The following is a 922746-nucleotide window of genomic DNA, read 5'->3' on the forward strand; positions in this document are numbered from 1 at the left end:
CGCAGGCGTGCGATCGGGGAGAGACAACGACAAAGAATCGGCCGGTGCGGTTGTCTCCACCGGTGAATCCGGGATTTGCCCGTTCGCGGAAGCTGGTTGGGTTTGGTTGATGCTCGGTGCCGGATAGGGCAGGGAGAAGGAACCGGTGGTGTCTGATTCCTTTCGATCGGCGTCGCCATGGTCCGTGTTCGTCACGTCAGGGGAGTCCGAGGTCGCAATTGCGTCATTGTCCTGTTCCTGCATGGCGGCCACGGTGCTGGCGATTCGGGCAGAACGCACGGAATTACCCGGCAAAGCCGGATTCGTCCTGAACGTCGAAGCGGCTACCGCCTGGTCTTCAGGGTTTTGTGCCGAGGTCTGATCGTCTGGTGCGGCTATTCCATTCGCGTGTTCCTGCAATTGGCCGGAGCCTTGGCTTGGCACATGCGCATCGGGCATCCTGCCGTCGGTCTGGTCGGATTGCCGTGTGGAGTCCGTTTCGCCGAGCAGTATCTGTGCTGCCGCATTCTGGCATTCGACTGTGTTGTCGTGCATGTTCCATGCCCATTCGGCACGTATGCGATTGCGCTGGGTGCTGAATGTCGCCGTAATGAGCCAAGGTTCCCTTCCTCGGCGTGTCGCGCCCCACTTGACGGATTCCATTCCGATACGAGCGGCCGCGAGCGTGCGTGCGATGAGGTCTTCGATTGAGTGGACCCTGCTCCCTTTCGGTGCCGAGACCGCGAGGAACTGTTCGATGGCGTATTGCTTTTCCGTTTCGACCGCAGCCGAAAAACGTCGTACCAAAGCCTGGCTCAGACCGTATTTCTCAGCTACTTTTTCGGGTTGCGCGCCAGCGCGGATGAGTGCCTGAATGCTTGATATCGGTAGGGTTTGAGCCAGTCCTGGGCTGTTGACCTCGTCGGCTTCGCTCATAATCTGACGTGCCTCGAGAATGGCGCGTTCCAGTGTATCGTTCACCGGTATCCGGAACTTCAATCCCTTCGATACGAACACCAGCTCGCCGTCCTCGTCGACATGGTCGAACCGAGCATCCGCAACTGAACTGATTGACATGCGAGCACCACTTTCCTACAACAATAAAACTACAAGAATTTTACTTTATTCCATTATGTCCCTCGTGTCGTACTTTACGAATTTGCTAAATCGTGTATCCTTTTGCCCGTAAAAGACATTTTGATATGAACGCCATCGGTATTGCTACCGAGAACCCAAAGAAAGGAACGCGAGATGGCTCAGGATTATGATTCCCCCCGCAACAAGGACGAGGACGAGGAATCCCTTCAGGCGTTGAGCAAAAGCAGCAGGGAGAGCGCAGAGGACATCGACGACGACGAGAACGCCATCGCCGAGGACTACGAGCTGCCCGGTGCGGACTTAAGCAACGAGGACTCCTCGGTGACCGTCATCCCCATGCAGGGTGACGAGTTCATCTGCTCGGAGTGCTTCCTCGTCAAGCATCGCAGTCAGCTTGACCATATGGGCGCCAACGGCCCGGTCTGCAAGGAGTGTGCCGCCTGATGGCCTATGCCGAAAGCTACAACGAACCGGAAAACGTCGAAGTCCTCTTGAAGACCGATGCCGACGGGAACGTGCCTGCCTTGCGGTATGCCCATGCGGGCGACGCCGGTGCCGATCTGACCTGTACGCGCGACGTCGAGCTCAAGCCGTTCGAACGCGCCTTGGTGCCTACGGGCGTCTCGATCGCGCTTCCCAACGGCTACGTCGGTCTCGTCCATCCGCGCTCCGGGTTGGCGATCAAGTCGGGCGTGACGGTTTTGAACGCTCCCGGCACCATCGATGCGGGGTACCGCGGCGAGATCAAGGTGCCGCTGATCAACCTCGACCCGGAACACACCGTGATTCTGCATGCGGGCGACCGCATCGCGCAGCTGGTCATCCAACGTTACGTTGAAGCCCGATTCGTACCTGCGACGACACTGCCCGGCAGCGATCGGGCCGAGCGCGGGTTCGGCTCCACCGGGATGGCGAGCAGATAGCGGCGCTCCGTCCTGCAATCAGATAGAATGAAGCCAGAGAAAAGGTGATGGGAGCGGGCATGGCAGATACGGTTTCGGACAACAATTCGGCGAGGATGCTGGGCTGCGAGATCAGCACGGATCCGCTTGACCCGTTGCAGCCCATTGTGCGTGCCTGCCGTGCCCACCATCCTGACGCCGACCTTTCCGTTCTCGAGCGCGCTTACCGCAGGGCCGTGTGGCAGCACCGTGCCCAGCGTCGTCGTTCCGGCGAGCCTTATATCATCCATCCCTTGGCCGTCGCCCAGATTCTGGCCGATCTCGGCATGGGGTCGTTGGTGGTGGCTGCAGGGCTGTTGCATGACACCGTCGAAGACACCGATTACACGCTTGAGCAATGCCGTGAGGAATTCGGCGATACCGTCACCGGTCTGGTCGACGGGGTCACGAAGCTGACCCGCATGGAGGTCGGCGATTCGGCCCAGGCCGAGACCATCCGCAAGATGGTGGTGGCCATGAGCCGCGACGTGCGTGTGCTCGTCGTGAAATTGGCCGACCGCCTGCACAACGCGCGTACCTGGCGTTACGTCAAGCCTTCCAACGCCCAACGCAAGGCCCGGGAGACCCTTGACGTCTACGCGCCCCTTGCCAACAGGCTCGGCATGAACGCCATCAAGACGGAACTCGAGGAACTGAGCTTCAAAGTTCTTTATCCCAAGATCTACAACGAAATCGTCGTGCTCGTCAACCGCCGTGCCGGGCAGCGCGACGTCTATTTGAAGCAGATCATCAGCGAGATCAACGAAGACCTTGCCGACCAGCATATCAAGGCCACCGTCACCGGCCGGCCGAAGGACTACTTCTCGATCTATCAGAAGATGATCGTGCGAGGCCACGATTTCTCCAACATCTACGATCTTGTAGGCGTACGCATCATCGTCGACACCATACAGGACTGCTATGCGGTCCTTGGCGCTGTCCACGCCCGCTGGAGCCCGATTCCCGGCAGGTTCAAGGACTACATCGCCATGCCGAAGATGAACATGTACCAGAGCCTGCACACCACGGTGGTCGGTCCCGGCGGCAAACCCGTCGAAATCCAGATTCGCACCTGGGACATGCACCGGCGCAGCGAATTCGGCATCGCCGCCCACTGGAAATACAAGGAGAACGGTCAGGCCGGCCGCAAGCTGAGCGAACCGGACAAGGGCGACCGCAAGCGCGAAAACGAAGAGAACCAGGACCTGAGCGAGGCCGACAACCTCAAATGGATCCAACAACTGGCCGACTGGACCAGCGAGACGCCGGACTCCGACGAGTTTCTCGGTTCCCTGAAAGAGGATCTGGGCAGTGCCGAGGTCTACGTATTCACGCCGAAAGGCAAGATCATCTCGCTGCCGGCCCACGCCACGCCTATCGATTTCGCCTACGCCGTGCACACCGAGGTCGGCCATCGCACCATGGGCGCGCGCGTCAACGGCCGTCTCGTCCCGCTCGACACCGTGCTCGAGAGCGGAGACACCGTCGAGATCCTGACTTCTAAGTCCGAGACCGCCGGACCTTCGCGCGACTGGCTGAGCTTCGTAAAAAGCCCGAAGGCCCGCAACAAGATCCGCCAGTGGTTCAGCAAGGAACGGCGCAGCGAGGCCATCGACGAAGGCCGCGACGAGCTCACCCGAGCCATGCGCAAGCGCAACCTGCCGGTCTCGAACCTTCTGACGCCCCAGGCATTGGTCGGAGTGGCCGACGAACTGAACTTCGACAACGCCGACGCCGTATTCGCCGCCATCGGCGACGGACAGGTCTCCACGCAGAACGTCATCTCTCGACTGGTCAAGGACGCAGGCCGTGACGAGGTCGAAGAGGATGTCGAACAGGAGGCGCTGCCGCTCAAGCATACCGGGCGCCGTCGTGACACCAACAAGCTCGGAATCTCGGTCAAGGGCGTGGAAGGGGTGTGGGTCAAGTTGGCCCGATGCTGCACCCCGGTCCCGGGCGACAAGATCGTCGGCTTCATCACCAAGAACGAGGGCGTTTCGGTGCATCGTGCCGATTGCCAGAACATGCTGAACCTCGAAAGTCAGCAGCCCGATCGGGTGGTCGAGGTTGCCTGGACCAGCGCCAAGGGCCTGTTCATGGTCAAGATCCAGGTGGAGGCGCTCGACCGCCCGCACCTGTTGACCGACGTCACCCAAGTGCTTTCCGACCACGGCGTCAACATCATCAGCGCCACCGTCGCCACCGGCTCCGACCGTGTGGCCACCAGCCAGTTCTCCTTCGAAATGGCCGATCCGCAGCACATGAACACGCTCTTAAGCGCCGTGCGCAAGATCGACGGCGTCTTCGATGTCTACCGCCTTACCGGTGCCAAGGATTCCGCCGTTCCGCACATGCGCAAGATGTAAGGGGCTGTTTGCCTTTTATGTTTGCCTTTTGCTGTCTTGCTTTCAGATCCCCGCAAGTGTGATTATCTCCGTGTACATGGCTAATATGCAGAGATAATCACAAAAAATGCCGCAAAATCGTGATTATCTTTGCATAGAAACCGCAGATGCAGAGATAATCACGAAAATTGGTCTAAAAGTGTGTTTTTCTCTGTACGCGCGCTCCGCATTACGTGATCGATAGTGAACTCGGATGAAAAAGGGCGGTGCACAGGAAGGTATGAATGCGAAATGCCACGCTGCTTTTGCTGGCGTGGCATTTTATGGGTTCAACGGATGACGGCGACTCTACTTCACGATTTCGACCGAAACAATGCCGGCCGGCTCCAGAGGCATGTCGTTGCCGTCAGTGGGCAGGTTCTGCAGGCGGTCGACCACGGACTTGCCGGCCTCATCCGCCACCTCGCCGAAAATCGTGTGATGCTTGTCGAGCCACGGGCAGGGCACGGTGGTGATGAAGAACTGCGAGCCGTTGGTGCCATGCTGTCGGCCGTCGCGTCCGCGGCGCAGTCCGGCGTTGGCCATGGCCAACTTGTAAGGCTGGCTGAAGTCGAGGTCGTCGGCGAACTCGTCGTCGAACTCGTAGCCCGGGCCGCCGGTGCCGTTGCCCAGCGGGCAGCCGCCTTGGATCATGAAGTCCTTGATGATGCGGTGGAAGGTGAGTCCGTCGTAGAAGGGCTTGTTCGACTTCTCGCCGGTGGCGGGATCGGTCCATTCCTTTTCGCCGGTGGCCAGCCCGATGAAGTTCTTGACGGTTTTCGGCGCTTTGTCGTCGAAGAGGTTCAGGGCGATGTCGCCCTCTGTGGTATGCATGATTACATTTGTCATAAGTTTTATTTTCCCACCGATTGAGGACTTGAAGGACGAAGAGGCCGGCAGGCTAAGGGTCCTGTGGGTCGTGCGCCGTGTGATATAAGTCTCTGTCGTTGAGAAGAATGGGACGCTGAAAATATTGTCATTGCGCAGTTATTGTTCGCGTCATTACCAGAATCTATAAGGCTTTTGCCTGTCAAGCTCGTGTCTGAAGACGATGTTCGGGTATGGTTGCAACAGAGATTCACTACAAGGGGAGCATATGACGTCATCCGATATTCATCAGCACGACGATTCCTCGGACATCGCCGCGTTGCTTGCCGATTTCCAACGTACGGATGAGGTGGTCAGAGTCAACCACACCCCGCGCAACATCATCATAGCCGTGGTGGTCGCGGTCTTGGTCGTCGGCATCGCGTTCTTCGGCCATCAAGGTTTCGTAATGGGCCAGGCCGGTCAGGCCAAGGGGTCGCCGTCGAACCCGGTCAAGATCGGCGTGGTCGGTGTCACCAACCCGGAATGGCCGATCTTCAAGTCCGAAGCGCAGAAGCAGGGCATCTATGTCGACCTGGTCGATTTCCAGGACTACACTTCCGAGAACCCGGCCCTTGATGCCGGCAATCTCGATCTGAACGAGTTCCAGCACATCCTCTACCTTGCCAACTACGACATGAAGAACCACAAGGACCTGCAACCCATCGGCGGGGTCGCGGTCTACCCGTTGGGCATCTATTCGAGCAAATACAAGGACATCAAGGACATCCCGGCGGGAACCACCGTCCCGGTGCCGAACGACGAGACCAACCAGGCCCGCGCCCTGGGCGTCCTCAAGTCCGCCGGCCTCATCAAGCTCAAGCACCGCTGGACGGCGTTCACTACGCCTGCCGATATCGACTCTGTCGCCTCGAAGGTGAAGGTGACGCCGCTCAAGGCCGAGCAGGTCGCCAATTCGTTGAAGGATCCGCAGGTCTCCGCCGGTGTGGTCAACAACGACTATGTCAAGGACGCGGGGCTCAAGGCCACCGACGCGATTTATCAGGATGACGCCGAAAGCAAGGAGGCCCGCCCCTATATCAACATCTTCGCCTCCCGCGCCGCCGACGTGAGCAACCCCACCTACCTCAAGCTGATCAAGATCTTCCATTCCAAGAAGGTCTCGGCTGGGGTCATGAAGAAGTCCGACGGCAGCGCGTCGTTGGCCGGCAAGTACAGCACCGCCGACCTGCAGGGCTTCCTGAAGGATATCGAAAAGGATGCCGCGGATGCCAAGTGACGTATATCGGCGACGTTGTTCGGCCGGATGGGGAGGCTTGATGGCATCGGCGGTTGCGGCGGCCGAGAAACGTCTGGAGTTGCCGGACAACCGCAATCAGCCGTGACGGCATCGGTATGCCTGTTAGTATTGGCGGGCATGCCGGCAGACGGTGAATAGGATTTGAGCGGGCTTGGACAGAGCGCGCGAACAACGAAATACTGAGGTGAGAACAGGAACATGGCGGAACCAATCATTGAACTTGACCATGTGGTCAAGGAGTTCAGGGCGAAAGGCGCCCGAACGTCGACCCGTGCCGTCGACGACGTGTCGCTGAGCGTCGACAAAGGCGACATCTTCGGTATCATCGGCTATTCGGGAGCCGGCAAGTCGACCTTGGTGCGCATGATCAACGCCTTGGAACGTCCGACAACCGGCACGGTGCGCGTGCTCGGGCAGGACATCACCTCACTGGGCGAGTCGTCGCTGCGGCCGCTGCGCCAGAAGATCGGCATGATCTTCCAGCAATTCAACCTTTTCTCCACCAAGACGGTGGCGCAGAACGTCGCCTACCCCTTGGTGCTCGACCATTGGCGCAAGGACTATCAGGAGCGTCGTGTCAACCTGCTGCTGCGCTTCGTCGGCCTTGAGCAACAGGCGGACAAGTATCCCTCGCAGCTTTCCGGCGGTCAGAAGCAGCGCGTCGGCATCGCGCGCGCCCTGGCCACGAATCCCGAGATCATCCTGGCCGACGAGGCGACCAGCGCCCTCGACCCCGAGACTACCGGCGAGGTACTCGATCTGCTCAAGCAAGTCAACCAAGTGCTTGGCGTCACCATCGTGCTGATCACCCATCAGATGAACGTCGTACAGCAGATCGCGAACCGTGTCGCGGTGATGAGCAAGGGCAAAGTGGTCGAGCGGGGAGACGCATACAGCCTCTTCGCCGCGCCTGAGCAGGAGGTGACCAAGCGGTTCATCGCCACAGCCATCTCAGGGCTTCCCGACGCCGAGCGCGTCGCCGACATCCATCGCCAATGGGCCGGCCGCATCGTCACGGTGCTCATCCGCCAGAAGGAATCACGCAACGAGTTGAACGGCTCGTGGGTTTCCGCTTCCGGCCAGAACATCTCTGAGCTGATCTCCAAATACGCGATACCCACCAATCTGGTGTACGGCGGCATCGATACCGTGGCCGGTTCGGCCATCGGCGCGATGACCTACGAGCTGGCAGGGGACGCCGCCCTTGTCGAAGACTTCCTCGCCGAGCTCGCCCTGAACAGCGACGTCTTCGATTTCGGTACCCGGCAGGCGCCGGTGGAGTACAGTCAGGCTGTACTGCACCCCCTGCCGCGCAAGGCAGGCACGGTTTCGGCCGCAGCGGATGGCTCCGGGCAATCGCAAGAGCGGACGGACGAAGAACATGATGGGGGAGAGACACGATGAACGCTATCAGCGCTATCAATAACACGGCGTCCGGCGTCGTGACCTTGGCGTCGACGCAGGATTGGTCGGTGCTCAAACCGATGCTCTTTCAATCCATAGCCCAGACCTTGGAGATGGTGTTCGTCACGCTGGTCCTCGGCGGCATCCTGGGCCTCGTGCTCGGCGTGGTGCTTTACGGTACGCGCCCGGGCAACCTGTTCGCCAACGCCACGGTCTACCGGGTGCTCGACATCATCGTCAACATCGTCCGGCCCATCCCGTTCATCATCTTCCTGGCGGCGATGCAGCCGTTGACCATCAAGGTCATCGGCACCTCCATCGGCACCATGGCGGCGATCTTCCCGATGGTCATCATGGCCACGTTCGCCACTTCGAGGCTGGTCGAGCAAAACCTCGTGCCTGTCGATCCCGGCGTGATCGAGGCGGCCCGGGCCATGGGCGCCTCCAAGTTCACCATCGTGCGCACCGTGCTCATACCCGAGGCGCTCGGCCCGCTCATCCTGGCCTACGCCTTCCTGTTCATCTCGATTCTCGACATGTCCGCGATGGCGGGCTACATCGGCGGCGGCGGCCTTGGTAATTTCGCCATCGCCTACGGCTACCAGAAGTTCGACCCGTCTGTGACCTGGACCGCTGTCATCATCATGATCGTGCTGGTCCAGGTGGTGCAGGCCATCGCCAACATGTTCGCCAAGCGCATTCTCAAGCGCCAGCAGTGAGATGATGGGACGAACCGGTTCGGTCGAAGCCCCGGGTGGGCGCGGCCGGACCGGTTCGTCGTAAGGCGAGGCAGGAAGAAAAGAGGATTTCATGACAGAGCAGAGCGTACATATCGACGTCACCAACGAGCTTCTCGCCATACGCCGTCATCTCCACGAATACCCGGAACTGGGCTTCAAGGAGGTGAAGACCACCGAGTACCTGGCCGGGCTGCTGCAGGCGCACGGCATCACCGTGCTCGATACGGCATTGGATACCGGATTGGTGGCAGAAATCAAGGGCGACAACCCGGGCCCTCGTATCGCCCTTCGTGCCGACATCGACGGATTGCCGGTTTGTGAACGTTCCGGTGTCGACCGCCCGTCTAAAAACGCAGGCGTCATGCATGCCTGCGGCCACGACATCCATATGACCGGACTGCTCGCCGCCGCTTTCTGGCTGGCCGAACACACCGATCGCATTCGCGGGTCCGTCGTCATCCTTTTCCAACCTGCGGAGGAGACCAGCGAAGGCGCGCAGCATGTCATCAAGGTCGGTGCGCTGGGCCAGATCGACGGCATCGTCGGCACCCACAACAACCCTGATTACGCGCCCGGGCAGGTGGCCGTCGGCGTAGAGCCCATGATGGCCGGCTGCGTGCGTTTCCATGTCACCTTCAACGCGGATGGCACTCACGGCGCCTATCCCGAGGCCGGAACCGGCCCCATGGAGGCGATGGCATCGACCATTCTCGCCTTGCAGGGCATCGTGAGCCGTAATGTCTCGCCGTTCCGTCCGGTCGTGCTCTCGGTCACCGAAGTCCATGGCGGCGATGTCTGGAACGTCATTCCGGCACATGCCGGTTTCATGGGCACTGTTCGTTATTTCTATCAGGACGACGGCGATTTGGTGGCGCGCAGGTTCCGTGAGGTGGTCGAGTCCACCGCGGCCGCATACGGCATCACCGCCGATATCGTCTACGACACCGTTGCCGGTCCTTTGGTCAGCGACGCGCATCTGGCGCAGGACGTCGCGCGTGACGTTCCCGATTACGCCGAGCTCGCGCCCATTAAGCCGTCCATGGCCGGCGAGGACTTCTATAACTACGGCGAACTGGCCCCCATGGTCTTCGCTTTCATCGGATCCAACGGGCAGCCGGGCCACCATGGCCTGCACAACCCCGAGTTCGTCGCGCTTGACGGAGCCATCAAGCCCACCGCGCAATTCTATGCCAACGCCGCGTTGCGTCTGGGCGAGCAATTGGGCCGTAGCTGATTGTTGTTTTGCCGACATTTGGCGTCACCGGTAGCCTCTCAGCCACACCAGCGGATATGATGAAGACATGACTCAACTACGTTTCGCTTTGGCCCAGATCGACACCTGCGTCGGGGAGCTCAACGGCAATGCCGCCACCGTCCTGCAATTTGCGCGTATGGCCGCGCTCAAGAAAGCCCAGGTCGTCGTTTTCCCGGAAATGACGTTGACCGGTTATCCGATCGAAGACCTCGCCTTCCGTGCCACCTTCCGCAAGGCCGCTGCCGACAAGGCCGACGAGCTGGCGCAAACCTTGCAAAAGGAAGGGTTGGGCCAGCTCTACGTGGTGGTCGGAACTGTGGGAACCTCTTCGGCAAGCGATGCCGAAGGCAAACCCACCAACCGTCTGGTGGTGCTGCACGGCGGTTCGGTCTTCTCGACCTACGACAAGCATTTCCTGCCGAATTACGGGGTGTTCGACGAATTCCGTATCTTCGAGGCAGGCCAGCATTCCGTTGTTCTCGATATCGAGGGCGTGAAGGTCGGCGTCGCCATCTGCGAGGACATCTGGCAGGACGGTGGGCCGGTAGCCGAGCTGGCTGAACAGGGCATCGACGTATTGCTGACGATCAACGGTTCGCCGTATGAGGAAGGCAAAACCCATACCCGGTTCGATCTGGCGGTCCGGCGTGCGCACGAGGTCGACGCCCCGCTGATTTACTTGAACCAGGTCGGCGGGCAGGACGACCTGATCTTCGACGGCGGCAGTTTTGTGGTCGATGCCGACGGCACGCTTCTCGAGCGTTCTCCGATGTTCGTCGAAGACCTGAGTTATTTCGATTTTGATTCCGCAGCCGGCCACCAGCAGGTCGGCACGCTCGCCGCATTGCGAGATCCGGACGAAGAGGTCTATACGGCCTGCGTTTTGGGGCTTAAGGATTATATGGCCAAGAACCATTTCACCGGTGTCGTGCTCGGACTTTCCGGTGGCATCGACTCTGCGTTGGTGGCTGCGATGGCAGCAGACGCTGTGGGCGGCGAGCATGTGCAGGGCGTCTCCATGCCCAGCATGTATTCCTCCGACGGTTCCAAGGACGATGCGGCCGACCTGGCCCGTAACATCGGTGCCCACTACGACGTCCAGCTCATCGAACCGTTGTTCAAGGCCTTCCAGTCTCAGCTTGACCTCGAGGGCGTCGCCGCCGAAAACCTGCAGGCGCGCATTCGTGGCGTCATCGTGATGGCCTATTCGAACTCCAGGAACCTGCTGGCGCTCGCCACGGGCAACAAGTCCGAGCTGGCCTGTGGCTATTCCACCATCTACGGCGATGCGGTCGGTGGCTACGCCCCGATTAAGGATTTACTCAAGACCCGGGTTTGGGAACTCTCGCGTTGGCGCAATCGTGCGGCCGCGGCCGGTGTTGGCGTCGGCGGCCTGAAGATTGTGGGAAACGAGAACGGGGGAGCGGGTGTGCCGCTCAACGACGGCGTGATGATTCCGGTTTCGAGCATCGAGAAGGCCCCGAGCGCCGAGCTGCGTCCCGGACAGAAGGACTCCGATTCGTTGCCTGAGTACGCGTTGCTTGACAAAGTCCTTGCAGCCTATATCGAAAAGGCGCACGGGCGTGCCAACCTGCTGCGTGACGGTTTTGACGCGGGTACCGTGGATACAGTGATGCGTCTGGTCGACCGAGCTGAATGGAAGCGTCGCCAATACCCGCTTGGTCCCAAAGTCACGTCGTTGGCGTTCGGCCGTGACCGTCGCCTGCCGGTGACCAGCGCTTTCCGCGAATAAGGTACGGTATCGCCAAGAGCACAGCGGTTCGCAGGTCTGCGTGTCCATGTTGGCATGCCAAGAATCGCTGTGCGTCTTCAGTCGGTATGAGGGCATGACCCGTTGGCATTGCAAATGAATTGGTTGCTGTTGTGTTGTGCCGAAGATTCTGTTGTAGACGCTACGCTGTTCATCTGCATCGAATAGCCGATGGCGGTCGATGCGATTTGCACAGATGGCGACCAGCGCGGTTGAGAGTCTGCGCCATACGCTTTAGGGTGAGCCGACCGTGATGCGGAACCGATCCGGGCTAAGCTTGAGAAAACTCACGTTGACAATAAAGAGGAATGGCGATGACGGACAATATGCAGAATGCGAATGATGACCGGCAATGGTATTTCAATACGGTGACGGGCAAGCCGGAGCTGGGCAAGCTTTCGCCCGTAGGGCAGCGCAGTGGTCCATACAAGTCCCGCGAGGACGCGCAGGACGCGTGGAAGATCGCCAAGGAACGCAACCTGATCTGGGATGAGCAGAACCGTAAATGGAACGCATGGGACCATGATTCCGACAGCGATGGCGGGCAGGGCGACCGAGAATCGTAACCGGGAGGTTGAGCGGAAACACACGATCTGGTTTATAGACAAATACTGTTCTATTGACCAGATTTTTTTATCTTGTCACGTAAAAGTGACGTATGTCACATTTTTGGAGGAGATGCATACAACCGGTCCGCAATGAGCCGTTGCCCTTAAAACCGTTGTCTTTATTGAGTTTATGTAAATTCCTAACATTTTCGGAAAATGTTGTAAGACAAGAAAACGCAGAAAAGTGACGTATGTCACATTTATTTGGCTGTGTTTGTGACGAAGACCACTCTACAATGGAAATCGAACGCAACGTGAAGATGCGTTGCTCCACTAATAAGGAGTGCTAAATGACCGCAGTAGATCAGACTGCTTTGTCTGCCGAGGAGCTTCAGGCGAAGGCTTGGAATGGCTTCGTCGGAGGAGACTGGCAGAAGGAAATCGATGTTCGCGATTTCATTCAGAAGAATTATACGCCGTATGATGGCGATGAGTCCTTCCTCGCCACGGCGACCCCGAAGACGAAGGAAATGTGGGAGTATCTCGACAACAACCAGCTTGCTGTTGAGCGTAAGCAGCGTATTTATGACGTTGATACCCACACTCCGGCCGGCATCGACAACTTCGGCCCCGGCTACATCATGGACAAAGAGCATGATAACGTCATCGTCGGCATCCAGACCGATGAGCCTTGCAAGCGCGCCATGATGCCGAACGGCGGCTGGCGTATGGTCGAGCAGGCCATTATTGAGGCCGGCAAAGAGCCTGACCCCAACATCAAGACGATCTTCACCAAGTATCGCAAGACCCATAACGACGGCGTGTTCGGCGTCTACACCAAGCAGATCAAGCTTGCTCGCCACAACAAGATCCTCACCGGTCTGCCTGATGCCTACGGCCGCGGCCGTATCATCGGCGACTATCGTCGTGTCGCTCTCTATGGCGTCAACTATCTGATTGCCAAGAAGAAGGAAGACAAGGATTCGATTCCTTATCGCAACGACTTCACCGAGGCCGAGATCGAGCACTGGATCCGCTTCCGCGAAGAGCATTCGGACCAGATCACCGCTTTGAAGCAGCTCATCAAGCTGGGCAACGAGTATGGCCTCGATCTTTCTCGTCCGGCTCAGACCGCTCAGGAAGCCGTGCAGTGGACCTACATGGGCTACCTCGCCTCCGTCAAGAGCCAGGATGGCGCCGCCATGAGCTTCGGCCGTGTCTCCGCCTTCTTCGATACCTATTTCGAGCGCGACCTCAAGGCCGGCAAGATCACCGAATCCGATGCTCAGGAGATCATCGATCAGCTCGTCATGAAGCTGCGTATCGTCCGCTTCCTGCGCACCAAGGACTATGACAACATCTTCTCCGGCGATCCGTACTGGGCCACTTGGTCCGACGCGGGCTTCGCCGATGACGGACGCCACATGGTCACCAAGACCTCGTTCCGTCTGCTCGCCACCCTGGCCCTGGATCACCTTGGACCTGGCCCTGAGCCGAACATCACCATCTTCTGGGATTCCAAGCTGCCTGAAGGCTACAAGCGTTATTGCGCTCGTACCTCCATCGCCACCTCGGCCATCCAGTATGAGTCCGACCGCGACATCCGCGACCACTGGGGCGACGACGCCGCCATCGCTTGCTGCGTCTCCCCGATGCGTATCGGCAAGCAGATGCAGTTCTTCGGTGCTCGCGTGAACTCTGCGAAGGCTCTGCTCTACGCGATCAACGGTGGCCGTGACGAGATGACCGGTATGCAGGTCATCGACAAGGGCATCATCGATCCGATCAAGCCCGAAGCCGACGGCACCCTTGACTATCAGAAGGTCAAGGATAACTACGAGAAGGCCCTTGAGTGGCTCTCGGAGACCTACATCGAAGCGCTGAACATCATTCATTACATGCACGATAAGTATGCATATGAATCCATCGAGATGGCTCTGCACGACAAGGAAGTCTACCGCACCTTGGGTTGCGGCATGTCCGGTCTGTCGATCGCCGCCGATTCGCTCTCCGCACTGAAGTATGCGAAGGTCTATCCTATCTACAACAAGGATGCGAAGAACCTCGAAGGCCATGAGAACGAGTATGTCGAAGGTGCCGATGACGACCTGGTGGTCGGCTATCGCACGGTCGGCGACTTCCCGATCTACGGCAACGACGATGATCGTGCCGATGATCTCGCCAAGTGGACCGTCTCCACGGTTATGGATCAGATCAAGGCTCTGCCGGTCTACCGCAACGCGGTTCCGACCCAGTCCATCCTGACCATCACCTCCAACGTGGTCTACGGCAAGGCGACCGGTTCCTTCCCGAGCGGACACAAGAAGGGCGAGCCTTACGCCCCTGGTGCCAACCCGGAGAACGGCATGGATTCGCACGGCATGCTGCCGTCCATGTTCTCGGTCGGCAAGATCAACTACAACGATGCGCTGGATGGCATTTCGCTGACCAACACGATCACCCCTGACGGCCTCGGCCGTGACGAGGAAGAGCGCGTTACCAACCTGGTCGGTATTCTCGACTCGGGCAATGGCCACGGCCTCTATCACGCCAACATCAACGTGCTGCGCAAGGAGCAGCTTGAGGACGCCGTCGCGCATCCTGAGAAGTATCCGCACCTCACCGTGCGTGTCTCGGGCTATGCGGTCAACTTCGTCAAGCTCACCCGCGAGCAGCAGCTCGATGTCATTTCCCGTACGTTCCATCAGGGTGCCGTCACCGAGTGACGCACACGCTTGAAGTAACGTGGTGAAATAGTTGATTTGAGGGGGCGGAGCATCAGCTCCGTCCCCTCAAATCATGTTCCACGGGCTTGGAAACCGGACCTAGGGGGATAGAGGACGCCAGGTTTTCACCTATGGAATGTTCCACGATCATCGTCGTACTTCAGGCACACCGAGCGACTGGGATTTAGGTTTGATATCAGTTAGTATGGAATGAAGAATTTACAAGGAGGGGCAATGATGTCCGATACCACTCAATTTAGGACCACAACGCAGCATATGCTCAAGGTTTCGAAAGTGTATGCCAAACATACGTTGATGGGCGGCCTTTCGGGCTTTCAGTCTCCTATAGGCCTGGACCGCCACGATCGCATCAATGCACTGCGTACCGGCGACATGGGATTTGTGCATTCGTGGGACATCAACACGTCGGTGGACGGGCCGGGGACCCGAATGACCGTGTTCATGAGCGGTTGCCCGCTGCGTTGCCAGTTCTGCCAGAACCCCGACACTTGGAAGATGCGTGACGGCCAGCCGGTCTATCTCGACGATATGATCGAACGCGTCACCCGTTACAAGGACGTTTTCCAGAGCACCGGCGGGGGAGTCACTTTCTCCGGCGGCGAGTCGATGATGCAGGGCAAGTTCGTCTCGCGCGTCTTCCACGCGGTGCACAAAGAAGGCATCCATACCTGCCTCGACACTTCCGGCTTCCTCAACAAGGACTGGACCGACGAGATGCTTGAGGATGTTGACCTGTGCCTGCTCGATGTCAAGTCCGGCGATGAAGAGACCTATCACAAGGTGACCGGCAGCCAGCTTGCGCCGACCATTCAGTTCGGTCAGAGGCTCAACAAGGCCGGCAAGAAGATCTGGGTGCGTTTCGTTCTTGTTCCCGGACTTACCGATAGCGTCGAAAACGTCGAGAACGTGGCCAAGATCTGCGAGTCCTTCGGCGATGCATTGGAACATATCGATGTCCTCCCGTTCCACCAGCTCGGCCGTCCGAAGTGGCATGAGCTGCACTACGACTATCCGCTCGAGACCAAGGAGGGCCCTTCCAAAGAGCTGAAAAAGCGTGTCCGCGACCAGTTCAAGGCCCACGGCTTCGAGGTCTTCTAAAGAGGCTGAAAGTCGTATATATTTATTGTTCATGCACCGGACAGAGCGATTTCACAATCCTCGTCCGGTGTTATAGTATGCACCATAAGCGCTGATCCGTTATCGGCGGGGAGCTTTCGGAAGAACGGTTGCGTCACATGTGTGTGGCCGGCTTATTAGAACCGACGGGGTGGCCCGAAACAGCCTGTTTCAAGCGGTCGTATAACGTTGCGATCTCGGGAATCAAGGTGTCGATTACATCGATGGCCTAATTGCCCGGGTGGCGATTGAATATGACAAGCGGGGTGGTACCGCGGTGTGCGGGTGTCGCGTCAATGACGCGGTGAAGCTGCATCGTCCTCGCAGGACATGGCAATGAAACCTGCAAGCGAGGAGAGTGCGGTGAGCGAAACCACCAATTCACATGTGTACCCCAAAGCGTCCGTAGGCGAGCAGAGCGCGCACGTCGCGCCGAACCCGAGCTTCCCGAAGATGGAAGAATCGGTGCTCGACTATTGGGACAAGGATGATACCTTCAACAAATCCGTCGAGCGTAACCCCAGCGGCGACCACAGTGACAACGAATTCGTCTTCTTCGACGGTCCGCCGTTCGCCAACGGCCTGCCGCACTACGGCCACCTGTTGACCGGCTACGCCAAGGACGTCATTCCGCGCTATCAGACCATGAAGGGCCGCAAGGTCAACCGCGTTTTCGGCTGGGATACCCACGGTCTGCCGGCCGAACTCGAAGCGCAGAAGGAGCTCGGCATCGAATCGGTCGACCAGATTGAGGAGATGGGCATCGAGAAGTTCAACGCCGCCTGCCGCACCTCCGTCCTCAAATACACCAACGAGTGGAAGGACTACGTCCACCGCCAGGCCCGCTGGGTCGATTTCGAGCACGGCTACAAGACCCTGAATACCACCTACATGGAGTCGGTGATGTGGGCCTTCAAGACGCTCTACGACAAGGGTCTGGCCTACAAGGGCTATCGCGTGTTGCCGTACTGCCCGAAGGACCGCACCCCGCTTTCCGCACACGAGCTGCGCATGGACGCCGACGTCTATCAGGACCGTCAGGACACCACCGTCTCCGTCGCCGTCAAGATGCGCGATGAGGATGACGCTTACGCCGTTTTCTGGACCACGACGCCCTGGACCACGCCCACCAACTTCCTGATCGTTGTGGGCAACGACATCGATTACGTCGAGGTGAAGCCCACCGAGGGCAAATTCGCCGGCAAGAAGTTCTACCTGGGCAAGCCGTTGCTGGGTTCGTACGCCAAGGAACTCGGCGAGAACTACGAGGTCGTTCGTGAGCTGAAAGGCAAAGAACTGGTCGGCCGCCGCTACTGGCCGGTCTTCCCGTACTTCGCAGGTGACGAGGCCGAGTCCGAGGGCCATGTCCCCGGCCCGAACGCCTACCAGATCCTCGCCGCCGACTACGTCGACACCGTCGAGGGCACCGGCCTGGTCCATCAGGCACCTTATGGCGAAGACGATATGAACACGCTGAACGCCGCCGGTGTCAACTCCATCGACGTGCTCGATGCCAGCTGCACCTTTACCTCAGCCTGCCCTGATTATGAGGGCATGTACGTCTTCGACGCCAACCTGCCGATCCTGCGCAACCTGCGCGCCGGCGACGGCCCGTTGGCACGCGTTCCCGAGGAACACCGCGCCCTGCTCTTCCAGGAGAAGAGCTACGTGCACTCCTACCCGCACTGCTGGCGCTGCGGCACCCCGCTGATCTACAAGCCGGTCTCCTCCTGGTTCGTCTCCGTGACCAAGGTCAAGGACCGTCTGCTGGAAAACAACCAGAAGATCAACTGGATTCCCGAGAACGTCAAGGACGGCCAGTTCGGCAAGTGGCTGCAGAACGCCCGAGACTGGTCGATTTCCCGCAACCGCTTCTGGGGTTCGCCGATCCCGGTGTGGGTCTCCGACGATCCGAAATACCCGCGCGTCGACGTCTATGGCTCGCTTGAGCAACTCAAGGCCGATTTCGGCGACTACCCGCGTGACGGCGAGGGCAACGTCAACATGCACCGGCCCTACATCGACAACCTCACGCGCGTCAACCCCGACGATCCGACCGGCAAGTCGCATATGCACCGCATCTCCGACGTGCTCGACTGCTGGTTCGAGTCCGGCTCGATGCCCTTCGCGCAGTTCCATTACCCCTTCGAGAACAAGGAGTACTTCGAGCAGCATTTTCCGGCCGACTATGTGGTCGAATACATTGGCCAGACCCGTGGCTGGTTCTACGTCTTGCACGTCATGGCCACGGCCTTGTTTGATAAGCCCGCCTTCAAGAACGTCATCTGCCACGGCATCGTGCTCGGCGACGACGGCCAGAAGATGAGCAAGCACCTGCGCAATTACCCGGACGTCAACGGCGTGTTCAACGACTACGGCTCCGACGCGATGCGCTGGTTCCTCATGTCCTCGCCGATCCTGCGAGGCGGCAACCTCATCGTCACCGCCGACGGCATCCGCGACACGGTGCGTCAGGTGCTGCTGCCGGTGTGGAGCTCGTACTACTTCTTCACGCTCTACGCCAACGCTGCCAACGGCGGCAAAGGCTACAACGCTCGTGCGCTGCGTGCCGACGAGGTGGCCGCTCTGCCGAACATGGATCGTTATCTGCTGGCCCGCACTCGTCGTCTGGTGGTCTCGGTGGAGCACGCGCTCGACACCTTCGCCATCTCCGAGGCGTGCGCCACGGTGCAGGACTTCATCGACATGCTCACCAACTGGTACATCCGCAACAACCGCGAACGTTTCTGGAACGAGGACGAGAGCGCCTTCAACACGCTCTACACCGTGCTCGAAGTGCTGATGCGCGTCATGGCGCCGCTCGCCCCGATGGAGTCCGAGTCGATCTGGCGTGGCCTGACCGGTGGGGAATCGGTGCATCTGACGCAATGGCCGTTCGTCACGCTCGCCGACGAGCAGTCCCACGATGTCGGTGCGAACGCCGAATCGACAAGCGAACTCAACCAAGGCAAGGAAACCGAGCTGGGACGTGTCCTGGTCGATGAGCCGGCGTTGGTTTCGGCCATGGAACAGGTGCGCGAGGTCGTTTCCGGCACGCTTTCGTTGCGTAAGTCCTGCCAGATTCGCGTGCGCCAGCCGCTTGCCAAGCTCACCGTTCTGGTGGACGATCCCGATGCCGTCGCCGCCTACGACGATATCCTCAAGACCGAGCTCAACGTCAAGGACGTGGAATTCTCCACCATCGCAGACGCCGGCAAACACGGCTTGAAGATCGTGCACGACCTGAAGGTCAACGCCCGCAAGGCCGGCCCGAGACTGGGCAAGCAGGTGCAGTTCGCCATCAAGGCATCCAAGTCCGGGGCCTGGCATGTCGACGAAACGGGTGCGCCTGTGGTCGAAACGCCGAATGGTGATCTGAAACTCGAGGAAGGCGAATACACACTGATCAACCAGGTCGATGAAATCGGTGCGGCTGACCGGGCCAACGACGTTTCCGCGGTGCTTGACGGCGGCGGTTTCGTCATTCTCGACACCGCGTTGAGCGATGACCTCATCGCCGAAGGCTACGCGCGTGACGTCATCCGTGCCGTGCAGGACGCCCGTAAGGAAGCCGATCTCGACATTGCCGATCGCATCAGTCTGAAGCTTGATGTGCCGGCGGCCGATGCGCCGAAGGCCGAGCAGTTCCGTGAGCTGATTGCTCACGAAACGTTGGCCACGACCCTCGACATCAACGCCGACGCGTCCGCCGACGAGCTGAAGGTCACCGTAGCTAAGGAGTAATGCTCACGGCCGCCGTCGCCGCCAATCCGTAAAGGGCAGCGAACCATAAAACATGAGACGGGTCACGGACCGACCGGCAATCGTATCGGTCGGTCCGTGACCCATCTTTGATAGCGCCGGTTTTCCGGCCTTTCCGCTTGCCTGAATTGTTCATCCGGCAAGGACGGTTTCATTGCGAGTCTTGCTCTGCAGTGTCAGCGCCGCTTGACGGCAACACGCTTGCAATTCCGGCATCCAATGGGTTCAGTCCCAGATTGGCCATGAACCGCTGGATGATTTTACCGTCGTTGTCGGAGGTATTGAGCTTCGATATGGTGCCGTTGATGCGAATTGTCGGCGGGAAGAACCCCTTCGAGCCGTGCATGTTGGTGAACAGCTCTTTCCGCTTTGAGTCATAGACCGTCACCTTGTTGATGAACGACGAGTACGGCGCCTTGACCGCGGCTTCGGCCACAGTACGGCTCACCCCGGCTTTTTCTGCCTGTGCGGCGATCTGTGCGTCGCTGACTTCCTTATAGTGAATGGCATCGGGCTGGAAGCCTTTTTCGAACAACGCGCCCACGAATGCCGTTACATGTTCCGGATCGTGTTCGGACACATATGCCACCGCGTTGGCTGCCCTGGTGGCGTATCGGTTTGTGGAAGGAGTGTCGTACAAGTTGACGATATGGAATTCAAGATTCACCTGCTGGGCGTCCTGCAGTTTTTTGAGGGTCGGGGTAAGCGCGCGGGTCAGGTCGCCGCAGTAGGGGCAGAGGAAGTCCTCATAGATCTCCACGGTCGGTGCGTCAGGATTGCGATCGGTTTGTCGGTATGCAGGCAAACCACCCTCCTCGGTGGAGTTGGCCGGCTTGTTTTTGACCCTTTGCAGTTCGTCGTATGCCTGGGCCTGCGTTTCGGGAAGTTCTTGATTCGACTTCCTGCCCTGATTGATGCCGATGGAAAAACCGATGACCAGAATCAGCGCCATGACGATGATCATCGTAATGGCACCGACAATCAACTGGTTGCGACTGAGGCCACCGCCCCCGCGTTTCATCTGGGGGACGTCTGCATCAGGGCTTTCCGGGGGAGTGGATGTCAGAAGAGGCGGATTCTTCCGTCTTCTCGGAGTGTGTGATCGGGAATGTTTGCCGATTCTATCCATTTCCTGATCACCCTTTCCCTCTGCGCGTCTTTCCGGAAGTTATCGAATTGTCAATTACGTCACTATTTTTTAGATTTTATCCCTTTGTTGAGATAATCGGGCGTTCGCTTTGAATAAAACCGTTGACGATTCACGTATGTATGGCGTTCGACGAGCGTATAGCAGAATCGACAATAATGGGGGATTGCCGTTGGCAAGGTCGCATTCATATGTGCTTTTCATCTCCCAAAAGGCACAAGCATCCGTGACACCGGTGCAAGTGGGAGACCAGCGCTTCGGCGCCGTGAATGTGTCAGACTCTTTTCGGTTCTTTGGCTGCACCGATTGCCGGCAGGATCGCGGGGTTGCCGACGTCGCGGGATTTGATGCCGATGCTGTGTTCGAACTGAGCGACGAGGTCGTCGTAATTAGTGCCTTTCAACGACCATATGCAACGGTTGACGCGAATCAGCGGGGTGCCGAAGGTACCGCCTCGGCTTCGCGCCTCTGCCGGGCCGCAGCTACATGTGTTGTGTGCTTGGATGCAGCATGTCCATTACCGTGTTTTCGTGGCATCTTGCCTTGCCTCCTGTGTCGCTTCGTTGCGGTTTTATTCACTGCAGAGTGTAGTGGACGAAACCTTGTCCCGGACAAAATTATACAAGCAGAGGCAAAATTCTCACCGTCAGGATTGCTTTCCTGATCAGGCATGTTCTATGAGGATGAAGCCGGTAAACGAATATGGAATGACGCTCGTGCAATATGTTGTCGCCGCGGATTGCCTAAGACAAATACTTCTGCTGTATCGGCAACGCCTGCCCATCCGGTCCTATCGAAGGCATGATCTTGGCGTTGCCTACCTGTTGGCGATGAAGGCCCAATGAGTGAATAAGGGTGGGCTCGATATCCTGCAGGACGTGGAGTCGCCGATAGTGCCACATCGTTCCGTTGATGCAGATGGTGGGGGTGGAGAAACGGAACTCTTCCTGCATGTGGACATAGAGCTCCTTGCGTCTGATGGTGTATTTGGTCGCCGTGTCGACGTAGTCCGAATAGGTGCCTTTGACCGCTTGCCGGGCGACCGTTTTGCTGACCCCCGCCTTGAGCGCCTGCCTAACGATCTCTTTGTTGCTGACCTTGCGATTGTTGCCTTTGTTCGGTTGATAGTCTTTGTCGAAAAGTCTGGTGGAGAAATCAAGCGCCTTGTCGGGTTCATGCGAGGATACATATGCAAAGGCGCTGGCGGCGCGGGTCGAATATTTGTTTCGGCTGTATGAATCAAGGAAATTGACGGGGTGGATGTAAAGATTGACCTGCTTGGCCTTCTGCATGAGCTTGAGCGGCTTGGAGATTCTGTGCTCTATGTTCGCGCAGCCGGGGCAGAAGAAATCGACATAAAGGTCGAGGTCCGGGGCCTTCGGGTTGTAGTCGCTGGCCTTGAACGTGGGCAGACCACCTTGCTCGGTCATGCCTATGGGCTTTTGCGCAAGGCTTTGCAATTGTTGGTAATCGCGTTTTTCCCCATGCTTGTGGTCCCAATAGCCGTATGTTCCGGCCACGATGATGATGACGGCCAGCACTGCGGCGATGATGGTCCCTACAAGGAATATCCCGCGTCCTTGATGGCTTTGACGGGCGTCAACTGTTGCCGCCTCGGTGAGAGACCGGGTTTCGGCGTTGCCGTCGAAAGGATACGCAACGTTTTGTGCGATGTCTGTTTCGCTTGGGGATTGGTCGCTGGTATCGGATGTGTTCTTTGCTGTTTGCGGAGAGTCATCGCTTTTTGACGTTTTTGCCGTTTGAGATTTGTCGGGCGTTTGGGGCGGTATCGATTGACTGCTGTCGTCATTCTGATCGTTTCCCACTGCCATGGCGTTTCTTTCTCTGTTGTGTCATCTCATCGTGATGAGAATCTTATTCGTCCCTTTTGCTATTCTACTAGTTTTCTCGCTTAAACGCCAATGGCACTACAGAATAAGCCAATATTTGAAAGTTGAAGTTTCGACATACCTCGACATGCAGTGAGCGTCGAATGTCGACGTGTATTGCGGTGAAAACTACATATCATTTAACGTTCTGCTCTAGGGCATAGGAATGTATTTTGCATAGGTCTGATGTCAAGCAGGACAGATAGCTGTTTTCTCATTTAAACATTTCATGGTCAAAAAAATCTTGATTGTTTAACGATTCAAACAAGAATATTTTGTTTTTCTTTATGCGGTTGGTACTCTTCGAAATACATAGAGAATTGAGATTACAGTGAGGTGATTTGTTTGGGCATATGGAATGTCAAATATTTAGAAGAAGTGAAAAAGACATCAAAAACCTGGGGGAGCCTCGAACCAGTCACGTTCATAAAGCGATTCATCGCATCTCGGTCAACCTTTGGCCTTTTACCGAAGACGGATATGGCAAACTTCTTGGCAACAAAGGTGGTAATAACTTGACCGGATTGCTGAAAGCTACATTAAAACACAACGATATAAGAATCGTCTACTCTCTTGAAAGAACCCAGGAATCGATGACGATAATCATTGTAGGAATTCGAGATGACCAGACCATTTATCAAGAAGCAGCAAGGAGATTGGAAAAAGTACTTAATATTAGTATACTTATATGATATATAATATGGATTATAATTTGTAAGGTTGTTATGGGAAGTTCAGAGCTTTTAGATAATCTGGTCTCGGTGAGCGAATTCAACCACGGCAAGGCAAGTCAGACGTTCAAACGCGTACGTGATGATAATCCGGTTGTGGTCCTGAAAAACAACAAGCCCACTGCCGTTATCGTCAGTCCCAATGATTATCGACGGCTGACGGAAGCCGAAGAGAATTTTGTGCTGTATCAGGAAGCCATGGAACGGTTGAAGGATGATAGCGTCAGACGCCTGACTGAGGAGGAAGTGTTCGGCAAAGAGCCAAAACTCGACGACGGCCACGAGCCCGAGTTCGAATGAGATAATCGGTTTACTATAAGTCCGGTAAGAAAGTGGGAAATACGATGATGTATTATGCAAGAACAAGTGATCACGGTTATGAGACATGCGTAGAACATTTGGTGATGGCAGGGACATTGGCCGGAGCGTTCGCTAGCCAATTCAATAATCTTAATCAGGGAATGATTGCTGGCCTTTTCCATGATATCGGTAAATATTCTGCTGAATTTCAACAGATGATTAGAAATCCTGAAAAGCCGGCTCATGTGGATCATTCCAGTGCAGGAATGAAACTTGCCCAAGATAATAACAACCTTTCGATAGCGTTTGCCATAGGTGGACATCACGCTGGATTGCCTGACGGAGGCAGTCCAGTAGATGAAATCGATTTTGGCACCTTGTATGCAAGATTAAAACGACACATTCCCGATTTCAGTGGTTACGGGCAACAATTCGGAGAGATTGAATGGCCGAAACAAGAGTTTTACAAAGACCCATATTCTTTAATGATGTCAATTAGGATGCTTTTCTCAACGTTGATTGACGCGGACCGGTTAGATGCTGAATTCTTCACCAAGAATAGTGATCGGGCGGAGCGTAGCTTGCTGGTTTCAATCAAACATTCTTATGGAGACTGCTTGGCAGCCGAAGAAATGCCTGATATCTCGTCAATATTCAAGCAGTGTGAAAACGCGGCTGCTGTTATAAAAGAGCAGAACGATAAAATTCTGGTGACTCTTAATAAAATCAGTGAAAATAAAGCCCAGAAATTTTTTCAGAATAAAGATAAGTCCTTTTTGGATGAAAAGCGTTGTAAACTGCTACATGATTGCATTGATGCCGGGAAAGATGAGCATAAAGGCGATGGCATATACACCCTTACGGCGCCGACTGGTAGCGGTAAAACGAATGCTTCTATAAGCTTCGCTTTAGAGCATGCAGTTACGTATCATAAAAGCCGAATTATTTATGTAATCCCGTATACATCGATTATTGATCAGACGGTTGATACGTTTGAAAAAGAATTTGGTGAGGAGAACGTTCTGCCGCATTATGCTGAAGCCTCATACCAATTGAAAGATGAAGATGAGAGGTCGGAAAGTGATGTTCAGCGAAATCTTGCTTCAGAAAATTGGAACTCTCCGATTGTAGTGACTACCGCCGTTCAATTTTTTGAAAGTCTTTATTCGAACAAAACGTCAAAATGTCGGAAGCTGCATAACATTGCTAATTCGGTCATCGTTTTTGACGAGGCGCAGACTCTTCCTGTTTCGTATCTGAAGCCTTGTATTCAGGCGATTTCGGAACTGACGCAACGTTATCATGTCAGTGCGGTGCTGTGCACTGCGACCCAGCCCGCGTTGGAATCATTGTTCTGTGAGGCATTTGGCAAAGATGATTATAAGATACCTGAAATATCGCCGATGAATGAGAATGAATATCTAGCTTTTACGAGAAATCATATAGAGCTGAACGTCGATTCTACGATTACGCTTGATGATCTTGCAGAAGAGTTGAATTCATATGAAGAGGTGCTTTGTGTGGTGAACACTCGCAAAGAGGCGCAATATCTATATTCGAAAATGGCTAAGACGGCGGGTGGCTATGAAAATGGGTATTTCTGCTTAACGACATTGCTCTGTGCGGTTGATCGCGTGAAACTCTTGGATGAGATACGAACACGTTTGCGCAATGACCTGCGATGCGTTGTGGTGTCTACTTCGCTGATAGAAGCCGGGGTTGATGTCGACTTTCCTGTTGCTTACCGAGAAGAAGCCGGGTTGGATTCAATATTGCAAACCGCTGGACGGTGCAATCGTGAGGGTAAGAGGCCTGTTGACGAAAGTGTCGTAAAGGTTTTTTCTACTAAAGAAGGCCGCACATCTCTGTTGTCTCAAAATGTTCAGGTTCTGCATTCTGTTATCGGCAAATTTGAGAATTTGGCTACACCAAATGCAATATATGAGTATTTTCGACAGCTGTTCAATGATAAAGGTCAAGATGCTCTTGACACCAAGAAAATACTCAAGGCACATCGAGAAGGTGTCAAAGGGAGAAGATGTCCTTTTGAAATAATCGCCAAGCGTTTCAAACTCATTGATACGCCGACCATTCCTGTCTATATTCCTCTGCCGGGAGAGGGCGAAAATCTGTGTCGGCAGCTTATTAATGGAGAATACAGTAGAACGCTTTTTAGAAAACTAGGGAAGTATTCTGTCAATATTTGGCCGAAGCGTTTGCAAGAGCTACAAGAAGGTGGTGTCGTGATTGAGTATGGGGATGAGCTGCATCCAGAGGATTCCTATTTTGTGTTAAGGAATTTAAATAATTACGACAGGTGCAGAGGACTATATTTTGAAAACTCAGCCATAACGGATGGAATTTTCATTTAAACGGTGGCTGTAAGATACAAGTTGTTTCTTCTGAACGGATAAAAGGGTTCTCCGCTTTTGCAGAGAACCCGACTTAGTTCTATATAAATGTACCTATTTCAATCCTCGTCCATCATATTTTGAATAATGAACGACTCTTCAACAATAGAAGAGACATGCTACAGAAGCAAGAATTGTAAATATACCTGAAACTGTGATATACTTTTAGAAAATTCAATGACGATTTGAGAGGAATGGCGATGGCGATACAACTTGAAGTTTGGGGAAGCGGCGCATTGTTCACGCGTCCGGAAATGTCAGTGGAGCGAGTCTCTTACGATGTGATGACCCCTTCGGCTGCACGCGGTATTTTGGAAGCCATATATTGGCACCCTGGGATGAGATGGGTAGTTGACAAGATCACTGTGATGAATCCGATTAAGTTCGATAATATCAGGCGCAATGAAGTTTCCAGCGTGCTGAGTGCCAGAACTGCTCACTCGATGATGGAGGGAAAGGGAGGTGAAGTCATTTATACCTCGGATACTATTCAGCAACGGGCTTCGACTTTTCTGAGAGATGTTCACTACGTCATCGAAGCGCATTTTGATATGACCGATCGAGCGTCTAAAGAGGATTCTCCGGCAAAGTTCATCAGCATTTTCAACCGTCGTGTTGCAAAAGGTCAGTGTTTCCATCATCCTTATTTCGGGTGCAGAGAATTTCCTGTCGATTTCAAGTCTTGGGAAGACAAACAAAGTCCCAAGGGGTTCGAACAAGGCAAGCGGGATTTAGGATACATGCTATATGACATGGATTATCGTGATCCTGAAAATATCAAGCCGTTGTTTTTCCGTGCCGAATTGAACGATGGGGTTATGAATCTCGAGAACGCGAGGGTAGTGTCATGATTGAAAATTTGATTCACCTCTACGATGATCTTGATGCGAAACACAAAATACCTCAATATGGTTTAATTCCGCAGAATGTTTTGTATGGGCTCGATATTGACGATTCGGGCAAAATCCTGAATATTCGAAAGCTTGGGGATTGGTCGCAAAAGCGTCCGGTCCACATGGTTTCCGTGCCTGCACGAGTGACTAGGTCTTCGGGAGTCAAAGCTAATTTCCTGTGTGATACGCCGCAATATTTGTTGGCGGATGACACTAACGCAAGGAACGGCCGAGAGAAGAAAGCCTTTAAAGCCGCTGCGGAATTGCATTTGCGATTGCTTTCAGGAATCGATGATTCAACGGCAAAGGCGATATGTGCATTTTTCGCACGGTCCCCACAGGTGTCAGAAGCCAAGAATCTTCTGACTGCTGATGAGTGGAAACATGCGTCCACTGCCAATTTTGTCTTTTACCACAATGACCGTTGCGTGATGGAAGACGAACGAATTGTGCATGCGTGGCTTGAAGATTTCTCCGAATCGGGAACCGATGGTGAGGTCTTGGAAAGTATCGTGGACGGTTCTGAAGTTCAACCGGCTGCGATTCATCCTAAAATCAAAGGGGTGTGGGGCGCGCAATCGAGTGGTGGTGCTTTGATTTCCTTTAATAAGGAATCTTTCAATTCATACGGGAAATCTCAGAACGCCAATGCTCCGATGAGCGAGGAACAAGCCTATAAATACACCGCTGCATTGAACTATCTTTTGGCTGATAATGACCATGTTGCTCATGTTGGTGATACGACTATCGTGTATTGGGCGGAATCCGGGAGTGTCGAATATCAGGACTTCTTTAGCATGGCTTCTGACTTTGGAGGCGGTTCATCGTCTGATGGTGATTTAGAAGCCAACTTGGGAACTGCCATCAACGCGCTCGCTGCAGGTAGAGTTTTTGACGTAGGCAATTTTCAGCTGAATCCCGATGAACATTTCTATGTGCTGGGTTTGTCTCCAAATTCGGCGCGTATTTCGGTACGGTTCTTTCTCAAAGACACCTTCGGTGCATTCTTGCAGAATATCGTCAAGCATTACTCGGATTTGAGTATTCAAAGACCTATTTTTGATAAGAATCCCCGTATGCCTTTGTGGCGTTTGCTGAATCAAACCACCAATCAGGCAATAAAGGCCGACGTGCCGAGTGTGCTGGTAGGCGGCGTGCTGCGTTCGGTTCTTTTAGGTGTTCCATATCCGGCGTCGTTGCTTTCAAACGTCGAATTACGCATCAGATCCGAGAAAGACATCAATGCGGATAAAGCCGCCATTATTAAAGCCTATTACTTAAGACAACCTAATTCTGAATGCCCCAAGGAGGTATTGCAAATGAGTATCAATGAGGAGAGTGAGAATGTTCCTTATGTGCTGGGAAGAATGTTCTCGTTGTATGAGCAGATTCAGCAAGCGGCGAATCCTGGCATCAATACTACGATTAAAGACAAGTATTTCAACAGCGCCTCTACGACACCTTCGCTGATATTCCCGATTCTGGGAAATCTGGCGGAAAAACATCTTCGGAAGCTGGGCAGGTCGGAGCCTGGGCGAAAGGTCAATCTCAGCAAGGCTTTACAACGTCTCTCTTTGAGACTCGGAGACCAATATCCCGCCAGGCTTTCTTTGCCTCAGCAGGGCGCTTTCCAACTTGGCTATTACTTCGAGACTCAGAAGCATTACGAGAATAAAACGGTAAAGCAGGAGAATTCCAACAAACAAGGAGAGAACAATGAGTGAAATTACCAATGACGCGATCAAGAACCGCTATGATTTCTCGATTCTGTTCGACGTCGAAAACGGTAATCCGAACGGTGATCCCGATTCGGGGAACATGCCAAGGATTGATACGGAAACTGGTTTGGGACTGGTGACGGATGTGTGCCTGAAGCGCAAGATTCGTAACTACGTTCAATTGGTTGACGGAGATAAGGCTCCTAACCGTATCTATATTCAGCAGCGTGTTCCACTGAACAGGCTTGATGATGAGGCTTTGGACTCTGTCGGAGTTGATACGGACGCAGCCAATGCGGAAAAGGATATCAAGAGGGTCAAGAAGGACGACCCGGATTTGGACAGGAAGATTCGTGACTATATGTGCTCGAACTTCTTTGATATCCGAACGTTCGGTGCCGTGATGACTACTTTTGTTAAAGGTAGCCTGTCTTCCGGCCAAGTACGTGGGCCGGTTCAGCTTGGTTTTTCACGTTCTATTGATCCCGTCATCCCTCAGGAAATCACTATTACGCGAGTGGCGATTACCACTGAAGCGGATGCGGAAAAGAAAAACAATGAGATAGGAAGGAAATACATTATTCCTTACGGTTTGTACCGTGCGAATGGGTATATTTCTGCGAAGTTGGCTGAGCAGACTACAGGTTTTTCGGATGCAGATTTGGAACTGCTTTGGAACGCAATCCTAAATATGTTCGAATTCGATCGGTCGGCTGCGAGAGGCAATATGGCGGTTCGGAAGCTGTACGTGTTTAAGCACAGCAATGATTTAGGCGATGCTCCTTCATATAAGTTGTTCGACAGTGTCAAGGTGAATCGTAAACCAGAAGTATCGGCGCCACGGACTTTTAACGATTACGACGTGAAATACGATGCGACAAGCGTTCCAGATTCCGTACAGGTTACCGAAAAAGTAGATGGTATCACGCTGTGAATTCCACATCTTCTACCTATCGTGAGCTGCTGAATGGGTCTACCGATTATCCTGAGGATGATTGGTTGGCCCTTTCGGGCATTCAGCATTATGCCTTTTGCAAGCGGCAATGGGCGTTGATTCATATCGAACAGCTTTGGCAGGAAAATGCACGTACGACTGCAGGTCAGCTGGAGCATGCACGTGTAGACGATTACGGCCAGTCCGAGACTCGGGGCGATCTGCTGATCTTGCGCAGTCTGAGAGTGTTCTCACGAAAACTGGGCATCACGGGGATCTGCGATGTGGTGGAGTTCCACCGTGACCATGACGGCGTTGAGCTCAATGGTCGTGAAGGGAAGTGGTCGGCGTATCCGATCGAGTACAAGCACGGTCATGCCAAAGCAAAAGACGAAGACCGGCTTCAGCTTTGTGCCGAAGTGATGTGCCTGGAAGAAATGCTTGCATGTGATATTCCGCAGGCGGCATTGTTTTATCGGGAAACAAAGCGTCGGGAAATCGTCGAGCTTGATGACGCCTTACGGGACACCGTGGTCGGTGTTACCCGGCAAATGCATGATCTTTATAGTCGCGGGTATACGCCGAAAGTCAAGCGCACGAAATCATGTAACGCTTGTTCTCTAAAAGATTTGTGTCTTCCGGAACTGAGCAAGACTCCATCCGCGAGGAAATATATCAACGAACATCTAGCTGTGGTTGAGTGAATAATGAATAGTGATAATGGAGGAGGAACAGTGAGGCGATTACTCAATACGTTGTTTGTACTTAGCGAGGACGCTTATTTGTCCCTTAAGGACGACAACGTCGTCGTTCAGATCAAAGATGCACGTTTGGCTTCAATCCCTCTGCGATCCATAGAGGGAATTCTGTGCTTTAGCTACAAGGGTGCGTCGCCGGCGTTGATGGGCAGATGTGCGGAGTTCGGGGTGTCGGTTTCGTTCTTTTCTCCGCGTGGACGTTATTATTGTTCGATTCTTGGTGAGAAAAATCGTAATGTGCTGTTACGAAGAGAGCAATTCAGGGTCGCCGATGACGAAAGCCGGAGCTTGCCAATTGCCAAGTCTTTTATTTTTGGGAAAGTGTTTAATTGCCGCTGGGTATTGGAAAGAGTCAGACGCGACCACTCCATGCGCGTAAATGCGGAGCGGCTTTCTTCTCAAAGTGCTTTATTGAAAACTGCTCTTAATGAAATAAATGCTTGTTCAACGCTGGATGAGCTGCGCGGAGTGGAGGGGAACGCGGCCAAAGACTATTTTGGTGCCTATGACGATTTGATTCTTCATTCGAAAGACGATTTCTATTTTGAAGGCCGAAGCCGCAGACCCCCGATGGACCGGCTCAATGCGCTGATGTCTTTCATATACACACTTTTGACAGGAGATTGCACGGCGGCATTGCAAGGTGTAGGGCTTGATCCATATGTCGGATTTATGCACGTCGATAGGCCTGGCCGGGTCTCGCTGGCTTTGGATCTGATGGAAGAATTTCGACCGATAATTGGCGATCGGTTCGTTTTGAGTCTTGTCAATACCGGTGCGATTAAGCCGAAAGATTTTGAAGAACGGGAAAACGGCGGCATTTTTCTCAATGATCAGGGACGAAAAATCGTCTTAGCCGCGTGGCAGAAACGTAAGCAGGAACAAATGACACATCCGTTCCTCAATGAGAAGATATCGTGGGGTCTTGTCCCTTACGTGCAGGCATTGCTCTTAGTGCGAGCATTGCGTGGGGATTTAGACGCATATCCACCATTACTATGGAAATGAGATGGATGATGATGGTAGTTGTTGCATACGATGTTAATACGCAGACGCCTCAGGGACGTCGTAGATTACGCCGGGTTGCAAAAGCTTGTACGAAATACGGGCAGCGTGTTCAAAACAGTGTTTTCGAGTGTGAGGTGACTCCCTCGGACTTGTTGGTTTTGAAACATGATTTGGCTGGAATCATTGACTTGAATTGCGACAGTCTTCGATTTTATAATTTAGGTGCTAAGTATTCGAATCGTATTGAGCATATCGGTGTGCAACATCATCTTCCTACTGATGGTCTCTTGATGGTTTAGTGCGAGAGCTAAGCGCTCATTGTTTGTTTGGAGGTTCGCACCAATTATTTTTCAAGATTTTTCAAGATGTTGGATTTTTAATCATCTTTGATTGATGTTTGATAACTTAAAAGCGATTTTGCGTTCCAAAATTGTTTTGAATCCATTTTCAGCTGGTTTCGGCTGTATTTTTGCTATTATTGAGTCCACATAGTGGATTTTTGTGTCCATTTATGCTGTCGCTCCCTTCGCGGGAGCGTGGATTGAAATCTGCTCCATCAGGTCGAGATAGCCTGTCAGTCGGGTCGCTCCCTTCGCGGGAGCGTGGATTGAAATAAGTTCGTGCCCAACGTGGCCGGTTCCCTCGGTTGTCGCTCCCTTCGCGGGAGCGTGGATTGAAATCTTCATCGACCCGGAATCGGTGACCATGTGGGAGGGTCGCTCCCTTCGCGGGAGCGTGGATTGAAATTTGTGGGTCTTGAGCGTGGCGGTGTCGATACTGGTCGCTCCCTTCGCGGGAGCGTGGATTGAAATTCGGGACACCACCCGGCGCTACAGCCGAAAGGCCCGTCGCTCCCTTCGCGGGAGCGTGGATTGAAATCAGTTCGCCGCTTTTACGTCTTCGATTAGTTCGGGTCGCTCCCTTCGCGGGAGCGTGGATTGAAATATATCTCAAGCAGCTCGACAAACTGAGCGCGGCAAGTCGCTCCCTTCGCGGGAGCGTGGATTGAAATTGGATGTGGATTGAGTCGCCGTTGTTGGTGTCGATGTCGCTCCCTTCGCGGGAGCGTGGATTGAAATTTGCAAATCGTGCAATCCGTCGTCAATGTCATACGTCGCTCCCTTCGCGGGAGCGTGGATTGAAATTAAACGTATTACGCGAATGCGATAAGATGGACAGTCGCTCCCTTCGCGGGAGCGTGGATTGAAATCGGTTCCATCGGCGATGCTATCGGTGTCGACAAGCGTCGCTCCCTTCGCGGGAGCGTGGATTGAAATTGTAAGGGCGGCAAGGTGTATTTCACTATGTCGGGTCGCTCCCTTCGCGGGAGCGTGGATTGAAATATGATGTCCCTGAGCATCTGCATTGAATCAGCCGGTCGCTCCCTTCGCGGGAGCGTGGATTGAAATTTCGTCCCGAACGTGCTTCGCGCCCATTCCAGCAGTCGCTCCCTTCGCGGGAGCGTGGATTGAAATGTTCCGTAGGGCAGGTTCTTCTGAAGGTGGATGGTCGCTCCCTTCGCGGGAGCGTGGATTGAAATTTATCCAGCCGCGTGATGTCAGTTTTTGGGACATGTCGCTCCCTTCGCGGGAGCGTGGATTGAAATAAGGGTATATAAGGGGACAATAACGTCCATAGAGGGTCGCTCCCTTCGCGGGAGCGTGGATTGAAATTTCCATTGGTTTTTATTCGCAACCCCCGCATGGCGTCGCTCCCTTCGCGGGAGCGTGGATTGAAATTTGGGACATGTTGCCTGTGTATGTCGCTGAACCTGGTCGCTCCCTTCGCGGGAGCGTGGATTGAAATTTGACCACGCTTGGCATGTGCGCCGCGTTGTACGTCGCTCCCTTCGCGGGAGCGTGGATTGAAATCTCTACACCAGACTCCAATCGCGACGCAAAACCGTCGCTCCCTTCGCGGGAGCGTGGATTGAAATCCTTCAATATCCGGACTGCAATCCGGAAGTGGTCAGTCGCTCCCTTCGCGGGAGCGTGGATTGAAATACATTGAGGCTCCATTGGTGGTCGACGATCTCCGGGTCGCTCCCTTCGCGGGAGCGTGGATTGAAATCATGTCGCGGCCGAGCTCGGAGCCTGTCTTGCGTGTCGCTCCCTTCGCGGGAGCGTGGATTGAAATAAGGATTCATCGGCTCAGATGCTTCAATGGTCCAGTCGCTCCCTTCGCGGGAGCGTGGATTGAAATTTTGCCCAGGACATGAAGGGGTCAGTGGTCGTGCGTCGCTCCCTTCGCGGGAGCGTGGATTGAAATTGGACCACGGGGGTGACGATTGGCAGCAGTTGCTGGTCGCTCCCTTCGCGGGAGCGTGGATTGAAATATTTCCTGCCACCGAGCCAACCGACCAACACCGTCAGTCGCTCCCTTCGCGGGAGCGTGGATTGAAATGTCTCGAATGCAAAACGATACGCCATGATGATACGTCGCTCCCTTCGCGGGAGCGTGGATTGAAATAATGCCGTTGATGAGGCCCTGGATGATGTTCTGTGTCGCTCCCTTCGCGGGAGCGTGGATTGAAATATCCCCAAACGCAAAGATCAGCGCTACTGCTCGCGTCGCTCCCTTCGCGGGAGCGTGGATTGAAATGACTCGATTTGCTTTCGTGTCTCCTCGGGCATGGTCGCTCCCTTCGCGGGAGCGTGGATTGAAATTGCATGATGCTGGCAAGTCGTGGCTTCGCCTATTCGTCGCTCCCTTCGCGGGAGCGTGGATTGAAATCGGTGATGTCCTCACAGCCGATGGTCACCACGTGGTCGCTCCCTTCGCGGGAGCGTGGATTGAAATTATTTCGATACCGGCATCTTCAACGGAGGCAGCGTGTCGCTCCCTTCGCGGGAGCGTGGATTGAAATCTATAGGCCAGGAAATGGAGTTCGTCTATGACAGGTCGCTCCCTTCGCGGGAGCGTGGATTGAAATAGGTTATCGGTCTCATGCCATTTGTTGACGTTCGGTCGCTCCCTTCGCGGGAGCGTGGATTGAAATAGGTTATCGGTCTCATGCCATTTGTTGACGTTCGGTCGCTCCCTTCGCGGGAGCGTGGATTGAAATTCCATGCATCCCGGCTGTTTCCCGTTCCTGCAGGAGTCGCTCCCTTCGCGGGAGCGTGGATTGAAATTCGTTGGCGAACGAGGTGACGGTGAACGTGAGCTTGTCGCTCCCTTCGCGGGAGCGTGGATTGAAATACGCACTACGCGCTTCCAGCAGACGGGCTCGTTGGTCGCTCCCTTCGCGGGAGCGTGGATTGAAATCCATGCACCCGAGTCCGTTAGGAACAATGAGAGGGTCGCTCCCTTCGCGGGAGCGTGGATTGAAATTTTTTTGTATGCTTAAGCAGGTCCATGGGGTTTAGTCGCTCCCTTCGCGGGAGCGTGGATTGAAATTGGACCACGGGGGTGACGATTGGCAGCAGTTGCTGGTCGCTCCCTTCGCGGGAGCGTGGATTGAAATCGAACTTTATCGTTGAGGGTGCGTTGGCGAATGTGTCGCTCCCTTCGCGGGAGCGTGGATTGAAATCCATGCACTCGAGTCCGTTAGGAACAATGAGAGGTCGCTCCCTTCGCGGGAGCGTGGATTGAAATACCCCGTGGCGACGCTGGATTGCACCCCGTCCGGTCGCTCCCTTCGCGGGAGCGTGGATTGAAATCACTACTCGCGTCAGCCCTCACCGAAGGTGTACGTCGCTCCCTTCGCGGGAGCGTGGATTGAAATTTGAGCTGGGAGCCGATGAGGGTGGCCATTTCGTTGTCGCTCCCTTCGCGGGAGCGTGGATTGAAATCCGGACGGCATCATCGCGGTCAAGGGCAACGCAGGGTCGCTCCCTTCGCGGGAGCGTGGATTGAAATTCTTTCGCCGCGACCAACGTCGATAAAGGACCGGTCGCTCCCTTCGCGGGAGCGTGGATTGAAATGGAACGGTCAAAATCATCAATCAGTTAGGGCAGGTCGCTCCCTTCGCGGGAGCGTGGATTGAAATCATACGGCCTTGGAGGGCTATACCCGCCTTGGTGGTCGCTCCCTTCGCGGGAGCGTGGATTGAAATCTGCTCACAAACCAGTCCCCCTCAGTGGGATCGCGTCGCTCCCTTCGCGGGAGCGTGGATTGAAATGAGCTCAGCAAGTCAATCTCCATCAGCGAGACCGGTCGCTCCCTTCGCGGGAGCGTGGATTGAAATTTCTACCATGTCACCGGCATCAACAAACTGGCTGGTCGCTCCCTTCGCGGGAGCGTGGATTGAAATACGTCGATGCCGTCGCTGGCCGCCACGCCGTTGCCGTCGCTCCCTTCGCGGGAGCGTGGATTGAAATCCATCGGCAACATTCGCCAACGCACCCTCAACGAGTCGCTCCCTTCGCGGGAGCGTGGATTGAAATACGGACGGAATCAGGGACTCAACACTCGCCCATGTCGCTCCCTTCGCGGGAGCGTGGATTGAAATACACCGGCACGCTTGCAGGCGCTGTCGAACCATGTCGCTCCCTTCGCGGGAGCGTGGATTGAAATTTCAACGGCGACGTTGACACAGACCCGAAATCCTTGTCGCTCCCTTCGCGGGAGCGTGGATTGAAATTTTGCCGGCAACACTGCGGGCTATCTGCATAAGGTCGCTCCCTTCGCGGGAGCGTGGATTGAAATAGCAAAAGTGGGACTCATACGCCAACGTGAACAAGTCGCTCCCTTCGCGGGAGCGTGGATTGAAATTTGACTGGTACGATAAACTGGTTGCACTCTACCCGTCGCTCCCTTCGCGGGAGCGTGGATTGAAATTCTGAGGATGAAGGCAAAACCATCCTCGCAGGCGTGTCGCTCCCTTCGCGGGAGCGTGGATTGAAATCTAGCGGACTCGGGTGCATGGGAAAAGGTGGCTGTCGCTCCCTTCGCGGGAGCGTGGATTGAAATATCGACGAGTCCGCGAGCGCCGTCACCGTGGGTGGTCGCTCCCTTCGCGGGAGCGTGGATTGAAATGTCATCGACCGTACAAAAGTACCGGTAGGCCATGTCGCTCCCTTCGCGGGAGCGTGGATTGAAATATGGCCCGAATGTCAGCCTACAAGGATAGGCTTGTCGCTCCCTTCGCGGGAGCGTGGATTGAAATACGGTCTGATGAAGCATCCCAGCCCGTTGCCGGGTCGCTCCCTTCGCGGGAGCGTGGATTGAAATACTGCCGACGTTCTTCACTGCCTCGCGGCTCTTGTCGCTCCCTTCGCGGGAGCGTGGATTGAAATGCATTGTATGGCAGTCAGGTGAACACCGATGACGGGTCGCTCCCTTCGCGGGAGCGTGGATTGAAATGCTGTCGTGTCAACAAATCAGGTCATGGCTGACGGTCGCTCCCTTCGCGGGAGCGTGGATTGAAATTGGAAGGCTTCGCCGAAAACAGCAGGATCCTTGCGGTCGCTCCCTTCGCGGGAGCGTGGATTGAAATTGGGGCTTCCATCTGGAGGGCTTCGTGCTAGGCGTCGCTCCCTTCGCGGGAGCGTGGATTGAAATCTGACTGTGGAAGGATACTGCAACATCAAGGCCGAGTCGCTCCCTTCGCGGGAGCGTGGATTGAAATCATTCGTATTGGGGTGCGTTGCAGGCCGGCGCGGAGTCGCTCCCTTCGCGGGAGCGTGGATTGAAATCGGATCACGGAACCGTGCAGGCAGGGTGGCGCGGGCGTCGCTCCCTTCGCGGGAGCGTGGATTGAAATACCGCCGACGTGACGACCTGCATGGACATGGCCGTCGCTCCCTTCGCGGGAGCGTGGATTGAAATACCGTAGCCGAGGACAACGAGCTCGTACGCCGCATGTCGCTCCCTTCGCGGGAGCGTGGATTGAAATCTCTTATTGGCGTTACCAGGCAGGGGAAATCCTGGTCGCTCCCTTCGCGGGAGCGTGGATTGAAATTTCGCCAGGTCGTTCCATGCCGAACAGCGCATGAGTCGCTCCCTTCGCGGGAGCGTGGATTGAAATTTTTTAACCGACAATTAAATAATAACACAGTCGAGTCGCTCCCTTCGCGGGAGCGTGGATTGAAATTGACACCATGCCATGGCAGTATTACAACGGCGTGGTCGCTCCCTTCGCGGGAGCGTGGATTGAAATCTCGATCCCCAAGGATTGCAAAGCTAGCACCCTAGTCGCTCCCTTCGCGGGAGCGTGGATTGAAATTAAACCTCTTGAGGCGTATGCAAAGAAGAACGGGTCGCTCCCTTCGCGGGAGCGTGGATTGAAATATCGTGCTCTTCTTCAACTCGATGCCGACCGGGGTCGCTCCCTTCGCGGGAGCGTGGATTGAAATCATATTACAATGAGCTGTATGCTAAAAATAACCAGTCGCTCCCTTCGCGGGAGCGTGGATTGAAATCAATCAGCAAGACTTTACATGGGCGAGACAAGCAAGTCGCTCCCTTCGCGGGAGCGTGGATTGAAATCCCTCCAGATAGCGCTGAATACGGTTTGAGCCATGTCGCTCCCTTCGCGGGAGCGTGGATTGAAATATGTTCTTGGACACCGGCAACGGGTGGAGGTCGGGTCGCTCCCTTCGCGGGAGCGTGGATTGAAATAAGACAGCACTCCACGACTTCATCGAAGCCATCGGTCGCTCCCTTCGCGGGAGCGTGGATTGAAATTGACATGGAAACGCGAACAATCCCAAGGGCCTACGGTCGCTCCCTTCGCGGGAGCGTGGATTGAAATTGTGCACGCTGCGTCAGAGCTTCGAGCGGCTTGCGTCGCTCCCTTCGCGGGAGCGTGGATTGAAATTGGAACGCGTGAAGCATACGATCAGCGTGCTGGGGTCGCTCCCTTCGCGGGAGCGTGGATTGAAATCGATTCGCAAATAACGGACAGTCTGGAAGATTCGGTCGCTCCCTTCGCGGGAGCGTGGATTGAAATTTCAATCGAATATTATAGAATCTTATTTTTGCATGTCGCTCCCTTCGCGGGAGCGTGGATTGAAATAATATGATACATATTTTGAGGGCGTGAAAGTCCGGGTCGCTCCCTTCGCGGGAGCGTGGATTGAAATAAATATGCGGGTATTACCTCTGTATCGCGTCCAGGTCGCTCCCTTCGCGGGAGCGTGGATTGAAATAAAATATAATATGATGAGAAAGGGCTTTCGCTTTAGGTCGCTCCCTTCGCGGGAGCGTGGATTGAAATTGGAAGGCGCCGTTATCGTCGCCGACGTTGATAGTCGCTCCCTTCGCGGGAGCGTGGATTGAAATATGCTTCCCGCTCCCTGTCTTGCTGACACCACCTGTCGCTCCCTTCGCGGGAGCGTGGATTGAAATATGCTTCCCGCTCCCTGTCTTGCTGACACCACCTGTCGCTCCCTTCGCGGGAGCGTGGATTGAAATATGCTTCCCGCTCCCTGTCTTGCTGACACCACCTGTCGCTCCCTTCGCGGGAGCGTGGATTGAAATTTCCCCGACAAGACGGCGTAGGCCGTGCCAAGCAAGTCGCTCCCTTCGCGGGAGCGTGGATTGAAATAACATGACGTGGTAGTGGGGCTTCTTGTGTTCGCGTCGCTCCCTTCGCGGGAGCGTGGATTGAAATTCGCTGGAAGCGGTGAGCTTCTCCGGTCGCAGGCGTCGCTCCCTTCGCGGGAGCGTGGATTGAAATCTGGACGCGAGCACCTATTACCGGAGATTGTGGCTGTCGCTCCCTTCGTGGGGCGTGGATTGTGATGGCTGGCTATTGGCGATTATTTTATAATGTATACATTTTTTACCGTAGGAGCAGAACTGCAATCGTGCAGTTGCCTTTGATGGCAGAAATTATGTATTAGAACCATATGATTCACGGGTTATCAACTGTGAGGAAAAGTCGATTGCCGAGGCAAATTTTAGTGAGTAAACCTTATTAGGTACCTTAATTATTTATAAACAGGAACTGTAGCTATGTGGGTAAGGGACTTAGCGATTCGCGTTTACAGATTTTGTCGACTGTGATGAATTGGCATGGTAACTTTAAGTATTTTTGATGTTGGGCAGAGGCTGTAATCAGGCACTTATGTTTTAAGTGTGTTTTGTTTGGAAGTTTTAGACTGTAATATCAATAAAGTTTATTGAAGGTGATGAAAACTAGTTTAATGAAAAGGTGAGTTGCGGGAAACGAAGATATAGTGTTGTCGCACTAAAATAGCCTCAAGGTGTTTTTCAACTGAAAGGAACCAAAATGGCAGAAGAAAACAAACCGCAGCCGGAGAGCTTCCAGCTCGACCATACCAAGGTGAAGGCGCCGTATGTGCGCTTTATCGACACCGAGACCGGCGAGAAGGGCGACGTCATCTCCAATTATGACCTGCGTCTGGTGCAGCCTAACGAGAACGCCATCCCGACCGGCGGCCTGCACACCATCGAGCACACCATCGCGGTGCTGCTGCGCGAGCGCATCCCGGGCTACATCGACTGCTCGCCGTTCGGCTGCCGCACCGGCTTCCACCTGCTGACCTGGGGCGAGCACAGCACTGAGGACGTGGCGAAGGCCCTGAAGGAATCGCTCGAGTTCATCGCCTACAAGGCGACCTGGGACGACGTGCCGGCCACGGACATCAAGAGCTGCGGCAACTACCGCGACCACAGCCTGTTCACCGCCAAGGAATGGTGCAAGAAGATCCTCGACGAAGGCATCAGCTCCGATCCCTACGTGCGCAAGGTGGTCTGATTGCGGCGTCGGCTTTGCGAAAGCGGGCTGAAACGTGACTGAAGGCGGCATCTGACGATTGGCGTCGATGCCGCTTTTTCATGCCATCATGTTTGCCTGCCATCGTTTTGTTGAGACTATAGACAAAACTTCAATCGCATACAACGCTTTTGACTGGTAATCCCGTTGTTGTATTTTGCGTCCTTGCTCTCGGTTGCGGATCTTTCATCGTGATAATCGCCTGTGGTGGTGTTAGTTTGGTACGGGAATAAAAGCGGTTGACAGGTATGCGGCTGCGTGGTTTCAAAGCGGGAGATGGAAGTATGGCTGACGGGAAGACGATGGAAGATAAGAACGAAACCGGTAAAGCTACGGGAATGGCGAAAACAGCGGGAACGGCAGGGGTACTGACCGGTTCCATGCGCGTGCGCCGGGCGAGCGAAGCCGATTTCGAAGCGATCATGCGTATCTTCGAGCGGGCCCGCGAGCTGATGCGCAATACCGGCAATCCGAACCAGTGGGGCAAGAGCTGGCCGCCGGCCGAACTCATCCATGAGGATATCCGTCTGGGCAGAGGCATGTTGCTGGTCGATACCGAAGGCGAGGGCGGCGCCGAGCGGCTGCTGGCCTATTTCGCGATGTGCCTCGGGGCTGAACCGACTTATGCGCACCTGACCGAAGGCGCCTGGCTTGACGACGACGAATACGTCACCATGCATCGTCTGGCCTCTTCCGGGCTCAAAGGCCATAGCGGGGGAGCATGCATGCAATGGGCGGCACAGACATATAAGAACGTGCGCTGCGACACCCATCCGGACAACCTGGCGATGCAGCATGTCTTCGAAAAGTCCGGATATCGGCGTTGCGGAATCATTACGGTCAGCGATATGGGCGATCGCGGCAACACGCGTATCGTTTATCAGCGTCACGACAGGTGAGGCGGGCCGGGCCGGCTTGTGGCAGTCGGCAGGCAACCCGCGTCTTCATGTGATTGTTCCGTATCGCCTGTTTGCCATCATCACGTTCACGCGCGAGAATATGAACTATGACTTTGAACGCATTGCCTGATTGGCCATTCTCTTCAGCGCTTGGGAAATCGAACTATGCCGCCGCTCTGCGGCGCTACCCAGGGCAGGCCATTGTCGACCTCAAGGCGATGCGCGACAACATGCGGCATCTGGTCGAGGTCGTCGGCGGGCCGAAATCCGGCACGGCCGTGATGGGTGTGGTGAAGGCCGACGGATACGGGCATGGGCTGATTCCCTCCGCGTTGGCGGCGCTCGCGGGTGGTGCGACGTGGCTGGGAACCGCGCAGCCGCGTGAGGCGTTGCTGCTGCGCATGGCCGGCATCGATTCCAGCCGTTGCCATATTCTCACATGGATGTACAACGGGCGCAACGCCCCGCTGATCGAGCTCATCGCCAGCGACATCGACATTTCGGTGGGTTCGCTTGACGGCATCGACGCCGTGGCCACCGCCGCGCGCAAGCTCGGCATGCCGGCACGGGTGCATGTCAAGGTCGACACCGGCTTCGGCCGCAACGGTTTCACCGCCGAGGGTTTTCAGGCCGCGCTCGACAAACTGGTGCCGTTGGCCCGCGAAGGCGTGCTTGACATCGTGGGGCAGTGGAGCCATTTTTCCGTGGCCGACGCTCCTGACGTCCCCGAATTCGTGGAGGCGACCGACCAGCAGCTTGAGAGCTTCAAGCAGTTCACCGCACGGATGGAAAAAGCCGGCATCGCGCCGCGCATCCGCCACATCGCCAACACCGCGGCCACGCTTTCGCGTCCGGAGGCCCGTTTCGAGCTGACACGGCCAGGCATCGGGCTTTACGGTTATGAAGCCGACCCGGCGATGGGCACACCGTCACGATACGGTCTGAAACCGGCGATGACCCTGCAGGCGCAACTGGCCACCGTCAAGGGCGTCGAGGCGGGACATGGAATTTCGTACGGACGCACCTACATCACCGACGAGGAGACCAGCACGGCCATCGTGCCGTTGGGATACGCCGATGGCATTCACCGTTCGGCTTCAGGATTCGACGAGGCCGGTGCAAAACGCACGCGCAAGCCGGGCGGGCCGGTACGTGTGATGACCGCCGAGGGACCCAAGCTGATGCGGGTTTCGGGGCGTGTGTGCATGGACCAGTTCATCATGGATCTGCACGGCGATTTCGAAAAGCTTGGCGTGCATGAAGGCGACACCGTCGAACTCTTCGGACCGGGTCGTGGCGAGCAATACGCGGAGCCGACCGCCGATGATTGGGCCCGTGCCGCCGACACCATCAGCTATGAGATCTTCACCTGCCTGCGCACCCGCATCCCGCGGCTTTACCTGCATGCTCAGGATGTGCTCGATGCGCAGGATATGAGCAAGCTCAGCGCGAAGACATTGCTGTGAGGATATAGGGGAGTCTTCCGAACGCGTTTGGTCGGGCGGTTGCCGCGGTTTGCGGTGACCGCCCGATTCTTGTCATGGTGGTGGTGCGCGAGGTGGTGGCGTGCGAGGTGGTGGCGTGCGAGGCGGTGGTGCACGGTGCCGTGGTGCGCGGAGCGGTAGTGCGCGAGGCGGTGGAGGCCGTGCGCAAGGATTCGTCATTGCCGCTGTATCGTTGGGTTTCGGGCTCGGCGGTGAAGGCGGGGCGGCCCGAGCTTTCGCTGGACCAGCCCGAAAACGATGGAATGCGCCATCCGTATTCGGGGTTGCATTTGGATATCGGTAGTTATAGTTTTAATGACTATAAGTTGAAAACGAATATTTCTCGGTGTCTGGATAGCCGAAGAAAGAGGAGGGAAGGCTATGGGTCCCATCGCGGCTGTGTACGGCCGTTTTTCGCCCCGTCGTCTTTCCCGTCCGGCATTCGTTTCACAGGAATGCTTCTGTGCAATCGCAAGCGTTCATCGTCCGGCGGTTGCCGGGCGAAAAGAGACAGGAAGGTGAATGATGAGTGATGAAGCGAAGGGGTCGTCGCTGAGTGTCGAGGCGCAAGGCATCGATGTCATCGACGAATCGGAACGTAAGGGCAAGCCCTCGAGCCTGTTCTGGCCCTGGTTCGCGGCCAACATCTCGGTGCTGGCCATGTCGTACGGGGCGTGGGCGCTCGGTTTCGGGATTTCGTTCTGGCAGGCGGGGCTGACCACCATCATCGGCGTCGTGGTCTCGTTCCTGCTGGTGGGCATCGTCTCCATCGCGGGCAAGCGCGGCAACGCGCCGACCATGGTGATCACGCGCGCCATCTTCGGCGTCAAAGGCGCGAAGGTCCCTGCGGCCATGTCGTGGATAGCGACGTTGGGCTGGGAGATTTCGTTGACGGTCACGGCCGTGCTCGCTATGTCCTCCACGCTGCAAAAACTCGGTATGGGTTCCGGCGCGAGCGCCAAGATCATCTCGACGGTCGTGGTCGTCGGGCTGGTGGTGGTGGCCGGCATCTTCGGCTATGACCTCATCATGAAATGCCAGCAGGTCATCACCATCGTCACCGGAATCGTGACCATCGGCTTCTTCATCCTGGGCTGGGGCAACATCGATTTTTCGCGAGTCGGTTCCGCCCATGCCGGCGGCCTGCCGGCGATGCTGGGATGCTGCCTGTTCGTCATGACCGGCTTCGGGCTGGGATGGGTCAACGTCGCCGCCGACTATTCGCGCTACCTGCCGCGCAAATCATCCAACGCCGGCATCGTGGCCTGGACCACGTTCGGCGCTTCGATCGCCAACGTGCTGCTGATCGTCTACGGTCTGCTGCTGGCGGTCTCCAACGCCGATCTCGACAAGCAGGTCGGCCTGGACCCGGTCGGTGCCATGGCCTCGATTCTGCCTACGTGGTATCTGGTGCCGTTCACGCTGGTGGCGGTGCTCGGGCTGATGAGCGGCGCGATCATGGACAACTATTCCAACGGTCTCGATCTGCTGTCCTTCGGTATCAAACTGCCGCGCACGTTGGCGGCCGCGCTGACCGCCGTGCTCACGGTCATCGGCGTCATCTACGTCACCTTCTTCTCCGACACCTTCATCGGTCCGTTCCAAGGCTTCCTTATCACGCTTGGCGTGCCCATGGCGGTGTGGACCGGCATGTTCGTGGCGGATGTGCTGCTGCGCAAGCGTGATTACGACAGCGCGGACCTCTATGATCCTGCGGGACGCTACGGCGCGTGGAACGTCAAGGCGCTGGTGATCCTCGTGGTAGGCACCGTGCTCGGCTGGGGGCTCGTGGTCAATTCGGCGGCGAGCTGGCTGAACTGGCAGGGCTATCTGCTTGGCCTGTTCGGCGGCAAGGACGGGATGTGGGCGCAAGCCAATCTCGGCGTGTTCGTGGCGCTGGTGGTCGGACTGCTCGGCACTTTGATTTTCCAACGCAGTGACATCAAACGACAGGAAGGAGCCAACTGATGGTTGACAAGGATGAATGGCTGGTGGTCGTGGACCGCCAGAAGGTGTTCGCACAAAGCGATTGGTCGACCTGGGCCTGTGCGGACGGCTCGTATTATGCCACGGACGAGCCTTTCAAGCACCTGGCGAACGCCTACGGCGATCGGGTGGCCTACACCCGCTACATCGCGCCGGACAAGCCGCGGGACGCGTGGGTCGACTACTTCAAGGACTGGCCGCAGTTCCTCGTTCCACCGGATGACCCGATGTACGACTTCACCGACGAGACGGCCGAGCTTGCCAAAGGCCATCCTGTAGTGAGCAGGACGACGTTCGGCAAGTGGGGCGATGAGCTGAAAAAGGCCGTGCAAGGTGCCAGGAAGATCGCGGTGTGCGGGGTGGCCACCGATTGCTGTGTGCTCCAAACTGCATTGGCGGCGGCCGATGACGGCGTCGCCGTTCGGCTGATTGAGGATGCGTGCGCGGGCAGTACGCCTGAAAACCAGAAGCTGGCCATCGAGACGATGAAGCTGTTCACGCCGTTGATCACCGTGACCAATACCAAGGAATTGCTGGGCTGATTATCTGCTTGTTCATCGTGCTGGGAACAGCAGGATTCAGGATTCTTTTCTTGGTTGTAAAAGGCTCAAGGAAACCGTCCCGAATTCTCGTTTGATGTGATTGGTGTGATGCAACAAGTCGCTTGTCGTCTATGCGATGGCAGGCGGCTTGCTGCGTTTCGCAGTGGGCCGGTCCGATTCTGTCATCGCTATTGGCTGGCCAGGCGATGTGGGCTATCATCGGTTACACAGTGTCAGGTCCGATCGGCAATGTCCGCGATTGGCATGACGGTTTGAATTGACGGCCTGGTGACGGATTGAGGTGTGCGATGGAAACTGCAGATGGTGAGCAAGTGCTTCAGGACGAGGGCTATGATGCGTTCGACGAGGAGCGTTGGGCGCCCGAACCGCCGAAATCCCAATCCCGCACCGCCTTCCAGCGCGACCGCGCCCGTCTCATCCATTCCTCGGCCCTACGCAGGCTCGGAGCCAAGAGCCAGATTCTGGTGGCCGGAACCGACGATTTCGCCCGCACGCGCCTGACGCATACCTTGGAAGTCGCGCAGATCGGCCGGCAGATCGGCTCGATGCTGGGCTGCGACCCGGATGTCGTCGACTGCGCCTGCCTCGCCCACGACCTGGGACACCCGCCCTTCGGACACAACGGGGAGCGCGTGCTGGCCGATATCGCCTCCGGCATCGGAGGTTTTGAAGGCAATGCGCAGACCTTGCGCTTGCTGACGAGGCTCGAGCCGAAGGTCTTTCATGCCGACGGACGTTCTGCGGGGGTCAATCTCACGCGCGCCTCGCTCGATGCCGCGGTGAAATACCCTTGGACCCTGGACGAGGCTGCAGCGCACCCGAAAGGGGAACGAAGCCTGAAATTCTGCGTCTACCCGGATGATGTCGACGTCTTCAACTGGCTCAAGGCCGGAGCGCCGAAAGATGCCAAGCCGATGGAATGCCAGGTCATGGACCTTTCCGACGACATCGCCTACAGCGTCCACGACGTGGAGGACGCCATCGCCACCGGCACCTTCAACCCGCTGGCCCTGGCCGACCCACGCGTGCTCGACGGCGTGGTGGAGATGACCCGCGAATGGTACGGGCGGCAATGGGACCCCGACCAACTGCTCGAGGCCTTGCACCGCCTGATGAAGAGGCATATGTTCCCCTCGCATTTCAACGGTTCACGCCAGGCGCTGGCGCAGTTGAAGAACATCACCAGCTCGCTGATCGGCCGGTTCGCCGGTTCCGTCGAGCAGGCGACGCGCGAGAAGTACGGGCAGGGGAGACTGACCCGTTACAGCGCCAACGTCGTCATTCCCGACGAGACCAATTACGAAATCGTGGCGCTCAAGGGCATCGCCGTCTACTTCGTCATGGCACCGCGTGAACGCGAGCCCCTGCACGATCAGGAGCAGCAGATCGTCGCCGACTTGGTCGACGTGCTGATGGCGGATTCCCCGCGTCCCTCCGACGCGCTGGAAACCGTGTTTCTCGAGGACTGGAACGAATCCACCAACGATGACGAGCGGCTGCGCGTGGCCATCGACCAGGTGGCGAGCCTCACCGACGGCTCGGCGATGACCCTGCATTCCCTGATCTGCTGAGTCCGCGCATCGTCGTCTTGCGCGATGAACGCCGGAAGACGCGGGCCCGCACATCTGGTCGTTCGAGAATCGGCGTCGTTGCGTTGCCCTGGAATCAAGAAATCTTGATTTCCGGTCTGGGCGTATACGTTTTGATTGCCCTCATGCACGGCATACGGTAAGGTGGGCAATTATGGCTGGAATGATTCTCAAAACGGACGTGGAGAAGGTGCGTGCCACGGCGGACCTCTACGATATCGTCTCCTCGACGGTGACGCTCAAGGCCGCGGGCACCGGTACTTTTATGGGATTGTGCCCCTTCCATGACGAGAAGACGCCGAGTTTCAGCGTACGGCCCTCACTGGGTGTCTGGCATTGCTTCGGCTGCGGGCTCGGCGGGGACGTCTTCGCCTACGTCGAACACCGTGAGAACATCGATTTCCGCGAGGCCGTCGAGCTTCTGGCCGACAAATACCATATAGAACTGCATTACGAGAAAAGCGACGGAAACCGTGAGGAGCACCATGGCTCCAAACGCGCCCGCCTGCTCGAGGCCAACGAGGAGGCGCAGCGCTTCTTCGTCTCCCAGATCATGAGCCCCGAGGCGTTGGCGGCGAGGAAGTTGCTTGGCGGCCGCAACTTCAGCCAGGCGGATTGCCAGCGTTTCGGCTGCGGCTATGCCCCGCAGGGGTGGGACAATCTCGTCCGGCACCTGGCCGGCAAAGGCTTCACCCAGCAGGAGATGCTGGATGCCGGGCTGGCGCGACAAGGTCAGCGCGGCATCTACGACTATTTCCGCGGCCGTGCCACCTGGCCCATCCGGGACTCCACGGGGCGCACGCTCGGTTTCGGCGCCCGAAAACTCTATGACGACGACACCATCAACGCCAAATACATCAACACTCCCGACACCCAGCTCTACCGCAAGACCCAGGTGCTTTACGGCATCGACCTGGCCAAATCCAGCATCGTCAAGAAGCGTCAGGCCGTCATCGTCGAGGGCTACACGGACGTGATGGCGTGCCATCTGGCCGGTATCGACACCGCCGTGGCCACTTGCGGCACCGCGTTCGGCGAAGAACACGCCAAAATCATCCGCAGGCTGATCTCCGACGATTCCCTGGGCGCCGTCCAGCTCGTCGGACCGCTGAAGGTCGAAGGCCAATCCCTGAGTTCGCGTATCGTCTTCACCTTCGACGGAGACGCGGCGGGTCAGAAGGCCGCCATCCACGCCTTCGGTCTGGATTCGGCGTTCCTTTCCCAGACGTTCGTGGCCGTCGCCGACAACAATCTCGACCCATGCGACCTGCGCATCCAACAGGGAGATGAGGCGGTTCGTTCACTGATCAACGACCATGCAAGGCCGTTGTATGATTTCGTCATCGACACCGCCATCAACCGGTTCGACACGTCGTATACCACCGGCCAGATGGGCGCGGTGAAGGCCGTCGCGCCTTTGATCGCGCAGATTCGTGACCGTTCTCTGCTCGACATCTACACCCGTAAGGCGACCCGCCGCATCGGCGTGGATCTTGACATCGTCAGGCGCGAGGTCAACGCCGCCAGACGAAGGCTGCATGTGCGCGACGACGACGCCTATGCGCCCAAACGCCGGGGCGGCAACGGCTTCGGCCTTCATAGGGACGATAACGATGGGAACAGCTATGCGAACCCTGCAGCGCGCAAGGCCCTGCAACATCGAGATGCCGCCGACCAGACGTATTTCCGCGTGGACGATGCGGTGTTCATCTGCGAACAACAGTTCATGGCTGTGCTCATCCAGGTGCCGCGCGCCATCAACGTCAATGCGTTTGCGCGTCTGACGCTTGCCGATTTCATGACCCCGGTGTTCCGCACATTGTTCCAGGCGATCGCAGCGGCAGGCGGTTTGCCGGATAACGGCACGCCGCAAGGTCTGTGGATGCACAACCTCACCAAAGCAGGCGGTCCGATGCTCGAGCAGGTCATCAACGAGCTGGCCGTTATGCCGCTTCCGTTGCCCGGAGGCGATGGCCAGAACGGCAATGCCCGTGATGCGAACGTCGCAGGTGCGGGCATCAATGGCGACGAAACGTCGAATTCCGCCGCCGCGCAGCTTCGTGCGCCCACCGCGGAAGAGCAGCGTTACGCCGCGGAACTGACCGCAAGACTGCTGGACGTCGGCTATATGCGTCGCATCGGTGCCGCAAAACGTAAAATGGCACAGATACCGGACGGTGAGGAGAAAATCAGGATTTTGGGGGAAGTCACCAACATGGAGGCCGCCAGGAAGGATCTGCAGGCGCAGGTTTACGGCAATGCCGTCGCCTGAGTGCGCTGTTGTCGAAAACACGGCAGGCCGCAATCGATTTCCAAAAAAATTTTATGAATTTTGGTCGCTTTGGTACACCCCAAAAAAGTCAATAAAATCTTGGATTTTTCCCGTGTTTTCCTGTCATTCAAATGAAAATGGTCGCTAAATGCTCGTTTTTTCGTACTTTTCCGCTCTCGAATACCCATACAATAAGAAGTAAGAGAACGAATACACGCATTGCTGTGGAGTCTAGATACGTACTGGAATGTGTTTTCGTCGGCCGTTGCATCGGCTTTGTGATGGATGGGGAAACTGGATGATTGTGACGTTTGGGTGTGCCGTGCGGGCATGGCTCTTTCCGATTGGACTGCAGCGATGAGAGGCGGTCATGATGTCGGATATTTCCGTTTGATGGTTTGGCTGGTGTTTTGATGCGCAAGTGGATCGTCAAAGAACTGAAAAACGACACCATTCTGGTGGTGGCGACGATACTCGCCATCATTTCCTGTTTTATCGTTCCCCCGGATCGTCAGTACCTCGGCTACATCCACATGAACACCATTTCGCAGCTTGTCTGTCTTATGCTGGTGGTCTGCGGTTTCCAGCGCATCGGGGTTTTCCACATCATCGGCACCAAGCTGCTCGAGCATGTGCATACCGAAGGCGCGTTGGTGATCGCACTCGTCTCCCTGACGTTTTTCTCCGCGATTTTCATCACCAATGACGTTTCCCTGGTCACGTTCATTCCTTTTGCGATTTCCGTATTGGTTATGGCGAACATGGAAGACAAGGCCGTTCTGGTGGCGACATTGATGACCATCGGCGCCAACACCGGAAGCATGCTCACACCGGTCGGCAACGCCCACAATCTTTACCTCAAATCCGTCTCCAAGATGCCGACCTCCGAATTTCTGGAGGTCATGGGGCCGTTCTCCGTTGCTTCCGCGATTATGCTGCTTGCCGTCATCCTGATCGTATTCCGCCGTCGCAACAGTCAGGCGGACTTCGCGGGGCTGGGACGCAAGGGCATTGAGCAGTCGCTTTTCGCGCCGCAAAGCGAGGGGCAGCCCGACGAGGTCCGTGTCCTCGGTTATGGCGCAGGCTATGGCGGCTGGCGTGCGATTGTCTACATCGTGTTGTTCCTCATCTGCATCTTCGCTGTGGGCGGTTGGATTCCGCTGTGGCTGATGTGCGTTTTGGTGTTCGGCATGTTCCTGATCTGCGATCGTCGCGCGTTCCTCAAGGTCGACTGGAGCCTGCCGCTCACCTTCGTCATGTTCTTCATTTTCATCGGCAATATGCGTCGCGTGCCGGAATTCTCGAATTTCGTGGCCTCGATAGTCAACCAGCATCCGATGGAGGTCGCCGTCGCGTCGAGCCAGATCATCAGCAACGTGCCCACTTCCATTCTGCTTTCCGGTTTCTGCAACCAATGGCGCGAGCTGATCATCGGCACCAATCTCGGTGGGCTCGGCACGCTGATCGCCTCGATGGCCTCGCTGATCTCCTATCAGCAGATCGCGCGCAAATACCCGGACAAGAAGGGCCGCTATCTGCTGGTCTATACGTTTGTCAATGTCCTGTTCTTGGCGGTGCTGCTTGCTCTGGCTTTGATCATCAACTGACTGATGGTATGCCACGGCGACGCTGAATCATGGGTGCTTGGCTTTCGACCCGTCTGTTTCCAGCATTGCGCTGCCGGCTCTATGGCTTGGTTGTGCCAGTCGCCTTGGCTTGGGCCAGCGCAGGCAGCTGTGACAGCCAGTCCTTGAAGTCCCTCTTAGTAAGGCAACGAGTATTTTGTGGTTCCTGCCGAGGTGATGCTTTGCAGCTTGCCTGTATTCGTAAGACCTTCGAGCGCATTGGTGATTGCCCCGGAATCGGTGCCCAATTGGGTCTGGATCTCCTTGAGGCTCATCGCCGTCTTCCGCTTTGAGAGCAGATGCATGGTGATTTCCTCAAGAGCGCTGATTTGCCATTGATTCGTAGTTTGGCCGTCCGCCCATGCTCGCCATTCGGTTTTGACGCTGTCCGGCAACGAGTCCAATGCTTTGGGGCCATAGTCGCCATTGAGAAGCTTCCAGGCTTTCTCGCCGGCAAAGACAACGGACGGGAGAGGTGTCACATCCAGCACGCGGCTTCCGGTGAGCGCTTCGGCCGGACGGGTGGTGAACAGATGTGTGCCGCCCAACGGGAACGTGTAGCGTTTCGCCCTGCCCGTCCCTGTTGCGCAATCGTGATCGTTGTCATCGCGCGTCCCGTTTTCGGCGTTTCCGGTATTTTCGCCGTCCGTCTGTGGCGCCGGCCATGCGCAGTCGAGTACCGGTTTGGGCAGGATCATCGCCACCGATCCCGGTCCGACACGAAGTTGCGGGCTGGCGAGACTTTGCGAGTAGGCATCGAGGATACGCTGCACGCCGGTGCCGTAGTTTTCGCTCAGGTGCAGGGCTTCGAACACGTCGGCAAGCCATGCGTTGCGTGATTCGCTGACCCCGTTCAACAGGTCGTTGACCTCGAAGCCGTCCACCAGGCCGCCGGGGGAGACGATTTCGATGCTCGAGTCGAAAACGCTGATCAGAATCGGCCCGCTCTTGTCGTAATCACGGTGCAGGACGGCGTTGATCAGGGACTCGCGCAGAGCGGTTTCGGGCCATGTGTTTTCGGGATTGTGGCGGTTGAAGAACATCATCGTGGCGTCGATCTGCTTCATGAGCGAACCGGAAACGTTCTGCCGTTGCACGAGTTTTGCCTTGGTCTCACCTTCGAATACCGCGCATTTGACGAGGTAAGGGCATTGCTCGGAGAGCAGAAGGGCTACATTGGTGGTTTGCTGTTCGGCGTCGAAAAGATGCAGCCGTTCGAGGCTGGCATCGCACCATTCGATTCCTGCCGAAGCGAATGCCGACTTTGCGTATGCAAAGGTCAGGTTCTGATTCGCGCTCGAACGATGGTCGAAGGGGAGTGCCGCGGAAAACGAACCGGCGACCTGCCGGTTTCCATCGTGTTCAGCGCCATGGGGCATTCCCTCGTCCGTATCCATGACTCGAGTTTATCGTCACTTTGCGACACGAATAGCACGTTTCCATTGCAATTCCGCCATGTTCCGGCACTCGCGCGGTTCCGGGTCCTCTGGCAGGGTCGTCTCCATGTTTCCGATTGATATGTCGGCCATCGGCGGTTTTCAACCCGATCATGGCGCCATGATTAGGGGAAAACAGTGACTTTCGGCACCGGGCACGGCATCGTCGGACGTGTGACGACGGGAGCATGAACACACAACGCACAGCAATGTACCCGGCATCCACTTCGACGCCTACAGATCAAACAGATGAAACAGATGAAACAGATGAAACAGATGAAACAGATGAAACAGATGAAACAGATGAAACAGATGAAACAGATCAAACCGGCTCATTGGCTCCCGCGGTACAAGCCGATGGAATCGTGCATTTCGCTGGCCATGCTGGCGCGCTCGCGGGACAGCGTCAACGATTCGATGGTGTCGACGTCGTGTTCCAACCGGTCGTTGGCTTTCTGCAATTTCGTTGCTTGGGCGGTATAGACCATGAAAAGAATGCCGGCGAAGAGCATATACAGTGACATCACCAAAAAATAAATGTTGTGATAGCCGGAGCGGTCGTTCAGGACCGGTGCCAGTGCCCACATCAACGGCGCCGACACCATGATGGCGGCATAACCGAAAACCGGGCCGAAAAGCAGCGACGACGCTTCGGCCTCGACGATATAGGCCAGCAGCTGCCCGCCGTGACGCATAAACGGTGATGCTCAGATGCACATGGAGATCAAAGCCAACGCCGCCACGCGTTGCCAAGCCAGGCGAGGAACTTTGAGCATGGCGATATACAACAACACGATGAGAGTCGGCTGCAGCCACATCAGCAGTTGGTGTCCGACATACGCTGAATCAGGAATCTGAAAGACAAATCCGAGACTAAAAATCAATGCCGAATACTTGGGAAACCCACGTTTGGAGACGTCTCGGTCAATGATGGGAGTCAATTGTCCACCTGTCGATTGGTCTTTGCCGTTTCCGGTCATCCGACTCCTTCGACACATTGATGGAGTGTAATAGGTGACCCCGGCGAGATTCGAACTCGCGACCTACAGATTAGAAGTCAGTTGCTCTATCCAACTGAGCTACGGGGCCAAACAACAATGCTTTATTGTATCAGCACGTCTGACTCAGAAACGGGAGGGGACGTCGCCGTTGGTATTGTTTGGCGACGTCCCCTCCCAATCGAAAAGAAAAACCGTTTCGATTTAGTAGATGGCGGACACCTCGGTGGCTGCTCGTAGCGCAATCGCCACGTCTTCGGGTGTCACTTCGAAGGGCATGTTGGACATGGTGTCGTCATCGCTGCAGGCGAGTTCACCGACTTTCAGCAGGTCTTCGTCCGTAGCGTCCCCGATGCCGATTTCCGTGAGTGTGGTAGGCAGTCCGACCTTGCGGAAGAAGCCGTAAGCTTCACGCAGATCCTCTTCGGGGCGGTTCTCGAGCACGAACTGTGTGAGTGTGCCGTACGCCACTTTTTCGCCATGCAGATACTGATGTGTGCCGGGCAACACGGTGAGCGCGTCGTGGATGGCGTGCGCCGCGGCGAGGCCGCTGGATTCGAAGCCGAGGCCGCTGAGGAGCGTGTTGGCCTCGATCACGTTTTCGACCGCCGGGCTGCACAGGCCTTTACGCACTGCGGCGACGGCCTTCGGACCGTCGGAGATCAGCAGGTCATGGCACAGCTTGGCCAATGCGATGGCCGCGTTGGTGGAATGGCCGCCAGTCATGGTGATGGCGTTGGATTGTTTGCAGGCCAGTGCTTCGAAATAGGTTGCATAAGCGTCGCCAAGGCCGGAAATCAGGAAGCGCACCGGTGCGTTCGAGATGATGGTGGTGTCCATGATGACCATATCCGGATTTTTGGGCAGCGGCAGGTAATGATCGAATTCTCCGTTGTCGGTGTAGACCACGGAAAGGCGCGAGCAGGGGGCGTCGGAGGACGCTGCGGTCGGAGAGATGATCACCGGACGCTTGCCAAAATGGGCCACGGCTTTCGAGGTGTCCAGAGTCTTTCCTCCGCCGATGCCGATGACGGCGTCATTGGAACCAAGGGCAGCGACATGTTTGTTGATTTCGTTGTCGGAGCATTCGCCGTCGAATACGACGAGTTGGTAAGGAGTATTGCTGCTTTCGAAGCTTGAGACGATCTGGTCGTGATAGGTTTTCTCGATGAATGGGTCGACGATAATGTAAGCGCCTTTGCTGCCGAGGGTGCGGTATTGGTCGGCAAGCTCGTTGATGGCGTTTGGTTCTTGGATGTAACTGCCGGGGGAGCATAGAATTTTCTTCATGGTGTCTTTCTTTGATGTCGATGAATGTAAAAGTGATGTACATCACGTTTAATATTCATTGTATGGGTTATTCGGTTACACATGCCGTAGTAATGTGAGCGTTAACAATCTCATGTTTTCGTCATAAGAATATCGGACAAGCCTTTAGGCTAGGGTGTATTCGGTACACGTAGGATATTGCCGCTTTGTCTGAAAGCGCAGGAAACGGTTTGAGGCGATTGGCAATTACAAAGGAACGGAATCGCAGATGGCAACGAAACTGAACAAGCGGCAGATCAAGCAGCTCAAGGCGCTGGCAAGCAAGCTTTCGCCGTTGCTGTGGATCGGCAAGAACGGGGTCACCGATGCCGCGGTCAAGCAGGCCTCGGAGACGCTCGAGTCCCATGAGTTGCTGAAAGTCGTGGTACAGGATGGTTGCCCGGTTGACGAGCGTGAGGTCGGCGAGACCCTGGCCGGACAGATTGGTGCTCAGCTGGTGCAGGTCATCGGCCATCGCTTCGTGCTCTACCGTCCCTCGAAGAAGCCGGGCATCAAGAAGATTGAACTCGTTCGCTGATGACTGACCTACGCCGGTGCTGGTAAACGGCATCGCAACGGTGTCAAGAGTCCGTTTCCCAGCACTTAGGTGCGTGGTGATGCGTGTGCTGCTGGTGAACGGCATCGCAACGGTGCTAAGAGTCCGTTTCCCAGCAGTAAATAGGTGAGCTGCCTGTAGGGGCTTCGCGTGTCGTGGGATTTCCGGGAATCGGGATATCGGACAATGGGGGATGCCATGTTTTCGTAGCCGCTGCGTAGAGTGGGAACCGGGTTTGTCCCCAAAGGTACCGGAGGTATCATGGCAACTGAAACGCCACAAGTAGCAGTGATAATGGGTTCGGCAAGCGATTGGGAGACGATGCGTCACGCCTGCCTTACCCTCGACCAGTTCAATGTCTCCTATTCCAAACAAGTCATTTCGGCCCACCGAACGCCCGAGCTGATGGCGGATTTCGCGCACAATGCCCGCAAGAACGGCATCAGGGTCATCATCGCGGGAGCCGGGGGAGCCGCGCACCTTCCTGGTATGGTCGCCGCGCAGACCACGTTGCCGGTCATCGGCGTGCCTGTCAAGTCGCACGCGCTTTCCGGCGTGGATTCCCTGCTTTCCATCGTCCAGATGCCCGGCGGCGTACCGGTGGCGACCATGGCCATCGGCAATTCCGGGGCCACGAACGCCGGCCTGTTGGCCGTGAGCATCCTGAGTGTCAATGACGAGAAGTTGGCACAGGCACTTGATGATTATCGTGAGCAGTCGAAGGGAAAGGTGGAGGCGTCCAATGCCGAGCTTGTCTGAGGAAACCCGAGGGAAAATCAAGCAATTGATGCCGGGGGCGACCATCGGCATCATCGGCGGCGGACAGCTAGGACGCATGATGGCGCTTTCCGCGCGATATCACGGCTTCCGCATCGGCGTGCTCGATCCGACGCCGGACTGCCCGGTCGCCCAGGTCGCCGATTTCCAGGTCACGGCCGACTACGACGACAAGGCCGCCATCCGCGAACTGGCGGAACGCAGCGACGTGCTCACCTACGAATTCGAGAACGTGGATGCCGACGCCATCGACGAGGTTCGTGGCAGTGTGGCCGTGCCGCAAGGCACCGATCTGTTGCGCGTCACGCAGGACCGTGTCTTCGAGAAGCAGTTCATCAACGATCACGGCACGGCCACCGCACCTTGGAAGCAGGTCGATGACCTCGCCGGGCTCGACGAGGCCATCGCGGAAATCGGCTATCCTGCGGTACTGAAAACTCGTCGCGGCGGCTATGACGGCCACGGCCAGGTGGTGCTGCACGGCCCCGACGATCTGGCGAAGGTCCACGAACGCGACGAGAAGCAAGGCACGTTCCCGCCATCCGTCTTGGAAGGATTCGTTGATTTCGCCTTCGAGGCTTCGATCTTGATTTCGGGCAACGGCCAGGATTTCGTCACGTTCCCCATCGTGCGCAACGAACACCGCCACAATATTCTGCACCTGACCATCGCGCCCGCGCAGGTCAGCGACGAGATCGCCGAGGAAGCCAAGGCACTCGCGCTGCGGCTGGCGAAGGGCTTCGAGCTGGCGGGCACGCTGGCCATCGAGCTGTTCATCACCAAGGACGGCCGTGTGGTGGTCAACGAGCTGGCCCCGCGCCCCCATAATTCCGGCCATTACACCATCGAGGCCTGCTCCATCGACCAGTTCGATGCCCACATCCGCGGCATCGCCGGATGGCCGTTGCCGCAGCCGAAGCTCCTGAGCCCGGCCGTGATGGCCAACGTTCTAGGCCAGCACGTCGCACCGACTCGCGCGCTTATCGCCAAGCATCCGGAGTGGTGTGTCCACGACTACGGCAAGGCGGAAGTGCGTCAAGACCGCAAAATGGGCCATATCACGGTGCTCACCGATGATACCCGACGTACGGTCGACGAGCTTGAAGCCACCGGCTGCTGGGACGATTTGCGGCAATAGATGGCACCGACCTTCCCTATGGCTGAGGCCATAAAAGGGATGACCGCCGTATTACGCCACTGGAATCGGTTCATGACGGATTTCCGTGGCGTAATCGCCCTTTTCAATTCGGGTGAATACGAGTAAGATGCATGGTGCCTTCGATGAGGCATCCGGTTGTTGTCAACGCGGATTACCGCGAGCGTTATGCGGCGATTATGAAAGAGGTTTTGAACAGTGGCAGCCAACGAGCAACATGACGGGGAACGTTCCGTGCGCCGAATGCTCTCCCACAACGGCAGGCGTGGCAGCCAGCACACTTGGCAGAAGGATGCCGTGCTGAAGGCGCTCAGCGCTTGCGACGATTTCGTTTCCGCCCAGGACCTTTATCGGATTCTCAGCGAGGATGGCCAGGGAATCGGCCTTTCCACCGTTTATCGGCAGCTCAACGCGCTGGCGGATGACGGCAGGGCCGACACCATCCATTTGAACGATCAGCAGATGTTCCGCATCTGCAAGGACGGCGAGCACCACCATCATCTGGTCTGCGAGAATTGCGGGAAGACTGTGGAAATCGAACCTCCCGAGCAGTGGGTCCGCAAGATCGCCGAAGAGCACGGTTTCACCGTCAATTCGCACACGCTTGAGGTGTTCGGGCTGTGCCCGGATTGCCAGCGCCTGGAAAGCGCGGAAGGCAACGAACAACGAGCTTGAACCCGAAATCTTTCAACATTGCCGAATGCGAATCGTTGAATGCAAAAGGGACGTCGGCCGGTCGATGATAACCGGTTAGCGTCCCTTTTGCGTTGTCCAGGATTTCGGCGGCACTTATTTCCTGTCGCTCTTATCCGGCGAAGTCATGGATCTCACGATTTCCACGACCTGCTTGGGCTTGAGTTCAGGCACATAGGCGCTGACCACGGTGATGCCGATCTGGGCCAGCTTGGCCGAATCCGGATAGCAGATATAGACCGGAGCCGGGCTGGGCTGGAACTTCTTCTTGAAGAAGAACAGTGACTTGAAACCGTAGGCCGGCTCAAGCACATCGGCCGCGATCTGCAGTGCGTGTTCGATGATTGCCGTGCCGCTGGGCGAAGTCTGTTTCGGCTTGCCGTCTTTGACGGAGCCGGTTTCTGCCTTTCCGTCCTTGCCCGGTGTCGCAGATCCGTCCGTCTTGGTCGTCGACTTGGCGGTATTGGCCGTTGCCCTCTTCGCTTTGTCATCGGCGCTTTGAACCGGAGCAACCCCGGTCTCGTCGTTGGCGGTTTTGGCCTCGGCCTTGCCGTTATCAGGATTCCCTGATTTTCCGGTTCCGGACGGATTCTTTGCCTTGCCGGCCGCATCACCCTCGACCGCCTTGTCGGCGGCAACGGCGGCTTTCTCACCCATCCCGGCCAGGGGAGCCGCGGAAAGGCTCATGAACTCAATGGCCTCGGCCGGGTCGTTCAGGCCTTGGTCGCGCAGGCGTTCGGCCATGCGGGCGATCAAAAACTCCATGATGCCGTTCGGGCTGTCGGTGCGATGACGCATGAAATCAAGGGTCCATCCGATCACCCGTCCGTTGCGATAGGTGGGCAGCCAGCTGGTGACGCCGAGAACCGTACCTTGCGCGTCGATGGCATAGAGCAGCGCCACGCGGTCATCCCTGAGCTCTTCGATGCCGCCGAGCGTGAACTTCATTTCCGGAAGCGCCTTGAGCTGGGCCCATTGCTCCGAGATGTCCACGATCTGCTGGTCGATGGCGAAACCGGCCTGGTTATAGGTGGTGAGCACGTCGGTGATGCCGTCGCGTTTGGCCTTGTTGATGGCGGTGCGGATGTCCTGCCATTTCTTGCCGCGCGTCTGCCAAAGGTTGGGATTAAGGACCATTTCGGTACCTACCTGGATGGATGACCAGCCCATGGATTCAAGCTCCTCACGCTGATCGTCATGGACGGCGTAGAAGGAAGGCGACCAGCCTTTTGCGTCGCAGAACTTGGTGAATTCGCGCAGATCCTGCGTGTATTCGCTCGGGTCGCCGAAAGGACCGGTGACGCTGAGGGCGATGCCGTGCAGAACGCGGTAGGCGATGGCGGAGCGGCCGGTGGAGGAGAACCAATAGTGGTTGCCTTCCCAAGTGGTCATGAAACTCATGGATTCGCCGCCAAGGGTGACCAGTGCTTCGGCCTTCTTGCGGTCGCGCTCGTCCGGGGTGACATTGTCGCGGAACCAGAGGATGAAGACGATGAGTACCGTCAGCCAGAACACGACGGTGAGGCCCTCACTCACCAATGTCGCCAACTCTGTTTGCGGCGCGATCAGCGTGGTGCGCTTGCGGCCGCCGAATCCGGTGGGCAGAAGCCGGCGAAGCATGTCTATCATCAGCAGCTTGACGGTCGGGCGGGGCTTGAAGTCCTCGGGAGCCGACACGGCAAAGCCGATATAGACGCAGCTGGTGATCAGCAGCATGCCGATTATGGCGACAATGCCGCCACGAACCCGGGACGAGCCGGTCGAAACGCTGAAATGCGGCAGTTCACGAATCATCAGGACGATCACCACCAGAGGCGGCAGGGCAGTGGTGATGAAAGCCGGCATGAAGTTGTAGCGGCTGGCCATGCTCGGGGTCATCGGCGTGATGGTCAAGGGAAAGACAACATAGTAGACCACGGCAAATACGACGGCGGCACCATTGAGCACGATGCTCACCCACGCCGCCAACCGGCGCCCGTGGTAAAGCCCCCATGCCACCAAGGCGAGGGCCGCTATAGGCAACAGCATGTGCAGCCACAGGCCGGCTATCGCCAGATGCTGTCGTGTTGCCACCAAGCGCAGGCAGCTCGTCACCGACCGATTGACGCTGCAGGAGGTGAGCAGCGAGGAATCGCCCCAGATGGAGGAAGTGAAGAGGCCGAACGTGGTCAAGGGTCCCAGATGCGAGGTGGAGGTCAGCGCCAGCAGAGGGCCGATTGCCAGCACCAGCTGGGCGAACGCAAAAAGACGGCGGGTCTCATAATCGGTGCTGTTGGTCCATTGAATATGGTCCTTGACTGGGCCGTGCATCACTAGGCCCACGAGCTGGCCTACAAGCGCGGCGCCGAGCGTGCAATAGTCGCCGGGGTTGCCGCTGAAGAGCAGCAGCGTGCCGATGACCGTATAGCCAAGCAGCAGAATGCGCCGCCGCCAGAGCACGGATTCATAGGCGCTTTCCGCCATCAGCGCCCCGATGACGATGGTCAAGGGGGAGAGCAGAACGGGCAGACGCTCCATGCTTTGCCAGTCGTGCATGGCCATGTCGACCAACACGCAGACCAAGATTCCAAGTGTCGACCCGGCGACTGCGCTGAACAGTGCGGCAAACGTCGTCTTCAGCGCGCCAAGCCGTGATTGTGCCACGGAAAGGATGACGACAATAAGCAAGGTATAGACGATGAGCATCAGAGAGCTGCGCACGAACACCGCGGAACGCAGGATGTTCGTCAGCCAAGGAATGATGTCCTGGCTGTGCAGCGGCTGTTGGAAGGGATCGTGCGGCCTTCCTCCTCCCGGTCTGCGTCCGAAGAGGATTTCGGTGAGACTCAGAGTCCGTCCGTAGGCAGGGGCGTGCAGATGCCGTATGGCCGAAGAGACCATGCCAAAGATATTGACCACGAGGAACACTGCGGCGACGATGATGGCGAAAAGATGGCCGTACATCCAGCTCAGGATGTCATGGCCCAGCACGCTCCAGCTTGAAGGTCTGCGTTTCTTGGCTTTGGGCGGAATACCAGGGTTCTTGCCGCGTTGAGGAGTCTTGCGGGTTTGGCCGGTCGAATTGGCCTGGCCTTTATCGGATGTGCCGCTGCCTTTAGCTGGTGTGCCGCTGCCTTGCCCGGGGTCCGGTCTGGTCCCGTCTTCAGGCTTTGCTGAAGTGTTCGCAACCGTGGCCGGCGCCGCCGAATTCGGTGCGGCAGGTGCTGATGGACGTTGCGTCGGTTTGCTGTTGATATCTTCGTCTGTTTTCATCTTCATGGCTCTCGTTCTTGAATGGTAAGGCCTGCTACCTCTTGCTGAATGCTGTTGTGTGTCAGTGATCGTGCGATTGCATCGGGGCGTCGGCCGCTAGTCGCTTTCGCGGTTGGTGTTCGCACTCACCACTTGAAGATTCGGATAAGACGAAATTTGCCTGCCGGTTTTCCCCAGTCCCGTTTCGGTTCCGAACAGGTCGATCTGAGCGGTCATTCCTGCATTGACGGTATGCCAGTCATGGGCAGTGCCTTTGACGATCACCGTGGTCACCGACATCCCGGCTTTCATTGCTTGCGCGGAAATGGCTTTCTGGTTCCTCTGCGATTTGGAATCGAGCTCGCCGGCGGCTGAGAACCATGTCTGCTTTGAGGGGGCATGATTTCTGATGAGCGTAATCGGGACGTGCTTGTCGAATTCCTTTTCGCTGCCGTTGAAGAAACGCTTCACCGTGGACCGGTGCGAGCCGGCGGTGGGTTCGATTTCGCCGCCGGCACTGTAGATGTGCCCGTACAGATCGGGGTGGGCGGCGCCAAGTTGCGTGGCGCATGTGCCACCCTGCGAATAGCCGCCGATCAGCCATTTGTCCGCTGAGGTCTCAACGGGCAGCGTCTTTTTTATCCAGTTGTTCACATCGCGGGTCAGATACGTCTCCGCGTTGCCGAAGACCGGGGTGTCGGCACACAGCGAATTGTGGGTGATGCTTCCGTTCTGGTCGGGGGAGACGGCGATGGGGGCCAGACCGTAATGTTTGGCGGCATAGCTGTCCAGTTTATCGCCAAGCACGCCTGCGCTGAAGAAACGGTCCGGAGTGCCCGGCTGCCCCGCCATCACGATCATGACCGGAAGTCTCGGAGGGTTTTTGCTCAAAGCCGCAGGGGGAAGATAGACGTTCGCCGTACGCGCCTTGAAATGGGAAAGGGTCGCGGGAATATTGACCGAGCGGACGATGCCTTTCTTGGGCATTGCCGGCAGCTTGTTTTCCTCTCCGAGCTTTCTCCATTCCTTTACGGTGTCGGTTTGCGTCGCCGAGGCCTTGTGCACGTTTTCCGCTTCCAGCGCCGAGAACTGGTTATGGCCGAAGAGCGAGCCTACTGTCGAAAATTCGCCATAGATGATATCGACGCGAAGCGCGAAGGTGAGGAGGGTGAGTACGGCAGTGATGATGGCGAGGGTCTTGCGCAGAGTCCCCGAATCGAAGCACATGGACACCAATACCGCAATGAAGCCGATGCCGAACGCGATGTTGAATTCGATGACCCGCCCGAGGCTGACCCCGAAGACCATGAAAACGTCGGAAAGCAACCAGACCACCATATAGCCGATGACGGTGCCGATGAAACCCCAACCGAACTGTTTGAGCAGGGGGGAGAACCAGCCGTCTTTCGATTTCAGCACGATGACGGCGATGAAACCGAGCAGCGTCAGTATTTTTAAAGTGGTGGGCAGCCATCCCTCGAGCAGGTTGATTTTGTAAAACCAGTCCATGTTTCCCCTCGCCGTATCAAGCGCAATATTACTCAGTGATTCTAGACGTATGCATTCAGCCGCGTCCATCAGTCGGAAGAATGATTCCGTTCCGACGCAATTGTGTGCGGTGGGTATAATAGTATCCCGTTATGATTGTTATCGTAGAAATTGGGGAATTGGAAACGAACCTACAGTTTTCATACAGACTAACGTGATAGGGGTTTAACCATCAACATTCGTTGGGTTGACACAAGATGACAATACAGGATATGCGAAATTCTAAGGCAAAGGAACGCAACGGTATGAACGAGGTCGAGCAGCAGGACTTGGGTGAAGCCGAATCGGTGGATGGGGCCACGCAAGCCGCTTCCGGCAACGAGGGCAAACTTCAGCAGAACGCACGAAAGACGGGTCCGGCCCCCCGACATCGCATGCATGTTCGCGGATGGGTCTATGCCCTGCTGTTTGTGCTGTTCGACATCATCATGACCGTCATTTTGCAGAAGGGTGTTACGCAAAACGACACCCGTGTGAAACTGTCCAGTCCTCTTACCGGCGTATGGGGCATGGTCTCCAAGATGTGGCGGGAATGCAATTTCGTCTTCGTGCTGAACCTGCTTTTGGTGGGGTTCATCTATCTTGCCGTGCTCATGTTGTTCAACCGTTTCTGGATCGCCACGCCCGTCATGCTTGTATTGGTGATTCTGATTGCGCTTGTCGAGCATTTCAAGGTCAGTGTTCGCTATGAGACGATTCTTCCCTCCGATGTGAGCTTCGTCTCCAACGGTGACGCAGGATCGCTGTTCAGCTTCATCCCTTCCGGTTCGGGCGGCTTGATCGCGGCCGTTGTGGTGGCGATGGTTCTGGTCGTCGTGCTGTTCGTAGCGCTGAATCATTTTGATATGCGGCATGGCAAGATGATTGATTTTGTGGGTCATCGCGCCGGTGATGCCGTTGGCGTTGTGCGTCACGAAACCGACGGTCAGGCGAATGAGAGCGAGAGCAAGGGCGGCAATAGGGCAGACGGCGGCAGGAGAGCCGGCAAAAGCCTCGGTGCCGCACTGCGTATCGTGTGTATCGCGGTGCCTCTGCTTCTGGTGCTCGGATTCAGCTATCAGGTCGGCCAGATCAATACGTTTACCAATGCTTTCGCCAAGGCCATGGGCTATATCCCCTCGATGTGGGATTCCGTCTATGACGCCCAACGCAACGGCCCGCTGGTCTCCTTCCTGGGCCAGGCTCATCCCAAGGTGATGGACCAGCCGAGCGACTACAGCGAGGCGACGATGAAGCAGGTCGCCAAGCGCTATTCCGCCGAAGCCGCCAAGATCAACAAGACCCGCACCGCCAAGATGAGCGACAGCAGCGTGGTCTTCATCCTTTCCGAATCGTATTCCGATCCGTCGCGCGTGCCGGGGATCAAACTCAATCATGACCCGATTCCCAATACCCGCGAAATCAGGAAGCACACGACCGGAGGCTACATGCTTTCCTCGGGCTATGGCGGCGGTACCGCGAACCTCGAATACATGAGCCTGACGGGCATGTCGATGGCCAATTTCGATCCGTCGCTGACCAGCCCGTACCAGCAGCTCATCCCCGGCGAGAAGTGGACGCCGACCATCAACCAGCTGTGGGGAAGCAAGGAACATTCCGTGGCCTTCCACCCCTACGAGCCCTCGATGTATCTGCGTGCGAACAACTACAAGAAGTTCGGTTTCTCGCATTTCTATTCGCTGGAGCCCCCGGAGGTGATCGCGCATCGTGCCAAGATTGATTCCTCTCCCTATGTTTCCGATGCCTCGTCCTATCAGAGCGTGTACGAATCGATGAAGAAGAACCCACAGAACGAATTCGTCCAGCTGGCCACGATGCAGAACCACATGCCGTATCAAAACTGGTACAAGGGCAATGATTTCAAGGCCCGTTCGACCGATCCCTCGCAGCCGCTCGGTGCCGATGAGAACGAGTCGATCAACACCTACGCCAAGGGCGCGAACATCACGGATGCGGCCACTGCCAAATTCCTGCGTCAGATGGACTCGTTGAAGAAGCCCGTCACCGTCGTTTTCTACGGCGACCACCTGCCGGGCATCTACAAGACCGCCTCCGCCGACCAGAAGAATTCGCTGGCGCTGCACACCACCGATTACTTCATCTGGTCGAACAAGGCAAGCGGGCGGCAGGGGTACAAGAGTCCGGACGGGCAGTATTCCTCGCCGAACTTCTTCATGGCGCAGGCCGCCGAACAGACCAATTCGAAGGTCACGCCGTTCCTGGCCTTCCTCACGCGTCTGCATGGCAAGGTCTCCGCGATGGAACCGCCGGTGGTCAACCAGATCCAGGGATGGTCTCGCATCCCCGAGGGCCAGCCGATCTACCTCGACGCCAAGGGCCAGCCGATGGCCGCGAGCGACTTCGATGCGCAGACCAAGCAGCTGATGCACGACTACAAGCTCATCCAGTATGACGTCACCGCCGGCAAGGGGTATCTCAAGGACGCAGGTTTCATGGACTGAATGTTGATTGATCTGATAACGCAGGTAGCAAGAGTTAAATCTGTATGTATTAGATTTTGGATAAGTAATTTTTAAAATTACTGTATTCGGTTGGTCGTTGGAGGCTGGGATAAACTCTCACGGGACACTCGAGTCCGTTCGGGCAAGGTTACGCCCGAGAAAGTTGATTCCAACCTCCAACTCATGAAACGTCTTTACAACATGACATCGTCACATTTTCATCGATCATTCCTGATTCTTGATGGCGTCGAGGGCGGGGATGCGCACGGCCTTGTTGGCCGGGCCGAAGCCGAAGATCAGGCCGATGACGGCGCAGAAGACCAGTGCCGAGCAATACAGCCACCAGGGGATGATGGAGATGTTCGTGGCCTCCTGACCCATCGTCGCGGCCGAATTGGTGACGCTGTTGGCGACGGCGTTGATGCCGAACGATGCCAGAGCGCTCAGCACGCATCCGATCAGTCCGCCGAGCAGACCGAGCGCCGCTGCCTCCGTGAGGAACATGAGGCGGATGTCGCGCACCCTGCAGCCCAATGCCTTCATGATGCCGATCTCGCGGGTGCGCTCGGTGACCGACATGACCATCGTGTTGGCGATGCCGATGGCGGCGACGAGGAACGCCACCGCGCCGATACCGCCCAATGCCAATTGCACGAGGTTGGAGTCCTTCTGCATCTCCTTGCGCATATCCTCGCTGGAGCTGGCTTGATAGCCCAGTGATTGGATATGTTTCTGGACTTCGGCGACCTTCGAAAGGTCGTCGACTTTGACCAGCACCGTCGAATAGTCGCTGGGCGTCTGCGCCGTCGGATCGATGGCCTTGCGCATTTTTTGAAGGTCGTCAAGGCTCATCAAAAAGCCGTTGTGGGTGGACTCTCCGGCGTTTTGATTGGCTTTCAACGTGCCGACCGCGTTGAACTTGAACGTTCCGCCAGCGTTGCTGGCGTTGCCGGTCTGCGAGGCTTGTGGCCCACCCTGTGTGATCTGGGCTCCCGTGTTTGCGTCGACGCCACCGCCGTGTTCGCCGTCGTCCTCGGCGGCTTTCGAAGCCGTGTAGGTCATGTTCAGCTGGTCGAAGAAGGGTGGTTTGTCGCTGGTCTCGCAGGTATTGGTGTCTGGGTTCCATTGGCATGATCCCGAGTCCGGGGCGTATCGCATGGAATCCTCGTCGGAGCGGAAGCTGTCGCCGAAGGAATAGGCGGTGTTCTTGCCCGCGAGCACTTCGCCTTGACGCAACGGAACACGTCCCTTGACGACCTCGAATCCCATCGCTTTCAACTGGGTCATATCGATGCCCTGGATCACCAGATTGCTGTATTGGTCAGCGTTGTATCGGCCTCCGGCACCTGCCGCCACATCGACGGTGGTGTTCAAGGTTTCCATCGGGGTGACGGCTTTGACGTTTTCGAGATTGCGGAAGGTGGTCAATGAATTTTTGTCAAGCTTTTTATTGGAATTGCCGCCGTTTCCGGTTTCTGTTCCCGAAGCGGCCATCATCGGGCCGCCACCGTTGCCGCCGTTGACGGTGATTAGGGTCAGGTCGCCCATCTGCCTCAACATCGCCTCGTTGGCCGCGCTCATGCCTTGCCCCAGCGAGATCATGATGAGGATCGAGCAGGAGCCGACGATGACGCCCAGCACGGTGAGCACGGTGCGCGACTTGCGCCGTCGTAGGTTCTGGAACGCGAGCCGTATGATATCGCCGAATCTCATGAGCGGCCCTCATTGGAGGTCTGGCCGGTGCCGATGATGTCTCCTTCAGGGGAGTTCGTCTTGAAACGATCGTCGTCTTGACTTGACGAATCATCGGTTCCGGTTCGGCTGGGGAATGCCGAAGAATTCTGGTATGGGGAGTCTATTTTCGGCAATACCGCGGTGGCTGCCATATTGCTGTTTGCTGCGGCAATGTTCTGTGAGATGCCGTTCTGTCCGTAAGACGGTGCAGGACTCCCGCCATCAAGGGCACTGACATGGTCATCGTTGATATCGTCGATATCGTCGTCCCAATCGTCGTCGTCATCCTCCTGTGCGTCCTGCTTCGCCTTTTTCTTCTTGCGGTGGCGACGCACCAGCACCACGATCAGCGCGATGACAAGGATCAGCACCAGAATGCCGATGATGAGGTAAGGCAGGGGATTGGGAGCGGAGGTCTCCTCCGAAACGGTCATTTCCGCGGGTTCGGCTTTCCGGCCCACATCGATACTGATCGGGTATTCCTTGGTTTGCGCCTTGCCGTCCGAATCCTCGTACGAGACCTTGAACTTGGCATCGAGCTTGCCGGCTTTCTGCGGGGTGAACAGGTAGCCGATGCTACCGCTGGCGCCGCTGGCCACATTGCCGAGGTACTGGGTGGGCACACTCGCCTTGAACCCGTCGCCTTCCAAGGTGGCTTCGAGATTGGCGATGTCACCCTTGCCTTTGTTGACATAGGCGAGCGTGATGGTGGCCTCCTCGCCGGCCCGGGCTTTCTCAGGGGTCACCGGATCGTTCAACTGCAGGCGTGTGGGCTGGCTCAAGGGCACCGAAACCTTGATGTCGGCCGAGGCAGAGGAACGCTGGTTGTTCTGCACGTATTCGTAGGCGAAGTGAATGGTGACGCCTTGCGCCCCGCCTTTCGCGTCCGCCAGCGCCTGCATCGGTACGCTCTGGCTCAGTGCGCGCCCTGCGCCAAGCGAGGCGACATAGAAGGTGTTGGTCCCTCCCGAGATGGCGAGCATATCGCCGCCGTCCACGGTGATCACCATGTTTTGTATGGCTACTTGTCCCTTGTTCTGATAGGTGAAGACGAGGTTGAAATCGCTGCCGATCGCCACCGCCCCGTTGCCGTAGTTGAAGTTGGTGATGATGACGTTGGGTACGGGGCCGGTGATCGGTTCGTTGGCAGGTGCGCCACCACTGCCGCCGGAGGAGCTGGTTGTGCTGGACTGCGCGGTGGGGGCCGTTGCCGCGGCGTCTTCTGCATAGGCGGGATGCGGGGTCAGTGCCGTCGGCATCCAGAGCAAGGCGCATGCGGTGGCGGCCGCCAGCGCTGTGGTCAACGCACGACGGCGAAGTCCAGTTCGCGGATTCGCTGAATCTGCCTGCACTGCGTTTTCGGCTAGAGCATTGACGGCGGATTCATGTCTCGGCTTGCCTGATGTCGTTTCAAATATGTGGTTCATGCGTGCTCCTTCACTCAACGTTGTGGTGGATGGTTGAAGTATTGATGGCTTGCGCGGCTATGTTTTCCGTTATCACATCGCCGACGATATGCCCGTCGAGGAGGGTGACGATGCGGTCGGCGTATTGCGCCATGTGCTCGTCGTGCGTGACCAGCACCAGCGTCTGTCGATAATGCCGGGCGAAGGCGCACATCATCGTCATCACCTCGTTCTTGGTCTTCGAATCGAGGTTGCCGGTCGGTTCGTCGGCGAAGACGACCTCCGGCCTGGCGATGAAGGCGCGCGCGATGCCCACCCTCTGCTGCTGCCCGCCGGACATCTGCGAGGGGAAATGTTTGAGCCGTTTGCCCAGCCCCACCCGTTTGAGCATCCGGCAGGCCTTGGTCTCGCGCTCCGTTTTGTCAACTCCGCAGAACATCAGCGGCATCGCCACGTTTTCGACTGCTGTGAGGTGGGGGAGCAGATTGTAGGACTGGAAGACGAAACCGATATGACGCTGGCGGAAAAGAGCCAGTTCGCGTTCGTCCATCTGTGAGATGTTGTTGTGGCCGATGTGCACTGACCCTTTCGTCGGTTTCTCCATACCGGCCAACTGGTTGAGCAACGTCGATTTGCCGGATCCCGATTCGCCGAAGATGCAGCAGATCTGCCCGCGAGGGATTTCAAGATTGATATGTGCCAGGGCGACTACTTTGTCGTCGTCGACCGCATAGACTTTGCGCAGATTATGGATGCTCACGAACTCGCGGTGTCGGTGCGGTGGCGGCGCATGGTTGGAGACGGCGTGCCCGTCGTCGCGGTCTGAACTCTTGATATCTCTCTGCATTGCCACGCCCATCTTCAATGATTGCCGTTTTCCAACATCGGATATTTCAATAATATATTGGAATTCCACTAATTGTGCAATCATTCCTAAGGATGACTGAGCAGCCTTTTCTCTGCCTTCATGCTTTGATTTGGTTATCACGGTACCGCGCTGGTATTCTTAGATTTCCAACGATAATGGCGTGGCCGCCTGTAGTCCTATTGGCGGGACGGTAGAGAGATGTAGGGTCGATTGCCGCGCCTGATGTTGTTTTGTCTACGGACCAGGAGAGCGGCTGATATGAAGGATACGACCGACTCTTCCGATGACAAGCTCGGTGTTTCCGGCGTCATCGGGCTGGGATTCTTCTTCGTCGTGTTCGTGGTGGCAACTGCTGTTCCGTTTGTCGCAGGCGGCTATCTGATCAGGCGTTTCTTTGTTTTCGGGCAGGTCCGGGATTGGGCACAGGGCTGGAGATTTTTGCTTGGCATGGTGGTTGCGTTCCTGCTCTGGTTTTTCCTGACCTATCTGACGGATAAGTTGGTCTACACATTCTGCCCCAGAGCCAGACATAAGGTGCTCAATGAAGTCTTCAGCACGATAGCTGATTTTGGAGTTGGCTGGGTTTTGATGGCCGTCATGTTCATTGATGCCAGAGGCTCGTTCATGGCCACGCTGTTATCGGTCGGTTTGTCGTGGGTGATTGGCCTGATACTCGATCGCGTGCTACCGGATGGATTCGAAGAGGAAAAGAAGCCGGAAACAATGCAAGAAAAGCAACCCGGCTGATACAGCAGCTCAGAACAATGAACATTCCAGATAGGCAATGGTGCCCTTGATAGATGATGGCAAGTCCCGATGGCTGTGGCATGGCCAAGCCGCATTGCCAAGTGACTGAGCCATACCACCATGACGGATATTATTGATTGTCTCTGTTGTCCGGAACTACGGCTTCAAGAGCCTTGGCGCCGATGTCGTGGCGGTAGAAGAAACCGGTGGTGTCCAAGGCGTCCAAGGTGTCGTAGATTTTGGTTTGGGCGGCCTTGAGGTTTGGGGCGAGCGTTTCGTAGACCAGAACACGGCCGGAGGAGGAGACCAAGCTGGTTGTTGGCGAGGTCGAATCGGCGGATTCGACGGTTTCGTGATGTTTGGACGCTTTCACGCCGGCGTAATAGATGTGGGAATCTGCGTCGGTGTCGATAGCCGGAACCGGGGTGCCTTTCTTGGGATTGCCGGGGTAGCCGTCGGAGGCCAAGACCACGCCAAGCGCCGTGGCGTCCGTACGCCAGGTGAATGTCGGTTGTTCATCGTTCAGGATCGCGTTGATGCCCTCACCGAGATCGCTGGTCAAAAGTGGCAAGACGGCTTCCGTCTCGGGGTCGCCGAAGCGGGCGTTGAACTCGATGACTTTCGGCCCTTCCTCGGTGGCAATGAGTCCGGCGTAGAGAATGCCGGTGAATGGTGTGCCCTCTTCGGCCAGCGCTTTGACGGTAGGACGAACAATGGTGTCGATGGCGGTCTTCACGGTTTCGTCGCTGATTTGCGGGACGGGACTGTAGGCCCCCATGCCGCCGGTGTTCGGACCTTTGTCGCCGTCGTAGGCGCGTTTATGATCCTGTGAAATCGGCATGGGCCAGAACTCGGTGCCGTTGACGAAACTCATCAGCGAAAACTCCTGGCCTTCCAGGAAGTCCTCGAGCACGACCTTGAGATCGGCGTTGCCGAAACGGTGTTCGACGAAGATGTCTTCCAACGCCTTGAGCGCCGTCTGGGTGTCGAGCGCCACAGTCACGCCTTTGCCTGCGGCCAGTCCGTCGGCCTTGACGACGATGGGTGCCCCGTGTTCCATAACGTATGCGGCCGCGGCCTCGTAGTCGGTGAAAGCGCGGTAGGCTGCGGTCGGAATGTCATGGCGGGCCATGAGCTGCTTGGCGAAATCCTTGGAACCTTCGACCTGGGCCGCAGCACGGGTGGGGCCGAACGCTTTGAGACCGACTTCACGGAAATCGTCGACGATGCCGTGCATCAGCGGGACTTCGGGGCCGACCAGCGCCCAGTCATAGTTGCTGGACTGCATGAACTCGATCAGGGCCGCATGGTTGGATGGGTCAATGCGGGTGGTGCGGATACCGTCGAGCTCCATGCCGGGATTGCCGGGAGCGACGGTGACCTCATCGACGCTTGCGCCTTTGAGCAGCGTGGCGGCGATGACGTGCTCGCGCGCTCCCGATCCGATGACCAAAACCTTCATACCCATTTCATGTCCTTTCCTATGCCGCTGAGAGATATAACGCATGATCTGCTCTTGTGTCTGATACCGTTTTGAGCCCGCAATTTCATACTAAACCTCAAATCCATGTTGTGGGACTCTCTTGTCATGGGTTTGTAGCTTTTAATCTTCATGAAGCCACAAACCCATGATGAGGAGCTTCTTTATCATGGGTTTGTAGCCGCAAAGACGTGATAAGCCACAAACCCATGATTTGGCTGGCTGGTGGTCTTGTTTCGCTGGTTTGCCGGTGACGGTCGGAACGGTTCAGATGAAAACCACCCGTTTTCTCTCGTCGGACGTGACGATAGAGCCGATGATATGGCCGGTTTCGCCTGTCGATTCAAGCGTTGCGAGCGTCTGTTCCGCTTTCGCCGGGTCGACGGCCAAGACCATGCCGATGCCCATGTTGAATACGTTGAACATCTCGGTGTGATCGATGCTGCCGGCGCGTTCGATGACCTCGAAAATCGGCGGAATGTTCCACGTGCCGACTTTGATCGAGGCGGCGAGGCCGTCAGGAATCATACGTGGGATGTTTTCGATGAATCCGCCGCCGGTGATGTGCGCGACACCTTTGACAAGACCGGCCGCGAACAGCGGCTTCAACGCATGGACGTAGATTTTCGTCGGGGTGAGCAGGACGTCACCAAGCGTTGTCGCATGGTCATCATCGGCGTGTCCGTTCTCGGAGTCCTTGAATTCCGGAAGGGCGGCAAGAGAGGTGTCGACGCCATAGCCAGCTTCGTTGAAGAGGGCCTCGCGCACCAGCGAGAATCCGTTGGAATGGACTCCCGAGGATTCCAGACCGATCAGCGTGTCACCTTCACGGATGCCCGAGCCGTCGACGATAGCGGATTTCTCGGCGACACCCACCGCGAATCCGGCCAGGTCGTATTCGTCGGGTGCATACATTCCCGGCATTTCCGCTGTTTCGCCGCCGATCAGCGCCGAATCCGCCTGAACGCAGCCATCGGCCACGCCGGAGACGACCTGCTCCAGAAGCGCAGGATCGTTCTTGCCGCAGGCGATATAGTCGAGGAAGAAGAGCGGCTGCGCGCCCTGGGCGGCGATGTCGTTGACACACATCGCCACGCAGTCGATGCCGATGGTGTCGTGCTTGCCGGCCATTTTGGCGACCATGAGCTTGGTGCCTACGCCGTCGGTACCGCTGACCAGCATCGGTTCCTTGTATCCGAGGCTTGCCAGATCGAAAAGCCCGCCGAACCCGCCGATGCCACCGACCACACCAGGCCGGTTGGTCCGTGCGACGTGCGATTTGATGCGACGGACGACCTCGTAACCGGCCTCGACGCTGACTCCCGCTTGTTCGTATGCTTTCGGCATGCTATGCCCTCCTTGTGGTGCTGGCTGTGGTGGCGCTGGTAGACCGATCGTGTCGTGATGATTCTGCGTGGCGGTATTCGTTGTTCCTGTATCGGCTTTCGTATTTGGCGAAATGCGGCAGGCGCTCGCGTTCCTCAGGTTTGAGCGAGGCCAGGAATTCGTCTTCGTAATCGTCCAGAGCGGTGGGGTAGTCGCCGTTGAAGTAGGCGACGCACAGGCCTCCGTATGGCGCGTCGGCGTTGAGCCCTATGGATTTGATAAGGCCATCAAGGCTGAGGAATTGCAGGGAATCCGCGCCGATATACTTGCGGATTCCCTCGACGCTCATGCGTGCGGCGATGAGCTCGCGGGTCGTGGAGATGTCGATACCGTAGAAGCACGGGTATTTCAGTGGCGGCGAGCTGATGCGCATGTGCACTTCCGCCGCTCCCGCCTCGCGCAACAGCTGGACGATGCGCTTGGAGGTGGTGCCGCGCACAATGGAATCGTCGATGACGATGATTCGCTTGCCTTTCACCACGCCACGGACGGCCGAAAGCTTCATGCGCACACCCTGTTCGCGTAGTTCCTGCGTCGGTTGGATGAACGTGCGGGCGATATATTGGTTCTTGATCAGTCCCATTTCGTTGGGCAGGCCGCTGGCTTCAGCATAACCTGATGCTGCGGAAAGCGAGGAGTTCGGCACGCCGATGACCATGTCCGCGTCCACAGCCGTTTCGCGGGCAAGACGAGCGCCCATACGTTTGCGGGCGGAATGGACGTTGACGCCGTAGATGTTGGAATCCGGACGGGCGAAATAGATGAACTCCATCGAGCAGATCGCCAGCTGGGTCGTGTCGGTGTAAGTGTCGATGCGGTAGCCGTTGTCGTCCACCACGACGATTTCGCCGGGCTTGATGTCACGGACCAGTTCGGCACCCACCGTGTCCAGCGCACAGGTCTCGCTGGCCAACACGTAGGCCCCGTTGCTCATGCGTCCCAATGAAAGCGGACGGAAGCCGTTCGGGTCGAGCGCCCCGATCATCGCGTTCTTGGTCATCAGCAGATAGGCGAAACCGCCATGAACGATGTTCAGCGCTTCTTTGAGTTTTTCGACGAACGTCGGCTTGCTCGAACGGCGGATCAGGTGCATCAGCACTTCGGTGTCCGAATTGGAGTGGAAAATGGCGCCTTCGTTCTCAAGCTGGGTGCGCAGCGCGATGCAGTTGGTGAGGTTGCCGTTGTGGGCCAACGCGATGTCGCCGTCATGGAATGAGAAGATGAACGGTTGGATGTTGTCGATGCCGCCGGTGCCGCTGGTGGCGTAACGGACGTGGCCGATGGCGCGATCGCCGGTGAGTCGTTCGATCTCGTGCTCGTCATGGAACACTTCGGTCAGCAATCCCAACCCTCGGTGGCCGATGAGCCTGCCGTGATCGTTCGAGACCATGCCGGCGCCTTCTTGCCCACGGTGCTGCAGCGCGTGCAAGCCGAAGTAGGTAAGGCGCGCCGCATCGGGGTGGCCCCAGACGCCGAATAGACCGCATTCCTCGTGAACGTCTTCCAGTTCGAATGACATTTCAGGCCTTCCTTTCGTCTGTCGTATCGGCGCTCTTGCCGGTGAAATACCGCACACCCGCTTCGAAAATCGGCTGGAACTCGTGGCCGGGGACATTGAGATACAAACCATTCCCGCGGCGTTCGGAATGCCCCATCTTGCCGAGCACACGGCCGTCCGGGCTGGTCAGTGCCTCGAGTGCGGCTATAGAACCATTGGGATTGTCGGCCAGATCCATACTCGCGTTGCCGTTTTCGTCTACGTATTGTGTGGCGATCTGTCCGGTATCGGCAAGCTGTCTGATTTGTTCAGGCGTGGCGACGAACCGTCCTTCGCCGTGGGAGATCGGAATGGTGTAGACATCGCCGACCTTGCTGCCGGACATCCACGGTGACAAATCGCTGGAGATGCGGGTGCGTACCAGACGGCTTTGATGACGGCCGATGGTGTTGAACGTCAGCGTCGGCTGGTTTTCGTTGGGATCGACGATGTCGCCGTAAGGCACGAGACCAAGCTTGATCAGCGCCTGGAATCCGTTGCAGATGCCAAGCATCAGGCCGTCGCGGTTGTTCAGCAGATCACGCACGGCATCGGCGACGGCGGGGGCGCGGAAAAACGCGGTTATGAATTTCGCCGATCCGTCCGGTTCGTCGCCGCCGGAGAATCCGCCGGGAATCATGATGATTTGGCTGGCTTTGATTTCCTCGGCCAGCTTTCGTGAGGATTGCGCCACGGCCTCGGGGGAGAGGTTGTTGACGATCAGCGTATGAGGGTCGGCACCTGCCGCCGCGAACGCCGCCGCAGCGTCATACTCGCAATTGTTGCCGGGGAAGACCGGAATGAGCACGCGCGGTTTGGCCTTCAACGGATTGCCGGCATAAAAAGCCTGCCGTCCCTTGCGGTAACTGATGGTTTCCGTTTCGCTCTGTGTTCCGGTTTCGCTTGCATGTCGACTTGCCTTGCTGCGATAGGGGAAGATTTCCTCCATCGCGGATTCCCAGACGTCCTGCAAACCGTCGAGATCGACGGTCTCGCCTGCGGCTGCGAATTCGTAGGCATCGGTTGTCGTGCCGATAACGCTGACATTCACATGGGCGTTGCCTTCCGGCACTTCGGCGTCTTCGGACAGTTCCACGATAAAGGAGCCATATGCGGGCTCGAACAAGGCATCCAGACTGAAGGCATCATCGAGCTTGACGCCGATTCGGTTGCCCAGCGTCATCTTGAACAATGCTTCCGCGCTTGCGCCATAACCGGGCGTCGAAACTGCGAGGGTCTGGTCGGCGGTGGTCAGACCCTCGACCAATGCGATCGTTTCCAGCAGATCGCCGGGGTCGGCAATGAGACGGTAAGCGTTCTCGGCATCGTTGGTGTTGTCGCCAGCTTTTCCATATCCGTATCGTTTCGGCGCGATGCGGACGATGCGATGCCCTGCAGCCTTGAATTCCGGCGATATGGTGCCGTTCATGTTCCCGGTCGACACGGCAAAGGAAACCAACGTGGGTGGTACATCCATCTCCTGGCCATCCTGCTCGAAGCTGCCACTCATCGAATCCTTGCCGCCGATGGCCCCGACCTTCAAGTCGAGCTGTGCGCTCAATGCGCCGAGCAGCGCCGCTGTCGGTTTGCCCCAGCGTTTCGGGTCATCGTGCAGCTTGCCGAAATACTCCTGGAAGCTGAGGTAGGCGTTCTCTCGGGTGAAGCCGGTCGCCACAAGTTTGCATACCGATTCGACCACGGCCAGATAGGCTCCGGCGAACTGGTTGCGCTCGGTGATATACGGGTTGAATCCCCACGCCATGGCGCTGGCGGTGGTGGTCTTGCCTCCCGGCACGGGAAGTTTGGCGACCATGGCCTGACTCGGCGTCAGCTGTTCGCGCCCACCGAACGGCATCAGCACGGTGCCGGCGCCGATGGTGGAGTCGAAACGTTCGGCAAGGCCCTTGTTGCCGGCGACGTTGATGTCGCTGACCAACGAGGTCAGGCGTTGCTTGAGGTCTCCGGATTTCCAGTCTTCGGGAACCGTATAATTCCCAGCCGGCAGCACACGCACATTCTGATGCTTCGCGGCACCGTTCGAGGCAAGGAACTTGCGGGAGAGGTCGACGATGCGCTTGCCGCGCCAATCCATGGTCATCCTTGGCTCGGCGGTGACGGTGGCGATGACCGTGGCTTCAAGGTTCTCTTCGCGTGCATACCGCAAGAACTCGTCCACATCCGTGTCCGCCACGTCGACGGCCATGCGCTCCTGCGACTCGGAAATCGCCAGTTCGGTGCCGTCCAAGCCTTCGTATTTCTTGGGGACCTTGTCGAGATTGATCTTGAGGCCATCCGCGATTTCGCCGGTCGCAACGGATACGCCGCCCGCTCCGAAATCGTTGCAGCGTTTGATGAGCACGCTGGCATCGTGACGGCGGAAAAGCCGTTGCAGCTTGCGCTCGACGGTGGCGTTGCCTTTTTGCACCTCGGCTCCCGATTCGGTGAGGCTTTCGGTGTCTTGCGCCTTGGAAGCTCCTGTGGCGCCGCCGATGCCGTCGCGCCCGGTACGTCCGCCCAAAAGGATGATCTTGTCGCCGGGTGCCGGCGTTTCACGGCGCACGTTGATGGCAGGTGCTGCGCCCACCACGGCCCCGACCTCCATGCGCTTGGCGATATAGCCGGGATGATAGATTTCATTGACCTGCCCGGTAGCCAGCCCGATCTGGTTGCCGTATGAGGAATATCCTTGAGCGGCGGTGGTGACGAGCTTGCGCTGCGGCAGTTTGCCTTCCAATGTTTGCGAAACCGGGACTCGCGGATCGCCGGCACCGGTGACGCGCATGGCCTGATAGACGTAGGCGCGGCCGCTCAAGGGATCGCGGATGCAGCCGCCGATGCAGGTGGCGGCCCCGCCGAACGGCTCGATTTCCGTGGGATGGTTATGCGTCTCGTTTTTGAAGAGGAAGAGCCAGTCTTCCGGTTTGCCGTCAACATCGACCTTGATCTTGACGGTGCAGGCGTTGATTTCCTCGGATTTGTCGAGTCCGGTCAGTTCGCCGTTGGCTTCCAGCGATTTGGCGCCGATGGTGCCCATATCCATCAAAGTCACCGGTCTGGCGCTGCGTCCCAGATCCTGCCGGACCTTGAGATAACGCTCGAACGCGGCTTTGACCACGGTGTCGTCGATGTCGACCTGCGTCAGCTCGGTGCCGAAGGTGGTGTGGCGGCAATGATCGGACCAATAGGTGTCGATGACCTTGATTTCGGTGATCGTCGGTTCGCGGTGCTCGCCGAGGAAATAGGTCTGGCAGCACTTCGCGTCGCCAAGATCCATCGCCAGTCCGCGCTCGGCGATGAAACGTTGCAATCCGGCGTCGTCGAGTTCGTTGAATCCGTCGATCACTTCGACATCCGCCGGAACCTTGACCTCGGTTTGCAGCGTTTCACGCGTCTCCAGTCCTGTTTCATGTGCGTCGACCGGGTTAATCACGTAGCGTTTGATAGCTGAAACGTCATCAGGGGAAAGCTTGCCGTACAGCGCGTAGATTTTCGCGGTCCGTACTTCCGGCCGTGTCCCTTGGCTCAACAGCTGGATGCACTGGCTGGCCGATTCCGCACGTTGGTCGAACTGACCGGGCAGGTATTCCACGGCGAAGACCTGGGCCCCGCTTACATCGGGCAACTCCCGTGTGGCCGTGTCGACCGGCGGTTCGCTGAAAACGGTCGGGACGGCGGCATCGAAAAGCTTGGAATTCAAGCCTTGGGCGTCGTAGCGGTTGATGATGCGGACGCGAACGAGCTCGGTGAGTCCCAGCACGTCACGCAACTCGTTGGTGAGATTGGCGGCTTCTACATCAAAGCCGGGTTTCTTTTCTACATATACGCGAAAAACTGTTGAAAGCACTGATGGTCCTTAGCACTGCTGGCAAGAAGGGGAAAGTAAAAATGTATTGAAAACAGGAATGTGGAACAACCAAAAATCGCTCGTACACCATCCGTTGGTGTACGAGCGATATGTCATTCGACCTTGACGCCACGAGCGTCGGCCAGGTTAAGCAAACGCTTGTAGATTTCCTCATATGCGGGGATGATGTCGCCGAGATCTCTGCGGAAGAGGTCCTTGTCGAGATGTTCGACTTTGCCGGACCCGTCCTTCAGGTCCCAGAGCCTGCAGGTGTCGGGGGTGATCTCGTCGGCCAGGACGATTTCGCCGTCTTTGTTCTTGCCTTCCTCGATCTTGAAATCGACCAGTTTCACGTCGATGTCCTGGAAGATCTTGGTGAGCTTCTCGTTGATGTCACGAGTCTGCCGTGAGACTTCGGCCATGTCCTCGTCGCTGGCCAGGCCAAGGGCCACGATGCCGTCGACGTTGATGAACGGATCGTGCAGTTCGTCGGATTTGAAGCAGAATTCGAGAATCGGGCGTTTCAGTTCCGTTCCTTCCTTGACGCCATAGCGCTTGGCAAAGGAACCCGCAGCGGTGTTGCGCATGATGATTTCAAGCGGGAACATCGTGATTTTCTCATTGAGCTGTTCGGTGTCGGAAATACGGCGGACGAAATCCGTCTTGACGCCTTCGGCTTCCAAAAGCCTGAAAAGAACCGTGGTGATGCGGTTGTTGAGGCTTCCCTTGCCTTGAATCTGGGCTTTTTTCGCGCCGTCGCCGGCAGTGGCCTGATTCATATATTCGACCCACAGCACATCCGGGTCATTAGTTGAATAGAGTTTTTTGGCTTTGCCCTTGTAGAGCATGTCCAGTTTCTCCATTAAATCGCCCTTCCCGTAGAGTAACGAGATTGATTGAATAGGTGAACTTACAACCAAAAATATAGCAATCGGTGCTAACAAATTCGAAGCCTGTTAGCAAGAAAATACGGCAATCGACGGTTCATGTTTCCGGTCGATTTTTGGAATTCTGGCGTTTTTCCAAGCAAAAACGGCTTTGTAAATTTTCTGTTTCATGTTCGTTCATATTGCCGGGCAACATGAAACGTCTCGAATATTGAACAGCTGAATACCGGCAATATCGAGTGAGAACCGGATCGTTCCCTGATCTCCATTATTGCGTGATGGTGATGTCTAACATCGATTCCACCTGTGTCGCCTGTTGCCGTGCCTCGGTTTCGTTTTGGCCGACAGCCAAGGCGACGGCCATGCGACGGTGACTGTTGACGGTTGGCTTGCCGAAGATGCGCAGGCCGGTATCAGGTTGCGACAGAGCCTGCGGAATATTGGAGAAAGTCACTGATCCGTTTCCGGTGACCACTACGGCATGGCTGGCTGCGATTTCGTCGTCTTTGAGGGCGAGCGCAACGCTTGATGATGTGACAGGTATTCCCAGAACCGCTCTGGCATGCAGCGCGAATTCGCTCAAACGCTGCGAGATCATCGTCACCATGCCGGTGTCGTGCGGGCGGGGAGAGACCTCGTTGAAAAGGACTTCGCCATTCTTCAGGACGAATAGTTCCACTCCGAACACGCCCCATCCGTGTTCACCGTCTTTGTGGGCGATATCGACCAGACCTTCGACCGCTTTGCCGGCGATTTTCTGCGCCTTTTCCAGAACACCGGGATCGACCTGTGCCGGTTGCCATGATTCTCGATAGTCGCCGTCCTGCTGGCGCTGTCCGATGGGGGAGCAGACCACGATGCCGGCGCTGGAGGAGACGGTGAGCATGGTCAGCTCGTAATCAAGCGGGGCGAACGCTTCGACGATGACATGCGCGATGCCGCCGTCTTTCGCGTCCCTTCTTCCGCTTTGCGCTTCCTGCCAGGCCGCTTCGATGTCGCCGTCATCGTGAAGCACGGATTGGCCGTGGCCAGAGGAGCTCATCACCGGTTTGACCACGCACGGGTAGCCGACGGCTTCGACGCCGGCTTTCAGCTCGTCAAGCGAAGCCGCGAAACGATATGGAGTGGTCGGCAGGCCGAGTCTTTCATGCGCCAGCGTCCGTAAGGCCTCGCGGTCCATGCAGATTGCGGCGATGCGTGAGCTGGGTACGACCTGGATACCATCGGTCGCGGCCTGTGCCAATTGCGCGGTCGCAATGGCCTCGATTTCAGGGATGATGATTGAAGGGCCGGTAGCGGCGATCAATTCATCCAACGCCGCCGCGTCGGTCATATCCAGGACATGGCTTTCCTGCGCAATCTGCATCGCCGGGGCATGTTCGTAGCTGTCGGCGGCGATGACGAACGCCCCGAGCCTCGTCAATTCGATGGCGATTTCTCGTCCCAGTTCGCCAGACCCCAATAGCAGCACCCGCGTCTGTCGGTTTGCGGCGAGGTTGCCGAGCGGATAGTTGACTACGGTGGATTCAGTTTCAGCGCTCATGGTTTCATTGTCGCACGGGATGGCCCCGAACGAGGTCGCCTATCGATGATAATGGCGATAATTGATGAATTGCGAGATCGGATTGGTGTATTCGGTTAAACCCGGAATGCCAATACGATACGCCGAATCCCGAAAGCGCCATACGCTTTCCGTGGGTCCGTCTGATGCGTTGTATCGGCCGTGGTTTCCACACAGCGATAGGATGGAATCATGCCAGAATCCCGAAACGTCGCAGGTAATGCCATCGAGCCGTTGACCATCGCACTGGTGGTGGACTCGGTCGGCAATCGCGGCAACGGCACTTCGAATTCTGCCTTGCAATATGCAAAGGAACTTGAGCGGGAAGGACACCATGTCCGGTTGGTCGGCGTAGGCGCTCCCGATTATCCCGTTGGGATTCACCATCTGCCGTTCATTTCGTGGCTTGCGGCCAAGCAGCAGATGCAATTCGCCGAGCCTGATGATGCGGTGTTCCGACGTGCGTTTGCTGGCGCCGACGTGGTGCATATCTATATGCCGTTCAAATTCGGCAGGCACGCCCTGACCGTTGCGCGTTCGATGGGTATTCCCGTGACCGCCGGCTTTCACCTCCAGCCGGAAAACGTCACCTATTCCGCTGGTCCGTTGCGCTATATCCCTGGTATTCCTTCGCTGATTTATTATCTGTTTGATTTCTGGCTCTACCGTCATATCGGTCATATCCATGCTCCGAGCCAGATGATTGCCCGCCAGCTGCGTGCGCACGGTTATAGGGCCCGGCTCCATGTCATCTCCAACGGCTATTCAAGTCGTTTTCACGCGGCGAGTACACAGACGGCAGAGACGCATGACAAAAATGCGGAAGGTGCATTCCGGATCATCGCTTCCGGCCGGCTCACCCATGAAAAGGACCACGAAACGCTGATTCGTGCCGTGGCCTTAAGCCGTCACGCTGCCCAAATCGATTTGACCATCTGCGGAACCGGGCCATTGCAGCGGCATCTTCGTCGTCTTGCCAAACGGCTGTTGCCGCGGCCGGCGCACATCGGGTTCCAGCCCAACGACGAGATGCCGAACCTGTTGCGCACAGCCGATCTGCTCGTCCATCCCTCCATCGTCGACATCGAATCGCTGAGCGTGCTCGAGGGCATTGCCTCGGGTCTAGTACCGGTCATCGCAGACTCTCCGCTTTCGGCCGCCAGCCAGTTCGCGCTGACGGATTCTTCGGTGTTTCCGGCCCGCAACGCCAAAGCGCTCGCCCGCCGCATCGACTGGTGGATCGAACACCCGCAGGAACTGGCCGAATGGGGGCCGAAATACGCGCAGGAAGCACGCGAAAAATATGCGTTGCCGCAGAGCGTCCACCGGTTTGTCGCCATGGAGCGCGAGGCGATTGCTGGTGCGCAGAAGACGTGGCAGCCTGCGGCGCCGGGACGACGGTGATTGTCGTTGTTGCAATCGTAATGCTGCCGCGGAATGTGATTATCTCTGCACATGAGGCCGGGCTACAGAGATAATCACGAAAATAGAGGCATAAGTGTGATTATCTCTGCAACTCGGGCAAAGACGCAATGGAAATCACGAACCATAGGAACGGCGACGCTACAGCAGTGCAATGAGCTGGTCGGTGTGCTCCTGGGTGGTGGCCCAGCTCGTGCAGATGCGCATCACCGAATGGGTGTCATCGTACTTTTCGAGGAAGTCCATGTTGACGTTCTGCTTGAGCCGGTCGATGGTGGCCCGGTCCATGACGATGAAGATCTGGTTGGTCGGGTTCTCGTAGGCTAGCTGGTAGCCCTTGGCCTTGAGTGCCGTTCGGATTTGTGCGGCCTTGTCATTGGCGTTGCGCGCGATTTTCGTATAGAGGTCATCGGTGAACAGCGTATCGAACTGCAGACCGAGCAGCCAGCCCTTGGCCAGAAGCGCACCGTGCTGCTTGATCTGCGTGAGGAAGTGCTTGGGCGTGTTGCGCTTGGTAAAGACCACGGCCTCGCCGAACAGCGCTCCGACCTTGGTGCCGCCGATGTAGAACACGTCGGTGATGCGTGCGATATCCTCGAGTGTCAGGTCGGTGCCCTCGGCGGTCAGACCGTAGCCCAGACGTGCGCCGTCGAGGAAGAGCGGCATGTCGTAGCGGTGCGCGACCTCGGCGATGGCCTCAAGCTCGGCTTTGGTGTACATCGTGCCGTATTCGCTGGGGTGCGAGACGTAGACGCAGCCGGGGAAGACCATGTGGGTGTAGTTGCCGTCGGCGTAGAAATCCTTGCAGTACTGCTCGAGGTCGGCCGCCTCGATCTTGCCTTCGTGGCTCGGTAGCGTGAGCACTTTGTGACCGGTCGACTCCACGGCTCCGGCTTCGTGAACATTGACGTGCCCATTGGTTGCTGCGACGACACCGGCGTAGGCCGGGGTGATGGTGTCGATGACGGTCTGGTTGGTCTGCGTGCCGCCGACGAGGAACCACACATCGGCGTCCGGGCAGCCGCAGGCCTCGCGGATTTTTGCCTTGGCCGATTCACAGTATTTGTCGGAACCGTAGCCCGGCAGCTGTTCCATATTCGTTTCTTCCATCCGCTTCAGAATTGCAGGATGGGCGCCTTCGCAGTAATCGTTGATGAAATTCAGCATGTTGTTCTACTTTCATGATCCGCTGGTATGGTGTCGATTCTAATCCGATGTGGCATCGAATCATGAAGTCGTGTCGAAAACAATGGTGTTCCGGAGATAATCTGGCTTTAGGCAAGCGGCGCGTCGACACGATCAAGCCTGTTGCCGGGAGGCGCAGGTCGTTGTGTTTGATCACCTTTTGCGAATGGACGTGCAGGCCGAATGTATCGGAAGATGATGTTGCCGTAAGTTCGCGTTGTGTAGGGGGTTTGAACGTCAACCAACCTGAGAATACGGAAGCCGGTCTGGCGCAACAACCTGTGGGGCGCCGCCTGGGTCCTGCAACGAATAATCCCCTCCGATGCAGTTCGGAGGGGATTGGTGAATGCGGATGGCCTTGGCCTCTCAAGATGCGTCATCTGAGCGGTTTTGCAAGGACGAGCCGATTATCCGTTCGCTTTTATTTCTTGGCGTTTGCGGTGATGCCGCGTTCGTCGTTCATCGTCGCGAAGTTCAGGCCGATGAGGATGCCGCCGCCCACGATGTTGCCGAGAATGGCCACGATGATGACCAGGATTGCCTTCCATGCGTTGATCACGCCGTGCATGCCGAGAATGAGGAACATCGCAGAGTCGGCCACGGAGTGCTCGAAGCCGCAGAAGGTGAAGACGAAGACCGCGACCACCATGATCGTGCACTTGGTGAAGTCGTTGGTGAGTTTGCCGTTGTAGACCATGAGCATGGCGATGTTGATGCAGAAGTTGCAGAAAATCGCGCGTACGAAGAGGTCGGCCACGCCGAATCCGGAGTTCAGGTAGTTGAGCTTGGTGGTCGCCGCGGCGAGCATCGCGTCGAAGGACGGGCCGGAGATGATGGTGGAGAATCGCAGGATAATGGCCACGACCAGCGCGCCCAGCAGGTTGCCCAGCAGGCACAGGCCCAGCAGCTTCAGCGATTCGCCCCAGCCGATGCGCTTGTGGTAGGCGCCGATGCTGACGACCATCATATTCGAGGTCAACAGCTCAGAGTTGGTGTAATAGATGAGTACCAGCGCCCAGCCGAAGGTGATGCCGGCCATCACCTTGCCTGCCACGGCCAGACCCGGGCCGCCCTTGGCGGTCGCTCCCATGATGACCCAGAAGGCCGCGAAGAACACACCGACGAGGATACCGGCCATGGCGGCACGCTGGATGTAGCGTCCGATCATCTTGCCGGTCATGGTCTCCTTGCTGTCGAGCGCGTCGAGCACCGTCGAGATGAACGCGCGTCCGGGGAAGAGCGGCTTGGTCTCGTCCTTGGTACCTTCGACTTCGGAAATGGTCGTTTTCAATTTAGATAATTTTTCCATATTTTCCCTTCATTTGTTGCCTGAGATTGTTGGATTTCAAAATAAAGCTTGTTATTACATTATGAGTCCTGTCTGTTGCATATTTAGAGAGAAACCGGCGTTTTGTAATAAAGAACACAGTATTACTGTGACAAAGCTCACATAAGTTGTTGAATGCGGGGCGATCGGATATCCGCGTGGAGATAACACGGTAAGAAACAACAGACGGGGTTCGGCAATCTTTCATCTGCTTCCATCCATGGTTTCGCACAAACAATTGACGCTATCCCGGCCGTTTCCGTCGCGTCGAGCCCGACGAGTTCGATATCCGCGATTCGGCGGTGAAAACGGTGCTGCGGTCCTATCTGTCGTTTGGATTCGTCAGATTCCGTCACGAGGACAAGGATCATTCGCTGGACGTACTCGATTCCAACCGCACCTACAACTATCCCTGTGCGTTATCCGTCTATTGCAACCGTCCGATTCCGACGAAGTGCAGCACGCTCCAGTTCGCAGTAACGACGGGGAAAGACCCAAGATGCGGAGGCCGATCTATGACCGAATCGACGAAATTTGCGGTTTCAAGGAGATGCCGCGACGCGCCGGTTGCCCAAGGTCTTGAGAGTCGTGTATAGTTCTTATCTGTTGTGCGGATGTTGATTTGATTCCTTGAATCTGTCGGTTTCACACTTCGATGGTGGCCATAGCTCAGCAGGTAGAGCATCTGATTGTGGTTCAGAAGGTCGCGCGTTCGAACCGCGTTGGCCACCCCATCAATCCCCGGAATTGCAAGGTTCCGGGGATTTTCAGTTTTATGCTTCAAATGCTTCGGTAACGATTAGTAACGATTGCATGCACACCCGTACGGTGCCGATGACGTGCATCTCAGGGATTATGGTTATCGGCTATAAGGTCAAGTCGATGTACATCGCCTGCTCATAGCCGCATTAGCTTATGAATCGCCACTCCGTACGGAGGATAGGCAACACGCAGCGTATCTGGGAATGTCGGTTTGCTTGTCACGGTTTTGATGTGGCTGAATTCCAGGAAACCGGCTTTGCCGTGGTAGGTTCCCAAGCCGGAAGCACCGATGCCGCCGAAGGGCAATCGGCTGGAAAGCAGATGGCCGAGCGGCAGGTTGAAGCCGAGCGCGCCCGAGCTGGTATGGCGTTCGAAAAGCAGTCGGGTCGCCTTGCTTCGTGTGAAGACATACAAAGCCAGCGGTTTCGGACGCCCGTTGATGAAGGCCACCGCGTCCTTCGCGTTGTTCACCGCAAGAATCGGCAGAATCGGTCCGAAGATTTCCTCCTGCATCACCGGGTCATCGGGTCGGACGTCGGTGAGGATGGTTGGCGCGATATAAAGATGTTCGCGATTGGTTTCGCCGCCGCTGAACGTCTTCTTATCGCTCGGTAGCAGCTTGACCAGTCTGTCGAATTGCCTGGTATTGACGATACGTCCGTAACTTGCGAATTGTGCGGGATTGCTACCAAAGAACTTCCGGATGAAACCTGCGATTTTCTGCGCCAACGGTTCCACCAACTCCGGTGTGGTCAATACGTAATCAGGCGCCACGCAGGTCTGCCCGGCGTTGGTGAATCGTCCCCACACGATGCGGCCGGCCGCGACGTCGAGATTGGCGCTCGCATCCACGAACACGGGGGATTTTCCGCCTAACTCCAGCGTTACCGGCGTAAGCTGTTTCGCCGCAGCCTCCATCACGATCGCTCCGACCTTGCCGTTGCCGGTATAGAAGATATGGTCGAACGATTGTTTGAGCAATTCGGTGGTTTCAGGCACCGCACCTTGAACGACCGTAAACGCCCGCGGGTCGAGGTATGCGCCGATGAGCCGTTGAAGCAATGCGCTGGTATTGGGGGAGAGCTCCGAAGGTTTGAGGCACACGCAGTTGCCGGCCGCGATGGCGTCGACCATCGGTTCGAGGCTCAACATCAGCGGATAGTTCCACGGCGAAATCACCAGCACCACGCCTTTGGGCTCTGCTATCGTCCAGCTTCTCGCCGGTTGCATCAGTAGTGGCATGGCTACATGGCTTCGCCTGCTCCAGCGTTCGATACGCGGTTCGACAAACCGTATTTCGTCCAGCACGAGCTTGATTTCCATCAGCGCGGTTTCCGCAGCCGGTTTGCCCAGATCGAGGTACACCGCGCGTTCGATGTCCTTTCGATGCGCCGTAACCATGCGTTTCATCCGTTCGAGCTGTTCCCGCCGCCAAGATATGGGCAGGGTCACCCCGGTTGCGAAAACCTGATGAAGTCCGGCCACGGTATCGTTCATATTATCCATCATGCGCTGCCTCGTCTTGCGTGCGATATATGCCCTGATTCTTGTATGTACTCTATACGCCTACGTCGAACGACAAGTGCCACAAAACCCATGCAAATGTCAGGTTTCTGGCTCGGGAGAGTGGTAGATTCATGGTGTCAGTGCTGTTCAACGTAGTGGAAAGGCATGTTCAATGACCACCGAAGTTACACGCGAATTTATCCAGGGGCTGCCCAAAGCCGAGCTTCACCTTCATATCGAAGGAACGCTGGAACCCGAACTGAAGCTTGAATTGGCCAAGCGTAACCATATCGACATCGGCCAGACGACCATCGAGGAGGTTCGCAAGACCTACCAATACGACGACCTCGCCTCGTTCCTCGCGGTCTACTATCCGGCCATGGACGTGCTGCAGCAGGAACAGGATTTCTATGACCTCGCTTTCGCCTACCTCAAGCGTGCCGCGGCCAACCATGTGCGCCATGTCGAGATCTTCTTCGATCCGCAGGCCCACACTTCGCGTGGCATCGCTTTCGAGACGGTGATCCACGGCCTGCACCGCGCCATCGTCGACGCCCGGGCGCTTGATGTCGACGCCGATCTGATCATGTGCTTCCTGCGCGATTTCACCAAGGAATCCGCCCGCAAGACCCTGCTTGAGGCCCTGCCGTACAAGGATTGGATCTTGGGCGTCGGTCTGGATTCCGACGAGCACAACAATCCGCCGCTCAAGTTCGCGCGTCAATACGAGGACGCCGCGGCCGCCGGGCTGCATCTGACGGCCCATTGCGACATCGATCAGGTCGGCTCCATCGACCATATTCGTCAGGCGCTCGAGATCATGGGTGTAGAGCGCATCGACCACGGCACCAACATCGTCGAGGACCCCGATCTGGTCGATTTCGCCGTCAGCCATCACATCGGCATGACCTCCTGCCCGCTTTCCAACTCCTTCGTGCGTCCGGAGATGAAGGGCGAGGAAATAGTCGAGCTTTTGGGCAAGGGTGTCAGAATCTGCATCAATTCCGACGATCCCGCCTACTTCGGCGGCTATATCAGCGACAACTACTATGCCTTGGCCGACAAGTTCGGGCTCAGCCGGGATCAAGTCGTGCAACTCGCCCGCAACTCCTTCGAGGCTTCGTGGATCAGCGATGAGAAAAAGGCCTTGTACTTGGCCCAGCTTGATGACTATGTCGCGCAGCACTGAGTGTTGAATCATCGTAGAGTTGAGCTGACCGATTGACTCGTCTTGGCGATTTGTGCCGACAAGCGAGGACATCGAGACCGAAACCCTATTTGGAAATATTGTCACGGGAAAGCATTGAGTCTAGCTTTCCCGTGACATTTTTTGTTTCAAGGCTATCGAACCTCTGCCGGATGATGGATCAAGCGAATCACTGTAGCCGTCCGTGACCTGCTTGTCCGCAGGAGTATGGTATCCTAACTACTTGTGTGTGCCAATGGCATGCCTTATGTAACAGGCGTGGGCATTGGGATATCCCGGAGCTTGTTGGAATGCGCGCAGCAATGCGGCGGCAGGAGAGCGAAGGGCCATCGGGCCGGTGGACTGTGGCTGTCTCACTCGATTCGTCGATTGGGGCTGCAGCGAGGCGGCTCCGCAAAGAATAATGATTAACGAATCGGAGAACTGAAGTTGCCTACTATAGAACAACTTGTCCGTAAAGGACGTAAGGCAAAGTCAAAGAAATCCAAGACTTTGGCCTTGAAGGGCAGCCCGCTGCGTCGCGGCGTGTGCACCCGTGTGTATACCACTACACCGAAGAAGCCGAATTCCGCGTTGCGTAAGGTCGCCCGTGTGCGCCTGAGCTCCGGCATCGAAGTTACCGCCTACATTCCGGGCGAAGGCCACAACCTGCAGGAGCACTCCATCGTGCTCGTCCGCGGTGGCCGTGTGAAGGATCTTCCTGGTGTGCGTTACCACATCGTGCGCGGCGCGCTCGATACCCAGGGTGTCAAGGACCGCAAGCAGGGACGCTCCCTGTACGGCGCAAAGAAGGCGAAGTAAGAGATATGTCACGTAAAGGACCATCCAAGAAGCACCAGCTGCTCCCTGATCCGATCTACGGTTCGACCGTGGTCGCTCAGCTCATCAACAAGATCCTGCTCGACGGCAAGAAGTCGATCGCCGAGGACATCGTCTACTCCGCACTTGACATGGTCAAGGCGAAGACCGACCAGGAACCCGTCGCCGTGCTGAAGCGCGCGCTCGACAACATCCGTCCGTCCCTCGAGGTCCGTTCCCGCCGTGTCGGCGGCGCGACCTACCAGGTCCCGGTCGAGGTCAAGCCCAACCGCGCCAACGCCCTGAGCCTTCGCTGGCTCACGGACTTCTCCCGCAAGCGCCGCGAGAAGACCATGGCCGAGCGTCTCGCCAACGAGATCCTCGACGCCTCCAACGGTCTCGGTGCTTCGGTGAAGCGCCGCGAGGATACGCACAAGATGGCCGAGGCCAACAAGGCCTTCGCCCACTATCGCTGGTAATCGAAGAGACGAGTTAGGTAAGGAAAATCTATGGCACTTGATGTGCTCAGCGACCTCAATGAGGTCCGCAACATCGGCATCATGGCTCACATCGATGCCGGTAAGACAACATGTACAGAACGTATTCTGTACTACACCGGTAAGAACTACAAGATCGGCGAGACGCACGAAGGCGCCTCGACCATGGACTTCATGGCCCAGGAAAAGGAACGCGGCATCACCATTCAGTCCGCTGCGACCACCTGCTTCTGGAACCGTCAGACCCATGACGCCGACAAGAAGTTCCAGATCAACATCATCGACACCCCCGGCCACGTGGACTTCACAGCCGAGGTGGAGCGTTCGCTTCGCGTGCTCGATGGCGCCGTCGCCGTCTTCGATGGCAAGGAAGGCGTAGAGCCCCAGAGCGAGACCGTGTGGCGTCAGGCCGACAAGTACGGCGTGCCGCGCATCTGCTTCATCAACAAGATGGATAAGCTCGGAGCCGACTTCTACTATTCCGTCGACACCATCAAGAAGAAGCTGGGAGCCACCCCGCTGGTCGTCCAGCTGCCGATCGGTGCCGAGAACGACTTCGTCGGCATGGTCGATCTGATCCGTATGAAGGCGTACGTCTGGAAGGACGTCACCACGGATCTCGGTGCCCACTACGACACCGTCGACATCCCCGATGACCTCAAGGACAAGGCCGAGCAGTATCGTTCGGAACTTCTCGACCAGGTGGCCGAGTCCGATGACGACCTGATGGAGAAGTACCTTGAGTCCGGCGAGATGAGCGATGAGGAGATCCGTGCAGGTATCCGCAAGCTCACCATCGAGCGCAAGGCCTACCCGGTCCTCTGCGGTTCCGCCTTCAAGGACAAGGGCATTCAGCCGCTGCTCGACGCAGTGGTCGACTATCTGCCCAGCCCCGAGGACGTCCCCGCCATCGTCGGCTTCAAGCCCGGTGACGAGTCCCAGGAGATCGACCGCAAGCCCACGATGGACGATCCGTTCGCCGCGCTGGTCTTCAAGATCTCGACCCACCCCTTCTATGGCAAGCTCGTGTTCGTGCGCGTCTATTCCGGCTCCATCAAGCCCGGCGACACCGTGCTCGATTCCACGAAGGACAAGAAGGAACGCGTCGGCAAGATCTTCCAGATGCACGCCGACAAGGAGAACCCCGTCGACGCCGCAGAAGCCGGCAACATCTACACGCTCGTAGGTCTGAAGAACGTCTCCACCGGCGACACGCTGTGCGCCGACAACGCTCCGATTTCTCTCGAGTCCATGACCTTCCCGGACCCGGTGATCGAGGTCGCCGTGGAGCCGAAGACCAAGGCCGATCAGGAGAAGATGTCGATCGCTCTGGCAAAGCTCGCCGATGAGGACCCGACCTTCCAGGTCAAGACCGATGAGGAAAGCGGCCAGACGCTGATTTCCGGCATGGGCGAACTCCAGCTCGACATCATCGTCGACCGTATGCGTCGCGAGTTCAAGGTGGAGTGCAACGTGGGCAACCCGCAGGTCGCCTACCGCGAGACCATCCGCAAGGCCGTCATGAACCAGGAATACACCCACAAGAAGCAGACGGGTGGTTCCGGCCAGTTCGCAAAGGTTTTGATGAACTTCGAGCCGATCGACCCCGCCGAGGGCAAGGATTACGAGTTCGTCAACGAGGTCACCGGCGGCCACATCACCAAGGAATTCATTCCTTCGATCGATGCTGGTGTGCAGGAAGCCATGGAGTCCGGCGTGCTCGCCGGGTTCCCGGTGGTCGGCGTCAAGGCGACCGTCACCGACGGCCAGATCCACGATGTCGATTCCTCCGAGCTCGCGTTCAAGATCGCCGGTTCCATGGCGTTCAAGACCGCGGCCCCGAAGGCCAAGCCCGTCATCCTCGAGCCGATCATGGCCGTCGAGGTGCGTACGCCTGAGGAGTACATGGGCGACGTGATGGGTGACATCAACTCCCGTCGTGGCAACATCCAGGAGATGAAGGACGCCACCGGCGTCAAGGTCATCGAGGCGAAGGTCCCCTTAAGCGAGATGTTCGGCTACATCGGCGATTTGCGTTCCAAGACGCAGGGCCGCGCGATGTTCACCATGCAGATGGATTCGTATGCAGAGGTGCCGAAGGCGGTCTCCGAGGAGATCATCAAGGCCCAGCGCGGCGAATAAAAAATACTTTGCCCAAGGCGTGTCTGTCTCCAGTCGGCGCTAAAATTTTCTAGCGCTGACTGGGTTCGGGCACTTTGTGGCAGGTAACCCAGAAACCCAGTAAACTGTAGCGAGTATCTCGATGCCGAAAAGCTCGGGATTAACTACGAAACGTCCAGGAGGACAAGTAATGGCAGAAAAGGAAAAGTACGAGCGGACCAAGCCGCACGTTAACATTGGCACCATTGGCCACGTTGATCACGGTAAGACGACCCTGACCGCGGCCATCTCGAAGGTGCTGCACGAAGAGTACCCCGATCTCAACCCGGAGTATGACTTCGATCAGATCGACGCGGCTCCTGAAGAGAAGCAGCGTGGTATCACCATCAACATCGCCCACATCGAGTATCAGACGGCCAAGCGCCACTATGCTCACGTGGATTGCCCCGGCCACGCCGATTTCGTGAAGAACATGATCACCGGCGCCGCTCAGATGGATGGCGCGATCCTCGTCGTCGCCGCCACTGATGGCCCGATGGCTCAGACCCGCGAGCACGTTCTGCTCGCTCGCCAGGTAGGCGTGCCGAAGATTCTCGTCGCGCTCAACAAGTGCGATATGGTCGATGACGAAGAGCTCATCGAGCTCGTCGAAGAAGAGGTCCGCGACCTCCTCGAAGAAAACGGCTTCGATCGTGACTGCCCGGTCATCCGCACCTCCGCCTACGGCGCTCTGCACGATGACGCTCCGGATCACGACAAGTGGGTTCAGACCGTCAAGGACCTCATGGATGCCGTCGACGATTACATCCCGACCCCTGTCCACGATCTGGACAAGCCGTTCCTGATGCCTATCGAAGATGTCTTCACCATCTCCGGCCGTGGCACCGTGGTGACCGGCCGTGTCGAGCGTGGCCGCATCCCGGTCAACGCCCCGGCAGAGATCGTCGGCATTCGTCCGACCCAGACCACCACCGTCACCTCCATCGAGACCTTCCACAAGCAGATGGACGAGGCCGAGGCTGGCGACAACACTGGTCTGCTGCTCCGCGGCATCAACCGTGACGACGTCGAGCGCGGCCAGGTCGTGGCCAAGCCCGGCACCGTGACCCCGCACCACAAGTTCGAGGGCGAAGTTTACGTCTTGACGAAGGATGAGGGCGGCCGTCATTCGCCGTTCTTCTCCAACTACCGTCCGCAGTTCTACTTCCGCACCACCGACGTCACCGGCGTCATCACGCTGCCGGAAGGCGTCGAGATGGTTCAGCCTGGCGATCACGCCACCTTCTCCGTCGAGCTGATTCAGCCCGTCGCGATGGAAGAGGGCCTGACCTTCGCAGTCCGTGAAGGTGGCCACACCGTCGGCTCAGGCCGTGTCACCAAGGTGATCGAGTAGTTCTAGAACGTAAGTTGTAGATTTACTTACTGGTTGTGCCCCACATCTTTTGGTGTGGGGCACAACTGTATTTAAAAGTATGAGTAGGTAAAGCAAAAGCCGAGAGAAACAGACGACTGGCGAACTGTACATACGCCGTGGCATAATTGCTGAGGCATTTTATGAATGCATATCGTTTGAAAAGTAAATGACTAAGGTGACGAGACGTGGCACAAACTAGCAATGACATCAAAAACGGGTCGGTATTGAACCTGGACGGACAGCTCTGGACCGTCACGAAATTCCAGCACGTCAAGCCTGGCAAGGGGCCGGCTTTCGTGCGTACCACCATCAAGAACGTGCTTTCGGGCAAGATCGTCGACAGGACCTTCAACGCTGGCATGAAGATGGAGTTCGAAACCGTCGACAACCGTACGCTGCAGTATTCCTACGAAGAGGGTGACAGCTTCGTCTTCATGGATATGACCACCTATGATCAGGTCAACATCCCCAAGGAGCTCGTCGGCGATCAGGCGAAGTACCTGCTCGAGGGCACCGACTGCATCATCAGCTTCCACGACGGCACCCCGCTGAGTGTCGAGCTGCCAGCATCCGTCGTGCTCAAGGTCACCGAGACCGAGCCGGGCGTGCAGGGCAACCGTTCGAACGCCGGCACCAAGCCTGCCACCGTTGAGACCGGTGCAGAGATTCAGGTGCCGCTCTTCGTAGGCGAAGGCGAAATGGTCAAGGTCGATACCCGCGACGGTTCCTACCTTGGTCGTGAGAACAACTGATTTTCTTTCTTTCCGACTTGGTGCGCTACGGCTTGCCAGGTCGGAAAGCCGTATTCGCAAACCTTTATTCGCATAATTTTTCACTGAGAGGCTACTGACTATATGGCACGTTCTACAGCTCGTAAACGGGCGCTGAATACGCTCTACGAAGCGGATGAAAAAGGACAGGACATTCCGTCACTGCTCGCCGAACGCATTGCCGAGCCGGGAGCCCAGACACCATTGCCGGATTATGCCATCGAAATCGTTCGGGGCGTCGCCGATGAGCAGACGGGCATCGACCGTGCACTCGAATCCCATTCGACCAAATGGCCGCTCAAGCGCATGGCTGTGATCGATAGAAATGTTCTGCGGATCGCCGCTTGGGAAATTCTCTTCAACGATGACGTGCCTGATCGCGTGGCCATCGATGAAGCGTTGGGGCTGGCGAAGACCCTTTGCGATGATGATTCTCCCGCGTTTATCCATGGCCTCTTGAGCGCTGTATGCGACAACAAGGATACGGTTCTTGCCGACATTCAGGCAGCGCATGAAGCTGAAGCCCAGCAGAAGGCGGAACGTGAGGCGGCTGAACGCCGGCTCAATTCGCCCACCGCTCCCGGGTTCCTTCAGTCCCGTGGGGTTTCCGGTAAAGGTGATGGCATTCCATTCGAGACCGAATCCGGGCCAGAAGCGGCGAATGCTGAATCCGTCGATGCCGAATCTGTGGATTCCGACACTGCGGGAATTTCCGCTGATGCCGCCGATACTGACAGTGAGGTTGGAAGTCTGGATGAAGTCGGGGCGGCTACTGTTGCCGTTGGCGATACTGCTTCATCCGGTCAGACCGATGAAGCTGCGGCTGCCACGGTTCCTCAAGTTTCAGGTGATGGGTCAACAGATTCCTCACCATCCAGTGATTCAGTGACTCCGCCATCTTCGGATGGTGACGGACAATCGCTGTCACCCGATGGTGATGATAATTCAATAATTGTCTGATTAGTTCTGACCGCGGTACGGTGGCCGGGCCGCGAATGTGTTTTCCGGTCCAGTTATTTCCGAGTCCGCGCACGGGCCCGGCAAAGGGGGACTCGTGGTGAGTCAGCAAACAGCGACAACAGCACAGTATTCGAAAGACGATGCTGTGCTGTTGTTGGAAGACGGCCAGCTTTACGTTGGTGAGCCTTACGGAGCATCAGGATCGACATTCGGCGAAATCGTGTTCGCCACGGCCATGACCGGCTATCAGGAGACGATCACCGACCCGAGCTACGACCAGCAAATAGTCGTGCAGACCTTCCCACATATCGGCGATACCGGTGTCAATGATGAGGATCCGGAATCCAAGCGGGTCTGGGTGGCCGGCTACGTCGTGCGTCAACCCAGTCCGAATGTTAGCAACTGGCGTGCCAACGACAGCCTTGACGACGAGCTCGAAGGTGATTCCATCGTCGGCATCAGCAACATCGATACCCGCAAACTGGTACGTCATCTGCGCGAGGGCGGTGTGATGCGAGCCGGTATCTTCTCGGGAGATGCTTTGACGGACAAGTCAACGGGGTCGTTGCGTTCCGTGGATGCCTTGTTGCAGGACGTCTTGGCGTCGCCAAAGATGCAAGGTGCCAGGCTTTACGATCGCGTAAGCACAGATGAGACCTACACTGTCGAGCCCAGCGGCGAGTTCGAAGGCAAGGCACCGCTGTTCACTGTCGCCGCCGTCGATCTGGGCATCAAAGGCATGACGCCTCATCGCTTGTCCGAACGCGGTTGCAGGGTGCACGTCGTGCCCTCCACGGTCACATTTGATGAAATCAAGGCCTTGAATCCCGATGGCGTCTTCTTCTCCAACGGCCCGGGCGATCCGGAGGAGGCCGCTCCAGAAGTCGATCTGCTACGCGAGGTGCTCGATGCCGGATACCCCTTCTTCGGTATCTGCTTCGGCAACCAGCTCTTCGGACGCGCGCTCGGTTTCGATACCTACAAGCTCAAGTTCGGTCACCACGGCGTCAACCAGCCCGTCAAGGACATGACCACCGGCAAGGTCGAAATCACCGCCCACAACCACGGGTTCGCGGTCGACGCGCCAATCGGCAGAATCGTTGAATCGCCGTATGAAAACGGCAAATACGGCCATGTGTTCGTCTCCCATATCGACTTGAACGACGATGTGGTCGAAGGCCTGCAATGCGTCGATATCCCGGCCTTCTCGGTGCAATACCATCCCGAGGCCGCCGCAGGTCCGCACGACGCCGCCTATCTTTTCGACCGATTCGTCTCGCTGATGCGTGCCCACAAGGCGGGGGAGCCGGTTTCGTCCGTGCTTACGACACCGACCTTTTCATCATCATCATCGAGCACAACCGTCAATGGCCAATCCGCCGACAGCGCTGACAAGGAGAACAAGTAATGCCGAAACGTCAGGACATCAAATCCGTCATGGTCATCGGATCCGGCCCCATCGTCATCGGTCAGGCCGCGGAATTCGACTATTCGGGCACCCAGGCGTGCCGAGTGCTGCGCGAAGAAGGTATTCGCGTCATCCTCGTTAACTCCAACCCGGCCACCATCATGACCGACCCGGAAATGGCCGATGCCACGTACATCGAGCCGATCGACGTGCCGATTCTCGAGCGCATCATCGCGCGTGAACACCCCGACGCCCTTCTGCCGACGCTTGGTGGGCAGACCGCGCTGAACGCCGCCGAGGCGCTGGGCAAGGCTGGTGTGCTCGACAAATACCACGTCGAACTCATCGGTGCCTCGCTCGAGGCCATCGACCGCGGCGAGGATCGAGAGCAGTTCAAGAAGGTCGTCGATTCCGTCGGAGGAGAGTCCGCGAAAAGCGATGTCGCCCATACGCTCGATGAAGTCGACGCCATCGTGGCCAAGCTCGGTTTCCCGGTGGTCGTGCGCCCAAGTTTCACCATGGGTGGCCTGGGTTCCGGCATCGCCCACAACGAGGAGGAACTGCACCGTATCGCCGGCGCAGGGCTCCACGACTCGCCGACCAACGAGGTTCTGGTCGAAGAGGGCATCGAAGGCTGGAAGGAATACGAGCTCGAGCTGATGCGCGACCGCAACGACAATGTGGTGGTCGTCTGCCCGATCGAGAACGTGGATCCTGTCGGCGTGCACACCGGCGATTCCATCACCGTCGCCCCGACCTTCACGCTCACCGACCGCGAATACCAGCGTATGCGCGACCTCGGCATCGCCATCATCCGAGGCGTCGGTGTCGACACCGGCGGCTGCAACATCCAGTTCGCGGTCAATCCCAAGAACGGCCGCATCATCATCATCGAAATGAATCCGCGCGTCTCCCGTTCCTCGGCGCTGGCTTCGAAAGCCACCGGCTTCCCAATCGCCAAGATCGCCACAAAACTTGCGCTGGGCTATACGCTTGACGAGATCCAAAACGACATCACGCAATCCACACCGGCCTGCTTCGAGCCGACCATCGACTACGTGGTCACCAAGGTGCCGCGTTTCACCTTCGAGAAGTTCCCGGGTGCCGACCCGACGCTCACCACCTCGATGAAATCGGTGGGCGAGGCCATGGCCTTGGGCGGCAACTTCCAGGAGTCGCTGGGCAAGGCCATGCGTTCCATCGACAAGCGCCACATGGGCTTCAGCTGGGACGGAACCAAGCCGGATCAGGCCGAGGTCGACCAGCTGTTGCAGGATATGCGTACGCCTACCGAGAACCGCTACCTGCAGGTGCAACGCGCGCTCTGGGGCGGGGCCACGCTTGAACAGCTCTACGACGCCACCAAGATCGACCCGTGGTTCCTGCGTCAATTCGAGCTGATCAATCAGACCGCGATGGAAGTGCGATTCACTGAAATCCTGTCGGCCAGGCTCCTGAAGAAGGCCAAGCTGGCCGGGCTTTCCGACCTGCAGATCGCGCATCTGCGCCACTTGGGCGACGAGGGCGAGAACACCATTCGCGAGCTGCGCCATAGCTACGGCCTGCGCCCGGTCTACAAGACCGTCGACACCTGCGCCGCCGAATTCGACGCGGTAACTCCGTATTACTATTCCTGCTACGCGGACGAATCCGAACTCAAACCGCGCGACCGCGAGGCCGTCATCATCTTGGGATCCGGCCCCAACCGCATCGGCCAAGGCATCGAGTTCGACTACACCTGCGTGCATGCGGTGCAGGAACTCGGCCGCGACTATGACACCATCATGGTCAATTGCAACCCCGAAACCGTCTCCACCGACTACGACATGTCCGACCGGCTCTACTTCGAGCCGCTCACCTTCGAAGACGTCATGGAGATCTACGACGCCGAGAAGAAGCTTGGCCCGATCAAGGGCGTCATCGTCCAGCTCGGCGGCCAGACCCCGCTTTCGCTGGCCGCACGTCTCAAAGCCGCTGGTGTCCCCATTCTCGGAACGTCGCCGGAATCCATCGACTTGGCCGAAAACCGTGAGCTCTTCGGCGAGGTGCTGCGTCGTGAACACCTGAACGCTCCGCGTTACGGCACAGCGCTCAACATGGACGAGGCCCGCGAGGCCGCGCATTCCATCGGCTATCCGGTGCTGGTGCGCCCCAGCTACGTGCTCGGTGGACGTGGCATGGAAATCGTCTACGACGACGAGCAGCTGGAGAAGTACGTCAACCGGGCGCTCGATGAAGCCAAGGCCGATACCGTGGTTTCCGGACGTCTGCCCTCCCCGCTGCTGATCGACAAGTTCCTTCAGGACGCCATCGAAATCGATGTCGATGCGCTTTATGACGGCAAGGAGCTCTACATCGGCGGCATCATGGAGCACGTCGAGGAGGCCGGCGTCCATTCCGGCGATGCGGCCTGCACCCTGCCGCCTTCAACGCTGTCCGACGATCAGATTCAGCGTTTGCGCAAGGCGACATTGGCCATTGCCGAAGGCTGTGGCGTACGAGGCGTGATGAACGTCCAGTTCGCCTACATGGCCAACACGCTCTACGTCATCGAGGCCAACCCGCGTGCCTCCCGCACCATCCCGTTCGCTTCCAAGGCCACCGGTGTGGCGCTGGCCAAGGCCGCCGCCCGCATCATGGTGGGGGAGAGCGTGGCCGATCAACGCAAGCGAGGGCTGCTTTTGCCTAAGGGCGACGGCGGCACCATCCGCCCCGGTCAGCAGGTCGCCGTCAAGGAATCCGTCTTGCCGTTCAAGCGTTTCCGCACGGTCGCCGGCAAATCCGTCGATACCCTGCTCGGCCCCGAGATGCACTCGACCGGCGAGGTCATGGGCTTCGACCGCGACTTCCCTCACGCCTTCGCCAAGTCCCAGCTCGCCGCCTATGCCGGCGGACTTCCGACACAAGGCAATGTGTTCCTCTCGGTTTCCGACACCGACAAGCGCCAGCTGCCGCTAATCGCCACGCGACTTCAGGAGCTCGGCTTCACCGTCTGCGCCACCGAAGGCACCGCTTCCGTGCTGCGTCGCTACGGCATCGAGTGCAAGGTTGTCGGCAAGATTTCCGAGACCTCTGAACGTAGGCAGGAGCTGAAAGCTGAATACGGCGACGATTACATCGACAAGAATCCTGTCGAGATGATCGAGTCCCGGGAGATCAACATGGTTCTGAACACCCCGAGCACCCGCAGCTCCCGTTCCGACGGCTATGCCATTCGCGCCGCCGCCGTGATCGCCGATATCCCGCAGTTCACCACCATCACCGAATTCTCCGCGGTTCTGCTCGCCATCGAGGCGGTCAAGGCCGACGACTATCAGGTGATGAGTATCCAGGAGCACGCGAAGCAGCTCTTCGCCTCCGAGACGGAGTAGCGGCCTGTTGAACTGATGTAGTTTCTGTGGCACGAACACTACGCTGATAACGTTCCGTGAGAGTTTTAAAGACTTTTACGGAACGTTTCGTATTGGCTATAAGGTCTCGTGTTCAATAGCTCATTCCCTAGGCTTGGGTAGACTGGAATCCATCGAGAGGAGCACTATTTTGAGTGAGTATGATGGCAATGAAAAGATTGAACAGTCGCATAAAGGCCGGCTTATCGTACTGACCGGGCCTACGGCCGTGGGCAAGGGAACCGTCGAGGCGAATCTACTCAGCAAACATCCTGAAGTTTGGGTTTCCGTCTCCGCCACCACACGCGATCCGAGGCCGGGGGAGGTCAACGGGAAGAACTACTGGTTCATGGATGAGGCAGAATTCGTGGACAAGGAAAAACAGAACTGGTTCCTCGAAACCGCGGTTGTGCACGGCATGGCTCATTACGGCACACCTCTGCAGCCGGTGCTCGATCACTTGGCCAAAAATATTCCTACGATTCTTGAGATCGACCTGCAAGGTGCCCGCCGCGTCAAGCAGCGTGCCGCCGAACTCAATCTTGAGATCGTCTCGGTATTCATTGCCCCGCCGAGTTACGACGAGCTGGTAAAGCGTCTGATCGGACGCGGTACCGAAAACGAGGAACAACGTAAAAAGCGTCTGGAGACCGCGAAGGTCGAGCTGGCCGCCGAGCCGGAATTCGACGTCAAGATCGTCAACGACACCGTCGAGCGCGCCGCCGACGAGCTCTGGGACGTCATCGCCAATGAATACGGGATCAAGAACTAAACAAAAGGCCTATTAAACCTGTCGTTTCTTGTTGTTTGCTCGTTGTCCGTGTCATTGGTCTCGTCTGGTGTAGCGAGGCGTGGCATTGTCATCAGGTTTCTGATATCCTTGCAATCAAAGAGTGCTAGACCGGAAACGAGGATGTTCGGAGGGCAACGATGCGCAAGATTGACTGGAAATACTATGTGATTATATTTGTTATACAGATGGTGGTCTTTTCTGTGTTGGGCCTTTTCTGGTACGACCACGGCAATTTCCGTGCGGGGCTGACCGATTGGCGGATGTGGAGCTACGTCATCTCGCTGAACGTCATCATGACGTTGATCCATCTGTTTTCCGACATCCGTGAGATTCGTAAGTCAAACAGGGCCAGTACGGAACGGGCCGCCGAGCTCAAAGCCCAGATCGCGGCGAAACAAGCCGATATTAAGTAAAGTTTAAACGAAAAGGTTGGTCGATAGAAGAACTGGAATTCGTGGGGAGACAATGCGCAAGATGAAGCCGAACAATTCTTTTCTGGACTCGGTGACCCAGATGCTCTATGACTCGGGATTGATAACGGCGCGTATATGTTCGCAGACGTTGCAGCTGAATGAGCAATGTGTTGAGCGGTTCTTTTCCGGCGAGCAGAGTGCGCTTTCGCATGAAGATGCGGAGCGGGTGTCTTTCTTGGCAGGATCGCTGAATGCTTTCGTGAGAGATGTCTCGATTGAGGAGAGCATCCAGGATCATACGAATGTGCTGCATCAGAGCGGGTTCACCGACTCGCAAATCGCCGCGTGGCTTGGGCTGAGTATCGATTCGTTCAGACAGATGTTCACCGATCCGGCCAATCAGCCGGGCAGTGAAGTGCTCGAATGTTCCGACAAACTCTCTCGGCTCACCACCACCGTGCTGGCCAATCGTAATGGACAAGCGTATCCCGAATCATAAGGAAGTGCTGACCTTCTCGTTGTAAATTCGAATGCAAAAGGGGAGTCCCGTGGAGGACTCCCCATAAGCGAGGTAGCGGCTGTTAGGCCGTGAAGGCTACTTGAGGCCGCTGAGTTTGTTGATAAGTTCGGGGTCTCTCGTCGCGCCCTTGTCGGCGGAGCGTGCGAAGGCGGCGTAGGCCTTGAGCGCCAGCGAAACCTTGCGGTCACGGTGGGCGACGTAGCCGTCTGAAGCCTCGAGCTCCTTGCGACGTTCATCGAACTGCTCGTCGGTGAGTTCCACGTTGATGGTGCGGTTGGGGATGTCGATGTCGATCATGTCGCCATCCTTGATCAGGGCGATCGGGCCCTTGTTGGCCGCCTCGGGGGCGACGTGGCCGATCGCCAGACCTGACGAACCGCCGGAATAGCGGCCGTCGGTGATCAGTGCGACGTCCTTGCCGATGCCCTTGCCCTTGACGAACGAGGTGGGGTAGAGCATTTCCTGCATGCCCGGGCCTCCCTTGGGGCCTTCGTAGCGGATGACCAGTGCCTCTCCCTTTTTGAGCTTGTCGCCCAGGATGACCTCGACGGCCTGCTCCTGCGATTCGACGATGTGGGCTGGTCCGCGGAACTTCCAGATGTTCTCCGGCACGCCTGCGGTTTTGACCACGCAGCCGTCAGGGGCGAGGTTGCCGCGCAGAATGGCGAGGCCGCCTTCCTTCACGGCCGGATGATTGATGTCGTGGATGGCGCCGTTGACGCGGTCGGTATCCAAGGAGTCGGAGAGCGTCTCGTGGGTGAACGGTTCAGGGGACTTGATGTGGCCCGGGGCTGCGCGGTAGAGCTCTTTGGCCTCATCCGTGCACGTGTCGCGCATGATGTCCCAATCGTTGAGCTTGGCCTGAAGCGTCGGATAATCGACCGAATGCACGTCCTGGTTGAGCTTGCCAGCACGGTCGAGCTCGCCGAGGATGCCGCAGATGCCGCCGGCACGATGCACGTCGGAGATCTCCCAGTCGCCGGAGGGGCTGGCCTTGCAGATGCAGGGCACGGTGTGGCTGATGCGTTCGATGTCGTCGAGCGTGAAATCGACGTCGGCGCTCTGCGCGGCGGCGAGGATGTGCAGCACGGTGTTGGTCGAACCGCCCATGGCCACGTCCATGGTCATGGCGTTCTCAAAAGCGTGCTTGGTGGCGATGGCACGTGGCAGCACGCTTTCATCGTCCTCGTTGTAGTAGCGGTTCGCCAGCTCGACGATCATCTTGCCCGCGCGCTCGAAGAGTTGCTTGCGGTAGCCGTGCGAGGCGAGCGTGGTGCCGTTGCCGGGCAGGGCCAGGCCAAGCGCCTCGGTCAGGCAGTTCATCGAATTGGCGGTGAACATGCCGGCGCAGGATCCGCAGGTGGGGCAGACGGTCTTCTCGTAGGCCAACAGGTCTTCGTCGGAAACGTTGTCGTCGGCGGAGGCGTACATCACGTCGATCAGATCGGTGGTCTCGCTCTTGCCGTTGGACAGTGTGGTTTCGCCGGCTTCCATCGGACCGCCAGAAACGAAGATGGTAGGGATGTTGAGCCTCAGCGCGGCCATAAGCATGCCGGGGGTGATCTTGTCGCAGTTGGAGATGCAGATCAGGGCGTCGGCGCAGTGCGCGTTGACGGAATACTCGATGGCGTCGGCGATGATATCGCGGCTCGGCAACGAGTAGAGCATGCCGGTGTGGCCCATGGCGATGCCGTCGTCGACGGCGATGGTGTTGAACTCGCGGGGGATGCCGCCGGCTTCGCGTACGGCCTTGGAGACGAGGCGTCCGACCTTGTTGAGATGGACGTGGCCGGGAACGAACTCGGAGAACGAGTTGGCGATGGCGACGATGGGTTTCTTGCCCAAGTCGTCTCCGGCCACACCTGCGGCGCGATAGAGTGCTCGGGCACCGGCGAACATGCGGCCGGTCATGATATTATGTGAGCGCATTTGCATGGTCTTATTTATACGTGGGCTGTTGTTCTGTTTGTCGTGTTTTGGTCGCATAATGAACGTTTTTGAGAAAAGTGCGCGTTATATGAAATGAGCAGCCGGCGAAATCGCCGTGTTGGCGTATACTATATTATTTGAGTAGCTTTATTCTTCTTTAGGGAGCAAATAATATGGCATTTGGCACCGAGCCTACACCGAGCGGTCTTGCCGATCCGACGATCGACCAGTTGATGGAGAAGAGCGAACACAACAAGTATTCGCTATCGATTTTCGCGGCGAAGCGCGCCCGTCAGATCAACTCCTACTTCACCCAGCTCAACGAGGGCCTTCTGCAGAACGTCGGTCCGCTGGTGGAGTACCAGAATAACGAGAAGCCGCTTTCCATCGCCTTCCGTGAAATCAACGAAGGCCTGCTGGAAGAGACCCTCGGTGAGGATGACCTGAGCGAAGGCAGCATCGACTAGTTTCGTTCTTTCGCTGTCTGGAGCCCGATTCCGTATATGGAGTCGGGCTTTTTGCATGTGTGAGCGCATTTTGGATTCATTGCAGGATGAAGTTCATGCGCCGTTCCTAACGGACTTGTTTTGCGAATAGTCGTGGGAATGTGACGCCAGGAATCCCCAAACGGACTTGTTTTGCGAATAGTCTTAGGAATGTGACGCCAGGAATCCCCAAATAGACTTGTTTTGCGAATAGTCGTGGGAATGTGACGTTAAGGGTGGCTAGGTGGACATGTTTTGCGAATAGTCGCGGAATCATGACATCAAGTTTTCGCAAGCGGGCTACCACGCGGCGTTGTGTCGGCTTTTGGCTTGGAAATAGAGACATGCGCGTACAGTGATTTTTCGTATGTATACACGTCAGCCGTTTTGCGGCTCTGGCATGGAAGAAAGAAGTTCACTGTGTCTACAGAAGTGGCAAAAGAGCGTCGCCTGATTTCAGCGGAATCGGTTACCGAAGGGCATCCCGATAAGGTCTGCGATCAGATTTCGGACGCGATCCTCGACGATATGCTCCGTCAGGACCCCCATTCCCACGTGGCCGTCGAAACTTCGGCCGCCATCGGGCAGTTCCTTATCTTCGGCGAGGTGACCAGCTCCGGCTATTCCGACATCCAGCGCATCGTGCGCAAGGTTGTCAAGAATATCGGCTACACCTCCTCCGAGGTCGGTCTTGACGCCGATTCGTGCGGCGTACTGGTTTCGCTGACCGAGCAGAGCGCCGAAATCAACCAAGGTGTTGCTCGCCTCAACCCCGAGCAGGAGACCGAGGTTTCGCGCGAAGAGCGCTATGAAGCGCAAGGCGCCGGCGACCAGGGCATCATGTTCGGCTACGCAACCGATGAAACCGACGTGCTCATGCCGTTGCCGATTTACCTTTCCCATCGTCTTGCCTATCGTCTGGCCCAGGTCCGCAAGGAAGGCATCGTCCCTCATCTTCGCCCCGATGGCAAGACCCAGGTCACCATCGAGTACGACGATAACGACCGTCCTGTCCGCGTTGATACCGTGCTCGTTTCCACGCAGCACGATCCGGAAGTGGACCACGATTGGCTGCTGCCGCAATTGCGCGAACATGTCATCGAACCGGTGCTTGCCGAGGTATGCGGCGACAAGATCAAGCATGACGACTATCGCATTCTCGTCAACCCAACCGGTTCCTTCGTTCTCGGCGGACCGGCGGCCGATGCTGGACTTACCGGCCGCAAGATCATCGTCGACACCTACGGCGGCGCGGCCCACCACGGTGGCGGCGCGTTCTCGGGCAAGGATCCGAGCAAGGTCGACCGTTCTGCGGCCTACGCCACGCGTTGGGTGGCCAAGAACATCGTCGCCGCGGGACTCGCGCACAAGGTCGAGGTGCAGGTGGCCTACGCCATCGGCGTGGCCGATCCGGTGAGCGTCAACGTCAACACCTTCGGCACCGAAATCGGCGGCGTGACCCGCGAACAGATTCAGGCCGCGGTGCGCAAGGTCTTCGACTTGCGTCCTGCCGCGATCATCGATGAGCTCAATCTGCTCCGCCCGATTTATCTGAAGACGGCGGCTTACGGCCACTTCGGCCGCACCGATCCCGACTTCACCTGGGAAGCCACTGACAAGGTCGATGAACTCAAGGCGGCCATTGCCGAGGGCTGAGTATCGAACCGATGTCGCAAGAAGCCGTATCCGAAGAACGTTCCGGGGATACGGCTTTTTGCATTTGGCGGCACAGCGGCAAATCGTTAAGAATTTCACAATTAGCAAAATTACGACGGTGTCGTAACTGAGCAATAGGGTAAATTTGGTTTTATATGTTGAAAATGCATTGAAATGCACATATTTTGGAGGTTGCGCATGGCCGCTATGACCGTAGCCGAAATGGTCTCAATGTTCCTTGAGGACAATGGGAAAATTAACATCACCGCATTTGACGGTTCATCATTCGGACCGCAGGATGCACCGTTGCATATCACGGTGAACAATTCGCGCGCTGTGTATTATATCGTCGACCATCCCAACGATCTCGGCCTTGCACGTGCCTATCTGCAGGGCGACATCTCGTCTCCGGAACTCATTCCGGGCAATCCTTACGAAGTGTTCAAGGAGCTTATGGCGCTGAAATCGGACATGAAGAAGCCGAGCCCCGCCGACCTGGCTCGTATCGTCGCCGCCGTATACTCGCATGGCATCCGTCATCCCGAAGCCCCGTCGATAGAAGGGCCAAGCCGCTGGAAGCGCCGCACCGAAGGCCTGCTGCCGCACTCCAAGGCCGGCGATTCCGCAACCGTGAGCTATCACTACGACCAGTCCAACGAGTTCTACCGTCTCTTCCTCGGCTCATCGATGACCTACACCTGCGGCGTGTTCAACACCCCGGAGGATTCGCTTGAGGACGCCGAATGGCGCAAGCTCGATCTCGTGCTCGACAAGCTCAACCTCAAGCCAGGCGATCGTCTGCTCGACATCGGCTGTGGTTGGGGGTCCTTGGAAGTCCGCGCCGCACAACGCGGCATCAAGGTTCTGGGCGTCACTTTGGCCGGAGAACAGGTCAAGTGGGCGCAGGAATGGATCAAGCGCGAAGGTCTTGAAGACCTCGCCGAGGTGCGTCAGATGGATTACCGCGACGTGCCCGAAGGCGATTTCGACGGCATCTGCTCGATCGGCATGATGGAACACGTCGGTTTCAAGCACTATCCCTCCTATTTCAAGGAGATTTTCGACAAGCTCAAGCCCAACGGCCGCCTGTTGAACCACCAGATCACCCGCGTCAACTCCATGACCGGCAAGTCGGCCGGCGAGTTCATCGACCGGTATATCTTCCCCGACGGTCAGCTGGCTTCTCCCGGCGAGATCGAGACTGTCATCCAGGACACCGGCTTTGAGGTTGTCAACCAGGAGAACCTGCGTCAGCACTATGCGCTGACCCTGCGCCATTGGAACCAGAACCTGGTGGCCGGTTGGGACCGCGCCGTCGAACTGATGGGCGAGCCCAAGGCACGCCTGTGGGGCCTGTACATGGCTGGCTGCGTGCTGAACTTCGAACTCAACAACATCCAGATCCATCAGTTCCTTTGCGTGCGTCCGGACGATAAGACGATGACCGATACCTACCCGCTGCGTCCGTGGTGGGTCGAGAATTCAGATGTTCTGCCGACACCTTCCAAGGCCTGAGACAGATGAAAACGCCATGGTTTGCCCCGTGGCGTTTTTTATTTTGGATGTGGCTCACATTTTTCAGGACCAGCTAAAAATGTGAGCCACAAACGAACATTCTGCCAAGCGCAAGCCCATTTATCGTTGCTATCCAGCGGTTCAGCTGAGAGCTGATGCACATTTGGCTCACACAATTTTCGAGAGCCAAAAAAGTGTGAGTCCACGTTATCATGGAAGTATGAGTGAACCGCAGGCACAGCAACCGGCGCTCGCAGGGCTGGCCCCGCGCAAGCGTCGTAAGACGGTCACCCATACCCCGGCCAAGGACAATCCGATTGCGCAGGTCGTCTTGGACGTGCAGGCGACTCATTTGGGGCAGACCTTCGACTATCTGATAGACGAGAAGTTCTCTCAATCGGCACAGCCGGGCATGATGATTCGGGTGCGCTTCGGCGGCAGGCGCGTCAACGGCATCATCTGGAATCGCGTTGGGGAAAGCCATACGACGGCTTCCGCGCTGCGCTACATCGAACGGGTTGTGACACCGGAAATCCTGGTCTCGGCTTCGATGCGCCGCGACATCACCGTCATCGCCGAGGCATACGGCGGTACGCCTGCCAATATCCTGCGTCTGGCTGTGCCTCCCCGTGTGGCCAAAGTCGACAAGGAACAGCATCTGGCGGTGTCGGGGACGTGGGCCGGAAGCCGAGGTCGCGTGCGACTTGACGAAGGCCGGCTTGAGCAGGGTTCGCAACGTCTGCGTGCAAGCTACGACAAGGCGGTCGACTTGCAAAAGGCGCTCGTCGGCGGCGGATTTCGCTCCTTCGTGTTTGATGCCCTGCCGGGGCCCGGTCGGTGGGCCGAAGACATGGCCTATGCGGCGTGTCATTCGCTCGAGTCCGGACGAACGGCTGTATTGGTGTTGCCGACCATGCGTGAAGTCGATGATGTCGCGGCGGCGTTGCACCGATTCGGACTCAAACCGTTCAGGCAGACCAACGCGGCCAATGGCGGTTCCGACGGTGATTTCGCATTGTTGGCGGCTGCGATGGCTCCGTCCGAACGTTACCGTTCGTATCTTGCGGCAGCGAGCGGGCAGGTACGTTGCGTCATCGGCACCAGGGCGGCGATGTATGCGCCGGTCGAGGGCCCGGGCTTGTTCGCCGTCTTCGAAGACTGCGCGTACCAATATGCTGACGGCATGATGCCCTATGCGGCGGCCCGCGGGGTGTTGCGCCTACGCGCGAAACTTCATGGCGGCGTGTTCGTGGCGATGGCCAATGCGCGCAGCGCCGTCAGTGAGTGGGAAGTGAGCGGGAATTCGGGCAGCATGGCCGAGTGCTACAGCGGCAATTCGGTATCGGATTCACATGCGAAAAGTAAGATCAACTATTCGACGTCATCGGCTTCCGACGGCATCCATGCAGTTGACGGAATCATCGATAACGCTACTCAATCGTTTGCAGCAGAGGTGGCCGCTGTGTCTTCGACAGAGCAACACACATTCGCGGATGCCGATCATGCCGCAAAAGGCGAAAGAGCGACTGCGGCTACCTCTGATGTGAATGCAGCATCTTCCGTAGCGCACGCAGCAAGAACAGCGATTGCCGATACGTTCGAAACGGCGGGGGACAACACTGGATCTGCGACCGGAATCGATGCCGTGCACGACGTCAGCCGAGACGAGATTGAGGCTGCGCAACAAGCGTCCGCTGCATCGCCTTCACGGTCAGGCATGAAGGTTGGCGAAAGCGAACCGATACTGGAAACCGGCGAGACCTATTCGTTGGATCAGGACCACAAGCCGCAACGACGTGGAAACGCCGATATCCGGAAACAGGCGGAAACGAACGATCGGATATTCTCTACGGAACCGACCGCCCGCGTCGAAGTCTGCGAGACCCCGGTCAGCGGCTTCAGCACGGCGGTGCACCCGTTGCCGGCTGTTGCTGAGGACGCGTCGCCGTGGATTCATTGGCTCAACCGTGACGAACTCGCACGGCTGGCCGACCCGTCCATCGGAGCCCGCGTGCCGCATACCGCAGTCCGGGTTCTTTCGCAGGCCTTGGAAAACGGGCCCGTTCTCTTTTCCATTCCGCATGACGGCATCGCCGAGGTGCTCAGCTGCGCACGTTGCCATCGCCAGGCACGATGCCCACGTTGCACCGGTCCCTTGCAGAGGGTTCGCGGTGCGGCGCCGCGGTGCCGCTGGTGCGGGGCTCCCGCCGGTGATTGGACATGTCCGCATTGCCATGGCTCGCGCATGAGCGTCGTGCGTGTCGGTGCCGCCGGCACCGCCGAGCAGTTGCAGCACCTGTTCCGCGATATTCCGATGGTTCTTTCCAGTCCGAGCCAGCCCAACGGGATTGTCGGCTGGGTGCCGGAGCGACCGCTGATCGTCATCGCGACTCCGGGAGCGGAGCCGAGAGTAAAGACCGAGGACGGCGGTATCGGTCATTACCAGGCGGTGGCCATTCTCGACGCGTGGACAAGCCTCTATGCTCCGGGAGTAGATGCCAGAATCGATGCGCTGACCGCTTGGATGCGGGCCGCTTCGATGTGCGCCTGCGGCAAAAAGGGAGGGCAGGTCCTGCTGATCGGTGAGACCGATCCGGTGATCGCTTATTCGCTGACGCAGTGGGATTCCCGTATTCTCGCCGCCAGAGAGCTCGACGAACGTGCCGAAACCGGGCTTTCGCCGATCTTCGCCGTGGCCTGCGTATGGGGACGTAGGGATGCGGTGACAAGGACGTTGAACAATATAGGAGCATTGACCGGTGATATCAGCCAGGTCACTACCGAGGTCGGAGCTCTTTCGGCGGTCCTCGGACCCGTGCCTATCGCCCAGCCCAGAACGGTGGATGCCCGGGAGTTGGAGGCGACCCGGGACCGTGTCAAAGCCGTGGTCCGTGTCCCGCAGTGTCAGCGTGCACAACTGGCCAAACGCCTGCACGCCGAGGTCGCGCGTCATGTTGCCACACGCACGCCGGGGGAGTTGCGATTCCAGCTTGATCCCAAGGATCTCATTTAGCCTGCAGCAAGTTGCGTCATATGTTCGTCGCCGTTGCATGGAAACATGGGAGCAGTTGAAGATATCGGGCATTTTCAAGGAGGAGCCATGAAAGGCTGGCCGGGTGAACCGGAAATGGACTACAACGTGATCAAGTCGGAGGATGCGGCGCAAGGTGCCGCCGGCAAGCCGATCGAGAACGTGATCTTCGATTTCGGCAACGTGCTCGTCGAATGGGATCCGCAGGCCGTCATGCTGCCCCGGTATTCGCAAGAGCTGACCGACAAATTCCTCGACAACGACGTTTCCGGCTTCTACGATGCCAGCGACGCCATGGATGTCGGGGGAACCGCTGTGGAGGCCGTGGCTTCGGTACGTAAGCAATACGGCGAGCCTTGGGCGGGGATGCTTGATTATTATTTCAAGAACTTCGAGGACTCGCTGGTCGGTCCGGTCGAGGGCATGCGGGTTCTGGTCAATGACTTGAAGGCTGCCGGCATCGGCGTGTGGGGTCTGTCGAATTGGGCGACCGAGCTGTTCCCGCCGGCCGAAAAGATCTATCCGATCCTAAGCGACCTGGACGATGCCGTGGTATCCGGCTATGTCAAGCTGCGCAAGCCACACCGTGATATCTTCGAATTCGCGCTGGAACGCTTCGGCATTTGCGCCGATAGCGCTGTGTTCATCGACGACAAGGCTATGAACATCGTAGGCGCCAACGCTGCCGGGATTCGAGGCATACGATTCAACGATTCCGGTGCATTGAGGCAATTGCTCAGAGAGCAGGGTCTCGCCATCCCCGGAATTCAGGACTGAACCGGTACGCTGATCAGCCCATTCGAAACCATGGTCGACATCTTGCATCGATATCTGTGTTCTCCTGCGTTCGGGCTATGGTCATTCGGTTTTTGCTAGAGTGTCTGGATGAATCGGCCTATGGAACGAAAGGAACCTCCATGTTGAAAGTATTGTTTGCCGGAACGCCGGAAGTCGCGGTTCCCGCGTTGCGTCGATTGGCGGGAGACCACGAGCATTTCGAGGTGGTCGCCGTGCTCACCAGGCCGGATGCGCCTCAAGGCCGTGGGCGGAAGCTCACACCGAGCCCGGTCAAGGAAGCGGCGCTGGATTTCGATATCCCCGTTTTGGAATGTGACCCGAAGGAGCCGACCTTCGTCGCCGAGCTCAAAGCCACCGGTGCCGAAGCCGGGGCGGTGGTCGCTTACGGCAAAATCCTCAAGGAAGACGTGCTGGGCGCACTGCCGATGGGTTGGTACAACCTGCATTTCTCATTGTTGCCGCAGTGGCGTGGAGCCGCGCCGGTGCAGCGATCGGTATGGAGCGGCGACACCATCACCGGAGCCACCGTTTTCAAACTCACCCGCGGCATGGACACCGGCCCGATTCTGGCGCAGTCGACGTGCGAGATCGGCGCGCACGACACTTCCGGAGATGTCCTTTCCCGCCTGGCCGAAGACGGTTCTTACCTGCTCGCCTCGGCATTGACCGCCATGGCCGAAGGGCGTATCGTCCTTCAGGAGCAGCCTCAGGGTGCTTATGAGGTCGCAAAGAAAATCACGCATGAGGATGCACGTATCCGCTTCGATGTGCCGGTGTTTGCCGTCGACCGGCAGATCCGTGCCTGCACTCCCGAGCCGGGGGCATGGTGCATGCTGCATCCGCACGGTGCGGGTGATGGTTTGCAACGCTCTGTGCGAGCTGACGCAGCTGAGGCCTCTTCGAATGCTGAACGTGACATGGGCGATGCCGAGCCGTTCCATGTCCTGAAGGCCCATCCGGCCGACACCAATGATCCCCAAATTCCGACCGATCTGAAACCGGGTATGCTGGCAAGCTCCAAAAAGCATGTTTGGATAGGCACAGCCAGCGCCCCTCTCGAGCTCGAGGAAGTCAAGGCGCAGGGCAAGAAAGCCATGCGTGCGGCCGATTGGGCCCGAGGTGCGCGCTTGTCTGCCGGCGCCTGTGTGGATTGAGCCAAAACCGCTTGACGCGTTCGTGGTTTGCCGACGAGACATGACTTGCGAGCGAACCTGAATTCGTGCCTTTCACTTGTTTTCCCTTGTCGCTATTTGACGGTTCCATGCATCGTGATTGTATGGTGCGAGAGAAGGTTCATGTAAATAAGTGTCGGTACACTGGAAACACAGGAACGTAACAGAAAAAACCTTTTCAACAGGTACGCACAAGGAAGGCAAAAGGATGAGGCAAATCAATATCGCAGGGCAATCGGTGCCGGCGGTCGGCATCGGTACATGGCATATGGGCAACGAGCCGGAACGCCATGACGAGGAGATCGCCGCCATACGTGCAGGTATCGAGGCTGGAGCAAGGGCAGTCGACACCGCAGAAGTGTACGGAACCGGTAAATCCGAAACGCTGGTGGGTGAGGCGTTGCAGCCGTTCAATCGCGACGATATTTTCCTTATCTCGAAAGTGAAGCCGGACAATGCCTCCAAGGCGGCGATGGAACAACATCTTGACGCCAGCCTGAAACGCCTGCGCACCGACCATTTGGACCTGTATCTCTATCATTGGCGTGGCGGCTCGATTCCGCTCAGAGAGACGGTTGCCGAACTTGATCGGCTACGTGAGACCGGCAAGATTCGCGCCTGGGGCGTCTCGAATTTCGACATCCCGGATATGCAGGAACTGATGGCGCTGCCGGCCGGCGGCAACGTCGCGGCCAACGAGGACCTGTACAATATCGAATCACGCGGAATCGAATACGACCTGCTGCCGTGGCAACGTGAACGTCATATCCCGTTGATCGCCTACAGCCCAGTCGGAGGTCTTTCCAACAACCTGCATACCAGCATGCTCACCGATCCCGCGGTTTGTAAGGTGGCCGCAAGGCATGGTGTCTCTACATACGAACTGCTGATTGCATGGACCGTCCGTGACGGCAATACTCTGGCCATTCCGCAGACCTCGAACCCTGAGCATATGCGGGCCAATATCGCCGCAGCCGACATTGAGCTGACCCAAGAGGACCTGGCGGAGCTTGACGAGCGTTATCCGGCGCCGACCCATCGTATCCCGCTTGATGTGGATTGAGCCGGAACGGGTACCAAAGAAAAGTGGATTTGTGATGAGTGACGGCGAACAAGGCGACAGCGCACAAGTGTCCGGTAAAAACGGAGCAGAAGATTCCTCAAATGCAAGTAACACGGCTAGTGCAGAAGTGAGAGAACGTTCCGATTCGCATACCGGTCACGGCGAAACCTTCGACGACCTCGCCCACGAAAACGACAATCTGAGGGCCAAGAACCACGCACTCGCTGTTGCTCTGACCAGAGCCGGCAAGGAGCTGCAGAAGGCGAAATCCCAGATCGGGATGATGGCCATGCCTCCACTGAACTTCGCCACGATGGTGCGGGTGGATTCGTGCAGCACCGACGAGCAAGGCGTTCAACACGCCAAGGCCGAAGTATTATCGGGCAACCGCAGGCTTATCGTGCCGGTGGCCTCCAACGTGTCCGCCTCGCGATTGGTGGGCGGCCGAACCGTGCTCTTGAACGAAAACATGGTCCTAGTCGAACAGCGTGGACTTGAGATTTCCGGGTCTGTGCGCACGGTTCGTCAGGTGTTGGATGACGGACGGCTGATGGTCACCGACGAATCAGGCAATGCAACGCTGATCGAGCGGGCGAGTGCGCTCGCGGATGTGTCCATCGAACCATCGACCCGTCTGCTGGTCGATGGCATGGCGCGGATGGCGCTGGAGGTCCTGCCCGCACAGAACACCAACGATCTGGTGCTCGAAGCGATCCCCGACGCTACCTTCGACGACATCGGCGGGCTTGATTCGCAGATCGAGCGTATCAAAGATGCCGTCGAACTGCCGTTCCTGCACCGCAAGCTTTTTGAACGCTATGATCTGCGGGCGCCCAAGGGCGTGCTGCTTTACGGCCCTCCCGGCAATGGCAAGACGTTGATTGCCAAGGCCGTGGCCAATGCCCTGTCCGGTGGAGACGCCAGCCGTGGCGTGTTCCTTTCAGTCAAGGGGCCGGAACTGCTGAACAAGTACGTGGGGGAGTCGGAGCGCCTCATTCGTCTGATCTTCAAGAGGGCGCGCACGCGTGCGGCCGAAGGCAAACCGGTCATCGTCTTCATCGATGAGATGGATTCGCTGCTGCGCACTCGTGGCTCGGGTGTTTCCAGCGATGTGGAGACCACCATCGTCCCGCAGTTCCTGGCAGAGCTTGACGGTGTGGAAAGCCTCGACAACGTCATGGTCATCGGCGCCTCGAACCGCGTCGATATGATCGATCCCGCCGTGCTGCGGCCCGGGCGTCTTGACGTCAAGATTCGCATCGAGCGCCCGGACAAGTCGGCGGCGACACAGATCGTATCGCATTATCTTACCGATAACCTGCCATACGAGGCCGGTCAGAGTGCGGAAACATTGAACAAGGTCTTGGTGGACAGTGCCTATGATGACGGTCCGCGACGCCATATCTGCGACGTGTGCGACGATCAGGGACGCTGGACACGGGTGACTTTGGCCGATGTGATGAGCGGGGCGAGCCTCAAAAACATCGTCGACCGCGTCAAGACACATGCTGTCAAGGATTCGATCACGCTGGGCCGTCCGATGGAAATCGGCGCTGATGCAGTGCTTCGTGCGGTCGATGACGAATTCGATGAGACCGGTGATTCGGTGATGGACTCTGATCCGGTGCAATGGTCCAAGATCAACGGCATCGCCGGTGGCCATGCGGTGCGTATTCGGCCTGCGCAGTGATTCTTGAAACCAGGGGATGACAAACCAATGAGCGTACGCAGAATGATGGGAACCGAGACGGAATATGCCGTTTCGGATATGGGAAGCGACCACGCCAATCCAGTCCGGCTTTCGTTCGACGTGGTCAGCGGTGCCGCGAATCCGCAGACACAGCATATCCGCTGGGATTACCGGCAGGAAGACCCGTTGAACGACGCCCGTGGCACCCGTCTGCCCCGTGCCGCCGCACGCCCCGACATGCTCACCGACGAGCCACAACGGCAGATTGTCAATGTCATCGCGCCCAACGGCGGCCGTGTCTATGTCGATCACGCCCATCCGGAATATTCGGCTCCGGAAACCATGGATCCCTTCGAAGCGGTGTGCTACGATCACGCCGGTGACCTGATCATGTTCCAGGCGACGCAGAAAGTCAATGAGCGCAACGGTTCCCATATCGTTCTGCATCGCAACAACGTTGACGGTAAAGGTGCCAGCTGGGGTACGCACGAGAACTATATGATGCTGCGTCGCGTCCCGTTTGGCAAGGTCGCGGCCTTGATGGTCCTCCATTTCATCTCACGGCAGATCTACACCGGCTCCGGTCGTGTCGGCATCGGCGAGAAAAGCGAGGAAGCCGGCTATCAGTTGAGCCAGCGTGCCGATTACGTTCATTCCATTATCGGCTTGCAGACCACCTTCGACCGTCCGATCGTCAACGCCCGCGACGAGTCCCATGTCACCGGCGATTACCGTCGCCTGCACGTCATCGTCGGCGACGCCAACCGCATGGACATGCCACAAGTGCTGAAGCTCGGCACGACGAGCATGCTGCTGTGGCTGCTTGAACAGGCCGATGGCGAACATTCGGCTCTCGACCTTGATGATCTACTGGCCGAACTTCAATTGGTCGATCCGGTGGAAGCGATGCACGCCGTCTCACATGATTTGACGCTTTCTGTCCCACTGCCGCTTGAACAGGGCGGCAGTGCCACTGCCTGGCAGATTCAGATACGTCTTTTTTCAGCTGTTTGTGCCCAGGGCGCGGCAACGTACGGTAGCGACACCAGGGGAGAACCGCTATGGCCGGACGAACCGACGAAACGGATTATGACGATGTGGCGGCAGGCATTGATGGATGTGGCCGCTGTGCGCCATGCCAGCGATGACGAACGTCTGAAGATGAGCGATGAAGGCTCGCGTCTGGAATGGCTGCTCAAATGGCAATTGTTGGAGCGTTTGCGGCGCAAGGCAGGTATCGGCTGGTCCAATACGAAGCTGGCGGCCCTCGACCTGAGTTGGGCGGCCCTCGATCCGGCTCGTTCGGTTTTCGCTCGTCTCGAATCCCAGACGCAACGAATGACGCTGAATCAAAACGATGACCAGAATCAGGCCGATGTACAGGTCCAGCGTGCTGCCTCGAATCCGCCTGAAGACACCCGTGCATGGTTACGAGCCGAAATTATCCGGCGTTTTCCGCAGGATGTCATCGCCGTTTCGTGGTCACATCTCACCGTCTCGAACAACGATAAAGGTGCTTCTGTTTCACCGGCTCAATACACCACCGACGGCGAAGGCAACCGGATGGCCCAGACGTCCCCTCATCTCTTCTCTCTCGATATTTCCGATTCGACACGTTGGTCCAAGACCAGCTGCGAGCAGTCGTTGGCCTATTCCGAGTCTCATCATGAGTCCGCAGCCCAGACCCTGCAACGTTTGGCTGACAAATGTGAACAGCACAAGTGAAATGGAAACTCAAGCCCAAGTGAGTGGAGGGTCGGGGATACGCGATGATCGAGCGTAGGCTTGGCCTACTAGCAAAATCGGAGATTTTGCCTTCGCGCTCGATACATCGCGCTCACTTCGCCTACAGACAGTCCACAGGACTGTCTGCTTAACGGCTCAGCCAGTAAGGGTGCCGAAACATTGTATATCCCGCCCCCCTCACGGTGACGCTGGAACTGAAATTTGAAAAATGCACAACCAGCAAATAAACAAAACTATAAACTGTCGATCAACTGCCGGTAATCTGCATCGGGCGCGAAGGCGAACGGGTCGATCAACTCGGCAGTGTGCCGAGCCGGTGCGGTTGTCTTCAGATGCGTCCAATCGCAGGTGAACGTCGCCCTCGTATCCAGTGCCTGACGAACGAATGCTCCCCGCAAGGCGGCCCGTGTATCTTCCGGTGGATTTTCGACGGCGTGTTCGACGACATCATCTGCCACAAGTGTTTCCACCAATCCATGTGCCACCAATGATGGGTAGATGGATCCGTTGACGATATCGTGGTAATTCATATCGATCTGTCGTGCCTGTGTCATCGAGAGTGCGGGATTGCGCTTCTTCATTTTGTTGAGCAACAAGTATTTCGCGACCCAGTCGACACGGTCGGATACTGCGCTGAAATCCTTGGCTGCCAAAGCGTCAAGTGCTGCTCGCCATTCGTTCAAAACATCCAAGCAGTCAGTGTCCGGCAAGGATTGCTCGATCTGGGCATGATGGGATTCGATAAATCGTGAAACGATAGTGAGATACAGGTACTGGATTTCCAAGGCCGTTACAGCTTGAGGATGGTTTTCGTGACCGGAAACAGCGGGCCGCAGCCCCAGTGTCTGCTGCATGGAACGGAATGCGTCGATATCTTCAACCTCCATCACCGGTTCACTACAGCTCAGGTCGGCGCTCATTGCCTTGTTGGATTGGCTTGGATCGACGAGAGCGCAACATTCGAAGCCGGAGGCGACGCCTTGTTTTGCGGCATCCTCCATCACGCAAAGCACCAGATGAGTGGTGGCCAGTTTCATGCTCGTCGCCCATTGCGAGCGGTTGGAATCTCCGATGATGACGTGAAGCCTGCGGAATTCGTCCGGGTCGGCGTGCGGTTCGTCGCGCGTGTTGACCATCGGCCGGAAGCGGGTGGTCGAAGACGAAACCCCTTCGTCCAGGAAGGCCGCTCGCTGTGTGATTTCGAACCCGGTTTCCGTGACGCGTCCGGCGCCGGTGAACAGCTGCCGGGTCACCAAAAACGGCAACAACTGCGCCTTGATGATGGGCAAAGAGACGTAACGCCGTACCAGATAGTTCTCATGGCATCCGAACGCATGGCCGGCCGAGTCGACATTGTCTTTGAACAGATGAATGGTGGCATGCTCGCCGTGCGTTTTGCGTAGCCGAAGCTGTGCGCCAAGAGCGAGCCGGCGCATGATCGCCTCGCCGGCCAGATCCTGCTTCAGTGCTACTGATGGGTCGCGTGCTTCGGCGGTGGCATACTCCGGATGCGAGCCGACGTCAAGATAGAGCCGTGAGCCGTTTTCCAGATAGGTGTTGGTCGAGCGGGTGCGCGAAAGAATCGGCCTAAACATCATCATCGCAACTTGGCCAGGGTCGCAAGGCTTGTCGGCACCCGTCACCGAGACGCCGTATTCGGTCTCAATGCCGAAAATGCGGTGGAACGAATCATAGTCAGGGGAGCGCGGTGTGATGTTGCCGGGCCCCTGATTGCTGCTGTCACGCAGCTGCGGCATCATTCGCCGCCTTTCTGCACGAAACTCGAAACGTATGTTTCGGCATCGGTTTCCAAGGTTGAGGAGATGTCGTCAAGCACTGCGTCCAGGGCATCTTCCTGTTCTTGGGGCTGTGCGGTTTTCTGTGTGCTTTCCCGGATCTGTGATTGGGGTTCCACACGTTGATGCTGTTGTCTGGCGAACTGCTGTGCCATGTCACTCCTTACCTCAGGCAACGAAGGCAAACCTGTCGCTCAACATCGCCATCAATATATATTTCTCTGTTTACTCTAGCTCGAGCGATATCAGTCATCTCATCTTGTTCGTTGGCTGATATCAACCCGGGTCTGCTGATATCAATGAGCTGCAGCCGCCGTGTCTTGCATTCCCGGATACGAGGACATCAAGGCGTTGCAGGACATTTCAATAGGTGGGAACCGTAAACCATCACCGAAACGGTTGCTTATTGGAACGGATACGCCAGATTGACAAGATAGGGCTTGAGGTCGTCGGCAATCGGGCCGTTGGTGGCCACGATGTCGTTTTCGCTACGCCAGTGAATCGGGTTGCCGTTCCAACAGCTCACCTTGCCTTGAGCCTGACGGACCACGACGGTTCCCGCCGAGACCGCGGGAATGTCCCAGCGGTGCAGATGAGGTTCGAAATAGGCGTCATAGGTGCCGTCCGCGACCTTGCACAAATCGAGCGACACCGGCCCGATACGCTTGACATCGGCAGGTTTGCCGGCTATGTCGCTCAGAACGTGGAAGGCGCGTTCGGATTCCGCAGGAACGTGGGACATGCCGAAACTCACCACGGAACCGGTGAGGCTGCTGATGGTCGAGGGAATCACCTTGCCTCTTTTCTCTCCGATAGGTGTACGACGAATACGAATGGCGCCCTGTCCGGTTGCGGCCAGGTAGGTAAGGCCAAGCGCCGGAGCGTGCACGACACCCAGTATCGGCTGTGCCGAGTGTTCCTCGTTGAATTCAAACAGGGAAACGGTGATGGTCCATTCGCTCATATTTCGCCGGAAATTGATGGCACCGTCGATCGGCCCGACGCACCAGAAACGGTCTCCGGGGTTTGCGTTTTCCGGCCTGTCGCGCCACATGCCGTCGAACGGCTCAATGTAGTTGAGACGATTCTCGATAAAGGCGATGAGCTTTTTGTCGATGGTGCTTCCCAGCCTTCTGCTGGTTGAAGGGATTTCGAGTTCGGCAAAATCCCGTGGACTGATTTGATCCTGAAGCGCGTGTTTGCCTGCGTCCTGAGCCACCTGAGCCACTTTCAGCGCCAACGCTCTTGGATTAGTCGTCATATCTACCTGCCTGTTTCCTTCTTGCTGCCTCTATACTATCCTGTAGGCTTTATAACCGTTGAACACCCATGAAAAAACCTCCGGTCGAATATCAATCGGAGGTTCGCAGATCAGATAAACTTAATCTTTAGTTCACTTCTTGTCGGAGACGGCCTTCTTGAGGAGGCTGCCGGCGGAGATACGAACGCCGTAGGATGCAGGAATCTTGATTGTTTCGCCGGTGCGGGGGTTGCGGCCAGTGCGGGCAGCACGACGAACGCGTTCGGCAGAGAAAAGACCGGTGAGCTTCAGGCCTTCGCCGGACTGCATTGCCTCGACGAACACATCCTGGAAGGCGTTGACGGCCGCTTCGGCCTGTGCCTTGGTCAGGTTGGACTTCTGTGCAATCTTCGAAACGAGATCAGACTTGTTGTATGCCATGAAGAATCCTTCTTGATTAGGGGCTTTCTAGATTGTTGAAAGCCACGTTTCAGTAATATATTCTAGCCCAAACTCTCGCCAAATACCGCCGATTGCGGTACTTTTTTCTTTCATTTGTAAAGATTTCGACCTGACAACGGTGTTTTTCATCGCATTGGAAGAAAAATAGCTGATTGGAAGGGCTGAGGCCGGATTCCAAGCGGAATTCCGGCCAAGGGCACTCCATTGACGGCATCAATGCGATTATTACGATCGGTTTAGAGAAGATTGTGGTGATCAAGCCGTTTCATGGCCATCGCACCGATCGGGATGCGCAGCCAGTAGAAACCGACTCGATAGAGCAACGTGGCGCTCAACGCGACGGCCGGAGGCACGCCGATGGAGGTGAACGCGAAGGTCAGTGCGGCCTCGACCGCCCCCAAGCCGCCGGGTGTGGGGGCCGCGCTGCCGAGCGTGTTGGCCAGAAGGAAGACGAAGATGGTCTCCAACGCGTTCGAGGAGTTGCCGAAAGCCATCAGTGCCGCCCAGAAGCCAAGGCCGGTGGCGATATTCAGGATCAGTGCGCCGCAGATGCCAATGGCAAGTTTGCGCGGCTGTGTCAGGACTTCTACCAATTGATGGGCATAGGAACGCAGCAGCGGCAGATATTTGTCGACGATCATGCGCCTGATCGGAGTGATGGCCATGCATAGGCACAACAGCAGCACGATGGCACCGATGACTACCACCAATGTGTTCGTCGGCACCATGCCGGAGAACATGTTTCGTCCGGTGAACAGCCCCATGATCAACAGCAATACGATGGTCGTCAGGCCTTGCACCGCCCAGGTCACCGACATGATGGCGGTGGCGGCGGTGTTCTTGTATCCGTTCTTGCGCAGGAACTGGAGGTTGACGAACGCAGGGCCTACGCCGGCCGGCATGGAGACCGCGGTGAAGCCGGAAGCGGCCTGTGAACAGAAGAGGTCGAACCAGTGTCGTTTCCCGCGCTCCATGAACGATCCGAGGGTGATGGCCGACCCGGCCCAGGCAAGCATGGAGAGCAGCAGACAGGCCAATGCCCAGCCGAGATTGGCGTGGCGCACGGCATCGATGACTTCGTTGGGCCTCAACTGCGTGAAGATGACGGCGACGGCGATGATGAGCAGCGTGATCGAAACGAACGATTTGACGTTGAAACGGGCCAGGGTCACCGGTTCCGCCGAATCGGGCTCATCGTGGGGATCGAGCGTATTCAGCCCGTTGCGCACTTCGCCGAGCAGCTGTTTGTTCCAGCCGGGGAGATTGCGCGTGGCCGAGGGGATGGCGATCTTCTGCACGAAGGGGGCCAGGGACACCAGCGTCTGACGGTTCCAGACCTGCAGCGCTGCCTCAATGGCAATCGTCGGATTGCTGAGCGTGGCGAGCAAGACCAGCAGCTGCACCTTGTCCATGGCGATGTTGGTGCTGCCGCTTGCATAGTCGCCGTTCTGCCAGCCTACGATGACATGTTCGCCGTGAATCTGGGCGAGGGTATCGGGGATGATGCGCCTGTGGGTGTAGCCCCGGCTGTTCGCCCGGTCAAGATAAGCCATGTAATCGACCATGGCTTCCTTGGTGAGGCTGCCGATGTCGGTGGGGCTTGGGGTGTCGGCGACGTCCAGCACCAGTACCGAAGATTCCTCGCTGTCCATCACTCCGTAAGGGCTGGGTGCGGTCAGGCCGGCGGATCGAAGGCCCAGAAGCATCGAAAAATGGTGGTGGACGGCGTCACTGGCCGAACGGTCCCGCCGTATGGCGACACCGGTGAACCGAAATCCCTGCCACAGTTGGTTCAGGTAACCCGCCGCGTGCGGCAAAGAGTCCAGCACGGAGATGATATAGCGCTTGCCGTGTACGTCTTTGGCGTCGTAGATACGGGAGTTTTCGATAAGATCGTCGTCAAGTCTTGTTTTGCGGGTCCCGATTTCGTCGGCTTCCTCGCGCCGATGCAGTTCGGTAAGGTTGAGACCGATGTTGCCTGCCGCCTGAACGATGCCGGAGCCCCATAGTCCTTGGGTCCGGGTTCCCATCGCAAAGCGCAGCACCAGACCGATGACGCGACCCACCGCGAAGGATACGATGGTTCCGGCGACCGAATGCCATGAGACGATGACGAAAATCGCAGCCGCGACAAACAGCGTGTTCCAGCCCCATTTGACCGAGGAGCGGGAACGTTTCGGCCCGGCGACGCTCAAAAACGCGCCGATACCCGCATAGAAGTCGGGAAGCATCGCCGGCCCCGCGCCTTCACTGGATCGCACGGCATCCATCAACGTGGGCACGCCTATATGGGCCAGCAGGAAGGAAAGACCGAGAATAAGGGCATACCCGCAAAACAGTGCCACGACCGAAACCGCGGCCTGGAACCATTCCCTGTTGATGAGCAGGTGGACCAGCACGCTGATGATGATGACGAAACTGAGGAACTGCTGAAGCACGGAAACCGGCAGATCCATCAGCCAGGTAAAAGCCTGTCCGGCGGTTCTGGCGTCGTGCTCGACACCGGTGGTGATGCCGTGCAGGTAAGTGGCGACGACGATGACGACGACCGCCAAGATCAGAGCCGCCACGGCATGGATCAGATCATTGGCGTTGTGGGCACGACGAGGAGCGACGTCATCGATGTCGACCTCGTCGTGCGGCGCTGACTGCTCTGGCGGAGCTGCATCGGACGGCTGTATGGGATTGCGCGCCTTGCCTGACGCGCAATCCGACTCCGTTGGGAAAGACCTCTCCGAAACCGATGAAGAGGGTGTTTTGTCGCTCATTGCCCGTCAAAACCTACCAGTTGCGCCGCCAAACCGGTATAGGTCTGCGGGGTGAGGGCTTTGAGACGTGCGGCGGTCGCCTCGTCGAAATCCATCGAATCGATGAACGATTCGATGTCGGCCTTGGATATGCTTTTGCCGCGCATGAGCTCTTTGACCTTTTCGTACGGGCGTTCCATGCCTTTGCGCCCGGAGAATTCCTGGGCGCGCATGGCTGTCTGGATCGGCTCGCCGAGCACCTCCCAGTTGTCATCGAGTTCGCGGGCGATGACCTCGAAATTGGGATGGATGGATTTGAGCCCGCCGAGCAGGTTGTCGAGTGCCAGCAGGGAATAGCCGAGTGCCGCGCCGATGTTGCGCTGCGTGGTGGAATCGGTCAGATCGCGCTGCCAGCGGCTTTCGACCAGAGTGCTGGAAAGGGTGTCAAGGAACGAGCAGGAGAGCTCGAGGTTCGCTTCGGCGTTCTCGAAACGAATCGGGTTGACCTTGTGGGGCATGGTCGACGATCCGGTCGCGCCTTTGACGGGCACCTGGGCGAAGACGCCGCGGGAGATGTACATCCAGATGTCCACCGCGAGATTGTGGAGGATTCGGTTGGCGTGGCTGATGGTGCCATAGAGTTCTGCCTGCCAGTCGTGGCTTTCAATCTGGGTGGTCAGCGGATTCCATGTCAGCGACATGCGATTGGTGACGAATTCACGCGAGATGGCCAACCAATCGGCCTGCGGGCAGGCGATGGTATGCGCGCCGAACGTACCGGTGGCGCCGTTGAGTTTGCCCAGGTATTCCTGTTGACCGACATGTGTCAATTGACGGTTCAGGCGATGGACGAAGACCGCGAGCTCCTTGCCCAGGGTCGTTGGGGTCGCCGGCTGGCCGTGGGTCAGGGCGAGCAACGGCAGGTCCTTGAATTCCTCGGCCTTTCCGGCGAGGAAATTCGTCAGTTCCCGGGCTTTCGGAAGCCACACCAACGTGACGGCCTTCTTGATGCAGCGGGCGTTGGCCAGGTTGTTGATGTCTTCGGAAGTGCATGCGAAATGCACCAGCGTCTTGAGGTTCGGCAGTTGCGTCTCGGCTCCGAGAACGCTTGACGCGCGCTCAAGCTCGTCATCGATGTAGTATTCGACGGCCTTGACGTCGTGATGCGTCTTGGCCTCATAAGCCGCGTGGCGTGCGATGCCTTCGGCGCCGAAATTCTCGGGGATGTCGCGCAGATAGGCGATCTCGGCCGGTGTCAGGGGCTTGAGCCCGTCAAGAACCGGCGTATTGCCGTTGCCGTCGAAACCGTTGGCCAGAAGAATCATCCATTCAATCTCGACGGTGATTCGTTCGCGGTTCAATGCGGGTTCACTCAGATATTCGACGAGTGGGGCGGTCTGCTTGTGGTAACGTCCGTCCAGTGAGGTTAACGCGATTGCCGGTGAAATTTGAGTCAGCTGCATAAGCCCTTACCTTAGCGCAACCCGTTGTCTGAACGACTATCCTCACCAGGGTTTGACGTCGGCGCCTTCGTCGCTTGTTGTCGGTGCTTTCCTGTTTGTGTTGACCGGGCCATTGGGCTGATTGGCCTTCAGCGTTTCCTCGACCTGCCTTCGCTGCTCGTCGCTCAGCCCCTGGTTGTCGCCTTTGCCGGAATCGGAAGAGCGTGAGCCTTTGCCCTTGGCCGCGTGCCCATCGCCTTTTCCAGCGCCTTCGGTACTGGCTATCTTGTGCTTGACGGTGGTGCTGAGTTTGCCGGAGATGTCGCTGTTGGCGTTGATGAGACCCTTTGTTTTGGGGGTGAGCAGGATGCCCAGATGGCGGGCGTTGTCGAATTGGGCGTTGGCCTGGTCGAGTTGCGCTTTGAGCCGTTGCGGATCGGCATTCGGCTTCTTGGCGTATTCCAGGCTGGCGTTCAGCGATGCCGTGGCCTGATTGTAGGTGTCTATGGCTGTCATGTTCGCCAAAAGCACCCCTGCGACGACGAGGGAAATCGCCGCGGCTATCCCCATGGTGATTCGGGCAGGCAATGATGCCATTGCCGGCTGTTTTCCCTCATTGTCCTTCGACGCTCGCGAGGAATCGTTCGTGCCGTGGTGTTTGCGGGCCTGAGTCGTTTTGGCAGACGCTGCGGCAGGTCGTGGAAAAGAGGGCGGATTGTTGTTCTTCTTCACAGCAGCCTCCTAGAGTTCGCCAGCCAACTGCCCATTTCCATTGCCAGAAGAAGGGTCAAGACCATGGATAACGGCCAGACCGCAGGCATTACGCGTTCGCGTCGTTTGGGTGTGTTCACGGTTCTGAAATGCTTGGAGACCGAAGCCACGGAAGCCCGGTCAAGTCGGTGGGTGGGCCCGAGCACGATGCATTTCCCGCTCATTTCGTCGGCGATCTCACCCAGGTTCTTGTCATTCATTTTAGAGATGCCCGGTTGTCCGGTAGCGGGGTCCTTCACCCAAGCCTGCCCGCCGGTATCGGATTGGTCGGTCGGTGAGTGGGAGGGGCCTGCCTTCACTTCCGGGATTTGCCCGCCCTGGGCACTGCCGACGGCGAGGGTAAAGGCATCGTCGAGATATGCTCGAAGCGAAGAGAAGGTTCGGCGTGAACCGGCGCTCGTCTGCTCGCCGTCAGATATGTAATATAGTACGATCTTATCCTGCGGATGAGCGGAGCGCATCGCCTTGAGTGTTACCAGCAACGGGTCGATGGGGGCGTCCAGATTCGACCCGGCAGACACCGCGGTCGGTTCCGTGCGAAGCCCGGAAGCCCAATTGCGAATGGCACCGACATCCGGGGTGAGCGGTACGTCCAAGGTGGCGTTGGCCCCGAAGTGCAAGGCCGCAAAGCTCGAATTGTCGTAGATGCCGGTCAAATCGTCGATGGCTTTCTTGGCGACTTCCAGCCGTGTCAGCGTTGTGGCCGAACCGTATTGGGCATCCTTGACGGCCATCGAACCGGTCACATCGGTTGCGATGACCACGTCGGTGGTGTTCACCGCCCTGCTTGTCGTGCTGGCGACGGTCGAGGGGGTCAATGCCAGGAGCGCGATGATGATGCAGATGGCACAGCGGCGCACGCATGACCACAGCGTTTCGTCGCTTTGGCCTTTTCGACGTCGATGAACGATGACTACGGCAATGGCAAAACCGAGCATGACAAGGGCGATGGCGATGCCGGCAGGCCATCCGAGTGAGGGATTGAAACGCAAGTTCATCAGGTGTTCGAGGTTCATCGTTTGAGTCTCCAAGCCAGGCTTATCCAGACCGCCGCCAGCAGCGCCAATGCCAGTGTCCACCAACCCGGGGCATCGACGAGGGCCGCCTTGCGGATTCTTCGTTCGTCTCGGTTCTTTCGTTTTTCGATAGTCTGGACGAGGTTTTCTATCGACTTGCCGGAATGCACGGAGAAATACGAACCGCCGTGCGAGGTGATGTCGCGTTGCATTTCCGTGGTCGTCCTGTCGTTTTCGCTGCTCGCCGGCCCGGCATACAGGCCGTCGACAACGATTCCTGCCTTGTGCGTCAGATCCAGGGCCGAACCCAACGTATAGTTCGATTTGCCGGAAAAATTATCGGTGGCGAGCACGATTGAGGCCTTGCCCGTCTCGTCTTTGGACCGATTGTCCGATCCGAAAGTGAAACCGGGCAGCATGGCCGCGCAACTGACAAGACCGTCGCCTATCAGGCTGGTCTTGTCCTTGCGGTTCTGGGTGCCTTCGATAAGGTCGGAGAACTTCTGCAGGGTACGGGGATCGGTTTTGTCGATTTTGTCCTGGGAGGAGATGCTTGCCAGGATGTCGCTCGCGTTTTTAAGTTGCCCTGAAACCAGCTGATAGTCGTCGGTCAACGGAAAAAGGGTTCGGGAAGTCGAATTGAAGAGGCTCAGGCCGATGCGTTCGCCCTTGAAATTCGATACCAGTCGTTGATAGGATGCGAGGACTTCATGATCGTATGACAACATGGAAGGGGAGACGTCCAGGCACAAAACGATATCGCGGTTGCTCGCTCTTTCGTCGGCCTCATCGACCGTGGAAGGCCTGGAAATCGTGGCCGAGGAGACCAGAAGGGCCATCGCCAAAACGACCACCGCCACACGGCTCAGCACCCGCCACTGCCGGAACAGTTCATCCACATGTTCGGTATTGAGGTCATCGTCAAGGTCGAAAACCGGGATTTGGGGTGACTTGCTCGGCCGGCGCATGCACACCAGCTGCCATGCGGCGATGAGGACGATTGCGGCTACGAGCCCGATTGCGCCGGCCCACGGCCAATGCCATTCGAGGTTCATTTCCGCCACCTCTCAATTAGATTGGAAACCCATTCGGCAGCCTGTTCCACGCTGATGTCACGCGCCTGCTCATGATGCTCGATATCTGCGAATTCCGGAGGATAAAGCGCGCTGATGGTTTGGCGCAGCAGTTTCATCCCCGGATCGCACGAAGCGGAGACCGTGATGTGGTTGAGATCCGCCAGCGTGCAGGAACTGATGTTGGTATTGGTCTTCTCGCCTGCAAAATCACGGGCCACCTGTGCCAGTGCCTGCAAGGCTTCGTCCCTTGACTTCTCGCCCTGCGCCTGCTGCTCTACGATATCGTTGATCCGTTGGCGCCATGCCATTTTGTCGTTTTGGATGCTATGGGCGCCATGGACTTTGACCGGAGCCTCTTTCCTGGGCTTCGAAAGCACCAATATCGCTATGACAAGGATGACCGCCGCCGCAAGAAAACATATGAAGGCGACGATGAGCCCGGTCGGCATCGTAATCAGACCTTCGGGCTTGTAATCGGCAATGCTGGCAGTGTTCGCGTGCAGATCGCCAAACGTGCCGAGACGGATCGTTCCTTGTTTTTGCGGGGCGGGAATAGAACCGGAAAACGGTAGATGCCGCAGAGTAATAGTCATGCCATCCCTCCTGCAGCGACGGGGGAGGTCTGCCGTGAGGTGAATGAGGTGCGTTTCAATGTCACGCTCACCAGATGAATGAATTGGGAAAACATGTCCTCGCTCGATGTGGCGCGTATCAGTGTGGCATTGCTGGCTTTGAGCTGCTCGCGCAACTGGGCGGTCAGATACCGTCGATGTGTGTCCACGGAATCCGCCGGTTGCCCGCCTATCATGAATGCGGGAATGCGTCGTCCTGACAGGCCGTCCGTGACTTGGCCGAACGGGACTTTTCTGAAGGGATTGAGCGTCGTCACGTCAATGAGCATGAGCGGATGCATCGCGGCGATGAGTCGTAGGGAATGCAAGTGATCGCCGCTGAGCGCGTGGTCATCGGTGGCGATGACCACCAGCGAACCTTTGTCGTTCAAGGTACGGGCGTAGGAAAGCAGGGCTTCGAAATTGCGCGGAGGACGATTTTCTGCGCCCACTGCGTCGTCGATGGCCTTCTCGAATTGGGCCAGTCCTCCCTTAAATGGTTTGCGTATGATGTTCAAGCTGTCCGCGAACACCAGTGAGATCCGGTCGTGGCGCCGGGCGCTCAGGGCGGCGAACATGCACATGGCGTTGCCCGCCACTTCCGTCGCGGTCTCTCCCGAGGCCGTGCGACCCTGCATCTCCAGACCGTTGTCAAGAAGCAGATGCACGCGCGAGGTCACCAGGCGCTCGCGGTCGATGACCATGGGATGGCCTTGTTTGGCGCTGGCCTTCCAATCGATGAGCCTCGCCTCGTCTTCGAGGGTGTAGTCCCTGGTCGACATCGGATCATTGTTCCCGCCAAGCCGTGATGAGGAGTGTTCGCCTTCGAGCATTCCCAAGGCAAGACGTACCGTAGGCAGGGTAAGCGTCGAGGACAGCGTTTCGATCTGCCGGCGTACCTTTCTTGACGCAGGTGAGATGTGACGTAGGTCGTGGCTCATGGAACGGGCACCGTTTCGACGATGGAATCGATGATCTGGTCGGGGCTTGTGCCTTCGGCCTGGGCCTCAAAAGTCAGAAGGATTCGGTGCCGCATGATTTCGTGGACGAATTTCTTGACGTCTTCGGGAATCACGTAGTCACGCCCGTTCAGCAGGGCCTGTGCCTGTCCGACGCGAACCAGCGAGATGGAGGCTCGAGGGCTTGCTCCCAGGCGTACTTTGGTTGCAAGGTTCTTTATCGGATGGCTGCCGGCACCGCGAGAAGTGGCCACCAGATCGACTGCATAATTCATGATCGCCTCTGAAACGTGGACACGACGGGCGGCGGAACGGAGAAAATCGACGTCGGCGATGCTCAGGGCGTTCTGTGCCGGGGCTGTGGGATCCACCACATCCGTTCCGCGGCTGGTAAGCATCGAGAGCATGCGTGTTTCGTCCGCGGCGCTTGGATAGGTCATGACGGCTTTCATCATGAATCGGTCCATTTGCGCCTCAGGAAGGGTGAAGGTGCCTTCTTCCTCGATCGGGTTCTCCGTGGCGATCACCATGAACGGCTTGGGCAGCGCGATGCGCTTGCCGCCGATGGTTGTGGCGCCTTCGGCCATTGCTTCGAGCATGGCCGACTGTGTTTTGGCGTTGGAACGGTTGATCTCGTCAAGCAATACGAAATTGGCGTGTATCGGGCCGATTTGCGTGGAGAACCGCTGCCTGGAGAAGTCGAAGATCTGTGTGCCCACGAGATCCGATGGCATCAGGTCGGGGGTGCACTGCACACGACGGAAAGAACCGGAAACCGATGTCGCCAAGGTCTGGGCAGCGGTGGTTTTGGCCAAGCCGGGAACGGATTCGATGAGGATATGGCCGCCGGCGATCATTGTCGTGATCAGGGCTTCACGAAGATTGACCTGCCCGATCAGCGTTTGCGCGAAACGCATACGAATGCGATCGGCCAGCTGTTTGGCGCGGGTGCCTTCGCTTGCTGTCGTGCCGGAAGCGGCTGGTGCCGGAATCGATGTGGCCGGCAGCTGTTGTTCGGCAGATTGCGATGAATGCGGATGTGGGGAAAAAATTGCCATAACGCTTCAATTCTCAATTCGGATGTTTATTGCTCTGTGTGAGGCATTGTAGCCGAGGGTAAAGCCGAGTGGGAGGTAAGGTCCCAGTCGATTGGTGTGGCCCCCATCTGTCGCAACGCCTCGTTGGTACGTGAAAACGGACGTGAACCGAAGAAGCCCCGTGAAGCCGAGAGCGGGCTTGGATGCGGGGATTTGATGATGAAGGCATTGGTCAGCAGCGGCTCAAGGCTTTGCGCGTTGCGGCCCCAGAGAACGGCGACCAGTGGTTTCGGATTGCCTTGCCCGTCCTTGCGGGCGTTCAATGCGGTGATGGCGGCGTCCGTGATGGTCTCCCATCCCTTTCCCTTGTGGCTGTTCGGGCGGCCTACGCCTACGGTCAGGCATCGGTTCAGCAGCATCACCCCTTGGCTGCACCACGGCGTGAGATCCCCGTTCTGCGCAATAGGCAGGCCGAGGTCATCGTGCATCTCCTTGTAGATGTTTTGCAGGCTTTTGGGCACGGGGCGTACATCGGGAGCCACGCAGAAGCTCAATCCGACCGGATGGCCTGGGGTGGGGTAGGGGTCTTGCCCGACGATCAGGACCTTGATGGAGTCGAACGGTATGGTGAAGGCACGTAGGATGTTGCGGCTCGCAGGCAGGTAACGGCGTCCGGCCCTGTGCTCGGCACGCAGAAAATCTCCCATACGATGAATATCGGGTTCCACGTCCGCCAAGGCTTGAGCCCAGCCGGCCTCGACGAGCTGTGAAAGTGGTTTGATATGGGTTTCGCTCATGACACTTACTCTAGGTGCGGGGCAGTATGTTTATTTTTCTTGAGGTTTCATCACAAAAAAAAGATTTGACGGTGGAGGACGCTATAGTTGAAAACGATTATGCGTAGTGGAACACATTGGAGGAGAACTTATGGCGCGTGGTGACCGCAGTAACTATGAGTCTTATCAGAAGGACGCGTTCGACAACCCCCCGAAGGGGCCCATAGGTGTTCATCGCGGCAATACTTCATTGCTTTCTCGCGCGATCCCTTATTTCATCGTGGTTGTGGTGGCTGTTCTGGCCGGACTGTTGGTCTGGGGCTTCTATTCCGGTGAGCTGCAAAAGGCCTTTACCGGTCATAGCCAGAGCCAATCGCAGACTGTGACCACCCCTAAAGCTACGAAGAAGACCGAAAAGAAGAAGGCCGCCAAGGACGACACGGACACGAAGTCCGATACCAAGTCCGACGCTGACGCTTCCACTAACCAGCAGCAAGCGGCCCCTCAGCCCACTCAGCAGGTGAACAAGCAGACCGCGGTCCAGGTCATCAACGCCACCCATACCAACGGCTATGCGGCGAAGAAGAAGGCGGTGCTCGTTCAGGCCGGCTACTCAAGCGTGACTGCGGGCAACGCCACCGGCAATCTTCCCTCGTCCACGGTTGTCTGGTATCAGAACGACAACGACAAGGCGACGGCACAGGACGTTGCGAATACGTTGGGCATTCAGGCTGTCGAACAGCAAAGCGGCATTGCACAGGCCATTGTCGTGATGCTCCTTAATTGATTTTGCTCTTGCAGCCTTTCACTTAAGGAGAGGCTGCATTTCAGCTTGTTATCTGACTTTTCTGTGTTGATTGCCTCTTTTTACGGCGTGTTCCGTACTTTTGACTGGGGTTCTGTCTATAGTAAGGACTGTTACGTGATGTAGTATCCGGAATCAGCCGGGTACCTCATATTGTTTTCGCGTGACACTCGGATGAGAGAATGGTTATTATGGCACAAGGTACCGTGAAGTTCTTCAATGCTGGCAAGGGTTACGGATTCATCAGCCCCGATGATGGGAGCGAGGATGTATTCGTTCACTATTCCGCTATTCAAAGCGAGGGCTTCAAGAAGCTCGATGACGGCGATAAAGTGGAATATGAATTTGAGCAGGGCCCGAAGGGTCTGCAGGCGACGACTGTCACCAAGATTTGATCGCTAACCAGCAGATATTTTTTACGTAGGATTCGGTTCGAAAGAATCGGATCCTACTTTTTTCATGCCAACAGCGCAATTCCATCAATTTTGGCACTCGACGGGTGGGAGTGCTAATCTTGAAATTAGCACTCGGGGCTCGAGAGTGATAATCGGCAGCTGACGGTTGGTTATCTGGCTTTAGGGATTTCGGGTGAGTCAATATAAGATGTGTAGCCACTTGTGGAGGAAACAATGGCAAAGATGATTGCATACGACGAGGAAGCTCGTCAAGGAATGCTTGCGGGTCTCGATGAACTCGCGAATACCGTCAAGGTCACCCTGGGACCGAAGGGCCGTAACGTGGTGCTTGACAAGAGCTATGGCGCTCCGACCATCACCAACGATGGCGTTTCGATCGCCAAGGAAATCGACCTTGAGGATCCTTACGCACGTATCGGTGCCGAGCTGGTCAAGGAAGTCGCCAAGAAGACCGATGACGTCGCAGGCGACGGCACCACTACCGCGACCGTGCTTGCGCAGTCTCTCGTGCACGAGGGTCTGAAGAACGTGGTCGCCGGATCGAACCCGGTGGCTCTGCGCCGTGGTATCGAAAAGGCTTCGGACGCCGTGGTGAAGGAACTCGTTTCCGTGGCCAAGGACGTGGAGACTAAGGATCAGATTGCCGCTACCGCTACGATTTCTGCCGGAGACCCCGAAATCGGCGAGAAGATCGCCGAGGCGCTCGACAAGGTCGGCCAGGATGGTGTTGTCACCGTCGAAGACAACAACCGCTTCGGCCTTGATCTCGACTTCACCGAGGGCATGCGTTTCGATAAGGGCTATATCTCCCCGTACTTCGTCACCAATAATGACGAGCAGACCGCTGTGCTCGACGATCCGTACATCCTCTTGACCAGCGGCAAGCTCTCCAGCCAGGAGGACGTCGTCCATATCGCCGAGCTCGTGATGAAGAGCGGCAAGCCGCTGCTGATCATCGCCGAGGATGTCGACGGAGAGGCGCTGCCGACCCTGATCCTCAACAAGATCCGCGGCACCTTCAATTCCTGCGCTGTCAAGGCTCCTGGCTTTGGCGACCGTCGCAAGGCCATGCTGCAGGATATCGCCATTCTGACCGGCGCCCAGGTTGTCTCCGACGATTTGGGTCTCAAGCTCAACTCCATTGACATGTCTGTGTTGGGCCAGGCCAAGAAGGTCATCGTTTCCAAGGACGAGACCACCATCGTTTCCGGTGCCGGTTCCAAGGACGACGTCGAGGCTCGCGTCTCTCAGATTCGTGCCGAGATCGACAACACCGATTCCGATTACGATCGTGAGAAGCTGCAGGAGCGTCTGGCGAAGCTCGCCGGTGGCGTGGCCGTCATCAAGGTCGGCGCTGCCACCGAGGTCGAGGCCAAGGAACGCAAGCACCGCATCGAGGATGCCGTTCGCAACGCCAAGGCCGCCATTGAAGAGGGTCTGCTGCCCGGCGGTGGCGTCGCGCTCGTCCAGGCTGCCAAGAAGGCCGAGGACTCCGCTGATGTCAAGGCTTTGACCGACGAAGAGGCCACCGGTGCCGCCATCGTCTTCCGCGCCATCGAAGCCCCGATCAAGCAGATCGCCGAGAACTCCGGTGTCTCCGGTGATGTCGTCTTGAACAAGGTGCGTGAACTGCCCGAAGGCCAGGGCTTCAACGCCGCGACCAACACGTATGAGGATCTTCTGGAGGCCGGCGTGGCCGATCCGCTGAAGGTCACCCGTTCCGCTCTTCAGAACGCCGCTTCCATCGCCGGCCTGTTCCTGACCACTGAAGCCGTGGTGGCCAACAAGCCGGAACCGAAGTCGGCTCCTGCCGCAGGTCAGGGCGCCGACATGGGCTACTGATCCGAGGCTGATTCTCGAAGCATAAAGTTTATAGAGAATCGCTGGGGTTTCGAAAGCGCCGGTATCTTTTCACAAGGTACCGGCGCTTTCGCATTGCTCGGCCGATCGCTGTCGTCGCTCCTGATTCAAGCCGAAGGCAGAACGCTTGGCACTCTTGTTCTGATGGCGTTGCGTTGAGCGGTGCTGCCTGCGCGCCTTTGAATCCGTGGCGGGCTCGGGCCGGTTGGTGAACCTATTCGCTACAGTGGTTGATATGCCAGCCAGTATTTCGCTTCTTTCCGATGCCGCCGAGCGCTCGATGAGCTGCTCTTTAGACGCTAACAAGCCCGAATCTCCATTGCGCGGCGACGTCTGGCGCCTTTGGAAATCGATTGTTGTTGTCATCGTCTCCCTACTGGGCGTCTCACTGCTTCTTGGGTTCGCGCAACCGGCCCAGGCGGTAAGCCCCTCAATGGGGGAGATCAGCGCTGATGTGACCGATCCGCAAAACCTTCTGGGCGGCAATGTCTCCAAAGTCAACGATGAAATCGCGTCCACCAAACAGGAAACCGGCGTGAACGTGAGGCTTTTGTATCTGGCCAATTTCACCGGAACCAAAGACCCTGATAAATGGGCGGGGGCAAGCCTGCAATCGACCAACCCCCCGGCCAATACTGTTCTTCTCGCCGTTGCATCCAACGACGGCAGACTGGTGGTCGCCGTCTCGCACAATTCCGATGACTGGCTCAAAGACAAGGGCCATGTCTCCCGGCTTTCCCAGGCCGCGCTGGAACCCATACAAAAAGGTGACGTTCCCGATTGGTCCGGCTCCGCATGCGCCATGATGGACGAAATCAAGGTGCTGCACCAGCAGGAAACCTCGAGAAAACCGAAGATCATCATCGCGGTCTCCATCGGCGTGGTTCTTGTAGTCGTCGTCATCGGCGTTGTGGTCGTGTTTCGTAAGCGTAAGGGGCACAAGAAAAGAGCCGGCAAATCGGGTGAAGATAAGAGCCGAGTCAATGACGGAAGTCCGGAAAACGGGCAAACGGATAGCTCGGATGCAGCGCAATCAGTGAAACACAAAGCCCATGGGCCGCGGCATCGCAAGAAAAAGTAAAGCATCGCCGGCCATGTGGCAAGATTGTCTGTCCGATGTTCCCGGGAAATGTGTTCATGGGCATTTTGCTGAGTGATGAATAAGGCGCTTTGTGCAGGAAGCATTCAGGAAATATGCAGACAAGAGAGTAATCCTTATGGTTATGAGCAAACAAATAGAAGCGTCTATCGTGGTGGTGGATGACGAACCATCAATTCGGGATTTGCTGGTTGCATCCCTGCATTTTTCCGGATTCGAGGTGACGACGGCCGCGTCAGGGACCGAAGCCATCGAAGTGATCGAGAAGGTACAGCCCGATCTGATCGTCCTCGACGTGATGCTGCCTGACATCGACGGCTTCACGGTGACACGCCGCATCCGGCAAGAGGGCATCGACGCGCCGGTTCTTTTCCTTACGGCGCGCGACGATACCCAAGACAAGGTCATGGGCCTTACGGTCGGCGGAGACGACTACGTCACCAAGCCGTTCAGTCTGGAGGAAGTGGTCGCGCGTATCCGTGCCATTCTGCGCCGCACCCACGAACAGACGGAGGACGATCCCATCCTGCGTGTCGGCGATCTGGAAATCAACGAGGACTCCCATGACGTAACGCGGGCCGGACAGGCCATCGATCTGAGTCCCACCGAATACAAGCTGCTTCGCTATCTGATGGACAACGCCGGCCGGGTGCTTTCCAAGGCGCAGATTCTCGATCATGTATGGCAATATGATTGGGGCGGGGACGCGGCGATCGTCGAATCCTATATTTCCTATCTGCGCAAGAAAGTCGACGGCGTTGCCGTCACCGATCCGGACGGCACCAAGCACAAAGTGGTTCCGCTCATCGAGACCAAGCGTGGCATCGGCTATATGATCCGTGAACCGAAGGACCAGCAAGGCTGATGATGAATGCACAGGCATCGGCCGGGTCGCAGGGGAGCCGCAATACGGTCACGGATAATCCGGCTGCGACTGATGGCACACAGCAGCCAGACGTGTTGCAGGGTCCAGGCAGCAGGCCTCCAACAGGCAGCAAACCAAGCAGGTTCCCGGCTTTTACCCGTATGCGCAAACGTTGGCTTGGACGTCTGGATGCCGTGCCCCTTTCGACCAAGCTCGTGGCCTGCACGCTCGTCTTGCTGATGGTCGGCACTTTCGGCATTTCACTGACCATACGGCAGCTGGTCAGCAGCTATCTGGTGGAGAAGACCGATACCCAGTTGCGCGACCAGGCCCAATTGGTATACAGCAACGTCGATTTGCTGAGCCGTAAAGACGAGAACGAGAACGTCGGGCCTAACGAGTATTTCATGCAATGGCGTGACAGCAAGAGCAATATCATCATCAGAACGCCGCTGGTCCCCGTATTGCGCAATAGCGTCGTTTCAGAACCGGAGTTGCCTGCCAACGGTTCCATGGGCGATGTCGAATATGACAAGCCGTTTACCGCCGCCGCCAAGGTCCGTGAATTGGATTCGTCGGTCAAAACAGACAAACGCACCATGCAGGTGGCTCAGGCCCCATGGCGCGTGCTCGCCCTGGAAGGCCGGGAACGTGGTCCGGACGGCACCAGCACGGTGAAGATGACGGTGTATATCGGTATATCGATGGCTGACCAGATCGACATCATCAGCACGTTGACCCAGTATTCGATTTTTGTCAGTATCATCATCGTTCTGCTTGGCGCCGTAGTGGCCACATTGATTATTCAGCGTACGCTGCTTCCGCTGAAACGCATCGAGAAGACCGCTGCCAAAATCGCCGCGGGCGACCTGACGCAACGTGTTCCGCCAGCGCCGGAAAACACTGAGGTCGGTTCCCTCGCAGCGTCGCTCAACGCCATGCTGGCACGCATCGAATCAAGCTTCCGCGAACAACAGGAAACCACGGACAAGATGAAGCAGTTCGTCTCCGACGCAAGCCATGAGCTGCGCACCCCCCTGGCAACCATCCATGGCTATTCCGAGCTCTACCACATGCAGCGTGATCTGCCAGGCGCCCTCGAACGTGCAGACGAGTCCATAGACCATATCGAGGCTTCAAGCCAGCGGATGACCGTGCTCGTCGAGGATCTTCTTTCGCTGGCCCGTCTCGACGAGGGTCGTGGCATCGACATGACCCAGCAGGTCGACCTGAGCCAGCAGTTGAAGGACGCAGTCGACGATCTGCATGCGCTGGACAACAATCGGCTGATCAGAAGAGGAAGCCTTGAACTCAATGCCAAGGACGGCAACAAACCTTCGCATCTGGTGTTCCGTGAAGGCGAATTCCCTGTAGTAAGGCTGACCGGAGACGCCTCGAGGTTGCGCCAGGTCATCACCAACATCGTCGGCAACATCCACCGATACACGCCATCGGATTCGCCGGTCGAGGTCGGGCTGGCCATCCTTCCCGCGTCCATCAGCCCGGAATCGTTGCAACGCATGCCTCCAAACCCGCAGTCGTTGCGATACTTCCTTGAGGCCGTGGAAGTCGGGCAATCCATGCAGATGGGCATGAACTATGCGGTGTTCAGCTTCATGGACCATGGTCCAGGCGTTCCCGCGGACCGCCAATCCCAGATTTTCGAACGGTTCTATACCGCCGACCCCTCGCGCGCACGTCAAAAGGGTGGTACAGGGCTTGGCATGTCCATCGCCCAATCGGTGGTGCGGGCCCATCACGGGTTCATCGATGCGACCACCACGGCCAATGGCGGTGGTCTGACCTTGACCGTCATTCTTCCCATTGGGCCTCTCGAGCCTCAGGCTCCTGCCGCTCCGGCGAAATCGAAGAACAGGAAAAACGACAGATTCGGCAAGCAGACAAAGCCGGATAAACAGGCCGGACAGAACTCGACGGGAATCCTGCAAGGCAAATGGCCTCGCCGTGAGAAGAACCAGGAAACCGATTTTTCGCGGTTTGCGTAGCCGTTACGCTAGACTGGTGGTAGACCCAAGAAACGGAACGTGGAAACGCTCTTCCGTCAAGAATTTAGAGGATGAACGAGGTGTGTTATGCCCAGCGGGAAAGTACGTTGGTTTGATGCTAAGAGAGGTTACGGCTTTATCACCGCCGAGAACGGCAACGATGTGTTCTTGCCGGCGGCGGCACTGCCTGCGGGCGCTTCGACGCTGCGCAAGGGGGCCAAGGTCGAGTTTTCGCTGGTCGACGGTCGTAAAGGTCCTCAAGCCATGGATCTTCACGTTTTGGGGCCTACGCCCTCCGTGGTGCGTGCCACCAGGCCGAAGCCTGATGATATGGCCGCCATCGTCGAGGACCTGATCAAACTGCTCGACCAGGCCGGCAATTCACTGCGGCGCCATCGTTACCCGAATCCCGGTGAAAGCCGTAAATTGGCTACGTTGCTGCGCGCCGTCGCCGATGATTTCGATGTCGAGGATTGAGAAGAAAACGGAAAGCGAAATGACGGAAGACAGTATGGCGGAAACGACGGCGGATACGGGCGAGCGAGTTGATGAAGAGGCCAAGCTCGACCCGCGTTCTTTGGCTAAATCGGTGGTGCTTGCAGTTGCCGATGAACCCGACGAGGTAGGGGAGTTTGCCCAGAGCATCGATTTGGGCGACCATGTCACTGATTTTCGTTTTGTGTGTCTGCGCAAGGGCTATGAGGGCTGGCAATGGGCGGTGACGCTCTATCATGATGTCGAACTCGATTCTTGGAGCGTCAACGAATCAACATTGGTTCCCACTGGTGATTCTCTGCTCGCGCCGGCCTGGGTTCCTTGGAAGGACAGGCTCGAGGCCGCCGACCTTTCGGTCACGGATTCATTGGGCACCGACCCGGACGACCCGCGTATGGAAGACGGGTTCCGCAGGACGGGGAGTGTTGAAAAGAACTCTGTTGAAAACGGAGAAACGGCGAATGCCGGTTTCAGGGCTTCCGGCCTGAATAGTGGGGACGCGCACGCCAATCCTGATGATGCGGAGGCGGCGGATGCTTCGTCCGTTCATGGCGAAAGGGTCGGAAAGGCCGATGAAAAAGCCGAACCGAACGCATCGGACAACACGCAACATGATGGAGAAACGACAGCTGACGACGGGAAAGGTCCACAAGACGCAACGAATGCTGACGTCGATATCGATCCGGAAACGGGTCTCAGCCGTGAGCTCGAGGACACTGTCGAAGCATTCGGGCTTTCCCGTAGACATGTGATGAGCGAGCTGGGTCGTTCGCAGACCGCCAAGCGCTGGTATGAGGGCCAGCACGGGCCCAAATCGCTTTCCACCAAGACAGCCGAGGGCAATCTGTGCTCGACGTGCGCCTTCTTCATCGGTCTCAAAGGTGATTTGAATACGATGTTCGGGGTGTGTGCCAATCGTTGGAGTCCCGATGACGGACGGGTGGTATCCCTCGACCACGGTTGCGGCGAGCATTCCGAAATCGCCCAGCCGGAACCATCGCATCTGTGGGTGCAGTCCAAGCCTGCCTTTGACGACCTGCATATCGATATCATCGCCCAGGCACCACGTGAGGAACGCGGTCAGGTCGAACTCATCGAATCGATTGACGGCGATGAGGACACCGCCGATACCGAATCGGAAGAATCCGATGAGACGGATGACGAAACCACCCTCGACGACGCCTCGGAAACCGATATCGTCGAGCACACCGTTCCTGGTTCTCTTGATGATGACGAGGATGATGACAACGCTGGGAACGAAACGATAGGGAAGGGCACCGTAGGCAGTGCGATCACCGCCGATGTGGCTGTGGAATCCACCATCGATTTGAGCGATGACGATGAGAGCGGCGATTCTCTGGACGCTGACTGCGAGGATGAATCAGTTGACGGGAATCGGGATGAAGACGCCGGCGATACGGGCTCTGACGATTCGGATGCATCGGATAACGGTTCTGTCGGTTCTGTCGGTTCTATCGGTTCTATCGATTCCGGCGATTCCGGAAAAACGGGATCGGATGGGGAAGAGGCCGATGAATCGCAAGATGCTCAATCGCCGGAAGACCAATCAAACGAATCGGATGTTCGCAAGGTCAATGATTCCGAAGAAGAGGATGACGGGGCGTCTGCGGGGAACGGCGAATCCGCTACTGACGATACAGCCGGCGATATCGCGCTGGAAACGGACGATACGTCGAATGGCGAGAAGATGGATGATAACGCTTGATTGCAGAAATAACCCGGAATTGCTATCAATGAGTGAATTTTAGCCGTTTCCGTTGCATTTGTTGCGTTCTCAGCGCAATCGTCGCGCGGCACGAAATAAACGTCATCGTAAATCGGTAGAGTTAAATGGACTATCAAGAAGTGGAAGGACAAGTATGTTCGAACGGTTTACTGACCGTGCCAGACGTGTGATCGTACTGGCGCAGGAAGAAGCCAAGGCCCTCCAGCACAACTATATCGGTACCGAACATCTGCTGCTCGGCCTGATTCGTGAAGGCGAAGGAATCGCGGCCAAGGCGCTTGCTGCCAAGGGCGTCACCTTGGAAGATACCCGCAAGCAAGTGGAGGAAATGATTGGCAAGGGCAACGCCGCGCCGAATGGTCATATTCCGTTCACCCCGCACGCCAAGCAGGTTTTGGAACTGAGCCTGCGCGAAGCACTGCAGCTGGGGCATAGCTATATCGGCACCGAGCATATCCTGCTGGGTCTCATCCGCGAGGGTGAAGGCGTCGGCACGCAGGTGCTGATCAAGATGGATGTCGATCTGGGCGAGCTGCGCAGCTCCACCATCGACCTGATTCGCGGCAACTCGGGTGGTGCCGAAGGCGCAGGCAAGGGCGATCTTGCCAACGCAGGCGGCGTGGAGAACAAGGGCCGTCAGACCGGTTCCGCCATTCTCGACCAGTTCGGCCGCAACCTCACCGCGGAAGCCGCTGATGGCAAGCTGGACCCGGTCATCGGACGGGCCAAGGAAATCGAACGCGTCATGGTCGTGCTCTCGCGGCGCACCAAGAACAACCCGGTGTTGATCGGCGAACCCGGTGTCGGCAAGACCGCAGTTGTTGAAGGCCTGGCACAGAAGATTCATGCAGGCGATGTGCCGGAGACCCTGAAGGGCAAGCAAGTCTATTCGCTTGATCTGGCCTCCATGGTGGCAGGTTCGCGTTACCGCGGCGATTTCGAGGAACGCTTGAAGAAGGTCCTGAAGGAAATCAAGACCCGCGGCGACATCGTGCTCTTTATCGATGAGATTCATACCATCGTCGGCGCAGGGTCGGCGGACGGCGCTTTGGGCGCCTCCGACATCCTTAAGCCGATGCTGGCCCGTGGCGAGCTCCAGACCATCGGCGCCACCACCACCGACGAGTACCGCAAGTACATCGAGAAGGACGCGGCTCTTGAACGTCGCTTCCAGCCCATTCAGGTTGACGAACCGTCTATCGCGGACACCATCGAGATTCTGAAGGGCTTGCGCAGCCGCTACGAGAACCACCACAAGGTGACCATCACCGACGGTGCGCTTCAGGCCGCGGCCGAGCTTTCGTCTCGCTACATCCAGGATCGCAACCTGCCCGACAAGGCCATCGACCTGATCGACGAGGCGGGTGCGCGCTTGCGCATCAAGCGTCTCACCGCGCCGCCGGAGCTCAAGGAACTTGACGGCAAGATCGCCAAAATCTCCGACGAGAAGGACAAGGCCATCAAGGACCAGGACTTCGAGAAGGCTGCTCAACTGCGCGACCAGGAAGACAAGCTGCAGACCGAGCGCAAGGAGAAGGAAAAGACCTGGCGTGAGGGTGGCAGCGACGTCAAGATGGTCGTGGACGAAGAGGTAATCGCCGAGGTCGTCTCTTCGACCACCGGTATTCCTGTCTTCAAGCTCACGCAGGCTGAATCCAAGAAGCTTCTCAATATGGAGTCCGAGCTGCACAAGCGCATCATCGGCCAGGACGAGGCGGTTTCCGCACTATCCCGCTCGATTCGCCGTACTCGTGTCGGCTTGAAGGACCCGAAGCGTCCTACGGGCTCGTTTATCTTTGCCGGACCGACTGGCGTCGGCAAGACCGAGCTGGCCAAGGCGTTGGCGCAGTTCCTCTTTGACGACGAGGACGCGCTGATTCGCGTCGATATGTCCGAGTTCTCCGAAAAGTATGCCGCCTCGCGTCTCTTCGGCGCGCCTCCGGGGTACGTCGGCTACGAAGAGGGGGGCGAACTCACCGAGAAGGTGCGTCGCAAGCCGTTCTCCGTCGTGCTCTTCGACGAGATCGAGAAGGCTCACCCCGACATCTTCAACACGCTCTTGCAGGTGCTGGATGACGGTCACCTTACCGATGGACAGGGCCGTAAGGTGGACTTCAAGAACACCATCATCATCCTCACCACCAACCTCGGCACCAAGGACATCGCCAAGGCCGCCAACACCGGCTTCAGCTCCGGCAACGACACCGAGTCCAGCTATGAGCGCATGAAGGGTCAGGTCACCAGCGAGCTCAAGCAGCAGTTCCGTCCTGAGTTCCTCAATCGCCTGGACGATATCATCGTCTTCCGCCAGCTGACCGAGCCGCAGGTGCGCCAGATCGTCGATCTGGACCTGACCCAGCTCAACGACCGTCTCTTCGAGCGTCATATGTCGCTTGAGCTCACGGACGCGGCCAAGGATCTGCTCGCGCAGAAGGGCTTCGATCCGCTGCTCGGCGCCCGTCCGCTGCGTCGTGTCATCACTCGCGACATCGAGGACGCCGTCTCCGAAAAGATCCTGATGGGCGATCTCAAGAACGGAGAAAAGGTGGAGGTCGACGCTGAAGGCGAAGGCATCCTGGGCGAGTTCACCTTCAAGGGTGTGCCCTTCGAGGATTCGAACGCCAAGACGGCCGAGGCTGATGCCGAAGGCAAGCAGCCCGAGCTGGTAGGTGTTGGAGCTTCGACTGATACGGCTATTGCTGCATCCGCCGATTCCGGCGATGCTCCGGCTACGGCTGCGTCACCAACGCCAGTATCTAGCCCGTCCTCGGATAACGTGTCAGATACTTCGGATGATTCTCCGGCAAGCGATGGTTCCGATGCTCCAAGCGAGGGCAACGCCACACCGAGTGAGTGACGCCAAACCCGCTAGCCATTGATTCATGGCAACTACCCGAAGGCCCGGCTTCCACAAAGGAGCTGGGCCTTCGCCATATCTGACTCTTTCATACTGGTCGAGTTTGTTGCTGCGACGCGACGCAAGGCATGAAAAATGACTTGAAAACGGGCTTTTGGTCGTAGCCGTGGGAAAGAGCGAGTAGGGGGGGCTGATAATCTGGATACGAGAGAAAATCAGCAATACCGGTTTGTGTATCCAAGGAAGGATAGAGGCGATAGGCGATGCGAAAGAACGTGCGAGGTGTTATTGTCACGGCTGCGGTTCTGCTGTGTGCCGGAAGTTTGACTGGGTGTGGAGCCAAGAGTTCGGAACCGAGTGTCAGCGACGTCACGGACAGATTCTCGTCCATGGACCAATACAGTGTCGATCCTGATGGCGATGCAACCACTGTCACCACGTCCAAAAGCGGCAACATCTATGTTCTGGCCTATCGCGCGATGATTTGAAAAACATGAAAGCCGGAAGCTGCACGGTCGACGATAATCCCATGAAGGCAAGCACCGAAGATCTCAACTATCCAGATTCTCAGGGCAAGAATCTTTTCGCATTCGCACAGGCAAAGGTTGGGCGGGCCGGTGACCATAAGCTCAGCTGCAACCAGCCACGGGTAGATACCTTACGAGCATTGTTCGAAGCTGCAAAATAGAGTTCGGTTGAATCTTCAATACACTTAAGGACAAAGAAGATGAACAATAAAACACACATTTTTCGTTTAATCGTAAGTGTGGTTGTTTGTCTCCTTTTGCCGTTATCGGTCGGGGCGTGCGGGAACGACGGTTCGCTGCCACATGGTAGTGCGAGTGTTGATTCCTTAGAATCCTCCAAAGTCAAGGAAACAGCTAAGAGTTTCTTCAAGGAATTATATGAAGGCGATTCAACATCGATTTTGAGTTATGCTAGTCAACGCTGTTCAAATGATTCATCGCTGGCTAAAAAATATGATTTCAACGGCGTTTACAGACTTGATAAGGACTGGCAAAAGAATCTTCAACATATCACTCAAGGCATTGAGAAAGGGAAGGTCTTGAAGGGAGATTCGGATTCTTCTGCCGTTCTGACAAGCGATGAGGTGATCGATTTAGGTTTTACCGAGGAAAATGGCCAGTGGAAAATCGACTATCAGACCTGCAAATCAGTCAGCCAAGGCGGATTCATCAAGGATGATTAATCATGCTTTCGTGGACGGAACGGGCGTGTATCCACGGGATGAATATGCGTTGAAAAGCAGAATTCTGACACCATTTTTCTGCTTTTCAACGCATACATCATTGAGAGTGCGTAGAAAAGCAGAAAAACCAACCTGAAAACCTGCTTTTCAACGCATAACAAAGGGGGTCTGCACCAAATTTGATGGTGCAGACCCCCTTATAAGACTCACTGAGTTTACTTCACGGCGTTGAGCCACTGTTCCTTGGTCGCCTTTTCGGACTCGAGCTTGGCCTTCTTGGCCGGGTCGGACTCGGCGGCGATCTGAGAATCGAGCTCATCGAGCTGGGCCTTCAGCTGGGTCTCGAAGCTGGAGACGCGGGCGTCGGCTTCAGGGTCGCTCTTCTGCCAAGCGGCCTGCTCGACGGCCTTGATCTTGTTGTCGACGGCATCCAGCCTGCTTTCGATGCGGTGCATGTCCTCACGAGGCACGTAGCCGATCTGGTCCCACTCGTCCTGGATGTCGGCCAGCGCCTGACGAGCCTTCTTGGCGGCCTTTTCGTCGGCGACAGGTACCAGGGCCTCGGCCTTCTTCAAGAGCTCTTCCTTCTTGGCAAGGTTGTCCTTCTCGTTGGAGCTCATCTGGTCGCGGTCGGCCTGACGCGCGTTGAAGAAGACGTCGCATGCCTCGCGGAAGCGTGCCCACAACTCGTCGTCTTCCTTGCGTCCGGCGCGTCCGGCGGCCTTCCAGCGGTCCATGAGCTCGTTGAACTGGTGCGAAGTGGCGCCCCAGTCGGTGGAGTCCTTGATTTCATTGGCTTCCTTGATGATCTCTTCCTTCAAGCGCTTGGTCTCCTCGCGGGAGGCGTCGCGGGCCTGAGCCCACTTGCGACGGTGCTGGTTGAAGGTAGTGCGGGCGGCGGAGAAGCGCTTCCAAAGTGCGTCCGCGGTCGGCTTGTCGATGCGGATGGTGGTGCGCTGATGCTGCTGCCACTGGTCGAAGAGCGAACGGAATTTATCGGCGGTGGAACGCCAGTTCGTGTTCTCTGACAGCGAATTTGCGAGGTTTTCAGCCTTCTCGACGATGGCGGTGCGCTCCTTGATCGCCTTCTCGAGCGCTGCCTTGCGGGCCTCGGCCAATTCGGCCTTCTTGGCGTCGCCGGCCTTCTTCAGTTCCTCATATTGAGACTTAAGCGTTGGGATATCGCCGACAACGGCCGGATTGTCGGTCTCCTCACCGAGCGACTTAACTGATTCATCAATCTCATGAGGCTTGATGTTCGCGGCTTTAAGACGTGTGGCGAACAGATCCAGCTTGGCCTTGAGGTCGAGATAACGCCGTGCGTAAAGCGTCAGCGCCTCGTCGTTGGTGGCGCCCGGGAATTCTCCCACTTCTCGCTCGGTTTCGCCTTCCTTCACATAAACCGTGCCCTTTTCGTCGACGCGGCCGAAGGCTTCGGCGGCCTTGACATCGGCCTCGGAGTAAGTGTGAGCGGGTGCTGCAACCGGGTGCTTCGCCGGTTTTTTGGCGAAAGCCAAGGGGGAGGGAACATGCGGTTTCGGTGCGGACTTGGCAGGCGTGGCCGGAGCCGGTGTTGCTGCGGCAGGCGCTGGGTTGCTCGGCGTGTCGCCGGCCTGAGAGGTCTGTGGATTCGCAGGGGCCATCGCCTCTTCGGCCGCGGGCGTTTGAGGCTCGGCCGACGCCTGTGAGGCCGCCGGCTCGACCGGTTGGGACGTGGCGCTGGCCTGTGCGTCCGCGCCAGGCTGCGCTGCCTGTGCGTTGGTTTCATTGGTGTTTGGGGATTCAGTGACTTGTTCGTCGGCCATGGCCAGCTCCTTGAGAGTCTTTGTGTAACAGGTTGTTGTGAAAGTCGAGACGGGTGCCTCAATTTTCCACAACACCATTTATTATAGGGAGTTATGGCAAAAGGCGCATCAATATCAGGATTTCCGGAGTGGCTACCCGAAGAACGGATGGTCGAACAGCGTGTTATCGACACGGTCCGCAGGGTTTTCGAACTCAACGGGTTCATCGGCATCGAGACCAGAGCGGTTGAGGAAGGCTCGAGTCTGCTGAAAAAAGGCGAAACCAGCAAAGAGATTTACCTGCTGAGTCGTTTGCAGGAGGTCGGACATGAATCCGACACCCCGATTGAGCATCGTCTCGGGCTGCATTTCGATTTGACCGTTCCGCTGAGCCGCTATGTGGTCGAGCATTCCGGCCAACTCGCCTTCCCGTTCAAGCGCTGGCAGATTCAGAAGGTCTGGCGTGGTGAACGTCCGCAGGAAGGCCGTTTCCGTGAGTTCGTACAGGCCGATATCGATGTGATCGGCAACGGCGAGCTGGAAGATCACTATGAGGTCGAATTGCCGTTGGTCATGGTGCAGGCGCTTGAGCAGCTGCGTCAGTTCGGGCTTCCCAAGGCCACCGTCCATGCCAACAACCGCAAGCTCTCCGAAGGCTTCTATCGCGGTCTTGGCCTGAGCGATATCGAAGGCGTGCTGCGCGAGATCGACAAGCTCGACAAGATCGGTGCCGATGAGGTGGTCAAGCTTCTGGTCAGCGGGTGCGGGGCCGACGAGGCACAGGCGCGCGCCTGCCTCGAACTGGCGGAACTTACCGCAAAAGACGGCAAGGAACTGCTGGAGAAGTTCGATGAATTATGCGCTGGTCATAATATTGCACAGGACAGCGATGCCTACAAGCTTGCGCGTCAAGGCCTCGACACGTTGGCGATGATTGTCGACGAAGCGGCCATCACCCGTCCCGGTTCGGTCATCGCGGATCTCAAGATCGCGCGTGGCCTTGACTACTACACCGGTTCGGTGTATGAGACGTTCCTTGATGGTGCGGACCAGCTTGGTTCCATCTGCTCAGGCGGGCGTTACGACAACCTCGCCTCGCAGGGCAACAGGAAATATCCGGGTGTGGGCCTGTCCATCGGTCTGTCACGCCTGGTTTCCTACATGCTGCACACCGCCGGCGCACACGCCTCTCGCGTGTCTCCCGCAGCCGTCATGGTGGCCGTATGGAACGAGGACGATCGTCTGGACTGCAACCATATCGCCGCTGCCTTGCGTGAACGCGGCATCGCCGCCGATGTGGCGCCGAAGGCCGCGAAACTTGGCAAGCAGATCAAGTACGCCGACAAACTGGGCATCCCGTATGTTTGGTTCCCGGCGGATGCGTCGAACGACGGCGAAGGCAGCGACCATGACGAAGTGAAGAACATCATCACCGGCGAGCAGGTCCCCGCCGATGCCAAGTCATGGCAACCCGATACGCTGTATGCTCAGCAAACCGTCTCTTTGAGCAAATAAAAGAGCGCGGATCTTCGCGGTTTTCGAGCGGTTAGTAGATAAGGAATAGAGGGAGCATGAGCCAGACGGCTTATAGAACACACCATGCCACTGAAGTGACCGAGGAATTGATCGGTCAAAAAGTAACCCTTGCGGGTTGGGTCGACCGCAGACGTGATCACGGCGGCGTCGCCTTCATCGATTTGCGTGACAGTACCGGCCTGGTGCAGATTGTCATCTATGACGAGGAAATCGCCCGCCCGCTGCGCAGTGAATTCGTCATTCAGGTTGTCGGCGAGGTGCGTGAACGTCCGGACGGCAATGAGAACGAGCATCTCTCCACCGGCAAGGTCGAGGTTGTCGTCGAAAGCCTCAAGGTGCTGGCCAAGTCCGATGCGCTGCCGTTCCAGGTTTCCACTGCCCTCGAGAACGAGGCCGAGAACAAGCTTCCCGGCGAGGACATCCGTCTGAAGTATCGCTACCTCGATTTGCGTCGCCCGTCCATGCAGCGCAACCTCAAGCTGCGCAGCGATATGACCCGTGCCGCACGCCATGCGCTGGAGGATATGGACTTCACTGAAGTGGAAACCCCGACATTCATCAAGTCCACGCCTGAAGGCGCACGCGACTTCGTGGTGCCGGCACGCCTGGTGCCCGGTTCCTGGTACGCGCTGCCACAGTCCCCGCAGCTCTTAAAGCAGCTGTTGATGGTGGGCGGCGTCGAGCGTTACTTCCAGCTGGCCCGCTGCTACCGTGACGAGGATTTCCGCGCCGACCGCCAGCCTGAGTTCACGCAGCTCGACATGGAGATGAGCTACGTCGACCAGGAGGACGTGATGGCCATGGCCGAGAAGGTCATCGCCGCCATCTGGAAGACCCAGGGCTACGACATCAAGCTGCCGATCGACCGCATCACCTGGCAGGATGCCATGGACAAGTACGGTTCCGACAAGCCTGACCTGCGCTTCGGCAACCCGATTGTGGAGCTGACCGATTACTTCAAGAACACCCCGTTCCGCGTCTTCCAGGCACCCTACGTCGGCGCCGTGGTCTTCCCGGATGGTGCGGATACCCCACGTCGTCAGTTCGACGCATGGCAGGAATGGGCGCGCCAACGCGGGGCCAAGGGCCTCGCCTACGTGCAGTTCACCGGCGACGGCACCCTCAAGGGCCCCGTGGCCAAGAACCTTTCCGACGAGGAACGCAATGGCCTGAAGGAGGCCGTAGGCGCCAAGGACGGCGACGCGGTGTTCTTCGCCGCAGGTCCGCGTGAGTCCTCGCAGCTGCTGCTCGGCGCCGCCCGCGTCGAGATCGCGCGCCGTGCCGGCTTGCTTGACCCGAAGAAGTTCGCCTTCACCTGGGTGGTCGACTTCCCGCTGTTCAAGCGCGCCGACGATCCTGATGACGACGATGTGGCGGTGGGCAACTCCAAGTGGACCAGCATGCACCACCCGTTCACCATGCCGAGCGCCGACTGGATCGACAAGTTCGATAAGGATCCGGAACACGCCATGAGCGACTCCTACGACATTGTCTGCAACGGCGAGGAAATGGGCGGCGGCTCGGTGCGTATCCACCGCAACGACATCCAGGAACGCGTACTCGACGTGCTGGGCATCGACGAGGAAGAAGCCCAGGAGAAGTTCGGCTTCCTGCTCGAAGCGTTCAAGTACGGCGCACCGCCTCACGCAGGCATCGCTCTCGGCTGGGATCGTACGGTCTCGATTCTCGCCGGCTGCGACACCATCCGCGACGTCATCGCCTTCCCGAAGGCCGGCGGCGGCCGAGATCCGTTGACCGGTGCACCTGCTCCGATTTCGGACGCCCAACGTGCCGAGACCGGTGTCGATTACGATCCGGAAGAGGATGAAGACTGATTTGATTTTGTAATATTTATTACAAATGAATCATCGTATGCATGTGTCCAGCTCATTGTTGAGTTGGACACATTTGTTTTCAGAAGCCACTGAATTCAACGAGATGTAGCACGATAATAACGAATTTTGAGCACATAACAATAATTACTGATATGTCTCAATAATTTCGCTGGTAACTATGTGGTAACACTGTGCAGGTATACTGCTTTCATGTCTGAAACAAAAGAAACTACTACTAAAACGCGCGAAAATGACGCGTCAAAACCATTGATGGACGAGAACCATCCGCTGGTTGAACTCTCCCATGTAGAGAAGCATTTCGGTAAACTCCATGTCTTGAAGGACATCAATCTCAAGGTCGACAAGGGCGAGGTACTCGTCGTGGTCGGACCTTCCGGCTCCGGCAAATCCACGATGTGCCGCACCATCAACAGGCTCGAGACCATCGATTCCGGCACCATCCGCATCGACGGCCAGCCATTGCCGCAGGAAGGCAAGGACTTGGCCAATCTTCGTGCCGAGGTCGGCATGGTCTTTCAGCAGTTCAACCTTTTCGCCAACAAGACGATTCTGCAGAACGTGACGCTCGCACCGGTCAAAGTGCGTCATATGGACAAGAAAGAAGCCGATGACCTCGGCATGGATCTCCTGGCGCGCGTGGGTGTCGAGAGCCAGGCCAACAAGATGCCATCCCAGCTTTCCGGCGGACAGCAACAGCGTGTGGCCATCGCCCGTGCGCTTGCCATGCGACCCAAGATCATGCTGTTCGACGAGCCTACCAGCGCCCTCGACCCGGAAATGGTCAATGAGGTGCTTGACGTGATGATCAAGCTGGCAAGCGAAGGCATGACCATGATCTGCGTGACCCATGAGATGGGCTTCGCGCGCAAGGCGGCCGACCATATCGTCTTCATGGCCGACGGCAAGATCCTCGAAAAGGGAACGCCTGACGAGTTCTTCGACCATCCGAAGACAGATCGTGCCAAGGACTTCCTCTCGAAGATCCTTACACACTGATTCCTACACGTGCATCTGGCGGTATACCGGTTATATGGAGACGAGACCGATGGATACTCGCGGCGCACCAATCGAGGGCAATACAACAGCAACATCATTAATCCGCTAGAAAGCGAATGGGGAAGTATTCGGGAAAGCAACAATCTATGAAACCATCATTCAACCATTGTTCGCGCATCTGGCGCAGGGTCCTCGCGGCCTTCTGCGCGTTGGCTTGCGTGGTTACCGTAGCCGCGTGCGGCTCGGACAACGAGGCGGGCAAGATCCGCATCGGCATCAAGTTCGATCAGCCCGGCGTCGGCTTCAAGAAATCCGGCACCTACGTCGGCTTCGATGTGGATGTCGCACGCTACATCGCACGCGACCTCGGCTATAACGAGGACGAAATCGTCTGGAAGGAAGCGCCGAGCAAGCAGCGTGAAGCCATGCTGCAGAACGGCGACGTCGATATGATCATCGCCAGCTATTCCATCACCGACGAGCGCAAGAAGGCCGTTACGTTCGCCGGTCCGTATTTCGTGGCCGGCCAGGACCTGATGGTGCGTAAGGACGACCATGAGATCACCGGGCCCGACAGTCTCAACGGCAAGCGCCTCTGCTCGGTGACCGGTTCCACCTCGGCCGAAGTGGTCAAGCAGAAGTTCTCGTCGAAAGTACAGCTGATGGAGCAGCCCGGTTATGCGGAATGCGCGACGGCGCTGTTCAGCGGCATCGTCGACGCGGTGACCACCGATGACATCATTCTGGCAGGCCTCGCCTCCAACGCCCACGGCAAACTGCGCCTGATCGGCAAGCCGTTCACGCAGGAATACTACGGTGTCGGCGTGAAGAAGGGCAATGTAAAATTCGCCAGGAAAATCGACAAAGCCATCGCCCAGATGGAAAAAGACGGTTCTTGGAAACGCGCCATCAACGACAACACTCGCGGGGTCAAATACAAGCCGAATATGAAATACAATCCGCCAAAGCCGGATCTAGGGCAGACGGGAGTCGAGAAATGAACGAATTCATTGAATTGTTCAGCCAATACAATGTGCCGGGCGCGTTTCTTGTCAACATCGAACTGACGCTCTGGTCCGCGCTGTTCTCGCTGGTTCTCGGCATCGTCCTGCTGATGATGCGCATCTCGCCGATCTCTTCTTTGCGAACCGTGGCGAGCGCCTACGTCGAGTTCTTCAAGAACATGCCGTTGACCATCATCATGGTGTTCATGGTGCTTGGCGCCTTCGCCCAGCTCAAGCTGACGTTCTCCGATACCTTCGCCGTCAACTTCTTCTGGCTTGCGGTCACCGGGCTGTCGCTCTACACGGCGGCCTTCGTCTGCGAATCTCTGCGTTCCGGCATCAACACCGTCCCGCTGGGACAGGCCGAGGCGGCACGTGCGCTGGGGCTGAACTTCATGCAGTCCGCCACACAGATCATTCTGCCGCAGGCCTTCCGCGGTTCCGTAGCGCCACTTGGCAACACGTTGATCGCGTTGCTGAAGAACTCGACGGTCGCCGCGGCCGCGTCAGTGGCCACCGAAACGTCAAGCCTGATGAGCGAGATGATCGAGTTCCATGCCAACTCCATCGTCGCCATCTTCCTGATCTTCGCGTTCGGCTACGTCATCCTGATCATTCCCATCGGGGCGCTGACCACAGTGCTTTCGAACAAGCTCGCGGTACGGAGGTGAACGCATGAGCAAGAACAACAACGAATCGGCCGTCCTCTTCGACGAGCCGGGGCCGAAAGGCAAACGTCGTATCCGCATCGCCAACTGGATCGGTGGCATCATCGTCGCCATCCTCGTGGTACTCATCCTCATGCGCCTGCACAACCCGCCGGACGGTGAGAACCAGCTGGACTGGGAGCTTTGGAAGCCGGCGCTTGACGGCGAGGCCTGGACGGACTTCTACTTGCCCGGGCTTTGGATGACCATCAAGGCAGCCGTGCTCGCCGTTATCGGTTCGGTCGTCTTCGGCCTGATTTTCGGTATCGGCCGTTTGCTGCCAAGCAAGATCGTGAGGGCCGTTTCCGGCGTCATCGTCGAGTTCTGTCGCGCGGTGCCGGTGCTGATGTTCATGATTTTCTTCTGGAGGCTTTTCTCCTTCATGGGCATCCAAAGCGCTTCCTACTGGGCCGTCGTGCTCGGCCTGATTCTCTACAACGGCTCCGTGGTCGCCGAACTGGTGCGAAGCGGCGTGGGCAACCTGCCCGGCGGGCAGCGCGAGGCCTCGCTGGCCCTGGGGCTCACCACCACGCAGTCACTGATGCAGATCGAGGTGCCGCAGGCCATCTACGCCATGCTGCCGGCAGCGGTGACCCAGCTGGTGGTGGTGTTGAAGGATACCGCGCTCGGCTCGATCATCATGTATACGGACCTCTTGCAGGAATCCCGCCGTCTGGGCTCGATGTACTTCAACATCCTGCAGACGTTGGTGGTCGCCGGCGTGGTCTACTTCATCGTCTGCGCGCTGCTTTCCAAGCTCGCTGAATGGCTTCCGACCCGGATGCAGGAACGCACCGCCGCGCCGACCGAGCCTGAGCCGGTCGCCCCGATCGCCATCATGGACGCCTCGAACGTCAACCAGATCGCGGTGGCCAAGGAAGTCGACAAGGAACATTACGGCGGTGTGCCCCGTCAGTACCATGTCCATCACCGCGGCACCAACGCCTCGGTCCATGAGTGGCGCAAGACCCGCTATATGCAGGGCTACGATGCCACGCACCCGGAAAGCGAAAAAGATCCCGAACATCTCGAGTTCCCGGAAATTCCGCTTCCTGAGATTCCGATTCCTCATCGTAAGTCCCATCCGCACAAGGACGGGCACAATACGCGTAAAGATGACTAGTTCGTCGATAAGCTATCCGCAATGGCGGCCATCGGTTTTCCGGTGGCCGCCATTTTCCGTAGCGAGCCGACGATAGACTTGGGGCTATGACACAGAGTTTAGGGGAGCTGGCACCGAGTTGGGATGGCAGCGGGGACGAGCAGCGCAATATCGATGCCGATGAGATTTATGATAGGTTCTTCTCCTGGGTGCGTGAGAGCAAGGGCATCGACCCGTGGCCGCATCAGGAAGAAGCCGTCATGGACCTCCTTGCGGGAGACCATGTCATCCTGAGCACACCGACAGGTTCCGGCAAGTCGCTGGTGGCCCTTGGCATGCATTTCGCGGCGTTGTGCACCGGAAGACGCTCCTATTACACGGCACCGATCAAGGCGCTTGTCAGCGAGAAGTTCTTCGATCTGGTCGAGGCGTTCGGCCGCGACAACGTCGGCATGATTACCGGCGACACCAGCATCAATTCCGAGGCGCCGATCATCTGCTGCACCGCCGAGATTCTGGCCAATCAGGCGTTGCGGGAGGGCGTGAATGCCGACATCGGTTGCGTGGCGATGGACGAGTTTCACTATTACGGCGACGCCGAGCGTGGATGGGCCTGGCAGGTGCCGTTGTTGACGCTTCCCAAGACGCAGTTCCTGCTGATGAGCGCGACGCTTGGCAACGTCAACGCTATCGCCGACAAGCTTGAGGATATGACACGCAGCGACGTGGACGTCATCGATGACGCGCCCCGCCCGGTGCCGCTGAGCTATGAATACACCGACAAACAGCTTGCCGGCACGGTCGAACTGCTGTTCAATCGTGGCGATACCCCCATTTATGTGGTCCATTTTTCGCAGGACGCTGCATTGGAAACCGCTCAGGCGCTAGCCAGCACGGGAGTCTCCAGCAAGGAACAACGCAAGGAGATCAGCGAGGCCATCAAAGGCACGCGCTTCACCACGGCATTCGGCAAGATTCTGCAGCGGCTCCTTCGCACCGGAGTCGGCATTCATCACGCCGGTATGCTGCCGCGCTATCGACGTCTGGTCGAACAGCTCGCCCAGCAAGGGCTGTTGCCGGTCATCTGCGGCACCGATACGCTGGGTGTCGGCATCAACGTGCCGATTCACTCGGTCGTGCTGACGCAGCTGACCAAATTCGACGGGTTCAAGATGCGCAAACTGCGTGCCCGCGAATTCCACCAGATCGCCGGGCGTGCCGGACGCATGGGATTCGACACCGAAGGGCTGGTGGTGGCGGAGGCTCCGGAGTTCGAGATCGAGAACGCGCGGGCCATCGCCAAGGCTAACGGCGACCCGAAGAAACTCAAGAAGATCAAGCGCAAGAAGCCGCAGGAAGGTTTCGTGACCTGGAACGAGGGCACATTCGATCGTCTCATCGAGGCCGCGCCCGAAACGCTGGTGCCACACATGAAAATCAGCCACTCCATGGTCTTGAACGAGGTGGCGCAGGGCGGCGACGCACGCGAGCGTATCGACAGGCTCATCGACGATTCCTCACAGACCCCCGAACAGAAGGAACATCTGCACCAGCGTGCCGACGAGATCTTCCAGACCATGTTCGACTCCTCCTTCATCGAGGCCGAAGACAACGGCCGTGGTGGTAAGGATTACTTTCTGGCCGTTGATGTGCCCGACAATTTCGCGCTCGACCAGCCGCTTTCACCCTTCCTTCTGGCAGCGCTGGAACTGCTCGACCCCGAATCCGACACCTACGCGCTGGACGTCGTCTCGATGGTCGAGGCGACGCTCGAGGATCCCAAACAGGTCTTGAAAGCCCAGCAACGGCAGGCGCGTGACAAGGCGATGGCCGAGATGAAGGCCGACGGGCTCGACTACGACGAGCGCATCGACAAGCTGCAGGAGGTCACCTGGCCAAAGCCGCTCGAGGAAATGCTTGACGCCGCCTTCGACGAATACCGCCATGATGTGCCGTGGGCCAACGACTACGAGCTGAGCCCCAAAACCGTGGTGCGCGACATGGTGGAGACGGCCAGCGATTTCACCGGCTACATCGCCCGCTACAACATCGCGCGAAGCGAGGGCACGCTGCTGCGCTACCTTTCCGACGCCTATCGTTCGCTCGCGCGTACCGTCCCGAAAGAGAAACGCAACGACGAGCTGGAGGACATCATCTCGTGGCTACGTGTGGTCGTACGCTCCGTCGATTCCAGCCTTGTCGACGAATGGGAGAACGCAGGCAGCGATTCGGCCGCCGACGCCGAGGCCGCCGCGCTTAGCGCCGTGGCTCCTGGTGGCAAGGCCGCAGTGGTGGAGGACAGGCGAGGGCTCATCGTGCTCATCCGCAACGCCATGTTCCGCCGCATCCAGCTGATGGACCAGGACCGGCCGGAGGAGCTCGGCGCGCTCGACAAGGACTGGGGCTACGGTGTGCACGAATGGGACGATGCCCTCGGACGCTATTACGACGAGCATGAATATGTCGGCATCGACCAGAAGGCCCGCAGCGGCGATCTGTTCATCCTGGACGATCGTAACGAGGCCAAAGAGCATACTTGGAAGGTTCGTCAGATCATCGATGATTCCGACGGCGACCACGATTGGGCCATTACCGGCACTGTCGACCTTGACGCCACCCAGGAAAGCGGCGAGGTGGTCTTCGTCGATTACCGCGTGGGCAACGAACTGGTGATGTGAGGATGGATTTGGCCGGTCTTCCGTCACGGTACCGCCGTTGCCGCTGGGTCATCGGTTTTTGAAGTATCGGAAGAGCTGGGATTCCTTGATGGTCAGCGTGGCGAGCATCGCCCCAAGCAATGCGCCGGCACATAAGGCCAGGGGAGAACGAATTGACGTGAGACAGACCGCCAGCTGGTCAGATGGTGCCAAGCGCACGCAGTAGGCGACCAGAAGACTTGCAGCGCCGATGGTTCCCACCAGCGACCAGACGAGCGTCTCCGTGGCGACTGTCAGCAACTGTGCGTCTTTGCTTTCGCCGCTGTGAAGTGCTCCTGCATATTCGAGCCGGCGTTGCCGTACAGACAATATGCCGAGCAGCAATCCCAAGACCAGAGCAAGCCAAGGCATCATCCTTGTCATACGGCTGGCGTACGAGGCCTGTCCGTCGTAATGGGAATCGAATCCCTTGTTGAGCGCTGTTATCCCTGCCGGCTTGCCATCCTCATCCTGCGCGATGACAGTCGAATAGAGCAGACTGTCGCTTTTGCCGCTCGTCGGCCATTGCTTGACCCAGCACTCGTCGAATGCGTTGCCTGAAGCCGATGCGGGGATCAGCAGCGCATAGGCGAAGCGGGTGTCGCGGCCGTCGTTGGGCCAGGAGAAGACGCCGGCGATGGTGGCCGTGCCGGTTGTGGTCTCCAGTTTCGAGCCTTGCGCGAGACCGAAATCGTGCGCCACATCCTTGGAGACCCAGATCCCGGAGGCGTCCGCCCTGGTGGTATTGGTTTTGCCGGCAGCACTGCCGGTATCAGAACCATTGGCGGTGATGAGTCGCAGCATGCCGGGCGTGACCTCATAGCTCGCGATGTCCTTGCCGGGGGTGGAATTCGGAGTGATTTGTCCGCCTTCCCTCACGGCACCGGAACGGACAGGATTCGTGGTACTTGTCGAAGCCAACCGGTCGCATGCCGAACCGTCGATATCGTCGCCGGACCCGATCAATGTCTTCGTATCGGCGAAGGCGTTGATACGGCCTACGGCCTCGTTTTCCAGACCGACCACCGACATGGCCTCATAGCCGCCCATCAGTGTGCCGATCAATAGGACGATGATGGCCATGGCCAATGCGTGGGTGGTGCCGGAACCGATATTGCGCAAGGCCTCGGAGAGTATCGAACGCAGTCTCATGATTGTGCCTCACGTTCCGGTCCTGCCACAAGCGTCACCGTATCGGAGCCGAAACCGGCGGCATCATTGACGATTTCCTCGATATTGCCTGTAACCGGTGAAGCCTCAGGTTCCTCATCGCCTTTCGGCGCGTAGTCGGCCAGATCGATGACCCTGCCGCAGGCATCGCGGGTGTCGGGGTCGTGCGTGGCGACGAAGACGATCATGCCCTGCCCGGCAAGATTGCCCAGAACCCGGCTCACCGAGTGCGCGGTACGGGTGTCGAGCTGGGCCGTCGGCTCGTCCACCAGCAGCATGTCCGGCCTGGAGCAGACGGCGCGGGCGAGCATCAGCCGTTGTGCCTCGCCTCCGGAGAGCTCGGAGAAACGGCGGTCGGCCGCGTACCCGAGATCGAACAGTTCCATCGCTTCTAGTGCTTTCGGCTCGGCCTCTTGCCGGCTCATCCCTTTGGTAAGCAATGGGAAGGCGACATGGTCCAGCGCGCTGCGGTTGGCGACGCCGTAAGGGTTCTGAAACACCCATCCCACCCGGTCGATGCCCGTGCGCGTCACCGTGCCGCAGTATGGCTTCTCCCAGCCGGCCAGTATCGAAAGCAACGTCGACTTTCCGCATCCGCTTGGGCCACATACCGCCACCGTCTGGCCGGGAGACACGGTGAAATCGAGGTGTTCGAAGAGCATGTCCGTGCCCTCGAAACGATGCGCCAGATCGCTGACGCTCACCGACATGATGGCGCTCGCGGATACGGCAGGCTGCGATGGCGACACGCCTGTTCCGTCCGTTTCGTCGTGTCTTGCGTTGGCTTTCGTCTCCATCATCGGCAGCTTTCGCCGGCGATGCGACTGCCGATGGCGACATTTCTGATCGATCCGGCATCCGTTCCCTTGGTTTGGACCAGACTTGCCCCGAGCTGTGCACCTTCGATGTTCACTTTGACAACATCGAACGCACCGGAATCGGGATTCGCCTTGTCTTTGGGCACGGCGATGCAGCCTTTCGAGCCTTGGGTTCCGAACACGGCCGCCGCGGGCACGCGCAGCACATTGATGGGCGTGGCCAGCGCCAATGAGGCGTCGATGCCGTTGGCCAAGGAGGCTTCGTCGTAATCGCGGTAGTCGTCGGTGGCGGCCACCTTGCCGCAGAATCCGGCGTCCGTGATTTCGGTCTTTCCTGCCGGAAGCACGCCTTTCTGGCCAAAGACGGTGAGGGTTCTGTCCTTGTCGGCAGGCTGTCCGTTCTTCAGCGTCAGTTTGGTGAGTCCGCCCGGCACCTGCCCCACCGGCGTTCCGGGCTGAAGGATTGCACCGAGTGTCGCGCTCCAGGCTGTGGTTCGGACCGAAGGGTTGGGGATCCAAAGGATATCGGCCATGGCCAGCGTCCCGTCCGAAGTGTTTCCGCAGGCTTTCATCAGAGTGCGGACCGCCGCAGAGGTTGCCGATGAGAAATTGTTCGAACCGGGCACCGCCCCATAGCCCAAGCGGTTGAGTTCGTTGTTCAGGGCCAGCACGTCTTCGCCGGCGTCGCCTTGCTTCAGATCGCGGTAGAGGGGAGTGGCGGTGGCCAGAGCGGTCACCGAACGGTTGTCGGCCTTATAGGCGGCCTTGCCGCTGGTCAGCCCGGAGGCCGCCCAATTGCCGGTGACCGTTCCGCCCGCGTTGCCGATCAGGTCGGTTTTGGCCGCAAGCGTCGGTATCATTTTCACCTTTTGGGTGCCTGTGTAGCGTTGCGTGTTGACCGGTGCGCTTTGCCGTTCCTCGGCATTTCCCAGCAAGGCCGGTGGCCGGTCCGGCAGCAGGAGTGCGCACGCGCCGACGCTCAGTGCTATTGCTAGGATGACGGTGAGCAACAGCCAGGTGAAGCTCACACGCCTGGGCTTGAGGCGGTGTATGCGGGTGGCGAAGGATTCTTTCATTGGCTTTTCTTTCCATAAATCAAGGGCGAACGTACCTCAATGGCCAGTCTGATCACCACAGATGTTCAACGGGTTCGGTCCTGGCGTCAGAAATGATATAACCGTTGGAGGCTGTGCATTCCTGAGCTTTGGGATTTCCTGTTGCGTCGAAGGACCATCCTTTCCCGTCCTCTGAATTTTGCGCCTTGACTTCTTCTTCGTTGAAGTCCTTTGCGGTGTAGGTTTTGGGTACCAATCCTTCGCGGTGCAAACAGTCGACGACAGCTTCGGCCTGATTGGAATACAGGTTGGGGTTTGCGGTTTGCAGCATGTACACCTCGTTGACGGAGGTGACGGTACTCTTTTCGCATTCCTGGCGGTCGTCGTTGTACTGAGAATCCTGAGCGGCTGTGCCTTGTTCGTAAGGGGCTTCCATATAGCCGCCGTGGGGGAAGCGTATCAGCTTGATTTCCTTGTAGCCGCGGTCGAGCATGCAGGACTTGTAATCGGACCATGCGGATTCGTAGTCGGAAACGGAGACTTTGCCGTTATGCTGCTTCGCGCGTTCCAGTATCATCCGTTGCGAATCGGAAGGATTCTCTTCCTTGAGTGTTTGATCAATGATGTTCAGAAGCGAAGAGCCGAGTTTTGCGGAGTCTTGCGGGCTGTAGGAGGACGGTTCGTACGTCGGTGATGCTTTCGACGAGGCTTTTGGCTTGCCGGTCGATGCGCATCCGGAAATGCCGATAAGAAGGAGGATTGTGCAGAGTATGCAGCCAAGTCTTCTGATTGATGTGCTGGTTGATGGCATATCGACCCCTTCGATCTCGTGCGCCGTTGGTGCGAGTTTTCCCGCTGCGTCGGCAGCTCCGCCTTTTCCGACGGCCTGATAGCGAATCGGCAAAGCATTTGGGTGTGCCTCGCATCTGTTATCGACTATTAATAAATAATTGGCTATTGTATAGCGGGCAAATGAAGACCGTCACCTCAAAGTTCGTTCTGTGACATGCTGAAAACCGGTACCGAACAAACGTTCGAATATGGGGTGTAGGATGGAACCATGACCGAGGATTTGTTCAGCGCCGCCGATGCGCCTGAAGACGTGACCCGTCCGCTTGCCGTGCGGATGCGGCCGACGACGCTTAACGACGTGGTGGGCCAGCAGCAGGTTCTGGGCCAGGGCTCGCCGTTGCGCCGGCTTGCCAGCCCCGCATCGAAAGGATCATTGACCGCTCCGAGCTCGATTATCCTGTTCGGGCCTCCGGGAGTCGGCAAGACCACGCTGGCCTATATCGTCGCCCAACAATCCGGACGAGATTTCGAGGAGCTTTCCGCCGTCACCTCCGGCGTCAAGGATGTGCGTGCCGTGCTGGAACGTGCCCACGAACGATTGGTGACGCAAGGACGCGAGACGGTGCTGTTCATTGACGAGGTGCACCGCTTTTCCAAGTCCCAGCAGGATGCGTTGCTTCCCAGCGTCGAGAACAGGGACGTCACCTTCATCGGGGCGACCACGGAGAACCCGAGTTTCTCGATCAACAAGCCGCTGCTCAGCCGGTCGGTGGTCGTGAAGCTCGAATCATTGGAACCCGGTGACCTGAAAACGCTGATCACTCGCGCGCTGGGAAGCGAACACGGGCTTAAAGGCGAAGTCAAAGCTAGCGACGAGGCAATCGATGAGATTATCCGCATGGCCGGGGGAGACGGGCGCAAGACGCTGACAATCCTCGAGGCTGCGGCAGGTGCGGTCACCGGCGACAAGGAACGCAAGAAGGGCGCTCGCAAACCGACCATCACCCCCGACGTCGTCTCGAAGGTCATGGATTCGGCCACCGTGCGCTACGACAAGGACGGTGACGACCATTACGACGTGGCCTCGGCGTTCATCAAATCGATGAGGGGAAGCGACCCTGATGCCGCGCTGCATTATCTGGCCCGCATGCTGCGGGCGGGGGAGGACCCCCGTTTCATCGCCCGCCGCATCATGATCGCCTCGGCCGAGGAGGTCGGTATGGCCGCCCCGCAGATCCTGCAGGTCACCGTCGCCGCCGCGCAGGCGGTCGCCATGGTCGGCATGCCCGAAGCGCGGATCATCCTATCGGAAGCGGTCATCGCCGTGGCCACCGCGCCCAAGTCCAATGCCAGCTACAACGCCATCAATCAGGCGCTCGCCGATGTGGACGCAGGCATGATCGGGCAGGTGCCGCGCTGGCTGCGCAATGCGCCGACCAAGCTCATGAAGGAGTGGGGCAACAAGGAAGGCTACATCTACGCGCACGACGTTCCCGGCGCCGTCGCTACGCAGCAATACATGCCCGATGAGCTGGTGGGGCGCGAATACTATCACCCCAACGATCGCGGTTATGAGCGTGAAATCGGGCCAAGACTGGAGCGGATACGCGCGATCTTGCAGGGAGGCGGGCGCTCGAACGACTCATCGGACGGATCCATGGAACGGAAAAAGGGCAAGGGCGACATGCAATAAGATATTTAGTCGTTTGTGTGTCTAATTATCAGGAACTATAATAAAAGTGGCTTGTTCACCGGTGCGGTGAGACGATCGGCTATGGTCGAAACCGGACAAGGAGGTCAGGGGTTCATGCGTGTTGGTTCGGTGCGGACACCGACGATTATGGTCGTTGATGACGATGAGGCTCTTGCCGAGATGCTTTCCATCGTTTTGGAAGACAAGGGTTTTCGAACGGTGCTGTGTCTGGATGGGTCGCGGGCCGTCGATATGTTTCCCACCGTCAAGCCTGATCTGATTCTTCTGGACGTGATGCTGCCCGGGATGGGTGGCATCGACGTGGCCAAACACATCAGAACGCTTTCCGGCGTACCCATCATCATGCTGACTGCCAAAACGGATACCGTGGATGTGGTATCTGGGCTTGAAGCGGGGGCCGACGATTACGTCACCAAACCGTTCAACACGGCCGAGTTGCTGGCAAGGATCGCGGTGAGGCTGCGTGGTTTGACGGATGCCCCGGATGCCACCGATATCAAACGGACGCCGTCCCATTTGCGGATCGGCTCCATAGCCATCGATCGTGATGGACATACGGCGACCAAGGACGGCGTCGATTTGAAGTTGACACCGGTGGAATTCGACCTGTGTTTTGTCTTGGCCGCCAATGCGGGAAAGGCGATCAGCCGAGACGAATTGCTGAAAAAGGTCTGGGGCTACGAGGATTCAGGAGATACGCGCCTTGTCAATGTCCATATCCAACGTTTGCGCGCCAAAGTGGAATCCGATATGGAAAATCCTCAAGTCATCCAGACCGTTCGTGGAATAGGATACCGTTTCGCTCTTGATGATCACAGTGGTTCCGTCGTGTCTGACGCGGACCATGGGCACGGCCCCTCGAATTGACGATATCCATGAGAGCCAAGAACGGTTTCCGGCGTTTCGTCGCATTGACCAGATTCAGGATCCTGCATTCCTTGAAGGCCCATGCCGTCATCATCGTGGTGTCAGTCTCCATGGTGGTGGCGATAGTCTTTTCCATGGTCTCTCTGATTTCTGTTCGCTCCTCGTTGTTCGAGCAGGTGAAAGCGGATTCTCGCAACGATTTCTCCAATCAGGTCATCCGAGTCCGTTCCACGTTGAACGCCGCCGATGTCACCACTGACGTGCAGTATCAACAGCTGGTCAACGAGGCGGCCTCGTCGATTCAGAGCGATGGCGCCAGCAATCTTATGGGGGTCTATGTTTTCAGCCATACGATCTCGGGAGAGGAGCTCACACCGGTGTCGACGGAGCCGGCGTATGCCTCGTTGGTCGGCGGTGGCATCCGCGGCAGTGTGCTCGCCGACGACAACGAGAACATCTACTATGAGCCGGTGCGAATCCATGGCGTTGAAGGTGAGGCTCAGCCGGGCGCGGTGTTGGGCACCAGATTGCAGTTCGGCTCGACCGGCGATTTTGAATTGTTCTCGTTGTATTCCTACGGCTCCGAGGAACGCTCGTTGACGCAGATACAGATGAGCCTGCTATGGATTTGCCTGATACTGAGCATCTTGGTCGGCGTGTCGGTATGGCTGGTCCTTCGTCGTATCGTCGGGCCTGTCAAAACGGTGGCTGATGCCGCCGAGACGATGGCCAACGGCGACCTTGATGTCCGTGTCGACGTGAATCGCAAGGACGAAATAGGGGTGTTGCAGCGTTCGTTCAACGAGCTGGCGTCATCGTTGGGGCAGAAAATAGGCGAGCTTGAGCAGGCGGGAAGCGTTCAGAAGCGGTTCGTCTCGGATGTGAGCCATGAATTGCGCACCCCGATCACCACTATGCGTATGGCATCCGATTTGCTGGTTGACAAGAAACAGGACTTTCCGGAATCCACCCGGCGTAGCATCGAGCTGCTTTCAGGCCAGATCGATCGGTTCCAGAAAATGCTCGATGATTTGTTGCTTATTTCGCGTTACGATGCCGGAAATCTCACCATGGACTTTGAAGAGACCGATATTTGCGAATCGATACGGATGGTGGTCGGACAGGTCAAGCCCATCGCCGATGCCAACAAGACCCAGATCAAGTTGGAATTGCCGCATACACAATGCCTGGTGAAGATTGATCCCCGGCGTATTGTGCGTATCCTGAGAAACATCCTGGTGGATTCCATCGATTTCTCCCTGTCTAAGCCTATAGAGGTGAGGTTGTCGGCGAATCGCAAGGCGGTCGTGATCAGTATCAGGGATCACGGCACCGGGATGGACAAGGAGCAGCTGACCCACATCTTCGAGCGTTTTTGGCGTGGGGATCCTTCACGTTCCCGCGCAACCGGCGGTTCCGGGTTGGGATTGTCCATCGCCTTGGCGGACGCGAAGATCCATAACGGAGACATTCATGTGCATTCGAGGGTCGGTGAGGGGACTTGGTTCTTGGTGCTCTTGCCGCTTGACCCCGGGCAGCCGGCACTGGACGCCGAGGACCTGCCGCTTGATTTTTCCGGTGATTCCGACAGCTTCGATATGGTTGGTGGATTCGGGGTCATGACCAGTCAGTTGACCGGTATCTAGAAGGTGGTGACATGCTGTTCAAAAAGACGAAAAAGACTGTGCTCGTGCTAGTCGCGATGGTGCTTTCGGCAGTGTTGTCCGCGTGCTCGAATCCGTTGGGTCTTCCTGAAAAGGGCGAGGTGGAGCGGTTTCCAGCCATCGAGCAGCGATCCAATAGGGTGTTCACCAATCCTCGTGGCCCCAAGAACGATGAATCGCCGGAGGACATAGTCAAAGGATTCTTTGACGCGATGCCCGCAGGGGTACAAAGTGATGGATTCCGTGTCGCGCGTGATTTTCTCACGAGCCAGGCGGCTCATGCCTGGGATGGGAATTCGCTGTATCTGGTAGCGTTTGGTGAGGTCACATTCGTCAAGAGAATCAGGCCTTTGAAAGGGCAGAGCGGCGATAACGAGGACTATGGCGTGGATGCGGATGTCCGCGTCAAAGGCCAGGTTGACACACGGGGGCAATACAGTGCCGCCGAGTCCGGGGCGACGAGGTCGTTGAATTATTCCTTGTCGAAGGTCGAGGGGCAGTGGAGGATCGACAGGGCCCCGAATGTCGTGGTGATCCTGGATTCTGATTTTGAGCAGGTGTTTCGGCAGGTTACCTTGTATCGGGCTGATTCGTGGTCTCGCTATCTGCTTCCTGATGTCAGATGGTTCGCTTGGCGCGATTGGCGCACCATGGCGGTCAAGGAACTGCTGAATGGCGATGTCGCATGGCTTGGTGGTGCAATCAGAAACCCCAACACCCATTCGGCGAAGCTGAAGGTCAATGCCGTCCCCATGGATAACGACAGGGCCAGGATCACGCTTAATTCGGCATTCGACCAGCTCTCCGAGGCGGACAGGGCCTTGCTCGTGCGCCAAATGAGAATGACACTTGGCGACGGGGATACCGACTATGCGATGGTTGTCAGAACCTCTTCCGGCCAGAACTATTCCGACGCCGACAGTGGTTTGTCGATTCAGGAAGCCTCCGCCACCACGCCGGTCTATTCGCTCAGCGCGGGCAATATCGTGTCTTTGGACTCCTCGGCTCCACTGCGTTTGGGAGAGGTGAAAGGCTCCGAGATGGCGAAGGGGTTCGTCTTTGGGCCTGATGGCGGGGCCATCCTCTTGAATGATTCCAGCGTCACCTGTCTTAAATCGAATGGAGATTCGTGCGGGCCGTTGTTCAAAGGGGCACGTCTGCGTCAAATCACCGGTGGCATCAAGGATGAGATCTGGGGGCTGTCGCAGGACGGGAGCAGGTTGCTGGTGCAGGACGCTTCGGGGGCTATGCAGGTGTTCCCGCTGTCGTGGTTGGGAACGGTGACGTCCCTCGCCGTCTCGCCCGACGGCGCGCGACTGGCTCTGGCGGTGCAGTCCGGAGCTTCCAGTGGCGTGGTGATGGTCGGTGTCATTCGTAACCAGTCCGGAGCCGCGACGCGGATCAACAACGTCGTGACGCGTGTCTCTTCGAGATACGGCGTTTCCATGCTCACCTTCTACAATGACATCACGCTGGTCTATGGCATACCCGGCAACGAGGGTAGCGCCACCCAAGGTTTCAGACAGGTGGGACCCGGGCCGGAACAGTCTCAGCGTCTTCCCTCCGGCGAGGTTAAGTGCATGACCTCTGGTCGTATTTCGGATATCTCGCGTCTGGCCGCGTTGGACTCCCGCGGAGTGGTGCGTTCGGACTCCGGCGCCCTTGACGAATCGTGGACTATAGTCGATACCCAATCGACGGTCATCTCCCAACGTTGAGTAGGGAGCTGAAAAGGCTCCGATGTGGGCTGTGGCACAAAAGTTATCGAATTGTTATCTTTTTCTCCCTCATTGTTAACGTAAACAGCTCATAATGAAAGAGTAAACAAAAACGGTGGAACGCTGAATTGTTCCGCGCACTCGAAGAGGAGTTGATATGAAGAGTATCTGGAAAAAGGGTCTGGCCTTGGTGACTGCCGCAACGGCACTCGTCGGCATGGCTGCTTGCGGTTCCGCGAATGGTGGCGCGAGCGGATCCAAGAACGGCAAGAAGACCGTCGGATTCGTGGCTGTCGGCCCCGAAGGCGGCTTCCGTAGCGCTAATGAAAAGGATGTTCAGAGCGCGTTCAAGGCCGCTGGTTTCAATATGATCTATTCGCCGACGCAGAACAACGATCAGCAGAAGCAGATTCAGGCGTTCAGCAAGTTTGTCAACGACGGCGTGGATGCCATTGTGCTTTCCGCTACCGAGGATTCCGGCTGGGACGATTCGCTGAAGAAGGCCGCAGAGGCCGAAATCCCGGTCTTCACCGTTGATCGTGATATCGATGTCAAGGATGCCAAGGCCAAGGCCGCCGTTGCCGCCCATATCGGTCCGTCCAACGAGTGGGCCGGCCAGCAGGCCGCCGAGTTCATGAACAAGGCATTCCCCGACGGGGCCAGCGGCTTCATCCTGCAAGGGCCCGCAGGCCTCTCCGTGGTCAAGGACCGTGAGACCGGCTGGAGCGCCAAGGCCAACAAGAACATCAACGTCCTCGAGAAGCAGTCGGCGAATTGGTCCACCGATGAGGGCAAGACCGTGACCGCCGGCCTGCTCGACAAGTACAAGGCCAAGAACCCCCAGTTCATCTTCGCCGAGAACGACGAGATGGGCCTCGGCGCCGCTCAGGCCGTTGACGCAGCCGGACTCAAGGGCAAGGTCAAGATCGTGACCATCGATGGCACGAAGCCCGGTCTGCAGGCTGTGGTCGCCGGCGACCTCTCCGAAGACATTGAGTACAACCCGATCTTCGGCAAGGAAACCGCCAACGCCGTCAAGGACAAGCTGGCAGGCAAGAAGGTTCAGAAGAACATCGTCATCGAATCGAAGGTCTTCGATCCTGCCGCCGCCAAGCAGGCGCTTGATGCCGGGACCCGTACGTACTGATCGGTTCAAGCAACCGAAGTGAAACAGGTGCGGGCGATGTGCCGATGGACGTTTCGTCGCCACATCACCCGCACCCGTTTTATATGTGATTGAAGTTTTAACTTTTGTAAGGCAAAAACATGACAGACAAAAAACCCATAGTCGTGATGAAAGGAATCACGATCGAATTTCCGGGTGTTAAGGCGCTGGACAATGTTGACCTTAGTCTCTATCCCGGTGAAGTCCACGCCCTGATGGGCGAGAACGGCGCCGGCAAATCGACCATGATCAAGGCGCTTACCGGCGTCTACAAGATCAATGCCGGTTCCATTACGGTAGAGGGCAAGCCTCAATTGTTCAAGGGGACGCTTGACGCGCAGAACGCCGGAATCGCCACCGTCTATCAGGAGGTGAACCTCTGCACCAACCTGAGCATCGGCGAAAACGTGATGCTGGGCCATGAGGTGCGCGACAAGCTGGGCATGATCAACTGGAAGAAAACGCATGCCAAGGCCGCCGGATTCCTGGCTGAAATGGGATTGGGCAATCTCGATACCCATTCGCCGCTGAGCTCGCTTTCCATCGCCATGCAGCAGCTGGTCGCCATCGCCCGTTCGATGGTCATCGATGCCAAGGTGCTGATTCTCGACGAACCGACTTCATCCCTCGATGCCAACGAGGTGCAGGATCTGTTTGCCATCATCCGTAAGGTCCGTGATTCGGGGGTCGCGATTCTCTTCGTTTCCCACTTCCTCGATCAGGTCTATGAGATCAGCGACAAGATGACCGTGCTGCGCAACGGCAAGTTCATCAAGGAAGTCATGACCAAAGACACGCCCAGTGACGAGCTCATCGGCATGATGATCGGCAAAAGCGCCGAAGAACTCAGCCAGATCGGCACCAAGAAGACGCGTCGCCAGCCGGTGGCCGGCGAACAGCCCATCGTCTCCGTGCGCGACTTCGGCAAAAAAGGATCCGTCAATCCTGTGGATATGGATATCTTCAAGGGGCAGATCGTCGGTTTCGCAGGCCTGCTGGGCTCCGGCCGCACCGAACTGGCGCGTCTGCTCTTCGGCGCCGACAAGGCGGATTCGGGCGAGTTCAAGCTCAACGGCAAGAAACTCGTCGTCACCGATCCGTCGACGGCCCTGCGCAACAAGATCGCCTACTCCACTGAGAACCGTCGTGATGAAGGCATCATCGGCGACCTGACGGTCAGGGAAAACATCCTGATAGCGCTTCAGGCCACCCGTGGTATGTTCAAGCCGATCCCGAAGAAGGAAGCGGCCGGGGTCGTCGACAAATACATCAAGGAACTCAACGTCCGTCCTGCCGATCCGAACAGGATGATCAAGAACCTTTCCGGCGGCAACCAGCAGAAGGTGCTGATCGCCCGCTGGCTGGCGACCAATCCCACGCTGCTCATTCTCGATGAGCCCACGCGAGGCATCGATATCGGCGCCAAGGCCGAGATCCAGCAAGTGGTCATCGACCTGGCCGCGCAAGGCATCGGCGTCGTCTTCATCTCATCCGAACTCGATGAGGTGGTGCGTCTCTCTGATGACATCGAAGTGCTCAAGGACCGCCACAAGATCGCCGAGATCGAGAACGACGACGACGTCTCCCAGGAGACCATCGTCCAAACCATAGCGAATACCAATATCAAAACAGGAGGGGAGGAGTGATGGCCAAGGAAAAAAGAGCCAATGAAGAACAGTCTTCCGTTGTGCGCAAGCTCATGTCTTCGAACCTTACCTGGTCAGTGGTCGCGTTCATCGTGCTCATTATCATCTGCACGATCTTTGATCATGGGTTCCTGTCACTGAAATGGAACACCAACACCGGAGGCCTTGCAGGCCCGTTGATCACCATGATTCAGGAATCCGCGCGATACCTGATGATCGCCGCGGGCATGACACTGGTCATCTCCACCGCAGGCATCGACCTTTCGGTCGGTTCGACCATGGCTGTGGCAGGTGCCGTCGCCATGCAGATGCTGATTGGAGGCGCGAACGTCTGGGTCGCCATTCTGTGCGCCCTGCTTGTCGGCCTGCTCATCGGATGCGTCAACGGCGCATTGATTTCGATTCTCGGCCTGCAGCCGTTCATCACCACCTTGATCATGATGCTTGCAGGACGAGGGCTGGCGAAGGTCATCACCTCCGGCCAGAACGCCGATGCAAGCTCGATAGCCGGTATCGGCCCGCTACGTTGGATGGCCAACGGCTTCATCGCCGGCATCCCGGCCAATTTCATCATCGCTATCGTCATCGTATTGGTCCTCGGTCTGCTCGCCCGCAAGACGGCCATGGGCATGATGATCGAATCCGTGGGCATCAATCCCGAAGCCAGCCGTATGACCGGCATCAAGCCCCGCAGAATCCTCTTCATGGTCTATGCCATCTCCGGTCTGCTCGCGGCGGTCGCCGGCCTGTTCGCCACGGCATCCGTGATGCGCGTCGATGTGGTCAAGACCGGTCAGGATCTTGAGATGTATGCGATTCTGGCAGTCGTGATCGGCGGCACCTCGCTGCTCGGCGGCAAGTTCTCGCTGCTTGGTTCTGCGTTCGGCGCGATCATTATCGCGATGATTCGCAAGACCATCATCACTTTGGGCATCGATGCGGCCGCTACGCCTGCGTTCTTTGCAGTCGTGGTGATTATCGTCTGCGTGATGCAGGCTCCAAAGGTCCATAACCTCAGTGCCGAGATAAAACGTAAGAGGGCATTGAAGGCACAGTCGAAGGAGGTGGCGGCATGAGCAACGCAACGTTAAATGCTGTAGCTGGCAAGAAGGCCGTGAAGAAGTCACGTCATCTTGATCCGCAGATGATTCCGACGATTGCGGCGGTAGTGATTTTCATCCTGATGCTGATCATGGGGCAGGTGCTGTTCGGCACTTACATCAGGCTCGGATTCATCTCCTCCCTGTTCATCGATCACGCCTACCTCATCATCCTGGCGGTGGCCATGACCCTGCCGGTGTTGACGGGCGGCATCGATCTGAGCGTCGGCGCCATCGTCTCCATCACTTCGGTCGTCGGCGTGAAGATGACCATGGGCGGCGTTCCTGCACCGTTGGCTTTGGTGGTCATGATTCTCATCGGCATGGTTTTCGGCCTTCTGGCCGGAACGCTGATCGAAGAGTTCAATATGCAGCCCTTCATAGCGACCTTGTCGACGATGTTTCTGGCTCGCGGCATCTCCTCGATCATTTCCACCGATTCGTTGACTCCGCCTACGAACAACAACTTCGATTGGATCGCGAACCCGATCAAGATCATCGACAACCCCAAGATCGCCAATGACCTGACCTTCAACATGGGTGTGGTCATCGCCATCGTCGTCGTGGTGTTCGGATACATCCTGCTGCACAAGACTCGTACAGGCCGTACGATCTACGCCATCGGCGGTTCGCGTCCGTCGGCCGAGCTCATGGGCCTGCCTGTCAAGCGCACGCAGTTCATCATCTACTTCACCTCGGCTACGCTCGCGTCCATCGCCTCCATCGTCTATACGGCCAACATCGGCTCTGCCAAGAACACCACTGGCGTGGGCTGGGAACTCGACGCTGTGGCCTCCGTCGTCATCGGCGGTACCATCGTCACCGGTGGTTTCGGTTACGTGCTCGGTTCCGTCGTCGGCGCTCTGGTGCGTTCCACCATCGACCCGCTCACCAGCGACTTCGGTGTTCCTGCCGAGTGGACCACCATTGTGGTCGGCCTGATGATTCTTGTCTTCGTGGTGCTTCAGCACGTGGTCACCGCGTTCAACAAGAAAGAATGACCGGATTCAGATGATGCGATTCGCTTCGGTTCTGCTGTGAGGGACGAATCGTAAGCCAGAGTAAGGGGATGCGCCCGCCGGGGTGTATCCCCTTGACATCTGGCTTGTTTTATACGACGAATTATCGAATTGTGATTAATATTGATATAATATATGTTCATGGCAGTGTGTTGACGTGAGTGGTGGTTGACAATTGCCAGTCGCAAAAACCGGGCAGCGGCGCCTTCTTGTTTTACGGCAAAGTATTGCCTGGTCTGACATGAAAGAGAATCAGATGAAAATTTGGAAAAAAGTGGCGTCGGTTCTATTGGCAGTGCCGATGCTCGTGGCCACAGCCGCATCGGCGAACGCCGCGCAGCCGCAACAAGCAATTCCGAGCCCTCTTGACGAAACGGGAATGTCCACGGATGGGCTCACCCTGACCAGCAGCTATGACTTCACCGGCGTCACCGGCACCGCGGTGCCAGACAAGACCGGATCCTACGATATGACGTTGCACAACGGCGCTTCCGTAGGCAAATTCGGCGACCGAGACAACAACGAGGCTCTGAACCTCGACAACAAGAACGACGGCGACAGCAAATACGCGTCGTTGCCATCCGGCTTGTTCCAGAGCATCGGCGACAAGGCGACCATCGATTTTGCCGCGAAATCACGTCATAATGACGATGGCAACTATTTCACCTTTGCCGTGGGTAAAGATTCCAACAAATACCTGTTCTTCTATCTGAGCACCAAAAGCGCCAAATTGGTCATTTCAGACAACAAATGGAGCAACGAGCAAGGATTCAAGGACGATCTCGACAACAACAACGGCATCTGGCACAATTTCCGCATTGTCATCGATGGCACGACACTTGCCCTGTTCCGTGATGGATCATTGGTCGACCTCAAGGAAAATACGGGTATCAAGCTCTCCGATCTCGGTGGCTACAACACCAATATCGGCAAGTCCTTCTATGACGGCGACAAGTACTGGAACGGCGCCATGGACGACCTCAAGATCTACAAGGGCGCGAATTTGACTTTTCCGACATCGGTTGAAGTGACCGGTGACGGGGTGAGCAGTGGTGCTTTGACCCTTACCGAGGGTCAGAACGCCGCTTTGAACGCCACGGTGGCACCGAACGATGCCATCAGCAAGGATGTGGTGTGGACCTCATCCAATTCGTCGGTGGCTTCTGTGGGCGCGACCGGCAAGGTCACCGCACTCAAGAACGGTACGGCCACCATCACGGCGACTTCGAAGATGAAGAGCTCTGTCAAAGGCACGGTCGCGGTTACGGTAAAGGCGCTTAACCCCGCTCAGGCGGCCAAAGAGGATGTCGATGCGGCTGTGGCGGCCCTCAAGGCCACAACGACCGAAAACCTGCCGTTGAGCGTCAAGGGTTCCAAGCATGATTCTGACATCACCTGGAGCTCGGCTGCACCCAAGGTCATCACCGGCACGAAAAGCGATTACCGGGCTCCGTCAGTCGGTGCCGCCGATCCCTACCACGGTGGTGGCGTCGTGACCAGGCCGGCTTATGGCGCTGGCGATTCCAAGCCCGTCAAGCTCACGGCCACAGCCGCCAAGAGCGGCCACACGGCCACCGCCAGCGTGGATGTGAGGGTCAAGGAGAAGACCCGCGTGGCGCCGAACACCGGGTATGCCGCGGTGACCTTCCTTTCCGATGCAGACACCACAGGCGGTAAGATCGGCGAGGCTCTGTATGAGTCGGCCACTTCGACCACGGAAAACAACTTCTTCTCCTTTACCCAGATCAACGACGGCAATCCGGTCATCGCCTCGAAGACGGATACCACGGGTTTGCGAGACCCGTTTGTGCTGCGCAGCCATGATGGCGACAAATACTATATGATCGCGACCGACCTCAAGGTCTCCCAGCAGGGCTGGGGCCAGAATCAGCAATATGGCTCCCTCAAGGTGGAGGTCTGGGAGTCTACCGACATGGTCAACTGGACCCGCACCAACGCGGAGGACGGCAGCGATTCCGGCATCGTGGTCAATTCGCCGAACCAGGGCATGACCTGGGCGCCGGAGGCGTTCTGGGATGATTCCATGGGCGCCTATGTGGTGTTCTTCTCCTCCCGTGCCTACACCGATGATTCGCGCTCTACCGCGAAGACCGGAAAGAAGGGCGGCGCCTACAACATCGTGCGTTACGCCATCACCCGTGACTTCAAGACGTTCACCCCGGCCCGCGATTGGCAGGATACGGGATATTCGCGCATTGACTCCACGGTCTTCAAGATCGGCGATTACTACTATCGCATGACCAAGAACGAAGAGAACGGCGCGGCCGGCGACTATGTGAAAACCGGCAAGACCACCTTCCTCGAGCGCTCCAAGTGCCTGACCGCCAAGACCACCTCGTCGGATCCCAACGCCGATGAGAACACGACCTGGAAGCTTCTCGACGAGAACTTCCTGCCGTTCGAGGGACCGGAGTCCATCAGACTCAACAAGGGCGACATCAACCAGAACAGCAAGGGTGACGCGATGGTGGTCATGGCCGACTCCAGCGGCTACCAGCCGTTCATGACCAGCGCCAGCGCCATCAGCGCCAGCAATTGGAACAACAGGCTCTCGAAAACCGACGGTTGGAACACCAAGAAGCCGGCTGGTCCGAACGTGACCGGAAGGGTCAACAACGACGGCATGCCCGTGCCCACCAGACACGGCGCGTTCGTGGCTGTGCCCCAGCAGGTGCTGAAGGCCATGCACGCCTACACGACGGCCAATCCGACGCATGTCGAGTCGGTCGACTCTTCGGTGACGGCGACCTATGACGCCGACACCAGAGCGGCCAAAGCCACGGTGAAGGCCGCCGACGAAGGCACGGTGGCCGGGTCGGTCACCTTCACTTCGGACGCGCAGACGCCGACCAGAGCGGGTACATGGAGCAAGCAGGTGAAGCTTGACGCTTCGGGCGACGCGTCCGTGACCATTCCCAATGATGTTTCCGGCACCGTCACCGTCAGCTATGACGGCTATACGGACGGGCTGGTCAAATCGTCAACGGCGCAGATCGCCGGCGTGCAGGCGGTCAAGGACAAGGACAAGGACAACCCCAACGACCAGCAGCCGGCGGGGAACGGTACGCAACCGCAGAAGCCGAACCATGACAAGGCGGGAGCGACCTCGCCCGATGCCTCCAAGGCGTCTTCGCATGGGGTGCTGGTCAACACCGGTTCGTCTCTGCTGGCTGTGATGGCCGCGGCAGTCTTGTTCACTGTGGCTGGCTTGGCCGTGAAAGGTGTGAGGCGACACGGGGAATGATGGCTCTTTGGATGCCGCTTTTTAGTGTCCGGCATCTCAGGGAATAAAAGGCGTTGGACGTAGTGCCTTGGAAAACCTTACGTCCAACGCCATTCATGATTACATCGGTATACGGAAAGGAATACCAATGCAAGACAAAAAGTATAGCTTTATGGCTAGAGCTGTCGGGCTGGCGTCGTGTGTTGCGACGGCCCTGATGGGCCTCGTCGTCGCTCCTGGTGTTGCCGGGGCGGCCGAGATGCCGTCGACGCCGGATGCGTTCATAGCGGATTCGCAGCCTGTGGCACATTTCGATTTCAACGATGTCTGCGCAGGACAGACCGGCGATATGACTGACGGTCTTGGCAACAAGGCCACCATTCACGGAGCGGCGAAGCTCTCGACCACCAAGAACGACGTGGACAAGTCGCAGGGGTTGTTCACGTCAAAGGACTTCTGGCTGAGTGTCAAGAACAAGAACGGTGATTCCCCGTTGAAGGGATTGCACGCCGTCACCATATCCTATGATTCCCGCTCGAATACCGATGCGAGCAACCAGGGATGGACGGTGTTCGCCGCGCGAGACAACTCGACCCAGCAGTACCAGCAGGAGCATTATCTCGGCGTTCTCGACACCAAGACGTATGTGACCATGCAGCGTTACAACAACAGCGGCTCGCGCAACGAGTCGGGAACCGCGCAGGCAGGCGGCCAGCAGAAGGCGTGGAAGCATGTCGACCTGGTGGTCACCGATGAGACCAGCGAGATGTACATCAATGGCAAGCTCGCCGCCACCGGCTCTCCCGACAGCGCCAGCGGGCTGGCAAGCATCCTGGGGGCATCCGGCGGAATCCTGCAGATAGGCAAGGCCAACTGGGGCGACGGGGAATACTATCCCGGCTTCATCGACAACCTCAAGATCTACGACAGCACCAAGCCCGCCGCCAAGCAGGCCCTCGGCACCATGGCGGTGCCCAAGAGCACGACCAAGGACTTCAACGTGCCCACATCCACCAATGGGGTGTCGGTACGTTGGAGCTCATCGGATACTTCGGCGGTGTCCGTTGACCAAGGCACCGGCAAGGTCACGGTCACCCAGCCGACCAACGGCAAGGATGCCACGGTGACGTTGACCGCGAAGCTGGACGGCCACGGCCTCAGCGATTCCAAGACCTATACGGTCACCGTGCCGCATGTGCTCAGCGACACCGAAAAGGTGGACGCCGACCTCAAGGCGGCCTCCATCGACAACGCGAACGACATGCGCACCAACTTCTCGGTGACCACCAAGGGCGTGAATGGCTCGACGATCAGCTGGGCGATCAAGAACGCGGGCAAGGCCAACCCCCGTATCGGCGACGGCATCAACGACACCTCGAAATCCGTCACCGTCTCGCGTCCCGCCTCAGGCTCGCCGGCCACGACGATGACGCTGAGTGCGACGGCCACACTGAACGGCGTGAGCCACAGCAAGGACTTCGACGTCAAGGTGCAGCCGATGCCTTCCAAGCAGGGCAAGGACCAGGCGTACGTATGGGCCTTCTTCACCGGCGAGGGCGTCGGCGGCGAGAAGGTCAGCCTCGCGGCCTCCAAGGGTGACAACGCCCTGGATTGGAACACACTCAACAACGGCACCCCGCTCTTCACCTCCGCAATGGGGGAGAAGGGGCTGCGCGACCCGTTCATCATGAAGTCCAAGGATGGCGACAAGTTCTATATGATCGCCACCGACCTCAAGATCTCCGGACGGGCCAACGCCCCCGGTGGCGCCGGCGGATTCATGGGCGCGCAGGTCAACGGCTCCAAGTCCATCGAGATCTGGGAGTCCGATGATCTGGTCAATTGGTCGAATCAGCGTCAGGTGAAAGTCAGCTCCGATCTCGCGGGCAACACCTGGGCTCCCGAGGCCTACTATGATTCGGCCATCGGCAAGTATGTGGTCTACTGGGCCTCGAATCTCTACGACAGCGCCAGCCAGCAGGATCGCACCAAGCCGACATATAACCGCATGGTCTACGTGACCACCGACGATTTCGTCAACTTCTCGACCCCGACGACCTGGATCGACGTCGACCGCCGTGGCCAGGACGGTTCCGGCTCCATCGACGCCACCGTGCAGAAGGACGGCGACACCTACTACCGCGTCTACAAGGACGAGAAGACGATGACACTGCGCCAGGAGAAGTCCACCGATCTGCTGGCCACCGTCGCGGGCACGTATCCCGCCGACGCCTCAGGCCCCGCCACCAACCAGTGGTCCACCGTGGCCACGCAGATCGGCAAGGGTTCTGTGGGCTACAACGGCCACTTCAACGGCCAGGGCGAGGGACCGTCCCTGTTCAAGGCCAATGACGGCGACGTCAACGGCTACCAGTACTACCTCTTCGCCGACCAGCCCAATTACCACCACAACCAGGAGGGCAACTCCGGGCCGAACCACTATGTGCCGTTCGCCACGAAGGACATATCCGCAGGGCAGTGGGAAGGGCTTGCCCAGAAGATGCCAGACGGCAGCGAAGAGGGCGGAGCCAACAACTTCCCGACCAACTCCGATGGCGGCAAACCAAGGCACGGCACCGTGTTGCCGGTCACGCGCGCGCAGTACCAGAAGGTGCTTGAGGCCTATGCGCCCGCTGTGGCCGTCACCTCGGTCGATGCCATCGACGTGACCACGAAGGTCGGCGAGAACCCGACCTCGAAGCTGCCGGCCAGCGTGAACCTGACCCACAAGGACGGCTCCAAGTCCAGCGCCTCGGTGAAGTGGGAGGCCATCAAGCCTGCCAGCTATGACCATGCGGGCACGTTCACGGTCAATGGACTCGCCGACGATGATTCGCGCATGCCGGTTCAGGCGACCGTCACGGTCAAGGCCGACGAGTCCACGCCGGTGACGCCTCCGGCTCCGACGGCGCCGAAGTTATCCATCAGCGGCCCCGGCGTCTCCAACGGCACGTTGACGATGCGTCCTGGCCAAGAGACTACCGTTTCCGCGACGTATACGGCGGAAGGCAGTGTCGATGGCAAGACCGTCACATGGACCTCGTCTGATCCCAGCGTGGTTGGCCTCAAGAAGGGCCTGACACGCGATTCGGGCACGGACAGCGTAACGCTGGTCGCCCTGAAGGCGGGCAAGGCGACTGTCAGCGCCGAAGTGGAGGGAGTGACCACCTCGATCGCGGTCAACGTGTCAGCGAAAACGACCGTAGGCGGCAGCGGCGAGCCGGCCAAGACCGGTCGGGATCCACAGCAAAGCGGCAAGAAACAAGGTGAATTGTCGAGGACCGGGGCATCGGTCACGACGCTCATCGTCTTCGTCGTCGCCGTGTCGTCCGTAGGCGTCGGGCTTATTCTGCTCAGGCGCCAACGCTGGTAAGCCAGCGTCTTCGAGGCCAATACCTCTCTTATTCGGGTATTGGCCTCGAATCCCATATCAGGCTGTTGATAGCCGAAAACGCAGATGTTTTCAAAGACGAAAGCAAAGGAAGAATACCGTGAAAATATGGAAGAAAGCGGTGGCGTTGGCCATGGCCGCGCCGATGCTGCTGACGATGACCTCCACAGCGGACGCCGCGCAGATAGGTGACCCACAGGATACCCACGCCGCGCCGGTCGGCAATGAGACCGGGGCCAATGGATATCTGTGGCTTCATTTCAAGGCCACCGATTATGAGAAAGTCAATTTTGGCTATAGCGCCGACGGGTACCACTGGAAGGCGTTGAACGACGGCAATGCCGTGATGGACAATCCGTCAGGAACCAAGGGGTTGCGCGACCCCCATCTTCTGAGACTCCACCAGCCCGATTCCCAAGGCAACAAGTATGTCATGATAGGCACCGACCTGCATGCTGAGGGCACGGCGCACGGAGGAAGCTGGGACCAGATTTCGGCCAGCAAGAATCTGGTAGTGGCCAAATCCAAGGATCTGGTCAAATGGACCACGCCGAAACTGGTTTCCACCGGACTGGAAGGGAAGGTCGGCAACGCATGGGCGCCTGAGGCCATTTGGGATGATGAGACCAATGACTACCTCGTGTACTGGGCGAGTCGTGATTTGTCCACAGGAGGAGCGCACCCCACCACCAGTAACACCAGCCTGAAAATCTACAAGGCCCATACCGCTGATTTCAATTCTTTCCGGAATCCAACCAAGTGGATCGACCAAAGCTCGATTGACAACGACAACATCATCGACACGACGATCGTGCGGGGCGATGACGGGGATTATTACCGTTTCTCCACCTCTGACTGGTGGACTGTGGTGGATGTCTCGCCGACGCTTGAAGCAGCGAAATGGACTCGCTTGGTCGAGCGCGACAATGCGATCAACGCTTCTGGCGTTTCCAAGGTCACCGGCGACCGGGTCGTCTCAACCACCCAGTCGGGATTGACCAATCACATTGAGGGGCTGACGGTCTATCGGTTGCCCGATGGCACGTGGATGGCCATGGGCGATAGCGGCGGCTATCGAGGTTTCACCATACCCAAGCTCTCGTCGTTGAAGAAAGGCGTCGGTTTCGCCAACGCCAGCGGCGTCACTTTCGACCAACGTTTCCGCCACGGCACGGTCATGCCTTTGCGCGCTGACGAGGCGCAGGCGGTTCTCGCGGCGTTCGGTGGTGCCGATCAGGCTCCTGTGGCCGTTGATCCACCAGGGGCGAAACCCATCGCGAGTTATGATTTCGAGGACGCGTCGGCACCCGGCAAGGACACGTCCGGACACGGCAATGACCTGAGTCTGCATGGTGCCGCATACCGCCATCATGACGGCGAGCACGGCAATGTACTGCATTTGGAAAGCGTTGACGCGGAGGAGGGAGCCTATGCGCAGTTCCCGAAAGGTCTGTTCGATGGGCGCAACAAGCTCAGCGTCGCCATGGATGTCTATTCCCAAATCGACGCCAACCAGTTCACCTTCACTTTCGGCAAGGACTCGACCGCATACTATTTCCTCAAGTACAACAGTTCCGGTGAGCTCGCCAGCCGTATCACCACCGACTCATGGGGCCATGAGGCCCACGCCGATTCGGTGGTCGGGGCGAACCGATGGCATCGGGTGACGGTCACCATCGACGGGACGGTCATGACGTTGTATTGCGATGGGGAACAAGTGGCCCAAAACAGGAACACCGGTGTGTCTGTCACCGATCTTGGCCGTGGCCTTCAAGCGTATCTGGGCAAGTCTTTCTATCAAGACGCCTATTTCAAAGGCTCGTTTGACAATGTCAAGGTGTGGAACCGCGTTTTGGCCCCCTCCGAGGTCGCGCATGACGTTTCTTCCGATCCCACCGATCTGAGAGTGGAGAAGACGGCTCCGAACAACCAGGTGCTCGCGCAGAGGACCACCGCCGGAAACAACGGAGAACGGAACCTCAACCTGACGCTTGACTATTGGACTCCTGATGGCGGGACCAACGGCACCAAGACCGACATATCCAAGTTGTCATTGCGCTTCACCGCTCCCCAGGGGTCATCGCTCAGCATGGCCGATGGTTCGCCAGTGCCCTCGACCCAGGATCTGGACAAGCCGTTCCGCGTGATGGTGCGCCGCGGTGATAGCAGGCAGATATACAATGTCACCGCACAGGTGCTGGTCACGCCGATTAGGGTGTCTGGGCAGCGTGCGCCGACCGGTGAGATTGGCCGTAAGTTCTTCGCCGATCCGCAGGTGGTGGCCTATGGCGGGAAATATTATATTTTCCCCACCACAGATGGCTCCGCAGGCTGGTCCGGCCATGAGATACACGCCTTTGAGTCTTCGGATATGGTCGATTGGACCGACAAAGGAGTGGTGGTCGATCTGGCCAAAGACCATGGTCTGATGCCTGATGGCCGTGCCGAGAAGGCTTGGGCTCCCGCATTCGCTGTGCGCCATGGCAGGTTCTATCTCTATTTCTCCGGCAATGGCATGGTCAATGTGGCCATTTCCGATCCGGCCGAGGGAGGCACCATCACCAGTGGGTATAAGATCCAGACGGTGAAGGTCGCCTCGAGCATCGATCCGGCGGTGTTCCAGGATCCGGGCCAACCGGACAAATGGTATCTCACATGGGGGCAATCCCCTGGCATGTACGCTGAATTGAACGATGACATGAAAGGCGTCAAGCCGGGCACCACCGTCACGACGACGGCCACCAAGAACATTCGTGAGGGGTCGTATCTGACTGCGAGGAAGGATCCGTGCAAGCCCGGAAACTTCCTGTATTACTACAGCTATTCGATCGATGACACCAATGAACCGACCTATCGGGTCGCGTATGCGTATGTCTCGGCGCCCAACCTGTCTTCGGTCAAGGGTTCCGATTGGAAGTACGGCAAGGAGATTCTGTCCAAAGACGATTCCAAGGGAATTGTGGGGACGGCCCATCACTCCATGGTCAGAGTGCCGGGCACCGACGATTGGTATATCGTGTATCACGCTTTTCTCACCGACGAGATGCGTCCTCGCGGTTATGACGCCGAGCACGGGGGCCAGCAGATTCGCACGGGGAACAAACGTGAGATCCGCATAGCCCGCATGACCTACGACGCCGACGGGCAGATCGACGTCGTGCCGGTCACGTACGGGTCCGTGCCTCCGGAAACCACCCCCAAGGTGACGCTCTCCGACCCTGGACACGGTGTCGCTTCGCAGGGCAGCACGCTGAAGGTCGGCTTCAACCGTGGTTGGAAGACATCGAAGGTGCAGTGGTATCGCCGTGACACGACCCGTTCGGCGGCGACAAGGATCGATGGTGCCACGTCCAGCGCCTATACGACCACCAAGGCCGATGTCGGGAAAACCGTCTTCGCCAAGGCCGTTGGTGAAAATACCTCCGGGGTGTTGTCGAACGCGCAGGCAGGTACGCCGGGAGCCAAGGCCTCCAAGACCGATGAATTATCCAGCGATTCCGTCGTGGTGTCGGAGCATGAGGCGCAAGCGCCTCCGGCTGAGGGAGGTCATGGACATGCTGGTGCTGTATCCCACGGGTCTGGCGTAAGCGATGTGCCGGCCAAGGATCCGGATAGCAGCCGTGGGGTTCTCGGCGCCACGGGCGCCACGGTCGCGCTCGTGCCGTTGGTGGTGCTGGCACTGTTGCTGTTGGGGACGTCGCTGAAGTGCGCGGCTGCGGTCAGGAGGAACTCGACAAGCTCGTCGAATCGGCAAGGAGATGGCAGAAGATAGCGGGATGGTGCTGATGCCCATGGCCGTTGGGCGTGGCGACGCGGTTGGTGGTCGCGCCCACGCCGTGGGACTTGATTCGTGAGGTTGCGTTGCGGCATGCGCGGGTTGCACGATGCCTAATGGACGTGCCTCATCGGGGAGGAAGAGACATCATGGGTATAAAGAAGCGAATAGTGGCGTTGGCCGCGGCGGTACCGTTGGCCATCATGTTGTTGCCAGGCGGGTCCGCCATGGCGGAGCCGAATGCATCTCATATCGAAGAGGTGACGAACGCCGCCAATGAGGTGCTGGACCTTGGATTCGATGGCGCGCTGCATGACGCGAGCCCGGCGGGAAACACCGTCAGGACGCACAACGGCAACATCGGCTATGCCAAAGGGGTCAGCGGTCAGGCTCTTCGGCTCGCTTCGGGATCGTTGGACCTTGGCGTGAGCCGGAAGCTGCAGCCAAAGAGCTTCAGCCTTTCGCTCTGGTGGAACCCGAGCGAGGTGATGACCGGTGAACAGATACTCATGTGGTGCAAGGGCGTCTACAACGGCGAGGGCTGGTACCTCAGCTCGAATTCCGACGACAAGCCGTTGGTGCTGTCGATAGGCACAGGCGCGCCACAACCCCTGGAATTCAATATGACGGGGGACAGGGCGAAGATCTTCCCGGCGCATCAGTGGACGCATGTGATGGTCACCTTCAACGCGGCGAGCAAAACCGCGAGGTTTTATATCAACGGCGAGGGAAGGCAATATTCACAGGGCAACACCGAACAGCCCGGAACGGTCAATCCTGACGATAGCGTCAAATACATCGGCTGGAACGGGGCCCATCATTCAGGTGGACAACTTGATGGTTCGCTCGACGAGTTCAAGATGTGGAATGTGGCCGCCACAAGCGCCGACGTCGAGCGTGAGGTGAAGGTCGGCGACCCACGATTCGATCCAAGGGCTTTGGCCCAGAAAGCGCTTGACGATGTGGATATCCCCTCAAAGGCATTGGTGAACATTCCGTTTGTCGCGGATTCGACAAACGGTTCGTCGCTGACCTACTCATCGGACAATCGCTCCGTGATCTCCGATACCGGGGTCGTGACTCGTCCGCCCATCGGTGCCGGTGACGCCAAAGCGAAGCTCACCGTGACTTCGAGCTATGGCTCGGCGTCGGTGAGCAAGCAGGTCGATGTCACGGTGCCAGCCATGAGCGAGGACCAAGACGGTTCCGGATTGCTCGATGAGTCGGGTATGACGGATGTGCAGGTTGACGATGCCTACTTGAAGAACGCCAGTGAAAAAGAGATCCGATACCTGCTGAGTTTCGACACGGATAGGTTGCTTGTCGAATTCCGCGCCCATGCTGGACTCGATACCAAGGGCGTGAAGAACTATGGCGGTTGGGAAAGCGGTTATAGCAGCGCCGACAATCCGGACGGAGCCACCAACCCCACCCGGTTCACCGGTCATTTTGTCGGTCATTATCTGACCGCGGTCTCACAGGCCGAGCGTTCCACCTTTGCCACTTCGACGCAGAAAGCCCAGCTGTCCGCCAAGCTCAAGGCCGTGGTCGACGGTATCAACGAGGCCCAGCGCGCATATGCGGCGAAGGATTCCGGGAACGCCGGATTCTTCCCCGCTTTCAACGTCGACGCCGTTCCCAACGGGCGTGATGGGCTTCTGGTTCCCTTCTATGACTTGCACAAGGTCGAGCAGGGCATGGTTTCCGCCTACGACTATTCAAACGACGAAGCCGTACGGCAGACCGCCAAGAGCAGCGCGGTGGCCTTCGCCAAATGGGTCCTCAAATGGCATCAGTCCCATCCGTCAACCAGCATGCTTGCCACGGAGTACGGCGGCATGAACGATGCCCTTTACCAGACCGCGGCGATAGCGGACACATCGGACAAGCAGATGGTGCTCCAGGCCGCGCATCTTTTCGACGAGACCAGCCTGTTCGCCAATCTCGCCCAAGGCAGGGATGTGCTCAATGGATTACACGCCAACACCACCATCCCCAAACTCGTCGGCGCGATGCAACGTTACGTCACCTATACCTCGGATTCGGAGCTTTATCATTCCCTCTCGGCGCAGGACCAGGTCGAGCTCAAGAGCCTGTACCTCGCCGCGGCCCGAAATTTCTGGACCATCGTCACGCGCGACCACAGTTACGCCAATGGAGGCAATTCATGGTCCGAACATTTCCATGAGGCGGGGCAGCTATGGAAGGACGCCACGCAAAATGGCGATGACAAAGGCGGGTACCGCGATTCCTCGACGGTGGAGACATGCAACGAATACAACATGCTCAAGCTCTCCCGCCTGCTCTTCCAAGTGGATCATGACGCAAAATACTGCGAGTACTACGAGCACACGTTCATCAACGCGATTCTGGCCTCACAAAATCCCGAAAACGGAATGACCACTTATTTTCAGCCCATGAAAGCCGGGTACCCCAAGGTGTTCGGCATCGACGGCACAGGGCTTTATGGCAGTGAGATCGGTGAGTTCTGGTGTTGCCAGGGATCGGGCATCGAGAATTTCTCGAAGCTTAACGATTCGATATATTTCACTGGCGACAGGGACGTCTACGTGAATATGTTCCGTTCCTCGGTATTCAACGACAAACGGCATCATCTCAAAATCACCCAGATAGCGGATGTGCCGAAGCGCTCGGACGTGAATTTCGAAGTTGCCGGTTCGGGGACGGCGAAACTCAAGCTCCGAGTACCCGTTTGGAGCAACGGGGCGTCGTTGAGCGTCGATGGCTCCGCCAAGTCCGTCGACGACAAGGATGAGGCCGGGTGGCTCACGGTGCCGATAAAGAACGGTACGAAGATCACCTATACGCTTCCCGCCAAGCTTGCCAGCGTCGCGGCTCCGGACAATCCCGATTGGGTCGCGTTCCAATACGGTCCGGTCCTCTTGGCCGGTTCACTCGCCAAGACGGACCCGAAGACAAACTACTCATACGGTGGAGTGAAGGTTCGTGTGTCCAATTTCGATGCCGACGCCAACGCCAAGGCGGCGATCGTGCCCAGTGGGGGACAGTCCGTCACCACATGGCTCAAGGGCGTCGAAGCCGATGCGACCAGCGGCAATCTGATTCGTGAGGACAGGCCCGGCGACGGCCAGGCCCTCACCTTCCGGTTCGCCAACGTCGACGGGGCGACGGCGGACGTAAGACTGCATCCGTATTATTCCACTTACCAGAGTTCCTACGCGCTGTACTGGGATTTGGCAGAGGTGGATTCAGAGGCATACCAGCGCAACATCGTCAAACAGAAAAGCGATGAGGCGCTCGCCGGGCTCAAGATCGATTCGGTGGATGCCTTCGACAACGAGTTTCAGCAGGAACTGGCGCACCATGCGGCCAAGTCAGCGGACTCGAACGCGGGCACATACGCCGGCCGGCAATACCGCGACGCCCAGGCCGGTGGCTGGTTCAGCTACGATCTGAAAGTGAGGGATGGCGGGCCGAACTATTTGGCGACGCTCTACAACATCGCCGACAAGGGACGCTCATTCGATCTCAGCGTCGATCCAACCCCATCGGCGGACCCGACGCAGGGTACGATATCCGCCAATGCCAGGGTAACCGCGGTCACCATAGGAGCCGGAGAGACGGCCTCGCACGCCGATGATTCGGGTTTCTACTGGAATGTTGCGAAAATTCCTGACGACATCCTCTCCAAAGCCACCGGCGGCAAAGTGAGGGTGATCTTCAAATCGAGCGGAGGGCTTGTCGGCGGGATCTACGGGGTCCGCACACAGCGTGCGGCGGCATACGCCTCGAACGCAAGCCTACGCGGTCTCTCGTTCGGGTCCGGTGTGCTGGCTCCGGCGTTCTCGGCGCAAAGATCTTCCTATACTCTCACCGTTGCGAAGAGCTGCGACAGGGTTTCCGCGACTATCGGCGTCGGGGATCCGGGAGCCTATGCAAGCGTCAACGGTGTGGTCATCGACGATAGGAAGCCCCGCGACATCACGCTGGACGGCGACGTGACCATGTTGGAGATAGCTTCATACGCACAGGATCATCAGACGGTGCGTTATTACTCCATCACCATAGCCAAGCAAGGCTCCACGCCATCTGTTTCGAACTCCGGACCTAAGTTGCTCTACGACTTCGATGGCATGTCGGATTTCTCCGATGGACAAAGAATCGCGAACCGTGGCAGTGGACATTCGGCGTTTGACGGCGTCATCGCCGGCGATGGTGTTTCGTCGACGGGTCACCAAGGCAATGGCGAGGCGATGACACTGCCTGGAGGAGCCAGCGCTTCCCCTGCTCCGTATGTCAAAATTCCTGCCGGTCTGGTCGGGCCAGGCCAGAAGGATATGACGGTCAGCGCCGAATACGCATGGAACGGACAAAGCAATTGCGTCTATCCATGGGCCCTGGGCAAGAATTCGCGGGACTATTTGGTCAACATCGTCAATTGCGGCGCGAACACCAGGGTCGAGGCGTCGAAAGCCGGTGCCCAGACTCAACTGACGGATCAGACCCCTGCGGCTGACCGGTGGGTGCAGGTCTCCGTGGTCGTCAAAGGCGGCCAATACATCGCCTACTACCGTGACGGACGATTGGTTCGGCGAACTTCCACCGCGCTTGGCGCCGCGGACTTCATGGGAACGGAAGCGTTCTCGGGATATCTCGGAAAATCGTTCTACAATGATCCCTATTTCGGAGGAAAGATCGACAATTTCAAAGTTTGGGACCGGGCGTTGACCAGCACTGAGTTGTTCAATCCGGATGTTGACGGTTCTGCCATCTCCAAGCCTTCCTCCGATGCCACCTTGAAGTCGCTGTCGGTGGCGGGCAGAGAAGTCGATCTGCAGGAGGCCGCCGGCCCACAGGGTTCCGTTCTGCAGGTCGATGATCCCGATTCCGTGCGGGTCGAGGATGTCAGCGCATCCGTTCATGACGACAAGGCCAGAGCCGAAGTCTCCATCGCCTCGGGTGTCGTGCAGGTGAAAGTGGTGGCCGAGGACGGCACGACGACGAAAATCTATAAGGTCAGGCTTGTCAGAGCTGCCGTCGACCATCCGTTGCCGATTCCTTCCCCGGTACTTGGAGCGCCTGCCGAGGCGGAGCTTACGGAAGCCAATCATCAATCCGGATTGATTGATGAAGACATGGTCTCGCCAGGTTCGCTGTTGCGGATTTTCTGCGGGAAATCGAATGCCGGTCGCCGCGTCAGGGTCTATTTATTCTCGTCGCCGCAGTTGCTTGGTTCGCTTACGCTTGATGCCCAGGGAGAGGCGTTGGTGCGATTGCCTGCCGACGTGCCCGAAGGCACCCATCGCGTGGCCGTGGTGTTCTCTGACGGGATTGCCTCTAAAACCATTCTGGCGTGGGATTGGCTGGACGTCGCTGGGGCGAGTGGGGCCACTCACGCCGACTCCCATGACGAATCGCGCAATCCCGCCGCCGGACGGCGATCGCCTGTCGCTTTGTCGACCACCGGGACCGATGCGGTGTCGGCCGTTGTCCTGACCGTTCTGCTGGCCCTTTGCGCGACGGCAATATGGTTCCTACAAGGAAGGGAGCGCCGAAGATTTCTACACTGATAATTGAATAAATCGACATGAATGAATATCCACAAAGAAAGGTGGATCATGAATAAGATGAGGAAAATAATGGCGGCGCTCGCGGCGTTGCCGATGAGCCTGGTGGGGCTGGCGTTGCCCGCAAGCGCGCCGGCCGCGCCTGCGAGTGTGCCGGAAGACGGATTGTTGGCGCAATATTCGTTCGCCAGCAAGCCAAGCGACGGCAAAACCGTTGAGAACACCGCCGCAGGCAGTTCCTTCGGGCCCGCGGTCGCGCAGAATCCGACAGACGGCTACTGGACCGACAAGGCGTTCACGCTTTCCGGCGGGCCCCATGACGGCAACGGCAGCTGGGTGAAGTTGCCCGCCGATCTGCTCAAGGGCAAGAAGAGCGCCACGGTGCAGATGGAGGTCAAGGCCGATCCGTCGATGCTCAGTACCTTCCACTTCATGTGGAACATCGGCAACAGCTCCAACAACGAGTATGTCTTCTCGGCCTTGGCATGCCTCAACGGGCGCACCCCGTTGGCGGGCATCAAGGCGTTCGGCACGGAAACGCTGGTGCAATCGCCGTCCTGCACGGCACGTGGCAATGAGTGGATGTCGGTGACCGCCACCTTCGACTCTTCCGGCGACACCAACACCGCCAAGCTCTATATCGACGGCAAACAGGTGGCCTCGGGCAAGGTCCCGGCCACGCCCGCCGATGTGGCCGACCAGAGCCTGGACACCATCGCGTACTCGCCGTGGGGCGACATGGACTTCAAGGGCGCCGTCTCGACGTTCAGGGTCTACGACACCGCGCTCAAGCCTGAGCAGGTGGACGCCATCAACCAGGTGGATGCCCAAGTGCACGGAGACGAGATCGCCGGATCGGTGATTGACGGCCTTGGCTTCAGCGACCAGAGCGTGGACACGAATTATCTGGCGTTGCCGACCGCAGGAGGCCGGGTGACCTGGCATTCCTCGGATACCGATGTCATCACCGACAAGGGCGTGGTCACCCAACCCGCCAAGGGCTCGGCCAGCAAAACGGTGACGATGACCGCCTCGACGACGATCCGTGGCATCACCAGAAGCAAAAGCTACACCATCACCGTCGAACCGACGAGCAAAACCGCCGATGACGTGCTCGCCGAAAAGGCGAAGGGCTATGTCATCCCACCGGTGCTCGCCGATGGCCAGACGCTTCCCGCCGCCATCAAGGGCACCAGCCTGCAACTGAGTGGAGACAAGAACGTGAGCGTCTCCGCCGACAGGAGTGTTCACGCCGCTGACGGCAAGCTGCGTAGCGGAACCATCACCGCCAAGATCTCAGCCGACGGCGCCGCCGCACCGGTGAGCAAGAGCTTCTCCGTGCGCGTGCTGCCCAAATCCGACTCGCAGACACTGCTCGCCTATGACCGCAACGCGACCAGCGAGAACGAGGCCAACAACGGCGACATCGCCCACAGCATGCACCTGGCGCTCAAGGCGGACAAGGACGCCAAATACACGCCGCTCAACGAGAATTACGGCATTTTCTTCCCGCTGAGCGCCGATGCCCAGCCGCTGAACATGAACACTGTAGACCATGCGCGCAGCCTGAAGGACCCGTCCGTGCTCTACATGAAGGACGGCAGCTATGGCGTCCTTAGCGTGCGCACGAACCGCGGCACCGACACGTCGGATCCCTCAGCGCGCGGCAAGGTGCTGTTCGTACCTTCCAAGGATCTGCTGAGCTACCAGGAGCAGGAGAACTCGGCCAGCCTCATCGACCTGGGGGAGAGAAACGGAGTCAATCAGCCCTACGGTGTCTACGACTCGGCAAGCGACAAGTATCTCGTCGGGTGGAAGGACGATGCCGGAGTGGCGAAGTACACCGTCTTCGACAACCTGACCGACAAGACCTCGCATCACGGAGACGTGATGGTCGGTGATTTCTCCAGCGTCGGACGAGTGACCGCTTCGACGGCCGCACGCGGATCGTCCGATGGCGCCAATGGCGTCGACGACTTCCGCGGCGGCTTCACCATCCCCGTCGACAACGCCACCGTGAAGGCCCTGAACGTGCGCTTCGGCCGAATCAAGAACACCGGCGTCAGCAACCTCAAGACCGTCAGCGTCGACAAGGGAAGCGACAAGTCGGCGATCAAGCTGCCGAAGAACGTCGATCTGACCTATTCGGACGGCTCAACCGGCTCATTGCCTGTTGCCTCATGGGACACCTCGGCTCTGGACACCAGTAAAGCCGGCGAATACACGGTGACAGGCAAGGTCAAACAGACCGAATACCAGGTGCCCTTCGCCGAGGAACGCGCCGACCCGTCCATCGACAAGTGGCAGTGGAAGCACATGGTCGACGGCAAGGAAACCACGCAGATCAAGTACCTCATGATCGCCACCAACGACATCTACGGTGACTGCTCATGGCAGCATGGCACGCCACATATGCCGTTGCGCATGGCCGACAGCATCGAGGCGCTCGCCGATACCCCCAACGAGGCAAGCGGCATGATCGATTCCAACGGCTACAACGCCAAGGAGCATGTCATCCTGCAGAAAGGCGACAAGGACGCCGACGGTGTGCCGATCGAGCACAGCTTCTGGGCCCCCGAGATCCACGAGATCAACGGACGGCTCACGATTCTATTCATGGCCGGCTATGGCACCAATTGGACCAACGGCAAGGCGGTCTACATGCAGCTCAAGCAGGACGCCTCCGGATATGACATGGATCCGACCCAGGCGAGCAGCTGGGACGCGCCACGGGCCATCACCCGCGCCAACGGCGACCCGCTCGCGCTCGACGCGAACCACAACGTCGGCATGTCGCTGGACATGACGTACTTCAAGGACGGCGACGGCCAATCCTACTACGCCTGGCAGCAGCTTGGCGCCACCTACATCGCCAAGATGAACCCCACCGACCCCGCACACGTCACCACCGACCCCGTGCGTATCGTGGCTCCGGAATACGCGTGGAACGTCACCATCGCCGAGGGGCCGAACGTCACCATGCGCAACGGCAAGCTCTACCTGATGTATTCGGGTTCGTCGGTCGGCAAGACCTACACCACCGGTCTGGCCGTGGCGGACGCGAAGGGCAGCGATCTGACCGACCCCAAGAGCTGGTCGAATCTCAACTACCCGATTCAGAAGTCCGGCATCTTCAACGGCAAATGGCAGCTCGGCACGGGCCACGGCATGTGGAGCGAGGACGAGGACGGCAACCAGATCTACGTCTTCCATGCCTATGCCAACACCACGACCGGCCTGCGCAACTACAGCGGACGCGACACCTTCGTGCGGCGCGTGCATTGGGCAGCCGACGGCATGCCTGTCTTCGACATGGACGCGGCCGAGGAACTGTCCAAGCCGACGGTGAGCTTCAAGGTGAAGGTCGTCGACCAGTCCATTGACGGCGGTCATGGAGCCGGTGCCGGACAAAATCCCGGCAGTGACCACAACGGCAACGGCGGCCAAGCTGCCAACGTGCCGTCGACGTCCGGCTCCTCGGTTCCATCTTCCACAGCCGTTGCAAAGTCTCTTTCCCGCACGGGTGCAGCGGTTTTGACCGTGGTCGCAGCGGCCTTGGTCTGCGCGGCGATTGCCGTCGGATTGCTGGCAGTCGGAAAGGTGCGTCAAGGAAAGGAGCATGAAGCCTGATTTCCGGATAGTCGGGTCGGGTATCCCGGTGCCGGGATTGCCGGGATACCTTGCCGCGATCGATGCATATCGGGACCGTTCTCAAAAGTGATATCGTAGAATCGGAACGTCACTGCGAAGACGGTCCCGCTTTCAGAATCGGTTTCAGAAGCAAGGGTGCCAGATGAAAGGTAATAAGATGAATGAACATCAGCATAACCAAGGCAAATTGATCGTCAATTGCATACCCGTTGATGAAAAGGACAGGCAGCGCTTCATCGAGGCTGCGGGCGACGTGCCCATCGAATTCTACGGCGATCCGGAGCACTATGGCGACATGAAGGTGAAGGCGCAGATTCCTGAGGAGCTGCGCGGAAGGGCCACGGCGGTGTTGGGCAATTTCGACCCGGCAATCGCCGACCAATTTACCAGCCTTGAATGGTTGCAGACCTGGAGCGCCGGCGTCGACGCCTATATCAAGCCGGGTTTGTTGCCGGAAAGCGTGAAGATCACCAGCGCCACGGGTGCCTATGGCCAATCCGTGGGCGAACACATGATCGCGATGATGTGGGCGTTGATGAAGAACTTCACCCGGTATATGCGCGATCAGACGGAACATCAATGGAAGGACGAAGGCACTGTACTCACGCCGAACGGTGCGACCGCGTTGGTTATCGGTACCGGCGACATCGGCTCGCACTTCGCCGGTCTCGCCAAAGGTGCCGGCATGCATACCCTCGGTGTGCGACGCAGCGCCGACAAGCCCGTCGACGGCGTCGATGAGATGCACGGTTTCGACGAACTCGATTCGCTGTTGCCGCAGGCCGATGTGGTCGCGTTGTCGTTGCCGCGGGCGGCCGACACCCATCATCTGCTCGACGCTCGTAGGATTGGCCTGCTGAAAAAAGACGCCATCGTCATCAACGGTGGCCGTGGCGACGCAATCGATGACGATGCCTTGGCCGATGCCTTGAGCCGCAACGCCATCCGCGGTGCCGGGCTGGACGTCTTCGAGACGGAACCGTTGCCGCCCACTCATCCGTTGTGGGACCAACCGCAGTGCCTGATCACGCCGCATATCGCCGGCGGCAGCCATCTGGCCAGCAACGATGCCCATATCGTCGACATCGCCGTAGCCAATGTGCGTCGCTACGTCAACGGAGAGCCATTGCAGGACAATGCCCATCGCTAAAGACTAGGAATACCGAAGTGGTCGCACTGTGGCGGTCATCGGTTTGAACGTCGACATTGGTGGTCCGGCTTTATTGCAACCGGGCCACCAATGTTATGACGCTCAAAGGCGATTCTGTTGGTTGGAGTCCGGTTTTCTTACCGTCTTGAAGACATGATGCGATGGGGCAGTCAAATAAAAAAATCCGCCATACCTGACGATGCAGGATGGCGGATTTAGGTTCTATGCAATCGGAAAAGAAGTCAGCGAGAACCTTTTTTCAAAGGATGAGTCGGTTTACTTATACGCCTCATCCAGCTGGGCTTCCATATCGTCGAAACGATCGACGTGCGGGTGGAAGACCGGATGGCCGCCCGCGACCACGAGCAGCGGTTGCTCGAGCGTGCGCAGGTTGTCGACGGGATTCTCGTTCAAGACCAGCAGATCGGCGGATTTGCCGATCTCCAGCGATCCGGTCACGTCGCCCAGGCCCAGGATCTCGGCGGTGACCTGCGTGCCTGCATGGAACGCCTCGGCCGGGGTGAACCCGGCAAAACGAACGAGCAGCGCCATCTCGCGCCAAGTGCCGTACTGCGGGACGAACGGCATGGCGGTATCCGTGCCGACGCCCACCTTGATGCCGGCTTCGTGCGCCTGCCTCGCGCCATTGACCATGCCTTCGACCACCGGCACGGAGTTGCGCATCTGGATGTCGGTCATGTTCAGTGCTTCCTGCGAAAGGTATTTCATCGGCAGCCCGGCCGAAAGCGTGGGTTCCAAAGCGCTGAAGCCACGAAGCGAATTCGGGTTGTGAAGGAAGAGCTCGGTCAGCTCGTCATCCAGGGTGCATCCATGCTCGATGGTGTCGACGCCGGCTTTCAACGCGCGGCGAACGCCTTCCTCGCTTTGCGCATGGGCGGCGACGATGATGTCGTTGGCATGTGCGGTCTCGCAGATGGCGCGCATCTGTTCTTCGCTCATCTGCGGAGCGCCTGCCTCGCCAAGCACCTGGGAATCGGTGACACCGCCGGTTGCGGCGATTTTCAGGGCGTTGACTCCATGGTCGATACTGTATTCTGCCTCGCTGCGCGCCTCTTCGGGAGTGGTGCTTTCCATGGCCACAAGCGGTGCACCGTGCCCGTCGGGAATCGCGAGCATCGGGCCGGCGGCCAGGATGCGCGGGCCGACCATTTTCCCGGCGTTGATGCGGTCGCGGATAGCGACGACCTCGTAGCCGACATCACCCACGGTGCGTATCGTGGTGACACCGGAATTCAGCAATGTCATGATGTTGGACTTGCTGGTCTCATACATGAATAATTTGCCTGGAGCGGAATGCACCAGCTTCGCGGTTTTGCGCTGGCCTTCGGGCGTGCTGCCCTTGGGATCGAGCGGACGGCCTTTCGAGAAGGTGTGGGTGTGTCCGTTGATCATGCCGGGGGAGACGACCTTGCCGGTGCCGTCGAGACGATGATAACCCGGAGGAACCACGACGGCCGTCGAAGGTCCGATTTTCCGGATCTTGCCCAATCCGTCCACAACGATGGTGATATCGCTCAGGGTACGGCCGTCGTCGTCGCCGGTGGCCACGGTGGCGTGTTCGATGGCGAATGGTTCTATTACAGTGTTATGTGATGCGTGCATATCGTCTCCTTGATAGGCGAAACAGTTTGATGAAAGCTATGCTCCACTCTATCAGGATTTGCCGGATAGAGTCGGGAAAGAGGCGAATTCGCCGTCTTGTTTTTGTTTGCCGAAAAGCGCTTTGCGGCGTCACCTATAGTCTTACCACCGAGAAGATTCCTGCTTTCAGGCTCAGCAGCAGCGCAAGATACAGTGCGCACAGCACGATGAAGCACACATCCTTGCCGGTAACATGCATGGCATGCCAATGGGTCCGGCGGATGCCCTCCTCGTAGCTGCGTGCGTCGAGGGCCAGCGAGAGGTTGTCCGAATGGCGAAGCGCGCCGGCGAAAATGGGCACGATAATGGCCACGATCGCCTGGATTCGTTTAGCCGGTGTTCCGGTTTCGATACTGCCGCCGCGAGCGGCCTGGGCGTCCATGATGTTGCGCGCCTCGTCGGCCAATGTCGGCAGGAAACGCAGCGCCAGGCTCATCACCAGCGCCAGTTCCTGGGTATGCAGACCGAGACGACGCAACGGGGAAAGCAACGAGCCGAATCCGTCGGTCAGCGCCGTGGGCGTCGTGCTTTGCAGCAAAATGATTCCCAGCAGGATGACGAGCCCGAAACGGCAGGTATAGAGTATCGCCGCCATCACACCCTCGTCGGTGATCGGGAAGTCGAAGAAGGTCACCAAAGGCCTGCCGGTACGTACGAAGAGCATATTGACGATTCCCATCACCAGAAGCAGTATCAGGAAACCGCGCATCGAACGCAACAAACGTTTGGGACCCAGCTTCGCCGTCGCCGCGAGAAAGATGACCATGAGCGCGGTGAGTCCCAGCTGCGGCAAGGAGCTGACCATGAACGAGGTGAACATCAGCACGAGGAACACGACCAGCTTCACTCTGGGGTCGAGCCGCGCGACGAGATTCGTCTGCTGGCCGATCGCAGTGCCCGTTGCTGATTCAGCGATGCCGGATTCGCCGGTATCGCCGCCGTTGCCGTTCTCGGCGCCATCGCTGCCGTGCGTCTCTCCCAGAGTGATGACACGGTCGGCGAGCTGACGCGCCTGACGCGGGGAATGGGTGATCATGATGACGGTGACGCCGTGCGCGTTGAGCGTCCGTACCAGCGCGTAGATGCGTTCGCTGGCCGTAGTGTCGAGGCCGGCTGTCGGTTCGTCAAGGATCAGGATGCTCGGGGCGCAGGCGATGATGCCGGCGATGGCGGCGAGACGTTGCTGTCCGCCGGAAAGCGAGAACGGGGAGCGTTCGGCCAGATCGCTGATGCCGAGCAACGCCAATGCCTGATTGACACGTTGATCGACGATTTGCTGCGTCAGACCGAGGTTGCTCGGACCGTATGCCACATCCTGCCGTACGGTTTCGGCGAACAGCTGATGCTCTGGTTGCTGCATCACCAGTCCGATGCTGGAACGAAGCGCTTTTTTGTCATGACGCGACATCGAAGCCAAATCGATGCCTGCGACCTTGATCGTCCCGTCATCGGGTTTCGACAGTGCGGTCATCAGCCTCGTCAGCGTGCTCTTGCCGGTGCCGTTGCGGCCCATGATGGCGACGACCTCGCCCTGCTCGATACGCATCGAAAAATCATGCAGCGTATCGTTGTCGGCCTTGGGGTATCTAAACGAGACGTGCTCGAAACTCACCGCGGGTTCATCGCCAGAAAGTTCGTGGTCCTGTGTTTGCGGGGTTTCGTTGTTCCGGTTTTGGCTTGCCTTTGTGCGGGCCGGGCGATGACCTGGTTTCCGCGGCTGATGTGCGACGGCGCCTGCCGAAACGGTGTCGTTGCTCCCGGCACTGGCGTTTCGGGTGTGGTCTTGGCGTTCACCATCCGCATCGATGATGAGGCCGTCGGGTTTCAGCATCGACGCGTCGTCCGCGTTGGTCACCGAAAGCTTCAGCGTGGCCTCGATCTGCGAGAGCCTGACCAACTTCCCGTTCTCAAGGCTGAGGATTCGGTCGGCTGCCTTCAGCTCCTCGGGCCGGTGCGTGACATGGACGATGGTGGTGCCGGCCTGCTGAAGAGCGTCGAGCACACGCAGCACGTCATGCTGAGCTTCCAGGTCAAGCATCGCCGTCGGCTCGTCAAGCACGATCATCTGCGGATGCATGGCCAGTATCCCCGCGATGGCGATGCGCTGCTGCTGTCCGCCGCTCATCCTTGATGGGTCGTCGTCGATAGAATCGTGCATATCGACAGCAGTGAGGGATTCGTCGACCCGTTTCGTGATCTCATCCGGATGCAGCGCAAGGTTTTCCGGTCCGAACGCCACATCGTCGCCCACCACAGTGGTGATGATCTGGTCGGCAGGATTCTGGAAGACCGCGCCGATGTTTTTGCGTGCCTTGCGGTACTGGTCGCTGTGCGGGGTTCCGGAAGAAAACACATCATGGCCAAGCAGGGTCACCGATCCGTCATCGGGTGCGGCAAGACCGGCAATCAACCTTGCCAGAGTGGATTTGCCCGATCCGTTCGGGCCGACCAGGCATAGGCGTTCGCCGGCACGGATATCAAGGTCGATGTCGTTTAACGCCCATGACTTGCCGCCGTCGTAGCTGAAACGAATGCCGTCCAGTTGCGCCGCGAACCCGTTGGCGCGGTCCGTTGCGCGGACCGTCGCCGAGCCAGCCTGACTGTTGGAATCCGCATGGCGCGGACTTTCGAGGGATTTGCCGGAATCTTGCCCGGCGAGGTATGCCGAGGCCGAGCCCTGGTCTTCAAAAGGCGCACGAGGCTCGGCACCGGCTGATTTGCGGGGGACCGTAGTCATGTTCTGCGGTGTCCTAGCGGTTGAGGAGGTTGGAGATCGGCTTGTAGATGACGAAGGTGACCACGCCGTGGATGGCGAATTTGATCAGATTGAACGGCAGGAGAATCGGCACCACCATGGCGAGCACCTGAGCGGTGGTCATGTGCGCGTAAATCGGGGTAATGAGTATGTTGCCGCCGATGGCCGCGAGAAGGCCGAAGACCACGCCGACCAGAATGCCGACCAACGCGCCGACGCGGGTGCGCATGCGCTTGTAGACCATGGCTGCCGGAACGCTCAGGAACACGGAGACGGCAATGGACATGATCGCACCCCACGGATTCATGAACAGGTGGGGAATCCAGCTCAGGACGCTGACGATGAACGCCGCCATCGGGCCGAACGCGAAGCCCGCGACCAGGCAGATGATGCCGGAAAGGTCGTATTTGAGCCACGGCACGCCAGGCATGATGGGGAACTCGATGAAGGAGGCGGCCATCGCCAAGGCCACGAACAGCGCGTAGATGGCGATGCGTTGGGTCGACCAGCGGCCTTTGTCCGCTACACCGGTTGAATGTGAGGATTGCGTCTTGTCCCGCTTATGGGAATCGGACTGATTTTGGGTATCAGAAATATCGCTCATGATGAGCCCCGTTTCTTTCATCCGGACTATTACCGTTGGCCTCGGATTCTCACCGGATCAACCGCTTTCACGGCTCGCGGGCTTCGGCAATGCTGTCATTTTGAAACCGACAGTGCCGTTACCGCCAATAAGGGATTTCACCTTCCCTGAAACTTACGGTTCTATCTATACCCGTATGTATGCCCAAAAGTCAAACGGTTTGGCACATATTGATGAATTTTCGAATGCGCCGTCCGACGTGCGACGATACCCGGCGTTCTTTCCGGGCTGTTTGCCGCCATCGTGTGCGAGTGCAAGAATAAGGGTATGACTGAAAACAACAACACTGTGAATACCGATGGCGCCGAAGGCAAGAAAGACGTCTCTGCAACGGCATCGCCGATCGAGAAACTGGCCATCGTCGTGGTGACCTACAAAAGGCAGCAGCTTCTGGCAAGGCTGTTCGATTCCATCAAGGCGCTTCGCGCCCCTGCGTGGCGTGTGATTGTGGTCGACAACGAACACAGTGACGACACCAAAGCGATGGTGCAACAGTTTTCCGACGCGATCGATGCGCAGTGGGGCAAGACCGGGCCTGATGAAAGCGGCAACACCCAACGTGTGGTCTATGCGCCGCAGAAAGGCAATATCGGGGGGTCCGGCGGCTTTTCCAACGGTGTGAAAAAGGCTTACGAGCTGGGAGCCGAATGGTTCTGGGTGATGGACGACGACGTGGCGGTGCTCCCCAACGCCATCGGCCAGCTTGCCAAATGGACGCCGCGGCACGACGTGATTCAGGGTTCGCGTCTGGATTACGACGGCGGCGATTTCTATTGGCAGTACGATTTCATCGTCCCGCTCGGCATCCCCAATCCCATCGCGCCCGCGGCATTCGGTCCTTCCGGCTATCGCACGATGGACACGATGTGCTTCGAAGGCGGGCTCTTCCGCCGCAATATCGTCGAACAGATCGGTCTGCCTGACCCACGCTTCTTCATCTACTGGGACGATACGATCTACGGCTATCTGGCCAGCAAGGTGACCGATCCGATCGTCATCGACGACAAGATCATCCAGCGTACGCGCGATATCGGCAACTGGGACATCGCCGGTTTGCGGCAGCTCAACTCGACCTCCGACATGAACCGGTATCACATCATGCGCAACCGTGGATACATGGCACGCTATTTCATGGCCCACGGCGACTACCGTCCGGCGCTCTTCGGATTGGGCACGTTGCTGACTGCTATCAAGGAGGTCATTCGCCTCGTGGCCGTCGACCGAGAGCACATCAAGACCGGTCTCAAGGCCATTGTCAAGGGCTGGGTCGATTCGCGCAGCCTTTTGCACGACCCGAACTGGCAGCCGATGCCGCCGCTCAAATAACGGTGTGAGGGAGGCTGCGCGCCTCGATCCCAGATGCAGGAGCCGGGGCGCTGATATTGGCCATCGAGTGCGGTACAATGTCAACGATTATTTTTCCGCAAATACCAAGAGGGGTTAGCGATGATTGAGACAGCACAGGCCTTTGGCATTGATATCGGGGGTTCGGGCATCAAGGCGGCACCTGTGGATCTGGAAAAGGGCGAGTTCGCTCTGCCGCGTCTGAAGATCCTTACTCCCGAGGTTTCCACGCCGGATGCTGTCGCCGCCGTCGTGCGTCAGCAACTGGAGCATTTCGAAGTGCCTGCAGGCGCTCCGGTCGGTATCGCGTTCCCTGCGCCGATCAAGCCCGGCAAGCCGCTTGACTTCATTGCCAATCTCGACAAGTCATGGATCGGTCTCGACGTCACCGAAGTGTTCTCCAGGGCCTGCGGGCGCCCGGTCACCGTGGTCAACGACGCCGACGCGGCAGGGCTCGCCGAGCAGCAGTACGGTGCGGCCAAGGGCCAAGAGGGATTGGTCATCGCCACCACTCTCGGAACCGGCATAGGAACCGCGCTCATCTATAACGGCGTGCTGCTGCCGAACACTGAGCTCGGCCATATCCAGCTTGAAAAAGGCAAGGGGGACGCCGAAAAGTACGCGGCATCCTCGGTGCGCGACAAGAAGAGCCTGGGCTACAAGAAGTGGGCCAAGCGCCTGACCAAGTATTACGGCTTGCTTGAGAAATACTTCAGTCCCGACCTCTTCGTGGTCGGCGGCGGCGTGAGCCGTAGGGCAGAAAAGTTCCTGCCGTATATCGATATCAAGACCCCGATCGTGCAGGCCAAGCTGCGCAATGAGGCAGGCATCGTGGGCGCTGCATATTACGCGACGACCAAGCTGGTCTGATTGTTGATTTTTTCGGTTCCGTTCGGTTGTCTGCCGGACGGAACTTTTGTTTTGCCGGACAAGTTACAATAGAATCGTCGTTGATGGCCACGATTTGACCTTTCGATTAGTGGCAGGCGAAACAGTCGATCGACGATGGTTGTGAATATTGCGGTATTGAATATTTCTGGATGTGAATGGAAGATCATGCGTTTTTCGTCAAGGGTCGGCTCGACTAAGCTCAATCCCATCGCCCAGGCCGAAGCCGAGGCAAGAAACCGAGGGATCGCGCTCGGCAGCGTCAACGATTCCAACCCGACGAAACACGGTCTCGCACCGAGTCAGGTGCCCGGAATATACACGGCCGAGCCGCGCGGGCCGCTGACGGCGCGTCGGCAGTTGGCCGAATTCCTGACACAGCGAAACCGCGAAGAGACGAATAGACTTCAGGTCCCGACCATTGTCGGCGAAGACAGTGGACACTCGACTGTGTCTTCAGCTGCGCAACGAGACACCTTTGAAACCGTCGATCCCGATCGGCTCTACCTGTTGAGCTCCACATCCGAAGCCTATACATGGCTGTTCAAGCTGATGTGCGATCCGGGGGATATCGTCTTGGGCCCCAAGCCCGGCTATCCGTTGATCGAATCCATCGGCGGTCTGGAGAACGTGGATACGCTCGAATACCAGCTGCAGTTCGACGGGTCGTGGTTTATCGACGTGGTATGGCTGCGCGAACTACTGGAAAGCCCGAAAGGGCGGAAAGTTCAAGCCATCGTTCTGATCAACCCCAACAATCCGACCGGGTCCTATGTCAAGGGGGCCGAACGCGAGGCGCTGGTCCGGCTTTGCCGTGAGCATGATGTCGCCATCATCGCCGACGAGGTGTTCTACGACTATGCTTTGCAGCCGTTTGCAGGCAACCGCAGGTTGGCGGGAGAGCCGGGAGCGTTGACGTTCGCCCTTGACGGATTTTCCAAGCTCTTGGCCGCACCGCACGCCAAGGTCGGCTGGATTCAGGTCAGCGGGCCCGAGGACCTGGTGGCGGAGGCGCAACGCAGGCTCGACATCATCGCCGACGATTATCTGCCGTTCAGCGACATCATCGCCGCGCGTATGCCGGAACTGCTCGCTGCGGTGCCTGGGCAGCTCGCGCGTGTGCAGCAACGAACTCGGGCCAACCTTGTACGTCTGCATGCCGTCCTGGAGGCCGATGAGGCAGGTTTGGTCTCGGTGCTGCGCGCCGAAGGCGGTTGGAACGTGCTGCTGCGTTTCCCCTCGGTCATCGACGAAAATACGCTCGTGCTGCGCCTGATCCGTGATTTCAACCTGACCGGCCAGCCCGGCTATTACTTCGATATGACCGAAAACGGCTATCTGGCGGTCTCGCTGCTGCCCGAACCGGATGTTTTCGAGCGCAATATCAGGGCGGTCCTTGAATCCGTATCGCGGGAAATAGGGCAATAAGGAAGCACGATCGCAAGATGTTTTTCGATGATGAAGACCGTGATGCCGCCGATGCGTCGGCCCAAATACCGTATGACGCCACAGTCGACCAATCGGTCAGCGATGCTTGTGAAGGGCAGGTTCCCGCCGACGAAGCGATGGCACCCAATCCCGATCATGACGCTGATACTCACGATGAAAGCAGAGGTCATCATTGGATTTTCAAGCGTCACAGCCCACAGTGGCATCGCCAGTGGGAATCGGGCTGGGGTGTGGCTTATCTCATCTTTGTGATGCTCTTAGACTTGTTTCTAGCAGTTTTTGGCTTTTGGTTCTTTGTTTCTTCCATCAAGCAGGACATGGGTTATATCGAACCTATGTGGTTGCTGTGGCCTATCAAGATTCTTGAATTAGTCGTGGTGGTTCAATACTTTGCCTCAATAATAGGAATCCTTGTTTTTCTTGTCGTCAGGACCGCGCGCAGTAAACGGCTGTTGAAAAGAACATTGTGGCTGTGGACCTTGGCTGTGGTGGTCCTATGCGTCATCGCCATGGTCGTCTCCTATTATGTCAATCCAAAAAACGATGTTGATTTCCTGCTCATCGCTTTGTTCAGCCTGATGGTTCCCTTGTCTGATTTCAATGGTAAATACGGGCATCAGCCGATCAACGATGTGATCCTTAAAAAGTAAAGCACACGTCATCGTTGATACCGTTTGGTCCGTCCGGATGGCCTCTACATGACGAACCAGGAAGCCACGGCTTGGAACTGCGCCGGATTCGCCTGACTCAGGTCGCCCTCGCGACCGGGGACGAAGATGATCAGAAACGCCAGAACGACACTCAGCAGCAGAAGCAGCAGCATGGACAGGCGCAAGGCCACACATCCCCAATCGATTGAGGGCCGTGGAATCTCGGCCGTTCCCCGACGAGGAAGACCGAGCTTCGCAAACCGATTGTGCGGGTTTGCCGCTGATGCAGGCTTCTCCTTATCCGGTAGTGCAGCTTGCGGTCCAGATGAGGTTTTCGATTTGCTTCTGCATGGCCGGGCGTCACCCAGAACCGCCCCGGACACCACAATGGCCGAAAGCGCCACCAACCAGCCGAAATCGACCATATAACGCCAGCCGATGCCACCTTTGAGGATGTCGACAAGCAGCAGCAGCAAGGCCAGGGGCAAAGCCGAATAGACTAGGCGAAGCAGGCCGGTACGGCGGATACGTCTTCTGACGGCCGGCAACAGCAGCAAGACGATGAGCAGGAGGGCCGGGCACAGCATGAAAAGCCCGCCTACCAACGGTTCCTTATAGCACCATGCCGCCAACGGTGTGGGGCTGATGGACAGGAAGGGGAAATCACCGGAGAGGCGCAACGGCAACAACAGGTAATAGCCGAGCATGGGCAGCAGGTTGGCCGGCGAATTGCGGTAATGGGTCATATCGGCGACGGTGAGCTGGTAGCGATCGCCGAAATTCAGCGGCGAGCCGAATCGGATGGCGTTATAGAAGCACAGCGGCACCACCACGATCAGTGCAGGCAGCAATATCGAAGCCAGCGCGCCGGCTATCGCCCTACGCTTCCCGGACTGTTGCGTGGCAGGAGACTTGACGAATATCGCGCGGATCTGTGGCCAGAATATGGGGAAGGCCAACAGTGAGACCAAGGCGAATGTCGGGCGACAACCGAAGTTCGCCGCTATGCACAGCGAGCCTGCGGCAAGATGGGGCCACGACAGCGCCGGGGCGGACCCGATGGCCAAGGTATGGCGGTGAGGCAACGACGAACCCGACCAGAACCATAATCCCATCAAACTCAAGGCGAGGGAAGCGGCGAAGGGAACGGAATAGAAGTTCATGCGAAATGCCAGATAGCCGACTTGCGAGCCCAGCAGAAGAAAGGCGATGGCCATCGAAACCGTGGCCAGCGAGGTCTTGGGGTTCAGCCTTTTCAGCAGCCGGATGACCAGCAGGGAGCAAAAAAGCGTGAAGAGGAACAGCAGAAACGCCACGGCCGCATCCGTGGGAAGTATCAGCCCGCCGGGTACGAACAGCGAGGTCAGCAGACGATAGGGAGCGAAAAGCAACAGTGCCGGCAACATGCCGAAATAGGAATACCAATGGCCCCGATAGAACGCGTAGTCCCAGTAGATCGGCGTGACCCCGTTGCGCAGCATCGTTTCACGGGTTTGTGGGTCATAGGGGTTGGCTGCGTCTTTCAGGCCCTGTGGCACAGGCAGATCCAATGTGGTCTGGCCGTGGAGCAGGGAATCCGCCAGATGGCCGTACTGATGGAAATCATAGGTGTAGGCGCCCGGCTGGCGGAAGGCGGCCGAGGGAGTCGACGCCGCGATGGATTGCACGATCGAGACCAAGGCATACGCGCCGACCACCAAGATGAACGCCGCGAAGGTAAGCCGCTGCCACACGCTTGAGGTGTCCAAACGCCGCTGCCACAGGACCGAGGTCGGCATCCACAACGCGATCAGCACGACAAGGACGAACATGGCCGCCACGCGTCCCCAACTGGCGTGGAACGGTACTCGGACGTTGGCATGGACGGCCGCGATATCGACCTGGGTTCCTGCGGGTTCATCGACCCAGACCTTGATATCGGTGGACCGGGGTGATGGAGCGAGGCGAGGAATGCGCAGATAGCAAGAACGGGAAACGGCCGTTGCGACCAAATGGACGGCAGAGGCCTGCCCTTCGGCGTCCACCCGGATATGGAAGGCCGTCAACGCAGGCTTTGATTGTTTGTCCACCTTGCTTTGCGTGCCCTGCGTGTTTTGTCCGCTCTGAGCCAATCCCCAAACCTGCGAAGGCGAGGTGAAGCGGAAGGTCGATTCGGCCGAATCGAGACGGACATAGGGTGAGCTTCCATCGGCCTTCGTACTCAGAAACGCTGTGGTCGGGTCGGTGACCAGAAGCGTGCCGTCTTTCTGGCGGGCCAGACCCGGGCCGAGCGTGTTGAGCGCGGAAACCGAATCGCGGCTGGCGCCCAGCGTGCTCCAGAACTGCAGGTTGAATGCGAAGCATTCGAGCAGAAGTATGATCGCTGCCGCCAGAAGCGCGAATATGGCGGTCTTGTGGCGGTGTGCGTTGCTGACAGATGAAGTACTCACATGTTTATTCTATAAGCTTTATGTCTGGCTGAATTGAAACAATTACCTATATGTCCAATTTCGCACAGCATTTGCATGATTTCGCCTCTTCTTCGGGTTTCAGCAGGTTCGTAGAACGAGCCGGGGGCATTGCACATCGTGTGAATACCATGGTCGGCAGTGGTGTTTCGCGCCACGCTGCCGGCAAGGCAGCCCCCGCTTCCTCGCTGCATGCGAAAGACGGCAGGGGAGCCAACCTGATGATGCAAGGTCTTTTCAACCGTGCCGTCCAATTGGGACCGATGGTCAAGCGGCATGTTTTCGAAGACTTTCCTGATGTGCCGGATGGGGTTTCACTTGGTTGGGCGCAATTGCCGCAGCTTGACGGACGTTTTTTCGCTCTGGGAGTTTTTCTTGCCCCGAATGAATTCTGCCAGATCGCGTTGGTCGACGGCAACGGCCGGGTGTTTTTAGGCGGAAACCCGCAAATGGACACCCACGATGCCGATCCCGCGCTCATTTTCGGCAAGGAAGGCGACTTTTCACTCTCCAATGACAGCAGGATGCGAGGCGGCAAGACCGGCAGGTCCCGCGCGCCGCACGGCACCGTCCAACATATCGGTTCTGAAGCGAAACCGGAGAAAGAGTTCGGTCGGTTTGACGAAAACCATGGCATAGACGTGGTGCAGGGCGGTATCGTCGGCCGCGATATGTTCGGTCAGATGGCCTGGCTCGCCTCCTGGCTCAAGCGCGGCAACCGCTATACGTTGGAACAGATGCGCTACCGTCTTCCGCAAAGCCTGCGCCTCGATCTGGAATATCGGGATGCGATGGCCATCGCCTTTTTCGCCACATACATGCTTCCGCAGCTTGATGGCCAGCTTATTGGTTTCGGAGCCGGTAACATCTTCCGCAGGCTCAACCGGGAAGCGCCGCTCGGTGCGATTCGGCGCAGCGTGCGCGACAGCCTGGAGGCGAGGACCCATGGGTTGCGTGTCTCAGGACTCGAAGACTATTTCGCCGATCTGATGCGCGAAGCGGGGGCTTTGAAACCTTCCGCCGGACTGGAGGCCGTGCACGGTGCCGAACCGTTACACCTGTATACTTCCAGCTATTCTGGCGCTTACTTCTTTACCTGGGATGATTCGCTGAACCTGGCACCGGCGCTGGAGGCGCTGAACATCGAAGGCAATCTCAACCGTTTTTCGGCCGTGAGCGTTTGGCTCGAGCACAATGCGCATACCGGCGCGCTGCCCATCGAAGATACGGTCACGCGGGCGCAGGCGGCCCGGATCGACCATGCGTTGCTGGACAATCCCGCTTTGATGGCGTTGAAGCCTTTGCCCAAAGAAGGCATCGAACTGCGAGAGCCCAGCTCGGTCTCGTTGCAGCGAATGATCGGGATAGCACGACGAAGCGCCGACCGTATCGCAGCAAATGCCCCAAGCGCTGACGATACCAGTCACAGTGCCTCCGCCCGGACCTCCGGTTCGGCCGGCCGCGGCGAATGGGTCTATCGCCAGGCCCTTTCCACCTTGCTGCGCGAGATACGGGTTCCGTATCGTTTCGATACCGAATTCCGTTCCAATCTGGAACTCGGCAATGTGGCCGTCTCCTTCACCACCGCCGGACGCACCATGATGCCGGCCAGCAGATATGACACGCAACGGCATACCTGGGTGGCGTTGAGCGACGACGAACGCATGGTGATGAGTCAACGTTACAACCTGCGTGTCGGCCTGATGATCGCCGCGCTCTGCTTCGGTGTCGATGACAGCGTCCAGAACGTCTCCATCCGTATCGATTCCATGGGCTTGGAAGAGGCGGTCGAACAGCAGGATTCGGCGATTTCCAAGCTGATGGCCCAGGCTCTCGGTGCATTCGAACGTATGCCAAGCGGGGAGGCGAGGCCGGGCGGCTCCAAGGCCGACCCCAAGGACGGCGACATCCACGGCGACCCTTCCCAGGCCAGTGCCGTGGCGGCAGGTCACGATCCCATGCCCTTTGCCTCGCCCTCCGTTCAAGGTTCCGACGAAGAGGGAACGGATCCTGCTGCCAGATCGGCAAACGACAATGTTCGTCACGGGCAGAGCGATTCGAACACCGATGGAGCGAGGGCGGATCAGAGCCATACGACAGGCAGGTATTCGGACGGCAATGGCGTATCGGACGGTGCGGACGGCAACCATATGAGTGATGCCGACGGGCAGAAGGCTGCCGCGTCCGAGAACCCGGACACTTCGGACGGGCAAGGGCATGATGACGACGTCACCGGCGATGGTTCCGAAAACGATGAAGAGCGAATCGACGCCCAATTCGCCGATCTGATGAAAGACGTGGACCTTGACAGCATCACCATGGTGGTGCCTCAGGGGGAACAGCAGACGGATATCGGCGACGGCAGTGAGCAGGGGGACGGGGACGGCAGCGACCCTCTCGCAGTGTTGCGCAGCGGCCCCACAGCCCACAATATGGCAACTGTGACCTTCACTCGTGAAGCATTCATGCGACGTGTCGCTTCCTGCGGATTGGCGCACCCCATCGAGACCTATCGTGCGTTCGGAGCGTCGCTGAACATCGTCGGCGCATCGCCCCGCAATGCCAATCCCCAATTCACTTTGCGCGACAAGCGTTTCTCCCCCTTGGGAAGCCAGGAGGAGCCGGAACTCGCCGATGTGGAAATCAACGGGAACGCCAGCCGTGTGCTTGGCACGGACAACATCACCGGGCTTTCCATCCAACGCGCCGATCTGCTGCAGCGCGCCGTGAGTGATTTCCACAGGATCGCCGAAGAGAGCTCCTTGCCCAGCGTCGGCAAGGCGCAGCGAGCCATGTCGATCGTGGAAGCCAACGGGGATCCGGAACTGGCGAAGCTTGCGCCAAGCGTGAGCAGCGCCTTGATCGACGGGGTCGACACACCGGATCTTGATTTCAGTGTGGCCAGGGAGCTTGATGCAGAACGTGTGAAGGCACGCGACCTGCTGTTTTCCGGGCAGGTCGACCAGGCGATCTCAAAGCTTGAAGAGGCCGTCGACAAGGTGGATGCGCTCTATGCGTCGACCGGGGCCCCACGATACTTCAACTCCTATGCCGAACGCGTGGTCTATAACCGTCTTTTCGCCACCAGCGACGAGAACACCGTGCTGATTCCCGACAACCTTTTCTACGCGCACATGGAGTTGGCCGACATTCTGGCCCAATTGCAAGGCGCGAAAGCCGCATTGCCGCACTTGAACGCGATGGTCTCCTACGCTCCTGCCTATCCGCTTTCGCATATGAGGCTTGCGGTCCAGTTGGCGCGTGAAGAGGATTGGAACTCTGCCCGGGCGGCCTGCCTCAACGCCTTGCGCGTCTCGCTTGACCGCGATGACGCGGCGTACGCCTATTACCGTCTGGCCTACGCACAATGGATGCTCGGCGATTTCGACGTGGCGGCAGCCAGCTACATCATGGCGGAGCACATCTCGCCGGGAAAGATCGCCTCGCTCGACGGCGAACTTCAGGAACTGCTGGCACGCGCGCAGTCACAATGCATTCTGGTGCCTGTCTCGTTCGAGTCCGCGCAACAGGTGCTCGCCTCCCACGATCTTCCGGTGTGGCCGCATACCGAAGTCGGCGACATCGTACGCGACGCGGCCCGCGTCTGCGTCGACAAGGCGCTTTTCGTGCCGGCACGCACCCTTTCGGTGGCAGCGGCGAGAATGGATGACAGCGCCGATGACGGGATGGACATGGCACAGGCGCAGTTCCTGCGTTCGCTCAATGCATAGTCTCGCTCGAGCTTCCGGTTTTTCCGTCTGTCTTTCCCGACTTTCCCGTACAATCGGGAAGTGAATGCTCGCGGCCGATATCGTAATGTCTCACAGTGCCGCCTGCGGATTGGATAGGTGACATGGTCAGGTCGACGAAATCCCGAACAGGACAAGGCAAGGCAAAGGCGACGTCGCAGGGTGACCAGCTCGCCTGGGATTTCGGAAGTGACAATGCTCCAGTCGGCGAGAACAAAGGCGTAGCGCAATATGCCCCTGGCTCTCTGCCGTGGATAGCGGCACTGCAGCATAGCGATGCCGACGCCACCAGACTTGAGAGACTCGACGTCTCCAAACTCACCAGCGAGGCAGCGGCACGGCTCTGGGCGCGGGTGGCCGCCTGGGTGGAAAGCGACCAGATCGCCTATTACATCGATTCCGATCCCGTTTCCTCCGATGCCGCCTACGACATTTTCCTGCGTTGCCTGCAGGCGCTTGAGGCCGATTTCCCTGCCTTGGACAACCCTCAATCGCCGACCCACCGCGTTGGCGGCACGTTCTCAAACGAATTCCCCGACGTCACCCTTCCCTCGAAGATGCTCAGCCTGGACGATGTGTTTTCCATCGCAGAACTCAGGCAATGGTATGACGGCGTGCTCAAAGCGCTTGAATGGCCGGAAGGCAAGCCGCTGCCGATGACCTGCGAGGTCAAGATCGACGGGCTGGCTCTTGACCTGCTCTATCACGACGGCGTTCTGGAACAAGGGCTGACACGTGGCGACGGCACGACGGGCGAAGACATCACCACCAACGTGCGCACCATCGCCTCGATTCCCCAGAACCTCAAAGGCGCTCATGAGGATATTCCTCAATTCGTCGAGATCCGCGGCGAGGTGTTCATGCGCTGGGACGATTTCCATGAACTCAACAAGGTCAACGACAACGAAGGCAAGGCGCCGTTTGCGAACCCGCGTAACGCAGCCGCAGGCTCTTTGCGTCAGAAAGACCCGCGGATCACCGCAAGCCGTCACCTGAGCTTCTATGCGCATGGTCTGGGGCTTTTGCAATGGGCGCCCGGCAGTGCCAATGAAGGCCATGATGCGGTCGACGATCAGTCGGAGGCCTATGACCTTTACCGGAAATGGGGGATTCCTGTTTCGCCGCACAACCGTGAGGTCACGAGTTTCGACCAGATTCTCGACATGATCGACTATTACGGCGAGCATCGCGGCGACATCGAACATGCGCTCGACGGCATCGTGGTGAAAGTCGACGATCTAGCGTTGCAGCGCAGGCTCGGCGCCACCTCGCGCGCCCCGCGCTGGGCCATCGCCTACAAATACCCGCCCGAGGAAGTCAACACGAAACTGCTCGACATCGTCGTGCAGGTGGGACGGACCGGACGGGTCACGCCGGTGGCCGTGCTGCAGCCGGTCTACGTGGCCGGGTCCACAGTTGCCGCAGCGACGTTGCACAACCCAACGGAGGTCAAGCACAAGAACGTGATGATCGGCGACACCGTCGTCGTGCGCAAGGCCGGTGACGTCATTCCCGAAATCGTCGGGCCTGTGCTGGAACGTCGCAAAGGCCACGAAAACGAGCTGCACGAGTTCGTCATGCCGCAATACTGTCCGTCCTGCGGCGCGAAGCTGGCGCCCGCCAAAGAGGGCGACAAGGACATCCGTTGCCCCAATGTCGAATCCTGCCCGGCACAGTTCACCCAACGGGTCATGAACCTGGCCAGCCGCAAGGCGCTGGACATCGAACACCTGGGGGAGCAGAGCGCCATCGCCCTGACGAATCCGGAGGAGAACCGTCCCGATTCCGTTGCGACCTACGCGCCTGATCTGCGCGATATCGAAGTCAGCCCCGGTGAGGAGCCCGAGCCTTATGAGCCCGTTGCCGGGTTGCAATTGCCTGACAGGCAGAAACCGGTGCTGACCAGCGAAGCCGACGTGTTCAGCCTCGACGCCAACGACCTGAAGGACGTCGAGGTCTGGCGCGAATCGGCCATCATCGAGGTCAGCGAGCAGATCGACGAACAAGGGCGCAAGCACAAACGGCGCAAGAACCGCGGCGGTTCGGGCCTGTGGCATCGCGTCCCTGCATTCTGGACGGCTCCGATAGAGGCGAAAAAGGTGAAAACCTCCGGTAGCCCAGCGGATGGCGGAAATCAACCGGCGGTTGAAGGCGGCGAAGTCGCTCCCGAGCAAACGCCATCACAGCCGGATCAGGCAAGCTACCCGGGCTACAATGTTCCTGTCGACGCTGTGGTGGTGAGTACTCATCGCCGTAAGACGCGCGACGGCATCAGTGTTGTACCGGTCTACATACGTCCTGGTGAAAATACCAAGAAGATGCTTGAAGAGATCGACAAAGCCAAACAAGCCGACCTTTGGCGGGTGCTGGTGGCGCTTTCCATCCGTCGCCTCGGGCCGCCGACGGCACGTCTCATCGCCAACCGTTTCGGTTCGCTGGACGCCATTGCCGGCGCGAGTGTCGAAGACTTGGTCGCCATCAACGGTATTGGTCAGGAAATCGCAGAATCGGTGGTTTCCTGGTTCTCCAACGCCAGCAAACCGGGCGATTGGCGCGGCAAGATTCTCACGGCATGGAAAGCGGCCGGTGTCGGTCAAAGCGTTGAAGAGAATACGCTGGCGCAGACGCTTGCCGGCAAGACCGTCGTAGTCACCGGTTCGTTGGAGGGCTTCAGCCGCGAATCGGCCAAGGAAGCCATCGTCGAGCGCGGCGGCAAAGCGGCCGGCTCAGTGAGCAAGAAGACTGACTATGTCGTTGTCGGCGCGAATGCGGGTTCCAAGGCCTCTAAGGCCGAAGAGTTGGGCGTACCGATGCTTGACGAAGCTCAGTTCAAGACCTTGCTCGAAACCGGGGATTTCGGGAGCAGGAGCTGAGTCTTACGAAAGGCTGCGTGATTGACGTAGGCATCTGCTTGCGCGGCAGTGCGGCGTAAGCCTGAATCTGATGGCATTGTGCTGACAGCAGTGCTGTTTCACTGTTGATATGTGAATGCATAATGTTCTGAGGAGCGCTGTCTTCTGGAGGAAATGTTTTCAAATATCTTGCCAAGATACGTCGAAAGTACTGGCGAGCCTTCTGCGGACACGATACAGTGAAAGGCGAGTGAAAAGGAAGGCGCAATGACGGATAACGACGGCACCATTGAACGGCAGATCGAACAACGGGTCTACGAGCGTCTGAGTCAAGTCATCGATCCGGAGCTGGGCCGTTCCGTCACTGATTTGGGAATGATTCCCGCGCTCGAGGCCCGCAAAGCCAGCGATGACGCCAACCATTATGAACTCACCGTGCACGTCGAGCTTACCGTTCCCGGTTGCCCCCTTTCCAAAACCATCAGCGAACGTATCACGCAGGCGGTGCTTACGTATCCTGATGCGAAGCTGACGCCGAATATTGAAATTGGTGCGATGAGCCGTGACAAGCTCGAAAAACTGGTGGGCGAGCTCAAGGCCGAGCGCCGGCAGAACCCCTTCAACAAGCCTGGCACGAAAACTCGTATCTTTGCCATTGCTTCGGGAAAAGGAGGGGTCGGCAAGTCTTCGGTCACGGCGAACCTTGCGGCCACGTTCTCAGCGCTTGGCTACGATACTGCAGCCATCGACGCCGACATTTACGGATTCTCCTTGCCCTCACTGTTCGGCGTGCATTCACGCCCGACCGATCTCAACGGCATGTTGATGCCAGTGGTCGCGTGGGGCGTCAAGATGATCTCCATCGGCATGTTCGCCGGAGCCGACCGTGCGATTCTTTGGCGCGGGCCCCGGCTACAACGTTCTCTCGAGCAATTCCTCGCCGATGTGTGGTGGGGAAGTCCTGACGTGTTGCTGCTTGACCTCGCCCCAGGCACCGGAGACATGGCAATTTCCGTGGCGCAGGCATTGCCGAACGCCGAGCTGGTCGTTGTCACCACCCCGCAACCCAGTGCCTCCGATGTGGCGGTGCGTTCGGGCCTGGTCGCTCTTCAGGTGCCGATGAAAGTGCGCGGCGTGGTGGAGAACATGAGCTATTTCGATCACAAAGGCGAACGTCTACGCATCTTCGGCGAAGGAGGAGGCCAGCGCGTATCCGACCAGCTGACCGAGGCGCTTGGCTACGATGTACCGCTGCTGACCAAACTTCCCCTGCAACCGGAAATCCGAGAAATCGATGATTCAGGTCGTCCAGCTGTTCTCAATCCTGATGGATCTCTCGCCAATACTCCCGTTGCCGACGCCTTTAAGACGCTGGCGGAGAGCTTAATGCGGTGATGACTTACACTTTTCTAAATTCAAAAAAGTGTAAGTCAAATGAACATTTCGATAATGTGCACAAAGTCTGAGAACGCTCGAATTTCAATGATTCTGATGGATATGCTCTGATTAAATGTTCATTTGGGGCTCACACTTTTCCGCCGGGCTGGAAGCCATGTCTAGCTCAATAAGCCTTTTACGAATTTCCATTCTGCGACGCTCGGTGGTGAACAAAATAAGAAGATTCACATCTTGATGGAAGGGAATGCCCTCTGTTCATTCATTTTCGGTGATTTCTTGGAAAGAACAGCAACGTGTCTGCCACCTTGTTGAAGTGGCAGACACGTTAATGATGAGCGGATAAACAGGCTCAGCAGTTGAAGTAGAGCTCGTATTCGAGAGGGGTCGGGGCCAGACGCTGCTGGTCGATCTCATCACGCTTGAGCTTGATCCAGGTCTCGAGAAGGTCGGTGGTGAAGACATCGCCGGCGGTCAGGAAGTCGTTGTCTTCCTCGAGGGCGTCCATGGCCTCGCCAAGGGAGGCGGGGACGTGCTTCATGTTGTCCAGCTCCTCTGGCGGCAGCTCATAGATGTCCTTGTCGACCGGAGCCGGAGGCTCGATGTGGTTCAGGACACCGTCCATGCCGGCCATCAGCTGGGCCGAGAAGGCGAGGAACGGGTTGCAGGAAGGATCGGGAACGCGGAACTCGATGCGCTTGGCCGCGGGTGCGGTGCCGGCGAACGGAATACGAATGGCGGCCGAACGGTTGCGTGCCGAATAGACGAGGTTCGTCGGGGCCTCGTAACCGGGCACCAGACGCTTGTACGAGTTGAGCGACGGGTTGGTGAAAGCCAGCACCGAGGAGGCGTGCTTGATGAGGCCTCCGATGTACCAGCGTGCGATGTCGGAAAGGCCGCCGTAACCGTTCTCGTCGTAGAAGAGCGGCTTGCCGTTCTTCCACAGCGACTGGTGGCAGTGCATGCCGGTGCCGTTGTCGCCGGCGATGGGCTTGGGCATGAAGGTCACGGCCTTGCCGGCTTCGAACGCGGTTTCGTGCACGACATACTTGTACTTCTGCAGGTCATCGCCCGCGTGCTGCAGGGTGTTGAAGCGGTAGTTGATCTCCTGCTGGCCGGCACCGCCGACTTCGTGGTGGCTGCGCTCGAGGATGAGACCGACCTTCTGCAGGTTGGCGACCATGTCATCGCGCAGGTCCTGGTTGTGGTCCTGCGGGGCGGGCGGGAAGTAGCCGCCCTTGACGCGGTTCTTGAAGCCGATGTTCGCCGAGCCGTCGGCCTCGAGCTCAGCGCCGGTGTTCCACGGCGCCTCCACGGAATCGACTTCGTAGAAGGAACGCTGCATCGTGTTCTCGTAACGGACGGAATCGAACAGGAAGAATTCGGCTTCGGGAGCGAAGCAGGCGGTGTCGGCCACGCCGGTCGACTTGATGTAGGCCTCGGCCTTGGCAGCCACCTGACGCGGATCGCGCGAATAGGGTTCCATGGTGATCGGGTCGACCACGGAATGCGCCACGACAAGCGTCTTGTGCTTGCGGAAGGGGTCGATGAAGGCGGTGGAGACATCCGGAACCAGTTTCATGTCCGAGTTTTCAATGGCCTGGAAACCGCGGATGGACGATCCGTCGAACGGCTCGCCGTCCGTGAACGCGTCTTTCAGAAATTCGCTGGCAGGTACGGTGAAATGCTGTTGGCCGCCCAACAGGTCGGTAAAGCGCACTGAGATGTATTCCACACCTTCCGTGTTGATGAGGGCTTCGAGGTCTTCCTTCGTTTCGAGTGCAGTCAATGGACCGTTCCTTTCGTTGTACTAACAATGTATAAGTGTAGGGTAATGAGTTTCGTCACGTCGCGTCTTGAGTTACGAATATGTTTCGGACGGCGATTTTCAATTCAGATTCGTTTGAATTTCAAGGAAATGCGGGATAAAAAAATCCTCTCGCGATTTGGTCACGAGAGGATGGGATCACCGGCCGCGCATGGCTCGGCGGCTGATGTGCTGCGGACGTGTGGGATCGATGCCCTTGGGAATGCCGAGACCGCGCTTCTCCTGGAGGGTGCGCAGACGGCTGTTGAGCGTATCGAGCTCATCCTTGGTCAGCACGAAGCGACGGCGTGGATGGATCTTGTTCATCAAGGCGAACTTGTGCTCGACAGGCTCGTAGCTTTTGCATTTGAGCACGGTCTTGCGCAGATCCTTGAGACGTACCTGTCCTTCTCCGGTGCCGACGGAAATGACGAAGACCGGAATGTTGCTTCCGGCGGTCACGCCTTTGATGGACTGCTTCTGACGCTCCAGCGGTCGTTTCGTGCGGCTTTCGCTTCCTTCGGCCAACAGATAGATACCGTTGTATCCGGTCCCTCGCCAAATCGCCTCTTTGGTCTTCGGATCGATCCAGACCGGGGTCTGGGGGAAGTTGTAACCGGCCTTGTTGATATTGCCGAGCACGCTGACCGCAGCACCAGGCTGGCCTTCAAGCTTGGCATAGCCGACTTTGTCTGCACGATTGGTCAGCGTCATGGTGAACAGCAGCACGCCTACCATCACCAGCAGGATGACCATGAAAATCCAGGTGAGCCAGCTCCAGCGCATCAACAGGCCGACGATGACGCCGACAACCAACGGCAGCAGGAACGCAACGGCAAGCAGCCAGGGGAGCGCCTTGTCTTCCGCGTGCGTGTATTTATAGATCTGGCGAATCTGATTGATGACTTTCAGGCCCTGTTTCTTGTCTTTTTTCGCCTTTTTCTTTTTGGCCATCGACTTCCTCACTTGCGTTATCGGGCACGGACAAACTAAACCCTGATTTTAGGGAGTGGTTGCGACGCAACACATGCGGTTGCGTCGCCTGTGCGGAAATCCGTTGCGAACTTGCAGGATTTATCTGGTGTGCAACGGCCGTCCGTCCGCTTTGAGCAGAGCCTCTCCGAATGCCTCGCTGAAGGTGGGATGCGGGTGGATGAGGCGCGCGGCATCGCTGAGTGCCACGCGATTGCCGACAAGCTGTTCGGCTTCGGCTATCAGGTCTCCCGCATCCGGGGCGAGCATGTGGACTCCGAGAACGACCGGCGTATCGGGTTTGTCACCATAAGCCCCTGAGACGATGGACATCGAACCCGCCTCGCCGCTCATCAGCATCCTGGCATTGCCCATCATCGGGTAGGCGGTCTCTTGGGGCTCGAGGATGTCGGTGGCCGCTTTGGCCTGTTCGATCGTCAATCCCACGCTGGCGAATTCCGGGGTCGAGAACACGACTTCGGGAACCGTGGTGTCGTCGACCGGTTTGGGGTCGCGGCCTGCGATGGATTCGGCGATGACGATGCCTTGTTCGAAGGCGTGGTAGGCGAGGGCCGGTCCTGGTGTAATGTCTCCCAGCGCCCAGAGGCCGGGTTGGCCGGTACGTCCGAAATCGTCGGTTTTCACCAGACCATGTTCATCCAGTTCGATGCCGGAGCTCGTAAACCAATCAGCGTCGGTATTGGGATCGCGTCCGATGGCCGCCAATACAACGTCGGCCTGGATCTGATGCTCGGTTGCGTCTTTGTCCTTGTCGCTGGAGTAGCGCACCGTTGCACCTGCCGAGTTCGCAGAGTCATCGATATCGGTCAGATGGCTGTGAGTGATGATATGCACCCCGTTTTTGGCCAGTGCACGAGTCAGTGCCATCGACGTGCGGCGGTGCATGTGGGAGAGCACGCGTTCGTGACGAATGAGCAGGGTCACGTCGACGCCTGCCGCGTTCCACATCGATGCGAATTCCACAGCCACGGCACCGGCGCCGACAATGACCGCGGATTTCGGCAACGTTGGCAGATCGAGCGCCTGGGTGGAATCGATGACCACTCCCTCGAAGGGATGATCCGGCAACGGTCGGGGACGTGAACCGGTAGCCACCACGATGTTGTCGGCGGTGATTTCAACGGGAGTCCCTTGCGCGGTATCGGAATGGGGGATGGGTGAACGGTCGGTTTCTGCGATGTGCTCCGGACCGGCGCAATCGCGGTTTTCGGTATCTGTCTGGGCTGCCGTTGCTTCGACGTGATGCTTCCCGACGATCGAGGCGACGCCGTTGATGACCGTCACTTTTCTTGCGGCAAGCAACGAGGCCAGGCCATCGGTCATCGCCTTCACCGCATGGTTTTTGAAGTCTGCCAGTTTCGCAACATCGATGTTTTGAATGCTCGCGTCGATGCCCATGCGCTTGGCGTCCCTGACGTTGTGTATCGCCCGTGTTGCAGTGATGAGGGCTTTGGAAGGGATGCATCCGCGGTTGAGGCAGGTGCCGCCGAGCCGGTCTTCCCGATTGATCAGGGCGACGGAAAGTCCGAGCTCGCCGGCTCGCAATGCCGTGGCATACCCGCCAGGACCGCCGCCGATGATGGCAACGTCAACATGTGTATTCTGCATTTTGCCCCCAATGTCTATGCCCTATAGGTAAGAAAATACCTTTGCCTCCATATCTTATGAATGGGTGCAAAGGTATCTTGTATCAAAGCCGGCGAATCGAAGGTTTTACTTCGGCCAGTTGCCGCGTTTCTTCGACGTCGGTTTGGGAATACGCCAACGACGCAGCTGAAGCGCACGTCCCCACGCATAGGAAGCCATGCGCGTGCCCTTGGCCACCGATTTCTCGCCGAATTTCTCGATGAGCTTCTTTTTGAGCTTGTGCCACATAATAACGACGTCGATGACCGAAGCGATCAGATACACATACATCAACACCATCATGATGCCGTAAAGCGCCTGTGAGATGAAGCCGACCACCATGGTGAGAATCATGATGACGAAAAACGCAGGGATGAAGTATTCCGCGAGATTGAAACGGGCATCGACGTAATCGCGCACGTAGATATGCGCCGGGTCACGTTCGAGACGCGGCATATGCGCCACATCGCCGGTGCGCATCGCATCGTACTGTTCGTCTTCTTTTTTCCGGATACGCTCTTTAGCAGCCTTGCGGTCGGCTTTGCGGTTCTTGGGAACAAGCGGATGGAGGTTGCGTTGTTCGGCGACTTTGCGCTTGGGCGTGGGATGCCCCTTGCTTTCCTGCGCTTCAGATTCCTGTAATGTGGAATCGACGGATTTTTGCGCCGTTTCCTTGTCTTTGTCCTTGCTGAAGGGATTCCATGTCATTCTCTTGAGATTACGGGCAAGTCTCGACTCGCGAATCGAGGCAAAGAGCAGGGAACAGAGGAATATTCAACGGTTTTCTCGCGTTTTCCCGGGGCTGTGTGATGATCGAGATAACGGACAAATCTGACAAGGAGCATCACATGGCTGTACTGGACAAGGAAGAACTGCGCTCTCGGGTTGATGACGATTTCGAGCGTGTCGTCGATCTGCTGAGCAGGAAGGTCGCGCTGAAATCCGTTTCGGCGCAGGGCATCACCGGCGAGCACATGCGTCGTTCGGCGCAATTCGTGGCCGACGAGCTCAGGGAACGTGGGGTGGACGCCGAAGTGGTGCAGTCAAAGAACCCTGACGGCACTCCGGGAGCGTTCGAGGTGGTCGGTTCCAAGATCGTCGATCCCGAAGCGCCTACAGTGCTGCTCTACGCGCATCACGACGTCCAGCCGGTCCCGGACGCCTCGGCCTGGGATACCGACCCGTTCAAGGCGACCGAAATCGACGGACGTCTTTATGGACGTGGCGCGACCGACGACGGCGGCGGCATCGCCATCCATTCCGGTGCGTTGCACGCATTGGGCGACGATCTGAAGGTCAATGTCAAGGTCTTCATCGAAGGGGAGGAGGAGATGGGCTCGGCGAGTTTCATCCCCTTCATCGAGTCCCACCGCGACGCGTTCGATTCGGATGTCATCATCGTGGCCGACTCCGGCAATTGGAGCGCCGAAATCCCGAGTCTCACCACGAGCCTTCGAGGCAACACCGATCTGGATGTCACCGTGCGTGCCCTGGAGCATCCGGTGCATTCCGGACAGTTCGGCGGCCCGGTCCTTGATACGAATACCTTGTCGGCCATGCTCATTGCCTCGATGTATGCCGAGGACGGATCGCTGAACATTCCCGGACTCACTGGCGGCGACCCCGTTGGAGGACTCCAGCGCGACCTCGACGAGGCCGGCTTCCGAGCCGATTCCTCGGTGGTCTCCTCCTATCGCCTCGCCGGCTCCGGTTCGTTGGCCTCGAGACTGTGGACCAAGCCCAGCATCTCGGTCATCGGATTCGATGCGCACCCGGTCGAGGGCTCGTTCAACGTCATCGCCAACGAGACCCGTTTCCGCCTTTCCATCCGCACCGCACCGAACCAGCGTCCCGAGGATGCAGCCAAGGCCGTCACCGACTTCCTGACCGGACATGCCCCGTTCGGTGCCGAGGTTACGGTTTCCACGCTTGATACCGGTATGGGCTGGAGCATGGATCCCGACGCCGAGGCCACCCAGGATGCGCTGGAATCGATGCGCGAGGCGTTCGGCGTCGAGCCGATCAACAAGGGCGAAGGCGGCTCGATTCCGTTCATCCCCGAACTGCAGCGCATCTTCCCCGACGCCCAGGTCCTGGTCACCGGCCCCGAAGACCCCAAAGGCAACGCCCACAGCCCCAACGAATCCATCGACCTGACGAGCCTTAAAAACAACGTCCTCACCGAGGCCCTGATTCTGGACAAACTAGGCAAATAAGCTGATTGCACTGACGTCAGTCGTGTGGGGGTTGGGGCATACAATGCTCGACACGCTCCGGGCTGAGCCGTTAAGCGGGAAGTCCTGTGGACTTCCTGTAGGCGAAGTGAGCGCGATGTATCGAGCGCGAAGGCAAAATCTTCGATTTTGCACTGGCCAAGCTTTACTCCTCAGCATGGCATATCTGCCGCCGCCACTAATGCATGAAATATCTGACTGATTTGCCGAGTTTGTCCAGAATCAGGGTCGGTGCTACTCCAAGCGAATAGCTGCCGCATGCGCAAGGTTCCTCGATGTATACGGGCGCAATTGCGCGGTCGATGTCATAAGGCTCCTCACTCAGGCGGCAGCTATTCGCTGGTGAGCCACCTCCCGCAACCCCTGTCAGTCAGATTCCTTGTACAGAGTGTGGGGCGGGGATATGCGATGTTCGGGCGTAAGACACGGCCTATGCAAAATCGGAGATTTTGCCTTCGCGCTCGATACATCGCGCTCACTTCGCCTACGTGAAGCCCACTGGGCTTCACGCTTAACGGCTCAGCCAGTAAGCGTTCCGAAGCATTGTATGCCCCAATCCCCACACGACCACCCGTTGACAGTTGACAGGGGATTGCTCTAGGATGGCGAATTGACACGGGGGCTGGCCATTAGAGGCCGGCTGAGATGAGGATTTCCTCGACCGAATGAACGTGAGTCCGGACAATGCCGGCGCACGGACGTCTCTCTTTCCCGTGCCTTGGTATGCGCGCCGATAAACGGTGTGCACCACAGAAAGGCACAAATCATGACATCATCAAATCAGACGACCATTATCTCCAAACCGAATCTCAAATGGCGTGTCGTCGATATCGCCGTGGCTTCGGTCATCGGCGTGGTCAGCACTTTCGTCTACTGGGCCGCGGCTCTGCTGTATGGTCCCATCGGTTCTCCGCTGGACGCGCTTGTCCCTGGCCTTGGCGGCCTGATGAACGGGCTTTGGCTCTTTGCGGGTCCTCTTGCGGCCGTCATCGTACGCAAGCCGGGGGCCGCGACCTATGCGGAAGTCGTGGCGGGCGTGCTCGAGGCCCTGCTCGGCAATTCTTGGGGCGGAACCGAAACCTTCCTGATCGCGCTGGTGCAGGGGCTTTGCGCCGAGGTGGTGTTCCTCTGCGTGGCCTACAAGGTCTGGAACCTGCTCACGCTCACGTTGTCCGGCATGGTATCGGCCATCGGCTGCTGGGCTTATACGTTCTTCACCCATCTGCAAGGCTTCAACATGACGGGTGCATACGGCATCTGGTACCTGGTCGCCACGGTGATCTCCGGGGCGTTGGTGGCCGGCGTGCTGATGTGGTATCTCTATATCGCCATCGCCAAGACCGGTGCCATCGACAAGTTCGCTTCGGGCCGTCAGGTCCGTGCCGCTTCCAAGTGAGTGGTATCAGGTAGAATTCAGGCATCGATGGGGGAACGTATGCAAGGCAGACAATCTCAGGGCGGCGGTAGGCGTGAAGGCGACCGACACAAACCATACGTTCGGGATATCCCGGCCTCTGAGAGCCAGGCTCCTTCACAGGCCGGGCAGCCTGCCGGCGAGAAGGTTGCCCGCAAAGCGCCGCCTGCGGCTATCGCTTTCCGCAACTGGGGCTACCGCCATGCCTCGCGCCGGCATTTCGCCGTGCGTGGCCTGAACCTTGACATTCACCCCGGCGAACATGTACTCCTGCTGGGAGCCTCCGGTATCGGCAAATCGACGATACTCGAAGCCGCTTCTGGCCTGCTCGGCGGGGAGGTTGCCCAAAGCACGGACGAGGACAGGCCGGGCGAAGGCGCCCCGGTGGTCGCCATCGAGGATTCGGAAGGCGGCATCACCGAAGGCGGCGTCTTCATCGACGGCATCCCGGCCGTCGCCGCCCATGGCCGTGTCGGCCTTGTCCTGCAGGACCCGGATGCGCAGACGATCTTCGAACGCCTCGGCGACAACGTGGCCTTCGGTCCGGAGAACATGGGCGTGCCGCGTGACGAGATCTGGCAGCGGGTGCGGCAAAGTCTTGCCGACGTAGGCCTTGAAGGATTGCAGCTGCACCGTTCCACCATGCACTTGAGCGGCGGGCAGATGCAACGCCTCGCCTTGGCCGGGGCATTGGCCATGCAGCCCGGCGCGTTACTTCTGGACGAGCCCACGGCGAACCTTGACCCTGAAGGCGTCGAGCAGGTCATCGGCGCGGTCTCCAACGTGTTACGCGACACCGAAGCCACCATGCTGCTGGTCGAGCACCGCGCCGGACCTTGGATCGACCTTATCGACCGGGTCGTCGTTCTGGGTCTTGAATCCGACGATCAGGTCAAGGCACGCGTCACGCAGGTCGGCGACGCTGCCGAAATCGACCACAGCGGATTCCGTCGTACCATCGTGGTCGCCGACGGCACGCCGGACGATGTGTTTGCCAACCGTGACCTCGACTTTGCGGCGCTCGGTATCTGGATGCCCAGCAGATATCGCCGTCCGGAAGACGAAATCCATCGAATCCATACCGATGACGAGCCCGCCAGCGATCCCGCGATCGGCGACGGCAAGGCGCTGCTCTCCACTAATGACCTATCGATCGGCCGCGACGGCAAGCCCATAGCCGACCATATCAACATTTCGTTCGCGGCCGGGCAGATCACCGCTCTAGTAGGGCGCAACGGTGTCGGCAAGTCCACGCTTTCACTGACTCTCGCAGGCCTCCTGCGGCCTGTGGCGGGCAGCGTCGAAGCCTCTGTGCAGCTCGCCAAGGGGGCCAGCGGCAACTCTCCGATGGATTGGAAATCCACTGAACTCGCGGCGCGTGTCTCTTACGTCTTCCAGAATCCCGAGCATCAGTTCGCGCGTGGCAGCGTACTGGAAGAAGTCATGCTCGGGCTTGTGCGAACCGGAACACCGGAGGATGATGCCAAGAAGAAAGCCATGGCGCTCTTGCGCCGGTTCAGGCTTTCGCAATATGCCTCGGTCAACCCTTACACCCTTTCCGGAGGGGAGAAACGTCGCCTGACCGTCGCTGCCTCGCTGGCCGCCGCACCGCGCGTGATCATCCTCGATGAGCCGACCTTCGGCCAGGACCGACGCACGTGGATGCAGATCGTCTCGCTGATCCACTCCTTGCGCGGCGACGGCGTCAGCGTCATCGTCGTGACCCACGACCGCGATCTGGTCACCGCACTCGGCGCCCGTGTCATCGAATTGCAGGCGCAAGACGATGCCGAAGGCGTCCGCTCGATGCATGAGGAGCGTCGCAAGGCGGAACCATCAAGCAGGGACGCTGGGACCTCTGACGACGAAATCGCCGTCAGCCCGGTCAACGAGCGCGACGAACAGGAACGGCAGTCCAGTCGTTCGCCTTTCCTTGCCTCGCTCAATCCGACGTTCAGGATGCTGGGCGGTTTCCTCGCCGCGCTGCCGTTGATCTTCAGTCTTGACTGGGTCTCGGCGAGTGTCGCGTTGCTGATCGAATTCGTTCTGCTCGCCTGCATCGGTCTGTCGCCTTGGCGCGTGGTCAGATCGACCTGGCCAGTGTTCATCGGTGCCCCCGGCTCGGCGCTGGCCGTGCTGCTCTACGGCAAAGAAGGCGGACGAATCTGGTGGCATTGGGCGATGATCACCGTCACCGACCGTTCGGCGGTGCTGGCGCTTGCCACCGGCATCCGTATCCTTGCCGTCGGCGTCCCGGCCATCATCGCAGTACTCGGCGTCGAGACCACTGATCTGGCCGATTCCTTCAGTCAGATCCTTCACCTGCCCGACCGCTTCGTCTATGGCGGCCTGGCCGGCATGCGCCTCTTTTCTGTGTTGCGCGACGACTGGGCCGCGCTCACCGCTTCCCGTCGTTCGCGCGGCCTCGGCGACGAAAACAAGGTCAAGGCGTTCTTCCCGCAGACCTTCGCCCTATTGGTCCTTTCCATCCGCCGTTCCACCACGCTCGCCACTGCCATGGAGGCCCGCGGCTTCGGCGGCGACACTCCGCGCACCCATGCCCGCATCAGCCGAGTGAATCCGCGGGACTGGGCCTTCGTCATCGTCTGCGCCGTCGTACCCGTTCTCTCCCTCGTCATCGCCGTCATCGCCGGTACCTTCACCTTCTTCGGTGGGTGAGCCGAGCCGACCGTTTTCGATTACGCCGATTCCGGATTGTCGCAAACGGGCCAAAGCGTTGTCTTTGCAAGAACCGGCGGTCTGCTATGAGTAAACGGTGTTCCGGCACTGTTGGCAAGAACCTCGCGTAGAGTATGGGCTATGCCTTTTAACCAGCACATTATCGACAATCCCAGGTCCGAGCGCGTGCGGCGCGTGACAGAACTGGAGAAGACCAAGGGTCGCAGGAAATCGGGAAAGTTCCTTATCGAAGGACCGCAATCGGTACGCGAGGTCGTGCGTTGGATGCCCGACGTTGTGGAGGATTGTTACGTACAGACCGACGAGCGGCAATCGCGGTTGCTTTCGACGGTGGTCGACGACATCGCGCGAGAGGCCGACGAGGCGGGCCTGTATATCCATCAGGTGACAAGCGATGTGATGCATCGGATGAGCACGGACGCGCAGGGCATCGTCGCCGTCGGCAATCTCGGGGCCGTGCAACGTCGTATGGCACAGGGTTTTGAAGGCCGGGAAGCCACTGGCTCGGAGCATGCCGAGGTGGTCCATAACGTTGCGACCCGGGGTACCGAGATACGAAGCGCAATCGCGAATGATTTCGAAGCCGATAACGTGACGTCGAAGGAGATTGCACACTCAACATGGAACAGCGGGAATCCTGATTCGTCCGGAGGCACGGTGGCCGCCTTCTGGCAGATTCGTGATCCGGGCAACGCGGGGACCGTCATTCGCTCGGCCGACGCCGCCGGATGCCACGCGGTCATTTTCGTGTCGGATTGCGTCGACCGCTTCAATCCGAAGGTCATCCGTTCCACGGCCGGCTCGTTGTTCCACCTGCCGGTGGTCACCATGAGCACCGATGAATTCTTTGAATGGGCCGCGCAGCAGCATCGCGAGGTGATTGCCGCCGACGTCTACGGCACGCCAACGCTCAAGCCGGAATCGCTGATTGATGTGGTCGAAGAATGCAGCAGTGCGACAGATGGTGACGGCAACGACGAACCCGCAACAGCGATTCTGTTCGGCAACGAGGCCCGTGGTCTGCCGGCAGACATCCTTCAGCGCGTAGAGCGTATCGTGTCCATCCCGCTCTACGGCAAGGCCGAATCGCTTAATCTCGCCACGAGCACCGCGGTGATGCTCTTCAGTCTGGCGATGGCTCGTGATGCCGCACAACGCAGATAAAACCGGTTCGGGGACCGGCCGGTCGAGATCGCTGATCAGGTACAAACGCACGCGGTGCTATGTCGAGTCATATTGAAACAATGAAAAGGCTGTAAATGCTTGGGATTCATGACTTTTGTGCGTGTAATCTTGGACGTTTTCAAGGTTTGGAAATTGCAAGGAAAGGGTACTCGTGGCACAGAGTGCGTCATTCGATGCGGAAGCGGTGACCGACGCGGTCACTGAGGGCATCGCGAAAATCAAGGGTGCCTCCACCATGGAGGAGCTCAAAGCCATCAGAACGGAATATGCCGGGCCAGAATCGGCGATGATGCTGGCGAACCGGTCGATCGGCTCCCTGCCGAAAGAAGAGAAGAAGGGTGCCGGCCAGTTGATGGGCAAGCTGCGCAGCGAGTTCGAGCGCACGTTCGGCATCAAGACCGCGCAGGTCAAGGCCGAAGAGGAGACCCGCCAGCTCGCCGCCGAAACCGTCGACATGACCTTGCCGGTCAATCGCAAACCGCTTGGCGCCCGTCATCCGTTGCCCAAGCTGATGGAGGACGTCGAGGACCTCTTCATCTCCATGGGCTGGCAGATTTCCGCGGGCCCCGAGGTGGAGACCGAATGGTACGACTTCGATGCTCTGAACTTCGGCCCCGACCATCCTGCCCGCCAGATGCAGGACACCTTCTACGTCAAGGGCAACCAGGCCAAGGACGCCGCCGGTTTCGTGGGATCCAACATGGTGCTGCGCACCCAGACCTCTTCCGATCAGGTTCGTGCCTTGCTGACCCGCGGCGTTCCGCTCTATATCGCCTCGCCAGGCCGTGTCTTCCGCACCGATGAGCTCGATGCCACGCATACGCCCGTCTTCCACCAGTGTGAGGCGCTGGCCGTCGACAAGGGCCTGACGATGGGCGATTTGAAGGGTGTGCTCGACAAGCTCGCCGTCGCGATGTTCGGCCCGGAGGCCAAGAGCCGTCTGCGTCCGAGCTACTTCCCGTTCACCGAGCCCAGCGCCGAGCTCGACCTGTGGTTCCCCGACAAGAAGGGTGGCCCGGGCTGGATCGAATGGGGCGGCTGCGGCATGGTCAACCCGAACGTCCTGAAGTCCGCGGGTCTTGATCCGGACGTCTACACCGGCTTCGCGTTCGGCGTGGGTATGGAGCGCACGCTTTTGCTGCGCCACGATATCAACGATATGCACGACCTCGTCGAGGGCGACGTGCGTTTCAGCAAACAGTTTGTGATGGGGGAGTGAACCAACAATGCCAATGGTAGATATTGACTGGCTCAAGGAGCATGTCGAGGTTCCGGCCGGTCTGACGTACGAACAGCTCGCCAAGGATCTGGTTCATGTCGGCCTCGAGGAAGAGGAGATCCATTCCTCGAACGTCACCGGCCCGATCGTGGTCGGCTACGTGGTCGATGCCACGCCGGAACCGCAAAAGAACGGCAAGACCATCAACTGGTGCCATGTCGATGTCGGCGACAAGTACAACGACACCGACGAGAACGGCAACAAGGTGCCGCGCGGCATCGTCTGCGGCGCGCCGAACATGGCCGCCGGCGAGAAGGTCGTCGTCACGTTGCCGGGAGCGGTGCTGCCCGGCGATTTCAAGATCGAACCGCGCAAGACCTATGGCCACATCTCTAACGGTATGTGCGCCTCGGAACGTGAGTTAGGCTTGGGCAGCGACCACAGCGGCATCATTCTGCTCAACGATTACGGCTTCAGCGCAGAGGAGGCCGCGGCGTTGAAGCCCGGTGACGATCTGATGCATGTGCTGCATCTCGATCAACCGGTGCTCGAGATCAACATCACCCCCGACCGCGGATACACGCTGTCCTATCGTGGTGTGGCCCGAGAATACCATCATTCAACCGGTGCTGCTTACACGGATCCGGCCATCGAGCTCAGCGACAAGGCGCCTAAGGGCGTCGAGGCCGACAAAGCCGACATCGCCGTCGAGATCGAAGACAACAACCCGATTCACGGCGTACCCGGCTGCGATCGCTACTATGCGCGCACGGTGCGTAATTTCGACCCGGCGAGCCCGACGCCCAACTGGATGCGTCGTCGCTTGATTCGCGCCGGCATGCGTTCGATTTCACTGGCGGTGGACGTCACCAACTACGTGATGATGGACCTGGGCCAGCCGATGCACGCCTACGACCTTGACAAGATCTGCGGGCCCATTGTCGTTCGACGCGCCAACAAGGGCGAGACCCTGACCACGCTCGACGGCAAGAAGCACGACCTGAGCGTTGAAGACCTCCTGATCACGGATTCGCCCGATGGCAAGCGCAGCTCGAGGATTCTTGGACTCGCCGGCGTGATGGGCGGCCTTTACGGAGAGGTCACAGCCGAGACCAAGAACATTCTTCTGGAATCCGCGCATTTCGACCAGGTCACCATCGCCCGCTCCGCACGCCGTCACAAGACCCCGTCAGAGGCATCCAAGCGCTACGAGCGCGGTGTGGACTATGCTCTGCAACCTGCTGCCGCGCAGATGGCCGCCGAACTGATGGCCAAGTATGGCAAGGGCACGCCGAGCGGCACTCCGATCGACGTCGACCACACGCAACCGCGTGAGGCCATCGATTTCAAGTTCACCGAGACCAAGCGCCTCACCGGGCTCGACACCTCGGACCAGCGCATCCGCGAGATTCTCGAAGACATCGGCTGCAAGGTCAGCGACAGCAAGGAGCAAGGCCACATTTCCGTGATTCCTCCGACCTGGCGTCCGGACCTCACCATGCCATGCGATTTGGTCGAGGAGATCGCGCGTCTCGTCGGCTACGACGAGATTCCGATCACCATGCCTCCCGCTCCGGTCGAGGGCGAGGTCGGACTGACGCCGGACCAGCAGCGCCAGCGTGACGTGGCCAACGAGCTGGCCGAATATGGTTTGGTGGAGACGCTAAGCTACCCGTTCGTCGGCGACGCCGACTTCAAGGCGTTCGGTTACGATGCCGAGGAAATCAAGCCGGTAAGTGTCGAGGTCGCCAACCCTCTCGCCGGCGACCGCCCGTACCTGCGTCGCACCGTTCTGCCGACACTGGCACAGACCGTGCAGCGCAACCTGCGTCGTGGCCTTGAAAACATCTCGCTTTACGAGATTGGTCACGTCTATCTTTGGGATCCGAATGCTCCGGCCATCCCGGCTCTGCCTGGTGGACAGCGCCCGAGCGAAGAACAGCTCAAGGCGCTTGATGCCGGTCTGCCGGAGCAGCCGTTGCACGTCGCCGCGATCCTGACCGGCAAGGCCGTGGAAACCGGTTGGCTCGGTGAAAGGCGCGATGTCGACTACAGCGATGCCGTCGAGGCGATGAACCGCGTGGCTGACCGTCTGGGGGCCAAGGTCTCCCTCGTGCAGCCGCAACCGCAGGATGTGCCGATGCAATGGCATCCGGGTCGTGCCGCCAAGGTCATGGTCGGTGACACATTTGTCGGTATGGTGGGTGAGCTGCATCCGCATGTCAACGCAGCGCTCGGCTTCCCGGAGCATTCCGCGGCCTTCGAGCTCAACCTGACCGCGCTCTTCGCCACGTTGAGCGGCAAGCCGGTACAGGCCAAGCCCATTTCGACGTTCCCTCCGGTCAAGCAGGATCTCGCCTTCACGGTACCTGATACAGTCACCGCCGCACAATTGCAGCAGGTGATCGTTGAGGCCGCAGGCGACGATCTTGAGTCCATCGAGCTGTTCGATGTCTTCGCCGGCGACCAGCTGGGTGAGCATCAGAAGTCGCTTGCCTATGCGGTTACTTTCCGCTCTCCGGATAAGACGCTGACCAGCAGCGACACCGAGGCCATCCGCAAGGCTATTGTCGATAAAGCGGAAACGATCGGTGCGCAACTGCGTGCCTGAACAGTCAGTTCCAAGATATCTTGGGAATTGAACGATGCGGAGTCCGTGGACCGGTGGTTCGCGGGCTCCGCGATTATTGTATTGATTTTGGAGTGGCATGATGAATGAATCTCAGAACCCGTTTGATGTCAACGGCAACGGCAGCGGGGGTCCATCGACCAATGCCGCTCCTTCCGGCGGCCAGGTCCCGCAGCGTTCAGCCGAGGAATCCAACGCGCCTCAAGGCGCCGATGTTTCGAGCGAGGGTTCCGCTACGAATGGCGCGAGTGCTTCTCAGCGGCCATACGGTCAGACGAAGGTCCCGGAATACGGGGCCATGGCCAGTCAGTTCCCTGCGCAATACAACCCGTACGTCTACGGCAGGCCTGACGAAAAGCCGAAACCCCAAAACGGACAGACGAATAGCCGCGATGGCCAGTTCAACCGTCAACCGGAAGGCGGATACGGCAACGGCATGGGTCCTTATCAAGGCAATCAGGGCAATGCGCCGTACGGCGGACCTTACCAGATGCCTGGAGGTTACCTGAATAATCCGAATAATTCCTACGGTCAGCCCTACAACAACGCTCCGATGCAGGCTGGTGGCCCCGGAACACCGGGATACCGACCGGACATGCACAATGGCGTCGATATGAACGATCCGGTCCAGAACCCCTACCTGGGGCACTGGGATCCGATGGCGATCGCTTCCGTTATCCTGTTGTTCCTGCCGATTACCTTCCTGCCCGCCATCACGGGCGCACTTTCCATGTGGCGAACCAGAAAGTACCATATGAAAGGCTTCTGGGTAGCGACCGTATGCATGGTGCTTGGGGTCATCGCCACGATTTTCTCATTGTGGCTGTTCTCGAAAGGCATCACCCTCAACGACCTGTCACAGCAGCTGCTCAATCAGAGCGGTTCCGGTCCGGCTCCCGGCGGTTCCGGCGGCGGCTCGGTAAGCGCCTAGTCCGGGCAATATTGTCACAAAGTCCGGCTTTTTCGAATTCACTGTCTAAAGAAGAACCCTTATCCATGAAAATGGACAAGGGTTCTTCAGTATCGCTGAGATTGATGTGCTGTGGTTCGGATTTGCGGGTTGCGAGATTACAAACAGTCATCGGCGAATCCGACTTGTCGAAAACGATGAAACATCATAAAAAACGTCCATTATTTGGATGCATAACTATACATAGTACTGAATATATGTAATCTTGGCATCATCTTGAGGAAAGGTGATGTTCATGAGCACATACACGGTGGCGGTGGTTGGTGCCAGCGGATATGCCGGAGGGGAGATGCTGCGTATTCTTGCAGCGCATCCCGCGTTCGAAGTGACCACGGTGACCGGCGAGTCTTCTGCTGGCGACAAACTCGGTCGACATATGCCGCATATCCCGAAGTACAGGGACATGGTCATCGAGCCCACGACGCCTGAGGTGCTCAACGGCCATGACGTCATCGTACTTGCTCTGCCGCACGGGGTATCGGGCGCATTGGCGGAAAAGCTGCATGCCAATGACGCGGTGGTCGATCTGGGGGCCGACCACAGACTTGAATCTGCTGACGCATGGAAGCACTATTATGGCGGCGATTTCCACCAGCCATGGGCCTACGGGATGCCGGAACTGATTATCGGCAAGGGCACTGACGGCGGATATCGGTACCAACGCGAAAACCTGCCCGGTGCGTCGTTGATTGCAGGTCCTGGATGCAACGTGACCGCCGTCACTTTCGCCTTCCAACCCGCTTTGGCCGCTGGCCTCATCGAATCTGACGACATTGTCGCCGACCTTGCTGTCGGATATTCGGGAGCTGGCAAGAATCTCAAGCGACGGAATCTGTTGGCGGCTGAAGCATTCGGTTCCGCAACGCCATATTCCGTTGGCGGCGTTCATCGCCATATCCCGGAGATCGTCCAGAATCTTTCTCATGCAGTGGCGGCTGCTTATGCCGATGGTGCCCATTCAGACTTCTCTTCATCCAGCGCATCACCTACGACCATCAATGTCGGTTTTACCCCGATGCTGGTTCCGATGGCTCGTGGAATCCTCGCGGTCGTTTCGGCCAAGCTGAGCGACAAGGGTGAGGCTATGAGTGACGAAAACATACGCGAGGTGTTCTCTGAGGTCTATCAGGGGCAGCGATTCATCGAGCTTTTGGACCCTGGCGACATGCCGGCCACGGCAGACGTGCTGGGATCCAACGAGGCACAGGTCCAAATCGCCGTCGACAGAAAGGCAAAACGTCTGTACGGTTTTGCGGCCATCGATAATCTCAATCGCGGCACGGCCGGTCAGGCGGTGCAATCTTTGAACATTGCGCTCGGACTTCCAGAAGACCAAGGACTGACAACGATAGGGGTGGCGCCATGAGCGTGACATTTGCAAAAGGTTTTTCGGCTTCCGGGGTCAACGCCGATATTTCATCGAACAACGAGAAACTTGATTTGGCGCTGGTGGTCAACAACGGACCGCTTGATGCCGCGGCCGGGGTCTTTACCTCGAATCGTTTTAGTGCGGCCCCGGTGCAATGGTCGCGCAAGGCCATTGCCAACGGACATATCAAGGCCGTAGTGCTCAATTCCGGCGGAGCCAACGCCTGCACCGGCGAGGCAGGGCTCAAACAGAGTGCAGACACGGCGGCCAAGGCCGCCGAGGTCCTTAGCGGCGAAAACGTGGTCGCGCTTGACGACATCGCGGTTTGCTCGACAGGTCTCATCGGCGAACTATTGCCGTTGGATAACGTGCTGGCAGGTGTCAGCAAAGTCGCTTCGGCATTGAGCGAAAGCGTTGAATCCGGTATTGACGCGGCGAAGGCCATCATGACCACCGATACGAAACCGAAAACAGTGAAACTGCAAGGCTCCGGTTACCGTGTGGGCGGCATGGTCAAGGGATCAGGCATGATAGCACCCCAGTTGGCGACGATGCTCTGCGTCATCACCACCGATGCCGTGGTCGATGCGGCCCAGTTGCAGGCCGTTCTGGCCAGCGCCACCGACAAGTCGTTCAACCGTATCGACGTGGATGGTTGCATGTCCACCAACGACACGGTCTTGCTGCTTGCCTCCGGCGCTTCAGGAATCACCCCTGAACCGCAGGAATTCGCTGATTTGGTCCACTCGGCTTGCTCCAGTCTTGCCCGGCAGATTATCGGCGACGGAGAAGGCTCCAGCCACGACATCAAAATAACGGTAAGCGGAGCGGAAACCGAAGACGCTGCGTTGGCCTGTGCCCGTGCGGTTGCCGGCTCAAACCTTCTGAAGTGCGCCATCTATGGCAACGATCCGAACTGGGGACGTATCGTCAGCACGCTCGGCACTGTTCCGGCGGATGTCGCAGCCTACGAGCCAGAGGATGTTACGGTGGATATCAACGGCGTGCGCGTCTGCGAGCACGCCGGTGCCGGCATCGACCGTTTACAAGTCAAGATGGAAGCCAGAGAGGTCGATATCGATATCGACCTCAATCACGGTTCGCAAAGCGCGAGCGTATGGACCGACGACCTGACCCACGAATACGTGCATATCAATGCGGACTACGAATCATGAGATTCTGTCAAACACCAAGGAAACCGTTCGACCAATTTCAAATAAGCATGCAACCATCGAGCCCAAGAAAGGCTGCGATGGAAGACGGATGGAAGACAGCGAATGAAGGATAAAATGGCTACAAACGAAGCCGAAGGAACCCAGCAATCGACAAATTCGGTTGATGAGGGTGCAAAAACCGATGAAGGTGCATTCGATGTTCGTAACGATCTTAAAGACGAGCAGAAAGCCGAGGTGCTGATCGAGGCCCTGCCATGGCTGGAAGAATTCGCCGGTCAACGCATCGTCGTCAAATACGGCGGCAACGCCATGGTCGACGAGCATCTCAAGCGTTGCTTCGCCCAGGACATGGTCTTTCTGCACCAGGTCGGCATGCACCCCATCGTCGTCCATGGTGGTGGCCCGCAGATTTCGAGCATGCTTGAAGAACTTGGCATCGAATCTCATTTCAAGGCCGGGTTGCGCGTCACCACACCCGAAATCATGCGGGTCGTACGGATGATCCTCACCGGTTCCGTCTCGCGCGAGCTGATCGGGCTGATCAACGCCCACGGCCCGTACGCGGTAGGCCTTTCGGGAGAAGACGGATCGTTGTTCGGGGCGAAACGGTATCGCCCGGTCATCGACGGGGTGCAAACCGACATCGGCTTGGTCGGGGAAGTCACCGAGGTCGATCCTTCCGCGGTTGAGAATCTTATCGCGCAGAACCGGATTCCCGTGGTCTCATCGATTGCTCCCAACGCCGACGACCCCACGCAGGTGTTCAATGTCAATGCGGATTCTGCGGCGGCTGCACTTGCGGTGGCGGTGCACGCAAGAAAGCTGGTCATCCTGACAGACGTTGACGGACTCTATGCCGATTGGCCCGACAAGAACTCGCTGATCAGCTCAATCGGCGTCGACAGGCTGCGTAAGGTGTTGCCGACATTGCAAAGCGGCATGGTGCCTAAAATGCGTGCCTGCATTCGGGCGCTGGATGGGGGCGTGCCGAGGGCGCATATCATCGACGGCCGTCAGCCGCATTCGATTCTCAACGAGGTGTTCACCAGCGCCGGCATCGGCACCATGGTCGTGCCGGGGAACGCCATGAAACTGCGACGAAGCTGAGTAGCGGCTGCATCAACCGCGGAAAGCCGATTCCGCATGTTTCGGCCCGTACGGATGCCTCGAAATCAGTAGGAGTCCTGCATGGTGCTGTTTCTGTTTGATGCAGATACTCACCGTTACTCACGCAGTGCTGCTGTAAGGCATACAAGACAAGCAAATAAGACGAACAAATTCAGAAAGCAACCAAGATGGACAACAGCAATCAAAGTACAGCGCTATCCGGCAATTCCAACATCGGTTTCGAGGCCGCTACAACGCCAATCGGCTCACAAAGCGAACAATGGATCACGCGATACGAGAACGCGCATACCCACGCCTTCGGTACGCCGCTGCGTGTTATGGACCACGGCGAGGGCATGCATGTCTGGGACGTGGACGGTAACGAATACCTTGATTTTCTTGCAGGCATTGCGGTCAATTCCTTGGGCTATGCCCATCCCAAATGGGTTCGTGCGTTACGTTCCCAGGCCGGCAAAGTCGCGCATATCAGCAATTACTTCGCTTCGGTTCCGCAGGTCAGACTGGCCGAAAAACTGCTCGAAATCTCTGGTGCCCCAGAAGGCTCGCGTGTCTACTTCGGCAATTCCGGTGCCGAAGGCAACGAAGCCGCGATGAAGATGGCCAAACTATATGGCAAGACGCTACCAGGCGGTGACCCGGAACATGGCGGTGCGCCTGCACGAATCCTTGCCTTGACCAAGGGGTTCCACGGCCGCACGATGGGAGCCTTGAGCGCCACTTGGAAACTTTCCATCCGCGAACCATACAATCCTCTGCTTCCTGCGGTGCAGTTTGTCGAAGCGGGAAACCTTGACGCGATGCAGGCCGCATTCGACCAGACGGTCCAGGACGGTGTCGGTCCGGTGGCAGGGGTGATGCTCGAGCTCATTCAGGGCGAAGCTGGTGTACGACCGCTTGATCCGATGTACGTTAAGGGGGTACGCGAGCTTTGCAACAAGAACCAGGCGCTGATGATCATCGACGAGGTGCAGACCGGTATCGGGCGTACCGGCAAGTGGTTCGCCTTCCAGCGTGACGATCTTTCAGGCAGCATCACCCCCGATATCATCACCTTTGCCAAAGGTGTGGCGGGAGGTTTCCCGATGGGCGGCATGATTGCGTTCGGCAAACCCTTGGCGTCCCTGTTTTCACCGGGACTGCATGGTTCGACGTTCGCCGGTGGACCGTTGGCAAGCACAGCCGGATTGACGACTTTGCAGATAATTGAAGAAGAAGGTCTGGTTTCCAATGCGGAAACCTGCGGTCGGCAGCTGCGTGAAGCCCTGATGGCTTGCGGAAACCCTCTGTTTGTTTCAGCTCGCGGTCGTGGGCTGCTCAATGCCGTTCAGCTCGCGCATCCGTGCTCGCATGCGGCCATGAACTGGTCGCTCGATCACGGTCTCATCGTCAATGCGGTTGCTCCGGATGCCTTGCGCCTTGCCCCTCCGCTTATTGTCAGCAATGACGAAGTCAACGAAGCCGTATCGATTCTTGCCGAGATTCCGTCCGATTTGTCTGACGACTGATTGTTGAGGAGCTGGTCGATATACGGATTTCACATCATTCGTTCTCAAATCGGCTCCAAAATTTCGCTAGATGGGAATGGGAAATATCCTGATGGCGTGAAAATCGCCTTGAGGAGTGGATTATTTCTCAGTATATATGCCAATATGCGGATAGAAATGTTATATTCTTGGTTTATGCGGTATATTTTAATAGTCAACTCAGCACAAGGAGATGGTTATGACGGGTCAACTTCGGCATATGCTTCGTGATGATGATGTCAATCACGACGAACAGAAGCAAATACTTCAACTGGGTATGAAGTTTTTCAAAGACCGTTATTATCATCGTCCGTTTGCCGGCCCGCAGGGTGTCGCCGTCATTTTCGACAAGCCCAGCACCCGTACACGTTCCAGTTTCTCCGTCGGTGTCGCCGAGCTTGGCGGCTATCCGTTGGTCATCGACAAGTCCGGCTCCCAGCTTGGCCGGGGTGAACCGGTGGCCGATACCGCGCGTGTGCTCACCCGCATGACCAGCGCCATCGTCTGGCGTACTTTCGGCCAGGACCGGGTGGGGACGATGGCGAAGTATTCCACCGTTCCTGTCATCAATGCCCTGACCGACCAGTTCCATCCCTGCCAGATTCTCGCGGATTTCCTCACCATGGCGCAGCATCGTGGGGGAGTCGACGCTCTTGCCGGCCAGACCATAGCCTACTTGGGCGACGCGGCGAACAACATGTCCAACTCCTATCTGCTTGGAGGAGCGACCGCCGGCATGAACGTGCGTGTGGCCGGCCCCCAGGGATTCCTGCCCGACCCGCAGATCGTGGAGGATGCCGAACGTATAGCAGCCTCGAACGGCGGCTCGATTCTGGTGACCACCGATCCGCGCGAAGCCGTGGCCGATGCGGATTGCGTATTCACCGACACCTGGGTGTCGATGGGCGAGGAAAGTGAATATGCTGTGCGTTCCAAACCGTTCTGGGATTATCAGGTCAACGACGAATTGATGAAACTCGCCAAGCCTGACGCGCTGTTTCAGCACTGCCTGCCGGCATACCGTGGCAAAGAGGTTACGAGCTCGGTGATCGACGGACCCCAATCGGTAGTGTGGGACGAGGCGGAAAACCGGCTGCACGCCCAAAAAGCCCTGCTGACTTGGCTGATCGGAATACTTCGAGATGACAAGGAACTACTCAAATGAACGATACTGAAGATAGCGATATTATCAGTGACATCGGCGACGGCTCGGCCGGTTCGTCCTACACCCGAGACGACAAGACGCAAAACGCGGAAAACAGGCTACGGCACCCGACGAACAGGACCGCCCGTCTGAGCGTCATCCAGGAAATCCTTTCCAATTCGGTGGTTTCTTCGCAAGGCCAGCTGCTGGGCTTGCTTGCCGATCGCGGCATCGACGTCACCCAAGCCACGTTGAGCCGTGATCTTGATGAGATGAAGGCGGTGAAAACACGGCTGAAAACCGGAGAAATGGCGTATACGCTGGGCGTCGAGCCCGAGTTCGATGACGCTACCGCCGAAAAAATCGATCAGCAGCTTTCCCGTGGCCTTTCGGGGTTGATCACCTCGGCCGCAGCCGCCCGCAATCTGGTGATTGTGCACACCCCCTCCGGAGCCGCGCAGTACATGGCCAGTGTCATCGACAAGCAACCCATCGACGGAATTCTCGGCACGGTAGCCGGTGACGATACGGTGCTGTTGGTTTGCAATGACGACAACGCCGCGGTGTCGCGCATGCAGTGGCTGCTTGGCATCGTCTCGCGCAGTCAGAATACGCGCCTGTGATGGTGCTTGCGGCCAGACCAGGCTATGACCTCGCCCTTGCGGCGTGAAAGTGTGATTATCTGCGCTTGCCTCTGCACAATGCAGAGTTAATCACGAAAACAGGTCGAAAAGTGTGATTGCCTCTGCATGGCACAGTCGGGTGCAGAGCTGATCACAAATAACTGATGAGCAAGCATATCAATAGATGATATCTGTTCACTGGATTCCAAATTGTGGACAATTAACATCTGCGAATTGCATATATATACAATAGAGTGTATATATAGATATACAAAGCTTTGAAGAAAGGGCTGTCATGAGCGATAAGAACCGCATCGTACTCGCATATTCCGGAGGTCTCGATACTTCCGTCGCCATTCCGTATCTGAAGGAGCGCACCGGCAAGGATGTCGTCGCCGTTTCCCTCGATGTCGGGCAGGGCGGAGAAAGTCTGGAGACCATCCGCCAGCGTGCCTTGGCTTGCGGGGCGGTAGAGGCCTACGTGGTCGATGCTCGCGAGGAGTTCGCCAGCGAATACTGCATGCTGGCGCTGAAGGCCAACGCCAAGTACGAAGGCGTCTATCCGCTGGTCTCCGCCATTTCGCGCCCGCTGATCTCCAAGCATCTCGTACGTGCCGCCCACCAGTTCGGCGCCGACACCATCTCGCACGGCTGCACCGGCAAAGGCAACGACCAGGTGCGCTTCGAGGTCTCCATCGCCTCGATCGACCCGAACCTCAAGGCGATCAGCCCGATTCGTGATCTGTCGCTGACGCGTGACGTGGAAATCCAATTCGCCAAGGACCACAAGCTGCCGATCACCCAGACCGAGAAGAGCCCGTATTCCATCGATCAGAACGTCTGGGGCCGCGCCATCGAGACCGGATTCCTCGAGGATCCGTGGAACGGCCCGACCAAGGACTGCTATACCTACACCGACGACCCGGCATTCCCGCCGGTCGAGGACGAGGTCGTCATCGAATTCAAGCAGGGCGTGCCCGTGAAGATCGACGGCAAGGACGTCACGCCGCTGCAGGCCATCGAGCAGATGAACAGCCGCGCCGGGGCTCAGGGCATCGGTCGTATCGACATCATCGAGGATCGTCTGGTCGGTATCAAGTCCCGTGAGCTCTACGAAGCACCGGGTGCCGTCGCGCTGATTGCCGCGCACGAAGAACTCGAGAACTGCTGCCTGGAACGCGAGCAGCATCGCATCAAGCGTGACATCGACAAGCGCTGGGCCGAGCTGGTCTACGACGCGCAATGGTTCTCACCGGCGGTCCGCTCCTTGAACGCTTTCATCGAAGATACGCAGCGCTACGTTTCCGGCGAGATTCGCATGATTATGCATGGCGGACGTGCCGTGGTCACGGGCCGTCGCAGCGACTCCTCGCTCTACGACTACAAGTTGGCGACATACGATTCCGGCGACACCTACGATCAGAACGCCTCCAACGGATTCATTTCGATCTACGGCCTGCCCGACAAGGTGGCCGCCGCTCGCGACGTGAAATTCGGCAACGGCATCGAAGTCCCGGATAACTCCGTCGAATAAATTCTCTCACAGTCCTCACCTTTAAGGTTTCTGACTGTGGGGAGGTCTGGGGATATACAATGTTCGGGACGCTCCTTGGCCGCTCGGCCATGTCTTACGCCCGAACATCGCATATCCCCAGACCTCTGTTGACTTATGCATTAGTGATTTGAAAGAAAAAAAATGACGGAACAGGATAAAAAAGGGAACGAGCATCTGGCGCTGTGGGGCGGACGGTTCAAGTCCGGGCCTTCGCCGGAGCTGGCGCGGCTTTCCAAGTCGACACAGTTTGATTGGCGATTGGCCGATGACGACATCGCCGGATCGCGGGCGCATGCCAGGGCTCTTGGCAAGGCTGGGTTGCTGAGTGCCGATGAGCTCAAGCGGATGGAAGACGCCCTGAACAAATTGCAACAGCTGGTGGATTCGGGGGAGTTCGCTCCTGTCGAGGATGACGAGGACGAGGCCACCGCGTTGGAACGCGGGCTGCTCGAGATCGCGGGGGACGAGCTCGGCGGCAAGCTGCGTGCCGGACGTTCGCGCAACGACCAGATCGCCTGCCTTATTCGTATGTGGTTGCGTCGCCACGCACGTACGGTCTCTGGTCTGGTGCTCGGCGTGGTCGAGGCGTTGATCGGTCAGGCCGAGCAGGCCGGAGAAGCCGTGATGCCGGGGCGCACGCACATGCAGCACGCCCAGCCGGTTCTGCTGGCGCATCAGTTGATGGCGCATGTCTGGCCGCTGCTGCGAGATGTCGACAGACTTGCCGATTGGGACAAACGCATGGACGAAAGCCCGTACGGTTCAGGCGCACTGGCCGGCAACACGCTCGGGCTTGATCCGGAAGCGGTTGCTCACGAACTTGGCTTCTCGCGCGTGACCGCCAATTCCATCGACGGCACCGCCAGCCGTGACTTGGTGGCCGAATTCTCGTTCATCGCCGCCATGATCGGCGTGGATTTGAGCAGGCTCAGCGAGGAAATCATCATCTGGAACACGCAGGAATTCGCCTTCGTCCGTCTTGATGACGCGTATTCCACCGGCTCCTCGATCATGCCTCAAAAGAAGAACCCTGACATAGCCGAGCTCACCCGGGGCAAATCCGGCCGTCTTATCGGCGACCTGACCGGTTTGATGACCACGCTCAAGGGACTGCCGACAGCCTACGCCCGTGACCTGCAGGAAGACAAGGAAGCCGTGTTCGACCAAGTCGACACCCTTGAAACCCTGCTCCCTGCGTTCGCCGGCATGGTGCGCACGATGGTCTTCGACCTTGACCGGCTCAAAGCCCAGGCGCCCACCGGTTTCGCGTTGGCCACCGACATCGCCGAATGGCTGGTCAAGCGCGGTGTCCCGTTCCGTCACGCGCATGAGCTCTCCGGCGCGTGCGTCCAATTGGCGGAAGGCCGTGGCGTCGAGCTGTGGGATCTGAGCGATGCTGATTTCGTCGACGTCTTCAAGGATTTCCTTTCCTCCGACGTTGCCCCTCAAGTGCGCACAGTCCTTTCGGTGGAAGGTTCCGTCGACCAGCGCAACGGCAAGGGCGGCACCGCCCCCGTCCGCGTACGCGAGCAGATGGCCGAAGCCAGACGGGTCGCCGCCAAGGCACGCACATTCGCGAATTCAACCAGCGACGGTCCGGCATATGTGAAACCGGAAACCATGAGATGATGGCGCATTGTTGACATCGCTTTGAGTAGAATGGCATGCTGAAAGCCTATACGCAGAAAGGTGTGAATAGCATGACATTGGGTATCGGAACCCCGATAGCGGTACTCGAGGCGATGTGGGCGAAACATACGATTCATCTGGCCGAAGCGCCCGGCGGTGAGACGTTCGGAGTGCAGAAATACCATCAGCCGATTCCTGATAACGCCAAGCCGCTGACCCTGTGCGCGATCGGCGATTCCATGGTGGCTGCTTGCGGCACGCAAGACCAAAAGGAAGGTCTTACAGCCGACCTTGCCCAAGGGCTTGCCCAGGAGTTCAAACGCGATATCAGGTGGGAGGCCCACGGCAAACTTGGTGCCACGATGCGCCGTGTTCGTTACCGTCTGCTTCCGGAAGTTCTCAAAACTGGAAAAACATTCGATATTCTGGTGATTTGCGCAGGTTCCAACGACATCATGGCCAACCGGACACTTAATGAATGGCGCGCCGACCTGGGTGCGGTGTTGGACGAGGCCAATCCGCTGAGCGGCCATATCGTCGTGCTCAGCCCCGGACAGATGCAGCATGAGCCGGCATTGGGCAAGGCCCTGCGTCGCGCTCTCGAGCGTGAGATGGATGAGCAGGCAGCCGTGAGCAAGGATGTCTGCGCGGAACATGGCGCAACTTACGTCGACATGATTCACGAAAACGTGCATGCCGACGCTCCTGATTTCTTCTCTGCCGACCATTTCCATCCCAGCGCCAAAGGTTATGGCTATATGGCTCAAGGCGTGGTCGCCAAGTTGATGACGCTGCGGCCATAGACGGCAACTGCCATTACTTCGGCTACATTGCTCAGGTGGTGATGGCTGCCATCTTCTCGCGTCAGGTTTTCGGCGATGTCTCTAAGGAAGGACACGCGACGGTATCGGCTGTTCTCATTCGTGCAATACCGTTGGAATGTTGGCATCGGTCGATGGGAATCACCGTTGCCGTCTCTTGTTTCGTCAGCATTCCGCGGCTGACGGTGCCTGAGGTGTCCATCCGGCTCCGTGTATTCGCTCGAGCATGTCGGCTCAGTGCACGGGTATTCCCCTTCTCGACATGTCAATAGCCCGACTGGCTGCGGCTGTCGTAGTCATCTGCGAAAATATAAAGGTTATGGAGGCTGGATTTGGTCTCGGATGCTCTCACAAAAGAATAGGGGAATACGGTTATGGCTCACGTCACCGATTTCAAGGAAGCGGGATTCGACTCTCTCTTCGATGAATTGAACTGGCGAGGGCTGATTTCACAGTCCACGGACCGCGATCAGCTCGCCAAAGCGTTGAACGGCGGGCCGATCACCTACTATTGCGGTTTTGACCCTACTGCGGCATCGCTGCATATCGGCAATCTGGTGCAGCTGATCAATATGCGGCATCTTCAGGAAGCAGGCCATCATCCCATCGCCCTGGTAGGCGGTGCCACCGGACTGATCGGCGATCCGCGCCAGAGCGGCGAACGCACGCTCAACCCCAAGGATGTCGTCGAAGGCTGGGCCCGCAGGCTGAAGAAGCAGATCGGCACGATCCTCGTCACCGACGGCGACAATCCGGTACGCTTCGTCTCCAACTATGACTGGACCGCCAAGATGTCGGTCATCGATTTCCTGCGTGACGTCGGCAAGAACTTCCGCATGGGCACCATGCTCGCCAAGGACACGGTGGCACGCAGACTGAAAAGCGACGAGGGCATCTCCTTCACCGAATTCAGCTACCAGGTGCTGCAGGGCAACGATTTCCTCCATCTTTTCGACGAATACGAGTGCACGCTTCAACTGGGCGGCTCCGATCAGTGGGGCAACCTCACCAGCGGCCTCGACCTGATTCGCAAGGTGCATGGCGCGAGCGTCAACGTGTTCACCAGCCCCATCATCACCGACAGCCAAGGCAAGAAGTTCGGCAAATCCGAAGGCAACGCCGTTTGGCTCGATGCGACGATGCTGAGCCCCTACAAGTTCTATCAGTTCTGGTACAACCAGCCAGACGGAGAGATGGAGAAGCTGCTGAAGGCGTTCACCTTCCTTCCCAAGGCCGAAATCGAGCGTCTGGCGCACGAGGCCCAAGTCAACCCCGGCGCCCGTGAGGCGCAGAAGGCGTTGGCATGGGAGGTCACCAGCTTCGTCCACGGCGAAAAGACCACGCAGGAGGCGATCGATGCGGCGTCGGCCTTGTTCGGTCGTGGCGGCGATCTGAAGTCCATCGGCTCCGATATGCTTGAATCTTCTATTGACGGACTCAAGATCGAAAACGAGGAAGGCGAAAAAGTCTTCGCCAAGGCGGTGATCGGCGAGCGTATCTCGCAGGCCGCAGTCTCGGCGGGTCTTTTCAAGTCGATTTCCGAGGCGCGCAAGACCATCAAGTCCGGCGGCGTCTATATCAACAACACGCGTGTTGAGGATCAGGATCAGGAATTGACCGGCGATGATTTTCTTACCGGTCACTTTGCGTTGATTCGTCGTGGCAAGAAGGCCGTAGCGGTCGTCGAACTCGGCTGACAGCAAGCGTTGAACAAGCCGATTAGAATTTATTACAGAAAATAATTTAGGATTCCCGTTCAATTCTGAAGGCGGGAAAAGCTAAACCCAAACAAAAGGTATAAGCATATGGCAGAAGAACAGCGCGGCAATCGCGGCGGCAATTCATACGGTCACGGTTCGTCCCGTTCAGATGGCGGCTATCGAGGCCACGGTGGATTCCGAGGCAATAATCACGGCGGCGGCTACCACAAGGGCGGTCACGGCGGTTATCGTGGCCACGATGACGATCGGCGCGGCGGCTACCGCGGCAATGGTGGCGGACACCGCGACTTCCACCGCGATGATCGACGTGACGGCGAACGCAGCGGCGGACACCGCGGATACGGTGATGGAGATCGCCGAGACTTCCACCGCGACGGTGAACGCGGCGGCTACCGCGGAGGAGACCACCGTGGCGGTTATCGCGGTCACGATGACGATCGGCGCGGCGGCTACCGCGGCAATGGCGGTGGACACCGCGACTTCCACCGCGACAATGAACGAGGAGGCTACCGCGGAGGTAACAATCGTCATGACTTCCAGCGTGATGACAGGCGAGATTTCCATAAAGACGGAGACCGCAGGGACTTCCACAAAGGAGGCTATCGCCACGATGACGACCGTCGTGGAGGCTACCGCGGCGGAGACGACCGCAGGGACTTCCACCGCAATGACGATCGTCGAGGCGGCTACCGTGGCAATGACCGTCGCGATGGCGACAGGCGTGATTTCCGTCGTAACGATGATCGCAGGAACGGTTACGACTCTCGAGGCAACGGCCGTCGGGACTTCCACCGAGATGATCGGCGTGACGGTGAACGCGGCGGATACAAGAGCTATAACAACCATCGTGACGATCGCCGTGATAATCGTCGTGGCGGTTACCACAACGACGGGCGTGAGGAATACATGCACAGGGGCCCGCGTCGCAATTCCGATGGGACCGTCTCGTTCCCGTCGCAGAACCCGTACACCGATCGTCGACCCGGTGAGCCCCGCATGCCCAAAGGCATGGAATGGTCGATGCTCTCCAAGGACGAGAAGGAACGGCTGAGGGGACTCTCCAAGGAGCACGCCGAGAACACCGGTCTGCACATTCTTGCCGCCTACGCGCTTGAGGAAAGCGATCCCAAGGCCGCCCGCGAACACGCCGAATGGGTCGCTCACCAGGCCTCCCGCATCGACTTCTCCCGTGAGACCCTGGCATTCATCGCTTATCGTCAGGGCGATTACAAGACCGCCTTGAAGGAGTTCCGCACCGCGCATCGCATGAACGGCTACAACGACTATCTGCCGTTCATCGCCGATTGCGAACGCGGACTCGGCAATCCCAAGCGCGCCATTGAAATGGCGATGTCCGATGACGCCAAGGAGCTCACCGGCGAGTCAAAGGCCGAGATGTTCCTCGTCTACGCCGGAGCGTTGGGTGATTTAGGGCTTTGGGACAAGGCCGTTGATGTGGTCAGCAAGCTGGCCGGCACCAAAGGTCTACCCGGCGCCTACCGCATGCGCGCCCTGCAGGCCGAACAGTATTTCCTCGAGGAATCCGGGCGCGGAGATGAAGCCGCCGATCTCGACACCACCATCGAGCAGCTTGAAAACAAGTATGCCGACATGGACGATGACGATATCGATGCCGAAGAAGTGGTCATCGACTACGATCTCGAGCGTCTGCCCGACGATATGATGGAACAGCTCGGCATCACCGAGGACGATGCGCAGTATGCACCCGTTGATCCGTATGAGGAAGACGACGAGCGCGAGCACGAAGACCATGATTCCGATTCCGAACAAGACGAAACGGATGAGGATTCCGAAGAACAGGCAGGGGCCGAGCTCGATACCGACGCCGATCTTGACGACCAATCCCAGTCGGCTCTCGATCCGGAAACACCGGAAGCCCAACAAAGCGCTGATGCTACGGCGCAGCAAAACGCCGATGGTATGGAAGTCGTCGACGAATCAGGCGATGAGAGCGCAGACCAGGAAGCCGCCCTGAACGCGGAAGGCAACACCGAAGAAGACGACGAGGCGCAGACCCAGGACGACGGCGACGATGATGAAAACGAGTTGCCTGCCGAGGAGGCGACCGCAGGTGCGCAAGACCCCACAGATCCGGCCGTCGAGCAGGAGGCCGCCGACGAAAAAGACGGATCCGGCGAAGAGGAGTAATGGCGACAGTGCTCAAGGCAACCGAACAGCCTCTCGAACAGGCGTACAAGCTGGCGTTGCTCGATCTTGACGGCGTGGTCTACAGGGGCAAAAACCCTGTGGATTACGCCAGCGAGTCGATCGCGAAAGCCCAGCATGCCGGTATGACGGTGGAATACACCACCAACAATTCCTCCCGTTATCAGCAAACCGTGGCGCAACAGCTTCGCGGTTTTGGCCTTGAGGTCGAGCCTTGGCAGGTCATCACATCCTCGGTTGTGGCCGCACGAATGGTGGCACGTGCCGTGCCAAGCGGGGCCAAGGTGCTCATGGTCGGTGCCGGCCATTTGCGTGAGGAGTTGGAAAAACAGGGGCTGACGGTAGTCGATCGGGTAGAGGACGATCCGGTGGCCGTGGTGCAGGGATGGTATCCCGAGGTCACGTGGAACGAACTCGCCAACGCGGCCTACGCCGTTGAACGCGGTGCGAAATATTTCGTCACCAATCTTGATCTGACGATTCCACGCGAATTGGGCATCGCCCCCGGTTCCGGGTCGATGGTCCAGGCCGTGATGAACGCCACGGGCGTTGAACCGGTCGCATCGGCGGGAAAACCGGAAGCCGCGATGTATGATGAGGCGCGGCTCCTGGCCTCGCACGACGGCGCCACCTTGGTGCCGAAGGCCGAATGCCTGGCCATCGGCGACCGGCTTGACACGGATATCGAAGCCGGCAACCGGGGCGGCTATGATTCCTTGGCCGTCCTTACCGGCGTGGCCGATTCCAAGCAGCTGATGCTGGCCGCGCCCCATCTGCGTCCCACCTTCATCGCCCGCGACCTGCGCGAGTTGCACGAGACTATGCCGGCACCCGTCCAGGTCTCGAAGAGCGAATGGGAATGCGGATCTGCTTCGGCAAGCGTCGAAGGCAACGCAGTACTGGTCAGCGATAGCGCTGATATCAACGCATTGCGTGCCGCGTGCAGCCTGCTCTGGGACCTGGCTGACAGCGAAAAGGCCGATGCCGCCGCATTGCAACTGCCTGAGTTCAGGCTTTAGGAGATTCCATGGTTTCCCGCTATGAGGAAGAACACGCAACGGCCGACAATGCCGAGGGAGACGAACGCCATGACGTCACCGCATTCGATGACTTGTGCGTGCGTTATCCCAGGCTCGAAGGACTTGGCGATCTCGACGCCGAACAAACGATCGAGGTGTTTCGCGACGTTTTGGACACCATGAACGGTGATTTGAACAGTCAGCAACGAGCATGATCGGCTGACGTGAAGTTCGGCATCAAAGGTGACGGAAACGGTGAAACGGTGAGGTCGGGAATCCTCCCATCAAGACGTGTCGTGGCGATTTTGGTCGCGCCTGCGTGCGAATGCCCGGGTTGTCATCACGGCGGAACGTCGTTTTCAGCCGTTGCGGAATCGGTCTGTCAGTTGCCGTTTACCAGACGTTTATCAGGGGAAGGGTGATCAGACATGCGTTTGGACGCATACATGGCTGCTGCACAATTGGCGCATAGCCGTACCCAGGCCCAGCGCCTCATCCGTTCCGGAAAAGTCCGTGTCGCGGGACGGCTCGCGAGCAAACCTTCCATGCAGGTCGACAACAGTGCAGTGATTGCGGTCGACACCGGTGACGACTATGTGTCGCGAGGGGCCTACAAGCTGCTCGGTGCCTTTGATCGATTCGGCGATTCGGGTCTGCCGTCGCCGGCAGGCCGTCATTGCCTGGATATCGGTGCTTCCACCGGCGGTTTCTGTGACGTCCTGCTTCGGCATGGGGCTTCGCAGGTCATTGCCCTTGATGTCGGGCACGGCCAGCTGGATGCGCGCATAGCCGCCGATTCGCGCATCATCGAGATGAGCGGCGTCAATGTTCGCGATGTCGAACCGGAAGACCTGCCGTATCGTCCGGATTTCATCGTTTCCGACGTGTCCTTCATTTCGCTGACCTATGTGATTCCGGTGATCGCCAAGATCGCCGCGAACCATGCCGATATCGTGCTTCTGGTCAAACCGCAGTTTGAGGTGGGCAAAGGCCATCTTGGCAAGAACGGCGTGGTGGAAGACGAGAAACTCCGTCAGAAAGCGTTGAACAACGTGTGCCGTTGCGCCACAGCCAACGGGCTCGATGTGGTCGGCACCTGTCCCTCGCCGATACAGGGGACCCACGGTAACCGGGAATACCTGCTTTATGCCGCCCTGCGCTGAAGGGCTTCATACTCGCCTTCATTCCAACGGCGTTCGATGAGCTTGACGCTGGAGGTCCTGTCGAACCTCAAATCGTCGTCGAATATGACTTTCTCGACATGGGTATGATCGTGCAACGATACATAGCCGGCCTCAATCTTTTGGCTGATGGTGCTGCACAGCACCACATTGTCGGCCGTGATCCGTGGGATACTGCTGGGCTTGAGATACCCTTTCATGCCGAATCTTTCGAACATGGTCGTGCGTATCGGCCGTATTTCAAGTCTGTCCGCTTCGGCATACTCCCCGATGGTGGCGTGGCCTGTTATCCTGGCGTCCGTCGCCGTCAGGGATTTGGCTTCGACCAGACCGTTGACGCGGGCGGTTGTTTTGACGTAGAGGCCGTGATCGGTTTTGATTTCGCCTGTCAGATCGATTCTGCGTGAGCAGATGCATTGTTTGGCGCTGATGCGTCCATGCCCGGCAAGAGAATCGGAGACGAGTCGGCTTGAACAGTTCAGCATTCCGCCTTCCATGACGATTCTGCGCCCTCGGCAAAACGCCGCCTGCAGGATTCCTTGCACCACCAGCGTATCGAACGTCACGTTTTCATACATTCTGGCGTTGCCGTGAACGATGAGGACACCATAGTCGCCGCCTTTGATGGTTCCGCCGAAGGTGTTGAGGTTCATCTCGTCTCCTTTTGGCCGTCAGACATTTTTCATACCGTTTCATACCGTTTTCATACTGCCGCTATCTGTATTACATGAAGTCGAGGCAAAAAAGAAATCAGAACATAGGCATCATTCAAAAAATCAAGATTTCTTGATATCATAAAATAGCGAATATTATCTTAAAAGAATGTTCTGCTTCGCATCGCCACGGCGAATCCCCGTTGGCGCCATCCTGCCTCCGACGCAGCCTTTCCTCCTGGCGGATTGCCTTGGAGTAAGCTTCTTGTAGACACCGTCCGGTTAGGATATAAGCGCAGACGGTCACAGCGGTTTGACGCAGGAAAAGAGGCAGGACGATGGTCGGTAAACGCCATGCGGTCATGGTCACTCATGCTCATCTTCGTGAGACCAGCCTTGTCGTGCGCGAGGCGGTCGAGCAGCTTGAGCGCGCCGGGTTCTGCGTTCGAATCGTCGACAGCCTCGATCCGCCTAGATTCGGTGAGTCTTCCCCCATCGTCGACAGCGACACGGAGATTGTGGTCGTGCTCGGCGGGGACGGCACGATTCTGGGTGCGGCGGAACTGGTCCACAATACCGAAGTTCCCATTCTCGGTATCAATCTGGGACATGTCGGATTTCTTGCGGAATTCGAGAGTTTTCAATTAAGCGAAGCCATCGCCCGTGTCGCCGGTCGGGACTATTCGATTGATGAACGCAATCTGGCGAATGTGTCCGTGACTTCTCCGGACGGCAGCACGACGCTCAGCGATTGGGCGTTGAACGACATCACCATCCAGCAGGCCGATCGCGACCACATGATCGAGCTTTCCGTCGGCGTCGATGGGGTGGAGGCCAGCTCGTTCAGCTGCGATGGCGTGATCATCTCGACGCCGACCGGCTCGACGGCCTATGCGTTCTCCGCCGGGGGTCCGATTATCTGGCCGGACGTCAAGGCCTTGCAGCTGATACCGCTGGCCGCCCATGCCCTGTTCACGCGCCCGATGGTGATCGGGGAGCATTCGCGCTTCACCGTCGATCTGATTGACGATTCCCTGACCGAGGGCTGGATCTGCTGCGATGGCAGAAGGAAGATGAGACTCGGGTACGGAACCAGGACCACCGTCCATCTTTCCTCGCGCACTGTCAGGCTCGCCAGCCTTTCCGGCGTGCCGTTCACCAATCGTCTGGTCACCAAGTTCAACCTTCCCAGCGTCAGTCTTCGTCAACGTTCGCGTCTCGAGGAACGCAAACGGGAAGGCATCATCGCCAACGAAAACAAAGCCCGGGTGTGCTATCCTTTGGCGGTCGGACAACAGGGGGAGTGGAACGGGGTCACTGCGGAGCCAGCACATGATGGTGTCGGGCCGTTCTCTGCCGGTTTCCCGCAGTCCGGAAGCGACGTCAAAGGAATTGACGAAACGGACGCAGGAAATAAAAAGGACACTGCTGCGCATCGCGACAGGCAAGGCCTGGACGGAAAACAGGATGCGTCTGAAAGGTGAAACACGATGCTTGAAGAACTGGAAGTGCGCAATCTCGGGCCCATTCGTTCTGCACTATTGAGTCCGAACAAGGCAATGACCGCCATTACCGGTGAAACCGGTGCAGGCAAATCGATGCTGTTGAGCGCGATTCGTCTTATCTCGGGAGCGACGGCCAGCGTGGCGCGGGTATCCGCCGGCGCGGATTCGGCGTGGGCCCAGGGAATTTTCGATGTCGACGAAAACGGTGAGGCGACCCGTCTCGCGCAGGATGCCGGAGCATTGGATATCGATGGCGAAAAGAGCGACCCGGATCCCGACGAAATCGGTCGGCAAGAACTATTCCTCTCGCGTATGGTTCCTGCTTCCGGACGTTCCAGAGCGGTATTGTGCGGGCACAGCGTTCCCAGGAATGTGCTTGGCAACGTCGCCGCACAGCTGGTCACCATTCATGGGCAGGCCGATCAGATGCGTCTGGCAGCGCCGGCGCGGCAGCGGGAATTTCTCGATATGGCCGCCGACGACACAGCCGAACGTGACGCCTATCGTCAAGCCTGGCAACAGCTGCAGATCATTGACCAACGGTTGAGCAATGTCACCAATCAGGAGGCATCGACCCGCGCACGAACGGATTACCTGCGGGAATCCATCGAACAGATCAACAAGGTGGATCCCAAACCTGGTGAAGACGAGGAACTCAAGGAGAAACGCTCACGCGTCGAAAACGCAGCGGAAATCGCCCAGGGTGTGGGGTCGGCGCTTTCTGCATTGGATGCCTCGCAAGTGGATTCCGACAGCGACGCACAAGGAGCCTCCGATGCCATCACCCATGCCATCCAGGCATTGCGCACAATCCATGTAGGCGGCTCGTTTGGCCAGGCCGCCGACCGCTTGGAGTCGTTGAACGCCGATCTTTCCGATATCGTGTTCTCGCTTTCCAACGAAGTGGATACCGACGGTGATGCCGAGGGATTGGATGCCATCAACTCCCGCATTCACGAACTCGACGAGCTGACTCGACGTTGGGGGCCGACTCTCGAAGACGTCATCGCCTGGCGGGACAAGGCGGTGTTCGAAGTCGAAGATCTGGACGCCTCGCCAGAAAAGATCGATGAACTCAAGGCACAGCATCAACAGGCTTTCGACAAGGCGCTCAAGACGGCGACCGTCTTGAGCAAGAAGAGGAAGCTCGCGGCGAAGGCGCTGGCCAACATGGTCACCAAGGAGCTTTCCGCCTTGGCTATGGCGGGAGCAGGCCTTGAGATACGCGTGGTAAGGCGCGGTGTGTCTTCGGAAAACACAAGCACGACGGCCGCAAACGGCGAAAACGATACGTCTTCCGGAATTTCCACCTGGCCGTTGGATGCCAATGGCATGGATGACATTGAATTCCTGTTCACCCCGTTCCCGGGTTCCCCGCAATTGCCGATGGGCAAAAGCGCGTCCGGCGGTGAGTTGAGCCGACTGATGTTGGCCCTGGAACTTTCTGTGGCCGAGAAGCGTACAACCGGTTCAAGCGATATGACCTTCATCTTTGATGAGATTGACGCCGGCGTAGGCGGCAAGGCGGCGCTTGAGCTTGGCAAACGCTTGGCCAAGCTGTCGCAGACCTCGCAGGTCATCGTCGTCACCCATCTCGCACAGGTCGCCTCGTGGGCCGATGCTCAATTCGTGGTCAGCAAAGGCAAAACGGATGCCGATGCCAAAAGCGCGGGTTCGAAGCCAACCGTTGAAACGACCGTCAATGAGGTCACCGGAGATGCCCGTATCCACGAAATCGCCAGAATGCTCTCCGGCAGCGAATCCGCCACGTCCCTAGATCACGCCAAAGAACTCCTTGCTCAAAGCAAATTATGAATATCATGTTTAACGGTTAGTCGCTGTTGGCTGGGATATACAATGTTCGACACGCTCCGGGCCGCTCAGACCAAGTCTTTACGGTCGAACATCGCATATCCCAGCCAACAGCTAATCAACAACAAAAAGTGATTGCATTAGATTTTTGTGGGAAAACTATATTTTAGCTGTTTTTATTCGCTTCAGGCCGTATCTTTGTGCAAGTGAGCGGGTTGTGAGTCAGTTAACCTTTAACATGAGCTGGGGTGGCGGGATATGCGATGCACAGGCGTAAAGCTTGGCCTACCGGCCTGGAGGGTGCCTGAGCATTGTATATCCCGCCGCCCCAGCGTCACGCCCTTGAAGAGGAGATAAATAGATGATGAGAACGAACGAAGGCAAAGCGGCCATCTTCGATCTGGACGGGACCCTGCTCGATTCCATGGACGTGTGGCATCAGGTCGATGTTGACTTCTTCGCAGAGCGTGGGCTGACGCTGACCGATGATTACATGAGCGACGTCTGTGCGATGAAACCTGACGAGGTGGCGCGTTACACCATCGAGCGGTACGGGCTTGATGATACTCCTGGTGAGCTGTCACGGCATTGGGACGAGATGGTGCTGGAGGCGTACGGCACGACGGTGCAGGCCAAACCGCATGCCATCGAATATCTGGATTATCTCAGAGGCAGCGGAGCCAAGCTGGCGGTGGCCACGTCGCTGTCTCCCAAGGTTCGAGAGGTGGCGATGCGTCACGTCGGCATCGATACGTATTTTGAGACGGTCGTCAGCGTTGAGGACACCCAGGCTGCCAGCAAGAACAGTCCCGAGGTCTATCTGCTTGCCGCCTCGCACCTTGGAATACCTGCGCGGCATTGCACTGTCTTCGAGGATTTGCTAACTGCGGTATGCACGGCGAAGGATGCCGGCATGAATGTCTGGGCCATGGAGGATTCGTATTCAGCGAATGACAGGGCAGACATCACCAAAATTGCCGATGGCGTCATCAACGACTTCGATGACGCTCCGAGACAACTGTTATAGTACTGACTTGCACAGTTGGTTTTACTGTTATATAGTGTAGCTGAACAGTATAACAGTCTTATCCAGAGATATGTACACTGTTCGACAACCAGAAACAGAAAGGGGCATAGATGAAACTGATCATCTCATCCGTGTCCGGGGAACCGATCTACGAGCAAATCAAGCGTCAGATTCGCCAGGCCGTACTTAGCGGCGAGCTCAAGGGCGGGGAGGCGCTGCCAAGCCTGCGCAAGCTGGCCCGCGAGCTGCGTATCTCCGTGCTCACCGTCACCCGTGCCTACAACGAGCTGGCGGATGAGGGCATCGTCGTCAATGTGCAGGGCAAGGGAACGTTCGTCGCCGAAAAGGGTGATGAACGAATGAAAAAGAAGCTCACCGCCCAGGTGCGCAACGCCTTGCGACAGGTGGGAGTCGCGGCCAAAGCGGCCGATATCCCGCTTATCGACCTGATGGACATGCTCGAGAACGCATACAGGAAAGCCAAGTGAGATTCACTGGTAAGCACTGCGTTGCTCAGGCACTTACGTAACTGCGCAACGCCAGCCAACCATCGTTCGTTGACTGGTCAATGAAGGTTTCCGCGCAGAACGTATCGGTTCACCGTTGAACAGGAAGGAATACGATGATGACGCAGTCATCACCTACAACAATCACATCGGACACACAGAACGTTTCTGCTGCCGGCAGTGGCATGCCGATGGCGTTGAGTGTCACCGATGTCAGGAAAAGCTATGGTTCCGGCTTCAGCCTCGGTCCGGTGACCTTCGACCTGCCGATGGGCTACATCATGGGGCTCATCGGACCGAACGGCGCCGGCAAATCGACGCTCATCAAGCTGATTCTCAATATGATCCATCGCGATGCCGGTTCGATCGGCGTGTTGAGTCTCGACAACATCGCCGACGAGGTCAAGGTAAAAGAACAGCTTGGAATCGTCTTCGACACCAGCTATTTCTCGACCTATTGGACGGTCAAGATGGCCGGCCAAGCAATGATGACAATGTATGACAGTTGGAATCAGACAAGATTTGAGCATTACCTTGACCGATTCGGACTTGGAATGAAGAAGGTCGTTAAAGATCTTTCACGCGGCATGCAGATGAAACTAATGATCGCGGCCGCCCTGAGCCATGATGCGAAACTGCTGATTTTGGACGAGCCGACCAGCGGCCTTGACGTGCTGGCCCGAGACGAACTGATGGACATCCTGCAAGGCTACGTGGAAGACGGGGCGCACAGCGTGTTGTTCAGCACCCACATCACCTCTGACCTCGAGCGGGCGGCTGATTTTATTACTTACATCACGCAAGGGCGGCTCTATTACACCGGTCCCAAGGATGAGTTCGAGGATTCTTTCCGCATGGTCAAAGGCGGACTCGACCAGGCGGCGGATATCGAACCGCAAGCCGTCGGAATCCGACACTTCAGCACCGGTTTCGAGGCGCTGGTTCATCGGGAAGTCGTGGACAGAATTGTCGGTCAAGTCCCCGGATTGGTAAGCGAACCCGTGCCCATAGATGACATCATCCGCCTGACCAATGCGGCCAAGGCGTCTACCGACATGAACAAGGAATGAGGAATACCATGGACTTCAAACAAATCGGCAAAGCGCTTCGTATCGATGTGTTCAAGATTCTCGCATATAGCAATGGGAGCGTTTGGCTTCTCGTCCTTCTGCCACTGGTCTTCGCGGTCGTGCCCGGGATGATGGGCAAAGAGTCGGTGCTGTATCCTATGAGCGGTGCGGTCACCGGAATGCTCACGTTCGTCTCGGCAATGGCCGGGATGTCGGTTTTCAGCTATGAAGACCAGACAGGAAGCGCGAAACTCAACGGGTTGTTGCCCGTATCACGGAGAAATCAGGTCGTCGGGCGGTATGCCTTTGCTTTGCTTGTCGTTGTGGTCGCTGTCGTCTTGCAGATGATTTGCGGGATGATGATGTTTAGACTGCGGCGCATGGGCGCTGTGGCTGGCTTGATGACAACGGTGCTGGTTGCCAGTCCGATCCTCGCCGGTATCTATCTGCCCATTGGCTATCGTTTTCCTGCGACGAAGGCTGTGGGATATGCAATCATCCTGTTGTTCGTCATCGGTGGAGCGCTGGTGCTCGTCGCATTCACCGTGCCGGACGCCGTACTGAATAACGTGATGGACTTCGTCACGAGTGCGAAACTGGGGCCGATCCCATGGGTTGCCATCATAGGCATCCTCGTAGCTGCGGTGATATTCGTCCTATCGTGCCGGTTGTCAATGCACATTTACGAGCGTAAGGAACTCTGATGGATACCGATGATGATTCTGGCGACAACAAGAAGCAAGACGAACAAAATCAGGCCGAGAAGAAGGACAGCGATCGAAGGCTGACCATTTTTCTCCCTTTGCTGGTCGTCATGATCTGTTTGCTGATGCTATTGAACAGCGTCATCGCGGATTCCGGTTCCATAGGAATTCGAATTTTCATCTGTGTGTTGATGCTCGCGGATGTCGGTTTCATGGCAGCACTTGCGGCACGTAATCATCAATAACGCGGATCGGGCGGTTGCGCAATGTAGTCAGTGGATTGCCGACAGTGTTTCCTTATCGGCTGATTACGGTCATAACCGTTCGGACGCGGCTCTGACGTAATCGGCCATCTCACCGATATCGATGACATCGGTAAAGCGTTCGGTGGCGTGTTCCAGCCCGCGCAGGTTCTTGGGGGCGGTGGTGCCGGTGGCCTGCGCAAGACGATCCATGCACTCGAAGCCGGAGCCGGTGGTGTCAAGGCCGAGCGCACGGCCGACCACGCGCGGGAACTTGTATGGGCTGGCAGTGCTCAACAGCACGCGCGGCATAGTCGATTCCCGTGGTTCTTGTGACATCACATGGTAACCGCAGGCGGTGTGCGGGTCAATGACGTAGTGGTTGTTCTTCCAGCATTCGGTGATGGCCTGACTCACCTCGTCCTCGTCGGCCCAACCGCAGGAGAACAGTCCACGGATTCGTTCAAGCAAGGGCTCCGGAATCGTGAACGAACCCTTGTTCTGCAAATCGTCCATGAGGTTGCGAATCAATTCGGTGTCGCCGTCCGACATGTAATAGAGCATACGTTCAAGGTTCGAGGAAACGAGGATATCCATCGACGGCGAGGTGGTCTCAAAGAACGGACGCTCACGGTTGTAGGTGCCGGTGGTCAGGAAGTCGAAGAGCACGTTGTTGCGATCGCTGGCCACGATGAGCCGTCCGACCGGCAGGCCGAGTTTCTTGGCGTAGTATCCGGCGAGGATGTCGCCGAAGTTGCCGGTGGGCACCACGAACTCGACTTCATCACCGACCTTGATGGCCCCGCGCTCGACGAGTTGCGCATAGGCGGAGAAGTAATAGACAACCTGCGGCACAAGCCTGCCGACGTTGATGGAGTTGGCGGAGGAAAGCGAGACGTTGTGGCCTTCCATAAGTTTCGCGGCCAGAGCTTTGTCGCCGAAAATGCGTTTGACGGCGGTTTGCGCATCGTCGAAATTGCCACGTACGGCGCAGACATTGACGTTCGAGCCGGCCTGCGTGGTCATCTGCAGACGCTGAATCTCGCTGACCTTGCCCTCTGGGTAGAAGACGGTGATACCGGTGCCGGGGGTGTCTGCGAACCCTGCGAGCGCCGCTTTGCCGGTGTCGCCGGACGTGGCGGTCAGCACCATCACCTTGTCGCCGATCTCCGACGAGGCGGAAGTCGTGCGGGCCATAAACTGCGGAAGGATCTGCAGCGCGACGTCCTTGAACGCGCTGGTCGGCCCGTTGAACAGTTCGAGGACGTAATCGTCACCCAATGGTTTCAGCGGAGTGATGGCGCTGTCGAGCCACTGGGAGCCATACGCCGCGCGAACGCAGTCGTCCAGTTCGGCGGCCGTAAAGTCGGGCAGCAGCACGCCGAGTACCGTACGGGCCATTTCTCGGTAAGGCTTACCAATCAACGTGGAGACGTCAACCTGTTGTCTGCCGAGCTCGTCGCTGACGAACAGGCCACCATCACTGGCAAGCCCTTGACGGATGGCCTGACGGCTGGTCAGCTGTTCGGAAGAACTTCTGGTGCTGTGGAAAGTGGTATTCATCACCAATGCCTCGTTTGTTCTGTGCGTTCGGTAATTGCTCGGTGTCAACAGTCTAATGGAAAGCAGACCCGAATACCGAAGGTGTCCGAATCGGCTGTTGCAGATCCGGTTTGGACGCGGCAAGGCTTACAATCGTTGGCAACAGTGCAGGCGTGCAACGGTCTTTTTGAATTGAGGCCGATGCACGACCGTAGTGGAATGTGTTTTGAATATCAGGGAGAACAACATGCTCGCAGATGGTCGTCAGGATTCGTCGGTTCTGGATCCGGAGGTGTTCCGGCAGGTCTGCGCCATGGGCGACGCCGCAACGCGGGCGCAACGGGTGCTCGCCGAAGCCAACAGCGAGGCGAAGAACGCTTTGCTGGGCGCGATGGCGGACGCACTCGAGGCGGCGGGCAAGACCATCGCCGAAGCCAATGATGTCGATATGCGTGCCGCCAGGCAGGAAGGCATGAGTGAGGGAAAGCTCGACCGTCTGCGCTTCGACGAAGCCCGCGTGCAGGCGGCGGCCGACGGCGTCCGCCATGTAGCCACCCTTCCCGATCCGGTCGGCGAGGTCGTGCGCGGCTCAACGCTGTTCAACGGCTTGCGCTTGAACGAGGTGCGAGTTCCGATCGGCGTATTCGGCATGATCTATGAGGCCCGGCCCAACGTCACGGTCGACGTTGCCTCGTTGTGCCTCAAATCCGGCAATGCCGTCCTGTTGCGTGGCGGGCACGAGGCGCAGCATACCAACGAGGCCACGCTTGCCGTCATCCAGAAGGTGCTGCGCGAGCAAGGCTTCGACCCGGCGCTGGTCGTCTCTGTCGACAGGTTCGGGCGTATGGGCGCCACGGCGATGATGGAGGCGCGCGGCCATATCGACGTGCTGGTGCCACGCGGGGGAGCCGGGCTCATCCAGGCCGTCGTGCGCAATTCCAAGGTTCCGGTCATCGAAACCGGGGCCGGTAACGTTCACATCTATGTCGACAAAGCCGCGGATTTCGCTAAGGCCATCCCCATCATCCTCAACGCCAAAACGCAGCGGGTCGGTGTCTGCAACGCCGCCGAAAAGCTCATCGTCCATCACGACGTGGCCAAAGACTTTCTGCCCTTGGCGGCGCAGGCGCTTGCCGATGCCGGAGTGGAACTTCACGCCGACGATGAGGCGTATGCAATCATTGAGGGCAGCGACATCGAAAATGTGAACCTGCTTCATGCCACGCCCGAGGACTGGGATACGGAATACCTCGCCCTGAAAATGGGGGTGAAGGTCGCCGGCTCGTTGGACGAGGCCATCGACCATATCAACGCCCATTCCACCGGTCATACCGAATGCATCATATCAGAGGATTACAGTGCCATCGAACGCTTCACCAGGCGTATCGACTCGGCGGTGGTCATGGCCAATGCCTCCTCAAGGTTCACGGATGGCGGTATGTTCGGTTTTGGAGCCGAATTGGGCATCTCGACGCAGAAGCTGCATGCCCGCGGACCGATGGGACTTACGGAAATGACCACCACCAAATGGATCGGCTACGGCACCGGCCAGGTGCGGGCCTGAAGACAAGCGAAGGACATGGTATGAACGACGCTGAACACAGCAACGACGACGCTGGCATCAAGGGCGCTGACAACAATCTGGAAGGCAATATTTCCGCAAGCCAGAATCCCGACAACCAGCCGGCGACCGCTACCGCCACAACGGACGGGCAGAAAATGCCGGAAAGCGAGCAAGGCGCACAGGAAACGGGGCAGGCCGATTACCTGCTGGCCAAAGACCGCGGCATCGACATGAGCAATCCCCGCATCGGCCTGAAGATCGCCTCGGAGCGTCTCGCCATCGTGCGTTACGTCTTCCTGGTCCAGGTCGAGGACGGCATCGCCACCGCCGACCAGCGGGCCTCCTTGGAGTACGCTGATGCAGCTCTTGTCGGATGGCCGGAAATGGACGCGGACGACGTCGTAGACCTCGACGAGGACGGCAAAAAGACCGTGGCCGAGCGTCTCTCCGCCATGGAGCACTATATCGCCGAATTCAGCAGGCAGGAAGCGCAAGGCGGCATCGACGCCATGACCGACCTGCTGATCCGTGCCAGCGAGTGCGTCGCCTCCGTGCGTCGCCTTTACCAACCCGATTTCCCAATTCCGACGTTTGCCGAGATCCGCCGTGTGGTGCAGGACGAATACGACGAGGACATGGGCAAAATCGACACCAGCCAGCACGCCACCGCCGAAAAGATCGAGGAACAGACGGAACAGGCCGACGAAAAACGCGAAGAGACTGTGTCGGACCAATCCCAGAACGAGAAAAACGCCAAACACAAGGGAAACGGCAAGGCATGAGCGACGCCGAAACCTCCATAGGCCAGTATGCAGCGGCCGGCAGCGGCGAATCTTTCAAGCCCGCTCACGCGGGTGCCGTGCCGTCAGCGTCCAACGCCAAGACTTCGAAACATCGCGAACCGGCACGCAAGATGTCCGGTCTTTCCCCACAACCCGATCCCGACTCCATCGATGCCGCAAAAACCGGACAACAGGGGCATCGCCACGGCAGCGGGCATCGACGCATCGGCATCATGGGCGGCACCTTCGACCCCATCCACAACGGCCATTTGGTGGCGGCAAGCGAGGTGGCATGGGTCTACGACCTGGATGAGGTGATTTTCGTGCCGACAGGCCGACCCGCGTTCAAGCTCGACAAGGACGTGACCAACGCCGAGGACCGCTATCTGATGACCGTCATCGCCACGGCCTCCAACCCTAAATTCACCGTCTCCCGCGTCGATATCGACCGCCCTGGCGTCACCTATACGATTGATACGCTGCGCGACATCCGCGCATTGAACCCCGATGCCGAGCTCTTCTTCATCACCGGAGCTGATGCCGTGGCCGAAATCCTCAAGTGGAAGGAAGCACGAAACATGTTCGGGCTGGCGCGCTTCGTCGCGGTCACCCGTCCCGGCTACCAGAGCCCTGAACACATGCGCACCCAGATCGAGGTCGACACCTTGGAGATTCCGGCCTTGGCGATTTCATCGACCGATGTCCGCCATCGGGCCTCGCTGGGAGAGCCGGTGTGGTATCTCGTCCCCGACGGCGTGGTGCAATACATCGCCAAACACGGGCTGTATACCCGGGAGGAAGACGATGGTCGTAAATAAAATCGGCCGTGTCGTTTCCGTCGCGTTGAGAGGCTAATATAGCTGTGGTTCATACAGACGATAACGTTTGGAGACATGGTGAGCGCAATCCTAGAAGGAAAGCCCAGTAAGAATCTCATTCTCGTCACCGGCAGGGTTCATCCCCAGCTGGCGACGGACGTCGCAAGCCAGCTTGGCATCGACGTTTTGAAGACCACCGCATACGATTTCGCAAATGGGGAAATGTATGTGCGATACACCGAATCGGTGCGTGGCGCCGACGTCTTCGTGCTGCAAAGCCACGCCGGCGACGTCAACAAGGCCATCATGGAACAGCTCATCATGATCGATGCGCTGAAGCGTGCCTCGGCCCGTTCCATCACCGCCGTCTGCCCGCTTTTGGGTTATTCCCGCCAGGACAAGAAGCATCTTGGCCGCGAACCCATTTCCTGCCGCCTGGTTTTCGATCTGTTGCGTACGGCGGGTGCCGACCGTGTGATGAGCGTCGACCTGCATGCCGCACAGTCCCAGGGCTTCTTCGACGGGCCGGTCGATCATCTGATCGCCATGCCGGTGCTTGTCGATTACATCCGTGACCGTTTCCAGGGCAATCTCGACAACGTCGCCGTGGTCTCGCCCGACGCCGGCCGCATCCGCGTGGCCGAGCAGTGGGCGCAACGCCTGGGCGGCGGTCCGCTTGCTTTCGTCCACAAGACCCGCGACATCAACCGTCCCAACCATGCCACATCCAACCGTGTAGTCGGTGACGTGGTCGGCAAGGACTGCGTCCTGGTCGACGATCTCATCGATACCGGCGGCACCATCGTCGGTGCCTGCGACGTTCTGAAGCAGGCCGGCGCCAAGTCGGTGACAGTGGTGGCCACGCACGGCGTGCTCTCCGACCCTGCGGTCGAGCGTCTCAAGAACTGCGGCGCACGCGAGGTCGTCTTGACCGACACCGTGCCGATCGATGAGTCCAAGCGTTGGGACGGCCTTACGGTCCTTTCCATCGCACCGTTGCTCGCCAGCGCCATTCAGGCGGTTTTCGAGGACGGCTCGGTCGCCAGGCTTTTCGACAACTACCCCGAACATCACGGGCAAGGCTTCCTCTTCGCGTGATTTGACGGCGTCCAAGCTTGCACGGTTTGCTGGTCGTTTGTTATTCGACTTGAGACGATTCGTCTGTCGCGCGTGTCGAGTTGTCAGAGGCAACCAGCATAATAGAAAATCGGTTCGGTCTTATGGCCGTTCCATTCCTCCATGGTGTAAAGGCAGCACACGGGTCTTTGGAACCCTTAGTCTTGGTTCGAATCCAGGTGGAGGAACTTGTTCAACCGGCTGGCTTCCGTGTATCGGATACCAGCCGGTTCTCATATTTTAACGGCGTGTTTCGCTTTCGAAACAGGAATTGGAGTGGATATGGCATTGAGTGCAGCGATCATACTGGCAGCCGGCGAAGGCACGCGCATGCGTTCGTCAAAGCCGAAAGTGCTCCATGAGCTGGCCGGCAAGACCTTTCTCGAGCGTGTGATGAGTTCCGTTTCCGCCCTCGAGCCCGAAACCCTTGCCGTAGTCGTTCATTATCAGGCCGAGCGCGTTGCGAAAGCCGCGAAAAGCTACAACGAACATGTCGAGATCGTCAACCAAGACGACATTGCCGGCACCGGACGCGCCGTGCAATGCGCCATGAACCAGCTTGATGCCGACGGGAGGCTTACCGGTTCGGTGCTCATCGCCGCCAGCGACATGCCGCTGCTCGATACCGCCACCCTTGACGCGCTTCTCGCCTTCCACAAGGCCAGCGGCAATGACGCCACCGTGCTCACCGCCAATCTTGAGGACCCGACCGGCTACGGCCGCATCATCCGCGACAGCGACGGCAGCGTGCTGCGCATCGTCGAGCAGAAGGATGCCAACAGCAGCGAGCTGGCGGTTCACGAGATCAACACCTCCGTCTATGTCTTCGACGCGGCGGTGCTCGCCCGTGCGGTGCAAGGCCTGGATTCGAAGAACGCACAAGGCGAATTCTATCTCACCGACGCTCTCGAGACCGCGCGAAAGAACGGCAAGGTCGGCGCACTCGCGGCGTCCGACTCCTTAAGCGTCGAAGGCGTCAACGACCGCGTGCAGCTGGCCCACCTTTCCCGCACGCACAACCTGCGTACCTGCGAGCGTTGGATGCGCGCAGGCGTGACAATCCCCGATCCGCAAACCACGTGGATCGAAGACGACGTCGAGTTGGCGCAGGACGTCACGGTCCTGCCGGGAACCTTCCTGAAAGGGCATACCACAATCGCCGAAAACGCGGTTATCGGACCTTACACCACGCTGATCGACGCCCGGATCGAGGCCGGAGCCACTGTCGAACGCAGCCGTGTGCAAGAGACCCATATCGGCCCTGATGCCAATATCGGCCCATGGACCTACCTGCGTCCGGGCAATGTGCTCGAAGCAGGCACGAAGGCCGGCGCGTTCGTGGAGATGAAGAAGGCGCATATCGGAGCCGGCACCAAAGTGCCGCACCTGAGCTATATGGGCGACGCCGAACTGGGGGAGAACTCCAACGTGGGCGGCGGTTCCATAACCGCCAACTACGACGGCGTGCACAAGAACCGCACCCATATCGGCTCGAACGTCCATGTAGGTGCCGGCAACCTCTTCGTAGCGCCCGTCGAGGTCGGCGACAATGTCACCACCGGAGCCGGATCCGTCATCCGCCACGCGGTGCCGGACGATTCGATGGTATATTCGGAGAACACACAACACGTAGTAGAGGGCTGGAAGCCCGAATGGGAGCGTTGATTCATGACAGCATTGCAAAGTACGATTGAGGCCCTGCGTCTGGCTGCGATGGCGGCCGACCGGGTCAAGGCCACCGACCTCGTCGCCTTCGACGTCACCGGCCCCATCGCCATCACCGATGCCATGCTCATCGCCACGGCATCCAGCGAACGTCAGGTTCTGGCCGTGGCCGAAGAGGTCGAGAAGGAGCTTTACACCAAGGGCGGAAAACTTGAGCCTATCAGTCGCGAAGGCCTCGATGAAGCTCGTTGGGTGCTGCTTGATTACGGTGATTTCGTCATTCACGTCATGCATGAGGAAGAGCGCGGATACTACGATCTTGAGCGATTGTGGCAGGATTGCCCCGCTATCGACCTTGAGCTTCCGAAGGAGCCCGATCACCGGCCCGCCGACGGGCACACCGCCGACGAACGCGTCTGAAAAGCCACGGGCACGGCGCCGGTCTTTGCGGCCACGTTGAAAATTTAGACCACTCCGTCAGTATCTTAGGAGTCACACGATGGATTTCAGTACCTTATTCGATCCCAATGTCCACGTCCGTTCATTGACCTTGGTGCGTCACGGACGTACCTCGTACAATGCCTCCGGCCGTGTTCAGGGAGTCACCGACATCCCACTCGATGAGATAGGCGACTGGCAGGTCCGCCAGACCGGCAAAGCGTTGAAAGAGCTGTATGTCGACGGCGAGAAGGACCAGGCACGACACCGCCTGATCGTCGCGTCGGATCTGGGCCGTGCCATGGCCACAGCCCATGCTTTCGCCGATCTGATCGGCGAGGAGGTCCACCCGGATCCGCGTGTGCGCGAACGGCATTACGGCGATTGGGAAGGCCATGCCACTCGTGAGATCATGGAAAGGTACCCGGATGATTTCATTTCGTGGCTCCATGGCGAGGGCGGCGAGCTCAAGCACCACGTCGAACCGGATAAGCACGTGGGGCAGCGGGCCACGCAGGCCATAGCGGAATGGGCAGGCAAGGCCGAACCCGATACCGACCTGTTTGTCTTCTCGCATGGCGCCTGCATCGCCGACACGGTACGGACCCTGCTGAACGCAGACAATGACGCGGACGCCAATTCAGCGGTCTTTTCGATGCGCAACGCGCACTGGGCAAGGCTCATCCCAATCGCCATCGCAGGCAAACCGCTGCGCTGGTCGCTTTCCGAGTACAACCACGGCCCATCCATCGCCGATACCCCCGAATGGGAGAATCCCAAGCTCTAAACCGATGAATTGCGTATGATAGAAACAAGGTTTCTATCGCGGTATTGATTCGAGGTATACGGATGGACGATTGCAGCAAACGAGTCTGGTGGCAGGTTTATCCTTTGGGTTTCTGCGGAGCTCCCGTCCGCCCGCAATCCGATGCCCAACGTCAAAGAAAGCCCAGGCTCGAGCGCCTGATCAATTGGCTGGATTATATGAAGGGGATGGGCTGCAACGGCCTTTTGCTCGGTCCCGTTTTCGATTCGGACACCCACGGCTATGACACCATCGATTTCTACAGGATCGACCCGAGACTCGGCGATGACGAGACGTTCGGGCGTCTGGTCGAAGCCTGCCACGAACGCGACATCGCATTGATGCTCGACGGTGTCTTCAACCATGTCGGCAGGAATTTCCCGGAGTTCCAGCGTGAGCTCAACGAAGCGCAAGACAAGATGAAGGCCGGCAAACCCGTCGGGCACGACAGCGATGACATGTTCAGCTTCTCAGTGATGCAAGACGGGACACTTGATTATGCAAAATTCGAGGGTCATGCCATCTTGCCGGCGTTCAACCACGATGCGCCCCGCGTCGCCGATCTGGTGACCGACGTGATGACCCATTGGATGCGGCGTGGCGTGGATGCCTGGCGTTTGGACGCGGCCACAACGGTGCCGACATCATTCTGGGCAACAGTCCTGCCGCGCGTGCGCCGTGAGATTCCCGATGCCTGGTTCATGGGCGAGGCGATACAGAGCGACTATCCACAGTTCGTACACGACTCCACCGTCGACACCGTCACCCAGTACGAACTGTGGAAAGCGATATGGAGCAGCCTTAAAGACGGCAATTTCTTCGAGCTCGACTGGTGTCTCAAACGCCATGACGCTTTCCTGGAAACCTTCATACCCCAGACCTTCATCGGCAACCACGACGTCACCAGAATCGCCAGCCAAGTCAATGACGAAGGGAAACTCGCCTTGGCAGCCGTGATTCTGTTTACTGTGGGCGGCACTCCCTCTGTCTATTACGGCGACGAACGAGCGATGACAGGCGAGAAAACCGAGGGTGTCGGCGGCGACGACATCGTCCGTCCCGAATATCCCGAGACTCCGGAAAACCTGTCCGACGACGGCAAGTGGATGTACCGCTTGATCGGCCAATTGGCCTCGATGCGCCGCTCCCGACCATGGCTGACCGACGCCACCACAGAGCCGACGTTGCTTGAAAACAGGCATTACGCCTACGATGTCACGGCCAGGGATGGCAGCGCCAAACTTCACGTCGATTTGAATCTCGACGCCACCCCACATGCGGATATCTACGAGGGCGGTGGCGCGCCATTGCTGCACGTCGAACACCACATATGATGCATGATCGATAGACTCGGATGGCGATGTGGCTTGTATCCTGTGATTATCTCTGTAGGCTTGCGGAGATAATCACGAAATCCGTTCTGTTTCTGTGATTTTTAATGCATTTGTTTTGATCTGCAGAGACAATCACATAATTGGGCTTCTTTCTGTGATTATCTCTGTATCTCATCAGAAAGTACGGAAATAATCCCGCAATCCGTAATCGATGTGTGGATAGCGATGTGCGTAACTGAAAAGTTATGCACGAAACACCCGAGATTTTCCAAATTGGCTATCATTCGACCACAGTACCTATTTTTGCCACGCAAATCGGAGCAAATTCATTAGAGTTTGTGATATGAAGATCAACAAACGTATCGAAGACAAACTGCATGAGGCAGCGAGCCATGCTGACCAGGAAATTCTTTACAGGCTTACCCGATCGGGACAGGTGATCAGGGCAAGGCGCGGTTTGTACGTATTGCAAGACGTTTGGCGGGACCTTAGCATGCAACAGCAGTATGCATGGATAATACGAGGACTGCATGCCTGGCGTCCGGAATTGATTTTTGCAGGTCTGAGCGTGATTGCGCTCTACGGCATCGAGTATCCTTTCTGGCTTAACGAGCAACAAACGATATTTCTGGCGTCTACAAAAGCAATTGGTGTTGCCAAAACAAGCAAAACACGATACGTTCACGTCACACCGAGCGAGACGCTTTTTAACAAAGACCGGTCCATGACCTCGGTTACTCAGGCTTTGCTTGATTGTGCGGCAAGATTCGAATTCCACGAGGTGTTGCCGATGATCGATTCGGCATTGAGAAAACGGCTGACAACGAGGTCAGCGTTGACGCAGATCTCGAAGGCTGTGCCAGCTGTTGAAACCAGAATCGGTGTGCTGCTGCGCTATGCAGACCCGAGAAGCGAAAATGGGGGAGAATCGCTGTGCCGCGCAATCATCATCGAAGAAGGTTTCCCGGCCCCTGAACTGCAACAGGAATTCCGGATGCAGGATGGTCGAAGATATAGGGTTGATGGATTGTACCGGCTCGCAAACGGGAAAGCTGTCGTTGTTGAATATGACGGTATGAACAAATACACTGACGATACTATGACGGGCGGGCAGAGCATTCGTCAGGTGGTTCATGCCGAGAAGCAACGCGAGCAGGATTTGCTGAATTCCGGCGTTTCGCAAATAGTACGTTTCGATTACAACGATGTATTGCAACGTGATACGGTGACGAAAAAGCTGATTGAGGCTGGTGTTCCCCGCATCGCTGACAGAACGACGTTTTGGAACAGATAATCAACGCCATACCTGGTCAAATTGGTTATCCGATTTGTTGGGCCACTTTTTAGCGTGACAAAGCAACATCAGTGACAAAGCAACATAAATTCAGGAAAATCGTGGAATAAACTTCGAATCGAAAGTGTGATTAGCATCTTCGACGTACAAAGATAATCATGATAATGGGGTAAAAGTGTGATTAGCGTCTTCGACGTACAACGCTAATCACAGAAAATGCGCTAAAAATGTGATGTTCTCTGCATATTGAGCGATTCTACAGAGTTAATCACGAAAATGAGGCCAAAACTGTGATTAATTCTGCAACCAGTCCGTTTGTTTGCGTTATGGCATTCCTGTTTGAGGCTCAGAAAAGACTCAGGCACACGCGCTCTGCCTTCGGGCGGATGCACCGAGGTCCGTCTTCTTCTGGTGCCGGTTCGGCGACCTCATAACAATCAAGGTTTTCGGACATAGATAGGCTCGCCGCATGAATATCGTCAATGATTCCAGATCCATCGACGTGGCGATCAAGCCATTGTCCGGTCATATCACGCGAAACGAGCAACGGCATGCGGTTGTGGATTTTCGCCGCCTCTTCGATGGCATCACAGGTCAGGATCGTAGCGGTGAGCGTCCATGGGGAATCCGCGTTGTCGCGCCACCACGAAAACAGGCCGGCCATGGCGAGCATGGCGTCGCCTTGAGCATGAAAATAAAACGGACGCCTGCCTTTGAATTCGAAATACCCGGAAGCTGGGATGATGGCACGACGGCTTCGCATCGCGTCTTTGAATGTCGGCTTTTGCGCGGCTGTTTCCATACGTGCGTTATAGGTCGGATAGGTGAGCTCCCGCTTGTCGCTGTAAGAAGGTACCAGCGACCAATAGCCGCCCGAAAGATGCCGTCGGCCATCCTCTCCTGCCGCGAGGACCACGATGGTCTGCTTCGGTTCGACCCGAAACGTTCGAGCCGGCAGTGCGTAAGTGTCGACGTCTTCATCGTCGACACCGAAATCCGAAGCGACGGTGTTCCAATCAAGGTCAAGCGAAAATCTGCGGCACATTCCCACTCCTTCGTCTACTCAGCCCTGTCTGCTTTAGCCCTTTGATGCATATCAGGCAAGGCAGGCATACAAAAAGAGGACCTCCATACGAATCACGGAGGCCCTCACACCGTTGACGGCCGGGAATCAAGAGCCCAAGCCGTTCTCAACAAGTTCAGTCCTTGCTGATGGTGGTGCCGGCCTTGGCGCCGGCGGAGAGATCGTCGATCTCGGTGATCTCGAGCACCGGGATGGTGGCGGGCTTCTTGGTGCCCTTCTCTTCGGCGACCTTGACCTGCTCGTCGTAGATGGCGTCGTCGGAGTGCAGAGTCACGTTGCCGCGGAAGCGGTAGCCCTTCTTGCTTTCGAGGTTGGCGAAGCAGATCACCAGCGGGCTGCCGTCCTCAAGGTTCTTGTAATGCTGGCCGGCAGTGCGCTCGTGATAGGCGAGGTGATTGTCATCGAGCACGAACATCGACATCTTGGGGCCGAGGTCGAGCTGCCCGTCCTTGCTGACGGTGGTGATCCACGCGAGGTTGTTGTTGATGAATTCCTTCATTTCCGGGGTAAGTGTAGCCATAATGCTGTCCTTTCGTTCGAACTGCTTTCTATACGTTTCCATGGTACGTCTTCAAACTGTTGTTCACTAACAGATGCGTGTGACATTGCTCACCGCCAATCCGTTTTCTGCGAACGATTTTAGCTTCGTGCTCAACATGAATTGCGCATCTGATTTGGGCGTGTTGGGTAGGGGTACGGCTTATTGTCGCGTTGGAAATGTAATCAACGCGTGAATTGTTTTCATAACCGTGATTTCGGGGTATTTCTAGGCGTGTCGCGAAAAGAATATGTCTATTTTGAATAGCGACAAATAAGGTTGGAATGCCCGTCGGAACGGCTTGACCGACGTTGCCCGCCTGGGCCGGATACGAAGAGAGACAGAGCAGGCAGGTACGTCCTGAGGGTTCCGGGCGAAGACCGGAAGAGAAGACCCGATCTGGCCGCAAAAGGCGTGAGCGAACATATCGGAAACGGACAAGAGGAGAAGGCCATGGCCCATATGTTTGCCCCCTACCTTTCGTCGAAGGGCACCGCTCGCCGTGGTTTCCAAGGCCTGCGCAGTCGCCTTTCCCGCAATTTCCCACCCAATCTCGCCAGACTTATGTTGCTGTGCTGCGCCGCGCTATGGGGCGGCAGCTATCTGGTTTCCAAAATCGCCATGACGGCGATCACTCCGCAGTGGCTGATGGCGATGCGTACCGGCGGGGCGTGCCTGATCATGTTGCTGATGTTCCACAACAGCATTGTTCCCGCGCTCAACAAGTCGATTCTTGTCCCTGCCGTCGTTGTCGGAGTCACCTACTGGGGGACGATGGTTCTGCAAACCAAGGGGCTGCTGACGATCGACCCTGGCAGGAGCGCCTTTCTGACGGCTTCCTACTGTGTCCTCACGCCCTTCGCCGCCTGGCTGGCCACCAAAAACAGGCCGCATAACATCAACATCATCGCAGGGGTGATTTGCCTGATCGGCGTCGGTTTCGTCTCGCTGAAACCGGGCGGCTTTTCGCTTTCCCTCACGTCAGGCGACTGGATGACCATCGCCTGTGCCGCCGTCTTCTCGTTCAACCTGACGTATCTCGGCATCTATTCCAAAAAATACAACGCGATTGCGATTACCTTCGTCCAGTTCGCCGTCGCCTGCGTCCTGTTCCTGATCGGTGCGATTCTCACCGAACCGGCTCCCAACGCCTCGTGGCTGGAACCGAAAATCGTGGTGAGCTTCCTCTATCTGTTCATCGGGGCGACGACTTTGGCTCAGATCATGCAGAATATCGGCCTGGCGCATGTCTCCGCGTCTTCCGCATCGATCGTGATGTGCACCGAAAGCCTGTTTTCCGAATTGTTCTCGATCCTCTTCTGGAGGACAACGCTGAGGATGACGACCCTGGCCGGTTTCGCCTTGATTTTCGTGGCTGTTCTGATGTCCATCGTTCATCGTTCCGTCATTGTCGATCTTTTCCGTCATGCGGAAGACATGCTGCATGACTGGCGCAAAAAATAGCGGTCTCGTAGCGCGTGTCTTGGTTCCTGTAAGCGTTCGGCGAGGTTTTGCACGTTTTAAGCTTTTTCCGATTTCCTCCCGTTATCCTTATGGTTTATGAAGAATTTTTTCAAGGGGATTTCGGTCTCGCAGATCATAGCGGGTGCGCTTGCTGCGGTCACTTCGTTCCTGTTGTCGGCGAAGATCGGCATTGCCGGATCCGTGATCGGCGTGGCTGTCGGCTCCATTGTCTCGGCTGTCGCCTCGCAGATCTACCAGAATGTGCTCAAGGAATCCGGTAGGAAGCTGCAGGAAAGCGTACCTCAAGACGATGGCACCGCGCAACAGAATGCTCTAAGCGCCGATCCAGGCGATCAGACACGGGTCATAGGATCCGATGCGCAGCATCACGGTCGATTGCCTGGCCCGGTTTCGGCCCAAGCGGCCCAGAGTGTTCCGATGCCGCGCATGGACGGAACATCGCCGAGCCTGGCCGCTTTGGTTCGCAACGAGAAAATGGCCACCGGCTCAGATCAGAAGGACGCGACCAGAACCTTGGCCGCTGAGCGTCAAGAAAGCAGGAACAAAACAGGAGATCTGGGGGATGCAGACGGTAAGTACCATGCAGATGACGGCAAGAACGATTCCACTGAGGTCTTGACGTCTTCAGCGTCAGGCAAGACCACCGTGATGGCGCCCATCGGCAAAACCCGGGCAACAAAAGCAATTTCCGGAACCCGTCAAACGCTCAATGGCGGTCCGGGGCAGCATGACGGCCATGTTCGCGTCTTCGATTCCTCACGGCAGAAGCGTTATAAACGGCTGGCCATTGTCGTCGCTGTCGTCAGCGCCTTGGTTGCGGTCGGCATCACCGCAGGTATCATCTCGCTGGCCACCAAAGGTCAGGGCACCGATGACGTGGTACGCAACATCGTCACCAACTCGACCACCAAGAATCAGCCGCAGCGCAACGATTCAGACAACACTCCCAGCGACAGCAACCAAAAGACCGACGGCAACACGCAGAAAAACAACGGAACGAACAATCAAGGAAATTCCGGAACCACCTCAGATTCCGGGACTTCAAATGGTTCCACTTCCAACGGTTCAGGCACTGCCAACGGTTCAGGAAATACAAACGGCGATAATTCCGGCAACGGCAATTCAGGAAATACCGGCGGCGGCACGGGTTCGAATTCCAACGGTTCCAGCAACTCTTCCAATGATTCGTCGAACAGCGGAGCAGGCAATGGGGGCGGAGCAGACTCCGGCTCCACGAACGGTTCGCCATCGAACAGCAACGGCACCGGCAGCTCTGATCCGGGATCTCATACCGGAGACGGCACACCCGGAGCGAATACTAGTAATCCGCAGTGAGCATGACCGGGCTGAAGGACAGTACAAGACCTTCAGCCCAGTTTCCTTCGCCATCAGGGGTTTCGCAGATTTGTTGATACGCCTCAGCCATTTGGGGTTCCGCAGGTTTGTTGATAAGCCTCAGCCATTTGGGGTTCCGCAGGTTCAGCAATCGAATAAAACCCTTGTGTTCTCTTGTTTTTATGGCTCTGGCAAGCTTCGGCGACACGCCGATTTGGTCATTCGCAGAGTTTGTTGTAAAGTATCTAAGGCTTCGCAAGGAGCGATAACTTAAACAAGACCGGGGCTATGGCGCAGCTGGTAGCGCATCTCCATGGCATGGAGGGGGTCGGGAGTTCGAATCTCCCTAGCTCCACGGGTAAGGCTTCTGAGAAATTCTCAGAAGCCTTTTTCTTTTCTCGTTTGCTGATTCCGGTATCATTGTGGATTTCATCGGCGCTCATCGACGGGCCAATGAGACGGCTCTGCGTTAGGCTGGAACGAGATGAACGTCAGTCCAAGGAGTAACGAAATGAGCGAAGAAGCGGTAACGGCCACAACCGGGCACAACGCGTCAACCGAACAAACACCGAAGCCGGAAATCCGGCCGACCGGCGAACGCAGGACGCACCACACGATGGAACTCAACGGAGAAACGCTGCATTATCGGGCGACCGTCGGCTCCATCACCATCGACACCAAGGAAGTCAAGCCTGCGGCCAGCGACTTCTACGCGGCTTTCGAACTGACCGACGAGCACGGCAAAACCGACACCACCCGTCCGGTCACATTTATCTTCAACGGCGGCCCGGGCTCGTCCTCGACGTTTTTGATGATGGGATCGTTGGGTCCCAAGCGCATCGATATCCCGGACGCGGCCCCGGTCCCTGCCGCTCCATACGGCTTCAAAGACAATCCTTACACGATGCTGCCGTATTCGGACATCGTCTTCATCGACGCCCCGGGTACAGGATTCTCGCAGATCGCCGAAAAGGCTAAGAAGGAGCTGTATTCGGTAGACGGCGACGTCAAGGGTTTCAGCGCGTTCATCCGTGCCTATCTGACCCGCTTTGACCGTTGGAATTCGCCGAAATACGTACTGGGCGAATCCTATGGCACCACGCGCGGCGCGGCCCTGTCGTATCGTCTGCAACAAGACGGTGTGGCGCTCAACGGGCTGGTTCTGATTTCCAACATCCTCGACTATGCCTATACCTTCGACACCTCCGACCAGTTCTACATCGGCTATTTCCCAACCTATGCCACCGTGGCACACTACCACGGCAAGGCCGGCCAAAACGTGGATATAGAAACGCATCTCAATGCCGCCCGCGAATTCGCCAACGGTCCGCTTCGTGCGGCTTTGGCCCAAGGCGACGGCATCGATGAGACCACGAAACGCAATGTCGCCAAACGTTATGCCGAACTGACCGGGCTGAGCGAGCAATACGTCTACGATTCCGACCTGCGCGTGCTCGACATGCGTTTCCGCAAGGAGCTGCTGCGCCACGATAGCGGCAACGACACCGGCATGATTGTCGGCCGTTACGACGGAAGGAGCAAAGGCTACGACCTCGACCGTACCGCCCAGGAAGAGACGTTCGTGGTCGACGACAGCTTCCTCGACCCGGCCTATTCCAGCGTCGCCAATGCCTATCTGCGCGACGAACTCGGCTGGGACGGCATTGAGGAACGCCGTGGATACGCCGATTTCGACTGGAACTCCACCGAACCCGGCAAAGGCTGGACGTGGTGGCACACCCTGCCGGAAGGTGCGAAGACGTCGTGGGGCGCACACATCCCGTTCCCGACGGTCACCGCCGACCTCGCCGCCGCCATCGCGCATGAACCGACGCTCAAGGTCATGATCGGCAACGGCATCTACGACCTGTGCACGCCGTTCAACCAGACCGAATACGACATCGACCACATGGCCCTGCCCAAGCCATTGCGCGGCAACGTGGCGTTCACCTACTACCCGGCCGGGCACATGCTCTACACCGCGCCCGAAAGCATCAGGAAATTCGCCGGCGACCTGTCGCGCTTCTACGCAAGCGACGTCAGCGGCCTCGCCGACATCAACGAACGTCGCAACCGGTGACAGCCCGATTCGAATACGTCTTGTACGGTTTCGAAAGTGCGTGATGTGTTTGCTCAGACGAATGTGAAACAGTCACATGACGTGATCGACGAATAGCCAAACAATCAAGTCACCGAAAACGAGTGGAGAAAAGGAGGTCATCATGACCGACTCATGGCAAACGATCCTGCTGTATGGGCCCAGCGTCGTATTCGCCGTGTTGTTGCTCATTTCGGTGATAGGGGAGCCTCGCCGGTTCCGCAACGCGATCTGGTTGGCGTTGTTCGTGCTTTCCCTTTCCAGCGCCCTGCTGCTTGATTTCTGGCGCGATTGGGTGATTGTGCCGTTGGCGCTGATTCTCATCCTCACCCCGCTGACGGTGGTCGTGTTCCTCTTGGCCAACGCGGCGGTGGTGATCCGTCGAGAGGGATTTTCGATGTCGACCGCCTTGCCGGCTCTGCTCGCCTTGGCCTTGGTGGGTTTCATGGTGGTCTACCTGTTGAGTGTGAGGCTCGGCGCTCCCGGATGGCTGCAATGGCTTGCGCTGTTGGCCGTCCTTGAAGGATTGTGGTTCTTCTTCACTTTCGCTGCGCTGATGCTGTATTCATGGGTCTACCGCATCATGCCCAAACGGCGAACATACGATTACATCATCATCCATGGTGCGGGACTGCAGGGCAGCGAGCCGACACCGCTGCTGCGCGGACGTATTGACAAGGCCGTGGCATTGTGGCATCGGCAGCACGATCACGGCGTTTTCATCGTCTCGGGAGGCCAAGGCGCCGACGAGGAGGTCAGCGAGGCGGAAGCGATGAAACGTTATCTGATCGGCAAGCGCGGCGTGCCCGCCGAACGCATCCTGATGGAGGACACTTCGAGAACGACGATGGAAAACCTCGTCAATTCCAAGGAGATTATGGATGAACGTTCCTCCTTAGCCCGATCGTTGGGAGTCAGGGACAGCGGCGTCGGCTCCAACGATGGAGTATCTACCTCCGTCAAGCTGCAGCGTGCCGATAACGATAAAGCTTCGTGGACCTCTGCATCGATTTCCCGAGCGTCCTCCAGACCGAAGCCCAGCCGACGGCGCAAAGCCAGTCGTGCAAAGTCGCTGTATCGAGCGGCATTGGTGACCAGCGACTACCATGTGTTCCGCGCCAGCGAATACGCGCACGAAATCGGGCTCAACGCCGACGGCATCGGCTGCCATACCAAGGGATACTACTGGCCGACGGCCTTCATCCGCGAATTCGTCGCCATCACCCGTGCCCATCTGTGGCCCTACGCCGTGATCGCGGCGCTTTGGCTGGTATGGGTAGCGATAATGGCATTTCTTCGGTAATCGGGGCACAATTGCGACCGAAGGTCAGGACACCCATCAATCCGAAAGGCAAAGCGTAGGCATGCCACCAGCTAACAGTCCCGATCGGCCTCAAGGACCCTTCCTTTTCGCCGGGTAACGGCACAATGGGAACAAATGCATCATATGCATGTCATATACCTGTTATCGATAGGGGAGAGAAAGGAAAACAATGATTGACGAGATCATTTTGCTCCGTCACGGAAGGACGTCCTACAACGTCGTTCACCGTCTGCAGGGCCAGATTGACGTCCCGCTTGACATCATCGGCCAATGGCAGGTCGACCAGACAGGCCTGGACCTTGCCAAGCGCTATTACTGGGCGAAGGTCGCCAATGTGGCCGCCAACCCCGACCTTCTGCCGCAGCCGGGGCCACAGGCCGCCGAACAGAGCGACATCAGCGAATACCGGCAGGCTCCTGCGGGCAGACGCAAGATGAAAGTGATTTCCAGCGACCTGTTCCGCGCCTCGCAAACGGCCCACGCTTTTGCCGATATCCTCGGCCTGCCCGTCACGCTCGACAAACGTCTGCGCGAACGCAGTTTCGGTCAGTGGGAAGGCAAGACTCGCCCCGAAATCAAGGCGATGGACGCCGAAGCCTACCGTTCATGGCGCGCTCACGAAGGGGGAGAGACCAAGTACGGCGTCGAGACCCGCACCCAGGTCGGAGCCAGAGGCGCCAAGGCGGTCCTCGAACTGCTTAACGAACACACGGAAGACAAAAACCCGACCACGCTGATGCTGGTCAGTCATGGGTCGTTCATCGCGGCGACCGTCGAGACCCTGCTCGGCATGGATCCGGAAGTGGACGAACTCGGCAACATTCCCAACGCCTACTGGTCGACGCTCAAGCCGCGGGCCCAGTCGGACGGAAGCTATCAGTGGACGCTTGCGGAATTCAATTGCGGACCTGCGATATCGACGGTCGCCGACTGGTCCAACGGGCCTGAGGAACTGCGCCATCCGGGTATGAAACTGATGGAGCCGCTGCCCGTCACCGATACCGTCTGAGGCGAGCGGGCTCGAGCACCTGTTCCTTTTGTGAGTCGGCCGATTCCTTTTTGTGGCAAGGAATGCGGCTGCTCGGCACCGGTGCGTGCCGCTCAGCGGATCAGCTCGCGGCACGCATCCGGGGCAATAGGGTGAAACAGGTGCAGCCTGCTCGATGGGTAACGCTATGCGCAAAGAACGCCCAAAAGTTCCACCTCAAGGGTTACTCTTGAATTTTGGGTTAACAGCAGGAATCCGGAATAACCGTTTGTCTCTTTCGTATCAAGACAGGCATTCCGGTGGCCAGGACGCATGGCGAACGAGCCGGCGTCTCCTGCAAGATCCGTACAGCGAATAACGCGAAAGGCGGGTGGCAGACATGTTGAGGATGTTCAATACGATCAACGGGCAGGTCGAACAGATAAACAAGCTGGAAAACGGCTCCTGGGTCTGTTTGTCGAACCCGACCGACGTCGAACTTGCCACCGTCTCCTCCCAGACCGGCGTTGATCTGGCCGATTTGCGCGCTCCCTTGGATGACGAGGAACGTTCGCGCGTCGATTCCGAAGACAATTACACCATGATCATCGTCGACATCCCTACCGTCGAGCAACGCGACGGACGAGACCATTATGAGACCATCCCGTTGGCCATCATCGTCGCGGCCCATACCATCATCACCGTATGCATGCAGGACACGCCGGTGCTCCACCCATTCATGGAAGGCACCATCCGCGGCTTCAACACCTACATGAAGACGCGGTTCGTATTGCAGATTCTTTATCGCAATGCCACCATGTACCTGCGCTACCTGCGCATCATCGACCGCAGCTCCGACAATCTCGAACTGAAACTCCAGCACTCGATGCAGAACCGCGAGATCCTGCAGCTGCTGGAACTGTCGAAGACCTTGGTCTATTTCACCACGAGCCTCAAATCCAACGAAATCGTGATGGAAAAGCTGAGGGTGACCGAAAAACTCAACTCGCTGACCCACATCAAGCAGTACCCCGAGGACGAAGACCTCCTGGACGACGTCATCACCGAAAACAAGCAGGCCATCGAGATGGCGAACATCTACAGCGGCGTCCTTGCGAACATGACCGACGCCTCCGCCTCGATCGTCTCCAACAACCTCAACAATGTGATGAGGATCTTCACCATCATCTCCATCGTCCTGTCGATCCCGACGCTGATCTTCTCGATGTACGGCATGAACTTCCAGCAGGGTATGTTCGGCATGCCTTTCACCAACTCGCGCTGGGGCTTTTTCATCGTCGTGGCCATCTCGATGGTCATCACCGGGCTCGTGGCGTGGTGGCTGACGCGCTCCAGACTCTTCAAGTAGGTTTTCGATGCGACGGTTACGATTGAGGTTCAGGGCTTCTTCAGCTAAAAAAGACGTTCGCCGGTATCTCAGGGCATCGCTTGCGCTGGTTTGCGGCGTCGGTCTGCTATGCTCGGCTTCCGCTTGCGGGGTGGCCCAGACACCGCCTTCCGCCGATATCCCCGAGGGGCCGACCATCGTCATCGCCGTTCCTGGCGACGAGCTGGGACTCGGCTACGAGCATGAAGGCCAATACTCCGGTTTCGACATCGAGGTCGCCCGCTACGTGGCCCAAAAACTCGGTTATGCACACAAACAGATCGTTTTCAAACCGGTGGACCCCTCTTCCGCAGCCAAGACGTTGAAACAATCCAAAGCCGACATGTTCATCTCCGCACTGCCTTCCGTCACGACCCACGACGCGGGGAAACGGTTCGGGACATCAAAGCCGTATCTCACCGATCCATTGGGGCTTCTGGTGCCGTCACGGCTGCAGCAGGACTTCACCGATATGTCGTCGTTGAGCAACCGGAGCATCTGCACGGTAAAGGGAACGGCGGATGGGCATAGGCTTTCCTCGGCACTTCCCGGCGTAAGGATTCAGGAGCGCGAGACCTATCCGCAGTGCCTCACCGCTTTGCTTGTGGGCGAAGCGAATGCCGTCGCCGCTGACGCGGCCATTCTGCACGGGCTTGCTTCAAGCGTCATCGAGCACGATGTCACGGTTTTGGGTCAAGGGGCTTCGTCATCGTCGGCGCCTTTGGCCCAAGCGATTGCACGGGTCGCAACGGTTCGCCATGCCGTGATGATCCGTCCCTCGAACGGCGAGCTCACCAGGAAAATCAACACCATTCTGCACGATATGGTCAAGGACGGGTCATGGCGAAAAGCCGCCGATGCCATGAGTCACGACATCGACTACACACCCAATCCGACTCTCAACCCTGCAATGGCACATCGTTGAGCTTCTCAACATCGCAATGGAACACGGCTGATCCGGGTCGCCGTCTCGTTGACCGGAATTCGGCCGGTATAGCCGGCTCCCGCTGCTTTGTGATTATCTCTGTATCGTGGGGCAACGTACAGAGATAATCACGTAATCGGGCCGTTTTCTGTGATCATCTCCGCATCTGCGGTCTCAATACGACGGTAATCACATTATCGGGTCGTTTTCTGTGATTATCTCTGCAGGTTCTTCAGCATGATACGTGAAATCACTATCCCAACTGCCGGATTCATCGCGGTTCGCCATCGTCGGTGACCATCTTTCGGAAATGTGTGGGTGTGTGTCCAGTTGAGCCACGATAATTCCTTATTATGAGCGACAATGAGCAAGGCGCGGCTTCGAGCGCCAATACAGCAAGTGTTCCGTCATACCGATACAACGCGCAGATGGCGCAGGATATCGAAGAAAAATGGCAGAAAACGTGGGATGAGAAGGGCACCTTCTGGGCCGCGAACGTCAAAGGCGATCTGAGGGACGGCAACGGGCAACTTGCGGATGGGCGTACCCCCTACTTCGCGATGGACATGTTCCCGTATCCTTCCGGCAAGGGCCTGCATGTAGGCCATCCGTTGGGCTACCTCGCCACCGATGTCGTCAGCCGCTATCACCGCATGAAAGGCGAGAACGTGCTGCATGCCATGGGTTATGACGCGTTCGGCCTTCCGGCCGAGCAGTACGCCGTGCAGACCGGCCAGCACCCGCGGGTGACTACCGAGGCCAACATCGCCAACATGCGCCGTCAGCTGCACCGCATGGGCCTGAGCTTCGACAACCGCCGCACCTTTGCCACCATCGACCCCGGCTACATGCGCTGGACGCAATGGATTTTCTCTCGCATCTACGACGCGTGGTACGACCCCGATTTTGTGCGTCCTGACGGCGGCAAAGGCTCCGCCCGCCACATCGACACGCTGATCGACCAGTTCAAGAGCGGCGAACGCGCCATCCCCGGCTTCGAGGATTCCGGCAAGGGCTGGGACGAGCTGACCGAAGCCGAGCAGGCCGATGTCTTGAACGACTTCCGTCTGGCCTATATCTCCAAGTCGCCGGTCAACTGGTGCCCGGGGCTCGGCACGGTGCTGGCCAACGAAGAGGTCACCGCCGAGGGCAAGTCCGAACGCGGCAATTTCCCGGTCTTCCAGCGTGAGCTGCGTCAGTGGTCGATGCGCATCACCGCCTACGGCCACCGTCTGATCGAAGACCTTGATATCATCGACTGGCCCCAGAAGGTCAAACTCATGCAGCGCAACTGGATCGGGGAATCCCACGGTGCCTCCGTCCACTTCAAAGTCGCCACCCCCAACGGCGAGCGGGACATGGAGATCTACACGACCCGTCCCGATACACTCTTCGGCACCACCTTCGCCGTGGTCTCGCCCGAGCATGATCTGTTGGCCGACGCTCCTGCGGCATGGCCGGAAGACACTCCGGAAAGCTGGAAGGGTGGCTATGCCACACCTGCGGAAGGTATCAAGGCCTATCGCCTCGCGGCCGAATCCAAGACCGCGCAGGACCGCGTCGACGAGGGCGGCGAGAAGACCGGCCTGTTCACCGGCCTCTATGCCGTCAACCCCATCACCGGCGACAAACTGCCACTCTTCACCGCAGACTATGTGCTGATGGACTACGGCACCGGCGCCATCATGGCGGTGCCCGGCGGCGACCAGCGCGATTATGATTTCGCCACTAAATTCGGGCTGCCGGTTATCTATACCGTCGAACCGCTGCCGGATTCGGGTGAGAACCTGAGCGATTACGAAGGCAAGGCGCCGTTCGTCTCGCACGATGGCATCGTCATCAACTCCTCGACCGAGCACACCGCAGCCAAGGGCGATGCGCTGAGCCTTGACGGGCTGCGCGTCAACGACGCCATCGACAAGGTCAACAAGTGGCTCGAATCCGCGGGCGTCGGCAAAGGCACCGTCAGTTACCGCCTGCGCGACTGGCTCTTCTCCCGCCAGCGCTACTGGGGCGAGCCGTTCCCGATCGTCTATGATGAGGACGGTGTGCCGTATCTGCTGCCGGACTCCATGCTGCCGATCAACCTGCCCGATGTGCCGGACTACAGCCCCAAGACCTTCGATCCGATGGATGCCGAAAGCAATCCCGAGGCGCCGTTGAGCCGCAACGAGGACTGGGTCAAGGTTACGCTCGACCTGGGCGACGGTCCCAAGACCTACTACCGCGACACCAACACGATGCCCAACTGGGCCGGTTCCTGCTGGTATTACATGCGCTACCTCGATCCGAACGACACCGAGCATATGGTCGATTCGGACGAATACGAATACTGGATGGGCCCGAACCACAACCAGGAATCAGGCAAGACCGGCGGCGTCGACCTCTACGTCGGCGGCGTCGAGCACGCGGTGCTGCATCTGCTCTACTCGCGTTTCTGGCACAAGATCCTCTTCGATCTGGGCTATGTCGATTCCCCGGAACCGTTCCACAAGCTCTTCAACCAGGGCATGATCCAGGCCTACGCCTACACCGACGACCGCGGCCAGTACGTGCCCGCCGCCGAGGTGGAGGAGGGACCGGCCGACGCGTCCGGCGAGCCCACCTTCACTTGGAACGGCCAGCATGCCAATCGCGAGTTCGGCAAGATGGGCAAGAGCCTCAAGAACATCATCACCCCCGACGACATGTACGCGCGCTACGGCGCCGACACGTTCCGCCTCTACGAGATGAGCATGGGCCCGCTCGACGAGTCCCGCCCTTGGAACGACCGCAACGTCGTGGGCGGCATGCGCTTCCTGCAGCGGCTGTGGCGCAATGTCCTTGACGAAAACACCGGCGAGGTCACCGTGACCGACGAGACTCCCGACGCCAAGACACTGAAGCTGTTGAACAACACCATCGCCGACGTGACCGTCGAGATGGAGAACATGCGGCCCAACACCGCCATCGCCAAGCTCATCGTCCTGAACAACAAGCTCACCGGCCTCAACGCTGTGCCGCGCGCCGCCGTCGAGCCGCTGATTCTCATGCTTTCGCCGATCGCCCCGCACATCTGCGAGGAACTCTGGCAGAAGCTCGGCCACAACGAGTCTCTGGCCCATGAGCCGTGGCCGAAGGCCGACGAGCGTTACGTTGGCGAGGACACCGTCACCGCCGTGGTGCAAGTCAAGGGCAAGGTCCGTGCCAAGCTCGAGGTCAGCCCCTCGATCGACCCCGACGAGCTCAAGGACATGGCGTTGAAGGCCGTGGCCGACCGTTTGGGTGGCAAGGAGCCGCGCAAGGTCATCGTCAAGGCGCCGAAGATCGTCTCCATCGTTCCGGCGGAGTAATCGCCAAACGGTAGTTTCGCCGGCTGTTGCCTGAAATGGCATCGAACGGCATGCGAAGAATCGTATGAAAAGGACACCAGATTAATTCCGGTGTCCTTTTTGCCTATTGAATCACTACCATGAATCCATCATCGCTGAGATGTGCAAACGCGAGAATTGACGATGGACAAGATTTGGATTGCTCGTCGAATGGGTTGCGTCTCGGCTTTTTGCTCTGACCGTCACTCGTCCGTGCTTGTGCATGAATGTGGACGGTTCTGCGGTTGAGGACACGACACGCCTCAAATGTGGATAACCCCTATCATTCGACCACAGTGGCCGTTTCGGCTCGACTTTTGATGCCGGTTCGGTCATGCTTGAAGTATGGGCATTCATTTCGATGGCAGGGCAATAAGTCAAGACCGGTCTGCGGCCAGGCGGCTGCATTCGTCCGCCGTGTCTTCGGATGGGTCGCAGGCAGTACGAATTGGCGAACCCGACGCGGCACTATTGCGCGCGGGTCTCCCTCCTTTACCACCTATCGAAAGCTGGCTCATCGAGCCAGGCGAGGGCCGAGAAAAACCCGAGGACAACAGCCGTTCCATAGCTTTCAATGACCAGGATTCAACGCTCGATACGGCAACTGATAATCCCGATTCGACGCTCAAGGAAACCGATTCGGACGCACTGGCCGATTCGGATGGGCAGCTGACCGTTCAATCGGCTGCTCAGCGGCAATCCATACCCCGGCTGGTGTTCAAACCCGCGCAGGCGGTGGCTGTGATGCTGATACTGATGGCCGCCTTATGCGCAAGCCTGACGATGCTGGTGACCCAGGCGATCAACTACAACAAACAACAAGCTGAAGCCTCATCTTCCGCAAGCCTCAACGCAGGAACGGCTGCACATGGCCAAGCCGCGAAACGGCAACACGGGAAAGCCTCAAAATCAGACGACGCTTCGCCTTCATCGCAAAGTCCGGGTAGCGCTGGTAGCGCAGGACAGGGCGGTGGCGCGGCAACGCCGGCGAATCCGTCGGCTGGCACAGGCAAGGCAACAGGGCAGGCCGGGGCTTCGGCCGGTTCATCCGATCTCGTCAATATCAACACTGCCGATAGCACGCGGCTTCAGCAGATCAAAGGCGTCGGTCCGGTGATGGCGCAGAAAATCATCGACTACCGTTCGTCGATAGGACGTTTCACAAGCGTCGACCAGCTGCTCAAGGTTTCGGGCATCGGGCAGAAAACGCTTGAAAAGATACGCGGGCAGGTGACGGTCTGATGAACGATGTGCATACTCCCGTCGGGGGAGAACAGGGCAGCAGGGACTGGCGGATGCTGCCGGTGGCGTTATGCGTATGGGGCATCGAATTGGCTTCGCACACGGTCTTTGTTCTGTACACCGAGCGACAGAACGATCCGTATTCGCTAGGCCAGGGAGCCGCCGGCTCCAGTGATTGCACGTCGTCGAATCCTGTATTTGCCGCAGTGACGGGCCGCTTGATGCGGCCATCGGTCGGTGGAATCGTTCTTTCGGCAGCCTTATTGCTGCTGTTGGCTGTGTTGGTCGTTTTGCTCGCGCTGTCCCTGCACTGGTTCGGTCGCAACGCCGGGCATTCGCACGACTCGCTGCGCTGTTGCCCGCTTTCCGAATCCGCTGTCTGCCGACCTCCCGGGATTCATTGGCAGCGGCAATCCGGACAAGGGAAGCATACTCGCATTCCGACCACATCGGCCAGAACCGATCATTGCGCAGCGAATGGGAACAAGGCGGCAACGGCATCATATCCTTCCCAGTCCGCAATCCGACTGATAGTGCGTCAATCGCGTGGCAACAGGACGGTATGGGCGGCGGTGTTCATATGCTCGGCTCTGACAGCCATGATCGTCTCGCTGAATGCCGAGGCCATCGCATATCGAGATCCGGCGACGGCCGTTGTCCGAAACGGCGAAAGCAGGATTGACGCGACGCTGCGCCTCGATTCTCCGGTTACTGCGGCAGGTTCGTGGCAGGCGGATTGCCAGGCCGATGCGCATCTCATCGGTTTCGTACACGACGGCATCGCGCAGGCCAGCAGGTCGCGTATCGTCCTGTACGCCGACAAACCGGTGTGCGGCAAGCTTGCAGACGGGCAGACCATAACGACTTCGGGCATATTGCAAAACGCCCGGTATGGTCGGCGTCCGATCTGGCTGACTGCGGATGTCGACGCCGATACGCGTGTGGTCGAACAGGCTCCGCCCGTCAGCCGGTTTGTGGATTCCATGCAACGTTCCTTCTTCTCGGTGACCCAGGGACTTTCCGACCAAGGACGTGTGCTCGTCCCGGGGCTGACCATCGGTCTTTTAGGACAGGATTTCATGGGGACGACCGCGAGCGGCCAAGAACCCGTCAACGCGACGTTCGCCAAACTGCTGGAAATGCATTTCAAGGACTCCGGCATCATGCATCTGATGGCCGTTTCGGGCGGGCATTTCGCGTTGATCGGCAGTCTGATACGTTCCGGCTGCGCCCGGTTCCTGCTGCCGCGTCAGATGGTGGCGGTGCTGACGGTGATGGCATATGCTGCGCTCGCGAGCGCCATGTTCCCATCCGACTCGGTGATGCGGGCGCTTCTCATGGGTGTCTTCTCCTCCTTGGCGTTGTTCGTCGGGCGCAGGGCTCAGGCGATCAGCGCACTGTGTTGGACCGTCATTCTCACCTTGCTGCTCAATCCCGCGATGGCGAGAAGTTACGGCTTCGCCCTGTCTTGCGCCTCGGTGCTGGGCATTGTGCTGTGCTCCGGCCCTATGGCCAAGCGTCTTTCAGCGGTGTTGCCGGCATTCCTCGCCAACGGCACGTCGGTGACCCTTGCCGCCCAGCTGTTCACCCTGCCGATACAGGTGCTGATGACCCCGACATTGCCGTTGCTTTCGGTTCCCGCCAACCTCGTAGTCGCCCCGTTCGTGGATTTCTCCACGCTTACCGGATTGGCGGGCCTGGCGCTTTCGCCGTTGGCTCCGCATCTGGCGTTCGTGTTCGTGTGGCTCTCCAGTTGCGGGACGTCGGTGATGCAATGGTGCGCGGATACCATAGGCGGCTCGCCGACCGCCACCATGCCTTGGGCCGGTGGGGCCGCAGGGGCATTGACGGTGGTCGCCTGCGAAGTCGGCATGGTGCTGCTGGTCAAAACCGCGTCCGCGTTGGCAGGTAAGAGCGATAAGGAAGATTCCGTGAACGGTCACGAGAGTCGTTTCAAGGGTTTGCGGAACAAGGGGGCGGTATGGTTCAAGGAAACCGAACAGATGTTCGAACGGCTTGGTGATTCGAGCTGAGCGGAGAGACACGGCGTATGTCCAGCTGTGCCACCACATTGAATATCATAGAAAGTCGTAGAGGTCTCGCCGTGATGCGGCCGGACCGGGTAATCGGAAAGAATCGAGGAATGATGGCCGGAAAACGAGCCCGACGGCGAACCCGGTTCGTGTTGGTCGTCGGAGGAGACGAGTTCCTCAACGAGCAAGAGGTACGCGATTGCCGTGACGAGGCCGCAAAGAACGATCCGGAAGCAGAGATCGTCGAACTCGATGCGGGCGAGGCGAGCCGATACGACTTCGACGAGGCCGTGAGCCCGTCGCTGCTGAGCTCGAGCTCGATTGTCATCATCCGCCACATCCAGAATTCCGAGGACGCGTTGACCGACACCATGGTCGATTACTGCACGTCCATGGCCAAGGACCCTTCCACTGCGGCGGGAACGGTCATCGCACAGCATGACGGCGGGCAGAAAGGCAAGAGAATCATCGACAGGCTCACCAAGGCGGGAGCCGAAAAAAAGGCGGTTCCCGATCTCAAGCGTGCCGACGCCAAGCTGAACTTCGTCATCCAATGCTTCGAGCGCCGCAAACGCCGCGTCGACCCGGCCGCAGCCCAACAGCTGGTCGCCGTGCTGGGGGAGAAGACCGGTGAGCTCGCCGCCATGTGCGAGCAGCTGTGCTTCGATTTCGACGACGACCCCATCGGTCTCGAGCTGGTCGACCAATACCTGACCGGCAACGCCGAGGTCACCGGATTCGCAGTGGCCGATGCGGCGCTGAACGGCAATGACGCCAAGGCCATCATCAACATGCGCGCCGCCGTCGCGCAAGGCACCGATCCCATTGCTCTGGTCGGCGCTCTGGCGATGAAACTGCGGACGTTGGCCAAGGCTTCCGCGCTACGTTCCGGCAGCATATCCCAAGCCGAGGCAAAGACCAATCCATGGGTCCTGCGCAACGCCACCCGGCAACTCGGCGGATGGACATCCGCGGGGCTTTCCAGATGCATCCAGACGCTGGCATGGGCCGACGAACAGAACAAGACCAACGGGGGAGACCCGATGTATGCGCTGGAGCGTTCCATCGAACTGATCAGCCACAAAGGACATATGACAAATGAACGATGAATCTCGCTATACCGTCGAAGTGCCGACCGGCACCGATATGCAGGCTCTTGGAGCGAAGGTGTCCGCGTGCGTGCGAGGCGGCGATGTTTTGCTGCTTTCAGGACCGTTGGGGGCAGGCAAGACCACCTTCGCGCAAGGTTTCGGAGCCGGCCTGCATATTCAGGAACCCATCGTTTCCCCGACCTTCACCATCGCCCGGGAACTTGACGGGCGTTTTGCCGACGGCACCCCCGCGCATCTGGTACACGTCGACGCGTACCGGCTTGGAGGCAACGCCTACGCACCCGGCCAGGACACGGTCGACCGGCTCCTTGATGAACTCGAATCGTTGGGGCTTGACGAGGAGCTTGAAGATCCGGGCGAGCATACGCTGGTCCTCATGGAATGGGGGGAGCAGATGGCCTCCGCGTTTGCCCAGGAACGTCTTGAGGTGCATATCGAACGTCCGCTTGACCGGCAGGCACTCGCCGAAGAAGCCCAAGACTGGCAAACGGAGCTGACAGGCGACGGCATGCGTACGGTGGCCTTCGTTCCGGTCGGTGAACGCTGGAAGGATTTCGGCCGCCAACTCGACGCGTTGCGATAGTCAAGACCGTGCCGGAACTCAGCGGTTATGTCGACGATGTACAGTTGCAACGGCATGAATCCTGATGTCCGGCGATCGAACAGTCATCGGCCGGATGACAATCAATGGTAGGAGCGGCAAATATGGCGAACACACTGGTCATAGACACCTCGTTCGGTTCGACGGTAGGCGTCTTGGGACACGAGCCGATCGTGGAAACCGATTCACGTACCCATGTCGAAAAGCTGCAGGTCAATATCGGCACGGCCGTGGGCTCGGCGGGGCTCGCGCCCGGCGAGCTTGACCGGATTGTCGTCGGTGTCGGACCGGCGCCATTTACCGGGCTCCGCGCCGGAATCGTCGCGGCGAAGGCCATCGCATACGCCACCGGCGCGCAATTGCTCGGCGCCGACGTCCTCGAGCCGCAGGCATGGATGATGAAACTGAAACGCCAAGGTGATGACCGGCTTGCCGATTGCGGTTTTCTCGCCACGACGGGAAAGACTGCAGGCGAGCAACATACACGTCATCTGACTCTGGCCGTCAACGACGCCCGTCGACGTCAGCTGTATTTCGCCCTTTATGCCGATGAAGAGAACAAAGCCGAGGGGGAACACAAGAAGCCCGAATCCGCTGTCGCAGGCGAGCGGCCGTTTGTCTTCACGGCAGTCACTATGGACATCGATTATCCGCAACATATCGTCGAACGGGTCCTGAAGGCCATTGAGGGGTTGGATGGCGTTGGTGCCGCCGGTGAATACCGTATCGACATCGTCGGCCATGGTGCCTCGAAATACGATGAGGCCTGGCAGGGATTCGGCGAATCATTGGGGCAGGTCATCGACCATTCCGTGTTGGATGCCGGGGCAGCAGGCCTACAGATTTTCACTGATTGCACCCTGGCAAGCAACGGTTTCGACATTGCAGCATCGAACGATGCCGAGGCGATATCGGATAACGGCAATAAGAACGGTATACGGCCGGTAGAACCGCTCTATCTGCGCCGTCCGGACGTCTCCGTGCCCAATCCCTTGAAGCATGTGCTGAACCATGCCGGCGCCACGAAAGCCTGACGGTACATGATCGTCGATTTCGGTGAGCTTGATCAGCAATGGGCCCTGCGGTCCGCGCTTGGGCTCGAGACCGAGCTTTTCGGTGCCCAGGCTTGGGACATTCAGACGCTTCGCACCGAGATAACGGACACGTCACGAACCTATCTGGCCGATATCGTCGAGGGATCCGGTGCCGCCACGACGCCAGATGCCGATGGCCGTGGAACCGATGGCGGGAGTGCATTCGCCCCACCGTCCACGACCGCCTTGGCGATGCGCGGTTACGCCGGCATATGGCACGCCGACGCCCGGGCCGAGATCATGACTATCGGCGTCGGGAAACGGTTCCAACGCAAGGGCGTCGCCAGGAACCTTCTCGACGCATTGATCAGCCGTGCACGGCATTGCGATGTTCGTCGCATCACCCTGGAGGTCCGTGTCGACAACGAGCCGGCGAAACGGCTCTATCGCTCACGTGGCTTTGAGGGTATCGGCCTGCTGCGGCATTACTATCAACCCGAAAACATCGATGCCGTCGAAATGGCCTTGGACCTCGAAACGCATATCATGGGATTCGGCAGCGTCAAAGAGAATATGGAGCAAAAGCAATGAGCGAACCGACAGTACTGGGTATCGAATCGACCTGCGACGAGACCGCGGCGGCCATCGTGCGCGGACGCACCCTTGTTTCCAACGTGGTCGCCTCCTCCATGGAGGAACACGCGCGTTACGGCGGGGTCATCCCCGAAATCGCCTCACGCGCCCACGCCGAAGCGTTCGTGCCCGTGGTCAGCAAAGCGCTGGCCGACGCCGACATGGACCTTTCCGACATCGACGCCATTGCGGTGTCGGCCGGTCCGGGCCTTGCCGGCTGCCTGGCCGTCGGGGTGTCCGGAGCGAAGGCGCTTGCATGGTCGGCGAACAAGCCGATCTACGGCATCAATCACGTCATCGGTCATATCGCCGTCACCCAACTGCAATTCGGGCCATTCCCGAAAGACACCCTGGCGCTTATCGTTTCGGGCGGCCATACGTCGCTGTTGCACGTCGGAGACGTCGCCCGCCACGTGGACGTCGTCGGCACGACGCTTGATGACGCCGCAGGGGAGTGCTTCGACAAGGTCGCCCGCCTGCTGGGCTTCCCCTACCCGGGAGGCCCCCATATCGACAGGCATGGCCAGCTTGGCGATCCCCACGCCATCAAGGTGCCGCAGGGCCTCACCAAGGGCAAGGCAGGCAAAGAGCATCCCTACGATTTCAGCTTCTCGGGCGTGAAGACCGCCGTGGCCCGTTGGGTTGAGGCACAACAGGCCGCAGGCAACCCGATTCCGGTCGATGACGTCTGCGCCTCGCTGGCCGACTCGGTCGCCACGGTGCTGGCCAATAAGGCCATGCACGGATGCGAGGAATACGGTTCCAAGACGTTGATCGTCGGCGGCGGTTTCTCCGCCAATTCCCAACTGAGGGCCAAACTGCTTGAAGTCGGCGAGCAGCAAGGTGTCGAGGTGCGCATCCCGCAGATCAAGCTGTGCACCGACAACGGCGCGATGGTCGCCATGCTCGGAGTCAACCTGGTCGAGGCCGGCATACGTCCTTCTGCTCCCGATTTCCCGATTGATTCGGCCATGCCGATGAACGTCATCAGCGTCTGAGCCGCTTCCTTGAACCGCGACACCCCGCAAAAATCAGGCGACACGCCATTGGAGTTGCGAGCTGACGATTCTTGTATATTATATATTTCTTGTGCGGTGCTTGAGGCTTCGCACGGGACATTCCCGCATAGCTCAGTTGGCAGAGCGTCTGACTGTTAATCAGAATGTCGCTGGTTCAAGCCCAGCTGCGGGAGCGGAAAGATAATCCCGGGAGTTTAACTCCCGGGATTTTTCGTAAGTGCTAGGATTCAAGCTTTCGGATATATGACTCTGAGGCAGGGGAATTTCGGTAAAGGTATATCAGCGTCGGCGATGAACCGTCTCCACTCAGGTAATGCGAACAGCGGCGTGTCAGCCCCCGTAAAGCATCTACGCCTTTTGTTACTGTACTGCTTTGTGACCCGAGCGATAAGGCCACGTATTGGCAGTGAATGAAGAAGAGGTTGATGTTGGGACGCACCGGAAACAGCCCAAAACCGACTGAAAAGAATACGCCCGGTGGTTCCCTCACTTCGAATTCCCTGCTGGTTTCTCAGCCTTCCCGCAACAACGCAATCGATGGTCTGAGAGCCTTGGCCATCATCGGGGTGGTGGCCTATCATGTGCGTCCGTCTCTGCTGCGTGGCGGCTTTCTCGGCGTCACGGTGTTCTTCGTCATCTCCGGTTTCCTGATAACCGGCAGCGTGGAACGACGGATGTCCGGACCGCAGGGGTTTCATTATGCAGGCTACCTGTACAGGAAAATCAAGCGTCTGACCTTCCCGCTGCTTTCCCTGATCGCACTGGTCGTGCCGATCGCCTATCTGCTTTCGCCGGGCATGCTTCCGAAACTGCATCTCGATGCGCTGCCCAGCGCGTTGTATGCCAGCAATTGGGTCTATATCTTCCGTAAGGTTTCCTATTTCAGTGCCGCGGGACTCCCGTCACCGCTTACCCATCTGTGGTTCCTCGCACTGACCATGCAGTTCTATCTGGTCTGGGTCTCGCTGCTGTGGCTGATGCACCGTTTTGGCTTACGGTTGCGCATCAGATTCCTGGCAACTCTGCTGCTTGCCGTCGCGTCCACGGTTCTGATGACGGTGCTCTATGTTCCCGGAACCGATGTGTCTCGCGTCTATTACGGCCTTGACACACGTTTTTCGGAATTGATGGTCGGCGCATTGCTGGCGTTGATGGTCGAGCGGGCCAAATCAAAACAAGAACTCGATTCGGAGACGTCAGGCACCGGACGTCGGCCTGCTCTGTTCAATCTCGCCTTGGCGGGAGCCGGGTTCTGCCTTCTCGCCGCCCTGATCGTCCTGTATTATGCTGCAGACGGCAATGACGCATGGCTGTACCGCGGCGGCTTCCAGGCGGTCGCCCTGATCGTCGCCCTGCTGCTCGCCGTCGTTCTGGTGCCGGGCAATCTCTGCCGTTCGCTTTTGGGGATGCGGGTGCTACGTTACATCGGCTCACGCTCCTTCTCGATCTATCTGGCCCATTATCCGCTGCTTGAATTCATGAACCCCGCCATCCGCACACAGCCGTTGCGTTGGTGGGAATGGATCGTGCAATTCATGGTGCTGTGGGCGTCCTGCGAGGCCTTCTATCAGATGGCCGAGGCGACGCGCAAATCCAGGCCTGCAGGCAAGGGGCCATTGCGCGAAATGCGCCTGATCACTAAGATCCTGGCGTTGTGCGGTGTGGTGGCCGTTGTGCTGTGTACGCTACTGCCTGTGAATTTCAATAGGGTGGCCGGCGAACGTTCGTCTGTCTTACGACGGGAATATCTTGCGGTCGAGCGAAACATGGGAATGGCGACTGCGATCAGAAGCGACCTGATGACGCTGCGCAGGTCGGCCGTGCCCAAGCCGTCGCTGAATCTGCCTGTGCGTTTGGTGCCGAAGGCCGCCAAGGTACCCAAAAACCTCGATACCAAAGGTTGGACCTACGATGCCGCCACAGGTTCATGTAGTGCGAATCCTCTGATTATCAGCGATTCCGTGGAGATGGGTGCGCACGATTATGTCCAGCAGCATATCCCGGCAAGCATTCAGGACAATATGGTCGGCCGCCACTTTTCCACAGGTGCCGACCTCTTCCGCAAGCATCAGGGGCAAGGCCAGGCCGGAAGCGTTGTCATCATGGCACTGGGGACCAACGACCGCATTGTCGACGAACAACAGGTCGAGGACCTGATAGCGGCGGTGGGCGACGAACCCATATACCTCACTACGGTCCGTATGCCCGATACCTGGCAGGATTCGAACAACCAGATTCTGCGTTCCGTGCTCGCCAGGCATCCGAATGTAGGGCTTCTTGATTGGTATTCGGTGAGCAACATGCATCCTGAATACTTCTACGACGACGGGACGCATCTGACTCCCGGGGAGAACGGCGGCCGTGAGGCCTACGGCATCATGCTGAGGCAGGGACTGTGCGGGCAATGATGTCCGTTCAACCGTTGCGGCAGTGAAACGAATTGAGGCACCAGCCCGCCAGCCGGGAATAAGGAGCCGAACCTGTCAAGTGGCGCACGGCGAAACGCGGCTGCCGGCCGTGTCAAGGAACCCGTCATATTGATCGTGGCATTGAGCTGAGACGCAAATCTTCGGGAGACGAACGTCTATTGGCTCAACCCTGACCTAACGTCATCAATCCTGCCTCTGCGGGCACCGGAAACAGCCCTGAAGATGGTCGTTGACCATTCCCGTCGACTGCATATAGGCATACATGGTGGTAGGCCCGACGAACTTGAATCCGGCCTTTTTCATGGCTTTGCTCATTCGCGTAGAGGCTTCCGTGACCGCCGGCACCTCCTCAAAGCTCTGAGGCCTGCGGATATACGGGCCCGACGGGGCGAAACTCCAGATGTAATCGGCGAACGGCATACCCAAGCCCAATACGACCTGTGCATTATGGACGATAGCCTCGATTTTTCGCCGGTTGCGGATGATGGCCTTGTTGGCCATCAGGCTGGAGACCTCGGGACCCATCTGCGCGACACGTTCGATATCGAAATCATGAAAAGCCTTGTCAATGGCCCTGCGTTTATTGATAATCGTGTTCCAGGAAAGCCCGGCCTGCATGGCTTCAAGCGCTAGACGTTCGAACAGGGCCTGCGAATCATGGCAGGGCGTGCCCCATTCCGTATCATGATAGACCAACATGTCGTGGCTCAGGTTGAGATACGACTCGGGCCAGCAGCGATAAAGGCCATCAGGCTGCGACCGAGTGATCTGGCCGTTCGGATCGTTTTCCTCCGTCTCTTGGTCAGCGTTCATGTTCTCGACCGCTCCTTTCTGATTCCGTTATCTCTTTTATACTCCCTTTCGGAGAACTGGCAGCATGTGGATAACTTTTGCGACACGCCCGGGCGTTGTGGATAACCGGGGACATCCGACCACACTACTTGTTTTTGACCCGCTGATCGCAAGATTCGGGGCATAGTGGAACAAGAGGTCCGGGCGAATACAGGCCAGTGTGCAATGAAAGGAGAAGCCATGGCAATGATGAGCAACAGGGAAAGGCAACGTCGTAAGCGCGAACTCGTGCGCTTCGTCAGGCAGCAACGCAGGCAACGGCTGATCGGCTTGATCTGGGGGTCGGTCACCGTGGTAACGGTATCCGCAGTGCTGCTCATAGGATTCGGCACCTCGGGTCGGCAAGCCTTGGCCGCTACGGGCAGCATGGCCGATCAATCCGTGGACTCGCCTGCGATCGATGGTGAAACCGATGAGCCCCCATGGTCGTTCAGCCATCATCCACTGGGTGTCGTTGAGCCGATCGAATCCTCAGACCTTGCTGTCCAGAACACAAAAGGCTGTCAGGCAGACATGAGATGGCCGGTCGTGCCACATGTGGTGATACGAAAATTCAAGGCCCCCAAGCAGGCCTGGGGACCGGGCCATCGCGGTGTCGATATCGCGGCGATAGAGGATACCCCTCTGTTCGCTCCTGCAAACGGTTTCATCAGTTTCGTCGGTATCGTGGCGGGCAAATCCGTGGTAAGTATCCGCCATAAGAGCCTCACCCTGACGCTTGAACCCGCGCAGACGCTTTTGCCGATAGGGACGCCTGTGATCAAAGGCATGCCGATCGGCACCGTCAAAGGGGTTTCGGACCACTGCACGGGACTGTGCGTGCACTGGGGAGTGAGAAAAAGCAGAAAGGAATACAGGGATCCGCAACAATTGGCGACAAAGCGAAAGATAGTCCTCAAACCTGTTGCAGCCTAAGTCGGCCTGTAGCCCGCGCCTGGCGGAAGAGGCAAAAGCCAATGGCGACAAGCCAACACTCAGCGTGAAATAGATACGCCTTACTTTCCTCGTCCGCCAGAGACGGCCTAAAGGCAGCCGCCACCGTACCGGCCCGAATGGTCGGAAAGGCTGCGAGCGCAATGACGCTGTTTACAGTCCTGCGTCCGCCAGAGAAATGTACCCGGGTTCAATCAGCAGGTGTTTGAGGTTGCTCGCGCTGACGGTCAATGACTTTTCATGGATGGTGCCCATCTCCACGCCGTCGACGGTTGTCGCCTTGACGTAGGGGAGTTCGCTCACCTTTTTCCCATTCTCGATTGCCACCGTCGCACCGGCGATGTCCTGCGAGAGCTTTTGGATGTTCTCCATGCCGGTCATCCACTGCTTGCCGTTGACCACATCGGGCAACATGTCGACATAGGCGCCGTAGCCGGTGATGATCGGCCAGGCCATATCCCCGTCATCGTTCGTTCGCACCCGACTCTTGATGCCGGGAACGTCCTCTTCGCTGTCCTTCGGCTTGGGCGGGGCTACCTTGTTGAGATTGTGTTTGCCGGTCAGTGTTCCGACTATGCCGGAGACTTCAATCTCGGGATTGATGTCGGCGGCGGTACCGGTGTATTTGAGGGTGGTCAGCTCATCCACAACCGCGGACGATACGAAATCGTTCATGGCCAGAATGCCATCGACATGAAGCGGCTGGCCTTCTTTGGACGAATCGGTGAGCCTGTCGTTGAGTTCCGTCTTTATCTCGGCTGTTTTGGAAGCCTTGAACGACACCGATTCCCAATCCTTGTCGGTAGTGGATGCGCTGAGCTTTTTCGACGGGCTGATGGCGCGGCCGTCTTTGAAGTAGGGCTGCAGCACGTGCCATATACCCGCAAAAGCCTCTTTGGCGAACGTCTGGCTCGTATTGAGAGTCGAATCGGTGTCCTCTCCCACGGGAATCATGACCTCAAGGGATTTCGGATGCATCTTGGTCGTCTTTTCCAAAGCGAGTTTCGAGACAAGCTGCCGGGCTTGCAGAACACCGATCTGGCGTGGGGTCGATAGGCTCACGAAGACATCGGGAGTAAACCCGGCCAGCGGATTGGCGAGAATGACGGTATGCGCTCCGACTTTCCTGGCAAGTTTCAGGGTCTTCGCCAGACGCTTCCCGGCCGCGATTTCGTTCTGTTTGTCGGTTCTGTCCTTGTCATCGTTCTGCGCCTGATCCGATGCGTCGCTCGAAGCGGATGATGGTTTGGCCTTCGTGTCATCGTTGGTTTGTCGATCGGTCTTGCCAGCCGGCTTCTCCGTGTCGTATGCGGGCGCATCGGCGGGATTGGTGACATAATCGCCGTATTGCTCGTTGCCTTTGTTGGCCGAGGTCGCAGGTGCGACGATCAGCGTCGTATGGCGGTTGGAGTCATCCGATGCGGTGGCAAGCTGGTTGACCACATAGTCCTGCACGTCATCACTCTGCTTGCGGAGGTTGCCGTCCGTCTTCACTTTGATGTTCTTTGACGAAAAGCCCGCATCGGTCAGCGATTTCGTGATGGCGGGGGCGAGCTTGGCCCACTTGTTCAGCGGGGTGTGCGAGGAGATGGAAATCCCATCGGACGGGGTGAACACCATTACATTGCTCTTGGCCACCGCCGAACTCACCGATATCTTGTCGGTGTCGATCGATGTGCTTCCTGCGTCCTTATGCCCCTCACCGCAAGCCGCCGACGTCATCGTCAGGACCACAGCAGTAGCGAAAGCCAGGAATCGTGCCAGGGAATGCTTGCCGCGCGTCGTCATGAATCACCCTTCTTTATACGCTAAATTCAATCAAGACCGATAATAGTCTTGGGCCGATATGAAGCGCCGCCGCAATTGGATACCTCTACAATATGTGCGACAGCGCCATCACAGATCCGCCCTTAACGTGATTGGCCCAATTCCTTTTGCAGTCCTTCGTCCAAGGCATCCATGAAACCAGCCGTATCGAGCCAAGGCTGGTCGGGACCTACGAGCATGGCCAGGTCCTTGGTCATCTTCCCGCCTTCCACGGTGTTGATGATGACCTGTTCCAAGGTTTCGGCGAAATGGCCGACTTCGGGCGTCTCGTCAAGCTTGGCCCGCTGCTTGAGCCCTCCGGTCCATGCGTAGATCGAAGCGATGGGGTTGGTCGAGGTCTTCTCGCCTTTGAGCCAGCGACGGTAATGGCGGGTGACGGTGCCGTGCGCAGCCTCGGCTTCCACGGTCTTGCCGTCAGGGGTCATCAGCACGGAGGTCATCAATCCCAGCGAGCCGAATCCTTGTGCCACCGAATCGGACTGCACGTCGCCGTCATAGTTCTTGCAGGCCCAGATATAGCCGCCGTGCCATTTCATCGTGCTGGCCACCATATCGTCGATCAGACGGTGTTCGTAAGAAAGGCCCTCAGCCTCGAAACGGTCCTTGTATTCGGTTTCATAGACTGCGGCGAAAATGTCCTTGAATTCGCCGTCGTAGGCTTTGAGAATCGTGTTCTTCGTCGACAGATACACCGGATAGTGACGCATGAGCCCGTAATTGAAGCAGGCCCGCGCGAAGCCGCGGATGGAGTCGTCAAGATTGTATTGCACTTGGGCGACGCCCGCACCCGGATAGTCGTAGACCACGTGTTCGATGGGCTCGCTTCCGTCGGCGGGTGTGAAGGTGACCGTCAGGCGTCCCGGTTTGTCGACCTTGAAATCCGTGGCCTTGTACTGGTCGCCGAAAGCGTGGCGGGCCACGACGATGGGCTTCTTCCAGCCGGGGACCAATCGCGGGATGTTGGCGATGACGATGGGCTCGCGGAAGATCGTGCCGCCGAGAATGTTGCGGATGGTCCCGTTCGGCGACTTCCACATCTTTTTCAGGTTGAATTCCTTGACACGTGCCTCGTCGGGGGTGATGGTGGCGCATTTGACGCCGACATGGTGCTTTTTGATGGCGTTGGCCGCATCGATGGTCACCTGGTCATCGGTCGCGTCGCGGTTTTCGATGCCGAGATCGTAATAGTCAAGATTGACGTCGAGATAGGGCAGGATAAGGCGGTTCTTGATATCCTTCCAGATCACCCTCGTCATCTCGTCGCCGTCAAGCTCGGCGACCGTCCCTTCGACCTTGATCTTTTTCATATCTGCCCTTTCTCTGCTATCAGGAAATACGAAGCCATTATCACGCCTGAAGATGTCATCGGCGTTGCTTTGACTGACTGGCGAGACGCTCTTTGTACGTCATTGCCGATCGTCTACGCTCGTCACGTAGGGGAAGTAATCTGGAAGCCATGACTCAGGAAATTGAAATCGGTTTGGGCAAAAAAGGCCGTTTGGCTTATTCCTTGGACGATATCGCCATCGTCCCCTCACGCAGGACCCGCGATCCGCAGGACGTTTCGACGGCTTGGCAGATCGATGCCTACCAGTTCGACGTGCCGGTGCTTTCGGCTCCGATGGATTCGGTGACCAGCCCTGCCACGGCGATCGCCATGGGCAAGCTCGGCGCTCTCGGAGTGCTCGACCTCGAAGGGTTGTGGACACGATACGACGACCCGCAGCCGCTGCTTGATGAGATCAGCCGGCTTGACGAGAGCAGCGCCACGGCCCGTCTGCAGGAGATCTACGCGGAGCCGATCAAGCCGGAACTGATCACCCGGCGTCTTCATGAGATACGTGACGCAGGCGTCACCGTCGCCGGCGCGCTTTCGCCCCAGCGCACGCAGGAGTTCTATTCGACCGTCGTCGACGCCGGCGTCGACCTCTTCGTCATCCGCGGCACGGCGGTTTCGGCCGAGCATGTTTCGCAGAAACACGAGCCTTTGAATCTGAAGAAGTTCATCTACGACCTTGATGTGCCGGTCATCGTCGGGGGAGCGGCCAGCTATACCGCGGCCCTTCATCTCATGCGTACCGGTGCCGCCGGCGTGCTTGTCGGTTTCGGCGGCGGGGCCGTTTCCGCGACACGGGCAACCATCGGCGTCCATGCGCCTATGGCCACCGCGATCGCCGATGTGGCCGAGGCCCGTCGTGATTATATGGACGAATCCGGCGGCCGCTACGTGCAGATCATCGCCGACGGCGGCATGGGCACCTCCGGCTCGTTCGTCAAGGCGCTGGCCATGGGCGCCGACGCGGTCATGCTCGGAGCGCCTTTGGCACGTGCGCAGGAAGCACCCGGCAAAGGCACGCATTGGGGTGCCGAGGCTCGCCATCCCTCCCTTCCCCGCGGGAAGCGGACAACAGTCGGTACGGTTGCGCCGTTGCAGCAGATTCTTTTCGGGCCCAGCCATAACGCCGACGGAACGGTGAACTTCATCGGCGCCCTTCGCCGGGCCATGGCTTCCACCGGCTACGTCGACCTGAAGAACTTCCAGCATTGCGACGTAACAGTCACGCTTTCGCATCTGGGCTGATACGCTGAAGCAAGCATTATTCCGTTCGGGCTATCTGGGTAACCAGATAGCCTTTTTCCGTTCGTTGATTAGTATTGTACGTTTATAATCATCGTATTCGATTCAAGGTTTTCCGAAACTCGATCGATAATCTTGATTTTTTGCCGAATCGGCCCTTTTCCCTTGACAATCCCTTGAATTTCTGTTGCTCTGGATGATAGCAAGAACAGCGAAAAGGAGGCTCAATGATGACCACGGAGACACGACCGCAACAGATGGTGGTCACCTATCGTTCCGGATTGCCGGCCTACGACGGGTCAATTCGAATCGAGTTGTCGAACAGACCGGTTCCCTTCCATATCTCACGCTGCTACCCCGGAACCTTGAGCGAGGCCGAATGCCGACGATTCAGCCTGGCGTCCTGCAGGCTGGCATGCATGAGTCTGGACGTGGTGCGAGGACGCACGCCTCCGCAAAGGCTGCAACAGGTCCTGAGCGGCCCCTGCGTCCAACGTCTCGAAACCATGTCGTATCTGTTGGAGAACCATCTGCGCACCCATCCGGCACTCAAGGCCAAGTTGTGTTATCTTCCCGCCATACCCATGTTGGTCTACACCACATTGGTCAGCCCCGAGATCACGGAGACCGTGGTAAGCCTGTCGGTCGGTCAGTCAACGTACTGGGTCACCCTGGTCTTCAGACGCAACGGATCACGATGGATCTGCACCACCGCCGACCTGGGATGAGGCGGTATGAACAGCCCCCATGCAGGGTCAAAGTTACGCTAACGTAGTTTTGGGGCAACGAGCGCGTATAGTTGTGCTTATGTTGCGAGAATTCTATTTGGATCCTGTCACCAAGACCACAGATAAGGACACCATTTATTCACTGTTGTCCAAAAGAGCCGGAAAAGACCCCGACGGCGAGATAGCTGAATGGCTGGACGGAAACACCCAGCAATGGCAAAGCGTGACAGCCGGTGAAATGCTCGATCGCGTGCGCTCGGTAGCCAAGGGACTCATGGGCCTGGGGGCCAAGGCAGGGAGCATGGTCGTCATTTATGCCGCGACCAGTTACGAATGGGGAGTGGTCGACTTCGCATGTGCCGCCATCGGGGCGGTAAGCGTGCCGATTTACGAAACGGATTCGCCCAAGCAGGCCAAAGGCATCGTCGAGGATGTGGACCCGATTGTCGCTTTCGGCGGGGATGCCGAGCATACCCAGACACTCGAGGAACTACGCCGCGACCGCGAAGGCCTCAAGTATGTATTCAACCTGCAGGAGGGCGGCCTGGACGCCATCTCGGATTTCGGGACTTCGGTCAGCGATGAAAAGCTCGACGAAGCCATCTCCCGCGTACGCGCCGATGACATGCTGACCATCGTCTACACCTCCGGTTCCACAGGCAAGCCCAAAGGCGTCATGCTTTCGCACCGTAATTTCGTTTCCACGACGTTCATCGGCTGGGCGGTGCTCGACGACATGCTGTATCAGCCGAGCAGGCTGCTGCTCTTCCTGCCCCTGGCACATTGCTTCGCCCGCTACATCCAGTATGTGGCCATCGGCGCGCACGGCGTGGTGGGCTACACCTCGAGCGCCAAGCATCTGCTCACCGATCTGAGGACCTTCCAGCCGACGTATCTGCTTGGGGTGCCGCGTGTATTCGAGAAGGTCTACAACGCAGCCTCCCAGAAGGCGGGCGCAGGGCTTCAGGGCCGCGTGTTCGGCATGGCGTTCGATCACTTCGTGCGTTGGTCGAAGGACGGGCAGGAAGGCAGGGGCCACACCATTGCCGAACGTATCAAGCACAGGTTCTACATGAAGACGGTCGGCGCTTCCGTACGCAGCGCCTTGGGTCCGAAACTGAAATATCTGGCTTGCGGCGGCGCCCCGATGAACGCCGACCTCGCGCACTTCTTCAACGGCATGGACGGCATCACCTTCATCCAGGGATACGGCATGACCGAAACGGCGGCCCCCTGCATCGTCGCCTTCCAGGACTTCAACAAGGTCGGAGCCGTCGGACGTCCCGGCACCGGCATCGCCATCAAACTTGCCGACGACGACGAGCTGCTGATCAACGGCGAGGACGTCTTCCTCGGCTACTACAAGCAGCCGAAACTGACGGCCGAGGCCAAGGAACCGGGCGGCTGGGTGCATTCCGGCGACATCGCCCAGATCGACGACGACGGTTTCGTCTACATCACCGGAAGGAAAAAGGACATCATCATCACCGCCGGCGGCAAGAACGTCAGCCCCGCCCCGATGGAAGACACCATCGGCACCTGCCCGGTCGTCTCCCATGCTGTCGTGATCGGCGACGGCCGTCCCTTCATCGCCGCGCTCATCGAGCTCGATCCCGAGATGGTGCGCTCCTGGCTTGCCAACAACGGCATGGATGAGAATATGCCCATGCCGGATATCTGCAAGAACGATGCCGTTCGGGCCTTCGTCCAGCAATATATCGATCAGGCCAACAGTTCGGTCTCGCGCGCCGAATCCATACGTAAGTTCGTCATCATCCCGGATCAGTTCACTCAGGAGAACGGCATGCTGACGCCAAGCATGAAGGTCGTGCGCGGTGAGGTCCTGAAACACTACGCCGATCTCATCAACACGCAGGTCTATACTCCTAAGACGCGAGTCAAGCCGGCCCCGTCGGCTACTGCAGGCTTCATCGACAAGACCGCGGAATCCGTACGTCAAGCCACTGATGCCATGACGCCTAAAGTCCGCGAAGCCTATGAGCAGGCCAGGCAGAATGTAGGCGTCCATCTTGCCGAACGCGAAACGGAGCATGACGGCGACGATTCTCGCGAGGATACACCGAAGGCGCAAGAGCAGGGAAACGACTCGCCAGCAGAAAAATAAACGGCCGCTAAAGCATACAGAGGAGCAGAGCATTGTCGTTACGAGAAATAAGGGTCGTGCCGGATCCGGTGTTGAGGACCCCATGCGAACCGATTCGTGAGATAACCCCAGCCGTACGCAACATGGTGCAGGATTTGCTGGATACCGTCGACGACCCCGGCCGCGCGGGGCTCTCCGCCAACCAGATCGGCATCAGCCTGCGCGCGTTCTCCTACAACATCGACGGCAAGCTCGGCTACGTGCTGAACCCCGTCCTCGAAGAGACCCGGGGAGAGCAGTACGGCGACGAAGGTTGCCTTTCGGTGCCCAAGCTCTGGTACAAGACCAGACGCGCCGATTACGCCCGCGTGCGCGGCATCGATCTTGACGGCAAGACCATCGTCGTCGAGGGCACCGGCATCATGGGCCGTATGCTTCAGCACGAGACGGACCATCTCGACGGCCACATCTATCTCGACCGTCTTGAGAAGGAGGAACGCCGCGAGGCCATGCGGCGCATGCGTTCCGTACAATAAGCCGAGTCTTGTCAGGCTGCATTGGAGTAATGCAACCTGACGATCGATGTCGCCGCTTGACCTCCGCAAACAGTCATGGAGATCAAGCGGCGAGGTGTATCTGCCACGATTCGGCAGCAACACGCCTTGGCAGTGACACCGGCGATATTCAGGCATGGACCGCGCTAGAGTTGTCTTGCCATGGTTCGCCATCGCCGTCGTCGCCGTCACAAGCCATCAGCGTTTTCTGATCAACGACTGGCGGCGATGGCGAACCATGGCAGAGAGAACAACAAATCGAAGATGATGCGAGGGTTCATCAATGTACGTCGATCCTGAACGCAACCGAACGTCAGGCAATCTCAAATGGATTCTGCAGTACTGCAAGCCCGACCTGCCGCGCGTGGCGGTGTCGGTGCTCCTATTGCTCATCAATGACGCCATGGCCGTCACCATGCCGTTGTTGGCCGGCCTGATCGTCGACCAGGTCATCGGAGCCAGACATCTCGATATACTTACCCGTATCTGCGCGGCCATGATCGTGGTGACGCTCGTGCGCGTGATTTCGCGCTATATCTATCAGATCCTGATGGAACGTTTCGGCCAGAATTCGATCTACCGGCTGGTCAGCGACGAATACGAAAAACTGCACGAACTCGACTTCACCTATTTCAACCACACCCGCAACGGCGACATCATGAGCCGCATGACAAGCGACACCGAGGCGATCCGTCACTTCCTGTGCTGGGTGAGCTATCAGGCCACCGATTGCGTGGTCATGTTCCTCGGTGCCCTGTGCGTGATGTATACCATCGACTGGCGGCTGGCTCTGGCACTCACCTGCGTCACCCCGTTCATCTTCATCCTCACCCGTGCGCTTTCCAAGCGCGCCGCACCGCTGTTCTACGCCATCCGCAACTCGCTGGCCGATCTCAATTCCATGGTCGAGGAGAACATCGAAGGCAACCGTGTGGTCAAGGCCTTCGTGCGCGAGGATTACGAGACCGAAAAATTCGACAGGCACAACGACGACTACATGCAAAAGAACATGGATTCGGCCTACAACAACCGCAAGTTCATGCCGTGGCTCGACGGTCTGGGCTTCTCGTTGCAGCTCATCACGCTGGGGGTCGGCGGATTCCTCGTCATCAAAGGCCATATGACGATCGGCAACCTCGTGAGCTTCAACAGCCTGTTGTGGATGATCGACGGACCGGTACGGCAGTCCGGTTGGCTGATCAACGACTGGCAGCGATTCGGCGCCAGCTGCATCAAGATCCGTCGCCTGCTTACGGCGGAATCCCGTATCACCGAAAAGCCGCATGCCGAGGAATCGGTCAGACACGCGGTCGACATCCAAGAGCGGGTGGGCGTACGCAAACCCGAGAGTGTCAGCCCCGATCGTATGAGCGGCGAGATACGTTTCGACCACGTCAGCTTCGCCTTCCCGGACGATCCGGAGACGCCGGTCTTGAAAGACCTTAATTTCTATGTCCCCGCAGGAACGAAGCTCGGTATTCTGGGCGAGACGGGGGCCGGCAAATCCACGCTCGTCAACCTCATCGCCCGATTCTACGATCCCACTGTCGGCACTGTCTTGCTCGATGGCATCGACGCCCGCGACTGGCCGCTGAAAACCCTGCGCAATCAGGTAAGCATCGTGGCGCAAGACACCTTCCTCTTCTCCGACACCATCGGCGACAACATCGGCTTCGGTGCAGGTTCCTCACGTTCCTCCGACCCGGCCTATATCCGTCGCATGGCCGGTATCGCCGGGGCGGACGAGTTCATCTCCTCGATGCCCGAAGGCTACGACACCATCGTCGGCGAGCGGGGAGTCGGACTTTCAGGCGGGCAGAAACAGCGTCTTTCGCTCGCACGAGCCCTGGCCGACGACCCCTCCGTTCTGATCATGGACGACACCACATCGGCGGTCGACATGGAAACCGAGGCACAGATTCAAGAGCATCTTCGCCACATGGAGACACGCAAGACGGTCGTCACCATCGCCCATCGCATCTCCTCGGTCAAGGACGCCGACCTGATCCTGGTACTGGAACACGGCCGCATCGTCGAACGCGGCGACCACGAGCATCTGGTGGCGGCCCATGGCCGTTATTGGGAGATATACCGTAAACAGCTGGGCGTCGAATCCGGCGGTTCCCAAGGATTCGAAGAGTAGGAAGGAGGCAATCATGGCAAAACGCAATACCTATAACGAGGACGAAGAGCTCGAAGAGAAAATCAACCTCCACGACATCGTCCGCATAGCCGCCTATCTCAAAGCGTATCTCGGCCAAGTGGCCCGCATCGTCGTCGTGGTGCTGCTGATGAGTTGCATCACCGTCGCGGCCCCCTATCTGACAAAAATCATGATCGACTCCGCCATCCCGCACAAGGATTTCGGCCAGTTGGGGCTGCTTGCCGGCGTATTCGCCGTGCTCATCGTGCTCTATGAGATCGGCGTGCGCTACAGGACCGTGGCGATCACCCGGGTAGGGCAGATGATGCTCAAGGACATGCGGCGCGACCTCTTCACCCATATCCAGACCCTGCCGTTCAGCTATTTCGACTCACGTCCCCATGGCAAGATCCTGGTGCGCGTCGTCAACTACGTCAACACGCTTTCCGACACGCTTTCCAGCGGCCTGATCAACGTGATCGCCGACATCTTCACCTTCGTGGTCACCTTGGTGGTCATGTTCGTCGTCGATTGGAGGCTGGCGCTCTTCAGCCTCATCCTCTTCCCGCTGCTGACCCTCTGGGTGCTGGTGCTGCAGCGTGTGCAGAAGCACGCCTACCAGCTGCTCTCCAACAAGCAGAGCAACCTCAACGCCTATGTGCACGAATCGATCGCCGGGGTCAAGACCACCCAGACCTTCGCACGCGAGCGCAAGCAGTTCGAGACTTTCCAGGAGCAGCAGGGCACGGTGCGTCACTTCTATATGAGGGCGATTTACGTGCAGGACCTCATGTGGCCCGGCGTGCAGACCATCAGCGCCATGACCATGGCCTTCATCTACTATGTCGGCATCATGGGCCTGGGCGGGGTCAACGTCACCACGGGTGTGCTCATCGCCTTCGTCGGCTATGCCAACAACTTCTGGAACCCGGTCATCGACCTGGGCAACTTCTACAACCAGCTGATCACCTGCTCGGCCTATCTTGAGCGCATCTTCGAGACGCTTGACATCAAGCCGGAGATCACCAACAAGCCGGGAGCCGCGTCGCTGCCGCACATCCGCGGCAAGGTCGACTTCAACGACGTCGTCTTCCGCTACGAGCCCGACGGCCGCAATATCCTGAACCTCGTTGATTTCCATATCGAGCCGGGCAAGACCATTGCTCTGGTTGGGCCCACCGGCGCAGGCAAGACCACCATCGTCAGCCTCCTGTCGCGCTTCTACGACGTGAGCGAGGGGTCGATCGCCATCGACGGCTACGACATCCGCGATGTCACGCTGCAATCGCTGCGCCGGCAGATGGGCGTGATGCTGCAGGATACGTTCGTCTTCTCCGGCAACGTGCGCGAGAACATCCGATACGGCAGGCTCGACGCCACCGACGAGGACATCGTCGAGGCGGCCAAGGCCGTACACGCCGACGAGTTCATCCGTGAGATGCCCGACGGCTACGACACGGTGGTCGAGGAACGCGGCTCAACGATGTCGGCCGGGCAGCGCCAGCTGATCTCCTTTGCCCGAGTGCTTCTTGCCGACCCGCGCATCCTCATCCTGGACGAAGCGACCAGCAACATCGACACCCGTACCGAGCAGGCGTTGCAGGCCGGTCTCCAGCACCTGCTGAAGGGACGCACCAGCTTCGTGATCGCGCACCGTCTTTCCACCATCGAGAATTCCGACGAGATCTACTACATCGACCACGGCCAGATCGTCGAGCATGGCACGCATGCGCAATTGCTCAAGAAGAAGGGCGCGTACTACCGCCTCTACGAATCCCAGTACGCCATGCTCAAGGTGCAGGAGGACAACCGGGATGGCGCATCCGCCTAGCCGGAATCGAGCCAACCGATGGAACGGGGTTTCGCCGACCAAACGCTGTCGCCGAAACCCCGTTCCCTTATTCAAGGGCTGTGGTATTTTATTGTTTGTGTGTTCAAGGTGCGCGAGGCTGTCACGTCGCTGAGCAATCCACTCAATATTGTCTAACAAACACACAAATTCGCGTCATGCACGTGACGGACTGTGTCGGTCGACCGACTCGCCTGCAAAAAGGCGGGGACGTTGCACGCAGACCCGCATGGCCAGGCAATAACCGACTGAAAGGTAGCATTATCATGGCTCAAATCACTATGAGCGACATGCTGAAGGCAGGACTGCACTTCGGCCACCAGACCCGTCGTTGGAACCCCAAGATGAAGCAGTACATCCTGATGGAGCGCAACGGCATCCACATCATCAATCTCTTCAAGTCGCTCGACCTGATCGACAAGGCCTACGATTTCATCAAGCAGACCGTGGCCCACAACGGCACCGTGCTCTTCGTCGGCACGAAGAAGCAGGCTCAGGAAGCCATCGCCGCACAGGCCACCCGCGTCAACATGCCGTATGTCTCCGAGCGTTGGCTCGGTGGCATGCTCACCAACTTCCAGACCGTCTCCAAGCGCGTCGCGCGCCTGAAGGAACTGGAAGAGATGGACTTCACCGACGTCCACGGCAGCGGCCTGACCAAGAAGGAACTGCTGCTGCTTGAGCGCGAGAAGAACAAGCTGGAGAAGCAGCTCGGTGGCATCCGCAACATGAACCGCACTCCTTCGGCCATGTTCGTCGTCGACATCAACAAGGAGGCGTTGGCCGTCGAAGAAGCTCACAAGCTGAGCATTCCGGTCGTCGCCATCGTCGACACGAACACCGATCCCGATCTCGTCGACTATCCGATTCCGGCCAATGACGATGCCATTCGTGGCGTCGAGCTGCTGACCAGCCTCATGGCTGACGCCGTGGCGGATGGCCTGCTGGAGCGGAGCGGCAAGGCGGAGAAGACCGAGGACAAGGCCGAGCAGCCGATGGCCGCTTGGGAAAAGGACCTCTTGAAGGACAAGGAAGAGAAGCCTGCAGAGAGCGCATCGGCGACCGCCGAGACCAGCCCGGCCGCAGCCAAGTCCGAAGAGACGAAGGTCGAAGAGGCCAAGGCCTGACCGACATTGCATACAAAGGCGGTGTCGGAACCTTCCGGGCTTTCGCACCGCCTTTGGCGCATTCAATACATATTCAGTATTTTTAAAGGAGATATCAATGGCAGCAGTAACAGCAGCTTTGATCAAGCAAGTGCGCGACGACACCGGCGCCGGCATGATGGACGTCAAGAAGGCGCTCACCGAAGCCGAGGGCGACGTGGCACGCGCCAAGGAAATCATTCGCGCCAAGGGCATTCAGGCCGCAGGCAAGCGTGAGGGCCGCACCGCCCAGGAAGGCACCATCGCCTCCCGCGTGGTCGACACCGACAACGGTCAGGCCGGTTACGCCGTCGAGCTCAACTCCGAGACCGACTTCGTGGCCAAGACCCCGAAGTTCGTCGCCTTCACTGACAAGGTGCTCGATAACGCCATCGCCGCAGGCGCAAGCACTGCCGACGAGGTTCTCGCCGCCAAGAGCGAGGATGGCACCGTCAAGGAGAGCGTCGAGGAAGCGGCAGCCCTCTTCGGCGAGCATGTCAAGGTCGGCCAGGTGGCCAAGGTCGAAGGCCCGAAGGTCGAGATCTACGCGCACAAGAAGTCCGCAGAGATGCCGCCGAGCATCGTCGCCATCGTCGCCACCGATGAAAAGGGAGCGTCAGTAGCGCATGAGGCCGCTCTGCAGATTTCCGCCATGGGTGCGAAGTGGCTCACCCGCGAGGATGTGCCGGAAGACGTGGTCGCTTCCGAGCGTCGCGTGGCCACCGAGAAGTCCCAAGCCGAAGGCAAGCCCGAGAAGATCATCCCCAAGATCGTCGAAGGTCGTATGAACGCCTTCTACAAGGAGAATGTGCTGCTCGAGCAGGAGTATGTCAAGGACACCTCCAAGCGTGTGGGCGATCTGTTCAAGGAAGTCGGCGGCCAGCTGCTCGGCTTCGCTCGTATCGAGGTCGGCAAGGGCGAAGAGAAGTGATTCGTCGCTCTCCGCGGTTCTGATCTGATCTGAATAATTGGCCGGTATCTTCGGGTACCGGCCAATTGTTGTCTATCACGATATCCGAGGATTCTTTGTAGCAACAATGTCCGGCGATCGGCTGCTCCTATGAAGCACTGATTCATCGCCGGCAGTAGCGGCTGCGGTCGAAAAGATCGGCCGATCAGGGCAGTGGAGCTGGCCGGGGGACTGCTGTCGCCGTGAACAGATAACCTGTTAGTCAGTAATATGCCGCCAAACCCCAAGAACAGAGAGGCCGCTGATGACTAACGATGGCAAGGACGATACCAAGCGCCGAGTGCTGCTGAAGCTTTCAGGTGAAGCATTCGGCGGTGGTCATATCGGTATCGATACGGCGGTTATTCGCCGTGTCGCACAGGAGATCCATACAGCGGTAGGGCGAGGTGTCGAGGTCGCGATTGTCGTCGGCGGCGGCAATTTCTTCCGCGGCGCGGAACTCCAGCAGGCCGGTATCGAACGCAGCCGTGGCGACTACATGGGCATGCTCGGAACCGTCATGAACTGTCTCGCTCTTCAGGATTTCCTCGAACAGGAAGGCCAGGCCACTCGCGTCCAGACCGCCATCACCATGGGCCAGGTCGCAGAACCCTATATCCCGTTGAAAGCCATTCGCCACCTTGAAAAGGGACGGGTGGTTATTTTCGGTGCAGGTGCGGGCATGCCGTATTTCTCCACCGACACCGTCTCCATCCAACGTTCGCTTGAGATTCACTGCGACGCGGTGCTTATGGGCAAAAACGGCGTGGATGGCATCTATACCGCGGATCCTCGCAAGGATTCGAGCGCCAGACGTTTCAAGACCCTGAGCTACAAGCGGGCTCTGGTCGACAACCTCGCCGTCATGGATGCCGCAGCGCTTTCCATGGCCCGCGACAACGACCAGCACATCCGTGTATTCGGCTTGGAAGAAGCCGGAAACGTCACCAAGGCCCTGGTCGGGGAGCCCATCGGGACCTTGGTGTCCAACATGGAATCGGAAATCGCCCAATAATACGGCGACATCCCTTTTCTATGTTTTCCAGAAGTCATTAATCCACCCAACACAAAACGCAAACCAGTGGCTCGCATCGCGGGCCGTGAAGGAGAAACCATGGCAAATCCTGTAGAACAAGCCAAGCTGCAAATGCAGAAGTCCGTCGAGGCGACCAAGGAGAACTTCTCCGGAATCCGTACCGGTCGTGCCAACCCGGCGCTTCTGAACGGCATCGTCGTGGACTATTACGGCGCCCCGACGCCGATCAAGGCCGTCGCGTCAATCGGCGTGCCCGAACCGCGCACCCTTTCGATCACCCCGTTCGACGGCTCGCAGGCCAACGCCGTCGAAAAGGCAATCCGCGATTCCGACCTTGGCGGCAGCACCAGGCGAGACGGCAACGTCATCCATCTGACCATGCCGGAACTCACCGAAGACCGCCGCAAGGAATACGTCAAACTCGCCAAAGGCAAAGCCGAAGACGGCAAGGTCGCGGTACGCAACATCCGCCGCAAGGCCAAGGAATCGATCGACAAGTCGGTTAAGGACGGCGATATGGGCGAGGACCAGGGCGATCGTCTGCAAAAGGATCTCGACAAAGTCACCAAAGAAACGACCGAGACCATCGATGAACTTCTCGATGCAAAGGAAAAGGAAATCATGGAGGTCTGATCGATATTTTGCACTTCTCTCCGGATTACGATCGCGCAGAGAAGTGCAAAATCCATTCGGCAGACATGAAAGAGAAGGGTAATGACCAGCAAACAAGGGCATGAGGCAGGCGACGAAGTGAGTTCGGCGCTCAATGACATCAATAAGAAGACGGGGCGCAACATGCCTCAGGCCGTTGCCACAGCCGTATTCCTCGTCGTGCTCATCGTCGCATGCCTGCTGATCAGGATCGATCTGTATGTCGTGATGATCGCGGTTTTCCTTGTTCTGGCGCTGCGTGAGCTTCATGTCTCATTTGCGACAGTGCATCTTTATATTCCGCTGATTGTACTATGGCTGTGCTGCGTCGGCACCCTGCTCTCCATTTACTACGTGCCTGACCATGTGCTGGCGGCAGGCGTCGGCATCACCGTTTCCACGATCGCGGTCGCCATCGCGGCCAATCTCCGTCATAATGTGGGTAAACGCCTTGCCGGGGCCATCGAAGGAAAACTTAAAGCCGCCCAGGGCATCGAAAAAACGGCGGCCCCGTCGGCTGCCAATAAGAAAAACGGCGAAAGCAGCATTGACAATGTCGCGGTTTCGGTGTTCCTGGTACTCTATATTCTCGTACTGGCCTCATGCATCATCCTTCCGGAGACCTTCAACGGCCACCCCGTGGCCCATGCCATCATGCTCATCTTCCTGCCGGCGCTTTCCGACACCGGAGGACTTTTCTTTGGCGCGTTCTTCGGACGTCACAAGCTTTCGCCGCGTATCTCACCCAAGAAATCCGTTGAGGGACTATGCGGTTCGATTCTTTTCGCCATGGTCGGCGCATTGGTGATTTTCGCCATCACCTACCCGGGTCTATGGGCAACACGCTGGTGGATGCCGATTCTCACCGGAGTGATGGTCGGCGTCATCGGCACGTTCGGCGATCTATGCGCCTCGATGCTCAAGCGCGACATGGGATTGAAGGACATGGGCCATCTGCTCAAAGGCCACGGCGGGGTCATCGATCGCGTCGACTCGATTCTTCTATGCGCACCCTTCTTTACCGTATTGCTGTGGGCGACCGGCATGTAACTACTGAGAAATCCCGATTCCAGAGGAATTTCTCTGCGACAATGCTTTTATTCTGCACGGATACCAGCAGACACCCGTAAAGGTTCCTGGTTTATTGAATGATGATAATGATGAATGATGCTGTACAAGACAATTCGAAGAACGGCGGACCCGCAAGCGTTCTTTCACCCACAAACGAACCGGTCGAATCGGGAGTGACCGCCGGAGGCAACTCCGGTGCTTTCCGCGATGTGCTGGCCAAGAACCACGCACGCCGAGGAAAGCCGCCGCTGCACTTCGCCGATATGAACGAGGAGCAGCGCATAGAGACGGCCAAGCAGCTGGGCATGCCGAAATTCAGGATCAAACAGCTCGGCAACCATTATTTCGAACACTTCGACAACGACGTCTCCGCGTTCACCGATTTTCCTGCCGCCAAACGCGAAGCGGCACAGCAGGCGTTCTTCCCGACCCTGATCCGCGAAGTGACTCGCCAGGTCGCCGACAACGGCACCACCGTCAAAACGCTGTGGGAGCTCTTTGACGGCTCGCACATCGAATCGGTGCTCATGCGTTATCCGAACCGTGCGACGCTGTGCATCTCCAGCCAGGTGGGTTGCGGCATGGGCTGCCCGTTCTGCGCCACCGGAGGGCTCGGGCTGACCCGCAACCTTTCCACCGCGGAAATCCTCGAGCAGGTTCGTGTCGCCGCCAAGGCCATGGCATCCGGGGCAGTCGCCGGCGGCCCGGGACGTCTGAGCAATGTCGTCTTCATGGGCGAGGGCGAGCCCATGGGCAACTACAAATCCGTGCTTGCCGCCGTTCGTCAGATCAGTGCCATGCCGCCGGTCGGTTTTGGTATTTCGGCGCGTAACATCACCATCTCCACCGTCGGCGTCGTTCCCGGCATCAAAAAGCTGACGAACGAGGGAATTCCCGTACGTCTCGCCGTTTCCCTGCACGCCCCCAACGACACCCTTCGCGATGAGCTGGTGCCGATGAACCGACGTTTCGATTCCGAACAGGTACTTGATGCCGCCCATGATTACTATCTGGCCAGCCATCGCCGGGTGAGCATCGAATACGCACTGATGCGAGGCATCAACGACCAGGCGGAGCACGCCCGCCAACTGGCGCATCGTCTGAACCATTACGGCGACAACTGGGTGCACGTCAATCCGATTCCGCTGAACCCTATCGAGGGCTCGAAATGGACCGCCTCCAAACCCGAGGACGAAGAACGCTTCCTCGATATCCTGCATAGCGCCGGCATCACCGCGACATTGCGCGATACCCGTGGTTCGGATATCGACGGCGCCTGCGGACAGCTGGCGGCCAAGAACATCCGGGCATAAATCTCTGCCTCTTCAACGGGTTCTTTCCCATTTACACGTTTCCTTTTGTGCCAGTTGCTGTTGGGTTAGAGGCAAAAACGCCATCTTCTGCCTCTAACCCAACAGCAACTGTGTTTTCATAAAGGGTTGGAGGCAGGTTTCCCATTTCCTGCCTCCAACCCAATAGAAACAGTGGCGATGAAGTGGGAAAGGGGCAGGATTTTCGTAAACTGCCCTTGACCCATCCGAAAGTCGCGGATTGCTGTGCCGGGCAGTGAAGGATGTGTACCTACTGGCAATGGCTTACCTTGTTTCGTGAGATATCTGATATTCGAACAGCGTTTATGGTCTAGGCTTAAACCAATGATTTGTTGACAAATAGGAGTTGCACTATGTCATTGGCGGTACGAGTGATTCCATGTCTGGATGTGGATGAGGGACGGGTGGTCAAAGGCGTCCATTTCGAGAACCTGCGCGATGCCGGCGATCCTGTCGAGCTTGCGGGACGCTATTACGATGAGGGTGCCGACGAACTCACCTTTCTCGATGTCACGGCCTCGAGCAGCCATCGGCAGACCATGATGGACGTGGTCGCGCGCACCGCAGGCCAGATTTTCATCCCGTTGACCGTTGGAGGAGGCGTCCGCACCGTGGGCGACGTCGATGCACTGCTGCGCAGCGGAGCGGATAAGGTCAGCGTCAACACCGCCGCCATCAACAATCCCGGGCTCATCAGTCAGGTCGCCGAGCGTTTCGGCAACCAGGTCCTGGTGCTTTCCGTCGATGCACGGCGTGAACAGGGGGAGCAGCACACCGAGTCCGGTTTCGAGGTCACCACGATGGGCGGACGGCATTCCACCGGTATCGATGCACTGTGGTGGGCGAAACGCGCGCAGGAGCTTGGCGTCGGCGAGATACTGCTTAATTCGATGGATGCCGACGGCACCGGAAACGGGTTCGATATCGAGATGCTCAAAGCCATGCGCAAGGTGGTCGATATCCCCTTGATCGCCAGCGGCGGCGCCGGAAAACTCGAGGATTTCCCGCCTGCTGTCGAAGCCGGGGCGGACGCGGTGCTCGCGGCTTCCGTGTTCCATTACGGCAAGATGACCATCGCCCAGGTCAAGGCAACCATGAAAGAGCATGGCATCACCGTCCGTGAGCCTGTACACGCCTGATCCGCCGAATGACCGTCTGGGTATCCTTAACCGGATATGGAGACATGACGTCGAATTCGCAGCTGGCAGGTGATTGCATGCAGAAAATAAGGAAAGTTGAAAAGCCAAAAAGATGAAGAGCAACGATATTGTCTACGATAATGCCGAAACGCTGGATCCAAGGCTTGCGGCAAGGCTCAAACGCGATGACAAGGGGCTTGTAGCCGCCGTCATCCAGCAGTACGATTCCCAGCAAGTGCTGATGGTCGGCTACATGAACGACGAGGCGCTGCGCCGCACCCTCACCACCGGCAGGGTCACGTTCTGGTCGCGATCCCGTCAGGAATACTGGCGTAAAGGAGACACCTCCGGCCATGTCCAGTATGTCAAAAGCCTTTCGCTGGACTGCGATGGCGACGCGCTGCTTGTCGAAGTCGACCAGGTGGGGGCGGCCTGCCATACCGGTGCGCGTTCCTGTTTCGAACAAGGAGGGGAAGTCCCCGTCGTCGTGGGCGAACGCAAGCCGGCGGACGCCGCCAACGACGTCTGCCGCTGAGGTGAGCGGGTTATGGCCACGCGTATGATGGCCGGCAGAGACAATAATCAGTTAACGATGCTTTGAGGGGCTATGACACAAGGATCACCATTGAATTTGTTTGCAGGTCGGAATCTGGCGTATATTCCGTCGCCGACCATCTCGAAAATCGTCATCCCGCAGATAACACTCGGCAATTGGTCGATCGGCCCTGTCTCGATTCGTTTCTATGCGCTGTGCATTCTTCTCGGAATCGTGCTGGCAGTATGGATCTGCGAAAAGCGATGGAAGAAACTCGGCGGCAATTTTGATCAGATTCTCGACATCGCCCTGTGCGCGGTGCCGGCAGGCATCATCGGTGCACGCCTCTACCATGTGGTCACCACGCCTGAACGGTTCTTCGGACCTAGCGGCGACCCGATGGAAATACTGCGCATCTGGAACGGCGGCCTCGGCATCTGGGGTGGGGTGCTGTTCGGCGCGCTGGCCGCTTGGGCATGGTGTCGGCACAAGCATTATCCGATGGCGTTGCTCGGGGATGCCGTCGCCCCGGGGCTTCTGGTGGCACAGGCAGTAGGAAGATTGGGCAACTGGTTCAATCAGGAGCTTTATGGCGCTCCGACCACCTTGCCTTGGGGTCTGAAACTCAACATGACCGGCGCGATAGGTCACACCGAACAATGCTATGACGGTCAGACCTGTCCTACAGGGACGCTTTTCCAGCCTACATTCCTTTACGAGATGATTTGGAACCTCATCGGTGCGGCGCTGATCGTCTGGATCGGCCGCAAGGCGGTGAACAAGCTCAAAGCCGGAAGCCTGTTCACCGTTTACGTGATGTGGTACACCGCCGGACGCACCTGGATCGAGGCGTTGCGCATCGATTTTGCGCACGAAATCCTTGGGGTACGAGTCAATGTATGGGTTTCGATGGTCGTCTTTGTGCTGGGCGTAGTGGCGTTTATCGTCGTGCAGAAGATCGGCAGTTCCACCATAAGCCTGTCCGAACGTCTCCGCACCTTGACGGAAGTCGAAGAACTCGCACAAGCCGACGCCGAACAAGCCAAAGACAAGTCCGAAAAGAAGTAGCCCGGACCAAGGGACACATCAACCTCAACCGACATTGCGAGAGAAAAATCCAATGTCTCCAAAAGCGAATAGGATTCTCAAAGGCTTTGCTACGAGCCGTTTTCAAGTCGTTCGCCCAGCATAGGATATACAGTTATGACCATTCAAATCGCACCAAGCATTCTTTCAGCGGATTTCTGCAATCTTGAACGTGACCTCAAAGCCATCGACCATGCCGACTTGGTCCACGTCGATGTGATGGACCATCATTTCGTCCCTAATCTCACCCTTGGCGAACCTGTGGTCAAGCGTATCTGCGAGGTCACCGACCTGCCGGTAGACGTGCATCTGATGATTGAGGATCCCGATCGCTGGGCTCCCGAGTACGCCAAACTCGGAGCCGCTTCGGTGAGCTTCCATATGGGAGCCGTCCACGCCCCGGTGCGCCTTGCCCGTCAGCTGCACGAGATGGGTTGCAAAGCCTGCTTCGCGGTTCGTCCGGCAGAGCCTGTGGAGCCGATTTTCGACATCCTCGAAGAATTCGACATGATTCTGATTATGACGGTCGAACCCGGATTCGGCGGTCAGAAGTTCCTCGACAACCAGATGGCAAAAGTCCGCCGTCTGCGTGACGAAATAACCCGTCGTGGCTTGAAGACCCATATCCAGGTCGATGGCGGGGTAAGCCCCAAGACGGCCGACATCGTAGCCAAGGCTGGAGCCGATGTGCTCGTCGCCGGTTCCGCGGTCTACGGGGCCGATGACCGAGCCAAGGCGATAGATGACATCCGCGCCAAGGCACAGGCCGCATACCAGGACTGACCCAGCTACGCCAACGCACCATGATGTGCGAAAACAACGGAGAGATAACCATGAAGACATTCGAATCACTGTTCAAGGAACTGAGCGAAAAAGCCGAGAGCCGACCGGTCGGCTCCAAAACGGTCGACGAGCTCGACAAGGGCACGCATTTCATCGGCAAGAAAATCACTGAAGAGGCGGGGGAGACCTGGATCGCCGCGGAATATGAAGGCGCCGAGCGGACCGCAGAGGAAATGAGCCAGCTCATCTACCATATCCAGGTGATGATGATCAAGCACGGCATCAGTCTGGAAGACCTGTATAAGAACCTTTAGGAACCGATGCCATTGCACACCGGACAGCAGCGATAAGCGAAGAAGCGAAGGAGGAGGATAATGCTGAGAATTGCCGTTCCCAACAAGGGCATGCTCTCTGAGCCTGCATGGAGTCTCTTGAAGGAAGCCGGATACCAATTGCGTACCCAACCACGTCAACTGGTGGTCGAAGACCAGGACAACCAGGTTGAGCTCTTCTATCTCCGTCCTTTGGATATCGCCATATACGTGGGGCAAGGCGCCATCGATGTCGGCATTACCGGCCGGGATATGTTGCGCAATACCGATACGGACGCCACCGAGGACCTTCCGCTCGGTTTTGGGGCCTCGACATTCCGTTTTGCGGCTCCGAAGGATTCGCCGATCACCAAACTCGAGGATGTCGACGGCAAGCGGATCGCCAGCTCGTTCGACAAGCTGGTCGGCGATTACCTTTCGGCGCACGGCCTTCACGCCGATATCACCCATCTTGACGGTGCAGTGGAATCATCGGTCCAACTCGGTGTCGCCGATCTCATCGCCGATGTGGTGTCCACCGGTACCACGTTGCGCAATGCAGGGTTACGCATATTCGCGGACCCGATTCTGCAATCCGAGGCCGTCCTCATCCGTTCGCCGCATATCTCCGAAAACGACAGGCAGCTGGTGATCTTCAAGCGCCGTCTTGAAGGCGTGCTCACCGCTCGACGCTATGTCATGATGGATTACGACGTTCCGCTCAGCAAGGTCGGTGCCGCGGTAGCACTTACCCCGGGTCTGGAGAGTCCGACCATCTCGCCGCTGCACGATCAGCAGTGGTGCGCCGTGCGGGCGATGGTGGAACGCGAAAAGGTCAACCAGACGATGGACCAGCTTTATGACGTGGGCGCGAGAGCCATCATCGTCACCGCATTGCAGGCTTCAAGAATCTGAATCCGCCTCATGAAACTACCAATCAATTTCGACAACCGTTACAGTCCTGACGCGCGTAATATCTATATCACCGTCCCGAACCTCATCAGTGTTCTGCGCATCGTCTCGATACCATTCATCTCGTGGCTGACGGCGCAACACAAAATGATTGCGGCGCTTGTCGTGCTCGCGATTTCGGCGGCAAGCGACGGGCTGGACGGAATCATCGCCAGGAAATGGAACCAGGTCAGTAAAATAGGCCAGATCCTTGACCCTGTGGCCGACCGATTGCTGATATTCTGCAGTATTCTCGCACTGGGCTGGGCCGGGATAATACCATGGTGGATGCTGTTCGTAGTAGGCCTGCGTGACCTCATGTTGCTGGTGTTGATCGTTGTCCTGGCCCAGCACGACTACGGGCCTCTGCCTGTTCATTTCGTAGGCAAAGCCGGAACCGCGTTATTGATGATTTCCATCACCGCGCTGATTTTCGCCGACCTGTGGAGCAATATGTTTACGCAGATCCTCCATCTGGGCGCTTTGGCCGCGGGAATCTGGGGCATCATCCTCTATTGGATGGCCGGTTACATCTATATTCGTCAAGGCATCACCCTGCTTCGGCATGATTCGGACCAATAATGGCAAAGCCGGAACGAACACCCGCATCCTTTCGTGTGGAAATCGACGGACAACTGATCAAACGACGCGCGGTGTTCTCGAAGGCCGTCCGAGATCTCGGCCCCTGGCACGCCGTCAGCGAAGACGCCGCTGCCGCCCTCTCTGCACGACACCGGCGCAAGGTCGTCGATGACAGCCTGCGGCTCATCGACGACCTGACCAATCGCCCGCTCGACCCCCTTTTTTCCGATGCCCGGCTTACCCAGCAAAAGCAACGCTCGAAATTCTCCACCTGGTTTACCCGCATCATCGTCTTCATCATCTGCATCGCGGTGGGTTTCGTCGGCATCGTTTTCGTCAGACAGCTCAATACCGACCCGCGCAGACAGGTGCGTGCAAGCCTTATTTCAGAACTGCAAGCCCAGAATGCCAGTCTCAAAAAGACGACCACCGAAGTCACCGACTTGCATACCAAGGTCAGCAGGCTTTCCGATTCCATGCCTAATGCCGGCCCGGATTCCACCCTTACCCAGGATGAGATGACGAACGGCGCACTGGCCGTAAAGGGATCCGGGATCGTCGTCACACTGGCCGACCCCGTGGCCTCCGGAACCGCAAACGGCAATGGTCCAAGGGAGAACAACGCCAACCATATCCGCGTGGTCACCGATTCGGACCTGCAGAATATCGTCAACCTGCTCTGGAAAGCCGGGGCCGAGGCAATTTCCGTCAACGGTTATCGTCTCGGAGTCTCAACTTCGGTGAGAACAGCGGGGCAGACAATTCTCATAGGGGTGAATCAGGTGGCCAGTCCCTATAAGATAGAAGCGATAGGGAACCAGAAAAACCTGTCGCAGGCAATGGACAACGACTCGCAGCCTGGGTTGTATCGCACGCTTAACGCCGCTGGTATCAACCCGCAGGTGTCAAGATCCTACTCATTGAGGTTGCCTGCGGCGCAAGCCACAGGTGTGACGCACGCGAAAAGGAGCAAATGATGGCAGCAGTGCTCGGTCTCATCATCGGAGTCATCATCGGCATCTTCGTGAAGCCGGACATCCCCATCGTCCTGCAGCCTTACCTGCCGATCATGGTGGTGGCGGCCCTCGACGCCCTGCTTGGGGCGGCAAGGGCGTATTTCGAACGTTCGTTCTCCGACAAGGTGTTCGTCATATCCTTCATCTCCAATGTCCTGACAGCCACATTGCTGGTGTTGCTCGGCAACCAGCTCGGGGTCGGGTCCCAGTTGCAGACCGCCGTCATCGTCGTGCTCGGCATACGAATCTTCTCCAACGTCTCCGCCATTCGCCGATTCATCTTCAAGGGCTGAGCGACCATGGGAGACAAAAAGAATCGCAACATTCTCAGCAGCATGCATATCCAGCATGCCCAGGACCGTGAAAACGACCGGACAGACACCGGTTCCTTCCCCATAGTGCGTCAAAGGCCGAAAAAAATGGGCGGCGGGCTTGTCAGCAGGTTGATGACCAGCCTGTTGATCGTCCTTTTGTGCGCGTTGCTTGGTTTCGGCTATGCCATTCAGCTCAACAACAAGACCTCCACCTACGAGACGATGAGCGAAGAGGAACTCACCAGACTCATCAGCGAAACCAGCACGCAGGTCCAAAATCTCCAGCAGCGCAAAACCGAACTGACCGGCCAGCTCAATTCCTTGAAGGCCGCTGCCAACAAACAGCAGGAAGCGCAGCGTATCGCCAAGGAAAACGAGGATACCAGCGGTATTCTTTCCGGTCGTTTGCCTGCCGTCGGCAAAGGCGTCATCATCACCATTTCTCAAGGAAGCAAGGAGCGCATCGATGCCGCCACCATGTTTCAGCTGCTCGAGGAGCTGCGCAATGCCGGCGTCGAGGTGATGGCATTGAACCATGTGCGTGTGGTGACCTCGACGTATATCACCGAGACCAGGAAAAGCCTTGAATGCGATGGACAGATATTGAAGCCCCCATACAGGGTCAAAGCCATCGGTGACCCGCAGAATCTGCAGAATGCCGTCAATATCGCCGGGGGCGTGGGTTCGAGGTTCAAGGTGAAATTCGGAGCCAAGGTCACCGTGACTCCGAGCGAAAGTGTAGATATCAGCGAGACACGCGATGCCGAGCAATATCAGTACGCAAAAACGGTAGAATGAGCATATGACTAATCCGATTCCAAGCGCAGGCGAGACAACCATCATAGGTCTTCCTGCTGTAAATATTCCGGTCACCTCCGCAGGAGACCGTCCGTTGACCCAAGACGATCTTGATACCATGACCAAATTGTCGCCGGGCTCGGCATTGCTGATTTCGACCAGGGGAGCGGTGTCGGGTTCCCGTTACCTCCTCGATGAGGATGAGGTGAGCGTCGGTCGTGACCCGCACGCGGATATTCTTTTGGATGATTCCACCGTCTCCCGCGCTCATGCGGTGTTCCGCCGCACCGGTGACACGTTTGAAGTGGTGGATGCGGGCAGTCTCAACGGCACCTACGTCAATCGTCAACGCGTCGATCGTGCGACGCTGCACAACGGCGATGAGATCATGATAGGCAAGTTCCGTCTGGTGTTTTTCTCGTCATCAGCGGTGGTTGCCAAGTAAACAGTAAGGCCGTGCACTGAAACGGTGTTTGCGAGGAGGAGAGGAGGCCAGCATGGACCGAGATGGCGCGGCATCCATATCCCGTTCCTCCTTTTCGGGAAGGGCACGCAAGGCACGGCATGACACTCCGACAGACTTGGTGCAGGGGGAGTTGTTCTCCGAACCCAACGAAGAGACGGCCACTCGAGGTTATCGCGGAACAGTGGCTTCCAAGGTCGCCGGCATCACTTACCGTCAACTTGATTATTGGGCCCGCAAGCAGATTGTGGTGCCTTCCATCACCCAGTCGCATGGCTCCGGTTCAAGAAGACTGTACTCATTCAAGGATGTCCTTATCCTGGCGGTTTCCAAGAAACTGCTGGATACCGGCGTCAATCTGCAGAATGTCACGGCGGCGATTAGATTTCTTGCACGGCATCGCACCAAACAGCTTGAGCACATGACCATCATCTGCGACGGTCAGGATGTCAGGGAATGTGAGAACGGCGACGAAGTGCTGAAACTGATCGATCAAGGTACAGCTGTTTTCGCGGTGTCGGTGGGGAAGTTGTGGCATCAGGTCGAGGAGCAGCTCAAGCAGGAAAAATACGTCGACATCACGCCGGCGGATTCGACCGCTTCATCGTTGCCCGTCTCGCCTGTCGATGACATCGCCGCCGCACGTATGCGTCAAAAGCTCGAGAACCAGCATCGTGAACGGGCGATGCGACACTGATGCCGATGATGATGTCTTGTCGAATCGCGCTGATTGCCTGTCAAGGTGATATGTCTACGCATTTCCAGACGACACATATACAATAGTCATGAGCACACGTCGACACAAAGGTTGAAGAACACATGGCCGCTATACTTCCGGGATTTCTTTGGATTTTCGCTTTGCTCTGGGCGCTGGGAATCTGCGCGATTTGCCTGGTCAACGGTGCACTGCGGAAAAAAGACGAGCATCGCAAGGTCGAGACGGTGCAATGGTCGGTCATCATCATGCAGGTGGTCTCGATGTTCCTGTGCTGCGCACCGTACGGAGTCTATAAACTCTTGCACGACCAGATCCCCGACAGCATTCGTCATTTCTACGCCATTCTCGGCATCCCTTCAGCCGTCCTCCTAGGCATCTTCTTCGTCGCCGAACTGGTGCTGATGTATCTGCAGGCCAAACAGGCCCAACGAAGCATCATCGACGAGATCCTTTCAAAGCGTCATCATCCCAAGTTGAGCTGAAAATCCAAACAAACATTGCAGCAGGCCAAATATAGCTTGAGTATATGACGAGGTGACCGTGAGCGGTTAGCAGGCAAGCTTGCTTGGTAAATCACCACGAAACCGTTATGTCCAATCCAAAAACCGGAAAAAGAAAAAGACCAGCACTACGTAACATAGAGACATTATATTCATGAAACCGAAAGAAAGAAGAGGGAAGAAGGAGCGCGCTTCGTTATGTAAGCAAGCTTGCTTGGTACATAACGAAGCGACGTTATGTCGAGATTTCTCCGAAATCTGACATAACGTACATTATCGGATAATCATTAACAGTTGGAATTTCCGTTACCATTTGACCCCAGTCAAATTAATCCGCATAACCAACCGCCGACCAATTAACCCAGTATCGATTGATTCGATCAACATGCTCCGCAATCCAGTGTCTTTGAAAACTCATCACCGAATCAATCAAACAGACAAACGACGAGACCACGACGAACTTTTTCTCAGCGTCATTCTAAGAGACATCATTGAAAAATCGCAAACAAAAACGGCGGCCGACCCGTCAATCAAAGTCAGTCGCCGTTATGTCATCGTCTATTGTGGCATTTCATCTATGTCAAGCAAACGCTTACTCGTAATCCGGGAACCAACCCTCACGATGCATTTTGAGTCTCTTGTCGAGCAAATCCTTCAATTCGCTTTCGGTACGACGTTCCATGAGCATGTCCCAATGCGTTCTGGTCGGCTTCTTGATCTCGTCGACCTCATCCGAATCGGCGTCTTCGCGTTTGGCGACCTCACCGCAACGGCATTCCCATTCGGCAGGAACGTCCGCGCCCTCGGCGAATGGCAAAATCGTGCGATGACCTTTCGGGCATACGTACGCTACATCAGATCTCGCTGCAAAATCGACGTTTTCATCGGATTCGAGTGACTTCGCCCCGATACTCATACCACGCAGGCTGCGTTCCGCCATACATTCTCCTTGTAGTTAGTCTAGTTCTAAAGTACAGAACAGTTCGGACGAGTTTATTATTCCCTGTCCACAATGTTTTGCCGCTCAGTCGACCCCCGAGTATGCGACGATACCACGGTTGACCAGTTTGTTGGCCTTTCTTGCATTTTCGGCCAGATGCGGATTGTCCGCCTCGTAGTAGGTCTGTGCGGTCGAAATCTGTTGAAGGACGTCTGAGAGACGTTTTGCGTTACGAACGAAATCGCCGCCGGTCAGCTCGCTGCCGTGCAGAATCTGGGCGAGATCCTCTCCCCGCGCCCAGTCGTAGATGACATCGACAAGCCCGAAATCAAGCGGTTCCAATTCATCCAAATCGGCATCCTCGCGCATCATTTCGACATCCGAGAAGACGTCACGCAGCCGTCTGCAGCTTGAAGCCACAGCACCGCCCGGACCGCCGGGATAGCGTCGCGGTTCATTATCTCCTCCTCTGCGTGCCTGATACACGAGTGCCGACAAGGTCGCGGCCAGTTCTTCAGGCTCGAGCCCGTCAAGGAAGCCATCACCAATCGCTTCGGCGAGCACCAGATCATATTCGCTGTACAGGTGGCGAAGCAACTGGCCTCGCATGGTGAGCCGATAATCGCGAAGTCCTTTTACAGGGTGGGATTCGGTCGTCTTCGCCGAGGTGTCGCAACCGCTATTCAAGATCGTCGACGACGAATCATGTCCGTCGGTGCGGGAAGGGTTCCGACCGGCATGCCCACGCGTTTCGTCCAAATAACCGAGCGAGGAAAGCACGGCGCAGATCTGGTCGAACTGACGTGCAACAGACCCGGTGCGTGACTCGTAGCGTCCTCGTGCATGCCGCAGCTCTTTGGATTCACGCAGCCAGCGATGCCCCCACTTCAGATGGTTCTGGAAGTCCGGGCATGACTTGCAGGGATGCTCGCTTTCTTCGGTTTTCAGTTGCTCGATACGTTTGTCGAGATTGCGGAACTCTGCGCTGCGTTCCTTGTCACTGGCAAAGCTTCTGCGCTTGAGATGCCTGCGTTCGTCCTTCTGCAGATAGGAAAGCTTCTGGCGGATGGTCATGAATTCCTTGAAATCACCGTGCGAGCAGGCGAACGCCTTTTCATAGCCTGCAACGGCCTTTTCGAGCGTCTGTATACGACTTTCCAAGTCTTCGGCGGACTCGTTGGCCTCCCATTGCGCGAACGAGTGGTCGAGCGTGTCTCGCGCGGTTTCGTAACTGCTGGAATTGAGCAGGTTCACCGCCATATTGAACGTGGGTTTGAAGCTGGAATGCAGCGGATAGACACGTTTGCTGGAAAGCGAGGCGGCCGTGGCCGGCACGAAGCCCTGATGGTCGACGATGATCGCATGCCCGATGGTGTCGATGCCTCGTCTGCCGGCGCGACCGGTGAGCTGGGTGTATTCGCCCGGTGTCAATGTCACGTGGTCCACGCCGTTGAATTTCTCAAGCTTTTCGATGACCACGCAACGAGCCGGCATGTTGATGCCCAAGGCAAGCGTTTCGGTGGCGAAGATCATCTTGATCAGCCCTTCTTCGAAAAGCCGTTCGACAATCTGCCGGAAAAGCGCCACCATACCGGCATGATGGGGTGCGAAGCCCTCTTCCAACGCATAGCGGAAACGCGCGAAACCAAGCGCTTTGAGGTCGGCGTGGTCGAGTTCGCCTTCGACCATTTCATCGACGATGGCTCGTATGCGCATCACCTCGTCTTTGGTGGTCAGCTCCAATCCGGCACGAAGGCATTGCTCGACGGCCTCGTCGCATCCGTTGCGCGAGAAGATGAAGTAGATGCCCGGCAGAAGACCCATGAAGTTCAGTTCGTCGACCACGGCCCATCGGCGTGGGATATAGCGGCGAAGCTGACCGGGCCTACGACGCTTCTCCACTCCCCTGCGATGCCTGTTTTTGCCGCCTCGCCGTTCTTCATGGGCGCGCACGACGGCTTTCCTGTCGAGCTGGTCGATACGGTCGACGAGTTTCGCGTTGAGCTTGTCGGTCTGCACGCCGTTGTTGTTGTGACGGTACAGGTCGATGAGTTCCGGCTCATGCTGGTCGTCGCTTTGCATCATGACGTGCTGTTCAAGCGGCACGGGACGTTTTTCGGAAACGACGAGTTTCGTGGCCCCGCGAACGGATTCTATCCATGCGCAGAAATCCTCGACGTTGGATACTGTGGCGGAAAGTCCGACGATTTTGACGGACTTGGGAAGGTGAATAATAACCTCTTCCCACACCGGCCCGCGGAATTTGTCGGCGAGATAGTGGACTTCGTCGAGGATGACATATCGCAATGCGCGCAACGTCTCCGAATTCTCATAGAGCATGTTGCGCAGCACCTCGGTGGTCATCACCACGATGTTGGCTTCCGAGTTGATGGATGTGTCACCGGTCAGCAGTCCTACGTTCTCGGCACCGTATACGTCGACGAGATCATGGTATTTCTGGTTGCTCAGAGCCTTGATGGGCGTGGTATAGAACGCCTTGACGTTCCTTTCCTGCGCCAAGTGCATGGCGAAATCCGCGACGATCGTCTTGCCGGCACCTGTCGGGGCTGCGAGAAGAACATTCTTGCCGGCTTCAAGCGCTTCATCCGCTTCTATCTGAAAGGGATCGAGCTCGAACGGGAGCCTCCGGGCGAATCGTGCCGCTTCCGAGCGTTCGTAAGCGCTGTGCTTTTTGAACGCGGCATAACGCTGCGAGGGAGACATCGGCTGTTCTTCGGACCAGTCGGTATCAACCGGTGAGTTGGCATCTTCGAAATCCGAATTGGAATGTTTTTTATGACGATAATGATGTGAATGACTCATAGAAGTGAAACTGTCGATTCATGAAAGACGGATATGCTGATAACTGTGATGATGACGCGTGCGAAAAACGGCAAAACCGTCATCGAATCGGCCTCGAAGCGTTCCGATCGGCATGCATCCACACTTGCCCGGCTTCCGAAGAAGGTTCGGTCTTCTCGACCATGCCGTCGAAAGCCTGATTCGATGATGGGGAAACCGCCTGGTTATTTCCCGGCACCGGATTGCCGGTGAACGGAACACGGTTGTGTCTCCAGACGCTCCAACGCTGTGCGTGACGATCGTGTCTGGCGATCCTCCTGCGTTCGACCTCGGTCTGCGCAAGGCTGTAACGACGTGCAGCCTTGGAAAGGGGCTGTGTGAACAGGGGTTGTTCCGGGACTTCGCCACCCGGGGCCGACTGTTGCATCGCATTCAGGTAGTGCTGGATCTCTTTGCCCGTGCCTGCAATGCTGCGAGCCGCGCGAAGCGCATGGATACCGGCATAAACCAAACCGACCACAAGAGCGGCAAGCACGACTACGGCGACGATGATCCAACCCCACCAAGGCATGTGACTCCCCTTTCCCGGTTTTTGTTCGGTTATGGCCTATCTTAGCAAATCACGATTTCGGGTATATTCTCAAGCCTACTTATCCTGCTGAATATTGTTCTCAAGAGTCAGCTCTCGATGGGCTCTGGCGACAATCATCGTCAACAGCGGTTCCGGTGCGACGGCGATGATATGGCGAGCATGCGCGATGGCGAAAGCGACGAACCACGAATCCGAGGAAACCGTGAGATGAACTTTCTCCCCCTCGCCGCAAGGTTCGACGGTGGCTCCGGGAAGTGTTTTGGTGAACGCCAGATCAGGTTTGTCGGTGATGAACACGGTGGAGGTCCCGTTGTCGAAGCTCCACTTGCGCAACTCGGCGACAGGGACATCCGGGATATCAAGCTGGCTTGTCGGCTCGACAAGGTCCGCCTTTTCGATGCGGGAAAGACGCAGGACCTGCCAGATGCGCGGATGGCCGGTGGCCTTGTTGATGGTCGTGTCTTTGGCAACGAACTTCTTCTCATCCTTGGGCGCGGCCTTGGCGACATCGGTCCAAACGGCGACATAGTAGACGCCTTCATCCACGAAGATCTTGGAGGGCGCGACGAGCTTACGCCGAGTGCGGCCCGTGCCGTCGGTGTATTCCATATCCAACAGCGAATCAGTGGAGATCGCCCGCTTGACCACGCTGAAACTGCGAGGCTCGACTTCGTAACCGGTCAGGGAAAGCCAAGGGGTCTCCCCCGGCTTGACATGCTGGCGCAGACGGACATACAGGGATTCCGCCTGTTCGCGCTGAGCTGCGGGAAGCAAGGAAGAATGCGCAAGATAGCTCACCGATGCCGTCAGCATGCTCAGATATTGCTGCGAAATACCGGCAAGACGTTCGAGACCAAGCGAATTGGTGGCCGAGACGATGCCATCGGCATCCAGCAGCGACCAATCGATGTCGAAGAACTGGCTGCCCGCCATCTCGCCATCATCGGAAACGGTGGTGAGCGTGTTGATGTCCTTGCGGATGACGGCAACACCCTTCTTCTTCTCGTCCTCGGTCTTCGGCTCGCCGATGAAGCGTTCCGCAAGCTCATCCAGGGAATACTCCTCGCCCAGATGCGCAGAGAGGAACAGCATCAGACGCAGCCTGCGGTCCACTTCGCTGCCGGTCTGGAAGGAGGAGCTGCGCTTCGAGTGCGACTTGCCGTTTTCGGGGTCGACATCGCTGTTCGCCGTGGTTTTGTTGATGGACGGGGTGACGATGGTCTCCCCCATCTCGCCCTGGCTTTCGTCGGCCAACGTGAAATTGACCGCGGCGTTGAGCCTGCGGTTCCAGGCATCCACCGCTTCCTGAGGAGAAACGACCGAAGAGCCCGGGTGTTCGAGCATGAACATGGCAAGATCGTCGGAATCCGTGTAGGCGACGTTCATATGTCCGCCGTCCACGTCGATGGTCGCGGCGAAACGCCGCTGATCGACGACCTTCATCAGATTGTCAGGAATCGGCTGCGTGCCAAGCCCCGGGGCGATCGAGTCAAGCCCGAGTCCCGGCGTCGGGGTCTGCGGCACACGCGGCGCGGTGCGGGAGGCGTGCTGTTCTTCGTGCTTCGACGAGGACGAGGAAATCGACATCGAACGCGCCAGATAGTTCGCGGCGGCGAGCACCGGCAGGTCTTCCTGCTTGAAGCGAAGGCGCACCCTCGGCTCATCGCCCAACTGCAGACGGTAGGATGCGAAATCCTGCCCTTCGGACTTCGAAGAGTATTCGGGTTGGCGGGATTCGATGGCGATGCCCATGGCCGCCAACTTGGCGCGGTCACGCTGGAATTGCTTGGCGAACGCGGCCTTGGCCGCCTGATCGGCAAGTTCTCCGTAAGAATCAGCATAAGCCTTGACGCGTTGCGCGATCTGCCGTGAAGTCAACCATTGGGGGAACGCAGATGATAGAACGGCGAGGACATCTAGTTCGTGCTTGCCCCACTTGTCGGAAAAACGTCGCCTTCCGTTGCTTCCTTCTGCCATTAGTCCTCACGTATCGTTATTGTTCAGGTAAAAGCGTGCGACTTGTGACGCACGCCCTTATCTATATTAGATGCTTTTTTTAGTAAATTGCGGAATTTCGCAAATTTAATTCTTTTTATCACGTTTTTTACGCGTGTCCCCGCGCTTTTCGAGACTATGGGATTGGTTCATCATGCTCATAATTGCGTTTGCCGATCATTCGCGTCGAACATCAATAACCCACAAGCTAAGAACCGCAAGGCCATGGTTGCGACATTGCGGTTCTTGACGTTTGTGGCCAATCACCAAAGCCATTCGTCCGGTTCGATGCCCTGCGGACCCACGAATTCGCCATTGGGAACGTAGCTGGGTTTGCCCTGATCCTCCAAGACCGCATCACCGTAGAAGACGACATCGTGGCCAAAGGTCCAGTCTCCGTGGATGGTCACGGAATTGGCGGCCGCCAGCGAAGGGATGGCGTACGGGAAGCGGTCATTGAAATCCTTGATATTGCGATAATATTGCGAATCCAGCGTGACGTCGGGGAAAATGTAGTTGCCGTCCTCCATTTCGTAGGAATCGGTCAGATGGAACCGGTCCGAACGCATGATGAACAGGTCATCGGTGGTTTTCACCGGCAGGAAGCGCATGCGGTCGACCTGCACGCAAATCGCACCGTCGAAAAGGCCGACTGCCGCGCCCATGGCGGTTTCCAGCTGTACCACTTTTGTGCTGGCAGGATCGGTGGGATCCACGGTTTTGTAATTGCGGATGATCGGCAAGGGCAGAACGCCGTTATGCTGTTCCAACGTGGCCTTCAGCACATCGATGCGCACCCAGATGCTGTTCGTATTGAAATAGGGGTGGCGATCGATATCCTCCGCAGCCTCCCTGTCATCGGGGTGGACCTGCGTCATTTCGCGCAAGACGAGACGGCCGGACTTTTTGTCGCGTACGAGATGGCCGCCCTTGCGATCCGCATAGGTGCGGTTGGCCACCTCTACCATGAACGGCGCACCGGTGTTCTCGAAATACTGGGCAAGGGTACGCGAGGGACGCGCGCCCAGATTGTCGGAATTGGATATGAACAGGTATTCAAAGCCCTTGTCGGCCAGAATGTCCAAGAGACCGGATTCCCAGATGGTGGAGAACAAGTCGCCGTGGCCAGGCGGGCACCATTCCAATTCCGGATTTTCCGAGAATTCCACGGGTTTGCCGGTCGCTACGTCGATTTTTGGCTCCCGATGCTGCACGATCTGCGTAGGAATGTCTTCCTGTTGGAAATCCTTGTTCTGTTCAAGGGCCTCTATGGTGTCAGCGGAGGTACGGAACGAGTTCATCATAGTCAATGGCAGCGGGACGTTGAGGCGCCTTCGGGCCGTGACCACCTGACCCATGATAATGTCGATGAAACGCATCGGCCGCGCCTTGTGACGACGGACCGGAAGCAACGACTTCGCCTTGTCAAGCCCCATCGAGGTGCCGAGCCCGCCATTGAGCTTGAGGAACGCGGTTTTGGCGAAAGCATGGACAGCCTTGTCATGGTCGATGGTCTTATAGACATCGTGGAAACTTGGGACATCGCGCAAAGGTTCTACGTCATCCTCGCGAATCCAGCTGCTGGCATCGTTGTGCCGCCACTCGTCATAGAGCCTTTTGAATTGTGCAACAGCCACATCGCTCATGTGCGCCTCACGCATCTTTTGCGCCGAAGCTTCGAAGGCGTCTTCCAAACCGCACCTCTTTCGTAGTTGTGTTTCTTCTTGCTCCATCGGTCGAGCCCGAAGCTGCAACCGATACACATAGCTTTCAACTGTACTAGCTTTTTTGAAAGCTCGCTGGGCACCAAGGCTCTGAAACGTAAATGAACAGTAAAAATGTTCGGTTTATACTTCCGATACGCCCGCCCAAAGTTCATTTCATGTTTTATTGTGTCAAGTGCATCTTGCTTCGATTCCGCTCCAAAAACCCATTCGAGGTACACGACATTCGAGGAAGCCATCGCGTGTTCCTCCAACACCGTCCACGCCGAGAACTTTGCCGCCCGATTCGGCTTTGAGCCTTCGGTGGAACGCCCATGGCAGACCGTCTTGCCCGGCAATGCTACGATAACGAATTATCGGAAACGACGGATGCGTCAGCCAATCTAAGAGAGCCATCATGAACGAGTCGGAAGAGTCTGCCAAAGAAATGAACACATCGGAGTCCGGGCGGCAGGTTCGCGGCAAGCTGCTGATGGTGTGCATGCCGTATCAGGGGCATATCAACCCTACGCTGGGCACGGTTCGCGCGCTGGTAGCCGACGGGTGGGATGTCACTTATGTCTGCGACCCGCGATGGAAGCGGCAGGTTCGGCGCTCAGGGCGACGTTCGTGCCATATGACGGTTATTCGGCCGATCCCGGCAGATTCGAACGTACGATCCAGGCGCCTGAAAAAGCCGACAACACGGTGTTGCGGCTGGGACGTAAGTCGCGTTTCGACGCGTTCCTGTATGAGGGCCTGCTGGTTTCGGGTAAGGCGCTGGCGGATACACTGGAGCTTCCTTCGATTCGCCTGTATTCGACGTTCTGCTACAATCGCGACATTCTCGACCGGCTGGCCGGCGCCAGCAGAGGGCTTCATCTGACGTCGGTGCTGCGCAGCAAGAGATTCCTGCGCCTGATGTCATCGAGCACACGGCGCAGAGGGTTGATGGAAACCGAGGATTTCATCAGCGAGATGGTCGACAACCCGCCGACGCTCACCTACACCTACACGTCGCGTTCCTTCCAGATCGACGGCGATTCCTTCCCGCAGGAGCACTACCGGTTCATCGGCCCTTCCCTGGATGGCAGAGAAGACCAGAAGCCGAGCGACGACTTGGCCAAGGTTTTGGCGCACAATTCCGGCAAGCCGATCGTCTATGCCTCGCTCGGCACCATTTTCAATACGTTCCTGCCGTTCTACCGTGCCGTGGTCGGCGCGTTCGCCGGCAAAGACGTCACTGTCATCCTCTCCGTCGGCCATCATTTCGAGCGTGGCAAGCTGGGCGAGGTCCCCGGCAATATCCATATCTACGAATCGGTGGAACAGCTTTCCGTGCTGCGCCGAGCCTCAGTGTTTCTGACCCATGGCGGCATGAACAGCGTCAACGAAGCGCTGTATTACGGAGTGCCGCTGGTAGTGGTGCCGATGGCGGATGACCAGCCGACGGTCGCGGCGCGGGTCGCGGAGCTGGGCTTGGGGGTCAGCCTTGACAAGCAGTCGATTTCTGCGCAATCCCTGCGTGAGGCCACGATGAAAGTCATGACCGACAAAGCAATCGCCGCCAGTGTCAAGACGATGAGCCGCGACATGCATGAAGCCGGCGGCAACGCACGAATCGTCAAGGACCTTGACCAACTATTGGCGCGATGACTTGAGCCCTGTCGAACCGTTAGGGGAAGGAGCTGTCATGAGCATGGCCGTCATTGAAGCGTGACCGGTCCGGTCAGACGCGCCGTACGTCCTGCAGGGCGACGGGAAGACCTACCGACTGAACAAGAACGTGCTCGGTGCGGCGATGGAAGCTGACCGGGAGGTCTCCGACGCGAGCCGTACCATCGGCACAGGCGAGGCGGCGCGGATCCTCGGGGTATCGCGCAAGACCGTGCAGCGCATGCTTGACGCCGACGCCATCCCCTACCGGCGCAACGGCGAAGGAGGCAACCGCATGATGCGCCAGGCCGACGTCATCAGCTACGCCGAGACCATGCAATCCGAGCGGAGGACCGCGCTGGACGACCTGCGCGACCAGGCCGAAGACATGGGCCTCTACGACAACAACCCGGAAACCGTCACCGACACGATACACCGCATGGTACAACGCAAGAAACACCCGCCCCGCACAATACGCGAACAATATCAAGGACTACGGAACGCTAGGCTTTCAACATCCACTAAACGACTTAAAAATCACCGATAAAAGGAATTGGATAATTACAGATTAACTTTCAGGAAGCCTAAACTATTCATCTGCTGTTGTAAATAACCTGGCGCTAATTCACCATATCTTTAAGAGACGAATCAGATAATTATACTGGATGGTGTCAGGCAATTCTATCATCTGCTGTACTCCTTCCTAAACAGTTACAGGCGATAAAAGACTTTTACAAAGGATGGATTTTCTCAGTCTCGACGGTTCGAAACACATTGATTTTCAGAATATGTCGGATATTAGGTATACAGATTCACTACTCTACTCCAAAACGTAGTCCGTACAAGCCATTCTTTATAATTTGCATCAATATCTATGGGAGGTTTCGGGAAGGGAAACTATGACAGAGCAGTCATCAGATAAAATCTGTATGAAGTCCATACAGGATTTAAACTACGGCAATGAGGGACACGCCTATCATTTTGTGGTGCCTAGTTACCAGAGAGGATATCGTTGGGCCAAATCGGAAATATTTGCGCTCATGGATGATCTGAGTCAATATTTCAAAGGCAGTGATCAACGATATTGCTTGCAACCCATAGCTGTTCGCCGAATCGACGATGAGACCTACGAGGTCATTGACGGACAGCAACGGCTCACCACGCTGTACATCCTGGGGCAATACTGTGATCCCACAAATCGCGGCGCAAAATACACGCTTCAATATGTCACAAGAAGTCAAAGTCAGGAATTTTTACAATCACTGAACACTGACGGCGCGACACGAAAGCAACTGAAACAGGACAATCCGGATTTCTATTTTATGTCAAATGCCTTCGATTGTATTAGCACTTGGGTCCAGAACCACAATAAGAACAAGATGGATCTTTGCAACTTTTGGCATGCTGTGGTCAAAAACGTCACTGTTATTTGGTACGAAGTGCCGTCCAAAACGGATCCGATTGACCTTTTTCGAAAAATCAATGAGGGAAAAATTCCGCTGACCAATGCAGAACTTATCAAAGCATTGTTACTCAGCAACCAAGAAATCAACAATCGCCGTGAAGCCACTGCTGTTGCCCTGGAGTGGGATAATATCGAGCAGCGACTGCAGAATGATGAATTCTGGTACTTTCTGATAAACGATGACCGTAACTCTTATCCAACACGTATAGATCTGATTTTTGATATTTGGGCTAAGGCCGCCCCCATAACATACTCCGACAGACCCTACACCGTATTCGACTATGTATACAACGAGTCAAACCGCTCTGACTCAAAAGAGTCGTTTGTACGAACGATGTGGCATAGCTGCAAAACTATTTTCGCAAATCTTGAATATTGGTATCGTACCGATGATCTTTACCATCTCATCGGCTATCTTGTTGCCTGCCGAGGAACGGAAAACCGCAGAATCATCGAATTGTATGAACAACTGGCTGAACTCGACAAACCTGAGATGGTTGACTATCTTAAGGAAAAGATTCGAGGAACGCTTCATTTTTCTCAAACACCTGAAATCGAAGGTGATGATTGGCTCTCTCCCATCGAGGAACTTGAATACGGAGATTCCAAAAATTCAAATTCTGATATTATCCGTAATGTGCTGTTGCTGTTCAACCTATTGACTATAAATAACACGATAAGTTCTAGAACACGTTTCCCCTTCGATTTATACAAGAAAGAACATTGGGATATAGAGCATATTCACGCGTTGGCTGGCGGCCCACCGACGGATGAAGAAATCAGCAAAAATTCAGGAAAAGACAATGTTGACTTTGCGAAATCCCGACAACATTTTTTTGAAGATTTAGAGAAACTTATCGCTACAACTTCAACCAATTCTGCGACCCATAACCAAACAGGCGGCTCCCGGAACCAAACAGGCGGCTCCCGGAACCAAACAGGCGGCTCCCGGAACCAAACAGCGATAAAAATAATTAAAGAATTCGTAAAAAAGAGCGATTTTAGCGAAGAAAAATGTCATGACTTTTGGGAAGAAAACGGATCACAACTACAGTCTATCTTAATAGATGGGAATGAGAACAACATTAGCAACACGGCTTTGCTATCCGCTACAATCAACCGCGGATATCAGAATGCAAGTTTCGTTATGAAACGCCGCTGGATTATAGCCGCTGACCGCAAGACTGAATTTGTTCCTCCATGCACTAAGAATGTTTTTCTGAAGTATTATTCTGATCCGCCAGATAATTTCTCCATTTGGAGCGCGCAAGACCGTGAGCAATATCTTCATGGCCCATACGGCATTATCTCGACTTTCAAAGCATTTTTCGGAACTAAGAATAATAAGGAGGACTACAAGGAATGAACGAAGATGTCTTCCGCAATGGACGATCTATTAGCTTTTGGCAACTAATCCAGTATCATGCCATCCGCATCCCAGCAATTCAACGCGACTATGTATACGGACAGCCCAGCGCGTCTAGCGTACGATCTGGAATACTTGATGAAGTAGCGACACACCTCGAGGACAACACACGTCTAAGCCTCAATTTTATATACGGAGAAATTGAGGACAACCCTGAGGACAGGGATGTTCCTATATGTAAACCTTTGGACGGGCAACAACGACTTACCACGCTCTACTTTATATATTGGAACTCATTAGTACATGTCCATGCCGCCCATCCAGAAGTGAATATCACTGAGGCTACTGATACGCTTAGCCGCTTTTCATACGACACCAGACAAACGGCGAAAGATTTTTTCGAACTCATCACTCAGCAGAGAACGATAGACGACATCGCGGAATGGATGCAAAATCCCGACGGCAATGAATGCTCTCATCTTTCTCAACTAATCCGTGAAAAACACTGGTTCCGTCCGGACTTTTCCTATGATCCGACCATTATTTCGGCGCTCGTTGTGCTCGATGAAATACAGGAAAGGCCTATACTGTCGGAATACAGAAGCTGGAGACTGCTTACCGAGTCTGATTGTCCTATTCGCTTCGAGTGGTTGGATATCAAAGACATAGGCAACGGTGACGATCTCTATATCAAGATGAACGCACGAGGAAAGCAGTTGAGCGTCTTCGACAACTTCAAAGCTGAATTCGAAGACGCCTCAAAGAAGTTGGTATCAGAGGAAGACTATTTCAAGCTCTGCCAAAAAATCGATGGGCCTTGGATGGATTTCTTCTGGAATACAGCCAAGGAGACAGCCGAACCTTCAGCCTTATATGATACGTACTACATGCGGTTCCTAAACTGGAGTTTATGGAACCGCTGGGCAGAAAAAGTCGAAGCCTCGCAAGTGGATGCATCTTCTAAGAAAATCCCGGATCAAGGGGACATTGAGAATCGGCACTTGGCTGATTACGAATGTATTCTGCCTGAAGGGCAGAACACTATGTGTGCCAAAACGTTGGAAACCCTCTCACACTATCTAAACTATATTTCACAAGATGACGCGATTGACGGAATCGTGAATGCCGCACGTCAAGTAAGCATAAGTAAACCGAGACAAACGGAGTATGCTGACCGTATGCGGTTGGAGTCAGCGATGGCATACATCAATGGCATGTATAACCTTGGCGAGAAGCCAAATCAGACATCATGGAAGCAATGGAACCGCATCATCTCCCACCTTTCCAACGCAGCTCAAATCTGGCAAGGCTACAACTCGCCAGCACAATATACCAGAGCCGTAAAGGCCGTGGAACTGTTCCAATCCTATGCAGATAATCTTACCGCTTATTTTGCCGGATTCCCTGATGTCCAAGGTTTTAATCCGCATGACCAGATAGAAGAAGAGGAATTGAAATCGTGGCTTATCGTCAACAATAATGACTGGGCTAAAGCCATTGAAAGTGCCGAAGAAATCAAATATTTTAAGGGTAAGATCGGCTTCCTCTTCGATTTTGTTGACATCAATAAAGATACAAGGCACACCGCGCTTGATGACCCCGAGAAACTTGACAAATTTAATCAATATGTTTCAGTTGCAGCTGCACTGTTCCCAGATAAAGAACCAGATGAACTATCCATCTCGTTGCACCGAGCATTGCTTACCAAGGGAGATTATTCATTACATGAAGGCACTGTATCGTCCTACCTTACTCGGGCAAGCAGTTTCACCAGATCAATCAGTTGGAAAGCCTTGTTACGGAGCAAAGACAACTATAGGAAACATGAAGTCAGAAACAAAGAATATCTCATGCGCGACCTATTCGACGATATTATCGCTCGACTCCTCAACTGTGATCATCCATCCACCAGTCAAGCGATTAAAGTACTGAACGATATCATCGCGGCATATCGATGGACAGATGGCGAAAGGGATGATTGGTGGGCTCAATGGCTCATCAAATATCCAGAACTTTGGTCTGGCAATTACTTTGGTACATTAAAACAGTTTAGAGTTGAAGATGGTATTTGTTATTTGCCCAGAATAACGAATACACAGCTCAAAAGCCTTAATAAAGAACTCGTTTCATGCGCCATCGGTGCGATAATCGCCTCTGAAGTTCCTGGAGTGGTCTGCTACCCACAGGAAATGAGAGGACGCCTATATCCTGACTGGGATTATGACTCAATACCACCTTATGTCATTCTTGAAAACGAAAATCTGAAAGTCGGCATTGGCCGGATATACAAAGACAAATACCCTTCTCAGGGGCATAAGTTTCCTGAAATTTGGGTAATTTGCCAAAATACATCCGAGCAAAACGAAACTGACCAACATGAAAAATGCTTCACAAATGCAAAGGAAGTAATCCATTTCGTGAAACAGATTTTCATTCAAAACCAAAGTTGAACGGCATGCGCAGCAATTGTGCTCTCGGCTGGATCGGAATCAAGATATCTATCATCGCTTTTGATTCGTATAAAGTCATTTAGAGATGTAAAATTTCGAAGTCCTTTACTGCTTTCATACCTTTCCAGTTAGAAAGCAACATAATCTATGTAAGCAGCAAAGTCGATGATAATTATACACCATCTTCTAATTGGCTCTGGAATTGTGTAGCACTCGTCTTAAATACAGACTCAGAAATGCAACCTTTACTATCGCCATAATATTTGTCAGAATAGAAATGTTTTTCTGAGGCACACCTACGCCGGCCTGTGGCCGGAACGGCTCAACGAACTCGCCGACGCCGTTGACGACGCCAGGACGAAGACGCTCGAACTGGCAGGATAGAAGAAAACTACTCAAAGCCGCCTGACGTCTGCCTGTCGCTTTGGGTAAAACCTCGACAACGAAAAATCGCGTCTGAAATCGTGTATTGGAATGATTCAGACACGATTTTTCGAGTTATCGGCTAAAAAGTGTTGTTTATGATCCGGGTTCGGCCTTGCGGGAGTATGCGTTTCATGCCGTTCTTTTTTCGTTTCCGAAAAGCCAAGGCGCCATCGGGCCGATTCTTGGGTCATGAGGACGAGATCGAGGCAGGCGAAACGGTGCCCGCGCTGCGGCGGCAAGATGATACGGCACGGAAAGACAAAAGCGGGCGTGCAGCGGTGGCGCTGCCCGGAATGCCGGGTCAACGGCGTCTTCCATGACGCCAGGGGGGGCGGCGCGTAATGCTGCGGCAGCTGGACTCGTTCGTCGCGCGCCTGCTGGGCGGCCATACGCTTGAGGAGGAAGGGCGTTCCTTCCGCCGCGACCGCCGGTGGTGCTGGAAGGTCCCCCGTCATCGCGATGCCCGGGGGCGAAGAGTCATGTCCTGGAGATGGGCGGCACGTACGTCAACGGCCGGTGCCTGCTGGTGCTCATGGACGGGACCAGCAGCCTGGTCGTGCGGATCCGCCGGCGCGTGCACGAGTCGATAGTCGAGTACCGGGCTTTGTTTCCGCGGGGTGCCCGCCCCCGACGTGCTCGTCAGCGACGGGATGCAGGGCATGGAGCGGGCGGCCGCGGCCGAGTGGCCGTGCACCCGGCTGCATCGCTGCCTGGTGTCCGTGCACCGCGACACCAACCGCGACCTCACCCACAAGCCCAGGACCCAGGCCACACGAAGGAATTGAGAAAGCTGTCTTCCCGGCTGTTCAAAGTGCATGACGAGGAGGACGCGACGAGATGGGACGAGGGCCTCAACGCCTGGTACCAGCGCTGGAAGGACACGGTCAATGAGAAAACGACGGCGAAACAGGATCCCTCACACGCGGCTTGCAGGAAGTGGTGATGGACACACGAGCGGCTCCGCCGCTGCTACAAGAGGCTCAAACGCCTCTCCCGGGACGGCAGACTGTTCGCCCTACACCGATCCAAAACTGCTCGCCGGCAGCGAGGTGCCCCGCGACACCGACCGGCTCGAGGGCGGGATCAACTCGCCGGTCAAACGCGTGCTCGACGACCACCGCGACATGCCCAGGCAACACATGATGCGCGCCTGCGAATGGAAATGCTACATGAGAAGCGGACACCCCGACACCGGGACGGTCCTCGACGCGTATCTCGAGCACTCCAGGCAGAGGGCCGAACGGACGGAAAGGCGGACATACGAAACGAGACGGCGACCGGCGACGAGCCGCAAGCCGGCACAGGCATCGAATGGGACGAATTCCATACCACCACCAGATACCCCGACGCCACCGACCAGAAAAACCGAGTCTAAAACAACACTTTTGGCCTATAACCCCTCAATGACTGCTTTTCAATCAATGCGTTTTGTCCTGCGCGGCGAGAATGGCGTCAAGAAGGCCGGGAAACGCCTTGTCGAGCGCCGCACGACGTAGGGTGTTCAATGACCTGATACCGTCGCGGCGAGTCTCGATGACACCGGCTTCGCGAAGAATCTTGAAATGGTGGCTGAGTGTGCTTTTGGTGACCGGAACATCAAAAGACCCGCAGGCGACGTCATCAGGAGCGGATGCGATCTGACTGACCACAGCAAGACGCACTGGATCCGCCAAAGCATGAAGAACGACGGCTAGGTCGAGTGTTGCCGGCGGTGCGGGATTCTGTCTCATGGTTTATATGATACCAGACATTCGATAGTTTGACGAACATCGAATATATCTGCTACACTCCAGTTTCATGGTTATCAAACAATCAAAATCACCGGGCACACTACCCGTTCTCATCCTGTCCATCGTCGCGCCTCTTCTGGTGTTTGTGCAAAGCACCGATATGAACGTGCTCTCCGGGCCGCTTACGGCGGCCTTCGGAGCCACCCGCACCCAGGTCGAATGGACGGTGAACGCCTACACACTGACTTTGGCGGCCGGACTACTCGGAGCTGGAGGCCTTGTGGACTCATGGGGACCTTCACGCTCGTTCCGTCTCGGCGCTGGACTGTTCGCGCTCTCCTCCTTCGCGGCCGCGGCCGCGCCCAACGTCGAAGTCCTTGTGGCCACCCTTCTGGTCATGGGTCTGGGAGCGGCTCTGCTGATGCCAAGCTCGCTGGTGCTCATCACCACGGGAGTCGCCGGCAAGGCACATACCGTCAGGGTGGGATGGTGGGCCGCGGCGGGATCGGTCGGCATGTCCGCCGGACCTCTGCTGAGTGGCCTGTTCACTCAACTTGCCAACTGGCGTGGCGTCTTCTGGTTCAACACCGTTCTTTGCGCGGTTGCTCTGATATGGGGATGGGTGGCCATCCCCCGCACCGTTCGCAAACGCGGACATGTCGACATGCCAGGCCTGTTGACCGCGGCCATCGCCATCGCGGGTCTCGTCTATACGCTGATCGAAGCCGGAAAGGACAACGGGCCGGACGTCTATGTGGCGGCGGTCATCGCCATACTCGCCATCGTGGCCTTCATCATGGTCGAACGTCGCAGCGAGACGCCGGTGCTGCCCCTGGCCGTGTTCTCCGACCGCGTCTACCGCACCACGCTGCTGCAAGGTGCGCTGTTCAACTTCTCGTTCTTCGGGCTCATGTTCGCCATGGGACTCATGCTCCAGCAGGGCCGCGGCATGACGGCGTTCCAGTCCAGCCTGCTCTTCCTCCCCTTGACGGCGGCCGTCCTCGTCTCCAACCTGTTGACCGCTTGGCTCTCCGACCGCTTCGGGACCATCCGCATCCTGGCCATTGCGCAGGTCGTCTTCATCGTGGCGTTGCTCGCCCTGGGATGGACCGGAGTCGCCGGATCATTGCCAGGCATGGTCATCTCGCTGATTCCCTCGGGTCTTGCCGCCGGCATACTCGTGCCCATCATGACCGGGCAATCCCTGACCACCATGCCCCGCGAGCTGCAAGGCGCGGCCAGCAGCGGCTTCAACACCGCGCGGCAGCTCGGCTCGGCCATCGGCGTGGCTGTCTTCGGACTCCTGCTGGGCACCGATCTCATCACCGGCTTTGGCAAATGTCTCGCCGCCGCGGCCGTAGCCGGGGTCATCTCCTTGGCGATGACCCCCATACTGCGCAAGTCACGAGTCTAAACATGGACTCATATTCCAATCGCACAGCCGAGCACACAAAAGGTAACGCAATAGCTCAAGGACCTCACTCACAGTAGCATTCACACGATGACCGCAGCTCGATATTCTCGAGGTCTGCGGTCATCGTGTCTGAAACCGAAAAAGCCTGAAATTTCCATGTCTTGAAAACGTTGGAATTTCAGGCTTTTCTCGTCGGGTCGGCAGGATTTGAACCCGCGACCCCTTGCTGGATTGACGGTTGAAACGGCTGGTAACGGACAGTGCCGGAAACTGCCGGTAACACAGGAATCGCAACGGGAATCGGGACGATTTTAAAAACGATACCGACGGTTGGTGACGGCTAATGACGGAGGTCACCGTGTCTGAATCGTGTCTGAATTGAAAACGTAATAGTGTGACGCAAAACTTTTTCGTGCAAAACGGGTTCAAATATTGCCTATTCAAAAGAGGTTTCTTTGGACAGTACGATGAACAGTCTGTGACTTGTAGAAATGCCCAGCTTCTTCTTCAGCAATTATTTTGTTTGTGAATGAACAAAAATAGACTCGGTTTTGTCGTTTTGCAATGGAGTTCTGGTACGATTAGCAATAAAGAGGTGAGGCCAAAGGCGGTTTTCTGAAAAGAGGAAATAATGAAGAAGAAAAGTATCCATAATACTTTAATATCAGGTTTAAGTATGTTTTGCGTGGCGACAATATTATTACAACCCACACTGGCATTCGCCTGGGGCCCGAATCGTGAAACTTTCACCATGAAGCATCCAGCCACGTATCCCACACTGGATTCCATTACAGATAATCCTGATGTAGGTGACGAACTAAATTTTTTCAGAGTTAGCGAAGCTGGACAAAAGGGTTGGAGTGACACTGCAATAATGCAGCAAGATAAAGAGTATTTTGCTCGGGTTTATGTACGTAACGCTTCCGCCGACAATCTGAATCTTGCTGCTAACGAAGTTAGGGCAATGATTAACATGCCGACCCGTGCTACAACTTGGGGTAGAGCATTTGATATCAATGCTTATCTATGTGGCTCGAATACCAAACCATCGGAAATATGGGACAATATTGTTTTGCGCAGTAACCGTAAGTTCCATGTAAAAATTCTTTCCGCGAACTATTACAACAATTATCGCACTGAAGACACTTCAGGCTTCCCTCTGGGCGACAGCCTGTTCTCGACCGGCAGTTTACTCGGGTACGACAAAATGGACGGCACCATAGGAACCAGCTATAAGGATAGCGGATATGTTTTGGTCAAGTTTGTTCCTGTTATGAAGGATCCTATCACCGCTTGGATGGAAGACAACATGCTTGACAAGCTCTCAGGGGCCATGACCCATGACAACGGTACCATCAAGCTCGATAAGGCGCCGGACTGGACGACGGCAGATTGCCCGACCAGCCAAAATTAGGAGAGAAAATGAAGAAAACTCAAATACACATCAAAGAAGTATTTACAAGAAAAAACGCTGACAAGAATATAAAAGCAAAGAAGAAATCGGCTCAACATGAAATAAATGTGACGGTCATGCTTTATGTCTGCCAGATACTGGTTTCCTTAATCTTATTTGTGTTTATCGGCTTCGACTATGTTCGTTATAAGACGGCATACGGCACCTTAGGAATGGAACTCCTTATTTTTGTACTCGCTGGTTTTGTCGTGAGGTGGCAAACGATGAACGCCAAGCAGTATGTTTTTGATGTGGAGGTCTTTAAGAAAATTCAGCAATTGCGCATATACCCGATCATGCTGTTTACATTCATGCTGCTGTCGATAGTGTTTCCGGCTGATTCGTTCAAGAACTTCATGGATATGTTCCGTTCAACTATCATGGGCTTGCTTGTATTCACCCAAATCAAAGACGTCTACGAGACGCATATATTAATCAGGGAAAAACAAGTTCTTGAAGAAGAGAATAGAGTGGACGGCGTAGATTCCTGACAACGCATGCTGTTTTCAAGGGGAATTCCTGTACAGGTCAGGTACACAAACAAGGAGGAGGAAAGCATGTGGAAGAAGAGACAATTCTACGAGTTCTTCATTGACTGTTCAAGTTTGCTATGTGCCGTAGCAATAACGCTGGGATTCCCGCCATCTGCCTTTGCATGGGGGCCCATGCGGGAAACCTTTACTATGGAACACCCTGCTCCCTATCCGACCTTGGACTCGATAACAGACAATCCGGGATGGGGCGACGAACGTAATTTTTTGAGGGTACGAGAAGACCGCAAGTCAGCATCCTGGAGTGATGTAGCGGAGATAAGGAAAGGCAAAACCTATGCGATACGTGCATACGTGCGGAACGCATCTGCCGATAACCTTAACCTCGACGCCGAGAACGTGAAACTGGCAATCAATTTGCTAAGCCATAAGGACTCTTATAGAAACTATATGGAAGTCAATGCGGCTCTTTCAGGAAGCAATACACAACCCGAAAAGATCTGGGACAACATCGTGATACGAGGCAACCATCGATTCCGTATCAAGGTTCTCTCAGCAAAATACTACACAAATAAACATACCTACAGTACTGGTGGTCTCCCTCTCAGCGATGAGGCCTTTACATACAGTGGTGCATACCTTGGATATGACAAAATGGATGGAAGGGTCGGGACCAAAGGAAAGGATTCCGGATATGCCCTAATTCGGTTTACTACTGTCACCAAGGATTCTTTTACCGAGTGGTTTGAAGATCATATCCTTAACAAACTTTCCGGTCCCATGACAGGGAAGACCAGTAGCGACGAAACATGGGAGAACCCGGACAACACAAAGCATTCGTCTACATTTCAAAACAAATGATGCATTCTTGTCAGCCAAAGTATATCGAGTTATCTCTCGAATTATGTTTTGTACAAATTCAATTATTTAATGCTCCGATACAGGAACAGAAACGAACAGATTATTCTAAAACTACTGATCCGATCATTGAAAATCCACGGTCATCATATCAGGATGATTTCGAAACCAACATTTGCTTCATTATTCTCCTAAGATTTTCCGTTTTTCAATGTACGACAATCTAGACGGATGCAATCCCGGTCCGTTTTTAACATCTCTGCAGATTAAACATGAACCGATCTAAGCCTATCTGACGCGACTATTTTATTATTGGTCATATTAGACATTTACAGATGGAAGCAGTTGCCATGAGCATGGCTGTCATCAAGGCTCGGCCGGTACGGTCAGACACGCCATACATCCTCCAAGGCGACGGGAAACCTACCAGCTGGCCTGGAACGCGTTCCAGGCGGCGCTGGAGGCGGCCAAGGAGGCCTCCGACACCAGCCGTACCATCGGCACGGGTGAGGGCGGCGCGGATCCTCGGGATCTCGCGCAAGACCGTGCAGCGCATGCTCGACGCCGACGCCATCCCTACCGGTACAACGGCGAGGGCAGCAGTAGACGATCTACGCGGCCAATCCGAAGACATGGGACTCTACGACATGCCCGATGCCCGCCAGAAGGGCCGAGGTCAGTGGGACTTGCCGTCATCGACACCGTCATCCTCTCTCCTATACAGATGCTAACTTTAATATCATTTAACGAAACTTTTCCAAACAAACGCCTCAGTTCAATTGTGAATTCTTTTCAGAATACATTTATTGCTCAAAATACCGCTCTAAAGATTAGTATGCATTCTTCAGGCAGAAACCTAAATCTCCGATTTGTTTGCAGCTGTTGAGTCGCTGGCTGTATACCACTCAATTATTTTTTGCAAATATGTAATTGATAACAATACAATAAAAGTAGATAGACCACTGCTGATACCCGCATCAGTAATCCTCACTTTAAAGGTGCCAAATGCTAACAAAATAAAGACGAAAAAAATGACTCCACAAATAGGGTATGTAATAGTCCGATAGACCAGATTCGGAGTAATTTCCTCTCTTCGGTGGAATTGGTAATAATAAGCAATTATTAAAGCACTCGTCTCTACAAGCGTCATTGCAAATAATCCGAGTACAAGAAACACTAATGCTGATGCAGCATCTGATCTATCATAAGCCGTGCAAGATGGAGCAAACCTATGTGTTAAAGGATGAAAATCACGACAAACCCATTCTTGCTCTGACGCACCACGCAATGATTCTTCATTCGCTGCAATCATGATAAATGCAGTGAATCCCATTAGCCAATAAAAGAAGTGCAGCATCCACGACATGCTGGAAATTCCACTCCCATCATCCTTTGCCATGGGAATAACACAAAAAAACAGAGCAGCCAAAATCATGAATACTGGCGATGCAACAAGACCAAAATTCCCGAAAAAACTGTCTATCGCAGAAGGCAGATTTTTACCTGCAATTACTAATAGAATGCAAATGAACAATCCGATCATAAAAGCAAAAAGAAGAACAAAACACCAAAAGAAAGTACGGACACAAACATCAGTAATTTCAACGATTTTCTTTCTTGTTCCAACGTTTCTAAAACTGCAAACAACTACAGGAATCATTAATATAAAAACAACAACAACCGATGTCAACCCAAGATTATGCCAAATCAACTTCAATATACAATCAATTGTCGCCATATTGCTAAAAAGCGACAACGCTATCAGTATTATTGCCAAATAATATAGTAGTAATGTAATTATTAATTCATACAATAACAGAGCATGGGCCGTCGTAAAACGACGCAAACTTAAGTTGCTCAGCAAATCAGATTCACTTTTAGTCATAACTTGATATTACTTTACTCAGTAATCGAAACTCAAAAGCGCTAGGGCTCCGATAAACAAAGATGTATCTTATCTTCCAGTTTGCTGTTGCACGGTACTATGACCAGAAAAATATTTAAAGATAAGGCTGTGATCAGCAACCAACGCCACGGCGAAGCCAAACGTTCCATAGAATCATAATCTAGGCAAAATAAGACGTAAGCATTTATTTACTCAACTATTATAGGTACCCGCTATAGGTGTCGAAAACGACGAAGGTCTGCGGTCATCGTGTCTAATCGTGTCTGAAAAAAGAAAAAGCCTGAAATCCCGATGTCTTGAAAACATTGGAATTTCAGGCTTTTCTCGTCGGGTCGGCGGGATTTGAACCCGCGACCCCTTGACCCCCAGTCAAGTGCGCTACCAAACTGCGCTACGACCCGAACAGTGCAAAGCACCAAGAAGAAAGTCTAGCACAAATGCGACATTGGCACTACTATCGGCGTGGCGCAAAATCAATGTGGGCCGAAAGATGAAAACAAATCCTCGACCCACATTCCTAACGTTCGCTAACGTATATATCCGTTATTTCTTCTTCGACTTGCGCTCGCGGATGTGCACCGAGATCTGGATCGGGGTGCCTTCGAAGCCGAATTCCTCACGCAGCTGGCGTTCGATGTAACGGCGGTAGCCGTGCTCAAGGAAGCCTGTGGCGAAGATGACGAAGCGCGGCGGGCGCGTCGACGCCTGCGTGGCGAACAAAATCCGCGGCTGCTTGCCACCGCGCAACGGGTGCGGATGGGCGGATTGGATGCGACCGAGGAACGAGTTGAGCTTGCCGGTCGGTATGCGCTTGTCCCAAGAGTCCAAAGCCGTGTTCATCGCCGCCAGCAGACGGTTGGTGTGCCACCCGGTCTTGGCGGAAAGGTTGACTCGCTGCGCCCACGTGACCTGATCGAACTCGGTCTGCCATAGGCGTTCGAGACGCTGCCGGTCGAATTCGTCCATCAGATCCCACTTGTTGAACACCAGCACGACGGCTCGTCCGGCGTCGACGGCCTGGCTCATCACCTTGAGGTCCTGGTCGGAAATCGGCTGCGAGGCGTCGAACAGGACCAGCGCAAGCTCGGCGCGTTCGATGGCGGCCTGCGTACGCAGCGACGAATAGTATTCGGCTCCGGAAAGCTTGTGCAGACGGCGCTTGATGCCGGCTGTGTCGATGAACAGCCAGTCCTCGTCGCCGATTCGAATGATTTCGTCGACCGGATCTCGTGTGGTTCCTGCCAAGTCGTTGACCACACTGCGTTCCTCGTGCGCCAGCTCGTTCAAAAGCGAGGATTTGCCGACGTTCGGCTTGCCGATCAGCGCCACACGACGCAGGTCGGTCGGCGTGAGGAAACCCGAGGTCTTCTTGGCTTTGGCCAGCGTATCCACCGCCACGTCGAGCAGGTCTCCCACTCCCCTGCCGTGCATGGCGGAAACCCCGTAGGGTTCGCCCAGCCCGAGCTTCCAGAAATCGGCGGTCAGATATTCGTTGGCACCGTCATCGATCTTGTTGACGGCCAATACCACCGGCTTGCCGCTTTCGCGAAGCATCTTGACGATGCGCTCATCGGTGGCGGTGATGCCGACCTGGCCGTCGACCACCAGAACAACGGCATCGGAAAGCCCGACCGCCACCTGAGCCTGTGAGGCGATGGCTGATTCGATGCCTTCGACGTCGGCCTCCCAGCCGCCGGTATCGACCAGTTTGAAATCGGTTCCTGCCCATTCGGCGTCGTAGCTGACACGATCGCGGGTCACGCCGGGAGTGTCCTCGACTACCGCGGCACGACGGCCGAGAATACGGTTGACCAGCGTCGATTTGCCGACGTTCGGTCGACCGACCACAGCGAGAACGCCGACGGCCTTCTGCTTGGCTGACAGATCCTCACCGCCGGTTTCGCCGGCGAGCAGAGCTTCGTCTTCCTCGTCAAGGTCGTAACCCTCAAGATTCGCGGCATACTGTTTGTAGGCCTGCTCTTCGGCCGCTGCGTCAACCAGAGAAATCAGTCGGTCAAGCGTTTCTTCGAACGTCAGGTCGGAATTGTCGACGGTCGTCACACCGTCGGCGGCCTCGAGGAAGCTGGTGACCTTGGAGTCGGCCTTGTCACGCGCAATGACGTTATCGGCGCCGACACCCGCCTGCGACGCGGACTGCCCGGTGCGCCGGGCCTGACGGACTTCAGGGCGTGCGGTCAACAGCACCCGCACTTCCGCGTTCGGCGCGACAACGGTCGTGATATCGCGTCCTTCGGCGACGATTCCGGCACCCTTCGAGAAGGAGTCGAGGGAGGCTTCGCGGTTGATATAAGCACGTTCCGCGGCGATCAGCAAGTGCCGGACCGGAATGATATTCGAGACTTTGGAGACATGCGACGAAACATTCGAATCGCGAATCGCCTCGCTGATATCCTCTCCGTCAACCAAGACCTTCGAATCGTCGGGATCGACGCCGATATCGAAATGGTCACCGGTGAACAGGTCCCCCACCATTTCGGTGATGGCCTGCTCGTCGACACTCTGCGCTTCCAAATCAGCACCCTGCTTCAGGCACCACCAAGCCGCAGCGCGGAACATGGAGCCGGTGTCGAGGTACGCATAGCCGAAATATTTGGCCAATGCCTTGGAAGTCGAGGATTTGCCCACTCCCGCAGGCCCGTCGATGGCTACTCGGATCACAGCCCTACCTCCTTGGAAAGCGAGCGGACTTCCGTCTGCGAAAGCACGCGGTAGGAGCCCGGCTTGAGATCGCCCAGCTTGATAGGCCCGATTTGCGTACGCACCAGCCTGCGCACTGGGAAACCGACGGCGCCGAAGATACGGCGGACAATACGGTTCTTGCCCGAATGCAACACGACCTTGACGATGGTGGAGTCACGTGAGGAATCGATGATGGCGCAGTGGTCCAGCCTGATGAGCCCGTCATCCAGATTGACGCCTTGGGTCACCAGACGGCGGCAGATGTTGCCGCTGATGCGTCCGTCCAGCGTGGCGACGTACGTTTTCTTGACCTCATAACGCGGATGCATGACGTGTTGGCTGAGCTCGCCGTCATTGGTCATCAGGATGAGGCCTTCGGTTTCATAATCGAGACGCCCCATATGGAAAATGCGCTCGTACTTGTCGCCGACGATGTCACGAAGCGTAAAGCGTCCCTTCGGATCGTCCATGGTCGAAAGCACCTTCTTCGGCTTGTTCAACGCCAAGGTGATGTGCCGATTGTTCAGCCTGATTCTCGAGCCGTCAACGCGAATCTGCTGGCTCGAAGGATCGACACGGGTGCCGAGTTCGGTCACCAGTTCACCATCGACCTCGACCCGGCCTTCGGTAATGATTTCCTCGCACTTGCGCCTTGAGCCGAAACCTGCCTGCGCCAAGAGTTTTTGAAGGCGAATCCCTTCATCGTAATTATCGTGATGCGCCTTTTCGGCGTGTGAATATGCGTGTGGCATCGTTCTCCCAACGTGGCCTTGCGAAACGGCAGACCGCCGGTTCGTCGCGTACTGTATCGATTGCATGTCCGCGTGATGCATCACCACCGGAACACTACGGGATACCAGTATACAGTATGCATCGTCCTCTTGCTGACATATCATATTGTTTGGAGTCAACGTCAATTTATAAATAAAAAAGGATATGTAGATGACGGAACAAACAGCACAGCAAACGGAACATACGTCCGCAAGTGCCATTTCAATTTCAGGGATTTGCGGCGAGCTCGTCGGCAGCTTCCTCATTTTTGTGGCTATCTATCTCGTTTCCGCACTCAGCCCATCACTTTATGGCCCCAGTGCGATTCTTATAGCTGCCACCACCGGTCTCGCCTACGCTGCCATGACCTTCATCTTCGGTAAGTTCTCAGGCGGCCAGTTCAACCCTGCGGTAACCTTGACGGCGATGCTGATCAGCAAAACAGGCATCGTAAACGGTATCTGCTATATCATCGCCCAGGTCATCGGCGCCATTGCGGCCGGTGGCGTCATCAAGCTGGTCATTCCGACCTCCAAGGCCGCTCCGGCCAAGATGTGGTTCGCCAATGTCGTCAACGGCTATGATCAGGGATCCATTTCATCCGCACAGCTGCAGCAGGCCGGCGTAAGCTTCGGCATCCTCTTTGCGGTCATCGCCGAGGTCATCGCCACGATCATCGTCGTAGCCGCTTCGTTGCAAGCCATTGACGATCAGGGTCATGCCTCGAAGAATGCTCCGGCGATGATGGGCATCGCCTACGCGCTCGGCGTCACCTTCACCTACCCGCTTACCGGTTCCTCGCTGAATCCTGCCCGTGCCACCGGCATCGCGATTTTTGCTAACAACGCCGGTCTCACGACCAGCCCGCTGAAGCAGCTCTGGATCTTCTGGATCTGCCCGATCCTCGCCGCGGCCATCGTCTCCATCGTCGTCATCGTGGCGCAAATGATTTCCGACAAGAATACGGAAAATGCCGAAACCCTTGACGTCACCACCAACTGGGAAGAGGCAGACGAGGATTCCGAGGATGGCAACGAGGACGCTGAAGAAGGCGAATCCTCCGAAAATCCCGATGATTTCCAGATGCCGTCTCTCAGCACTGCAGACGAGGCTCCGGTTGCCGCTGATACAGACAACACTGACGATGGCGCAACCGTCGAAAGCTTCAACGTCGCCCAGACCGAGACGAATAAAGACTGATGAACGGATCGTCTACATCAGCAGTTGAATACTGAAGTAAACGACCAACAATCCGATTCCCAAAACGATACCGATAAAGGCATCGAATCCGACTGAACGGATTTTCCAGGGACTCCGGTCTTTAAGGATCAATCTGATCAGTCCGGTAATGATGGCCGTCGCAGCGAACACCGCTGTGGCGGCCATCGTGTATCCGAAACCTGCCAGCAGAGCGGCGATAATGACCAGGGCAAGCACTCCCCATTCGAACAGTGGTTTGCCTTCGTTTTTCTCGGAGACATAGGGGTGCTTGTGGGACATGGTCATTCCTTTGGAAACAAAAATACCGGTACGCGGCCTATTTTAGCCTTGTACCGGTATTTTGGTGCATCAGACTATCGCAAGTCCGACACCGCAGCGAGCGAACTCAGTGGAAGAAATGCCTCGTGCCCGTCAGATACATGGTGATTCCGCGCTTCTGCGCCGCCTCGATGACTTCCTTATCGCGGATGGACCCGCCCGGCTGCACGATGGCCTTTACACCGGCGTCAATCAGCGCCTCGGCACCGTCGGCAAAGGGGAAGAACGCGTCGGAAGCGGCCACGGAACCTTGCGCACGGTTCGCGCCGTCAGCCAAGGTATTGGCACGCTCGACCGCCAGATGGCAAGAATCGACACGGTTGACCTGCCCCATGCCGATGCCTACCGTAGCCTGGTCGTGTGCAAGAAGGATGGCATTGGATTTCACGCATCGTATCGCCCTCCACGCAAATTCCAGATCCTTGAGAGTATCTGCATCAGCGGCTTGGCCCGAAACCAATTTCCATTGATCGGGATTATCGCCCGAAGCGTCGATTCTGTCGATGGACTGCACCAGAATGCCGCCGTCGATCTGACGGAACTGCATATCGGTGTGCGGCCGCTGTGCCACTTTGAGGATGCGTAGGTTCTTCTTGTGCGCCTTCAGCAGTTGAAGCGCCTCCGGCTCATAATCGGGAGCCACGATGACTTCGGTGAAAATCGGTCGGACGTTCTGCGCCATCTCAAGGGTGACCGTCGAATTGGCTGCGATCACACCGCCATAGGCGCTCATGGGATCGCAGGCGTGCGCCTTGAGGTGCGCCTGCGCAACGCTCTTGCCGACCGCAAGCCCGCAAGGATTGTTGTGCTTGCACACGGCAACGGCAATCTGCGGTGCAAAATCCCAAACCGCGCGCCAGGCAGCATCCGCATCGACGTAATTGTTGTAGCTCATCGGCTTGCCGCCAAGTTGCTGCGCATGGGCGAAGCCGGTCTGGTCCAACACGTCGACGTACAGACTTGCCTGCTGATGCGGGTTTTCGCCGTAACGCAGCCCGTGCTCATAGTTCCATGTACGGGTGAGATGAGCGGGAAACAGCTCGGTTTCATGGTTTTCTTCGGGTTGCTTACTCTCCTGAGATCCGGCGGCGTCCTGCCCGTGCGAAGCAGCGACGTCGACAACGCCCGCCGGTTGAGGCCAATGGCTTCCTGTCCACTCGGCTATGGTGGCGTCGTAAGCTGCTGTAGTCGCAAAGGCCTTGGCGGCCAGCCAGCGACGTTCTTCCAACGAGAACCCGGTGCCATCGGCCACGCGCCGTGCAGCGAGAGCGTAGTCCTGAGGATCGGTGATGACCGCCACACTGGCGCTGTTCTTTGCTGCTCCGCGAATCATGGAGGGCCCGCCGATATCGATTTTCTCGATGATATCGGCTTCGCCGGCCCCCGACCGGACAGTGTCCGCAAAGGGGTAGAGGTTGACGATGACCATGTCGAAAGGCTTGATATTCAATGATTCAAGTTCTTCAGCCTGCGCGGGATTGGTCATATCGGCCAAGATGCCCGCATGAATGTGGGGGTCGAGCGTTTTGACGCGTCCTCCAAGACTTTCGGGGAAACCGGTGACCGCCTGTACTTCGGTCACGTTCACACCGAGTTCAAGAAGTCGTTTCGCGGTGGATCCGGTGGAAACGACTTCGGTTCCTGCCTTGACGAACGCCCTGGCAAGCCCTTCGATGCCGGTTTTGTCATAAACCGATACCAGGGCCCGTTTGACCATGCGATTGGTTGCTGTCATCTGTCTCTCCCTTTGTTGTGGCGGTACTATGGGATTTCTGTCTCATCTTCCGGTGCAAGACCGGTTGCTGATGACGAGACCGAAGAATTGGAAACATCGGGGACGAAAGCGTCGTTATCGGTATCACCGTGGCTGCCGTGCGTTTCGTTGGCACCCATCTTGCCCTGTGCTCTCAGATATCCGAAGAACAGCCTCATCGCAAAGACCAAAGCGACGACCACAACGGAAAGGAGCCAGGCGGCGGAGAAGCCGAGGGCGCTGGGCAGGCATACCACCCGGGAAGACGCTGCCGAATCGACACCTACGTGGGCCAGGCGGTGCTGTCCAAGAGCACCGGAAGAAAGTCCGAAAAGAACGTTGACGCACAAGGACATCAAGGCGCTGGTCAGGAAGAAGGAAAGCATCGGATACAGGAACTGAACGATGATTTTGCCGACGTTCACGGGCTCGTCCGGCTTGCCTGCACCGATGGCGAAGCAACGTGGCAGGAACAGTTCGATGACACCGATGAGAAATCCACAGACAAGGGGTATCGATATGAAACCGATACGGAGCATATCGTTGGAAACGGCCTGTGGGAATATCGCAAAAACCGGCACAGCCGGAAGACCTGCGGCATGGTCGTTCCACAAGGTAAACGACGCCAGATCGCCTATGGCAAATCCGGAACCGAACAGCCATGAAAGCGCCCACAGGCAGAGATTGGGCAACCAAGCCAAGGTGCAGATCGTGGTCAGAATCCGTGACCCTGTCTGCATGTTGGCCATGTGAAAGACGCGAAGCATCGCACTTTGATTGGTGACGACCCAAACAATAAGCGTGACAAGGCCGATGGCGAAATAGCCCAAGAGCAATACGGCCGTATTGGCGAAACCGAGTTTCAGACTTAGCGCCAGACGGTCGGAAACACTATCGCGGACGAACTTGACGCATCGTTTCATCGTTTGTGATTGCGGCAAGGCACCGCAAAGAAAACCCACGCTGAACACCATGGCGGTCTTGAGCATCACCAGCCAGACAGGATCCTGGAGGATGACCGCGACGTTCTGCGCGAACACCCACATAATCGCCGTCCAAAGCAAAATACCGGAGACATAGGCTTGTAGGCTGCGGGAAAGCACTTTGGTCAACCAAGCAATCAGCCAGATGAGCAGAACCGTCAAAAGCAGAGGAACAACGCTCAAAGTGATGGCCCCTGCCCGGAAACCCGCGCCTTGGCTTAAGAGCACAATCGCCAAGGTCAGGGGAACAGAATCATTGGAAAGGGTTCCGCCGCCTTCTTCCATGGAGACGACCAACAATGTCAGCGCCATGAAAAAGCCGAGGCACACCGTGAAGATCACGGATGCGCCAAGAGCTATCAGTATTCCCTTGAACCATGGCCGCTGGTGTGTGCTCATGCCTTGGAAGTACCGCCGTTCATGAGCTGGCGAACGAGCTGAGCCGCCTGCCCGGGGGTCTTGCCTACCGAAATACCAGCGGCTTCGAGCGCTTCCTTCTTGTCTTTGGCTGTGCCTTTTCCGCCGGAGACTATAGCACCGGCATGCCCCATCTGTTTGCCTTCAGGAGCGGTGAAACCAGCGATGTAGGCAACCACGGGTTTGGTCATATGGTCTTTGGCCCAGGCAGCGGCATCCTGCTCGGCGTTGCCGCCGATCTCACCGATCATGACAACGGCTTTGGTCGCTTCATCGGCCTCGAATTGTTGCAGCGCTTCGACCAACGTCGTACCCACTATCGGGTCGCCGCCGACACCGATGCAGGCCGTAAAACCAATGTCGGAGAGCTCCCCCATCAGCTGGTAGGTCAGGGTTCCGGATTTGGAAACCAAACCGAGCGGACCGGAAGAAACGATTCCGTCGGGAATGATGCCGAGGTTGATGCCATGATCGGCAGGATCATCGGCCTGGGGAAGTTTTAAGAGACCCGGGCAATTGGGCCCGATGATCCTGATGCCCTTCTGCAACGCCAACTCGACGCAATAGGCCGTGTCGGCCACAGGGATGCCTTCGGTGATGACGACGATGAGACCGATACCGGCGTCAATGGCTTCCAGCATCGCGCTCTTTGCGAAACGAGGGGGAACGAAAATCACGCTTGCCTGAGCCCCGGTAGCTTCTTTGGCTTCGCCGCAAGTCGCGTACACAGGAATGGAAACGTCGCTGTCGGACGCTTCCACATGGAATGCCACACTCTGGCCGGCCTTGCGAGGATTGACGCCCCCTACGATATTCGTGCCTGCGTTGAGCATACGTGCCGTATGCGTCATGCCTTGGTGCCCGGTCATGCCCTGAACGATGACCGGAGCGTTGTCTTCAACGAACAATGTCATTTGGTGGCCTCCTTAATGGGCTTTGCCAGCCTTGCGGCCTCTTGTGCGGCCTCTTCCATGGTGCCACTGACATGGATATTGGGATTGTGCGCGTCCTCGAGTATCTTCAAGCCGAGCCGCGCGGCGTTGCCGTCGAAGCGGACGACAATCGGTTTGGAGACATTCAGCGCAGCAAGGGCTTCGAGGATTCCATGCGCCACCTCATCGCAAGCCGTGATACCGCCATAGACATTGACGAACACCGCTTCCACCTGCGGGTCCGAAAGCACGATCGACAGGCTTTCACTCATGATCTCCGACGATGCGCCTCCCCCGATATCAAGGAAATTGGCGGGCTTGGCACCGTTGCCCTGTTCTTGTCCAGCACCGGAAACGGCGTCCAGCGAGCTCATCACAAGCCCTGCACCATTGCCGATGACCCCGACCTCACCTTTCAGATGAACGTAATGCAGTCCGTGCTCTTTGGCACGTTCCTCGAACATATCCGTGTGCGTAGTGTCGGCGAATTGTTTCCAGCCGTCGTGCCGGAATGCGGCATTGTCATCCAACGATATTTTGGCGTCAAGAGCGCAGAGCTTCTTGGAGGATTCGTCATCGGGATCGCCGATTTTTGCCAATGGGTTGATTTCCACCAGTGTCGCGTCGTTGTCCTTGAAACATTTCCACATTTTGAGCAGCACATCGGCAGCCTGATCGACATCCGCGTGATAAAAACCAATGGATTCCGCCATTTTACGGGCAGCATCGATGTCGAAATCCTCCAAAGCGCTGATATGCAGGCGTTTGACCGATTCCGGATGTTCCCGTGCTATTTCCTCGACCTCGGTACCGCCGTTGGCCGTGGCCAATACATCGAAATCGCGGGAGGAGCGATCGAGTGAGATGGAAACATAGTACTCATGGAGCACGTTCTTGGCTTCGGCGACCAAAACGCCGTTCACCTTGTGCCCGCTGATGGTCATCGGCAGAATCTGTTCCGAGGAGAGAATCGCCTCATCCTGCGTCTTCGCGAGTTTTACCCCGCCGGCCTGCCCACGATGCCCGGTACGAACCTGCGCTTTGACGACACAAGGATAGCCGATTTCATCAGCGGCAACGGCCACTTCATGGGAATTCTGGGCGAATATGCCTGTAGGCGTATCGATACCTTGTTCCGCAAGCAAATGCCTTGCCTGATATTCATAAAGATCCATTTGACCCCTCTTACCGATAGATGCTCATTCAACCTGCGCTTCGACGTCCAACGCCCTGACTCAGGCAGGCATCGTCACCAAGGAGCTGATTGGCACATCACCCAGATCGCTGCGTCCCGTAAGACCGATGAGTTCCATCACGAAGCTGAAACCGACAACCTGGCCCCCGGCCTTGGAGATGAGATCGGCCGCGGCCTTGGCCGTACCGCCCGTAGCAATCAGATCATCGACAATCAGCACTTTGTCGCCTGGTTGGATCGCGTCTTTTTCGATTTCAACCTTGGCTTCGCCATATTCCAGCGAGTAGCTTTCGCCAATGGTCTCCGGAGGTAGTTTTCCGGCCTTGCGTACAGCGAGGAAACGCTTGCCGAGCCGCGCCGCGAGAGGCGGTCCAATCAGAAAGCCGCGGGCCTCCAGACCAGCGATGTAGTCGAAGGAATCAACGGAAACCGGCAGTGCCGTTTCCAGTGCCTTCATCAGGATGGAGAATCCACGAGAATCTGCAAGAACCGGGATGAAATCACGGAACATCACACCTTTTTTCGGAAAGCCCGGAATGGTGCGGATGAGCGAGGCCATGTATTGTGCATCCTCTGCACCGACCTTGCCAAGTTCTGTGATGGTGATATCAGATTGTGTCATGAGCAAGCCTTACTGCCTATTGGCCATTGATTATTGATCTTGGGTCCATGTTCGAAACATCAACCCACAACTGTGAACGAGGAATCACTTGTCTTTTGGACTATCCTCTTGCGTAGCGGCATCATCCTTGGGAGTGCCACCGGCGTTTTCCACGCCGTCATCCGAGTGTTGTTCCGTTTCTTCGGTTTCGTCGAGACTGTCAAAGGGTTTCTGCGCCTGATCATCGGATGCCGATGTCCGATCTGTCGTATTGTTGACATCCTCGGCATCATTTGCAGGTTCCTCATCAGCATCGACGATAGGGTTGCCGTCCTCGTCCACCTCGTCATCATCGATGAAAGCCGGACGTTCGTATTTCTTGCTGATGGCGCGGAAGGTGAAGCGAAGCTTCGAGCCTTCCGAGTCGATGACGATCTCTTCGTACTTGGTGTCTACGGAAACGACCTCACCGATAATGCCGCCAATGGTCTGCACCAACTCGCCGGGCTTCAACGAACTGCGGAAATCCTGAACCTTCTGCTGCTGTTGTTTCGATTTGCGCGACTGCCACCACATCAATGCAATCATCGCAACAAAAAGAACGAAAATAAAAATCGTATTGCCACCAGTCACAGGTAACTCCAATCGGACGAGACGTTCACTACGGACTTGCTGAAGATGCCAAACTCTCTGATATCTACATACCTACCGTACCGGATTTTAGAATAACTTATTGACATCATCTCTGGGAACAAGGCCCAGATGACGCCAGGCTTTTTCGGTCGCGACCCTCCCTTTCGGGGTACGAACCAGGAATCCTTCACGCACCAGATAAGGTTCGCAGACAGTTTCCACCGTTTCGGATTCCTCACCCACCATCGCCGAAAGATTGTTGAGACCGACCGGTCCGCCGTCGAAATTCCTGACAATGGCGTTGAGCACGGCCAGATCGAGCCTGTCAAGGCCTTCCGAATCGATCTGATAGAGCTCGAGTGCCGCCTGAACATCATCAGGTCCGATTTCATCGAGGTCATGGACAATCGCCCAATCGCGAACACGCCGGAGCAGACGGTTGGCGATACGGGGCGTACCACGGCTGCGCAGGGAAAGCTGTTTTGCACTCCCCGACGCCAAACTGATGCCAAGCACACCCGCGCTGCGTTCGATAAGCCGCTCAAGCTCCTCGTGAGGATAGAAGTCCAGATGGGCGGTGAACCCGAAACGGGCGCGCAACGGTGAGGGCAGCATGCCTTCACGCGTCGTGGCACCGATGACGGTGAATCGAGGCAAGGTCAGTGGAATAGAAGAAGCGCCTGGACCCTTGCCCACCATCACATCGACTCTGAAATCCTCCATGGCGATATACAGCAATTCTTCCGCCGGTCGAGGCAGACGGTGAATCTCGTCGATGAACAGGACCTCACCCTCATCCAGGGAGCTCAGGATGGAAGCCAAATCGCCTGCATGCTGGATGGCCGGACCGGAAGTCACACGTATCGGCACCTGCAACTCATTGGCCACGATCATCGCCAGCGTGGTCTTGCCTAATCCAGGAGGGCCCGCAAGGAGGATATGGTCAGGTGGCACGTCACGTTTTCTTGCAGCGTCCAAGAAGAGCTGTAATTGGGCTTTCAGCAAGGGTTGACCGATAAAACCTTCAAGTGCCCTCGGGCGAAGCTCCTCATCACTGACGGGTTCATTGCCTATCGGCTCGGAGGAAATCATGCGCAACGATTGCTCATCGGCCCCTATGTTGGACTGTGATCCGTTGGTCTCTGCCATAATGATTTAGCGCCCCCGATCCAAAGATGTCAATGCCAGTTTCAAAACTTTGGGAATATCCGCATTCTCCAGCGGCGTCCTGATGTCGTTGTCCTTGCAAACCTTCGTCACCGCGCGAGCAGCGTCGCTTTCCCGCCAACCCAAGGAGACCAAGCCTTCGATGACCTCGGTGGTGCCGGTGTCGTATTCGGGTTCGTCGGAGGCGCGACCGCTTTCGATCTCGTCGAGATTAATGGATCCACGCAGTTCGAGGATAATCTTCTGCGCACCTTTTTTGCCCAACCCCGGCGCCTTGGCCAAGGCCGCCGCGTCTCCGTCCATGACGGTTCTCGCGAGCTTGTCGGGAGGAAGCGTCGAGAGCAGCGACAACGCCACACGCGGACCGATGCCGCTGACCTTCTGCAACTGCAGAAACATACGCTTCGAGGACGGCGAAAGAAACCCGTAGAGTGCAATGGCATCCTGCGATACGTTGAGCGAGGTGAACACCTTGGCATCCTGGCCGGTATGCAGAGCCGAAAGCTCCGCGGCAGGCATACGCACTTCGAAGCCGATGCCGTTGACATCGATCAGGGCCGCGGCGTCTCCTACGCTTTCCACCTTGCCCTTGAGCATTCCAATCATCTGTCACTCCCGCTGCCAAGAAGCCGTGAACCGACTCAACACCATTTGCAATTGCGATGAACCGAAATCAAGATTGGCCGAATTGCCGATGAAGAACCGATAAGACGACATCTCAAGTATTCGAACATCTGTTCGATAGCTTACATGCCCCTATCGACGCTGTGGCGTTTCTTGGCGTGCTGCTGCGCCTGCGCCCATTGGCGCTGGGCCAAGGTGAGATGCTGCTCGCGTTCTCCGCCCTGGAGCGCACCGGAGGGACGCAGCGCATGGCATATCGCCTGTGCCAAGGCATCGGCCGCGTCGGCGGGTTCCGGAATCTTGTTGAGGTTCAGGATACGCGCGACCATGCGTTCCACCTGGATCTTTTCGGCGCGTCCGTTGCCGGTCACGGCCATCTTGGCTTCGGTCGGCGTGTGGAGGGCCACGGGAATCCCGCGTTGAGCCGCGGCAAGCATCGCCAGTCCGGCTGCTTGTGCCGTGCCCAATACCGTATTGCGGTTTTCCTGCGCGAAGACACGCTCGATGGAAACGGTGTCCGGCACGAACCGGTCGATCTTCGCCGCCAGTCCGTTGTAGATGGCCAGAAGACGAAGATCCTGCGAGATATGCGGATCACTGCGCACGACATCGACATGAACAAAAGAAAGCCGGCGCGACGCGTCGGCTTCAATTACACCGACCCCGCAGCGGGTAAGCCCGGGGTCGACGCCAAGAATAATCACAGCGAATTACTCCGCATCCAGCTGTTCCATGACCTCGTCGGAGGCGGTCCAGTTGCTGTAGATGTTCTGCACATCGTCAAGGTCGTCGAGGTTGTCGATCAACTTGGAGACCTTCTGAGCATCCTCAAGACCAAGATCGATCTCGGTCTTCGGAATCATGACCAGATCGGCCGAATCATAGTCGACATTGGCCTTCTGCAGAGCCTCACGAACCGCGACCATGTCCTCGGGTGCGGTGACGACGACGTAGACTTCGCCCTCGTCCTTGACATCCTCGGCGCCAGCCTCGGCGGCGACCTCGAAGATGTTGTCGTAATCGAGCCCCTCGGAAGGCACCACGATCTGGCCCTTACGCTCGAAATTGAAGCTCACGGAGCCGCTGGTGGCCAGCGAGCCGTTGCCCTTGGTCAGCGTGGAGCGCACTTCGGCGGCCGCGCGGTTGCGGTTGTCGGTGAGGCACTCGATAATCAGCCCAACGCCGGCAGGCGCATAGCCTTCATAGTTGATGGACTCGTAGTTGGCAGCGCCGGCCTCGGCACCGGAACCGCGCTTGACGGCGCGCTTGATGTTGTCCGCCGGCATGGAGGCCTTCTTGGCCTTGACGATGGCGTCATAAAGGGTCGGATTGCCGTCCGGATCACCGCCGCCCAAACGGGCCGCGATCTCGATGTTCTTGATGAGTTTCGCGAACAGCTTGCCGCGCTTCGCGTCGATGGCGGCCTTCTTGTTTTTAGTGGTCGCCCACTTGGAATGCCCTGACATATTGCTCCTAGCAGGTATACGAATACGTTAAACGTAACAATTTTAAAGCAGTTTCACGACAATACACGGGCGTAGACCTCCAAAACGCGGTCGGCCACTTCAGCCCAGTCGTACTGTTTCGAATGTTCAAAGCCCGCCTGACGCAGACGTTGCCGACGTTGTGGGTTGTCCAGCAGCGAAATTATCCGACGCGCGCAATCATGCCCGTCGCCATTGGCAAACAACGCCGCATCCTCACCGTTTTGAGCGACGGCCGCAAACGCATCAAGGTCGCTGGAGACCACGGCGCATGAGGCGGCCATGGCTTCGACCAGGACGATGCCGAAACTCTCCCCTCCTGTCTGAGGGGCAACATAGACGTCAAGCGATCGGTAGAATCGCGCCTTGTCCTGGTCGCTGATCCTCCCCAGGAATTCGAAATGATCGGCGAGCGTTCCGCTCGGGTCGATGTTGGCCAGTATTTTCATCGCGTCATGCTGACCGGTTCCCGCACAGAGGAAACGGGCCGAGGGATACTGTTTGACAATGTCATACGCGGCACAGGCAAACACGGAGAACCCTTTGCGGCTCTCCCCCATGCGCCCCAGGAAGCCGATGGTCGGTTCTTTCTTCGTCCCCTGCCAAGATTGCTTGGGTTGCGCATCGGCGAAAAACCCGCGGTTGATGCCGTTGGGAATAACGTCGTATCGAATCTTGCGAGGCCCATAATGCTTCACCACGTCCTTGGCCGCATCCGAGACGCAGATGCCTGCGGAAAGCGGGGAGAGATAGCGCCTCAGATAGCCCTGGAAGAAACGCAATGCCAACGGATAGGGGTCGAACGCGGCGTGGAAGGTGCCGACGAACGGCGGATGGTGGATCATCGTCAGCGGCTTGTGGCTCAACGACGGGGTCTCCGGTTCGTGCAGATGGACGATATCGAAATGGCCCTGTTTGACCCAACGCCGGGTGCGCGGACCGACGAAACCGAAATAACTGAGGCGTGCCACCGATCCGTTGTAGGGTATGGAAAACGAGGAATCGTTGGTGGTCACCCATAGCGGCATGTCCCTGGTGCGTCTTCCGGGCGCAAGCACCTCCACGGTATGCCCGCGTTTCATCAGTTCCTCCGCGAAATCACGGATGTGGAACTGAACGCCGCCAGGCGTCTCAAACGAATACGGGGAGATGATGCCGACATTCAGTTTTCTGCCATGAAGCGGATCCGGGCGCTCGATGGTCTCTTCGTTTTCTACATAGGACATGATTCTTCATTCTGCCATAGCTTCGGTATTTCGCGGTTTGATTCCTGACCAATCACCATAGAGACAATAATCACTTTCCGATGGGCTTGGTGTTATCGTCTGCATTGATCTGTCTGAGTTCGGCCAGCACGTCATCGGGCACATCCTTGAGTCGGGACATATCCAAATCCTCGATGAAAATCGGCTGCAGCATGTGCCAATCCTCGGGATGCGCGGCAATATCACGGCTCCACACGTCCACCCATGCCTGACTGATGGCGTGAATGGCCTCTTCACGAGGCAGACCGCGGAACTGAGCGACATCGATGGGAGCGCTGAGATCGACGACGTAACCATAGCCGATGCCCGCTTTGCGTCGTGCCTCGCCATGAAGCCTTTCACGGAACATATTGACCACGAACAGCGGCTTGCCGGTATCGAGAGCCAGCGTCGCCGGCCCCCGCGCCACCCTGATGGTGGAGCCGAAGGCATGCACGAATTCGCCGTACCGGCTCAAATCACGGTCGGCGAGCAGAGGCACCAGTACGTGAGGCTTGGCCAGTGCCCCCTCCAGTTTCTCGATCAAGTGGGGCTGGCCGGTCAGCAGTACCGTGATGTCCATACGCTTGCGGATTTCGATGAAGACGTCAAGCAGTTTCTGGTTTTTGAGCCGTTCCGCGGTCACAGTTACCGGCGCGATAACATCCGCCGCGAGAAACCCTTCGTAATCCCAGTTACCTTGATGGCTGATGGCCATGGGCGCACTGCCGGGATTGTCGTGCACCAGTTCTTTGCAGATGGGCAGTCCCGGTCCAATCGGCCTGGCCCGGGCCAGCAGCCGTTCATCGCTCTGCCCGCCCACCGTCATCGCCTCTGCGAAATACGTGAAATAGGAGCGCATGCCCTTGTGGCTTGTCTTGCGCAGCATTGTTTGCGATACGCTTCCGTCACGTGATTCAAGGACATGACGCAGGTTGCGCTCAAGCTGCTGCACTCCCCCGATATGCAACAGCCAGCAGATATCGGCAGCACAGAGGAAAAGGCCACGAAGCAGTGGCTCGGGGATGATCCTTGGGTGTTTGGCAAGAAATACGAGAAAATTATCGAACATTGCGGTTATTGTCCTTCAGGCTTGATGGAGATGCGGCCATATTGCCCTGCCGCCGTCTCTGCAAACGAATCACATACCATGTTGTGTTCGTAACGTAACGCCGCGTCAAGACGGTACGCAAAAGCCTGTCCGGCAACCAAACGAGGTATCGCAAGACAGGCTTTGCACGTGGTTTCAGATTGCGCCGTCGGCTTTCATCTGCCGGCGTACTTCAAAGATGCGCTGGAAAACCGTGATGGTTCCCAGAACCGCGAGGATGAGGATAAACGCCAAAAGCCACAAAGGGCTACCGAAGATGCCGGTCAGCAGCATGCCGATCAGAATGATCACCAAACGGTCGCTTCTGGTGGCAATGCCGTTCTTGGCCTCATAACCGACCGACTCGGCGCGAGCACGGGCATACGAGGTCACGAACGAGGTCATGATCGCATACAATGCCGCACCGACTCCGAGGTAACTGACGATATCGGGTGCACTCGTTGTCGCCGGATTGTACCACCAGTCACGATGCAGGCAGAAGAAGATGATGACCGCGACCAAAACCGCCCAATCGGCAATGCGGTCGAGCGTCGAATCCAGGAAAGCTCCGAATTTGGTGCCTCCCGTGGTCAACGCCGCCACCGATCCGTCCAATGAATCGAACGCCGCAAGAATGGCCAGCAGTATGGAACCTGGGATGAGCCAGCCGGTGATTCCCGTGGCAATGGCCACGAGAATCGTACCGACTGCCCCGATAACGGTCACTGCGTTTGCCGTCAGACCCACCGCCACCAACAGCTTTGCTATCGGGGCGATGAGGCGTTTGAACGGTGGTCGTAGTTTCTCAAGCATGCTTCAGCTTTTCCTTGGGGCAGGTTTTCTTACTTCGTCGCTTCTGCGAAATCATCGGCGTTGTTGACCTGGGCACGGGACTTGATGACCTTCAGGATATCGGCCTTGGCCGTCTCGACAGGAACACCGTTGAGCTGGCTGCCGTCGCGGAAGCGGAAGCTCACCGCGTTCTTGTTGACGTCATCCTCGCCGACGATCAGAGTGAAGGGAACCTTCGACTTCGAGGCATTGCGGATCTTCTTGCCGAAGCGGTCGTCGGAAGTGTCCATCTCGCAGCGCACGGTCTCCTGCGTCAGGGAATCGATGAACTTGCGCAGATGAGGCGCGAACTCGTCGGCCACAGGAATGCCCGTGACCTGGACCGGGGCCAGCCAGACCGGGAAGGCGCCGGCATAATGCTCGAGCAGGATGGCGAAGAAACGCTCGATGGAACCGAACAGGGCGCGGTGAATCATCACCGGGCGCTGGTGGGTGCCGTCCTTCGCGATGTACTCGAGCTTGAAGCGCTCGGGCAGGTTGAAGTCGAGCTGGATGGTCGAGACCTGCCAGGTGCGGCCAATGGCGTCACGGGCCTGCACGGAGATCTTCGGGCCGTAGAAAGCGGCCCCGCCCGGATCGGCGACGAGCTCGAGCTTGGATTCCTCGGCGACCTCACGCAACGTCTCGGTAGCCTCGGTCCAGATCTCGTCGCTTCCGACGAACTTCTTCTCGTCCTTGGTGGAAAGCTCAAGGTAGAAGTCGTTCAGGCCGAAGTCCTTCAGGACCTTCAAGACGAAGTTGAGGATGGACTTCAACTCGTCCTTCATCTGCTCACGGGTGCAGTAGATATGGGAATCGTCCTGCGTCAAGCCGCGCACGCGGGTCAGCCCGTGGACCTCGCCGCTCTTCTCGTAGCGGTAGACGGTGCCGAACTCGAAGAGGCGCAGCGGCAGCTCCTTGTAAGAGCGCTGGCGGGACTTGAAGATGAGGTTGTGCATCGGGCAGTTCATGGGCTTTAGGTAGTAGTCGAAGCCCTGCTTGGTGATGTTGCCGTTCTCGTCGCTCTCCTCGTCGAGGTGCATCGGCGGGAACATGCCGTCCTTGTACCACTGCAGGTGGCCGCTGGTCTCGTAGAGGCCGCCCTTGGTGATGTGCGGGGTCTGCACGAAGCTGTAGCCGGCCTTGCGGTGCATCTCACGGGAGTAATCCTCCATGGCGTTGATGATCGCGCCGCCCTTCGGGTGGAAGACGGCCAGGCCGGGTCCGATCTCCTCCGGGAAGGAGAAGAGGTCCATTTCGGCTCCGAGCTTGCGGTGGTCGCGCTTGGCGGCCTCCTCCATGCGGGTCTGATAGGCCTTGAGATCTTCCTTGGAAGCCCAGGCCGTGCCATAGATACGCTGCATCGACGGATTGTGCTCGTCGCCGAGCCAGTAGGCGGCGGCGGTACGTTCCAGCTTGAATGCCTTGATATAGCGGGTATTGGGCAGGTGCGGCCCTTGGCAGAGGTCTTTCCAGACGATATTGCCGTCACGGTCAAGATTGTCATACATCGTGATTTCGCCCTGATTCGGCACCTCGGTGCCGACGGTTTCGTCGATGTCTTCCTTCTTCTTGCCGATGAGCTCGAGCTTGTATGGCTGGGCGGCTTCCTCGGCCTTTGCCTCGTCCTCGCTGACCACACGGCGGCGGAACGACTGCGAGGACTTGATGATGCGCTTCATGCGCTTGTCGATTTCCTTCAAGTCATCAGGGGTGAAGGGCTTGTCGACGTCGAAATCATAGTAGAAGCCGTTTTCGATGGCCGGGCCGATGCCGAGCTTGGCATCCGGTCGAATCTCCTGAACGGCCTGCGCCATGACATGGGTGGCGGAGTGGCGCATGATCGCCAGGCCGTCCTCGCTGTCCAAAGCGATGGGTTCGACGGTGTCGCCGTCATGAAGCGGGGTGTAAAGGTCACGAGGCTTGCCGTTGAGACGTACAGCGATGATGTTCTTGTCATCGGCAAAGAGATCGGTGCCGGTCTGTGTGGCTTCCACCTCCTTTGCGCTTCCGTTGAGTGTGATGGAGATGGTTTGTTCAGCCATGATAGGTGTCCTTTGCTTTCAGGGTCCGCGTTACTAGGGGCAGACCTGGACGGTAATTCAACAGTGACAACAATATGAGAGCAGGCCGACATGGCTGCGAAAGCGATGTATCCCACAAGGCCACTTACTGTGCGGGGTTTGGGGATATGCCTTGTTCGGGACGCTTTTGGCTGAGCCGTTAAGAACGAAGCCCTGTGGGCGCCGTTTAGGCGAAGTGAGCGCGATGCATCGAGCGCGAAGGCAAAATCTTTGATTTTGCTCGGCCGTGTCTTACGCCCGAGCAAGGCATATCCGCCAACCCCAATCAAGAATGGTAAAGAATTAATTACTTCAAGAAATAAGCGTAGGATTCATTGACACTGAGAAAGAAGGGAATGAGAGCGGACAACGGGACTCGGACCCGCGGTCTCGACCTTGGCAAGGTCGCGCTTTACCAACTAAGCTATGTCCGCAAAAGACAACATAGTGAGAATACCGATAAGTAGCGATCTGTGCAAGTCCTCGGCGCGTTGAACGTTTCGTATTCTCGGCATAAGCGCGAACGATACGCGCGAAATCGTTGGAATACGGGCATTTCAAGCTCCCTCAATGCTGCCGTCGGCTATTAACAGCGAACGAAGGAAATACCTTCCCGTTTGACGTGAGGCCACCAACATGGTGTCGTTGCCCATTTCGAGCCAACCGTCATCGGTATCCTGGCGGAATCCGGAACTGGCTACGATGACGCCCATGTCATGTCCTTTCTCATTCCTGATGTCACCAGGACGGAAAGCAGGCGAACACCCTGTTGTCTTCGACGAAGGAACACAAGCATTCAGCAAAGTCACCATGCCTGTTTATTCCTCAACAGTTTTATTCTTCTGGCCTTCTATACAGATCAGGTTCCACGTAGATTTCGAAACGATAGAAAGGCAATGCTTGACGCACTGCGGATTCGATCTTGTTGACGGTTTCGACATCGTAGTCACGGTCGAGTTTGGACGTCTGCACCTTAAGACATAGCAGGATATCGTCTTCGGCCATATGCATGGCCTGCAAGTTGATCAGCCGGTCTACCCCGCTCGTCTGCTCCACGGCGTCTCGAATGCGTGAGACCATCACAGGCTCCACCGCTTCTCCGATGAGCAACGAACCCGATTTGAACCCGAGCGCCACGGCTCCGACGATAAGGATGATGCCGACGCACATGCCGCCTACAGCATCCCAGATCTCGTCACCGGTAACCAACGCGAGGGCGATGCCCAAGCCGGCGAATACCAATCCCACGAGAGCCAGCGTGTCTTCCATCATCACCGAAGCGAGCTCGGCGCTTTTGGTCTTTCGCCAGAACGCGAACAGATTGATGTCGCCGATCTTCAGCGTCTCCATGCGCTCTCGGGCTTCACGAATCGAGGTATGCAGGCCATAGCCTTCCAAGCACGCCGAAATGACGATAACCGCCAAAGAGGCCAGCAACTCGATTGATTCGACGTCTCTCGGCATCGAACCGTTGGCAAGCCCGACAAGCTTTCCGAAGCTCTGTGACGACGAGAACCATCCGCCCACGAAGAACAGCAGGGTCGCCACGAGAAACGAGGCAAGGTATTTGGCCCGGTAAAGACCGAAAGGATGGTCCCGGTTCGACTTCGCAGCAGCCCTGCCGCCCACCATAAGCACCAGTTCATTGGCGCAATCGGCCACGGAATGCACCGCCTCGCTCAGCATGGCCGACGAGCCGGTGAACGCGGCCGCAAGCCCTTTGGCGACCGCCACTCCGACATTCGCCAACAACGCGGTCTTTACGGAATCACTTGCCATTCGATCTCCCAAAATATTTTCGCAATATATCTAATGCTCGGAAATCCAATGATAGCGGCAGGCAATGAACGATATCTGCATATCAGAGGACCTGCGATATGCCATTCCTGGCGATGCAAATAAAAAATGATGTCAGACCACGACATCAAACAGCGACAGAATAATTGAAAGAACGAGCATAAAATGCTGACTCGTAAGAAAACTGTGGGTGATGCTGGAATCGAACCAGCGACCCCTTCCGTGTGAGGGAAGTGCGCTAACCGCTGCGCTAATCACCCGATTACTTTGAATTATGAAACAAAAACCGGAGTTTCCTCCGGTCCTTGTGGGCGATACAAGATTCGAACTTGTGACCCCTTCCGTGTCAGGGAAGTGCGCTAGCCTCTGCGCCAACCGCCCAGGTTGCTTGGATTCGGAAACCAAAGGTTTCCTCTTCCGAGGTGGGTACGAGAGTCGAACTCGTCTATACGGCTTTGCAGGCCGCTGCCTAACCGATTGGCTAACCCACCGTAAGGTCGTGTACAACTCCTCGGACCTAGAGCGGACAACGGGACTCGGACCCGCGCTCTCGACCTTGGCAAGGTCGCGCTTTACCAACTAAGCTATGTCCGCAAAGTCTCAGTGGATTTCTCCACCGAAGCACGAGAGATAACTATATATGCTCTTGCCCGATTTTACAAATGGCTGCGTGTCGCCGCGGAATATCAATGTTCTGCAGGATAATTGGTCACCTCAATACGGTCTGTGGCAATGTCTGTTTCTACTCCCGTAGATGAAAGTCATTCACCGATGGCTTAAGCCCTCAAATTCCAAGGTTTCCACCAACTACATTAGGATTCATGACAATTGATGCGAAAACAACGAAGCCTATGATGGTCTGCGCTTTCGAGGGGTGGAACGACGCCAGCCAGGCAGCCACCAACGTGATCCGGCATCTCGTGGCCACATATGAATCACGCGAAATCAGGCATATCCGCACCGACAGCTATTACGACCTGCAGTCCGCGCGTCCGATGATCTGCCACATCACCGGTCAGGCCCGTATCGTCTGGCCGCAAACGACCTTCTACGAAATCACGGTTGCACCCGAAACCCGTATCTATGCCCAGATAGCCCCCGAACCCAATTACCGCTGGATCGATTATTGCCGTCACTCCCTGCGTATCGCCGATGAACTCGATATCAGCGAAATCGTGACTCTGGGATCGATGTTCGCCGACTGCCCGCACACCCGCCCACTGCCCATCGAAGAATCAGCGTTGCGACGCGGCGAATCAAGCATTCGCGGAGGTGCCGTCAAAGACTCGGAGAAGCACAGCAAAGGCGGTAACCCCTATGACGGGCCGGTCGGCATCCCCACGGTGCTCGACATGTTCGCCGAACAGGAAGGGTTCAGCACCAATTCGATGTGGGTCTCCGTACCCCAATACCTGGCTGGGGACGAATGCCCGCAAGGCTCGTTGCAGTTGTTGCAGAGGCTTTCGCAGATACTCGGCGTCGAGCTCGATGCCGGAACTCTGCCGCAGCAATGCGTGACATGGAAGGCGCAGGCCGACGTCCTTGCCAATTGCAACGACGATCTGAAGTTCTATATCCACCATCTTGAATCCAAATACGACCTTGACCAGCAGCTCGACAAGTTGGGCGACGGCACGGTTTCACGCGGCGACGCGATAGCCCAGGAGGCCGAAGAATTCCTTTCGCACATCCAAGACTGAACACCTGCGACGCCGGAAGGCGGATAGCATATAACCGATATCGCAAACAACACAGTCCAACCAAGAAGGTGCCTGCCGATCACATGTTCGGCAGGCACCTTCTTTCGCATAATGTCGCTCGATCAAAGAACGACGAATACCATCAAATCATGGCGACAATCGGTGAAATCGCCGACACCGCGGCCTCGGCGGCAGGAGAGGCCTGAAGCACGCCGGCAATCAAAAGAATCGCGACCACGACGGCGATGATGATGCGGTAGACGGCGAATGCCTTGTACGAGAACGTCGAAACGAATTTCAGGAACGCGATGATCACGAAATAGCCGACCAGGAAGCTGACCACCATGGCGGCCAATGTCGCACCCCATCCCGGGAAGTTCGGCTCGCTTTTGTAATCCTCGACCGCTTTGAGAGCTTCAAGGACGCCGGAGCCGAATACAGCGGGAATGGCCATGATAAAGCTCACACGCACGGCATCCTCGCGCGTATAGCCCATCGCACGGCCGAAGGTGATGGTGCCGCCGGAACGGGAGACGCCGGGAATCAGCGCCAGCATCTGGCCGACGCCGAAAAGCAGGGCGTCTTTCCAATTCATCTCGCGAACGGTCTTGCGTTCGGGGAATCGCGCGTCAACGACCCACAGAAGGATGCCGAAAAGCAGAAGCACCGTGACGGTGATCCACAGATTGCGCAGCGTGGTCTCGATGGCCTTCTGGAAGAGGAGGCCGGCGATGAGGATGGGAATGGTGCCGATGATGATGTACCAGCCAAATGTGGCATCACGGTCGCCTTTGCCAAGCCGTGATTTCCAGTCTTTGCCGCGATGGCCGAACAGGCAGGAAAACCAGTGGGCCAGAATATTGGCGATATCACGGCGGAAATAAAGGATGACCGCAAGCTCGGTGCCGAGCTGGATGATGGCGGTGAACGCGGCACCCGGGTCGGAATGAAGCATCAGCTCGCCGACAATGCGGATATGCGCGCTTGAAGACACCGGAAGGTATTCGGTGAGCGCCTGGACCAGTCCCAGAACGATGGCTTGGAAGAAATTCATAATCCCTCTTTGTGCGTATCCCCGCCGGGAAACGGCCCACATTCACGTATCGATATGGTGAGTGTCTTGCGGGGGTTCGTGTCTAACGTGTTCAGATTACCCAATATCTCGGAACTTCGGGCGCCGAGGCATGGGATTGTCTCACATCGCTCACACAATCGAAACCACAGGACCGCGTGAGCGCGCGGGACGGACGTCGTGCGACGAATCACGAACCGGTGAAATCCATAAATCCATCGTGCGCAAGCTGGTAGGATTCCTGTATAGCCGCTAAAGGCGGAACAAGGGGTGGCATCATGGCAACATATCGTAAGAGCAGGGCGTTTGCGCCAAAGGGATTCTTCGAGTGCGAAGGCAAAGGCCTCAAATGGCTGGGCGAGGCCCAATCCCAGGGCGGCCCGCGTGTGGTCGACGTGTACGGTTGGGGTGACGGCTGGCTCGATATCGAACGGGTGAACTCCTGCTCCCCTACACCCAAGGCCGCGCATGACTTCGGTGCGGCGCTGGCGCATATGCACGACGCAGGCGCCGACTATTTCGGTTCGGCCCCGGCCGATTATGACGGGACATGCTATTTCGGGCCGTTGCAGGACCCTGTGGCGATGGACACCGGCCAATGGACGAATCCCGTGGATTATCTGGGCGAAGGACGTCTGCTGCCCATGGTCAGGCTCGGCATCGAACGCGGTGAACTGAACGACAACGACCTGAAGATGACGCAGGAAGTCATCGACGCCTTGCCGGATCTGCTCGGCCCTGCCGCCGAAGACAAGCCGGCCCGGGTGCACGGCGATCTGTGGAGCGGCAACGTGATGTGGACCGACGATTCAGGTCAGGCCGAGGCGGTCCTGATCGATCCGGCCGCGCACGGCGGTCACCGCGAAGAGGATCTCGCGATGCTCAATCTTTTCGGTATGCCGTATCTTGACGAGATTCTCGACGGCTACGAATCGGCACATCCGCTCAAAAAAGGCTTCCCGGATCGAATCACCATCTGGCAGCTCTATCCGATTGCCGGGCACTGCGTCTTCTTCGGCGGCGGCTATGTCAGCGAATACCGTGCGATGTGCCGCTCCCTGCTGTCCTGAACGGCACAGGGAAACCGCACACAACCGTTAGTGAAGGGCGTCTTTGATCTTGTCGAAGAAGCCTTTCCTGTTGGTGGCAGGCCTTGCGCTTTGGCTCACCTTGCCGGCATGCGCGTCGTGGCTGTGTGCGAATTGCTCGATCAGATCACGTTCGCCGTCACTGAGCTTGGTGGGAATGTGCACGCTGACATGTGCAATGAGATCGCCGCGCTCTTCGGGCTTGCGGATCTTCGCCACACCGATTCCCTTGATGGAAACGGTCTCTTCAGGCTGGCAACCCTCGGGGATGCTGATGGTCTGTTTGCCGTCGAACGTATCGATATCGAGGTCATGGCCAAGTACGGCCCAACTCATCGGGATCTGGATCCAGCAGTGCAGATCGTCGCCTTCGCGGGTGAACTGCTTGTCCGGCTTGATGCGGATATCGATGTAAAGGTCCCCTGCGCCGCCGCCGCCTTCACCGACCTCACCCTGATTGGCAAGGCGAAGGCGGGTATTGTCTTCGATGCCGGCGGGAACGGTGACGCCGACCTCGCGAGAGGTGCGGATTCGGCCATGTCCGAGGCATGTCGGGCACGGATGCTCGATGATGGTGCCATGCCCTTCGCAACGCTCGCATTGCACCGTCGTCATCATCTGTCCAAGCATCGTTCGTCTGACCTGCTGACGCACGCCCTGACCGCGGCAATCCGGGCAGGTGATCGGCTTTTCGCCATTGGCCGTTCCTTGCCCGCCGCATTTCGGGCACAGCCCGAACGTATTGATCTTCACATGCGCGGTGCCGCCGAATACCGCTGTCTTGAGGTCGATGGAGATGCTTGAAAGCGCATCGCGTCCGGGCTGGGTGCGGGGAATCGGGCCCTGCCCGCCACCGCCGAAGGCATTGCCGAAGAACTGCCCGAAAATGTCGCCCATGTCGCCGAAACCTGCGGAGGAGAAGCCGGCGCCCGCATTCGGGTCGTTGGGATCGATGCCGGAATCATACATGCGCCGCTTGTCGGGGTCCCTGAGCACTTCGTAGGCGTTGTTGACTTCCTTGAATTTTTCCTCGAACTGAGGGCCTGCGATGTCGGGATGGTATTTGCGGCTCATCTTGCGGTAGGCCTTCTTGATCTCCTCGTCGCTTGCGCCACGGGAAACGCCCAACACTTCGTAATAATCTGTTTCTGCCACTGAAATTCCTCGAATGTATTGCTATAACCGATTGATATTTATGCTACGTTCTGCCAGTCATTGTTTCATAAGCCTTGGAAGACTAAGCCGTCTCATCGCTTGCTATCAGGTCCGTCAGATATCTGGCGACGGCCCGCACCGCCGTGATGGTCGTCTCGTAATCCATGTGGGTGGGGCCGATGGAGCCGACAAAGGCGACAGGACGTGAGATCGATTCCATCGCCTCATCCTTACCGGAGCCGTTGCCGGCATCCGACACCTCGTCCGTCTTGCTGCGTCCATAGCCGGAAGAGACCACGGAAGCATGGATGAGCCCGGGCGTTCTGGTCTCGGAACCGATGGCCACACCGACTTCCCCGTCTCCCTGGCTGAGGTCACTCATCAAATGCATGATGACGACCTGTTCCTCCAGCGCGTCGAACAACGGAGCAAGGTCGACGCGGGATTGCTGGTGGGCCAGCTGCGAGGTCCCGGCCATGTACATTTGCCCGGTGCCTTCATCGTGGGCCATGGATTCGACGGTTTTGGCCAGGCTCTCCCCCAGCGGACGCACCGAGTTGTATTCAGGCGCCTTGACGATGGATCGGATGTGCTGCGAGGCCTGCACCAACGGCATATCCATGCATTGCTCATTGACGAGTCCGGAGAACCTGTTCAACGCGACGGTGTCAGGCAACTGCCTCAAAGTAAAGGTATGCTGAGCCACCGAACCGGAATCGGTGATGATCACGGCAAGCATGGTGACAGCGTTCAGCGGGACAATCTCGATATGACGAAGTTTTGATTTGGAGAGGGCCGGCGACGAAACCACTGCGACCTGGCCGGTGATATTGGCCAAGAGACGGGCGGCTCTCTGCAAGGTGTCGGAAAGGCTTACCGAACCCGAAAGAAACGTGGTGATCCCTCGGCGCTGCGCCTCGGAAAGCGGAACGAGAGAAGCGAGCCGGTCGACGAAATAACGGTAACCACGTTCCGTCGGGATGCGTCCGGCCGAGGTATGCGGCTGGATCAGGTATCCCTCTTCCTCCAAGGCCGACATGTCGTTTCGTATGGTCGCGGAGCTTACTCCCAAATCGTGCGCCCGCGTCAAGGCGGTCGACCCGACCGGCTCCTGCGAACGGATATAATCCTCGACCACGGCCCTCAGTACCAGCATGCGTCGTGACTGTGCCATCGGTCCTCCTTCCATGGTCATTTCGATACTCAAAGCGATACCAAATTCTTTGATAAGTATAGCAAAGTATTAGCACTCTTGACCAGAGAGTGCTAATTGTTCCACTCTCAGGGTATTCCGGCATTTCGGAGATTTTTGTTTACGTGAACGTTAACATAACAAAACATACCAAAGACGTTCAAAATCTTACTTTTCGTCGGCTCTTAAAGTTAGCATGAAAGAGCAATGTGAGGGTGCTTTGCGGCGCGGAATAAGCCGCGTTTGCGGCACCCGAAATATTGGAAGGAAAGTATACACCTATGACCGATTTCACATGGTCGGATTTGGACGAGCGCGCCGTCAAGATGGCGAAGGTGCTCTCCGCGGACGCGGTTGAGCGGGCTGGCAGCGGCCACCCGGGCTCTCCCATCTCCCTGGCTCCGATTGCCTACACACTTTATCAGCATTACATCAAGCACGATCCCAACGATCCTCACTGGGATGGCCGCGATCGCTTCATTCTCTCCGGCGGACATGCCTCGTTGACGCAGTACGTCCAGCTTTACTTCTCCGGCTATGGCTTGACCATCGACGATCTCAAGTATTTCCGTGGCGGCGCCGACACGCGTACCCCGGGCCATCCTGAGGTCGGTCTGACCCCGGGCCTTGAGATGACCACCGGCCCGCTCGGCCAGGGTCTCGCCTCCGCTGTCGGCTTCGCCTACGGCCAGCGCTTCGAACGCGGCCTGCTCGACCCGAACGCGCCGGCCGGCACCTCGCCCTTCGACCACAAGGTCTGGGTCATCTGCGGCGAAGGCGACGTCGAGGAAGGCGTCTCCTCCGAGGCTTCCTCGCTCGCCGGCAACCAAGGTCTCGGCAACCTGACCGTGATCTTCGACGCCAACCATATCCAGATCGAAGGCGATACCAAGCTCACCTTCTCCGAAGACATCCTCAAGCGTTATGAGGCCTATGGCTGGTACACCGACGAAGTCAGCTTCATCCAGCCCGACGGCTCCTACAAGGAAGACACCGAGGCTCTGGCCGCGGCGCTCGACAAGGCCGAGAAGGTCACCGATCGTCCGAAGTTCATCAAGGTCGACACCCTGATGGCCTGGCCGACCCCGGGCAAGACCAACGACGAATCCGCCCACGGCTCCAAGCTCGGCACCGAAGCGGTTGCCGGCTTGAAGAAGGTCCTCGGTTTCGACCCGTCCGTCGACTTCCCGATCGACGAAGAGGCTTTGGCCCACGCTCGCAAGGTCGCCGATCGCGGCCTCGAAGCACACAAGGAATGGGACGAGAAGCTCGCCGCCTGGCGCAAGGCCAACCCAGAGCAGTCCAAGCTCTATGACCGCATCAAGGCCCACAAGCTCCCTGTTGGTTTCGACGAGGCCATCGACGAACTCGAGAAGAGCTTCGCAGCCAGCGATCAGGCCGCAACGCGCAAGTCCTCTGGCCAGGTGTTGAACGCCATTGCCAAGGTCATGCCGGAACTGTGGGGCGGCTCCGCCGATCTCGCAGGCTCCAACAAGACCGATATCGACGGCGCAGCCACCTTCGGCCCGAAGGCTGACGAGACCCGCACCTGGCCCGAGGCCAACGAGTACGGCCGTCAGCTGCACTTCGGCGTTCGTGAGTTCGCCATGGGCGCCATCACCAACGGCATCCTGCTTGGCAGCGACACCCGTCCGTACGGCGGCACGTTCTTCCAGTTCTCGGATTATGAGCGTCCGGCCGTGCGCCTCGCCGCGCTGATGAAGCTGCCGAACCTCTACGTCTGGACCCACGATTCCGTGGCCCTCGGCGAAGATGGCCCGACCCACCAGCCGATCGAGCACCTGGCCGCCTTCCGCGCCATGCCCGATATGGAAGTCGTTCGTCCTGCCGACGAGTTCGAGACCGCCGAAGCCTACCGTTACTTCTTCGAGAAGAAGAACACGCTGCCGACCGCGATGATCCTGACCCGTCAGGGTGTGCCGACGCTCGCCGAAACCGCCGAGAAGGCGCACGACGGCGTTCGTAAGGGCGCTTACGTCCTCGTCGATACCGACGGCGAGCCCGATGTCATCATCATGGCCACCGGTTCCGAGGTCCAGTGGGCCGTCGAGGCCGCCAAGACGCTGGCCGGCAAGAACATCAAGGCCCGCGTGGTCTCCATGCCGTCCATGGAATGGTTCGAGGAACAGGACGAGGACTACAAGGAAGCCGTGCTTCCTGCGTCCGTTCGTGCCCGTGTTTCCGTCGAGGCCGGCATCGCCATGCCGTGGTACAAGTACCTCGGCAGCTGCGGCAAGCCCGTCTCCATCGAGCGCTTCGGCCTGCAGGGCGACGGCGCGCAGAACATGATCGACCTCGGCATCACCGCCGAGCATGTGGTCGAGGCTGCGGAAGCCTCCATCGAGGAAGCTCGCGCCTGAGGTTTCCACCTCTTGATGCATAAGCGATGTGGTTGTTCATGAATCTCGTAAGAATCGTAAGCAGCCACATCGCTTGCAACAAATAAAATCTTTCCAATACCGATATTGGAATAAGGAGATAAGAATATGACAGAAGCAACGCAGCGCACCAGTGATTCCGGTGTTTCGATCTGGCTTGATGACCTCGATCGCACCCGTATCACCTCCGGCAATCTGCAGGAACTCATCAAGGACAAGAACGTTGTCGGCGTGACCACCAATCCGTCCATCTTCCAGAAGGCTCTGGCTCAGGTCGGACCTTATGACGAACAGCTCAAGGAACTCGGTCGCATCAACGTCGAAGACGCCGTTCGCGAACTGACCACCACCGATGTGCGCAACGCCACCGATATCTTCCGCGAAGTCGCCGAGAAGACCGATTACGTCGACGGCCGCGTGTCCATCGAGGTCGATCCCCGTCTGGCCCACGACACCGAGAACACCGAGAAGCAGGCTGAGCTGCTTTGGAAGATGGTCGATCGTCCGAACACTTTGATCAAGATCCCGGCAACTCTGGAAGGCCTGCCGGCCATCACCGCCACGCTTGCCAAGGGCATCTCCGTCAACGTGACGCTGATCTTCTCGCTCGAGCGCTATGAGCAGGTCATCGACGCCTACATCTCCGGTCTCGAGCAGGCCGCGAAGAACGGCCACGATCTGAAGCACATGGCTTCGGTCGCCTCCTTCTTCGTCTCCCGCGTCGACACCGCCGTGGACAAGCTGCTCGAAGCCAACGGCTCCGACGAAGCGAAGGCTCTGGAAGGCAAGGCCGCTGTGGCCAACGCCCGCCTCGCCTACAAGCTCTATGAGGAGAAGTTCGCTTCCGATCCTCGCTGGCCCGCACTCGAGGCCAAGGGAGCCAAGAAGCAGCGTCCGCTGTGGGCTTCCACCGGCACCAAGAACGCCGCCTACTCCGACTGCAAGTACGTCGACGAGCTCGTGGCCCCTGACGTCGTCAACACGATGCCCGAAAAGACGCTGAACGCCCTCGCCGACCATGGCGACGGCAAGCCCAGCATCGCCGGCACCTATGAGGAGAGCCAGGCCATCATGGACAAGCTCGCCGCCCTCGGCATCAACATCAAGGACGTCACCGATCAGCTCGAAGCCGACGGCGTCTCCAAGTTCATCGCCTCCTGGGATTCGGTACTTTCCGACACCCAGGCCGGTATCGACCGCGTCAACGGCTGATTCCTTTTAAACCGGGAGTCGTGAGGCTCCGGGATATGTGTTGTTCAGACACCCTCCAGGCCGGTAGGCCAAGCTTTACGTCTGAGCAACACATATCCCGGAGCCTCACTCATATCCAAGCAAAGGCGACTCTTTCTGCCAGCGGACGTATGTCAATTTGTCATGAATGACTTCGCATGGATTGCTTAAGAAAACTGACGAGTGGAAACCAATCCTCAAAGCAATCCATGTGAAGCTGCTCTTACTTGAAGAACTTAGCGATTGCTTCAGCTATTTCTTTTGGCGATGATTTGCTGGAAATTGTCTTGAGAATCTGGGCAATCTTCGCGGCGATATCCTTATTCATCAAATACCGTTCTCCGAACTTGCGTATCCAATCAATATCGTCAAGCTTTTTGTTACCTAGATATACTTGTTCATACCCATAAACAGATATTTCTCCTACCGCCGCCACAATTGTGCCAGCTACCACTGCATTAATCGCAGCCGCGGCAATATTCAATCCGGGAATTGCCTTGATGGCAACAAGAATTTGCTTTGCAATCGTTCCCGCTGTTCCCATTTCTACGATGGTTTTTTTAAAATCTTTTGCTATATCATCGTTGCTGATTCCATATATCTTGGCTATCGCTGATATTTCAGCAGTTTCGACTCCTGCCAAAATGCCGGCATCGGGAATCGGAATAGGAACAGCACCGATGGTTGTTCCACCTGCGGTGGCAGCGGTTACAACGCCATGTGCAAAAACTCTTTTTCGTTGAAGAATAAATTTCTGGATATCGCGTTCTGCACTTTTTATCGCTTCCGGCATTAACCTGTTGGTGGTATCAATTAAATCGGTGATACCATCTGGCGCGGCATAAGCTTGCTCATTCAAACGGAAAATTGAAGCTACAACTGGAATAATGGAGTTGATTCTTTTACTCATTTTCAGTTTATCAAAAGCTTCGGTGACCATTTCAATATTTTCTTTGCGATCAGGCTCAGAGAAAGATTTGGTGATCACGACGATGACCGGAACAGACGGCCACCGTTTTATCGCACTCGATAAATTCTTGATTGTTACAGGGAACAACTTTCCGGCTGTACCATCAATGCAAAACCAGACTTCATTGATTTCTTTCTTTTTATCGGTTTCACTTTCAGATGACCACTTTTTTACAGCGTGTATTGCCTGCTGCTGTTTGACGAATGATGGTTCAAAGCCGACACTGTCGATGAGTCGAAAAGGAAGATCGTCGGATTCGTAAATCTTCAGTTCCTGTGTTGTTCCTTTCATGCCGCGACTTGTCTCACCTCGGTGTTCACCAAGAACAGCGTTGATCAATGTAGTCTTGCCTACACCAGAATTTCCAAGGACCAGTACATTACCCTTGTCCATAGCTTCGCTCCAATCTCCAAATTTCTTCTCTGAATCTATTACAGCAACCACACCGCGACTCTACCTCTCACAGCCACACTACGGCTCACACACTGTCAACACCGACGCCAACCGCCAACCGACTCTCATACCCGACCAGCAGTTCATCCAAGACCTCATAGAATCACCGGAACTCCACAGACAATGAGTCCCTCCCACTCGGTGGCATCGAATCAGTCAAAGCCAAAAAGACCGCCGCCAGATAAAAAATACAAGACTGACATCGACGACCACGGCACACGTTTCAAAGCTATCGCCCTTCCTGAACACGACACCAGCCAAAACCTCCGGTACGTCGCCATCAATGATACACCAGTTCTAACTAAAATCACTAAAGTATGGCATCCAGTCAAATATTGTGATAAAAGAACTTCAGGTCATGACGTTGTGACCTGGCCATCAGGTATTTCATTTGGTTTTTGTTATTTGAAATGTCTTTGACCGTCAATGTTGACATATAAAGAAAGAGGCAAAAGATGAAAAAATCACCCTTGAAACGAATATTAGCTGTTGGCACCGTAGGATTGATGATGCTTGCAGGCACTACCACCTCAGCTTCTGCAGCAGAAGTAGGTACTGTCGGCCCTCAATATAATGTTCCTTGTAGTGTTCAACAGTGGAGCAATCAAGTTCGAATCCATTGCAGTCATTCATCACGCTATGCACGTGGAAAAATTGCCTGCAGATCCTTCCCAGACCAATATACCAATTGGATCAAAGACGGATATTCATATTCACCTGGATGCCCCGTTGGCGTGAATGATCTTCCCGGTGGACCCGTCACAATAGAAGTTGGTGGTAACTAGTTTCCATACTTTCGCAATGGCTCTCGGCATAGACAGAGTAATCTCTATGCCGAGAGCCATTGCATGTGTCACCCATATTATTTGACGATTTGTTGCACAATTCCTGATCCACCGGTAAAAGACCATACGAACAGTGAAAATATGACTGTAACAGTAACGCCAACAAAGACAACTAGATATATGACACTATAACTTTGAAACAGATAAAGCCGTAAGACGAAGCCTGTACGGGTTTGGAATGGTTGAGTCAGGACATTTGCCAATGCGAGCATAATTCCAAAACCGAGTCCGTAGAATTGTCCGAATAACGACATGCCCAAAAGAATCAGGGCCATGTCGACGAACACATTGGCAAGAATAACCAAGATTGGTGTCTCTGCTGAACGGAATACCGCCACGAACGTACCGATACCCAGTGGAATGACCAGTGACATGGATGAGGCCAGAAGCGAGTGCAGGAACGAGCGTCTCGGTGCGAACCGTTCCCAAAAAGGCATACGGGATGTGAACAGCACAAGGCTGGCCGCAATGCATAGCACACAGAGCAGTTCAAGCAACGGGATGGTCATGACCGCCTGTCTGGTACCCTGAGGACACCCTACATAGCCGGCACCGGTGTAGGCGGGTTGCGACGAAGACGGATCCGGAAAACAGACATTGTCCACGTAGACGGGTGCGTACGAAACCGACGCCGGCAGGACAGCTGGGAACAAGGTCGTGCAGAACGTCGCGCAGAGAAGCATGATGACTGCCGCGATACCATACCTGCCTTCAAACCATGCCAAATGAAACGATGACGACTTTCCTGCCATCAAGCCCCTCCCCTACTTTCCACTCCGGCCTATTGAATCCGCCTGTACTTGTTTGGGAGTCAGAGCGCAGGTTTCGATGGCCGCTGCATTACGCTTGATAAACCCTTGCAACTGGCTATCGGTTGCGGAACCCAACTCCTTAATCGTCCTGTCGCTGGCCCCTTCAATGTCGTACATAGATGACAATCCAGTGTCTGTATTGCCATATGCGTTGTCTCTCATGGCAATCGGCAGCTGCCCCAATATGAACGCGCTCACATCGGCACCGTTTCGCAGCGTCTTCTGTTCGAAGACGGTTCTGCTAGCAACCTGCGCACAGTGTGCAGGCAGATATTGGCTGACGATGACCTGCATGACCATCGACAGGTCACTATAGTCACGGTTTTTCTGGGTGGCGGTATCGGTCATGATTTCAATCGCTTCGGTATTCGGGCCGTTCTCCGGAATCATGCGTTTGCCTTCATCATCGACGTTCCATTGTTCCTGATTCGTTTCAGGCGTAAAGGCGTTGCCAAGCAGCAGGTACAGCTTTTTCGCCGGAACCTGCCCACCACTTATCTGATCAGTAGGCATCCATCGCAACGCGGAACGCACGTAACCCGCATATCGGCTGCGATGAGCCTGATCATCCGGATGGGAGCAAACCGTCACACCGGATTGTTCGATATTCTCGCAGACCGGCGTAAACGGCCCGGTTCGCAGCCAGATGCCGATACCGGATAATGCAATCGAGAATCCCAACGCCACCGGTATCACGACAATCGCACATATCGCTTTTATTGCGGCAGCCCTGTGCCGAGTAATCGTGGATTGTGCCATATACAGACAGGCAAGAAGGCAGACTACCGCTACAGCCAAAAAGAACGCAGCACGGACGATGAAACCTGGAACAGACATCCGCAATCCCGGTTCGGCACCGATACCGGAGTCGGAAACCGGCAATACCGCCGACAAACCGTTTCCCCATACCCGCGGCGAAGTGCTACCTTCCGGAACTCTTGGATGAACCGCAAAGAACCCGCCCAAGCACAACAGTGCCAGTGCAATACCAACGCCGACCACAGACCATTTGCTGCCGGTCATCACGCCTATGGCATAGCCAAAGCAGCAACACACGGACAATACCATCATGCCGCCAATAAGCGGGAGCAGTGGGAACGGGCCAGGGGACGCACTCATCGTCCTGACGATGGCGGGCAGACACGCTAACAGATACGAAAACGCACACAACAGACCGGCCTTGGCCATCGGCACCACGTACCGGCTCGCGCGTATGCCTTTCCACAAGGGAGCAATCATGCTTTGTGAGCGGTATATCGCGCATGAAAGCCAGGCGCCATACACGCCAGCAAGCACATCCGAGAACACGTGCATCCAAGACAAATCGAGTTGCAGATGAGAGTTACTAACTCCCACCGTGCCTGGAGCGTTAAGAATGCCATAGTTACGAATCCCCAGTATCAATGGATAGGCCATCATCAACACAAAGAACAACAGCGTGCTGAAAAACGGCAATGGCCACAGCAGGACACCCGGATGGAACCGTTTGTGTCCAAGTGAACGCGTCTCATTCATCGCGAACCTTCTTCAGCTCGTCGGATTGCACCAGTGTGGAACAGACCTCGGCACCTTGCCTGTGCTTCGCATCCATCAATGCCTCATAGCCCAATTCCCATACCGAGGCCAGTGCATCCGATCGTCCTTTGCCACAAGCTGCAAGGTCATCCATATTCCCCCGCATGATGACTTGACCCTGATCCATCACAATGACCCGATCAGCAACAGCCGCTAGATCTTCAACCATATGTGTACTCAGCAACACAATCTTCGTTTGAGCATAAACGTCCAAGAATCTACGAATATCGATTCGCTGCATGGGATCCAGACCAACTGTCGGTTCATCCAACAACAGCACAGAAGGCTCGGTAACCACAGCGCACGCGATGCCTGCTCTCTGTCTCATACCACCAGAAAGACTACGTACTGGACGCAGTTCCACATCGGCTAGCCCCACCAACGCAATCGCCTTATGAGCAGCCTCTTCTGCCATATTATAAGACAGGCCATGAGCCCACGCCGCATACCGAACATTGCGCAACAGACTCGAAGATTCCATCAACTCGAAACGTTGGGGCAAATAACCGATTCGTGGACGAGCTTTTTTCCTCCCATCGCTGGTAGTGACGCTCTGACCGTCTAAAAGGATTGCTCCCCTTTGGGGCGTCTCCAACGTCGAGAGCAGATTCATCAATGTTGTTTTACCGGCACCATTAGGCCCCAACAAACCAACAACCCCAGGATGCAACGAGAATGAAACATCATTCAACGCCTTGTGCCGGCCATATGAAAAGCAGACATCCTGAACCTGAATCTCGGAAATCGAAACAGCAACCATAAAATCCAACCTCTCCCAGACATCTTCGAACTGAAGCTCCACACCGCGCTCATAAAAACTTATATAACCATAATAGGTAAAACTACAGAATAAACCAAGAGTTAAGCAAACTAAGGCGTGTCTTATTCTGTTCGGATGGTGGTCATGTTGATTGTCTGGTCTATCCTTTTCTGATGCCGAATCCCAATTCATATGTGTTCGGGCAGTGTCATCATGATCTGGTTACTGCACTGAACGCCGCTCAAGGCCGGGCAGCTGGATGCCGTCGCTGGCCTCCCGCAGTTCCGGTTTTCCTTCCGGAGCACGCCAAAAAGGTCTGCGAACAGTTTCTCTGCATGAAGACTCCGAAAACAAAACACACTCTTGTTCACTAACTCGAATTTCTTTGCTAACGGTAAGGAGGAAGGAATCCCCCCATTATGAGCATTGTTTTTTACGCGAGGTCGGATTACCTGATCACATTGCTTCTGAAGCATCAAACCAGCTGAGAAGCCCAATTGGCGAGGAGTGATTTTACGGCGTCGGGCTGGTCGATGTGGATGTTGTGGCCGGATGGGTCAATGATTTTGTAGACGGCATTGGGATAGTGCGGAAGCAGGGCCTTTTGGTCCTCGTTGCCGACAATCTGATCCTGTTGGCCGGTGACGATGAGCGTCGGACCGGTATACGTGCCCATGCGCTGTTCCGGATCTCCGTCGAGCCAGTAACGTTTGCTAAGTCGAGCGTTGGCCTCACGATCGCAGAGCTTGGTTCCGGGAAGAATATAGCGCTGGTAGCGACGCCAGGCGTCGAAGGACTGGTTGACACCCATGGTGATGAAATCGATGACCTTGTCCTGCGGCAGGCTCTGGGTCAGCTGCGGGTTCGCGTCCGCAATGACATGCTCGGCCAAACGACGATGCGACATCACCGGATCGACCACAGGAGCAATCAGCGCCAGACCGGCGACACGCTTGGGCTCGCGTGAAAGCGTGTCACGTACCAACGCACCTCCCATGGAATTGCCGAGAAGAGCAAAACGTTGATGGTCGCCGACCAATTCGTTGACGGTATGCATGAACCATTCGGCAAGCTCCGGCAGACCACCGATACCAGACAAGGCCGGTGTCCGCCCATAGCCCGGTAGATCCATATAGATACGTTGCGTCCCTGCAGGAAACGCGTCATCGAGCATCATCAGCGAGCGATGGTCGACACCCATGCCGTGGGCTATGACGATGGGCAGCCCCTCCCCTTTGACAACCGTATACGCTTCAGGCTGCGTGACCATATGATTACTCCCCTTCGTTTTCCTAACGTGTTCGGCGACAGGACAATACATCTCCAAAAGCTTGCTGAAGTTCCAGAATGCTGATTCGAGATCTTGTGTTTCCTCTATTCGCCGAACCCACATATTCTATTACCGGTCGGGCATGTTGACGTGATTCCCAACAGCATTGACCAACACAAGCCCGAAAACGCTTACAGGTGTGCTTCAATCCATTGGGCCACGCCGTCGTCGTTATTGGACGGGCAGATTTCGTCCGCTACCGCTTTGACTTGCGGCCTGGCATTGGCGACGGCCACGCCGCAACCGGCATGCTCCAACATATCGATATCGATCGCATCGTCGCCAAAAGCGACGGTATCTTCCATGGCAATGCCGAAATGACGACACACTTCACGCATAGCGTTGAGCTTGGTGGCTTTGGGATTCATAAGCAGCCAGAGCACATCCTCGGAAACCAACAGCGACAGGTCGTTCGGTAGCAAGGACTTCAACTGCTCTTTCTGTGCTTGAGTAGGAAATATCATGATCTTGTCGGCCATGCCCTCGCGCAGATCGCTGAAATCGGTGGGCGTGTACTGCTGATTCGGCCAAACCTCGTGCAAATCGAAGTTCATATAACGGGTATCATCGTATTCAATGCCCATCCGCAGATCGGGGATGCTTGCAAGCAACCTCCGGCAGATTTCAACGCAGCGCTTGACCGGAACACCGAAGCGAAGGATGTTCGGATTGCCGACATTGCCGTTGTCGGCCAGCTCTTCCACAGCCGAGTGCGCGCAATCGAGATCGACAACGCCGCCGTTGTGATAAGCGCATGCCAAGGCGCCGAGTCGATGCACCAGCTCAAACGCGCTCATCGGCGGTCTCGCCGTGGCCACCATCACGATGTTGCCGGCCTTGTTGGCCGCCTCGAACGCCCGCTCGCTGCGTTCGGAAAGCCAACGTCTGTCGTAATCGTCACCGCACAGCGCAGTCAGATCCAAATCGACCACCAGCAGCTTACCGCCATGCGATAGGTCAATATTCATAGTATTCGTTGCTTTCTCATAGCTCCGCCCAACAGTTTGAGATACGGAGCATCACCAAAGCAAAAATGCGTTCCACGGTGATTCCATGAAACGCATTTGCCTAAAAAACTAGAAATCGTCACTTGATCAGGTTGAACTTGGTCATCAGACCCAGCGCGATGATGATCGCGACCCAGAGCAGGGCGATGATGATGGTCCAACGATTCAGGTTCTTTTCCGCGACGCCGGAAGTACCTGCGTTCTGGGTCAGACCACCGCCGAACATATCGGAGAGGCCGCCCCCCTTGCCCTTGTGCATGAGAATCAGCAGCGTCAACAGAACGCTGAAGACAACAAGAATGATTTGCAGAACCAGCTTGACGATTGCCATTGTCGACACAGTTGAACCTCCAGTTCGAAACACTAATTATCTAGTATACCCCGAAGTACGGAAAACGTTCTATTACGCTTACGTAGATCAGCGGGAAGAAGCCACGGTTTTCAGCGTGAGGCGGCAGATCTTCGCAAGCTCATCCGCATCGAGCGAGGCACCGCCGATGAGGAAGCCGTCGACATCAGGCTGGCTGATGAGCTCGACTGCGTTCTTCGAATTGACCGAGCCGCCGTACAGGATGCGTACCGCTTCCGAGACCTTGGAACCGAACGTTTCATAAAGGTTGCTGCGGATGGCCTTGGCCGCGTCCTGGGCGCTGGCCGGAGTCGCCACCAGCCCGGTGCCGATGGCCCAGACGGGTTCGTAGGCGATGATCAGTTTGGCCGCTTCTTCGTCGGAAAGGTCGCGGGTGACGTCATGGACCTGGCCGACCGCGAAATCGAGCTCGATGCCCTTACGGCGCTCCTCCATGCTCTCCCCCACGCACAGGATCGGCTGCATGCCAGCGGTCAGCACGGCACGCACCTGATCGACGATGTTGGCATCGTCCTCCGGATGGTACTTACGACGTTCGGAATGACCGACGATGACGTATTTGCAGCCGAGCTGGGCCAGCATGTCAGCGTTGACGTCACCGGTGAACGCGCCCTGGTTGGTCACCGAAACGGTCTGCGCGCCATAGTTGATCTTGAGCTTGTCGGCCTCGACCAAGACCTGTACACTGCGAATCGAGGTGAAGGTGGGCATCAGCGCCACTTCGACGCGTTTGTAGTCAAAGTGGGCGTCGCGCAGGAGCCACGCGAGTTTTTGCACGAAATACGTGGCTTCCAAATGATCGAAATTCATCTTCCAATTGCCTGCCACCAACGGAATACGTGCAGAGGACATTGCTTTCCTTTCCCACTTACCTAAGGCTTGCGTCCGTCAAGGACGAACCGGCGCGACCGCGGTACATGCGATCACGACAATCCATCGCCAAAAAGAATGCGGACATACCAATCGGCATGTCCGCAAACATTCCTGTTAGTAGTGTAGCGCAACTTGACACTCAGCTGCAAAGCGCTACAGCACCAACGGTTTCGATTCGATTACTCAAGCACCTTGAGACCGGGCAGGGTCTTGCCTTCGAGGAATTCGAGGGAAGCGCCGCCACCGGTGGAGATGTGCGAGAAGCCATCCTCGGGGAAGCCGAGGTTACGCACTGCGGAGGCAGAGTCGCCGCCGCCGACGATGGTGAAGGCACCCTTGGCCGTGGCGTCGACCATACCCTGGGCGACGGCCTTAGTACCGGCCTGGAACTGCTCGACTTCGAACACGCCTGCGGGGCCGTTCCACACGACCGTCTTGGAATCGACGATCTTGTCGTGGAAGAGCTTCTGGGTCTTCGGGCCGATGTCGAGGCCCATCTTGTCAGCGGGGATCTTGTCGGCGTCGACGACTTCGGGGGCAACCTCGGTCTTGCCGTCGGGGAAGCCCTTGTTGACCACGACATCGACGGGAAGAATGAGCTCGACACCGTTCTTCTTGGCCTCGTCCATATATCCCTTGACCGTCTCGATCTGATCGCTTTCCAGCAGGGAGGTACCGACCTCATAACCCTTGGCCGCTAGGAACGTATAGGCCATGCCGCCGCCGATCAGCAGACGGTCGGCCTTCTTCAGCAGGTTCTCGATGACGCCGAGCTTGTCGGAGACCTTCGAGCCGCCGAGCACGACGGTGAACGGGCGCTCCGGGTTCTCGGTGGCGCGGGACAACGCCTTGACTTCCTTCTCGATGAGCTTGCCGGCTGCACTCGGCAGATCGGCGGCCACATCGTAGTCAGAGCCTTGTGCACGGTGCACGACACCAAAACCGTCGGAGACGAAGACCTCGCCCAAGGCGGCGATCTTCTTGGCGTAAGCGGCGCGCTCGGCGTCGTCCTTGCTGGTCTCTTCGGGGTTATAACGCACGTTCTGCAGCAGCACAACGTCGCCGTCATTCATCGCGGCGACCTTGGCTCGGGCATCCTCGCCGTAGGTGTCGCTCGCCAACGTCACGTCAACGCCGAGCAGCTCGCCCAGACGCTTGGCGACCGGTGCCAGCGAAAGCTCAGGAACGACCTTGCCCTTCGGGCGACCGAGATGGGCCATCAGGATGACCTTCGCGCCATCGGCACGCAGTTCCTTGATCGTCGGCAGAGCGGCGCGGATACGGCCGTCGTCGGTGATGGTGGTGCCCTTCAGCGGCACATTGAAATCAGCACGGACAAGAACCTTCTTGCCTTTCAGATCTCCTAAATCCTTGAGTGTCCTCATTGGTATCCTTTCCTTGAAAAACCATTTCCAGCCGGAAGAACCGTTTTCTTCGGCCGGATAAGAGTACAAATTGTGACCCATGTCACTTGTAATGGTACATTCCTCGCTCAACAAGAAAACCGTTTTGGGCATACTTTTACCTCAAAACAAGCTTTAATTTGTGAACGCTCACAGTACCAGTTTTGCCGATAAAACCTCATATTTCAACGGCAAATACCCGTGCTGAGCCTCGCCCGGACAACACGGCATGCAACGATTGTTAGTCGGCCTGCTGCTGTTCGCGCGCCCTTTTCGTCTTGTTGGCCAACTGCAGCAAACGGCGTATACGTCCGGCGATGGCGTCTTTCGTGATCGGAGGATTTGAAAGACGGCCCAGCTCTTCGAGACTGGCATCCGTGTGCTGGAGCCGCAGATCACCGGCCGCCTTGAGGTTTTCGGGAATATCGTCACCCAATATCTCGAACGCCTGCTTGACTTTCTGGGTGGCCTCGGCAGCGGCCTTGGCACTGCGGCGCATGTTCGCATCGTCGAAGTTCGCCAGGCGATTGGCCTTGCCGCGAGCTTCCCCATCCGTGCGCTTGCCGGTCCATTCGCGGGCCGAACGCGGCGCTCCCATCAGCATCAGCATGCGTTCGATGGAATCGGAATCACGAAGTGTGATACGTTCGGAGCTGCGGACCTTGCGAGCCTGGGCGGAGATGCCGAGCCTGCGGGCCGCACCCTGCAATGCCGTCACCGTCTCATGCGAAGGGCAGATGATTTCGAGATAGCTGGACTTGCCAGGATCTGAAATCATGCCACGCGCGAGGAACGCACCGCGCCAGGCAGCCTTTACCTGGGCGATATTGCCACTGATGACCTCTGCAGGCAACCCCTCGACCAGATGCATACGCCGGTCGAGCAGACCCGTCTGCAGAGCAAGCGCGGTCGCTCCGCGCTCGACGAGCAGATCATAGCGTTGCACGATTCCGTTGGGAGTCTGCCTGCTTATTTTGGTGACTTTAGCTTCGCGCTGAAAATAATGCGCGATAGTCTTGCGCAACCATTCGGTCGCCTCAAGCGAATCGAACTGCGCGCGGATGACAGCCTTGTTGCCGACGGGACGCAGACCTCCCCCGAACCGCATCATCGTCGCAGCTTGCGCCATCTTTGCGGTCGGCAAATCCGTCTCCACGCTTGCCAACTCGCTTTTGACCTCGTTCAGAAGAGCCAAAGCCCAACCTCCTACTTCCCGTTCTTCATATAAGTGTAATTGGAACATTAAACGGAGTCATCTCACGCCTATGCCACGGCTATCTGTGATAGCGAATGACTTGGACAAGAATCCATCGTTCTGCTTCCCTTTGTCCGTTTTATGTCGATACCGAATATCCTGGTCCATCACCAGATTCAAAAACGATCGACAATTTCACACCTGGCTATTGTCGCTCATGACGATGCAACTCCCTCGCCGATACCGTCACACTAAGCCCGTGAGCCTTGAACCTTCTCGCCAGCTCATTGCTGATAGCCACCGAACGATGCTGGCCACCGGTGCAGCCGATGGCAATTGTGACATAATGCTTATCTTCCTGAGCGTAACCTTTGATGGCCACCATGATGGCCTTCTCGTAGGAGTCGATGAAATCCCTGGCGCTTTCGCTGGAAAGGACGTAATCGCTGACGGCCTGATCGTTCCCGTTGAGTTCACGCAGACTCGGCACCCAATAGGGGTTGGGCAGGAATCTGACGTCTGCGACGAAATCCGCATCAAGCGGAATCCCGTATTTGAAACCGAAACTGAAGATGTGGACGGAAACGGTTTTCGCGCCGCTGCCAAGCAAAGCCTCATACAGTTTCGTCGAAAGCTGATGGATGCTCAGCGTTGAGGTATCGATGACGGTATCGGCCCGTTCCTTGAGATTTTCAAGCAGCTCACGCTCCTCTCGAATCCCGTCGATAAGGCGGTTGCCGCGCTGAAGTGGATGCGGACGCCGCACGGACTCGTACCGCTGCACCAGAACCTTGTCGCTGGCGTCGAGGAAAAGAATATGGGTACGCACACCCAGATCATCCAGATGACTCAAAACAGCGGACAGATCGTCGAAATAACTGCGTGAACGCACATCGATGACCGCCGCGAGCCTATGGACTTTGGAACCGGAAGAGGTCATCATATCGACCAGCGGTATCAACAGCTTCGGAGGAAGGTTGTCAACCACATACCAGCCCATATCCTCTACGCAATCGGCGGCATGGGAACGACCGGCTCCGCTCATGCCGGTGATAAGCATGACCTCGAATTGACTGGCGGGTTTGGGCTTATTGCTACCGCTTTTCGTGGAAACGGCACCTTCCTTGTCGTTCAAGCCAAGCACAGAAGCCGTCTTTTCGGCCTTGTTCCCGGTGCCGTCCGGTCCTTGCGTTTCCGAAATCACAGTGCCTCCTGTAAGGCGCTTCTCATCGCCTGCTCGAAATCTGCCGTTCCTATGATATGCGCCCCTACCGTCATCAACCGGACTTGGGCAATCGCCTGATACAGCAGCATTTCCTCGCCGCCAATTGCGGTTGCGCCGTTGGCGCGCCAGACCTGCATGAGCTTGGTGGGACGGGGATCATAGACAACGTCGAGAAGGGTGCCCCGGAGACGCACGCCCCTAGATCCGAGGAGGGATTCGGCTAGTTCCCAGGCCGTTTCGTCGGCTCCGCGGGCCGGTATGGTGTTGATGACGATATCGGCCTGCATCAGGTATTGCGGAGCATGGCAAAGCGGTACCTGCCGATAGTCAAGACCAGGCTGCGAATCTGCCAAATGTCTCATCGGATCGTGGTCGTGTTGGTGACGGGCGCATACCGTTACCTCCGTGATGGCACCCGCCCCGGGCACTCTGATTTCGGTGCAGGCGGCCAAAGCCGAAAGCGCCGTGTTGCCGTTCCCGAGGATGACGGCTTTGGCTCCCGGTCGGCTTATCGTGCACCTGCTACCCCGGTCAGGCATACCTGCGCCAGCCTCCGCTGCGGACATTGTGGCTCCCGAACTCTGCCAGCAATGTGAGAACGCTTTGACGATACCTTCGACATCGGTGTTATACAGTTTCACATCCGGTTTGTCAGTGCCTTCATTCCATGAAAAAACGGCGGTGTTCGCCACGCACAGTCTGCGTGACCAAGTATCTGCCGGAGTGCCGTAAGGTTGAATGGTCCGTTTCAGCGGCATGGTGAGGCTCAATCCGGCCCAGGAAGGATCCAGCCCTTTAAGAAAGGCCTCAAGATCCGCCTCTCCGACCTCGGCGCGTGAATACTGCCAATCGTCAAGCCCAAGGGCTTGATAGGCCGCGTTGTGCAGCACCGGCGAAAGCGAATGTGAAATGGGCTTGCCCAGTACCGCACAGCGGTGGTGTATGTTGTCGGTCATTTGTCGATGCCCCTTTCGCCAATCGCATTGATCCACACCGGTATGCCTACCCTGATTTGTTTATACGATGTTTCCGGTTTTTGATTGCTCATTGTGTCCGCGATATGGTCGCCGTTGAGGGTTTGGCTTCATCGGAATTGCTGTGAAGCGCTGTGTAGACCGCCTGGGCCTTGGCTTTGCCGATGCCCTTGACATTCTCAAGGTCTTCAAGGCTGGCCGCGCGGATACCCTTTACCGAGCCGAAGGCACGCAGCAGTTTCTTCTGGTAGCTTTCGCCGATGCCCGGGATGTTGTCGAGCGCGGAGCGAAGGGCACCTTTACGCCGGGACTTGCGGTGATAGGTGATGGCGAAACGATGGGATTCATCACGAACCCGCTGCAGAAGATACATGCCTTCGGACTGCCGTTTGAGGATAAGCGGATAGTCTTCCCCGGGCATCCAGACCTCTTCGAGCCTCTTGGCGAGACCGCAGACCGCCACATCGTCGACACCGCAGTCCTTGAGGGCCTTGGCCGCGATTTCCACCTGGGGCTTGCCGCCGTCGACCACGATGAGGTTCGGCTTGTAGGCGAAATGACGCGGATGGGTGTCTTGTTGGACGACGGCATCCGCACTGGTCAGGCCGGCGGCTTCCGTGCTTATAGTGGATTTTGTCGGAGCAGGTTCAACGCCATCATGGTTTTCGACAGACTCTTTTCCTTGATTGCCAATCGCAGACGATGACGAATCTTCGTTCCTTCCGTCGCTTCCGTCGTTTTCGGACGATGGCGACGACTCGTTGCCACTTACCGAGGGTGTCGATATCCCTGCGTCACCGGTTGCACCAGCAGCGCCGGCATCGGCGTTGGCGCCCACCTCATTCGTTGAGTCTGCAAATTGACTATGCGAAGCAGCTTTGGCCTCTTCGATCCGCTTCTCGTTGTCGATGCTCTCGCCCGTGTCTCCGGCGATGTTGCCATGGCGGAACCTGCGGGTGAGCGTCTCGTACATCGCGCTCAGATCGTCAAGCGCGCCTTTGCCGTCTTTGCCGCGAATGGCGAAACGACGGTATTCGGACTTCTTGGCTATCGCATCCTCGAACACCACCATGGAGGCGACCTGATAGATGCCGCCGATAGTGTTGGAGATATCGTAGCCTTCGATACGCAACGGGGATTCGCTGAGACCCAACGCCTTGGCCACGTCGTTCATCGCCTGCGTGCGGGCACCGATGTCGCTGATGCGGCTCATCTTGCTGCGCTGCAACGCCTGCTTGGCATTGCTGTCGGCCCGATCCATCAGAGCCTTCTTCTCGCCGCGGCTCGGTACACGGATTCTCACCGCAGCCCCTCGCAGGCCGCTGAGCCATTCTTCAAGTTCGTCTCGTCGGGCAGGCTCAATCGGAACCAATACTTCTCTGGGAACCGGCGAGATCGGGGCCAGCAGATCGCTTCTGCCGGTCTGCATCCTACGCTCCCTGCGGATGCGTGTCGCTTGCGCGCGCGAGAGGCTGTCGGTGGCGGTGATGCTTTGTGTCGCGCCCAATGCGTCACGCCGTTCGACGATGTCGATGGCGCTATCGTTAGAGGCAGAGGCAGAGGCCGGAACGGAGACGGAGCCATCGTCATCAAGACCCTCCGAATCCTTGGCGACTTCGCTGTCCTGTTCCAGCAGTTCCTCGCCGTTGCTGGGAAGATTCAACGGTACGTTGGCCTGGCTCTCCGTCTCCTCCATCATGTCGGAATAGACCTGTGTGATGAGGTCGGCGATGAGGTCGGCATCATCGATGTCCTCGACGCGTTTGACGCTCCAATTGCGTTCGCCACGGATGGAACCTGAACGGACGAAGAACGCATGGATGGAGGCTTCCAGCTCATCCGATTCCATGCCGAAGACATCGGCGTCCACATCCGAATCGAAAACGACCGCGTTCTGCTCGGACATGGTTTTCAGCATGGAGATCTGGTCGCGCAGCCGTGCCGCCTTCTCGAATTCCATGTCGTCGCTGGCCTGTTTCATCTCGCGGGTCAGTCCCGCGATAAAGGATGTGCCGTAACGCCCGGTGAGCACGCCGACCAGCCGCTCGCACATGCGTCGGTGATCTTTTTCGCTGATTCTTTCGACACATGGGGCCGAACATTTTCCGATGGATGCCAGCAGGCAGGGTCGGTTGGTCAGATGTGCGCGGTTGAAGACGGTCTTCGTGCAGGTCCGCACCGGAAACGCCTTGAGCAGCTTGTCAAGGCTATGGCGCAAATCCCATGCCTTGACATATGGCCCGAAATACCGTGTGTCACGGCGTTTGCGGTTGCGTGTCACCCACACCCGCGGATACTGTTCGCCCAACGAAACCGCCAGATACGGGTAGGTCTTGTCGTCTCGGAACACGACGTTGAATCGCGGATCGAATTCCTTGATCCAGGTGTATTCGAGCGTGAGCGCCTCAAGCTCGGTGGCGACCACGGTCCATTCGAGGCTGCGAGCGGTGAGCACCATGTTCTGCGTGCGTGGATGCAGCTCACTCAACGGCTGGAAATAGAAGGTGAGGCGGTTGCGCAGGTTCTTGGCCTTGCCGACGTAAATGACCCTGCCGTCGCCGTCACGCCATTTGTAGACGCCCGGATCGGTGGGAATCTCGCTGGTTTCGGGGCGGAACAGGTCACGGGTGTCCCCCAACAGCCGCTTCGGCTTACCGGCATCCGCCTGAGCGGTCTTACGCCAGCCTGTGGTCGTTGCACCACCTTGTTCGTCCGCTGTTACCGCCATTGCCTGCCTTCCTGCATATCGCTTGGTTCCGCCTCAGTGGCCATTCAGCCGAGCATGGGGCCGAGGTATTTGCCCGTCCAGCTCTTTTCGCATTTGGCCACATGCTCCGGCGTGCCTTGGGTGACGATGGTGCCGCCGCCGTCGCCGCCTTCCGGGCCAAGGTCGACGATCCAGTCCGCGCACTTGACCACGTCAAGGTTGTGTTCGATGACGATGACCGTGTTGCCTTTGTCGACCAGGCCTTGAAGGACCTGCAGCAGTTTGCGCACATCCTCGAAATGCAGACCGGTGGTCGGCTCGTCGAGGATGTAGACCGTGCGCCCGGTGGAACGACGCTGCAGCTCGGTAGCGAGTTTGACACGTTGGGATTCGCCGCCGGAAAGCGTGGTCGCGGGTTGGCCGAGACGGATGTAGCCCAGTCCGACATCGACCAAGGTGTCGAGATAGCGGGAGATGCCGGTATAGGCCTTGAAGAAGTCGGCGGCCTCGGAGATGGGCATGTTGAGCACGTCGGCCACGGATTTGCCGTTGTACTTCACCTCGAGCGTTTCGCGGTTGTAGCGTTTGCCGTGGCATTCCTCGCATTGTACGTAGACATCGGGCAGGAAATTCATCTCGATTTTGATGGTGCCGTCGCCGTGACAGGCTTCGCAACGTCCGCCTTTGACATTGAACGAGAAGCGGCCAGGGCCATAACCGCGGACCTGGGCTTCGGGAGTCTTGGCAAACAGCTGACGGATTTTGTCCCACACGCCGGTATAGGTGGCAGGGTTGCTGCGTGGGGTACGGCCGATCGGGTTCTGGTCGACGTGGATGACCTTGTCGCACTGCTCGATGCCTTCGATGCGTGTGTGCTTGCCCGGCACGATGCGTGCCCCGTTGAGCTTGTCGGCCAGAGACGGGTAGAGAATCGAATTGATCAACGTCGACTTTCCGGATCCGGAGACGCCGGTGATGCAGGTCATCACGCCGAGAGGGATGGAGACGTTGATGTTCTTAAGATTGTTCTCACGAGCTCCGATGACCTTGAGCTGACGACTCCTGTCGGTCTTCCGACGTTTCTTCGGCACCTCGATCGTACGGCGGCCGGCGATGTAGTCGCCGGTGATGGAGCGCGGGGCGTCGATGACATGCGCCGCAGGCCCTGAATAGACGACTTCCCCGCCCTTTTCACCGGCTCCCGGGCCGATGTCGACCAGCCAGTCGGCCTTCTCGATGGTCTCCTGATCGTGCTCGACCACGATCAGCGTATTGCCGAGATCGCGCAGGTGATGCAGCGTCTTGATCAGTCGTTCGTTGTCGCGCTGATGCAGACCGATGGACGGCTCGTCGAGCACGTACATGACGCCGACCAGTCCGCTGCCGATCTGGGTAGCCAGACGAATACGCTGCGCCTCGCCGCCGGAAAGCGTCTTGGCGGCACGGGACAGGGTCAGGTAGTTCAACCCGACGTCGTTCATGAAGCCGAGACGCGCTCGAATCTCTTTGAGGACCTCTCCGGCAATCACCGCGGCCGAGCCTTCGAGCCGAAGCGACCGAACCCATTTGAGGCTGCGTTCGACCGGCATATCGCAGACGTCGGCGATGGATTTGCCGTCTACGGTGACCGCCAGCACTTCAGGACGCAGACGCTTGCCTTGGCAGGTCTGGCAAGGAACCTCACGCATATAGGATTCGTAATAAAGCTTCATCTGGTCGGAATCGGTCTCGTCATGACGGCGCATCAGGGTACGCACCACGCCTTCGAAACCGGTGCTGTATTCGCGAAGCCTGCCCCAACGGTTGCGATAGGAGACCTTGACCTTGAAATCATGGCCGTACATGATGGCATGCTGAATCTTCTTGGGCAGGTCTTTCCAAGGGGTGTCGAGGCTGAATCCCATCTCCTCGGCAAGGCCTTCAAGGACGTGACGATAGTATTCGCCGGTGCCCTTGGTCATGCCCCACGGTTCGATGGCGTTCTCGTTAAGCGATTTGCTCGGATCGGGAATGACCAGTTCGGGATCGATTTCCAATTTGTAGCCGATGCCGTCGCATTCCGGGCAGGCGCCATACGGGGCGTTGAAGGAGAACGTTCGCGGTTCGATCTCGTCGAGTTCAAGTTGATGGCCATTCGGGCAGGAACGCTTCTCGCTGAATGGTTCACGACGGTTCGGATCCTTTTCGTCCAGATCGACGTAATCGATGACCACGATGCCTTTGGCCAGCCTCAGCGCGGTTTCGATGGAATCGGTAAGGCGTTGGCGGATGCCGTCCTTGATGACCAGACGGTCGACCACGACCTCGATGGTGTGTTTCTTCTGCTTGGTCAGTTTGATGTCGTCGGAAAGCTGGCACATCTTGCCATCGATCAATGCACGCGAGTAACCGTCGCCACGCAGCAGCTCGAGCAGATCCTCGAACTCGCCTTTGCGACCGCGAACCACAGGAGCCAGAATCTGGAAGCGGGTCCGCTCCGGCTTCTTCATCAAGATATCGACCATCTGCTGCGGCGTCTGAGCGCTCACGACTTCGCCGCAGACCGGGCAATGCGGGATGCCGGTACGCGAGAACAGCAGGCGCAGGTAATCGTAGATCTCCGTGATGGTGCCGACGGTGGAACGCGGATTGCGGTTCGTCGTCTTCTGATCGATGGAAACGGCCGGGCTCAGGCCTTCGATGAAATCGACGTCGGGTTTGTCCATCTGCCCCAGGAACTGGCGGGCATAGGCGCTCAGGGATTCGACGTAACGACGCTGCCCTTCGGCGAACAGTGTGTCGAACGCCAGCGAGGACTTGCCGGATCCGGAAAGTCCGGTGAATACGACCATGCGGCTGCGCGGGATGGCGAGGTCGACGTTCTTCAGGTTATGTTCGCGAGCGCCTTGAATCGTGATCTTCAGGTCGCTGGGGATGTGCGAGATGTCCGCGACCAGCGAATTGCCGGTCTTCTTGAGCGGCGCCTTCGCTATCTCCTGGGACAGGAACGAATCGCTGTCCATCAACTTCTGCGCCACTACGCTTGCCGACGAATCATCGGTCTTTCCTGATGTATGCGCCGTCGATGATGTTGCCAATGCTTACCTCCGCTTGATGCCGAATGCTCCACTGTAGGATAACCCATCATAGCGGACGGTTCGAACAATTGTTCGACAGCCTGTGGTGCAGGCCCGCTTCCCGCATATGATTCGAGATCTGCCGATGCCGCAACACCTTGTCTGCGTGACTTGAAATCAGCGCAACCAGAATGCCCGCCCTGTTATCTCGATTACCCCGCGTCTCCTATCGCTTCATGAAAAGCATACGTGTCGCTATGATGGCATGTTGGTATATTTCACCGTAATTTCAGTAAAAGAAAACAGGACAGGTAATAAGGTATGGCAATCGAGGCGCAAGGGCTGGAAATTCAGATCGGAGCACGTACGCTGCTCAACCCCACTGATTTTCACGTGAGCAAGGGCGACAAGATAGGTCTGGTCGGCCGCAACGGCGCTGGCAAGACCACGCTGACCCGCACCATTACCGGAGACCTGCTTCCCACGGCCGGCAAGGTCCGTGTCTCCGGCAAACTCGGCTACCTTCCTCAGGACACCCACGCCGACGACCCCGAGCAGAGCGCGCTGGACCGCATGATGAGCGCCCGTGACATCGCCAGCATCATCAAGCGTATGCGCAAGGCTGAAAAGGAAATGACCAACGAGAATCCGAAGGTCATGGAAAAGGCGATGGACAAGTACGACAAGGCGATGCAGGCGTTCGACAAGGCCGGCGGGTATGCGGCGCAGTCCGAGGCGATTTCCATGGCGGCCAGCCTGGGGCTTCCCAACGAAACCATGCAACAGCCGATCGGCACGCTGTCCGGCGGGCAGAAACGTCGTATCGAACTGGCGCGTATTCTGTTCTCCGACGCCGACACGCTGATTCTCGACGAGCCGACCAACCATTTGGACGCCGATTCGATCGAATGGCTGCGCGGCTATCTCAAGCGTTTCGAAGGCGGGTTCCTGGTCATCTCCCACTCCACGGAACTGCTCGATGAAGTGGTCAACAAGGTCTGGCACCTGGACGCGCAGACCGCACAGATCGACATGTATTCGCTGGGGTGGAAGGCGTACTTGAAGCAGCGTGTGGTGGACGAGGAGCGCCGCCGCCGCGAGCGCGAGGTGGCCGAGAAGAAGGCCGCCCGTCTGATGAAGCAGGGGATCCGCCTGCACGCCAAGGCCACGAAGGCCGTCGCGGCACAGAACATGATGCGGCGGGCGCAACGTCTTTTAAGCGAGACCAGTGAAGCGGAGGCCAAGGAAAAGGTGGCGGACATCCGCTTCCCCGAACCCGCACCGTGCGGCAAGACGCCGATTATGGCCAAAGAAATCTCCAAGGCGTTCGGCTCCAACATCGTCTTTGCGGGCATCAACCTGGCCATCGACAAGGGCTCGCGTGTGGTCATCCTGGGCTACAACGGCGCCGGCAAGACCACGACGCTGCGCATCCTGGCCGGCGAGGACAAGCCCGATACCGGCGAGGTCGACTATGGGCACGGCTGCAAGATCGGCTACTTCGCCCAGGAGCACGACACGCTGGAAATGGACGCGACCGTGCTCGAGAACCTGCAGCATGTCGCCCCCGACCTCGACGACACCCACGCCCGTTCGATTTTGGGCAGCTTCCTCTTCTCCGGAGACGACGCATTCAAACCGGCTCGCGTGCTTTCCGGCGGCGAACAGACGCGCTTGGCTTTGGCGACTTTGGTGACTTCACGCGCGAACGTATTGCTCTTGGACGAGCCGACCAACAACCTCGACCCCGTTTCGCGTGACGAGATTTTGAAGGCCATCGCCAAGTATGAGGGTGCCATCGTTCTGGTCACCCACGACGAGGGCGCTGTCAAGGCGCTCAACCCCGAACGGGTGCTGCTGATGCCGGACGGCGACGAGGACCTGTGGAGCGACGATTATCTGGATCTGGTCGCCGAGGAGTAGCCTCACGACGTTTTTCCGTTTCCGCCATAAACGAACCGCCGACGAACACCAAACGGCCTGTTTATGGCGGATTTTTTATATCGCGCCATCAATGGACCGCTGACGGGCGCTGAGCGGCCTGTTTATGGCAGGTTCCGCTTATCGGCAACCCCATGTGGCCGCGCTGGGGTAACATCGAGCTAGATATCGGCGGACATAGGAGGTCGGCAATGGACGAGGTAACGATGACGGAGCTGATGCGTAAATCGATGCTGCGGCGGCAGGCCTACAGCGTCGAGACGGTTCGCGGCATGGAACGTCCGCTGCTCGATCGGGGCGTTCCGCTGATGCGCATGGCCGCCTCGGCCGCGGCCAGGGTTACCGCCGAACTGCTTGACGAGCGTGACATCGATATCGACGGGGCGAAAGTCGTGCTGCTGGCCGGCGCAGGCGATAACGGCGGCGACGGGCTGTTCGCTTCCGCACAGCTGGCTCGGGCAGGTGCCCAGGTCACGGCAATCGCGGTCGGCAAATCGCTGCATCTGCAAGGCCTGCTGGCCTTCACCCGCAGCGGCGGAAGGCTGTTGATCATCAATCCAGAAGCGGACATTCCAGGCGTTTCCAACGGTTTCGGCGCAGGCGAGGCCGGTGAACGGTTGCAAGCGGCGATTGAATTGACGCAGCAAGCCGATGTCGTGCTTGACGCCATGACCGGTATCGGCGTGCACGGCGCCCTTCGCGGGCCTGCCGCAACGATGGCGAATATCCTCCACCCCACCAACGAGGATGGGACAGAGCCGGAAAAGCCGCCGTTTGTAACCAACACCGAGCAGGAACAGAAGCCGCTTGTGGTAGCCATCGATACACCCTCCGGAATCGGCGTCGATGACGGAACCCTGCCCGGCAGCTATATTCCCGCCGACATCACCGTCATGTTCGGGGCCATGAAGCCTTGCGCGATGCTGCCTCCTGCTGCTTTCGCCTGCGGGCGCATCGTTCTGGTCGATTTCGGCTTCGACATCACGCGCGCCTATCCCGTGGTCTCTTCAATCGACGGCACGGCCGGCAACATGATACGGCTGCCAAAACCAACCGATTCCAAATATTCGCGCGGCGTGGTCGGTCTGATTACCGGATCGGCGAAATACCCTGGTGCAGCCGTCCTGAGTTCCGGCGCGGCCGTCCGTTCCAATATCGGCATGGTGCGTTATCTGGGGCCGGTCAACGCGTCCGATATGGTGCTGCGCAATGCGCCGGAAATCGTTATCGGCAAAGGACGCGTCGAGGCTTGGGCCGTCGGTTCCGGAGTTCCTACCGCGCAAGCCGTGAACGACGCCGGCAACGAGAATGCCGGCAGACACAGCGTACATGGACCCGATAGCCAGCGAGAGGCGATTGGCGCGTTGCTCAAACATTATGCATGGCCGGATGCGCAAGCCTGCAAAACCACGGATGAGACGGAGATTCCGGTCCGTGATCTGGATCAAGAAAAAATATCGTACAAGTCCACACGTACCGGAATCGTATGGGGCAGCACCGATCCAGGCATCGATTACGAGCGTGAGCCTTGGACCATGCCGCCGATCTGCGTCGACGCGGGCGCGCTCGACCTGTTGCCGGAACGCGTGCCCCCGCATGTCGTGATCACCCCGCATGCCGCCGAACTGGCCGCATTGCTGCGTCTGCGCGGCGAGGACGTGGACACCGCATCCGTTACCGCACAACCCTGGCATTGGGCCAAACGGGCTCACAAGCTGACCGGCGCTACCGTGCTGCTCAAAGGTGCGGTGACCATCGTGGTCGGCGACGCCAATGTGGAAGGGTTGCCGGCCGGCACCGAAGCAGGATCCGAAAACGCCGATGGCACGCGCAAAATGACCACGACCTACATCTCCGGCAGCGGGCCGGCATGGCTGGCAACCGCCGGGGCCGGTGACGTCTTGGCCGGCATCATGGCGGGCATGCTCGCCCAGCAAGGCGAGGAAGAGCTGCAACACGATCCAAGCCTCGACGTCATGACCGCCGCCAGCGCAAGCTACATCCACGGTTATGCCGCAAGCCTCGCCTCCGAATCCGACCAGCACGGCTGGGAGCCGCCTGAAATCTTCGACGAAGACAGCACCATCTCGCCGGACGGCAAGCCCGGGCACCCGATTGTGGCGACCGATGTCATCGCGGCACTGCCCCAGACGTTCGAGGAGTTGATGCAGAACTAAGTATCGACGTCGCCGATCGGCCGATTTCGATAGTCGTGGCACGATAGTCGAAATGAGTGATAGGCATATCAAAAAAGAAAGAGGAACGATGTCCAAGCCGCAAAACAATAATGTCGACAAACGCGATACCGAAATCCGCGATGTCATGTTCGATTTCTGCGGAGTATTGCTCGAACTGAACTATCGCCCGTGCTTCGAGGGGCATTTCCCTTCAGCCATCATCGACCAGGTTTGCTCGGACAGGGACGTCTACGGGTTCTTCGCCGCCGAAGCGCGTATGGATGCCGGCGAAGACTTCGCGGTGGTCATCAAGGACGTCGAAAAGGAATACGGCGACAAGGCGGCTACGATGTTCCGCTATTACATCGAGCATTACGACGATGCCCTGCCTAAGACGATCGACGGCATGGAAACGCTGCTGACGGATCTGCGCAAGGCCGGCTATGGCGTATGGGGTCTGACGAACTGGTCGGCCGAGACATTCCATTTCGCGTTCGAAAAATTCCCGCAGCTCGAACGGCTGCTGCAGGGCACGGTGGTTTCGGGCGTCGAAAAGATGCACAAGCCGAACGCCGACATCTTCGATCTTGCCTTGAGCCGCTTCGGACTTGATGCGGGCCGAACGGTGTTCTTCGACGATACGCAGGCCAATGTGGATGGCGCGAAAACCGTTGGCATCAAGGGAATCCATTTCAGCGATGCGGTCCAAGCCCGAACAGCGCTGCAAAGTCTGGGTGTGCGTATCTGAACCCTGTTATGATATACGCATATGCGGGCATCCGCGCCAGACATTTACAACGAACGAACACGAAATCAAATCTTCACGTACGCGGATGCCTGGTCAGTTTCGCCGTCTTTTCAACGATTCAAGAATATTCAGACGGAGTTATTATCGCTTTACACCAGTTCCAATATCAACTATCGTTATAAGTTAATCTCGTCGATACACGCGTTGTTATAAACTTCTGCTATGACACTGCTGCAGCTGAAATATATCGTCAAGATCGTGGAATGCGGCTCGATGAACGAGGCCTCCCACGAGCTGTATGTCTCCCAGCCCGCGCTGAGCTCGTCGGTCAAGGAACTCGAGCACGAGATGGGCATCGAAATCTTCACCCGCTCCTCGCAGGGTATCGCGCTGACCGTCGACGGTGCGGAATTCCTCACCTACGCGCGTCAGGTGCTCGATCAGGCCGAGCTGATGGAGGAACGCTACAAGCACGCCAAGCCCCGCAAGCAGCTCTGCTCGGTCTCCACGCAACACTACATGTTCGCCGTCGAGGCGTTCGTCGAGATGATCAATTCCATCGAATCCGACGAATACGAGTTCACGCTTCGCGAGACCCGCACACGCGACATCATCGATTCCGTCGCCAACATGCTTTCCGAAATCGGCATCCTCTACCTCTCCGACTTCAACAAGGACGTCATCGGCAAGCTCCTGCGCGGCAAGCACCTCGAGTTTCACCCGCTCTTCCGTGCCGGGCTGCACGTCTTCATCTCACGCGACAACCCGCTCGCGTCCAAGAAAATCGTAACGATGGACGATCTCAAGCCGTACCCGTTCATCCAGTACGAGCAAGGCGAGGAAGGCAGTTTCTACTTCGCCGAGGAGGCGGTCTGGCCCAAGGACTCCCCCAAGCTCATCACCGTCACCGACCGCGCCACGATCCTGAACTTCATCATCGGTCTCAACGGCTACACCATCTGCACCGGCATCGACAACGGCGACCTTAACAACGAGAAAATCGTCACCGTCCCGCTCGACACCGACGAGACCATGCTGGTCGGCTGGATCACCAACGAGCGCGCCAACCTCTCCAAGGCCGCCGAAAGCTACCTGGGCAAGCTCAAGTCCGTCATCGCCAGCCACGGCTACACGCTGATCGAATCGAACTGAGCGTTGATGGCCGGCCGTCGATTATTGATTATTGGTCGTTGGTCAATACTAAAAGGCCGATAATCAATCCTCCGCTTTTATTCAGGAAACTCAATTGAAGCGGAAATCATCGTTGATGACGATACCGAATTCGTTCTTGAGGAAATTGCGCCCCGACTCCCGATCTATGTCGTGCCCCGACCGGAAAGACTTCACGGTCACCAACAGCTGGGAGGTTTTGCCAAGCTCGCAGAACGGCGCATGGGCATCCCACCCATCGGCAGCAACCGCCATCGTAGGTTCGTAGACGTAGCCGTATCCTGCGGCGTTCGCATAACCGTTAAAGCACAGCCCCCATGCATGGTGCCTGTCAAGCAATCGGCAATACTCATCCGCAGCCTGGCGCGAGGCATCGTCAGCTTTCACCTTACGGGCAATCGCGTCGATCTCGTCCATGGTCTTGGCGTCCTGAGCGATAGTAAGGTTGTCGTACGCCAAACTTTCCTTACGCGTCTTCGCAATGCCCACGGTGCAATCCCCCCAAACGTTTCTAGGATTTAAAAGCCTTACATAGCAGTACTTTAGGTCAAGGGTCTGCCAACACACTCAACGGACATCGTCAGACGATATTATTGAATCGGGCCGCCGACGTTTCCGTATTTCTTGCCGGCATAGACGCCGTAGATGGAAATCACGACGACAATGACCAACGTTACAACGAGGATGGCGTAGAGGTTCACCACGTCGTAGATGTGCAGAGCCAAGCCGAAAACCATCAGGATCACGCCTCCGAGAATGAACGCGAACCCGCCGAAACGCTGGCAACGACGCCACGATTCACGGCTTTTGAAGGCTCCCGGCACGCGGATGCCGCTCCAGCGGTTCATCCGGGTGTTCGGCATGACGTTGCCGACGACGATGAACACCAGACCGGTCACGACGTTCAGGATCACTTCCAGCGGTATCGTGGCTCCGCCTTGTCCTTTGCCGAACGCGTCGGCGATGAACCACACATTGAGGACGTTGAGCACCACGAACATGCAGCATCCGCCGATGATCCATACGCGCACCGTCGTCTTAGTGCTCATACCGGCATTCGACTGCTTGCGAGCGGAACGCTCAACGGGGATTTCGCAGACCAGCCAGACCAAGCAGACAAGCAACGTGAACAACGGAAAGAAGAGCCACTCACCCTTGCTGCCCCAACTGTCGAGCTCGCCGTACGCATTGTAGTGCATAGGAACACGATCGGGCATATACGGCAATGCCAGCAAGTAGACAATCAGCGGCAACAGACCGAGGATCACCATTGCGATGTTCCAGTTTTTCGCACCGGCGATCACGGCTTTCCAGTCTCGTCCTTCTCCACCATCGGATCCGCCATTCGCGCGTCCTTGGACTTCTGGAACATCAGCCTTCATCGGTTTCGTTGCCGGCTTCTTTTCTTCTTCTTCAATATCGTCGTTCATCATCATTTCCCTTGCTTTTCTCCATTGCCGTCTTCCGCAGTCTCGGCCACCGTCTGACGATTTCCGGATATGGGCGTATTCGTTCCTGCCTGTTTCGCGCTATAACGCGAAGCTTTGGAAACCGCTTCGTTGCGTTGCAATTGCTTCAACCAGACGATGGTGTCGTCGAGCACGGTCAGGTTCGGCTCATACCAGATGGTCGTGCCCTCACGGCTATCCGTCACCAAACCTGCCTCGCGCAGCTTTTTGAGGTGGTACGAAAGCCTCGATGCCGACAATCCCGTCGCTTCCGCAAGCTCGCCGGCGTTCATGACCCTCTGCCGCAGCAACTGCAGAATCTCGCGCCGCGCCGGGTCCGCGAGCGCCGACAACGTGGTTTGCACACCCATGGTGCCTCCTTCTGACACATTCAACATTGTTATATTTCAAATAATATTGAAATATAAAAACAGAATACTCCATTTCCCCATTTATTTCAAATTATCTTGAAATAAACCTTTGCGAGTTTCAAAACAGACCTAAGAACCTCAAACTCCCCAATGTTGACAACGAACGATCATGGATGTACAGTTTCTTTTACATAGTAAAGTTTGCTTTACTTAATGAAATTATCGAGATTAGGTTATTTCACCGATATTGCAATGGAGGAACATGATGGACAACCAAACCGGCAACACTAACCAGCTACACGCTGAAGCGGCCGAATCAAATACAGCAGCCAAAAAGAAGACAACCAGCGCCTTCGGTGCCAAAACCATTTTCGGCGGCGGCAAAGTCGCGCTTTGGTGCACATCAATCGTTGTTGGAGTCGTCATTGGTGTCATATTCGGAATCATCGCTTTTCTTATCCGCAGACCCGCACAGCTTAGCGATTGGATTTTTGTCGTATTGATGACGGTCTTGATCGGCGAATGCAGCGTCGGCTTCTGCTGGGTGGCGATAGTCGACAGGTCGACCATCACTGGCGTGATTCCCCATCCCGAAGAGAACGTAGAAGACACCTGGCGCACACGCGCGAAGTCCGCAGCCCTTATCGCAATGGTGCTTGCCGACACGATACTGCTCCTGCTGGTGTCGTTCTACGACAAACCAATCCCCAGCCCCATCGCAGCTTTCGCACTACTCAGCATCATGCTCATCGGATTGATTACCATGGCATGCGCGTATTTCGTCTATCGCAAGAAGGCCATAGCATGAACAACCGTCTACCGCAACTTCGTCAGCAACACCAACTCTCGCAAGCCGCCCTCGCCGAACTTGCCGGCGTGAGCCGTCAGACCATCATCTCCATCGAAAAGGGCCGCTTTGACCCGTCGCTGCCTTTGGCGTTCCGCCTGGCCGCTATTTTCGGTTGCACTATCGAAGACATCTTTGACCCGGAATCGTAAATAACAGGCTCGTATAAGAAGTGAGCGCAGGCTTTGGCCAAGATGGCATTGATGATGTCTTCAACTTATAGTCACTTCTTGGCCAAATCCTTGCTGGTCATTCCTTGGAATCCTTATGTTTCGGCAAGAAGTTATGTAGCTTTAGCTTGGAATCAGTCTTCTTGGGCTTATGGTTATCTGCTTCTTCAGAACGTTGCGCAGCAAGTTTTTCGGTAAATTTATCACGACCCTCTTTGATATTTCCACCGAGCTGCCCTGCGTAATCACCAACGAACCCGGCACCTTCACCGATTTTCTGACCGGCACCTTTGCCCAGTTTGAGAGCGCCACTGCCAATCTGCTTGGCACCCTGGCTGATCTCAGTGGTGGTATCCGCAATGAGTTTCCCGGCAGCATCCCTCCAATGCGGTGCCATCTCGATTTCGATGGAATCCGCGTCAATGCCAATTGCCACAGCAAATCCGGACAAACGGTGGTTGACCTCTTGCAATTTGTTCAATGCTTCTTTTACAGCATTGGGATGCCAAACCTTTTGAGAACGGATAGCATCTGCAGACGCCTGGATGCTTTTGCTGAATTGTCCAAATTCATCGGCGATATCATGCAAACGCTTTTGACGAGCAGCGTTAATGCCTTCCTTGTACTGTTCAATTTCTTGCGGACGGTCATCAAGCACCCGGTCCAATTCAATGACGTACAACTCATCTTGCGCCTGGATCGATTTCCCGATAACCGACATCCAATCGGTAGTGTCGTCAAGCAATTGTTGTGAAAACGTTGCAGCTTTGCCGGCATCTTTTTCCTTAGAAAGTTTATCCACAAGATTCTTAATCTTTACCATGGCATAACTCTGGGCACTCGCCAAATCCATTGGACAATCATCGATTTTCGACCAAGTCGTATCCGTTATTACTCCGACTTTGTCGTAAATCGTCTTGGTCTCATCGATCATTCGAGCCGCGCCCATCAGATTTGCAATCGTCTGATCCTTTTGATCTTGCATCAAATCATCGATTTTACTGTTTATTTCATTGAGATAGTCCGTAATCTCTTTCATGGACTGTTCAAGCGCCATCTGCGTCATAACGGCACCGGCACCTGCCAGCATTTCAGGATTGGCCAAAGAAGAGACTTTGGTCAAGTCCTCAAATTTGAGATGACTGATAATCTTGCCATGCTCGCCACGTACCACACCCGTGCCGGTTGAACCGTACTTTTTGACTTGCGCTACTGACTCTTTTGTCAGTTTCACCCACCGACCGCTTTGCTGAGATGTATTGGCAAGCGTTTGGAGACCGTTGCCGCAGACCTGTATCGCACGCTGACCAATAGCTTTTGCGTCCTGATCAAGTCCGGCGCCCTTCAGCCATGCATCAACCGCCGAATCATCGCCCAATACCATGATGCCTTGTTCGTCCTGAATAATCTGGACGGATTCCCTGCCATCCGAATCTGGAACGATATCCTCTGAAGTCATTGGTTTCTCCTTGCATAAGCACACATCCGAGTTGAACAGAATAATCAAACAGCCATGCTATTTGCCGATGACAGCAATGAACACGCTGTTGTATAGCTTGCTGGCACGTTTTTCAAGCGCTTTGATCTTTTTCGTGTCGTTGGCTTTGGCTTCCTTGACCAGTTCAGTACCGGTACGTATCTTATCCAATTCGACGCGCCACGCGGAAATCGGCGCATCATCAGCAAGCATCGAGGAACGGGTTCGAATCAATTCTTCAACGGCATCACATTGGTTCTCGACTTTTGCGAACAGATCATGTTTGTCCTGAAAGTGAATCTTCTTGGTCAGCTCGATGAACTTGTCGGAGAATTGCTGGTCCTTCAACCAACCCACAATCTCTTTTACCTGATCGGGAGAGACGATTTCCCCGATCAACTGAATAATGTCAGCAGCCGTCCTCAGCTTTCCAAGAACCTTTCCCTTGGGCTTTGCCACCGGTTTCTTTGCAACAGTCATTACAGCTCCATGATCGATGTTATTTTCACCTATCGTTTATTATCGCATCATGAAACAGGCAAAAGCAAATAAATTCAGATAATCCACTTGCTTCTTCGACACAAAAATGACGTTATCGATAAGAGCCTTATGAAGACATCTTCAAGCCGGACGAAGAGCACTGACTTTGCAAGCGGCAGAACATGTACACCGTTGAAACGCTCGGGCGGCGGAGGCTCGCGTAGTGCGATTAACCGAAGTAGATTGGGATGTATACCATCCACTGCAATACCACTTTCAGAAGGAATCATGACGACGACGCACCCCCATATCACCGTTGATTTGCACCAGACCACCTCCCCCATGCGGCACATCGCCGCCGGCAACCTGCATCTGTTCGACGCCCGCACTCCGGCCGGATGGCTCAGCGACGGCATCACCGTCAACGCGGTGCGCGGGCAGGCCCATTCACGCAAGGACGGGTATGCCGACTATGAGTACCTGCCGGGCTTCTTCGACGAAGCCACTTATCGAAGGCTTCACGAGGCCTATCCGCACGCCATGCTGATGATCGGTGTCTACTACGGGTTCAAGAATCGGCTCGGCAATGCATGGAAGGATGTCGCCGACGACAAGCAGCTGGCCGCACGCTTCACCGAACACATTCATGCGCTGATGCAGGAAGCCAAAGACAGGGGCATCGCCGTCACCTCGTGGATTCCAATGAACGAGCCAGACGCACAGTGGAACGCCGAGGATTGGTCCCTCGAGCGCCCCGAACGGTTCTACGAAATCGCGTTCCGCGCGGTCAAATCCTTTGACAGTAACGCACTGGTGCAAGGCCCGGAGTTCTCCACGCTGCGCACTCTGCCCGACAATCCGGCGATGGACAAGATGAAGGATTTCCTGCGCTATTGCCAGCGCCACGACTGCATGCCGGACATCCTCTCCTGGCACGATCTGAGCAACAAGCCACCGAAACTCGAACAGGATATCACGGCCGTCAATGCCTACATCAGTGACGAGTTTGGCGCGAAGACGCCGCCGATTGCCATCACCGAATACCAAGGAATCGGCTACAAGACCGACGCAGACGGGCGCAAGGCCGAGGGCGATTACAACACCGGGTTGGCAACGCACTATATCGCCGCCATGGAACGAGCGTACGATCAAGGCCTCATCGCGGGGTTGCGCTCGGAATGGGGATTGACGGGCGACCAGCCCAAGTCCAGCGGCGACATGGGCGAGATGGTGGACTTCGAGACGAAATCCATGCCGACGGGATTATGGTATGTCTATCGGTTCTACGGACAGATGTCGGGCGGCTTGGCCAGCGTCACGAAAGTCGACACGCCTGAAGTTCTGGATGCCGTGGCCAGTGTCAGCGACGACAATCATCACCGCGAAGCGCGGATGCTCATCGGCAACAGCGGAGATTCCGACATGCGCGTCGATCTGAATATTTCCAATCTACCTGTCTCATGGGCAACCGACGGAAAGGTGCGGGCCTACGTCGATGCCATTCCCGAGACGCTGGCGACCCCGCTGCGGCACACCGTGCAGGTACTTGATCGGATGTGCACTATAGACGTGAATTCTGAAGAGGGACGGCGGCTGACACTGCCGCTTACCGTGCCGGCCCGAACGAGCCTCGCCGTCACTCTCACTCCACCGACATCTGGCACCACGACGATTCATGCAGTCTCGCTCAAGCCTTCAGTCGCCGAGCATGTCACCTGTCAGATCAAACGCATGGGTGAGACCGCCTATGTGGAACTGCTCGGTGCACGTCCCGCCAGCCATGTCGACAAATCAGGACAACGCACCTACCGGGAAACCGGAGACGCCATCGCCTATACGTTGGATATCAGCCACAGCGACCTGTATGAACTGTCTAGCACTTTGATCACCAGCCCGGACGGCGGACTTTTCGCCGTGTATCTCGACGGCATTCAAATGGGCTTTCCCGTCGACCTCAACGACAATGAGACGAAGGTCGTCGTGTTCCAGCATGGCCAAGCCTATCTGTCTCAAGGTGAACACGACCTGTCCTTCAGGCCGGTGAGCCAATACGGGAACGCTACTCACGACGACAATATGCGCGATAACGGCAATCGCAGCGGTACCGCCTTAAGAACGGTTGATTTCAGAATCGTTTCCCTAGGTTGATGCCATAAAAGGCGCTACCCCACCCAAGAACCACTCCAAAACGAAAGCCGAATCCGGATACCGACATACTGCGGGACGACCTCGCCTTACCAAAAGGTTCAGCCCAGAAGACCTGAATGACCTCAGGTATCACCCGCATTCGGTGTACGATACCGGCAGTGTCGCGTACGATACCCTCAGCTTCGACCAACCACCTACTTCTTCGGCGCGTAGATGACGTTGTCGATGAGGTCTTGGTAATGCTCGGTGATGACCTGGCGTTTGGCCTTGAGACTCGGGGTGAGCATGCCGTTGGCCTCGGTGAATTCGTCGGGGACGATTTCGAACTTGCGGATGGATTCGGCGCGCGAGACCAGCTCGTTGGCCTTGTTGACGGCACGTTCGACCTCGGCGCGGACGATCGGGTTCTCGCTGGCCTCTTTCAAGTCTTTGACGGGTTCCGCTCCTTCGGACTTCAGCCAGGTATTCGTCTCCTGCAAATCCAGCGAAATGATCGCGGCGATGAACGGCTTGCGATCGCCGACCATAACGCACTGGCTGACCACCGGCGAAACCATCACGGAGGCCTCCACCTCGGCCGGCGAGACGTTCTTGCCTCCGGCGGTGATGATGATGTCCTTCTTGCGACCGGTCAACGTCACGAATCCATCGGCACCGATGGAGCCAAGGTCACCGGTGTGCAACCAGCCGTCGACGATCTGGGCCTTGGTGATTTCGGGATGGTTGTGATAGCCGGCGCATACCGCGCGGCTCTTGATGCACAGTTCTCCGGTCCCATCCACGCCGACGGTGACGCCTTGCAGAGGAATGCCCACGGTGCCGATTCTGTACCCCTTGGGAGGGTTGACTATAGCCGGAGCGCAGGTCTCGGTCATACCGTATCCCTCAAGCAACGGCAAACCGACGCCATTGAAGAAATGCGCGATGGTCGCGTTGAGCGGAGCTCCGCCTGATACCGCGTACTCGACCTTGCCGCCGAAGATCTGCATGATGGCGGAATAGACCAGCTTGTTGTAGATGGCGTGACGTATGCGCAACACCCACGGAATCGGCTGGCCTGACTGCTGCACCTTCGACCATGCAATGGCGGTCTCCGCGGCATGCGAGAAGATATGGCCGGCAACACCGGATCCGGCCTTCTGCGAGGCGGCATTGTAGATTTTCTCGAAAATACGCGGGACGGCGAGAATGAAGGTCGGTTTGAACGTGCGGAAATCGGTCAGGATGGTCTTGAGATCACTCGACAATCCAAGTGTCATGCTTCCGGCAAAGCAGACCAGCTCCATGAATCGAGCGAAAACATGCGCCAGCGGCAGGAACAGCAGCATTCTGCGTCCGGGCTTGTTCAAGGCGTCGTGCATGAACTGAACGCCGGAGATGGTGATGAACACGAAATTGGAATGGGTCAGCTCGATGCCTTTCGGCGTTCCGGTGGAACCCGACGTGTAGACGATGGTGGCCAGATCACTGCCCTTGACCGCTTTTTCGCGCTGCCAGAATTCCTCGTCCGTGACGCCCTGGCCGAATTTTTCGATGGCCTCGATGGCACCCAAAGCGATGACATAGACGTCCTTGAGATCAAGGCAGGAATCGCGCACGACATCGATTTTGTCACGTTGTACGTCATCTTCGGCGAATGCCATCTTGACGTTGGAATCGTTGAAGATCATCCGCACCTGAGCCGGCGAATTGGTCTCGTAGACAGGAATCGTCAGCGCGCCGATCGACATGACGGCCATATCGAGCGCCGTCCATTGCCAGGAGGTGTGAGCGATGATGGCCACGGAATCCCCCGGCTTGATGCCACGGGCGATCAGGCCTTTGGCAAGGGCGATGACCTCGTCGCGGAATTCCACCGGCGTAAAAGACTTCCACTTGCCGTCATCGCCGACATACTCGATCAACGACTCGTCAGGCGTGCGCCTGGCACGGTCGTCAAGCAGCGAGAAGACGTTCCTGTCACTTTCAATCGGACTATCCAACGGCTGTGTGTATTCCTGTCGCATGCGTCTCCCTTGTCTACGTAATACTAGCGAAACCTTACTCCAAGCATAAGAAATCGGTGCCAACAACCGCGACTGTCCAATTATCTCAATGTTTCATATCACGCACCATACCGCTCGAGATAGTCGCCGGCACGCTTTTTGATATCGTCGCCGAGCAACGGCTTGCCGTCGACGGTGACCATGCGGGAGGCGGCGGCGAAGATCTCGCGGACGTTGGCGATGGACAGCACTGGGAAGCCGAATTCCTGCTCGACCGACCTGACGGCGGACATGTTGGAATCCTTGGTCTTTTCCATACGGTCGACCGACAGCACCAGGCCTACGATATCCACGTTCGCGGCGGACTTGAGCTTCGGGACCACCTCGCGCACGGCGGTGCCGGCGGTCATCACGTCATCGACCAGCAGGACCTTCATGCCGTCCTCAAGCGGCGTGCCGACGAGAATGCCGCCGTCACCGTGATCCTTCTTTTCCTTGCGGTCGAAGGTGTAGCCGACTTCCATGCCATGCATACTGGTCAGCGCGATAGATGTGGAGACCGCAAGCGGAATGCCCTTGTAGGCCGGGCCGAAAATCGTGGCGATGTCGTGCGGCAGCGTGCCGCCGGCGATGGCCGAGGTGATCTTTTCAGCGTAGAACGCACCCAACGTGGCTATCTTACGACCGTTATTGAACGCACCAGCGTTGATGAAATAAGGAGATTGCCGGCCGGACTTCAACGTGAAATCGCCGAATTTCAGCGCTCCGGATTGCAGCAGAAACTCGGTGAAGCGCTGGTCAATCGGTGTCATTGCGGCATCGGCAGGGTCTTTGACGTCTTTTTTATTGTGTGTTGTGGTCATCTTCCATCTCTTTCCATTTTTTAATCATAAAACCGTCCCATTCCAGTCAGATTCCGCTGTTACCCGGAAACCGGCAGGGAACCGAAGTCATGGGTTCGCGGCCAAAACCTAGCCTTAAGCCGCAAACCCATGATGAGGCGCCTCTTTATCATGGGTTTGTAGCCCGCGACCGTCACAATGCCGCAAACCCATGACGGGGAACTTCTTTATCAAGGGTTCGGGTCACAAAATCCCCGTGAAGCCGCAAACCCATGACGAAGACGCTCGGCCGGCGGCACGGCGCCTCCAGCGGACCCGATATGACGGTCCAGAGCACACCGCTCCCTCACCATGTCTGACCTTTGGCGAGTTTCGCGGCGAGGTCCGGGCGCGAATCCAGCAGGTCGTCGAGTTCACGGGCAACCCTCATCGGAGCGGTCGGATCGACCAATGCGGCAGCGCCAACCTCGACGGCGTTCGCACCGGCGTACAGGTATTCCAATGCTTTCTCGCCAGAATCGATACCGCCGATGCCGATGATCGGAATGCCGGGAATGGCCTGACGCACGCGCCAGACGAAACTCAGAGCAATCGGGAAGATGGCCGGTCCGGAGACGCCGCCGGTGCGGTTGGCCAGGATCGGCTTGCCGGTGTTGATATCGATGCGCATGCCGACCAACGTGTTGATGAGGCTCAGCGCGTCGGCCCCGGCATCCACCGCCGCATGGGCGACTTCGACGATGTCGGTGACGTTCGGGGAAAGCTTGACGATCATGGGTTTGCTGGTCAGCGCCCGCAAATGCTTGATCAAACGGCTCAGCGCGACCGGATCGGTGCCAACGCTCATGCCGCCGTGACTCACGTTCGGGCAGCTGACGTTGATCTCGAGCATGTCGGCCTGGGAGTCGGCGAGCTTGGCGACGACCTGGGCGTAATCTTCATCGCTGTGCCCGGCGACGTTGGTGATGACGGTGGCGCCAAGCTTCTTGAGTCGCGGCAGTTCGTCGACAAGATAATGGTCCACGCCGGGATTCTGCAGTCCGACCGAATTGACCATGCCGGACGGGGATTCTGCAGTGCGCGGCCCGGGATTGCCTTCCCACGGCACCGGTGCGACGCCCTTGGTGCAGATGGCGCCCATCTGGCTGACGTCATAGTAGTCACCGCAGGCATCGAGCTGGAAGGTGCCCGAGGCCGTGCCGACCGGGTTTTTCCATTCGGTTCCCGCAACGATGGTCCTGTGCCGCCATTCGTGTGGTTCAAGAACGTTCATTGCCGTGTCCTGTTCCGTTTGCTCGTTCATCGCAGCATTTCCCTCATTCGTCGTATTCGTCATCGCGCTCACGCCTCCCAACCGAGTTGTTCGGTGGTGAAGACGGGACCGTCCTTGCAGACCTTGAGTCTTCCTTGCGGTGTGTCGACCACGCAGGCCACGCACGCACCATACCCGCAGCCCATGCGGGCTTCGAGGCTGAATTGGGCTTCGATATTGCGTTTGCTGGCCCAAGCTGCCACGGCTTTCATCATCGGTGTCGGCCCGCAGGAAAGGATGATTGGCTTCTGGTCGGCGCCGTCGAGTTCATCTTCGATATCGTTCAGCAGGTCGACGACGTTGCCTTCGGCGTTGATGATGCTGTGCGTCGTATCGGCAAAAGGCGCAACCAACTCGTCGGCGAAACGCACGTCCCGATAGCCGAAAACCGAGGTGACCAAGGTGCCGTCATCGCGTTTGCTGAGCGTTTGCGCGGCGTAGAGCAGCGGCGGCACGCCCAAACCTCCTCCGACGAGGACATAATTCGCCGTCTTGCCGGTATCGAACGGTTTGCCAAGCGGTCCGAGGACGTCGACGGTGCCTCCGGCCTGAAGCTTTGCAAACTCACGCGTCCCCGCTCCCACGATCTGGTAGATCAGCGTGACATCGTCTCCCTCGACCTTGGCCACACCGAACGGACGGGGCAACGCCATCGTGGCATCGGAGGGATACAGGTTCACAAACTGCGCCGGGCGCACGGTTGCCGCCACGTATGGGTCACGGATGACCATTTCGTAGATGCCTGGCGAAAGCATCGACGCAGCAATCACCCTGTCGGTGCGTCTGCCGGGTTTTCGTCCGGCCTCGGCCGCTTGCCGCTCGACGGTTTCGGTGCTGGCCGTGGGCATGAAAGTAGTTGCGCTCATGTTTCTCCTTCTAAAATTCTTATCGTAAACGGATTTATTGGGTAATTAAGACAGCAGAGCTTTTCTCAAGTCGTCGCGCATCGCAATCGCAGCAGCCTGGGCGCTTCGAGCGACAAGGTCAAGAGCTTCCTCCTTGGTCATATTCTCGCTGTACTCCCCCGACTTCTTCCATGCGCCGATGATGCCACGCGATGAGTTGACGATGGCACCACTGCCACGGGAATCAAACATTCCGGCCACATCCGCCGCCGTGCCGCCCTGTGCACCATACCCCGGTACGAGGAAGAAGGTGTGCGGCATGCGTTCGCGCAATTGACTACCCTGTTCGGGATGGGTCGCTCCGACCACAGCGCCAAGCCTCGAGTAACCATACTTACCAATGGAATCCGCACCCCAGCCTTCCACAAGGTCGGCAACGTGCTCATACAGTTTGTCACCATTGGCAAGTTCGAGTTCCTGAATCTCTTTGCTGGATGGGTTTGAGGTGCGCACCAGCGCGAACACGTCCTTGTCGGTTTGCTTGGCTGCGTCGGTGAATGGGGTGATGCCGTCGGTACCGAAATAGGGATTTACGGTAACAGCATCCTCGCTCCACGGCTGGCCATTGCAGTCGTCTTTCAGAGAATTGACGCCGGTCAGATGTTTGGCATATGCAGCAGCTGTCGAACCGATGTCACCTCGTTTGATGTCACCAAGCACATATAACCCCTGCTTCTGCGCATACTCACAGGTCAAACGGTAGATATCAAAACCAATGGGACCGTAGGCCTCATACATAGCGATCTGCGGCTTGACAGCCGGCACAATGTCTTTCACGGCGTCGATGATGGCGCAGTTGAACTCATAGAAGCCTTCAATAATCTCGGCACCCGGATCAGCCTGCTCTAAAGCGTCTTTTGCAGCCTTGGTCTTGGCTTCCATGCCGTCAGCATTGTCTATTGAAGCCAGAACTCGCTGATCTTCAGGACTGTTGCTGCTCCTCAATCCTTTAATGAATGCCTCGAGATCCTTCTCGTCGAATTCGATCTCCATGGTGAAAGCCTGCGGCGGCACCAGCGCCTGAGTCGGGTCCAGCCCTACGATGCTGGGATTGTCTTTGGCCTCGATGGCCTCAATCAGTCGATCCATTGTCCTTCCCTCTTTTCCTTAAGTGTTATACCTGCAATCATTACAGCCATCAGAGCTGTTACGCTTATCTATATATCAGTTTAATTATCGTTGGAATATGGCCATTCCGCCCATGGCTTCAACCTTTCGTACCGACTGTCAACCTGCTGAACACCAACTTTGAGCCGATGATTGTGGCCATTGGCCTGCCCGTAAGCTTCCACCCATCGAACGGGGTGTTGCGTCCTTTGGAATGGAACCGGGCCGAATCGACAGTCCATTGATGATGGGTATCGATCAAGGTCAGATCGACGTTTTCGGGGTGTTCGACTTTGCTCAAATCCAGTATCCGTTTCGTCGCGCACTTCGCGGAGGTATTGAGCAACATTGCCACATCCGTAGGCTTGTGTCCCATCAGCCGTTCCGGGGCCAGAGCCATAAGTTCAATCAGCCGCTCATCGCTGATGGCACCGCTTCCCACCAGCACCTTGCGGCAGACGCCGTACGCGCATTCCAATCCGATGATGCCGTTCGGCGCATCGACCAGCCCGGCAGCCTTTTCCTCGGCCGTATGCGGGGCGTGATCGGTGGCGATCATATCGACGGTTCCGTCGGCGATCGCGGCGACCGTGGCACGGCGGTCCGCTTCACTTCTCAGCGGCGGGTTCATCTTGGCCATCGTGCCATACTTCAATATGTCCTCGTCACACAACGCCAGATAATGCGGTGCCGTCTCGCAGGTGATCGGCAAGCCTTCGGCTTTGGCCTTGCGAACGGCATCGAATGCTCCGGCCGTCGAGACATGCTGAAAATGGATGTGGGCGCCGGTACGCCGGGCCGCTTCGATGTCACGGTTGACGATCGTCAGTTCGGTTTGCGCAGGAATACCGGCGATACCGAGTTTTCTGCTGACCGTCCCCTCGTTGATGGCACCCGTATCGTGATGCTCGCAATGCTCGAGCACCGGCAACCCGGTCGCCTTCGCATCGGCGAGCACTGAGTCAAGAATCTCGTCGGTAATCGCCGAACCATCGTCGGTGATCGCACGTAGCGGATGCTGCAAAACGGCATTGTCCGGGCTTTGAGACGTATCCGATATACCGTTATCATGTATACCGTTATCATGGTTTGTCGATTGTCCGGCAGTATCCATGAATCTGATGTAATCGTCGGGTCGTGTCGGTAGTTTCCCCGTCCGACCGAGTGACGCGCAGACGGAAAGGTCATAGCGAACCGGCAGTTGCACATCGTGCAGTTGTTCATAGCGTTGCAGATAGTCGAGCGTGTTGACGACGCCGACTTCCTTGAGCTCTTCGCCGCCGTCGACAGCATCCTGGACATTGATGTCACGCCCATCGGCAGCCGGCAGCGTATTCGGCATAATCAGCACGCGCGTATAGCCGCCGGCCGCTGCAGCCTCACAGCCGGAGACCATTGTCTCCTTGGTCGTTTGCCCCGGATCGCGGAAATGCACATGCGGGTCGGCGAGCCCTGGTGCGACGATCAACGACGAGCCGTCGATATCGCCGGATACGACGGCACCCGCTTCAGTAAGCAACCGTTGGGCGTCGCTTTCCGGTATAACGAGGTCGATGCGTTCGCCGGTGTCCCACACCGCGATGTCATGAATGGTGAGCATGTGCATTCCGTTCTCTTGATAACCAGCTTGTTTTGCATTCCTACACGGTTGATCTCATGGAAGATCAATCAGGTTTTCGTCAGCTTGTGCCCGAATCCCCATCAAACCAATGGATTTCGGCCACAAGCGACTTCGTTACCGCTGTGCTTCCTCGTCGCAATAGTCGCAACGGTATTCACGGCGTTCGGCGTTGGCCAGGTGGAACCGCTGCTCCAATCCCGTCTCGGCGGTGGTCACGCAGCGTGGGTTCTTGCACGAGATGACACCGACCAAGTGTTCGGGCAGCTCCGGCTTCGCCTTGTCGACGATTCGGCCGCCCCGGACGATGTTGACGGTCGCGTGCGGCGCGATGAAGCCGAGCGCGTCGAGGTTCAGGCCTTCGACGTCCTCGAGCTTGATGATGTCCTTGGCACCCAGCGCATGGCTGGTCGCGTTCATGATGAGCGCCAGCTTGGTAGTGGTCGGGTCGATCTTGAGATAATGCAGGACGGTGAGCGCCGTACCCGCGTCAACATGGTCGATGATAATGCCGTTGGTGATGCTCGTGACTTCCATCAGGCCAACACCTCCTTGCTTGTCTCGTAACCGGGCAGTTCGTCGCCCAGCACCGAACTTTCCAGCGCCATGCGCATGAGCATGCCTCGACGTACCTGCTCGAAGTAGGCGGCACGCGAATCGTCATCGACTTCCTTGGCGATCTCGTTGACGCGCGGCAACGGGTGGAGCACCGCCATCTTGGGTTTGGCGAGCCTCATCTTGGCGGCGTCGAGGATGTAGGTGTCGCGCAGGCGCAGGTAATCGTCCTCGTTGAAGAAGCGTTCCTGCTGGACGCGCGTCATGTAGAGCACATCGAGGTCGCCGATAACCGCTGACAAATCCTTCGCTTCCACGTAGGAGCAGGTCGGGCTGGCGTCGATGCGGTCGAGCACGTACTGCGGGGTCTTGAGCTCGTCGGGGCTGATCAGCACGAACCGGATGTTGCCGAAGCGGCAGAGGGTCTCGATCAGCGAATGCACGGTACGCCCGAACGTCAGATCGCCGCACAGCCCCACGGTCAGGTCGGTGACGCGCCCGAAACGCGCCTGAATGGTGGAAAGGTCGGCCAGGGTCTGCGTGGGGTGCATATGGCCGCCGTCACCGGCGTTGATGACCGGCACATCCGAGGAATGGGCGGCAACCAGTGCGGCGCCTTCCTTGGGATGACGCATGGCGATCAGATCGGCGTACTGCGAGACGACCTTCACCGTGTCGTGGATGGTCTCGCCTTTGGTGGCCGAGGAAAGCTGGGCGCCGGCGAAGCCGATGACCTTGCCGCCGAGCCGTAGCATCGCGGTCTCGAAACTCAGGCGCGTGCGCGTACTGGGCTCATAAAACAAAGTGGCCAACACCCGGCCTGTGCAGGTGTTCGCCACTTCTTTTCTATGGGAATCAATGTATTGCGCTTTGTCAAGCAATACCCGAATCTCCGGAATCGGTATATTATCCAACGTCACCACGCTGGAACCGACCAATGAATGTTTGGGAATTCCATCACCGGAATTCCTCAAGGATGCTTTCATGCCCGTCAAATCTGACAACGGCTCACCTTTCTCTTGGAAGAAGGTGGCCACTTCATGTGACCATTCACAAGATACCCGCACGCGGCGACACCTGTTGTCAATCTCACAGCACCACGCATGTCGGCTAACGATACTCAGCCAAGGCAATCCAGAGAGGAAACACCAAAATCATCCTTAAACGACGTTTTTCCACATGCTTCGCCTTTTCTATGGAAAAACGCCCTTTCAAGACATTTCTAGCGCTTTCCTACCGGTTCTACTTTCACAGCCCGTAGAACAGCCGCTCCGTCACCTCTCGGCACCGGCGCATCACGGCCTGCAGGTCGTTGCCGAAGTATTGGCCACGGTTCGCATCGTATCCCAGAAACGTCGCCACTCCTCCGAGCCCGTAGAAATCCGACGGCAGCACATCGGCTTGCGAAAGCCTCGCGCCCCATAGGTAATTGCCGTTGCGGGCGGCGGTGAGCATTTTCCACGCTCTGCGCAACGCGTCGACGTCATCGCCACCGATATATCCCAACCGCTCAAGCTCATCAAGCGCGGCCAGCGTCGAATGCACACGCAAGCCCTCATGCCTCCCCGCATGCTCGAGCTGCAGCAGCTGCACCGTCCATTCGACATCGGAAAGCCCGCCCGCCCCGAGTTTCAGATGCTGGTTGCGTTTCACGCCATGCGGCAGACGCTCCGCCTCCATTCGCGCTTTGAGCCTGCGGATCTCGCCGACCTCCTCGTCCGTCAACGCCCGGTCCATATAGCGCAGAGGGTCGGCAAGCTGGGTGAGGAAATCCTTGGCCAATCGGGCATCGCCCGCGGCATACCTCGCTCGCAGCAAGGCCTGACGTTCCCACGTGCTGTACCACTTGGTGTAGTAGTCGCGGCATGATTCGTATGAGCGGATCAGCGGTCCGTTCTTGCCTTCCGGCCTCAGTCCGAAATCGAGGTCGATTTTCGGCTCCAGGCTGGCAGGCCCCTGCAGGATGTTGCGCAGGTCGTTGACCACGTTGCGCGCGAATTCTGCGGTCGATTCCGCCGGATTCTCTCCACGGCCATTTTCTGCCGTGCCTTTGGGGCGATACATCATGATGACATCCGCGTCAGAGCAGAAATTGACCTCTTGGCCGCCATAACGGCCCATGGCGATGACGCTGATGGCCACCGGAGCGGCATCAAACCCCATTTCAGTGCATTGATGACGGATGGACCATTGCAGAGCCGCTTCGATGGCGGCATCGTAGACATCGGTCATACCGGCCAATCCCGTACCATCATCGAAAACACCGGAAGTCCACCCAAGGCCGATGCGTTCGATCTCATGCCGTCTCATCGCACGGATGGAAGTGGCGAAATCGTTCATGTTGTCGGCATACCGCGACACCGCAGCCTGCGAGCGCACATCAAGGCTTTCACGGGTTCGCGGCATCAGCATTCCGTCGTCGCCGAGCCAGGTCACCGATTCGATGGACTGGTTGAGCGCGTCGCCCAGCAGCCTCGAGTTGGAGAGGATATGACACAGTCTGATCAGCGCCTGCGGTGAATCGCGCAGGAAACCGAGATACTGGCTGCCGCCGCCAAAACGTTCCTCGAGCTTGCGCCATTGCAACAACCCCATGTCCGGGTTCTGCCCTTGGGACAGCCATTGGAGTATCGAGGGCAGGAGAATGCGGTTGATCTTGGCCGCACGGGAAACCCCTTCGGTCAACGCCTTGACATGACGCATGGCGGCATCCGGGTCGGCGAAGCCGATGGATTCAAAGCGCTCTCGGGTGGCCTTGTCGCTTAAGGTGATCTGATCGTCGTCCAGTTGCGCCGCGATCGGCAGCATCGGCCGGTAATAGATATCGGAGTGAAGACGGCGCACCTCACGGCGGACTTTGTCGTAACGTTGTACCAGCTGATCGGGCAGCAGGCCGAATGCACGGGCCATACGGCGCAGTTCCGGATTGCCGTCTATCGCACGCGTGTCGGCGTTGCGCACGATATCGAGTTCGTTCTCCTTGACCTTGCCGAGGTCGGCGAAGAGATGCGTGCGTTTCAGCTCCCACGTCTGCGCCCGATGCTCCAGCACTCTTTCAAAGCGATAGTCCTTATCGAGCCTTGCAGCTTGCGGACGCGCGACGTATCCTCCGGCCGAAAGCGCCTGCAACGCACCCAACGTGGACCGGCCGCGCAACGATTCGTCGGAACGGCCATGGACCAGCTGCAGCATCTGCACGGTGAACTCCACATCGCGCAACCCGCCTTTGCCAAGTTTGATTTCCCTGTCCCGCAGATCGGAAGGAATATTGTCTTCGACGCGTTTGCGCATTTTCTGGCAGTCATAGACGAAATTATCGCGTTTCGACGCCGACCAGACCAGCGGACGCGTCAGATCGAGATAGGCCTTTCCCAGCTCTTCGTCACCGGCGACAATGCGAGCCTTCAGCAGCGCCTGGAACTCCCAATTGCTGGCCCACTTCTCGTAATAGACGCGGCACGAATCGACCGTGCGCACCAGCGGGCCGTCCTTGCCTTCCGGGCGCAAAGCCGTGTCGATCTGCCACAACGGCGGCATGGCGACACCGGGGATGACCGATTGGCAGATTTTTTGCAGCAAGGTTCCGATTTTCGTGCCGATGCGGGTCAGGGCCGCACCGTCGATTTTCTCCTCGCCCTGCGCGGCAAGCGGTTCGACGACATACACCAGATCGCAATCGGAGACGTAGTTGAGTTCCTGGGCGCCGAGTTTGCCCATACCGATAACGGTGAATCCGCAGTGTTCGCTTCCTTCGACCTGCGTTCTGGCGATATCGAGCGCAGCGCCGATGGCGGCATCCGCAAGGTCGGAAAGTTTCGCACTTATCTGAGGCTGTATGTTCACCGGATCGTCCGCGGCGGTGTCTTCGGCCATGATGGCAGCAAGCTGAAGATAATAATGTTCCCGCAACGCCTCAACGGCAGCGGACATGTTGGCCGCCGGCATATCCGCTGATGAGGAAACGGCTTCCTTGACCGCCTCGTTCATGCGTGCGATACGTTCGGCACGACTAAAATCGAGGCTCCCACACGGGTCGCAGGCCGCAGCCGACACCAGACCGGGATGCACCCGCATCAGAGCGCCCAAGGCATTGGAAGCACCCAATACGCCAATCAGCCGTGAAAGGGCCTCAGGAGTGTACGTCCGGGTTTCCGGAACCGCAGAAATTTCGACAAGATGCTTCAACGCGGCATCAGGATCGCACGCACGTTGCAAGGACGTCAGCACGACCTGCAAAGCCCGGCTGTCGAAGCCCGACTCCCCCAGGCGCGCAAACCGTTCGCGCGCCTGACCGAGATCCTGCATCCCTGCGCGGATCAGGTCATGAGTCGTGATTTCGAATTCCCTGTCAGCTTCCATAACCCCAATCTACAACCTGCCCACTCTTTTTACATGGATGCAAGTCAATAGGATTATTTTCCGTTCTGCTTATTCCTGGTTGTCACGGTCCTCTTGGTCATCGTCGCCATTGCCGCCACCGTCGCTTTTCCAGCTCTGGAAACCGGCGTAGACACCGTATCCGGTGACAATGAGGAGACAGACGACAAAAACAAGATTGGGCCAGGTAAAGAACGTACCGGCTTTGGCGGCTTCACTGCCGGACTGAACCAGCCAAATGAGACAGGCGACGGACATCAGGAAATACAGGATGGCCCTGCTATGTTCGGACAGTTTCATATCCATGACCTTTCGCATACCTCAGATATGAATAATTTTCATTATATGAGAATTATCATTGCCGTAACGCCACAACGAAAAGTGCATGCAGACTATCGTTTCCAGCGAATCCTGCATGCACTTCCCTTTCCCATCAATGCACTCAGCTCTTCTTGCGCTTGGACATGATGTCCACAGCCACGGCAAGCAGAAGCACCAGACCCTTGATGGTCTTGACCACGGCGGTGTCGACGCCCATGATCGACAGACCCTGGTTGATGACGCCCATCACGAACGCACCGACCACGGCACCGGGGATGGTGCCGACGCCGCCGGCGACTGCCGTGCCGCCGATGAAGCAGGCAGCGATGGCGTCCATCTCGAACTCCATACCGGTCTGGGCGGTTGCAGAGGCCAGACGAGAGAGCATGCAGATGGCGGCCACAGCGGACAGGAAGCCCATGTGGACGAAGAGGATGAAGTCCACGCGCTTGGTGTTGATGCCGGAGAGGATGGCGGCCTTGCGGTTGCCGCCGACCGCATAGACATGGCGTCCGAAGACGGTACGCGTGAGGATGAAGTTGTAGACAAGCACCAGCACGCCGACGATGACCAGCATGATGGGGATGCCGCCTTGATTTTCGTTGCCGGACGAGGCGATCAGATAGGTGACGAAGGCGATGACCGCGCTGATCAGCACGCACTTGATGACGGTCATGACCATCGGCTCGGGCACCAGCCCCACCTTCTCGGTACGCTTGCGCTTCGAGAGCTGACTGTAGACATAGGCGACGATGCACACCAGCCCCACCACGATGCTCAGTCCGTCGAACGGCCCCCAGAAGCCCAAGATATTGGGCAGATAGTTACGGGCGATGCCGCGGAACGCGTCGGAGGTGATCGGCACGGATTCACCGACGATCACGGTCGCCAGGCCTCTGAACATCAGCATGCCGGCCAAAGTGGTGATGAAACCGGGAATGCCGATCACCGCGACCCAGAAGCCCTGCCAGCAGCCTACGATCAGACCGACGATCAGGGAGACGACGATGGCCAGCATCCAGTTCATTCCCTGACGTTCCATCAACAGCGCACAGATGCCACCGATGAACGCAACCAGCGAGCCGACCGACAAATCGATGTGAGTGGCGATGATGACCATCACCATACCTATGGCCAGAATGATCACGTAGGCGTTTTGCTGGATCAGGGAGACGAAGCTGTTCGGCTTGAGCAGCACGCCCTTGGTGAGTATCTCGAAGACGACGATGATGACCACCAACGCCGCGACGATGCCGTATTGGCGTGCGTTGTTGGCGATGGCGGACAGGATCGCGCCCCTGTTTTCCTTGTCTTGTTTTTTGGTAGGCGATACGACTGTGGAACTCATCGTGCTGCCACTTCCTTTTCTTTTGTCATACCCTTCATCAGGTATTCCTGACTAAATTTGTCCCGATGCACCTCGTCGGTGATCACACCTTGGCTGACGGTGTAGATGCGGTCGCATACCCCGATGAGCTCCGGGAGCTCCGACGAGATGAATATGACCGCCTTGCCCGCATCCGCCAGCCTGTCGATGATCTCGTAGATCTCATATTTGGCGCCGACGTCGATGCCTCTGGTGGGCTCGTCCAGGATGAGCACATCCGGGTCGGAAAGCACCCATTTGGCAAGCACGACCTTCTGCTGGTTACCGCCGGAAAGCGAACTGACCGGCTCCTCGATGCTGGTGCATTTGATATTGAAATCCTTGCGGTATTCGCCTACACGCTTGCGTTCGATGTTGTCGTCCATGACACCGAACTTGCTCATGCGTTTCAGGCTTGCCATGGACGCATTCTCACGGATGTTCTGCAACAGGTTGAGACCGTACATCTTCCTGTCTTCGGTGGCGTAGGCCAGACCGGCGTCGATGGCATCCTGTACGTTGGACAGGTTGACCTTCTTGCCTTTGACGTACACCTCTCCGGAAATATGGGAGCCGTAGGAACGTCCGAAGACACTCCTTGCCATCTCGGTGCGGCCGGCGCCCATAAGCCCTGCCAGACCGACGATCTCGCCGGCATGAACGTTGAAGTTGGCATGGTCGACGATGACACGGTTGACATCCTGGGGATGGTGGACGGTCCAATCCTTGACACGCAGGAACTCCGGGCCCGGCTTGTTCGAGGGGTGCTCCGGATAGAGGTTGGTCAGCTCACGGCCGACCATCAGATGAATCAGCTCGTTCTGGTCGAGCGGTTCATCCTCGTCGACATGCATCGTGCCCACCGTCGAACCATCACGGATGATGGTGACGTTGTCGGCGATATCGGCCACCTCGTTCAACTTGTGGCTGATGATGATGCTGGTCACGCCCTGCTTGTCTCTAAGTTCACGCACAAGGTTGAGCAGATTCGCCGAATCCTCGTCGTTCAACGCGGCAGTGGGCTCGTCCAGGATCAGCAGCTTGACGTTCTTCGAAAGGGCCTTGGCGATTTCGACGAGCTGCTGTTTGCCGACGCCCAGATCCATGATCTTGGTGTCGGGAGACTCCTCGAGCCCCACACGCTTCATCAGCTCGACGGCTTTCGCGCGCGTTTCACCCCAGTTGACGATACCGCTCTTCTGCTGTTCGTTGCCGATGAAGATGTTCTCGTCAACGGGCAGGTAAGGGCTCAGCGCAAGCTCCTGGTGAATGATGACGATGCCGTCGGCCTCGGAGTCATTGATGGTCCGGTACTTGCATTCCTTGCCCTCGAACGTGATGGTGCCGGTGTAGCTACCATACGGGTAGACGCCCGAAAGCACGTTCATCAACGTTGATTTGCCGGCACCGTTCTCCCCGCAAATGGCGTGGATCTCCCCTCGCCTTACCGTGAGATTCACGTCGTCCAGCGCCTTGACGGGCCCGAATTTCTTGGTGATGCTTTTCATGGTCAGTATGACGTTGTCATCTGGCATGACCCATACCTCCTTCTCGACGCAAGCGGGTTTGTGGACCGCCCATAAGGCAGGTCCGCGACCCGCATTGCCTAGTGGATGTCAAGCTACTTGACATCGGTGCCCTTGGTCAGCGCGTCGAAGCGCTGCTGCGTCACATATTTCGCCTTGACAAGATCGGTCAGGTTCTCTTGCGTGATGTTCTGAGGATCAAGAAGCTTGGAAGGCACGTCGATGTTGTTGTTGTTGAACTTGCCGTTGATGCCGGTGACCTTCTTGTTCTCCGCGATCTCGATGATCATGTCGTAGACGGCATCGGCCAGCTTGTTGACGTTCTTGAACACCGTCTGGCCCTGAGTGCCCTTGGCGATGTTGGCCACGGCGATCTCCATGGCGTCCTGACCGGTGATGTACGGCCATGAAGCGGTGCCGGGCTGCATGTCGGGGCGCTTCTCCTGGATGGCGTTGATCACGCCCTGGGAGATGCCGTCATACGGGCTGAGGACCGCATCAAGCTTCTCGCCATGCGCATAGGTGGAGTCGATGATGGATTCCATATCCTTCTGCGCCTGCTCGGCCTTCCATGACTGCACGGAAATCTTCTGCCAATCGGACATCTTGAAGTCCGCCTTCACGCCACCGCCGTGGTTCGAGGGGCTGACCAGCACGCCTGACTTGAAGTACGGCTGCAGCAGCTGCCAAGCGCCCTTGAAGAAGTACTTCGCATTGTTGTCGTCAGGAGAACCGGAGAAAAGCTCGATGTTGAACGGGCCCTTGGCGCCCTTCTTCAAGCCCAGCTTGTCGATCAGGTAGTTGGCCTCGAGCACGCCGGTCTGCTCCAGCTGGAAGGTGGCATAGTAGTCGACGGCCTTCGTGTTCATGATCAGGCGGTCGTAGGCGATGACCTTGGCACCTGCGTCCTTGGCCTTTTCAACGGCCGGCCCCACCGCGGTGCCGTCCTTGGAGGCGACCACGACGATCTTGGCGTTGTTGTTGACCATATTCTCGATATCCGCGTTCTGTTGCGGAGGCTTGTCATCGGCGAACGAAAGCAGCACCTTGTAGCCGGCGGCCTCGAGCTTCTTCTTCAGATTGTTGCCGTCCTTGTTCCAACGTTCCTCCGACTTGGTCGGCATGGAGATGCCGATGGTGTCGCCTTTCTTGATATTGCTTCCCTCGCTGGCAGCGCCGCCGCCACGGGAAGTGCCGCAGGCGCCGACGCCTACGCACATGGCCGCGCCCAATGCGAGCGCAAGCATTTTTCTTGGTAATCTCATTGCTTCTCCTTCAACTTCGAAAGATCGGATCCAGATCATTCTGCAATCCGTATACTGTGATATACCTTTTGAATTAAGTTGTCAAATTCAATTTCAAGAATTTTCGCTTTTCGTGTTTTATCATCGAATCCAATCTTCGTTGTTCCGTCTTTCCGGCCTTCGTTCCGCTGGGCAAACGTCGGAAAGACGGTTATGCTTGGTTGGTATGGCAAGACTGTTCGGTTCCCAGAGCTCACTTCGCGAGGCGAATTGCGCTAGCATCCTTGATTGCATCCATCGCTGCGGCGCCATGACCCAAATCGAGCTTGCCGAATCCACGGGTCTGTCGACCGCCACCATCTCCACCCTTGTCCGCCAGCTCGTGGCCGCCAACCGACTGACCACACAGGGCACTGTCCGCAACGGCCGACGTGCCACCTTGGTGGCGCTTTCGCATCAGAAAGGGCTAACCGTCGGCCTGCATATCAGCCGTCATAACCTTCTGCTGTCCATCCTTGACACATCGCAGCAAATCGTGGCCGAGCACAACCTTCCGTTGGCGCGCGGCCATAAAACCGACACGACACTTGGGCGCGCCATGGTCCTGCTCAACGAGACGCTGAACAACATAGGGGCCCGGGCCGAAGAGGTTCTCGGAATCGGCGTGGCCGTCTCGGCTCCGGTCGACCGGATAAGCCACACCATCGCCTTGCCCGGCATCCTTCCCGGATGGGAGGGCAACGACATCATCGGCCCCTTCTCCGAAGCGTTCCACGTTCCGGTGGTCATCGACAATGACGCGAACGCCTCGGCGGAATGCGAACGAACCATGGGCTCGGCACAGGGTAAAACCGATTTCGTCTACGTCAACGCCGGGGAGGGCGTCGGATCGGGCATCGTCATCAACGGATGCCTCCACCGCGGAGTCACCGGTCTGGCCGGGGAAATAGGGCATATCCAGGTCGACCCCCTCGGTTCCATCTGTACATGCGGCAACCGGGGATGCCTCGATACGCTTGTCGGCGAGGACAGTCTGGTCTCGCTGCTGAGCGTGACCCACGGCAACATGACACTTGCGGACCTGGTGGAGAAGGCCACGAAAGGCGACCCGGGGTGCCGAAAAGTCATTTCGGACGCGGCCATCCGCATCGGTGACGTCTGCGCCGATCTGTGCATATCCGTCGATCCCGAAGTCGTGGTGCTCGGCGGCATGCTTTCCGAGGCGGGCGACGACTTCCGCAAGCCGTTCTCGCAGGCCTTGCAGCGGTTGCTGTTCCCGTTCGTGGTCAAACCCATCCAGGTCATACCCGCACGCTATCCGATGGACGGCCCGTCGCTGGGCATCGCGTTGATGGCGCTCAGGAAAGCGGAAAATCGGCAATAGCACGACCTAGGATATATTGGAGAGGATAAGGAGAAAGGCAATGATGTCGTTTCGCAATGATGCGCCACTGCTCAGCTTGCATGACATTTCTGTGCGATTTGGTTTTGTCGATGCTCTGAAATCTGTCAGTCTCGACATAGCACCGCATGAGATCATTGCAATCGTCGGTGACAACGGGGCCGGCAAATCGACGTTGGTCAAGGTCATCGGAGGACTCCAGCAACCCGATTCCGGCGAGATCTTCTATCAGGGAAACCCGTCTGAGATACGAAGCATCCATGACGCCAACGGCATGGGCATCGTGACGGTGTTCCAAGGCCAGGAATTCTGCGAGAACCTCGACGTCACCTCCAACCTGTTTCTCGGCAGGGAGCTGCGCGACGAAAAAGGCAGGCGTGACGATGAGACCATGAACGACACCGCGCGCAATATCCTGCAGGAATTCAACTCACCCATCCGTGTAGGACAGCCTATCGGCACGCTGTCGGCAGGCCAGCGTCAAACGGTGGCACTGGCCAGGACCCTGCTCAACGACCCGAAACTCATTCTGCTGGATGAGCCCACGGCCTCGCTGTCGGTAATGCAGACAGCCGAAGTGCTCACCTACATGAAGCGGCTTCGTTCACAGGGGCGTTCGGTGCTGCTGGTCGGCCATGACATTCCCGACGTATTCGCCGTCGCCGACCGTATCGTCGTGCTCAGGCACGGCAGAATCAACGGCGTCCACGAAACCGCCGACACCACCTACGAGCAGATCATCGCCGAAATCGCAGGAGTCGACGCCGACCAGAAGACCATGGATTCCATTACGACGATGAGACAGTATGGGCGTCTGGTCAAACGCAGGACGCTCATCGATCGAACGATGGCCATGCAGGAAACGCAAAAAGACATGTCCGGGCAACCCGGCAAACGCAAGGAGGCACCGGAAGCATGAATTCCACTGATCTTATCGTCGCCATCATCATCGGCATTGTCGCCTTCGTCATCGGACTGGCGTTTGGTGCGATGCCGGGACGCACCGCCCTGATGACCGATCAGCAGAACCGTCTGCAGCAATGGATCGGGGTCGGTTTCATCGTCGTCGTCTTCGTTCTGATGTACGCCCACCTCGACATCTCCTCGTGGACCGCCATTCTCGGGGCGCTCGTCGGTTTCGCCATCGCCAAGATTCCGCCCGTCCGCGGCCTGCTGTTGGCCAGGTTCGCCATCCTGCGCCCCAAAACGAAAACACCCGGGGAAAACCGTCCGGCGCCTACAACGCCCCGAAAGCGCCAAAAGTCGAAAAAGAGGCGCAACACCACCAAGCACCACCGGAAATGACCACTCCTGCCATTCGGCCGTCGATGCAGACAGGGCATCCGCGATAATCCTGAAGACAACCGCCATCTGAAAGGTAGCGTCGCTACAGGGGAACCGCGCAGTGGCGCTCGCGCCGTATATATAGTCCATGCACCGCCGACATCCCCTTTGGCATTACTGCAGCAGGATCACTGCGGGGTGACGCTGAACAATTGCTCGACGTTGGACCATATGCGGCGTGCGATCGCCGGACGGTTCATCGTGTAGAGGTGGATGCCGTCGACGCCGTGCGCCACCAGATCGGAAATCTGTTCGGAGGCGTAGTTGATGCCGGCCTGTTGGAGGCAAGGCAGGTTGTCGCCCCACTTGTCGACGATGCGTTGCACTTCCGAGGGGATCTTGGAACCGTTGCGCTTGGTCATGTTGTTGATCGATCTGACGCTGCGTATCGGCATGATGCCGGCTTCGATCGGCACATCGATGCCTTTGGCGCGCGCCAAATCGAGGAAACGGTAGAAATCCTCGTTGTCGTAGAACAGCTGGGTGATCAGATGGGTGACGCCGGCGTCCACCTTCTTTTTGAGGTTGTCGACGTCGACTTCCAGGCACGAGGCCTCCAGATGGCATTCCGGGTAACAGGCGCCCATGATCTGCATATCGGGGTCATGCTGGCGGATGTAGGCGGCCAGATCGCTGGCATGTTCGAAATCCCCGCACGGCTCGTTGCCTTCGACATAATCGCCGCGCAACGCCAGCACGCCGAAGACCCCGGCCTTTCGGAAGAGGTCCAGCGCCTCGTCGACCGACGCCTTATCGCTGTATAGGGCGGTCAGATGGGCCACGACCGGAATGCGATAGTCGGCATTGACGGTGTGGGCTATCCTGGCGGTGTTGAGCCGGTTGGCATGGCTGCCATGACGATAGGTCACCGAAATGAAATCGGGGTCCAAACCCTGCAGCCCGTCAAGCGCATCATAGATGGTGCCTACCGGCGCATGCGGCTTGGGCGGAAACACTTCAAGCGAGAAAATCGGCGAATGCATGTCTTGTCTCCTGTGACAAATGATGTGGCCGGCATCGTTTGCTTCTGCTTGATGTCGGCCACACGTTGATGAATTTCAATCTTGCTTAGTTACGCGAGGCCTGCGAACCGTCCGCCAATTCGGCGCGAACCGTCTTGGCGGCTTCGACCATGTGCTCAAGGCTCGGCCAGGTCTCCTCATTGCCGCGGGTCTTCAGGCCGCAGTCGGGGTTAATCCAGACACGGCCGGCATCGGCCTTCTTCAGGATCGCGTGGATGCGCTCGACCAGTTCTTTGGTCGACGGGATACGCGGCGAATGGATGTCGTAGACGCCGGGGCCCACTTCGGTCTCGAAATGCGCGTCATGGATGGCGTCGAGGACGACCAGGTCCCCTCGGGAGGCCTCGAAGGAGATCACGTCGGCGTCCATGTTGTCGATGTCACGAATGATGTCGTTGAACTCCGAGTAGCACATATGCGTGTGGATCTGCGTGGTCGGCTTGACAGCGGAATGCACCAGACGGAAGGCGGGAATCGCCCAGTCGAGGTACTTCTTGTGCCAGTCGGAGCGACGCAACGGCAGCTTCTCGCGCAACGCTGCCTCGTCGATCTGGATGACCTTGATACCGGCGGCCTCGAGGTCGAGCACCTCGTCGCGGATGGCCAGCGCCAGCTGTTGGGTCTGCAGCTCGTTGCTGATGTCCTCGCGCGGCCAGGACCAGTTGAGGATGGTGACCGGGCCGGTGAGCATGCCCTTGACGACGTGCTTGGTGCGGCTTTGGGCGTACTTGCTCCAGCGCACGGTGATCGGCTCGGCGCGGCTCACATCGCCCCAGACGATCGGAGGCTTGACGCAGCGGGTGCCGTAGGACTGCACCCAGGCGTTCTTGGTGAAGAGATAGCCGTTCAGGTGCTGGCCGAAGTATTCGACCATGTCGTTGCGTTCGAATTCGCCGTGAACGAGCACATCCAGGCCGATCTGCTCCTGATGGGCTATGACCTGGTCGATCTGGCTGGCGATGAACGCGTCGTAGGTCTCCTGCGCGATCTCGCCCTTGCGAGCCTTGGCACGCATCGAACGAATCTCGCGGGTCTGTGGGAAAGAACCGATGGTCGTGGTTGGCAATTCAGGTAATCCAAGTTCCTCATGTTGGAGCTTGCGGCGTTCGGCACGGGCCGGTTGACGGACGAAGTCCTTCTCTGTCAACGAGGCAAGACGCTTAGCCACGGCCGGATCGGGTGCCACGCGGCTGCCGTCGAACAAGGCCTGATTGCCGGCCAATGTCTTCGATTTCTTACGAGTCTCGTCATCGACATCGGCAAGCTTGGCCACATCCACCAACTCACCGAGCTTCTCGACAGCGAAGGCGAAGTGCTTCAAAACCTCCGGCTTCAGTCCTGTCTCGCCTTCGGTGCTGAACGGCACGTGCAACAGGGACGAGGCGGTGGAGACGGCCACATTGCCGGTCTTGGTCTTCAATGCGTCAAGCAAACCGAGGCTTTGCGCGTAGTTGTTGCGCCAGATGTTGCGTCCGTTGATGACACCGGCGAAAATCGTGGTGTTTTGCGCGACACCGTATTTCTCGACGGCCGCGAGATTTTCGTCGCGTCCTTCGATCAGGTCGAGGCCGACCCCGTCGAACCCGAAGAGATTCACGGTTTCGTAGATATCGGCGATGTTGCCGAAGTAGGTGTTGAGCAGGACTTTGACGCTCTTGCCCGCGAGCGCGGAACGTGCCGGCAGGATGGCGGAATAAAGCGCCTTGAAAAGCTCGGTGTCGCCGTCTTCCTTGTCAAGTACCAGATACGGTTCATCGAACTGTACCCACTGGGCACCGAGTTCGGCGAACTTGCGGAGAATCTGCGCGTACACGCCGGAAACCGCATCGACCAGGCCGCGGTCAAGTTCCAGCTCTTCAGCCTGCGGATTGCGGGCCAGTTTGAGGAAAGTGTAAGGGCCGATCAGTACCGGCTTGGTGAGGATGCCCTGCGCCTTGGCCTCGTTGAACTCGTCGAAGGGCTTGGTGGAATTGAGCTTGATTTCGGTGCCGGCGTCGATTTCGGGAACCAAATAATGGTAGTTGGTGGTGAACCACTTCTTCATCGGCAGCGCGGTGACATCGCCCTCCGGGCCCTGATAGCCACGGCCCATCGCGAACAGCGTGTCTTCGGGATTTTCAAAGGAAAGCCGACGGTAGCGTTCCGGAATCACATTCAGCAGGATGGCGGTGTCGAGCATCTGGTCGTAATAGCTGAAGTCGTTGCTGGGGATCAGGTCGACTCCGGCATCGGCCTGCAGCTTCCAATGCTCGGCCCGCAACTGCTTGCCCGTCGCACGTACGTCATCGAGGCTGGACTTGCCTTTCCAGTAGCCTTCGATGATCTTCTTCAATTCACGGTCGCGCCCGATGCGCGGAAAGCCTGAAACCGATGTGAGAGCTGACATAATTCCTCCAGTGGTTGACAACGCCTATCGAAAGCCTACCAAAAATCGGGGTTCTAAGCTCATCAGTCCACTTAAGGTGTCGTTATAGATTGAAGTTATATACGTCAGACCAACCGCAGGCTCAGATGAACATGGTGCCGCTAATGCTCGCTTGTCGCTATCTGGATTCTTCGTCGACCTCGCTGATTTCACGCAGCTGGTCACCCAGATCGCGCAAGACCTTCCTGAGCTTGCGGTCGCTGATGTCGCGCAGTTCGAGATCGGCGAGACGTTCGGCCTGTTGCTGCGGGGTCAAAGAATCGATGTCAGTGACCGTGTCCTTGGTGGCGCGGTCGCGCTTGCGCAGAGCCTTAAAACCGGGAGCCATGGCACGGGTGACGATGAGGAAACCGGTGTGTCCGATCATCTGGTGATCGGGGCGCACGGCGAGGCCCTGCGCCTTCCATGTGCGTTCGAAGGTCTCCTGGACTTCCGGTTCCGTCCAGCAGCCGGCTTCGCGCAACGCCTCGCAGAACCGCGACATCTGCGTGGTCGTGGTGATGTAGGCGACGAGCACCCCGCCGGGAGCGATGACCCGATAGGCCTGTTCCAGCCGATTCCACGGGTCTAGCATGTCGAGCATGATCCGGTCGAAGGAATGTTCCGGCAGTGTGGCGGCAACACTGTCGAAATCGCCGATGAGCAAATCCCACCAATCCGGGCGTTCACCGTAATAGAGCGTCGCGTTGGCCTCGGCGATCTTGGCGAATTCGGGACGCATCTCGATGGTGGTCAGATGGCCGGACTTCCCCACTGCGTCAAGCAGGTTGAGGCTCATCGCCCCGCTGCCGGCACCGGATTCAAGCACGTTGAACCCCTCGCGAATGTCACCGAGCTGAATGACCTGCGCGATGTCCTTCGGATACATGATCTGCGCGCCGCGGGGCATCGAAAGCACATAATCGGCCAGCCTCGGCCGCATCACCGTATAATCCCAACCGCCGATGGCCCGTGCCGCTTTCCATGGCTTCGGCTTATCGTGACCCGGCGCGCCCTCGCTTATCTGCGCTTCACGCTTGGAAGTCACCGTGGTGACGATGGTGCCTTCGGTTCCGCCGATGACATCGTCGTGCAGGATGATGCCGTGGTCGGTCTGCGTCGAGCCGCCGGCGACAAGCTGGTCGGTGATCTTCTTGGACTTGCGATCCGTGAACTGGACCTTCTCCCCTGCTTGCAACGCACCACGTTTCGGCATACTCACGCCATCCTTTGTTATTTGAGCAATCAACCAACGTATATATTCTCATACCATGCGGATTGGCGGATTGCATTCACGACGCTATCGATGCCGGAAACGTCACATACGTAACCCCACATTGCATTCATACTCATTCATATTGCATTCATGACACAAAGCACACCCTAAGCGTCACAAACGCAATAGAGACCTTACACTGTTGCGGCCACCTGTCAGTTGGGACTCAAGCCTGTCTACTCTTCGATGGCGTACGCGGACCAACGGCCCTCGTCATGGGTCACCTTGAGCGGCAGGCCGAAGATACGGCTCAGGCGTTCGGCGGTGAAACCGTGCTCAAGGTCACCGGTGTAGATGATGGTTCCGGGCTGCGGGTCGGCCCCGGCGACGTTGTCCGCATGCGCGTCGGTCTCGTTGCCGGCCATACGACCCATGATGGCGACATGGTCGAAACCCTGCGGAATCTCCTCGAGCCTGTGCGTCACCAGCAGCACGGTACGCTCGGTGTCGTGCCTGCCGATGTCGCTCAACGCGCGCAACGCAAGCTCACGGCCGCCCAGATCGAGCCCGGTGGTCGGCTCGTCCAAAATCAGCAGATCGGGGTTGCCCATCAACGCCCGGCAGATAAGCACGCGGGTGCGCTCGCCTTCCGAAAGTTTGAACATCTGTTTGCCCTCGAGGTATTCGATGCCGAACATGGTCATAAACCCGCGAGCCTTGTCGTAATCGGCCTGCGTGAACTGTTCGCGCCAGCGGCCGGTGGTCGCGGTCAAGGCCGTCAACACGACGTCAAGCGGATCCTCCTCGTTGGGGAAGGAACGCGACAATTCGGCGGAGCTCAACCCGATTCGATTACGGTAGGAAAAGACATTGACCTTGCCGAGTCGGTTGCCCAGAATATCAACGGTTCCCACGGACGGGAACCCGCGGGTCGCCATCATGGCCACGAGGGAAGACTTGCCGATGCCGTTGGGGCCGAAGAGCACCCATTTCTCGCCGTATTTGAGATCGAGATTCACATCGGTCAAAATGACGCGACGGTTCCTACGAAATTCCACATTGCTCAGTTTCAGCGCCGAAACAGCTTCGCCCATTGTCATCCCTTCACCGTGAATTGGTCTTTGATCGCGCGGATTGCTCCGCGCTCATTAGACTAATCGCGAAAAGTCACCCAAAATGCCTTGATTCCATAATGTGACGAAACAGGTGCCCTTCGCAGGTGCTCTTCAAGGAATCGTTCAGGTGAGAAAACTCGCGACCAACAGAATGACGCCGAAAAAATAGAGGCAACAGCCTGCAACGATCTTGACGGTATGCAACGTCCGTTTCTTTGCGAACGCGGCGGAAAGGCAAAGCGCAGTCGCCAGGACGGCGATGACGGCGATGAGCCCGTAGAGCACATACTGGAACATGTCGCGCCTTTCCTGCCTACCGGTTCACGGTGCTTGGTGACCGCGAAGATTGCGAAACAATCATATCTGCGCAATCCAAATCTAACATTTCTTGAAGCAATGGCCAAAGTCCTGCCGTCAACGCAACACCTGACGGTACACGTCCATCGTCTCATCTGCGATGCGTTCCCAGCTGAACTCGTCACGGGCACGCCTGAAACCGGCCTCGCCCATCGCTTTGGCCCGCTTTGGATCCGACATGAGACGATTGATGGCCGCAGCCATGTCGTGTACGAAATCATCAGGATGCGTCGGCGTGCCGGTGCCGTCATGCTGCTGCTCGATCGGCACCAGATAACCGGTCACACCGTCGACCACGACTTCCGGAATTCCGCCGGTGGCGCTGGCGACAACCGGCAGGCCGCATGCCATCGCCTCGAGATTGACGATGCCGAGAGGCTCGTAGATGCTCGGGCAGACGAACGCGTCGCTGCCGTGTTCCAGCGCGTTGAGCTCGGGACGCGGCAGCATCTCCTCGATCCAAACGACGTTGCCGCGTTCGGCCTTGAGCTGTGCGAACGAGGAACGCACCTGCGCGCCGAGTTCCTCGGTATCCGGGGCTCCCGCGCACAGCACGACCTGGATATCCTTGTCGATCAGGTGGATGGCCCGCAGCAAATAGGGCAGGCCCTTCTGCCGTGTAATCCGTCCGACGAAGAGCAATGTGGGCATGTTTCGGTCGATACGATAACGCTCGAACACTTTCCAGCCCGGATCGTCGGGATCGGGAGTGGCGAAGTCGGCAACCGTGATGCCGTTGTGGACGACGGAGACCTTTGCCGGGTCAATCGATGGATAGGCCGTGCGAATGTCCTGTTTCATGCCCTGAGAGACGGCGATGACACGGTCGGCATGGGTGAAGGCGTCACGTTCGGCCCAGGAACTCAGGTTGTATCCGCCGCCAAGCTGGTCACGCTTCCACGGGCGAAACGGTTCGAGGCTGTGGGCGGTGACGACAAGCGGGATCTCGTGCATCTGAGCCGCCAACCGACCGGCCAGGCAGGCATACCACGTGTGGGCGTGGACGATGTCACCATCGACATCGTTAGCCATTTGAAGGTCCACTGCGAATGTCTGCAACGCCATGTTGGCCTGCGACAGCTCTCGGGGAACGTCGTAACCGACCACGCGCAAGCTGCCGCCGGGTACTTGAGGAACCTCATCAGGTGTTCTGGGGCCGTCGAAGGCGCGAACCGTCACGCCGGCGCGTTCAGCGAGCACTTTCGACAATTCCTCGACGTGCACGCCGGCGCCGCCATAGATATGCGGAGGATATTCGCGGGTCAGCAAATCAATTTTCATACGCGTCAATCAACCTTATTCGCCTGTCACTATTGCACGGCGGCCTGCAGAATGAACCATCGCCTAAATGGCCGTACCGTTGGAGTCAAGGTTCGGGTTGTGCCGATAGTTGCCGGCGGTGAAGAAAAGGCTCAGCACGCCGATGACAAACACCACGGAAACGGTGACAATCAGCCACAGCGGATGCCTGGGCACCCACATCAGCACCGCGAAGGCGACACCGGCGAGGATGATCAGCGTCCAGCTGATGATCCTGAACCACTGGTGCAGCGAATGCGGCGCCTTCATGACTTTCGGATCGCTGTAGTTGGGGTCGAGGTTTTGCGCCGGCGCCGAAAGCTTCTCGGCCTTGGGTTTCCATTCGGCATCGCCGTTCTCCTCGAGGCGACGGCTGCGCTCCTGCAATGAGTACTCGTCAATGAGCCCTCCGCGGCCACGATTCTGTGGCTGATTGGGCTGCGGCACCCCCCTGCGGCTCTGCTTGGCTTGGGCACGGCGTTCGGCGCGATTCGGCATCTCTGTTCCTTTCGGCTTTTGAATTTCGTCCTATATGTGGATTTTAGTCCTAGGCCTGTCAAACCGATGACTCACACTTTTCCGAAGCTTCAAAAAAGTGTGAGCCCTAAACGAACATTCCTCTCACAGCGATATCGAAAAACCGCGGAATTCCAAGGGTAAACAAGGTTTTACTGACAGCCGAACGTTCGTTTGGCTCACATTTTTTACAATCATCAAAAAACGTGAGCCTCTACAGCTTCATAGGTTTCTGCGTGGAGACGATCGGGGCGGGGAGTTCGGTGGTTCCGTTGAGGAAGCGGTCGACCGCGGACGCGCAGCTGCGGCCTTCGGCTATCGCCCAGACCACAAGACTTTGGCCACGTCCGGCATCGCCACAGACGAACACGCCGTCCTGGCTGGTCTCGAACTGCTTGTTGCGTGCGAGGTTGCCCCGACGGTCAAGGTCGACCGGGAGCTGATCAAGAATCGTGGAAGTGTCCGGATGAAGGAAGCCGGTGGATATCAATACCAGATCCGCGTCGATGACCCGCTCGGTTCCGGCAATGTGCTGGCGTTTGCCATCGGCCGTGCGTTCGACGTCGACGACCTTGACACCGGTGACATGGCCGGATTCATCGGCGACGAACCCACTCGCCAGGCCGTTCTCATCAAGCGTGACGCGCTCGGTCTGCGCGATTTCCTCGACTCCGGTGAAGCTGAGGGTATCGGTGTTGTATTCGTAGGTGCCGCCCTCCTGCATCGAAGTGGTTGGCTGGTAAAGGCGAGCGTAGGTGGGCCAAGGCTGGTTGTCGGGACGCTCGGTCGGCTCTTTGGGGTTGATCTGCAAGACAGTGACACTCGTGGCTCCTTGCCGGATAGCGGTACCAAGACAGTCCGAACCGGTGTCGCCGCCACCGATGATGACGACCTTCTTGCCGTTGGCGTCAATGTCATTGATCGGTTTCTTGCCTTCGACACGCCGGTTGGCATCAGGAAGGAAATCCATGGCGAAATGGATACCGTCAAGTTCGCGTCCGGGTACGTTTACATCGCGCGGCACGCCGGAGCCGATGGCGACAACCACGGCATCGTAACGCGAACGCAGCTCGTCCCAGCTCAGATCCTTGCCGATCTCCATGTTTGTACGGAAGACCGTGCCCTCGGCCTCCATTTGTTCGATGCGCCGATCGATCAGATGCTTGTCGAGTTTGAAGGACGGGATGCCATAACGCATGAGCCCGCCGATCTCGTCGTCACGCTCGTAGACGACGACGGTGTGGCCGGCGCGTGTCAGCTGCTGGGCGCAAGCGAGGCCGGCAGGGCCGGAACCGACGATGGCGATGGTCATGTCGGTCAGACGTTGCGGCGGCATCGGCTTGACATAATCGAGCTTCCACGCCTGATCGATGATGGCCTGTTCGTCGGCCTTGATCATCGTCGGCGGCTGATGGATGCCCAGCACACACGCCTGTTCGCACGGTGCCGGGCAAATCAAACCGGTGACCTCGGGGAAGTTGTTGGTTGAGGAAAGCCGTTGATAGGCCTCCTCCCACTGCCCCTGGCGCACCAAATCGTTGAAGTCGGGAATGATGTTGCCCAGCGGGCAGCCGGTCATGCAGAAGGGGGTGCCGCAGTCCATACACCGCGCGGCCTGCTCCTTGGTCCAGGGCTGGAAGCCGGACTGGGCGTGCACGTCCTTCCAATCGCGGATGCGCTCGGCGACCGGACGGTCCTGCGCCTCGTGGCGGGTACGCACCTTCAGGAATCCTCTGGGATCGCTCATCAGTCCACTCCTTCCATCACATGTTCATAGACGTGCTCCCACGCCCCCGGCGCGTTGAAATCGACGTTGTCGGCGCGGGCTTCATCCATGGCCGCGCTCATCGCCACGAATTGCTTGGGCACGATATGAGTGAATCGGGTCTTGTTGTGCTCCCAATCGGCAAGAAGATCTTGTGCGAAAGCCGATCCGGTCTCTTCGGCGTGCCGCTTCACCAGCTGGTGAATATGTTGCGCCTGCGCGTCATCTAACGTTTCGAACAGCAGGGACCCGGACTTGAGAGCACCCGGATTGACCTTGTTCATATCCAGATCGAGCACATAGGTATGGCCTCCGGAGAAGCCGGCACCGAAGTTGCGTCCAGTGGGGCCGAGCACCACGACGGTGCCGCCGGTCATGTATTCGCAACCGTGGTCGCCCACGCCTTCCACGACGAACGTCGCGCCGCCGTTGCGTACCGCGAAGCGCTCGCCGGCCCGCCCGGCGACGTACATCTCGCCGCTGGTGGCACCGAAGCCGGTGACGTTGCCTGCGATGACATTGGTGTGCGGGTCGAAATGCAACGCCCCGTCTACCGGGCGCACGATGACGCGTCCGCCGGAAAGCCCCTTGGCCGCATAATCGTTGACCTCGCCGTAAATGCGCAACGTCTCGCCTCGCGGGATGAACGCGCCGATGGACTGGCCTCCGGAACCACGCAACGTCATGTCGATGGTGTCGTCGGGCAGGCCTGTGGCACCGTAGCGTTTGGTGATCTCGTAGCCGACCATCGTGCCGACGGTGCGATTGACGTTGCGAATCGGCAGGTCGAGGCGAACGGGTTCACGGTCGTCAAGTGCGGGCTTGACAAGCTCGATGAGTTTATTATCGAGCGCCTTGTCGAGCTCATGATTCTGCGCGATGGTCTGATGCAGAATCGTCCCCGGTGTCGGGCCAGCCTGGGCGAGCACGTTGGAGAGATCCACGCCATCGGATTTCCAGCGTTTGATGGCTTCGTTCTGATCAAGGCATTCGACGTGGCCGACCGCTTCTTCAAGAGAGTGGAAGCCGAGCTGCGCCAACAACTCCCGTACTTCGCGGGCGATGAACATGAAGAAGTTGACCACATATTCGGGCTTGCCGGTGTAGCGCGCCCGCAGCTCCGGATCCTGGGTGGCGATGCCCTGCGGGCAGGTGTTGAGGTTGCAGGCTCGCATCATGACGCACCCCTCGGCCATCAGCGCGGTGGTGGCGAAACCGAATTCCTCGGCACCGAGCAGCGCGGCGATGACGACGTCACGGCCGGTCTTCAACTCACCATCACACTGCACGACGATACGCGAACGCAAACCGTTCAAGATCAAGGTCTGCTGGGTTTCAGCCAAACCGATCTCCCAAGGAGTGCCGGCGTGCTTGATCGCGTTGAGCGGAGCCGCGCCCGTGCCGCCGTCCGAACCGGAAATCAGCACGACGTCGGCATGACATTTGGCCACACCCGCAGCGACGGTTCCCACACCGAACTCGGAGACGAGCTTCACATGGATACGCGCCTTGGGATTGGCCATCTTCGCATCGTAGATCAGCTGCTTCAAATCCTCGATCGAGTAGATGTCGTGGTGAGGCGGCGGGCTGATGAGCTCGACACCGGGGGTGGCATGGCGCACCTTGGCGATCCACGGCGGTACCTTCGCTCCGGGCAGATGACCTCCCTCGCCAGGCTTGGCTCCCTGCGCGAGCTTGATCTGCAGGTCCGTGGCATGCACGAGATAGTCGCTGGTCACGCCGAAACGCGCCGAAGCGATCTGCTTGATTCTGCTGGAACGCATGGGGTCTTCGATGCGGTCGTCGGATTCGCCGCCCTCACCGGAATTGGAACGTGCCCCGATGGAGTTCATCGCGATGGCCAATGTCTCGTGGGCCTCTTGCGAGATAGACCCATAGCTCATCGCACCGGTCGAGAACCGCTTGACAATCTCGCTTTCCGGTTCCACTTCATCCAGCGGAATCGGCTTGCGTCCCTCGGCGAATTTCATCAATCCGCGCAAGGTCATGATGCGGTTCGACGTGTCGTTGACATGCTGAGAATATTTTTTGAACAGGCCGTAATCGCCGCGCTGGGTGGCCTGCTGCAGCAGGAAAACGGACTCGGGATCGTTCAGATGGTCCTCGCCGGTGCGACGCCATTTGTATTGGCCGCCGACACGCAGCCTGCGGTGCGGGGTCGCCGTCCACTGATTTGGATAGGCGACACGGTGGCGTGTGGCGACTTCCTCGGCAATCTGGTCAAGCCCGATGCCGCCGACACGCGAGGTGGTGCCGGTGAAGTACTTGTCGATGACGTCCTGGTTGAGGCCCACGGCCTCGAAAAGCTGGGCGCCGCGATAGCTCATGATGGTGGAGACGCCCATCTTGCTCATGATTTTCAGCACTCCGGTGGAAAGCGCCTGACGCAGGTTCTCCACGCCTGTCTTGGCATCGACCTTGAGGAACCCGCTGCGAGCGAGGTCCTCCACGGATTCGAAGGCGAGGTAGGGGTTGACGCAGGCCGCGCCATAGGCTATCAGCAGGGCGACGTGGTGAATCTCGCGCACGTCTCCCGCTTCCACGGCCATCGAAACCTGCGTGCGGGTATGCGTGCGCAGCAAATGATGCTGCACCGCACTGGTCAGCAGCAGCGAGGGAATCGGCCCCCACGTATGGTTCGAGTCACGATCAGAGAGCACGAGGAAATTCTTGCCATCGGCGATGGCCTGATCGATCTCATCGAAAATCTCTTCAAGTCTCGCCTCGAGCGCCTGCCCTCCCCCGGCTACCTGATAAAGGCCGTGGATGACGAACGGCTTGTAGTAGCCGCCGAGCACTTTGGCACGGTCGAGACGCTTCAGCTGGGCCATCTCATCGGAGTCGATGACCGGATTGTCGATCACGATCTTTTTGGCCGCGAGCTGCACATCCTCAAGAAGGTTCGGTTCCGGGCCGATAGCCGAAGCCAGCGAGGTGACGATCTCCTCACGCTCCCAATCCAGCGGCGGATTGGTGACCTGCGCGAATTTCTGGGTGAAATAGTCGAACAGCATGCGGCTGTGGTTGGAAAGCACCGGCTGAGGAGTGTCGTTGCCCATCGCGCCGATGGGCTCCTTGCCGGTGTTGGCCATCGGGGCCAGCAGAATCTTGATGTCCTCCTGCGTATAGCCGAAGGCGCGCTGGCGGCGAACCACGGAAACGTTGGAATGACGGACATGCTCACGCGCCGGCAGATCGCGCAGACGCACGGCATTGCCTTCGATCCACTTTCGATAGGGATGTTGGCCTGCCAGCTGGTGTTTGATCTCGCTGTCCTCGATCATGCGCCCTTCGAGCGTATCGATGAGGAACATCCTGCCGGGCTCGAGCCTGCCTTTGGCGACGATACGCTCCGGCTCGGTTTCGGGCAGCACTCCGGCTTCACTGGCCAATACGACATACCCGTCGTCGGTGATCTGCCAGCGGCCAGGACGGAAGCCGTTGCGGTCAAGCTGCGCGCCGACCAACCTTCCATCGGTGAAGACGATGTTGGCCGGCCCGTCCCACGGCTCGATGAGGCTGTTGTTGTACTCATAGAACGCACGCACATCGGGGTCGAGCGTCTTGTCCTTCTCCCAAGCGGGAGGCAGCATCATCAACACCGCGTGCGGCAGGCTGCGGCCCGCGAGATGCAACAGCTCGAGGCATTCGTCGAACGTGCCGGAATCCGAATAGCCGGGGGTGGTCACCGGCAGCAGCGGCTTGAACTCCCCCAGCAATTCGCTGCTGAATTTGCCCTCGCGCGCCGAAAGCCAGTTGCGATTGCCCTGAATGGTGTTGATCTCACCGTTGTGTGCGATCATGCGGAACGGCTGCGCCAACGGCCAGCTCGGGAAGGTGTTGGTGGAGAAACGGGAATGGACGATTGCGATCCTCGTCTTCATCTTCGGCGAAAGCAGATCCGAGAAGAAACCGGTAAGCTGCATGGTGGTGAGCATGCCCTTATAGGTGATGGTTCGCGCTGAAAGCGAGGCGAAGTAGACGCCGGCCTCGTGCTCGACGCGTTTGCGCACGCGGAAGGCCTTGCGCTCGAGGTCTATGTCTTTAAGGGGTGGCTGGCCTTGCGCCGAGGCCATGACGAGCATCTCGAAAGCCGGCATGCTGGCGAGCGCCTGCAAACCGAGCCCGTCGGGATTGGTAGGCACCGTCCGCCATGCCAGGACTTCCAGTCCCTCTTCTGCCACGATATCGGCGATTTGACGCTTTTGCTCCGCCGCATCCGCCAGACCGCGATCGAGGAAGGCGATGCCGGCCGCGTAGGATCCGGCTTCTGGCAGCGGGCAATCCGAGGGTGTTTGAATGACCGAGCGCATGAATTCATCCGGCATCGCCATGAGGATTCCGGCACCATCACCGGTGTTCTCTTCGGCACCCACTGCCCCGCGATGGTTGAGATTGACGAGCACTTCGATCGCGTCGTCGACGATTCTGCGTTCCGGTTGCTTGTTGAGGGTGGTGACCATGCCGACACCGCAGGCGTCATGCTCTCCCGCCGGGTCATACATACCGACCGCTGGATGAACCGTCAAATCAAGTGGGCTCTTACGTGTCACCACAATCACCTCTAACTTCCGTGGAACCGTACCTGCGTTGCAAGTGCTTTCACAGAGTAGCGGCAAGTCATGTCAGAAATGTATCGTTGTCCAATTTCAGACGAATTCTTCCATATTGTGGACACCCATCCAGCAACGTGAATCGTTTATGGTGATTATCTCTGCATATCGCTCTCGGCAACGACAGCAATCACATTTCTACGGCATTTTTTGTGATTATCTCAGCACACTCACCGATGTTGCAGAGGAAATCACACAAAAGCGGTCACACATGTTGTTTACGCATACGACAAGACGTTGCTTCACGTTGAAAAGCAGAAAACATGACTCCTCATTCTGCTTTTGCACGCAGCCAGATACCATACAGCGTTGAAAAGCAGATTTTCAGCATGGAAACACTGCTTTTCAACGCAAACAATCAGGTAGCCGCGTCAAAAAGCAATATTTTGGTGCCATAAATCTGCTTTTCAACGCATTCGCCATCCCTCGCTTTACAAGAACCGCGGGTAATCACATTGATTTAGCGGTGTTATAAAAGACTCAGTTTCACCATCCGCAGATGTCGAGCACCTCGGCGATCAGTGTATCGTTGAGCAACCGTCCCTTGCCGGTGGGAACGATGCGATTATCGTCACAGACCTCGATCAGCCCGTCTCGTTCGATATCGTTGAGCCGGCTGCGGTCGACAGTATGCCCGGACGCCTGGTCGATACGCGAAATATCAAGCCCCTCATGCAGACGCAGACCGAGCATCACCGTCTCCTCGAGGTTCTCCTCGTGGGTAATGGCCTCGCTGCCAGCCCACGGCACGCTACCCGCATGCATCGCTTCTGCCCATTTGCGCGGATGCGCGATGTCCCACGCGCGGACGCCGAACTGGCTGGCATCCGATTGACCGTCGCTTGCTGTGCCGAACGCTTCATCTTCACCAGTCTGCTCGGCTTTCGAGAGGTCAACAACCTTGATGCGGGCATTAGTCGCATTGCCGTCAGCCGCGGCAACAACCTTTCTGAATCCATCTTCGTCGATATCGCGAACGCTGGAAACCACATGTTCCTGCCACGCGCCAACGTTCGACGTGCGATAGTGCGAATGCGCTCCGGGGCCGATACCAGTCCAATCGACGTTGCGCCAGTAGCCCAGGTTATGCCGGCTCTCATAGCCCGGCCGCGCCCAGTTCGAAATCTCGTACCATTGCAGGCCGGCCTGTTGGAAAAGGTCATCGGCGATCTCGTACTTGGCGGCCTCGTCGTCGTCATCGGGCTTGGCGATGGTGCCGGCCTTGATCTGCCGCCCCATCTTGGTGGTCGGCTCAACGGTCAACGCGTACGCCGAGATGTGGTTAACGCCAAGTTCGATGGCCGTCTCGACCGATGTGCGCCAATCGGCTATGCTCTCTCCGGGAGCGCCATAGATGAGGTCGACGCTGGAACGCAGGCCGACCCTGTTCGCCGCCTTCACCCCGGCAGTGACGTTGGCCGGCGTGTGGGTGCGGTCAAGCGTTTTCAAAACGTGGGGGACAGCCGATTGCATCCCGAACGAGATACGGGTGAATCCCGCAGCCGCCAAGGTCTCCAAGTACCGCTCATCGACAGTGTCGGGATTGGCTTCGGTGGTGATTTCCGCGCCGTCCTCGATGCCCCACGTTTCACGCACCGCACGCAGCATCCGACCAAGGTCATCCGCCGGCAGCAACGTCGGCGTCCCTCCCCCGAAGAACACCGTCGATGCCGCCGGTTCGTCGATGCCGTGCCGCTGCTGCCAGACGTGCACCAACCGCATTTCATCAATGACAAGGTTCGCGTAATTGCCACGCGACGCGCCACCACCCATATCGACGGCCGTATACGTGTTGAAATCGCAGTACCCGCACCGCCGATAGCAAAACGGCACATGAATATACACTTCGAACATAACGTTTCAGTTTAGCGCGAGGCACACATTTTTATGACAATTCCAAAGCGACATTAGTGTCACAAAAGATACGATTTTGTAACCAATCACACGTAGCCTCTCATCACTACTTGATTGCGCACCGGTTAAAAATTAAATCATGAGTTCCATCAACTTACATTGAATTCGTTCGAAACACGAAATATCATCATGGATAAAGACCTCAAAGGAGACTAAAATGTCTGAAGACGATATGGCTGACCGTCAACAACCAGTGTATTGGAATTATTTATCGCAAACAGGCCAATTTTACTCTTGCGATTATTTCTGCACGCCCTATAGAGATCCCGACACATATAATCCAAAACTTTACAAAGACATATTACAAGTTTATAACCATAGAAGAAAGACGATGAAATTGGACTTGCCAAAGTTATCATTGTCAGAAACGAATAAACCATATTTAAAAGACGACAACAAAAAACGTTACAGTACGGATGGGATCGGGCCTTCTCGTCATTATGCGGAACAAGCAAGTCTTACCTATTGCGACGTCGCAAAGTTTTTAACATGGTCAAGAACCATTGGCGGCCACATGCTATGGCCCCGCCATCCTGGTTCAATTAATACCCGAAGAGGGAATATTGCTCTCAGAGATAGGATAGATTTAGCTCTTTACGAAATTAAAGAATTTATGAATCTGTATCTTCATAATAATCTTAAAAAAGATGATAAAGGTCGCACCATCGTATTTAGCACTCATCTAAGATGTATTATTCAGAACGAAGATGAGGACTGGCTTAAAAGATTCCAAAATCCAAAATCATCACAATCATGGTTCCAAAACTTTATTGATTTTTGGAAACTAGAAGACTTTGTAACTAAAAATTATGAGGTTATGTCACTCGAAAAATGCGATATAGAAGAAATTCGAAAACGGACATGCTGTCAAGAACATCTAGTAAACCCTGATTCTTACGGAAAAGGTAATAGAATAGGCAACCGAACAAACTTTCTTCACTATTCAGAAAATCTGAAAATCATAATTACTAAACGAACTCAAAAACTCAACGCAATTCTCAACGACAAGTACGAATAAAACATCAAAGAACAATCGATCAATCGTGCTGGTCTTTACCGTCAACCTATGAGAAAAAATAAAGACCAGCACGATTGAATCCATATCTTAATCTTAAACACCACTTAAAAGCAAACGATTTCCAACGCTAACCTCAAACTCGTCATTCCAACTCGAAAGCGTACATCAGCACCAAATCGATGACTACGATGATGATATAAATAATTCCCGCGCGCTTGCCGAAATCGAAAAGAAACCAGAGGCGCCAACAGCATAAACGCCAACCTCCAATGCTAGCTTACCTTGGCCCTGGGCCACATGTGGCGACCCCGGGGCACCATATCTGGCCCAGACCAGCACGAGTACTATGCCAATGATGATCCATAACGCTTTCTGCCAGACACGAGGAGCCAAAAAGTCGCCACCCAAGACCAAACCGAACACTGTACCTATCTCAAGGCAAAAGCGAACCGCCGCAACTACCATTGGCGCCATTCCCAACCTCCCTTTATTTTCAGTACTTTCCTAACATGGCCGCGCTGCCTTCACCCTGATACGAGGAACAATCATACCCACGCAAAATCTGTGTCAGAGCCAGCACCTATTTCAAAATGGTATTTGGCGATACCCAGATCGGTGCGGGTGCAGGGGCCTAAGCCGGCTTTGGCTTCGACAGAGCGACCATCAGGCTGCAGGGTGAACGTGAATTTTTGCTGGTTCAGCGATGTCGGCGCGAGAAGCGCGGCCTGAACGCCATTGCGGAACCATGTCGGCGTATCCATGCCTTCCGGCACACGCGCGACCTGCTCATACCGTTTCGACTTGTGCTGATGGCCATGGTTGACGCCATAACCGAAAACAATGGCGAATCTCGGGCGTTCCCCGCCCTCCAACGCCACATGTTTACGCAGATGCCTGCCAAATTGCCGGACCCAGCCGGTGTCCAATCCGAGCTGAGTGGCGCGAAGCAAGACGTGAGCGCCATAATAGCCACAGCGCTCTTCCCATCCGTTAGTACCATCAGAAACAATCGCGACAAGGTTGCGCGCGTTCTTGTAGATGCCGTAATCGGTCAGAAAACCCTCAAATGCGGCAGGATCATTGAGCTTAAGCTGCATACTCAAGTTGCCTTCGCGATTGCACCGCTCAATCGTCCGCTGCAGTTCATCGGCAACATCCTGCGCAACCGGCTTGTCGGTGTAATGCCGAACCACATGCCGCGCATGAATCGCCTCATCCAACCTCATCGTCATGGATTCCGCCCTTCTCAAACCACTGCACACCGACCACCATCATATGCCCCAAGAGCGTACTCCAGGTTGCGCCATAAATGAACCTCCGACAACCGCTGAGCGGCTCGAATAGGGAGGAATCAGAATAGTTTCGACATGAGTAGGTCGCTGGTAACTATCAGGAGAGTTGAATTATGGCTGAATCATGGGTTGCGCCATAAATGAGCCACTGACAACCGCTGAACGGCACAAAATGATTGAACCAAAAAATCCGCCATAAGTAAGACGCTTGACGGCCGTCAATGGCTTATTTATGGCGGAAACCGGACAGAACCTTTTATTTGACAGCCTTTTCGGCAGCGCGAATCTTGTTTTTGGTGTCGATGTCCATGGACTTGTTGGCGCCGGCCTCGCCGGTGGATAGGGCGGCCACGAACGCCTCCTGCGGCACCTCGACATGGCCGAGCATCTTCATGCGTTTCTTTCCGGCCTTCTGCTTCTCGAGCAGCTTGCGCTTACGGGTGATGTCGCCGCCGTAGCATTTGGCGAGCACGTCCTTGCGCAGCGCACGGATGGTCTCACGGGCGATGACGCGCGAGCCGATGGCCGCCTGGATGGGAATCTCGAACTGCTGGCGTGGGATGAGCTTCTGCAGCTTCTTGGTCATCATTACGCCGTAGCTGTAGGACTTGTCGCGGTGGACAATGGCACTGAACGCGTCGACCTTCTCCCCCTGGATGAGGATATCGACCTTGACGAGGTCCGCGGCCTGTTCGCCGTCCTCGTGGTAGTCGAGCGAGGCATAGCCCTTGGTGCGGCTTTTGAGCTGGTCGAAGAAATCGAAGACGATCTCGGCCAGCGGAATGCGGTAGTGCATCTCGACGCGCTCGGGGCTCAAGTATTCCATCGTGCCCATCTCGCCGCGGTGGTCCTGGCACAGGTCCATCACCGAACCGATGAACTCCTTGGGTGTGATGATGTCGGCGGCGACCATCGGCTCGACGATCTGCTTGATCTTGCCGTCCGGGAATTCGCTCGGGTTCTTGACCTCGTGCAACGTCCCGTCTTCGGCGGTGACCTTGTAGGTCACGTTCGGGGCGGTCGAGATCAGGTCGAGCCCGAATTCGCGGCTCAGACGTTCGACCACGATCTCCATGTGCAGCAATCCGAGGAAGCCGCAGCGGAAGCCGAATCCCAGCGCGACCGACGTTTCGGGCTCGTAGGTCAGGGCCGCATCGTTCAGCTTGAGTTTGTCGAGCGCATCGCGCAGCTCCGGGAACTGGGCATTGTCGATCGGGAAGATGCCGGCGTAGACCATCGGATGCGGGTCGCGGTAGCCGGGCAACGGCTCGCTGGCCGGACGCAGCGCCGAGGTGACGGTGTCGCCGACCTTGGACTGACTGACGTCCTTCGCGCCGGTGATGATGTAGCCGACCTCGCCGGCTCCAAGCGCCTTGGTCGGAGCCATATCGGGGCTGATCACGCCGATCTCGATGGGCTCGTGCGTCATGCCGATGCCCATCATATGCACTTTTTCGCGGCTTTTGAGTTCGCCGTCGACCATACGGATGTAAGTGACGATACCGCGGTAGGTATCGTAGACGGAATCGAAAATCAGCGCGCGTGCAGGGGCCTTCGGATCGCCGTGCGGCGCAGGAATTTCCAGCACGATCTGGTCGAGCAGGTCTTTGATGCCCTCACCGGTCTTGCCGGAAACGCGCAGCACGTCGCTCGGCTTGCAACCTAAGAGGTTCGCAATTTCCTCGGCATGCTTGTCGGGTTCGGCGCTGGGCAGATCAATCTTGTTCAGGACCGGAATGATGGTCAGGTCGTCTTCAATCGCCATGTAGAGGTTGGAGAGCGTCTGCGCCTCGATGCCCTGCGTGGCGTCGACCAGCAGCACCGCGCCTTCGCATGCGGCCAGCGCACGCGAGACCTCGTAGGTGAAGTCGACGTGCCCCGGGGTGTCGATCATGCCCAGCGTATATTCCTGCCCGTCGAAGGTCCACGGCACGCGCACGGCCTGCGATTTGATGGTGATGCCGCGCTCCTGCTCGATATCCATGCGGTCAAGGAACCGGTCGTGCATCTCACGCTGCGGCACGATACCGGAAAGCTGGAGAATACGGTCGGCCACCGTCGACTTGCCATGGTCGATATGCGCGATGATGCAGAAATTACGGATCAGCGATTGGTCAGTGAATCCCGGTTTGTTCTTCGCCTCAGTCACTGATGACGCTCCTTACCTATACAAACGGTTCTCGGTGGAATCTCTACGATTCCGCTTTTCCTCTTACTAGGTCCCATTCTATCGGCCGAGGTAGGCAAAGGAATGCCGTGATTGTTGCCTACGAACCCCACGGCACCCTGCAACAGAAGGATAAGAAACATGGCAACAGCGAAACGCGTAACCTTATTTCCTTCAAATCCGCGCGAAATATCGGCATACAGTGTTATTCTAGAGTCTTGTATGTCCTTATAGAAAACGTTGTTTGGAGAAATTGTGGCAAACATTAAGTCGCAGAAGAAGCGCGTGCTGACCAATGAAAAGGCGCACAAGCGCAACGTGTCCGTGAAATCCAGCCTGAAGACTGCGATTCGCAAGACCCGTGAAGCCATCGAGTCCGGAGACAAGGCCGCCGCCGAGGCAGCTTTCAAGATCGCCGGCCAGAAGCTCGACAAGGCCGCCAGCGCGGGCGTGGTTCACAAGAACCAGGCCGCCAACCGCAAGTCCAATCTCGCGGTTGCCATCAACAAGATGTGAGATGGCCTAGGGTGAAACGCCTTTAGATCAGTGAAGTCCTGTGGTTACGTTTTGTGATCACAGGACTTTTCATATATCCTCAAGCCATCGATTTTGAAAATCACGTCGCATATTCAACAATCGGAAAGGTTCGGACTTATCGAACCGGCAGATCCGCATTCACTGGATCGATCATTTTCAAAACCCAATCCTGCTCAACGCGAAGAGGCCGAAAGCGACCAACGTGAAAATGAACAACGGGGATTGCCACCCACGGTAGGTGTGGCGGGGCGTCTTGTTGTCACGATACCAAGCGGCCACCTTGCGGCGATTGCAAATGAGCAACGCAATGGCGAGTACGATGAAGAAGCCGTCAAACACCGCTTCAAGAATCGACGACATCGGATCGTTCAACATTGCAAACAGGGCATTCAACCCTTCCGCAAGCACCAGGTTGTTGAAGATATGCATGGCAATGGACCAGCCGATTGAATACTCACAAGCAATCCAACCCAACTCAAGCCCGTACAACACCGCGGCGAATCCTTGGCTGATGTCACCATGCATGAAGCCGAAGAGCAGGGAGGAGGTTACGATGGCGAAAATACGACCGTAGCGTTCCAGCGCCGACATGATGATTCCGCGCATGAGCAGTTCCTCGATAACCGGGCCGATCAATACGACATCAAGCAGGCCGATCATCGAATGATTGACCATGGTATCGATTTCGGTCATCGTATCGTGCTGTTTGAGCCCGAACATGTCAAGCAGGCCTTGGAACCCAGATCCGAACACGTCACCTACCGCACTCACTGCCGTCACCGTCACCACTATGATGAGCAACTCCTTCCATGTTATGGTTTTCCTGGAAGAGAATCTGATGGCGCAATGATAGTTCGCTTTGCCTTCCGTTGATTTGGAACGCGACAAGGTGCCTGTAGCCAGCAGCACGACCAGAACAGCTATCGGCTCGGTGAAAAGATTGATCCACGCGTCCAAGCTCGGCGAATCCATTTTCCCCAACGAGCCGAAGATTCCCGCCAAAACCTGCAAAACAGCCCAAACCAGGAAAAATCCCCACACAATAGCCGCCTGGTGGCCTACAGCCTTTCTTCGTATCTGTTCAGGCGTGCGTTGCTCACCTTGTGCAGACGACTTTTCATTAGAATTCGCTGTCGCTGAGTCACCAGATAAACCGGGATCAATCTCGCGCTCAGAATCATTGGGTGCGTTCGCAATCCAGACAGTGTTTGCTAGAGCTACCTCCGTAGAAGTATCCTGAGGTTGGTTGCTTTCCGATAACACCGAATCGTTGTTGGCCACATACTCATTTTCGTCGACAGCATTATTGCCGTCCTCCGACAACGAGGTCGACGTGGCAACATCACAAGGAACTCCCTTTCCATCTTCTTGCACGGTTATCTCCCTACCCTTGAATGCAATAGATGAAGCACACCTTAGGGCACGAAATATTTTAAGCCCCCATACGTACGCCTGTTCCTTCGATATTCTCCGGACACAGCATCGAGGCGGGATCCTCGTGCCGCTGGCTGACCGCTTGGGCCTCATATAAACCGCGGTAATACGGGCAATCGGACAATAATGTCTCGTGCTCGCCCTCTCCGACGATATCGCCGTCACGCAGGACGACGATATGACTGGCGTGAGTGATGGTGGTGAAACGATGGGCGATGAGGATGGTGGTGCGCCGCGACCCTTCCTGCGTACTATCCGCCCGATCCAGTGAGTCGAAGAAGTGCTTCTCGGAAAGGGCGTCCACCGATGCGGTCGGCTCATCCATAATCAGCAACGACGGCCGCCTGAACAAAGCGCGGGCCAAGGCGACGCGCTGCCATTGCCCGATGGAAAGCTGGTAACCGTCCTCGAAGTGCCTTCCCAATACCGTATCCAGACCCTCGGGCAGCGACTGCCCCAGACCCTTCAGCCCTACCAGATCAAGCGCGTGCTCAATGGCATCATCATCGTCGATTCCATCCGGATTGCCAAAGCCCACATTCTCACGTAAGGGCCGCTCGTAACGTATATAATCCTGGAAAATCGCAGAACACCTCTCGTACAATGACGCACGGGAATACTCGCTGATATCCCTGCCGTTGATGAGAATCGACCCGGAAGTGGGCTCATAGACACGTAAAATCAGTTTTGCGATCGTTGATTTGCCCGCACCATTGAGCCCGACAAGAGCCGAACATTGACCGGCGGGAAGATCAAAAGAGACACCATGGAGAATTTCCTTGCCATCGGTTGAACCAGGATAGGCAAATCGTACGTTTCGGAAAGAAACGGTCATTGGCGTTCCATCGTCGATTTTCTTGCCACCAGAGCGGATCACGGCCGGCTCAATGTCCATGAGATGAACCCAATTGCCGGCATACAGCAGACTCTGATAGATGCTGGAGACCGAAACCAAAATGAGCAGTACCGATTGCCCGAATGACCCTGTCGCGCTGATATAACCGGCCAGCTGCCCGACATTACCTGTATGCATGGCCTGAATCGCACCCACGGCGACCGCCCCGATATTGGCCAGAGTCGTAAGAATCCCCAAGCCAAGCGCAATCCACAGATAGGTACGTGACATGCCGAGATCCTGTTTGAGGAAACCGCCGATAAGCGTCTTATAACGCCCTGACAACAAACCACCCAGACCAAACAGATGGACTTCCTTGGCCGCATTATCCGATGTCAGAATCGAACGATAATAGTCCGACAGGCGTTGTTCGCCTGCCCGCCGGTAATCGATATTGTACTGTTTGGAACTGGCCATCAACGTGCCGATGGTACCTGGAATAGGCGCCAGCAGAAGGAAAAAGGCCACCCATGTGTTCCATGAAACCAGTAAAGAGAACACGGATACGATAGTGAGCAACGACTGCAGAAAATCACGTGCACTATCAAATATAGCGAAGATATGTCCGCCGGTATCTCCTCCGGCCCGCTGTATGCAATCGTTGGTCTGTGCATCCTCGAACTGCTGCGTTTCGAGCGTAGTGAGCTTGTCGACGATACTGCAATTGGCGCGGTAGGATAGTTTTTCTCGAATTGAGTCGGATAGATATTTAATGACGTTCTCGGCCACGAACATTGACACTAAGACCAGAGCGAAAAATATCGCCGAATCGACAACCTTCGCAAGCACACCCGTAGCCACGGCATTCACGATCTGCGTTGTGGCCAAAATCTGCAGGGGCGAGAGCAGGGCCCGCACCACAGTAAGAACAAGGAGAACAATGACGGATATCGGCGCCACTGCCGTCAACAGCCGTAATGACTTCCGCAATGTCGCCAGAGGCGAGATGTGAGAACGCTCCTTTGCCGCAGGCTTATCGTCCCTCGCCCTATCACCAATCTGCATGCTGCTCCCCTTTGAGTCGATTCAATGGAAGCGATATGACCAAGTCCTACCACGGTTGATTCAGAACAATAACCTCGTCACCGCGACGAATCCGAAAATCACGAAAGTCAATATGAACAGCGGCGAGCGCCAACCCTGATAGGCATGTTTGACACTACGATTGCTGGCACACCAATCTGTTACTTTCCTTCGGTTGACCACAAAAAATACCAGGCCGACGACAAGCAGTAGCACATCAAAAGTGTATTGAATCACGTTTTGCGTTTGGTCGGACAACATGGTCATGAACGAAGATATGCCTTCCTGCACTACAAGATAGTAAAAGGCACATAACGTCATCGACCACACGACGGAATATTCACTGGCCGCCCAGCCCAGCACAAGACCTATCAACATCGCACTGACTCCTTGGGTGATGCTGCCTTGGATGCAGCCGAACAACAACGAGGCGGTGATGATAGCAAAGATTCTGCCGTATCGTTCCAACGAGGGCAAGACAATCCCGTACAGCAACACTCCCTCGATGACCGGGCCGGCGACTCCTACCGCGAGCAGTGCCGAGATGGAACCATCCATCATCTGGCCGAACTGTGCGCCATCATTACGCTGCGGCCAGCCCAATACACCCAGCACACCTTGAAAACCCTGGGAGAAGAGATTCCCTACCGAAGCAAAAACCAGCACCGCGACAAACAGGTACAACCAGATTCGCCAATCCAATGACTGCCTGGAAGAAAGCCTGATCGTGCAATGAATCGACCTCACCCCTTTGGCATTCTCGATCCAGAATTGCCTGTAAGCCACCAATACGACCAGAACCGCCACGACTCCACTGGCCATGATGACCACACCGTCGACTTCGCTTTCCTGCACGTTGCCGAACATGACGAAAAGGAAACGAAACTTTTGGAAAACCATCCACAGGATGCCGGATAGAATGACGAAACTCCAGACAATCAGGGTCTGACGCCCCACATCATGCCTCATCGTGGCCTTTGAGCATGGCTGCTTATCGTTGGTTCGCGATGTATCAGAGAGAATCATCGAATTTGACGTGGAATCCTGAGCCTTCTTCATCCCAGCGCTCATTTCATTCGTCTTTAAATTCGCGTTCGCGTCGTCCAGATCGCACACTTCTCTCCCGCGCTTTCTCTCTCGGCAGCATATCTCTATTCATGAATATTTCATCAAGGCGATAGTCATTATATCATAATATGATATTGCCTTTTAGACAACTCTTCGACGTCATGCCTGTCTATCCTGTCAATACGAAATTCGCCTGCTGTTATCGGCTCTTCTCGCTGTCGTCTTTGGCGGCAAGAGGCAAGTAGGCATGACTGCGCTTAATCGCCCCCGGCACCTTCCAATCGAAACGTACCGAAAGCACGCGCAGAACGACGATGAACGCGACGATGACGATATCCCCAACGACTTCGAAGGTGAACGAAATATGCCCGCCCTGATAGGCGCGGGTCACGAACACCGTCAGGATGCTTCCGATCAGGGCGGGCACCGCATACCAATGGCTGTCGCGGATGACTGCGGGCACGACGTTGAGGAGCATGTCTCTAATAAGGCCTCCCCCGATGGCCGTGATCAGCCCCATGAAGACGGCGGTCATCCCGGAAGTGTGATAGATCAGCGCCTTTTGCGTCCCGTTGACCGCGTAAAGTCCCAACGCCAGCGCGTCCAGCGCGACCATCGTCCATTTGAGTCTGTCGACTTCGGGATAGATGACGGCGACGGCGACGCCGGTAACCAACGAAGTAATGACCAAGCCTTTGTCCGAGACGCCGACAGGAGGGAAAATTCCGAGCAAGACATCACGGATGATGCCGCCGCCGAGACCGGTCAACCAAACGGTCATCAGGATGGCAATGAAATCATATCTTTTCTTAACGGCGCACAGCCCGCCCAAAAGGCCGCAGCAGAAGGTGGCGATATATTCGATGGCCCAGAAAAAGACGTTACTTTCCAGCGCCAGTTGCATTTCGCACATCCTTCGTATTCGGTACGGCTAGTTGAAGAATATACCAGACAACAGCCAAAAACGAGGACGCAAAACGCCTGATCATCGCATGCTCGGCAATAAACCCCATCGAAGCGGTCGATGGGACAGCAGCTTCAACGCTTCAACATGATTCTGCGGATAAAAAACGACCTGCACATTTCCAACATTGCAAGGAAATGCGCAGGCCGTTTGAAGCCGAAAGCCGGTCGGCACCGAACCGCTCAGCAGACCTTCCACATCCAATCATGCGGGTCTTCTATCTCGCCGAGCTGGATGCCCAGAAGCTCGTCGCGCAACGCGCAGGTGAGCTCGCCGGACTCGCCGCCGCCCACCTCGACATCGAACTTCTCTGACTTGAAGCGGCCGATCGGAGTGATGATCGCCGCGGTGCCGCAGGCGAAGACCTCGGTGACCTCGCCGGACTTGATGTCTTCCAACAGGTCGTCGAGCTTGATCATCGTCTCGACGACGTCGCGGCCGTGGTCCTGCGCCAGCTGGATGAGCGAGCGACGGGTGACGCCGGGCAGGATGTTGCCCGTCAGCGACGGGGTCTCCAAATGGCCGTCCTTGTGCACGGTGAACATATTCATACCGCCGAGTTCCTCAAGGTAGGTCTTGGTGGCCGCATCGACGAAGCAGACCTGCTCGCAGCCATGGTCGGCACCGCGGTATTCGCCCAAGAGCGAGGCCGCATAGTTGCCGCCGCACTTGGCGAAGCCGGTGCCGCCGGGGCCGGTACGGAACCACTTGTCTTCCACCCAGATGCTCACCGGCTTGACGCCGCCGGGGAAATACGGGCCTGAAGGCGAGGCGATGACGCAATAGTCGACAGTCTTCGGGGCGCGCACGCCGAGGAACGCCTCCGAGGCGAACATATAGGGACGCATATACAGCGTGTACTCGCGGCGAGTCGGCACCCAGTCGATGTCGCGCTTGACCAGCGCGGCAACGGAGCCGAGGAAGTCGTCCTTGGAGAGTTCCGGCAGGTAGAGTCGCTTGGCGGAATTGGCGAAGCGTTCGGCGTTGGCGTCCGGGCGGAACAGCCAGGTGCTGCCGTCGGTGTGGCGATAAGCCTTGAGGCCTTCGAAGCATTCCTGTGCATAATGCAGGACGGAGGCACCGGGATCCATGGCAAGCGGACCGTATGGCTGAATCTGGCGATCGCCCCAGCCGCTGCTTTTATGCCAGACCATGTGGACCATGTTGTCGCTGAAAAGCTGGCCGAACGCCGGCTTGTCAATCAGTTTCGCCCGCTCGGCATCGGTTGCGGGATGTGGGTTGTCGAGCACCTTGAAAGGTTCGGTTAATTTCGACAACGCTTCTGGATCATGATGGGATTGCTCAGTCATTTGCACTTCTTCTTTACTTCAGCCGCCGTGGCGGCCGGAATGGTGGTCTGCCGTACGCTTGTGGCGCTTGGTTATGGTGCTACCTTTGCACAGAAGTACACCGGGATGGTGGAATAGTTCACATTTTGAAAACACTGTCCCATCCATTCGACGCTTCCGTGCGCCAAAACCATAGGGCAAACAAATGACCCGCACAGTCCATTACCCATAAGACCATGCGGGTCAAACGAAGAGATCCATGAACCGTCAATGAGTCCAAAAACCTCGGATATCGCTAAAAATACCGGCTAATCACTTCTTGTCGGCATCGGAAGCCGCGGCATCGCCGGCAGAAGCGGCGTCATCACCCTCGGCTGCGGCGCCGGCGGCACCTTCGGCGGTGGTGTCCTCAGCGGAGACCGCGGTGGTGGCGGTGGCGTCCTCAGGTACTTCGACGGTGACGACGGATTCTTCAGGATCGGTGTTGACGAACTCGACGCCTTCGGGCAGATCCACATCCTTGGCGAAGACCTTCTCGCCGTCCTGCAGGCCGTCGACGTTGACATCGATACGCTCGGGCAGCGCATCGACACTGGCGCGCACGCGCAGCTGCTGGATATCGACGAACGCGACAGCCGCGCCCTTCGGGGTGCCCACGGCGAAGACCGGGACCTCGACCTCGATCTTCTCGCCGGCCTTGACCTCGTAGAAGTCGATGTGCTCGACGATGCGCTTGACAGGGTTGCGCTGGACGTCCTTGACGACGGCCATCTTGGAATCCTTGCCATAGTTGATGGTGAACAGCGCGTTCGTGCGGCGCAGCGCCAAGGTGGTCTCACGCATCGGCAGCTTCACGAAAACGGGTTCATTGCCACCGGCATAGATAGTGGCCGGAATCTGCTTGGCCACGCGCATACGACGGGCCACGCCCTTGCCGAACTCGTTGCGGACTTCGCCTTCGATGGTAATGGTGTTTGCCATATCTAATCTCCTTGAGATTGCTTCTATTATTCACTGTGCTGTTTCGGTGCACCGACGCGCCGAAATCACAGCCTCAAAGAGACCCGAACCATTCAGCCCAGTCGATAACGGGAATCACTTCCCCTCGCCAAAGCGCGGCAGATATAAAACCTGCCGAAACAACCTCTTCATTATACCCGTAACGCTGACATCGATATCGTCATGAAATTGTGCGCCTGCCCTTTTATAATGAGCGTAATCCGCATTGTCACGATTGGAGTCTCCGATGGTCCAGCATTCCAAAGTCAGAACCTTGGCGAGAAGCTTGATTTTCGGCGGGTTCGCTACAGCAGGCGTACTTTACGGCATCGCCGACTATCTTTTCCGCTTCGTCCTCGAGCCCGGCTCAAAACATTCCCTGTTCAGAAGCAACCGTCCGGACACCACCCTCGCCTCCCGCCAGCCTCACCATGATGCCGACGAAGAGGCCGAGGCCTCACGCTGGTTCGACGACGCCAAGCGCGAAGCGAAAATCACGGCCAGGGACGGAACACGCCTGCACGGCTGGATACTCGACCCGGATTGCGCCGACCCCCCACGCCATCTCTATGCCATTTGCTGCCACGGATTTTCGGGAGATCCAAAGGAAATGGCGAAATACGCCCATCGTTTCGCCGGTATGGGTTTCACCGTACTCACCCCGGCCAGCCGCTGCCACGAACTGAGCGGCGGAAAATACATCGGCATGGGCGCGCTCGAACATCGCGACCTGTTGCTGTGGATCGACGCCATTGTGGCCAACGACCCGAATGCCCGGATCCTGTTGGACGGCAATTCCATGGGAGCGGCGACAGTGATGCTGGCAGCGGGCGACCCGCGGTTGCCGAAGAACGTCAAGGCCGCCATCGCCGACTGCGGCTACACCGGTCTTGAAGACCAATTCCTATACAGCGCCAGGCACCTCTACCATGCCCCAACATTTCTGGCACGCCCGGTGATCGGCATCATGAGTTCCATCGCACGCCGACGTGCCGGCTACGATTTCAAGGAAGCCTCATGCCTCAAGGCGTTGCGTCATACATCGATTCCCATGCTCTTCATCCATGGATCGGCCGATGATTTCGTCAATCCGACAAGTCTCGACCTCAATTTCCGGGCCTGTGCGAGCCCCGTCAAGCAAAAACTCATCGTTGCCGGAGCCGCTCACGCGATGTCGGCTTCGACCGACCCCAAACGATACTGGAAAACCGTAACGGCATTCGTCAGCGAAGTGTTCCGACTCGCCAAACCCAAGGGCGCGTGAGCGACAGATCGGTTTAACCGATAGCGCAACAGCGACTCTATACATTCGTTGGGCATGCGATGCAAAAACGTAAGTCGGCACGCTCGTTTTCCCAACAATCGCAGTATTTCAAACCTTCCGTTTTGCAAGCAAAGCACCGACATGTCTCGCCTGCGACGAACAGCTTGCCTTACGCTACCGTAAGGTGACGAAACGCGACAAATCCTATAGAATTGGCGTTATTACTTGGAATACAGTTTTCATAGAAGGTCGAGGAAAGCGCACGTGTCAGTCATCAATTCACTGAAAAAGGGAACGCTGAAGCTAAGTCAGAAGGCTTTCCATCTGGGAAGCGGCTTCGAGCACCCGGTCAATACCGAGGATCCGGAAACACCGGATTTCAATGACGAGCGCCACCTTGCAACCGTAAAACCCGTCGATTTCTCAACGCTGCCCCATACCCACGAATGGGGGCCGGGCTACCCCACCAAGCTTTTCGTCGACGAGAAGACCGGATTGCTGACCGTGACCACCGCCGGCAATCCTCCGATAGACGACGACATGTCCATTTATGACCTCTATGTCGACCGCGCGCAACGCATGGGCGATGACCCGCTGTACAGCTTCAAGGTCGGCAACAAATGGGTCACCAAAACCGCCAACGAATTCCTCGAGGACGTACGCGGAGTGGCCAAAGGCCTGATGCATTACGGTCTTGACAAGGGCGACGGCGTCTCCTTCATGTCCCATACTTCTTACGAATGGGACGTTGTCGATGCGGCCGTAATGGCCGTGGGCGGCGTGCTGGCAACCATCTACGACACCGATTCTGCTGAGCAGATACGCAACATCGTCAACAATTCCGATTCACGCCTGCTCATCGTCGAGACCAACGACATGCGCAAAAAGGCCGATGGAGCCGTCGAAGACTGCCCAACGCTGGAAAAGATCTATACGCTCGAGGCGGGCGCACTCGAGGAGCTGCGCGATTACGGAAAATCGGTAACCGACGAAACGCTCGACCAACGCATCGATTCCATCAAGAAGACCGACCTGTGCTCCATCGTCTACACCTCCGGTTCCACCGCAGCGCCCAAGGGCGTCGAGATGACGCACGAGCACTATTGCACCACGGCGCTGAACCTGCGTGACTACATGCCCAAGCTGCTGCAACAAAAAGGCAAATCCGTCCTGCTCTTCCTGCCGCAGGCACACACCTTCGCACGCGCGGTCAACTACATCGTGGTCGCCAGCGACCTGCACATCTACATCGCCGGCGGCATCAAGACGCTGATCGGCGACCTGCAGGTCGCCAAGCCGGCCGTCACCATTCTCGTGCCCCGAGTACTGGAGAAGGTCTACAACGCCGCCTCGCAGAAGGCCGGGAACGGCCCCAAGGGCGTCGCATTCGCCGCGGCTGTGGTGGCGGCACAGGAATACGAGAAGGAAATGAGCGAAAACGGCAAGGCCAGCTTCACCACACGTGCACGCCGCGCCGCCTTCGATCCGATCGTCTACAAGTCGTTGCGCGAGGTTCTTGGCGGACAGGCCGAATGGTTCGTCGCGGGCGGTGCCCCGCTCGACCCGGAACTGCTCGCCTTCTTCCGCGGTGCCAATGTGCCCGCCTACGAAGGCTACGGCCTGACCGAAACCACCGCTCCCTGTGCGTTCAACCCGAAGGGCACCCCGTTCCACGAAGGATCCGTCGGCATCCCCTACCCCGGTTTCTCGATTCGCTTGGGTGAAGATGGCGAGATCCAGGTCAAGGGCACCTGTGTCTTCCCTCGTTACCACAAGAACGATGAGGCGACCGAACTCGCCTTCACTCCCGACGGCTGGTATGCCACCGGCGATCTTGGCCGTATCAGCGACGACGGTTTCCTTTATATCACCGGTCGCAAGAAGGACCTCATCATCACCGCAGGCGGCAAGAACGTCGCCCCCGGGCCGATCGAAGAGATCATCCAACGCTGCCCGTTCGTCTCCCAGGCTCTGGTGCTCGGCGACAAGCGCCCGTTCATCTCCGCGCTCATCACACTTGACGAGATCTCGTTGCGTTCCTGGCTCGACGCCGCCGGTCTCGACCGTGACATGTCCATGGAAGAAGCTTGCAAGAACGCCGTGGTCCGCGCCGAGGTGCAGAAGTGGGTCGACAAGGCCAACGAAGGCGTATCGCGCGCCGAATCCGTACGCAAGTTCATCCTGCTGCCCGAGGAGTTCACGCAGGAGAACGGCCTGATGACTGCATCGATGAAGGTCAAGCGCCCCGCAGTCATCAAGCACTATGCCAATCTGCTCAACACACAGATGTACACCAAGAAGAAGTAGCCCTCTGGCTTTTGTTTCCAGTTTCCAGTGACTCGTGGCCCGTGGCCCTTTGGTGCTGGGAAACGGCATATTAGTCTCCGTTATATGCCGTTTCCCAGCACCAAACTGCATATGCAGTGAAACTTTTGTCCGTTTCCCCACGTTAATGCTGGGAAACGGACTTTTATAGATACCTAGATTCCGTTTCCCAGCATTAAAACCCCGGTGTTGCCGACCCGTCATCTTTGATGCAGGAAACGAACTATCACCTACTTCTATAGTCCGTTTGCCATCGCTAAATGCCGATTGTGAGCATTCTTTCACTTTCTCGCTGACAAACGGGGCATCGTCATCCGGCTAAGCCGCCTGTCGGCAAAAAGCGGCTTAGCCGACGCTCATCGCAACGGTATCGATAACGCTCCATCAGTTATTCATATGGCACAATGTGTGCATTTCGGCCAAATGGCGGCTACTATGGCAACAAGTGCCGTGAAACGAATCCCGGATCAAGGCTTCAACACGGGCTTGGGATGTGGCACACGAAACGAGTAAGCATTCACCACGAAGCGGGAGGGCAACCATGGACTGGAGCTTTATAGCCCGCAATGCCCACTACTTCGTCGATGCCGGTTATATGACCGTCTTCATCTCGTTGTTCGGAATCGTCTTTAGCATCGTTCTGGGCATCCTTTGCTCGGCCATCGAAACGGCGAATATCCCGGTTTGCAAACAAATCGTCCGCATTTATATCGAACTATCCCGTAATACACCATTGCTGGTCCAGCTGTATTTTCTTTATTTCGGACTGCCGAAACTCGGCGTCTCGTGGTCGGCGGAAACCTGCGCGATCGTCGGACTCGCCTTCCTGGGCGGGTCATATATGGCCGAGGCATTGCGCGGCGGTTTCGAAGCCGTTCCGCAAGTCCAACGGGAATCAGCGCAGATGCTCGGCTTCAGCCCGTCACAAATGCTACTGCATGTCACCGTGCCGCAGGCGCTTTCCACCGCCATTCCGGGAGTGGTGGCCAATATCATCTTCCTGGTCAAGGAATCTTCGGTGGTCTCGGCCATTGCACTGGCGGACGTCATGTACGTCACCAAGGACTTGATGGGTCAGACCTACAACACCTACGAATCGTTGACTTTGCTGATCGTCACCTACCTGATTATCCTCCTGCCGATCTCCATCATCGGCACGGTGGCCGAGAGGAGGTTCGACTATGCACGGCGCTGAGATACTGCTGCAGCCGGGCGTCTTCCCGCGTCTGCTGCAAGGATTGTGGGTCACGATCTGGATTGCCGGGGTCTCCGTCCTGCTTTCGTTGCCGGTCGGGCTGATTGTCGGTTGGCTCATGACCATGCGAAATCCGATCGTGCGGTTTGTGATGCGTGTCTATCTTGATTTCATCCGTATCATGCCGCAGCTGGCCCTGCTGTTCATCGCCTTCTACGGTTTCGCACGCGCCTTCAATTGGAATCTCGACGCCACCGGCGCCTGCGTGCTGGTCTTCGTGCTTTGGGGCGGGGCCGAGCTCGGCGATCTGGTGCGTGGCGCATTGGAATCGATTCCTCGCACGCAGTATGAATCGGCTCAGGTGCTTGGTCTCAATTCGTGGCAGACCTTCAGCAGGGTCATCCTCCCTCAGGCCCTGTGCCGCCTGCTTCCCGCCAGCGTCAACCTCATTACCCGTATCGTCAAGACCACCTCGTTGGCCGCGCTGTTGGGTGTGATTGAAGTGATCAAGGTGGGCCAGCAGATTATCGATGCGAACCGCTTCCAATATCCGGATGCGACGCTGTGGATCTACGGCGTGATCTTCTTCATGTATTTCTTCGTATGTTGGCCGCTCTCCCTTGTGGCCAGAAAGCTTGAAAAGAGGTGGGCCCATGACTGATACGACGGTTACGACGATTCCAACATCACGAGCGAACGCGAACGCCCCGCACGAAACCCTGCATATCCGGCATATCACCAAACAATACGACAATGCAGACAAACCGGTGCTGAACGACATATCCTTCGACGTGCCGGCCGGCCAAGTGTTCGTCATCCTCGGGCCTTCCGGCTCGGGCAAGTCCACGTTGCTGCGCACCATCGCCGGCCTCGAGCCCATTCAGAGCGGCGACATCGCCATCGGCGACGAGGTGCTACGCGCTTCCGGCAAGAAGAAGGACACCGGCAAATCCAAAGCGGCAGGTGCGGCCAATTCCCAAGATAGAAACATCGACACGAATCCTGTCAAGGTCGGCATGGTCTTCCAAAGCTACGACCTCTTCCCCAACAAAACCGTACTCGGCAACATCATGCTCGCGCCAGTACTGGTGCAGAAACGCAAGAAAGCGGAAGTCAAGGCCGAAGCCATCCAGCTGTTGAAACGCGTGGGCTTGGCCGACCGTCAAGACGCTTGGCCGCACGAGCTTTCCGGCGGACAGCGCCAGCGCGTCGCCATCTGCCGCGCCTTGATTGAACACCCTCAGATCATGCTCTTCGACGAGGTGACCGCTGCGCTCGACCCCGAAATGGTGCGGGAGGTGCTTGACGTTATCGTCGAACTTGCCGACAGCGGCCAGACCATGCTCATCGTCACCCACGAAATGGCATTCGCCCGCGCGGTAGCCGACCATATCATCCTGCTTGCAGACGGAAGCATTGTCGAAGAATCCGACGACGCGGAACAGTTCTTCACCCATCCACAATCCGAACGCGCCCAGCAGTTCCTGAACACGTTTACGTATGCTCGTGAGAGACAATAGCCGATATTTTTTATCAGCTCAAACCGAACAACAAACAAAGGGAGGTCGAAATGATGAACCGGAACTTACCGAATATGAGCGTGACGGCACGAATGTGCAGCGCTACGGAGCCGAACCGATGTCAACTCATGGCCTCCATGTCTCGCTGATCCGCATTCACCAGATCTGACATCTTGGGTTTGCCGATCCATTACGTAGATATACCGATTTGAATCTGCAATGGACAAACCCGTGCAACATTGGAATTTCGATATTCCATCTTTTCAGATAGAACCATCACTTTTTATATTCACTTCCGATATTACTTAGTAAAAGAAAAGAAAGAAACAACCATGACAACGAATGTATTGAAACGTGCGGCACAAGTAGCGATCTCAGCGGCAGCGGCCGTGGCTATGCTGGCAGGATTCGCCGCATGCGGCCCAAGCGGAGCGACACCGAGCAGTGACAATAATTCCGGTTCCGGCACCTCCGGCGCAGGCAAACAGCAAAGCGCACGCACCCTTGCGGAAATCAAGAAATCCGGTAAGCTCAAGGTCGCCGTTTTCTCCGACAAGGCACCGTTCGGCTACGTCGACAAAGATGGCAAGAACCAAGGTTACGACATCATCTTCGCCGAACGTCTGGCCAAAGATCTCGGCGTAAAACCGGAATACACCACCGTCGACCCGGCGGCCCGTGTCGACGTGCTCGCCAGCAACAAGGTCGACGTCACCCTTGCCAACTTCACCGTCACCCCCGAGCGCGAAGAGAAGGTCGACTTCGCCAAGCCATACATGAAGGTCGCGCTGGGCGTGGTCTCCCCCGACTCCAAGCCGATCAAGAGCGTCGACGAGCTCAAGGGCAAGACGCTGATCATCGCCAAGGGCACCACCGCCGAGCCGTACTTCGCCAAGTACCCCGACATCAAGCTACAGAAGTACGACCAGTACGCGGACGCCTACAACGCTCTGCTCGACGGGCGCGGTGACGCGATGAGCACCGACAACACCGAAGTGCTCGCCTGGGCCAAAGCCAACAAGGGCTTCACCGTCGGCATCACCAAGCTCGGCGACGAACAGCCCATCGCCCCCGCCGTGCAGAAGGGCAACAAGGAACTGCTTGACTACATCAACGAAGAAATCGTGAAGCTCGGCCGCGAACAGTTCTTCCACAAGGACTACGAGCAGACCCTGAAGCCGGTCTACGGCAGCTCCTCCAACCCAGACGACATCGTAGTTGAAGGCGGCAAGCTGTAATCCTCGTCATTTAATCTGCTAGGTGCCGCCCATCCGCACTTTAGTGCTGGTAAACAGCACCTAGCAACCCATAAAAGTCCGTTTCCCAGCACCAAAGTGGAAGAATACTCACGGCCAACATATTGGTGCTGGTAAACCGACTGTAAAAGTAAGCAATAGTCCGTTTTCCAGCACCAAAAGAGCATATCCACACTTTGATGCTGGAAAACTGCACATTACTCAACTTTAGAATCCGTTTACCAGCACCAACCACTCCATTCCACTTCTTAGTGCTGGTAAACAGCACTTGAAACGTTTTCCGGTGCCGTTTCCCAGCACTAAAATACAATTCTTCACTTAGTGCTGATAAACGGCACATTAAATAGCCTAAAAGCACGTTCATCTAGGGTAAGGTGAAGAAAACGAATCGTAGAGAAGAATAATAGCGTGTGTGTTTGTCACTAAAACGGCCGTTCAATATGAACTCGTAAAAATGTCGTGTAATCCCAACTCGGAGCCGAATCATCAGCAGTAAATCCGCACAGGCAAAAAACAGTACCTGTTACAATTACCAATACCCATTTGCTCTTTCCTGCATGAGCCCGATATGCCATACCGGAAACAATATGTATTATCATTTCAACGCATGGCCGATTAACGGAATCAGAATCTGGGCTGACGGAATCAAAGACAATACGGTTAAAAGCCAGTTTGCGAATACCTCGCGACTCCACTTACCGAACCACTCGTTCTTTACAGTCGCCAGCTTCAATACGTGGTACCCCCGCAGCAGCGAGTTTGAGTACAAATCTGGTTTCGTCAGATATTTCTCGATAATTTGTCCGAATCAGTTCACTTACTCCCGCCCGTCGCAATACACTCTCTCGTTTACGTTCGTCATCTACGACTTGTTCGATATTTCGCCCTTTGGTCATTTCCGGATTGACATATTTTTCGTTTCCGTCGAATTCAAGCACAATAACACGCCCGCCGCCTAGTTTCCATGTAAAATCGGCACGGTATTTTTCTTGCGGATTTGTAGGGTCTACAAAGACACACTGTAATTCCGGAAGTGCAAAACCATTTTCAATCATTATCGCCCGGCACAACGATTCTCCCCCGTTCTCGCTGGCTCCGTCCGTATACTTCAGCAATTTCAAAATCGGCGAGACATCGATACGCATGCTGTCACAAACCGCAAGCAACGATTCCTCGGTGACCAAACCACGTCTCGCCGCCGAGTCAAACATCGGTAAAACAGCACGAAACGGATATCGCAACGCACAATCCACCAACGTACGAGAAGGGTCCGTGACGGAAAGACCGCCACGATTGCAAACGCGCAAATTTCTTACGTAAATCCTATGAAGATGAGGATCACCAGTGATTGCAATCGAATGTTTTGTAGCTATCCAGACAGCTCCTTCCTGATGCAGCAACCATGAAAAATCCAAGCCAAGAATCGCAGCAGCGCTGAGTCCCGCAAAGACCCACGTCGGATGGAGCATGGACAGACTTCTCAAGACATGCATGATACGTGTACGATAATCGAGACTCTGCCAATATTCCCGACCAACATACAAGCAACGGTACGGGCTTACCAGATTCCCCGCTTTCTGTCGTTTTCGGAGAGCACGACATTGCGACTCGCCCCTGGCGATGGCACAGCGGCCTTCATTCTGTGCCGTTTCGATGAGCTGGTCTATTGCTGGAAATCTTCTCATATCTCGTATATATCAGATTTTTTACTTTAACCGAAGAAAAATCGGCCTATGTGGTCGAATGATCCGGGTACCGGCGTGTTGTGGATAACTGTGTCGCGCAAATCTTCACAAATACGTTGATACCGTCAGTTACGAACGGCACAAGTAGACGTGCAAGCAATACATTATCGATAAAACCGGCAACAATAAACTTTGATGCTTGCAAACTGCATCTTGTTCTTCCATAGAGTCCGTTTACCAGCAGCAAAAAACATATAGGCAAAAGCCTGCACCTCAATGCTGGGAAACAGCGTTTAAACACCCACAAAAGTCCGTTTACCAGCAGCAAATTGTAAATCATAGATACACAACGAACTTAATGCTGGAAAACGGCACCTAGATACTGACAAAAGTCCGTTTACCAGCAGCAAAAAACATATAGGCAAATTGCAGCACTTTAATGCTGGGAAACGGCGTCTAATACGTTCTCACAGTCCGTTTACCAGCACAAAAATGATCAGACATCAATTCTTGCGATGCCAGTTGATCTTGTTGATGCCATACTTCTTGTTGTAGCGATCCATCATTTCGCGCTGTCTTGCCTCAGGACCGAAATTCTCATCGGTATATTTCTTCAGTTCGGCTTCGCGGTAGAGTTCACTGTCTTTCTCGCTCATGCCAGGTTCCGGTTTCGCCGTGTTCGACCACGCGTCTGCGAAAGCGTCGATCAGCGTGGTGACAATGGCGATGGAATACCAGTTGCCATGGGGATTGACCAGATAGGCGGTAACGAAAACCACCATGCCGTATATAAGGATCCTCAAAACCACCAGACCCCAATCGTGCGATCCCCAGGTACGTTCGCGTTTCGACACGGCCGTCTGCAACGCCGCTTGGGGAATGCAGGCGATGAGACCGCCGATAATGGTGACTTCCAGCATCTGCGATGCCGGCACGTCAAGGTGCAGCAGCAAGGAGAGCACCCACGTCACCGCAGTGGCCACCACCGCCTCGATCGTGTTGGCTATGGCAAGCCCTTCCAGCTGGTATCTGAACGGAATATAGTCCCAAGTGCTTCTGTCCTTGGGATCGTAGGCGGGTTCGTTTCCGACATCGTCGCCGTTGCCTGCACCATCATCTGCGTCATCGTCTTGTGTCATTTCGTGTGCCTTTCACTAGTCATGACATTTCAACAACTCTGTCTCAAGCAACCGAATAGCACAAACACTACCATAAAAAAAACTTCTGGCAACCAGCGAGCAGTCCTCGGCGATACATCGGAAACGCCCGCACTCCGATAAAAACGTGCGCAGCTCTCGGATGGAGAGCCACGCACGTTTCTCGAATTGCAAGTTGATTCAGAACCCCAAACGCTCGAGCTGCTTCGGATCGGACTGCCAGCCTTTGGCGACTTTTACGTGCAGGTCGAGCTTGGACTTTTGGCCGACGATGCGGTTGACGGCGGTACGCAGACGCTTCTTGACCTGCACCAGGTGCTCGGCGCGGTGACCGATGATGATGGGCTTCTGCGAGTTGCGCTCGACATAGATGGAGACCATGACGTGCGCCTTGCCATCTTCGGTTTCCGGATTGTCGGACTCACCCGGGCGGTCGATGGAGTCGACGACCACGGCCAGCGAGTGCGGCAGCTCGTCATCCAGCTCCTCGAGAAAAGCGCCGCGCACCAGTTCGGCGATGGTGTCCTCAGGCTTCTCCTCGGTGATCTGGTCATCGGGATACATCTGCGGGCCTTCGGGCATGTTGTCGATCAGCACGCGCTTGACTTCTGAGACATTATCGTGGCCCAGAGCACTGACCGGCACGACGTCGGTGAAGTCAGCAAACTGGCTAATCTCGATGAGCTTGGCCATCAGCTCCTGGCGGTTGAGCTCGTCAATCTTGGTAACAATGGCGATCAGCGGCACCTTCCAGACGAACTTGCCATGCTCGTGGTCATCGTCGTGTTTGCTGCTTTGAGCACCGTTGCCACCTTTGCCAACACCGGTATGCTGCTTGCCGCTTTCGCTATCGTCCTTGACCTTGCGGGCGAACTCACTACGCAGCCGGCTCAGGATGCGCTTGTCCCCCGGACCGATCTCCTGATCGGCGGGCAGCAGGAATGCGATCTCGTCCACGTCGCTCAACGACTCATCCACCACGTCGTTCAGACGCTGCCCCAGCAAGGTGCGCGGACGGTGGATGCCGGGAGTGTCAACCAACACCAGCTGGGCGTTGTCGGTGGTCAGGATCCCACGAATGGCCTTGCGTGTGGTCTCCGGACGCGAGGAGGCGATGGCGACCTGCGTGCCGATCAATGAATTGATCAGCGTGGACTTGCCGACGTTCGGACGTCCGACCACCGCCACAAAACCGGAACGATACGGCTTATGGCCTTCATCCGGCTGTGTGTTGTTCGCTTTATCAGTCATGTTGTTCGTTTTCCTTTACGTCCTGTTTCATGTTTTCATCGGTTTTATTATCATCGTCTTCAGATTTGAATGTTGCCGGCTCCACCACGATGGTCGAAACCTTCTTGCGACGGCCTGCAGAATCGACGGCGGTCAGGCGCAAGCCTCGTGTCACCGCGCTCATCCCGACGATTGGCACGCGGCCGAGCAACTTGGTCAGCAAGCCATAGACGGTGTCCACATCGTCCTCGTCGATATCGACCTCAAAGAGCTCCTCGAGGTCGGCGATCGGCGTGCGGGCAGGCATCTGCCACTTGCGCTCCCCGACCTTTTTAGGCTCGGTGTGCTGGATGCGGTCGTGCTCGTCCTCCAGCTCGCCGACGATCTGTTCGATGGCGTCCTCGATGGTCACCAATCCGGCTATGCCGCCGTATTCATCGATGACCACAGCTACATGCTGACGGGTGCGCTGCATCTCGTGGAACAGATCATCGACCGGCTTGGATTCCGGTACCAGCATCGGTTCCCGGCAAATCGATTTGACTTCGCGCGTTCGAGCCTCCGGGTTGAAGGCCGTGGCGCGCACGGCGTCCTTCAGGTAGGCCATACCGACCAAATCATCAACGTCTTCGCCGATGATCGGGATACGCGAGAAGCCGGAACGCGAGCACAGCTGCAGAAAATGCTCAAGCGTGGAATCGGATTCGACGCAGATCATGTCGGTACGCGGCACCATGATTTCGCGGGTCAAGGTGTCGGAAAGCATGAGCACATTGCGCAGCATCTCGGCAACCTCGGGGTCGAAATCATCGGTTTCGACCAGCCGATCGATGGTCGCACGCCCCTGCTCGCGCTGGATCTTCTCGAGTTCTTCGTCGTCGGAAAGCTCGTCTTCCTTGTCGCGACGGCGCTGGTCTTTGCCTTCTCCGGCCTTGGCGAAAGGCGTCAAGGCAACCGCCAGTGAAATAGTGCCGGAGAATCGCATCATTACGTCGAGCGGCTTCGACGCGCCTGCGGAACGCGGACGCAGCAGCACCGACACCACCGCCACAATCAACGCGAAAATCACGCCGGTGACCAGCGCAACCCACAGCGGCTGCGAAACCAGCATCACGATGATGGCGACCAAAACCCCGTCGAAGACGTTGCAGAAAATACGGAAGAACGCGCAGGAACCTGAGGTTGCATAGCGGTCGACGATCAGCTTCTGCACCTTGTGGACCTTACGAATCTGCTTGGTCTGTGCGAACTTGCCGAGGTCGTCATCGTCTGTCTGAATCTCGATGATCCGGTTGTTGAGGCTGGCCTTGGTGACGCGTGAAACCGCGGATTCGCTCGATGCCATCATCAGCGACAACCACACCAGCAACGCCGCCACGATGACGAGCACCACCACGGTGACCATGGTCAAGGTATCCATTTTCTTACGTACTTTCCTATTCCCAATTTAATTTGCCGATCCGTTACGATGCGTGTTTCAGCCATCGTCGAATCGGTACCTTCGAGCTTATTCGCACGGCACGATAGCGGTCTTGCATTACCGGTCAAACATAGTTAAACCAAGAGGCCGATTACTGATTAAATAAAAGCACTTCCGGAGATGCCGTCACGATTCCTTATTGTTTCCCGAGGCATGGTTCGCGTCCCATTGGGCCAGCAAATCCGTGGAACCCGCCGGCAACTCGGCCTGCGGCACCGGCTGGTCGCGCACGGCGAAGAAGGTAAGCAACAACTGACGTTGCAGACCGAACATCTGTCTCTCCTGTACAGGGTCGACGTGATCGTAGCCGAGCAGGTGCAGAGTACCGTGAATGGCCAGAAGCATCATCTCGTCCATCGTGGAATGTCCGGCAGCCGCAGCCTGCTGCGCGGCGACCCACGGGCAGATGACGATATCGCCCAACACGCCTTCCATGATCTTGCCATCCTCGCCCGGACGCAGCTCATCCATGGGGAAGCTCATGACGTCGGTCGGCCCCTCGAGCTGCATCCAGCGCATGTGCAGCTGGGCGATCGGATCGGGGTCGACGAAGAGTATGGTCAGGTCGGACTGCGTGCTCACCTGCATGCGTTCCATCACCCACAAACCCAGGTCGGAGAAGAGTTTCGGATCGATCTGCCAGACCGTCTCATTGGTGACTTCGACGCTCAACGGCGTTCCTTTCCGTTCGGTTTATGCCCGGATTGTTCAGCGGCATGGGCGTCATAGGCCTCAACGATCTTGCCGACCAGCTCATGACGCACCACGTCCTGCGCACCGAGATGGGCGAAGCTGATGCCATCGATATGCCCAAGGATCGATTCGATGGATTTGAGCCCCGAATGCGGCACGGCCAGATCGATCTGGGTGACGTCACCGGTGATGACCATCTTGGTGTTGAAGCCGAGACGGGTCAAAAACATCTTCATCTGCTGTTCGGTGGTGTTCTGCGCTTCGTCAAGGATGACGAACGCATCGTTCAAGGTGCGGCCGCGCATGTAAGCGAGCGGCGCGACCTCGATGGTTCCGTCGGTCATGTAGCGGTGCATCTGGCCGGCGCCGAGCATATCGGAAAGCGCGTCATAGAGCGGACGCAGATACGGGTCGACCTTGTCGTTCAGCGTACCAGGCAGGTAGCCGAGGCTTTCGCCGGCCTCGACCGCCGGACGCGTAAGGATGATGCGGCTAACGCGACCATCTTCGAAAGCACGCACCGCCTTGGCGACGGCGAGATAGGTCTTGCCGGTTCCTGCCGGTCCGATGGCGAAGGTGATGGTATTGGCATCGATTGCTCGAACATAGAAGACCTGACCGGCGGTTTTCGCACGGACAGGCTCGCCGTTGGCGAACGCGATGACACCTGGGACATGGCGATTGGCGGAGGAACGTTTGGCTTGCGAATCATAGTCTTCGTCATCGGTACCGAAACGGGATTTCGTACGCTGGCCCACCCCAGCACCGGCGAATCCGCGCGTATACGAATGCTGCGCATAACCGCGTCCGCGACCGCCGTCACCCATCAGGCCGGCCTTCTTGCCGACCTGCCGGGCCTCGAGCATCCGCCGCACGTTCATCGCATCGGCCGGCGCCTTGTACGCCGCGTCGATGATGTTGTTCAGCACGTCGAAGACCTTGTCGGCCTCGACGTCATCACGCTTGTTGTAAGCGGCGATCTCGATGCGATTGCCCCGTACGAACACGTTGACTTCGGGGAATGCGTGCTGCACTTCGGCAAGCACCTTGTCGCCCGAGCCCAGTACGGCAACCGGATCGAGTTCGGTAGGAATGGTGATGACACGTTTCGCGCTGGCCACCCCTGCCTACTCCTCCATCGTTTCGCCGGTCAGCACATGGGCATGCACATGGAAGACGGACTGCCCGGCATCCTTGCCCGAGTTGAAAATGAGACGGAACGCACCATGGAATTCCTTATCCGCAATGGACTGCGCGACCTCGACGATATGCGCGAGTTCGGCGGGATCGGCCTTGGCCAGTTCGGCCACGTTGGCATAGTGCTTCTTCGGCACGACCAGCACATGGACCTTCGCCTTGGGGTTGAGGTCGTTGAACGCGTAGGTGGTGTCGTCCTCATACACCTTGGTGCTCGGGATCTCACCCGCGATGATCTTGCAGAACAGGCAATCGTCGGCCATATATGCTCCTTGGATAAAAGCTTCTCGGACGCTGTTGCGCCCTACTCCCCCATGCTATTAGCCCGCACGGATAATTACGCTGGCGATTACACGCGCCGATCGTAAAATGTTCGCACAACGTACGTCAAACGCGACGAAGGCATTATTTTCCCCGCAACGATCATTCAGGCGAACCGTCCGAGCGTTCGTGCCAACAGCGACAAAGCCACCGGTCCGGCGGTCGAGGCGCGCATGATGTTGCTGCCGAGCACACAGACTTCGGCACCGGCGTCGGTGAATTGCCCGACCTCGTCATCGCTGATGCCGCCTTCGGGACCGACCACGACGTAAATCGTGCGCGGTTTGCCGTCATCCAGACAACGCTGTTCGAGTGCGGCGACCTTGCGCTCGATGCCGTCCCAAGTCGCCGTCGCGTCTTGGTGCAGTACAATCACAAGCTCATGATGGACGCAGGCCCGCCGGCAGATCGCCACAACGCCTTTGGTGTTCACACACTCATCCAGCGCGGGTTTCCACGCGCGACGCGATTGTTCCGTGGCGGCCACCAGCGTCTGGTCCCATTTTCGGTCGGTACGCCCGGCCTTCCACTTGGAAATCGAACGATTGGCCTGCCAAGGTATAACCTCGTCCACGCCGATCTGCGTAGCCATATCGATGGCCTCAACGTCATGTCCGGTTTTCGCGAGCGCCTGCACTAGAGCCAGCCTGGTGACCGGCTGCTCAACCGTCGTGAATTCCGAGACCTTGACCAGCCCGTTTTGCGTATCAGCCACTTCGGCGTCGATGCATAGGCCCCATCCGTCAGAAAGCTGGAGCCTATCTCCGTTTTGCAAGCGCATGGCACCCATCGCGTGCCGTTTGATGGCAGGCGGCAGGGTTATCGTCCAGCCTGCGCGCAGCTCGTCGCGATTGACCGGCACGTCGTCGTTCTCGGCGTCGAATACAAAAAGTGGACTTGTCATGATTCAAGGCTACCGGAGCCTCGGACGAATCGGTTTTACGGTCGGTTCGGATAATTATCTCATAATATCAATCGATATTGAATACATACACGTTCCTGTCCTGAACCACAAATCCCGATTCACATATGCAGAATATCGTCGCGGGAATAGTAGACGGCACCGGCTCGCGGATATTCGCCGGTGAGCTCCGGAATCGTGACGAAACGATAGCCTTTCTTTTTAAGCTTTTCGATGACGCCGGGCACGGCCTCGACGGTATGCGGGTGGATATCGTGCATCAGCACGATGGCGCCCGGCTCGATCTGCGACATGATTTTGCGCGTCAAGCTCGCCGATGTGGCCCCATTCGACCAGTCGTAAGAGTCCACACCGTAAACGGCCACGGCGGCACCTGTCTTCTGGCCGATGTATGTACGGCTCGCCTCGTCTACGGCGCCATGCGGGGGCCGGACAAGACTGACGGGAAGCCCTGTGGCGGAGCCGATGACGTCGGCCGTATCGTCAATCTGCTGCTGCTCGTGATGACTCTGCATAATGGACGGCAGATCCTCATGGCTCCACGTATGGCTTTCCACATCGAAATCATCGCGCGTCACCAAGCGCGTAAGCGCCCCGCCATCGGCCTGCACCTTCTGACCCATCTCGAAGAACGTCGCCTTCGCGTTCCCGGATTTGAGATACAGCAGGAGTTCCCGCGTCAGCTTGGGGTCAGGCCCGTCGTCAAAGGTCAAAGCGACGCAGCGCTGGGTTCCGCAATCGACGTCCCGCGCCTTGTTGTGCTGCGCGACCGCTTGATCGGCAACAGCGTAGAGTCGGTTCTCATCTCGTTTGCAAACCGAATACGGAGCGGCTTCCGCCACGTCGGCATTGGCCTGATCGACCGCTTTGCCCAATTCCTTCAACGTAGCGGCCTTGATGCTGTCTTTCTCGGACTTGGCGTAACCCGTTATTCCCGCAGCGACGGCCTTGAGTTCGCTCCGAGCGGTATTCGAAGCCTCGGCATCGGCATCGCGCAGCACGAGCAATGGCTTGAATCCCTGATGCAGAGCAGCGATCTGGTGCTGCAATGCGGCCGTCCATTCGCGTTCATGTTTGGTTTCGGCGTTCAGTTTCGGCGTCAGCTGCTTCGTCGTGCACGCCATGACCGGGTTGGCGGATTCCTGGGATACAATGTGGCCGCGTTGGCTTTGAACGGTTTCAAGGACCTTTTTGGCGTGTTCAACATCTTGGCCTGACAGCACTGTCGAGTGTGATTCACTGTTCTTTTCCGCCTGTTTGACCAGTGCGGCATCCTGTACAATTTCCGTATCCAGATGAGCGGTAGCCAATTCGTACGAATTTCCCCATTGCACACACCGTCCCATGCCTTTGCGGTAATAGGAATACACAGGATCGAAGAGCGCCACGCCCACAACGACGACCAACGCAGCCACCAGAAGCACGACCAAGGCGACACGCCGGCCACGTTTCTTTCCGCTTCTGCGTGACTGCCGCACTTTCGCCATATCGTCCCCAATTTTTGGTGTGTCTGAAGAACAACTTCCTATTCTATCGTATCGTGTTCCAGATATTCGCCTCGAGGAGACGAAAACGTATTCCATCGATTCATTCATACCGCTTGGCACTGCACAGACGAAACCCACATTGCTTTTGTCGGACACAAGATTCGACACACCGGGCTGCCAAACAGCGACGGATTGGTGTATAGTACTGTCTGTTGCTTAAACGACACCTGCCCAGGTGGCGGAATGGTAGACGCGCTAGCTTGAGGTGCTAGTTCCTATAATTTTACAGGAGTACGGGTTCAACTCCCGTCCTGGGCACGAATATTAGAAGTCTGAAACCCCTTGGAAATCAAGGGGTTTCGTCGTATCTAGGCAACTGTCAACACTGGCTTCGGCAGCATTGCGGCAGCCAAGAGACACAAAAGGCACAGAATTTCAGGCCGCTTTCTACGACACTCACGACACACCAAGAGAATTCGCTCATTCGGGCAATAAATCATTCATCGCCGCGCTCTTATCGACTACTTCCGGCCGCTTCCACACAACGATTCGCTGACAGGTTTGAAATCGAACTTTGCAATGATGCCGCGATCGACCAACCGCGTAACCGGCCTGATGATGACCGAGTGAACCAACAGGCTCATGAGCATCGACACGAGATACAACAGTAGAATCGCACCTGCGGCGAACAGCGCTTTCCCGATGACACCCGCCGGTTCGGGTCTGGAAAAGACGAATCCCCACAGCAGAGCCTTGACAATGAAATTCTCGTGAATCAGATAGATGCCCAAGGTTGCCGGGGACAACACCAGCACCGTGCGCGTGAACGCCGTCATCCGTGTCGGTTTTTTGCTCTGCACCACACAGACGAACAATGCAACAGCTGCAAGGACGGCCAAGATCGGGGTGGACCCCTCGCCCGCGGTCAGCAGATTGCCGGGCAAGGCCAGTTTGTCACGCAATATCGGACTGTTGATGATCAGATGCGTGCCTGCAACCGCCACGGCAAAACAGGCGACAATAACCAGCATGGCATGCCACCAACGTATACGCGGCAGCGACTGACGATAGCGGCGAATGAACCCGCCGATGAGATACACCGTACAAAGATAGGCGACGTTCGTAAAGTAGTGCAAATGCTGGCCTACCGGGGCGACGAACACCATCAACACGACAAGAGCCAGCAGGAGCGCAAGCCCTTTTCGGTTCAGCGAGCGAATGAGGACGTTCATGAACGGCCCCAACAGAATCATGAACAGAAATGCGCTCATAAACCAATACATTTCGGTGGTGATAGGAAAAGCGGCACCAATCAGCCGGTTGATATCGTGCATCGACCCCTTATGCAATATCGTAAAATCGCACAGCACTGAAATCAGGGCGATACCGAAACTGTAGATGAAGACCTGAGCCCATAGACGCACGGCCCGCGCGACGGGGTTGGAATCGCTGGTGGAAAGGAAATAGGCGGAAATCAGGACGAACAAAGCCACGCCAACCTGCCCGAACAGATACAGGGAAGTGTGGAATGCCCCGCCCCATGAAGCGACACCGTTTGCATCCGTTCGCACACGCCAATTGTCGTTGGAAAAGAAATGCGCGGCCACAATCAACAGCATGGCGACCATGCGAAGCACTTCAAAACGCCAATCACGGCTCTTGTTCCCCATGGGCGATTCCTTGCTAGAACGACGAAATATCTACTGATGTCTACCAATAATACGGAGGGCAACGAAATTATCTCCATGCAGCCCCACGTTTTCTTGTCAGGCAGGATGTCGTTTCATCGCCGCAGATGCCGCTGCAAAGGCCGTCGACCAATGGCGGCGGCCGAAAGCAGCAATCCTCCCATCGTTGGTTGCGTATCTGTGCTGATATAGTCGAATCAAAGACATACCAGCCAGCATCGAAGGACAGCACGCCATGCGGATCATCAATATCGAGTCGGTCGACGACGAACGGGTAGCCGCGTACGTAAGCTTGACCGAAGCGCAGCTGCGCAACCGTCTTGAGCCGGAAAAGGGCATTTTCATCGCTGAATCGCCCAAGGTCATCGACCGGGCTCTGGCCGCCGGACGCGAACCGGTCTCGCTGCTGGTCGAGGAACCCTGGCTTGCCGGCATGGCCGACATGTTCGCGCGCATCGACCAACGCTGGGGCAAGGACGTTCCCGTGTATGTCGCCTCTCCTGAACAACTGAAAAAGCTGACCGGCTATCGTCTCCATCGTGGAGCGCTGGCAGCGATGCGTCGCTGGAAACTGCCGAGTGTCGCGGAACTGTGCAAGAACGCGCGTCGGATTGCGGTGATGGAGAATATCGTCGACCACACCAATGTCGGCGCGCTGATGCGTTCGGCCGCCGCGCTTGACGTCGATGCCGTCCTGGCCACGCCTTCCTGCGGAGACCCGCTCTACCGTCGGGCGGCCCGAGTCTCCATGGGTACGGTATTCCAGGTCCCGTGGACGCGTATCGATGCCGAAACGCTGGGCGCCGACAACTCTGATCACGACGATGCAATATCGGGGAACACCGCCGACAAAACAGACTCCGAGGCGAATGACGGCAACCATGTGAGAAACAGCGACTCCCGAAACCTCCACACCAAAGAGGAAGACCGAAAATACTGGCCAGTTCGCGGACTCAAGGAACTGAACGAGCTGGGATTCACCACCGTGGCAATGGCGTTGACCGACGATTCCATCAGCCTGGATGAGCTGACCCGACGCCTTGACAATGATCCGCAGAATCCCGATCATATCGACAAGCTTGCCCTCGTTTTCGGCACGGAAGGCGACGGGCTTTCGCACCGCACCATCGCCAACACCGACCTCACCGTCAAGATTCCGATGAGCAACGGCGTCGACAGCCTCAACGTGGCCGCTTCCAGCGCCGTCGCCTTCTACGCGACACGAGCAAAGAAAAATTAGACGTTTGCAGATCTCCTAGGCGTTTCGCGTCGGCTCAATCCGATACAGTGATTGATAGAAGTGGTCGTGTGCAACGAAGAACGCCTCACGGCTCCGCAGGTGGTGCAAGTACGGTTCCTATTGCATCGGCACTTGGGCCGGAGAATGAAAATGACTGGTAGAAAGCAGTAATCAGGAGGTCAGGAATGGCGAAGAATCCCAAAATACTGGCTATTGTATTGGCGGGCGGCGAAGGCACGCGTCTGATGCCGCTGACAAGAGACCGCGCCAAACCTGCGGTGCCGTTCGGCGGCGTCTATCGTCTCATCGATTTCCCGCTCAGCAATCTGGTCAATTCGGGCTATTCGCAGATCGTTGTATTAACGCAATACAAATCCCATTCGCTTGACCGCCATATCTCCAAGGTCTGGCGTTTCTCCCCCCTGCTCGACGCGTACGTCTCCCCCGTCCCAGCGCAGCAACGGCTCGGCAAGCATTGGTATCTGGGGTCTGCGGACGCGGTGTACCAGACCATCAACATCATCGAGGACGAACAGCCCGACTATGTGGTCATCGTCGGCGCCGACCATGTCTATCGCATGGATTTCAACCAGATGTTGAAACAGCATATCGAGTCCGGTGCCGCATTCACCGTCGCCGGCATCCGTCAGCCCATCGAGGCTTCCAATCAATTCGGGGTCATCGACGTCGACCCGGAGCATCCCCATATGATCCGCGGGTTCAAGGAAAAGCCCGAAACCACCGAGGGACTGCCGGGGCATCCCGACCAGATACTGGCCTCCATGGGCAATTACATCGCCAATACCGACGCGCTTTTCGATGCGCTAGCACGCGATGAAAAAGCCGAAAACACCAAGCACGACATGGGAGGCGACATCGCCCCCTACTTCTCCGAACGGCACGAAGCCGGCGTCTACGACTTCAGCGAAAACGAGATTCCCGGAGCCACCGGCTACGACCGCGCCTACTGGCGCGACGTGGGCACCATCAAACAGTTCTATGAGGCCCACATGGACCTGATCGAATACAATCCCCCGTTCAACCTCTACAACCAGGATTGGCCAATCTACACGCTTTCCGGCAATCTTCCGCCGGCCAAGTTCGTCCGTTCGGAGACCAACCGCATCGGGCGGGCCACCGAGTCCATCATCTCCCCCAGCGTCATCGTTTCGGGCGGAGACGTGCAGCATTCGGTGCTTTCGCCGAATGTCCGTATCAATTCATGGTCCCAGGTCGTTGATTCCATTCTCTTCGATGGTGTCATCGTCGGCCGCCGCGCACGTGTCTGCAAGGCCATTCTCGACAAAAACGTCATTTTGGAAGAGAATGCGACCGTGGGCATCGACCATGAGCACGACCTCGCCCGAGGCTTCACCGTCAAAGACGGCATCACCATCGTGCCGAAACATACGGTCATCAAGGACTGAATGTCACTATTGAGTGTGGGGTACTATGGCGCTGTCGTAGCATCCCGCCGATTGGTCACCATTGATCACAACCATAATCCATGGGTTTGTGGCATCCGCCATGCCCGATGCCGCAAACCCATGATAAAGCCACTCCTTATCCGGGGTTTGTAGCCTCAATGAGGTTCAAAGCCGCAAACCCATGATAAAGCCACTCCTTATCCGGGGTTTGTAGCCTTAATGATGTTCAAAGCCGCAAACCCATGATAAAGAGTGCACTCAAGACATATATTCTCAGTATTTCGGCATGTTGTCGAAGTTGAAGCCGATGGCCTCCAGCTGTTCGCGGCCTTCCGGTCGGATCATATCGAGCGTCCAGCGCGGTTGCCATGTCCAGTCGATGCGGAATTCCTCAACCAGACCGGCCAAGGTCGAGGCGCATTCATCCTCAAGCAGGTCGGTCAGCGGGCAAGCGGGAGTCGTCAGCGTCATCGTAATGATGGCCCGTCCCTTTTCGTCGATCTCGATGCCGTAGACCAGGCCGAGGTCGATGACGTCGATGCCGAGCTCGGGGTCGATGACCTGATGCAGCGCTTCCCGCACGTCGGCGGCCGTGGCCTTGCCGATGTCATTGAACGAAGTCAGCGGAATACCGGTCTCATCGTCTTTGACGGTGTCACCTGCGGATTGTGCAGAAGCCTCTGCCGTTGCAGGATCCGTTTCATCCTGTCGGTCGAACTTGTCGAGCGAACCCACCGCGTGGGGATTGGCAACGGCGGCCTGGCCCTTTTCCTCACTGCCGAGCGCCTTGACCGCTGAATCGAGAATCGAGGATTGCGGTGTCGGAACGAGATTGTCTTGGCTTTCCATGTTGCCTCCTGTTGCGGTGAAACCATACACCATTATGTCATGTCTTCAGTTCGATTACACAAGCGAATAGCATAATCAGCCTATCCACAAAATGCCGATACCAGAGTTCGTAAACGGCCTGCCTGCGCTGGTATCGGAATGCGGCAACGATTCTTGAGCCTGCCGGATTATTGCCGGTCGGACGTTTGGCTTATTTGTCCGCCGCCAACGCCTTGGCGAGCGAATCCTTGAGACCGGCCCATCCCAGCAGCGCGCATTTGATGCGCATCGGGTATTTCGAAACGCCTTGGAACACCACGGCATCGCCCAACGCCTCTTCGTCGGCATCGCTGTCCAAGCCGGCACCACGGGATTTCATCAGCTTCTGGAACACGCCTTCAAGCTCCATGGCTTCTTCGACGGTCTTTCCGTCGACCAGATCGACCATCATCGACAGGCTGGCCGTGGAGATGGAGCAACCGCTGCCGTCCCATACCAAACGCTCGATCTTGTGCGGTTCGTCCTGCGAGACCTCGACATGGACCGTCACCTGATCGCCGCAGGTCGGGTTGAACTGGTGTGACTCCCCCGGCGTGCAGTATTCGTGGCTGGCACGTACCGTCGTCTCCCCGGTATCGCTGCTTTCATTCGGCTCGATCGTGACGTCGGAGGCGAAATGCTCCTTGCCATGCGGATGTTTCGAGGCGTCGAGAATGACCTCCTGATACATCTGCTCGAGATCGTCGCCGCTCATGCCAAAATCACTCATATTCACACCTCAAAAAACGCGCGGACCTTACCGGCCGTTTCGACTACTTGCTTGGCCTCCTCGACGGTATTGTACACGCCGGTCGAAGCACGGGACGAAGCGAACAGGCCGAAGTGGCGGTGAACGGGCTGGGCGCAATGATGACCGACACGCACGGCGATACCCTGTGCATCGAAGAACTGACCGACGTCATGCGGGTGCACGCCTTCGACATCGAAGGAGACCGTACCGATGCGGTCCTTGGTCTCCACCGGACCGAGCACGCGGAAACCGGGGACATCGTTCAACTTCAAGAGTTCCGCGGTGATGGCCTTTTCATGGGCTTCGACGTTTTCCATGCCGATGTCGCGCATCCAGTCGGCGGCAACACCCGCAGCCACGACCTGCGCCACCGGCTGGGTTCCGGCTTCGAAGCGTTCCGGTGGAGCCATATACTGCGCCGGCTTGTCCAGCCAGGCGAGCTCGACCATCGAACCGCCAAAGCTGGCCGGCGGCAAGGCTTCCAACAGCTCACGTTTGCCGTAAAGGAATCCGGCACCGGTGGGACCGTACATCTTGTGGGCGCTCCAGGCGGCAAAATCGACGTTCATCTTATGGAAATCGATCTTGAGATGGGGCACGGACTGGCAGGCATCGAGGATGAAGATGGCACCGACTTCGTGCGCCCGCCTGATGATCGGGTCAATGTCGGTGATGGCACCGGTGACGTTGCTGATATGGGTGATCGCCACAATCTTCGTGCGATCGGTGATGACCTCGTCGGCGGTGTCCGAGCGAACACGTCCGTCCTCGGTCAGATCGAACCACTTCAAGGTGGCACCGGTGCGCAGGGCCAGTTCCTGGAACGGAAGCAGCACGGAATGATGTTCGGCCTTGGAGACGACGATCTCGTCACCCGGACCGACGACGAAACGTTTGGCCGCTTCTCCCCCGCGTCCGAGCGAGGCATTGCCGATGGCCGTGGCCAGCAGATTCAGCCCTGCCGTGGCACCGGCGGTGACGACGACCTCTTCCTCGCCTTCTTCGTAGTTGGCGCCGACCAGCTTGGCGACCTTGGCACGTGCCTCCTCAAAGGCAACGGTGCTGCGAGCAGCCAGCTCATGGGCCCCACGATGGACCCCGGCGTTGATCGTCTTATAAAACTCCGACTCGGCGTCAATCACGCACTGCGGCTTCTGCGCCGTAGCCGCCGAATCAAAGTACACGAGCTGATGCCCATGTACCTCCTGATCCAAAATAGGAAACTGTTCCCTCAACTTCAAAAAGTCGACCATACTGCCTTCTTAGTCTTCATCAACTCTATAATCCCGTGTTGGAGCGGGATATACAATGCTTCGGCACCCTTACTGGCTTAGTCGTTAAGAGTGAAGTCCAGTGGACTTCACTCAGACTAAGTGAGCGCGATGTCTCGAGCGCGAAAGCAAAATCTCTCGATTTTGCTAGGCCAAGTCTTTACGGTCGGACATCGCATATCCCTCCCCACCACTAATAACGTTATCCAACTCAAAGATACTCAGAAAAAGATAACTTTAAAGAGCGTTTCGCAACTATTAAAACAACTGAACCAAGCTGCAACTCCCAGGCGAAAGCCTGCAAGATTTCGATACTCGATGTATCGAAATCTTCCAAAGCCCTAAAAAACCTGACCAACAAACGTTACATAAGCGGATTGGGGAAAAAATGCGATGCTGAGGAGTAAAGCTTGGCCTACCGGCCTGGAGGGTTCCGAAGCATTGTATATTTTCCCCAATCCGCGACCAACCCCTAAAAGTAGGTTAATCGCGAAACGTAACTGAGCAATCAGAGAAGAATCAGGCCATAGCCGATTCAGTCGTTCCCTCCGGCAGATACTGATCATATCCAGTCTCTTCGAGTTCATCAGCCAATTCCGGTCCACCGGTCTTGACAAAGCGTCCGCCGGCAAACACATGCACGATATCCGGCTTGATGTACTTGAGGATTCGCGTGTAATGGGTGATGAGCATGATGCCGAGGCCGGTGTTCTCCTTGGCGCGGTTCACACCTTCGGAGACGATGCGCAGCGCGTCGACGTCAAGGCCGGAATCGGTTTCGTCCATAATGGCGAACTTCGGCTTCAGCAGTTCGAGCTGCAGTACCTCAGCACGCTTCTTCTCGCCGCCGGAGAAGCCCTCGTTGACGGAACGTGAAGCGAATTTCTTGTCCATGCGAAGGTTCTTCATCGCATCCTGCAGTTCCTTGGCCCAAGTGCGGATGGCCGGAGCCTTGCCGTCGACCTCGGTCTTGGCGGTGCGCAGGAAGTTGGTCATGGAGACGCCCGGCACTTCGACCGGGTACTGCATCGCGAGGAACAGACCGGCCTTGGCACGCTCGTCGGCAGTCATCTTCAGGATGTCCTTGCCGTCGAGCAGCGCCTCGCCGGAGTCAACGAAGTACTTGGGGTGGCCGGCCAACGTGTAGGCCAGCGTCGACTTGCCGGAACCGTTGGGACCCATGATGGCGTGCGTCTCGCCGGAGTTGACGGTCAGGGTCGCACCTTTGAGAATCTGCTTGCGGCCTTCCTTGGTCTCCACCGATGCGTAGAGATCCTTGATTTCCAATGTAGACATTTACTTATCCTCCAATACCGCTTGCATATCGGCGCTTTCGCCGCGCGCGAGTCTGCGGTCTATGACATTCATAAGGTGTTCGGCGATGCTGGGCACGCCGATTTGTTCGATCAGGTCGGCGAAGAATCCACGGACCACAAGCTTGCGGGCCTCGGACTCCGTGATGCCGCGCGACTGCAGGTAGAACAGTTCCTCGTCATCGAAATGGCCGACGGAGCTGGCGTGGCCGGCACCGATGATGTTGCCGTTCTCGATCTCAAGGTTGGGCTCGGAATCAGCCACCGGGCCGGGGGTCAGCACAAGGTTGCGGTTGAGCTCGTAAGAGTCGGTGTTCGGCGCCTGCGGCTGGATGAGCGCATTGCCCACCCATGTCGAATGTGCGTCCTTGCCGTCGAGCGCGCCCTTGTAGACCACACGGGACTTGCACTCCGAATAGTTGTGCACCACCATCGTGCGATGTTCCAGATGCTGACCGGCTTCGGCGAAGTAGATGCCGAGCATGTTGAGGTCGCCTTGCGGTCCGCCGAACTCCTGATCCATACGGATACGCACGATGTCACCGCCGAGGGTGACCATCGCGTGACGCAGCGAGGCGTTGTCGCCGACATGGATGCGCTGGTTGCCCACGTGCTTGGAGCCCTTGTCCCATTCCTGGACGAAGGTCGTGGAGACGTGAGAATCACGCCCGGTGATGATTTCGACACCTTCGGCAAGACGGGCCAGACCCTGATGCCGCACGACGATGTCGCCATGCGTACGGTCGGCCACCTCGAGCACCAGATGCAGGGAATCAAGATCGGTTCCGTGTCCTTCAACGTCAACCAGAACCGGCTGATCCAGCTCGCCGGAGATGGAGACGACGACGGTCTTGCTGCCGCTGTTCCATTCGACGGCCGAAACGCGGTCGTTGGGCTTCATCACAGAGCCGGAAGGCGCCTGGCCACGCTCGATAACCGATTTGGTCACCTTGCTGTCGTCAATCGGGCTGCCGTCGATATTGCTGACAGTGACCTTGGTTTCACCGCTCGGGGTAAAGACGTCGAAGAACTCGCTGATACGATCAAGTGGCGTATAGCGCCAGTCCTCCTGCTTGCGTGTCGGCATCTTGAAGTCGTCCACCTCAAACGAGCGGGGCTCGTTGTCGGCACTGGACGGCATCGCCGCCGGTATCGCGTAGGGATCATTGGGGTCCGCTACTGGAATATTCACTTCTTGTTCGGCCATCGATCAGCCCACCGATCCTTCCATTTGCAACTCGACAAGCCTGTTGAGCTCCAACGCGTATTCCATCGGAAGCTCACGGCTGATCGGCTCCACGAAACCGCGCACAATCATGCCCATGGCTTCCTTCTCCTCAAGCCCTCGGCTCATCAGGTAGAAAAGCTGGTCTTCGGAGACCTTGGAAACCGTCGCCTCGTGCGCCATCGTCACGTCGTCCTCGCGGATGTCGACGTGCGGATACGTGTCGGAACGCGAGTAATCGTCAACCAACAATGTGTCGCAGACCACCGAAGAGCTCGAGCCCTTGGCGCCATCGATCACCTTGACCAGACCACGGTAGGCGCAGCGTCCGCCTCCACGTGAAATCGACTTGGCGACGATGGTGGAGCTGGTGTGCGGAGCGAGATGGATCATCTTGGCGCCCGTGTCCTGATACTGGCCCTTGCCTGCGAAGCTCAACGACATGGTGGAGGCCTTGGCGTACGGCTCGGCCAGGATGCAGGACGGGTATTTCATACTCGCCTTGGAACCGATGTTGCCGTCGACCCATTCCATGGTGCCGCCCTCTTTGACGTAGGCGCGCTGGGTGACGAGATTATAGACGTTGTTCGACCAGTTCTGCACCGTCGTATAGCGGACGCGCGCGTTCTTGCCGACAATGATCTCGACGTTGGCGGCGTGCAGGGAGTCGGTCGCATAGATCGGGGCCGTGCAACCCTCGACGTAGTGGACGTAGGAGCCTTCCTCGGCGATGATCAGCGTGCGTTCGAACTGGCCCATGTTCGGGGTATTGATGCGGAAGTAGGCCTGCAGCGGGATGTCGACATGGACGCCCTTGGGCACGTAGACGAACGATCCGCCGGACCAAGCCGCGGTGTTCAACGCCGCGAACTTGTTGTCATCATAGGGAATGACGGTCGCGAAATATTTCTTGACCAGGTCCGGATACTCACGCAATGCGGTGTCGGTATCGGTGAAGATCACGCCTTGTTTTTTCAGGTCCTCCTGAATGGAGTTGTAGATGACCTCGGACTCGTACTGTGCGGCGACACCGGAGACCAGACGCTTCTTCTCGGCATCGGGAATGCCCAGCTTGTCGTAGGTGGTGCGAATATCCGTAGGCAAATCGTCCCAGCTCTTGGCGGGCTTGTCGATTGGCTTCACATAATATTTGAAGTCTTCTGCATGGAATTCGGAAAGATCCACACCCCACTTCGGCATCGGCTTCTCCACAAACGCGCGATACCCTTTCAGGCGCATGTCGAGCATCCATTGCGGTTCGCCCTTGTCGGCGGAAATGGCGCGGACGACGTTCTCGTCGATGCCCTTCTTCGCGGCCTCACCAGCCGCATCGGAATCGTGCCAGCCGTAGTTGTACTCGCCGAATTCCTGGATGATCTCGTCATCCTGTTTGATTTTATCCTCGTTGACACGTTCGCGATCAGCCACATATTGGCTCATCTCCGTATCAGACGCGGCGTTTGGTGTTGGTTTTTCTGCCACCGTACGCTGCCTCCCATCATTGACTACACTCAATATAAACCTAACAGAATTGGTCTTTCATTACTAGGGATGTGCCTAAAACAATGCCGACAATGAAAGTGATTTAATTCACAAGTTTTGTCTATATTGTACCTATTTGTACCATTGTGTATTTGCTTTTCAAGCGCCAAGGCCTGCATCGCTGCATCGCTGGATACAGTAAGAAGACCCCACCGAAGCAGGGTCTTCTTACGCACGCTATCGAAAATACGGACTACCGGCATCGCCGGTTGACGATGAAGCGGAAGCAAGCATCGTCAAAGACCCGTTTTCAGTCCTCTTCAGACCCACTTTTCCGGGCTTCCTGATGGTCGAGCGCTGCTTTCACCAGACCTTGGAAGAGCGGGTGCGGCTTGGTCGGACGGGACTTGAATTCGGGGTGAGCCTGCGTACCGACATAGAACGGGTGCACGTCCTGCGGCAGCTCGACGAACTCGGTGAGCTCGCCGTCCGGGCTCTGACCGGAAATCTCGAGGCCCGCCTCCTGCAACGGCTTCTTGTAGGCCACGTTCACCTCATAACGATGACGGTGACGCTCGCTGACATTGGTGGTGCCATACAGCTTGGCGACCAGCGAATCCTCCTTCAACACGGCCGGATAGGCACCGAGGCGCATGGTGTGCCCCATATCGGAATTGGCGAGGATGTCCTTCTGCTCTTCCATCGTGGCGATGACCGGATTCTTGCAACCGGGCTCGAACTCGGAGGAATCCGCATCCTCAAGCTCAAGAACGTCGCGGGCATACTCGATGACCATGCACTGCAGGCCCAAGCAAAGGCCGAGCGCAGGCAGCTTATGCTCACGGGCGTAGCGCAGCGCGCCGATCTTGCCTTCGATGCCGCGGATGCCGAAACCACCGGGGACGATGATGCCGTCCATGTCGCGCAGTTCTGCGTCGGCGCCGGCTTCGCTCTCGCAAAGGTCGGCCGCAACGAGCTTGACGTTGGCCTTGGCGTAATTGCCGAAACCGCCGGCCTTGACGGCCTCGATGACGGAAAGATAGGCGTCGGGCAGGTCGATGTACTTGCCGACGATGGCGACGTTGACTTCCTGCTTCGGATGGTGCACGCGCTCCAGCAGATCGTCCCACTCGGCCCAATCCACATCGTGGGCGGACATCTCAAGGTAGCGGACCACATAGGCGTCGAGGCCTTCGTTGTGCAGAATCTTCGGCACGTCGTAGATGCTCGGGGCATCCACACAGTTGACCACGCCCTCTTCGTCCACGTCGCACATCAGGGAGATCTTGTCCTTGATGCCTTGGTTCAGCGGGCGGTCGCTGCGCAGCACCAGCGCGTCGGGAGTAATGCCGAGCTGGCGCAGGGTCATCACGGAATGCTGGGTCGGCTTGGTCTTCAGCTCGTGGGCCGCGGGCAGATACGGCACCAACGAAACATGCACGAACATGCAGTTGTGCGGGCCGAGTTCGCGCTTGACCTCACGCGCGGCCTCGAGGAACGGCTGCGACTCGATGTCGCCGACCGTACCGCCGATCTCGGTGATGATCACATCGACGTCGTCTGCGGCCTGGGCGCGCATACGGCTCTTGATCTCATTGGTGATATGCGGGATGACCTGGACGCACTGGCCGAGGTACTTGCCGGCGCGCTCTTTGTCAAGCACGGACTGGTAGATCTGACCGGTGGTCACGTTAGCCTTCTGGGAAAGGAACACGTCGAGGAAACGCTCGTAATGGCCGATATCCAGATCGGTTTCGGCACCGTCTTCGGTGACATAGACCTCACCGTGCTGGAACGGGTTCATCGTGCCCGGGTCAACGTTGATATAGGGATCGAGTTTCTGCTGGAGAACACGAAGACCACGACTACGAAGAAGACGACCGAGAGAGGATGCTGTCAAGCCCTTACCGAGGGATGAAACAACGCCACCGGTGACGAAAATATGCTTGGTGACATGCCCATGGGAACTATCATTATTATCTTTAACCATGGAACTTCAGTCTATCAGTGCCTATTGACCCGGCGTGTTCGTAGGCGTCGCCCTCATCACCCGCAAAATCGCCGAAATCCGCCGCAACGCCCGCTATTCTTCATCCCACTTGCCGACAGCCAGTGAATCTGTGAGAAAAACTACTGACCGGCTTCGGCCCTTTTCCTTTTCGCTTCTTCCATGGCCTTCTTCAATTCAACATTGTCCTTATCGGCCTGTCGCTGTCCGGCCCATGTCGAAACCGCACCGAAACAGGTCAGCACCAAAGCCAATCCATAGGTTCCGGGCCGTTGCAATTCCGCCGTGAAAGCACGCTCAGAGAAAACACCAAGAGCCAGCACGAACAGCACATACTGCACCAGCGTCAAAAGGACGAACCACAGCATCTTCTTCTTTTTCTTTTCAGACATCCTCGTCTCTCCTTCGATGATAAATGATATCAGAATAAGGTTAGCACAGAAGAAAGTGCATCGACGGCACAGTCGTTCACTTCAACTGTAACGTCATCATTTGAGCACTATTCCCAAACCACTGACGTTACACACTTCTAACTGTCATCAATTCGAGACTATTCGCCATATCCTGACACTTAGCGGTAGCAAACGTCACCAATTGAAGACTATTCGTCGGTTGCTGACATCTAGCAGCTACAACTGTCATCATTTGAGCAATATTCTCAGGAGAATGACAGTTACGCCAATCGAACCGGGAAACCAAACATAGACAGGGCCGATTCTGCTACCACGACGATGGATAGTTCAGGCAGGTACACCGTTACTGCCTACCTCAAATGTGGACAATTCTGGCACGTATGCCCCGACACGCCTCAAATGTGGACAACTCCTATCATTCGACCACAGTACCCGTTTGAGTTGGACTATCACACCGCGCATCCTCTATTCTGCAATCATGAGGCGCAACAAACGAATCGAATCGATGCTCGATCAGGCTGAAAAGAACGGCGAATGCCTGCCGTGCCGGGACAATCCGGCCTATCGCGCTCTGCAACGTAGGGCCAGCCGAAACGAACTGCTCTCTCCATATCCTTGCGTCTTTGTCCGACAGGAATTCTGGAATGGGCTCGATCCCTCGCGGCAGGACCTCGCGCTGGTCAAAGCACTTTCGATTTTGCACGAAAACTGGACGTTCACGGGGGTTTCGGCCGCAAACATTCATGGACTCGACCATAGTCACGCCTTACACAGGCGGCACAACATCTACATCGTGTCGACCTCGGGCAACTCGACGGGTCAACACGACAAACTCAAACGACTCTACATCCGCAAACCGCACGTCATCGCCATTCAAGGTGTCAAAGTCACCGACATCCCGCAGACACTGATCAGCATGGCTCTCACACACTCATTTTGCGAGGCTCTGCCCGTTTTCGACGCGGCCGCGCGAAGCGGAACCACGAAATCCGACATCCTGAAAGCCTGCAAAAACATGCGTGTCGACAAGACAGACATCAACAGGCTCATCTCATTGATGAACCCACTGAGCGAGAACAGCGGCGAATCACTGGCACGTGCGACCATGATCGAGCTGGGTTTCGTCGTCCCGCGCCTGCAAGTACCTTTCCGCAATCCTGATCCAAACCATCAGCCCTATCGCGCGGACTTCACATGGCAGCTGCCCGGTAATCGTTGTGTTGTCGCGGAATACGACGGGATGCAAAAGTATGTGATGCAATCGGGATTTTCGCGCTCAACCATTGAAAACAAGGTACACGAACAGCTTCGTCGCGAAACGGACTTGAAAGCCCAAGGTGCGGACCTTATCGTCCGCTTCCAATATGAGGACTTACTGCATCCTCAACGGTTGGAAGCAAAACTGGACGCGGCAGGAATACCAAAACGTACGTGAGCCGTCATCCATCTCGAAAAGTTGGAACAACTGCATTACTTTTTCTTAAGCAAGCACCACACTTGAACCGATGAAGTTCGATAACGTCAACAATCCGAGATTATTCCCGAAACACGAACAATTATCATCCCTATATGGCCATAATTGAGGAATAGTCGCAGATTATGTCCAATAAGCGCATATTATCGTCATGATTTCAGCACTATTCCAAAAGCAGGAACGATAACCCCACAATCAGCTGCAATCATCGGCCCATATCCGACATTGCTGCCGATAGAGAAAAGCCAAAACCATCTTCCGCTGCGCCGGCTCATGAGCTGCCGCATCAAGCTTTCTGCATGACCAGCTGCGTGCCTTCTGCTACCTACTGCTCCAGCAGATGAGCGACGGCGTCGAGGGCGAGCTTGTAGCCGTAGAAGCCCATACCCGTGATGGTACCGGTGGCTACCGGGCTGATGACGCTGTACTTGCGGAACGTGTCTCGTGCGGAAGGGTTGGAGATATGCACTTCCATCAGCGGCAGTCCGGCGTCGGTGACCATTTTCGCGGCATCGGAAAGACCATAGCTGTAATGGGTGAACGCGGCAGGGTTCATCACCACCGGAGTCTTCTCGTCGACTGCCCGATGCATCCAGCCGATGACCTCGGCCTCATCGTCGGACTGGCGCACTTCGACCTCCAGGCCGAGTGCACGACCCCATTCGGTGCAGTCCTTGCGCAGGGTCTGAAGATCCTGACGCCCGTAGATATCGGGTTCACGTACTCCCAGACGCCCGAGATTCGGTCCGTTGACAACGATTACCTTGGTCATGATTTTATCCTTTGTGTTGAAATGATGAATGACATATCGCAGGTCGATAGATACGTGTTCGGCAAATGGTGAAATATCAACGTTTCTCAGACCCATCTACCGACTTGCGATAGCGCTCAACTGCGAATACGCTTAAACGCCTCCACGAGCGCATCCATCGGCGGATCCTCAAGGTGCATCGGATGGCCAACACCGTCGAGAATGACGAAACGCAGGGTGTTGCCGCGAGCCTTCTTGTCCTTGTGCATCAACGCGAGCACATCGTCCCAATTCCCGCCGTCCCACGAGATCGGCAGACCAAGCGAGGAGAAGATCGAACGGTGCAGGTCGACGGTCTTCTGGTCGATGTGGCCGAGAATATGGGAGAGTTCCGCTGCATAAACGCAACCGACGGCCACCGCATTGCCATGGCGCCAACGGAAATGTTCGAGCTTTTCGATGGCGTGGGCCAGTGTATGCCCGTAGTTCAGGAATTCACGCAGGCCGGCTTCTTTCAAGTCATTGGAGACATGGTAGGCCTTGACGCGAACGGTGCGCTCAATGAGTTCGGCGACCACATCCTCGAGTGGTGTTCCGAGAAAATCGTCACCATTGAAATTGCGCAGTTCCGCGGCATGTTCCTGCAAAATGTCAAGAATCGCGGTGTCACGGATAAACCCGGACTTGGCCACTTCCCCGAGCCCCTCGGTGAAGATATCCTGTGGTAACGTCTTCAACGCACGCAAATCGGCGAGCACACCGGCAGGGGTGTAGAACGAGCCGACCAGATTCTTGCCTTCGTCGGTGTTGATACCGGTTTTGCCACCGGTCGAGGCGTCTACCATCGCCAGCAGAGAGGTCGGGCAGTTGACGTAACGAATGCCGCGCATCCAGGTCGCCGCGATGAAACCGGCTAGGTCGGTCGCGGCTCCCCCGCCCAGGCCGACAATGGCATCAGAACGCGTGAAACCGATTTCGCCGAGCCTCTTCCAGATGGTTTTGGCCACGTCGATGGTCTTGCCTTTCTCAGCGTCGGCAATGACCATGTCGTAGACTTCATAACCTGCCTGGCGCAACAATGCGCGCGCCTGATCTGAGTGCCGCTGGACGGGTTGGGTATGAATCAATGCCACCCGTACCACGTCTTGCCCGACGACTTCCCGCAAACGGTTCAATGTGCCTTCACCGATGCAGACGTCATAAGGTTCGATTCCCGAACCGGTGACATGAACAATGCGTTCCTGAATCATATTGCTCAGCTTTCTTGCCGCCACACGCGGCGTCGAACCATGGGTGTGCACCTGCAGATTGGATATTTCGCGGAAAACGGGGTCGCGCTCTTCGTAGAGCTTCATCCAGCGCTTGTCGGCGTTACCTTTGAGCATCGGCCGGTTTCCGCCGCGTGAGGCGCGTTCCATGGCCTCGTGCTTGTCGGCTTGCAGGTAGACCAGTTTGCCACCGGCGGCGGCGTAATCGATCAAGGCGTCACGGGTGGACTGCGTCATGGGGGCCCCGCCGCCCAACGCAAGCAGACCGTCAAACGAAACAAGCAAATCGGCGATGACATCGGCTTCCAACTTTCGGAATTCGGGTTCGCCGTATCGTTCGAAATACCGGGGAATCTTCATACCGGCCTCATGTTCGATCTCGATATCCGCATCGGCGAAATCGACATCGAGCATCTGCGCCGCCTCACGTCCCACACGTGTCTTACCAGCACCGGGCATACCGATGACCACGGCAAGCGGACGATGACCACTCATGATTGTTGCACCTTGTCTCTCTTAACTCTACGTTTCTCTGTGTTGTTACCTATCCTAATTTCGCATGCCCCAAGCACGCCACGCAGACACGAGATGGCAATCAACGCATATGCTCCGGCCAGGAATCAAGATAATTACGTGCATTGCGGCGCGTTTCCTCAACGCTGTCACCGCCGAACTTGTCAAGAACGAATCCGGCCAGCGTCAAACGCACCATTGCCTCGGCTACGACCGAAGCGGCGGGGACCGCGGTGGTGTCGGAACGTTGGTTGATGGCCTTGGCCTCCTCGCCGTTGGCGACATCGACGGTGCGCAAAGCACGAGGAATTGAGGGAATCGGCTTCATCGCGGCCCTCACCCGGATCGGCTGGCCATCGGACATACCGCCTTCGGTGCCGCCTGAACGGTTTGAATAACGCTCAATATGGCCATTGTCATCCACAAACATCTCATCGTGGGCCTCGGAGCCAAACCGGTCTGCCTCGAGGAACCCGTCACCGACTTCCACGCCCTTGATGGCCTGGATGCCCATCAGCGCGCCAGCCAGTGCCGCATCAAGCCTGCGGTCGCTCTCCACGTATGTGCCCAATCCGGCGGGCACACCGTAGGCGATGACTTCGACCACGCCACCGAGCGTATCGGCGCGGGATTTGGCCTCGTCGACCTTGGCCATCATGCGTTTCTCCGCATCCTTGTCGAGCGTACGCACCGGCGAGGCATCGAGCGCTTCGACATCTGCAGGCGTCGGCAAAGTGCCGGTATCGGCCTTTTCTCCACCCAAGGCGACCACATGGGCAACCGTGCGAATGCCTACACTCTGCTCAAGGAATTTCGCTGCCACGGCCCCCAAAGCCACGCGGGAGGCCGTTTCTCGGGCGCTGGAACGTTCAAGCGCGTTGCGGGCGTCGTCGAACCCGTATTTGCGCATACCGGTCAGGTCGGCGTGGCCGGGACGCGGACGGGTCAGCGGCTCGTTGCGTCCGGTCGGCGGCAGATCATGGTCAAGCGGGTCGGCGCTCATGACCTCGGTCCATTTCGGCCATTCGGTGTTGGCGATCTCGATGGTCACCGGCGAGCCCAGTGTCAAGCCATGTCGCACACCGGTGAGCATGCGCACCTTGTCCTGTTCGAACTTCATGCGCGCGCCACGTCCGTAGCCTAGACGCCGCCGCGCCAGCGCGTCCACGACATCCTGCGAGCGCACCTCGACACCGGCCGGTAGGCCCTCGATCATCGCGACCAACGCCTCACCGTGCGACTCCCCTGCCGTCTGCCAACGCAACATGCTTACTCCTTGCCGAACATGGACGAACCGACCAAAGAAAAATCAAACCTTGAAATTTCCGCGTTTTCGCGCTTTCCATTCGTCGAATCATGGGTTTATGAACTATCTTACCGATATGGCCTACATTGCTGCACTCCCGAGTCTGATCTGCGGACTGGCGCTTGCGCTCGAAGACATCCGCCGTTTTCGCGTGCCCCGAGCATGGGTGGCGCTGGGAGTGTTGATACAGTTGGCCGTCTTTCTCGGGCTAGCCATAGTCGAACGCAATCCCGCCAAAGCTTTGCTGCCGCTGGGATATGCGCTGTTATCGGCATTTATTCAATTCCTGCTCTCCCGGCTGAAGCCCGGCGCTCTGGGCTTCGGAGATGTCACCGCATCGTTCCTGGACGGACTTGCCGTGGGCTCGTTCGGACTGATGCCCTACCTCTACTGGTGGCTGCTCATGGGCGTCTTAGGATTACTCTGGATTCTCCTCTGGCCCAAAATCGCCAAGCCCTTATCTCCCACCCACTCATCAAAAGCTCCGTTCGTCCCCGTCATCGTATTCGCAGGAATCATCGCAGCGCTTTTAGCAGCTTTATAGTTATTGCGTGTCTGATTATTTTTTAAGTTGCGTTCGGCGGTTGGTCGTGGATTGGCAGGATATGTAATGCTTCGGAACCCTCAAGGCCGGTAGGCCAAGCTTTATTCCTCAGCATCACATATCCTGCCAATCCACTCATGTAGGTCAGAAACCTTACGTAATCAGTTAATATTTTTATACGAAACATAAGTGGATTTGCCGGGATATGCGATGTTCGGGCGTAAGACATGGCCGAGCAAAATCAAAGATTTCGCCTTCGCGCGAGTCACGCGCTCACTTCGCCTGAACAAAGCCCACAGGGCTTTGTCCTTAACGGCTCAGCCAAGGAGCGTCCCGAGCATTGTATATCCCGGCAAGTCCACGACCAACCACTTAAAGTAACTGAATTACGATACAGAACCCAAAATTTCAATATTAAATAAAAATAAAATCAGTTGGCGTTTTGGTTTTGGGTCTTGTATTCGTTGCGAATCTGGGTGAATTCGTCTTGAGTGGCGACGAACTTCGTCTCGCCGGTCTGCAGGTTCGTGGTGACGAAATAGAGCCAATTGCCGGGCGTGGGATTCATGGCCGCCTTGATCGCTTCGTCTCCGGGGGAACTGATCGGCGTGGGCGGCAAGCCCTTGTTGACACGCGTGTTGTACGGATCAGAGGCATCGCCCAGCATCGCGTTGGTCAGTTGGCTTGGCTTGACGTTCGCGCCGTAGGCGACAGTGGAATCCATCCCCAGAGCCATGTTCTGACTGAGCCGGTTGACGATGACACGCACGACCTTGCCGTAGTATTCCGAACGGTTCACCTCGGATTCGGCGATGGAGGCCATGTTGAGGATGGTTTCGCGTTGCGCCCCGGTCGGCACTTTCAGATCGTTGAGTTTGGCCACGCGTTTATCTACGATCTGTTTCAAAATAGAAGAGGCGGTGCTGCCTTTCTTCTTCACATCGTAGACGCCCGGTTCAAGCCAGCCTTCGAATTTGCCTCCGGCTTCGGCGGGAAGGATGCCCTGGCCACCACCGGCAATGATCGCGTCGAATTGTGACTTGTCGATACCGGAAAGCTGCGCGGCTTCCGCTATGGCCTGCGAGCTGCGTTCCCCGGCCTTGACTTCCAAAAATCCGGTGGCTTTGGTTCTGTCGGACAGTATCTTCACCGCTTGAATGGATGACATATGTTTTTTGAGCTGGTACATGCCCGGATAGAGCGTACTGTTGTTGGCCGCGACCGTACTGGCGAACGTATCCGCATTCTTGACCACATCGGCCTTGACCAGATGCGCCGCGATCGTGGCGACGCCTTCACCGCTTTCAACGGTGAACCAGACCTTACCGGTGCCGGGGCCTTGATAATCGGTAGAAACCTCTTGGACGGTGTCGACGCTGATATGACGAGCCACCGATCGCAGACCGAAGAAGCCACCGCCGCCTACAATGAGCACAGCCACTACGACAATCGCCGCAATGGCCATCCGCCGGTGACGTTGCTGCCGTTTGCGTTGTCGCATCTCATGACGCGACCGAGGAGGAGACTTCGGCGGCCGGGCATCAGAAGAAGAACCAGTGGAATCCACCCACTCGGCGTTCGTGTCGAAAAGCTCGTTGAAGTCTTCTGGCATGAATTCCCTCTCTGCTTCAGGACCGTCAGTGACGTCCATCCAAAGCCGACTGAAGAATGACAACCGCCGACTGCTGATCGACCACCGGCCTGTGATTTCTGCTTTGAACGTTGGCTTGGCTCAACTGGTGGTGTGCGCTCACGGTGGTGAGACGCTCGTCCTGAAGTACTATTTCAGGTACCTTGTCTATTGTATAATCCTCGCTCTGGACGGCTACTCCAAGGCGCTTGGCAAGGTTTGCGGCCCAACGTCTGGCCTTTTTGGCACTTTTCCCGGCTTCTCCGCTCAGCAATAAAGGCAGGCCGATGACGACCCTATCGATATCGGGGTGCCCGTCAATGAAGTCCACGACCTCATCCAAGGCACGGAACGAATCACCGTTGGCCGCAATATTGCCTTCCGGGTGCGCGAAGGAGAGCTCAGGGTCGCTTAAAGCCAAGCCGACCCTGGCATCTCCCAAATCAACACCTAACCACGTCATAGGAGGTTTCAGTCCTTGCGCACGGCCTGACGCAGAGCCTTCAACGCCTCGTCGATCTTGGAGGCATCGGCACCGCCGCCTTGGGCGAAGTCCGGCTTACCGCCGCCACCGCCGCCAAGAACCTTGGAAGCTACCCGCACGAGGTCCCCTGCCTTGAAACCGGCCTTGCGCGCCTCGTCGTTGGTTGCCACGGCGACCATCGGCTTGCCCTGTTCGTTGACACCGGAAAGCGCGATGATCGCGGACTTTTTATTACCAATCTTGGTACGGATATCCATCACGGTCTTGCGCAACGCATCGAAGGAACCGAAGTGGCCAACGTTGGAGGCTACCAACTCCACAGAGGCATCAGCATCGGCTTGTGCCTGTGCGATCAGGGCCGGCACCGCGGCCTCGAGCTGGGATTCGTAGAGCGCGTTCAGGCGCTGGTCGGCTTCCTTGACCTTCGCTTCAAGGGAGAGTACACGGTCGCGCAGCTCCTCGGGACGGACCTTAAGCTCGTCGGCAAGACTGGAGACGGTCTTGTGCTGCTTGTCGTTGTATTCGTAGGCCTTCTTGCCCATGAACGCCTCGATACGACGCACACCCGAACCCACCGAGGACTCGGAAGTGATGACGAATTCGCCGATCTTGCCGGTGGCGTCGAGATGGGTGCCTCCGCACAGCTCACGGCTCCACGCGTCCTCGCCGATAGTCACCACACGCACGCGGTCGCCGTATTTCTCGCCAAAGAGGTGCATGGACCCGAGTTTGATGGCTTCCTTGTAGTCCATCTCGACCATGGTGACCGGCAGATCGTCGCAGGCGCGCTCAACGACGCGGGCCTCGACCTTGTCGATCTCCTCGCGGGTCATGGCGGCGGGCCACTGGAAATCAAAATGCAGATAATCGGGAGCCACCAGCGAACCGCGCTGGGTCGCCTGCTCGCCGAGCACCTCACGCAGTGCCTTGTGCAGCATGTGGGTGGCCGTGTGGGAACGGGCCAGGCCGCGACGGCGTTCCTCGTCGATGGTGGCATTGACCTTCTCGCCGACGCTGAGTTTGCCTTCGGTAAGCCTGCAGCTGTGCACAATCAGGTCCTTGATGGGCTTCTGCACATCATCGATCTCGAGCACGGCACCGTCGTCGGAAATCATCTCGCCTTCATCGGCCAGCTGTCCGCCCTGCTCCGCGTAGAACGGGGTGCGGTCAAGCACGATTTCGACATTGGCCGGGCCTTCGATGCTTTGCACGCTGCCCTTGCCCTCCTCGAAGATGCCGAGGATGGTCGAACGGCTGGAATGGTCTTTATAGCCCAGGAACTCAATCGGCTTGTCAAGGGTCTTCTTGAAATCGTCGTAGACGCTGACATCCACGTTGTGGCGCTTCTTCAGCGCGTCGGCGCGGGCTCGGGACTTCTGCTCGTCCATCAGCTCACGGAAGCCCTTCTCGTCGACTTTGACGCCCTGTTCCTCGGCCATCTCGCGGGTCAGCTCGATGGGGAAACCGTAGGTGTCGTGCAAAGTGAACGCGTCGTGTCCCGAGATTTCGGCGTCTTCGGTCTTCTTGGCCTTCTTGACGGCCGTGTCCAGGATAGTCGTTCCGTTTTCGAGCGTGCGGCGGAAGGTGTCCTCCTCGCCGTATGCGGCTTCGGAAACGTCGTGGAACGTGTCGTTCAGTTCCGGATAGCTGGGCACCATAGCGTCCTTGGAGACCGGGAAGAGCGTGGGCAGCACCGGCTCGTTGACACCGAGCATCTTCATGGAACGTACGGTACGACGCAGCAAACGACGCAGCACATAACCACGGCCGACGTTGCTGGGACGCACGCCGTCACTCATGATCATCAACGCGCTGCGCACGTGATCGGCCACGACGCGGAAGCGCACGTCGGATTCCTGGTCTTCGCCATACTTGTGACCGGAAATCTTCTCAGCGGCCTCGATGACCGGATAGATCTCATCGGTTTCGTAGATGTTCTGCTTGCCCTGCAGCAGGTAGGCCACGCGTTCGAGGCCGGCACCTGTATCGATGTTCTTGTGCTCGAGCTCGCCGACGATGTGCAGGTCGGTCTTGGACTTGACGTTGTCTACGGCGTAGTTTTCGAAGACCAGATCCCAGATCTCGATGTAGCGGTTGTCATCGGCGCTGGGACCGCCCTCCTTGCCGTATTCCGGACCGCGGTCGACGTAAATCTCGGAGCAGGGGCCGCCGGGGCCGGGGCCGCCGGTGGTCCAGAAGTTGTCTTCCATGCCAAGGATCTCCATGTGCTCGGGATCCATGCCTTCATTGGCCCAGAGGCTGCGCGCCTCATCATCGTCGGTATAGGTGGTGACCCACAGGGTCTCCGGGTCGAAGCCGAGGCCGCCCTTGTCCTGCGGGGTGGTCAGCAGATCCCATGCATAATGAATCGCTTCGGCCTTGAAATAGTCGCCGAAGGAGAAGTTGCCGAGCATCTGGAAGAACGTGCCGTGACGGGTGGTCTTGCCGACCTCGTCGATATCAAGGGTACGCACACATTTCTGGTTGCTGGTCACGCGCCTCGACGGCGGGGTCTGTTCACCCAAAAGATATGGAATGAACGGTACCATGCCGGCGATGGTGAACAAGGTCGTCGGATTCGGCGAAATCAATGACGCCGAGGGAAGGACCAGATGGCCTTGACTCTCGAAATAATGTTGGAACCGGCTGGCGATTTCAGAGGTGCGCATACTTGCTGCTGCTCCTTGCTTCCTTCGCAACGAAACTGTTGCGATTCTAATAATCACATTTACATGAACAACCTGATTGTCGGCAACCGATCGCTCGGCTCCCGACATCTCGAAGCGTGTTCTAAAAAATATTGGACTGTATCTATTGTATTGCCGCGGCTTGCACTCGTGTGGAGATCCACAGGCCACGAACGACGTCGAACGGAAAATCAGCCGAGCTTGTCGGCGTATTGCGCGTTCAGCTCCTGCTCGCGTGCCAGACGCGTGGCATTGAACTCATCGAACAGGCCGCGCAAGGAACGTTGCATCACGTGGTCCTGATCGGGACCGAGCACGAACTGCCGCGCCTTGTCGGGGGTATTGGCCCGCACGTAGGCTTCGGCTTTGGCGACGGCGACCACACCGATGACCACGCCAAGGGATACCCAGAACATTCGTTTGACCATCGTTACTTACTCCTTGCCGCCGTTTGTTTAGCCGACGCGTCCGTGGCCTTGGCAGCGGCACCGTCCGAAGGGGACCCGCCTTTCTGATGCACGAAACTCTGGGCGGTCGACTTCAAGGCATAGAACGACGAGGCCAGTTTGATGACCGGCTTACCCAGGAACGAGCCATAGAGATCGGCCAAAGCCCCGATATTGCCTGCGGTCGTGGAAGCGGCCGAGGAGATCTTGTTCACGTCCTCAAGCGATTTGTTGACCTGACGCACGGTGGTGACACCCTCGTCAAGCGCCGGAATGGCATGATCGCCGGAATCCTTGACGGTCTGGGCAAGCTGGTCGAACAGTTTGCCCAACCTGATGAGCGGATAGATCAGGAAACCGGCCAGCACAGCGAATGCTATGGCGGCGATAAGCCCTGCGATGTCCCCAATACTCATGTAAGCCTCTTTCCGATACAATCCCTAGACATTTTCAGCCATAATAAAACTCAAGATTACCCAACGCCAACGACGCTGAAAGAGAATCACTGATTATAGGCCACGACCGTCACTGCGGATTCAATAGGCTTGGCTGTGTCGAAATCGAGCGAGGTGACACTGCCGTTGGCCGGCCGCTCGGACAAATCGTAACCTGGACCTGCGAAACGGTGCATCAGACTCAGCAGCGTATTGCCATGCGAAATCTGGAGCACGTCGTCGCCATCCTTGAGATCGGGGTTGGTCGCTATCAGAGCGAAACCGCCTTCCACGCGCTTCCAATATTCCTCGTCACTTTCGGCGTCATGGAACGGGTCGGCTTCCTTCAGAAAATCCCTGGTACCTTTCAGTCCGTATTGCTCCACGATCTGGTTGTAGGTCTTGGCACCGTGCGGCGCTCCGGCTGCCCACCACGCCATGTTCATGTCCTGACCTTCGAAATACCCGTAGAACTGCTCGCGGAAATGCATGTCGGCGACAAGATTGGGACGCCCATGGCCGTTTTGCTCGTTGATGTCAAGAATGCACGCAGCGGTCTGTTCGGCCCTGGTCGTGTCGGAGCAATAGGCTGCGGCGAAATCGATGTCTTTGAGTTTCGCACCCGCCTTGTCCGCATCGGCGATGCCGGACTGGGTCAACGGTGAATTCGACCAGCCCTGCAGACGGTTATAGCGATTGAAATAGGTCTGCCCGTGGCGGACCAGATGAAGATGCAACAACATGCCTTCATTATCGCACAGTGCCTTGTCTCATTATATGAACGTCGGATTTGCGCTGTACCGGCGTCCAGATATGTTTAGAACTAGTTTTACTTGCATCGAAAGGAGCAGCCGACATGATTTCGACTTTACGGCTCCCGTTGCATTTTCTTTGGCATGGCTGGCGCGACTAACACAAGCTGTTACGTATCCAGAATTTAATATCGTGCCTGCGCCTTGACGTCATCCGTTTCCGCGACATTCATAAGTCGTTTTATTGCGGTTTTGTAATGGAAGATCGAATCACCGTTGTGGTTTATTCGGTGTTTTTTGTATTTTTAGATACAGGGAACAATCTCACTTGGCGTGGGCTTACCAACCAATCGAAAGAGCAACAGGAACGCTATGAGCAACGAAAACCACCAAACCTCGCACGGCAAGGCGCTGACCGCGACCATCATCGTCATCGCCCTCATCCTCGTAGGAGGGTTCACCTACGAACTCGGCAGACGAGCCGGTATCAAAGAAGCATCCGGCGGCAAGGCCACCAGCCAATCGGTACAGTCATCGGCGGGCTCGAAGGACGGCATGAAGCGTGTCGGCATCCTCCAATACGTCAGCCACCCGGCCTTGGACCAGATCCATAAGGGCGTGGTCGACGAACTGAAAAAGGAAGGGTTCGTCGAAGGCAAGAACATCCAGATCTTCGACCAGAACGGACAGGCCGACCAGAGCAAGCTCGCCACGATGAGCGAGCAGCTGGTCAACAAGAAGTCCGACGTGCTGGTCGGCATCGCCACCCCCGCAGCCCAGGCGTTGGCCAACGCCACCACTACCACCCCGATCGTGCTGGGCGCGGTCACCGACCCCGTCGCCGCAGGACTGGTCCACGATATGAAGGCTCCCGGCAAGAACATCACCGGCGTCTCCGACCAGCCGCCGGTCGCCGCCGAAATCAAGCTCGGCAAGCAGCTGATTCCCCAGGCCAAGACGGTCGGCATGCTCTATGCCTCCACGGAGGTCAATTCCAAGTCACAGGTCGAAACCGCTTCAAAGGCGGCTGAAGCGCTCGGTTTGAAAGTCGAGAAATTCCCGGTGCCGTCGACCAACGAAATCGCGCAGACCGTGCAGGTGATGAGCGATAAGTGCGACTTCATCTACACCCCGCTCGACAACACCATCGCCAACGCCATGCCCACGGTGACCGAAGAGGCCAACAAGAAGGGCCGGCCTGTCATCAACTCGGTGGACACGATGGTCAAACAGGGCGGATTGGCGACCATCGGCGTCAACCAGTACCAGCTCGGCATCCAGACCGGCAAGATGGCCGCCCAGATCCTCAAGGGCAAGGGCAAGCCGGCCACCATGCCCGTCTACACCTTCTCCACCGGTGACACGATCATCAACAAGGAGCAGGCGCAGCACTTCGGCATCACCATTCCCGCCGATCTGCAGAAGAACGCCAAGCTCGTCACCACGGAGGTCGGCAAGCAATGATCATCTCATCGATCGGCCAGGGCATGCTATGGAGCATGCTCGGCCTCGGCATCTTCATGACCTACCGTATCCTGGGCTTCCCCGATATGACCACGGAAGGCTCGTTCCCGCTGGGAGGCGCGGTGTGCGTCGCGGCCATCACCGCTGGCGTCAACCCGTTCCTCGCCACCCTGCTCGGCGTTTTGGCCGGCATGTGCGCAGGCCTGGTGACCGGCCTGCTCTACACGAAAGGCAAGATTCCAGTGGTCCTCGCCGGGATTCTGGTGATGAGCGCACTCAATTCCGTCATGCTCTTCGTGATGAAGTCCCCGAACCTTTCGCTGCTGAATCTTCCGAAAATCCAGGACGTCTTCATTCCGCTAAACCTGCCGACGAACTATGACACCGTTTTCATCGGACTGTTGGCCGTGGCCATCGTCATCGGCCTGATGTCGCTGTTCTTCAACACCGAGTTCGGACAGGCCTACATCGCCACCGGCGACAACGAGTCCATGGCCAAATCGCTCGGCATCCACACCGAACGGATGACCAACGTCGGGCTCATGATTTCCAACGGGCTCATCGCGCTTTCCGGCGCGTTGATCTCCCAGCATGACGGCTACGCCGACGTGAGCAAGGGCGTGGGTACCATCGTCATCGGCCTCTCCTCCATCATCATCGGCGAAGTCCTCTTCGGTGAGCTTTCCTTCTTCCAGCGCATGCTCGCCACCGTGGTCGGCAGCATCATCTATCAGCTGCTGATTCTCCTGGTCATCCGCCTCGGATTCGACACCACGTATCTGAAATTCTTCTCGGCGGTCGTGCTCTCGCTGTGCATGCTCATCCCCCAGTTCAAACGCGCCTTGCATCTGACCACGGGATTCGAGAAATACTTCAAGAAGAATGACGTTGTGGAATCAAGCGGAAAGGCTAACGCATGAAAGACGAGACGATGATACAACCCGATAACAACGCCGCCACCCTGACTGCCAGTGAGACCGAAACCCAGGAAGCCACCGACCCCAAGGATATCCGCCTTGCCATCGAACACTGCACGGTGAAAGTCAACAACGGCATGGACGACACCAAGGAAATCCTGATCGATGCCAACCTCGCCGTCAAACCGGGCGATTTCATCACCGTGCTCGGCGGCAACGGCGCGGGCAAAAGCACCTTGTTCAATGTCATCGCCGGCGGCATCCACCCCACTACCGGACATGTTTTGCTCAACGGCGAGGACATCACCTCAAGCTCGCAGGTGGCGCGTGCGAAGTACATCGCCCGCGTCTTCCAGGATCCGAAAATGGGCACGGCCCCGCGTATGACGGTTGCAGAAAATCTGTTGCTCGCCACCCGTCGCGGCCAGACCCGTCGCTTCAAAATGCGGGAGATGGCGGCAAATCATGACCGCTTTTACGAGCTGTGCAAGGGAATCGGCAACGGACTCGAAGAGCACCTGAACACTCCTGCCGGCAACCTTTCCGGCGGACAGCGTCAGGCGCTGAGCCTTATCATGGCCACCATCACCAAGCCTGACCTGCTGTTGCTCGACGAGCACACCGCAGCCCTCGATCCGAAGACCTCCAAGCAGCTCATGGCCATCACCGCCAGCACCATCGCGGAGCAGCAACTGACCTGCCTGATGATCACGCACCGCCTTGATGACGCGTTGAAATACGGCAACCGCCTCATTGTGCTGCAAAAGGGCCAGATCGTCCGCGACCTGAATGCCGAGGAGAAGAAGAAACTGACCATGGCCGACTTGCTCGAATTCTTCGAGGACGGGTTCTAAAAACGGGAATCATCAAACCAGCCTACGGGTATTCGTTCAAAACCGCCAAACCTCCGAACGCTATTACTCGTGGGCTGGTTTTATACCCTCATCCTGTATTGACTGTTGTTTCCCGACTTTTGCCTTCTTTCCATCCACAGTCTTCTCGGCCTGACTGAGACCAAACGAACAACTGATAATTACACGATCAAACACACGATACCGGCCACAACATCATTGCCGAGCGAAAAGCTGACTTCCACCATCCGAATTCGATTCAACCAATGGCGAAGTGCTTGCAAACATTCTGAAAACAGCGGTCCGGCAACACTGTTTCTTTGCCATACTGGTCTTATGACACGATTCTTTACCCGTTGGATCATCCTGACCATCGCCGCTGCCGCGATGGTGCTGCTCATTCCCAGCATGCAGCCCATCGGTACTCCCCCGATTCTGGGCATCGCCGTGTTCGCGCTGTTTCTGGCACTAGTCAATGCCGTCATCCGTCCGATTCTCAACGTGGTCACGCAGGTTTTTGCCCTTCCGCTTTCGATCATGTCGCTGGGTCTGATTTCGATCATCCTGCTGCTGATCGTCAATTGGCTGTGCATGCGTCTGGCCTCATGGCTTGCGGTATCGCTTTTCGGCGTAGGCGTTTACATTTCCGGCTTCTTCGCCTCGATCATCGGCACCATCATCATGTCGATCGTCTCCGCCATCGTCGATTCCGTCATCGGCGAGTAACCGCCAATTAATGGTCTCGCCTACGATAATCTTGCGATGAACAGACTCAAACCTTAGCAATAATTTATCCCGGCAACGCCAAGGGCCCTGTGAGCTTGAAACTCACAGGGCCCTTGCGGTATGTCCTTTAAAGGAATGGGATTCAGAAATCAGCGAGCGTAGAACTCGACGACGTACTGAATGTTGACCTCGACCGGAATCTCTTTGGTTTCCGGCTTGCGGGTAAGAGTCGCCTTGAGCGAGGCGAGGTTGACGTCCAGGTATCCGGGGACGGCGGGCAGCACATCGCGGTGCACGCCCTCAGCGGCGATCTGGAAGGGAACCATGGTCTGGCTCTTCGGCTTGACCTGGATGGTCTGGCCGGGCTTGACACGGTAGGACGGACGGTCCACCACGTTGCCGTCGACCATGATGTGGCGGTGCACGACATACTGACGTGCCTGGGCGGTCGTGCGGGCAAAGCCTGCGCGAAGCACCAGAGCATCGAGACGGGTCTCGAGATCGACGAGCATTGCATCGCCGGTCTGGCCCTTGGTGTGGGTGCCCTTTTCATAAGCTGCACGAAGCTGCTTCTCGGAGACGCCGTACTGGGCGCGCAGACGCTGCTTCTCGCGCAGACGAACCGCGTAATCGGATTCGGTGCGGCGACGCGTGCGGCCATGCTCACCAGGAGCGTACGGACGCTTCTCGAAGATGCGCTGAGCCTTGGGGGTCAGTGCGATGCCGAGGGCGCGCGAAAGACGCACCTGACGGCGAGAACGCTGAATGTTAGTCATTCTGTTGTTCCTTTGTATTCTGTCGTTATCTGAACGGAACGCGATTCTTTTTCAAGAACGCGCTGAGCCGGGCCTCTCCAGTGCTTCAAGGCGCCAAGCGCCAACGATGTTCTCGTTTTGCCGGGCACACCGCCGACCCACTGATGGGCTAAGACTCCAGATAATGCCCGCCTTATGGCAGACACAAGCTCTTATTTTACCCGCAGGGTACGGACGAGATAAAACATAATACACACTCTACAAAAAGCAAAAACCTTCCCGGCATCAGCTCCTTTTGTTCCTTTTCCTCTTTCGTCGTTTCCTACCCTTTTTCTGTTGATTTCTATTTCTTTTATTTTTTCTTTTATGGTTCTTTAATGGTCGACTTTTATTATTTTTTCTCTTCAAAATGTTAATTTGATCTTCGAAAACCCCTTGTGGGAAAATCTCAGCATCGCTAAATTTGCCGCTATCATTATCTTTGGCATGCAATAAGAGCGCATTCAATCGGATAACAAAATCCATAAATGCAGCAAACGCGAAGATCAAGGCGGCAATTCTACTCACAAAGTGAACACAACCTACGGGAAAAACTAATTTCGTATCCGCATAACCAAATAAACTGAGAATAAGGATATAAAAATGATAAATATAATCATATTCCCATAAGAAAACAAAATTTAATATTGAAAAAAGGAAAGAAACAATCGTTCCAATATATTTGATTTTTCTTAAAGAACGCACAAGTAATCTTGGAGCATATACACAAACATAAACAATCTGTAAAAGACAGCAAACTCCTGCTGCCAGCAATGCAACCACAACGATAACTTGAACCACAACCTCAAGTAGACCAATTATCGTAACTAACGGTATATTACTACTAGTATAATAAAAATATAATCCAGCGTTTAATAAATATCTGCCAGCCCATATAAGAGTTGGAATAACCAGCAAAATCGAGACGCAATTAATGATTCCCAAACACAAAACAAGGCACGCCAGTCCAACATATCCAACACCCATATCATGGTCTCGTCTTTTTTTTGAAATTTCCCCCCAACGTGACCAAGAAGTTTTTCTATGCGAAAATACCCATTTTATTCTTCCGAAATTAGTTCTTAGTTCACGAAATTGACTAGTAACTAAATCAAATACTTGATGAAGTAGCTTAAAAGTATCTCTCAGAAATTCTCTCATGGTAATAATATCTCACACAGAAACACGTATTGCAAATAAGCAAAGCAAATAGAAAACTAAACTATTGTCATCACTACCGTACCCTAACCCAAAAATCATTTAATGCGACTTAGCAAAAATACGGTAGCACACGAAATAATCTTGCCTTAGCCAATCCTGACCATAATTCCGTAGTAATTATTCGTAACTTTCGAATAGAACGCTATTCTACAGCTTCGCCCTATTGATTAGTGCTATTTCTCTGATTGAACGTAATCAGAACTTCCGAAAGCAACAAATATGCATTCTCCTTTTGCCTAGCTTCATCGATCTACTTAAAAATCGTGGCTTTCTAGATCGAACTCAACCTTTGATTTTCTACCAACCGTCCCAAATCAAGTTATCTTTAAAATCATAAATACTTTATCAACCGCTAACTAGCAAGAAACAACTAAACTTTCTTACAGTTTTTCAATCGGGGCAACGCGGAGCATCAGGCGTTTGACACCGTCGGAGCCGAAATCGACGGTGATGATCGAGTTACGGCCTTTGTCTTGGGTGTCGACGACGGTGCCCAAGCCGTACTGGTCGTGGGTGATTTTGTCGCCGATCGAGAAATCGGAGATATCGAGCTTGTTATCTTTTTTCAGAGCTGAAGCCGGCACTGAACGAGACGCGGATTTTGGCGTCGTGCGCCGCGTGGTCACCTTACCGCCGCGGGTATGCGAACCCGAAGAGTATGAGGACGAGCCATAACCGGAGCGTGAGCCGTACGACGAACCGCCGGAAGAATGCGAACCATAGCCGGAACGCGACGAAGAGCCGCGGTAGTCCGAACCGGCACCATACAGCGAGTGCGAACGGGAACGCGAACCATATGACGAACCGCCGGACGAGTGGGACCCGTATCCCGAATGGCCGGAACCGTAGCTCGAGCGCGTTCCATACGACGAACCGTAACCGGAACGCCCCGAGCCACGAGAGCCACCGTACGATGAGGAAGATCCGGAAGCTCCGAACGTGGAACCGGACGAGAAACCGTCGTCATCTTCCCAACCGCCGAATTCGTCATCGAAATCACCGTCGCCGGATCCACTGCCCCAACCTGAACGCATGCGTTCGACGCCGGCTTCACGGCGCTTCCATTCGATCAATTCGTCGGGAATCTCGTCGAGGAACTGGCTGGGCATCATGTCATTGGCCTGGCCCCACTGCGAGCGCACGGCCGCGCGGGTGACGTAGAGCCGCTGCTTGGCACGGGTGATGCCGACGTAGGCCAGTCGGCGTTCTTCCGAGAGTTCCTGTTCGTCCTCGAGCGAGCGTGAATGCGGGAATGTGCCCTGCTCCATGCCCGTGAGGAACACCACGGGATATTCGAGGCCCTTGGCCGTGTGCAGGGTCATCAGCGTGACCTTGCCGCTGTCCTCCCCTTCGCCGGGCAGCTGGTCGGAATCAGCGACCAACGCCGTGGTCTCGAGGAATCCGGAAAGCGTGGCGTCCGGGGTCTTCTGTTCGAATTCTGCGGCGACGGACTGCAACTGCGAAAGGTTCTCGACGCGTGACTCGTCCTGCGGGTCGGTGGAGCGCTGCAGTTCTTCGAGCAGCTTGGACTGGTTGAGCACCTGCGCCACGATCTCGGAGGGTTTGGAATCATAGTCGGCCGCGAATTGCATCAGGCTTCGCATCAAATCACGGAATTCGCCGAGCTTGGTCCGTGTTCGTGTGGGCAGGTCGGGGATCTGGTCCATCTGGTCGATGCCGTTCCAGAACGGTACGTTGTGTGCCTCGGCGTAGGCGGCCACCATGGATTCGGCTCGGGCACCAAGCCCGCGTTTGGGCGTGTTCATGATGCGACGCATGTTGACGCTGTCAGCGGGGTTGGTGATGGCCTGCAGATAGGCGATGGCGTCCTTGACCTCACGTCGTTCGTAGAATTTCGTGCCACCGACGAGCTGGTAGGGAATGCCGGCGTTGATCAGCGCCTCCTCAAGTGCGCGGGACTGCGCGTTGGCGCGGTACATGATGGCCATATCGGCATAGCGGTAGCCGTTCTCGCTTTTGAGGTTGGCGATCTCGTTGGCGATCCAGCCGCCTTCCTGCTGAGCGTTGTCGGCCGCGTAGCCGACGATCGGCTCGCCCTTGCCGAGCGAGGTCCACAGTTTTTTGGGCTTGCGTCCGGTGTTCTTGGAAATGACGGCGTTGGCAGCATCGAGGATGGTCTGCGTGGAACGATAGTTCTGCTCCAACATGATGGTCAGCGCCCCCGGGAAGTCCTTCTCGAAATCCTGGATATTGCTGATGTCGGCGCCGCGGAACGCGTAGATGGACTGGTCGGAATCGCCGACAACGGTGACCCAGGCCGGGCCTTCGCGGCCTGCTGTCGCCTGGCTGGAAGGCTGCGAGCCCGTGGCGGGGCGATTGGGATCGTCGATGCCGGAAAGCTCGCGCACCAGCTGGTATTGCGCGTGGTTGGTGTCCTGGTATTCGTCGACCAGAATGTAGCGGAACTTGCGATGATAGTAATCCGCGACTTCCGGGTGATCATGCAGCAGCTCGACCGTGCGCACGATCAGATCGTCGAAATCGACGGCGTTCGCTGCGGCAAGGCGATGCTGATACTCGGCGTAGACCACGGCATACAGTGCTTCGGTATTGTCGTAACGCCCCAGCTGATAGCCCTGCTGGCCGGGTGTGTAATCCGGCGCATAGGTCTTGAGCATCTCCTTCCAGCCGACCAGCTTGTTCTTGTAATCTGAAATCTGGCCGAGGATGGCACGCGGCGTATAGCGCTTCAAATCGACGTTGAGACTCGTGGCGATAAGCTTGATCAGCCGTTGGCTGTCGGCGGTGTCATAGATGGAAAAGCCGGAATTGAGACCGATGGTTTTGCCGTCTCGTCGCAGAATGCGTACGCAGGCGGAATGGAACGTCGAAATCCACATACGCTCCGCCACCGGACCGATCAACGATTCCAATCGTTCGCGCATTTCAGCGGCGGCCTTATTGGTGAAGGTGATGGCCAGAATCTGGCTGGGCCAGGCACCGAACTGCGAAAGAATCCACGCCACGCGACGGGTGAGCACACGGGTCTTGCCCGACCCGGCACCTGCACCGATCAGCAAGGCCGGTCCGCGATACTGCACCGCCTTGGCCTGCTGCTCGTTCAGGTCGCCGACGAGTTCCTCTGCGCTTCGTGCAATCAAATCCGGATCCTGTGCCACACCCGTTCCCTTCGAAAATGCCGTTTTGCGAGCGCCCCGAACCCGGCTCGCCCGCCTGCCATAGGACTTCATTTCTATCACAATCGCTGGTCTTGAGGAGCTCAGAGATGAGCGTCATGAACATCAGCTGGCAGATGCCTGCGAGCATCCCAACAGCCTTTCGAAGGTTGGAATCATGCGCCCCGCAGGTCTTATCGCGGCAAAGTTTCCTTTTCTGCCGGTTGTATCCATGGCAACGCAGGTTTCCATGATTGCTTTCTGTGCCCATTCCCCTTTCGACTGACGCCGCGCCAACCGCCTGCGGCATGCTGCGAAACGGTCAGATTACGCAACATATAAGGCAAATCGATGACGGACACTAGACGCGGCTTATCAACGTCACCTCCAGTGATTATGCTCGTAGACCATACATGTATGCATGGCGTCGGGCATCGCCAAAATCTACCGACGGAAACGAGAGGATGACATGAAGGAACTTGAAGACAGAATCCGCCGGGACGGAACCGTAAAACCGGGCGAAGTGCTCAAGGTCGACGCCTTCCTGAACCACCAGTGCGACGTGACGCTGTTCAACCACATGGGAGACGAGTGGGCACGTATCTTTGCCGGCAAGAAAATCGACAAGATTCTGACCATCGAGGCAAGCGGCATCGGCATCGCCTGCATCGCAGCCCAGCACTTTGGCAACGTTCCTGTCGTTTTCGCCAAAAAGACCCAATCCATCAATCTGGACGGCGACCAATACACCGCAAAAGTCTATTCCTATACCAAGCAAAAAGAATTCCCGGTCATCGTCTCAAAGCGTTTCCTGAACCGCGGCGAACACGTGCTGCTGATTGACGACTTCCTCGCCAACGGCAAGGCCATGCACGGACTTATCGACATCTGCAACGAAGCCGGGGTCATTATCGAAGGCATCGGCATCGCCATCGAGAAAGGCTTCCAGCGCGGCGGCAAGGAGCTGCGCGAGGCCGGTTACGAGGTCGCATCGCTCGCTATCGTCAAGTCGATGGACGGCGAAAATGGAACCATCGAATTCGCATAGTCTTTCCTATTTGTCATTCATCTGAACACATTGCGGCTCGCACGGCAGACACGATCTCCGGCGGCCGCTTTTGTTTCACTTAAGATGCTTGGCATTGGTCAGTATTGAGTCCAAACTTCTTCACTACATCTATTCCTCTGCTATTTCGATATTCTGTATTCCGATATCCTGGCGGCCATGAATTTCAACGTGAAAACGGTCAGGACTATTTGATTCTTCTACATCAAAGTCGGTCGCATTATCCAAAAAAGAAACGCCTTGAACCCGTTCTGCCCACTGCCGGGCGTATGCTTCCAGCTATCAGCACTATCTCAATTTCATCAAGAAAAGAGACCCTTTGAGCACTGATCAGCACGGCACTCATGAAGAGGCCGAACCAGCAAATATCACATCATCCCATGAAAAAAATGCGTCTGTCGGCAACCCGTCAGCGGCTTCGTCAACCAAGCAGGCGACAGAAAGCGGCAATCATGCCTCAGGATTTGCCTCCCACCTGCCATGGCGCAGACGAACCGGTGGCGACAGTGCCCCGAACGGATCAAGACAGCCGAAACCCAGTACCGAAGAGGCACTGACCAGCCTCGACGGGCAGATCTCCTTCTGGCGCGGTGTCCCCTTCGGCCTGCAACATGTCATGGCGATGTTCGTCGCCAACCTCGCACCGATTTTCCTGGTGACCGCCGCCGCTCACCTGACGCCGTCACAATCGGCGATGATCATCCAGAACGGCCTTCTGGTGGCGGGCCTCGGCACCTGCCTGCAGCTCTACCCGCTCTGGCGCGTCGGCAGCCGACTGCCCATGGTCACCGGCATCTCCTTCACCTACGTCGCCGCCGCAAGCGCCATCGTCGGCAAGCAGGGTTACGGGGCACTTGTGGGAGCCATCATCGTCGGCGGACTGCTTGAGCTGGTACTGGGGCTGACTGCGACCTTCTGGAAGAAATACGTGCCGCCAATCGTCTCCGCCATCGTCGTAACCTCAATCGGCTTCTCCCTGCTTTCCACGGGTGCTTCCTCGTTCGGCGGCGGCTCCGGGGCCAAGGACTTCGGCAGCTGGCAGAACCTTACGCTAGGTCTCATCTCGCTGGTCGCCTGCCTCGCCTTCCAGCTGTTGATGAAAGGGACAGCCAAGCAGCTTTCCATCCTCTTCGGCCTGGTCGTGGGCTATATCGTCGCCATACCGATGGGCAAGGTCGACTTCTCCGGCTTCCAGAATCTGCAGGTCGTCAGCCTTCCGCGGTTCATGCCGTTCGCTCCGACCTTCGACGCCGGTTCCATCATCTCCTTCGCACTGCTTTACGTCGTTTCCTCCGTTGAGGTCTTGGGCGACACCGCGGCGCTCTCACAGGTCGGTTTGAACCGTCTGCCGACCGACAAGGAGACTTCTGGAGCCATCGCCGGCGACGGCCTGATCTCCGCCGTTTCCGGCCTGTTCGGCTGCCTGCCGCTGACCTCATTCGCCCAGAACATCGGGCTGGTCGCGGTCACCAAGGTGGTCAACCGCAAGGTCATCCTTTCCGGCGGACTCATCCTCATCCTCGCCAGCTTCGTGCCCGGTGTGGCGCAGCTGTTCAACTCCATGCCACAGGCGGTGCTCGGGGGCTGCACCATCATGATGTTCGGCAACATCATTCTCTCCGGCTTCCAGATGATCGCCGAGGCGGGATTCAGCCAGCGCAACACCACCATCGCGGCGCTCTCCCTGACCATTGGCATCGGGTTCACGCAGGTCGGCGGCATCTTCGCCCAGTTCCCGCAGCTCTTCCAGTCGATCTTCGCCACCAACTGCATCGCGGTCTCGTTCGTGGTCGCCGTCATCTTGAACGCCGTGCTTCCCAGCGAATCGCATTTCCTAGTCAACACACACAACGGTTCCGGCGAAAACAATACCGCAGCAACCAAAGACTGAAGCTCAAAACAGGCGCCTCGCCCAAAACATCACAGTTTAGTGCTGGTAAACGTACTTTAATCACTGATTACAGTCAGTTTACCAGCACTATCACATTCCGATGCTGGGAAAACGCACCGCAACCGTTTATCTGAGTCCGTTTACCAGCATCAAACGCAATCAACTACTTGCCGATGCCCATGTATTCGTTGATGATGTCGTCATAGATGCCGATGAAGTCGAGATACATCGCCTTGGGCAGGCTTTCGTTGACGCAGTGCATCGTATCGTTGCCTGGCCCGAACATCACGTAGGCGGTGTCCTTCGGGCTGTCGAGTAGGAGCACGCTGCCGTCGGTACCGCCGGACACGCCGAACATCGGAATCTCGGCAGGCTTGCCCTGCTCCTTCAAATGGCGCTCCCCCACCGACTTGACGATCTTGGCAAGCTTGGCGTCCTTCGGGCCGATCGCAGGAACGATATCCATACCGACCTCATAGGAGACGGTGGCCTTGTGACTGTCGTTGAACTTCGCCACTTCATCGTCCAAAACAGCGAGAATCTCTTTGTTGCTGAACTCGGGGATGATACGCATGTTGATTTCGGCACTGGCGGACTCAGGGATTGCATTGACCTGCTGACCGCCTCGGATGACGTCAATGTTAAAGACGGTGTCGCCGAGGTCCGGGTTGCTCTTTCCGGCCGCTGCGTCCTTGATGCGCTTGGAAATGGTATCGAGGAATTCGATCAGATTCTCCACTGCGTTGATGCCTGCGGCCGGAGTGGAGCTGTGCGCGGCCTTCCCTTTCATCGCGATGTTCAGATTAAGCTCGCCCTTGGTGGCGTAGACGATGTTGTAGCCGGAAGGTTCGCCGACAAGCAACGCCCCGACGCCTTTCATATACCCTTGCTTTTGAAGTGCGGTGGCACCCGGCATACCGACCTCTTCACCGGCCGTGACCAGGAAGCGCACGGTGCCGTGCATCTGCTCCTCATGCTTTTTGAGATTGAGCATGGCGATGACCATGGCGGCAAGACCGGCCTTCATATCGGTCACACCGCGACCGTAGACCAGATCGCCGTCTTCGGTGAGCTTGAACGGATCGGTCTTCCAGCCTTCCTGCTGGGCCGAGACGGTGTCCATATGCCCAGTCAATCCAAGAATCGGCTCACCGTGCCCGAGTTCGGCGACCAAGTTGGCACGGGTCGGATCGTCCTCAAGCGGCAGAACCTTGCAGGGCACGCCGGCCTTATCGAAAATCGCCTTGATCTCATCAGCTACGACCTTCTCGTTGCCGTTTTCGGTATGTAGCCCTACGAACTTGCGCAGCAGGTCCATGGCTTCTTGCTCGTTCATGATATTCCCTTTCAAAAGACGACAATATGCATATTCTTCTATTAAACCACTTCACTCGTTCACCAATTATCACAGGCAAACGTTTCGATTTCAAGACACCCAACTTGTCCAACAGACATGAACGATTGCTCCCATTGCTCTGTAGTAAGATCCACAAATCCGACTGCATCGCAGATCGCTATCGCCGGCATTCACCCGTTGCAGAGAACGGTGTACAGTATGGTTTTGCACTTTCAACGCTTCGCCAAGGAGAGTATATGGAGATTGGATCATTGGCAGAATGGGCCACGGCAGTAGCAGAGACCGCAGCGGTCTTAGTGGCGCTGTTCCTACCGTATTTGGAACGTCGTCGAAACGACCGCAAAAATTCACGCAATCTCAAGATCATGCTACGTGGCATCATCGAACGCGCTTTGAAAGACCAGAATTCTCACTCACTCGAGTCTTTCCTCAACCTCTCGTCACTGACCGATGCCGGCGAACGAGATAAGGAAACACTCGACACCGCACGACAGATTCTTGAACTGTTTCAAACCACCGAGATGAGTGATTCAGAGCGGCATGAAGAAATCATCGAATTGCTCAGCACCATACAACCGTAAAAATCCTATTCGGTTTTTTAGAAAAATTCAGGAATCATGATGCTAAAGCAGAAGTCGCCATCCCGTAACAACATTCGGGATGGCGACTTCTGCTCAATAATATCTTGAGGCTGATTCTCACCGTTGGCTGGGATTGTGGTTGTCCGGATTCGGGTCGGTGAAGACGTTAAGCGTGTCCATATCCGCGTCGCTGATGGTGAAATCGACATCGGCGTTGTTTTCGATATGTTCACGATGCGTGGCTTTCGGAAGCGGCAGCACACCGTTCTGCAGGCAGAAGCGAATCGCCAGCTGGGCGGTTGAGACCCCATACTTTTCGGCCATCGCCTTAAGTTCCGGCGAACCGAGCAGCCCACCGGTGGCCAACGGCGAATAGGCCTCGATCAGCAGGCCGTGAGATTGCGCGAATGTTCTGTTACGCGGCTCGGTGGCACCTACGTAATACTGAATCTGATTGACCGCAGGCGTCACCTCGGCATGGTCGAGAATGTTCTTCAAATCGTGGTCATCGAAATTCGACACCCCGATGGCACGCACACGGCCGGACTGGTAGATTTTCTCCATTTCGCCCCACACGGCAAGGTTCTCTTCGTCCATGCGCATGTGCCCCGCGTGGCTCCATGGCCAAGGCGCGTGGATGAGATAAAGATCGAGGGTATCAAGCCCGAGGTTCTCCATCGTCTCTTCGAAATGCGGCAGCACCCCGTCCGCCGTCTTGACCTCGGCCGGAAGCTTCGAGGTCACGAAAATCTCGTCGCGCGCTATTTCCGACTCGCGGATGGCACGTCCGACGCTACGCTCGTTGCCATACACACAAGCAGTGTCGACATGGCGGTAGCCGGCGTCCAGCGCCATCCGCACCGAATCATAGGCCACTTCCCCATCGGGAATCTGCCAGGTACCGAACCCGATCTTCGGAATCTTCACCCCGTTGTTGAGCGTATAAGTATCAGTAAGAATCGTCATCGCTTCTACCTTTCGGTTAACTAACATATTATTATTACGTACATTCTATCGTGACCATGGTGTTGTCGATGCATGGCTTCGCCATACGCTATACCGAAGGAGACCATCGTGGAGCAGCAAACAGAAGTCGAATCGGACCCAAGCAAAGCATGGGTGAAGCGGTGGTTGCGGTATTGCGCTAAGCAAGGCATTAGGCCGTGGGAATTTGATTTTAAGCGGTGTTATACCAACGAAGAAAAAGTGTCCAACTTGCAATTGGAGCTTCAATATAAATACACCAACTTATTCAATAACAAAAGCAAAGACAACAAGGATTTTCATGAAGAAGTTGATTGCATATCCGTAAACAACAATCAAGAAAAGGAATATGATCCAATCGATAAACAACGAGATTGCGATAAACGCGCTTCCTACATCTATCAAGTTTTTGGATGGCAAACAGATATAACTGACTCCATTCGTGGCGACACTATGAATTCTTTCAAGACAACTTTTACTCGACTTGTGGCCGCTAACGGAACAGTTTCTTGGGGCATCGACAATGAAAAGGAATGGGGTCTTGAATATGGTAGACCGCTACCAAGATCAAACGAAATCCTCAAAAGCTGGGCAACAAATAAAAAAGATAAATGTGAGGATTTATTAACAACTTTTCTGCAAAATGCACATAACCCCGCAAACAATGACGTTAAAATCCGTGTTGATAAAGAGACAATAGAAACTCTTGTTAATGATGGAATCAATAAATTTGCGTGTTGGACCCACACCATTGGTAACTTCATTGTGATGCCGGCATGGATGAATACAGGTCGCGGAAGCTACCGTGCCGCGCCTAAAGATTATTGGGATCGCACCGTCAAGGACATTCATGACTTTCTTCAATCACCTACTCATGATGGAAGCGCTTTCAAAGACGTGATAAACAAATATTATTTACAGCCTTACATTAACCGCGATGGAACTGTTGGGGAGTTTTGGAAAGGACATCTGAAAGGCTCTGGCCTACCTAAGACAATTGAAGATTTCGAGAATTTTTACTTTTGTGTCAACACACTAATTAAAGCACGTGGCTGGTGGATGACCAAGAAACTTTGTGAAGAACTCGAAAAAAGCGATCAGGAATTTCACGAGACAGCCAAAAACTTTTTCTATAAGGAAGAATTAGATACCAATAAGTATTCAATAGGTAAAAATGACGAAGAGCGTCTCATGTACTTTGACGAAATCTTCCAATTGGAAAAGGAATAAGTCACTTCCAAAAACCAACAGCAACCACAACCAAACTGTCAGTGAATAAAGCTCTGTTGAATTCAAATCTTAAGCTAATTTACTTAGAATCTGAATTCAGCAGAGCCTCTTTTAAACCATCAAACATTCTCGTAGATATCATGATGACGGATGACCACGATGCCTGCGGCGAACATCAGGGCGATGACCACGAGGACCAGCACGATGATAGGTGTCCAAGTATGCAGAAGACCATTGAGCGCGCCGAGCGCCACCGGGCCGACCGCCGCCAGCAGATAGCCTCCGGACTGAGCCATGCCGGACAGACGCGCAGTGTCCGCCGCGTTCGAGGTGCGCTTCTGGAAGAAGATCACGCAGATGCTGAACGCCGCTGCCGACGCCATACCCATCAGGGCAGCGGCCACCACATTGAGCGGCAGGTTCGCACCCGGCACGAGAATGCCCAATACTCCAAGGGCGAATCCCCCGCCGACGATGCCGTTGATGATGGAAAGCCCGTGTTTGTGTTCGGCGATCATCGGCACCGTCAGCGTCAGCGGCATGCCGGTCAACTGGAAGAGCGTAGCGAGGTTGCCGGCCGCGACAGCGCTGAAACCGGCCTCCTGCCACATCGAAGGTAACCAGGTAAGCAGGGAATAATACAGCATCGACTGCATGCCGAAGTAGGCCAGAATCACCCAGGCCAGCGGTGAACGCCACGGCGTCCTGTCGACCATTGGCCGGTCGAAGGAAGTGTCAACGGCAATGTGCGACGAACCGGAACGACGTTGGTTGAGCACGGCAATGAATATCCACACAATCAGCGCGACGGGGCCCACCAGCGCAAACATCGCCATGCTTGACTGGATACCAATCTTTGAGGCGACAACGCCGGAAGCGGCAGTGCCGAGCGACGCGACGATGACCTGCGCCATGGTGTAAAGGGTGGTCATGCCCGCGATGTTATCGGGGAAACGATCCTTGATGACGGCTGGCAGCAGCACGTTGCCGCCAGCGATACCAATGCCGAGAATGGCGGTTCCGACCATCAGCGCCCATGACGAGGGAATGACGCGCAGGTAGCTGCCGACGCTCAGAATAATCAGCGAGACGACGAGCACCTTATCGCTGCCATGTTTGGCACCGAACTTGCCCATCAGCGGCGAGGCGAGTGCGAATCCCAACAACGGGATGGTAGTCAGCAACCCCGCCAGTGAAGTCGGCAAGCCGATTTCGGCCTTCAGATCATTCAGCAGCGGCGGCATCATAGTGATCGGCATACGCAGATTCGCACCGGCCAGTATCAATCCCAAAACCACCAGCCATGCGCCTCTGCTCATATGCTTGCTCACTATTCATCCTCCTAAACCACTTGTTGATATTCGGCAACACACATCGCCTCTCGCCGTAACAGGCGAACCAGCCATTATCGTGTTGCCACTTTGACATTTATTCAATTGGGAACAGGCGTCAGCTCACCCAATCGGGCCGCAAAACCACAATTCTCAATGCTCAACCGTAACCGACCTGCCGACAGACTTTCTCTCAGGCGCCGACAGGTCCACACATGTCTATTGCGCAAGTTCCTGCAACGTGTTACCTGCAAGCCTGTACGTCGTCCAATCGGACATCTGTTCGGCACCCAACGACAGATAGAAATCGATGCTCGGCTTGTTCCAGTCCAGGCAGCACCATTCCATACGACCGCATTTACGCTCGACGGCAATTTTGGCCAGCTGCTTCAATATGGCCTTTCCATAGCCGCGGCCTCTATATTCCGGCGAGACATACAGATCTTCCAGATACAGCCCCGCTCTGCCCAAGAACGTCGAGAAATTATGGAAGAACAGCGCGAAGCCAATCTCCTTGTCGCCGAGACAGGCGAAAATGACCTCCGCCTTCTGCTTGTCGAAAATCCACTCCTCGAGCGTGGCTTCGTCGGCCACGACCTCGTCCAGCATCTTCTCGTAATCGGCAAGTTCCCTGACAAATTTCAGAATCAGCGCGACGTCTTCGCGCCCAGCGTATCTGAATTTCAGTTCGTTGTCCATGTTATTCCTTCCTTTCAAGAACGCGGTTGGTTTAAACCAGTCATCACCTTGCCGCCGACGATTGGGGCGAAGAACTCTGCAGGAAACAGACATTTCCTCACTCTATACGCGCAATGGCGGATTCAACATCTCATAATAAAAATCGCTGGCTACCATCAGTTTTGTACAGCAATATATCAGCAACGGAAGAATCGCAGAGACAGCATAGCATATGAGAGGCTGATTCTATCCATAGAAAGCTTCTCCGACCATCCCGTCAATCCGAGACTATTCGCCATTTACATACACAAGGCGGCGATAACTGTCACTGATTCGAGAATATTCCCAATTTATAGACACTAACCGATGCTAAACGTCATCAGCTCAAGATTGTTCTCCATTTATGCCCACTAGACAACTTTATATGTCACTAAATTGAGAACAATCTTAGTTCCATGCCAATTGGGCAGCAAAAACGCTACTAAACCCAACGCAGAGGCCGGTTTAGTAGCGTTCTAAGCCCTAGTACGATTGCCTTTCACCATCCGAACAGGATGAACGGCGACCGCTGACGCTCACTCCCACTCGATGGTGGCCGGCGGCTTGGAGGTGCAGTCGAGCACGACGCGGTTGATACCGCGGCACTCGTTGGTGATACGCGTGGAGATCGTGGCCAGCACGTCGTAGGGCAGACGATACCAGTCGGCGGTCATCGCGTCGTCGGAGCTGATCGGACGCAGCACGATCGGCGAGCCGTACGTGCGCTCGTCGCCCTGCACGCCTACCGAATGGACGTTGGCCAGCAGCACCACCGGGCACTGCCAGATATCGCGGTCCAATCCGGCCTTCGTCATCTCCTCGCGCGCGATGGCGTCGGCCTCACGCAACAGGTCAAGACGCTCCTTTGTCACCTCGCCGATAATGCGGATGCCGAGGCCCGGGCCCGGGAACGGCTGGCGCCAGACGATGTTGTCGGGCAGACCGAGCTTGGTGCCGATGGCACGAACCTCGTCCTTGAACAGGCTTCGCAGCGGCTCGATGAGCTTGAATTTGACATCCTTGGGCAGACCACCGACGTTATGGTGGGACTTGATGTTGGCCGTGCCGTCCCCGCCGCCGGATTCGACAACGTCCGGATAGAGCGTGCCCTGCACGAGGAACTTGACCTCCTTGCCACGCGCACCGGCCTCTTGCAAAACCTGCTTCTGGGCCTTCTCGAACGTGCGGATGAACTTCTCACCGATGATCTTGCGTTTGCGCTCAGGCTCGGTAACGCCCTTCAAAGCCGTAAGGAACTCGTCGGAAGCATCGACCTCGATCAGCCGGATGCCAGTCGCTTCGACGAAGTCGTGACGAACCTGCTCGGCCTCGCCCTTGCGCAGCATGCCATGGTCAACGAAGACGCAGGTGAGCTGATCGCCGATGGCCTTATGCACCAACGTGGCGGCGACGGCCGAATCCACGCCACCGGAAAGCCCGCAGATAACCTCGGCATCGCCGACTTCCTCACGAATCTTTTTGACTTGCGTGTCGATGATATTGTCGGCGTCCCAATCGCTGGGAAGCCCCGCGCACTCGTGCAGGAACGTGGAGAAGAGCTCGTTGCCAAGCGGGGTGTGCTTGACCTCGGGGTGCCACTGCACGCCGTAAAGCTTGCGCGACTCATCTTCCATCGCGGCCACCGGAGCACCTTGCGTATGCGCGAGGACTTTGAAGCCTTCCGGCGCTTCCTCCACGGCCACGCCGTGGCTCATCCAAGTGGTCTGTTCGGTGGGGGAACCGGCCAACACGCCCTCAGCGTCGTCGATCACCGCTTCGGTCCTGCCGTATTCGCCGAGCGCAGCCTTGTCGACCTTGCCGCCCAGTTCGTTGGCCATAACCTGGAAGCCGTAGCAGATACCGAGCACGGGCACACCGGCGTCGAATATCGTCTTGTCGATCTCGGGCGCACCGGGCTCGTAGACGGAAGCGGGGCCTCCGGAAAGAATGATGGCCTTGGGATCTTTGGCGAGCATCTCGGAAACCGGCATGGAATGCGGAACCAATTCGGAATAGACATGCGCCTCGCGCACACGACGCGCGATGAGCTGGGCGTATTGCGCGCCGAAGTCAACGACAAGCACTGGACCTTTTGCCATGGATTCTCCCTATTATTATCAGTACAAAACAGATGCAGAATATGTCCATTCTCGCGGTTCAAGGCGACAAAATCAAGTGTCCAGACAATGCACGCGGAACAAACAAAAAACAACATCACAAAAAACAACACGCCGCGTGAATTTTCTGTGAATCGAACATCGCTAAGCCTTGGCGTTGCGGAGTTTGTGGCGCAATTTCAACGTTTGTAAGTCATTTTTTTACGTTCGAAAATCTCACAAATTTTTTGTATAATACGACATTACTTGACAAAAACATCTCAAGACAGCACACAGATGAAAAAAAACGTCCAAAAAGTCGGAGTCGACACGTAAAGTGAACATCGATTGGGCACGAACCCGGAACATCAATAGTAACAAAGGTTTGCGCCCGAAGGAAATAATCAATTGCACACAATGTGTACAGGAGTACAGGAGCATAAATGACTAGTCCTGTTATTGGCACCCCGTGGAAGAAGCTCGGCAAGCCGGTTTCTGATGAGGCTCTCGAAGGAGTCGACAAGTATTGGCGCACCGCCAACTATCTTTCCATCGGTCAGATTTATCTGCGTAGCAACCCGTTGATGAAGGAGCCCTTCACCCGCAAGGACGTCAAGTACCGTCTCGTGGGCCACTGGGGCACCACTCCGGGCCTGAACTTCCTGTTCGGCCACATCAACCGTCTCATCGCCGACCACCAGCAGAACACCGTGTTCATCATGGGTCCTGGCCACGGTGGCCCCGCAGGCGTCGCTCAGTCCTATCTCGACGGCACCTACACCGAGTACTATCCGAAGATCACCAAGGACGAGTCCGGACTGCAGAAGTTCTTCCGTCAGTTCTCCTATCCTGGCGGCATCCCCTCCCACTATGCACCTGAGACCCCGGGTTCGATGCACGAGGGCGGCGAGCTCGGCTACGCGCTGAGCCACGCTTATGGCGCCATCATGAACAACCCGAGCCTGTTCGTCGCGGCTGTGGTCGGCGACGGCGAGGCCGAAACCGGCCCGCTGGCGACCAGCTGGCAGTCCAACAAGCTCGTCAACCCTCGCACCGACGGCATTGTGCTGCCGATCCTGCACCTCAACGGCTACAAGATCGCCAACCCGTCCATTCTTTCCCGTATCCCCGATGAGGAGCTCCACGAGTTCTTCGAGGGCATGGGTTACGAGCCTTATGAGTTCGTCGCCGGATTCGACGATGAGGACCATATGTCCATCCACCGTCGTTTCGCCGACATGCTCGAAGAGATCTTCGACAAGATCTGCGACATCAAGGCCAAGGCTCAGACCGACGACATGGATCGCCCGACCTACCCGATGATCATCTTCCGCACGCCGAAGGGCTGGACTTGCCCGAAGTACATCGACGGCCAGAAGACCGAGGGATCCTGGCGCGCTCACCAGGTGCCGCTGGCTTCCGCCCGCGATACCGAGGCTCACTTCCAGGTCCTCAAGGGCTGGATGGAATCCTACAAGCCTGAGGAGCTCTTCGACGAGAAGGGCGCCATCAAGCCTGACGTCACCGCGTTCATGCCTAAGGGCGAACTGCGCTTGGGCCAGAACCCGAACGCCAACGGCGGCCGTATCCGCGAGGATCTGAAGCTCCCCGATCTCGATGCCTACGAAGTCAAGGGCGTCAAGGAATTCGGCCATGGCTGGGGCCAGCTCGAAGCTACCCGCCAGCTGGGCAACTACACCCGCGACATCATCAAGATGAACCCGGATTCGTTCCGCATCTTCGGACCTGACGAGACCGCTTCCAACCGTCTGCAGGCCGCTTATGAGGTCACCAACAAGCAGTGGGACAACGGCTATCTCTCCGAGCAGACCGATGAGCACATGGCTGTCACCGGCCAGGTCGTCGAGATGCTCTCCGAGCACCAGATGGAAGGCTTCCTCGAGGGCTACGTCCTCACCGGTCGTCACGGCATCTGGAGCACCTACGAGTCCTTCGGCCACGTCATCGACTCCATGCTCAACCAGCACGCCAAGTGGCTCGAAGCCACCGTGCGTCACATCGATTGGCGTAAGCCCGTCGCTTCGATCAACATGCTGATCTCCTCGCACGTCTGGCGTCAGGATCACAACGGATTCTCCCATCAGGACCCGGGTGTGAGCTCCGTGCTGCTGAACAAGACCTTCAACAACGATCACGTTGTGGCCGAATACTTCCCCGCCGACGCCAACATGCTGCTGGCCGTCGCCGAGAAGGCCTTCAAGTCCACCAACAAGATCAACGCCATCTTCGCGGGCAAGCAGCCTGCGGCCACCTGGCTGACCCTCGACGAGGCTCGTGAAGAGCTCGAGAAGGGTGCTGCCGAGTGGAAGTGGGCCTCCACCGCCAAGAACAACGACGAAGCGCAGATCGTGCTCGCCTGCGTCGGCGATGTCCCCACGCTCGAGATCATGGCCGCAAGCGAAAAGCTCAAGGCGTTCGGCATCAAGTTCAAGGTCGTCAACGTCGTTGACACCCTGAAGCTGCAGAGCCCCAAGGAGAACGACGAGGCGCTGAGCGACGAGGAGTTCACCGATCTCTTCACCGCCGACAAGCCGGTCCTCTTCGCGTATCATTCCTATGCGCACGACATCCACGCCCTCATCTATGATCGTCCGAACCACGACAACTTCAACGTTCACGGTTACAAGGAGCAGGGTTCCACCACGACTCCGTACGACATGGTGCGCGTCAACGACATGGATCGTTACGAGCTGACCGCCGAAGTGCTCCGCACGCTCGACGCGAAGAAGTACGCCAGCGACATCGACAAGCTCGAGAAGTTCCGTACTGACGCCTTCCAGTTCGCCGTCGACGAAGGCTACGATCACCCGGATTACACCGGCTTCGTATACTCCGACGTCAAGAACCAGGACAAGGAAGCAGCTGCCAAGGCTGCCATGAGCACTGGTTCCGACAACGAGTGAGATAATCTCACCCCCGCGCTTAGCGCAATCATCTGAGTAAAGGAAAAGGACGTCCGGCTTCGGTCGGCGTCCTTTTTCTGTTTCGTTCGTCGGCAGTCTACTACGTCACACTCTGCGCTTAACATATAAATGATCGATATCGTTGTTGATCCGCAAAAACGTGCATAGCATGCACAAAGGAGTTATACCGTGACGAACGAAGTCATTTATATCAACAGCCCTGAGGGCAAGAACGGCCGTAATGTGGTGGCCTACGGAGTCGTAAAGGCTCTCGCATCCAAAGGCAAGACCGCAGTGTTCCGCCCAGTGGCTTGCAAAAAAGAGGCCTTTACCGGCGAACTGCTCAAGGCCTCGAATGCCGGCCAATCCGTCGAACAAGTGCGCGGCGTATGCCCCAAGTGCGCGCGCAAAGACAAAAGCACTGCCCGTGGTGACATCGTGGCGGCGTATAGCGCCGAACTTGAGCGCGTCAATCCTGACACCATGGTGGTCGTGGGTTCCGACGGTTCCTCCGTTTTCGACCCTGAAGCGTTCACTTTCAATGCCGATATCGCCTCGGACCTCAAGGCCAAGACCTTCCTCGCCATCTGCACTATTCCGCGCAACGGCGAGCAGGTAAAGGCCACGGTCGAGACCTGCACGGCCAGTGTGGAGCAGGCTGGCGGCAAAGTTGCCGGCATCTTCGTCACTGGATGCACCGACGAAAAGGCCGCAGACGCCAAGAACGCTTTGAAGGACTCCCCCGTCCCGGTCTGGACCATTCCGGCCGTCGACTTCCCGTCCGACACTGATCCCGATGCCGCCAGCAAAGCCGCAAAGGCATTCGCCGACAATGCGCCGACCGATGAGGTAGTCGCCGCCGCGCAAACCCCATTCGACGCTCCGACCACTCCCTATGCGTTCCAGAACGATCTTCTGGTGAAGGCCAAGGCCGCCAAGAAGACGATCGTGCTGCCGGAAGGCTCGGAAGACCGTATCATCAAGGCTGCGGACTACCTGCTTGCCCGCGACATCGTCAATCTCATCATCGTCGGCGATAAGGATGCAATCCTCGCCCGCGGCAAGGAACTTGGCCTCGACTCGCTGTCCAAGGCCAGCTATCAGCCGATGGATGACGAGGAAGTGCTGGAGCCCATGGTCGCCAAGCTCTGCGAGCTGCGCGCCAAGAAGGGCATGACGCCAGAACAGGCCCGCAAGCAGCTGACCGATCCGAGCTACTTCGGCACGATGCTGGTCGTACTCGGCAAGGCCGATGGTCTGGTCTCGGGCTCCATCAACTCCACCGCCAACACGGTTCGTCCGGCGCTGCAGGTCATCAAGACCAAGCCCGGCGCCTCGCTGGTCTCCGGCGCATTCCTGATGTGCTTCAAGGACCATGTCGCCGTCTTCGCCGATTGCGCCATCAACCTCAACCCGAACGCCGAGCAGTTGGCCGACATCGCCGTTCAATCCGCCGACACCGCACGCGCCTTCGGCGTGGATCCCAAGGTGGGCATGCTCTGCTACTCCACCCTTGGGTCCGGCAAGGGTCCGGATGTCGACCTGGTCGAGGAAGCCACCAAGCTCGTCCATGAGAAGGCACCGGATCTGCCGGCAGTCGGTTCCATCCAGTTCGACGCCGCTTGGTCTCCCACGGTGGCCGCCACCAAGGCCAAGGGCAACGACGTGGCCGGACATGTCAACGTCTTCATCTTCCCGAGCCTGGCCGCCGGCAACATCGCCTACAAGGCCGTGCAGCGCACTTCCGGTGCCATCGCCATCGGCCCGGTGCTGCAAGGACTCAACAAGCCCGTCAACGACCTCTCGCGTGGTGCTCTGGTAGAGGACATCATCAACACGGTCGCATTGACCGCTGTTGAAGCACAGCAATAGTTTCATTAGAAATCCCAATCACCTAAACAAGTTACGTTACTTTATGTGGTTGGTCGTTGGAGGTTGGGATAAACTTTCACGGGACGCTCCGGGCCGCTCGGCCAAGTCATACGCCCGTGAAAGTTTATCCCAACCTCCAACTCATGTTTCGAAGAAAAACGTCACTTTATTGAAATCTTATTCACAGAACCAAAATTGCTATTTGACTAGTGGTGGGAACTGGAGAATAAGTCTCTTTGTAACAGCTCGTGAGTAAACTGGAAACTTGGCAGCCGCGGTACAATCCACGGGTCAATTTATCTATATGGAGGATGCAAACAATGGCGAAAACCGTCCTTGTCATCAATTCCGGTTCCAGCTCGATCAAATATCAGCTGGTGGATCTCGAAACTGGAGGAGCTCTTGCCAGCGGCCTCGTGGAGAAGATCGGTGAACCCATCGATGGCCATTACAAGCATGAATACCAGGGTGAGAAGCACGAGCTCGAGGAGCCGATCAAGACCCACGCCGACGGTCTGAAGCGCGTCCTCGGCTTCTTCGACGAGTACGGCCCGAACCTCAAGGAATCCGGCATCGTCGCCGTCGGTCATCGTGTGGTGCAAGGTGGAGCGGTCTTCCCGAAGCCAGCTCTGGTCACCAAAGAGACCATCCAGCAGGTCAAGGACCTCGCCGTACTCGCCCCGTTGCACAACGGCCCGGAGGCCACCGGCGCCGAGGTCATGGAAGAGCTTCTTCCCGACGTGCCGCAGGTCTTCGTCTTCGATTCCTCCTTCTTCTTCCAACTGCCGAAGGAAGCCAGCACGTATGCGCTCAACAAGGAAGTCGCCGAGAAGTACAAGATTCGTCGTTACGGCGCGCACGGCACCAGCCACGAGTACATCGGCTCCGTCGTTCCCGGCGTGGTCGGCAAGCCTGCCGAAGGCCTGAAGCAGATCGTACTGCACATCGGCAACGGCGCTTCCGCCTCCGCACAGATCTCCGGGCATCCGATCGACACCTCCATGGGCCTTACCCCGCTGGAAGGCCTGATGATGGGCAGCCGTACCGGCGACATCGACCCGGCCGTGGTCTTCCACCTGATCCGCAACGCCCACATGGACGTTGACCAGCTCGATACCCTCTTCAACAAGCAGTCCGGCATGATGGGCATGACCGGCTACGGCGATATGCGCGAAGTCGATCGCCTCATCAAGGAAGGCAACGAGGACGCCATCACCGCGATGGGCGTCTACATCCACCGCATCGTCGGCTACATCGGCAACTACACCGCACAGATGGGCGGCGTGGATGTCATCACCTTCACCGCCGGCGTCGGCGAGAACGATGACGCGGTGCGTGCCCGTGTGTGCAAGAAGCTCGAGCCCTTCGGCGTGAAGCTCGACAAGGAGAAGAACGAGACCCGTTCCAAGGAACCGCGCATCATCTCCACGCCCGACAGCTCGGTGATCATCTGCGTCATCCCGACCAACGAGGAGCTTGCCATCGCCCATAAGGCCGACAAGATCGCCACCGAAGGCAAGGACACCTACGGCAACGTCTTCAAGAAGTGAGCCGTTTCGTTTCGTCGGATTTTGATATCTGATAGACACAGGAAGGCCGGAACCGATTGGAAACATTCGGTTCCGGCCTTCTCGTATGTACCTCGTTGAGTGTCGCAGCTAGCTTTCGAGCATCTTGCGCCACATGCCCGGAAAATCGGGGATGGTCTTACGAGTGGTGGCGATGTTGCGGATTCGGGTATTCGGCACCGCAAGGCCGATCATCGCCGCGAACGTCGCCATGCGGTGGTCGGCATAAGTTTCCATGATCTCACCGTGCAGCCGATCATGTAGTACCGGTGTAATGGCCAGACCGTCGGGCAATTCCTTGGCTCCTGCTCCAATGCGCGTGATTTCCGTGACCAAAGCCGCCAGTCGGTTCGTCTCATGCCCACGAAGGTGACCAATACCGACCAGCTCGCTAGGACTGTCGGCCAAAGTTGCCAAAGCGGCGATGCTGGGAGCAATCTCCCCCGCCGCCGACATATCAAAAGCCTTGCCCAGCCCGCAAATCGGCCCATCCATCGAAACCGTCAACGTCCCGTTTCGTGGCACAAAAGCTGCCTTTTGAGGGTTGCGCGCATTCGCCATCACGTCGTCGAAAGCTCGGCCATTCAAGGTGACTGTAGCACCCATCTTCTGCAGGATATCCGGAAGCAGACCGCCCGGCTGAGTGGTGGACGTCGGCCAGTTCGGCACGCTGACCGCGCCTCCGGCAATCATCGCGGCACCAAGGAACGGTGCAGCGTTCGACAAGTCAGGCTCCACCACCACCCCATCGGGCAGCTGCAACGCGAGATGCGCCACCTGCCAATGTCCGATTTCCGGCATTTCGGCATTTCCTCCAGCACCGTTGACGTCGGCCATGGTCATGCGAATGTGCGGCATACTGGGTAGCTTGGCTCCGGTATGGCGCAAGTCGAGACCTGCCGGCAGACGCGAGCCAATCAGCAGCAGACTAGAGATGAACTGAGAAGACGAAGACGAGTCGATCTCTACCTTGGCAATCTCGGCAGCCGAAGAATCCGCCGAACCATTCGAGACGCCGAAACCTCTATCACCACCGTCCCGCTGCTCCCCATCGGATTGCACTTGAGGCGGAGTGATGGTAAATGGCAAAAATCCGGTTTTCCCCTCGTATTCGACGTGAGCACCCAATTGCTCAAGCCCGTCAAGCAAAGGATGCATCGGACGCGCGTAAGCCTGCTCGTCGCCGTCGAAGCGTACCGGCCCGTCGGCGAACAGCGCCAGCCCCGGCACGAAACGCATCACTGTCCCGGCAAGCCCGCAGAATACCGTGACATCGCCGTTGAACCGTCCATCAGCCGGCGGCGTCACCGTCACGCGGGTTTCCTCGTCCGGGTCGAATTCGACGCCGACACCAAGCGTCCGCAGTGCACCGGCCATCAGCTCCGTATCTCGCGAGCGCAGCATGCCCGCAATGGTAACGGGCTTATGTCCCAATGCGGCCAAGATCAGATACCGGTTCGACAACGACTTGCTGCCGGGAATGACCACGGTCGCGTTCAGTCTGCCTTCCGCATCGGGAGCCGGCCACGGGTCGGGCAGTTCAGACGTTTTGGATTTGGAGGACAAAGAAGAATTTACATTTCCATTTGTCCCATTCCCATCGAAATGGGAGGTCTCGGTCAGGCTGTCGTTCGTGCGCCCATTACGGCTGCTGTCAAAGGCTTCAACGCTTGTCATAGTCGCGATTTTAGTGGAACTCCCCTACAGTTGTCGGCAAATATCCAAACGCAGCAGGCAATCCACCTCAAGCGAAAACTCAGTCGTCTTCCGACTGTCCTGACAAACGATACAGCGCGTCGAGCACATCCACCGCATCGCGCGCATGATCGAAATCATCGATATAATTGTCGAACGTTTCCATGTGTTTGAAATCCGTGTTCTTGATCAGTTGGGCCCGAAGTTGCTGGTACTCATGGCCGTGCGGCCCGTTGGCGGCATCGCTCGGCGCCCCCAGAGCCTTCAGTCGGGCGACAATCTTGACATTCTTGGCCGCATTCGCCGACATTTTCGCATACAGGTCATGCGTCTTTTTGTCCTTCGCGTTTTTCAGGGGCTTCAGGGCAGTCGAACAGGCGTCCACGTAACTGGAAAATTGGGTGTATTCGGCGTCCAAGGAGGTCTGCTCGGGCAGGTTGATGCAAGCCGCTTCCGAATTCGAAACCGCAAGTATGGTGGTGGCGTACGTGGTGATGAGCGCTCTGTCTTTACGGTAGCTCGATTGATAACCGGTATAGGCCTCATCGTTTTTCTCGCCGTCGGTGTCCATCTGCTTGGACAGCGCCTCGTTGGCCGTATCCGCGGCTTTGATGACCGCGCTAAGATCGTCAAGGTCAACGGGTTCCAGACTTTTCATGCCTTCGACGTTGAGCGCGTCAACGGTGGCATCCAACAGATTCCATTGCCGAGCGACATCGCCGAGCGCCTTCGCCGTCGTCTCCGGATTCTTGGCGCTATCGGCCGTGCCCGGACCTTTCAGGTACGCCTTACGTGCTTTTGTTCCTTCTTTGGCGGACTTCTCCTGCGCACGTTCGGTTTTGTAGGCGCGGTCGACGCACCACTGAAGATGAAACGCATCACGCTCGGCGCGCAGGTCACGACCATATTGTTCCACATATTCTCTGATACCGAACGATGGGTCCGCGTCTGCTTCCAGGTCATCCATCCGGTCAATCTGGGCCGTGATATCGTCTGCATTTTCATCGATCGGGACTATTTGTTTCGCGGCCTTATCGCTGGCGTCCAACGCGGCATTCACCGAGGCGACCAAGGTCTTCATCGCGGTATCGTTGGAATCCGAGAGTGGCGTCACCGTACTCCGACACGAGGCCATTGTCTGGTCATACTTCGCTTTGTCCTTGGCGCTGCCTGAAATGCTTCCCCAATTCCCGCCACAGGTCTTGTACATCGCCGAGATGGCCGGTGCATGGTTGATGTAATCGACAAGCAGAGCCTTGTAGTCAGCATAGGCCTTCGAATAGCGGTCGAGCTGCATTTTTACTTCCACGGTATCCATGCCGTCGAGTCCCGCAAACGTCGCGCTGTCGGCGTCGGTATCGGAAACGAGGGAGTTGAGTTTCGCCGTGTCCGCCTCGCCAACGTTCTTGCTCCTAATCATGTCCTGCACTTGTTTGTCGATGGCGGAACGGTCGCTGCGGAGTCTGGAGACTTGGTCACTTACCTTGTCAACGGTCGGGGGCTCGTGAGTGGACATGTCCTTCTTGAACATTTCGATCATCTGCTGGGCACGCTGGGCCCTTCCCCTCATTCCGAAACCGACGGCAGAAGCCAGAACAATCACGATAATCACCACAACGGTGACAAGAATCTGAAGTTTGTCGGCCTTTTTATTCATCTCGCCGTCTTGCGGAGAAGTCTTGATGGCGCGCTTGTCTACAGCCGCGCTATCGGACTCTGTTGCCCAACCGGACGCAGACGAGGCGTTGACAACATCAGTGCTCGGCTTTCTGGGGTTGGAAGCGGTTTTGCCGGTTCCGTTAGCGCGACCGACGCGATTGGTTTCTTCGGTTCCATCGCTGTCAAGGGGAAGCTGCGCAACTCCTTCATCAATGAACCGTCGCTGATCATCATTTCGTTTCATGCGCTATCAAACCTTGTCATTCGCTCCGTTGTCTCTTATCTGGAATCATAGTCGAGTCTCAAACCGCGGATAATCCGAGCACCTGCAGCCATACAACACGCCGAAGGTAGTTGACCCTGACATATTGTCAGGGCATAGCGTTTCTTTTGCGACCGTCAACCGGCCGCAGACGAGATGATGAAGGAGGAGCGCGATGAGCGACGCCGCTGCAGACAATACGTCGTGGACATCGACCGAGGCAATCGGCCTGACCATCGGCGAAGTGGCAAAGATATTCCGGGTCAGCATTCGCATGCTCCGGCACTGGGAAGGCCTCGGCCTGCTCTCGCCGACACGCGATGCCAGTGGTTATCGGATCTACGGGCCCGGCGACCTGAACCGCCTTCGTCGTCTGCTCGTCTACAAGGAGCTGGGAGTACCGGCCACACGCATCGGGCAATTGCTTGATGCACCAGCGCCGCAAGTCGTCAAGGCGCTTAAAGCAGGACGGAACGATCTCGAAAAAAGATTGCAACATCTCCTGAAGACTCTTGACGAGACTGAGCGGCTCATCGACATGGCAGAGAAAGGAACGACCATGACAAACACAGGAAGCGTCAATCTCGACTCTCGACAAAGTGAGGCCAAAGACCGCTGGGGCGACACCAAACAATGGATGGAATTCGCCGAACGACAGACCACCACAGACGGGAAGACGAAAATGAAGCAGGAACAGCGCATACGCGAGGTCGAGGCGAAACTGGCCAACGCCAAACGACGCGGAGTCAAGCCCGGCAGCATGGAAGCCAACGAACTCGCTGAAGAACATCGTTCATCGCTCTACTACTACGAAGTCACCCCGTCCATGCACGTCTGCCTTGGCCGTATGTACGTCGCCGACCCGCGTTTCAAGAAGCACTACGATGACATCGAGCCCGATCTGGCCCAATGGCTCTGCGACATCATCGAAGCCAACGCCTCCGCCCATGGCGTCGACCTCAACAACGTGGTGTGGGAGTGACATTTACCAACGGAGTCGGCCGCTCGGCATTGTAACGAAATATGAAGCAGCCAACTCGCTTAGAGGCCGAACGGAACCAGTGTCAGATGACGGACGTCGCTTTCGGTTTCGATCGCTACAGTACCAAGGGTACGTGCGACCTCGGCCACAGGCCGAGTCGGGGCATCTAGCAAGGCTCGCGTCAGCAGGCCTCGATAGTGCTTGGCCATGTGGGAGATCGTCTTGTTGCGGGAATCGGCGATGCGAACGTCCCACCATTGGGCGTTTGCTTTTGACGGGTCTGACTTGGTGACACGATAGAGTTCCGAGCGCAAATCGACCGTAATGTCAGCGTTATCGGAAGCATCACTTTCAGACGTCTGCTGATTGGCGCGAGCGCCCATTACCTTGTCGGTATCTGCTTGCTTGAAAATTCCAGGTTTACCGGCCGAGCCGCCGTCCGGACTCCAACCGGCGAGCGCCTTGCGCCAGAACGTTTTCAACGTGCCGATGCCGGGAAGTGAGACGTTCATCGAAAGCCGGTAGGCGGGAATCAGGTCTTCGCCTCTGGTCACACCGAACAAACCTGAGAAAATCAGCACATCATCGCCCTCGCGCAACGCCGCCGCGTCGTAAAGCACGCCCGTATAGATCTGGCGAGCACGAGCGCAGGGCATGCCAGGCAAGTCGCGTTGGGAGATGACCTCAGCCATCCCCTTCTTGCCGACTTTGAGAATCTTCGCCGCGTCCTCCCCACGCGAGACTTCGAGCAATGCGGAAAGGACTTTGCCTCTGGCCCTGTTGAGTTCGGGGAACGAAAGCCGGCCAAGATCGAGCGTCGGCCCTTCAGTCGGCGCGGTCTTGCCTTCGGACGGCGGTAACAGTAGATGCATCATTGCCAAGTCTATCGGATTGGAAATCCGTAATCCCCCATCTCCGGAAATTCGACGACGAAATGTCGCAAAGCCCACAAAACTACGTAAATCAGAGTGAAACCCTTGTTTTGAGGCTATGGAATTGTTATCTTCTTCATACATCATTAAGACAGAAGGGATTTCAATGACTGTCACTCTCAATACCGCTTCCGGTCAGCCTTGGGCCGACAACAACCATTCGCAGACCGCCGGCGTTCGCGGCCCGGTGCTGCTGCAGGACTATCAGTTGGTCGAGAAGCTCGCGCACTTCAACCGCGAGCGCATCCCGGAACGCGTGGTGCACGCCAAAGGCGCCGGCGCCTACGGCACGTTCAAGCTCACCCGCGACATGAGCCAGTACACCAAGGCCGATGTCTTCAACGGCGCGGGCAAGGAGACCCCGATCTTCCTGCGCTTTTCACAGGTGGCCGGCGAGCTCGGCTACCCCGACACCCTGCGCGACGTGCGCGGCTTTGCACTGCGCTTCTACACCCAGCAGGGCAACTACGACATCGTCGGCAACAACACCCCGACCTTCTTCATCCAGGACCCGCTGAAGTTCCCCGACTTCATCCACTCGCAGAAGCGCGACCCGCGCACCCACTTGCGTAACGCGACCCGACAGTGGGACTTCTGGGCGCATTCCCCCGAGACCGTGCACCAGGTGACCTATCTGATGGGCGACCGCGGCAACCCGGCCAGCTACCGCACGATGAATGGTTACGGCAGCCACACCTTCAAGTGGGTCACCGCCGACGGCACCGCCTTCTGGGTCAAGTACCACTTCATGAGCGAGCAGGGCGTGGTCAATATGAGCGAGGAGGCCGCGGTCAAGGCCGCAAGCTCGGACACCGACTACCTGCTGCACGAGCTCTTCGATGCCATCGAGTCGAAGAACTACCCGTCCTGGAAGGTCTGCGTGCAGATTCTGCCCTATGAAGAGGGACTCAACTACAAGCACGACATCTTCGACATCACCAAGGTCGTCTCCCACAAGGACTACCCGCTGATCGAGATCGGCGAGTTCACCCTGAACCGCAACCCCGACAACTACTTTGAGGACGTCGAGGAGGCAGCGTTCGCGCCCGCCAACTTCGTGCCGGGCATCGAGCCCTCCCCCGACAAGATGCTGCAGGGCCGCATCTTCGCGTACAAGGACGCCGCGCGCTATCGCCTCGGCGCCAACTACGAGCAACTCAAGGTCAACCGCCCGGTGGTCGAGGTGCATAACTACGAGCGCGACGGATTCATGAGCGACAACGCACAGGACGGTGCCGTCGACTACGAACCGAACAGCTACGACGGCCCGGCCGAGGACACCTCCGCCCGCAATCATGGCGACCAGCTGGAAGGCAAGACCGGCAACTACGCCGCCTACGAGCCCGACAACTACTCCGCCGCCGGCGACCTTTACCGCGTGCTTAGCGAGGACGAGAAGCAGCGCCTGGTCACCACCATCGCGAGCGGTCTGAGCCAGGTCGAAGGCGAGAAGACCCATGAGATCCAGGTGCTCGAGACCCGCCAGTTCTACAAGGCCGATCCCGACTACGGCACCCGTGTGGCCGAAGCGCTCGGTTTGGATATGAACGAGATTAAAAAGTAATCTCTTTTTAATAAGGTGATTTACGCCTAGAAACAATGAAGAGGAAATCCTTCCTGTGTGGGGATTTCCTCTTCATTGCTTTTCAACGGTTCTAACTGGTCTTCAATGGTAGAAGCTGGTCAGCCATCGCATACGGCAGTCAGTAGCTCACAAGTACATGTCCGCGAGGTACTTGTAGGTGTTCTTGCGGGCCTCGAGACTGTAGACCGGAACATGAACCATCAGCTCGTCGATCTGGTAGGCTTCGATCTCCTCGTCAAGGATGTCCTTGACCCGCTGCTTGGTACCTTTGATCAGAATCTTATTGTCGTAGGCACGCTTCAACCTGGCCTCGTCGGATTCGGTGTAAACGTACGACTCCGCGCGGTCCGGGGAAATCAACGTGGCCTGCGGCTGCCCCAAAGTGAGGTAGGACAGCTCGAACGACTTCTCGTGACGGCGCAGCTCCTCCTCGGTGTCCGCGATCAGCACACGATAATCCATGCTGACGATGGGGCGGTCGAAGAAAGCGCTCGGCTTGAAGGAATCACGATATGCCCTGAACACCGCGGGCGAAATGCCGGGATTGTAGCCGAACCACTTCACGAAGCTATAGCCCAGGCCCAGCTCGGCGGCCTTCAACGCCGACTGGCCGCTCGAACCCAGCATCCACGGCTGCGGGATGTCGTCGCCCGTATCGGGAGCCGCGAAAACGTTTTGATAGAGTCTGCTGGCTTCGGTGGCCTGCCTGCCAGTGAGCAACGCCAGAATGTCGTTGATCTTGCCGTACATCTGCGGGTCACGATCGAGCATCGGCCGTCCTTCTGACAAGGCCATAATCTCGGCTGAACCACCACCAGGAGCGCGGCCCAAGCCAAGGTCGATACGTCCCGGCGCAATGGCCTCGAGCGTCTTGAAGGTCTCCGCGATCTTCAATGGGGAATAGTGCATGATCATGGTGCCACCGGTGCCCAGACGTATCGTCTTCGTCGCCGCGGCATAATAGGCCACCAGCAGTTCCGGCGCGATACTGGCACTGGCCGCGAAACCGTGGTGCTCGGAGAACCAGTAACGGCTATAGCCAAGACTTTCGGCATATTGCACGAGTCCCTTGGTTTTTTGCACGTTCTCTTTCGGCGTCTCACCAGTGTTGAGCATCAACAAATCATGAACAGCTAATCTCACAATCGCTCTCCCATCCCGTTACCCGCATTCCGGCATCTTCCGGGGTTGTGCCCCTCGGTGTTTCCCCTGCATGACCCGTGGCCGAATCCGGTCGGACCGCTGCGGGAAGTATCATCAACGCTACAGCAATGCCGTTGGGAAAATCAACGATTTCCGCTTTAGCCCGAAACACTTTAATTTTCGAATTGTGTTTTTATTGAAAAACGATATGCCTTTTATTGAAAAACGATATGAACCGCTTATGATAAGTAACCAACGGATAACCTGCGCGACAAAGGAGACTGAGATGAGAGCCCGAGAACACACAAACACTTGCGGCGGCAAAATTCGGCAAGACACATCCGACACCGAACCCTACAAGCGCAAGGCATATATGTCGCATCACACGCTGGCGGTTCTGCTCGAAGCCACGGACGTCTTCGCGGTCGTGATATGCCTGGCCATCGTGCTGCTCGTGCTTCCCGCAGCCGAAAGGGTCGGCGACCTCAGGCAGGGCTCCGCTCTGTTCGCCGCAACCGGCATGCTGCCTTTGGCCGTGGTGGCGGTATACGCATGGCGACTTTTTGCGGCAATCGGACGCGAAGAGACCTTCACCAACAGCAACGTCCGCAATCTGCGTACGATTGGTGGGGCTTTCGGCGTCTCGGCAGCAATCTGGATCATCGAGCTGGTCGCAGCCGCCTTTGGGCTGACCAACACACGCGGGCGAACCATACTGGGCACGGGCGTGGCCTTCGTCTTCTGCACAGTACTTGCCGTGGTATCCGTGGCACTCGCCTCATTAACCGCCGCCGCGACCGAACTCAAAGACGAAAACGACCTGGTGATCTGACATGGGACGCATCACGGTAACCCTCGACGACATCCTCGCCGACCGACGCATGACGCTGACCGAACTCTCGCAACGCGTGGGCGTGACGGTGGCGAACCTCTCGATCCTCAAAACCGGCAAGGCCCGGGCGGTGCGCTTCACCACGCTGGCCGCCATCTGCCAGGAACTGGACTGCCAGCCCGCCGATTTGCTGCACTACGAACCGGAGGGATAGCTCCATAACTTTTACTTCAATTCGCCACAACGCAGTGGCCCGACGACAACAGTCAACCATACGCTTTTGAAAAGGAAATCACCATGTCTAAGGACAACTATACCCAAAAACGGCCTGTAACGAACGAAACCAAGCACAAAACAGGATCTACCACGAATCCCTACACAGAGCCTTCCGCTTCTCCATCCGAAGCCATTGCCCAGAACGAAGTCAGCGACGCAACCTCTGCGAGCGCCGATGCCGAAACCGCCGATGTGAGCACAGCAAAGGACGCGATCAACACAGCGAATAATAGTCCCGACAAGATAAGCGCCACGGTTCCGCCTGCCCCGCTGACCAAGGCCGATAAAGCCTCGCTAATCTGCGCAATCGCGCTCTCGCTGCTTTGGTGCATTTGCGTTTCGCCTCTGCGTCTTTCAGGATATTTCGCAGTCGCGGGAGGCGTGGCACTGAGCGGCTGCCTGCTGGCATTCCTTGGTTGCGCCTGGTTTTTAAGACGAAAACAGGAACCGGAAGAAGCATGGAAACCGCAGGTATCACAGGAACCGCAGAAACCGCAGAAATCAAGGGACCCACAAGGGCCACAAGACACGGAACAAGCGACGCAAGCAAAACCGGTGAACTCCCGGCATCCGCACATGTCAAAACCGTCACTCGCCCTGCTTGCCTGCACCGTGGCGCTTATGCTCGTGCCTGCGTTCTCTCAAGCCATCTGGATTCGGGCCCTCAATGCTTGCGCCTTGGCCATAACGCTGCCCTTGACCGTTCTGTCGCTGAACGGCGAAAACGATGACGAACTGTTCCGCATGCACGGGGTCTTGCATGGGCTCGGCACGTTCATCACCGAACAGTTCCGTCATTGGTCCGTTTTGGGACGCGTCGCTTCATCATGGGCGAAAGGGCGCGGACACGCGGTCGGCAACATCATCGCAGGTGCAGCATGCGCGATCCTGATATTGTTCATCGTGGTTCCTGCACTATCCTGTGCCGACGGCAATTTCGCATGGATCGTCAACCGTCTTTTTGACAATGCCATCGACATCGATTTCGGTTCTCGTCTCCTGGATGCCATACGTTTCGTAGTGATCATTCCACTCGCCTTCTCCCTGCTCTTCGGCCTGCGTCACCCGCGCCGTAAAGTAGATCTCGGCACGAGCATCTCCCATCATCATGCCTCGACCGCTACGCTCAACACGATGCTTGCCATGCTCGACGCGGTGTATCTGGTATTTGTGGCCATCCAATCGACGTACCTGTTCGGCGGAGTGGACACGCTGGAACGCTTCGGAGGCTACGCAGCCTACGCCCGCGCGGGATTCTTCCAGCTTGTCGGCGTCACGGCCATCAACCTCATCATCGTGATGGCCTGCCTCTACCTGCACAAGCACGAAAAGCGCGCGAAGTCCCTGCTGACGCTCGAACTCGTGCTGGTCGCTTCCACGACGGTGATGTTGGTCTCGGCCGTCTGGCGTATGAGTCTGTACGTCGGCAAATACGGCCTGACGCGCCTGCGTCTGCTCACCTACTGGGGTATGGTCGCCATCGCGTTCCTGCTCGTGGCCACGGCGTGGAAACTGCTGAGCCCGACGTTTGAACTGTTCCGCGTCGCGTTTTTCGGCACGCTCACACTGTGGCTTGTTTTTGCTTTCATTCAGCCCGACACCATCATCGCCAACGTCGATGTGGACGGCTATCTGAACGGCAGCATCGAAGTGGTCGATACGGACTATCTCGGCCAGCTCCCCTCGTCGGCCATCGGCCCGCTCAACCGCTTGAAGGCTCAAGCTCCGACCGAATCGACAAGAGACGCCGCCGCGGACGCAATCCACGAAATCGAGATAAACACCAGCGAAACACAGTGGCCGGCATGGGGAATCTAGGAGGGATGATCGAGCGCCCCATCCTTCCCTATTGCTATTAATCATTACCTGTCAGACAGCACTTTCCAATCGCTGCCTGACAGGTATCATTTATACTGGGTTTGAAACAGTTGAATCGATGAGGAAAAAGACGAAAACAGGAAAGCAGATAACCGATGACCGCCAATGATGACGTGATAAAAGCGCAAAATTCCGCACCGACGGACGCACAGGAAATCGAGGACAACCGCGAGAACTGGAACGATCGCGCCGAAGTGCATTTCAACGGAGGCTACGGCGACATCGACGCGCTGATCAATGGCTCGCCGCTGGCGAATCCGGTCGTCAGACGTGATTACGAAGTGCTCAAACCCTATCTGCCGAACCATTCGGTTCAGGGCCAGCGGCTGCTGCATCTGCAGTGCCATATCGGCACCGACACCGTCTGCTGGGCCAGACTCGGCGCGAAGGACGTCTGCGGACTGGACTTCTCCTCGTCCTCGTTGCGTTACGCGCGGCAAATTGCGCAGCGAGCAGGAGCTGCCATCACCTACGTCGAGGCCGACGCACGCAAGGCCGCCGTTGCCTTGCCCGACAGACAATTCGACGTCATCGTCACCAGCGTAGGGACCGTGACATGGCTGCCGACGTTGGAGAGTTGGGCGCAATCCATCGCCGCGCTCCTTGCCCCGAACGGCGTCTTCATAATCCGCGACAGCCATCCGCTGATGTTCGCACTCGGCAACGAGGGTCTGAACGTCATCAACGGCTATTTTTCGGGAACCGAGGATTCCTACGACACTGCTGACACCTACGCGATGGCACCCGAAGCGGAAAACTCCGGCAGCGACGCTGATACTGCGAACGGCTCTGTCGGAAGCACTAGCCGGCAAGCGCCGAAAATCACCCATATCCACAACCACAACTGGGCCCACGACTTCGACGAGATGACAAGAGTCCTGATCGACGCGGGACTGCGCATCGAGCGCATCGGCGAATATGACGTTTCCGATTGGCAGTCCTTGCCGATGCTCGAATATGACGAGCAGGACGAATCATGGCATATGCCCGAAGGCTATCCACGTATTCCTCTGACGTTCTCGATTGTGGCGCGAAAAGCCTGAATCCCGCAGGGAAGCCCACAAGTTCTATCAGGCCATCGGCTATACGCTCGACAAGATGCTTTTGCAACAACTAGCCATGCGAATAGCCGATTTACCGCGTAACGTATCGTCGACAAGACTACGGCAGTACAGCCCTATTAATCAACGATTCACGCCAGCCCAAAAGATTTCCGGTTCCGATAAATCAGATTATAGATTTGAACGAACAGCCAACTATGCACTCTTTGGAGCGCAAAATGAGATTGACAAACGACTATGCCAAGACACGCTTTCGAAGACTACAACTCATTTGAATAAACTTTCATGTAAGCAGTGAGATCGACAGGTTCATGCGCTGCAGGCAGTTCCACACGAGCTTTGTATGGTTGCGTTTCATCGGCACAGTTACTGGTATGCGCGAGCGCCACCACCGAACCATCAGGTATCTGTCCCCAATGTTTGGCCATAAGACGTGCTCCAAGAAATCCGATTCCTTCTCCATCAAGATAAACAAAAACGGTCGGATAATCTTTATATTTACCACTTTGAATAAAATCTCGACTAAGCGTGACCCAAAAATAAGATCCGCGTGGATACTTCCGCAAAACATCCTGATATAGAGCACTGCCGCTAAGGTTTTCTCCTGCATGAGCCTCAAGTTGCACGCCCTCCGGTTTTTCATTTACCGGTTCGGAACTTTTACCAGACAAATAACGCGCACGCATCACATCATTGGTTTTCGCTTTCCCTCTTTGCTTTGAACGTTGTCTTTCCTCTACGGTTTCGGCTCTTGGAGCGTCCATTTTGCATAGCAGCTGATAAGCCTGCCAAGTTTGTAAAGCATCAGAGAGCGCCCTATGCTGTTCTGGCTCTTTGACGCCTAGACGATCAAGCAAACTCGCGAGCGTGTGAGAACTGGCATCAGGAAACATTTCCTTGCTCAGATCCATCGTGTCGTAGATCTGAGATGGTTGTAATTTGGCTATACCGGCTAGGTTTGCTTCGTTATTGATGATGCTGATATCGTAAGCAAGATTGTGACCCATGAGCGGCAAACCTTTTATCGCTTCAAGCACCGGCACAAGTACTTGGCTGGGAGCAGGTTGGCCATAGAGCATATCCTGCGTTATGTGGTTAACAGCGGCGGCTCCTGACGTATTCGCCGTTCCCGGATTAGTCAGTTGAGAAAACGTCGCGGTTATTCTCTCATTTTCAATCAAGACAATGCCAATATCCAGGAGCCGTGACCCTTTGCCCAAACCCGTTGTCTCGGTATCTACAACCGCGCAGTCCGCGGTCTTTGCAGCATCGATGAATGTCGAATCAACTTGATAGTTAACCTGATTATTCAAAGTGTCCGCCCTTGGCATGACCATAGCTTTGCCCTTACTTTGCATGCTTTGATTATCAGACCGCTGAATTTGATTGAGAACACTGGATTCCTTTGAGGAATCAGCTGTGTTACCTATTATTTTTTCTGATTGTTGACGATCATACTGTTTTTCGGTTATCCCAGTTCTATTTTTCTTCTTTTTATCACTGGAAAAATGCCAAAGTACACAACCGATAAACGCACATGGTAAGGAAAAAATCAGCAAGCCGACAAGGAACGCAGGAACATTTTCAGATATTAAAGCAAATGAGACGATACAGAAGAATAGCGCTATTACCCAGCAAATTATAGCCAGTATCTTAAGGACAATTTTGAATGCACTGAACAGAGGAGATGACTTCTTTGAGTGTATAGACATAGCCTAACGATAACGAATAGGCAGGATACAAGTATTCGCCTAACGCAAATGCATATTAGGAAAGCAACTAGCAAGAAAAGGGAACTATTACCAGTTAACGGGTTCTCCCTCTTAACCTTTCTTGGAGACTCCATTGTTTCCAAGAGTTCTGAGTCGGGATGACAGGATTTGAACCTGCGACATCCTGCTCCCAAAGCAGGCGCGCTACCAAACTGCGCTACATCCCGATGTGCCCACAAAAACAAGCACAATAAATAAGTATAGCGCAACCCCGGCCATGCGACTCGCTAAGATGGGCAAGGGCGTCTGAATCAGGCGAATCGCGAACACAGAAGGTAATGGTAATGGGACTGCATCAGCGAACGGAGACCTCGGGGCTTGTCTCCTTCATCATCTGTGCGATGGCGGGGGCGAGCGTCATGGAGCTGTGCGTCTCGCTGCTGCCGGCCGCATGGATGATCAGCCGGCGCCAGTTCGTCATCGCCTCCATTATCATCGCCGCGTGCGGCACCATTTCGTTCATCTTCGGCTATGCTCGGCGTTCCAGCTCGCTCAGCACCCACAACCGCCTCATAGAAATCCTGCGCCGCCTGGTCGAAATCCTCGCCCTAGCAACGGTCTACGCCTCCACGCTGTTCCTCACCTCGTTCGCCTTCTTAAGCATGGCCGGCAACCTCATGGGCACGATGTTCCTTGAATACATTGTCGCCGTGTGCGCCGGTTTCTCGGGGGTTGCGGGCTATATCACGTTCGTGCAAGCCGAACTGATGGACGCCAAAACGCTGGCCGCACTCCTGCCGCTTTTCGTCGTTGCCGGCGTGAGCGTCGCGGGCCTGACGACCGACGACCCGAACTGGTACACCAATAATTTCTCGCAGCTCGGCGACCGCACTACCTTCGCCGCGCGCATGTTCAACTCGACGCTGATCCTCGCAGGAATCTGCATCATTATCGTCAGCTACTTCGCCATCTCCGAACTCGTGACCTCCTACCGCCAGCGCCGCGAATGGCATCAGGAGCAGGGTCCGCTGCGTTCCAGCCGTATCAAGCACTACAAGGCACGCCTGATCTGTCTCTCCATCATGCTCGCTTTCTCCGGCATCGCCTTCATCGGCATCGGCACGTTCCGCTATACGCCGCATCCCATCCTGCACAACGTGTTCGCCCGCGGCATCGTCTGTGTGATGGGCCTGCTTCTGCTCACACTCCCTTGGCTCGCCCCGCAGCTTTCGCTGGCCATTTATGCCGCCGGTTATCTGGCCATCGCCGTCTGCGGCGTCGTGCTCATTCAATGGCTCGATGGCATCAATACACTGACCAACGTCGAGGCGCTGGCCGGGCTCGTGTTCCTTGGCTGGTTCATCATGTTCTCGCGTCAGATCGCCGCCATCGAGGCCGATCGTATCGCAGAGCAGGTTCTGCATATCGACCAGGAAGAGGCATCCGAAGAGGCGAACACGGTCACAGCCACGGCCAATATCGCCGGCACCATCCCGTCCTCGGTCGACAAGAACCACCGCATGCATTCGCGCATCGCAGCCACTCAGTAGGCGTGTTATTCCTTCGTCGCCAACTGCTCGCGCAACCGGCGGATCTCCTCGTGCTGGATGGCGATGGTGGAGTCCGCGGCCTGAATACCGATGCCTGTCAGCTCCTCCCAGCTCACCCATGTGGACTGCACATGCTCATCCTTGTCGAAATGCCGCGCTTGCTGCTTCCACGCCGACAAATGGATAACGAAAATGTGCGCAAGCTCATTGGTCATGCCACCAGAAGAATAGAAATCACCGACGTGCTCGATTCGCACGGATTGTTCGCCTTTCGGTGTGACCCCGGTTTCCTCCCGAAGCTCACGCAAAGCCGAAACCTCAGGCTTTTCGCCCTCTTCCATGAGTCCTGCCGGAAAACCATAGGCAAACTTGTTGGGCCCTACACGATACTCGCGTTCCAACAGATACCTGTCCGTCAGCTCATCGTGAACCAGCATCACCACGGCCTGCGGATGGACCAAAATCTGCCGACGTACCGGCACTTGACCACCATCGGTTTTCGCGAGCGCCAGCCGGCGATCATCGATATGGAAAATCGCGCCACGGTAAACGGTTTCGCTGGAAACAAGCCGCACCGACATATCCATGTCCACGCCGTCGGACGAAGTCTGTAACCGCGCATTAACACGTCTGCGGACTGCTTCAATGCTCAATCCTTCCTCAGCGTTACCCATAGCAAATCACTCCCGTTTCCCTTGATATTATATTCATCGCCCATTGAAAAACCGCCTTTGCCGCACCAGACGCCGCAAGCATGATGGCTTCCGCAAGTCTACTGATACAAAGTAGTCATAGCTGGTGTATTGTGGTCATATTCAGCGGGCAAAACGACCACTTTATAGCAGTAACGACCACTTTCCCTTAGTCTCGTCCGAGCACCAGCTGCCACGGGTCGGTGACGATGCCGACACGCTCGGTTCCCGGACGGAAGCCGGTGGCATGTTCCACCCCGTCGGCGATGTCGTCAAGCGCGTATCTGAACCACATCGATTCGATAGCCGAATGCGGGGTGTTGATCAGCGCCGGCTTCATCGTCGCACCGTTAAGGCTCGCCTCATACCACGCCTGCTGCAGCGCATCCGTGGCCGGGTGATGGCGCAGGTCGCTGGTCACGTAGACGTCGGCGCCACTCGCCCGGACCTCGTCGAAATCAGAATCGCCGGATCCCGGCAACACGGCGATTTTCCGGACCTCGGCATCGAGATCGCCGGCGACCTGAATGCCATACTTCGTTTTCGGCACTTGCTCGGCCACGCGCTGGGCAAACGCGCGCAGCGTCATCGGTTCCGCAAGCGTTCCAACACGTCCCAGCCCTACGGCATGGCCGTTTTCCTCACCGGCAGGTACCAACGGTGCCTGATCGGTCAGACCGAACGCATCGGCCGCAGCCTGGGCGACCCCTCGGTAGGCGACGTCGGCGTTGGTATGCCCGACCCACAGCCCGCAGTGCGCACGGTAGAGCTTTCCTGCGATGGCCCCGTGGACGCCGAGCCCGGAAACCTCATGCACCGCTCGGAAGAACAAGGGATGGTGGCAGACGAGCAGATCGGCACCCATCGCAATCGCCTTGTCGACCACGGCTATGGTCGGGTCGGCGGCGAAGACGATCTTGCCGACGGTATCGTTCAAATCGCCGACGATCAGCCCCGGATGGTCCCAGTCCTCGGCGTACCGAAGCGGATACAGAGTCTCCAATACCTTGACGACTTCGGCGAGCCTTGGCTTTTCCTGATCTGACATGTTTCCTCCGAACTCTTCGCCATCCATTTCAATGGATATCGACGCTTGACCACACCACCGAAACCGACATCATTGCACAGCGCTTTGTCGCTCTTAGGCCGATAAACGAAAGATGGCTCCATTGCTTACCACAATAGAGCCATCGTCAAACACTTTCCCAGTTGGCAGGCAGCCAGAGAAAATCCCAATTACAGCTAATCTGTACGCGCTCACCTAGCCCAAGCTGAGACAAGCAGCCTCAGCGATTTCCACCGGCCATCAGTGCGCGGCAGCCTGCCAGTCGGAGCCGATGCCGATCGACACGTCCAGCGGCACGGCCAGATCGACGGCATGTTCCATGGCGTTGCGCACCAGACCGCTCACCTGTTCGCTCTCCCCCGGCGCGACCTCGAGCACGAGTTCGTCGTGGATCTGCAGGATGACACGGCTCTTGACGCCGGCCTCACGCAGCGCGTGGTCGGCACGAATCATGGCAATCTTCATGATGTCGGCGGCCGAACCCTGGATCGGCGCGTTAAGTGCACCACGTTCGGCGGCGTCACGCACCTGACGGCGCGAGGATTTGAGCCCCGGGAAGTAGCGGCGGCGACCGAACATCGTCTCGGTATAGCCCTTCTGGCGCGCAGTGGCGACCAGCGATTCCAGATAGTCGTGAACCTTGCCAAATGTCGCGAAATACTTGGATTTCAGCACGTCCGCCTCGGCCGGGCTGATCTTCAACTGCTGCGACAGCCCGTACGTACTGAGCCCGTAAGCCAGCCCGTAGCTCATCGCCTTGACGTGGCTGCGCTGGTCGCCGGTGATCTCGTCCATCGGGATGTCGTAGACCAGACTGGCCACGTAGCGGTGGAAGTCCGCGCCTGACTTGAACGCCTCAATCAGCGATTCGTCGCCGGAGAGGTCGGCCATGATGCGCAGTTCGACCTGCGAGTAATCGCAGCTCAGTAATGATTCAAAGCCCTCGCCCGGCACAAACGCGGAACGGATTTCACGGCCGGTGGCGTTGCGGTTGGGAATGTTCTGCAGGTTCGGATCGACCGAGCTCAGGCGCCCGGTGGCCGCGACGGTCTGCTCGAAGGTGGTGTGAATCCTGCCGTCGTGCGCGTTGACGGCTTCCAACAGCGTCTGGGCGATCTGCTTCAACTTATTGGTCTCGCGATGACGCAACAACGCTCCGAGGAAGTTGCTGGCTTTCTCATCCTCGGCATATTTGACATACAGGTTCTGCAGTGTCGCGGCGTTGGTGGTGTACGAGCCGGATTTGGTCTTTCTTGAAGGCTTGAGCCCCATTTCATCGAACAGCACCGTCTGCAGCTGCTTCGGACTTTGCAGATTGAGCTCATGGCCGGCGGCCTCGAAGGCGATCTGCTGGGCCTGATCGGCATCGGCCGTGAAGCCGTCGAGCAGCTCGTGCAAGCGTCCCAAATCCACCTTCGCGCCCGCATCCTCGATGCCGTAAAGCACCTGTGAAACCGGCAATTCGATGGAACGCAGCAGGCCGAACTGCTTGCGCTGGTCGATTGGGGTCTTCAGGAAATCGGCGAGCGCCTGCACGATGGCGGCGTCCTTGACGGCTTCCTGCTGGGCCTCCTTTGATTCGTCGGCATTTGAACCAGCATCGCCGTCCTCACCAAAGTCAAGCTCGCCCTGGGCCTTCTTCGGCTTGCTGTCGGGGATTTCCAGCTTGAGGAAGTGTTCGGCCGCCTTTTGAAGGGTGTCGGCGTGGAAATCGGGATGGACCAGATATCCGGCCAGTTTGGTGTCGAACAACGGACGGGCAAGCGCAATGCCGACGGACGCCAGCAGATGCAGGTGCTCCTTATAGCCGTGCACCACCATCGAGCGGTGATAGGCGTTGAGCAGAGTTTGCAGCTCGTCGCGCATGACATCATCGATTGCCGATGCCGCAAACACGGCAGCCTCGTCGCCGACGAGCATGACGACGGCCTCAAGCCTGGCATTCCCCGGTTTCGAGCGGCCGGCGGCATACAGCACCCATGAATGGCCTACCTGCTTGGCACATTTCATGTCGTGATCGACCAGTTCAGGACCTTTGGCACCGTCGATGATGGCCTGTTCATCCACCTGCTCGTCGCTGTGAGATTCGGAGGAGCCGGCTTCGTGCGTCCCCTCAGTCTCACTTGATTGATCAGTATTGCCAGCGTTATCGGTCTTATCACATACAGCTGCTTTACCGGCTTTCGCCGTTGCCGTATCGCCCTCAGCTCCGAAAACTTCCAGAACATGGTCCGAAATAGCGGAAATATCCGCGACGAACTCCGGCCCCATGTTCTTGTCGATCCAGTCCCCCAACTGACCGGCATCGGCGATTTCGGTGATGTTCGGCTCCTTGATGCTTATCTCGTCATCCTCGACCGACGCGGAATCTGCGACCGGACCGGCAGTATCGGGCATGACCCCGCCGTTGAAGGATTTGACCAGCCTGTTCTTGGACCGGTTGCTGAATTCGAGCTTGGCGAAGATGGCGTTGACCTTGTCCATATCCATGCCGCCCAAGGTGAAGTCGTCGATGGAGGCTCCGAGGTCCATGTCGCGCAGCACGGCGTTGACGCGTCGGTTGAGCTTGACCTGCTCGATGTTGTCGCGCAACGCCTGCCCTTTCTTGCCGGGCAGTTCGTCGGCGTGCTCGATGATGCCTTCAAGCCCGCCGTACTGGTTGATCCATTTGGCCGCATACCCGTCGCCCACGCCCGGTACTCCGGGGATGTTGTCGGCCGTCTCGCCGCGCATGGCCGCAAGATCCGGATATTGCTGCGGGGTGACCTTGTACTTGTCGACGATGGCCTGAGGCGTCATGTGCTTCAAGTCCTTGAAGTGATGTCCGGGATAGAGCACGGTGATATCGTCATCGATCAGCTGGAAGGCGTCGCGGTCGCCGGAAAGCACCAGCGTCTTGTATCCCGCGTTCTCGCCCATCGAGGCCATGGTGCCGATGATGTCGTCGCCTTCGTAGCCTTTCTTTTCCACATACCGTACGCCCAACGCCTTCAGAAGGTCCTGAATAATCGGCAGCTGGCTCAGCAGTTCCTCGGGTGCCGCGTCTCGCGTCCCTTTGTATTGCGGCAGCATCTTGTTGCGGAACGTACCACCCGCCATGTCGAAAGCGACGGCGAGATGGTCGGGCTTTTCATTATCGAGCACCTGGGCGAGCATGGTCGAGAAACCCCAGACGGCGTTGGTCGGCTGACCGCTGGCAGTGGAAAAACTCTCGACGGGCAGAGCGAAATAGGCGCGGAACGCCAGTGAATGGCCGTCCACCACCAACAGCGTGCCGGTTGTTTTCGAGGCACCGTTCGTTGTTGTGCCATGTTCCGTTTTCGAGGTATCGTTCGACTTTGCGATGCTGCTGGTTTTCTCGGTGCTTTCGCTATCACTCATAAGATCGTTGTTCCTTGCCATATTCGTTTCATACGCCGTGTGGTATCCACTATACAAATATCGCCTGCCGATTCATAGTGGATCGACAGGCGACTTCTTGGAATGTGATGTTCCGGCTCAGCGCTGCTTGGGTTCGGGCTTCGGATCGCCGTACTTGGCGATGATGGCCATGGCCAGACGCTTCTTGGGAATGCGCTGATCCATCGAGGTCTTCTGAATCCAGCGGAAGGCACCCTGTTCGGAGAAGTCGGCCTTATCCATCAGCAGGCCCTTGGCGCGGTCGACGAGCTTGCGCTCCTCAAGCGTGTCTTCGGCCTTCTTGAGTTTTTCTTCGGCTTCCTTGAGCTGGGACTCGGCTTCCTTGAGCTTGCCTTCGTTCGCTTCTACGGTATCGAGCAAATCATTGATCTCGGCGAAACGGCCCATGGCCACTTCCAATGCCGGCAACAGCTTGGATTCCTCGTATGGCTTGGTGACATAGGCCATGGCACCGGCCCCTGTGGCCTGCTTGACGAGGTCGGGCTGGGAATAGGCGGTAAGCATGACAACAGGCGCGAGATTCTCGTCGCAAATGGTGCCTGCCGCGGTGATGCCGTCCATACGAGGCATCTTGACATCCATGCAGACGACGTCAGGATGGAACTTGCGGGTGAGTTCGACCGCTTCCTCCCCGTTGGCGGCTTCGCCGACGACCTTGTAGCCGTTGTCTTCAAGCATGGCAACCAGGTCCATACGGTTCACGGATTCATCCTCCGCTACAACGACGGTATGTTGACGGGGCTCGCCCTCTTTTTCGGCTTTTTCGTTCTTGGCTTCGTCGGCGACGGATTCGATGTCATCGGTGGCGGCAGCCTTCAATTCCTCATCGGTCAATATCTGATCCATATCATTATCCATTTCTTTACACATTCCTGCACTCGTTGTCTTCACGCCTTCTCAGTCTCTTACGGCTAGTGTCGAGTACGAAATAGATTGATACTATGATATATCAATCCTTCAAAAGTGATACATACACTCAACGTGCCCTTGGTGGGACTCGAACCCACACTGCACAGATTTTGAGGCTGTTTCCTCTACCAATTGGGATACAAGGGCTTGTATCTAGCTGCAACCACAGGATTGCAACCATTTAAAAATATCATAATGAATCGACGTCAACGTGTCTGTTTCGTCATCTGCGTGTCTTCTCGCGTATTGTGCTCATTGAGCCGATTCATAGAATAAGGCAATCTCAGACTCCTCAATGATTGACATTTACGGAGCCGGAGATTGCCCTAACGAAATCTCAGGCTTTCAGCTGATGGCTATAGCCTTTCGCCGAAAGCCCGTTTCCCTGATTTCAGTCAGCGTCGCAAGCGCCCACGGTGTGGACGTAGATCGAATCGGTGCGGCCGGACTTCTGCTCGCCTTGGGCGGAGGAAAGCACGACGATCTTGTCGCCGTTGACGACCTTGCCGGCATCGCGAAGCAGCTTGTCGGTGAAGATCATCAGCTGGTGACGGTTCATGTCGTGATAGTCGGCGTCGGTGCAGAACGCCTCGGTGCCCCAGCTCAGAGCCAGCCAGTGATAGGTGTGCTCGTTGTTGGTGATGCCGTAGATCGGGGCGGCCGGACGTTCGCGGGAAACGCGGTGCACAGTGGAACCGGTCTGCGTGAAGGCGACGATGGCCTTGGCGTTGGTCTTATCGGCCAGATCGACGGCGGCGGATGAAACGGCGCCGGTGCTCGACATATCGAGGTTGGAGATGGAAGGAATACGGTCATAGCCGTGCTCGGTGGCGTATCCGGAAATACGAGCCATCGTGTTGACGGTCTGAGCCGGATAGTTGCCGACGGCGGTCTCGTTGGAGGTCATGGTGGCGTCCGCACCGTCGAGGACGGCATTGGCGCAATCGGATGCCTCGGCACGGGTCGGGATCGGCGAGTTGACCATGGAGCCCAGGACCTCGGTGGCAACGATGACCGGCTTGGCATATTCACGAGCCAGCTCAATGCAGCGCTTGGTGACCAGCGGAACCTGCTCAAACGGCATCTCAACGGCCATATCGCCTCTGGCGACCATGATGCCATCGAACGCCTTGACGATGTCTTCGAGATTCTCGACAGCCTGCGGCTTCTCGATCTTCGCGACGATCGGGATGCGACGGCCTTCCTCGTCCATGATCTCATGGGCGCGGTCGATGTCGGTGGCGAAACGCACGAAGGACATGGCGATGATGTCGGCGCCGGTCTGGATGGCCCAACGCAGATCGGCCTCATCCTTCTCGGTCAATGCCGGCAGGCTGACGGCCACGCCCGGCAGGTTGATGCCCTTGTGGCTGGAAACCGGTCCGGCCACGACGACCTTGGTGTGCACGTTGTTGCCCTCGACCTTGGTGACCTCGAGACGGACCTTGCCGTCGTCGATCAGAATCGGGTCGCCGGGATGGCAATCGCCGGGAAGACCCTTGAAGGTGGTGGAAGTGATGTGCTCGTCACCCTCGACGTCATCGGTGGTGATGATGAATTCCTGTCCGTCCTTGAGCTGGACCTTATCCTCGCCGTCGGCGTTCTTCTTGAACCAACCGCAACGAATCTTCGGGCCCTGCAGATCGACGAGGGCCGCGACGTTGCGACCGGTGGTCTTGCCGGCCTGACGGAGGTTGTTGTAGACCTTCAGATGATCTTCGGTGGTGCCGTGCGAACGGTTGAGACGTGCGACATCCATGCCGTTCTTGACCAGCTCGGTCAGGTTCTCCAGCGATTCGCTCGCCGGTCCGATGGTGTCTACGATTTTTGCTTTCCTCATGAATACCTGCCTATTCTTTTCTGACATTTGTTAGGCGGGAACAACCCGCAACGTATAACCAGTCTACTAGCATTCACAAGCAATGGGGCCCGTTACGGCGACTTTTATGTGAGCGCTCACATACCGAATCGGCCGTCAATCATCTCGTTTTTTTCGCACTCGTTTTCATCTTGATGACGCTGGCCGCAGCCGCCGTTGCGATGGCTACGATGATGACGCAAAGCGATACCCATGTAGGGATTTCCGGTACCTGGGCAATCGGCCGGCCACCGTTGATAAACGGCAAGGAATTGCCGTGAAGCGCTTCCATCACGAGCTTGACACCGATGAAGCCGAGCACTACTGCCAAGCCATAAGGAAGGTACTCCAACTTGTCCAGCAGCGCACCGAGGAGGAAATAGAGCTGCTGCAGTCCGAGCAGCGCGAAGACATTGGAGGTGAAGACGATGAACGGGTCTTTGGTAAGCCCGAAGATGGCGGGAATCGAGTCGAAGGCAAACATGACATCCGTGGTGCCGATGGTCAGGAAGACGATCAGCATCGGGGTGAAGAACTTCCTGCCGTCCTTCACCGTGCGGATTTTTTCGCCGTCATATTCGTCTGTGATTTTCACCACTTTACGCAGTGCACGGATGATTGCGTTTTCGTGATATTCCTCATCCTCGTCATCGCCGGCCACCAGTTTCACTGCGGTATAGATCAGGAACGCCCCGAAAATGAAGAAGACCCAGGTAAAGCGCTGGATGACGGCCGCTCCCACAAGGATGAAAAGACCGCGAAGGACCAACGCGATGGTGATGCCGACGCTCAGCACATACTTCTGCAGCGTCTTCGGAACAGCGAAATTCGTCATGATGATGACGAATACGAAAAGATTATCGATGCTGAGCGAATATTCGGTGAGCCAGCCGGAATAGAACTCCAGCGCCGGACGCGAACCGGACACCCACCAGACCAGACCGCCGAAAACAAGCGCCGCCGCCACGAAGAACGCGATATGTTGCACGCACTCCTTCGTGGAAGGCACATGCGGCTTGCGTCCGATCACAAACAAATCAACGACAAAGAAAATCGCAAGGACCACAAATGTGGCGATCATAAACGCAACAGGGGTTTCCGACATGTTTCCAGCCTACGGTGTGCCGATGACCTCCTCCAAGCAGGGCAAGAGGCGCGCTGATAGGCAAAACGATACAGTCGCACAAACCATTCCCACAGCGTTCCCGGTCTGCCCCATCAAAAAACATATCATCGCCGACCGGAACATCAATCGACGCATATTGTTACAATATAATTAATTGTCTTGTTTTGTAACAATACGGTATACAGCAGAAAGGTCTGTTGCATGAAACGATTCCCATTGGCGGCGATGGTACTGGCAATCGGCTTGTTGATCCCCACCTTCTCCATCGCGGCTTCCGAATTGCCGCCAACTGCCGAAGAGTCTCCTCGCTCCCCTGCTACATCTAAGCAATCGTCGACAACGGCGTCCGGCAAGGCTAAAACCACCGCTCCGGCAGCAGACGCTAGCAAATCCGCCGAATCAGCGTCGGCGCAGCCTCAATCAAGCTGCACGGAAAAGCCGGAGACCATATGGGGCGAGCCCGCGACCGGGCTGCCGGACAAGCCGGGACGAGACACGAATCCCGTGAAGTATTCCATCGTCAGCGAACCCGAAACAGGTGACTGCACCCTTCATCTTTCCGGCGGCACCTCCCCCGATTTCCGCCCTCCAGGACTTGGCGGCAACCTCTACAACCTGCCATGGCTGCGAGAGGACGGAGGCGAGATTTCCATGGCCTCTTCCGCCTATCTCAACGACTCCATCACCAAGATATCAGTGGACGGCAATCTCACCCTCTATGCCTCGACATATTATGGCTGGCCCGGAAGCCTGTGGCGTGGGGCTTTCAGCGCGATGTCCGCCCTCAAGACCTTCGACACTTCCAAGGGAAGCCTGCATATGGTCGACTATGGGTCGGAGTCCCTGCTTCAGCTCGACGCCAACCTCTCCTCGGTGCCTGGCATCGAGTACTGGGATCTGAGCCAAGCGACAAGCCTGCTCGGCATGTTCTACCCCAGCTATAACCGAAACGGATCACTCACCGGATCATTGGACCTGAGCCGATGGGACGTCAGCAACGTCACCACGGTGTGGGAATTCATCGGCAACGCGCGCACCCAGCCTTTGAAAGGCTTGGACATTTCCGGTTGGGATATGAGTAAAATGACCGGTTACAGCGGGGGCGTGCCCGTACAGCAGCGCATGATGCCTCCAAGCATCCAACGGCTGAGGCTTGGCCCCAAGACATCGTTGACCGGCGGAAGCAACGGCGCCCTGTCGCTGATCAGCACCACAAAATGGACCGAATTCGACGGCGACCACCCCAGCAAGGTGTTCAACGGCAATGATGAGTTCACCACCTACACGCAAGGCAAGGGCAACATCACGAAGCCGACATGGTTCTATGCCGACCGCACCGCCATATCCACGTTAAAAGTCAACGCCAACGGCGGATCGGGCAGCATCGCCGACTCGTCGGTATTGCCCGACATCAACACCGACGAGTCGGCCTTCACCGCACCGGACCCCACACCGCTTTCCAAGGCCAATAGCGTATTCACCGGCTGGAACACGCAGGCGGACGGGAAAGGCACCGCCTACGAACCCGGAGCGAGCATCACCACCAAAGACAAGACGATCACCATCTATGCGCAATGGAGGACGGTCCCCGTCCCCGAAGAACTGGTGGTGGCGCAAGACCAATCAGGCACCGTCACCGTCAGCGGCACGGCACAACCGCTCAAATCAACCGATACGATAGAGATTTGCGTGAAACCGGACGGGCAGGACAACGGATACACGGATTCGCAATGCGGAACCACCACATTTACCACCACGGCTGCGGATTATGATGGCGACACGAAGCACACCTGGCATTTCGAGCCCGCACAATCATTGTTCCCCGAAACCGGAAAGTATCGATTCCGGGCACGACTGAAGACAACTGATTCCTGGCGCGGCAACGCACCGATCTGGTCACTCGGCGCCACCACGACCCAAGACATAACCCAAGTGCGTGTCACCGTATCCGCACTGCCGCTGACGGGAGGCGACGCACGGACCTATCTGCTCGGGCTGCTCGGCCTGGCGGGTCTTGTCGCCATGGTGGCAGCCTTTACCAACGCGCTTCGAGCGAAAGCCTTCTCTCGATCAGACCGATAGCAATTCAAGTGTGGCCCGCACATGCAGGCCACACAACACTACATCACTACATCGTCTCCTACTTCTGCGCCTCGGTAATCTGACGGAGCTCCTTTTTCAGGTCGCGGATCTCGTCGCGCAGGCGGGCGGCGAGCTCGAACTGGAGCTGCTCGGCGGCAGTGTGCATCTGGTCGCTCATCTGGCGAATCAGGTCGGCCAGGTCCTGAGCGGGCAGGCCGGCGTTGATAATCTCGTCGTGATGCTTCTGCAGATCCTTCTCGTCGAGGCTGGTCAAGGCGATGCGCTTGTTGGACCCAGCACGCTTTTCATCACGGTAGCCTCCGGCCAGCAGCGTTTCGGTGTCGACATCCTCTTTGGCCAGCATGTCGGTGACGTCGCTGATCTTCTTGACCAACGGCTTGGGGTCGATGTGATGTTCCTTGTTGTAGGCGATCTGTTTTTCACGACGGCGGTTGGTCTCGCTGATGGCGGTTTCCATTGCGTCGGTGATTTCGTCGGCGTACATGATGACGGTTCCGGACACATTACGAGCGGCACGGCCTATGGTCTGAATCAGCGAACGATGCGAACGCAGGAAACCTTCCTTGTCGGCATCGAGGATCGCCACCAACGAGACCTCAGGCAGATCAAGGCCTTCGCGCAGCAGGTTGATGCCGACGATGACGTCGATCTTGCCTTCGCGCAACTCCCGCAGCAGCTCGACACGTCGCAGCGTGTCGACATCCGAATGCAGATACTCCACTTTGATGTCGCGTTCCAGCAGATAATCGGTGAGGTCTTCGGCCATTTTCTTGGTCAGCGTCGTGACCAGCACACGCTCGTTCTTGGCCACCCGATCCTTGATCTCGCCAAGCAGGTCATCGATCTGCCCCTTGACCGGTCGCACGTCGATCTTCGGATCCAAGAGGCCGGTGGGTCTGATGACCTGCTCGACCACGCCGTCGGAAAGCCCGAGTTCGTAGTCCCCGGGTGTTGCCGAGAGATAAACGGTCTGGCCAATACGATCAAGGAACTCCGGCCATTTCAAGGGCCGGTTGTCCATTGCGGAAGGCAGGCGGAACCCGTTTTCGACCAAGGTACGTTTGCGGCTGGCATCCCCTTCGTACATACCGCCGATCTGCGGGACGGTGACGTGCGACTCGTCGATGACCAAAAGAAAATCGTCAGGGAAGAAATCGAGCAGCGTGTGCGGCGGGCTGCCCGGCTTACGCTGGTCGAAATGACGGGAATAGTTCTCGATGCCCGAGCAGAAACCGACCTGCTGGATCATCTCCAGATCGTAGTTGGTACGCATCTCAAGACGCTGGGCCTCAAGTTCCTTGCCCTGCTTGCGCAGCTCGGCCGTGCGGTCGATCAGTTCTTCTTTGATGGTTTTCAACGCATGTTCGGTGCGCTCGGGACCTGCGATATAGTGCGAGGCCGGGAAGATGTGGACCTGCGACTCGTGGGCGATGACGTCACCGGTCAGCGGGTGCAACGTGGAGATACGGTCGATCTCGTCGCCGAAGAACTCGATGCGGATGGCCAGTTCCTCATAGACGGGGATGATCTCGACCGTATCGCCACGCACGCGGAAGGTACCGCGGGTGAAGGCGATGTCGTTGCGCTTGTATTGCATGGAAACGAATTTGCGCAACAACGAATCACGGTTGATCTCCTCCCCCTCGTGCAGGAACAGCATGCGCCCGGCATATTCCTCAGGCGTACCCAAACCATAGATACAGGAGACGGTGGCCACCACCACACAATCGTCCCGGGTCAGAAGGTTCGCCGTGGCAGCGTGCCGCAGACGCTCGACATCGTCGTTGACATTCGAGTCCTTTTCGATATAGGTATCGGTCTGGGGAATGTAGGCTTCGGGCTGGTAATAATCGTAGTAGGAAACGAAGTAACTGACGGCGTTGTCCGGCATCAGCTCACGGAACTCGGCGCACAGCTGCGCCGCCAGGGTTTTGTTGGGCTCCAGTATCAGCGTCGGCCGTTGCAGCTTCTCGATGAGCCATGCGGTGGTTGCGGTCTTGCCGGTTCCGGTGGCACCCATCAGCACCACATCGTTCTCGCCGTTGTTGATGCGTCGCGCAATCTCGTCAATGGCCTCCGGTTGGTCGCCGGACGGCTGATACGGCGCTTTCACCACGAACGGATGATGTGCACGCTCGATATTGAACCCCATATTTATCCGTCATTCCTTCCATCGCCAGGCTTGCCGGCAATCCCAACCGATACACCCGTCATTTCATGCACCGCATCACCGCAAGCTGTGCCGACCCGCTTCAAAACTACCGTAATCGACCGTCAAGCCCATCCAACACAGGCACCAATCGCATGCGAAAGCGCATGACCGGGCTCCTGGCAGATACGGCATCAGCTTTGCGGGCCGAACCATATTTACCATAGAAGCATTCCGGCATCATTTACTGCCATTGTGCGAACAGCATATCAAGACGCTCGAACATTTGTTCGATTGTCTGTGTCGAGTCGATGACCACGTCGGCGATGGCCTCACGCTGCGCGCGACTCGATTGGTGGCGTATTCTTCCCACCGCCTGCTCCCGGCTCATTGCACGCGTAGCCATCATCCGCCGGATGCGCGTTTCTTCAGGCGCTTCGACAGTAAGGATGTGATCGAATGTGAACGGTATGGTGTCGATGACCTCTGCCAGCAACGGCACGTCGTGGACAATGACCGGATTCGGGAAAGGCTTTTTCCCAGAAACAGTATGGCTCTCGTCCACGTTCCCGGCGCTATCAGGATTTCTGGAGTTACGGAAATCTTCACACTCGCCGATGCCGTCATTACCGTGCACATCCGTATTCGTCTCGGATTTCCCCGCAATCCCTTGTTCCAGCTCCTGCGCCCGGCGATAAATCAACGGATGCTCGATATCGTCAAGCCTCTGCTTCGCATCCGGCGCGGCCTGCGGCGAAAAAACATGTTCCGCCACCCACTGCCGATTCAACGAGCCGTCAGAGCGTATCGCCTGTTGCCCGAATTCCTCGGCAATCCGACGAATCCCCTCGCTGCCGGGTTCCACCACCTGACGAGCCAGCTGGTCGTAATCGATAAGATAAGCCCCAAGTTCCTGCAAATGAGCAGCGACGGTGCTTTTACCGGCCGCGATGCCCCCTGTCAATCCAATTCTCATCCAGCTGCCCTTTCCAGACATATCTCTTCGGCGAAAAGCTACAAACCCATCATGTACATGCACCTAGATAAAGGATTTGCAGCTCAATCACACCGGCAAGCTACAAACCCAGGATAAAGAAGAGTTCTCACCATGCGCGCATCGCCCGGGTCCGCCCACACACTTATTCTGCCTCTAACCCTAGCAAACCAAACAGTTACGCAAGGGTTAGAGGCAGAATTCACCGCACCTGCCTCTAACCCTAGTGAATGAGCCATTTAGACTAGGGTTAGAGGCAGGATCACCGTATGTAACGATTAAGAAAAGGCCGGCGCAAGCAATGAAGCTTGCACCGACCAATTCTTACGAAATCAACGTGAAGTCACCGATGGCGATTTCACTTCTTTTCCTTGAGAAGCTCCTCACGAAGAGCCGCCAGCTTGTCGGAACCGGCAAGGGTGCCTTCGGATTCGTTCTGCGAAGAATACTTGGTGGATTCTTCGGTTGCCTTCTCGGCACGAGCGCCTTGGCCGTCTTCAGCTGCGGATTCCTCGGCGTTGTCGATTTCCTTGGCAACGAACACCTTATGCTGCTCCCACAAATCGTGGGCGGTCGCATACTGGTTCTCCCACTCCTCACGCTGCTTCTCGTAGCCAGCAATCCACTCGTTGGTCTCCGGGTCGAAGCCTTCGGGGTACTTGTAGTTGCCTTCCTCGTCGTAATCGGCAGGCATGCCGTAGAGTGCCGGATCGAAGTCCTCGCTGGACGGATCGACAGAATCGTTGGCCTGCTTCAAGGACAGGGAGATACGGCGACGATCGAGGTCGACGTCGATGACCTTGACGAAGATCTCTTCGCCCTGCTTGACGACGGTCTCCGGGTTGTCGACGTGACGGTTGGCGAGCTCGGAAATGTGGACCAGGCCCTCGATGCCGTCTTCGACGGAAACGAACACACCGAACTGCACGATCTTGGTGACCTTGCCCTTGACGATCTGTCCGGGAACGTGGGTGCGTGCGAAGCGCTGCCACGGATCTTCCTGAGTCGCCTTGAGGGACAGCGAGATACGCTCGCGGTCCATATCGACATCGAGCACCTCGACGGTGACCTTGTCGCCGACCTTGACGACCTCGGACGGATGGTCGATATGCTTCCAGGAGAGCTCGGAAACGTGGATGAGGCCGTCCACCCCGCCGAGATCGACGAATGCGCCGAAGTTGACGATGGAGGAAACGGTGCCTTCGCGGATCTGGCCCTTCTTGAGCTGAGCCAGGAAGGTCTCGCGAACCTCGGACTGGGTCTCTTCGAGATACTGGCGACGGGAAAGGACCACGTTGTTGCGGTTCTTGTCGAGCTCGAGGATCTTGGCCTTGATCTTCTGGCCGATGTAAGGCGAAAGGTCGCGGACGCGACGCATCTCGACCAACGACGCCGGCAGGAAGCCACGCAGACCGATGTCGACGATCAGGCCGCCCTTGACAGCCTCGATAACGGTGCCTTCGACAACGCCGTCATCGCTCTTGATCTTCTCGATATCACCCCAAGCGCGCTCATACTGGGCACGCTTCTTGGACAGAATAAGACGTCCTTCTTTGTCTTCCTTGGTGACGACGAGGGCTTCGACGGTATCGCCGAGCTCAACGACGTCATCCGGATGGACGTCCTTCTTGATGGAAAGTTCGCGGGAGGGAATCACACCCTCGGTCTTGTAGCCGATGTCGAGCAGCACTTCGTCGTGATCGATCTTGACGACCGTGCCCTGAACCAAATCACCATCATCGAAATTCTTGATGGTGGAATCGACTGCCTTGATGAAGTCCTCTTCGGTGCCGATATCGTTGATCGCGACCTTGGTGACCTCGTTATTGTTCTCTGCCATTAAACGTGGTTTCTTTGTTACTAGATGGATGGATAATTACCGTATTAAGTTATATTGGTGACCTTACGGCCACGCAAGACACAAGATTACTAGTCGGCCTAGTCAAAGCATTCTGAACAATCCGGGCGTGTCACCAACTGCTCAATTCAGTTTCCGCTCGGCCATTTCCACGACGTTGGCCAACAGCATCGCACGGGTCATCGGCCCCACCCCTCCAGGGTTCGGAGTATAGGCGGAGCTCAGGGCGTAACAGGCTTTGTCGATATCGCCTCGCACACGATAGCGGCCGGCTTGCTCGTCGTAGACGCGGGAGACGCCGACGTCGACGAGCACCGCCCCCGGCTTGACATCCTCGGGATGCACGAATCCGGCGCGGCCGACGGCGGCGACGATGACATCGGCACGACGCAGATGCTCTTGGATATCCGTGGTGCCCGTGTGGCAAAGCGTCACGGTCGCATTCACGTCTTTTGCCGTGAGCATCAGACCGACGGTGCGCCCGACGGTGATGCCGCGACCGATGACGCAGATGTCTTTCCCGTTCAGATCGATACCGTAATGCTTCAACAACACGATGATGCCGCGCGGCGTACACGGCTGCGGCGCAGGGTTTCCTCCGCCGATATGCGTGACGAGCTCACCCAGATTGACCGGATGCATGCCGTCGGCGTCCTTGGCCGGATCGACATGGCCGATGACCTTGTTGGAATCGATGCCTTTGGGCAGCGGCAACTGCACGATGTAGCCGGTGCATTTCGGGTCGGCGTTGAGCCGTTCGACAGCGTCGATGATCTCCTGCTCTCCGGCCGTGTCAGGCAGATCGACCGCGATGGAGGCGATGCCGACCTCGGCGCAATCCTTGTGCTTGCCCGCCACGTATTTGCGTGAACCGACGTCGTTGCCGACAAGGATGGTGCCCAAACCCGGTTGGACACCTTGGGCTTTGAGCCGTTTCACGCGCTCGCTCAGATCCTGCTTGATGGCCGCGGCCGCAGCCTTCCCGTCCAATTTGAGAGGAGTCCGTTCCTCGTCCGTCATGCTGGTTCCTTCATACAAGTAGATTATTTCGACATTCCGTCCAGCCGTGCTGCAGACCGGACATCATAGTTATTGATTGTAAAGTGTAACCGGCCCGCAAACGCAGGTGTGTCCATCATCGACGCCATATCCTTTGTTTATAACCGTTTATAACCGATGATTCACACACGCACACTGCAGCAAGCGGCGAGACCCGGATGGACGACGTTCGCGTCAAGATTGTCGAAATCAGAATACGTTGAGGTCACGGAACATCTGCATTCGCTACTTGAGAATGATTCTCATTTTCAGTATATTGTCTTATCACTATACTGAAGAGAAAACACTGTAAACCAAACAGCAAACAGGTATCGACTAGGGGGTCAGTATGAAACGATTCGGATGGCGGACCAAGGCTACGGCCCTGCTGGGCTCGCTCTGCCTGGCTCTCGGCCTGGCGGCCTGCGGCGGCGGCAATGACTCCCAACCGCACAGCAGCAACAGCCCCAAACAGGCGAGCGGACCGATCAGCGTAGTGGCCTCCATCAACCAATGGGGTTCGCTGGCCAGAGAAATCGGCGGATCCGATGTCAAGGTGACCTCAATCGTCAACACCGTCTCCGTGGACGCGCATGATTTCGAGCCACAGACCACCGACATGGCAAAACTGCAAGGTGCCGAGATTGTGGTCGTCAACGGTGCAGGATACGACAACTGGGCCAGCAAGTCCGTCGCCAAAGGCACCACCAGCGTTTCGGCGGCCACAGCGGTCGGGGCAAGCACTGGGGACAACCCGCACCTCTGGTTCTCCAAAGACGCCCGCACGGCCATGGCGACCGAACTCGAGGACGCCTTCGCCAAGGCGCGGCCCGCAAAAGCCAAACGGTTCCAGGCCCGTTTGAAGACATGGAAAGCGAGCGAGACCAAGCTCGAAGGAACCATGAAGGCGTTCTCACAAAAGCACAAGGATGCCACCTATGGCGCCACGGAACCCGTCGCCTACTATCTTATGGACGATCTCGGTTTCACCGACAAGACCCCAAAGGGCTACACACAAGCCGTCGGAAGCGAGGGTGAACCGGCACCAAGCGACCTGCAGAAGTTCCAGCATCTGATTTCAGGACGAGACGTCAATCTGCTCATCAACAACACGCAAGAAGCGAGCAATACCACGAATCTCTTGACCGGAACGGCCGGACGCACCGAGGTGCCCGTCGTCGACGTCAGCGAACAGATGCCCGAAAACCAGACCACGCTCACCGGCTGGATCACGGCACTGACGAAAAACATCGACAAGGCCATGACCGATTTCAAAGACAGCGAAGCCGGCCACGAGAAGGTGAGCCCCGGCAACACAGGCAGCGACGACAACGACTCCGGACAGCCCTCGCAATCCGGGCAACCCTCGCAAGCCGGACAGTCCGGCAACGCCACGAATTCCGATCAGCAGACGCCAGCCGCCCCGGGCAACGGTTCGGCACCTTCGAATGCAGGGCAGACCGACCCCGGCAAATAGGCAGGCTTCATGGGCGCGATGACAGGCAGACCAATCGATTGGACACGCATACACGTGGCCGGAACCCGGCGATACAGGTTTACGGCCACGAAGGTTGTTATCGAGACAACCGTCCGTCACCGATGGTCTTCGGACCATTTCCGCTTTCGCCGAACGAACAATTCACTTCTATTTGAGAATGATTCTCAATTTCAATTATATTATTGAACCATCAATGCTTACACGCTTACGTCGTGTTCCAACTGGCTACCGTCGAAAGGTAGAGAAGATGAGCATACAGACGAAACCCGGAAGCCTTCAGAAAGTCAAGGCCGAAGACGGAAGACCGGCGCTGGTCTTCCGCGACGCCGGCATCAAACGCGGCGAAAGAATCCTTTGGCAGCATGGCAATTTCTCGATTCCTTCAGGCTCGATCACCGCCATCGTCGGAACGAACGGCGCCGGCAAGACCACGATGATGAAAGCCGAGCTCGGCCTGCTGCCACTGTTCAGCGGCAACCTGACCGTGCTCGGCGGACCGGCAGGAACGACCAACCACCTGATCGGCTACGTACCGCAAAACTATGCCGGTGACATCGAATCGAATCTCACCGCCGAACAGTCAGTGCTGCTCGGACTCACCGGCTCACGTTTCGGCATCCACCCCATCACGCGGGCGCAACGGGCACGGGCGCGCGAAGCCATGTCCTTCACCGGCGTAGACGACAAACGCCATTATCGGCTTTCCGAACTGTCGGGAGGGCTGCGCCAACGCGTCGCCATCGCACAGGCACTGGTGAGCGGCCCGAAACTGCTGATGCTCGACGAGCCGCTTGCCAATCTCGATCTGGCAGCCCAACGCGAGACGGTGCATGTGCTGGCTCGTCTCAACCATGAAATGGGCATGACCATTCAGGTGGTGGCCCACGACCTCAACATGCTGCTGCCGATCCTTGACGGCGCGGTCTATCTGTTGGACGGCCACCCGCACTACGCGAAAATGAACGAGGTTCTGGATGCCAACCTGCTGACCCATCTCTACGGCACAAAAGTCCAGGTGGTCACCACCCCGCAAGGCGATATGTTCGTCACCCCAGATAAAGACGAACCGGAGGACGTCACGCCGGATATCCACAAGCCGGACGAAGTGGCGAGTTTTCACCGCCATCACACGCAGAACCCTTCCATTGCGGGCACGGAGAACCGCCACGGTCACACAACCGGCAACGAGAAGCCGCGATTCTTCGAACAGGCGGCTTCCCGCATATCACGACAGAACGCAGCACAAACAGGCACCGATAAAGAAAACGGAACGCGGGAGACGAGACTATGAACCACATTCAATTTCGGTTCAACCACGAATGGTTGGAAACACTTTCGATGCCGTTCATGCACAACGCCTTCATCGCCGGCCTGTGCATCGCGCTGGCGGCCGGGGTGATGGGCTATTTCACCATCGCCCGTCACTCTACCTTCGCCGCACACGCTTTGGCGCATATCGGGCTTCCGGGGGCTACAGGAGCCGTCTTGCTCGGCCTGCCGGTCTCGCTCGGACTCGGCGTCTTCGCACTTGGCGGGGCGCTGACCATCGGGGCGCTGGGCAAGAAGGCCTCTCAGCGCGAGATCGCGACCGGCACCGTGCTCGCTTTCGCCACCGGACTGGGACTTTTCTTTTCCCGCATGTCGAGCTCGGCCGCGCAGCAGATGCAGGCGATATTGTTCGGCTCGATACTGACCATCACCGACGGCCAGGTCCTGGGATTCGCGATATTCGACATTCTGCTGCTGGCGGTGATGGCCGTGGTCTATCGCCCGCTGCTATTCAGCTCTTTGGACGAACAGGTGGCACAGGCCAAGGGCGTGCCGATCGGTGTGATGAACATACTGTTCATGGCCATCATGGCCGGCGTCATCACCATCGCGGTGCCGGCCGTGGGCACTCTGCTCATTTTCGCGTTGGTCGTCACCCCCGCCGCCACGGCGAACATACTGACCAGCACACCACTGCGTTCGATGATGCTTTCCAGTGTGCTATGTCTGATCTCGATTTGGGGCGGGCTGGCCATCTCGGCCATGTTCCCTACTCCCCCGAGTTTCGTCATCGTCACCATTTCCACACTGTTCTGGATCGTCGCCAAAGGCGTGGAGGCGTTGCGCCGCCGCTAAAAGCCGAATCCGACCAAAGCCGGCTTTAGGCCAGTGCTGGCAAGATACAGTTGAGGGCTATCCCGATACCATGGGACAGCCCTCAACAAAAACGACTCAAGCTCTTTCAAAGCATTCGGCAAGCAAAGCCGTCGAAACCACTACTTCTTTTTCTTGCCCTTCTTGGCGTCCCGGTTCTCGGCTTCGATCCTTGCCAACGTCTGGCTCGCCGGTTCCTCAGGAGTCTGGGAATGATGCTTGGCATCCTCTGGCGTCGGCTCGGCATATCCGAGATTGACGTCGAGCAGGTGCTGGGCCTCATCCTCGTCGATATGCTCGGAAAGCGCGATCTCTGAAGTGAGAATATTGCGGGCCCGGGTCAGCATGCGTTTCTCGCCTGCGGAAAGCCCGTGCTCGTCGACGTCGCGCTGGGCCAGATCGCGCACAACCTCGGCGATCTTGTTGACCTCGCCGGTGGCGATCTTCTCGACGTTCAGTTTGTAACGTCGTGACCAATTCATCTTCTCGTTGTCGACGATCGGCGTGCGCAGGATCTCGAAGACCTTCGCGACCTCCTTGCCGTCGACGATATTGCGGATGCCCACCTTCTTGGCATTCTCAACCGGCACCTCGATGACCAGACCATCGCTGGAAAGCACCGAAAGCTGCAGATAATCGCGCGTGACACCTTTTACCGTTCGACTCTCGAAGTTTGTCACCTTCGCCGCGCCATGACGTGGATAAACGACGACATCCCCAACTTTGTAATCCATGGAACCTCCGAAAAACCTTAAACGCAATGTATATCAGTTTTTCACGCGCCACGGACGTTTACTTTACTGCGAAATGATAAAACTTACTACGAACTGGCGAGAACCACATGTAACGGCCAATTGGGTGCGCCAATACCTATAATGATTTATTTGTAGCAATGTTTTTGAAAGGCGGAGGACACATGCTCAACACTTCGGCGCATCAGAAGACACCACGTACCATTTTGGTGGTCGAGGACGAGCCCGATCTCGCCACGGCAATCGCACAGCGCATCACAGCAAACGGTTGGACCGCACGCGTGGCAGGAGACGGAGCGAGCGCCGTTCGAGCCGCAAGCCAGATCAAGCCGGATTTGGTCATTATGGATATCATGCTGCCGGTTATGGACGGCATCGAAGCCACCAAACGCATCATCGCCGAACGTCCTGTGCCGGTGCTCATGCTCACGGCCCGCGATTCCGAAGCCGATAAGGTCATGGGTCTTTCCGCCGGCGCCGATGACTACATGACCAAACCGTTCTCCCCACGCGAACTCATCGCACGCTGCGAGGCGCTGCTGCGTCGCGTCGAACGCGCCACTCTGATCGCCAAGAACAACGAGAACGAAAAGGTGCTGGATTTCGGAACGCTTGTCATCGATCCGCGCCAACGCATCGTCACCCAGAACGGCAAGCAGGTGCACCTGACGCCTACGGAATTCGACCTGCTCGCCACGCTTGCACGCAAACCGAAGTCCGTATTCAAGCGCGAGAAGCTCTTGGAAGAGGTATGGGATTGGCCCGACGCCTCCGGCACACGCACCGTTGACTCGCACGTCAAGGCTCTTCGCCACAAGCTCGGCAGCGATCTGATCCGCACCGCCCATGGCGTCGGCTATGCTTTCGAGCCTCCAGAGGACGGCGGCGTCTCGACGCCAGCCGCGCAATGACAATAAAAAAACCGACAGCCCTACGGGGCTGTTTTTTCGTTCCCCTCAATTCCGAAAGAACACAGTGACTACACCGATGAACAATCACACCCATCAGCCCGGCAAAAAAATATTGGACAACGACCGTCCGATAGGGTTCTTCTCATCACTGAAAGTGGAACTGAGCATCATCATCGTCGTCGCCACCGCCATCGCGTTCGTCATGGCGTGGTTCCTGCTGAAAGTAGGATTGAGCGGCTGGATCGCCATGCCGCTGACGCTTGTGGTGGCGCTCGGCATCACCTATTTCTTCTCGCGCGGGCTCACCTCCCCCTTGCGTCAGATGCGAGATGCCGCAAAGGCGATGAGCGAGGGCGACTATACGGTACGCGTGCGCGTCAACGACCAAAGCAACGACGAGGTGGGGCAGCTTGCCCGTTCGTTCAACGAGATGGCAGAGGAACTGCAGCACGCCGACCAGATGCGTCGCGACATGATCGCCAACGTCTCCCACGAATTGCGGACCCCGGTCTCAGCCCTGCAGGCGATGCTCGAGAACCTCGCCGACGGCGTGGTGGAGCCCACCCCCGCCAATCTCGAAGGGATCCTGAACCAGACCCACCGGCTTTCCGACCTCATCGCCTTCCTCTTGGACCTCTCACGCATGGAGGCCGGGGCGGCAAGCCTCAACATCGAGCAGTTCAATTTCGCGGACTTCATCGACGAGACGCTGGAACCGCTGGAAATCGCCGATGCCGGCCACGCCCACGACGTCGACGTCCACGTGCCGGATTCCATCGAGATCGAAGGTGACCAGGACAGGCTGCGACAGCTCTTCACCAATATCATCTCCAACGCCTTCAAGCATTCGCCCGACAGCACCACCGTCCTCATCGAAGCCCATGACGACAAGGCGCACGGCAACATCGTCACCAACGTCGTCAATTTCGGCTCGCAGATTCCCCCGGAGGCACGGGCGGACATCTTCCGCCGTTTCGTCAAAGGCAAGTCAGGTCCGGGCACGGAATCCGGCGGCACCGGCCTTGGCCTGTCCATCGCCCGCTGGGCCGCACAGCTGCACGGCGGCAGCGTCAAGGTCGTCGATGACAACCGCGGCACGGATTTTGAAATCACGTTGCCGAAATTCCATATCGTCGCCGACGAACCGACGGGGAAAACAGGGCGCTGACGGTTTCGGCGATTGCCTGTTGAAGGACCTTTGAGCGAAGATCCTATCCGACTGGCGTCATTTTCCTGCATCTTTGCAGATTGTCCTCAAATAATCGAACATATGTTCTGTTTTATTGTCCCTGCCTTTTGACACAATAATATTCGAACAAACGTTCGATTACTGGGAGGTGTACGATAATGGCGACAGCATCATACAAACGGGCATACGACGATTCAAGGCAGGATTGCAGAGTCACCCGGGTTTTCCGCTCGACGCTCGCACCGACGCCCGTTCCCATCGCACTCGAAGCCGTACACGCGGGATTTCCATCGGTTGCACAAGACTATTTCGCAGGCGATTTCAGCTTCGACGAACATATCATCCGCAATCCCGACACCACGTTCATCATCACCGTCGCCGGCGATTCCATGGAGGGCGCCGGCATCTGGGACGGCGATCTTCTGGTGGTCGACCGCTCGCTTGATCCACAGGTCGACGATGTGGTGGTGGCCGTGCTCGATGACGAGCTGACCGTCAAACGCCTTCTCATACGCGGCACGATTCCGATCCTGCATCCGGAGAATCCCCGCTATCCTGATTTCTCGCCTCAAAACGCCGAGGAACTGGTGATATGGGGCGTGGTCATCGGCAACTTCCACGCCCAAAGCCGTTCCAGTCGGTTCGGCTCCACGCTACCGGGCGTCACCCGTCCCGGCATGTCCAATGCCTCCACATACGGCTCCGATACCGTCGAGAGAGCAAACGGAGCCACCGGACTCGCCTCACGCAGTCAGGAGCGGTCGGGCGGCGCCACCATCTATCCTTTCCCCAACGCGGCGACGATTAGCAGAACGCTATGAGCGAGTCGCTTCAAGTGCTGGCCGACGCCAACAGTTTCTTCGCTTCCTGCGAGCGCGTTTTCGACCCGAGACTGGCCAACAAACCGGTCGTTGTGCTTTCCAACAACGACGGATGTGTGGTGGCCCGCAGCGCGGAGGCGAAACAACTGGGCATCAAGGAGGGTACACCGTGGTTCACTATCCGCGAAGAGGCGCAACAGGCCGGCGTGGTGGCCCGCAGCTCGAACTACGAGCTGTACGCAAGCCTGTCGGCACGGATGATGTCGGTGATGAGCCGGTTCATGCCGGGCCAGGAAATCTATTCCATCGACGAATGCTTCCTCTCCCCCTCAACGAACGCCCTACAGACCGTCCAAATCTCTACAGCCATGCGCAAAGCCGTATTGCAAGGAGTCGGCATACCGGTAAGCGTCGGCATCGCACCGACCAAGACATTGGCCAAAGTCGCGAACCACTGGGCCAAGAGGCATCCTTCGAGTGGCGGGGTGAGCCTATTCAGCGACATCGAAGCACGCTACGGCGCTGCCGCCCTCGCCTCCATACCGGTCAGTGATATATGGGGCGTCGGCAGGCGACTTACACGCAAGCTGCAGGCTTTGGGCATCATCACCGCGCTCGACCTGCAAAGACAGGATCCGGTGTCCATCAGGCACCGTTTCTCGATCACCTTGGAACGCACCGTATTGGAGCTGAACGGCATTCCCTGTATAGCCGGCGACGCCAGCGCCAACGACGGCAAACGCAAGTCCGAAATACTGTGTTCACGCATGTTTTCGAAGCCACTCACCGACATGGCCCAAATGAACCAGGCACTGAGCGTCTATGCACAGAAGGCATGTCGCAGGCTGCGCCGTCAGTCAAGCCTGTGTTCACATGTTTCCGTTTTCTGCGCCACCAGCCCGTTCGGCCCGGAAAACAGTTATCAGTCGTTTCATGCGACGACCACTCTGCGAGACCCCAGCGACGATCCGCTGGTCATTTCCAAGGCCGCATGCGAGGCCATGCACGCCAGAGCCGACCCCCATGCCCGCTATATCCGTGCAGGCGTACTGCTGCTCGGCCTGCAGGACGCCAAAGACTTCACCACCTTGCAAGGATTCGAGGCCAGATGTGACGACCACAATCTAGGAGGCGTAATCGATGAAGCCAACAGGAAATTCGGCGCGGCCCGCGTCGGCATCGGCTATGGCGGCATACGCGGAAAAGGACGCGGTGACGAGGACACGGGTGCCGTTTGGACGATGAGGCGCGAAATGCTCTCTCCGCGAGCCACCACACGCTGGGACGAGATGGCTGTGGCCCGTGCCGATTAGCAGAGACAGCCAGCGGATAAGGCACTATTCCAGACGTCCGATCAGCCCTTAAGCCAGTACCCAGAGGAGAGCCAAGAGCAATATCTGAGGAAATCTCGTCATGCAGACCGGTTCGGCGTACAAGCCAACGCAAGCCCGATGACTTCCCCGGCTCCTGCCGACCTCAACGCCGATAGGCACTGGCCCATGGTGGCACCTGTCGTAACGATGTCATCGACGACAACAAACAACGAATCGTCGCCTCCCAGGTTCTCGGTAACGCGCACATGACCATCAATCCTTCGCGAACGCGACGCAGCCCCTGACGCCTGTACGGATTTGCCATGCACGCCTTCGAGCTTCAACACCGGTTTGACACCAACCGAAAGTCCGTCCTCATTGAGACTTCGAGCCATCAACCTGGTAAGCGGCAGTGTCTGCCATCGCCCGCGCCGATGCATCGAAGAAGGCGACGAAGGCGCCGGAACCAGCGTCAGGGCACGGCTTCGGACGCCGGCGCCTTGCCGCGCCACCACTGTTGTCGTCAAATCAGCCAGCAACAAAGCGAAAGCACGGTCGCATTCCTCATCACCGTGATCTTTCCAGTTGAGAATCGCATGCCGAACAGCTCCCCGATACCAGGAACACCCATAGCATCGTCCGACTTCCCCCGGCAAAGCCTTTGAATAGGCGTGCCGGAACAGAGTCTCGCAAGCAGGGCAAATCACCTCGTCCGGCGCATCGCATCCGGCACAGCCCCTCGACAGCAGCACATCGCGGATGGCCACGCACCAAGCACGTAAGGCATCAAACAAACTTGAATCAGCGGTTCCCATATCCTAAAGCTATCCCATTTAGCCACGATGCCAAGGAAAAACAGACCACTGTGGTCGGATGCTACAGGTTATCCACATTCCGGGCGTGTCGCAGTACTCAGGCCGTTCGTCCGAACGAACGCAGAGGGGAATGCCGCACATCGAAATCCGCGACAAGAAAGCAAAACCTCATCTTCTCCCTGGTGAAAAGGGAATCAGGACAAGGCGGCGGTGAGACGGTCACAGACCTGAAGCGTGTCATGGGGACCGGCCACAAGAATCGGCTTCGTACCGATGACGGCAGCGGGATAGTCGTTGCCGTCCGGATCCATGCGGTCGCCAATGAAAACAACCTGGTCGACCGAGCAACCCAAGATATCGCAGAGCCTGTGTACCGCATAGGCCTTGTCCACCCCACGCTCGGAGATATCGATGCTGGTCGAGCCTCCGGAGCGAACCACCAGATTGGGCAGATCGACGCCGACGGCCTCGGCAAGACGGTTTTTCTTGCTGTTGTCCGGGTCCCAATGTTCCTTCTCTTCCACCGGCGCCTCCTGACCCAATGCCGAAAACGTGATCTGGCTGCCACGATCCTCGATACGGGGGCCCCAGGTGTGTTCCAACCAGATTCCCTGTTCACGGGCGTGTCGCTCGATGGACGCGACGGCACGTCGACGGTCGGCCATATCAAGATCGTTGGAATAGACGCATTGCCATCGCCCTTTTTGCCAACGGAAATAGCGCGTGCCGCTGGTCGGCATGACATGGATGCGTGAACGGCAGGCATCCGGTTCGAGCACGTCGAGCACCTGGCTTTTGGCCAGTTCGAATCGGCCGCCGGTGATCACCGCCACATCGATGAGGCGTGTCAGCGTCGAGAAGCGCGAGGCCATATCGGCATGCATCGGCTTCTTCGAACGGGCCAGCGTATTGTCCAGATCGAACGCGATCACCTTTGCGCCGTCCACCAGTCCGGAAAGGTCGTGGTCCTGCCACAGCCCTATCACCGCATTCGCTCCTGCTGCCATCGATCGCTCCGTTCGTTCGTGTGGACTGTTACCCACTCGGTATTTTCTTATGGTACGACCACCAATGCCTATACCGCACCATAGAATGAAACCATGTTGCGACCACCCTGGCAGACCCACGTCTATCGAAATCGGCACGGACGCGGCGCGAGAACCCCGATGTTCGGCGTACGCCTGCCTCGCTACCGCTCTCGTTGCGGCATGTTCGACGATATGGTCTCCTCCCAGATCCGACGTCTGCTCTCGGCATGGCCCGAACTCGTACGCCCGTTGCAGTTCGCCGTCGAGGATGTGCCGCCGTCCACTCCCGCGCCCTGGGAACCCAGACGCAACCCGACCTCGCAGAGTTTCGCGGCCAACCACGGCATCCCTGCACGCATCGTGCTCTACCGTCTGCCCATGCAGATGCACCACCGCGACAAAACCGAACTCGAATGGGCCATCCGTGACGCCCTTGTCTCCAGAATTGCCGATCTCTACGGCCGCAGACCCGAGGAAATCGATCCCGACTGGACCGGCACCGAATTATAACAGCGCACCGCTTGGTGAGAGTTGCATCCTGACAGGTTCGGGGTTTGCTTTGCCACGCCGCTTGCCACATCATGCATCCATCATTTCAATGATCGCAGAATGCCGGTCAGGTAACGGCCGGACCTCGCGATTTCATCTCAGTGCACGATTCCGGCGTTGTCGGCAACCCACACTTTCATATTGTGCGGTTCGAGGCCCGAAGATCCAAGATAGGCGACCGACGCGAGTTTGGCATCCGTGACATCGGATTGGGTCAGTCTCATGCCCATCGACACATCGCCGCCATCCTTCAACGTGAACATCACCGCGTGGTCACCCACATCCTTGGCCGCAATGCTTGCCCCGGCTTTGGCCGCAATGGTGACCTGCTTGTCACCGGCTGGCTTGCCGGAAGCGTCATAGCCTCGCAAAGTGGCCTTGGTCTCGCGCTCTGAGGTATTGAGCAGCATGAGTGTCCCATCGGTATGGTCGGGAACCACAAGCGCTGATTGGGCGTAGGCCCGAGACGGTGTGACATAGGCGAAATCAGTACCCGAATCGGCCTGTCGGGTCACTTTGGCCGTGACCTCGACAGGACTTGCAGCACTTGCCTGGAGCCCGATTACACCATCTGGCGCCTTGCCCAGATCAACCGGAACGACCTTGCCTGCTTCGAGGCGCTGCGTCTGCGCCGGGGACGTTCCATGGGCATCGACCCAGGAAAGGTTCAAATCCGTATCCTTCTCGGCACGGGCGAACACCTTCACCCCGTCATCGCCGATGACACCGGGCAGATAAGCCTTCTCACAAGCAGGGCTCAACGGCACCGCATAATCCGAGCCTTTGGCGTCCAGTCCATCGAGCTCCACACTGCGTACGACCGCGGCGATCGGCGTCTCTTTGCTTTTGACTTTCACGAAAAGCGCCTCAGCACCGGATGCCGCCGCCGACAACTCCAAAGTCGCCTCACCATTGGCGCCAACATTGACGACATTGCCGGTGGAAAGCTGCAAGGCGGAACCGTGTTCGGTGCTCCAGACCTGAACCTGCAACGAGGTGGCTTTCGAAGAGAAATTGGCCACGGACAATTGTTGCGTGGCACCGGTGGTGGTGGGGCCGAGCAGGAAATCCTGTTCGAGCGCCGGAACAACGCAAGTGGAGGCAGCCAGACCTTTCAGATCGCCTTCGCTGGCCCAGGAAGCCACGGATGCCGCAGCACCCGTACCGGACTTTGCCTTCAACAGACGCGTTTCGAATGCCTGTGAGCCCTGATCGACAGTGCCGGAATAGGTTTTGACCGTGGCGCTGTCGAGCGTGTCGTCCCCGGTGAGTTTCTTATTATCGGCAACGCTGCCATCGGTGACCGCTCCGACGCTCGCTTCATAGACGGAGCCGAAAGCGGAATACCGGGCCGACGAGGTCTCGTTGCCTTCGGAGGATTGGAAGGCGCTGTCGCCATATTTTCCATTGTCTGACAGCGCCATGCGGGATGGGCAATAATAGGTCAGATCCGTCTGATCGACCTGTTGCGCCCCGGCAACGTTATCCGTCTGTCCGGAATCGACGAGCCATGCCGGCAAAGGCACAAACACCACGGCCATGATCAAAGCCACCAGCACCACCACGGTGACCATGGCCAGTACGACGTGAGAAGCCGTCCGCGAGCGTCGAACACCCGCGCTTAGCGCCTCCGAACCGACCGCCGGGCCCTGCATCTGCCGGGCATCGACGGCATTGCCGGAAAAATCGGGACCGGCGGACACCCCGGAGGCGGCCGGAGGGGCGGGCGGAGCGACGACAGGTTGGCGAGGGGAAGGAGCGGAAGAACGAGGCTTGCCGCCGTTCACATCATCATTCATAGTGTTCTTTGTCCTCTTCATACCTGTTCCCAACCATATCTGTGTGTTCTGGGAATCGCCACCAGAACATAAACGAGCATTACCAGCCCCATGCACCATAGCCAGGTTTTCCTCCAAACGCTGTGTTGCGCGGTGCCTTGCCCCTTGATCGACACACCTTGTTTGCTGCCATCCACCTTAGTCAATCGATAATAGGTCCCTGCCGTTGCATTCACCACGGATTGGACCCCGTCGCTGGAATTGATGTTGCTGATCAGACGCAACGTGGCATCCTTGCCGGAAGCGGATTTATCGGCTGAAACGTAAATACCGCCGAATCCGAGTTTGGTCAGGGCTTCGATGGCGTCATCGTTGCCGTTGGAAAGCAATTCGCTGCTGGCCTTTGCAATCAGGTCGACCGACAAATCGCTGGCGCCGGAGGCCACACTGGCGTTCCATGCCGGCGAAACGTCGACGAGGTCGCCACGCCGCGAACGCATCACAGAAAAATCGATGTGGTTGTCGGCCACGGCCCGAAGCGCCAGTATGCGATGACTCTCCTTGTCGTGCAGGTAGTCGACGGCCACCATCGGCAATCCGGCATCGCTGGCCGCTACTTCATTGCCCCGCGACACCATGCCGAATGCCGCGGCCAGGCAGGCGGAAAGCGCCAGTACCACGACAAGCAGGGCACGGCCGAAGGCAATGGCCACGCCTTTGACCCTGCCTTTGACACCGTTGGATTCAACATTCGCTTTATCCTGTTCGCTTTCCGAAATCCTCAAAGGAACGAAACGCTTGACGGCACCGCCGGAAACGATGCAGGCACAGGAAAGCAATGCCAAAAGGGTCAGCACCACTCCCGGAAGCACAGACGCGGAGAAGGCGTCGCCGCCCTTGACCGACACACAGATTCTCGAGGCCACCATGGCCAGCACGAGACCGGTGAGCGCGACGAACCACATCATCCTCGAGGCACGAAGAGCGAACGGCAGCAGCAACGCGACCAGGGCCACTACCACGATGACACACAACGCCACCAAGATCGCCAGAACTTCAAAGCCGCGCTGGCTGAACGGCTGCACGCGCATATCGGCTCCAAGCGGAAGAGCAAAGGCGCGGGAGATGACCTGCCCGAAAGAAAGCGATGCCGGCGCGGAATCCGGCAGAGGCTGGAGGACATCAGCGAACAGCTGCCGCCAAGCCCCCACACTTGCGTAGTGGACGCTATTGACCAGCGTAGGAAGCAAAAGCACCAACCCCGGCACCGGGATCAGCAACAGCATCAGCCGGTGCGAACGGACAAAACCCAGGAAGAGAACAAGGCAGATGACCAGCGGAAACATCAGCTGCGGTTCACAGGCAACCGTGACCGCGAAACACAATGCCGCACAACCCGCAGCCTGCACGGACGCGTGGGAATGCACCAGATCCTCAGTGCCGTACATCCCCACGGCCTTGAACGTGAACGCAAAAGCAGCCGGAAGGAACACCATCACCATCAGCAATGGAACATTCGCGCTGCCGAACGCACCCAAAGCAAAGGCCGAGGCCACCCACAGCAGGCCAACGACCACCCGCACCCAGTCGGAACGGGTGAATACGCCCGCCAATGCCCAGAAAGCCAGTGCCATGGCAGGAGCAGCGAAAAAGAACATCAATGAAATAGCGGTGACGGGATGACCAATCGTAATGACAGAGGCCACCAGCCAGACCATCAACCATGGAGCGGGCGGCGCCGGCACGCCAACGCCCACGCCAAAAGCCCACGGAGTGCTGGCCGCCGAAAGCAATGTCGAGAAACTCGACCCGCTTGCAAGCAATGACGGCGAATAGAGGCTGGCGCCGCCCAATGCCTGACGGAACACGTCCCATTCAACAACGATGACCGTCACCACAGCCACAACAGCCATAAAGGCCGCAAAACCGAAACGCCGTATCGCACGCATACGCAGATGGCCTTTGGCAAGAGGAGAAAGAAGCTGCGTGTGCTGCTGACTGTCGAGGGCACGGCTGCGTTTGCGCCATTCCTCGATCTGCCGGCGATCGGCGCATAGCAAGTCCAGCGCGGCTGCGGATGCCCCATGACGCGCGTTCTGCTGATGACGAGCATGAATCATCTGCGGCAACTGCGCGAGCATACGCCACGGCAGGCATAATATGTACCACGACCGCCATGGGTTTTTGGCCAGAAGAGCGCCTGTGGCATACCACAGGGCACGAAACAGATTGAACACCCACAACAGCGGCCAGAACAGTGTGCGGATATCGGTGTAATAGTATTTTTGGGCGGCATCGAGGACGGCGGATGTCGCATCGGCCGGATTCTCTTCGTCGATGGGGCCACCGGCCCGCGTACGGATACCTTCGAAACGTGCGCGACGGTGTGCGATATGGGCCTGCGGCACCACGATGACACGCCCCCCGCTCTCACATATACGGCGCGAGAAATCGGCACCTTCGGCGAAGGTCGTAAACCAGGGATTGATCTCCCCGGTCTCTTTCTTCGTCTGCAGGGGAAGCAGGGCACCCGCCAGGGAGACTGCGAACACATCGGCACGCCCGTCATATTGTTCCTGATCGGGTTCGCCATCGACCACGAGGCTTTCCAGATGATGCCTGCCGGCGTAGCTGCCGACATTGTGAAGCGCGGAACCGGTCCAATCAAGCTGTTTGGCACCGATCAACGAAACCGTGGGCGTGTTGTGCCAAGCCTCGACCAAAGCCTCCAGGCATCCATCGCCCACCGGTCTGGAATCGTCATGCAAAAGCCACAGCGCGCGGACGGAAGCGGGGAGGCTGGCATAACGAAAGGCCTTGCCGATGGCGTCGGAAAAGGAACGAGCCCCGGCGGCACGCACCAGCTGGACATCGACGCGTTCGGGAGGTTCGGGAATCAAGCGCTGCGCGGCCCCATGGCCAAGTTCGGGCAAGGCGGAGACAGTGAAGCCGGTACGCATCGGCTGTGCGGTGCCGCCCGTGCAATCGGCGATGACGATGGTGCGGGGCAAGACCTTCTGGGCCATCAAGGCACGCAGGGTCGTGGGGAAAAACCGTACATCGTGTTCAACGGTGACAATCGCGGCGACGCTTCGGTCGACGCTCTGCCCCTTGACTCGGGGTCTGGAGCCGATAACCTCGGCCACAATTCGCTGTATATCGACACTGCCGTTGGAACTCATGCTCACCAGTGTAGACGAAGGCCTCGCTACCGTGCCGGAAAATCAGTATGAAAGAATTCATGCTGATACATGATGCTGGGTATACTCGATATTCATGCGCAATGCGGCTCGTAGACCAGATTTTCAGAAAAAATTCAACCTCTAGGCATACAATGCCCTCTAGGAATAATGAATGGCAGTCCCGTGACGGCTTTGAGACTTCGGCCGGACGGTAAACAGAAAGGCGAGATATGGCTTCACACCGTATCAAAGACCTCAAGATACCCAACCTCGGCGGGTGGCACTCCCCCAAACCCATGCACGGTACCGCCTATATCATTCGCCACCGGTTGCGTAGCGCCATCATCATGACTTTGGTGGCCGTTGTCGTATTCGTATCCACCGCAGTGGGTGTGGGCGCCTACACTCTGGCGAACGCCCCCACGCCGATCAAGCCCATTATCCAGCCACACGGCAAAGAGGAGAAACTGGTCGACCCGAATGCGGGCAAACCCATCGAATTCCTTGTTTTGGGGCAGGATACACGCGATGGCGGCGACAATGCCACTCTCGGCGGCACCGATGAAAAAGGCGAGCACAACGCCGACACCTCGATGGTGGTGCAGATCAGCGCCGACCGCTCCTACATCAATCTGGTCTCCATCCCCCGCGATTCCTTGGTCAACGCACCGAGCTGCCAGACCAGCAAAGGCACGGTTCCCGCACGCCATAACGTGATGTTCAACTCCATCTTCGCGGCCGGTTGGAACGTGGGCGGCGATCTGGCGAGTGCCGCAAGCTGCACCATGAACGCGGTCAACGCGCTCACCGGGCTGAAGCTTGAGCATTTCATCGTCGTCGATTTCCAAGGTCTGCAAGGCATGATCAACGCCATCGGCGGGGTCAACGTCTGCCTGCCGACCGATGTAAAAGACTCTTTCACCGGTCTTGAGCTCAAGCAAGGCCTTCAGCATCTCGACGGAACGCAGGCCACCGAATACGCCCGCATGCGCCACGGCATCGGCACCGACGGCAGCGATATCATGCGTACCGCCCGCCAGCAGTATCTGGTCAAGGAGCTGCTGACCGAGGCGTTGTCGAAAAACCTGCTGACCAACAGTGCCCAGCTTTATCGTCTGGCCAATGAGGCGCTGAAATCGCTGAGCATCTCAAGCGGCCTTTCCAACGCCACCACCTTGGCAGGGCTTGCTCTGAGCCTGCACAATATGAAGCCAGATCATCTCTATGCACGCACCATTTCGGTCGTTCCTGCACCCAGCGACCCGAAAAACCGCGTCGTTTGGGCGAGCAATGCCGACGAGACCTGGAGAACGCTGCGCGAATACAAGCCGCTGGTCCAGTCCGACACGCCCTCACACGGCACATCCGGCCAGGCTGAGAGCCAAGGCGCGACGAACCAGAATCAAGGCGCGACGAGCCAGGGCCAAAGTTCCAATGGCACCCAAACCCAGACGCAGCAAGGCACGCTGGATCCTACGACCGGTCTGATCACGACCTCCGACGGCAGGCTCATCGATCCCGTCACCGGCGGAAGCGTCGACAAGAAGAACGGGATGATACGCGATCCGGTCACCGGCCAGTACATGGGTGTCGCCAACCAGTACCTCAACGCAACCGTATGTGCGGTTCCTGCGCAGAAGTAAGCGAACACTGCCCTCTTACCACCCTCTCGCGAGTAAAAGTAGTAACTGCTTTTAGCTTTCGGGAGGGTTTATGGTCAAGCAGTCAGGTGGATACGACGCTCAGGGCAACCCGCCCAGCTTCATACCGTCCGGCGTTCGCAAGCGTCCGGACACCGGACGTGTCCCCGTCCCCTCCACCCCACAGACTCCCCCCGCCTTCTCCCCTATCAAGCCACGGAAAAGGACAGCCTCCCGCCAATCAGTCCCGGAACAGGCCCGGCCGGCCCAGTCCCAGACACGGGCACCTCGTCAAAGTACCGGCTCCTCACGCCTCGCTTCTCCGGCGCGTTCTTCGGCTGCACTCGATTCCGGGCGCGGATACGGCGATGCCGCAATAGCGATGCAACGACCGACCCGCGCACAGCCTTCAGTCTTTAATGCCGCAATGGCCAAGCCTCATAAAAAACACCATTGGATACCCACCGTTGTGCTGGTTATCCTGCTCATTATCATTTTGGCGCTCTTCGGCTGCTTCAATTGGGCCGATTCACAGCTCGACAAAGGCGACTGGCTGACCGCCAAGGCCGATACCAACGGCACCTCGTGGCTGGTGCTCGGCTCCGATGAGCGCGACGAAACGGGAGTGGGCGGAAGCGCCGATGACACACCGGGTTTCCGCACCGACACCATACTCGTACTCACCAAGCCAACGCATGGCAGCGCCTCGCTGGTTTCGATTCCGCGTGATTCACTGGTCAAGGTCGACGGCACCAGCATGAAAATCAATGCCGTGGCCGAGACACAGAGCAAGAAGACGCTCACCGGTGAGGTCGAAGACATCACCGGACAGAAAATCGACCATGTCGCCGAAATCAAGTTCAACGGTCTGACCAAGGTGGTTGACGCCCTGGGAGGAATCAACCTCTGCTACGAGCGCACAGTCAACGACTGGCGTTCCGGGCTCAACTGGCAGGCAGGCTGCCACACTGCGGACGGTGCCACGGCACTGGCTTTCTCCCGCATGCGCTATTCCGATTCCAAGGGCGATTTCGGCCGCGCAGAGCGGCAACGTCAGGTCATCGGCGCGATTATGAGCAAAACCTCGTCCGGCGACACCATGAAAAGCCCGGCCAAGGCGCAGAAAGTGGCCAAAGCCGCCCTCTCCTCCATCGAAGTTGACAAGAAGACCAATCCGCTTACGCTCCTGAAGATGGCCACGGCGTTCAAGGCGGCCACCGGCAAACAGGGAATCTCCGGCTCGGTCTATTGGACCGACCCCAACCACTACGTGCGGGGTGTAGGCTCCACGGTCCTGCTGGACGATACGAAGAATCTCGAATTGTTCGAACAGCTTTCCTCCGGTTCGCACGCACCTGGGACAGTGGGGACTTTGGCCGGTGCGATTTCGCAATAACCGCACCATGGAATGGCTGGATGGCCAGGGCCGCAATATTGGAATCCGACGTGTGATGTGTCATCAAATCCACCGAGAAAATAGACACATTCATGACGCAAAGAAAATTCACGATATTTTCTGGCGAAAACCCTTGAAAAAATGTGATTTTCGTGGTTATCTAAGGTATGGAATGCAGTCGAGGACAAATAGGAAGGTCGTTTGCTTCTATGAGTAATGCTTTTGATTGGCGAGCCAAAGCGGCATGCCGCGACAAGGATCCCGAGCTTTTCTTCCCCGTCGGCAACACGGGCGCAGCCTATCAGCAAATCGAAGAGGCCAAGGCCATCTGCCGTACCTGCAAGGTCATCGACGCGTGCCTGAAGTGTGCACTCGACACCAATCAGGACTATGGCGTCTGGGGAGGCCTGAGCGAGGATGAGCGTCGCGCCTTGAAACGCCGCGCCATGCGAGCCCGTCGCAGCCAGAACATGCAGATGCAGGTCTGATGAATACCACCCGTCACGTTGTGCGCGTTGCCGATACACGCAATTCATGATGGGATCACCTTCATTAACAGCAATTCCCTTCCGGTTTATCTTCAGCCGGAAGGGAATTCTTATATGGGTGCTCGGCGAACCGCAGCACTGTGGACGGATTCGCCGATCATCGGGAAGTCAGGCGACACCAGATAGAGCGGATGCCCGTGCTCACTCCAATTCGTCGATTTCCTGAGCCGCACGCAGGTTGATGTCGAGAATGACCCTGGTGCCTCCCCCCTGACGCTCGCCCCAACGCACGGTGCCGTTGAAGTCGTTGGTCACGAAGGTGTTGATGATCTGCGTGCCGAGCCCGGAACCCGAGGTTCGGGCCATGCCGTTGTCTTCCTCGGCCGCGAGCCCCGAACCGTCGTCTTCGACCACCACGTTGAGGTGATTGCCGCTACGACCCACGGAAATGGTGATGTTGCCTTCCTTGCGGCCTTCGAAACCGTGCTCCACCGCGTTGGTGATCAGTTCGGTCAGCACCAGGGAAAGCGGCGTGGCGTCCTGCGCCGGCATCATGCCGAACTTGCCGATGTAACGGATGTGGATGTGCTGATCGTCCATCGTGGCCAGGTCGACGCTCATCTTCAAGAGATTGGAAATCACGGCGTCGTAGTCAACGACCTCGTCGACGGTCTGGCTCAGGCCTTCATGCACGGTGGCGATGGTCTGGATGCGCCGCTGCGCCTCCTTGAGCTCGGTTTTCACCTCCTGCGATTTCGTCTTTCTCGCCTGCAGGCGGAGCAATGCGGACACGGTCTGCAGATTGTTCTTGACCCTGTGGTGGATTTCGGAGATGGTGGCGTCTTTGGTCTGCAGTTCCTGTTCGCGGCGACGCAATTCCGTGACATCGCGGCACAACACGATGGCGCCGGCACGGCCTGTCTCGTTGTATAGCGGCAGCGAATGCATGGAGACCATGGAATTGTTGGCATCGAGTTCGCAGTCGGCGGCCGCCTTGCCGCTCAGTACCAGCGGAAGAGTCTCGGGGACCGGGTCTTTGGGATGGAGCAGTTGCGTCCCGATTTCGCTTAAGTAGTGCCCTTCCATCGCGGTGACGTCGCCCAGCCTGCGGAAGCAGCTGATGGCATTGGGAGCGGCATACTTCACGATGCCGTTGGGGTCGAGGATGATGAACCCGTCCGAAACCCTGGCATTGTGCTGCTGGCTCATCAACGCGTCATGATACGGGAACTGCCCACGGGGAATCATCTCGAAGAGCATCTTGCCGGCGTTGATGCTTTCGGATTCGTAGCGGCCATTGGATTCCCGGGTCGACATATTGGTCTCCCGCACCACCACACCAAGCGTCTTGTTGCCGCAACGTACCGGCGCATAGACGTTGCAGACACTTGATTTCCCGACCTGATGCAACGTCGTGGTATGCAGAACACCATCGATGTTCATCGCCGTCTCGATTTCGGCAACGAAGTTTTCGGAGACCTCATTGCCGACGGCGTCATCACTACGCATCGTCATCACCGTGGAGGGACGGCATTGCTCGGCGACGATGTATCGACCATCGTCACATCGCACCACCAGAAGCAGGTCCGCAAAACTCAGGTCGGCGATAACCTGCCAGTCCGCCACCAACAAATGAAGCCATTCACGGTCACCGGCGTCGAAATCGGACTGCGCGGCAAGAATCTCATCAAAATCAGCCATGATTCAATGATACTATGAGCCCGTTGCTTTGCCATCACACAGCTGAAAGCAACATGTCACCAGCGCAGGTTACGATAGCGTAAGTTACGTTTGCGTAGACCGATATTTTTTCACGGTTCTGCAAACGTATCAGCGGCGTAGAGAAATCTGAGACTCTGGAGGGACCATGTCCGACAAGTCCGCCAAACAAGCAATTGACGGCACCATCGCCATCAATCAGCATCATCCTGTCTTGAATAGCGATGCCGCCGCTTCTCCGGCAAACGCAAAGCCTCAACACACTTCAGTCACAAGTTCCTCTCCAATCGTCCGATCGGCCGAAGACCACAAAACCATCGAAACCGGCATCACCCAGGTACAACGCCAGACAATGGAAACCAAAGCCAAGGCCATCCGTGCCGAAGCACGCTGCAAAGCCGAAATCATCCGCAGCAAAGCCGACGAACGGGCGGCAATCGTCATCGCCCGAGGAGAGGTGAAGGCCGCGCAAGCATTGGGCATCACCCCGCCACCCATGCCCGGCCGCAAAGTCCGTCTCGACGTGCACGGGCGTCCGAAACCCCTGCTGCGCGGCTGGATCCATGCCGTGACGGCACCATTGGCGCTGTCCGCCGGAATCGTGCTCATCTGTCTGGCGCGAGGAGCGGCCCTGAAATGGGCGTGTGCCGTCTTCATGATCTGCTCGACGTTTCTGTTCACCAATTCAGCGACCTACCATCTCGGCGACTGGTCGCCGAAAACCACGGACCTGCTGCGTCGCATCGACCATATGAACATCTTCCTGCTGATCGCCGGCACCTATACGCCCGTGTCGTTCGCGCTGACCCCCAACTGGCGCAACGGGGTCATCGGCGGGATGTGGACCTGCACGCTGGTGGCATTGCTCATCCACGTCATCTGGATCAACGCGCCCCGTTGGCTCTACACCGCCGTCTACATCGTCTTCGGCGTCTCCGGGGTGACGTTCCTTGACCTGTTCTGGTTCTCGCCTTACGCGGGGCCGGCGGTGGTCGTTCTTCTGGCAGCCGGCGGTGCCAGCTATATCGCCGGTGCCGTCGTCTATGCGCTGCGCAAGCCGGATCCTTGGCCGAGAGTATTCGGTTTCCATGAGATCTTCCATCTGGGCACGGTGGCCGGTTACGCCTGCCACATGGTCGCCATCTATATCGTCATCATCAATCTCTGGCAAGCGCATCCATAAGCCGATCGCCCGCTCTGTTTCGACAACGCATGACAGCATGCGAAAAGGCCCGGAACCACGACATGGCGATTCCGGACCTTTTCACATTGCCCTCAAAACAGGGCATGCCGAGCAAGACGGCGAATGGCCTTATTGCATCGGCTCGGAGTCTTTGATCTTCACGGTGATCTCACGGCCGTTGGGGGCCTTGTAGGAGACCTCGTCGCCCTTCTTGGTGCCCATGATGGCCGCACCGATGGGCGATTCCGGGCTGATGACATCGTAATCGGTCGCCACGGCGATGTCACGGGAACCGAGCACATACTTCATTTCCTTGCCCGCAAGCTCCACGGTGACCAGCGAACCGTTGCCCACCGACCCAGCCGGCGGCGCCTTCAGAATCTTCGTGTTGCGCAATTTGACGATGAGCTCGTTGATGCGCCCCTCGTTCTTGCCCTGCTCCTCACGCGCGGCCTGATAGCCGCCGTTCTCGCTCAAGTCGCCTTCGGCGCGGGCCGTCGCGATGCGCTGGGTGATCTCGTCGCGATAATCGCCCTGACGGTAGGCCAGCTCCTTTTGAAGCTTGTCATAAGCCTCTTGCGTGAGCAGAACGGTCTTTTCTTCCTCTGCCATGATTTTTCCTTGCCTTGTTATCGATTTTGTGTTCCAAGCCCGGATGCCCCAGGCGATAGAGAACAAATATGACCGGCACTGCAGCCGGCCAATCGTATTGGATTTCCTTGGGCTTCAGCGCGTGGAAATGATGTCGATGACGAACACCAGCGTGTCATCGCCACCTATCCCGGCCTGCGGCATGCCTTGCCTGCCATAGCCGTATTCCGGCGGAATCGAGACCACCAGACGTGAGCCCACATTGTGGCCCGGAACCGTGCGATCCCAGCCTTTGATGACCTGACCGACCCCGATGCCGAAAGTCGCCGGCTGGTGACGATCGAAACTCGAGTCGAACGGCTCGTCTTTACCCCAGACGACCCCATGGTAATTCACCGTGACATTGTCGCCTGAACGAACCATCGGGCCGTTGCCCTCGATCAGTTCGACTGCTTTGAGTCCCGCTGGAGCCGGGGTATCGGGGAACTTGATAACCGGCGTCGCGCCGAATTCGGCATTCACCTCGGGCATATTCGTAGCCATACGTAGGCCTCCTTGTAGTTTACATTTTCATTAGGTTAGCACTGATGCACCCCGATGCGCATCATCGTTTCGAAAGTGCACAGAACCTACGAGAGAGAACCGTCCGCTCTCCGCGCAATCGGCATGCCGGGCTTTTCAGCATTCCACGACGTTGACGGCCAGACCGCCTTCCGAGGTCTCCTTGTACTTCGATATCATGTCGGCACCGGTGTCCTTCATGGTCTTGATGACCTGGTCGAGGCTGACCATGTGCCGCCCGTTGCCGAGAAGCGCCATGCGCACCGCGTTGATGGCGGTGTTCGCCGCCATCGCGTTGCGTTCGATGCAGGGAATCTGCACGAGTCCGGCCACCGGGTCGCAGGTCAGGCCCAAATGGTGTTCCATGGCTACTTCAGCCGCGTTCTCGACCTGCCGCGGCGTGCCCTGCATGACCTCGCAGAGCCCCGCTGCGGCCATCGAGGCGGCGGAACCGACTTCACCCTGGCACCCCACTTCGGCGCCGGAAATGGAGGCGTTGCGCTTGAAGAGATAACCGACCGCCCCCGCAGCCAGAAGGAAGCGGATGACGCCCTCCTCGTCAGCCGTTCCCGCGAAATGCCAATAGTATTCAAGCACTGCCGGGATGATGCCTGCCGACCCGTTGGTCGGTGCGGTGACGATACGGCCGCCGCCGGCGTTTTCCTCGTTGACCGCGAGCGCGAAGAGATCGACCCAGGTGCATTCCGAGGTCTCCAGCGCGGCGGCCGGCCGTCGCGCATTGCGCGAGAGGATATCGGCGTTGCCGGAAAGCTCGCGGTAGATCTTAGGTGCCCGTCGCGGTACATCAAGGCCTCCGGGCAACGTCTTCTGCGTCGACATGCAGCCGTTTTTGACACAGTCGTCCATGTGGTGCCAGACGTTGAGCAGAGCGTCGCTGACAACCTGCGGCGAACGGGTGGCCGTCTCGTTGGCCCATACGATTTCGGAGATGCTTTTGCCTTCGCGCCTGCATATCTCTAGCAACTCGTTGGCGCTGGAGAAGGGATACGGGGCCTCGGGCGGAAAGTCGTTGCTGCTGTCGACACTCGCTTCCTCGGCGAACGTGCTGCCCTTCGGCGCTTTCTCGTGGATGCCGATCATCAGGTCATCGGCATGTCCTTCTCTTACGAATCCGCCTCCAATGGAGTACCAGACCTGGTTGTCGATTTCCTTTGCCGTTTTGTCAAACGCCTGAAAGCGCATGCCGTTGGGGTGTGCAGCCAGCATCTTCCAGCGTTCGAATACGACGTCATTGCCGTAATCGAACCCGATCTTGTGCTTGCCGCCAAGATTCAGCTTTCCGGTGTTCTCGCATTCTTCCTTGATGTTCAACAGATGATCGGTATCGACCGTGGCCGGCACATCGCCTTCCAGTCCTGCCACCGCAGCCCTGTCGGTGCCGTGGCCGAGGCCGGTCATCGAAAGCGAACCGTAGAGCGTGGTCTTGACCCGGCAGACACGGCCCAACAAGTCACGTTCGTCAAGCGAGGCGACGAAATTGGAGGCGGCGATCATCGGGCCGACGGTATGTGACGAACTCGGTCCCACGCCGATTTTGAACATGTCGAGAATAGAGAACATGGTTCCATGATAAGCGATATGGCCAACGCCCACTCCCTGTCCGGCAGAAACCGTCGATTGATTGCCTTGGTCCCCTTGCTCGAATCGGCACTCCTGCATCCACCTGCCTGCCGTCCACAGGTTCTCAAACGGCACGATATGATAAAGGGATGGGCAATAATCTTTCAGAGCAGGACACGAATGCTTTGTTCGCTCCGCTGTTCTCGCAAGGTTGCGTGGTGGCGACCTCTATCGAAGCCACAGGACAGGACCATGTCAGAGACGAGGAACGGGCGCTGATCCGCCACGCCACCGCCAAGCGCCGCAAGGAATTCCTGACAGGCCGCGAGTGCGCGCATCTGGCATTGCTCAGGATTCACTGTGACGGACCGGTTCTGCGCAGCCTCGACGGCAGGCCGATATGGCCGAACGGCATTGCCGGCTCGCTCTCCCACTGCCCGTCGCTGACGGTGGCAGCAGTGGATTTCATCTGCAGGCATGCCGCCCTCGGCGTGGACGTCGAAGAAGACGACCCGTTGCCCGAGCCGGCTTTCAACGCCGTGTTCCCGCAAGCGCAACGGGAATCGAACAAGAACCTCACCCCGTTGGAGACCAAGGCTTGTTTCTGCGCCAAAGAAGCGGTTTTCAAAGCCTATGACGCGACGAAAAAGATCGTCGATTGCAGACGCGTGTCCATCCGCTTGGAACCAAACAGAATGTTCCATGCCAGTATTGATGATTTTCATTGCACCGGGCAATGGAGACATATAGGCCACCTCATCGCCGCAATGACAACGGTTCCGGCATAGTACAATCCGTCAGCAGGTTTTCGCTTCACTTCAGCAGATGCACAAGCGCAGCCCTCTTCTCGTTCTTCTGCGGCACGGAGTCGAAGGGGATCATGACCCTCACCGTTCCAGGCGCCGAAACCATGGGCGTATCCCCCAATCGCGAGAGGCAATCGGCGATGCTGCTGCCGCCGACACCGAGCCACGACAGTCCGGTTGTTGTCGAGGATTCGGTACTTACCGGCTGAGTGTATGCCGGTTCGGCACCAACGTTCTTCACCGCGGACTCAACACCGATCTTGTCCAGATCCTTCGGATCCAGTATGTCGATGCTCGCACCTGCCGCACGGAAGCTCCGGGATGGCCAGTCTTGAGACTGCACGATGTCCAGCAGCGTCCGCGCTTTGAGAACCTCCAGATCTCTCACAGGTTCCTGCGATTGGTCGATGCGGATGATCGCCTTGACCGAATCGGGATGCGCCTTGCCCCAATCCAATGTCCGGACCAGGGCGATGTCGCATGATCCGAGTGCAGCCGCATCCTGATTGACGACCTTGCTGGGGTTGGCGAACGACGAGCCGACGAGCATCGCATCCGCCTCATGGCTGGAAAGCTGCAATTCCGCCAGTTCAAGCGTAGTGCCGAAGGAATCCGTTCCTGCGTCGACGATGTAGTTCGGCCCGGTGAGATCGAACATATTGGCCACCCGGCCAGAAATGATATTGTCCATATAACCGGGCAACGAGGCCTCGCTGGTCTTTTCGATGCGTCCTTTGACCTGCCGGGTGATCCAGCGTTTCATATCCTCTTTGCCCTCGGCACTCATCGACGAGGCGTCAATGGCGGCATCCACTTCGACCAGACGTATGCGCAATTCCCTGCGGACCCCGACGGCCAGGCCCGATGGCTGCCCGAACAGCGCCCCGACGGTGTCCTCCGGATTCTTTCGCACATCCTCCATGATGTCCTTGGCCGCGAGGATGGCCAGGCGCTGGGCCACGTCCATATGGGAGACCAAAACGGGAGGCATACGGAAGACGCGCCAATCCACGTCCTTCATCGGATCGTCCAGCAGCCCGTCCGGACGTCGGCATGAGCTGTGCGAAACCGATTGGACCACCAGATAGGAGGTGTCGGCGCCCTCGGGTTGCCTGACTTCGGCGATGCCGGTGAGGTCGGAACCGTCATATTGTTCCACGACAATCGACGAGTTGATGCCGCCGAAACCGAAGGCATTGATCAATGCCCTGCGCGGGCCGCGGTCGGATTGTGCCCATGGTGCGGGCTCGGTATGAATCATCAGGGACTCGGGATGCTCGACGATGACCTGATTGGGCGTGTCCACCCCGGTGATTGCAGGGAGGGTGGCGTGTTTCATGGATTCGAGGACCACCAGGAGATTCGACATGCCGGCCACCGGGAATCCGTGGCCGATCAGGTTCTTGACCGACCCCACCGGCATCGGCCCACGGCGCCGGTGACCCACCAGCTCCGCAATCGCCGAAAGCTCGGAGGTGTCGCCGGCAGGCGTGCCGGTGGCATGGGTCTCGATGTAGTCGATGTGTTCCACGTCCACACCGGACGTGGCAAGCGCCGAAGACATGGCACGGAACTGCCCTTCCGGCTTGGGCGCATAGATGGCCTTGCCGCGCCCGTCGCTGGTGGAGAACGCGCCGGTGACCAGCGCCAGAATCCTGTACCCCTTGCGATACGCATATCCCGGCGTGCACAAGAGCACGGTCGAAGAGCCTTCGGCGGGCACCAGTCCGCTGGCATGCGCGTCCAAAGGCTTCGGCGCCTGGTCGGACAGGCCGCCGACTTTGGCGAAAGTGACATTGCCGGTCACCGACATATTCGACATCGCGCCCACGGCCATGATCATCCGATCCGGATATCGGTGAAGATAACGCGCCGCCAGATCGACCATCAGCAGGCCGGAAGCGCAGGCGCCGTCGACCAGCACCGGGTGGTCGTCCATGCCCATGAGCCGGGAGGGGAGCCGGGCGAGGTCGGTCGATGTGTTCGCATCCGCGCGCACCTTGCCTTCCATCACGTAACGATCGATGGCCTTTTCGGCCTGAGCACGCCGGTCGGCCTGCTGCTCGCCACCGTGCAAAGCAAGCAGTTCGTGGATGACGTCGACAAGCTCGTCGTCGTCAAACGCCTCATCGCCAAGCATATTGCCCAGCAACAGCCTGCACCGACGCCTGTCCGGGTCTTGTACGCCCGCCTGCGCGAACGCCTGTTCGGCCGTGTCCACAATGAACTGCTGGGTTCTGTTCAACCTGTACGACGACCACGGTTTGCCGCCGGGTGCATGGCCCCGGGGCCCGTGATAATCGATGACGAATCCGCCTACCCCGCAGTAGGTCTTGTCTTCGGCGCTGCGGTCGGCGTCCAAATACTGCAATGCATTATTCCATCTGTCGCTGGGCGCGTGGGCGATTCCGGAGACCCCATGGGTGACGGCATGCCAGAACTCCTCGGGCGAAAACGATGATGGCGGCAGAACGCATCCCGTTCCGACGATGGCTATCGGTTCAAAACTCTTCTTCGACATGTTCGACTTCCTCATTCCGTCTTTCACAAGCGTTGCAATATGTCGTGCTCGGCCTCGGAAGGTCCGAGTTTGGTGAGCGTGACGCGGTCGGCCTGGCAAAGCACGAAACCGGCCTCGTCGACAATCTCCATATTGGTGTCCACGGTGTGCTCGTTCTCGCCTAAAACGGTTACCTTGCCGTAACAGACCTCACGCGCCGCAGGGCAACGATATTGGCGGCCCCCTTGGATCCGTGTAGGGACGATATGGCGTCCGAAGAGCTGGAATTCGCGCATCAACGCCATCCGTCCGACGTTGTCGATCAGCAGCGGACAGCACAGGAACCTGGGGTTGCGCACGTCACTGAAAAGCCCCGGTATAGCCGAAACCACGAATTGGCCTACCATGCAACGATCGTTGACCAGCCTGGCCTGTCGCACGTAACGGAAGGTGGGCCCGAAACTGATGAAATGCGCCGTACTGGCGTAATAACGGTCGAGGTCGAATGCGACGCCTTCCTTCATCAGCTCTTTGTATGACCAGTCCGCCTGATAGGAGACGAACGGATCGCCCACGATATGCAGCTTGGCACCGGAATGGAAACGCTTGGGAATGAGCACTCTGCCATCGGGGGTTTTGAAGGTCGAATAGAGCTTCGTTTCGATCTGCGAGCCTTGCCGGTGTGCCGAAACCGAAACCGGGACTTCGTCGTTGTCCCTGCATTTCAGGAACCGATCGAAGGTCACGCTGTCAAGTTCGACCCCGTATCGATGCGGGTCGACCAGGTACGCAGCGGCCTCGACCTGCGTCTCCATATGCAGCAGGCCCGGGAAGGTGGTCATGGACTTGACGCGATGGTCAGGCAAGTACAGGTCACGATCGTATCTCAGGTCTCTATGGGCCACGACAGTGTCCTGATCCTTCTGTTCGAATCGGTCGATCAGGGGGAAGTGGGGCTTGTCGATCACATAACCGTCAGCGTCCACCACCGAGACAAGTCTGCGATGCTCGTCCAAAGCATCCAGCTGGCCCAATGGCTTGTTGGAGCCGAGATCTCCCAAAACAAGCACTTCGGGGTCGGCCAGCCCTACAGCAAGCTCGTCGAGGAAGACGCGCGTACCCGTCGCCACAGGAAGATAGGACATTCGACGGTCCTTGCTTTGCACGGCCAGCACCTTGGGATCCGCGGCCATGCCGACACCGGACCAGGCCGACCATTCCAGGGTCGTGAAGGATACATCAGGGCGCATGCCCGAAGCACCCATCGAAAGGTAATACGACAATGTGGAGAGCAGAGCGGCGCCGGCGGTGTAATCGACTTGCCCGTCCATGCCGAAGCGTCCAGAGACCGAACCGAACGACACGAAAGCGGTGAGGCTCTCGTCATCCAACGTGGCCATATAGAGGTTCCGGAAACCTCCTACCTTGACTTTGAGACAATCGAGCGTCCGCGCGAGGCTTTTGGACGCAAGCCGGCCGAACGATTCCAGACCCGCCGCGTGGACGAGAAGCGAAATCGGCCCCAGTTCCCTTTGCACTTGAACGACCAGGGAACGCACCGATTCGCCATCGGCCACATCGCACGGGTAATAATGAAGATTCTTTCTGGAACCGATGGCATCGTTCATGTTCCTGTTCAGCACGCGGATATGGCCGATGCGCTCGTATTCGTCGGCGAGCTTGGCAGCGCTTGATTGCGGCGAGCGCCTATGCAGCTGACGGATGAAATCAGGCTTCTCGGCCGCCCACGATTCGTCATCCATCGCAAGCCAGCGTTGCGCCGAGGGGTCATGAATGTCAGACCTGCCGGTGACCACTACCTCGATATCCGGCTGTTCATCGGCCAACGCCTTCGCGCATTCAAGGGCAATGCCGCGGGAACCTCCGGAAAACAGGGCCACGGTTCCGGCTTTGAGCTTCTGACGCACGCTATGTTCCTGCTTGACCTCAAGCGGGATGACGCGGACAACCTGCCGCACACCGTCCACATAGCCGATTTCGGTATCGTTGCGCGCACTGAAATGGCGCAGCTCATCCGCCACGATGTCGGCGGCAGCGTCACAATCGTCCAGATCGATGGTTTTGATGGTCAGATTCTCGTATTCGCGGCACAGGCTCTTATAGAAACCGGTGTCAAGCGCCCCAAGCGGGTTCCCGGTCCCCTTGCATCCGATACCGGAGATCCCACCTGCATTCGTCAACGAAATCCATGCGAACGGCAACGCCGCGCTCTCAACCGCGGCGAGCAGCGCCTTGCTTAAAGAGAAAACGGAAACGTAGGCTTGCTCGACATGCCGCTGCCATTCATCCTGTGCGATATCGGCACCGTTGAAACGGTCAAGCAAGGCATGGCCATCGACAACGACGCGTAGCGGAGACTCGAAATGCGGGATGGTTATGTCGCTTTCGGGGTTCTGCGCATCAAGCGTGATGGTTTTGATCTGCGCGACAAAAGGGTTGAGGGCTTCGGCGATTCGCGAGTCGAGAGTCGCGTCGCCGCTGGAGACGATCAGGCAACCGGCGTCGCCGAAATCGTCGGTTCTCTCGTTGCCGTCGATATGGCTGACGACCAGTTGAGGCACATAGCGTCCGAAATCCTTGCCGGCGTCGCTTCCAGCATCGTTTGCTGGGTCCGTTGCGCCCGCTTGGTCTGCCGGGCCCATCGCATCCGTCTGATTTATCGGGTCCGCCTGCGACTCGGCAGCGCCCTTGTCTTCCTCGCTTGCGGCAGACTGGCCCGTGATGTTGCGAAGCTCTGCCTCCAGCTGGCGCAGGGTATGCACCTCGGAAAGGTCGACGTCCTGCGAATCCAAACCAAGCCGGTCGGCGACCTTGCCCAACGCCTCCATCTGCTTGACCGAATCGATGCCAAGATCACCCTCCAGATCCATATCCGGATCGAGAACGTCACGAGGATAACCCGTCACCTCACAGAAAACATCCACCAGAAGGTTTTCAAGCCCGGCGCCGTCGACGGCATTTTCGGATTTGGCCGGAGCCGGAGAACCGGGCTGCGGAACACCCTCAGGCTGCGAGACGGGATCATGCCGCCGAAGCGAATCGGATTGAGCGCGAACCTCACTGCCGTCAACGGCATTCGTCTTCTGGCCCACCGTGCCGGCCTGGTCGTTGCCGGAATCATTCGCCGAAGGGGATTTGGTGATGTTGCGAAGCTCTGCCTCCAGCTGGCGCAGGGTATGCACCTCGGAAAGGTCGACGTCCTGCGAATCCAAACCAAGCCGGTCGGCGACCTTGCCCAACGCCTCCATCTGCTTGACCGAATCGATGCCAAGATCACCCTCCAGATCCATATCCGGATCGAGAACGTCACGAGGATAACCCGTCACCTCACAGAAAACATCCACCAGAAGCGATTCCAGCGAGTCTTCGGATATACCGGCAGGCCTATCCGCTTCCTTACCCGTCGGAGCTTTCACCTGTTGGCCGACTGCCGCCTCATCATGCTCGGCATCGCGGTCGGCGGTATTCTGACCCGCGGCATTCCCGCCACACAGCCATCGCAATCCATCAAGACGATCTTCGGTCAGATCGGCACGTGCCGCACCGTAGTCCAACCGGACCACACCGCCGTGACCGTTTTGAAGACAATCGCCAACAAGCCTGCCGACGATGCCTTTCGGACCGGCGTCGATGAAAACGCGAATTCCGCGACGTTCACAAGCCGCTACGCAGTCCCGGAAATCAAAGGGAGTGACGAGCTGAGCGGCCAACAGCTCTGGCAACGCCGCCACTTCGCGCTCGCCCAATAGCGAACCCGTAATCGTGGACACGACGGGAATCCTGGGCGTCTTCCATTCGTAGCGTTGAAGCCGAGCATGCAAATCGGACACCACCGGCGACAATACCTGGCTATGGAACCCGACAGGTATCGCCAACTTCGTCGCCTTGACCCCGCATGCCTTCAAATCCTGAAGCGCCCGATCGACCAGCGCGGCGCTGCCCGAAACGACCATCTGGGCATCGGAGTTGACAATGGCGATGACGATCGGCCCACGACAAGCCAATTGCGCCACCTCGGAGCGAACCATCGATTCCGTTTCAGACGAGTCGATTTTCACCGCCGCCATCGCTCCACGCATGTCTACAGGAATCGAGGCGATGCATTCGGCACGATCCAAAACCGCGGATAGCCCATCGGCAAACGACACCGCTCCGGAAGCAATCAACGCGCTGTATTCGCCGAGGCTATGCCCCATCAGCAGGCCCACCGGAACAGAATGCTCAAGAATGGCCTCGAACATGGCCACCGAAGCCGTCACGATAGCCGGCTGCATGACCTGCGGCATCATCAACGTCGCGGCCGTGCCCTCACTTATTACCCGTGTAAGCGCTTGTCCGTAACGTTGCGCATAGATCTCGTCCGCCTGCTCGACAAGACGTTTTGCGGCCGGTGAACGCAGGAGGAAGCCATCGAACATATCCAACGACTGGCTTCCGTGACCCGGAAAACAAACGGCAACATCGTCACCGCCCGTAGCCACGTCCTTGACAAGAGCACCCAGAGAAAACACATCCTTCGGGTCGATATCAGCCATCACACACCACTCCTTATCGTTGCCGTCGTAACCCTTCAATACCCAGCATCACGAAAAGATGCTGCTCGCTCATTGCAATGGACGCACCCAATCCCACCGCATCATGCAAAGCAGAGGAAACTCGGCAGTTGCATCCTTGACATCCCTTCGAACAATCAAGGTTCGACAATCCATCAAACATTATTATATTATGATAATAATTATTATTTATAGATAAAGCATATGACTTTTGTCACAAAAATAAATCAGAAACCCCGACTCTGCCTCAAATCCTTGACAATCGCGCAACCATTAATTGGCACAGAAAAGGCAAAAGCACACATGCTCGAACGGCGAGTTCCAGACGCAAACCCGCCAAAACACGACGGGCACTCAATGCGTTTCGCCCAAATGTTTCCACGTTACCGTGATGAGCGCGCGGTCCGCCCCAGCCCGTCACAGGACCACTCTGCCTGCCATTCACGAACTGCCATCAGCTCGGGCCTGACGAACAGGACAGCCACGACGTACGGCACCGTCATCATGGCAATGAGCATCAAGGCGTAGGCAAATGAACCGCCGATTACGACAGCAGACCCATGCAAAATCCCCTTGCAACACCACAAGGTAGGGCGGGCATGGCATAATGATGGTTTGTCGGTTCGATGCCGACGTGCCCCCGTGGCGGAATTGGTAGACGCAGCTGACTTAAAATCAGCCGCCATTGGCTTGTGGGTTCGAGTCCCACCGGGGGTACTTTGCTTTCATCACTGAAAATATTGCAATTCCGGCATTTTCAAAAAACTCAAGCAGCACTCGCAGACTTCCATGAATTCATCTTGAGTTCATTTCGCAGCCAATTGAGTGCATGACTTCATCAACCGCACCTGGTGCAACGCTCAACCATGTACTTCGAATTCGGCCAGCACGAGAAGGCCAATCACTGTCAGTCATGCGCAATCTCATCTACGTTGCTGAATTCGGCCAGCATGTTAAAAGCAGACCTACTGCCACAACACCCGTCGTTGAGACGATTACTGACGCCACGAAATTAGTTTTTCAGCAGCTTTGCCCCGTAATCGAGCACGATGCCGTCCAAGAGGCCGTGGTCGCTGGAGACGAAAGAATCGATCGGCGCGCCGTGGTCGCGTTGCGCGGCCTGCGAGACGCGTGTGAGGATACGGTTCCAGACCAGCGCTCCCCCGCCGACCACGTCGATGCGGCCGGGATGGATCGTCTTGTAGGTCGCGCGTTCGGCGCGGGTCATGTTGAGGAAGCGATCGTCGACTTCGAAAATGTCCTTATACGATACGCGTACGCCGTCGACGGCACGATGATCGTAAGCCTTGAGGCCCAGTACCAGCGCGGTCATCGTGGTCACCGTTCCGGAGACGCCGATGATGGTGCGGGTCGATCCCGCCGGCACATGCCCGAATGCCTCATCGATATGCCGGTCGATGTCCTCGCTGGCCTCGGCAATCTCGTCTTGGGTCGGCGGATCAGAGCGCAAATGGCGTTCGGTCATGCGGACCGAACCGATGTTCATCGAAAACGCGGACTGCACGCTTGTCGCCGGCGCGGATTTTCCGTCGCCGCCCATCACCATCTCGGTGGATCCTCCCCCCAGATCGACTACCAGATAGGGGGCTTCCAGCCCTTTGCGCGGCACGCTTCCGGTGGCTCCCAAAAAACTCAGCGCGGCTTCCTCCGTACCGGCAATCACCTCGGGGCGTACACCCAGGATCGATTCGATGCCGTCCTCGAAATCCTTGCGGTTCTCGGCGTCTCTGGTGGCTGAGGTGGCGACGAAACGCAATCCATCCACCGGATGTTCCTTCAGCACCTGCGCAAAATCCTTGGCAGCGGCATACGCGCGCGCAAGGGCGTCCGAAGCGAAACGGTGGGTCTTGTCGACATCCTGGCCAAGCCTGATGACCTGCAGCATGCGCGGCACGATATCCTCCACACTGCCATCGGCGAACACCTTGGAGACCTTGAGACGGATGGAATTGGTGCCGCAATCAATTCCGGCAACGGTCACAAAATCCTTGTTTTCGTCTTTCATGCAACACCATCCGTTTTTGTCTCGTTTGTTTTGCCATCTTCGACATTATCCGTCCACCGCAACATTGCCGCCATTGCGGCCGCGCTCGAACACCCGCATCCATACCGCGACACGCCTGGCAGCAACGAGCCCAGGCCGCCTCAATCCAGCTGTGTGGTGCAACGGCAGACGTTCGGGGCGAACTCGTCGGCGATGCGTTTCATCACCATGTCGCCGACGGGGTTGGCCCCCTCACCCATCACCAGCGTCTGCGCCACGAGCGCGTGCAGGCATTTCACGCGCACAGGCATCCCTCCCGCGCTCGTGCCGGCGATATGCTCCTCGCTGTCGCCAAGACGGGTCGCGAGCTCGTGACGGAAGGCGAGATAAAGCCGATGTGCCTGCTCGTATTGCCCGCGGATCGTCTCGTCGTGCTGGACCAGATCGGTATAATGCCGCATCGAACCGTCCGCCTCGACCCGGGAGACGGCCTTGGTGGCCTCCGGACTGGTCAGGTAGCAGGTGGTGGGGAACGGAGTCCCATCGGGCAGCACAGGGCGCGTCACCACCGCCAGCGGCCTGCCGCACACACAACGCGCGCCGACGGCGACCATGCCACGCGGGAAACGTCCCAGTTGTTTGTTGACCAAAGCCACGTCATCATCGCTGGGTTTGCTGGCCATCACGCGGTCCACCAATGCCTTGGCCTGTGCCTTCAGGCCGCTTTCATCAATTCTGCTGGAAGACGGCGAATTATTGGAATCGGCAGAAGATCGCCGCTGCGCTTCCCGTGCGTTCGGGTTTACTGATTGTGTGGATTGGGATTGCTGTTCTTGCACGCTGTTCCTTATTTTCTGTGAGTCGATGAGTCGCTCTTGTTTATCGTTGTTTATTCAATGTATCGTCGATCAGTCAAATCCAACATCGCCAGCATGAACGCCCCAGAAATCGAAACCCACACGCCTGCCATAAGCCGAATCGCTGATAGTTGTCACTCGCCTATTGCCCACTTGCCTTGGCACCGGATTTTCCGCCATGTGCGTTGCCGCCGTCGGCCTTCTGGCCCTTTTGGTTCTGCGAATTCGTGACATTCTTATTATCCGTTTTATTATCCGTTGATTTGCTCTTATTCCCTGAATTCGGGACGGTAACGGCTTTCCCGCCAACGGCTTTGGGAGTGGTGACCTCATCGGTTTTGGCTTTTTTCAACGGCTCATCGGCTTTTTTGAAGCCGTAGGCCAGTTCCCGATACCAAGGCAAAGTGGGTTTGTCCGAATCGGCATCGTTCTGCTCGGCACTCTCGGATTTCGGTTTCACACCGGTGACCGCTTCAGGATGCTCGACATGGATGGCCTGTTCTCCCGGGAAGACGAAGCCCAGCCTCTCCCGCGCCTGGGCGGTGACATAGGCATTGTCGTTCCAACGCGAGATGTCATTTTCAAGATTCTGTTTTTTGACGACCAAAGCGGCTTCCTGCCGCTTAAGCCCGTTGAGCTCCGCAAGATTCAAAGCATAACTGTGAAAAGTCGCCGCCAATTGGATGGCACCAAGAACGACAATGAAAAAAGCGACGAAGAACGCAACCGGGCCTGAACCGCGGCGGCGGCTCTGCTTCTTGCCGCGCTCCACCTTGCTTTTCTCATTCGTAATGCCCATAAGACATAAAATACCCGTCACATTCGACTCAGCAGAGTCAATGCGACGGGCAACGCTCACAGCGCAACAAAGCACCGTGGCCGGAACTTCAGCTTGAAGTTACTTCATGTACTTCTTGCAAGCCTTGAACGCGGAATAGCCGGCGTACTCGGCGGTGGAGCCAAGCTCCTCCTCGATCTCGAGCAGGCGGTTGTACTTCGCGATACGCTCGCCACGGGCAGGAGCACCGGTCTTGATCTGACGGGTGTTCTTGGCGACGGCGAGGTCGGCGATGGTGGTGTCCGGGGTCTCGCCGGAACGGTGGGAGACCATGGAGGTGAAGCCGTTGGCCGTGGCGAGCTCGATGGCGTCGAGCGTCTCGGTGACGGTGCCGATCTGGTTGAGCTTGACCAGCAGGGAATTCGCGGCATGCAGGTCGATGCCCTTCTGCAGACGCTTCGGGTTGGTCACCAGCAGGTCGTCGCCGACGAACTGGAGCTTGTCGCCCATCTCAGCGGTGATCTTCTGCCATGCAGGCCAATCTTCCTCGGCGAACGGATCCTCGATGGAGACCAGCGGATACTTGGAGACGAGCTCCTTGTAGTAGTTCAGCATGTAGTCGGCATCGCGGTCGGCGCCGTCGAAGTGATAGGTGTTGGTGTCCTTGTTGTAGAACTCGGAGGACGCCACGTCGAGGCACAGGCCGATCTGCTCGCCCGGCTTGTAGCCGGCGGCCTCGATGGCCTGCATGATGTACTTCAGGGAATCCTCGTTGGTCTTCATCTTCGGAGCGAAGCCGCCCTCGTCGCCCAGACCGGTCTCATGGCCATCCTTCTTCAGGATGGACTTCAGGGTGTGATAGACCTCAACGCCGGCGCGCAGGGCTTCCTTATAGGAATCGAAGCCGTAGGGGGAGATCATGTATTCCTGGATGTCGGTGGCGAAATCGGCGTGTGCACCACCGTTCATGATGTTCATGTTCGGAACCGGCAGGATGTGGCCGTTGGTGCCGCCGATGTAGCGGTAGAGCGGCAGTTCGGCGGATTCCGCGGCGGCATAGAGGGCCGCGAGCGAGACGCCGAGGATGGCGTTGGCGCCGAGCTTGCCCTTGTTGGGGGTGCCGTCGAGCTCGATCATGGTGTCGTCGAGGGCACGCTGGTCGGTGGCGTCCATACCGATGACCTTGGGGGCGATGACCTCGTTGACGGCCTTCACCGCGTCGAGGACACCCTTGCCCTGATAGCGGGACTTGTCGCCGTCGCGGCGCTCCCAGGCCTCGGCCTCGCCGGTCGAAGCGCCGGAGGGAACCAGGCCGATGCCTTCGGCGCCATCAACGGTGTCGAGGGTGACCTTGACGGTCGGGTTTCCACGGGAATCGAGAATCTCGCTGGCATATACGCTTTCGATTGCTGCCACAATTACTCCTTTAAAGCTGGACTTACGTTAACAGTTCCAAGATTAATGTCTTTGATGGACGTAAACCAGCGAAATCGGCTTTTTTATGTGAGCGCTCACATATAGCGTGCGGACAAATTCTCCATATCTGCCGGGTCGCTAACGAGCTTTTCGTTTACCCAAGTCTTGAACGATTCGCGTCTCGATGTCCAGCTCGGGAGTTCTAATGCTTTTTGACATGGGGTGCCCAAGCCGAATGTCTGAAAAATACTGGCGCGCGACAGCGCAAAAGCGAACCGGCCGGGCTGAGATCATACCCATCGAACCTGATGTAGGTAATGCTATCGAAGGGATGTCCGATGCACAACGTTGCTGTGCGTCCGAAAAGCCATTCGGCAACTTCATCATCAGCATCGTCGACATCATCGGGCATGCGGCATATCGTCGGCATCCTCGATGACGCTGAAACCATGCCCTCCAAACGGGGTGCAGGCGCGAACCTGCTGCCACGGGAAGGCATGAGACTGCTGCGGATGACCGGCCCCTGGCTTTCCACGCTCGCTTTATGTCTCTGGTGGTTTTTCGCCACCTTGTCTCCAGCTGATTCTCGGCCTCTGCCCTCGCCTATCGAGGTTATCAAGGCATGCGGCGATCTGAACGCCGAAGGCTTGCTCTTCCCCTCGATCGGCATCAGTCTGGCCCGCGTGCTTTTGGGTCTGGTGCTGGGCATCGTCCTGGCCGTGCCCATCGCCGTCATCGCAGGCGCGTCAGCCATCGGCTTCGACCTTGTCGACAAACCGGTGCACATGCTGCGCGCCATACCGTTTCCAGCGCTTTCACCAGTGCTCATCATCATGCTGGGCATCGATGAATCCATGAAGATCGCGCTGATCGCCATTGGGGTGTTCGGTCTGATCTATGTCAATGTGCGCGACGGTATCCGTAACCTTGACCCCAAGCTCATCGAACTGGCCCAGGCATATCGATTGCCCAGACCGTTGGTGCTGCGCAGAATTCTTTTCCGGGGAGCCCTGCCGAGCTTCATGACCGGCCTGCGCTTCGCCATCACCGTGGCCTGGATCGCGCTAGTCACCTGCGAGACGGTCAATTCGTCGGTCGGCATCGGCTACATTCTCTCACGCGCCCAGCAGTTCTCACGTACCGATCAGATGGTGCTGTGCATCGTGCTCTACGCCATCTTCGGCCTTTCAAGCGAGGCCATCGTCGGCATGCTGCAACACGCGCTGACCCCATGGATGCGTAAGCACTGAGCCGAGTCGCTGCCCTGTCGGAATCATTTCTTATCAAAGTGCGGCAACTTCCCCATCTCAAGCCACCAGGCAAATTCGACTTACACAACAGACAACATTGAAGAAGGAAGATTATGACAAACCATCTCATCTCATCGTCGTTGAGCAAACATCATTCCGCGATACGTCGTCTATGCGCGGCGACCTGTACGCTAGCGGCCGTCGTGGCGTTGGCCGCCTGCGGCGCCCCTTCAGGGACATCGGGCACGTCGAAACCCGAAGACACCGTTCGCGTCGCCTACCTTTCGACGGCGAACTACCTGACCACGATACACAGCGAGTCATTCGTGGCCGAAACGATGAAGCCTTACACAGCCAAGTTCATGGGACCGTTCAACCCGCCGGACACCTCATACAAAGCCGTCTTGGCAGGCAAGGCCGACGCCGCCAGCACCGGGCTGGGAGCCTTCATCGATTTCATCGACCAGAAGCAGCCGTGGGTCGCCTTCGCCATCGAATACTATGACGGGGATTCCCAAGGCATCGTCGCCGCGCCGAATTCAAAGGTCACCACACTCAAAGAGCTCTACGGCAAACGCATCGGCATCGACAAGAAAGGCGCCACCGGCGATTACGTCGTCAACGCCGCGTTCCGCCATGCCGGGCTCGATCCGAAAAAAGTCACCGAAGTCGAGCTGAGCCAGACGGATTTCGCCGCCGCGTTCACATCCGGAAAAATCGACGCCTTGGCCACCTACGACCAGAACCTCGCCACAGCGATGGCCACCCCCGGTGCCCGCCTCATCACCAATGGACAACACTATGATTCCAAGAATGTGAGCGTGCATATGGTATCGAAGAAATTCGCCGACACGCACCCGCAAATCGTCAAGAAACTCTATCAGGCGTTGGTCAAGGAATCCGACAAGGCCCAAAAAGATCCCGAGTTCATCTATCAGACCTACAAGCAATTCGGAGCCTCCGACACCATCATCAAGCAGGTGAGAAAATTCGATATACCGAAGATCCTGCCGGTGGACGCCAAAGGCAAGAAGATGGTTGACGACATCGCACAGCAATATGTCGATTTCGGTTTCATCAAGACCAAACCGGACATCGACTCCCATATCATCGACTGCACGAAATGAGGGCGAATATGCCGCCACGGCTTTCAAGACAATCCGACGATCGTCCCCTGCTCTGTCTGCGACATATCGGTCTCTGCTTTGCCGATAAACCAATCCTCCGCGATATCAACGCCACGGTGAATACAGGCGAATTCGTCTCGCTGATCGGCCGCTCAGGATGCGGCAAATCTACGCTGCTGCGCATTGTAGCGGGACTTCTTACGCCGCTCACCGGAACGATGGAGGCCACACAATCGTTCGCGCTCGCCTTTCAAGACGCCAGGTTGGTGCCGTGGATGAGATTGTGGGACAACGTGACATTGGGGTTGCCGGGCTCGAAGAGCGACCGGAGAAATATCGCACAGAAAGCCCTGGCGCAGGTGCAGCTTGCCGACCACACCGATTCCTGGCCCTCGTCCCTTTCCGGTGGACAGGCGCAACGGGCCTCGTTGGCCAGGGCTTTGGTACGTGATCCCAAGCTTCTGCTGCTCGACGAGCCATTCGGCGCCCTTGATTCGCTCACACGTTTTGACATGCAGAACCTGTTGGCCTCGTTATGCGCCAGGCATCAATGGGGAGTCTTGATGGTCACCCATGACATCGCTGAGGCCACGCGCCTGTCCGACCGCGTGCTGGTGCTCTGCGACGGAGAGATTTCCGACGACATCCACATCGACCGCAATAATCTGGACGACGAGGGACGCCCCCAAAACCACACACAAATCGAAGATCGGCTACGCGGGACGTTATATGGCAAAGACAGCGGAACGCAGGAGGCAAGATCTGCCAACTAAGGTGCGGATCATCAAACCGCCTTCGTGAACAACAACAAAAGGTCCACTCGGCGGCAGCGGCTATCGACCGGCAACGGTTCCCGGCATGCTTGGTACCTTCAGATCGCCGGCCTCCATCTCGGGATGCCGCAACGCTTCAAAGCCGTTGATCACTAGCATCGGCCATCCGTTTGATTGTGCCGATGCCGGTTGTCCTGCTCTACCTAACGCGAGCCTCCACGCCACGCCAGATCTTCGAGCAGCTGGTCAGCCCAGCCCATCACCTCGGGGCTGCTCATCGGCTTGCCGCCAAGCGAACCGCCGAATGGCGCGGGAATCAGGAGCGTATGGGTGACCGGACGATACTGCGAGCCCTTGTAGATGCGGGAAATACGCATCTGCAGCGACTCGGGCGGGTCGATCTTGGCAACACGGACGCGATTGCCCTGTGTGACGATTTCGGAAATGCCGAGCTCACGGGCTTTTCTACGAAGCCTGGCGACATCGAAGAGGGTGTCGAATTCTTCTGGCAGTGCTCCGTAGCGATCGGTCAGTTCTTCACGAAGCTCGGTAAGGTCTTCCTCGGTGCGCGCACTGGCCAGCTTGCGGTAGGCCTCGAGACGCAACTTGTCAGAATCGATGTAGTCGACCGGAATCGAAGCTTCAATCGGCAGATCGATGGTGACGGCGACGGATTCTTTGCGCTCAGGTTCCTTGTATTTTTCGACGGCGTCGGAGACCATGCGCACGTAGAGGTCGAAACCGACGCCCTCGATGTGCCCGCTCTGCTCGCCGCCGAGCAGATTGCCGGTGCCGCGCAGTTCGAGGTCCTTCATGGCCACGTCGAAGCCGCTTCCGAGCGCCGTGTTCTGGGCGATGGTGGCGAGCCTGTCGTGCGACTGCTGGGTCATCGGCTTGCTTGGATCGTAGAGGAAGTAGGCGTAGGCGCGTTCCCGGCCCCGCCCGACACGGCCACGCAGCTGGTGCAGCTGGCTTAAGCCGAAACGGTCGGCGTGGTCGACGATCAGCGTGTTGGCATTGCTGATATCAAGTCCCGTCTCGATGATCGTGGTGCAGACGAGTACGTCGATATCACGATGCCAGAAGTCCTGGATGATGTTGTCGAGCTGCTTCTCCCCCATCTTGCCGTGGGCGATGCCGATCTTCGCTTCCGGGATGAGCTCGTGGATTTTCGAGGCGACCTTGTCGATGTCGTTGACACGGTTGTGCACGTAGAAGACCTGTCCGCCGCGCAAGAGCTCACGACGAATCGCCGCGGTGACCTGCGCGTCCTCGTAGGCGCCGACGTAGGTGAGCACGGGCAGACGGTCTTCGGGAGGGGTGGCCAACGTCGACATCTCACGAATGCCGGTGACGGCCATCTCAAGCGTTCTGGGGATCGGGGTCGCGGAAAGCGAAAGCACGTCGATATTGGTGCGCAGCGCCTTCAGGGTCTCCTTGTGCTCGACGCCGAAACGCTGTTCCTCGTCGATGATCAGCAGGCCCAGGTCCTTGAACTTGATTTTCGGGTTCAACAGCTTGTGGGTGCCGATGACGACATCGACTTTGCCGGACTCAAGGTCTTTGAGGGTTTCGTCGATCTCCTTTTTGCTTTGGAATCGGCTCATCGCGGCGACGTCGACCGGGAAGCCCTCATAGCGTTGCGTAAACGTCTCGTAATGCTGCTGCACCAGCAGCGTGGTCGGGGCCAGAATGGCGACCTGCTTGCCGTCCTGCACGGCCTTGAACGCTGCGCGCACCGCGATCTCGGTCTTGCCGAAACCGACGTCGCCGCAGATGAGGCGGTCCATCGGCACCGGCTTTTCCATGTCGGCCTTGACCTCGTCGATGGTGGTGAGCTGGTCGGCCGTCTCCTGATAGGGGAAGGCGTCCTCCAGCTCCTTCTGCCACGGGGTGTCCGGGCTGAAGGCGAAGCCCTTGGCCTGCTGACGGGCGGAGTAGAGCTTGACCAGGTCATCGGCGATTTCATGGACGTGCTTGCGCGCCTTGGCCTTGGTCTGCGCCCAGTCGGAACCGCCGAGTTTGTTGAGCTTGGGCTTGTCGGCGCCGATGTATTTGGAGACCTGATCGAGCTGATCGGTGGGGATGAACAGCTTGTCGGCCGGCGCGTTGCGTTTGGACGGTGCGTATTCGATGACCAGATATTCGCGGGTGGCACGGTTGGCGCCCATCCCTGTGGTGCGCTGGCGCATTTCGACGAAACGGCCGATGCCGTGTTGCTCGTGGACGATGTAGTCGCCGGCCTTGAGCTCCATCAGATCGATGGCCTTGTGGCGGCGACGCGAGGTCTTGCGCTGGGCGACGGCACTGGTCTTGCCGGTCAGGTCGCGCTCGGTCAAGAGGGCGAACTTGGCGGCGGTATCGATGAAACCGTCCATGGCCTGCGAACGCACGGTGTCGAATCGCGTCACCCCGGTCTGGCCGAGGGCACGCTTCAGGCGCGACAACGTACCGTTCGCAGCAGCGGTAATCGTCACTTCGAAACCGTCGTCAATCAGGCCTTCGACGCCAGTGGTGGCACGCTTTTCGTCGCCGCGATACTCCTCGGGAACCGAAGCGCTGAACTGGACATGACCGGCCATGTTCTGGTCCACACCAAAACTGGTAAGCCTCCAGACATCATGGTTGGAGAATTCAAGCGAACGGACGGTTTCTTCGAAGTCAAGGAAACTCGCTTGGTCAAAACTGATGGGCGCACCTGCCCCGTGACCGCTCGCAGCCACATGCCAGCTGGCGGCGAGGAACTCGTTGCCGGTTTTGGCGAGGTCGGCGGCGGCACGACGCAGTTTTTCAGGGTCGGAAAGCATGATGACCGCGTCTTTTGGCAGCATCGTGGCCACCGGCTGCATATCGTCGATCAGCGCTGGAATCAGCGATTCCATGCCTTCCACCGGAATAGAGTCCGCGATGGATTGCAGCATGTCGTCGGCATTGGGAATTTGGCCGATCAGCGATTTTGCACGGGCACGCACCTTGTCGGTCAACTGCAGTTCACGGCAGGGCGTGGCCCAGACGGTATCGACGCCGTCACCGTAGGTGCGCTGATCGGAGGCATGGAACTCTTTGATGGTGTCGATCTCATCGCCGAAAAACTCGATACGCACCGGATGCGGAAGGGTCGGCGGGAAGACGTCGACGATGCCACCGCGCACCGCGAACTCGCCGCGGTTAACGACCAGATCGACACGGGTATAGGCGTTTTCGACAAGTCTTGCAGAAACCTCATCCAGCGCAATCTCGTGTCCGACCTTGAACACCAACGGTTCCACATCGCCGAGGCCGGCAACCACCGGTTGGATAAGCGAACGCACCGGCATGACGAGGATTCGGATGGGACCGAACATGGCGCTGTGCTCCTGCGGGTGGCATAGCCTGCGGAAAACGGCCATGCGGCTGGCCACGGTGTCGGCACGCGGCGACAGACGTTCGTGCGGCAGCGTCTCCCACGCTTCGAGCTGGCTCACCTCGTCGGGAGCTCCCCCATACCACGAACGTATCGAGTTGACGGTCTCCTCGGCTTCACGGCTGGAGGACACCACCATCACCACGGAAGAGTACTGTGCCCGCGCGGCCGCGAGCGCCGGTCGGATGCCCTCCGGAGCGCCGACCGTCAGCGCCTGGTCCGCCGCACCATCAGGGGCTTCGATTTCGCCGGCGAGCAAATCACGGAACGCCCCATCATCGTCAAGACGCGGCAGAAAACCGGCAAGCGAACCGGACATATCCTTGACCTGCGTTTTTTCTTGTTCTGCGTTCCGTTTCGATTGATTCACCGATTGAGATGTTGACGTTTCTGCTTCGCCTTTGTTGATACGCTTTGGTGTATTCGCGGAACGGCCTTTCGCTTCAGCGGCCATTGAACCGCTCCTGCGCCTCGGCCAGGCCGGAGAACATGATGGTTTCCGCCGCATCGGCGCCATCGGCGAGGAATTCCGGCAGCTCCTTGCGTTGCTGCCCGGAGAACCCGCCAAGCACCCAATTGACCGTGTTCTCATGGGCGTGCGGACCACGAGCGGCGTGGCCGGTGCCCATACGAACGCGTGCATACTTGTTGGTTCCGAGCGACTTGTCGATCGAACGGATGCCGTTGTGCCCGCCCGCCGAACCACCGGCCTTGACCTTGATCCGTCCGAAATCGAGATCCATATCATCGTGAATGGCGATGATACGGCTGGGATCGATGTCGTAGTATTGCGCAATCGACGAAACGGCATCACCGGAATCGTTCATATACGTCAACGGCTTGGCAAGGAAGAACTTGAGGCTTGTGCCGTTGAGATTCATCACACCCTTGCCCAGCTCGGTCAACCCTTTATGGTCGCTCAAACTCACCGACCAACGCTGCGCCAACACATCGGCGACCATGAAGCCCATGTTGTGGCGGGTGCCTTCGTATTTCTTGCCGGGGTTGCCCAGTCCTGCGATCAACCAGAATTGTGATGCCATCTCTCGCTTCGTTCTTTCCTAAGACATTAAGCCATATATCGGGTCTATTCAACGCAAACCGTCTCGATTCGGGCATGACAAAACACCCCGAAATTCGGTTATCCAATTGCCCATCATACCGATTCCGACAGACTCTTGGCTGCACCTCACGGCGAACACGTCTCCGGTCAGCAACCAAATCGGATATATCACAGATCGAGATACCAATAGGACATATCCAGATAGCGGTGGCCGTCGAAGCAGGCTTGCGGCAGGAAGCCGTAGCGGGTGAAGCCGAAGTGCTTCATCAACGCGATGGAGCCGGCGTTGCTGGCGAAGATCAGCGCGTTGGCCTTGCGGTTGCCGAGCTGCCTGGCTTTGTTGACCAGCCAGGACACCATCTGCGTGCCATACCCCTTTTGCTGCGCGGCAGTGGCAATGTAATAGCTCAATTCGACCACGCCATCATAACCGGCACGTGGATGAAAACGCGACAGAGAGCCGAAACCGACTACCTTCCCGTTCTCGTCCTCCAAGACCACCACGGGAAAATCATGACGCGGCTCGTGACTGGCCACCCAGGCGCGACGCTGCTCAAGCGTGCGCGGGGTCAGGTCGGCCGTCGAACCGCCGGCGACGACAGCCTCGTTGTAAATGTCGGTAATCGCCTGCAAATCGCTGTCCGACGCCTCTCGAATCATGGCCTCCCCTTGTTTCGTTGCTCATGACTGTACTGTCTGAATATGATAACGGCGTTGTGCGAACAGCATTGAAATACCGTTGCCCACACAACGCCGTTAGCGCGGTCTGCTACCGGCTTATTGCTGCTGGCCTTCCAGCTGCAGGGCACGATTCAGCTGGTCGTTGAGCTCCTGCTGGGCCTTGCCGTAGGCCGCCCAGTCGCCCTTCTTCATGGCGGCATCGGAATCCTTCATGGCCTGCCCCGCCTTGTTCAAGGCATCTTTCAAATCAGGATTGTTGGTGACGGCCCCGGTAGAACCGGAGGAACCGACGGCACCGTTCTTGCCGTTGGACTTGTCAGCCGTCCCTCCTTGAGCCTCGGAGTTGGCGGACGAGGAATCACCGGCTGCGGCACCGCCCTTGTTTTCGGCGTCGCCGGCCGATGCGCCGGAGTCCCCTCCGAAGACCTGATCGAGCGCCTCATCCAGGGTGTCGGCGAAACCTACCTGATCGCCGAAGGCCACCAGGACCTTCTTCAGGAGCGGGAAGCTGGTGGCGCCGCTGGATTTGACGTAGACGGGCTCGACATAGACCAGTCCGCCGCCGAGAGGCAACGTCAGGAGATTGCCGCGCACCACCTTGGTGGATCCGGCTTCCAAGAGGTTCAGTTCCTTGGAGACGTCCGCGTTGGAGTTGAAGTTGTTCTGCGCCTGACCCGGTCCGGGCACATTAGCGTCCTTCGGCAACTCCTGCAATCGTATGGTGCCGTAATTCGGCCCTATCTTGCCCTTGGTGTTCCCGGCGTCCGAATCGACGGAAAGGAATCCGGTCAGAATCTCACGCGTGGAGCTGCCTGCGGGGATGTAGGTGGAGGTCAATGAGAACAGCGGCCGCTTGGAGCCACCAGTCTTCAGCGTCAGATAGTACGGCGGCTGCAGCACATCGCGTTGCTGGGCGTCCTTGGCCTCGGTCGGGTCGACCGGGGTCTGCCAGAAATCCTCGCCCGAGAAGAACTGGCCCGGGCTGGTGACATGGTACTTCGAAAGCAACTGGCGCTGCACCTTGAAGAGGCTTTCCGGATAGCGCAGATGGCTCATCAGGTCTCCCGAGATATCGGAAATCGGATGGTACTGGCCCGGGAAGATCTTCTGCCAGGCCTTGATGATCGGGTCCTTCGTGTCCCAGGTATAGAGATCGACCGAACCGTCATAGGCGTCGACCGTGGCCTTCACCGAGTTGCGGATGTAGTTGGCAGGCTGCGAATTGAGCCCCTGCACGGTCTTGGAAGTGATCGTGGTCGAATCCTGGGTGGCGACGCCGAGATCGGTCATCTGCGAATACGGATAGGCGTCCGAGGTCGTGTAGCCGTCGACGATCCATTTCACCCGGCCATTGACCACCGCCGGGTAGACACGTCCGTCAAGCGTCAGGTACGGGGCGACCTTGGCCACGCGGTCACGCGGGCTGCGATCGTAAAGAATCTGCGAGTCGGAGGTGACACGGTCGGAGAAGAAGATCTGATCGCTGCCGAAACGGATGGCGTAGAGCAGACGGGTCAGCATGTTGTTGACCTTCGGACCGCCATTGCCGTTGAATGTGTTGGAAGCGCCTGTGGATCCCTTCGGGTAATCGAACTCCCACGGCGCGGTGCCTTTGGGCGAACCGACGATGGAGTATTCCGGTGAGTTCGGCGAGAAGTAGATGCGCGGCTGGTAGTGCTGCGACTTCGTCAGCTTGCCCTGGGTGGGGATGCCGGACTCGAAGAACTCAGGATTGCCGTCGCTGGTCACCTTGTTGCCGTAAGCGGCGACGACGCCGTAGCCATGAGTGAAGACGGTGTGGTCATTGACCCAGTTGCGATTGTCGTTGCCGTTGATGTTGAGCTCGCGGGCGGCGATGACGGTGTCCTGGCTCTTGCCATCGATGTCGTATTTATCGACCGCCAGGGAATCGGCGAACTGATAATACTGCTTGGACTGCTGCAGCTGCTTGAACGTCGGCGAGATGACCTCCGGGTCGAGCAGACGAATCTGCGCCGTGGTCTCGGGATCGTTGGCCAAAGCCCCGGACTTGCCTTCGGTGGTGGCGTTGTAGCCGCCTACCTTGACCTTGTCGAGACCGTAGGCCTGCTGCGTCGCCTTGATGTTGCGGGCGATATAGGAGGACTCCATCTCCTGCTCGTTGGGGCTGACCTTGAAACGCTGCAGGAGCATCGGCCAGAGCATGCCGAGCACGATGGCCACGACCACAACGGCGGCGACGGCGATCATCGGCACACGCCAGGCCTTCACTGCCGCCACCACACGAACATTCGGCGAGGCCGGACCATCGAAGGAATGGGAGCGCATGAGCCAGATACCCAGCAGGAGCCCGAGAATCGCCGTGAGAGCCGCGAGGATGAAGGTGACCGGAACGTTGGCATGCACCGTGGTGTAATCGGCACCGGTGAAGCGGTTACTGCTTTGGGTGAGCGTGTTGAAGACGCCGATGACCTGGCGCGCGGCCCAAGCGAGCATGTTCAAGATGAACCAGACGCTGATCTGACGACGCGCGTACTTGGTCATCGTCATGATGCCGTGCCCGTTGACCGGCATGGTGATGCGGATGCCGCCCATGGCGAAATGCGTGACCACCGAGAAGAGCAGTCCGAAGAAGAGCAGCATGCTCAACGCCGAAAGCATGAGATTGAGACCGGGAAGAATGAAAACGTAGAAGCCATTGTCGATGCCGAATTGCGGGTCGCTCACGCCGAAGCGCTGAGCGTGGAACATCAGCAGAACCTCGGACCAGTTCGAATTGAACTGGGCACCGAAAATAAGCCCGACGATCAGCGAGATGATGACCGCCACGCGCCTGGCCGTCTTGGAGCTGACGGACTTGCCGACCTCGATGACATCGCCCTTGACGCGAATCTTGGAACCGTCCGCGGAATCCGGACGCTTGCGAATGGCCCTGGTGGCGGCGAAATAGCTCACCAAAGCCATCAATACCGCGAACGCGACCCACAGACCGACCTTCGTCCACAGCTGAGTCCACACCACCGATTGGAATCCAAGCTGGCCGAACCACATGAGATCGGTGACAAAATGATCGAGACCGAACAGCAACGCCAGAATCAGCGCCACGACCACCACTACACCGATGAAGACCTTCGTCCCTTTGGACATGCCTTCGGGCTGGTAGTTCGCACGTCTCGTCAGACGCGGGTTGCCGTTGCGGGGCGGCCAGAAATCGCCTGCGGAGAAGTTCTGGCGCCTGTTACCATCGTGGGCGTCGTCATCGCCGTCGGTGTGGATATGCAGGATTGTAGGGTCATCGTCATCGTCGTCGCCACGATAAGGATGGGGGCCATTGCTCGGCCCCGGGAACCCGCCGAAAAAGTCAAAGAAGGACATGTCTCAATCGTAGCGAAAGGTGTCGCCCGTCACAGACCGATATATCAAGGAACACGCCCGGGATCCGTCTAGTCCGCGCCCTTCGAAAACGAAAGCGCTGCAAGAATACTTGCGTGCCTGTTCCCTCCCTGTGAAGCCGCACAGTAGGACGGTGCCATCCGCCGCCCAGCCGACCTCACGCGAATACCGTCTGCACCAACACCATATAAAGGACGGTACTCACGAAAATCGCCAACAGCGAATTGTGTCGCCATCGGTATATCAGCGCAAGAACGGCGATGGCGATAAGCATGGGAATGCCGTGGTCGCCCGAAACGAACGATACGTTTTTGAGCGCATAGACCACCAACATACCGGTCATCGCATAGGGCAACACGTCGCCGAGATAACGAATGAGCCGCGGAGGGGTCTTCGAATCAGGGAACAGCAGGAACACCGTGAAACGGGTGGCCATCGTGGCGAAGACGACCACGGCTATGGTGATAGCGGCCTGCGTCGTACTCATGGTCATCATCGTCCATCCTCCCTTTCCTGGCTGCCCGCTGCCGTTTGAGCAAGCGCGCCGGCATTGGCTTTGCCACCTACGTCGGCAGGCTCTCCATCGGTAAATGCATCAAGATTCCCGGCGAAATCACCGCCATCGCAGCGATCGGACGAATCCGGTTTGAGCTCCTCCAACCAAGGACGCAACACCAGGAAAACGACCAGCATGCCCGCCAGCGCAGGCAACATGAAATTCTTCGGTCCGAAGGCAAGCAGACAGGCCAGCGATACCGCAAGCCCGACCAACGCCGGTGTATGCCCGCGTAAGGTGTGCGGCGATGACGACCACTGGTCCAGCAGAATCGAGACGAACATGGCGACCATGGCAAACTCGACGCCTTTCACGGAAAACGGCAGCACGCCGCCGATCAGCCACCCCAGGGCGGCGCCAGAGACCCAATAGCAGTAATCAAGCACGGAGACCCAGAGCATGAACCAGCCGCGATCAATGGTATCCGGCACTTTCGCCGACGAATTGATGGCGAACGTCTCGTCGCACATCCAGAAAACAAGCAAAGGCTTCTTCCATCCCAATCCATGAAAGGGACGAAGCATTGCCAGACCATAGAAGAAGTGACGGCTGTTGACCATCAGCGTCATCACGAACGCGGCGAACGGATTGAAGGCGCTCAACAGCAGATCGATGGTGACGAATTCCATGGATCCGGCGAAAATGAACGCCGCCATGCAGACCGGGTAGATGAGTGAGAATCCCTTGGAAAACATCAGCAGCCCGTATGAGAGGCCGGTCAGCACGAAGCTGGCGCAGATCGGCAGGGTACGCGGAAACGCCTCGCGAAAGGCCGCCAGCACTGTTTTCCCGGATGACACCGCCATCCATCCTCCTCCCTGCAAGCCGCCGAACTCTTTTCGGTAATATCGGCCATACTATAAAAACGGTTCGGCCCGTCCTCCATGCCGATCACACTGTGAGCATCCCTGAGCGGCTTTGCGGGCAAACCGGCACCGTCGCGTCGATACCGTCCGAACCGCACAAACGGCGGAACGGACCGTTGCCGCACCTGTATGCCCCTCGAAGCAGCCGCATTGTTGAGCATAGCGATGCCTATATGTATTGTCGGCTCGCCAACGCTTGGCGTTACTGGCGCATATAGTGAAACCAGAATCCGGATAGTGGATGCAACGGCATCGATTGCACCACGCAGAGTTATATTGGAAGTTTTATGGCCAACACTGTCAGCAACGCACCATCAGAACAGACTGCCGAACCGCGACAGGATACGGCATCCGCGAATTCCCGCGGCGACGCCCAAGGCCTGAGTGCAACAAGACTGAACGGCCGGCACCGCCTCGTCGTCGCGTTCACCTTCTTCTCCATGTTCTTCGGGGCGGGCAACCTCATCTTCCCGCCGCTGATGGGGGCCCAAGCGCAAAGCGCGGCGCTGCCCGCCACCATCGGCTTCATCATCTCGGCGGTAGGTCTGCCGATTCTGGGCGTGCTGGCGGTGGCCTCGGCAGGCGGCTTCGAGCACCTTGCATCGCGCGTCTCCCCCAAGTTCGCCGCCATGCTGGCATTCGTCATCATCATGGCCATCGGACCCTGCTTCGCCATTCCCCGCACCGCCACGACTTCCTATGAAATGGCGATAACCCCCTTCGTCGGCGAAAACAACCGTTTGGCGCTGCTGCTCTATTCCATCGTCTTTTTCGCTTTGTCGTTCCTGTTGAGCCAACATCCCGAAAAACTCTCGAAATCGCTGGGACGCTTCATGGGGCCGTTGCTCCTGGTGCTGATCGCGGTCATGTTCGTCTCCTGCATCTTCATCGGCCACGGGGCGTTGGGCAAACCGTTCGGCGACTATGCGAACGGCTCGCTGGTTTACGGGTTCGTCAACGGCTACCAGACGATGGACCTGCTGGCCGCGCTGTATTTCGGTATCGTCATCTCGGCCAATATCTCCCAGTTCGGCGTCACCGACACCAAAGCGAACCGACACGAAACCGGCATCGCAGGCGCAGGCGCCGGCATCTTGCTCATCCTGATATACGCTGCGCTGTCGTTCATCGGGGCGGTGAGCGGTTCCATCAAATCCGCGAACGGCAAGGATGACACCGGGGCGACGGTGCTGACCAACCTCACCACCTCGGCTTTCGGCTCGATCGGCACCGCATTCGTCGGTTTGATCTTCGTACTCGCCTGTTTCAACGTGTGCACCGGTCTTATCTCCACATGCGCGACGTATTTCGAGAACACCTTCCCCACCGTTTTCGGGCATCCAGTCAAATACCGCGCATGGAGCGTTTTCTTCGCCGTCTTCAGTTTCATCGTCTCGAACGCGGGCCTGAGCGCCATCATCACCGTCTCATTGCCGGTGCTGGGCGCGCTCTATCCCATCGCCATCATCCTGGTGCTGCTCAATCTTGTCGAGAAGCCGTTCTCGTCGAAGTTCCCACGCGTTTATTTCTGGACGGTGCTGCTGGTGGCGCTCTTCACCATCTTCGATTGCATCGTCAAACTGCTTGCCGTTTTCGGGCTTCCGATGACCTCGGTGAGTCGGGCACTGGCGACCTTGCCGCTGTATGACGCGCAATTGACCTGGCTCATTCCTGCCGCAGCCGGTATCGTCATCGGTGTCATCGACAGCGCAATCCGCTCCCGCCATCAGGCAAAATAAAGACTCGGCCAATCTGATTATGCCTGATCGATTTGGCGAAATGACAATCGAACAGTTGCCATGATCCTGTAAAAATCCGAAGGTATCGGTTTTTCGCATATTGCCGGATAGAGCGGCTGCCTGCTTGCCGGCAAAACAATTTGTGGGGGGCTCCGTTTCAACGAACGGAACCCCCCACACCATCAATGCCGCGTTATTATTGCATTTCGTAATCAAACTATGCTCAACGCGTTTGGATACGCTTCAGCTCAGGCCTTGGTGATATGCCCGCCGAACTGGTTGCGCATCGCGGTGACGACGCGCAATACGTCATCGGCGCCGCCGCGCGAAGCCTGACGGGTGAACAGGCCTGCGCTGATGGCCGGGGTCGGCACGCCGAGCTCGGCCGCAGCCTCGATCGTCCATCGCGCCTCGCCGGTCTCATCGGCCACCGGCGGCATGCTCTTCAGATCCGGATCGTCCTTCATCGCCCGCACCACCAGGTCGAGCAGCCAGGAATCGACCACGCTGCCAGCGCGCCAGGAAGCCATGACTTCGGCGGGATCATCGATATACTCGCTGCGTTCCATCGTTGCAAAACCTTCGCCGAACGCCTGCATCATGCCGTATTCGATGCCGTTGTGCACCATCTTGGCGAAGTGACCGCCGCCCACCGGTCCGGCATGCACGAGGCCGTCCTTGCCTTCCGGTTTCAACGCCTCGAGAATCGGCAGAGCGCGCTGATATTCCTCATCGGTGCCACCAGCCATCAGGGCGTAGCCGCGTTCCTCGCCCCAGACACCGCCGGAGACGCCGCAATCCATGTATTCGATACCCTTTTTCGCCAGCTTTTCGGCGTTGGTCTTGTCGTCGGTATACCGGCAGTTGCCGCCGTTGATCACCATATCGCCCGACTCGAGCAGGTCCATCAGCTCGTCGAGCGTACTGTCCGTCGCCTTGCCTGCGGGTACCATAATCCAGATGATGCGCGGCGCGTCAAGGCGCGAGACCAGTTCCTTGAGACTTGAGACATCACGACCGGACTCAGGGCTCAGATCGTATCCCACGACCTCATGGCCTGCCTCGCGAATCCTTTTGGCCATGTTGCCGCCCATGCGTCCAAGGCCAATCATGCCAAGCTGCATCTTTTCCTCCTTGAGAAACAACCCTTGCTATCAATAAGAGCATACCATATTTTTTAAAGATACTACTTTTAAACTCTATCAGATTTTCTTTTTTATTAATATGCATTTTTTGGGAACATATACGAATTTATCTGCCAACTTTTGCTAGGCTGGAACCATGAGCAATAAACAAGAGGGCTCAACGACAAGTCCTGGCCACACCCCTGAAGCGCAAACCGGAAACGGTCAGGGGCAAAGTCCGCTATCCGTAGAGGACTCGGCCACGAAAGACAGCCCTGTGCAAGATCCGTCAACCTCTTTGGACCCACCGCAAAGCCCGGTTCCCCTGCACCATGCCGTCGCCGAACAGCTCGCGGTCGATATCATCGAAAACCGCTGGAAACCCGAAACCAGCATCACGCTCAACGATATACAGAAACGTTTCTCGATTTCCAGAACCGTGGCGCGCGAGGCCGCCCATACCCTGCAATCGGCCAATGCCGTCATCGTCAGGAAGCGGGTAGGGCTCATCGCCCAGGAATTAGACAAATGGCTTTCACTGGATACACAGGTCATCGAATGGAAACTTCATTCCAGCTACCGTAAGGAACAACTGCTGACATTGACCGAGCTGCGTCTTGCTGTAGAGCCGATAGCTGCGGGCGATGCGGCGTTGCATGCGCCTATGGAAACCAAGGCCCTCATGCCGGTCCTGGCCAGCGAAATGCGCAAAAACGGGGAATCGAACCATATCGACGAATTCCATACACTCGATATCCGCTTTCATAACGAAGTGCTCAGCCATAGCGGCAACGAGCTTTTCACCGCTCTCTCCCCATTGGTCGATATTGTGCTGAAAAGCCGCGTAGAACAAGGCCTTTACCCGCTCAAACCACGTCCAGACGCATTGGACGCACACGAAAAAGTGGCGGAAGGCATTTGGAAAGGCGACGCTCAACTCGCCCATGACGCCATGACCTATATCGTCAACGAGGTCCGCAGCACCACGCAAGAGTCATAACGCCCAAAGGAAACCGTCCAAATACAACAATCGGGTTTCGCCTCCTCTCCATCGAGAGGGAGCAAAACCCGATTTTCAATATATATATGGGACCTGGCAATCCCATGGACGCGTCAGGTCATTGCCGATCGGCAACAACCCGGCCCTTCAGGGCATGCCATCGTCTCATACAAACAACGACAGACAGAGCACCGAGAGCAAGCCCACAACCGAAATCACCGCCGTGGCCACCGTCCAGGACGACAGGGTGTCCTTCAGCGAAAGACCGAAGTATTCCTTGATCATCCAGAAACCGGCGTCATTGACGTGGTCGCAGAAGACGGAACCGGCTCCGACCGCCAACACCATCAACGCGGGATTGGCACCGGTGGAGGCAATCAACGGCAGTACCAGACCTGCACCGGTCAGGGAGGCAACGGTCGAAGAGCCGACGCAGACACGTAGGATAGCCGTGATAAGCCAGGCGGCGATCAGCGGCGGCATGCTGATGTTGGTGAACAGATGGGAGACATACGTCGAGACACCGCCGTCGACGAGGACCTGCTTGAAGGCCCCGCCGCCGCCGATGATCAGAAGCATCATGGCGATCTGCTTGACGGACTGTTCCATGGAAGCGGTGATCTCGCCCATCTTCCTCTTCTGATGGAAGCCCATCGACCACATGGCGAAGAGCATCGAGAGCAGCATGGCGATATCGGGAGCGCCGATGAACTGGATGGCCTCGTTGACGACGTTCTTCTTGGGAATGATGAAGGAGCAGATGGTAGCGAAGGCGATCAGGATGACCGGCAGCAACGAGGTGAACACGGAGATGCCGAAGCCCGGAGTGTCCTCGGTCTTGAATTCCTTGTATTCGCCGAGGACGGTGATGTCGATGTCCTTGCGGTACAGCCCCGGACGCAGCTTGTGCAGCAGGTGGTTGAACAGCGGTCCGGAAATGATGACCGTCGGAATGGCGACGATGATGCCATAGATCATCACCTGGCCCATGTCGGCACCGAGCGTGCCCACGATTGCGGTGGGTGCCGGGTGCGGGGGCAGGAACGCATGGGCGACATTCAAGGTGACGGCTGCGGATAGGCCGAGTTCCATGAACGGCATATCGATCTCGCGGGCGATCACGAAGATGATCGGCAGCAGGACGACGAGGCCGACCTCGAAGAACAGGGCTATGCCGACGATGAAGGATGCCAGAACGACAGCGATCTGAATGTGCTTGCGCCCGAATTTGTCGATCAGCGTCATCGCGATACGATGGCCGCCGCCGGAGTCGGAAACAAGCTTGCCCAGCATCGACCCGAAGCCGAAGATGACCGCAAGATGGCCGAGCTGGCCTCCGATACCGGTTTCGATGGTCGTCGGGATCTTGGCGATCGGAATCTGAAGGACGAGCGCCGCCAGAATGGAAGTGATCACGAGCGAAACAAACGTGTTGAGCTTGCATTTCGCAATAAGGAATATCAGCACTGCTACGGCGCAGGCTACGATTACTAATGGCATTCCTTTTTACCTCTCTATTGTTTTTGATAATTTTCCGCATCTTTCGACAAGGAAACAACTTGGTTACAGGCCTTCGTCGACCTCGGGTCAGCGCAGCAGATATCCACCGTCGACGGGGAGCATCACACCGGTGACATAGTCGGAAGCGGAAGAGCACAGAAACACCATCGCGCCCATGAGCTCGCTCGGGTCCCCCCAATGGCCCGCGGGGATATGGTCGCCAATCTCGACGCTGCGAACGGGGTCGTTCTGCAACGCGAGGGTCATCGGCGTGTTGATATAGCCGGGAGCCAGACCATTGACCTGTACGTTATACGGAGCGAGCGCATCGGCATAGGCCTTGGTCAATCCCACGACGGCATGCTTGCTTGCGGCATAGGGGAAAATCCTTTTGCCGGCGCGGTAGGACTGCATGGAGCCGATATTGACGATCTTGCCGCTCTTCTGCTGCATCATCACTTTCGCGACTTCATGGGAAAGATAATACAGCGCGTTGAGATTGACGTCGATTACCCTGCGCCAATCCTCGTCTGGAAAATCCGCCAGGTCGTGGCGAAGCTGGATGCCAGCATTATTGATCAGCACATCGATGCGCCCGAATTGTTCGATCGCCTCGTCGACGATATGTTTCGCGGCCCCATCAGCGGTGATGTCCTGCTTGATGAACACGATTTTGCGGCCGTTGCCCTCGACGATTGCTCTGGTCTCGTCCCAGCCGTTCTCGGTGGCGCTGACGACGCAGACATCGGCCCCGACGGCGCTGACGGCTTGGGTATAGTACTTCCCCAGTCCGCTTGCCCCTCCGGTGATGAGCACGACTTTATCCGTCAGTTCAAAACTGTGAATTGAGAATTCCCCCATATTATCTTTCCCCTTCTTTGGTTTAAAGCTCTGTCAAGCATGAATCCGGGCGAGTGCCGCAGCAGTGACGGCTTCGACTTCCTTGCGGCACTCACCAAGAGTCGCCTCAGCTGGGCAAACTAGGCGATTTTGCCGGTTTGCTCATAACGCTCAATAACGTCGATGGCACGGTTCTCGACCTCTGTCGGATCGCCCTGTACCGAAACCGTCACGCCGTTTTCGTCTTCCTGAAGAGGCTCAAGATCGGCGAACTGACTGGGGAGAAGCGACGGCGGCATATAATGCCCCTTACGCTTGGCCAGACGATCACCGATGAGCTCCTGGGTTCCGGAAAGATGAACGAAGAGAACGTCGACATGCTTATGGAGCACTTCGCGGTACTCCTTCTTCAACGCCGAGCACGAAACCACGGTGGAGTTGCCCTGCTTGTCCTGATCGGTCATCCATTGGCTGATGGTCTCCAGCCATGGCCAACGGTCCTCATCGGTAAGCGGTATGCCGTGGCTCATTTTGTCGACATTGGCCTTCGGGTGGAAGTCATCGCCTTCAGCCATGACAAAGCCCAAACGGTCTCGGACAGCCTGCGCCACAGTGGTTTTGCCGCATCCGGCAACTCCCATGATGACAACATGAATGCTCATACTAACCTCCTGCGTCCTTGCATTAAACAATTGACGAAGGTTACTATATGACGATAAACTTGTTTTGTCAAAAGAATGACTAAATAGTCTAAAAATAGTACTTATTGAAATAGTCAGACATTTCAGCTTTGTTGATTCGACGCTGCAACCATCAAACCGCTCGGAAAGCCCAGCTATCCTGTGCGCGGCGAAATCGGCGGAATGCGCGATCCAGCCTTGCTTGACAAGCAGGGAAACCATTTCGAGGCCAATCCCTGACGCCCCATTAGTGACCACCGCGATTCCCTGCCCGTCTCCGATTCCCTGCCCGTCTCCGATTCCCCGTCCGTCTTCGATTTCCTTCATCCGTGACGAGTAGTCCAACGATCACATAACGCGTATGGTCCGGTTGAGACCGTATCAAACACGTTTGCGATGACGATGATCCATAAAAAGCGAACCGGATGACGATCAGATCGTCATCCGGCAGATATTGCGAGCCGGCGTTGTCGTTAACAATGACTCTTATTCATCGTTGCGCCTCACTCCGTACCGTCCTTGGCGATGGCTCCGGTGGCGCGGCCGATGGCCTTGAGGCCGTGGTACATCACCAGCACCGCGACGGTGCCGATGGCGATGCCGTTGAACTTGACACCGCTGATGGCGAAGCCGAAGTCGGCGATGCCGATGATCATCGTGACCGCGGCGGTCATGTTGTTCAACGGCTTGCCGAAGTCGACGTGGTTGTCGACCCAGATGCGCACGCCGACCATGCCGATCATGCCGTAGAGCAGTGTGGTCACGCCACCCAAGACGCCGGAGGGAATCGTGTTGATGACCGCGCCGAACTTCGGGCACAGGCTCAGGATCAGGGCGAAGGCGGCCGCACACCAGTAGGCGGCGGTGGAATAGACGCGGGTGGCGGCCATCACGCCGATGTTCTCGCCGTAGGTGGTGGTGCCGGAGCCGCCGCCGAAGCCGGCGATCGTGGTGCCGAGACCGTCTGCGAAGAGCGCGGTGCCGATCTGGTCGTCATAGTCACGGCCGGTCATCTGGGCGACCGACTTGACGTGGCCGACGTTCTCGGCGATCAGGACCATGACCACCGGGATGAACATGGGCAGCACCGAGAAGTCGGCCTGCGGCATGTGGAATTGAGGGAAGCCGATCCACGATGCCTTGGCGACCGCGGCGAAATCGACCTGACCGCGGAAGCAGGCGTAGGCGTAGCCGACCAAGACACCGAGCAGAATGTTCAGGCGGCCGAGCAGCCCCTTGAAAAGCACCGCGATCAAGAGGACCGCTACCAGCGTCACCGCCGCGGTGTCAGGAGCCTTCTGGAAGTTGGACCAGACCGAGGGAGCCAGGTTGAAGCCGATGATGGCGACGATGGCGCCGTTGACCACCGGAGGCATGATCAGGTCGATCCACTTGGCGCCGGCGAAGTGGACGAGGATGCCGACCAATGCCAACAGGATGCCAGTGCACATGATGCCGAAGCCCGCAGCCGGGATACCGGCACCGAGCCCCTTTTCAGTCTCGACGGCCGTAATAGGGGCTATAAAACCAAAAGAGCTACCCAGATAACTGGGTAGCTTATTGGTATTGATCAACAGGAACAACGCGGTGGACATCGCCGTAAAGAACAATGTCGTCGACGGATCGAAATGCGTCAGTATCGGAACGAGGAACGTCGCACCGAACATCGCGATCACGTGCTGGGCGCCAATACCAGCCGTTCGGCCCCACGTCATGCGCTCGTCAGGGTCGATCACCTCTCCCGGATTCAACGTCTTGCCGTCACCATGCAATTTCCAGGTGAACATGTTGCTCATCCTTGACCCTCCTTTTGGGCATACTTCTACCACGAATTGGAAATACGGGATTTACCGCGCGGCTTTGAGTTCGTCACGCGCTTTGGGATAGTTTAATGCACCTTTGGACATTCGGCGTGTCGCGCTCATCTGATGAACATGACAGAATACATGAACGAAAGCAATAACTATCTTCGCAGACTCCAACTGACGTGGTGGGGCTGGGATATACAATGCTCGACACGCTCCGGGCCGCTCAGGCCAAGTCTTTACGGTCAAGCATCGCATATCCCAGCCCCACCACTCAACCAAACTTATGACAGTTCTCAATTATTAAATCGCTAAATAGCTGGGAAGATACGTATCACCACTGAACGCGATTTAGAGGTGAGGAGTAACGGACTGCACCACGTCCACCAGATCGCCGTTGGAGAGCAGCGGGCGCTGGAACTCGCGCCATGGATCGACTTTGACCGTCCAACGCCCGGTGTCCTTGTCGTAAACCGGGCGGGCGGTCTGCTCGAAGTGGATCCGTTCGTCGGTGCGCCCGGTATCGGGGTCACGGCGCGAATAATGCAGGCAGGTGCAGTTGGTAATCTTCCAATGGTCGCTGTCGGCACGGCGCAGGAATTCCTCGTCGGAAAGGTCTTCGAGGGTCAGCATCAGCGAAAGCATGAAGTCGCCGTGCGTCACCGCGATGACGGACTGTGCCTCGGCGCGGCGGTTGAGTGAGGTCAGCAGATTGTGGGCTCGGTTCTCGGCCACATCGGCGATGGATTCGCCGGCCGGCGGACGCCAGTAGAGCGGGTCGGTTTTCTTGAACATCCAGTTGCGCTCATAGTTGTTCTTGAACACCTCCTGGGTCACGGTGCTGATCTCACCCCACGAACGTTCACGCAGCACGCGAGTCTCCTCCCATTTGGCCTTGGGCAGCGCCATGGTCGCCGCGGTCTCACGGGTACGAACGTAAGGGGACACCAGATAACGGTCGAAGAGCTGCTGCTGCTCGACGAGCCAGCGGCCGATGCAATAGGCCTGCTTGCGTCCCGTCGCCGTGAGCCGCCACGAACGGTCGGGAACGGTGACGTTGTCTTGTGTAAAGAGCGAATTGTCGCCGTGCTCCCCCGCCTTGACGATGACGTTCGCCTCCGACTCCCCGTGTCTGATCACATACAAATCCAAAGGCATGCCCATGTGCTTTACCTCGTTTCCACTATTGTTGCGTCAATCTTCATTGTTTGCTACCAACCATTATCGCACAGCGCAAATCGAATATGACGACAATTCACGGAACCATTGCTCCGTTGCAATCCCGAAACTGCCCCTTATACAGGAACAAGTGCCACTTTCCCTTGCGTTAGAGGCACAATTGCCAGAAACTGCCTCCAAACCCACAGCAAACACGAGTTCTCGTTGCGTTAGAGGCGCTAACAAGCGAAACTGCCCCTGGCCTTACCGCGAATTCATTGTCGCGATAAGTCAGGGGCAGCCGCTTCAACCATCCTTAGCCGAACAATCGACCAAGCAAATCAGCCTTCGATGGCAATCTGGTGCTTGGCCTCGACCTTCGGGGCTGGCTGCACCTTGGCGATTTCAAGGCTCAACGTACCGTTCTTATAACCGGCATGGATATCCGATTCCTTGACCTCGTCGCCGACGTAGAAGCTGCGCGAGCAGGTGCCGGCGTAACGTTCGCGGCGCAGCCACTTGCCCTCATCATTCTTCTCGTCATGGCTCTCGTCGCGCTTGGCCGAGACGGTCAAGTAGCCGTCGTGCAATTCAAGGGCGATGTCGTCCTTGTTGAAGCCGGGCATATCGATGGAGACGTCGTAAGCCTTGTCGGTCTCACGGACATCGGTCTTCATCATATTGGCCGAGGAAATCGGGTTGCCCATACGGTTGCTGGAATCGCCCCAACCGGCGAAGAACGGATCGTCGAACAAATCAGAGAACGCATCATGCATCAAAGCCGGAAACATAGCCATAATCAATACTCCTAAGCATCTGAGGCAAGCCGTGACGCCTGCGGCCGGAAGAACCGGCCAGGTGACGAGACGCTCCGGAACCTTGCGGCTCCAAGTCTTTATCGTGTCACTATGTCCAACCGTTATTCCCGCTCCGGCTTCCCGAATTTAACCTGCAGTGAACAAAACTTGAGTCACTTCGACTCAAGTTTTGAAAACCACACATAGTAACAGCTCACCGCTGCGGAAACATCAAAACGGGTCATTGCGGTCAGCAATAACCCGTCCTCTTGCGTTGATCACGCCATCAAGATTTCACCAAGCCGAAGCTCGCGGCCGCTCATTCATCCCTATAGGGATAGTCGCGGCGACGCTTGGCGCGAAACTCACGAACCCGCTTGATCTTGTTCTGGCGGTTGAATTCGATGACCGAGACCCCGTCGAAATCCTCGGATTCGCCACCGCTTTTCCGCGCCGCAAACGTCCAGAACACGGTGATCGACGGCTGCCCCTCACGGCCGCGAGCGTGGGTGAAATTGGCTATCTTCCACATCGAGACGGCCTGATGTTCCATCGAATCCTCAATCCAGCGATGAATCTGGCTGCGGTTCTCATAGATATGACCGTTGCTTTCCTCATAGACACAATCAGGGGCGAAATACGCATCGAGCTTGTCGAAGTCTCGCGTTACCCACATGTTGAAGTAGTCGGAAACGGCACGCTCACGCTTACGTGCCCTCGGTATCGATAACGTCACTGTCGCCATAACCATTATCATACGCTATACAACCCGTGTTACACGGCCATGATATCGGATTTGTCTCGAAAATTTATGGCTTCACGACATTCTGTGGCAATTCGTCGCACAATCACGTATGGTTGTTTCATTTATCCAGCAACAACAAAATATGGCAACGAAATATCGCAACTCACGAAAGCCGACCGTCGAGATAATCCTTCAATACTATCGCCTGATTATGTTGCGGGTCTTTGGCTCCGTAGAGCAAGGTAACTTTGGGCTGTTCTCGACATATCGAGACCAACTTGTCGACCGTTTCCGTGTTGGCATCAAGCTCTTTGCGGTATTGTTCGGCGAACTCGTCGAACTTGGCGGGATCGTGGCCGAACCACTTGCGCAGTTGCGCGCTCGGGCCGATCTCCTTCAACCACAGATCGAGTTTCGCGTTCACCTTCGAAATGCCGCGCGGCCAAAGCCGATCGACCAAGACACGATAGCCGTCGCCATCCTCGGCCGCTTCATAAACCCGCTTCAACGCAATCGTCATATCCAACGCTCCTTTGGCCTTTCGATCAAGCGTAGCGCCAATGCCCTCGAAGCGACAGACGCAAAAGCCATAGGCGAACCATTCAAAGTCGCTCGGTAGAGATGAGATTTCTTGATGGCAATGCCAGGATTGCTCGAAACGGATTCCTCAATGTGAATTTCTTGAAACGGATTTCTTGAGGCCACAACAGGAATGGTGGTTTGGGCGGCCCGGCATCATCGTCGCCGACATGAAGCCCAGCATTCGCCACCCACTACGCGGCGGCTGCCGGAACACGCTTCGAAACCCACCGCATAAAACAGGTAATCCGGTGCCGCACGCTCAGCTCATCAGAAAATCGAGAATATTCATGCCGGCGTCCGTCTCGGCACGATACAGCTCGGTGTATCCGCATTGCGTGCAACTGACGGTGATGAACTTCTTGTTCTGCACGTTGAACAGCTTGGCGAACTCCCCGCCGGTCGCCTGGAACTGGTCGGAAGTGTAGTGCCGGCAACCGCACTTTTCGCATACGTACTGTTTCTGTTCCATCGGTAGACCTTTCGTTTCCATCGGAACCCTAATCGGTCATTCAATTTAACCATAGACCCGGGGCAGAAAACTCGACATATCGGCAGTGAATATGCCTTTTATTAGTGCAAATCGCACTCCGAAACCGTTACGATCGACCAACACCATAACCGGAGCGAGTCGGTCTGGTATGAGCCGGCTGACGGCTACCGAATACCAACGGAAACGAAACGTGCCGTAACCAACCCGACGTTGCGGCACGTTCTCAGCATTCAAACATCTGATCTGATAGTCTTGCGCCCGATCAGACGAGCACCTCGTCGATCGGCTTGTCACCGTCGTAGAAGGCGAGGGTCTTGCGCTTGGCGACATCCGCCGAGAGCACGCGGGCGATAACCGCCGCGACGTTGCCGCGCGAGGTCTTGCGCTGCTCGGGCGTGGCAGGCTTGCCGTCAATCATCGTATGGTCATCGGTCAGGACAATCCTGTCGGTTTCCGGCTCGAGCGTAAGCATGCCTGGGCCGAGAATCGTATATTCAAGCGAGGAATCGAGCAGATGTGCGTCGGCATCGTGCTTGGCCTGCGCATACGGTACGAACGATTCCGGCCAACCCATTTCTTTCGGGTCGCGATCGGCGGTGTCGTAAGAGACCATCACGAATCTACGTACACCGGCCTTTTGCGCGGCATCCATCGCATTGACCGCGGCCTGATAATCGACGGCGTGCGTACGGACGGCATCCCCACCGCCTGCTCCGGCCGAGAACACGACGGCGACGGCGCCTTCGAACAAGCCGGCGAAACTGTCGACATTGGCGTGCTCCATATCGAAAACCACCGGGTTCGCGCCAGCGGCCCGCACATCATCGGACTGCGCCGGGTTGCGGATAACCGCGTCAACGCTGAACCCTGCTTCCTTAAGCTTCGGCTCGGCGAGCAACGCCACCTTGCCATGCCCGCCCAAAATCACCACACGTCGCTGATTGCCCATATCGATTCCTTTCGAAAGTTTGAACATCCATCGTTATTGATGAACTATAACCACCTTTATCATGCCATAAAAATGCCGTTACGCGCAAAGAGCGAATTGGCGGATTCGATACTGCGGCAACTAGAACTCGGCCAATTGTTGCAAAGTATGCTGGAACCTTGCTTCCATAATAGAAATCGAGTAATTATCAATGTGCCGTAACCTGGCACGCGGAACGGCCTGCCTGATGACGGAGGAAAGCGATACAACGTAATCATGTGCCATCGAACGTGAAATGTCGAATAGTTCCAATGCTTCCTCACCCATCAATGTCGTAACGTCCACATGAGCATCACCGAATAGCGCAAGTTGATGCCTGTCATCCGCCTGCTCTTGATACGGTTCCGGATTCAAATCAAATGCCGGCGAAAGCTGCCAGCCTCTCGACGAATGCAAAAAGCCATGATTGCGTAAATGGTCGTCAAGATTGCCGATTGCGGCCCCGAACATGGCACGTTGCCAGAGTTGATGGGTATCGGCACCTATCTGACGCGAGAACTCAACCAAATCAAGCCAATCACCGCCTTCACCATCCTCCGCTTCCAGCGCCGTCATCGCAGAAATATAGGGGATTCGCCGCAGCTTTTCTGGCTGACCGTCCTCTTCCCGATCGAAACGTTTGGTAAGAAGAACAGTCCGCTGTCGGTTATCTGAATCCTTGATGCTGATGACACGATGTTCCGGCACGACGATTCCAGCCTGCTCGGCAAGTTCCAGAATCACCGCTTCCCAACCGATGACGTCCCAATCATCGCCATCAGGCTTCGGAAACTTGGCCAGCCACAATGCGTTATGGTCGAATACGGACGCTTTCGGACGGGCACCTCCCAAAGAACCCGTCGCTCGGTACAACCTGCGCAGGGAGGTATCATCCACTTCGCGATTCTCTTCAACAGCGTCCGCGGTATCCAGCAATCCCGACAAATCCGTAAGTACTGGTACTCCTTCATCGCCTGCGAGCGCCTTCCCTTCTCCGAAAAATCTGACCGCACCCTGACGCGTTACGTCATTGACACCCAAAAGATATTCGGATTCCGGCAAGTTATGCCGCTTACGATTACGTTCAAGCAGTTTCCTGCCCCAACGATCGGGAGCGGCATCGGAAAATGGTCCCAGACCGGCGAATACGAAGGGAGAAAGGGAAAGCGGAAGGCCGGGAGCAAGGTCAAATGAATCAGGGTTGTCAACGTAATCGGAACGATATCTGAAGGTGGAACTGGGGCCGTTGAAATACAACGTTCCAGCAGTTAGCTCCTTACCGTTTTCGACAGTCGTTCGGACTTCAACTTGTTGACTCATAGCTTTCACCCCAGTTCTTTTCCTTATTTTCCGGGTTATTCAACTGCAATTGTTCATTCTTCAAACAAACTAACTAACAGTTTAGTAATCCCTCGCTGGCATTCGGAAATAAATCCTGCATGGCCGTAGCCGAACCTTCTTATCATCTATGTTTCAGCACCAATTCCATTACCGCACGCGCTTGGGCAGAATCTGCGCGGCACGGACCATACCCAAGTCATGCGAATACGGATCAGCGGCCTTGACCATATAATCGGCCAGCTGAAGTATGCGGGCGACGGTAATGAGTGCATCTGAACGCACTGGCCGGCCATGCTCAAGATTCGTCACGGTAGTCTCGCTGATCGCCGCACGCTTGGCCACGTCACTGACCCGCAGCCCAAGCAACTTACGTTGCGCCGCGAAGTGCTCCCCGATTACCCGCAGGTCCCGTTTCGTGGTAGTAGGCGTATATTTCATTACTTATCAACTACCTTAAGCATTAGTTTTCTATTGTTTAAATTAATTATACTATAGAATACTAATGCTTAAATTTCAAAATTTCGCTTGCCGATACAATATACTATCTGACCGATTAAAAGGAACGTTATTGCCTAAATAACTAGCTCAGCAAATTCCTCAAACGGTACCCACAGAAATCATTCTCATAATCATCTATAATCAAGAAGTCATCGCAGAACTTTGTTTCGTGACAAAATCTTTATACACAGCATCAGATAAGGAGAACAAGATTATGGTGGCAAAGCATAACGTTTCTCCTTTGATGACCGTCAAGGGACTTGCCGGGCTGCTGTACCGAATAGGACGCACCTTTGACGGGCTCAATACCTCGCGCATGGCCACCGAGGAATTCCTACGCACCGGCAATCCCAACGTTGTCGGTTCACGCAACGACTATGCGCTGCTGTGCGATTTGAAGGACGCCTCCTCGTATGTCATCGAATACGACTATTCGACACGGCCCATGGATTTGGCATGGTTCACAGGTATCAACGCGGAAATGACCCGTACAGCTGCGATGGAACCCGGCGTGCTGAGAACCGCAGAGAACGTCATCGTCTCCACTCATCGAGGTACATACACTCCCCCAGTGCCTTCTGCCGTGGCAATCGAGCAGGAACTGACTTTAGTTTCTGACGACAGCACGTCAGCAGCGTCGAGCACAGCAGATAGCACCGCAGCACTCGCGCACAATGTACAGCCCCTCGAACGTGCCTCACACCTTTTCGCAACGCTGGCCAAGATGCAACCGTTCGGCAACGGCAACAAGCGCACTGCTTTGCTCGCCGCCAACGGATTGCTGCTCAAGCTACATTCATCCGACGTACTTGCCGTACCTGTCGAGTCACCAGACCGAGACATCTTCAATGACCAATTAAGCGCTTGGTACCTCGACAACGATTCATCCGTCGTTGATTGGCTTGCAGAGTGGAACCATAGAAATTAACTAACCTTGAACAGCAAGAGCGGCTCGACACCGACAAAGCATCGAACCACTCTTCAAAGTTAAGAAAGTTAAGCCTATCGCAGCCTCACACGTTGAACTTGAACTCTACAATGTCACCGTCCTGCATCACGTAATCACGACCCTCCTGGCGGAGCTTGCCTTCCTCCTTGATCTCGTTCATGCTGCCCTTGGCGGCGACGAAATCATCGTAGGAGACGATGTCGGCCTTGATGAAGCCACGCTCGAAATCGCTGTGGATCACGCCGGCGGCCTGCGGGGCGGTCCAGCCCTGATGAATCTGCCAGGCGCGCACTTCTTTGACGCCGGCGGTGAGGAAGGTCTGCAGGCCGAGCACGTCGAAGCCGACGCGGGCCAGCTGGTCGAGGCCGGATTCCTTCAAGCCCGCATCCTCAAGCATCTCGCGGGCGTCGGCCTCATCGAGGTCGGTCAGATCGGATTCGAACTGCGCGTTGAGGAAGATCGACTGCGCAGGAGCCACGGAGTCGGCGAGCTTCTTCTGCAGGTCCTTGTCGGTCAGCTCATTGTCATCAACATTGAAGACGTAGATGAACGGCTTGGCGGTCATCAGATGCAGGTCATAGATGTCGGCCTTGTCGATTTTACCCGCGGATGCAGCATGATCGATGGTCTCCCCTTCCGAAAGAATCGACTGCGCCTTCTTGACCGCGTCCATATATTCCTGCGTGACCTTCTTGCCACGCAGCTCCTTCTCGAGCTTCGGCAACGCGTTCTCGATAGTCTGCAGGTCGGCAAGCATCAGCTCGGTGTTGATGGTGTCGATATCATCGGACGGGTCGACCTTGCCATTGACGTGGACGATGTCGTCATCCTTGAACGCACGCACGACCTCGCAGATCGCGTCGGCCTCGCGAATGTTGGCCAGGAACTTGTTGCCCAAACCCTCGCCCTCGGAGGCACCCTTGACGATGCCGGCGATGTCAACGAAGGTGACCGTGGCCGGCACAATCTTCTCGGTGCCCACCAGCTTGGCCAGCACGGGAAGCCGTTTGTCGGGCAGCGGCACGATACCCGTGTTGGGCTCGATGGTGGCGAAGGGATAGTTTTCCGCAAGCACGTTGTTGCGGGTCAGGGCGTTGAACATGGTGGACTTGCCGACATTCGGCAGACCGACGATTCCGATAGTTAAAGACATACCTCAAGTCTAGCGTCAAGACGGACGAAACAAGAGGCTCCGCCACGCATGCCAACGTCCATGTTATCGAAGCCTCTTCATGGCCGCCAACAGCGACAGAACAATGCCATCAACCGCTGATGAGCGTCGCAAAACCTCCAGCAGAGAGAGCTAGTGGTACATTTGCGACGCCAATCGGCCAATTCGCGTCGCAAATCCTCCAGCAATCCGCTTTAGTGGAGGAATCATGACACAATATCGACGATTCGCGTCGCAAATCCTCCATTACCTCCAATCTCCCCGTAGGACGGTATCGATGAAAATCTCAGAAACCGATGATTTCGATGCATTTGTCTCGAAAACCACCTATAGTCGCACATATCATCAATCACAGAAGAGGTCGCTGAATCCATCAGTAACCGGCCAGAGACGCGGTGGCGCCCATGAAGGTCGGTGAAAGGGAATTCAGCCGAAATTTCCTGTCGCCTCCGAGATGGGAAGTTGGGTCTGGGTCCAAGAAATCCAGAACTGTCGCGGACAACACCGCGGAGCGCTATCGATGAGAATCGTTGTGAGGCTTTTTCGCGATGAGGCGTGGCTTTATTGATCAACCCGGTCCTCATCAGGCGAGTACCACAACGACAATTCGCATCATCTGTAGGCTTCTTCCCTACCGGAAGGAAAGCAGTATGTCGGCACAAACCGACCATACCGAAAACACGCCCAGCACATCAGCGTCGTCTTCGGCGAGCAGGGCAACGACAGGCAAAGCGGCAAGTCAATCAACCACAGCCGGAGTCAACACCGCGGCGACACATCCCATCCCGCCGATCGGCAACAAGGGCAAGTCGGGAGGCGTGCAGCGCAACCTCAAGACTCGTCACGTCTCGATGATCGCGCTCGGCGGCTGCATCGGCACCGGCCTGTTCATGACCTCGGGCTCCACCATCTCCAAGGCCGGCCCCGGCGGCGGACTGGTGGCCTATATCGCCATGGGCATCATGGTCTACTTCCTGATGACGAGCCTCGGCGAGCTCGCGACCAACCAGCCGGTCTCGGGTTCCTTCGCCACCTACAACGCCAAATACGTCGACCCGGCGCTCGGATTCGCCATGGGCTGGAACTATTGGTTCAACTGGGCCATCACCGTCGCCGTCGACATCTCCACCGCGGCCCTCCTGATCCAATATTGGCTGCCGAACACCCCGGGCTGGATATGGAGCCTCATCGTATTGGTGGTCATCTTCCTGATCAACGCCCTGACCGTCTCCGCATTCGGCGAGACGGAGTATTGGTTGTCGCTGATCAAGGTCGTCACCGTCATCGTCTTCCTCGTGCTCGGTTTCGCCATGATTTTCGGTATCATGTTCCATCCGGCAGTCGGCTTCGGCAACTTCACCTACAAGGACGCCCCGTTCGTCGGCGGTTTCCCGGCTATCCTCAGCGTCTTCCTCATCGCCGGCTTCTCGTTCCAGGGCACGGAACTCATCGGCGTGACCGCAGGCGAGTCGGCGGACCCGGAGCATGCGGTGCCCAAGGCCATCAACAGCGTCTTCTGGCGCATCCTGCTCTTCTATGTCCTCTCGATCTTCGTGATCGCCGCGCTCATCCCCTACACCAGTCCGAACCTGCTTTCGGCGGCCGACGGCAACATCGCGATGTCCCCCTTCACGTTGGTCTTCAAGCGGGCTGGCCTCGCTTTCGCCGCAAGCCTGATGAACGCGATCGTACTGACCGCAGTGCTTTCGGCGGCCAACTCGGGCATGTACGCCTCGACCCGCATGCTCTACTCGCTGGCCGATGACGGCTACGCCCCGAAGTTCTTCTCACGCACGACCAAGCACGGCATTCCGCTGGCGGCGCTCATCGTTACGACCATCATTTCGCTAGCCACGTTCGCCGCCTCGATTTTCGGCCAGAAGATCTACATGTGGCTCGTCGCGGCTTCAGGGCTCACCGGTTTCATCGCCTGGGTCGGCATCGCCATCAGCCATTTCCGTTTCCGTCGCGCGTTCATCAAGCAAGGCCACCAGCTTTCGGAGCTGAAGTACCACGCGAAGCTCTTCCCGCTCGGCCCGATCATCGCGCTCATTCTGTGCATCGTGGTCATCGGCGGGCAGAACATCGACGCGTTCGTCCATTGGGACTGGCAACAAATCGGCATCACCTACATCGGCTTGCCGTTGGTACTCATCCTCTACATCGGTTATAAGATCAAGTACCATACTCACATCATCCCGCTGGACGAAGTGGACGTCTCCCCAACCGAGATCTCAAAAGAGCATAAGAAAACAGCTATCTAACAGAATAACTATCGTATGAGATAGCTTTCGGGTGCGTCTGGCAAATGAAAAAATGCCGGACGCACCTTTCCTTTTATTCATCGCTATCACAAACGAAGGTTCATTTGCTATCGGCAATGCAAATCGGCAATTCTTCCAAACCTCCCGAATCAGCGCACAATCATCCTTCTGCACGATTCAGTCTCCACGAAGGAACGAATGCAACGACGCCACGTATTTAGCGGCTCACGGCCTCCCATCCGCACAGTTCAGTCTTCCGACGGTATGAACGCCTCGAAAATAAAGTAACCGAAATCACGACCGCAATGCTCGAGCTCTTCGGTGCTACGCGGGGTCCAAGCCACCGGCACGGCACCCAACGCACGGGCCGAACGCACCTGAATCGAGCGGCCGCCATGCCAGTCATAGGCCACGAAATCCGGTCGTGACACCCAGTTGAAACCGAGCTTTCCCGCAATCCAAGGCATGACGCCGCGCTGCAACGAGTGCAGATTCGCCTGCAAATCAACATCACGATCAATCGGGAACGGCGATGAGACGGCAAGCTGTCCGCGGAAAACCTCGGGATGGTTCTGGCGATACCAACGCATGGCCATCGGATTGAACGACTCTACTACGTACGCTCCGTCGTAGGCGCGCAGCAGCCTGTCGCCGCTTTCCATCAGCAAACGCTGACGAGCGCCCCACGAATTGCCTTCGAACTTGTATTCGACAATAATCGGCACACGGCCGTCGACGACCTTCAGCACGTCGGAAAACAGCGGGACGTGCTGGTATTGGCTTTGCTGCGGCAACGGCATGATCTTCTCGGCTTCCAGCTCGGCTTGAGAAAGAGGTTCGGCCTTGGCATCCCCGTATACGCTCGGGTTCGGGAACAGCGGGATATGACGCAATTGGTCGTAGGTCAGATCGGCAACACGTTGCGGGCAACCGGCCACACGCAACAGATCGGGGTCATGAACCACCACGACCTTGTCGTCGGCAGTGAGCTGCAGGTCAAGTTCGATGCCGTATCCGGCTTCGCAGGCGGCGGAGAAAGCGGCAAGCGAGTTTTCCGGGGCGATAGGTCGCTCATCGTTTTCCCGACCCGCACCATACCCGGCCTTACGGGCCATGCGACGGGCGAGGTTGATATATCCCCCATCGGTTTTCCGATATTGCGCGGACAGACCAGAACCGGCGTCATGCAGGCCTCGATGCGCATACCAGACATCCGGCATGGACGGCACGTTATGGCGTTCACGGTCTTGGCGAGACCTCGGCGATATGGCCCAGATACCTGCGCCCGCAAGCGCCAACCCGGCAAACGCCGCACGGACGAGCAGCGATCGCCTACCTTTCCCGACAGCGTTGTGTACATCTTGACGCGATACTGAACGATGTGACATCGCCGGTCCTCCTTCGATGTTCCTTCATGCAAGGATGCTGATATCCCATCATAGGGTCATTGGCCAACGAAAAAACAGACACCGCCATCATCGCACTTTTGTGTCAGTTCATATCGAACGGATGCCAATCCAAATCAGACGCATCCAAATATGCGATTCCCGCTTCAACGCCTGTGGACGAGCACCTTGGCTCCGTTGACAACCACTGTCCACGCGTCTTTGAGGGCATGCGTGGCATGTCCCTGCCGCCGCTCCAACGAGGCGATGAGGCGGGCTGCCCGGCCCATGAAAGGATGATCGAGGTGAGGGATGACGCGGAAATCGACCAGATTGAGACCGGTTGTATCGCCATCGGCAACGGCACCGCGCTCGTCCATCGGCTCGATATAGCTGATATCGGGAGCAGTGACGACGGCACCGGCCGAGACACCGACGTAGGGTGTGCCGTCGTGCACCAGAGACGCAATGACACGGCCGGCACCGCTACGTTTGAGTTCGCGCAGGAGATGAAAGCTGTTGCCGCCACCCACCCAGATGACGTCCGAGGAGGCAAGCACATGTCTGAGCTCATCGCGCATCGTCGTCGCCAAATCGATGGTGTGAACCCGGAAACCGTTGAGTCTCATCATCAGGCGGACAAACGGCCGGAACCAGCGGCTGAGTTCGTGGTCATCGGCGGCGGGGATATAGGCAATCCGCCATTTCGGCGACGCCGGGTCACGATGGCGGCCTAGCAATCCACGCCGCAACACGCGCAGGGCCGGCAGGACGCTGGAGGCCAATATCATCTTTGCCATGCCGGTCTCCTTCCCGTCACATGCGATTCATCGTCGTTTGCGTTTATCTTATAACCGAAAATCCGCGAAAACGCCGCGGCGCGCGCCTGGTAGGAAGCACACGCCACACTCGATAGCCGCGTAAATCAGCCGTTCTGGATGGCGTCGACCCCGGAGATCACCGCTCCGCGGAAGCCTTGCTTTTCCAGCTCGGTGACGCCTTTGATGGTGGTGCCGCCCGGCGAGCAGACCGCGTCCTTCATCGCACCGGGATTGGTGCCGGTGGCCATGTAAAGCGCCCCGACACCTTCGGTCATCTTCGCGGCGAGACGGTAGGCGGTCTCGCGCTTCAGGCCGTATTTCACGCCGGCGTCGGCAAGCGCCTCGATGTAGATGGCGGTGAAGGCGGGCGCGCAGCCGGCCACGGACGAGCCGATGTCCATCAGCGGGGTGTCGACCCGTTCGATCAAGGCGATCGACGAGAACAGCGCCTCGAAGGTCTCACGCTGGGAATCAGCGAGCGTGTTCGCGTTTTCGGTGACAAGGATGCCCTGACCGACTTCGATGGGCGTGTTGGGAATCACGCATTGCACATGGGCATCATCGCCCAGAAGCCTTTGATAGTAATCAAGGTTGCGGCCTGCGGCAATGGAGATGACGAATTTGCCTGCGCCTTTGAGCTCATCCAGAACATCGGCGAGCGCCGTTTCAATCTGACCGGGCTTGACGGCGACGATGACGACATCGGCAGCTGCGACCGTTTCCACGGCACTATGGGTGGCCTTGGCACCGATGGCTGATGCGGCGGTCTGCGCTTTGTCGAAATGGCCGGAGTTGGCGACGATCTGCGATCCGTCGATCACTCCCCCGTTGACCAGACCTTTGGCGATGCCTTGCGCCATGTTGCCGAAGCCGATGAATCCCACCGTGATGTCATGTATGTTCTGCGTCATAAAAACTCCTTGCCGCTACTCGAATATCCGGCGCAAGCGGCGTGAACAACGACCGCAGGCCGGAATGATCCCGACGAATCATCTCGTCATCAGCATAGGCAACCATGACCCCGAGTCAATCGCAAACACCGTTTTCTTGGCAATTTGGTCTCATTGCGCATGCAACGCAATACATGAACGACACCGTGACACAACAGCCGACCGCCTCAGTCACCGAATAGCTCCGTGGCCGCCGAACTACGCCTTGACCTCGAAAGCGAACCGCACATCCTGCTCGCCGCTGATCGAACAGTCCTCACCCACGGGGGCGCCCCAACTGTCGATACCGCCTACGCCTCGGACGGCTCCGTATATCGTCAGCACCGTCCGCCTTGCCGGAGGCAGTTCCTCCTGATGGGTGGCGTTCTCGAGTTCCAGCGGGGTATACGGCAGGCAGCTGAACGCGAAAGGCCTGTCAAGGCAGGCGAAGGTGAGACTGAACGGCGCGATGGCGGCGTCGGCGTTGTTGAGCGTCGTTTCCCGTTCGACACGCACCCAGTCGGTATCCATATGCATGCCGCATTCCTGGGGCACCAGATATGGGGCGACGGGCATGCCAACGACGGCGACAAGCTGTTTCTTGCCTGCACCGAGCCGATCGGGATAGGTCTCGCCCGGCAGACCGAAGTAGGTGAAACCGGTGGCCGGCGTCGGCATGACCATACGCAGCCCGAAAGCCGGCAGTTCCGGCAGCCCTTTTTGGCCGTGATAATGCACTGCCACCGTCAGATTTCCCGCAGCACCAAGCGTATAGCGGACATCCACCGTCGTGGACGGAACGGTCGGCGTGGTGAACGTATAACACAGCGAGGCAACAGAGGCATACAGCTGTCCTCCCGTGCTTCCGTCCGCAGGGGTGTAGGGAATGACGAACGGTTTGCCGTCGACTTCGAGGCTGGGTCGCCCGGCCGTGCTGAACAGGTCGGCACCGACCCATTGCGCCGAACGGCATGAGAACCCGTTGCCTCGGTCGTTGTCGGTCGTCGCTCTCCAGAACGCCGGACGCGGGGCGCTATACAGCCATTCCTTGCCTCCGGTTTTCAAAGAGACCAGGCCGGTGCGGTAATCGAACAGGCAATCGCGGCCGCAGGCATGCAGGCCGATCATCTCTTCATCGATGACAATGCGTACGTTATCGGTCATATCTGCCATACTCCTCGTTCACTGCCTGCATCGCGGGCTTTTCGTTTCCATCGGCGAACAGCAACCCGTCACCGGAGAACTGGCGTTCGGTGGGCCGATCGTCGAAATCACCGCCGTAGCGCATCACTTTGCGCCCGGTGACGCTATCGGTAACCTCGATGGCCTGGTCCTTGAAGTCCCAGATGAAGCCGCCGGCATATTGCGGGTAGCGGTCGAACAGGTCCATATACGCGCGAAGACCGCCGACGGAATTGCCCATGCTGTGCATGTATTCGCAAAGGACGAACGGCTTCTTCGGGTCGTCTTCGAGATATTTGGCCGCGTCCGCCGGCGTCGCGTACATCCTGCTTTCGAAATCGGATATCCGGTCCTCGTACTTGCGATTGTGAACGACCCCTTCATAGTGCACCGGTCTGGTCGGATCGGTCTTTTTGTAATACTCGTTCATCGCCGCGATGTTCTCGCCGGCGTAGGATTCGTTGCCGAGCGACCAAAAGAGAATCGAGGGATGGTTCTTGAGCGTCTCGTACTGGGTGCGGGCGCGGTCGATGACCATCTCACGCCATTGTGGGAAGCTGCCGGGCACATTGTAGGAGCCGTCCTCGCCGCCGAGCTTCTGCCAGGTGCCATGCGATTCCATATTCGTTTCGGCCATCACGTAGATTCCGGCCTCGTCGCACATCCGGTACCATTCAAGCCGGTCGGGGTAATGGCAGGTGCGCACGGCGTTGATATGGTTCGCCCTGATGGTAGCCATATCGGCGTCCATATCCGCCTGCGTGATGGCACGGCCTCGCGTGGCGCTCCATTCGTGGCGGTTGACGCCGAGCAGGAGCAGGCGTTTGCCGTTGAGACGAACGACCTTATCGGCGCCGATCTCGATGCGCCGGAACCCCACGGCCTGCGGCACAACCTCCACAATCTCGCCTTCGGCATTGAACACGGTGAGCGTGAGACGATACAGGTAGGGATTGGTGTGCGACCACAGATGCGGGTTTTTAACGATGCAAGCCGGCCAGTTGGTTTCCCCCTGCGCGTCGATGGTTTCGTCGACGATGACGTTGCCGTCGCAATCGGCCAGTTGCATCGTCACCTTGGACCCGTTTTGCACCGGCGTTAGCCTGGCACCGACGTTGAGCACACCGGTATGGTCATCGTCTTTCAGGACCGGCCTGACGTCCAGATCCTCGACATGCGTTTCAGGAAGCGACAACAGGCTCACCGGACGGAAGATGCCGAAGAAACGGAAGAAATCCTGATCCTCGATCCAGCTGGCCGTGCAATGCCGGAAAACCGCCACGGCGATGAGGTTCTCACCGACATGGGCATACGGACTCAGATCGAAAGTGCTGGGAGTGAACGAATCCTCGGCATACCCTACGAATTGCCCGTTGCACCACAGGTAAAACGCACGTTCCACCCCCTCGAAACGGATATGCAGCGGACGACTGGCCCATTGCTCGCCCAAAACGAATGTATTGCGATAGAGGCCCACCTGATTGTCGGGCGCCTCTGAGAAGCTGCCAGCTTGAGGATCGTCCGGAGGAGTCGTATAGGCCGGGCGCCTGAACACGGAACCCTCCCAGGGGTAGGCGGTGTTGGTATATTGCAGCTGCGCGTGGCCGGAAAGCTCAATATGCCCCGGCACCTCGATCAGACCGAAACGTTCGGCCGGTGCATCCGTCGAATAGAACCGGTCCGGGATATGTTGGGGGCTGTCGGCGAGCGCGAACTGCCATTCGCCGTCCAGAGCACGCACGAGGCCGGAACGCCGTTCGCCGGCCTCCTTGGCATTTGCGTAGCAGCAATGGTCCGAATGCGCAGGCAATTCATTGACTCTGAACGTCTGCGGCTCGTCAAGCCATGTCAACGATGGTTCCATATGTCCTTACCCTTACTTCCCTGTAGGCGGTTAAAGCATATATACGACACTACATGTCACGGAACCCAAATTCAGAACAGCCCCTGCAAATCCCCTCGGTCGAGGGCCTCGTGGTAAAGATGGTCGAACACCGCTCCGCCATGGTGGATGCCGTCGTGCTGATACTCATTGGTAACCCAGGCGTGCGAGTTGCCCACGCGCGAAAGCGTGTCGAGCTGCATGCCGGAATCGACGTACATGTCATCGAAATAGACCGCGGCCTGAAGCGGGACCTCGTTACGACCCAGCTGGGTGGCGTCGTAGACCTTGCCGAAACGGGTATCGCCCATCAGCTCCTCGACCGCGGGCTTGAACGGACGCAACGCACGCTCCTGGTCGTACATCCACGGGAACATCGCCTCGCCGGTAAACAACAGCGGCCGACGATCGACATCGAACTCAGGATGCTCGTCACGCACCTGCTGAGCCGCCCATCCGATTGGCTCCTCGAGTTCGCCATCAGCATAGATGAACTCCTGCAACGGCCAATACAGAGGTGTGGAGGACGTCGCTTCCATCACGGATTCAAGGAACTGGTCAGACAGCGGGGAATGGCTGTTGGCCGTCCCGTCTCCGGCGGCGAACGCAATGTCCACCAACCAGTGCAGGCGCTCCGGGCTGGGCTGCATACCGAAATCGCTGCCCAGGGTCTGCAGGCGCTCGACGGTCAACGGATCGCCATTGGGCAAAGCGACGGCGTCTTCCCCTTTGTGCGCGGTAAGCCTGTCGGCGATCAGCGCCACCCGATCGACATCCTGCGGGTAGCGACGATAATAAAGGTGGGTCTTTTGCGCCATTCTCGGGAACGTATGTTCGTAGACTTCACGGGCGTTGGCGGGTACGTGCGGGATGCCGCCCATCGTAAAGCTCGCGTTTACGCCTTCGGGATACAAGGAAAGATAGGCCAAGGTCAGGAACCCGCCATAGCTTTGCCCGAGCGTCACCCATTTTCTTGACCCGAATTCCGTACGGCGCAGATGTTCGAAATCGCGCACGATGGAACCGGCCAGGAAAGCCTTGAGATATTCCGCCTGGCTCCGGGCGCCCTCGATCCGGCTGATCACATTGGAATCGACGCAGGAGGAACGGCCGGTACCCCGCTGGTCGGGCAGGATGACGCGGAAATGCTTGATCGCCTCGGCAATCCAACCGTCGCTGGAAGGATTGAGCGGACGCGGCCCAGCGCCTCCGGGACCGCCCTGAAGGAAAATCAGCAGCGGCAAATCGTCGTGGACATGCTCGGGCGCGGTGACCACGCGGTAGAACAGACTCAACGGCTTCCCGACGAACCCCTTGCCCGGATCGCTTTTACGCCAATCGAGCGGTACTTGTATGGAATGGTCCTCTACGGCGAGTCCCGGTACATAATACTTGGCCAGCAATGTCATGTTCGTCTCCTCAACTGCGGCAATCGCCGAATTCATTGTCCAACAGTTTATGGCGTCTACCGGCCAAATGACCATCATCCGATATGGTCACGAAGACTCCGGCAACGCTCACGCATCCCGACGGCTTACGGGGCTGTGCTTCTGCCCTCAGCCGATGAGCCGCACTTTCTTTCCGACCTCGGCGTAGAAAACCTCGCATCAACCCACGACCACAATGGAATACACCAGCTACACAGCGTCACGGCGATTGCGACAACGACACCACATCGCTGCGGGTTTCGCCACCGTCATCATCCCTGCGCACGATATCCACAATGCCGCACTCGCGATACGCTTGAGGCATGGCGACATTACGACGATTCGGGGCATGGCTCGCACGCAACCAGATGGCGGGCGACGCTTTGCTGGCGCTCGTCGCGTTGTTTTTCGCGCTTGTCAGCACCACCACCGATGAAGGCGGGCTGTGGGTCAGCTATAGCGAGGGCTGGCAGTTCGTATGGTCGTGCGCGCTGATCGTGCCGATCGTATTCCGCCGCCGTTACCCACAGGGCGCCGCCCTGGCATTCGCGGGTCTCGCCGTCCTGCAGCTGCTCACCGGGCCCGGCTACGTCTTCGGCGACATTCTCGCCGTGGTGATGCTGTATTCGGTCATCGTCTACGGCGACCCGTCGCACAGCAAGGCCTTCATCGTTCTGGCGTTCGTCATCGGCGGCGCGGCGGCTCCGATCATCGCTTGGGGCATGGAGATCGGCCCGGTATACAACCCGCACCAAGCGGGCGACACCGCAAGCTACACCTATTATGTCTGTCAAAGCGTCTACACATCCGGATTCAACCCCACCTGCAGCAAAAACCTCGCCGGCACCGTGCTGTTCATGCTCGTCGGCATTCTCACCACGCTCACCGCAGCCTGTTTCATGGGTTACTGGTCACGCACCAGACTCGACAACGCGAGACTTCTGCGCGAACGCAACATCGCGTTGGCCGCCCGCGGGCAGGAGGACCTCGACATCGCGCGCACCGCCGAGCGCGCCCGCATCGCCCGAGACATGCACGACGTGGTGGCCCACACGCTCTCCACCATCATCGTCCAGTCCGACGGCGGCCGCTACGCCGGGGCCCACGACCCCGCCAAGGCACGGACGATCATGGAAACGATCAGACGCGAATCGCACAAGGCGCAACGCGATATGTCAAATCTGCTCAGCACCTTCGGCGGCACCGACCGTACCGGCTATGACGACGTCGCCGCATTGATCGCCCAGGCGGACGTCACCGCGCATACCACCGGCGGATCGGTGAAACGAATCATCCAGGGCGAGCCCAGACCCAGACTACTGAACGATAAGGCGCAATCCGCCATCTACCATGCCGTGCTGGAGGCGCTGACCAACGCCCGCAAATACGCCGGCAAAGGCGTAGAGGTCACGGTGACGGAAAACTGGAACGATACGACCCTGCAACTTGCCGTACAAGACAACGGCAACGGGGCGGCAGCGGCGATGGACGGACATCGGCCGGGCATCGGGCTGACCGGGATGCGGGAACGCGTCGAAGCCGCAGACGGACAGATGCAGGCCGGGCCGAGGATCGGAGGCGGATTCACGGTCGAAGCGCTAATCCCGTTGAACGTCGATGGCAACGTTAACCACAACGTGGACGGCAACGTTAACCACAACGTGGACGGCAACGTTAACCACAACGTGGACGGCAACGTTAACCACAACGTGGACGGCAACGTTAACCACAACGACGATACCCTTACGCACGCATTCCCCAACGGCGTTTCCACCGGCGAGAACGACAACAGCGAACACCATCACGACCTCGCCAGCACCGAACGTACCACTGCGGACCGTGTCGCTGCCTCAACGCCCGCAACCACCGAAACAACTGCCTCTTCTGCGAGTATCGCCGATACAAAAGCGATGACCAACCCACCGGACAACAGTCCGGCGTCGCTTCGCAGCCCTTCGTCAGATGTCCAGCGCCCCGAGCGCTTTCGGGATGATTCCGGCACTGAGACACGGATCGCAAGCATATTCGGGCGCATTTCTCGGCTTGTACACCGCCACTATCCTGTTGGGCATTCACGTAACGAGAGCGAGGCCGGCACCACCGAACACACAGGACTCAACTGGGTGGAACGAATCTCGCGCTTCTTCGCCCGGCATTATCTGTTGGCCGACATCATCTTTGCCGCGGTCTTGCTCTTGATCCTCAACCCTTCGCGTTTCATCACATTCCGGTACGGAGGGGTGGGCGGTGCCTACACCATGTTCTTCGGCACCTCGCAACAGGCGTCGACACCCCAGCTGCAGATGGCCGATTTCATCATCAGCCTCGCGGTGTTCGCCGCGTTGGCATTGCGACGCCGGTTCCCCCAGTGCGCCGCAGCGGTTATGGTCGCCACGGCGATCATAGCGCTGACCTTCTGCGAGGACATACCATCCGCCGTGTTCTACGCACCGATATCGCTCTATTCGGTGTGCCTGTACGGCAAGGGGCATTCCCGCCGCTGGGCAAGCATAGCCGCAGTGGCGGGATCGGTGATGTTCGGTATCCGCTTCAGCGGTTCGTTCGTCGGCTATCCGACGCTGGTCGATTGGGTAATGAACCATCAGCGTTATGCGGTCTACGGCAACCGGGGCAGCTACCCCCACGAGATTGCCATGTTCGTCATCGTCGCGCTGGCCGCATGTGCCATGGCCATCACCGCGGCGCTGTGGACGCGCGCAAGCGGAACGAACATGATGGTGCTCGAGGCCCGGCACCAGGCGTTGGAAGCGGAATCAAAACGCAAACAGATCGCGGCGGCCAACCACGAACGCGAGCGCATCGGGGCGCAGATCCGTGGCGAGGTCAGCGAAACGTTGGCCGTGGTCATCGACAAGGCCGACACGGGCATCGCCATGCTCGACCGGGACGCGGCGGCAGACATCACTACCTCCTCGGAGGCCATCATCGAGGCGTTCCGTTCCATCGGCGAGCAGGGACGCGAGTCGCTGGCCCACATGCGCTCGTTGCTGCGCGTGCTGCGCGAAACCGGCGGCAGCGACGACAACCCGACGGTCTCCCAACCGTTGCTGCATCCGGTGGCCGGCATGGAAAACGCCAGGCACGGCGAAACGGCCAACTAAGCAATCGGCCTGCACACAGACCATGCCCCACCCTTACGCCTTTACGTCAAAAACATGCATTATAGAACTGCTAAAACGCATGTTTCCAACGTTAGCGTCAAAAACATGCATCCAAGGCAACCGAACTTGCACTTTTGCGACGCTGCCGTCAGAAAGACGCACATACCGTGTCATAATCTGCACTTTTTCCACGGCAGCGTCGCAAAAGCGCAGATTGGCCGCAAAGCGACGGCAGCCGATAGCGATCTTTGCCGCCGCGTCTTGCTAACCTTGCAAGTATGAGTGAAACAGCGCCTATCCAAGTCCTTATCGCCGACGATCAGGAGCTGGTGAGGGCGGGTTTCGCCATGGTCATCGATTCACAGGACGATATGCAGGTGGTCGGGCAGGCTTCCAACGGCGCCGAAGCGGTGTCGCTGAGCCTTGATCTCCAGCCGGATGTGGTGCTGATGGATGTGCGCATGCCCGGCACCGACGGCATCGAGGCAACCAGGCTCATCATCGATGCGGAACGCGAGGCAGGCAACGACGTCCCCAAAACGCACGTCATCATCTTGACGACCTTCGATCTCGACGAATACGTGATGAGCGCCATCGACGCCGGAGCCTCAGGGTTTCTGTTGAAAGACACCGAACCGGAGACACTGCTTTCCTCGATCCGAACGGTTTATCAAGGCAACGCCATCATCGCCCCGACAGCCACCAAACGGCTTATCGAGAAGATGGTCGACGGCGAGTTGGGAGCAACGCGCGCGGCGGCAAAAGGTCCGAAAATTATCGGCAATGCTCAACACGGCAATGGCGATACCGGCAATACCGGCTCTCTCGGCGGTACGACCGGCAATAATCGCGTCAACGGCCGCAACACCGGCAATGTGAACACTCAGGTTTCCGGACAGAACAGCGATTTCGAGCCATCTGCCTACCACGACCCTGCGGTGGACACGCTGACCGACCGTGAGCGCGAAGTGCTGGTCGAGATCGCGCACGGCCTGTCCAATCAGGAGATCGCCGACAAGCTGTGCATCAGCCTGCCGACCGTCAAGACCCACGTCGCCCATATTCTGCAGAAGACCTACTCGCGCGACCGGGTGCAAGCGGTCGTCTTCGCCTATGACAACAAGCTGGTCTAGGCACGTCCTTTCTCTATCACCAGTGACGACTCCCCTCTCTCGTTCTTCTTCAGACGCGCAAATATATATCCCGGCAAACCAATACGTCATAGGTGCGATGACGCCTCAAACTCAACGCATCAACGAAATCGTGAATGTCGGCGTTGTTCATCAGTTTCATCCGACACATTAATTAGTTTGCCACATAAAAGGTCCGGCCGCTTCTCAGAATCGAGAAACCAACCGGACCTTTTATTCAGCTACCGTTTCACTGGATGGTGGGACTTCTGCCAAGCTATGCTTCGGCGAGCGCCTCGACCGGCGGGGTCTTCACCGCACGTCTGGCCGGCAAGATGCTCGAAGCCAACGCAGCCAGGGCGGCGATCAGCAGCACGATGCCGTTGAACTTCCAATCGAAGAGGTAGGCCGTCTTGCCGTAGAGGCTGAAGACCATGTAGGAACCGAGCCAGCCGAAGGCGGTGCCGAGGATGACGCCGACCACGCCGGAGACCAGCGCGATCAGGAGCGCCTCACAGGCCAAGGAGCGCCGCAACTGGCCGCGGGTCATGCCGATGGCGCGCAGAGTGGCCGATTCGCGGGTGCGCTCGATCACCGACAGGCTCAGCGTGTTGGCCACGCCGATCAGTGCGATGAGCACGGCGACGGCGAGCAGGGCGACCAGCACCCTCATGATGGTGTCGATCTGCGTGTCCCAGGTGACGCGCTCGGAAATCGGGCCGGAGATGTTGACGCCATCGGTGGATCCCAACGCGTCCTGCACCGCCGCGAACGTATCCGCAACGCTTGACGCGTTCATGTCGAATTTCGTCAAAAGCATGTGTCCGTCGCTTTTGACGTTGCTGCCGGTAAACGTCGACTGGTCGACGAAAACGACCATGGAATACATGCTGGTGATACTGCGGAAATCAACTTGCTTGACCTTCATCGCAGGCAAATCGACATGGTTCTTGGAACCATCCTTGCCGACGTTGTCGAAGGTAACGGAGTTGTTGGCAAAGTTGAGCTTCTTGCCGGTCTGGGCGTTGTAAAGCGGAGCAAGGACGGTGCCCGGGGCGATGGTGCCGGAAGAGATATCCGTACGCAGCACCTTCTGCAGGGCCTGCTTGTCGTTGACCGCGACCAGCAATACGCTGAAATCGTGATCAGCGCCCTCGTTCTTGATGTTCGCCGTGGCGGTGGGCGCGTAGAACGTGTCCGAAATGCCCTTGATCTTGGCGACCTTGTCGGCGGTGTGCTGGCTCAGTCCATTGCCTTCCGCCGCCATGTCGACGCTGTAGTGGGCGTCGAGCGTGGAATCCATGGTCTGTTTGCCGCAGGCCGCGCCGGTGGCGATGGTCGAAACCAAGGTGACGCCGATCAGCAGGGCGACGCCGGTGGCGGCGACGCGACGCGGGTTCTTCTGGATATTGCCGTCGGCTATCTTGGCGGACGGGCCGACGTGGGCGACCAGCGCACCGATGCCGCGCATCAGCACCGGCAGCCAGAACGTGGCGGTGACGGCCAGACCGATGAAGAGCAGAGCACAGCCGCCCATGGCGGAGAGCAACGCAAATTCATACTCGGTATCGTTGCCGTTGCGGGCTGTGTGGGTCAATACCTCAGGAATTTTGCTGGCACCGAGCGCGCAACAGACGACACCGACAACGATCATCAAGGTACCGAGCACGCCGCGCACCCTTCCGGCCTTGCGGGTATCGGTGACCTCGATCGGGCGCAGCGCCTCAAGCGGGGTCACGGCCGTGGCGGAGCGCGCGGAGCCGATGGAGGCGAGCACCGTCATGATAATGCCGAAGGCGAGCGGCACTACGATGACCGGCCATGAGATGATGAGTTTCATCGTGGCACCCATATCTCCCAGCGCCACGCCGAACTTGCTCATCGCGCCCATCAATCCGATGGCCACGACCACGCCGAGCGCTGAGGCAATCAGGCCCAAAGTGCCGGCCTCAAAAAGCACGGAACGGTAAAGCTGCCCCTTCTTTGCGCCGATGGTGCGCAGCAGGGCAAGCGTGCGGCGACGCTGGGCGATCAGCACCTGGAAGGTGTTGGCGATGACCAAGGCGGCCACGAACATGGCAAGGATGCCGAAGACCAGAAGGAAGATCTTCACCGGCGAGCTTCCGTTGGAACTCAGCTGCTTCAGCTCCTCGTCGCCCAGATGCTGACGGGTATCGACGGCGAACTTCTTGCCGAGGACCTGCTTGGCTTGCGGAATGGCCGTCGAAGCCTTGGACGAATCCACATTGAACAGCAGACCATTGGAGGGAACGTCATTGAAGGAATCGACATGGTAGAGATCCGTCAGCACCTGTGGAGAGACCAGCGTCACTCCACCATACGTGGTGTAGCTGCCGCTCTCGTCTCTGGTAAGGCCCACCAAGGTCGCCTTGGCGCTAGGCGCATTGCTGGCGGAAGTGGAAAGGGTGAGCTTGATGGTGTCGCCCGTTTTCAGATGCAGCTTGTCGGCCATCTTCTCGGGTATGGCGGCCTCACGGTCTTTTGTCGGGCTGTGGCCGTTGACCACCTTGACCGGCTGGAGCTTGTCATCACTGGAACCCAGAGCGTACATAGTGGTGGTCGCCGTATTGCCCTTTTTGATATGTCCGTCGCCGTAGACCAACGGCTGCACGGATTTGACGCCATCGACCTTATCGACCTCGTCCCTTTTGAAGGTCTTGACGGTGAGCGGCGCGTCATCGCTGTAGGTGCTGCTGTCGCCGCCGTTCGTGTCTTTGAGCATCGCCACGTAGTCGGCCTGCATGAAACGCGAGGTCAGCTGCGTGCGCAGCGAGTCGTCCATCGCGTTGCCGAACAGGAAGGTCGCGGCGATGAAGGCGGTGCCGATCAGGATGGCGATGCCGGCGGGAATGAGCATCTTCCCGTTCTTTTTCATAAGTTTAAGTGTTACTGAGAACATCTTTGGTTCCTTTTGCTTTCGTTCTACAAGTTCGTTTGCCGGTATTTTTAGAAGAGGACGTTCGCTGCGTTTCGATTGTGGTTTAATCGTTGCTTGAATATGTTGCGGCCATGATTACCGCCATTTGACGAGGACGTCATGATATCGAAACGAATCCAAAAGACCATACAAAACTCAACGACGCCAACTCTCCGGATTCACCTGGCGACTTGCGCGTGCTTCGGCTTGCCATCCATCAACTGGCTCATCGTGGGAGCCGCACCCTGCCGGGCGGCGCGTTCGCTTTCCTCCATCAGCAACTCGCTCATGTGCTCGGCGGTCGGGTGCTCAACGTCGGCGACGATGCGACCGTCGGCAAAGACGATGGCGCGGTCGGCATAGGAGGCGGCCACCGCGTCATGGGTGACCATGACCACGGTCTGCCCGAACTCGCGCACGCTGCGCTTGAGGAAGCTCAGGACCTCGGCGCTGGAAACAGAATCGAGGTTGCCGGTCGGTTCGTCGGCGAAGACCACCTGCGGCTTGGAGATCAGCGCACGGGCGATTGCGACACGCTGCTGCTGACCGCCGGAAAGCTCGTTCGGACGGTGCTTAAGACGTTGTGTCAAACCGAGGGTTTCGACCAACGTGTCGAACCATTTCCTGTCGACCTTGTCACCGGCCAGCGTCAGGGGCATCACGATGTTCTGCTCAGCGGTGAACATCGGCAACAGGTTGAAGCTTTGGAAGATGAAGCCGATCTCGTTGCGACGCAGCATGGTGAGCTGGTTGTCGTTCATCTTGGTGATGTCTTGGCCGCCTAAGATGACGCGACCGCTGGTCACCGAATCAAGGCCTGCGAGCGTGTGCATCATCGTCGATTTGCCGGAACCGGAGGGGCCCATGATGGCGGTGAACTTGCCCTTTTCGAAACCGACGTTGACATTGCGCAACGCGTGCACCACGTTCTCGCCCTTGCCGTAGTCCTTGACCAGGTCGATGGCTTCGACCGCGAATTCCTTGCGCTGCTGGGGCTGAGCCTGCATCTGCTGCACCGACTGCCGCGGCTGTGTTTGGGATTGCGCCGCAGACGGCAGCGGAGACTGCACAGGTACCTGCTGGAATTGCTGCTGCGGCTGTGACTGCGCCTGCTGCTGATACCGCGGAGGATAAGACTGCGAGCCCTGCTGTGGGAACTGCTGAGGCTGGAAAGATGTTGACTGTTGCGGATGCTGCACGGTTTGCGGCGCAATGAAAGAGGGCGCCGCAGCGCCGTTATTGGCGTCGGCTCCGAGATTGCCCGCGTTCGTGTTCACGTTGCCATTGCCGCCCGCGTTCGAGTTGATAATTCCGCGAAAATCGTTGCCGGCATTGCCGCCGTAGAAGTTGTTGGGGTTCATGTGGACTCCTTTGTTGAGGTCACTGCTTGTCTGATACCTCAGATTCTAAAAGAATCCGCCCGCATCCCCCATCGTGCGCAGGAATGAATTTTTCATAGCCCCGCGCAATACCAGAAAATCCATACCTCATCCTTGAGAATGATTTCCCCCCCTCCGAATTGGCCAAACCCACATTCGTGCCGGAAAACCGCACATAACCGGCAAGCAAAGTCCGTTCACCAGCAATAACATACGAAACGACGAACATAGTGCTGGAAAACCGCACATAACAGACCCGCAGATGCCGTTTACCAGCAGCGAGGTAGTTTGCAGAAAGTAATCCACCAGACTGCAAAAACAAACCCGCCTACCGGGCACAAATCGAAAACTATTCGGAATGTGGGCGGCAGACGGGCCTTGTTGATACGTACGCGAAATTATTTGGCCAAGCCGGAGGCACGAACCGCCTCGAAGCCACCCCTCAGATCGTCGAGGATGTCATCGATGTATTCGGTGCCGATCGACAGGCGAATGGTGCCTGGGTGGATGCCTTGGCTCTCCAGCTCCTCGCGCGTCTCCTGGGCGTGGGTGGTGGAGGCCGGATGGACCACAAGGCTCTTGACGTCGGCGACATTGGCCAGCAGGCTGAACAGATGCAGATTGTTGATGAACACGCGTGCCGCGTCCTTGCCGCCTTTGATGTCGAAGGTGAAGATCGAGCCGGCTCCGTTCGGGAAGTACTTCTCGTAGAGCTCATGGTCGATGCGGCCGGGGATCGAAGGATGCGAGACAGATTCGACCTCGGGGACGGTGCGCAGGTATTCGACCACTTTGAGCGCGTTCTGAACGTGACGCTCGACGCGCAGCGACAGCGTCTCGGTGCCCTGCAGCAACAGCCACGCGGCGAACGGGCTGATGCAGGCGCCGGTGTCGCGCAGGAAGATGGCGCGGGCGCGGGTGACGAAGGCCGTGGAGCCCAGCGCCTCGTAGAAGTTCATGCCGTGATAGGAGGGGTCCGGCTCGGTAAGTGTCGGGAATTTGCCCGGCACCTCGGCCCAGTTGAAGTGGCCGCCCTCGACGATCAGGCCGCCCAAGGTCGTGCCATGTCCGCCGATGAACTTGGTAGCCGATTCCACCACGATGTCCGCGCCATGCTCGAGTGGGCGGAAGAGATACGGGGTGGCGAAGGTGTTGTCGACGAAGACGGGAAGGTGATGGGCATGCGCGATCTTGGAGATGGCCTCGAAATCAGGCAGGTCGGCGTTTGGGTTGCCGAAGGTCTCGAAGTAGACGAGCTTCGTGTTGTCCTGAATTGCGTCTTCGAAGTTCTGCGGGTCGGCCGGGTCGACGAAGGTGGTGGTGATGCCGTCGCGCGGCAGGGTGTGGCGCATCAGGTTGAAGGTGCCGCCGTAGATGTGCGAGGAGGAGACGATGTGATCGCCGGTCTGCGTGATGTTGCGCAGCGCCGCTTCGACCGCAGCCGCCCCGCTGGCCAGTGCAAGCGCCGCAGTGCCGCCTTCGAGCGCGGCCATGCGACGTTCGAAGACATCCTCGGTCGAATTGGTCAGGCGCCCATAGATATTGCCCGGATCCTCAAGCGCGAAGCGCGCCTCGGCATGGTCGAAATCATGGAAAACGTAGCTGGTGGTGGCGTAGATCGGCACCGCGCGCGCATCGGTGGCGGGGTCGGCCTCCTCCTGGCCTACATGCAGCTGCAGTGTCTCGAAATGATACTTCTTCGGTGCGGTCTCGTCGCTCATAACGGCTCCTTTGATATACGCGAATGCACAATATGGTTATCCCAAGTTTGAGCGTAAACCGGCAGAACACGCACGGCAAGCGCGACGCTATCCCGGTAATCTATAACGCCTTGAAACTCTTAGGAATTCCGCCATTTTCATGCGATAAATAAACCAAAACCGACTACTGCCAATCGTGGATGGCCATGCCCTACCCCACCCCGCACCTGCCGCAGACACCATCGATGCCAAATTCTCAGTTTGGCAATCATCTTGGTAGCACCAAGACCCTCATTTTTCGCAGAATTGATACCAAATCCTCCGGATTCGGGTATCTTGGTGCACCAAGACCACCTATTTTTCATGAAATCGATAGCAATTTACCGATTTCGGGCGACTTGGCGGCACCAAGATACCTCGATTCAGGAAAATTGAGCCATCATCGCGCAAAACCTAACAACGAAAGCACACGGCGAATGACACAAAGCCAGGATTCCCTTATTCTTGCCCGATGAACTTCTCCCCGGTTCGTCATCTGGCGGACAGAGCAAGCGGGTCTGTCCTCGGCACGGCTAGAGTCGTTACCAGCGACGTCGCGGGCAATCCCGCCCGCGACGGACGCCGATATTATTCATAGACTTTCTGAAAGGTCATGAAATGCAAGAAGATACGACGCTCTATGAGCGCGACCCCAAATACATCCCCCGCGTGGCTGCCGTGCACGATATGTGCGGCTACGGCAAATGTTCGCTGACCGCCGCGATCCCGATTCTTTCGGCGTGCGGCTGCGACGTGTGCCCGGTGCCGACGGCCCTGTTTTCGGCACACACCAAGTTCCCGGTCTACACCTTCCACGACACCACCGATATTCTTTCCGACTATCTCGACGCCTGGCAGAAGGTCAACGTCGATCTTGACGGCATCTATTCCGGCTTCCTCGGTTCGGCCGAGCAAGTGGACCTCATCAAGCGCCTGTACCGCGAATATCCGAAGGCGCTGCGGCTGGTCGACCCCGTGATGGGCGACGGTGGGCAAATGTACCCGACTTATTCCACCGAGATGTGCGATGCCGTCAAGACGCTGGCGGACGGCGCCGACGTGCTGATGCCGAACCTCACCGAGGCATCCATCCTCACCAAACGCGACTACCCGGGCCAGAACCTCGACGATGATGAGGCGACCGATTGGGTCGGCGCACTGCTTGATATGGGAGCGAAGAACGTCGTATTGAAGGGCATCGACCGCGGCGACGGCAAGCTGCGCAATTTCGTGGGCAGCGCCAGCACCGGGGCTTCGGCACGCGTCGAACTCGCCCACGACAAGCTGCCCTACATGATCCACGGCACCGGCGACGCCTTCGCCTCGGCGTTGTGCGGCGCGGTGATGGCCGGCAAGACGCTTGGCGAGTCGGCTCAGGTGGCCGGCGAATTCGTGCGTCACGCCATGGAGTCCACCCGCAACCAGCCCGATTTCGAGAATCGCGGCGTGAGCTTCGAACTTGATCTGGATGAGCTCACCGGGCTCGTCGGCTGAAGGGTTCATCATCAGTTTTGATTGACGATCGCCGTCCCGCAGTTTCTTTGTTATCGTTGTTTTGAAATCCGCGGTACGGCACCGGTCTGGAATCATCGTTCCCCTGCTTATCGGCATCTATATTTGCGCCGTTGAACAAGGGAATTTTTATATTGCTTCTTAGCTCATACCAAGCACAGCAACCATCAACGATGACAGCCAATAAAGCATACGCACAGTTTCTTGGTGTGAATACATTGGTGAATACTTTCGGCTTCCTGCACAAGGTTTTCCACCACTGACGCGACCAGCGGCAACACTGTCCACCACCGACACCACGACTTACGCACACGCTCCCGAAATCGTCCACAACGTTAGTCACAATCGCATTACGTCATCGTGAAGTTACCCACAGAAACGCCGAGAAAAATGAAAAGGCCTATCATTCGACCACCGTGCCCGTTTTTTACACGCTAAAAACGCGAACCATGCAACACTGAAATACATGGACACAAATATTTCAGCAACACAACGACCTCAATCCGTCACCTGTTTCGGCGGTGCCGCCGACCTTGACGACATACCGTCAGAAGGTCTGCTGGCACAGCTCGAAGAGCAACTGGCTATGCCCGACCTTTCGTCCAAGCAACTGGGCGCCATCGGCGAACAGTATGCGGCGGCATGGCTGACGCAGCTCGGCTGGCACGTACTGACCAGAAACTGGAGCACCCGCTTCGGCGAGTTGGACATCATCATGATGACCCCGGACCATATCGTGGTGTTCGTCGAGGTGAAAACCCGACGAACGCAACGTTACGGCACCCCACAGGAGGCCATTACCCCGCACAAACAGGCCAACCTCCACCACGCGGCGGCCCTGTGGCTGGCAGGGCCCGGCAAGTCGATACGGAGAACCGGCATCCGCTTCGACGCCATGTCGATCCTGCTGCAAGGCAACAGACCGAGAATCCAACACATACCGGGGGCGTTCTGATGGCCATCGGGACGGCAATGTCGGTCGGATTGGTGGGGCTGAAAGCCAACGCCATCCAAATGCAGGCCTTCATCTCACCGGGACTGCCGTATTTCTCAATCATCGGCCTGCCGGATGCCTCGCTGAGCGAAGCACGCGAACGGGTGAAGTCCGCCTGCCAAGCCAGCGGATTCAGTTGGCCCGAGACCCGGGTGACGGTCAACCTCTCACCGGCCTCCCTACCCAAACGCGGCTCGTCGCACGACACGGCCATCGCCGTTTCCGTGCTGAGTGCGGCCGGCGTCATTCCCCACGATTGCCTGGCGGACACCATAGTGCTCGGCGAACTCAATCTCGACGGTTCGGTGCTCCCGGTCAAAGGTGTTCTGCCAATCGCCCTTTACGCCCGGGACCACGGCATCGACCAGATCATCGTGCCGCAGCGCAATGTCGAGGAAGCCGAACTGGTCGAAGGACTCGACGTGACCGGCATTCGCCATCTAGGCGAGCTCATTGAACTGATGGGGGGCGAGGCGAAATACCGAATCTGCGAAACCAGCATCCCCGCCGGTCAAACAGCCAACGAGGATGAATCGAGCCTCACTCCGCCCGTCGGCGACATGGCCGAAGTCATAGGGCAGGAACGCACGAAATGGGCACTTGAAGTGGCCGCCGCCGGCGGTCATCATCTGCTGATGACCGGGCCACCCGGCTCAGGCAAGACCATGCTCGCCTCACGTATGCCGGGCATCATGTGTCCGCTCAACGAGCAGGAACAGCTTGAAGTGGCATCGATACGTTCGTTGTGCGGAACCCTGCCGAATTATGGCATCAGCGATGTGCCGCCGTTCGAAGCCCCGCATCACACCGCTTCCACGGCGTCGCTGGTCGGCGGCGGATCCGGCATCGCCACCCCGGGAGCCATCACTCGGGCTCATCGCGGAGTGCTGTTCATGGATGAGGCGCCGGAATTCTCCCCTCGTTCGCTGCAGACCCTGCGCGAGCCTCTGGAAAGCGGATACGTGGCGCTTTCACGTTCCAAAGGAACGACCTACTACCCCGCCAATTTCCAGCTCATCATGGCCGCCAACCCTTGCCCGTGCGGTTATGGGTATGGTGACGGCTCGCGCTGCACCTGCAAGGAAAAGGACCGTATCCGCTATTTTTCCAGACTTTCCGGGCCCATCCTCGACCGCATCGACATCCAAGTCGAAGTGCCTCCGGTGGAACACCTGATGGCACAAAGCTCGCAGCCGCAGACCACCAGCGAACAGATGCGGCACAAGGTCACCGACGCCCGACGCGCCGCACAGGAGCGCTTCGCCGCCTATCACTGGACCTGCAACGCGCAGGCCTCCGGAACATGGCTGCGTGCGAACACCTCGAAGGCCGCTCTCGTCCTCATCGACCAAGCGTTGAAAAACGAACGGCTGAGCCTGCGCGGAGCCGACCGAACGCTGAGATTGGCATGGACTCTCGCAGACCTGGGCGGCAAAACGACACCAGGCCGCGAAGAGATGATGCAGGGTATCGCCCTACGAACGAAGGAGTCATAATGAACGACACCGCATTGGCATCCTCCACGACTCGGCTACCGTCCATCGATGACGACACCTTGGCACGGGCCATCCTGACCTTCTGCATCGACAGCGCCGACGCCCTGCTCTTTGCCACCATCAAAGGTGCCGGCGACGCCACCACCGCTTTACGCCTGATCGCCGACGAACAAGGAGGCACGGCCAACCGCAACCGGCTCGACGAGGTTTTCGCCGCAGGAACGGCCAAATGGGGCAGAAAAGTCAACGCGCGAGGCATGGCCTCGTTCCATCACGGACTGGAACGGTGGCGAGAACGGCTGCGCCAACTGCCTTCAGGCGACGAAAAAGAACTCAAAGACTACTTCACGGCGACCGGATCGCAATGGATCATCGGACCGGCCAGCCCCTTCTGGCCGACTCAGCTCGATGACCTCTCCATCAGAAAAGACTGGGCCTCACCGTTGTGCCTATGGGGCATCGGCGACCCGGCGGCGTTGACGAGCTGCCCGCAACCGTTGGCCGTCGTCGGCTCACGAGGCGCCGACGATTACGGACGATACGTGGCCAAAACCGTGGCCAAAAAAGCCGCGGAGCAAGGGCATCTCGTGGTTTCCGGAGGGGCGTTCGGCATCGATGCCGCAGCACATTGGGGCGCACTCGACACCATGAGCGGCATCGGCGAAGAGCAAAGCGGACGGACCGTAGCGGTGTTCGCCGGAGGACTCAACCATATCGGCCCCGAACGCAACCAGCCCTTGTTCGAGCGTATCAAAGCCAACGGCGGCGCACTCGTCAGTGAGCTTTGCCCAGACACCATCCCTGAGGCGAGACGGTTCCTTTTGCGCAACCGCATCATCGCGGCCCTGGCCTCCTCCGTCGTCGTCGCGCAGGCGCGCAGCCGATCGGGAGCATTGAATACGGCCAATTGGGCAGCGGAATTGGGACGCCAGGTCTATGCGGCTCCGGGCAATATCAACATCCCCGGCAATACGGGATGCAATTGGCTGATCCGCGATCAGCGGGCCATCATCCTCACCTCGGTCAATGCCATCGAAGACATCTGCCACGAAGGCCACGCTCCACAAACAACGCCTCTCAGCGACCAGTCATCTTCGCCGAACATTGAAATCACAGACAACCCATCGACATCAACGACGACAAATCCGCCCACCGACCCTATGGAGGAAAGCGATGAATACAGCTGCAAACCCCAACGTCCACTCCACCATCGCGATAGCGACACAACACCGCTTATTGCATCAGCCCCCTTGCCAGGCACCACCGATATCTCGCAACTTTCTAAGGGAAACGACACAACGGGAAACGCCACGTCGAACGGCACCGTCACGGATTCATCATCGAAGGCGTCCGAACCCACCGCCGTGCAACAGGAAGTGCTGACAGCCATACGGCGTTGCAGCAGGCAAGGCGTGGCGGCCACGCACGAGGCCATTCTGGCGACGCTCAATACTCCCCGACCTACAGGCAAAAGCCGGTCAACCACACAAAACCGTGCGAACCGGCCCACGACACAGACCCGGCAATGGGATATCGGCAAACTGGAAAGCGCACTCGGGGAGATGGAACTGTACGGCATCGTCCGGCTTCAATCCGGCACTGTCCGCATTATCTCCGGCAAACGCAACAAGGCCCATAGCTCATGACCAATCGTCGTCAGCATAATCTGATAAACAATCCGCTGCTAATTATCAGTCCAGGGCATCTATTGGAAAACGCAAACAGCTCAAAGCCACGACGAGCCGACCACGATATGGACATCACCAAGATAGTTGTTCATCGCCTCAGCCCAGCGGATAGAGCAACCAACTTGAAAGCTACAACCAGCTACGAACCGATCTCGACACGAATAGTGCCGAGATGGCTGCCACCTCGCAACAACCACGAAGGAACCAGTATGAAGCCCAAACCCAACAGCATGGGATCGGCCGCTTCAGCATTGCCATTGGCAACGCTTGAGATCGACCACCCAACCCTCTTCACCGGCGTTTTCATGCTTGGGCGCGGGAGGCAGAAATGACACGCCTTCATCCTCAAGCAACGCCCGCTGGCGGTCGGGGCCGCCGAACGCAAATCCCGGGGCCAACGAACCGTCACGGAAAACGACGCGGTGGCACGGAATCACGCCAGGCTCAGGGTTGCAATGCAGCGCGTAACCCACAAACCTCGCGTTGCGCGGATTGCCCGCGAGCGCCGCCACCTGGCCGTACGTGGCCACCTTGCCTTCGGGAATTTTCCGGACGACATCGTAGACACGTGCATTGAATGCTCCACTCATATCCCCCATGGTACAAACGCCCACCCAACAACGGGAAGAGCTCACCTACCACGTTCCTGCATACGCTCTTGCTGGCCTTGTGCCATAATCGGGGGTATGAGTCCAGAGCAAGTTGAAGACATATACGACGCGGTGATCATCGGTGCGGGGGCGGCCGGATTGTCTGCGGCACTGGGAATCTTAAGAACCGAGAAAATCAAGGAGATGAGCGCCGAAGGCCGTCGCCCGAAACTTCTGGTGATCTCGAAACTGCAGGCCCTTCGCTCGCATACCGGTTCAGCTGAAGGCGGCATCGCGGCCAGCCTCGGCAATGTCGAACACGATGACTGGCATTGGCATTATTACGACACCGTCAAGGGCGGCGATTGGCTGGTCGACCAGGACGCGGCAAAGATACTGGCGCAATACGCTCCGCAGACGGTCGTCAATCTTGAACGCAGCGGCGTGGCGTTCTCGCGCACGGCGGACGGGCATATCGCCCAACGCAAATTCGGCGGGCACACCAAAAACTACGGCAAGGCGCCCGTGAGGCGCGCGGCGTATGCGGCCGACCGCATCGGCCACCAAATTCTCTACGCCCTGTGGCAGCAGTGCATCGGCGCAGGAGTGCAGTTCGCGGAGGAATGGTACGTCACCGACCTGGTCTTGAACGACAGACGCGACAGGGCTTGCGGCGTGGTCGCATTCGACACCCACACCGGCAAGACCCATGCCATCGCCTCCCGTAACATCCTGATGGCGACCGGCGGCGCCGGACGGCTGTTCCACACAACCTCGAACTCCTGGGATCTGACCGGCGACGGCATGGCGTTGGCGCTCAAGGCCGGGCTGCAACTCGAGGATTGCGAGTTCGTGCAGTTCCACCCCACCGGACTGGCGCACACCGGCATCCTTCTTTCCGAAGCCTCACGAGGCGAGGGAGGCATCCTTCGCAACGCCGACGGCGAGGCATTCATGGCCCGGTATGCCCCGGAACACAAGGATTTGGCGGCGCGCGACGTGGTCAGCCGTTCCATCATGGCCGAAGTCGACGCCGGACGCGGCGTGGCCGACCCCAAGGAGCCGAACGGACCCAAGGACTGTGTGTGGCTCGATATGACCGGCATTGACAAGGCTCATATGCTGGAGGTCCTTCCGCAGGTGATTGAGACCATCCGCGATTACGCAGGCCTTGACCCGAGCAAGGATTGGGTACCCGTCAAACCCACCGCGCATTACACTATGGGCGGCATCCCCATCACCACCGACGGCGAGGTCTATCGTTGGCAGGACGGCAACCGTCAGATCGTGCGCGGGCTCTACGCGGCCGGCGAATGCTCCTGCGTCAGCGTGCATGGCGCGAACCGACTGGGCGGCAACAGTCTGCTCGACGCCTGTCTCTTCGGTACCCGCGCCGGCGAATCCATCGCCCGTTCCATCAGTGGCGAGCAGGGCGACGCTGGGAGCAGCGACAATCAATCCTATGACAACAAAAACCGGGATGCCGCACAGGCAGCAGCAGACAAGCGGCAAGCCACGATCAAGACCTTGTTGGCATCGTCCAGCGATGACAATTCTCCTGCAGAAACCGCCGGAAAAGTCGAAGACGCGGCTGTATGTGCGCGGCAAGCCAGCGACGAAACCCCTTCATCTGCCGCGACCAACAGTCATGATGACGTATCTGGTGCCGGCAGGGACAACCCCTACCAGCTGCTGGCCGATCTCGGCACGACGATGGAACATGCACTCGCCGTACGATGCGATGCCGACAGTATCGCCAAAGCGCAGCAGACCATCAACGAAAAGCTGCTTCCCCGGGCCAAAAGCCTGCACACCCATTCGCAGACCACGGCCTTCAACCAGGAACTCACAGCGATATGGGAGGTCCGCAATCTCATCGAACTGGCCCAGGCGATGCTCAACGCCTCGGTCGAAAGGCGTGAGTCGCGCGGAGCGTTCGCCCGTACCGATTTTCCGAAACGCGATGACGAGCATTTCCTGACGCATTCCATGGCCGCCGCCGACGGAACAGTCAGCTGGCAGCCGGTACATATCGTTGATATGCCGCCGAAATCACGCGCATACTAATAGAGTCAGAACCAATCGACAGCCCCTCAACGAGCAGGCACCATACAGGCCACGGTTCGTGGCAGACTGACAGGGAAGCACATAACGAAGGCAATAGCAATGAGTGAAGATGCAATGCATGGCATGAATGTGACCATTCGAATCCAACGATTCACGCCGATGCCAGAACGAGGGCACGCCCGGCGCCACTCCTCCAGTCCTTTCGGCGGCAAAGCCCGTACAGGCAGTCCATTCGGTTCATCCCCGTCACGCCGTCGCATTCGCGGCAAACATTTCAGCCAGGATTACGACTTCGAGGCACAGCCTGGGCAGACCGTACTTGATTGCCTGCTCGACATCAAACGCACCATCGATCCGACACTGGCCTTCCGCTATTCGTGCGGCCACGGCATCTGCGGTTCCGATGCGGTATCCATCAACGGCACGCCGACATTGCTCTGCACCGCCAAGGTCGAGGACTATGCCAAACCGCAATCCAACCAGCCTGCAACGAACAATACGGCGGTCGACGGGTTCCGCCCGACCGGAACCACGCAACAAACCGCCAGAGATACCATCGGTCACAACGCTTCCGAGCAGACTCCTGAGCAGACTTCCGACGAGGACGACCAGCCACGAGCGAGTCTCAATGCAGGCGATTCACGCAACCCCGACGCTTTGAACAGTTCCACAGAAAACGAGAACGCTGCCCCGAACCCGGCTCTCATCGAAATCGCCCCGTTGCCCGGATTCCCTGTGCTACGCGATCTCATCGTCGACATCGACCAGATGATGAACCAAATCAGGAAACTCGAACCGTACTTGAAAGCCGACGGCAAGCTGGCCACCACCACAGACGGCCAGATCGACATGTTCGAATACCTGCAAAAGCCCGAAGAACTCAAGCGTTATGAACTATTGAGCAACTGCATATCCTGCGGGATATGCGAAGGCAGCTGCCCGGTCTACGCCGGCGGCGAGGCGTTCATCGGCCCCGCGGCACTGATCGCCGACTCCCGATTCATCAACGATTCACGAGACAACGCGACCGACCAACGTCTCGATGCCATCGCCACCGCCGACGGCATCACCGCCTGCCAATCCGTGCGTGCCTGCAGCCGTGAATGCCCTCGCGGCATCGACGTCGGCGAAGAGATGTGGCAACTCACCGAACGTGTCAAAAGCCGGCAGAACCGATAACCCATCCCCTTCCCGTCTCACCGGGATTCCGCTTTGGCGATTGCTGGCCGTATCATAAAACCGGTAATCGATGACGCTATAGGCGCTTTGGACAGCAGAATTGCAGGACGGAAGATGAACAAGACAACATACACCAACATGGCCAAGGTTTGGCAATTCGCGGAAACCCATGCGCTGGAAGAGGAAAACGACGTGCTGCGCAAGGCCCGCGCCGACGCTGAAACAGCCAAGCTCCCACAAGGTTCCGCCGCACAGGCCGATCTGCTGCGTTTCATCACCCGGTCGCTCAACGCGACCTCCATCATCAGCGTCGGCACCGGTTCGATCGTCGAGGCCCTACAGCTGGTGGAAGGACTGGGCGGTGCCGGACAACTGACGGCCGTCGACTCCTCCGCCCGCGGCATCACGATGATCCGCAGCCTGTTCGACGACATCTCGGACGCTGCCGAAAACCGCACCACCCTTCGCGCCGTCAACACTTCTCCGGCAGTGTTCCTGCCTCGCCTCAACGCCGGAACCTACGATCTCATCGTCGTCTCCGGTGTGGCCTCCAACTATGAGCCCTCATTCGTCGAAGCGGCGAACCTGTTGAAAACCGGGGGCCGTATCATCTTCACGGACATGTCCGGCCTTGCCTACCCCGATGGCGACAAGCCGAACGCCATGCGCACGCTGCTGAGCAAAGTCGAAGACGACGACCGTTTCGAACAAACGCTCACACCGACGGGAACCGGCATGCTGATTGCCGTAAAACGCTAAAAGGATTCCGCCTACTTCGTCATACCGCCGATCGCCAGCCGCACCGCCTCTTCGGGGTCATCGGTGAACTGGACCTTGTTCAGATCGTCTTCTGAAATGAGCCCGCGATCGAGCATCGGGCCCCGAACCCAATCGAACAGTCCCTTCCAATACTGCGTGTCGAAAAGCACCACCGGCTTGGGTGAGGTCTTGCCAGTCTGCACCAGCGTCAGAATCTCGAACATCTCATCCAAAGTCCCGAATCCGCCAGGGCAGACGATCAACGCCGACGAGTACTTGACGAACATCATCTTGCGTACGAAGAAATAGCGGAAGTCCATTCCGAGGTTCACCCACTGGTTGAGCCCTTCTTCGTGCGGCAGTTCGATGCCGAGCCCGACCGAAACACCACCGGCCTCGGCGGCCCCTCGATTCGCGGCCTCCATGATGCCCGGCCCGCCGCCGGTAATGACCGCGATGCCGCTTTGCGCCGCCAGTTCGCCCATGCGCATGGCCTGACGGTATTCCGGCTCGTTCTCTTTGACGCGTGCCGAACCGAACACGCACAATGCCCTGCCCAGATCGGCAAGCGCGTCGAAGCCCTCAACGAATTCCGATTGGATGCGCAGCACGCGCCAAGGGTCGCCATGTCGCCAATCCTTGCCGTCGCGGGATTTTGTCGCATTTTCCGCAGCTTTTGCAGCATTCCCGGCCGACCGCCCCGACAAGGCTGCATCGTCTTCAGCCGCAGAAGCGTTGCCGTCCGTATCGGCATTGCCGCTTTCTTCGCCGGGAAATGCAAGCAAGGCCTGGTCCGGGGTCTGGGCGGGAATCATCGACCCGCGCATCAGCACCGAGCCGCTACGATGCGTCTCCCATGAGCGCACGTCTTCTATCCGATCAGCCGTCTGTGCCACACCGCGTTGAGTCCCGATCAGACCGCTGTCGTCAGTGTCGCCGCCCGTAGTGCCGCCGTCAATGCCGTAAGATTTTCCCGTTTCATTCGTCATCATGATGCCTGCCGTCCCTTATTGCCGAATCCCGCTTCAATCTCTCCAGAACGCAAGACAAATATGATTCCCACCATATGCTATTGTCCTAAGCAGGAGAAGCCTTCAATACTGTCATTGAAGCAGGAAGGGACGCCAAATGAGTGGTAATCAGCCTTGGAACCAGCCTGGCGCGAATGCGGCATACCCGCCGCAGGCCAATAACGGGATATACAACGCACCGACCAGCAGCATCCCGCCCATCCCGGTCAATGTCCCGCTGCCCGGTGGCATGCAGCCCCAGCAAAACGGCGGTGCGATGCCTGCCAAACCCCACAAAAGCAGAACCACCATGATCGTCATCATCGCAGCCATAGTGGTCGTGCTGGCAGCCGCCGGTGCAGGCGGTTTCTATTATTATTCCTCGAATTCCCACGATGCCGCGGTCTCACAGTACGGCAAGGCCGTCAATCATCTTGCCGATGTCAAATCGGATCTGAAGGCCGCCATCAAGCAGGCGAACAGCGACACCAAAGACATTCATAAAGGTCAGGTCAAGAATCCCGACCTGCTGGGCGACTACCAGAAGAAGCTGGAAGCCTCCAAAAAGCTGTCCACAATCAAGGCAAACGATACCATCGCCGATACGTCCAGCGCTTCCACCAGAGACCTGAAGCAGGCCACACAATCCTTGAACGACCTTGCCAGCAAAGTCAGCAACAGCTCAAAAGACATGAGTAATATCGCCAAAAAACTGGTCGATTCCAAAGCCGACGCCGATGACGTCCTCAAGCCGATCGAACGCGAAGTGACCGCCGCCGAAAAACAGAAGAAGGCGAACGACCAAGAGGCCGCCAACAGCGGCATCGATATGATACAAATCAAACGCGGCGATTATTCCAGCCTCAACGGCACCTGGACTAATCCGGGCGGCGCGTGGATGACCATCACCAACGGCCAGCTCACCCCGCAAAACGCGTTTGCCGGCACCACCCCTCCGTATACGTTGCAGGAATGCGGGGGATATGAAAGCCAGTGCATGAGCTATGGTGACATCCCGTCCACCGAGGCCCAACTGGTGCAGGGAGGCGCCTACCAATACAACGAGGAATCGCCGAGCGTGCAGGAGATACTCATCATCGCGCAAAAGAATTCCGCGCTCAACGACGTCGCTCCCTCCAACGTGACGACCATGGCCGATCCGACGGACCAGTCAAAGGACCGCATCATCCCCATCTGGATCGGAACCAACCAAGGCCAGACGCCGTTCTGCGGCAATTCCGGCTGCGCCTATTATCGCAACGGTGGCGGCGAGGCGTCACAGGCGTCGAAGCAGAAGCTCAAGAGCAAGGTCGATGCGGCCAACGACGACATCGCCAAAATGGATGACCAGTGGGAAGAAGAGGCCAAGGCCAACTTCCAATGCCGCGTCGATGTGGTCAACGGGGCGCAGAAAACCTGCCCCGCCATCGGCGAGAACGGCAAGGACGATTCCGGCAAGTCCGGGGACATCAAGGCCAGCGCCTATTTCGAGCCGGATACCAAAGGGAATTCCGCTTCAACGCCTGTCAGAACAGGTGACGTTGAAAACCTCGGTTCCAACCATGGGAATATCGGTGTTTCACGCTGATTGTTGATTGGCCTCACCCACTGCAACGAACCGTCCGACTGCTCGCCCAGCTGGACGGTTCGTTATATAGTCGGCTGTCAAAATGCCGGAACTACTGCTGCAAGGAAGCCATGTCATCGAGTGTGGCCAATACTTTCAGCTGGCGTTTGTCAAGCACCCTGCCACCCAGCCACGTGCCGATCATCAGCACCACCACCCCGTCGGCGATGGCGGAAACGCCCAGAATCCAGAAGGGCCAGCCATCTGCAAACGGGAGCAATGCCACCAGGCCGCTGGGCAGCACCAACACAACCACCGATAGCATATACAGCAGGGGCATCACGAATTGCGCCAGCGCACGGCCCTGCGGCGTAGAGAACGGCTTTTCGATTGAAGGCACCGGATAGATCGCCATGCACGACATCACCTCGGCGACCCCGAGACCCGCGAAGGCAAACGCGACACCGAGTCCAAAGAAAACGAACAACTGCTGCCAGCCTTCCGCCCTCCGCCACGCTCCGGTGAAAATCATCAAAACCAGCGCAATCACAGCCAGATAAACCAGCGAAAAGACCGCATACACACGCACCCGGCCACGTCTGTCGTCGCGGCCCTTGAGCCCTGCCAACACCTGCATGGTGAAGCCTTGGCCGTCGTAGGCGAGGCCATTGCTTTCCACGAAATTCATGAACAGTCCGGCCAGGATAAGCGCAGGGAAGGCGGCAAGAGCCTCTCCGCGGGCAGCCAGCAACATGATGACGGCAAAGAGCAGCGGCATGAGCAGGAACATGAACTGACGGGGGTCATGCTTGAAATACGTGACCAGACGCGCCGACACGGCTCCCGACGGCGAATCCGGCATCCAGCCGAACGCCCCGATACCCTTGACCTTGGCGGCATGGTTCTCCTCGCTGCCGGCCATCAGCCGCTCGCATTTAAGGCACCACAGGCCGATGGCGAAGCAGAGCACCCACGTCACCACAAGCACCAGCAAACGAATGAGCAAAGCGCCCCAGGATCCGCTCGCCACATCGAGCGGCAGAGCAAAGGCCGCAGCCAGAGGTGTGAAGGAAAGAGCCATTACCACGCCGGATATCGAGCTCATCGCCCCGGCAATCTGCGTATCGGAAGCAGCGACGATTTTAGCGCTTCCGTCCTCCAGCAGGCTTCCGCTCACTGCGCCGCCGAGCATCGCGGGTATCTCCATAATCGCCAGGAAAATCAGGAATACGACAATATAGAGCACCGTTTGGCCGTGTTTGGTGCGTACCAAGGTGTCGAGCAGCGAATTGACCATACGGCCGAGCATGCAGATGGTGAGGATGGCCAGAGGAGCTGCCACGACCGCCGCTACGACCACTCCCGCGCCGAGCCTGCGGTAGGCCATCGCCCATTCGATAAGCGAAATCATGCCCACAATCGCCGGGATTCCGGCAAGGCTGGCGGCGATAAGGCCGGTCTGCAACGTTTTGTCTTCGATACCGAACAGTGCGAAACGTTTGGCGCTCATCGCGGCTCCGCCCCCAACCAGCATCATCTGAACCATCAGCACCAGAAGGGTCAGGACAGTGCCCAAAAGCACCATGCCGAAACGCATCCCGTCAACTTGAGCGACACCGTTCGGCATATGCGGATCAGGGCCGAACACCCAGGCAAAGGAGCCGACACCGACGATAACCGCCAGACCGATGAAGATAGTCAAGGCGAAATTCACCGCCTGCCAGACCGATTTGCGCATCGTCGCCCACATCAACGCCCACTTCAGACGCACTATGGTTGCAATTTCAGCCATCGTTCACGCCTCCGGGTTGGAATCGACCGTACCGGAAGCGGCTGGGTTAAGACCGACCGGGTTGAGAGAACTCACCGGGTTGAGACCGGCTGGGCGGGGACTGCCCGGGTTAGGAATCACCGGGTTGAGACCGACCGGGTTGGGAGAACCCACCGGCTTAGGACTTATTGGATTAAAACTAGACGAGGTGCCAGCATTATTCATACCGGTAGGTTTGGTCGGACCAAACCTACCAGCCGAATTGGCCGCAGCACCATTGCCGCCGCCGTTGAGCCAATCGAGATGCGCAGCGCTATGGCGCCCGCCAACCAAGTCGAGGAATCGGTCTTCGAGATCTTCCCCAGCCGCGACCTGCGCAACCGTACCAGCCGCTCGAACCCGCCCATGGTCGATGACGGCGACGTGCGTGCACATCTTCTCGACCAGCGCCATGACGTGCGAGGAGATGATGACCGTGCCGCCTGTGGCTGCGTATTCGGCCAACACGTCCTTCAGATTCGCGCTGGAAACGGGATCGACGGATTCGAACGGCTCGTCGAGCACGAGGATTCGTGGGCTGGCAATCATCGCCGTCCCGAGGCAGATCTTCTTGGTCATGCCGGCCGAATAATCCGAAACCATCTTGTCCCCCGCTTCGGCCAAGTCAAAGGCACGCAGCAGGTCGTCGGCACGCTTGGCGACTTCGGCACGCTTCATTCCCCGCAACATGCCCGAATAGACCAGAAGTTGCCGGCCGGTAAGCCGATTGAAGATCTGGTCAGCCTGCGGCATCACACCGATGGAACGTTTGGCACGGTTGACATCGCTCCACACGTCGGCCCCGAGCACACTGATCGCGCCGCCGTCGGGCACCAGAAGCCCGGTGACCATGTTGAGCGTTGTAGTCTTGCCCGCCCCGTTGGGTCCGACCAACCCGTAAAACGAACCGACGGGAATATCCAGCGAAAGGTTGTTGACGGCGGTTTTGTCGCCGAAGCGTTTCGTCAGCCCCCGTATCGACACCGCCACCGGCGTTGTATCGCCAACAAAAGCCGAAGTATAAGCCGCAGCCGACACATCCTCGTTCATTCTCGTCCATCCTTCGCTCACAGCACACGTCTTCGTGCTTTCAAGGATACCGGAAAGCATGTAGATCAGCCATATTCAACGACTATGTCCAATAGTTATCATTGTCGTTTCGTAGTCTTACACCCTCGCTGAGGAGAAAACATCATTACAGGGCTCAACTGCAGCTTTCCCACTGATTCGCAGCATCTGCTCTGAAAACAAAAAATCCGCAGAACCTTTCGATTCCGCGGATGTAATCTGTGCGCACGGCAGGATTCGAACCTGTAACCTGCTGATCCGTAGTCAGCTGCTCTAATCCATTGGGCTACGTGCGCAGTGTCAAGAACCTTGTTTTTGACAACTCATCTAATATAACGTAGGTTGCCGATTCGCGCAAGTATGGCGTGTCGCGTCAAAGTCGTTCGTCATCGCCGGAGCGATGCCTGCCATCCGTTCAAGCGACGTAAGCCACGACGAGACGGCACGGCACTACCCAAGCGCCCGAATCTTGCCCAGACGCAAACGCTCACGCTTGCCATCGTCCGCGGCCACCATCTTCGGCACGTCCTCACCACTGACCGCCGTCTCGTCGACGATGACCTGTTCCACATCGTTCATCTCCGGCAGCTGGAACATCGTCTCCTCCAACGTCTTCTCGATGATCGAACGCAGTCCGCGGGCGCCGGTTCCTTCCCTGATGGCCTTGGCCGCGATGGCGGCAACGGCCTGGTCAGTAAACGTCAGCCTGACGCCGTCGACGGCGAAGAGCTTGCGGTACTGCTTGATCAAGGCATTGGCCGGACGCACGAGAATGTCACGCAGGTTCTGCTCGGTGAGTTCGTCGAGCACGCTGACCACCGGCAGACGCCCGATGAATTCCGGCAACAGACCGAAATCACCCAGATCGTCCGCGTCGACCTGCCGCAACAGATCCGCCCTGCTTTCGTCCCTCTCGTCGAAGGTCGCGGTGAATCCGCTTTCACGCGCCCCGAGCCTCTTGCGCACGATGGCGTCGAGACCGACGAACGCGCCGCCGCAGATGAAGAGAATGTCGCGCGTGTCCATCTTGACGGTGTTCTGGTCGCGGTGCTTGCGCGTGCCCTCGCCTTCCAACGGCACCGAGGCGATAGTGCCTTCCAAAATCTTGAGCAACGCCTGCTGCACGCCTTCACCGCTCACGTCGCGGGTGAGCGAGGCGTTTTCGCCGCTTTTGCGGGCGATCTTGTCAATTTCGTCGATATAGACGATGCCGTGCTGGGCGCGGTCCACATCGCCGTCGGCGGCCTGCAACAGACGCTGCAGCACGCTTTCCACGTCATCGCCGATATAGCCGGCCTCGGTCAGGGTGGTGGCATCGACGATGACGAACGGTACGTTCATCACCCGTGCAAGCGTCTGAGCCAGGTAGGTTTTGCCGACACCGGTCGGCCCGAGCAGAAGGATATTGGATTTGGCCACCTGCACGTCCGCAAGCGAATCGGCCCCCTGCTTGCCGGAACGTCTGTCGGCACTTGCCTTGGCGGCTCCGGCGGCTCCGGATTTCCGTGACGCGCCCGATGCGGCAGCGGCCATACCCATGCCGGCCCCGGAACCATGAGCGCCCTCGCCCATCTCCATGTTGACACGTTTGTAATGGTTGTAGACGGCCACGGAAAGGGTGCGCTTGGCCTGCGGCTGGCCGACCACGTACTGGTCGAGATAGGCATAGATCTCGGAGGGCTTGGGAAGGTTCAGCGCGTTGATCTTGACGTCCTGGTCGTTGTCGTCGTTGATGAGCTCGACACATTGGGCGATGCACTCGTCGCAGATCGCCGCGCCCTGACCGGTGACGAGCTTACGTACCTGTCGCTCGCTTTTGCCACAGAATCCGCAGCGCGGGACGGAGTCGTTGTAATCCACTACGTCGCCCATGCCTTCTCCTTACCGCGTCACGCACGCTTCATTCGGCTTTATCCAGATGCAGAGCCGTCTGCCACCGCTCTCTTCAACGGCAGCGATACCAGTTACGACGATACCCCTCACGCGCGAACGCAAGGGGTACCGTTCCTGTTTTTACGTCAACCTACACGACGAATCGCACCATGGCGCTACTTACGATTGGTGAGCACCTCGTCGACCATGCCGTATTCCTTGGCCTCCGGTGCCGTCAAGAAGGTATCGACCTCGATGTCTTTGCGGATGCGCTCGGCGGACTGGCCGGTGTGTTTGGCCAGCGTGTTCTCAAGCCATTCACGCATACGCAGCATCTCCTTGGCCTGAATCTCGATCTCGGTGGCCTTGCCGGCGCCCTGATCGATGGCAGGCTGATGAATGAGCACACGCGCGTTGGGCAGCATCAGGCGCTTGCCCTTGGTGCCGGCGGCAAGAATGACGGCTGCGGCGGACGCGGCCTGCCCGAGGCAGACGGTCTGCACGTCCGGCTTAATGTATTGCATAGTGTCGTAGATGGCCGTCATCGCGGTCATCGAACCACCGGGCGAATTGATGTACATCATCACGTCGCGGTTCGGATCCTGGCTTTCCAGAACGAGCAGCTGTGCCATGATGTCATCGGCCGAGGTGTCGTCGACCTGCACGCCCATGAAGATGATGCGATCCTCAAAAAGACGGCTGTACGCGTCCTGAGTCTTCATGCCATACGGCGTCTTCTCGCTGAACTGCGGCATCACATAACGGTTCTGCGGGGCAAACCCGGCCACACCACGAGGGCCGGCGAGTCGCTCGGCACGAGCCACGAACTTCGCTTCTTCACTTGCCATATTGTTCACTCCCCTGCCTTCGCCGTACGCATGCTGCCCGGCGTGGTCACGATCTTGTCGAAGAATCCGTAATCCAACGCCTGCTGGGCGGTGAACCAGTGGTCGTATTCATTATCGCGGTAGATCTCTTCCAGCGTATGGCCGGTCTGGTCGGCGGTGAGCTGCGACATGGTCTTCTTCATATCCATGATCAGCTCGGCGTTGATGCGTACGTCGGTGGCCGTGCCGCCGATACCACCCGAAGGCTGATGCATCAGGATACGCGTATGGCTGGTAGCGAAACGCTTGCCTTTAGTACCGCTGGAAAGCAGGAACTGGGCCATGGAAGCCGCCATGCCGACGGCCACGGTGGCCACGTCGGGTTCAATCAACTGCATGGTGTCGTAGATGGCCATGCCCGCGGTGACCGAGCCGCCGGGCGAGTTGATGTAGAGCCAGATATCCTTCTTCGGATCCTCGGCCGCAAGCATCAGCATCTGTGCGCAAATGACGTTGGCATTGGAATCCTTGACCTCGTCGCCAAGCCAGATGATGCGTTCCTTGAGCAACCTATTGAAAATCGGATCCGTCATGGCGGGGGCCGAATCCCCCTCATCCATCGACGGCATTGATGTCAGCAATCCTGCCACCGTATCTCCTTGATATTCACGTGTTTATTACCGTTAACGATATTACCCGCACTTATACGACACTTCTTCTCGTTTTGCGCTCAGCGCTGGAAACACGGTGTTTCAGGGCGTCCAGGAAGGTCTTGGAAACCAATGCCGAGACCGCGACGCCGATACCCACCGGCACGAAAAACGCCATCGGCGCACGGGTCAGCTCCATCACCAGACACATCGCCATCAGCGGAGCCTGTTGAGACGCCGCCAACAGCGCGGTAGCCCCCACGAGAGCGCATGCGGTGATCGTGTCATGCGGACTGATCAATATCCATGCGAAACCAAGCAACGCACCGAGGGTGGCGCCCAGAGAGATACCAGGTTGCAAGACGCCACCGGATGCACCTGCACGGATGGTACCCAGCGTCAGCACGGCTTTCGCGACCAACAAGGCCAGCAGAACCGGTATCAGACTGCCGGCCTTGCCTGCCACAGCGGCAAAAGCATACTGTGCCACCGAGCGACCGTTGCCCATGATCTGCGGCAGCCATATCGCAACGACACCCGTCGCCAGAGCGGCCAACGGCATCATCCAGAGAATGCCCGCACCTTTGGGTTTGTTTCCTTCGGCCCACTGCGAGCCCTTGCGAAACATCGCTCCGGCAAAGCCGCAGACCACACCGGCGAGCACAGCAAAGAGAGACAGTGTCCATGTCGGCACCACAGTCTTGCCCATCGCGGCCATGCCGTAGAACGTGTCACGTCCGCGAATCAAAGAGGCGACATAGGCCGAAACCACCGAAGTGCCCAGAGCCATGCCGACGGTCTCGATGCCGACATCGGCCAAAAGAATCTCAATGGCAAAGAACGCGCCGGCGAGCGGAGCATCATAGACTCCGGCAAGTCCGGCTGCGGCCGCACAGCCCACGACCATCGTCCGGTCCTTTGCGTCCAAATGAAAAAGACCGGAGAAGCGTTGACCCAGCATCGCCCCGAACTCGCGTGGGGCCACCTCGCGGCCGACCGACGAACCGGCGCCGACAATGAAAATCTGAAGCAGCACATGCACCGTGGTCTGCCAAGCCGGCATACGCTCACCCGCGACGGCCTTCTTGACCGACGGCACCTTGGTGGTCCTGGCGCGCAACAGCCACCAGACGAATGCGGCGAACACAGATCCGGCCACGACCGAGGCGACGCGCCGCCACGGCACAACCTGATAAGGGCTTGGATCAAGAGGGTTCTCGACGTATCCGAGCATCAGCCGTTCGACGCCACTGAGCATGACGCCGAGCAGCCCGGAGCTCACGCCGACGACACCGCCCAGCAGGAAAACCGTCGCTAAAGCCCAAATCTTACGACGACGCCCGTCAATCATTCTCATCGACGTTCCTCTCCAATACCATCACCTCTGTTGCGGGTTTAATCCCGTATCCAATTCTTGAGTAGGCAAATTAATCTGACGTAATGGTAGCAAACATCATCTCGGGGACATCCTAAACGGTCATTACAAACAATTCCTCAAGATTTCATCATGTTGGTGCCACCAAGTTACCCTTTTTATTAAGAATCGAGTCGCAATCTTCAAAAAACCAGCGTCTTGGTGCACCAAGATGGCCTTTAATCAGCAAATCAAGACCTAATCTTCAAAAAATGGGGTTCTTGGTGTCACCAAGAGCAATAAAATGACGAGATTATCTTTAACTTTGTAAAAACATATCTGAAGAAAATATGAAAATGTGGGGTGTGGAAGAATTCTTCCACACCCCACATCAGACAGTCAAATCAGACGGTAAAGACTCACTCGGCCTTGTCGTGGTCGCTGAGCTCGTCGGCTACGGCTGCAGCGGCGGACGCGGCCTCGACGCTTTCGTTCTCTTCGGCATCCTCGGCGACTTCATCATCACCAAGGAACGGGGTCAGATCGAGATCCTTGCCGTCGCAGGTGAACTTGACAGCGCGCATCCCGGCCAAGAGGCCCTTGGAACGGCCGACTTCCTGAACGGCAGAGCCGAGCTGGCCGTTCTGGACGATCGCGTTGATGAAAGCGCTCGGATCCATGCCGTACTGCTGGGCGATGGAGGCGAGGAAGTTCGTGACATCCATCTGGGAGACCTTGACGTCGAGCTGCTCGGCCAGGGTATCGAGCACGATCTGGTCCTTGAGCTCCTTGTCGGTGGCCTCTTCGGCTTCCTTCTTCTGGTCCTTGGTAGCCTTCTTCGGATCGGCAGTGACCTGCTTCAAGTGATCTTCGATCATCTCGTCACGAACGCCCTTGGGCAGCGGGATCTCCACGTCCTTCTTCAGGGCGTCGAGGAACGCATCGCGAGCCTCGTTGGCCTGCTTGCCTTCGCCGTCACGCTCGCACTGCTTCTTGATGTCGGCCTTGAGCTCGTCAAGGGTGTCGAACTCGGAGGCTTCCTGGGCGAAGTCATCGTCGAGCTCCGGCAGCTCTTCGGTCTTGACAGAATTGACCTTGACCTTGATCTGAGCCTTCTCGCCTTCATGGTCGCCGCTTTCCAGCGTACCTTCGAAGGTGGTCTCCTCGCCTGCGGACAGGCCGTCGAGCGCTTCGTCGATGCCGTCGAGCAGCTTGCCGCTGCCGAGCTCATAGCTCACGCCTTCCTGGGAATCGACGTCTTCGCCGTCAATGGAGGCGGTGAGGTCGATATTGGCGAAATCACCCTTCTTAGCCGGGCGATCGACGCCCACGAGGGTGCCGAAACGCTGACGAAGGTTGTCGAGGCGCTTGTCGACGTCCTCATCGGTGACCTCGGCCTTGGCAACGTCGAGGGTCATGCCGTCGAGCTTCGGCAGCTCGATTTCCGGGCGGCGCTCGACGGTGGCGATGAACTTCACCTTGGTGTCGTCCTTCTCGCTGGTCGGCAATTCCTTGACATCGAGCTCGGGCTGGGCCATCGGGCGAATCTTCTTCTCCTCGAGGGCCTTGGAGTAGAGCTCCGGGACGGCACTGTTGACGGCTTCACCGGCGACGGCGCCGAAACCGACGCGCTGGTCGATGATCTTTCCGGGCACATGGCCCTTGCGGAAGCCCGGGACGCTGATCTGCTTGGCGATCTCCTTGCGGGCCTGATCAAGATAGGGGTCGAACTCTTCCGGGTCGACGGTGACGGTGAGCTTCACCTTGGTGGGCTCGAGATTCCTCACGCTGATTTTCACGCTAGTGCTCCTGACGATTATTCCAACTACTTCTGCCTTTAGGCAACCCTCATATGATAACGCGACTTACGGACTCGGAAATAAGCGCAATCTGCCATTCGCGCGCCCCTTGCTCACGCAGAAATTCGGGAATATCGAGCTCGGCCGCATCGTCACGCCAGCATAGGTTGCGGATGATCTGCGGCTTGATGACCACGTCGTGCGGGGTCCTGGTATCCTGGGCGATCTGGGCGATGACCGCACGCACCCTCTTGAGACGAGCGAACCGTTCCGGCTGATGCGCAGACCAGTATTTCATGGAACGCGGCGCATTGGCCTGCGGCTCCTGGGACGGCGTGGGCGGCTCCGGCCAGTCCTTCGGCTTCAATTTCAGAGCATCCTGGATGGTATCTTTCCACACGCTGGGCTTGATGGAACGCTGAATCGGAGCGTAGCGCTCGAACATCTTGTCCTGCTCATTGCCCATGTGAATACGCACCCGCTCGTTCAAGCTGCGGATGGCACGGAACTGGCGGGCATTGTGCGGCTTCTTCTGGGCGGCCTCGATAATGGCGGCATCGCTTAGCAGCAGAGTCGGCGCGATATCGTGCTGACGCGCAAGCTGGTCGCGCTTCTCCCAGAGTGCCTTGGCTACGGCCTGACCGCGCCTGTCGTGGCCGAGCACGGTGAAATGGGAGATGCGCATCCATGGCACCGGGTGCTTGTGCTGAGGACCGATTCCCTCCTCAAGGGCATGGCTGAATTCCTCATCGGCCCATTGTGCTTTGCCGGCCTTTTTCAAGTCGTCTCGCATTCTCTGCTCGAGTTCGATAAGAAGCTCGACGTCAAGAGCGGCGTAATTGCGCCAGTCGCGCGGCAGCGGACGATACGACCAGTCGGCTGCGGAATGTTCCTTGGCCAGTGTGATACCGAGATAGTGTGCAGTGACCGCAGCCAAGCCGAACCGTTTGAGGCCGAGCAGCCTTGCGGCGATTTCGGTATCGAAAAGATCGTGGACTTTCATGCCCAGGTCGGTGAAACCGGGAAGATCCTGCAACGAGTCATGGATGATCCATGTGGCGTCGCCGACCGCACGATTGAATTCTTCCCAGTCCGCACCCACTTCATTGAGGGCCATCGGATCGAACAGGACGATGCCGGAACCGGTGCGTTTGAACTGCACCAGCCAGTCTTCGTGGCCATAGCGATAGCCCGAGGCACGTTCGGCGTCGGCAGCCAGCGAGCCACTACCCGCCGCCAACCTGTCGCAGGCCTCATGAAACCCGTCGATCGTATCGGTGACCTCGGGAACGCCCTCTCGTGGCTCCTCCTGCAATCGTGGCTCGCTCGACAACCGAACTCCTACTCCGTCCATCGCAACGTTCCGTCATCACGTTTTCACGCACGAGTAGCGGGATGACCATCCGGTGGACACTGCTCTACATTAAATCCGGCGTCCACCATATCGCGAGCCTTGGGCAGCGGCGGCAGCCCCTACACCGATTCATCCTTGAGACGGCGGCACATCCTCTCTCTTGATCGGCTGTCCCCTTTCTTCCTTTCCTTGAGTGGCAAGGCACGAAACGTCTTCCTTCTGCTCACAGCCGTCTGATCACGCGGAAGCGTTCACAAACGACTTCGGTATCATCATCGACCGCAAACGTATCGTCTCCTATCTCCTGGCGAAATTCCGGGCTTTCCCAAAACTGTGCATGGGCCTTACGCCATGCTGCAACATCGTCACATCCTTCGCCTTCGCCGCGAGCATGTTCATCGGTGATATCGCGGATGTTGCAGACCGTGACTTCCTCCAACCGGGTGATGCACACCGCTTTGTCGTCGGAGTCGAGCACCACAGCCAGTTTCCCGACCTGGGGCAGCGGCTCATGGTCATGCTGGTATTCGACAAGCAATGAAGTTGTCCTGGTTTTACGCCCGTCGAGAATCGCTTCAACCAGACGATCACGCAAAGGACCGGGAAAACCGTACTCATCGCGGTCAAGGGCGCTCACATCGATGGCGTCGATTCCCGCTTCGGCATTGTGATCATTGTCCGTTTCCCTATTAGTCGTCATTGTCGTTCTCCTTTTCAGTCATTTTCCGATTCGCGCAACCGCACCTACTGCGAGCGCACCACGTCCATGAAACGGGGGCCATAAAGCCGCAGCTTGTTGTCGCCCACACCATTGACGGCGAGGAACTGTGCGTCGGTGACAGGCTTGATGCGAGCCATGTCGCGCAGGGTTTTGTCGGAGAAGACGATGTAAGGCGGTTTGCCGATCTCCTGAGCGATGGTGCGGCGCAGCTCGCGGAATTTCTGGAAGAGCGCCTCGTCCTCTTCGGTGGGTTCGTAATCGCTGAAAGACCCGGTTGCAAAACCAGAGCCACCAGCACCGTTAGCCGTATCATCGGCATCGTAGGAGCCGAAAGCGGCACCGGATGAGGCGAGCGACGCTTTTTTGCGCGCAATCCGCTTGATTTCATAGTGAAAATCAGGACTGACGGTTTCCGCCGCACGAGCTCCGAAACGAACAACCGGCAGTCTGCCTTCCGATATGAACAGGTATCCATCGGTGGCCATCTGGTTGATGACATCGCGGATCCGAGCATCCGGCACGTCGTGCAAAGCCCCATAGCTCGGCACCTGATCCAGGCGTCGGCTGATGAGATCCTGAGCTTTCGAACCTCGTAGCACCGAGACGATCTTGCCCATACCGAAGCCCTGGTTCAGGTCGTGGACGCAACGACTGACAGCGCGGGCCACGTCGGAGACGTCGATGGTCTCGAAGGTGCTTTCGCAATTGGCGCAGTTGCCGCATTTGAACGATTCACTATCGATATGCACATCCCGCTTTTGGCCGTTTTCCAACGTTGTGTCATCACTCGCGGCAATCCCGGAATCGATTCGGCCGCAATTCGCATCGACTCGTTCACGGCCTTCGGTTCCAGTACTGTTCGCGGAATCGACACTGCCGGGATCGGCGAAATAGCGCATGATATAGCGGTGCAGACATTCGGTGGTGCGGCAGTAGCCGATCATCGCGTTCAACAGACGCCGATGGCTCTGCCGAACGATTTCCTGCTCTTCCGGGCTCATGCGTTCGTTGTCGGAATCCATATCCAGCAACCTGCGGCGGGTGACGATGTCGGATTCGTTCCACAGCAGCGTGCAACGCCCCGGTTCGCCGTCCCTGCCGGCTCGTCCGGCCTCCTGATAATAGGCTTCGATGCTTTCCGGCATGTTGTGATGAATGACATAACGCACATTCGACTTGTCGATGCCCATGCCGAAGGCGTTGGTGGCCACCACCACCGGCACCCGGTCGGTGACGAAATCGCGCTGCGCCGCCTCGCGCGCCTCGGCCGACATGCCACCGTGATAGGCGGCGGCGCCGATACCGTGACGGTTCAGCACATCGGCAAGCGCCTCGGTCTCCTTGCGGGTGGCGCAGTAGACGATGCCTGATTCGTCGGGATGCTTGGCTGCATAGTCGGTGATCCACACGTTCTTGCGTTTGGTCGGCATATTGATGATGTCGAAATACAGGTTCGGCCGGTCGAAGCCCGTAACCGTGACCTTGGGGGCTTTCAGCCGTAGCAGACGAACGATATCACGCCGTACTTTTTGCGTCGCTGTCGCGGTGAACGCGGCGACGGTCGGACGCACCGGGAGCGAGTCGATGAATTCGCCGATGCCCAGATATGACGAGCGGAAATCCTGCCCCCATTGCGAGACGCAATGCGCTTCATCCACCGTTATCAACGAAATCCTGACCTGCGCGGCGAAGCTGCGAAAACGCCCTGTTTCCAAACGTTCGGGAGCGACGTACAGCATCTTCACCTCTCCACGTTTGGCCTGGGCGAAAACCATGGATTGCTCGTCGCTTTCCTGTGTGGTGTTGATGAACGCCGCCTTGATGCCTGCATCGTTCAGGGCATCCACCTGATCGCGCATCAGCGAGATCAACGGGGAGATGACGATGGTAAGCCCCGGCAGCATCGTGGCCGGCACCTGATAGCAGATGGATTTGCCGGCCCCTGTCGGCATAACCCCTAAGACGTCATGGCCGGCAAGAATGGCATCGACCAGATCAGCCTGTCCCTCACGGAACGAATCGTAACCGAAATAGCGCTTCAGCGCCGCATGCGCATCGTCTTGGCCGAACTTCGGCATATCCACGGTCGGCTTGGCCGCAGACACACTCGCAGCGTCCCCCTGCATATCCCGAAGATGCATCGCCCATGCCTCGTCCTCTTCGCGCGAATCCGCATCCTGCACCGGCCACTGTGCTTCATCATCAGCAGGTGCGAAACGCTCACCCCCAGCCGGGTACCCGCCCTCGGTCATACCAATCCACATCCTTCTCTTCGCCGTCATTCCAACGCGCAACAATCAGCCGGCAAGTCCATCCTCAAGTTCGACCCCGGCCTCGCGCATCGCCTTACGCGCGCTCACACCCTGGTCCTCGCTGACCGGTTCGGTCATATCCTCAAAGACAGTGACGGAATATCCCAGCTTTTTGGCATCGATCGCGGTCTCCTTGACACAATGCGATTCGGCCAGGCCGACCACATCGACATGGTCGACACCCGCGTCTTTGAAGCCTTGCGCCAGCGTTTTGCCGTCTTTCTGCAGGGCCGCGAACTCCTCGCGGGTCTGCACGCGCTCGGTGTTGTCTTCGATGCCTTCGAAGCCGGAATATGCCGAGGCGTATTGGCCTTTCTTGAAATGATGCTTGAGGCCGAGTGCGGCGATCTGCGGCATCAGACCGGCGTTCGGCGTGCCGGCCACCCCGTGCTTCGGCCACGAATCCACGAAATCCGGATGGTCGGAGAAATGCGAACCCGGTTCGATATGCCAATCCTGCGTGGTGGCGATATAGGTGTAATCGTCGCCATGCGCCTTCACATATTTGCCGATGCGATCGGCCACAGCCGTGCCGCCTTCGACCCCGAGCTCCCCGCCTTCACAGAACGTAGGCTGCACGTCCACGATAATCAATGCCTTACCACTCATATCGACTCCAACCTCTACTCGAATCCAGATGATTTCCGGATTCCATAACCAACATTACAAAGAATGCCCCACTTGCCCAGCCAAAGGCGGATCGCTCAAATTCAACTCTCGGATTCGTTAGCATCAATCCGCTTCAGCGCGTCCTCGACGCTGACGCACAGATCCGGAAAGTGCCTGATCATGTCCTGATCACCGGTCACCACCATGTCGGCGTTGGCCTGACGCGAGGCGGCGATAATCAGGTCGTCTTCGTAGTCGGGATGAACCTCCCATAGTTTGAGAGCATTCTTACAGGTCGCTTGATCGACCGCAACGACCATCGCAATAATCTTCAATAAATCATCAACGCAATGCCAACCGAACTTAGGAGCAATATTGGAAACCGTAGCCTGCACCACCACAGATTCGCTGTTTGCAAATTGTTTTTTGAACGACGACCTCGAGATATAGTCGACATCCTTCAGAGAAAGAGATATACAAAGCACCTTAATCATATCCGAATCCAAACAGGCACGAAGAAGTTGCATCGCGTTCGCGTTACCAAGTCGCCAGCCAAGAAGATAGTCCAGCAGCACATTCGTATCGAAAACCACTCGTTTTTCTTCAATCATTATCGTCACCTCTCTTATTTATGTGCATATTCATCGACTAAATCTTCATAGGCAGCGTCTCGCATTTCCTTATAAGACATATTCGCCCAAGGATGCTGACCGTCATCGGATAAACCGGCCTCTTTCAAGGTCCGTGACCACAAAGTCGCCCCATCCTCTATCGCCTTGAGCCTGCGTTGCTTTTCAGCTTCCCTATCCGCCTTTTCCGCTTTGGTTTGCAAATCCGGAGTATCGCCATAATCCTTGATGAAATCCCACAGCTCGCGGATCACGGAACTCGGGGTCTTTCCCTTACGCTTGAGTATCTCGTCGACGTCGTCCTTCACGTCGGCATCGATGCGGACGTTCATTTGCACCATCGACATAGTCTCCCCTTACCTCGTATCCACCAACGTTAACTGCTATACAATATAGCTTACTGTACAACAGAACAACAGTCAAACCGGTGCTGGAAATCTTGCCCTACCCGGTTTAAACGAACGTTTACCAGCAACAGCACTATTGGAAACCTTCCCAAGGGACAAGCTAATCTTTCGCCGGCAACACATCAGTGGTCGAAATCAGCAGCCGAGCCGCGAACCGTCGACAAAAACCGAATCACCAATGTGATATATTTGCAACATAGTGATAAATACATCACTTTATTTGCAGCCAAGAACGGCCCATAACCGCCGGAAAGGAACCGAAGATGCCAACGCTGTCACATCGTTTCAATCCCAAAAGCTGGTCGCTGAACCAGATACGCAAAGCTCAATTCACCTGCATGCTCGCAGCCTCTATCATCTCACTTCCCGCAGTGTTCTTTCCCGACACTTGGATCTGGCAGCATTTTCTGTGCATGGTTGGTTTCATCGTTCTGTCAGGAATCGATGCCGCTCTCAACAAACTCATTTCACGCGGCCCGAACGGCATGCTCACCATGGGATTGAACGATTCTGCGGAAAACAGATTGAAAGACGAGAGCGCACTGCTCCATGAGAATCAGGCGAATACCATATCCGTTTTTATCCTGTTCTTAGTGCTCATCTGCATCGCCATGATCAACCAATTCGTGTTGGGCAATTGGCTGCGTTTCAACGTTTACCTCTTGCTTTTCCTTGTCTCATTGATGTCGACGTTGCAGCTAGGATGTTATCTCTATCTCGAACACCGAGACCTGAAGGCCGCCGATGCCAAGGCTTAACACCACACTCAAGCAGGTCCGGCAGCGCAACGGCATGACGCAGTCAGAACTTGCCACGCTGGTCGGCGTACGACGGGAGACCATCATCCGGCTGGAAGCAGGCGCGTACAACCCCTCGCTCAAACTGGCACTCGACATCGCCCACGTCTTCGACACCACAGTCGAAAAACTATTCTCTTTCGACGAATGAACCACGCCAATGAACCTGTATGTAACGCGCGACGATAACAAACCTTCAGTATTATTCAGGCACCGATAGCGTCCGTTCCCATAGGTCAGAGGCGGAATTATCCTTATTAGTATGAACTACCGCGAAACCCAATCCGAACGTACCGATCTGCCTCTGGTCGTCATCCCCTCGATGTTCGCGGCCATGTACCAGCCAATCGCCACAAGCATGCGCATCCTGCGCAACGTCGCCCGCGTGCGCATGTACCGCGATTTCAATATCGAGCCAGAAACCATCGTCGAACGCTGCAAAGATGCCGATATCGTCGTGGTCATCGGCTTCCACGTTACCGGCAAGCTGCTCGAGGAGCTAGGTGGCCACGTACGTTGCTTCGTCTTCGGAGGCACTGGCGTCTCCAATTTCATCGACCTGAAACGTACGAGGGAACTGGGTATCCGCGTCTGCAACACCGTCCATTACGGCGACGAGACGGTTGCGGAATATACGTTTGCGCTGATTTTCGAACTCGCACGTTCCATCGGCGCCATGGACCGCAACATCCGAGACGGCAACTGGAGCGGGCTGGAAGGCACCTCGCTCAGGGACAAGACCATCGGGCTCATCGGCTTCGGCGGCATCGGCCAGACCGTGGCCCGTATCGCCGACGGTTTCGGCATGCACACCTTGGTCTGGAACTCGCACGTCAACGCCGCCACCGCCCGTTCTTTGAGGGCGACCCGCATCGACAGCATCGGCGAACTTATGGCACATTCGGATATCGTGAGCCTCCATCTGCCGCTGAACGACGAGACGCAAAGGGTGGTGAGCGCCGCTGACCTGGACCAGCTCAAGCCAGGCAGCTACTTCATCAATACGGCACGAGCGGAGCTCATCGAGCCAGGAGCACTGGTCAACCGACTCAAGCGCGGCGATATCAAGGCCGCCATCGACGTCTACGACAAAGAGCCGTTGCCCGCGGACGATCCGCTGCGTTCTGTTCCCGGCACCATTCTTACCCCGCATGTCGCCTGGCGAGCCGATGACGCATATCGCGATCTTTCCCGCCAACTCGCCCGTTCGATTCTCGCCTTCTGCAACGGCGATCGCTTCAACGTGGTGGAATAAACCACTACAACGACGCTGCCGCCACCAGCTCGCGGGTATAGGCGCTCTTCGGCCGACTGAGCACCTCGTCGGTGGTACCGCTTTCGACCACCTTGCCGTCGTGGAGCACGACGATGCGGTCGGCGATGTGTTGCACCACGCCCAGATCATGCGAAATCATAATGATGGCCGTTTCCGGACGCGACTTGCGAATGGCCGCAAACGCCTCGAGAATCTGCAAGCGTGCCGCCACATCGATGGCACTCATGGGTTCATCGGCGACAATCAGTTTGGGGTCGGTGACCAGCGCACGTGCGATGGCGACGCGCTGGGCCTGTCCGCCCGAAAGATCGGCGGGATAATGATTCAGGAATTCGTCGGGATCGAGACCGACCAAAGACAGGGACTCACGCACTTTCCGGGCGATATCCGAATTCCCGGTTTTCGCGCGCTTGCGCTGAATATCAAGCGGCTCTGCAACGGACTTGACTACCGTCCAACGCGGATCGAGCGATGTGAACGGGCTTTGGAACACGAGACTTGATTCACGTCGCAAACCCTGATATCCAACGGATTTTCGACCATCAACCGATTCGCCTTCAAAACTTACCGACCCCGAGCTCGGTTTGTCAAGTCCCAGCAGAATCCGGGTCAGTGTGGATTTGCCCGACCCGGAACCGCCAATCAGAGCAACGCACTCCCCCGCACATACTTTGATATCGACATCGTCGAGCGCGGCTTGCCGATCCTTTCCATGACCGAACACCTTACCGACATGCCGGCCTTGCAACAACACCGTGTTGTTCCCACCGGTTTCCGTAGAACCTTTTCCATCCATCAAAACCTCATTTTCTTTTTTCGACACACCCAAACTAGGGCAATCAAAAACGCTCCCGCTTATTTCCAACGTTTCTTTTTTAAATGCCCTCGATTGGGTGTGCGGCTTGTCGCAGCGTCAGCTCCTTCGCCGCCCCAACCAACTTCTTCGTCTGCTCGACTTGCGGGTTTTCCAGCAAGTCGGCGGTCTTTCCCGATTCGATAATCTCTCCGTTATCAAGTACATAGCAGCGCGTCGTGGCACGGGCGAGCACCGAGAAATCGTGGGTGATGAAGAGCATCGAGGCGCCGGCCTTGTCCACCAGCGAGACGAGCAGGTCGACGATCTGGCGCTGCGTGATGGAATCGAGCGCCGTTGTGGGCTCATCGGCGATGATCAGGCGAGGCGAGGTGATCAAAGCCGTGGCAATGCCGACACGCTGTTGCTGGCCACCGGAAAGCTCGCTGGGATATTTTTTCGCCATCGTCTCGTCAAGCCCGACCTTCGCAAGCAGCGCGGCGACACGGGCCCGCCGATCCGCCTTATCCAAATCGTAATGAAGTCTCAGCGGCAGCTCGACCTGTTTGCCGACGCTCAGCACCGGATTCAACGATGACGCAGGATTCTGGAACACCGCCCCGATGTAACGCCCACGCAGACTTGCAAGAGCGGTTTCGTCGGCCCCGACGATCTGTGAATCCCCGAGAACGACGGAACCGGATACCTGAGCATTGACCGGCAGCAAACCGAGCATGGCCTTGGAAATCATCGACTTTCCGGAACCTGACGAACCAATCAGCCCGACACGTTCACCGTCGCCGATATGCAAATCGACACCGCGCACAATCGGCTTGCCGCTGATGGAAACACCAAGTTGTTTCACCTCAACGCTCATGGCTTCCCCTTCCACGATGGAATCCGTATATATTCCTGTCATAATTCACAGATACCTGGTTGCCGGAAAGACACAACTTCGTTGCAGACCATAAAGAAACAGGCATCTTACGACCTCCGCAATTCCGGATTCGCAACCGGATCAATAGCATCTCGCAGTACGTCACCGAACACGTTCAGCGCCACCACCACAAGTGTGACGATGAGGCCCGGCCAGAGCACAGTCAGCGGATAGACATTGATGAACTTGACCGACGTGGCCAGCGAATGGCCCCAGCTTGGCACGCCGCTCGGCACGCCGACACCAAGGTAGGTCAGGCCGGATTCGGCGAGCACCGCAGTGCCTGCGGAAAGCGAAAGCTGGACCATGATGGTCGGCAGCGTGTTGGGCAGGATATGGTGCAGCATCACCGCTAGTCCCGAAGCGCCGTATGAAAGCGCGGAACCCACATAGTCGGAATTGGCCGCCAGCAAGGCCTGCGGACGCGCTATACGCGCCAGGTTGAGACCATAGCCGATGCCACAGGCGACGATGATGACCGCGACCGATGCCCCCATCGGAACCGCCAGAATCAGGGCAATCAGCACGGTCGGGATGGAAATCAGCGCATCCACGGCCACCACCGAGATGTTCGAAAGCGCAGAATTGCGGGAAACCATCGCACTTATCAGCAAGATTCCCAACGCTCCGGCGAAGACGACGGACAACACCGCGATGAAAAGGTTCGTACGCGCCCCGGCCATCAGCCAGCTGAACACGTCTGCCCCGGTGCCGTCGGTACCAAGCCAGTGTGCGGCAGACGGCTTGGCCCAGACGTGATAACCGTCGGTCTTCCACAGCGATTGCGGGGTCCAGACCAACGAAACCAGCGAAACCGCTACCCACAAGGCCAGCACAATCAGCGCGAACTTGCCCTCGCCGCGCCGCCAGAGTGAACGCAATACAATACCGGCTTTGCTTCTGGATCTCTTGTGTGCGCCATTACCACCATGCTCACCGACTCGTTCATGCAGTTCCGTCGTTCCCTCGGCGATGCCGGCGGCATCAGCACCAAGTTGCATACTCGAAAAATCTACGCCAGCCCGTTCAATATTTGCTGTTTTATGGATAGTCATGCCACTTTGCGGTTTTTGAGAACCAGCGGCGGAAAAAGGTAAATTACCTGGCGCTGAATTCTCAGGATTCAAGCGCTCGGAAGATGCCATCGGTTCCGTTATAGATTCGTTATTCTCCATCATCGCTCTCCTCCCTGCACGGCGTGCTTCAGACGTGGGTCGAGGAAGCGATGCAGCAGATCGACCAGGAAGCCCACAAAGAGGAAGAAGGCCGCCAGCATGAAGAGCTCGCTCTGCACCGCGATCAGGTCACGGTTGCCGAGGTCGGTGACCAGACCGGTACCGATGCCGGGCAGCGCGAACAGGTTCTCGATGACCATGACGCCGGTGATCATGCCTGCGAACATCAGTCCGACCACACTGACCAACTGAGGTGTCGCCAGCCTTAGACCGACTTTGAGCGCGGCCTGACGACGGGTGTAGCCACAAGCCATCGCCTGGTCGATGTAACCGCTTTGCATCACGTCCCCCAGCGCCGAGCGCGTATAACGCATCAGGCTTGCACCGTCGATGATCCCGACCGTCAACGCCGGCAACACCAACGAGGCCAGCGCCGAACTGAAGCTGCCCCAACCAGCCTCCGGAAACCCTTGGGAAGGCAGGACACCCAACAATCCCGTGCCACGCCCAAAGAGCAGAATCAGCAGCAAACCGCCCCACAGCGCGGGAATGGCACCGCCGACGATGGCGAGAAAATGAAACGCGGAACGCACCGCCGGACGCGTGGCCAACGTGGCCACCACCCCAAGCGTCAGGCCGATGGCGAGCGCCACGACAAGCCCCAACACGATCAGCGGGAAGGTCACCGAGGCGCGCATGGCGACGGTCGAGCTAATCGAGCGGCCGGTCAGAAGCGAGGTGCCGAAGTTGCCGTGCAGCAGGCCACCCATCCAACTGAGGTACTGCACCACCAGCGGCCGGTCGAGCCCCATTTGCGAGCGCAACTGCGCCACACGCTCCGGCGGGGCGTTGAGACCGGCCATCACACTGGCCACGTCGCCCGGCAGAATGCGCAACGCGGCGAAAATCACCACCGAAATGGCGAGCAGCGCCGCCACAAACAGCAGAAAGCGCCGAATGACGAATCGCAACATTCCTTACCTCATTCCAATCTGCGCATTTGCGTTGAGAAGCAGATTTTCGACCTCGATTTTCTGCTTTTGCACGCAACAATCATCGTGCTTGCGTTGAAAAGCAGATTCCGACCCACATTTTTCTGCTTTTCAACGCATTGTTGATTCCACCGCCGTCCGCTACCTGCCCGCCGGTGTCATATATCTCACGTTGTAAAGGGGCAGCAGAGTCTGGTTCAGGTTGAGCGGGAAGCCGGACACGCCCTTCTCCATCGCCGTGGTGATGCGGTAGTTGAAGAGCCAGTCGGCCGGCGCGTCCTGGCTGACCAGCCGCGCGGCACGAGCCAGCAATGCGTCGCACCCAGAGTCGCTGGAAGCGGCCATCGCCTGGTTGTAGTAGTCCTTGACCTTCTGGTTGCTGTAGTTGTAGTAGTACTGGTCGTTGACCCACTGCGAGAAGTCGTGGCTTTCGTTGTGATCGACCAGCGAGAGGTCGTAATCCTTGTTTTTCAGCACATCCTGCAACCACGTCGAGAACTCGACCACATTGACTTTCAGATCGATGCCGATGGGCTTCAGCTGGCTGCGCAACTGGTCGCCGAGTTCGGTGCCGTAGGTGTTGGCGTAGGTTAGCCGCAGCTCGAGCGGACGGTCTGGCGTAAAGCCGGCCTCCTTCATCAGCTCCTTGGCTTTGCCGACGTTGTGCGGGTACAGGCCGGTCAGGTCTTCATAGCCCGGGTCGAGCGAGGAAATCGGCCCGCCCAGTGCCTTGTCGGCCCCGCCGCGGGAAGCGATGAGCTGTTTGTGGTCGATGGCGTAGCGGATGGCCTGGCGCACACGCACATCCGAGGTCTTGGCGCCCTTGGAATTCATGGCGAGCACATATTTGTCGGTGTCGTCGCCCGCAGCCACGCGATAGTGCTCGCTGTCACGCACGAAAGGCTCGGCGAGATTCTCGGTGACCGGAGCGAGTACCTCAACGTCGCCGGATTTCAGAGCGTTGACGGCGGCGTTGTCATCGCCGAAATAGCGCAGCACGACGGTCGGGGTCTTGGCTTTGTTCGCGCCCCAATAGTGCGGATTGGCCTTCAGGGTGATGGAATCGTTCGGCACGAACTTGGCGAGCGTGTACGGTCCCGAGCCAACCGCCTGCGTTTTCATGTCATAATGAGCGTCACGGTCGAACACGAGCCCCGGCCTGCAGGCAAGCTCCCACAGCAGATTCGCATAAGGCGCGCTCAGATCGAGCCTGACGGTATCGGCGTCCACTGCCGTCACCGACTTGAAGTTCATCAACGCCTCGGAATCGTGGTAATGCTTGGCCACCAGCTCGTTAATGGACCATGCCACGTCGTCGGCATCGAGTTTGTCGCCGTTGGAGAAGGCCATGCCATGATTCAGATGGAACGTATAGCTCGTTCCATCGGCATTCTTCTCCCAGCTTTTGGCCAGACCCGGCACGACCTTGTTCTCAGAATCGCGGGCGACGATTCCTTCGTAGACATTGCCGACAAGCACCTGGTCGAGCGAGGAACCGGATTGGTTGCGGATGTCGAGGTTCGTAGGCGCAAGCTTCAGCCCGATGGTGACGGTTTCGGCTTTGTGAGCCTTAACCATGCCGTCGCTGGCCTTTTGATTGCCGCGAATCAGCACAAACGCAGCGATAAGCGCCACCACGACCACCGCCGCGACAATGACCCAGATCCAGCCTTTTTTCTTGCTGTTTCCCGTTTTACCGCCGTTGCCACCGGAACCGTGGCCGGCTTTGCCACCCGATACGCCTTTGACATGCGCGTTCAGCGTTTCGTCGGTGCTGGCCGCTTTGGCGCTTCCGCCGGCAACGTTTATCGCCTCGTTTTCGTTGGTGCCCGTTGTTTTGTTATCGGTTGCGTCGGTTGCATTGTTCTCGCCGTACGCACCTTGATTGGTAGGCATACTTTCCTCTTTGATAGACATCCAATGAATTCGCTAGCCGCCCTCACGGGTCGTCTGCGGTTCCCATCTTACGAATACCGATAGATTTACGACACCTGCAGCGTATGATGGTGCATAAGAGATTATAGGAACGCCGCTTGCCTGCATGGCGGCGGAATGTCTATACAGCAGAACCTTGAGAGGGCGGACGAAATGCTACTCGCGATCGATATCGGCAACACCAACATCGAAATCGGCGTCGTGGACGACAGCACCCCCGTCGCCGCCATCACCGACACCTGGCACATCACCACCAAAACCTTCAGGACCAGTGACGAATACGGCCTGCTGCTGCTCCAATTCCTCGAAACCGGCGGATACGACCCCGAGGACGTCGAGGATGTCATCATCGCTTCCGTCGTCCCGCAGATCATGCATTCCTTCCGCTCCTCCATCGTCAAATTCCTGGATATCGACCCGATCATCGTCGGCCCCGGCGTGAAATCGGGGTTGTCCATCCGCATGGACGATCCGAAATCACTGGGGGCGGACTGTCTGGCGGATTGCGTCGGAGCGTATGACGTCTACGGCGGCCCGGTGCTGGTGGCCGATTTCGGCACGGCGACCACGTTCAATTACGTCGACGGCAACAAGTCCATCACCGCCGGGCTGATCAGCCCGGGCCTGCAGACCTCCATCAGTTCCCTGGTATCGGGAACCGCCCAGCTGCCGGAAGTGGAAATCACCCGGCCGGATTCGATCCTCGCCAAAGGCACGAAAACCGCGATGCAGGCGGGTCTCTACTACAACTTCCTCGGCGGCATCGAACGGACGGTCGGCCAATTCCGTCACGAGATCAAGGAGGATTTCAAGGTGGTGGCCACCGGCGGCCTTGGCTCGGTCTTCAAAGACGACACCGAGGCCATCGATGTCTACGACCCTGACCTGATCTTCAAAGGCATGACCGTCATCTATCGCCTCAACGCCTGATGCCGGTCGTCGCCGCGACCGCATAACCTGTCAAACTCGCATCTTTGCCGTCGCTGCGGCCAACGCGGCGAAACAAAAGATACAGGAGCGATAACCCGTCACAGGCATCCTCAAATGGCTGACAACGAAACAAAAACGCAGCTTGCGCAATCCAATGGCGACGTTGGCCGACAGAACGTTCCTGCCGTACGCAGAAACGCCGCTCATTGCAGATTAAAGCCCTGATTGGTGCCGTATTCCTTGATGTCCTTCTGCCACAGCCCGATTCCTTCCATCAGCGTGATCTTGGGTCCGGGATCCTGTGGCAAGGTCAGCGAGCTGCCATCCGGATTGGTCTGTCCGGCATCGATGCGGTCTTGGACATTCTGTACAGAACGTGCTGCGGTCGACCATTTATAGGACTGTCCGACCGTCGTCTTGAAATCACCTCGTGCATAGACCTCGAAGGGCAGATACTGGTAACCGACCGACACGGTTTCGGCGGCATGCGAAAGCACGCGGTTGAATTGCTGCCCGCCAAAATACGGTATGTCGATGCCGCGTGAATCCCGTATCGTGGTCTTCGTCAGGAACGCATGGCTGTTCAGCGTCGCCTTGTCTGCGGGGAACGCGCCGCCGTCGACACGCTTGGCGATGCCGGACCGGTCGAGGCAGACATAGCGTATGAAACGCATTGCGGCTTCCGGCTTGCGCGTAAAGTGCAAAACAGCAAGCGCCGAACCACCGTTTTCCGAATTGGTCCGCGTCCCATCCGCCGTCGGCATGGGCGCCACACGCCAGAGCCCCGCGCCATCCGGAACATCGGAAAGCAACAGCGACGGCATCCACGCCCCTGTGAACACGGAGGCGACACTACCGCAGGCAAGCGCGTTCTTCCATCCGTCCGACCAGGTGTTGAGCTGAGTATTGATCAGGCCCTCATCAATCATTTTCTGCCAGAATGCACTGAAATTCTGAGTTCCCGTATCGTCAACGAGATCAACGGTAACGGTTTTCCCGTCACCAGTGGTGTGGAACGGCCGTCCGCCGTTAAGCCAGATCATGGCATTATAAAAACTCGCATCACCGGAATCGGCGGCGATATAGACGCCTATCGCCTTGAGTTTTTTGGCCGCCTCATAGTAATCGTTCCAGGTATGGATCTGCGAGGCGTCGACGCCCGCCTGACGGAAGACGTCATCGTTATAGAAGAACGCCATCGGCCCGGAATCCATCGGCACCCCGTAGACCCGGCCGTTGGTGTGCACGCTCGACCACGTGCCGGGCGTGTAGTTGTCGCCAAAATCCTGCGTGGCATCGGTGATGTCGCGCAGCTGACCGCTTACGGCATACTGCGGCAGAGCGAAATACTCGAGCTGCACCACGTCGGGCACGTTGTAGCCGTCCTGGATGGCGGAGTTGAGGTTGTCGTAGCCGCTGGTGGATTTGATGACCACACGGATGTCGGGGTTGGCCTTTTCAAAATCGCGGGCCTCGGCCTGCATGCCGGGCTCCCACGACCAGACCGTGATGACGGTACGGTCGTCCTGCGTTCCGCAGGCTGCCGTCGCGGCGAGCATGAGAAACGAGCATATCGCCGCAAGCAGTTTCAGATGCCGCCGTGATTTCATGTATGTCGCTCCTTACCGATCCCGTCATTCACCAACGACACTACGCCATGGCCGAAACCGCTCAAAGCGTTGATGGGTGCCGGTGGTCTATTCGCCATCGGCACCCATCAACGCTGAGAGCCCTCAATGCAAGGTCGCATCAACCATAGGTTCGCAACTCTCTACTCCACTTGGAAGCCTTGCTGCTTGGCATAGGATTTCAGATTCTTTTGCCATGCAGCCAGCCCCGTGCTCAAAGGCTGATGCTGAGTGAAGGACTTCCCCATGTAATCGCCGAACTTGGCACGCGTATAGACCTCGAACGGAGTCCACTGGAAGCCTTTATGCACCAGCTTGGCGCCTTCGGCCAACACAGCGTTGTACTTCTCCCCGCCGAAGTAATTGATCGGCGTGCCGTCAGAGTTTTTCACAGTGGTGGCATTCAGGAACTTGCTGGATTTCATCGTCTTGACGTCGGATGGGAATGCCCCTCCGTCGACACGCGCGTCGATGCCTTCACGATCATGGTTTGCGAATTCGATGAACTTGAAAGCGGCATCGGCCTTTTTGCTCGTAGAGATGACCGCCAAGGAAGAGCCACCCAGCTCAGCGTTGACCTTGCTGCCGTCTGGCGTCACCATCGGCAGGACACGCCACTTGCCCGCAGCGGCGGGAGCCGAATTGGCGAAATTGGCGGGCATCCAGGCGCCGGTCAGCTGGGAGGCGATGGTTCCATCGACAAATCCCTTGAACCAGTCCTCGCTCCACGCAACCGTCTTGGTGTCGATGAGATCCTCGGAAATCATCTTCTGCCAGAAATCGATGAACTTCTTGGTTCCCGCATCCCCGGTAAGGTTGATGCCGATCTTCGACCCATCGGCGGACAGCTTGAACGGCCTGCCGCCTGCAAGCCAGCTCATGGTCTCAAGCATGCTGGCGTCGCCGGAATCGGAGGTGATGTACGCGCCCACGGCCCTCAGCTTTTTTGCGGCCTGATAGTAGTCGTCCCAGGTCTTGATCTGCGTGGCATCGACACCGGCCTTATCGAATTCCTCTTTGTCGTAGAAGAAAGCCATCGGGCCTGAATCCATCGGAAGGCTGTAGATCTTGCCTCCCTGATGAACCGCATTCCAGGTACCGGGGGTATAGAACCCGTCGTACCCCGAAACCTTGCTCGTGATGTCCTGAAGATGCTTGCCGATGACATATTGGGGAACCATGTTGTATTCAATCTGGGAGACATCAGGGGCACCGGATCCGGCCTGCAACGCGTTGTCGAGGGCGGTATAGTGCTTGGTGCCGGTGCCCACGTTCTGCAGCTTCACTTTGATGTTGGGATTCTTCTTTTCAAACAGAGGCACTACCTGCTTGAGCGTCGGTTCCCAGGCCCACACAGTAATCTCCGTCTTGCCGTTCGTACTTTCGTCAGCCTTGTTCGAGCCGCTGCCACACGCGGCCAGGCCGGAAAGCATGGCCACGGCTCCGAGAAATGCGATAGATTTTTTCATTATCCTGAACTTCATTGTTCTTCTCCTTTGACTTTGAAATAATGACCTCGACCGTCGTTTGCTTACATTGCTCTCTTTAATCTCCTTAATCCTCGCCAAGATGCTGTCAGAAAAAGACATCCTTGTCTGTAGCGATCAATCCACCGTTCTGTATGTGCATTCATAGCGAGCAGACGGCGCTGTCTCGATCCCTACGAGTGCCCACCTTACTCAGTAATTATAAAAAAACAAAATCTATCGTTGTAAAATAGCTCTTCATCGCCAACCGGTTGTTGGGAAACGCGGTACACGAAGGCGTGGAAGTACGAGCCACAATAACCCTATCTGCCGTCCATCAAGCGGGTCTGAGCGCTTCCGCAATATTCACTCGGCACCATTGCCGAAAAATCAACCGCTACAGAGCGAAACTGCTGCATGGCAGGTCATCAGGCCACCGTCGCCGCCCTGCCATCAGAGCATATAAAATGTTCCGCGAATCACGGAAACAATCATCCGGATTCGCGGAACATCATTATTGATGAAACCCAATAATCAGTGAAAACTACTTCTCCTTGACGGTGTAGCCCTGCTGCTTGGCATAATCGACCATGTTCTTCTGCCAGGCTGCGATGCCCTTGTCGATGGTGATCTTCTTATCGGTGAAGGCACCGCCGGCGTCATCGGCGAAGACACCGCGGGCATAGACCTCGAACGGCAGGAACTTGTAGCCAGGGATCACGTTCTTGGCGGCCTTGGCGAGCTCCTCGTTGAACTTCTGTCCGCCGAAGTACTCGTTGGGCTTGCCCTTGTCGTCGGTCATCGAGGTCATGTTCAGGAAGTCGCTGGAGGAAAGCGTGTCGTTGTCGGCAGGGAAAGCACCGCCATCGACGCGGGTCTTGATGCCTTCCTTGTTGTGGCAGGCATATTCCATGAACTTGTAAGCGGCCTTGGCCTTGGCGCTGTCCTTGGTCTTGATCAAAGCGAGCGAGGAACCGCCGTTCTCGGAGTTCTCGGTACCGCCCTTTTCCCAGGTCGGCATTTGCGCCACACGCCACTTGCCACTTGCCTGCGGAGCACCGGAAAGCAGGTTGTAGGGCATCCATGCGCCGGTGAGCAACGAGGCGATGGAGCCGTCGCCCAGGCCCTTGTTCCAATCGTCGGACCAGCCGGCGGTCTTGGTGTCGATCAGGTCTTCGTCGATGAGCTTCTGCTCGAAATCGGCCCACTTCTTGACCTTGTCGTTGCCGGTCAGATTGATGGTGACGGTCTTGCCGTCCTTGCTGGTCTCGAAAGGCTTCGCGCCCGCCTGCCAGGTCATCGAGTCGAAGAAGCCCGCATCGCCGGAATCGGAAGTGATGTAGTTGCCGGTGGCGCGAATCTTCTTGGCGGCCTCATAGAACTCGTCCCAGGTCGTCGGCACCTGGGTGACGCCGGCCTTGTCGAAAACCTCCTTGTTGTAGAAGAAGGCCATGGGGCCCGAGTCCATCGGCAGCGCGTAGACGCCGCCGTTGATATTGACCGAATTCCAGGTGCCCGGAGTGTAGAAGCTCTTGTAGCCGGAAGCACCCATATCCGAAAGGTTGGTCACATTGCCACGAATAACGTATTCAGGCAACGCGTAATATTCGATCTGCGCGGCATCAGGCGCGCCCTTGCCCGCGGACATCGCATTGTTGAGTGCGGTGTATTCCTTCTTGTTCGTTCCGGCATTGGTCACCTTCACGGTAATGTTCGGGTTGGCTTTCTCAAAGCCTTTCACCGTACGAGGCAACGTCGAATCCCAGGACCACACGAGAATCGAGGTCTTGCCGCCCTTCGACGAATCCGCAGAGGAATTGTTCGAACCGCCGCATGCCGCCAGCGGCACCAACATGGCGGCCGCCCCGACCATTGCGATTATTTGCTTACTGAACTTCATCGTTCTTTCTCCTTCCCCACATGCGCTAAAGCAAATGGAAATTCTTGTCGAACGTAACCAATCTTAAGATGCGCTAAATATCCATTCAAACTCGTAGAAGCCCGAAACAGATATCCGACAATCAGTCATTAAAATGATTGCGATAACATTCTTAATTATACTTCACATTTACACGGTTTGCAAAACCGTGCGTGAACGTTTTATGTTGTTTTACCCTCGTGAACCGCCTCAGGTCAAACGCGTTGCTTCTTCGTTGCCCGCCGCAGCCCGACGAGGGTTTATTGTCATCTGCGGATTTTCGTCATCCTTTCACTATGAGCAAACCATTCGGTGAGATCGAAGCGGCATCTCCCGCCTCTTCGACCTGTGCCAGCGAAGACACCATGACGTTCCCGTCGAACCTGACCTTCACATCGTCATCGCCACGGTTGAAATAGAAAACGAAACGACTGCGTCCGTCTTCACCGTCACGCTCTATGCGAAGCACCTTACCGGCATTCGGTTCGCAAGAACGGTCGATGCCCATCTCGCCAAGCACGTCGGGCAAGGAAAGCCGCAGACCCTCACGGCCCAATTTGCAGCCGATATAGGCGCACTTCCCCGAACCGAAGGGATTGACCACGATGGCGGGCACACCGTTCATGCCGGTGCGCCTGTCGGCCTGATAGGTCGCGAGCACGGAAGCCTGCGGCGAGGTCGAAGTGATCCAGTCGGCCATATCGTGCGCCACCGCGCCATTGCTCAGATCCAGATGGTCGAGAGTACCTGGGAAATCGTCGCCCATCGGCGCGAACTCTTCGCTTCGCACACCCACGACATCCTGAATCGAACCCGGATAGCCGCCCAGCCAGACGTGATCGCGTTCGTCGGAAATACCGGTATAGTACGTCACGAAGAGCTTCCCGCCATTCGACACGTAGTCATGCACACGTTGCGAATCGGCTTGGCTCAGCAGGTAGACGCACGGCAGCACAGCCGCTTCATACGTGTCCCAATCGCCTCTCATCGGCACCATGTCGGCGGTGATTCCCAAATCGGCGAAGGCCCGGAACCAGTCCAAAGGCTCGGTGACATGGCGAACCTTCTGCGTCGGATTCGCGCTGTGTTCCGTGGCCCACTCGCTCTGATAGTCGAAAACAACGGCGATTGGGGATTTCTTCAGTTCGGTCCCTTCGAGACCGGCATCGGAAAGTCGCTGCAAATCCTCGCCGAGTTCGCAGACGTCACGGAATATCCGGCTGTTCTCGCCGGCGTGCGGCACCATCGCGCTGTGGAACTTCTCGGCACCGGCACGCGACTGCCTCCATTGGAAATAGCAGACCGCATCGGCGCCCATGGCCACATGGGCCAGCGCGTCACGAACGGTCTGGCCGGGTTCCTTACGGTAATTGATCGGACGCCAGTTGACGGCACCCGTCGAGTTCTCCATAAGGAACCATGGTTTTTTACGCGCCAGGCCGTCGACCAATGAAGCCGAGTACGCCAACTCGTCGAAATGCTGCTCGCCGGGAGTGAAGTAATGGTCGTTGGATACGAAATCGACCTCATCGCTCCAATCGTCATAGTCGAGCGTGGTACCGCCCGAGCTGACCATGAAGTTGGTCGTCAACGGCTTGTCCGGGGTGATCTGCGCCAACGCATCGCGCTCCGCGATGAAGAAATCCTTCAGAGCGTCGGAACTGAACCGCTTGAAATCAAGCAGTTTTCCCGGATTCATGAAGTTGCCCTCACCGATGAAACGCGGCGGGATGATCTCGCTGAAATCATTCATGCGTTGCGACCAGAACGCGGTGCCCCAGGCGTCGTTGACGGCCTCGATGGTGCCGTAGCGCGCCTCGCACCACTTCTGGAAGGCACGCATCGCGTCATCGGAATAGTCGAAGCGGTTGTGGCAGCCGTATTCGTTGCCCACATGCCACGAGACCACGTAGGGGTTGCCCTTGAAATGCTCGGCCATCGCGCGGCAAAGCCTCAAGGCGTACTCACGGAAGACCGGCGAGGTCGCCCGCCAATGCTGACGCGCACCCGGCCAGCAGACATCTCCGCGCTCGTCGCGCCAGAGCACCTCAGGATGCGCCTGCGTCAGCCACATCGGCGGCGAAGCACTGGCGGAGGCCATGTCCACGGCGATGCCGGCACGCCCGAGCTTGTCGACGATGCGGTCGAGCCAGCCGAAATCGAAGACGCCGTCGCTCGGCTCTATCTTGGCCCATGAGAAGATGCCGAGGGAGACGAGGTTGACCTTGGCTTTGTGCATCAGGCGGATATCGTCGTCCCAGACCTCTTCGGGCCATTGGTCGGGGTTGTAATCTCCCCCATACCAAAGCCTTTGGGCTTGGCCATCGAGCGGCTGTGGCCAACGATGTGTTCTGCGTGTATTCATGGTTTATATCCCCTGTGTCTTGTCTCGTCTGCCATTATTCTTTGACGGCGCCTGCGGCGAGGCCGGACTGCCAGTACTTCTGCAGGAGCAGGAACGCGATGACGAGCGGGACGATGGTGACCAGAGAGCCGGTGATGACGAGGTTCTGGATGGCCTGGCCGCCCGCAGTGCTCGCCTGGTCCTTCCACTGGTTGAGTCCGATTGTCAGCGGATACCAGTCCGCGTCCTTCAACATGATCAGAGGCAGGAAGTAGTTGTTCCACGTCGCCACGATCGTGAACAAAGCCGTGGTGACAATGCCCGGCGCCAGCAGCGGCAGGGCGATCGTGAAGAACGTGCGCATCTCGCCCGCCCCGTCCACGCGCGCCGCCTCCATCAGCTCGGTCGGCACGGCCTGCTCACTGAAGATCCACATCAAATACAGGCCGAACGGCGAGATGAGGCTGGGCAGGATCATCGCCCAGGGCGTGTTCGTCAGCCCGAGCTTGGCGAACAGCAGGAACTGCGGGACCGCCAGGGCGATGCCCGGCACCGATATCGCGCCGATCACCACCGCGAAGACGGCCTTGCGCCCCGGGAAGCGGAACTTGGCCAGCGCGTAGCCGCCCATGATCGCCAGCAGGGTCGCCCCGCCGGCGCCCACGACCACGTAGAGCAGGGTGTTCAGCAGCCAGCGGCCGAAGATCCCGTCCTGGTAGGTGAACACCTCCTGCAGGTTGTCCCACAGGGCGAAGGTATGGCCGAAACCGAGGCCGAACGTCGAGGTGAAATCGCCCTGCGTCTTCGTGGCGTTGATGAGCAGATAGACGAACGGGAACAGGCAGTAGACCGCGAAGATGGCGACGACGAACGTCAGCGGCCAGCTGCGGCGCGGGTTGTCCGGGTTGCTGAACCCGTTGCGCGCGCTGCGCTTGCGCTCGTCCGCCTCGTCGTGCGCCACGCGACGCTGACGTGTCTTCTCCGCCTTTTTGGCGGCACGCTCCTGCGCCCTCAGCTCGGAGGCCGACAGACGTTTCAGGCTCGCCTCGGACTTCATTCCAGTAGCCTCGCTCATTTCATCTGCTCCTTCATGCTGTTGAGCTGCACCGCGTACGCCACCGCCATGGTGATCACGGCCATCACGATCGCCAGGGCCGCCGCGTAGTTCGACTGCCCGCCGGTGAAGCTCAGGTTGTACGCGTACATGTTCGGCGTGTAATACGTTGTGATCGTGTTGCCCGGTACCATGTTCTGCATGATCGACGGCTCATTGAACAGCTGGAAGCTGCCGATGATACTGAAGATCACCGTGATCGCCAGGCTCCCCTTGAGCTCCGGCATCTTGATCCGCCGCACGATCTGCCACTCGCTGGCCCCGTCGATCGACGCCGCCTCGTAGAGCGAATGCGGGATCGTGGAAAGCGACGAATAGAAGATCAGCATGTTGTAGCCCGTGAACTCCCAGGTCACGATGTTGCCGATCGCCGCCAGCAACACGCTGGGCTGCAGCACGTCCAGATGCGTGCCCAGCCAGCCGTTCAGCGAACCGACCAGCCCGTACTTCGCCCCGTACATGAACCCCCAGATCAGCGTGGACACGACCGCCGGCACCGCATAGGGCAGGAACGTCGAGATGCGGAAGAAGCGCGTGCCGTGCAGACGCATCGAATCCAATGCGAGCGCCAGCAGAGCCGACAGGGCCAGCATGATCGGCACCTGCACGATGGTGAAGAGCGTCACCCGCCACACCGAGCCCCAGAACTGGCCGTCACGGAAGAGGCGCAGATAATTCTGCACCCCGACGAACACCGTTCCCCCGATCATCCTCGTCTGGAAGAACGACAGGTAGATCGCATATACGATCGGCACGATGAACACGAACAGGAACACCACCACGAACGGCCACAAGAACTTCCAGCCACGCCAATCCACACGATGCCTGTTCACCGGAACCGAGTCGGTATCGTGACTTGGCCCGGCAGAAATCTCTACTGCACTCATTTTGCATCTTCTCCTTCGAAGAAGGTTATCGACGAACAAACGCTGTATCGTCAATAAAAATGTTTACGTTATCATTATAGCATTTATTCTCGTCAGTAAAAACATCGCCCGTGTCAACATGATATTTTCCTATTATTAGAAGCTTTTGATAGCTACCATATGGCATTCTGAAACGTCTAGTTATGAAAATCAGGCTAAAAATGGTATCGTCACCAATATAAGTATGAACCGTCAGCGCAACGATGATATACGAGGTGAATTCAATGCCAACCAACCGGGTAGTGTCGATGCAGGATGTCGCCCAAGAGGCAGGGGTTTCGCCGCAGACGGTCTCACGAGTGGCCAATCACAGCAGTGCCGTAAAACCGGCCACACGCGTACGCGTCGAAGAGGCCATGCAGAAACTCGGCTATCGTCCGAATTACGCGGCACGAGCCTTGAAGCACGGGCATTTCAACAATATCGGCGTCGTACTTTTCAATATGACCTCGTACGGCAACGCCCGCATTCTCAACGGCATCACCAACGCGGCGCTCGACAACGATTATGCCGTCACGCTCCATCAGATCCGACATGACAACGTCCACACGCTTCAGGCGGCGATCAACCGAATGAAGCAGCTGCCCGTCGACGGGGTGATCGTCATCCTGGAGAAGAATCTTCCGGACGTCAACTCATACGTGCCCCTGCCGGACCTGCCGGTGGTCCTCATCAGCGAAGAACCCTCGGACCACTGCCCGACCGTCGACGCGGACCAATACGGATGCTCGATCGCCATCGTCGACTATCTGCTCAGTCACGGTCATTCCACCGTCTATCACATCGCCGGGCCGACTTCCTCACGAGCGGCGCGAAGCCGCGAACTCGGGTGGAGAGACGCCCTTGAACAGGTCGGAGCCCCCATAGAGCAGACCTATATCGGCGATTGGAACGCCGACAGCGGCTATCAGGCGGGATTGGCGTTGGCGAACAACCCGAAGTGCACCGCCATTTACGCGGCGAACGACCAGATGGCCTACGGCGTGATCCAGGCCTATGAACGCATGGGCAAAAGCGTGCCGCGCGACGTCAGCATCGTCGGCGTCGACGATTCGCTGGTCGGCCTCGTGCCCCGCCTCAATCTGACGACGATGCGAATGCCGTTCGATCAGATCGGACGCACCGCCTTCGACATGGTCAAATGGCAATGCAACGGCCAACACGTGCCCGCGGGCGTGAAAACCGTCATCCCCACCCAACTCATTGAGCGCAAATCCGTGCGCTCGATTGGCTGAACGCTTCCTCTATAGGTTTGGATTTGGACTGAGAGTTGGGAGGCTCTGGCTGGCGCCCGCATCGTCGCTTGCTCTCGGTTGAGCTCAGAGCAGCTTAACCGAGAGCGATCTGCGAGGTGAACGTACGCAGCTCGCAACTGACCGGATCGACGAAACTCATCGAACGCGCCACCAGCTGCAGCGGGTCGGAGAAGTCGGCGTAATCCGGCTCGACGATTTCCGGATACAGGTCGTCGCCTTTGATCGGCAGGCCAAGCGAATTCATATGAACGCGCAGCTGGTGCGTTTTGCCGGTTTTTGGGTGAAGCACATAACGGCGATAACCCTGGGCCGCGATTTCCCCATCTGTCTGCGCCAGCTCGATAACGGTTTCGGCATTAACCGTGCCCGGGATTTCGTAAGCCTGCAAACGGCCACGGTGCTTGACAATATGCGAACGTCGTTTCAACGGGAAAACCGACGGCGGATCCATGCGCTCGATCGTCCCGGTGCAAGGCCTGATGATAGGTAGCGCCGGCGCGAGGCATTCATAGGTCTTTTGAACCCGATGCTCCTGAAACAGCATCTGGTAGGCCCCGCGCAGCTCAGGGTTGCGCACGAACAGCACCACCCCCGCGGTCTGGCGGTCGAGCCGATGCGCCGGCGTGATCTGAGATTCCCCAAACCGTTCGCGCAAGCGGACAAGCGCCGTCTGCCGGTACCACATCCCCCGCGGTGTGGTCGCGAGAAAATGCGGCTTGTCGACCACGATGATGTCGTTGTCCTCGTACAGAATCGTCAGCTCGAACGGCACTTCCGGCTCATCGAGCACAAACCGATGCTTGGATTGCAAATTCGTCTACTCGACAGTGACGGACTTGGCGAGGTTGCGCGGCTTGTCGACGTCGTAGCCTTTGAGCCTTGCCACATCGAGTGCGAACAGCTGCAACGGCACCACGTCGACCAACGGGCTCAACAAAGTCGCGCATTCGGGGCGCCAGAAGACGATATCCGCGTATTTCTCGGCATCGGGGTCACCCACCTCGGCCACGGCGATGGTGAAGGCACCACGCGCCTTGACCTCTTCAATGGAGGAAATGACCTTGTTGTGCAACACGTTGCGTCCACGCGAAGACGGGACGATGACGACAACCGGCTCACCGGGCTCGACCAGTGCGATCGGTCCGTGCTTGAGTTCGCCTGCGGCGAAACCTTCGGTGAAGGTATAGGCGATTTCCTTGAGTTTGAGCGCACCTTCCAGCGCCACCGGATAGCCGACGTGGCGGCCGAGGAAGAGGAAGGATTTGGCGTTCAGCAGCTTTTTCGCGGCATCATCGACAGTGCCGGCCTGGTTGTCGAGCACCCACTGGATCTTTGCGGGCATGGCCTTGAGCTGGTCCAGAATCTGATGGATTTCGTCGCGGTAGAGCGTGTTCTTGATCTGGGCGAAATACAACCCAAGCAGATATGCCGCCACGATCTGAGCGACAAAGGCCTTGGTCGAAGCCACCGCGATCTCGGGACCGGCGTGCGTATAGAGCACCGCATCGGATTCGCGCGGAATCGTGGAACCTTGTGTATTGCATATTGCCAGCACGCGCGAACCCTGCTCGCGAGCGTGGCGCAACGCCATCAGCGTATCCATGGTCTCGCCGGACTGCGAAATGGCGACCACCAGCGTACGTGGGGTCAGGATCGGGTCGCGGTAGCGGAATTCATGCGCCAACTCGACCTCGACGGGAATGCGCACCCAATGCTCGATGGCGTATTTGGCCACCATTCCTGCATAACTGGCGGTGCCACAGGCTACGACGATGATCTTGTCGATTTGTTTGAAGGCTTCCGGATCGACGTGAAGCTCATCGAGTTTGATCGCTCCGGATTCATTGAAACGGCCAAGCAACGTATTGCGCACCGCGGCGGGATCCTCATGGATTTCCTTGTCCATGAATGAGTCCCAGCCGCCTTTTTCGGAGGCACTGGCGTCCCAGTCTACGGTAAAACGCTTGGAATCGGTGATTGGGTTGCCGTCGAAATCAGTGACGGTGACGCTATCGCCGGAAATGCAGACCGCCTGGTCCTGGTCGAGTTCCATCGCCTCTTTGGTGTAGGCGACGAACGCGGCGACGTCCGATCCCAGGAAGTTCTCGCCATCGCCGAGGCCGATGACCAGCGGGGAATCATGGCGGGCGCCGACGACAATTTCGGGTTGGCGGACGTCAACGGCCAGAATGGTAAAAGCCCCGGAAAGCATACGTGCCATCCGTCGCAACGCCTCGAACAGGTCGGGCTTGCCGGTTTCCTTGATGATGATATTGGCGATCTTGCCCAGCAGCTTCGCGGCCACTTCGGTATCGGTGGCGGAGAGGAAGGTATAGCCTTCGGCCTGCAGGTCGAGCCGCAGTTTTTCGGCGTTCTCGATGATGCCGTTATGGATGATGGCGATCTTGCCGTCCTGGCTGGTATGGGGGTGCGCGTTGACGTCGCTCGGCTCGCCGTTGGTGGCCCAACGGGTGTGACCGATGCCCACGGTCGCAGCCGGCATAGGACTGCGTTCGAGGTCAGAGGCGAGATTGGTCAGACGACCGGATTTCTTGCGCACGGCTACGGCTTCCATACCGGGTGCCGCCAACGCGACGCCGGCGGAGTCATATCCGCGGTACTCAAGACGTTTGAGCCCCTGCATGCACACTTCCAACGGTTTCCCGCAAGCGGTCTCATTTCCTGCAAATCCAACAATTCCACACATAACGTTCCAGTCTACGTGATGCCCCTTAAACGCGACAGTACCCCCGCGAAAGTTTCACCATTCCCAATATTCCCAGATCGTCTTCAGCATTTACTCATCAAAGAGACTAACTGACGTACTTGGGGCTGGGATATACAATGTCCGACACGCTCCGGGCCGCTCAGGCCAAGTCTTTACGGTCTGACATCGCATATCCCAGCCCCAAGCACTCAACCTAAATCTAATTAGAAAGCATAATTATTTATCAATCTTAATCGTTGAGTGGTTGGGCGGAGATATGCAATGGTCGGGCGTAAGACACGGCCGAGCGGCCAAGGAGCGTCCCGAACATTGTATATCTCCGCCCAACCGCGTCAGTCAGAAAACCACTGGAATCGAAATCACTCAGAGGACGTGGCTGAGGAAATCCTTGAAACGGGGCTCTTGCGGATTGTCGATGATTTCGGGACCGCCATGCTCTACGACCACGCCGCCGTCCATAAAGACGACCTGGTCGGCCACTTCGCGGGCGAATCCGATTTCATGGGTGACCACAATCATGGTCATGCCGGCGTCGGCCAACGAACGCATCACCGTGAGCACCTCGCCCACCAGCTCCGGGTCAAGTGCCGAAGTCGGCTCGTCGAAAAGCATGATGTCAGGGTGCATCGCCAAAGCGCGCGCGATGGCGACACGCTGCTGCTGGCCACCCGAAAGCTGCATCGGATAATAATCCGCGCGATCGGCCATACCGACACGTTCCAGCTCAGCCATCGCCTCCTGCTTCGCCTTAGCCTTCGGGACCTTGGCGACATGCACCGGAGCATCCATCACGTTTTCGATCACCGTGCGATGCGGGAAAAGGTTGAAGCGCTGGAACACCATTCCGAGCTTTTCGCGTTGCTTGGCGATCTCCTTGTCGTTCAGTGTTTGTAGTTCGTCTTTGCCGCCGTGCTCGACGTGCTTATAGCCGATGAGCTCGCCGTCGACCTCGATGCTGCCGCCGGTCAGGGTTTCAAGTTGGTTGATCAATCTCAGGAACGTGGATTTTCCGGAACCGGAAGGCCCCAGAATCACCGTCACCGTGCCCGGCATCACCGTCATGTCGATGCCTTTGAGCACGTGCAGACTGCCGAACGCCTTGTGCACCTGCGTGGCTTTGACGGCAGGCACCACGGCCTTGCCTACCTCCGTTTTTGCAGTACTTCCGGCTTGCTGCCGGTCCGTCATGATTTGCGTTTTCGTTTCATTCGTCGCCATATCGTTCATCTCCATCTCGTGCCTCAAGCGTTCAACCCAAGGAAGGTCGTCTCGCCTTCATTGCCTTCAGCGACCTTGGCCGCCGGCTTCTTGCCTTCGACATCACCGTTGGCAGTGTTGTCACTCGAGCTTTCGTTGAATCCCTTGCCGAAGTACCGCTCGATCCGTGCCTGCACCACCATTAGGATGGAAGTGATGATCAGATACCAGAAGCAGGCCACCATCAACAACGGAATCGGCTTGTAGATGCGATGGGCGATGGCGTCGGAGGCGAACTGGAGTTCAAGGCTGAACGGCACTGCCGACACCAATGAAGTGGTCTTCAACATGCTAATGACCTCGTTGCCGGTGGGCGGCACGATGATACGCATGGCCTGCGGCAGAATCACCCGGCGCATGATCATGGTCCGTGGCATGCCGAGCGCCTCTGCGGCCTCGCTCTGACCGGGGTCGACGGCTTCAAGGCCGGCGCGCACGATCTCGGCCAGATACGCGGATTCGTTCAACGCCAATCCCAGCATCGCCGCAAGGAATCCGGGGGCGATGAGGTTGTTGAGCTGTTCAGTCTTCATCTGCCAGAAATTGATCTTGGTGAAGGGAATGCCGAGCGAAAGGGTCGGAATCAGTACCGCGAACAACCCCCAGAACACCAGCTGCGTGTAGATAGGCGTGCCACGGAAGAACCAGATCCAGAACCAGCTGACCCCGCGCAACACCGGATTGACGGACTTGCGCATCACTGCCAGCAGCACGGCCAGCACGATGGCGATGAGCATGGAGGTGACCGTCAGAATCAGCGTCCAGCCGATGCCGTTCAGGACATGCTCGTTGAACAGGTACTTCCAGACGGTCGGCCACTCGAAGTTGCCGTTGGTAATCATGCCATGCACCAACAGCACCGCAAGGAACGCGACGATGATACCTGCAATCAGGGAGCCGGGACGATGGACCGGCCTTGCATGGATCCGATTGGGGATGTCAAGCCCATCCGATTCATTGTTATGTACCATAATGCACCTTCCTGTAGCGTCAGGCCCGTTCGATGACATCCGACGCCGATTTGATATTCAACAACACATACAACCTACTTGCATATTATACGAAACTACACATAATTGCCTTTTATCTCAGATACAGGGCCAAACCGCATCCGTTCATACTGCCAAACAGTGATTTGTCCGTCAAAAGCCGCCGACGGCAAACTGGGCTGCCGTCCAATGGCAAACACCGGATTCTCACGGCCAGCGCAATGAGTTGTTCAAGACATGCCTCGCCATCGCATTCTCAAAGATGCACAAGAGAGACAAAATCCGACCGACATCCGTACAAGCGACGTCGATCGGACTGATTCAGCGTCATGCAGCGTCGACTTACGCCGCAAAATCGTTGATCTTGGATTCCTTGATGGCTCCGTCTTCATTGCCCCAGGACTTGAGAATCTTCATATAGGTGCCATCATCCATCAGCTTCTGGATGGCGGCCTGCACTGCCTTGGCCGTCTGCGTATCGCCCGCTTTGAGCACCACGGCCTCGGGAGTCGTGTCGAAGGTCTTGCCCAACAGTTCGAGCTTATCGCCGTTCTGCTTGACCGCATAGCCAGAGACCGGCGAATCGGCACAGAACGCATCGGCCTTGCCGGTGGCGACGTTGGTGGCCACAATCGTCTGATCCTTCATCGACTGGACATCGATGGCCTTCTTGCCGGAGGCGGTGCACTGGGAATTGAGTTTTTTGACCGTGGTCTCCTGGACGGTGCCGGTCAGCACCGCAACGCTGCTGCCGCAGAGATTGTCGGTAGAGAGCTTCTTCGGATTGCCCTTCTGGACGACGAAGGAGGAACCGACGTTGAGGAACGAAACGAACTCGCCGGCTCCCTTACGGTCGGGAGTGACGGTGAATCCGGACATGCCGGCATCGTACTTCGAGCCGATGCCCGGCAGGATGGAATCGAACTCGGCGGTGGTCGCCTCGAACTTCAACCCGAAAATGGCCGAAATCGACTTGGCCAGATCCATTTCATAGCCGATCGGGGTCTTGCCGTCCTTGTCGAGGAATTCGGCAGGTGCATAATCCGGAGAAACTCCGATGGTGAATTTGCCGTCCTTCTTGATGGAATCAGGCAACATGGCGGCGATCTTGGCATCCTTCTTGACCGAGCTGGTATTGGAGGCGCTGCTCTTCGGGGTCGCGCTCTGGTCGCTTTCGTCGGTGGTACCGCAAGCAGCGACACTGGCCAGCATCGCAGTGGCGCAGATCCCTGCCAACACGACCTTTACTTTTTGGGAAATATGCAATGACATCTTGAGTCCTCTCTGGGGCGGCACCGGATGTCCCGCTCGCTTTGACTAATTGCATAATATACTAACATACGTATTTATGCAAGATATCCATCTCAATAGATGGACAACGATGTCTGCAGCCAGTTCATCAGACACCCTGCCCGCCCTATCGCAAGCAGCAAGCCCGATATAAGGCGTGTAAGCGTCTCAAATCCTCCACTATCTAAAGTTACTGGAGCAAACACGACGCAAACAACCAACAAAGCGTCACAAAAGCTCCAACAACAACGCTTAACGGAGGAAACACGACGGAAAAACGAGACCCCACGTCACAAAAGCTCCAACAACCACGCTTAACGGAGCAAACACGACGGAAAAACGAGACCCCACGTCACAAAAGCTCCAACAACCACAACTACCGGAGCAAACACGACGCAAACCACAACAAAAGCGTCGCAAAACCTCCAGCTACAAAAATCCCGGAGGAAACGCGACGCCGACTGCCACCCAGGCGTCGCAATTCCTCCGGGATGCAAACCAACGATGCAGCCTAACGCACCAGCTTGTTCTTGTAGCGCATCGCCCGCAGCGCCTCGCGCTTGTCTTCCGCCTCACGCAGAGCCTGACGCTTGTCGTATTCCTTCTTGCCTCGCGCCAAGGCGATCTCGGCCTTCACACGGCCGTCTTTGAAGTAAAGGCTCAACGGGACGATGGTGTAACCCTTGGCCTCGGTCTGGCGGCTGAGCTTGGCGATCTGGGAGGCATGCAGGAGCAACTTGCGCTTGCGCTTGGGAGCGTGGTTGTTCCAAGTACCGTTGAGATATTCGGGGATGTTCGCGCCTTCCAGCCACATCTCGCCGTTACGGTCGATGGAGACGAATGATTCGGCCAGCGATGCCCGCCCCTCGCGCAGCGACTTGACTTCGGTGCCGGTCAATACCAGACCGGCCTCATAATGGTCTTCGATGGTGTAGTTATGCCGCGCCTTGCGATTCTGCGCGATGAGCTTCGTACCTTGTTCCTTTGCCATGCCTCTCCCCTTTTCGCCCTGTTTCCTTGATATTCGATATGCCCGACCATAGCACAAACGCGCCACCCGACGGGGCAGCGCGCTTGCATGTTCTACTTGCTGAAATTGACTGATATACCGACGTTCATTGCTCAGTGGATGAACTGGTATTTGCTGGCACCATATACATATTCATAAGCTGGGAACGTACGGAACCCGGTACCACCTTCAGAAATCCAAACGGTATCACCATTTACCTGCTCCACAATCGCGACATGTCCATAAGCGGCGCTTACCGGACGATAACCCATGGAACCGGTGATGATCGAACCGGGAGTGAAGACCATGGCATCACCGACACGCGGCGAGTTGTCGACCGCCCAGCCCATACTGCGGGCGGTAGCAGCCCATTGGCCGCCGTTGCCCATGGAGCCCGTGACCGGCTTGCCGAGCTGGTTGCGACGCATCCATGCCCAAAGCGTGCACTGACGAGGCGGATACGGGGCACGACCACCACTCCAGCCGCCACCGGTGGAAGGCCTCGATGGAGCAGGGGCCGGAGTCGGTGCGGGGCGCGAACCACCACTGTTGCCGCCTGAAGAATGCGAAGAGCCACCGGAATGGCTGTTGTTCCAAGTCTGACCAGTGGAATGCGCGTTGTAGTTCTGGTTGTAGGCAGCGGCCGCCGCCGCGGATTGCGCATCGATCTGCGCCTTCAGTGAGACCATCTGCGCCGCCGCCCTTGCGGAATCGGTGGTCAGTTGGCTCTGCTGGCTCTGCAGATAATCACGCTGGCTCATGCCTTGGGTGAGCAAGGACTGCAGACTGCTCTGCTTGGCCTGCGCGGTCTGTGCCGCCTGTTGCGCCGTGGCCGCGTCGCTGTCGGCCTGGACCTTGAGCTTGGAGATCTGATCCTCGATCGCATCAAGGCGCTGCTTGCGGTTCATGGAGGAGTTCAAGGTGTTGGCGTCTTCATCCGCGGCATTGGCCTCGCTGCGCTTGACGGCGGCCTGGGACTGCATCTTGTCCACGAAATCCTGAGTAGTAGACGACTTGGTGACCACATCCATGACCTGCGTGGCCTGTGTGGCGTGGAAACTGTCGCGCGCGACCTCGGCCACACCGGCCTTCGCGTCATCGTAGTCGATACCCGTCTGCTTGATCTTGGCCTCGAGATCATCCTTGTCTTTGATGGCGGCGTTGAGACGATCCGTAGCGGACTGAGCGGCGGTCTGCGCCTGGGTGGCGTTGCCTTGCGCATCGTCGGCCGCCTGCTGTGCCGCCGGAATCTGATTATCGGTCAGGTCGTTGAGTTCGATAATCTTATTTGCCAGATCCGAATTGACACCGGCAAGCTGAGCGCGCAGATTGTTGGTCTCCTGCTGCTTCTGCCGATAATCCCCCCATGTGGCGGCTTCGGCCGTTTCCGAGTTGACACTAAACTCCGCAACGGCGCCAGCCAGAAGCGTGGCGACGGCAAGCACCATCCCCACAAACATACGCAAACGTCGAGTGACTTTCAGCAAGACAACACCTTTCTTCAGTAACGCAATACAACCACTGTGACAAATACCTGCCACCAAGCAAGAAGTGAGTCTATCACAGTATAATAGCAGGTCCCCGGATCCTAGACCCGGAGATATCGTCGTAAGGATACCGTCGAGACGATCGCGGAAAGCAGCATCGCGCCGACAATCAGCGCCGGAGCCATCAGCCACACCGTCGCCTGATTGACGAACGGCATCCACTGCACCGTCTTGGCAAGCCAATCCGTGATGAACAATTTGACGATGGCGCTCAATGCCACACACGAGAGCAACGAGCCCAAGAGCGAGGCCAAAACCCCTTCAAGCACGAACGGCAATCGAATCGTCCAATTCGAGGCTCCGACCAAACGCATGATCTCCGTCTCGTTTTTTCTGCTTGCCGCGCTCATACGTATGGTGATCGCCGTCAGCAGGACAGCCACGACGACCATCACCCCTGCCAGAACCAACGTGACCGCAGTGCCTTTGTTGAGCACCGCGAAAACAGGGTCGAAGATCTGCCGCTGATCGAGCACCTCTTCAACGCCTTGGCTTCCTGAAAGCGTCTCCGAGACCTCCTGGTATTTGGTGGGGTCTTTGAGCTTGAGCCTCAATGAATCCTGCATATCCGCAGCCGTCAGGGTACGACCCTGGTAGATGCCGTTGGGATATTGCTTGAGGAAGGTGTTCTTATAGAAATCCTCACGGCTTTCGTACGAAATCTTCGAGACCACCTTGCCCAACTCGTCATGAATCTTGTTCTGCAGCGTGATGATCTCCTTCTGGGTCGGAGCCTTGCCGGCCGAGCAATTGGCGGCCTGGCTGGTGCCGTCAGGGCAAAGCCAGACCACGACTTCGACCTCCTTGTACCAGTCCCCTTTGGCGCGGGTGATCTGCGCCTGCATCAGGCCTGAAGCACCGATGAAAAGGAAGGAAATAAACGTGACCAGAAGCACGGAAAGAATCATCGAGACATTCTGTCTCAGACTCGTCCATGTCTCCGAAAGGATAAACCGTGCTCTCATTTGCGCTCCCCCGCGTTCTTTGCACTTGTATGGCCCGGTGCATCGTGAACCTGTTTTCCTTGCCCGTTGCCCTTGGCCATCGGCTTACGTTGCGCATCGGATTGCGACGGCGGAACCGGAGGCGCGGGCAAAGACGGCGTTCCGGTCTTCCTCCTGGCGGATTTTGCGGTATTCTCCGGTTCGCTCTCCCGCGCGAAACGTTTCGAATCTCCAGCCGTCAGCTTCTCTGCGGCATCAGCTTTCAGATGCTCCGCATGCCGTTGCGCATCAGGTTCGCTGTTGGCCGTGCGAGCGACGTTTCCGCTCTTCGCAGCTTGCGGGCTGCCGGATCCGGCGAACTTGGACTGCTTGTTTTCCGCGCCAGCCGAAGGTGAAGAATTCTTGCCGTATGCTGAACGTTGCGACTTCTTGCCCTGCCGGTCTTGGTCGGAATCGGATACGGGTTTGTTCGCACTGGTCATTTCCTCAGGCGTCAGGCCCTTGCCCCACGTCATCGTGGTTTCCGCCGGTTGGAACACCTCGCCGTAACGTCCTGTCCTGCCGGAATGCATGGCATTGGCAAGGCGGGCGATGCCCTCGTTTCCCCCGGTTCCGTTGGCTACGGCATCGGTGACGGCGTCCATGGCCTGCGTGGCCACCACGGAACGGTCGTCAAGAGGTTGATTATCGCCACCTTGACCCGATGCCGACGATATGGCTTTGACAGAGGACCGGGGACGCTTGAATTTGCTGGCGGCAGGATCGATGACCCGTTTCGCCTTCGATTCGACTTCGGCGTCCGGGAAGTATCTGGCGGAATCGTAGCTGCCCTTGGCTTCGTCGCGTACGATTTTGCCGGCATGCAGCTCGACGACGCGCTTGCGCATGGAGTTGACGATTTCCTCGTTGTGCGTGGCCATGACGATGGTGGTGCCGGTGCGGTTGATGGCGTCGAGCACTTCCATGATGCCGAGCGATGTGGTCGGATCAAGGTTTCCGGTCGGTTCGTCAGCCAAGAGAATCTGCGGATGGTTGACGTAGGCTCTGGCTATGGCCACACGCTGCGCCTCACCGCCGGAAAGCTCGTGCGGGTAGTTCTTTTCCTTACCGGTAAGGCCTACCGTCTCAAGGACTTTGGGCACCAGTGACTTGATGGTCGACCGCCTGGTGCCTATGACTTCGAGCGCGAACGCGACGTTCTGCCAGACCGTTTTGTTGTTGAGGAGCTTGTAATCCTGGAAAATAAACCCGATCGAACGACGATATTGCGGAATCTGACGGGCGTTCAGGCGACGCAGGTCGTTGCCGGCCACGCGGATTTCACCGTCCGTAGCCTCTTCCTCACGCAACAGCAGGCTTAGCAATGTCGTTTTCCCGGAACCCGAAGCGCCTACCAAAAAGACGAAATCGCCGCGTTCGATGTCGAGATTGATATGGTCCAAGGCCGGCCGTGTGCCCTTGGGATAGATCTTGGAGACCTTATCCAATGTGATCAACGCCATGATGCCGTTTCCTTACTGTTTGCCGCTCGAATTCAAGTCTAAGAACATCACTATCGCAGATTGTTCCTATTGTGCCGAAATAGCAGAAATTCTTTACTTTTTACCGTTTTCGTTGTTTTTGCCCTCGGACTGTTCAGCCTCGAGCGCGGCCTGACGACGCTGCTCGTGACGCCAGCGAATGCCCGCGTCGATGAACCCGTTGATGTCACCGTCGAAAACGGCCTGCGTCTGGCTGGTCTCGTAACCGGTACGCAGATCCTTGACCATCTGATAAGGATGCAAAACATAGGAACGCATCTGGTCGCCCCAGCTGGCCTTGATGTCACCGGCCAGTTCCTTCTTCTTCTTGGCTTCGGCCTCGTGACGGAGGACCAGAAGGCGGGACTGAAGCACCGCCATGGCGGCGGCACGGTTCTGTATCTGGCTGCGTTCGTCCTGCATGGTCACCACGATGTTGGTAGGCAAATGGGTGATGCGTACCGCGGAATACGTCGTGTTGACGCCCTGTCCGCCAGGGCCCGACGAGCAGTAGGTGTCCACACGGATATCGGAATCGGGAATGTCGATATGATCGGTTTCCTCGACCAACGGCACCACCTCGACGGCGGCGAAACTGGTCTGGCGACGGCCCTGGTTGTCGAACGGCGAGATGCGGACCAGACGATGCGTGCCGCCCTCGACAGACAGACGACCGTAGGCGTAAGGGGCATCGACCTGGAAGGTGGCCGACTTGATACCCGCTTCCTCGGCATAGGAGGTGTCCATCACCTTGGCCTTGTAGCCATTGCGCTCGGCCCAACGCATATACATACGCAGCAGCATCTGCGCGAAGTCGGCCGCATCCACGCCGCCGGCACCGCTTCGGATGGTCACCACGGCGCTGCGCTCATCGTATTCGCCGTCGAGCAACGTCTGGATCTCCATCTCGTCGAGATCCTTCTGCAAGTCATCGACGCCCTTCTGAGCCTCTTTCATCGAGTCGGTGTCGCCTTCTTCCTGGCCCAACTCGTAAAGCGTCTCGATGTCGTCGAGCCGCTGTGAAAGCGCGTTCAGCTTCTTGATCAGCCCCTGTTTGTTGGACAGTCTGCTGGTGATCTTTTGCGCGTTCTCGACGTCATCCCACAGGTTCGGCTGCGACGCCTCCTGCTCCAACTCGTCGACCTCGGACTTGAGACGCTCGACGTCCAACGCCTTTTCGATCGTCTCATATTTGGTACGCGCTTCGCCCAGCGCCTGGGAAAAATCAAATTCTGCCATTGCTTTCCACCTTATCGTTATTCACTGAAAATTCTCTGACCGTCTTTATCGGCGTCAGGCGGTCCAATGCCCGATTCCGGCAGTTCGTGCAACCGCACGGCTGCGTGGTGCATATCATGCCTTCAATGAATCCTGCGCCACAGCACCGGCCGTCTTGATTGCCGTGCCCTTGCCGTTATCATCAATGCAAAATCGTCAAAGACCCGCATATATAGCAGGAATGACCAAAGCGAGCAGCATGGCTGCGGCCACGACGATGCAGATCGCCCGCACGATGTTGCGGCGACGGCTTTCGCGGCGTTCGCGTTCTTTCCTGTAATCACTCACAATGTGTCATTGTATCGAGCGCATAGGATTAAGCCTCTACTCACTACGACTGACGTTGCGGCGATGGGATATACGATGTTCGGCACGCCCCGGACTAAGCCGCCAAGCAGGAAGTTCTGTGGACTTCCTGTAGGATCAGTGAGCGCGATCCATCGAGCGCGAAGGCAAAATCTCCGATTTTGCACAGGCCAAGTCTTTACGGTCGAGCATCGCATATCCCAGACCCCCAACTCAACGTTTTCCAATCATCAGTCCAGTAACCACCGAATCATGGGCCGTATCGGGACAAACAAGACGGCATGCGCTAGATTGGAGACATATTTATTTCAACAATTAGGCTTTAAGGAGCGAAAATGAGTGACGAACGGACGGCATGGGGCTGGGGGCTGGCCTCGATCGACGAAGCGGGCAATACGCTGGATGTATGGTATCCGCAGCTGACCATGGGTGCGGCTCCAGACGAGTCCGGACGCCCGCGCCACGGATTCGACGCTTTGATACGCACCCAAGCCGATGCCCGCGGCGTGCGCCGTCAGCCCGTATTCACCGTCTCCTCGCTGGACTCCCCCATCGTCGACGCGGCCGACGCCTACCTGCGCCTGCACCTGCTGAGCATGTGCATGGTCGAACCGAACACCATCAATCTCGACGGTATCTTCGCGGTACTCGCCAACGTCGTGTGGACCAACTACGGGCCGTTCGCCGCCGAAAACTTCGCGCTGCGCAAACTGGATGTGATGAACGCGGTGGCGAAGGCAGGCAACGTGGCAGGCGGCATGCCTACCCCCCGAGTGGATGTCAACGTGCTCGGCGTCGACAAGTTCCCGCGCATGGTCGACTACGTGGTGCCTGAAGGCGTGCGTATCGGCGACGCGGACCGCGTACGTCTCGGCGCTCATCTGGCGGCCGGCACGACGGTGATGCACGCCGGCTTCGTCAATTTCAACGCCGGCACGCTCGGCACCTGCATGATCGAAGGACGGGTCTCGCAGGGCGTCACCGTCGGCGACGGGTCGGACGTCGGCGGCGGCTCGTCGATCATGGGCACGCTTTCCGGCGGCGGCAAGCTGCGCAATTCCATCGGCGAGCACAGCCTGTTGGGCGCCAATGCCGGCATCGGCATTTCTCTGGGCGACAACTGCGTGGTGGAAGCGGGACTTTACGTCACCGCCGGCACGAAGATCACCATTCACGACAAGGCCAAGATCGCCGCGGGTGAGCCGCTGGAAGTCGTCAAGGGTTCCGAGCTTTCAGGCAAAGACAATATCCTCTTCATCCGCAATTCGGTGACCGGCACCATCGAAGCCCGTTATCGCAAGGTCGGCATCGCCTTGAACGAGAAGCTGCACAAGAACTGACAGGTCCTCAACCGTAAAGCCTGCAATGGTTGCATATGCGACGCAAAATCTAATGTTTACGTCGCATATGCAACCATTTATCGTATTTAGGCCGCGAAACAAGCCATTAGCGCGCAACATATGCAATCATGCATTTGCATATGCGACACTACACACATAATTTGCGTCACTTATGCAATATCAGCCTCAACGGCCATTCAACGCCATAACATCCGCTTCAACGTCGGTCCATCGGCACATAGTCCCGTTCGACCTCGCCGGTATAGACCTGACGCGGCCGGCCGATCTTGGTCTGCGGATCAGCAAGCATCTCGCGATATTGCGCGATCCAGCCGGGAATGCGTCCGAGCGCGAAGAGAGGAGTGAACATCGGAGCGTCGAAGCCGATGATCCGATACAGCAGGCCGGTGTAGAAATCGACATTGGGATACAAATGGCGTGAAATGAAATAATCGTCGTGTGTGGCGATGTCCTCGAGCTGGGTGGCAATGTCGAACAACGCGCGTTCATCTGCCGGAAGACGGTTGTCGACGTCGCCTCGCGCCATAAGCTGCTGAAGATAATGCTTGGCGACCACTGCCCGCGGATCATGGCATTTGTAGACGCGATGGCCGAAACCGGAAATGCGGGCGCCAGTGCCTTTCGCTTTTTCGACAAACCGGCCGACGCTTTCGCCTGAATCGCGGATGACCTCGAGTTGCTTCAGCACTGCCTCATTGGCTCCTCCGTGAAGCGGGCCGGACAGGGCGTTGACGCCGGCGGCCACCGCCGAATAGAGGTTGGCATGGGCGCTTCCTGCGATGCGCACCACGGAAGTCGAGCAGTTCTGCTCGTGATCGGCATGGATGATAAGCAGGCGTCCGAGCGCGTGAATCGACAGATCGTCCGAAACATAGGGTTCGTAAGGCACAGCGAAACACATGCGCAGGAAATCGTCGACATAGCCGCGGGCGATATCCGGGTAGAGCATCGGTTCGTCACGACGGCGACGGTAGATGTAGCTGACGATGGTGCGGGCCTTGGCCATGATGATGCGCGCCGATTCGTCCAGCTGATCCGGGTCACTGATGTCGGTGGTGTCCGGATAGAAGGCGGCCAGTGCGTTGATGGCGGATGCCAGCACGCTCATGGGCTGGGCCGTGCGTGGGAACGCGGCCATGAAACTGCGGAAATCCTCGCCCACCATCGTACGGTGGTTCAGATCGAGGCAAAACTGCTCGTATTCCGCCTTACTCGGCAACTCGCCATGCTGCAAAAGCCAAGCCACTTCGAGAAAATCAGACTGTTCGCACAGCTGCTCAATCGGGTAGCCTCGATAGCGCAAGATGGACCTCTGACCGTCGATGAAGGTGATTTTCGATTCGCATTGGGCTGTGGTCAAAAATCCGGGGTCAAGGGTGACGAACCCGTCGTTTTTAAGGCTGGAGACCACAATGCCGTCCGCCCCTTCCGTGGCTTTGACCACTGGCAAATCGAACTTGCTCGCGTCGACATTGAGTTTTGCCTCCACCATGACATTCCGCCTTCCTTTGCCGCTCTGATTCGCGGATACCGTTCGATTTTCTGCATCAACAGACAAATCCGAAAGCATTGCCGCAACCGATCAGGGATTGAACATACCTTATTTCATCAATGTAAACTGCGGCAGCCAATGTCCACGTTGCGTACATTGCCAATTTCGGGGTGGCGCTTGAGGCTGGAACGCAGGCCTTGCCGCACCTTCAAAGACAAAAGCGGCATCCGCGCTTTATATTGCGGATGCCGCTTGGCATACAAGGCTTGTCGACAAGGACCGTCGAGCCGGGCCGGCGATTACTCGCGGACGGTCAGAATCTCCGGGCCGTTGTCAGTGATGGCGATGGTGTGCTCGCTGTGCGCGCCGTTGGAACCGTCGGAGCTGCGCAGCGTCCAGCCGTCCTTGGCATCCTGATAGATCTCGTCGGTGGTCTTCATGAACCATGGTTCGATCGCGATCGTCAGGCCCGGGCGAAGCTTATAGCCGTGGCCGGCCTTGCCGTCGTTCGGGACGAAGGGATCGCCATGCATGACGTGGCCGATGCCGTGGCCGCCGAACTCCATGTTGACGGTGTAGCCGTGTTCGTGCGCCACGTCGCCGACCGCTGCGGAAACGTCGCCCAGACGATTGCCGGGCTGTGCCGCCGCGATGCCGGCCGCGAGCGCCTCTTCGGTACACTTGATCAGCGCGATGTCCTCAGGATCGGGATCCTTGCCGACCACGAAGCTCACCGCGGAGTCCCCGCACCATCCGTCGACGCTGATGGCCAGGTCGAGGCTCACCAAGTCGCCGTCCTTAAGTGCATAATCATAGGGAACACCGTGCAGCACGGCGTCGTTGACCGAAGTGCAGATGTAATGCTTGAACGGGCCGGTGCCGAAATCGGGGGCGTAATCCACGTAGCAGGATTCGGCGCCCTTGCGGCTTTCGATGCGACGGCGCACGAGGTCGTCGATCTCCAGCAGGTTGGTGCCGACTTTGGTGGTTTCCTGCAGCTCCTTCAAGATGCTGCCGACGAAACGGCCGGCCACCTTCATCGAAGCGATTTCCTTTGGGGTTTTCAATTCAATCATGCCTTCACCCTACTTCGTTCGCCCAACAAACCTGCATTCAAAAAACAATCTCGCCAACATCGAGCATGACGGCTCCTCTTCTATTGCAGCAATGACTTCTGCCCGACCGTTTCTCGTTGGTTTATGTATGGTCAGAGGCAGAAAACCGGCATAAGTGCCTCTCACCACGGTTTAAACTTAGGTTTCAATCGGGTTAGAGGCAGGAATCTTATGCTTGTGCCTCCAACGCAACAGAAACGACAGCTTACTCTTGCGTTGGAGGCACAAAAACCATATTCTCTCCGCCTCTACCACACCGATCGATGCGGCGAAATCACCTATTCCTTCAGTGTTTGCCGAAGCGGAAGGCGCGGATGATGGCCAGGATACCCATGACCACCATGGCCACGCCGGCGAAAACGACCAGTATGATCACCGACGCGAACGGCGAGAAGAGCACGACGATACCGGCGAGAATAGAGATGATGGCGTAGAAGATGGCCCAGCCGGACTTCGGCAGACGCCAGGTTTCGACCAACGCCATCACACCTTCCATGATCCAGCCGATACCGACGGTAAGGGTGACCAGAATCGTCAACATGGCCGTCGAAAGAACGGTATTCTTGAGCATGACCACGCCGCCGATCACCAGAATGATGCCGACGATGATATCAAGCACACGCCAGCCGCCCGGCAGCCCGTTTTCGGCAATCGCGCCGATGATGCGAATGACGCCCGAAACCACGAAATAGATGCCCAGGGCGATGGCCACGGCCACCAGCGTCTTGCCGGGCCAGATCAGCAGCGCCAGGCCAAGCAGCAGCGCCACCACGCCGACCACACCGTAGACAAAACGAATGGTCTTCTTCGCCTGGTTCGGCAGCCAATCCTCGGCCAGCTTGAAGGGGTTCAGACGCCACCATTCATTGCTGCCCGGCTGGGCCGACTGCTGGTTGAAACGGGGAGCGCCCGCCCCCGGTCCGCCATTGTTGGTCTGCCCGCCGTTCGGCCCGTATTGGTACTGGCCGTTCTGGTTGACGTTGGCATAAGGGTTGCCGTTCTGGTATTGCCGATTGTATTGATTGGGGTCAGCGGCATAAGGACCATAGCCGTTGTACGCAGCTTGGTTCGTGTTCCACGCCTGCCCGTTATAAGGGGGCTGGTTCGGGTTTTGACCTTGACCGTTGTAAACGTACGGATTGGCGTTGGGCCCTCCTTGCGGGGTGCCGCCTTGATCGCCGGCATATTGACCGTGATTCGGATTGCCCTGCCCTGCATTGTCGGCATGTTGAGAGGAGGAACTGCCGTTCGCGTACTGGTTCCGAGCGCCGTTCGCAGCATCGGCATTGGGCGCATAAGCCCCATATTCGGGCTGACTATTGGGTTGTCCGGTCGGCTGGCCGTTTGGTTGTTCCTGATTGTTTTCGTTGCTGTCATTCACGTTTGAATCACGCTCGTTCGCATTGTCGTCTGACATGTCGACTCCTTTTCCATAACTTTCGTCGCCGTCAAATCGCCTAGTGGCGTTCCCCTTCAACGACTAAGAGGTTCAACAGATAAAAGCAAAAGCTATTCCTTCATAGCTAATCGAGAATTACGGACCAAGCATAACAGAAGCAAAAACCGACACGGTTTAGCGCGATTTCCCTTTCATACCACGCTACTTCTTGTCAACAAACGCCGATACAGTAGAGCCATGTCTACACCTTTGATTTCAGGCCTTGATACGACCTCATTCTCCAGCACCATCAGCCCCGGCGACGACCTGTTCCGTTTCGTCAACGGCCCGTGGATCGACACCTACGAACTGCCGGATGACCGTTCGCGCTACGGCGCTTTCGACAAGCTCGCCGAAGACTCGGAAAGCCAGGTTCGCGACATTCTCGAAGACGAGCACTGCCCTGCGCACAAGTCCCAAAGCCTCTACCACGCATTCCTTGATACCGATGCCATCGAAGCCGCTGGCATCAGCCCCATCAAGGACGCGCTCGACCGCATCGACCATGCCGCCGACAAGTCGGAACTGACAAAAGCACTAGGTGGCTTGAGCACGGTCGGCGGCCCCGACTTCTTCGATTGCGGCGTCTACGGCGACCCCGGCGACCCGGAGCACAACATCCTGCACATCGAGCAGGGCGGTATCGGTCTGCCCGACGAAGCCTACTATCGAGAAGACCACTACGCGCCGATCCGCGAGCAATACGTGCACATGGTGGCGAAGCTCCTGATGCTCGCCGGCTATGGAGACAGCGCGAAATCCGAAGCAGATGCCAAGCGCTTCCTGGAGGTCGAGACCAAGATCGCCTCGAACCATTGGGACAACGTAGCCACCAGGGACTCGCAGAAAACCTATAACCCCACTGATTTCGCGGATCTCACCTCGGCGCTCTCGCACTACGATATCGTTGCATGGATTGAGGCATGGCAAGAAGCTTACAACGCTCTGCCGGCCTCAAAAACCCAACCCTTGGACCTTAAAGCCGCATTCAGGCGCACCATCGTGCATGAGCCGAGCTTCCTTTCCGGATTCGACAAGTTCTGGGACCTCAGCGAGCTCGAGGATCTGAAGCTTTGGGCACGAGTGACGATGATCAGCGCAGCGGCGAGCACGCTGAGCAGGGATTTCGACAAGACCCAGTTCGATTTCTACGGCCGTGTGCTCTCAGGCGCCAAGCAGCAGCGTGACCGTTGGAAGCGCGGCGTCTCACTGGTCAACGGTATCTGCGGCGAAGAAGTGGGACGCGAATACGTCCGTCTTCACTTCCCCGAAAACTCCAAGAAACGGATGGAACAGCTGGTCTCCAACATCATCGAAGGCTATCGCGTCTCCATCTCCGGGAGCAACTGGCTCGGCGAGGCGACCAAGGCGAAGGCGCTTGAAAAGCTCTCGAAATTCACCCCGATGATCGGCTACACCAACCATTGGCGCGACTACACCGCTCTTGACATCAAGCCCGAAATGAGCCTGATGGAGGATCTCAACGCGGCGGTCGCCTATGAAACGGGCTTCCAGTTCTCGAAGATCGGCCAGGTCGTGGACCGTGAGGAATGGCTGATGAACCCGCAGACCGTCAATGCCTACTACGAGCCGTCCATGAACGTCATCGTCTTCCCTGCAGCCATTCTGCAACCCCCGTTCTTCAACCCGGATGCCGATGACGCCGCAAACTACGGAGGTATCGGCGCGGTCATCGGCCACGAGATCGGGCACGGATTCGACGACCAGGGCAGCCAGTACGACGGCGACGGCAAGCTCAACGACTGGTGGAGCGCAGACGACAAGGCGAACTTCCAGAAACTCACCACGGCACTGATCAACCAGTACAACGGATTTATCCCCTCTCAGCTTCAGGAGAAGTACGCCGATGATCTGAGCCAAGCCCCACACGTCAACGGCGCGTTGACCATCGGCGAGAACATCGGCGATTTGAGCGGCGTCAACATCAGCCTCAAGGCTTACGCTTTCGCACTGGACAAGGCCGCCGGCCGTACCATCGACGGTTCGCCGGAAGCGGTCGCGGCATCGCTGACGAGCGCTCCGGAAATCGAGGGATACACCGGACTGCAGCGTTTCTTCCTAAGCTATGCCTCTATCTGGCGCACCGCGCAACGCGAGGAGCTTACGGAACAGTATCTGCAGATCGATCCTCACTCTCCCGCCGAATTCCGCACCAACGGCATCGTGCGCAACGTCGACCTCTATTACCGGGCATTCGATGTCAAGCCCGAAAACAAGCTGTGGCTGGCACCTGAACAGCGCGTATCCATCTGGTAGGTTAAAGACCGCAACTACTAGACGGGCAGCAAAACTCTTCATCCAGGCTGATGGAGGCGACGGCCGGAATGTTACCAAAACGTTCCGGCCGTTTTGTCATTCACGAGTCCTTCTTATCCAACCGGCAAACCGACCACACGAAATCCACGTCGGACCTTTTGCAAAACAGCCGCCAGCGCAATCATCTCGTCATTGCTCTTCGCCGAACCGACCAGCAATAAGCCATTGTGCATCAAGAGCAGCCTAGCCGACCGATGCCACCAAACGATCAGCCGTTGCATGTCCCTCAAACACCTCACTGGCATCCCACGGGTCTTCACCCGCCCCATCACCGGTTGAACCATGGTTGTGCCCTGAAGCCCCACCGGCTGCCGCGCCACCCTGCCGATCATCCGGCTTTTCGCCGTCATCGCCGTCATCGCCGCCGCCCGACACAGAAGCAGACCCGCCTTCCCCAACGCCTGCTTCATGCTGAGACTGCACCGGTCGAGGAGAATCCGCTTCATGCGTGCCCTCCTGCCCCTTGGCACCTGGTCTCACCCTCTGGAAAACGGAGATGCCGAAGCTCAGGTCATGGCCTACGCTGGTCGCTTCCATCACCATTCTGCTGTGTTTGGTGCCGTCCCGGGTCCACTCCTCGGTCGCCAGATTTCCGGTGGCGATGACCGGATCGCCCTTCTTGAGGCTGGAAAGCACGTTTTCGGCCAGTTGGCGGAACACCTTGACATTGATCCATGTCGTTGGCCTGTCCCGCCATTCGTTGACTGCGGGATTGAAATATCTCGTCGTGCAACCTATCCTGAACGATGCGGCAGCCGGACCTCCCTCCCTGCCGAAACTCTGCGGGTTCGCACCCATGAATCCTGAAATCGTCACCGTACCTTGCTGTGCCATCGGCTCTGCTCCCTTGCGAAATAATTTCGTCTGTTTGTGGACCGCGAGGAACGCAACCGATATGGAACCAGGTCATATTTATGACCAAACCACAACGTTGAAACCAGCTCGGACGTGCCCCGCGGTTCTTCCAGTATGCGCAACGAAACCAATGGTTTGCAAGCCGAAACGGGTCCTGTGGTCGAACGTCCGGGGTCCCGGCGTGTTGTGGACGGAATGTGGATGAAAAAGACAGTATCCACAGCGAAATCCGAAATGCGAATAACGAGACATACAACTGCACGGCCCGAAACAATGCGACACCCCTCAAGTCAGCCTGCAGAACCAAGAAACGAAGAAGCGCCACGAAGCCCGGCCCTCGCTAAAGATGAAATACTGCTAAATATACATTGCACATGCCACCATAAAAACTAGACATGCAAGGCCGACGAAAACAAAACTACGCAATCAACAGTTGTGGCGCCGCGTAGCAATCGGCACGCAGCGCCACAACCCGATAAGGATGGAAACCAATCACATAACTTCCGCGTCATTCGGATTTCGACATCGCCCAACCCTGATCTGCACGGGCTTTGCGAACGACGCGGACACAGTTACGCAACCACTCAGTCATAGTCATAGAAACCATGACCGGCGATCTTGCCCATGCGGCCCTTGTCGATGTAATCCTCCTTCAGACGGCGAGCGAACTCCTTCTTGACCGGATCGGTGGCGTCCTTGTTGAGGTTGTAGGGGGTCATCATGCCGACGGTGTCGTAGATTTGGAACGGGCCGGAGGGGGCACCGGTGGCGATACGCCAGGTCTTGTCGATGTCCTCGAACGACGCCACGTCGCGGACCCACAGGTCGGCTGCGGCGTCGAGCAGCGGCACCAGCAACGAGTTGAGCACATAGCCCGGCTGCTCCTTCTTGATGCGGATCGGGACCATGCCGATCTCTTCGGCGAACTTGGCGACTTCCTCGAAGACAGCCGGATCGGTCTTAGGCTGCACCATCACCTCGCCGGTATTGTACTTCCACACCTCGTTGGCGAAATGCAGGCACAGGAATTTCTCAGGACGATCGGTGAACGGCGCGATCTTGCTCGGCGGCAAGGTCGAGGAATTGGTGCAGAAAATCGTTTTGGCCGGCGCGTTCTCGCTGACCTTCTTCCACGTATCCTGCTTGATGTCAAGACGCTCCGGAACCGCTTCGATGACGATATCGGCATCCTTGAGAGCCTCCTTGATGTCGGCCGTCGTACGGATACGAGAGACTGCGGCATCGAGCTTCTCATCGGTCGCATCCTTGACATCGTGCCTGTAGTTGTCCTTGAGCTGTTCCCAACGGGCCGGCAGTTTGGCCAGAATCTCGTCGCTGATATCGTAGGCGGTCGCATTCTTGCCGCTGTACGCTGATTGGAAAATAATCTGGGATCCGAGAGTACCGGTGCCCAAAACCGTTAGATTCTGCATCATTGCCTTCTTTGTTCGGGTGCCTCAACCTATAACAGGCCAAACACATCGTTTTAATAGGGAATATTATCGGCAGACCGTCAATGGTTTACCTTTTCCTTAGGATTCATCATACATTATCTTCAACGATAAAAGACGGGCAATCATACAAAAAACAAGTGATATTCCATACATCTATAGGCCAAATACAACGTGGCGGCCTGTCCGGGATATCCAGGACAGACCGCCAACGACATCAGGCCGGTAAAACCGTTAGCACTTGGCCTGATACCGTTGCGCCAGCGTATCCGCGGCCTTGTCTGCCGGCACCTTCACCGCGTTATCGCCATTGCGATCGCGCACCTCGATGGTGCCGTCGTTCAGGTAATCGCGGCCGACCACGGCGATCAGCGGCACACCGAGCAGCTCGGCATCCTTGAACTTGACGCCGGGCGAGACCTTCTTGCGGTCGTCGTAGATGACTTCGAGCCCCTTGGCCTCAAGCTCTTCGACCAGCTTCTCGGCACCATCGAACGCCTCATCTTTCTTGCCGGTGGCCACAACGTGCACCGCGGCAGGAGCGATGTTGACCGGCCACGCCAAGCCCTTCTCATCGTGATGAGTTTCGGCGATGCAGGCCATGACGCGCGAGACGCCGATGCCATAGCTACCCATCCACACCGGAACCGCCTTGCCATTCTGGTTCAAGACCTTCAGGCCAAGAGCCTCGGAATACTTGAGACCGAGCTGGAATACCTGTCCGATCTCCACGCCACGCTCGAAGCTCAGCGGACCGGAGCCGTCCGGGCTCATGTCGCCATCACGAACTTCAGTCGCTTCGACGGTGCCATCGGCCTTGAAATCACGGCCATAAACCATGTCGAAGGCATCCACACCGAGCTTGTCGCCGCCGGTGACCCAAGCCGAGCCCTCGGCGATATGCGCGTCGACCAGATAGCGCACCGGATCCTTGATAGTCGAACCTTCGACGCGCGCCTGCGGACCAAGCACGTTCGGCCCGATATAGCCCTTTACCAGTTCCGGATGCGCCTTCAAATCGGCCTCGTTGGCCTCTTCGATCTCGGCAGGGGCGAACTGCGCCTCCAGCCTCTTCATATCGACCTGGCGGTCGCCGGGCAGCGCCACGACGACGACTTCGCGCCAAGGCTTGCGATGCTCTTCGTTCTCGTCATCCGGCTCACCCGGATGCTTCACCGCGATAACTACGTTCTTCAGCATATCCGTATCGGCCCATTGACGGCCATCCTCGCGCGGATACAGCTTGTTGCACTGCGCGACCATCTCGTCAATGCTGCCCGCATCCGGCAGATCCTTGAGGCTCATCGCCGGGGTCTTGGAGCAATCGACAGCCGGTACCTCGGGAGTGGTCAGCGCCTCGACGTTCCACGCCTTGCCGCTCGGGGCCTTGGCGAAAGTGTCCTCGCCGATAGCCATCGGGGAAAGGAACTCCTGCGATTCGAAGCCGCCCATGGGTCCGGAAACCGCGTGCACCATGATGTAGCCCAAGTCCAAGCGCTGGAAGATGCGCTCGTAGGCGTCGCGCTCCTCGACGTAGGCCTTCTTCAGACCTTCCTCGTCGATAGTGAAGGAATAGCCGTCCTCCATGATGAACTCGCGGCCGCGCACCAGCCCTGCACGCGGGCGGAACTCGTCGCGGTACTTGGTCTGAATCTGGTAGAGCGTGACCGGCAGATCCTTGTATGAGGAATACATGTCCTTCACCAACAGGGTGAACATTTCCTCGTGTGTCGGAGCCAGCAGATAATCGGCTTCATGGCGATCCTTCAGGCGGAAGATGTTCTCGCCGTATTCCTCCCAACGGTGCGTGGCCTCGTACGGCTCTTTGGGCAGCAGAGCCGGGAAATGGACTTCCTGGCCGCCGATGCCGTCGACCTCTTCACGGACCACAGCCTCGATTTTATTGAGAACTTTCAGACCCAGCGGCAGCCAGGTCCAGATACCGGGAGCGGCCTTGCGGATATAGCCCGCGCGTTGGAGAAGACGTGCCGAATCAACGTCGGCGTCGGCGGGGTCCTCGCGCAGCGTGCGCAGGAACATGGTGGACATACGAAGTGCTTTTGTCATGGTTCCTAAATTATTCGCGCGAGCCGACATTGGCAACGTTTGGCCTGCCAATGAATCACCTGAATCATCGTTGAACCGATCCCGTGTTGATTGACGATACCTCGCATCTCCTGATACCTGTGATATCAGCGGCTTCCATACCATATAGCATCATTCGAAGTCCAAACCGGCAACCGACCGCTTCATCGAATCGGTTATTCGGCAAGACGTACCATCGAAATTATCGTAATGCATTGCCGGTGAAACGGAATCCTTCAGCTCAATGTGCTCCGATGCAGCAATCAAGCAATACAACATATCCCTGCAACGAGAAAGATTTCATGCAGGAAGGTTTCAACGGGTCAAACCATCTTCACCGATATCGTTGAACCATTCAGAACAACTCGTCCTGGGCGAACTCATCGTCGCCGTCGGGCAATTGGCCGGATGCCTGCTTGGTGAAGGCTTCGGTCCCCTCGGCTTCAAGGCGGGCGCAAGAGGCTTTGGAATTGTCGCGCAACTGACCGTCCAGCAAGACGGCATCAGGCGAGACCATGAACGCGCGTTCGCTGATGTCATCAAGATAGAGCCCATCGAGATTCTCCACTCGCGAAAGCGCAACGTAGCCCATGCCCGGCGCGAAGGTGCGGCGCAGGTTCATCACGGCGCGATCGAGCGTCATACCCTGTGACTTGTGGATGGTGATGGCCCACGCGCAACGCAATGGCACTTGTTTGACACTGGCCAGTATGGTTTCGCCGTCCATCATGTCCCACGAAGCCTGCTTCATGGTCACGGTATTGCCGTTTTCGAAGGCGACGATGGGCCAACCGCCTTTGGCCTGCGAGACGAAGCCCTCCACTTTGCCGATCGAACCGTTGACATACTGATGATCGGCGTCATTGCGTAAGGCCATCACGGCCGCACCGGTTTTGAGCTCAAGCTTTTCAGGAGCGAGCATGTTCTTTTTGAGACGTTTGACCAAGTCCGACGGTCCCGCCGACTCGGCAACATATTCGTGGGTTTCATCGTGAATCTGCGAAAGCCGCAGATCGTTCAACGTGTCGGCCTGCTTGTTGACAGGGAACAGATGAACGGCCACTTCCCCATCAGCCGGCGACTTGCCCATACGTTCGGCGAGCACATCGTGATCTTCCTGGGTGACGCCGCCCTCACGGATGTCGGTAAGGACGGTGAGCAATTGGCCATCGTCCTGACGGTGCTGTTCGGTGAGATAGCAGACCACTGGGTTAAGTTCGTCCCAGACCAACGATTCGGTGACGAAGCCATCGGCGTCCTTGCCTGCATCGGCATAGCGCTGACGGGACATGAGGAATTCGGGGCTCGGCGGCAATGCGTCACGTCCACGGAATGATTTACGAACCGGCGGCAACTGGAAGAAATCACCGGAAAGCACGACCTGCAGGCCGCCGAACGGCTCCGGGCTGTGCCGCAACGCCCGGCAGACGTCATCGACCATGTCGAACAGCCATGCGGGCAGCATCGAGACCTCATCGATGACGAGGATATCGGCTGCCTCGATCTTACGTTTGCGGCGTGCACGGATGCGCTTCATCAAGGCCTGCGTCATCACCTGCGAGACACCGACACCGCTCCATGAATGGATGGTCTGACCGTTGATGTGCGTGGCGGCGATGCCGGTCGAAGCGGTTACGGCAACAGAAGCACCTTGAGCACGGGCCGAACGAATGAACTCGTTCAAGACATAGGTCTTACCGGCACCAGGAGCACCGGTGATGAACGCGTTCGCCCCCGCGCCGAGAATCGTCAGCGCTTCCGCCTGTTTCATGCCGTTCCTGCTTTCCCAGCCTGTTCATTATCCATATATCGAGGCTGCGATGAAAATCAGCGAATCCGCGTAATAATCCTGATTTTCATCGCATCTTCATTTGAGCTTGCGATGAAAATCACCGAAAACCGATCTAAACACTGATTTTCATCGCAGATGCCGCATCACTCGGCGTTGAGGCTCGTTTCCACAATGTGCTTGCAAATGGCCTTGGCCTGCGCCTCGTCAGGGCCGGGAACCGGAGCCATGAAGGCCTCGCGGTAGTAGCGCAGTTCGTCGAGCGACTCTATGATGTCGTCAAGCGCACGATGACCACCGTTCTTGGGCGGACGGTTCATATAGACCGCCGGATACCAGCGACGAGCCAGCTCCTTCAAAGTACTCACATCCACGCTGCGATAATGCAGATGGCTCATGAGGTTCGGCATGTAATGGTCGAGGTACTTCTTGTCGCTGCCGATGGTGTTGCCGGCGAGCAGCGGCTTGACCCCTTCGGGCGTGAAGCGGGCGACGTACTCGGTGACCTTCTTTTCGGCATCGGCAAGGCTCAGGCCATGCTCCCATTCCTTGATCAGCCCGGAGCGGGTGTGCATCGCGCGCACAAAGTCACCCATGTGGTCGACAGCTTTCTGCGACGGCTTGATGACGTAGTCCACACCCTCATCGAGCACTTTCAGATTGAAGTCGGTCGGCACTACGGAGACCTCGACCAGCTCGTCGCCGCCGAAGATATCGAGGCCGGTCATCTCGCAATCGATCCAGATCAGGCGGGAACCCTCCGCCGTATACGTCTCGTCATCCTGAGCATTCACCATAATTCGTTCCCCTTTACATTAGACCACAGAACACTACAGGCTATCGCATGCTTATGACGGATAACCAATAAATTTATTTATTTCCCAGGATTCTCAATTGCGCCTTTTCCATAAATTGAGGCTGCAATACCTCCAATAGCCAAAACAGCAGTTCCTCCGATTATTTTAATCATATTCAATAAAAACTGTTTATTTTGACTATCTTTGTCAGACATCATTTGAAGAACGGTCATCATCGCAGCTATATATTTATCTCGCTGCTCATCGCTCATGTCTCCTTTTGTCAAGTCGGCATTTAACTGATCAATCACCGCATTGCATCCAGTATAGAAAGCTTCTACACTTTGAGAATTATCGTCCAGCGACTTAGATTGAAGTTCCTTGGCGCTCTTCATTATCTCAATTGATGTTTTTGTAAATTCCGGAAACTGCTTCAACGCAGAGATTGCAACAGCCGGGTCCATTTGCGGAATTGTTGAGACAAAAGCCATTATCTTGTCTTTTGACATATGCCGAAAATCCGGAATATCTAATTTCTTTAAAACCTGCTGTTCCGTATAGCCTTTTGCCATTTTAATTCCTTTTCAATGTCAGCAAATATCGCAACCATCAATCAACAATTAAGAATACAAAAGTGGTTGGGCAGGGATATGCGATATTCAAGCGCAAGCTTGTCCCACCGGCCCGGAAGATGCCTCAGCATTGTATATCCCAGTCCTACCACTCAACCTTTAATTGTTCTATCCGCTTCTAAGCCAGGCCCCGAACGCCATTAGCATCTAAAACAACACCACACATTTTACGTTGTCTTAGCGCTCTAATCGTTGAGTGGTGGGGCTGGGATATGCGATGCTGTGGCATAAAGCTTGGCCTACCGGCCTGGAGGGTGCCTCAGCATTGTATATCCCAGCCCCACCACGTCAGTTGCAGGAGGCTGAGCGACTGAAAATCACTCGTTGTGGAAACCGCTGTAGTTCGGGGCTTCGGCGGTCATCACGATGTCGTGCGGGTGCGATTCGCGCAGGCCGGCCGTGGTGATACGCACGAAGCGGCCCTTCTCGGCCATCTCCTTGATGTTGTGCGCGCCGATGTAGAACATCGACTGATGCAGGCCGCCGATGAGCTGGTAGAGCACCGCATTGAGGGAACCGCGATACGGCACCTCGCCTTCGACGCCCTCCGGGATGACTTTGTCGTTGCTGGTGACGTCGGCCTGGAAGTAGCGGTCCTTGGAGTAGGACTTCTTGCCGCGCGGGGCCATCGCGCCGAGCGAGCCCATGCCGCGGTAGAGCTTGTACTGCTTGCCGTGCAGGAAGACCTTCTCGCCCGGGGTCTCGTCGCAGCCGGCGAGCGCGCCGCCAAGCATGACCGTCGAGGCACCGGCCACCAAAGCCTTGGCGATGTCGCCGGAATAATGGATGCCACCGTCGGCGATGCAGGGCACACCGGCCGCACGGCAGACCTGAGCCGCGTCATAGACGGCGGTGAGCTGCGGGACGCCGACACCGGCGACCACGCGGGTGGTGCAGATGGAACCTGGACCGACACCGACCTTGACGGCATCGACACCGGCATCGATCATGGCCTGGGCGCCGGAGGCGGTCGCCACATTGCCGCCGATGATCTGCACGCCGTTGAAGGCGCGGTCCGACTTCAAGCGCTTGATCATGTCAAGGGCAAGATGGGCTTCGCCGTTGGCGGTATCGACAACGAGCACGTCGACGCCGGCCTCCATCAGGGCGCTGGCACGTGCCCACGCATCGCCCAGGAAGCCGATGCCAGCGGCCACGCGCAGACGGCCCTGGTCGTCCTTGGTGGCGTCCGGGTACTGTTCGGTCTTCACGAAGTCCTTGACGGTGATCAGGCCGGCGAGCTTGCCGTCCTTGTCGACCAATGGCAGCTTTTCGACCTTGTGCTTGGCGAGCAGGTCGTGCGCGTCTTCGCGGGAGATGTCGGCAGGGCCGGTGATAAGCCCTTCCTTGGTCATCACGTCACGAACCTTGAGCTTGTCGTAATCCGAAGCGGGGATGAAACGCATGTCACGGTTGGTGATGATGCCGAGCAGCTTGTTGTCGTTGTCGACGACAGGAAGGCCTGAAATATGGAAACGGCCACACAGCTTGTCGAGATCGGCAAGGGTGGCCTCGGGATTGACGGTGAGTGGGTCGGTGATCATACCCGATTCGCTGCGCTTGACGATATCGACCTGCGAGGCCTGATCGTCGATGGAAAGGTTGCGGTGCAGCACGCCGATGCCGCCGTTGCGCGCCATGGCAATGGCCATGTCGGATTCGGTGACGGTGTCCATGGCCGCCGAGATGGCGGGGACCTTCATGGTGATTTCGCGTGTCAGATGCGTAGTCGTATCGACCTGCGAGGGAATGACATCAGTCTCGTTGGGAAGCAACAAGACATCGTCATATGCCAAGCCCATCTTTGCAAAGATAGGAGGTAGAGGATTGTAGGATGACTGGATATCAGATTGTGAGTTAATAGCCATATCACAACTATATGGGCGTGGGGTGACGAGCGGCACCACGAGTTGCGATTATTGCTGTTTCCGGGAATGTCGCGCGTTTCGCGCGTGCGTATCCTCTTCCTTTTGCAGTTCAAGCCACCGCCGCATCAGATACGGGGACAGCGTGCAGATCGTCAGGATCACGGCGGCGACGATCATGCCGATGGCCACATATTGCCAGCGCAGGAACAGAATCATGATCGAACCGAAGGAAATCAGCGCCGCCCATCCCCAAAGAATCAGCACAGCGCCTTGGACGCTGTGCCCGATACGCAGCATCCGGTGATGCAAATGCATACGGTCGGGATGCATCGGCGATTGGCCTTTGCTCAGGCGACGGACGATGGCCAGGCACATGTCGAGCACGGGCAGGAACAGCACCAGAATCGGCAACAGAATCGGCATGAACGCCGGCAGATAGAGGCTGGTATGCACGGAAGCTGGGTCAAGATGTCCGGTCATGATGATCGAGGCGCAGGTAATCATATAGCCCAGGAGCATCGAGCCGGAGTCCCCCATGAAGAGTTTGGCCGGATGCCAGTTATGCAGCAAAAAGCCGACGCAGATGCCGACCAAAGCGACGTCGAGCAACGTGGCCATCGACGCGTAACTCGGTGTGGCACGGGCGATGACATAGGAGTAGACGGCGAACGCGATGCCGCCGATGGCGACGATGCCGGAAGCGAGGCCGTCAAGCCCGTCGACGAAGTTGACCGCATTGATCGAGGCGACAATCAGAAAAGCCGTGATGGCCATGGAAATGCTTGGGGAAGCGGTGACCAGCGAGCCGAACGGCAGAAAGATGATCTGTACGCCGCCCCACGCCACGAACACGGAAATCAAAAGCTGCCCGGCAAGTTTGAGCATCCAATCCAAGTCCCATAAATCGTCCGCCACCCCCAACAGGCAAATCAGCACGGCACCGGCAAGGACGACCCACGCCTGATACGAACCGGCGAAAAGGCCTGAGATGAAAGGCATTTTGCTGGCGAAGACAATCGAGACCACCAGCCCAATGAGCATCGCCACCCCGCCCATTCGTGGGGTCGGCACCTTGTGCACATCACGGGCGCGGACCTCCCCCACCGCTCCGATCTCGATGGCCAGATGACGAACCAAGGGGGTGACCAGCCATGTGGCTCCTCCCGCAATCGCGGCGATGAACAGGTAGACTCTCACGCGTTCAGACTCCCGCCTTCGGCGCCTTGGAGCACGGCACGCACCTGGGCTGCTCTGATGACACCTTCACGAACGATCGAAATCCCGTCACGTTCGTTCGGATCGGCGGCGACCACAGTGCTGGCGACATGGCTCACCGTAGGCCCGCCGTCAAGATAGAGATCGACGTCGTCGCCAAGCGCCGCAACGGCTTCCTCAACACTTTGCGGGCTTTGACCACCACTGCGGTTCGCGCTGGAACAGGCCAAAGGCCCGGTGGCACGCAAGGTTCTGAGACAGGCGTCGGAATCGGGTACACGCACGGCCTGGGTTTTGCTGCCGTTCATCTCATCGCGCAACGTGACCAGTTTCGACCCCGCCTGCGCCACGGCAATCGGCGAAAACGCACCGGGCAGAAAAGCCTTGGCGAGCCTGTCCAGCGGAACCGGCAGATAAAGGTCGAGTCCTTCAAGATCATCGGTTGACGAAAGCAATATCTGCAACGCCTTATTGCGGGGGCGACGCTTCGCCTCGTAGATACGGCTTACGGCTTCAGCGCTGAACGGACTTGCGGCGACCCCGTAGACCGTATCGGTCGGCAATACGACAAGCCCGCCGTCTTTGACGATTCGGGCCGCCAAAGCCAGGGATCCATCATCGATTGCACGCACGTCACTCATATTGCCTCCGCCTTATCAAGTATGCCTTAATTGCACCATTGCGCCCCGACTTCACCAACAACACTACAGAGTCGACGACAATCCGCAGGGATTCGTCAAGCGTTTTACCGTGTCGTTCTGCAGCTGCCCCGGAATCGATTCCTGCATTCGCCGATATGGCGACTCTGGGCAATGAAGAAAACTATGCTTTGATGGCGAAAAGATAACGGGGCCTGCCGGTGAAGTCTTCGCCGGTATGCGCCGTGCGGAAACCGTGGGCTCTGGCGAAGTCGGCAAGCAACCCGGCCTGCGAGATGTCATGCTCCATCACCAACGCCCCGCCGCTGCGCAACAGCTTCGCCGCTCGCAGGATGATCAGCTCGGGAATATCGGTTCCGTCCGCCGATCCGCCATAGAGAGCCATGTTCGGTTCGTGCTCACGCACCTCAGGCTGTTCGGGAATCTGGTCGAGCGGCACGTAAGGCGGGTTGGTGACCACTGCATCAACGGTGCCGTCCAATCGCGAAAGCATCACGGCATTCGTGGCATCGGCGTGGAAGAGGTGATAGTTATAACCCGCCAGCGAATGGTCTTTGAAGACCTTTTGCTCGTTACGTTTCGTCCATTTCAGGGCTTCTTCGTCCTTTTCCACGGCCCAGACCTCGCTGCCCGACACCTCGGTGACCAGCGAGAGGCCAATCGCCCCGCTGCCTGCGCACAGATCGACCAGACGGCTCGGCTTGATATGTTCGCGCGTCAGCCAGTCGATGGCCGCCTGCACCACGGTTTCGGTTTCAGGACGTGGAATGAAGACGCCCGGACCGACCTCAAGATCAAGATAGCGGAAGGGGGCGTGACCGACGATATATTGCAATGGCTCGCGTTGCTTGCGCCTGGCCAGCATAACCGCGAAACGGCGGATTGCGGCATCGTCGGCATTGGCCTGCCGCTCCCCCACAGCTTGAGAGGCATGGCCGTCCGCGGATTCGCCCGGTTCAAGGCCTTCGTCGCCTTCGCCTTTGTCCGGCTCTTCATCAATAGGCATTACATCAGGATTGTCTGCCGATTCCTTGTCGGCATCCGACCTGACCTTGCTATGCAACGGCGTATTCAACAATATCGATTTCTCGACGTCGGCCGGCTCGACCCCGAACGCTTCGGCCAACAATAATTTGGCATCATTGCGCGGCGTATCGATACCGGCAACCTTCAGCCAATCCGTTGCCTGTGCCAAAATCTCAGAAGTCGAACGAGCCGTGTTTTCCGCCATTGACTACCCTTCTTACCGCTTACTGCGTTCCCTTACTTCGTTGGTTTGGCGAGACGCGCGGCCTCGTCGGCCTGGATGTCGCTGTCGATGACGGCTTGCAGGTCGCCGTCGAGCACCTGGTCGAGGTTGTAGGCCTTGTAGTTGGTGCGGTGGTCGACGATACGGTTTTCAGGGAAATTGTAGGTGCGGATACGTTCGGAACGGTCAAGCGAACGCACCTGCGAATGGCGCATGTCGGCCGCTTCCTCGGCTTCCTTTTCGTGTTTCATCGCTAAAAGGCGGGATTTGAGCACACGCAGAGCCGCCGCACGATTCTGGATCTGCGATTTCTCATCCTGCATGCTCACCACGACGCCGGTGGGGATATGGGTCATGCGCACCGCGGAATACGTGGTGTTGACCGACTGACCGCCGGGACCTGAACTCATGAAAATGTCGATTTTGAGGTCTTTGGGATCGATCTCGATCTCATCGTCGTCCTCATCGGCCTCCGGGAAGACGATGACACCGGCCGCCGAGGTCTGGATGCGCCCCTGCGATTCGGTGACGGGGATGCGCTGCACGCGGTGTACGCCACCCTCATACTTGAGCGAGGCCCACACCCCGTCCTCGGGTGCCGGGTTTCCTTTGGCCCGGATGGCGACCTGCACGTCCTTGACGCCGCCGAGCTCGGTGGAGTTCTCGCTTTGGATGGTAGTCGACCAGCCGCGTTTTTCGGCATAACGTGTGTACATGCGCAGCAGATCGCCGGCGAACAGTGCGGCTTCTTCCCCACCGGTTCCGGCCTTGATTTCCATGATGGTATCGCGCACATCGTCGGGATCGCGCGGAATCAGCGCGCTGCGCAGCTTCTCTTCGGCTTGCGGCACCAATGCCTCGAGCCGTTTGGACTCTTCGGCGAAGTCGGCGTCCTCACCGGCCATTTCCTTGGCGGCTTCGGCGTCCTCTTTGGCATGCTGCCAGGCACGATACGCCTCGACGATGCTGCCGAGCTCAGCATGGCGACGCCCCAGCTTGCGAATCGCCTTGGGGTCGGAGGCGACCTCGGGCTGGCTCATCTGCCGCTCGATGTCTTGATACTCCTCCAACGCGCTCTGCGCTGCCGGGAATTGCTCGTCTGCCATGCAAAAGTCCTTTGATACACTATTCGAAATAGTAACGATTATCTATACAGCAATTGGGTATGAAAAACGCCAGCCCGGATTCGGGTCCGCAAACCCGAACCAGCGTGGCTGGCGAATGAAGAATGCTACTTGGTCTTCTTGCCGTAGCGCTTCTCGAAGCGGGCGACGCGGCCGCCGGTATCGAGAATCTTCTGCTTGCCCGTGTAGAACGGGTGGCAGTTTGCGCACACATCAACCGTCATGTGATCGCCCTTGGCGGTGCTGCGCGTAACGAAAGTATTGCCGCAAGAGCAGGTAACCTGCACTGCGTGATAATCGGGATGAATACCCTGCTTCATAATGTCTCCTAAGGAATTCAGGTGACCCGGGTCGCCTAACCCCAATGGCCAGACGTGAACCGGAACTTTGATATTCTATCAGTGAGCATTGACTTGGTTCGCTCTCAACCTGCCAAAACACAGGTGAGAAAAAGAACGATCTCAGTCACACGACGCTCGAAATGTACAACAATTATCGACAGCCTTTCATCCCGATTTCGTCTTTGGGCTGATTACCTGCCTTTACAGCACACCGTACATTCAATCGCACACCCGTCGGATTCCCTTGATACTTTGATGGTATCGACAAATCCACGCAAAGGAGCCAGAAATGACCGATATGCTGTATTTTGAAACGCACGGCAAGACCCACACGATGTATCTGCCCAACCACGAACGTGCCCTGCAAATCGAAGCGGACATCATGGCCAATCCGTCCGGCATATTCCCCATTGAAATCGTCGTCGGCAAAAAGACCTATACGCTCTACATCAATCCCAAGGAATGGAGCTACTGGCAGTTCCTGGAGACAAAAAGCGGATTCAATGTTGCGCGCCAAGCCACTGAAATGCAGACGCCGATAAACCAGTAATGAAATAAGTGGGGCCTCAGGGGCTTGAACCCTGGACCGACGGATTATGAGTCCGCTGCTCTAACCGACTGAGCTAAAGCCCCACATTGGCCAGTGCCAACGATGTTAGTTTAGCAAACGCTCTGACCAGTGACTCGTCGGCGGGTTCAGGAATCGATATCGGACGTTATCGAGGCAGTCAGTCAAACAGCGAGCATGCTATCCGTCACCGAAAACACAACCTCACAGGGACAAGGCAAACCAGATGCGTTCAATTCCGCTTTCTGCTTCTCACCGCGCGACCGGAAGCGAAACGGTCCAACGCACCGGTTTTGGCGATGGCCAGATACAGGAACCAGCTCATCACCCCGGCAATGAATATGCCGCCGATGATTTCGCAGGTCATATGGGTCAAACCGCGCGCACTGACCAGGGCGACACCCTGCAAACGTGTGAGCAGAACATAAAAACCGTATTCCACCGCCGTCAGCGCACCGGAAACGACGGTCAGGCCAAGATTGAACTTCCGGTAACGGAAAATCGCGAACGGCACCTCCGCGAACAGGCCTTGCAGGAACGCCGAAAGAAAGACGAACGTGAAGGAATACTGGTTGCCGAACAGTGTTTCCGTCAGACTGCCGATGATGTCGACGTACATCGCGGCACCAGGTTTGCGGATGATCAGCAAGGCCAACGGGCCGGAGAAATACCAGAATGCGTGAAACAGGCTTGTGATGCCGGGAAGAACAGCCCGAAGCAGCGGGGCAATCCACGCATAGGCGAAATTGAAGCCCCAGAAGAAGACGCCACAGGCCACACCCAGCGCCGCGCCAAGGGCGATGTCCGCCGCACGCCAACGCAAACGCGAAACCGAAACGACTATGGGCCTGCAAGCGGGTCGGGAGGCAAACCCGGATTCGGGCTCAGATTCGGTTTGGGCCTTCGTTGGCTGGGAGGGTGCCGAAGACCCGTGAGCATCAGAAGTAGTCATTAAAGAAGAATTCGATGACGAAGAGGGTTCGGATTGCGTTGATGCGTATCGTTCACAACCGGCTTGTCCGTTCGGTTCGCGATTGGTTTTCGCCATATGCTCGTGTGCGGATTGATCCCCGTCATCCGGCTGTTTCGTTTTTTGGGCAGATTCGGCCACAGTGGTTCCTTGCATTCAAACTGTGCACAGCGTGTTGACCTCGACGTCCCTTGACCTGCACAGTTCGGGCGGAGACGCCAACCGCCACTCTATCAGCATCGGGTTTTCAGGCACACCCCCTGCGCTATCGACGCTGGTTATGGCCTACGCCAAATCGTTGGCTCTCCTTGAAAAATCACGGAAACCGAGAATCGAAAAGTAAGCATGTATACATACCAGCGAGCCATGGCAGAACGGCTGGCGCTACTTTCAGGAGTTCATGAACGCAAGCGGATTGTCTATGAACCTGCGCAACCCCACCTGTGCCGCACCCAAAAGCGCGGGCCTGGTATTGACGTCGGGCAGCAGCACACGCGGCTGGACTTCGGGATAGCTCAATATCTGCAACTCAAGCTCATGCCTGATCCGACGGGTCAGCGTCTTGCCGAACCTGTCCCAAAGGCCACCCAACACGACGGTATCGATATCAAGGATATTGATGGCCGACGCAAGCACGGACACCAAGGCCCGAACCGCCCGATCGACCGCCGCCACGGTACGGTCGTCGTGCGCCTTGTATCTGGCCAGCACCTCGTCGACCTCCTCCATTCGCGTCGAAACCCCGGGTTCGGCGACGCCCGAAGCTTCCACCAAAGCCTTACGTCCGGCGTACATTTCCAAGCATCCGCAGCGTCCGCAGGCGCATTGCGGACCATCAAGCGCGACGGAAACATGGCCAAGCTCGCCGGCGAACCCGGAGTCGCCGCGGTCGACCTGCCCGTGACGAACCACGGCACCGCCGATGCCGATATCCGTGGAAATGTAGATGAACGAGTCGGTCGGACCGATCACGCTTTTCCCGCCTCTAGGCGTGGCATACCCAGGTATCTGCGCCAAGGCAGCCAGATTCGCCTCATTATCGGCGAGCGCATCCAAACGTTTGACGACATTGAAGCGCGAAAGCTCCAGCTGCTTCCAGCCGAGATTTTTGGCGGACAACAGGACCATATCGTCGGTGACCAGGCCGGGAAGCGCCAACACCGTGCCGACAACCTTCAAGCCCTTCTCGCTGATTTTCCGCTCACCAGCGCTTACCAGTTCGTCAAACTGGTCAAAGACCTCATCGGGATCGCTGCCCACCATGGATCGGCTCACCCAACGCTCGTCTACAACGGTCCCGTCAAGCGCAAGTATCGTGAAACCGTATCCATCGGTGTTGATCTGCAGTCCTATCGAGCAGTAACGTCGCCCGGAAATATTCAGCGGGGTGCTCGGCCTGCCATAGGTCGTGCCCGCGGCAACCGGCTTCCCCTCCTCGAGTGCCTCGGAAGCAATCAGCATGGGCACCAGAAGCGACATCGTAGCCTTCGTCAGTCCCGTGGATTTCGCAAGTTTGGCACGGCTCATCGGTTTTGGCGATTGGAGCAGCGTAGAGAGAACCACAGAAAGGTTGTGATTACGCAAATCATCCTGATTGATACTTTTCAGCGCCATGCCCGCCCACTTTCAAAAACATGTTCACTCTATCAGTCGGGGCGAAACACCGCGTATCACCCGGCCAACGTCCATCACATTAGGTTCCGGCCGTTCCTTGCCGCACGCCGTTTATCGCTCATCTTCAACAATCTTTCCACCCCGCCTGTCCAGACCGGACAGCGGCGACTTCTTGGGCGCACCATTGCCCAAAGGCAAAACACACGGGGCCATTGAAATAATCTATTGATTTAACTAACATGAAAGCATATTTCATATTTCAATAGACTGGTTTCGCAAGCGTCAGTACGGCACGTGGCAGTGCCCGGCGCATTTTGAAAGGCGGGAACAATGACCGAACAACAATCACCAAGCGGTTCCGCTCACACGACATTGGTGGCAGGAATCGACACCTCGACGCAATCGACCAAGGTCCGCGTCACCGACGCAGCCACGGGCGAGCTCGTTCGCTTCGGGCAGGCCAAACACCCCGACGGCACGAGCGTCGACCCGGAATACTGGTGGCAGGCCTTTCTCAAGGCCTCCAAGCAGGCCGGCGGCCTCGAGGACGTTTCAGCGTTAGCGGTCGGCGGGCAACAGCACGGCATGGTGCTTCTCGACCAACGCGGACGGGTGATCCGTGACGCGCTGCTCTGGAACGACACGCGTTCGGCACCGCAGGCGCAAAACCTCATCACACGCCTCGGCACACCCGAACGCACCGGCGAGGACGAGCCGGAAGACGTGGTGGCACGCGGCAGACAACGCTGGGTCAAAGCCGTGGGTTCGTCGCCCGTCGCCTCATACACCTTGACCAAGCTGGCCTGGGTGGCCGAAAACGAGCCGGAGAACGCGGCGAGAATCGCGGCGATCTGCCTGCCGCACGACTGGCTGAGCTGGCGTATCGCGGGCTTTGGACCGGTCGAGGAAGGCGAGGACGCACATCTGGATGCCCTGTTCACCGACCGTTCCGACGCTTCGGGCACCATCTACTTCGACTCGGCCAGCAACACGTACCGTTACGATCTGATCGACATGGTTCTCGGCCGTCACGACGTCATCCTTCCCCAGGTGCTCGGCCCCCGCGACAGCGCGCCGGTCAAGGCCTCCCCCGCCGTCGCCGGCGCATCCGTGGACGGCGGCTGCATCATCGGGCCCGGAGGCGGCGACAACGCCATGGCCTCCCTGGGGCTGGGCATGTCGGTAGGCGATGTGAGCGTTTCGCTGGGCACGTCGGGAGTGGCGGCGGCCATCGCCGAAAACCCGGTGTACGATTTGAGCGGTGCGGTTTCCGGCTTCGCCGATTGCACCGGACACTATCTGCCTCTGGCCTGCACCATCAACGGCTCCCGCATTCTCGATGCCGGTTGCGCCGCATTGGGCGTGGACTACGACGAGCTGGGGCAGCTTGCCCTCGCCGCCGAACCCGGTGCTGGCGGACTTACCCTGGTACCCTATTTCGACGGCGAGCGCACCCCGAACCGACCGGACGCCAATGCGACGCTGAGCGGCATGAGCCTGGCCAACACCACCAAGCAGAACCTTGCCCGCGCGTTCGTTGAGGGACTGCTTTGCTCGCAGCGCGATTGCCTGGAAATCATCAAGGGGCTCGGCGGCAGCGTCAACCGCATCCTCTTGATCGGCGGCGGGGCGAAGTCCGAGGCCGTGCGCACTCTGGCTCCCGCGATTTTCGGCATGAGCGTCACCCGTCCCGCCACCGACGAATACGTCGCCATCGGTGCCGCGCGTCAGGCCGCATGGGTCTTGAGCGGGGAAACCAATCCCCCGCAATGGAACCTCAAGATCGACGGCACCGAAACCGCCGAGCCGACCCCGCAGGTCTACGAAGCCTATGTGAAAGCACGAGGCTAGATTTACGTCAGCTGCCAGCAGCATACATTGAAGGCGGCGTGCAGGGAATCGTTGAAATTCCTGCACGCCGCCTTCGCTATTCAAAAGCCCGATTGCCCGTCAAAGGCATTCACGGTGCCGGGTGTGAATCAATTCCGGCACAAATCTTTGCACCACAAGCCCAGCGAGTCATCGCAACAGCCGTATGGGCATCGTGCCTTTCACCGCTTTCGCAAAGCTTTTACAGATCCTGCGCGGCGAAAAGCGCGCCCGGGGCGTTGGTCTTGTCGAAGTGGTCGGCGGTGACAAGCAGCTTGTCGTTGGTGAACGCCATCTGGCCCAGCCTCGACATCTCACGGCCATAGCCGGAGAGCTTCACGCCGCCGAACGGAATGTCAGGCAGCGAGGCGAGCGGGGTGTTGACGAACATCATGCCCGTGTAGACCTTCGCGGCCACCTCGGCGCCGTGGTCCTTGTCGCCGCAGAAGAGCATGCCGCCGAGCCCGTATGGGTTGTCGTTGGCGACCGCGATGGCCTCTTCCTCGCTGTGAACCTTGTAGATCGCCGCCACCGGGCCGAACATCTCGGTCTTGTAGGCCGGATTGTCGGGGGTGATGTCGGTGAGGACGGCCGGACGGAAGAACTGGCCCTCCGAGTCGATCTCCGGGAACTGGTAGGCAATCTTCGCACCGGCGGCCACGGCCTCGTCGAACTGGTTCTGCAGCTTCTCCTTGGCACGCTTCGAATTCATCGGGGCGATGGTGGTTGCCGGGTCCATCGGGTCGCCCGGGGTGACACGCGAGAAGGCCTCGACCATGTCGTCGACGAAGCGGTCGTAGACGTTGTCCATGACGATGAAGCGCTTGGCCGAGGTGCAGACCTGTCCGGCGTTGTACAGGCGGACGCGCCACGCGATGTCGGCGAGAGCGTCCATATCAGCGTCGCCCAGGACGATGAACGGATCCATGCCGCCCAGCTCCATGGTGCTCTTCTTCAGCGCCTTTCCGGCGGCACCGGCGACGGCGACGCCTCCACGCTCGGAACCGGTGAGTGCCGCACCCTGGACGCGTGGGTCTTCAATGGCTTCGGTGACCTGATCATAGGTCAGGAACATGTTGGTCAGCGCGCCCTTCGGAGCTCCGGCCTCCTCGACGATCTCGCAGAAGCGCTTGGCCGAGGTCGGGGTGTTGGAAGCATGCTTCAGAATCATTGTGTTGCCCAGCATGAAGTTCGGTGCAAACACACGCATGATCTGGTAGTACGGGAAGTTCCAGGGCTCCACCATCACCACGACGCCGACGGGCTGGTGCAGCACACGTGCCTCCCCGGCAACGATGCTGTCGAGCTTGTCCGGCTTCAGAAGTTCCTCGCTGTGATCAGCGAACCAGTCGGCGATGATCGCGCACAGCTCGACCTCACCGGCGGACTCCCCCACCAGCTTGCCCATGTCGACCGTGCAAATCTCGGAAAGCTCGTCGGACTTCTCACGGAACAGCGCTGCAACCTTGTGCAGGATTTTGGCGCGTTCGGCAATCGGTTGACTCAACATGTCGTGGAAGGTCTTGTCGGCCAGCGTGATCGTGTCCTGCAATTCCTCATCGGTTGCGAACGGATATTCCTTTACCAATTCGTTGGTATACGGATTGACGGTTTGGTAAACCATAACTACCTCCTTGTAGGCATAGTCCATCATACTACAAAGCCGCCTTCGGAAAAAATCCGTCCGCCCCGGACCATGCGCAAAACGCAGAAAACAATCACCTGCCGAAAGGCCGAAAGTCTACCACCAATAAATTATCGGCCCGTCATCCACAGACAACAGGCCGATAACACCATAAAGAAATATCGGAACTTCAGATCAGAGCCCCGAAGACGTCGAAGTCACCAATTCAAGCCCTCGCTGGGCTGATCGACGGGTTCATGACGCACGCCGGAAAGCATCAACGCACCCAGCTCCGTAGCAGCGCGACGTTCCCGCTTTTCGAGTTCCGGAGTATCGAAATCCTCCTTGGTGGCCATAAGGCTCGTAGCCGTAGGCACGGCGCGGAAGAACGCGAACAGACCGCGCATCACCACGTCAGGCACCAAAGCATGGCGGTTCGAGCCACCGGTCGCGGCCAACACCAGCGGCATGTTGGTGATGGCATCGCGGGGAACGAGATCCCAGAAGGACTTGAACAGACCGGAATACGAGGCCTTGTAAATCGGCGAGGCCACGACGAGCCCATCGGAAGCGGTAACCGCGCTGATGGCTTTCTCGAGCTGGTCGCTGGATTCAAAGGTCACCGAGGCTTTCGCTATGTCCTCGGCAATCCCCTTGAGATTGACCATCTCAACGACAACGGCCTTGTCCCGGGCCTCAAGATACGTCCGAGCCTTGTCTGTGATTTCCTTGGCAAGCCGACATGTGCTGGAAGGTTCCGAAATACCGGCATTGACCACGGTCAAGCGGTATTGCTTCACACCGTTCTCGGCCTTAGCGGCCAGCGCCACAATGTCTGTCGTCTCCTCTAGACTCACAGTTTTCCTCCCTACACCTGACAACTACAATTTTGGATACATACTTTAACTCTGTAGGCACACCACTGTGGCATACCGCCAAGTATCCAAATACATGACAACTACTTGTAAACGTACCACGTTCATACGTCCAACGCGAGGCCGAAACCTTAGGGCAACACCAAGGAAATCGTGATTGTAATCACATTACACGAATAGAAAAACAGGAATATAAGAAGCGTCAAACGTTTTATAAAAATCGTATTGACAATCACGATTATTGACAATCGCCTATCGGCCATTTCCACGTCCGCCGTTTTCGTCGCGAACGACCAAAACCTTTGGTATCGCGACGAAACGGCACCTTACGACACTGCCTACTTGTTGGCCTCAACGTGCTTGGCGAACGTCTCGGCGAAACCGCGCAGGAAGTCCTCGGAACCTTCCACGACCTTGCCGTTCTCGTCCAGGCCAGTGATGGCGTTGAAGTAGAGCTCGGGCTGGCCCATGAGCTTCATGTCGAGGAAGAGGACGACGTTGCGCAGGGCCTGCTGGGCCTGGGTCGCGCCGAGGGCACCCATGGAAGCGCCGATGATGGCGGCGGGCTTGCCGGCGAAGGAGCTCTTGCCCCACGGACGGGAGGCCCAGTCGATGGCGTTCTTGATGACGCCGGAGAAGCTGCGGTTGTATTCCGGGGTGACGAACAGCACGCCATCGGCGGCTTCGACGGTCTGCTTCATCTCGACGACCTTGGCAGGCAGGTTGTCATCGAGGTCCTGGTTGTACAGCGGCAGGTCCATGTCGATATAGTCGAACTCAACACCAACGGGTGCAAGACGCTCGATGTTCTTGGCGAGGTTCAGGTTGTAGGAATCCTTGCGCAGCGATCCGACGAAAACGGCAATCTTGGTCATGTTTGCTCCTTGTTCATTATCATTTCCACGAGCCGAAACTTTGGTTGCCCAAGTCGGCTCTCCACATCTGCCAAGCCCGGCTGCCTTGCAGCCATGCGATATCATATTGCAATACACGAGCTTGTTACTGGCAATACTAAGTACTTATCGACGTGTTGTCACATTCCGCCACGGGATAAGCGGGAATAAATCGAAGGAAGACAAAGTGTCTAATTATTTTCTCGGAACAAACGCGGCAATCTTGCCTCCAACCCCAACCGCCGCAACGAATAAGCACTCTTCAAACCTCGTCGCTACACTTTAAGTCATCGAGCAATACCTATCCGAAACGAGAGCAATTGAGCACCGATTTGACCGTCATCAGCCCGCCTTCCTGGGTCCAGGAGGCCTTCAAGGACTATTTCGACAAAGCTCACATGACAGATAGCTCACATTCATGCATTACATCCGCTGTGGCCCGCGCCGAAAAAACGGGGCCGACCCCATCAACGGCTTCGGCACCGGAACCGTCGGTTAAACATCCAATCGATTATTGGGCGGCAACCTATGATTACGGGTTCGAACCGGCTCGCGGCGTCAAGAATGGCGACGCCGTATGGATCACCGCCGACCTGCTGATCGCCAACAACGCGTGGAGGATGCGGCACAACCTATCGCCGCTGCTCTTGGAGGCGCCGGCACCCTATTGGCTGGCCACGTTGCCACGTACGTTCACACGACGAACCGTCATTACCGCCCCGGTCTCGCACATTCGCGCATGGACCGCGCTGCCGGACGGCCTGGGGGAAAGGCCATGGTCCCAGCTGAGCGGCGGTCGAGTGCCGGAGTTCAGGGCGGCTCGGCGGAATCTTCGGCAACTGCAGAACGACCTGAACCAGGCTCCCGACGACTCATTGATCACCATCAATACGCATCTTGACGGCATCAGCGAGGAATGGTGCGTCATCGTCAAGCGCGGGAAAGCCGTGGCTTCCAGCGGCTATTGCGTTCATCGCTCGCAGGATGAAAACAGCCACGATATCCTCACCGTATTCGACGGGACACGGTTCCATGATTCCTATCGCGGTATCGCCGAATCCCTTGCGACGCGGGCCGCGCAGACGAGCCATTTGGATGACGCCAGTATCATCGTGGGATTTCTGGCGGCGGACGGCGACGGGGAAACCGGGCGTGGAATAACGCAGGATTCATCGGATAAAGATTCATCGGATAAAGATTCATTGAATATTGTCTCGTCGAACATGGGTTTGCCAAACACCACCTCCTCGGATACAGGCTCGTTAAACACCACCTCACCGGATACAGGCTCACCGAAACCGCTTCCTTCGCCTTCGAACCCGCAACCGGTGATCATCGAGGCCGACCCGGTCTGGTGCACCACCCCGTATCCCTACGAAACCGTCGAAGAGGCCAACGCTTTTTTGAGAACCATATCGGATAGTCGACTGTACGGCAACGGCGATGGCACGTTCAGAAAAGAGAACGGACAGACCGTAGCACAAGCCGAGATCTACGTTCCGGACCCATGGATGGTTCGCCATGCCGCGCATCGTTATGACCGGTTTTAAAAGCATTTGCAGACGGCTCCGCGATAATCCTTCAAAATCATTCGACGCTTACGTAAATACCCTATATACGGCAATTTCGTACTGAATTTCGTCACGGCAAAAGACACGGCAAATTCGGCCAAATGCACGTGAAGAGTATTCTTGAAAACAGAGAAACGGTAATACGGCAATGACGAACAAACGAAAGAGAATGAGACAATGAAGCCCAAACCCCAACACGGCCCCCGACACACAGGCAGATCCACAGGCAACGCTTCGGTTCATGGCGCTTCAACACTTCCCCGGCTTCTGGGCGCGGCCGTCATCGTGCTGGCACTGTTCATCGTCGTGGGCGCGGCGCTCTTCTTCGGCATTCGCAACCACAACGATGCCCCTTCGGCTTCCAACGGTACGACGACAACAAAAACCGCGGTCACCAAGAAAACCGCCCCGAAACCCGTCGTGACGCATCACGGCAACTCCCCCGACTGCCCGGACGAGGACTGCATCGCGCTGTTCGTCAACGGTGACCTGCTCTTCCACCCGCATCTTTGGCAGCATTTCCAAAACAACCCGAGCGCGACGGACGGCACCGCGTTCAACTTCGACCCGCTGTTTACCAACATGAAGCCGTATATCCAGGCTTCCGACATTTCGGTGTGCGAGTTCGAGACGCCGATCGCGCCACGCGGCGGCCCGTACACCGGATACCCCGTCTTCGCCATCCCGCCGGAGGTCGTCGACGCTGCCAAGCATGTGGGCTACAACGCCTGCACCCACGGCACGAACCACTCGTGGGACCAAGGCGCGGCGGGCATCACGCGGCTGTGGGACGAACTCGACAAGGCCGGCATCAAGCAGACCGGCTCGTACAAGACCGAAGAGGATTCGATGAAACCTCTCGTCATCGACTCCCCGACCGGCGGCGGCAAGCTCGGGCTGGTGACCGGCACCGTCTCGCTCAACGGCGAGGTGGCCGATGCGGATTGGCGCGTCGACCGGCTGCGCGAGGCCGGCGATCCGCACCACGACTCCGACATCCAACGTGCCGTCGAAAAGGCCAAAGCCGCTCGCCAGCAGGGTGCGGACGTGGTGGCGATGGCGATTCACTCGGTGCAGGAATATCTGACGAAGGCCGATTCGTGGCAGATCTCGGAGGCGCACGAACTGGCGGACACCGGCGCGTTCGACGTCATCTACGGGGCCGGATGCCACTGCGCGCAGCCGATCGAGAAGTATCACAATACGTGGATCGTCTACGGGCTCGGCAACGCGGTGACCGTCACCACGACCATTCCCGGCCACGAGACCAACAACCAGGGCATCAGCGCGCGCATTCAGTTCGCCGGCAAACGCGGCAAGCCCGGTTCGTGGCGGGTCAACCGCATCGACTGGGCGCCCACCGCCAACATGCGGCAGGGGCAATACCAATGGTGTCCGATTGCCAGCGACCACCCCGACGGCACCTGTTGGGACACCGCGACCGACGCGAAGCAGGAGCAGCGCATCCACGACGTCATCTACTCGATGGGCGCCGACAGCAACGTCGTGCGCGAGTGGCGGCTGAGTGACGAGCATCAGCAGGGGCAAGGGCAGCAGCCGGTGCAGTAGGCGCGGCTGCCGCCGGCCTGCCTGTACCGGCTGTGAGCCGTCATCGTTCTGCTGAAGCTGCGGGATTGCAGGTTGCAGGCATCCCCGATGACGGCTTATGACACATGGAGTGCGGTTGCCGCAGCCCGTTGCGTGCTACACGCTTGCATGGAGCACCAGCATGGCTACTGTTGCTTCGCCAAATGGACATAATCGCAGAATATTGCCAAAACAATGACACTAAGCGCGGCTAATTGTCAACAAACGCAGAATATTCCTAAAACAATGACGTTTAAACCTGCTAATTGGACGTAATCGCAGAATATTCTGAAAACGGTGACGCCTAGCACCGCCAGCTGGACACAGTTCGGGAATAGTCCGAAAACAGTGACACTCAACCCCACTAACTGGACACAATTCGGGAATAGTCCGAAAACAGTGACACTCAACCCCACTAACTGGACACAATTCGGGAATAGTCCGAAAACAGTGACACCAAGCTTTATAAACCGGCCACATTGCCGATCGCTTAGGCTGCCTAGTATTGTTTGCCCCTGGCCGAACAAGCTAAGGGCAAACAGGACCCGTATGAGAATACCGTATAACCGGCAACGTCGCACGAATCACGCCAGCGAGGCGCCGAGCTCCTTGATGCGCTCGATATGCTTGGACGCGGCCGCGCGGGCCTCAGGCGAATTGTCGCCCATCTCGAGGTTGTCGACGTAGACCAGCTCGGCATCGTCCACACCGCAGTAATGGTGGAACATGTAGTAGATGACCTGGTGGCGGATCGCGAAATCGATACCACTGTCGCGGTACCACTTCTCCGAGCTGCCGGTGAGCATGATGACGCGGAACTTCTTGTCGGCGATGGCGGACTTGGATTTGTCCGGATTGTAGCCGAAGTGGCGGCAGAGCACGCGCTCGGTGAAGCCCTTCATCATCGCGGGCATCGAGCACCAGTAGACCGGGAAGACCAGCGCGATGACGTCGGCGTCGAGGATCTTGCGCTGCAGGGCGGCTGCATCGTCGGGCATCGGGGCTTCGTTCAGGTACTGCTTGCGGTCGGCCATGCGGTAGGTCGGGTCGAAACCGATGGCGTGCAGGTCGACGAACTCGGTGCCCGCCGACGGGTCCTTGGCCTTCGCACCCTCGAGAAACGCCTTGCCGATGGTTTGCGTGAGCGATTCCGGATCCGGATTCGCGGTAAATGCTAGGAAATTGGTCATGCCTCTTATTGTAGGAGACGGCCGCTAACAATTGCTGGCGAATACTCGGTGACGTCAGTTACATACCGCGTTTGTAACGGTATACGTTACAAACGCGCCATTCATCACTCATAGACGGCAACCAAGCGGCCACGGACGTCACCGGCCTGCAGCTTCTTCAAACCCTCGGGAATCTCGTCGAAAGAGATCTTGGTGGTGACCGGGTCGAGGTCGCCGGACTCCATGAGCTTATAGACGCCGGCGATGTCGTCCTTCGTGCCGCCGTTGGAACCGAGCAGGTTGACCTGACTTATGATGAGCGCCTTGGTGTTGATGGTGCTTTCGAGACGGCCCATGCCCACGAGCACGACGGTACCGTGCGTCTTGCACGCCTCGACCGCCTGGGCTGTGGTGGTGCCGAAACCAGCAAAATCGATGACCTTGTCGAACTTGATGCCCTCGGCCGCGAACTCGTCGATGGACTTCTTCACGTCGATGGCGCCCAGATCCTTGGCCATCGGCCACGCGGATTCCTTGACCTCGGCGACGTAGAGATTCGCGCCAAGCAAGTACGCGACGCGAGCGCCAATCTGCCCCAGCCCGCCGACGCCGATGATGCAGACATCCTCGCCCTTCTTGACGGCCGCGCGCGTGGCGACGGCGTGGTACGAGGTCATGCCCGCGTCCGTCGCCGCCGCACCCTTGACGAAGTCGACCGAATCGGGAATCGGCACCAGCGCCTGTGCGCCGATCGCAATCTTCTCGCCATAGCCGCCATCGAAACCGCCACCAGGAGTGCCGGCCGAAGTAGTCGGGCAAATCGCGACGCGGTCGCCGACCTTGAATCCTTCGACACCTTCGCCGACCTCGCTGATGACGCCCGCGTCCTCATGGCCGAGCGTGAAAGGAACGGTGTGGCCCTTCATCCAGCCCGGATCGGTGAGAAACCCGACGTCCGTGTGGCACAACCCAACCGCCTTCGTGTCGACGATGACTTCGCCGGCCAAGGCACGCAGCTCCGGCACCTCCTCCAGCTTCAGCGGTTTGTTGGTCCCGTAAAATCTCCATGCTTTCATGTTGCTGCCTCCTTCGGCTTACGTCGTTGAGCATTGGTTACGATGTACTATCGTAGTCCACCGGCAGGTTGTGAGTTTCTAATAACCGTCTACTCATTCCAACGCAATAAGCACTAAGAGCGGTCCTCAAGCCCACTAACAGCGCTTAAATCGAGGGCTCTATTTATAAAAATTAACCAAACAGATGCCGCACCACTCATCACTGCCTCAATAAAACTTAGATTCTAAAGTATCCCCCTATTGTTCATTCCCAGTCTTCTCTTTGTTGTTACTTTCAATCTCAGCAAACTTTGCCTTCATTGTTTCGTTTCCACGGGTAAGCCTACGGATAGTAACTCTCTGAGCTTTATCGTTGGCAAGGCGCAAATTGTTGTCTGAACCTTGAAGCGTTTCCTTTATTTTGTTGAGCTGCTTTATCGCTCTGTCGATCTCGTCGATGGCCGTCATGAACTTGCGGTGTGCCAAGTCAAAGTTGCGGCCGAACCCGCTCTTGAACTTATCGAGTTCCTCCTCGAAATGAGTGATGTCGATGTTCTGCGCCTTCATCTCGTTGAGCTCAGTCTTATATTGCATCGAGTTCTGTGCGGCGTTACGCAACAAAGTAATCATCGGAATGAAGAACTGCGGCCGGATGGCATACATCTTCGGATATTGGTAGGAAACATCGACAATACCTGTGTTATACAGTTCGCTTTCCGGCTCGAGCATCGAGACCAACACCGCGTACTCGCAGCCCTTCTCCCGCCGATCTTTATCCAGTTCCTTGAAGAAGTCCTCGTTCTTGTGCTTCGTGGACGTGCTGTCGGTCTCGTTTTTCATCTCGAACATGATGGAAATGACCTCAACACCGCTCTCGTCGGTCTCTCTGAAAATGAAGTCGCCCTTGCTGCCGGTTCTGGCGTCGTTGTCCTTCTCAAAATACGCAGTCGGGAACGCAGTCGCACGAATCTTGTTGAACTCGTCCTGGCAGAAGTGCTCCAAGGACTCTCCCACCATCTTCGTGGATTGCTTGGTCTTGAAGTCCTTCAGACGCTCAATCTCATCGTCACGCACTTTAAGTTCCAGCGCATATTGCTCCTTCTGCGACTTTGCTTCCAACTTGCGTTTAAGGTCGGCCTGATCGATATTGCTCTTGAGCTCAGCGATCTGCTTATCCTTCTCTGAAGCAATCTTCTGGCGTTCGGTTTCCAGCGTGGCCTTTGCCAGTTTCTCAGCCAATTCCTTCTCCAATCGCGCCTTATCCAAATCGCTCTTAAGCTGGTCACGTTCTTTTTCGACAGCGCTGACCGCAGCTTCCTGATCGTGCTTTTGCGACGTCTTTATCGAATCAATCTCGTTCTTGAGTTTTACGATTTCGGCGTCCTTGGCAGCTGAATTCTTTTCCAGCTCGGTTGCGGACTGCGCCTTTGCCAGTTCCAATGCCTTCTGCTGATCCAATTTCGCCTGTTCAAGCTGAGACTTCAACTCATCCCGTTGCTTCTCCACTGGATGCAGTGCCTCATTGACCGCTAAATCTTTGGCTGATGCACTGGCATCAAGTTTTGCCTGAAGATCCTGAATCTGCGCATCTTTGGCCGCCTCCGACTTCTGCAATTCGCCTTCAGCCTTGGCACGTTCCAGCTCAAGAGCCTTTTTCTGCTCTCGTCCAGCCGCATCAAGCCGCTCGTGCAGTTGCTTGTCAAACTCTTTGTCGCGCACTTGCTTGACGATATCGGCATACCCAGCCTCGTCAACCTTGAACGCCTTCCCGCAATTCGGGCAAACGATCTCTGCCATCTTTGGCTCCTAGTCTTATCTCTTAAATGCTTATTTTAAAATATTTTACCTTAAATTCTATTTAGGCTCAGGCACGATACAATACGGTAGTGTCCGGAGTTTTGTGCAGATTATAGATTCAAAAGACATCTCCAACTTTTCGTCCGCACCCCCGACACTCAACATTTTTGATTTATTTACATTGTTCCATCAATAAATCAAGAAAAACTAGATAACCTATCTACCTATCCAAACTTTATTATTAACAAAAGTTATGTATAACATTCTTTATTAATAAGCCTCATCGTTTTTTCTAGACAAGAAGATACTAAAACTAAAACAAAAATAAATTAAACCAATAAACCAGAAGAGCATAAATATTACACTCAATATAGGTAAAACACAATTATTGGGTAATAACTTAAGAAGATCCATACACAAAATATAACCAGGAATGCTACACCCAAACAAACTGCCAAAAAGAGGGGCAAGAAAACTAATCTTCGGGGTATTCAACCTTCTCATTTCAATCATTTTGTTAAAAGCCGACTCCTCATGATTAATCGCAAAACCACCTTCTGTATGCAGAAGCGGTAAAAGGTATGTTTGAAAAACAAAATTAATTTGTATTTCTTTCCACAGTTTCTGTATTCCTAAGCACAAGAAAATTCCTATAATAAAAATAATTGAAATTTCAAACAGACCAAGCAACTGATTTTTCGAAAAACCAGATGCGGCAGACTTTCCTCCATATACAAAAAATAATATGGCGGATACTAAAAGAAAACCATAAATGAAAACAAAAATCGTATAGAAAATAAAAGCAAAGAATTTTATAGGCTTGAATAATTTTTCAATTTCTGGATTGTCTTCTTCTAATCTCCCTCTTGCATATTCTTTAAATTGCTTTTGAAACTGCTTGATTTCAAGCTTATTTTGGAAGTAGATCTTTCGCTTTTCCAGAATTTTTCCGTCCCTTGACACGTCCAAAACAGAGCTCAAAGAATCTATGTATTGAATCTTTCTTTTCAGACGTTTACTACTATTAAAAATAGACGAATTTATTCCAAATTCTTTTATAATAAAGCACGAAAGCAAAATTATAATTACAATTAAAGTAACGCCAAATTGGAACTGCTTTGGCAATGAATCTATAACTTTCCCCAAGATTTCTTCCAAAATAATCCCTCTCAAGTGAAGTAATTATGGGTTATAGGCCAAACCCCGGTCATAACCAACTCGTTTTGCCTATAACCCGTAATTATTGTATCCAATTAATATTTCAACCTTACAAGTAACATCCGCCTTAACCTATGGCTTTGGAAAAGCTACCTTTCGCTTCAACGGCTTGTGAATTCCATAAATCTCGACGCATTCATGATTAACTACCATTTTGCCTACAAAACCCGCCTATTAATAAAAATATTCTCACTCAGCAATCAATACTTTTAATTATCTAATTGTTGAGATTCATCCTTCATACCAGCCATCCATTTAGCCCGTTCAAACAATTCGTCATAGGTGATTATTTCCGGTGATACTATATTACGCCTAAACAATTCAAAAGCTCTAAATTTTAAGTCATTAAATATCCCAGAAGTTTCATAAAAATCACGTTGCATAGAGCCAATAATCAAATAGCTTCGTGGCTGAAAAAGATACACACTTTCAATAGGCGCACCCGTCTCATCTCTTCTAATTACTTCATTATTGTGCGAATCATTTATAGAAGCTAAAACCTCATTCTGTAACTGTGCTATTCCACCAGCCAGATCTTTCGATGGCGCCCAACACTCAGGCCGATATTCGTTACTTTGTAATAATGGCGCAGTATGCTGTTTTAGCTCAATGTATACCATCGAACGCCCTGCACCAACGCTCATATATAGCGCATCAGCACGTTTGCCGGCATGATTGATACTATTGCCCTGCACAGATTTCTCAAGTTTATTTTTGTCAAATGGAACTAATAAACGTGAGTCTAGACAAGATCCAAGAATCCACTGATTTTTTTCAAAGAAATGCTGCCAAACCGACTCGGGTTTATGCCATTTTCTTGTAGCTTCTTCAAAACAATCAGAATCATTCAGTAAATTATCAAAAACATTTACTGCTTGTTTCCTCGCCGCAATTGCTATCACATCGTCAGCGTCTTCATCATTCTGAATCTGCTGACGAATTTTAGATTTGTCATGATTATAGATTTCACTAATGGAATCTTTATCAGACAATAATTTATCCAATAAGGCAGAATCGACCGGCCCAGAAAACTTACCGTTAGCCGAATAAGCAGGCAATCCCCGAATTAAATCAAAGAATGCATTCGCATCACTCTCATTGAGAGAGAGGACTACTTCTTTTTCATTTGGATGTCTTTTATCAAAACGCACAATATTTAGTTGCTTGCAACGACCAGCATCGCCAACCATTAATAATTCTACTTGAGATCTTTTGTAACTGGATTGAACCGACATATTTGTCATCTCCGTCTCATTAGGGATAGTCGCATCATCGCAACAAAAAACTTTCTTAACATATCGTGCATCTTTTCCATAATCCGAAGAGTTCTGTCTCCAATATGGTTTTGAAGGCAAAAAATAAGTTCTCCAAGGTAAACGCCTACATGCATATTCCCATTCATCCCAAGGAACTCTCGAGTGAAATTTTCCACTCATCACATCTCCTCAAATTCTTGGCTGGTAATTGACGTATTATATAAACCGACTCGCTTGTCGTTAGAATGCTTATCAATACCTGCATAGGAAAGACTCGCGTCTTCATAACGTTTGAACTTATAAACAGCATCATTCATACGTTCGCCATTGAACAGATCCAGGCTAACCAGCAATCTGAAGTCATCTTTGGTCAAGCCCGTCACTTTCTTGAACAGTTCAGGCTCCAACTTGGTAATCACATCCGCAAGAGAATACTCACGAAAATCGGTGAGATACATGAAAACCGGAATACGTGTAGCAAATTTAATGAGTTTCTCTTGTATCTGTTTACGTTTGGTCTTATATTCCTTCTCCTCATCACTGATTTCTTGTTTCTGCGATGGTGTAGCGTTATCGCCCAGTGCTTTTTTCTTGTCGCTTACCTCTTCAGATTTAGCAATGATAGTTTTCACATCCTCATTCAGACTACGGAAGCCCTCAATGTTCATCAAAGCATCCATTGCCTTCTGATTGTTCATTAGTTTTCTGAGGGTATTATTGTCAACGTTCACTAGCAATGCGCTCTCCCAGCGCTTTGCTAGCAATGTCGCTGAAGTACCAGATGTAGCAATATCAAGAACATCAGCAGCATTGAGTTGTCTCATGCTGCTACCGTCATAGGCAAGCACAGGCAGGAAATTAATAAAATCAGCCACACTTTGCTCTGGATTGGCATCTTTATCAGGGTTTAGCTTGCAGCTATAATCCGCTATTTGTCGCAATGCTCGATTCGGAGCAAAATCAAATACGTAACACTCTTCCTTCATTACTGCATGCCTATTGGGATGCCGACCATCAGGATTCGCAACCACCCAGGGCGATTGAACTCTGAATGCTGCTTGGAAATACGTTTCCGGACTCGACAGATTCCGCAGCATGAAAATACCACTCCATGGTTTGACTGTGACTCCCGTGGTTAATTTTCCACATGTTAAAGTGATGGTCTTAGTCTCCAGCGGGTTACCGAATGAGTTCAGAACCGGTTCAAGCGCCTTGGCTCCCATTCCTGCATGTTGGCCAGCAGCGACATTGACACGATAATCATGATAAAAAGTATTCTGATGTTGCTTCAACACATTGCGCATAGCATAGCAAGATGCAACCGAGGGAAGGAACCAAACCGTATGTGACAGAATGTTCTTAAGACGCGAATCAGAATACGGCATCGGGGGCCTCCTAAAGCCGGCATTCATGTCATCAATTGCCGCCTCAAGATACCCACCTCTAATAAGATCCAACCATTTCTGCACATCAGATTCATGCAGAAATTGGGCATCGTCACCTACGCCTTTCGCTTTAAAGAATTCATTAAGATCGAACTCATCTGCGTCACCTTGTGAAACGACTTCTTTGATGGAATCAGGAACTTTATATGTCATAAGAACCATCCGAGGCAAACCCTCATATGGATTTGGCCCATCAGCGGAATTCCATTCTTGCTTTGCTCTTTGCTCATCGGAATAAGTCCAATTGAAAATCTGTTCTTCGATAAACTCGCCATTAGCTATCGCGCGGAAAGGCGTACCGGAAAGGTACAGATAAGCGCCAGAAGTTATGGGAAGAAAATCCTCATTCCCTAGCTCAGTAACTTGTTTTTCAAACAGTTTTGTAACAGCTGTATCTGAAAAATCGCTTTCCAACTCGCTATTAGGTTGAGACCGATCATCTGTATTGGCTTCTTCAAAAAGACCTTTGGCATTCTGACGCCAAGCACCATAGTGATATTCGTCGAAAATCACTAAATCCCAAGGAATGGTATGAATCCATTCATTTTTAGCTTTAATGCCCCCAGAAGCACTTTTACCAAGTACATCTTGGAATGAATAAAAGCAGACGACTGGCTTATCTCTATCAGCGGTTTCATAAGTCAATTCAGTGTCGTTAGCGATGAACTGCCAGCCTTCGAAATCCTTATGAGAGAATAAATCTGATTTCCATGAATTTTCAACGGCTGGCTTGAAAGTGAGTACAAGAATCTTCTTGTAGCCCTCAGCTTTTGCCAGTTCATAACTAGCAAAAGTCTTCCCAAACCTCATTTTGGCGTTCCACAGGAAGCGTGGAGTTCCATCAGGATTCTCCACTTTATAGTTGTGGAAGTATTCTCTTGTTCTCCGTACAGCTTCCTGCTGCTCCGGACGCATCTTAAAATCTTCGACACGATCAGACAAAGACTCTTGGCGATTTCTTACAGCAACAATAGCCTTACGAACCGTCTCAACATCGCATCGGAACCATTCTTTAAAAGGATTAGGGACGCCATTGTTCTTTAATACTCGATGAACTGCTTTATCCCTAAATGACGTACCATCACTTCGTATCGCATCTTCCTCCAACACTATAGTACGGGCGAAATTCCCTGTACCTGTCTGTTCACCAACACGATCATTGACATCTCTCTTAGTATCTCCAACTTTAATCAGACCCTTATGGTCTTCATAAGGAACTGTATACCCATAAATCTTCGGAGACACCTGAGGCTTAGCAGGGAAAAAATTAGACATTCAACTCACTCACCAATCAATCCATTGGCTTAATCAAAGACTCAATAAACCGTTCCTCTGAAGAAGAAATGCCATACTTCTTATATAATTCCTCATCCGACCAACGAACCGAGAAATCCTGCATTGGCACAAATCCATAAACTTTAGAGGTTGCATGCTGCGAAGGTTTTCTAAGTAAAACAAGAAAGCGGAAAAGCCGAGTTTTCATATACGATATAACATTTTCACACTCTTCTTGCGATGCATAAGGCCCTACAAGCAGATATGTTTCAGTCGACACTGTATTAGGAGCGCCAAAAAATGGCTTTCCAATAATAGGATGAGGAAAAGCATCACTTCCGCTTCCCGCCTCAGGAACAAACACTTTATTTGACTTAATCCATGAGCGATTACTTCGAATCAAGGAACTCTCAATCCAGGAAGTGCCCTTATTCTCGTACAGCTTTATGCCATTGTCAATCCTGCTCTTTTTACCATGAAACGTGGTAGGTAGCCCGAAAGGTTTTCGCGCACTAACTTGTGATTCAAAAGTCGGCTCTTTTAAAAGTCTAACTTTCTTCAAAATTTGTACAGCTTCATTCCAGCGAATAAAGACGTCCGAACCTTCCTCTAATAAAGGTCGCTCTACTTCCCTGCCAGCCCCTGAACTTGTAATCGTTTGTACTTTACAATCACCTTTATTGTCACGATCCCAGAGGAAATAGCATACTCCTCCCTTAATCTGCACACCCGGAAAACAGTCCATAGCATTTGGATAATCATGGATCTCTCTTATCCTGCGATCGTGGAGCATATCATCTCTAAATTGATCGAGTCCCTTACCTCCAGCGAACCAGCGAGATGGAATAATCATCGTTAAGTATCGAGGGTTAAGTTTTTCTGCTTGTTCAACAAATCTCTGATAAATAGGAGATGCACTAACTCTATATCCTCCGTCACTCATCTGATAAGGAGGGTTACCGACGATTACATCAAACTGCATATTGAAAAAACTTTCTGGAGTGTATGTGTGCAAAAATTCGTAGGTATAGCTTTCAAGATCACTGGAGCGATCATATTGTTCTTTACTAGCACCGCAATATACGCACTGCTTCCCGTCCCAAACATGCGGATGCAGTGACGGCTCATCATATTTGATATTGCCTGCATCGTTATCGAATTTGCCACAAATCGAATATTTACCTGATGCATTTTTAGAACAATAAAGACTTCTACGTGAAATCAGAGAAGTCAACTCGGTAGTCGCAATACCGTAAACCTGATAGAGCAAGATATGGTTGATACGCTCGTACTGATCTGGTATCTTCTGCTTCAATCCCTCATTTAGACGTTTGGTAATTTCTCTAAGGAAGACACCAGTTTTAGTGAAAGGATCCAGAAACTTAGCATCTGGATTACTCCATAAGTCTGTCGGTAACTGGTCTAGAACTCGGTTGGCAAGACTAGGAGGGGTAAATACCTCGTCATTAGACAGATTAGCCAAACAAGATAAAACGTCAGGATTGTAGTTCTTTACAGCTATCTGATTATTCACACTCATCTAGCCCCACCTTTGCAAAATCGACCAACGGATAATCTTTGACTGGCGTTGGTACTATCTTACCCATATCATCGGCATCCATATGCTCAACCATGTCGAAGGTCGGTTCAGCCGTCGCAGTATTAACCAAAGAATCAAAGGCGAAATCGCACCGCTTGACTTTCCCGCCAGATACCAAAGACCATTCCGGGAAAACGATAGGTTTTCCAGCATTATCCTTCATACTGAGAGCATCGCCACATACGACGTTTCTTTCCAAGACGTAACGTATTGACTCGCGAACTGAATCGCGAGACTTCGTTTTAAACTTTGTCGTATATGCTTTATTAGCTGCAGCAAATAGCCTATCGCGACAATCCGCAATATTGTCGGGTAACAAATCAATCCCATACAACGACGCTATTGCCAAAAACAGATGACGCTCATATTCAAGTTGAATTTTCCCATACTTTTTCGCAACTACGATTAGTTTTCTCCTCAGGACTTCAATAAGAAAATTACCGTCCCCACAAGCCGGCTCAAGAAACCGGCTCTCAATTCGTTCGGTCTCCCCTTTGACCAAGTCAAGCATGGCATCCACTTCACGCTTGGCAGTAAACACTTCTCCGTGTTCCTCGACCCGTCGCTTCGACTTGATCTGAGATTCCGTTCTGAGTATTTCCACATTTTAAGTATACAGGTACTCTATTAACGATAATATAAAATTGACATTCAACAATTTCAAAGGAGAAGTCTGTGAACAACCAAAATATTTACAGCCCTCGTATTCTTCTGAAGCGAGGAGAGATGGGCGCCGTTAAACTATTGGATATAACTAATAATCCCTACAAAAATAGTTTCATTCCTATATTCGAACTTACAACAGTTGAAGGCTGGAAAACGGAAGATACCGTTGAAGCCGAACAAGAAAATACAATCCGAATCAAAACACAAATAAAACGAATTACTTCTTCTTGGGATAAGCGTCTGCCGGCTTTCTTAGACGGTTCGAATGCGGGAATAACTGAAGATGAAGAGTCTATTCCATTGACCCAAGCATTTATGGAGACAAAGGAATTAGTAGACTTTAATTTCATTCCTATTTCTCACACTCTCGACCTTTCAGACGAAGAATCAATACAGATTAGAAGAATGCTGGATTCACATCGTTGCTATAAAACGGCAATCCGACTGACTCTTAACTTATGGGAAACTTTCGGTTTAGATGCTGTAGACGATTGGCTCAAAGGTCTAAATCTCAGCCAATCAAACTGCTATTTAATTATTGATTTACAAAACCCCACTGATTTATCCGTATATGAATCAGCAAAATCACTAATTCTTTCTTTCAACGAGAGATTCTCGGAATGTCCAATAATTTTACTTTCCACTTCTGTACCAGATTCGGGACAGTTTACTAAAGTACTCACACCATATCCGAGATCTGAATGGATTAACTGGAAATCAATTCAAAAAGACTGTCAAAATATAATCTTCGGAGATTACGGCACTGTGGGCTTATACCAAGAACTTGCCATTGACCCTAAATTTATACAAATTTCAGGAAAATTTAAATACACCTTAGAAGACAATTGGTACATAGCAAAAGGAGGTCTTTTTAAGAGCAATAAAGCTGATAAAAGTTTAGGGGGCGTATCAGTTAAACCCGTACTTGAAGCTATTTCAAAATTACCAGGTTTTAATCCAACCCATTGCTCGGCAGATACTTGGATTAAAGAACGAGCAGAAGGAACGGTTGACACAAAACGATATGGGAATTCTGCTACTTGGATTACTCAAGCGATGCTACATCACATAGAGACAGTGCTTGAACAATTAGCAGAATTATAATATTCTCTTTCGTCATGCCAGTTTTGTCTATCCTTCAACTTACAGCGCACAATTAGCCTAATCTGGGATAGAGTGAAGTTTTGCACTACTCTGTCCCAGATATCACTACGTTGTTTATCATATAAGCCTTTACCTAAACCATAATCTCTGAGTACATCCAAAGCCTCATCTTTCCATAAAAACTGAACAACCGATGAAGGATCAATTCTAGTTTTATTGGTATGAGCCGAACGATACTTACGTAAATAAACATTCCCTTTTTGCGATGTTTTAGCTACATAGATACCCCAGAAATCAGGAAGTATTTGTAAGGACTGTTCAAGATGATTTGGAGCCACAACTAAATTGCAATAATCCATCACTTTTGAATAATATTTAATTTGTTTCGGCAACCGATCAAGATTGTCGCTTTCGCTTTTCAGCTCATACCCCGTAAGATGCCCGTTAATGACAGCAATATCTGCACGCACTTCTCCGCATATGTCAAGTTCATTGAGAATTTTGGCATCCGCTGTCATTAAGCTACTTTGGTTCTCAATCATCTTCCAAGTAGCCATACGGATATCAAAGTCATGCATTTTAGGTTGAGGCATAGAACAATTTAAACACGGCTTCTGTGCACTTTTTGTAAAATCCATACAATCGAAAATAATATTACAGCCGAACAAATGGAATCAAAAAAAATTCCACCTCCAAAAATTTTTAAAAGTCGACCATTCGAATCGTGGCGCGACTTCTAAAAGTCTAAACCAATAAGCGGTTCTAAATATTCATTCAATTATTCAAATCTATACCTCATATCCACAGGAATTTGGGACAAAAGGTCGCTTTCTGCCAGTTCAAAAATTGCTGAATTGACGAAACCTTGCGATGATGACTTGCCCCAGGCCTGCTGACACATTTGGACCAGAGTACTGCCATCGATAAGTTGGATATCGGCTTCATTCGCATATTTGACAGCCTGAGCTGTATAGGTGCTTGTCGTGATAAAAATCAGCCCCTGCGCATGTTGTATCTCGTTGGCACCGGCAAGCTTGCGCAAAAACGGCAGACCGACATGGCGATAGGGCTCGAAGCACTTGCACTCCGCAATATACGTGCGACCATCTTTGATCATTTTCAAATCAAATCCACCATCGTTGTTGGACTGGGTAACCGCAACCTGGTAACCAAAGTTTCGATAGAGGTCGGCACAGAACGGCTCGAAATCGGCGGGTTGCGACGAGAAACTGTCGACAATCGCCTGAACCGACGTGGCACGTTGCCGCACCTTGACCCGCTGAACCGCACGCTGGCGCTTGAAGGATTCCTCGCGCGAATAACTGATCGAATTCCCGTGATGCCGCATGTCGAGTACAAGACCGTACAAGGTCAATGGGTTCTTGGATTTGAATGAGAACCCTGCAACTTCGAGCGTACTTTTCGGCTTGCAGATTTTATTGTTTGAATGCCGCCGATCGGCGGTGCCATCCTTCTTTGAGAACTGCCAGTATGGGTAATTCAAAACAAAGCTGCCAATCCCATCGTCATCTCGTGAATGACTGATTCTGACGCCTTTCGGCACCTCGACGTCGCAGGTTTTGCGCACTTTCCCCTTCAACCATATCTGCCGAAGTTCACGAAGCACCAGGACAACCATAATGATGCCAGCAGCAGTTATCACCAACGGAATTATGTGAGCCTCCAAAACTGGAATGAGCTTGATGAGTTTGTCGCTAACGTCGAAATCAGTCATAAATAGAATATTACCTTCAGATAATCCCTATTCCAGCAATTCCAACAGGTCGTCCTTCGTTAGGTTCGAGATGCCGGCGGCACTGCCGGTGCCGGCGTTGTCTACGAAACGGTGGGCAAGGTCGCTCTTGGACTGCTGCATCTTCAAGATGCGCTCCTCGATGGTGTCCTTGGCGACGATCTGGTAGACGTTGACATCCTGGGTCTGGCCGATGCGGTGGGCACGGTCGGTGGCCTGCTCCTGCGCGGCGGCGTTCCACCACGGGTCGGCGTGCACCACCACGCACGCGCCGGTGAGGTTCAGGCCCGTGTTGCCGGCCTTCAGAGAAATCAGGAACACCGGGGTATCGTCGGCGTTGAACTGGTCGACCAGCTCGAGGCGCTTGCGCTTGGGGGTGGCACCAGTGATGACGTTGTAGGCCACGTGATTCTTGCGCAAGCGCTCGGCAATGAGGTCGAGGAAGCTGGTGAACTGCGAGAAAATCAGCATCTTACGGCCGGCGTCCTGGCAGCTGGAGACGAGCTCTTCGATGGCGTCGAGCTTCGCCGAGGTGACCTTGCGCGGCTTGGTTGACGTTCCGGCTTTCGAGGCATCCGAAGCGTTACGACCTGTTGAACCTTCATCCCCCACAATCGCATTCGCCGAAGCATCGGCGGTCTCGCTGAGCTCGTCGATATACTCGTCAATCGGCTCGTCGTCGGCGCGCTCGGTCTCGCGGCTGGGCATGCCCCAGACGTGTGCGTCCTTCTTGACGACGTTGCTGCCGACATTGCTGAACAAGAGTCGCGGGTCGCAGCAAGCCTGGCGCAGACGGGTGAGCTGGGCCAGAATCTGAATCTTGCCGGTCTTGTATTCGATGTCGCGCTGCTTGTTCAAGGTAGCGCGCAGCTGCTGTTCGAGCGCGGCGTACAGCCTGCGCTGCTCCCCCTCAAGCTGCACGGTGATGACGTTCTCGATCTTGTCGGGCAAATCCTTCAGGACCTGCGACTTCAGGCGCCGCAGGATGAACGGACCGACGAACGCCTGCAGCTTGGCCTGCGCGTTTTCGTCGCCGGAGAGAATCGGCATTTCGAAACGTTCGCGGAAGTGCTTGTAGGCCCCGAGCATGCCCGGCATGAGGAAGTCGAAGATGCTCCACAACTCGGAAAGCCGGTTTTCGATCGGCGTACCGGTCAGAGCGAAACGGTGACGCGCATTGACAGAGCGCACGGCGCGGGCGGACTTAGTGGCGTGGTTCTTGATATACTGCGCCTCGTCAAGCGTCATACAATAACATTCGAGGCCGTCGTAATCGTCGATATCGCGGCGCAACAGGTCGTACGAAGTAATCAGCACATCCGGCGCAACCCATTGGGAAGCGGCAATGTCATCATCGTCAACCAACGCTTGCGGGCTGTCGGCACTCTGCCAGCCATCATCACCCGAAGCGGATACAGCGGATACAACAGGACCACCGACGCGAGCCGCGGAAACCGAGGAGCTATCGGCCGACCGTTCCCCTACAATCTGCTGGTTAGAAGTCAGCGACTCCGTGCCGTCGGATTCAGCGAGCATCTGATTGTGGTTCAGAAGGTCAACATCATCCATCGCCATATCGAAACTTGCCTGCTGCGCTCCAGAAACATTCTGATGAACAGTTAGAAGCTCGGTATTACCGCTATTTGAATCGGAATAATCGGCTTTATCATGCCATCCCTCAGTCGCCGACCCAAAACTTCCAGCTCCAGACGCTTTCCGACCCTCATACCAAGCTTTGGTGTTTTTGAGCGTCGCGCGACGGGCGGCTTTGGAACCGGCCAGCACCTGCACGTTAAGTGACGGCGCGAATTTGGCGCATTCGGCGGCCCAGTTGTAGACCAGCGACGCCGGGCAGACGATGAGGTTCGGCCCGACCCGCCGCTGCTCGTCGCGCCGCGCAAGCAGATACGAAAGCATCTGTACGGTTTTGCCCAAACCCATCTCGTCGGCCAGAATACCGCCAAAACCCTTGTCGGCCACGGCATTGAGCCAGCGGAACCCCTCAACCTGATAGGGCCGCAGGACGTGCGCCAGCGACTTCGGCACCTTGTAGGTCTTCGGGTCGATGACGCGCAAATCGTTCAAGTAGCTGCGGAATTCGTCGCTCTTATCCTCGTCATCGGCCTCGTTATCAAGGTAATAGGCCTCGTAGGCAGGTACGGAGACGGTTCCGGAATCAAGGTCGACCGGCTTCAGCCCCAAGTCGCCGCTGACCTCGTCCAACTTGCTAGTGTCGACGTCGGCCATGTTGACGAACGCACCGTTGCGCAGGCGGTGGAACTTGCGGCGCTTGCGATAGCTGTTGAGCAATGCCGGCACTTCGGACGGGTCGATTTCGTCGGCGATCGGCGAGATCTCGACCAAGCCGGATTTGATGGACAAACCGATTTTGAAGACCGGATGCGGCGAAGAGGTGAGCCCGTCGAAACTCGGCGTGGAGAACACCTCGCCCAACCCGCGCAAAACCGGCAAGCCTTCGTTCAAAAGCTTGTAGATGGCTTTGTCGTTGTCCTCGTCGATACGTGCGATCGGGCCGTCGGGCATCGGGAAATACTGACGCACGGCCTCCACTGCCAGGCGTTCGGTTTCGCGGTCCCGCGCGACCGGTTCATTTGGACCGATACCGGAGAAAACATGGAAACGATCGTCGCCGTATCTGGCCTGCACGTCGCAGGTGATGCCCTTGCGGTCGCGGTCGAGATACGTTTCGATGTGGCAGGGCACGTGGCGCATGCGGATCAGTTCGGGCGGCAGTTTGACGGCGATGCCGTGATGCGTGGTGCCGCGCGAGGTTGCCGGCGTCAGGTCATCGCTCACTGCGGATTCCGTAGCGGAAGCTTGCCCTGTTCCGTTTTGCGTTAGGCCGTCTGAAGCCATTTGGCCGGTATCGTTTTGCGATGAATGATCCGAGTCGGTCTCGCCGGATACGGAATTCCCGGCGGAGTCGACAGTATTGCCATCATTATTAGCGCTGCCGGCATCCCCTGAACGACTGCCATCACTGCTGTCCTTACCAGCGCCATCACCGTCATCTGCTGGAATCGGGTCGAGCGCGGGCAGCACCGTGCGCGAAAACTCTTCGATATCGTCGCTGCTCAAATACAAATCCCCGCGCTCGTCGCCCACGCAAAGCACCCCGAGCAGGTTGCGGTTCGTGGTCATCGCGCTGGAACAGCGATGAATTTCGGGAGTATCCAAAGCGAAGGCATGGCTGGCATCCGGCGAACCGACGACCACGAACGACGAACCCCGGCCGATGATGAATTTTTGTATATTGAGGGAATGACGGATGACATAACCGTATTTTTGAGACGATTTATCATCTTTCCGTCCCGAAGATTGCCAAGCCTGCGAATTCCCACCATTCCCAGCGTCGTCATCCTCATCATCGACGCGAACGACCTCAAGGCCCAAATCAGGATCGCCGTCAACCACGCGAACGGGCACGGCCGAACCGAAATTGCCATGAACCGGCACATAGTCCAGCGTCGCGTCGGCATCGACGAACAGATCGAGCAATTCCGCGGTCTCGTCGTCGGAGAGGCGCATTTCCTGGGCTTCCGCCTTGCTCTGGTAGAACTCGTAATCGCCGGAAACGCTTTTGCGAATCTCGATGGCACGGCCGAGAATGGCCAGAATCGAGCGGGAACGTTCGTCGAACGAATCGCGGGAATGCACGAACGCGAGTTTTTTGCCGTAGGTCACGAATTCGCGGCGTTGCACGGCCTCGACCAATGCGCGCACATCCTTGACCACGTAGGAAATGCCCTTGGACGGCACCGCGATATGCAGACGCAGGTACCAGTCGCGCGCCGAATTCTCCAGCATCGGACGCAGCACGACCGAACCGATGGGCATGTGTCGGCTCAAGGCCACCCCGCTGCCAATATCGCCGGAAGCGCGGCTGCTGACCTCCTTCAAGAGGTCGAGCTGGCGGTTCTTGGCCTGTTCGGCGAGCGCCGAATCCTCCTGCTCCATAAACGAACGCAGCACCCGCGAGGTACGGCGAACGACCTTCTGCCGGCGAGCGCCGAGCCCCGCGCTTCCGTGGGAACCCGAGGCGGCCACGCCGTTGCCGAGTTCCTTGAACTTCTGCGGCGTGTCATTATACTGCATGATCAGCGCGATGACATGCTTGCAAATCGTGCCGAAGCGGCCGAATGCCGGGCAACTACAGTCCGAATCGAGGATTTCGCCGTGATTTTCGTCGATGCGAGCGCTCACGGCGTAATCGTCCGCGAATTCGTCGGCCGGTTCGACCGACGCGGCCAGCAGTGTACCGTCTTCGCCGGGGGTACAGGTGAGGTTGTGCATGCGACCGCTGGAAATGACTTCGTAGGCACGATAGAAGCTTTTGCCGCCGCGCTGCCGCAAAACCTTTTCGGGCACTGCCGGTTCGTTGGCGCCAAAGGTCACGCCGCCGTCAGGGTCGACGATGCCGCCGAACGTATCGTCGTCGGAACCGGCACCAAGCCCGAATCCCCCAGAGCTCCCGGTCCTCGACCCATACACCGACGCATGCCAATCCAAATCGAGTCCCTCTTCCGTCGTATCGCTGTTCCGCCGCATATTGCCGCTGATTGCCGTCTGCCTGCCGCCGGTCTCGATATCGTCAATATCATCGTCCGATATCAAAGACCGCAAACTTCTATCTTACCCCTTTTCACAATCCGGCGAAATGCTGTTTCTTTGATCGTTTAAAAGGGTCGTGGGAAACGGATACAGACCAAGGGACGTGGAAATCCAATCGGGTATAAAGAGTACAAAACCAACTCAAAAAACGATATGCCTCCAAACGCAGGAATCCCGACGCAGGAAGGCGTTACGAAACGCCGCGAAACGCAACCTTTCAGCCTTAGTTGAACGCTCCATGCCGTTTTACCCAGGTTTGTGAGACACTGTCAACAACGGACGAATAATCAAATATACGGAAAATGAACATGGAGGGGACATGGCAATGACGAATGATCACGCAAACAGGGAAAACGAGACTTTGAACGGCAGCGAAAACAACGACGACACCGCCACGCAAAACAGCGACACGAACGCAAACGCATCGGGACCCGAAACGCAGACCGCCTACTTCGCTGGTGGCTGCTTCTGGGGCGTCGAACGCTATTTCCAAGGTGTCGACGGAGTGACCGCCACGCAGGTCGGCTATGCGCAGTCCCGCAAGGAGAACCCGAGCTACGAGGAGGTCTGCAGCGGGGCGACGGATGCGGCGGAGACCGTGCGCGTCGACTATGATACGAAGCGCGTGACCCTGCGGACGCTGACGCTGCTGTTCCTGGACGTCATCGACCCGTTCTCGGTGGACCGGCAAGGCAACGACACCGGACGGCAATACCGCACCGCGATGTTCTATCTCGACGAGGTGCAGAAAGCCATATACGACAAGGCTTTGCAGCAGCTTGTCACGCGCGAGGGCCGTGAGGCGGCGGTGATTGTCGAGCCGCTGCGCAACTTCTACCCCGCCGAAGGCTATCATCAGGATTATCTCGACAAGAACCCGGGCGGATACTGCCATATTCCGGTGGCCAAGCTCATGAACGTCGGCAAGCGACAGCGCTATATCGAGAGCATCTGGCGGCTCGACCCGGAGCAGTACGCGGTGACGCAGGAGGCGGCCACCGAGCGCCCGTTCGCCAACAAGTACGACCAGAACTTCGAACCGGGCATCTATGTGGACGTGGTGAGCGGCGAACCGCTGTTTCTCTCCACCGACAAGTTCGACGCGGGCTGCGGCTGGCCGGCGTTCTCCAAGCCGATCGACAACTCGGCTCTGACCGAGCACCGTGACACCAGGATTCCCGGACGGCCGCGCATCGAAATCCGCACCGCCGACTCGCAAATCCACCTGGGTCACGTCTTCGATGACGGACCGCGCGATCGCGGCGGGCTGCGCTACTGCATGAACTCCGCCTCACTGCGTTTCGTGCCGCGCGAGAAGATGGAAGCGCAGGGCTACGGCAAATATCTGAAGTTGCTTGACGAGGCTCAATAAGCCGGGCAGACAAGAGGTAAGTAAACCCGAATCGGTCGGCATCATCCTAATTGCAGCCGAAGCTTTTAATACGTGAAGGGCGGTATGGATGACTGTTCTATCCATACCGCCCTTCAACGTTGAACCCGTATTATTCCAACGATTTCAGACACGTTATAACGCGGCCGGCCAAAGCATATCCTTTAGCCTTGCATATGCTTGGCCAGGTAACGGCCAGTGACACTTGCGGAATTACTCGCGATTTCGTCCGGGGTGCCGGCGGCGACGATGGTGCCGCCTTCCTCGCCACCACCCGGACCCATGTCGATGACGTAGTCGGCGTTGGCGATCATGTCGAGATCATGCTCGATGAAAACCACTGTGGCGCCGCCGGCGATCAGCCGCTGGAGCACGTCAATCAAGGTGCGCACGTCAAGTGGGTGGAGGCCGGTGGTCGGCTCGTCGAGGACGAACAGCGACGTGTTCTGTTTCTTGCCCAGTTCGTTGGAAAGCTTGAGGCGCTGCGCCTCGCCGCCGGAAAGGTTTGGCGTATCCTCCCCGAGTGTGAGGTAGCCGAGACCAAGGTCGTGCAACGTCTCAAGTGCCCTATGAATGCGCTTGAGCAAGGTCGGAGTGATCATATCGCCGGGTTCAAGCGGATCTAATGGTCCATTGGATTTTGCAGAATCCGCCAGGACACTGAACCGATGCTGGCGCATGGAACCTGCCGGAACATCGGACTGTTGACGATTGGCGGAACCGTGTGAATCGGAAACGGAGGCCGGACCGAGACCATCGTTCAGATCATCCAGCGCGAAGACATCGAGAGCGTCATCCACTTCCAGATCAAGCACCTCGGGCAACGTCAACCCTTGCGGGTGGGTCGGTGTCGCCAACCGTATATCGTTGACTTCCGCTCGATATCGCTGACCAACGCAAGTCGGACAAGTGATGGTGACATCAGGCAAGAACTGGATATCGAGGCTGATCTGACCGGTGCCATCGCATTGCGGGCAACGCAACGTTCCGGTGTTGTAGGAGAACGCCGAGACCTTAAGCTTACGCTTTTTGGCCGAGGCCGTCGAGGCGAAGGCCTTGCGCAGCATATCCATGATGCCGCTGTAGGTGGCAACCGTCGATCGCACGTTGATGCCGATGGGTGTGGAATCGACCAGACGCACGCGGGTGATGCCGGCGGCATCGAGAGCGCGGACGTGAACCGGCAGCGGCGTATGGTCCTCCTGCGCCTGCAACGCCGGAATCAACGACTCCAACACCATCGTGGTCTTACCAGAACCCGATACGCCGGTGACAGCCGTCATCCGCCCACGCGGAATCGCAACATGAAGCGAATGCACGGTATGGATGGCGCCGGTGGCCATCGTGATCCACGGAGAGTCCGCCACCGCTACGCGTGCCGAACCATCAACTTTATCGCCGATCGTTGGTGCAGCTACAGCTTTGGCCGAAGTCGCTTCTGCGTTGACCTGCTTTGATTGATAGCCGCCCTGTCCACGATGATTGACCACTTCATCATCAGGATTCGTCACTGCCATAAATGTGTGTAAATCCCGCGAAATCGGCGGCAACGTAAGGCGTTCGCGGATGACCACAGGCTGGGAACCATCGAGGAAACCCGCAATGCGTGATTTCGGATTACGCAATATCTCGCCCGGTGCACCTTGCGCGAGGATACGCCCTCCCCGACTGCCGGCACCCGGGCCCATTTCGATAAAATAATCGGCGGCGGCAAGCACATGAACATCATGATCGACGAACACCACGGAATTGCCGGAAGCCAAGAGATCCCGCATCACTCCGATCAGCCCTTCGATATTGGCCGGATGCAGACCGGTAGAAGGCTCGTCGAGCACGTAGAGTACGCCAGTGGTCTCGTTGCGTACCGCACGCGAAAGCTGGGCACGCTGCCGTTCGCCGGTGGAGAGCGTAGCGCTGGCACGGTCGAGCGTCAGATAGCCCAGACCAAGCTGAATGAGCCTACGGCCCATATCCTCCAACGTATCGACCAAACTGTCAGCCATTTGCCGCATATCGCCCGGCAACGAATCCGGCACACTCTTGGCCCATTCAAGCACTTTGCGCAGAGGCCAGGAAGTGACCTCGTCCAGATGGTATTCCCCGATTTTCGGAGCCCTTGCGGCAGCGTTCAGCCTTGAGCCGCCGCAATCCGGGCAGACGCGCTCGACCAGGAACTTCGAGACTTTGGCCATACGCTTCTCGTCGCTGGCTCGATCGAGTTCCTTGGTCACGGTAAGTCTCGCGTTGCGGAACGTGAAATCAAGATGATGCACACCCTTGATCGAGGTGATGGTAATGGGCTTCTTCTCTTCCGGCCCGTTAAAAACGATGTCACGCTCTTTGTCGCTAAGTTCCTTGAAGGGGACATCCGTGCGCACGCCGAATTCACGGACGATATCCGGCTGGACGTTGAAGCCGAAGGTGCGCCACGGCACGACGGCACCTTCGTCGATGGTGAGGCTTTCGTCGGGAACAAGCGCGGCGTCGTTGACCTCGTGAATGGTCCCGGTCCCCTGACATTTCGGGCACGCACCGGTGGAGTTGAACGCGAGCTCTTCGGCGCTGGGAGGCTCGACAAGAGCTCCGCAGACCGCACAATGGATGGGAATTTCTGCTGCTACATCGAGCGTCGGCTTCTGGTAGTGACCGTTGGGGCAACGGTGCGAGGCAAGGCGCGAGAACATCAGCCTCAGCACGTTCAGCGTCTCGGTGGAGGTGCCGAACGTCGAACGCATACCGCCGACGCCTGGCCTCTGGCGCAAAGCCAAAGCCGGCGGAATGAACCGCACCGAATCGACCTGCGGCTTCTCGGCCTGTGTCATACGTCGGCGGGTGTAGGTCGAAAGCGCGTCAAGATAGCGCCGCGAGCCTTCCGCGTAAAGCACGCCCAATGCAAGCGACGATTTGCCGGAACCAGAGACCCCGGCGATGCCGACAAGTTCATTCAACGGAATCGAAACGTCGATATCACGCAGGTTGTGGACGCGGGCACCGCGCACTTCGATGGCCTCCGGCACAGAAGAACCTTCGGAATCGGTTCCGTCATGCCCACTTATGTTGTCACCGTTCATCGCGTTCTTCATACATATTCCATTCCCGCTGTCGTTCACTCTGCCAACTCTATTCGCCGTACCTACTTTGTTCCATATCGGAGCATAATCGGCCACCACTTCTTACGATTCTCAACAAACAAAAAGTGCAATTTGCACGAAAAAAAGTTACACTTTTCCGACGCTACCGTGCGAGAAGTGCACTTTATACGACAGAACTTGCATTTTCCCAACGCCACCGTGAGAAAAATGCATTTTACTTGATGTCACATGCACTTTTCCGACGCTACCGTGCGAGAAGTGCACTTTAGAAACTACTGATTGCACTTTTCCGACGGCAGCGTAGAAAAAGTGCAGTCGAGAAACCACTGATTGCACTTTTCTAACACCAGCGTCGCAGAAGTGCACTTTATATGATGCCACATGCACTTTTCCGACGGCAGCGTAGAAAAAGTGCAGTCGAGAAACCACTGATTGCACTTTTCCGACACCAGCGTCGCAGAAGTGCACTTTATATGATGCCACACGCACCTTTCCGACGGCAGCGTAGAAAAAGTGCAGTCGAGAAACCACTGATTGCACTTTTCCGACACCAGCGTCGCAGAAGTGCACTTTATATGATGCCACACGCACCTTTCCGACGGCAGCGTAGAAAAAGTGCACTTTATATGATGCCACACGCACCTTTCCGACGGCAGCGTAGAAAAAGTGCAGTCGAGAAACCACTGATTGCACTTTTCCGACACCAGCGTCGCAGAAGTGCACTTTATATGATGCCACACGCACCTTTCCGACGGCAACGTACAAAAAGTGCAGTCGAGAGCCGCACATTTCTACCGGCAACGCAAAAGGTGCCATGGAAATCCATGACACCTTTAAACACAGTCAAATCACAACCAGCCGGCAACAAGCGCCAAGCCGCCGCTTACCGCGTTTCAGCGAGAACGACGGAAAGGGGTCGAGTTGCGCTTACCGTGCGAACGATGGAAACCGTCGGCCTTGCGCGAGCGCTGGCCATGGCCACCGGAGCGACCTTCATCACGACCGCGACCATCGTGACGGCGGTCCTCATAACCCCCGTCACGACGCCCACCGGACTTGCCGTAGCCACCGTCGTGACGATTCGACTTGCGTGAGCCGTAGGAATCCCCACCGCGTCCGCCGGAACGGTTGCCCTCATAACGGCCCTTGCCGCCACGCTTGCCGCGATCGTCAAAATCAGAATGGCGCGAGCGCTTGCCGCTGTTCTTGCGGTAGCCGTCATCGTAGAAATCACGCGAACGTCGGTCATCGCGACGTCCACGCGAGGAACGGCCGTCAATGGGGCCTTGGCCGTCATCATAACGGGGGTTGCGGTTCTTGTGGCCGTCATGACGATTGCCGTTCGATCGTGAATCGTTGAAATCACGGGAATCGAAGCCACCGTTACGACCACCACGACCGTTGAATCCCTCGTCACCGTCTTCACGATCGTGCCGGCCCGACGAACGCCGGGAACCTTCATGACGGTTGTTGCGGTCACGCCGTCCGCCACGATCCTTGCGACCATATCCACCATGACCGCCACGGCCCTCATTGCGTCCGCCACGACCGGTGCGTCCGGCCCTGCGGTTGACCACCGGCACCGTCAGCGTCCAGCCTTCGACCAGCGGGGCGTGCTCCCCCACCAGTTCCTCAAGTTCGGGGGCTCCGGGAACAATCTGCTGGCTCTTGGCCTTGATGCCGGCGCGACGCAGCATCTGACGCGCGTCACGACGCTGATTGGGCAGCACCAGCGTGACCACATCGCCAGATTCGCCGGCACGAGCGGTACGGCCGGAACGGTGCAGGAACGACTTCGGGTCCTCCGGCGGCTCGGTCTGCACGACCATCTCCACATCGCTGACGTCGATGCCACGCGCGGCCACATCGGTGGCCACCAGCACGTTGACGTCACCGGAAGTGAACGCGGCCAGGTGGCGGTCGCGTTGGTTCTGCGAAAGGTTGCCTTGCAGATCGACGGCCGGGATACCTTCATGCACCAGCTTGTCGGCCATCTTCTTTGCCTGGTACTTGGTGCGGGTGAAGAGGATGCGCTTGCCCTTGCCGCTGGCGAGCTCGCGGATGACCTCGTATTTGTTGCCCTGCGAGACCTCGAAGACGTGGTGGGTCATCGTGTCGACCTGCGCGTCGGCGGGCGCGATCTCGTGGATCTTCGGGTCGTGCAGGAATTGACGCACGACCTTATCGACGCCGTGGTCGAGCGTGGCGGAGAAGAGCATACGCTGGCCGTTCGGGTCGACTTGTTCGAGCAGACGCTGCACGGACGGAAGGAAGCCCATATCGGCCATTTCATCGGCCTCGTCCAGCACGGCCACTTCCACATCCTCGATGGACAGCGCGCCCTGGCGCAGCAGATCCTCCAAGCGTCCGGGGCAGGCGACGATGATTTCGGCGCCGGCCTTCAGCTCGTTGATCTGACGGCTGTATTTGACGCCACCGTAGATGGTGGCGGTCTGCATGTCGTAGGCGGCGGCGAGCGGAGCCACGACCTCGTTGATCTGATTGACCAGCTCACGGGTGGGCGCGAGAATCATGCCATGCGGATGCGGCAGCATCGCACGCTTTCGGGCATTGCGATCGCCGCGGTCCATACGCTCGAAGTCGCGCATCACCGCCTCGCCCTCATCCTGTTCGCCCAGCCTGGCGACCAGCGGGATGGCGAAGGCAAGCGTCTTGCCGCTTCCGGTCTCGCCCCGGCCGAGCACATCGCGCCCGGCCAGCGAATCGCCGAGCGTATCGGCCTGAATGGGGAACGCGACGGTCTTGCCGTCACGAGCCAATACGCTCACCAGCGGCCCCGGCACACCGAGCTCGGCGAAGGTGCGCTCGGGCCGGTCGCCGGACTTGGCGTATGCAGCCGCGCTTTCGGCCGCTTCTTCACCCTTCTTGGATTTGAAATTATGGGAATCAGGATTATTCATTTCGTATTCTGCATGCCGCTCGCCGCTAAAATCGGCAGAGTTGTCTGGATTATTTTCGTAAGTACGACGCCTCGGCACAATAGCCTTTCAAAAGATTGAAGCCGACCTGTCGTTTATAGTTGCGGACCCCGGCTTCGTAATGGACAATTCAGTATATCAGACACGCCCCACAACGATGAGATAAGCGATTGCCGCACTCGTCGCAATAGCACCGCACGAAATCACAAAGCTATGTCGAATACTATCGTTGAATATCAAAGAAACTTCGCCGACAATTCGCAGAGGACGACATCATGCAACAACCCATCACCACCTCACCCGCCTTTCTCGCCAAGCCGAGCGCACCTGCCACGCCGGAGGATCTGAAGTGCGCGGCTGACCTGAAAGATACGCTTGAGGCGAATGCCGAGCGTTGCGTCGGCATGGCCGCAAATATGATCGGCGTACACAAACGAATCATCGTGTTTTCCGATGATCTGACCGGACGCATCATGACGATGTTCAATCCCGAAATCATCGAAAAGGCCGAACCATACGAAACCGAGGAAGGATGCCTTTGTCTGGAATCCAGAAGAAAGACGACACGGTTCACATCCATTCGGGTGCGTTATCAGGACAGGCGGTTCAAAGAGCGCACCGCCAATTTCAACGGATGGACGGCGCAAATCATCCAGCATGAGATCGACCACTGCAATGGCATAGTCATTTGAGCCTATCTCAGCCGTGCAAACCTCTGCCGGAAGTTACCGGCCAACACTCTAAAACCAACCGTCGCGTTCACTCCGATTCCACGACGGCAGCGCTGGGCGGGGTCTGCTTCTTGTGGCGCGGACTCGGCTGCTTGGCTGCGGGGACATCCGTATAAGGGTGGCCCATGCTGGCCGTGGATGTATAGAAGCTTTTCGTCGTACCGTTCGCATTGACATTGGGCAACGGCGAGCTGGGAGCGTTTGGGGCACCGTCGGGATGCCCGGTCTCCCCTCGACGGTAACGTTCCATCATCCGCTTCTGCAGATCGGCGGCGCTCGGCGGCGTCCATGTCAGGGCGTTGGCACCGGCTGCGATGGTTTCTCGGATCGATTCGGCCGACCCGCCGGAGCTGGCCACCACTGGAATCTCCGGGTAGCGCTCCTTGATGCGCGCCACCACCTCGGCGGTGTTCCTGCCGGCGGCGACGTTGATGATCTTCGCGCCGGCCTCGATCTTGCGCTGCACCGTATCGTCCCATTTCACGACCGTCGCCATCACCGGGACATGAACGGTCATCGACACCTCGCGCACGATCTCCACCTCGCTGGGCGCGTTGAGCACGACACCGGCGACTCCTTGCATTTCAGCAAACACCGCTAATTCGAGCACGCGTGTGCCGGTGGTGGTGCCTCCCCCGACGCCCACGAACACCGGGGCCTGAGCCACGGAAAGCACCGCCTGGTTGATGACCGGCTGGCCGGTGAACGGGTAGACCGCCAGAATGGCGTCGGCGTTCGTATTGTGAATCACTGCGGCGTCGGTCGTGTAGGCGAAGGAACGCAAGCGACGGCCCTGCAGCAACATTCCCGAGGACTGTTCAATCTCCACGGGTACACGGGCATCGGTCGAGCTCAGCGGGTTCTCAACAGGCAAAGCCTCTGGCAGATTCGCCGGAAGATTCGACATTCTCCGTTCCATAGCGCCGCTCCCTTCATAAGTCTCAGTATCATTCACCTCAGCCGGTCACAGCCGTCTTTCCTCAAACATTCTAATCGTATGACATCACAACATTTAGACCGGACCAAGCACATTACCAGACCCAACATATCAGCGCTGCCATTTGTTCCCGCTTACACGTCATTTCTTGACAAAACGCACAAAAGGGACATTAAACCGAGGGTAAAGATTCCTTGAAACGTCTACTCGATATGCCAAAATTGGCTTGAATCCGCGGGTTGGTCAAACCCGGCGGAATGGTTGAAACGCAATGAGACAAAGCACACATTAACAACAAAGGAACGAATACTTGGCTGAGTTTATTTTCCAGATGATCAATGCTCGCAAGGCCTATGGCGACCGTGTGATCCTTGACGACGTGACCCTGAGCTTTTTGCCGGGCGCGAAAATCGGCGTCGTCGGCCCCAACGGCATGGGCAAATCCACCCTCTTGAAGATCATGGCAGGTCAAGAGACCGTCTCGAACGGTGAAGCGAAGCTGACCCCCGGTTATTCCGTTGGCATTCTGCAACAGGAACCGCCGCTGGACGACACCAAGACCGTCGGCGAGAACATCAAGGCCGCTTTCGGCGAAATCACCGACAAGGTCGACCGCTTCAACCAAATCGGCGAGGAAATGGCCAACCCGGACGCCGACTACGACGCGCTGATGACCGAGATGGGCAAGCTGCAGGAAGAGATCGACGCGGCCGACGGCTGGGATATCGACTCCCAGCTCGAGCAGGCGATGGACGCTCTGCAGTGCCCCGACCCAGAGACCCCCGTGAAGGTCTGCTCGGGCGGCGAGCGCCGTCGCGTGGCCCTGTGCAAGCTGCTGCTTGAGGCCCCCGACCTGCTGCTCTTGGACGAGCCGACCAACCACCTCGACGCCGAGTCGATCCTGTGGCTGGAGCAGTTCCTGCACACCTACAAGGGCGCCGTCATCGCCGTGACCCACGACCGCTACTTCATGGACAATGTGGCCGAGTGGATCTGCGAGGTCGACCGCGGCCACCTCTACCCCTATAAGGGCAACTACTCCACCTATCTGGAGACCAAAGAAAAGCGTATGGAGATCCAGGGTGCCAAGGACGCCAAGCTCGCGCGTCGCTTGAAAAACGAGCTGGACTGGGTCAAGAGCTCCCCCAAGGCCCGTCAGGCCAAGAACAAGGCCAGGCTCGCACGCTACGACGAGATGGAGAACGAGGCGCGCAACGCCAAGAAGCTCGACTTCTCCGAGATCGTCATCCCCGCCGGCCCGCGTCTGGGCTCGCAGGTGCTGGAGGCCGAGCATATTCACAAGGCCTTCGGCGATCGCGTGCTGATCGATGACCTTTCCTTCACCCTGCCGCGCAACGGCATCGTGGGCATCATCGGCCCCAACGGCGTCGGCAAGTCCACGCTGTTCAAGACCATCGTCGGCAAGGAGCCGCTCACCAGCGGCAAGCTGACGATCGGCGACACCGTCAAAATCTCATATGTCGACCAGAACCGTGAGGGCCTCGACCCCAACAAGAACCTCTGGGAGGCCGTCTCGGACGGCAACGACTTCATCGAGGTCGCCGGCGTCGAGGTGCCGACCCGCGCCTACGTCGCCAGTTTCGGCTTCAAGGGCAGCGACCAGCAGAAGCTCACCGGCATGCTTTCCGGCGGCGAACGCAACCGCCTGAACCTTGCACTCACCCTGAAGCAGGGCGGCAATCTGCTGCTGCTCGATGAGCCGACCAACGACCTTGATGTCGAAACGTTGGAATCGCTGGAAAACGCGCTGATCGAGTTCCCGGGCTGCGCCGTGGTCATCTCCCACGATCGCTGGTTCCTCGACCGCATCGCCACGCATATCCTCGCGTGGGAGGGCGATGACGACAATCCGGCCAAGTGGCATTGGTTCGAAGGCAACTTCCAGGCGTATCAGGACGACAAGGTCAAGCGCCTTGGCGAAGAGGCCTCCCGCCCCCACCGCATCCATCGTAAGCTGACGCGTTAAGCAGACAGTCCGGTGGACTGCCTGTAGCGTCAGTGAGCGCGACGCATCGAGCGCGAAGGCGAAACAGCAGGTTTTCACCGTTAAGCAGACAGTCCAGCGGACTGCCTGTAGCGTCAGTGAGCGCGACGCATCGAACGCGAAGGCGAAACCGCTAACCCAGTAGAATCACGTTTCCACCTGCAGAATCGTCATATTCCAACCGTTTCTCAGCTCTCACGAGTACACGGAACGGTTGGGATTCTTTATTGGGGATACGACCCAGCCACCACTACCAGCCGATAGTCGCTGCTGCAATAAAGTGGTCGTTACTGGTACAGAGTGGTCATTTGAACCACATAGAATGACCACTCTGTACCAGTAACGACTCATTAGCGCCATTATCTACGCCAGATGGGCATCATTGGCGGGACGAAACCATCCGTCGCATCATCGGCACACCGGCATTAACAAGCCTGCGGACAGGTACGCCTTGTTCGTGCAGCTGTTTCGACGACAACCGCACCACCACCGATACCCCCGCCCGAATCAACGCCGATTCCCTGGCACGCTCATCGTTAACAACCTGCCAACTACCATACCCATGGTTCATCTCCGGATTGACGTATTTTTCCAATCCGTCGTATTCCAAAACGACGATCCGTCCATTCCCGCATTCCCACGAGAAATCGGTACGATAGCGTGCCCCGGTTTTAGGATCGATGAACTCACGCTGCAACCGTGGGACGGCAAAACCGGAATCAATAAGCAACGCGCGGCACCGCGACTCTCCGCCGTTCTCGCTGAGCCCGTCAGCATAACGCAATGGTCTAAGCACCCTCGTGTAATCGCACCGCAACCCCGAGCAGATTCCAGTCACCTCTTTATCTACCAGCAGACCACGCCTCAGAGCGCTGTCGAACAACGGAAGCACCTGTTCGAACGGGTAAAGCAACGCACAATCCACCAAAGTCCTCGCCACGCTCGTTACCTTCACCCCATCAATGACTTTCATCGAAGTATGCGGCGCATAGATATGACGCAAATGCGAATCGGAAGATTTGGGCGTCGATTCCTTTCCCGCGATGAAGACCAGCCCGTCTTTGTGCAAGACGTATCCATGCTCAAAACCAAACATCGAAGCCGCACTGATTCCCGCGAACCTCCACCACGGATGCATAAGCGCCAGCGTACGAACCAGATGACGGGAACGCTCGATGGGGTCAAGCGAATCCGCATATTCCTTGCGCGCGTAAACGTTCCTGTATGGGCTCACCAGTTGTCCGGCATGAAGTTTCCTCGACAACGCCCGATACTGGCCCGGGCTGGAACCGTAACAATATCGTCGCCGCGTCTCGCCTTGCACCAATAATCGGCTGATTTCTTCCACATATCTTCCCATATCAAAACACTATCGTCATTAAGGTTTTCATCTCGGGAAAAACGAGTACTGTGGTCGAACGCTCTGTTGCCCGGCGTGTCGGTGGATAACTATCGACTATCCACATCAATGCACACGATTATTCCTGCACGATACCTACTTCATTCGCAAATTTCACTGGTATTTTCTAGTCGTTACTGGTACAAAGTGGTCAAATTCATGGGCTGAAATGACCACTTTGTACCAGTAACGACCACTTAACCGCATCTGACGAATTGTTCGGACACGTGGACCGTTATCAGATAATGGCGTAATCCGGCCGGAAAGTTCGGCGGCGCGGATAAACTCGACCAAGAAACTGTAAACAGGAAATGAGGAGCGACATGGCGGAAGTCAAGGCGGGCGACCCGGCACAGCAAGCGGTTGAGGCGCTTGAACTCGAAGCCGGACAGGAGCGGGACGGACGCACCGTCTTCCATGACGCCACGAACCTCTACTACCCCACCGAACGCATCTACGGCGGCCAGATGACCGCGCAGGCCATCATCGCCGCAGCCGATACCGCCGATGACGACAAACTCGTCAACTCCATCCACGCCACCTTCATCAAGGTCGGCAAGCTCGACGAAGAGACCCGCTATGAGGTCGAATCGCTTCGTGACGGCCGTTCCTTCTCCACACGCCGCGTGGATGCCAAACAGGGTGAACAGCTGCTGTTCACCGCCACGGTAAGTCTGCAGAAAGCCGGCCAGTCCGGCGTCGAATTCAATGACAGCATGCCCCAAAACCTTCCTTCCCCGGAAACGTTGACCAGCGCCAAAGAGCTGATGGAACCCTACACCGACAAGTCCGAGTTCGCCAAATACTATGCCTCTCAATCGCCGTTCGATATCCGCCACATCGGTTCGACGGTGATGCTCGAGCCAGATACGCAGAGCGCCGACAAGGACTCCGGCAAACAGATGGTCTGGATGCGCATGGCCAGCCCGATCACGGCCTCGCGCAATGTTCATCGCGCACTGCTGGCACTGGAATGCGACCAGGTGATGATGGAGCCGGACTTGCGCCGCGCAGGTCTGAGCATTTCCACGCCGGGCATTTTCTACGCTTCGATCGACCACTCGATGTGGTTCTACGACAACATCGACATGAACGAATGGCACCTTTACATCCAGGATGCCCCGGTCGCCGGTCACGGCCGCGCACTGGGCATCGCCAAGGTCTATTCGGCCGACGGCAGGATGCTCGCCGCGATGACGCAGGAAGCCACCATCCGTGTGCCGGAACAGAAAGACGACAACAAGAAGTAAAACCAGCCGTATTGCAAGCTGCGTTCCGATTGCCGACTCGCAACAATTCCAATCGACAGCTGAAACGCAGTTTTATTGTGCATGTGTAGGAACTTTCAAAGCTCCTACACATTCAAACTCCACCTGAATTTCAGAATGACGCAAACATCTCAAGCCTTCTTCTGCTTCGGCACACGGACGAAAAGCACCACGACCGCCACACACGCCGCCATACATGCCATGAAGAAGAAAGCAGGCACGAAGGAACCGCCCATCCGCTTCACCAGATAGCCGATGGCCACAGGAGCTACGAATCCCCCGAGCGTTCCTCCCGTGTTGATTACCCCAATGGCCGATCCAATGACACGGGCATCCATGATCTTATGTGGCCAAGTGAAAATACTGGTAAATACCAACGTACCGAACAGGCTGATGAGAATAAGCAAAACAATGGAGAGCACAAGAATTTTGGAAAGCACAAATCCAGCGATCAAAGCGGCCATAATCAGCGCCGCTCCAATAGTCGCCGGACGTTCCCGATGCAGGAAGAACCTGGAAAGCAGCTTCCCCGAAAAAATCGTGGCTATGGTGCTGAATATAGAATTGAACGCCAATATGTAACCGGCCTGCCCCACAGTCAGATGGAAGGTTTTGGTGATGTACGACGGCAGCCAGGACATGTTGCCGTAGACAACGATATTGATCAGGAACATCGCGATGAACAGCACGATCACATTCCGGTTCGTGATCACCGTGCTGAATTTCGGCCTATCGTCCCTCTGAGACTCTACCTGGACTTGAGTCTCAACCGTACCCTCAACCTCGGCCTCATGGTCAATCTCGACCTGGACCTTGGTATCGGCCGGTACCGGCTCAACGTCTTTTTTGCCGTCCGAAACGAAAATCCAGATCATCAGAAACGCGACAAGATAAAAGCTTCCCAGAACGGCATAGGCAATCCGCCAGTTGTAATCGATCAGCTGGGCTCCCAGCGTAAAGGCGAGGATGCCGCCGATGCCGCTGGTTGCAAGCATAAGGGACTGGATGAACGTGCGTTTTTCCTGCGGAAAGTTCTCGGCTATCGCTTTCGAGCAGCTCGGAGGGTAGCCGCCATGCCCGAACCCGGCACCGCAACGGATGACGATAAAGAGCGCAAGTCCACTGACGATTCCGAAGAGATAGGAGAAGACCGCAATCACTATCATGGAGCCCATCAGCACTCTTTTGGCACCGAACCTGTCAGCCAGCCAGCCGCACGGAATCTGCATGAGCGAATAGGCAAGGAAGAACATGGACATGATCAGGCCGGTCTGCGCGGTATCCAGATGGAATTGCGCCGATATTGGAATGATAGCCGCCGAAATCAGTTTCTTGTCCATGTAGACCACGGAATAGCCCGTCATCAAGGCCGCGATGAGCATGACTCCGCCCGTCTTTGAGCCTGTTTTCAGCTTTTGAGCGGGAGTCTGCTCAATTCCCTTACTTCCTGCCATATTCCCCACCTTTGGGCGTAGTCCTCACAACTCTGATATGAGACATAGTACTGCCCAAAAAGAGAAATAACCGGAAATGTTCGAATTATCGAATAATAATTATTGCTGGGAAATATCCTTTTTGCTCATGGATCCGCCGGCGGCGAGCTTGCGCTGGCGCTCGCGGCGTTTGGCGGCCTTGATCTTCGGGTTCTCCGCGCCTTCGCTCGGCGGCAGCTGGCAGAGCCATTCGCCGACGATGCCCACCACCATATCGGCGATGCAGATGAAACAAGTCACCACGCACTGGATGATCACGTTCTGGAAATACGGGATGCCCCAATGGCCGAAGACAAGCATCGCCTGAGCCAGATACCAGCCGGCAAGCCCAGCACCGGCGATGCCCAACGCCTTGCACAGCACCAGCGTGTAGACGGCTTTGGTGGGATCGATCCAGCTTTTGCGCTTGGCGGGATCGGTGATGGCGTATTGGTGAACCTGCAAGGCCAACAGCAGCACCACCGCACCGAGCAGCACCAGGATGAAAGCGACGAACCATGGAGCACCAATCAGCGAAAGCCCGCTCATTTCATCGGATTTGACCAATATCGCGCCGAACAACAGGCCGATCAACGCCGCTATTACGTAATACCACCAGGGGGTTCGTCGTGCACTCATCGCGTCTCTCCCAGGATCCAGCGGTCGTCGACTTTACCGACGCGTGCGGCATCGGGTGCCATGGCAAGCAGGAAGGAAACCGGGTCGCCGTCAAGATGGGCATCGGGATCCATATCAAGCCAAGGCGCCAGGATCTCGGCCTCTTGTTTAGCCGCAGCCAACGGCAGCTCGACGGCAGGGGCGGCATCCGCCGGCATCTCTTCGGCAGCGCCGCCGGCAATAACGCCGTCACCGACCGCACAGGACTTGCCATCCGCGCCGTCGGCGGCACCCAACGCGCCTGTGACCTCACCTTCGACGTCGACCAGGCGCAACGTGACGGCCCCTTCATGTGATGCCGACAGGGAATCGAGCAACGATACGATGGCATGCGGTTTCAGTTTGGTGGTCAGCCGGATAACGGCGGCACTGGCGTCGCCACTGTCGATGCCCATGACGTGATAGAGCGGCGAGATTCCTTCGACCTGGTTGCCCGGCACGGCATCCAACGAGACGATGACCGAACGGAACCGCTTGGCGGCGTCGCCGGTTTTGCTGCGCATGGCGATGATGGCGCGCCTCGGTACAGCATAGACGTCATCGGCTTGGTCGTGCTGCAGGGCCTGTGCCTGTTGCGCTTTGTCCCGACGCTGCTGCTCGTTTATCGTAGCCCCGGCCAATGAAGCCTTGGTGGGGGCGGCGCTTGCGGCCGAACCGGACGTTTGCGCACCCTGCCTGTCGGTGTTGCCTCCTCTATCGATCGTCACCGGCACATCGGTGAACGCAAGACCCGTTGCCGACTCGTAATCCGCAGCGTTGCCATCACCGTTGCGGGCAGCAAATGAATCATCGAATTTCAGTACGACCTGCGCATGCACCTTGCCGGCGGCAACGGCCTGAAGCACCCGCTGCCACACCTCGGCACCGGCGGCGACATCCTCGCTTGTCGTCTCATCGAACGAAAGCGAAAGCCGCGCGCCTACGCCGAGGGGCGTGCCATCAGCTGTCACGCCCCTCGACTCTTGCGAATCATCAATCAACGGATTCGACATAGCTCACTCAGACTCTTCTGCCTTCATGCCCACGGAACGCTTAAGCGATTCGGGAATCGGCACCGGCGGGATATCGGAATCGGGGCGCGACGCGTCGGAAAGCCAAAGCCCGCGTTCCGGAGACATCTTCAGATTGGCGAAGATGACCTTCAGCTCCTTCTCGTTCAGGGTTTCCTTGACGAGCAGCTGACGCACCAGCTCATCGAGCACATCGCGGTTGGCGGTGATGATCTTCCATGCCTCGGTGTGTGCGGTCTCAAGCATGTCGTGCACTTCTTCGTCGATGATATCCTGCGTACGCTCGGAGTAATCGTGGATGAAGTTGTTGGCGGAATCCTCGCCGTGGTCGGCATCGCCCCATTTGACGGCTCCCAACTTGGAGGACAGTCCGAATTCGATGACCATCTTGCGGGCGATCTGCGTCGCCTTCTCGATGTCGTTGGAGGCGCCGGTGGTCGGGTCGTGGAAGACGATCTCCTCGGCGGTGCGTCCGCCCATGGCGTAGGCGATCTGGTCCAAGAGCTCGTTGCGGGACTGCGAATAGCGATCCTGGGTAGGCATGACGGCGGTATAGCCCAAAGCACGGCCTCGCGGCAGAATCGTCACCTTCGTGACCGGGTCGGTATGGTGAAGAGCCGCGGCGACCAGCGCGTGTCCACCTTCGTGGTAGGCGGTGTTGCGCATCTCATCCAAGGCCATGCCACGCGATTGGCGCTTCGGTCCAGATTGGACGCGGTCGATGGCCTCGTCGATGGCACGATTGTCGATCAGCTGGGCTCCCACACGGGCGCACAGCAACGCCGCCTCATTCAAGACATTGGCCAGGTCGGCGCCGGTGAAGCCCGGAGTACGCACGGCCACGGTATGCAGGTCGACATCGGGGACGAACGGCTTGCCCTTGGCGTGTACCTTGAGAATTTCCTCGCGGCCTTCCAGATCCGGGGCTTCGACGGCCACCTGACGGTCGAAACGGCCGGGACGCAGCAACGCCTCGTCCAATACGTCCGGACGGTTGGTGGCGGCGATGATGATGAGGTTCGTGTCGTTGTCGAAACCGTCCATCTCGACCAGCAGCTGGTTCAGCGTCTGTTCGCGTTCGTCGTGTCCGCCGCTCATGCCCGATCCACGCTTGCGGCCGACGGCGTCGATCTCATCGATGAAGATGATGGCCGGCGCGTTCTTCTTGGCCTCGTCGAAGAGGTCACGCACACGCGAGGCACCGAGGCCGACGAACATCTCGACGAAGTCGGAACCCGCCATAGAATAGAACGGCACGCCCGCCTCGCCTGCCACGGCTCGTGCCAGCAGGGTCTTGCCGGTTCCGGGAGGGCCGTAGAGCAGCACGCCACGCGGAATGCGGGCGCCCAACGCCTTGTATTTTGAAGGATCCTTCAAAAAGTCCTTGATCTCTTCGACTTCGGCCACGGCCGCTTCCTCGCCGGCCACGTCGGAGAACTTGGTGGTCGGGGTCTTGCCGTCCAGAAGCTTGCCGTTGTCCTTCTTGCCGCCCATGCCGAGCATGCCGTTCATACCGCCGCTCATACGGCTGAACAGCCACCAGCACAGCAGCAGCAGAATCACGAACGGCAACAGGGTCGAAATCAGGTATGCCATCATCGAATCGGACTGCATGTTCGATGTCCAGCCGTTCTTCGGGTCGGCCTTCTTGACGGCCTTCAGCACCTCGGGGCCTTCGGCCAAGGTGTAATAGAACTGGACGTCGCGTCCGTAATCATGGTTGGACCTGGTGTTCGGGTCGATCTTGTTGAAGTTCTGGTCGAGTTTGAGTTTGACCATCTGCTTGTTGTCGATGATCTGGATACGATTGGCACTTCCCTGCTGGATCAGCTCCATGCCGTCCTTGGTATCGATGGTCTGTGTGCCGTTGAGATTGAACAGCTCGAAACCGGCGAACACCAAAAGTACCAATACCACGATCCACAGCACCGGCGACTGCCAGAGCGGACGCTTGTCGTTGGGGTTCCGATCGCCCTTATTGTTGTTGCGGTTGTTGTTCTTGTTGCCGTTATCAGGATTGTTGCCCCTGTTGAAGGGGTTGAAAGGATTGTTGTTATTGTTGTTCGATCCGTTTGGGTTGCCCATCGGCCCCATGGGGTTGCGAGGATTCTGAGGATAGCTCATGCTGCTGCTCCTTGGTAGACAGACGGCTTCAGTACTGCGATGGAATCAAGGTTGCGGAAATGCTCGTTATAGTCAAGACCGAAACCGACGACGAATTCATCAGGTACTTCGTAACCCTTATACTTCAGCGGCACCTCGACCTCACGGCGGGATGGTTTCTCCAGCAGCGCAAACACCTCGACGCTCGCCGCTCCGCGCTCTTTGAGCTCGCGAACCAACCAATGAAGGGTAAAACCGGAATCGATAATGTCTTCGACGATCAGAATATTGCGTCCTTTGACGTCACAGGACAAATCCTGGCGAACGGTGATTTTCCCGCTGCTTTGGGTTCCTTCCCCGTAGGTGGACAGGCTCATGAAATCCATCTGCGCGTCGATGCTCAACGCCTGTGAGAACGCGGCCAGCGTGTTCACAGCACCTTTGAGCACGGCCACAAGCAAGAGGTCCTTGCCTGCGTAGTCTTTGCTCACTTGCGCTGCCACTTCTTCGATTTTGCGCTCGATCTGTGCTTTTGACACGAGTTCATGGTCAATTTCATCCTGTACATCCGCAATTTGCATAGACACCATTTTTACACACGCGAATGACGTGTTTCTGCCTATTGACTGAATATCCTCTGGGAAGTGAAAGATCGCCCTGTCCGTGCCAGTCGACCACCAGCGCCTCGATGGACAAGACATGGTGCAAGGAAAACGGTATATCGAGCTGCGCAAGCACTCGGGCGATGACGCGACGACGAATCGCCGAATGGGCTCCAAGCAGCACATCGGCGCGTATAGCGGCTGCCGCCCCGTCGACATCGAAACGAACGGCCTGACGGCACCAATCGTCGGTCTCAAGCTCGAGAAAATCCCTGTCCACACTTGCGACGCGTGTCGCCTGCGCCAGATGCGCCGAGACATCACCATCGAAGAATTGACACAGATAGGGCATCAGAGTGTGTCTCACGCGTGAACGCAACGGATAATGTCTGGGCAATGGATCGTGTGCCGCAACCGTGTCGCCGTTGGTGGGGTCATCCCACCATTGCATTTTCAGTTCCGTGCAGATCGCGGTTGTCTGGGCACGTGTGAGGTCGAGGAACGGCCGGAGAAAACGGATGCCGTCGCGCACGAATGCAGAAGGCATACCGGCCAGTGCGTCGATGCCGGACGAACGAGTCAATGCATCCATCAACACCGTTTCCGCTTGGTCGTCACGAGTATGAGCCAGCAGCACCGCTGCGGCATCGACATCGCGCGCGACCTCGATGATGGCCTCGTAGCGCGCCTGTCGCGCGGCGTCCTCGACACTTCTGCCGTTTTCGGTCCCTTTGACATCGATGACGCGCACGATGACGGGGTCCAGTCCCAGATCTTCGCACCGCGACGCCGCAACGTGCGCGACTTGGCCGGAACCGGCCTGAAGCTGGTGGTCGACGATGACGGCCGCACAATGGATTCCCAACATCCCACAGACGATGTGGCTCATCGCCGCGAGCGCCATCGAGTCCCGCCCGCCCGAGCATGCCACCAGGATTGTCGGGGCATCGGCAAGAGCGGCATGCTCGCCGTGCTTGGCAAAGCGTGGGTCCTGCCGCTCGATTCCCGCTGCCGCAAGCGCGTTGCGAACGCAACCGATAGCCTTTTTTATCGTTGCCGAATATGCCAATTTTCGCCCCTTACAGCCCGGCCAACGCGGAGATGAAGGCGTCCACGGCTTTTCTGGCCGCCAGATAGTCCTGCGGTTGGTTGACGATGACCGCGAAGGCGAGCACCCCGCCGTTCTTGCGTGAAATATTGCCGGCCATGGAGGTGACCTGATCCAAGGAACCGGTTTTGACACGCATCAGCCCCGCAGCGCTCGAATCGGCAAGACGGTTCTTGGCAGTGCCCACCAAACCGGGGATGGACAATCCTTCGGCTGCAGCCGCTCCGGGACCGGCTTTCAGGTTGTGGCTCTGCACTTCGACCAGAGTTTTGACCTCCAGCGCGGAGCCTTCCGAGAGTCCAGAGCAATCGGCCATTTTGAGGTTCGGTGTGTCGACGCCGAGCTTGCGCAGTCTGGCCCTGACCGCCTGTGTCGCACCAACCGGGCTGTTGGCCTCGCCTGTTTTGAGCGCCAGAAGCCTGCCGAACTCTTCGATCAGAGTGTTGTCGGAATGACGCAGCGTGAAAGCCATCACCTCGGCCAGCGTCGCCGAAGAGACCGTTGCGATACGTTTGGCGTTTGCCGCGGCTTTTCCGGCGGCTGCATCGCCGTCTACGCCGATGCCTCGTTGGGTGAGCAGGGAGCCGAACACCGCCGCCGCATCATGCGCCGGCGTGGTGGACATTTCCGGGTAAGCGCTATAGAGATCCGGATCGTGTTCCACGCCTTTCCATTGCCGTCCTCCGTCGATGGCCAACGAGGAGATGCCGGTGAAATTGGTATTGCCGACGTTGTTGGAAGCGACGGCGGCCGGGGAACGAACGGCGCCGAAAAGCGTGTCGTCGTAGTTGAGGCGAACCTGGCTGATGTTCCTTTTCTTCAGCTGCGCCGCGGTGTTCTCGGCAAGGGTGGCAAGGCCGGCCCTGCCGTTGATATGGTTGGGATCGCTCGCCCCTGCGCCGAGCAGCATATCCCCGTCCGATTTGAGTGTCAGCGTCGCTTGCCCTGTAGCGCCGGCCGCAGGTTCGAGCAAGGCATTGGTATGGAAAGTCGAGCCCATATCAAGCGTCGAAGAAACAGCCAGGGCGGTCAGGGTCTTCATGGTCGAAGCCGGCTCACGGGGTGTGTCCGGAGCGCGTGAATCGACGATTTTGCCGTCGGCGTCGGCAATGGCAAGCGAAAAATCAGCTCCCAGACCGGGGGTTGCGGCAAAGGCGTTGACCACCGCCTCCGTCGCGTTTTTGTCGATCGGCTTGTCCATATCCGCCGAACCCGCGATGGACTTGGCAGGCAGGACCGATCCGGAAAAGGCAGGTGCCTCTGCCCCCGCAGGAAGTATCGTGAGGGGACCTGGAAGAACCCCAGAGACGTCACCGGCGAAATAGCCAGCCGCCACCAGCAGGGTCATCAATGCGGAAACTCCGATGCGCCACGCACGATTGCGGGATACATGAACCGTCTTGCGCGCATGTGCCCCGTACCTTGCATGAGATGATCCCGCTGTATTCACTGTCAACCGCTCCCCTATGCCTCACAAAGTTGATCTAGCCTTTGTGCGCAATGGGCTTCCATTGCGCCTTCGAGAAAATGGCCTGGAAGGAAATCGGCACGTAGCTGGCCATGTAGATGGGGAAGCTCAGCACATAGGCCAAAAGCTCCTTGTTGGTGGCACCGATCTGGCCGCGTTCGGCAAACACCGTGAGCGCTGCCAGAAGCATCATTCCCAAGAGGCCCGTACCTGCGCCTGTCAGCCATCCGGACAACGAACCGAGCTGGCTTGACCATGGGACGAAACCGAATGCGGCGAAAAGCAGACCGAGCACCACGCGCAGGACGCTGAGCACCATAAACGGGCAGATCAGCATGGTGAAATCGACCGCTGAGAAATCGCGTTCGCGCACCGCACGCTTGATCAGCTGAGGACCGTAATAGCGGAACACCTGCAGGAAGCCTTTGCTCCAACGAAGCCGCTGCCGCCAGCTTTGCATAAACGAATCAGGCTGTTCGTCGTAGAGGATGGCGGTGCCGCAATAGCCGATACGGTCGCCGTGCAGCACGGAATCCATCGTGAATTCGAGGTCTTCGGTCAGCAGATGGAACTTCCAGCCGTTGTTGCGCTGCATCACCTCGCGCGAGAACATGAATCCGGTGCCGCCGACGTGGCAACTGGAGCCGAAAACCATACGGGAGTTGTTGAGGAACCGGGATTCACGGATGAACCACAACGCGGAACCGGACGAGACCCAATTGTCGGAAAGGTTGGTGGAGTTGCGGTAGCTGGTCAGTATCTTGAAGCCTGATTGGAAGGCCTTGTTCATCTCCTCAAGATAGTGCTTGTCGAGCTTGTTGTCAGCGTCGAAAACGAAGAAAGCGTCATAGTCGTTGGCCACCCCCTTATCGATCATCGCATTGAGCAGGTAGGTCAGCGCGTATCCTTTCCCGACCTGTTGCAGATCATGGCGTTCGACGACCTTGCATCCCATCGAGCGCACCACATCGGCGGTTTTGTCGGTGCAGTTGTCGGCGACCAGCCAGATATCGACAAGACGCGAGGGGTAGGTCTGCGCCCTGATGGAATCGATGAGATTCGGGATGACGTTTTCCTCGTTGCGTGCCGAAATCAGCACGGCATAACGCTTGTCCATCGGGGCTTCGGGAAACGTGATACGGTGATGGAACAATGAAGCGACAATGCAGATCGCTTGGTAGCCAAGACTCACAGCACCCAAAATAAACATCAGGATATCAAGGATATTAAGCAATACCATTTCAGCGCCACCTGCTTCTCGGGTTATCCGTCTTTTCTTCTTCCATGTTGCCTGTGACCACTCTACCCGGGGTAGCCCCCTTGCCTTTCGTCACAGGGTCCCCGCCTTTTGCATCGCGGGCGTCTTTGGCCGCCTCCTGCCGCAGCTCCTGAGTGTCGAAATCGCCGGAACCGTCCAAATCGCCGCCCTTGAGCGGCTTGCGTGTGGCGTTCCCAGAGCCGGAAAGCACCCCCTTGGGGATGGCGATGGTCTCGGACTCGTCGAGGTCATGGCCGGTTGATCTGGCATTGGACTCGGCCGAGATGCGATAGACCTCGTCGCGCAGGTTGCGCAGGCTGTCGTCGACGGGAACACGTGCGCTCGAGCCTTTGGCGGCACGCGGCATATGCTCGGCGACCGGCTGAACCACATGTTCGTTGAACGCCTCGGCCCCGGCGACGACCTTAGATTTCTTGACCGGCTCCGGGTCGCTCATCAGCGGGGACTCCACCAGCTCGTAGCGCTTGGTATACACCTTGAACAGGGCCTGCAGGCTGGCGGTGATGGGCAGGGCGAGGAACGCGCCGAGCGCACCGAACACCGCCCCCAGGACCAATACCGACAAGAAGGCGATGGCCGGATTCAGGTCCATCGTGCGCTGCGAGACCTTGGGAGAGATGATGAGGTTCTCGATCTGCTGGTAGATGATGATGAAAACGACCACGGCCACCCCGTAGAGGAAGCCGCGCGAGGACCATGCGAAGATCACCGGCAGCGCGCCGCCGATATAGGTGCCGATGGTCGGCACGAACTGCGAGACGATGCCGCAGAACAGGGCCAACGGCAGCCAGTTGGGCACCTTGATGGCCATCAGGAATATCGAAGTGAAGAAGGCGTTGAACGCGGCGAGAATCGTACGTGAGAAAAGGAAACCGGAAATCTGGTCCTGCACGATGGTCCAAGCCAGCAGAAAGCGACGCTGCGCCACAGGGCCCAGCCACTGGCAAAGGCTCCTGCGCATCTTGGGGCCGGCGGCGGAGACATAATAGGTGACCATCACAATAGTCAGCACGTTGAGCAGTGCGCTGAACACACCCATGGTGGTGCTCAATGCCTGCCCGGCGAAATCGGTGACCCATGAGGTCTGCACATTCTTGGCGATCTCACTGCCCAAATTGGATATCTTGGGAAGCTTGAAATCGGTATATTGGGCCACAAGATGCTGCGCCTGTGCGTAGAGATCGGGAATGCCCCTGAGCATCGAGATCATCTGCACGACGAACATGTTGCCGAACAGCCCCAACAAGGCAAGCACGATAACGATAAGGCCCACCAGGCATACGGCTGCCGCGGCCCCTCGTTTCCATCCGTGACGCACGAGGCGGACGACCAAGGGTTCCATGGCGAGCGCCACAAAAACCGAAATGACGATGTCGAGGACGATGAACGCGACCTTGCTCCAGGACCTGAAGAGGAAGATACAGACGAACACCGCTATCGCGGTATACAGCAGGGCACGCCCCCACCAATCCGGAGGCCTGCGGGAATCACCCTTCTGCGGGAACACCGACGCAAAATCTATCTTCTGGCTTTCGGCACCGTCGGCCTTTTGTCCACGTTCTTTCATGATCTTCAATCCTACCCCGCCCCATGTGTAGACGACTGGGAATATCCTGTTATATTATGATAAGAATATCCATTGTGATACCTGCGTACAACGAACAGGACCGCATCGTCAACTGTCTGGCGAATGCGGTGTGTCAATCCGTTGCACCCTACGAAATCATTGTCGTTGACAATAAGTCAACCGATCGAACCTGCGAACTTGTGCAACGATTTATTGACCAACAGTCTAATCCATCGCTGATCAAATTGGTCCATCAGGATAACGAACAGGGGCTCGTCCCCACGCGTAATTTCGGTTTCTCCGTGGCGAGCGGCGACGTATACGGCCGCGTCGATGCGGACTGCATGCTCAAACCCGACTGGGTCAAGGTCGTCACCGACATCTTCGAGCGAGACCCCGACGCCATGGGCGCCACGGGCCCTGCGGTCTATTACGACATGCCTGCAGGGCGCCTTGGCCTGAAAGGCGATGACAAGGTACGCAAGATCACCTATCGCGCCGACAATGGCAAGGTGCTGCTGTTCGGCTCCAACATGGCGGTTCGAGCCAGCGCCTGGGAGAAAATCAAGGACAAGGTGTGCCGCGACAAACCCGATATCATGCACGAGGACATCGATATCTCCCTGCATCTGCTCGACCAGGGGCTGAAAACCGTCTACTGCGAAAAGATGATCACCGGGGTCAGCGCACGTCGTATGGATTCCTCCTTCTCCTCATTCCGCAAGTACATGCAGCGTTTCCAGAACACGTTCGACGCCCATCCGAACCATACGCGGGCGCACGATACCGAACGCACGCTGTACGTGCTCTATCCGGCGGTGCGCGTCTTCTATCCGGTCTACCAGAAATACCTCAATCACAGATGCGTCAATCCGGCTCGACGCATCTGGAGCCGCGAACAGCACAAATTGGGCAGTCGGCCGCTCAATTAAAGTATTCCTGCAATGAAATCGAAACAGTTCGGTTTCAAGGTGTAGACTGTACATTTGTATCACAGATCGCTGTTGTCGCGTCAGAAGATTTTCCTCCCGCGACAACAGCGATCATGCAGATGCCGACGGATCGTATACCAAAGACGGAGAGTGCAAATGGAAACGCAACTGGTTGCGTGGGGCTGGCAGGCCCTGTATCTTTTCGAGGCATTGGTTTTATCGACTTCCATCGGCCTTGAGCGGCAGGCCAAACACAAGGACGCCGGAACACGAACCCACGCCTTGGTGGGCGTCGGCTCGGCGTTGTTCGTCATCATCAGCAAATACGGCTTCCTGGACGTGCTCACGGCCTCCCCCAACATCCGTGTGGATGCGGCTCGCGTGGCCGCCCAGATCGTCTCCGGCATCGGCTTCATCGGCGCCGGCGTCGTGTTCACCCAACGTTCCCACGTACGAGGCCTGACCACGGCCGCCTCCATCTGGATGACCGCGGCCATCGGCTCGGCGTGCGGGGCAGGCCAGTTTGTGCCGGCACTGACCTGCACAATCCTTTATTTCCTGGCGGTGACGCTGTTGCCCTTCCTCACCAGGCTGATCGCGCCCGGCATCGGAAACGACGACATCCTGCGTCTGAGATACCGCGACGGACACGGCATCTTACGTTCGATTCTTTCGGTCTGCGCCCAGCACGGGGTCTCCGTCGAAGGATTTTCAACCAGAAAATCCAAAAACGAGGACGAGGAGGAAGATCCCGGCAGCCGTGGCCATGTGGTCTCCGCCGACCTCGAAGTACGCGGACGCGACAGCAGGGAGCTCATCGGCGACCTGAGCAATATCGACGGAGTGATTTCCGTCACAAGAATCAACAATAACGACTGATTCATTGCCGATAATCCCCTTTTTAGGGCATCTTTACGGGAATTCAGCGATTACTGCAATGGGTTAATATCGGACAGATGCTATATTGGGTACGTTCGTCTGATTACTAAAGAGTTTCGAGAGGTCAGGTTGAGTATGCCAAATCAACAGGGGCTCCTGTTGCGCGATGATCTGAAACGCGTGGTGGAGACGTTGCACTCCGAAGAGGACAATGTCACTCCGTATCGCGAGGATTACCGCCACTTGCTTGATAACCATGGCAAGATGATCCGGGCTTCTGTGGTATTGCTGTTCTCCTATGCCACGCAACCAGACAGCCCGCAACCCGCAAGCAAAGACGTGGTCACAGGAGCGGCCGCCATCGAGATGCTGCATCTGGCCACCTTGGTGCACGACGACGTGCTTGACAACGCCTCGGTGCGACGCAACCAGCCGACGGTGCAAACGATACGTGGCAACAAGGCCGCGATTTATCTTGGCGACCTCATCCTTTCGCGCTATATGGAAATCATGTCCATCATCTCTCCGGACAAGGCCTTCATCTCCGAGCAGGCCCACACCGTCAACGAGATCGTATCCGGCGATTTGCTGCAGGAATGTGCGCGACACGACACCAGCACCACCAAGGAATACTATGAACGGGCCATCGCCGGCAAAACAGCGGCGCTTTTCCGCCTAGCCGCACTCACCGGCATCAAACTGAGCGTCAGCGAGTCCTCGCAGCTGTCTCTGGACCAAGCCAAGACATTCGGTTTGCATTTGGGTATGGCTTTCCAGATTCTCGATGACGTGGAGGACTTCAACGTCGCGCACGACACCGGCAAGCCGAAGCTTGAAGACATCCGCGACGGCATCTACACACTGCCCGTCATCCTGGCGCTTGCGGACGATTCCTCGTTTGCGGATATCATCAAACTCGAAGATCCGCTGCAGGTGCTCGACTATTTCAAGGTCCACCCGCAGTTCATCAAAGGCGCCAAAGACGAGGCGCTCAGGCATTTGCAAATCTCAAAGGCCGTGATTACGGACAACACCTACCCGTCGATCAACGCGGGCACCGCCAAGGCGCTGACCAATGTCATCGACAGGCTCATCAAGACAATCTGAATCCGCGAGCAAACCGATATAAACAGAACATAGACAATAATTGACGGGCAGAGGCTTATGCAAGCCGTCTGCCCGTCAATCTATATCGTCGCATATCGCCGGATGTTGCTCTTGTGACCGGCCATTGCCGGACTTCTCGTTGTTCTTACCTTCAGCGCACTGTTTCCAGCTCGCCGACGTCCATGCGGTAGAGCTCGCGGAAACGCTCGTTGGTGCGGTAGAGCTCGGTGGGGGCGCCCTGCATGGCGATTTTGCCGTTGTCGAGGAAGATGACCTTGTCGGACTGTTCCAGACCTTGCAGATGGTGGGTGACCCAGAGCATCGTGCGCTCGCCTGCTGCGGAGAAAATCATCGACATCAGCTCACGCTCGGTAACCGGGTCGAGGCCGATGGTAGGCTCATCCAGCAGGATCACCGGCGTATCCTTCAAGACGATACGTGCAAGTGCGATGCGCTGGCGCTGGCCGCCGGAGAATCGCTGGCCGGCTTCATTCACGGACGTGCCTATGCCATCGGGAAGAGCCGCGACCGTCTCATCAAGCTGCACGGCCTTGAGCGCCGCCCATACGTCCTCATCGGTGGCGTCGGGTGCGCCCAGACGCACGTTCTGCGCGATGGTGGAGTTGAAAAGGAACGCCTGCTGGTTCAGGTAGCCGAAGATGCGGGCACGTTCGTCCTGCAACGCCGCGACGGGAATGCCGTTGATAGTGATGCTGCCCTGCTGAGGGACCAGATCGCCCAGCAACAGCTGGAGAATCGTGGTTTTGCCTTCGCCGCTGGGGCCAAGCAGCGCCACCTTTTCACCTGCCTTGATATGCAGGGTGAAATCGTCAAGCAACGTCGGCTGGCCGGGGCCATAGGCGAAGGTGACATGGTCGAAATCGATCGCCTCGATCGGGCCGCTGAGCTTGCGCTGCTCGACCGGTTCCGCTTGACGAGACTCGACACGATCGGTCAGGTCATTCAGGTGTTCGAGCGAATCGCTGTACAGCGGCACTTCGGCGGCGGCCTGGGCCACGTTGATGAAGCAGTCGACGAGCGGGAAGACCGCAAGCACGATGGAAGCGGACCAATCGGCGACGGACTTGGAACCGGTCATCGTCATTGCCGCACCGACCATCAGGCCGATGGCGATGATGCCGAAAACAACCTGGATGGCGAAGTTGCGCCAGCGTTCGAAGGTCTTCTGCTGGTCCTTGCTCTCCTGGATGCGCCGATACTCCTCGGCTCCGATGGAGACGAAATCCTTGTCCTTGTGGGTGATGACCCAGTCGCTCAGGCCGAGGTAGCTTTCGGTGACCTTGGTGTATTCCTGAGCCTGCTGCTGCTTCTCCAACGCGAAATGACCGGTCGAGAAACTCAGCGAAACCAACGGGATGAGAATCAGGACCAACGCCAGCATCAGGAAGAGCAACAGCGAGGAGACCCACGAGAAGACGCCCATGGCTATGGTGACGATAATCCAAAGGATATAGGCCACTACGGTCGGGAAGATGGTGCGCAGGTAGAAGTTCTCAAGGTGGTCGAGATCGTCCGCCAGAAGGCTCAGAACGCTTCCTGTGCGCTCGTGCTCGTTGAGGAAGGCGGCGTCTTTGGAAAGTGTGCGGTAGAGCTGTACGCGCAGCTTGGAGATGACGTGAAGCACCCAGTCGTGGCTTTTGAGCTGTTCGACGTATTTGAAGACGGGCCTACCGATGCCGAAGGCACGGGTCAGGACGATCGGCACATAGACCAGAAGGATGTTATAGGGCATGCGCGCCGAACGGTTGATGAGGTAACCGGCGGTGAACATCAGGGCCGCAGCGCAGACGAACGTCATGGACCCCAAGAAGAAGATCAGAGCGAGCTTACGCTTGTTTTCCCTCAAGTACGGCCAGAACCAATGGTCGTTGTCCCAGATCTTGAGGTAGTCGCGTAGCGTGGTCTTTCCGCCTTGTGCCGCCGTGGCCGTAGCTGCAGGATGCATGGCTGCTGTCGATGCGTCGATGTTGTTCATTTCGTTGCCGTTCTTGCTGCCGCTTTTTGATGGGTTCATACTTGATGCCGTAAGCTTCTCAGTCGAGGTATTGGCCAATCTGGTTGCCTCCCATCTCGCTGATGAGGCGGTCGAGGGGACCACCGGAGCCGATGAGTTCTTTTGGTGAGCCGGATTCGACCACCTTGCCCTTGTCGAGCACCAGCACCTGATCGACGTTGGCGAGCCAGTGCAGGCGGTGCGTGGCCAGGATGACCAAGTGGTTGTCCATAATCGGCAGCAAGGTCTTTTTCAAGTCATATTCGGTTTCGATATCGAGGTGTGCGGTGGGCTCGTCAAAAAGCAGGACCTCACGCGACTTGTCGAGCAGGACCCGGGCAAGCGCGATGCGCTGGGCCTGGCCACCGCTGATGCCTCGGTTGCCCTCCCCTATTAAGGTGCCTAACCCATCGGCAAGTTCATCCAACCACTGGTCGAGCCCGGCTTCGTGCGCGGCCGCCCGGACGTCCTGCTCGCTGGCGTCGTTGACGTAGAAACGGATGTTGTCGGCGATCGATCCATTGAAGATATAAGGCGTCTGGGGAATATAGCTGATGTGGCGCTGCCAGGCCACGGCATTGAAGTTCTTGAGCGGCCTGCCGTCAAGTTCGATGGACCCTGCATAAGGGCTATTGAATCCGGCGAGCAGATTGACCAGTGTCGATTTGCCGGCACCGGATTTGCCGATGACGGCGATTTTGCCGTACCCCTTGAGGTCCATCGAAAGATGGTGCAACGCATCCGGCTGGACGGCTGCTTGGGTTTCGGAAGTGTCGGTTTCGGCTTGAGCCGGATTTGCGTCTTGATCGCTGTCGCCCTCACGCTGCTGTTCCACAGCGTTCATCGCGACATTGTGACTTGCCATGCTCTGGCCCTCGTCCTCGCCTTTCGGCTTGCTGCCGGCAGGATAGGCAAAGTCGACATCTTCGAGTTTGAGTTCGCTGTCGGCCTTCCAGCCGTCCCATTCGGTTTCGGTGTCTTGCGGCGTTTCCGGGCTGTCGATGAAGCTCATGATGTCGTGCAGGGCGTTCTTGCCGTCGAGCGTGGCGTGGTAGTTGTCGCCGAACTGGCGCACGGGCAGGAAATAGTCGGGAGCCATGATCAGCGCGAACATGGCCGGGAAAAGCGGCATGGTGCCGTTGACCAGCCTCAGACCAAGGAAAACCGCCATGATGGCGATGCCGAGCGTGGTGAACCAGTCAAGAGCGAAGGTCGAGGTCATGGCCACTTTGAGCACGTCGATGGTACGCTTGCGGAAGCGTTCGCTGACGCTGTAGATCTCGCCTTCGTATTCCTTGTCGACACCGAGCATTTTCAAGGTCGGCAGACCGAGGATGCTGTCGACGAATTTGGTGTTGAGAATATTGAATTGGTCATACTGTTTGTTGGAACGGTCGCGTGCGGCCAGTCCCAGAATGACCATGAAGAAAATAATCAGAGGATACATCAGCAGCAGAACCAGGCCACTGACCCAATCCTGCCACCAGACGGCAATCAGGATGACCAGCGAGATCAGCATCATGTCGGTCATCTTCGGCAGAAGAATCTCGATATAGTGTTCGACCTGATCGAGGCCGTCAATCAGCATCGTCACCGTTGAGCCGGTGCCGCGTGAGGCCAAAGCCGATGGCCCCAGCCTGAAGATCTTGTGTTGCAGCTGCGGACGAATCTGCCCGGCCACGTATTTGCCGTACTTGCTGGAAATGTGTTGCTTGGCCACATCACACAGATGACGCAGCGCATAGAAGGCAATGAATTCCAAAGACGGACCTATGAGGGTGGAAACCGCGTGGAGCTTCCATATCTCCACCAGCCCCCGAGCCAAACCATGGGCCTGCCCGACGATGGACAACGCCTGCACCAACGAAAGCAGGGCCAAAAGCCCCATACGTTGCCGCACCCCGTCAAATCTGAATAGACTTTTATCGATCACGACCAGTCCCAACTACTAACGAATATTCCTAAGACAAAGAAAGCCCGATACTCCCCCGCACCAATGAATATTATTGCACATTCATCGCTGCGGGATAAGAGTATCGGGCATTGAGCTAACTTTCAATCGAAAGAGCGAACATCAGTCCGTCACTCGGCCAAAGCCGCCTTGATGGCTTCCGGAGAATTGTCCGTGAGCAAACGCTTGCGCTGGATGAAATAGGACCAGCTGAAGTAGATCAGGACAATCGGCAGCAAGCAGCAAAGCACGATGGTCATGATTTCCAGTGTGTACTGCGAAGACGAAGCCGCAGATACGGCCAGGCTCTTGGACGGATCGGTCGCGATCATCACGTTCGGGAAAAGCCCGTTGAAGATGAAGGCGATGATACCGGCAAGGGTGACGCCCGAAGCGAGGAAGGCAAAGCCTCCGCGCTTCTTGTTGGCTGCGAGATGACCACAGATCGTCGCGGCCAGGATGACTACGGTGATCAGCAGTGTGGACTTGGTGCGACGCTGATAGAAATCAGTGAAGAAGAACGCCAGAATGACGAAGACCACAAGCGCCGGATAGGCGATCCAGTAGGCCTTCTTCGAGGTGTTGAGCATTCTCGCAGACGTATTCTCGTCGAGCTTGAGGCTCAGGAAGTGCAGACCATGCAGGAAGCTGAAGAACACCACAGCCACGCCCCCGACGATGGAGAGCAGGTTGACCACGTCGAAGAAACCGGCGTGAACATTGCCCTGAGCATCCATCGGAACGCCCTGGATGACGCTGGTGAGCATCATGCCGAGTCCGAACGGCGCGATGACGCTGCCCGCGAAGTTGGCCCACTGCCAGACGCTGCGTTCACGCTCGGTGATGGCGTGTGAGGCGAACTCGAAGGAGACGCCGCGCAGGATCAGACCGACCAACACGATGAAGAGCAGCAGGTAGTAGCCGGAGAAGAGGCTTGCATACCACAGCGGGAAGGACGCGAACATGGCGCCGCCGCCGGTGATGAGCCAGACCTCATTACCGTCCCAGTGCGGGCCGATCGCACGCATGTACAGCGCACGTTCGTCACCGTTATGGGCCAGCACACGGGTGGCCATACCGACACCGAAATCGATGCCGTCGAGGAACAGGAAGATGGCGAACACCAAAGCAATCACAAAGAACCACAGCAATTGCAGGAAATTGTTGCCATCGATCAATGGCTTAGCGAGAAACTCAGTCATGCCAACGCCACCTTTCTGTTAGCCGCGTGAGCTCCGACATATGAACCCGCGGTAGCTGTCTTAGCATCTTCCGGCTCCGGCCCCTGATGGAGCACGCGACGAGAATAGAAGATCATCACGCCGCCCATGAGGCAGAAGAGCAGGAAGTAGACGATATTGGTAATCAGCAAGCTGGCCACCGTAGCCGTCGGAGAGACAGCATCGGCGATGGTCTGCAGGCCATAGACGATCCACGGATAACGGCCGAGCTCGGTGATGAGCCAGCCACCGGTGGTGCCGATGAACGGCAGATAGGTGCAGACACCCAGCACCCAGAGCTTCCAGCGGCTGTCCGCCAGGGTGTTCTTGGAAGCGCGGGTGAACCAAAGCACGCAGATGGCGAGGATCAACACGGCGAACCCGACGGCGGCCATGAAGCGGAAGCTCCAGAACAGCACATTGGCAGGCACGTAATAGTTCGAAATCTCAGGATGCTCGATGCCGTTCTTGATGATCTTGCCGTTCTCGCTCTTGAAGAGTTCATTCAGGGTGTTCATGCCCTGAATGGTTCCGCCATAGAGCTTATGGAAAGCAAGCAGGGAGAGCATGCCAGGGATCTCGAGGCCGGCAGCGGTATGGCTGCCTTCGTTCATGAAGCCGACGACCATCCATGGCGCCGGGCTCTTGAGATCATTGTAAATACCCTCGGTGGCCGCGAACTTCATCGGCTGATCCTTGATGATCTCCAAGGTCTGCAGGTCGCCGGTGATGATGACGAGAATCGAGCCGATCAGCGCGATGATGGCGCCGACACGAATCGAACGGGTGAAGAAGGCGCGGTCAGCATTCTTGTGCATGAAGCCGAAAGCGCTCATGCCGACCACAACCATACCGCCGAGCATCAACGCGCCCGTAGCGATATGGGGGAACTCACGCCAGAGCTGGGGATTGCCGACAACAGCGGCGAAATTCGTCATCTCGGCATGTCCGGTCTTCTTGTTGATACCGAAGCCCACAGGGTTCTGCATGAAGCTGTTGGCCGCGAGAATCCAAATGGCCGAAACCGTGGAGCCCAACCAGGTCAGCCAGATGAAGACAACGTGTGCGCCTGGCTTGAAGCGGTTCCAAGTGAACATCCAGACGCCGATGAACGTGGATTCCATGAAGAACGCCAGAAGAGCCTCAATGGCCAACGGCGCCCCGAAGATGTCGCCCATGAAACGCGAGTAGTTCGACCAGTTCATACCGAACTGGAATTCCTGAATGATGCCGGTCACCACGCCAACAGCGAAGCTCAGAAGGAAAATCTTCCCCCAGAACTGCGCCATACGCTTATAAATGTATTTCCGCTTCGCTACGTATAACGTTTCCATTACCGCCACTGTAAATGCCAGGCCAATGGATAACGGCACGAAGAAGAAGTGGAAGACCGTCGTCATCGCGAACTGGAATCGCGATAACCCTAAAACAGTCATTTTTATCCTTTCTTCCCAACTATTCCTTACTTATAAAAGCATGGAATCAATCACTTTTCAGCATAGTACCAATATTGGTCAACTCCAAGACGGCACGATCGGCGATGAGCTTTTTCGCAACACTGGCAATCCATCCCTTAAGGTTCCAATGTCCGAACATGTCAATCGATGCAATCCCCGCAGTCGGTCCCAACGAGCATACCGTACCGAGAGCCTTGAAAACGAATTTCTTCGTGGGCTGCCCGTTCATCAGCGCGACCAGATTTTCTGCTGCACAATCGGCCTGGATGATGGAGATCTGGGCGGTCGTGGGGTACAGACGGCCGTTATACGGGTTCGTGACGGCGGAGACATCGCCGATAAGGAATTGGTCAGGCTGACCGTTGACGCGCAGATCATCGGCGACCACCACGCGGTTGCGCTTCTCGTCGTAACCGGAATCGGCGATGACATGGCTGCCGTGCACGCCGGTCGTCCAGATGATGGTATTGGCCGGGAATTCCTGGTCGTTGCTCATCACGGCATTCGGCTTTACCTCGGTGATGGGGGTGGACACATGGAAGGTCACGCCCTTTTTCTCAAGATACTTGACCCCCCACTGGGCCAGACTCGGTTCGAACATACCGAGGATCTTCGGCCCGGCTTCGATGCAGTCGATCTTGGCCTCACTTAGAGGGAAACCATATTCCTTGGCAAGGCGTGGAAGGCGATAGACGAGCTCGCCGATGTATTCGATACTGGTGAAGCCCGCGCCGCATACGATGATACGCAGGTCGTTGGGATCGTGACTGGTCTGGTAACGCTTCAACGTGTCTTCAAGATGCTTGCGAGCCGCAAGCGCGGTATCGATGTCGATGATCGGCCAACCGTTCTCTTCGGCACCCGCGATGCCGAAGGTCTCGGACTCGAAGCCCAGGGCGTTGACCAGAAAATCATAGTGAAGCGGCTCGCTGTTCTTAAGCTCGATGCTTTTGGCGTCCTGGTCGATGCGGACCACCTCGTCGATGATCACCTGGACGTTCTTCTTACTGGCGAATACCTGTTTGACGTCGAAAGTGATATCCGCAGGTTCCTTGGTTCCCGCGGCGACTTCGTGGAGCTGAGTTGACTGATAATGATACGGATTTTTGTTCACCAGTACGATTTGCGCATCTACGTCTGAACCGGCTAATTTCTTAACGGTACGCATCCCTGCGTAGCCTGCTCCAAGAACGACGATTCTCTTCATTCCGATCACTTTTCCTTATAGCTCAATCACAAAAAAGGATGGGTTCTTGTCAAACTCCATCATTGTCAATACGCTTCAACAATATATGAAAAGCTGAACAAAAAACGATTAAAATGGCATAAATAACCGGCTGAAAACCATTTTCACGCTCTTTTATGCAATATATCACTTCTGAAGGCTTTTTCGTTTCATAATACCGTTTTTGCGACATAAAATGATGGTTTTATCGCCCGCAAAAGCCCCCAAACATCGTTTGATATGTCATACATCGAAACAGCAATGAGGGCATACCGCAAGATTGGCACTTGCAATACACCCTCAAGATTTCTGGTTGGCCATGCCTCTAGCGGTTGACAGCCGGCCACATCTTTTTCGATATCGTTGCCCACCCGTTACGGCACGTCCGTCCGGTACCGACGTCCGTCAAAAAGAGACGTCGGCACCGCAAAGATCATTCCTTCATGATGCCGGGCATATCCGTCAGCTCGGTGACCGAACGATCGGCGACAGCTTTCTTGGCGACAGATGCCTTGGCGCCCTTGAGCTTCCAATGGCCGCCCATATCAACCTCGGCGATGCCGGTCTTGGGTCCAAGCGAGCAAAGCGTGCCAAGGGACTTGTAGACGAACTTCTTCGGATCCGTGCCATTGATACGCGCGATGACGTTCTCCGCGGCGGTGTCGGCCTGTGCGATGGAAATCTGGGCGGTGGTCGGATACAGACGACCATTGTCCGGATTCGGAACACCGGAGACGTCGCCGACGAGGAACTGATCGGGATGGCCCTTAATCGACAGATCGTCCTCTACGACCACGCGGTTGCGCTTCTGGTCGTAACCGGAATCGGCGATGACGTGGCTACCGCGCACGCCGGTCGTCCAGATGATGGTATTGGCCGGGAAAGCGGTGTCGTTGCTCATGACGGCATCGGGTTTGACTTCGGTGATCGGCGTGGCCGTATGGAACGTGACGCCGTGGTCCTCGAGGTACTTGACGCCCCAATCGGCCAGCTTCTGGTCGAACATCGGCAGGATCTTCGGCGTCGCCTCGATGCAGTCGATCTTCACTTTATCAATCGGGAAATCATATTCCTTCGCCAGATCAGGCAGCCGGTAGACCAACTCGCCCAAGTACTCGATGGAAGTGAACCCTGCGCCGCAGACCACGATATGCAAATCGTTTTCGTCGTGGCTGGTCTTGTAGTTCTTCAGGGTGTCCTCAAGATGCTTGCGTGCGGCTACGGCGGTATCGATGTCGATAAGCGGCCAGCCGTTTTCCTCGGCTCCCTTGATGCCGAACGTCTCGGACTCGAAGCCCAGAGCGTTGATCAGATAATCGTAGGCAAGCGGGTTGGAACCCTTCAGCTCGACCTTTTTGGCGTCCTGATCGACCTTGGTGACCTCATCGATGATCACCTTGACCTTGGGATCCACGGCCTTGCGTATATCAAACGTGATCTGATCGGGTTCCTTGGTACCCGCGGCGACCTCATGCAGCTCAGTGGACTGATAGTGATACGGATTCTTGTTGACCAGGATGATATCAGCATCGACATTGGACTTGGCAAGTTGCTTCGCCGCACGCATTCCGCCGTAACCTGCGCCAAGAATAACAATCGTAGCCATTGTAAACCCCCTTCGTTGGGAATTGTATAAGAGCAAATACATATATACCGTGTATCGCTCTTGTCTAGTAATTACAGTCTTAAAATATCTGTTTACCGGAGAAAAAACGATTGAATTTGCACAATCAGATACTTTTCTGCACCAACCGAATAGCCAATATGACATATTTCACAAACGGCGCCAAGCAGAACAGCGAAGTGACGGCGACCACTTCCATGAGACGAAATCCGTCACCGCAACAAAGAACAATCACCACATTCATAAAAGCATCGACCCGGGAAAAATCCTGCCGGGCTTCGGCAGGGCCGAGAAGCTATCGAAGACTTCGTCCCACTGAAAATCACTCGGTATTATCATAGTGAAAAATTGAGTTCAGTTTGCCTCATTTTGACCACATACTTTCGTTATTTGTGGTGATTTGACGTGATTTACGATCATGTCGGCGACTGTGCCGAACACCCCGGAACGACAATCGGGAGTAAGTCTAAGCCCACTCCCGATTGATTTTTTAAGACTCTAGAAAAAGTACCCCCCAAGAGAGTCGAACTCTTGTTGTCAGATTGAAAGTCTGGTGTCCTAACCGTTAGACGAGGGGGGCTAACAACCTATTCATCTTAAAATATGAACTCGACTCGAGCAAGTCTCGGCGTGTTGACCGTAATCGCAAGGAGCATGGTACTCTTGCCGCCGCAAGCCGCTTCATCAAGCAATGCCTTTATGGCATCACTCTGTATCAAGACGAATACAGCCCGAAATCTCGACAGCCGGCATCAGCAACCGCAGCGCCGGTGACTCCAACCAGACATCTCTGTCTATGCAAGGCGCGCATGCAACCCGGACTCGGCATCGGTTTCGATCCCTTGAAAAGCGTAAGCGGAAGATCGGCTCTAACCAGGAAGTCTATCGGCCAGAACGTGCTATTGGCGAAAACATCGGCTCATCCAGCATCAAGCAATCACACAGCCTGGTATGTGAAGTCGTGAATCACACGGCCTGCCGCCAAACCCTTTTTCTCGAAATTGGTGAGCACTCGGCCGTCATAGCGTTCCGCTTCTCTGAAATCGGCGTGAGGCAATGACTTGGCCTCGTCCGCCGTGCCCTTGCCGACGTGTTCGGTAGGCAATGAAACGGCCAACGTACCGATATTGGCGAAATCCGCACGTCCATCCATCACTTCGTGAACGTGAAGCGCATAGTCCTCGATATCGGTGGCCAGCCTCCACACCTTCCCCTCGCCCAACGACTTGCGGATATCGGACGCAAGCGCAGGCTGGACGATACGCCGCTTGTGATGGCGCATTTTGGGCCACGGGTCGGGGAAGAACGTCCACACCTCGTTGGCCACACCCGGCTCACACACGCTGAAGAGCTCCGGGGCATTGATCTGGGCGACCCGCAGATTGGTCAGGCCGAGTTTACCGGCACGCAGCATGGTATGGGCCACACCGGGGTCGTAGACCTCAACCGCAAGGAAATTGACCTCGGGGTGCTCCTCTGCGGCAGCGATGATGTTCTCGCCCTGTCCCGTGCCGATTTCGATGACCAACGGATGGTCGTTGCCCCACGATCGGCGCACGAAACCAGCATTGAAGGCAAATCCCTCCTTCAGATCAAGCGAGCCCTCCCCCGCATTGATGTCAAGCAGGAAATCAGGCGCATAGCGCTGCCAGGCCCGCTTGTACCGGTCGTCAAGACGCCCTTTCCTCCGGACGTATGAGAGCACATGATGAATTCTTTTGTCGTTTTCCTGCACGACCCCCAAGTCTAACGGAAGGCAAACCCGGAAACTTCACTTTGCACGCGTAGACTGTTGGCTATGAACGACAATGATTTCAATGCAGACTCGGGGCAGAATCATCAAAACGGGCAAATTCCGTTCGATTCACAGGACTCCGGCAGCACTATTCCCCGGCAATATGCGGCACCACAATATGGGCAGCAAAACGAGAATCCTTCCAGCCCCTTGAACGAATCGTGGCAAACGACGAGCGATAGCCAAAACCACGAGTATCAGGACCTCGGATTCCAGGACTCCGTCCACCAGCTTGCGCAACCCGGCCAAACATCGTTGCCCTACAACGGGACAATTCCACCGGCTCCAAACTATCAGCCGCATGGCCCTGTGCCGCCTGCCAATCCTGGTTACATGCCACCGACAGGCCCTCAAGGCTATTACCCGCCGACTCCGAACCAGAAATGGAACACCCTGTGCATCATCGGCTTCGCGCTGTCCTTCTTCATGCCATTAATCGGGCTTATCCTCTCCGTTATCGCGCTGAGGCAGATCAATCGAAGCGGCGAAAAAAGCAAGGGCATGTCCATTGCCGGCATCGCCATCGGCGCAGTTTTGACGGTTTTGGATATTATCGTCGCAGTCGTCATCGTTTCGGCGTTTGGCTACGCGTTCAACCATATGAATTCGGATTATTCGCAATGCCACGGCTCGGATTGCTATTCCGATCCATTCGGCGATGACGGCGATGACCCGGATGACGAAGACAACGAGGACACGAACTACACCTATTATCGTTATGATTTCAGCCAAGGCAGCACCGCAGGAAAGACGATTATCCAGCCAAACGTTGCTTGAAACAATGCCCGGTCGAGGTAGGCTCGCCGCCTTACGTTCTCGGCACTAAAGGCGGCGGACCGGCTTTTGATTCCGTTTCTCAAGCAACCGGAACACACTGAAGAGTCTTGAGTTGCCTGAGAAGCAGCAGCCGATAATCCGTGCCTTTAAAGGCGACACGCTGAAATTGCTTCCGAGTTGCGCTTTTCCTGATTCTGAGTAATATTAACACTCGGCTGCTTGATGAAAGCAAGCCACGGCTCCGTAGCTCAGTTGGTTAGAGCGCCGCCCTGTCACGGCGGAGGTCACCAGTTCAAGTCTGGCCGGAGTCGCTCGAATGGTTGAAAACCCGGTTCGCCGGGTTTTTGATTTATTCATGGCTCTGTAGCTCAGTTGGTAGAGCGAACGACTGAAAATCGTTAGGTCAGCGGATCGATGCCGCTCGGAGCCACCACTCGAGTCTCGAAACCAAGTAATTGCAACGGTTTCGAGGCTTTTATTTTTTGACAAGGTTTCTGGTTACCGCTCATTTCGAAGTTATAGACCAAAAGAGTTGGCTTGGAACCCGTATTCGGCGTTCATGCGTGGGTATGGGTTATAAGGCCATTCCCGGGTTACCGGTCATTTCGTAATGTTTTAGGATTGGGGATACCGGCCAAATTGTGTGTCCGGTGGTCTTGGTCTCCAGTCGGCAGTATCGGGAATCCGGTGGTGGCGTGGAATGCGTTCCAACTGACGCTGTGCCCATACCAAACCCATCTCTCCTGTTCTTACCTGTTTCTTCGCGCTTTCTCTCCCAGGCCATAGGTCAAAACATACCGGTGGCTCCAGCGCTCATTGCCGAACACCGAAGCCGAGACTCGCCCGCCACGGTTTCAATAGCCCAATTACGCCGAAAGCAATTATTTGAAGATATTAATTATCGGTTTACAATGAGACTGTATAGACAAACCGATTGAAGGAGGTGCTCATGTTCGGGCAATTTTTTAACGCTGCTGTAAGTGCGATTTCGGCATTTCTCTCTTATTTCCCGATTGTAATGCCTTTCTGATATAAGCTTCAGAAAAGAACATGGAAGAAGTTTTTCAGCTCTGGGTGTCGTTGCTGATTCTCAGATGACTCTTCAACGGAATTTCATGATACAAATCTAAACAGCTTAACCCTGATACCCGTATTCGACTTGTTCGAGTACGGGTATTGTTATGTCCGGAACCTTGCCGCCTCGCGGGTCGACGAAACGAACAATCGTTCAGAGCTGCTGGGCGACCCAATCAACGATGTATGGGGCGACACCGTCGATCTGGTCGATGGCGATGTCGAAATCGCGCGGGCCGCCGTACCATGGGTCGACCAGGTCGATGTCGGACTCGTGACCAGGCGCAGGCTTGGGCAGATTCGGATCAAAGCTGCGATAGAGATGCACTTCAGGCTTCTTGTCTGTAGGAAGCAGACGCAGCAATCCCCTCTCATGTGAGGCGGTCATGGGTAGGAACAGATCGCTTTCCTCAATCTCTTCAGACGTGATGCGGTGCGCGAAATGGTGCTTGGGAATCTCGTAGCCCCGCTGGCGTAGCACGCGCACGGCACGAGGGTCGATGGGATGGCTGTGCTCCTCGTCGCTGACCCCGCTGGACATCACACGTACCTTATCGGCCAGACCGCGTTCCTCGAAGTTGGCGCGCAGGATGATTTCGGCCATCGGGGAACGGCAGATGTTGCCGGTGCAGACGGTCATGACGGTGTAAGGATGATTGGACATAGCTGAAGTATCTTTCCTCTTGTAAGACTCAATGATATTGCTACCACCATCATAACGAATCAGCCGTAACGATGAAGGCTCAAAAAAAGCGACATAGCAAACGACGCAGATGGATCGCGAAAGCAACCACATCTGCGTCGAATTGAAAGAACAATCTCACTGATTCTTTTGATAGGTGACGAAGCGATAGGCTTCGACGGCACCCTCACGCTTTTTAGGGGCCATCCACACCCCATCCTCCTGCAGACGCCAGGCCCCGGCACGCACCAGCTCGTCCATATCGGGCCCATACGTGTCCGCGTCGAAACGGCCGCGGATATAGGTGACATACGCCTTGTTGGCAAACGGCATAATGGATCGGAACAGCTGCGCTCCCCCGATCACCCAGATTTCGCTGCGATCGAGACCATCGTCGGGAATAGCCTCCTGACGGGCGAAATCAAGCGCCGCATCGATATCATTGGCCGTAGTCGCTCCGACCGCACTCCAGTTCGGATCATGCGAGACGACGATATTGTCGCGGTTGGGAAGAGGACGATACTTCGGATTCAGCGAATCCCAGGTCTTGCGCCCCATAATGACCGGGTGTGAAACGGTCAGTTCCTTGAAACGCTTCATATCCTCGGCAAGATGCCACGGCATCCCGCCATTGAACCCCATCGCATCGGGACGGCCCTGCATATCCTGCGCGCACGCCCAGATGAGATTGACCGAGAACGTCTTGACGACATCGTCTCCCCAGTCCTCGATGACTTCTTGCCCGGCAGGTCCGGGCTCGGGTTCGTGATAGCCAGTTCGGCTACTGTCATGCTCCATTTCATGTGCTCCTTGAATTAGGCAGTAATTCTTTAGTCTAACCAACGGTTCAGACGCGTTTTCACACCCTCTGAAACCCGCCTGAACCGTGGCCGAAGAATTCTTGGAATTCAGACAGCCACCGGCGCTTTGATGGCCGGATGGTGCTGGTAATTGACGATGTTGAAGTCCTCGTAGTGATAATCGAAAATCGAATCGGCCTTCCTGATCTCGATTTGCGGGTAAGGGTACGGATCGCGTGAAAGCTGGGTCAGGACCTGCTCGATGTGGTTGTCGTAAACGTGGCAATCGCCGCCGGACCAGACGAACTCCCCCGGCTCGAGCCCGGTCTGCTGCGCCATCATCAACGTGAGCAAGGAATACGAGGCGATGTTGAAGGGGACGCCCAGGAACATGTCGCAGGAACGCTGGTAGAGCTGGCAGGAAAGCTTGCCATCGGCCACATAGAACTGGAAGAGCGCATGGCAGGGCGGCAGAGCCATTTCTTCGACCTCCGCGGGATTCCATGCGGTGACGATCATCCGACGGGAATCCGGATGCGTCTTGATGAGATTGAGCACGTTGGAAATCTGATCGATGGTATGGTTCGGATCGTCGGCGGTCGGTGCCGGCCAGCTGCGCCACTGCACGCCGTAAACCGGCCCCAGATCACCGTTCTCATCGGCCCACTCGTCCCAGATATGCACGTTATGTTCCTGCAGCCAACGCACGTTGCTGGAGCCTTTGAGGAACCACAGCAGTTCGTAGGCGATGCCCTTGAAATAGACCGTCTTGGTGGTCAGCAGCGGGAAACCCTTGGAAAGGTCGAATCGCATCTGTCGGCCGAACAACGAAATCGTGCCCGTGCCGGTACGGTCGGTTTTGAGTGTTCCGTTGGTGAGGATGTCACGTACCAAATCCTCGTAAGGCATGGGGATGTCGGTGTTCGGACGCGCGGGAATGCTCTGACGAATTTCTTGCAGTTGTTCTTGGTTCAGCATAATCATTCATTCTAGCAACCTCAGCGATTTCCTCATATAGGGGAAATACCGTAAAATCCAATCTGCTTCTGTACGGCACGACGCGATAACGGGTCGAATCCCGATATCCATTAAATCTTCGAACCACTTTCCGTAATATTCATGGCTGCTCTCCACTCATCCACGAGATAATGTTCGGATTTCGGCGGTCTTGGTGGCACCAAGTGAGGCAAAATCGATAAAATTCTTCCTCATTCTTTAAAAAAGAGGGTACTTGGTGCACCAAGACCGCCCAAAAATACAGAATTATCGTCAATTTGAAGATAAAACGAGGACTTGGTGCACCAAGCGGGATCAAAAACGCCAATTTGAAGGTACGTTTTCTAGAATCAGAGGATACGATGACCCCAATGTTTCATGCGTTCGGCGGGACTCTGGGATAGATTGGTAGGGATATGTCTTGGATTTGCGCAAGACAGAAACGCAAGGAGGTACACAATGGCAAAGAAACTGTGGGTGGAGCGCAATAAGGACGGCTCCTGGGATGCATTCAGCGACGAAGGCGCACACATCAAGTTCGGTCACGGCAAGGGCCAGTTCAACCCCGGCGACCTGATGAAGGTGGCGCTGGCGGCCTGCGGCGCGCTTTCCAGCCAGATGACCATCGAGAATTCGCTCGGCGAAGGCAAGGGCGCGAAGATTATCGTCGACGGTGATTCCGACCCGCATGCCAATGTCTACACCGCTTTCCACGAGCAGGTGGTCGTTGACGCGCAAAGCGCCGGTATCCACGGCGAGGATGTCGAGAAGCTCAAGGACCGTGTGGAAAAGCACATCGAGAAGTCCTGCACAGTGATGCACACCTATGAGCGTGCCACGCCGGTGACGATGGAAGTCAAAGTGCTCACCAAGTAAAGACGGTCAATCCCGCTGTAATAAATAATGTGGTGCCACCTCATGGAGGGTGCACCACATTGTCATATTCGAACGTTTGAGCGGCAACGAGTCATATCATCATTGAGACGAACCGGGTCAAAGGCGCCCCGACCCCGACAGCAAATCATCACAATCATATTGCCGCTGAAAATTGACGAAACACCTGTGTTCGTCGGCATAGATACGACAAACGCGGGCATGGCACCCTAAAATGAAATCCACACCCGCATTTTCGCGGAAAAAAATCAGGCCTTGTGCTCCGGATCAATGGAGGACTCGATGGCTTCGGCTGCGGAGCTGTCGGCCGTCTTCACGGAAACCTGCTCGACACCTTCGATGCCCTCGATGGTGCCATCGGAGCGGGACTTTTCGGCTTCGACATACTTGCGTGGAACCACATAGACCGGGCCGGCCGCGTGCTGGATAAGGCCTTGGCTGGTGGAACCGACCAGGAGACCGGTGAACCCGCCCTTGCCACGGGAACCGACCACCACGATATCGTGGTCGTAGCTGGCCTTGGTCAAAGCGCTGACAGCGGATTCCGGAACGATGGTCTTGGTGATCTTCAAATCCGGATGGGCCTTGCGGACAGGAGCGATCTGCGTTTCGAGGTCTTCCATATAGGAATCGTAAACGCCGTCCTCATCGCTGACGCCCTGCAGACCCGCGACCGCATCGATGACATCAAGCTCGGCGCCACGGTCGGCGGAGAGGTCGGCCGCGATCTGCAACGCCTTCAATCCCCAGGCACTGGCGTCGATGCCGACGGCCACACGCTTGATGGTGTTGTTCAAATGCATCGTCTTGCCGTCATCATCGGTATACGGCACCACGATGATCGGGCAATAGGCGTATGCCGGCAGCGACGAGCTGGTGGTTCCCAGAAGACGTTCGGCCAAGCCTCCCTTGCCGCGGTTGCCGATGACGATGAGGTTGTAGTTGCGGGAAAGTTCGACGAAAACAGAAGAGGGATCGCCGGTGACGATCAACGTCTGCGCCTCGACACCCTGTTCGTCGGCGATGGCCTTGGCTTTGGAAAGAATCTCCTGCGCATCGATATGGGCCGCGTTGTCGTCACCCATGGAAGTGTAGGTGGAATCGAACGAGACCGCGGCATAGCTCGGCAGCGAATAAGCGCACACTATCTGTAGCATCAGCCCTGCGTGCTTGGCATAGTTTGCCGCCCACCAGGTCGCCTTGTAGCTGGCCTGCGAACCATCCACCCCTACCAGAATAGCCTTGTCGTTTACCATGACTACCTCCTTGAAGTACGTGACACCGTTGATAACGGTTCTACCTCAAGAATACCAGTCTTGGAGAACAGGTACGAATTATGCGGATATAAAGAAACGCGCCCCTACCGGAACGCGTTGAACTACGAGAACACCAGATGACTACAGCAACCTTCGAATCGAATACGGGCTGCCGAAAGCATAACACAGCGGAGTATAAACCGTACCAGAAGCAGGATTCAGGGCATTGATCACCATGCCATTGCCCACGTAGATCGCCGCATGCTCCGAATTGGCAAGAATGTCGCCAGGCATCGCATGGGAGATATCGGGTACCGCCGTACCGACACTCGCCTGGGCAGCGGAACTGTGCGGCAACGAAATGCCCATATTGGCGTAAATATATTGGACCATACCCGAGCAATCCCAACCAGCCGGGGTGTTGCCGGTATATTTATAAGGAACCACGCCGACGAATTGATTGGCGAAGGTCAACAAACTGGCAACCGACTGCCCATTGGGAGGCGTGACGGTGAAATTCTGCGGCTGCGAACTCTGAGCCAACGAATTCCTTGCAGCAGAACGTGAAGCTGCAGCAGCATCTGCGGCGGCCTTATCGGCCCGAGCCTTTGCCGCAGCAGCGTCCTTCTCGGCCTGCGATTGCGTCTGAGGCACATCAAGGGATTCGATGCCTCCCCAATTCGACTTGGCGTCGACATCGGTGGAGGTGGATTCCTTCAGCAGGTCTTTACGCACGGTATTGACCTTGCGGAACGAACGCGAGGAAGTGACCGGATCGTTGTCCTCATTGGCAGCGGAGGCGGCAGGAGAGAATGCAAGGAGGGCCGAGGCGCTCAACGCCAGCGCGGCCAAGGATGCACAAATCTTCGAAGCTTTCATCATACATTTTACGTTACCATGGAACTGCTACATTATGGGCCGGTGACAACCTGTCGAAAGGATGATCCAGAGCCGACCATTGGCTCGCCGTCAAAGGTCGCCGTGCCCTGGGTTACAAGGCGAAACAAAAGCAATCAAGACACCACCGCCGGCACGATTCAATCTTCACGAATTTCTATGACAGCAAAACGAGAAGAAGAACGTAACCTCAGTAATGAATGATCTGATGAGCCGCAACCTGATCGGCGGTGTAGGTTTTCGAGAACGTCTTGCCCTGATAGGCGACGCCGCATTCGGAGGTGACAACAGAGCCGTCGGCATTGATCTGCTCGATGACGGCCACATGCCCGCAAATCGGATTGGAACCATCCTGACCGGGCGCAAAGACCATGATATCGCCGACGTGGCGCGCCGAGCGGTCAACCCAATAGCCCAAAGCACGGGCCGAATCCGCCCACTGGGCACCGTTACCCATCTGGGAACCCACGGGAAGCCCAAGCTGATGCCTACGCACATAAACCCACCAAGTGCACTGGCTGAACTCATAGTTGTTGCCGGAATCACCCGTGGCATGATTGGGATCGAAGCCTGCAGGCAACGTCTGGTAGTCCTGATCCATCAGATTCGCAACCTGCGGATTGTTGGCGATCGATTTCGACATTGCCGAAACGTCGAGCGAAGTATTCGATTCCCCAAGACTCCACGTGCCTTTCGAGCCGGAAGACTGCAGAGGAACACGGTCCTCGGAGCGCGAAGCGGCATTAATCGGCCTCAAAGTAGAGGTAGTCGTGGTTTCTGCACTTGCGCTAAAACTCGGTTTGCCGGGATTGCCGGACATGACAGCAGTGGCGGTGGCACCGACCAACGCAGCCAGGGAAGCCGAGACGACAACTGCATGGCGACGGTTTTCGGCTTCACGAGCCAAACGGATGGAACGGCGCGTTTCAGGAGCGATTTCGTTGAGTTTGTCGATGACGTCCGGGGCCAATCCCACCATTGCTCCGCTGGTTGCAACAGCCTGCGCCTGCCGCATCGCGTTGCGCGAATGCGTCCCCTTTACAGGAGAGAAGAGGGACGATATAGCGGCAGACCGCTTCGTGCCTCCCCGAGCCTTGTGCGCAGCGTGAACCATAAACCAACTCCTTGCGGACAACATTCCAACAGAAAATGCCTTAACGAACTTTACCGGTACAACACCGTATCAATAAGACATCGTAAAACGCATCTGCCATTCTTGATTTCTGCTACAAGAATACTTCAAGCCCTGATTTTTTTACACACATGACAACCGCCGCGCTATAGAAACCGCAGAATCCATTCGATTCGTCGGCGTGTCACATTTTCTTCACAAAAAACATACCTACGCAACAGGCCGAATACCGACGTATCCGTGCCTGCCGGCAACACTATCGCCCCATCCGCAAACTCCTGCGAATTCAACGAAACGACGGGTCTCATACCTGCGTGGAAGCCATAATGAACGTGCCTGCCTCGCCATCCGATTCCAGCTGCACACGGCCGTCGGCGGCCGGAACGAAAACAGCCTCCCCCTGATGCAGAATCCTGGATTCGCGTGAACAGACGACCCTTACCACCCCTTCGACGCACACCACGATCCTTGGGCCAAAATGTCGGTTGTTGAGCGAGACCTTGGTCATGAGCCTGCCGTATCGGCGAGACAGCCGCTCCATCATTTCCCAAGGATGCTGCCCCGCGCCGACCCTACCGTAACTCAGCATGAATTCATCGATTTTCGGCCTGTAGATGACCCGGTCGCCGAACATGGCCCCCCAATCGGCCATCCAGCTGACACTCGGGTCGACAGGGAGAGACGAAACGCAATCGAGGCTTTGCAGAAAGTCGGGGATGTCCTTGTGCTTCACCGTCATTCCGGCGCGTAGCACATTATCGGAATTGGTCATGATCTCCACACCGGTGCCATGAATATAGGCATGAGGCGTACCGGCCGGAATGAAGACGGATTCGCCTTCCTGCAACTCAAGCGGATTCATCATCAGCAATGCCAATACGCTGGGGTCACCGGGGAAAGCCTCTTCGGCAACGAGGACGTAGCGGAAGGCCAGTTTGGAACGTTCGCCGGACACTTCAGAAGCCGCGTTCGCCAAAGCTTCATGCAAACCGGTGACAGGACCGGCCGTAACAGCCGCGTGGAAAGCGCGGAAAATCCGTTTACGGGTCGGCTGCCAAACCTTGGAGGCCAGGGGCATCAATGCATCGGCCTCGGCAAAATCGCCGTTCTCGGATTCCGGCACATGCCGGGCTGCATTGAATCTTCCGTGTATCGCATGTATACCATGAATGACATGCCTGCCATGATGCGGTTGCGCAGTCAGCGCCTCGACCATGCGCCGGGCGACCGGGTGATCCACCAACGTCAGGTTGGCAAGCATGAACGTGGGCGTTGCGAAACCGACAGATGCGTCGAAAGGCTCCAAAGCGACGACCATCTCGTTTTTCGCCACCGCGTCCTTGAAGGAACGCTCCGGCGCCTGAATCGGCACATGCCGCGCGTTCTCGTCGTTGAAGCCGGCCCGCGCCTGGAAATCGACGGGATGGACCTGGAGGGAAAGCGGGATGCGCGCGGAAATGACTTTCAAAAGATACGGCAGAACCGGACCGAATTCCTCGGAGCAGCGAGCGCCGAGCATGCCTTCCGGATCGGCGCGAATGAGATCGGTCAACACCATTGAGCCACAGCGTCCCGTGGACTTTTGCACGCCGGGGACACGCGAATTGCGCAGCCTTGCCAACGCCCTGTTTTGTTGATGCCGTTTGTCTTCAGAAAGCTTCTCCGGGTCTTGTTCCGGGTTCAGATCCACCCGGGAGGGCCACTGAGCGTGACCGCTGAACCACATCTCCGCGACGGGGTCATCGTCGACATTCGCGTGCGGGTCGGATTGGACGCGTTGGGCCGCTACTGCAAACGACCGGCTTGCACCGAGGGATGCCTGATGTTCATCGCTGCAAGAGGCTTGGCCCGCGCCTCGCAAAGGCGAATGCGTGTTGCGTGCCGGGAGCTGGGAGGCGAACATCGTCTGCAAACGGGTATAGGAGCCCCAGGCATACCGCTTGACGACCGGGTGAATCGAATACACTTGCCAGGACTCCTTATGGACTATGTTGACTCTATGCTCTCATGGCTCTCATACCGATTCGCAAACGAAATCAGCGTACAGCCAACATAAGGTTAACCCCGGATACTAAAATCAGATGCATGAAGTTCGCACCGATCATCAACCCCGATGTCTGTAAGCCCGCACCGAAGCCGGTTCAGGTCGATTTGCGCAAGACGTTCCTGATCATCACCAGCTGGTGGCTGATTGCCCTTGCGGTCAGCGCCATATTGCTCGCCTGCGGGTTCCACGTCGTTGGAGCGATTATTCTATGCTCATCAGGTGTTGTCATCGGCGCACTGATGCTGATTTGGGAACATTTTGACCGCTGGGACTATCGTCGGCTCGGCGCCAACTGAAGCGACGGCAAAATGACCCGCCCGTCTTCAAAAAGGCGAACGTGCTCGGCGATTCGGCTATTTTCTGATCGCGTGTTCTCGGCAACTACCAAGAACCTTAAAACAACAACGCATAACCGGCATATCCAACCACTATGAAAGAAGCTCATATGCGCGTCATCTACAACGAAGAGCTCAAAGCAGTCGCCGATGATCTGGAACACATGGCCAATAATGTTTGCGACGCGATTCACGGTGCCGGAAAAGCGTTGATAGACAAGGACCAGGACGCAGCCAAAGCCGTTATCGACGGCGATGCGACTATCGATGCGCTGGAAAAGCAGGTTCTTGACCAGTGTGTGAAGCTGTTGGCCCAGCAAAGCCCCGTGGCCACAGACCTGCGCGTGGTCGTCGCCACGTTGCGGCTCGCCTCCACCATCGAACGTATGGGCGATCTGGCACAGCACATCGCGCGAACAGCATACCGGGCTTACCCCGCCTCGGCGTTGCCGGACGATGAGCAGACACGCCATATTTTCGAAAGCATGCGCGCCCTGCTTGACGTCACCGCGGACAGGTTGCCGGAAATGCTCGCCGACCGCGACACGACGTTGGCCCAGCGTGTCATCGCCGATGACAACAAACTCGACGAGCTGCATCGGCAAAGTTTCGAACTGGTGCTCGATGACTCTTGGAAAGTCACCAGACAGCAGCTTATCGACGTAGTACTGACCGCGCGGTTCATGGAGCGCCTCGGCGACCATGCCGTTTCCACGGCCCGCCAGGTGGTCTACATCGTTTCCGGCTTCGATCCAAGCAAGGAGCCACGCAATCCGGACGAGGACTAGACAATCTGAGCGGCCAATAAACCGCGACGCCTTCTTTGTGCCTCAGATCGGCCATCCATCGCATTTCTCGCCACGGGTTTGGGGCAGAACCTATGTATAAAGCCACAAACCCATAATAAGGAACTTGTTCGCCATGGGTTTGCGGCAAAACCTACGCGCAAAGCCACAAACCCATGATAAAGAACTTGTTCACCATGGGTTTGCGGCAAAACCTACGCGCAAAGCCACAAACCCACGATGAACAGCACCCATTGCGCAACGAGTATGATCTTGTCGGCTGGTTTCGGCATCGACCCTATCCTATGGGTTCGGGGCTTGATATCGGTGGAGTGCAGACGTCGAGCATAACCATTCCGTCCTATGGCTCGACAGCGCTTCATCAATCCAGAAACACATATGAAAAGGGCAGCCCGTACAGTCTCCTGTACGAACCACCCTTTAAAAAAGAAGCAGTGAAACTTACTTCTTGGCCTGGCCTTGGGCAGCCACGGCGGCGGCACCGGCCTTGGCGGCTTCGGGATCGAGATACTCGCCACGGGGCTTGATCGGCTTCATGTCCTCATCAAGCTCATAGACCAGCGGAATGCCAGTCGGAATGTTGACCTTGGAGATCTCCTCTTCGCTCAAGCCGTCAAGCATCTTGACGATGGCGCGCAGCGAGTTGCCGTGCGCGGCGATCAGAACGGTCTTGCCGCTCTTGAGCTCGGGAACGATGTCGGACTCCCAGTACGGAGTGACGCGCTTGACGACGTTGGACAGAGCCTCGGCCTCGGGCACCGGATCGCCGGCGTAACGCGGGTCGTTGTTCTGTGCGAACTCGTCGTTCGGATCGATGTCTGGCGGCGGGGTGCCGTAGGAACGACGCCAGATCATGAACTTCTCGTCGCCGTACTTCTCACGAATCTCGGACTTGTTCTTGCCTTGCAGGGCGCCATAGTGACGCTCGTTGAGCCTCCAGCTGCGCTTGACCGGAATCCACAGGCGATCGGCCTCATCCAGTGCGTAGTTGGCGGTGTTGATTGCACGACGCAGCAGCGAGGTGAAGACGATGTCGGGAAGAACATTCTTCTCCTTCAAGAGCTGGCCACCGTGCTTGGCCTCTTCGACGCCCTTATCGGTGAGCGGAACATCCACCCAGCCGGTGAACTGGTTTGTTTTATTCCATGCGCTCTGGCCGTGCCGGAGCAATACTAATCTATAAGACATAATTCAATGATAGGCGATAAATGAGACGGGTGAACGGTGAAAATGTGAGCGCTAACGATACGCACTCAACCACTCTTCCGACAGTCGAAAACCTCCCGTAACCGCACCTCGGCAATACGGCGACCCGACAATACAACACCGCGTCGTCCCGACATCTGACAAACGACAAACGCTGTCCGACATCCGACATCCGACAAGCGACAAGCGACAAGCGATTATGGCTACGCACAATCTCCTGTCGCACCACTCTATCCGCCATCTGCCGCGTTGCGACATTCACACGCCGATGACCACTTGCGCAATCTTGACGATGACGAACAGAATGGAGAACAGCAGCAGGGTCATACTGCACATCGGCAGGGCCTTGACAAAATCGCCGGATTGCACAGCCCCGATCATCGACAGACCGATGATGAATGCCAGAATCGCGAGCGCAATCGCGACAAGAGTGAGCACAATGCCAACAATGTGGATGCCGTTCGGGGCAACGAACAGATCGACCAACGGTGTAAGGCCGAGCGCGGCCGTCGCCGCAAGACACACAAAGTAAACAAAGAGCAGCACCACTTTGGCATTGCTTTTGCCGAGCCGCACACCCAGTGTCATCTTGCCGCTGATCTTGTCTTCGTCGACGTCACGCAAGTTGTTGACCATGAGAATGGCGCAGGAATAAAGGCCACAGATGATCGCCCCGTAAAAGCCCCAGATATCGAGGCGTCCGACCAGCACATATTCCGTACCCAATACCGCAACCAGACCGAAGAAGACGAAGACGCCGACCTCGCCGAAACCGGCATAGCCATACGGATGTTTGCCGCCGACATAGAACCATCCGGCAAGCAGGCACAGCACGCCGAGCGCGATAAGCCACCAGTGACCGGTGAGGATGGTGATGGCAAGACCCGCCACACAGGCGATGAAGGCGTTGACGCCGGCGGCGGCCAACACCTGCCGAGGAGTGACCTGGCCGGAGACCGTCAAACGCTGCGGTTTGGCGGTTCTGCTCTCCGTGTCGCCTCGCCCCGCGTCGGTACCACGGATACCGTCGGAATAGTCGTTGGCGAAATTGGCGGCAATCTGGATGAACAGCGCGACGATGACGCAAAGCACGGCGAGCAGCGCGAACATACCCCAAGACATATTGGCGACACCGGCCGTCTCCACATCATTCGGGCCTGCCACACAACCCTGCAGCCCAGATGGCTCAGTCGCGCACGCCGCATCCTTGGCAGCCTTCAGCAAGCGATAACCCGCCGACACACCCACCAGCACCGGCGCAATGGACGCCGGCAACGTCTTTGGCCGCAGACCATTGACCCACAATGCCATGTTTTTCATTCCCGCACTCCTGATCTTGAGGTTTTCATCATTGATGATGCACGCTAAGCAGTTACTGACACTCTAAGCGGCGGAAGCTACATCCCATCTTTCGTTGACGGTTTCATCAGCACAACCACAAGCAATACAAATTCGTTTGAGTCGCACACTCAAGCCCGCTCACGAAAACGCGGCGGCAGATCAGACTTCTCCAACCTGCCGCCGCATTCAATCAAACATAATCAGTTACCAGTTATCAGTTCAGCGGCTTCACCAACGGGAAGGTGATGGTCTCGCGGATCGTCGCACCGGTCAGGGCGATCAGCAGGCGATCGATGCCCATGCCCATGCCGCCGGTCGGAGGCATGCCCACGCCGAGTGCCTCGAGGAAGTCCTCGTCGATGTCCATCGCCTCGACGTCGCCTGCGAGCGCGTCCTTGGCCTGATCGACCAAACGCTGGCGCTGAACCACCGGGTCGTTGAGCTCGGAGTAGCCGGTGGCCAGCTCGAAGCCACGCACGTAAAGGTCCCACTTCTCGACCATGCCGGGCTTAGAGCGGTGGGCCTTGACCAGCGGGCTGGTCTCCACCGGGAAGTCGCGCACGAAGGTCGGCACCGTGGCTCCCAGATCGGCCTCGTAGAAGTGTTCCCAAAGGTGCTCGATCAACTTGCCGTGGTTCTCAACCTCGTCACGTTCCACGCCGAGCTTGTCGGCGATGGCGCCCAAGTGCTCGACGGATGTTTCCGGAGTGATCTCCTCGCCCAGCGACTCGGAGAGCGAGTCGTACATGGAGATCTTCTTCCATTCGCCGCCGAAGTCGTATTCGCTGCCGTCGAGCAGGGTGACCTTGGTGGAGCCGAAGGCGTCGATGGCCGCACGCTGGATGAGCTTCTTGGTCAGGTCCGCGATGGTGTCGTAGTTGCCGTAGGACTGGTAGGCCTCGAGCATGGTGAACTCCGGGGCGTGCGTGCCGTCGACGCCCTCGTTGCGGAAGTCGCGGTTGATCTCGAAGACGCGCTCGATGCCACCGACCAGGCAGCGCTTCAAGAACAGTTCCGGGGCGATGCGCAGGTAGAGGTCGATGTCAAAGGCGTTCATGTGGGTGGTGAACGGACGGGCCGCCGCTCCCCCGTGCACGGTCTGCAGCATCGGGGTCTCGACCTCTAGGAAGTCATCTTGCGCGAAGGTGTTGCGCAGCGAGGAGACGACCTTGGAACGCTTACGGACCATGTCGCGGATCTTCTCGTCGGCGATCATGCCGATATACGGTTTGCGGGTGCGGGTGTCCTCAGTCAGCTCCTTGTGAAGCGCCGGCAGGGGCTGCAACGCCTTGGACGCGATCTTCCACTCGCTGGCGAAGATGGAAAGCTCGCCGGTCTTGGAGGCAATCACGCGCCCCTTCAAGTAAAGGTGGTCGCCCAGGTCGACGAATTGCTTGAACGCCTTCAGCGAATCCGCGCCGATCTCCTTCTTGGAGATCATGCCCTGGATCTTGGTGCCGTCGCCTGCGGAAAGCTGCACGAAGCAGAGTCCTCCGCCGTTGCGCAGGAACAGCACGCGCCCGGCGATCGAAACCACATCCTCGGTCTCCTGGCCGGCCTCGAGCTTGCCGTCGTACTTGGCGCGAACGGCGGGAATCGTATCGCTCGGACGCACGACGACGGGATAGGGGTTGACGCCGTCCTTCAACATCTGGGCACGCTTGGCCACGCGCATCTGCACCTGCTCAGGCTGACCTTCCGGGCCGAACTGTTTGTTGCTCGGGTCGATGGCCTCGTCGAAGGACTTGCCTTCATTGATGTTTTCGGCGATGGCCTCGTCCTGTTTAAGCCGCAGCTCCGCACGCTCGACGGTGGACATTACCGGGGCCTCGGCCTCTTCTTCATTCCGGTTTTCGCCGGTTTCTTTGGTTTCGCTCATAGTTAACGAGTGTACCGAGCAGCCGATACACGATGATGGACGCTCTCATGCCGGTAAACTGCATGTCATCGCAACTCAGATGCCGTTTACCAGCACCAACACGTTGAACCCACAACCTACTGCACGCAAACGGCACATAACCACTGGTCACATGCCGTTTACCAGCACCAATACGCGAGCGACTTTCCACAAATGGCAGGCAAACAGGAAAGAAACAGCGGTACAATACCATCCATACCATTATGGCGACACGCATACTGGACTCGTCTATGGGTTCGTTGTATCATGATTGCTGTTGTTCATCGGGCTGTAGCGCAGCTTGGTAGCGCGCTTCGTTCGGGACGAAGAGGCCGCGAGTTCAAATCTCGCCAGCCCGACCAACTAGAAACCCCTTGTTTTGCAAGGGGTTTCGTCATGCCAGGAGCACTTCACAGTGAATTCCACAACATCGTCATCCAACCAACTTCATGCTTTGCCAACGGGACACATGGCGATTCGAAGGCCCTGAGACTAACCAGGTTCATACTTTTATCGCGATCATATCAAGGTAAAGATTCGGCGCGAACAGCGCCGGCACCAAAACAACAACAATCAACAGACCTATAAGGAGTCAAGTTGAAGAAAAGCCTGCTCGCACTGGCCTGCGGAGCCTTCACTTTCGGAGCCGCGGAATTCGTGATGATGGGTATTCTCACCCAAGCCGCACACGATATGAACGTGAGCATCCCCACAGCCGGCAATTTCATCTCGGCCTACGCCATCGGCGTGTGCGTCGGCACGCTGATGCTCGTCTTCGGACGCAAGGCCGGCCCGAAAAAGCTCATCGTCCTCTTCATGGTCATCGCTCTGGTCGGCGACCTGCTCAGCGCCGTCGCACCGAGCGCCACGATGCTCATCATCGGACGATTCGTCGCAGGCCTGCCCCACGGCGCGTTCTTCGGCACGGCCACGCTGATCGCGAAAACCATCGCCGAACCCGGAAAGGCCGCCAAGGCCGTAAGCATGACCATCACCGGCCAGACCGTAGCCAACATGCTCGGCGTACCTGCAGGAACCCTTATCGCCGAACATCTTTCGTGGCGACTGGCCTTCCTGCTGCTCGCCGGCGTGGCGGCTCTGACCGTCGTGCTGGTCACTGTCTGGGTGCCTCGCATCGAACCCGTCGAGGACGCCGGCATCCTCGGTCAGTTCCGTTTCCTCGGCCATCCCGGCCCGTGGATGGTCCTGGGCGCCGTGCTCGCCGGCAACACCGGCATCTTCTGCTGGTGGAGCTACGTTTCCCCCTGGTTGCAGAAGGTCGGCGGCTATTCCTCCGGCATGGTGCCGCTGCTGATGATGCTGGCCGGCTTCGGCATGGTGATCGGAGGCCTGTACGGTGGCCATTTCGCCGACCGCTGGCGCAGCGCTGGAACGGCAGCGATGGGACAGTTCATCTCGGTAATCGGCCTGGCGCTGGTCTTTTTGGTTCCCGGTTCCCGTCTTGACTGTGCGATCTTTACCTTCATCATCTCCTTCGCACTCTTCTTCATCTCCTCGCCCCAACAGCTGCTCATGGCCGAAGCCGGCAAGGGCGGCGGCGAGCTCATCGGCGGCGCCACCGTGCAGATCGCCTTCAACTTCGGCAATGCCGTGGGATCCACGGTAGGCGGCGCGATGCTCAACGCTTCACATATGAACTACCACTTCCCCGCGCTCGGCGGTCTGCCGTTCGCCGTCATCGCCGTCTTGCTGCTCGCATTGTATTCCTGGAAGTACGAGCAGCATACCAGCGCAATCGATCGCCTCGAACCTGTCGAAGTGTGACTTTCCACCATTATGTAAACCTTTACCCGCGGCCGACAACAGATATCGGCAGCGGGCAAAATAATATTGGGATATCTCTGGGCTACATCACCTATCCGATCTCGACCACGATACTTGCCTACAACCAGCCACGACATTGGGAAAGCCGCGAACGCAGGAGTTCGAACCTCCGATGTTTCACGACCATCATGTCTGAAAAGCAAAACACGTTGGAGCCTACTTGAGGCATCCGTTTTGACCTGCCCCCAATAAGCACCTCATATCAATCCGTAACCGCGTGGCCCGTTGCCTCGCTACGCCCAGCAGACAGCGTGCAGACCACCATCGGGGTCAAGAGCACCAGCTGGAAGACGAAACGCGTGGGCGAAGGGCGGCCCGGCCGCGACAGGCTTTCGGCACAGACATAGAGGCTGGCGGCGCTCAGCAACCACGGCAAGCAGATCAACAGCAAATTCCGGCCGGCAGCAGAGGCTTTCTTCAAAACACCGTCGCGCTCACGGCTCCGCATCGCGCGCAGCTGTTCTTTCCTGCGCCTCCACAAGTAATACAATACGAATCCGGGCAGAACCGACGTCCACAACGCCATGAAGAACGGTATGTTGATTCCCGGCGTATCGACGACGCTGCGATAGAGCTGTTTGACTGTCTCACTGGCCTCGGTGGGCGGCGTATGAGGCTGGAGCACGCCGTAGGTGTAGGAGGCCGTGTCGGAAGTGGTCATCGGCAGCATCACCACGGAAACCGGCTTGGGGATGGGCTGGTATTTGACACTAAAGGCATCAAAAGTCATCCATCCGGCTTCCAGGCAGAAGAAGCCCTGCAGATATGAATCGGGATGGCGCAGACCGACATCGAGCCAAGCCTTGGCAAACCGGGAGATCGGGACCTTGCCCTTGACTGTCCAGCCGATGGCAGGCACCGCAAGCCACGGGTCGTAGTTCCGGCTGATCTCATCCCACGAATATTCGATGTAGTTGTCGACGGCGTCGCGGTCCGACGCGCTGATATCGTCGGGATGGTCGTGCGCGGCACGGGCCATCATCTGGATCGGCAAGGCGAGCGCGGCTTCCGGCGTGCCCGGCACCACGTTGATACGTTGAAAGGCGAATTTCGGTATCGCCATATCAACGATGACGAACAGCACCACAGCGAGTGCGACGGCGGCCGCTTTGAGCAACGCCCGAAACTTGCCGACAACCAGCGCCAGCAGACACAGCACGATGACGTAAAGACCGAGTTTGCGGGTCAGCGCCACCAGCAGTCCGTCAAATGCGAACGCCACGACGAACCACGGGTTACGTAATAATTGAAGCTTGGTATCGACCAATTTGCAATACATAATCGCCCAAGGGACGAAAAACATCGCGCTGGTCGTGTCTTTGGCGATGGACATGACGCACATCGGCACCACCGGGAAGAAGCAGAAGAATGCGGCGCAACCGTGCAGTACCCTGCGATTGAGGTCGGTTCTGCCGAGGTACGCCAGCATCCACGCGACGCCGAAAGCGAACCCTACGGCCTGCAAAAGCGCGTATATATACATGCCAATGTTGTAATTGCCGAACAGCGTCTTGCCGATCGAGGCGAACCAACCGTAAAGATAGGTGTCGAGGAAGGGGTGATGGTCCCAGATCTTGCCCGCGTTCATGCCATACAGCGGCATCCCGTAATATTCCGCGATCTGGTCGCCGGTATCGAAATGAATCACGCCGGGAAACAGCAAAATAATATACGGCAGCCAACAACACAGCAATATCGACGCATCGACGGCGATGGCGGAAGGACGTTCGACATAGCGGAAGTGGAAATAACGGCGGACTGCGGCGAAACGCTTGTGCGGGGTTCGCGCCACAGAGGAAGCAGACATCGCACCCTCATCATCCGGGTTCTCGCGATTATCCTGAAGTCGACCTGCATGGACGGCACCGCCTCCTACAAATGATGCCGATTTTCGGATTATCGCAGTTGACGAACCGTCATTGCCGCCCCTTGCCGACGAAGGCTCACGGAGCGTCACCATTGCGTTGCACCCATTGCCATCGACGCCATTCGAGCCGGCTTCTATACTCGTACTCCTGTCAGCGGCCTTGTTCCCGGAACTTTCGAACACACGGGTTCTCGCAAATTCCACCCCGCGGAACGCGACCATATAGAGCATCGCAAAAAGCAGCGCATAGCAGACCGCCTGCAGATACAGATAGACATGGTCGAAAGGAACCCAGCCGAACTGTGCGGCCTGGCTCGAACAGGCGACCATGAACCCGAGTACGGCAGGAATCAGCAGACCGACTTTTGAAGGCCGCAAGAAGTTTCGGAGTGCCGACAGCAGGCCGTTGCCGCTCGATCCGCCGCCGACCCGCACGCTTTGGCCGGCAGCGTCATTATTCGCATCGCCGCCATGCAATCCGGTTGCGGCATCCACCGACAACTCCCGAACCACCGACGACCTGCCGGACCGAACGATTCCTTCAGCTTTCACCACTGCTCCCCTACCGTCTCACGGCCATCGCCGCACCAAGACCTCTTCGCATACTACCGGTCAGTCTAGCGTGCCGGTTCGTCGAAACCATCACGGACACTTCGTCGGGATGTTCGACCAGGCAGATCACCAATACGTTTGATTCACGACGCTGCAGATATGGCATGGACCGGCAAAATCGGAATCACAACAATCGGCCGTCACAACGTCAACGCCTCAGCCTTGGCGAACAGCATTCGATACAGACATCAACCATCCAAACCATTATGTGACATAGCTCACATAAAACCGGAGTCGTGGACATCATCGCCGGCAATAGACTTGGAACCAGCAAACGACAAAGGAGCAGTCATGGACGACAACGCGCAGGGCCAGACGCCCGAAGAGCTTTTGAGGGCTTTCAGCAAGGCACATTCCTCGGTTTCCGAAGAACCCGAAAACGATGCCAGCGATCCGAACAACGCGGCCGCACCCGCAACCAACACGACCTTCGACACCGACGAATTCCTCAAGGGGCTCGACGCCCTCTTCGACGCCCACGTCGCCCGCGACAAGGCCGAACCGTACCTGAAACAGGCGATGGCGGACGCCGAGAACGCCGGCGATGACGCGGGACTCTTGACCGTCTTGAACGAGACGATGGGCTTCTACCGTTCGCACGGGAAACACAAGGACAACCAGTGGGTCATTCAGCGAGCGCTGGAACTCGGGTTGAAAATGGGCATCGAAGGCACGGAAGCGTGGACCACCACGCTGATCAACGCGGCGACCGGGATGCGTGCGGCCAAGCAGTACGACCAGGCCGCAGACCTGTACCAGCAGGCGTTGGCAACGGCAAAGAAGACGCTCAAACCCACCGACCGGCGCATGGCGGCGCTACACAACAATATTTCCATGTTGTATAGCGAGACCGGAAAGCTGGAGGCGGCGCAACGCGAACTGGAAACGGCGCTTTCCATTCTCGAGGCCTCAAGCACCAATCCACAAACCGATATCGACGTGGCCTCCACGCATACCAACCTTGCGCTGGTGCTGCTGCAACGGGCGAGCGAAGCGGCACAAGGCGGGCAGGACAAAGCGAGCAAGCCAACGGAAACGCCACAATCGCAAGCGGACGCAGACACGGATGCCACCGGGAAATCTGAGAACCATTCAGAGACTTCCGAAACCGTTGACTCCTTGCTCGATCAGGCGATGAAGCACTCCCTGAAAACGCTGGAAATCTATCGGAACGGGCATCTTGAGCACAGCGCCCACTTCGCCTCGGCACTGGCCGGATACGCGCAGACCTGCTTCGCGGCAGGACTGTTCGACAAGTCCATCGACTCCTACCGTCAGGCGCTCAATGTCATCAAGGAATGCTACGGCACCGACACCGATTACTACCGCATCACCGCGAGGAATCTCGCTCAGGTCGAGGAAACTGCACGCGCGGCAAGGGAAGCTGAGGAAAAGACCGGCCAATCACAATCCGATAAAGATGCCAATCAGCAGGAAAATACCGACACAGCGAGCAATAATACCGCCACTCCCGCAACGGCCTCACAAACCGAAAAGGAAGCTGTGGCAACTTCCGGGAATAACAATTCCCCTACTTCCACCAGCACAACGGCAACGACCAAACCGGCCATCTCCGGGCTCAAACTCGCACGCTCCTACTGGCAGACCTACGGCAAGCCGATGATCGCGGAGAAATACCCGGAATACCAAGGGCGCATCGCAGCCGGGTTGGTCGGGCACGGCTCGGAATGTTATGGCTTCGACGACCGATACTCGCAGGACCACGACTTCGGTCCCGGCTTCTGCCTGTGGCTCACCGACGAGGATTACGACGCCATCGGCGAGCATCTGCAGGCCGATTACGAGGCGCTGCCTCAGGAGTTCATGGGCTTCGGTCCGCGGCAATCCACGGCACGGGCACAGGGTGGCTCACGACGTACCGGCGTTTTCCGCATCGGCGATTTCTTCGCATCCATCACCGGCTACCCGGCAGCGCCCAGCAACGACAAACCGCACGAATGGCTGCTGCTGGACGAACCCACACTCGCCGCGGCGACCAACGGCGAGATCTTCGCCGACCCGCTCGGCGCCGTTTCCAAGACGCGACAAGGCTTCAAAATGATGCCCGACGACGTGCGGCTTTCCCTTATTTCCCGCCGACTCGGCATGATCGCACAGGCGGGGCAATACAATTTGCCGCGAATGCTCAAACGTGGCGACGGGGCGGCGGCATGGCTCTCCATCCGCGAGTTCACCACGAACGTCTGCTCGTTCGTCTTCCTGTTGAACGAACCCATCCGCGCCGGATACATGCCCTACTACAAATGGCAGTTCGCGGCGCTTCGCCGGCTTTCCGGACGCATGTCGACCGTCCTGCCGGATGTCTGCGAACAGCTTGAAACCGTCCTGCGCCTTTCTTCGGCGGCCTGCTTCGGCGGCTCCGGATTCGGTGAGGGCGGCAAGGGTTCCGCTCCGGCGCAGAAGCAGATACAAGACACCATCGAGCACATCTGCACCGAAACCGTCGCGGAGCTCAAGGCCGAGGGCCTGACCAACAGTGACGAGGAATTCCTGGAGTGGCAGCGACCGTACGTCGAGGCGCACATCGGCAGTGACAATCCGGTACTGCACAGCCTGTAAACGCGTAAAAGCGAAAATGACCTGCCGACACTACTAGAGTTGGTAGCAGCACATTAACGAACGAACCAATAACGGCGGGCGAAACGGGCATAACGAGGAAAAGAGCAACAATGACCGAAAACACAACAAATCAAGAGACACCGGAAAACGTTTCGGCGGAAGATCAGGCGAGAATCGACCTGATGGAACGGGTGGTCAGGCACGAATGGGACCAGTTCCAGAAGACGGACAACGAGGGCGGACGCGCGGCCTGCCAAGGCAACTGGCCTACCTTCCACCAGATGCGCTTCAGCCAGTTCGCCACCTGGCCCGTGCCGCTGCTGGAAAGCTATGCCGACGACCTCGACGAGGCGGACAGGATCGGCCGCAACCTCATCACCGAAAAATACGGGCGCATGATGATCTCGACCTGGCCGGAGGAATACCACGCCAACATCGAGCCGTACGTCCCGGCGCGTTCCGCAGAACGCGTGGCGGCGCAGGAAAAGGTGATTACGCAGCAAGTGGCTTGGGCCGACGATTTTCGCGGTCGCTACCCCAAACTCGGCCGTGAGATGCGCGTGCTGCACACCAGCGAGGACACCCACGAAAACACGTCGTTCGAAACCTACCTGCGCGGCGAACTCGGCACGTATTCCGATAAGACGTTTAGCCTGTATCAGGACTTCATCGCGCAGCTCGCCGACGCCGATCGCAACCTCACCGAAGAGACCATCCGCAACACCGTGCTGCTCGGCGGATTCAAGTCGCTCGATGACGCCGAGGCGTTGCAACAGTAGGAATTGCATGGGAATTGCGGCAGTAGACATAAAGATATGAGCGGTGCGTTAGAGTGGCACGCATGCGATTGCTGAAACGATTTCTCCCCTCTTTGGCCGTCTTTGTCGTGCTTGTCACGGTTCTGGCAGGGCTGGGAATAGCGATGATGCCGCAATGGGACGTAAAGCCGTTGACGCGGCATATCAGCGTGGCCTCAGCCGATCCCGCCATACAGGCCCGCAACACAGCAGGCATGAGCGCACCGGCAGGAGATATCAGCAACACCCATCCTCATCACACAGCTATTCAAGCAGGGAAAATCACCGGAACCCCGACGAACAGCAACAGCGCCGACAAGCCATCGGACTCCGGCACGCAACAGAGCCACCGCAAAACCGGTATCGGCACCGATCCTAACGCCAAAGGCGTGCTGAAAACCGCTCAGGAAGGCACCTATCAGGTGAAAGCGGAAAACCTGCGGATCAGGCTCACTGCGAACGTCACCATCAACGCCATCCTGCGATCTCCGCTCGGCGCGCCCGGTAAAAGGCCTGCGACATTATTCATCCACGGGGCAGGCACCGGCAAAGCCAGCGAGGTCTACGGCGACATAGCCTCAGCCCTGAGTTCGGCGGGCATCGTCACGCTTGTGCCCGACAAACGGCTCGATACCTACACCACGTTCCACCGCGACTATTACGCGATGGCCGAAGACTACATGACCTCGCTGCACACCCTGCGAACGCAACCCGACGTCGATCCGGCGCATACCGGCATCTACGCGGAATCCGAGGGCACATGGATCGCCGAGGCGATGGCGTACCGCCACCCCGGGGTGATTCCCTTCATGATGCTGACCTCGCCGCCGGTGGTTTCCGGGCGCCGGCAGATGACCATGGCCGCCAACACCTACGTCGATTACATCGGAGCACCCAAAGGACTCAACCGTGATATCGACAAGTTCGTCGGACTCGATTTCTCCCCGCTCGGGCTGCAATATGCGGATTTTCCGGGCCAACGCTACCTGAAAGACCTCACGATGCCGCTGTTGGTCAGCTTCGGCACCGATGACCTTTCCATGCCTATCGAGCAGGGCGCGACCGATATCATCGATGGCGCCGGCTCGTCCGGCAACGACAACGTGCTCGTGCGTTATTACCGTGCCAACCACCAGATGCGCGTCGGCGCACACACCTCCGCGCCTGGCCTGCCGCTCGACTCGCACTATACCCACAATCTCGAGAATTGGACCAACGCCATCGCCGACGGCACGAAAGCCGACGATTGGGTTACGCCGCAAATCGCCGGGAGCCAGCCACATCAACGATTCGGCGTTCCCACAGCCGTCAGGCCCGGACTGGTTCGATCGCTGAGCACAATATTGACGCTGCTGGTCTCGATTGTGGCTTGTGCCGTAATCGCGGGAGCTGTCGGGCTGTTCCTTTCCGTCAGGCGCTCGACGAAACATAGCCGACGAGACGAACAAGGTTCCGCGTTTTTGCTTGGCACGAGCAGGAAACAAGGGAACCCGGTCATCGGGTCGGCATCAAAACCGAAATACGGGAAAACCGCTTCCGATAGAGGCACCTCGAAGCTATCGTCGCCAACGAAGCTATCGTCGCCAACGAAGCTATCGTCGCCAACGAAGCAAAGCGCCGGAGCCGGAACAAGCGAGCACGGCAACCTATACGGCCGATTCCCGCACCGTCTCACAGCGGCCCTGGCCTTGAACAGCTGCTGTGCGATCTTAGGCCTCGTGGCGTTCTTCGCCTACGTCGCCATCGCCGCGAAATCCGCGCTGACCCTCACCATAAGCGGCACACTGCTCGGCCGGGGCTGGGCGGTGCTGCATGTCATCGCGCTGGTCAATGCCGCACTGTTGACGTGGCTTTTCATGGAGCTTTGGGGTTCGCGTGGCAACAGTCACCGGCAAAGCGACCATGTGCAAGGCTTCTGGAGCCCCTCACATGTCGCCGTTGCCGTATTCTGCACTGCCGCCGCAGTGCTCTCGCTGACGATGCTGGCATTTTTCGGGCTCTACACCCTTTAACGCGCCTTTGCCCTTCGCTTGGCCGCGAACCGATGAATCAGCGACGCCAAACCGAGCAACGCCGCCAGCACAATCAGTAACGCGCCCAGCATGACGATGGCCATGGCAATCAGCGAGCGCACATCGACACCACCGGGTATCGACGCGAAGACCATCGGGGACGCCGAACCGATGAACAGCATCAATGCTCCCAGAAACAGCGGCAGCAGGCTCAGCACGATGGTCGCTTTGCTGGGACCGGCCGGCGGTTGCGGTTTCGGCATCCGCGGCGGCACGTCACGCGGCACACGCACGTAGGTGCCAGAGGAGGCGGCGCCATCGGCATCAAAGTCCGAAGACGGCACATACCCGTTCTGTGGCGGCATCTGCGAGGTAGCGTCGCCCGACTGCGTCCAGGTTTTCGTTCCGACTTCCGTCTCAGCTGCGTTACCAGTTCCACCTTCGCCTTCGGTTTCCGACGCCATCGACGCATCATTCGCGGCATTATCATCGTTTAAGCAATCGCCATGTTTGGTTTCAACCGTATCGGAACCATCAATCGAAGCCGGCATAGCGACGGTATCAATCATGTCATTGTCGGTTGCAGGGTTCGTCATTTCGTTCTCCTCATTCGATTCGTCACTCATCGTCATCGCCTCCATGCTCCCGTTGTCTTGCCTTTGACGAATTGCGCATAACTCGGCACCGTGCTTTCGGCAGGATACTGCACCGTCACGCGTCCTTCGACGATATAGGGGGCGTCAACGGTAAGCTCCGGCCCGTTCTTCGGCATCTTCTTCGTCTCCGTATACCATTGGTAGTCTTGATCGTTGCCATAACCGCTGCCGTAGCCGATGCGCTGATAACTCATCCCGCCAAAACCGACTTGCATGGCACGACTGATGGCAACATATCCGCTGCCCAATGATTTCGTGCCGGTCGCCAGGTCATCGCCAACCCATGAACCCATGACAAGATTGCCATCGCAGAAGCCATAGCAGAATCGGTAATCCCAACTTCCGTCAGCGGTCCCGTCATAATAGTCGCTGTCGTCGTCGCCGATGTAATCATCGTCATCGTCATCTGTTTCACAACCGTCAGCTTCATCGCATTCATCCTCATCGTCGGATTCATCGTCATCAGACCTGCTGTGCTTTGCGGAAATGTCCGGCTTCGAGGTTTTCGAGTCTTCACGACGCTTCTGGTTCTGGGCATGCAAATCCACATTGGTGCCGTGGCTGAGCCGGTACGAGCAGCCTGCGGGCAAAGTGACGAACACCGTCGTCTTCCTGTCTGTCAAATGGATCGTTCCGGTCGGACAACCGGACTTGACGGTGCTGCCGTCCTTCAACGTGACATCGTGGGTACTGTGTGTCTTGGCGTAATCGCTGAAGTCGATGTTGACCGCGTCGTCATCGAGCCTGTGGCCTTTAATCGCGGTCCCGTGCGTCAGTTTTTTAAGCTGCTGGTCGTTACCGGCATCGATGGCTTTGAAACCGCTGACATCAACTTGATGATAGCCTTGGCTTTGCTGTTCCGATTCGGTCAGTACTACGGAATAGCCGATATTGCCAATAAGGAAAACAACCGCCACGAACGCCGCAATCCAGACCAGAGGATGCAGGCCTCCGGCACGATGCCCGGTCAGGCCGAGCACGGCGATGAGCACGCCGAGCGCTATCAGCACCCCGCCGATCCAGTATGTCCCGTATTGCAGAACCGTGCCCATGTATCCGCCGTTGCTGAAGCACTGTATGGCAACCAACGCTCCCGAGAGGAGGATGAAGCCAAGCGCAAGCAGGACAACCACGAATCCGGCCGGCTTGCGCCGTGCGCGTCTCGCCCCCCATGTTTTCGCGGTGTTCTGGACGATGCTTTCCCGATAAGATTGCGCCGGTTCGGCCATATAGGTAGGAGGAGCCGCATTAGCCTGCGATGGGCCAGCGACGAACGGCGAAGCCCATGACCGTCCGGAAACCTGGCCGTCGGAACCATCAGCATGTTGATTCGACTGCTGATGCTGCGCGCTTTGCATATAAGCCTTGCCTGCATCGCCGGCATCACCCTGTTGAGAGTCGCCAAAGCCGCTATCCGACTTCATATTTTCCGATTCACGAAACGTCGCCTCATCGGTTCCTTGGGATTGGGTTTGCTCGTTGTTCCGGCTTTGGCCAAAAGATTGCGGAGCATATGGGACAGGGTTCGCATTCGCATAGAAATTCGGGTTCGTATTGCCGGACGGGCTATAGGGCATGGGGCCGGACTGACGATATTGACTCTGCGATGGCTGCTGCCATTGACCTTGATACTGGCCTTGTTGATACCGACCTTGATACCGGCCCTGCTGTCCATTATCGGCAAAAGGGAATCCGCGTCGTTCCTGCGCCTTGTTGGCGAGGCTGTTGATCATAATCAGCAACACCGCCACCGCGACGATGGCCAGCAGAACGCCGATGCCCGGGAAGCAGAACGCAATGACCATAAAAACAATCGGGCCGAGCAATGACCATTGCCAATGCCCGTACACCAGCTCCTCGCCGGAAATCCTGCCGTCTCGGCAATCGGGAAGCAACACCCACGCCGCCGCGTAGAAGGCCGCACCAAAGCCGAAGGCCAACGTAGAGGCGGCAACCACTGCACGGACGAAAACGGGACTCAGCCCGTAACGCACCGCAATACCATCGCAGACCCCAGCAATCCAGCGGTTGTTGCCTCGCATCAGGCCACTGCCGCGAATCCATGCGAAGAAACGGTCGATCTTGTCGTGACTGGGAGGCACGGGATTGTTCATGTTGGTCGGCTGTTGGCGGCCGCTGCCGTATGTGTTGTTGCTCATGGTTCCATTACAGCATTCCGAAACGCTCAAAAGGGTCAGGGAACACCCTGATTTAACCCTGATTTTTATCCGAACGCACCCTGAACCTTGCAAAATCATGCACAATGGAGGTATGAAGTCATCGAATCACCGGCCAGACGACCGACCGCATCAGCCAGCCTACACGTGGAATCAGTATGCACCGGCCAGTGGCTTCCCGGTGACTCCCAGGCTTCGTCTGCCGCTGCTACGCCCGAAAAAGAAACGCGTCTTCTGCGGGGTATGCCGGGGGCTGAGCCTGCATCTGGGCATGCCGGTGGTTTGGATCCGTCTGGCTTTCGTAGCAATGACGTTCCTGTTCGGCGCCGGTATCGCGGCCTATATCTTCTTGTGGGCATTCGTTCCCGCAGGAGATCCGCTTACCGCCGTGCAGCAACAGCGCGAGAACGATTGGCAAGCCGCGCATGCACCATTGTCATATGGCAATGCCAACAATATGGCACCAGGTCAAGCCGGCGATTCAGAAACCGCCAATGCCGACGGGCAACGAACAGCACAACGTTTCTCCTCCCCGTCGAACGCGGCCAACGTCGATACATCCGAAGGCGACGAGGCAGGCAACGGCCCGGAAAACCTTGCCCAGGCATTCAAGAACGCTTCAAAACCCTCGATCATCGCGCTTACCGGCATCGCACTGATTGCACTGGCCGTAATTCTTGAAAACAGTCCGCTGCCCAGCGACCTCACATTCGGCATTTTCATGGCCCTTTGCGGCATCGGTGTGGCCTGGATCCGTTTCAACGCCGAGGACGGACAGATACGGTACCTGCTAATCGGCGTGGCGCTGATGGCTCTGGGCTACTTCATTTGCGCCGATTCCGAGACATTCAGCCACCACCTTCCGTTTTCCGCCGCAATCGCCGGGGTGGCGCTACTGGCAGGGGTGGCGCTGGCCATCATCCCACTTGCCAACCGGTTCATCCACGAACTGAGCCACGAGCACGCACTGAAGGAACGCGAGGAGGAACGCGCCGACATGACGGCCCACCTGCACGACGGCGTGCTGCAGACCCTCGCGCTTATCCAGCTGCACAGCGATGAGCCCAAAACCGTGTTCACGCTAGCCCGCAAGCAGGAACGCGAGCTGCGCCGATGGCTGTATCAGGAACGCATCCCCTCCGACCGATCGGTGAGCTCGGGGCTGAAGGAGATAGCCGCGCATATCGAGGATGAATTCGGCGAGCCGATTGACGTGGTGAGTGTGGGCGACACCCGACCCAGCGCCCAGACCGATGCGCTTTTGAACGCCAGCGAGCAGGCGATGCTCAACGCCGTGCAGCATGGAGCGGAACCGATCTCGGTCTATTGCGAGGTCGGAGCGGCACAGGCCGAGGTCTTCGTGCGCGATCACGGCGACGGGTTCGATCAGAACGCCATTCCGCCGGACCGGCTCGGCATCCGCCAATCCATCATCGGCCGCATCGAGCGTCGCGGAGGCAACGTCAAAATCGTCTCACGTCCGAGCTGGGGCACAGAAGTGCATATGACCATGCCGATACCGAAGGAAAACGGCAGCGCTGATGGCACAACGACGAAAGAAACGAATGAAGAGACGGACACACGATGAGCAACCCGCTTGTAGAGAACGCAACCGACACTCTGGCGAGAATCTTCACCGGCGCAATATCAGCATTGACGATACACAACGATTGCGGATGGAACAAAAAGTTCCAAACGCCGGGCAATGCCAATAGAACGAAGCGGATATGATTGACGACAGGATGAGACAGACAGGTAACGGCAACAGCATGAACAGCAACACATCTACCACCAGAGCAGCGGAAGCCGCCCAAGTGAATGTCGAACGCCCGCAACGCACCAATCAACAACCATTCAACGATCACCACGACATCCGCGTGGCCGTGGTCGACGATCATGAGATGTTCCGCGCAGGGGTGATTGCGACGTTGAGCCCGCATTTCACCATCGTCGGTCAGGCACCCGATGTGGAAGGCTCGGTGGCGATGATTGCGGCCACGTTGCCAGACGTGGTGCTGCTCGACGTCCACGTGCCAGGCGGCGAAGGCGGCGGCGGCGCGGAAATACTGCTCAAATCACACCCGCTCTCCCCCGATTCCGCGTTCCTGGCCCTTTCCGTCTCCGATTCGCCGAAGGACGTCGGCGCGGTCATCCGCGCGGGCGCACGCGGCTATGTCACCAAAACCATCAGCGGCGACGACCTGATTTCCTCGATCATCCAAGTGAACGAAGGATATGCCGTCTTCTCGCCGAAACTGGCCGGATTCGTGCTCTCGACCTTCCAAGGTGCGGGGGCCGCCAAGCACGACGACGAACTCGACAAGCTCACGCAGCGCGAGCAGGAGGTCATGCGCCTCATCGCCCGCGGCTACACCTACAAGGAGATCGCCGCGGAACTGTTCATCTCCATCAAGACGGTGGAGACCCACGTCAGCGCGGTGCTGAAAAAGCTCCAGCTCTCCAACCGCACTGAGCTCACCCGCTGGGCCGCCGATCGCCGGATCGTGTGAGGACGCATCGCCATAAGCATGCACCTCAAGCACAAAGCAGCTCGCAAAACACCTGTATCGTTGGGTCAAATCACATATAAACCCATACCATTCAACTTATCGACCATTCACGCAATATCATAGATAAACGAAGTTGTTTACAGCTTGAAGTCAAACGTTACGTTTAACCAAAAATACTATATACTTTATACAGTATGATAATCATGTACCTGTTGCGATAAAGCGAACAGCAAGCAAGCAATCACCCCCGTCGAAGAAGGCGTCGACATGAAATTCGGCATGCGTACACCAAGCTTGAAGAAATCATTCCGTGCACGAACCACAGGTAAGGCAAAAAGGCAAATTAAAAAAGCCCTCATTCCCGGCTACGGCAGAAAAGGAATGGGCTGGATCAAGAATCCGCGCAAAGCTCTTTACAACAAGGTATATCGCAAAACTACTTTTGGCTGGCAGGATTTGTTCAAGTAATCATACATATCTGTTTTCAACGAAGAACAAGAGTAAACAATGAATAGAAAAATAATCGCGGCCATCACTTCAGCGCTTCTGATTTTTGGCGTATCGGCCTGTTCCGGATCGTCAACAACAAACGAAAATGCCTCGACCTCCACGTCAACCTCTGCCAAGAAGGAAGCTGAGGCAAAAAAGAAGGCCAGAGAAAAAGAGGAACAAGAGCAACAAGCCAAAGAAGAAAAGGAACTCGACAGTGCAAAAACTGCGCTGAACAGTAAAGTCGCAGAGGCCCATTCTCTGCTTGACTCTTCGAACAATAACGTCGCCGACCCTCAAACACGCGTTGATCTCACCAACGCCATCAACACTGCTGCTGCATTTACCGGAACAGATTCCGCCGAATATTACCAGGCAATCGACCCACTGCAAAAAGCCATGGATAATGTGACGGCCAGCGTAAATCAAAAGAGCCAAAACGATGCTGCAGCCGCCGCGCAGGCAGCTCAGCAAGCTCAAGCTGCTCAACAGGCACAGGCACAGGCCAGATCGGCAATTCCGCAACAGACTCAAAACCAAGGAGGCACGGGCTCGCTTTACGCGACCTGCCGCGATGGCTCACAATCGGTATCACGCCCCGGAGCACCCAACTATCAAGGAATGTGCTCCCACCATGGAGGCATAGCTCAAAAACTGGGAACACGCTAAAGGAGACTCATCAAGAAATATTCTTTTCAGCGATAATGTATGCCAATCCATCCATCAGGAAACCGACAATAGCCTGGAAACATCACCACAAGGAATCTTCAGACAATACATCGGATTAGTACGGTTCATCTGCCTTTTTCCTTCGCGAGCCAATATATCGTTCATACAATATCGAATATTGGGAAGAATCAAGCTTGATGCTGCTAATCTTCGAAGGAACATACTTGCCTCTGCCCAGCGCCTTAGGGTCAGGGCCGGCGACAAGCGGCTCACTCAACGGTTTGACGATGGTGTCGAACATCCGCTCGAGCAGTGACAGATCGTCGTTGCGCATGGCCGCAATAGACGCTTGGTCATTGAATTCCTTGGTCACCAGTCCCCAGTCGAAATACCAGCCGGCGTCCCGGGCGACCAGTTCCCAAAAGAACCGCTGTGCACGGCCGTTGCCCTCACGAAAAGGATGCAGGTTGTTGAGATTGTCGTAATTAACGCTCAGCCGTTCGATGAACGTCCTGCGATCCATTCCCCTGAACATATCATCCTCATGCAGAACAGACTCAACATATTGTGCCCCGGTCTCAAGGAATGCAACCGGCAAAAACGTCGAGCCGCCCTTGGATATATCCACCGTACGAAACTCGCCCGCCCATGGATAAACCTTCCTGAATAAGGCCTTGTGAATCTCCTGAAGTTGAGCGATCGTTCCCTCGACAGCCATCCGCTCGCCACGCAAACGGGTACTTGCGAGAGTGACCAGCAACGGCTCCGCCCTCATCAGTTCGGACTGTGTCTTCGCCCCGACCAGATTGACCAGCACATCAGTGCCGGCAATCAGGTAAGGATCGACAAACGCATCCTTAGACATGAGCGAATTCCTTGCGAATGCGCTGCTCGGTACGCTGCTCCCATTCATCGATGTCAATATCGCCGAAAATATATTCCTTCGCATCGTCCATGAACTGCTCATCGACATGCTGCCCTTCCATCTCCGTGGAGTGGACGGCCTGATACACGTCCTGTGCACGTTTTTCGATGCCAGTCACAGTCAATCTCCCTCAAAGATGATGGATGTTCCGATTACATCCCAGCATAACGCATTCACGCCATCAACTCAGCCTGACACCTCTGACGAGACCGGAGATAAGACACGATGCCGTTCATAGCGCCATAAAGCATCTGCCCTTACAAGAGAAACAGCCGATAAATCTATGAGCATAGTAGTTCTCGACGGCCTCGAGACGGAACACTATGCGGGCAAATCAGCTCCCCTAATCTACCGCATAACGACCGTCTGAGTTGAGGGTTGCCTCGTCTTATTTCCAAACCTGCTTGGCGCGGTTGAAGGTCGACCAAGCCTTCGGCCAGCCGACATAGAAGGCCAGATGCGTGATCTCGGCGGCTATCTCGTCGGCGGTGATGCCGTTGGCCTTGCCCATGTTCAGATGCGCGTCGAGCTGCTCGGTCGCACCCATCGCAATGATCGCCGCTATCGTGATCATCGAGCGGTCGTGCGCCGACAGGCTCTGCTCGTCGGCCCATACCTCGCCGAAGAGCACATCGTCGTTGAAATGCGCGAATTGCGGGGCGAAGTCGCCCAACTGGTCGTGCCCTGCCGTCTGTTTGATTGCCATGGTTATCTCTTTTCTGTGATTAATAAAATGAGTACTGTTTATGGCACCGCTCAGCGTAATTGCCGATACTTCTCCGTGTCGACGGGTTCGAGCCATTCGTTGCTGGCACCCTCCTGCCGCACCATGACCGCGACATGTGCGAACGGCTCGTTGGGACTCGCGCCGTGCCAATGTTTGGTCTCCGGCGGCACGACGACCACGTCGCCGGGGCGAAGCTGACGCACCGGCTCGCCTTCGAACTGGCAGTAGCCGCGGCCTCCTACGGCAATCAGCACCTGCGTGGCGTTGTGATGGATGTGCCAATGGTTGGTGCAACCAGCCTCGAACGTTACGTTGCTTACAGACACGTTGCCATCGCCGCCAAGTGAGGCGAGATGGCTTTGGCCTTCGAAATACTTTGCGTACGCATCGTTGGGACGCCCCAACGGGAACGGGCTTGGGTTGGTGAATGTAGATGTCATGCTATTTTCTCTTCTTTCCTAGAACCTGATCAGTGACTTGATCGCGCGACGCTCGTCCATCGCCCGATAGGCATCGGCGATATGGTCGATGTCGAATTCAGCGGTGAAGACTCTGCCAGGATTGATATCCCCGTTCAGGACCTTGCTCACCAACAATGCCTTGTCGTAGGTCCTCACCGGAGCGGAACCGCCGCGCAGCCCGATATTGCGGTAAAACATGGTGTCCCCCTCGATCTTCTCGTCATGGGGCACGCCGACACGTCCGATGACGCAACCGGGTCTCGCGACCCCCATCGCGGTGGCGAACGACTGACCAGAGCCAACGCATTCCAACACCGCGTCGGCGCCGTAACCGCCCGTCATGGCAAGGACCTTGTCGATGGCCTCCTGACCGCGCTCGGGAACGATATCGGTGGCACCGAATTCACGGGCCAACACGGATCAATCCTCATGGCGGCTCATCGCGATGACACGGGTCGCGCCGCGCAGCTTCGCCGCGATGACACCACACAGGCCGACCGCGCCATCACCGATGACAACCGCCGTGTCTCCCGGTTTGACTTCCGCGCTGGCCGCGGCATGGTAACCGGTGGCCATAACGTCAGATAGTGTGGTCAAAGACGCCAGCATCGCGTCATCAAAACCACCATCCGGCTCATCGACCCTCACCACGGTGCCATCCGCTTGCGGGACCCGCAGGAACTCGGCCTGGCATCCCAAGTCGCCGCCACCGAAGAACCCACCATTCGGGCATGCCGATTCGAAGCCGGCTTTGCACACCGGGCACTTACCACAGCTGTACGGGAACGGTACGATGACGAAATCCCCGGTTTTGACGCTCTGCACGCCGGAACCGACCTCATCTACAACGCCGATGGCCTCATGGCCAACCTGCTCGCCTTGCCCATGCTCGCTCAGGCCCCGGTAGAACCACAAGTCGGAACCGCACACGCAGGCACACACCACACGAATGATGATGTCGCTGTCGTCTTTGAGCTGCGGACGCGGCAAAACCTTCACCGCAATGTTTCCTGTCCCTTCGAAAATGGCCGCTTTCATGGTTTTTCGCTCACTCATATTGTCACTCCTTCGTTACCATTCACGCCGGCATAACCGCTATTAATTAGGGCAATCGGCTTGTTGGGCACTTACTGTATTGACTTCAAGCGCTCGAAGTCAATACGATGAAAGTCATGAATCAGACTTGGCATTCCATCGGCGAAGCGGCGCTCTATTGCGGCCTGTCCGAAAGCACATTGCGCTACTACGAGGACGTCGGCATCATCGCCCCCATCGCCCGCGACCCCGACACCGGCCATCGCGCGTACAGCGACGACGATCTGCAGGCGCTGCTCATCATCTCCTGCCTGTCGGCGACCGGCATGCCGCTGGCGAAGATGAAGGAGTACATGGCCAACCGAAAGCGCGGGCAGGAAGGTGCGCCGACCGAAATCGAGCTGCTGCGCGACCAAAAACGTCGGCTGACCGAGGAACGCAACTTCCTGAAGGCCCGCGAGGAATATGTCACTCTGAAAATCAACTATTGGCAGGCAGTGGCGGCCGGTGACGAGGCTGAATCCTCAAGGCTCGGGGCGATAGCCGAGGAAAAGGTCAAGACGCTCAGCCATTGGAAATCGGCAAAATAGGCCGAGCTCGACGACTTTGATCAAAGCAACATCGAATATCAACAATATAGGAAAGAAGAACGTTATGGAATACATCGATCTAGGAACTTCAGGAATAAAGATCTCCCCGATGTTCATCGGAGGCATGTCCTTCGGTGAACCCGACCCGGCCCAACACGTCTGGACGCTCGACCAAGAGAAAACGCAGGCGGTCATCGCCCGCGCCCTCGAACTCGGCGTCAACGCCATCGACACGGCCAACTGCTACGCGCGCGGCACCAGCGAGGAATACATCGGCCGGGCGCTTCGGAACCTCAACGTTCCGCGCGAGAAGGTGGTACTGGCCAGCAAAGTGTATTTCAACGAAGGGCACTCGTCCGCCGCCGCAATCAAACGCGAGGTCGAAGGCAGCCTGAGGCGCCTTGATACCGACTATCTCGACCTTTATATCCTGCACCGCTTCGATTACGACACACCCATCGAAGAAACCATGGAGGCACTCGACAGCCTCGTACGCGAAGGCAAGGTACGCGCGCTCGGCGCCAGCGAGATGTACGGCTACCAGTACCACAACCTTGAGGCCGTGGCCGAACGCAACGACTGGACGAAGCTCTCCACGGTGCAGTGCCATTACAATCTCATTTACCGCGAGGACGAGCGCGAGCTCATTCCCGTCGCCCGGCAGTACGGAGCCATTCCCACCGCTTACAGCCCGCTGGCTTCCGGCCATCTCGCGCGCAAGAGCTGGGATTCGGACTCGTTGCGCGGTAGGACCGACAGGGTTGAACACAGCAAATACGATTCCGACCGCGCGGCTGACCAGCCGATTGTCGACCGTGTCGCCGAACTCGCGGAACGTCATGGCGTGAGTATGGCCCAGATCGCTCTGGCTTGGCAGTGGGCGCACGGCCCGGCCGCCCCCATTGTCGGCTGTAACTCCCCCGAACGCGTCGACCAAGCCGTCGCCGCCCTCGATGTCAAGCTTACCGATGACGACATCGCCTATCTCGAAGAACCCTACACCGCCCACGAGCTGGTCGGCCCGCTCGCCAGGCCAGGCGAAAAGCCGCTCGCCGGCACCACCACCCCGCCATTGAAGTAGTGGAGAAACAAGTAGAGGATTCCCGTATAAACCAAGCGGCGGCAACCCTCTACAAAGCTATAAAGGCTTGGCTCTGACGCGAAAACAACCGTATGCCACGTCAGAGCCAAGCCTGATGCGGATCTAATGCTGATGATTATGATGCCGCCGCTCAATGTCCCTGCGTTTCGCAGCTTCTTGTTCGTCGTGTTCTTTACGCCTGTCCTCGCGCTCACGGCGTAGTCTGACATGGGCATCAGCGACGCTCTCCCCATCCTTGGTAAGGTATTGGTCGACGAAACCGTCCGCGATACGCTGGTGAGCACCGGTCACCGTATCGCTCATTTTGTGAAAGCCAGCATGAGCCGCCTGAGCAATCTTCTTGTTCGCCTTCACCAGTTTTGACTTGGCCATCATTGTCCTTCCTACCGTGCGCAAAATACCCGACACCTGTTGGGTTAATATGGAGCCAGCATAACGGGCGGAACGGCGGCCGACAACCGACAGTTTCGCCCAAACCGTTGGAGTAATGGGGAAGACGGCTTGAACACCAAAGGAAATAAGCGAAAACAGGAATCGCTGCGAAAAATAGAAAACGCCTTCATCGCCTTGTTGCGGCACAAGGACACGGAGGAAATCTCCGTCACCGAAATCTGCAAAAGGGCAGGAGTGAACAGGAGCACCTTCTACGCGAACTATACGGACATCAAAGACCTCATGGACGCGATTGGCGAACGGATGTTCGGCGCCTTGCACCGCATTTACGCCGATGAGGAAACCCGAGGATACAACTCAAACGATTTTTCCAAGCTTTTCGCGCACATCAAGGACCACCAGGACTTCTACCGCGCCTATTTCAAGATGGGACTCGACCTAAAACTCCAGCCCAGCCGATACGACACCAAACTCGCCAAAAAATATTACCCTTCCGGCGACATCGACTACCACAGAACCTTCTTCAGAGCAGGCATCACCGCGATCATCAAGAAGTGGCTCGACAACGGCTGCGACTTGAGCCCCGAGCGGCTTTTCGGCATCCTCAAGGACGAATACCGCAATAAATCTTGAAACGACGCAGAATACTTTGTGCACACAGGAACGTGCCGACATATCCAGAAAGCAAGTTCAACGCAAGCCAGCCGCCAACCGGTCGAATCATCGCGCCGGCCATCTCCGCATACCGTCATCAACCATGGTTGTCAAATTATCTCTATTCAGCTCAGCTTGCTGGTGCGCTTGGCCACTTGCGACATAAGCGTGGCGGCCAGACGTTTCGGATCAACCGGAGGATCGGCATCGAGGCTGTTGGCGAGTACATTCCACAGACCGCCTACGACGAACAGATCAGCCAGCCGCTCATCGCCCAACTCAGGCCCATGCCACGGAAGGTTCAGCTGAGGAAAGCGTCTGGTGAACACGTCGTTCTGAATCGGCAGGGCCAGGTCCAGCAACCCATTGCTCCGCAGCAACCGCAGACGAGGCGCTCGGGCCTGAAAATACACGAAATAATGCCGGATTCCCTGGACGAAGGCCATATCGCCCATTTGCTCGTCCTCATCGACTAATCCCGACATCAGTCCCTCAAGGTAGCGACGCACTACGTCCGCTTTATCAGCGAAATGACGGTAGAACGTCTTGCGCGAGATTCCTGCCGCAGCGGCGAGTTCGGAGACGGTCAAGGACGCAAAAGAATTCGTTTCCAATTTCGCAAACAGCGCGTCGACGATACGGTCTTCGACGTTGATTCCACTATCGACCATACAACCCCGATTACTCCGCCCAATAGGGTGACACCTCATATGAATCTGTGTCATCCAGTAGACGCTTACCCTGCGAGCGCCCTACCTTCATAGGGTAACAAATATTACCCTAAGCGGAAAGGCAATGTCATGTCGATTTTTTTGAGTTTCTGGATCCTACCCATCGCCTTCGTCCTGCACGACTTCGAAGAGATGATCATGGTACCCGCGTGGAAGCAGCGGGAATCGAGCAGCACGAACCCCATCAAACGTCGAGCGTTCGGCGCCGTCACCGATGGCCCGGCGCTGTGCTCCGGTGTCGCCGAGGAAATGGTACTGCTCGTGGTCGTTTCTATCGTTTGTAAGCTCACCGGTGGAACCACCTTGTATCTGGCAAGCTGCGTGGCCTACACCTTTCATCTGATCGTGCACGTCCTCGCCTGCCCGCTGGCGCACGGCTATATCCCCGGCGTCATCACCGCCCTGATCCAGATGCCATTCATGGCCTGGCTCATCGTCGCCTACTGGCGCATCGAACAATCGGGATGGCCGACCTACCTGCTCTGGCAAGCCGCATCGCTCGCGGTGTTCGCCGCGAATCTCAAACTCATCCATACGCTCATGCCCAAAATTCAAACCGTGCTGTCGGGATACGCCAGACATTAAAGATGCGGCGACCACACAAACTCACACGCTCGCCCGCATACACGCAGAGCCTCACCAAACGACTCCACCTAAGTTTGCATCCATTCCCCTCCAGCCATTTGACGCTTTCCACCCATTCAGCAATTGACACAAATCCCCACCAAAGGCGCCACACAACACAACGATTCACGGGTCGCACGAACCAGATCCGCGCGACCCGTGAATCCTATGCTCCCATGAGCACACAGACGTTACCGGCTACCGGCAGCCTGACCCAGCAGGTAGTCACGTTTTCTGGGGAACAGAAGCGCAAGAAGCAGGCAAAGCGCGAGCACGGGTATCCATATCCGGTAGACGCCGATGTAGGCGCCGGTCATGGCCTGCGGGGTGTGCGTCGGCAGAGCCGTGATGTTACGGGTGGTCATGGAGACGAAGACGGAGACGCCCAGCACGGAGCCGATCTGGCGGACGACGCTGATCACGCTCTGGGAGGCGGTCAACAGCTCGCCCTGCAAGCTTGAGGCGGCGAGCACGTTGATGGGTCCGGCAATGACGCCGAAGCCAACACCTAGAACGAGAGCCGCGAGGGCCATGGCCGTCACGCTCGCGGGATTCACAATCGCCAATAGCACATATGAGGCAAGCACGGCGAACAGTCCCGCCAGAACAAGGAGGCGCGGACCAAGCTTGTTGATGGCCAGCCCGCCAAACCCGCCAAACGCGAAGACGGTCAGCGACATAGGCAGCAGGATCATCGCCGCGTTCAGCTCGCTTCTGCCTTGCACAGCGGTGAAGAAGGTAGGCAGAATGACCAATACGCCTATGTAGAAGAACTGGGCGATGAGGGCAACCAGCGCGGCGGCGGTGAACTGGCGGAACCGAAAAAGACGCAGATCGACCATCGGCGAGGACACATGGCGTTCGACGAGCACGAACAGGACCACAGCCACAACACCTACACCAAGACACATCCAGACGCGCGGATCGGCCATCCCCCAGTTCTTGGACTCGATGAGCCCGAAGGTGACGACGAACAGGCCGGCCATGGACACGATGCTACCAAGCCAGTCGATACGGGCTTGGATCCGACTCTCGCCTTTCAGATCGAGGGCGAAGAACGAAAGTATCAGCGCAACGGCGACGATGGGGACGTTGACCAGGAAGATCCAGTTCCACGAGAGCCGATCGGTGACGATTCCACCCACGGTCGGGCCGACGGCGGCGGCACCTCCCTGGGTGAGGCCAAGCGCGGCGACGACCTTGACACGGTCCTTGACGACCCATGCGGAGATACCGAGCGCGTTGGCGACGGGCAGCAGCACCGACGCACCCAGCCCGGAGACAACGCGTCCGGCGATGAGCACGCCGAAGCCCGGCGCCATCCCGGCGATCAGACTTCCCGCGCCGAACAGGAGCAGGCCCACGACGAAGAGCCTTCCGCGTCCGTAGATGTCGGCCAGTCGGCTCAACGGTATGGTGCAGGTAGCCACGATGATGGTGTAGACGTTCAGCGCCCACGAGAGCCGGCCGAGGCCCACGCCCAGCCCGTGCTGCATGGCCGGCAGGGCGATGTTCATAATGGTGGTGTCCAGCATCACCAGCGCTATGCCCAGGCACATGGCCACCGTCAGCGCGACCCTTCTGCCACGCGACGGCGCCGCTTGCATTCCGATGTTTTCCACAATCAACCTCCAAAAAATGAGTATTTGCTCAATTACTTGAGCGAGAATACACCGGGAAAAGCGACCCGTCAAACCAAAAGCGAGTTTATACTCATTTTATTTTATGCTTACCGAAGCCCGCATCGGCCATAAATTCAGGAAAGCCGGCCTTCTTGTAAGAAAACCGAGCGTATACTCAGAACAACAAGTCAGGAACGGAAGGAAACGGCGACGATGAAGCAACCGACGCAGCAACGTGCCAGAGTGAAGGTCAGGCGCATTCTCGACACATCCAAGAAACTGTTCCTCGAAGGCAACTACTTCGAGATCACCACCAACCAGATAGCCCGTGAGGCCGGAGTATCCATCGGCACGCTCTACACGTATTTCGCCGACAAGGAGGCCATCCTGGCCACGCTCCTCGAAGAGTATGACGAGTCGTTCAACAACGTGTTCGAACGCATCGACACCCAGGAATCATTCGACCTGTTCCGCAGCGACAAGAAAGAATGGCTCGGTCGGCTCATCGACCAGCTGATCGACAGCGAGGACCGACAGTTCCACATCCAGATCGAAATGCTCGCCCATGCCGTTCCCGCCGCCAGGCAGGTCCAGAAGCGGCACAGCGAGAAAATCAAGGACCTCGTCCACCAATGCTGCCTCTACTACACCAATGGCGGCAACGTCGAAAACCTCAAGACGCTTTCGACCGTCATCTTCGACTTCACCACCGCCCTCGTCGACGAACTGCTCTACACCGACCACACCAGCCAGGAGCACGACCGGATCCGACAGACCGGCATCGACGCCCTCGCGCTCATCATCGAACGCAACATCGACCAATAGCACCATTGCCCGGACAAGCCTCGAACCGTACTTAACGCAAACCAGCGCCTAAGCAAGCCTGAAAGCCAACACCCGTCCTTAACCACAGCTTAACGAACAACCATTTCCCGGAACAAGAAAACATCAACCCTCCTATCCGCCTATGTCCCTCTTATTGAAGAGAACAACTGAAATCGCCAGCATTCCAATCGCCCACACGGCCATGACCAACGCACCCGGCAAGGGAGAGAGCAGCGGCAACCCGGGATAACCGGTAAGCAATTGAATCCCCGCAAGATCAGGCAGAAATCTGAGGATGGGGAATACGGGCACCAGCCCGATGGTGAATCCCAATACCATCGGTACCAACACCACAATGGTGGCGACGATACTGCGTGTGATGACCGTCAACGACTGGGCTATAAGCGCGATCAGCAGGTAGTTCAATCCCACGCTCAGCACATTGCCCAGCATCTCAGGGGTGAAAATCAGCGTAAAACACTGTCCCGCCGACCTTGCGCGTGCCCATTGCTCAAGACAGACCGCCATCGGAGTCGCAACGAGCCCGATAGCCGAAGCCGTCATAGCGGAGACTATTGTCTTGCCCGCCAGCAAGCGCTTTCTGTCGGGAGTGGCGGCCAGGCTCGTTCGAATCTGGCCGCTTGACCATTCCGCGTAAACGTTCAACGAAGCCAACAGGATGATAAACGGCTGTCCGAACCCAGCCGTCTCGAACCCTTGATTTCTGACGGCAACCTTCACCGGGCTATTGGCGGCGAATCCGGACGCACCGGCCAGCAGCACAGGACAAACGACCGCGGCGGCCACGACCAGCATCATCGAACGGGACGTGACCATTTTCCAGAACTCGGAGTGAATCGTACGACACAACATCATGCGCCATCCCTTCGAAAGAAAACGAATCCCGCAATGGCCGAGAGCAGCAATCCCCATACGCCGACGACGATGCCACCGGCCAACGGGGACAGGAACGTTCCCGACCCGGAATAGGAATACAGGCTTTCGGCGGCCACCGTCGGCAAATATTTAGCCCACGGGGTGAGACCGACGAGAAAATCACCGATTCCAACCACCAACGGGAGCAGCACAGCCAGGGGCACAATCATCGAACGAGCCAGCACACCCAGCGAAAACGCCAACAGCGCAACCATCGCCCACGCATAGGCCAACCCCGCCAAATGAGCCCACACCGCAGCATTGAGAGCGATCGGGCTGATGCCATCGCGCGCGAGATAGTGCGTGATCATCACACCCCCACTCATCGAAGCGAACGACAACAGCATGACGGACGACGCACATACCAACGCTTTAATGCCGAACAGCCCCAGCCTCTTCGGCAACGCCGCCAATGTCGTACGAATCTGCCCGGAACGCCCATACTCGCTCGCCGCCCAAAGGGCACCCAACGCCACCACAAACACATATCCCCACCCGGCCATGTCGAAACCATTGTATTCGGCCGGAACAGGAACGGCCGAATACAATCTCGGATCGTCCGAACTCACTCCCACAGCCTCGTATGCGTCAACATACGACATGCCCCATGTTCCAACCAGCATCGCGGCGGCAATGACCCACGTCGAACGGGCCGTGAAAAGCTTATAGAATTCCGATCGCAACAGACGAGTCATTCCCCCACCTCACCATGGGCGTCAGTTCCCGCGCTTTCCGTGATTGCGAAGAACGCATCCTCAAGGTTATGATGCGAACCTCGGACCTCATCCAAAGTTCCTTGCGCCATGACCCGCCCATCGGCGATCACCACCACGTCATCGGCCACAGCCTCCACTTCGTCCATGAAATGGGAGGACATCAGCACCGCTTTCCCGCTGGAAGCACTTTGCCGTAGGAAGCCGCGCATCCATCTGATGCCTTCCGGGTCAAGCCCGTTCATCGGCTCATCAAGGACCAGCACCGAGGGATCGCCCAACAAGGCGGTGGCCAACCCCAGCCTCTGCCCCATACCCAACGAAAACTCACCGACCCGTTTTCCCGCCACAGCTTCCAGTCCCGTGAGGGCCAGCACCTCATCCACCCGCCGAGCCGGCACCCCCGCAGCCATCGCCACCCATTTGAGGTGGTTCCTCGCACTGCGGCCTTTGCTCGCTGCAGGGCCGTCCATCGTAAAGCCGACAACGCGCATCGGACATTCCAAGTCCCTATATGCCTTTCCATAAATCGTGGCCGTTCCCGCATCCGCACGGTCGAGCCCCAAAAGAATACGCAAAGTCGAGCTTTTGCCGGCGCCATTGGGCCCGAGAAAAGCCGTCACCCGTCCCGCCTGAGCGCGGAAAGACACGTCATTGACCACCGCTCTGTGCGCATGGCGCTTGGTGAGATGCTTGATTTCAATCGCGGACGATACCGTATCACCCGCTTGCCCTATACATGTCTGCTTCATCTGCGATTCCTTCACTGGTCATGAATCCACCTATCACAGGAAACCTGCAAACGCTGGCAACGATGCGCCTCCCGCGGGAATAATTCCAGTTAACACACCGCAGAAACCGCAATCAAGCCACAAGTCTCGGATTGCCCGCTGCAGAGGGCAAGAACCGGTATCTATCGCGGAGTGGTCACATCGAGACCAGCCTTGTACCACATCACCGCGATCTGCGTTCGGTCGCGCAGCGCAAGTTTAGAGAGAATTCGACTGACGTCTTTCCGGACCGACGATGTCTCGATCGTCAGCCTGCCGGCAATCTCACTGTTGGACAGTCCCTCAGCGATAAGGGACACAATCTCATGCTCCCGTGGCGAAAGCCGGGCAAGACGGTTACGAAGTTCCGGCACGTCTGCGTCGCCGCCGATACGGCGAACGCTACGCTCAACCACCGCGCGCGTGACGCGAGGAGTGAGCACGGCATCGCCTTCAACGACCGAGTGTATCGCGGCACGCAACTGTTCTATGGTCACATCCTTAAGCAGGAAGCCGGAAGCGCCGCGCGCGAGCCCGTCGAACGCATAATCGTCCTGATCGTAGGTCGTAAGGATAAGCACTTTGACCGCCGGGAAAAGATGCGTGATGCGCGCCGTGGCCTCAATGCCGTCCATTACCGGCATACGGACATCCATAAGAATGACATCGGGCAGCGTTTTGGCCTCTTGCAACATCGCGAGCGCCTCCCGCCCGTTGGCTGACTGTGCACACACCGTCATCGATCCATCGCCCGCCAACATCATCATGAACGCGGTTCGCGCCATACGGTCGTCATCCACCAACATCACCCTGACGGGACGCGAGGTATCGTCCATGTTAAGCCTTCCCTTCCGCTGTTGGCACCGTTGCACGGACGTCCCATTGCCCGTCGGATGCACGGACTGTCAGACTCCCGCCATGCGAGGCCAAAGCGCCTTCGAGAATCCGCAGCCCCGTACCATCGTTGCGACCTGCGTTCTTGGCCCGGTCAAGGCGGTCGACGTCTTCGGAAGAAATTCCGTCATTGCGAACAGTCACGACAGTGCTTGCCTGACCATGGTCCCACGATACCGAAATACGCGTCAGATGCTCGGCATGGCGCAACGCATTGGTGATGCATTCACGAGTCACTCGAAAGACAAGATCGGCACACGTCCTGCTTTCGGGCCGCTTCCCGGTCTCCATGAACACCAATACGATTCCCAGCGCCCGGATACGATCGAATATCGGGCGCGCATCATCCCACCGATGCAAGCCATCGGGATCTGCCTCAGCCCCGAACTCGTCAATGCCATCGCGCAAATCCGAGTCCATGGCAGAACCGACAGGACCGTCGGCAGATTCAACATACGCATTGTCGCCAACATCCTTGGAACCATTAAGCCGTTCCAGCATGCTGCGAGTATTACCAAGGCTTTCCCGGGCAATCTGCTCGATGCCGTTGATTGCCTGAGCGGCCTCATCATCCAGCTGCCCGCGGCGACGAAGAAGATCTTCCAGTCCTTGCGAAAAGGCGATGATGACCGTCAGACCATGTCCGACGCTGTCGTGCAGCTCGGCGGCCATACGAGACTGGTCTATGGCCTCATCCCTCTGTGTACCCAATACTTGCGACGCATGTTTGAGCCGTTTCACCTCCAAAGCATCTCCGCGGCGCCCGTCGACGATGCGATATACGGAAACCCCCATAGCAAGCACGGCCATTGCTATGAATACGACGGAATAGTACACACCGGCAGGGGCATACGGCCACACGCAACGAGTACCTATCACCACTATGGACAGCACATCGCAGATAATCTGGAGACCCGTCGGCGCCCAGATACAGAGATAAACACCAAAGAACGCCAGCAGTTGAGAAAACGATTCCGGATCCGAGCCAACGAACAAGGCGGAAAGTATCTCAAGAAACTCGACGACGATCATCACGTCGGGCCGAGTCCGCCTGAACAGAATCGTGACAACGCCCAAAACGACGGAAAACAGCAGGAACGCCAATCCCCACCCAGTAGCTGCGAAATTGCCCGTCTCGCTTCCGCCATCTTCGGTTTTCAACCGCACGAACACTGCCACTAAAATGCACACACCGATACACGGAGCGACGGCGCGGTACAGGTTGTGCATAATCACCGCCTCTTCGTTACCATCATTGCCAATTCAAGTGAATCCAGTTCGATTTTATAGCATTGAGACAAAGAGGAAATTGCCAATCGAAAACGGTATCATCTTCCAACGGGGCACACATTCCCGAAACAATTCCCAATCAGCAATATCAGCTGGCACATGCCACCTACCGTTCACAGTTTGTCTCTTTGCATCATCCTTTATCCACACCGCAAACAGCATTACCGTTTGCGAATAACCTCAATTCAAAACCGAAACCAACCTCATATTGCCTGAATCTATTTAGACTTACCCGAACTTTGGTGGTGTTTGCCCCCTTAAGAGGGCAAACCCCACCAATTTCCGCCCGTCCCACGCCCCCGACAATGAAGCCAAAACACTGGCCATTTCAGCTCATTCTAATGAGAAGTCCAATAAAGGCACTGCTGCCACTCTCAAAAATTATTTTAAATACGAAACGGAAAGGACGCCCGCCCGGAACAAACCGGACGAACCTTTTACCTAATGGCGACGATGCTGTCCGCCTTGGCTATCAAGGCAGCGATGATCGCCACAATGGACTCCCTCAGATAGCTGTCCATGCTATGCCTTTTCCTTGAACTGGGCATATACCCTACCCTTATTATGAATGTCGGGGACGGCAACGTTACCCACCCGGACCATAAAAGCGGGCAAAAGCTTTTACCGGATGGCGTCGAAACCGACAGGAACGTTCTTGAATCGTCCCGTTTTATGCCGCGGGTCGACATCCGATTGATTTGGGTGCCGACCCAACGGATTTCCTGGACAATGATGTTTCTGCCCATCCCCTAAAATGATGATAAATTGTCATCCCACATGCAGAAGCGGTGCGAACCGGCCAAAGACAATCTTCTTGACCCTCATCTCGCCTCGTCAGAAATGTTTCGTTCTGATTATATACGGGCCTATATAACACGCTAAGCAATGACAACTCCCGTCAAATATGCCGCAAACCGAAAACACAAAACCACCAATCAACCATCCAATATCTCTCTATCCGCCGTAACTGGATTGCCAACACTTTTGAACTGTTTTTAGGAGGTCTTTTCATGTTGGGTAAAGACGGCTGAGCAGAATGGAACGTTGTCCGTCAAGACTACGTTGCGATTTGTGTATTGTAAGCGAATACTACCTGTTGGCAATGCACAATCTGGCTAAGGCTCTTTTTAAAGAGACACGTTCATCAAAGGACCGTAACTCTAAGAAAACCTGAAGGCTGCAATCCGCTTTCTGCAAAGTGTGGTTTACGATGCCAAATGTGCAAAATCGAAAGTTTTATCATCTTTGTCGTTTTTGACTACCTGACGGCCGATTTAATATGCTCTATGCAGGAATACCGGGAATTAACTCTTGGCTGAGATAATTTTTATATCTGTTGATGCCCTTTTGCTTTTTGGATTCCTCTTGTGCATATACTAGCCTGCAATATTTTTCGCACGCTTCTTGGCTTCTTTGAAGTAACAGCTCTGCGATATTTGACTTAGATAACCCATATGCTGCAACTGCGAAGTTTAACCAGTTCTGAGAGTATTCTTCCTTATGGCTACCATCGGTTGCTGTAGCTTTTCTACCGTATTCATATGCCTGCTCATAATCTTTTACATTCCAGCAGATATAGCATAAGGTATTATAGATTGAAGAACTATAATAGTTGTTATCATAACCTAGCAATTCCTTGAATAAGGCATATGCGAGGCCGCGATCTTTTGAGCTATTTGATGATTGACTATCCAGAAAATATCTGTATGCAACAAAATATTGCCCTTCTGAAGGATTAAATGAAGGCAATCTCACACCTCGAAAATCGTGCAGCAAAACACCCGCACTTATACGGAATAGTCCGACATTCTTACAATAAACGGAATACACCCGTAAAATCATTGCCGCCAACGATAACCTTTTGTCCCACTTTCTTTTACTGGTCTTGTTGAACTGCTTTTGGCTAGCGAACTCGTCGCTATACGTTTCTAGCCATTTGTTAAAATTATCTGCCGCCTTTTGCTCGTGATCGTATATTTCATCTTCGCTTGACGCGCCATGGCCTATGAACATTTCATGAATGCTTGACTTTATTAAATTATCATGATCTCCATTTAAATCATCACGTCTCGATTCCAAAGTATTTAAAGCAGCAACTGCTCCATCTTTCTTAAGAACTTGGGAAGTTAAATTTCGAAGTCCTACTTTGTCGAGCCGAGTGCTATCTTTCAGCACTTGAATTGCCACTTCAGTATCATCATGCTCTGCATATATTTCGCCGAGTTTCGTTCTGATAACGACTCCGCCACGCATATCCTTACCTATGCCGGATTTTAAGATATTCACGGCTTTGCCGTAGTCGCCGTTCTTGTCGCAGTACATAGCACCATATACATAGGCAAGGGGATTATTAGAATCAGACTTCAGCAAGGTCTGGGAGAAAATATAGTTCGATTGTTTTGTATCACCACTCGAAAGTAGCTTGTTTGCTGCTTGATTAGCATATGGGTAAAACTCTTCTTTTGAGAGCAATAGCTGAATCAATTCCTTATCTTGTATTGTTGTCCCGTCTGGCGATGAAGCATAGTTATTCAGCCTTTTTGCCTCATAATTGTTTACGGTACAGTTCTTTTCCGTACAGTTCTCAAGATATTTTTTCTTTTTCAAGATTTCTATGCCATTATTGTAATCAACTTCGGCTAACCCTCTCCTTAGTGCAAGCGGTTTTACTGCCTCATAAGGTATTGGTGTAACGTTTAAGGAATAAAAGCGTTGAAATATGAAATATATATATTTCACAGAATCAGAAAGACGGTTAAAGGCTTTAATACGACTACTTACCTCTTTGTTTAAAGAACCGGGAGTTCCATCAAAAGTCTCTCTATTTTTAAGGTTTGGCTGTATCTTCTTGGCTTCTAAATTAGTCAGTATCCTGAAATCATGAAAGTATTGTGCTAATTCTATACAGTGTTCAGATGATGCTTCCAAGGTTTCATAATATTCATCTTCCACTGTCATGATGAACATTATTCCTTTAATTTTAGTATTCTTGCAAAATCGTTTCACTTCATCGCAAAACACGTCAAGCAGCAGATTCGCATTCATAAATACGTTAACGTTATCAAGTACAACGATAACCGTCATTGGAAGACCTGCAATATGTCCAATAATATCATTAAGCGCATCCCGGTAATTGCTATCTTTATCACATATGGACAAATATGGAACGATAACCCTATACTTATTATCGTCCAATGAATGCAATTTCTCGTATACGGCGCGAGACTTACCAATCTGATCCCGACCACTTACGATTAAAGGCTTGGGGCCATCAGCATCATCGGGTACATTCTTAAGGGCATCTTCAAAAGCATCTTCAAAAGCATCTTCTGTACGGTAATTGCGAATATATAAGCCTTCTTTATATTGAGTAACACCAACGTCGGCTGGCCGAAGTTCCGTAGGCTTAAATACTCCAAACAAATGGCTTGCGCTTTTTTTTGTTTTATGCTGTTTCCAAAGATAGCCGATACCAGGCACTATAGATGAGATAATTCCAACCACTGCGCCAATGTTAGTAATTATCGACCCCAGGTCTGAAGGCGAACCGCTATTTTTAAAAGAAAAATTGGCTTTGCCAAGTATCGTTGTTGCTATCATTATTACATAAACAATTACAGCAATAACAAGAAGCCAGGGCGAACTTTTTTTACGCAACTTCCAAGTGAAGAAAAATGCACCAAGCGCAATCGTTGCGAATGCAAAGAAAGCGATATTAAGATAAAGTATCATTCAATTTCCTTTCTTTCTCTGGAATGGCATTGCAGTTTTATAATCTCAAAAACCAAAAACATGGCAGACTGTTTAACGATTGCCAAAAACTTTTAGTTCAAGAAGCATAACTACACCAATACTTGTCAGCCTTCACTCTAACTATTTATCTCCTTAACAACTCATTTAGAGATTACTTAATTCTGCGCTGCACTTAGGCGACCCGTTGTTACATTGGCGTATCTCGCAATCGTCGACGCATAATCGAATGTACCAAGATTGCATCGTTACTGACGCTAGCCGATTTGTTTGTCAACAGTTTTGAAACTAGACATTGCCAAACAAATCGGTAAGAAAGCACGGGCATACTGTCATGGGTAATGCAAGCCGATTATGACATGGCCTTTCTTATTCTATATTCCTCAATCAGGCGTTGTCTGATAAAACAAGTCATTCCGGTTTTACCGGTCAGACAAAAAGTCCGAATCTACCGATTGATTGTCAGAATATTGAGAATTAGTCGGAATCGGCTTTAAAGCAAGCTGGTGTTTACGACAATATGCGCGAGGTTCCCCATCTTGTGTTTTAAAAGTCGTCAAAAGTGGATAGGAATCTTCCGGACATTGCAATAATAGGCGATTGCCCCTTCCCTCTAGAATCCGACTAGCCAGCACTTCTCCTTTTTCGCAATTCGTAATCTTCTGTTTTTGAACATTGATTGTCAATTTGCACCCACAATTAATACATACTCTCTTTACTTCTTTTTTCGTATGGTTTCGCCTACCGCTGATGGTGATTAATTGATGACATCCTTGGCATCGCACAGGGAAAGATTCAGACATGGTATCATTCCTTTCTTCCCGTGAATAGCTTATCGCATCTGCCGCGAATTTGCTGTCTCTAGTATTCTCATGCTCAAGCTGTTTAACTGCCATTTTATTGACCCTGTTCCTCATTGCTGATGGGTCTTTGGCTACGCGAATTTTAATGCCATAGTTTTCGTTTCGGTGTAGGTTGAGTATACATCCGCAGTTAGTGCATGTAACACGAATCGTTGATCCTGCGTCAGCAGGAATACTTACATTAAGTTTCTCCTTGCAATACGGACACTGAAGCTCTTCGCTCTTTGCTTTTTGGATACCTACTTCCTTGTGTTTAGTCGAAGGACCGTCCAGCGAAGCAGCTGATTGATCCTCAACGATTCTTGCACGCTTGCCCTTATAAGAAAATTCGCCCTTGGAATCAGCGTATGGACGCCTTCTGGATGTCCTGATAACGTGTATGTCACGTTTCGCGTTGTCGATAATTGAGGTCTTGGACTCGTTGACTTGTTCTACAAGATATCTTTTGCTACCGGTCATGGAATCAAGGATTTCATTTATACTCCGGAGCTGAGCATAGATAGAGTCTAGTCTGTCAAGAACCTCATTGTTATAATGCTCGTCTTTTTCTTTATATGCGTCTGTTTGATTTTTCGAGACCTTTGAATAGTCATCATATGAATCGTTTGATGAATTTGCATTCGAGAGAGTCTTAAGAGGAATCATAGCTACCTTCTTTGTAGAAATAACATATTGCACCTAAAAACAAAGCCGATAAGTTCAACTTATATACGAACAATGTATATCTACCAGCTTTAATTGTGTATGTTATTTATAACCCTCTATAAAAGGTATTGTAGAGCGTGTTGAATTAAGCCGAAATAGGTGGTGCTCATAGTGCGGTAATTCCAGAAATCGGTCGAGCCGAATGCGATACCGCGCAAGCGCTTGATCCTACCGTTGACGCCCTCGGTGGACCGGTTATTGGAATAAAGCCGGTCGGACCTTGATACACGCACCAGAACACACACGACGCGTACAACAAGATTGAGCCGTCTGCCTACCACAAGCATGCTGTTCACATGGCACGACCCATAGACCACCAAGGATGAGCCGGTGGCATAGGACACGAATACATCCAGTGCGACGCCAATGATCCGATTAAAGCGTTACAACGGCCTCTCGTCCGAACACACCATGACTGTTTGAGAATAAAACCTGCACATATGTACCGAGGCTTCCAAACCCGAGCTCCTGGCGGAAGCCCGGTGCCCCGCGACACCGACCGCCTCGAAGGCCAACATCAACTCACTCATCAAGCGCATGCCCGACGACCACCGCGGCATGCCCGCATCCACATGACGCGCGCGTGCGAATAGAAATACCACATACGCAGCCCGCACCACGACACCGAGGCCCTGCTCAACACCTGCCTCGAAAACCGGAACGAGCACGGGAAACGGCGGAAGGAGAAGAAAAGACTGAAGGCATCCGCCACCGGCGACGAGCCCAGCTTCGACAAGGCCTCCATTCCAACTGCCCGATCCCAGCGACCCAGCTGTGAACGCCTACGAATCAGGCTTCAGCATCAGACGCGGATAGGCCGGACAATCACCTAGACATAACCAAACTGACATATATCTCAAGTTTTCCCTCGGGCTTTGTGAGAAAACAAAAGGGCTTCAGTCCAAAACCTGAAGCCCTCGTAAAGCGGACAGGGCGAGATTCGAACTCGCGGAGGATTGCTCCTCAACGGTTTTCAAGACCGTCTCTTTCGACCGCTCAGACACCTGTCCATGCTGCAGTTTGATTCTCGTCAAAACGCAACTTCGTCATTATATCAATACCCTATGCCATCTGGCGACACAACTCTAAATACATTGAAGTGCGCTTCGCGTAAGACTCTTCTGCCGATATGCCAATATCATATCGACTTGCGCAGGGTTTGTAGCCGGACCAAAAGCAAAAGCTACAAACCCATGTCTAACGGCCGCCTCATTGCGGGTTTGTAGCCAAATCGATCTTTTTGGCTACAAACCCATGAGTAACGTCCATGAACCTGCCAGCAACGAGCACATCGAACACTGGCCACACCTTAGCGGCACGAAAGTGGAGGCGACATACGAAAAGCGCCATAGACAAGACACTGACTGTACATTAGTGGCTTGTTTATGGCACTTCAGACGTTAACGAGCCAAGTCGCAAGCTCACGCCTCCCACTTGGTGGGCTCGATGACCTCGCGGCCGCCCATGTAGGGTCGCATGGCCTTCGGAATCTCGATGGATCCGTCCTTCTGCTGATGGTTCTCAAGGATGGCGACGAGCCAACGGGTGGTGGCCAGCGTGCCGTTGAGCGTGGCGACGGCGCGGGTGAAGCCGTCTTCGCAACGTTCGCGGATGTTCAGGCGACGGGCCTGATATTCGGTGCAGTTCGAGGTGGAGGTGAGCTCACGGTAACGGCCCTGGGTCGGCACCCAGGCCTCGTTGTCGAACTTGCGCGCGGCGGAGGAACCAAGATCGCCAGCGGCGGTATCGATGGTGCGATAGGGCACCTCGACCTTGGCCAACATCTGCTCTTCCATGCCGAGCAGCTGCTTGTGCATGGCGCGGGAGTCCTCCTGCTTGCAGTAGACGAACATCTCCACCTTGTCGAACTGGTGGACGCGGATGATGCCGGAGGTATCCTTGCCCGCGGCCCCGGCCTCGCGGCGGTAGCAGCTCGACCAGCCGGTGTACTTCAACGGCCCGTCAGACAAATCAAGGATCTCGTTTTCGTGCATGCCCGCGAGCGCCACTTCCGAGGTGCCCACCAGGTACTGGTCATCGGGTTCGCGCAGACGGTAGATCTCGTCTGCGTGCGAGTTCAGGAAGCCGGTTCCGGCCATGACCTCGGGACGCACCAGCGTCGGGGTGATGGCGAGCGTGAAGCCGTTCTCCTCAGCCTGGTCGACGGCCATGGTGAGCATCGCGATCTGCATACGGGCCACGGCGCCACGCAGGAAGTAGAAGCGCGATCCGGAGACCTTGACGCCACGACGCATATCGATGCCTGCCACACCGACGCCGAGCGTCAGGTGGTCCTTGGGTTCGAAGCCCTCGGCCTTGAAGTCGCGCGGCGTGCCGACCTTCTTGACCACCACGTAATCATCCTCGCCGCCCTCGGGCGCTTCGGGCTCGACGATGTTGGAGAACTGCCACATGGCCTTGGTGTAGGCCGCGGAGGCATCATCCGACGTCTTCTTGTATTGCGCGACCTTGCCCGCCAAATCCTTGGTCTGTGCAATGAGTGCGGCCTTTTCGTCGCCAGCGGCCGAAGCGACCTTCTTGCCCATGGCCTTCTGGCTGGCACGCGCCTCTTCGTACGATTTCAGTGCGGCGCGACGGATTTCGTCCTGCTTCAAAACCTCGTCGACGAGTTCGACGGATTCTCCGCGCTTGCGCTGGGAATCGCGCACGACGTCGGGATGTTCACGAATAAATTGGATATCTAGCATATCCTCAAGCCTACTTCCGTAAAAGGACACCTACGGGCGGATCGCGGCCCGTCTATAAGCGCCGGTATTGATGTTTTTATTTATTGAAATTACCTCTATCGATTATCGCCCGATCACTGCCTTTGTTTTGGGATCAAAGTCGGAGCAAGACAAAGAACAATCAGACAATCGACTTATAGGAACAGCCCAACGATGTTGTAGAGAATCGCGCTGACCGCAATGACGCCGACGACCACGATGAACACGTTGCTGATCTTGCGGGAGTACTGCCTGAGCGCCGGCACCTTGTGTACGCCGTACATCGGCAGCAACAGAAGGATGAAGGCGATCAGCGGACCGGCCATGGTCTCGATCATACCGATGGCCGAGGGGTTGGCCCAGGCCACGAACCAGCAGGCGAAGAACATCAAAACGCTGACGATGACGTTGAGCTTTTTGCGCTCGACCACCACACCTTTGGCGTGCGCGACCTTGCGGATGATGCCGCCAAGCCCTTCCTCAACGCCCAGATAATGGCCGAGGAACGCCTTGAAGATGCAGACGAACGCGGTAATCGAGGCAATCCACGAGATGGCCGGGGTGCCCAGCATATTGGCGAGATAGCTCAAAATGGAGACGTTCTGCGCCTTGGCCTGCGCCAAATCGCCGGGGGTGAGCGCCAGATCGCTGCTTAAGACGAAGAAGAGCACGACAGTGACCATCATGGGCTCCCCGACCTTCAAAATCCTGCCGATCTTGTCGTCGGAATATTTGCCGTACCGTCTGCGCACGTTGACGGAGAAGGACGAGACGATGGCGGAATGATCGAAGGTCAGCACGATAACGGGGACAAGCAGCCACAGATCAAGCAGAAGGGTGCCGAAATCAAAACTGCCGGCGGCGTTACGCGGGATACTGGTCAGCATGGAAGGGTTCCAGCGAGGGATGAGGTAGAGCGCGAAAATCACCAGCACGGCGATGACCGGCCAGGTCAGCCAGCTCATCACACGGGTCACGGCGCGGGTGCCGCAGGCCACGATGAGAATCAAAACCGCGACGAGCACGAGGGAAAGCAGCCAGCGCGGCGGGGCGGGCACATGCAGCTGGTTGACGATGAAGCTTTCGGCCGTATTGGTGATGGAGACCGAATACATCAGCAGGATGACCAGCACCTCGACGAAGTAGATGACGGTGAAGACCATGCCGAAACCGAAGCCGAAATGCTGCTCGACCACGTCGGTGATGTCGTCATCGGGGTTACGGGCCGAAAGCACGAACCGGCACATCGCCCGGTGTGCGAAATAGGCCAGCGGATAGGCCATCAGCAGCATGAGCACGATGCCGACCACGCCCGCCCCACCGGCGTCGATCGGCAGAAACAGGACGCCGGCACCAATGGCGGTGCCGAAAAGACTCAGCATCCAACGCACGTCCTGGCCGTGCCATTTGAGTGCAGAGGCCCTGTCGGCCTTATCATCCTTGTTCGTTGTCCACTCTTTTCCGGCTGCATCGACTTGCGCGCTATCCGTCTGTTTTTGTGGTTGCCCTTCTTCACTCGTCATGAATCCACTTTCCCTCATGTTTTGTCGGAATTTTTAAAACCGCTTCGAATGGGTCACCGCCCTTTGCGAAGCAAAACACCACACGTTACGGGCAGATCATGCCGTTTCGATAATGCAATATTTGAATTTTGCGAAACCTGATAAATCAATCCGAAATATCGCTGCAAACGACGGTCGACGACGAATACGATCGACGAATCGAAGCGAGAATGCTGGTATTCAGGGCAATCAAGGAGCGGCACACGGCATTGGCCATGACGCCTGTTTCCATTCCTTTATCCAGCATGTTTCCCAAGTATATTGAAGCCGGTCCGCGGCCGATCACCCGATGACAAATAATGAGACGGCATTGTTTCGTTTATGTTTCCTCGCGGCGCATCCGTTCTGCCGCCTCGGCGCCGGAATGCCGTCGTGTCTCCGTGCCGGCAGCCAACAACCAATCATCCCGATCGAACACCAACCGAAGCAAGCCACGACGGGCCAACGTGCAGGCTTCGTTCATCTTTTTCAACCGCAGGCGCAACGTCAATGTATTGCGACACAATAGGACCATGTCTCGAACTGTGCTTTTCATCGTCATCGCCGTGGTTGCGGTATGCGTTCTCACCGTTGCCGCCGCGCTGGCATGGCGCTCCTGGTGGCGCTGGCGAAGGGTACAGAGATTCAATAAACGCGACGATGACCAGGTCCGTTACGCCTTCATCATCAATCCCTCGAAACCCCAGGCCGCACGCTCACGCCTGCACATCGAGGAATTCTGCAAAGACCACAACATCACCGAGATCGAATTCATCGAAACGACGCTTCAACGCGACGGACGAGTTTGCGCGTTGGAGGCGCTTGAACACGGCGCCGACGTCCTGGTGGCGGTGGGCGGCGACGGCACCGTGCGCACCGTCGCGAGCGCCATAAGCGGTACGGGGCACACCTTGGGCATCATCCCCATCGGCACCGGCAACCTCTTCGCACGCAACATGGGCATCCCGGTCGACGACATCAACGCGGCCCTGGCCATCGCTACTTCGCACGGCGAGCGGATGGTCGACATGGGACGTATGGCGCTGCTCGACAGGCCCGACGAGGACCACGCCCACGCATTCCTCATCATCGCGGGCATCGGTTTCGACGCCGATATGATCAGCGACACCGATCCGGAACTGAAGAAAAGCATCAGCTGGCTCGCCTATTTCTCCGGCGGCATGAAGCACCTGTTCGCTCCGAAATACCGCGGTGCCGTCGCCGTTACCAGCGCCGACGGCAGCTCACACACCATCGGCGAGTTGCATTTCCGCACGTTCATGGCCGGCAATTGCGGGCAGATCCCTGTATTCTCGCTGATGCCGGACGCCTCGTTCGACGATGGCCTGCTCGATTTCGAAGTCATCGACACTTCAGGCGGTCTTCTCGGATGGATGAACCTCTTCGGCGACGTGATGCACCAGACCATCACCGGACGGGCACAGCAAAGCCCGCTTTCCACCAATTCGACCATGGAACAGATCCAAGGGGTCAAGGCAGAAATCAAGCTCGAAAAGCCCGCGCTGGCGCAAGTCGACGGCGATATGCTCGGTGCGACCAGCCATATCCGTTTCAGCGTTGAGCCCAAGTCGCTGCGCGTACGCGTTCCGGCCAAGGCCGAGCTTGAGGAAATTTGACAGGTTGTTTCCGCACGGCAACCGATCTCGCCTTCTTTCAATCTCGACTAGACCGGCCGGCGCACACTTGCATGTGCCAATTCCCACTCAATGGCCGCAAGATTTTGACAAGCAACAACACCAACTGTACTAACTGTCAATTTCCGAGCAATGTTCACCGGATGGTGACAGTTAGCGTTGCCTCCTGTCAAAATCTCAGCACTATTGCACGAATGCTTACGTGAAGCGTCCCTCAGTGTCAACATTTGTGCAATATTCTGCGAATCGTGACAGTTACACCGCCCTCGTCGCCCGATAACGTTGTATCCGTGCTATCGCCATACCAACGCAACGAACGGGAACCTACTACTTCGCGTAACCGGTCAGTTCCAGCTTCCTGGAGACGTACTCGCCGATATACACGCCGTTGGTGCCGTCGTAGCCCTGCTTTTTGACCTCGTTTTCGAGCCAGTCCTTGTCGTGGCCGATGGCTTCCAGCACGTCCGTGTCGACCTGCCCGTCGACGATCAGCGGCAGTCGCAGCGTCTCGTCGCCATAGCAGATGACCGTCAGCTGGCCGTTCTGCTCGAAGTAGGCTTTCAGCACCTTGGAGATCTCGTAGACACCCTGCGCGCGCAGCTTGAGCATCAGGTCGCTGGCCGAAACGCCCTTGCGCATGCACGTGGCGACGTCGACCTTGCCGTGCGAGATGAGCATAACCGGGCTGCCGTCGATGAGCTTCTTGATCGGTCGGCTGTTCTCCTTGCCGAACTTGATGAGCATACACAGCAGCATCCACGTGATCAGCACGAAGACGAACTGAAGCACGGTGATCTGCTCGTTGTAGATCACGCCGCCGATGATGGCGCCGAGCACGTAGTTCTGGATCTGGTCCATGGCGCTGGTGGGTGCGAGGTTGGACTTGCCGAAAAGATTGATGTGGACGATCAGAAAGGCGATGCCCACGACGAGTTTGACGATGAGTGTGGTGCTAATGAGCATGATGACTCCTTTTTCTGAAACAGACAATGAACGATAGGCTTGCCGTGCGCTAACGGCGCGATACTGCTGCTAAGTGGTCACAGCTGGTGCAAAGTGGTCATTTCACCCTCTCAAAATGACCACTTTGCACCAGTATCGACCACTTTGTGCCACAGCATGACGGATTTACGTTCACTTTTCTTCCTTGACGTCGGTGAGCATGTGGGTTTCGGTGAGTTTGTAAGCGGTATAGTCCGTGTTGAGGTTGACCGTATAGTACTTGTCGCCGATTTTGACGATGACGTCCTGGTTCAGGTATTTCGAATTGACCAGCACATCATCCTGCGAAACGTGCCGCTCCTTGGCGACGTGTGTCACAAAACTGACCATCTGCTCGCTTTTCGCGCTGGCCGTCTCGCTTTGCCGGAATTGCGTATAGCCGCTGCCGAGCACCAGCACCACCAGCAGCAACGCGATGATGCCCAAGTCGCGGTATTTCGTTTTGAGCCGGTGCCGCAGATACAACACGAAGAACGCGACCAGCGCCACGCACAACGCGATGATGACGACGAATCGGATGACCTGATTGATGCCGTGCTGGTTCTGCAGGTAATTGATACCGTAAAATGTCATGGAAACGCCTCAAACATAGGTTGATAGGTTATTTCTCCCGCTTCATCGTAGTGCGTCGCAATACGTAACGTCCCTTTTGGTGCTTACAGAAGAATTTATATGACATTTTCCAGCACGCTGACCGCTATAGGCACCAAATCGCCTAGCAATGACCCGCTCGTTTCGCTTCGCATTTCCAATGGCACTTACTGCCAACCAATGCCCAAATGGCTACGCTATATGCCAATCCAAAGCGTCAATCCACAAATTGGTGCCGGAAAACCGCACGTCACCAACCACCAAAGTCCGTTCACCAGCACCACCACACATCAATGCTGGAAAACAGCACCAAACCAGCAGCCAAAGTCCGTTTACCAGCACCACACAATAATGCCGGGAAACGGCATCTCAGCAACCACCAAAGTCCGTTCACCAGCACTCCCACACATCAATGCTGGAAAACCGCACGTTACCAGCAGCCAAAGTCCGTTCACCAGCAACAATAGGGCATAGAACCTCACAATCCACCTGTGTGATTGATTGTGACAGCGCACAAAATCCACGCTTTCGCCGCATGACTGTGGCACAATGGAGGCATGGTTGCAAATAATGCGGGCAAACCCGCCACACAAGCCGACCTCATCGACGTCAACGAGGTCATCGGCAAATATTATGACGCCATCCCCGACCCGGCCGACCCGGCACAGCGCGTCTCCTTCGGCACCTCCGGACACCGCGGCTCATCGCTGAAGACCTCGTTCAACGAGGCGCACATCGTCGCGATCAGCCAGGCCATCGCCGAATACCGCAAGCAGGCCAACGTCACCGGGCCGCTCTATCTCGGCCGCGACACGCATGCGCTTTCCGGCCCCGCGATGAAGACAGCCATCGAAGTGCTCGTCGCCAACGGCGTGACCGTGCGTATCGATTCGCGCAACGACTTCGTGCCCACCCCGGTCGTCTCGCACGCCATCCTCACCCACAACCGCGCCGCCGACGGCTCACAGCGCTTCGAAGGCGAGGGCCTGGCAGACGGCATCGTGGTGACCCCTTCGCACAACCCGCCCACCGACGGCGGTTTCAAGTACGATCCGGTCACCGGCGGTCCGGCCCCGGCCGAAGCGACCGAAGCCATCGCCAACCGCGCCAACGAGCTCTTAGGCCACTTCCGTGATGTCAAGCGTGTGCCCTACGACGAGGCCATCAAGTCCCCGCTGGTCGAACGCTTTGATTACCGCGACCATTACGTTTCCGATTTGGGTGACGTCATCGATTTCGACGCCATCCGCTCGGCCGGCGTGAGGCTCGGCATCGACCCGCTGGGCGGCGCGAGCGTGAACTATTGGCCGCTGATCAACGAGAAGTACGGTCTCGATATCGGCGTGGTACGCCCCGAAGTCGACCCGACCTGGCGGTTCATGACCATCGACCACGACGGTAAGATCCGCATGGACCCGAGCTCGCAGTATGCGATGAAGGGTCTGGTCGACGAACTCAACGCCGGAGCCTGGAGCAAGTACGACCTCGTGGGCGGCACCGACCCCGACGCCGACCGCCACGGCATCGTCTGCCCCGACTGGGGGGTCATGAACCCGAACCACTACCTCGCCGTGTGCATCGCCTATCTCTTCGGCGGCGCACGCCCGGGCTGGCCCAACGGCACGGGCATCGGCAAGACGCTCGTCTCCTCCTCACTGATCGACCGCGTGGCCGCCTCCATCGGTGCGCCGCTGGTCGAGGTGCCGGTCGGCTTCAAATGGTTCGTCGACCCGCTCTTCACCGGCAAGGTCGCCTTCGGCGGCGAGGAAAGCAGCGGCATGAGCTTCCTGCGTCGCGACGGCCGCGTATGGACCACCGACAAGGACGGCATCATCCCCGACCTGCTGGCCGCGGAGATCACCGCCCAAACCGGCAAGAACCCGGCCCAACTGCATCAGGAGCAGGTCGCGCAGTTCGGCGAAAGCTGGTACAAGCGCGTCGACACCCCGACCACGCTCGAACAGAAGCAGAAGTTCGCGGCCTTGACCCCGCAATCCGTGTCCGCCACGACATTGGCCGGCGAGGACATCACCGCCAAGCTCACGCAAGCGCCCGGCAACGACGCGCCGATCGGCGGTATCAAGGTGACCACCAAGAACAACTGGTTCGCCGCCCGCCCCTCCGGCACCGAGAACATCTACAAGATCTATGCCGAATCGTTCGTCTCCCCCGAGGCGCTTGACAAGGTCCTCGCCGAAGCCACCGACGTGGTCGACAAGGCGTTGGGCGAATAGCAAGCGGCACGAAGGCCGGCCGATAGTGCAGCAGGAACGTCAGCGGTTCCGCAATTGTCGAAAGCACTTTCGACCGGTCTTTGCATCATCCGCCCCGATTTCGCCGCCGCAACGTAATCTTAGAGATATGACTATTACGGTTTCTACGGACGGCAGCGCGCTTGGCAACCCCAATGGGCCGATGGGCTGGGCTTGGGCCGATCACGCGGCAAATGCGGCACGGACGAACGGGCACCAGCACGATGGGGACAGCGACGCGGGTGGCGCCACCAACGGCACCAACCAGATCGGCGAGCTGTGCGCGGTGCTCGAGGCGCTGCGGGCACACCGTGGAGCGGAACCGCTGACCATCGAGACCGATTCGCAGTATGCCATCAACTGCTCGACCACCTGGGTCAAGGGCTGGAAAAAGAACGGCTGGAAGAACTCACAGAAGAAACCGGTGAAGAACGCGCCGCTCATCAAAGCCATCGACGCCGAAATCGCACGCCGCGAAGGACCGGTGAAGTTCGTCTGGGTCAAGGGGCACAACGGCAATCCCGGCAACGAAAAGGTCGACGATCTCGCCCACACCTATTCCGGCGATGCACGTAGCGGAGTCAAAGACGGCTATCTGCCGCTGGAAGGCTGGCAATCGCTGCTCGCTTCCACTTACGCCAAGGGAGTGGATATTCCCGCCGACGCGAAAATGCTCATCGAAGGCAAAATCACCGAGGAACAGTATCATCTCGGGCGCGGCACGCAGTCCGGCGATGGAAGCGATGACGAGGACCAGGACGATTCCGTCAACCACGCCAACGTTCATAAACCGACGTTGTCCGAACGGCTTGCACAACCCGAAGGCGTGCCCGAGTATGATTTCAACCCGCGCAAGCCGGTGGTCTCGCATCATCAAGCAGCCGAGAGCGACGAGCCGACCGGCGAAAACGCGCATCACGACGAAGACGGCGACAAGCCGCATACCATCGGACGCAGCGTGCGATCCCAGCCGAATTTCAGCACATCATCTGTTGGCGATGACGTCACCATTCCTGCAGACAGGAGCAAGGACCCCACCGAAACCGAATTACCGATCGCCGGCGAATCCGGTTCATCCGGCATATCCAGGAAGCCCGCCGAAAGGGACGAATCCGCAACGGCCGATGAAACCGGCCGAGAAACCGAAGCGACTGCATCCCCGGAATCCGAGAACAATGGCAATGCCACCGATACTACAGCCAATCACGGCAACGGCAGCGCTGCCAGCGACAACAATAAAGGCAACGAAAACAACGCTACCGGTCACCGGGATGAGAACATCATCAACGCCGACCGCGACGACAACCACGAATCGGGCGAGCTCACGTCATCCAGCGATGCGGTAGACGACAATGCCGAAAACAACGAGGCCGGCACGGATGCAGAGAGCAATACCAGCGCTGCCGACACCGTTGATGACGCAAACGCCAAAGTCGCCGCCAACGATAATGGCGAAACCGTTACTCCCCGAGTCATCAGATCCACGCCAAAGACGAATCCGAAACCTCGCTATTTCAGCAACGGGCTGTGCGTGAACGGCACGTTGCGCTTTTCGCCGGCCCCGCAGACCAGCCCGACATACAACGGTCGGCCGCGACACATCCGCGGCGTCATCGCAATTGACGGATACGTGGCCGGAAACGGTGCAATCACGCTGAACAATGTCCCGTTCCTCATCATGAACGAGAATCACAAAAAGTGACAGAAACAAACAAAACATGAACAAGAGCAAAAGTATCGGAACACCGATACTATGGAAAGTGACGCTCGTCACTACATGACGAAGCCAGACCTGTTAAAAGGAGTATCAATGGACAGGGAACAACAAGACGCGCTTAAGAAGGCAGCCGGCATCGAAGGTGCCAAGTTCATCAAGGACGGTATGATCGCAGGTCTCGGCACCGGTTCGACCGTACGCTTCCTGGTCGATGAGCTCGGCCGCCGCACGCAGGAGGAAGGCCTCAAGTTCACCGGCGTGACGACTTCGCGCCGCACCGCCAAGCAGGCCGAGGGCTACGGCATCAAGATCGTCGACATCGACGACGTGGACCACATCGACCTCGCCATCGACGGAGCCGACGAAGTGGACAAGAACTTCAACGGCATCAAGGGCGGCGGCGCGGCCCTGCTCTGGGAGAAGATCGTCAACGAGAACGCCAACTACAACATCTGGATCGTCGATGCCTCCAAGGTGGTCGACACCATTGGTGCGTTCCCGCTGCCCGTCGAGGTCATCCCCTACGGCTCCGCACACGTCATCAAGAAGTTCGAGGACAAGGGCTACAAGCCGGTGCTGCGCAAGAACGCCGACGGCACCGAGGTGCGCACCGACGAGAACAACTACGTCGTCGATCTGCACCTCGAGCGCATCGACCATCCACAGGATCTCGCCGAGGACCTCATCAACACGGTCGGCGTGGTGGAGCATGGCCTCTTCCTCAACCGCGTGGACAAGGTCATCGTCGGCAACCCCAACGGTCCGCGTGTGCTGACCGTTTCCGAGAACTGAGTTCGCGACTCGGCCATGAACCGGCTTCAGCCGGATATGCTGATGGGGGATTTGCGACATCATCTCTTTGAGGTGCGTCGCAAATCCCCCATCAGCATAAGTAAGCGGAGGAAACACGACGCTCACGGCTCAGCTTGTGTCGCAAATCCTCCACTTGCATACGATAATGGAGGGAATGCGACGCCTATCAACCTATTTGCGTCGCATTCCCTCCACCAAACATATAAAGCAGCGATTTTGCGACGCTATCCTGCCATTCAGCGTCGCAAATCCTCCAGCTCAAGTATCAGCTCAGCTAACGAGCCAGTCGTCTACTTGAGCGCCTCAACCGCCTTGCGAGCGGCATCGTAATCGGGCTCGGTGCCGATTTCGGGCACCTGCTGCGTGTAAGCGACGTTACCGTCCCGGTCAACGATGACCACTGCGCGGGAAAGCAGCCCCTTCATGCCGCCGTCGGCGATGGTGACGCCAAAATCCTCGCCGAACGAGGAGCGGAACGCGGAACCGGTGATGACGTTCTTGATGCCCTCGGCGCCGCAGAAGCGCCCCTGAGCGAACGGCAGATCCTTGGAGACGCAGACCACGACGGTGTCTTCAAGCTCATCGGCCATCTGGTTGAACTTGCGCACCGACATCGAGCAGACATCCGTATCGACGGACGGAAAGATGTTGATGACGACCTTTTTGCCGGCGAACTTGGACGAGTCGAAATCGTTCAGGTCGCCGTCAGCGAGGGTGAAAGCCGGGGCCTTGGAGCCGACGGCCGGGAGATTGCCTACAGTGTTGGTGGTCACGCCACCCAAAGTTATTTGTGTCATGCTTTCATGGTTCCACAAAACAGGCTCGCCCGCCAGCGTTTTACGCAAGCTGGTAGCAATATCACGCGCTTTGCCACATACCCGTCAACCCCACCGATTCTATCTATCGTTGTCATCGACGAAGGTGATGATCCCGCTGATTTCAGAGTTATAGGCCATTTCGTGGTGTTTGAGAGTTGTAATTTTGTTCCTTGCTGTATAGTTGCCGCTCACTGCCTCCTTAGATGTTGCTTTCAGAACGGCGGTTTCTAGGCGTTCAAAGGACTCATCCCTGGCTTTATACCCGTCTTCGGCGTGACTCATCGAAGGCAGCTTCGCCGTTGATTTTTCCTCGCTAAAAAATAATGGCACGAAACGCTTACTCCTACAAAGTCAAACCCTGATCTTAAGCACCACATTCGGACCTATAACTCTGCTTTCATGACCTCGCCTCTGAACGGTGAAACAACAAGGCCCGGAGCCGAACGACCCCGAGCCTTGCACGAAAAGCTTTACTACTACTTGCGCTGATGACGAGTCTTACGCAGCAGTTTGCGGTGCTTCTTCTTGCTCATCCGCTTGCGGCGCTTCTTGATGACAGAACCCATCTGAAGCCTCCAATCCTTGACTATAAGTTTGCAACTTTACCTATGTTACTCGCTCTTGCCGACTTAAAACGCCATATCTCCGTTTTTGATAACAGAGCGCAACTCATTCAATGAACGTGCCGGCCCGATCCGTCAACAACAAACGTTGCGAGAAATCGGTTTAGAGTGGGAATTTCGAATAGAACCGCTGAATCGAGGCCTTGGGGCCTGTGGCCTGAAAGACAACGGTATCGTTCTGCCAGACCGCCGTCGCGGTCTTGCTCTTGTCGCTGTCGGCTTTGACCACATATTTGCCCGTGGCATTGCCGGAAACCTTGACATCGCCACTGGCCAGATCCGTGCCTTTGAGCGCATCGGTCAGCGTGTCATATTGCGTTTTCGCCGTATCATTGCCAGACCACTGAGCCACCACAAGCGTGACGTCCTTGGCTATGTTCCCTGTCGAATACGTGAGCGTGTACTCCTCCAGCGGCGAAGCCGATGTCCAATTGGCGCTGGGAGCGGCTTCTGTACGCGCAAAATTGACAACGGTATCGGGCATCGCCTTCAACAGCGGCGTGGCGTCCTGCGGCAGTTCCTTGGCCTTGATACTCGGCGTGGTCGGCTCCGGCTTGGCGGCCGTCGTTATCTGCTGCTGCTTCTGTTCCTCGCCGGCACCTTTGTTCATCGCCCAGCCCGGCCATACAAACGCGGAAAGCAAGGCTAGTACTATTACCACCGCGGCCGCGACCACAACGGCGATCAATTTGCCATGAGAAGAAGAGGGATACCTTTGTTGAGTTGACATAGCCGTAATTATTTCACAGTGTACTGACGCTGGCCAATTGGGGAAATTCAATAATAATGTCGACTTCACGACACAACCTCAGCCGCCAATCTCCATCCAATTCCCGTATTTTCATATTCTTGGTGGCACCAAGAGGGGCAAAAATCAAAGAATTGATATGAATTCTGTAATTTTTGGGGTACTTGGTGCACCAAGAGGGGCAAAAAATGAAGAATCGGCACTCAATTGCCTCGATTCCGCGGACTTGGTGCACCAAGATACCTAATATTCTGCAATATAACGGTTTCAGGACTCTCCTGTTTGGTCGGCGAAAGAACCATTGGCAGGAAATTGAGCATTCTCACGATTTCACGATTTCACGATTTTCTTCCGACTGACTTGCCCTTGTCGGCAAAATTGGCTAGCGTCGGCATCATGGCAAAGAATGCGACACAGTATGTCTGCTCGGAGTGCGGATGGAACGGCGTGAAATGGTACGGGCGCTGCCCCGAATGCGGCGCGTGGGGCACTATCGAGGAATTCCACGAGGCACGTCCGGCCGCCGCATCACGCACGGCCGCGCCCGGACGCACCTCGCGCACACAGGCCAGCTCCGCCGTCATCGCGGGCAGTGCCGCGGCCAAGCCGATCACCGAAATCTCGACTGAAGGCGCGAAGCGCATCCCCACAGGCTTCGGCGAATTCGACCGCGTGCTCGGCGGCGGCATCGTACCGGGGTCAGTCGTGCTGGTCGCCGGCGAACCGGGCATCGGCAAGTCGACACTACTGCTCGAAACGGCCGGAAACGTGGCACGCGGCAACTCCAAGAAATCCGTTCTTTATATATCCGGTGAGGAATCGCAGGCACAGGTGCGCATGCGGGCCTCGCGCATCAACGCGCTTGAAAGCAATCTGCTGCTCGCCTCCACCACCGACCTGGCGACCGTACTTGGTCTGATCGAACAGGAGAAGCCAAGCCTCGCCATCGTGGATTCGGCGCAGACCATCGTCTCGCAGGACGTCGATGGCATCTCCGGCGGCTCCACGCAGGTACGTGAGGTGGCCAGCGCCCTGATCGACACCGCCAAAACGCTTGACATCCCGGTCATGCTGGTCGGCCACGTCACCAAGGACGGCTCCATCGCCGGCCCACGCACGCTCGAGCATCTGGTGGACGTGGTCTGCCAGTTCGAAGGCGATCGCGTCACCGCGCTGCGCCTGCTGCACGCCGCCAAGAACCGTTTCGGCCCGACCGATGAAGTGGGCTGCTTCGACATGAGCGGCGAGGGCATCGAGGAGGTCAGCGACCCCTCCGGCCTGTTCCTTTCGACCGAAGACGCGCCGGTGGAAGGCACCTGCGTCACGTTCACGCTCGACGGTCACCGCAGTCTGCCAATCGAGGTGCAGGCGCTGGTCACCAAATCCGTTTTGCCGACGCCACGCCGCAACACCAACGGCATCGATTCAAATCGCCTGGCCATGCTTTCGGCGGTGCTGTACCGCCACGGGCGCGTGAATCTTCTGGCCAATGACCTCTACGTTTCCACCATCGCCGGCGGTCTGGCGAAAGAACCGGCCTGCGATCTCGCCATCGTCGCCGCATTGGCGAGCGCCGCCACTAGCAAACCCATCGCCCGCACCACCTGCGCGATGGGCGAGATTTCACTGACCGGCCAGGTACGCCCCGTCCCCCAGCTGAGCCATCGCCTGAACGAGGCGGCACGCTTGGGCTTCACCCGCGCCGTGGTCCCCACCAACCGCAGCCGCCGCAAGCTCAAGGCCGTCAAAGGCCTGGAAATCATCGAGGTCTCGTCCCTGCGCGATGCGCTGGCCGCTCTGAGTGTCTCGAAAAGCAGATAACGCTCCAGTCGCCGGCAAAACATAAATAGTGGGCATGGGTCCAAAAAGTTGGCGACAACCGGAGTTATGCCCTGCGGAAGTAAGCGTTTTGCGCCGCTCTTTACTGTCACCGAAAAGTCGGAGCGACATCGGGCCGATTCCTAGGTTACGAGAACAAAATCGGAACAGGCGAAACGGCACATCAAACGCTCGTGAAACCGCTTAAAAAGCCATCCTGCATGATCGGCAATCGGAATGGCAAGGGAATACCCGACATCCAAGGTTTGGGGTTATCGACCCAAAATATCAATTCTCAGCCAACTCTTTTGGCCCTCACTCAAACTCGTCGGCCAGAGTATATTCGGGCTTTCCAATCAGGCTTTCCGACCGACGATTTTATATCTTATATACAGTTGAGAGACCATTTACCCGACTTCACGAGTCGACAAGTCAGGCAAATTTCAATCGCAACGTACCGATACTGACATAACCAGTAATCGACCTATCAACTTTCTGCACCCAGGCAATCGCGGAACGTGCATATTGCCGACGTCAGCACCGCGACGACGAGGATGATGGCGACTATGCCGGTCAACGTCCCCACAGGCACGGGAACAGCCCAAGGCGAGATGCCTTCACGGGCGTATTGCGCCGCGAGCTCGGCGAAGACGGAAACAAGACCGATCACAGCCAAAGCAGACGCTGCAAGGACATCCAGCACCGACTCCCATATCGCGGCACTCATCACCGATCCTTGGGAGACGCCGAGCTGACGCAGACGGCGGTTTTCCTCGCGCCGTTCCGTAATGACGATGGCGCACGATTGGATCAGAAAGATTGCGGCCAGCGCGGCCCCGCCGACGATGACGATGGCCAACGCATGCTGCTGGCTGCGATGATCCTGGATGAAATAATCGATATATTCCGGCTTCGTGAGAACCATCACCCCGGAGCTGTTGGATTTGTCGGTATGCCTTGCTTCGACGAAACCCATGTGCTGCGCGAACCTAGTGGCGAAACCGCTTGCCGAGACACCGTCACGCAACACGATCGGCACGAACCGGCCGTCATCGGCGACTCCCCCATTGCCGAAAGCACCTTCAAGCGCAAAGAAATTCATAGTGGCGTTGGAGCCGAGACCCTTGGGCGACTCGACCACGGCCACGATTGTCGCCTTGTAGAGGTGATCGGCCTTCCCGTAGAACGTGACGTTTTGCCCGAGACGATAATCGCCGTAAGGCGCGATTTTCTCGGCATTGACGGCCACTTTGTGCGGCCCCAAAGCCGACAATGAGCCTTTGACGAATGTCGGAGCGTTCGGCCCCGCCTCTTTGACACCGCTCAAGCTGGCCGTAGTGACCGTTACGGGCTGGTCGTTGACACCCGCCCAATCCTCGCTGTGGTAGACCACCGAGCTGGCGATATCGTTCTTCTGAGCCTGCAAGGCCGCGCTTACCTTGTCCGCCAGTATACGCGACGCCGTCTGCACGACGACATCCGCACGCATCGGCTGGAATTGGGTCATCAGACTTTCCTTGGATCCGGCCTGGGCCATCATCATGAAGGCCATGACGATAAAAACGACGAGAACGACCGGCAGGCCGATGGCCACCGTGCTGCGCCTCTGCTTCCCGGCACGTTGGCGAGCCAGCAATCCCGAACCCTGGGAACACCGTTGGGCGACGCGGCCGAACAGTGAGGCCAGCAGCGGAAGACACAGCGGAGCAAACAGATACAACGCCAGCAATGCGAACACCGTAAGCAGCGAAGTCCTGGTCATGATATCCATACCCGACAATGGGATCACACAGAAGCACACGGCCAGCGCGGCCACCAAGCTCGCCGCTACCATGCGTACAACACCCACGGACTTCGATTCCTTGGTCTCCCGAGTCAACGCCGAAAGCGGACTCACGGACGAAATGCGATGCGCGGCGAACCATACGCCGGCAATACAGGACAGCAACACCAGGAAGAAGGTCAACGCCACGCCTCCGAACCGCAGGCGCGGCGCAAAGGCATGATCGTTGAGATCCATGGCTCGGGCGACAGCGATACCGAGCGTAGGAACCAACGGCAACCCGAGCAGGCAACCGGCAAGATCGGCGAGTCCGCATGGCACCGCGAATTCGGCGAGCGCCATCACACGGATACGGCGAGCAGAAGCGCCGGAAAGTCGCATCATGGCGTATTCACGACGCCTGGCCTCGATGAGAAAACCGACCGAAGAGAGCACCAACAGCAAGGTGACCAACATGCAAGCGCCGCCCGCGGTTTCGCAGATGATCGCACTGGTCGAATACAAGCTGATGTTGCTGCCGCGCTCGTAGTGGGTCAGCGTACGCACATCCGGCAAGCCGTCGCGCGCGTCCATCGCCTGCCCCAGCTCGACCCACGCGCAGCTCAGCGCCGAGGCCAACGTCACCGCCAAACAGGTGATGGCGTAGGAGGTGCGGTGCTCGTGCAGCAGCGAGCGGACAAGAGAGAACCGTGAAGGACGGCGGACCCGATGAGGCGCAGGCGTGACTTCATCCACGCTTGACCATGAATCCATATTCCATACCGAATCCGTCTCGGCGACCGTATGCTCACTCGACTGCGCATCCGCAACGATTGTCGCCGTTCCCGGTATTCCGTGCCGCGTCAATCGGGCGGCTGACGAGGCGATTCCGTCGCTCTTCATTGCCGATCCACCCTTCCCTCGCTCATCAGGGCAAGCCGGCCGGCGATGTTGGCGGCGGACTCACCGGAACATGTGGAATGGACGCAGCCGTCGACCAGGAACATCACCCTGTCGGCGCAAGCGGCAACGTTGGGATCGTGGGTGACCATCAGGATCGTGGTGCCGCGCGTAGCGACCGTACGAAACAGGTTCATCACCGTACGCGAACTTCTGGTATCCAGCGCTCCGGTCGGTTCGTCGGCGAAAAGAACCTGCGGACACGAGGCAAGAGCACGGGCGATCGAGACGCGCTGCCGCTGCCCGCCGGACATATCCGCAGGATATTTGTTTGCATACCCGGAAAGCCCCACATCTGCCAACGCACCCACAGCAGCCTGTGTATCGATTTTCGGCCCGCCAAAGAGATCGGAAAGCATAACGTTCTGCAGGCAGGTGAACGCCGGCACCAGATTGTAATCCTGGAAAACGAAGCCGATATGGTCACGGCGCAAGCGGGTCAAATCGCGTTCCTTCATCCGTTCCAAGGCGCAACCAGCGACCGTCACTTCCCCGAGTTCCGGCTTCAACAGGCCGGCGCAACAGTAGAGGAACGTCGACTTTCCTGCACCGGACGGCCCCATCACCGCCGTCCACGAACCGGCCTCGCCAACCAGCGAGACATCTTCAAGTACCGGTGTTCCTCCGCCGTAGCGATAGGAAACGTGCTGCGCCACCAATGGCGCTTCGAGGGTTGATATCATCTTCGTTCTCCTTTGACCGGCATAATCGCCACCGACGCTGCCGTTTACGTTTCCACCCTACGGGCCGAAATCCGAAAACCGTATCGGTGAACACCCTGAAAAATCCCTGATTTATCAACCCTGAGAACTTTTGGCTTCAAGATATTGCGACGTTAGGATTCGATATACGGCGGGTTCGGCACAGCCATCGAACCAGATCGGACAAGACGAATCACAGAAACATACGCTCCTCTCCGGAGCTTGGGGAATTGCTAGAATGGACTCGATATGTCATCGATATCGGTGATCAAACCAGGATTGGACGCAACCCATACCGAGCCGACAACATTCGAAATCATTGAGGGGGCAACAACGATGAGCGTCGCATTTGAGGATATGAGCGAATATGCACAGCAGATGGTCAAGAGTCTGGGACTTGAGGCACATCCCGAGGGAGGCTGGTACCGGCAGACCTGGCTGAGTCCACAGGCGACCGAAGGACGGCCTTGGGCCTCGCTGATCTATTTTCTTTTGGCACAGGGCGATGCGAGCGCCTGGCACAAGGTGGACGCCACGGAAATCTGGCTCTGGCACGGACCGGCCACCGTCGGCCTTGAACTGGGCGGATACGGCGACGCCCCAGCCGACGAATCCGGACGCACGCTGTATACGCTCGGCCAGGGGCTTGCGCCGACCGATACGGAAGCGACCGATGCCACATTCGCAGATTCGAGCGTCAACGGTAACATTTCGAAAGCGAATCCGGTACCGGCACCAATCGGCCAAGTGGTCATCCCCGAAGGCTGCTGGCAGCGCACCGTGCCCGGCAAAGGCGACGCACTGGTCTCCTGCGTGGTAAGCCCCGGCTTCACCTTCGACGGCTTCACACTCGAATAGGAAAGCTCCAGCGTCTCCCTCCCCTGCAAACCGGCCGCAGGGGCTCACTGAACCTCCCGATTACGCCGCTACTGGGGGATTTGTGACGCTAATTGACCTTTTTGCGTCACGAATGTGCCATTAAACATCAATAGCCGGAGCTTTTGCGACGCTTTATCAGCATTTTACGTCACAAAAGCTCCGGCTACTCTCGCAGACACCCTTGCTTGTGGTGATTGTCGAGGCACTTATTGCCTCGTCATTCGGCTATTGCTTCCTCATTCAGCGCCGGTGATCTCCAAGGTCTGGTCGGCGTAATCCTTCAACGCGTCTTTCAGCTCGTCGGTGCCGTTGAACTTGACCTGGCCGCGCAGGAATTGCGTGAATTCAACGCGCACCTTGTGGTCGTAAAGATCCAGCCAATCGTCGGTGACGCAATACGGCTCGATGACCCGCTCGTTGATGCCAGTCTCGTCGCTATACGTCGGCTTGGTGCCTATGGAAATCGCGGCAGGCCAACGCCACGGCGAGCCCTTGGCCATACGCATCTGCGCCGAAGGAGACGCCAGATTCGCGGCATTCACACCGCTGGACGCAGTGCTTTTAGCAGCGTCTTTCGCGTTATCGTCGCCACTACCGCTATGGTCGCTTCCGCCATTATCAATCGGCCCCATATCAACCAGCCAACCGGCGTATACGCCGTCGACGGGCACATAGCCTTCGACCATCTGCGCCAGGTTCGCGGTCGGGAAGCCGATCTCGCGCCCACGCTGCTCGCCGTGTACCACCACGCCTTCAACCGCATGCTCGCGCCCGAGAATCTCAGCGGCGGCTTTCACACACCCCTGCGAAAGCAGGTAGCGCACGTTCGACGAACTCCAGACGCGTACCTTGCGGCAATTGTTCTGCTTGCTCCATGCGCGCAGTTCGGCCTTGTTCATGGTTTCTCGTGGATCCTGCGGTTCACCGGTGCCTTCCGGCACCCTCGGCTCGAAATGCGACGGCACCCACGTATAGCCCGGCCCCAAATCATCGACCACGTCGAGCTCGAACACGCGCGTGGCCTCGCAAAGCTCCTGGATGGCTTTGATATCGCCCTTGCGGTTCGCGCCCATTGCCGCGTCCTGGCCGAGCACAAGCGTACGCATGCCCAGCTTGCCGACCATCTGGCCCAGGAAGAAACGGAATGATTTGGCCGCAAACGCCATCGTATAGTGCAGCACCAGCACACGGTCCACGCCGAGCTCGCCCATGACCCGCGCCCGCTGCTCGACCGAGCTCAAGGCTTGAGTATCCACGAACCCCTCTGGCAAGTCCATGCCGTCATGCTCGTTGGCATAGGTATGTGCGAGCGCCGGCCGTGGGTCGAGAATCATCGCCACGGACAAGGAATCGGTCTTCTTCGCCAGTTCCACCACGCGACGCACGAGCGCCTGATGCCCCTTGTGCATGCCGTCGAACACGCCAATCGTCATCACTACGCGCTTGTGCGAGCTCAGGGTGGGCCAATCCACCAATCCGTTATCGTCGGGTGTCAACCTGGTGATCTTCATCAAAATCCTTTGTCTTGTCTGCCGCAAGCCATCTTATCAGCCAAGCCACCCGCGCGAAAGCCCCTTTTCTTTCAGCCTTTAAACCGTCGGCGGGAAAACCACCACTGATTTGAGCTCATGGGCATTAGCCGGTTCCACGATGCCTACAATCTCACCGGTTTGCGGCAGATATACCGCAGCGATGGTATTCGTCCCGTTGCTTCTGTCGTTCTGAGCACAAGAATCGGCGCCGGGGATCGTATTGGAGTCTGTATTGTCCGCCACCGGCATCGGCAGTCTGCGGCCGAAACGGAGGTTCTGGGCAGCGGCATCGGTTATGGGAATGGTCGGCATCGTACGTTGCGCGGCCTCAAGCATGGTCAGAGAGCGACGCTTCAGTTCTTCGGCATCAACGTCAAGCACGGCCTTGTTCAACGTCAGCGTCACGCCCTCACGATTGGTGAAGGTGTGCGGCTTGGCATGGGCAGTGACCACTCGCCCAGCCAGTTGCGAATCTGCCAAGTCAAATCTGCCGACCCTCGTGCGACGCAGCTTTGTCAAGTAACCGCCGACCCCCAGAAGTCGGCCCAAATCGCGGCCCAACGAACGGATATACGTACCCGTCGAGCAGCTGATACGTACATCGAGGTCGACAACGGAAGTCGCAGCCGCCGTCTGCTTATTCCCGTTATCGTCAAAATCAGAAGTATCGGTTTGTGTATCTGAAGACGAAGCCGCCGTCTTTACAGCTTTCCTCTCCCCTGTTTCATCGGTGCCCCCAGCCGATGCCACGTTGGCATTCGTCGGAGTTTCCGATTTTTCCCCAACTGCTTCACTATCCACAATTTCGACATTGCGAGCGCCAAGCACAGTGAACTCGCTGATGGTGACCGGACGGGCATCGAGTGTTACAGCCTTGCCCTGACGGGCCAGCTCGTACGCGTGACGACCGTTGACACGAACGGCGGAATAGGAACTCGGCACCTGCTCGATGTCGCCGGTCAGATGCTCCGCGATGGTTTGCTCGATCTGTTGAAGTGTCAGTATACGGATTTTGTCGTGTCCGTCAGCACAAGACGGTCCACCATCAAAAGTCTGTGGCAAGTCGTCGGCCTTTTCGATTTCCGAAGAAGTCTTGGACAGGCTTCCATCGGAGTCGCGATCTCCATCCGACACGGCTACGATATTGCTTTCCCCGTGCATGTTCATGCCGTTATCGGTGGCGTTATCATCCGATTTCGCCGGCATGGCCTGTACGGCTTCGTTTCGAGAATCATCCGCCAATCTCACCGGCGCAACCGTCGTGATCTCGCCTTCGGAATCGTCTGTAGTACTTGTCTGCCCCAAACGGATGGTGGCCTCATAAGTCTTGGTATGATCGACGATATAGTTCAAAAGCCGCGTACCATGGCCAAAACCGATGACCAATACGCCAGAGGCCTGCGGATCGAGCGTGCCCGCGTGGCCGACGCGGCGCATGTGCAGTTCCCCGCGTACGGCTGCCACCACGTCGTGGCTGGTCACGCCGAGCGGCTTATCGACCACGAGAAGTCCGGAAAGTTCCGGCTGCTTATTCTTCTTCGACACCATCATCCTCAAAATCGGCGGCGGTCTTCTTCTTGCGCGGCTCGACGTACGGATTCGCCTCGCCGGCGTACTGCGCGGTCTCGCGGGCCTTGTCGAGCTCTTCGTCGCGCCTGTGGGCGGTGACCAGAATGTCTTCGATCTCGTGTGCCTCGCTCGGCACTTCGTCATAGATGAACTGCAGCTGCGGGGTCAGGCGCAGCCCAGCCTTGGCACCCACCAGCGAACGGAGCCTGCCGGTGGCCTGCTTCAGCGCCTGCTCGGCACGCTTGCGCTCACCCTGCGCCTTACCCTCCTGGCCAAGCTGGGTCCAGTAGACGCGTGCGATCTGAAGGTCGCCGGTGACGCGCACATCAGTGATGGTGACGCCGTTGAGGCGCTTGTCGTGCAATGTGCGTTCCATCGACGAGGCGATGACACGCTGAATCAACGCCGCGATACGCGCGGCCCGTGGATTGGTTCCTGCCATAACGTTTCCTTTTATTACTTACTCTAACTGTTACGTTTCATGATACAGACTGACGAGAATACGTGTTCTCCTACTGAATTATCACTGTGCTGCTGGTAAACGGACTCCAGACTCATATTATGAGCCGTTTTCCAGCATAACCACACTTTCCTGCTGGAAAACGGATTCTAAACTCTTACGAGAGTCCGTTTTCCAGCACCTCCATTGACTTGATGCTGGTAAACGGACTCTAGCCGCTTGCTATATGCCGTTTACCAGCACAACACTTGTTCTGATGCTGGTAAACGGACTTTTAGTTCACGTCACAGTCCGTTTACCAGCACTAAACGTTTTCGTACTAACTCAATCAGACACAACAGAAAATGCGTAGACACTCCAACGGCAAAAATGACAATTGCCACCCGCTGCGCTTTGACGCTGCAGATGGCAATCCATCAATACCGATTAATCACTTCTTCTTGGAATCAGTTTTCGGTTCGGGTGCCTTGAGGTCGCCTTCGGACTTCCCGGAGCCCTTGTCATCCTTCTTTGAAGGCTGACCGTCCTTGCGCTCGATCTCCTTCATCTCGAAGGTCTCGATAATGTCGCCTTCCTGGATGTCGTTGAAGGAACCAAGGTTGATGCCAGCCTCGTAGCCTTCCTTGACGGACTGCACGTCGTCCTTGAAACGACGCAGCGAGGAGATCTCCAGGTCGTTGACCGTGGCCACGCCATTGCGCAGAATACGCGCCTTGGTGCCACGCTTGACCTCGCCGTCCTGGACCATGACGCCGGCGATGTTGCCGAACTTGGAGGAACGGAAGATCTGGCGAATCTCGGAATGGGAGGTGGTGACCTCTTCGTACTCCGGCTTGAGCATGCCCTTCAAGGCGGCTTCGATATCTTCAATCGCCTTGTAGATGACGGAGTAGTACTTGATCTCCACGCCCTCGCGGTCGGCAAGATCGGCGACCTGACGGTTCGGACGGACGTTGAAGCCGATGATGACGGCCTTGTCGACCGTGGCCAGATTGACATCGTTCTGGGTGATCGCGCCGACACCGCGGTGGATGACCTGGATGCCGACCTCGTCGGACACCTCGATCTTCATCAGGGAATCTTCCAACGCCTCGACGGAACCGGAGGAATCGCCCTTGATGACGATGTTGAGCATGTCGACCTCGGACTTGGCGAACTGCTCCTTCAGGCTCTCGAGCGAAACGACCTTGCGACGCTTGGCCAGCTGGGCCGCGCGTTCGGAGGCCTGACGCTTTTCGGCGATCTGACGGGCGGTGCGGTCGTCGGGTGCGACCAGGAAGAGGTCGCCGGCGCTCGGCACGCTGGTCAGGCCCAGCACCTGGACAGGCGTGGAAGGCGCTGCGGCCTTCATGGTCTTGCCGTCCTCGTTGAGCATGGCACGCACGCGGCCGTATGAAGTGCCGGCCACGATGGCGTCGCCCACATGGAGCGTACCCTGCTGCACCAGCACGGTTGCCACGGCGCCGCGTCCCTTGTCGAGCCTTGCCTCGACGGTCGCTCCACGAGCGTCCATATCGGGGTTGGCCTTGAGGTCGAGTTCCGCATCGGCGGTCAGGAGAATCGCTTCAAGCAGCTTGTCGACGTTGGTGCCCAGTTTCGCGGAGATGTCGACGAACATGGTGTCGCCGCCGTATTCCTCGGGGACCAGGCCGAACTCAGTGAGCTGTCCGCGTACCTTTTCAGGATTCGCGCCTTCGACATCGATCTTGTTGACCGCGACCACGATCGGCACCTTGGCCGCCTGCGCGTGGTTGATGGCCTCAACCGTCTGCGGCATCACGCCGTCATCGGCCGCGACGACGAGCACCGCGATATCGGTCAGTTCGGCACCACGGGCACGCATGGCGGTGAACGCCTCGTGGCCAGGGGTATCGAGGAAGGTGATCTTGCGCGGTTTGTCTTCCAAGTTGACAGTGACCTGATAGGCACCGATACGCTGGGTGATGCCACCGGCCTCTCGCGCGGACACATTGGTCTTGCGGATGGTGTCGAGCAGGCGGGTCTTGCCGTGGTCGACGTGGCCCATGACAGTGACCACCGGCGGACGCGGCTTCAGATCCTCGTCGTCCTGCAGTTCTTCCTCATCAAGATTGATGTCGAACTGCTGCAGGATCTCCTTGTCTTCCTCTTCGGCGGAAACGATCTTGACGTTCCAGCCGATTTCCTCGCCCAGAATCTGGAACGTGGCTTCATCGAGGGACTGGGTGGCCGTGGCCATCTCGCCCAAGTGGAACATGACCGTCACCAAAGCGGCGGGATTGACATTGATCTTTTCGGCGAGGTCGGCGAGCGTGGCTCCCTGACGAAGCTTTACGGTCTGGCCATTACCGGCGGGAATGCGAACACCGCCGATGGTAGGAGCTTTGATCTCCTCGTAATCACGACGTTTCGCAAGCCTGTTCTTGCGGGCCCTCGAAGATTTGCCGCCCTGACGGCCGAAAGCACCTGCGGCACCGCCACGACCGCGACCGCCGCCACGCGACGGGCCGCCGCCCTGATAGCCGCCGGATCCGCCACCGAAGCGATTGCCGCCACGGCCTTGGGATTCGCCTTGGGCCTGCCCGGGGCGATTGTGCCCCCACTGCCCAGGACGTGCGCCCTGGTTCTGCCCGGGACGTCCGTTGCGGAATCCACCACGGCCACCACGGCCTCCATTGCGGCCGCCACGGCTGTTGTTGACCGTGGGACGGGCCATCGGATGCGGGCGCGGGATGCCGCTGGGCATCGGTACATGCATGCCCTGCTTGCGGCTGAATGGATTGTTACCCGGACGAGGCCCGGAACCTGTGTGCTGAGCGTGCGGCGCGGGCTGCGCACCACCATTGCCGGGACGAGGGGCACCACCGTTACGCGAACTGTTCGCGCCTGGCTTCACGCCACCGTTGTTGCCATTGAAATGCTGGTTGTTGCGCGGCCCGGGCATGCCACCCTGACGGCGTCCATGATCGCGACCACCGTGTTCGTTATGGCCACGATTGCCTTCATACTCGCGGTTTCCGCCCTCATGACGAGAACCGTGAGACTGGCCATTACGCGAAGACTCGTGATGGGGACCGGCACCAGGCTTGGCCGGGAAATGCGAATGAGCCTGTTCTCCCGGCTTCGCGCCGGTAGCGTTCTGACGCTGATGGCCGCTGCCCGGCTTGGCTCCGTGGGCGGAAGGTTTGGATTTTGGTGAAGCACCATCGGCCCCGGAATTATCGTTCTGCGGGAACGCGGCCCGCAACTTGCGGACAACCGGCGCCTCCACTGTCGAGGATGCGGATTTGACGAACTCCCCCATGTCCTTCAGCTTCCGAAGGACGGCTTTACTGTCTACGCCAAACTCTTTAGCGAGTTCATATACGCGCTGTTTTGCCACTCAGTTTTCTCCTACTATTGTGACCGCGCGTACATGCACGGTCAATGTATTGTTACGGCGAGCTTACCCAGACTCATCGTGCGACCATGATTGTGTTACCTCGTCTCCGACCGGTGTGCAGACGCACTTCGCGCCGGTAACCGGATTACTGCAATCCAGCATACTCGTGATGCTGGATTGCAGACTATTGTTCGTTTTCTACTGTTTTGCCCTCTTCGGCGGCTTTTGCGGCAGCCTGTGCCTGGGCGGCGGCATGGGCTTCGCTGGACTCGATGCCGATCTTCCAACCGGTGAGTTTGGCGGCGAGCCGGGCGTTCTGCCCCTCTTTGCCGATAGCGAGCGAAAGCTGGTCATCGTGAATGTAGGCGATGGCCGTCTTGTTCTTCTCGCTGACGATATCGACACCGGTTGCGACCGCCGGCGAAAGCGCGGAGCCGACGAACTTTGCGGGGTCCTTCGACCAATCAACGATGTCGATCTTCTCCGGTCCGAGATTCTCCATCACCGCACGCACGCGAGCGCCGCCAGGACCGATCAAGGCGCCCTTCGGATTGACGCCTTCGGTGTTGGCACGAACCGCGATCTTGGTGCGGGCGCCGGCCTCACGGGCGATGGCCATGATCGAGACGGCACCGCTCACCAGCTCCGGAACCTCACGCTCGAAAAGCTTGCGCACCAGCTCAGGGTGCGAACGCGACACGACGATTTCAGGGCCCTTCAGCCCACGACCGACGGTGACGACATAGACGCGCAGGCGGTCACCGTGACGATAATGCTCGCCGGGCACCTGTTCGCGTTTGGGCAGAATCGCCTCGACGTCGCCAACCGCGACATGCACATTGGCCGGGTCCTTCGTATCCTGCTGGATGACGCCGGTGATGAGCTTGCCTTTCTGCCCGGCAAAGGCGCCGAGCACTCGTTCGTCCTCCGCATCGCGGAAAAGCTGACGAATCACCTGACGGGCGGTCGAAGCCGCCAAACGTCCGAAATCATGCGGGGTGTCATCGTATTCTTCGCCGAGTTCCGGACGCGGGTGCGGGTCCTCCTCGGTGGGCTCCACCGGCTTTTCGTCCCTCGCCCAGACGGTGAAGGTGCCTGCACGATCGTCGAGTGCGACGCGGGCGTGCTTCGCCGCATGTGGTGTTTTGCCATACGCCAATAGCAATGCTTCGGAAAGTGCGTTGTCAAGTGTTTCAGAATCGATTCCCTGCCCTGCCGCGAGCTGATGAATACCTGTCAGGTCCAGTTCCATGGTCGCAAGACCTCCTATATGAAATTATCTGCCGAGCTTTTCAAAGCCCCATTAAGTCATAATCATTCGGTATTCTAGTAGTTTATGCAGACACGTCGTATTTTTTCCTCTTTGCGCAATTTCCTGAGACGACGTGTCGTTCCAGCGCTTGCCGTGGCCGCTCTTGTCGTTCCTTTGGCGGCCTGCAACGCCCCGCGAATCGAATCTCCTGTGGAATCGGCAGGGCCCTGCAGAACCGCCTATGACAATGCCGTCTCCGACAGTTCACAGTCAGACGCAGGCCATCCGTTCATCGACCGTTACCTATCCGCCGGAAACGCAGCGCAATCCTGGCGTGAGGCCGCTATTCTCTGCCCGTCGCAATTCAGCATATATACCATAAAAAGCGCGCAGATGCAATGGCTTCAGCGCAGTCTTTCTGTACAGGTCGGTGTTACACCCACACGACCCAACGCGGCACTGGCCAATCTCGACAACGTCTTCGCCTTGCATGTCAGCCGCGACACCCTCGCTTCCATGGCTTTGGCGGAGGACCGTGCCGGTTTTGAAATCGCGGTCCTTGCGGCAAAAGGCGTCGGCAATGCCACTCTGCGTCTAAGCGATGGCCACAAAGCCGTCGCCTCGCGCCTTATCTCTTTGGAGACCAAGAACGCAAGTGCCACCGCCTCCAACGACCCGCGCAAGAAGGTCTACGACGTGACCGATCTCCTCGCCCACCCCGAGACCATTACCGATCCGAGCACCGGATTGCAGACTTCCACCATCGGCGTCGTGGAGATGGATTGCGCCCGCGAATCGCTTACCGCCCTTTCACAGACATTGCCGGTATCGAACACCGACGATTCGTCTGCTGCCAACGGTGCTGCATCGGGAAACCAAAGAAACGAAAGCAGCAGCAAATCGCTGGCCGTGCTCGCCGATCTCATCTCCTCGCGTATCTACCTGGCGTTATCGCTGGGCTATCCGTCTTTCGACAGCGCTTTGTATCGGTAATCGTTGTATATCCATTTCCCCGATTGACGTCGCAGCCAAGCACAGCTCAGGTGAAATCTCACGGACCGTCAAGCCCTTCCCGTCATCCCTGGTTGGATCACACCCCAAGATCGCACCCCGACATGTTGATGACGCTTCGGGATTGTCTCTCTGCCTAATGCGGCGGTCGCCGATTTTGCCTTGAAGATATCTCACACCTGTATGCATGTCTCATTCAGTACGGCGCCATTGCCGATACCCCCGAATCGGGGTTAATGGCCAGAAAACGTGTCCGTTTTAGGATGTGAGCGGTTGTCCCGTCTGGTCTGTCGGGCGTTCGAGTTGGGCAGCGGCAAACTCGGAGACCAGAGACACTGCAGATACGAAAACGCCTCCGAAACCGAAGTTCCAGAGGCTTAACGCGGATAAGGCGAGATTCGAACTCGCGGAGGATTTCTCCTCACACGCTTTCGAGGCGTGCTCCTTAGACCGCTCGGACACTTATCCATTTGTTACGAAAACGCAACTTTTCTAGTATAAGGCAACGTGCCAACCATCGCAACCGGGCGTGGCGCATTCCACACAATCCTCCAGATCGCACCATAAATAGGCCGCTACCGTACAATCAGCGGCCAAAATGGCGGAACAGAACAATTCTGCCATATTCGGTCCGCTTTCCCGAGGCCAGTGACTTATTTATGGAGCAACTGAATTTCGTAGGCCTCTTCAGGGCGATTCTGCACAATCAATCGAGAGTGCGGCGAGCGCGGATCGCCACGGCGCGCTTCGCCAGCTCGGTGTCCGGCGGATAAGCGACATGCTCCAGTGTTAGACCGCAGGCGGCGATGGGCCCGGTCGAGCCTTCACGCACGGGTTCGGCCATCTTGCGCGCGAACCAATCCAAAGACTTGCGATGCCGACCGACCTGTACGCACGCGTTGACCAGCGAACGCACCATGTTGTGCGCGAAAGCATCGGCCACTATGGTGAAACAGACCAGACCGGACTCGAGGGACGGCACGGCGTAGGCCTGATCTGTACTCGAACGACCCGTTGTGAATCCGGACCCGCATGCCGCCACGGATGGCGTCTCAGAGGTTCCGACGATTGCCGGCTTATCATTCCCGCCGGGCGCAGTGGATGGTTGAGCATCCACGAAACCAACGGCGTCACCGTACAATCCCGTTGCAGGCACACGCTTCCACACCGCCTTCTTGACCTCACGAATGGTGGTACCGCCCGGATTGGGAGTAGCGAAGGAGCCGAAATCGTGCAGACCGATGGTCATGGCAGCGGCCTGGTTCATCGCGGGGATATCAAGCGTGTCTTCGAGGTTCCACACAAAGCCGCGCAACCGTGGATCAGCGGGTCTGGCCCCGTCCGCAATCCGATACACATATGTGCGTTCCAATGCCGAGAAACGGGCGTCGAAACCGTCCGGCGCCACTTGCACGCCGTGCAGTGCGATATCATCGGGCAAATCGTGGCTCAGACGACGACGCAAAGCCTCGACGGCGGGCACTTGCATGTGTCCCACGCAACGATCGAGCGTCGCCTCCCCCACGTCCAGATGGCAGACCTGATGGGCGGCATGCACACCAGTATCGGTGCGTCCGGCTACCACCAGCCGCAAGGGCTCATCGGCATCGTCAACCGGCACGCGCATGACAGTATGCAACGCGGTCTCAACGACCCCTTGCACGGTACGCAGGCCGGGCTGCTTCGCCCAACCATGGAAACCGCCGCCGTCGTATGCCAGATCAATTCGTAATCTCATCGTTGCCAGTATACGTGCTGCACCGGCTTGCAAACTCAGTACATCGCGTACAGCAGCAAACATGCTCTGAATAAGAGAAAATTGTGATTAACTCTGCACGATGCTCGAATATACAGAATTAATCACGAAAAGACTATCGAAAACGTGATTAGCTCTGCATCGCATCTGAGCATGCAGAATAAATCACAAAAAGACCAGCAAAAACGTGATTAGCTCTGCAAGTTCATGAATATGCAGAATAAATCACGGAATCAGACAAATATGAGGCAAGCTTCAGGGCGGACCATCATAATAAGCGAAAGAGGACCGGAGACTTGCATCTCCGACCCTCTTGATGAAGAAACCTCAGTGAAGCCTAACGGTTCACTTCTCTTCCTTGTCGTCATCCTTGGCTTCGGTCTTCTTGACCTCGGCCTCATCGGCAGCGACATCAGCCTTGACTTCGGTCTCCTTGGCCTCGGCAGTGCCCTTCTGAGCCTTCGCTTCGGTCTCTTCGACCTCGGCCTTGTCAACGGCAGCCGCAGCAGAGGCTTCGGCTTCCTTGACCACGGACTGCTTGGCGCTGACCGGCTCGGTGACGAGCTCGATGATGGCGCGCGGCGCGTTGTTGCCCTTGGACGGGGCAATCTTAACGATGCGGGTATAGCCACCCTCACGCTGCTTCATCTGCTCGGCGATCTCCGTGAAGAGCTTGTGCACGATGGACTTGTTGCGCACGACGCGCATCACGCGACGACGATGAGCGAGGTCACCCTTCTTGGCGAAGGTGATCAGGCGCTCGACCACGGGGCGAAGACGCTTGGCCTTCGGCAGCGTGGTGACGATGCGACCGTGCTCGAACAGGCTGGTCGCCATGTTCGCGAGCATCAAACGCTCATGAGCCGGGCTTGAAGCCAGGTGCGGCCCTTTTCTAGGTGTAGGCATTATTACTCCTTAACGCCTCGGAATTACCCGTTCAGGTGGGCATACGCCCGAACATCCGAACGGATACCGAAGCTTAAAATGAAGTTGGCTCTTACTCGTCTTCAGGCGAGAAGAAGGTGCCACCTTCAAGGTTGTTGGTATCGAAGCCCAGCGGAGAGGCCTTCAGCGAGAGACCCATGCTTTCGAGCTTCTCCTTGACCTCGTCGATAGACTTCATACCGAAATTACGGATGTCGAGCAAATCCTGCTCGGTGTGGGACACCAATTCACCGACGGTGTGGATACCCTCCCGCTTCAGGCAGTTGTAGCTGCGCTGGGTGAGATTGAGTTCCTCGATCGGAATCGACATCTCCGGATTGACTTCTTCCTCAACCGGAGCCGGGCCGACCTCGACGCCTTCCGCTTGCGTGTTGAGTTCACGGCAAAGGCCGAAAAGTTCAACCAAAGTGGAACCGGCGGATGCGACGGCATCGCGCGGCGAAATCGCCGGCTTGGTCTCCACATCGAGGATGAGCTTATCGAAATCCGTGCGCTGTTCGACACGGGTGGCCTCGACCTTATAGCTCACCTTGAGAACGGGCGAATAAATGGAATCGACCGGAATACGGCCAATCTCATCGTCATCCTGCTTGTTCATCTGCGCCGGGACATAGCCACGACCACGCTCGACAGTGAACTCGATCTCGAGTTCGCCGTCCTCGGCGAGAGTGGCGATATGCATATCCGGGTTGGCGATGGTGACGCCGGCCGGAGGGGTGATATCCCCCGCGGTGGCCTCGCCCTTGCCGCTCTTACGCAGATACATGACAACCGGTTCGTCATATTCACTGGTGAGTACGATTCCCTTGATATTGAGCAGGATCTCAGTGACATCCTCGACGACGCCAGGCAGAGTAGTGAACTCGTGCAGGGCACCGGAGATGCGCACTGAAGTGACTGCGGCTCCAGGGATAGAACTCAACAGAGTACGACGCAACGAATTACCAAGCGTGTAACCAAATCCAGGCTCGAGCGGCTCGATAGTGAAACGAGAACGCTGCGGATTCAGTGATTCCTCAGTAAGTTGCGGACGCTGTGCAATAAGCACTGTGTTATCCTTTCAGCTTTTGATCGTGGTGCACTCACTGGTCATAAGCGGGTTGGACGGATGGTTAAATGAAGTGCTTCAGACGCGGCGGCGCTTCGGAGGGCGCACACCGTTATGAGCCTGCGGGGTGACATCGGTGATGGAACCGACTTCGAGACCTGCGGACTGCAGGGAGCGGATGGCGGTTTCACGACCGCTGCCCGGACCCTTGACGTAGACGTCAACCTTCTTGACGCCGTGCTCCTGCGCCTTGCGGGCGGCCGATTCAGCGGCCATGCCTGCGGCGTACGGAGTGGACTTACGCGAGCCCTTGAAACCGACATCGCCACCGGAAGCCCAAGCGACTACAGCGCCCGAAGGATCCGTGATGGAGATGATGGTGTTATTGAAAGTGGACTTGATGTGCGCTTGGCCGACCGGTACCGATTTACGGTCACGGCGACGTGGCTTGCGCGCGGCTTGCTTTGCAGCTGCCATTGATCCTCGTTTCCTAATTACGAATGATTCCTACGTCACGAAGAGCCTGGAACGCTGCAAGAACCTTGCGACGCCCCGTCCCTCTTCATAACTGCTTTAAGCCTTACTTAACGGCCTTTTTCTTTCCAGCGACGGTACGCTTCGGACCCTTGCGGGTACGGGCGTTGGTCTTGGTGCGCTGACCGCGCACGGGCAGACCATGGCGGTGACGCTGGCCCTGATAGCAGTTGATCTGAATCTTGCGACGAATATCCGCATCGACTTCACGACGCAGATCGCCTTCAATCTTGTAATTTGCCTCAAGATAGTCACGCAGCGTAATAAGCTGCTCGTCGCTCAGATCCTTGACGCGGGTATCCGGATTGACTCCGGTGGCGGCAAGCGTTTCCTTCGCGCGAGTACGGCCGACACCAAAGATATAGGTGAGGGCGATCTCGATGCGCTTCTCATTGGGGATGTCGACTCCGGCAAGACGTGCCATTGCGATTCCTTCTATGTTCCGTAGGTTTGTACCAAGTCATCCGGTCTCCCGGCTCGGGCCTACGTACCCGAGGTTCAGCGATTTGCGCTGCGACTCAATACCTTTTATCTGGTCGGAGGTTTTCCGCTCAGCCTTGACGCTGCTTATGGCGCGGGTTGGAGCAGATCACCATGACGCGACCGTGACGACGGATCACGCGGCAATTCTCGCAGATCCTCTTCACACTAGGGCTGACCTTCATGGTTTTCCTTTTCTGTACCTTTACTTATAACGGTACGTAATTCGGCCGCGGTTCAGATCGTAAGGGCTCATTTCAAGGACCACACGGTCCTGCGGAAGGATGCGGATATAATTCTTGCGCATCTTGCCTGAAATGGTGGCCAGCACGATGTGCTTGTTTTCAAGTTCGACGCGAAACATCGCGTTCGGCAGTGCTTCCACTACCTGACCTTCAACTTCAATCACACCGTCTTTAGCCATGAGCCTCATTCCGTTCTTTGGCTGATATTACATGTATGATGCATCCGAAAACACACCAACTTCTTACTATAACAAAAGAAGGGACCAAGCGCGACACGGCGTGTTGCATTTGGTCCCTTCTTGTGGTAATGGACTATTTGTACGTTATCGGTTCAATTGACTATCCAATAACGAGCATGTCATATACCGAAGGCTTCCATCAATCCAGGGCTGCAAAGATGTTCTTGGAAATGTCTTCGATCTCGCCCTGCCCGTCAATGGCGACGAGACAACCACGTGACTTGTAGGTATCGAGCAGCGGAGCGGTCTCTTCGTCATAGGTCTTGAGACGCTGGGCGATGGCCTCGGCGTTGTCATCGGCGCGGCCTTCTTCGGCGGCGCGTTTGGCGATGCGACCCATCAGGATGTCGCGGTCGGCATCAAGCGCCACTACTTTGTCGAGCGGTGTGCCCAATTCTTCGAGCATCTTGTCGAGCGCCTCGACCTGGGCGGCGTTGCGCGGATAGCCGTCAAGAATCCAGCCGTTCTTGGCATCGTCCATGGCCAGGCGGTCCTTGACAATCTTATTGGTCAGCTCATCGGGAACAAGCTGTCCCTTGTCGGTATAGCTCTTGGCTTCCTTACCAAGCGGGGTATTGTTCTTCATGTTGTAGCGGAAGATGTCTCCGGTGGAGATGTGCGGAATGCCGTAATGTTCGGCAATCAGCTTGGCCTGTGTACCTTTGCCCACTCCTTGCGGGCCCATAATCAATAGACGCATATCACATCAACTTTCTTTCATTGTTGTCGTTATCAAATGATGCCTGCCCGAATATCTCCAGACAAGCATCATTTCATTGTTGTTTTAAAGGCTATCAACGATTGAACCGAATGAAGTCACTCGGATTGATCGTCGGTATTCTGATCATCTTCGGAAGAAGTATTCTCAGCATCCTTGATCTCGGAGGCGTCAACCGCTTCGGTATCCGAAGTGCTTGCCGTTTCCGTACTGTCTTCCTGGTCAGCCTCACCTCGAGTGCTTTCGTCACTTTCGTTTGAGGTGTCCTCGAGAACCGACGTAGAAGTCTCGGACTTCTCGGAAGTGCTTACATCCGCACCTTCGACATGATCGGTGTCTTCAAGCAGGAAACCAGTGTACTGGAACTGCTCGGTCTGAGCCTTGGCCTGACGCAGGGTGTCGAGGCCGACGCCCGCGATAATCAGGATGGTGGTTCCACCGAACGGAAGCCTGTTGTTGAGCTTCAGCATCATGATCAGCATGGTAGGAATCAATGCGACGAAGAGCAGGTAGACGGCACCGACCGTGTTGAGCCTGTTCATCACATAGCTCAGGTAACGGCTGGTGGCGCTGCCGGCACGAATGCCGGGAATGAAGCCGCCGTACTGCTTCATGTTGTCTGCCGTCTCATCGGGATTGAAGGTAATCGACGTATAGAAGAAGCAGAAGAACACGATCATCACAGCGTAGAGCGCGATGTACCAGATCGAGGTGGTGTTGGCCAGATTGGTGTTGATCCACTTGACCCACTTCTGGTCGGACTTGCCGAACTGCGCGATCAGTGTCGGAATCGCCAGAATCGAGGAGGCGAAGATCGGCGGGATAACACCGGACATATTGATCTTCAACGGAAGATAGGTGGAAGAGCCACCGTACATCTTGCGGCCGATCATACGACGCGTGTACTGCACCGGGATACGGCGCTGTGCAAGCTCGACGAAATCGACGAAGATGAGAATGACGACCAGGACCGCGACAACGATGCCGAAGTAGATCCAATTGCCGTTCTTGCCGTTGGTGCCCCAGCCAATCTGCCAAAGCTGCGGCAGGAAGCCGGAGCAGATGGACATGAAGATCAGGACGGACATACCTTGGCCGATGCCCTTGTCGGTGATCAACTCGGCCATCCACATGATCAGGCCGGTGCCACCGGTCATGATCAGCACCATAACCACGAGGTTCCAGACCGTTCCGTCGGGGACGACCTGACCGCACTGGTAGTTGAACAGCGCACCCGAGCGGGCAGTGACCAGAATAGTGGTGGACTGCAGGATCGCCAGGCCGATGGTCAGATAACGCGTATACTGCGTGAGCTTGGTCTCGCCTGACTGGCCTTCCTTATGCAACGCCTCGAAACGCGGAATAACCACACGCAGCAGCTGAATGACGATGGATGCCGTGATATATGGCATCACGCCCAATGCAAAGATGGAGAGCTGGAGCATGGCACCGCCGGAGAAGAGGTTGACCAACCCCACGAAGTTCTCCTGCGTGGTCTTCATTGTACCAACGCACTGCTGCACTACTTTATAGTCCACACCCGGTGTCGGTATGAACGAACCGATACGGTAGATGATAATGATGCCGAGCACGAAGAGGATCTTATGGCGAAGTTCCTTCGTCTTCAGGGCCTGGATTAACGTCCTCACCTGGATTTCCTTCCCTATTCGGCACAACTGATGTACCGACGCAAACACACTAAATGATAATCTTAGCGTCAAGCATCTACCAAACGCCACTTACTACGTGGCTCAACCAATCGGAAACGACTGGTTTTATCCAATGCCACGCCGTATACAAATAATGGTCCCCCTCGCTGATTGCAAGGGGGACCAAATATAACGCGTTTCGAAGCTTACGTTTCAAAACGCAAAGACATCCGAATTATTCTTCGGAAATGGAGCCGCCTGCAGCCTCAATCTTGGCAAGTGCGGACTTGGAAGCCTTCACACCCTTGAGTGTGAACGCAACCTTGGTCTCGCCGTCGCCCAGAACCTTGACAGGGTATCCGGCGCGAACCGCACCGGCCTTGACCAGATCCTCGACCGTGACCTCTCCGCCCTTCGGGAACAACTCGGAGAGAGCGGAAATGTTGACGACCTGGAACTCCTTCTTGAAGGGGCTCTTGAAGCCACGAAGCTTCGGAAGACGCATATACAGCGGCAGCTGGCCACCTTCGAAGCCAGGACGAACCTGATAACGCTTCAAAGTACCCTTGGCGCCACGTCCCGAGGTCTTACCCTTGGAACCCTCACCACGACCCACGCGGATACGGTTCTTTTTGGAACCCGGCGCAGGACGCAGATCGTGCATCTGCAAAATCGTGTTTTCTTCTTGTTCTGCCATATCAGGCCTCCTCAACCGTGACCAAGTGGCGAACCGCATTGATCAGACCGCGAGTTGCAGGAGTGTCCTCACGGACAACCGTCTGACCGATCTTGTGCAGGCCAAGCGTGCGAACAGTGTCGCGCTGGGCAGGCTTGCGGTTGACCAGACCTTTGGTAAGTGTGATCTTCAGATCTGCCATTACTCTTCACCCTCCTTGGCTTGGTTCTCCTCGGCCTTGGCGTCCTCACGGGCCTTGCGGGCCGCGGCGATGCCTTCGGCACGAGCACGAAGCAGAGTGTCGGGAGCGACTTCCTCAACAGTCAGGCCACGGCGTGCCGCGATCTCTTCCGGCTCCTCAAGCTGCTTCAAAGCATCCACAGTGGCGCGAACCACGTTGACCGCGGTGGCGCTGCCCATGGACTTGGTGAGGATATCGGAAATGCCGGCGCACTCCATGACGGCGCGAACAGCACCGCCGGCGATTACACCGGTGCCTGGAGCGGCAGGACGAAGCAGAACAGTGCCTGCGGCGTCATGGCCGATGACCGGATGGGTCACGGTGCCACGAACGCGGGGAACGCTGAACATGTGCTTCTTGGCGTCAAGCTGGCCCTTGGCGATGGCGGCAGGAACCTCACGGGACTTGCCATAGCCAACACCCACGGTGCCGTTGCCGTCTCCGACCACGACCAGAGCAGCGAAGCTCATGGAGCGGCCACCCTTACGGGTCTTGGAAACGCGGTTGATGGTCACGACGCGATCGAGCAGCTCATCGCCACGATTTTCCTCGTGACGACCGCGACGGCCACCACGACGATCGTCACGACGTCCTTCGCCGCGTCCTCCGCGACGGCCACCACGGCGGTCATCATTGCGACCCTCGCCGCGGCCACCGGCAGTACGCTGACCTTGCTTATTGTCGTTGGACGCCTGCGTGTTCTGATTTTCTTCAGTCACTTGGGTTTCCTTTTCGTTGTCGCTCACAGTGCAAGACCTCCCTGACGGGCGCCTTCAGCAACGGCTGCGACGCGACCATGATACTTGTTGCCGCCACGGTCGAAGACGACGGAATCAATGCCCGCGTCCTTGGCCTTCTTGGCAATCAGCTCGCCGACCTTCTGAGCCGCTTCGGTCTTGGTGCCCTTGAACCCATCGAAATCATGGGTGATGGTGGACTCGCTGACCAAAGTGATGCCCTTGGTGTCATCAACGATCTGAGCGACCATGTGACGGTTCGAACGGGTGACGACGAGACGCGGACGCTCTGCAGTGCCGCTGAGGTGCTTGCGCAGACGAGCGTGACGACGAAGCCTTGCGACTTTCTTGCCTTTACCGAAAATCTTGACTGTCATATCACTTACCAGCCTTTCCAGCCTTGCGCAGGATGTGTTCGTCGGAGTACTTGATGCCCTTGCCCTTGTAGGGTTCCGGCTTGCGAAGTGCGCGGATATTGGCCGCGGCCTGACCGACCGCCTGCTTGTCGATACCCTTGACGACCACCTGGTTGGCATTCGGCAGCTCGAAGGTGATGCCTTCGGGCGGGTTGACGGTGATGGTGTGCGAATAGCCGAGCGAGAACTCAATGCCCTGGCCCTTCATCTGCGCACGGTAACCGGTGCCGACGATGTCCAGCGTCTTGGTGAAACCAACGTGGACACCCTCAACCATCGAAGCGACGATGGAACGGGCCAGACCGTGGTCTGCACGGGTCTGCAGCTGATCATCGACCGGATCGAAGTAAATGGTGTTGTCTTCAACCCGGGCGGTGATGCCGTCCGGAATAGTGTAGGAATCAGAACCCTTGGCGCCCTTGACGCTGAAGTTCTGTCCGTCGATCTTGACTTCCACGCCTGCCGGGATGGCGACGGGGAGCTTACCAATATGTGATGCCATGTTTAGCTCTCCTTCCTCACCATACGAAGGCGACGATTTCGCCGCCGATGCCCCGGTCGAGGCAATCTTTCTGGGTCAACAATCCTGCACTGGTCGAAATAATCGCGACACCCATGCCACCGAGTGGCATCGGCAGTGCGTCCGACTTTGCATAGCGACGCAGGCCTGGCTTCGAGATGCGCTTGATGCCCTGAATGGCACGCTCGCCATTGGGACCGTACTTCAGCGTGATCTCAAGGTTCTGGCCGACACGGGCATCCGTAGCGGTGAAGTCATTGATATAGCCTTCACGCTTGAGGATCTCGGCAATCGCCGCCTTGAACTTGGAGTACGGCATGGAAACGGTCTCATGCTTCGCCGCACTCGCATTACGCAGACGCGTAAGCATATCTGCGATTGGATCTGTCATTGTCATGTGGGCTAACGCCCTTTCTCGCCGTGGTTTCCTCCGCCGGAGCAGGTATTTGCGACCTGCTCCGGCCGAGGACCTTCAGCGTCGATGTTTACCAACTGGACTTCGTAACTCCGGGCAGCTCGCCACGATGAGCCTTCTCACGAAGGCAGATGCGGCACAGGCCGAACTTGCGATATACGGAGTGGGGACGGCCGCAAACCTGGCAGCGCGTGTAGGCACGCACCTTGAACTTTGGTTTGGCAGCAGCCTTTTTTCTAAGAGCGGTTTTTGCCATTTCAGTTCTCCTTGAAGGGGAATCCAAGGTGCTTGAGCAATGCCCGGGCTTCCTTGTCATCCTTGGTGCTGGTCACCACGGTGATATCCATACCACGCTGATGATCGATCGCATCCGGATCGATTTCGTGGAACATGGACTGTTCCGTGAGACCGAAGTTGTAGTTGCCTTGGCCATCGAATTGCTTGTCGCTGATGCCGCGGAAATCGCGGATACGCGGCAGGGCCAGAACGAGCAGCCTATCGAGGAACTCCCACATGCGGTCGCCGCGAAGCGTCACATAAGCACCGATGGCCTGGCCCTCACGCAGATGGAACTGCGCGACGGACTTCTTGGCCTTGGTGATCTTCGGCTTCTGGCCGGTGATGGCGGTGAGGTCCTTGACCGCGCCTTCGATGAGCTTGGAGTCGCGGGCAGCGGCGCCGACGCCCATGGAGACGACGACCTTCTTGACCTTGGCGACCTGCATCGGGTTGGAATACTTGAATTCCTTCTCGAGCTCAGGCACGATCTTGTCGATGTACTGCTGCTTCAGGCGCGGTGTTGCCGGCGCTTCGACTGTTGTATCGCTCATGCCAGCTCCTTTCCTGATTTCTTGGCGACGCGCGTACGCACAGTCTTGACCTTGCCGTCAACGGCCTTGGTCGAGACTTTGACGCCAACACGGGTCGGTTCCTTGGTCTCCGGGTCGATGACCATCACATTGGAGCGATGAATCGGCGCCTCAACGGAGACGATGCCGGACTGCTGACCCTGCTGGGTGGCGCGCACATGCTTCTTGACGATCTGCACGCCCTCAACGATCAGACGATCATTGGGGAGCACACGCGTAACCTTGCCCTCTTTGCCGCGATCCTTGCCGCGGATGACCTTCACCTGATCGCCGGTCTTGATCTTGGCTACCATCTCAGATCACCTCCGGGGCGAGGGACACGATCTTCATGAAGCGCTTGTCGCGCAGTTCACGGCCGACCGGTCCGAAGATACGAGTGCCCTTGGGCTCATGGCCGGAGCCAAGAATAACCGCAGCGTTCTCGTCGAACTTGATGTATGAGCCGTCTTTGCGACGATGCTCTTTTACTGTGCGGACGACAACGGCCTTGACCACGTCGCCCTTCTTGACCGACCCGCCAGGGATCGCGTCCTTGACGGAGGCGACGATCACGTCGCCGATGCCGGCATAGCGTCGCTTCGATCCGCCGAGCACTCGGATGGCCAAGATCTCCTTGGCACCCGTGTTGTCGGCGACATGAAGCCGCGTTTCCTGCTGAATCATTGATTCTCCTTAGCCGCGCTGGTTCTCCCCTGCCACCCGTGAAGGTGAGCAGCGGAGCCTTGCCGAACTTATTACTTGGCGCGTTCGACGATGGAGTCGAGACGCCAACGCTTGGTCTTGCTCAAAGGCCGAGTCTCCATGATACGCACGAAGTCGCCGTTGTGGGCGTCATTGTGCTCGTCATGAACCTTGACCTTACGAGTGGAACGAACGACCTTGCCGTAGAGCGGGTGGGTCGAACGCTGCTCAAGCTCGACGGTGATGGTCTTGTCCATTGCGTCGGACACGACGTAACCGCTACGAGTCTTACGGAAGTTGCGCTCTTGCTTTTCAGCCATGCTTACTTCTCCTCAGTCTTCGTGTCGCCCGACTCAGGCTCCTCGCTGATGCCGAGTTCACGCTCGCGCAGGACGGTGTACATCCTGGCGATATCGTGCTTCACGGCCTTGAGCCTAGCGGAGTTGTCAAGCTGACCGGTGGCGTTCTGGAAGCGCAGGTTGAAAAGCTCTTCCTTGGACTTCTTGAGGAAGCCTTCGATCTCGCCATTGGTCTTCTCGTTGAGATTCTTGATGCTGTAGTCTGCTGTTCCGACTGCCATCAGAGATCACCGCCTTCACGTGCGATAATGCGGCACTTCATCGGCAGCTTGTCGATAGCGCGGCGAAGGGCTTCCTTCGCAGTCGCTTCCTCGACGCCACCGATTTCGAACATCACGCGTCCAGGATGCACGTTGGCGATCCAAGACTCCGGGGTGCCCTTGCCGGAACCCATTCGGCTTCCGAGTGCGTGCTTGGTCAAAGGACGATCAGGGAAAATCGTGATCCACACACGACCGCCACGCTTGATGTAGCGGGTCATGGCGATACGAGCAGCCTCGATCTGACGGTTGGAGATATAGGCAGGGGCCAAAGCCTGGATGCCATAATCGCCGAACGCGATCTCGTTGCCGCCCTTGGACATGCCGCGACGCTTCGGACGCTGCTGTTTACGGTACTTAGTCCTCTTTGGGATAAGCATATCTGCTCACTCCTTTGCTTCCGAGGCGGCAGGTGCTGCGGCTGCTGCGGGCTCTGCGGCTTCGGCCGCGGCCTGAGGGGCCTTGGCTTCCGGCTTGGAACCACGAGCACCGGACGGACGACCACCACGACGCGGGCGACGATCGCCGCCACGACGTCCACGGTTGTTGTCCTGCTGGGCCTGCTGCTCATCGAACTGACGTTCGGTCATGTCGCCCTTGTAGATCCAGACCTTCACACCGATACGGCCATAGGTCGTACGGGCTTCGAAGAATCCGTAATCAATGAGAGCGCGAAGGGTCTGCAGCGGAACGCGACCCTCACGATAGAACTCGGAACGGCTCATCTCGGCGCCTCCAAGGCGACCGGAGAGCTTGATGCGGATACCCTTGGCGCCAGCGCGCATCGCGTCCTGCTGAGCCTTGCGCATGGCACGACGGAACGTGACACGGTTGGTCAGCTGCTCGGCGATGGACTGAGCGACAAGCTGGGCGTCCAAAGCGGCGTTCTTGACTTCGAAGATGTTGAGCTGAACCTGCTTGCCCGTAATCTTCTCGAGCTTGGCACGAACGCGTTCGGCCTCTGCTCCACGACGGCCGATGACAATGCCCGGACGAGCGGTGTGGATATCCACACGCACGCGGTCACGGGTACGCTCGATGATGATGCGGGACACGCCTGCACGCTCGAGGTCCTTGTTCATGGCCTTGCGAATCTTGTCGTCCTCGAGGACGAAGTCGCTGTAACGCTCACCAGGCTTGTTGGAATCGGAGAACCACTTGGAACGGTGGTCTTCAGTGATACCCAGGCGGTAGCCTAACGGATTGATCTTCTGACCCATCTTTAGCGGGCTCCTTCCTTGCTGGCGACAACGACGGTGATGTGGCTGGTACGCTTGTTGATGCGTCCGGCGCGGCCCTGTGCACGAGCACGGAAACGCTTGAGCGTCACGCCTTCGTCCACATAGGTCTCTTTCACATACATATCGTTCTCACGGAACGCCTCGCCAGCCTTGTCGGCCTTGACGCGTGCGTTCGCGGTGGCGCTGCGCAGTACCTTGAGCACTGGCTCGGAGGCATCCTGCGGTGCGAATTTCAGAATGGTGACGGCTTCGCTCACTTTTTTGCCTCGGATGAGGTCGACCATGCGGCGAGCCTTGCGCGGCGTCACACGGACGTGACGTGCGATTGCTTTAGCTTCCATAATCTTTCTCTTCCTTTAGCGACGAGCTTTTTTGTCGTCATGAACATGACCACGGAAGGTCTTCGTCGGTGCGAATTCACCGAGCTTGTGGCCCACCATGGACTCGGTCACGAAGACCGGGACATGCTTGCGACCATCATGCACAGCGAAGGTGTGACCGATGAAGTCCGGAGTGATCATCGAACGGCGCGACCACGTCTTGATGACGTTCTTCGTGCCTTTCTCGTTCTGTTCGTCGACTTTCTTCTGTAAATGGGCGTCGACGAAGGGGCCCTTCTTGATGCTACGTGACATCTATTCGACGCTCCTTACTTACGGTTCTTGCCATTGGGACGACGACGAACAATCATCTTGTTCGAAGCCTTCTTCGGACGGCGAGTACGAACTTCGCCCTTGCCCCACGGCGACACTGGCGGCTTACCACCGCGAGTGGTACCACCATGCGGGTGGTCGACCGGGTTCATGGACTCACCACGAGTGATCGGGCGACGACCCATCCAACGAGCGCGACCTGCCTTGCCGAGCTGCACATTGGCGTGGTCGGAATTGCCGACCTCACCGATGGTTGCGCGGCAGCGAGCGTCGACGTTGCGGATTTCTCCGGACGGCATACGCAGCTGGGCGTAAGCACCGTCCTTGGCGACAAGCTGAACGCCTGCACCAGCGGAACGCGCGATCTTGGCACCGCCCAGAGGACGAAGCTCGATAGCGTGGACGATCGTACCAGTCGGGATGTTGCGCAGCGGCAGATTATTGCCGGGCTTGATATCGGCATTTTCGCCGGTCTCGATGACGTCACCCTGCTTGATGCCCTTGGGCGCTACGATATAGCGCTTCTCGCCATCTGCATAATGCAGGAGGGCGATACGAGCGGAACGGTTCGGATCATATTCGATCTCAGCAACACGAGCAGGAACGCCGTCCTTGTCCCAACGCTTGAAATCGATGAGACGGTACTGACGCTTGTGGCCGCCGCCGCGATGGCGAGAGGTCACACGGCCGTAAGAGTTACGACCGCCGGTGCTGTTGAGTTTGCGTACCAGCGACTTCTCAGGCGTGGAGCGCGTAAGGTCGGAGAAATCCGACACGGACGCACCACGACGGCCCGGAGTCGTCGGCTTATAAACGCGGATAGCCATAATGAGTTCTTCCTTTGACTTTTTCGGCTATTGCTTCAGTTGCCGAAGATGTCGATCGACTGGCCCTCGGCAACGGTCACGATCGCGCGCTTTTCATTGACGCGGCGACCGAATCCGGTGCGGGTGCGCTGACGCTTGCCGGCGCGGTTGAGGGTGTTGACGTTCGTCACCTTGACATTGAAGATTGTTTCGATGGCCTGCTTGATCTGAACCTTGTTGGCATCAGGAGCGACCACGAAAGTGTACTGACCACGGTCACCGGCGGCATAACTCTTTTCAGAGACAACCGGCTTGATGATGACATCGTGGGCGGGATTGTGAATAGCTACCATATCGTTCAGGCCTCCTTGGGCTCAGTCTTGGCGGCAACGAAGGCATCGAAGCCTTCCTTACTGAAGACGACATACTGAGCGGTAACCACATCGTAGGTGTTGAGCTGATCTGCGAAGAGCACATGCACCGTCGGGATGTTGCGAACGGAAAGCCACTCGTTGACGTTGTCGCGCGAAAGCACGACAGTGGTGAACTCGTTCTGGCTTACCGGGGTCAGCGCAGCGATAGCGGCTTTGGTAGACGGAGTGTCCTTGATACCAAAGTCGACAACGGCGACGTGACCGGCATTCGCACGGTTGGAAAGCACATAGCGCAGTGCGCCGGCCTTCATCTTCTTGGGAGTGCGCTGGGAGTAATCGCGCGGCACCGGGCCGTGAGCGATACCACCGTGAACCCACTGAGGAGCGCGAATCGAGCCCTGACGAGCGCGACCGGTGCCCTTCTGCTTCCACGGCTTCTTACCGCCACCGGAGACATCGCCACGGCTCTTGACCGCGTGCGTACCCTGACGAGCAGCAGCGAGCTGAGCGATGACGACCTGATGAATCAGCGGAATGTGAGCCTCGACTTCTTCATTGGAGATGCCGAAGATCTCGACCGGCGCCTCAACGGTGCCAGCGGACTTGCCCTTGGCGTCGGTGACATTGAGTGTTACGTTAGCCATGATTTATCAGGCTCCCTTCACAGCCGAGCGAAGCAGGACGATGCCACCCTTGGGCCCTGGAAGAGCACCCTTGATGGCGATGACGCCGTTCTCCGTATCGGAGGAAACGACCTCAAGGTTCTGCACGGTGGAAGTGACATGGCCCATACGACCGGCCATACGCTTGCCCTTTAAGATACGGCTCGGAGTCGCGCATGCACCGACTGAGCCGGGGCGACGTTCGTTCTTGTGCGAGCCGTGAGTACGACGATAGGACTTGAAGCCCCAACGCTTGATGGTTCCGGCGAAGCCCTTGCCCTTGGTCGTACCGGTGACGTCCACTTCCGAACCATCGGCGAACAAGTCGGCGGTCAATTCCTGACCGGGCTTGAAATCGTCGACGTTGTCCGTACGGACCTCGACCAGATGACGACGCGGGGTAACGCCCGCCTTCGCGAAATGACCAGCCATGGGCTTGGTCACCTTAGTGGGATCAATTTGGCCATAGCCGAGCTGAACGGCCTTGTAGCCGTCGCTCTCTTCGGTCTTGACGCAAGTGACCACGTTCGTGGACACATCAACGAGCGTCACGGGAACGAAGAAACCTTGTTCGTCCCAAACCTGCGACATGCCAAGCTTGCGGCCCAGCAGTGCAGAACGATTTGCTTTCTGCAACGACATGCTTCTCCCCTCCTTTACAGCTTGATCTCGATATTGACATCCGCAGGCAAATCGATGTGCATCAATGAATCCACGGCCTTGGGGGTCGGGTCCACGATGTCGATGAGGCGCTTATGAGTACGCATCTCGAAATGCTCGCGAGAATCCTTGTATTTATGAGGAGAACGAATTACCACAAAGACGTTCTTCTCAGTAGGCAGAGGAACCGGGCCCACCACAGTGGCACCCGCGTTCGTGACCGTCTCGACGATTTTCTTCGCCGATTGGTCGATGACCTCATGGTCATAGGACTTAAGCCTGATGCGGATTTTCTGTCCCGCCATTGCCGTCCGCCCTTTCTAGCGATTGTTGACATTACCAACCCATTTAAGGACACCGGCGCGTACGACCCCCGGGAAATCCCGTGGCCGTGACCACATCAGTGTGCAGCACTACAGCGCCTTCGAGAGGACGGCACCGGGCTGCACTCGCTCTTTTTCTTACAATTTGCGAGCCTAAAACAGGCAACTGTTCTATTAAAGCATCGGGGGGCTACTAGGAAAATTCGGGCGTGTCGGCACTATTGCTTGTGTTTGCGCGGCTTTTGACCGTAATCTCACTTTCGATTCTGACCGCCGCAGCCATACCCCCGTCGCCAAAGGACGGTGACGCCATGAATCCTTTCACATCATCGCAATCTTCAATCAGTTGCGGATTATTTTTCACCGTTGCTTGCCATAATCCCAAACGATTCATACTTGTTTTCTCAAAGCCTAAAATCGCCTCTTCAAGATGCCCCTGATACAGATCACGGTGCTTATCGATCAGATAACGCAGCAATTCCAATCGTGAATTCATGCTGACGATATTCGAAGAGGCAGGAGCCGTATGGTAGCGAATCAACGGCTTTTCGACTATCGAGATGCGTCCAGATTGCTCGCCTTGCGCCTGTGCCTCGAACAACGACAGGTAGCAATCCCAATCTTCGAACCCCTTGCGCATGCTTCCGTCGTAGGCCCCGCTTCGCCGCAAGGCCGAGACACGGAACATACAGGTTGCCGGGGCACAATTACGGCACAGAAACTCCTGGACTCCGCCTCCACTGGGCTTTACCGTGGCGTTGAGCACACCGAACGTGCGCATCCATGAGGAGGCCGCGAACACTCGCTCATCCGCCATCAACTCGGCTCGCGTCGCCTCGATGTAGCCCGGTTCCAGGAAGTCATCACCATCGAGCACGACCACCAACGACGTGGAAACCCGTTTGATACCGGTATTGCGCGCGGCGCTCGGACCTCCATTGCTTCTACGACGCACTATGTCGAGCGAGGGATCCTTCTGCAAAACGGCCAGGGTCTTCTGCGTTTCCTCATCATTCGAAGCGTCATCGACCACGATGACGCGGTTCGGCGCATACGTCTGGGCGCGCACGGATTCGACACTGCGCAAAATCGATCCCGCCTGATTGAAACAGGTGATCACAACCGTCACATCGTTCGCCATATCGTCCATATATCTATGGTATCGGTGTTTGGCGAAACCGGCAGGCACTGCTTGGCTGACAAGACTTAAGCAAAATGTTCCGGGGAAGGTAACAGCCGATCATCATCGCATCTAACAATGTTCTCGCTTGATATGCAGGTATGCCACCGGGCACATCCAAGCGAGAACATCATTACCCCGCCAAGGAAACTACTGCTTTGCTTCCGCTTTGTCCACGACGTCCGCCGCTTCACGCGCGAGACGACGGGCGTGGCCTTCGGCTTGCGCAACACCGTAATAGGCGGCGATGGCGATATCCTTCATATCCTCGATCTGCGGAACCCGTGGGTTCGCGGGCGTGCACTGGTCCTCGTAGGCTCGCATGCCGATCTGGTCCAGGATACTCCAGAAATACTCCTCATCGACGCCGCATTGCTGGAAACTGGAATCCATGCCGAGTTTGTTGTCGCGATAGTCCTCAACGGCAAGCGCAAGGTTCTCGACGCCCTCCTCGGCCGTCTGGCCCGGGTCAATCCCCAGAACGCGGGCGAATTCCTGGTAGCGTTGCGGGGCGATGTACTTGTCGTATTTCGGCCAGCTCGTCGGCTCCTGGGGAACCGAGCCGTTGTAGCGGATGACATACGGCAGCAGAATCGCGTTGGCATGTCCGTGGGCCACATCGCACAGCGCACCGATGGTGTGGGCCATGCCGTGGCACATCCCAAGGAACGCGGAACCGAACGCCATGCCCGCCATCGTGCCGGCGTTGTGCATCCTTTCCTGCGCTTTGATCTTGGTCTCGCCCGGCCCGGCACACACAGAGGTCTCAAGGTTGTCCCAGATCAGCTTGGCGGCATGCAGGGCCATGCCATCCGTGAAATCGTTGGCATAGACGGAGACATAGGACTCCATGCAGTGCGTCAGCGCATCGAAACCGGTGTTGCTGGCGAGCGTTCGCGGCTGGGTGCGGGCCAGGACCGGGTCGACGATGGCCACCGACGGAGTCAGTGCATAATCGGTGATCGGGTACTTGTAGCCGGTTTTGTGGTCGGTGATCACGGCGAACGGGGTGACCTCGGAACCAGTACCCGACGAAGTGGGGATGCACACCAGCTTGGCCAAGCTTCCCAGCGGCGGAATGCGGAAGGCGCGCTTGCGGATGTCGAAGAACTTCTCGCGCACATCGTCGAAGGAAATCTCCGGGTGCTCATAGAGCAGCCACATGATCTTGGCGGCGTCCATCGGCGAGCCGCCACCCACGGCGACGATGGTGTCGGGGCGGAATTCGTCACGCATCATGGCCGCGCCACGCTCCACCGTCTCGACCGACGGCTCAGGTTCGATGTAGTCGATGATGCGGAACGTGGCCGGCTCCGGACGGCTGCGCAACTGGTCGATGACCTTGTCGATCACGCCGAGCTGCTCCATGACCTTGTCGCAGACGATGACCACGCGGCGGACGTTGTACATGTCGCGCAGATAACGGATGGCGTTGGGCTCGAAATAGGTCTTCGGCGGAACCTTGAACCATTGCATATTGTTGTTCCTTCGCGCGATTCGCTTGATATTGAGCAGATTGACGGCCTGTACGTTGCCGGAGACGGAATTGCCGCCGTAGGAGCCGCAACCGAGCGTCAGGGACGGGGCGATGGCGTTGTAGATATCGCCGATGCCGCCGAGCGCCGAGGGCTGGTTGACGATGATGCGGCAGGCGTGCATGCGAAGTCCGTAGCGACGGATCAAGTCGTGGTCGTCGGAATGAATGACGGCGGTGTGGCCAGCCCCGAATCGGAGCATCCCTTCGCACATGCTGAATCCCTGTTCCTCGGTCTCGAAACGCAGCATGGCGTGCACCGGACAGAGCTTTTCGAGCGTCAACGGCTCCTGCTCCCCCACCTCCTTGCATTCGGCCACGAGAATGGTGGCGTCTTCGGGAACGCTGAAACCGGCCTCGCGGGCGATGAACTGCGGGGATTTGCCCGGCACCACGGAGTTGAGTTTCGGGGTCTTGCCGGAGTACGCGGTGCAGCCGAACATGTAACGCTCGAGCTTGGTCTTCTCATCGGCGTTGACGAAGTAGGCCTTGCGGCGCTTCAGTTCGTCGACAAGAGGGTCGTAGATGTCGGTGTGGGCGATGATGCCCTGTTCCGTGGCACAGATCATGCCGTAATCGAAATGCTTCGAGAGCACCAGGTCGTTGGCCACACGCTTGACGTCGACGTTCGTGTCGACATACGCCGGCGCGTTGCCTGCACCAACGCCGAGTGCGGGCTTGCCGGAGGAATACGCGGCATGAACCATCCCGGGACCTCCGGTGGCAAGAATCGTGGCGATATCCGGGTGGGTCATCAAAGCCCCGGTGGCTTCGGTGGAGGGATGATCGATCCACTGGATGCAGTCTTTCGGAGCGCCGGCGGCCACCGCTGCGTCACGCACGATGCGTGCGGCTTCGGCCGAGCAACGCTGCGCATAGGGGTGGAAGCCGAAAACGATCGGACAACGGGTCTTCAGCGCGATCAGCGACTTGAAGATCGCGGTGGACGTCGGGTTGGTAACCGGGGTGACGCCCGCGACCACGCCGACCGGTTCCGCCACCTCGTCGATGCCCGTCACGTCGTCCTCATGGATGACACCGACCGTCTTCTGCCCGGCAAGGTAATGGGTGACGTGCTCGCAGGCGAAGATGTTCTTGGTGGCCTTGTCTTCCACCAGCCCGCGTCCGGTTTCTTTGACCGCCATGTCAGCCAGCACCAGATGCTTGTTGAGTGCGGCGATCGAGGCCTTGGCGACGATGCGGTCGACCTGTTCCTGGTCGAGTTTCTCGAATTGCCTCAAAGCCTCGACGCCACGGGCGACCAGTTGGTCGACCTCCCGGTTGAAGTCAGGCTTTTTGGTTTTTTGAGTTTCCTTCGTGGGTGGAGTCCCAGCATTCTTAGGTTGTGCCGTCATGACTTCCCTTTCTGTTCAATGCCATCATCCCGTCACACATCATTGCTGTAATGTGACTTAGGTCACAATATAATGGAGGAACGCTACGTTTTTCCTTTTGTTTTGGTTTGGAACTTTAAGGGGTCTATTATGTTTGTTTTTACGCATATGGACACTCAAATCCGCGTGTTTTTTGTGCGCAAAACGACTTCTTCTTGTTCATTCAAACAAAACCTCACATTATAAATGTCACTATCGAGCTTTTCGTTAGCGCTAACGAACCCAAAGAAACCATCGATTATCGCGCGACGAATCCGGCTTGTCGTCCTACCGACTGTTGTCAATCTCTTTGCCCAATGTAAAAAACCTACAGGAGACGCCCCCGCCGAAAGCAACCACAGCTTCAATCAAAACGCGCAGCCTGCATGCGCTCACGGCGCACATCCATGCGCACAGCGGTGACCATCACCCAAGGCACCGGCGAAGGTAAGATGCGAGACTCGAACAGGTACTTGCCGACCTCGACGACTGCCTTCGAGACACTCTTGATCTTGCCCTCGAGAAAGTCCTGGACGCCTTCAAGCCGGAACTCATGGCTGATACGAGGGTCGACGTCGACCTTGCGAGCAAAATCAACAAAGTTAATGCTGAAGCTTGATTTTCATCGCACCATGGTGCAATCTACAGAGAAACTCACAGAAATTGGCCGGAAAGTGTGATTATCTCTGCAACTCGAAAGAAACACAGATAAAATCACAAAAAACAGCCCAAAACCGTGATTATCTCTGCAACTTTGATGAAAGCTGCGTTCAAAGCTCGTTCAAGGATATGAAAAATCCCCCCGCAACCAGTTGGTTGGGAGGGATTTTGCAACAGTTTGAAAGCGAAAATCAACGCTTCGAGAACTGAGGCGCGCGACGTGCCTTGTGCAGACCTGCCTTCTTGCGCTCCACGACGCGGGCGTCGCGGGTGAGGAAGCCGGCCTTCTTCAGTGCGGCACGGTTGGCGTCGCGATCGATGGCGTTCAGTGCGCGGGCCACGCCGAGGCGGATGGCGCCGGCCTGACCGGTGGTGCCGCCACCCTCGACGAGGACGATGACATCGAACTTGTTCTCAAGCTTCAGCAGAACGATCGGGGAGTTGACCTCACGCTGCTGCAGACGGGAGGGGAAGAACTCCTCCAGGGTGCGGCCGTTGATGGTCCACTTGCCGGAACCGGGAACCAAGCGCACGCGGGCGATGGCTTCCTTGCGGCGACCCGTGCCGTAGCCCGGGGCGATCTGCGAGGCACCGGTGCCAGCACCGGCGTTGGTTTCGGTAGTGAATGTTGTAAGTTCCTCTTCGGTCTCTTGAGCCGCGGAGTTATTGGTATTTTCAGCCATGATTCGTTATCTCCTCTCGGTTCACTTGGCCTGCTGCGAAACCGCAGCGATCTCAATCGGCTGGGGCTTCTGTGGGGTGTGCGGGTGATCGGGACCAGCGAAAACGTGGAGACGATCGAGCTCGACCTTGGACAGACGGTTCTTCGGCATCATGCCCTTGACTGCTTCGCGGATGATGCGCTCAGGATTGTGCTTCAAGAGATCGGCGTAGCTGTCGGCGCGAAGGCCGCCGGGACGACCGGAGTGCGCATAGAGCACCTTGTCCATCTTCTTACCAGTCAACGCGATCTTTTCGGCGTTGATGATGATCACGTGATCGCCCAAATCGGCGTTGGGAGCGAAGGTCGGCTTGTTCTTGCCGCGCAGCAAAAGCGCTGCCCTGGTCGCAAGCTTGCCCAGCACCACGTCGGTGGCGTCAATGATGTACCAGTCGTGAGTCAGATCAGCTGGCTTCGGTGTGAAAGTTTTCACGAGTGTACCTTTTCTTTATATTGTGTTCCCGGCCAAATCGGCAAAACCTTGACGATGATGCCTTTCCGACCGCTTTATCCGTGGGCTCCCTGAAAGTCCTAGTGCGAGTGGGAAAGCGCTTTGAAGGACCCCTCTAGGGAAACACAACAACTCACTATTGTACCTACTCCCCTGACTAAGCGCAACACGACATCGCCATTCAAGGTCACGCAGCAGATACCCGACGAACGACTCCCTCTGCAGCGACGCTCTCATCGCCAGGCAGTCCGTCCCATTATCCCGCTGCCAACAAGACGATACTGCCGGCAAATGTGCCGTTCATCGACCCAGAATACAGCAAACCAGCAGGATCGACCGGTTGGCAGCGCGATTGTTTGTTGGCAGCAGAAGTTCTCAGCCAAGGCGACTGGCGGCGGCGTGCTGCACATCGGTGGAAACGTCCTGTGCAAGCCGGCCCAAAGTAGCCTGCGAACAGTTGGGATTGAGCGCGACGGCACGACGGACCATCGCCGAAAGGATCGACGGCGCCTTCGGTTCGGATTCAACGCCCAGTTTGCTTAGAAAATCAAGCGTATCGGCTGTGGTTTCCGGGTTTTCGGCACCCTCGAGACGCATCTTCCACGAAGTCTGCGGGTTGTGCAGCGCGGCCTCCCGCACCTCAATGACCCTGTCTTTGGTAAGCCTGCCGACCAACCAGTTCTTGTCGTCCGCGTTGGAGGCGACGGCCTTGCGCACCTCATCGTTCTCGTCCTCGGAAAGCTTGACCAGGATGTTCGGGAAGGGCATGGTCGAGGCCAGAAAAATACGGTCCTCCACAGGGGTGTGCTCATTGCCGGCCACCGCCTCTAGCAATGCAGTCGCACGCGAGAAAGCGGCCTGATCGGACCTGTCGGGCAACGGCTTGCGAGCAGCCGCACTCAATTCGGCGGAATCCTCGGTATGTCGAAGCTCCTCGTAAGTGTCGGTCAGCGGCTCAAACTCAGCGTCGGCGACGGCCGAATCGCCGTCGGAACCATCGACCGCGGCGGTGGAATCATCGACCGCAGCGGTGGAATCATCGACCGCAGCGGTGGAATCATCGGAATTCCCGACAGACCCATTGTCTTCAGCGCTATCAGAAGCATCGGAGGCAGAAGCCGAAACACCGTCTTCCGCGCCCGAAGGAGCGCAGGCATCCCTTTGGGCGGCATCCGCATCCGACGTATCTTCTGGCACGACGTTTTGATTCTCGTTCGTTTCGCCCTGTTCCGTTTCACTCATATCCCCAGCTTAACGCGAACGGAAGAACCGTGGTCAAGACAACAGCGAAGCGCCCACGGCTGAAACGCAATACGCATCAGAGACGCAACAACCTCGCCTGGGCGTTGAACGCCTCACGAACGCGCGTCTCGAAATCCCCCGCGTTCGCCGACGGAACAGCGAGATGTATGGTGACGCGATCGGTGAATTCCCTGCCTTCCTCATTGCCTCCAACTTGCGCAAGCAACTGCTCGAAACGGCCCAGCCAAGAGTATTGAAGCACCACGCGATAATGCCGCATCGGCACGATCCGCTCGACATCGGCCGCCTTTACCGCCATCGAAGCGGCCGTGGAATAGGCGCGGATCAGTCCGCCGGAACCGAGAAGTATCCCGCCGAAATATCGGGTGACGGTGATGACGCAATCAGTGAGCCTGCCCATGCGAATCACGTCAAGGATCGGCTTGCCCGCAGTGCCGCTCGGTTCGCCGTCATCGCTCATCCGCTCTTTGGCCGCCCCAAGAGCGGCGCCGTAAATCGCCGCGAAGGCGACGTGACGGGCTTTCGGATTTCGGTCTCGTACGGATTGCACGAACGCGAGCGCCTCGTCCATGGTCTTGATATGACAGGCGTCACCGATGAATTCGGACTTCTTCTCGATAAACGAAGCCTGCGCGGGCGTGCCGGTATTGGTAATCGTGGAGAATCCATCGATAATGTCGTTTCGCTCGCTGCCCATCAGCCCCCCCCGTTCTTCGATAACCGTATCGATAGTCCCACTCTACTTTCGGCTACAGGCACAATATCTTGATTCCCGTGATTACGGCAGTTCCGAACAGCGAAAACGGCGAATGAACGCCTATTGATATGATGTATCCCACACTTGAGAAAAAATGCTCGATTGTGAAAGTTTATATCAGAATGTAATAAACTTGGATATTTGAATCGGTTCTCGGACTCTGTCTGTTAGACTGCGACTAAGGAGCAAGGGACAAGGACGTTCCTGCGCTCCCCATACGAACCGTGCAGGCTATACGAACTATACCAGCCAACCATATGGGCTATCCGGACAATGGACACAACGCCTGCCGTCAGCGTACGCGGCCCTATACTGACTGTATGCGAATCACCACCGAACGACTTATTCTGCGGCCTTGGAAACACGGCGACCGACACGAGGCCGAATCGTTGTTCCGTTACGCTTCAGACCCGGAAATCGGGATCCGCTGCGGGTGGATGCCGCATCGCAACGTCGAGGAAAGCCTGAACACCCTCGATAACGTCTTTACCGGCGACGAAAACTATGCCATCACATTGCGAGGCGCCTGCGATGACAGCTCCATCGACAGGGACCGCGATGGAATCACCGACAAGGCAACGGGAGTCGAACCAGACGAACCGATCGGAGCCATTGAGCTCAAGAAGGCGGAACCGGGCGACCATGCCGGCGAATTCGTGCGCGAGGCCATCGACACACATACCCTGTTCGAGGGCGTTGACCCGGCACCGCTGGAACGCGCACTTGCCCACTATGAAGGCGACCGGGTGCTCGGCTACTGGGTCGGACGGCCTTTCTGGGGACAGGGACTGATGACCGAGGCGCTGCAGACGATGATCCGGCACGCATTCCTCGATCTCGGCTGCAACGCGGTATGGGGCGGCCATTACGTCGAGAACCCCGCTTCCGGCAAGGTGATGGAACACTGCGGCATGCGTGCGGTGTGTCGCAAAGACGGTGACTACTTCCCGCTGATCGAGCAACACCATGACGCGATTTTGCGAGTGATCACCAAAGAGGAGTGGGAACAGCAGCACAAGACCGAAGCATGACTTCCAGACATCTGAGGCCGATACGGGATTATACGCTACACACATACGGCCACGGAACCTCAGAAGCAACTTCCGCGCAGACCGACTATCCCGTTGCAGGCAACGCAACGACGCATCCAACAGCCAAACAACCACACATCGCATACGACCACGGAACCTCAGAGTTGTTCTGCACGGGTCAACCCGGCCCGTTGCAGACAATGCGATGACACACAGCAATCGAAAACAAGATGGCAATACAGCATAGAGCATCACACGCTCCGGCTGTCATTGCCATCTTGTTTTTATTTTGCTTTGACGGTTGCTTTTACGACCAATCTCAGGTAATCAGCCCTTGGCGATCTTTTCGGCCGTCTCCCCGATCTTCTTGGTCGTGGGAAGCCAAAGGATGATCATGAACAGCACCGCGTGCTCAACGATGTTGTAGGCGGTCATCTGGGCGTTCCAATGCTTGGACTGCCACATATCGAACCATTCCGAACCGATGATCGAGAAGCCGCCGTACCAGATGCAGATGGCGATGATGAACATGACGTAGCCGAAGGTCTTGGACTTCGCGAACGTCTCCTCATCCTTATTGACCGCTCGAATCATCTTGTACGTGCCATAATAACCGGTCAGGCACGTCAAGGTCTCGCACAGGATCAGGAAGCAGTAGCCGATGACATGGATAGGCACGGCGTTGATCGCACGCCACGTGACCGTGTTGGCGGCGGGCAGATCATCCATCATCATGACGTGGTGGATGAACGCGTAGTTCGAACCCCAATCCATATAGTTGCCCATCGCCACGAAAAGCGCGAACGAAGCGAACATGAAGACCACGAAAATCTTGATCCATCGCTGTATTTTGGCTTCCAACATATTTCTCTCCAATCCCAAAGAAACCATCCCCAGCTTCATCGCATGAACTACACATCTCTGGAATCGATGTACGAGTAACCGTAAAAGATTATTTTCGTTTCTGAAATAGTTTCCTTGTCATCTTCTTTGACAATTAAAATAATACACGACAAATGATCGGACGCCGCAAATTATTTCGTGAGATTTCAGACAAAACAAAAGGTTTCCTAAAAAATTTAGGAAACCTTATTCGCGGAGCCGGAGAGATTCGAACTCTCGAACCGCTTGCGCAGTTAACACCTTAGCAGGGTGCCCCTATCGGCCACTCAGGCACAGCTCCGAGCTACACACGCATACGCGAGCGCAACATTTCATAACTATAGCAGTATCCGGCGACGCACGCCACTCCGAGCCCCGCCCGTGTCTTCATCTCCTTATCCGTTTGCGGGCCAAGACGGCAATCACTACGAACGAATGGCATATGGGTCAGTGCCGGTCCTCGGCTTCTACATCGTTTCCGGATCCGGCGTATGGTGGCCGGAAAACGTAATCACCACAGCGATGATGACCAAGGCGACGCCGGCCAAATCCCCCAGCGTCGGAATCTCACCGATAATCAAGCCGACTAGCAGGGCCATGACCGGATTGATGGCCTGAATGACGGAATAACGCGCCGAGCTGACGCGACGCATGATCATTTGGTCGATGATATACGGCAAGAACGAAGCGAATACGGCAACCACCAACATCACGCCCAAGAGCTTGCAGGCGCCGAAGGCACCACGTGCCCACGTGGCACTCGGCTTGGGGGCAACGACACCTTTGATTGCCGGAACCGCAAGAACAACGGATTGTACCAACCAGCCGATCAGCATGCTCACGCTCAGGGAATCAAGCGGATTGGCACGTTGCGCGACCATACGCCCGAAGACGATGTAGCATCCCCACATCGCGCCGTCGATGAGAATGGCGATGAGACCGATCAGGAAATGAGGATATTGAGCGGGGTTCGAGAACGACACACCGGCCAACAGCACCACGCCGCCCGCCGCCAGCACAATCCCGACACGCTCACGCCAGCTGTGGCCGGTAATGACGGCGACGCCGAGCGGACCGACGAACTCGATGGAAACGGCGATGCCCATATCCATGTTGCTCATGCCCAAGTAGAACAGCGTGTTCATCAGCATCACCGAAATACCCGCGAGCGCCACAATCCACCAATCGCGGGAGGTGCGCGGCAAACCAGCTCGTTTCTCCTTTGCAAACGGCCTGCGCCAGATCAGCATGAGAATGGCGACGAAACCGACACGATACCAGGCGGCCAGCAACGGATCGAGCTGGGTGAACGCCAATTTGGCGACCGACGTAGCCAGATAGATCATCAGTCCTTCACCCATGATGATGAGCACCACCGGAACGCGGTTGAATATGGCATCCAAGCGAGAACCGGAAGGCTGGATACGCGCGGAACGCGGCTTGTCGGGCTGTCGCGGTTCCAGCTGTTGAGAGCACTGAGGCGAATTCTGAGGTGAAGTTGAAGACGAAGGCATAACCATCTAAATTACACCAGAATGTCCGGTAACCGAGCGGCGATTTTGCAAAGTGACGCCACCGATGGTAACAGTCCACGCAAACAGCTGAATTGTCACAGGCCCAATACAAAACATGCTGGTCGGTACCCGAAATGCTTCGGTGTCACAACGACTGCATGCAAGATTCAACGTATGATGGTTCCCGATTCGCCGTTGCGGAAACGAGTTCGCCGGACCTCATAACCGACATGCGTCGGCAAACTAAGCAAATCCCGATTCGACGCCCACCTCACGTCGCCCAACCCACTCAGGCAATCGTCGGCGGCCATCCTTCAAGACTCCAACGAATTCCGGATTTCACAGCGGGAAAGAACCGTGCCGGTTCGCCATTACAATGGGAGCATGAGCACAGCACCAAGGAACGCCGCCGCGAAACGCGACTGGGGTCACGACGAGACCGGTTGCACGGTGCTGCATATCGATATGGACGCCTTCTATGCTTCGCTGGAAATCGCGCGGCATCCGGAACTGAGCGGAAAGCCGGTCATCATCGGTTGGTCGGGGCCGCGAAGCGTGGTGTCGGCCGCCAATTACGAGGCACGAAAATACGGGGTCAACTCGGCGATGCCGATGGTGCGGGCCCGGCAGCTTTGCCCCCACGGCGAATACGTCAACGTCGACATGCCTTATTACCGCGGAAAATCAAAAGAAATCTTCGACAGCGTGTTCCGGCAGGTCACCGACCAGATCGAGCAGGTCTCCGTCGATGAAGGCTATATGGACGTTTCAAGTGCGCTGCTGCGCTGGAAGTCGCCGAGCGTCATCGGGGCGTGGATCCGGGCACAGGTCGCGGCGCGATTCCATATCACGTGTTCAGTAGGTATCGCGGCCAACAAACTGGTGGCGAAAATGGCCTCGACCAACGCCAAGCCGGACGGAATGCTGCTCATACCCAAGGCACGGCATGCGCAGTTCGTGCAGATGATGCCGTTGCGTGGCATACCCGGCATCGGGCCATCGCTTGAAAAACGGCTCAACGAATGGGGCGTCAAAACCGTCGCCGACCTCGCCAAAATGGACGAATCGGCAATGTTGCAGGTGACACATTCGAAAATCACCGCGCACAACCTCTATCTCGCGGCCCGCGGGCAGGACGAACGTCCTATCGTCACTCACGCACCGGAAAAGTCCATCGGTGCGGAAATCACGTTTGAACAGGACACGCGCGACGCCTCGCAGGTACGCGAGCTTTTACACCATTGCAGCAACGAAGTGACGCACACGTTGCGTTCCAAAGGGCTCGTCGCGCGGACGGTGACCGTGAAACTGCGGTTCGCCGACATGAGCTATTCCACCAAGGCGCACACGCTCGAACGGCCCATCGACACCGCGGCGGCAATGTACCCCGAATCCGTGGCGTTGCTCAAAGCCATGCTCAAGATGCCGGCCGACGCCTCGGACGACACTGCCCTACCGCGCGAAATCCGGCTGGCCGGGGTGAGCGCCAGTTCACTGAGCGCCAAGGATTCCACGCCGGTGCAGCTAAGCTTCGATGACATACTAAATGACAATCCGACGGACGACGTCGAACCTGGCAGTGAAGACGGCAACGGCCACGACCGTGTCACGTCGGCACACAGCGACACCGCTGGTGCGAATGAAAACGCACACGACGAATCCGCCTCACAGCGCGACAACCAGCGCGACAACCAGCGCGACAACCAGCGCGACAACCATACCGGTGAATCCATGGAAACCGACAATACGCGTCATGCGTTTGGCAATCCTTCAGATACGCCAAGCGCCAATCTTCGCGGCAAACGCGACAAGAAAGACACGCGTCATGCTCAAAACCCAGGCGTAAACCGCGGCAATCGCAACGAACGGATTCGCAACGCCGAAACCGTGCTCGATGCCGTGCGTGAACGCTACGGAACCGGCGCGGCCACCCTCGGCCTCGAACACGGCGACTGGAAGGCCAAGCAAATCGCCAACAACAGCAAGCCTGAGCCATAGCACTTTACTGCATCCACGACTTCCATCACATTCGCAACATCATTTTCTTTTGCCCGGAATGACAGCACCTGCGTTGAAAAGCAGAAAAACAGGGAGGTAAATCTGCTTTTTAACGTGTCCCATTGTCTAACCGCGTTGAAAAGCAGATTCAAGGCGTTGATTCTCTGCTTTTCAACGCAAGCCATCCGTACAGTCGCGTTGGAAAGCAGATTTACAGAGTGCCTAATCCGCTTTAACGTTCTTGGCTAAGCTTGCGCTTACGCACCCACGACGGCCTGGCCAACAACTCCTTGCGCTGGGCGTAAATCAGAAGCGCAACGCCCGCGACACCCATGAGCACCACCGGGACAACACTGGCTTCGAGGCCGAACTTGCCGCCGGTCATGATGTCTGAACCGGACCATTGTGGTATCAGCCACGAATCCTGCTTGCCGTTGCCGGAAACGATCGAGCCGAAGATCGGTCCTTCGGCAATGTTCCACATGATGTGCTCGCCGATGCACACCCAAAGCGAACGCGTGACAAAGTAAAGTGCCGCAGCCAGAATGCCATCTTCGATGGCGATAGCAACGCCGCCCCACATGGTGCCGTCCTGATTGGCCACGTGCATCAGTCCGAACACCAGAGCGGAGACGACCACGGCTCCCCAAGAACCAAGCCACTCCTCGAATAGACGCAGCAGCATGCCACGCATGATGATCTCTTCTGCGACGCCGGCGCACACACCCATAGCCAGAATATCAATCCACGGATTGTAATGGGCGTTGAAGCCAATCACGCGGTAATTGCCGGTGATGAAAAGGACGGCAAGGCATACGGCGATTGCCGCGAGACCGATGGCAAAGCCAACAAACAGGCCGTGCCAGCGTGAAGCGCGCAACTCAAGCGGATGGCGGCGACGTTCCATGAAACGGACAACGACCACATACCCCACTATGGCCGCGATCATCTCGCTCAGCATCTCCAACAGCGTCATCGGCGAATGCACGTCCTGCTGCGACAATGCGCCGACGCTGGCACCAGTGGCAGCGGCATATGTTCCCATCAGCACCATAGCAATAACCACCATGGCCACGAAAAATATGGCGAGGAACACGATGCCACGCAGCAACGGATTCAGTCTGCGCGGCTCGACGAATGCGTTGTTTGCGGCATGCAGCCGCTCTGGATGATCGTCAGTCAACAAATCGTCATTACGCAGCCCATAGTACTTGTGCATATTCAATAGAATAGTAAACGCGTTGAAGCTGGTGCGATGAAAATCAAGATTCTATAGGTCTTTCCTTGATTTTCATCGCAAGTTCAACTGAGCATGCGAGCAAAATCAAGATTCCTGAACCACAATGCTGATTTTCATCGCAAGTCCGCAACCTCTTGTCATGATAAAAAATCCAAACCCTTTATCCACAAGGTTAGGCACATTCAGCAAGCACATGTCATACTTTGTCCACAAAACGCCCGGGCAATGGCGAAAGAGGCTATCATCCGACCACATGACCTCGATACAGTTGACATCACCCCTATAAGACACCGTATCGTAACAATATGAAAATCAATCCACGACTGCAGACCAGCCTAAGCAAAGCAGAGTCACAACGCCGCTGCTTTCACACGACGAACCACTGTGAACAGCAGACGCTCAGCAAACTGACCAAATCCGGCGAAGTGACCCGAGTGCGGCACGGTCTCTATGCCAGAACTGTCATTTGGCAAAGCCTTGATCCCAATGAACGCTATCTTTGGACAATCAGAGGGCTACACAACTGGCATCCGGAGTGGGTCTTTGCCGGCATAAGCGTAATCAGCGCGTGCGGAGTGGAACATCCTTACTGGCTGCACAACGACGACAAAGTTTTCGTTGCCACCGATAAATCCTCTGGCGCGTTTTCGCCAAAGGGTATCCAGTACATTCATAAGCAAGATCTTTTACAATCCCGGAAATCCAATCTATCCATAACTTCTGTATCAGAAGCACTTTGCGACTGTGCTACACGATATCAATTCCATGAGGTATTGCCGATGTTTGATTCGGCACTGAGAAAGCATCTGGTCGCCGCCGATGACATACGACGTATCGGTGAGCAATCGCATCAGGCAAGTAGCAAAGTCGCACGATTACTCCGATACGCCGATTCCTTAAGCGAGAATGGAGGAGAATCACTATGCCGAGGCATCATGATCGAAGAAGGATTCGGCAAACCTCAACTTCAATACGAGTTTCAAATTCCTGGTACCGACGGCAAAATACGAACATACCGAGTGGACATGCTATATCACCCGCCAGGCAATGGATTAGTGGCAATTGAATTCGACGGCATAGACAAATACACGAATCCGACGATGACAGGCCAACACACCATTCGCCAAGTCGTTCATGCAGAGAAGGAGAGGGAGAACCTCTTGCTCGCCAAAACCCCTATCCGGCAAATTGTCAGAATCGATTTTAAAGAAGCCCTGCAGCGCGTCCCATTAGTAAAGAAACTGACCGCAGCAGGAATATCACGTATGCGATTATCCGGCCACCAATAATGAAGTTGCGATGAAAATCAACGAATCAAAGCGTAAACGCTGATTATGCTCGCATGTTCAATCGAACATGCGATGAAAATCAAGATTCGGAAGGCAAAACGCTGATTTTCATCGCAACTTAGGAACAGACCGACCGGCAGGAACGAGCGAACCAGCTTCGAAGATAGTCGTTCAGCGGCTCAGGCGAGCGACAGTCTCGGCGATGGTGACGTCCGAGGCGGTGGCAGATAAGCGCAGGTGGGTGGGGTCGCCGTAGAACTCCCCAGGGCTGGCGACGATACCGAGATGCGCGAGCGCATCCATATCCTGCCAGCAGTCACCGGACTTCGCACGCACCCAGACATAGAGCGCTCCTTGGGGCATATGCGCATCGTAACCGGCGGCACGCAGGCCGTCAACCAACTGATGAAGACGCTGACAATAGCGGACGTGCTGGGTACGAACCGCATCGGTATCGTGCAACGCCACAGCCATCGCAGCCTGGACCGGGCCGGGAATAATCTCACCGATCTGCTTGCGGTAGACGACCATCGGCCGGACAAGCTCGGGGTCACCGGCGATGAGCGCGGTGCGATAGCCGGCCATATTGGACTGCTTGCTCAGCGAGTACAGCACGAGGATGCCTTCGGCGCTGCCGTCGCAAACGTCGGGCTGCAGCATGCAGGGAGCAGGCGAGGGTTCATCTGCCGTCATGGTTCCGACGAGTCTGCTTGCACCGGACGACGTCTGCGTATCGGCCGACTTATGAACGGTACCGGCAACGCCAGGTATCCGCCGTTTTCCAGCGCAGGCCGTTTGCAAACCAGTCGATTCCGCACAAACGGCCGGATCTGCTGTCTGCTCCTGCGAAACCGCTTGAGAACTGTCGCTTGATACAGCACAGAGGTCTTCTTGACTCGCATCCGTCTGGTCATCGGCCCGGCCGATACTCTTGCGGCTTTTCGGCAGGCAATCGCCGCCGCCAGTACCCCCTGCCCACGTGAGCAGGCCGTAGCACTCGTCGGAAAGGACCACGGCGCCGATCTCGCGGGCGGCGGCGACGATGCCGTGCAATTCCTCGGCCGAGAGCACCTCGCCGGTCGGGTTGCAGGGTGAATTGACCCAGACAGCCTTGACACCGGGAATGGAACGCCACGAGTCCACATCGGCGATATCGGCGGCCTTGTAAGTCTTGGCACCGGCCAGTTGGGTGCCGATATCGTAAGTCGGATAGGAAACGGCGGGCTGCACGATGACGTCGCCCGGCCCGAAATGCAGCAGCGAGGCCATGAGCGCGACGGCTTCCTTGGATCCGACGGTGGGCACGAAATCGGCGTCGATCGCTCCGAAATCGACACTACGATTCGCCCGGAACCACTCCTGCACGGCTTCGCGCAAGGCATCAGTCCCCACAACGGTCGGATAACCGTGGGCGTTGGGCGCATCAGCACCATCGGCGAGCGCCCGCTGCACGCTCGCAGGCACGGGATCAACCGGCGAACCAACGGAAAGGTCAATCATGCCGCCGTCGGCCTGCGCCGCGATCTTTTTATACGGCGCGACGCGATTCCAATCGTAGGGAGAATCAAACCTGTAAAAACCCATTGCCGTCGCCTTTCGCGTCAACTCAACCATAAAAACTACTGTATCGATGATACCGGCGTTGACGCCGAACAACAGCCGTCATTTCGCTGTATGTGCTCGTACAATACAAAACCGCCGAACTCCATAGCAAAAAGCGAAGTTCGACGGTCTGAAAAGAAACAATCAGTCCTGGTTCTGCGGGGGAAGCGCGGCGATGCGGGCTTCGTCCTTGCCAGACGGGCCAGCGGCCTGGGCACCGCCCAAATCACCGAGATCGTTGAAATAGGTGACCGCGGCGTCCTTGTACCACGCCCATTCCTCGGGCACGTCATCCTCGTAGAAGATGGCCTCGGTGGGACATACGGGCTCGCAGGCACCGCAGTCCACGCACTCATTGGGGTTGATATAGAGCGTACGATCGCCCTCGTAGATGCAGTCGACCGGGCATTCGTCCACGCACGCTTTGTCCTTGACATCGATGCAGGGCTGAGCAATTACATAAGCCATCGAGGAGGCCTCCTTACAACCTAAACTGTCTTAAGGTTACGTGGACGCAACGACGGCACAGCCCTACGCGAAGACCAAACTTTCTACTCATCGCTGCCACGGAAACCTACCAAGAACACTACAGGCAACAATAGCTAGGGCCATTCCGCTTCAGTGCAATGCCGCACCTACGGAACACAACGGCAACGCAGGTACGGCAAGCGACGGATTCAGGCCAGACCTGCCCCAGCATCTCACGACACCGAAAAATACGGTCCGCTAGGCGCGGCGGATCTCGGTATCCGTCTCGACGATGCCGGCCTCGGTCTTGGTCTCTTCGGCCTCTTTGACGGCTTCGTCGAGTTTGCCACGACCCAGCAACGAGTGACGGTAGGAATAGCCGAAGTAGATGCAGAAACCGATCAGCAGCCAGACCAAGAAACGAATCCACGTCAACACTGACAGATTGATCATCAGCCAAAGGTTGGCCACGGCGATGAGAATCGGCACCCATGGATTACCGGGGATTTTGAAGGCGCGCGGCAGGTCGGGACGCTTCTTGCGCATGATCGGGATGGAAATCGCGACCAGTGTGAACGCCGAAAGCGTGCCGATATTGACCATGTCCGCCAGGATGGAGACATCGAACGAGGACGCGACGATGGCGAAAAGCACACCGACGGCGATCTGCAGCCTGGCCGGGGTACCGTGCTTGCCGACCTTGGAAAGCCCGCGCGGCAGCAGGCCGTCACGGCTCATCGCGAAGATGACGCGGGTCAGGCCGAGCAACAGCACCATGACCACGGTGGTAAGCCCAATGACGATGGCGAAGGAAATGATCTTGGCGGCCCAAGTGGCACCCGCCAGCTCGAAGCCGGTGGCCAACGACGGATCTTTGGCGCGGGCTAGATCCTTGTAGGAGACCATGCCGGTGGTGACGATGGCGACGAGCATATACATGATGACGACCATCACCATACCCATGCCGATGCCCAAAGGCACGTTGCGCTTCGGGTCCTTGGCCTCCTCGCTTGCGGTGGCCACCACGTCGAAACCGAGGAACGAGAAGAAGACCAGAGCCGCGCCGGAAACGATGCCGGAAACGCCGTAGACAGTGGGCTGCTGGCCGGTGAGCCACTGGAAAAGCGGTTGGGTCATCACCCCGCCAGACGACGGCCCCAACACTTTGCTGGCAGGTTCGCTCGGCGGGATGAACGGGGTGAAATTCGATGCCTTGACATAGAAGAATCCGACGACCACCACGAAAACGACAATGCCGATCTTCAGAATCGTGAACGCACCATCCACGCGCGCGCCGATCTTGGTGCCGAGTACCAGCAACACTGTAAAGAACGTAATGACGATCAGCGGCGCCCAATCAAACGTGAACCCGCCGAAATGAAGCTCCGTACTAGTGCGGAAACCCATGAGACGCAGAAAATCGTTGAGATAGACGCTCCAATATTTGGCGACCACAGAGCCGGCAAACAGCATCTCGAGGATGAGATCCCAGCCGATAATCCACGCGACGATCTCACCGACCGTCGTATACGTGAACGTATAGGCCGAGCCGGCCGCAGGAATCATCGACGCGAACTCCGCATAGCACATCACCGCGGCCCCGCAAATGATGCCGGCGATCAGGAAGCTCAGGATCGCGGCCGGACCCGCGTGATAGGCAGACGCCTGCGCGCCGATGGAGAAGATGCCCGCGCCGACGGCGACGGCCACACCCATAATCGCCAGATCCCAAGCGCCAAGGCTGCGAACGAGTTTGCGATCGCCCGTGGCGGTTTCGGCAAGCGCCTGTTCCACCGATTTCGTCCTGAACAGCTTCATTTCGGTACGTCTCCTTTTTAGCCGACCTTCAACTCGATCGACGAATCGTTTTGTCTACCTCAACAGGATAAACGCAAGCCACCACCGCGTTGCTATTTTGCACGGTCCTTGGCAGCCGCCTTTTCGTCCATGACCTTCTTGACATCGGCATCCAGCTCTCCGGTGCCCAAACGCGAATGACGGTACGAATAGCCGAAGTAGATGCAGAAGCCGACCAAGAGCCAGACCACGAAACGGATCCAAGTGAGCACGGAGAGGTTCACCATCAGCCAGAGGTTGGCGACGGCGATCAGGATGGGCAGCCAGGGGTTGCCGGGAATCTTGAACGAACGATGTAGGTCGGGGCGCTTCTTGCGCATGATCGGCACGGAGATGGCGACCAAGGTGAAGGCCGAAAGCGTGCCGATGTTGATCATGTCGGAAAGCACGCCGATGTCGGAGCAGGCGGCCACGAGGGCCACCACGACACTGGCGACGACCTGCAGCTTGGCGGGGGTGCCGTGCTTGCCGACCTTGGAGAAGCCGCGTGGCAGCAGGCCGTCACGGCTCATCGCGAAGACCACGCGGGTCAGGGACAGCAGCATCACCATGACCACGGTGGTCAGGCCGAGCACAATGGCGAACGAGATGATCTTGGCGGCCCAGGTCGCGCCGACCAGCTCGAAGCCGGTGGCCAGCGACGGGTCCTTGGCTTTCGCCAGGTCCTTGTAGGAGACCATGCCGGCCGTCACGATCGAGACGAGCACGTACATGACGATGACCAGCAGCATGCCGATCCCCAGGCCGAGCGGGACATTGCGAGCCGGGTTCTTGGTCTCCTCGCTGACGGTGGCGACCGCGTCGAAGCCGATGAAGGCGAAGAAGACCAGAGCCGCGCCGGAAATGATGCCGGAGATGCCGTAGATGGTCGGCTGCTGGCCGATGACCCACTGGAAAAGCGGCTGGGTCATGACGCCCTGCGAAGCCGCTCCGGGCACCGAGCCCGCGGGCTGGGACGGCGGAACAAACGGCGTGTAGTTGGAGGCCTTCACATAGAAGAAGCCGACAACCACGACGAAGACGACGATACCGATCTTCAGAATCGTGAACGCGCCGTCCACACGCGCGCCGATCTTCGTGCCCAGCACCAGAAGGACCGTAAAGAACGCGACGACGATCAGCGGCGCCCAATCAAACGTGAAGCCGCCGAAATGCAGCTCTGTACTGGAATTGACACCTATCAGATGCAGGAAGTCGTTGAGGTAGACACTCCAGTACTTCGCAATGACCGAACTGGCCATCAGCATCTCGAGGATGAGGTCCCAGCCGATGACCCACGCCATCAGCTCGCCGACCGTGGTGTAGGTGAACGTGTAGGCCGAGCCGGCCGCGGGAATCATCGACGCGAACTCCGCATAGCACATCACCGCCGCCGCGCAGATGATGCCGGCAATCAGGAAACTGATGATGGCGGCCGGGCCGGCGTGATAGGCGATGGCTTGGGCTCCCACGGAGAAGATGCCTGCGCCGACGGCGACGGCCACACCCATGACCGCCAGATCCCATGCACCCAAATTGCGAACCAACTTGCGATCGCCTGTGGCGGTTTCGGCAAGCGTCTGCTCCACCGATTTCGTTCTCAACAGATTCATTGTCTCCCCCTCTTGCACAGACAGCAATGCAATAGCATCAACGGAAAGCATAAGGGCAAGAAATCACGAGATAGTCATTCCATCCGTATCGTGAACATTTTTATTGGCAGTCCCAACAGACACGTTTTCTCCCTGCGTCTAGGCACAGCAACGAGAATTGACTGATAACCATGGATTCCCGGAATCTCATTGACGGGGCTGCCAAGCATAGAACAAGCTTGATCGCCTTTTGAAAATCTCAATCGCCAACGATTTTCGAAAACCGCAGATCCGCGGACATCCTTTTTTACCGCAGATCCATGCCCACCACAACCGGCTCGGGCACCAGACGAATGCCATAGGCCGCTTCGACACCATCCTGAATGGTGCGCGCAAGCTCGGCGATATCTTCCGCACTCGCTCCCCCACGATTGGTCAGAGCGAGGGTATGGAGGGTGGAAAGCCCGGCACAGGCGTCGCGCCGCACCTTGAATCCCTTATGGAAACCGGCATGATCGATAAGCCATGCGGCCGAAGTCTTGACGCCGGGTTGGCCGTCTGGCAGAATCGCATCAAAGCGCGGAGCATCGGCAGGTAGATGAACCGCCTGCGCGGGTTCAAGAATCGGATTCATGAAGAAGCTGCCGCAGCTGTGACGATTGAAATCGGGCTGGCGCTGAACTCCGCCGTCAGCGCTGTCCCTTTGGAAGCCATGGGCTTGGTCGAATTCCTGCTGGCCCGGAACATCGTTGCCATGTGAAGCATTCATCGCTTCGGTCGCTTCCATGGCTTCGTTGACGTTACGCTCATCCCTGCAGCCACACATCCAAGGCGAGGCATATCGGCCCGAATCCTCCAGCATGCCTTTGGCGGCACGGATTTTCAGCACGGCGTTGCGAATCAAGGCAATCGACATCCGCTTCCCTGTTTCCACGCCAAGTGCCTTGGCCAGCTGGCCGAACGCCACTTCGCCGGTACTGCTTCGACGCAACACGAATGTCACGTCAAGCACCGCGTAGCGAGGTGTCGGGAAATAGTCGCCGGCAGGGGTCGCCGGAGCAACGTACATGCTGGATTTCAAGGCTGAGCTGCGGTAACCGAAACGCATGTCTTCACGCTCAAGCCGACACACGCTGTCGCTCTTGCGATCAAAGACCCGAACCGAAGACACCACCGAAGCGACTTCCTGACCGTAGGCTCCAATATTCTGCACGACCGAAGCTCCAACGGTTCCCGGCACGCCAGACAGTCCTTCCACACCCGAAAAACCAGAGGAGACGCAGAAAGCGACGAAATCGTCCCAGCTCACGCCGGCCTGCGCCACGATGACAACGGCATCTGCCTGTGCGTCCATATTCGCATCAGCGTCACCCTCGGCGGTCGCAGCGACGTTTGGACTGGTGTCGGTATCCGCTTGATGATCCGTCTGGGCTTTCGTATCGTTTGCCGTATCGCTTATCGTATCGCCCCTTGCGCCACCATCGAACGACGCCCTGATTTCGGCTTTATCCTCCGATACCGAAATTCCCCGTCGCGCATCGCGCACCACAACACCGTGGAACGGAGCATCCGCAACCAAAAGATTCGATCCGCCTCCGATGACCAGCAATGGCAAATGCGCCATATCGGCACCGCGCACGGCGGTGATAAACGCTTCTTCGCTCCGGGGTTCGACGAACCGATCGACCGCTCCGCCGACACCTATGGTGGTCAGTTGCGCCAGCGTCGGTGTCGTCGCTTTCGCTGCTCGTGGCGAATCCGCCTGCGTAATCATGATGTGGTCATCCATCTTTCGTTGTGTCTGCTATCAATATTTCCAGCATAAATATAAAAAAAGCCCGACCGAAGTCAGGCTTGAATACCGCTAAAACTCAACGAGTCTCGCGATGCACAGTTTCTTTGCCACAACGAGAGCAGAACTTCTTCAGCTCGAGACGATCTGGGGTATTGCGACGGTTCTTGGTCGTAATGTAGTTACGCTCCTTGCACACCGTGCATGCCAGCGTGATGCCCGGACGGACTGCGGCGCTTTTGCTTGCCATTGGTTCACCTTCTGCGTGTTGTTTCTTACCGACTTCTGTCGGTAGTTTGTAGCGGGAAAGAGACTCGAACTCTTGACCTTACGATTATGAGTCGTACGCTCTAGCCAGCTGAGCTATCCCGCCAGAGAGCCTCGGGTGAGAATCGGACTCACGACCTCTTCCTTACCAAGGAAGTGCTCTACCACTGAGCTATCGAGGCGTGGCGGATAGTGGATTCGAACCACTGAAGCTATCAGCGGCTGATTTACAGTCAGCTCCCTTTGACCGCTTGGGAAATCCGCCATTACTTACTTCGCAACTTTAAAAGCCTTGAAGCAGGCAACTTGACTATAATGCCATGAACCGGAGACTGATGCAAGCCCGCGACACGCCTAGTGTGTCGAAAACAATACCGCCACACCAACAAAACGTTGGAATGACGGCATTTTGACACTTATTTCGCATTTGGATAATTTATTGAGACTATGTTCTTCTTTCAGGCGATGCCGTCATCCTTCAGCGTCTGGCAGACTTCGATGACCTTGTCGTTGGCCTCTTTCTCGCCGATGGAAATGCGGATGCCCTCGCCGTCGAAGACGCGGGTTGAAAGACCGGCAGCCTTGAAACGAGCCTCGGCTTCGGCGGTCTTGGACCCAAGCGGTAGCCAGAAGAAGTTCGCGTACGGCTCCGGGAAGTCCCAGCCCTGCCCGCGCAGCGCACGCACGATACGTCCACGTTCACCGATCAGCGCCTGCACGCGTTCCATCAGCTCGTCCTTGGCCTCAAGCGAGGCGACGGCGGCGACCTGTGCGGTCTGCGTGACGCCGAACGGAATCGACATCTTGCGCATGCCGGCGGCCACGTCCGGTGCCGCGATGCCATAGCCGATACGCAGCCCGGCCAGACCATAGGCCTTGGAGAACGTATGCGCCACAACGATGTTCGGATATTCGCGATAAAGCTTCATCGCCACGCTGGTGTCCGGATCGGTGTTGAAGTGGATATAGGCTTCGTCGAAAAGCACGATGACGTCGCTGGGAACCGCCTTCATCAGGCGGCGCGCGTCGGCGTCGGAAACCGACGAGGAAGTCGGGTTGTTCGGGTTGTTGACGATGATCATGCGGGTCTTGCTGTTGATCGCGGCGATCATCGCGTCGATATCGTGGCCGCCGTCGGGACGGTTGGCGATCTGGACGCTCGTCGCACCCGCGCCGGAAACGATGATCGGATACGCCTCGAAGCTGCGCCACGGATAAATCACCTCGTCACCGGGACCGGCCAGCAGGTCGACCAGCTGGGTGATGACCTCGGTGGATCCGCAACCGAGCACGATTTCGGCGGGATCGACCTCATAATCCTTGGCAAGCCTGCTGACGACCTGCCAGCCGGACATATCCGGATAGCGGTTGATACGGTCGAGCGCCTGGTCTTCGATGGCCTTCTGGACGCTGGGCAGCGGCGGATAAGGATTCTCGTTGCTGGAGATCTTGAACGAACGCTGGCCCGAAACCGCTGGAGCCGGCTTGCCTTGCTTGTAGGCGGGAATGGTATCGACGATGGCACGATGTTTGAAAGTCATAACGGCATTGTAAGTCGCAACAAGAGATATTGCACATTTTACGTTTTATTTCAAGACGGAATGCCACGAATCCAAAACCTTGCACGAAAACGGAGGCCCGGCCATCCGCCTATCAGAACATTTCCGGCAAACGAAAGGGAGCTTTGGCCGTTGACGTCCAAGCCATGCTGTCGCCCTTGCCGGCACACCCTATGCGACAACCCTGTTCAAACAACGATGCGCCCCAACCGCAGAAGGGTTGGGGCGCATCGTATGAAATGTATGCGAAAGCGGCAATCAGTTCAGGATCGCGAGTACGTCGCGGGCACCGACGATGAGGTAATCCTCACCCTTGTAGTGCACTTCGGTGCCGCCATACTTGGAATAGAGCACCTTGTCCCCGACCTTGACATCCATCGGGATGCGCTTGCCGTTGTCGTCACGACGACCCGGGCCGACGGCCAGAATCTCGCCCTGCTGCGGCTTCTCCTTGGCGTTGTCCGGAATGTAGAGACCGGATGACGTCTGCGTCTCCGCTTCGGCTTGCTTCACGATAATCTTGTCTTCCAACGGTGTAAGTGAGATCGACACTGTGGACCTCCTCTTTCTTAAGTGAGAGTGTTATTTCTCGCGCGAGGACACCGCTTTCAGAGGCTGACGATCACTTTCGGCACCGTCCCTTTGCGCTTACCTGTCTATCGTAGCGCGAAAATTAGCACTCTGCCAACCCGAGTGCTAACGCTCTCAGTGAAACCTTCACATTTGGACCCGATACTGTTGAAATTCCTGCGAATAATCCCGCAATCCATGCGTGCCCAACGACGAAAACGGAATCCAGAGACCCGTACGGAGCAGGTTAACCCACAGGCCGGCAAACAACCGATTCGACCAATCAGCAAGCCACGAAGCCTGTGCGCCTACGCAGACAAGGCACTCGAGTCCACTCCTCGCGCCGATCGATACCGGCGCTCAGACGTTCCTGCGTTCAAGAATCTTTTCCAACCCGGTTCCCAAAGAATCCGAAGATTTCGCAGGAGCTTCCGTATCCGCAGAGACTTCCGAGGCGTGGAACTTCTCAGGATCGTTGGTATAGCCCGTCTTTTCTCCCTGTTTCTTGCCATTGCGCTGGGCGAGCGTGTGCCCGCGCCTGGACGCGGCCCGAGCCCGCTTGCGGTTCTTCATGGAAATCAGCTTGCTCGCTTGCTCTTGTGCGTGACCTGTTTCAGATACGGAGGTAGCGGAAAGCGCCCTGGCTGAACCGTCTGGCTTGTTCTCGGAGGCTTGAGCCGACGATTCCTTGGCCTGCTTTGACGCCGACGAAGAGCTATCCGCCGAGCCTTTCTCCATCGCCTCAGCCTTGGCGACCTGACGTGTGGATTTGATTTCCAGACTCTCCGGCTCTTCGCTTTTGACGTCCACGCCATTGCGTGGCGCACCGAGCGAGAACGAAATAAGATCCTGGTTCGGAGCCAGATCGACCACATCCAAAGCCTGCGCCGGATGAACCCGCTTCAGCTCATTGGTGGCAT

At 57.2% G+C, this 922746-nt stretch carries 712 protein-coding genes, 27 tRNA genes, 11 pseudogenes, 1 CRISPR repeat array and 4 riboswitches (2 of these 755 running past the window's edge); of the genes and pseudogenes, 320 read left to right on the forward strand and 430 right to left on the reverse strand.

The features are described 5' to 3' along the window. Positions 1-1056, reverse strand: the 5' portion of a protein-coding gene (gene sepH / locus OZX64_RS03550; protein ID WP_277174824.1) for a septation protein SepH. 210 nt of this gene lie to the left of the window's left edge; the window shows 1056 of its 1266 coding nt (coding positions 1-1056); the start codon lies at positions 1054-1056; its stop codon lies off the left edge, out of view. 174 nt (positions 1057-1230) lie between these two features. Here sepH and OZX64_RS03555 point away from each other — a divergent pair, with 174 nt between their 5' ends. Genes OZX64_RS03555 through OZX64_RS03565 form a run of 3 tightly spaced genes read left to right on the forward strand, consistent with a single transcriptional unit; the run spans position 1231 to position 4384 of the window. Beyond that, positions 1231-1521 carry a DUF4193 domain-containing protein gene (locus OZX64_RS03555; protein ID WP_277156046.1) on the forward strand — a complete coding sequence of 97 codons (291 nt, stop codon included), beginning with the start codon at positions 1231-1233 and terminating at the stop codon, positions 1519-1521. Then, positions 1521-2000: a dUTP diphosphatase gene (gene dut, locus OZX64_RS03560; RefSeq protein ID WP_277174825.1), complete on the forward strand. Its 480-nt coding sequence runs from the start codon at positions 1521-1523 to the stop codon at positions 1998-2000. The genes OZX64_RS03555 and dut overlap by 1 nt, the downstream gene beginning before the upstream one ends. A gap of 59 nt (positions 2001-2059) precedes the next feature. Continuing rightward, positions 2060-4384 (forward strand): bifunctional (p)ppGpp synthetase/guanosine-3',5'-bis(diphosphate) 3'-pyrophosphohydrolase, encoded by a 2325-nt coding sequence (locus OZX64_RS03565; RefSeq protein WP_277174826.1) that lies wholly within the window; start codon positions 2060-2062, stop codon positions 4382-4384. A 327-nt stretch (positions 4385-4711) separates the two neighbouring features. Here OZX64_RS03565 and OZX64_RS03570 read toward each other — a convergent pair whose 3' ends face one another. Continuing rightward, a complete protein-coding gene (locus tag OZX64_RS03570) occupies positions 4712-5251 on the reverse strand; it encodes a peptidylprolyl isomerase (protein WP_277156043.1) in 540 nt (179 codons plus the stop codon). Between the two features lie 247 nt (positions 5252-5498). On the opposite strand from OZX64_RS03570, the gene OZX64_RS03575 reads away from it, so the two are divergent. The 9 genes from OZX64_RS03575 to ileS all read left to right on the forward strand — a co-directional run bounded on the left by OZX64_RS03575 (position 5499) and on the right by ileS (position 19855). Further along, a complete protein-coding gene (locus OZX64_RS03575; protein ID WP_277174827.1) occupies positions 5499-6509 on the forward strand; it encodes a MetQ/NlpA family ABC transporter substrate-binding protein in 1011 nt (336 codons plus the stop codon). Positions 6510-6728: 219 nt separating this feature from the next. Then, the gene (locus OZX64_RS03580) at positions 6729-7934 is read left to right on the forward strand and encodes a methionine ABC transporter ATP-binding protein (protein WP_277174828.1); all 1206 of its coding nucleotides are present in this window, start codon (positions 6729-6731) and stop codon (positions 7932-7934) included. Beyond that, a complete protein-coding gene (locus tag OZX64_RS03585; RefSeq protein ID WP_277174829.1) occupies positions 7931-8653 on the forward strand; it encodes a methionine ABC transporter permease in 723 nt (240 codons plus the stop codon). Before OZX64_RS03580 ends, OZX64_RS03585 begins: the two co-directional genes overlap by 4 nt. A 91-nt stretch (positions 8654-8744) precedes the next feature. Continuing rightward, positions 8745-9908 (forward strand): amidohydrolase, encoded by a 1164-nt coding sequence (locus OZX64_RS03590; protein ID WP_277174830.1) that lies wholly within the window; start codon positions 8745-8747, stop codon positions 9906-9908. Between the two features lie 67 nt (positions 9909-9975). Further along, complete coding sequence (locus tag OZX64_RS03595; RefSeq protein WP_277174831.1) at positions 9976-11682, forward strand: NAD+ synthase; 1707 nt, start codon at positions 9976-9978, stop codon at positions 11680-11682. A 332-nt stretch (positions 11683-12014) separates the two neighbouring features. Further along, positions 12015-12266, forward strand: a complete 252-nt coding sequence (locus OZX64_RS03600; RefSeq protein ID WP_277174832.1) for a hypothetical protein — start codon at positions 12015-12017, stop codon at positions 12264-12266. Between the two features lie 332 nt (positions 12267-12598). Next, positions 12599-14974 (forward strand): formate C-acetyltransferase, encoded by a 2376-nt coding sequence (gene pflB, locus OZX64_RS03605; RefSeq protein ID WP_277156037.1) that lies wholly within the window; start codon positions 12599-12601, stop codon positions 14972-14974. A 237-nt stretch (positions 14975-15211) separates the two neighbouring features. Continuing rightward, positions 15212-16093, forward strand: coding sequence for a pyruvate formate-lyase-activating protein (gene pflA / locus OZX64_RS03610; protein ID WP_277157433.1), 882 nt, complete (start codon positions 15212-15214; stop codon positions 16091-16093). Between the two features lie 354 nt (positions 16094-16447). Further along, positions 16448-19855 carry a mupirocin-resistant isoleucine--tRNA ligase gene (ileS, locus tag OZX64_RS03615; RefSeq protein ID WP_277174833.1) on the forward strand — a complete coding sequence of 1136 codons (3408 nt, stop codon included), beginning with the start codon at positions 16448-16450 and terminating at the stop codon, positions 19853-19855. Positions 19856-20024: 169 nt separating this feature from the next. On the opposite strand, the gene OZX64_RS03620 is transcribed toward ileS, so the two are convergent. The 3 genes from OZX64_RS03620 to OZX64_RS03630 all read right to left on the reverse strand — a co-directional run bounded on the left by OZX64_RS03620 (position 20025) and on the right by OZX64_RS03630 (position 22852). After that, positions 20025-20894 carry a thioredoxin domain-containing protein gene (locus tag OZX64_RS03620; RefSeq protein ID WP_277174834.1) on the reverse strand — a complete coding sequence of 290 codons (870 nt, stop codon included), beginning with the start codon at positions 20892-20894 and terminating at the stop codon, positions 20025-20027. 400 nt (positions 20895-21294) lie between these two features. Then, a complete protein-coding gene (locus tag OZX64_RS03625) occupies positions 21295-21423 on the reverse strand; it encodes a hypothetical protein (protein ID WP_277174835.1) in 129 nt (42 codons plus the stop codon). A gap of 340 nt (positions 21424-21763) precedes the next feature. Next, positions 21764-22852, reverse strand: a complete 1089-nt coding sequence (locus OZX64_RS03630) for a thioredoxin domain-containing protein (protein ID WP_277174836.1) — start codon at positions 22850-22852, stop codon at positions 21764-21766. A 398-nt stretch (positions 22853-23250) separates the two neighbouring features. On the opposite strand from OZX64_RS03630, the gene OZX64_RS03635 reads away from it, so the two are divergent. The 18 genes from OZX64_RS03635 to OZX64_RS03720 all read left to right on the forward strand — a co-directional run bounded on the left by OZX64_RS03635 (position 23251) and on the right by OZX64_RS03720 (position 50745). Next, entirely contained in the window at positions 23251-23601 is a 351-nt protein-coding gene (locus OZX64_RS03635; protein ID WP_277174837.1) for a type II toxin-antitoxin system RelE/ParE family toxin, read from the forward strand. Positions 23602-23634: 33 nt separating this feature from the next. Further along, positions 23635-23940, forward strand: coding sequence for a type II toxin-antitoxin system Phd/YefM family antitoxin (locus tag OZX64_RS03640; protein ID WP_277174838.1), 306 nt, complete (start codon positions 23635-23637; stop codon positions 23938-23940). Between the two features lie 104 nt (positions 23941-24044). Beyond that, positions 24045-26312 (forward strand): CRISPR-associated helicase Cas3', encoded by a 2268-nt coding sequence (cas3, locus tag OZX64_RS03645; RefSeq protein ID WP_277174839.1) that lies wholly within the window; start codon positions 24045-24047, stop codon positions 26310-26312. A 239-nt stretch (positions 26313-26551) separates the two neighbouring features. Next, on the forward strand, positions 26552-27202 hold the full coding sequence (cas5c, locus tag OZX64_RS03650; RefSeq protein ID WP_277174840.1) for a type I-C CRISPR-associated protein Cas5c: 651 nt from the start codon (positions 26552-26554) through the stop codon (positions 27200-27202). After that, positions 27199-28968: a type I-C CRISPR-associated protein Cas8c/Csd1 gene (gene cas8c / locus OZX64_RS03655; protein ID WP_277174841.1), complete on the forward strand. Its 1770-nt coding sequence runs from the start codon at positions 27199-27201 to the stop codon at positions 28966-28968. Before cas5c ends, cas8c begins: the two co-directional genes overlap by 4 nt. Beyond that, a complete protein-coding gene (cas7c, locus tag OZX64_RS03660; protein ID WP_277174842.1) occupies positions 28961-29896 on the forward strand; it encodes a type I-C CRISPR-associated protein Cas7/Csd2 in 936 nt (311 codons plus the stop codon). The genes cas8c and cas7c overlap by 8 nt, the downstream gene beginning before the upstream one ends. Positions 29897-29925: 29 nt before the next feature. Then, positions 29926-30600: a CRISPR-associated protein Cas4 gene (gene cas4 / locus OZX64_RS03665; RefSeq protein WP_277174963.1), complete on the forward strand. Its 675-nt coding sequence runs from the start codon at positions 29926-29928 to the stop codon at positions 30598-30600. Positions 30601-30630: 30 nt separating this feature from the next. Beyond that, a complete protein-coding gene (cas1c, locus tag OZX64_RS03670; protein ID WP_277174843.1) occupies positions 30631-31662 on the forward strand; it encodes a type I-C CRISPR-associated endonuclease Cas1c in 1032 nt (343 codons plus the stop codon). 8 nt (positions 31663-31670) lie between these two features. Beyond that, entirely contained in the window at positions 31671-31961 is a 291-nt protein-coding gene (gene cas2, locus OZX64_RS03675; protein ID WP_277174964.1) for a CRISPR-associated endonuclease Cas2, read from the forward strand. 217 nt (positions 31962-32178) lie between these two features. Beyond that, a CRISPR array of direct repeats spans positions 32179-39350; the repeat unit is 32 nt; unit sequence GTCGCTCCCTTCGCGGGAGCGTGGATTGAAAT. Between the two features lie 488 nt (positions 39351-39838). Further along, complete coding sequence (locus OZX64_RS03680) at positions 39839-40327, forward strand: S-ribosylhomocysteine lyase (RefSeq protein ID WP_277156029.1); 489 nt, start codon at positions 39839-39841, stop codon at positions 40325-40327. Positions 40328-40629: 302 nt separating this feature from the next. After that, positions 40630-41244 carry an N-acetyltransferase gene (locus tag OZX64_RS03685; RefSeq protein WP_277174844.1) on the forward strand — a complete coding sequence of 205 codons (615 nt, stop codon included), beginning with the start codon at positions 40630-40632 and terminating at the stop codon, positions 41242-41244. Between the two features lie 107 nt (positions 41245-41351). After that, entirely contained in the window at positions 41352-42710 is a 1359-nt protein-coding gene (gene alr / locus OZX64_RS03690) for an alanine racemase (protein WP_277174846.1), read from the forward strand. A gap of 74 nt (positions 42711-42784) precedes the next feature. Then, positions 42785-43261, forward strand: a complete 477-nt coding sequence (locus tag OZX64_RS03695) for a hypothetical protein (RefSeq protein ID WP_277174847.1) — start codon at positions 42785-42787, stop codon at positions 43259-43261. Continuing rightward, positions 43254-44696, forward strand: a complete 1443-nt coding sequence (locus OZX64_RS03700) for a cytosine permease (protein ID WP_277174848.1) — start codon at positions 43254-43256, stop codon at positions 44694-44696. Before OZX64_RS03695 ends, OZX64_RS03700 begins: the two co-directional genes overlap by 8 nt. Then, complete coding sequence (locus tag OZX64_RS03705) at positions 44696-45256, forward strand: cysteine hydrolase (RefSeq protein WP_277174849.1); 561 nt, start codon at positions 44696-44698, stop codon at positions 45254-45256. The genes OZX64_RS03700 and OZX64_RS03705 overlap by 1 nt, the downstream gene beginning before the upstream one ends. Before the next feature lie 308 nt (positions 45257-45564). After that, positions 45565-46848 (forward strand): deoxyguanosinetriphosphate triphosphohydrolase, encoded by a 1284-nt coding sequence (locus OZX64_RS03710; RefSeq protein WP_277174850.1) that lies wholly within the window; start codon positions 45565-45567, stop codon positions 46846-46848. A 172-nt stretch (positions 46849-47020) separates the two neighbouring features. Beyond that, on the forward strand, positions 47021-49138 hold the full coding sequence (gene dnaG / locus OZX64_RS03715) for a DNA primase (protein ID WP_277174851.1): 2118 nt from the start codon (positions 47021-47023) through the stop codon (positions 49136-49138). A 413-nt stretch (positions 49139-49551) separates the two neighbouring features. Next, positions 49552-50745, forward strand: coding sequence for an SLC13 family permease (locus OZX64_RS03720; protein ID WP_277174852.1), 1194 nt, complete (start codon positions 49552-49554; stop codon positions 50743-50745). A gap of 155 nt (positions 50746-50900) precedes the next feature. On the opposite strand, the gene OZX64_RS03725 is transcribed toward OZX64_RS03720, so the two are convergent. The 5 genes from OZX64_RS03725 to OZX64_RS03745 form a co-directional block, all read right to left on the reverse strand. Beyond that, positions 50901-52160: an ATP-binding protein gene (locus tag OZX64_RS03725; RefSeq protein ID WP_277174853.1), complete on the reverse strand. Its 1260-nt coding sequence runs from the start codon at positions 52158-52160 to the stop codon at positions 50901-50903. 371 nt (positions 52161-52531) lie between these two features. After that, entirely contained in the window at positions 52532-52894 is a 363-nt protein-coding gene (locus OZX64_RS03730; protein ID WP_277174854.1) for a hypothetical protein, read from the reverse strand. A gap of 12 nt (positions 52895-52906) precedes the next feature. Then, positions 52907-53179, reverse strand: a complete 273-nt coding sequence (locus OZX64_RS03735) for a hypothetical protein (RefSeq protein ID WP_277174856.1) — start codon at positions 53177-53179, stop codon at positions 52907-52909. A 35-nt stretch (positions 53180-53214) separates the two neighbouring features. Beyond that, positions 53215-53288 (reverse strand) — tRNA-Arg (locus OZX64_RS03740). A 113-nt stretch (positions 53289-53401) separates the two neighbouring features. Then, positions 53402-54487, reverse strand: a complete 1086-nt coding sequence (locus OZX64_RS03745; protein ID WP_277174857.1) for a glycerol dehydrogenase — start codon at positions 54485-54487, stop codon at positions 53402-53404. A 247-nt stretch (positions 54488-54734) separates the two neighbouring features. Here OZX64_RS03745 and yhbY point away from each other — a divergent pair, with 247 nt between their 5' ends. The 4 genes from yhbY (at position 54735) to OZX64_RS03765 (ending at position 57669) form a co-directional block, all read left to right on the forward strand. Beyond that, entirely contained in the window at positions 54735-55043 is a 309-nt protein-coding gene (gene yhbY, locus OZX64_RS03750) for a ribosome assembly RNA-binding protein YhbY (protein ID WP_277174858.1), read from the forward strand. Between the two features lie 279 nt (positions 55044-55322). Then, positions 55323-55820: a 5-(carboxyamino)imidazole ribonucleotide mutase gene (purE, locus tag OZX64_RS03755; protein ID WP_277156019.1), complete on the forward strand. Its 498-nt coding sequence runs from the start codon at positions 55323-55325 to the stop codon at positions 55818-55820. Further along, on the forward strand, positions 55804-56976 hold the full coding sequence (purK, locus tag OZX64_RS03760) for a 5-(carboxyamino)imidazole ribonucleotide synthase (RefSeq protein ID WP_277174859.1): 1173 nt from the start codon (positions 55804-55806) through the stop codon (positions 56974-56976). Before purE ends, purK begins: the two co-directional genes overlap by 17 nt. A 261-nt stretch (positions 56977-57237) precedes the next feature. Next, a complete protein-coding gene (locus tag OZX64_RS03765) occupies positions 57238-57669 on the forward strand; it encodes a transcriptional repressor (RefSeq protein WP_277174965.1) in 432 nt (143 codons plus the stop codon). A 114-nt stretch (positions 57670-57783) separates the two neighbouring features. Here OZX64_RS03765 and OZX64_RS03770 read toward each other — a convergent pair whose 3' ends face one another. Next, the gene (locus OZX64_RS03770; RefSeq protein WP_277174860.1) at positions 57784-60945 is read right to left on the reverse strand and encodes a DUF2156 domain-containing protein; all 3162 of its coding nucleotides are present in this window, start codon (positions 60943-60945) and stop codon (positions 57784-57786) included. Between the two features lie 90 nt (positions 60946-61035). Beyond that, positions 61036-62427, reverse strand: a complete 1392-nt coding sequence (locus OZX64_RS03775) for an alpha/beta hydrolase-fold protein (protein ID WP_277174861.1) — start codon at positions 62425-62427, stop codon at positions 61036-61038. 413 nt (positions 62428-62840) lie between these two features. On the opposite strand from OZX64_RS03775, the gene OZX64_RS03780 reads away from it, so the two are divergent. Further along, positions 62841-64928, forward strand: a complete 2088-nt coding sequence (locus OZX64_RS03780; RefSeq protein ID WP_277174966.1) for an LTA synthase family protein — start codon at positions 62841-62843, stop codon at positions 64926-64928. A 225-nt stretch (positions 64929-65153) separates the two neighbouring features. Here the strand turns inward: OZX64_RS03780 and OZX64_RS03785 are convergent, their stop codons facing one another. From OZX64_RS03785 to OZX64_RS03795, 3 genes are read right to left on the reverse strand one after another with little or no spacing between them, the layout of a single operon-like run. Next, the gene (locus tag OZX64_RS03785; protein ID WP_277174862.1) at positions 65154-66641 is read right to left on the reverse strand and encodes an ABC transporter permease; all 1488 of its coding nucleotides are present in this window, start codon (positions 66639-66641) and stop codon (positions 65154-65156) included. Beyond that, the gene (locus tag OZX64_RS03790; protein WP_277174863.1) at positions 66638-68089 is read right to left on the reverse strand and encodes an ABC transporter permease; all 1452 of its coding nucleotides are present in this window, start codon (positions 68087-68089) and stop codon (positions 66638-66640) included. Before OZX64_RS03790 ends, OZX64_RS03785 begins: the two co-directional genes overlap by 4 nt. Before the next feature lie 10 nt (positions 68090-68099). Beyond that, positions 68100-68915, reverse strand: coding sequence for an ABC transporter ATP-binding protein (locus OZX64_RS03795; RefSeq protein WP_277174864.1), 816 nt, complete (start codon positions 68913-68915; stop codon positions 68100-68102). Between the two features lie 279 nt (positions 68916-69194). On the opposite strand from OZX64_RS03795, the gene OZX64_RS03800 reads away from it, so the two are divergent. After that, positions 69195-69683: a hypothetical protein gene (locus OZX64_RS03800; protein WP_277174865.1), complete on the forward strand. Its 489-nt coding sequence runs from the start codon at positions 69195-69197 to the stop codon at positions 69681-69683. A 130-nt stretch (positions 69684-69813) separates the two neighbouring features. On the opposite strand, the gene purD is transcribed toward OZX64_RS03800, so the two are convergent. From purD to purT, 6 genes are all read right to left on the reverse strand, one after another. After that, the gene (purD, locus tag OZX64_RS03805; protein ID WP_277174866.1) at positions 69814-71151 is read right to left on the reverse strand and encodes a phosphoribosylamine--glycine ligase; all 1338 of its coding nucleotides are present in this window, start codon (positions 71149-71151) and stop codon (positions 69814-69816) included. A gap of 279 nt (positions 71152-71430) precedes the next feature. Continuing rightward, positions 71431-72510: a phosphoribosylformylglycinamidine cyclo-ligase gene (purM, locus tag OZX64_RS03810; RefSeq protein WP_277174867.1), complete on the reverse strand. Its 1080-nt coding sequence runs from the start codon at positions 72508-72510 to the stop codon at positions 71431-71433. A gap of 1 nt (position 72511) precedes the next feature. Further along, a complete protein-coding gene (purF, locus tag OZX64_RS03815) occupies positions 72512-74068 on the reverse strand; it encodes an amidophosphoribosyltransferase (protein WP_277174868.1) in 1557 nt (518 codons plus the stop codon). 1 nt (position 74069) lies between these two features. Next, positions 74070-77930 carry a phosphoribosylformylglycinamidine synthase gene (locus tag OZX64_RS03820; RefSeq protein ID WP_277174869.1) on the reverse strand — a complete coding sequence of 1287 codons (3861 nt, stop codon included), beginning with the start codon at positions 77928-77930 and terminating at the stop codon, positions 74070-74072. 113 nt (positions 77931-78043) lie between these two features. After that, positions 78044-78793 (reverse strand): phosphoribosylaminoimidazolesuccinocarboxamide synthase, encoded by a 750-nt coding sequence (gene purC / locus OZX64_RS03825; RefSeq protein WP_277174870.1) that lies wholly within the window; start codon positions 78791-78793, stop codon positions 78044-78046. Between the two features lie 292 nt (positions 78794-79085). Continuing rightward, entirely contained in the window at positions 79086-80360 is a 1275-nt protein-coding gene (gene purT, locus OZX64_RS03830) for a formate-dependent phosphoribosylglycinamide formyltransferase (RefSeq protein ID WP_277174871.1), read from the reverse strand. A gap of 210 nt (positions 80361-80570) precedes the next feature. Between purT and OZX64_RS03835 the strand changes: the two genes are divergently transcribed. After that, the gene (locus tag OZX64_RS03835) at positions 80571-81782 is read left to right on the forward strand and encodes a glycosyltransferase (protein WP_277174872.1); all 1212 of its coding nucleotides are present in this window, start codon (positions 80571-80573) and stop codon (positions 81780-81782) included. Positions 81783-81941: 159 nt separating this feature from the next. Here OZX64_RS03835 and OZX64_RS03840 read toward each other — a convergent pair whose 3' ends face one another. Both OZX64_RS03840 and OZX64_RS03845 read right to left on the reverse strand, forming a co-directional pair. After that, positions 81942-82967: an aminotransferase class I/II-fold pyridoxal phosphate-dependent enzyme gene (locus tag OZX64_RS03840; protein WP_277174873.1), complete on the reverse strand. Its 1026-nt coding sequence runs from the start codon at positions 82965-82967 to the stop codon at positions 81942-81944. Positions 82968-83406: 439 nt separating this feature from the next. Next, complete coding sequence (locus OZX64_RS03845; protein ID WP_277174874.1) at positions 83407-84294, reverse strand: formate/nitrite transporter family protein; 888 nt, start codon at positions 84292-84294, stop codon at positions 83407-83409. Between the two features lie 329 nt (positions 84295-84623). On the opposite strand from OZX64_RS03845, the gene OZX64_RS08885 reads away from it, so the two are divergent. Beyond that, entirely contained in the window at positions 84624-84908 is a 285-nt protein-coding gene (locus OZX64_RS08885) for a DUF1684 domain-containing protein (protein WP_348519419.1), read from the forward strand. A gap of 62 nt (positions 84909-84970) precedes the next feature. After that, positions 84971-85046, forward strand: a tRNA-His gene (locus tag OZX64_RS03850). A gap of 163 nt (positions 85047-85209) precedes the next feature. Here the strand turns inward: OZX64_RS03850 and OZX64_RS03855 are convergent. After that, entirely contained in the window at positions 85210-86583 is a 1374-nt protein-coding gene (locus OZX64_RS03855) for an aldehyde dehydrogenase family protein (protein WP_277174875.1), read from the reverse strand. 169 nt (positions 86584-86752) lie between these two features. Between OZX64_RS03855 and OZX64_RS03860 the strand changes: the two genes are divergently transcribed. From OZX64_RS03860 to OZX64_RS03915, 12 genes and pseudogenes are all read left to right on the forward strand, one after another. Beyond that, on the forward strand, positions 86753-87769 hold the full coding sequence (locus OZX64_RS03860) for an adenosine deaminase (protein ID WP_277174876.1): 1017 nt from the start codon (positions 86753-86755) through the stop codon (positions 87767-87769). A 447-nt stretch (positions 87770-88216) separates the two neighbouring features. Next, positions 88217-88588: a 30S ribosomal protein S12 gene (gene rpsL / locus OZX64_RS03865; protein ID WP_277141808.1), complete on the forward strand. Its 372-nt coding sequence runs from the start codon at positions 88217-88219 to the stop codon at positions 88586-88588. Positions 88589-88593: 5 nt separating this feature from the next. Continuing rightward, positions 88594-89064, forward strand: coding sequence for a 30S ribosomal protein S7 (gene rpsG / locus OZX64_RS03870; protein WP_277155996.1), 471 nt, complete (start codon positions 88594-88596; stop codon positions 89062-89064). 30 nt (positions 89065-89094) lie between these two features. Next, positions 89095-91224: an elongation factor G gene (gene fusA / locus OZX64_RS03875; protein ID WP_277147054.1), complete on the forward strand. Its 2130-nt coding sequence runs from the start codon at positions 89095-89097 to the stop codon at positions 91222-91224. A 169-nt stretch (positions 91225-91393) separates the two neighbouring features. Continuing rightward, positions 91394-92596, forward strand: a complete 1203-nt coding sequence (gene tuf, locus OZX64_RS03880; RefSeq protein WP_277147052.1) for an elongation factor Tu — start codon at positions 91394-91396, stop codon at positions 92594-92596. 206 nt (positions 92597-92802) lie between these two features. After that, a complete protein-coding gene (gene efp / locus OZX64_RS03885; RefSeq protein WP_277155995.1) occupies positions 92803-93369 on the forward strand; it encodes an elongation factor P in 567 nt (188 codons plus the stop codon). A gap of 102 nt (positions 93370-93471) precedes the next feature. Next, positions 93472-93858 (forward strand): annotated as a pseudogene (gene nusB / locus OZX64_RS03890) (transcription antitermination factor NusB); the annotation flags it as partial. Between the two features lie 586 nt (positions 93859-94444). Beyond that, complete coding sequence (gene carA, locus OZX64_RS03895; RefSeq protein WP_277174877.1) at positions 94445-95755, forward strand: glutamine-hydrolyzing carbamoyl-phosphate synthase small subunit; 1311 nt, start codon at positions 94445-94447, stop codon at positions 95753-95755. Further along, positions 95755-99126 carry a carbamoyl-phosphate synthase large subunit gene (carB, locus tag OZX64_RS03900; RefSeq protein WP_277174878.1) on the forward strand — a complete coding sequence of 1124 codons (3372 nt, stop codon included), beginning with the start codon at positions 95755-95757 and terminating at the stop codon, positions 99124-99126. Before carA ends, carB begins: the two co-directional genes overlap by 1 nt. A 169-nt stretch (positions 99127-99295) precedes the next feature. Further along, positions 99296-99916: a guanylate kinase gene (gene gmk / locus OZX64_RS03905; RefSeq protein ID WP_277174879.1), complete on the forward strand. Its 621-nt coding sequence runs from the start codon at positions 99296-99298 to the stop codon at positions 99914-99916. A gap of 206 nt (positions 99917-100122) precedes the next feature. Then, positions 100123-100350, forward strand: coding sequence for a hypothetical protein (locus tag OZX64_RS03910; protein ID WP_277174880.1), 228 nt, complete (start codon positions 100123-100125; stop codon positions 100348-100350). A gap of 61 nt (positions 100351-100411) precedes the next feature. After that, positions 100412-100849, forward strand: coding sequence for a hypothetical protein (locus tag OZX64_RS03915; protein WP_277174881.1), 438 nt, complete (start codon positions 100412-100414; stop codon positions 100847-100849). Between the two features lie 96 nt (positions 100850-100945). Here OZX64_RS03915 and ilvD read toward each other — a convergent pair whose 3' ends face one another. Further along, positions 100946-102805, reverse strand: coding sequence for a dihydroxy-acid dehydratase (ilvD, locus tag OZX64_RS03920; RefSeq protein WP_277155989.1), 1860 nt, complete (start codon positions 102803-102805; stop codon positions 100946-100948). A gap of 167 nt (positions 102806-102972) precedes the next feature. Between ilvD and rpoZ the strand changes: the two genes are divergently transcribed. The 9 genes from rpoZ (at position 102973) to dop (ending at position 115934) form a co-directional block, all read left to right on the forward strand. Beyond that, on the forward strand, positions 102973-103266 hold the full coding sequence (rpoZ, locus tag OZX64_RS03925) for a DNA-directed RNA polymerase subunit omega (RefSeq protein WP_277155988.1): 294 nt from the start codon (positions 102973-102975) through the stop codon (positions 103264-103266). Positions 103267-103716: 450 nt separating this feature from the next. Further along, positions 103717-104940: a methionine adenosyltransferase gene (gene metK / locus OZX64_RS03930; RefSeq protein WP_277174967.1), complete on the forward strand. Its 1224-nt coding sequence runs from the start codon at positions 103717-103719 to the stop codon at positions 104938-104940. A gap of 198 nt (positions 104941-105138) precedes the next feature. Further along, on the forward strand, positions 105139-106455 hold the full coding sequence (locus OZX64_RS03935; RefSeq protein WP_277174882.1) for a class I SAM-dependent methyltransferase: 1317 nt from the start codon (positions 105139-105141) through the stop codon (positions 106453-106455). Positions 106456-106675: 220 nt separating this feature from the next. Next, a complete protein-coding gene (locus tag OZX64_RS03940) occupies positions 106676-109468 on the forward strand; it encodes a hypothetical protein (protein WP_277174883.1) in 2793 nt (930 codons plus the stop codon). An 87-nt stretch (positions 109469-109555) separates the two neighbouring features. After that, positions 109556-110263, forward strand: coding sequence for an HAD family phosphatase (locus OZX64_RS03945; protein ID WP_277174968.1), 708 nt, complete (start codon positions 109556-109558; stop codon positions 110261-110263). A gap of 140 nt (positions 110264-110403) precedes the next feature. Continuing rightward, on the forward strand, positions 110404-111438 hold the full coding sequence (gene fmt, locus OZX64_RS03950; RefSeq protein ID WP_277174884.1) for a methionyl-tRNA formyltransferase: 1035 nt from the start codon (positions 110404-110406) through the stop codon (positions 111436-111438). A 226-nt stretch (positions 111439-111664) separates the two neighbouring features. Then, positions 111665-112519, forward strand: a complete 855-nt coding sequence (locus tag OZX64_RS03955; RefSeq protein ID WP_277174885.1) for an aldo/keto reductase — start codon at positions 111665-111667, stop codon at positions 112517-112519. 34 nt (positions 112520-112553) lie between these two features. Beyond that, the gene (arc, locus tag OZX64_RS03960; RefSeq protein ID WP_277174886.1) at positions 112554-114209 is read left to right on the forward strand and encodes a proteasome ATPase; all 1656 of its coding nucleotides are present in this window, start codon (positions 112554-112556) and stop codon (positions 114207-114209) included. 27 nt (positions 114210-114236) lie between these two features. Further along, the gene (gene dop / locus OZX64_RS03965; RefSeq protein WP_277174887.1) at positions 114237-115934 is read left to right on the forward strand and encodes a depupylase/deamidase Dop; all 1698 of its coding nucleotides are present in this window, start codon (positions 114237-114239) and stop codon (positions 115932-115934) included. 254 nt (positions 115935-116188) lie between these two features. Here dop and OZX64_RS03970 read toward each other — a convergent pair whose 3' ends face one another. The 13 genes from OZX64_RS03970 to OZX64_RS04030 all read right to left on the reverse strand — a co-directional run bounded on the left by OZX64_RS03970 (position 116189) and on the right by OZX64_RS04030 (position 129909). Then, complete coding sequence (locus tag OZX64_RS03970) at positions 116189-117712, reverse strand: proteasome accessory factor PafA2 family protein (protein WP_277174969.1); 1524 nt, start codon at positions 117710-117712, stop codon at positions 116189-116191. Continuing rightward, complete coding sequence (locus tag OZX64_RS03975; protein ID WP_348519415.1) at positions 117712-117906, reverse strand: ubiquitin-like protein Pup; 195 nt, start codon at positions 117904-117906, stop codon at positions 117712-117714. The genes OZX64_RS03970 and OZX64_RS03975 overlap by 1 nt, the downstream gene beginning before the upstream one ends. Before the next feature lie 248 nt (positions 117907-118154). Further along, complete coding sequence (locus OZX64_RS03980) at positions 118155-119012, reverse strand: inositol monophosphatase family protein (RefSeq protein WP_277155980.1); 858 nt, start codon at positions 119010-119012, stop codon at positions 118155-118157. Between the two features lie 132 nt (positions 119013-119144). Beyond that, the gene (locus OZX64_RS03985; protein WP_277147010.1) at positions 119145-119432 is read right to left on the reverse strand and encodes an HU family DNA-binding protein; all 288 of its coding nucleotides are present in this window, start codon (positions 119430-119432) and stop codon (positions 119145-119147) included. A gap of 257 nt (positions 119433-119689) precedes the next feature. After that, positions 119690-122221: a lysylphosphatidylglycerol synthase transmembrane domain-containing protein gene (locus OZX64_RS03990; RefSeq protein WP_277174888.1), complete on the reverse strand. Its 2532-nt coding sequence runs from the start codon at positions 122219-122221 to the stop codon at positions 119690-119692. Next, positions 122218-123663, reverse strand: coding sequence for an adenylosuccinate lyase (purB, locus tag OZX64_RS03995; RefSeq protein ID WP_277174889.1), 1446 nt, complete (start codon positions 123661-123663; stop codon positions 122218-122220). Before purB ends, OZX64_RS03990 begins: the two co-directional genes overlap by 4 nt. A 42-nt stretch (positions 123664-123705) precedes the next feature. Beyond that, positions 123706-124239 (reverse strand): DUF6466 family protein, encoded by a 534-nt coding sequence (locus OZX64_RS04000; RefSeq protein WP_277174890.1) that lies wholly within the window; start codon positions 124237-124239, stop codon positions 123706-123708. 131 nt (positions 124240-124370) lie between these two features. Beyond that, positions 124371-125429 carry a VWA domain-containing protein gene (locus tag OZX64_RS04005; protein WP_277174891.1) on the reverse strand — a complete coding sequence of 353 codons (1059 nt, stop codon included), beginning with the start codon at positions 125427-125429 and terminating at the stop codon, positions 124371-124373. Further along, positions 125426-126484, reverse strand: coding sequence for a VWA domain-containing protein (locus tag OZX64_RS04010; RefSeq protein WP_277155976.1), 1059 nt, complete (start codon positions 126482-126484; stop codon positions 125426-125428). The genes OZX64_RS04005 and OZX64_RS04010 overlap by 4 nt, the downstream gene beginning before the upstream one ends. Continuing rightward, entirely contained in the window at positions 126481-127098 is a 618-nt protein-coding gene (locus tag OZX64_RS04015) for a hypothetical protein (protein ID WP_277174892.1), read from the reverse strand. Before OZX64_RS04015 ends, OZX64_RS04010 begins: the two co-directional genes overlap by 4 nt. Next, on the reverse strand, positions 127095-128057 hold the full coding sequence (locus tag OZX64_RS04020; RefSeq protein ID WP_277174893.1) for a DUF58 domain-containing protein: 963 nt from the start codon (positions 128055-128057) through the stop codon (positions 127095-127097). The genes OZX64_RS04015 and OZX64_RS04020 overlap by 4 nt, the downstream gene beginning before the upstream one ends. Beyond that, positions 128054-129133 carry a MoxR family ATPase gene (locus tag OZX64_RS04025; RefSeq protein ID WP_277174894.1) on the reverse strand — a complete coding sequence of 360 codons (1080 nt, stop codon included), beginning with the start codon at positions 129131-129133 and terminating at the stop codon, positions 128054-128056. The genes OZX64_RS04020 and OZX64_RS04025 overlap by 4 nt, the downstream gene beginning before the upstream one ends. A 26-nt stretch (positions 129134-129159) precedes the next feature. Then, a complete protein-coding gene (locus tag OZX64_RS04030) occupies positions 129160-129909 on the reverse strand; it encodes a uracil-DNA glycosylase (RefSeq protein ID WP_277155972.1) in 750 nt (249 codons plus the stop codon). 130 nt (positions 129910-130039) lie between these two features. Between OZX64_RS04030 and OZX64_RS04035 the strand changes: the two genes are divergently transcribed. The 9 genes and pseudogenes from OZX64_RS04035 to OZX64_RS04075 form a co-directional block, all read left to right on the forward strand. Then, positions 130040-130675: a LytR C-terminal domain-containing protein gene (locus tag OZX64_RS04035; RefSeq protein ID WP_277155971.1), complete on the forward strand. Its 636-nt coding sequence runs from the start codon at positions 130040-130042 to the stop codon at positions 130673-130675. Between the two features lie 209 nt (positions 130676-130884). Continuing rightward, positions 130885-131088: a cold-shock protein gene (locus OZX64_RS04040; RefSeq protein WP_277146987.1), complete on the forward strand. Its 204-nt coding sequence runs from the start codon at positions 130885-130887 to the stop codon at positions 131086-131088. A gap of 234 nt (positions 131089-131322) precedes the next feature. Then, entirely contained in the window at positions 131323-132951 is a 1629-nt protein-coding gene (gene groL / locus OZX64_RS04045; RefSeq protein WP_277155970.1) for a chaperonin GroEL, read from the forward strand. 253 nt (positions 132952-133204) lie between these two features. After that, positions 133205-134050 carry a TPM domain-containing protein gene (locus OZX64_RS04050; protein ID WP_277174895.1) on the forward strand — a complete coding sequence of 282 codons (846 nt, stop codon included), beginning with the start codon at positions 133205-133207 and terminating at the stop codon, positions 134048-134050. A 142-nt stretch (positions 134051-134192) separates the two neighbouring features. Continuing rightward, entirely contained in the window at positions 134193-134933 is a 741-nt protein-coding gene (locus OZX64_RS04055) for a response regulator transcription factor (RefSeq protein WP_277155968.1), read from the forward strand. A 161-nt stretch (positions 134934-135094) separates the two neighbouring features. Continuing rightward, on the forward strand, positions 135095-136939 hold the full coding sequence (locus OZX64_RS04060; RefSeq protein ID WP_277174970.1) for a HAMP domain-containing sensor histidine kinase: 1845 nt from the start codon (positions 135095-135097) through the stop codon (positions 136937-136939). Positions 136940-137026: 87 nt separating this feature from the next. Then, positions 137027-137416, forward strand: coding sequence for a cold shock domain-containing protein (locus tag OZX64_RS04065; RefSeq protein ID WP_277155967.1), 390 nt, complete (start codon positions 137027-137029; stop codon positions 137414-137416). A 34-nt stretch (positions 137417-137450) separates the two neighbouring features. After that, positions 137451-138533: pseudogene (locus OZX64_RS04070) on the forward strand (DUF3027 domain-containing protein); the annotation flags it as partial. Between the two features lie 781 nt (positions 138534-139314). Continuing rightward, positions 139315-141798 (forward strand): annotated as a pseudogene (locus OZX64_RS04075) (ATP-dependent Clp protease ATP-binding subunit); the annotation flags it as partial. 328 nt (positions 141799-142126) lie between these two features. Here OZX64_RS04075 and OZX64_RS04080 read toward each other — a convergent pair. Beyond that, positions 142127-142429, reverse strand: coding sequence for a hypothetical protein (locus OZX64_RS04080; RefSeq protein WP_277174896.1), 303 nt, complete (start codon positions 142427-142429; stop codon positions 142127-142129). 336 nt (positions 142430-142765) lie between these two features. Between OZX64_RS04080 and OZX64_RS04085 the strand changes: the two genes are divergently transcribed. Further along, positions 142766-143248 (forward strand): hypothetical protein, encoded by a 483-nt coding sequence (locus tag OZX64_RS04085; RefSeq protein ID WP_277174897.1) that lies wholly within the window; start codon positions 142766-142768, stop codon positions 143246-143248. Between the two features lie 215 nt (positions 143249-143463). On the opposite strand, the gene OZX64_RS04090 is transcribed toward OZX64_RS04085, so the two are convergent. After that, a complete protein-coding gene (locus OZX64_RS04090) occupies positions 143464-144891 on the reverse strand; it encodes a DUF349 domain-containing protein (protein WP_277174971.1) in 1428 nt (475 codons plus the stop codon). A 255-nt stretch (positions 144892-145146) separates the two neighbouring features. Here OZX64_RS04090 and hisS point away from each other — a divergent pair, with 255 nt between their 5' ends. The 7 genes from hisS to OZX64_RS04125 all read left to right on the forward strand — a co-directional run bounded on the left by hisS (position 145147) and on the right by OZX64_RS04125 (position 154911). After that, a complete protein-coding gene (gene hisS / locus OZX64_RS04095; RefSeq protein WP_277174898.1) occupies positions 145147-146547 on the forward strand; it encodes a histidine--tRNA ligase in 1401 nt (466 codons plus the stop codon). 56 nt (positions 146548-146603) lie between these two features. Next, the gene (gene aspS / locus OZX64_RS04100; RefSeq protein ID WP_277155958.1) at positions 146604-148403 is read left to right on the forward strand and encodes an aspartate--tRNA ligase; all 1800 of its coding nucleotides are present in this window, start codon (positions 146604-146606) and stop codon (positions 148401-148403) included. 270 nt (positions 148404-148673) lie between these two features. Further along, complete coding sequence (locus OZX64_RS04105) at positions 148674-149420, forward strand: amino acid ABC transporter ATP-binding protein (protein WP_277174972.1); 747 nt, start codon at positions 148674-148676, stop codon at positions 149418-149420. A 146-nt stretch (positions 149421-149566) separates the two neighbouring features. Beyond that, a complete protein-coding gene (locus tag OZX64_RS04110) occupies positions 149567-150421 on the forward strand; it encodes a glutamate ABC transporter substrate-binding protein (RefSeq protein ID WP_277155957.1) in 855 nt (284 codons plus the stop codon). Further along, the gene (locus OZX64_RS04115) at positions 150418-151095 is read left to right on the forward strand and encodes an ABC transporter permease subunit (RefSeq protein WP_277155956.1); all 678 of its coding nucleotides are present in this window, start codon (positions 150418-150420) and stop codon (positions 151093-151095) included. The genes OZX64_RS04110 and OZX64_RS04115 overlap by 4 nt, the downstream gene beginning before the upstream one ends. 4 nt (positions 151096-151099) lie before the next feature. Beyond that, positions 151100-152254 carry an amino acid ABC transporter permease gene (locus OZX64_RS04120; RefSeq protein ID WP_277174899.1) on the forward strand — a complete coding sequence of 385 codons (1155 nt, stop codon included), beginning with the start codon at positions 151100-151102 and terminating at the stop codon, positions 152252-152254. 86 nt (positions 152255-152340) lie between these two features. Next, entirely contained in the window at positions 152341-154911 is a 2571-nt protein-coding gene (locus OZX64_RS04125) for a DEAD/DEAH box helicase (protein WP_277174900.1), read from the forward strand. Positions 154912-154959: 48 nt separating this feature from the next. On the opposite strand, the gene OZX64_RS04130 is transcribed toward OZX64_RS04125, so the two are convergent. The 4 genes from OZX64_RS04130 to OZX64_RS04145 form a co-directional block, all read right to left on the reverse strand. Continuing rightward, positions 154960-156081 (reverse strand): hypothetical protein, encoded by a 1122-nt coding sequence (locus OZX64_RS04130; RefSeq protein WP_277174901.1) that lies wholly within the window; start codon positions 156079-156081, stop codon positions 154960-154962. Next, positions 156078-156809 (reverse strand): ATP-binding cassette domain-containing protein, encoded by a 732-nt coding sequence (locus OZX64_RS04135; RefSeq protein WP_277174973.1) that lies wholly within the window; start codon positions 156807-156809, stop codon positions 156078-156080. The genes OZX64_RS04130 and OZX64_RS04135 overlap by 4 nt, the downstream gene beginning before the upstream one ends. 86 nt (positions 156810-156895) lie before the next feature. Continuing rightward, a complete protein-coding gene (locus OZX64_RS04140) occupies positions 156896-157993 on the reverse strand; it encodes a peptidoglycan-binding domain-containing protein (RefSeq protein WP_277174902.1) in 1098 nt (365 codons plus the stop codon). A gap of 52 nt (positions 157994-158045) precedes the next feature. Then, complete coding sequence (locus OZX64_RS04145) at positions 158046-158783, reverse strand: hypothetical protein (protein ID WP_277174903.1); 738 nt, start codon at positions 158781-158783, stop codon at positions 158046-158048. A 249-nt stretch (positions 158784-159032) separates the two neighbouring features. Between OZX64_RS04145 and OZX64_RS04150 the strand changes: the two genes are divergently transcribed. The 14 genes from OZX64_RS04150 to OZX64_RS04215 all read left to right on the forward strand — a co-directional run bounded on the left by OZX64_RS04150 (position 159033) and on the right by OZX64_RS04215 (position 190417). Then, on the forward strand, positions 159033-160457 hold the full coding sequence (locus OZX64_RS04150; RefSeq protein WP_277174904.1) for a replication-associated recombination protein A: 1425 nt from the start codon (positions 159033-159035) through the stop codon (positions 160455-160457). 114 nt (positions 160458-160571) lie between these two features. After that, the gene (gene mtrA / locus OZX64_RS04155; RefSeq protein WP_348519420.1) at positions 160572-161345 is read left to right on the forward strand and encodes an MtrAB system response regulator MtrA; all 774 of its coding nucleotides are present in this window, start codon (positions 160572-160574) and stop codon (positions 161343-161345) included. Between the two features lie 8 nt (positions 161346-161353). Then, complete coding sequence (gene mtrB, locus OZX64_RS04160) at positions 161354-162991, forward strand: MtrAB system histidine kinase MtrB (protein WP_277174906.1); 1638 nt, start codon at positions 161354-161356, stop codon at positions 162989-162991. A gap of 11 nt (positions 162992-163002) precedes the next feature. Next, positions 163003-164727: an LpqB family beta-propeller domain-containing protein gene (locus tag OZX64_RS04165; RefSeq protein ID WP_277174907.1), complete on the forward strand. Its 1725-nt coding sequence runs from the start codon at positions 163003-163005 to the stop codon at positions 164725-164727. A 157-nt stretch (positions 164728-164884) separates the two neighbouring features. After that, a complete protein-coding gene (locus OZX64_RS04170) occupies positions 164885-165874 on the forward strand; it encodes a substrate-binding domain-containing protein (RefSeq protein ID WP_277174908.1) in 990 nt (329 codons plus the stop codon). A gap of 119 nt (positions 165875-165993) precedes the next feature. After that, on the forward strand, positions 165994-167538 hold the full coding sequence (locus OZX64_RS04175; protein WP_277174909.1) for a sugar ABC transporter ATP-binding protein: 1545 nt from the start codon (positions 165994-165996) through the stop codon (positions 167536-167538). Then, entirely contained in the window at positions 167538-168614 is a 1077-nt protein-coding gene (locus OZX64_RS04180; RefSeq protein WP_277174910.1) for an ABC transporter permease, read from the forward strand. Before OZX64_RS04175 ends, OZX64_RS04180 begins: the two co-directional genes overlap by 1 nt. Continuing rightward, positions 168611-169639, forward strand: coding sequence for a sugar ABC transporter permease (locus tag OZX64_RS04185; RefSeq protein WP_277174911.1), 1029 nt, complete (start codon positions 168611-168613; stop codon positions 169637-169639). Before OZX64_RS04180 ends, OZX64_RS04185 begins: the two co-directional genes overlap by 4 nt. 274 nt (positions 169640-169913) lie before the next feature. Beyond that, on the forward strand, positions 169914-172922 hold the full coding sequence (locus OZX64_RS04190; protein ID WP_277171614.1) for an Ig-like domain-containing protein: 3009 nt from the start codon (positions 169914-169916) through the stop codon (positions 172920-172922). A 151-nt stretch (positions 172923-173073) separates the two neighbouring features. Then, positions 173074-176274, forward strand: coding sequence for an immunoglobulin-like domain-containing protein (locus OZX64_RS04195; protein WP_277171616.1), 3201 nt, complete (start codon positions 173074-173076; stop codon positions 176272-176274). A 118-nt stretch (positions 176275-176392) separates the two neighbouring features. Beyond that, complete coding sequence (locus OZX64_RS04200) at positions 176393-180064, forward strand: family 43 glycosylhydrolase (protein ID WP_277171618.1); 3672 nt, start codon at positions 176393-176395, stop codon at positions 180062-180064. Positions 180065-180216: 152 nt separating this feature from the next. After that, positions 180217-185619 (forward strand): beta-L-arabinofuranosidase domain-containing protein, encoded by a 5403-nt coding sequence (locus OZX64_RS04205; protein WP_277171619.1) that lies wholly within the window; start codon positions 180217-180219, stop codon positions 185617-185619. A 57-nt stretch (positions 185620-185676) separates the two neighbouring features. Beyond that, a complete protein-coding gene (locus OZX64_RS04210; protein WP_277171621.1) occupies positions 185677-189246 on the forward strand; it encodes a family 43 glycosylhydrolase in 3570 nt (1189 codons plus the stop codon). Positions 189247-189424: 178 nt separating this feature from the next. Next, the gene (locus OZX64_RS04215) at positions 189425-190417 is read left to right on the forward strand and encodes a D-2-hydroxyacid dehydrogenase (protein ID WP_277171623.1); all 993 of its coding nucleotides are present in this window, start codon (positions 189425-189427) and stop codon (positions 190415-190417) included. A 276-nt stretch (positions 190418-190693) separates the two neighbouring features. Here OZX64_RS04215 and OZX64_RS04220 read toward each other — a convergent pair whose 3' ends face one another. From OZX64_RS04220 to OZX64_RS04230, 3 genes are all read right to left on the reverse strand, one after another. Further along, positions 190694-192040, reverse strand: a complete 1347-nt coding sequence (locus OZX64_RS04220) for an amidohydrolase family protein (protein ID WP_277171625.1) — start codon at positions 192038-192040, stop codon at positions 190694-190696. Positions 192041-192173: 133 nt separating this feature from the next. Next, complete coding sequence (locus OZX64_RS04225) at positions 192174-194816, reverse strand: energy-coupling factor transporter ATPase (protein WP_277171628.1); 2643 nt, start codon at positions 194814-194816, stop codon at positions 192174-192176. A 13-nt stretch (positions 194817-194829) separates the two neighbouring features. Then, the gene (locus OZX64_RS04230; RefSeq protein WP_277155949.1) at positions 194830-195438 is read right to left on the reverse strand and encodes an ECF transporter S component; all 609 of its coding nucleotides are present in this window, start codon (positions 195436-195438) and stop codon (positions 194830-194832) included. A 5-nt stretch (positions 195439-195443) separates the two neighbouring features. Then, a riboswitch (FMN riboswitch) is annotated at positions 195444-195596 on the reverse strand. A 148-nt stretch (positions 195597-195744) separates the two neighbouring features. Between OZX64_RS04230 and OZX64_RS04235 the strand changes: the two genes are divergently transcribed. The 4 genes from OZX64_RS04235 (at position 195745) to OZX64_RS04250 (ending at position 199808) form a co-directional block, all read left to right on the forward strand. Continuing rightward, positions 195745-196803, forward strand: coding sequence for a glycosyltransferase family 2 protein (locus tag OZX64_RS04235; protein WP_277155948.1), 1059 nt, complete (start codon positions 195745-195747; stop codon positions 196801-196803). Positions 196804-196923: 120 nt separating this feature from the next. Then, the gene (gene ppgK / locus OZX64_RS04240) at positions 196924-197691 is read left to right on the forward strand and encodes a polyphosphate--glucose phosphotransferase (protein ID WP_277155947.1); all 768 of its coding nucleotides are present in this window, start codon (positions 196924-196926) and stop codon (positions 197689-197691) included. A gap of 186 nt (positions 197692-197877) precedes the next feature. Next, positions 197878-199137: a pyridoxal phosphate-dependent aminotransferase gene (locus OZX64_RS04245; protein WP_277171629.1), complete on the forward strand. Its 1260-nt coding sequence runs from the start codon at positions 197878-197880 to the stop codon at positions 199135-199137. Positions 199138-199154: 17 nt separating this feature from the next. Beyond that, positions 199155-199808, forward strand: coding sequence for a hypothetical protein (locus OZX64_RS04250; RefSeq protein ID WP_277171631.1), 654 nt, complete (start codon positions 199155-199157; stop codon positions 199806-199808). 44 nt (positions 199809-199852) lie between these two features. On the opposite strand, the gene OZX64_RS04255 is transcribed toward OZX64_RS04250, so the two are convergent. Beyond that, complete coding sequence (locus OZX64_RS04255; RefSeq protein WP_277171633.1) at positions 199853-202237, reverse strand: glycosyltransferase; 2385 nt, start codon at positions 202235-202237, stop codon at positions 199853-199855. A 50-nt stretch (positions 202238-202287) separates the two neighbouring features. Between OZX64_RS04255 and OZX64_RS04260 the strand changes: the two genes are divergently transcribed. The 3 genes from OZX64_RS04260 to OZX64_RS04270 all read left to right on the forward strand — a co-directional run bounded on the left by OZX64_RS04260 (position 202288) and on the right by OZX64_RS04270 (position 210251). Next, positions 202288-205986: a tetratricopeptide repeat protein gene (locus OZX64_RS04260; protein WP_277171635.1), complete on the forward strand. Its 3699-nt coding sequence runs from the start codon at positions 202288-202290 to the stop codon at positions 205984-205986. A gap of 122 nt (positions 205987-206108) precedes the next feature. Next, the gene (ligA, locus tag OZX64_RS04265) at positions 206109-208877 is read left to right on the forward strand and encodes an NAD-dependent DNA ligase LigA (protein WP_277171637.1); all 2769 of its coding nucleotides are present in this window, start codon (positions 206109-206111) and stop codon (positions 208875-208877) included. 246 nt (positions 208878-209123) lie between these two features. Further along, positions 209124-210251, forward strand: a complete 1128-nt coding sequence (locus tag OZX64_RS04270) for a P-loop NTPase (protein ID WP_277171639.1) — start codon at positions 209124-209126, stop codon at positions 210249-210251. A 352-nt stretch (positions 210252-210603) separates the two neighbouring features. Here OZX64_RS04270 and glnA read toward each other — a convergent pair whose 3' ends face one another. From glnA to OZX64_RS04290, 4 genes are all read right to left on the reverse strand, one after another. Continuing rightward, positions 210604-212040, reverse strand: a complete 1437-nt coding sequence (gene glnA / locus OZX64_RS04275) for a type I glutamate--ammonia ligase (protein ID WP_277171641.1) — start codon at positions 212038-212040, stop codon at positions 210604-210606. Between the two features lie 177 nt (positions 212041-212217). Further along, positions 212218-213012 (reverse strand): DUF4191 domain-containing protein, encoded by a 795-nt coding sequence (locus tag OZX64_RS04280; RefSeq protein ID WP_277171643.1) that lies wholly within the window; start codon positions 213010-213012, stop codon positions 212218-212220. Between the two features lie 120 nt (positions 213013-213132). Then, a complete protein-coding gene (locus OZX64_RS04285; protein WP_277171645.1) occupies positions 213133-214659 on the reverse strand; it encodes an FAD-dependent oxidoreductase in 1527 nt (508 codons plus the stop codon). 105 nt (positions 214660-214764) lie between these two features. After that, entirely contained in the window at positions 214765-215385 is a 621-nt protein-coding gene (locus tag OZX64_RS04290; protein WP_277171647.1) for a DUF3043 domain-containing protein, read from the reverse strand. A 140-nt stretch (positions 215386-215525) separates the two neighbouring features. Here OZX64_RS04290 and OZX64_RS04295 point away from each other — a divergent pair, with 140 nt between their 5' ends. From OZX64_RS04295 to OZX64_RS04395, 21 genes are all read left to right on the forward strand, one after another. Beyond that, positions 215526-216893 (forward strand): dipeptidase, encoded by a 1368-nt coding sequence (locus OZX64_RS04295; protein WP_277171649.1) that lies wholly within the window; start codon positions 215526-215528, stop codon positions 216891-216893. A 623-nt stretch (positions 216894-217516) separates the two neighbouring features. Then, positions 217517-217628, forward strand: a riboswitch (TPP riboswitch). Between the two features lie 49 nt (positions 217629-217677). Beyond that, positions 217678-218307, forward strand: a complete 630-nt coding sequence (locus OZX64_RS04300) for an ECF transporter S component (RefSeq protein ID WP_277171651.1) — start codon at positions 217678-217680, stop codon at positions 218305-218307. A gap of 27 nt (positions 218308-218334) precedes the next feature. After that, a complete protein-coding gene (locus tag OZX64_RS04305; RefSeq protein ID WP_277171653.1) occupies positions 218335-221004 on the forward strand; it encodes an ATP-binding cassette domain-containing protein in 2670 nt (889 codons plus the stop codon). Between the two features lie 141 nt (positions 221005-221145). After that, on the forward strand, positions 221146-222189 hold the full coding sequence (locus OZX64_RS04310; RefSeq protein ID WP_277171655.1) for an RNA methyltransferase: 1044 nt from the start codon (positions 221146-221148) through the stop codon (positions 222187-222189). A gap of 172 nt (positions 222190-222361) precedes the next feature. Continuing rightward, complete coding sequence (gene pheS / locus OZX64_RS04315) at positions 222362-223429, forward strand: phenylalanine--tRNA ligase subunit alpha (RefSeq protein WP_277171656.1); 1068 nt, start codon at positions 222362-222364, stop codon at positions 223427-223429. A 7-nt stretch (positions 223430-223436) separates the two neighbouring features. After that, positions 223437-226040 carry a phenylalanine--tRNA ligase subunit beta gene (pheT, locus tag OZX64_RS04320; protein WP_277171657.1) on the forward strand — a complete coding sequence of 868 codons (2604 nt, stop codon included), beginning with the start codon at positions 223437-223439 and terminating at the stop codon, positions 226038-226040. 97 nt (positions 226041-226137) lie between these two features. After that, positions 226138-226989: a hypothetical protein gene (locus OZX64_RS04325; RefSeq protein ID WP_277171658.1), complete on the forward strand. Its 852-nt coding sequence runs from the start codon at positions 226138-226140 to the stop codon at positions 226987-226989. A 274-nt stretch (positions 226990-227263) separates the two neighbouring features. After that, the gene (argC, locus tag OZX64_RS04330) at positions 227264-228394 is read left to right on the forward strand and encodes an N-acetyl-gamma-glutamyl-phosphate reductase (RefSeq protein WP_277171659.1); all 1131 of its coding nucleotides are present in this window, start codon (positions 227264-227266) and stop codon (positions 228392-228394) included. Further along, positions 228391-229572: a bifunctional glutamate N-acetyltransferase/amino-acid acetyltransferase ArgJ gene (gene argJ, locus OZX64_RS04335; RefSeq protein ID WP_277171660.1), complete on the forward strand. Its 1182-nt coding sequence runs from the start codon at positions 228391-228393 to the stop codon at positions 229570-229572. Before argC ends, argJ begins: the two co-directional genes overlap by 4 nt. 114 nt (positions 229573-229686) lie before the next feature. Then, positions 229687-230679, forward strand: a complete 993-nt coding sequence (gene argB / locus OZX64_RS04340; RefSeq protein ID WP_277171661.1) for an acetylglutamate kinase — start codon at positions 229687-229689, stop codon at positions 230677-230679. 188 nt (positions 230680-230867) lie between these two features. Beyond that, complete coding sequence (locus OZX64_RS04345; protein WP_277171662.1) at positions 230868-232205, forward strand: acetylornithine transaminase; 1338 nt, start codon at positions 230868-230870, stop codon at positions 232203-232205. 217 nt (positions 232206-232422) lie between these two features. Beyond that, positions 232423-233388 carry an ornithine carbamoyltransferase gene (argF, locus tag OZX64_RS04350; protein ID WP_277171663.1) on the forward strand — a complete coding sequence of 322 codons (966 nt, stop codon included), beginning with the start codon at positions 232423-232425 and terminating at the stop codon, positions 233386-233388. Further along, a complete protein-coding gene (locus OZX64_RS04355) occupies positions 233385-233990 on the forward strand; it encodes an arginine repressor (RefSeq protein WP_277171664.1) in 606 nt (201 codons plus the stop codon). Before argF ends, OZX64_RS04355 begins: the two co-directional genes overlap by 4 nt. 295 nt (positions 233991-234285) lie before the next feature. Then, a complete protein-coding gene (locus OZX64_RS04360) occupies positions 234286-235524 on the forward strand; it encodes an argininosuccinate synthase (RefSeq protein WP_277171665.1) in 1239 nt (412 codons plus the stop codon). Positions 235525-235686: 162 nt separating this feature from the next. Then, positions 235687-237174 carry an argininosuccinate lyase gene (gene argH / locus OZX64_RS04365; protein WP_277171666.1) on the forward strand — a complete coding sequence of 496 codons (1488 nt, stop codon included), beginning with the start codon at positions 235687-235689 and terminating at the stop codon, positions 237172-237174. A 71-nt stretch (positions 237175-237245) separates the two neighbouring features. Continuing rightward, positions 237246-237977: an SGNH/GDSL hydrolase family protein gene (locus OZX64_RS04370; RefSeq protein ID WP_277171667.1), complete on the forward strand. Its 732-nt coding sequence runs from the start codon at positions 237246-237248 to the stop codon at positions 237975-237977. A 392-nt stretch (positions 237978-238369) separates the two neighbouring features. After that, positions 238370-239692, forward strand: a complete 1323-nt coding sequence (tyrS, locus tag OZX64_RS04375; protein ID WP_277155918.1) for a tyrosine--tRNA ligase — start codon at positions 238370-238372, stop codon at positions 239690-239692. A gap of 108 nt (positions 239693-239800) precedes the next feature. Continuing rightward, the gene (locus tag OZX64_RS04380; RefSeq protein ID WP_277171668.1) at positions 239801-241885 is read left to right on the forward strand and encodes a helicase; all 2085 of its coding nucleotides are present in this window, start codon (positions 239801-239803) and stop codon (positions 241883-241885) included. Beyond that, the gene (locus OZX64_RS04385) at positions 241885-242922 is read left to right on the forward strand and encodes an HAD-IIA family hydrolase (protein ID WP_277171669.1); all 1038 of its coding nucleotides are present in this window, start codon (positions 241885-241887) and stop codon (positions 242920-242922) included. The genes OZX64_RS04380 and OZX64_RS04385 overlap by 1 nt, the downstream gene beginning before the upstream one ends. Positions 242923-242930: 8 nt before the next feature. Further along, a complete protein-coding gene (locus OZX64_RS04390; RefSeq protein ID WP_277171670.1) occupies positions 242931-243137 on the forward strand; it encodes a hypothetical protein in 207 nt (68 codons plus the stop codon). Positions 243138-243350: 213 nt separating this feature from the next. Further along, entirely contained in the window at positions 243351-244085 is a 735-nt protein-coding gene (locus tag OZX64_RS04395) for a TlyA family RNA methyltransferase (protein ID WP_277171671.1), read from the forward strand. Here OZX64_RS04395 and OZX64_RS04400 read toward each other — a convergent pair. Beyond that, complete coding sequence (locus OZX64_RS04400) at positions 244067-244756, reverse strand: hypothetical protein (RefSeq protein ID WP_277171672.1); 690 nt, start codon at positions 244754-244756, stop codon at positions 244067-244069. The two genes, OZX64_RS04395 and OZX64_RS04400, sit on opposite strands and share 19 nt — an antisense overlap. A gap of 338 nt (positions 244757-245094) precedes the next feature. On the opposite strand from OZX64_RS04400, the pseudogene OZX64_RS04405 reads away from it, so the two are divergent. The 7 genes and pseudogenes from OZX64_RS04405 to OZX64_RS04435 form a co-directional block, all read left to right on the forward strand. After that, positions 245095-245973, forward strand: a pseudogene (locus tag OZX64_RS04405) (NAD kinase); the annotation flags it as partial. A 273-nt stretch (positions 245974-246246) separates the two neighbouring features. Next, positions 246247-248076 carry a DNA repair protein RecN gene (gene recN, locus OZX64_RS04410; protein ID WP_277171674.1) on the forward strand — a complete coding sequence of 610 codons (1830 nt, stop codon included), beginning with the start codon at positions 246247-246249 and terminating at the stop codon, positions 248074-248076. Positions 248077-248437: 361 nt separating this feature from the next. Then, the gene (locus OZX64_RS04415; protein WP_277174974.1) at positions 248438-249100 is read left to right on the forward strand and encodes an HAD family phosphatase; all 663 of its coding nucleotides are present in this window, start codon (positions 248438-248440) and stop codon (positions 249098-249100) included. Positions 249101-249210: 110 nt separating this feature from the next. Beyond that, entirely contained in the window at positions 249211-249588 is a 378-nt protein-coding gene (locus OZX64_RS04420) for a GntR family transcriptional regulator (RefSeq protein ID WP_277155910.1), read from the forward strand. A 203-nt stretch (positions 249589-249791) separates the two neighbouring features. After that, positions 249792-250676, forward strand: coding sequence for an ABC transporter ATP-binding protein (locus OZX64_RS04425; protein WP_277174975.1), 885 nt, complete (start codon positions 249792-249794; stop codon positions 250674-250676). An 8-nt stretch (positions 250677-250684) separates the two neighbouring features. After that, the gene (locus OZX64_RS04430; RefSeq protein ID WP_277171675.1) at positions 250685-251380 is read left to right on the forward strand and encodes an ABC-2 transporter permease; all 696 of its coding nucleotides are present in this window, start codon (positions 250685-250687) and stop codon (positions 251378-251380) included. Beyond that, on the forward strand, positions 251380-251625 hold the full coding sequence (locus tag OZX64_RS04435; protein ID WP_277171676.1) for a hypothetical protein: 246 nt from the start codon (positions 251380-251382) through the stop codon (positions 251623-251625). The genes OZX64_RS04430 and OZX64_RS04435 overlap by 1 nt, the downstream gene beginning before the upstream one ends. A gap of 69 nt (positions 251626-251694) precedes the next feature. Here OZX64_RS04435 and thrC read toward each other — a convergent pair whose 3' ends face one another. Then, the gene (thrC, locus tag OZX64_RS04440) at positions 251695-253185 is read right to left on the reverse strand and encodes a threonine synthase (protein ID WP_277171677.1); all 1491 of its coding nucleotides are present in this window, start codon (positions 253183-253185) and stop codon (positions 251695-251697) included. 226 nt (positions 253186-253411) lie between these two features. Between thrC and OZX64_RS04445 the strand changes: the two genes are divergently transcribed. From OZX64_RS04445 to OZX64_RS04490, 10 genes are all read left to right on the forward strand, one after another. Further along, positions 253412-254728, forward strand: coding sequence for a glutamate-5-semialdehyde dehydrogenase (locus OZX64_RS04445; RefSeq protein ID WP_277171678.1), 1317 nt, complete (start codon positions 253412-253414; stop codon positions 254726-254728). 230 nt (positions 254729-254958) lie between these two features. Beyond that, positions 254959-255510, forward strand: coding sequence for a phosphoribosylglycinamide synthetase (locus OZX64_RS04450; protein WP_277174976.1), 552 nt, complete (start codon positions 254959-254961; stop codon positions 255508-255510). Between the two features lie 131 nt (positions 255511-255641). Continuing rightward, positions 255642-256328: a nicotinate-nucleotide adenylyltransferase gene (nadD, locus tag OZX64_RS04455; RefSeq protein WP_277174977.1), complete on the forward strand. Its 687-nt coding sequence runs from the start codon at positions 255642-255644 to the stop codon at positions 256326-256328. 75 nt (positions 256329-256403) lie between these two features. Beyond that, positions 256404-257426, forward strand: coding sequence for a ribose-phosphate diphosphokinase (locus OZX64_RS04460; RefSeq protein WP_277171679.1), 1023 nt, complete (start codon positions 256404-256406; stop codon positions 257424-257426). 135 nt (positions 257427-257561) lie between these two features. Continuing rightward, a tRNA-Gln gene (locus OZX64_RS04465) sits at positions 257562-257632 on the forward strand. Positions 257633-257726: 94 nt separating this feature from the next. After that, the gene (glmU, locus tag OZX64_RS04470; protein WP_277155907.1) at positions 257727-259109 is read left to right on the forward strand and encodes a bifunctional UDP-N-acetylglucosamine diphosphorylase/glucosamine-1-phosphate N-acetyltransferase GlmU; all 1383 of its coding nucleotides are present in this window, start codon (positions 257727-257729) and stop codon (positions 259107-259109) included. Positions 259110-259112: 3 nt separating this feature from the next. After that, positions 259113-259529: a ribosome silencing factor gene (gene rsfS, locus OZX64_RS04475; protein ID WP_277171680.1), complete on the forward strand. Its 417-nt coding sequence runs from the start codon at positions 259113-259115 to the stop codon at positions 259527-259529. Positions 259530-259608: 79 nt separating this feature from the next. Then, positions 259609-260334, forward strand: coding sequence for a histidine phosphatase family protein (locus OZX64_RS04480; RefSeq protein ID WP_277155905.1), 726 nt, complete (start codon positions 259609-259611; stop codon positions 260332-260334). Positions 260335-260396: 62 nt separating this feature from the next. Then, complete coding sequence (locus OZX64_RS04485) at positions 260397-261686, forward strand: alpha-amylase family protein (protein WP_277171681.1); 1290 nt, start codon at positions 260397-260399, stop codon at positions 261684-261686. Between the two features lie 343 nt (positions 261687-262029). Then, entirely contained in the window at positions 262030-262980 is a 951-nt protein-coding gene (locus OZX64_RS04490) for a hypothetical protein (protein ID WP_277171682.1), read from the forward strand. Between the two features lie 346 nt (positions 262981-263326). Here OZX64_RS04490 and OZX64_RS04495 read toward each other — a convergent pair whose 3' ends face one another. After that, positions 263327-264025 (reverse strand): SOS response-associated peptidase, encoded by a 699-nt coding sequence (locus OZX64_RS04495; RefSeq protein WP_277171683.1) that lies wholly within the window; start codon positions 264023-264025, stop codon positions 263327-263329. Positions 264026-264179: 154 nt separating this feature from the next. After that, a complete protein-coding gene (locus OZX64_RS04500; RefSeq protein WP_277155899.1) occupies positions 264180-264584 on the reverse strand; it encodes a pyridoxamine 5'-phosphate oxidase family protein in 405 nt (134 codons plus the stop codon). 480 nt (positions 264585-265064) lie between these two features. Between OZX64_RS04500 and OZX64_RS04505 the strand changes: the two genes are divergently transcribed. From OZX64_RS04505 to OZX64_RS04590, 18 genes are all read left to right on the forward strand, one after another. Beyond that, positions 265065-266066 carry a DMT family transporter gene (locus OZX64_RS04505; protein ID WP_348519421.1) on the forward strand — a complete coding sequence of 334 codons (1002 nt, stop codon included), beginning with the start codon at positions 265065-265067 and terminating at the stop codon, positions 266064-266066. Positions 266067-266162: 96 nt separating this feature from the next. Beyond that, on the forward strand, positions 266163-267422 hold the full coding sequence (locus OZX64_RS04510; RefSeq protein ID WP_277171685.1) for a hypothetical protein: 1260 nt from the start codon (positions 266163-266165) through the stop codon (positions 267420-267422). Between the two features lie 282 nt (positions 267423-267704). Continuing rightward, a tRNA-Ala gene (locus tag OZX64_RS04515) sits at positions 267705-267777 on the forward strand. Positions 267778-267933: 156 nt separating this feature from the next. Beyond that, a complete protein-coding gene (locus OZX64_RS04520) occupies positions 267934-269502 on the forward strand; it encodes a carboxypeptidase (protein ID WP_277171686.1) in 1569 nt (522 codons plus the stop codon). A 142-nt stretch (positions 269503-269644) separates the two neighbouring features. After that, positions 269645-270823, forward strand: a complete 1179-nt coding sequence (locus tag OZX64_RS04525; protein WP_277171687.1) for a YdcF family protein — start codon at positions 269645-269647, stop codon at positions 270821-270823. Positions 270824-271013: 190 nt separating this feature from the next. Beyond that, a complete protein-coding gene (locus tag OZX64_RS04530; protein ID WP_277171688.1) occupies positions 271014-271853 on the forward strand; it encodes a histidine phosphatase family protein in 840 nt (279 codons plus the stop codon). Positions 271854-272211: 358 nt separating this feature from the next. After that, the gene (locus tag OZX64_RS04535; protein WP_277174978.1) at positions 272212-273180 is read left to right on the forward strand and encodes a magnesium transporter CorA family protein; all 969 of its coding nucleotides are present in this window, start codon (positions 272212-272214) and stop codon (positions 273178-273180) included. Positions 273181-273187: 7 nt separating this feature from the next. Beyond that, positions 273188-274123: a transporter substrate-binding domain-containing protein gene (locus tag OZX64_RS04540; RefSeq protein WP_277171689.1), complete on the forward strand. Its 936-nt coding sequence runs from the start codon at positions 273188-273190 to the stop codon at positions 274121-274123. Positions 274124-274476: 353 nt separating this feature from the next. Further along, positions 274477-277455: a leucine--tRNA ligase gene (leuS, locus tag OZX64_RS04545; RefSeq protein WP_277171690.1), complete on the forward strand. Its 2979-nt coding sequence runs from the start codon at positions 274477-274479 to the stop codon at positions 277453-277455. A gap of 363 nt (positions 277456-277818) precedes the next feature. Continuing rightward, positions 277819-278715 (forward strand): helix-hairpin-helix domain-containing protein, encoded by an 897-nt coding sequence (locus tag OZX64_RS04550; RefSeq protein WP_277171691.1) that lies wholly within the window; start codon positions 277819-277821, stop codon positions 278713-278715. After that, complete coding sequence (locus tag OZX64_RS04555; RefSeq protein ID WP_277171692.1) at positions 278715-280748, forward strand: ComEC/Rec2 family competence protein; 2034 nt, start codon at positions 278715-278717, stop codon at positions 280746-280748. Before OZX64_RS04550 ends, OZX64_RS04555 begins: the two co-directional genes overlap by 1 nt. A gap of 113 nt (positions 280749-280861) precedes the next feature. Next, a complete protein-coding gene (gene holA, locus OZX64_RS04560; RefSeq protein ID WP_277174979.1) occupies positions 280862-281857 on the forward strand; it encodes a DNA polymerase III subunit delta in 996 nt (331 codons plus the stop codon). Next, positions 281847-282443 carry a tRNA (adenosine(37)-N6)-threonylcarbamoyltransferase complex ATPase subunit type 1 TsaE gene (gene tsaE / locus OZX64_RS04565; protein WP_277171693.1) on the forward strand — a complete coding sequence of 199 codons (597 nt, stop codon included), beginning with the start codon at positions 281847-281849 and terminating at the stop codon, positions 282441-282443. The genes holA and tsaE overlap by 11 nt, the downstream gene beginning before the upstream one ends. A 122-nt stretch (positions 282444-282565) precedes the next feature. Further along, a complete protein-coding gene (gene tsaB / locus OZX64_RS04570) occupies positions 282566-283495 on the forward strand; it encodes a tRNA (adenosine(37)-N6)-threonylcarbamoyltransferase complex dimerization subunit type 1 TsaB (protein ID WP_277171694.1) in 930 nt (309 codons plus the stop codon). Positions 283496-283501: 6 nt separating this feature from the next. After that, positions 283502-284086, forward strand: a complete 585-nt coding sequence (locus tag OZX64_RS04575) for a GNAT family N-acetyltransferase (RefSeq protein ID WP_277171695.1) — start codon at positions 283502-283504, stop codon at positions 284084-284086. Further along, positions 284083-285126 carry a tRNA (adenosine(37)-N6)-threonylcarbamoyltransferase complex transferase subunit TsaD gene (tsaD, locus tag OZX64_RS04580; RefSeq protein ID WP_277171696.1) on the forward strand — a complete coding sequence of 348 codons (1044 nt, stop codon included), beginning with the start codon at positions 284083-284085 and terminating at the stop codon, positions 285124-285126. Before OZX64_RS04575 ends, tsaD begins: the two co-directional genes overlap by 4 nt. A 121-nt stretch (positions 285127-285247) precedes the next feature. Continuing rightward, a tRNA-Asn gene (locus OZX64_RS04585) sits at positions 285248-285320 on the forward strand. 252 nt (positions 285321-285572) lie between these two features. After that, positions 285573-287555: an acyltransferase family protein gene (locus OZX64_RS04590; protein ID WP_277171697.1), complete on the forward strand. Its 1983-nt coding sequence runs from the start codon at positions 285573-285575 to the stop codon at positions 287553-287555. 204 nt (positions 287556-287759) lie between these two features. Here OZX64_RS04590 and OZX64_RS04595 read toward each other — a convergent pair whose 3' ends face one another. Next, the gene (locus OZX64_RS04595; RefSeq protein ID WP_277171698.1) at positions 287760-288389 is read right to left on the reverse strand and encodes a DNA-3-methyladenine glycosylase I; all 630 of its coding nucleotides are present in this window, start codon (positions 288387-288389) and stop codon (positions 287760-287762) included. Positions 288390-288608: 219 nt separating this feature from the next. Between OZX64_RS04595 and OZX64_RS04600 the strand changes: the two genes are divergently transcribed. Continuing rightward, positions 288609-289343, forward strand: a complete 735-nt coding sequence (locus OZX64_RS04600; RefSeq protein WP_277171699.1) for a M23 family metallopeptidase — start codon at positions 288609-288611, stop codon at positions 289341-289343. A 171-nt stretch (positions 289344-289514) separates the two neighbouring features. Here OZX64_RS04600 and OZX64_RS04605 read toward each other — a convergent pair whose 3' ends face one another. Next, positions 289515-291149, reverse strand: coding sequence for a hypothetical protein (locus tag OZX64_RS04605; RefSeq protein ID WP_277171700.1), 1635 nt, complete (start codon positions 291147-291149; stop codon positions 289515-289517). 122 nt (positions 291150-291271) lie between these two features. Continuing rightward, positions 291272-292495 carry an NADP-dependent isocitrate dehydrogenase gene (locus OZX64_RS04610; RefSeq protein ID WP_277155874.1) on the reverse strand — a complete coding sequence of 408 codons (1224 nt, stop codon included), beginning with the start codon at positions 292493-292495 and terminating at the stop codon, positions 291272-291274. Positions 292496-292644: 149 nt separating this feature from the next. On the opposite strand from OZX64_RS04610, the gene OZX64_RS04615 reads away from it, so the two are divergent. From OZX64_RS04615 to OZX64_RS04735, 25 genes are all read left to right on the forward strand, one after another. Continuing rightward, positions 292645-293769 carry a GuaB3 family IMP dehydrogenase-related protein gene (locus OZX64_RS04615; RefSeq protein WP_277171701.1) on the forward strand — a complete coding sequence of 375 codons (1125 nt, stop codon included), beginning with the start codon at positions 292645-292647 and terminating at the stop codon, positions 293767-293769. Positions 293770-293993: 224 nt separating this feature from the next. Further along, entirely contained in the window at positions 293994-294494 is a 501-nt protein-coding gene (locus OZX64_RS04620; protein ID WP_277171702.1) for an Rv3235 family protein, read from the forward strand. A gap of 79 nt (positions 294495-294573) precedes the next feature. Further along, positions 294574-296619: an AMP-dependent synthetase/ligase gene (locus OZX64_RS04625; RefSeq protein ID WP_277171703.1), complete on the forward strand. Its 2046-nt coding sequence runs from the start codon at positions 294574-294576 to the stop codon at positions 296617-296619. Positions 296620-296651: 32 nt separating this feature from the next. Then, positions 296652-297134: a peptide deformylase gene (gene def / locus OZX64_RS04630; RefSeq protein WP_277171704.1), complete on the forward strand. Its 483-nt coding sequence runs from the start codon at positions 296652-296654 to the stop codon at positions 297132-297134. Between the two features lie 301 nt (positions 297135-297435). After that, the gene (locus tag OZX64_RS04635) at positions 297436-299295 is read left to right on the forward strand and encodes an ABC transporter ATP-binding protein (protein ID WP_277171705.1); all 1860 of its coding nucleotides are present in this window, start codon (positions 297436-297438) and stop codon (positions 299293-299295) included. Between the two features lie 13 nt (positions 299296-299308). Continuing rightward, complete coding sequence (locus tag OZX64_RS04640) at positions 299309-301126, forward strand: ABC transporter ATP-binding protein (protein WP_277171706.1); 1818 nt, start codon at positions 299309-299311, stop codon at positions 301124-301126. 284 nt (positions 301127-301410) lie between these two features. Further along, positions 301411-302271: a 30S ribosomal protein S2 gene (gene rpsB, locus OZX64_RS04645; protein ID WP_277171707.1), complete on the forward strand. Its 861-nt coding sequence runs from the start codon at positions 301411-301413 to the stop codon at positions 302269-302271. A gap of 97 nt (positions 302272-302368) precedes the next feature. Next, on the forward strand, positions 302369-303220 hold the full coding sequence (tsf, locus tag OZX64_RS04650; RefSeq protein WP_277155868.1) for a translation elongation factor Ts: 852 nt from the start codon (positions 302369-302371) through the stop codon (positions 303218-303220). A gap of 283 nt (positions 303221-303503) precedes the next feature. Further along, positions 303504-304253 (forward strand): UMP kinase, encoded by a 750-nt coding sequence (pyrH, locus tag OZX64_RS04655; RefSeq protein WP_277155867.1) that lies wholly within the window; start codon positions 303504-303506, stop codon positions 304251-304253. A 99-nt stretch (positions 304254-304352) separates the two neighbouring features. Further along, positions 304353-304907 carry a ribosome recycling factor gene (frr, locus tag OZX64_RS04660; RefSeq protein WP_277155866.1) on the forward strand — a complete coding sequence of 185 codons (555 nt, stop codon included), beginning with the start codon at positions 304353-304355 and terminating at the stop codon, positions 304905-304907. A gap of 81 nt (positions 304908-304988) precedes the next feature. After that, positions 304989-305975 (forward strand): phosphatidate cytidylyltransferase, encoded by a 987-nt coding sequence (locus OZX64_RS04665; protein WP_277155865.1) that lies wholly within the window; start codon positions 304989-304991, stop codon positions 305973-305975. A 107-nt stretch (positions 305976-306082) separates the two neighbouring features. Further along, positions 306083-307309, forward strand: a complete 1227-nt coding sequence (gene rlmN / locus OZX64_RS04670) for a 23S rRNA (adenine(2503)-C(2))-methyltransferase RlmN (protein WP_277171708.1) — start codon at positions 306083-306085, stop codon at positions 307307-307309. 371 nt (positions 307310-307680) lie between these two features. Continuing rightward, complete coding sequence (gene hisF / locus OZX64_RS04675) at positions 307681-308466, forward strand: imidazole glycerol phosphate synthase subunit HisF (protein ID WP_277155863.1); 786 nt, start codon at positions 307681-307683, stop codon at positions 308464-308466. A gap of 112 nt (positions 308467-308578) precedes the next feature. Beyond that, entirely contained in the window at positions 308579-309001 is a 423-nt protein-coding gene (gene hisI / locus OZX64_RS04680; RefSeq protein ID WP_277155862.1) for a phosphoribosyl-AMP cyclohydrolase, read from the forward strand. A gap of 96 nt (positions 309002-309097) precedes the next feature. Next, positions 309098-310069 (forward strand): prolipoprotein diacylglyceryl transferase, encoded by a 972-nt coding sequence (gene lgt / locus OZX64_RS04685; protein ID WP_277157421.1) that lies wholly within the window; start codon positions 309098-309100, stop codon positions 310067-310069. Between the two features lie 135 nt (positions 310070-310204). Further along, positions 310205-310870 carry a ribulose-phosphate 3-epimerase gene (rpe, locus tag OZX64_RS04690; RefSeq protein WP_277155861.1) on the forward strand — a complete coding sequence of 222 codons (666 nt, stop codon included), beginning with the start codon at positions 310205-310207 and terminating at the stop codon, positions 310868-310870. Positions 310871-310920: 50 nt separating this feature from the next. Beyond that, positions 310921-311184 (forward strand): phosphoribosyl-ATP diphosphatase, encoded by a 264-nt coding sequence (locus tag OZX64_RS04695; protein ID WP_277155860.1) that lies wholly within the window; start codon positions 310921-310923, stop codon positions 311182-311184. A 60-nt stretch (positions 311185-311244) separates the two neighbouring features. Further along, positions 311245-312096, forward strand: a complete 852-nt coding sequence (hisG, locus tag OZX64_RS04700; protein ID WP_277171709.1) for an ATP phosphoribosyltransferase — start codon at positions 311245-311247, stop codon at positions 312094-312096. 9 nt (positions 312097-312105) lie between these two features. Then, on the forward strand, positions 312106-312714 hold the full coding sequence (locus OZX64_RS04705; RefSeq protein WP_277171710.1) for a CDP-alcohol phosphatidyltransferase family protein: 609 nt from the start codon (positions 312106-312108) through the stop codon (positions 312712-312714). Between the two features lie 35 nt (positions 312715-312749). Beyond that, on the forward strand, positions 312750-313691 hold the full coding sequence (locus OZX64_RS04710; RefSeq protein WP_277171711.1) for a DUF881 domain-containing protein: 942 nt from the start codon (positions 312750-312752) through the stop codon (positions 313689-313691). Beyond that, on the forward strand, positions 313691-314023 hold the full coding sequence (locus OZX64_RS04715) for a small basic family protein (RefSeq protein ID WP_277144945.1): 333 nt from the start codon (positions 313691-313693) through the stop codon (positions 314021-314023). Before OZX64_RS04710 ends, OZX64_RS04715 begins: the two co-directional genes overlap by 1 nt. A 6-nt stretch (positions 314024-314029) precedes the next feature. Continuing rightward, positions 314030-314842 (forward strand): DUF881 domain-containing protein, encoded by an 813-nt coding sequence (locus OZX64_RS04720; protein WP_277155856.1) that lies wholly within the window; start codon positions 314030-314032, stop codon positions 314840-314842. Between the two features lie 4 nt (positions 314843-314846). After that, complete coding sequence (locus tag OZX64_RS04725; protein WP_277155855.1) at positions 314847-315287, forward strand: FHA domain-containing protein; 441 nt, start codon at positions 314847-314849, stop codon at positions 315285-315287. A gap of 52 nt (positions 315288-315339) precedes the next feature. Then, complete coding sequence (locus OZX64_RS04730; protein ID WP_277171712.1) at positions 315340-316002, forward strand: MerR family transcriptional regulator; 663 nt, start codon at positions 315340-315342, stop codon at positions 316000-316002. Positions 316003-316124: 122 nt separating this feature from the next. Then, complete coding sequence (locus tag OZX64_RS04735) at positions 316125-316505, forward strand: hypothetical protein (protein ID WP_277171713.1); 381 nt, start codon at positions 316125-316127, stop codon at positions 316503-316505. Positions 316506-317115: 610 nt separating this feature from the next. On the opposite strand, the gene OZX64_RS04740 is transcribed toward OZX64_RS04735, so the two are convergent. From OZX64_RS04740 to OZX64_RS04760, 5 genes are all read right to left on the reverse strand, one after another. Further along, the gene (locus OZX64_RS04740; protein WP_277155852.1) at positions 317116-317463 is read right to left on the reverse strand and encodes an RNA polymerase-binding protein RbpA; all 348 of its coding nucleotides are present in this window, start codon (positions 317461-317463) and stop codon (positions 317116-317118) included. A gap of 84 nt (positions 317464-317547) precedes the next feature. Beyond that, the gene (locus tag OZX64_RS04745; RefSeq protein WP_277174980.1) at positions 317548-320187 is read right to left on the reverse strand and encodes a DEAD/DEAH box helicase; all 2640 of its coding nucleotides are present in this window, start codon (positions 320185-320187) and stop codon (positions 317548-317550) included. 178 nt (positions 320188-320365) lie between these two features. After that, positions 320366-320836, reverse strand: a complete 471-nt coding sequence (locus tag OZX64_RS04750; protein ID WP_277171714.1) for a hypothetical protein — start codon at positions 320834-320836, stop codon at positions 320366-320368. A 75-nt stretch (positions 320837-320911) separates the two neighbouring features. Next, complete coding sequence (locus OZX64_RS04755) at positions 320912-322834, reverse strand: WYL domain-containing protein (protein WP_277171715.1); 1923 nt, start codon at positions 322832-322834, stop codon at positions 320912-320914. A 281-nt stretch (positions 322835-323115) separates the two neighbouring features. Next, complete coding sequence (locus OZX64_RS04760) at positions 323116-324585, reverse strand: UTP--glucose-1-phosphate uridylyltransferase (RefSeq protein ID WP_277171716.1); 1470 nt, start codon at positions 324583-324585, stop codon at positions 323116-323118. Positions 324586-325185: 600 nt separating this feature from the next. Here OZX64_RS04760 and OZX64_RS04765 point away from each other — a divergent pair. The 4 genes from OZX64_RS04765 (at position 325186) to OZX64_RS04780 (ending at position 331492) form a co-directional block, all read left to right on the forward strand. Next, complete coding sequence (locus OZX64_RS04765) at positions 325186-326211, forward strand: nucleotide disphospho-sugar-binding domain-containing protein (RefSeq protein WP_277171718.1); 1026 nt, start codon at positions 325186-325188, stop codon at positions 326209-326211. 145 nt (positions 326212-326356) lie between these two features. Next, complete coding sequence (locus OZX64_RS04770) at positions 326357-326758, forward strand: helix-turn-helix domain-containing protein (RefSeq protein WP_277171720.1); 402 nt, start codon at positions 326357-326359, stop codon at positions 326756-326758. A 352-nt stretch (positions 326759-327110) separates the two neighbouring features. Then, positions 327111-329042: a DUF262 domain-containing protein gene (locus OZX64_RS04775; RefSeq protein ID WP_277171723.1), complete on the forward strand. Its 1932-nt coding sequence runs from the start codon at positions 327111-327113 to the stop codon at positions 329040-329042. Then, entirely contained in the window at positions 329039-331492 is a 2454-nt protein-coding gene (locus OZX64_RS04780) for a DUF262 domain-containing protein (protein ID WP_277171725.1), read from the forward strand. Before OZX64_RS04775 ends, OZX64_RS04780 begins: the two co-directional genes overlap by 4 nt. Positions 331493-331971: 479 nt before the next feature. Here OZX64_RS04780 and OZX64_RS04785 read toward each other — a convergent pair whose 3' ends face one another. Further along, the gene (locus OZX64_RS04785) at positions 331972-332373 is read right to left on the reverse strand and encodes a hypothetical protein (protein ID WP_277171727.1); all 402 of its coding nucleotides are present in this window, start codon (positions 332371-332373) and stop codon (positions 331972-331974) included. Positions 332374-332699: 326 nt separating this feature from the next. Between OZX64_RS04785 and OZX64_RS04790 the strand changes: the two genes are divergently transcribed. Continuing rightward, positions 332700-332861 carry a hypothetical protein gene (locus OZX64_RS04790; protein ID WP_277171729.1) on the forward strand — a complete coding sequence of 54 codons (162 nt, stop codon included), beginning with the start codon at positions 332700-332702 and terminating at the stop codon, positions 332859-332861. 475 nt (positions 332862-333336) lie between these two features. Here OZX64_RS04790 and OZX64_RS04795 read toward each other — a convergent pair whose 3' ends face one another. Then, positions 333337-333648, reverse strand: coding sequence for a helix-turn-helix domain-containing protein (locus tag OZX64_RS04795; protein ID WP_277171731.1), 312 nt, complete (start codon positions 333646-333648; stop codon positions 333337-333339). A 67-nt stretch (positions 333649-333715) separates the two neighbouring features. Here OZX64_RS04795 and OZX64_RS04800 point away from each other — a divergent pair, with 67 nt between their 5' ends. The 5 genes from OZX64_RS04800 to OZX64_RS04820 all read left to right on the forward strand — a co-directional run bounded on the left by OZX64_RS04800 (position 333716) and on the right by OZX64_RS04820 (position 338595). Next, entirely contained in the window at positions 333716-335062 is a 1347-nt protein-coding gene (locus tag OZX64_RS04800) for an MFS transporter (protein ID WP_277171733.1), read from the forward strand. A 631-nt stretch (positions 335063-335693) separates the two neighbouring features. Further along, the gene (locus tag OZX64_RS04805) at positions 335694-336476 is read left to right on the forward strand and encodes a hypothetical protein (protein WP_277171735.1); all 783 of its coding nucleotides are present in this window, start codon (positions 335694-335696) and stop codon (positions 336474-336476) included. 8 nt (positions 336477-336484) lie between these two features. Then, positions 336485-337006 (forward strand): hypothetical protein, encoded by a 522-nt coding sequence (locus OZX64_RS04810; RefSeq protein WP_277171737.1) that lies wholly within the window; start codon positions 336485-336487, stop codon positions 337004-337006. Positions 337007-337012: 6 nt separating this feature from the next. Next, positions 337013-337867 carry a hypothetical protein gene (locus OZX64_RS04815; protein ID WP_277171738.1) on the forward strand — a complete coding sequence of 285 codons (855 nt, stop codon included), beginning with the start codon at positions 337013-337015 and terminating at the stop codon, positions 337865-337867. Between the two features lie 503 nt (positions 337868-338370). Next, positions 338371-338595: a hypothetical protein gene (locus OZX64_RS04820; protein ID WP_277171740.1), complete on the forward strand. Its 225-nt coding sequence runs from the start codon at positions 338371-338373 to the stop codon at positions 338593-338595. A gap of 125 nt (positions 338596-338720) precedes the next feature. Here the strand turns inward: OZX64_RS04820 and OZX64_RS04825 are convergent, their stop codons facing one another. From OZX64_RS04825 to OZX64_RS04840, 4 genes are all read right to left on the reverse strand, one after another. Continuing rightward, positions 338721-339749 (reverse strand): hypothetical protein, encoded by a 1029-nt coding sequence (locus OZX64_RS04825; protein WP_277171742.1) that lies wholly within the window; start codon positions 339747-339749, stop codon positions 338721-338723. Between the two features lie 348 nt (positions 339750-340097). Continuing rightward, positions 340098-340171 (reverse strand) — tRNA-Pro (locus OZX64_RS04830). 142 nt (positions 340172-340313) lie between these two features. Then, positions 340314-342449 (reverse strand): bifunctional cytidylate kinase/GTPase Der, encoded by a 2136-nt coding sequence (gene der / locus OZX64_RS04835; RefSeq protein ID WP_277171744.1) that lies wholly within the window; start codon positions 342447-342449, stop codon positions 340314-340316. Then, on the reverse strand, positions 342446-343222 hold the full coding sequence (locus OZX64_RS04840; RefSeq protein WP_277157352.1) for a pseudouridine synthase: 777 nt from the start codon (positions 343220-343222) through the stop codon (positions 342446-342448). Before OZX64_RS04840 ends, der begins: the two co-directional genes overlap by 4 nt. Positions 343223-343412: 190 nt before the next feature. Between OZX64_RS04840 and OZX64_RS04845 the strand changes: the two genes are divergently transcribed. Further along, positions 343413-344441, forward strand: coding sequence for an aquaporin (locus tag OZX64_RS04845; RefSeq protein WP_277171746.1), 1029 nt, complete (start codon positions 343413-343415; stop codon positions 344439-344441). 12 nt (positions 344442-344453) lie between these two features. Here OZX64_RS04845 and OZX64_RS04850 read toward each other — a convergent pair whose 3' ends face one another. From OZX64_RS04850 to OZX64_RS04955, 22 genes are all read right to left on the reverse strand, one after another. Continuing rightward, positions 344454-344741, reverse strand: coding sequence for a DUF3017 domain-containing protein (locus OZX64_RS04850; protein ID WP_277157350.1), 288 nt, complete (start codon positions 344739-344741; stop codon positions 344454-344456). 106 nt (positions 344742-344847) lie between these two features. Continuing rightward, positions 344848-346515: a bifunctional phosphoribosylaminoimidazolecarboxamide formyltransferase/IMP cyclohydrolase gene (purH, locus tag OZX64_RS04855; protein ID WP_277171748.1), complete on the reverse strand. Its 1668-nt coding sequence runs from the start codon at positions 346513-346515 to the stop codon at positions 344848-344850. Positions 346516-346541: 26 nt separating this feature from the next. Beyond that, the gene (locus OZX64_RS04860; RefSeq protein WP_277171750.1) at positions 346542-347915 is read right to left on the reverse strand and encodes a DUF6350 family protein; all 1374 of its coding nucleotides are present in this window, start codon (positions 347913-347915) and stop codon (positions 346542-346544) included. Further along, positions 347912-348847, reverse strand: a complete 936-nt coding sequence (gene sucD / locus OZX64_RS04865) for a succinate--CoA ligase subunit alpha (RefSeq protein ID WP_277171751.1) — start codon at positions 348845-348847, stop codon at positions 347912-347914. The genes OZX64_RS04860 and sucD overlap by 4 nt, the downstream gene beginning before the upstream one ends. After that, positions 348844-350040, reverse strand: a complete 1197-nt coding sequence (sucC, locus tag OZX64_RS04870) for an ADP-forming succinate--CoA ligase subunit beta (protein ID WP_277171753.1) — start codon at positions 350038-350040, stop codon at positions 348844-348846. The genes sucD and sucC overlap by 4 nt, the downstream gene beginning before the upstream one ends. A 60-nt stretch (positions 350041-350100) precedes the next feature. Continuing rightward, positions 350101-350682, reverse strand: coding sequence for an adenine phosphoribosyltransferase (locus tag OZX64_RS04875; RefSeq protein ID WP_277171755.1), 582 nt, complete (start codon positions 350680-350682; stop codon positions 350101-350103). Positions 350683-350766: 84 nt separating this feature from the next. Next, positions 350767-351276, reverse strand: coding sequence for a preprotein translocase subunit YajC (locus tag OZX64_RS04880; RefSeq protein ID WP_277174981.1), 510 nt, complete (start codon positions 351274-351276; stop codon positions 350767-350769). A 105-nt stretch (positions 351277-351381) separates the two neighbouring features. Further along, positions 351382-352443 carry a Holliday junction branch migration DNA helicase RuvB gene (gene ruvB / locus OZX64_RS04885; protein ID WP_277157344.1) on the reverse strand — a complete coding sequence of 354 codons (1062 nt, stop codon included), beginning with the start codon at positions 352441-352443 and terminating at the stop codon, positions 351382-351384. Between the two features lie 6 nt (positions 352444-352449). Continuing rightward, entirely contained in the window at positions 352450-353067 is a 618-nt protein-coding gene (ruvA, locus tag OZX64_RS04890) for a Holliday junction branch migration protein RuvA (protein WP_277171757.1), read from the reverse strand. A gap of 140 nt (positions 353068-353207) precedes the next feature. Then, on the reverse strand, positions 353208-353789 hold the full coding sequence (gene ruvC / locus OZX64_RS04895) for a crossover junction endodeoxyribonuclease RuvC (protein ID WP_277157342.1): 582 nt from the start codon (positions 353787-353789) through the stop codon (positions 353208-353210). A 6-nt stretch (positions 353790-353795) separates the two neighbouring features. Then, on the reverse strand, positions 353796-354551 hold the full coding sequence (locus OZX64_RS04900) for a YebC/PmpR family DNA-binding transcriptional regulator (protein WP_277157341.1): 756 nt from the start codon (positions 354549-354551) through the stop codon (positions 353796-353798). A 53-nt stretch (positions 354552-354604) separates the two neighbouring features. Beyond that, the gene (locus OZX64_RS04905; RefSeq protein ID WP_277171758.1) at positions 354605-355795 is read right to left on the reverse strand and encodes a glycosyltransferase family 4 protein; all 1191 of its coding nucleotides are present in this window, start codon (positions 355793-355795) and stop codon (positions 354605-354607) included. Positions 355796-355865: 70 nt separating this feature from the next. Next, positions 355866-356885 carry a phosphatidylinositol mannoside acyltransferase gene (locus OZX64_RS04910; RefSeq protein WP_277171759.1) on the reverse strand — a complete coding sequence of 340 codons (1020 nt, stop codon included), beginning with the start codon at positions 356883-356885 and terminating at the stop codon, positions 355866-355868. A gap of 174 nt (positions 356886-357059) precedes the next feature. Next, the gene (locus OZX64_RS04915; RefSeq protein ID WP_277159489.1) at positions 357060-357716 is read right to left on the reverse strand and encodes a CDP-alcohol phosphatidyltransferase family protein; all 657 of its coding nucleotides are present in this window, start codon (positions 357714-357716) and stop codon (positions 357060-357062) included. A 29-nt stretch (positions 357717-357745) separates the two neighbouring features. Next, on the reverse strand, positions 357746-359779 hold the full coding sequence (gene thrS / locus OZX64_RS04920) for a threonine--tRNA ligase (RefSeq protein ID WP_277171761.1): 2034 nt from the start codon (positions 359777-359779) through the stop codon (positions 357746-357748). Positions 359780-360158: 379 nt separating this feature from the next. Further along, positions 360159-360231, reverse strand: a tRNA-Gly gene (locus OZX64_RS04925). A gap of 123 nt (positions 360232-360354) precedes the next feature. Continuing rightward, positions 360355-360510, reverse strand: coding sequence for a hypothetical protein (locus OZX64_RS04930; RefSeq protein ID WP_277171763.1), 156 nt, complete (start codon positions 360508-360510; stop codon positions 360355-360357). A gap of 121 nt (positions 360511-360631) precedes the next feature. Beyond that, positions 360632-361576, reverse strand: coding sequence for a cation diffusion facilitator family transporter (locus OZX64_RS04935; RefSeq protein ID WP_277171764.1), 945 nt, complete (start codon positions 361574-361576; stop codon positions 360632-360634). Between the two features lie 205 nt (positions 361577-361781). Further along, positions 361782-361854: transfer RNA gene (locus tag OZX64_RS04940), tRNA-Val, on the reverse strand. Positions 361855-361902: 48 nt separating this feature from the next. Continuing rightward, positions 361903-361975 (reverse strand) — tRNA-Val (locus OZX64_RS04945). Between the two features lie 39 nt (positions 361976-362014). After that, positions 362015-362085, reverse strand: a tRNA-Cys gene (locus tag OZX64_RS04950). Between the two features lie 30 nt (positions 362086-362115). Beyond that, a tRNA-Gly gene (locus OZX64_RS04955) sits at positions 362116-362188 on the reverse strand. A 227-nt stretch (positions 362189-362415) separates the two neighbouring features. Between OZX64_RS04955 and OZX64_RS04960 the strand changes: the two genes are divergently transcribed. Beyond that, positions 362416-363294, forward strand: a complete 879-nt coding sequence (locus OZX64_RS04960) for a PAC2 family protein (RefSeq protein WP_277171766.1) — start codon at positions 362416-362418, stop codon at positions 363292-363294. 142 nt (positions 363295-363436) lie between these two features. Here the strand turns inward: OZX64_RS04960 and uppP are convergent, their stop codons facing one another. After that, positions 363437-364348, reverse strand: a complete 912-nt coding sequence (gene uppP, locus OZX64_RS04965) for an undecaprenyl-diphosphatase UppP (RefSeq protein ID WP_277171768.1) — start codon at positions 364346-364348, stop codon at positions 363437-363439. Positions 364349-364644: 296 nt separating this feature from the next. Between uppP and OZX64_RS04970 the strand changes: the two genes are divergently transcribed. Further along, complete coding sequence (locus tag OZX64_RS04970; RefSeq protein ID WP_277157334.1) at positions 364645-365436, forward strand: fructosamine kinase family protein; 792 nt, start codon at positions 364645-364647, stop codon at positions 365434-365436. 27 nt (positions 365437-365463) lie between these two features. On the opposite strand, the gene dnaJ is transcribed toward OZX64_RS04970, so the two are convergent. After that, a complete protein-coding gene (dnaJ, locus tag OZX64_RS04975; RefSeq protein WP_277157333.1) occupies positions 365464-366609 on the reverse strand; it encodes a molecular chaperone DnaJ in 1146 nt (381 codons plus the stop codon). 82 nt (positions 366610-366691) lie between these two features. Beyond that, positions 366692-367783: a heat-inducible transcriptional repressor HrcA gene (gene hrcA, locus OZX64_RS04980; protein WP_277157332.1), complete on the reverse strand. Its 1092-nt coding sequence runs from the start codon at positions 367781-367783 to the stop codon at positions 366692-366694. 299 nt (positions 367784-368082) lie between these two features. Between hrcA and tkt the strand changes: the two genes are divergently transcribed. Together tkt and tal are read left to right on the forward strand one after the other, a co-directional pair. Further along, complete coding sequence (gene tkt / locus OZX64_RS04985; RefSeq protein ID WP_277157331.1) at positions 368083-370182, forward strand: transketolase; 2100 nt, start codon at positions 368083-368085, stop codon at positions 370180-370182. 126 nt (positions 370183-370308) lie between these two features. Next, on the forward strand, positions 370309-371412 hold the full coding sequence (tal, locus tag OZX64_RS04990) for a transaldolase (protein WP_277157330.1): 1104 nt from the start codon (positions 370309-370311) through the stop codon (positions 371410-371412). A gap of 241 nt (positions 371413-371653) precedes the next feature. On the opposite strand, the gene OZX64_RS04995 is transcribed toward tal, so the two are convergent. Next, positions 371654-372844 carry a GTPase domain-containing protein gene (locus tag OZX64_RS04995; RefSeq protein ID WP_277171770.1) on the reverse strand — a complete coding sequence of 397 codons (1191 nt, stop codon included), beginning with the start codon at positions 372842-372844 and terminating at the stop codon, positions 371654-371656. Positions 372845-373308: 464 nt separating this feature from the next. Between OZX64_RS04995 and OZX64_RS05000 the strand changes: the two genes are divergently transcribed. Beyond that, complete coding sequence (locus tag OZX64_RS05000) at positions 373309-373638, forward strand: hypothetical protein (protein WP_277171772.1); 330 nt, start codon at positions 373309-373311, stop codon at positions 373636-373638. Positions 373639-373715: 77 nt separating this feature from the next. Here the strand turns inward: OZX64_RS05000 and OZX64_RS05005 are convergent, their stop codons facing one another. The 13 genes from OZX64_RS05005 to uvrA form a co-directional block, all read right to left on the reverse strand. Continuing rightward, positions 373716-374450, reverse strand: coding sequence for a hypothetical protein (locus OZX64_RS05005; protein ID WP_277171774.1), 735 nt, complete (start codon positions 374448-374450; stop codon positions 373716-373718). Between the two features lie 12 nt (positions 374451-374462). Next, positions 374463-376025: a hypothetical protein gene (locus tag OZX64_RS05010; RefSeq protein ID WP_277171776.1), complete on the reverse strand. Its 1563-nt coding sequence runs from the start codon at positions 376023-376025 to the stop codon at positions 374463-374465. Further along, on the reverse strand, positions 376018-377037 hold the full coding sequence (locus OZX64_RS05015; protein WP_277171778.1) for an ATP-binding cassette domain-containing protein: 1020 nt from the start codon (positions 377035-377037) through the stop codon (positions 376018-376020). Before OZX64_RS05015 ends, OZX64_RS05010 begins: the two co-directional genes overlap by 8 nt. A gap of 283 nt (positions 377038-377320) precedes the next feature. Beyond that, complete coding sequence (locus OZX64_RS05020) at positions 377321-378115, reverse strand: alpha/beta hydrolase (RefSeq protein WP_277171780.1); 795 nt, start codon at positions 378113-378115, stop codon at positions 377321-377323. A 191-nt stretch (positions 378116-378306) separates the two neighbouring features. After that, entirely contained in the window at positions 378307-379143 is an 837-nt protein-coding gene (locus OZX64_RS05025; protein WP_277171782.1) for an HAD hydrolase family protein, read from the reverse strand. A 118-nt stretch (positions 379144-379261) separates the two neighbouring features. Continuing rightward, positions 379262-379513, reverse strand: a complete 252-nt coding sequence (gene secG / locus OZX64_RS05030; protein ID WP_277146709.1) for a preprotein translocase subunit SecG — start codon at positions 379511-379513, stop codon at positions 379262-379264. 87 nt (positions 379514-379600) lie between these two features. Then, the gene (tpiA, locus tag OZX64_RS05035) at positions 379601-380404 is read right to left on the reverse strand and encodes a triose-phosphate isomerase (protein WP_277157327.1); all 804 of its coding nucleotides are present in this window, start codon (positions 380402-380404) and stop codon (positions 379601-379603) included. A 200-nt stretch (positions 380405-380604) separates the two neighbouring features. Beyond that, positions 380605-381810, reverse strand: a complete 1206-nt coding sequence (locus tag OZX64_RS05040) for a phosphoglycerate kinase (protein WP_277157326.1) — start codon at positions 381808-381810, stop codon at positions 380605-380607. Between the two features lie 259 nt (positions 381811-382069). After that, positions 382070-383023: a DNA-binding protein WhiA gene (gene whiA, locus OZX64_RS05045; RefSeq protein ID WP_277171784.1), complete on the reverse strand. Its 954-nt coding sequence runs from the start codon at positions 383021-383023 to the stop codon at positions 382070-382072. A gap of 205 nt (positions 383024-383228) precedes the next feature. Next, positions 383229-384158, reverse strand: coding sequence for an RNase adapter RapZ (gene rapZ, locus OZX64_RS05050; protein ID WP_277174982.1), 930 nt, complete (start codon positions 384156-384158; stop codon positions 383229-383231). A 65-nt stretch (positions 384159-384223) separates the two neighbouring features. After that, entirely contained in the window at positions 384224-385204 is a 981-nt protein-coding gene (locus OZX64_RS05055; RefSeq protein WP_277171786.1) for a shikimate dehydrogenase, read from the reverse strand. A gap of 88 nt (positions 385205-385292) precedes the next feature. Then, positions 385293-387863, reverse strand: coding sequence for an excinuclease ABC subunit UvrC (uvrC, locus tag OZX64_RS05060; protein WP_277174983.1), 2571 nt, complete (start codon positions 387861-387863; stop codon positions 385293-385295). A 131-nt stretch (positions 387864-387994) separates the two neighbouring features. After that, on the reverse strand, positions 387995-390931 hold the full coding sequence (gene uvrA / locus OZX64_RS05065) for an excinuclease ABC subunit UvrA (RefSeq protein ID WP_277174984.1): 2937 nt from the start codon (positions 390929-390931) through the stop codon (positions 387995-387997). A gap of 375 nt (positions 390932-391306) precedes the next feature. On the opposite strand from uvrA, the gene OZX64_RS05070 reads away from it, so the two are divergent. From OZX64_RS05070 to OZX64_RS05085, 4 genes are all read left to right on the forward strand, one after another. Continuing rightward, on the forward strand, positions 391307-392908 hold the full coding sequence (locus OZX64_RS05070; protein ID WP_277157323.1) for an ABC-F family ATP-binding cassette domain-containing protein: 1602 nt from the start codon (positions 391307-391309) through the stop codon (positions 392906-392908). Positions 392909-393117: 209 nt separating this feature from the next. Next, positions 393118-395103, forward strand: a complete 1986-nt coding sequence (locus tag OZX64_RS05075; protein ID WP_277171788.1) for a bifunctional ADP-dependent NAD(P)H-hydrate dehydratase/NAD(P)H-hydrate epimerase — start codon at positions 393118-393120, stop codon at positions 395101-395103. 88 nt (positions 395104-395191) lie between these two features. Continuing rightward, positions 395192-395851 (forward strand): HAD family phosphatase, encoded by a 660-nt coding sequence (locus OZX64_RS05080; RefSeq protein WP_277171790.1) that lies wholly within the window; start codon positions 395192-395194, stop codon positions 395849-395851. Positions 395852-396073: 222 nt separating this feature from the next. Then, complete coding sequence (locus tag OZX64_RS05085) at positions 396074-397003, forward strand: LysR family transcriptional regulator (protein WP_277171792.1); 930 nt, start codon at positions 396074-396076, stop codon at positions 397001-397003. Between the two features lie 90 nt (positions 397004-397093). On the opposite strand, the gene OZX64_RS05090 is transcribed toward OZX64_RS05085, so the two are convergent. From OZX64_RS05090 to OZX64_RS05100, 3 genes are all read right to left on the reverse strand, one after another. Continuing rightward, positions 397094-397480, reverse strand: a complete 387-nt coding sequence (locus OZX64_RS05090) for a hypothetical protein (protein ID WP_277171794.1) — start codon at positions 397478-397480, stop codon at positions 397094-397096. A gap of 131 nt (positions 397481-397611) precedes the next feature. Next, positions 397612-398451, reverse strand: coding sequence for a DUF1648 domain-containing protein (locus OZX64_RS05095; RefSeq protein ID WP_277171796.1), 840 nt, complete (start codon positions 398449-398451; stop codon positions 397612-397614). 2 nt (positions 398452-398453) lie between these two features. Further along, the gene (locus OZX64_RS05100) at positions 398454-398840 is read right to left on the reverse strand and encodes a metalloregulator ArsR/SmtB family transcription factor (RefSeq protein ID WP_277171799.1); all 387 of its coding nucleotides are present in this window, start codon (positions 398838-398840) and stop codon (positions 398454-398456) included. A gap of 262 nt (positions 398841-399102) precedes the next feature. Here OZX64_RS05100 and OZX64_RS05105 point away from each other — a divergent pair, with 262 nt between their 5' ends. Together OZX64_RS05105 and OZX64_RS05110 are read left to right on the forward strand one after the other, a co-directional pair. Further along, a complete protein-coding gene (locus OZX64_RS05105; RefSeq protein WP_277171801.1) occupies positions 399103-399648 on the forward strand; it encodes a hypothetical protein in 546 nt (181 codons plus the stop codon). Next, complete coding sequence (locus OZX64_RS05110) at positions 399645-399839, forward strand: helix-turn-helix transcriptional regulator (protein WP_277171803.1); 195 nt, start codon at positions 399645-399647, stop codon at positions 399837-399839. Before OZX64_RS05105 ends, OZX64_RS05110 begins: the two co-directional genes overlap by 4 nt. A gap of 97 nt (positions 399840-399936) precedes the next feature. Here the strand turns inward: OZX64_RS05110 and OZX64_RS05115 are convergent, their stop codons facing one another. Beyond that, positions 399937-401316, reverse strand: a complete 1380-nt coding sequence (locus OZX64_RS05115; protein ID WP_277171806.1) for a hypothetical protein — start codon at positions 401314-401316, stop codon at positions 399937-399939. Between the two features lie 57 nt (positions 401317-401373). After that, on the reverse strand, positions 401374-401814 hold the full coding sequence (locus tag OZX64_RS05120; RefSeq protein ID WP_277171808.1) for a hypothetical protein: 441 nt from the start codon (positions 401812-401814) through the stop codon (positions 401374-401376). 288 nt (positions 401815-402102) lie between these two features. Between OZX64_RS05120 and OZX64_RS05125 the strand changes: the two genes are divergently transcribed. Beyond that, on the forward strand, positions 402103-403962 hold the full coding sequence (locus tag OZX64_RS05125) for a hypothetical protein (RefSeq protein ID WP_277171810.1): 1860 nt from the start codon (positions 402103-402105) through the stop codon (positions 403960-403962). 194 nt (positions 403963-404156) lie between these two features. Here OZX64_RS05125 and OZX64_RS05130 read toward each other — a convergent pair whose 3' ends face one another. The 13 genes from OZX64_RS05130 to OZX64_RS05190 form a co-directional block, all read right to left on the reverse strand. Beyond that, positions 404157-405968: an AMP-dependent synthetase/ligase gene (locus OZX64_RS05130; RefSeq protein WP_277171812.1), complete on the reverse strand. Its 1812-nt coding sequence runs from the start codon at positions 405966-405968 to the stop codon at positions 404157-404159. A 98-nt stretch (positions 405969-406066) separates the two neighbouring features. Then, the gene (gene pyrE / locus OZX64_RS05135) at positions 406067-406759 is read right to left on the reverse strand and encodes an orotate phosphoribosyltransferase (RefSeq protein ID WP_277174985.1); all 693 of its coding nucleotides are present in this window, start codon (positions 406757-406759) and stop codon (positions 406067-406069) included. 376 nt (positions 406760-407135) lie between these two features. Continuing rightward, positions 407136-408092, reverse strand: a complete 957-nt coding sequence (locus OZX64_RS05140) for a dihydroorotate dehydrogenase (protein ID WP_277171814.1) — start codon at positions 408090-408092, stop codon at positions 407136-407138. 38 nt (positions 408093-408130) lie between these two features. Further along, positions 408131-408949: a dihydroorotate dehydrogenase electron transfer subunit gene (locus tag OZX64_RS05145; protein ID WP_277174986.1), complete on the reverse strand. Its 819-nt coding sequence runs from the start codon at positions 408947-408949 to the stop codon at positions 408131-408133. Positions 408950-409012: 63 nt separating this feature from the next. Beyond that, complete coding sequence (gene pyrF, locus OZX64_RS05150; RefSeq protein WP_277171816.1) at positions 409013-410095, reverse strand: orotidine-5'-phosphate decarboxylase; 1083 nt, start codon at positions 410093-410095, stop codon at positions 409013-409015. Between the two features lie 118 nt (positions 410096-410213). After that, positions 410214-411713 carry a dihydroorotase gene (locus OZX64_RS05155; protein WP_277171818.1) on the reverse strand — a complete coding sequence of 500 codons (1500 nt, stop codon included), beginning with the start codon at positions 411711-411713 and terminating at the stop codon, positions 410214-410216. Positions 411714-411848: 135 nt separating this feature from the next. Continuing rightward, positions 411849-412268, reverse strand: a complete 420-nt coding sequence (locus OZX64_RS05160) for an aspartate carbamoyltransferase regulatory subunit (protein ID WP_277157309.1) — start codon at positions 412266-412268, stop codon at positions 411849-411851. Beyond that, complete coding sequence (pyrB, locus tag OZX64_RS05165) at positions 412268-413224, reverse strand: aspartate carbamoyltransferase (RefSeq protein WP_277174987.1); 957 nt, start codon at positions 413222-413224, stop codon at positions 412268-412270. The genes OZX64_RS05160 and pyrB overlap by 1 nt, the downstream gene beginning before the upstream one ends. A 310-nt stretch (positions 413225-413534) precedes the next feature. Next, a complete protein-coding gene (locus OZX64_RS05170) occupies positions 413535-416645 on the reverse strand; it encodes a bifunctional [glutamine synthetase] adenylyltransferase/[glutamine synthetase]-adenylyl-L-tyrosine phosphorylase (protein ID WP_277171820.1) in 3111 nt (1036 codons plus the stop codon). 69 nt (positions 416646-416714) lie between these two features. Next, on the reverse strand, positions 416715-416963 hold the full coding sequence (locus OZX64_RS05175; protein ID WP_277171822.1) for a carbon starvation protein: 249 nt from the start codon (positions 416961-416963) through the stop codon (positions 416715-416717). Positions 416964-417105: 142 nt separating this feature from the next. Then, positions 417106-418332, reverse strand: coding sequence for a multiple monosaccharide ABC transporter permease (gene mmsB / locus OZX64_RS05180; RefSeq protein WP_277171824.1), 1227 nt, complete (start codon positions 418330-418332; stop codon positions 417106-417108). Further along, positions 418329-419885, reverse strand: a complete 1557-nt coding sequence (locus OZX64_RS05185; RefSeq protein ID WP_277171826.1) for a sugar ABC transporter ATP-binding protein — start codon at positions 419883-419885, stop codon at positions 418329-418331. The genes mmsB and OZX64_RS05185 overlap by 4 nt, the downstream gene beginning before the upstream one ends. An 86-nt stretch (positions 419886-419971) precedes the next feature. Beyond that, complete coding sequence (locus tag OZX64_RS05190) at positions 419972-421141, reverse strand: sugar-binding protein (protein WP_277171828.1); 1170 nt, start codon at positions 421139-421141, stop codon at positions 419972-419974. A 205-nt stretch (positions 421142-421346) separates the two neighbouring features. Between OZX64_RS05190 and OZX64_RS05195 the strand changes: the two genes are divergently transcribed. From OZX64_RS05195 to OZX64_RS05205, 3 genes are read left to right on the forward strand one after another with little or no spacing between them, the layout of a single operon-like run. Then, complete coding sequence (locus OZX64_RS05195; RefSeq protein ID WP_277171830.1) at positions 421347-422504, forward strand: ROK family transcriptional regulator; 1158 nt, start codon at positions 421347-421349, stop codon at positions 422502-422504. Between the two features lie 40 nt (positions 422505-422544). Continuing rightward, positions 422545-423441: an ATP-binding cassette domain-containing protein gene (locus OZX64_RS05200; protein WP_277171832.1), complete on the forward strand. Its 897-nt coding sequence runs from the start codon at positions 422545-422547 to the stop codon at positions 423439-423441. After that, complete coding sequence (locus OZX64_RS05205) at positions 423438-423827, forward strand: hypothetical protein (RefSeq protein WP_277171834.1); 390 nt, start codon at positions 423438-423440, stop codon at positions 423825-423827. The genes OZX64_RS05200 and OZX64_RS05205 overlap by 4 nt, the downstream gene beginning before the upstream one ends. Positions 423828-423994: 167 nt before the next feature. Here OZX64_RS05205 and metF read toward each other — a convergent pair whose 3' ends face one another. The 10 genes from metF to hemW all read right to left on the reverse strand — a co-directional run bounded on the left by metF (position 423995) and on the right by hemW (position 440048). Further along, the gene (gene metF / locus OZX64_RS05210; RefSeq protein ID WP_277171836.1) at positions 423995-424849 is read right to left on the reverse strand and encodes a methylenetetrahydrofolate reductase [NAD(P)H]; all 855 of its coding nucleotides are present in this window, start codon (positions 424847-424849) and stop codon (positions 423995-423997) included. Positions 424850-424934: 85 nt separating this feature from the next. Next, positions 424935-427274, reverse strand: coding sequence for a 5-methyltetrahydropteroyltriglutamate--homocysteine S-methyltransferase (gene metE, locus OZX64_RS05215; RefSeq protein ID WP_277171838.1), 2340 nt, complete (start codon positions 427272-427274; stop codon positions 424935-424937). A gap of 157 nt (positions 427275-427431) precedes the next feature. Beyond that, complete coding sequence (locus OZX64_RS05220) at positions 427432-428508, reverse strand: tRNA (adenine-N1)-methyltransferase (RefSeq protein WP_277171840.1); 1077 nt, start codon at positions 428506-428508, stop codon at positions 427432-427434. A gap of 236 nt (positions 428509-428744) precedes the next feature. Next, complete coding sequence (locus tag OZX64_RS05225; protein WP_277171843.1) at positions 428745-429602, reverse strand: ATP-binding cassette domain-containing protein; 858 nt, start codon at positions 429600-429602, stop codon at positions 428745-428747. 144 nt (positions 429603-429746) lie between these two features. Continuing rightward, entirely contained in the window at positions 429747-429920 is a 174-nt protein-coding gene (locus OZX64_RS05230) for a hypothetical protein (protein ID WP_277171845.1), read from the reverse strand. 117 nt (positions 429921-430037) lie between these two features. Continuing rightward, complete coding sequence (gene glgA / locus OZX64_RS05235) at positions 430038-431261, reverse strand: glycogen synthase (protein ID WP_277157297.1); 1224 nt, start codon at positions 431259-431261, stop codon at positions 430038-430040. Positions 431262-431324: 63 nt separating this feature from the next. Next, positions 431325-431777 carry a tripartite tricarboxylate transporter TctB family protein gene (locus OZX64_RS05240; protein WP_277157296.1) on the reverse strand — a complete coding sequence of 151 codons (453 nt, stop codon included), beginning with the start codon at positions 431775-431777 and terminating at the stop codon, positions 431325-431327. A 232-nt stretch (positions 431778-432009) separates the two neighbouring features. Then, positions 432010-433542 (reverse strand): glutamate synthase subunit beta, encoded by a 1533-nt coding sequence (locus tag OZX64_RS05245; RefSeq protein WP_277171847.1) that lies wholly within the window; start codon positions 433540-433542, stop codon positions 432010-432012. Then, the gene (gltB, locus tag OZX64_RS05250; protein WP_277171848.1) at positions 433542-438134 is read right to left on the reverse strand and encodes a glutamate synthase large subunit; all 4593 of its coding nucleotides are present in this window, start codon (positions 438132-438134) and stop codon (positions 433542-433544) included. The genes OZX64_RS05245 and gltB overlap by 1 nt, the downstream gene beginning before the upstream one ends. A 546-nt stretch (positions 438135-438680) precedes the next feature. Continuing rightward, entirely contained in the window at positions 438681-440048 is a 1368-nt protein-coding gene (gene hemW, locus OZX64_RS05255) for a radical SAM family heme chaperone HemW (protein WP_277171850.1), read from the reverse strand. Positions 440049-440265: 217 nt separating this feature from the next. On the opposite strand from hemW, the gene OZX64_RS05260 reads away from it, so the two are divergent. Beyond that, on the forward strand, positions 440266-441126 hold the full coding sequence (locus OZX64_RS05260; protein WP_277171852.1) for a hypothetical protein: 861 nt from the start codon (positions 440266-440268) through the stop codon (positions 441124-441126). A 545-nt stretch (positions 441127-441671) separates the two neighbouring features. Here OZX64_RS05260 and OZX64_RS05265 read toward each other — a convergent pair. After that, a complete protein-coding gene (locus OZX64_RS05265) occupies positions 441672-442352 on the reverse strand; it encodes a nitroreductase family protein (RefSeq protein ID WP_277171854.1) in 681 nt (226 codons plus the stop codon). Positions 442353-442674: 322 nt separating this feature from the next. Continuing rightward, complete coding sequence (gene lepA / locus OZX64_RS05270; protein ID WP_277157285.1) at positions 442675-444567, reverse strand: translation elongation factor 4; 1893 nt, start codon at positions 444565-444567, stop codon at positions 442675-442677. Between the two features lie 273 nt (positions 444568-444840). On the opposite strand from lepA, the gene rpsT reads away from it, so the two are divergent. Then, positions 444841-445101: a 30S ribosomal protein S20 gene (gene rpsT / locus OZX64_RS05275; protein WP_277171856.1), complete on the forward strand. Its 261-nt coding sequence runs from the start codon at positions 444841-444843 to the stop codon at positions 445099-445101. A gap of 177 nt (positions 445102-445278) precedes the next feature. Here rpsT and OZX64_RS05280 read toward each other — a convergent pair whose 3' ends face one another. The 6 genes from OZX64_RS05280 to OZX64_RS05305 form a co-directional block, all read right to left on the reverse strand. After that, positions 445279-446496: a CPBP family intramembrane glutamic endopeptidase gene (locus tag OZX64_RS05280; protein ID WP_277171858.1), complete on the reverse strand. Its 1218-nt coding sequence runs from the start codon at positions 446494-446496 to the stop codon at positions 445279-445281. Between the two features lie 58 nt (positions 446497-446554). Then, complete coding sequence (locus OZX64_RS05285; protein ID WP_277171860.1) at positions 446555-448456, reverse strand: ABC transporter ATP-binding protein; 1902 nt, start codon at positions 448454-448456, stop codon at positions 446555-446557. Between the two features lie 60 nt (positions 448457-448516). Next, positions 448517-449545: a CPBP family intramembrane glutamic endopeptidase gene (locus OZX64_RS05290; RefSeq protein WP_277171862.1), complete on the reverse strand. Its 1029-nt coding sequence runs from the start codon at positions 449543-449545 to the stop codon at positions 448517-448519. 196 nt (positions 449546-449741) lie between these two features. Further along, positions 449742-450446: a TRIC cation channel family protein gene (locus OZX64_RS05295; protein WP_277171864.1), complete on the reverse strand. Its 705-nt coding sequence runs from the start codon at positions 450444-450446 to the stop codon at positions 449742-449744. Positions 450447-450688: 242 nt separating this feature from the next. Further along, on the reverse strand, positions 450689-451816 hold the full coding sequence (locus OZX64_RS05300) for a branched-chain amino acid aminotransferase (RefSeq protein ID WP_277171866.1): 1128 nt from the start codon (positions 451814-451816) through the stop codon (positions 450689-450691). A 291-nt stretch (positions 451817-452107) separates the two neighbouring features. After that, positions 452108-452776: a 50S ribosomal protein L25/general stress protein Ctc gene (locus OZX64_RS05305; protein ID WP_277171868.1), complete on the reverse strand. Its 669-nt coding sequence runs from the start codon at positions 452774-452776 to the stop codon at positions 452108-452110. Between the two features lie 265 nt (positions 452777-453041). Between OZX64_RS05305 and OZX64_RS05310 the strand changes: the two genes are divergently transcribed. The 6 genes from OZX64_RS05310 (at position 453042) to OZX64_RS05335 (ending at position 460336) form a co-directional block, all read left to right on the forward strand. Continuing rightward, the gene (locus tag OZX64_RS05310; protein ID WP_277171870.1) at positions 453042-454058 is read left to right on the forward strand and encodes an alpha/beta hydrolase; all 1017 of its coding nucleotides are present in this window, start codon (positions 453042-453044) and stop codon (positions 454056-454058) included. A 264-nt stretch (positions 454059-454322) separates the two neighbouring features. After that, the gene (locus OZX64_RS05315; protein WP_277157278.1) at positions 454323-456365 is read left to right on the forward strand and encodes an AMP-dependent synthetase/ligase; all 2043 of its coding nucleotides are present in this window, start codon (positions 454323-454325) and stop codon (positions 456363-456365) included. A gap of 559 nt (positions 456366-456924) precedes the next feature. After that, a complete protein-coding gene (locus tag OZX64_RS05320) occupies positions 456925-457578 on the forward strand; it encodes an amino acid ABC transporter permease (RefSeq protein WP_277157277.1) in 654 nt (217 codons plus the stop codon). After that, complete coding sequence (locus tag OZX64_RS05325; protein WP_277157276.1) at positions 457565-458239, forward strand: amino acid ABC transporter permease; 675 nt, start codon at positions 457565-457567, stop codon at positions 458237-458239. Before OZX64_RS05320 ends, OZX64_RS05325 begins: the two co-directional genes overlap by 14 nt. After that, complete coding sequence (locus tag OZX64_RS05330; protein ID WP_277157275.1) at positions 458232-459098, forward strand: amino acid ABC transporter ATP-binding protein; 867 nt, start codon at positions 458232-458234, stop codon at positions 459096-459098. Before OZX64_RS05325 ends, OZX64_RS05330 begins: the two co-directional genes overlap by 8 nt. 332 nt (positions 459099-459430) lie before the next feature. After that, the gene (locus tag OZX64_RS05335) at positions 459431-460336 is read left to right on the forward strand and encodes a cysteine ABC transporter substrate-binding protein (protein ID WP_277171872.1); all 906 of its coding nucleotides are present in this window, start codon (positions 459431-459433) and stop codon (positions 460334-460336) included. 713 nt (positions 460337-461049) lie between these two features. On the opposite strand, the gene OZX64_RS05340 is transcribed toward OZX64_RS05335, so the two are convergent. The 9 genes from OZX64_RS05340 to OZX64_RS05380 form a co-directional block, all read right to left on the reverse strand. Next, entirely contained in the window at positions 461050-461847 is a 798-nt protein-coding gene (locus tag OZX64_RS05340; protein ID WP_277174988.1) for a CTP synthase, read from the reverse strand. A 695-nt stretch (positions 461848-462542) separates the two neighbouring features. After that, entirely contained in the window at positions 462543-463178 is a 636-nt protein-coding gene (locus tag OZX64_RS05345; protein ID WP_277171875.1) for a hypothetical protein, read from the reverse strand. 198 nt (positions 463179-463376) lie between these two features. Beyond that, positions 463377-464447, reverse strand: coding sequence for a GTPase Era (locus tag OZX64_RS05350; RefSeq protein WP_277171876.1), 1071 nt, complete (start codon positions 464445-464447; stop codon positions 463377-463379). Beyond that, positions 464440-465846, reverse strand: a complete 1407-nt coding sequence (locus OZX64_RS05355; protein WP_277157272.1) for a hemolysin family protein — start codon at positions 465844-465846, stop codon at positions 464440-464442. Before OZX64_RS05355 ends, OZX64_RS05350 begins: the two co-directional genes overlap by 8 nt. Before the next feature lie 186 nt (positions 465847-466032). Beyond that, positions 466033-466578: an rRNA maturation RNase YbeY gene (ybeY, locus tag OZX64_RS05360; RefSeq protein ID WP_277171878.1), complete on the reverse strand. Its 546-nt coding sequence runs from the start codon at positions 466576-466578 to the stop codon at positions 466033-466035. Next, positions 466575-467720: a PhoH family protein gene (locus OZX64_RS05365; RefSeq protein WP_277171879.1), complete on the reverse strand. Its 1146-nt coding sequence runs from the start codon at positions 467718-467720 to the stop codon at positions 466575-466577. The genes ybeY and OZX64_RS05365 overlap by 4 nt, the downstream gene beginning before the upstream one ends. Before the next feature lie 6 nt (positions 467721-467726). Then, positions 467727-468059 (reverse strand): histidine triad nucleotide-binding protein, encoded by a 333-nt coding sequence (locus OZX64_RS05370; protein ID WP_277146644.1) that lies wholly within the window; start codon positions 468057-468059, stop codon positions 467727-467729. A gap of 164 nt (positions 468060-468223) precedes the next feature. After that, a complete protein-coding gene (locus OZX64_RS05375; RefSeq protein ID WP_277171881.1) occupies positions 468224-469021 on the reverse strand; it encodes a 16S rRNA (uracil(1498)-N(3))-methyltransferase in 798 nt (265 codons plus the stop codon). 119 nt (positions 469022-469140) lie between these two features. After that, positions 469141-470526, reverse strand: coding sequence for a polysaccharide deacetylase family protein (locus OZX64_RS05380; protein ID WP_277171883.1), 1386 nt, complete (start codon positions 470524-470526; stop codon positions 469141-469143). Between the two features lie 229 nt (positions 470527-470755). On the opposite strand from OZX64_RS05380, the gene OZX64_RS05385 reads away from it, so the two are divergent. After that, positions 470756-470844: transfer RNA gene (locus OZX64_RS05385), tRNA-Leu, on the forward strand. A gap of 203 nt (positions 470845-471047) precedes the next feature. Here OZX64_RS05385 and OZX64_RS05390 read toward each other — a convergent pair. Next, positions 471048-472196 carry an acyltransferase gene (locus tag OZX64_RS05390; RefSeq protein ID WP_277171885.1) on the reverse strand — a complete coding sequence of 383 codons (1149 nt, stop codon included), beginning with the start codon at positions 472194-472196 and terminating at the stop codon, positions 471048-471050. A 253-nt stretch (positions 472197-472449) separates the two neighbouring features. Here OZX64_RS05390 and OZX64_RS08890 point away from each other — a divergent pair. The 3 genes and pseudogenes from OZX64_RS08890 to glgC form a co-directional block, all read left to right on the forward strand. Then, positions 472450-472998, forward strand: a pseudogene (locus OZX64_RS08890) (TrmH family RNA methyltransferase); the annotation flags it as partial. 138 nt (positions 472999-473136) lie between these two features. After that, positions 473137-473454 (forward strand): annotated as a pseudogene (locus OZX64_RS08895) (TrmH family RNA methyltransferase); the annotation flags it as partial. Between the two features lie 185 nt (positions 473455-473639). Beyond that, a complete protein-coding gene (gene glgC / locus OZX64_RS05400; protein WP_277157266.1) occupies positions 473640-474881 on the forward strand; it encodes a glucose-1-phosphate adenylyltransferase in 1242 nt (413 codons plus the stop codon). Between the two features lie 273 nt (positions 474882-475154). Here the strand turns inward: glgC and OZX64_RS05405 are convergent, their stop codons facing one another. The 8 genes from OZX64_RS05405 to OZX64_RS05440 all read right to left on the reverse strand — a co-directional run bounded on the left by OZX64_RS05405 (position 475155) and on the right by OZX64_RS05440 (position 484190). After that, positions 475155-475730 (reverse strand): metal-sulfur cluster assembly factor, encoded by a 576-nt coding sequence (locus OZX64_RS05405; RefSeq protein ID WP_277157265.1) that lies wholly within the window; start codon positions 475728-475730, stop codon positions 475155-475157. Between the two features lie 190 nt (positions 475731-475920). Then, complete coding sequence (gene sufU, locus OZX64_RS05410) at positions 475921-476478, reverse strand: Fe-S cluster assembly sulfur transfer protein SufU (RefSeq protein WP_277157264.1); 558 nt, start codon at positions 476476-476478, stop codon at positions 475921-475923. A gap of 2 nt (positions 476479-476480) precedes the next feature. Next, positions 476481-477752 carry a SufS family cysteine desulfurase gene (locus OZX64_RS05415; protein WP_277171889.1) on the reverse strand — a complete coding sequence of 424 codons (1272 nt, stop codon included), beginning with the start codon at positions 477750-477752 and terminating at the stop codon, positions 476481-476483. Positions 477753-478289: 537 nt separating this feature from the next. Beyond that, positions 478290-479066, reverse strand: coding sequence for a Fe-S cluster assembly ATPase SufC (gene sufC / locus OZX64_RS05420; RefSeq protein WP_277157263.1), 777 nt, complete (start codon positions 479064-479066; stop codon positions 478290-478292). Continuing rightward, on the reverse strand, positions 479067-480290 hold the full coding sequence (sufD, locus tag OZX64_RS05425; RefSeq protein WP_277157262.1) for a Fe-S cluster assembly protein SufD: 1224 nt from the start codon (positions 480288-480290) through the stop codon (positions 479067-479069). It abuts the gene before it with no gap. 3 nt (positions 480291-480293) lie between these two features. Next, positions 480294-481748: a Fe-S cluster assembly protein SufB gene (sufB, locus tag OZX64_RS05430; RefSeq protein ID WP_277157410.1), complete on the reverse strand. Its 1455-nt coding sequence runs from the start codon at positions 481746-481748 to the stop codon at positions 480294-480296. Positions 481749-482100: 352 nt separating this feature from the next. Next, positions 482101-483780, reverse strand: a complete 1680-nt coding sequence (locus OZX64_RS05435; RefSeq protein WP_277157261.1) for a CTP synthase — start codon at positions 483778-483780, stop codon at positions 482101-482103. A gap of 140 nt (positions 483781-483920) precedes the next feature. Next, on the reverse strand, positions 483921-484190 hold the full coding sequence (locus tag OZX64_RS05440; protein ID WP_277171891.1) for a hypothetical protein: 270 nt from the start codon (positions 484188-484190) through the stop codon (positions 483921-483923). Between the two features lie 499 nt (positions 484191-484689). Between OZX64_RS05440 and OZX64_RS05445 the strand changes: the two genes are divergently transcribed. Continuing rightward, the gene (locus tag OZX64_RS05445) at positions 484690-485646 is read left to right on the forward strand and encodes a hypothetical protein (protein ID WP_277171893.1); all 957 of its coding nucleotides are present in this window, start codon (positions 484690-484692) and stop codon (positions 485644-485646) included. A gap of 364 nt (positions 485647-486010) precedes the next feature. Here OZX64_RS05445 and OZX64_RS05450 read toward each other — a convergent pair whose 3' ends face one another. The 3 genes from OZX64_RS05450 to aroC form a co-directional block, all read right to left on the reverse strand. Further along, positions 486011-486457, reverse strand: coding sequence for a type II 3-dehydroquinate dehydratase (locus OZX64_RS05450; RefSeq protein ID WP_277157260.1), 447 nt, complete (start codon positions 486455-486457; stop codon positions 486011-486013). A 116-nt stretch (positions 486458-486573) separates the two neighbouring features. Beyond that, complete coding sequence (locus tag OZX64_RS05455; RefSeq protein ID WP_277171895.1) at positions 486574-488199, reverse strand: bifunctional shikimate kinase/3-dehydroquinate synthase; 1626 nt, start codon at positions 488197-488199, stop codon at positions 486574-486576. 100 nt (positions 488200-488299) lie between these two features. Next, positions 488300-489484 carry a chorismate synthase gene (gene aroC / locus OZX64_RS05460; RefSeq protein WP_277171896.1) on the reverse strand — a complete coding sequence of 395 codons (1185 nt, stop codon included), beginning with the start codon at positions 489482-489484 and terminating at the stop codon, positions 488300-488302. Between the two features lie 97 nt (positions 489485-489581). Here aroC and OZX64_RS05465 point away from each other — a divergent pair, with 97 nt between their 5' ends. Continuing rightward, on the forward strand, positions 489582-490067 hold the full coding sequence (locus OZX64_RS05465; protein WP_277171897.1) for a peptidase A24: 486 nt from the start codon (positions 489582-489584) through the stop codon (positions 490065-490067). A 430-nt stretch (positions 490068-490497) separates the two neighbouring features. Here OZX64_RS05465 and mltG read toward each other — a convergent pair whose 3' ends face one another. The 6 genes from mltG to OZX64_RS05495 form a co-directional block, all read right to left on the reverse strand. After that, entirely contained in the window at positions 490498-491679 is a 1182-nt protein-coding gene (mltG, locus tag OZX64_RS05470; RefSeq protein ID WP_277171899.1) for an endolytic transglycosylase MltG, read from the reverse strand. A 25-nt stretch (positions 491680-491704) separates the two neighbouring features. Continuing rightward, positions 491705-492160 carry a Holliday junction resolvase RuvX gene (ruvX, locus tag OZX64_RS05475; RefSeq protein ID WP_277157255.1) on the reverse strand — a complete coding sequence of 152 codons (456 nt, stop codon included), beginning with the start codon at positions 492158-492160 and terminating at the stop codon, positions 491705-491707. Between the two features lie 8 nt (positions 492161-492168). Beyond that, on the reverse strand, positions 492169-494850 hold the full coding sequence (gene alaS, locus OZX64_RS05480; RefSeq protein ID WP_277171902.1) for an alanine--tRNA ligase: 2682 nt from the start codon (positions 494848-494850) through the stop codon (positions 492169-492171). 209 nt (positions 494851-495059) lie between these two features. Continuing rightward, a complete protein-coding gene (locus OZX64_RS05485) occupies positions 495060-495296 on the reverse strand; it encodes a hypothetical protein (protein WP_277157253.1) in 237 nt (78 codons plus the stop codon). A gap of 2 nt (positions 495297-495298) precedes the next feature. Continuing rightward, a complete protein-coding gene (locus OZX64_RS05490; protein WP_277171903.1) occupies positions 495299-495730 on the reverse strand; it encodes a DUF948 domain-containing protein in 432 nt (143 codons plus the stop codon). Positions 495731-495816: 86 nt separating this feature from the next. Next, a complete protein-coding gene (locus OZX64_RS05495; RefSeq protein WP_277171905.1) occupies positions 495817-496491 on the reverse strand; it encodes a phosphoglycerate mutase family protein in 675 nt (224 codons plus the stop codon). A 381-nt stretch (positions 496492-496872) separates the two neighbouring features. Between OZX64_RS05495 and trpX the strand changes: the two genes are divergently transcribed. The 4 genes from trpX to OZX64_RS05515 all read left to right on the forward strand — a co-directional run bounded on the left by trpX (position 496873) and on the right by OZX64_RS05515 (position 500458). Beyond that, a complete protein-coding gene (gene trpX, locus OZX64_RS05500) occupies positions 496873-497964 on the forward strand; it encodes a tryptophan ABC transporter substrate-binding protein (RefSeq protein ID WP_277171908.1) in 1092 nt (363 codons plus the stop codon). Continuing rightward, complete coding sequence (locus OZX64_RS05505; RefSeq protein ID WP_277171910.1) at positions 497961-498884, forward strand: ABC transporter permease; 924 nt, start codon at positions 497961-497963, stop codon at positions 498882-498884. Before trpX ends, OZX64_RS05505 begins: the two co-directional genes overlap by 4 nt. Further along, positions 498881-499735 carry an ATP-binding cassette domain-containing protein gene (locus OZX64_RS05510; RefSeq protein ID WP_277171912.1) on the forward strand — a complete coding sequence of 285 codons (855 nt, stop codon included), beginning with the start codon at positions 498881-498883 and terminating at the stop codon, positions 499733-499735. Before OZX64_RS05505 ends, OZX64_RS05510 begins: the two co-directional genes overlap by 4 nt. A 333-nt stretch (positions 499736-500068) precedes the next feature. Continuing rightward, positions 500069-500458 carry a phage holin family protein gene (locus tag OZX64_RS05515; RefSeq protein WP_277157241.1) on the forward strand — a complete coding sequence of 130 codons (390 nt, stop codon included), beginning with the start codon at positions 500069-500071 and terminating at the stop codon, positions 500456-500458. A gap of 149 nt (positions 500459-500607) precedes the next feature. Here OZX64_RS05515 and rpsD read toward each other — a convergent pair whose 3' ends face one another. The 3 genes from rpsD to OZX64_RS05530 all read right to left on the reverse strand — a co-directional run bounded on the left by rpsD (position 500608) and on the right by OZX64_RS05530 (position 505613). After that, positions 500608-501234, reverse strand: coding sequence for a 30S ribosomal protein S4 (gene rpsD, locus OZX64_RS05520; protein WP_277144570.1), 627 nt, complete (start codon positions 501232-501234; stop codon positions 500608-500610). A gap of 264 nt (positions 501235-501498) precedes the next feature. Continuing rightward, complete coding sequence (locus OZX64_RS05525; RefSeq protein ID WP_277171914.1) at positions 501499-502413, reverse strand: hypothetical protein; 915 nt, start codon at positions 502411-502413, stop codon at positions 501499-501501. Positions 502414-502853: 440 nt separating this feature from the next. Further along, positions 502854-505613 (reverse strand): UvrD-helicase domain-containing protein, encoded by a 2760-nt coding sequence (locus OZX64_RS05530; RefSeq protein WP_277171916.1) that lies wholly within the window; start codon positions 505611-505613, stop codon positions 502854-502856. A gap of 466 nt (positions 505614-506079) precedes the next feature. Here OZX64_RS05530 and OZX64_RS05535 point away from each other — a divergent pair, with 466 nt between their 5' ends. Both OZX64_RS05535 and OZX64_RS05540 read left to right on the forward strand, forming a co-directional pair. Beyond that, a complete protein-coding gene (locus OZX64_RS05535) occupies positions 506080-506658 on the forward strand; it encodes a xanthine phosphoribosyltransferase (protein ID WP_277174989.1) in 579 nt (192 codons plus the stop codon). A gap of 571 nt (positions 506659-507229) precedes the next feature. Next, positions 507230-508567, forward strand: coding sequence for a nucleobase:cation symporter-2 family protein (locus tag OZX64_RS05540; protein WP_277174990.1), 1338 nt, complete (start codon positions 507230-507232; stop codon positions 508565-508567). Between the two features lie 163 nt (positions 508568-508730). Here the strand turns inward: OZX64_RS05540 and OZX64_RS05545 are convergent, their stop codons facing one another. After that, positions 508731-509903 carry an ArgE/DapE family deacylase gene (locus tag OZX64_RS05545; protein ID WP_277171918.1) on the reverse strand — a complete coding sequence of 391 codons (1173 nt, stop codon included), beginning with the start codon at positions 509901-509903 and terminating at the stop codon, positions 508731-508733. 257 nt (positions 509904-510160) lie between these two features. Between OZX64_RS05545 and OZX64_RS05550 the strand changes: the two genes are divergently transcribed. Continuing rightward, positions 510161-510505, forward strand: coding sequence for a hypothetical protein (locus OZX64_RS05550; protein ID WP_277171920.1), 345 nt, complete (start codon positions 510161-510163; stop codon positions 510503-510505). 117 nt (positions 510506-510622) lie between these two features. Here OZX64_RS05550 and OZX64_RS05555 read toward each other — a convergent pair whose 3' ends face one another. Continuing rightward, a complete protein-coding gene (locus OZX64_RS05555) occupies positions 510623-511471 on the reverse strand; it encodes an aldo/keto reductase (protein WP_277171923.1) in 849 nt (282 codons plus the stop codon). 108 nt (positions 511472-511579) lie between these two features. Between OZX64_RS05555 and OZX64_RS05560 the strand changes: the two genes are divergently transcribed. Beyond that, a complete protein-coding gene (locus tag OZX64_RS05560; protein ID WP_277171925.1) occupies positions 511580-512719 on the forward strand; it encodes a hypothetical protein in 1140 nt (379 codons plus the stop codon). Positions 512720-512838: 119 nt separating this feature from the next. Here OZX64_RS05560 and OZX64_RS05565 read toward each other — a convergent pair whose 3' ends face one another. The 3 genes from OZX64_RS05565 to guaA all read right to left on the reverse strand — a co-directional run bounded on the left by OZX64_RS05565 (position 512839) and on the right by guaA (position 516866). Next, positions 512839-514050: an MFS transporter gene (locus OZX64_RS05565; protein ID WP_277171927.1), complete on the reverse strand. Its 1212-nt coding sequence runs from the start codon at positions 514048-514050 to the stop codon at positions 512839-512841. A 219-nt stretch (positions 514051-514269) separates the two neighbouring features. After that, the gene (locus OZX64_RS05570) at positions 514270-514749 is read right to left on the reverse strand and encodes a GNAT family N-acetyltransferase (RefSeq protein WP_277171929.1); all 480 of its coding nucleotides are present in this window, start codon (positions 514747-514749) and stop codon (positions 514270-514272) included. Positions 514750-515303: 554 nt separating this feature from the next. After that, on the reverse strand, positions 515304-516866 hold the full coding sequence (guaA, locus tag OZX64_RS05575) for a glutamine-hydrolyzing GMP synthase (RefSeq protein WP_277171931.1): 1563 nt from the start codon (positions 516864-516866) through the stop codon (positions 515304-515306). Positions 516867-517306: 440 nt separating this feature from the next. Here guaA and OZX64_RS05580 point away from each other — a divergent pair, with 440 nt between their 5' ends. The 3 genes from OZX64_RS05580 (at position 517307) to OZX64_RS05590 (ending at position 523209) form a co-directional block, all read left to right on the forward strand. After that, a complete protein-coding gene (locus tag OZX64_RS05580) occupies positions 517307-519787 on the forward strand; it encodes a phosphoketolase (protein ID WP_277157220.1) in 2481 nt (826 codons plus the stop codon). Between the two features lie 189 nt (positions 519788-519976). Continuing rightward, on the forward strand, positions 519977-521659 hold the full coding sequence (gene pta, locus OZX64_RS05585; protein ID WP_277171933.1) for a phosphate acetyltransferase: 1683 nt from the start codon (positions 519977-519979) through the stop codon (positions 521657-521659). A 320-nt stretch (positions 521660-521979) separates the two neighbouring features. After that, positions 521980-523209 (forward strand): acetate kinase, encoded by a 1230-nt coding sequence (locus tag OZX64_RS05590; RefSeq protein WP_277157215.1) that lies wholly within the window; start codon positions 521980-521982, stop codon positions 523207-523209. A gap of 108 nt (positions 523210-523317) precedes the next feature. On the opposite strand, the gene OZX64_RS05595 is transcribed toward OZX64_RS05590, so the two are convergent. Both OZX64_RS05595 and OZX64_RS05600 read right to left on the reverse strand, forming a co-directional pair. Continuing rightward, positions 523318-524904 (reverse strand): 3-phosphoshikimate 1-carboxyvinyltransferase, encoded by a 1587-nt coding sequence (locus tag OZX64_RS05595; protein ID WP_277171935.1) that lies wholly within the window; start codon positions 524902-524904, stop codon positions 523318-523320. Positions 524905-524983: 79 nt separating this feature from the next. Next, on the reverse strand, positions 524984-526825 hold the full coding sequence (locus OZX64_RS05600; RefSeq protein WP_277171936.1) for a hypothetical protein: 1842 nt from the start codon (positions 526823-526825) through the stop codon (positions 524984-524986). A 193-nt stretch (positions 526826-527018) separates the two neighbouring features. Here OZX64_RS05600 and OZX64_RS05605 point away from each other — a divergent pair, with 193 nt between their 5' ends. Next, positions 527019-527825: a MerR family transcriptional regulator gene (locus OZX64_RS05605; RefSeq protein WP_277171938.1), complete on the forward strand. Its 807-nt coding sequence runs from the start codon at positions 527019-527021 to the stop codon at positions 527823-527825. A 59-nt stretch (positions 527826-527884) separates the two neighbouring features. On the opposite strand, the gene yaaA is transcribed toward OZX64_RS05605, so the two are convergent. Beyond that, the gene (yaaA, locus tag OZX64_RS05610; RefSeq protein WP_277171939.1) at positions 527885-528697 is read right to left on the reverse strand and encodes a peroxide stress protein YaaA; all 813 of its coding nucleotides are present in this window, start codon (positions 528695-528697) and stop codon (positions 527885-527887) included. Between the two features lie 166 nt (positions 528698-528863). On the opposite strand from yaaA, the gene OZX64_RS05615 reads away from it, so the two are divergent. Next, entirely contained in the window at positions 528864-530321 is a 1458-nt protein-coding gene (locus tag OZX64_RS05615) for a catalase (RefSeq protein WP_277171940.1), read from the forward strand. Between the two features lie 147 nt (positions 530322-530468). Here OZX64_RS05615 and OZX64_RS05620 read toward each other — a convergent pair whose 3' ends face one another. Then, positions 530469-531485 (reverse strand): MsnO8 family LLM class oxidoreductase, encoded by a 1017-nt coding sequence (locus tag OZX64_RS05620; protein ID WP_277171941.1) that lies wholly within the window; start codon positions 531483-531485, stop codon positions 530469-530471. 286 nt (positions 531486-531771) lie between these two features. Between OZX64_RS05620 and OZX64_RS05625 the strand changes: the two genes are divergently transcribed. From OZX64_RS05625 to OZX64_RS05640, 4 genes are all read left to right on the forward strand, one after another. After that, entirely contained in the window at positions 531772-532317 is a 546-nt protein-coding gene (locus OZX64_RS05625) for a DUF2975 domain-containing protein (protein WP_277171942.1), read from the forward strand. 1 nt (position 532318) lies between these two features. Next, complete coding sequence (locus OZX64_RS05630; RefSeq protein ID WP_277146600.1) at positions 532319-532531, forward strand: helix-turn-helix transcriptional regulator; 213 nt, start codon at positions 532319-532321, stop codon at positions 532529-532531. An 83-nt stretch (positions 532532-532614) separates the two neighbouring features. Further along, entirely contained in the window at positions 532615-534411 is a 1797-nt protein-coding gene (locus tag OZX64_RS05635; protein ID WP_277171944.1) for a DUF4173 domain-containing protein, read from the forward strand. A 155-nt stretch (positions 534412-534566) separates the two neighbouring features. After that, positions 534567-535514 carry a class I SAM-dependent methyltransferase gene (locus OZX64_RS05640; RefSeq protein ID WP_277171946.1) on the forward strand — a complete coding sequence of 316 codons (948 nt, stop codon included), beginning with the start codon at positions 534567-534569 and terminating at the stop codon, positions 535512-535514. A gap of 278 nt (positions 535515-535792) precedes the next feature. Here OZX64_RS05640 and OZX64_RS05645 read toward each other — a convergent pair whose 3' ends face one another. Both OZX64_RS05645 and OZX64_RS05650 read right to left on the reverse strand, forming a co-directional pair. Beyond that, entirely contained in the window at positions 535793-537244 is a 1452-nt protein-coding gene (locus OZX64_RS05645; RefSeq protein ID WP_277171948.1) for a 3'-5' exonuclease, read from the reverse strand. 153 nt (positions 537245-537397) lie between these two features. Next, positions 537398-537471 (reverse strand) — tRNA-Pro (locus OZX64_RS05650). A gap of 117 nt (positions 537472-537588) precedes the next feature. Here OZX64_RS05650 and OZX64_RS05655 point away from each other — a divergent pair. Continuing rightward, on the forward strand, positions 537589-538794 hold the full coding sequence (locus OZX64_RS05655; RefSeq protein WP_277171950.1) for an ABC transporter permease: 1206 nt from the start codon (positions 537589-537591) through the stop codon (positions 538792-538794). Between the two features lie 5 nt (positions 538795-538799). On the opposite strand, the gene OZX64_RS05660 is transcribed toward OZX64_RS05655, so the two are convergent. The 7 genes from OZX64_RS05660 to OZX64_RS05690 form a co-directional block, all read right to left on the reverse strand. Continuing rightward, complete coding sequence (locus OZX64_RS05660; protein WP_277171952.1) at positions 538800-539468, reverse strand: NUDIX hydrolase; 669 nt, start codon at positions 539466-539468, stop codon at positions 538800-538802. Between the two features lie 187 nt (positions 539469-539655). Continuing rightward, a complete protein-coding gene (locus OZX64_RS05665; protein WP_277171954.1) occupies positions 539656-540534 on the reverse strand; it encodes a Nif3-like dinuclear metal center hexameric protein in 879 nt (292 codons plus the stop codon). 258 nt (positions 540535-540792) lie between these two features. Next, positions 540793-543933 carry a DNA polymerase I gene (gene polA / locus OZX64_RS05670; RefSeq protein WP_277171956.1) on the reverse strand — a complete coding sequence of 1047 codons (3141 nt, stop codon included), beginning with the start codon at positions 543931-543933 and terminating at the stop codon, positions 540793-540795. A 117-nt stretch (positions 543934-544050) separates the two neighbouring features. After that, positions 544051-544842, reverse strand: coding sequence for a response regulator (locus OZX64_RS05675; RefSeq protein WP_277171958.1), 792 nt, complete (start codon positions 544840-544842; stop codon positions 544051-544053). A gap of 112 nt (positions 544843-544954) precedes the next feature. Then, positions 544955-545028 (reverse strand) — tRNA-Leu (locus OZX64_RS05680). 244 nt (positions 545029-545272) lie between these two features. Further along, positions 545273-546721 carry a pyruvate kinase gene (gene pyk / locus OZX64_RS05685; protein ID WP_277157181.1) on the reverse strand — a complete coding sequence of 483 codons (1449 nt, stop codon included), beginning with the start codon at positions 546719-546721 and terminating at the stop codon, positions 545273-545275. A gap of 139 nt (positions 546722-546860) precedes the next feature. Then, the gene (locus tag OZX64_RS05690) at positions 546861-547844 is read right to left on the reverse strand and encodes a TerC family protein (RefSeq protein WP_277171959.1); all 984 of its coding nucleotides are present in this window, start codon (positions 547842-547844) and stop codon (positions 546861-546863) included. Positions 547845-548066: 222 nt separating this feature from the next. On the opposite strand from OZX64_RS05690, the gene OZX64_RS05695 reads away from it, so the two are divergent. Continuing rightward, positions 548067-549947 carry an InlB B-repeat-containing protein gene (locus OZX64_RS05695; protein WP_277171961.1) on the forward strand — a complete coding sequence of 627 codons (1881 nt, stop codon included), beginning with the start codon at positions 548067-548069 and terminating at the stop codon, positions 549945-549947. 58 nt (positions 549948-550005) lie between these two features. Here the strand turns inward: OZX64_RS05695 and uvrB are convergent, their stop codons facing one another. The 4 genes from uvrB to OZX64_RS05715 form a co-directional block, all read right to left on the reverse strand. After that, positions 550006-552120 (reverse strand): excinuclease ABC subunit UvrB, encoded by a 2115-nt coding sequence (uvrB, locus tag OZX64_RS05700; RefSeq protein ID WP_277157179.1) that lies wholly within the window; start codon positions 552118-552120, stop codon positions 550006-550008. Positions 552121-552361: 241 nt separating this feature from the next. Continuing rightward, a complete protein-coding gene (coaE, locus tag OZX64_RS05705) occupies positions 552362-553114 on the reverse strand; it encodes a dephospho-CoA kinase (protein ID WP_348519422.1) in 753 nt (250 codons plus the stop codon). A gap of 355 nt (positions 553115-553469) precedes the next feature. Further along, entirely contained in the window at positions 553470-554951 is a 1482-nt protein-coding gene (rpsA, locus tag OZX64_RS05710; protein WP_277157178.1) for a 30S ribosomal protein S1, read from the reverse strand. A 141-nt stretch (positions 554952-555092) separates the two neighbouring features. Then, entirely contained in the window at positions 555093-555989 is an 897-nt protein-coding gene (locus OZX64_RS05715; RefSeq protein WP_277171963.1) for a bifunctional methylenetetrahydrofolate dehydrogenase/methenyltetrahydrofolate cyclohydrolase, read from the reverse strand. A 367-nt stretch (positions 555990-556356) separates the two neighbouring features. Between OZX64_RS05715 and OZX64_RS05720 the strand changes: the two genes are divergently transcribed. The 3 genes from OZX64_RS05720 to OZX64_RS05730 all read left to right on the forward strand — a co-directional run bounded on the left by OZX64_RS05720 (position 556357) and on the right by OZX64_RS05730 (position 559629). Next, on the forward strand, positions 556357-557484 hold the full coding sequence (locus tag OZX64_RS05720; protein ID WP_277171965.1) for a zinc ABC transporter substrate-binding protein: 1128 nt from the start codon (positions 556357-556359) through the stop codon (positions 557482-557484). Between the two features lie 268 nt (positions 557485-557752). Then, complete coding sequence (locus OZX64_RS05725; protein ID WP_277171967.1) at positions 557753-558796, forward strand: ATP-binding cassette domain-containing protein; 1044 nt, start codon at positions 557753-557755, stop codon at positions 558794-558796. Then, the gene (locus OZX64_RS05730; RefSeq protein ID WP_277171969.1) at positions 558793-559629 is read left to right on the forward strand and encodes a metal ABC transporter permease; all 837 of its coding nucleotides are present in this window, start codon (positions 558793-558795) and stop codon (positions 559627-559629) included. Before OZX64_RS05725 ends, OZX64_RS05730 begins: the two co-directional genes overlap by 4 nt. A gap of 140 nt (positions 559630-559769) precedes the next feature. Here OZX64_RS05730 and OZX64_RS05735 read toward each other — a convergent pair whose 3' ends face one another. Beyond that, a complete protein-coding gene (locus OZX64_RS05735) occupies positions 559770-560381 on the reverse strand; it encodes a CarD family transcriptional regulator (RefSeq protein WP_277157173.1) in 612 nt (203 codons plus the stop codon). Positions 560382-560563: 182 nt separating this feature from the next. Here OZX64_RS05735 and OZX64_RS05740 point away from each other — a divergent pair, with 182 nt between their 5' ends. From OZX64_RS05740 to OZX64_RS05755, 4 genes are all read left to right on the forward strand, one after another. Further along, a complete protein-coding gene (locus OZX64_RS05740; RefSeq protein ID WP_277171971.1) occupies positions 560564-561310 on the forward strand; it encodes a response regulator transcription factor in 747 nt (248 codons plus the stop codon). Positions 561311-561386: 76 nt separating this feature from the next. Continuing rightward, positions 561387-562478 carry a HAMP domain-containing sensor histidine kinase gene (locus tag OZX64_RS05745; protein ID WP_277174992.1) on the forward strand — a complete coding sequence of 364 codons (1092 nt, stop codon included), beginning with the start codon at positions 561387-561389 and terminating at the stop codon, positions 562476-562478. 179 nt (positions 562479-562657) lie between these two features. Then, a complete protein-coding gene (gene umuD / locus OZX64_RS05750; RefSeq protein WP_277171973.1) occupies positions 562658-563320 on the forward strand; it encodes a translesion error-prone DNA polymerase V autoproteolytic subunit in 663 nt (220 codons plus the stop codon). Next, a complete protein-coding gene (locus OZX64_RS05755) occupies positions 563317-564633 on the forward strand; it encodes a Y-family DNA polymerase (protein WP_277171975.1) in 1317 nt (438 codons plus the stop codon). Before umuD ends, OZX64_RS05755 begins: the two co-directional genes overlap by 4 nt. A gap of 98 nt (positions 564634-564731) precedes the next feature. Here the strand turns inward: OZX64_RS05755 and OZX64_RS05760 are convergent, their stop codons facing one another. Continuing rightward, on the reverse strand, positions 564732-565448 hold the full coding sequence (locus tag OZX64_RS05760; protein ID WP_277171977.1) for a phosphoribosyltransferase family protein: 717 nt from the start codon (positions 565446-565448) through the stop codon (positions 564732-564734). Positions 565449-565642: 194 nt separating this feature from the next. Next, entirely contained in the window at positions 565643-566455 is an 813-nt protein-coding gene (locus OZX64_RS05765) for an HAD-IIB family hydrolase (RefSeq protein WP_277171979.1), read from the reverse strand. A 93-nt stretch (positions 566456-566548) separates the two neighbouring features. Between OZX64_RS05765 and OZX64_RS05770 the strand changes: the two genes are divergently transcribed. Next, entirely contained in the window at positions 566549-566986 is a 438-nt protein-coding gene (locus tag OZX64_RS05770; RefSeq protein ID WP_277157167.1) for a metallopeptidase family protein, read from the forward strand. A 137-nt stretch (positions 566987-567123) separates the two neighbouring features. Here the strand turns inward: OZX64_RS05770 and OZX64_RS05775 are convergent, their stop codons facing one another. Both OZX64_RS05775 and OZX64_RS05780 read right to left on the reverse strand, forming a co-directional pair. After that, positions 567124-568824: a DUF5719 family protein gene (locus tag OZX64_RS05775; RefSeq protein ID WP_277171981.1), complete on the reverse strand. Its 1701-nt coding sequence runs from the start codon at positions 568822-568824 to the stop codon at positions 567124-567126. A 17-nt stretch (positions 568825-568841) separates the two neighbouring features. Continuing rightward, a complete protein-coding gene (locus OZX64_RS05780) occupies positions 568842-571985 on the reverse strand; it encodes a glycosyltransferase family 2 protein (protein WP_277171983.1) in 3144 nt (1047 codons plus the stop codon). A 230-nt stretch (positions 571986-572215) separates the two neighbouring features. Here OZX64_RS05780 and OZX64_RS05785 point away from each other — a divergent pair, with 230 nt between their 5' ends. The 3 genes from OZX64_RS05785 (at position 572216) to OZX64_RS05795 (ending at position 575509) form a co-directional block, all read left to right on the forward strand. Next, positions 572216-573628, forward strand: coding sequence for an LCP family protein (locus OZX64_RS05785; protein ID WP_277171985.1), 1413 nt, complete (start codon positions 572216-572218; stop codon positions 573626-573628). A gap of 70 nt (positions 573629-573698) precedes the next feature. Continuing rightward, positions 573699-575021, forward strand: a complete 1323-nt coding sequence (locus tag OZX64_RS05790) for an LCP family protein (RefSeq protein ID WP_277171987.1) — start codon at positions 573699-573701, stop codon at positions 575019-575021. Between the two features lie 209 nt (positions 575022-575230). Beyond that, entirely contained in the window at positions 575231-575509 is a 279-nt protein-coding gene (locus OZX64_RS05795) for a WhiB family transcriptional regulator (RefSeq protein WP_277144447.1), read from the forward strand. Between the two features lie 201 nt (positions 575510-575710). Here OZX64_RS05795 and OZX64_RS05800 read toward each other — a convergent pair whose 3' ends face one another. Beyond that, the gene (locus tag OZX64_RS05800; protein ID WP_277157160.1) at positions 575711-577210 is read right to left on the reverse strand and encodes a PAS domain-containing sensor histidine kinase; all 1500 of its coding nucleotides are present in this window, start codon (positions 577208-577210) and stop codon (positions 575711-575713) included. A 166-nt stretch (positions 577211-577376) separates the two neighbouring features. Between OZX64_RS05800 and OZX64_RS05805 the strand changes: the two genes are divergently transcribed. Continuing rightward, positions 577377-578411: a hemolysin III family protein gene (locus OZX64_RS05805; protein ID WP_277171988.1), complete on the forward strand. Its 1035-nt coding sequence runs from the start codon at positions 577377-577379 to the stop codon at positions 578409-578411. Between the two features lie 129 nt (positions 578412-578540). Here OZX64_RS05805 and greA read toward each other — a convergent pair whose 3' ends face one another. From greA to OZX64_RS05820, 3 genes are all read right to left on the reverse strand, one after another. Next, positions 578541-579023: a transcription elongation factor GreA gene (greA, locus tag OZX64_RS05810; RefSeq protein ID WP_277157159.1), complete on the reverse strand. Its 483-nt coding sequence runs from the start codon at positions 579021-579023 to the stop codon at positions 578541-578543. A 114-nt stretch (positions 579024-579137) separates the two neighbouring features. Next, positions 579138-579545: an FKBP-type peptidyl-prolyl cis-trans isomerase gene (locus OZX64_RS05815; RefSeq protein WP_277157158.1), complete on the reverse strand. Its 408-nt coding sequence runs from the start codon at positions 579543-579545 to the stop codon at positions 579138-579140. A 135-nt stretch (positions 579546-579680) separates the two neighbouring features. Continuing rightward, positions 579681-581144, reverse strand: coding sequence for an L-serine ammonia-lyase (locus tag OZX64_RS05820; RefSeq protein ID WP_277171990.1), 1464 nt, complete (start codon positions 581142-581144; stop codon positions 579681-579683). A 149-nt stretch (positions 581145-581293) separates the two neighbouring features. On the opposite strand from OZX64_RS05820, the gene OZX64_RS05825 reads away from it, so the two are divergent. Beyond that, entirely contained in the window at positions 581294-581932 is a 639-nt protein-coding gene (locus OZX64_RS05825; RefSeq protein ID WP_277171992.1) for a 4'-phosphopantetheinyl transferase superfamily protein, read from the forward strand. A gap of 25 nt (positions 581933-581957) precedes the next feature. Here OZX64_RS05825 and OZX64_RS05830 read toward each other — a convergent pair whose 3' ends face one another. Then, entirely contained in the window at positions 581958-584471 is a 2514-nt protein-coding gene (locus tag OZX64_RS05830) for a beta-ketoacyl synthase N-terminal-like domain-containing protein (protein WP_277171994.1), read from the reverse strand. Between the two features lie 23 nt (positions 584472-584494). Further along, positions 584495-589006, reverse strand: coding sequence for an SDR family NAD(P)-dependent oxidoreductase (locus tag OZX64_RS05835; protein ID WP_277171996.1), 4512 nt, complete (start codon positions 589004-589006; stop codon positions 584495-584497). Positions 589007-589660: 654 nt separating this feature from the next. On the opposite strand from OZX64_RS05835, the gene OZX64_RS05840 reads away from it, so the two are divergent. Further along, positions 589661-589741: transfer RNA gene (locus tag OZX64_RS05840), tRNA-Leu, on the forward strand. A gap of 295 nt (positions 589742-590036) precedes the next feature. Here OZX64_RS05840 and OZX64_RS05845 read toward each other — a convergent pair. From OZX64_RS05845 to eno, 4 genes are all read right to left on the reverse strand, one after another. Further along, entirely contained in the window at positions 590037-591050 is a 1014-nt protein-coding gene (locus tag OZX64_RS05845) for a Ppx/GppA family phosphatase (protein WP_277171998.1), read from the reverse strand. Between the two features lie 140 nt (positions 591051-591190). Beyond that, entirely contained in the window at positions 591191-591712 is a 522-nt protein-coding gene (locus OZX64_RS05850) for a DUF501 domain-containing protein (protein ID WP_277174993.1), read from the reverse strand. A 316-nt stretch (positions 591713-592028) separates the two neighbouring features. Then, positions 592029-592685 (reverse strand): septum formation initiator family protein, encoded by a 657-nt coding sequence (locus OZX64_RS05855; RefSeq protein ID WP_277172000.1) that lies wholly within the window; start codon positions 592683-592685, stop codon positions 592029-592031. A gap of 99 nt (positions 592686-592784) precedes the next feature. Further along, entirely contained in the window at positions 592785-594080 is a 1296-nt protein-coding gene (eno, locus tag OZX64_RS05860; protein WP_277157153.1) for a phosphopyruvate hydratase, read from the reverse strand. A gap of 208 nt (positions 594081-594288) precedes the next feature. Continuing rightward, positions 594289-594429, forward strand: a riboswitch (TPP riboswitch). 148 nt (positions 594430-594577) lie between these two features. Here eno and OZX64_RS05865 point away from each other — a divergent pair. The 3 genes from OZX64_RS05865 to OZX64_RS05875 all read left to right on the forward strand — a co-directional run bounded on the left by OZX64_RS05865 (position 594578) and on the right by OZX64_RS05875 (position 597230). Continuing rightward, positions 594578-595330 (forward strand): ABC transporter permease, encoded by a 753-nt coding sequence (locus OZX64_RS05865; RefSeq protein WP_277174994.1) that lies wholly within the window; start codon positions 594578-594580, stop codon positions 595328-595330. Positions 595331-595443: 113 nt separating this feature from the next. Beyond that, entirely contained in the window at positions 595444-596457 is a 1014-nt protein-coding gene (locus OZX64_RS05870; protein WP_277172001.1) for an NrtA/SsuA/CpmA family ABC transporter substrate-binding protein, read from the forward strand. An 8-nt stretch (positions 596458-596465) separates the two neighbouring features. Next, complete coding sequence (locus OZX64_RS05875) at positions 596466-597230, forward strand: ABC transporter ATP-binding protein (protein WP_277174995.1); 765 nt, start codon at positions 596466-596468, stop codon at positions 597228-597230. A 203-nt stretch (positions 597231-597433) separates the two neighbouring features. Here OZX64_RS05875 and mfd read toward each other — a convergent pair whose 3' ends face one another. The 6 genes from mfd to OZX64_RS05905 all read right to left on the reverse strand — a co-directional run bounded on the left by mfd (position 597434) and on the right by OZX64_RS05905 (position 607111). Beyond that, on the reverse strand, positions 597434-600952 hold the full coding sequence (gene mfd, locus OZX64_RS05880; protein ID WP_277174996.1) for a transcription-repair coupling factor: 3519 nt from the start codon (positions 600950-600952) through the stop codon (positions 597434-597436). A gap of 124 nt (positions 600953-601076) precedes the next feature. After that, positions 601077-601676, reverse strand: coding sequence for an aminoacyl-tRNA hydrolase (gene pth, locus OZX64_RS05885; RefSeq protein WP_277172003.1), 600 nt, complete (start codon positions 601674-601676; stop codon positions 601077-601079). A gap of 188 nt (positions 601677-601864) precedes the next feature. Continuing rightward, positions 601865-602356: a GNAT family N-acetyltransferase gene (locus OZX64_RS05890; RefSeq protein WP_277172005.1), complete on the reverse strand. Its 492-nt coding sequence runs from the start codon at positions 602354-602356 to the stop codon at positions 601865-601867. A gap of 117 nt (positions 602357-602473) precedes the next feature. Beyond that, positions 602474-605731 carry a UPF0182 family protein gene (locus OZX64_RS05895; protein WP_277172006.1) on the reverse strand — a complete coding sequence of 1086 codons (3258 nt, stop codon included), beginning with the start codon at positions 605729-605731 and terminating at the stop codon, positions 602474-602476. Between the two features lie 175 nt (positions 605732-605906). Beyond that, on the reverse strand, positions 605907-606242 hold the full coding sequence (locus tag OZX64_RS05900; protein ID WP_277174997.1) for an AzlD domain-containing protein: 336 nt from the start codon (positions 606240-606242) through the stop codon (positions 605907-605909). Beyond that, positions 606242-607111 carry an AzlC family ABC transporter permease gene (locus OZX64_RS05905; protein ID WP_277172007.1) on the reverse strand — a complete coding sequence of 290 codons (870 nt, stop codon included), beginning with the start codon at positions 607109-607111 and terminating at the stop codon, positions 606242-606244. Before OZX64_RS05905 ends, OZX64_RS05900 begins: the two co-directional genes overlap by 1 nt. Before the next feature lie 347 nt (positions 607112-607458). On the opposite strand from OZX64_RS05905, the gene brnQ reads away from it, so the two are divergent. Beyond that, positions 607459-608910 (forward strand): branched-chain amino acid transport system II carrier protein, encoded by a 1452-nt coding sequence (gene brnQ, locus OZX64_RS05910; protein WP_277172009.1) that lies wholly within the window; start codon positions 607459-607461, stop codon positions 608908-608910. A gap of 248 nt (positions 608911-609158) precedes the next feature. Here the strand turns inward: brnQ and gnd are convergent, their stop codons facing one another. Further along, on the reverse strand, positions 609159-610034 hold the full coding sequence (gene gnd / locus OZX64_RS05915; protein WP_277157404.1) for a phosphogluconate dehydrogenase (NAD(+)-dependent, decarboxylating): 876 nt from the start codon (positions 610032-610034) through the stop codon (positions 609159-609161). A gap of 157 nt (positions 610035-610191) precedes the next feature. Here gnd and OZX64_RS05920 point away from each other — a divergent pair, with 157 nt between their 5' ends. Continuing rightward, a complete protein-coding gene (locus tag OZX64_RS05920; protein WP_277172011.1) occupies positions 610192-611034 on the forward strand; it encodes an FCD domain-containing protein in 843 nt (280 codons plus the stop codon). Positions 611035-611199: 165 nt separating this feature from the next. Here the strand turns inward: OZX64_RS05920 and OZX64_RS05925 are convergent, their stop codons facing one another. The 12 genes from OZX64_RS05925 to OZX64_RS05980 form a co-directional block, all read right to left on the reverse strand. Then, on the reverse strand, positions 611200-612534 hold the full coding sequence (locus OZX64_RS05925) for a gluconate:H+ symporter (protein WP_277157147.1): 1335 nt from the start codon (positions 612532-612534) through the stop codon (positions 611200-611202). A gap of 87 nt (positions 612535-612621) precedes the next feature. Beyond that, a complete protein-coding gene (locus tag OZX64_RS05930) occupies positions 612622-613395 on the reverse strand; it encodes an SDR family oxidoreductase (RefSeq protein ID WP_277172013.1) in 774 nt (257 codons plus the stop codon). 119 nt (positions 613396-613514) lie between these two features. After that, positions 613515-614036 (reverse strand): gluconokinase, encoded by a 522-nt coding sequence (locus tag OZX64_RS05935; RefSeq protein ID WP_277172015.1) that lies wholly within the window; start codon positions 614034-614036, stop codon positions 613515-613517. Positions 614037-614557: 521 nt separating this feature from the next. After that, a complete protein-coding gene (locus OZX64_RS05940; protein WP_277172017.1) occupies positions 614558-615850 on the reverse strand; it encodes a solute carrier family 23 protein in 1293 nt (430 codons plus the stop codon). A 360-nt stretch (positions 615851-616210) separates the two neighbouring features. Then, positions 616211-617023 (reverse strand): histidine phosphatase family protein, encoded by an 813-nt coding sequence (locus OZX64_RS05945; RefSeq protein WP_277172019.1) that lies wholly within the window; start codon positions 617021-617023, stop codon positions 616211-616213. Between the two features lie 335 nt (positions 617024-617358). Beyond that, positions 617359-617814: an Hsp20/alpha crystallin family protein gene (locus OZX64_RS05950; RefSeq protein ID WP_277157140.1), complete on the reverse strand. Its 456-nt coding sequence runs from the start codon at positions 617812-617814 to the stop codon at positions 617359-617361. A gap of 319 nt (positions 617815-618133) precedes the next feature. Next, the gene (locus tag OZX64_RS05955; RefSeq protein ID WP_277157139.1) at positions 618134-618559 is read right to left on the reverse strand and encodes a nuclear transport factor 2 family protein; all 426 of its coding nucleotides are present in this window, start codon (positions 618557-618559) and stop codon (positions 618134-618136) included. Positions 618560-618722: 163 nt separating this feature from the next. Further along, positions 618723-619079: a DUF488 domain-containing protein gene (locus tag OZX64_RS05960; RefSeq protein ID WP_277172021.1), complete on the reverse strand. Its 357-nt coding sequence runs from the start codon at positions 619077-619079 to the stop codon at positions 618723-618725. A gap of 321 nt (positions 619080-619400) precedes the next feature. Next, on the reverse strand, positions 619401-619610 hold the full coding sequence (locus OZX64_RS05965; protein ID WP_277157137.1) for a zinc ribbon domain-containing protein: 210 nt from the start codon (positions 619608-619610) through the stop codon (positions 619401-619403). 283 nt (positions 619611-619893) lie between these two features. Continuing rightward, positions 619894-620580, reverse strand: a complete 687-nt coding sequence (locus OZX64_RS05970; protein WP_277172023.1) for an SDR family oxidoreductase — start codon at positions 620578-620580, stop codon at positions 619894-619896. 120 nt (positions 620581-620700) lie between these two features. Continuing rightward, the gene (locus OZX64_RS05975) at positions 620701-621918 is read right to left on the reverse strand and encodes a type II toxin-antitoxin system HipA family toxin (protein WP_277172025.1); all 1218 of its coding nucleotides are present in this window, start codon (positions 621916-621918) and stop codon (positions 620701-620703) included. A gap of 168 nt (positions 621919-622086) precedes the next feature. Further along, the gene (locus OZX64_RS05980; protein ID WP_277172027.1) at positions 622087-622377 is read right to left on the reverse strand and encodes a helix-turn-helix transcriptional regulator; all 291 of its coding nucleotides are present in this window, start codon (positions 622375-622377) and stop codon (positions 622087-622089) included. A 274-nt stretch (positions 622378-622651) separates the two neighbouring features. Here OZX64_RS05980 and OZX64_RS05985 point away from each other — a divergent pair, with 274 nt between their 5' ends. Then, positions 622652-623365, forward strand: a complete 714-nt coding sequence (locus OZX64_RS05985) for a Fic family protein (protein ID WP_277172029.1) — start codon at positions 622652-622654, stop codon at positions 623363-623365. An 85-nt stretch (positions 623366-623450) separates the two neighbouring features. Here OZX64_RS05985 and ychF read toward each other — a convergent pair whose 3' ends face one another. Further along, on the reverse strand, positions 623451-624539 hold the full coding sequence (gene ychF / locus OZX64_RS05990) for a redox-regulated ATPase YchF (RefSeq protein ID WP_277172031.1): 1089 nt from the start codon (positions 624537-624539) through the stop codon (positions 623451-623453). A 365-nt stretch (positions 624540-624904) separates the two neighbouring features. Then, positions 624905-625082, forward strand: a riboswitch (Lysine riboswitch). 125 nt (positions 625083-625207) lie between these two features. Here ychF and OZX64_RS05995 point away from each other — a divergent pair. Then, complete coding sequence (locus OZX64_RS05995; RefSeq protein ID WP_277172033.1) at positions 625208-626821, forward strand: amino acid permease; 1614 nt, start codon at positions 625208-625210, stop codon at positions 626819-626821. 248 nt (positions 626822-627069) lie between these two features. Here OZX64_RS05995 and OZX64_RS06000 read toward each other — a convergent pair whose 3' ends face one another. The 6 genes from OZX64_RS06000 to OZX64_RS06025 all read right to left on the reverse strand — a co-directional run bounded on the left by OZX64_RS06000 (position 627070) and on the right by OZX64_RS06025 (position 634429). Then, positions 627070-628209, reverse strand: coding sequence for a glycerophosphodiester phosphodiesterase family protein (locus OZX64_RS06000; protein WP_277172035.1), 1140 nt, complete (start codon positions 628207-628209; stop codon positions 627070-627072). A 164-nt stretch (positions 628210-628373) separates the two neighbouring features. Further along, on the reverse strand, positions 628374-629006 hold the full coding sequence (locus tag OZX64_RS06005; protein ID WP_277172037.1) for a Type 1 glutamine amidotransferase-like domain-containing protein: 633 nt from the start codon (positions 629004-629006) through the stop codon (positions 628374-628376). Between the two features lie 125 nt (positions 629007-629131). Further along, positions 629132-629938: a pyrroline-5-carboxylate reductase gene (gene proC, locus OZX64_RS06010; protein WP_277172038.1), complete on the reverse strand. Its 807-nt coding sequence runs from the start codon at positions 629936-629938 to the stop codon at positions 629132-629134. A gap of 237 nt (positions 629939-630175) precedes the next feature. Beyond that, a complete protein-coding gene (locus tag OZX64_RS06015) occupies positions 630176-631120 on the reverse strand; it encodes a beta-galactosidase small subunit (protein ID WP_277172040.1) in 945 nt (314 codons plus the stop codon). Then, entirely contained in the window at positions 631110-633002 is a 1893-nt protein-coding gene (locus tag OZX64_RS06020; protein ID WP_277172042.1) for a glycoside hydrolase family 2 TIM barrel-domain containing protein, read from the reverse strand. The genes OZX64_RS06015 and OZX64_RS06020 overlap by 11 nt, the downstream gene beginning before the upstream one ends. A 71-nt stretch (positions 633003-633073) precedes the next feature. Beyond that, positions 633074-634429, reverse strand: coding sequence for an alpha/beta fold hydrolase (locus OZX64_RS06025; RefSeq protein ID WP_277174998.1), 1356 nt, complete (start codon positions 634427-634429; stop codon positions 633074-633076). A 341-nt stretch (positions 634430-634770) separates the two neighbouring features. On the opposite strand from OZX64_RS06025, the gene OZX64_RS06030 reads away from it, so the two are divergent. Further along, the gene (locus OZX64_RS06030) at positions 634771-637569 is read left to right on the forward strand and encodes a histidine kinase (RefSeq protein ID WP_277172044.1); all 2799 of its coding nucleotides are present in this window, start codon (positions 634771-634773) and stop codon (positions 637567-637569) included. A gap of 278 nt (positions 637570-637847) precedes the next feature. Next, positions 637848-638702 (forward strand): response regulator transcription factor, encoded by an 855-nt coding sequence (locus OZX64_RS06035; RefSeq protein ID WP_277172046.1) that lies wholly within the window; start codon positions 637848-637850, stop codon positions 638700-638702. Positions 638703-638976: 274 nt separating this feature from the next. On the opposite strand, the gene OZX64_RS06040 is transcribed toward OZX64_RS06035, so the two are convergent. The 3 genes from OZX64_RS06040 to OZX64_RS06050 form a co-directional block, all read right to left on the reverse strand. Then, complete coding sequence (locus OZX64_RS06040) at positions 638977-641619, reverse strand: ABC transporter permease (protein WP_277172048.1); 2643 nt, start codon at positions 641617-641619, stop codon at positions 638977-638979. A gap of 197 nt (positions 641620-641816) precedes the next feature. Continuing rightward, on the reverse strand, positions 641817-642644 hold the full coding sequence (locus OZX64_RS06045) for an ABC transporter ATP-binding protein (RefSeq protein ID WP_277174999.1): 828 nt from the start codon (positions 642642-642644) through the stop codon (positions 641817-641819). A 770-nt stretch (positions 642645-643414) separates the two neighbouring features. After that, on the reverse strand, positions 643415-644737 hold the full coding sequence (locus tag OZX64_RS06050; protein ID WP_277157119.1) for an O-acetylhomoserine aminocarboxypropyltransferase/cysteine synthase family protein: 1323 nt from the start codon (positions 644735-644737) through the stop codon (positions 643415-643417). A gap of 636 nt (positions 644738-645373) precedes the next feature. Here OZX64_RS06050 and OZX64_RS06055 point away from each other — a divergent pair. The 4 genes from OZX64_RS06055 (at position 645374) to OZX64_RS06070 (ending at position 650403) form a co-directional block, all read left to right on the forward strand. Continuing rightward, entirely contained in the window at positions 645374-646249 is an 876-nt protein-coding gene (locus OZX64_RS06055; protein WP_277172050.1) for a pyridoxamine kinase, read from the forward strand. A gap of 484 nt (positions 646250-646733) precedes the next feature. Beyond that, positions 646734-647222, forward strand: coding sequence for a YraN family protein (locus tag OZX64_RS06060; RefSeq protein ID WP_277172052.1), 489 nt, complete (start codon positions 646734-646736; stop codon positions 647220-647222). Beyond that, positions 647222-648757, forward strand: a complete 1536-nt coding sequence (locus OZX64_RS06065) for a YifB family Mg chelatase-like AAA ATPase (RefSeq protein WP_277172054.1) — start codon at positions 647222-647224, stop codon at positions 648755-648757. The genes OZX64_RS06060 and OZX64_RS06065 overlap by 1 nt, the downstream gene beginning before the upstream one ends. Further along, positions 648757-650403: a DNA-processing protein DprA gene (locus tag OZX64_RS06070; RefSeq protein ID WP_277172056.1), complete on the forward strand. Its 1647-nt coding sequence runs from the start codon at positions 648757-648759 to the stop codon at positions 650401-650403. The genes OZX64_RS06065 and OZX64_RS06070 overlap by 1 nt, the downstream gene beginning before the upstream one ends. A gap of 287 nt (positions 650404-650690) precedes the next feature. On the opposite strand, the gene OZX64_RS06075 is transcribed toward OZX64_RS06070, so the two are convergent. Then, complete coding sequence (locus OZX64_RS06075) at positions 650691-651035, reverse strand: MGMT family protein (RefSeq protein ID WP_277172058.1); 345 nt, start codon at positions 651033-651035, stop codon at positions 650691-650693. Positions 651036-651131: 96 nt separating this feature from the next. Between OZX64_RS06075 and OZX64_RS06080 the strand changes: the two genes are divergently transcribed. From OZX64_RS06080 to OZX64_RS06090, 3 genes are all read left to right on the forward strand, one after another. Then, entirely contained in the window at positions 651132-653102 is a 1971-nt protein-coding gene (locus OZX64_RS06080) for an FAD-binding protein (protein ID WP_277172060.1), read from the forward strand. Positions 653103-653201: 99 nt separating this feature from the next. After that, entirely contained in the window at positions 653202-654281 is a 1080-nt protein-coding gene (locus OZX64_RS06085; protein WP_277172062.1) for a 2Fe-2S iron-sulfur cluster-binding protein, read from the forward strand. Positions 654282-654395: 114 nt separating this feature from the next. Beyond that, positions 654396-655040, forward strand: coding sequence for a methyltransferase (locus OZX64_RS06090; RefSeq protein WP_277172064.1), 645 nt, complete (start codon positions 654396-654398; stop codon positions 655038-655040). Between the two features lie 11 nt (positions 655041-655051). On the opposite strand, the gene OZX64_RS06095 is transcribed toward OZX64_RS06090, so the two are convergent. Then, positions 655052-656032, reverse strand: coding sequence for a TIGR00730 family Rossman fold protein (locus tag OZX64_RS06095; protein ID WP_277172066.1), 981 nt, complete (start codon positions 656030-656032; stop codon positions 655052-655054). Between the two features lie 136 nt (positions 656033-656168). Here OZX64_RS06095 and OZX64_RS06100 point away from each other — a divergent pair, with 136 nt between their 5' ends. Beyond that, the gene (locus OZX64_RS06100) at positions 656169-657638 is read left to right on the forward strand and encodes a DUF6287 domain-containing protein (RefSeq protein WP_277172067.1); all 1470 of its coding nucleotides are present in this window, start codon (positions 656169-656171) and stop codon (positions 657636-657638) included. Between the two features lie 91 nt (positions 657639-657729). Here the strand turns inward: OZX64_RS06100 and OZX64_RS06105 are convergent, their stop codons facing one another. The 14 genes from OZX64_RS06105 to OZX64_RS06170 all read right to left on the reverse strand — a co-directional run bounded on the left by OZX64_RS06105 (position 657730) and on the right by OZX64_RS06170 (position 672969). Next, entirely contained in the window at positions 657730-659409 is a 1680-nt protein-coding gene (locus OZX64_RS06105) for an ABC transporter permease (RefSeq protein WP_277172070.1), read from the reverse strand. Positions 659410-659412: 3 nt separating this feature from the next. Next, on the reverse strand, positions 659413-660465 hold the full coding sequence (locus OZX64_RS06110) for an ABC transporter ATP-binding protein (RefSeq protein ID WP_277175001.1): 1053 nt from the start codon (positions 660463-660465) through the stop codon (positions 659413-659415). A 252-nt stretch (positions 660466-660717) separates the two neighbouring features. Further along, positions 660718-660791, reverse strand: a tRNA-Arg gene (locus OZX64_RS06115). A gap of 154 nt (positions 660792-660945) precedes the next feature. Then, positions 660946-662367 carry an ATP-dependent Clp protease ATP-binding subunit ClpX gene (clpX, locus tag OZX64_RS06120; RefSeq protein WP_277172072.1) on the reverse strand — a complete coding sequence of 474 codons (1422 nt, stop codon included), beginning with the start codon at positions 662365-662367 and terminating at the stop codon, positions 660946-660948. Between the two features lie 176 nt (positions 662368-662543). Next, a complete protein-coding gene (locus OZX64_RS06125) occupies positions 662544-663215 on the reverse strand; it encodes an ATP-dependent Clp protease proteolytic subunit (RefSeq protein WP_277157100.1) in 672 nt (223 codons plus the stop codon). A gap of 5 nt (positions 663216-663220) precedes the next feature. Continuing rightward, a complete protein-coding gene (locus tag OZX64_RS06130) occupies positions 663221-663844 on the reverse strand; it encodes an ATP-dependent Clp protease proteolytic subunit (protein WP_277157099.1) in 624 nt (207 codons plus the stop codon). Positions 663845-663896: 52 nt separating this feature from the next. After that, the gene (locus OZX64_RS06135; RefSeq protein WP_277172074.1) at positions 663897-665201 is read right to left on the reverse strand and encodes a chloride channel protein; all 1305 of its coding nucleotides are present in this window, start codon (positions 665199-665201) and stop codon (positions 663897-663899) included. 416 nt (positions 665202-665617) lie between these two features. Continuing rightward, the gene (gene tig / locus OZX64_RS06140; RefSeq protein ID WP_277157098.1) at positions 665618-666997 is read right to left on the reverse strand and encodes a trigger factor; all 1380 of its coding nucleotides are present in this window, start codon (positions 666995-666997) and stop codon (positions 665618-665620) included. 49 nt (positions 666998-667046) lie between these two features. Further along, positions 667047-668351 (reverse strand): HRDC domain-containing protein, encoded by a 1305-nt coding sequence (locus OZX64_RS06145; protein WP_277172075.1) that lies wholly within the window; start codon positions 668349-668351, stop codon positions 667047-667049. 223 nt (positions 668352-668574) lie between these two features. Further along, positions 668575-669051 (reverse strand): ASCH domain-containing protein, encoded by a 477-nt coding sequence (locus tag OZX64_RS06150; RefSeq protein WP_277172077.1) that lies wholly within the window; start codon positions 669049-669051, stop codon positions 668575-668577. Positions 669052-669095: 44 nt separating this feature from the next. Then, positions 669096-671150, reverse strand: a complete 2055-nt coding sequence (locus tag OZX64_RS06155; protein ID WP_277175002.1) for a RecQ family ATP-dependent DNA helicase — start codon at positions 671148-671150, stop codon at positions 669096-669098. 219 nt (positions 671151-671369) lie between these two features. After that, positions 671370-671993: an isochorismatase family protein gene (locus OZX64_RS06160; protein ID WP_277172080.1), complete on the reverse strand. Its 624-nt coding sequence runs from the start codon at positions 671991-671993 to the stop codon at positions 671370-671372. Between the two features lie 101 nt (positions 671994-672094). Then, the gene (locus OZX64_RS06165; RefSeq protein ID WP_277172082.1) at positions 672095-672604 is read right to left on the reverse strand and encodes a PIN domain-containing protein; all 510 of its coding nucleotides are present in this window, start codon (positions 672602-672604) and stop codon (positions 672095-672097) included. Positions 672605-672618: 14 nt separating this feature from the next. Then, complete coding sequence (locus tag OZX64_RS06170) at positions 672619-672969, reverse strand: damage-inducible protein J (protein WP_277157093.1); 351 nt, start codon at positions 672967-672969, stop codon at positions 672619-672621. Positions 672970-673292: 323 nt separating this feature from the next. Between OZX64_RS06170 and OZX64_RS06175 the strand changes: the two genes are divergently transcribed. From OZX64_RS06175 to OZX64_RS06185, 3 genes are all read left to right on the forward strand, one after another. After that, positions 673293-673787, forward strand: coding sequence for a hypothetical protein (locus tag OZX64_RS06175; protein ID WP_277172085.1), 495 nt, complete (start codon positions 673293-673295; stop codon positions 673785-673787). Then, positions 673774-673977 carry a helix-turn-helix transcriptional regulator gene (locus tag OZX64_RS06180; protein WP_277172087.1) on the forward strand — a complete coding sequence of 68 codons (204 nt, stop codon included), beginning with the start codon at positions 673774-673776 and terminating at the stop codon, positions 673975-673977. The genes OZX64_RS06175 and OZX64_RS06180 overlap by 14 nt, the downstream gene beginning before the upstream one ends. A gap of 111 nt (positions 673978-674088) precedes the next feature. Beyond that, the gene (locus OZX64_RS06185; protein ID WP_277172089.1) at positions 674089-675081 is read left to right on the forward strand and encodes an NAD(P)-dependent oxidoreductase; all 993 of its coding nucleotides are present in this window, start codon (positions 674089-674091) and stop codon (positions 675079-675081) included. Between the two features lie 4 nt (positions 675082-675085). Here the strand turns inward: OZX64_RS06185 and OZX64_RS06190 are convergent, their stop codons facing one another. The 5 genes from OZX64_RS06190 to OZX64_RS06210 all read right to left on the reverse strand — a co-directional run bounded on the left by OZX64_RS06190 (position 675086) and on the right by OZX64_RS06210 (position 680895). Continuing rightward, positions 675086-675898 (reverse strand): dipeptide/oligopeptide/nickel ABC transporter ATP-binding protein, encoded by an 813-nt coding sequence (locus OZX64_RS06190; protein ID WP_277175003.1) that lies wholly within the window; start codon positions 675896-675898, stop codon positions 675086-675088. 79 nt (positions 675899-675977) lie between these two features. Continuing rightward, the gene (locus OZX64_RS06195; RefSeq protein WP_277175004.1) at positions 675978-676772 is read right to left on the reverse strand and encodes an ABC transporter ATP-binding protein; all 795 of its coding nucleotides are present in this window, start codon (positions 676770-676772) and stop codon (positions 675978-675980) included. Positions 676773-676879: 107 nt separating this feature from the next. Then, positions 676880-677833, reverse strand: coding sequence for an ABC transporter permease (locus OZX64_RS06200; RefSeq protein WP_277172090.1), 954 nt, complete (start codon positions 677831-677833; stop codon positions 676880-676882). Positions 677834-678006: 173 nt separating this feature from the next. Continuing rightward, entirely contained in the window at positions 678007-678978 is a 972-nt protein-coding gene (locus tag OZX64_RS06205; protein ID WP_277175005.1) for an ABC transporter permease, read from the reverse strand. Between the two features lie 162 nt (positions 678979-679140). After that, positions 679141-680895 carry an ABC transporter substrate-binding protein gene (locus OZX64_RS06210; protein ID WP_277172092.1) on the reverse strand — a complete coding sequence of 585 codons (1755 nt, stop codon included), beginning with the start codon at positions 680893-680895 and terminating at the stop codon, positions 679141-679143. 192 nt (positions 680896-681087) lie between these two features. Between OZX64_RS06210 and OZX64_RS06215 the strand changes: the two genes are divergently transcribed. Continuing rightward, positions 681088-681864 carry a type III pantothenate kinase gene (locus OZX64_RS06215; protein WP_277157398.1) on the forward strand — a complete coding sequence of 259 codons (777 nt, stop codon included), beginning with the start codon at positions 681088-681090 and terminating at the stop codon, positions 681862-681864. A gap of 203 nt (positions 681865-682067) precedes the next feature. Here OZX64_RS06215 and OZX64_RS06220 read toward each other — a convergent pair whose 3' ends face one another. The 6 genes from OZX64_RS06220 to OZX64_RS06245 form a co-directional block, all read right to left on the reverse strand. Then, positions 682068-683474 (reverse strand): sugar ABC transporter substrate-binding protein, encoded by a 1407-nt coding sequence (locus tag OZX64_RS06220; protein WP_277172094.1) that lies wholly within the window; start codon positions 683472-683474, stop codon positions 682068-682070. 161 nt (positions 683475-683635) lie between these two features. Next, positions 683636-684976: an extracellular solute-binding protein gene (locus OZX64_RS06225; RefSeq protein ID WP_277172097.1), complete on the reverse strand. Its 1341-nt coding sequence runs from the start codon at positions 684974-684976 to the stop codon at positions 683636-683638. 526 nt (positions 684977-685502) lie between these two features. Next, complete coding sequence (locus OZX64_RS06230) at positions 685503-686858, reverse strand: extracellular solute-binding protein (protein ID WP_277172099.1); 1356 nt, start codon at positions 686856-686858, stop codon at positions 685503-685505. A gap of 301 nt (positions 686859-687159) precedes the next feature. Then, positions 687160-689241 carry a beta-galactosidase gene (locus OZX64_RS06235; RefSeq protein ID WP_277172101.1) on the reverse strand — a complete coding sequence of 694 codons (2082 nt, stop codon included), beginning with the start codon at positions 689239-689241 and terminating at the stop codon, positions 687160-687162. A 34-nt stretch (positions 689242-689275) separates the two neighbouring features. Further along, the gene (locus tag OZX64_RS06240; RefSeq protein WP_277175006.1) at positions 689276-690277 is read right to left on the reverse strand and encodes a carbohydrate ABC transporter permease; all 1002 of its coding nucleotides are present in this window, start codon (positions 690275-690277) and stop codon (positions 689276-689278) included. 14 nt (positions 690278-690291) lie between these two features. Then, positions 690292-691221 carry a sugar ABC transporter permease gene (locus OZX64_RS06245; RefSeq protein ID WP_277172103.1) on the reverse strand — a complete coding sequence of 310 codons (930 nt, stop codon included), beginning with the start codon at positions 691219-691221 and terminating at the stop codon, positions 690292-690294. Between the two features lie 287 nt (positions 691222-691508). Here OZX64_RS06245 and OZX64_RS06250 point away from each other — a divergent pair, with 287 nt between their 5' ends. Continuing rightward, complete coding sequence (locus OZX64_RS06250; RefSeq protein ID WP_277175007.1) at positions 691509-692495, forward strand: LacI family DNA-binding transcriptional regulator; 987 nt, start codon at positions 691509-691511, stop codon at positions 692493-692495. 94 nt (positions 692496-692589) lie between these two features. On the opposite strand, the gene OZX64_RS06255 is transcribed toward OZX64_RS06250, so the two are convergent. From OZX64_RS06255 to OZX64_RS06305, 11 genes are all read right to left on the reverse strand, one after another. After that, the gene (locus OZX64_RS06255) at positions 692590-693327 is read right to left on the reverse strand and encodes a pseudouridine synthase (protein ID WP_277172105.1); all 738 of its coding nucleotides are present in this window, start codon (positions 693325-693327) and stop codon (positions 692590-692592) included. Between the two features lie 6 nt (positions 693328-693333). Beyond that, positions 693334-695223 carry a glutamine--fructose-6-phosphate transaminase (isomerizing) gene (gene glmS, locus OZX64_RS06260; protein ID WP_277172107.1) on the reverse strand — a complete coding sequence of 630 codons (1890 nt, stop codon included), beginning with the start codon at positions 695221-695223 and terminating at the stop codon, positions 693334-693336. A 384-nt stretch (positions 695224-695607) separates the two neighbouring features. Continuing rightward, a complete protein-coding gene (locus OZX64_RS06265; RefSeq protein ID WP_277175008.1) occupies positions 695608-696432 on the reverse strand; it encodes an amino acid ABC transporter ATP-binding protein in 825 nt (274 codons plus the stop codon). A gap of 53 nt (positions 696433-696485) precedes the next feature. Then, positions 696486-697472: an amino acid ABC transporter permease gene (locus OZX64_RS06270; RefSeq protein WP_277172109.1), complete on the reverse strand. Its 987-nt coding sequence runs from the start codon at positions 697470-697472 to the stop codon at positions 696486-696488. Positions 697473-697832: 360 nt separating this feature from the next. Further along, positions 697833-698762 carry an ABC transporter substrate-binding protein gene (locus tag OZX64_RS06275; protein ID WP_277172111.1) on the reverse strand — a complete coding sequence of 310 codons (930 nt, stop codon included), beginning with the start codon at positions 698760-698762 and terminating at the stop codon, positions 697833-697835. A 529-nt stretch (positions 698763-699291) separates the two neighbouring features. After that, positions 699292-699771: an SsrA-binding protein SmpB gene (gene smpB, locus OZX64_RS06280; RefSeq protein WP_277146478.1), complete on the reverse strand. Its 480-nt coding sequence runs from the start codon at positions 699769-699771 to the stop codon at positions 699292-699294. A gap of 131 nt (positions 699772-699902) precedes the next feature. Then, positions 699903-701276, reverse strand: coding sequence for a CHAP domain-containing protein (locus OZX64_RS06285; RefSeq protein ID WP_348519404.1), 1374 nt, complete (start codon positions 701274-701276; stop codon positions 699903-699905). Positions 701277-701377: 101 nt separating this feature from the next. Then, on the reverse strand, positions 701378-702301 hold the full coding sequence (gene ftsX / locus OZX64_RS06290) for a permease-like cell division protein FtsX (RefSeq protein ID WP_277172113.1): 924 nt from the start codon (positions 702299-702301) through the stop codon (positions 701378-701380). Continuing rightward, on the reverse strand, positions 702298-703782 hold the full coding sequence (gene ftsE / locus OZX64_RS06295) for a cell division ATP-binding protein FtsE (RefSeq protein ID WP_277172115.1): 1485 nt from the start codon (positions 703780-703782) through the stop codon (positions 702298-702300). Before ftsE ends, ftsX begins: the two co-directional genes overlap by 4 nt. 93 nt (positions 703783-703875) lie before the next feature. Further along, positions 703876-705039, reverse strand: a complete 1164-nt coding sequence (prfB, locus tag OZX64_RS06300; RefSeq protein ID WP_277157076.1) for a peptide chain release factor 2 — start codon at positions 705037-705039, stop codon at positions 703876-703878. Between the two features lie 195 nt (positions 705040-705234). After that, positions 705235-705366: a hypothetical protein gene (locus OZX64_RS06305; RefSeq protein WP_277146473.1), complete on the reverse strand. Its 132-nt coding sequence runs from the start codon at positions 705364-705366 to the stop codon at positions 705235-705237. A gap of 353 nt (positions 705367-705719) precedes the next feature. Between OZX64_RS06305 and dapD the strand changes: the two genes are divergently transcribed. After that, a complete protein-coding gene (dapD, locus tag OZX64_RS06310; protein ID WP_277172117.1) occupies positions 705720-706724 on the forward strand; it encodes a 2,3,4,5-tetrahydropyridine-2,6-dicarboxylate N-succinyltransferase in 1005 nt (334 codons plus the stop codon). 217 nt (positions 706725-706941) lie between these two features. On the opposite strand, the gene OZX64_RS06315 is transcribed toward dapD, so the two are convergent. From OZX64_RS06315 to OZX64_RS06325, 3 genes are all read right to left on the reverse strand, one after another. Beyond that, on the reverse strand, positions 706942-708237 hold the full coding sequence (locus OZX64_RS06315) for a citrate synthase (protein WP_277172119.1): 1296 nt from the start codon (positions 708235-708237) through the stop codon (positions 706942-706944). A gap of 299 nt (positions 708238-708536) precedes the next feature. After that, positions 708537-709313 (reverse strand): type I methionyl aminopeptidase, encoded by a 777-nt coding sequence (gene map, locus OZX64_RS06320; RefSeq protein WP_277172121.1) that lies wholly within the window; start codon positions 709311-709313, stop codon positions 708537-708539. Between the two features lie 325 nt (positions 709314-709638). After that, positions 709639-710769, reverse strand: a complete 1131-nt coding sequence (locus OZX64_RS06325; protein ID WP_277172123.1) for a DUF308 domain-containing protein — start codon at positions 710767-710769, stop codon at positions 709639-709641. 219 nt (positions 710770-710988) lie between these two features. Between OZX64_RS06325 and OZX64_RS06330 the strand changes: the two genes are divergently transcribed. Beyond that, positions 710989-713067, forward strand: coding sequence for a M13-type metalloendopeptidase (locus OZX64_RS06330; protein ID WP_277172125.1), 2079 nt, complete (start codon positions 710989-710991; stop codon positions 713065-713067). A gap of 243 nt (positions 713068-713310) precedes the next feature. Here the strand turns inward: OZX64_RS06330 and OZX64_RS06335 are convergent, their stop codons facing one another. The 12 genes from OZX64_RS06335 to rpmE all read right to left on the reverse strand — a co-directional run bounded on the left by OZX64_RS06335 (position 713311) and on the right by rpmE (position 727171). Further along, positions 713311-713961: a single-stranded DNA-binding protein gene (locus OZX64_RS06335; RefSeq protein WP_277172127.1), complete on the reverse strand. Its 651-nt coding sequence runs from the start codon at positions 713959-713961 to the stop codon at positions 713311-713313. A gap of 605 nt (positions 713962-714566) precedes the next feature. Further along, on the reverse strand, positions 714567-715418 hold the full coding sequence (locus tag OZX64_RS06340) for a 3-hydroxyacyl-CoA dehydrogenase (protein ID WP_277172129.1): 852 nt from the start codon (positions 715416-715418) through the stop codon (positions 714567-714569). Between the two features lie 249 nt (positions 715419-715667). Next, complete coding sequence (locus tag OZX64_RS06345) at positions 715668-717482, reverse strand: proline--tRNA ligase (protein WP_277175010.1); 1815 nt, start codon at positions 717480-717482, stop codon at positions 715668-715670. 391 nt (positions 717483-717873) lie between these two features. Next, positions 717874-719289: a PIF1 family DEAD/DEAH box helicase gene (locus OZX64_RS06350; RefSeq protein WP_277172131.1), complete on the reverse strand. Its 1416-nt coding sequence runs from the start codon at positions 719287-719289 to the stop codon at positions 717874-717876. Between the two features lie 164 nt (positions 719290-719453). Next, positions 719454-720104 carry an oligoribonuclease gene (gene orn, locus OZX64_RS06355; protein WP_277172133.1) on the reverse strand — a complete coding sequence of 217 codons (651 nt, stop codon included), beginning with the start codon at positions 720102-720104 and terminating at the stop codon, positions 719454-719456. Between the two features lie 77 nt (positions 720105-720181). Further along, positions 720182-720676 (reverse strand): hypothetical protein, encoded by a 495-nt coding sequence (locus tag OZX64_RS06360; protein WP_277172135.1) that lies wholly within the window; start codon positions 720674-720676, stop codon positions 720182-720184. A 377-nt stretch (positions 720677-721053) separates the two neighbouring features. After that, complete coding sequence (gene guaB / locus OZX64_RS06365; protein WP_277157067.1) at positions 721054-722604, reverse strand: IMP dehydrogenase; 1551 nt, start codon at positions 722602-722604, stop codon at positions 721054-721056. 48 nt (positions 722605-722652) lie between these two features. Beyond that, positions 722653-723801: an MraY family glycosyltransferase gene (locus OZX64_RS06370; RefSeq protein WP_277157066.1), complete on the reverse strand. Its 1149-nt coding sequence runs from the start codon at positions 723799-723801 to the stop codon at positions 722653-722655. Next, complete coding sequence (locus OZX64_RS06375; protein ID WP_277172137.1) at positions 723798-724460, reverse strand: L-threonylcarbamoyladenylate synthase; 663 nt, start codon at positions 724458-724460, stop codon at positions 723798-723800. The genes OZX64_RS06370 and OZX64_RS06375 overlap by 4 nt, the downstream gene beginning before the upstream one ends. Positions 724461-724641: 181 nt before the next feature. After that, entirely contained in the window at positions 724642-725709 is a 1068-nt protein-coding gene (gene prmC, locus OZX64_RS06380; RefSeq protein ID WP_277172139.1) for a peptide chain release factor N(5)-glutamine methyltransferase, read from the reverse strand. 32 nt (positions 725710-725741) lie between these two features. Then, a complete protein-coding gene (prfA, locus tag OZX64_RS06385; RefSeq protein WP_277172141.1) occupies positions 725742-726833 on the reverse strand; it encodes a peptide chain release factor 1 in 1092 nt (363 codons plus the stop codon). Between the two features lie 125 nt (positions 726834-726958). Next, positions 726959-727171, reverse strand: a complete 213-nt coding sequence (rpmE, locus tag OZX64_RS06390) for a 50S ribosomal protein L31 (RefSeq protein WP_277146457.1) — start codon at positions 727169-727171, stop codon at positions 726959-726961. Between the two features lie 310 nt (positions 727172-727481). On the opposite strand from rpmE, the gene OZX64_RS06395 reads away from it, so the two are divergent. After that, a complete protein-coding gene (locus tag OZX64_RS06395; protein WP_277172143.1) occupies positions 727482-727742 on the forward strand; it encodes a hypothetical protein in 261 nt (86 codons plus the stop codon). A 9-nt stretch (positions 727743-727751) separates the two neighbouring features. Here the strand turns inward: OZX64_RS06395 and OZX64_RS06400 are convergent. From OZX64_RS06400 to OZX64_RS06410, 3 genes are all read right to left on the reverse strand, one after another. Beyond that, positions 727752-727825: transfer RNA gene (locus tag OZX64_RS06400), tRNA-Ile, on the reverse strand. Between the two features lie 167 nt (positions 727826-727992). Further along, positions 727993-728712, reverse strand: a complete 720-nt coding sequence (locus OZX64_RS06405; RefSeq protein ID WP_277172145.1) for an ECF transporter S component — start codon at positions 728710-728712, stop codon at positions 727993-727995. Between the two features lie 408 nt (positions 728713-729120). After that, positions 729121-730344: an ROK family protein gene (locus OZX64_RS06410; protein ID WP_277157060.1), complete on the reverse strand. Its 1224-nt coding sequence runs from the start codon at positions 730342-730344 to the stop codon at positions 729121-729123. Positions 730345-730674: 330 nt separating this feature from the next. On the opposite strand from OZX64_RS06410, the gene OZX64_RS06415 reads away from it, so the two are divergent. Beyond that, positions 730675-732195, forward strand: a complete 1521-nt coding sequence (locus OZX64_RS06415) for an FGGY family carbohydrate kinase (protein WP_277172147.1) — start codon at positions 730675-730677, stop codon at positions 732193-732195. 220 nt (positions 732196-732415) lie between these two features. Here the strand turns inward: OZX64_RS06415 and OZX64_RS06420 are convergent, their stop codons facing one another. The 3 genes from OZX64_RS06420 to OZX64_RS06430 form a co-directional block, all read right to left on the reverse strand. Beyond that, the gene (locus tag OZX64_RS06420; RefSeq protein ID WP_277172149.1) at positions 732416-733837 is read right to left on the reverse strand and encodes an NAD-dependent succinate-semialdehyde dehydrogenase; all 1422 of its coding nucleotides are present in this window, start codon (positions 733835-733837) and stop codon (positions 732416-732418) included. Positions 733838-734055: 218 nt separating this feature from the next. After that, positions 734056-734694, reverse strand: a complete 639-nt coding sequence (locus OZX64_RS06425) for a CE1759 family FMN reductase (protein WP_277157057.1) — start codon at positions 734692-734694, stop codon at positions 734056-734058. Between the two features lie 356 nt (positions 734695-735050). Beyond that, positions 735051-735587, reverse strand: coding sequence for an NAD(P)H-dependent oxidoreductase (locus tag OZX64_RS06430; protein ID WP_277157056.1), 537 nt, complete (start codon positions 735585-735587; stop codon positions 735051-735053). A gap of 338 nt (positions 735588-735925) precedes the next feature. Between OZX64_RS06430 and OZX64_RS06435 the strand changes: the two genes are divergently transcribed. After that, positions 735926-737155 (forward strand): hypothetical protein, encoded by a 1230-nt coding sequence (locus OZX64_RS06435; RefSeq protein ID WP_277172152.1) that lies wholly within the window; start codon positions 735926-735928, stop codon positions 737153-737155. A 198-nt stretch (positions 737156-737353) separates the two neighbouring features. Beyond that, a complete protein-coding gene (locus tag OZX64_RS06440) occupies positions 737354-738745 on the forward strand; it encodes a CapA family protein (RefSeq protein WP_277172154.1) in 1392 nt (463 codons plus the stop codon). A 602-nt stretch (positions 738746-739347) separates the two neighbouring features. On the opposite strand, the gene OZX64_RS06445 is transcribed toward OZX64_RS06440, so the two are convergent. From OZX64_RS06445 to OZX64_RS06480, 8 genes are all read right to left on the reverse strand, one after another. Then, a complete protein-coding gene (locus OZX64_RS06445; protein WP_277172156.1) occupies positions 739348-739953 on the reverse strand; it encodes an NAD(P)H-dependent oxidoreductase in 606 nt (201 codons plus the stop codon). 104 nt (positions 739954-740057) lie between these two features. Next, on the reverse strand, positions 740058-741008 hold the full coding sequence (locus tag OZX64_RS06450; RefSeq protein ID WP_277172158.1) for a zinc-binding dehydrogenase: 951 nt from the start codon (positions 741006-741008) through the stop codon (positions 740058-740060). Between the two features lie 237 nt (positions 741009-741245). Beyond that, on the reverse strand, positions 741246-742784 hold the full coding sequence (locus OZX64_RS06455; protein ID WP_277172160.1) for a DUF2130 domain-containing protein: 1539 nt from the start codon (positions 742782-742784) through the stop codon (positions 741246-741248). Between the two features lie 270 nt (positions 742785-743054). Then, positions 743055-743942, reverse strand: coding sequence for a hypothetical protein (locus OZX64_RS06460; protein WP_277172161.1), 888 nt, complete (start codon positions 743940-743942; stop codon positions 743055-743057). Between the two features lie 269 nt (positions 743943-744211). Further along, complete coding sequence (locus OZX64_RS06465; RefSeq protein ID WP_277172163.1) at positions 744212-745438, reverse strand: Shedu immune nuclease family protein; 1227 nt, start codon at positions 745436-745438, stop codon at positions 744212-744214. Beyond that, complete coding sequence (locus OZX64_RS06470) at positions 745438-747978, reverse strand: GIY-YIG nuclease family protein (protein WP_277172165.1); 2541 nt, start codon at positions 747976-747978, stop codon at positions 745438-745440. Before OZX64_RS06470 ends, OZX64_RS06465 begins: the two co-directional genes overlap by 1 nt. A 16-nt stretch (positions 747979-747994) precedes the next feature. Then, the gene (locus OZX64_RS06475; protein ID WP_277172167.1) at positions 747995-749518 is read right to left on the reverse strand and encodes an Eco57I restriction-modification methylase domain-containing protein; all 1524 of its coding nucleotides are present in this window, start codon (positions 749516-749518) and stop codon (positions 747995-747997) included. Further along, positions 749505-750182 carry an SAM-dependent DNA methyltransferase gene (locus OZX64_RS06480; RefSeq protein WP_277172169.1) on the reverse strand — a complete coding sequence of 226 codons (678 nt, stop codon included), beginning with the start codon at positions 750180-750182 and terminating at the stop codon, positions 749505-749507. The genes OZX64_RS06475 and OZX64_RS06480 overlap by 14 nt, the downstream gene beginning before the upstream one ends. A 71-nt stretch (positions 750183-750253) precedes the next feature. Between OZX64_RS06480 and OZX64_RS06485 the strand changes: the two genes are divergently transcribed. Next, positions 750254-751348 (forward strand): hypothetical protein, encoded by a 1095-nt coding sequence (locus tag OZX64_RS06485; RefSeq protein WP_277172171.1) that lies wholly within the window; start codon positions 750254-750256, stop codon positions 751346-751348. On the opposite strand, the gene OZX64_RS06490 is transcribed toward OZX64_RS06485, so the two are convergent. The 3 genes from OZX64_RS06490 to OZX64_RS06500 all read right to left on the reverse strand — a co-directional run bounded on the left by OZX64_RS06490 (position 751309) and on the right by OZX64_RS06500 (position 757736). Then, positions 751309-751941: a sce7726 family protein gene (locus OZX64_RS06490; protein WP_277172173.1), complete on the reverse strand. Its 633-nt coding sequence runs from the start codon at positions 751939-751941 to the stop codon at positions 751309-751311. The genes OZX64_RS06485 and OZX64_RS06490 overlap by 40 nt on opposite strands. 185 nt (positions 751942-752126) lie before the next feature. After that, entirely contained in the window at positions 752127-753083 is a 957-nt protein-coding gene (locus tag OZX64_RS06495; RefSeq protein ID WP_277172175.1) for a restriction endonuclease, read from the reverse strand. Between the two features lie 27 nt (positions 753084-753110). Continuing rightward, positions 753111-757736, reverse strand: coding sequence for an SNF2-related protein (locus tag OZX64_RS06500; RefSeq protein ID WP_277172177.1), 4626 nt, complete (start codon positions 757734-757736; stop codon positions 753111-753113). 316 nt (positions 757737-758052) lie between these two features. Between OZX64_RS06500 and msrA the strand changes: the two genes are divergently transcribed. Further along, a complete protein-coding gene (gene msrA, locus OZX64_RS06505; protein WP_277172178.1) occupies positions 758053-759105 on the forward strand; it encodes a peptide-methionine (S)-S-oxide reductase MsrA in 1053 nt (350 codons plus the stop codon). 182 nt (positions 759106-759287) lie between these two features. Here msrA and OZX64_RS06510 read toward each other — a convergent pair whose 3' ends face one another. From OZX64_RS06510 to OZX64_RS06520, 3 genes are all read right to left on the reverse strand, one after another. Further along, positions 759288-762194, reverse strand: a complete 2907-nt coding sequence (locus OZX64_RS06510; RefSeq protein WP_277175011.1) for an excinuclease ABC subunit UvrA — start codon at positions 762192-762194, stop codon at positions 759288-759290. A gap of 147 nt (positions 762195-762341) precedes the next feature. Then, positions 762342-763031: a hypothetical protein gene (locus tag OZX64_RS06515; RefSeq protein WP_277172179.1), complete on the reverse strand. Its 690-nt coding sequence runs from the start codon at positions 763029-763031 to the stop codon at positions 762342-762344. 77 nt (positions 763032-763108) lie between these two features. Beyond that, on the reverse strand, positions 763109-765136 hold the full coding sequence (locus tag OZX64_RS06520) for a DEAD/DEAH box helicase (RefSeq protein WP_277172181.1): 2028 nt from the start codon (positions 765134-765136) through the stop codon (positions 763109-763111). A gap of 293 nt (positions 765137-765429) precedes the next feature. On the opposite strand from OZX64_RS06520, the gene OZX64_RS06525 reads away from it, so the two are divergent. Next, positions 765430-765846 (forward strand): peptide deformylase, encoded by a 417-nt coding sequence (locus tag OZX64_RS06525; protein ID WP_277172184.1) that lies wholly within the window; start codon positions 765430-765432, stop codon positions 765844-765846. 67 nt (positions 765847-765913) lie between these two features. Here the strand turns inward: OZX64_RS06525 and OZX64_RS06530 are convergent, their stop codons facing one another. Continuing rightward, on the reverse strand, positions 765914-766804 hold the full coding sequence (locus OZX64_RS06530; RefSeq protein ID WP_277172186.1) for a dioxygenase: 891 nt from the start codon (positions 766802-766804) through the stop codon (positions 765914-765916). Positions 766805-767132: 328 nt separating this feature from the next. Here OZX64_RS06530 and ettA point away from each other — a divergent pair, with 328 nt between their 5' ends. Beyond that, positions 767133-768809 carry an energy-dependent translational throttle protein EttA gene (gene ettA, locus OZX64_RS06535; RefSeq protein WP_277172188.1) on the forward strand — a complete coding sequence of 559 codons (1677 nt, stop codon included), beginning with the start codon at positions 767133-767135 and terminating at the stop codon, positions 768807-768809. 397 nt (positions 768810-769206) lie between these two features. On the opposite strand, the gene OZX64_RS06540 is transcribed toward ettA, so the two are convergent. Beyond that, positions 769207-770187, reverse strand: a complete 981-nt coding sequence (locus tag OZX64_RS06540; protein ID WP_277172190.1) for a hypothetical protein — start codon at positions 770185-770187, stop codon at positions 769207-769209. Positions 770188-770549: 362 nt separating this feature from the next. On the opposite strand from OZX64_RS06540, the gene OZX64_RS06545 reads away from it, so the two are divergent. Continuing rightward, positions 770550-771476, forward strand: a complete 927-nt coding sequence (locus OZX64_RS06545) for an acyl-CoA thioesterase domain-containing protein (protein WP_277172193.1) — start codon at positions 770550-770552, stop codon at positions 771474-771476. Positions 771477-771625: 149 nt separating this feature from the next. Here the strand turns inward: OZX64_RS06545 and OZX64_RS06550 are convergent, their stop codons facing one another. The 9 genes from OZX64_RS06550 to OZX64_RS06590 form a co-directional block, all read right to left on the reverse strand. Beyond that, positions 771626-772948 carry an MFS transporter gene (locus tag OZX64_RS06550; protein WP_277172195.1) on the reverse strand — a complete coding sequence of 441 codons (1323 nt, stop codon included), beginning with the start codon at positions 772946-772948 and terminating at the stop codon, positions 771626-771628. 99 nt (positions 772949-773047) lie between these two features. Then, positions 773048-773605, reverse strand: a complete 558-nt coding sequence (locus OZX64_RS06555; protein ID WP_277172197.1) for a DUF3180 domain-containing protein — start codon at positions 773603-773605, stop codon at positions 773048-773050. Continuing rightward, positions 773602-774594: a hypothetical protein gene (locus OZX64_RS06560; RefSeq protein ID WP_277172199.1), complete on the reverse strand. Its 993-nt coding sequence runs from the start codon at positions 774592-774594 to the stop codon at positions 773602-773604. The genes OZX64_RS06555 and OZX64_RS06560 overlap by 4 nt, the downstream gene beginning before the upstream one ends. A 45-nt stretch (positions 774595-774639) precedes the next feature. Beyond that, positions 774640-776778, reverse strand: a complete 2139-nt coding sequence (gene ftsH, locus OZX64_RS06565; protein WP_277157034.1) for an ATP-dependent zinc metalloprotease FtsH — start codon at positions 776776-776778, stop codon at positions 774640-774642. Continuing rightward, positions 776775-777338 (reverse strand): hypoxanthine phosphoribosyltransferase, encoded by a 564-nt coding sequence (gene hpt, locus OZX64_RS06570; RefSeq protein WP_277172201.1) that lies wholly within the window; start codon positions 777336-777338, stop codon positions 776775-776777. Before hpt ends, ftsH begins: the two co-directional genes overlap by 4 nt. Next, the gene (gene tilS / locus OZX64_RS06575) at positions 777313-778428 is read right to left on the reverse strand and encodes a tRNA lysidine(34) synthetase TilS (protein WP_277172203.1); all 1116 of its coding nucleotides are present in this window, start codon (positions 778426-778428) and stop codon (positions 777313-777315) included. Before tilS ends, hpt begins: the two co-directional genes overlap by 26 nt. Before the next feature lie 10 nt (positions 778429-778438). Then, entirely contained in the window at positions 778439-779917 is a 1479-nt protein-coding gene (locus OZX64_RS06580) for a D-alanyl-D-alanine carboxypeptidase (protein ID WP_277175012.1), read from the reverse strand. A gap of 34 nt (positions 779918-779951) precedes the next feature. After that, complete coding sequence (locus OZX64_RS06585) at positions 779952-781175, reverse strand: glycosyltransferase (protein WP_277157031.1); 1224 nt, start codon at positions 781173-781175, stop codon at positions 779952-779954. A 1-nt stretch (position 781176) separates the two neighbouring features. Further along, positions 781177-782781: an AI-2E family transporter gene (locus OZX64_RS06590; RefSeq protein WP_277172206.1), complete on the reverse strand. Its 1605-nt coding sequence runs from the start codon at positions 782779-782781 to the stop codon at positions 781177-781179. A gap of 56 nt (positions 782782-782837) precedes the next feature. Here OZX64_RS06590 and OZX64_RS06595 point away from each other — a divergent pair, with 56 nt between their 5' ends. The 3 genes from OZX64_RS06595 to OZX64_RS06605 all read left to right on the forward strand — a co-directional run bounded on the left by OZX64_RS06595 (position 782838) and on the right by OZX64_RS06605 (position 785699). Further along, the gene (locus OZX64_RS06595) at positions 782838-783713 is read left to right on the forward strand and encodes a glycosyltransferase family A protein (RefSeq protein ID WP_277172208.1); all 876 of its coding nucleotides are present in this window, start codon (positions 782838-782840) and stop codon (positions 783711-783713) included. Positions 783714-783869: 156 nt separating this feature from the next. Beyond that, positions 783870-784592 (forward strand): MgtC/SapB family protein, encoded by a 723-nt coding sequence (locus tag OZX64_RS06600; protein ID WP_277172210.1) that lies wholly within the window; start codon positions 783870-783872, stop codon positions 784590-784592. Between the two features lie 135 nt (positions 784593-784727). Then, positions 784728-785699 carry a polyprenyl synthetase family protein gene (locus OZX64_RS06605; RefSeq protein ID WP_277172212.1) on the forward strand — a complete coding sequence of 324 codons (972 nt, stop codon included), beginning with the start codon at positions 784728-784730 and terminating at the stop codon, positions 785697-785699. Positions 785700-785850: 151 nt separating this feature from the next. Here the strand turns inward: OZX64_RS06605 and cydC are convergent, their stop codons facing one another. The 8 genes from cydC to trmB all read right to left on the reverse strand — a co-directional run bounded on the left by cydC (position 785851) and on the right by trmB (position 796895). Continuing rightward, a complete protein-coding gene (gene cydC, locus OZX64_RS06610) occupies positions 785851-787734 on the reverse strand; it encodes a thiol reductant ABC exporter subunit CydC (protein ID WP_277172214.1) in 1884 nt (627 codons plus the stop codon). A gap of 19 nt (positions 787735-787753) precedes the next feature. After that, complete coding sequence (locus OZX64_RS06615; RefSeq protein WP_277172216.1) at positions 787754-789613, reverse strand: ABC transporter ATP-binding protein/permease; 1860 nt, start codon at positions 789611-789613, stop codon at positions 787754-787756. A 182-nt stretch (positions 789614-789795) separates the two neighbouring features. Next, positions 789796-790866 (reverse strand): cytochrome d ubiquinol oxidase subunit II, encoded by a 1071-nt coding sequence (cydB, locus tag OZX64_RS06620; RefSeq protein WP_277172218.1) that lies wholly within the window; start codon positions 790864-790866, stop codon positions 789796-789798. Next, the gene (locus tag OZX64_RS06625; protein WP_277157023.1) at positions 790863-792320 is read right to left on the reverse strand and encodes a cytochrome ubiquinol oxidase subunit I; all 1458 of its coding nucleotides are present in this window, start codon (positions 792318-792320) and stop codon (positions 790863-790865) included. Before OZX64_RS06625 ends, cydB begins: the two co-directional genes overlap by 4 nt. 46 nt (positions 792321-792366) lie before the next feature. Continuing rightward, positions 792367-793548, reverse strand: a complete 1182-nt coding sequence (locus OZX64_RS06630; RefSeq protein WP_277157022.1) for an NAD(P)/FAD-dependent oxidoreductase — start codon at positions 793546-793548, stop codon at positions 792367-792369. A 451-nt stretch (positions 793549-793999) separates the two neighbouring features. Further along, positions 794000-795172 carry an NAD(P)/FAD-dependent oxidoreductase gene (locus OZX64_RS06635; protein WP_277172220.1) on the reverse strand — a complete coding sequence of 391 codons (1173 nt, stop codon included), beginning with the start codon at positions 795170-795172 and terminating at the stop codon, positions 794000-794002. A 526-nt stretch (positions 795173-795698) separates the two neighbouring features. Next, a tRNA-Glu gene (locus OZX64_RS06640) sits at positions 795699-795770 on the reverse strand. A gap of 357 nt (positions 795771-796127) precedes the next feature. Beyond that, a complete protein-coding gene (gene trmB, locus OZX64_RS06645) occupies positions 796128-796895 on the reverse strand; it encodes a tRNA (guanosine(46)-N7)-methyltransferase TrmB (protein ID WP_348519405.1) in 768 nt (255 codons plus the stop codon). A gap of 93 nt (positions 796896-796988) precedes the next feature. Between trmB and OZX64_RS06650 the strand changes: the two genes are divergently transcribed. The 3 genes from OZX64_RS06650 to OZX64_RS06660 all read left to right on the forward strand — a co-directional run bounded on the left by OZX64_RS06650 (position 796989) and on the right by OZX64_RS06660 (position 798195). Next, positions 796989-797762: a DUF4190 domain-containing protein gene (locus OZX64_RS06650; protein ID WP_277172222.1), complete on the forward strand. Its 774-nt coding sequence runs from the start codon at positions 796989-796991 to the stop codon at positions 797760-797762. 237 nt (positions 797763-797999) lie between these two features. Next, a tRNA-Asp gene (locus OZX64_RS06655) sits at positions 798000-798073 on the forward strand. Positions 798074-798119: 46 nt separating this feature from the next. Continuing rightward, positions 798120-798195, forward strand: a tRNA-Phe gene (locus tag OZX64_RS06660). 795 nt (positions 798196-798990) lie between these two features. Here the strand turns inward: OZX64_RS06660 and OZX64_RS06665 are convergent. The 3 genes from OZX64_RS06665 to OZX64_RS06675 all read right to left on the reverse strand — a co-directional run bounded on the left by OZX64_RS06665 (position 798991) and on the right by OZX64_RS06675 (position 801299). Beyond that, complete coding sequence (locus OZX64_RS06665) at positions 798991-799500, reverse strand: low molecular weight protein-tyrosine-phosphatase (RefSeq protein WP_277157017.1); 510 nt, start codon at positions 799498-799500, stop codon at positions 798991-798993. A 156-nt stretch (positions 799501-799656) separates the two neighbouring features. Further along, positions 799657-800316 carry a dihydrofolate reductase gene (locus OZX64_RS06670; RefSeq protein WP_277157016.1) on the reverse strand — a complete coding sequence of 220 codons (660 nt, stop codon included), beginning with the start codon at positions 800314-800316 and terminating at the stop codon, positions 799657-799659. Between the two features lie 110 nt (positions 800317-800426). After that, positions 800427-801299 (reverse strand): thymidylate synthase, encoded by an 873-nt coding sequence (locus tag OZX64_RS06675; protein WP_277175013.1) that lies wholly within the window; start codon positions 801297-801299, stop codon positions 800427-800429. Between the two features lie 474 nt (positions 801300-801773). On the opposite strand from OZX64_RS06675, the gene OZX64_RS06680 reads away from it, so the two are divergent. Next, positions 801774-802190 carry an OsmC family protein gene (locus OZX64_RS06680; RefSeq protein ID WP_277157014.1) on the forward strand — a complete coding sequence of 139 codons (417 nt, stop codon included), beginning with the start codon at positions 801774-801776 and terminating at the stop codon, positions 802188-802190. 266 nt (positions 802191-802456) lie between these two features. On the opposite strand, the gene OZX64_RS06685 is transcribed toward OZX64_RS06680, so the two are convergent. From OZX64_RS06685 to manA, 4 genes are all read right to left on the reverse strand, one after another. Further along, positions 802457-803464: a universal stress protein gene (locus OZX64_RS06685; RefSeq protein WP_277172224.1), complete on the reverse strand. Its 1008-nt coding sequence runs from the start codon at positions 803462-803464 to the stop codon at positions 802457-802459. A 141-nt stretch (positions 803465-803605) separates the two neighbouring features. Then, entirely contained in the window at positions 803606-804346 is a 741-nt protein-coding gene (locus tag OZX64_RS06690; RefSeq protein ID WP_277172226.1) for a C40 family peptidase, read from the reverse strand. Between the two features lie 205 nt (positions 804347-804551). Beyond that, positions 804552-805475, reverse strand: coding sequence for a CHAP domain-containing protein (locus tag OZX64_RS06695; RefSeq protein ID WP_277172228.1), 924 nt, complete (start codon positions 805473-805475; stop codon positions 804552-804554). Between the two features lie 322 nt (positions 805476-805797). Then, the gene (gene manA / locus OZX64_RS06700) at positions 805798-807459 is read right to left on the reverse strand and encodes a mannose-6-phosphate isomerase, class I (RefSeq protein ID WP_277172230.1); all 1662 of its coding nucleotides are present in this window, start codon (positions 807457-807459) and stop codon (positions 805798-805800) included. Between the two features lie 119 nt (positions 807460-807578). Here manA and OZX64_RS06705 point away from each other — a divergent pair, with 119 nt between their 5' ends. Then, complete coding sequence (locus OZX64_RS06705; RefSeq protein WP_277157009.1) at positions 807579-807836, forward strand: hypothetical protein; 258 nt, start codon at positions 807579-807581, stop codon at positions 807834-807836. Between the two features lie 149 nt (positions 807837-807985). After that, positions 807986-808663 (forward strand): phosphate signaling complex protein PhoU, encoded by a 678-nt coding sequence (gene phoU, locus OZX64_RS06710; protein ID WP_277175014.1) that lies wholly within the window; start codon positions 807986-807988, stop codon positions 808661-808663. 459 nt (positions 808664-809122) lie between these two features. On the opposite strand, the gene OZX64_RS06715 is transcribed toward phoU, so the two are convergent. From OZX64_RS06715 to lysS, 3 genes are all read right to left on the reverse strand, one after another. Then, the gene (locus OZX64_RS06715; RefSeq protein ID WP_348519406.1) at positions 809123-809869 is read right to left on the reverse strand and encodes a phosphoglyceromutase; all 747 of its coding nucleotides are present in this window, start codon (positions 809867-809869) and stop codon (positions 809123-809125) included. 276 nt (positions 809870-810145) lie between these two features. After that, positions 810146-811207: a 1,4-dihydroxy-2-naphthoate octaprenyltransferase gene (gene menA / locus OZX64_RS06720; RefSeq protein ID WP_277172232.1), complete on the reverse strand. Its 1062-nt coding sequence runs from the start codon at positions 811205-811207 to the stop codon at positions 810146-810148. Positions 811208-811442: 235 nt separating this feature from the next. Then, entirely contained in the window at positions 811443-813107 is a 1665-nt protein-coding gene (lysS, locus tag OZX64_RS06725; protein WP_277157006.1) for a lysine--tRNA ligase, read from the reverse strand. 303 nt (positions 813108-813410) lie between these two features. Here lysS and OZX64_RS06730 point away from each other — a divergent pair. Continuing rightward, positions 813411-813487: transfer RNA gene (locus OZX64_RS06730), tRNA-Pro, on the forward strand. A gap of 235 nt (positions 813488-813722) precedes the next feature. Continuing rightward, complete coding sequence (locus OZX64_RS06735; protein ID WP_277172234.1) at positions 813723-814910, forward strand: MFS transporter; 1188 nt, start codon at positions 813723-813725, stop codon at positions 814908-814910. A gap of 262 nt (positions 814911-815172) precedes the next feature. Here the strand turns inward: OZX64_RS06735 and OZX64_RS06740 are convergent, their stop codons facing one another. Further along, the gene (locus OZX64_RS06740; RefSeq protein ID WP_277172236.1) at positions 815173-817389 is read right to left on the reverse strand and encodes a DUF6020 family protein; all 2217 of its coding nucleotides are present in this window, start codon (positions 817387-817389) and stop codon (positions 815173-815175) included. A 351-nt stretch (positions 817390-817740) separates the two neighbouring features. Here OZX64_RS06740 and OZX64_RS06745 point away from each other — a divergent pair, with 351 nt between their 5' ends. The 3 genes from OZX64_RS06745 to OZX64_RS06755 all read left to right on the forward strand — a co-directional run bounded on the left by OZX64_RS06745 (position 817741) and on the right by OZX64_RS06755 (position 822838). After that, a complete protein-coding gene (locus OZX64_RS06745) occupies positions 817741-820029 on the forward strand; it encodes a DUF4037 domain-containing protein (RefSeq protein ID WP_277172239.1) in 2289 nt (762 codons plus the stop codon). Between the two features lie 182 nt (positions 820030-820211). Further along, the gene (locus OZX64_RS06750) at positions 820212-820808 is read left to right on the forward strand and encodes a DUF4125 family protein (RefSeq protein ID WP_277157390.1); all 597 of its coding nucleotides are present in this window, start codon (positions 820212-820214) and stop codon (positions 820806-820808) included. 62 nt (positions 820809-820870) lie between these two features. Then, a complete protein-coding gene (locus OZX64_RS06755) occupies positions 820871-822838 on the forward strand; it encodes a hypothetical protein (protein WP_277172241.1) in 1968 nt (655 codons plus the stop codon). Here OZX64_RS06755 and OZX64_RS06760 read toward each other — a convergent pair. Both OZX64_RS06760 and OZX64_RS06765 read right to left on the reverse strand, forming a co-directional pair. Next, the gene (locus OZX64_RS06760; RefSeq protein WP_277172243.1) at positions 822835-823464 is read right to left on the reverse strand and encodes a hypothetical protein; all 630 of its coding nucleotides are present in this window, start codon (positions 823462-823464) and stop codon (positions 822835-822837) included. The two genes, OZX64_RS06755 and OZX64_RS06760, sit on opposite strands and share 4 nt — an antisense overlap. A gap of 2 nt (positions 823465-823466) precedes the next feature. Continuing rightward, positions 823467-825653, reverse strand: coding sequence for a PspC domain-containing protein (locus OZX64_RS06765; protein WP_277172245.1), 2187 nt, complete (start codon positions 825651-825653; stop codon positions 823467-823469). 112 nt (positions 825654-825765) lie between these two features. On the opposite strand from OZX64_RS06765, the gene OZX64_RS06770 reads away from it, so the two are divergent. From OZX64_RS06770 to OZX64_RS06785, 4 genes are all read left to right on the forward strand, one after another. Beyond that, complete coding sequence (locus OZX64_RS06770; protein ID WP_277172247.1) at positions 825766-827259, forward strand: ATP-binding protein; 1494 nt, start codon at positions 825766-825768, stop codon at positions 827257-827259. Positions 827260-827398: 139 nt separating this feature from the next. After that, entirely contained in the window at positions 827399-828181 is a 783-nt protein-coding gene (locus tag OZX64_RS06775) for a response regulator transcription factor (RefSeq protein WP_277172249.1), read from the forward strand. A 267-nt stretch (positions 828182-828448) separates the two neighbouring features. Beyond that, positions 828449-828649: a hypothetical protein gene (locus tag OZX64_RS06780; RefSeq protein ID WP_277172251.1), complete on the forward strand. Its 201-nt coding sequence runs from the start codon at positions 828449-828451 to the stop codon at positions 828647-828649. A 39-nt stretch (positions 828650-828688) separates the two neighbouring features. Continuing rightward, positions 828689-829339, forward strand: coding sequence for a hypothetical protein (locus OZX64_RS06785; RefSeq protein WP_277172253.1), 651 nt, complete (start codon positions 828689-828691; stop codon positions 829337-829339). A 115-nt stretch (positions 829340-829454) separates the two neighbouring features. Here the strand turns inward: OZX64_RS06785 and OZX64_RS06790 are convergent, their stop codons facing one another. From OZX64_RS06790 to OZX64_RS06810, 5 genes and pseudogenes are all read right to left on the reverse strand, one after another. After that, complete coding sequence (locus OZX64_RS06790; RefSeq protein ID WP_277172255.1) at positions 829455-830204, reverse strand: Fic family protein; 750 nt, start codon at positions 830202-830204, stop codon at positions 829455-829457. Continuing rightward, the gene (locus OZX64_RS06795; protein WP_277172257.1) at positions 830197-830382 is read right to left on the reverse strand and encodes a hypothetical protein; all 186 of its coding nucleotides are present in this window, start codon (positions 830380-830382) and stop codon (positions 830197-830199) included. Before OZX64_RS06795 ends, OZX64_RS06790 begins: the two co-directional genes overlap by 8 nt. Positions 830383-830652: 270 nt before the next feature. Further along, positions 830653-830970: a carboxymuconolactone decarboxylase family protein gene (locus tag OZX64_RS06800; RefSeq protein ID WP_277172259.1), complete on the reverse strand. Its 318-nt coding sequence runs from the start codon at positions 830968-830970 to the stop codon at positions 830653-830655. 50 nt (positions 830971-831020) lie between these two features. Beyond that, entirely contained in the window at positions 831021-831431 is a 411-nt protein-coding gene (locus OZX64_RS06805) for a cupin domain-containing protein (RefSeq protein WP_277172262.1), read from the reverse strand. An 18-nt stretch (positions 831432-831449) separates the two neighbouring features. Continuing rightward, positions 831450-832508 (reverse strand): annotated as a pseudogene (locus tag OZX64_RS06810) (zinc-dependent alcohol dehydrogenase family protein). A 116-nt stretch (positions 832509-832624) separates the two neighbouring features. On the opposite strand from OZX64_RS06810, the gene OZX64_RS06815 reads away from it, so the two are divergent. Together OZX64_RS06815 and OZX64_RS06820 are read left to right on the forward strand one after the other, a co-directional pair. Continuing rightward, positions 832625-833077, forward strand: coding sequence for a MerR family transcriptional regulator (locus tag OZX64_RS06815; protein ID WP_277172264.1), 453 nt, complete (start codon positions 832625-832627; stop codon positions 833075-833077). Positions 833078-833141: 64 nt separating this feature from the next. Beyond that, positions 833142-834158 (forward strand): aldo/keto reductase, encoded by a 1017-nt coding sequence (locus OZX64_RS06820; RefSeq protein ID WP_277172266.1) that lies wholly within the window; start codon positions 833142-833144, stop codon positions 834156-834158. 123 nt (positions 834159-834281) lie between these two features. Here the strand turns inward: OZX64_RS06820 and OZX64_RS06825 are convergent, their stop codons facing one another. After that, positions 834282-834758 (reverse strand): hypothetical protein, encoded by a 477-nt coding sequence (locus OZX64_RS06825; RefSeq protein ID WP_277172268.1) that lies wholly within the window; start codon positions 834756-834758, stop codon positions 834282-834284. Positions 834759-834806: 48 nt separating this feature from the next. On the opposite strand from OZX64_RS06825, the gene OZX64_RS06830 reads away from it, so the two are divergent. Then, positions 834807-835205 (forward strand): TetR-like C-terminal domain-containing protein, encoded by a 399-nt coding sequence (locus tag OZX64_RS06830; protein ID WP_277172270.1) that lies wholly within the window; start codon positions 834807-834809, stop codon positions 835203-835205. Between the two features lie 146 nt (positions 835206-835351). Here OZX64_RS06830 and OZX64_RS06835 read toward each other — a convergent pair whose 3' ends face one another. After that, positions 835352-835897 carry a TetR/AcrR family transcriptional regulator gene (locus OZX64_RS06835; RefSeq protein ID WP_277172272.1) on the reverse strand — a complete coding sequence of 182 codons (546 nt, stop codon included), beginning with the start codon at positions 835895-835897 and terminating at the stop codon, positions 835352-835354. A gap of 129 nt (positions 835898-836026) precedes the next feature. Between OZX64_RS06835 and OZX64_RS06840 the strand changes: the two genes are divergently transcribed. Further along, complete coding sequence (locus OZX64_RS06840) at positions 836027-836542, forward strand: HXXEE domain-containing protein (protein WP_277172274.1); 516 nt, start codon at positions 836027-836029, stop codon at positions 836540-836542. 230 nt (positions 836543-836772) lie between these two features. Here the strand turns inward: OZX64_RS06840 and OZX64_RS06845 are convergent, their stop codons facing one another. Further along, on the reverse strand, positions 836773-838203 hold the full coding sequence (locus OZX64_RS06845) for an MFS transporter (protein WP_277172276.1): 1431 nt from the start codon (positions 838201-838203) through the stop codon (positions 836773-836775). A gap of 213 nt (positions 838204-838416) precedes the next feature. Here OZX64_RS06845 and OZX64_RS06850 point away from each other — a divergent pair, with 213 nt between their 5' ends. Further along, the gene (locus tag OZX64_RS06850; protein ID WP_277172278.1) at positions 838417-839028 is read left to right on the forward strand and encodes a TetR/AcrR family transcriptional regulator; all 612 of its coding nucleotides are present in this window, start codon (positions 838417-838419) and stop codon (positions 839026-839028) included. Between the two features lie 132 nt (positions 839029-839160). On the opposite strand, the gene OZX64_RS06855 is transcribed toward OZX64_RS06850, so the two are convergent. From OZX64_RS06855 to OZX64_RS06900, 10 genes are all read right to left on the reverse strand, one after another. Beyond that, entirely contained in the window at positions 839161-839904 is a 744-nt protein-coding gene (locus tag OZX64_RS06855; protein WP_277172280.1) for an ABC transporter permease, read from the reverse strand. Further along, positions 839901-840659 carry a hypothetical protein gene (locus OZX64_RS06860; protein WP_277172282.1) on the reverse strand — a complete coding sequence of 253 codons (759 nt, stop codon included), beginning with the start codon at positions 840657-840659 and terminating at the stop codon, positions 839901-839903. Before OZX64_RS06860 ends, OZX64_RS06855 begins: the two co-directional genes overlap by 4 nt. After that, positions 840656-841429 carry an ATP-binding cassette domain-containing protein gene (locus OZX64_RS06865; protein ID WP_277172283.1) on the reverse strand — a complete coding sequence of 258 codons (774 nt, stop codon included), beginning with the start codon at positions 841427-841429 and terminating at the stop codon, positions 840656-840658. Before OZX64_RS06865 ends, OZX64_RS06860 begins: the two co-directional genes overlap by 4 nt. 161 nt (positions 841430-841590) lie before the next feature. After that, the gene (locus OZX64_RS06870) at positions 841591-842283 is read right to left on the reverse strand and encodes a response regulator transcription factor (RefSeq protein ID WP_277172285.1); all 693 of its coding nucleotides are present in this window, start codon (positions 842281-842283) and stop codon (positions 841591-841593) included. Position 842284: 1 nt separating this feature from the next. Further along, complete coding sequence (locus OZX64_RS06875) at positions 842285-843571, reverse strand: histidine kinase (RefSeq protein WP_277172288.1); 1287 nt, start codon at positions 843569-843571, stop codon at positions 842285-842287. Between the two features lie 1344 nt (positions 843572-844915). After that, complete coding sequence (locus OZX64_RS06880; protein WP_277172290.1) at positions 844916-847363, reverse strand: hypothetical protein; 2448 nt, start codon at positions 847361-847363, stop codon at positions 844916-844918. Between the two features lie 440 nt (positions 847364-847803). Next, the gene (locus OZX64_RS06885; protein WP_277172293.1) at positions 847804-848889 is read right to left on the reverse strand and encodes a hypothetical protein; all 1086 of its coding nucleotides are present in this window, start codon (positions 848887-848889) and stop codon (positions 847804-847806) included. A 985-nt stretch (positions 848890-849874) separates the two neighbouring features. Further along, positions 849875-849959 (reverse strand) — tRNA-Ser (locus tag OZX64_RS06890). A gap of 411 nt (positions 849960-850370) precedes the next feature. Then, positions 850371-851657: a serine--tRNA ligase gene (gene serS, locus OZX64_RS06895; protein ID WP_277172295.1), complete on the reverse strand. Its 1287-nt coding sequence runs from the start codon at positions 851655-851657 to the stop codon at positions 850371-850373. Positions 851658-851830: 173 nt separating this feature from the next. Then, positions 851831-853198, reverse strand: a complete 1368-nt coding sequence (locus OZX64_RS06900; RefSeq protein ID WP_277172297.1) for a hypothetical protein — start codon at positions 853196-853198, stop codon at positions 851831-851833. Between the two features lie 551 nt (positions 853199-853749). Here OZX64_RS06900 and OZX64_RS06905 point away from each other — a divergent pair. Continuing rightward, positions 853750-854853, forward strand: coding sequence for a diacylglycerol kinase family protein (locus OZX64_RS06905; protein ID WP_277172299.1), 1104 nt, complete (start codon positions 853750-853752; stop codon positions 854851-854853). 345 nt (positions 854854-855198) lie between these two features. Here the strand turns inward: OZX64_RS06905 and OZX64_RS06910 are convergent, their stop codons facing one another. Both OZX64_RS06910 and OZX64_RS06915 read right to left on the reverse strand, forming a co-directional pair. After that, positions 855199-855834 carry a DUF421 domain-containing protein gene (locus tag OZX64_RS06910; RefSeq protein WP_277156980.1) on the reverse strand — a complete coding sequence of 212 codons (636 nt, stop codon included), beginning with the start codon at positions 855832-855834 and terminating at the stop codon, positions 855199-855201. A gap of 171 nt (positions 855835-856005) precedes the next feature. Beyond that, positions 856006-856446 (reverse strand): DUF3290 domain-containing protein, encoded by a 441-nt coding sequence (locus OZX64_RS06915; RefSeq protein ID WP_277156979.1) that lies wholly within the window; start codon positions 856444-856446, stop codon positions 856006-856008. Positions 856447-856545: 99 nt separating this feature from the next. Between OZX64_RS06915 and OZX64_RS06920 the strand changes: the two genes are divergently transcribed. The 4 genes and pseudogenes from OZX64_RS06920 (at position 856546) to rpiA (ending at position 861225) form a co-directional block, all read left to right on the forward strand. Continuing rightward, the gene (locus OZX64_RS06920; RefSeq protein ID WP_277172301.1) at positions 856546-856938 is read left to right on the forward strand and encodes a hypothetical protein; all 393 of its coding nucleotides are present in this window, start codon (positions 856546-856548) and stop codon (positions 856936-856938) included. A gap of 83 nt (positions 856939-857021) precedes the next feature. Next, entirely contained in the window at positions 857022-858698 is a 1677-nt protein-coding gene (gene pgm / locus OZX64_RS06925) for a phosphoglucomutase (alpha-D-glucose-1,6-bisphosphate-dependent) (RefSeq protein WP_277172304.1), read from the forward strand. A gap of 127 nt (positions 858699-858825) precedes the next feature. Then, a pseudogene (locus OZX64_RS06930) lies at positions 858826-859434 on the forward strand (ribonuclease H); the annotation flags it as partial. 1092 nt (positions 859435-860526) lie between these two features. Continuing rightward, positions 860527-861225, forward strand: coding sequence for a ribose-5-phosphate isomerase RpiA (gene rpiA / locus OZX64_RS06935; RefSeq protein ID WP_277172306.1), 699 nt, complete (start codon positions 860527-860529; stop codon positions 861223-861225). A 311-nt stretch (positions 861226-861536) separates the two neighbouring features. Here the strand turns inward: rpiA and tpx are convergent, their stop codons facing one another. From tpx to OZX64_RS06955, 4 genes are all read right to left on the reverse strand, one after another. Then, positions 861537-862043 carry a thiol peroxidase gene (gene tpx / locus OZX64_RS06940; RefSeq protein WP_277172308.1) on the reverse strand — a complete coding sequence of 169 codons (507 nt, stop codon included), beginning with the start codon at positions 862041-862043 and terminating at the stop codon, positions 861537-861539. A gap of 99 nt (positions 862044-862142) precedes the next feature. Then, positions 862143-862394, reverse strand: a complete 252-nt coding sequence (locus tag OZX64_RS06945) for a hypothetical protein (RefSeq protein WP_277172310.1) — start codon at positions 862392-862394, stop codon at positions 862143-862145. Positions 862395-862540: 146 nt separating this feature from the next. Further along, a complete protein-coding gene (locus OZX64_RS06950) occupies positions 862541-862630 on the reverse strand; it encodes an AURKAIP1/COX24 domain-containing protein (RefSeq protein WP_004268639.1) in 90 nt (29 codons plus the stop codon). Between the two features lie 160 nt (positions 862631-862790). Then, positions 862791-863417, reverse strand: a complete 627-nt coding sequence (locus OZX64_RS06955) for a hypothetical protein (protein WP_277156975.1) — start codon at positions 863415-863417, stop codon at positions 862791-862793. Positions 863418-863831: 414 nt separating this feature from the next. On the opposite strand from OZX64_RS06955, the gene radA reads away from it, so the two are divergent. After that, positions 863832-865256 (forward strand): DNA repair protein RadA, encoded by a 1425-nt coding sequence (gene radA / locus OZX64_RS06960; RefSeq protein WP_277172312.1) that lies wholly within the window; start codon positions 863832-863834, stop codon positions 865254-865256. 484 nt (positions 865257-865740) lie between these two features. Here the strand turns inward: radA and OZX64_RS06965 are convergent, their stop codons facing one another. Next, positions 865741-867918, reverse strand: coding sequence for an ABC transporter permease (locus OZX64_RS06965; protein ID WP_277172314.1), 2178 nt, complete (start codon positions 867916-867918; stop codon positions 865741-865743). Then, the gene (locus OZX64_RS06970; RefSeq protein WP_277172317.1) at positions 867915-868658 is read right to left on the reverse strand and encodes an ABC transporter ATP-binding protein; all 744 of its coding nucleotides are present in this window, start codon (positions 868656-868658) and stop codon (positions 867915-867917) included. Before OZX64_RS06970 ends, OZX64_RS06965 begins: the two co-directional genes overlap by 4 nt. A 354-nt stretch (positions 868659-869012) precedes the next feature. Between OZX64_RS06970 and OZX64_RS06975 the strand changes: the two genes are divergently transcribed. Next, the gene (locus tag OZX64_RS06975; protein WP_277172319.1) at positions 869013-869534 is read left to right on the forward strand and encodes a cupin domain-containing protein; all 522 of its coding nucleotides are present in this window, start codon (positions 869013-869015) and stop codon (positions 869532-869534) included. Between the two features lie 257 nt (positions 869535-869791). Here OZX64_RS06975 and OZX64_RS06980 read toward each other — a convergent pair whose 3' ends face one another. From OZX64_RS06980 to nusA, 5 genes and pseudogenes are all read right to left on the reverse strand, one after another. Then, the gene (locus tag OZX64_RS06980; protein WP_277172321.1) at positions 869792-871066 is read right to left on the reverse strand and encodes a riboflavin kinase; all 1275 of its coding nucleotides are present in this window, start codon (positions 871064-871066) and stop codon (positions 869792-869794) included. A gap of 504 nt (positions 871067-871570) precedes the next feature. After that, positions 871571-872632: pseudogene (locus OZX64_RS06985) on the reverse strand (hypothetical protein); the annotation flags it as partial. Further along, positions 872616-873098, reverse strand: a complete 483-nt coding sequence (rbfA, locus tag OZX64_RS06990; RefSeq protein ID WP_277172323.1) for a 30S ribosome-binding factor RbfA — start codon at positions 873096-873098, stop codon at positions 872616-872618. The pseudogene OZX64_RS06985 and the gene rbfA, both read right to left, overlap by 17 nt. Positions 873099-873642: 544 nt before the next feature. Then, a pseudogene (gene infB / locus OZX64_RS06995) lies at positions 873643-876477 on the reverse strand (translation initiation factor IF-2); the annotation flags it as partial. A 184-nt stretch (positions 876478-876661) separates the two neighbouring features. After that, positions 876662-877729, reverse strand: a complete 1068-nt coding sequence (gene nusA / locus OZX64_RS07000) for a transcription termination factor NusA (RefSeq protein WP_277172325.1) — start codon at positions 877727-877729, stop codon at positions 876662-876664. Positions 877730-877813: 84 nt separating this feature from the next. On the opposite strand from nusA, the gene OZX64_RS07005 reads away from it, so the two are divergent. Further along, entirely contained in the window at positions 877814-878722 is a 909-nt protein-coding gene (locus tag OZX64_RS07005; protein WP_277172327.1) for a hypothetical protein, read from the forward strand. Positions 878723-879123: 401 nt separating this feature from the next. Here OZX64_RS07005 and OZX64_RS07010 read toward each other — a convergent pair. The 37 genes from OZX64_RS07010 to OZX64_RS07190 form a co-directional block, all read right to left on the reverse strand. Continuing rightward, positions 879124-879208: transfer RNA gene (locus OZX64_RS07010), tRNA-Ser, on the reverse strand. A 238-nt stretch (positions 879209-879446) separates the two neighbouring features. Continuing rightward, positions 879447-880478 (reverse strand): tRNA pseudouridine synthase A, encoded by a 1032-nt coding sequence (locus OZX64_RS07015; protein ID WP_277172329.1) that lies wholly within the window; start codon positions 880476-880478, stop codon positions 879447-879449. Positions 880479-880841: 363 nt separating this feature from the next. Beyond that, positions 880842-881402 (reverse strand): 50S ribosomal protein L17, encoded by a 561-nt coding sequence (gene rplQ, locus OZX64_RS07020; RefSeq protein ID WP_277172331.1) that lies wholly within the window; start codon positions 881400-881402, stop codon positions 880842-880844. Positions 881403-881493: 91 nt separating this feature from the next. Further along, positions 881494-882489, reverse strand: coding sequence for a DNA-directed RNA polymerase subunit alpha (locus OZX64_RS07025; protein ID WP_277156962.1), 996 nt, complete (start codon positions 882487-882489; stop codon positions 881494-881496). 78 nt (positions 882490-882567) lie between these two features. Continuing rightward, the gene (gene rpsK, locus OZX64_RS07030; RefSeq protein ID WP_277146299.1) at positions 882568-882966 is read right to left on the reverse strand and encodes a 30S ribosomal protein S11; all 399 of its coding nucleotides are present in this window, start codon (positions 882964-882966) and stop codon (positions 882568-882570) included. 103 nt (positions 882967-883069) lie between these two features. Further along, positions 883070-883447, reverse strand: coding sequence for a 30S ribosomal protein S13 (gene rpsM / locus OZX64_RS07035; RefSeq protein WP_277143870.1), 378 nt, complete (start codon positions 883445-883447; stop codon positions 883070-883072). Positions 883448-883574: 127 nt separating this feature from the next. Then, positions 883575-883688 (reverse strand): 50S ribosomal protein L36, encoded by a 114-nt coding sequence (gene rpmJ / locus OZX64_RS07040; protein ID WP_043164480.1) that lies wholly within the window; start codon positions 883686-883688, stop codon positions 883575-883577. 20 nt (positions 883689-883708) lie between these two features. Further along, entirely contained in the window at positions 883709-883927 is a 219-nt protein-coding gene (infA, locus tag OZX64_RS07045; RefSeq protein ID WP_003808114.1) for a translation initiation factor IF-1, read from the reverse strand. 199 nt (positions 883928-884126) lie between these two features. Then, a complete protein-coding gene (locus OZX64_RS07050; RefSeq protein WP_277156961.1) occupies positions 884127-884687 on the reverse strand; it encodes an adenylate kinase in 561 nt (186 codons plus the stop codon). A 116-nt stretch (positions 884688-884803) separates the two neighbouring features. Then, on the reverse strand, positions 884804-886354 hold the full coding sequence (secY, locus tag OZX64_RS07055) for a preprotein translocase subunit SecY (protein ID WP_348519407.1): 1551 nt from the start codon (positions 886352-886354) through the stop codon (positions 884804-884806). Positions 886355-886589: 235 nt separating this feature from the next. Next, entirely contained in the window at positions 886590-887051 is a 462-nt protein-coding gene (rplO, locus tag OZX64_RS07060; protein ID WP_277172333.1) for a 50S ribosomal protein L15, read from the reverse strand. 1 nt (position 887052) lies between these two features. Continuing rightward, a complete protein-coding gene (gene rpmD / locus OZX64_RS07065; RefSeq protein WP_277146295.1) occupies positions 887053-887232 on the reverse strand; it encodes a 50S ribosomal protein L30 in 180 nt (59 codons plus the stop codon). Beyond that, the gene (rpsE, locus tag OZX64_RS07070) at positions 887232-888017 is read right to left on the reverse strand and encodes a 30S ribosomal protein S5 (RefSeq protein WP_277156959.1); all 786 of its coding nucleotides are present in this window, start codon (positions 888015-888017) and stop codon (positions 887232-887234) included. Before rpsE ends, rpmD begins: the two co-directional genes overlap by 1 nt. After that, positions 888014-888385, reverse strand: a complete 372-nt coding sequence (gene rplR / locus OZX64_RS07075) for a 50S ribosomal protein L18 (protein ID WP_277156958.1) — start codon at positions 888383-888385, stop codon at positions 888014-888016. The genes rpsE and rplR overlap by 4 nt, the downstream gene beginning before the upstream one ends. A 1-nt stretch (position 888386) precedes the next feature. Continuing rightward, positions 888387-888926 carry a 50S ribosomal protein L6 gene (rplF, locus tag OZX64_RS07080; protein ID WP_277156957.1) on the reverse strand — a complete coding sequence of 180 codons (540 nt, stop codon included), beginning with the start codon at positions 888924-888926 and terminating at the stop codon, positions 888387-888389. 16 nt (positions 888927-888942) lie between these two features. Beyond that, a complete protein-coding gene (gene rpsH / locus OZX64_RS07085; RefSeq protein WP_277156956.1) occupies positions 888943-889341 on the reverse strand; it encodes a 30S ribosomal protein S8 in 399 nt (132 codons plus the stop codon). A gap of 88 nt (positions 889342-889429) precedes the next feature. Further along, positions 889430-889615 (reverse strand): type Z 30S ribosomal protein S14, encoded by a 186-nt coding sequence (locus tag OZX64_RS07090; RefSeq protein WP_277156955.1) that lies wholly within the window; start codon positions 889613-889615, stop codon positions 889430-889432. Between the two features lies 1 nt (position 889616). Next, positions 889617-890189: a 50S ribosomal protein L5 gene (gene rplE / locus OZX64_RS07095; RefSeq protein ID WP_277156954.1), complete on the reverse strand. Its 573-nt coding sequence runs from the start codon at positions 890187-890189 to the stop codon at positions 889617-889619. Beyond that, positions 890186-890521, reverse strand: coding sequence for a 50S ribosomal protein L24 (gene rplX, locus OZX64_RS07100; RefSeq protein WP_277156953.1), 336 nt, complete (start codon positions 890519-890521; stop codon positions 890186-890188). Before rplX ends, rplE begins: the two co-directional genes overlap by 4 nt. Position 890522: 1 nt before the next feature. Continuing rightward, positions 890523-890891, reverse strand: a complete 369-nt coding sequence (rplN, locus tag OZX64_RS07105; protein WP_091847708.1) for a 50S ribosomal protein L14 — start codon at positions 890889-890891, stop codon at positions 890523-890525. A 71-nt stretch (positions 890892-890962) separates the two neighbouring features. Next, positions 890963-891229: a 30S ribosomal protein S17 gene (rpsQ, locus tag OZX64_RS07110; RefSeq protein ID WP_277143842.1), complete on the reverse strand. Its 267-nt coding sequence runs from the start codon at positions 891227-891229 to the stop codon at positions 890963-890965. A 2-nt stretch (positions 891230-891231) separates the two neighbouring features. Next, positions 891232-891489, reverse strand: coding sequence for a 50S ribosomal protein L29 (gene rpmC, locus OZX64_RS07115; RefSeq protein WP_277156952.1), 258 nt, complete (start codon positions 891487-891489; stop codon positions 891232-891234). Further along, positions 891489-891908, reverse strand: coding sequence for a 50S ribosomal protein L16 (gene rplP, locus OZX64_RS07120; RefSeq protein ID WP_277146287.1), 420 nt, complete (start codon positions 891906-891908; stop codon positions 891489-891491). Before rplP ends, rpmC begins: the two co-directional genes overlap by 1 nt. A gap of 6 nt (positions 891909-891914) precedes the next feature. Continuing rightward, on the reverse strand, positions 891915-892748 hold the full coding sequence (gene rpsC, locus OZX64_RS07125) for a 30S ribosomal protein S3 (RefSeq protein WP_277156951.1): 834 nt from the start codon (positions 892746-892748) through the stop codon (positions 891915-891917). Between the two features lie 2 nt (positions 892749-892750). After that, positions 892751-893110, reverse strand: a complete 360-nt coding sequence (rplV, locus tag OZX64_RS07130; RefSeq protein WP_277146285.1) for a 50S ribosomal protein L22 — start codon at positions 893108-893110, stop codon at positions 892751-892753. Positions 893111-893125: 15 nt separating this feature from the next. Further along, positions 893126-893404, reverse strand: coding sequence for a 30S ribosomal protein S19 (gene rpsS / locus OZX64_RS07135; RefSeq protein ID WP_091847714.1), 279 nt, complete (start codon positions 893402-893404; stop codon positions 893126-893128). Between the two features lie 14 nt (positions 893405-893418). Further along, the gene (gene rplB, locus OZX64_RS07140) at positions 893419-894249 is read right to left on the reverse strand and encodes a 50S ribosomal protein L2 (protein ID WP_277146284.1); all 831 of its coding nucleotides are present in this window, start codon (positions 894247-894249) and stop codon (positions 893419-893421) included. A 35-nt stretch (positions 894250-894284) separates the two neighbouring features. Beyond that, the gene (rplW, locus tag OZX64_RS07145) at positions 894285-894581 is read right to left on the reverse strand and encodes a 50S ribosomal protein L23 (protein ID WP_277156950.1); all 297 of its coding nucleotides are present in this window, start codon (positions 894579-894581) and stop codon (positions 894285-894287) included. A 5-nt stretch (positions 894582-894586) separates the two neighbouring features. Then, entirely contained in the window at positions 894587-895246 is a 660-nt protein-coding gene (gene rplD / locus OZX64_RS07150; protein ID WP_277156949.1) for a 50S ribosomal protein L4, read from the reverse strand. A gap of 6 nt (positions 895247-895252) precedes the next feature. Further along, positions 895253-895906: a 50S ribosomal protein L3 gene (rplC, locus tag OZX64_RS07155; protein ID WP_277156948.1), complete on the reverse strand. Its 654-nt coding sequence runs from the start codon at positions 895904-895906 to the stop codon at positions 895253-895255. A 14-nt stretch (positions 895907-895920) separates the two neighbouring features. After that, a complete protein-coding gene (gene rpsJ / locus OZX64_RS07160) occupies positions 895921-896229 on the reverse strand; it encodes a 30S ribosomal protein S10 (RefSeq protein WP_003808013.1) in 309 nt (102 codons plus the stop codon). Positions 896230-896440: 211 nt separating this feature from the next. Beyond that, a complete protein-coding gene (locus tag OZX64_RS07165) occupies positions 896441-897397 on the reverse strand; it encodes a glycosyltransferase family A protein (protein ID WP_277172336.1) in 957 nt (318 codons plus the stop codon). Between the two features lie 180 nt (positions 897398-897577). Then, positions 897578-900316, reverse strand: coding sequence for a bifunctional acetaldehyde-CoA/alcohol dehydrogenase (gene adhE / locus OZX64_RS07170; RefSeq protein ID WP_277172338.1), 2739 nt, complete (start codon positions 900314-900316; stop codon positions 897578-897580). Positions 900317-901185: 869 nt separating this feature from the next. Further along, positions 901186-901677 (reverse strand): 30S ribosomal protein S9, encoded by a 492-nt coding sequence (gene rpsI / locus OZX64_RS07175; protein WP_277156944.1) that lies wholly within the window; start codon positions 901675-901677, stop codon positions 901186-901188. A 21-nt stretch (positions 901678-901698) separates the two neighbouring features. Then, positions 901699-902148 (reverse strand): 50S ribosomal protein L13, encoded by a 450-nt coding sequence (gene rplM / locus OZX64_RS07180; protein ID WP_277146276.1) that lies wholly within the window; start codon positions 902146-902148, stop codon positions 901699-901701. 393 nt (positions 902149-902541) lie between these two features. Further along, the gene (locus OZX64_RS07185; RefSeq protein WP_277172340.1) at positions 902542-903408 is read right to left on the reverse strand and encodes an AbrB family transcriptional regulator; all 867 of its coding nucleotides are present in this window, start codon (positions 903406-903408) and stop codon (positions 902542-902544) included. Between the two features lie 76 nt (positions 903409-903484). Next, positions 903485-904126 (reverse strand): YigZ family protein, encoded by a 642-nt coding sequence (locus OZX64_RS07190; protein WP_277172342.1) that lies wholly within the window; start codon positions 904124-904126, stop codon positions 903485-903487. 380 nt (positions 904127-904506) lie between these two features. Here OZX64_RS07190 and OZX64_RS07195 point away from each other — a divergent pair, with 380 nt between their 5' ends. Then, positions 904507-905217, forward strand: coding sequence for a GNAT family N-acetyltransferase (locus OZX64_RS07195; protein WP_277172344.1), 711 nt, complete (start codon positions 904507-904509; stop codon positions 905215-905217). A gap of 327 nt (positions 905218-905544) precedes the next feature. Here the strand turns inward: OZX64_RS07195 and OZX64_RS07200 are convergent, their stop codons facing one another. From OZX64_RS07200 to OZX64_RS07210, 3 genes are all read right to left on the reverse strand, one after another. Then, complete coding sequence (locus tag OZX64_RS07200; RefSeq protein WP_277156941.1) at positions 905545-906081, reverse strand: DUF2165 domain-containing protein; 537 nt, start codon at positions 906079-906081, stop codon at positions 905545-905547. Positions 906082-906313: 232 nt separating this feature from the next. Continuing rightward, positions 906314-906400: transfer RNA gene (locus tag OZX64_RS07205), tRNA-Ser, on the reverse strand. A gap of 166 nt (positions 906401-906566) precedes the next feature. Next, complete coding sequence (locus OZX64_RS07210) at positions 906567-907460, reverse strand: EamA family transporter (protein WP_348519423.1); 894 nt, start codon at positions 907458-907460, stop codon at positions 906567-906569. A gap of 537 nt (positions 907461-907997) precedes the next feature. Here OZX64_RS07210 and dinB point away from each other — a divergent pair. Continuing rightward, a pseudogene (gene dinB, locus OZX64_RS07215) lies at positions 907998-909164 on the forward strand (DNA polymerase IV); the annotation flags it as partial. Between the two features lie 679 nt (positions 909165-909843). Here dinB and OZX64_RS07220 read toward each other — a convergent pair. Then, complete coding sequence (locus tag OZX64_RS07220) at positions 909844-910830, reverse strand: type II CAAX endopeptidase family protein (protein ID WP_277172348.1); 987 nt, start codon at positions 910828-910830, stop codon at positions 909844-909846. A gap of 326 nt (positions 910831-911156) precedes the next feature. Here OZX64_RS07220 and OZX64_RS07225 point away from each other — a divergent pair, with 326 nt between their 5' ends. Next, positions 911157-912140: a hypothetical protein gene (locus OZX64_RS07225; RefSeq protein WP_277172350.1), complete on the forward strand. Its 984-nt coding sequence runs from the start codon at positions 911157-911159 to the stop codon at positions 912138-912140. A gap of 171 nt (positions 912141-912311) precedes the next feature. Here OZX64_RS07225 and OZX64_RS07230 read toward each other — a convergent pair whose 3' ends face one another. The 12 genes from OZX64_RS07230 to OZX64_RS07285 form a co-directional block, all read right to left on the reverse strand. After that, positions 912312-913724, reverse strand: a complete 1413-nt coding sequence (locus OZX64_RS07230) for an aminotransferase class I/II-fold pyridoxal phosphate-dependent enzyme (RefSeq protein ID WP_277172352.1) — start codon at positions 913722-913724, stop codon at positions 912312-912314. Between the two features lie 162 nt (positions 913725-913886). Then, the gene (fdxA, locus tag OZX64_RS07235) at positions 913887-914210 is read right to left on the reverse strand and encodes a ferredoxin (protein ID WP_277156935.1); all 324 of its coding nucleotides are present in this window, start codon (positions 914208-914210) and stop codon (positions 913887-913889) included. A gap of 258 nt (positions 914211-914468) precedes the next feature. Next, positions 914469-916028 carry an amino acid permease gene (locus OZX64_RS07240; RefSeq protein ID WP_277172354.1) on the reverse strand — a complete coding sequence of 520 codons (1560 nt, stop codon included), beginning with the start codon at positions 916026-916028 and terminating at the stop codon, positions 914469-914471. Positions 916029-916120: 92 nt separating this feature from the next. Continuing rightward, the gene (locus OZX64_RS07245; protein ID WP_277172356.1) at positions 916121-917659 is read right to left on the reverse strand and encodes an amino acid permease; all 1539 of its coding nucleotides are present in this window, start codon (positions 917657-917659) and stop codon (positions 916121-916123) included. A gap of 286 nt (positions 917660-917945) precedes the next feature. Beyond that, the gene (locus tag OZX64_RS07250; protein ID WP_277175015.1) at positions 917946-919412 is read right to left on the reverse strand and encodes an FAD-binding protein; all 1467 of its coding nucleotides are present in this window, start codon (positions 919410-919412) and stop codon (positions 917946-917948) included. A gap of 97 nt (positions 919413-919509) precedes the next feature. Continuing rightward, positions 919510-919680 (reverse strand): 50S ribosomal protein L33, encoded by a 171-nt coding sequence (gene rpmG, locus OZX64_RS07255; protein WP_277156933.1) that lies wholly within the window; start codon positions 919678-919680, stop codon positions 919510-919512. A gap of 49 nt (positions 919681-919729) precedes the next feature. Continuing rightward, positions 919730-919803 (reverse strand) — tRNA-Met (locus OZX64_RS07260). Between the two features lie 4 nt (positions 919804-919807). After that, positions 919808-919879 (reverse strand) — tRNA-Thr (locus tag OZX64_RS07265). Between the two features lies 1 nt (position 919880). Next, positions 919881-919962 (reverse strand) — tRNA-Tyr (locus OZX64_RS07270). 193 nt (positions 919963-920155) lie between these two features. Continuing rightward, entirely contained in the window at positions 920156-921238 is a 1083-nt protein-coding gene (locus OZX64_RS07275) for a histidinol-phosphate transaminase (RefSeq protein ID WP_277172359.1), read from the reverse strand. A gap of 276 nt (positions 921239-921514) precedes the next feature. Beyond that, positions 921515-921808 carry a co-chaperone GroES gene (groES, locus tag OZX64_RS07280; RefSeq protein ID WP_277156931.1) on the reverse strand — a complete coding sequence of 98 codons (294 nt, stop codon included), beginning with the start codon at positions 921806-921808 and terminating at the stop codon, positions 921515-921517. A gap of 378 nt (positions 921809-922186) precedes the next feature. Next, positions 922187-922746 carry the end of a hypothetical protein gene (locus tag OZX64_RS07285; RefSeq protein ID WP_277172361.1) on the reverse strand. The gene runs 994 nt beyond the window's last position, so only the last 560 of its 1554 coding nucleotides appear in the window; the start codon falls outside the window, past its right edge; its stop codon occupies positions 922187-922189.

Origin of the sequence: Bifidobacterium sp. ESL0704 (assembly GCF_029392075.1) — a bacterium.
Lineage (GTDB): Bacteria > Actinomycetota > Actinomycetes > Actinomycetales > Bifidobacteriaceae > Bifidobacterium.

Bases quoted from the DNA above. Each gene is read 5' to 3' on its own strand.
- OZX64_RS07015 (WP_277172329.1), bottom strand. From the start codon at position 880,478: ATGAGATTACGAATTGATCTGGCATACGACGGCGGCGGTTTCCATGGT.
- ftsX (WP_277172113.1), bottom strand. From the start codon at position 702,301: ATGAGAGCACGGTTTATCCTTTCGGAGACATGGACGAGTCTGAGACAG.
- OZX64_RS05555 (WP_277171923.1), bottom strand. From the start codon at position 511,471: ATGACGATTCTTACTGATACTTATACGCTCAACAACGGGGTGAAGATT.
- OZX64_RS04205 (WP_277171619.1), top strand. From the start codon at position 180,217: ATGGGTATAAAGAAGCGAATAGTGGCGTTGGCCGCGGCGGTACCGTTG.
- OZX64_RS05345 (WP_277171875.1), bottom strand. From the start codon at position 463,178: ATGACACAAGACGATGACGCAGATGATGGTGCAGGCAACGGCGACGAT.
- OZX64_RS07245 (WP_277172356.1), bottom strand. From the start codon at position 917,659: ATGAATCTGTTGAGAACGAAATCGGTGGAGCAGACGCTTGCCGAAACC.
- OZX64_RS06905 (WP_277172299.1), top strand. From the start codon at position 853,750: ATGTCTCGAACTGTGCTTTTCATCGTCATCGCCGTGGTTGCGGTATGC.
- rpsQ (WP_277143842.1), bottom strand. From the start codon at position 891,229: ATGGCTGAAAAGCAAGAGCGCAACTTCCGTAAGACTCGTAGCGGTTAC.
- OZX64_RS06760 (WP_277172243.1), bottom strand. From the start codon at position 823,464: ATGAGTGACGAATCGAATGAGGAGAACGAAATGACGAACCCTGCAACC.
- OZX64_RS04260 (WP_277171635.1), top strand. From the start codon at position 202,288: ATGTCCAATTTCGCACAGCATTTGCATGATTTCGCCTCTTCTTCGGGT.
- OZX64_RS03765 (WP_277174965.1), top strand. From the start codon at position 57,238: ATGCTCTCCCACAACGGCAGGCGTGGCAGCCAGCACACTTGGCAGAAG.
- OZX64_RS07005 (WP_277172327.1), top strand. From the start codon at position 877,814: ATGCAGACACGTCGTATTTTTTCCTCTTTGCGCAATTTCCTGAGACGA.
- OZX64_RS04730 (WP_277171712.1), top strand. From the start codon at position 315,340: ATGGACCGAGATGGCGCGGCATCCATATCCCGTTCCTCCTTTTCGGGA.
- OZX64_RS06195 (WP_277175004.1), bottom strand. From the start codon at position 676,772: ATGAGCGTTGAGGTGAAACAACTTGGTGTTTCCATCAGCGGCAAGCCG.
- rpsS (WP_091847714.1), bottom strand. From the start codon at position 893,404: ATGTCACGTAGCATCAAGAAGGGCCCCTTCGTCGACGCCCATTTACAG.
- OZX64_RS04385 (WP_277171669.1), top strand. From the start codon at position 241,885: ATGGCGACAGTGCTCAAGGCAACCGAACAGCCTCTCGAACAGGCGTAC.
- OZX64_RS05305 (WP_277171868.1), bottom strand. From the start codon at position 452,776: ATGGCAAACACCATTACCATCGAAGGCGAAGTCCGCAACGAGTTCGGC.
- OZX64_RS05505 (WP_277171910.1), top strand. From the start codon at position 497,961: ATGATCATCTCATCGATCGGCCAGGGCATGCTATGGAGCATGCTCGGC.
- OZX64_RS05170 (WP_277171820.1), bottom strand. From the start codon at position 416,645: ATGGAAGCTGACAGGGAATTCGAAATCACGACTCATGACCTGATCCGC.
- OZX64_RS05805 (WP_277171988.1), top strand. From the start codon at position 577,377: ATGTCCGACAAGTCCGCCAAACAAGCAATTGACGGCACCATCGCCATC.
- OZX64_RS04060 (WP_277174970.1), top strand. From the start codon at position 135,095: ATGCGCAAACGTTGGCTTGGACGTCTGGATGCCGTGCCCCTTTCGACC.
- OZX64_RS07185 (WP_277172340.1), bottom strand. From the start codon at position 903,408: ATGAGTGAAACGGAACAGGGCGAAACGAACGAGAATCAAAACGTCGTG.
- ychF (WP_277172031.1), bottom strand. From the start codon at position 624,539: ATGTCTTTAACTATCGGAATCGTCGGTCTGCCGAATGTCGGCAAGTCC.
- OZX64_RS03630 (WP_277174836.1), bottom strand. From the start codon at position 22,852: ATGGCAGTGGGAAACGATCAGAATGACGACAGCAGTCAATCGATACCG.
- argJ (WP_277171660.1), top strand. From the start codon at position 228,391: ATGAGCGTGACATTTGCAAAAGGTTTTTCGGCTTCCGGGGTCAACGCC.
- OZX64_RS06035 (WP_277172046.1), top strand. From the start codon at position 637,848: ATGAGTGAAACAGCGCCTATCCAAGTCCTTATCGCCGACGATCAGGAG.
- prfB (WP_277157076.1), bottom strand. From the start codon at position 705,039: ATGGCAGAATTTGATTTTTCCCAGGCGCTGGGCGAAGCGCGTACCAAA.
- map (WP_277172121.1), bottom strand. From the start codon at position 709,313: ATGATTGAATTGAAAACCCCAAAGGAAATCGCTTCGATGAAGGTGGCC.
- OZX64_RS05260 (WP_277171852.1), top strand. From the start codon at position 440,266: ATGTCTGAAGACGATATGGCTGACCGTCAACAACCAGTGTATTGGAAT.
- thrS (WP_277171761.1), bottom strand. From the start codon at position 359,779: ATGGCTGAACAAACCATCTCCATCACACTCAACGGAAGCGCAAAGGAG.
- OZX64_RS05195 (WP_277171830.1), top strand. From the start codon at position 421,347: ATGGCAAGACTGTTCGGTTCCCAGAGCTCACTTCGCGAGGCGAATTGC.
- polA (WP_277171956.1), bottom strand. From the start codon at position 543,933: ATGAGTGATAGCGAAAGCACCGAGAAAACCAGCAGCATCGCAAAGTCG.
- OZX64_RS07225 (WP_277172350.1), top strand. From the start codon at position 911,157: ATGAAAATCAATCCACGACTGCAGACCAGCCTAAGCAAAGCAGAGTCA.
- purB (WP_277174889.1), bottom strand. From the start codon at position 123,663: ATGCAGCTGACTCAAATTTCACCGGCAATCGCGTTAACCTCACTGGAC.
- OZX64_RS04755 (WP_277171715.1), bottom strand. From the start codon at position 322,834: ATGGCAGAAGGAAGCAACGGAAGGCGACGTTTTTCCGACAAGTGGGGC.
- OZX64_RS06005 (WP_277172037.1), bottom strand. From the start codon at position 629,006: ATGGCAAAGATGATATTGGCCTCCAGCGTCCTGCCGGCCCTGCGCGTG.
- OZX64_RS06065 (WP_277172054.1), top strand. From the start codon at position 647,222: ATGGCCATCGGGACGGCAATGTCGGTCGGATTGGTGGGGCTGAAAGCC.
- OZX64_RS04135 (WP_277174973.1), bottom strand. From the start codon at position 156,809: ATGTCGGTGAGCGTCAGCGATCTGGCGCATCGTTTCGAGGGCACGGAC.
- rpsB (WP_277171707.1), top strand. From the start codon at position 301,411: ATGGCTCAAATCACTATGAGCGACATGCTGAAGGCAGGACTGCACTTC.
- msrA (WP_277172178.1), top strand. From the start codon at position 758,053: ATGGCAATGACGAATGATCACGCAAACAGGGAAAACGAGACTTTGAAC.
- rpsM (WP_277143870.1), bottom strand. From the start codon at position 883,447: ATGGCACGTCTTGCCGGAGTCGACATCCCCAATGAGAAGCGCATCGAG.
- OZX64_RS07190 (WP_277172342.1), bottom strand. From the start codon at position 904,126: ATGGGCAGCGAGCGAAACGACATTATCGATGGATTCTCCACGATTACC.
- OZX64_RS06145 (WP_277172075.1), bottom strand. From the start codon at position 668,351: ATGGACGGAGTAGGAGTTCGGTTGTCGAGCGAGCCACGATTGCAGGAG.
- OZX64_RS06885 (WP_277172293.1), bottom strand. From the start codon at position 848,889: ATGATTCCTCTTAAGACTCTCTCGAATGCAAATTCATCAAACGATTCA.
- OZX64_RS06705 (WP_277157009.1), top strand. From the start codon at position 807,579: ATGAAGTTCGCACCGATCATCAACCCCGATGTCTGTAAGCCCGCACCG.
- OZX64_RS06835 (WP_277172272.1), bottom strand. From the start codon at position 835,897: ATGGTCGATAGTGGAATCAACGTCGAAGACCGTATCGTCGACGCGCTG.
- OZX64_RS03600 (WP_277174832.1), top strand. From the start codon at position 12,015: ATGACGGACAATATGCAGAATGCGAATGATGACCGGCAATGGTATTTC.
- OZX64_RS03720 (WP_277174852.1), top strand. From the start codon at position 49,552: ATGCGCAAGTGGATCGTCAAAGAACTGAAAAACGACACCATTCTGGTG.
- OZX64_RS04760 (WP_277171716.1), bottom strand. From the start codon at position 324,585: ATGGAGCAAGAAGAAACACAACTACGAAAGAGGTGCGGTTTGGAAGAC.
- OZX64_RS07050 (WP_277156961.1), bottom strand. From the start codon at position 884,687: ATGCGTCTATTGATTATGGGCCCGCAAGGAGTGGGCAAAGGTACACAG.
- OZX64_RS05020 (WP_277171780.1), bottom strand. From the start codon at position 378,115: ATGGTCACGCAGCCTGAAGCGTATACGGTTGTCAAAGGGGAGGGGCTG.
- OZX64_RS04810 (WP_277171737.1), top strand. From the start codon at position 336,485: ATGAAGAAAACTCAAATACACATCAAAGAAGTATTTACAAGAAAAAAC.
- OZX64_RS04280 (WP_277171643.1), bottom strand. From the start codon at position 213,012: ATGGCCAAAAAGAAAAAGGCGAAAAAAGACAAGAAACAGGGCCTGAAA.
- OZX64_RS04725 (WP_277155855.1), top strand. From the start codon at position 314,847: ATGACTAATCCGATTCCAAGCGCAGGCGAGACAACCATCATAGGTCTT.
- OZX64_RS04540 (WP_277171689.1), top strand. From the start codon at position 273,188: ATGCGACGGTTACGATTGAGGTTCAGGGCTTCTTCAGCTAAAAAAGAC.
- OZX64_RS05225 (WP_277171843.1), bottom strand. From the start codon at position 429,602: ATGGGCGAAGCTGTTTCGGCGCTGAAACTGAGCAATGTGGAATTTCGT.
- OZX64_RS04355 (WP_277171664.1), top strand. From the start codon at position 233,385: ATGAACGATACTGAAGATAGCGATATTATCAGTGACATCGGCGACGGC.
- tsaD (WP_277171696.1), top strand. From the start codon at position 284,083: ATGAGCGAACCGACAGTACTGGGTATCGAATCGACCTGCGACGAGACC.
- OZX64_RS05890 (WP_277172005.1), bottom strand. From the start codon at position 602,356: ATGATTCGAGAGGCGTCGGACAGCGATTTGCAGGCGATTACCGACATT.
- OZX64_RS06165 (WP_277172082.1), bottom strand. From the start codon at position 672,604: ATGATTGAAGAAAAACGAGTGGTTTTCGATACGAATGTGCTGCTGGAC.
- OZX64_RS04845 (WP_277171746.1), top strand. From the start codon at position 343,413: ATGACGGAACAAACAGCACAGCAAACGGAACATACGTCCGCAAGTGCC.
- OZX64_RS05965 (WP_277157137.1), bottom strand. From the start codon at position 619,610: ATGGAACAGAAACAGTACGTATGCGAAAAGTGCGGTTGCCGGCACTAC.
- OZX64_RS04225 (WP_277171628.1), bottom strand. From the start codon at position 194,816: ATGACTACGGTCCCCCGCAAATCAGCCGGTGCCGAGCCTCGTGCGCCT.
- OZX64_RS05995 (WP_277172033.1), top strand. From the start codon at position 625,208: ATGTCGGCACAAACCGACCATACCGAAAACACGCCCAGCACATCAGCG.
- glgC (WP_277157266.1), top strand. From the start codon at position 473,640: ATGGCGAAGAATCCCAAAATACTGGCTATTGTATTGGCGGGCGGCGAA.
- OZX64_RS04815 (WP_277171738.1), top strand. From the start codon at position 337,013: ATGCTGTTTTCAAGGGGAATTCCTGTACAGGTCAGGTACACAAACAAG.
- OZX64_RS04510 (WP_277171685.1), top strand. From the start codon at position 266,163: ATGAAGAATTTTTTCAAGGGGATTTCGGTCTCGCAGATCATAGCGGGT.
- OZX64_RS06865 (WP_277172283.1), bottom strand. From the start codon at position 841,429: ATGAAGCAGACATGTATAGGGCAAGCGGGTGATACGGTATCGTCCGCG.
- OZX64_RS04420 (WP_277155910.1), top strand. From the start codon at position 249,211: ATGAAACTGATCATCTCATCCGTGTCCGGGGAACCGATCTACGAGCAA.
- OZX64_RS06775 (WP_277172249.1), top strand. From the start codon at position 827,399: ATGATTGACGACAGGATGAGACAGACAGGTAACGGCAACAGCATGAAC.
- pflA (WP_277157433.1), top strand. From the start codon at position 15,212: ATGTCCGATACCACTCAATTTAGGACCACAACGCAGCATATGCTCAAG.
- OZX64_RS04750 (WP_277171714.1), bottom strand. From the start codon at position 320,836: ATGCCTTGGTGGGGTTGGATCATCGTCGCCGTAGTCGTGCTTGCCGCT.
- ppgK (WP_277155947.1), top strand. From the start codon at position 196,924: ATGATTGAGACAGCACAGGCCTTTGGCATTGATATCGGGGGTTCGGGC.
- glmU (WP_277155907.1), top strand. From the start codon at position 257,727: ATGGCATTGAGTGCAGCGATCATACTGGCAGCCGGCGAAGGCACGCGC.
- OZX64_RS05375 (WP_277171881.1), bottom strand. From the start codon at position 469,021: ATGACAAGTCCACTTTTTGTATTCGACGCCGAGAACGACGACGTGCCG.
- purE (WP_277156019.1), top strand. From the start codon at position 55,323: ATGGCAACTGAAACGCCACAAGTAGCAGTGATAATGGGTTCGGCAAGC.
- OZX64_RS05745 (WP_277174992.1), top strand. From the start codon at position 561,387: ATGAACAATCACACCCATCAGCCCGGCAAAAAAATATTGGACAACGAC.
- OZX64_RS04780 (WP_277171725.1), top strand. From the start codon at position 329,039: ATGAACGAAGATGTCTTCCGCAATGGACGATCTATTAGCTTTTGGCAA.
- cas5c (WP_277174840.1), top strand. From the start codon at position 26,552: ATGGCGATACAACTTGAAGTTTGGGGAAGCGGCGCATTGTTCACGCGT.
- OZX64_RS04035 (WP_277155971.1), top strand. From the start codon at position 130,040: ATGGCGCGTGGTGACCGCAGTAACTATGAGTCTTATCAGAAGGACGCG.
- purH (WP_277171748.1), bottom strand. From the start codon at position 346,515: ATGACAGCAACCAATCGCATGGTCAAACGGGCCCTGGTATCGGTTTAT.
- OZX64_RS04400 (WP_277171672.1), bottom strand. From the start codon at position 244,756: ATGAACCTCAACACCTTCGGCGGAACCATCAAAGGCGGCGACTATGGT.
- OZX64_RS06715 (WP_348519406.1), bottom strand. From the start codon at position 809,869: ATGTCTTATAGATTAGTATTGCTCCGGCACGGCCAGAGCGCATGGAAT.
- gnd (WP_277157404.1), bottom strand. From the start codon at position 610,034: ATGCAGCTTGGCATGATTGGCCTTGGACGCATGGGCGGCAACATGGCC.
- OZX64_RS03695 (WP_277174847.1), top strand. From the start codon at position 42,785: ATGGTGGTGGTGCGCGAGGTGGTGGCGTGCGAGGTGGTGGCGTGCGAG.
- purM (WP_277174867.1), bottom strand. From the start codon at position 72,510: ATGCCGAAAGCATACGAACAAGCGGGAGTCAGCGTCGAGGCCGGTTAC.
- OZX64_RS03800 (WP_277174865.1), top strand. From the start codon at position 69,195: ATGAAGGATACGACCGACTCTTCCGATGACAAGCTCGGTGTTTCCGGC.
- OZX64_RS07210 (WP_348519423.1), bottom strand. From the start codon at position 907,460: ATGGGTGAAGGACTGATGATCTATCTGGCTACGTCGGTCGCCAAATTG.
- OZX64_RS05200 (WP_277171832.1), top strand. From the start codon at position 422,545: ATGATGTCGTTTCGCAATGATGCGCCACTGCTCAGCTTGCATGACATT.
- OZX64_RS06175 (WP_277172085.1), top strand. From the start codon at position 673,293: ATGCCAACGCTGTCACATCGTTTCAATCCCAAAAGCTGGTCGCTGAAC.
- OZX64_RS04910 (WP_277171759.1), bottom strand. From the start codon at position 356,885: ATGTTCGATAATTTTCTCGTATTTCTTGCCAAACACCCAAGGATCATC.
- OZX64_RS04960 (WP_277171766.1), top strand. From the start codon at position 362,416: ATGACAATTGATGCGAAAACAACGAAGCCTATGATGGTCTGCGCTTTC.
- OZX64_RS05100 (WP_277171799.1), bottom strand. From the start codon at position 398,840: ATGGGTGTGCAAACCACGTTGTCGGCGCTCGCGGACCCGGCGCGGCGC.
- OZX64_RS04740 (WP_277155852.1), bottom strand. From the start codon at position 317,463: ATGGCGGAACGCAGCCTGCGTGGTATGAGTATCGGGGCGAAGTCACTC.
- OZX64_RS04120 (WP_277174899.1), top strand. From the start codon at position 151,100: ATGAGCAAGAACAACAACGAATCGGCCGTCCTCTTCGACGAGCCGGGG.
- OZX64_RS05095 (WP_277171796.1), bottom strand. From the start codon at position 398,451: ATGAACGACGATATTGAAGAAGAAGAAAAGAAGCCGGCAACGAAACCG.
- OZX64_RS04850 (WP_277157350.1), bottom strand. From the start codon at position 344,741: ATGTCCCACAAGCACCCCTATGTCTCCGAGAAAAACGAAGGCAAACCA.
- OZX64_RS06950 (WP_004268639.1), bottom strand. From the start codon at position 862,630: ATGGGTTCTGTCATCAAGAAGCGCCGCAAGCGGATGAGCAAGAAGAAG.
- OZX64_RS06975 (WP_277172319.1), top strand. From the start codon at position 869,013: ATGAGCGTCGCATTTGAGGATATGAGCGAATATGCACAGCAGATGGTC.
- OZX64_RS06235 (WP_277172101.1), bottom strand. From the start codon at position 689,241: ATGAATACACGCAGAACACATCGTTGGCCACAGCCGCTCGATGGCCAA.
- OZX64_RS06420 (WP_277172149.1), bottom strand. From the start codon at position 733,837: ATGGTTTACCAAACCGTCAATCCGTATACCAACGAATTGGTAAAGGAA.
- OZX64_RS06410 (WP_277157060.1), bottom strand. From the start codon at position 730,344: ATGGCGCTGAAAAGTATCAATCAGGATGATTTGCGTAATCACAACCTT.
- OZX64_RS06755 (WP_277172241.1), top strand. From the start codon at position 820,871: ATGCGATTGCTGAAACGATTTCTCCCCTCTTTGGCCGTCTTTGTCGTG.
- OZX64_RS05855 (WP_277172000.1), bottom strand. From the start codon at position 592,685: ATGGGCATTACGAATGAGAAAAGCAAGGTGGAGCGCGGCAAGAAGCAG.
- OZX64_RS06335 (WP_277172127.1), bottom strand. From the start codon at position 713,961: ATGGCACAGCAAGGTACGGTGACGATTTCAGGATTCATGGGTGCGAAC.
- OZX64_RS03730 (WP_277174854.1), bottom strand. From the start codon at position 52,894: ATGCGTCACGGCGGGCAGCTGCTGGCCTATATCGTCGAGGCCGAAGCG.
- OZX64_RS04425 (WP_277174975.1), top strand. From the start codon at position 249,792: ATGCCGATGGCGTTGAGTGTCACCGATGTCAGGAAAAGCTATGGTTCC.
- OZX64_RS06695 (WP_277172228.1), bottom strand. From the start codon at position 805,475: ATGGTTCACGCTGCGCACAAGGCTCGGGGAGGCACGAAGCGGTCTGCC.
- cas8c (WP_277174841.1), top strand. From the start codon at position 27,199: ATGATTGAAAATTTGATTCACCTCTACGATGATCTTGATGCGAAACAC.
- rpsK (WP_277146299.1), bottom strand. From the start codon at position 882,966: ATGGCAGCTGCAAAGCAAGCCGCGCGCAAGCCACGTCGCCGTGACCGT.
- OZX64_RS06785 (WP_277172253.1), top strand. From the start codon at position 828,689: ATGAATAGAAAAATAATCGCGGCCATCACTTCAGCGCTTCTGATTTTT.
- OZX64_RS04900 (WP_277157341.1), bottom strand. From the start codon at position 354,551: ATGTCAGGGCATTCCAAGTGGGCGACCACTAAAAACAAGAAGGCCGCC.
- OZX64_RS05635 (WP_277171944.1), top strand. From the start codon at position 532,615: ATGTCTAAGGACAACTATACCCAAAAACGGCCTGTAACGAACGAAACC.
- mtrA (WP_348519420.1), top strand. From the start codon at position 160,572: ATGCGTGTTGGTTCGGTGCGGACACCGACGATTATGGTCGTTGATGAC.
- cas7c (WP_277174842.1), top strand. From the start codon at position 28,961: ATGAGTGAAATTACCAATGACGCGATCAAGAACCGCTATGATTTCTCG.
- OZX64_RS04025 (WP_277174894.1), bottom strand. From the start codon at position 129,133: ATGGCAATTTTTTCCCCACATCCGCATTCATCGCAATCTGCCGAACAA.
- OZX64_RS05010 (WP_277171776.1), bottom strand. From the start codon at position 376,025: ATGAATGAGACGCGTTCACTTGGACACAAACGGTTCCATCCGGGTGTC.
- OZX64_RS06600 (WP_277172210.1), top strand. From the start codon at position 783,870: ATGGAAACGCAACTGGTTGCGTGGGGCTGGCAGGCCCTGTATCTTTTC.
- OZX64_RS05900 (WP_277174997.1), bottom strand. From the start codon at position 606,242: ATGACCATGAGTACGACGCAGGCCGCTATCACCATAGCCGTGGTCGTC.
- rpsA (WP_277157178.1), bottom strand. From the start codon at position 554,951: ATGGCAGAGAACAATAACGAGGTCACCAAGGTCGCGATCAACGATATC.
- OZX64_RS06625 (WP_277157023.1), bottom strand. From the start codon at position 792,320: ATGACTGTTTTAGGGTTATCGCGATTCCAGTTCGCGATGACGACGGTC.
- OZX64_RS04635 (WP_277171705.1), top strand. From the start codon at position 297,436: ATGTACGTCGATCCTGAACGCAACCGAACGTCAGGCAATCTCAAATGG.
- rplR (WP_277156958.1), bottom strand. From the start codon at position 888,385: ATGACAGTCAAGATTTTCGGTAAAGGCAAGAAAGTCGCAAGGCTTCGT.
- OZX64_RS06080 (WP_277172060.1), top strand. From the start codon at position 651,132: ATGAGTCCAGAGCAAGTTGAAGACATATACGACGCGGTGATCATCGGT.
- OZX64_RS06200 (WP_277172090.1), bottom strand. From the start codon at position 677,833: ATGCAACTTGGTGCTGATGCCGCCGGCATCGCCGAGGGAACGACGGAA.
- OZX64_RS05975 (WP_277172025.1), bottom strand. From the start codon at position 621,918: ATGAGTCAACAAGTTGAAGTCCGAACGACTGTCGAAAACGGTAAGGAG.
- rpsI (WP_277156944.1), bottom strand. From the start codon at position 901,677: ATGGCTGAAAATACCAATAACTCCGCGGCTCAAGAGACCGAAGAGGAA.
- OZX64_RS04210 (WP_277171621.1), top strand. From the start codon at position 185,677: ATGAGGAAAATAATGGCGGCGCTCGCGGCGTTGCCGATGAGCCTGGTG.
- OZX64_RS04745 (WP_277174980.1), bottom strand. From the start codon at position 320,187: ATGTCTCCCTCGCAGCGTTATGCCGCGTTCAAAAAGCACAGCGCTTAC.
- rbfA (WP_277172323.1), bottom strand. From the start codon at position 873,098: ATGGCAGGAACCAATCCACGGGCCGCGCGTATCGCGGCGTTGATTCAG.
- OZX64_RS06590 (WP_277172206.1), bottom strand. From the start codon at position 782,781: ATGAAAGAACGTGGACAAAAGGCCGACGGTGCCGAAAGCCAGAAGATA.
- rplQ (WP_277172331.1), bottom strand. From the start codon at position 881,402: ATGCCTACACCTAGAAAAGGGCCGCACCTGGCTTCAAGCCCGGCTCAT.
- OZX64_RS06160 (WP_277172080.1), bottom strand. From the start codon at position 671,993: ATGAGTGGTAAGGCATTGATTATCGTGGACGTGCAGCCTACGTTCTGT.
- OZX64_RS06965 (WP_277172314.1), bottom strand. From the start codon at position 867,918: ATGAAGAGCGACGGAATCGCCTCGTCAGCCGCCCGATTGACGCGGCAC.
- OZX64_RS06750 (WP_277157390.1), top strand. From the start codon at position 820,212: ATGGAACGGGTGGTCAGGCACGAATGGGACCAGTTCCAGAAGACGGAC.
- purF (WP_277174868.1), bottom strand. From the start codon at position 74,068: ATGTCATTCGAACTGGAAGACGTTCACGAGGAATGCGGTCTATTCGGC.
- OZX64_RS06055 (WP_277172050.1), top strand. From the start codon at position 645,374: ATGCAAGAAGATACGACGCTCTATGAGCGCGACCCCAAATACATCCCC.
- OZX64_RS05630 (WP_277146600.1), top strand. From the start codon at position 532,319: ATGGGACGCATCACGGTAACCCTCGACGACATCCTCGCCGACCGACGC.
- OZX64_RS04080 (WP_277174896.1), bottom strand. From the start codon at position 142,429: ATGGACGAGAATCTGTCCGTGACGTCGCTGACACTCGGTTCCGAACTC.
- hisI (WP_277155862.1), top strand. From the start codon at position 308,579: ATGAAGAGCAACGATATTGTCTACGATAATGCCGAAACGCTGGATCCA.
- OZX64_RS05145 (WP_277174986.1), bottom strand. From the start codon at position 408,949: ATGCCCACGGCCAGCACCGAAACCGTCGAGCGGCAAGCGGCCGAGGCC.
- OZX64_RS04595 (WP_277171698.1), bottom strand. From the start codon at position 288,389: ATGAACGCTGACCAAGAGACGGAGGAAAACGATCCGAACGGCCAGATC.
- OZX64_RS03860 (WP_277174876.1), top strand. From the start codon at position 86,753: ATGACCACCGAAGTTACACGCGAATTTATCCAGGGGCTGCCCAAAGCC.
- OZX64_RS04625 (WP_277171703.1), top strand. From the start codon at position 294,574: ATGTTGCGAGAATTCTATTTGGATCCTGTCACCAAGACCACAGATAAG.
- OZX64_RS06585 (WP_277157031.1), bottom strand. From the start codon at position 781,175: ATGGTATTGCTTAATATCCTTGATATCCTGATGTTTATTTTGGGTGCT.
- OZX64_RS06250 (WP_277175007.1), top strand. From the start codon at position 691,509: ATGCAGGATGTCGCCCAAGAGGCAGGGGTTTCGCCGCAGACGGTCTCA.
- OZX64_RS06900 (WP_277172297.1), bottom strand. From the start codon at position 853,198: ATGACGAGTGAAGAAGGGCAACCACAAAAACAGACGGATAGCGCGCAA.
- OZX64_RS05415 (WP_277171889.1), bottom strand. From the start codon at position 477,752: ATGGTCGACTTTTTGAAGTTGAGGGAACAGTTTCCTATTTTGGATCAG.
- OZX64_RS06490 (WP_277172173.1), bottom strand. From the start codon at position 751,941: ATGCCTCAACCTAAAATGCATGACTTTGATATCCGTATGGCTACTTGG.
- OZX64_RS05970 (WP_277172023.1), bottom strand. From the start codon at position 620,580: ATGGGCAATCAGCGACGTGTGGTGATTTTGGGCGGGCATGGCAAGGTG.
- adhE (WP_277172338.1), bottom strand. From the start codon at position 900,316: ATGACGGCACAACCTAAGAATGCTGGGACTCCACCCACGAAGGAAACT.
- OZX64_RS05055 (WP_277171786.1), bottom strand. From the start codon at position 385,204: ATGACCGACAACATACACCACCGCTGTGCGGTACTGGGCAAGCCCATT.
- OZX64_RS05085 (WP_277171792.1), top strand. From the start codon at position 396,074: ATGACACTGCTGCAGCTGAAATATATCGTCAAGATCGTGGAATGCGGC.
- OZX64_RS04085 (WP_277174897.1), top strand. From the start codon at position 142,766: ATGAACAATAAAACACACATTTTTCGTTTAATCGTAAGTGTGGTTGTT.
- OZX64_RS05290 (WP_277171862.1), bottom strand. From the start codon at position 449,545: ATGAGCGCTGGGATGAAGAAGGCTCAGGATTCCACGTCAAATTCGATG.
- OZX64_RS06265 (WP_277175008.1), bottom strand. From the start codon at position 696,432: ATGACGGACCGGCAGCAAGCCGGAAGTACTGCAAAAACGGAGGTAGGC.
- guaB (WP_277157067.1), bottom strand. From the start codon at position 722,604: ATGGCTATTAACTCACAATCTGATATCCAGTCATCCTACAATCCTCTA.
- OZX64_RS05190 (WP_277171828.1), bottom strand. From the start codon at position 421,141: ATGAGATTACCAAGAAAAATGCTTGCGCTCGCATTGGGCGCGGCCATG.
- OZX64_RS04310 (WP_277171655.1), top strand. From the start codon at position 221,146: ATGCCTTTTAACCAGCACATTATCGACAATCCCAGGTCCGAGCGCGTG.
- OZX64_RS05785 (WP_277171985.1), top strand. From the start codon at position 572,216: ATGGCTTCACACCGTATCAAAGACCTCAAGATACCCAACCTCGGCGGG.
- OZX64_RS04055 (WP_277155968.1), top strand. From the start codon at position 134,193: ATGAGCAAACAAATAGAAGCGTCTATCGTGGTGGTGGATGACGAACCA.
- OZX64_RS05025 (WP_277171782.1), bottom strand. From the start codon at position 379,143: ATGAATATTGACCTATCGCATGGCGGTAAGCTGCTGGTGGTCGATTTG.
- holA (WP_277174979.1), top strand. From the start codon at position 280,862: ATGGCCGGAAAACGAGCCCGACGGCGAACCCGGTTCGTGTTGGTCGTC.
- OZX64_RS06060 (WP_277172052.1), top strand. From the start codon at position 646,734: ATGGACACAAATATTTCAGCAACACAACGACCTCAATCCGTCACCTGT.
- OZX64_RS06540 (WP_277172190.1), bottom strand. From the start codon at position 770,187: ATGGGAAGATATGTGGAAGAAATCAGCCGATTATTGGTGCAAGGCGAG.
- OZX64_RS05725 (WP_277171967.1), top strand. From the start codon at position 557,753: ATGAGCATACAGACGAAACCCGGAAGCCTTCAGAAAGTCAAGGCCGAA.
- OZX64_RS06395 (WP_277172143.1), top strand. From the start codon at position 727,482: ATGACCGATATGCTGTATTTTGAAACGCACGGCAAGACCCACACGATG.
- OZX64_RS06970 (WP_277172317.1), bottom strand. From the start codon at position 868,658: ATGATATCAACCCTCGAAGCGCCATTGGTGGCGCAGCACGTTTCCTAT.
- OZX64_RS06980 (WP_277172321.1), bottom strand. From the start codon at position 871,066: ATGAAGATCACCAGGTTGACACCCGACGATAACGGATTGGTGGATTGG.
- OZX64_RS06105 (WP_277172070.1), bottom strand. From the start codon at position 659,409: ATGGCTGAAATTGCAACCATAGTGCGTCTGAAGTGGGCGTTGATGTGG.
- OZX64_RS05405 (WP_277157265.1), bottom strand. From the start codon at position 475,730: ATGGAAAGCCAAGACAATCTCGTTCCGACACCGCAATCCTCGATTCTC.
- OZX64_RS05040 (WP_277157326.1), bottom strand. From the start codon at position 381,810: ATGAGGACACTCAAGGATTTAGGAGATCTGAAAGGCAAGAAGGTTCTT.
- OZX64_RS03580 (WP_277174828.1), top strand. From the start codon at position 6,729: ATGGCGGAACCAATCATTGAACTTGACCATGTGGTCAAGGAGTTCAGG.
- brnQ (WP_277172009.1), top strand. From the start codon at position 607,459: ATGGCCAACACTGTCAGCAACGCACCATCAGAACAGACTGCCGAACCG.
- OZX64_RS05230 (WP_277171845.1), bottom strand. From the start codon at position 429,920: ATGTTCCAGTATGTGCTCTACGGGCTCATCGCCGTCATCGCCGTCCTG.
- OZX64_RS06405 (WP_277172145.1), bottom strand. From the start codon at position 728,712: ATGACTACTTCTGATGCTCACGGGTCTTCGGCACCCTCCCAGCCAACG.
- OZX64_RS05285 (WP_277171860.1), bottom strand. From the start codon at position 448,456: ATGCAGATTGGTGATAGGGCGAGGGACGATAAGCCTGCGGCAAAGGAG.
- OZX64_RS07230 (WP_277172352.1), bottom strand. From the start codon at position 913,724: ATGGGTTTTTACAGGTTTGATTCTCCCTACGATTGGAATCGCGTCGCG.
- OZX64_RS04040 (WP_277146987.1), top strand. From the start codon at position 130,885: ATGGCACAAGGTACCGTGAAGTTCTTCAATGCTGGCAAGGGTTACGGA.
- OZX64_RS05960 (WP_277172021.1), bottom strand. From the start codon at position 619,079: ATGACGATTGCGTTGAAGCGGGTTTATGAAGCGGCCGAGGATGGCGAC.
- OZX64_RS04390 (WP_277171670.1), top strand. From the start codon at position 242,931: ATGGTTTCCCGCTATGAGGAAGAACACGCAACGGCCGACAATGCCGAG.
- OZX64_RS05865 (WP_277174994.1), top strand. From the start codon at position 594,578: ATGAGACTGCTGCGGATGACCGGCCCCTGGCTTTCCACGCTCGCTTTA.
- hisS (WP_277174898.1), top strand. From the start codon at position 145,147: ATGGCAAAAGGCGCATCAATATCAGGATTTCCGGAGTGGCTACCCGAA.
- OZX64_RS04220 (WP_277171625.1), bottom strand. From the start codon at position 192,040: ATGCACGCATCACATAACACTGTAATAGAACCATTCGCCATCGAACAC.
- OZX64_RS03955 (WP_277174885.1), top strand. From the start codon at position 111,665: ATGAGGCAAATCAATATCGCAGGGCAATCGGTGCCGGCGGTCGGCATC.
- tpiA (WP_277157327.1), bottom strand. From the start codon at position 380,404: ATGTCCTCTGCACGTATTCCGTTGGTGGCAGGCAATTGGAAGATGAAT.
- pheT (WP_277171657.1), top strand. From the start codon at position 223,437: ATGCCAATGGTAGATATTGACTGGCTCAAGGAGCATGTCGAGGTTCCG.
- rplE (WP_277156954.1), bottom strand. From the start codon at position 890,189: ATGAGCGATACAACAGTCGAAGCGCCGGCAACACCGCGCCTGAAGCAG.
- OZX64_RS06415 (WP_277172147.1), top strand. From the start codon at position 730,675: ATGACCGAACAACAATCACCAAGCGGTTCCGCTCACACGACATTGGTG.
- OZX64_RS04915 (WP_277159489.1), bottom strand. From the start codon at position 357,716: ATGCTTGAGAAACTACGACCACCGTTCAAACGCCTCATCGCCCCGATA.
- OZX64_RS05140 (WP_277171814.1), bottom strand. From the start codon at position 408,092: ATGAACGAGCAAACGGAACAGGACACGGCAATGAACGTTCTTGAACCA.
- OZX64_RS07250 (WP_277175015.1), bottom strand. From the start codon at position 919,412: ATGATTACGCAGGCGGATTCGCCACGAGCAGCGAAAGCGACGACACCG.
- OZX64_RS04605 (WP_277171700.1), bottom strand. From the start codon at position 291,149: ATGACGACGCGCGGCAAGCATTCCCTGGCACGATTCCTGGCTTTCGCT.
- OZX64_RS07220 (WP_277172348.1), bottom strand. From the start codon at position 910,830: ATGCACAAGTACTATGGGCTGCGTAATGACGATTTGTTGACTGACGAT.
- OZX64_RS04295 (WP_277171649.1), top strand. From the start codon at position 215,526: ATGGCTGTACTGGACAAGGAAGAACTGCGCTCTCGGGTTGATGACGAT.
- OZX64_RS04735 (WP_277171713.1), top strand. From the start codon at position 316,125: ATGGCCGCTATACTTCCGGGATTTCTTTGGATTTTCGCTTTGCTCTGG.
- OZX64_RS04020 (WP_277174893.1), bottom strand. From the start codon at position 128,057: ATGAGCCACGACCTACGTCACATCTCACCTGCGTCAAGAAAGGTACGC.
- OZX64_RS03940 (WP_277174883.1), top strand. From the start codon at position 106,676: ATGAGTGAACCGCAGGCACAGCAACCGGCGCTCGCAGGGCTGGCCCCG.
- OZX64_RS05490 (WP_277171903.1), bottom strand. From the start codon at position 495,730: ATGAGTATTGGGGACATCGCAGGGCTTATCGCCGCCATAGCATTCGCT.
- OZX64_RS05295 (WP_277171864.1), bottom strand. From the start codon at position 450,446: ATGCAACTGGCGCTGGAAAGTAACGTCTTTTTCTGGGCCATCGAATAT.
- OZX64_RS05105 (WP_277171801.1), top strand. From the start codon at position 399,103: ATGATGGACAACCAAACCGGCAACACTAACCAGCTACACGCTGAAGCG.
- nadD (WP_277174977.1), top strand. From the start codon at position 255,642: ATGTCCGGTCTTTCCCCACAACCCGATCCCGACTCCATCGATGCCGCA.
- OZX64_RS04300 (WP_277171651.1), top strand. From the start codon at position 217,678: ATGACATCATCAAATCAGACGACCATTATCTCCAAACCGAATCTCAAA.
- pgm (WP_277172304.1), top strand. From the start codon at position 857,022: ATGGTTGCAAATAATGCGGGCAAACCCGCCACACAAGCCGACCTCATC.
- OZX64_RS03680 (WP_277156029.1), top strand. From the start codon at position 39,839: ATGGCAGAAGAAAACAAACCGCAGCCGGAGAGCTTCCAGCTCGACCAT.
- OZX64_RS06635 (WP_277172220.1), bottom strand. From the start codon at position 795,172: ATGGCTACGATTGTTATTCTTGGCGCAGGTTACGGCGGAATGCGTGCG.
- OZX64_RS04290 (WP_277171647.1), bottom strand. From the start codon at position 215,385: ATGACATGGAATCCCTTCAGCAAGGACAAAGACAAGGAAACGGCGCAA.
- OZX64_RS06450 (WP_277172158.1), bottom strand. From the start codon at position 741,008: ATGAAAGCATGGAGATTTTACGGGACCAACAAACCGCTGAAGCTGGAG.
- OZX64_RS04930 (WP_277171763.1), bottom strand. From the start codon at position 360,510: ATGGGCGTCATCGTAGCCAGTTCCGGATTCCGCCAGGATACCGATGAC.
- purD (WP_277174866.1), bottom strand. From the start codon at position 71,151: ATGGGTATGAAGGTTTTGGTCATCGGATCGGGAGCGCGCGAGCACGTC.
- OZX64_RS06690 (WP_277172226.1), bottom strand. From the start codon at position 804,346: ATGATGAAAGCTTCGAAGATTTGTGCATCCTTGGCCGCGCTGGCGTTG.
- OZX64_RS06050 (WP_277157119.1), bottom strand. From the start codon at position 644,737: ATGAGCGACGAGACCGCACCGAAGAAGTATCATTTCGAGACACTGCAG.
- OZX64_RS05130 (WP_277171812.1), bottom strand. From the start codon at position 405,968: ATGCGACAGGAATACACACAGCCGTTGGATAGTCCGATTGAAAGTGAC.
- OZX64_RS06185 (WP_277172089.1), top strand. From the start codon at position 674,089: ATGAACTACCGCGAAACCCAATCCGAACGTACCGATCTGCCTCTGGTC.
- OZX64_RS05800 (WP_277157160.1), bottom strand. From the start codon at position 577,210: ATGGCTGATTTTGATGAGATTCTTGCCGCGCAGTCCGATTTCGACGCC.
- OZX64_RS04600 (WP_277171699.1), top strand. From the start codon at position 288,609: ATGGCAATGATGAGCAACAGGGAAAGGCAACGTCGTAAGCGCGAACTC.
- OZX64_RS06670 (WP_277157016.1), bottom strand. From the start codon at position 800,316: ATGGAGCATGACAGTAGCCGAACTGGCTATCACGAACCCGAGCCCGGA.
- OZX64_RS05875 (WP_277174995.1), top strand. From the start codon at position 596,466: ATGCCGCCACGGCTTTCAAGACAATCCGACGATCGTCCCCTGCTCTGT.
- tsf (WP_277155868.1), top strand. From the start codon at position 302,369: ATGGCAGCAGTAACAGCAGCTTTGATCAAGCAAGTGCGCGACGACACC.
- uvrB (WP_277157179.1), bottom strand. From the start codon at position 552,120: ATGGGGTTCAATATCGAGCGTGCACATCATCCGTTCGTGGTGAAAGCG.
- OZX64_RS04140 (WP_277174902.1), bottom strand. From the start codon at position 157,993: ATGAAAGAATCCTTCGCCACCCGCATACACCGCCTCAAGCCCAGGCGT.
- OZX64_RS06495 (WP_277172175.1), bottom strand. From the start codon at position 753,083: ATGACTGATTTCGACGTTAGCGACAAACTCATCAAGCTCATTCCAGTT.
- OZX64_RS05675 (WP_277171958.1), bottom strand. From the start codon at position 544,842: ATGTGTAAAGAAATGGATAATGATATGGATCAGATATTGACCGATGAG.
- rplN (WP_091847708.1), bottom strand. From the start codon at position 890,891: ATGATTCAGCAGGAAACGCGGCTTCATGTCGCCGACAACACGGGTGCC.
- rpmD (WP_277146295.1), bottom strand. From the start codon at position 887,232: ATGGCAGATCTGAAGATCACACTTACCAAAGGTCTGGTCAACCGCAAG.
- OZX64_RS04770 (WP_277171720.1), top strand. From the start codon at position 326,357: ATGGAAGCTGACCGGGAGGTCTCCGACGCGAGCCGTACCATCGGCACA.
- OZX64_RS06135 (WP_277172074.1), bottom strand. From the start codon at position 665,201: ATGAGAATGATTGACGGGCGTCGTCGTAAGATTTGGGCTTTAGCGACG.
- pyrF (WP_277171816.1), bottom strand. From the start codon at position 410,095: ATGGATCGACTGATTGAGGCCATCGAGGCCAAAGACAATCCCAGCATC.
- OZX64_RS03770 (WP_277174860.1), bottom strand. From the start codon at position 60,945: ATGAAGATGAAAACAGACGAAGATATCAACAGCAAACCGACGCAACGT.
- OZX64_RS04695 (WP_277155860.1), top strand. From the start codon at position 310,921: ATGAAGACATTCGAATCACTGTTCAAGGAACTGAGCGAAAAAGCCGAG.
- OZX64_RS05955 (WP_277157139.1), bottom strand. From the start codon at position 618,559: ATGGCGACAGTGACGTTATCGATACCGAGGGCACGTAAGCGTGAGCGT.
- rplO (WP_277172333.1), bottom strand. From the start codon at position 887,051: ATGGCAGAACAAGAAGAAAACACGATTTTGCAGATGCACGATCTGCGT.
- radA (WP_277172312.1), top strand. From the start codon at position 863,832: ATGGCAAAGAATGCGACACAGTATGTCTGCTCGGAGTGCGGATGGAAC.
- OZX64_RS05335 (WP_277171872.1), top strand. From the start codon at position 459,431: ATGACAACGAATGTATTGAAACGTGCGGCACAAGTAGCGATCTCAGCG.
- secG (WP_277146709.1), bottom strand. From the start codon at position 379,513: ATGGCAATCGTCAAGCTGGTTCTGCAAATCATTCTTGTTGTCTTCAGC.
- OZX64_RS04185 (WP_277174911.1), top strand. From the start codon at position 168,611: ATGAGCAACGCAACGTTAAATGCTGTAGCTGGCAAGAAGGCCGTGAAG.
- OZX64_RS03685 (WP_277174844.1), top strand. From the start codon at position 40,630: ATGGCTGACGGGAAGACGATGGAAGATAAGAACGAAACCGGTAAAGCT.
- cydB (WP_277172218.1), bottom strand. From the start codon at position 790,866: ATGACTGAGTTTCTCGCTAAGCCATTGATCGATGGCAACAATTTCCTG.
- uvrA (WP_277174984.1), bottom strand. From the start codon at position 390,931: ATGGACAGCGATTCGTTCCTGTCCCAGGAGATAGCGAAGGCGCCGCTC.
- OZX64_RS04150 (WP_277174904.1), top strand. From the start codon at position 159,033: ATGACCGAGGATTTGTTCAGCGCCGCCGATGCGCCTGAAGACGTGACC.
- OZX64_RS06180 (WP_277172087.1), top strand. From the start codon at position 673,774: ATGCCAAGGCTTAACACCACACTCAAGCAGGTCCGGCAGCGCAACGGC.
- sucC (WP_277171753.1), bottom strand. From the start codon at position 350,040: ATGGATCTTTATGAATATCAGGCAAGGCATTTGCTTGCGGAACAAGGT.
- OZX64_RS06875 (WP_277172288.1), bottom strand. From the start codon at position 843,571: ATGCACAACCTGTACCGCGCCGTCGCTCCGTGTATCGGTGTGTGCATT.
- OZX64_RS07275 (WP_277172359.1), bottom strand. From the start codon at position 921,238: ATGACTTTCAAACATCGTGCCATCGTCGATACCATTCCCGCCTACAAG.
- groL (WP_277155970.1), top strand. From the start codon at position 131,323: ATGGCAAAGATGATTGCATACGACGAGGAAGCTCGTCAAGGAATGCTT.
- mltG (WP_277171899.1), bottom strand. From the start codon at position 491,679: ATGCCAGAAGACTTCAACGAGCTTTTCGACACGAACGCCGAGTGGGTG.
- OZX64_RS05110 (WP_277171803.1), top strand. From the start codon at position 399,645: ATGAACAACCGTCTACCGCAACTTCGTCAGCAACACCAACTCTCGCAA.
- OZX64_RS04620 (WP_277171702.1), top strand. From the start codon at position 293,994: ATGATGACCACGGAGACACGACCGCAACAGATGGTGGTCACCTATCGT.
- OZX64_RS04370 (WP_277171667.1), top strand. From the start codon at position 237,246: ATGACATTGGGTATCGGAACCCCGATAGCGGTACTCGAGGCGATGTGG.
- thrC (WP_277171677.1), bottom strand. From the start codon at position 253,185: ATGAATACCACTTTCCACAGCACCAGAAGTTCTTCCGAACAGCTGACC.
- OZX64_RS05835 (WP_277171996.1), bottom strand. From the start codon at position 589,006: ATGGCTGATATCGACCCGAAGGATGTGTTTTCTCTGGGTGCTCTTGTC.
- rpmG (WP_277156933.1), bottom strand. From the start codon at position 919,680: ATGGCAAGCAAAAGCGCCGCAGTCCGTCCGGGCATCACGCTGGCATGC.
- OZX64_RS05320 (WP_277157277.1), top strand. From the start codon at position 456,925: ATGGACTGGAGCTTTATAGCCCGCAATGCCCACTACTTCGTCGATGCC.
- OZX64_RS06880 (WP_277172290.1), bottom strand. From the start codon at position 847,363: ATGATACTTTATCTTAATATCGCTTTCTTTGCATTCGCAACGATTGCG.
- OZX64_RS05695 (WP_277171961.1), top strand. From the start codon at position 548,067: ATGAAACGATTCCCATTGGCGGCGATGGTACTGGCAATCGGCTTGTTG.
- OZX64_RS04360 (WP_277171665.1), top strand. From the start codon at position 234,286: ATGAGCGATAAGAACCGCATCGTACTCGCATATTCCGGAGGTCTCGAT.
- OZX64_RS04610 (WP_277155874.1), bottom strand. From the start codon at position 292,495: ATGAAAAAGATCAAGGTCGAAGGGACGGTCGCCGAGCTTGACGGCGAC.
- OZX64_RS04435 (WP_277171676.1), top strand. From the start codon at position 251,380: ATGGATACCGATGATGATTCTGGCGACAACAAGAAGCAAGACGAACAA.
- cas2 (WP_277174964.1), top strand. From the start codon at position 31,671: ATGATGGTAGTTGTTGCATACGATGTTAATACGCAGACGCCTCAGGGA.
- cydC (WP_277172214.1), bottom strand. From the start codon at position 787,734: ATGAACCCATCAAAAAGCGGCAGCAAGAACGGCAACGAAATGAACAAC.
- OZX64_RS06270 (WP_277172109.1), bottom strand. From the start codon at position 697,472: ATGGTACATAACAATGAATCGGATGGGCTTGACATCCCCAATCGGATC.
- OZX64_RS04170 (WP_277174908.1), top strand. From the start codon at position 164,885: ATGAAGAGTATCTGGAAAAAGGGTCTGGCCTTGGTGACTGCCGCAACG.
- prfA (WP_277172141.1), bottom strand. From the start codon at position 726,833: ATGGCAGACGAGCAATTCCCGGCAGCGCAGAGCGCGTTGGAGGAGTAT.
- OZX64_RS06545 (WP_277172193.1), top strand. From the start codon at position 770,550: ATGGCGGAAGTCAAGGCGGGCGACCCGGCACAGCAAGCGGTTGAGGCG.
- OZX64_RS05440 (WP_277171891.1), bottom strand. From the start codon at position 484,190: ATGTCTGAAAAGAAAAAGAAGAAGATGCTGTGGTTCGTCCTTTTGACG.
- menA (WP_277172232.1), bottom strand. From the start codon at position 811,207: ATGAAAAACATGGCATTGTGGGTCAATGGTCTGCGGCCAAAGACGTTG.
- OZX64_RS05370 (WP_277146644.1), bottom strand. From the start codon at position 468,059: ATGGCCGACGATTGCCTGTTCTGCAAGATCATCGCGGGTGAGATCCCG.
- OZX64_RS05075 (WP_277171788.1), top strand. From the start codon at position 393,118: ATGGACGAGGTAACGATGACGGAGCTGATGCGTAAATCGATGCTGCGG.
- OZX64_RS05760 (WP_277171977.1), bottom strand. From the start codon at position 565,448: ATGGGAACCGCTGATTCAAGTTTGTTTGATGCCTTACGTGCTTGGTGC.
- OZX64_RS04715 (WP_277144945.1), top strand. From the start codon at position 313,691: ATGGCAGCAGTGCTCGGTCTCATCATCGGAGTCATCATCGGCATCTTC.
- smpB (WP_277146478.1), bottom strand. From the start codon at position 699,771: ATGGCAAAGGAACAAGGTACGAAGCTCATCGCGCAGAATCGCAAGGCG.
- argH (WP_277171666.1), top strand. From the start codon at position 235,687: ATGACGGAACAGGATAAAAAAGGGAACGAGCATCTGGCGCTGTGGGGC.
- OZX64_RS03945 (WP_277174968.1), top strand. From the start codon at position 109,556: ATGAAAGGCTGGCCGGGTGAACCGGAAATGGACTACAACGTGATCAAG.
- OZX64_RS04795 (WP_277171731.1), bottom strand. From the start codon at position 333,648: ATGAGACAGAATCCCGCACCGCCGGCAACACTCGACCTAGCCGTCGTT.
- tsaB (WP_277171694.1), top strand. From the start codon at position 282,566: ATGGCGAACACACTGGTCATAGACACCTCGTTCGGTTCGACGGTAGGC.
- glgA (WP_277157297.1), bottom strand. From the start codon at position 431,261: ATGAAAATTGATTTGCTGACCCGCGAATATCCTCCGCATATCTATGGC.
- tyrS (WP_277155918.1), top strand. From the start codon at position 238,370: ATGGCTCACGTCACCGATTTCAAGGAAGCGGGATTCGACTCTCTCTTC.
- OZX64_RS04875 (WP_277171755.1), bottom strand. From the start codon at position 350,682: ATGACACAATCTGATATCACCATCACAGAACTTGGCAAGGTCGGTGCA.
- recN (WP_277171674.1), top strand. From the start codon at position 246,247: ATGCTTGAAGAACTGGAAGTGCGCAATCTCGGGCCCATTCGTTCTGCA.
- OZX64_RS06445 (WP_277172156.1), bottom strand. From the start codon at position 739,953: ATGACCAATTTCCTAGCATTTACCGCGAATCCGGATCCGGAATCGCTC.
- OZX64_RS04705 (WP_277171710.1), top strand. From the start codon at position 312,106: ATGAAACTACCAATCAATTTCGACAACCGTTACAGTCCTGACGCGCGT.
- OZX64_RS03640 (WP_277174838.1), top strand. From the start codon at position 23,635: ATGGGAAGTTCAGAGCTTTTAGATAATCTGGTCTCGGTGAGCGAATTC.
- OZX64_RS05925 (WP_277157147.1), bottom strand. From the start codon at position 612,534: ATGCCATTAGTAATCGTAGCCTGCGCCGTAGCAGTGCTGATATTCCTT.
- hpt (WP_277172201.1), bottom strand. From the start codon at position 777,338: ATGCAAATTGCGGATGTACAGGATGAAATTGACCATGAACTCGTGTCA.
- OZX64_RS06245 (WP_277172103.1), bottom strand. From the start codon at position 691,221: ATGAGTGCAGTAGAGATTTCTGCCGGGCCAAGTCACGATACCGACTCG.
- OZX64_RS06075 (WP_277172058.1), bottom strand. From the start codon at position 651,035: ATGAGTGGAGCATTCAATGCACGTGTCTACGATGTCGTCCGGAAAATT.
- rplV (WP_277146285.1), bottom strand. From the start codon at position 893,110: ATGGAAGCTAAAGCAATCGCACGTCACGTCCGTGTGACGCCGCGCAAG.
- OZX64_RS05820 (WP_277171990.1), bottom strand. From the start codon at position 581,144: ATGTTCTCTATTCTCGACATGTTCAAAATCGGCGTGGGACCGAGTTCG.
- OZX64_RS04575 (WP_277171695.1), top strand. From the start codon at position 283,502: ATGATCGTCGATTTCGGTGAGCTTGATCAGCAATGGGCCCTGCGGTCC.
- sufB (WP_277157410.1), bottom strand. From the start codon at position 481,748: ATGAGCCAATATGTGGCTGATCGCGAACGTGTCAACGAGGATAAAATC.
- pyk (WP_277157181.1), bottom strand. From the start codon at position 546,721: ATGAGGAAAGCAAAAATCGTAGACACCATCGGACCGGCGAGCGAATCG.
- OZX64_RS04015 (WP_277174892.1), bottom strand. From the start codon at position 127,098: ATGACTATTACTCTGCGGCATCTACCGTTTTCCGGTTCTATTCCCGCC.
- OZX64_RS05525 (WP_277171914.1), bottom strand. From the start codon at position 502,413: ATGAGAGAATTTCTGAGAGATACTTTTAAGCTACTTCATCAAGTATTT.
- OZX64_RS04010 (WP_277155976.1), bottom strand. From the start codon at position 126,484: ATGAACCTCGAATGGCATTGGCCGTGGGCCGGCGCAATCGGGCTCGTA.
- OZX64_RS04245 (WP_277171629.1), top strand. From the start codon at position 197,878: ATGCGTTTTTCGTCAAGGGTCGGCTCGACTAAGCTCAATCCCATCGCC.
- ligA (WP_277171637.1), top strand. From the start codon at position 206,109: ATGGTCAGGTCGACGAAATCCCGAACAGGACAAGGCAAGGCAAAGGCG.
- tkt (WP_277157331.1), top strand. From the start codon at position 368,083: ATGACCGATTTCACATGGTCGGATTTGGACGAGCGCGCCGTCAAGATG.
- OZX64_RS04190 (WP_277171614.1), top strand. From the start codon at position 169,914: ATGAAAATTTGGAAAAAAGTGGCGTCGGTTCTATTGGCAGTGCCGATG.
- OZX64_RS06225 (WP_277172097.1), bottom strand. From the start codon at position 684,976: ATGAAGTTCAGGATAATGAAAAAATCTATCGCATTTCTCGGAGCCGTG.
- rplD (WP_277156949.1), bottom strand. From the start codon at position 895,246: ATGGCTAACGTAACACTCAATGTCACCGACGCCAAGGGCAAGTCCGCT.
- rpsH (WP_277156956.1), bottom strand. From the start codon at position 889,341: ATGACAATGACAGATCCAATCGCAGATATGCTTACGCGTCTGCGTAAT.
- OZX64_RS05940 (WP_277172017.1), bottom strand. From the start codon at position 615,850: ATGAGCAACATGTTCACCTGGAAATTGCATGGTGACGGCAAGACGTTG.
- OZX64_RS05830 (WP_277171994.1), bottom strand. From the start codon at position 584,471: ATGTCGAAGAAGAGTTTTGAACCGATAGCCATCGTCGGAACGGGATGC.
- rpmE (WP_277146457.1), bottom strand. From the start codon at position 727,171: ATGAAGCAGGGTATTCATCCCGATTATCACGCAGTGCAGGTTACCTGC.
- OZX64_RS05185 (WP_277171826.1), bottom strand. From the start codon at position 419,885: ATGCCAGATGACAACGTCATACTGACCATGAAAAGCATCACCAAGAAA.
- OZX64_RS03705 (WP_277174849.1), top strand. From the start codon at position 44,696: ATGGTTGACAAGGATGAATGGCTGGTGGTCGTGGACCGCCAGAAGGTG.
- infA (WP_003808114.1), bottom strand. From the start codon at position 883,927: ATGGCTAAAGACGGTGTGATTGAAGTTGAAGGTCAGGTAGTGGAAGCA.
- OZX64_RS04230 (WP_277155949.1), bottom strand. From the start codon at position 195,438: ATGAGCGATATTTCTGATACCCAAAATCAGTCCGATTCCCATAAGCGG.
- phoU (WP_277175014.1), top strand. From the start codon at position 807,986: ATGCGCGTCATCTACAACGAAGAGCTCAAAGCAGTCGCCGATGATCTG.
- OZX64_RS06330 (WP_277172125.1), top strand. From the start codon at position 710,989: ATGTCTACACCTTTGATTTCAGGCCTTGATACGACCTCATTCTCCAGC.
- sucD (WP_277171751.1), bottom strand. From the start codon at position 348,847: ATGACATTGTTCGTTGAAGACAACGCTCCGGTCATCGTTCAGGGCATG.
- metF (WP_277171836.1), bottom strand. From the start codon at position 424,849: ATGCATTCGCCGATTTTCTCGCTTGAAGTGTTTCCGCCCAAGCCGCAT.
- OZX64_RS04325 (WP_277171658.1), top strand. From the start codon at position 226,138: ATGATGAATGAATCTCAGAACCCGTTTGATGTCAACGGCAACGGCAGC.
- rplX (WP_277156953.1), bottom strand. From the start codon at position 890,521: ATGGTAGCCAAGATCAAGACCGGCGATCAGGTGAAGGTCATCCGCGGC.
- OZX64_RS06000 (WP_277172035.1), bottom strand. From the start codon at position 628,209: ATGTCACATCGTTCAGTATCGCGTCAAGATGTACACAACGCTGTCGGG.
- OZX64_RS04345 (WP_277171662.1), top strand. From the start codon at position 230,868: ATGGACAACAGCAATCAAAGTACAGCGCTATCCGGCAATTCCAACATC.
- OZX64_RS06860 (WP_277172282.1), bottom strand. From the start codon at position 840,659: ATGACTCGTCTGTTGCGATCGGAATTCTATAAGCTTTTCACGGCCCGT.
- serS (WP_277172295.1), bottom strand. From the start codon at position 851,657: ATGCTAGATATCCAATTTATTCGTGAACATCCCGACGTCGTGCGCGAT.
- sufD (WP_277157262.1), bottom strand. From the start codon at position 480,290: ATGGCCGAACAAGAAGTGAATATTCCAGTAGCGGACCCCAATGATCCC.
- rsfS (WP_277171680.1), top strand. From the start codon at position 259,113: ATGACAGCATTGCAAAGTACGATTGAGGCCCTGCGTCTGGCTGCGATG.
- yaaA (WP_277171939.1), bottom strand. From the start codon at position 528,697: ATGCATCTACTGTTACCGCCGTCCGAAGGCAAGACCGCGCCGACTGAA.
- OZX64_RS04115 (WP_277155956.1), top strand. From the start codon at position 150,418: ATGAACGAATTCATTGAATTGTTCAGCCAATACAATGTGCCGGGCGCG.
- dut (WP_277174825.1), top strand. From the start codon at position 1,521: ATGGCCTATGCCGAAAGCTACAACGAACCGGAAAACGTCGAAGTCCTC.
- OZX64_RS03735 (WP_277174856.1), bottom strand. From the start codon at position 53,179: ATGACCGGAAACGGCAAAGACCAATCGACAGGTGGACAATTGACTCCC.
- OZX64_RS05390 (WP_277171885.1), bottom strand. From the start codon at position 472,196: ATGGGGAACAAGAGCCGTGATTGGCGTTTTGAAGTGCTTCGCATGGTC.
- OZX64_RS05770 (WP_277157167.1), top strand. From the start codon at position 566,549: ATGTTGCGACCACCCTGGCAGACCCACGTCTATCGAAATCGGCACGGA.
- OZX64_RS04905 (WP_277171758.1), bottom strand. From the start codon at position 355,795: ATGTCCTATGTAGAAAACGAAGAGACCATCGAGCGCCCGGATCCGCTT.
- OZX64_RS05205 (WP_277171834.1), top strand. From the start codon at position 423,438: ATGAATTCCACTGATCTTATCGTCGCCATCATCATCGGCATTGTCGCC.
- OZX64_RS05160 (WP_277157309.1), bottom strand. From the start codon at position 412,268: ATGGAAGTCACGAGCATCACCAACGGCATTATCATCGACCATGTTGAC.
- carB (WP_277174878.1), top strand. From the start codon at position 95,755: ATGCCGAAACGTCAGGACATCAAATCCGTCATGGTCATCGGATCCGGC.
- OZX64_RS05895 (WP_277172006.1), bottom strand. From the start codon at position 605,731: ATGTCCTTCTTTGACTTTTTCGGCGGGTTCCCGGGGCCGAGCAATGGC.
- OZX64_RS04935 (WP_277171764.1), bottom strand. From the start codon at position 361,576: ATGGCAAGTGATTCCGTAAAGACCGCGTTGTTGGCGAATGTCGGAGTG.
- OZX64_RS04555 (WP_277171692.1), top strand. From the start codon at position 278,715: ATGAACGATGTGCATACTCCCGTCGGGGGAGAACAGGGCAGCAGGGAC.
- OZX64_RS03775 (WP_277174861.1), bottom strand. From the start codon at position 62,427: ATGGACTGGTTTTACAAAATCAACCTGCTCGAGGGATGGCTGCCCACC.
- OZX64_RS05735 (WP_277157173.1), bottom strand. From the start codon at position 560,381: ATGGATTACAAAGTTGGGGATGTCGTCGTTTATCCACGTCATGGCGCG.
- pflB (WP_277156037.1), top strand. From the start codon at position 12,599: ATGACCGCAGTAGATCAGACTGCTTTGTCTGCCGAGGAGCTTCAGGCG.
- rpoZ (WP_277155988.1), top strand. From the start codon at position 102,973: ATGGCATTTGGCACCGAGCCTACACCGAGCGGTCTTGCCGATCCGACG.
- OZX64_RS06685 (WP_277172224.1), bottom strand. From the start codon at position 803,464: ATGGTAAACGACAAGGCTATTCTGGTAGGGGTGGATGGTTCGCAGGCC.
- rpsD (WP_277144570.1), bottom strand. From the start codon at position 501,234: ATGACTAACATTCAGCGTTCTCGCCGTCAGGTGCGTCTTTCGCGCGCC.
- OZX64_RS04480 (WP_277155905.1), top strand. From the start codon at position 259,609: ATGGATTTCAGTACCTTATTCGATCCCAATGTCCACGTCCGTTCATTG.
- OZX64_RS04615 (WP_277171701.1), top strand. From the start codon at position 292,645: ATGACTCAGGAAATTGAAATCGGTTTGGGCAAAAAAGGCCGTTTGGCT.
- OZX64_RS05510 (WP_277171912.1), top strand. From the start codon at position 498,881: ATGAAAGACGAGACGATGATACAACCCGATAACAACGCCGCCACCCTG.
- OZX64_RS06665 (WP_277157017.1), bottom strand. From the start codon at position 799,500: ATGTCCAATCATCCTTACACCGTCATGACCGTCTGCACCGGCAACATC.
- ileS (WP_277174833.1), top strand. From the start codon at position 16,448: ATGAAACCTGCAAGCGAGGAGAGTGCGGTGAGCGAAACCACCAATTCA.
- OZX64_RS05845 (WP_277171998.1), bottom strand. From the start codon at position 591,050: ATGAAAGACGAAAACAAGGATTTTGTGACCGTTGCCGGAATTGATTGC.
- OZX64_RS04065 (WP_277155967.1), top strand. From the start codon at position 137,027: ATGCCCAGCGGGAAAGTACGTTGGTTTGATGCTAAGAGAGGTTACGGC.
- OZX64_RS03990 (WP_277174888.1), bottom strand. From the start codon at position 122,221: ATGAGCGACAAAACACCCTCTTCATCGGTTTCGGAGAGGTCTTTCCCA.
- OZX64_RS06595 (WP_277172208.1), top strand. From the start codon at position 782,838: ATGATAAGAATATCCATTGTGATACCTGCGTACAACGAACAGGACCGC.
- OZX64_RS05640 (WP_277171946.1), top strand. From the start codon at position 534,567: ATGACCGCCAATGATGACGTGATAAAAGCGCAAAATTCCGCACCGACG.
- greA (WP_277157159.1), bottom strand. From the start codon at position 579,023: ATGGCAGAGGAAGAAAAGACCGTTCTGCTCACGCAAGAGGCTTATGAC.
- OZX64_RS05005 (WP_277171774.1), bottom strand. From the start codon at position 374,450: ATGGCAGGAAAGTCGTCATCGTTTCATTTGGCATGGTTTGAAGGCAGG.
- OZX64_RS03700 (WP_277174848.1), top strand. From the start codon at position 43,254: ATGAGTGATGAAGCGAAGGGGTCGTCGCTGAGTGTCGAGGCGCAAGGC.
- rpmJ (WP_043164480.1), bottom strand. From the start codon at position 883,688: ATGAAGGTCAGCCCTAGTGTGAAGAGGATCTGCGAGAATTGCCGCGTG.
- OZX64_RS06790 (WP_277172255.1), bottom strand. From the start codon at position 830,204: ATGTCTAAGGATGCGTTTGTCGATCCTTACCTGATTGCCGGCACTGAT.
- OZX64_RS05330 (WP_277157275.1), top strand. From the start codon at position 458,232: ATGACTGATACGACGGTTACGACGATTCCAACATCACGAGCGAACGCG.
- OZX64_RS04840 (WP_277157352.1), bottom strand. From the start codon at position 343,222: ATGCCACACGCATATTCACACGCCGAAAAGGCGCATCACGATAATTAC.
- OZX64_RS05720 (WP_277171965.1), top strand. From the start codon at position 556,357: ATGAAACGATTCGGATGGCGGACCAAGGCTACGGCCCTGCTGGGCTCG.
- OZX64_RS05325 (WP_277157276.1), top strand. From the start codon at position 457,565: ATGCACGGCGCTGAGATACTGCTGCAGCCGGGCGTCTTCCCGCGTCTG.
- leuS (WP_277171690.1), top strand. From the start codon at position 274,477: ATGAGCGACAATGAGCAAGGCGCGGCTTCGAGCGCCAATACAGCAAGT.
- OZX64_RS07200 (WP_277156941.1), bottom strand. From the start codon at position 906,081: ATGTTGGAAGCCAAAATACAGCGATGGATCAAGATTTTCGTGGTCTTC.
- OZX64_RS04590 (WP_277171697.1), top strand. From the start codon at position 285,573: ATGTTGGGACGCACCGGAAACAGCCCAAAACCGACTGAAAAGAATACG.
- OZX64_RS04415 (WP_277174974.1), top strand. From the start codon at position 248,438: ATGAGAACGAACGAAGGCAAAGCGGCCATCTTCGATCTGGACGGGACC.
- OZX64_RS04805 (WP_277171735.1), top strand. From the start codon at position 335,694: ATGAAGAAGAAAAGTATCCATAATACTTTAATATCAGGTTTAAGTATG.
- OZX64_RS06520 (WP_277172181.1), bottom strand. From the start codon at position 765,136: ATGAATAATCCTGATTCCCATAATTTCAAATCCAAGAAGGGTGAAGAA.
- argF (WP_277171663.1), top strand. From the start codon at position 232,423: ATGACGGGTCAACTTCGGCATATGCTTCGTGATGATGATGTCAATCAC.
- purT (WP_277174871.1), bottom strand. From the start codon at position 80,360: ATGAGCGCTGAAACTGAATCCACCGTAGTCAACTATCCGCTCGGCAAC.
- ruvA (WP_277171757.1), bottom strand. From the start codon at position 353,067: ATGATTGGAATGCTCAAGGGCAAGGTGGAAAGCGTAGGAGACGCCGCG.
- OZX64_RS06210 (WP_277172092.1), bottom strand. From the start codon at position 680,895: ATGCCTACCAATCAAGGTGCGTACGGCGAGAACAATGCAACCGACGCA.
- OZX64_RS03595 (WP_277174831.1), top strand. From the start codon at position 9,976: ATGACTCAACTACGTTTCGCTTTGGCCCAGATCGACACCTGCGTCGGG.
- OZX64_RS04165 (WP_277174907.1), top strand. From the start codon at position 163,003: ATGCTGTTCAAAAAGACGAAAAAGACTGTGCTCGTGCTAGTCGCGATG.
- rpsC (WP_277156951.1), bottom strand. From the start codon at position 892,748: ATGGGTCAGAAGATCAATCCGTTAGGCTACCGCCTGGGTATCACTGAA.
- OZX64_RS03790 (WP_277174863.1), bottom strand. From the start codon at position 68,089: ATGAACCACATATTTGAAACGACATCAGGCAAGCCGAGACATGAATCC.
- OZX64_RS03910 (WP_277174880.1), top strand. From the start codon at position 100,123: ATGGTGGTCTTTTCTGTGTTGGGCCTTTTCTGGTACGACCACGGCAAT.
- OZX64_RS05380 (WP_277171883.1), bottom strand. From the start codon at position 470,526: ATGGCGAAAGTGCGGCAGTCACGCAGAAGCGGAAAGAAACGTGGCCGG.
- lysS (WP_277157006.1), bottom strand. From the start codon at position 813,107: ATGAGCGAAACCAAAGAAACCGGCGAAAACCGGAATGAAGAAGAGGCC.
- OZX64_RS06525 (WP_277172184.1), top strand. From the start codon at position 765,430: ATGCAACAACCCATCACCACCTCACCCGCCTTTCTCGCCAAGCCGAGC.
- OZX64_RS06040 (WP_277172048.1), bottom strand. From the start codon at position 641,619: ATGTTCTCAGTAACACTTAAACTTATGAAAAAGAACGGGAAGATGCTC.
- OZX64_RS04145 (WP_277174903.1), bottom strand. From the start codon at position 158,783: ATGCCATCAACCAGCACATCAATCAGAAGACTTGGCTGCATACTCTGC.
- OZX64_RS06915 (WP_277156979.1), bottom strand. From the start codon at position 856,446: ATGACATTTTACGGTATCAATTACCTGCAGAACCAGCACGGCATCAAT.
- OZX64_RS06125 (WP_277157100.1), bottom strand. From the start codon at position 663,215: ATGGCAAGTGAAGAAGCGAAGTTCGTGGCTCGTGCCGAGCGACTCGCC.
- OZX64_RS05015 (WP_277171778.1), bottom strand. From the start codon at position 377,037: ATGAATTGGGATTCGGCATCAGAAAAGGATAGACCAGACAATCAACAT.
- alaS (WP_277171902.1), bottom strand. From the start codon at position 494,850: ATGCGCACCTCTGAAATCGCCAGCCGGTTCCAACATTATTTCGAGAGT.
- OZX64_RS07195 (WP_277172344.1), top strand. From the start codon at position 904,507: ATGCGAATCACCACCGAACGACTTATTCTGCGGCCTTGGAAACACGGC.
- OZX64_RS05265 (WP_277171854.1), bottom strand. From the start codon at position 442,352: ATGAGGTTGGATGAGGCGATTCATGCGCGGCATGTGGTTCGGCATTAC.
- OZX64_RS05300 (WP_277171866.1), bottom strand. From the start codon at position 451,816: ATGACTGAGCAATCCCATCATGATCCAGAAGCGTTGTCGAAATTAACC.
- OZX64_RS05605 (WP_277171938.1), top strand. From the start codon at position 527,019: ATGAGCGACGCCGCTGCAGACAATACGTCGTGGACATCGACCGAGGCA.
- tpx (WP_277172308.1), bottom strand. From the start codon at position 862,043: ATGACACAAATAACTTTGGGTGGCGTGACCACCAACACTGTAGGCAAT.
- OZX64_RS05945 (WP_277172019.1), bottom strand. From the start codon at position 617,023: ATGGGCATGCCTTTGGATTTGTATGTGATCAGACACGGGGAGTCGGAG.
- pyrH (WP_277155867.1), top strand. From the start codon at position 303,504: ATGACTAACGATGGCAAGGACGATACCAAGCGCCGAGTGCTGCTGAAG.
- OZX64_RS05740 (WP_277171971.1), top strand. From the start codon at position 560,564: ATGCTCAACACTTCGGCGCATCAGAAGACACCACGTACCATTTTGGTG.
- OZX64_RS04430 (WP_277171675.1), top strand. From the start codon at position 250,685: ATGGACTTCAAACAAATCGGCAAAGCGCTTCGTATCGATGTGTTCAAG.
- fusA (WP_277147054.1), top strand. From the start codon at position 89,095: ATGGCACTTGATGTGCTCAGCGACCTCAATGAGGTCCGCAACATCGGC.
- OZX64_RS04525 (WP_277171687.1), top strand. From the start codon at position 269,645: ATGACCGACTCATGGCAAACGATCCTGCTGTATGGGCCCAGCGTCGTA.
- frr (WP_277155866.1), top strand. From the start codon at position 304,353: ATGGCAAATCCTGTAGAACAAGCCAAGCTGCAAATGCAGAAGTCCGTC.
- dnaG (WP_277174851.1), top strand. From the start codon at position 47,021: ATGGCTGGAATGATTCTCAAAACGGACGTGGAGAAGGTGCGTGCCACG.
- OZX64_RS06340 (WP_277172129.1), bottom strand. From the start codon at position 715,418: ATGATGCAGAATCTAACGGTTTTGGGCACCGGTACTCTCGGATCCCAG.
- OZX64_RS06630 (WP_277157022.1), bottom strand. From the start codon at position 793,548: ATGAAGAGAATCGTCGTTCTTGGAGCAGGCTACGCAGGGATGCGTACC.
- OZX64_RS06780 (WP_277172251.1), top strand. From the start codon at position 828,449: ATGAAATTCGGCATGCGTACACCAAGCTTGAAGAAATCATTCCGTGCA.
- OZX64_RS06240 (WP_277175006.1), bottom strand. From the start codon at position 690,277: ATGAAGTCCGAGGCGAGCCTGAAACGTCTGTCGGCCTCCGAGCTGAGG.
- OZX64_RS06765 (WP_277172245.1), bottom strand. From the start codon at position 825,653: ATGAGCAACAACACATACGGCAGCGGCCGCCAACAGCCGACCAACATG.
- OZX64_RS03795 (WP_277174864.1), bottom strand. From the start codon at position 68,915: ATGCAGAGAGATATCAAGAGTTCAGACCGCGACGACGGGCACGCCGTC.
- OZX64_RS03855 (WP_277174875.1), bottom strand. From the start codon at position 86,583: ATGATGGATAATATGAACGATACCGTGGCCGGACTTCATCAGGTTTTC.
- rplB (WP_277146284.1), bottom strand. From the start codon at position 894,249: ATGGCTATCCGCGTTTATAAGCCGACGACTCCGGGCCGTCGTGGTGCG.
- OZX64_RS06015 (WP_277172040.1), bottom strand. From the start codon at position 631,120: ATGACCGATAACGTACGCATTGTCATCGATGAAGAGATGATCGGCCTG.
- OZX64_RS05935 (WP_277172015.1), bottom strand. From the start codon at position 614,036: ATGAGCATTCATGTTGTCATCATGGGAGTTGCCGGATGCGGCAAAACC.
- OZX64_RS05445 (WP_277171893.1), top strand. From the start codon at position 484,690: ATGAGGCGCAACAAACGAATCGAATCGATGCTCGATCAGGCTGAAAAG.
- OZX64_RS06020 (WP_277172042.1), bottom strand. From the start codon at position 633,002: ATGGAACCATCGTTGACATGGCTTGACGAGCCGCAGACGTTCAGAGTC.
- OZX64_RS05625 (WP_277171942.1), top strand. From the start codon at position 531,772: ATGAGAGCCCGAGAACACACAAACACTTGCGGCGGCAAAATTCGGCAA.
- OZX64_RS06045 (WP_277174999.1), bottom strand. From the start codon at position 642,644: ATGCAGGCTCAGCCCCAGCAGCGCAAGGAATTCGCGGTCGAAGCCATC.
- rplW (WP_277156950.1), bottom strand. From the start codon at position 894,581: ATGGTAGCTATTCACAATCCCGCCCACGATGTCATCATCAAGCCGGTT.
- OZX64_RS06025 (WP_277174998.1), bottom strand. From the start codon at position 634,429: ATGACATTGCTGGCCAAGTATTATGTACCGGGACTCGCCGTAGAGGAC.
- OZX64_RS07240 (WP_277172354.1), bottom strand. From the start codon at position 916,028: ATGAAGCTGTTCAGGACGAAATCGGTGGAACAGGCGCTTGCCGAAACC.
- OZX64_RS05350 (WP_277171876.1), bottom strand. From the start codon at position 464,447: ATGACTGATAAAGCGAACAACACACAGCCGGATGAAGGCCATAAGCCG.
- OZX64_RS03570 (WP_277156043.1), bottom strand. From the start codon at position 5,251: ATGACAAATGTAATCATGCATACCACAGAGGGCGACATCGCCCTGAAC.
- OZX64_RS06855 (WP_277172280.1), bottom strand. From the start codon at position 839,904: ATGATGTTGTGTCGTACGATTCACTCCGAGTTCTGGAAAATGGTCACG.
- OZX64_RS06070 (WP_277172056.1), top strand. From the start codon at position 648,757: ATGAACGACACCGCATTGGCATCCTCCACGACTCGGCTACCGTCCATC.
- OZX64_RS03565 (WP_277174826.1), top strand. From the start codon at position 2,060: ATGGCAGATACGGTTTCGGACAACAATTCGGCGAGGATGCTGGGCTGC.
- OZX64_RS06375 (WP_277172137.1), bottom strand. From the start codon at position 724,460: ATGAGTGACGTGCGTGCAATCGATGATGGATCCCTGGCTTTGGCGGCC.
- OZX64_RS06090 (WP_277172064.1), top strand. From the start codon at position 654,396: ATGAACAAGACAACATACACCAACATGGCCAAGGTTTGGCAATTCGCG.
- mfd (WP_277174996.1), bottom strand. From the start codon at position 600,952: ATGTCCGGTTCGCTTGCCGGTTTTCTGCCGCGTCTTGACGATGATGGG.
- alr (WP_277174846.1), top strand. From the start codon at position 41,352: ATGACTTTGAACGCATTGCCTGATTGGCCATTCTCTTCAGCGCTTGGG.
- OZX64_RS06820 (WP_277172266.1), top strand. From the start codon at position 833,142: ATGGAATACATCGATCTAGGAACTTCAGGAATAAAGATCTCCCCGATG.
- OZX64_RS07090 (WP_277156955.1), bottom strand. From the start codon at position 889,615: ATGGCAAAAACCGCTCTTAGAAAAAAGGCTGCTGCCAAACCAAAGTTC.
- ruvX (WP_277157255.1), bottom strand. From the start codon at position 492,160: ATGACGTGGTTAGGTGTTGATTTGGGAGATGCCAGGGTCGGCTTGGCT.
- OZX64_RS05450 (WP_277157260.1), bottom strand. From the start codon at position 486,457: ATGACCAAGGTAATCGTTGTCAACGGACCGAATCTCGGGCGTCTGGGA.
- purK (WP_277174859.1), top strand. From the start codon at position 55,804: ATGCCGAGCTTGTCTGAGGAAACCCGAGGGAAAATCAAGCAATTGATG.
- OZX64_RS05175 (WP_277171822.1), bottom strand. From the start codon at position 416,963: ATGAAACTGTCCGAACATAGCAGGGCCATCCTGTATTTCCTGATGTCC.
- OZX64_RS05465 (WP_277171897.1), top strand. From the start codon at position 489,582: ATGAACTATCTTACCGATATGGCCTACATTGCTGCACTCCCGAGTCTG.
- OZX64_RS04110 (WP_277155957.1), top strand. From the start codon at position 149,567: ATGAAACCATCATTCAACCATTGTTCGCGCATCTGGCGCAGGGTCCTC.
- OZX64_RS05690 (WP_277171959.1), bottom strand. From the start codon at position 547,844: ATGTCGGAAACCCCTGTTGCGTTTATGATCGCCACATTTGTGGTCCTT.
- OZX64_RS05550 (WP_277171920.1), top strand. From the start codon at position 510,161: ATGGAGATTGGATCATTGGCAGAATGGGCCACGGCAGTAGCAGAGACC.
- OZX64_RS05665 (WP_277171954.1), bottom strand. From the start codon at position 540,534: ATGTCAGATCAGGAAAAGCCAAGGCTCGCCGAAGTCGTCAAGGTATTG.
- OZX64_RS05245 (WP_277171847.1), bottom strand. From the start codon at position 433,542: ATGAGCGATCCCAGAGGATTCCTGAAGGTGCGTACCCGCCACGAGGCG.
- OZX64_RS06555 (WP_277172197.1), bottom strand. From the start codon at position 773,605: ATGAGTGCACGACGAACCCCCTGGTGGTATTACGTAATAGCGGCGTTG.
- hisG (WP_277171709.1), top strand. From the start codon at position 311,245: ATGCTGAGAATTGCCGTTCCCAACAAGGGCATGCTCTCTGAGCCTGCA.
- OZX64_RS04235 (WP_277155948.1), top strand. From the start codon at position 195,745: ATGACTGAAAACAACAACACTGTGAATACCGATGGCGCCGAAGGCAAG.
- OZX64_RS06805 (WP_277172262.1), bottom strand. From the start codon at position 831,431: ATGACATCTACATTCACCAACCCAAGCCCGTTCCCGTTGGGGCGTCCC.
- rpsG (WP_277155996.1), top strand. From the start codon at position 88,594: ATGTCACGTAAAGGACCATCCAAGAAGCACCAGCTGCTCCCTGATCCG.
- OZX64_RS06275 (WP_277172111.1), bottom strand. From the start codon at position 698,762: ATGTCATTGCATATTTCCCAAAAAGTAAAGGTCGTGTTGGCAGGGATC.
- OZX64_RS05905 (WP_277172007.1), bottom strand. From the start codon at position 607,111: ATGGCGGTGTCATCCGGGAAAACAGTGCTGGCGGCCTTTCGCGAGGCG.
- OZX64_RS03845 (WP_277174874.1), bottom strand. From the start codon at position 84,294: ATGGAAAAATTATCTAAATTGAAAACGACCATTTCCGAAGTCGAAGGT.
- clpX (WP_277172072.1), bottom strand. From the start codon at position 662,367: ATGGGCGACGTAGTGGATTACAACGACTCCGTCCCGCGCTGCGGATTC.
- OZX64_RS03710 (WP_277174850.1), top strand. From the start codon at position 45,565: ATGGAAACTGCAGATGGTGAGCAAGTGCTTCAGGACGAGGGCTATGAT.
- ilvD (WP_277155989.1), bottom strand. From the start codon at position 102,805: ATGCAAATGCGCTCACATAATATCATGACCGGCCGCATGTTCGCCGGT.
- OZX64_RS04215 (WP_277171623.1), top strand. From the start codon at position 189,425: ATGAATGAACATCAGCATAACCAAGGCAAATTGATCGTCAATTGCATA.
- OZX64_RS05590 (WP_277157215.1), top strand. From the start codon at position 521,980: ATGGCGAAAACCGTCCTTGTCATCAATTCCGGTTCCAGCTCGATCAAA.
- OZX64_RS06910 (WP_277156980.1), bottom strand. From the start codon at position 855,834: ATGCTCATTAGCACCACACTCATCGTCAAACTCGTCGTGGGCATCGCC.
- OZX64_RS06800 (WP_277172259.1), bottom strand. From the start codon at position 830,970: ATGGCAATCAAACAGACGGCAGGGCACGACCAGTTGGGCGACTTCGCC.
- ftsH (WP_277157034.1), bottom strand. From the start codon at position 776,778: ATGAGCTATCCTCAGAATCCTCGCAACCCCATGGGGCCGATGGGCAAC.
- OZX64_RS06470 (WP_277172165.1), bottom strand. From the start codon at position 747,978: ATGTCTAATTTTTTCCCTGCTAAGCCTCAGGTGTCTCCGAAGATTTAT.
- OZX64_RS06465 (WP_277172163.1), bottom strand. From the start codon at position 745,438: ATGAGTGGAAAATTTCACTCGAGAGTTCCTTGGGATGAATGGGAATAT.
- proC (WP_277172038.1), bottom strand. From the start codon at position 629,938: ATGACGCAGAACATACATGACATCACGGTGGGATTCATCGGCTTCGGC.
- uppP (WP_277171768.1), bottom strand. From the start codon at position 364,348: ATGAATTTCTTCCAAGCCATCGTTCTGGGACTGGTCCAGGCGCTCACC.
- OZX64_RS06325 (WP_277172123.1), bottom strand. From the start codon at position 710,769: ATGTCAGACGACAATGCGAACGAGCGTGATTCAAACGTGAATGACAGC.
- OZX64_RS04550 (WP_277171691.1), top strand. From the start codon at position 277,819: ATGGGCATTCATTTCGATGGCAGGGCAATAAGTCAAGACCGGTCTGCG.
- OZX64_RS05920 (WP_277172011.1), top strand. From the start codon at position 610,192: ATGAGCAATAAACAAGAGGGCTCAACGACAAGTCCTGGCCACACCCCT.
- hisF (WP_277155863.1), top strand. From the start codon at position 307,681: ATGTCATTGGCGGTACGAGTGATTCCATGTCTGGATGTGGATGAGGGA.
- OZX64_RS05435 (WP_277157261.1), bottom strand. From the start codon at position 483,780: ATGGTTAAAGATAATAATGATAGTTCCCATGGGCATGTCACCAAGCAT.
- rplF (WP_277156957.1), bottom strand. From the start codon at position 888,926: ATGGCATCACATATTGGTAAGCTCCCCGTCGCCATCCCGGCAGGCGTG.
- OZX64_RS04535 (WP_277174978.1), top strand. From the start codon at position 272,212: ATGTTGAGGATGTTCAATACGATCAACGGGCAGGTCGAACAGATAAAC.
- OZX64_RS04305 (WP_277171653.1), top strand. From the start codon at position 218,335: ATGGGGGAACGTATGCAAGGCAGACAATCTCAGGGCGGCGGTAGGCGT.
- OZX64_RS04500 (WP_277155899.1), bottom strand. From the start codon at position 264,584: ATGGCTACACTTACCCCGGAAATGAAGGAATTCATCAACAACAACCTC.
- OZX64_RS04520 (WP_277171686.1), top strand. From the start codon at position 267,934: ATGAGCGAAGAAGCGGTAACGGCCACAACCGGGCACAACGCGTCAACC.
- OZX64_RS05515 (WP_277157241.1), top strand. From the start codon at position 500,069: ATGACACGATTCTTTACCCGTTGGATCATCCTGACCATCGCCGCTGCC.
- OZX64_RS06515 (WP_277172179.1), bottom strand. From the start codon at position 763,031: ATGGCACCTTTTGCGTTGCCGGTAGAAATGTGCGGCTCTCGACTGCAC.
- OZX64_RS06430 (WP_277157056.1), bottom strand. From the start codon at position 735,587: ATGACCAAGATTGCCGTTTTCGTCGGATCGCTGCGCAAGGATTCCTAC.
- dapD (WP_277172117.1), top strand. From the start codon at position 705,720: ATGAGTGACGAACGGACGGCATGGGGCTGGGGGCTGGCCTCGATCGAC.
- OZX64_RS04450 (WP_277174976.1), top strand. From the start codon at position 254,959: ATGAGCAATCCCCGCATCGGCCTGAAGATCGCCTCGGAGCGTCTCGCC.
- OZX64_RS03590 (WP_277174830.1), top strand. From the start codon at position 8,745: ATGACAGAGCAGAGCGTACATATCGACGTCACCAACGAGCTTCTCGCC.
- OZX64_RS03725 (WP_277174853.1), bottom strand. From the start codon at position 52,160: ATGGATACGGACGAGGGAATGCCCCATGGCGCTGAACACGATGGAAAC.
- OZX64_RS05795 (WP_277144447.1), top strand. From the start codon at position 575,231: ATGAGTAATGCTTTTGATTGGCGAGCCAAAGCGGCATGCCGCGACAAG.
- OZX64_RS03620 (WP_277174834.1), bottom strand. From the start codon at position 20,894: ATGAAACGCGGGGGCGGTGGCCTCAGTCGCAACCAGTTGATTGTCGGT.
- glmS (WP_277172107.1), bottom strand. From the start codon at position 695,223: ATGTGTGGAATTGTTGGATTTGCAGGAAATGAGACCGCTTGCGGGAAA.
- ruvB (WP_277157344.1), bottom strand. From the start codon at position 352,443: ATGGCAGAGACCAACGGATCACAGTCCAACATAGGGGCCGATGAGCAA.
- OZX64_RS05645 (WP_277171948.1), bottom strand. From the start codon at position 537,244: ATGTCTATACACTCAAAGAAGTCATCTCCTCTGTTCAGTGCATTCAAA.
- OZX64_RS04125 (WP_277174900.1), top strand. From the start codon at position 152,341: ATGACACAGAGTTTAGGGGAGCTGGCACCGAGTTGGGATGGCAGCGGG.
- rpsJ (WP_003808013.1), bottom strand. From the start codon at position 896,229: ATGGCGGGACAGAAAATCCGCATCAGGCTTAAGTCCTATGACCATGAG.
- OZX64_RS03575 (WP_277174827.1), top strand. From the start codon at position 5,499: ATGACGTCATCCGATATTCATCAGCACGACGATTCCTCGGACATCGCC.
- OZX64_RS04530 (WP_277171688.1), top strand. From the start codon at position 271,014: ATGATTGACGAGATCATTTTGCTCCGTCACGGAAGGACGTCCTACAAC.
- OZX64_RS05755 (WP_277171975.1), top strand. From the start codon at position 563,317: ATGAGCGAGTCGCTTCAAGTGCTGGCCGACGCCAACAGTTTCTTCGCT.
- OZX64_RS04380 (WP_277171668.1), top strand. From the start codon at position 239,801: ATGGCAGAAGAACAGCGCGGCAATCGCGGCGGCAATTCATACGGTCAC.
- aspS (WP_277155958.1), top strand. From the start codon at position 146,604: ATGAGCCAGACGGCTTATAGAACACACCATGCCACTGAAGTGACCGAG.
- OZX64_RS05775 (WP_277171981.1), bottom strand. From the start codon at position 568,824: ATGAATGATGATGTGAACGGCGGCAAGCCTCGTTCTTCCGCTCCTTCC.
- OZX64_RS05310 (WP_277171870.1), top strand. From the start codon at position 453,042: ATGGTCCAGCATTCCAAAGTCAGAACCTTGGCGAGAAGCTTGATTTTC.
- OZX64_RS04105 (WP_277174972.1), top strand. From the start codon at position 148,674: ATGGACGAGAACCATCCGCTGGTTGAACTCTCCCATGTAGAGAAGCAT.
- OZX64_RS03840 (WP_277174873.1), bottom strand. From the start codon at position 82,967: ATGCTGAATTTCATCAACGATTACTGCGAAGGCGCCCATCCTGCAATT.
- OZX64_RS06510 (WP_277175011.1), bottom strand. From the start codon at position 762,194: ATGAACGGTGACAACATAAGTGGGCATGACGGAACCGATTCCGAAGGT.
- OZX64_RS06680 (WP_277157014.1), top strand. From the start codon at position 801,774: ATGGCAAAGAAACTGTGGGTGGAGCGCAATAAGGACGGCTCCTGGGAT.
- OZX64_RS05080 (WP_277171790.1), top strand. From the start codon at position 395,192: ATGTCCAAGCCGCAAAACAATAATGTCGACAAACGCGATACCGAAATC.
- OZX64_RS04395 (WP_277171671.1), top strand. From the start codon at position 243,351: ATGCGTTTGGACGCATACATGGCTGCTGCACAATTGGCGCATAGCCGT.
- OZX64_RS05495 (WP_277171905.1), bottom strand. From the start codon at position 496,491: ATGTTGTTGCATCTTCATCTGGTCCGCCACGGGCAGACCTATTTCAAT.
- tuf (WP_277147052.1), top strand. From the start codon at position 91,394: ATGGCAGAAAAGGAAAAGTACGAGCGGACCAAGCCGCACGTTAACATT.
- OZX64_RS04250 (WP_277171631.1), top strand. From the start codon at position 199,155: ATGTTTTTCGATGATGAAGACCGTGATGCCGCCGATGCGTCGGCCCAA.
- OZX64_RS06030 (WP_277172044.1), top strand. From the start codon at position 634,771: ATGGCGACATTACGACGATTCGGGGCATGGCTCGCACGCAACCAGATG.
- yhbY (WP_277174858.1), top strand. From the start codon at position 54,735: ATGGCAACGAAACTGAACAAGCGGCAGATCAAGCAGCTCAAGGCGCTG.
- OZX64_RS06095 (WP_277172066.1), bottom strand. From the start codon at position 656,032: ATGATGACGAATGAAACGGGAAAATCTTACGGCATTGACGGCGGCACT.
- OZX64_RS03555 (WP_277156046.1), top strand. From the start codon at position 1,231: ATGGCTCAGGATTATGATTCCCCCCGCAACAAGGACGAGGACGAGGAA.
- OZX64_RS04090 (WP_277174971.1), bottom strand. From the start codon at position 144,891: ATGGCCCCTGCGAATCCACAGACCTCTCAGGCCGGCGACACGCCGAGC.
- OZX64_RS05930 (WP_277172013.1), bottom strand. From the start codon at position 613,395: ATGGGGGAATTCTCAATTCACAGTTTTGAACTGACGGATAAAGTCGTG.
- OZX64_RS06550 (WP_277172195.1), bottom strand. From the start codon at position 772,948: ATGGCAGGAAGTAAGGGAATTGAGCAGACTCCCGCTCAAAAGCTGAAA.
- OZX64_RS05815 (WP_277157158.1), bottom strand. From the start codon at position 579,545: ATGGCTACGAATATGCCCGAGGTGAATGCCGAATTCGGCGCGACGCCG.
- OZX64_RS05240 (WP_277157296.1), bottom strand. From the start codon at position 431,777: ATGCCGAATCGCGCCGAACGCCGTGCCCAAGCCAAGCAGAGCCGCAGG.
- OZX64_RS05120 (WP_277171808.1), bottom strand. From the start codon at position 401,814: ATGACTGTTGCAAAGAAACCGGTGGCAAAGCCCAAGGGAAAGGTTCTT.
- OZX64_RS06815 (WP_277172264.1), top strand. From the start codon at position 832,625: ATGAATCAGACTTGGCATTCCATCGGCGAAGCGGCGCTCTATTGCGGC.
- OZX64_RS06850 (WP_277172278.1), top strand. From the start codon at position 838,417: ATGAAGCAACCGACGCAGCAACGTGCCAGAGTGAAGGTCAGGCGCATT.
- OZX64_RS06350 (WP_277172131.1), bottom strand. From the start codon at position 719,289: ATGAAACAGGCGGAAGCGCTGACGATTCTCGGCGCGGGGGCGAACGCG.
- OZX64_RS05485 (WP_277157253.1), bottom strand. From the start codon at position 495,296: ATGGTCAAACGAATGTTCTGGGTATCCCTTGGCGTGGTCATCGGTGTG.
- hemW (WP_277171850.1), bottom strand. From the start codon at position 440,048: ATGTTCGAAGTGTATATTCATGTGCCGTTTTGCTATCGGCGGTGCGGG.
- aroC (WP_277171896.1), bottom strand. From the start codon at position 489,484: ATGTTGCGTTGGCAGACGGCAGGGGAGTCGCACGGTGAGGCGTTGGTC.
- OZX64_RS04270 (WP_277171639.1), top strand. From the start codon at position 209,124: ATGACGGATAACGACGGCACCATTGAACGGCAGATCGAACAACGGGTC.
- rpiA (WP_277172306.1), top strand. From the start codon at position 860,527: ATGGACAGGGAACAACAAGACGCGCTTAAGAAGGCAGCCGGCATCGAA.
- OZX64_RS05545 (WP_277171918.1), bottom strand. From the start codon at position 509,903: ATGAACGAGCAAGAAGCCATGGACCTGCTGCGCAAGTTCGTAGGGCTA.
- OZX64_RS06770 (WP_277172247.1), top strand. From the start codon at position 825,766: ATGAAGTCATCGAATCACCGGCCAGACGACCGACCGCATCAGCCAGCC.
- OZX64_RS06920 (WP_277172301.1), top strand. From the start codon at position 856,546: ATGACATTTTCCAGCACGCTGACCGCTATAGGCACCAAATCGCCTAGC.
- OZX64_RS05220 (WP_277171840.1), bottom strand. From the start codon at position 428,508: ATGCCGAAACGTGGTGCGTTGCAAGCAGGGGAGAAGGTCCAGTTCACG.
- OZX64_RS06650 (WP_277172222.1), top strand. From the start codon at position 796,989: ATGAACGACAATGATTTCAATGCAGACTCGGGGCAGAATCATCAAAAC.
- OZX64_RS04195 (WP_277171616.1), top strand. From the start codon at position 173,074: ATGGCTAGAGCTGTCGGGCTGGCGTCGTGTGTTGCGACGGCCCTGATG.
- OZX64_RS04505 (WP_348519421.1), top strand. From the start codon at position 265,065: ATGTTTGCCCCCTACCTTTCGTCGAAGGGCACCGCTCGCCGTGGTTTC.
- OZX64_RS04490 (WP_277171682.1), top strand. From the start codon at position 262,030: ATGAAGATCAACAAACGTATCGAAGACAAACTGCATGAGGCAGCGAGC.
- OZX64_RS06840 (WP_277172274.1), top strand. From the start codon at position 836,027: ATGTCGATTTTTTTGAGTTTCTGGATCCTACCCATCGCCTTCGTCCTG.
- fmt (WP_277174884.1), top strand. From the start codon at position 110,404: ATGTTGAAAGTATTGTTTGCCGGAACGCCGGAAGTCGCGGTTCCCGCG.
- OZX64_RS04285 (WP_277171645.1), bottom strand. From the start codon at position 214,659: ATGCAGAATACACATGTTGACGTTGCCATCATCGGCGGCGGTCCTGGC.
- OZX64_RS04640 (WP_277171706.1), top strand. From the start codon at position 299,309: ATGGCAAAACGCAATACCTATAACGAGGACGAAGAGCTCGAAGAGAAA.
- hrcA (WP_277157332.1), bottom strand. From the start codon at position 367,783: ATGGCACAGTCACGACGCATGCTGGTACTGAGGGCCGTGGTCGAGGAT.
- fdxA (WP_277156935.1), bottom strand. From the start codon at position 914,210: ATGGCTTATGTAATTGCTCAGCCCTGCATCGATGTCAAGGACAAAGCG.
- OZX64_RS04970 (WP_277157334.1), top strand. From the start codon at position 364,645: ATGGCAACATATCGTAAGAGCAGGGCGTTTGCGCCAAAGGGATTCTTC.
- OZX64_RS04000 (WP_277174890.1), bottom strand. From the start codon at position 124,239: ATGGCATCATTGCCTGCCCGAATCACCATGGGGATAGCCGCGGCGATT.
- OZX64_RS03780 (WP_277174966.1), top strand. From the start codon at position 62,841: ATGCATGTTCGCGGATGGGTCTATGCCCTGCTGTTTGTGCTGTTCGAC.
- OZX64_RS04720 (WP_277155856.1), top strand. From the start codon at position 314,030: ATGGGAGACAAAAAGAATCGCAACATTCTCAGCAGCATGCATATCCAG.
- OZX64_RS03835 (WP_277174872.1), top strand. From the start codon at position 80,571: ATGCCAGAATCCCGAAACGTCGCAGGTAATGCCATCGAGCCGTTGACC.
- OZX64_RS06170 (WP_277157093.1), bottom strand. From the start codon at position 672,969: ATGTCGATGGTGCAAATGAACGTCCGCATCGATGCCGACGTGAAGGAC.
- OZX64_RS05985 (WP_277172029.1), top strand. From the start codon at position 622,652: ATGGTGGCAAAGCATAACGTTTCTCCTTTGATGACCGTCAAGGGACTT.
- OZX64_RS03915 (WP_277174881.1), top strand. From the start codon at position 100,412: ATGAAGCCGAACAATTCTTTTCTGGACTCGGTGACCCAGATGCTCTAT.
- OZX64_RS03745 (WP_277174857.1), bottom strand. From the start codon at position 54,487: ATGAAGAAAATTCTATGCTCCCCCGGCAGTTACATCCAAGAACCAAAC.
- argB (WP_277171661.1), top strand. From the start codon at position 229,687: ATGGCTACAAACGAAGCCGAAGGAACCCAGCAATCGACAAATTCGGTT.
- OZX64_RS05115 (WP_277171806.1), bottom strand. From the start codon at position 401,316: ATGACTTCAGAGGATATCGTTCCAGATTCGGATGGCAGGGAATCCGTC.
- OZX64_RS03785 (WP_277174862.1), bottom strand. From the start codon at position 66,641: ATGAGATTCGGCGATATCATACGGCTCGCGTTCCAGAACCTACGACGG.
- OZX64_RS04775 (WP_277171723.1), top strand. From the start codon at position 327,111: ATGACAGAGCAGTCATCAGATAAAATCTGTATGAAGTCCATACAGGAT.
- sufC (WP_277157263.1), bottom strand. From the start codon at position 479,066: ATGTCTACATTGGAAATCAAGGATCTCTACGCATCGGTGGAGACCAAG.
- OZX64_RS06345 (WP_277175010.1), bottom strand. From the start codon at position 717,482: ATGTCCACCATGTTCCTGCGCACGCTGCGCGAGGACCCCGCCGACGCC.
- OZX64_RS06745 (WP_277172239.1), top strand. From the start codon at position 817,741: ATGGACGACAACGCGCAGGGCCAGACGCCCGAAGAGCTTTTGAGGGCT.
- argC (WP_277171659.1), top strand. From the start codon at position 227,264: ATGAGCACATACACGGTGGCGGTGGTTGGTGCCAGCGGATATGCCGGA.
- OZX64_RS04785 (WP_277171727.1), bottom strand. From the start codon at position 332,373: ATGACGGGGGACCTTCCAGCACCACCGGCGGTCGCGGCGGAAGGAACG.
- OZX64_RS06230 (WP_277172099.1), bottom strand. From the start codon at position 686,858: ATGAAGTTCAGTAAGCAAATAATCGCAATGGTCGGGGCGGCCGCCATG.
- OZX64_RS03980 (WP_277155980.1), bottom strand. From the start codon at position 119,012: ATGACGACTAATCCAAGAGCGTTGGCGCTGAAAGTGGCTCAGGTGGCT.
- OZX64_RS05615 (WP_277171940.1), top strand. From the start codon at position 528,864: ATGACTGTCACTCTCAATACCGCTTCCGGTCAGCCTTGGGCCGACAAC.
- OZX64_RS05980 (WP_277172027.1), bottom strand. From the start codon at position 622,377: ATGAAATATACGCCTACTACCACGAAACGGGACCTGCGGGTAATCGGG.
- OZX64_RS06215 (WP_277157398.1), top strand. From the start codon at position 681,088: ATGCTACTCGCGATCGATATCGGCAACACCAACATCGAAATCGGCGTC.
- metE (WP_277171838.1), bottom strand. From the start codon at position 427,274: ATGTCAGCTCTCACATCGGTTTCAGGCTTTCCGCGCATCGGGCGCGAC.
- OZX64_RS04130 (WP_277174901.1), bottom strand. From the start codon at position 156,081: ATGAGACTGCGTTCGATACTCTCCGAGGCCTTGCGCAATATCGGTTCC.
- OZX64_RS05455 (WP_277171895.1), bottom strand. From the start codon at position 488,199: ATGAGTGGTCATCGTCCGCTTGCCGTGGTCATCGGTATGCCCGGTGCT.
- OZX64_RS04800 (WP_277171733.1), top strand. From the start codon at position 333,716: ATGGTTATCAAACAATCAAAATCACCGGGCACACTACCCGTTCTCATC.
- rplC (WP_277156948.1), bottom strand. From the start codon at position 895,906: ATGTCGTTGCAGAAAGCAAATCGTTCTGCACTGCTGGGCCGCAAGCTT.
- OZX64_RS06220 (WP_277172094.1), bottom strand. From the start codon at position 683,474: ATGAAATCACGGCGGCATCTGAAACTGCTTGCGGCGATATGCTCGTTT.
- OZX64_RS06455 (WP_277172160.1), bottom strand. From the start codon at position 742,784: ATGGCAGAGATCGTTTGCCCGAATTGCGGGAAGGCGTTCAAGGTTGAC.
- OZX64_RS05125 (WP_277171810.1), top strand. From the start codon at position 402,103: ATGACGACGACGCACCCCCATATCACCGTTGATTTGCACCAGACCACC.
- OZX64_RS06870 (WP_277172285.1), bottom strand. From the start codon at position 842,283: ATGGACGATACCTCGCGTCCCGTCAGGGTGATGTTGGTGGATGACGAC.
- OZX64_RS05535 (WP_277174989.1), top strand. From the start codon at position 506,080: ATGAAGGAACTTGAAGACAGAATCCGCCGGGACGGAACCGTAAAACCG.
- OZX64_RS05790 (WP_277171987.1), top strand. From the start codon at position 573,699: ATGGTCAAGCAGTCAGGTGGATACGACGCTCAGGGCAACCCGCCCAGC.
- OZX64_RS05600 (WP_277171936.1), bottom strand. From the start codon at position 526,825: ATGAAACGAAATGATGATCAGCGACGGTTCATTGATGAAGGAGTTGCG.
- OZX64_RS05780 (WP_277171983.1), bottom strand. From the start codon at position 571,985: ATGAGTTCCAACGGCAGTGTCGATATACAGCGAATTGTGGCCGAGGTT.
- OZX64_RS05070 (WP_277157323.1), top strand. From the start codon at position 391,307: ATGGCAATCGAGGCGCAAGGGCTGGAAATTCAGATCGGAGCACGTACG.
- coaE (WP_348519422.1), bottom strand. From the start codon at position 553,114: ATGTCTGGAAAGGGCAGCTGGATGAGAATTGGATTGACAGGGGGCATC.
- OZX64_RS04445 (WP_277171678.1), top strand. From the start codon at position 253,412: ATGCTCGCAGATGGTCGTCAGGATTCGTCGGTTCTGGATCCGGAGGTG.
- mmsB (WP_277171824.1), bottom strand. From the start codon at position 418,332: ATGAGTTCCACAGTCGTATCGCCTACCAAAAAACAAGACAAGGAAAAC.
- OZX64_RS05850 (WP_277174993.1), bottom strand. From the start codon at position 591,712: ATGGCCAGCAAACCCAGCGATGATGACGTGGCTTTGGTCAACAAACAA.
- rplP (WP_277146287.1), bottom strand. From the start codon at position 891,908: ATGCTTATCCCAAAGAGGACTAAGTACCGTAAACAGCAGCGTCCGAAG.
- tal (WP_277157330.1), top strand. From the start codon at position 370,309: ATGACAGAAGCAACGCAGCGCACCAGTGATTCCGGTGTTTCGATCTGG.
- OZX64_RS03585 (WP_277174829.1), top strand. From the start codon at position 7,931: ATGAACGCTATCAGCGCTATCAATAACACGGCGTCCGGCGTCGTGACC.
- OZX64_RS04180 (WP_277174910.1), top strand. From the start codon at position 167,538: ATGGCCAAGGAAAAAAGAGCCAATGAAGAACAGTCTTCCGTTGTGCGC.
- nusA (WP_277172325.1), bottom strand. From the start codon at position 877,729: ATGGAACTGGACCTGACAGGTATTCATCAGCTCGCGGCAGGGCAGGGA.
- OZX64_RS04495 (WP_277171683.1), bottom strand. From the start codon at position 264,025: ATGTGCCGCAGATTTTCGCTTGACCTTGATTGGAACACCGTCGCTTCG.
- OZX64_RS05655 (WP_277171950.1), top strand. From the start codon at position 537,589: ATGGGACTGCATCAGCGAACGGAGACCTCGGGGCTTGTCTCCTTCATC.
- OZX64_RS04485 (WP_277171681.1), top strand. From the start codon at position 260,397: ATGGACGATTGCAGCAAACGAGTCTGGTGGCAGGTTTATCCTTTGGGT.
- OZX64_RS04030 (WP_277155972.1), bottom strand. From the start codon at position 129,909: ATGAGCGAAACCCATATCAAACCACTTTCACAGCTCGTCGAGGCCGGC.
- OZX64_RS05870 (WP_277172001.1), top strand. From the start codon at position 595,444: ATGACAAACCATCTCATCTCATCGTCGTTGAGCAAACATCATTCCGCG.
- OZX64_RS05715 (WP_277171963.1), bottom strand. From the start codon at position 555,989: ATGACGGACGAGGAACGGACTCCTCTCAAATTGGACGGGAAGGCTGCG.
- OZX64_RS06475 (WP_277172167.1), bottom strand. From the start codon at position 749,518: ATGAGTGTGAATAATCAGATAGCTGTAAAGAACTACAATCCTGACGTT.
- OZX64_RS05950 (WP_277157140.1), bottom strand. From the start codon at position 617,814: ATGGCTATGTTTCCGGCTTTGATGCATGATGCGTTCTCTGATTTGTTC.
- rpmC (WP_277156952.1), bottom strand. From the start codon at position 891,489: ATGGCAGTCGGAACAGCAGACTACAGCATCAAGAATCTCAACGAGAAG.
- OZX64_RS06605 (WP_277172212.1), top strand. From the start codon at position 784,728: ATGCCAAATCAACAGGGGCTCCTGTTGCGCGATGATCTGAAACGCGTG.
- OZX64_RS05155 (WP_277171818.1), bottom strand. From the start codon at position 411,713: ATGCTCACCATTCATGACATCGCGGTGTGGGACACCGGCGAACGCATC.
- OZX64_RS06530 (WP_277172186.1), bottom strand. From the start codon at position 766,804: ATGGAACGGAGAATGTCGAATCTTCCGGCGAATCTGCCAGAGGCTTTG.
- OZX64_RS04005 (WP_277174891.1), bottom strand. From the start codon at position 125,429: ATGAACCTCGAACACCTGATGAACTTGCGTTTCAATCCCTCACTCGGA.
- OZX64_RS04825 (WP_277171742.1), bottom strand. From the start codon at position 339,749: ATGACTAAAAGTGAATCTGATTTGCTGAGCAACTTAAGTTTGCGTCGT.
- OZX64_RS06440 (WP_277172154.1), top strand. From the start codon at position 737,354: ATGAAGCCCAAACCCCAACACGGCCCCCGACACACAGGCAGATCCACA.
- OZX64_RS04460 (WP_277171679.1), top strand. From the start codon at position 256,404: ATGGTGAGCGCAATCCTAGAAGGAAAGCCCAGTAAGAATCTCATTCTC.
- OZX64_RS03985 (WP_277147010.1), bottom strand. From the start codon at position 119,432: ATGGCATACAACAAGTCTGATCTCGTTTCGAAGATTGCACAGAAGTCC.
- OZX64_RS05660 (WP_277171952.1), bottom strand. From the start codon at position 539,468: ATGGGTAACGCTGAGGAAGGATTGAGCATTGAAGCAGTCCGCAGACGT.
- prmC (WP_277172139.1), bottom strand. From the start codon at position 725,709: ATGGCGGAAAACACGGCTCGTTCGACTTCTGAGATTTTGGCACAGGCA.
- OZX64_RS06315 (WP_277172119.1), bottom strand. From the start codon at position 708,237: ATGGTGGAGGCAAAACTCAATGTCGACGCGAGCAAGTTCGATTTGCCA.
- OZX64_RS04860 (WP_277171750.1), bottom strand. From the start codon at position 347,915: ATGAGCACACACCAGCGGCCATGGTTCAAGGGAATACTGATAGCTCTT.
- rpe (WP_277155861.1), top strand. From the start codon at position 310,205: ATGACCATTCAAATCGCACCAAGCATTCTTTCAGCGGATTTCTGCAAT.
- cas3 (WP_277174839.1), top strand. From the start codon at position 24,045: ATGGCAGGGACATTGGCCGGAGCGTTCGCTAGCCAATTCAATAATCTT.
- OZX64_RS06155 (WP_277175002.1), bottom strand. From the start codon at position 671,150: ATGCCGAAGTTCGGCCAAGACGATGCGCATGCGGCGCTGAAGCGCTAT.
- orn (WP_277172133.1), bottom strand. From the start codon at position 720,104: ATGGTGAATGCTCAGGATGACGAGACGTATACGGCGGAGGGTTCCCGC.
- OZX64_RS05355 (WP_277157272.1), bottom strand. From the start codon at position 465,846: ATGGATACCTTGACCATGGTCACCGTGGTGGTGCTCGTCATCGTGGCG.
- OZX64_RS04665 (WP_277155865.1), top strand. From the start codon at position 304,989: ATGACCAGCAAACAAGGGCATGAGGCAGGCGACGAAGTGAGTTCGGCG.
- OZX64_RS04050 (WP_277174895.1), top strand. From the start codon at position 133,205: ATGCCAGCCAGTATTTCGCTTCTTTCCGATGCCGCCGAGCGCTCGATG.
- OZX64_RS05730 (WP_277171969.1), top strand. From the start codon at position 558,793: ATGAACCACATTCAATTTCGGTTCAACCACGAATGGTTGGAAACACTT.
- OZX64_RS06085 (WP_277172062.1), top strand. From the start codon at position 653,202: ATGAGTGAAGATGCAATGCATGGCATGAATGTGACCATTCGAATCCAA.
- OZX64_RS05825 (WP_277171992.1), top strand. From the start codon at position 581,294: ATGGGCAATAATCTTTCAGAGCAGGACACGAATGCTTTGTTCGCTCCG.
- umuD (WP_277171973.1), top strand. From the start codon at position 562,658: ATGGCGACAGCATCATACAAACGGGCATACGACGATTCAAGGCAGGAT.
- OZX64_RS05595 (WP_277171935.1), bottom strand. From the start codon at position 524,904: ATGACAAGCGTTGAAGCCTTTGACAGCAGCCGTAATGGGCGCACGAAC.
- mtrB (WP_277174906.1), top strand. From the start codon at position 161,354: ATGAGAGCCAAGAACGGTTTCCGGCGTTTCGTCGCATTGACCAGATTC.
- OZX64_RS05340 (WP_277174988.1), bottom strand. From the start codon at position 461,847: ATGCATGTCTTGAGAAGTCTGTCCATGCTCCATCCGACGTGGGTCTTT.
- OZX64_RS07165 (WP_277172336.1), bottom strand. From the start codon at position 897,397: ATGGACGATATGGCGAACGATGTGACGGTTGTGATCACCTGTTTCAAT.
- OZX64_RS05570 (WP_277171929.1), bottom strand. From the start codon at position 514,749: ATGGACAACGAACTGAAATTCAGATACGCTGGGCGCGAAGACGTCGCG.
- OZX64_RS03975 (WP_348519415.1), bottom strand. From the start codon at position 117,906: ATGGCACAGCAGTTCGCCAGACAACAGCATCAACGTGTGGAACCCCAA.
- sufU (WP_277157264.1), bottom strand. From the start codon at position 476,478: ATGAGTGATTTTGGCATGAGCGGCGACGATCTCGAGCAGATGTATCAG.
- pth (WP_277172003.1), bottom strand. From the start codon at position 601,676: ATGGCATCACAATTCTGGTTGATCGCAGGACTGGGCAACCCCGGCAAG.
- OZX64_RS06360 (WP_277172135.1), bottom strand. From the start codon at position 720,676: ATGGCAAAAGGCTATACGGAACAGCAGGTTTTAAAGAAATTAGATATT.
- dop (WP_277174887.1), top strand. From the start codon at position 114,237: ATGAGCGTACGCAGAATGATGGGAACCGAGACGGAATATGCCGTTTCG.
- OZX64_RS03935 (WP_277174882.1), top strand. From the start codon at position 105,139: ATGGCCGCTATGACCGTAGCCGAAATGGTCTCAATGTTCCTTGAGGAC.
- ftsE (WP_277172115.1), bottom strand. From the start codon at position 703,782: ATGGCGTTGATCACATTGGATAAGGTCTCCAAGATCTATCCCAAGGGC.
- OZX64_RS06100 (WP_277172067.1), top strand. From the start codon at position 656,169: ATGAGTGGTAATCAGCCTTGGAACCAGCCTGGCGCGAATGCGGCATAC.
- OZX64_RS06150 (WP_277172077.1), bottom strand. From the start codon at position 669,051: ATGACGACTAATAGGGAAACGGACAATGATCACAATGCCGAAGCGGGA.
- OZX64_RS05580 (WP_277157220.1), top strand. From the start codon at position 517,307: ATGACTAGTCCTGTTATTGGCACCCCGTGGAAGAAGCTCGGCAAGCCG.
- OZX64_RS03970 (WP_277174969.1), bottom strand. From the start codon at position 117,712: ATGCCGCAGCTGCGTGACAGCAGCAATCAGGGGCCCGGCAACATCACA.
- OZX64_RS06190 (WP_277175003.1), bottom strand. From the start codon at position 675,898: ATGGATGGAAAAGGTTCTACGGAAACCGGTGGGAACAACACGGTGTTG.
- arc (WP_277174886.1), top strand. From the start codon at position 112,554: ATGAGTGACGGCGAACAAGGCGACAGCGCACAAGTGTCCGGTAAAAAC.
- purC (WP_277174870.1), bottom strand. From the start codon at position 78,793: ATGGAGAAACTGGACATGCTCTACAAGGGCAAAGCCAAAAAACTCTAT.
- OZX64_RS06955 (WP_277156975.1), bottom strand. From the start codon at position 863,417: ATGTCAACTCAACAAAGGTATCCCTCTTCTTCTCATGGCAAATTGATC.
- pyrE (WP_277174985.1), bottom strand. From the start codon at position 406,759: ATGACACCGATTGACCAGCGCTTCACCGAGTTTCTGCTGCAATCCGGA.
- tsaE (WP_277171693.1), top strand. From the start codon at position 281,847: ATGAACGATGAATCTCGCTATACCGTCGAAGTGCCGACCGGCACCGAT.
- rlmN (WP_277171708.1), top strand. From the start codon at position 306,083: ATGATGAATGATGCTGTACAAGACAATTCGAAGAACGGCGGACCCGCA.
- OZX64_RS04175 (WP_277174909.1), top strand. From the start codon at position 165,994: ATGACAGACAAAAAACCCATAGTCGTGATGAAAGGAATCACGATCGAA.
- guaA (WP_277171931.1), bottom strand. From the start codon at position 516,866: ATGGCAAAAGGTCCAGTGCTTGTCGTTGACTTCGGCGCGCAATACGCC.
- trpX (WP_277171908.1), top strand. From the start codon at position 496,873: ATGAGCAACGAAAACCACCAAACCTCGCACGGCAAGGCGCTGACCGCG.
- OZX64_RS05765 (WP_277171979.1), bottom strand. From the start codon at position 566,455: ATGGCAGCAGGAGCGAATGCGGTGATAGGGCTGTGGCAGGACCACGAC.
- OZX64_RS05000 (WP_277171772.1), top strand. From the start codon at position 373,309: ATGAAAAAATCACCCTTGAAACGAATATTAGCTGTTGGCACCGTAGGA.